This is a genomic window from Saccharothrix sp. HUAS TT1 (assembly GCF_040744945.1).
Lineage (GTDB): Bacteria > Actinomycetota > Actinomycetes > Mycobacteriales > Pseudonocardiaceae > Actinosynnema.
Genome location: NZ_CP160453.1, coordinates 5,751,245 through 6,659,498, shown reverse-complemented (window position 1 = coordinate 6,659,498; position 908,254 = coordinate 5,751,245). Strand labels below are relative to the sequence as shown.

The window sequence follows — 908,254 nt, the reverse complement described above, 5'->3', positions numbered from 1 at the left end:
CGTCGGGTGGCGATGATCGGCCGCCACCCGACGTGCCGGGGTCAGTCCTTCAGCTCCCCCTCGGCCTGCGCGATGGCGGCGAACTCCTCCTCCGGCGCGGTCGCCACCAGGTGGTGCCTGCTGTAGAACCAGAAGTACGCCAGCGCCACCACGACGATGGCCGCGGTGATCCCGGCGGCCAGCTCGTCCACGAAGAACGTCGCCACGACCGCCGCCACCGCGAGCACCAGGGCCACACCGGTGGTGACGACGCCGCCGGGCGTCCGGTATGGACGTTCCAGACCGGGTTCGCGCACGCGCAGCACGATGTGCGACACCATCATCAGCACGTACGACAGCGCCGCGCCGAACACCGCGACGTTGATCAGCGTCGCGCCGCTCTTCATGATCGCCGCCAGGGCGAAGCCGATCGTCCCCGGCACGATCAGCGCCAGGTACGGCGTCTTGCGCCTGCCGGTCTTGGACAGCCAGCGCGGCAGGTAACCCGCGCGCGACAGCGCGAACAGCTGCCGCGAGTACGCGAAGATGATCGAGAAGAACGACGCCACGAGCCCGGCCAGGCCCACGTAGTTCACGACCTGCGCGAGCGCGTTGTCACCGCCGTACGCCGCGCGGACCGCCTCGGGCAGCGGGTTGCCCGACGACATCAACGCCTGCGAGCCCGCACCGCCCGGCGCGAGCACCAGGATCGCCGCCGCGAACACCAGCAGCGCCACCACCGCGCCGATGATGCCGCGCGGCATGTCCCGCTTGGGGTCGCGCGCCTCCTCGGCCGCCAGCGGCACGCCCTCGACGGCCAGGAAGAACCAGATCCCGTAGACCAGCGCGCCGAGCGCCCCGGTGACCCCGAACGGCAGGAAGCTGCCGTCGCCGATGTCGAACAGCTTGGCCGAGTCGAACTTCGGCGCCATGCCGACCACGAACGCGATCAGCGCGACGACCGCGATCCCGGTGATCACGAACATCAGCCGCAGCGCCTCGCCGACGCCGTACAGGTGCACGCCGACGAAGATCGCGTAGCAGACCAGGTAGACCGGCCACGAGCTGGTGAGCCCGAACAGCCCGAGCGCCTGCACGTAGTCGCCGATGAACACGACGATCGCGGCCGGCGCGATGGCGTACTCGACCAGGATGGCGATGCCCGTCGCGAACCCGCCCAGCGGCCCGAGCGCCCGCCGCGCGAAGCCGTAGCCGGCGCCCGCCACCGGCAGCGCGGCGGCCAGCTCCGCCAGGCCGAACACCATGCACGTGTACATGGCGCCCATCAGCACCGTCGCGACCAGCAGGCCGCCCCAACCGCCCTGGGCGAGCCCGAAGTTCCACCCGGCGAAGTCGCCGGAGATGACGTAGGAGACCCCCAGCCCCGCCAGCAGCACCCAGCCCGCGGCGCCGCGCTTGAGCTGCCGGTGCTCCAGGTACTCGCTGCCCACCTTCTCGTACTCGACGTGCTTGGCCATCTGCGCTCCCTAATGGGTCAGACGCGCTCCTTTGGCAGAGGTTCGAGGGTGGCGCGGCCCACTCGTTGGTGTCAAGATTGGCCAGTCCAATGGCTCGCTGTCATACCTTTGGAGGTACTGCGAATGCTCTCCGTGGAGGAGTTGCGCGTGCTCGTGGACACCGGGGAGGTCGACACGGTGCTGGTCGCCGTCGTCGACATGCAGGGCCGCCTCCAGGGCAAGCGGTGCGGCGCGCGCTACTTCCTGGACGAGGTGCTGCGGCACTCCTCGGAGGGCTGCGACTACCTGCTGGCCGTCGACGTGGAGATGAACACCGTCGACGGGTACGACATGTCGTCGTGGAACACCGGCTACGGCGACTTCGTGATGCGGCCGGACCTGTCCACGCTGCGCCGCGTGCCGTGGCACGAGGGCACCGCGATGGTCATGTGCGACCTCGTGTGGGAGGACGACGAGCCCGTGGTCGCCTCGCCCCGGCAGATCCTCAAGCGCCAGCTGGACCGGCTCGCCGAACGCGGGCTGCGCGCGTTCGTCGGCACCGAGCTGGAGTTCATCGTCTTCGACAACACCTACGAGGACGCCTGGGACCGCGGCTACCGCGGCCTCACCCCGGCCAACCAGTACAACGTGGACTACTCGCTGCTGGGCACCGGGCGCGTCGAGCCGCTGCTGCGGGCCATCCGCAACCACATGACCGGCGCGGGCATGTACGTCGAGTCGGCCAAGGGCGAGTGCAACCCCGGCCAGCACGAGATCGCGTTCCGCTACACCGAGGCGCTGGCCACGTGCGACAACCACAGCATCTACAAGACCGGCGCCAAGGAGATCGCGGCGCAGCACGGCAAGTCGCTGACGTTCATGGCCAAGTACGACGAGCGCGAGGGCAGCTCCTGCCACATCCACCTCAGCCTGCGCTCGGCCGACGACGAGCCGGTGTTCGCCGAGGGCGACGGCCGGTCGCGGCTGATGGACCACTTCATGGCCGGACAGCTCGCCGGGCTGCGCGAGCTGACCTACTTCCTCGCCCCCAACATCAACTCCTACAAGCGGTTCGCGCGGGGCAGCTTCGCGCCGACGGCGGTGGCGTGGGGCAGGGACAACCGGACGTGCGCGCTGCGCGTCGTCGGTCACGGCCAGTCGCTGCGGTTCGAGAACCGGGTGCCCGGTGCGGACGTGAACCCGTACCTCGCGGTCGCCGCGCTGATCGCGGCCGGTCTGCACGGCGTGGACAACGAGCTGCCGCTGGAGGCGGAGTTCGTCGGCAACGCCTACGCCTCCGACCGGCCGACCGTGCCGAGCACCCTGCGCGACGCCGCGTCGCTGCTGTCCAGGAGCGAGCTCGCGCGCGAGGCGTTCGGCCAGGACGTGGTCGAGCACTACCTCAACGCGGCCCGGGTGGAGCTGGCCGCGTTCGACTCGTCGGTGACCGACTGGGAGCGGACCCGTGGTTTCGAACGGCTCTAGGGCGCGGCCGCTGATCGGCGTCAGCACCTACCTGGAACGGGTCCGGTTCGGCGTCTGGGACGTGGAGGCGGCCGTGCTGCACCGCGACTACCTCGACTCGGTGGTGCGCGCGGGCGGCAACCCCGTGCTGCTGCCGCCGCTCGGCACGTGGGACGCCGACGGCGTCGCGTTCCTCGACGGCCTGGTGCTGGCGGGTGGCGCGGACGTCGACCCGGCGCTGTACGGGCGACCGCGCGACCCGCGCACCGGTCCGGCGCGGCCGGAGCGGGACCTGGCCGAGCTGGCCCTGGCCCGCGCGGCGCTGGAGCTGGACCTGCCGCTGCTCGCGGTGTGCCGCGGCATGCAGGTGCTCAACGTGGCGCTGGGCGGCACGCTGGTCCAGCACGTGGACGGGCACAACCCGGCGCCCGGCGTGTACGGGCACACCGGCATCGCGGTCGCGCCCGGTTCGGCGCTGGCCGGGATCGTCGGCCTGGCCACCACCGTGTACTGCCACCACCACCAGGCGCTGGACGTGCTCGGCGACGGCCTGCGGGTGGTCGCGGGCGCGCCGGACGGCACCCCGGAGGCGGTGGAGCTGCCCGGCGCGCGGTTCGCGCTCGGCGTGCAGTCGCACCCGGAGGCCGACAACGAGGACGACCGGTTGTTCGCCGCGCTCGTCGGCGCGAGCCGGGACCGGGCCGCACACGACAGGGGAGTGAAGTGACCGCGTTCGACGTGATCAACCCGGCCACCGAGGAGGTGGTCCGCTCGGTCCCGCTGACGACGCTGGAGGAGACCGACGCGGCGATCGCCCGCGCGTCGGCGGCCCTGCCGGGGTGGCGGGCGGTCGCGCCCGGTGACCGGGCCCGGCTGCTGAGGCGGTTCGCCGAGGCGGTGGACGGCGCGCTGGAGGAGCTGGCGGCGCTGGAAGTGCTCAACGCCGGGCACACCATCGGCAACGCCCGGTGGGAGGCGGGGAACGTCCGCGACGTGCTGCACTACTACTCGGCCGCGCCGGAACGCCTGTTCGGCAGGCAGATCCCGGTGCCCGGCGGGCTGAACGTGACGTTCCACGAGCCGGTGGGCGTGGTGGGCGTGATCGTGCCGTGGAACTTCCCGATGCCGATCGCCGCCTGGGGCTTCGCGCCCGCGCTGGCCGCCGGGAACGCGGTGGTGCTCAAACCGGCCGAGCTGACGCCGCTGACCGCGGTGCGGCTGGCGGAGCTCGCGCTGGAGGCGGGCGTCCCGCCGGACGTGTTCCAGGTGCTGCCGGGCGCCGGGCCGGTGGTCGGGCAGCGGTTCGTCACGCACCCCGACGTGCACAAGGTCGTGTTCACCGGTTCGACGCGGGTCGGCAAGCAGGTCATGGCCGGGTGCGCGGACCAGGTCAAGCGGGTGACGCTGGAGCTGGGCGGCAAGTCGGCCAACGTCGTGTTCGCCGACGCCGACCTGGAGCGGGCCGCGGCGACCGCGCCGTACGGCGTGTTCGACAACGCGGGCCAGGACTGCTGCGCGCGGTCCCGGATCCTGGTGCAGGCGTCGGTCTACGACCGGTTCATGGAGCTGCTGGAACCCGCGGTCAAGGGCGTGGTGGTCGGCGCGCCGGGTGACGAGGCCACCGAGATGGGGCCGCTGATCTCGGCCGCGCACCGGGAGAAGGTGGCGTCCTACGTGCCCGCCGACGCGCCCGTGGCGTTCCGCGGCACCGCCCCCTCGGGCGCGGGGTTCTGGTTCCCGCCGACGGTGCTGGCGCCCGTCGCGCCCGGCGACCGCGCCGCGGTGGAGGAGATCTTCGGGCCGGTGGTGGCCGTGCTGCCGTTCACCGACGAGGAGGACGCGGTGCGGTTGGCCAACGACAGCGCCTACGGCCTGTCGGGGTCGATCTGGACCCGGGACGTCGGGCGGGCGCTGCGGGTGTCGCGCGCCGTCGAGGCCGGGAACCTGTCGGTCAACTCGCACTCGTCGGTGCGGTACTGGACGCCGTTCGGCGGCTTCAAGCAGTCCGGGTTGGGGCGGGAGCTGGGGCCGGACGCCCCGGACTCGTTCACCGAGACCAAGAACGTCTTCATCGCTCATTGATTGGGAGAGACATGGTTCAGCGACTCGACGGCCGGGTGGCCGTGGTGACGGGCGGCGGCAGCGGCATCGGGCTGGCCTCGGTGCGGCGGTTGGCGTCCGAGGGCGCGCGGGTCGTCGTCGCCGACGTCGACCCGGACTCGGGCAAGGCGGCGGCCGACGAGGTCGGCGGGCTGTTCGCGGCGGTCGACGTGACCGACGAGGAGCAGGTCTCGGCGTTGTTCCAGACCACTGTGGACACCTATGGCGCGGTGGACATCGCGTTCAACAACGCGGGGATCTCGCCGCCGGACGACGACTCGATCCTGACCACGGGCATCGAGGCGTGGGACCGGGTGCAGAAGGTCAACCTGACGTCGGTGTACCTGTGCTGCAAGTACGCGATCCCGCACATGCTGGAGCGCGGGCGCGGCTCGGTGATCAACACGGCGTCGTTCGTGGCGACGATGGGCGCGGCGACGTCCCAGATCTCGTACACGGCGTCCAAGGGCGGCGTGCTGGCGATGAGCCGGGAGCTGGGCGTGCAGTTCGCCCGGCAGGGCGTCCGGGTGAACGCGCTGTCACCCGGACCGGTGAACACGCCGCTGCTGCGCGAGCTGTTCGCCAAGGACCCGGAGAGGGCCGCGCGGCGGTTGGTGCACGTGCCGCTGGGCCGGTTCGCCGAGCCGGCGGAGATCGCGGCGGCGGTCGCGTTCCTGGCCAGCGACGACTCGTCGTTCATCACCGCGTCGAACTTCCTGGTGGACGGCGGTATCGCCGGTGCCTACGTGACACCGCTGTGATGCCGTTGCAGGACGCGTTGTTCCGCCCGGTGCGGGCGGGCAACGCGTTCGAGGAGACCGTGGAGCGGCTGGTGCAGGCGATCCGGCTCGGCGTGGTGGGGCCGGGGGAGCGGCTGCCGGCGGAGCGCGACCTGGCCACCCGGCTGGGGGTCAGCCGGGTGACGCTGCGCGAGGCGATCAGGTCGTTGCAGGACGCCGGCTACGTCGAGTCGCGGCGTGGCCGGTACGGCGGGACGTTTGTGAACGAGCCGGTGCCGGCGCCCGCGCCGGACCGGCGGGTCGACCCGGGCGAGCTGGCGGACGCGCTGACGCTGCGCGCGGCCGTGGAGACGGGTGCGGCGGAGTGCGCGGCGGGGCGGGCGCTGGGACCCGTCGAGCGGCGCAACCTGCTGACCAGGCTGGTCGGGTGCCGGGACGCGTCGGTGGCGGAGTACCGGCGCAAGGACTCGCGGCTGCACCTGGCGATCGCCGAGGCGACGGGTTCGGCCTCCCTCACCGCCGCCGTCGCCGACGCGCGGACCAGGGTGAACGCGCTGCTCGACCGGATACCCCTGCTGCCGCCGAACCTGGCGCACTCGAACGAGCAGCACGAGCTGATCGTCACCCACGTCCTGGCGGGCGACCCGGACGCCGCGCGGCGGGCGATGGCCGAGCACCTGGACGGCACGGCCCTGCTGCTGCGCGGCTTCCTGTCCTGACCCGGACCAGCCCGACCTCAGCGCTCGAAGTCGCGCCCCGGCCCCCGGTCCGGCCGGTCGCCGCGCTCACCCCGGTCCCCGCGCTCGTCGAACCGCGAGTGACCGGGCCGGTCGGCCCCGAAGCCGTGCCGGGGGCGGTCGCGGTCGAGCAGCGCCACGATCCCGCCGCCGAGGACGAGCCCGAGCAGGCCGACGGCGACCAGCTGGGTGGCCCGGTGCCGGACCACCCGCCCGAAGGCCCCGCGGCGGCCGACCGGAGGCGGCGGGTAGTGACCGGGGTGGGACGCGCCCGGTGCCGCCGGCTCCGCGGCGGCTGCGGTGGGGTGGTCCGCAGCCGGCTGACCTGCGGCGGGCTGACCTGCGGCGGGGTGACCGGCCGGCGGAACTGCCGGACCAGTGCCTGCCGGACCAGTGCCCGCCGGACCAGTGCCCGCCGGACCAGTGCCCGCCGGACCAGTGCCCGCCGGACCAGTGCCCGCCGGACCAGTGCCCGCCGGACCAGTGCCCGCCGGACCAGTGCCCGCCGGACCAGTGCCTGCTTGTTCGGCGCTTGCCGGACCGACGGCGGGGCGGGTGCCCGCCGGGTCTGCACCGCCCGGGTTGGTCGCCGCCGGTCCGGTGCCCGCCGGGCCGGCGGCGGGCGTTGTGGGAGTCGGGTCTGCCGGTGGGCCGGGATCGGCCCGCGGTGGCTGCTGGGGGTCTGACATGGCGCAACTCCTGCTCTCCCGTGCTGTCGACCGCCATCGTGCGCGACCTACCTGAGGGGAACCTGATCGCCGGCTGTAGGCCGGCTGTGAGCGCCACCGGGCGCGCCGCGACCTCGACCGACTCCCCGTCGTCCCCGGTCGTCGGCCGAGCGACGCTCGACCGGGTGATCAGGGCCGCCCACCCGGTGCGCCGGAAAACGAGTCGGTGACCACCGATAACATCTCCGGCACAGGAGCCACCGCACACCGAGGAGTCACCGTGTCCCTACCGCGCCCCGCAGCCGCCCCGACCCCACCACGCGTGGTGGTGCCGGCGGGGACCACCGCGGGGACGGCGGTGCGCGAGGCCGGCCTACCGGGCAAGGGGCCGGACGCCGTGGTGGTCGTGCGCGACGCCGAGGGCCACCTGCGCGACCTGTCCTGGACGCCCCGGGTCGACGTCGAGGTGGAGGCGGTCGCCGCCGACACCCCGGACGGCCGCAGCGTGATCAGGCACTCCGCGGCGCACGTCCTGGCGCAGGCCGTGCAGCAGCAGTTCCCCGAGGCCAAGCTGGGCATCGGCCCGCCGGTCAAGGACGGCTTCTACTACGACTTCAAGGTCGACAAGCCGTTCACGCCGGAAGACCTCCAGGCGCTGGAGAAGCGCATGAAGTCGATCATCAAGGGCGCGCAGCGGTTCAACCGCCGGGTGGTCGAGTCGGTCGACGCGGCCAAGGCCGAGCTGGCCGCCGAGCCGTTCAAGCTCGAACTGGTCGACATCAAGAGCGACGTCGACACCGCCGAGGTGATGGAGGTCGGCGGCGGCGAGCTGACGATCTACGACAACCTCGACCCGCGCTCCGGCGACCGCGTCTGGGGCGACCTGTGCCGCGGCCCGCACGTGCCGACGACCAAGCACATCCCGGCGTTCAAGCTGACCCGCGTCGCCGCCGCCTACTGGCGCGGCAACGAGAAGAACCCCCAGCTGCAGCGCATCTACGGCACCGCGTGGGAGTCGCAGGAGGCGCTGGACGCGCACCTGGAGCTGCTGGCCGAGGCCGAGCGCCGCGACCACCGCAAGCTCGGCGTCGAGCTGGACCTGTTCAGCTTCCCGGACGAGATCGGCTCCGGCCTGGCGGTGTTCCACCCGCGCGGCGGGGTCATCCGCAAGGCCATGGAGGACTACTCGCGGGCCCGGCACTCCGAAGAGGGCTACGAGTTCGTCTACTCGCCGCACATCACCAAGGGCAACCTGTTCGAGACGTCCGGCCACCTCGACTGGTACAAGGACGGCATGTACCCGGCGATGCACCTCGACGCCGAGTACGACGACGACGGCAAGTTGCGCAAGCCGGGCCAGGACTACTACCTCAAGCCCATGAACTGCCCGTTCCACGACCTGATCTTCCGATCGCGCGGGCGGTCCTACCGCGAGCTGCCGCTGCGGATGTTCGAGTTCGGCGGCGTGTACCGGTACGAGAAGTCCGGCGTGATCCACGGCCTCACCAGGGTGCGCGGCATGACGCAGGACGACGCGCACATCTTCTGCACGCCCGACCAGGTGCAGGACGAGCTGAAGTCGCTGCTGGCGTTCGTCCTCGGGCTGCTGCGCGACTACGGCCTGGACGACTTCTACCTGGAGCTGTCCACCCGCAACCCGGAGAAGTCCGTCGGCTCCGACGAGGTCTGGGAGAAGGCCACGGAGGCGTTGCGCGTCGCGGCCGAGGACTCCGGCCTGGAGCTGGTGCCCGACCCGGGCGGCGCGGCGTTCTACGGGCCGAAGATCTCCGTGCAGGCCAGGGACGCGCTGGGCCGCACCTGGCAGATGTCGACCATCCAGGTGGACTTCAACCTGCCCGAGCGGTTCGAGCTGGAGTACACCGGCCCGGACGGCTCCCGGCAGCGCCCGGTCATGATCCACCGCGCGCTGTTCGGCTCGGTCGAGCGGTTCTTCGGCGTGCTGACCGAGCACTACGCGGGCGCGTTCCCGGCGTGGCTCGCGCCGGTGCAGGTGGTGGGCATCCCGATCGCGGACGAGCACGTCGACCACCTGCTGGCGGTCGCGAAGCAGCTCAGGGCGAAGGGCATCCGGGTCGAGGTGGACGCCTCCGACGACCGGATGCAGAAGAAGATCCGCAACCACACCACGCAGAAGGTGCCGTTCATGCTGCTCGCGGGCGGCAAGGACGTGGAGCAGGGCGCGGTGTCGTTCCGGTTCCGCGACGGCACGCAGGTCAACGGCGTGCCGGTGGACCGCGCGGTCGAGACGGTCGTGGACTGGGTCGCGCGGCGCGAGAACGCCTCGCCAACGGCGGAACTCGTCCAGTGACCCAGGAGTACGAGGAGCAGGACGGTGTCGGGGTCGGCGACGCGTTGCAGCGCCTGTGGACCCCGCACCGCCTCTCGTACGTGCGCGGTGAGGGCAAGGCCGTCGGCGACGAGCCCGAGGGGTGCCCGTTCTGCCGGGTGACCGGGCTGGACGACGCCGAGGGCCTGATCCTGGCCCGCGGCGAGCTGGTGTTCGCGGTGCTGAACCTGTACCCGTACAACCCCGGTCACCTGATGGTGCTGCCGTACCGGCACGTGCCCGACTACACGGACCTGACCGTCGAGGAGGCGGCCGAGTTCGCCGCGTTCACGCAGCGGGCGATGCGGGTGATCCGGCAGGTGGCGAGCCCGCACGGGTTCAACATCGGGATGAACCAGGGCGTGGTGGCGGGCGCGGGCATCGCGGCCCACCTGCACCAGCACGTGGTGCCGCGCTGGGGCGGTGACGCGAACTTCATGCCGGTGATCGGCCAGACCAAGGTCCTGCCGCAGCTGCTCGGCGAGACCAGGCAGCTCCTCGCCGACGCCTGGACCCCCACCGCCTGACCCCCACCCCCGCGAGAGTCCAACGCTCAGGTCGCGAGAGTCCAACGCTCGCGACCCCTGAGTTCAACGCTCAGGCGACCTCGGCCCGCACGTGAGCGTTGAACTCACGTGCTCCGAGCGTTGGACTCTCGCGGGTCGGGGGTTGGACTCTCGGGGTGGCGAAGTGGCGGGGAGGGAATTTCGGGTTGGCTTGAACGGACGGCGGGGCTGTCTCGTTCAGACCGGGTGACCACGCCCGGCTGACGAGAGGCGCACACCCCGTGACGGCCATGACCGAGCCCTCCGCTGTGCAAGGCTTACCCCCGGACGACCGCCCGCTGTTCCGACGATTCGGCCGGGGACCGAGCGCCACCCCGCCGTTCCACCGGATCCACCACGCCTTCGAGGCCCACGCGGCGCGGTCGCCCCACGCGCGGGCGGTCGAGCACGAGGGCGCCTGCGTCACCTACGGCGAACTCGACCACCGCGCGAACGTCGCCGCCGCCGCGCTGCTCGACGCGGGTGTGCGCCCCGGTGATCACGTCGGCGTGTTCCTGACCCGCTCGATCCACCTGGTCGTCGGCATCCTGGCGGTGCTGAAGGTCGGCGCGGCCTACGTGCCGCAGGACGTCCGGATCACCCCGCGGCCGCACCTGGACCACGTCATGCGCACCGCCGACATCAAGGTCGTCCTGACCACGCGGGAGCACGCCGCCCGCCTCGACGCGCCGACCCTCCTCGTCCTCGACACCCTGCCGGACCGCCGCGTCACCGCACCGCGCGCGGACCAGGGCGACACCGCCGTGGTCATCTTCACGTCGGGCACGACCGGCGTCCCCAACGGCGTGCGCGTCACGCACGCGAACCTGTGCAACGTCCTGCTCACCGAACCCGGCTCGCTGGGCGTGCGGCCGGGCGACCGGGTCGCGCAACTGCTCAACATCGCCTTCGACATGGCGGTGTGGGAGGTCTTCGGCGCGCTCGCCCACGGCGCCACGTCCGTGATCCGCGGCAAGGACCTGGCGCGGACCGCCGAATCCGCCACCGTGCTCATCGCCACCCCCGGCGTGCTGTCCACTGTGGACCCCGAACGGTGCCCTGACGTGCGGGTCGTCGCGGTGGCCGGCGAGCGCTGCCCCAAGCCGCTCGCCGACGCCTGGTCGGCCCGCGCGGCGTTCCACAACGCCTGCGGCCCCACCGAGGTCACGATCGTCAACACCGTGCAGCGCTACGACCCGCGGGCGGGCCGGCTGACCATCGGCCGCCCGGTGCCGAACACGACGGTCTACGTGCTCGACCCCGACCTGCGGCCGTGCCGGATCGGCGAGGTCGGCGAGATGTGGGCGGGCGGCGCCTGCGTCACGGCCGGCTACCTGGGCAACGACGTGCTGACCGCCCAGCGCTACCGGCCGGACCCGTTCCTCGGCGGCGACCACCTGATGTTCCGCACCCGCGACCTGGGCCGCTGGACCCCGGACGGCGAGCTGGAGCACCACGGCCGCACCGACGACCAGGTCAAGGTGCGCGGCTTCCGGGTGGAGCTGGACGCGGTCACCTCGGCGCTGGAGACGACGCCCGGCTGCGTCCGCGCCACGACCGTCCTGCACGACGGCGCGCTCGTCGGGTTCGTCAGCCCCGCCACCGTCGCGCCCGGCGCGGCCACCGACGCGGTCGCGCGCGCCCTGCCGTACTACTGCGTGCCGTCCCGGGTCGTCGCGGTGGACGACCTGCCGCTGACCGAGCGCGGCAAGGTGGACCGGGCCGCGCTGACCTCCTTGGTGGCGGTCGCATGACCACCACGAGCGCCGACCTGCCCGCGGCACGGCTGCGGCTCAAGCTCAGGCGACGTCCCTTCACCCACCACAACCGGCTCGCCGCGGCGGTGGTCCTGGCCAACGTTGTGGCGGCGTTCGGCGTGGACTCCGCGCGGGCGCTCGCCGACCTGGTGGTGGTCAACGTCGCGCTGGCCGTGCTGATCCGCCAGCAGCACGTGGTCAACCTGCTGTTCCGGCTCGCGACCAGCGCCCCGACCACCTGGCCGTTGAGGGTCCGCTGGGCGTTGGGCAAGGTCTACCACTTCGGCGGCCTGCACGTCGGCGCCGCGCTGTGCGCCACGGCCTGGTTCGCCGTGCTGGCCTGGGTCCTGGCCGACCCGCTCACGTGGACGATCCTCGCCCTGATGGCGGCGATGGTGGTCTCCGCCCTGCCCGGCCTGCGCGCCCGGCGGCACGACCTGTTCGAGCGCGTGCACCGGTTCGCCGGCTGGACCGTGCTCGTCCTGTTCGCCGCGCACTCGGCGCGGCAGCCGGGTTTCGCCGGTTCGACGCAGTTCTGGCTGCTCCTGCTGGTGGTGGCGAGCGTCGCGCTGCCGTGGGCGCGGCTGCGCCGGGTGCCGGTGCGGATCACCCGACCGTCGCGGCACGTCGCGCTGGTGTCGTTCGACCACGTGACGCCGTTCGCGGGCTCCTCGACGGCGGTGAGCCGCCACCCGCTGCTGGAGTGGCACTCGTTCGCCAACGTGCCGACGCCCGGCCGCACCGGGTTCCGGCTGACCATCTCCCGCGCGGGGGACTGGACCGGTTCGCTCATCGACGACCTGCCGACGCACCTGTGGGTCAAGGGCGTGCCCACCGCGGGCGTCGGGAACATCGACAAGCTGTTCACGAGGGTGGTGTGGGTGGCCACCGGCAGCGGCATCGGGCCGTGCCTGCCCCACCTGCTGTCGGGTGGGACGCCGGCGCGCCTGGTGTGGTCCACCCGCACGCCCCGCGCCACCTACGGCGACGACCTGGTGGACGAGATCGAGGCCGTGCAGCCGGACGCGCTGGTCTGGGACACCGTCCGCGACGGCAAGCCGGACCTGGTCGAGCTGGCGCTGCGCGCGCACCGCGAGTTCGCCGCGGAGGCCGTGATCTGCATCTCGAACAAGAAGACGACCTGGCACGTCGTGGAGGAGCTGGAGGCACGGGGAGTGCCCGCGTTCGGCGCCATCTGGGATTCGTGAGGAGAGCTCGTGGACCACTTGCTGATCGAAGAACAGGACGGCGTCACGACGGTCACCGTGTCCCGGCCGCCGGCGCGCAACGCGCTGTCCGGCCGCGTCCTCGCCGAACTCGACCACTTCCTGTCCGGTGTCCTCACCGGACGCGCGCCCGCCGGGATCATCCTCACCGGCGCGCCCGGCCCGGCGTTCGTCGCGGGCGCGGACATCCGCGAGATGGCCGCGATGACACCGGCCGAGGGCGAGCGGTTCGGGCTGCTCGGCCAGCGCGTCACCCGGCTGCTGGAGCGGGTGCCGTGCCCGGTCGTCGCCTGCGTGGACGGCTACGCGCTCGGCGGCGGCTGCGAGGTGGTGCTGGCCTGCGACTTCGCCTACGCCACCCACCGCTCGGTGTTCGGCCAGCCGGAGGTCGTGCTCGGCCTGGTCCCCGGCTTCGGCGGCTGCGTCCGGCTGCAGCGCCTGGTCGGCCCCGCGGTCGCCCGCGAGCTGATCTACACCGGCAGGCACGTCGACGCGGCCGAGGCGCTGCGCCTGGGCCTGGTCAACGCCGTGTTCGACACCCGGGATGGGATGCTGACCGCCGCGCGGGCGGTGCTCGGCCGGATCGCGGGCAACTCGGCGACGGCGGTCGCGCTGGCCAAGACCGCCGTCAACGCCGCCACCGGCGTCGACGTCACCACCGGGTTGGCCGCCGAGCTGGACGCGTTCCGCGAGGCGTTCACCACCGACGACATGCGCGAGGGCACGGCGGCCTTCCTCGCCAAGCGCCGCCCCGCCTTCACCGGCACGACCCGGGAACCGCTGCTCCACGACTAGCCGAGGAGGTGCGCGATCAACGACAGTCACATTGCCCTGCTGCGCTCCCTCCACGACGAGCACGCGCCCGCCCTGTGGCGGTACGTGCGCCGGCTCACCGGCGACGACGAGCTGTCCCGCGACGTCGTGCAGGAGGCGCTGCTGCGGGCCTGGCGCAACCCCAAGGTGCTGGAGCAGGGCGAGACGGCCGCCCGCGCGTGGCTCTACACGGTGGCGCGCAACGTGGTGATAGACGAGCGCCGCAGCGCCCGTGCCCGCTGGGAGATCGGCTCCGAGCGGCTGCCCGAGCGGGCCAGGTCCGACCACAGCGACTCGGCCCTGGACGCCTGGCTGGTGGCCGACGTGCTCACCCAGTTGACGCCGGAGCACCGCACGGTGATCGTGCGTGCTTACTACATGGGCCAGTCCGTCGCCGAGCTGGCCGCCGAGCTGGACCTGCCGGAGGGGACCGTGAAGTCCAGGCTGCACTACGGTCTGCGGGCGCTGCGGCTGGCGCTGGAGGAGAAGGGGGTCACCGGACGTTGAGCTCGCCAGTCGATCCGTACCGGGACTGGGGCGCCGCGTACGTCCTGGGTTCGCTGTCGCCTGGCGAACGGCGGGAGTTCGAGGGCCACCTGGCCGGGTGCCCGGAGTGCTCGGCCGACGTGGCCGCGTTCGCGGGCGTGCCGGGCATCCTCTCGGCGGTGCCCCGCGACCGCGCGCTCGACCTGCTCGAACCCGACGCCGACCCCCCGCCCGCCGAGGTGTTCGCCGACCTGGTGGCGGCCGAGCGGTCCCGCCGCCGGCGCGCCCGGCTGGTGGTGGCGGCGGCGCTGCTGGTGGCGGCGTTGACGGGGGCGGTGGTCGCGCTCGCCGTGCGGCCGGCCGCCCCCGACGCGGTGGCCACCGCGCCGCCACCCCTCCCGGACGTGGCGATGCACCAGACGATCCCCAGCCCGGTGACGGCCAGCGTCCACCTGGTCGAAGAGCCGTGGGGCACCCGCATCGAGGTGCTGTGCTCCTACGCCGCTCCGGACGGCCCGCCGCCGCCGGTCTTCGCCTACGCCCTGCACGTCGTCGCGGCCGACGGCGCCACCACACCGGTCGCGACGTGGACCGCCGGACCGGGTTCCACCACTCGGCCCATCGCGACCACCCGGTTGGCCAGGTCGGACATCACCGGCGTCGAGATCAGGCTGCTGCCGGACGACGTCGTCCTGCTCCGAGTCGGTTTCTGACCCCGTCCCGATTGGTGTGGACCAGCAAAAGGCCCCTGACCTGCGACCTCTCACGTGCTGCAAGCGCAGGTGCACGGCCATCTGCACGTGCAGCCCACCACGCCCACTCAGGGTGCTGCAGATCACCACGCGGCGGGGTGGCGCGAGGTGGTGAACACCTTCCTGGCCGATCGTCAAGAGCACGAAGCGTCGATACGGTGCGTTGCATGACCGCACCTGAGCGTTCGCGGCTGGCCCGAGAACGGCTCTCGCGCGAGTTACGAAGGCTGCGCACCGAGGCCAAGATGACCGGCACGGCCACGGCGCGCGCTACCGGGATGAGCCAGTCCAAGCTGTCGAAGATCGAGAACGGCATGCTCCTCCCGTCCGTGACCGACGTGGAGCGCCTGGTCGCCGAGTTGTCCGCGACCAGGGAGACCAGGGTCGAACTGGTCGAGTTGGCCCGCCAGCTGCACGCCGAGGCGGAGACCCGCCGAGTGGTGCTGCACCGCGGGGCCCACCGGCACCAGCAGACCGTGGCCCGAATCGAGGCCCGCGCCACCACCAGCCGCTTCTTCCAGAACGCGGGTGTGCCCGCGCTGTTGCAGAGCGAGAACTACCTGAGGGTCGTGCACAACACGATGCCCTCGCACGAGCAGGACACCGCCATCGCCACCCTGCGCAGCCGCCGGGCGCGCATGGACGACCTGGGCAAGCGGTTCGTCTTCCTGCTCGCCGAGAGCGCGTTGCGCTGGCGGATGGGGTCGGCCGACCTCATGTGCGAGCAGATCGACCACCTCGTGCAGATCATGCGAAGACCCAATGTCCAGCTCGGCGTGGTGCCGTGGACGGCGGACGCGAACCTGGTGGCGCTGCACGGCTTCCAGGTCTACGACGAGCGGGTGGTGACGTTGAGCGTGCTGACCGGCAACGCCACCATCACCGACCCCCACGACGTGCGCGAGTACCTGGCCCTGTTCGGCAGGCTGGAGCGGCTGGCGGTGCGCGGCGACGCGCTGGAAGACCTGCTGGAGCAGATCTCCAGGGACCACCGCAAGCTCGGCTGAGCTGGGTGGTTAGGCTGCCGGGGACCACTTCGTCTCGTCGGTAGGTGCCCCGCCACCCCATGCTGAACATCTTCGCCCGCGCGTCGGTTTCGCGCGTCACCGATCCGATCGGGGCCTGGCTGCTGCGCCGCGGCCTCACCCCGAACACCGTCACGGTGCTGGGCACCGCAGGCTCCGTCGCCGTCTCGCTGTGGTTCATCCCGCGCGGCGAGCTGTTCGTCGGCGCGGCGCTGGTGACCGCGTTCGTGCTGTTCGACCTGATCGACGGCGCGATGGCGCGCGCCCAGGGCGGCGGCACGAAGTTCGGCGCCGTGCTGGACGCCAGCTGCGACCGGATCGCCGACGGCGCCCTGTTCGCCGCCATCGCCTGGTGGGCGTTCGGCGCGGACGAGCACGGCCTGGCCGCGGCGACCCTGGTGTCGCTGGTCGGCGCCCAGGTCACCTCGTACGTGAAGGCGCGCGCCGAGGCGTCCGGGCTCTCCGCCGACGGCGGCCTGGCCGAACGCGCCGAGCGGTTCATCGTGGTGCTGGTCGGCGTCGGCCTGCACGGCCTCGGCGTGCCCCACATCCTGCCGATCGCCCTGTACCTGCTGGCGGCGATGGTGACGATCACCGTGGTGCAGCGGATCGTCGCCGTGAGCCGCGCGGCGAAGGAGCTGGGCGGGTGAAGGCGCGTGACCTGAAGGGACGGCTGGCCGACCTCGGCTACGCGGCCGGGTGGCGGCTGGTGCGGCTGCTGCCGGAGAGGGCGGCGCGGGCGTTGTTCGACGCGGGCGCCGACCGGGCCGCCAAGCGCGGCGGCGGTGGTGTGCGGCAGCTGCGGGCGAACCTGCGCCGGGTCGTGCCGCGCGCGGGCGAGGCCGAGCTGGACGAGCTGGTCCGGCTGGCGGCGCGGTCGTACGCGCGGTACTGGCGCGAGGCGTTCCGGATGCCGTCGCTGGACCTCGAAGCGGTCTACGCCGAGCTGGACCGGACGATGAGCGGCGTCGAGAACCTGGACGCGGCGCTGGCCGAGGGCCGCGGCGCGGTCATCGCGCTGCCGCACTGCGGCAACTGGGACATGGCGGGCGTCTGGCTGGTCGGGCACTGCGGCTCGTTCACCACCGTCGCCGAACGGCTCAAGCCCGAGTCGCTGTACCGCCGGTTCATCGCTTTCCGAGAAGGGCTCGGCTTCGAGGTGGTGCCGCTGACCGGCGGCGACCGCAACCCGGCGCTGGTGCTGGCCGAGCGGCTGCGCGCGAACGGCGTCGTCTGCCTGCTCGCCGACCGCGACCTCACCGCGGGCGGCGTGCCGGTGACGTTCTTCGGCGAGCGCACCCTGATGCCCGCCGGTCCCGCGCACCTGGCCGCGACCACCGGCGCGGCGCTGATCCCGGCCGGCCTGTGGTTCACCGAGGACGGCTGGGTCATCCGGCTGCACCCGCCGATCAAGGTCCCCGGCACCGCGGGCGTGCTGGCGGCTACCCAGCAGATGGCCGACGTGTTCGCCGCCGACATCGCCGCGCACCCCACCGACTGGCACATGATGCAGCAGCTGTGGCTCGCCGACCTGCCGGAGAGCAGGCAGAAGGCGCTGCGCCGGGTGCTCGCCCGCCGAGGGGAACCGGCGTGAAGGTCGGCATCGTCTGCCCGTACTCGTTCGAGGTCCCCGGTGGCGTGCAGGCGCACGTGGTCGACCTGGCGCGCGCCCTGAGGGGTCTCGGGCACGAGGTCGAGGTGCTGGCGCCGGCCGACGACGACACGCCGGTGCCCGAGTTCGTCACCTCGGCCGGTCGCGCGGTCGGCATCCCGTACAACGGGTCGGTGGCGCGGCTGTCGTTCGGACCGGTGTCGTTCGCCCGCGTCCGGCGGTGGATCGCGGAGCACGACTTCGACGTGCTGCACCTGCACGAGCCGACCGCGCCGTCGCTGTCCATGCTGGCGCTGATGGTCGCCGACGGGCCGATCGTGGCCACCTTCCACACGTCGACGCCGCGCTCGAAGATGCTGTCGGCGTTCCAGGCGGTGCTCCAGCCGTTCCTGGAGAAGATCACCGCCCGGATCGCGGTGTCCGCGCTGGCCAGGCGGGTGCAGGTGGAGCACCTGGGCGGGGACGCGGTGGAGATCCCCAACGGCGTCGACGTCGGGTTCTTCGCCGACGCGGCCCCGCTGGACGACTACCCGCGCCCCGGCGGCACGGTCGGCTTCGTCGGCCGGTTCACCGAGCCGCGCAAGGGCATGCCGGTGCTGCTGGAGGCGTTCCGCCGACTGGACCTGCCGGACGCGCGGCTGCTGGTGGTCGGGCGCGGCGACTCCGACGAGCTGCGCAAGCAGGCCGGACCCGAGCTGGCCTCGCGAATGGTGTTCCTCGGCATGGTGGACGACGAGACGAAAGCGCGCGCGCTGCGCAGCGTGGACGTCTACTGCGCGCCCAACACCGGTGGCGAGAGCTTCGGCATCATCCTCACCGAGGCGATGTCGGCGGGCACGGCGGTGCTGGCCAGCGACCTGGACGCGTTCCGGCGCGTGCTGGACGACGGCAAGGCGGGCGTGCTGACCCCGGTCGGCGACCCGGCCGCGCTCGCCGCGGCGTTGCGGGACCTGCTGACCGACCCCGCGCGGCGGGCCGGCTACGTCGACGCGGCGCGGGAACGCGTGATGGTGTTCGACTGGTCGGTGGTCGCGAACCAGGTGCTGCGGGTCTATGAAAGCGCCATGGCGGCGGATCCTCGTCGGGTGGGTGAGGCGTGACCAGTTCCGGTGTCGCGACGACGTTCCTGGTGCTGCTGGCGCTGGCCGTGCTCATCGGGCCGTGGACGCTGGGGACGGCCAACCGGCTGGACCGGCTGCACGTGCGCACGGACGCGGCCTGGGCGGCGCTCGACGCGGCCCTGGCGCGGCGGTCGGTGGTGAGCAGGGCGGTCGCGGCGGTGTGCGGCAGGCCCGAGCTGAAGGCGGCGGCGGACCGGGCCGAGCGGGCCGGGCGGGCCGACCGGGAGGCGGCGGAGAACCGGCTCTCGGCGTTGCTGGACGGGCTCGACCGGTCGGTGCTGGAGCCCGAGCTGGCGGCCGAGCTGTCCGACGCCGAGCAGCGGGTGGTGCTGGCCCGGCGGGTGCACAACGACGCCGTGCGCGACACGCTGGCGCTGCGCCGGCGGCGGTCCGTGCGCTGGCTGCGGCTCGCGGGCACCGCCCCGACGCCGTCCTACTTCGAGATCGCCGAGCCCGGCGGCGACGTCGAGGCGCCCGCGCTGACCCAGCGCGTGTCGGCGCGGGTCGTGCTGCTGGACCCCGACGGGCGGGTGCTGATGTTCGAGGGCTTCGACCCGAACCGGCCGGACGAGCTGTTCTGGTTCACCGTCGGCGGCGGGGTCGAGCCGGGGGAGGACCTGCGGGCGGCGGCGGTGCGCGAGGTCTTCGAGGAGACTGGTCTGGAGATCGACGCCGAGGACCTGGTGGGTCCGGTGTGGAAGCGGCACGCCGTGTTCGCGTTCGACGGTTTGAGCTACGCGGCGGTCGAGTGGTTCTTCGTGGGAAGGGTGGAGGGGGTCAGCGTGGACACCTCGCGGTTCAACGAGATCGAGCAGCAGACGATCCGGCGCCATCACTGGTGGTCGGTGCCCGAGTTGGCGTCGACCGACGCGACGGTCTACCCGGCGCAGCTGGCCGAGGTGCTGCCCGGCGCGCTGACCGGGTGGGACGGCACGACCCGTTCAGTGCGATGATCGGGATCTCCAGCCGGATGGACGACGTCGTCGCCTGGTACCGGCTGCTGGAGGAGTCCGACCGGCCGCGCTCGTACTTCGAGTTCGAGGACCTGGACGGCTGGGTGGACGAGGGCGCCCGCGCGCTGTACGAGGCGGTGGAGCACGACGGTGAGCTGATCGTGATCCGGCAGATCGAGCTGCCGTCGGCGGGCGGGGTGCACCGCTACTCGTGGCGGTTGATCGAGGACGCGCACGGGGGTCTGACGGACGAGCCGATCGACCCGTTCGAGGACCCGGTCAAGCCGATCGCCCGGGAGACCTTCGAGGCGGTCTGGAACACGGGCCGCGCCTAGCCGGGGCGGGAGTGGGCGGCGCGGGGGTGCGCCCGGTCGGTCCGCGCGTCAGCGGTGACCGGGAGGGAGCACCCCCAGCTTCGCCGCGATCCGGGCCAGGGCACGCCGGTCGGCCTTCCCCAGCGGGTCGAGCACGACCTCCCGCACCGACCTCACGTGCACGGGCGCCGCGGCGACGACCACGTCGTAACCCGCGTCGGTGAGCGCGGCGAGCGTGTAGCGGCCGTCGTCCGGATCGGGCGAGCGCCTGACCCAGCCCCGCTCCTCGAAGCGCCGCACGACGTTCGACAGGCGCGAGAGCGAGCCGTTGGCCAGGTAGGCCAGTTCGCTCATCCGGATCCTGCGGTCCGGGGCCTCGGAGATGTGGCTGAGCGTGAGGTAGTCGAACAGGGTCAGCCCGGCCGCGTGCTGCAGCGGTGATTCGAGCCGCCCGGGGAGCAGCAGCACCAGGGAGATCAGCGCGCTCCAGGCGTCCTTCTCGGCCGGGTCGAGCCACGCCACCCCGGCCTGCGGGTCCTCGCCGTCGGCGGGGGTTCCGGTTGCAGCCACGGGCCTACGGTACCGGACCGATTTGACTTCAAGCGTGAAGTCGACGCATGATGGGATCACTTCAAGCATGAAGTAATTCCACAGGTGGTGCCGGGCATCTCGCCCGGCACGCGGAGTCAGGAGGTCGCAGTGGCGGTTTCGCTGGTCAACCCCGAGGGTCACGTCGTCGTGCCCGCCTACCACCACGTCGCCGTGGCCACGGGCAGCAAGCACGTCCACATCGCCGGACAGGTGGCGTGGGACGAGGAGGGGCAACTCGTCGCGCCCGGCGACCTCGCCGGGCAGGTCGCGCAGGTGTACCGCAACGTGGCCAAGTGCCTGTCCGCCGCGGGCGCGGGCTTCCACGACGTGGTCCGGTTCACCTGGTACGCCGCCGGGTGGAAGCCGGAGATGTACGACGCGTTCAACGCCGGGGTCGCGCGGGCCGCGGCGGAGTTCGACATCACCGGGCCGCCCGCGGCGCTGATCGGAGTCGACGTCCTCTTCCAGCCGGGCATCCTGGTCGAGGCCGAGGTGACGGCCATCCTCGACTAGGGCCACGGGGCGGGGGAGGCGCTGCGGCGGCCCCGGTCCCGAGGACCGGCGGTCAGAGGACGAAGGTCGCGATCATCTGGCCGAGCAGCCGCACGTCGGCGTGCCCCTTGAACTCCAGCCGCACCTGGCCCAGCCCGCTGAACCACAGGTCCAGCTCCGCGTCCATGTCGAACGTGCCCGCCGTCTCGATGGAGAACGCCTGCACCCGGCTGTAGGGCAGCGACGTGAAGTCCTTCTTGCGGCCGGTCATGCCCTGGACGTTCACCGCGATCACCCGCTTGTTGGTGAACACCACGAAGTCCCGCACCGTCTTGAAGCTCGACACGATCTGCTCGCCCTGGATCAGGATCGGCGCCACCTGCGGCGCGATGTCCTCCGGGCGGCACGGCGCGAGCTTGAAGACGGACTGCTTCTCGAAGTCGATCACACGTCCGACGGTACCCCCTGCCTCGGCCAACCCGCCGGGTTCGAGGCCGATTCCCGGGAGATCCCCGACCCCGTCTCCGGGTAACCCCCGAACCGCGCGTCGTGCAGCCGGGCGAAGAAGTAGCAGAAGTCCTCGCACTCCGCGTCCTCCACGGCGATCCGCGGGTCGCGCGCCACGGCCTCGTAGAACTCCCGCCCCAGCGCGAGGACGAAGCCCCGCGCGTACAGGAAGCCGTCGTCCGAACCGTCGGTGACCGCCTGCACGTCGGCCCGGTCGATCTCGTGCAGCTTGCGCTCGGCCACCCGGTCCAGCGCCACCAGCTCCTCGCCGGACAGCCCGTCGCACGCCTCGGCCAACGCCCCCAGCACGGTGTCGAGGTGTTCCTCCAGCTCGGCGGCCTCGGCGAAGCCGTCGGCGGACGGGTCGCGCTCGGCCAGCGCGCGCCGCAGGCCGTTCGGCCCGGGACCGAGCCCGGCCCACGCGTTCTCCAGCATCGCCCAGAAGCGGGCCTCTTCGGCAGCGGTCGGAAGGATCATGCGGCGACGGTAGCAACGGGGTCCGACAATTCCGGTCGGCCGAGGTCGGGGGTGCGCCGGAAGCTGTGGCAACACCCCCCCGGCCGGGTGTCACACCCGGCCGATCACCTCGTTGCCGTAGGACGCGAGCGTCTTGTCCTTGTCGTCGTGCATCAGGTACAGCGCGAAGTTGTCCACGCCGAGCTCGCGCAGCTCCTGCAACCGGTCCACGTGCGCGGACGCCGGTCCCAGCAGGCAGAACCGGTCCACGATCGAGTCCGGCACGAAGTCCGTCGACCGGTTGCCCGCCTTGCCGTGGTGGGCGTAGTCGTAGCCCTCCCGGTCCTTGATGTAGTCGGTCAGCGCCGACGGCACCGCGCCCGAGTCGCCGTACCGCGCGACCAGGTCGGCCACGTGGTTGCCGACCATCCCGCCGAACCACCGCAGCTGGTCGCGCTGGTGCGCCAGGTCCGCCCCCACGTACGCGGGCGCGGCCACGCACACCGTGATCGCCGAGGGGTCGCGGCCCGCCGCCTCCGCCGCCTCGCGCACCGTCCCGATCGTCCACCGGGCGATGTCCACGTCGGCGGTCTGCAGGATGAACCCGTCCGCCTGCTCACCGACCATCTTCAGCGCCTTGGGGCCGTAGGCGGCCATCCACATCTCCAGCTTGCCGTCGCGCACCCAGGGGATGCGCACCGGCGTGCCGTGGTGCTCGACCTCCCGGCCCTCCGCCAGCTCCTTGATCACCGTCATGGCCCGGCCGAGCGTCGCCAGCGACGCGGGTGCCTGCCCGATCACCCGGCGCGCCGAGTCGCCGCGCCCGATGCCGCACACCGTCCGGTTGCCGAACATGTCGTTCAGCGTGGCGAACAGCGACGCGGTCACCGACCAGTCCCGGGTGCTCGGGTTGGTCACCATGGGGCCGACGACCAGCTCCGACGTCGCCGCCAGCACCTGCGAGTAGATGACGAACGGCTCCTGCCACAGCACGACCGAGTCGAACGTCCAGCCGTAGCGGAAGCCGTTGTCCTCGGCGGCCTTCATTCCGGCCACCACGTCCCGGGCGGGCGGGTCGGTCTGGAGCACTACCCCGAAGTCCACGTCCGCCTCCTAGACCAGGTACTGGTTCAGCTCGCGGGACAGGAACCGCCCGTGCCCGGTCGAGCCGCGGAAACCGCCGGCGTCGACGACCACCCGGCCGCGGGACAGCACCACGTCGACCTTGCCGGTGATCTCCATGCCCTCGTACGCCGAGTAGTCGACGTTCATGTGGTGCGTGGCCGCCGAGATGACCTGCCGCGCGTTCGGGTCGTACACCACGACGTCGGCGTCCGCGCCGGGCGCGATGACGCCCTTGCGCGGGTGCAGGCCGAACATCCGCGCGGGCGTGGTGGAGCAGATCTCCACCCACCGCTCCAGCGTGATCTCGCCCGCCACCACGCCCTGGTGCAGCAGGTCCATCCGGTGCTCGACGCCCGGCATCCCGTTGGGGATCTTGGAGAAGTCGCCGCGCCCCAGCTCCTTCTGGTCCTTGAAGCAGAACGGGCAGTGGTCGGTCGACACCACCGAAAGGTCGTTGGTGCGCAGGCCGCGCCACAGCTCGGACTGGTGCTCCTTGGGCCGCAGCGGGGGGGAGGCGACGTACTTCGAGCCCTCGAAGTCCGGCTTCGCCAGGTCCTCCAGCGACAGGTACAGGTACTGCGGGCACGTCTCGGCGAAGACGTTCTGCCCGGTGTCGCGCGCCTTCGTCACCGCGTCCAGCGCCTGCGCGGCGGACAGGTGCACGATGTACAGCGGCGACCCGGTGACCTTGGCCAGCGTGATGGCGCGGGACGTGGCCTCGCCCTCCAGCTCGGCGGGCCGGGTCAGGCCGTGCTCGACCGGGTCGGTGCGGCCCTGCGCGAGCGCCTGCGCGACCAGCTGGTCGATCGCGATGCCGTTCTCCGCGTGCATCATGATCGTCGCGCCGGTCTCGCGGGCCTTCTGCATGGCGCGCAGGATCTCGCCGTCGGTGGCGTAGAAGACGCCGGGGTAGGCCATGAACATCTTGAACGTGTTCACGCCCGCGTCGATGCAGGACTCCATCTCCTTCAACGACGTGTCGTTGACGTCGGAGACGATCATGTGGAACCCGTAGTCGACGGCGCACCTGCCGTCCGCCTTGGCGTGCCACTTGTCCAGCGTGGACAGCAGCGACGTGCCCTTGGTCTGCACGGCGAAGTCGATGATCGTGGTGGTGCCGCCCCACGCCGCGGCGATCGTGCCGGTCTCGAAGGTGTCGGCGGAGAACGTGCCGCCGAACGGCATCTCCATGTGCGTGTGCGCGTCGATGCCGCCGGGGATCACGTACTTCCCGGTGGCGTCGATCGTCTCGTCGGCCTGGAGCGGGAAGCCGGGCGCGAGCAGGGCGACGACCTCCTCGCCGTCCACCAGCACGTCGGCCGTGACGGCGCCGGTCGCGTTGACCACCGTGCCGCCCTTGATCAGGATGCTCACGGGCGCACCAGCCCCTCGTAGGTGTCGGGGCGGCGGTCGCGGTAGAACGCCCACAGGTCGCGGACCTCGGCCAGCAGGTCCATGTCCAGGTCGCGGACGACGATCTCCTCCTCAGTGTCGGAGGCCGCCTCGCCGACGAGCTGGCCGCGCGGGTCGGCGAAGTACGACTGGCCGTAGAACTCGTTGTCGCCCAGCGGTTCCACGCCGACCCGGTTGATCGTGCCCACGTAGTACTCGTTGGCCACGGCCGCCGCGGTCTGCTCCAACCGCCACAGGTACTCCGACAGGCCGCGGCTGGTCGCCGACGGGTTGAACACGATCTGCGCGCCGTTCAGCCCGAGCGCCCGCCAGCCCTCCGGGAAGTGCCGCTCGTAGCAGATGTAGACGCCCACCCTGCCCACGGCGGTGTCGAACACCGGGTAGCCGAGGTTGCCCGGCTTGAAGTAGAACTTCTCCCAGAACCCCTTCACCTGCGGGATGTGGTTCTTGCGGTGCTTGCCGAGGTACGTGCCGTCCGCGTCGATCACCGCGGCGGTGTTGTAGTAGACGCCCGGCTGCTCCTCCTCGTACATCGGCACGACGAGCACGACGCCCAGCTGCCCGGCCAGCTCGCACATCAGCTCGGTCGTCGGGCCGTCCGGGATGCCCTCGGTGTAGGAGTAGTAGTCAGCGTCCTGCACCTGGCAGAAGTAGGGCCCGTAGAACAGCTCTTGCAGGCACACGACCTGCGCGCCCTGCGACGCGGCGGAGCGGACCGCCTCGACCGCGTTCGCGATCATCGACTCCTTGTCGCCGGTCCACTTCTGCTGCACGAGACCCGCTCGGATGATGGTGCTCACGCGTTCTCCCTCCGTGGCGCCAGCGCCAGGTAGACGAGCATGCCGCCGACCAGGCCGACGACCCAGTTGTAGTCGTAGAGCGGTTTCAGGAACGGGATCAGGCCGTCGGCCGGGAACGGGCCGTTGTACGCGCCGCCGACCGCGAGCACCGAGCCGACCAGCGTGGCCACCACCGCGCGCCAGTTCCAGCCCGCCTTGAACCAGTACGCGCCCCGCCCGGACAGGTACAGGTCGGGCAGCTCCAGCCTGGTCTTCGCCAGCACCCAGTAGCCGGCGACGAACACGCCCGCCACCGACGCCAGCAGGCCGCCGTAGAAGCCCAGCCAGGCGAAGATGTAGATGCCGGGGTCGGAGATCAGCCGCCACGGCTGGATCACGATGCCGATCACGCCGGTGATCAGCCCGCCGACCGCGAACGTGATCTTCTTCGGGAACGCGTTCGAGAAGTCGTAGGACGGGCTCACCACGTTCGCCGCGAGGTTCGCCGAGACCGTGGCCAGCACCAGCGCCACCAGCGCGACCAGCACCACCGCCGTGCTGTCGAACCGGCTCGCCAGCTCCGCCGGGTCCCAGATCGCCTCGCCGTACAGCGCCATCGCGCCGGACGTGGTCAGGATCGCCACGATGGCGATGAACGACATCGTGGTCGGCAGGCCCAGGACCTGGCCGACGACCTGCTTGCGCTGGCTGCCGCCGAAGCGGGTGAAGTCCGGCATGTTCAGCGACAGCGTCGACCAGAACGCGATCATGCCCATCAGCGACGGGAAGAACACCTTCCAGAAGTCCGCGCCCCAACCGAGCTTGGACGGCTCCGACAGGATCGGGCCGAACCCGCCCGCCTTCACCGCCACGTACGCCAGCAGGACCAGGAAGCCTACGCTGACCAGCGGCGCGGTCCAGTTCTCGAACCGGCGGATCGCCTCCATGCCGCGCCAGATGATCAGCATCTGGACCACCCAGAAGCCCAGGAAGCACAGCCACAGCGTCCACACCTGGCCCAGCACGACGGGCGCGTCCACCCACCCGTCGCCGGCCAGCCTGCCCACGATGACGTGCAGCGCCTTGCCGCCGACCCACGTCTGGATGCCGAACCACGCGCACGCGATGAACGCGCGCAGCAACGCCACCAGGTTCGCGCCGCGCACGCCGTAGAACGCGCGGGCGAACACCGGGAAGGGGATGCCGTACTTCGTGCCCGCGTGGCTGTTGAGCAGCATCGGGACCAGCACGATCAGGTTGCCCAGGGTGATGGTCAGGAACGCCTGCACCCAGTCCATCCCCAGCGCCACCAGCGACGCGGCGAGCGTGTAGCTGGGGATGTTGTGCGCCATGCCCATCCACAGCGCGAAGAAGTTGTACGTGGACCAGGTGCGCCGCTCCAGCGGCACCGGCGCCAGGTCGGGGTTGTAGTGCGGGCTGCCCGCGATCGCGGAATGATCACGCAGCTCCACGCGGCCGTCGGGATCGGTCGTGACCTGGGTCGCGGGGTCGAGGGCCATCGGTCACTCCCCTGTTACGCTCGTGAAACACCCTTCACGCGGGTGGTTCGGCGCGATTTCCATCCCGGCATCCTCCGGTCGGCCCGGTCGCGTGGGCAGTGGCAGAGTGTCCACGCTTGCCATGATCAGCGCACACTCTGCCCATTGCCACCCGAGCCGCTGGTCCGGGCCGGTCCGGCCCGCGCCTTTCGGCCCTCGACCAGCCGTTCGCCGTTGGCCTACCGTCGCTCGGATGAAGCTCGAACTGCGGCACCTGCGGGTCGTCTGCGCCATCGCGGACGCGGGCAGCCTGTCCAAGGCGTCCTCGCTGCTCGGCCTGGCGCAACCCGCCCTCACCGCCCAGCTGCACCGGATCGAGGGGCTGCTCGGGGGCAGGCTGTTCGAGCGCGACCACAAGGGCGCCCGCCCCACCGCGCTCGGCGAGCTGGTGCTCGAACGGGCGCGCGTGCTGCTGCCCGCGTTCTCCCGGCTGCAGGAGGACGCGCTGCGCCTGGTGGACGACGACTCGCCCGGCGACCGGTACCGGGTCGGCGCGGTGAACGGGCCGATGCTCGGCGGGCTGGTGCACCGGCTGACCGAGGCGCACCCCGGCGCCCACGTCTCCACCCAGGTGTCGTGGTCCGGCGAGGAGCTGTCCGCCGCGGTCGCGGCGGGCCGGCTGGACTACGTGCTGGTCGGCGTGTGCGGTGACGCGCCGCCGCCGTCGGAGCACGGGCTGACCTGGAACGTGATCGCGGTCGACCCGGTGTTCGTGCTGATGCCGGAGGACCACCCGTTCACGCTGCTGGAGGAGGTGGAGCTGGGCGCGTTGCGGGACGCGCAGTGGGCCGTCACGCCCGGCGACGGGTGCTTCGGCGACTGCTTCGTGGCCGCGTGCAGCCGGGCCGGGTTCACCCCGCGCACCATGTACGAGGTCGACATCAACAGCTGCATCGACCTGGCCGCCTCCGGTGACGCGGTCGCGCTGTGCCAGCCGACGTTCCGCCGCGTGCCCGGCCTGGCCGCGATGCCGCTGGCGGGCGCGCCGCTGCGGTGGCGGCACCTGATCGGCTGGGACCCGGAGGGGCCGGCCGCCGCCTTCGGACCGCAGGTGCTGCGGTACGCGGCCGAGGCGTACCGGGAGACCGCCGAGCGCAACCCGCGCTACGCGGGCTGGCTCCCGGAGCACCCGGAGTACGGCGCGATCCCGCACCTCGTCGGCGGCCATCACTCCGTCTTATGACCCAAGTGGTATTACCGCGATCAGGTCAGCGGACCTAGTTTCACGGGGAATCCCTGCCCTCCTTCGAGGAGAACCCCCATGTCAGCACTGTTGAGACCAGTGGTGCTCGCGGCCGCGCTGATCACCGCCACCGCCCTGTCGCCGACTGCCCAGGCCGTCCCGGCCGCCCCTGCCGGCCAGGACGCCGAAATCCTCTCCGCCATCCAGCGCGACCTCGGGCTCGACGCCGACCAGGCGCGGTCCCGGCTGGCCGCCGACGAGCGCTCCGCCGAGACCGCGCACGGCCTGCGCAAGCGGCTGGACGCGCGGTTCGGCGGCGCGTGGATCGACTCCTCCGGCGCGCTCACCGTCGGCGTGACCAGGCAGTCCGACGCCGACCAGGGCGGCGTGCGCACCAAGGTCGTGCAGCGCAGCGAGGGCGACCTGGACGCGGCGAAGGCCGCGCTGGACGCCAACGCGGCCAAGGCGCCGAGGTCCGTGCCCGGCTGGTACGTCGACCTGCCCACCAACACCGTCGTGGTGAAGTCGCAGCCCGCCAAGCTCGCCGCCGCCCGCGCGTTCGTCGCCGCGGCCGGCGTCCCGGCCTCCGCCGTCCGGTACCTGACCACGGTCGAGCAGCCCCGCCCGCTGGTCGACGTGATCGGCGGCAACGCCTACAACATCGGCAGCGGCAGCCGCTGCTCGGTCGGCTTCTCGGTCAACGGCGGGTTCGTCACCGCCGGGCACTGCGGCTCGACCGGCGCGTCCACGTCGAACCCGAGCGGCACGTTCCGCAGCTCCAGCTTCCCCGGCAACGACTACGCGTGGGTGCAGGTCGCGGCGGGCAACACCCCGCGCGGCCTGGTCAACAACTACTCCGGCGGGACGGTGTCGGTCGCGGGCTCGCAAGACGCGCCGGTCGGCTCGGCGGTGTGCCGGTCCGGGTCCACCACCGGCTGGCACTGCGGCACGATCCAGGCCCGCAACTCGTCGGTCAGCTACCCGCAGGGCACGGTGACCGGCCTGATCCAGACCACGGTGTGCGCGGAGCCCGGCGACTCGGGCGGCTCGCTGCTGGCGGGCACGCAGGCGCAGGGCGTGACCTCCGGCGGCTCCGGCAACTGCCGCACCGGCGGCACCACGTACTTCCAGCCGGTGAACGAGATCCTGCAGGCGTACGGCCTGAGCCTGATCACGGGCGGCGGCGGCAACCCGGACCCGCCGACCGGCTGCCAGAACTCGGAGACCACCTACAACGGCTCCCTGGCCGCGGGCGGGCAGGCGTTCCAGCCGAACAACAGCTACTACCAGTCCACGGTGTCCGGCGCGCACGTCGGCTGCCTGGTGGGTGCGACCGGCGCGGACTTCGACCTGTACCTGCAGAAGTGGAACGGCAGCTCGTGGGCCGTCGTGGCCAAGGGCGACAGCCCCGGCGCGAACGAGTCGGTCGACTACAACGGCACGCCCGGCTACTACCGCTACCGGGTGCACGCCTACAGCGGCTCGGGCAGCTACGCGCTCGGGGTCACCAACCCCTGACCGCACAGGGGGAAGAAGCCGCCGCGGGTCCGTGTCGCACGTCTCCCCGACACGGACCCGCGCGGCACCTGATCCGCCACGGGGGCGGGCGGCCCCGCGGTTCCTCGGCCCCGAACCAGGAACCGCGGGGCTCTCTCACGTCGCCATGTCACTCGTCCACGCAGCAAATCTTTCTCGATCGAGTGGCAGGCGACACGGAGCGTCAGTCACTCGATCGAGCGGTCAAGGGACGGGCGGGTTTCGGTCGATGCCATGGAGGTCAACTGCAGGTCCCCAACCAGGTTAGGAAAATCGTGTCTGGAAACCGCACGCGCGGACTCCTGCGTGCCGCCGCCCTGCTCGCCGTTGGTTCCTCGCCGCTGCTCGCGTCCGCCGCGTCGGCCGCCGAGGCGCCCACCGACATCGTGGACGGCAAGTTCGGCAACGCGCCGGAGGTCGGCGCCGACGCCACCAAGCCCGTGACCGACCTGCTCAGCGGCCAGGCCGTGAAGCTGCCCGCGCCGCTGCCGGGCGTCGCGCAGGAGCTGCGGGCGCCGCAGGTGGCGGCCCCGGCCGCGCTGCAGGCGCCCACCGTGCCGGGCGCGCCGCAGCTGGACGGCCTCCTCGCGCCGCTGGGCGCCGCGCAGCTGGGCGCGCCGCTCGGCGTCGCGCCGCAGGCCCGCGCCCTGCCCGAGACCCCGGCGCTGCCGCTGGCCCCGGTCGTCTCCGGCCCGGCGCAGGCGCCCGGCCTCTCGGACCTGGGTCAGCTGCCGCTGCCGGCGCCGCTCGGCTAGGTCGCCGACGTGGGCGGGCGGGGCAGCTGAGGGTCCCGCTCGCCCATCTCGTGCACCAACAGCGCCACGTACAGCGAGAGCACCGACTCCGGGTCCTCCAAGGACACCCCGAGCACCTGCTCGATCCGGCTCAGCTGCTGGTAGTACGCGGTCCGCGAGAGGTGCGCGGCGGCCGCGGCGGCGGACTTGTTGCCGCCGTGCTCGCAGAAGCACCGCAGCAGCTCCACCAGCCGGCTGCCCTGGCCGGCGTCGCGCGACAGCAGCTGGCCCAGCTCGCGGTCCGCGAACGCCACCACCCGCTCGTCCTCGCGCAGCAGGTGCAGCAGCCCGCGCAGCCGCACGTCGTCCAGCCGGTGGTACAGCCGGGTGCCCGGCGACCGCAGTGCCGCGCCCGCCACGTGCGCCGCCTCGCCCAACGACCGCCGCACGTCCGGCAGCGCGGTCACCGTCGTGCCGACCGCCACCACCACGGGCAGCGCGTGCTGCGTCGCCGCCGCCCGCCGGTGCACCTCCCGCGCCAGCCGCCGCAGCACGCCGTCCAACCCCGCCTGCGGCGGCAGCGACAGCAGCGCCCGCACGCTCGTGTCGTCCACCACGCCGACGAGCGCGGGCACCGTCACCCGCCGAGCCGCCAGCGCCGTCGCCTCGGCGAGGTCCCGCAGCACCTCCTGCGAGGCCAGCGCCTGCGCGGGCGCGGTCGCCGTGCCCGGCCGGATCGCCACGCCGATCAACTGCCGCCGGTCCAGCGGCACGCCCAGCGCCGCCGCCCGCGTCGCCAGGTCGTGCGGCGACTGCCCGAGCGGCTGTCCGGGTGACTGCCCGAGCAGCTGGGTGAGCAGCGTGCGGTGCGTCTGCCGCTCCAGCGACTCGCGGTCGCGGGCCACCAGCCGGTGCACGGCCAGCGCGGACGCGGCGCGCTCGGCCACCACGACGTGCCGGTGCGGCGGCGGTTCCGGGGTGACGAGCACCAACCGCCCCCAGTCCGCGCCACGCGCGCCGACCACGGTCACCAGCCACCCGGCCTGCTCGTGGAACGCCGTGCGCTCCGACACGGCCACCGCCCGCGACCGCTGACCCCAGTCGGCCAGCAGCGCGGTCGGGTCCTCACCGGCCGCGTCGTAGGCCAGCACCTCGTGCCCCAGCGTCTCCAGCACCACCGGCAGCCCGGCGGTCCGGGCCACCTCGCGCAGCACCTCGGCCGGTTCGGCGCCGGCCACGGTCAACGCGGTGAACGCCTCGTGCACCTGCTCGGCCGCCCGCAGCTCGGCCAGCTGGGCGTCCACGATCAGCGACACCACGGCCTCGGTCACCGACACGAACCGGGTCTCCCGCGCCAACGTCACCAGCGGCAGCTCGTGCTGCTCGGCGGCGGCGACCAGCGCGCCGGGCAGCACGTCGCTCCACCGCCGCACCAGCTCCACGACCAGCCCGGACGCGCCGACCGACGCCAGCCCGGCGACGTACTCCCGCAGCCCGGCCGGGTCGTCCGGCAGCGCGATGCCGGTGGTGAGCACCAGCTCGCCGCCGCGCAGCAGGTGCGCGATGTCGGCGACCTCGGCCGCGTGCACCCACCGCACCCGGCGGCCCATCCCGGCCGCGCCCGCGACCACGGCCGGCTCACCGCGCCGGACCACGGGCAGGGCGAGCGCTTCGGCGACCGTGGGGTACATGGACACAACGTAATGCGCGCCGCCCGAAAGCGGTACACGTTGTCCATGGCGGCCCCCAGCGGCGCCGACCACACTCCTGGTCAGGGACCTACGACCGGAGGATGCGATGGGACACGAGGAGTTGCTGGCCCGGCACCGCGCGGTGATGCCCGACTGGATGGCCCTCTACTACGAGCACCCGATCGAGCTGGCCGGCGCGAGCGGCCGCCGCGTCACCGACCGGGAGGGCCGCACCTACCTGGACTTCTTCGCCGGCATCCTGACCAACGCGGTCGGCTACGACGTGGCCGAGATCTCCGACGCGGTCCGGTCCCAGCTCGCGACCGGCGTGCTGCACAGCTCCACGCTGTACCTGATCCGCTCGCAGGTCGAGCTGGCCGAGAAGATCGCCGAGCTGTCCGGCATCCCGGACGCCAAGGTGTTCTTCACCAACTCCGGCACCGAGGCCAACGAGACGGCGCTCATGCTGGCCACCCGGTTCCGCCGCAGCGACCAGGTCCTCGCGCTGCGCAACTCCTACCACGGCCGCGCGTTCGCCACCATCGCGATCACCGGCAACCGCGGCTGGTCGGCGTCCTCGCTGAGCCCGGTGAAGGTCGGCTGGGTGCACGGCGGCTACAAGTTCCGCAGCCCGTTCAAGGACCTGTCGGACGCCGATTACATCAAGGCGTGCGTGGCGGACCTGCGCGAGGTGATCGAGACGACCACCGCGGGCGACGTGGCGTGCATGATCGTGGAGCCCATCCAGGGCGTCGGTGGGTTCTCCCTGCCGCCGGACGGCCTGTTCGGCGCGTTCAAGGAGGTGCTGGACGAGTACGGCATCCTGCTCGTCTCCGACGAGGTGCAGACCGGCTGGGGCCGCACCGGCGAGCACTTCTGGGGCATCCAGGCGCACGGCGTGACGCCCGACGCGATGACGTTCGCCAAGGGCCTCGGCAACGGGCTGGCGATCGGCGGCGTGGTCGCGCGCGGCGACCTGATGGACTGCATCACGGCGAACTCGATCTCCACGTTCGGCGGCAACCCGGTCTCCACCGCCGGCGCGCTGGCCACGCTGGACTACCTGCTCGACAACGACCTGCAGGCCAACGCGGCCAAGCTCGGCGAACGGCTGCTCGACGGGTTGCGCGACATCGCGGCGGACCGGCCGGCGGTCGGCGACGTGCGCGGCAAGGGCCTGATGATCGGGGTGGAGCTGGTCGGCCCGGACGGCGCGCCGGACCCGGCGAAGGCGGTCGCGGTGCTGGAGGGGACGCGGGAGCGCGGGCTGCTGGTCGGCAAGGGCGGCCTGTACGGCAACGTGATCCGCCTCGCGCCGCCGATGACGTTGACCGAGGACGAGGTCGAAGAAGCGCTCGGCATCCTGGAGGACGTGCTGTGAAGACGATCGGGCACTGGATCGGCGGCAAGCCGTGGAGCGGTGAGAGCGCGCGCTCCGGCGACGTGTACGACCCGGCGACCGGGCAGGTGGCGGGTCGGGTCGACTTCGCCGACGAGTCCACCGTGGACCAGGCGGTGGCGGCGGCGCGCGAGGCGTTCGCGTCGTGGCGCACCGCGTCGCTGGCGCAGCGGTCCACCGTGATGTTCGCGTTCCGCGAGCTGCTGAACGCGCGCAAGGGCGACCTGACCGCGATCGTCACCGCCGAGCACGGCAAGGTGCTGGCGGACGCGGCGGGGGAGGTGCAGCGCGCGCTGGAGGCCGTGGAGTTCGCGTGCGGCATCCCGCACCTGCTCAAGGGCGGGTTCAGCGAGAACGCCTCCACGAAGGTGGACGTGTACTCGATCCAGCAGCCGCTCGGCGTGGTCGGCGTGATCTCGCCGTTCAACTTCCCCGCCATGGTGCCGCTGTGGTTCGTGCCCAACGCGATCGCGTGCGGCAACGCGGTGGTGCTCAAGCCGTCGGAGAAGGACCCGTCGGCGGCCAACTTCATCGCGGAGCTGTTCGCCGAGGCGGGGTTGCCGGACGGCGTGCTGAACGTCGTGCACGGCGACAAGGTGGCGGTCGACCGCATCCTGGAGCACCCGGACGTGAAGGCGGTGTCGTTCGTCGGGTCGACGCCGATCGCGCGGTACGTCTACGAGACCGGCACCCGGCACGGCAAGCGGGTGCAGGCGCTGGGCGGCGCGAAGAACCACATGGTGGTGCTGCCGGACGCGGACCTGGACCTGGCGGCGGACGCGGCGGTGTCGGCCGGGTTCGGCTCGGCGGGGGAGCGGTGCATGGCGATCTCGGTGGTGGTCGCGGTGGACCCGGTCGGCGACGAGCTGGTGGCGAAGGTCGTGGACCGCATCCGGGACCTGCGCGTGGGCGACGGCCGCCAGGCGGGCAGCGAGATGGGTCCGCTGGTGACGGGCGCGCACCGCGACCGCGTGCTGTCCTACGTGGACGCCGGGCGGGCCGAGGGCGCGTCGCTGGTCGTGGACGGCCGGTCGCACGCGGTCGAGGGCGACGCCGAGGGGTTCTGGCTCGGGCCCACGCTGTTCGACCACGTCGGCACGGACATGTCGGTATACCGCGACGAGATCTTCGGACCGGTGCTGTCGGTGCTGCGGGTGCCGGCGTACGACGACGCGCTGGACGTGGTCAACGCCAACCCGTACGGCAACGGCACCGCGATCTTCACCAACGACGGCGGCGCGGCGCGGCGGTTCCAGAGCGAGGTCGAGGTCGGCATGGTGGGCGTGAACGTGCCCATCCCGGTGCCGGTGGCGTACTACTCGTTCGGCGGGTGGAAGGACTCGCTGTTCGGCGACTCGCACGCGTACGGCCCGGAGGGCGTGCACTTCTTCACCCGGACCAAGGTGATCACCGGCCGGTGGCTGGACCCGTCGCACGGCGGCGTCAACCTCGGCTTCCCGCAGAACACCTGAGCACCGGGCGGCGGGCGCCGACCGGGCGCCCGCCGGGCCGGCGCCGCTACCCGACCTGGGCGGCCAGCGCCCGGGGCAGCGGGTCGTAGCGGCTGAACCGGCGGGTGTAGGCGCCGGTGCCCGAGGTCAGCGAGCGCAGCTCGACCGCGTACCGGAGCAGTTCGGTGGCGGGCACCTCGGCCCGGACCACCGTGTAGCCGGGGCTGTCCGCCTCGGTGCCCAGCACCCGGCCGCGCCGGCCGGACAGGTCGCCGAGCACCGCGCCCAGGTGCTCGTCCGGCAGTCGCACGCTCACCTCATCCACCGGTTCGAGCAGCGCGGTCCCGCCGGCCGCGGCGGCCTCCTTCAGCGCCAGCGCGCCCGCGGTCTGGAAGGCGGCGTCCGACGAGTCCACCGAGTGCGCCTTGCCGTCGACCAGGGTCACCCGGATGTCCACCACCGGGTGCCCGGCCCGCAACCCGCGTTCGAGCTGCGCCCGCACGCCCTTCTCGACGCTGGGGATGAACTGGTGCGGCACCGCGCCGCCGACGACCTTGTCCACGAACTCGAAGCCGGAACCGCGCGGCAGCGGCTCGACCACGATGTCGCACACCGCGTACTGGCCGTGCCCGCCGGACTGCTTCACGTGCCGGCCGCGGCCCCTGGCCTCGCCCGCGAACGTCTCCCGCAGCGCCACGCGCACCGGCTCGGTGTCGACCTCCGCGCCACCCGCGCGCAGCCGGGCCAGCACGACGTCGGCGTGCGCCTCGCCCATGCACCACAGCACCAGCTGGTGGGTCTCGGCGTTGCGCTCCAGGCGCAGCGTCGGGTCTCCCGCCACCAGCTTGCCCAGGTTGCGGGCCAGGTTGTCCTCGTCGCTGCGGCTGCGCGGGACGACGGCGACCGGCAGCAGCGGCTCCGGCATCTCCCAGGGCGCCACCAGCAGCGGCTGGTCCGGCGCGGACACCGTGTCGCCGGTCTCGGCCGAGCCGAGCTTGGTCAACGCGCACAGGTCGCCCGCCACGCAGTACGGCACCTCGCGCAGGTTCGCGCCCAGCGGCGAGTAGACGTGCGCCACCCGCTCGTCCACGTCGTGGTCCTCGTGCCCGCGGTCGGCCATGCCGTGGCCCGAGACGTGCACCGGTCGTTCGGGGCGCAGCGTCCCGGAGAACACGCGCACCAGCGACACCCGGCCCACGTACGAGTCGACCGCCGTGCGGACGACCTCGGCCACCAGCGGTCCGTTCGGGTCGGCCGCCAGCCGGGGCCGGGGGATGCCGTCCACGCCGGTCACGTCGGGCAGCGGGTGCTCCAGCGGGGAGGGGAACGCGCGGGCGATGCCGTCGAGCAGTTCGGGCAGGCCGAGGCCGGTCAGCGCGCACACCGGCAGCACCGGGTGGAACGAGCCGCGCGCGACCGCCGTCTCCAGGTCCGCGATGAGCGTGGCCTGGTCGACGTCCTCGCCACCGAGGTAGCGGTCCATCAGGGTCTCGTCCTCGCTCTCCGCGATGATCCCCTCGATGAGCGCGTTGCGCTGCTCCTCGTAGCGGGGGTCGTCGGTGCTGAGCAGGCCGACCAGGCCGCCGCCGGGCTGGTCCGAGGAGGGCAGGTACAGCGGCACGACGCCCGCGCCGAACGCCTCCTGGCACGAGGCGATCCCGTTGAGCACGTCGGCGCGCTGGTGGTCGGTGCGGGCGAGCACGACCGCCCGCGGCATGCCCACCACCGCGCACTCCTCCCAGAGCGCCACCGTGGCGGGGTCGACACCTTCGGCCGCGCTGACCACGAACAGCGCCGCGTCGGCCGCGCGCAGCCCGGCCCGCAGCTCGCCGACGAAGTCCGCGTAGCCGGGCGTGTCGATGATGTTGATCTTGATGTCACCGTGCCGGACGGGCGCGACGGCGAGCCCGACCGAGCGCTGCTGGCGCACCGCCGCGGGGTCGTGGTCGCACACCGTGGTGCCCTCGGTGACCGATCCGGGTCGGGTCAGCACGCCGGTGCTGGCGAGCAGGGCCTCGGCGAGCGTCGTCTTGCCGGAGCCGGACGGGCCGACCAGCACGACGTTGCGGACCTTGGCCGGGTCGTCCACAGCGACCGCGCCTGCCGAGTGGCCGTTGTCGGAGTGTTTGCTGCCCATGGGGGACCACCCTCCACAAGTGTTTAGTGTCCGATCTCACACCCGTGCGGCGTGGGGGACAACCCCAACCGGGCAGACCCAACCCGGCAGGAGGAATCCGGGCGAGGTCCGCCACCAGCCTCGTCACGGCTTGGTGGCGGCTCGGCGGACGGGTGCGGATTCCACGAGGTGGCGTAGGCCACTACCTGCGAAGGAAGTGGAAGTGGCCTGTCGAGAACGGGCCTGATTGGCATGCTTCGGAGGTCCACGTCGGACGTAGCATGGGAGGTGTTCGCACCCCTCTTCGAGAAAGGCTGGTCGTGGCCACTTCACCCGACGCCGGCACCCAGGTCACCGGCACTTCCCGCGTCAAGCGGGGCATGGCGGAGATGCTCAAGGGCGGCGTGATCATGGACGTGGTCAACGCCGAGCAGGCCAAGATCGCCGAGGACGCGGGCGCCGTGGCCGTCATGGCGCTGGAGCGGGTGCCCGCCGACATCCGCGCGCAGGGCGGCGTGTCCCGGATGAGCGACCCGGACATGATCGACGGCATCATCGAGGCCGTGTCCATCCCGGTGATGGCCAAGGCCCGCATCGGCCACTTCGTCGAGGCGCAGGTGCTGCAGTCGCTCGGCGTGGACTACATCGACGAGTCCGAGGTGCTGACGCCCGCCGACTACGCCAACCACATCGACAAGTGGCAGTTCACCGTGCCGTTCGTGTGCGGCGCGACCAACCTGGGCGAGGCGCTGCGCCGGATCACCGAGGGCGCGGCGATGATCCGCTCCAAGGGCGAGGCCGGCACCGGCGACGTCTCCAACGCCACCACCCACATGCGCAAGATCCGCGCCGAGATCCTGCGCCTGCAGAACCTGCCCGCCGACGAGCTGTACGTCGCGGCGAAGGAGCTGCAGGCGCCGTACGAGCTGGTGCGCGAGGTCGCGGAGGCCGGCAAGCTGCCGGTCGTGCTGTTCACCGCGGGCGGCATCGCCACCCCGGCCGACGCGGCGATGATGATGCAGCTCGGCGCGGAGGGCGTGTTCGTCGGGTCGGGCATCTTCAAGTCCGGCAACCCGGCGCAGCGCGCGGAGGCGATCGTGAAGGCGACCACCTTCCACGACGACCCCGACGTGATCGCGAAGGTGTCCCGCGGCCTCGGTGAGGCCATGGTCGGCATCAACGTGGACGAGATCCCCGAGCCCCACCGCCTGGCCGAGCGCGGCTGGTAAGGCTTCCACCACGCCCGCGGCCCGCCGGAACCCCGGCGGGCCGCGGGCGTCAGACGTGCTCCGAGACCAGCGTGGCGGTCGTGCCCGGCTCCAGGGCCTGGGCGGTGTGCGGCACGTCGCCGGGGTAGAGCAGGTAGTCGCCCGGCCCCAGCTCGACCGGCTCGTCGCGCGGGCCGGCGAGCATCCGGCCGGTGCTGACGATCACGTGTTCCACGGTCCCCGCCATGTGCGGCTCGGACTCGCGGGCCGGGCCCGGTTCGAGGTGGAGCAGGTAGATGTCGCGGCGGGCGCCCGGCGGGCACGACGCGAGCAGCGTCGCGGTGTAGTGGGCGCGTTCCGAGTAGATCGCCGGACCCTCGCCCGCGCGGATGACCCGGACCCTGGGCGCCGGCGGGTCGACCAGGCGGGAGAACGGCACGCCCAGGGCGACGCCGAGCGCCCACAGGGTCTCCACGCTGGGGTTGCCGCTCGCCGACTCCAGCTGGGACAGCGTCGACTTCGCGATGCCCGCCCGCTTGGCCAGCTCGCTCAACGACAGCCCGGCGCGGTCGCGCTCACGTCGGAGCGACGCGGCGATGACCTCCAGCGGCGCGCCTGTGTTCGACATAACGGTCCAATCGTTCGGCTTGACGAACGCCTCTCTCCCTGTTCACTCTAGAAGACGATGCGTTCGACATGGCGAACCCTGGACCCCTCACTGCTGCGTGACGTCGCCGCGGTGGCCGCCGGCGCGGCCGTCAGCGGCGCGTCGTTCGGCGCGATCTCCACCGGCGCGGGCCTGGCGTGGTGGGTGCCCGTGCTGATGTCGCTGCTGGTCTTCGCGGGCGGCTCGCAGTTCATGGCGGTCGGCGTGGTCACGGCGGGCGGCAGCCCGGCGGCGGCGGTGCTGGCCGGCCTCCTGCTCAACGTCCGCCACCTGCCGTTCGGCCTGGCGGTCGGCGACGTCATCGGCAGGGGTCTGCTGCAACGGCTCGTCGGCAGCCACCTGCTGATCGACGAGTCGACCGCGTTCGCGCTGGCCCAGAGCGACCCGCGACGGGCCAAGGCCGCCTACTGGGCGTGCGGCGCCACGCTGTTCTTCGCCTGGAACGCGGCGGTGGTCGCGGGCGCCCTGGTCGGCCGGAACATCGGCGACCCGAACGCCTTCGGGCTGGACGCGGCGTTCCCCGCCGCGCTGCTCGCGCTCCTGCTGCCCGCCCTCAAGGACCGGGCCACCCGGCACGCTGCCCTGCTCGGCGCGGCGCTCGCGCTGGCCACCACGCCGTTCCTGCCCGCGGGCGTCCCGGTGCTGTTCGCCCTGGGCGGCCTGCTGGTCACCGCGCGACAGCGGGTGCGGGCGTGACGCTGACCGCCATCCTGGTTCTCGCCGCGGGCACCTACGCGTTCCGCCTGGCCGGTCCGCTGCTGCGCGACCGCCTCAGGTTGTCCGACCGGGTCAGGCTGCTGATGTCCACCTCGGCGACGGTGCTGCTGTTCGCCCTGGTAGCCACCGCCACGCTGACCAAGGGGCAGGGGTTCGCGGGCTTGGCGCTGCCCCTCGGCGTGCTCGTCGCCGGGGTGGCGGCGTGGCGCAGGGCTCCGTTCGTGGTGGTGGTCGTGCTGGCCGCGGTGACGACCGCGGGCCTCCGGTTCGTCGGCGTTGCCTGAGCCCCGGGCCGGGGCGGGCTACAGGTAGTCGCTCAGCCGCCCGGCGAGCCCGTGGCGGTCCGGCGCGGCGCCCGCGTCCGGCTCGGAACCGCCCCGCTTGCCCGCCAGCACGTCGTCCACGAACCGCGCCACCTCGTCCGGCGGCGGCACGACGGGCAGGCCGAGGTGCGCCACGACGACCGGCTGCTCGGTCGGGTCCGTCTCCACCGCGATCGACCAGCCGCGCCGCTCGTTCCACAGCAGCATCAGGTCGCGCCCCGGCCCCTCCAGGCCGAGGTAGGCGGTGGCGGTGTCGCTGACCTCGAACTCGGTGCCCTCGGGCGGCACGCCGACCTCCTCGGCCACCGCCCGCACGTACCGGGCCAACCCGAGGCTGATCACCGCGCTGTCGTCCATGTCGACCATTCTGATCCCCTCACCCGACCATGGGCGCCGCGAGCCACGCCTCCGGGATGCCGAACGCGTCCACGAGGGTGCGCGCGTGCGGCCGCAGCCTGCCACACAGCTCGTTCACCGCCTGGGACACCGCCTTCGCCCGCTGCGGCGTGAGCCTGCCGTGCTCCAGGAACCACGCCCGGTCCGCCTCGATCGTGCTCAACGCGTACAGGTCGCACACCTGGTCCAGCAGCGCCCTCGCCTCCGGGTCCCCGCACCGGTCCACCGCCGCCACGAACGCCTCCAGCACCACCCGGTCCACGTGCGCCCGCGCCGCGTGCAGCACGTGGTCCTGCGCGGCGTTGAACACGTCGAACGCGTCGTTCTCGGACGCCTGCCGCAGTCGCCGCGCCAACCCCTCCAGCACGTGCTTCTCGCGGTCCTCGAACTGCCGCACCTGCCAACCCCGGTCCAGCAGCGCGTCCGAGCTGCCGGACACCAGCCGGTCGATGATCGCCCGCGCGGCGGTCCGCTCGATCACCACGCCCACCGCCTGGTCGGCCACGAACCGCGCCATGCCCCACGGGTCGAGGTCGCCGACGTGGTCGCGGTAGCTGGTCAGCAGCCCCTTCGCGACCAGCTGCAGCAGCACCGTGTTGTCGCCCTCGAAGGTGGTGAACACGTCGGTGTCCGCCTTCAGCCCGGCGATCAGGTTCTCCGACAGGTACCCCGCGCCGCCGCACGCCTCCCGGCACGTCTGGATGGTCCGGGTGGCGTGCCAGGTGGCCACCGCCTTCAACCCGGCCGCCCGCGACTCCAGCTCGCGCCGCGCCCGGTCGTCGTCGCCGGTGCTGTCGTGCAGCGCGGACACCAGCTCCTCCTGCGCGAAGTGCAGCGCGTAGGACGTGGCCAGCGCGGGCAGCAGCCGCCGCTGGTGGGCCAGGTAGTCGAGCACCACGACCTCGTCGCCGGTGTCCGGCCGGGTGAACTGCCGCCGCCCGTCGCCGTACCGGACGGCCAGCGCCAACGCCCTCTTGGTCGCGCTGCCCGCGCCGCCCGCCACGCTGATCCGACCGCGCACCAGCGTGCCGAGCATGGTGAAGAACCGGCGGCCACCGCCCTCGATCGGGCTGGTGTACGTGCCGTCCGGCGCGACGTCGCCGTACCGGTTGAGCAGGTTCTCCCGCGGCACGCGCACGCGGTCGAACCACAGCCGGCCGTTGTCCACGCCGTTCAGGCCCGCCTTCGGCCCGCAGTCCTCGATCCGGACGCCCGGCATCGGAGCGCCGTCGGCGTCCCGGATCGGCACCAGCAGCGCGTGCACGCCGTGCGCCTGGTCACCGGTCACCAGCTGCGCGAACACCACGGCCACCCGCCCGTCGCGGGCCGCGTTGCCGATGTAGTCCTTGCGCGCCGCCGGGTCCGGCGTGTGCACGACGAACTCCTCGGCGTCCGGGTCGTAGGTCGCCGTGGTGCGCAGGTGCTGCACGTCGGACCCGTGCCCGGTCTCGGTCATCGCGAAGCAGCCGGGCAGCTCCAGGTCCATGATCGCGCGCAGGTACCGCTCGTGGTGCGCGTCGGTGCCCAGCGCCTGCACCGCGCCGCCGAACAGGCCCCACTGCACGCCCGCCTTGACCATCAGCGACAGGTCGCCGAACCCGAGCACTTCGAACGCCACCACCGAGCCGCCCACGTCACCGCGCCCGCCGTGCTCGGCGGGGAACCCGATCAACGGGTGGCCCGCGGCGGCCAGCGCGTGCAGCTGGTCCAGCACCCAGGCCCGGTACTCCTCGCGCTCCAGGTCGCGCACCGGCTTCAGCCCGCCGAGCAGGTCGAGCGAGCCGCGGCGCACCGCCGCCCACCGGCCGTCGAGCAGTTCACGCAACGCTTCGGTCCCCATGGTCATTGTTAACACATGTTCACGAGGAGGGCTCGACAGCGACCCGTCGACGGCGCCCGGCCGAGGGCGCGCCGGGGGTCACGACCACGAGTCCCGGTCCCCGGTGGCCGGCGGCACGATGTGCCTGCGGACGTGCTGGAACAGCAGGTTCGTCTGCACCTCGCTGACCTCGCGGCGGGTGGTGAAGCGGTCGAGCACCAGGCGTTGCAGGTGGGCCGTGTCGGCCACCGCGACGTGCACCAGGAAGTCCTCCGGACCCGCCACGTGCGACATCGCCAGCACCTCCGGCAGCGTCAGCACGTAGTCCATGAACGGCTCCACGATCGCCCTGGTGTGCGGCCGGACCCGCACCGCGATGATCGCCTGCACCGGTCGGCCGACCGCGGCCAGGTCGACCTCGGCGTGGTAGCCGGTGATCACGCCGCGCTCGCGCAGCGACCGGTGCCGGACCACGCACGTCGACGCGGCCACGTTGACCCGGTCGGCCAGGTCCTTGTTGGGCAGCCGCGCGTCCTTCTGCAACTCCCGCACGATCGCCGCGTCCACCGAATCCAGCACGTCGATTACCTCCCGGAGCCGAACAGCCTGCGGAAGTGTGCCCCCAACACCGATGAGAAGTCCAAGATTCGGCCATGACGCGGTTGCGAACGACGGCGGTGCACGGTGGGCGCGACGACCTCGCCGACCTGGGCGTGCACGCCCTGCCGATCGACCTGTCCACCACCTACCCGATCCCCGACCAGGTGGAGGGGGGCCACGCGCTGCAGCACCTCGCCGAAGGCGCGGCGCACGCCACCTCGCCGGTCTACTCCCGGTTGCACAACCCCACCGTGGCCCGGTTCGAGCAGGCCCTGGCCGCGCTGGAGGGCACGTCGGCCGCCGTGGCGTTCGGCAGCGGCATGGCCGCCGTCACCGCCGTGGTGCAGGCCGCCTGCGTGCTCACCGGCAAGCCGCACGTGGTCGCGGTCCGGCCCATCTACGGCGGCACCGACCACCTGCTGTCGTCCGGCCTGCTCGGCGTCCGCACGACGTACACGACCGCCGACCGGGTCGCCGACGCGATCACGCCCCAGACCGGGCTGGTCGTGGTCGAGACCCCGGCCAACCCCAACCTCGACCTGCTCGACATCGCCGCCGTGGCCGCCCAGGCCGGTGACGTGCCGGTGGTCGTGGACAACACGTTCGCCACCCCCGTGCTGCAGAACCCCGCCGCGCTGGGCGCGACCTACGTGCTGCACTCGGGCACCAAGTACCTCGGCGGGCACGGCGACGTGCTCGGCGGCGTGGTGGCCTGCGCCGAGGAGCACGCCGGGCCGTTGCGCCAGATCCGGATCGTCACCGGCGCGGTGCTGCACCCGCTGGGCGGCTACCTCATGCACCGCGGCCTGGCCACGCTGCCGCTGCGGGTCGAGGCCATGCAGAAGGGCGCGGTCGAGCTGGCCACCCGGCTCGCCGGGCACGCCGGCGTCGGCCTGGTGCGGTACCCCGGCCTGCCCGGCGCGGACCCGGCCGGCCTGCTCGGCCGGCAGCAGCGCGGTCCGGGCGCGATGCTCGCGTTCACCCCCCGCGAGGACCCGGCCGAGGTGGTGCGCAGGCTGCGGCTCGTCACGCCCGCGGTGAGCCTCGGCGCGGTCGACACGCTGATCGAGCACCCGTCCGCGCTGACCCACCGGCTGGTGCCCGACACCGCGCGCGAGGCGTCCGGCGTGCCCGCGAACCTGCTGCGCCTGAGCGTCGGCCTGGAAGACGTCGAGGACATCTGGGACGACCTCGACCAAGCCCTTTCCGGGCGTGGTGAAAAGGCGTACATCAAGTCTTCCTCAAGCGATTTCCGGGAGCCGGTCGCGAGCCGCTAACGTTCGGTCGCCAGTGCAGAGCAGAGCAGCGCGGAGCCGGCCGCCACCGGGTGTCCCAATCGGACCGATCGGCGGCCCCACCTGTCACAACAGCCGCCGCGCCTCGGTTCGCACCAGGTCGGGGAACCGGTGGGCGCGGTGAATTCCGCAACGCCCGCCGAAGTGGCACGACGCGATTCGGCATTCCGCCGCGACCCGCGGACCGGTTCCCACGGCGCTCGCCGCGCCGCCCTCCGGGTCGGCGAGCCCCCAGAGCCCGTCGTTCGGCGGCCCACCAGGCCGACGAGCGGGTCGCGGCGCGCGACTGGCGCGACGCGGGAAGACCGAACGGCCGGACGGGTGCCACGAGCACCCGTCCGGCCCGGTCACCTAGGCTGGTGGCAGTTCACCTAGGAGGAACCCAGCCGTGTCCGTCGTCGGTGTCCTCGCCCTGCAGGGCGACGTCCGTGAGCACCTGGTCGCGCTGGCCGAGGCCGACGTGCTGGCCCGGCCGATCCGCAGGCCCGAGGAGTTGGCCGAGGTCGACGGCGTCGTGCTGCCCGGCGGCGAGTCGACGGCCATCAGCCGGCTGCTCGCCACGTTCGACCTGCTGGAGCCGCTGCGCGCGCGGATCAAGGAGGGCATGCCCGCCTACGGGTCGTGCGCCGGGATGATCCTGCTCGCCGACCGCGTGCTGGACGGCAGGCCGGACCAGCACCAGCTCGGCGGCCTCGACATCGTGGTGCGGCGCAACGCGTTCGGCAGGCAGGTCGATTCCTTCGAGGCCGATCTCGACTTCACCGACGTGGGTGACGTGCACGCGGTGTTCATCCGCGCCCCGTGGGTCGAGTCGACCGGTTCGGACGTGGAAGTACTCGCCCGGGTGCCCGAATCCGAGGACGCCGGAGCGGCCGCCGGTAGGATCGTCGCGGTTCGGCAGGGGCACGTGCTCGCCACCTCGTTCCACCCGGAACTGACCGGTGACGGGCGGGTGCACCGCCTTTTCGTGGACATGGTCCGTGCCGCGGGCTGAGTGATTCGACGGAGGAGAAATGAGCGGCCACTCAAAGTGGGCGACCACCAAGCACAAGAAGGCCGCAATCGACGCCAAGCGCGGCAAGCTCTTCGCGCGGCTGATCAAGAACATCGAGGTGGCGGCCCGGACCGGCGGGGGCGACCCCGACGGCAACCCGACCCTGTACGACGCCATCCAGAAGGCCCGGAAGAACTCCGTGCCGCTGGACAACATCGAGCGCGCCCGCAAGCGCGGCGGTGGTGAGGAGGCGGGTGGCGCGGACTGGCAGACCATCATGTACGAGGGCTACGGCCCCAACGGCGTGGCGGTGCTGGTCGAGTGCCTGACCGACAACCGCAACCGGGCCGCGTCCGAGGTCCGCACCGCGATGTCGCGCAACGGCGGCTCGATGGCCGACCCCGGCTCGGTGTCCTACATGTTCACCCGCAAGGGCGTCGTGATCGTGCCGAAGGGCGACCTGAGCGAGGACGACGTGCTGATGGCCGTCCTCGACGCGGGCGCCGAGGAGGTCAACGACCTCGGCGAGAGCTACGAGGTCGTGTCGGAGGCCGGTGACCTCGTCGCGGTGCGCAAGGCGCTCCAGGAGGCGGGGTACGACTACGAGTCGGCGGAGGCGAACTTCCTGCCGTCGGTGTCGGTGCAGCTGGAGGCCGAGGGCGCGCGGAAGATCTTCAAGCTGATCGACGCGCTGGAGGACTGCGACGACGTGCAGAACGTCTTCGCCAACTTCGACGTGTCCGACGAGGTGATGGCCGAGGTCGGCTGACCTCGCCCGCAGCGGTTCCACCAAGCCCCGCGTCGGCCCCGGCCGGCGCGGGGCTCGTCGTCGGGCCGGCGCCGCGCTCATGCCGGGTTGACGGCGGGACGGGCACAATGGCGGGGTGTCGAACCCCACCGGCCCCTCCGTCGCGGACATCAACCTGCGCAACTGGCTGCTGACGCAGGCCGAGCAGCACGGCCACGCCGTCGTCAGCGTGCCCGAGGACGCCGAGGGGGCCGGGTACTCGTTCTCCGTCGGCGCGTGGCGCCGGTTCGGCGTCGCCGAGGCGGTGGTGCTGGGCCTGCCGCCCGAGCACGCCCAGGTGCTCATCCGCGCCTACGTCGACCGGGCCCGCAGGGGCGAGCGGTTCGTGCCGGGCCGGCTCTACCACGACTTCTTCGAGGGCGTGCCGGTCACCTTCGAACGGGTGTTCAAGGGCTTCTACCCGGAGTTCTTCGGCAGCGCGTTCCTGCTCTACGGCAAGGGCGACTTCGCCGCCGTGCAGATCATCCTGCCGACCGCGGAAGGCCGCTTCCCGTGGCACCACGACGCGCCGATGGGCTTCGGCGACTGGCAGCTGCTGCTGACCGAGACCGGTCGGCCGGAGAGCTGGGAGCCGGGCGTCACCGGCCCCTGACCCGCACGTCCGACCACCTCGCCGGGCCTCGCCGCACCTCGCGGCGGGCCCGCGCCGTTGTCCGGGAAGTGTTGTCAGGTGCCGCGGGCCGACCTCTGACAACGCCGCGCGGGCTATCACTGTGGTGTGCGTCGAGGTGTCGGGGACCGCGCACCGGCGAGGGGGAGGTGCGTCCCGTTTCGCCCGGTCGGGGGAAGTGGGCGGAATGGGGCGCACGCGAACGGGACTTGGCCACGGGGGCCCCGCCCGTGCCAAGGAATGAGCCGAGGGGGAGCCCCCGATGGGCTCCCCCTCGGTGGACAGCGGTCGTTACGGCGTGCGGCCCAGCAACGCGACCAGCTTCGTCTGCGGGTCCGCGTCGTCGGGCACCGGCACCGGCGGGTTGAACATCCCGCTCGCCGCCCACGCCTCGGCGTGCGGCGTGACGTGGTCGAGCACCGCCTGCGCCAGGTCCTGGTCGATCCGCTCGTCCACGCCGAGGGCGCGGGCCAGGTCCCAGGCGTGCACGGCCAGGTCGGAGGTCATCTGCCAGCCGTACTCGACCGCCGTCGCCCGGCCGTAGCTCAGGCGCACCGGTTTCAGCAGCGCCTTGGGCGCGATCCACGCCTCGCGCGCCGCTGCCGCCGCCAGCACCCACGAGTGCAGCGGGTCGGCCCCGAGCTGGTCGCCGTCGAACCGGTCGCCCACCTGCTCGACCGTGCAGCCCGCCAGCAGCTCCGGCGCCCACAGCTGTTCGTTGACCAGGTGGTTCACCAGGTCGTGCACCGACCACTCCTTGCAGGGCGTGTCCCAGTCCCACTGCTCGGGCCGCACTTGGCGCACCCGCGAGTCGAACTCCGTCATCGCGCGTCCGTGTGCCTCGATCAGATCCACCCCACGAGTGCACCAAACGTTGAACCGGACCGCACCCCGGGACTGTGCGCTGGGCCACTCGGCACAACGCGGATTTCTGGCAGTACGACCATACGGCGTAACGTGACTCGGCACGTCGAGGGTGACATCGTTGACACCAGGAGGAACCAGTGAGCGCCACGAGCGCCGTCTCCGCACCGCAGCGGGGCTTCTTCGGCCACCCCCGAGGACTGTCCACGCTGTTCTTCACCGAGCTGTGGGAGCGCTTCTCCTACTACGGGATGAAGGCGATCCTCGCCTACTACCTGTACCGCTCCACCGCCGAAGGAGCGCTCGGGCTCGACAAGAGCTTCGCGCTGTCGCTCGTCGCCATCTACGGCTCGTCGGTCTACATGTCCGGTGTCGCGGGGGGCTGGCTGGCCGACCGGGTGCTGGGCGGTCAACGCGCCGTCTTTTACGGCGGCGTGCTCATCATGCTCGGGCACGTCGCGCTGGCGTTGCCGATCGGGGTGGCGGGCGTCTACACCGGCCTGGTCCTGATCGTGCTCGGCACCGGCCTGCTCAAGCCGAATATCTCGACCGTGGTCGGCGGGCTGTACGACCGGCAGGACCCGCGCCGCGACTCTGGCTTCACGATCTTCTACATGGGGATCAACCTCGGCGGCTTCCTCGCGCCGCTGGTGTGCGGCGTCCTGGGCGAGAAGTACGACTGGCACCTGGGCTTCGGCGCGGCGGCGGTCGGCATGGCGCTCGGCCTGGTCGTGTACCGGCTCGGTCGGCGCGGCCTCGGCGACTCGGCCGCCGAGCCGCCGTTCCCGCTGCCCCCGGCCGAGCGCGGCCGGGTGATCGGCCGGATCACCGCTGTCGCGCTGGGCGTGGTGGCCCTGGTGGCGCTGCTGGTCGTGCTCGGCGTGCTGGGCGCGGAGGGCGTGATCAACCTGATCAGCCTGCTGTCGGTGCTGCTGCCGATCGGCTACTTCACGGTGATGATCCGCAGCCGGCGCACCACGTCGGTGGAGCGGTCCCGGGTGATCGCCTACATCCCGCTGTTCATCGCGGCGGCGATGTTCTGGCTGCTGTTCGAGCAGAGCGCCACGGTGATCGCCGCGTTCGCCGACACCAGGGTGGACAACAGGTTCCTCGGCCTGGAGTTCCCGCCGTCGTTCATCCAGTCGATCAACCCGGTGATGATCATCGCGGTGGCCCCGCTGTTCGCCCTGCTGTGGGTGAAGCTGGCCCACCGCCAGCCCGCGACGCCGCGCAAGTTCGGCTACGCGCTGCTGCTGGTCGGCTTGTCGTTCCTGCTGATGATGGTCGCCAGTCAGGGTGACCCGTCGGTGCGGGTGAGCTTCCTGTGGTTGGTGCTGATGTACCTGGTGATGACGTGCGGCGAGCTGCTGCTGTCGCCGGTGGGCCTGTCCGTGACGACGAAGCTCGCGCCGCGCGCGTTCGCGTCGCAGACCATGGGCCTGTGGTTCCTGGCCACGGCGGCCGGCTCGGGCGTCGGCGCGATCGTGGTCCGGTTCTACAGCGACGAGAACGCCGTGGCGTACTTCGGCGTGCTGGGCGCGGTGGCGATCGGCCTGGGCGTGGCGCTGGTCGTGGCGACGAAGGCCATCCACCGGTTGATGCAGGGCGTGGACTGACGTGCGGGCCGGTGAGGAGCGCGGGTGAGTTCGGCGAACCGGACCGGCTCGCCGAGCGCGGCGCCGATCGCCGCCGCCTGCTGCCGCGGCGAAACGGCTTCCGGACCGGTCAGCACGTAGGTCCGCCCGGCGTGACCCGGCTCCCGCAACGCGGCGGTCGCGACCTCGGCGATGTCGTCCGGGTCGACGACGGGCAGGGTGACGTCCGCGAACGGTGCCGCGACCAACCGCTGCTCGCGGACCGCCGAAGCCCACGCGAAGGCGTTCGAGGCGAAGCCGCCGGGCCGGAGCACCGTCCACTCCGGACCCGACCGCTCGACCACGTCCTCCAGGCGCGGCGAGTGGCGCCCGGTCCCGACGCCCTGCGAGGACAGCAGCACCACCCGCTCGACGCCGCCCGCCCCCGCGAGTTCCAGGACGTCGCGCAACGCGGCCGCGCTGTCGTCGGCGGCCGTGGACTCGCCCGAGGTCGGCAGGAACAGCGCGGCGGCCCCGTCGAGCGCGGGTCGTAGGCCGTCCGGTTCCGCCAGGTCCGCCCGCAGGGTGCGGATGCCCGCCGGCACGTCGTCCGCCGAGATCGAGCGCGACACCGCGGTGACCCGCTCGCCCGCCCCGACCAGCGCCCGCACCAAGGCCCGACCGACGTTCCCCGTCGCACCGGTCACCACGATCACGCCCAAGGTGCTCACCCAGCGGCTGCGCCAACTCGAGCGCGACGGCTTGGTCGTGCGCACCTACCACCCGGAAGTGCCGCCCGGGGTGGAGTACGAGATCAAGGCGGACCAGGCCCGGTTCGCGCACGACGCCGCGCAACGCACGGGCGCTCGGCGGAGTTGAGACCGGCCGGATCGCACCGGAAGACCGCAGCAGTGCGGAAAGGCGCAACGACCCGCCGCGGCGGCGGTGCGGCGGGTCGTTGCGCGTTTACTAGCATGCACCACATCGCGGTGGTTCAGCCGGTGGTTTGCCCGATCGGGTGTTGTTTTTTCGCGCCGGTGGTCACCGGGAACCGCGCCGCGCCGCGGATCACCCGCGACGCGCGCCGGCTCACCCGGCCCGCGGCCCTCAGGTCCGGGAAGCGGCGGAACAACCCGCGCAGCGCCGCCGCACCCTCCATCCTGGCCAGTCCCGCGCCCAGGCAGTAGTGGATGCCGGACGAGAACGCCAGGTGCTCGCGGACGTCCGCGCGGCCGGGGTCGAACCGGTGCGGGTCGGCGAACACCGCCGGGTCGCGGTTGGCCGCCGCCAGCATCAGCATGATCGGCGCGCCGCGCGGCACCCGGACGCCCGCGACCTCGGTCGTCTCGAACGGCACCCGCACGGTGTACTGCACCGGCGGGTCGTGCCGCAGCGTCTCCTCCACGACGGCGTCGGCGTGACCGGGGTCGGCGAGCAGGCGTTCGCGCACCTCCTGGTCGCCCAGCACCGCGAGCACCGAGTTGCCGATCAGGTTCACCGTGGTCTCGAACCCGGCCACCAGCAGCAGCTCCGTGGTGGCGATCAGGTCCTCCCGGGTCAGGTCGTCGTGGGCCACCAGCGCGGACACGACGTCGTCCCCGCCGGGGCGCCTCCGCCGGCGCGCGATCAGGTCGTCCAGGAACTCCTCGAACTCGCGCAGCGCCGTGTGCAGCGCGTGCACCTCGCGCAGGTCCCGCACGCCGTCGAGCGCGTTGACCAACGCCTTGCCCCACCGGGCGAACGCCGCGTGGTCCGCGCCGGGCACGCCGAGCAGGTCGGCGATCACCTGGATCGGCACCCTGGCCGCGAAGTCGCCGACCAGGTCGAACGTCCGCCGGTCCGCCACCTCGTCCAGGTACTCCTCGACCACCCGTTCCACGGTCGCGGCCTGCGCGCGCAGCCCGCGCGGCGTGAACCAGGGCGCGACGAGCCGGCGCAGCCGGGTGTGGTCGGGCGGGTTGAGCACCAGGAAGGACTCCTCGACCGGGTTCACCAGCCGCCGCCCGGCCACCTCGACCGTCGAGTCGACGGGCGACAGCGCGCCCGCCGGCAGCGGGCCGAAGCCGGGGTCGCGCAGCAGCGACGAGCACAGCTCGTGCGAGGGGGTGAGGTACAGCCCCATCCTGCTCTTCACCAGCGCGCCCTGCCGCCGCACCGACTCGTAGACGGGGTAGGGGTCGCGGTTCGGGCTCAGCCCGAACAGCCGGGCGGCGGGGTCGCCGAGGAGCGCCTGCGCCCGGACGATGGTGCGCCCCAGGAGCAGCAGCGTCGCGTTCTTCACCGTGGACGGCATACCACCACCGTGGCGCGAACGCGAGAAAGGTTCAAGGCAGGGCTGCGGGGTCGGAAACCCGGTCGTCCCGCCGGACCGGGCCGAACCGCGCTCCGCCGGATGACCGCCGTCCTCTGGCTGCTGGGCCCCTCGGGCGTCGGCAAGTCGACGGTCGGCCGGCGGGTCTACCGGATGCTGGCTGGGGAACCACCGGGTCAAGTTCGCCGACTTCACCGTGGACACGACCGGCCGCGCGCGGTGGGCAAGTCGGCGGTGGGCTGGGCGGTGCTCAGCCGGCTCGTGACCACCGCCAAGAGCGCGTACGTCGACCTGGCTCAGAGCACCTTCGTCACGCCACCGCCGCCCGGGGCGGATCTGGTGGTCGACACGGACGGCCGGGGTGTCGAGGTGGTCGCCGACGAGGTCTTCGACCGGTTCTTCAGCCCCTGACGCTCACCACCAGCGACGCCAACCGCCACGTGCCGCCGTCCGGCGTCGGGCGTGGCGTCTCGGCCAGTGCCAGGTCGGGGAAGCGGCTCAGCACGGCCGACAGGGCGACCTGGGTCTGCACCCTGGCGAACGCCGCCCCGAGGCAGAAGTGCGCGCCGTGCGAGTAGCCGAGGTGCCCGACCCGGGGCGTGCGGGTGACGTCCAGCTCGTCCGGCGCGGTGTACGCCCGCGGGTCGCGGTTGGCCGCCGCGATCGAGGTCATCACCGGCTCGCCCTTGCCGATCACCACGTCGCCGAACGCCACCTCCTCCAGCGCGAACCGGGGCGCGGTGAGCAGCTGCGGCCCGACCCACCGGGTCAGCTCCTCGACCGCGCGCGGCACCGAGCCGGGGTCCGCGCGCACCGCGGCGAGCTGGTCGGGGTGGGTGAGCAGCGCTTCGAGGCCGTTGACGACGAGGTTGGCCGGCGTCTGCCCGGCCAGCACCAGCTGCCAGACCAGCGTGACCAGCTCCGCGTCGCTGAGGCGGTCGCCGTCCTCGCCCTGCGCCCGCAGCAGCTGGGAGATCAGGTCGTCCGCCGGCGCCGCCCGTCGGCGCTCCACGGCCGCGATCGCGCCTTCGACGATCCCCGGGATGGCCGCGACGAACGCCGGTCCGAAGCCGCCGACCACGGCCGCGCCGTACTCGCGCCAGCGCGGCCGGTCCTCGGCGGGGATGCCGACCAGCTCGCAGATCACGTCCATCGGCAGCGGGCGGGCGAAGTGCTCCGCCAGGTCCACCGCGTCGCCTTCGGGCAGGGCGTCGAGCAGCGCGGACACGATCGCCTCGATGCGCGGGCGGAAGTCCTCGGCCCGGCGGGCGGTGAACGCGGGCGCGGCCAGCCGGCGCAGCCGGACGTGCTCGGGGCCGTTCAGCTCGGACATCGTGCGCAGGTAGGGCCGGACGTGCTCGGGGATGCCCGGCAGGCTCATGAAGCTGTTGGCGTTCAGCTCGAAGCGCGGGTCGCCGAGCACCGCCTTGGCGTCCTCGTGCTGGGTGACGATCCACATGTCGCCCATTCCGGGCACGTGCGTCCGCGCCACCGGGCACTTCTCGCGCGCCTCCCCGTGGGCGGTGAACGGGTCGAGCAGCACTTCGGGGTCGGTCAGGTCGATCTCGGGAACGGTCACCGCGAGCCTCCAGATGTTCACATCAGATGTTCTTATCATCTGAATGGTGACGGTATCCTGTTCGTGCGGTGATCGGCAAACAGGGAGCGTGACCGTGCGGCTGAGCAGGGCGGAGACGCAGGAGCGCAACCGGCTGAGGGTGCTGGACGCCGCCCGCGCCGAATTCGTCGAACGCGGGTTCCGGGAGGCCAAGGTCGACTCGATCGCCCAGCGCGCCGAGCTGACCCGGGGCGCGGTCTACTCGAACTTCCCCGGCAAGCGCGCGCTCTACTTCGCGGTGCTGGCCGACCTGGCGGAGCGCGCGACCGCGCCGGCCGACCCGCACCGCGGCGCGGACCGCCGCCAGGCCCTCGGCGCGCTGGCCAGGGCGTGGGTCACCTCGCTCAGCCTCGACCCGCTCTCACGGGACCTCGCGGCCGAGGTGGCGGCGGAGGAGGGGACGCGCCGCCCGTTCACCCAGCTGCTGAAGCTCGACGCCCTGCTGCTCAGCCTCGCGCTGGAAGCCGTCGCCCCGGTGGCGCCGACCGGCCCGCCGTCGCCCGGCGGACCGCCGGCGCGGCTGGTCCGCACCGCCGAGGTCGTGCTCGCCACCCTGCACGGCGCGAGCGGGCTGGCCGCCGCCGCGCCGGGCTTCCTGGAGCCGTTCGACGTGGTCACGGCGTGCGAACGGCTCGCGGGCCTGGAGCTGAACGACTGGTGGGCCGCGCCACCCGGCGCGGTGGTCTCGGGCGAGGACCGGCCGTGGACCCCGCCGGCCGCGCTGGACCTCGTGCGCGGCGAGGAGGTGACGCCGGTCGAGGACGGCGTGGTGGTCGTGCTGGGGCTGAACCGGCTGGCCGCCGCCGAGGAGGCGGTGCGGACCGGCGCTCGGGTGACCGTCGCGATGGTCACCGGCACGCCGGAGGAGCTGGCGCCGCTGGCGCGGCTGGTGCTGGCGCAGGTGTGCACGTGCCTGCGGCAGGCTTTCCCGGTCGGCGCGTGGCCCGGGGTGCGGGTCGTGTGCGACGAGACCGGGGCGTTGGCGCGGGCGGCCGGGGTGCCCTCGGTGAGCGACGAGACGGAGACCGCGATCCGGGTGGAGGGCGGCCGGGTGGTGGCGCGAGCCGAGGGGGTGGGCGCGGGGCACGCCGTCGGCGTCGGGACGAGGGTGCGGACCTAGAGGGCGCAGGCTCTCGGTGGCGAGGGGCTGGGTCCCGGTTCAGGTGCGGGTCACGCGTTCGGCCCCGTTCCTGGGCGCGGGCCTGGTGGTCGTCGGTCGGCGTTCCAGGACCCTGCGGAAGTCCGCCGGGATCGGGGTGCTGCGCAGCTCCGGCGTGCCGAAGGAGACGTAGCGGTTCCAGCCGGTGGCGACCGCCGTGCCGTCGACGTCCGCGTCGAAGCCCATGGTCAACGTGGTGGTGCCGAGCGTGCGCACCCGCACCGCGATCCGCAGCAGGTCGTCGAACCGGGCCGGGTTGAGGTACCGGATGGACGTCTCCGCCATCACGAAGTCGATGCCGTGCTTCTCCAGCTCCCGGTACGAACCCAGCAGCGACCGCAGCGTCTCCACCATCGCGGCCTCGAAGAAGACCGGGTAGCGCGAGGCGTGCACGATCCCCTGGCGGTCGCAGTCGACCGGGCGCACCCGCACCCGGTGCACGTGGGCAGGTCGCGGGTCAGCCATGCCGGCGATCCTATGGGGTCGCGTCGACCGCGCGCTTCGCCCTTGAGGTGGCTGCTCCGAGTGACGACCCCGCCAGTTGGCCGACCGCCACCGACAGGATCACCGCCGCGGGCGACCACGCGGTCAGCAGCGCGCCACCGCCGGCCGCGCCGAGCGCGAACGCGCCGAGCTTCAGGCTCGCGCCCGTGGTGGAGACCTGCCCGAGCAGCGGACCCGGCGTGTACCGCTGCCGCGCGGTCATCGTCGCGGTCAGGGTCGGCCCCTGCGCGATCCCGCTCACCAGGGCCAACCCGAGCAGCACCGGGAAGTGCGAGGTGAGCGGCCACAGGGCGAGCGTCACCCCGTAGAGCGCCACCGCGACGAACACCACGCGCTCGGGGCGCCACCGCGGCAGGTGTCTGCGCACCGCGAGGACGCTCACCACGCAGCCGACCTCGATCGCCGCCCACACCAGCCCGGTCCGGTCCCGGTCCACGCCGAGCGCGGTCAGGTGCAGCGGCAGCGCCGTGGTGAGCATGCCGATCGACCCGTACCCGACCGCGGACGCGATGGTCGCGCCGCGCAACGGCGCCGTGGTGGCCAGGTGGCGCAGACCCCGCTTCATCGCCGCGCCCAAGGACGGGTGCTCGGCGGGAGGGTGCGGCGGCACGCGCAGCGCCGTGGTGCACAACCCGCCCGCCAACGACAGCACGGCCACCGCCGCCACCGCGACGGCGGGCGACGCCACCGCGCCCAGCACGCCCGCCAGCGCCGGCCCGCCGATGGCCGCCGCGTTGAACACCAGCGCGTCCTGCGACGTGGCCCGCGGCAGGTCGGTCGCCAGCCGCGGCACCAGGCTGGTGAACCCGCCGCTGGTCAGCGGCAGCGTGATCCCCGCGACGAAGGCGACCGGCACCAGCCAGGGCGCGGGCACGAACACCATCGCCACCGCCATCGCCGACAGCGCGAACTGGTTGGCCGCCAACGCCGCCACCGGCCGCCGGGCGCGGTCGAGCCACGCGCCGAGCAGCGGACCGGACACGATCGACGGCACCGTGTACGCCGCGATCACCACGCCGGACAGCACGGACGAATCGCTGCGCGCCAGGGCCAGCACCACGACGGCCACGACGACCATCTCGTCGGCCAGCCGGGCGAGGCCGGCGGCCCACAGGTACCGGACCATCAGCCCGTTCGGCGGTGCCGCCGCACGCTCTCCTCGACCAGGTCGAGCACGGGTTCGAGGTCGTCCGCGGGCAGGCCCATGGCCAGGTGCGACACCAGGCCCTCCAGGACCAGTTCCAGGAACGACGTCAGCACGTCCACGTCGACGTCGTCCCGCAGCTTCCCGGCCTCGCGCTGGCGCTCCAACCGCTGCCGGGTCGCGTCGGTGAGCTGCCGCGACCGCTCCGCCCACCGGGCCCGGAACTCCGGGTCGGTGCGCAGCCGGCGCGACACCTCCAGCCTGGTGCCGAGCCAGTCCGCCGGGTGCTCCACGTCGTTCGGGTCGGGCGGGTGCAGCAGGTCGCGCATCACCTGCACCAGGCCCTGTTGGGCGACGACCTCGGCCATCCGCAGCGCGTCGTCCTCGGCGAGCGCGAGGAACAGCGACTCCTTGTCCCGGAAGTGGTGGAAGATCGCGCCCCTGGACAGGCCGGTAGCCTCTTCCAGGCGGCGCACGGTCGCGCCTTCGTAGCCGAAGCGCGCGAAGCACGAGCGCGCGCCGTCGAGGATCTGACGGCGACGGGCATCGAGGTGGTCCTGGCTCACCCTGGGCACCTGTCGATGTTGTCAGGGCCGCCTGGGGAAATCCAATCAGTACGTACGGCTTGCCCTGTCCACTTTAGGGTGTCTTTCCTGATCCGGACTCGAAACCGCTGGTCATCGTCACTACGGTGGCGCTCCGTGACCGCAGGTGAGGACACCCGGCCGCCGCTGAGGCTGGTGCCGGGGTGGGGCTGGTCGAGTGGACCGTCCACGGTGGACCGCGATCGGGGCGGGCCGGACCTGATCGACCTGATCAGGCTCGTCGGCCGCCGTCCCGGTGAGACCGCCGACGACCCGGCCGGGTGCGACGTGGTGGTCTTCGAGACGCTGTGCGTCCCGGAGCCGCTGCGCACGCCCGCGTACGCCCTCGCGCTCGGCGTCGACGGCGCGCACGACGGCATCGAGGCCGCGCGGTTCTTCCTGCACGAGGCCGCGCTGCACGCGCGGGTCGGCGACGGGGCGGTGATGGCCGACCAGCTGGACGCGCTCGCCGACCCCGAGGGGGCGCCGGTCCGGCTGGTGCCGTTCTCGGCCGGCCACGTCGGCGCGCTGCGCTCGTCGTTCGCGCTGCCCGCCGGCCGCCGCCGGGTGGAGCTGCTGGACCGGATCGCGCTGGACGTGCCGTCCTCGCGCGCCGAGTTCCGCCGCTGGGCCGCGTCCCACCGGAGCCGGTGATGGCGCGCGACGCACGCCGACGGCTCGCGGTCGCCACCGCGACGGTGCTGTCGCTGCTCGTCGTGCCCGCCTCGGCGCTCGGGCACGGCGCGGACACCGCGCCGCCGACCTCGCCGACCGACCTGCGGGTCACCGGAAAGTCGGCGACCAGCGCGTCCCTGGCGTGGTCGGCGGCCGAGGACGACGTCGGGGTGGTCGGGTACGACATCTACCAGCACGGGCAGCTCATGGCGTCCGTGCCCGGCGCGGACCTGGCCGCCACCGTCACCGGCCTCGCGCCCGGCACCAGGTACGACTGGACGGTGCTCGCGCGCGACGCCGCGTCCAACGTCTCGCAGGCCGGCGAGAACGTCGTCATGCGCACCGACGCCGCGCCCCCGATCGCGCCCCCGACCGCGTCCGCCGACCCGTCGCCGGCGGCCTCCGCCGCGGCGCCGGGGGTGCCGGTCCTCGGCCGGGTGACGACGTTGCGCGACGGCACGGACGTGCCGTGGGGCGTGGCGTTCCTGCCCGACGGCACGGCGGTGGTGTCCGAGCGGGAGACGTTCGCGCTGTACCGGTTGACCCCGGGCGGTGCGCGGACCGACCTCGGGCGGGTGCCGGGGGCGGAGTCGACCGGCGGCGAGGGCGGTGTCCTCGGCCTCGCGGTGTCACCGCGGTTCGCCGTCGACCGGCACCTGTTCGTCTACCACACGGCGGCGGGCGGCAACCAGGTCGTGCGGGTCACGCTGGTCGACGACTCCCTGTCCGACTGGACCCCGATCTTCGTGGGCGTGCCCAGGAACCGCTACCACAACGGCGGCGGGCTGCGGTTCAGCCCGGACGGCCGGTACCTGTTCGTCTCCACCGGCGACGCGCAGAACGGCAGCTACGGGCAGAACCTGGACACCAACGCGGGCAAGATCCTGCGCATCCACCCGGACGGCTCGGTCCCGCCGGACAACCCGTTCCCCGGCAAGGCGATCTGGAGCTACGGGCACCGCAACGTCCAGGGGATGGCGTTCGACTCCCGGGGCAGGCTCTGGGCGACGGAGTTCGGCAACAACTCGCTGGACGAGATCAACCTCATCGAGCGCGGCGGCAACTACGGCTGGCCCGGCTGCGAGGGCACTCAGGGCTACTGCGAGGACAGCGTGCCGCCGAAGAGGACGTGGGCGACGACGTCCGGCGGGCCCAGCGGCCTGGTCATCATCAACGACCACGTGTTCGTGGCGACCACGGTCGGGCAGCGGGTCCACCGGATGCGCATCGACCACGCCGGCGACCTGGTCGACCCGTGGGTCTACTTCCAGGGCGCCTACGGCCGGCTGCGCACGGTCGCGCTCGACCACGCGGGCGACATCTGGCTGACGACGACCGCCGACCTGGACGAGGTGGTCGGCAACGACCGCGTCCTGCACGTCGACGTCCGGTACCCGCGGCGCTGAGCGGCCGGTCGCGACGAGGTCGTCACCCGGCGGCCACGGGCTGTTCACCGGGGGCGGTGGGGTGCTCCACCCGGACACGGCAGGTCGTCCGTTCGGAGCAGCCGACCGACGGCCGGACCGTCGACCGGCGCCACCCGACCGGCCGCGCGGACCGCCACCGGTCACCGGCATGTCGTTGATCCGTAAGGGTTTCGAGTGGCTGCGAGTGTCGGTACCCCCGTGTAGCGTCGAACGGACGCCGAATGATCACGGGGAGTGCGCCAAGTGACAGCTGTTCGTAGTGCCCCGGCTCCGGGGCCCGCCCCGGCGGTTTTCCGGGACAGAGCCGAGGCCGAGGCCTACGTGGCGTCGGTCTGCTTCAAGCACGGACCTCCGAGGCTGCTCGGAGTCGAACTGGAATGGACCGTCCACCACGTCGAAGACCCCACCCGACCGCTCGACGCGAGAACCCTCGCGACCGCGCTCGGCAAGCACGCGCCACCGACCCTCGTGCCCGACAGCCCTCAGCGGCCGCTGCCCTCCGGCACCCCGCTGACCGTGGAACCGGGCGGACAGGTCGAGATCTCCACCCCGCCACGTGAATCCTTGACAGAACTGCTCAAGACCGTCGCGGCGGACATCGACCACCTCCAGCACCTGCTCGAACCGGCCGGCCTCCGGCTCGGTCAGCACGGCGCGGACCCGTTCCGCCCGCCGCGCCGGATGCTCCAGGTCCCTCGCTACGCGGCCATGGAACACGCCTTCGCCCCCCTCGGGCCCGAGGGCATCACGATGATGTGCAGCACCGCGGGCCTGCAGGTCTGCCTGGACTTCGGCCTGGCCGACGACCTGCCCAGGCGCTGGGCCGCGGTGCACGCCCTCGGTCCGGTCCTCACCGCCCTGTTCGCCAACTCGCCGGGCGTCAACGGCCGCCGCACCGACTGGGCCAGCGCCAGGATGCGCGCCCTCTACGGCACCGACCCGGTGCGCACCCGACCGGCGGCGGTGTGCGAGCGCCCGGCCGACGCCTGGGCCAAGAGGGTGCTCGACGCGCCGGTCATCGCGGTGCGCCGACCGGGGCCGGACTGGGTGCCGCCGCGCCCGCTGACGTTCTCCGACTGGATCGGGGGCGCCCTCGACCAGCCGGCGACGGCGGACGACCTGGACTACCACCTCACCCTCCAGTTCCCGCCGGTCCGGCCGCGCGGGTACCTGGAGGTGCGCTACCTCGACACGCCGCCGCACGGCCGGTGGCTGCCGCCGGTGGTGCTGATGGCCGCGCTGTTCGGCACGTCGGAGGCGGTGGACGGGGTGCTCGCGGCCACCGAGGGCGCGGCGAACCGCTGGCTCGCCGCGGCGCGCTACGGCCTGGACGACCCCGTGCTGGCCCGCGCGGCCCGCGACGTGGTCGACCTCGGCTGCGCCTCGCTGTCGAACACCGACCTGTCGGTCGACCAGACCGACGCCATCGCCGAAGAACTGCACCGCACGCTCGCTGAGAAGACCGGAGGGGGCCGTTCATGACCAGCACCGACCAGTCCCACATCGACCGCGTTCGCGACCGGATCGCCGCCCAGCTCACCAGGGCCCGCGACCGCAGCAGGCTGCTCACCGACGCGGTGGACGACCACGACCTCGTCCGCCAGCACTCCAAGCTGATGTCGCCGCTGGTGTGGGACTTCGCGCACATCGGCAACCAGGAAGAGCTGTGGCTGGTCCGCGACGTGGGCGGCCGCGAGCCGGTCCGCGCGGACATCGACGAGCTGTACGACGCGTTCAAGCACGCCCGGTCGGTCCGGCCGGAACTGCCGCTGCTCGGGCCCGCCGAGGCCAGGCGGTACGTCGGCGAGGTGCGGAACAAGGTGTTCGACGTGCTGGAGCGCACCCCGCTGGAGGGCCACCGGCTGATCGACGGCGGGTTCGCGTTCGGCATGATCGTGCAGCACGAGCAGCAGCACGACGAGACCATGCTGGCCACCCACCAGCTGCGCGTCGGCGAACCGGTGCTGGACGCGCCGCCGCCACCGCGCGGCGGTCCGGTGGGGCCGGCCGAGGTGCTGGTGCCCGGCGGGCCGTTCACCATGGGCACGTCGACCGAGGCGTGGGCGCTGGACAACGAGCGGCCCGCGCACCAGGTCGTCACCGACCCGTTCTTCATCGACACCACCCCGGTCACCAACGGCGCGTACGAGGCGTTCATCGCCGACGGCGGCTACCGCGACCCGCGGTGGTGGAGCGAGGCCGGGTGGGCGCACGTGCGGAAGGCGTCGCTGGTCGCGCCCCGGTTCTGGGAGCGCGTCGGCGACCAGTGGCACCGCACCGCGTTCGGCCGCACGCGGCCGATCGACCCGGACCAGCCGGTGGTGCACGTCTGCCACCACGAGGCCGAGGCGTACGCGAGGTGGGCGGGCAAGCGGCTGCCCACCGAGGTGGAGTGGGAGAAGGCGGCCCGGTTCGACCCGGCGACCGGCCGGTCCCGCCGCTACCCGTGGGGCGACGAGGATCCGACCGAGGCGCACGCGAACCTCGACCAGCGGCACCTGGAGCCCGCGCCGGTCGGCGCGTACCCGGCGGGCGCGTCCGCGCTGGGCGTGCACCAGCTCATCGGCGACGTGTGGGAGTGGACCAGCTCGGACTTCCGCGGCTACACCGGGTTCGAGGTGTTCCCGTACGCGGAGTACTCGCAGGTCTTCTTCGGCCCGGACTACAAGGTGCTGCGCGGCGGGTCGTTCGGCAGCGACCAGGCGGCGGTGCGCTCGACCTTCCGGAACTGGGACTACCCGATCCGGCGGCAGATCTTCGCCGGCTTCCGCTGCGCGCGGGACGCCTCGCGGGACGAGTTGGTCTGACATGTGCCGCCACCTGGGTTACCTGGGCCCCGCCGTGCCCGTTTCCGCGCTCGTGCACGACCCGCCGAACTCGCTGGTCCGGCAGTCCTACGCGCCGCGGGACATGCGCGGCGGGGGCACGGTCAACGTCGACGGCTACGGCGTGGGGTGGTACCCCGAGCCGGGCGGTCCGGCGTTGCGCTACCGCCGCACGGGCACCATCTGGTCCGACGAGAACCTGCTCGCGCTGAGCCGGGTCACCCGGTCCGGCGCGGTGCTGGCCGCGGTCCGGTCGGCCACGGTCGGCATGCCGGTCGTGGACACCGCCTGCGCGCCGTTCACCGACGGGCAGTGGCTGTTCAGCCACAACGGCCGGGTCTCCGACTGGCCGTGGTCCGTCGCGGACCTGGCCGGGACGCTGCCGGTGACCGCGCTGCTGACGCTGGACGCGCCGACCGACGCGGCGCTGCTGTGGGCGCTGGTGCGGTCCCGGCTCGCCGCCGGGGTCGCGCCGGCCGCCGCGCTGGCGTCCGTCGTGTCCGAAGTGGGCGCCGCCGCGCCCGGCTCGCGGCTGAACCTGTTGCTCACCGACGGAACCGTGCTGGCCGGCACGACGTGGTCCCACTCGCTGTGGGTCCGCGCCGGCGACGGCGCGGTGACGTTGGCCTCCGAGCCGCTGGACGACGACCCGCGCTGGCGGGAGGTGCCCGACGGGCACGTCGTCGCGGCTGACGTGTCCGCTGTGGACGTTCAACCGATTGGACGAGGATGACCGAGCCTGTGCTGGACGTGCACCTGACCCCCGAGGACGCGGCGGTCGCGCTGCGCGCCGAGGCGAGGGCGGGGCTCACCGCGCGGTCGAAGTGGGTGTCGCCGAAGTGGTTCTACGACGCGGTCGGCAGCGAGCTGTTCGAGGAGATCACCCGGCTGCCCGAGTACTACCCGACCAGGGCCGAGCGGGAGATCCTGGTGGCGCGGGCCGCGGAGGTCGCCGCGTTGACGGGCGCGCGCTCGCTGGTCGAGCTGGGCTCCGGTTCGTCGGAGAAGACCCGGCTGCTGCTCAGCGCGTTGCGCGAGCACGGCACGCTGCGGGAGTTCGTGCCGCTGGACGTGTCGCCGTCGGCGTTGGCCGAGGCGGCGAAGGCGATCACGGCCGCGTACCCCGGCCTGGGGGTGCGCGGGGTGGTCGGCGACTTCACCGAGCACCTGGGCCTGCTGCCGGGCGCGCCACCGCGGGTGGTGGCGTTCCTGGGCGGGACGATCGGCAACCTGATCCCGGAGGAGCGGGACAAGTTCTTCGCCTCGGTGCGCGAGGTGCTGGACGAGGGGGAGTGGTTGCTGCTCGGCACGGACCTGGTCAAGGACCCGGACGTGCTGGTCCGCGCGTACGACGACGCGCAGGGCGTGACGGCCGAGTTCAACCGCAACGTGCTGCGGGTGGTGAACCGGGAGCTGGGCGCGGACTTCGACCCGGACGACTTCGAGCACGTGGCCCTGTGGAACGCCGAGGAGGAGTGGATCGAGATGCGGCTGCGTGCGCTGCGCCCGGTGAAGGCGCACGTGCCCGCCCTCGGCCTGGACGTCGAGTTCGCCGAGGGCGAGGAACTGCGCACGGAGGTGTCCGCGAAGTTCCGGCGCGAGGGGGTGGCCCGTGAGCTGACCGCCGCGGGCTTCTCCCTGGACCACTGGTGGACCGACCCCGAGGGCCGTTTCGCCCTGTCCCTGGCCCGCGCCGTCGGGTGACGCGTGGGTGGTCCCGCACCTCCGGGCGCGGGACCACCCCAGACCCGCGAGTCCTACGTTCCCGACCACCGTGTCCTACGTTCAGGACCCCCGAGTTCAACGCTCAGGACGCCCGCGCGGCAAGGCCCGGGGTCAGGTTGGGCAGGACCTCGCGGCCGAACAGGCGGATGGCGTCGAGCACCGACTGGTGCGGCAGGCCGCCGATGTCGACCATGACCAGGTGGGCGTCCAGGCGCAGCAGCTCGGTCAGCCGGTTCAGCCGCCCGGTCACCTCCGCCGGATCACCGCACACCGCCGCGCCCTCCATCAGCGCGTCCACGTCCACGTCGCCGTCACCGCGCCAGGTGTCGGCGAACTCCGCGTACGCGGCCAGGTGCGGGCGCCACCGCACCCGCGCCTCCGCCGCCGTCGGCGCGACGAACACGTGGCTCGGCAGCGCCACCCGCCCGCGCCCGCCCATCGCGGCCCGGTAGCGCTCCACCACCGGGCGGTGGGTGCTCGGGTCGCGCAACGTGCTGGGCAGCATCAGCGGCAGGCCCAGCTCCACCGCCAGGTCCGCCGACACCGCCGACCCGCTGCCCATCCACACCGCCGGCCGGGGCTGCTGGACCGGGCGCGGCGTGGTCGTCACGTCCACCAGCGGGCTGCGGTAACGGCCCTTCCACGTCACGTGCCGCTCCTCCAGCAGCCGCAGCAGCAGCCGCAGGTTCTCCTCGAACCGCGCCCGCAGGTCGTCCTGCACCCCGAACGCCACGTCGGTCCGCTGCGACACGCCCCGCGCCACGGTCAACTCCGCCCGCCCCCGCGACAGCACGTCCAGCGTGGCCAGCTCCTCCGCCACCCGCACCGGGTCGTGGTGCGCCAGCAGCGTCACCCCGGTGGACAGCCGCAGCGTCGACGTGCGCGCCGCGATCGTGGCCAGCAGCAACTCCGGCGCCGACACGATGTACCGGGTGAAGTGGTGCTCGCCGATCGCCACCCCGGTGAAACCGGCCTCCTCCGCCACGACGGCCTGCTCCACGATCACCCGCAACCGGTCGCACTCGGTGACGGCCTCCCCGGTGCACGGGTTGGGCAGGTGGTCGCCCAGGATCAGCAGGTACACGTCCATCACACAATCTTGCACGCCGCGACTACGGTGGCACTCGGCAAGCCCTCGCAGCCCACCCCGAGCACCAGGAGCGCCCGTGACCGACGTGTCCGTGTCCGACCACCCCGAGCGGTCCCGCTACGAGGTCAGCCTCGACGGCGAGCTGGGCGGCTTCGCCGAGTACGTGCTGGCGGACGGCGTCGTCACGTTCACCCACACCGAGGTCGCCGTCGAGGGCAAGGGCCTGGGCAGCGCCCTGGTCCGGCACGCGCTGGAGGACGTCCGCGCCAAGGGCCTCGCCGTGGTGCCGCAGTGCCCGTTCGTGCGCGGCTACCTCGACAAGCACCCGGAGCCGGCCGAGGTTACCGGCGAGTAGTATCCGGGCATGGAGTGGACCGAGCCCGGAGTCTTCGAAGTCGCGCCGGGTGTGCACAGAATCCCGCTGCCCCTGCCGAACGACGGTCTGCACACCGTCAACGTGTACGCGGTCGACGACGGCGACGGCGTCGTCCTGATCGACTCCGGCTGGGCCCTCGAAGCGGGGGAGGCGGCGCTGGAATCGGCGCTGGGCGCCCTCGGGCACGGCTTCGAGGACGTCCACCGCTTCCTGGTCACCCACGTCCACCGCGACCACTACACGATGGCCGTCGCCCTGCGCCGCCGGTTCGGCACCAGGATCGCGCTGGGCGCGGGCGAGCAGCCGTCGCTGGCCAAGGTCGTCGGCCGCAGCCGCGACGGCCACCGCGACCTCGTCACGTGGGGCGCGCCGCACCTGGCCGAGAAGTGGCGCGCCGTGGTCTCGTCGGTCGGCGAGGACGAGCTGCGCGACTACGAGGAGCCCGACGAGTGGCTGCGCGAGAGCGACCTGGGCCTGGCGAAGCGCGTGCTGCGCGTCCTGCCCACCCCCGGCCACACCCGCGGCCACGTCGTGTTCATCGACACCGAGTCGTCGCTGCTGTTCGCCGGTGACCACGTGCTGCCGCACATCACCCCGTCGATCGGCTTCGAACCGGCCCGCCCGGCGCTGCCGCTCGGCGACTACCTCGACTCGCTGCGCCTCGTCCGCGAGCACCCGGACCTGCGCCTGCTGCCCGCGCACGGCCCCGTCACCGAGTCCAGCCACGCCAGGGTGGACGAGCTGCTGGCCCACCACGAGGACCGCCTCGCGGCCACGCTGGAGGCCGTCCGGTCGGGCACCGGCACCGCCTTCGAGACGGCCCGCAAGCTCGGCTGGACCCGGCGCGGCCGGGCGTTCGACGGGCTGGACCTGTTCAACCAGGTGCTGGCCACCGGCGAGACGGCCGCGCACCTGGACGTGCTGGTCCACCGGGGGCTGCTCAGCGCCGGGGCGGACGACGGCGTGGTGCGGTACGCGGTCAGCTGAAGTGCTCGGCCAGCGCGGCGGCGAGGACGTCCGGCTCGACGCCGTGCCACCCGCCGGGCACGGTCCGCCGCCGGGCGTTCGGCAGCCGCTCGGCGACCCCGTCGGCCCAGCCGCGCAGGCGCTCGTCGCTGCCGCCGCTGTCCAGCACGAGCGTCGGCGCGTCGATCGAGGCCAGGTCCGGCGGCGTGCCGGTGATGGTCAGGTCGTAGGCGGTGGTGTGGGCCAGCGCCTCCAGAGCGGGCCAGCCGGGTGACCGCGGCAGCTCGGCGGTGAACTCCTCCGGGATGCCGCACGCGACCTGGAAGCGGATCACCGCGTCACCCCGCCGACCGGCCGCGACCAGCGCGTTGATCTCGTCCCGCACGTCCGGCCCGGTCGGCTCCTCGAACGACAGCGGCGGCTCCAGCAGTGCCGGCGCGGTGATCGGCACTCCGGCCGCCGCCGCGTGCAGGACGAGCACCGCCCCGGAGGAGAACCCGTAGGCGAACGCCGAGCCGCCCGCCGCGGCCACGACCGCGGCCAGGTCCTCCACCTCGCGGTCGATCGCGTACGGTCCGCGATCCGTGCTCTCACCCCGGCCACGCCGGTCGTAGGTGTACGCGGTGTAGCCGGTCAACGCCGCGGCGACCGCGGGCATCGGACCGGCGGCGCGGAAGCAGCACGCGGCGTCCACCAGGACCACCGCCGGGCCCTCGCCGGTCCGCGAGAACCCGATCGTCGTGCCGTCCGCCGACGTGACCACTCCCACGGTGCGGCTAGCGGGGCAGCTTCACCACGGTCACGAAGAAGTCGTCGATCTGCCGGACGACCTCGATGAACCGGTCGAAGTCGACCGGCTTGGTGACGTAGGCGTTGGCGTGCAGGTTGTAGCTGCGCAGGATGTCCTCCTCCGCCTCCGACGTGGTCAGCACGACCACCGGGATGGGCCGCAGCGTCTCGTCGGCCTTGATCTCGGCCAGCACCTCGCGGCCGTCCATCTTCGGCAGGTTCAGGTCCAGCAGGATCAGCCCGGGGCGCGGGGCGTCCTCGTACGGGCCCTGCCTGCGCAGGAACTCCAGCGCCTCGACGCCGTCGCGCACCACGTGCAGCAGGTTGCGGATCTTGTGGTGCTCGAACGCCTCCTGCGTCATCAGGGCGTCGCCGGGGTCGTCCTCCACCAGCAGGACGTCGATCACGTTCAGCGGGTTGCTCATTGCTCGTCGTCCTCTACAGCCGGCAGCGTGAACTTGAAGGTGGTGCCGGTGTCGACACTGGTGTCGAGCCAGATCGTGCCACCGTGGTACTCGATGATCTTCCGACACATCGCCAGCCCGATGCCGGTGCCGGGGTAGTCGTCCTTGTGGTGCAGGCGCTGGAAGATCACGAAGATGCGTTCAGCGTACTCGGCGTCGATGCCGATGCCGTTGTCGGCGACCGTGAACGTCCAGAATTCCCCCGTCCGCTCCACGTCCACCCGCACGTGCGGCGGGTCCTCGCCGTGGAACTTCAACGCGTTGCTGATGAGGTTGCCGAACACGCCGCCGAGCAGCGACTCCTCGCCGCGCACCGTCGGCAGGTCCGCGACGTCGACGGTGGCGCCGGTCCGCTCGACGACCTCGGAGTAGTTGTCCAGCACCTGCGCGACCAGCTCGTCGCAGTCCACCAGCGTCTGCTCGCGGCTGAGCCGGCCCACCCGGGAGAACGCCAGCAGGTCGTTGATCAGCACCTGCATCCGCTTCGCGCCGTCGACGGCGAACCGCAGGTACTGCTCGCCGCGGTCGTCCAGCTGCCCGGAGTAGCGCCGTTCCAGCAGCTGGCAGAAGCTCGCCACCTTCCGCAGCGGCTCCTGCAGGTCGTGCGAGGCGACGTAGGCGAACTGCTCCAGCTCCGCGTTCGACCGCCGCAGCTCCTCCAGGTCGGAGAGGATGCGCACCCGCATCGCCTCGACGTCCTGGCCCAGCATCACCGTCTCGCGGGGCCCGCCCGCCTCGACCGCGTGCGCGTAGTCGCCCGACGAGACCTGCCGCACGTCGCCGGCCAGCCCGCTCAGCGGCGCGATCAGGATGCGGTACAGCACCACCGCCACCCCGGCGATGATCAGCACCAGCAGCAGCCCGAGCCCGTAGAGCAGCCACAACTGCTGCCTGGCCACTTCGTCCAAGTTGCGCCGCGCGTCCTCGGCGGCCCGGTCGAGCTCGTCGCCGAGCTCGTCGGCGGCGTCGCGGACCCGGTCGAACAGCAGCTTGCCGCGCGCGGCCTCGGCCAGCGTCGTCTGCGACGCGCCGGCCTGCCGCACCCGCTGGATCAGCGGCTCGGCGTAGCTGGTCCGCCACTCCTGCGACAGCCGGCCCAGCTCTTCCAGGCCGCGGACCAGGTCCGGCCGCACCTCGCCGAGCAGGTCACGGGCGGCGTCCTCGGCCTGGCGCTCGGCCTGCTGGCCGTTCGGGTAGGGGCGGAGGAAGTCCTCGTTGACGGTGAGCAGGTACCCGCGCACACCGGTTTCCTGGTTGATCAGCGCGGTGTCCACGTCGCGGACCAGGTTGCGCGCGGGCAGGATCTGGTCGAGCAGCGTCCAGCGGGCGCTCGTCAGGTTGGCCATGGACACGCCCAGGCTGCCGACGGTGGCCCCGCACACGATGAACAGCAGGGTGACGGCGGCGACCAGCAACCTGCTCGCGGGCCAGCGGGTGCGGTAGTCCATCAGTCCGTTTCCGAGATCAGCAGCACGGCCATGTCGTCGTCCAGCTCCCCGCCGTTGAGTTCCTTCACCCTGCTGATCAGGTTGTCCAGCAGGGTCGCCGGCGTGCGCGCCCAGTCCGGTCGCGCCGCGGTGATCCCGCCGATCAGCTCGATCAACCGCTCCGAGCCCAACCGCTCGCTGTCACCGCGGACCCGGCCCTCGACCAGGCCGTCGGTGTAGAGCAACATCGCCCAACCGGGTGGCAGCGGCACGTCCATCCCGCTCCACGTGCTGTCCGGCAGCACTCCGAGCGGCAACCCGGCCCGGTCGCGGGGCAGCTCCACCACGCGGTCGCCGACCAGAAGCATCGGCTCGGGGTGCCCGGCCAGGTAGACCCGCGCCCAGCGCCGGTCCGGCGAGATCGTCACCATGCACGCCGTGGTGAACAGGCCCGGCTGGTGGCGCTCGTGCTCCAGGATCTCGTGCAACGTGCGCAGCACGCGCGACGGCTCCTGGTCGGCCAGCACCAGCGCCCGCCAGGCGATGCGCAGGAACACGCCGATCGCGGCCTCGTCCGGGCCGTGGCCGCACACGTCGCCGATCAGCACCTGGAGCGTGCCGTCCGAGGTGCGCACCACGTCGTAGAAGTCGCCGCCGAGCAGCATCCGGCTGCCGCCCGGGCGGTAGCGGACCTGCCAGCCGATGTCCTCGCCGTGCATGATCGGCGACGGCAGCAGGCCGCGTTCCAGGCGGGTCTTCTCGGACGCCAGCAGCTGCTCGTCGCGCAGTTGGCGCTGCGTCTCCTCGGCGAGCTTGCGGCCGACCGCGTACCGGATGCTGCGGGCCAGGCTCACACCGTCCACCTGGCCCTTGACCAGGTAGTCCTCCGCGCCCGCCGCCACCGCCTGGGTGCCCTGGTGCTCGTCGTTCAGGCCGGTCAGCACGATGATCGCGACCGGGGCCGGGTTGGCGAGCAGCCGCCGCAGGCCCTCCAGGCCGGTCGTGTCCGGCAGGCCCAGGTCGAGCAGCACGCAGTCGGCCTTCGACACCAGGCCCTCGGCTTCCCGCAACGTGCGCGCCCGGTGCAGGGCGACGTCCGCTTCCACTTCGTCCAACAGGGCTTCGACCAGCACGGCGTCGCCCTCGTCGTCTTCGACGAGGAGCACGTTGATCCGGTTCACCGCGGCCCGCGGTGGGGTGAGCCCTGCCACGGGGGAGGAGATTAGTCGAACTCGATCAGACCGGGGCGACGTGGTGCGGTGGGTCGCGAAACCACGACGGGTGGGTCGCCGCGAGCGGGCCGGTGGGCATGGCCGAAGATCCTGTCGTGACGTTTCCCCAGATGGTCGCGCTGACGGCCCGCCTGCCCCGCCGGGGCCGCGGTTTCTGGTACTCGGTGGCCATCGACCTGCTGTGGCCGCTGGTCGTGCTGTTCGTCCGGATGAGGATGGCGGGGCGGCCGAACATCCCGCGCGAGGGCGCGGTGCTGCTGGCGTCCAACCACCTGTCGTTCGCCGACCCGGTGACGCTGACGGCGTTCGCGCTCGCCTCCGGCCGGGTGCCCCGGTACCTGGCCAAGGCGAGCCTGTGGAAGGCGCCGGTGCTCGGGTGGGTGATGTCGTCGGGTCGGCACATCCCGGTGGACCGCAGCAGCGTGCGCGGCGGATCGGCGCTGGACAGCGCGCGCTCGTCACTGGACGCCGGGGAGTGCGTGATCGTCTACCCCGAAGGCACGTTCACCAACGACCCCGAAGGTTGGCCCATGCGCGGCAAGAACGGGGTCGCGCGGCTGGCGCTGACGTCCCGGACGCCCGTGGTGCCGGTGGCGCAGTGGGGGACCAGGGAGCTGCTGCCGCCGGGCAAGTTCGTGCCCCGGCCGTGGCGGAAGGTGACCGTGGTGGCGGGCTCCGAGGTCGACCTGTCCGACCTGTACGGGTTGGAGCCGACCAAGGCCGTGCTGGACGAGGCGACCGCGCGGATCATGGCGGCGGTCACGACCCTGCTGGTCGGCGTCCGCGACCTGCCGCACCCCGGGAGCAGGTGACCCTCGGTCCCGATCGGGCAGCCGCGCGTCACGAGATGAGCCGCACAACCCATTACGGTCCGGCGGAACCTCGCATTGTGTGAAAATCAGTCACCGTGGCGCTAGGGGGCATGCGCCGAATCCGTGTGTCCGGGGGGCTCGATGCTGCGCAACGCAGGTGCGGTGAGCACTGTCCTCGTGCTCGTCGCGCTCACGGTCGCGGCCTGGGCGCACGGTGGCGACGGGGGTGACCCGAACCGGCCGCGCGCGGCCACCGTCGCCGGTGACCCCCGGCTGCCCTGGGCCGCCGAGCCGTCCTACGAGCTGGTCGAGCCGGTCGGCACGCTGTCCGTGCGGCTGTCCGGCCCGCCGTCGGTGATCGAGGAGGCGGGCGTGCTCGGCCGGGTCGACCTGGACGTGGTCGAGCCGGTGACGAAGCAGATCGCCGCTCTGGTGTCCACCGAGGGCGAGCTGGTGCGCGGCGCCTGGCTGTTCACCGTGTTCCAGGCGGAGGACCCGACCGGCCTGCTGGACGACATCGTCTCGCTGTACGAGGAGGTCGGCTACCAGGCTGTTCCCGCGCAGGAGGGTGTCGTGGCGCTGGCGTTCGCGCCGGAGGAGGGGCCCGTCACCTACCGCGGCCACTACGTCAGCGGTCGGGGCGTGGTCCGGGTCGAGGCGTTCGGCCCGGACGGCGACGCCGCCGAGGCGGCCTTCCACGAGCTGCTGGCCGCGCAGCTCCGCGACCTGCCGGTCACGTCATGACGGGGGAGCGCCCGATGCCCACCGCCATCGCCCGCGCGACCGGGATCTGCCTGGTCGTCCACAGCTACCTCGGCGGCCTGTGGCTCGACCGGCACGGTGAGCGGTTCGTGGTGTTCGACGAGGCGCGGGAGTGGCTGAACCGGCCGCTCGGCATCGGCGAGGACTTCGGCGTGCTCGGGATGATGCTGCTGCTCCTGGCGAGCGGTCACGCGGCGGTGTCGGCTCGGCGGGGCGTGGGCTCGCGGACGCCGAGTCCGGCGATGGCCGGCGGGCCGGGCCCGGTCGGCTCGGGTCGAGCGGTCGAGCCCAGTTCGGGTCAGGGGGTCGAGTCCGGTTCGGGTCGGGCGGTCGAGCCGGGCTCGGGTCAGGCTGCTGGGCTGGGCTCGGAGCAAGAGGGCGAGCCCGGTTCGGGCCAGGCTGCTGAGTTCGGCTCGGGTCGAGCTGCCGAGTCCGGCTCGGAGGAAGCGGGCGAGTCCGGCTCGGAGCGGGAGGCCGGGGTGAGGTCGGTCGGGTGGCGTGATGACGTGCGCAGGCTCGTGCGCATCGCGGTGCCGGTCGCCGTCGCGGCCCTGCTCACCGCCGTCCTCCTCCTGCTCGACGTCGAGGTCCTGGTCCAGCCGATGGCCCTGGTGCTCGGCATCGAACTCGTGATCTGGCTGACCGGCGCGCTCGCCGTCCGGACGAACGCCTGGCTGGTGCCGCTCGGCCAGCTCCTCGTCGTGGCCGGGCTGCTCCTGGCCGGCGGGGTGTCGGCGGACTTCGCCATGCCGCTCGTGCTGTTCCCCCTCGCCGTGCTCGGCCAGGTGATCGGCAGGCTGCCCGGCTGGGCGGTCGCGCTCTTCGGCTTCGGCGTGTGGGGCCTGCTGGCGTGGACCGAGCACGTGCACCCCGGGGTGGCCGAGTGGTGGTATCCGCTCACCGCCCTCTACGCGGTCCTGTTCTACGTGATCACCACGCGAGCCCGCACGACCACCCGAGCGGTGCGGTGGTTGGCGGGTCGCGCCAGGTGGCTGCTCGTCCTCACGGGCACCCTCGGCTGGGCCGTGCTCGGCCTCGGCCTCCCGTTCCCCGTCGGCTTCCTGCTCGGCCTCGGCGCGCTCGCGCTGGTCGCCGAGCTGACCCGCCGATTCGACCGCGCCGGTGAGGTGTCGCCGTGACCACCGTCCAGGAACGCCCCGCGGCCACCCCGACGCGACCAGGCGGCGGCCGGCTGCACGGCCTCGACCTGCTGCGCGTCCTCGCGTCGGCGACGATCGTCTACCACCACGTGGCCGCGTGGATCCACGGCGGCAGGAACTGGTTCCCGATCGGCGACGCCGTCAACGCGGCCACCGACACGCTGCACCTGCGCTCGGAGCTGAGCTTCGTCGGGGTGGCGCTGCTGTTGCTGATCTCCGGCATCGTGGTGACCGGCGTGTCCTTCCGCGAGCGGCCGGTCGAGTTCCTGACCAGGCGGGTCGCCCGGGTGATCCCCCCGATGTGGGCGGCGCTGCCGATCAGCTTCGCGTTCGTGGTGGCGGGCCTGGCGCCGTCGATGGCCGCGAAGTCGCACGGGACGCTGGACAACCTGCTCGCGGACCTCTGGTTCGGCACGTACCTCATGCGGGGCCACCACTCGATCCTGCCGATCACCTGGTCGCTGCTCGTCCAGCTGTCGTTCTACCTGTTCATCGCGCTGACGATCCCGCTGCTGCGCCGCCGGCCGTGGCTGCCGCCCGCGGTCGCGGCGGCGGCGATCTCGATCACGATGTCGCTGGTGCCGGAGGGCGTGGCCGTGCCGACGCGCACGATCGTCGCGTTCCTGCCGATCGTCTTCATCGGCCACGTCATCTCGCTGGTGTGGCTCGGCAAGATCCGGCTGGGCGTCGGGCTGCTGCTCGGTGCGGCGCACTTCATGCTCTTCACCCGGGCCGAGCTGGTGTCGGCGTCGATGTTGCAGGGCGGCGGCTACGAGAACGCGCTGCTGATCGACATCCTGATCGTCATCCTGTGCATGGGCGCCAACGGCCGGATCGCCACCGCCCGCTGGGTCAAGGTCGTCGGCAAGCGCACCTACTCGGTCTACCTGCTGCACATGCCGGTGACGTTCGGCGTGATGGCCCTGCTCCAGCCCCTGGTCGGCACGCCGCTCGCGGCGATCGGCGCGCTGCTGGCGATGGCCCTCGCCGTCGAGGTCTTCCACCGGTTGGTCGAGATGCCGGTCACCAAGCTGGTCCGGCGCGGCCTCGACCGGCGGCGCGGGGAGCGCCGCTAGAGCTCGCGGGGGCGCTGCCCGGAGCGTTCGCGCTCCCACCGCAGGTACTGGCCGGCGACGGTGGACACGCTGGTGAGCAGCCACACCGCGACGCCCGCGTCGTCGGTCACGCCGATGACCGGCAGCAGCTCGGGCAGCAGGTCGACCGGCGAGACGAGGTAGAGCACGGCGAAGCCCCACGTGGCCAGCGTCGTGGTGGGCAGGCCGTACGCCTTGCGCTCGCGCAGCAACCGGGGCAGCGCCTTGGCCCGCTGGAGGACGTTGCCGACCGGGCGCGGCTCGCCGTTGCGCTCCCAGCGCCGACGCCTGCGCACGGCCCACAGCACACCGGCCGCGACACCGAGCACGAGCAGGCCGGAGCCGGCGACGACGGGCGGCAGGCCGACCAGGTCGTCGTCGCGCCACAGCAGCGTGCCCAGCCCGAGCAAGGTGAGGACCACGCTGAGGAAGATCACGCCTCCATGGTAGTGGCGCGGCGGCGTTCACGCGGGTGGAGCGGCGGGCGTGGTCACGTCGCGGACACTTCCGCCGCGACGTGCCGGCGGCTCGCGGGGCGGGACGGCGGGCCGAGGTCCGTCCGATGTGGACACCCCGCCGCTCGGCGCCTGCGGCTCACCAGTTGCTCTCGGGGGGTGAGCCATAGCGCCACCGCGCCGGGTCCTTCGCCAGGCCGCGCAGCACGACGGCGTCCAGCGCGGGGGTGACGAGCGGGCTGAACACCGAGGGCGCGGGCGGCGGTTGCGGCAGGTGGGCGCGACCTTGGCGGCCGGGTCGGCGGCCTGGTGCGGCAACCGGTCGGTCAGGCACGCGAACAGCGCGCAGACCGGCGAGTACTGGTCCGCCCGGCCGTCGACCCGCCTGCTGGACAGCCGTTCCGGCGCCACGTGGTCCCACGAGCCCGATCAGGTCGCCGGACCGGGTCAGCGTCGTTGACCGGGACGACGTTCGGGTGCCGCAGCGCGGCGGCGATCAAGTCGGACTGCGCCCCATCGCGCCCCCCCCGGCTGAGCGAACCCCACTGCGCACTGCGGGCCGCGTGACGGGTCGTGCACGCCCGTTCTGCGGCCCGCAGTGCTTTCACCGGACCCGCCGGGTGAAGGGGTGGACCGTCGGGGTCCGGGGTGTGGCGCGATGCGGGTCGAGGGACGAGCCCGCGGTCGCCGAGGCGTGTTCCTGCCTGGTCCTGCTCAGATGCCGCAGGAGGACGCCGACCAGAAGCGGCTGCCCCGGTGGTCGACGTGGGTGTGGTCGCCGTGACCCGGGTAGCCCGGGCCGAGGATGCCGTTGAACCCGTGGTTGCGGGCCTGCTGGGCCATCCGGCACAGCGAGTGCGGCCCCGCCCCGAGGTCGACCCCGTCGCCGTACAGGTGCCGGGAGTCGGACGCCCCGCCCACCGCGCTGTTGCACGAGATGCTGCGGAACCCGCTGGTGACCCGGATCGACTGGTCGCCGAGCGCGTGCCGCATCGCCTGCAGCTTCCACATCGACACCAGCGCGTTGAACTTCGCCGTCGCCGCCGAGACCTTGCCCCCGGCCCAGGTGGAGTTGCAGTTGTTCAGCTCCGCGTAGGAGAAGTTGACCGGCGTGCAGTCGTCGTCCTGCAGGGAGTAGATCCGCGAGTAGGTGGCGCTGCCCGCCACGCCGTCCGCCGCCAGGCCGTACGCCTGCTGGAAGCGCACGAGCGCCGACCTGGTCGCCGGGCCGAACTGGCCGTCGATGCCGAGCACCGCGCCGTAGCCGGGGTAGCCGGACAGCCGGACCTGCAACTGCCGCACGTCCTCGCCGGACGCGCCCTGGGAGAGGGTTCGGTTCCACGTGTAGCAGCCGTCGGCTTGCGCCGTGCCGCCACCTGCCACGAGCACCACGGCGACGAGCGCCACCGAGGCCAGGTAAGAAACGAGTCGGAGCACAGGGACCTCCAGACCGGGTTGGGGGACGGCTCTGGAGCCTGGCGGAGAGGTAAACTTGCGTCAATCTGTCGCAGATGTCTGAATATTTCACACATCAAGAACAGTTTGTGAACAACTGAGGTCACGCGGGGACGGTCCACTCGGGCGAGACGTCGTTGAAGCCCGCCCAGTGCCCCACGTCGAACCCGCCCGGACCGGATCGGCTGCCCCAGTCGACCCGCCTGCCGGCCAACGCCTGCACGGTCCTCGCCGCCTGCCGGTCGAGCAAGCCGTCCACCTCGTCGTCGCGCAGCCCGTCGATCTCGTCCCAGAAGGTCAGGACCCGGTTGACGTACAGCGCGACCAGGTGGTCGCGCGCCGCCTCGAACCGACCGCCCGCCACCGCCACCACCGCGTCCGCCAGCACCTCCGGCCAGTCGTCCGTGGTCACGCGCAGCCCCCACGGCGCGGCCGGCGCCGAACCGGCCGACGGGAACAGCGCCCGCACGTCCGCGCCGTGCGCGTCCAGGTACCGCGCGACCGACCCGGACACCCTCGCCACCACCGCCGGGTCCTGCGGCACGGCGAGGCCGTCCACCGCCGCACGCGCCTTCGGGGCCGCGAAGCCGGGCGCGCGCACGCCGCCGGTCCGCAGCACGACGTGGAACAGCGAGTCCAGCACCTGCTGCGGCAACCGCAGGATCTTCGGGAACGGCGAGTTGTGCAGCTTGCGACCCAGCGGCACCTCCACCACCCGGACGTGCTCGCGCAGGGCGTTCGCGGTCAACCACACGTCGATCCCGTACAGGTAGGCGCTGTCCGGGCGCGGCCAGGTGCGGGCGAGTTCGAGGAACGCGCGGTTGAACGCGAACTCGCCGCCGATCGGCTGCTGCACGTGCACCCCGAACACCGCCGCCAGCAGCGGGCCCGCCAGGTGGTTCGTGGTGTTCGCCTCGAACCGGTCGCGCCGGTACGCGGGCACGGCCAGCACCGGCTCCGCGCCCTCCACCGCGTCCGCCAGCGCCGGCACCCACCGGGGTTCGGCGGACCGCACGTCCGCGTCGAGCAGCAGCAGCCGGTCCGCGCCCAGGTCGAGCGCCCGGTCCATGGCGGCGAACACGTTCGTGCCCTTGCCGGTGCCCTCGCCGCCGGAGCTGACCACGACCTTGCGCGCCCGCAGCGGTGCGGCGGTGAACTGCCCGACCGTGTCGTCGGTGCTGCCGTTCTCGGCCAGGACCACGACGTTCGTCCCGCCGGGGAACGCGAGGCCCAGGCCGGCGTCGGCGGCCAGGGCCACCGCGCCGACCGTGCGCGCCTCGTCGCGGGCCGGGATGCCGACCACGGTGACTCGACTCCGATTCGCCATGGGACCGAATGCTCAGCGGCCGGGGTTACGGCGGCACGGCGTCGAGGTAACGGATCAACGGGGTCTGGCCTTCGGTCCGGTGCGGGCGAGCGCGCGGGCCTGCCCGCGGGACCGCACGACCGGGGCGTGCGAGGGCGGGACGGGCAGCGGCTGGGACTCCTGCTGCTGACGCGGCAGCCGTGCTCCGGCGGGCGGGCTCCCGGCGAACCGGGGGTCGTCGGCGAACCGGGGGTCGTCGGGCAACCGGGGGTCGTCGGCGAACCCGGGACCCACCGACTCGGCGCCCACCCGCCGGTCGCCGGTCGCCGGCGGCTCGGCCAGGTGCTGCGGCCCCCGGCGCTGCGGCCCGCTCGCGGTCACCCGGTTCTGCCGCCACAGCTCGGTCGACAGCTTGATCATCGCCGTCGGCGCGTCCAGCCCCACCATCCCGACCAGCCTGCCGTCGTTGATGAACCCGGTGATGGTCCGGTGGTCCTTCTGCGAGCCCGCCAACGTCGTCGTGTCCTTGCCCATCGCGGGCAGGCCCGAACCCTGGATGCGCATCCCGTACTGCTCGGTCCAGAACCGGGGCACCGGGGTGAACGGCCGCGAATCAGCCCTGCCCGCCAACAGGTTCTCCGCGGCCGCCCGCCCCATCTCCACCGCGTTGAGCCAGTGCTCGACCCGACGCGGTTGGCCTCCGAACCGGAGGTTCGGCCACCGCGCGACGTCGCCCGCGGCCACGATGTCGGTCCCGCCGACCACGTGGCACGTGGGGTCGCACAGCACGCCGTCCTCCAGCACCAGACCCGACCCGCGCAGCCAGGCGATCGACGGCGAGGCGCCCACCGCGATCACCACGACCGCGGCGAAGAACACCTGCCCGTCGGAGAGGTGGATCGCCACCCCGCCCGCCTGCCGCACCCAGTGCCGGATCTTCACGCCCATCGCCATCCGGACACCGCGCGCCCGGTGCGCCTCGGTGACCGTGTCGGCGATGTTCTTGCCGACCGCGTTGCCCAGCAACGTGGACGACCGGCTCACGATGGCCACGTCACGGCCCATCGTCTTCACCGAGGCCGCCATCTCGCAGCCGATCAGGCCGCCGCCGATGACCACGACCAGCCCCTGCGTGGAGTTGATCGCCTGCTTGATCGCGATCGCGTCGTCCACGGTCCGCAGCACGTGGATGCGCGGGTCCTGGCGCGGCGCGCCGACGAGGTGGCGCGGCTCCACGCCGGTCGCGATGACCAGCCCGTCGTACTTCAGCTCCTCGCCACCGGGCAGGCCGACGACGTGCCGGTCCGGCTCCAGGTGGGTGGCCGCCGTGCCCAGCCGCCACACCGCGTCCAGCTCGCGGCTGATCGTCAACCGCAGGTCGGACGCGACCAGCTCGCCGTTGACGGCCTCCTTGGACAGCGCCGGCCGGTGGTAGGGCAGGTGCCGCTCCGCGCTCACGATCACGACCTCGCCGCGGAAGCCCAGCTCCCGCAGCCGCTCGCCCGCGCGCAGGCCGGCCAGCCCGCCGCCCGCGATGACCACGCGCTCCTCGTTCTTCACCGGACACGCTCCCGCAGCTCGATCGCCCGCATCGGGCACGCCCGCGCGGCGGCCCGCGCCTGGGCGAACTGCTCGGGCGGCGGCCTGCGCTCGTAGCGCAACCGCTCGTCGTCGACCAGCTGGAACAGGCCGGGCGCCTCCGCCTGGCAGATGCCGTAGCGGTGGCAGCGCTCGTTGTCGACGCTGATGTCCAGCGCGCTGCCGCCCGCGCCGTCCGGCTCGGGCTCGAAACCGGGCTCCGGCTCCAGCATGCCGAGCTTGACCAGCCAGTCCGGCGGCAGGAAGCGGGCGACGGCCATGGTCGCCGTCGGCACCAGGACGGTGAGGCCCGCCAGCCACAGCACGGCCAGGTTGCCGTTCGCGACGGCGCCGAACCAGGAGTGCACGACGGTGAGGGCGACCGCGGGGTAGGCGAGCTGGTGCAGCCTCAACCACTTGCGGTAGTAGACCTTCTTGCGCAGCCCCGCGGTGATCGCGATGGTCAGCATGAGCTCCAGGCCGACGATGCCGAGCGCGTGCCGGAACAGGCCGCCGTCGGCGAACGGCACCAGGACCCGGAAGTACGAGAAGGCGTCGAGCTGCAACAGGGTGAACGCGATCGCGTGCAGCGACCCGAACGTCAGGGCCATGGTCGCCAGCACCATGTGGCTGTTGCGCAACCCCTGTCTGCCGGAGACCTTGTTGGCCCAGCCGGTCGCGATCAGGACGCCCCAGCACAGGGTGGCGCACATGGTCGCGTAGGCCAGGCGCGCCGATATCTGCGCGACGTGGCGCACTCCGGCGTCGTGGTCGCCGCCGGTCGCCTGGGCGATCAGCAGCGGAACCTGGGTGAGCACTGGTGTCTACCTCCGAGGTGGCGGGAGAGAACTCGCAGGCGGTGGCGGGGGTCGACCCGCCCGGCGGGCCGCGCAGGAGTGGTCACGACCTGCCGGGCGGGTTCGAGGGTGTGGAAGTCCTCCGGTGGAGGGGCTGTGGTGTCGTCCGGGGCACCACCTCCTTTCACTTGACGTTGCCGCGTGGCCGCAGCAGGCGCAGGATGCCGATCGTCACGACCGCGCCCACCAGGCACATGAGGAGGACGGCGAGAGGGCTCGGCTCTCCCGTGGGCAACTGGGCCGCGGCGCGCACCGGGTCGGCGCTCACCGCCGCCACGTTCGCCACGCCCGCGGGAACCGGCTTGGACAGACCCACGTCGGTGACCATGTTGGTGCTCTCCAACAGGGTCATGTGCTTGAGCACGATCTGGTTGCACACCTGGGCGAACTGCCGGATCGCCTCGTTGCGGGTGGTGGCCCGCACCGTGCCGATGACCGGGAAGATCGAGCCGTGCGCGGCGCGCAGCCGGTTGGCGAACGAGTCGTCGAAGGCCGCGCCGGTGCGCGAGCGCATCTCCGCCATCCACGACTGCTGGTCGGCGTTGGCCTGGTCCGGCAGCGGGACGCCCATCTGGGACGCCAGCCGCACCACCCGCTCGTCCAGGAACTCGTGGTCGCTCGCCAGCTGCTGGCCGACCTCCTTGACCCTGGTGCTGGCCGCGCGGGTCTGCGCCTCCTCGCCCATGGGCATCTCCCACAGCCCCGCGAGGCGGACCTTGACCAGGAGGTCCTTGTCCTGGGCGGTGATCGGTCCCAGCGGCGTCTGCTCCACCTGGCCCGCCGCGGGCGGGTCGTCGGCGTGCGCGACACCGGGCAGCGCGGGCAGCGCCAGCAGGTGCAGCGCCAGCACCGCTGCCGCGAAACGCTTGGCTGACATGGTCTTCGCGCCCTAGTAACCGTCGCCGGTGGACGGTTGGCCGGGCGCCGCGCCGTCCTCGGTCTGCGCCTTCTTGCCCTCGGGCGTCACCGCGAACCACGTGCCGCCCTTGCCCTGGCCCGCCAGGTCTCCCGCCTTCTTGTCGCCCGCGTACCGGTACAGCGGCCAGCCGGCCAGCGTCACCTGCTTGCTGCCGTCCGCGCGGGCCACCGAGCCGACCAGCGTCGGGTCCACACCGGAGGTCATGGTGTGGTCGCTGACCAGCACCGGGGGCCACAGTTCGAGGCACGCGGCATCGCAATTGGACTTCGGCGGTTTCGCGGTGTCCTTGTCGAAGCGGTACAGCGCGAAGCCGCCCGCGTCCGCCACGAACCAGCCGACTCGCTCCGACTCGGTCGCGGAGAGCATCTGGTGCGGCTCCTTGCCGAATTCCGGTTGCTGTTGGAGAGTCGTCGGACCGGAACCGGCGCCGACCGCGCCACCCTGGTTCGCAGCGCCGCCGGCGCCGGTCGCGCCACAAGCGCTGACCAGCACCAACGCCGCTGCCGCCGGGAGCAGCGGCAACACCTGCCTGGAACGTCGACTGCGCATCGTTGGTCCTTTCTCCTGCTGGCGGGTCCGCCGAAAGGACCAGCGGACCGGAGGGCCGGGTCCGTGCCTTTGAAGCGGATACCGGGGGATACGGACACGATGCGATGACGGTTCACGAACAAATCGACGACTTTTTTTGCGGCGAAACCCTCGACGCGGCCGCCCCCGGCGCGCTTGGATGCTCGGCGTGGCGCGGCACAGACGCAGCACTTCCCCCCGAAGAGATCACGGCCGGCCGGACCTGAGTCTGGAAGACGAGCTGATCCGCAGGCTCTACCAGGAGTTCGGCAGCGCGCTGCTCGGACATGCCATGAGGCTGACCGGCAGCGACCGGCAGTGGGCAGAGGACATCGTCCAGGAGACGCTCGTGCGGGCATGGCGCAACGCCGAGAAGTTGGAGCGGGACCCGGTCCTGCTGCGCTCCTGGCTGTTCACCGTGGCCCGGCGGCTGGTCATCGACGACCGTCGCAAGCGGAGCGTCCGACCCCAGGAGTCGGAGTTGACGCCGTCCGACGAGGCGCCGCAGCGGGACGAAGCGGACCGCACGCTGGCGGCGATAGTCGTGGCCGAGGCGATGAACGGACTGACGGAAGAACACCGGGAGGCTATTCTCGAGACGTACTTGAGGGATCGGACCGTCGGGGAAGCCGCAGCGGTGCTCGGGGTGCCGCCCGGCACGGTGAAGTCCAGGGTGTACTACGCCCTCCGCGCCCTGCGGCGCTCGTTGCAGGATCGGGGCTGAACAGGTGACTTCGCTGCCGAACCACGTCGACGTGGCGGCGTACGTCCTCGGTGTCCTCGACGAGGACGAGGTCGACGCCTTCGAGAACCACCTCGCCCAGTGCCGTCGATGTGCGCTCGACCTGCGCGATTTCGCCGAACTCCCCGACCTGCTCGACGAGGCCGACGCCAACGGCATGCTGCGCGCCAACGCGGGGGAGCGGCCCGACGGCCGCTCGGTGCGCGCGATGCTCGACTCGGTCTCGGACTCCAGGGCGCGCAAGCGCCGCAACGTCGCGCTGCTGGCCGCCGCCGCCGCGGTGCTGCTCATCGCGCTGACCGCGGTCGTGTCGGTGAACGTCGCCGCACCGTCCGACCCGGTCGCCTCGCCGTCGTCGCAGTCGGTGCCGGAGCAGACCAACCTGGCCAAGGGCGCGCCGGACGCGTCCGGCTCCATCGCCCGCACCGACGCCACCACCGGCGTGTTCGCCCGGCTCTCGGCCAGCCCCGAGCCGTGGGGCACGTCGGTGCAGGTGGAGGTGAAGGGCGCCAAGGGACCGACCCGGTGCGAGCTGGTGGCGAAGTCGCGCGGCGGCGAGGCGGTGGTGGTCGGCTCGTGGCTGGTCACCGGGACGGGGCCGAGCGAGGACCCGGTGGCGTTCCAGGCGGCGGTCGGCCTGCGCTGGCACGACATCGCGGAGTTCGTCGTGCGGGACGCGGAGGACGGCGCCTCCCTGGTCCGCCTGCCGACGTCCTGAGCACCGAGCCCCCGAGCGCGGCCGCCGCACGACCGTTCAAGACCGGACCCACCCGCACGGCGTTGACTCCCACCCCGGGAGGCGGCGTCGTGCCGCCGTGCGAGGAGGTCGTGGTGGAGGTCGGTTTCGTCGGTCTCGGCATCATGGGTCAGCCGATGGCCCTCAACCTGGCCCGGTCCGGCCGGCCGCTGGTGGTGTGGAACCGGTCGCCGGAGCGGGCGCAGCCGCTGCGGGACGCGGGCGCGAGCGTCGCGGCGACACCGGACGAGGTCTTCGACCGCGCCGACGTGGTGATCCTGATGCTGGCCGACGAGGGCGCGATCGACGCGGTCCTCGGCCGCGGCACGGACCGCTTCGAGCGGCTGGTCCGCGGTCGCACGGTCGTGCACATGGGCACGACGTCGCCGGGCTTCTCGAACGGCCTCGCCACCGACGTGGGCGCGGCGGGCGGGGAGTACGTCGAAGCGCCCGTCTCCGGCTCGCGCGGCCCGGCCGAGGCGGGCGAGCTGGTCGCCATGCTCGCCGGTCCGCCCGCCGCCGTGGCCAGGGTGCGCGAGGTGATCGCGCCGATGTGCGCCGAGGCGGTGGACTGCGGTCAGGCGCCCGACGCCCTGCTGATGAAGCTGGCGGTGAACCTGTTCCTGATCACCATGACCACCGGCCTCACCGAGGCGTTCCACTTCGCCGAGCGGCACGGCCTGGACCGGCGCACCCTGGTCGAGGTGCTGGACAAGGGGCCGATGGCCAGCAAGGTGTCCCGCGCGAAGACCGCCAAGCTCCTCGCCGACGACTTCGAGGCCCAGGCCGCGGCCCGCGACGTGCTGATGAACAACCAGCTCATCGCCGACGCCGCCCGCGCCGCCGGTGTCGCCTCACCGCTGCTCGACACCTGCCTGGCGCTGTTCACCCGCGCGGTGGAGCTGGGGCACGGCAAGGAGGACATGGTGGCCGTGCTGCACGCGCTGCGGGAGCGCTCAGATCCGGCGCAACCCCATCAGGACGCGTTCCATCAGCTCCAGTGACGGCCTGCCCTTGACGTCGATCGCCTGGTCGGCGTGCACGTTGATCAGGCTCATGTCGGACATGTCCGCCAGCAGCACGCGAACGACGCCGAGCGGCAACCGCAATGTCGCCGCGACTTCCGCGACGGAATGGGGGTTGCGGCACAGGTCGCTGATGATGCGGTGTTCCGCCGTGGACGTCAGGGCGTCTCGCTCCGCCCTTTCGTTCGTCGTCACGATGGTCTCGATGGCCAGCGTCGTCGCGGAATGCGTACGGCCGCCGGTCCTGGTGTAGGGGCGCACCCGGAGGGTCGACACACCAGCTCCTCACAGCGGTCGGCGTGGATCTTGGTCACACGGGATCAGGGTCGCTGACGCCGGTAGACCCTACGAGTGATCAGGGCTCCTGTCTCGGTTTTCCCGCCATGTGGGAGGTTTGTCGCGTCTCCGCGACGGTGCGTGCCCGACCGTTTCCAGCCGGTGTCCGGCGCCCGCGCAGGCATCGGATGATCCGCCCGCTCCACCACCCGTTCGTCCGCTGTTCGGCTCCCGGACCGCCTGGGACCGGCTTGTCCCAGGCGTCCGCCGGGTTTTACCCGATGGGTGTGGGATTGACGTTCACGCCTACCTCGCAGAACACGTAGGGGATAATTGTGTCCTGGCGGTGAGCCTCACCACCGGGCGGCTTGTGGCCGAAATCAACCTAGGCACCGCTGGAGCGCTCTCACAACGGTTGTTGACCAAGGTTTGAGGTTCGGCCCCGCCGAATTCCCCGATCAGTCCGCCGCACGCCGGCCGGGCGCGCGCACGGCCACCGGCAGGGTGAACTGGATCGTCTCCCGCGCCGTCTCGCGGATCTGGACGTCCCACGCGCCCAGCGCCTCGACCACCTCGTCCACCAGCCGCGGCGGCGCGGACGCGCCCGCGCTCACCCCGACCACCCGCACGCCGGCCAGCCACTCCGGCCGGATGCCGGACACGTCGTCGATCAGGTGGGCCGGCGTGCCGACCCGGCGGGCCAGCTCCACCAGCCGCACCGAGTTGGACGAGTTCTCCGACCCGACCACCAGCACCAGGTCCGCGTCCCGCGCGACCTCGCGCACCGCGTCCTGCCGGTTCGTGGTGGCGTAGCAGATGTCGGCCGACGACGGTCCCCGCAACGCCGGGAACCTCGCCCGCAGCGCGGCCAGCACCTCGGTCGTCTCGTCCACCGCGAGCGTGGTCTGGGTCAGGTAGGAGACCCGGTCCGGGTCCGGCACCCGCAGCGCCTCCACGTCGGCGACGCTCTCCACCAGCACGGTCCGCGCGGGCGCTTCGCCGAGCGTGCCCTCGACCTCCTCGTGCCCGGCGTGCCCGATGAGCACCACCGTGTCACCGCGCGCGGCGTACCGCCTCGCCTCCGCGTGCACCTTGGTGACCAGCGGGCACGTCGCGTCGACCACCTCCAGCTCGCGCCGGGCGGCCTCCTCCCGCACCGCGGGGGACACGCCGTGCGCGGAGAACACCACGGTCGCGCCGTCCGGCACCGCGTCCAGCTCGTCCACGAACACCGCGCCCCGCGCCTCCAGGTCGGCCACCACGTGGGTGTTGTGCACGATCTGCTTGCGCACGTGGACGGGGCCGCCGCGCTGGTCGAGCAACCGGTCGACGATCTCGATCGCGCGCTCCACGCCGGCGCAGAACGACCGGGGTGAGGCCAGCAGCAGGGTGTCGACCCGAGGGGGCACGGGGTCGTGGGGTGGGCGGGGTCCGGGCATCGGGCGGCTCCAGTGACGCGGTCGGCGGGTGTCAGTGATCGCGGCGGGTCGCCAGGCGGGCCACCGCTTCCAGCTCGCGCGCCGCCCGGTCGGCGGGCCGGGCCGCCTTCAGGTGCTGCCGCGCCCTGGCCAGCAGGTCGTCCGCCCGGCCCTGGGCCCACACCCGCGCACCGGAGGTCTCGATCAGCTCCGCCGCCCGCGCCGGGTCGAGCGGCCGGTCCGAGTGGTACATCGCGTCCAGCTCGCGGCCCGCCCGGGTGCCCGACGTCAGCGCCGCCACCACCGGCAGCGACTTCTTGCGGTTCACCAGGTCCGAGTACACCGGCTTGCCGGTCACCTCCGGGTCGCCCCAGATGCCGAGCAGGTCGTCCACGAACTGGAACGCCAGCCCGACCCGCTCGCCGAACGACCGCAGGTGCTCCACCTGCTCGGGCAGCCCGCCGCCGAACAACGCGCCCAGCGCGCACGACGCGCCCAGCAGCGAACCGGTCTTGCGCTCGGCCATCCGCACGCACTCCGCCAGCCCGACGTCCGCCCGCTCCTCGAACGCCAGGTCCGCGCTCTGCCCGTCCAGCAGCTGCTGGACCGCCGCCGACAGCACCCGGATCGCCTGCTGGGCCTGCGGGTGACCGCTGCCGGCCAGCACGTCCACCGCCGAGGTCAGCAGCGAGTCGCCGGCCAGGATCGCCGGGTTCACGCCGAACACGTGCCACGCCGTCCGCCGGTGCCGCCGGGTCGTGTCGCCGTCCATGACGTCGTCGTGCAGCAGCGAGAAGTTGTGCACCATCTCCACCGCCACCGCGGCGGGCAGCGCGGCGTCCACCGAACCGCCCACCGCCTGCGCGCCCAGCATCACCAGCGCCGGCCGGATCGCCTTGCCCGCGTCCGCGCCGATCGGCTCGCCGCGCTCGTCCCACCAGCCGAAGTGGTAGCCCACTATGGCTCGCATCGACTCGGGCAGCCGGTCCACCGCTGCGCGCAGCGCGGGGTCGACCCCGGCACGGCTCCAGTGCAGCACCTCGCGAGCGGACCGCTGATCGGGGCTCACGTCCAGGTCGGTCATCGCCACAACTCCTGTTCGGGGGATGCGCCCGCGCGCGAGCCGGTGATCCCTGGCGACGCGGTGCGGGCGGTGGAGGACCGGCGGCCGGGCGTGGCGGCCCGGCTGCCGTCGACTCCGCTGGTCAGGACCGACCGATCTCCACGTGCTCCAGCACCCCGAGGGCGTCGGGCACCAGCACGGCGACCGAGAAGTACGCGCTGACCAGGTAGGACACGATCGCCTTCTCGTTGACGCCCATGAACCGGGCGTTCAGGCCGGGCTGCACCTCGTCCGGGATGCCGGGCTGGTGCAGGCCGATCACGCCGTTGTCCTGCTCGCCGACCCGCATGGCCAGGATCGAGGTGGTGTGCTGCGGCGTGATCGGGATCTTGTCCGACGGCAGCAGCGGCACACCGCGCCAGGTGACGACCTTCGTGCCGTCCACGTCGGCCGTGCCCGGGTACACGCCGCGCTTGTTGGCCTCCCGGCCGAACGCGGCGATGGTGCGCGGGTGGGCCAGCATGAACGCCGTCTTGCGCCGCCGGGACAGCAGCTCGTCCAGGTCGTCCGGGGTCGGCGGGCCGCTGCGGGTGTGGATGCGCTGCCGCAGGTCGGCGTTGTGCAGCAGCCCGATCCGGCGGTTGTTGAGCATTTCGTGCTCCTGGCGCTCGCGCAGCGCCTCGATGGTCAGCCGCAGCTGCTGCTCGGTCTGGTTCATCGGGTGGTTGTAGAGGTCGGCGACGCGGCTGTGCACCCGCAGCACGGTCTGCGCCACCTCCAGCTCGTACTCGCGCGGCGACAGCTCGTAGTCCACGAACGTCGCGGGCAGGTCCGGCTCGCCCTCGTGGCCCGAGGCGATCTCGATCTCCGCCTCGCCGTGCTTGTTCTGCGGCTTGCCCGCGTTGCGCGCGACCGACTCGATGTGCGCGCGCAGCGACTCGACCTGGTCCTCCAGCTCCTGCACCGACCGCAGCGGCAGCACCAGGGCGATCACCGGGGTGACCGCCTTGGCGGTGAACTCCCACGCCGCCTCGACGCCGGCCAGCACCTCGGCGCCGAAGTGGTCGCCACCGGCCATCGTGTCCAGCACGGTCTGGTCGCCGTACTCGCCGCGGCCGACCTTGTTCACTTTGCCGTGCGCGATCAGGTACACCTCGTCGGCCCGGTCGCCCGAGGAGACCAGCGCGTCACCCGGCTGGAACTCGCGCAGCCGGAACCGGTTCGCCAGCGCGACCAGCACGTCGTCGTCCGGGAAGTCGCGCAGCACCGGCAGCTCCCGCAGCTCCTGCGGGATCACCCGGATGTCGGCGCCGGTGCTGACGAAGCTCACCCGCCCGTCGCCGAGCGCGTAGGTGAGGCGGCGGTTGACCCGGTAGGTGCCTGCCTGGGTGGTCACCCAGGGCAGCTTCCGCAGCAACCACCGCGGCGAGATGCCCTGCATCTGCGGTGTGGACTTGGTGGTGCTCGCCAGGTTCCGCGCGCTCGCGGTGCTCAGGCTCTGGCGGTGCTGCTCGGCCTCTTCCGGTGCGAGGCCGGGGTCTGTCACGGTCACTTGAGCCGCCCAATCTGGTCAGGGGGAGTGGTCAGTCCTCGCGGCCGAGTTCCACGTGCTCCAGCACGCCGATGGCGTCCGGCACGAGGATGGCGGTGGAGTAGTAGGCGCTGACGAGGTAGGAGATGATCGCCTTCTCGTTGATGCCCATGAACCGCACGTTCAGGCCGGGCTGGTACTCGTCGGGCAGGCCCGTCTGGTGCAGGCCGATCACGCCCTGGTTCTGCTCGCCGGCGCGCAGCAGCACCACCGAGCTGGTGCGGGTCTTGGTGACCGGGATCTTGTTGCACGGCAGCACGGGCACACCGCGCCACGCGGGCACGTGGTGCCCGTTGAGGTCGATCGTCGACGGGTAGATCCCGCGCTTGCTGCACTCGCGGCCGAACGCGGCGATCACCCGGGGGTGCGCCAGGAACGCGGTCGGCTCCTTCCACACGGTGGCGAGCAGGTCGTCCATGTCGTCCGGGGTCGGCGGGCCGCTGCGGGTGTGGATGCGCTGCTTGAGGTCGGCGCTGTTGAGCAGGCCGAAGTCGCGGTTGTTGACCATCTCGTGCTCCTGGCGCTCGCGCAGCGCCTCGATGGTCAGCCGCAGCTGCTGCTCCACCTGGTCCATCGGGTGGTTGTAGAGGTCGGCGACGCGGCTGTGCACCCGCAGCACGGTCTGCGCGACGCTCAGCTCCAGCTCGCGCGGCGCGACCTCGTAGTCGACGAACGTGCCGGGCAGGTCGGGCTCGCCGTCGTGGCCGGAGGCGATGTCGATCTCGGCCTCGCCGTAGGCGTTGGACCGGCCCGCGCCGGCGGCCAGCATCCGCTGGATGTGCGCGCGCAGGCCGCCCGCCTCGCCGTTGAGCTGTTCGAACACGTCCCACGGCAGCACCAGGGCGATCACCGGCGTGACGGCCTTGATCGTGACGTCCCACGCGTCCTGCGGACCGGCCAGCACCTCGCCGCCGAAGTGCTCGCCGTCGGCCATGGTGCCGAGCACGGTCTGGTCGCCGTACTCGCCGCGACCGATGCGGTTCACCTTGCCGTGCGCGATGAGGTAGACGGCGTCCTGCGGCCGGCCCTCCTCGACCAGCACCGCGCCGGGCTCGTACTCGCGCTGCTCGAACCGGCCGGCCAGCGCGGTCAGGGCGTCGACGTCGTCGTAGCCGCGCAGCAGCGCCAGCTCGGTCAGCTCCTGCGGGATGACCCGCACGTCCGCGCCGATGTTGGTGAACGTCAGGCGACCGTCCCCGACGGAGTAGCTGAGCCTGCGGTTGACCCGGAAGGCGCCGCCCTTCGCCTCCACCCAGGGCAGGAGCTTGAGCAGCCACCGCGAGGTGATGCCCTGCATCTGGGGGACGGACTTGGTCGTGGTCGCGAGGTTCCGGGCCGCCGCCGTGCCGAGGCTGAGCCGGGAGTGCTCGGTCTCCAAGTCCGAATCGGTCACAGTCACCGCGTACACCGCCAATCGGATTCGTTCAATGGTCCGGATTGACGGTAGTGAGCCCGAATGCGCCACGGAAAGCGGCCGATGTGACGACACCCCGGAGGGTCAACAACACCCGATGTGCGTACTCAGTGTGGACTTTTTCCACGTCGCAAGTATTCAACGGGTGATCTTCCGGTTCGGAAGTGGATCTATTCGTCCTGATGGGGAATGGTTGACCCGTTGGATGGAGTGATTTTCACTGCAACGTGTTCTTGACGTGGCCGTTCGACCTGACAGGCGAGGTAATTCCGCACATGTGCGGCTGAAATTTCACTCTCTTGTGCACACGGCAACGCGGTGCCGGAGCAATCCGGCACCGCGTTGTCACGACGTGCTCGTCAGACCGAGTGGGGGCAGGTGTCCCGGTAGTCCGAGATCAGCGAGCTGTTGGCGGGGGAGGGGCACAGGAACTGCTCGTAGCGGGTGTCGTTGTCGATGAACCGCTTGAGCCACGCGATGCTGTACTTCGCGATCGTCGTGTTGGAGCTGTTCGGCGCGAAGTGGCTCGCCCCGTTCAGCTCCAGGTACGCCTTGTCCAGCGTGGACGGCAGCGAGGTGTAGAACGGGATCGAGTGCGACGACACCGGCGCGACCGAGTCGTTCTCGGCGCCGACGACCAGGGTCGGCACCCGGTTGCTGCCCCAGCTCTTGTCGGTGTGCCACCCGGTCAGCGGGATCGCCGCCTGCAGCGACGGGCGCTGCTCGGCGGCGCGCATCGTGCCACCGCCGCCCATCGAGTGGCCCATGAGGCCGAGCCGGGAGGCGTCGATCCGGGTGCGGACCGTGCTGCGCTGGGTCAGGTAGTCCAGCGCGGACAGCAACTGGTCCGCCCGGCTGTCGGGCTGGTCGTAGCGGGTGTTGGTGTCGATGGTGAACACCACGAAGCCCTGCGACGCGATGCGCGGGCCCAGCCACGAGATGCTGGACTGCGTGCCGGTGTAACCGGGCGAGATGGCGATCGCGCCGAAGGTGCCCTCGGCGGTGCTGGTCGGGTAGTAGATCGTGCCACCGCCGAAGCCGGTGACCGACAAGGAGGACACCGAGGTGGAGGAGGTGGCGAACGGGCCGCGGGACGCTTCGATGCTGGAGTCGGACGGCGCGGGACCGCGCCGGAACTCCTCCTCGGCGGCGTTGGCCGGCGCCACGCCGACCAGCGACAGGGCCAGTGCGGGGATCAGCGCGGGGATCAGTTTGCGGAGTTGCACGTCGGTGTACACCTCGCTTGGCAGGGAAACTGCGGACGGTGATGACCCTGCGCCACCCGGTGAGCGCTCCGCATCGGTGCAACCACCGGTCCGGGGCGAAAACTAACGCTGGTAGATAATTTCCGCCGCACCCCTTCCGCCCGGCCTCGGCCTCCGGCCAGACTGGCTGCATGCTGCGCGGACGTGACCGGCAGCGCGTCGCCGTCGACGCGTTGCTCACCCGTGCCCGAGCCGGTCGCGGCGGGGCGCTGGTGCTGCGGGGCGGCGCCGGGTCGGGCAAGACCGCGGCGCTCGCCGCCGCTCGGCAGGGTTTCGCCGCGTCCGGCCGGGAGGTGCTGCTGTGCGTGGACGACGCCCACCTCCTGGAAGACACCACGTGGTTGGTGGAGCTGGCCGCGGCCGCCGCCGACGAGCCGGTGGCCGTGCTGATCGCCACCGAGGGCGAGCCGTACGGGCTGCCGTGGGTGCGGCTGGACCCGCTCGACCACGCCGACAGCCTGCGCGTGCTGCGCGAGCTGCGGCCCGGTCTCGCGCCCGGTCTCGCCGACGACCTCGCCGACCTGGCCAGGGGCAACCCGCTCGCGCTCACCGAGCTGGCCCGCGCGCTGACCTCCGAACAGCTCGGCGGCACCACGCCCGCGCCGGACGCGCTGCCGGAGGACAGCTCCCTGCGCGCCCGGTTCAGCGCCCGCTTCCGCGCGCTGTCCCCGCAGGCCCGCTTCGCGGCGGCGTTGACCGTGGTGGACGACGAGGTCGACGCCGACGCCCTGGCCCGGCTGCCCGACCTCGACCTGGCCGCCGTCGAGGAGGCGAACGCCCTGCTCGCCGACGGTCCGCTGGTCCGGTCCACGCTGCGCGCCGAGGTGCCGCTGGCCCTGCGCTACGCCGCGCACGCCGCGCTGGCCGAGCACCTGCCCGCCGGACCGCGCCGCACCTGGCACGAGGCCGCCCGCGCGCCCGGCGCCCGGGACGCGTTCGCCGAGCGGCTGGTCGAGGCCGCGAACCGGGCCCGCCGCTGCGGCGACTACCCGGCCGCGGCCCGCGACCACGACCGGGCCGCCGCGCTGGCCGCCGACCCGGACGCCCGGGCGCGGCACCTGATCGCCGCCGCCACCGACCACTGGGCGCACGGCGCGCCCCGCCGGGCCAGGGTCGCGCTGCGCACCGCCGCCCGGCTGACCGACAGCGACGAGCTGCGGGCCCGCACCGAGCTGCTGCGCGGCGGCATCGACCTGGGCAACGGCCTGCCGGACGTGGCGGTGCGCAGGCTGCTGCACGCGGCGGGCGAGCTGGTCCACACGCACCGGGCGCTGGCCATCACCGCGCTCGGCTTCGCCGGTGAGGCGGCCAGCATCGCGGGCGACCACGCCCGCTACGCCGAGACGGCCGCGTTCGCCGCGCGCGTCCGGCGGCCCGAGGAGCCGGACGGCACCCGGATCACCCTCGACCACCTGGCGGGCATGGCCGCCACCTACGCCGGTCGGCACGAGGAAGCGCTGCCCGTGCTGCGGTCGGTGGTGGAGCTGGCCGAACGGGTGCCGCACCCGCAGGCCAAGATCTGGGGCGGCCAGGCCGCCTACACCCTGGGCGACGCGGCCACCGCGCACGAGCTGGCGACCAGCGCGGTGACGGCGGCGCACGAGCACGGGCTGCACGCGCTGGTGCCGTGGGCGCTGGTCTACCGGGCGCTGTCGGCCTTGCTGCTGGACCACCACTCGGTGGCGATGTCGGCCGCGTTCGAGGGCGTGCACGCGGCCACCGCCATCGGCCAGCACAACGCCGTGGTCGACCACCTGACGATCCTCGCCCTGGTCGCCGCCCTGCGCGGGGACACCGACACCGCCGTGCACCGCATCGACGCCGCCGCCGAGCAGATCGCCGAACGCGGCCTCGGCCGGTCCGGCACGTTCGGCGCGTGGGCGTTCGCCTGCGTGGACCTCGTGCTGGACCGGCCCGCCGACGCGCTGGACCGGCTGCGGCTGATGGCCGCCGGTTCGGGCGGCGGCGTGCACACCGGCATCAAGGTGATGGCCGCGCCGCACGTCGTGGAGGCCGCTGTCGGCTGCGGCAGGCCCGCCACCGCCGATCGGGCGCTGCGCCGGTACGAGAAGTGGGCGGGCACCACCGGCAGCGCGGCCCGGCTCGCCCTGTCGCACCGCTGCCGCGGCCTGCTCGCCGACGGCCCGCGCGCCGAGGAGCACTTCCGCGAGGCGATCCGGCTGCACCGGGCCAGCGGCACGGCCATGGAACTGGCCAAGACCGAGCTGTTCTACGGCCACCGGCTGCGCCGCGACCGCAAGCCGCGCGCCGCGCGGGAACTGCTGCGCGACGCGGTGAAGATCTTCCAGCGCTACGAGGCCGACCGCTGGGTCGCCCGCGCTCGCGCCGAGCTGCGCGCGTCCGGCGAGGCGGTCGGCCCCACCCCGGCCGACCGGACCGCCGACCGCGCCGGCCGGCCCTGCGCCGACCCCGCCGCCGGGCTGACCCCGCAGCAGGCGCAGATCGCCCGCCTGGTCGCCGAGGGCGCGACCAACCGGGAGGTCGCCGCCCGGCTGTTCCTGAGCCACCGCACCGTCGAGCACCACCTGCGCAACATCTTCGCCAGGCTCGAGGTGCGGTCCCGCGTCGAGCTGACCAGGATGCTCGACTGACCCAGGAGGTGTGGTGCGAGAGGACTACCGGCACTGGCAGCGGATCCCGACCCGGTGGCACGACAACGACGTGTACGGGCACGTGAACAACGTCGTGCACTACGCCTTCATGGACACCGCGATCAACACGTGGTTGATCACCGAGGGCGGGTTGGACATCCACCGCGGGCAGGCCATCGGGCTGTGCGTGGAGTCCCACTGCAACTACCGCGCCTCCATCGCGTTCCCCGAGGCCGTCGACGCGGGCCTGCGCATCGGCCACCTCGGCCGGTCCAGCGTCCGGTACGAGGTCGGCTTCTACCCGGAGGGGCGGGACGAGGTGGTCGCCGAGGGGCACTTCGTGCACGTGTTCACCGACCGCGGCACCCGCAAGCCGGTGGCCATCCCGGCCGACCTGCGCGCGGCGATGGAAGGGCTGGTGGTGGCGTGAGGACGCGGGGTGCGGTGCTGACCGAGGTCGGCGGTCCGCTTCAGGTGCTCGACCTCGACCTGGACCCGCCGGGTCCGGGCGAGCTGCTGATCCGGGTGCGCGCCACCGGGCTGTGCCACTCCGACCTGTCGGTGGTCGACGGCTCCCGGATCAGGCCGCTGCCGATGCTGCTCGGCCACGAGGCCGCCGGCGAGGTGGTCGAGCTGGGACCCGGCGCCACCGACTTCGCCGTCGGCGACCGGGTGGTGCTGTCGTTCGTGCCCGCCTGCGGTTCGTGCCGCCGGTGCGTGTCCGGGCGGCAGGCGCTGTGCGAACCGGGCGCGGCGGCCAACCGCGCGGGCACGCTGCTCGGCGGCGGGCGCCGGCTCCGGCTGCCCGACGGCACGCGACCGCACCACCACCTGGGCGTGTCCGGGTTCGCCGAGTACGCCGTGGTGTCGGAGAAGTCGGCCACGCCGGTGCCCGCCGACCTGCCGTTCGAGGTCGCCGCCCTGTTCGGCTGCGCGGTGCTCACCGGCGCGGGCGCGGCCTTCTACAGCGCGGCCGTCACGCCCGGTGACCGGGTGGCGGTGTTCGGGCTCGGCGGTGTGGGGCTGGCCGCGCTGCTCGCCGCGCGGGCGGCGGGCGCGGCGCAGATCGTCGCGGTGGACGTGGTGGCGCACAAGCGCGAGCTGGCGCTCAAGCTCGGCGCGACGCACGAGGTCGCCGGTGGTCCGGACGCGGTGGAGCACGTGCGCGAGCTGACCGGCGGCGGCGCGGACAAGGTGATCGACACCACCGGCGTCGCGGCCGTGCTGGAGCAGGCGTACCTGGCGACCGGCGCGGGCGGCACGACGGTGACCGTCGGCCTGCCGCACCCCGACCGGACCATCTCGCTGCCCGCGCTGAGCCTGGTCGCCGAAGAGCGCACGCTGAAGGGCAGCTACCTGGGTTCGTGCGTGCCGCGGCGGGACGTCCCCCGGTTCGTCGAGCTGTACCGGGCCGGTCGGCTGCCGGTGCGGGAACTGCTCTCCGGGCGCCTCGCGCTGGACGACGTCAACGCCGGGTTCGCCCGTTTGGCGGCCGGAGAAGCCGTCCGGCAGGTCATCGTCCTGTGATCACCCAGCCGGTACCGTTGCCCGGATCGGGTGACGGCTAGGCAGAGGAGTGGTCGGCGGTGCGCAGACGGTCGATGCTCGCGGGCGTGGCGACAGCGGTGGGCGGCGCGATCGCGGGGAGCGGGTCGGCGGGTGCGGCGGGCGGTCCCGGGCGGCTGGGGCTGGCCGACTACCGGTTGGTCAACCTCGCGCACGTGAACGACCCGGACCGGACCAACGTCTACCCGGGCGACCCGGACTTCACCCTCACCACCGTCACGACGGTGCCGGAGCACGGGTTCTACCTGCAGTACGCACAGCAGGGCGAGCACACCGGCACGCACTGGGGCGCGCCCGCGCACTTCAACGCCGACCAGCCGCACGCCGACGAGCTGGACGCCGAGGACCTGTTCCTGCCCGCGGTCAAGGTGGACGTGCGGGAGCAGGCCGCGCGCGACGCCGACTACGAGGTGAGCGTCGCCGACCTGCAGCGGTGGGAGAAGCGGCACGGTCGAATCCCCGACGAGGCCGCGGTCGTGCTGTGGACGGGGTGGGAGCAGCGCTGGGGCACGCCCGCGTTCTTCAACTTCGACGCCGACGGCCGGATGCACCAGCCGGGCTTCTCGCTGGCGGCGGTGCGCTGGCTGGTCGACACCGGCCGCCTCGGCCGGCGCGGCGCGCTGGGCACCGACACGTTCAGCCCCGAGTCGGCGCTGGACGTCGAGTACCGGGTCTCCAAGCTGCTGTACCGCGAGCACCGGATCAGCCTGGAGATCCTGGCGAACCTGGCCGAGCTGCCGCCGACCGGCGCGCACGTCCTGGTCGGCGGCACGGTCAACCGGCGCGGCTCGGGCTCGCCGGCGAGCATCTACGCGTTCGTGCCGCGCAACGGCGGGCGCTGAGGGCGGGCGTCGACGGCGGGCTACTGCCCGGGCGGGCGGTCTTCGGGCAGGCGGTCGTCGGGCGTCAGCCGCAGCTGGCTGGCCAACAGGGCGGCTTGGACGCGGTTGTCCAGCTGGAGCTTCGTCAGCGCGCGCGAGACGTAGGTCTTCACCGTCGACACGCTCATGAACAGCCGGTCGGCGATCTCGGCGTTGTTCAGGCCGAGCCCGACCTGGCCCAGCACCTCGCGCTCCCGCTCGCTGAGCAGGTCGAGCCGTTCGGCGGCGTCCGGGAACGAGGTCGGCCCGGCCGCCGCCCGGACCGAGATCCGGCGCAGGACGCGCCTGCCGACCTCGGCGTTCAGCACCGACGCGCCGCCGTGCACCGCGCGGACCGCGGTGATCAGGTCCTGCGGCGCCAGCTGCTTGAGCAGGAAGCCGTCCGCGCCCGCGGCCAGCGCGTCGATCATCAGCTGGTCGTCGTCGAACGTGGTCAGCGCGAGCACGAGCGGCGGGTCGGTGTCCTTCTTCAGCTGCGCGGTGGCGGTCACGCCGTCCACCCTGGGCATCCGCAGGTCCATCAGGACCACGTCGGGCCGGTGCGCGCGGCACGCGGCGACCGCCTCGGCGCCGTCGCCCGCCTCGCCGACCACCTCGATGTCCGCCGCCGACTCCAGGATCGCCGTCGTACCGGCGCGGATCAGGGCCTGGTCGTCCACGACGAGCACCCTGATCACGACGCCGATGGTGCCACGGGACCGGGGTGGCCGCGCAGCGGGAGCTCGGCGCGCAGCACGAACCGGGCCGCGTCCGGCGACGGCCCGGCGGTGAGGTCGCCACCCGCCAGCGCCACCTCCTCGGCCAGCAGCCGCAGGCCACGGCCCGTCCCGGGCAGGGAGGTGCGGGCGGGGGGCGTGAGCGGACTGGTCGCGGTGAGTCGGACGTGGTCACCCGCACGAGTGAGCCGGAGGTCGACCCGCGGTGTCCCGGCGTGCCGCAGCGCGTTGGTCAGCGCCTCCCGCGCGATCCGGTAGCACAGGTCACCCGCGGTGGCGTCGCACTCGACCGGCGAAGCCTCGTAGGCCACGTCGACGCCGAGCGACCGGTAGTCCCGCACGAGGTCCGCGACGTCGGGCAGGCCGAACCTCTCCACGGCGCCGTCCGAGCCCGGTGCGGACAGCACGTCCAGCACCTCGCCGAGCTGCCCGATCGCCTCCTGGCCGACCTCGACGATCAGCTCGCAGCGCCGCCTGATCGACTCGGTCGCGGCGGCGTCCACGCTGATCGCGCCGGCCGTGGTCACCATCACGCTGACGTGGTGGCCGACGCCGTCGTGCATCATCGACGCCAGCCTGGCCCGCTCGGTCAGGCCGCGCTCCCGCACCGCGCTCTCCCGCAGCCGCCGCTGCCGTTCCGCGGACTGCGCGGCGTGCCGCTCCCGGTCGGCGGAGGCCTCTTCGAGGCTGTTCTTCGCCAGCCCCATCACGAACGGCGCGACCGCGGCCAGCGCCCAGTAGACCAGGCCGTTGACGCCGTTCGCGGGCAGGCTGGTCTCGAACTCGAACAGGTGGCCGACGTCGGTGACCGGCTCGAAGAACACCTGGTGCGCGGGCCAGAGCAGCAGCAGCGCCATCCCGGCGAAGGCCGGCGGCCAGCGGCGCCGCCTGGTCAGCGAGTAGGTCATCACGTAGATCGGGTAGGGCAGGTCGGTCAGCGCGAACGTGGCGCACGCCACCACGGTGGCCGCCCGGTCGAACTCGCGCCGCCACAGCGCCAGCACCACCGCGCACAACGCCGAGGTGATCGCGAACGCGGCCGGCGTCGGCGTGGGCGCGACGCGGTGCAGGCCGGTCAGCAGCCCCACCGCGGCGGGTCCGGCGATCACCAGCGCGACCATCCCGTCCCGGGACCGCCGCGAGCGGAACAGGTGCTGCCAGCGTTGCATCACTCACACCATGCAAGCAGCACGGCCGCGACCCGGCGACTCGCGCGGCCACGATCGGGTGCACCTGTCAACCGGGGTCCACGAGCCGGCCCGAAGCGTCACCGCGGGACGACACGGGCGGCCACCCGTCGCGGGTCTCCTGGAGAGGACCGACCAACCGACCCACGGAGGCGAACGATGACCGCGACCCTGCGACGACCGACCACCGGCGCCACGCCCCTGACCCCGCCGACACCCGTCCCGGCGCCACGACCCGGTTCGGTCGCGGTGGTGCTCGGGTCGCGGTCGGAGGTCTTCGCGCTCGCACCCGTGCTCAGCGCTCTGGGCGACTCGGCCGGGGTGCTCCGCCCGGGGCGGGAGCTGCCCGGCGCCGCGACGCGCGCCGAGGACCGCGACCGCCGGATCGCGGTCGCCCTGAACCGGTTGCGGCAGGTGTTCGCGGCCGACCGGCCGGACGCCGTCCTCGTGCCGGGCGCGACCGACACCGCGCTCGCCGCCGCTCTGGCCGCCGACGCGCAGGGCATCCCGCTGGTCCGCCTGGGAGCCGGGCTGCGCAGCCGGGAGCCGGACCGCCCCGAGGAGCACAACCGGGTGCTGCTCGACCGCGCCTGCGACGTGCTGTGCGCGTCGACCCCGGTCAACGTCGCCAACCTGGAGGCCGACGGGCTCGGCGACCGGGACGTCCGGCTGACCGGCGACACCACCGTCGAGGCCGTCCGCCACCGGCTGATGCCCGAGCGGGACCGGCGGGCCGTGCTGCGGCAGCGGGGGCTGGAGCCCGACCGGTACGTGCTGGCCACCATCGGCCACCCGGAGAACGTCGACGACGAGGAAGCGCTGTTCGCGCTCGCCAACCAGCTCGCCGGCGTGGTCGACGCCGGTCACCCGGTCGTGCTGCCCGTCGACCCGCGCACGAGGGCGGCGCTGGACCGCACCGGCATCCTGTCGTCCGGGGTGGACCTGCGCGTGGTCGACCGGCTCTGGCACTCGGAGTTCCTGGCGCTGGCCCGGCACGCCGCGTTGCTGGTCACCGATTCCGGAGCCGTGCAGCAGGAGGCGACCGTGCTGAAGCGGCCGGTCCTGGTCGTCCGGCGGTCGACCGAGCGACCGGAGGTGCTGCGCGACTTCGGCGCGCCCGTCCGGCCGCACGACGACATCACCGGGATCGCCCTGGGCTGGCTGGACCGCGACGGCGACGCGCGACGGGCCGGGCTCGCCGGGCTGCCGTCCCCGTTCGGCGACGGGCGCAGCGGCGAGCGCATCGCCGACGTCGTCCGCTCCCTGGTCCGCGCCGGGTGACCCGACCGGCCGCTCGCACCGCCCACTGGCACGGCAGGACGGACCGCGCGCCCGCTCGTCGGCCTGGGCGCGGGTCGCGACGTCCACCTGTCTCAGGCGGAGGCCGCCCGCAGGACCTCCGCCACCTCTTGGTGCGCCGGGCTGTCGGGGTAGTCCTCCGACGACCGGCACCACTCCAAGGCCGTCCGCAGGCGGACTGGATCACGGTGGTCGGGGTCGGCGCCGTGGTCGAGCAGCCGCCGCACCCCGGCCGGCCTGCCGTTGCCCGCGGCGACGTGCAGCGGCATCCGCCGCCACTCGGCGTCGGCCTCGTCCACCGGCGTCCCGGCGGCGACGAGCCGGTCGACCACCCCCAGCCGCTGGTGGTCGGCGGCGAACACCAGTGCCCGCAACCGGCTCTGCGGCGCGCAGCTCGCGAGCTCCCAGGCGTCGACGTCACCCGCGGCGGCGGCCATCTCCAGGCTGTCGACGCGGGCTCCGGCGGCCACCAGCAGGTCCAGCACCCCGGTCATCCCGAACACCGCCGCGTGCACCAGCGCGGTGCTGCCCGGCACGCCGCCGGAGTCGGGCGCGGACACCGCCTCGACGTCGGCGCCCGCCTCGATCAGCACCGCCGCCACGGTGGTGTCACCGCAACTCGCGGCGGTGATCAGCGGGGTCTCCTTGGCCCCGGGGTGGCCGTCGACCGGGGCGCCGGCCGCGATCAGCGCCCTGGCGACCGCGCCGACGCCCGGCAGGTCGCGCGGCAGCCCGAGCCGGCGGTGGTCGAGCCGCAGCATGGCCAGGTAGCCGAGCACGTCCGCGCCTTCGCGGTGGTCCGACCACCGGCCCATCCGCGTGGTGGCCGCCTCGGGGTGGCGCGCCAGCAACCCGGCCAGGCGGTCCGGGTCGCGGCTGTTCAGGACGGCGCGGCGGTCGACTTCCCGCTCCACCTCGGCCCAGTCGGCGAAGCCGTGCTCGTGGGCGACCGCGGCTCGCGCCAGGTCGAGGTCGGAACCGGTGGTCGCGTCGTCGTGCAGTCGTCCCCGGACCAGGCGGTGCAGTCCGTCGAGGTCGAGCCGTGCGGGCAGGTCCGGCATCACATCTCCTCGGCGGCCAGTGATCACGAAAGCCTACCGCCGTCCCTGGACCGCCTTCGTATCCTTTGCATACATTGCGTGCGGAGGAGGTGGGCCGTGCCGAGGTCGGTCTACGACGAGGTCCGCGACCTGATCGTGCTGGGCGCCTACCCGGCCGGGCAGCCGGTCGCCGAGCTGGAGCTGTGCGCACGGCTGGGCGTCAGCCGCACGCCGGTGCGCGAAGCGTTGCGCCGCTTGGAGAGCGACGGACTGGTGCGCGCCGCGCGCCGCGGCGTGACCGTGGTCGAACTGGGCGCCAAGGCGCTGCGGGACGCCTACCTCGTCCGGGCCTCGCTGGAGGCGTTGACCGCGGAGCTGGCCGCGCGCCGGCGCCGGGCGGGCGAACTCGCGCCGGCCGCCCTGCGCCGGCTCACCGAGCTGGCCGACCTCGCCGACGCGGCGACCCGGAGCGGCGACCTGGCCGAGGGCGTCCGGCACAACCGGGCGTTCCACCGGCACGTCGCGGCGCTCGCCGACAACCCGCCCGCGCTGGAGGTGCTGGACCGGATCTGGGACCAGATCGTGGTGTCCACCCGCGCTTCGCTGACCGCCCCCGCCCGACCGGCGCGGGTCGACCACGAACACCGGCGGCTGATCTCCGCCATCACCGCGGGCGACCCCGGCACGGCGGCCGCCCGTGCCCGCGAACACGTCACCGCGACGATGTCCGCGCTGTCCGAACCACCAGGAGGGACGACCGCGTGAACGGCGAGCACGACTACCGGGTCACGGTCGACTGGACCGGCAACACCGGGTCCGGCACGGCCGCCTACCGCGGTTACGGGCGCGACCACGACGTGGTCGCCGACGGCAAGCCGGTGCTCAGGGGCAGCGCCGACCCGGCGTTCCGCGGCACGCCGGACCGGTGGAACCCGGAGGAGCTGCTGGTGGCCTCGCTGTCGCAGTGCCACATGCTCACCTACCTGGCGCTGTGCGCCCGCGCCGGCGTCGTGGTGACCGGCTACACCGACGCCGCGAGCGGGGTGATGCGCGAGGAGCCGGGCAACACCGGCCGGTTCGTCGAGGTGGTGCTGCGGCCGGAGGTCGAGGTCGCCGAGCCGGGCATGGTCGAGCGGGCCGAAGCGCTGCACGAGCAGGCGCACGAGGCGTGCTTCATCGCGAGGTCGGTCGCCTTCCCGGTCCGGCGCCTGCCGGTGGTGCGCCCGTCGGGGCAGCGGGCGGCCCCGAGCGCCTGACCGTCACGCCCGGCGGATCCGCACGGTCAGCGCGTCGGTGGTCAGGCCCTGCAAGCCGGACAGCGACAGCACGCGCGCGGGCGCGGTGCCCTCGGCGGCGTGCACGGTCAGGGCGCGCCGGGCGCGGTTGGCGGTCGCCGCGGCCTCCAGCAGCAGCGCGATGCCGGAGCTGCTGAGGTAGCCGACCTGACCCAGGTCGATCTCGACCGGCCGCGGGTCGGTCGAGTCGATCCCGGCCGTCAGCACCGCGCGCAGCTCGTCCACCGTCTTGAGGTCGACGTCGCCGCTGAGCCGCAGCACCTGGACGGGGGAGTCGGAAGCCGGATCGGCGACCTGCGGTGCTTCCTCGGCCGGTGCGGGCGCCGGTGCGTGGACGGCCTCGTCCACCAGGTCGAACTCGACGGTCGTGCCCTCGTCGCCGCGCTCGAAGGCGGTCCGGACCGCGATCGAGCGGATGATCTGCAAGCCCCGGCCGCGGTGGCCCTTGTCCTCCGGCTCGGGACGCCACCGGCCGTGGTCGCGGACCACCACGCGGACCCCCTGGGCGGTGGTGGAGATGTCGTAGTCGAAGTCGCCGGACTCGTCGGGCGGGTAGGCGTGGTCCACGGCGTTGGCCGCCGCCTCGCCGAGGGCCAGCTGCAGGTCGTCCAGCAGGTCGGCGGACAGCCCGGCCAGGGCCGCCCAGGCGGTGACCCCGCGGCGCATCACGGCCAGTTCACCCGCCTGGGCGGGCACGGTGGCGCGCAGCGGCGCGGGCAGGTGGCGGGCCACAACCAGAGCCACGTCGTCGTCCTGGCCGTCGGCGAGCAGCGCCGTGGTGATCGCGTCGCTGAGGGCCTGCGGCGGCAGGGCGTGCGCGTCGCGGGCGACGTCGAGCAGGCGGTCCAGGCCGTGGTCGATCGACGTGCCGCGGCGCTCGACCAGGCCGTCGGTGTAGAGCACCACGGACGCGCCCGGCTCCAGCTCGGTGGTGTGGTCCCGGTACGGCGCGCGTCCCGGCACGCCGAGCACCGAACCGGCGTCACCGGGCAGGAACCGCGGGTTCCCGGAGGCGTCGAGCACCAGCGGCGGCAGGTGCCCGGCGACGGCCCAGCACAACGCCCCGGTGTTCCAGTCGAACGTCAGGCAGGCGCACGTGGTGCCCGCCGCGCCGTTCACCCGCGCGGTGAACGCGTCGAGCCGTTCCAGCGCGGCGGCGGGGGAGTGGCCGTCGAGCAGGTAGCCGGCCAGGGCGCTGCGCAGCTGGCCCATCACCGCGGCGGCCTCCGGGCCCTTGCCGACCACGTCGCCGACCGTCAGGGCGACCGTGCCGCCGACCAGCGGCAGGACCTCGTACCAGTCGCCGCCGATCCGCGAGTGCGTCGAGGCGGGCAGGTAGCGGGCGGACGTGGCCAGCCGGTCCAGCGCGGGCAGCTCGCGGGGCAGCAGGCTGCGCTGCAACGCCTCGGCGATCTCGTGCTCGCGCTGCAGCCGCCGCTCCCGCTCGGCGTCGGCGCGCTGCCGCTCGGTGACGTCCCGTCCGATCGCCTGCACGCCGGTGGGCGTGGCCTGGATGCTCAGCTCGACCTCGACCACGGTGCCGTCCGCCCGGCGCAGCCCCCACACCTCGGTGACCACGCCCGCCGACAGGTCGGCGGCCAGCCCGGCCAGCCGCTCGCGGGTGGCCGGCACGACCAGGTCCGCGACCGCGCGACCGGTCAGCTCCTCCCGGTCGTACCCGAGCAGCCCGCACGCGGCCGGGTTGACCTCGACGAACCGCAGCTCGCGGTCCAGCACCCAGATGGCGTCGGTGGCCCGTTCCACCAGCAGGCGGTGGCGCAGCTCGCTGTCCCGCAGCGCCCGGTCGGCGTGCGCCCGCTGCAACGACTCCCAGCACCGGTTGACCACCACCGACACCACCTCGACCTCGGCCGGCGTCCAGTGCCGGACGGTCGCCTGGTGCACGGCCATGGCGGCGACGAACCGCCCGCCGCGCAGCAGCGGCAGGCAGATCACCGCCCGGATGCCGGTGAGCCGGTACGCCTCCAGGTCGGCCGGGACGAGCCGGGGGTCGTTCTCGCTGTCCGCCACGACCCACGGCTCACCGGCCCGCATGGCCAGCAGCGCGCCCTCGCCGAACGCGGCCATGGCGAACCGGCCGGGCAGCGGCGGCAACCCGGTGGCGTAGTCGCCGCTCATCACGAAGTGGTCCTCGTCGGCCTCGGTCCGCGCGTAGGCGCACCGGTCGACCCGGAGGTGCTCGCCCAGCATCCGGGTCGCGAGCGCCATCAGCTCGCCGGCGTCGTCGAGGCGCTGCAACTCGCGGTCGAGCACGCCGACGAACCCCCGCCGCTCCTCGGCCGCGTGGCGCTCGGTGACGTCACCCATCACGCCGCGCACCAGCTTCGGCGTGCCGTCGTCACCCGGCACGACCTGCAGCCGTTCCTTGATGCGCCGGACGTCGCCGTCCGCGGTCACCACGCGGTAGTCCAGCTCGAACGCCTCCCGCCCGGCGGCGGCCCACCACCGCGCGTCGACGACCTGGTCCCGGTCGTCGGGGTGGATCAGCGAGGCGAGGAAGTCCCGCTCGTCCAGCCAGCGGCTCCGCGGGTGGCCCAGCAGCTGCTCGGCGTGCCCGGAGACGAACGTGCAGAGCCTGGTCCGCACGTCGCCCTCCCAGATCACCACGGCCAGCTCGTCCACCAGAGAGCGCAGTTCGGTGGCCGCCGACGGCCCCGACTCGGGCGCTGCGTCCATGTGCGTCAACCCTTCCCCCGTGGCTCGGACCGCCGGTCGCCGCGGTCCAGCACGGAGGCCACGAAGCAGACGACCGAGCCGCAGGGTACCCATGCGCGGCCGGATCAGTCGCTTCCCGGGCGGTTCGCCGTCTTCGAGGCGGGGACCCGGTAACGGAATGATCTCCGTGGGTGACGAGGAGCAGGGGGGACGCGTGGGGGATCGTCCACTGCGAGCCAAAGCTGATCGGCTGCGTGAGCCGAGCTCGGCACCCGCGACCCGGTCCGCCGCTGCCCGGCGGACCGGGCGATCACCGCTGTCCGCGCCGACGGGTGGCCGGGGGTCACCCGGAGGCGGCTGCGAGCCGGTGTTGCGTTCCGGGTTGCGTCACCCGCGCCCGGACGGCAGGTCGGACAGGCTCCCGCCCAGTTCCCGCAACCGGTCCGCCACGTCGGCGGTGGCCGCGATCAGGTCGGCCAGGGACGTGCCCGGCTCGGGTGGCGCCCAGCCGCGGACGAGGAACCGGATGACCTCGGCGTTGTCCCGCAACTCGACGGCCAGCGCCTCCACCTGGCCGGGCAGCGCCCGGGCCGACCGCTCGCCGAGCCGCCGCGCCCGGAACGCCCGCTGCCGGCACGCGGACGAGCAGTACAAGCGGGGCCGGCCGGTGGTGCGCGCCGCGAACTCCTGCCGGCACTCCTGGCAATTCAAATTCGCGAGACTTTCGTTACGGATGGCCGCGGATTCGCGTTACGAAAAGGCGTTCCGCGCCGCCCGGTGAACCAATCCAGGTGAATGTGGTGTCGACACATCAGGTGATGGTCGGATCCTTGACGGGACCGGCTCGGCGGCGTGTAATTGGTCTCGACGGAAAGACCGGCCGATAAAAAAGCTGAAGGTAAGGGCTTTTCTCGGTCCCCCACTCGGCCGGCCGTCAAAGAATGACCGGACCCGGTGTCGCGGATCGGTCCACCACCGAGCACCCCGGGATCGAGTCGGAATTCATCGCAATCCTTTCCTCGCGAAGGAGAAGTCTGCCATGCCCACGAAGTACACCCTTACCGTCCGCAATGAATCTACCCAGTTCCAGAACCTGTGCGTCTACCAGCAGGCGGTGGACCTCGGCGTGCGCAACGTCATGTCGCTCGCCTGGCTGACCGCGCCGGCCTGGCCGCACACCACGGTGACCTTCGAGTGGAACCTCGACTACTCGTTCACCTGGTCCTACACCGGCGCCCTGAAGCCGGGCGTCAAGTTCCGGGCGCAGGAGGTCCGCCGGGCCAACCCGCAGGACCTGACCGCGAACCAGGTGCTGTTCGACTACTCCGACGGCGCGCACCGGTTCCTGGACGGCCGGGCGTTCGGCACCGCCGAGCTGGGCAACCTCTACATCCGCGAGCTGCCGTCGGTGCCCGCCGACGGGGCCGCGGTCGGCATCGGCATGTCGAACTCCGGCGTGTTCGCGGTGCAGGCGCAGCCCAACGAGAACCTCGTCTTCACCCCGCACCCCAGCTACTGGCTGACCGCGGGCACGTACTCCCACGGCGAGGTGCTGGACATCGAGCAGATCACCAACTCGGCGCAGCTGAACTACGACGCGGGCTTCGAGCTGAACGCCCTGCTGCGGCCCGACAACACGTGGTCGGTCAACTCCGGCCCGGCGTCCCTGCTCGCGGCCTGACCGACCCACCGGTCCACCGGTCGCCTCCCCGCCGGTAGACCACCAGCCCGACCCGTGCGCCGCGAGCCCCCGGCCGGCGCACAGCGGAGGACGACGGGGTCGAGGTCCGGTGGCGCCCACCCGCCCCGCTCGACACCCCGGTGACCGCCCCACGCGGGCCCGTCGTCCCGGGCGCAGAGCGCGCACCCCCGGCGCGCTCTGCGCCCCCTCTGCGGCCCTCTCCGCGCCTCCCGCCCACCGGCGTCCGAAGTCGCGCGCCACCGCCGAAGCCGCAAATGACCGAAAGGTTCGGCCGCGCCGGGGCACGCCATTCGACGACAGGTCGACCGGCGTCGGATTCGCGGCCGCGAACATTTTCCTCCTCATCCCCGCAGGAGTTCCACCATGGCCTACAGCAACATCAACCCGGCTTTCCTGGTCGAAGCAGTGCAGAAGTGGATCCAGTTCCAGCAGGCGCCGATCCAGGCCCTTTCGCTGTTCGCCGGCGGTTGGGAGGGCTGGGCCCGCAACCAGTTCGCGCTCTGGCTCCAGGACGCGCTGAAGTACCAGTTGCAGAACAACGACCCGCTCGACGTCCTGACCGAGGCCAACACCGTGCCCGGAGAGGGCGGCGGCACCTCGGTCTTCGAGAGCCCGACGGCGCGCGCCGACCTCGTCTTCAACGCCCTCAGCCCGATCGGGCAGACCGACGACCCGGTCATCGTCGTGGAGCTGAAGTGCCAGTCGCCGAAGCAGCGCTGGACGGCTTTCCGCTCCGGGCTGACCAGGGACGTCGCCAAGCTGTACGACATCAACTCCGAGCTGGACGAGATCTTCGACGAGCGCGGGATCTACGCGATGGCGCTGGGCATCTGCTTCAACGTCCCGGACCTGCGCCCCGCCGCGGGCTTCCAGGTCGTGCAGGCCACCCCGGAGTACGCCATCCAGTGGTGGTCGGACCCCGCTCTCGCCTGACCGCCGACCGCTGGTCCTAGGAGTGGATGACCAGACCCCGGCCACCGTCGCGCTTGGCCTCGTACATCGCCTTGTCGGCGCACTTGAGGACGGACGCGGCGGTGGTCTCGGGGTCCTGGTCGGCGCAGATCACCACGCCGACCGACGCGCTGATCTCGTCGCCGAGCACGTCGAGCACCCGGAACGCCACCTTCTCCGGCTCCTCGACGCCCTCGACCAGCACGCCGAACTCGTCACCGCCCAGCCGGGCGACCACGTCGGTGTCGCGGACGCACCGCCGCAGCCGCTGCGCCACCTGTTCGAGCAGCGCGTCACCGTGCGCGTGCCCGGAGACGTCGTTGACCGCCTTGAAGTCGTCCAGGTCCACGAACAGCAGCCCGAACGGCGTGCCGTCGCGGTGGTGGGCGGCCAGCGCCTCGTCCAGCCTGTTTTCGAACAGCGCCCGGTTGGCCAGCCCGGTCAGCGCGTCGTGGTGCGCCTGGTGGGTCAGCGTCCGCTCGGACTCGCGCAGCAGCAGGACGAGCCTGGTGTTGTCCACCAGGGTCACCAGCTGGCGCAGGATGACCGCGACGAACACGGTGAACCCGCAGCCGATCTCCACCGCGTCCAGCGGGCCCAGGTCGCCGATGATCGTGCGGCGCAGCACCAGCACGCTGCTCACCAGTAACGGCACGTAGGGCATCAGCAGGTAGGCCCACTGCCAGTTCCGGTGGGCGCGGCCCGGACCGGGCGCGGGCGACGGCAGGGGCGCCAGCGCGGCCAGCGCGATCAGCGCGGGGCCGATCACGAACCCGGCGTTGGCCAGCGGCGGCACCTCGGGCGCCTGGGTGCTCACCAGGTAGGCGAACGCGAGGTCGGACGCGGCGAGCCCGGCCAGGCCGAGCCCGAGCAGCCGCAGCTGAGGTCGCAGCACGACCTTGCGGTCGGCGCTGAGCGCCACCACGATCACCAGCAGCACGAGGTCGGTCACCGGGTAGGCGATGGCCACCAGGAACGACGCCCGGCTCGGGTTGCCGCTCTCGACCAGCCCGCCCAGCGCCGTGGTCCAGGTGAGCACGAACAGCGAGCCGACCACGATCAGGGCGTCCAGCGCCGGCACCAGCCTGGCGACCGGGGAGTGCCGGTCCAGCAGCGCGTCGGGCGTGCCGGAGCGGCGGAAGTTGCCGATGACGAGCAGCGCGACGAACGCGAACGGGACGACGCTGAGGTACCCGGCGTCGGCGAGCGACGGCGACGGCACCGCCCGCCGCTCGACCAGCTGGTACCACGTCCACAGCGCCTGGCCGGTGGACCAGCCCAGCATGCCGAGGCCGGTGGCCAGTCGCCAGCGGCGGTCCGGGCCGCTCGTCCGGCGGGCCGTCCACCAGCAGCAACCGGCCGCGAACAGGCCGGTGGCCAGCTGGGCCAGGTCGTCCAGGACCACCGCGGCCCCGCCCTCGACGACGTCGAAGCCGGCGGCGACGGACGCGGCCGCGGCGAGCGCCAGCACGACCGCGGCCGTGATGGCGAACCGCCTCGTCCCGATCACGCCGGTAAGTGTGCCCCATTGACGTCCCGTCGGCCGGGTTGCCCTGGGAGGATCAGCGGGTGGCAGAGCAGGACGTTCCCGTCGCTGACGACGTGGTGACTGAGCAGGAGTACGAGCGGTTCGCCCGGAACCGGATCGCCGAGTTCGGGGGCGACGCCGACGCGTTCGGGCTGTCGTACAACGTGCTCCACCTCGCGTACATGATGATCACCGACTACGAGGCGCTGGTGCACCGCGAGCACGGGTGGACCATGCCCGGCTTCCGGCTGATGTTCAAGCTGTGGATCCTGGGTCCCACCCAGCCCGCCCGGCTGGCCGACCTCTCCGGGACGACCAGGTCGGCGATGTCGAACCTGATCAACACGCTGGAGCGGACCGGCCTGGTCGAGCGGACCCGGGACGGCCAGGACCGCCGGGTGGTGTTCGTGGCGCTGACCGAGGAGGGGCGCGCGGCGGTCTCCCGGATCTTCCCGCGCCAGAACGGGCGCGAGGCGCGCTGGTTCGCCGTGCTGGACGAGGAGGAGCGCGCACAGATGGTGCAGTTGATCCGCCGGGTGGTCGCCGCCCGCCCGAAGTGACCGACCGGGACGCGATCCCCGCACGTCGCCGACGGCGTGCCGGAGCCACAGCCACAGCCGGTCCGCCCGGCGACGGCCCCGCCCACCGGGCTGAACGGAAGGGCGTCCCCGGCCGCACGCCGTTGTGCGGCCGGGGACGAGTCCTAGACGAGCGGGCGGTCCGTCGGCTCGATCGGGCGGGGCAGCACGGCGCGGCCGGTCAGGTAGGCGTCCACCCCGGCGGCCGCCGAGCGGCCCTCGGCGATCGCCCACACGATCAGCGACTGGCCCCGGCCCATGTCGCCGGCCACGAACACGCCGTCGACCGACGTGGCGAACGAGTCGTCCCGCGCCACGTTGCCGCGCGGGTCGAGGTCGACGCCCAGCTCGGTCACCAGACCGTCCTTCTCCGGGCCGACGAAGCCCATCGCCAGCGTCACCAGCTGCGCCGGGATCTCCCGCTCGCTGCCCGGCACCGGCTCGAACCGCCCGCCGACCGCCTGGACCTCGACCAGCTTCAACGCCCGCACCGCGCCCTGGTCGTCACCCAGGAACTCCACCGTGGACACCGAGTACAGCCGCTCGCCGCCCTCCTCGTGCGCCGACGTGACCCGGTACAGCATCGGGTAGGTCGGCCACGGGTGGACCTCGGCGCGCTTCTCCGGCGGCCGGGGCATGATCTCCAGCTGGGTCACCGACGCCGCGCCCTGCCGGTGGGCCGTGCCGACGCAGTCCGCGCCGGTGTCACCGCCACCGATGACGACGACGTGCTTGCCCTCGGCGGTGATCGGCGGCGCGTCCAGCTCGCCCCGCGCCACCCGGTTCGCCCACGGCAGGTACTCCATCGCCTGGTGCACCCCGGTCAGCGACCGACCGGCCACTGGCAGGTCGCGCCACGCCGTCGCGCCACCGGCCAGCACCACCGCGTCGTAGGACTCGCGCAGCTCCTCGACCGTGACGTCCACGCCGACGTTCACGTTCGTCCGGAACTCCGTGCCCTCGGCCCGCATCTGGTCCAGCCGGCGGTCCAGCCGCCACTTCTCCATCTTGAACTCGGGGATGCCGTAGCGCAGCAGCCCGCCGATCGCGTCGGCCCGCTCCAGCACCACGACCGAGTGCCCGGCCCGGGTCAGCTGCTGGGCCGCCGCCAGGCCCGCGGGCCCGGAACCGACCACGGCCACCGAGCGGCCGGTGCGCGTCACGGGCAGCTGGGGCGTGACCCAGCCCTCGTCCCACGCCCGGTCGATGATGGAGATCTCCACCCGCTTGATGGTGACGGGATCGCCGTTGATCCCCACCACGCACGCGGCCTCGCACGGCGCGGGGCACAACGTCCCGGTGAACTCCGGGAAGTTGTTGGTGGCGTGCAGCCGTTCCGACGCCAGCCGCCAGTCGTCCTTCCACACCAGGTTGTTCCAGTCGGGGATCAGGTTCCCCAGCGGACAGCCCTGGTGGCAGAACGGGACGCCGCAGTCCATGCACCGACCGGCCTGCTTCTCCAACCGCGGCCGCTCGAACTCCTCGTACACCTCGCGCCAGTCGCGCAGGCGGAGGAAGACGGGACGGCTCCGCGGGGTCTCGCGCTCGGTGGTGAGGAACCCGCGAGGGTCAGCCATGAGACGCCTCCATGATCGCTTCGTTGACGTCCCGGCCCTCCAGCACGGCCCGGGCCTGTGCCGCCAGCACCCGCTTGTAGTCCTTCGGCATGACCTTGGTGAACCGGTCCACCGCCAGGTCCCAGTCGGCCAGCAGCGCGCGCGCCACCGCCGAGTCGGTCTCCACGTAGTGCTTCTCCACCGCGCCGCGCAGGAACTCGCGGTCCTCGTCGTCCAGCGGGTCGAGGTCCACCATCTCCGGGTTGACCCGCTGCACGGCCGCGTCCAGCACGTAGGCGATGCCGCCGGACATGCCCGCGGCGAAGTTGCGCCCGGTCGCGCCGAGCACGACCACGCGGCCGCCGGTCATGTACTCGCACCCGTGGTCGCCCACGCCCTCGACGACGGCCAGCGCGCCCGAGTTGCGCACGCAGAACCGCTCGCCGACCTTGCCGCGCAGGAAGACCTCGCCGCCGGTCGCGCCGTACGCGATCACGTTGCCCGCGATGGTGTGCTGCTCCGCGGCGAACTGCGCGTCCGGCACCGGCCGGACCGTGATCCGGCCGCCGGACAGGCCCTTGGCGACGTAGTCGTTCGCGTCGCCGATGAGCCGCAACGTGATGCCGCGCGGCAGGAACGCGCCGAACGACTGCCCGGCCGTGCCGGTGAACGTGATGTCGATCGTGTCATCCGGCAGGCCCGCGCCGCCCCACCGCTTGGTCACCGCGGAGCCGAGCATGGTGCCGACGGTGCGGTTGACGTTGCGCACCGGCAGCTCCAGCCGGACCCGGTCGCCGGAGGCGATGGCGCCCTCGGCGAGCTGGATCAGCGTGTTGTCCAGCGCCTTGTCCAACCCGTGGTCCTGGGCGCTGGTGTGGCGCCGCGCCGCGCCCTCCGGCAGCGCCGGGACGTGGAAGATCGGCGACAGGTCGAGCCCGGCCGCCTTCCAGTGGTCCACGGCGTCCCGCGTGTCGAGCAGGTCGGCGTGCCCGACGGCCTCGGCCAGGGTCCGGAAACCGAGCCGCGCCAGCAGCTCCCGGACCTCCTGCGCGACGAACTCGAAGAAGTTCACCACGTACTCGGCCTTGCCCGCGAACCTGGCCCGCAGCACCGGGTTCTGCGTGGCCACGCCCACCGGGCAGGTGTCCAGGTGGCAGACCCGCATCATGATGCAGCCCGACACCACCATCGGCGCGGTGGCGAAGCCGAACTCCTCGGCGCCGAGCAGCGCCGCGATCACCACGTCCCGCCCGGTCTTGAGCTGGCCGTCGGCCTGCACCACGATCCGGTCGCGCAGCCGGTTGCGCAGCAGCGTCTGCTGCGTCTCGGCCAGGCCCAGCTCCCACGGGCCGCCCGCGTGCTTGATGGACGACAGCGGCGACGCGCCGGTGCCGCCGTCGTGGCCGGAGATCAGCACGACGTCCGCGTGCGCCTTGGACACGCCCGCCGCGACCGTGCCGACCCCGACCTCGGAGACGAGCTTCACGTGGACGCGCGCCGCCGGGTTGGCGTTCTTCAGGTCGTGGATGAGCTGCGCCAGGTCCTCGATCGAGTAGATGTCGTGGTGCGGCGGCGGCGAGATGAGGCCGACGCCGGGCGTGGAGTGCCGGGTCTTGGCCACCCACGGGTACACCTTCGCGCCGGGCAGCTGGCCGCCCTCGCCGGGCTTCGCGCCCTGCGCCATCTTGATCTGGATGTCGTCGGCGTTGACCAGGTACTCGCTGGTGACGCCGAACCGGCCGGACGCCACCTGCTTGATCGCCGAACGGCGGGAGTCGCCGTTGGCGTCGGGGGTGAACCGCTCGGCGTCCTCGCCGCCCTCGCCGGTGTTGGACCGCGCGCCCAACCGGTTCATCGCGATGGCCAGCACCTCGTGCATCTCCTGCGAGATGGAGCCGTAGGACATCGCGCCGGTGGCGAACCGCTTCACGATCGACGAGACCGGCTCGACCTCGTCGATCGGCACCGGCTCGCGCACGCCCTCCTTGAACGCGAACAGCCCGCGCAGCGTCATCAGCCGCTTGGCCTGCTCGTCCACCGCCCGCGTGTACTCCTTGAAGACGTCGTAGCGCCCGCTGCGGGTGGAGTGCTGGAGCTTGAACACCGTCTGCGGGTTGAACAGGTGCGCCTCGCCCTCGCGGCGCCACTGGTAGTCGCCGCCGACCTCCAGCTCGCGGTGGTGCGCCCGGAAGCCGTCGGCCGGGAACGCCACCCGGTGGCGCAGCGCCACCTCCTCGGCGATGACGTCGAACCCGACGCCGCCCAGCCGCGAGGTGGTGCCGGTGAAGCACGAGTCCACGACCTCGTCGCCGAGGCCGATCGCCTCGAAGATCTGCGCGCCGGTGTAGGACGCCACGGTCGAGACGCCCATCTTGGACATCGTCTTGCGCACGCCCTTGCCCAGCGCCTTGATCAGGTTGCGGGTGGCGACCTCCGGCTCGACGTCGGGCAGCTCCTCGACCGAGGCCATCGCCAGGTACGGGTTCACCGCCTTCGCGCCGTAGCCGACGAGCAGCGCGATGTGGTGCACCTCGCGGGCGTCGCCCGCCTCCACGATCAGGTCGACCTGGGTGCGGGTCTTCTCGCGCACCAGGTGGTGGTGCACCGCGCCGGTCAGCAGCAGCGACGGGATCGGCGCGTGCTCCTGGTCGACGCCGCGGTCGGACAGCACGACCAGCCGCGCGCCGTCCCGGATCGCCGCCGACACCTCGGCCCGGATCTCGTCCAGCCGCCGCACCAGCGCCTCGCCGCCGCCCGCGACCTCGTACAGGCCGCGCACGGTGAACGTGCGGAACTCCGGCAGCGTGCCGTCGTCGTCCACGTGCACGAGCTTGGCCAGCTCGTCGTTGTCCAGCACCGGGAACGGCAGCGAGATCCGCCGGCACGACGTGGCGTCCGCCGACAACAGGTTCGGCTCCGCGCCGAGGGTGGCGTGCAGCGAGGTCACCAGCTCCTCGCGGATCGCGTCCAGCGGCGGGTTGGTCACCTGGGCGAACAGCTGGGTGAAGTAGTCGAACAGCTGCCGCGACCGGTTCGACAGCGGCGCGAACGGCGCGTCGTTGCCCATCGAGCCGATCGGCTCCGCGCCGCTGCGGGCCATCGGGCCGAGCAGCAGCGCCAGCTCCTCCTCGGTGTAGCCGAACGCCTGCTGACGACGCACCAGGGACGAGTGCGTCGGCACCTCGCGCTCGCGCGCCGGGAGGTCGGCCAGGTGCAGGATGCCGTCGGCGACCCACTCCTGGTACGGGTGCTCCGCCGCGAGCTGCCCCTTGATCTCCTCGTCGTCGATGATCCGCCCCTGGGCGGTGTCGACCAGGAACATCCGGCCCGGCTCCAACCGGCCCTTGCGCACGATCGTGGCCGGGTCGAACTCCAGCACGCCCGCCTCGCTGCCGAGCACGACCAGGCCGTCCTCGGTGACCCAGTACCGGGCCGGGCGCAGGCCGTTGCGGTCGAGCACCGCGCCGATCAGCGTGCCGTCGGTGAACGACACCAGCGCCGGGCCGTCCCACGGCTCCATCAGCGTGGAGTGGAACTCGTAGAACGCGCGCCGCTGCGGGTCCATCTCGGCGTGGTTCTCCCACGCCTCGGGGATCATCATCAGCACCGCGTGCGGCAGGCTGCGCCCGCCCAGGTGCAGCAGCTCCAGCACCTCGTCGAACGTCGCCGAGTCGCTGGCGTCGCGGGTGATCACCGGGAAGACCCGGGACAGGTCGCCGGGGATGAGGTCGGTGGCGAGCACCGACTCGCGCGCGTCCATCCAGTTCCGGTTGCCGCGCAGCGTGTTGATCTCGCCGTTGTGCGCCACGTACCGGTACGGGTGGGCCAGCGGCCACGACGGGAACGTGTTGGTCGAGAACCGGGAGTGCACCAGGCCGATCGAGCTGGTGACCCGCTCGTCGGTCAGGTCGGGGAAGAACTTCTCCACCTGGGGCTCGGTGAGCATGCCCTTGTAGACGATCGTCCGGCCCGACAGGCTCGGGAAGTACGCGCCGGTGGCGTGCTCGACGCGCTTGCGCACCACGAACGCCAGCCGCTCCAGCTCCAGCCCCTCCGCTCCGCTGAGGAAGAGCTGGCTGAACACGGGCATGGTCGTCTTCGCGGTCGGACCGACGTGGTCGGTGTCCACCGGCAGCTCGCGCCACCCGAGGACGGTCGCGCCCTCCTCGGCGGCGATGCGCTCGACTTCGGCCTTGACCCCGTCCTGACCCTCCTGGGGGAGGAACGCGGTGCCGACCGCGTAGCCGCCGGGCTCGGGCAGCGGGAAGCCGACGACCTCGCGGTAGAACGCGTCGGGCACCTGGATCAGGATGCCCGCGCCGTCACCGGTTTCGGGCTCGGCGCCGCGGGCACCCCGGTGTTCGAGGTTGCGCAGCGCGACCAGGGCCTGGCTCACGATCGCGTGATTTCTGCGACCGGCCAGGTCGGCGACGAACGCGACACCGCAGGCGTCGTGCTCGTACTGCGGGTCGTAAAGGCCGGGAAGCCTGTTTTCGGCAGGCTTGTGGTGGTGGGTCACAACGGGCCCTCCCGTGGCGTCGTCCGGGCATACGGAGACGGCCGAACGCCCGCGCGCGGCTTTACGCGGACAACTCGGCCTGCAGGTACTGGCTGTGGATCCACGCCCGAGAGATCGTCGGCGTGGGACCGCACTCCGTTGTGCGGGAGAACTGCACTTCATGCGCGCGCTTGGCGGCTGGATGGAGCCGCGTCGGCGTGCTTGGCGGTGCACCGGGGTTGCCGGGGTCTTGTGACGATAGTGTGAATTCGCGGTTATGGCTCTAGTCCGACAGGGCGTCGTGGCGAATCCCACCCCTACTTGACGCCGTTCCTACCAGCGGGGTACGCCCGGTCGGACTAGAATCTCACCCGATCTTCTGCCTTCAGTAGCCGCTGAAGTCAGCTCCCGGCCCTCTTCGACTCCCGCGCGCAGCCGATCGCGACGGCCAGGCACAGCGCCGCGACCGCACCCTGCCACCACGCGGCCTCGCTCACGGCGAGGATCACGTTGACGCCGGCCACCAGCGCGAACAGGGCGGCCAGCAAGGTCCAGAGCCGACGTTCGGCCTTCGCGCCGCGGAAGACGACCAGCGATGTGGGCGGGTGGGTCACGGCGGGCACCTCCAGTCGGGGCTCGTCGCACTCGACGGCGACAAGTCGGCTGCGGGTACCCGCACTTTGCGTAGTTCACACCTCCGGTGCGCTACTTTCCGCGAGAGCTCCGGCAGGGGTGTGCGTTGAGTGACCGAGGATCACCCGATCGTTACGCCGAACAGGACTCCGACGTAGTAGGTGACGACCATCGTGAGCGAGCCGACGACCACGTTCCGGCGCACCGCGCGACCGACGCGGCTGCCCCCGAGCCGGGCGCTGACCACGCCGGTGAGCGCCAGGCCGACCAGCACGGCCACCGCGCACGCCCACACCCGCCACTGCGTCGGCGGCAGCACGATCGCCACCAGCGGGATGAGCGCGCCGACTGCGAACGACACCAGCGACGCCCACGCGGCCTGCCACGGGCTGGTCAGGTTGTCCGGGTCGATCTGCAGCTCGGCCTCGGCGTGGGCGCGCAGGGCGTCCTGCTCGGTCAGCTCGCGGGCCACCCGGGTCGCCAGCTCCTCGGACAGGCCCTTGTCCTGGTAGATCCCGGCGAGCTCGCGCTCCTCCTCCTCGGGCATCTCGCGCAGCTCCCGCTCCTCCAGCTTGAGCGCGGCCCGCTCGGTGTCGCGCTGGGTGCTGACCGAGGCGTACTCGCCGCCCGCCATCGACAACGAGCCCGCGACCAGCCCGGCGACCCCGGCGGCCAGGATCGCGGTGCGGTCGGAGGTGGCGCCCGCGACGCCGACCACCAGGCCGGCGGTCGACACGATGCCGTCGTTGGCGCCGAGGACGCCGGCGCGCAGCCGGTTCAGCCTGCCGGAGAGGTCGTCGCGGTGGGGTTCGCCGGGGTGCGTCATGACGGTGATCGAACCACCTGCGCGCCAACGGGGTGGAGTACCGGCGCGAACGGGTGACCGGGTGGACAACCGACGACTCCGGCCCGGTCGGCCCGGTGTGATCCACTGCGCGCTGACGAATCAGGGGGAGTGATGGTCACCAGGCGCGCGTTGGTGCTCGGCGTCGGCGCGGTGGTCGGACCGGGCGCGTCCACGTGGCCGCACCCCGTCGTCCGGCGGCGCGTCGAGCGGTGCGCCGAGTGGGGCGCACGACCGCCGGTCGAGCCGCCGGCGCCGGTCTCCCGCCCGCCCGAGCGGATCGTGGTGCACCACACCGCGACGCCGAACGTGGCGGACGGGTCGCGGCGGCACGGCAGCCTGGACGCGCTGCTGGCCGGTGACCGGATGGTGGAGGGCGCGCACGCCTACGGGCAGAACCGGAAGCCGATCGGCATCGAGACCGAGGGCACTTACGTCGACGAGATCCCGCCCGCCGTGCAGTGGGACGCGCTGGTGTGGCTGCGCGCGGAGGTCGCATTGGAGTTGACCCGTGGCTAGCGCGCGCACGCCCGCTCAGGTGTACCGGCGCTTCGGCGAGGTCGACGCCGCCGGGACGTCGCCGCTGTACGAGCGCGTCGCCGTCGCCCTGAGCGAGTCGGAGGAGGCGTTGCGCGCCATCGCGACGGCCCCGGCGCGCAAGCGGAGCCCCGCAGTGGTCCTCGCCGCCCTGCACGACCTCGCCCTCGCCGGGCGTGCTCCGGCACTCGCCGCCGCCTACGCCGCCGGGGACGCCGACGCCGCCGCGGACGCGGCCGTCGACGTGCTGCTGCGGATGACCGGCTCGGTGGTGGCCACCGCCGTGCGCCGACGGGTGCGGGCCGACGAGACCGGGCGCTGCGCCGTGCTCCACCCGGCCGTCGCCGAGGCGGCGCACCGGGTGGGCGCGGCCTCGGTGGGGCTGATCGACGTGGGCTGCTCGGCCGGGCTGAACCTCAACGTCGGCCGGGTCTTCATCGCGTACGGCGACGGCCGGTCGTTGGGCGACCCGACGTCGCCCGTGCGGCAGTCGTGCGCGGTCGTGGGGGACCGGCCCGTCCCGGCGCGGCCGATGCCCCGGGTCGTCACCCGGATCGGCGTCGACCCCGACCCGGTGGACGTGACCGACGCCGACGAGGTCCGGTGGTTGCGCGCCTGCGTGTGGCCGGACCGGCGGGAGCGGGCCGCGCGGCTCGACGCGGAGCTGGCGCTGGCGGCGGCGGACCCTCCGCTGCTGCTGCGAGGGGACGCCGTCGACGTGCTGCCCGAGGCGTTCGCCCGCGTGCCCCCGGACGTGCTGCCGGTCGTCACCACGACGTGGGCGCTGTCGGGCCTCTCGCCGGAGGACCGGCTGCGCTTCCTGGACCGCCTTGGCGAAGCGGCGGCCCGTCGGCCGGTGGCGTGGGTGTCGGCGGAGGGCGTCGGTGTCGCGCCGAAGGCGCCGACCCTGGGCGACCGCCGCGCCTCCGGGCACAGCATCGTCGGCGTGGCGGTGTTCGACGGGGCGACCGCGCATGTCGAGGCCGTCGGCCGCTGCTGGTCGCGGGGGCGGCTGCTGGCGTGGCTGGCCGGTTAACCGGCTTCCACGATCCGCCACTGCGGTCCGCCGACCCAGGTGGCTTCGAGCCGGGACCGGTGGCCGCCGCCGGTGAACTCGACCACGACGGCGTGGGCGGGCTGTTCGACGGTCGCGGCGAAGTCCTGGCGCGGGGTGGCGGAGATCGGGTCGACGTCCCTGGCGGAGAACCGGATCGCGGCCACGCCACCGTGGAGGCGGAAGCTGCGCAGGTACACCGGTTCGCCGTTCTGCTCGGTCCACGTGCCGTCCTCCGACGGCAGGGGCTGGGTCGTCGTCGTGGTCGGCGCGACCGTCGTGGTGGTCGTCCGGGGCTGCGCCTGGGTCGGGGGCTGGGTCTGGGCGACCGGCGCCGCGCTGGTCGTCGTGGTGGTCGTGGGCGTCGTCGTGGTGGTGGTGATCGCCGACGACTGCGTGGGTCCGGCGACGACGCGCGGCCGTTCGGGCGCGCCCGCGTCCAGCACGAACCGGATGCCGAGCCAGGACAGCGCCACCGCGACCGCCGTCGACGCCGACCACGCGGCGAGGTACTGCAGGCCCCTGGTCACGCGGCCATCCTGCCAGCGCGCGTGTCCTACGCTCCCGCCCACTGTGTCCTACGGTCCCGACCCCCGAATTCAACGCTCAGGACGGCCGGGTCGGGTTCCGAGTGTTGAACTCGGGGGTCCTGAACGTAGGACACGCGGGACGGGAACGTAGGACACGCGGGGAGGGAAGGGGTCGCGGGTCAGGAGGTGGCGGTGTTGAGGAGGGCGAGGTAGCCCTGGCTGTAGCCGGTGGCGTTGGGGTGGAACGACTCCACGAGGCGGAACAGCGAGAACTGGTTGATCCACGGCGAACGGCCGCACGCGCCGTGGCCGGCGAAGTGCGCACGGGCGTCCACGTAGCGGACGCCGGCCGCCGCGGCACGGGCGGAGATCACCTCGTGCAGCACGTCGGAGCCGCGGTTCAGCGCCGCGCGCTTGGTGGTGCTCATGCACGACCCCGTCGGCTCGACCAGGTGCGGGTAGCCCAGCACGACCACACTGGCGTTCGGCGCGCGGTTGCGGATCGTGGCGTAGGTGGCGTCGAGCCGGCCGGGCAACGTGGTGCGCGCGGTCTGGATGCCGTTGTCCACCGCGTTCACGCAGCTGCTGTCGCTGCCGGTGACGCACGTGATCATGGTGTTGGCGAACCCGACGTCGTTGCCGCCGATGGTGATCGAGACCAGGTCGGTGCCCGCGTCGAGCGAGGCGAACTGGTCGGTCATGCTCTGCGTGGTCGCCCCGCCGCAGGCGGCGTACTTGAACGACGACACCTCGTGCGTGTCCGCCCACAGCTGCGCGTACCCGCGCGGACTGCGGTAGCACGTCCCGCCCGTGTAAGGCGGCGCACCGGTGCCGGAGGAGTAGGAGTCGCCGAGGGCCACGTAGTCGACCGGTGCGGCGGCCTCCGCCGCTGTGGAGGTGAGCACAACGGCCAGTGCGGCGGGGAGCACCGCGCACACGACCCTGAGAAGACGTCCGCGCACGTCCAGTCCCTTCGTCGAACGATCAAGGCGGCAGGGCGCCGACGTTACGAAGGCGTTCCGAGGGATCACAGACGGTGTTATTCTCATTACCTGCGAGTAACCTGGTCCGCCGCTCCGCTGGGATGCCGCCATGACGATGCCGCCATGACCGTGCCGCGCCGCAGCGACGCCCTGCGGAACCGGGCGTCGATCATCCGCGCGGCCGAGGAGCTGGTGGTCCGCGGCGCGACGCCGTCACTGGCACGGGTCGCCCGCGCCACCGGCCTGGGCCAGGCCACGGTGTACCGGCACTTCCCCGACCGCCGCGCGCTGCTGCTCGCCGTCGCGCAGGAGCACCTGGGCCTGCTGGCCGAAGCCGCCGAGCGCGACGCCGACGACCCCGCCGCGTTCCGGGCGCTGCTGGCCGCGGTGATGGCCTACCAGGTGTCCATGCGCCCCCTGGTGGACGAGCTCCGCCGGTTCCCCGAGCCCGACCTGCGCGGTCACGTGCGCCGGCTGCTGGACGCCCTGCGGGGCCCGTTCGACCGCTCGCGGGCGGCCGGGCTGCTGCGCCACGACATCGTGCTGAACGACGTCGTGGTGGTGCTGGCGATGCTGCAGGCGGCGGTCGAGCAGAGCCCGGACCCGCGCCGCGCGATCCCGGTGCTGCTGGACGGCCTGTTCCGGCCGGAGGCCGAGCGGTTCGAGCGGGTGGACGGCCGGCGGTAGGCGCCGCCCCGATCACCCCTTCGGGGGACAGGCCGCGTTACCGTGCGCGCCATGGTCTCGGTGCTGCTCGTCGAGGACGACCCGGTGGTGCGCTCGGCGGTGAGCCGGGCGCTGACCGGTCTTGGTCATGCCGTGCTGCCGGTCGGCACGGCGCTGGAGGCGTTGCGGGAGATCACCGGGGGAGCGTTCGACCTCGTGGTGCTCGACCTCGGCCTGCCCGACATGGACGGCGCGGACGCGCTGCGGATGATGCGCGGCGTGTGCGACGTGCCGGTGATCGTCGCCACCGCGCGGGACGACGAGAACGAGATCGTCCGCCTGCTCAACGCGGGCGCGGACGACTACCTGGTCAAGCCGTTCTCCAGCGAGCACCTGGCCGCCCGGCTGTCCGCCGTGCTGCGCCGCGCGCGCAAGGACGCCGCTCCGGCCGCGTTCCGGGTCGGCCGGCTCACCGTCGACCCCGACCGCCGCGAGGCCAGGCTCGACGGCCGCGAGCTGAACCTGACCCGCAAGGAGTTCGACCTGCTCGCCTACCTGGCCGCCCGCGAGGGCAAGGTGGTGCCGCGCGCCGAGCTGCTGGCCAACCTGTGGAACCTGCCCGGCAGGCACGACGACCAGACGCTGGACGTGCACCTGTCCTGGCTGCGCCGCAAGCTCGGCGAACGCGCCGCCCAGCCCCGCTACCTGCACACCGTGCGCGGTGTCGGGTTCAAGCTGACGGCGGCCGAGTGAGGAGGTCGCTCGCCCTCGTCTCGCTGGCCGTCACCTCGATGGTGGCACTCGCGTTCCTCATCCCGCTGGCCCTGGTGGTCCGCCAGCTCGCCGAGGACCGCGCGCTCGCCGACGCCGAACGCCTGGCGGGCGCGCTCACCCCGGTCCTGGTGATCACCACCGACCCGGCGACCGTGAGCCAGGCCCTGACCAGCACCGCCGGCCGGGTCGCGGTGCACCTGGCGGGCGGCGAGGTGGTCGGCGTGCCGATGGCGACCGACGACCAGCTGCGCACCGCGCGCGAGCAGGGCCGGGCGTCCACCGAGCCCATCCCGGAGGGGTTCGTGCACCTCCAGCCGGTGCTGCTGGCGGAGGGCCGGGTCGCCGTGGTCGAGGCGTTCGTGCCGCGCGCCGAGCTGTCCCGCGGCGTCGACCAGGCGTGGCTGGCGCTCAGCGGTGTCGCCGTCGCCCTCGTGATGGGCTCGGTCCTGGTCGCCGACCGCCTCGGCGCGCGGGTCGTGAAGGCCGCCGCCGCCCTCGCCGACGGCGCGCGCAGGATGGGCCAGGGCGATCTCACCGCCCGGGTCACGCCGAGCGGCCCGCCGGAATTGCTGGACGCCGGTGGCGCGTTCAACCGGATGGCCGACCGGATCGGCCAACTGGTGGCCAACGAGCGCGAAGTCCTGGCCGACCTCTCGCACCGCCTGCGCACGCCGCTCACCGCGTTGCGGCTCGATTCGGAAACCCTCGGCCAGGACCCGAACGCCAATCGCGTCCGGCAGGCCGTGCACGCGCTGGAGCGCGAGGTGAACGAACTCATCCGGGCCGCCCGCCGCGAGCTGGACGACCCGGACGGCGGCCGGTGCGACGCCGCGCAGGTCGTGCACGACCGGCTGGTGTTCTGGTCCGCCCTGGCCGACGACCAGCAGCGGCTGTGGAACCTGCGCGGCACCGAGCGCCGCGCCTTCGTGCCGCTCACCCGCAGCGACCTGGCCGCGGCCATGGACGCGGTGCTGGGCAACGTCTTCCGGCACACGCCCGAGGGCGCCGGGTTCGTGGTCGCGCTGTTCCACCGGCCCGACCGGGTGGTGATCGTCATCGAGGACGCCGGACCGGGCATCGAGGACCTGGAGGCGGCGCTGCGGCGGGGCAGCAGCGGCGCGGGGTCGACCGGTCTCGGCCTGGACATCGCCCGCCGGGCGGCGGAGGCCACCGGCGGCTCGCTGGTGGTCGACCGGGGACCGCTGGGCGGCACCCGGGTCCAGCTCCGGCTCGGCCGGGCGGACGAGCCAGTCTGACCGCCGATCCCTTTTCCGCACCTGATGCGACCTTTAAATGTTCCTTAAATAAATAGTTGTTGACAGTTCTGCGTTCCCGGATAAAGTCATTCCTGGAATTGGGGTCGGCCGCAGTGCTCTCCCCCTTGCCCGGCCCGCCCGGTTCCCCCTTCGGTGCGGCGACCGCGTGCGCTTACCCTGCGAAGAAGCGCACCCGCGGTCGCCGCGCCCGAAATTCCGTCGAATGCAGATTGAGGTTTTTCGCGTGTCGCGCAAGAGCAGTGTGCTGCCCGTCGCCGTCGTCCTCGCCGGATTGGCCTTGACCGGGTGCGAGCACCCGGACGGGATGGCGCTGATCGCGGCGAGCGCGAGCGCCACGGTCCGCGCCACCCCGCAGCCGAGCACCCGGCCGGTCGCCGCGACCGGGTCGGACACCCCGACGTCCGTGCCCGGTTCCACGACGTCCGAACCGGCGTCGACCACCGCGACGACCGAGGCCACGACCACCACCGAGCCGCCGGAGCCGCCCGCTCCGACCCAGCCGCCCGCGCCGAAGCCGGAGCCGAAGCCCCGGCCGGAGCCGGAGCCCGCCGCGCCGACCAGGACTGAGGTCGAGGTGGCCGAGGACGAGGTGGTCGAGCTGACCAACGCCGAGCGCGTCGCGAACGGCTGCGCCGCGCTGGCCGCCGACGACCGGCTGGCCGCCGCCGCCCGCGCGCACAGCGCCGACATGGCCGCGCAGAACTACTTCGACCACGTCTCCAAGGACGGCCGCAGCTTCGTCGACCGGGTCAAGGCCGCGGGCTACCCCTCGCCCGGCGCGGAGAACATCGCCGCCGGCCAGCGCACCGCCGCGGCCGTCGTCAAGGGCTGGATGGAGTCGCCGGGCCACCGGGCCAACATCCTCAACTGCAAGCTCAAGACGTTGGGCGTCGGCATGGCGCGCGGCGGTTCCTACGGCATCTACTGGACCCAGAACTTCGGCTGGTGACCGTCGCGGTCGCCGCCGCCGGCCGGCAGCTCGTCCAGGACGAGCACGGTGTGGCTGGACGTCACGTCCGGCATCGTCTGCAACCGGGACAGCACCAGGTCGCGCAGGCTGTGCGCGTCCGGCGCGCGCACCAGCAGCACCAGGTCGTAGTCGCCGGACACCAGCGCGCCGTGCCACACCTCGGGGATCTCCAGCACCCGCTGCCGCACGGCCTTCCACGAGTGCTGGCTGATCTTGAGGTAGACGTAGGCGGAGATGCCGAAGCCGTAGCGCTCCGGGTCGACCACCGCCGTGTACCCGGTGACGACGCCGTCCCGGTGCAGCCGCTCCACCCGTGAGTACGCGCTGGCGCGGGAGATGTGCAGCTTCTCCGCCAGCGCGCGCATCGACAGCCGCCCGTCCGCCCGCAGCTCCTCCACGATGCGCCGGTCGAGCGCGTCGAGGGGTGCCGAATGTCCAGCTCGCACCGTCATGTGGCCGACCTTAACCCGGCTGCGCGGCCATTCGTCCGGATTCCGAGCCCGGAACTGGAACTTTGGCCGCTGTGAGCTGGACCATGCCCTCCATCTCGCCCCTTGAGACACTGGAGGAGCCCATGGCCCGCACCCGCGCGCCCGAGCGGACGTTGCTGCCCGGCGACGAACCGCTGTCCCTGCTGCGCAAGGACGGCTCCCCGGTGGACGACTCGCCGCTGGCCATGCCCGACGACGACGTGCTGGTCGAGCTGCACCGGCGGATGGTCGTCGGCCGCCGCTTCGACACCCAGGCCACCGCGCTGACCAAGCAGGGCAGGCTCGCGGTCTACCCGTCGTCGCGCGGCCAGGAGGCGTGCGAGGTCGGCTCGGTGCTCGCGCTGCGCCCGGACGACTGGCTGTTCCCGACCTACCGCGACTCGGTCGCCCTCGTCACCAGGGGCGTCGACCCGGCCGAGACGCTGACGCTGCTGCAGGGCGGCTGGCACCTCGGCTACGACCCGTACGAGCACCGCGTCGGCCCCCAGTGCACCCCGCTGGCGACCAACACGCTGCACGCCGTCGGCTTCGCGCACGCCGCCCGGCTCAAGGGCGAGGACACCGCGGCGCTGGTGATGCTCGGCGACGGCGCGACGTCCGAAGGGGACACCCACGAGGCGCTGAACTTCGCCGGCGTGTGGAAGGCGCCGGTGGTGTTCCTGGTGCAGAACAACGGCTACGCGATCAGCGTGCCCATGTCGAAGCAGAGCGCCGCGCCGTCGCTGGCGCACAAGGGCATCGGGTACGGCGTGCCGTCCGTGCTGGTGGACGGCAACGACGTGGCCGCCGTGTACGCGGTGGTGCGCGAGGCGCTGGTGTCCGGCGGTCCGACGCTGGTCGAGGCGCTGACCTACCGGATCGAGGCGCACACCAACGCCGACGACGCCACCCGCTACCGCACGTCCGACGAGGTCGCGGCGTGGCTGGACCGGGACCCGGTCGACCGGCTGGAGGCGTACCTGACGTCGCGGGGCCTGCTGGACAACGAGCGGCGCGCCGCGGTGGCGGCCGAGGCGGAGGACTTCGCGGCGTCCGTGCGGGCCAAGATGAACGCCGACGTCGTGCCGTCCCCGGACGAGCTGTTCGAGCACGTCTACGCGACCACGCCCGCCCACCTGCGCGAGCAGGCCGCGGTGCTGCGGGAGGAGCTGGCATGACCGCGGTGACCGAGTCCCAGGTGTCGATGGCAGGCGCGCTGAACCGGGCGCTGGCCGACGCGCTGGCCGCCGACCCCGGCGTGCTGGTGTTCGGCGAGGACGTCGGCGCGCTCGGCGGCGTGTTCCGGGTGACGGACGGGCTGGCCGCGCGGTTCGGCGACGAGCGGGTGTTCGACACGCCGCTGGCCGAGTCCGGCATCGTCGGCACCGCCATCGGCATGGCGATGAACGGCCTGCGGCCGGTGGTGGAGATGCAGTTCGACGCGTTCGCCTACCCGGCGTTCGAGCAGATCACCAGCCACCTGGCCAAGCTGCGCAACCGCACCCGCGGCCGGGTGTCGCTGCCCGTGGTGATCCGGGTGCCCTACGGCGGCGGCATCGGCGGGGTCGAGCACCACTGCGACTCGTCGGAGGCCTACTACACGCACACGCCGGGGCTGCGCGTCGTCACGCCCGGCACGCCGGACGACGCGTACCGGCTGCTGCGCGACTCGATCGACTCGCCCGACCCGGTGATCTTCCTGGAGCCGAAGCGGCGGTACTGGGCCAAGGGTTCGCTCGACCAGGCGACCTCGATCGGGTTCGACCGCGCGCTGGTGCGCCGGACCGGTCGCGACGTCACGCTGATCGCGTACGGGCCGATGGTCGCGACCGCCCTGGAGACGGCCGAGGCGGCGAAGGAGGAGGGCTGGGACGTCGAGGTGGTGGACCTGCGGTCGCTGGCGCCGTTCGACGACGAGACGGTGTGCGCCTCGGTGCGCAAGACCGGGCGCGCGGTCGTCGTGCACGAGGCGTCCGGGTTCGGCGGGTACGGCGCGGAGGTGGTGGCCCGGGTGACCGAGCGCTGCTTCCACCACCTGCACGCGCCGGTGCTGCGGGTGACCGGGTTCGACATCCCCTACCCGCCGCCGAAGCTGGAGGAGCACCACCTGCCGAGCGTCGACCGCATCCTGGACGCCGTCGCCCGGCTCCAGTGGGACGACGAGGTCGTGGGGGTCCGCGGTGCCTGACTTCCGGCTGCCCGACCTGGGCGAGGGGTTGACCGAGGGCGAGATCGTGACCTGGCTGGTGTCGGTCGGCGACGAGGTGTCCATCGACCAGCCCGTGGTCGAGGTGGAGACGGCGAAGGCCGTGGTCGAGGTGCCGTGCCCGTTCGAGGGCGTGGTGAGCGCGCGGTTCGGCGAGCCGGGGGAGAAGCTGGCCGTCGGCTCGGTCCTGCTGACCGTCGGCGGGCCGGAGCCCGCGCCGGAGCCCGCGGCCGAGTCGTCCGGCAACGTCCTGATCGGCTACGGCACCTCCGAGTCCCCGCGCCGCCGCCCCCGCCGCCCGCGAGAGTCCAACGCACAGGACGCGAGAGTCCAACGTCCAGCGCCCCCGAGTTCAACGCTCACGACGGCGCCCGCCGTCATCTCGCCGCTGGTGCGGCAGCTGGCCCGGGAGAACGGCCTCGCGCTGGACCGCATCCCCGGCACCGGGCCCGGCGGCGTGATCCGGCGGGCCGACGTGGAGCGGGAGCTGGCAGCCCGCGCCGCGCCCACCGCGTCCGGCGCGTCCGGTCGGCGCATCCCGCTGCGCGGCCTGCGCGGCGCGGTGGCGGAGAAGCTGACCACGTCGCGCCGCGAGATCCCCGAGGCGACCGTGTGGGTGGACGTCGACGCCACCGACTTCCTGGCCGCGCGGGCCGCGCTGCCGTCGGTGTCGCTGCTCGGGCTGCTGGCCCGGTTCACCGTGCTGGGGCTCAAGAAGTTCCCCGAGCTGAACTCCCGGGTCGAGGGCGACGAGGTCGTGGTGCTCGACCAGGTGAACCTCGGCTTCGCCGCGCAGACCGACCGGGGCCTGGTGGTGCCGGTGGTGCGCGACGCGCAGTCGCTGACCACCGCCGAACTGGCGTCCGCCATCGCCGCGCACACCGCGTCGGCCCGCGAGGGCAAGCTGGCCCCCGCGGCGATGACCGGCGGCACGTTCACCGTCAACAACTACGGCGTGTTCGGTGTGGACGGTTCGGCCGCCATCATCAACCACCCGGAGGCCGCGATCCTCGGCATCGGCCGCATCATCGACCGGCCGTGGGCGGTGGCCGGGCAGCTCGCGGTGCGCAAGGTGGCCCAGCTGACCCTGGCCTTCGACCACCGGGTGTGCGACGGCGGCACGGCGGGCGGTTTCCTGCGGTTCGTCGCCGATTGCGTCGAATCGCCGATCACCGCCCTGGCCGATCTGTAGGTTCGGCGGTGTGACCTTCGGCAACGCGACGCGGCAGGGGCGGGAGTGGCAGCAGACCCCGTGGGGACGGCTGCGCTACACCCAGGCGGACGCCAACCTGGCCCGCCACCTGCCGCCCGCGCCGTCGGACGTGCTCGACCTGGCGGGCGGCGACGGCGCGGACGCGCTGCGGCTGGCCCGGCGCGGCCACCGGGTGACCGTGGTCGACCGGTCCGCCGAGATGCTGGCCGAGGCCGAGCACGCGTTCGCGCTGGCCGACCTGCCGGTCCGGCTGGTGCGGGCGGACCTGGCCGACCTGCCCGACGACGTGCGCGGCGAGTACGACGTGGTGCTGGCGCACAACGTGATCCAGTACCTGGACGACCCGGCGTCGGCGTTGCGCGCGGTCCTGCCGCTGGTCGCGCCGGGCGGCCTGCTGTCGGTGATCGCGCTGAACCGCCACGCACAGCCGGTGCAGCAGGCGACCCAGCACCTCGACCCGGCCGGCGCGCTGGCGGCGCTGGACACCGACCAGGCGCGCTCGGTCACGTTCGACGCGGCGCTCACCCTGCACACGGCCGACCAGGTGGTCGAGTGGCTGGGGGACTGCGAACTCGTCGGCCACCACGGCATCCGCGCGGTCTCCGACTACATCGCCGACAACGCCCGCAAGCACGACCCGGCCTTCTTCGCCGACCTCGAACGCCTGGAGCTGGCGCTGGCCGACCGCATGCCGTACCCGCTGATCGCCCGGTTCTTCCACCTCGTCCTGCGCCGACCGGGCGGCGGGGACGAGTCGCCCCGGATGGCGGACACCCGGCGGCGGCGGGTCGGAGGATGATGGCTCGATGCAGAGGTTCACGGAGGACAGCGGCGCCTACGAGCACTGGCTGGCGGACAACCAGGACCAGTACGTCATCAACGCCGAGCGCAGCCTGAACCCGGCCAACCTGGTCCTGCACCGCGCCGACTGCCGCACGATCAACGGCGTCCCGGCCCGCGGCTCCACGTGGGTGGGCAGCTACGTGAAGCTGGTCGGCGGCCGGGCCGAGCTGGAGACCGAGCACCCGACGGCCCGCCCGTGCCGGCTGTGCCTGTGACCGGCCGCCCGTCCGGGGCGCGTCGTGACGCGGAACGTCGAGGACGATGAGCCCCGCCTCGACTGACCGACCGGGGGACCGGCTGGTCTGGTACGTCAGCTACGGGTCGAACATGCACGCCCAGCGGTTCGGCTGCTACCTCGCCGGCGGGACGCCGGTCGGGGCGACCCGCGGCTACCCCGGCTGCCGGGACACCGGCCCGCCGGTCGCCACCAGGGCGCTGGAGGTGCCCGGCGGGATCTACTTCGCCACCGAGTCGCCCGTCTGGCTGGGCGGCCGGGCGTTCTACGACCCCGACCTGCCCGGCGTCGCCGCCGCCCGCGCCTACCTGATCACGGCCGCGCAGTTCGCCGACGTCGCCGCGCAGGAGATGTACCGCGAGCCCGGCGCCGACCTCGACCTCGGCGCGGTGCCGGTCGGCGGCAGGCACGCCCTCGGACCCGGCCGCTACGAGACCCTGGTGCACCTCGGCGAGCACGACGGCCACCCGGCGCTGACGTTCACCGCGCCGTGGGGCGCGGCCGACGTCGAGCACACCAGGCCGTCGGCCCCCTACCTGAAGCTGCTCGGGTCCGGTCTCGCCGAGGCGCACGGCTGGGCTCCCGGGCGGATCGCCGACCACCTCGCCGGCCGCACGCCGTTCTGGACCGCGGCCGAGGTCGAGGCGCTGGTCAGTCCTTCGCCTCCACGGCGTTGAGGTTGCCGTCCTCGCCGGCGACGCACGACGCCTCGCGCGCCGACGTGGCCAGGAACTCCGACATGCACCGGCCGAACTGCTCGTAGCCGCGGTCGTTGGGGTGGAACGACTCCTGCAGCGCGTGCCGGGCGCGCGCCTCGTCGCGCAGGCCGTCGAAGTCCACCGTGAGCCGGGTGAACCACTCGCTGTCCTGCCGGTCGCCACCCATGCACGCCTCGCGGTCGTCACCGGCCTTGGACAGGTCCAGGAACCGCGCGTCCACCGCCTTCGCCGCCGTCCGCAAGCCCTCCGACAGCTGCTCGACCGCCTCGTCCCGCACCCACTCCAGGTCGCCCGTGCGCAGCGGGCACCCGGCCAGGTTCTGCAGGTCGAACGGGAGCCCCGGCGCGACCGGCGCGGCGTAGGACTGCAGCACCAGCGTGTACGAGCGCGGGGTGTAGCCCTCGTCCTGCAGCGCCCGGCGGACGTCCCGCAGCGCGCGCTCCACCTTGGGCGTCATCCGCTCGACCCGGGCCCTCCACTCGTCGGCCATGGCCTTCGAGCAGTCGGCGCGGCGCTCGATCCACGCCCGCAGGCACGCGCCGAGCACGTCGGCGAACCGCGGGTCGTCGTTCGCGCCGACCGCCACCACGACCACCGACACCCGGTACTCGCGCGCGATGGCGGCCAGCTGCCTGGCCTGCGAGCCCTCGGTGTTGCGGACCTGGTCGGTGATGCCGACCTGCTCCGAGTTGGCGCCGGAGCACGCCAGGTTGAACACCCTGTCCACGCCCGCGACCTGCGTCTTGTGCACCGACGCCTTGGTCGACCGGTGGCACCAGTTGTCGTTCTCGCCGTTCGTGCCCGGCTCGTAGGAGCCCGCGCCCTCACCGGCCATCGTGCTGTCGCCGAGCGCCACGATCGCGCGTGGCGCGTCGCGGGCCGGGCCGGGCAGCGGCGGGTACGGCGAATCGCTGACCAGCAGCAACAGGGCGAGCAGCGGGAAGACGAGGGCGGTGGAGGCGGATCGGCGCGACATCGGGCCCTATCCTACGGAGATCCGCCCGTCGCGGAGGGTCAGCGTGCGGTCCGCGGCGCGGTGCACCTCGTCGTGGTGGGTGGCGACCAGCACCGCCGAGCCCTCGTCGGCCGCCCGGCGCAGCACCCGCACGGCCGTCGGCGCGCTGTGCCCGTCCAGGTGCGCGGTGGGCTCGTCGGCCAGCAGCACCGAGGGCGAGCCGATCACGGCCCGCGCCAGCGCGGCCCGCTGCTGCTGCCCGAACGACACCTCGCCGGGGTAGCGGTCGGCCAGCGCGCCGATGCCCAGCTCCTCCAGCAGGTCGGTCACCCCGGTCAGCGAGCCACCGGTGCGGCCGAGCCGGATGGGCAGCGCCACGTTCTCCGCCAGCGTCAGCTCGCCGGCCAGGCCCAGCGCCTGCGGCAGCAGGGCGCACACCTTCCACGGCGGCGCGCTCGTCACCACCTCGCCCGCCATCTCCACCACGCCCGCGTCCGCCCGCTCGAACCCGGCCAGCACGGTGAGCAGCGCGCTCTTGCCCGACCCGGACGGGCCGGACAGCGTCACCAGCTCGCCGGCCGCCACCTCGAAGTCGACGCCGCGCAGCACGCGCACCGGCCCGCCCGCGTGCCGGAACGTCCGCTCGACCCCTGTCACCCGCAGCGCCGTCATGCCACCAACACCCCGTTCCGCAGGTCGAACCTCGTGTCCGCCAGCGCGATCAGCCGCGGGTCGTGCGAGGCCACCACGACCGGCACGTCCCGCCGCCCCAGGTCGGCCAGCGTCTCCAGCACCAGGTCCGCCGAGACCGCGTCCAGCTGCGACGTCGGCTCGTCGGCCAGCACGACCGCCGCCCGCCGCGCCAGCGCGCACCCGAACGCCAGCCGCTGCTGCTGCCCGCCGGACATCGCCGACACCCGCCACGCGGCCGTGCCCGGCAGCCCCAGCCGCTCCAGCAGCTCCTCGACCGGCGCGTCCCGGCCCGCCGCCTGCGCCGCCGCCCGCAGGTTGTCGCCCACGTCCAGGTGGCCGACCAGGTTGTCCGACGGGTTCTGGAACACCAGGGCGACGTCCCGCCGCCGCAGCGCGCGCCGTGCCCGTGACGACAGCCGTGCCGTGCCCATGCCGCGCAGCTCCACACCGCCGCGGGTGGGCCGTTCCACCAGGCTCAGCACCCGCAGCAGCGTCGACTTGCCCGAACCGGACGGCCCGGCCAGCACCGTCAGGCCGGTCGCGGGCACGTCCAGCGACACGTCCGACACCGCGGTCACCGACCCGGCGGGCGTGCGGTAGTCCACGCCGACCTCGCGCAGCCGCAACACGTGCTCAACCACGAATCAGCTCCCCGATCCTCGCCGAGCGCACCGCGCGCACCGCGACCCACGCCGCCACCAGCACCACCAGCACGCCGCCCGCCACCGTCGTCACCAGCAGCGGCAGCGCATCCGGCACCTCCGGCACCGGCGTCAGCCGCGGCGCGGGGTCCAGCTTCGGCACGGTCGCGCCGCTGCTCAACGCGCTCGCGGCCAAGCCGACGACGACCGCCGCCGCGGCCACCGCGCCCAGCTCGACCAGGTGGCTGCGCAGCATCGCGGCCGGCGCCAGCCCCATCCGGGCGCTGAACGCGCCGGACACCGCGTTCTGCCGCCGCCGCACCTCCACCGCCAGCAGCAGGGCGATCGCCGCCACCACCGCGAGCACCGCGCCGAGCGCCGTGACGAACGCGAACGTCCACCGGATGGTCAGGAACGGCAGGCCCTGCACCGTCTTCGACTTGTCGCCGACGTGCCGGGACAGCTTCACGCCGGCCGCCGTCAGCGCCTCGGTCACCTCGGCCAGGGGCCGCCGCGACCACACGTACCAGGAGCCGACGTCGTCGCGGTCCTCGATCCGGTCGACCGGCACCACCCAGCCGGACGTGCCCAGCTTCGGGAAGCTCGGCACCCACCCGGACGGGTCGATCGGCGGCAGGCCGGGCAGCTCGACCTCGCGCCGCGGCGCGTCGCCGACCCGCAGCGGCTCGGTCAGCAGCGCCGGGTCGACCTCGAACGGGAACGCGCCCTCCCGGAACGTCGCCGGGTCGATCACCAGGGCGGTGCGGTCGAACTGCTCGACGTAGCCGACGATGGTGGAGTCGCCGCGCAGCGCGGGCGGCAGCTCGGTCAGCTCCGGCGGGACCCGGGCGAAGCTGTCCGACCCCGTGTACATGCCGGACTTCTCCTCCAGCGCGGTCTCCTGCGATCCGGCGATGGCGGTGCCGACCGCGATCGTGCCGACGGCCAGCACACCCACCAGCAGCACCCCGGTGACCGGCCCGGCGCCCGCCGCCAGCCTGCGGATCGCCAGCTGGACGGCCGGCTTGGACCAGAGCCGGGCGCGGTGCGACGCGGCCAGCGCCCACCGCGCCAGCCGGGCCGTCGCCAGGGCCGCGGTCAGCACGACCAGCAGCGGGAACGCCAGCGCGGCGGCGTCGATGCGCGGCAGCCCGCCGATCTTCGCCGTGGTGGCGAGGCCGCTGTCCTGCACCCGGTTCCACGCCCACACCGCCAGGGCGGCGCAGGCCAGTTCCCATGGCAGCGCGGCCAGCACCCGGCGCAGCCGGTCGCCGCGGCCCGCGACCTGGAACAGCCGGTGCGCCCGCAGCGCGCCGGTGGCGAACGCGACCGCGAGGCTCAGCGCCACGACCGCCAGCACGGCCAGCGCGGCGGCCGGCGCGGTGCCCGGCGGCAGCTGGTCCGAGGGCGCGTAGACGGGCAGCAGCAGCCGGGCCACGCCGAACCCGGCCACGCCGCCGAGCACCAGCGGCAGGCCCAGTTCCAGCACGCCCCGGCCGCCCAGCGCGAGCGGACCGGCGCCGCGCACCCACAGCAGCCGCAGCTCGGACTGGCGGCGCTGCGCCCACTGGACGGTCACCGTGGCCACCCCGGCCAGGCCGATGAGCAGGCTGATCAGGGTCAGCGGCAGCACGGCCGACCGCACGTTGACGGCGGTCTGCGCGGCGTTCTCCACCGGCAGCACCAGCGGCGAGAGCTCGCGGGAGGACCCGTCTTGGAGGGGCGCGATCCGGGCGGCGCCCTCGGCCAGCAGCGCCCGCGCCTCGTCGACCGTGCGCGGCACGTCGGCGGGGAACCGCACGGTCACGTCCACGGGGCCGGTGACCTCGGGCGGCAGGTCGTAGAACGACTCGGCGCTGGGCACCCACACCACGGCGGTGGCCAGCTCGTCGCGGTCGAGCACGTTGGGCACGACGAAGTGCCGCTCCGAGCACCACCAGTCCGGCAGCGGGTCGATCACGTCGGCGTAGATCGCGGTGACCGGTGGCAGCCGTCCGCCCATCCCGCGCTCGCCCAGTTCGAGGTCGGTGGTGGCGGCGATGCTCCGCGGCACCCACAGGCCGTCCTTCGAACCGCCTTCGAGCACCTTCAGGTGGTCGGTCGCGCCGGCCCGGTAGCCGAACTTCGCCAGCGTCGGCGCGCCGCCGAAGTCGGTGCGCTTCTCCCGGGTGTAGGCGCCGATCAGCACCGGGTGGTCGGGCACCGCGGCGGTGAGCGCCCTGACGCCCTCCTCGACCCGCTCGTGCGGGAACGCGGTGAGCTCCAGCGACGGGTGCAGCGCGTCGGTGCACAGCTGGTCCTGCTGGTAGGCGAGCGCGGCGCTGCCGGAGGCGGCCGAGTGCAGCACCGCGGCCGCCACCACGAAGCTGAGCAGCAGCGCGGTCACCACGCTGACCAGCAACGTCAGCGGGCTGGAGAGGGCAGCGCGAGGGGCGGCTCGCCACGGGATCTGCACCAGCGCACGGTAACCCGGCGCACTGTCCACGCAGGAGGGTTTTGCCGAACGGCGTTCACGTCCCGGACAACATCCGGACAACGCGCCCGGTTGTCCGGGATCGTCCCACCGGGCCCGGACACCGGCCGCGTCGGTTGCCGCCGGCCCGTTCGGGGTACCGGAGACACCATGAAGAGCAACGTGCTGAAGAAGTCGGTCGCCGTCCTGGTCAGCGGCGCGGCGCTGTTCCTGACGCTCGGCGCCGGGTGCGAGAACGAGGGCGGCGACAACGAGGACCGGCCGGGCGTCGAGCAGCAGGACGAGCAGCGGGACGTCGACCAGGACGGCGACCAGGGTGATCAGGGCGGCGACCAGGACGACCAGGGTGGCGACCAGGACGGCGACAACTGATCCGGCGGCGGAACGCCGGTGCGGCGCGCCGCACCGGCGTCACCTCCCGCGACCCGTCTCCTCCTGCAGCCGGTCGATGAGCTGGGAAGCCTCGACCTTCGTCAGGTCCTCGGGCACCTCTTCGCCCGCCTCCTGGGCGAGCGTGCCCAGGTACGACTCCTGCGGGCCGGTCATCGGCTCGTCGCCCGTGGTCCAGTCCTGCGGGTCCTTCTCCGGGTTCTTGTTCACCTGCGTATCCCTTCCGTCGAACGCCCGTTCGAGGTACCCGCTGCGGCGGTCGGTCTAACCCGTTCCGCCGTCCTTGACATCGACTCCTGTGGTCTAGTCCAATTTCTCCACCTGGAGGCCGCCACCGCTAGGAGGAGACGATGTCGCGCAGGGTTGTGCTCGCCAGGGTGGCGGCGGTCGCCGCGTTGGCGGTGGCAGCGGCGGCGGTGAGCTTCGCGCCCGCGTACGCCGCGTCGGTCACCGCGACGTTCACCAAGGCTTCGAGCTGGGACACCGGCTACACCGCGCAGTTCTCGATCAAGAACGGGACGAGCGCCGCGATCACCGGGTGGAAGGTCGAGTTCGACCTGCCCGCCGGGACGGCGGTCGGCGCTTACTGGGACGCGTTGCAGACCACCGCGTCCGGGCGCCACACGTTCACCAACCGCGAGTACAACGGCAGCGTCGCGCCCGGCGCCACGGTGACGTTCGGCTTCAACGCCTCGGGCACCGCGAGCCCGACCAACTGCAGGATCAACGGCGCGTCGTGCGCGGGTTCGCCCACCGTGACCACGACGACCACCACCACGACCACGACGACAACCACGACGACCACGACCGGTCCGACGACGACGACGACCACCACCACCACCACGCCGCCGGTCACCGGACTGCCCAAGCGCGTCCTGGTCGGCTACCTGCACGCGAGCTTCGCCAACGGCTCCGGCTACATCCGGATGAAGGACGTCTCCGACGACTGGGACATCATCAACCTGTCCTTCGCCGAACCCACCTCCGCGACCTCCGGCGACCTCCGCTTCGCGCAGTGCCCGGCGGCCGAGTGCCCCAACGTCGAGTCCGAGGCCGAGTTCATCGCGGGCATCCGGGACAAGCAGGCCAAGGGCAAGAAGGTGCTGATCTCCATCGGCGGCGCGAACGGCCAGGTGCAGCTGTCCACCACGGCCGCGCGCGACGCGTTCGTCCGCTCGGCGTCGGCGATCATCGACAAGTACGGCCTGGACGGCCTCGACGTCGACTTCGAGGGCCACTCGCTGTCCCTCAACGCCAACGACACCGACTTCCGCGCGCCGACCACGCCGGTCATCGTCAACCTCATCCAGGCGCTGAAGACGCTGAAGGCCCGCTACGGCGCGAAGTTCGTGCTGACCATGGCCCCGGAGACGTTCTTCGTCCAGGTCGGCTACCAGCACTACGGCGGCAGCGGCGGCGCGGACCCGCGGGCGGGGGCGTACCTGCCGGTGATCCACGCCCTGCGCGACGACCTGACCCTGCTGCACGTCCAGCACTACAACTCCGGGCCGATCATGGGCCTGGACAACCAGTACCACTTCATGGGCGGCGCCGACTTCCACGTCTCCATGGCGGACATGGTGCTGGCCGGGTTCCCGGTGCGCGGTGACGCGACGAAGGTCTTCCCGGGGTTGCGGCAGGACCAGGTGGCGATCGGCCTGCCGGCGAGCGTCAACGCGGGCAACGGGTTCACGTCGGTCGCCGAGGTGCACAAGTCGCTGGACTGCCTGGTGAAGGGCTCCAACTGCGGTCCGTACAAGCCGAGGGCGGTCTACCCGGACCTGCGCGGGCTGATGACGTGGTCGATCAACTGGGACCGCCACAACGGGTTCGAGTTCAGCCGCTCGCACCGGGCGTACCTGCCGAGGTGACCGGAGGCGGACCCGCCGGGGTGCCACCCGGCGGGTCCGCGGGCTAACGGCAGCCGGCGCGCGACCGATCTGCGGGTGAGGAGGTGGGCCTTGACCACCAGCACCCGGCTCGGCGCGGGACCACTGCGCTGGCTGCCGCAGTCCGTGGCTGTCGTCCTGTCACTGCTCGTGGTGGTGGCCGCGCCGCCGCTGTCCACGAGCGCCGTCGGGCAGCGGTGGTACCTGGCCCTGCCGGTCATCGCCGCCCTGCTCGTGGGACTGGTCGCGTTCCTCCTCTACCGGGGTCCCCGGTTGGAGGACGGTGACCGGGTCTCGCGGACCGTGGTCACCGGGGTGTCCTCCTGGGTGCTGGCGATCCTGAGCAGCCTCGCGGTGACCGCCGGGCACGGCGGCGACTTCGGCGCCATCTCGCTGTTCGTCGCGGTCGCGGTGGTCGTGCCCGCCGGCGTGATGGCGGGGTGGCAGTACCTCGCGGCGGGAACGACGAGCGGCCGGTTGCGCGGCCGGTGGGCGCAGGCGGCCGTCGCGGTGTTCGCCACGCTGCTGCTGGCCTCCGTCCAGCTGCTGTGGTTCGGTCTGGCCTCCGGTCTGCTCGACTGACGTCACAGCCGGGGGAACAGGGCCTGCGGCAGCGGCAGTTCCCCGGACAGCGAGACGCACTGCCCGGAGATCCGCGCGGCCAGCGCGGGCAGGAACGGCGTGAGCTGGACGGCCAGCACGCGGCACGCCGCCAGCAGCACGGCGATGACCGCGTCGAGCCTCCTGCCCGCCGCCACGTCGCCGCCGCGCTCGGCCCGCGCCAGCTCCCACGGCCTGGTCCGCTCGACGTGCCGGTTGGCCTCCTCCACGATCCGCCACACCGCCGCCGTCGCCCGCCGCAGGTCGAAGTCGGCGACGGCCGCGCGCACGAGGTCCGGCGCCTCCCGGCACGCCGTCGTCAGCGGTTCGGCGTCGGCGTCCGGCTCGGCGACGGGCGGTCGGCCGCCCCGGTAGCGGTGGACGATGGTGGTCACCCGGTCGACCAGGGCGCCCAGGCCGGTGGCCAGGTCCTCGTTCGCGCGGGCGACCAGCCGGGCGGCGGTGAAGTCGGCGTCGCCCACCCGGGGCACCTCGCGCAGCAGCCACCACCGCACCGCGTCGGAGCCGTAGCGGGCGGCCAGGTCGGCCGGGTCCACCACGTCGCCGGCGGTGAGGCGGTCGTGCACCAGGACGTCGGTCGGCGGTCGCTCGCCCGCCGACAGCAGCACGGCCGGCCAGTGGACGGCGTGGAACCGGACCGCGTCCCTGCCGATCACGTGCACGCGGCGGCCGTCGTTCGCCCACCACCGCCGGTGGTTGGACGCTTCGCCGCCGTAGCCGAGGGCGGTGATGTAGTCGACCAGCGCGTCCCACCACACGTGGATCACCTGGTCGGGATCACCCGGCACGGGGGTGCCCCGGCCGAGGGCGCGCGACCGGGAGACGCTGAAGTCGCGCAGCCCGGCGTCGATGAACGCCAGCACCTCGTCGCGCCGCGCGGCGGTTCGACCCGGACCTCGCCGCTGCCGATCAGCTCCCGCAGCGCGTCGCTGTGGCGGGACAGGCGGAAGAACCAGCTCTCCTCGGCGACCCGCTGCGGCTCGACGCCGTGCCGGGGGCACTTGCCGTCGTCCAGTTCGGCGGGCGGGTAGGACTGCTCGCAGCCGACGCAGTACCAGCTCTCGTGGTGCTCGCGGTACAGGTCGCCCGCGTCGACGCAGGCGCGCCAGAGCTGGTCGACCCCGGCCCGGCGCCCGGCGTCGCGGCCGGCGCGGGTGAAGTCGGTGAACGACAGCGCCAGCGGCTCGCGCAGCGCCGCGAACGCCGCCGCGCCGCGGTCGACCAGCTCCTCGGCCTCGGCGGCCGGCGCGTCCTTCGGCGAGTCGTCGCCGACCCCGGCCAGGAACCGCACCCGGTCGCCGCGCAGGCGGTGGTGCCGGGCCAGGGCGTCGGCCTGCACGAGCTCCAGCGCGTGCTCCAGGTGCGGGCGCGCGTCGACATGGGGGATGGAGGTGGTGACGTAGCAGCGCGATATCGGCCTGACCTGCGACGACGGGGGCACGGCGGCGACGCTATCAGCGCCGCCGCCGTGCCGCGCCCGGTTTTTCGCGGCCTAGCAGCCGATGCGCTTCGAGCCCAGCGCGATGTCGTCCAGCCAGAGGTCGTAGCTGCCCTCGTTGGGCTGGTACAGCTGCCAGCCCAGCTTCACCGTGTCGAACTCGGGGAACAGGAAGTCGACCTGGTTGCCGCCGTGCTCGCGGGTCGACACGGTCAGGTCGGGGTTGGCCGCGCCGTCGAACCACAGCGTGATCCGGTTGTCCGAGGCGTCCATCCGCCACTCGACGCACTGCCACACGTCGGCCCTGGACGGCGCCGACTCGCGCCAGTTCGTCCAGTCGCCGGTCGGGCCGCCGTCCGCGCCGACGCCCCACAGCGCCCGGTCGAGGGTCGGCACGTACTGGCCGCCGAGCGGGCGCACCACCTCGGGGCCGTTGCCGGTGGCCTCGACCAGCGTGTAGTGCGCCCAGTCCGGCGCGGTCGGGAACGCGTCGACGCGCACCCGGACCCGGCCGTAGAAGCTGTTGCCCGGCGCGGCGAAGTCGTCCACCTTGAGGAACGCCCGGCCGTTGCCCTCGGTGCGCACGTGCAGCACCTTCTGGCCGCGCCGGTCGCGCTCGACCTCCAGCGAGCCGTTGCGGGTGTCCACGCCCCACTTCAGGCTGGTGCCCGCGCCGGTCGGCACGTCCTGGAAGTCCTCGCAGAACAGCAGGCCCGCGTGGGCGCAGGTCTTGAGCCGGTGATCGGCGTGGTCGGGGCCGGCGGCGTCCGCGACCGGGAGGGCGATGACCGACAGCAGGGCGGCGAGGACCGCCGTGGACAACCGTTTCCGCACGGGTAGCTCCTTCTGCGCTGAGGGGGCAGCAGGAAGCTACCGATTCTGGGAACGCTCCCATACCCCTGGTCGGCGCAACGCCCCCGGTCCGACCGGCGGGGTCACTCGAAGCGCGACGGGTCGCCCGCGCCCTGCCGGACGATCTCCGGCTCGCCCTGGGAGAAGTCGACGACCGTGGTCGGCTCGGTGCCGCAGTCGCCCGAGTCCAGCACCGCGTCGACCACGTGGTCCAGCCGCTCCTTGATGTCCCAGCCGTGCACCAGCGGCTCCTCCTGGTCGGGCAGCAGCAGCGTGCTGGACAGCAGCGGCTCGCCCAGCTGCGCCAGCAGCGCCTGCGCCACCGGGTGGTCCGGGATGCGCGCGCCGACCGTCTTCTTCTTCGGGTGCATCAACCGGCGCGGCACCTCCGTGGTCGCCGGGAGGATGAACGTGTAGCTGCCCGGCGTCGCCGCCTTGATCGCCCGGAAGACCGCGTTGTCCACGTGCACGAACTGGCCGAGCTGGGCGAAGTCGCGGCACATCAGCGTGAAGTGGTGCCGGTCGTCCAGGTGCCGGATCTGCCGGATGCGGTCCAGGCCCGCCTTGTTGCCCAGCCGGCAGCCGAGCGCGTAGCACGAGTCGGTCGGGTAGGCGATCAGGCCGTCCGACTTGATCAGCTCCACCGCCTGGTCGATGGACCTGCGCTGGGGGTTGACCGGGTGCACGTCGAAGTACCTCGCCATGCCAGGAGCCTAGTGCCCCGAACAGCCGCGCGCGGTCCCACCCACCACTGGCCGCGTCCGCCCACCGGACGCGCCGGCCGCGACCGACCACTCCGCCGCCCGCCGCCGGGCTGCTCGCGTCGGCGGCGACCTGACGCCCGCCGAGCTGTCGACGGGGTGCGACCGGGGCCTGTCGGCGAACGCGGTGAGCACCGAGCGCGGCGACGTCTGCAGCCCCGCCGAGGGCCGCGAGTGGCCGGCCGTCATCGGGGAGCGGTCCGGGGCGCGGCGAAGAACGCCGTTATGGCACAACATTATTGTGACTGTTCCTCCGGTTTCGCGGTGATTCCGAAGTCCACTTGCGACAGAGGGTCACACGATCGCGTGGAGGATGCGCACGGTGGGATTTTCTCGTTCATCCTAAGTGGACACGGTCGGCCGCGGGCGGTCAAGATGCGGTGGACCCCGGGAAGTCGGTCGCGGAGACCCTGCGCCACACCCAGGCGGTCCACGCTCGTCACGCATCGAAAGCAGAACAACCACTCATGTCCCGCATGACCGCAGAAGCGCCCACGCCCGCACCCGTCCACGAACGCCACCCGCTGCCCGTCCACCTCGTCGGCTCGCTGCCGCGCCCGCTGTGCGACGACCCGGACACCTCCATGGGCTGGTTCCTCCGGCACCGCGGCGCCGCGCCGCTGACCGCACTGCCGTCCGACCGCGACCCGAGGTGGATCATCGACTGGCTCACCTACCACATGTCGACCGTGCCCTCGCTCGAACAGGTGCGCGGTGGTGAGAGCCGCGGCTACGACGACATGCCGTACTACCGCGTCCGCCCCGGCAGCCGGCTGTGCCCGGAGGACATCGGCCTCGCCCGCGTCGAGCAGGCCGCGGAGGCGTTCGCGGCGCTGGACCGGCTGTGCGCCACCGCGGGCTGCGAGCCGCCGCGCGTCCAGGTCGGCATCCCCAACGCGCTCGACCTGGCGGTGTTCGCCTTCGGCGCGCTCGACGCCGCCCGCGAGTGGCTGCCCACCATGCAGGCGGCGGTGCTGCACGAGGTGACCGCGCTCGTCGCCCGGTGGGGTGACCGGTTGCAGCTCCAGCTGGAGACGCCGGCCGTCCTGGTGGCCTACCACCTCACACCGCCGGAGGCGTGGCCGGAGCTGACCGAGCAGCTCGTCGGGCAGGTCGGCGAGCTGCTGGCCGCCGCGCCGGGCACCCGGTGGGTGCTGCACCTGTGCTACGGCGACCTGGAGCACGTGCCGGTGTTCACCCCGAGCGACATGCGGTCGGCGGTGCGGTTCCTCAACGCGCTGGCCGACCTGCTGGCCGCGCGGGACGTCCCGATGCCGACCGTGCACCTGCCCGTCACCAGCGGCGACAACCCGCCGCCCACCGATCCCGCGTTCTACCAGGAGCTGCGGCACCTGCGGCGCGGCGTCGAGGTCATCGCGGGCGTGGTGGCCGAGAACCACCCGGAGGAGACCGAGGAGGGACTGCGGCTGACGGTGGAAGCCCTCGGCGGGCCGGTCGCCGGCGTCGCCGCCGCCTGCGGGTACGGCCGGCGCACCGAGGACGCCGCCGCGGCGAACCTCGAACTGGCGGTCCGGCTCGCGCAGGAGTGGGGCGTGCGCTGACCCGGCGGGCGGTGGGGCGTCGCCGCGCCCCACCGCCCGGTCGGCACGCCCGCCCGTCGCCGCGGGAACCGCACGACCGGCCCGGGTCGTGACGGAGTCGGTGCGCTCGGTGAAGACCACCTGCGTCCGAACGGCGCTTCGGGGTCCCACGTACGGTGGGGGCCGGTTGCGCCGTTGGAATCACCGAGGGGTAGGCGACATGGCTGAGCGGTCCCGTGGCAGGAGCGGGCGGGTGGTGCGCACCGAGCGGGTCGCGCCGCGGATGATCCGCGTGGTGCTCGGCGGCGACGGGCTGGCCGACTTCGCCACCGGCCCCTACACCGACAGCTACGTCAAGCTCGCCTTCCCGCTGGACGACGTGCTCTACCCCGAGCCGTTCGACCTGGCCGCGATCCGCGCCGCCATGCCGCGCGACAAGTGGCCGCGCACCCGCACGTACACCGTGCGCAAGTGGGACGCGGGGGCGAACGAGCTGTGGATCGACTTCGTCACGCACGGCGACTCCGGCGTGGCCGGTCCGTGGGCGGCCAAGGCGCAGCCCGGCGACGTGCTGCACTTCGCGGGCCCCGGCGGCGGTTACGCGCCCGACCCGGACGTGACGTGGCACCTGATGGCCGGTGACGAGAGCGCGTGGCCCGCCATCGCGGCGGCCCTGGAGGCGTTGCCCGCCGGTGCGAGGGCCGTCGTGTTCGCGGAGGTGGACGGGCCGGAGGACGAGCAGGCCGCGCCGAGCGCCGGGCAGGTGGACCTGCGCTGGCTGCACCGCGACGGCGGGCCGCGCGGGCGGATGGTGGTCGACGCGGTCAAGGGCGCGCTGTTCCCCGAGGGCGTCGTCCAGGTCTTCGTGCACGGCGAGGCGACCATGGTCAAGGAGCTGCGCGGGCACCTGAAGCTGGAGCGGGGGATCGCGCGCGAGCAGATGTCGATCTCGGGCTACTGGCGGCTCGGCGCGGACGAGGACGGCTGGCAGTCGGCCAAGGGCGAGTGGAACCGCCGGGTGGAGCAGGAGCAGGGTTAGCCGAGCGCGTCGCGCAGCCCGAGGCGGACCGGTGGCGGCAGCGGGCCGCGGGCCTGGAACGCCTGCACGAAGTAGGCGACCAGGCGGCGCGAGGCGCTCACCGCCGCGTCCACCGAGTCGGTGACCAGGCCGTTGTTGGCCATCAGCAGGAGCGTCAGGTCGTCGGCGGTGAAGTCGGGTCGCAGCGCGCCCGCCTCCTTCGCGCGCGCCACGAGGTGGGAGAACGCCGCCTCGGCGGCCGCGCGCTTCTCGTCCACCGCCACCGCGTCGGGGAACGCGGCCAGGAACGCGGCGCTGAACCCGCGGTCCCGCGCCTGCATCTCGCACAACTCCTCGACCACCCGGCAGAACCCGCGCCACGGGTCCGGGTCGTCCGCCGCGACGTGCACGGCGGACGTGCACGCCTCCAACTGCTCGGCGAACACCTCCGTCACCAGCGACGCCTTGGTGGGGAAGCGGCGGTAGAGCGTCGCCACGCCGACCCCGGCGCGGCGGGCGATCTCGGTCATCGACGCGTCCAGGCCGCTCGTCGCGAACACCTCCCGCGCCGACGTGATGATGCGATCGCGGTTCTGCCGCGCGTCGGCGCGCAACCGAGTCGTCCGAGCCGTCACGCCTCTCACTTTAGCTCAACCGGAGGGTGTCCTCCGGTTACCGTGTTAGCGTCGAAGTGGAGGGTGTCTTCCACTTGAGCGAGGGATGCGGGATGCGTGCAGCGTTGTTCGACCGGTACGGGCCGCCCGAGGTCCTGTACGAAGGCGTCGTGCCGGACCCGGAAGTCGAGCCGGGTCAGGTGCTGGTGCGGGTCCACGCGGCCAGCGTCAACGGCGGCGAGCTGATGGGCCGGTCCGGGCGGCTCAAGCTGCTGCTCGGCCGGAAGTTCCCCAAGCGGGTCGGCATCGACTTCGCGGGCGAGGTCGTGTCCGGTCCCGGGTTCGAGCCCGGCGCGCACGTGTGGGGCGGGCTGCCGCGCGGCGAGTTCGGCAGCGCCGCCGAGTACGTCGCCGTCCACCCGCGCCAACTCGCGGCGAGCCCGGCCGGGGTCGACCCGGTGCGGGCCGCCGCGCTGCCGGGGGTCGGCACCACCGCCATCACCGCCCTGCGCGACAAGGCCGGGCTGCGCCGGGGCGAACGCCTCCTCGTGCGCGGCGCGAGCGGGGGAGTGGGCAGCGTCGCCGTGCAGGTGGGCAAGGCGTACGGCGCGCACGTCACGGCGTTGGCGGGCAGGGGGAACCTCGACTTCGTCCGGGAGCTCGGCGCGGACGAGGCGGTCGACTACCGCACCGACCCGGCCGACCTCGGCCGCTTCGACGTCGTGCTGGACACCCACGGCAGCACGCCGCGCGCGTACCGCCGGCTGCTCGCCCCCGGCGGCCGGATGGTCGGCATCGCCTTCCGGTCCGCCGCCGACGTCGGCTACCTCCTGGCGTCGACCGCGTTCGGCCCGCGCCGCGTCCGGTTCTTCAGCGGCAACCCGCGGACCGATCTGTTCGCCGATCTCACCGCACTGGTCGAGAGCGGCGCGGTGCGTCCGGTGGTGGAGGCCGTGCACCCGCTCGGGGCAGTCGCCGAAGCGCACCGCGCGCTGGAAGCCGGTGGCGTGCGCGGCAAGCACGTGATCCGGGTGGCGGAGGACGGCGGACCTCGCCGATGATCGTCCACTGTGGACGTGACAGGGCGGGTGCGCGACCGCTGTCGTGATCACATATCGGTCCCTCCGGTCGAATGGGACATCGGCCGTTGACGCCGGCGTGAGTGGGACTGGTGCGGAGGCGGGGGAGTCGGGTTACTCTGGGAGCGCTCCCAAGGTGAGTTCCCCGCCGTCGTGGACCTTTCGAGAGGAGTTCCATGCGAAGCACCGTCCGTGCCTTCGTGCTGGCCGGGCTGATGGCCGCCAGCGCGGTCGTCGCCACCGCCGGGTCCGCCCAAGCCGACACGACGATCTGCGATCAGTACGGGTCGACCACCATCCAGGGCCGTTACGTGGTCCAGAACAACCGGTGGGGCAGCTCCGCGACCCAGTGCATCAACGTGACCTCGTCCGGCTTCCGGATCACCCAGCAGCAGGGCTCGGCCCCGACCAACGGCGCGCCGCTGTCGTACCCGTCGGTCTTCCTCGGTTGCCACTACACCAACTGCTCGCCCGGCTCCAACCTGCCGATGCAGGTCAGCCGCATCCGCAGTGCCACGTCGTCGATCAACTACAGCTACGTCGGCGGCACCTACAACGCCTCGTACGACATCTGGCTGGACCCGACGCCGAAGACCAACGGGGTCAACCAGATGGAGATCATGATCTGGTTCAACCGCCAGGGCTCGATCCAGCCGATCGGCAGCGCGGTCGGCAACACCACCATCGGCGGCCGCAGCTGGCAGGTCTGGCGCGGCAGCAACGGCGCGAACAACGTGATCTCCTACGTGGCGCCGTCGCCCATCTCGTCGTGGTCGTTCAACGTGATGGACTTCGTCAACGACGTGCGCAACCGCGGCGCGATCACCACTTCCTGGTACCTGACCAGCATCCAGGCCGGGTTCGAGCCGTGGAACGGCGGCACCGGGCTGGCCGTCAACAGCTTCTCCGCCTCGGTCAGCGGGTGACCGGCGGGTGGCCCGGTCCGGCGGCGACCGCGCCGGGCCACCCGGTGGGGTGATCAGGCCGCCTGGGCCTGGTTGTACAGGTTCTGCGCGTCCGCGCCGAAGTACGGGCCGAACATCCAGTTCGGGAACAGGTTGATCTTGTAGCTGTTCACCGAGTTGAGCGTGCCAGTACCGGTGGCCTCGGAGAACGTCCGGAACCACGGACCGCCGCTGGCGCCACCGGTCATGTCGCACGTCATGCCGATGCCGTTGCTCAGGAACGCGTTGAACGTCCGGCCGCTGCAGTAGATCAGCTTCGTGCCGTCGTACGGCGCGGCGGCCGGGTAGCCGAACGCGTACATGTTGTCGGCCCGCGCCTGGTTGAACGCGATGCCCTGGGCGCCCACCACGTCGGTGAGCGACTGGCCGTTCAGCTGCCCGACCACGATCGCGCCGATGTCGTAGTTGATGTCCTCGCTCGCGTTCCACTGCGGTGTGGCCATGGTGGTGCGCGCGTTCCACGTGCCGTAAGGGGCGTTCCCGTTGTTGTAGGCCGGGACGAAGGCGACGTTGGTGTGGTACGCGCCGTCGAGCTTCACGCAGTGGCCCGCTGTGATGACGGTGCTCTTGTTGCCGCTGGTGACGGCGTTGCCGCTGCACGAGGCGTTGCGGCCCTGGTAGGTGAAGAACACACGACCGGCGGTCGCGACGACGGCGCCGCCACCGGTCCACGCGCTGCCGCCGTTGGGGAAGGCCAGCGGTGCGACGGTCGCGGGCTCGCCCGTCGCGACGGCGGAGCGCACCGCGAAGGGCGTGGTGGTGGGGAGGTCGAGCGGAGCGGCGGCGCGCATCCGCTCCGGTGTCCAGTAGGTTCCGGGTTCGGCGGCCTGAGCGGCCTGGACGGTGACGAGCGACAGGGTCAGCGCGCTCGCCAGGGTGACCAGTCGCCTCACAGCACGGTTCATGATCTTCCACCTCTCGTGGGTCGATCAACGGCAGGGGACCGTGATGTGAAAATTACTCAGACCGCCGTTCCGCGGTTCCGGCGAACGGGTGGAATTCCCCGGGTCAGGCTTGGTCGGGCCGGTAGCAGTCGCGGAAGCCGGCGGGCTTGGGCTGGTCGCCCGCGAACGAGGTCACGAGGTCCTGCTGCCGGACGTTCTCCGGGTAACCGGGCCAGTCCTGCTCCTGGCCGTTGACGTGCAGCTCGTCCAGCCAGTAACCGGACTGGCCGGACACCTTCTCGAACTCCAGGTCGCAGCCCTTGACCCGGACCGTCACCTCAAGGACCTTCTGCGACGACTTGACCGTGCGCTTGCCGATCTTCTTCGTCTTCTTCCCCGACTCGCTGCGCGGCTCGCCGACGTTCGTGAAGCCCGCGGCCTTCAGCTCGTCGACGAACTTGTCCTCGTTGTTCGCGCACGCCACCAGGGAGGCGGCGCACCCCAGGGCCAGCAGCGCGGACACGACCTTCTTGTTCATGCGCACAGCCAACATGTGCGCCCGAGGCCCTGTAGCCCGGTTGGGCAACCGTTACACCGCTGTGACATTCCTGGTAACGGAGCGTAGAACCGCGCCGATGAGCGGCGTACATCCGTTCGGTGGATTGGAGTGCGTCGTGGTGGAGAACTCGCCTTTAGGCCTGACCATGCTGGAGACCGGGGCGCCGGTCGTCGTGACCGGGGAGGAGCACCACCAGGAGTGGCTGGCCAGGTACTCCGTCGCGCCCGGTCAGCAGCGCCGGGTGGCCGTCGCGCTGGCGTGGTGCGCCATCGCCTCGGGCAAGCACCGCGGGCAGCACGCCATCGAGGTCCGGTTGGACGGGCAGCGGGTCGGCGAGCTGACCTACCTGATGTCGCGGCGCTACGCCGATGTGGTGAGCCGGGTGATGGACGCCGGCGGCACGCCGGGCTGCGAGGCGGTGGTCCAGCTCGGCAACCGCGGCTTGGAGGTGGTGCTCCAGCTGCCGCGCGACGCCTCCGGCGCGGGCGTGGCACCGCAGACCGCGGTCTTCACGCCGCCGCCCGCGCAGGGCAAGTCCCGCCGCCCGGTGTGGATCGCGGTGGCCGCCGTGGTGCTGCTGTTCATCGTCATCGGGGCGCTGGCCGACGACCAACCGTCCACAACGGACGCGGCTTCGTCGTTGACCACCACGCGGACCGCCGCGCCCACCACGACGACCACCACGTCACCGACGACGACCACCACCACCACCACGACCACCACGACCACGACCACGACGACCACCACGCCGGCACCGGCCCCCCAGCCCCAGCCCAAGCCGCAGCCGAATCCCCAACCGAACCCGCAGCCGAATCCCCAGCCGAACCCGGCGACCCAAGCCCCGCCGCCGCCCGCGCCCGCTCCCGCTCCCGCTCCCAACCAGGGCTGCCACGCCAGCTACACGCCGTGCGTGCCCATCGCGAGCGACGTCGACTGCGCGGGCGGGTCGGGCAACGGGCCCGCTTACGTGCGCGGACCCGTCACCGTGATCGGCCCGGACGTCTACGACCTCGACGGCAAGGACAAGGACGGCATCGGCTGCGAGTAGCGCCCGCGGGTGTTCGCCGACGTCCTCAGGACGCGACGTTCTCCTCGACCGGAGCCGGGCGCGGCGCGAGGACGTTGGCGAACACCACGGCCAGCAGGCACAGCACGACCGGCACCAGGAAGGCCAGGTTCAGCGGGATCCAGTGCGCCAGGCCGCCGATCAGCGCCGGCCCGGCGAGCAGGCCCACGTAGCCGAGCCCGACGACCCGGGCCATGAGCGCGCCGGACGACCGCTTGTCCAGGTTCCCCGCCGCCGAGAACAGCTGCGGCACGCTGCCGGACAGGCCGAGGCCGAACAGCGCCCAGCCGGTGAACGCGAGCCACACCCACGGCGAGAGCACCACCAGCACGAGGCCGAACGCGGCCAGCGCCGCCCCGTACCGCACGATCGCGACCGGTCCGACGGCCGCGGCGACCCGGTCGGTGGCGAACCGGCCGACGGTCATCGCCACCGCGAACGAGCCGTAGGCGAACGCGGCCGTGCTGGTGGCGGTGCCCAGGACGTCCTCGGCGTGCAGGGCGGCCCAGTCGTTGGCGACGCCCTCGGCGAGCATCATGGCGAACGCGATGGCGCCCAGCAGCCACACCAGCTTCGTCGACGGCTTGGCCGCCGGCGCGGACGACGTCGCCTCGGCCGGCTCCTCGGCCTCGGCGTCGATCAGGAACCGGCCGGTCAGCAGCGACACCACGATGGTGAACACGCCGCAGGCGCTCAACGTCACCGCGGTGGGCACGTCGGCGCCGAGCGTGAGCGCGCCCACGACGGCGGCGATCGCACCGCCGATCGACCACATCGCGTGGAACGAGGCCATGATCGGCCGGGGGTAGGCGCGCTCCACCACCACGGCGTGCGAGTTCATCGCCACGTCGATGGTGCCGTTGCCGAAGCCGAAGAACAGCAGGCTGAGGCCGAGCGCCCACCAGGACGTGGCCAGGCCGGGGAAGAACAGGGCGATGCCGAGCAGCACCCCGGCGGCGGGCAGCAACTTGCGCTGGCCGAGCCGGTCGGCGAGCGGTCCGGCGACCTGCATGCCGAGGAATGCCGCGCCGCCGAGCACGAGCAGCAGCCCGCCCAGGGCGCTGTGCGTGATGCCGGTCGCGCGCTCGACGTTCGGGATGTGCACCACCCACAGGCCGACGGCGAACCCGTTGAGGGTGAAGTAGATCCACGTCGCGACGCGGGCGGCGCGCGGCAGGGCGGTCGTCACAGGGTCTCCAGTCTTTCGGCTACGTGCACGAGCACCCCGCGCGCGGTCAGCTCGCGGAGCACGTCCGCGGGGGTGTCGGAATCGGTGACCAGCACGTCGGGCCGGTCGGCGGGGCAGACGTGGGCGAGCGCGGTGCGGCCGAACTTCGTGCTGTCGGCCAGCACGACCGTGCGCCCGGAGACGGCCATCGCCTGCTGCTTGACCTCTGCGTCGGCCAGGTTGTGCGCGGTGAGGCCGGTGTCCAGGCCGAACGCGCACGGGCTGAGCACGGCCACGTCGAAGCGCAGGGCGCGCAGCGACGCCAGCGCCAGCGGGCCGACCATGGCCAGCTCGCCGGGGCGCGGCTCGCCGCCGGGCAGCAGCAACCGGACCTCGGGCGAGTCCAGCAGCTCGCGCACCGCGTGCAGGGACAGGGGCATCACGGTGACCGGTCGGCCGCGCAGCAGCCTGGCCACCTCGACCGCGGTCGTGCCGCTGTCCAGCACGATCGTCTCGCCGTCCCGGACGAGGTCGACGGCAGCCGCGGCGATGGCCCGCTTCGCGGCGCTCGCGGTCGCGGTGCGGGCGCTGAACGGCGGTTCGACGCCCGCCGGGCTGAGCGGCACCGCGCCGCCGTGCACCCGGCGCAGCACGCCACCCGCCGCCAGCAGGTCGAGGTCCCGGCGGATGGTCATCTCCGACGCGCCGGTGGCCGCCGCCAGCTCCGCCACGGCGACCTGCGGGCCGGAGCGGAGCCGTTCGATGATCACCCGGTGGCGGTCGGCGCTCTTCACGTGAGAGACCTTCGCAAATTATGTGCGTTCGAACAAGAGTTTTGTGCTTGTGCTCGCAGTCGGTCGCGCTCACCCGATGGCTCGATTCGACCGGTCACACCCTGCTGGGGTGCGGACGCGGTGCCACGATCCCGAGCGGGGGTCCGGTCCGCGTGATGACGTAGGAGTGCGCACAGTGATGCCTTGGCGGGTTCTGGTCGTGGTGGCGGTCGGCGCGGTGGCGGTGTCGAGCACGGCCGCGGCTCCCGCGCCGGTCGTCGGCCGCGGCGCCGTCGCGGTGGAGCTGGACGGCAACTCCCTGACGTGGAACGAGCTGGTCGACGTGCTGGAGGCCGACCAGGTGACCGTGCGGCTGGGCCTGAAGGCGCGCCAGGCGATGATCGAGAGCCGGCGGGGCGCGGAGGCCGCGGTGGCGGCGGGGCAGCGGGTGTACGGGTGGAACCAGGCGCTGGGCCCGTTGAAGGACGAGCCGCTGCCCGAGGCGGACCGGGTCGAGTTCCAGCGCCGGGTGCTGCGCTCGCACGCCGCCGGCGTCGGTCCCGCGCTGTCCGACCGGGTGGCCAGGCTGGCGCTGGTGCTGCGGGCGAACACGATGGCGCGCGGCGCGATGGGCGTGCGGCCGGAGTTCGTCGACCGGGTGCTGGACCTGGTGAACGCGGGCGTGGCGCCGCGGATGCCGGAGATCGGGTCGTTGGGCACCGGCGACCTCCAGCCGATGGCGGCGGCGGGGCTGGTGCTCACCGGCGAACCCGCGCCCGCCCGGTTCCGCGGCCAGGAGGGGTCCGCGCCGGACGTCCTCGCCGAGGCCGGGCTGGCTCCCGCGTTCCAGCTGGAGCAGGGCGAGGCGCTGCCGCTGATCAGCGGCAGCAGCGTGCTGGTCGCGCGGTACGTCGACGCGGTGGTGCGGGCCGAACGGCTGCTCGACACCTACGACGGCGCGTTCGCGCTGTTCCTGGAGGCGACCAGGGCCGAGCAGGGCGCGTTCGACGCCCGCACCCACGACGAGCGGCGCATCCCGGCCGAGGTCGAGGCGGCCCGGGTGACCCGGGCGTTGATCTGCGGGACCGGGTGGATGACCGACGAGGGTCGCAAGGCGGCGGGCGAGGACGGTCCGCGCATCCAGGACGCGGTGTCGGTGCGGGCCAACCCGCACATCGTCGGGGCGCTGCGGCAGCGCTTGGCGGACGCCCGCGGTCACGTCGAGCGCGAGGCGAACGCCTCCACGTCCAACCCGCTGGTCTTCCGCAAGGGGGACGGCGGGTACGAGTTCGTGATGGGCGGCAACTGGGACGCGGCGCTGCTCGGGCACGAGATCGACTCGCTCAACGCGCAGGTCGCCGACCTGGGTGTGCTGTCGCAAGAGCTGTCCGCGCGGTTGCTGGCCGACAAGTGGAGCTACCACCTGCCCGCGAACCTCGCGGGCGGGGAGGTCGGCCTGAACTCGGGGATGGTGCAGGTGCAGACGGTGGCGGTCGCCCTGGTGCCGGAGATGCAGCAGCTGGCCACGCCCGCGGGCGCCCTGTCCCGGCCGGCGAAGTTCGGGCAGGAGGACCACAACACGATGGCGATGGCCTCGGTGCGCGCGCTGCACGCGAACCTGGACCGGCTGGAGACGGTGCTGGCGGTGCAGGTGCTGATGTCGGCGCAGGGGATCGACCTGATCAAGGACAGGATGGCGGCGTTCCGGCTGGGCAGGGGCACGGACCGGGTGCACCAGGCGGTGCGCCGGCACGTCGAGCCGCTGGTGGACGACCGCTACCTGACCCCGGACCTGGAGAAGGCGACCGACCTCGTCCGCGGCGGTGAGCTGGCCCGCGAGGTGCGGGCCGCCCTCGCGCCGGAGCAGAACGAGTGCGCTGCCTAGCGGGAGCCGGACGACGTTTGGGCTGAACGGGGGCTGGGCGCGAGCCGGCGCGGCTGCCTATAGTCCGGGCGAGATGATCTGGGAGCGCTCCCAGAAATCGCCCGACGGAAGAGGGATTCTCGATGAGGAGAGTTCTCGCCGGTGTGCTCGCGACCTCGGTCGTGGCCGGCCTGGTCACGATGGTGGCCCACGCGAGCCCGCAGGCCGCGGCCGACGAGCCCGTGGTCGTGGTGTCCAGCACGTTCGACGACGGCACGGCGCAGGGGTGGACGTCCCGGTCCGACGAGGTCGTCACCCCCAGCACGGCCGTCGCCCGCAGCGGCACGCACAGCCTCGCCGTCACCGGGCGCACCCAGGGCTGGCAGGGTCCCGCCCTCAGCGTGCTGGACGACGTGCGGAAGGGCATCCGCTACGACCTGTCGGTGTGGGTGCGGCTGGCGGCGGGCGAGGCGGCGACGCAGGCCCGGCTGTCCGTCGAACGCCGCACCGCGGGCACCCCGAGCTACGACCAGGTCGTCGGCGACACCGCGGTCACCGCGGGCGGCTGGGTCAACCTGCGCGGCAGCTACACCCTCGCCGCCGACGTCGACTTCCTCGCCACCTACGTCGAGCTGAACAGCGCCACGGCGTCGCTGCACGTCGACGACTTCTCCCTCTCCTACACGCCCCTGCCGCCCATCCAGACCGACATCCCGTCGGTGAAGGACGTGCTCGCCGACCACTTCGCAGTCGGCGCGGCCGTCGAGGGCGCGCAGGTGCTCAACAACCACGGGCAGCTGCTCGCCAAGCACTTCAACTCCATCACGCCCGGCAACACGCTCAAGTGGGACGCCACCGAGCCCACCGAGGGCGCGTTCCGGTTCGCCGACGCCGAAGCCCTCGTCGCGTGGGCGAAGGCCAACGGCGCGGCCGTGCGCGGGCACACGCTGGTCTGGCACCAGCAGACCCCGGCGTGGGTGTTCAAGGACGCCGCGGGCAACGACATGACCGCGACCCCGGAGAACAAGGCGTTGCTGCTGGCCCGCCTGGAAGCGCACATCCGCGCCGTGGTCGGCCACTTCGGCGACGACATCCCGGTGTGGGACGTGGTCAACGAGGTCATCGACGAGACCCAGGCCGACGGCCTGCGCCGCAGCAGGTGGTTCGAGATCACCGGGCTGGACTACCTGCGCATGGCGTTCCGCGTCGCCCGCGAGGTCGCGCCGAACGCCACGCTCGTGATCAACGACTACAACACCAACGTCCCGGCCAAGCGCGACAAGCTGCACGACCTGGTGGTCGCGCTGCGCGCCGAGGGCGTGCCGATCGACGCGGTCGGCCACCAGATGCACGTCAACGTGGCGTGGCCGTCCCTGGCCGAGACCGAGGCGATGCTGGCCAAGTTCGTGCCGCTGGGCGTGGACCAGCAGATCACCGAGATGGACATCTCCGTCTACACCGACAACAGCCAGTCCTACCCGACGCCGCCGAGGGAGGTGCTGCTCACCCAGGCGCACCGGTACCGCGACTTCTTCGAGCTGTACAAGCGGTACTCCGACCACATCAGCTCGGTGACGTTGTGGGGCCTGGCGGACGACAGCACGTGGCTGGACAGCTTCCCGGTGACCCGCAAGGACCACCCGCTGCTGTTCGACACGCGCCTCCAGGCGAAGGACGCCTACTGGGGCGTCGTGGACCCGAGCCAGATCGGCGGGCCGACGACGACCACGACCACGACCACGACGACCACGACGACGACGGCACCACCGGCGACGTGCTCGGTCGGGTACACCATCGGCGGGCAGTGGCAGGGCGGTTTCCAGGGCGAGGTCCGGATCACCAACCGGGGCGCCACCGCGATCAACCCGTGGACGCTGGCGTGGTCCTTCCCGGACGGGCAGCGGATCACCCAGCTCTGGGGCGGCACGCACAGCCAGGCGGGCGCGGCGGTCAGCGTGCGCAACGCGTCCTGGAACTCGATGCTCCCGCCGGGCGGCTCGGTGTCGTTCGGGTTCCTCGGCAGCTGGACCGGCGCGAACGGCAAGCCGACCGGGTTCACCCTGAACGGGGTGGCGTGCGGGATCGGCTGACGGGTCAGCCCTCGGTGACCCGGTAGTACCGGACCGGCGTGTAGGTGTTCGCCACCTCGGCCGTCCACGTCCGCTCCACCGGCGGCTCGCCGTCGGGGCCGGTCTGCTCGCGCACGACCGGCTCCGACTTCGCCGCGTCCGCCCAGCGCACGAACAGCGCGACGTGGTACGCGCCGAGCAGGGCGTCACCGGGGAGCAGTTCGACCCGCGGCACCTCGGTGGCGACCTCGCGGAGCGACGACGTGTTGCGGGAGTGGTCGAGCCCCCACGCCATCGAGACGTAGCCGGAGCAGTCGGTGCGGTAGCTGCCGTGCTCGTTCTCGTGGCACGCCTGCTGGCTGTAGGGCACCCGGGCGTCCAGCCAGGTCTGCGAGCGGAGCTGCGCCTCGGTGCGCGACGTCCGGCGGTCGTCCTGGGTCGTGCCGCACGCGATCAACGTGCCCGGGTCGTCGGTCGCGTGCGCGACCGGCGCCTGGAACGCCGTCGTGCAGGCGAGCGCGGCGATCAGGGTGCGCGTGTTCATCGAACCCCCTCGGGTCGTGGTGTTGGCTCCCACGGGTTTGCCGGGTGTTCCCGGAGGTAGCGCGAAACCACTCAGCCGAGTGATCTTCGGTTACGCCCGGCGCGGCGAGGGGTAGTCCGACGACGACCGCCAGCGGACGTCGGAGGGAACCTGCATGCGTGCCGTCATCGTCGTGGCCGTGCTCTGCACAGCGGTGGGCTGCGGCTCGACGCCCGAGGGGACCGGGTCGTCCGGGTCGGCCGAGCCGGAGGTGAGCACCAGGCAGACCGGTGTGCTGGCGCCGGTGGACAAGGCCGACGTGGCGTTCACCTACGACCAGGCCGCCGCGCCGCCGGGCGCGCAGCTGGAGCTGGAGGTGGTCGAGGGCGGTGGCACGACGACTGTGCGGCTGATCGCCGACCAGCTCCAGCCGGACCGCGGTTACGCCGCCCACGCGCACACCGACCCGTGCGGCGAGGAGGGCTCCGACGCCGGTCCGCACTACCAGCACGAGGTCGACCCGGCCGCGACGCCGGAGCGGCCGTCGGTCGACCCGGCCTACGCCAACCCGCGCAACGAGGTCTGGCTGGACCTGACCACCGACGGCGAGGGCGACGGCACGGCCGAGACCACGGTCCCGTTCACCTTCGGCGACCGCGTGCCGTCCTCGATCGTGCTGCACGAGCACCCGACCACCGAGACCGAGCAGGGCCGGGCGGGCAGCGCGGGCGCCCGGATCGCCTGCTTCACCGCCCCGTTCCGCTGATCGGCCGCGTGCGCCCTTCAGGTGCCGTGCGGGAAATCGGTACGCCTCCGTCGCGGTGATCGGGCACGCTGTGCCGGTGGGGTACGGGGTGCGCGACTACGCCGTCGGCGACGAGCCGTCGTGGTTGCGGTGCCGGGCGCACCAGGGCTCCGCCGTCCCGGCGAAGCCCGCGGTGACCGGGGCGGAACTCGTGGCGGTGGACGCGGGCGTGGTGGTCGGCATCCTGGACGTCGCGGTGGCCGGGGAGTCGGCCACCATCGAGACCTTCGCCGTCCACCCGGACCACCGGCACCGGGGCATCGGCGGCGCCCTGCTGTCCCGCGCGCGGGCCCGTGCCGGGGCACTCGGGGCGACCACGCTCGACGCCTGGGCCCAAGACGACTCGCCGCTGGCGCGCTGGTGCCGGGCCATGGGCTTCACCGAGGGCGAGCACGTGGTCGCCGGGACGGAGGCGGCGCCGGGCGACCCGGTCCGCCCGGCGGTCACGCGACCCGGCGCCCGGCCCGCGAAGGCGCTCGCGCGGCGGGGGTCCGCCAGGGCGCACGCCTGCCGGCGGTTCGCGCTGCCGCTGGCCTCACGCGGCCAGCTCGGTCGGCGTGGCGACGACGTCGACCATCGCGCCGTTGCGCAGGACGGTCACCGGCAGCGGTAACCCGATGGCCTCGGCGAACAGCTGCCGCTGGATGCCCTGCGCGTCGCCGACCGGCGTCCGCGCCACGCTCAGCACCAGGTCGCCGTCGCGCAACCCGGCCCGCTCGGCCGGCCCGCCGGGCACCACCTGCACCAGCCGCACGCCCGCGCGCTGCCCGGTGCGCTCGGCGACGGCGTCGGGCAGGGGAGCGGGCGCGCCGACCACGCCCAGGTAGGCCCGCCGCACCCGGCCCTCGACCAGCAGCGTCGACAGGATCCGCCGGGTGGTGCTGTTCATCGGGATCGCGAGCCCGAGGCCGATGCCCGCCAACGCGGTGGTGATGCCGACCACCGCGCCGGCCGAGTCGGCCAGCGCGCCGCCGGAGTTGCCGGGGTTGAGGGCCGCGTCGGTCTGGATCACGTCCTCGATCACCCGCCCGGCCCGGCCGTTGCTCACCGGCACCGCGCGGCCCAGCGCGCTCACCACGCCCGCGGTCACCGAACCGGCCAGGCCGAGCGGGTTGCCGACGGCGATGACGAGCTGGCCGACCTGGAGGCGGTCCGCGTCGCCGAACGCCGCCGGTCCGGGCGCGCCGCCCTCGGCCCGCAGCACCGCCAGGTCGGCCAGCGGATCGGCGCCGACGACCGCGAACGCCGACTCGGAACCGTCCGCGAACACCGCCGTGCCTTCCCGCCCGCCCGTCACGACGTGCGCGTTGGTCAACAGGTGGCCGTCGTCGGTGAACACCACCGCCGACCCCGTGCCACGCCCCACGCGCACGCCGGCCACGTGCGGGGTGACCGACTTCGCCACCGCGATCACGGCCTGCGAGTAGGCGTCCAGCGGATCCATCGGCACCCCCCGATCACACGATCACACCCTCATCCTGCGCCGGTCCCGACCGCGCTGTCCGGGGCGTTCGCCGACAGCGGACCACACCCTGGGCGGCACGGCGCGGGGGTCAGCGACCCAGCAGCACCGACAGGTCGACCGCGTCGGCCATGGCCGCGGTGCCGGCGTCGTTCGGGTGCAGGTGGTCGCCGCTGTCGTAGGCCGGGTCCAGCGTGGCCGGGTCGCCGGGCACGGCGGTCGCGGCGGCGAAGTCGACGACGCCGTCGAACTCCCCGGACGTGCGGATCCAGTCGTTGAGCGCCCGCCAGGTCGCCTCGCGCTCCTCGGTCCAGATGAACGAGCCCTTGAACGGCAGGATCGTGCCGCCGTACACCTCCACGCCCTCGGCCCGCGCCTGCCGGATCACCTCGCGGTGCCCGGCGATCAGGTCCTCGGCCGACGCGCTGTAGCCGATGTCGTTCACCGCCTCCAGCACGATCACCGCCTCGACCCCGGTCTGCGACAGCACGTCCCGGTGCACCCGCGTCACGCCCGCCACGCCCCAGTACGGCTCGTCGCGGTCGGCGATGAGGCGGTTGCCGCCCAGCCCCGCGTTCACCACGGACAGCGTCCGGCCCGGCACCGCGGCCAGCCGCCTGGCCAGGAAGTCCGGCCAGCGGCGGTTGGCGTTGCCGGTGGTGCTGCCGGTGTCGGTGATCGAGTCGCCGAACGCCACCACCGCGCCCGCGACCCGCCGCGACGGCGCCACGTCCACACCGTTCACGACCATCCAGCACGGCGTGTCCCGGAACCCGCCGGACAGCGCGCCGGTCCGGTCGCCGGCAGCCAGGTAGTTGCCCTGCGCGGTGAACGGGTGGTTGGTCAGCGGGCCGGTGGCGTTCGGCAGGTAGGCGCTCACCAGCAGCGTCGACAACGCCTTCACGTCCAGCGCGACCGGGTCGCTGAAGACCTCCCGGCCGACCGGCACGGTGACGCCGCGCCTGCCCTTGAACGTCAGCGCGCGCAGCGTCCCGGGCACCGCCGCGTCACCGGACGCCTGCACCGCGACCGAGGCCCGGCCGACCTGCAGCGGCGTCGCGCCGAACGCGTTGGTCAGCCGAACCCGCACGGAGTCGCCGCCCGCGCTGAGGAACACCACGTTCCGCACCGTCTGGTCCCGCAGGCCCTCGCCCGCCGGGCAGTCGCTCCAGGGGATCTCGCTGCCCACCACGGGACTCGCCGCCCAGCTCGCGACCCAGGGCTTGCCGTGCGCGACGGCGGCCGGTTGCACCGCCGCCGTCGCCACGAGTGCGGCTATCACGGCCAGTCTGCCCACGTGCCCTGCCATGGAGGTCTCCCAACGCCGTCGTCTTCGGTGGCGTCGCCGACGGTGGCAGTGGCCGAATTAACCGGTCAAGCGAGGCACGACGAGCGGTGCGGGAGTTGCGACGAGTGGCCTTGCTTACGTGTTAAGCACACCGTGCGCGGCACCCGCCCGGCCGCGATCCGGTGGTCGCGGCCGGGCGGGTGCGGCGGTCGTCAGACGTAGTCGGGCAGGGTGCGGGCCACGTCGTGCGGTGAGGGCATGGCGGCCACCTCGGCGGCGATGGCGCGGGCCGCGTCGAGCACGGCCTCGTCGGACAGCAGCCGGCGGGCCTTGGTGGCGATCGCCTCAGCGGTGACGTCCGCGCCGAGCAGCTGGTCGCCCAGCCCGGCCTCGGTCACCATCGCGGCGTTGCTGAACTGGTCGGCGCCCTGCGGCACGATGAGCTGCGGCACGCCCGCGCCGAACGTGCCCATGGTCGTGCCGCTGCCGCCGTGGTGCACCACCAGGTCCACGTGCGGCAGGAGGTCGGCCTGCGGCAGCCACTGCCGCACGACGACGTCGTCCGGCAGCTCGCCGAGCGAGTCCGGCTCCACCGTGGGGCCGGCGGCCACCAGGACCTTCACGCCCAGCGCCGCCAACCCCTCGATGGCGGTGCGCAGCACCCCGGCCTGGCCGAACGCCGTGCCCAGCGTCAGGTACACCAGCGGTTCGCGGTGCTCGGCCACCCACGGCGGCAGCTCGCCCGGCTCGGCGAACGGCACCGGCCGCAGCGGGATCCGCGTCGCGGAGGAGGCCAGGAAGTCCTTGTCCTGCACGGACGGCGGGCAGATGTCGAGGTAGGGGTGGCCCAGCACCATGGGGTCGTCCGCGGGGACCTCGACACCGAGGTCCGCGGCGACGGCGAAGACGTGCTTCCGCGCGCCGTCGGAGAACTCGTCCGCGCTCCACATCCGGCCGAACGAGTGGCACAGGGCGGGCACGCCCGCGACCCTCGCGGCCAGGCCCGCGCCGGGGTTGCCCACCTCGTGCACGACGAGGTCGGGCTTGCGCTCGGCGATGACCGGCGCGAGGTCGGCGGCGAAGCTGCGCGGCAGCACCGAGGCGAAGGCGAACGCGATCCGCTCGGGGTCGAAGTCCTGCGGCGTCCCGCCACCCGCGCCCGCGATCTCGAACGCCTCGCGCAGCTCCATGCCGCCGACGATGTGCTCGATGCCGTGTGGCGCCAGGGCGTTCGCGAACGCCGGGCCGGTGAAGTAGTCGACGTCGTGGCCCAGCTCGCGCGCGGCGATCGCGAGCGGCAGCAGGGGGTAGGTGTGCCCGTGTAAACCTAGGCTGGAGAAGAGGATTCGCACTGGTTCGAGCGTAGCGAATTTTTTCTACGGCGGGTGAATTTCGTCCGTTAGGAGACCTTCGCGCAATGAGGTGAAGATCACTGCCGGCGGTTCACGCGTGGTCGGGCAGGGTGCGGGCCACGTCGTGCGGTGAGGGCATGGCGGCCACCTCGGCGGCGATGGCGCGGGCCGCGTCGAGCACGGCCTCGTCGGACAGCAGCCGGCGGGCCTTGACCGTGACCGCCTCCGCGGTCACGTCGTCACCCAGCAGGTGGTCGCCCAACCCGGTCTCGGTGACGAGGTCGGCGTTGCCGAACTGGTCCGCCGCCTGCGGGATGACGAGCTGCGGCACACCCGCGCTGAAAGCGCCCATGGTCGTGCCCGCACCGCCGTGGTGCACCAAGAGGTCCACGTGCGGCAGGAGTTCCGCCTGCGGCACCCACGGGAGCGCGACGACGTTGTCCGGCAGCTCGCCGAGCGCACCCGCCAGCCTCGGCCCGGCCGCCACGAGCACCCTCGCGTCCAGCTCCGCCAAGCCCTCGACGGCCGACCGCAGCACCCCTTTCCGGCCGAACAGCGTGCCCAGCGTCAGGTACACCAGGGGTTCGCGGTGCTCGGCCACCCACGGCGGCAGCTCGCCCGGCTCGCCGAACGGCACCGGCCGCAGCGGGATCCGGTGCGCCGACGAGGCCAGGAACTCCGGGTTCTGCACCGACGGCGGGCAGATGTCGAGGTACGGGTGGCCGAGCACCATGGGGTCGCCGTCGGGCACCTCGACGCCCAGCTCCGCGGCGAGGTCGGCGAGGTGGGCGCGCGCGGGCTCGGTGAACTCGGCTTCCTGCCACATTCGCCCGTACGAGTGGCACAGGGCGGGCACGCCCGCGACCTTCGCGGCCAGGCCCGCGCCGGGGTTGCCGAACTCGTGCACGACCAGGTCGGGCCTGCGCTCGGCGATGACCGGCGCGAGGCCGGTGGCGAAGCTGCGCGGCAGGACCGACGCGAACGTGTAGGCGACCCGCTCGGTCGCGACGTCCCGCTGCCGCTCCGGCGTGACGCCGCCGGTCGCGATCTCGAACGCCTCGCGCGGCTCCATGCCGCCGACGACGTGCTGGATGCCGTGCGACGCCAGGGTGTCCGCGAACGCGGGGCCGGTGAAGTAGTCGACGTCGTGACCCAGTTCCCGCGCCGCGATCGCGAGCGGCAGCAAGGGGTAGGTGTGCCCGAACAGGCCGAGGCTGGAGAAGAGGATCCGCACCGTTCGGAGCGTAGTGACGATCACTCCGGCTCGGCAGTGGCCAGGTCGGCCCGCACCGCCACGGTCGCGTCGATGCTCGCGGCCAGGAACCGGGCCACCACCTCCTTGTCCGCGTCGCTGAACTGCTCCCACGCCCGGGTGAACGCGACGTCGAGCGGGCCGAAGAAGCGGCGGCCGAGGTCCAGCGCCTTGTCCGGCACGCGCAGCACGACCTTGCGCCGGTCGTCGGCGTTGCGGGCGCGCTCGACGTGCCCGGACGCCTCCAGCCGGTCGAGCACGGACGTCGTCGCCGACGCGCTCAGGTGCAGCGCCTCGGCCAGCCTGGTCGGCGTCATCGGTTCGGGCCCCCACCGGGCGTCCATGATCAGCGCGAGCGCGTTGAGGTCGGTGCGGTGCATCCGCTGCTTCTCGCCGAACAGCTCCGCGAACCGGTCGGTTTCGACCGTGAGCTGCCGGAGCAACCTGACCAGGGCCGAGTTGTCGGCCATGCGCCCTCCCGTTACTGTTTCGACAGTCGAACTATTGGATCGTCGAACTACTTGGCCTCGGAGGACATTCTCCCGTGCACGCGACCAGGTCCCGCACCCGCTGGCTGCTCCCCGCCCTCGTGGCGGTCGCCTGGCTGGCGCTCGGCGGCTTCTCCGGACCGTTCGCGGGCAAGCTGAGCGAGGTCGCGGTCAACGACAGCACCGCGTTCCTGCCCGCCTCGGCCGAGGCGACCGAGGTCGCCGAGCGGGTCAAGGCGTTCGGCGACGCGCGCGGCCTGCCGGCGATCGTGGTCGCCGAGCGCGCCGACGGCCTCACCCCGGCCGACCTGGAGTACCTGGGCAGCCGCGACTTCGGCGACCAGGCGTCGCCGGTTATCCCGTCCACCCGGGACGACCAGGCCGCCGAGGTCGTCGTCGCGGTCGACCCGGAGGACCCGGCGGGCGCGGTGGAGGGCATCCGGGCGCAGCTGACCGACCCGCCGGACGGGCTCACCGTGCTGGTCACCGGTCCCGCCGCGCAGGTGGCCGACCTGAAGGAGGCGTTCGGCGGCATCGACGGCCTGCTGCTGCTGGTCGCGGGCGCCGTGGTGGCGCTGATCCTGGTGCTGGTCTACCGCAGCCCGCTGCTGCCGGTGGTCGTGCTGCTGTCCGGGGTGTTCGCGCTCGGCCTGGCCAGCCTCGCGGTGTACCTGCTGGCCGACGGCGGCGTGCTCGACCTCAACGGCCAGAGCCAGGGCATCCTGTTCATCCTGGTCTTCGGCGCGGCCACGGACTACGCGCTGCTGCTGGTGTCCCGGTTCCGCGAGGAGCTGCGCGACACCGAGGACCGCTACCAGGCCATGCGCACGGCGTGGCGGGCCACCGTCGAGCCGATCGCCGCGTCGGCGGGCACCGTCGTCCTCGGCGTGCTGTGCCTGCTGTTCAGCGACCTCAACTCGAACAAGGGCCTCGGCCCGGTGGCCGCCATCGGCATCGGCGCGGCGCTGCTGGCCTCGGTGACGTTCCTGCCCGCCGTGCTGGTGCTGCTCGGCCGGTCCGCGTTCTGGCCGCTGCGCCCGGAGCTCGGCTCGCCGCACCCCGAGGCGAGCGGCCTGTGGTCGCGGATCGCCGGGATGATCTCCGCCCGGCCGCGGGCGACCTGGGTCGTCACCGCCCTGGTGCTGCTGGTCGGCGTCGCGTTCGTGCCGCAGCTCAAGGCGTCCGGCACGGCCCAGTCGGACGTGTTCCTGACCGAGGTCGACTCGGTGGCCGGGCAGGAGGTGCTGTCCCGGCACTTCCCCGGTGGTAGCGGCGCGCCGACCGTCATGCTGGCCCGCGCGGCCCAGGCGGACGCGGTGGCCCGGGCCGCCGACGTGGACGGCGTGTCGGAGGTCCGGCCGAGCGGCGAGGCGCAGGGCCTGGTGAAGCTGGACGTGGTGCTGGACGACCCGGCCGACTCCGAGGCCGCGCTGGCCACCGTGCAGCGGCTGCGCGACGCCGTCCGGGAGGTGCCCGACGCCGACGCCAAGGTCGGCGGGCCCACCGCGACCCAGCTGGACACGCAGACCACGTCCGAGCGGGACCGGCTGGTGATCATCCCGATCGTGCTGCTGGTGATCTTCCTGGTGCTGGCGCTGCTGCTCAGGTCGCTGCTCGCGCCGCTGCTGCTGATCGCCACGGTGGTGCTGTCGTTCGCCGCGACCATGGGCGTGGCGGCGCTGGTGTTCAACGGGATCTTCGACTTTCCCGGCGCGGACCCGGTGGTGCCGCTGTTCGGGTTCGTGTTCCTGGTGGCGCTGGGCATCGACTACAACATCTTCCTGATGACGCGCGTGCGCGAGGAGTCGGCCGAGCTGGGCACGCGGGCGGGCGTGCTGCGCGGCCTGACCATCACCGGCGGCGTCATCACGTCGGCGGGCGTGGTGCTCGCGGCCACGTTCTCGGCGCTGGCCGTGCTGCCGATCCTGTTCCTCGCGCAGATCGCGTTCATCGTGGCGTTCGGCGTGCTGCTGGACACGTTCGTGGTGCGGTCGCTGCTGGTGCCCGCGCTGGCCGTGGACGTGGGCAAGCGCATCTGGTGGCCGTCGAAACTGGCGCGCGGGAAGGACTGACACCCGGCGGTGTCACAGCCCGCCTGGCCCGATCGTCCTCCTCGTGGCAGGTTCGCCAGAGGGAGGACGCACATGAGGATCGCGGTGGTCGGCGGCACGGGCGTGGTCGGGCGCAGGGTCGTCGAGGAGGTGACCGGGACCGGGCACGAGGCGGTCGTGGTCAGCCGGTCGGACGGGGTCGACCTGCTCACCGGCGAGGGGCTGGACGAGGCGCTGGCCGGCTGCGAGGCGGTGATCGACGTGTCGAACTCGCCGGGCTGGTCGCGCGAGGAGGTGGAGGAGTTCTTCACCAAGGGCACCGGGCACCTGCTGGACGCGTCGGCCCGCGCCGGCGTGCGGCACCTGGTGGTGCTGTCGATCGTCGGCTCGGACGTGGTCGACCTCGACTACTACTTCGGCAAGCGGCGGCAGGAGGAGCTGGTGACGGCCGGGGCGGTGCCGTGGACGGTGCTGCGGGCCACCCAGTTCTTCGAGTTCGCCGCGCAGACGCTGGCGGGCGCGACCGGACCGGTGGCGCAGGTGCCGCCGATGCTGTCGCAGCCGGTGGCGACCGCGGACGTGGCGGCCCGGTTGGTGGCGCTCGCGGTCGGCGAGCCGCGGGGGTACGCCCCGCCCATCGCCGGGCCCGAGCGGCTGCGGCTGGTCGAGATGGCGCGGCGCCTGGTGGCCCGCCGGGGCGACGACCTGCGGGTCGAGGAGGCCGGTGAGTCGCCCGAGGGGATGGCCACCGGCGCGCTGTGCCCGCGGGGCGATCACACCGAGGGCTCGGGGACGTTCGCCGACTACCTGGACTCGGTGCGTCCGTGACCGACCGGGCGGCCGAGCTGGCCGCCGAGTACACCCGCCTGCGGCCACGCCTGGTCGGCGTCGCGTACTCGCTGGTCGGCACGCTGGCCGAGGCGCAGGACGTGGTGTCGGACTGCTGGCTGCGGCTGACCGCCGCCGACGAGCGCGAGACCGTGCGCGACGTCGAGGCGTGGTCCGTGGTGGCGGTGGCGCGGCGCGCGGTGGACGTGCTGCGGTCGGCCAGGGTGCGGCGGGAGGAGTACGTCGGCCCCTGGCTGCCGGAACCCCTCGTGGACGCCGCCGCGGAGGACCCGGCGGAGCGGGTGACGCTGGACGACACGGTGAGCTACGCGCTCATGGTCGTGCTGGAGACCCTGAGCCCGGCCGAGCGGACCACGTGGGTGCTGCACGAGGTGTTCGGCATGCCGTTCCCGGAGATCGCCGCCGTGGTCGGCCGCAGCCCCGCCGCCGTGCGGCAGCTGGCGGTGCGGGCGCGGGCGCACGTCGCGGCGGGCGCGCCGCGGGTCGAGGTCGGCGGCGACGAGCACCGCCGGGCCGTGGACGCGTTCGTCCGCGCAGTCGGCCACGGTGACCTGCGCGGCCTGCTGGCCGTGCTGGACCCGGGCGTCGTGCTCACCAGCGACGGCGGCGGCCTGCTCGGGGTGGCCCGCCGGCCGGTGCTCGGCGCGGACCGGGTGGCGCGGTTCCTCGTCGGCGTGCGCCGCAAGATGGCCGCGGGGGAGCGCATCGCGCCGCTGACCGTGAACGGCGGCCCCGGCTTCGCCGTGCTGACCGGCGCGACCACCAGGTTCGTCTGCTCCTTCACCCTCCGGGACGGGCGGGTCACGCGGGTCGACATGGTGGTCGCGCCGGACAAGCTGCCGCGCGGGCTGGGGGTCTAGGGCTCCCGGCGCAACCCGGCGACGAGGACCGCGACCAGGCGCCGCGCGTCGTAGCCGGGGTCGCGGTCCGCGCCGATGCAGAGGTTCCCGACGCCCCGCATGAGCTCGACCGGCTTCAGGTCGGACCGGATCTCGCCGGCCGCGACGGCCGCGTCGAGCAGGTGGCCGCACACCGGGACCAGGCGGTCCAGGAAGTACGCGTGCAGCACGGCGTAGTCGGCGTTGTCCGCCCGCAGCGCGCCCGCGAGACCGTGCTTGGTGGCCAGGAAGTCCACGAACAAGTCGATCCACCGGGCCAGTGCGGCGTGCGGGCTCGGGCTGCTCGCCAGCAGGGCGGGCCCGGCCTCGGCGCAGGACTCGACCTGGTGCCGGTAGACGGCGACGACCAGGTCGGCCCGGGTGGGGAAGTGGCGGTAGATGGTGGCCGTGCCGACACCGGCCCTGGCCGCGACGTCGCGCACCGGCGCGTCCACGCCCGACTCGACGAAGACGGCGGCCGCCGCGTCGAGCAGGGCCTTCTCGTTGCGCCGGGCGTCCGCCCGCTTGGGCTTGGCCGCCGGCCGGTCGTCGTCCACCGCGTTCCTCCCCTGCCGTGGTTGCTAAACGGGACACTGTTCCGTATCGTCAAACGGGACAGCGTTCCGCTTGTCCATGATGACAGACCGGGAGACGACACGACCATGCGGTACCGCACTTTGGGGCGCACCGGTGTGCAGGTCAGCACCCTCGCGCTCGGCGCGATGAACTTCGGCGCCATCGGGCGCACCACCCAGGAGGAGGCCACCGCGATCGTCGACGCCGCCCTCGAAGCGGGGATCAACGTCATCGACACCGCCGACTGGTACAGCGCGGGCCGGTCGGAGGAGATGGTCGGCCGGGCCGTCGCGGGCCGCCGCGAGGACGTCGTGCTGGCCACCAAGGCGTGCATGCCGATGGGCGACGAGCCCAACCACCGGGGCAGCTCCCGCCGCTGGCTGGTCGCCGAGCTGGAGCACAGCCTGCGCCGCCTCGGCGTCGACCACGTCGACCTCTACCAGGTCCACCGCTGGGACCCGACCACCAGCGACGAGGAGACGCTGTCCGCGCTGACCGACCTCCAGCGCGCCGGGAAGATCCGCTACTTCGGCTCCTCCACGTTCCCGGCCTACCGGATCGTGCAGGCGCAGTGGGCGGCGCGCGAGCACCACCTGGGCCGGTACGTCACCGAGCAGCCCAGCTACTCGATCCTCCAGCGCGGCATCGAGGCGCACGTGCTGCCGGTGACCCAGGAGTACGGGCTCGGCGTGCTGGCCTGGAGCCCGCTGGCCTCCGGCTGGCTGTCGGGCGCGGTCCGCGCGGGTCGCGAGGTCACCACCCACCGGTCGGCGGTCCTGCCGGAGCGCTTCGACACCGCCGTCCCGGGCAACCGGGCCAGGATGGACGCGGTCGAGCGGCTGGTGGAGGTGGCCGCCGGGGCGGGCCTGACGCTGATCCAGCTCGCGCTCGGGTTCGTCACCGCGCACCCCGGCGTGACCAGCGCGATCATCGGCCCCCGCACGCTGGACCACCTGCGCTCGCAGCTGGCCGCCGCGGACACCGCGCTGCCGGCGGACGTGCTGGACGCGATCGACGCCGTCGTCGCGCCGGGCCTGGACCTGGCGCCGCAGGAGAAGTTCGACACCCCGCCCGCGCTCCTCGACCCCGCCCTGCGCCGCCGCTGAGGCGGCCCGGCCACCGCCGACGAGGTCCGGTCGAGCCGTGCCGCGTGGCCCTGCGCCGGGGACTCTAGGGCGTCGGCCGGAGTACCAGGGTCACGAAGCCGAGCACGCCGCGGTAGCCGTTGAGCCAGCTGTCGCGATGCGCGGTGGCCGTGGCCAGGACCTGCTCGCGGTCCGGGTGGTCGGGGTGGTCGAGCGCCCACGCGGCCAGCGAGCCGGTCCAGCTCCACTCGTACTCGTCCCACTCCGCCAGGGTGCTCACGTGCCCGTGCACGGGCGTCCACCCGTCGGCGACCACCCGCGCGACGGTGGTCGCCAGGTCGGCGTACCGCTGCGGGCCGTCCTCCAGCTCCGCCCGGACCGCCGGGTCCGGCTCGCGCTCCCAGAAGCAGTCGCCGAGCACCACCACGCCGTCCTCGGCGAGGTGGCCCCGCGCGGCGGCGAGGGCGGGCAGCAGCTCGCCGAAGGCGTAGGCCGCGCCGATGCTCAGCACCACGTCCGCCCGGCGGCCCGACCGGTACTCGGCGACGTCCTGCCGGACCAGCTCCACCCGGTCGGCCACGCCGAGCCGGGCGGCGTCGGCGAGGGTGTCGTCGAACCCGGCGTCGGAGATGTCGACGCCGACCGCCGTGATGCCGTCGTGCTCCTGCGCCGCCCGCAGCAGCCACGCGCCCTCGCCGCAGCCCAGGTCGAGCACGTGGGCGTCCGGCCGGCGGATCGCCCGGTCGAGCAGTTCGGTGACGGTCCGGTCGCCCACGGGCGCGGCGATGGGGTGGTCCGCGTGCGCCAAGGCGCTGAGTGCGTGTCGATCCACTGGCAGTGATTAACACACCCGGGGCCGGTGGTGCGCCTGCTTTTCGCCTCGCGCGGCGGCAAATTCGTGGGCGCGGGGCATGGCGCGGAGGCGGATCGTCGGCTAAAAATAGCCAACTCCACATCGCCAACGCTTGATCGAACCGGACGTGAGAGAGCGCTCTCTCGTCCGCGGGTCGGCGTTCCCAACCCCGAAGGCATGTCAATGACGATCATGCGCCACGCTAGACGTGAGAGCGCTCACACGAGGCTGCGCCGGGCTTTCGCGCTCGGTGTCGCCCTGGCCGCCGCCACCACGGCGGTCACCGCACCGGTCGCGAGCGCGGACCCGCCCCGGCGCGGCACGCAGGACCTCGGCGTCAACGTGAAGGTCTTCGACCCGTCGACGCCGCTCGCCGAGATCCAGGCGACCCTCGACGCCACGCACGCCGCCCAGGTCGACAACGAGATGGGGACGCAGCGGTACGCGTTCCTGTTCAAGCCCGGCCAGTACGGCACGCCCGAGCAGCCGCTGCAGATCAAGGTCGGCTACTACACCGAGATCGCGGGCCTCGGCGCCTCGCCGACCGACGTCGTGATCAACGGCAAGGTCGAGGTCTACAACCGCTGCCTCGCCGACGGCGGCACGGGCAACTGCCTGGCCCTGGTCAACTTCTGGCGCACGCTGGGCAACCTGACCATCAACATCGACGGCGCGGGCCAGGACGGCTGCCGGGCCGGCGCGAACTTCTGGGCCGTGTCCCAGGCCGTGTCGCTGCGCCGGCTCAACGTCACCAGCGGCACCTTCACGCTGATGGACTACTGCACCGCCGGCCCGCAGTACGCCAGCGGCGGCTTCATCGCCGACTCGCGGCTGCCGTCGGTCGTCAACGGCTCGCAGCAGCAGTGGCTGACCCGCAACAGCGAGCTGGGCAGCTGGTCCAACGGCGTGTGGAACCAGGTGTTCTCCGGCGTCAAGGGCGCGCCCGACGACGCGGCGTTCCCGACCCCGCCGTACACCACGCTGGACACCACGTCGGTGAGCCGGGAGAAGCCCTACCTGTTCGTGGACGCCAAGGGCAAGTACAACGTCCGCGTCCCGTCCGCGCGCAAGGACACCAGCGGCGTCTCGTGGGGCAGCGGCACGACGGCCGGCCGCACGATCCCGCTGAGCGACTTCTACGTCGCCAAGCCCGGCGACTCGGTCCGCGACATCAACCTGGCGCTGCTGCTGGGCAAGCACCTGCTGCTCACGCCCGGCGTCTACGACATCGCCCGCAGCATCGAGGTCCGGCGGCCGGACACGGTCGTCCTCGGCATCGGGCACGCCACGCTGACCGCCGTCAACGGCTCGATCCCGATCGACGTCGCCGGCGTGCCCGGCGTCGTCATCGCCGGTGTCACCATCGACGCGGGCACCGAGCTGTCCCCGGTGCTGCTGCGGGTCGGCAAGCGGCACGGCCTGAACTGGAGCTCGCCGGGCAACCCGACCACGCTGTCCGACGTCTACTTCCGCGTCGGCGGGCCGCACGTGGGCAAGGTGGACACCGCGCTGGAGGTCAACAGCGACCACGTGCTCATCGACCACACCTGGGTGTGGCGGGCCGACCACGGCGTCGAGGGCTTCACCGACACGCAGCGCTGGAACACCAACACCGGCCTCACCGGCGTGGTCGTCAACGGTGACGACGTCACCGCGACCGGCCTGTTCGTCGAGCACTTCCAGCGGCACAACACCGTGTGGAACGGCGAGCGCGGCACCGTCGTGCTCTACCAGAACGAGCTGCCCTACGACCCGCCGACGCAGGCCGACTGGATGAAGGGCGACGTCGAGGGCTGGGCCGGCTACAAGGTCGGCGACCGCGTGCGCAAGCACACCCTGCACGGCGGTGGCGTCTACGTGTTCAACCAGAACAACCCGGAGATCCACACCGAGAACGGGTTCGAGGTGCCGCGGACGCCCGGCGTGAAGCTGCACCACATCATGACCGTCAACCTCAGCGCCGGCGTGATCGACCACGTCGTCAACGGCGTGGGCGGCCCGGCGGACATGACGAACACCGGTGCGCCGGTCTACATCGCGGAGTACCCGGCCCCGTGATGCGGAGCGGCGCCCGACCCCGGCCGCGGGGTCGGGCGCCGCTCGTCTCAGCCGCAGACCGCGCCGCCGGAGGCGGAGCCGACCAGCTTGGCGTACTTCGCCAGCACGCCGCGCTCGTACCGCGCGGGCAGCGGCGCCCAGCCCTCCCGGCGGGCCGCCAGCTCGGCCTCGTCCACGCCGACGTCCAGCGTGCCGTTGGCGACGTCCAGCGTGATGGGGTCGCCGTCGCGGACGAACGCGATCGGCCCGCCGTCCACCGCCTCCGGCGCGACGTGGCCGACGCACAGGCCGGTCGTGCCGCCGGAGAACCGGCCGTCGGTGAGCAGCAGGACGTCCTTGCCCAGCCCGGCGCCCTTGATCGCCGCGGTGATCGCCAGCATCTCCCGCATGCCCGGACCTCCCTTCGGCCCCTCGTAGCGGATGACCACCACGTCGCCCGCGGTGATCGTGCCGTTCGCCAGCGCGTCCATCGCCGCCCGCTCGCGGTCGAACACCCTGGCGGTGCCGGTGAACACGTCGGAGTCGAACCCGGCCGACTTCACCACCGCGCCGTCGGGCGCGAGCGAGCCGCGCAGGATCGTGATGCCGCCGGTCCGGTGGATCGGCTCGCCCATCGCCCGCAGCACCGTGCCGTCCGGGTCCGGCGGCGCGATGTCGGCCAGGTTCTCGGCCACCGTGCGCCCGGTGACGGTCAGGCAGTCCCCGTGCAGCAGGCCCGCGTCCAGCAGCGCCTTCATCACCACGGGCACGCCGCCGATGCGGTCGACGTCGGTCATCACGTGCCTGCCGAACGGCTTGACGTCGGCCAGGTGCGGCACCTTCGCGCCGATCCGGGTGAAGTCGTCCAGGCTCAGCTCCACCTCGGCCTCGTGCGCGATGGCCAGCAGGTGCAGCACCGCGTTGGTGGACCCGCCGAACGCCATCACCACGGCGATCGCGTTCTCGAACGCCTCCCGCGTCATGATCTGCCGGGCGGTGATGCCCTTGCGCAGCATGCCGACCACGGCCTCGCCGGACTTGCGGGCGAACCCGTCGCGGCGCCGGTCCGTCGCGGGCGGCGCCGCGCTGCCCGGCAGCGACATGCCCAGCGCCTCGGCCGCGCTGGCCATGGTGTTCGCCGTGTACATGCCGCCGCACGCGCCCTCGCCGGGGCAGATGGCCCGTTCGATCAGGTCGACGTCCTCGCGGCTCATCAGGCCGCGGGCGCACGCGCCGACCGCCTCGAACGCGTCGATGATGGTCACCTCGCGCTCGCTGCCGTCCGACAGGGTGACCCGGCCGGGCAGGATCGAGCCCGCGTAGAGGAACACGCTCGCCAGGTCGAGCCGGGCGGCGGCCATCAGCATCCCCGGCAGCGACTTGTCGCAGCCCGCCAGCAGCACCGACCCGTCCAGCCGCTCGGCCTGCATGACGGTTTCCACGCTGTCCGCGATGACCTCGCGCGACACCAGCGAGAAGTGCATGCCCTCGTGGCCCATCGAGATGCCGTCGGACACCGAGATCGTGCCGAACTCCAGCGGGTAGCCGCCCGCCGCGTGCACGCCGTCCTTGCTCGCCTTGGCCAACCGGTCCAGCGGCAGGTTGCACGGCGTGATCTCGTTCCACGACGAGGCGACGCCGATCTGGGGCTTCACCCAGTCGTCGTCACCCATGCCGACCGCCCGGAGCATGCCGCGCGCGGCGGTCCTCTCCAGCCCGTCGGTGACGTCGCGACTGCGCGGCTTGATGTCGGGGGTCTCGTTCATGGACGAAACCTAACGGTCCCCGGCCGGCGACGCACCGGCGGCGCGGCGTCCCGCCACGATGCCGGGGGAGCGGTCGCGCCTTCGGGCTGCCCCATTCCGCTCGACCGCCTGTTCGGGGATCGTCGGTGCCGGGCGCGTCCGCCGTCCGCGTCCGCCGCTTCCCGTCCGGCCCGCACGGCTGAACGAAGGAAGGTCGACGTGGCAGACGATGACCGCACCGCCGGATCGCCCACCGACGACGCGCCGATGACGGCGGCGGAGGTGCTGGCCAGGGCGAGGGCCGCCGCGCCGGTGCTGCGCGCCAGGTCCGAGGAGATCGAGCGGTCCCGCCGGCTGCCCGCCGACGTGGTGGACCTGCTGCGGTCGACCGGCGTGTTCCGGATGGCCGTCGGCAAGGAGCGCGGCGGGCCCGAGCTGACCTCGGCCGAGCAGACCGAGGTGGTCGAGGCGCTGTCGCACGGCGACCCGTCGGCCGGCTGGTGCGCCATGATCGGCATGGACACCCCGCTGTACGCGGCGTTCCTGCCCGAGTCGGCGGTGGCCGAGATGTTCCCGCACCCGGACGTGATCACCGCCGGGTTGATCCTCCCGGCCGGGCGCGCCGAGCGGGTGCCCGGCGGCTACCGGCTCACCGGCCGCTGGCAGTTCGGCAGCGGCATCACGCACGCCGACTGGGTCTCCGCGGGCAGCTTCGTCACCACCGGTGGCGAACCGGAGACCGGCGCCGACGGCGCGCCGCTCTGGCGGGTGATGCTCGTGCGGCCGGACGAGGTCGAGACGATCGACACCTGGCACACCACGGGCCTGCGCGGCAGCGGCAGCCGGGACTACGCGATCACCGACGTGTTCGTGCCCGAGGACCACTCGTTCAGCTTCGGCACGCCGCTCAGCCGCACCGGCCCGCTCGCCCTGCCGGACGCGCTCGCGCGCAACATGCCCGGCGTGCCGCTCGGCCTGGCCCGCGCCGCGCTGGACCACGCGCGGGAGCACGCGATCGAGCGGGTCGACCGCAGGACGGGGGAGCGCTGGGCGGACAACTACCGCGTCCAGCTGACCATCGGCGAGGCCGAGCTGGACTTCCAGGCCGCGCGGCACGCCGTCTACGGCAGCCTGAACCAGCAGTGGGAGCTGCTGGCGTCGGGCAAGACCTTGGACGACTTCACCGCGGACGAGCGGATCGCCACCGCGCTGCCGCGGCTCAACGCGTTCCGCGCCGCCCGGCGGATCGTCACCGCGCTGTACGACCTGCTGGCCACGACCTCGATCTACGAGCGCTCGCCGATGGACCGGTGGCTGCGCGACATCACCACCATGTGCCAGCACGTCGTGGTGCAGGACCAGGTCATCCAGTCCGCCGGCGCGCACCTGCTCGGCGGCGAGCCGCTGTTCCCGTTCGCGCTGGGGATCGTGGACTGACCGCTTCAGAAGTCGCTGTACTTCCGCAGCCCCACCAGCGTGGTCAACCGCACCGAGTTCGCGCCGGCCGGGGACGGCAGGCCGAGGACGTCGTTCACCACCCGGTCGAGGCGCCCGCCGCCGCGGGCCGCCGGCACCGCGAACCCGGTGTCCGCCGCGGTGAACCGGAGCACGGCCGGGTCCTGGGAGACCACCTCGTGCGCGCCGACCCGGACCGGCCGCAGCCGGATCGGGTCGGCGTCGTCGCCGATCGTGCAGGTGTCGGGCAGCAGCGGGGAACCGACCCTGATCTTCAGGTGCTGCTCGCCCATCCGGTCGCCGACCGAGAGGAAGTCGGCGAACCCGGCGTGCTCGACCCGCAGGTCCAGCGGCAGCTCGCGCCCGTCCGGGCCGGGCAGCCCGCCCCGGACCCGGATCGGCTCCGCCGCCAGCGAACCGAAGACCTGGGCGAACTCCCCGGCCAACCGCCCTTCGGCGAAGACCAGGCGCAAGGCCAGGTCCGACTCGCCGAGCCGGCCGAACCCGATGGAGCCGCGCGACAGCAGCACCTCGCAGCGCCACTGCGCGGGATCGGCGCCCGCCGGGAGCGCGGGCCGGTCGGCGAAGTCGAACGCGGGCGTCGGCAGGTCCACCGTCGACACCCTGCCGGCTCAGCCGAGCAGGTACACCACCGAGGCCAGGCCGAAGCCGACCAGGCTGATGGTGGTCTCCATGACCGTCCAGGTCTTGAACGTGGTCCGGACGTCCATCCCCATCAGCCTGCCGACCAGCCAGAAGCCGGAGTCGTTGACGTGGCTCGCGATCACCGAGCCGGCCGCCAGCGCCAGCACGATCGCGGCCAGCTCGGTCGCGCTGAACGCGCCGGACTGCACGACCGGCTGCACGAGGCCCGCCGCGGTGGTCAGCGCGACCGTCGCCGAGCCCTGCGCGACGCGCAGCGCCGCGGCGATGACGAAGCCCGCCACGAACACCGGCAGGCCGAGGTCGGCCAGGCCGTCGGACAGGGCGTCCCCGATGCCGCCCGCCCGCAGCACGGCGCCGAACATACCGCCCGCGCCGGTGATCAGGATGACCGCGCACACCGGGCCGAGGGCGGAGTCGACCAGCTCCTCGACCGCGGCCTTGCCCCGGCCGCGCCGGACGCCGAGCACGTACGAGGCCACCAGCACGGTCACCAGCAGGGCGACCGGCGTCGCGCCGAGCGCGCGGGCGACGGCGAACCAGGACGCGTCGCCGTCCACCCAGCCGGCGGCCCGCGCGGCGTCCAGACCGGTGTTGGCGAAGATCATCACCAGCGGGAGCAGCAGCAGCGCGATCACGGTCGCCGGGCGCGGCGGGTCCGACTGGTCCTCGGCCTGCGGGCCGCCGCTGAGGATCGTCGGCACCGGCAGCACGAGCCGCTTGCCCACCCACAGCCCGTACAGGTAGCTGGTGACGAACCAGGTCGGGATCGCGATCAGCAGGCCGAACGCGATGACCAGGCCGACGTCCGCGCCGAGCAGTTCGGTCGCGGCGACCGGACCGGGGTGCGGCGGGACGAACACGTGCATCACCGAGAACGCGCCCGCGGCGGGCAGCCCGTAGCGCAGCACGCCGCCGCCGAGCCTGCGCGCCACCGAGAACACGATCGGCAGCATCACGACCAGGCCCGCGTCGAAGAAGATCGGGAAGCCGAAGACCAGCGAGCTGACGCCGAGCGCGAGCGGCGCCCGGTGCTCGCCGAAGCGCGCGATCAGCGCGCCGGTCAGCGACTGCGCGCCGCCGGTCACCTCGACCAGCCTGCCGAGGATCGCGCCGAGGCCGACCAGCAGCGCGACGCTGCCGAGCGTGCTGCCGAAACCGCCGGTCAGGACCGAGACGATGGAGCCGGCCGGGATGCCCGCGGCGAACGCGGTGAGCAGGCTGACCACCACCAGCGCCAGGAACGCGTGCACCCGCAGGTACATGATGAGGATCAGCAGCAGGGCGATCGCGCCCCCGGCGATGCCCAGCAGGGCGCCCGCGCCGAGGGTCTGGACCCAGTCGTCGTTGGTGGTCATCGGCAGCTCCGTTGCTCTCGAAGGTTGCTCGGGTCAGGGGTTCGCCGGGCTCGGTGCGGTGAGGCCCAGCCCGGCGAGGGCTCGCGCGACGATCGCGTCGGGGGTCTCCCGGACGTCGACCGCGACACCGTCCTCATCGGACCGCAGCGGTTCCAGCGCGTCGAACTGGGACCGCAGCAGCGACGGCGGCATGAAGTGGCCGGAGCGCTCGCGCAACCGGTCGCCGATGACCTCGTCCGCGCCGCGCAGGAAGAGGAACCGGACCCGCGCGCCCGCCTCGCGCAGCACGTCCCGGTAGACCCGCTTCAACGCCGAGCACGTGACGATCGTGCTCTCACCGGCGGCGGCGCGCTCGGTGATCCAGTCGCGGATCGCGTCCAGCCAGGGCGCGCGGTCGGCGTCGGTGAGCGGAACGCCCGCGGACATCTTCGCGATGTTGGCGGCCGGGTGGAACTCGTCGGCCTCGGCCATCGGCAGGCCGAGCCGGTCGGCCAGCAGCCGGGCCACCGTGCTCTTGCCCGCTCCGGACACGCCCATCACGACCACGCAGGTCGGCACGGCGGGGTCGGCGCTCGGGGTCATGGGGGACACCTCTCGGCTGCGGTGACGAGACGATCAAAAGTAGTACCTTTGGCGGCGAAAGGTAGCACCTTTGAAGCGGCTGAGGAAGGCGTCCCGGGGATACGCTGCTGCCGTGCCGGTACAACGTCAGGCGGGCGGGCCGCGCGGCGACGCCCTGCACACCTCCGTGCTCGACACCATCGGGCTGGAGATCACCAGCGGCGACCTCGCCGAGGGGCGGGTGCTGACCCTCGACGGCATCCAGGAGCGGTTCGGGGTGTCCCGGACCGTCGCCCGCGAAACCATGCGGGTGCTGGAGTCGATGGGGCTGGTGACGTCGCGCCGCCGGGTCGGCATCACCGTGCAGCCGACGTCGTCGTGGCAGGTCTACGACCCGCGGCTGATCTGGTGGCGGCTGGCGGGCCCGCACCGCGACGCCCAGCTGCGCGCGCTCACCGAACTGCGGATCGCGGTCGAGCCGGTGGCCGCGGCGCGGGCCGCGTGGAACGCGTCGGCGAAGGAGCGCGACCGGCTGGTCGACCTGGCCGCCCGGATGCGCCAACTGGGCGAGTCGGGCGAGCTGGAGAAATTCCTCGAAGTCGACATCGCCTTCCACTCGCTGCTCCTGGAGTCCGGCGGCAACGAGATGTTCGCCGCGCTCCAGGAGGTGGTGGCGGTGGTGCTGAGCGGGCGGACCACCCTCGGGCTGATGCCCGAACGCCCCGTGCCGAGCGCCCTGGACCTGCACGAGGAGGTGGCGAAGGCGGTCGCGTCCCGTCACCCCGAGGCCGCCGAGCTGGCCATGCGCGCCCTCGTGGCGGAGGTCCGCGACGCCGTGGTGCCCGTCAACGGACCGTGACCCGGCCACTCGTGGTCCGCCCGCTCGTCAGCAGGACTTGGTCCAGCTGCACTCCAGCTCGACGCCGTGATCACCGGCTGAACCGCCGGCGACCCGGACCTCCGGCGCCTGACCGTCCCGGTCGCTCGCCAGCCGCACCACCACCGCGTCCTCGAACCGCTTGGCCGACGTGAGCGTGTCGTTGCTGATCATGGCGAACACCAGCGGCGTGCCCGCCGCCGTCGTCACGTAGCCGGACAGCGCGCTGACACCGGTCAGCGTGCCGGTCTTGGCCCGCGCGTTGCCCTCGGCCGGGGTGCCGCGCATCCGGTTGCGCAGCGTGCCGCCGACCATCCGGTCGCCCGCCCCGGCGACGGGCAGCGAGTCGTACCAGGTCCGGAACCACGGCTCGCCCCGCGCCGCGAGCAGCAGCGAAGCCACCTGGTCCGGCGCGACCTGGTCCATCCGGGACAGGCCCGAGCCGTCCCGCAGCGACAGCGCGGCCGGGTCCACGCCCAGCTCGCCGAGCTTCGCCGAGACCGCCCGCAGGCCGGCGCCCCAACTGCCCTCGCCGTGCACCGCCCGACCGGCGGTCTTGACCAGGATCTCGGCGTGCATGTTGTTGCTGAGCTTCATGAACGGGACCAGCAACCGCGACAGCGGCATCGACAGGTGCTCGGCGAGCACCCGCGCGTCGGCCGGGGTCGCCCCGGCGCCGGTGCCGCCGACCACGCGGACGCCGTGCCGGGTCAGCGAGTCGTGGAACAGCGACGTGACGAGCCCGGTCGGCTCCCGGACCGTGCTCCACTCGCTCTCGACCGCGCCGCCCGCCGGGACGCTGCCGCGCACGCTGATCACGTTCGTGCCGTGCCGCCGCTCCACGGACACGCCCGGCGCCGAGCCGGGCGGACCGGTCACCGCCGTGCTGTCGATCGTGACGTAGTCCGTCGGCGGTTCGGTGGCGACGGTCGCCGGCGCGCCCGCCGCGCCGGGCGCGACCCGCACGATGACGGACCCGGCGTCGTAGTCGGTGTCGGGGGAGACGGTCAGCGCCGAGATCTGGGCGTTGTAGTAGTACGGCTCGTCGTCCCAGGCCCAGCCGGCGCCCAGCCGCACGGAGTCGAACCAGGTGTCGTCGGCGACCAGCCTGCCGAGCACCACCCTGACGCCGGCGGCGGCCACCCGCGCGGCCAGCGCGTCGTAGTCGGCGGCCAGGACGGTCGGGTCGCCGGTGCCGCGCAGGTGCAGGTCGCCGGTCAGGACACCGGCCCGCACCCGGCCGGCCGCGGCGACCGTCGTGCGGAACCGGTGGTCGGGCCCGAGCAGGTCGAGCACCGCGGCGGAGCTGAACAGCTTGCCGTTGGACGCCGGCTGGGCGCGCCGGTCGCCCTCGCGGGCGAACAGCACCTCGCCGGTGTCGGCGTGCCGGACCACGAGCCCCACGTCCGCGCCGGCGAGGGCCGGATCGGTGATGATCGCGTCGAGGTCGCGGGCGAGCGCGTCACCGGCCTGCGCGGACGCGGGCGCGGCCAGGTCGGCCGCCGGGACCGCGGCGAGCACGAGGGCCAGCGCGAGGACGAGGGACCGGGGCTTGGGCATCGAAGCTCCTCCGGGGGCCGGGATGACGTCAAGCCAGGGATTCTCCACCTATCCGTGTTACCTGTGAAGGATTGCCGACTCGCCCGGTCAGGTGGTGCGCGAACCCCGGACGGGATCAACCGGCGGGCTTGAACTCCAGCAGGCAGCGCTCGTCGGTCAGGTCGGTCACCCCTTCGAGCACCAGCCCCTGGCCGGCGGCGAGCGCGCGGAACTCGTCCACCCGGCGCTCCCGACCACCGAAGATCACCAGCATGGCCAGGTCCATCGCGGTGTTCGCCCGCCGGCCGCCGACCGCCTCGATGACCAGGACGCGGCTCGTCGGCCCGGCGGCCTCGGCGCACCGACCCAGGACCCGACGGGCGCCGTCGTCGTCCCAGTTGTGCAGGACGTCGCACAGCACGTACGCCTGCGCCCCGGCCGGGAGCGGGTCGAAGAAGCTGCCCGCGGTGACCCGCGCCCGCTCGGCGAGACCGCCGGCGCGGAAGGTGCTCTCGGCCGCGGCGGCCTCCAGCTCGACCAGGTGGCCCGTCATCGCCGGGTGCGCGGCCAGGACGGCGGCCAGCAGGGTGCCGTTGCCGCCGCCCACGTCGACCACGTCGGCGAAGCGGGACCAGTCGAACCCGGCGACGAGGTCGGGCACCTGGTCGCGGGACCGCTGGGTCATCTGCCGGTCGAAGGACTCGCGCAGGTGCGGGTGGGCGGACAGGTCGTCGTAGAAGTCGCGGCCGTAGCGGCGCGGGTAGCCGGCCCGGCCGGTGGCGACGCTGTGCGCCAGTTCCACGAACGCCAGCTCGGCCCGACCGCCCGCGCGGTCCAGGTGCAGCAGGGTGTGGGTGAGGCCGTTGCCCGCGTCGGCGCAGAGGTGCGCGCCCAGGGAGGTGGTCCGGTAGCCGGCGCCGGTGCGCTCGACCACGCCGAGGGTGACGAGGTGGTTCAGCAGCAGTTCCAGCGCGGTCGGCGAGACGTCGAGCCCGGCGGCGAGCCGGTCGGCCGCGTCGCCGTCGCCCCGCAGCCGGTCGGGCAGGCCGAGGGTCACCGCTACCCGCAGGGCCATCGGCGTGGCGAGGTCCGCCATCCGGCGGATCGCGGCGTGGTCGTCGTTTCCCATGCCTCCCGACCCTGCCGCACCCGTCAACCGTGGGTCCTGCGCCCGTCGAGGGGTTAGGATCGCCGGGATGTCGTCACGGGCGAGTGGCGCGTGCTGGTGGACAGGGGTTCGCGGTGGTGGTCAGGGGCAAGGTCGTCCGGTTCGACGAGGTCCGCGGTTACGGGTTCGTGTCGCCCGACGAGGGTGGTGAGGACGTCTTCATCCACGTCAACGACATCGACTTCGACAAGCGCCTGATGGCGCCCGGCGCGCTGGTCGAGTTCCTGGTGGAGCTGGGTGACCGGGGGCCGAAGGCGTCCCGGGTCAGCCTGGTGCGCGAGTCGCCGTCGCGGTCGGGGTCGGTCGCCTACCCGACGGGTGACGAGGCGGTCGTCGGCGACGTCTTCTGCGAGGTCGTGTCGACCACGCGGTTCCTCCAGGAGGTCACCGAGGCGTTGCTGGCCTCGGCCCCCGGCATGACCGCCGAGCAGATCCTGAGCGTGCGCAAGAGCCTGCTCGGCATGGCGCGGACGTACAACTGGCTGGAGGACTGACACCGGTCCGGTGTGGATTTTCACCCGTCGGGGTGATCTTCGGCCGGTGTCAGGCGTTCGCCGGCGAGGCGAGGGCGAGCCTGGCCAGCAGGTCGCGACCCCGCTCGGCGGTGCGCGGCTCGCAGAGCACGTCGTAGCGACCGGCGACGAGCTGCGTGGTGGACGCGAAGTCGCGCCTGCCCCGCACCGACGCGTAGCCCGCCGCCGCGAAGGCCATGCCGAAGACGACGCCGGTCACCAGGCCCGTCAGGATGGCCGCGGGCAGCGAGCCGGTGCCGAACATGCCCAGCAGCAGGCCCACGAACAGGCCGAACCAGGCGCCGGACACCGCGCCGCCCGCCAGCACCCGCCGCCAGGTCAGCCGGGCGGTCACCCGCTCGACGATCATCGGGTTCACCCCGACGATCGTCACGTCGGGCACCGGGAAGTCCTGCTCGGTCAGGTGGTCGACGGCGCGCTGGGCCTCGGCGTACGTGGCGTAGGAACCGATCGGCCACCCGGTCGGCGGCGTCGGCACGGCGGCCGGCTCGCGGGGCAGGAGCGGGGTCGTGGGCATGGTGTCACCTCTCCGTCGGTCGCGGTTCGGACGCACCTCTCACTTCATGTGGTGAACCCGCGCACCACAGTGTTCCCCGGAGTCACGCCTCTTAGACCCGATCGCGGAACGTGACCACGACGACCAGGCCACCGGCCGGTCTCGGCGTCACGTCCACCCGCGCGTCGTGCGCGGTCGCGATCGCCTCCACGATCGACAGCCCGAGCCCCAGCCCAGGACCCGTCCTGGCCGCCCCGACCCGGTGGAACGGCTGGAAGATCCGCCGCACCTCGTCGTCCGGCACGACCGGCCCGGTGTTGGCCACGGTCAGCGCGCCCCCGCCGCACGACACCTCGACCCACCCGCCGGGCGCGTTGTGCCGGATCGCGTTGTCGACCAGGTTCACCACCAGGCGCTCGGCCAGCGCCCGGTGCCCGGACACCGGGCACGCCCCGATCGACGCCCGCAGCTCCACCTCCGGCGTCCGGCGGACCTCGACCACCTCGGCGACCACCTCGCCGAGGTCGAACGGCCGCCGCACGTCGATGCCCGCGTGCCCGCGGGTCAGCGCCAGCATCGCCTCGATCAGCCGCTCCTGCTGCTCACCCGCCGCGAGCACCCGCTCGTGCGCCGCGCGCAGCGACGCCGCGGTGGCGTCCGGGTCGTCCAACGCCACCTGCCCGATCGCGCGCTGCCTGGCCAGCGGCGTGCGCAGCTCGTGCGAGGCGTTGGCGACGAACCGGCGCTGCGCCTGGAACGACGCCTCCAGCCGGCCGAGCAGCTGGTCGAACGTGTCGCCCAGCTCCTTCAGCTCGTCGTCCGGCCCGGCCAGGGCGAGCCTGCGGTGCAGGTTGGTCGCCGAGATCTCCCGCGCGGCCGCGGTGATCGTGCGCAACCGGGCCAGCACCCGGCCCGCCGCCCACCAGCCGAGCACGAGCGCCAGCACCACCGTCAGGGCGAGCGCGACACCGGACTGGACCACCAGTTGGCGCAGCACGTCCCGCCGCTGCTCGGCCAGCGCCAGCTCGGCCTGCGCCACGATCCTCGCCGCGTCGTCGTCGTCGTCGTCCGGCCGGGGCGGGGCGCCCGGTCGTGCGGCGTCGCCCGGGTCCGGCGGGTACCGGAACAGCGTCACGTCGTCCACCGGCGTCACGGCGTGCCGCACCAGCAGGAACGTGACGACCAGCAGCCCCGCTCCGCAGAGCAGGAACAGCCCGCCGTGCAGCAGGGTCAGCCGCAGCCGCACGGTCCGGCGCGGCGGGGTGAGCAGGCCCATCAGATCCGGTACCCGCTCCTGGCCACGGTCTCGACGACCGGCGGGTCGCCGAGCTTGGCCCGCAACCGGCTGACGGTGATCTTCACGGCGTTGGTGAACGGGTCGGTCGCCTCGTCCCACACCCGTTCCAGCAGCTCCTCCGCCGACACCACCCGCCCCGCCGCGGCCAGCAGCAGCTCCAGCACGCCGAACTCCTTCGGCGCGAGGTCGAGCGGCCGGCCACCGCGGTGGGCGCGGCGGCGCGCGGTGTCGACCACCAGGTCGCCGTGCCGCAGCACCGGTGGCGCGGCCGGGTGCGCCCGTCGCGCCAACGCCCCGATCCGCGCCACGAGGGCGCGGAAGTCGAACGGCTTGGACAGGTAGTCGTCCGCGCCCAGGCCGAGCCCGTCGACCAGGTCCTCGGTGGTGGCCGCCGCGGTCAGCATCAGGATCCGGCTGCGCCGCCCGGCCGCGATCAGCGCCGCGCACACGTCGTCGCCGTGCGTCCCGGGCAGGTCCCGGTCCAGCACGACCACGTCGTAGTCGGTGCACAGCGCGCGTTCCAGCCCGCCGTCGCCGTCGAGCGCCACGTCGACGGCCATGTGCGCCCGCCGGAGCCCCGCCGCCACCGTGAGCGCCATTTCCTCGTCGTCCTCGACCATCAGCACCCGCACGCGCACCAGTATCGCCGGCCACCGGTTTCGCCGAGGTCTCACCGCGGGCGAAACCACGCCGAAACCGCGCCCCGCGTAGAACTCGCCTCGCCGAATCCGGCGACACCAAGGGGAATCCTCGTGAAACACAGATGGCGTCCGCTCACCAACGCCGCCGCGCTGCTCGCTGTTGCCGCCGTGCTCGTCGGCGCGGGAGGCGGCACCTCGGCGGCCGGTCCCGACCGGCCGCCGGCGTGCGTCCAGCCCACGCCCCAGCAACCGCCGCCGCCGACGACGACCCCGGTCACGCCGACCACGGTCGGCCAGGCGTACTACTGCATCTTCGACCACTACTTCAGCGGGCCGGTGCTCGACAGCCGCACGCTGCTGGTGCCCGCGTTCGCCGCGATCACGCAGGAGCTGCAACGGCGCGGCCTCGACCAGCCGGGCGCCACGCTGCCCGCGCTCACCGGCCGCAAGGACGCCGACTGGAAGGCGTTCCGCAAGGTGTACCAGCGGATCGCGGACGGCCTGCCCGACGACGGCGCCCGCGCGGCCATCGGCGCGGCGGCCATCAGGGCCATGGTGGACGAGCTGGACGACAACCACGCGCGGTGGATCGACAAGTTCGCGCCGAACCTCTACGGCTTCGACCTGTCGGTCGTGGTCGGGCCCGGCGACGTCGACCCGGTGGCCGCCGAACCGGCCCACCTCACCCGGGTCCTCGCGACCGGTCCGGCCGACGCCGCCGGTCTGAGGCCGGGGGACGAGGTGCTGGCGATCAACGGTGTGCCGGTGTTCGTGAACGGCGTCCTCAACACGGCGGTGCTGTCGTGGCTCACCACCGGTGACGTCGGCTCGACCATGCAGGTCACCGCGCGCCGTCCCGCCACCGGCGAGGCGTTCACCGCCACCATGACCGCCGCCCGGTTCGCCCCGCCGAGGCCGGACGTGCAGTCCCGGCTGGTGGACGGGGACATCGCCTACGTGACCCTGCCCGGCTTCGCCCCGGAGCTGGCCGACCGGGTGCTCGCGGCCATCGCCGAACTGCGCGCGGGGACACCGCTGCGCGGCGTCGTGCTGGACCTGCGCGGCAACGGCGGCGGCAGCCCGGACGCGGTCCGCAAGCTGCTCAGCGCGCTCGTGCACGACAAGGTGACCAGCTACTGGTGCGACGCCAAGGACCGCTGCACGCCCAACCGCACCGACGACTCCGTCCCGCTGCTGAACCTGCCGTTCGTCGCGCTCACCGACCGGCGCTGCGCGTCGGCGTGCGACTCGTTCTCCAGCGCGGTCAAGGACCTGGGGCTCGGCACGCTGGTCGGCACGCGGACCGCGGGCGCCGTGTCCGGACCGGGTCGGCCGCACCTGCTGGACAACGGGACCGTCCTCGCACTGCCCAAGCTGCACGAGATCGCCGCGAACCGGGAGGTCGTGAACACCATCGGCGTGGCGCCGGACCACCACGTCCCGATGACCGCGTCCGACCTGTCGACGGGCCGCGACCCCGCGCTGGACAAGGCGGTGTCGCTGCTGTGACACCGGTCGGTGGCCGGGCCCCGGGGTCCGGCCACTGACCGCCGGCAGGCGTCCCTTCGGGTGACTCCGGCTGAATCGTTACGGCGGTGCGCTGCCGATCAAGCTCCGCCATGCTGTCCGGATGGCTGTCGACCCACGCGGAACCGACCTGAAGCGACTGCTCGCCGAGGACCCCGGCGGGCCGGTCGTCATGCTCAACCTGCTCCGGTTCGCCGAGGGCGGGACCGGGTCGTACGAGGAGTACGCGCGCCACCTGCGCGAAACGTTCCTGCCCCGCTACGGCGCCGAGATCGTCTACGCGGGCACGGGCTCCACGGTGCTGGCGGCCGAGGACGGGCAGAGCTGGGACGCGGTGGTGATCGTCCGCTACCCGGACCGCGCCGCGTTCTCCCGGATGGTCGCCGACCCCGAGTACCAGCAGGTCACGCGCCTGCGGACGGAGGCGTTGTCCGAAGCGGTGCTGCAGGCGACCATTCCCTGGGCCTGAGGCCGTCCGCCTCTCGTCCACCCCCGTCCGTCCCTCGTCCGACGACGGAGCGTGGCGAAGCGCCCCATTGGGTAACCGGGTGGCTCGACGCGCCGACCCGAGGGATGCCGAACTGATGGTGGACGACGCCGGATCGCGCTCCGGCACCACGACCGTGCCCGAACGCCGCCTGGTGGAGGGCGACGTCCCGCCCCTCGCCGACCGGTTCGCGCTGCGCGCCGCGCTGGCCCTGGTGCTCACCGCCGCGGCGGGAGTGGGGTTCGCGGTGCTCGCGCTCGCCGTCCGGCTGCGGTGGGCGCCGCTGCACGACCTGGACCACGCCGTCGCCGACGGGCTGACCCGGCTCGTGTCGGGCAACAAGGTGCTGTCCAACGGCCTGCACGGCGTCACGGCGCTCGGCGGCACGCCCGCGCTGGTGTGGCTGGCCGCCATCGGCGCGGGGTGGCTGCTGGTGCGGCGCCAGCTCTGGGTGGCGGTCTACGTCGTCGTCACCGCCGTGGGCGCGGGCGTGCTCGGCGTCGTGGTCAAGGACCTGGTGGCCCGGCTGCGCCCGGTGGTCGAGCAACCGGTGTCGTCCGCGCCCGGCCCGAGCTTCCCGAGCGGGCACGCGCTGGGGTCGATGGTCACCTACGGCGTGCTGGTCCTGGTGTTCCTGCCGGTCGTCCGGCAGTCGGCGCGCTGGGTGCTGGTCGGGGTCGCCGGGCTGCTCGTGGCGGTCATCGGGGTGACGCGGGTGGCGCTGGGCGTGCACTTCCTGACCGACGTCCTGGCCGGCTGGCTGCTCGGCGCGCTGTGGCTGGTGCTGACCGCCGCCGTCTTCCGGCGCTGGCGCGACGAGGTCGGCGCGCGGAAAGTGCCGCTGACGGAGGGCGTGGCGCCGGAGGCCGCGGCCGACCTGCGGCCCGCGCCGGGCGCCGGCAAACCGCTCGCCCACCCCTGGCGCGGTGCGGCGGAGCTGCTGGTCGGCTGGGGGCTGCTGGTCGGCGTGCTGTACGGCGTCGGCCGGCTCGTGGTGGGCGCACGGGGTGACCGGCCCGCGCCGGCGTGGGACGCGGCCGTCGTGCGCTGGCTGGCCGAGCACCGGTCGCCCACCTTCGACACCCTGCTCGTGCCGCTGGGGGAGCTGGGCAACACCGGCTGGGTCATCGCGTCCGCGGCCGTGGTCGGCCCGCTGGCCCTGGCGTTCCGCCGCAGCTGGGCGCCCGTGCTGTTCCTCGTGCTGACCCTGCTCGGCGAGATCACCCTGTTCCTGACGACGACCGCGGTGACCCCGAGGGCCCGGCCGGACGTGCCGCACGCGCACGAACTGCCCCCGACCTCCAGCTTCCCGTCCGGGCACGTCGCCGCGTCGCTGGCGTTGTGCCTCGCCACGGCGCTGCTCGTGTGCACGGCGACGTCCCACTGGTGGCGGTGGCTGGTCGTGGCGGCGGCGGTCGTCGTGCCCGCTCTGGTGGCGGTGCAACGGCTCTACACCGGCGCGCACTACCCGACCGACGTCCTCGGCTCGCTGCTCCTGTCCGGCACGTGGACGGCGCTGGTGTGGTGGGTGGTCCGCCCCGACCGTCAGGTGCCGCTGGCGCTCGGCAGGAGAGGGGGACAGCCCGCGGTCGAGTAGGTGGGGTCGTACTCGAAGTGCCACTCCTCGTTCAGGTAGCGGCGGCACCAACCCAGGGCGGGACCGTTGTGCTCCACCCAAGCCGCCGACTCAAGCGGCTGCACGTCCACCGCGATGCCTTTGACGTGCATCGACTTGTCCGGCGGCAGGACGTAGCGCGCCGCCAGTTCCGCGGTGCCGAACCGCCGCACGGCGTCGTCGAACTCGCGCTGCTGCTGACCCGTGCTCCGCTTGCCGTCGTTCAGGCACAGGCCGACGCCCTGCGCGCCCGCCGCGGCGCGCAACCGTTCCCACGCGGCCAGCACGTCCGGGCGCAGGCCCTCGGGCTGCTCGTCGACGTAACGCGCGTCCAGCGCGCACGCCGGCCCGGTCTCCGGCCCCGGCACTTCCTCCACGATCGCCAGCGGCGTTCCGACGACCGGGTGGTGGACCAGGACCAGCCGGCCCGTCGCGCCCAGCGCGCCCGCGGTGGCCGCGCCGAGCAGCAGCGCCAGCAGCACACCGATGGCCGCGCGCCTCATCGGACCAGGGTGGCCACGACGTGGGCAGCCGTCTCGGCGAGGAGCGCCTGGTCGTACCCCGCGTCGGCCGTCGCCCTGCTGGACATGATCGCCATCACCAGCGGCGGGGCGTCCGGCGGCCACACGACGGCGATGTCGTTGCACGTGCCGTAGTCGCCGCTGCCGGTCTTGTCGGCCACCGCCCAGCCCGGGGGCACACCGGCCCGGACGCGCTGCGCGCCGGTCGTGTTGCGTTCGAGCAGGTCGCGCAGGACGGCGCGCTTGTCGGCCGACAACGCGTCGCCGAGCACGAGCCGCTGGTAGTCGGTGCCGATCGCGCGGGGGGACGTGGTGTCGCGGGGGTCCCCGGGGATCGCCGACGTGAGGGTCGGCTCGACCCGGTCCGCCCTGGTGACCTCGTCGCCCAGAGTGCGGGCGAATGCCGTCAGCCCGGCCGGGCCGCCGAGGTCGCGCAGCAGCAGGTTGCCGGCCGTGCCGTCGCTGTAGCGGACCGCCGCGTCGCACAGTTGGCGGATCGTCATCCCGGTCGCCACGTGCTGCCGGGTGATCGTCGAACTCTTCATCAGGTCGTCCTCGGTGTACCTGACGACGGTGTCCAGGTGGGACAGCGGGTTGTGGTGCAGGACGGCGCCCGCCGCCAGCCCCTTGAACGTCGAGCAGAACGCGAACCGCTCGTCGGCGCGGTGGGTGATGGCGGCTCCGGTGCCCGTGGCGACGGCGTACACGCCCAGGCGGGCGTCGAACTTCCGCTCCAGTTCGGCCAGGCGCTCGTCCGGCCCGGTGGTCGTGGTCGGCGCCGGTGTCGGCTGGGAGGACTGCGCCGGGACCTGCTGGTCGGGATCTTTCTCCTCAGGGGTCTCGTCCTCGGCGCACCCGGCCAGGGTCAGGAACGCCGCCGCACCCAGGAGCGTGCGGCGACTGATGGTTCGTTGCGGCGGTGTCACGACATCGAGCTTCACAGCCGTCGTGGATGCTGTCCAAGACGCGAACGCGGGGATCAATGCCGATCCGGCATAGACTGGGCGACCGTGGACGTGGTCGAGGCGTGCAAGGCGTTCGTGGCCGTGAGCGGGCACGGCAGCTTCACGGCGGGCGCCGCGGCGGCCCGGATACCGCAGTCCGTCGCCAGCAGGCGCATCGCGGCGCTGGAGGAGCACTTCGGCGCCCGGCTGTTCACCCGGTCCTCGCGCAGCGTGGCGCTGACGCCGTTCGGCCGGGAGATGCTGCCGTCCGCCCGGCGGCTGGTCGACCTCGCCGAGGCGATGGAGCACGACGCCGAGCGCGCCAAGCTGCGCCCGTTCCGGATCGCGGTGCCCGCCGTCTGCGCGCCGCGCCCGCTGGCCCGGCTCGTCGCCGACGCCCGTCGGCACGACCTCGACCTGGACCCGCACCCCGCCGGACCGGGGGAGCGCGCCGAGCTGGCCCGGACCTTGGAGGTGCGCGCGGCGCTGGTCGCGGTCCCCGCCGACGACGGCCTCTGGCGGGTGCCGCTCGGCCTGGCCGGTCGGGACGACCCGGGCGCCGTCTCGGCGGTCTACCTGGAGACGCTGCGCGCCGGGCGCGCCGAACGACACCACCGCCGACGCCGCGTGCAGGTCCAACCGGAGGACGACGTGCCGCACGTCCGCGACCGCGTCACCAGGCTGCGGGACGCCGTCGGCCTGCAGCCGGCCCAGGTGGTCGTCGCCACCTCGCTCGTCGCCGCCACCGCCGACGTGCTCGGCTCGACCGACCTGCTGCTGTGCCCGCCGGACCAGGCCGCCGAGCTGGGCCTGCACTGGCGGCCCCTCGGCGAACTGGACCTGGCCCGCGGCTACGACGTCACGGCCGGTCAGCGCGAGGACGCCCGTCGGGTCCGAGCCCTCCCGCACGCCGCGATCGGGCGCTGCCTCGGCGTCCCGGAAGGCGGTGCCCGGTGATCGGGACGACCAGGGTCTTGCGCGACGCCCGGGAAGCGCTGCACGACGGCGGCCTGCGCGGCTCGTTCCTGGTGCGCGACCTGGACACGGGCGAGGAGCTGGGCCTCGACGCCGAAGTCGAGTACCCGGTGGCGTCACTGGTCAAGGTGCCGCTCGCCGTCGCCACGCTGGAACGCGTGCGCCGGGGCGAACTCGACGCCGCCACCCCGGTCGTGGTCCCACCCGGCCGGGTCACCGCGCCGGGACCGATCGGACTGCCCAAGTTCCGCCACCCCGCCACGATCGCCGTGGACGATCTGCTCTACCTGAGCGTCGCGATCAGCGACAGCACCGCCGCCGACGCCCTGTTCGCCCTCACCCCACCCGCCGCCGTCACCGGTGAGCTGCGCCGGTTCGGCTACGACGGCATCGCGGTCCGGCACCTGATGACGGACCTGGTCGACACACCGGCCGAGCGGTTCGCCCCGGAGGAGGGGCACCTGGCCCACTCGCTGGCCATCGCGGCGGCGACCGAGGGGCGCGGGCACCCGGTGACCCAGCTGGACATCAGCCGCGCGAACTCGGGATCGGCGCGGGCGTTCGTGGACCTGCTGCAAGGACTGTGGCGACCGACCACCATCCCCGCCGCCGTCGCCGTCCGGGTCCGGGAGCTGATGGGGGACAACGTGCTCCGGCACCGGCTGGCGCCGGACTTCAGCTCGGACGCGTCGCGCTGGTCGTCCAAGACCGGGACGCTGCTCAACCTCCGGCACGAGGTCGGAGTGGTCGAACACGCCGACGGCCAGGCGTTCACCATCGCCGCCCTCACCGAGTCCCGGGTGCCCGCCGTCGTCCAACCGGGCGCGGAAGCCCTGATGGCCCAAGTCGCCCGAACCCTTCGCGACCAACTGCGAAGGTGACCCCCTGCGGTCCTGAGCTGCGGGAGGCGTCGGTCAACGCCTGAAGCCGCGGGCTGACGGCAAGAGCGCGGCGGCGGGCGCGGCGAAGCAGACCACCGCGCACAGCGCCAGCCCCGGCCCCGCCCCGAACCAACCGATCGCCGGCGCGATCAGCACCAGGCCGATCGGCGCGAGACCGCAGGACAGCAGGAAATCCAAAGAGGACACCCGAGCCAGCGCCGAGGGCTCCACCTCCCGCTGCGTCGCGGTGGACCACGGCACGTTGAACAGCTCCATCCCGACACCCGCCAGCGCGTACGCGGCCAGCACGAACCCCAGGTGCACCGGCAGCAGCAGGGCCAACGGCACGAACCCGTAGCAGGCCAACCCGGCCAGGGCCGTCCAGTCCGTGGCGCGGACTCCACCGTGCGACGAAGACCGCACCCGCGAGCGCTCCCACTGTGAACGCCGTAACGGTCACGGCTCACCACGGGCAGCACGACAGCGGTGACGGAGTAGCCGGTGGCGATCACCGCAATCAACGCGTCCAGCCCCACGACGACCCACGGGTGCCAGGTACCAGAACCGCGACCAACCACAGCCCGCCGTGGCCACCACCAGGGTCGGGGTGGACACGACCAGCGCCAGCAGCGCGGTCAGGCTCGGCGCGACCAGCGTGGTGACCCGGACCGCCAACGCCACCGCCGCATTGGCCCGCCGCCACCGCCGGTCCTCGGCCACGACCTTTGCCGTCAACGCCTGGAAGCCGGCCGGCACGCGCCCTGCCCGGCCCCGACCAACGCCGCCGCCACTGCCATCAACGCCACCGACCGCCCCAACCCGACCGCGATGAACGGCGTGCCGAGCCCAGCCGCCAACCCCGCCCACCACACCACCCGCCGCCGCGAGTGCCGATCGGCCAGCACCCCGGCGGCCGGAACCGCGACGACGAAACCGGCGGTCTATGCCACCAGCACGCCCCCAGCTCGACCACGTGACCGTCCGCTCCAGCACCGCGAGCCCGAGGACGAACGGCAACGCCCAGGTCGCCAGGCCGGACGCCGTCGTCCCGAGCCACAGCCGCAGGAATGGCGCGTTCCGCAGCAGGGGAGGAGAGGCGGCGCGAGCGTCGGGCAGCACGGTCAGCCGACCTCGCTGGCACCCGCCCGACCGCCCGCACCAAGTCTTCCTGGCCCGCGCGACCCGGGACCGGATCGTGCCGACCAGGCAGCCCACGATGTCCGCCACCTCGGCGTAGGACAGGCCGAGCACCTGGATGAGCACCAGCGCCTCCCGGCGGTCCGGGCCCAACGCGTCCAGCAGCATGTTCAGCTCGACCGCGTCCTCGAAGCCGGACCCGACCGGCCGCTGATCCGCCTCCCGCTCCCAGTCCACGCCCCGTGAGAGGCGCGGCCTGGACCGCGCCAGGCGAACCTGATCGATCACCACCCGGTGGGCGATCGCGAGCAGCCAGGTGCGGGCCGAAGAGCGCCCGGCGAACCGGCGCAGGCTGACCAGAGCGCGTGCGCAGGTCTCCTGGACGAGGTCGTCGCCACCCCGACATCGATGAGGTGGGCGATGAACCGCTACACGTCCCGTTGCGTGGTCCGCACGAACCGCTCCAGCGCGTCCCGGTCACCGGATCGGGCCCGCAACGCCCAGCGCGTCACCTCGTCGCCGGGGTTGGTCCCGTCGGAGAAGGGCACGATTCCGAACGTGAACTGCCGAACCTGCGGCAAACCAGCGCCGCCACATCGAGCCACCCGACCTCCTCTGGCCGCCAGCCGCACTCTGCTATCTATTGTAGACTCATAAACCTCCCAACTATGTTGTCGTTATCGTTGAGGTCGGGTAGCGGGGCGGTGTCTGTGGCTCCTCCCGATGGTCGAGCGGATTTCGTTGTCCTGTAACGGCTCTGGTCGTATGGCTATCACCTCTGTCGACTTCTGGCCACGTCACACCTGGAACACGACCTAGGCCCGCCAAACAGTGCCCCGCCGCTCGTACTCCAACACCGTCTCGGCCCGCTGGGCGAGCTGCGCGCCGAGGAACCGCTCCACCAACCACAGCGACACGTCCAGCCCCGACGTGATGCCGCCGCCGGTGATCAGGTCGCCGTCGTCGACCACCCGTGCGTTGACGACCTTCGCCCCCTGTGCCGCCAGGTCGGCCTTCGCCCCGTTGTGCGTTATCGCATTGCGCCCCCTGGTCAACCCCGCTGCCGACAACACCATCGTGCCGGTGCAGATGCCGACGCGCAGCAGGTCCGCGGCGGCCAGTCGGCGCAGGAAGCCCTGGTCGGCCATCAGTCGGTTGACCCCGGGCCCGGACTTGTCGGCATACCCGCCGCCGGGCACGACCAACACGTCCGCCTTACCCGGCGACCAGCTCTCGGGCGCTTCGACCCTGGTGCCGTAAGAGCACGTGACCGTGCCCGGGCGGCCCACGCCCACCAGGGCCGTGGACAACGCACCACCACTCAACTTTCCGGCCAACCCCAGCACTTCCACGGGCGCGATGAAGTCCTGTTCCTCCACCCCGTCGAACACCAGCACCTGCACCCGCAAGGGCGCCTCTGCCGACACCGCGGTCGCCCCACTGGTCATTACTCCTCCCACAGCTCCCACCGACAGCGCTGACGCTCGCAAAAACGTACGGCGTTCCACAGTGCCCTCCCAGTCTCAGGTTCACTCGAGTGGTCGTCCGGAATCGCCATCCGGTTCCCGGTGGCCTGTGCTGGTTCGCTTTGACACTGTGCTCCGGCTGATGCGACGCCCTCATGTCCTCTCTCTTTTCTTTATAGCTTCAGTGTTAACTGATAGCAGTAGCAACGGTCTGCAGGTTGTTCCGGTCTGGCCGCCCGCCTTGAGCGCCCGAGGGCTTCCCAGTCGAGGGCGAGGGGTTCGGTCCAGGATGTGCTCCCAGGTGCCCTCGGCGGTCCATGGCGGTCAGGCAGGTCATGATCACCTGATAGCGATCCCACTACCTGCGACCAGGCCCGGATACCGGTAACAGCGCACGATCAGTCAGCTCGCCACGCCCCATCAGCGAATCGGTGACAACAGAGCGGCGATATCAGTGATTCACTCGATCGCGAATCATCGTCGGGGTGGGTGGTGATCGAGCCATGTTCGGAGCGTCTACCAACGGTGCGGGGTGTTCAGCGTGGTCAATTGGGTGTGCCGCCGTGCTGTGGTCCCACGGCGTGCTGATGATTTCGGTGAGCCGGTCACGTCGGTGCCGGACGGTGGGCGGCTAGCGCGTGTTTCACAGGTGAGGTAGGTGACGGCGTGTCGGTGGCCAGAACATGGCGAGGTCTTCGGTAAGTGGTCTAGCGACCAAGCAAAACCGCAGTACCTCGGTGCCGGTTGGCGACTACCCGCAGCGGGTGTGGGTCGGGCGTGTTCCCACCGGTTGGGCCGGTCTGACCGGCGGAGCCGACGACGTGGAGAACAGGGTGGGTCACCGGTCCGCCAGACCTGCCTCGTAGCCCGCGATGACCAGCTGGGCGCGGTCGCGTGCGGCCAGTTTTGCCATCAGGTGGCCGATGTGCGTCTTCACCGTGTGCCGGCTCAGGTACAGCTCCTCCTCGATCTCGGTGTTGGACAGCCCGCGGGTGATGAGCCCGAGCACTTCCTGCTCGCGAGGGGTCACGTGGTCGAGCCGGCGTGCCGGGCGGCGGGGTGGGGGTGCGCCGAGGAAGTCCTTGATCAACCTACGGGTGACGGTCGGCGCCAGCAGCGCCTCGCCGTTGGCGATCGTCCGGACCGCGTCGAGCAGCCGGGCCGGTGGCACGTCCTTGAGCAGGAACCCGCTCGCACCCGCCCGCAACGTCTCGTACACGGCTTCGTCCAGGTCGAACGTGGTCAGGATCAGCACCTTCGGCGCGTCGGGCAGGGCGGTGATCCTCCTGGTGGCGGCGATGCCGTCGAGGTCGGGCATCCGGACGTCCACCAACGCGACGTCCGGCCGGTGGCTCGCGGCCAGCTCGCACGCCTGCCTGCCGGTCCTCGCCTCGGCGACCACGTCCAGCCCCGGATCGCTGTCCATCAGCAGCCGGATGGTCTCGAGGTACAGCGGCTCGTCGTCGGCGAGCAGCACGCGGATCGGTTCACCCGTCATGGTGAACCGCCCCCTCGAACGGGAGCGTGGCCTGGACGGCGAACCCTCCACCCGGGGTGGGCCCGGCGTGCAGCGCGCCGCCGTGCAGCGCGACCCGTTCCCGCATGCCGAGCAGCCCGTGCCCGCCGGGCCGGGGCGCGGTCGCCCTGGTTCCCTCGTCCACGACGGAGATCACCAGCTGGTCGGGCTCGACAGTCGTGACCAGCCGGCAGCGCGGCGGCTCGGAGTGCCGCCGCACATTCGTCAGCGCCTCCTGGACGATGCGGTAGGCCGAGACCCGCACGCTCGCGGGCGTCCAGGCCAGGTCGACCCGGGTGGTGGTCACGTGGACCCCGGCCGACCGCGCGTCGTCCACCAGCCGGTCCAGCCCGGCGGCGCTGGACGGGGCGGTGGTCTCGCGCAGCCCGCGGAGCACGGTCCGGACGTCGGCCAGCGCCGAGCGGCTGACCTGCTCGATGCCGCGCAGGGCCGCCTCCCGCTCCTCGGGGCGGCCGACGCCGATGTGGTTGGCGACCGCGGCCTTCATCGCGATCAGGCTGAGGTTGTGGCCGACCACGTCGTGGATGTCGCGGGCGATCCGCAACCGCTCCTCGGCCACGGCTCTCGCGGTGCGCGACTCGGCTAGCTCGGCACCTTGCCGCCTACGTGTGCGGACGGCCGCGGTCACCGCCCACACCCCGGTGATCACCGCGACGCTGAAGACCAGGGTGGACACCGGGTTCGTGGCGAACGACTCCATGCCGGGGGGCGTCGGGACGAGCGGCAGGCCGGGCACCATCGCCACCACGACGCCGGCCGCCACCACGCTCCCCGACGCCGCCGCCGCGCCGATCGCGCCGGACCTGGCCGAGGACAACCCGACCGGGTAGAGCGCCCACGCGACGGCCGCCACCACCGATTCGTTCCCGGCGCCGACCACGATGGCCGCCGACCCGACCACCAGCACGACGAGCAGCACGGCGGCAGGCCGACGGCGGCGCAGCGCGAGCGGCGCGCCGAGCGCGGCGGCCAGGACCACGGCGAGCACGTCCACCTGCGGCGCCCGCAGGACCGCCCACCCGACAACCACGCCCGCGGCCACGACATCGACCACCAGCAGCCTTCTCGGACCCAATCTCGGCATCATGGTCGCACCGTATCCGGGCGGCGTTCGGTTGAACTCGGACCACGGTCCGATGTGGTCGGACATCTCCCCCGCCGACACTTCGAAGCATGTTCAGCTCATTCCTGTCCGCCGTGGCGATCCTCTCCTCGTCCCTCACCGCAGTCGCGCCCGCCGTCGACGCCGCTTCCGTCGACGCGGTGGTCGAGCAGTACCGCGAGCAGACGGCGGTGCCCGGGGTGGCGGTCGCCGTCACCCGCGGCACCGAGGTGGTGCGCACCGCCGGGTACGGCAGAACGCCCGGCGGCGAGGCCGTGTCCGAGGGCACCGTCATGGCGGCGGCGTCGCTGAGCAAGTCCTTCACGGCGCTGGCCGTGCTGCAGCTCGCGGAGGACGGGCGGCTGCGGCTGGACGAGCCGGTGCGCACCCGCCTGCCCGAGTTCACGATGGCCGGTCCACTGGCCGCCGACATCACCGTGCGCCAGTTGCTCGACCAGACATCGGGGTTGTCGGACACGACGTTCCACTCGTTCAGCGGGCCGCGGGTGGAGACCCTGGAGGAGGCCGTGGCGGCGATGCGCGAGGCGTCCCCGGCCGCCGCTCCCGGCACCCGGTGGGAGTACCACAACCCGAACTTCCAGGTGGCCGCCCGGCTGGTGGAGGTGGTGGCCGGCGTGCCGTTCGCCGACTACCTGCGGGACAACGTGTTCGAGCCGCTGGGCATGGGTGACAGCCGCACCGTCGACACCGAGCGCGACCTGCCGCTGAGCGCCCGGGGCCACCTCAAGGTGCTCGGCGCGGCCGTCGCGCTGCCCGAGCCGCCGGCGTTCGGCAACGGCTCCGGCGGCGTGCTCACCTCCGCGCGGGACCTGTCGGCATGGTTGATCGCGCAGAACAACGCGGGCCGGGGGCCCGACGGGACCTCGATCGTCACGCCGGAGAGCACCACCGCGATGCACACCCCGTCCGCCGTGTCGGGGGACTACGGCCTCGGTTGGTTCGTGGGCGCCACACCGTCCGGCGCACCGGTTGTGGAGCACGGCGGCGATCTGTTCACCTCGACCGCGTACCAGGCGTTGCTGCCGCGATCCGGCTACGGCATCGCCGTCCTGGCGAACACCGGGATGCAGTACGGCGACGCCCAGGCGATCGGGGAACGCCTGATCGACCTGGTCGAGGGCAGACAGGGGCCGCCCGCGGGCACCCCGCACACCGTCATCGACGTGGTGCTGCTGCTGCTCGCAGTGGCGTTCGTGGCGCTGACGGCACGGGGTGTGGCCCGCGGGCGGCGTTGGGCCGCCGGCCGACCGTCGAACCTCTGGACGACCGCCCGCCTGCTCTCGCTGCTCCTGCCGCTCCTGCTGGCCATCACCGTCCACCGGGTGGTGAGCTACCTCTACCGGGGTCGTGACGTGGCGTGGGTGCAGGTTCTGTACCTGTACCCGACGTTCATGATCACGCTGGCGGTGGCGGCGCTGAGCGGTGTCGCGGTGCTCGGGGCGAGGCTCGTCGCGATCCGGAGGCGGTGGTCGGTTGGCTGATGCGCTGTGGCAGGTCCGGGCGGGACGAGCGATGATCTTCGGGTGACGGACAGCCTGTGGGACGTGCCCCTGGCCGAACTGCGCGCTCGGACGGCGAGCGCGAGCCCGACGCCCGGCGGCGGGTCGGTGGCCGCGGTGACGGCGGCGCTCGGCTGCTCGCTGGTGCTCATGGCACTGGAGATCACCGCCCGGCGCGGTGAGGACCCCGCGATCGGTGACGCGCTCGCGGTGGGTCGGGCACTGCTCGACCGCCTCGGTGCCGCGGCGGACCGCGACGTCGAGCTGTTCGAGGGCTACCTGCGGGCCCGGCGGCTGCCGCGGTCCACCGACGACGAACGCGCCACCCGGCAGGTGGCGGTGGCAGCGGCCTCGACAGCGGCCACCGAGGGGCCGCTGACCGCCGCGGCGGACGTGGTGGAGGCGCTGGGCTGGGCGCTCGCCGTGCTGCCGGTGGTGGCCCGTGCAGTGGTGAGCGACGTCCACGCCGGAGCGGACCTGCTGCTCGGCTCCGCGCTGGCCGCCCTGCGCGGAGCCGAGGCCAACGTCGCCCTGATGGGCGATGATCCGGCGGCGTACGCCTTCGCCGCACGGCTGACCGCCGCACGGCGCGCCGCCGTGGCCGCGCACGATCGCGTCGACCGGTGGCGACCGGAGGCGACCGGAACGACCAGCACCCCGGAGGGATCCCGTTGACCGCTCGCACCATCGACCCGGCCGTGCTGGCCGAGTCCATCCGCGCCGAGATCCGCGCCGACCTGGAGGCGATCCCGGAACGCCTCACGGTCGTCGGCTTCCTGGTCGACGGCGACCGGCCCGCGCGCACCTACGCCGAGTACACGCGGCGGGCCTGCGCCGAGGTCGGGATCGAGTTCGACCTGCGTACGCCGCGCCCCGACGAGGTCGAGGCCGCGGTGCGGGAGGCCAACGCCGACGACCGGGTGCACGGCGTGTTCGTCTACTACCCGGTCCGCGACCCCGAGCAGGACCGCTGGCTGCGGGAGTTGGTCGACCCGCGCAAGGACGTCGAGGGCCTGCACTCGTTCTGGAGCCGCTGCCTCTACGAGAACCGGCGGTTCGTCGACGCGGCGGGCACCCGGCGGGCCGTGCTGCCGTGCACGCCGCTCGCGGTGATGAAGCTGCTGGGCGCGGCGGGCGCGTTCCGCGGCGACGGCGACACGCCGCTGGAGTCGGTGCGGGCGTGCGTGTTCAACCGCAGCGAGATCGTCGGCCGGCCGCTGGCCGCCATGCTCGCCAACGACGGCGCGCGGGTGACGTCGTTCGACGTCTCCGGCGCGTTGGAGTTCCGGCACTCGGCGGGCATCCAGGGGCACCACGTGGACGCCGTCGCGGTCGATCGGACCACCGCCCTGGCCGAGGCCGACGTGGTGGTGACCGGCGTGCCGTCCCGTGACTTCCCGCTGGTGCGGGCGGAGGAGATCAAACCGGGTGCGGTGTGCCTGAACTTCTCCACGATGAAGAACTTCGCCGATGACGTGGTCGACCGGGCCTCGGTGTTCGTGCCCAGGGTCGGCTCGATGACGGTGACCATGGCGATGCGCAACGCCGTTCGGCTCTACCGCAACGCGAGGGTGGTCTGACCAGCGGACCTGGGCGAGCCGTCGCCCAGGGCGGCGGGAGGGAAGTCAGCGCGTCAGGGTGGTGACGGCGGAGACCAGCGGACTGCCCTTCCGGCGCCGTCGGCGGTGGTGAACCCGGCCGACGACGACGCCGTGGTTGTTCAGCGCGACCGGCATGCTGCGGTCGCCGCCCAGCGAGTCGAGGTAGGTGACCCGGCCCGCGTTCCAGACGAACGCGCGGGTCACCGAGCGGTCCAGGGTCGAGGTCCAGCCGACCACGTCGCCGCGCTCGTTGATCGCGACCGCCTCGGACGGCGCGGGGACGCCGAGGTCGACCTGCTTGCCGCCGGCGGGCCACAGCACGGCGCGGGAGTCGCCGGCGGCGTCCACCGCCCAGCCGACCGCGTTACCGCGTTCGTTGCGGGATTGCGCGCCGTGCGCGACGCGGCCGGTCTCGGACAGCACGGTCACCGCGTCGCCCTCCCAGCGCAGCGCCGACGATGTCACCGGCCTCGTTGACGGTCTCCGGGTTCGAGCTTCGTGCACGCGGCCTCGGCGCAGCGGATGGCGGCGTGCCACACGGCGGCGCGTTGCTGCCGGCTGTCGGCGGAGGTGGTGTAGTACAGCGGCACGGCGCCGTTGTCGTTGATCACCTGGCTGAGCGCCCACGCCGCGCCGGGCGGAGTGGTGGCCTGCCGCTCGCCACCGAACCGGATCCACGGCCGCTGCGTGTTCGGTATGCCCGTGCTGTCCAGCCCGAGCACCTGGCCACGCTGGTTGATGGCTCCGACGAGCCCCGGGACCGAGGTCGGTCGCCCCGCCGCGCGGTGACCACAGGACGGCGTGCACCCGGCCGTCGCCCTGGGCGCTACCGATGACCTGCCCGAGATCGTTGACGCCGCTCGGGTAGTGGTCCGGGTAGCCGGGGAGGCCGGGTAGCTCGGCGGTCACGAACGCGGAGGGACGACCGCGCCGTGGCGCCGGGCGTCAGCTGAGCGACAGGTCCGAGGTGGGGAACGTGCCGTGCGCCGGGTTGACGTCGGGCTCGCCGCCCTGGCCGTCGCACCCGCGTGACGGGTTGAACGCCAGGTACGTGCCCGACCCGCAGGCGGTGCTGAACTCGGCGTCGCCGCCGACCACGACGCTGCCCGACAGGTTCGCCCCGTTCTGGATCAAAGCGTTGTCCTTCACCACCGCGTTGCCGCCGACCACACCGCCGTTGACCCAGCCCAGGCCCTCGATGCGGGCGTTGCCGGTGACGGTGGCGGTGTTGGCGACCCAGCCGCCGCCGTTGGCGTGCCAGCGCCCGCCACCGGTCGGCGCGGGCTTGACGTGACCAGGCTCGAAGCCCGACGGCGTCGCCCCGGACACCCGGAACTCGTAGGGGAACCGGCGCGCGGTGTTGTAGCCGTCCAGGAACGCGTAGCGCGGCACGGCCGTCGGGGTGGCGGTCACCACCAAGTGGACCTCGCGCTCACCGGCCTGGAGCTGGAAGGTCAGCTGCCCGTCGACGCCGACGACCAGCGGCGAGTAGCGCGGCGTCCCGTTGCGGACCGCTACCAGGCCGAACGTCCAGCCCGTCGCCCCGGCCTCGGCGTGGCCCTCCACCCGCACCTTCACCAGCGCGCCGTCGGCCGCCACCAGCTTGATCTTGTTGTAGCCGTAGTCCGACGGCACGGTCCGGGTGTTGATCCGGAAGTGCCCGGCGGCGGCGTCGACCGCCTCGACCGAACCGCCGTTGTAGGCGTTGAGGAACCCGGCGCCGTAGACGTTGTCGATGAACGGCATCAACGTGGACCGGTTGCCGTAGTCCCACGTCACGTTGCGCGTCGCGTACTCGCCGACGCGGCGGTTCAGCTCGGTCTGGCTGATGCCCGCGATCCGCCGGTAGACCTCCAGCGGGTGCTCGTTGTCGCGCGCCTCGTTCCACAGGCGGTTGAACATCGCGAGGCCGTCGCGGTCCTTGATGTACTGCACCAGCATCCAGTTGCCGTAGTGGTGCCTGCTGGAGCTCCAGTACAGGTTCTCCGACCGCAGCCAGCGCGTGAGTACCCCGGCCGTCCCAGGAACGTGTAGTTCTGGAACACGTGGGCCAGTTCGTGCGCGAGGCCCCACGAACCGGGCAGGGCCGCGCCGGGCGCGATGTTGATGATGCCCACCCGTCCGTCGATCGAGCCACCGGTGGCCCACGCCTCCAGGTTCGACCGGCCCCAGGTCTGGGTGATGATCACGATGATCTTGTGCTGGGCGAGCAACCCGGTTTCCGGCGTGAACCGCATGGTGTTCACGTAGAACGTGTAGAGCCGTTCCAGCTGCTCGATGACGCTGTTCGGGTCGAAGTTGTACGGCGAGGGCGCGGCCACCGGGTTGGCGCCCGACCGCTCACCCCACAGCAGGACGAAGTTCGTCGATTCCCTGGTGCGGTCGGCCGCCCAGGGCACCTCGCCGGTCTGCGTCCACCTGGCCGGGATGTGCACGGTCTTCGCGGCAGCCGCCGAGACCGGCGCGGCTGACGCGGACGACGAGGTCGACGCGCTGGTGGGCGAGGTCGACACGGTTATCGCGAGGACACCGGCGAGCAACGCGGTGAACGCCGTCCTCACCCCGCCCGCAGTGCTGAAGGAGCGCACCGTTGAACTACCTTCCAGTCGATTCCACGGGGACGATTCCCGAGCCGTCGGCGGTGCGGTCGGAAACCCTTTCGAGTAATGTCGAACGACGATCGAACAACGGTCGAACGGCATCGAACCGCGAGTAGCGGTGGCGTTAGCGCCGCTTTTTCACCATGTCCTGCGAAACAGTTTCGGCAAGGGTCGGCCCGGTGCCGCCCGACGGGCGGACGCGCCGGGGGAGGCGACGACGCCGAGCGGTTCCCGCCCGGTCGGCGGCGGTCGGAGCGCCCAAGCCACGGGACGTGGGGGAGCGCTCGCCCGCGTCGATCAAGGCGATCGTTTTCCCCGATCACATTCCGAACCGGCCCGGTAACCCGGCGTTGACGTTCCGGAAACCAGCCTCTACCTTCGGCCGCAAGGATTCACCACACTTTCGATCAGCGTGCCGCCAACCGCCGCCTCCGTTTGTCGGCAGCCGTCGTCCGAACGCGTTCGCACGTGCGTTCACCAGCGTGAACGCATTCATCACCGTGAACAGCGCCGGGCCGACCGAATCGAGCGCGAAACGCCCGGTTCAACACAGGAGACTCCTTTGAGCAAGCACGGCAGATTAGCGTCGCTCGCCGCCGTGGCGAGCGGGTTCATCGTCGCGGTGGCGGTTCTGGTGGTGCCCTCGGCATCGGCCGCCACCCTGTTCGTCGACGACTTCGAGGACGGCAACTCGTCCGGCTGGAGTTCCAGCGGCGGCACCTGGTCGGTGGTCGCCGACGGGTCGCGGGCGTTGCGCCAGTCCGGCTCCAGCTCCGACGCCAGGACCCTGGCGGGCACCGCGTGGTCCGGCCAGTCGGTGCAGGCCAGGGTCAAGCCGACCGCGTTCAACGGGTCGAACCGGCACGTCGCGGTGACCGCGCGGGCCCAGAACACGAGCAACTACTACTACCTCGGCCTGTCCAACGCGGGCTCGGTGGTGCTCGGCAAGCGGGTCGGCGGCGGGTTCACCGCCCTGGCCTCCGCGCCCGCCTCGGTGACCGTCGGCTCCTGGCACACCGTGCGGCTGGAGGCGTTCGGCAGCACGTTGCGCGGCTTCGTCGACGGTTCCCAGGTGGTGACGGCGACCGACGCCACCTTCGGCAGCGGTCGGATCGGCCTGGCGACGCACTACGCCGGGGCGGTGTTCGACGACGTGCTGGTCACCGACGTGGCCGGGCCGGGCGGTCCGACCACCACCACGACCACGACGACCACGACGCAGCAGCCCGGCACGTGCGCGACCTCGGGTCGGCCGATCGGGTTCGCCTCGGTCACCGCGTGGGGCCAGAGCGGCACCACCGGCGGCGCGGGCGGACCCACGATCGAGGTCGACACGGCGGCGGAGTTCCTGGCCGCGATCGCCCAGACCGGGCCGTTGAACATCTGCGTGCGCGGCATGCTCGCGCTGCCCGGCCCCATGCACAACGTCACGTCGGACAAGACGATCGTCGGCATCGGCTCGGCCTCGGGCCTGACCGGCGGCGGGCTGAACATCGGCCTGCCGGTCTCCGAGGTCACGTCGCCGCCCGCCGACGCCGTGCACAACGTGATCGTGCGCAACCTGGTGTTCCGCGGCTGGGCGGACGACGCGATCAACGTGCAGATGTTCTCCCACCACGTGTGGATCGACCACAACGACCTGTCCGACGGCTACGACGGCGCGATCGACATCAAGCGGGGCTCCAGCTACGTCACGGTGTCGTGGAACCACACCCACAAGCACACCAAGAACATGCTGCTGGGTCACGACGACGACAACGGCGCCCAGGACACCGGCCGGCTGAAGGTGACCTACCACCACAACTGGTTCGACCGCACGCCGCAGCGCAACCCGCGGGTCCGGTTCGGCGAGCCGGTGCACATGTTCAACAACTACTACCTCTACAACACCGACGTCGGCGTGGCGTGCCAGGCGGACTCGGGCTGCGTGGTGGAGGGGAACTACTTCGAGGACGTCGAGGAGCCGGTGAGCAACAGCTACGCGGGTCCCGGCGGGCGCTGCGTGGCGCGGAACAACGTGTTCGTCGGCGAGTCGGGCCAGCCCGACTGCAGCGGCGCCGTCCAGGAGCCGCGCGACTACTACCCCTACACGTTGGACGACCCGAACAGCGTGAAGGCCGCCGTCATGGCGGGCGCGGGGGTCGGGAAGATCGGCTGACCGCCGCGGCGTGGCCGACCTCGGTCGGCCACGCCGCTCTCCCGGTCCGGAGGTCGGTCAGGAGAGCGAGGCGATCGGGGGCCGGCTGACCGCGGTGACCTCGGCCGGGAGGTCGGCGGCGAACACGCTCTCGCCCTTGTCGACGCCGAACGCAGCCACGTGCACGAGGGCCTTGGCGTTGAGGGTTTGCTGTCTGCGTGCGTGATGACCGAGCCGTCGTGCGCGAGGCCGCGCAGCGGGTTGCTCACCGCGAGCGCTTCGACGCCCCGTGCCCGCAGCCGGTCGATGACGGGCCCCGGCTGGAGCCGTCCGCGAACGCGCCGTGCACCAGCACGAGGACCCGACCGGTCGAGACCGTCCCCTTGACCGGTCGGCGGCGTCCGGTCGAAGGTCGAGGTGTCCGCCGCCCCGATGCGAGGAGATGGGTCCTTGAGCGCACTCGCGGTCCGACACGACGTCGGGTCCTCGTTGACCGTCGGTGACGGGGTGGTGGACCTCGTCCACTACACGTACGTGCCCGACACCCCGCGGCTGGAGTCGCCCAAGCCGTTCCTGCACCCCGTCCGGACCAGGGCGGGGCGGTTGGTGAGCCTGTTCCGACCGCACGACCACGTGTGGCACAAGGGCATCGCCTGGTCGTTGCCGAACGTCGGGGACGAGAACTTCTGGGGCGGGCCGACCTACGTCCACGGCCGGTCGTACGTGCAGCTGGACAACAACGGCACGCAGCAGCACCGACGGGTGATCGACGTCGGCGCGGAGGGCGGGTCGGCGTGGTTCACCCATGAGCTGGAATGGATCACCCAATCCGGGCAGACGATCATTACCGAGCGTCGCACGGTTGCGGTGACTCTGGTGTCGGCCGCGGCGTGGGCGCTGACCTTCGACACCGCGATGACCAACACGTCCGGGCGGGACATCGCGTTCGGCTCGCCGACCACCCGCGGCCGGGAGAACGCCGGTTACGGCGGGTTGTTCTGGCGCGGGCCGCGCTCGTTCACCGGTGGGCAGGTCGTGTCGCCCGACGGGGTGGGCGGCGACGAGCTGCGCGGTCGGCGTGGCGAGTGGATGGCCTTCACCGGGCGGCACGACGGCGACGACGCGGAGTCCCTGGTCCTGGTGGTCGACCACTCGGCCAACCCGCACCACCCGCCGCGCTGGTTCACCCGGTCGGAGAACTTCGCGTGCCTCAACCCGGCCCCGTTCTTCAGCGAGGAGCTGGTCGTCGCCGATGGTGAGGTGGTGCGGTTCCGCTACGGCGCCGGGGTGGCCGACGGCGGCGCCGGGGATGCGGCGGCGTTGGCGGACGCCGTGCGCGACGTGCTCGGGCGTGCGGGGTGAGCACGTTCCCGGGCGGCGCGTCGCTGTCGTTCCTCGACGTCTACGACGACCCCGCGCCGGACGGCGTGGTCGGTGGCAGCCCGCACCTGCACCTGGCCTCCACCGAGTGTTACGTGGTCGTGGGTGGGACGGGGGAGTTGCACACCGTGACCCTCGACGGTTGCCGCGAGATCACCCTCCGTGCCGGGTCGGTGGTTTGGTTCACCCCCGGGACCATCCACCGCGCGGTCAACCACGGCGGGTTGCGGGTGGTGGTGCTGATGGACAACGCCGGGCTGCCGGAGGCGGGCGACGCGGTCATGACGTTCCCGCCCGACGTGCTGGCCGACCCGGACCGCTACCGCGCCGCGGCGACGTTGCCGGAGCGGGCGACGGAGGCGGAACGCGTGGTGGACGCGCGGCGTCGCCGTGACCTGGCCGTGGAGGGGTTCGTCCGAATCCGGGACGCGGTCCGCGACGGTGACCTGGGGCCGCTGCGGGAGTTCTACGCCGCGGCGACGGCGTTGGTCGGCGCGCGGGCCGCCGCTTGGCCCGCGATCGTGCGCGACGGGCCGCTCCGGCAGGCCGAGGCCGGCCTGGCGGTGGCGAACGCGCTGGCAGCGGGGACGGCGGGGCACCTCGACCGGGCCGCCGTGGTCGAAGCGGCCGCGCCGGGGCGGACGTTCGGCATGTGCGGACGCCTGCGCCCCTACGACGTCCGCGAAGGACCGCGCCCACCCGCGACTCCCACCGCTCCTCCACTTCACCAGGAGAACCTTCCGTGACCACTCGTACCCGCACCTGCGCCATCGTCGGCACGGGGGCCATCGCCGGGGCGCACGCCGAGGCCATCGCCCAGGCCGGTGACCGGGCGCGGCTCATCGGGGTCGTCGACGTCGAGGCCGAGCGGGCGGCCAGGTTCGCGGCGGAGTGGGACGTGCCCGCCTTCGCGAGCCTGGCCGAACTGCTCGACGCCGAGCGGCCCGACCTGGTGCACCTCTGCACACCTCCGGGCTCCCACCTGCCCCTCGCGCTGGAGTGCCTGGCGGCGGGCGCGTCGCCGCTGGTCGAGAAGCCGCCGGTGCTGTCGCTGGCCGAGCTGGACCGGCTGCGGGCCGCCGAGGCGGGGGCCGGGGCGCCGGTCGCCACCGTGTTCCAGCACCGGTTCGGCTCCGGGGCGGTCCGCCTGCGGCGGCTGGTGGCGGAAGGCGCGTTGGGGCGGCCGCTGCTGGCGTCGGCGGACACTCTGTGGTTCCGCGACGACGAGTACTTCACCGTGCCGTGGCGGGGCAGTTGGGAGCTGGAGGGCGGCGGCCCGACGATGGGGCACGGCATCCACCAGTTCGACCTGCTGCTGTCGATCCTCGGGCCGTGGAGCAGCGTCAGCGCGGTCGCCGCGCGCCAGGCCCGCGACACCGAGACCGAGGACGTGTCCGCCGCGCTCGTGCGGTTCGACTCCGGCGCGCTGGCCACCGTGGTCAACTCGCTGGTCTCACCGCGCCAGACCAGCAGGCTGCGCTTCGACTTCGAACTGGGCACCGTCGACCTCGAACACCTCTACGGCTACTCCGACACCAACTGGACGTTCACCCCCGCACCCGGCCTCGTCACCGGAGCGTGGACGGGCGAGGCGGACACGCCCAGCGGCCACACCGCGCAGTTCACCGCCGTGCTCGACGCGCTCGACGCGGGCACGCCGCCGCCGGTCTCCACCGCCGACACCAGGACGACCGTGGAGTTCATCGCGGCGGTCTACGCGTCCGCGTTCACCGGGCGGACGATCAGCCGGGGCGAGATCACCGAGGGCCACCCGTTCTACGGCAGCATGGCGGGCAGCGGGGCGCCCTGGTCGACCTGACCCCGCGACCGGGCCTTGGTCAGTGGAGCGGGCGTGGTCAGTGGAGCGGGCGTGGTCAGGGGAAGCGGACGCGGTCAGGCGGCGGGCAGCCGGTCCAGCACGAGTTCGGCCAGCGACTGCGCCGCCGGGCACGCGTCGGCGGTGCGGTCGGCCAGCCTCAGGTTGACCGACATGACGGCCCTCTCGGACCGCCCGCTCCCCGGCTGGTGCAGCGCGATCCGCAGCATGCAGATCCCGTCGCGGTCCTGCCGCCGCGTGGGGTGGCCCTTCACCGAGCCCTGCTCGACGCCCAGCCACCTGTCCGCGGGCTGCACGTGGACGAAGAAGACCTCCACCGGCTGACCGTTGTCGTCGGGCGTGTCGCCGAGCTGCCACGTGCACCGCTCGCCCGGCTCGGCCGAGATCCGCCGCGCGTAGGGCGTCCCTGCGGCATCGGTGATCTCCTGCTCGCCGAGCAGCGCGCACACGTCACCGTCCACGAACCGCTTCGGGGTGGACACGGCCGGTTCGTCCGGTCGGGTGCCCTCGACCGGTGACGTCACCTCGATCCAAGTCGACGGCGGTGACGTCGACGTCGGCGCGGAGACGTCCTCGGCGCCGCACGCGGCGGCGAGGAACGCGAACGGGAGCAGCAACGCGGTGGCGGTGGTCCTGCCTGGCAAGCGGGTCACGGGTGGAACGCTACGGCACTCGCGCACCGAGACACGTCCGAACGGCCGTACGGTGCACACCCGGTCGCTTGGGATCGACACGGCCGAACGGCGGCCATCGGCGCCACGGCGCACGGTCTTGTGCGGCCATACTCGGAAGATTCGAGATCGGGTTTCGTGGAGCCACACGTGGAGCCTTCCGTCACCGCTTTGATGTTTTCTTTTCGGTTATCGTGGCTCCATGGCAGATGCCGGTAAAGGGCGGCAGGCGCGCGGCGAGGTCGAGCAGTTGCCGAGCGGGTCGCTGCGGGTGCGGGTGTACGCGGGTGTCGACCGCGGCTCGGGCAAGCGGCGCTACCTGACGGAGACGGTCCCGGCCGGTCCCGCGGCGCACCGCGAGGCGGAGGCGGTCCGCGTCCGGCTGCTCGGCGCGGTGGAGGAGCTGCGCAACCCGCCGGCGAACGGCCACCCGGCGCCGGACGAGGCCGAGGGCGCGCGTCGGAGTGGCCGGCGGCGCGGCGAGCTGACCGTCGCGGCGGTCGCCCAGCTGGCCGGTGTGTCCGCGCCGACGGTGTCGAAGGTGCTCAACGGGCGTCCGGGCGTGGCGGCGACGACCCGCCGCCGGGTCGAGGCGGCGCTGCGCGACCACGGCTACCGTAGGCCGGAGGCGGTCGTGCGGGCGCCGAACGTCGAGGTCGTCTTCTTCGGCATGCACAGCTACCTGGCGGTCGAGATCATGCGCGGCGTCGAGCAGGTCGCGAGCGGGCACCGGCTGGCCGTCGGGTTCATCGACGCCGTGCGGAACACGCCGACCGGTCGGTCCTGGGCGCACGACCTGCTGGCGCGCCGGCCGTTCGGCGTCGTCGCGGTGCACCTCGGCTTCACCAGCGAGCAGCACGGCCTGCTGGCCACCAGCGGCATACCCCTGGTCGCGCTCGACCCGCTGGGCGAGCCGGAGCACTCGGTGCCGTCGGTCGGCGCGGGCAACTGGAGCGGCGCGATCGCCGCCGCCCGGCACCTGCTCGACCTCGGCCACCGGCGCATCGCGGTCATCACGGGCCCGGTCGACCGGATGTGCGCGCGGGCCAGGTTGGGCGGTGTCCGCGCGGCGATGGAGGGGCAGGGCGTGCCGTTGGACGACCGGTTGGTGCGCATCGGGCACTGGTTCGCGTTCGAGGACGGTCTCGCCCACGGGCGCGAGCTGCTGCGCCTGCCGGACCCGCCGACCGCGGTGCTGTGCGGCAACGACCTCCAGGCGCTCGGCGTCTACGAGGCGGCCCGGCAGGAGGGCGTGCGCGTGCCGCAGGACCTGAGCGTGGTCGGCTTCGACGACATCTCGGCCGGCCGGTGGAGCGGTCCGCCGCTGACCACCGTGCGGCAGCCCATGGTCGAGATGGGCGCCGCCGCCACCGAGCTGGTCCTGGCGCTGGCCGCCGGTCGGCCGCCCGCCCGGAACCGGGTCGAGCTGGCCACCACCCTCATCGTCCGGGACAGCACCGCACCTCCGCGCGCCCTCGCGAACTGAGACCGCGGGCTGCCGGTCGTCGATCGTCGTGGTGCGTCTCAATCGGGGGGAGGGGCGGTTCCCGTCGTACGGTGGTGGAGGCTGCGCCTCCGCCGATCCTCGTACGACGACCTCGTGGACAAGGGAACGGGCATGATGACGTCGCGGAAGTCCTGGAACCCCGGTGTGCCGGGCGGTCGGAACGGCATCCCGGCGCGGGGCGGGGCGGGCGGTCCGAGGCCCGTCGACCGCAGGCCGGGCGCCGGGAACGTCGCCGGGCGGCACGGGCGCCCGGGTGGCCGGTCGGCCCGGCCGGGCATGGTCGAGCTGGTCTTCGACCACATGCACTCCGAGTGGGCCATGGAGCTGATCCGCGGCGTCGAGCAGGTGGCGACCGCCGAGCGGGTGGCGCTGGTGCTGTCCGAACTGGACGGCGCGCGCAGGCCGGGGGCCGGGTGGTTCGACAACCTGCTCGCCCGCAGGCCGCTCGGCGTCATCTTCGTGCTGATCGAGCTGGACGACCTGCAGCGCCGCCGGTTGACCGCGTCCGGCATCCCGTTCGTCTTCGTGGACACCGCCGAGGACCTGCCGCCGGGCGTGCCGGTGGTCGGCTCGGCGAACTGGGCGGGCGGAGTGGCCGCGGCCCGCCACCTGACCGACCTCGGGCACCGGCGCATCGGTGTCATCTCCGGCCCGACCTCGCTGCTGTGCAGCCGCGCCCGGTTGGGCGGTTTCCACAGCGCGCTGGCCGCCGAGGGGCTGCCCGCGGAACCCGACCACGTGCGCCGGGGCGAGTTCCGCGCGCACAGCGGCTACCTGCACGGCATCGACCTGCTCGACCGCGCGGACCGGCCGACCGCGATCTTCGCCGGGTCGGACTACCAGGCGCTGGGCGTGCTGCGCGCGGCGCACGAGCTGGGCCTGTCCGTGCCCGACGACCTGTCCGTCATCGGCTACGACGACCTGACGATCACCGAGTGGATCGGGCCGCCGCTGACCACCGTGCACCAGCCCCTTCGGGACATGGCCGCCATCGCCGCGCAGATGGTGATCACCCTGGCCCGCGGTCGGCAGCCGCCGCACCAGCGGATCGACCTCGCGACCGAGCTGGTGGTGCGGCAGAGCACCGCACCACCGCGCGAGCGCTGAACCGGGTCAGCGGTCCACGCAGACGACCCGCCCGATCGCGTACCAGTCGTGCGCGAAACCGTCGTCGTCCTCCCAGACGTCCAGCTCGTACCAGGACGTGCCGGTGGCCCAAATGTTCGGCAGCACCTGCCCGGCGGGCGTCACGCCGGCCGTGCCGATGAACGACCAGCCCGCCGACAGCCGCCGCTGGTCCCAGTCGCACTTCACGTCGAACCACTTGTCGCCGTGGTCCACCGGCGAGGTCGCGGTGCGCAGCTCCTGGCCGGGCAACGGGTTCGCGCACACCGCGTAGGTGGTCAGCCGCCAGTCGCCCGCGTACCCGTCGGGGTCCTCCATGCCGGTCACCGCGACGCTCGTCAGGTCCGCCGACTGCGCGATCTGGTTGACGTGGACCTGACCCGCGCCCTGGGTGTCCCACCCGGACGCGAGGAGCTTCTTGCCGGTCGGGCAGGTGGCGCGCACCTGCTTGTTCACGGACGTGGGGGCCGACGAGACCCGGACGACCGCGTGCCCGGGAACGGGCAGCGCGCACACCACCTCCAGCACCAGGCCCCAGTCGTCGGTGGTGCCGTCCTGGTCCTCCTGGGCAACCGCCACGGCGAAGGTCGCCGTCAGCGTCAGCCCGGTGACCAGCACGTCCCGCCTGTTGCCCCGGACGTAGGCGAACGCGCCGACCAGCTGCTTGCCCGCCGGGCAGGACACCGTGCTGATCCGGCTGACGGACGACCCGAGCCGGGGAGGCGGGGACATGACCACCTCCTCGCCGGGGATGGCGGCGGAGGCCGGTGGCGTGACGAGGACGGCGGCCGTGACCGCCGTCAGTAACGCGGAAAGGGTGCGGAGCAGCGTCATGGTGGGACCTCACAGGGGGCAGCGGGACGGCTATACCAAGCGGGACGCCTCACTGCGCCCGTGGTTGCTCCGGGGGGCTGACGTTCCTTGAGGACGATGGGTCCGATGTGGACGAGGAGCCGCAGGGATGTCCGCCGAGCGCGGATGAGCGGCGGTCGGGGTGACCGGTCATTCAGGGCGGATCGAGTACGCGCGCGGGTACTTGCGGCCCTCGGGTGGCGCGGGGGAGCCGGTGAACGACACCGGTGTGCCGGTGGGCAGCATGGCGCGGCCCGCCGGCAGGTCGTCCTTCGAGGCGAACCACGAGCCGCCGCGGGAGTCGGTGATGAAGCCGTGCGCCTGCCCCGCCCGCCAGCCGGTCACGGTGCCGCGGCGGCGACCGCGCGGTGCGCCGGCGGGCGAGGGGACGGCCTGGCTGGAGCGCACGAACGGCGGGCGCAGCGGGTAGCCGGGCTGGCCGGACGGCGTGAACAGGTCGTCGAAGGACGGCGTCAGCGTCGCGGCGGCCCGCAGCGGCGCGGCGGTGCGCGGCATCCACTCCGGGGTCGTCGACTCGCGGAACACGCCGTCGACCACCGGCACCACCACGCCGACGCCCCGCCTTGCCAACCGGGTCGCCAACGGGGTGAAGTCGGCGTCGCCGGTGACCAGCACGACCCACTCCAGCGGCACGGTCGTGGCGCGTTCCCACGCTTCGAGTGCGAAGTGGACGTCCACTCCCTTCTCCTTGCCGCCGTGCAGCGGCAAGTCGTGCCGCGTGACCCCGGCGGCGGTCAGGGCGGCGTCGAACGACGCGGCCGGCGTCTCGATCCGCCCGCGCACGTAGTGCGCCTCGTGCAGCACGCAGTCGTCCAACGCGGTCTTGGTCACCTTGTGGGCGTGCCACCGCAACGCGTCGTGGAAACCGTCCAGCGAAACCCGGGCCGCGCGCGGGTGCTCGGTCGCGTAGAAGTCGCTCAGGTAAGCGAACCACGTACCGTCGTAGAACACCCCGATGCGCACGATCTCCCCCACCGGGGCGACTTTACCCGCACGACCGCGGGCCGCTAACCCGCCGCGTCGGCCCGGACCGCGACGGGCATCAGGTAGACCAGCGCGTCGTCCACGCCGTCCAGGCACAGCACGTCGTGGGCCAGGTCGTCGTAGAAGCCGCCGATCATGCCCAGCGCCAACCCGGACGCCCCGGCGACCAGGGCCAGGTTCTGCGCCAGGTGCCCGGCCTCGGTGAACGCCAACCGCAGCGCGCGCAGGCCGTACGCCTTCCGCAGCGCGCTCACCCGCGTGTACAGCGCCAGCACCGCGGGCGTGGTGGTCAGGTCCACCCGGCCGTCGCCGTGGCCGAACCACATCGAGGACGCGCTGACGTCCGCCACCGGCGGCGCGGGCGCGACCTCGACCAGGGTGCGCCGGACCTCGTCCACGTCGTACACGCCCGGCTCCAGGCCGGTCACCCGCCACGCGACCAGCCGCAGCCGGGCGCTGTGCCGGGCGCCCGCGCTCGGGTACGGCCGGCGGCCGTCCGGCAACGCGCCCTGCGCCGTCCACAGCAGGGTCGCCAACCGGTCGGCGTCGAGCGGGCCGGCCGGCTCCTCGCCGCGGGCGGTGCGCCGGGTCAGCAGGGCGTCGGCCAGCGAGCCCGGCACGGTCGCGCCCGCGGGCAGCGGCACGTCACGCCACCACGGCGGCCTCGGGGCCGGCGCCACCGGGACGGCGAGGGGACCCTGGTCCGGCACGCCGGGGTGGAACCGGCTGGCGGCGAGGTAGTGCCGGTCGGGCGCGGTCGCGCCGTCCTGGTGGAACGGGAGCGGCCCGTCCGGCTCCTCGGCCGTCATCGCCACCAGGCGGCAGACGGTGCGCTCCTCCTCCGGGTCGACGCCCAGGCGGTTGAACAGCATGTGCAGCTGTGAGCCCCAGACGTAGCGCGGCAGGTCCGCGCGCACCTGCTCGGCCCAGTGCGCCACGGCGCCGGTGGCGTGCGATTCGAGCCGGTCCCAGCGGGTGGCGAGGGCGGCCGCGCGGGCCTCGTGCAGCGTCCGGGCGGCGAGGTGCGAGCCGAGCGGGGGAGGGGAGCCGGGCTCGTCGACCTGGCGCCACCCCGTGGCCAGCGACCGCAGCCAGGACGCCGCCTCCACCCGGTCCAGCTTCAGCGCGGTGGTCGTGGCCATCGCCAGCTCCACGGCGGCGGTGAACTTCGCGCCCCGCGTGCGGACGGACCGGAGCACGGCGACCGCCACCTCGGTGCTGCGGCAGAACACCTCCTCGGCCACGGGCAGCGCGTCCGGGCCGCCGTACCGGTCCACCTCGGGCTCGTAGGGCGTCTCGCGGACGTCGCCGTGCGGCAGCCAGCCGTCGAACGCGGACGGGTCCACGTCCACGACTGGGTGATCCGCCAGTGCGACGAGGTCGCGCAGCCGGTCGGCCAGGTCCTCGGTGGCGTCCCGCAGCCGGACGCGCAGGTGCGGGCCGGTCCGCCAGTACCGGATGTAGAACCAGTCGGCGAGGCGCCCCTGCCGCCGCCGCCCGTCCAGCTCCGGTGCGAGGACGTCGGCGATGAACGCGTCGACGTCCTCGACCGACCAGGACAGCCGCACGTGCAGGCTGGTCCACGTCATCGCGCCTCCAGGGGTGTGAGGTCGTAGGCGAAGCCGGTGCCGCGCGGGCGGCCGGCCAGGAGCAGGTAGAGCAGCGAGTGCGACGGCGGCGCGCCGGCCAGGGCCTCCAGCGGGCCGTCGTCGGTGCTGCGGACCGGGCGGCAGAACGCGCCCTCGGCCGCGGCGGCCGTGCCCACGTGCTGCGCGGTGGCGCCGGCGGCGCGCAGCAGCGCCCGGTAGCCGTCCGGCCCGTCCGACGCCACCGCGGCGGCCGGGTCGCCGGTCGTCACCAGGGCGAGGTTCATCGAGGCGATGTCGAGGGTGCCGGGCGGGTGCCCGAACACCGGTCGCAGGCCGGGTACGGCCGGTCCCGGCTCGACCAGCCGCAGGCCGCCGGTCACCGCGTACCAGCCGTCGGCGACGCCCTCGACGTTGCGCACGGCCAACCGGTGCCGCAGGTCGGCGCGCACCGGTGAACCGGCCGGCGGGTGGTTGACGGCCTCGACCACGGCGTCCAGCACGCCCGCGGGCAGCGGCCTCGGGTCGGCCGCGATACCACGTGGACCAACGCCTGAACTGCGGTGTGGGACGGATACCGGGCCGGTGGTACCACCGTCGAACGCCACGGTGACGGTCAGCCCGTCGGCCCTGGCGCCGAGACCGAGCCGGGCCGCGTGCTCGACCAGCGCCGCCGCGACGTGACCGACCTCCAGCTCGGTCAGCACGTCGCCGAACTCGCGGTAGCCGGGGGACAGGCGGTCGCGGCGGCGGACCAGCTCGACCCGCGCGGGACCGTCCGGCACGGGCGTCCCGTCACCGACCAGGGCCCGCCGCACGGGGTCCAGCACCCACCGCCGCGCGCCGACCGCCAGCGCCAGGTCCACAGTGGACGCGGCACGCGCGGACGGGTACGACCGGTGGTCGTTGTACTGGTTCCACGGTTCCCACCGCAGCGGTGTCGCGACGTCGGTCAGCAACCGCGCCAGCGCCTCGCCGAAGGGGCCCTGCGCGGCCAACGCCGCCAGTGGCACGCGCGGTCCCGAGGCAGCGGCCGTGCGCGGCGACGTGCCGGGCTCGACCACCCGCCCGGGACCGTGGCTGTAGGCGGCGGCCAGCGCCGCGGACTCCGCGCTCACGGGAACGGGTGGGGCAGCGGGTCGCCGGCCAGGCGCAGCCGCGGCAGGCCGCGGGTGCGCCGGTTCAGCTCGCCGAACGTCATCGGCACCGCACCGGGCACGATCACCTTGGCCGAGTGCAGGCCGAGCCGGTCGCGCACCACCGGGTCGCTCTGGTCGACCGCGATCACCTCCAGGTCCAGCTCCGCCCACCGGCGCACGTAGTGCTCCAGCAGCGCGTCCAGGTCGTCGCGCGGCACGTCGGGCGTCACGAGGTCGTACTCCGGGCCGTCGGCCAGGAAGTCGTACCGCTCGGCGGCTTCCGGCAGCCCGTTGACGTTCACGTGGTCGTCCATGCTGCGGATCAGCCGCGGCTCGCGCAGCAGCCGGCGCAACCGGTCCGGGTCGTAGTCGCCGGGTTCGACGCGGTACCGCTTGGCGCCCGCCTCCACGTCCATCGCGACCTCGGCCGCCGCCGAGCGCATCGCCGCGTCCGGGTCCAGACCCGCGCCGGCGGCGAAGAACGCCCTGGGCAGCTGCGGTCGCGGTGACGTGCAGCGGGCGAGCGACAGCACGGACGGCACGCCCAGGTCGTTGGTGGCGTCGTACAGCTCCAGCCGGTAGCCGAGCTGGTCCAGCCGGTCCGCGATGTGCCCGGTCACGTCGTCGCGCACCCGCAGCCGGGGCAGCCGGGCGCGGCCGTACCAGGCGGTCAGGAACGCGTCCCGCTCGGCGACCTCGAACAGCCCGTACAGCACGGCCTCGGTGAGGCTGTTGCCGGCGCCGCAGCCGTTGGACGTCTCGTCCACGAACCGGGGTCCCACCGCCGGGCCCCAGTAGGCCACGTGCTCGGGCACCGCGACGGGGCGGGCGTGGGTGTAGGACCAGCCGTGCACCCATCGGGTCCGCACGTCCGGGTTGTAGGGCACGACGTGCGGTGACTCGTGGTCGGGCAGACCGAGGCGGGTCGGGTCCAGCGCGCGGTCGCCCAGTTCGGCGAACGACGCCTCCAGCACCGTGGTGACGCGCCGGGGGCGCAGCCCCGCGTGCCGTTCGACCGCCTCGTACAGCGCGACGCGTTCGGCCTCGGCGTAGTCGGCGGTGCGACCGAAGCCCGCCTGGCCGCCGCCCAGTTCGGCGCTGACCGCCGCCACGGTCAGGTCGCCGATGCGGTGCATCCCGCCCACCGGACCGTGCCTGAGGTCGAACAGCTCGCGGTGCAGGGCGTCGCCCCCGGTGAGCGGGTTCGGGCCGCGCAGCGTTCCGGGCGTCACCGGCACGGGCGCGCGGACGACCGCCGCGGCCTCCGGGGAGTCCTCGGGCAGCGGGCCGCACGTCGGGCAGCCGCCCGGCCGGGGGCGCACCCGGTGCTCGCCCACGGTCGCCAGGTCGGTCCGCAGCGCCAGGACCCGGTCGCGGTGCCCCTCCGGGTCGGCCAGCACGCGGTCCACCAGCAGGGCCAGCAGCGGCCGCAGGGTCGGCGGGGCAGTGCCGCCCAACCGCATCCGCGGGTTGCCGCGCGGTACCGACTCGCCGAGCGTGGCGAGGCGGGCGTCCTCGGCGCAGCTCACGCACACGCCGTCCGACACCGGCCCGATCAGCACCAGCGCGCCGTCGAACCGCACCGGCAGCACGGGACCGTCCGCGCCGACGTCGGCCAGGTCGCCGATCGTGTAGTCGGTCAGCTCCACCACCCGCACGGTCACCGGCCCTCCTCGGGCGCCGCGAACGCCACCAGCCCGGCGGCTTCCAGCACCGGGCCGAGGTGCACCGGCTTGACGTCGGCCGCGAGCGCGCGCAGGGCCTCCTGGAACGCGTCTTCGGCGTCACGCAACCCGTAGGGCCAGTACCAGTCGCGGTTGGTCCACGGCGCGGCGGCCGCGTCAGGGGTGGGCACGGGCGCGGCTCCGCAGAGGACGACGGGCCCGGCGCCCGATCCGGCCTGCGCCGATCCGGCCGCTGCCAGGGCGGCGAACGCGACGGCGTCCGCCGGTTCGGCCTCGACCGCCCAGGACAGCTCCTTGCCGTCCGCCCGGACCACGGCCCGCACCACGCCGTCCCCGAGCCGGGTCACCTCCACCGCGGCGGGCAGCGCGAACCGCAGCGCCACGGCCTTCCACCAGCGCCGGGCGGTCGGGTCGGCAGACCACTCCGACTCCGCGACCGGCGTGCCGGGCAGCCGCCGGACCGCCGTGCGCAGGGCCAGCCCGAGGGCGTGCACCCGGTCCGCGCCGAGCACCGCGCCCTCCGGCGCGAGCCGACGCGCGGCGCGCAGCAGGGCGTCGAGCCGGGCGGCGTGCTCGGTGGTCCCGTACCCGATCACGTCACCGGACGCCGCCAGCTTCACCGGCAGCTGCGGCAGGTCGCCGGGCAGCGGGGTGGGGACGGGGCCCAGTTCGCGGTCGCCCAGCACGTCCAGCAGCGTGCCGTTCGGCTCCCGCGGGCGGACGGCGGACAGCCACGGGTGGTACTCGGCGTGCAGCGGGTCGACCCGGGCCACCAGGACGGCCTGGTGCGGCGGGCCGCCGGGCGGCACGTCGCTCCACATGTCGACCACCTCGCCCGACGGGTCGGGCAACCCGCCCAACGCGCAGACCAGCCGGTGCGCGGCGGCCGAGCCGACCAGGGCGGCCAGCACCTCCGGCGGCTCCCCGGCAGTGCCCGCCAACCGGTCCGCCACCGCCGCCGCGTCCGCCGTCACGTCGGCGACCGGGCCGGGTGCGACCGCGAAACCGACCTCGGCGGCGCACCCGGCCGCGACGGCGTGCTCCCCGGCGACCAGGAGCAGCCCCGGCCCGGACCGGGCGGTCACCTCCAGCCCCGCCGCGCCGAGCGCGCGCCGCGCGGCAGCGGCCAGGGCGCCCTCGCCGATCACCTCGACCGTCGCCGACCGGAGCCGGCGCCACGCCTCCAGCGGTGCCGGCGCGACGGACTCCAGCCAGCTCGCGATGTCCTCGGGCGGCGCGTCGGGGCCCCACTCGGCGGGCACCTCCACCAGCAGGTCGTGCTCCCGCAGCTGTCCGATGAGCAGTTCCAGCGCCCGGGCCACCGCGGGCGACGCGTGCTCCGGCACCGCCAGCTGCTCCGGCGGCACGCCCTCGGCCAGCGGACCGGCCAGGCGTTCCCAGATCGTCCACAGCCCCCTGCCGCCGTCGAGGGTGAAGCTGGAACGCCATCCCCGCACGTGCAGGCCGGTCTCCGTGGGCGTCGCGTGCGCGATCGGCCGCAGCCGCAGCAGGACCCCGCTCACCTCGCCACCCGCGCCATCTGCGCGACGTGCTCCGACCAGCCGATCCCGGTGATCCGCTGCACCGCCCGCACGACCAGGCTCGCGGCCAGGTAGCGCTCGACCGGCGTCACGTCGCACACGGCCAGCAGCTGGTAGAGCACGTTGGTGCCGAAGCGGTAGACGGTGACCGGGCGCTGGTAGGCCGGGTGGTCGAAGTCGACGTCGCGCAACCTGGCGTGGTACTCGCTGACCGGGTCGTCGTCGGCGCGGTTCCAGCGCCGGATCGCCTCCTCCTCGCCCATCGCCACGGCGCGCTCGCCGAGGTGCGCCGAGTAGGCCGTGGGCAGGTCGCCGCGGTCGAAGACCTCCTCGATCAACGCGCGGGAGGCGTCCGTCCAGGTGACCCACGGCGTGGTGACGTCGCCCTCGGCGACACCACGCACGGTGTCCACCACCGGGTCGGCGTTGCGCTCCCACACCCGGTCGAACCGGTCGCGCAGCACGCCGTCGGGATCGCTGTGCAGCAGGAAGCCCTCCAGGTGGGACAGGAACGAGTGGTAGCCGTTGACGAGGCCCGCCGGGAACCGGCTCGCGTGCGCCGCCATCGCCACCACGGCCGACTGCACGCGTGACGGGCCGGTCCCGTCCACCGCCACGGCGTCGGCGATCGCGGGCACGCCCAGCCGCAGGCACCGGGCGCGCAGGTCGACCAGCACGTCGGAACCCAGCAGCCGGCGCAGGTCGGCGAGGTCGGTCGGCTCGACGAGCACGGTGTTGTCCGGGTGGATCGGCTCGTAGGGCGGCGGCACGAGTTCGGCGATCCCGTTCCGCCGGGACTGCGCCAACAATGCCGCCGGGTCCGCCGCCGCGGTGGACGGTCGCGCGGCCAGGTGCGCCCGCAGCCGCGAGGCGACGAGGTCGGCGGCCTCCGGACCGTCGAGCCGCACCCGCACGTGCGGCCCGTGCAACCAGTGCCGCTCCACGTGCCCGGTGGCGCCGGCGTCCTCGGCCTCGGCGAGCGCGGGCAGCACGGCGTCGCGGAGGAGGGGCGCCTTCACCGGGTTGTGGTAGTAGCAGACGACATCGGTCACGAAGCCCTCCAGTACGTTTCCGCGATCAGTTCGACCACCCGGCCGGTCGGCGACCCGGCGCCGGGCACCGGCAGCGCCTCGGTCAGCCGCACGCCGTCCGGGAACCGGGCCAGCAGCCGGGGCAGGCAGCGCAGGTGCAGCGGGTCGCCGAGGTCGGCGTACTGCGGTTTGGCCGCCGTGAGCGCGCGTCGGTAGGCGTCGGCCGACACCGGCCCCCGGTCCGGCCCGACGAACACGTGCTCCGGCAGCCCGTGCCGGGCGCGCAACCGGGCCACGTCCAGCGCGGCCCGCTCCTCCGCGCCGACCGGCGGCGGCGTGGCGAAGTCCCAGGAACGGCGCGCCAGCACGACGTCCCCGAAGGTCAGGCGGCCCCGTGCGGTGACACCGCCGTCCTCGGTGACGGCGCGCAGCCGGTCGAGGTCGACCCACCCGCAGGCGAGGTCGGAGTACAGCGCCACCTGCCGGTCCGGCAGCGCGGGCGGGATCAGGAAGCCCAGGTAGAGCACGTCGAGCGGGACGCCGCGGTGGGTCAACCGCACCTCGTCGGCGACCGGGTCGTGCCGCACCCGCAGCTCGTCGGCGACCAGGTCGGCCCAGCGGGCGTCCTCGCCGACCTCGCGCGCGCCGAGCAGGGGGTGCAGGTTCGCGTTGAAGCCCTGCACCGGCCGGAACTGCACGGGTTCGGTGGTGTGCCGGGACACCTGGCGGGTCACCGCGTCGCGCGCGCCGGGCAGCAGGTCGAGGAAGCGGCTGGTGAACTTGCCGAACCCGGCGTAGACGTGGTTGACCACCAGCCGGCCGTCGCGGGTCGGCTGGGCGAAGAAGCCGTACGAGCCGGTGCGCCGGGTCGCCCACGCGGGCAGCAGGTCGACCGCGGACCGCAGCACGTCGTCGGTGACGACGCCCTCGTGCACCTGCCCGGCCAGCTTCTCGCGGAGCTGGAAGACCGCGCGGACACCGGGGTCCCGCGCGTCGTCGGCCAGGCCCGGGTCCATCGAGTCCTGCCACGCCAGCGCCAGCGGCGCGGCGCACTCGGCGGGCGAGGCGTCACCGCCCTCGCCGAACCGCTCCACGAACCTGGTCCGGATCAGCCGGCGCAGCAGGACCTGCTGGTCGAACGCCACCAGCAGCGGCGTGAGGCGGGTCAGCGCGGGCGCCGCGCCCGGTGGCACCGGCACCGGCTCGGGCAGCACCACGTCCTCGACCACCGGCGTGACGCCGGTCAGGTCCGCGCCCACCCGTTCGCCGAGGTCGCGCCAGCCCGCGGCCAACCCGGCCAGCGCGGTGACGCGGGCGGGCGGGTCGGCGTGCGCGAACGCGGCCGTGGTGGTGGCGAGCGCGGTCAACCGGTCCGCGGTGTCGGCGTCGGTCGGCGCCAGCCACGCGGCCAGCGAGCCCACCGCGTCCGGGTCCTGGGGGTGGATCGGCGGTACCGGCACCAGCAGGCCCACGGCCAGGGTCCGGGTCACGAAGTCGTGCGCCTTGTGATCCGCGTCGGCGGTGGTCAACCGCGCCGCCAGCGCCTCGGCGATCCGGGCGGGCGGCAGCCCGTCGGGCCCGGCTCCCCGAACGAGGTCGACCACGAACCGCAGCGGGCCGGAAGCGGCGACGTCCACCTCCTCCTCGCGGACCACCGCGGCCCGGCCGGAGCCCTCCACCGGGGCGTCCCGGCGGAACAGCACCCGGCCGTCGCGCTCGCGGAGGGCCGGAGCGAGCCGGTGCGGCAGCCGGGGGCCCAAGGCGTCGAGCAGCCTGGTCACCAGCAGGCGGTGCACGGCCGGGCGCGACACCGGCTCCGCCGCGGGCCACGGCCCGTCGCCCCACGCGCCCCAACCGACGTGCGTGTACCAGGACAGGGGACTGGTCTTCGCGGTCGCGCGCAACGCGTACCGGAGCGTCGTCGGCTCGGCCTTGCGCGCCCGCCGGTCGGGCACGCCCTGGCCGCGCGCGGTGCGGTCCAAGCCGTGCAGCAGGTCGGGGCCGGTCAGCACGCTCGCGCGGCGCAGCGGGTCGGCCGCGCACACCTCCGCGAGCCACGCCCGGGACGCGGCCAGCTCGTCCGGCCACGCCGCCAGCACCGCGTCCACCGCGCGCGCCAGCTCGTCGTGCGCGGTCAGCCAGGCGCGGAGCAGGGGCACCCGTTCCGGCAGGTCGCCCAGCTCCGCCGTCGACTCCGGGCGCGGCGCGCGACCGTTGTGCACGTCGCGGCGCAACGGGAGCACGACCCGCCGGTGGAACCCGGCCGAGTGGCCGGCGGCGCTGTCGTGCAGCGCGTCGGCGAGGTCGGGCGCCCGCGCCGCGATCCGGGCGTGCGCCGCCACGACCGCGTCCAACCCGGTCCGGAAGTCCGACGCGACCGGTCGGGGGTGCGGCAGCGCGGCGACCCGGACCAGCGCGTACGGCGCGAGTTCGGTGGTGGTGCGGCCCGTCGGGTCAGTGGCCATCCGGTGCTCCCCGTGGTGAGGGCCGGGGGCGCCCGCGAGCGGACGCCCCCGGTTCGCGTCGACTCAGCCGTGCGTCGGGAGCTGCGGCTGCTGACAGCAGCAGCACGAGGTGCTGCTGCACGAGCACGCGGCCGCCGAGGCGCCCGTCTCCGGCAGCGCGACCGCGTCGCGCATCGCGGTGACGGCCAGGTCTCCGAGGTCCAGCTCCGAGTCGTCGAAGGTGAGGTCCATCGGTCACGTCCTTTCGTCGGTGGATCGGGTGGCGAGCTGCCCGGCCGGGACCGGGCGCGGTGACCCCGACCACCCGGCCGGCGGCCTTGCGGTTATCCGAATCGGGTTCGTCCGGGGTCATCGGGCGCCTCTCCGCGGCGTGGGCAACGAGCGGCACGCTCCCACCTGCCGGTATACGTCCGGTATGCGGTGCGCCGGGCGGTGGTGCGCGGTGTTCGGACTTCCGCCGCGCCGCTCGGACCACGACCTACCGTGTGCGGTGGTCGGTGGGGTTCGAGGTGGGGAGATCCGGGGTGTCGGTCTGTTCGACGTTGCGTGTGGAGCAGGAGGTCGACGTCCGGGTGCTGGGTGGTCCGGCGGTGAGCGGGCCGACCGTGCGCGACGTGGTGCCGGGAGGGGTGAAGGCGCGGACGTTGCTGGCGGCGCTGGCGCTGGACGCCGGCGCGGCGGTGTCCACCGATCGGCTGATGGACTTCCTGTGGGAGCAGGAACCCCCGCGCAGCGCGGTGAAGAACCTCCAGCTGTACGCGTCGCGGCTGCGCCGGTGCCTGGACGCGGCGAACCCCGGCTTCTCCCGACTCCTCGTGCACGTGGGCCACGGCTACCGGCTCGACGTGCCCGCCGACGCCGTGGACGCGCTGTGCGCCGACGGGTTGGCGCGGCGCGGCGCGGCCGCGCTGCGACTGGGCGACGCGTCGTGCGCGGTGGCCGCGTTGACCGCGGGGCTGGCGATCTGGCCGGTCGACGGCCTGGTCGGCCTGGTGCCGTCCGGCCCGGCGACGGCGGTGGCCGCGCTGTGGCGCGAGCGCAGGCTCACCGCCGTGGAACACCTGGCGACGGCGAAAGCGGCGCTCGGCGCGTGGGCCGAGGCGGCGGACCTCCTGGTGCCCCAGGCGTCCGCCCACCCCACCAGGGAGTCGTCGCAGGTGTTGTTGATGCGAGCCTTGGCGCACACGGGTGACCGCGTCGGCGCGATCGACGTCTACCGCAGGCTGTGCCGGGTGCTCGACGCGGACCTCGGCATCAGGCCCGGCGGTGAGGCGCGGGCCGTGTTCGAGGGGTTGCTCGCCAACGCGTGACCGGCCACCCGCGGTCGTGCGACGGCCGCGCGTGGAGGTGGTTGTGCGTGAACAATTTCCGGTGTGACTGACGAACGTCCCAAGAGGAACGAGTCGGCCGACGTGCTGGCCGCGCTGGCCGACCCCACCCGGCGGCAGGTGCTCGACCTGCTCGCCGCCCGCGGCGAGGCCACCGCCACCGCGCTCGCCGAACGGCTGCCGGTCTCCCGGCAGGCCGTGGTCAAGCACCTCGCGGTGCTCGACGCCGCCGGGCTGGTCGCGGGCAACCGCGTCGGGCGCGAGGTGCGGTACGCGGTGCGGCCGGCGGCGTTGAACGCCACCGCGCTGTGGCTGTCCAAGCTCGCGTCCGACTGGGACCGACGGCTGGCGACCGTCAAGCGCCTCGCCGAGGAACCCGGGCCGGACCCGCCCCCGGGGTGAGGTCGTCGGATCCCGCGCCGCCACCGAGCGGCTACCGGAGCCGGGCCAGCGCGGTGTCGATCACCTCCCGGCGGTCCGCCGGCAGGGCCTGCGCCGCGGTGCGGCCGGTCGCGGCCAGGTAGGCGTCCACCAGCCGGTTGCCCACGGCGTAACCGGCCCCGGTCGGCAACCCGACCGGTGTCGCGCCGTACCGGACGGCGGCGGCGTCGCCGTGGACCCACGCGGTGAAGTTCCGCATCCCGGTCACCTCCAGGCCGGAGACGACCTTGTCGAACACCGCGTCGTCGTGCAGGTGCGGCACGCCGACGCGGGTGTGGCCGAGCTCGTCGCCGTACAGCTGCCGGGCGAACGCGTCGGCCAGCCCCTCGGACACCACCTGCTCGCCCACGGTGACCGTCGCCGGGTCCCACACGACGCCGCCCGGCCCGTAGCGCAGGTTGTGGTTCAGCTCGTGGACCGCCGTCGCCTCCAGCCGCGCCAGGTTCTCCGGGTACGGCCACAGGTTCAGGAACAGGTACCCGGTCACGCTGCCGTTCGCCGTCACGCCCAGGCTCGGGCCCGTGAAGTGGTCGTCACCGGGGTCGCCGAGGACCAGCAGCACGGTGATGTCCGGCGCCACCACCTGCGGGGTGGCCGCGAGCTGCGCGGCGAGGGCCGAGTCGAGCGCCCGCCCGACCCGGCCCCACGCGTCGGCGTCGCGCAACGCCGCCAGCCCCTCCAGGCACCGGTCCTCGTCGCGGTCGAGCGGGAAGCCCGAGCCCATCCGGTGCATGGCGACCAGGTCGACCTCGCCGGGGAAGTGCCGGTACATCCCCGCCGCGGGCTCCAGCATGGCCTTCAGCAGCGCGGGCCGGTCCTCGCGCGCAGCCCGCAGGATTCCGGACATGGCCGAGTGGGTGTCCAACACCTCGATCGTCATGTCGGCGGAGGCTAGGTGTTCCAGCAACGGCAGGCACAAGCTCAACCGCCCGGGTTGTTGCCCGCGAGCCGGCGGTGGTGGAACCGCGCGATGGCGGCGATGCCGGTCAGCGACACGGCGGCGCTCGCCACCAGCGCGACCACCGTGCCGCGACCGGCGTCCGGGGTCTCGTCCAGCAGCGCCATCCCGATCCACGCCGCCACGATCGGGTTCACCACCGTCTGTCCGGCCACCACGAGGTCGGCGGGACCGCTGCCGTACCCCAGCTGGACGAGCGACGCGCCGACCAGGAACGCCAGCGCCAGCTCGACGAAGGACGCCCACGGGACCTCCGGCAGCGAGGTCGCCACGTCCCGCACGAGCACCGCCACCAACCCGTACGCGGCGCCCGCGCCCGCGGCGAGCGCCAAGGCCCGTGAGGTGCCGCTCCGGAACGCCGCCACGACGACGAACACGCCCACCACCCCGGCCACCACCTGGCCGGCCCGCAACGCCACCGCGGGCGGCACGTCGGTGGTCACCGCGGACCGGGCGGCGAGCGCCACGAACGTGGCCACCCCGGCCGTCGCCGCGCCCACGGCCACCGCGAACACCGGCGTGACGCGGGTGACGCCGATGGCCGCGATGATCGGCAGCGACAGGACCGCGAGCGGCGCCACCACCGTCACCGGGGCCATCGCCAGGGCGAGGACCTGGAGCGTCGCGGCGACGACCAGCACCGAGAACCCGAGCAGCCACCGCCGGTTGCCCACCAGTCGGGTGAACCGGCGCACGGTCAGGTCACCGACGTCCCGGACGCCGGAGTGTTGCAGCGCCGCGCCCACCGCGCTGAGCACCGCACCTGTGAGCGCGCACAGGACCGCGATCCACACCTGACCAGGGTAGGTGCGGATCGGCCCGGCCGACTCTGCCGACAGTGGCGACCACCGGCAACCGGCCACGAACGGTCGATACCCAGCGGGTGCTCCGGAGCCCTACGGTCGCGGTGCGGGAGGGAGGAGCCCATGACCTTCGCCGGTGTCGCACGTCGGGTCGGCGCGGCCGTGCTGGCCGCCGGTCTCGCGCTCACCCAGGCCGGGCCGGTGTCCGGGGCGCCCGCCTCCCCGTCCACCGCCGCCCTGGACCGGGCCACCGCCGCCCTGGACCGGGCCGCCGCCGCCCTGGAGCGGGACGCTGAGACGCGACCGCGGTCGGTCACCGGGTGGCACGTCGGCGCCGACTCGGTGGTGGTCTCGGTGCACGGCTCCGCCGCGGGCGTCGCCGAGTGGGCGGCCGGGCTCGGCGCGGGCCGGGTCACCGTCGAGCACGTCGCCGAAGCGCCGCGCCCGGTGTGGGACCTGATCTCCGGCCAGACCATCCACAGCAGCGGCGCGCGGTGCACGCTGGGGTTCAACGCCCGCGCGGGCGCCGTCCGCTACGTCCTGTCCGCCGGGCACTGCGTGACCGCGGGCAGCGAGTGGCACGGCGTCGGCGGTTACATCGGACCGGCGGCCGGCTCGTCGTTCCCGTCCAACGACTACGGCCTCATCCGGGTCGTGTCGACCGCCGCGGTGTCGACGGCACTGGTCGACCGCCACGCCGCCGGCGGCGACATCACCATCACCGGCTACACCAGCCCGCCCGTCGGCTCGTCGGTGTGCTACTCCAGCCCGGTCACCGGGTGGCGGTGCGGCGGCGTCACCGGCATCAACCAGACGGTGTGCTACCCGCAGGGCTGCGTCCACGGCCTGATCCGCGGCAACCTGTGCCCGGAGGCGGGCACGTCCGGCGCGCCGGTGGTCACCAACCCCGGGTCCGGCTCCACCGCCCGCGCGGTCGGCCTGGTCTCGGGCGGGACCGGGTCCTGCACGTCCGGCGGGACCACCTGGATCCAGCCGATCGCCGAGCCGCTGGCGGCGTACGGGTTGACCCTGGTCACCGGCTGAGGGCGTCGGCCCGGGACCGTCCACGAGCGTGGGAAGGGGCCCCGCACCGGCACGGCGGCACTCCGCGTCGCTTACGGTGGGTGACGTGCTCCGAAACCGCCTGTACCGCGACGGGAAGCTCGTGGACGAGGACTTCCCGGTCGCCGACGTGCCCCGGCTGATCGAGGACGAGGGCGCCGTCGTCTGGCTCGACCTGCGCGACCCCACCGAGTCCGACATGGCGGCCATCGCGGACCGGCTGGGCCTGCACGCGATGGCGGTGGAGGACGCGTTGCAGGCCCACGAGCGGCCCAAGCTGTACCAGTACGACACGCACCTGCTGGTGAACGCGTACGCGGTGTCCCTGGACGAGGCGTCGGGCCGGTTGACCACGGCCGAGCTGGCGGCGTTCGTGACGCCGCGGGCGCTGGTCACGGTCCGCAACGACGACCGGTTCGACATGGCCGCCGTGGTGCGGCGCTGGGACGAGTCGGCGAGCCTGGCGGGCAGCGGGGTCGGTTTCCTGCTGCACGGGTTGCTGGACTTCGTGGTGGACAGCCACTTCGACGCCGTGCAAGCGCTGGACGACCACGTCGAGGGCCTGGAGGACCTGGTGTTCGCCGAGCGCCCGGACGACCCGGACATGCAGCGGCGGGCGTTGGCCATGCGCAAGTCGCTGGTGACGCTGCGCCGGGTCGTGCTGCCGATGCGGGAGGTGCTCAACGGCCTGATCCGCCGCGACCACGGGGTCGTGGACAGCCGGATGACGCCGTACTACCAGGACGTCTACGACCACGTGCTGCGCGCGTCGGAGTGGACCGAGTCGTTGCGCGACATGGTCGCGACCATCCGGGACATCCAGCTCAACCTCCAGGGCAACCGGCTGAACCTGATCATGAAGAAGGTGACCGGCTGGGCCGCGATCATCGCCGTGCCGACGGCGGTGACCGGGTTCTACGGGCAGAACGTGCCGTACCCCGGTTTCGCCGCGTCGTCCGGGTTCTGGACGTCCACGATCGCCGTGCTGCTGCTGTCGCTGGGCCTGTACGGGCTGTTCAAGCGGCGTGACTGGATCTGACCGACCGGGGCGCGGGAGGATGGCGGTGAAGGGGGTGGTCGACGTGACCGAGCAGGAGGGCCGTCCGGCGCCGGGGGTCGAGGCGTTGACGGACAAGATCAGGCAGATCGTGCAGGAGGGGAACGCGCGCCGGGTGGTGGTGCGCAACTCTCAGGGCGACCGGGTGCTGGACATCCCGGTGACCGCGGGGGTGGTCGCCGCCGTCGCCGCGCCGGTGGTGACGGCCGCGGCCGCGTTCGCCGCGCTGGCCGGTCCGTGGTCGGTGAACGTGGAACGCCCGGAGGACGGCGCACCGGCGGCCGAGGACGAGCCCGCCGACACCTCGCCGACCGACGTGCCGCCGACCAAGGGCTGACCGGCCGGTTCGGCCGTGCGGTTTGGCCGTGCGGTGGCGGGATACACCACGGGGATGACGACACCGGAACCCGATCCCGTCACCGCGTCCTCCATGGAGGAGGAGCCCGACTTCGCCGACGAGCACTCGCGGCCCACGTTCTCCGACGAGCAGTCGGGTTCCGCCAACACGGCGCCGGACGAGTCGACACCCGAGGGCACGGCGGGCGCCGGCGGCATGGACCCCGACTAGGGGTCGGGGCACGGCCTGCTCGCCCTGGAACGGCCTGACCGGGTTCAGCGGCTCAGCGCGGTCTCCCGCTCGACCCTGGACAGCTTCTCCGGGTTGCGCACGGTGTAGAGCCCGGCGATCCGGCCGTTGTCGACCCGGACCGCGACCACGCTGTCCAGCTCGCCGTCGAGCCGCATGACGAGGCCGGGCCTGCCGTTGAGCTGCACCGGTTCGAACGCGATCCGGCCACTGACCTTGGCCAGCCCGCCGACCATCAGGCGCGCCACCTTGTCCGCGCCGACCACCGGTCGCGGCACGGCCTGCTTGACGCCGCCGCCGTCGGCCAGCAGGACGACGTCCGGCGCCAGGACGTCCAGCAGCCCCTGCAGCTCACCCGTCTCGACCGCGCGCCGGAACGCGTCGAGCGCGGCCCGCGCGTCCGCCGGGGAGACGGCGTCACGCGGTCGGCGCGCGGCGACGTGCGCCCGCGCCCGGTGGGCGATCTGGCGGACGGCGGCGGGGCTCTTGTCGACGGCCTCGGCGACCTCGTCGTACCCGAGCCCGAACACCTCGCGCAGCACGAACACCGCCCGCTCGGTCGGCGCGAGCGTTTCCAGGACCAGCAGCATCGCCATCGACAGGCTGTCGGCCAGCTCGACGTCCTCGGCCACGTCGGGCGCGGTCAGCAGCGGCTCCGGCAGCCAGGAGCCGAAGTAGGACTCGCGACGCCTGCCGAGCGAGCGCAGCCGGGTGAGCGCCTGCCGGGTGGTGATCCGGACCAGGTACGCCCGCCGGTCGCGGACCACGTCGAGGTCGACGCCGGACCAGCGCAGCCAGGTCTCCTGGAGCACGTCCTCCGCGTCGGCGGCCGAGCCGAGCAGTTCGTAGGCCACGGTGAACAGCAGGTTGCGGTGGGCGACGAACGTGGCGGTGGCGGCGTCCGGCAGGCCGTCCGGGCCCTGGTCCACCGCTGTTCCGCGATCCCGCGCCGTGCCGTCCATCCGTGCCTCCGGTTCTCCGCGTTCCCGACCCTGGCACCACCAGACGCCGCGACCCACTGCTTTGTGACGGATTCGGTGTGCGTCGGCCACATGGTGACGCAGAGCACAATTGCCTACCGTTCGTCTGCCCGCGCCGGTGCGGGCGGTGGAGGGTGACGATGACAAGAGCTATCACCGCGTTCGGACTGGCACTGGCGCTCGTCGCCGCACCGGTCACGTCGTCCGCGCACGCGCGGTCGGCGGCCCGGTGCTCGGAGCTGGTCGGCACGCCGATCCCGGCGTCGGCGATCGGCCTGCCGACCACGGGCGGCGCGGTCACCTCGGCGCTGCTGGTCGCGCCGGCGGCGCGGGACGGGATCGGCGAGCACTGCCGGGTCGACGTCGCCGTGCGCCCGGTGGACCGGGCCGCGCCCGACATCCGGCTGCGGGTCGCGCTGCCGACCCGGTGGAACCGCAAGGCGCTGATGTTCGGCGGCGGCGGGTACGACGGCACCATCCCGGACGTCGCGGGCAACGTGCCGTTCGGACCTGCCGACCAGCCCGTTCCGCTGGCCAGGGGGTACGCGACGTTCGCCGGTGACTCCGGCCACCAGGCCGACCCGGCGTTCACGCCCGCCCGGTCGCTGGACGGCTCGTTCGGCGTCAACGACGAGGCGCTGCGCAACTTCGCCGGTGACGCGCTGAAGAAGACCCGGGACGCGGCGGTGTTCGTCATCGCCCGGCACTACGGCGGCGCCCGGCCGGTTCACAGCTACATCGCGGGCGGTTCGAGCGGCGGGCGGGAGGCGTTGGCGGTCACCCAGCGGTGGCCGACCGACTTCGACGGCGTGATCTCGGCGTACCCGGCGTGGAATGCCGCCAGTGTGAACCTGTTCTTCGGCTACGAGGCACAGGTGCTGTCCCAGCCCGGCGCCTTCCCCGGTCCGGCCGAGCAGGCGTTGCTGCACCGGTCGGTGGTCGAGGCGTGCGACGGCCGCGACGGCTTGCGCGACGGCGTGGTGTCGGACGAGGCCGGCTGCGCCTACGACCCGCGGGCGCTGCGCTGCGCCGACGGCGTCGACCCCGGCGACACCTGCCTGTCGGACGCGCAGGTCCGGGCGGTCGAGGCGTTGTCGTCACCGCTGAGGTGGGACTACGAGTTGGCCGGCGGTGAGACCGGGTACCCGGGCTTCCCGTTCCTGTCCGGCGCGAGCATGACCACCGCCCTGCTCGGCATGGGCGTCGACGCGCCGGCCGACCCGATGCCCAAGACCAGCGGGTACGGCGTCCAGTTCTGGGACCAGTGGGTGAAGCACTTCGTGACCCGCGACCCCGCGCACGACCCGCTGGCCGTCGACCCGCTGCGGCCGGGCCGGTGGCAGCGGCGGATCAGCGAGCTGTCGGCGTTGCAGGACGTCAACGACACCGACCTGCGGCCGTTCCGGCGGGCCGGCGGCAAGCTGCTGCTCGTGCACGGCACGGCGGACGAGCTGGTGAGCCACCGCTCCACGGTGGACTACTTCGGCCGGCTGGAGCGGACGATGGGCAAGGGCGCCGTGCGGCAGTTCGCCCGGTTCTACCTCGTGCCGGGCGCCAACCACGCGAACGTGACGCCCGCGTTCATGGCGGGCTGGGACTCGCTGACCGCCCTGGAGCAGTGGGTGGAGCGCCACCGGCCTCCGGTGCGCCCGGTGGTGGCCGACAAGAACACCGCCACGTCCGGGCGGACCAGACCGCTGTGCGAGTCGCCGGGGTGGCCGAGGTACGTCGGGTCCGGCGACCCGGACTCCGCGCGCAGCTTCACCTGCGTCGAGCGGTGACACCGGGTCGCCCGCGATCACCGCGCCGGGCCGGGGTCGCCGCCGATCCCGGCCTGGAGGCGTGATTCGGCCAGCCAGTCCTCGAAGGCGTCGGCGAGCAGCGGCAACGCACGCAGCTCGCCGACGCGGTGCCCGCGCCGCATGTTCGCCCACACCACGCCGAAGTCCGCGGGTTCCAGGCCGCCAGGGTCGCCCGCGAGCCGCCGGGCGGCGTAGTCGCGGCCCGCCGCGCGATCACCGGACCACGTGGGGACCAGCAGACCCGGCTCGGTGGCGGCTCGCGCGTCGTCGACCGTCACGCGGGCGGCCGGTCGGTCACGGGGCGGCTTCATCGGCGGCACCTCGCTGTGGTCGCGGGGACGGGGTCGCGGCACGGCCTGGGCGCGTGGCGTCGGCACCACGCTAGGCACCTCCGGCGAGTCGACCTATGTCAGCGCGCCACGGTCCGGTCCGCGCGACGTGTGTGGTGGCACCACATCCGGGCGACCACCCGGAGTTCCGACAACGCAGGAGTCCGGGGCATCACGGCCCGACCGGCTACACCGGCTGCCGCTTGCCGACCTGGAGCAGGCGCAGCGCGATCTGGGTCTCCAGCAGCCGTTCCGGCTCGCGCCACGACTCGCCCAGCAGTTGGCCGATCCGCGCCAACCGCTGCGCGACGGTGTTCACGTGCAGGCGCAGCGACTGAGCCGTGTTCGTGATGCTCTGACCGGTGGCGCAGAACGCGTCGAGGGTGCGCACCAGGTCGGTGCCGCGGGTCTCGTCGTAGTCGATCAGCGCGCCGATCACCGAGTGGACGAACGACCCGATGTCGGCCCTGGCCGCGAACAGGATGCCGACCGAGCCCAGCGCCGCCGCGTCGGTGGCCTCGCCGACCCGGCCCAGCGCCAACAACGCGCGCACGCACTCGGTCGCCTCCGCGTAGGCGTCGGCGACGGAGGCGGTGTGCGCGGCCCGCGCGCCGCCCGCGGTCACCGGGCGCGAGCCCGCGCGGGTCAGCTCGCGCACCGCGTCACCGGCCGACCGGCCCGGGTCGCTGCCCGGGAGCAGCAGCACCACCTCGTCCTTGCGGCAGGTGGCCAGGCCGCCGGCCCGCCGGGCGAGGGCCGTCGCCGCGTGCTGCAGCCGGCTGCGCCGCTCGCCGTCGATCCGGGCGGCGACCACGACGTGCGGGCCGTCCAGGTCGACCCCGAGCAGCGACGCGCGGTGGCGCAGCAGGTCGTGCTCCCTCGGTGACGTGGTGAGCAGGTCCTCCAGCAGCTCACCGCGCGTGCGGGCCTCGGCCTCGGCCATCCGCCGGCGGGACACCAGCACCAGCGCCGCCACCAGCGCGGCGCCCTCCAGGGTCCGCCTGCCGGTGTCGCTCAGCCCCGCCGCGCCGGTCATCACCACCGTGCCCAGGAACTCCGACTCGGTGATCATCGGCACCGCGCACAGGCCGTCCCGGGCGATCGTGCCGCCGGACTCCTGCGCCTGCCTGCCGATCGCGGCCAGGTCGTCCGCTCCGGGCGCCGGACCGCCGCCCGCGCCGGTCACCACCGCGCCGTCCTCGTCCAGCACCACCACGCTGCCGTCGACCGAGTCGGCCACGGCCTCCACCACCTGGTCGACGCCCTTGCCGTGCAGCACCAGCCTGGTGAGCCGTTCGTGCACCTCGGCGGTGCGCTCCAGGTCGTGCACGTGCGAGCGGATCGTGCCGTTGGCGACCCGCAGCTCCGCCACCGCGGCCTGCGCCTCGGCCAGCAGCCGCGCGTTCTCGATCGCCACCGCCGCGTGCGCGGCGAGCATCGCCAGGGCGCTGATGTCCCGGTTGCCGAACGTGCGGGTGCTGCGGTGCGCTGCCATCAGCACGCCGATGACCCGCTGCCGCAGCTTCACCGGCACCCCGAGCAGCGACCGCATCCCCTCCGCGGCAACCGTCCCGTCGATCTCCGGCGTGTGCGTGATCGACCGGTCGTCGGCGTAGCACAGCACGCTGTACGGCTCGCCGGTGCGCGCCACCATCCCGCCGACGCCGGTGCCGCGCGGCAGGCGCAACCCGCGCAGCAGCCCCGAGACGTTCCCGGACGCGGCCTTGATGTAGCTGTCGCCGCGGTCCTCGTCGCTCAGGCTGACGTAGGCGAGGTCGCAGTCCAGCAGCCGGCGGGCGCGGTCGGAGATGGCCTGCAGGACCGCGTCCAGCTCGTGCAGCGCGGCCAGGTCGTTCGCGGTGTCGTTGAGCAGTTGCAGCTCGGCCTCGTTGCGCCGGTGCCCGATGAGGACTTCGCGCAGCAGCAACGCCCTGGTGCGCTCGGCCTCCAGCTCGGCCAGCCGCTCGGGCGCCGCACCCCCGGCCCGCGCCAGGGCGAGCGGTGCGTCGAAGTCGCCGACGTCGGCGGCGTCGAGCAGCAGTTGCAGGAACGAGGCGTCTCCCACGACGGTCAGCTTCCCTCCCGACCCGGCGCCGCTGCCGACCGCGTCCCGGCGGACCCGTCGTCCGGCGACGCGCCCGCCAGGTTACGCCGGATGCCGGAGTCGAGCCTGCGTGCGACGTCCCCGGCGTGCCCCGGCGGCCACGCCGGCAGCCGACCGCCCCCGGCCAGCCGCCCGTCCAGGGCCGGGAACGACGCCACGGCCGCGGACAGGTGCGGCGCGAGGTTGCCCAGGATCGAGCGGGTCAGCTCCAGCCCGATGTAGTCGGCGTTCTCCATCGGCCCGACCGCCGCCAGGCGCAGCCCGAAGCTCGACCGCACCACGACGTCGATCGTGCCCGGGTCGCACACGCCCTCGGCGACCAGGTGCAGCGCCTCGCGCACCATCGCGAACTGCAACCGGTTGCCGATGAAGCCGGGCACGTCCCGCGCCAGCCGCACGGTCGTCTTGCCCAGCGCCGTCACCAGGCGGTCGGCCTCCTCGACGCGCGCCGGGTCGGTCCGGGCGCCGGGGGCGACCTCGACCAGCGGCACGAGGTACGGCGGGTTCCACCAGTGCACGCCGACCAGGCGTTCCGGCCGGGCCATCGCCCCGGCGACCTCGGTGATGGGCAGCACCGAGGTGTTGGACCAGATCGCGACGCCCGGCGCGGCGGCGGCCTCCACCGCCGCCAGCACCGCGTGCTTGACGTCCACCCGCTCCGGCACCGCCTCCACCACGACGTCCGCCGCGCCCACGGCGTCCGCCAGGTCGGCCACGGCGGTGATCCGCGCTTTGACCTCCACTGCCTCCGCCACCGGCGACCCGCACGCGGCCAGCGCCCGGTCCACCCGCTCGGCCAACGACGCCAGGACCCGGCCGTCGGCGTCGTGGACGTCGACCCGGTGGCCGCCCCGCGCCAGCTCGACCGCGATCCCGTGCCCCATCAAGCCCGCGCCGACGATTCCGAATCTCAGCATCGAACCCGGTCTCCGATCACCAGTTGTCGCGAATCACCGCGGACATCTCCCGCTATCGCGCCGAACGATAAGGAGCACGTCCGAGAGAGGCCATGTGGCGGGCCCACATGCGGATCACGGGAAGAACGGGCGTCGCGGACAGGGACCGGGCAGGAATCCGTTCCTAGTATCGGCCGGACGAAGTGAGCCCCGTCCCACCACCTCAACGTGGAGGTCGTCCGATGTCCCACCGTCGTCCGTTCGCGGTCATCCGCGGTCCCGTCGCCGCCGTCCTGGCCGCGCTGACCGTCGCCGCCGCCCTGCTGATCTCGTCGGGCTCCGCCCCGGCCGCCGTCGACCGCGACCCCGTGCTCCTGATCCCCGGGATGACGGCGCAGGCGTCGGCCATGGACCCGATGAGGACGAACTTCCTCAACGCCGGGTGGCCGGGCGACCGGGTGTTCACCTGGACCGACAGCGACAACATGAAGGGCGACCTGACCAAGGCCGGTGTGGAGCTGGGTCGGCAGGTCGATCGTGTGCTCGGTCAGACCGGCGCGCGCAAGGTGGTCCTGGTGACCTGGTCGGCGTCCACGCTGGCCGCGCGGTCCTACCTGAAGAACGTCGGTGGCGCGCAGGACAAGGTGTCGCTGTACTTCTCGATGGCCGGCCCGCACCACGGCACCACGGCGGCCGCGCCCTGGTGCCAGAACCTGTACCCGTCGTGCAAGCAGTTCGCCATCGGGTCACCGTGGCTGGCGGAGCTGAACCGGGGCACGGAGGTGCCCGGCTCGCCCGCGGTGCGCTACACGACGATCCGGTCCACCTGCGACACCAACGTCAACCCCAGCGCCTCCGCCGAACTCGCGGGCGCGGACAACCGCCAGGCGCCCACGTGCATCGACCACTTCGCGTTCCCCCGCGACCCGGGCGTCTTCGCCCTGATCAAGAAGGTCATCACGGAGTCCGGCACGACGCCACCGACCAGCACCGGCACCAGCACCACGTCGACACCACGCCCTCCCTACACCGACACCGCGGACGGGACGGCCGTGGACCACTTCGTGGCGCAGCGGGTCGACGTGACCGAGTACAACGCGCTCGGCGCGCGTCACGGCTACTCCAGCCGGTTCCCGCTCTACCTGTGCGACACCGGCTGGACCGACAAGTCCGACTGCTCGCCGATCTGACCGGGGCCGGGGTGCGGGCGGGCTCACGCCGCCCGCACCCCCGCTTCACGTCAAGGGCTCGTGCACGTCACCGCGCCCGGCGCGGTGGAGTCGGGCCCGTTGGCGACGTAGCCGAAGGTCGTCGAGGCGCTGCTGCCCAGGGACCCGTTGTACGGGGCGTTCCTCACCGACACCGCCCCGCTCGTCCCGGTGTTCACGCCGCCCCACAGGTTGGCGACCGAGTGTCCTGAGGGGAGGGTCATCCGGACCGTCCAGCCGTTGAGCGACGAGGTGCTCGCGTTGGCCACCTTCACCTCGGCCTGGTAACCACCGCCCCACGTGTTGACCACCCGGTACGTCGCGGTGCACGCCGCGCCGCCCGGCTGAGTCGTGGTCGTGGTGGTGGTCGTTGTGGTTGTCGTCGTGGTGGTGGTGGAAGTCGTGGTCGTGGGACCGTCCACGCTGCCCGGCACGGACAGCAGGGCGTTGTACCAGGTGGTGGCCATCTTGGCGTAGCCGCCCGCGTTGGGGTGCACGCCGTCGGCGAGGTCGGCCGTGGTCAGCGCCCGGTACATGTCGACCAGGTGCACCCGCTTGCCCGCGGCGACCTTGCTCTGCACCATCGACGGGATCGTGGCGTTGAACGCCCGGACGCCCGAGTCGAACGACGACAGCGGCGTGATCGTCGCGACGAACAGCTCCGCGTTCGGCGCCAGCGAGGTGATGCGGTCGACCAGCGCGGACAGGCGTTGCGGCGCACCGCTCGGGTTGCTGCCGTAGATGTCGTTCGTGCCGATGTGCAACAGGATCGTGCGCGGCGAGTACGTGCGCAGCCAGTTGGTGATGTTGCTGTCGATCTGGGCGATGGTCCACCCCGAGTGGCCCTCGTGGTTGCGGTCGCCGAGGCTGCTCGGGCCGTTGGTCATCGAGCCGACGAAGTCGACCGTGCGACCGCTCGCGACGAGCTTCTGCCACAGGTCCACGCGGTAGCCGCCGGGCACGTTGAAACCGTCGGTGATCGAGTCGCCGAGCGGCATGACCTTCACGCCGCTGTCGGCCTGGGCGCTGCCGACCGCGAACACCGCGGCGGCGACCAGCGCCAGCGCGGCGGCGGCGCCGGCGAGCACTTGCGTTCGTTTCATGGGCCGGACCTCCGGGAGGCGAACGGGGTGGTGCTCGGGAACGGGTCACCGAAACGTTTTGGAGTCTCCGCCGAAACTTTTATCGTCGCAAGCGACCGCGATCACCCCGGATTCGACGCCACGCCACCGGATGCGGCCGTTCGCGGCGCGATGAGCGCGCTGCGGCGCGGTCAGGCGATGGCACGGGCTGGTCTGTTCGGTCTACTCCGGACTACCGGCCGACGTCGGAAATTCGACGTCTCGATTCGCCGGTTCAGCCCGCCGGGCGGCGTCGGGCACCCAGGCGAGCGCCAGCGCGCCACCGGCGACCGCGAGGAGGAAGCCGAGCAGGAAACCGCCGAGGTTCGCGCCCACGAGGCTGAGCAGGCCCGCCACGAGCGCCGCCACGCCGGCGAAGTGCCTGCGGGCCGGGTCGAACAGCAGGGTCGTGCCCGCGACGACCAGGACGCCGCCCAGCAGCCAGCTCGCCGGCGCGCCCGCCCCGGCGAAGCGCAGCACGCCCGGCGCGGTGCCGACCACGACCACCAGTTCCACGCCCGCCGCGGTGGTGAGCACGCCGGCGGCGAACGGGCACGAGCGCCGCCAGCGGGTGAAGCCGCCGGTCACCGGCCCGGTCCGTCCACAGCGGACGAACAGCCCCCGTCGCCCCGGTGGTGGCTCAGGTCCAAGCCGGTGATGGTGAAGGTGCCGGCGGTCACCGAGCCCGCCGAGATCCGGACGTCCTCCAGCGTGGTCCGGCCCGCCCGGTAGCCCGTCGGGCCGCCCTCGGTCAGCGGGCCGACCACGAGCCCGGCCAGGTCCAGTCCGCCGGTGATGGCGTCCACCTCCAGCGCCAGGTCGCTCGTGCGCACGTGCTCCGCCCGCAGCACCGTCGTCACCCGGCCCACCACGGGCAGGTCCACCGCCGCCGACTGGCACAGGCCGCTCAGCTCGGCGGCGGGCAACCGCGCCAGCAGGGTGGGCAGCCCGGCATCGGCCGAGGTGGGGCCGATCCCCAGGGCCAGCCCGTCGGACTCCACCCGGTCCACCGCGATGGTGATGGGGCTGCCGCTGGTGAACGACACCCCGATCACGCCCTCGGCGATGCCGCCGAGCACCACCGCGCTCGCCACCGCCGTCGGCGCCAGCACGGCGACCAGGCGCCGCCTGCTCGTGCGTCCGGGCGGGCGGTCGCGGTGGTCCATCGAAGCTCCTCCGAACGCGGTCCCGCCATGATCCACGACAGGCCGTGTGACCGGCCATTACCCGGACGCGTGACCTGCGCTCACTCCGCGTGCTCGAAGTCGAGCGCCCGCGTCCCGCGCCCGGCCTGCGGCGGCACGGTCGCCACCCCGCGCGCGGCCGGCGTGTCCCGACCCCGGCGGTGCCACCACCCGAGCACCGCCCGCAGCGGCCGGGCGACCAGCCACGCGCCCGTCCCGACCGGCAGGCACCACCAGGGGCCCAGGCTGTGCCGCCGGGTGCACACCGCGGCGCACACGGTCCGCGCGGCGTCCTGCACGTGCAACGCCGGTATCCGCCGCGCGGCCAGCAGCGGCGCGCTCATCCGGGTGTCCACCAGCCCGAGGTAGACCGTCACCACCCGCACGCCGTCGCCGACGACCTCCGGCGCCAGCGAGCGCAGCCAGACGTCGAACGCCGTCTTCGACGCCTGGTAGCCGCCCCAGCGGGGGAACGGCGGCATCCGCGCGGCGAACGTGGACACCGACACGACCCGGCCCCGACCGGCCGCCCGCATGGCGGGCAGCAGTTCGAGCGTGAGCCGCAGCGGGCCCAGGTAGTTGACGTCGGTGAGCCGGCGGAAGTCGTGGAACCGCCTGCCGGCCAGCTCGACCGACCGCCGGATCGACTTGCCCGCGTTGTTGACCAGCACGTCCACCGGTCCGTGCGCGGCCAGGATGCGTTCGGCGACCTCCCGCACGGCGTCGAAGTCGGCGAGGTCGACCGGGTAGGCGTGCGCCCGCCCGCCGTCGGCCCGGACCTGCTCGACCAGCTCGTCCAGCAGCTCGGCGGACCGGGCCAGCACCAGCACGGTCGCGCCCGCGGCGGCCAGCATCCGGGCGGTGTGCCTGCCGACGCCGTGCGAGGCCCCGGTGACCACCACGACCCGGTCCCGCACCTCGTGGTGGAGCCGGGCCGGGCGCACCCGCGGCCGGGAGTAGAGCAGCCGTGCGGCCCACCCGCTCATGACCGGGCGAACCGCAGCGCGTGGTGGTCGACCGTGCGCGGCAGCGGCCGGTCGGGCGTCAGCGGGACGCCGCCGACCTGCCGCAGCCCCTGCTCCAGCAGCACCGAGAGCAGGGTGGCGCTGGTGAACAGGACCAGGTGCTGGCCCGGGCACTCGGCCGGACCGCGGCTGAACGGCGCGAGCGCCCAGTCGTCCGCCGCCCGCCCGTCCAGCCACGTCTCCGGCTCGAACCGGTCGGCGTGCGGCAGCCTGCTGTCGTCGCGGTGGAAGTAGGAGCTGTAGAACACCACCGCGGCGCCCTCCGGCACCGTGCTGCCGTCGGACCAGGTCGTGCGCCGGGTGGTGTCGCGCAGGATGGCGAGCGTCGTCGGCCACAGCCGCAACGACTCCCGCACGCACGCGCGCAGGTAGGCGTCGTCGGCGCGGGCCCGGTCGGGGTGCCCGGTCAGCAGGCCGAGCGCGAGGTAGGTGGCGATCGGCGCGGCGTCGAACGCGAACAGCCAGTGCTGCGCCTGCGCCTGCGGCAGCGTCCGGACGGTCCGGGGCGCGTCGGCGACGCACGCGGCCAGCCCGCCGGACCCGCCGTCGTCGAGGTAGCCGAGCACCCGGTCCCACAGCCGCTCCCGCAGCCGGTGCCGCCGGGGGCGCAGGCGGAACCAGTTGGCGTCGGCGCGCAGGGTGTCGAGCAGGTCGGTGACCCGCTCGTCGTCCCGGGCGGCGTCGCCGAGCACCACCCGCCGCACGATCCGCCGGTAGGTGCGCGCGAAGTCGTCCCACGTCAGCTCGGCGCCGCGCCCGGCGGTGCCGTCGACCAGGGCGGCGGCCTCCTCGCGGATCACCGCGTCGAACGCCGGGCACAGCCGGTGCTCGGTCTTCGGGTAGTCCAGGACGGACTCGTTGAAGCGACGGCGTTCCTCCCGCACCAGGCCGCGCGAGACCAGCACCGCGCCGGGCTCGAAGTGGCCGAGGGCGGCGACCTTGTCCCGGCTCGCGGCGGTGAGCGAGACCGTGGTCTGCTCCAACGCCTGCCGGGCGTCCTCGGGGGACAGCAGCACCAGCACCCGGCGGTGCAGCACCTTGACCAGCAGCGGTCCCGTGCCGTGCTTGTCGCGCAGCCGGCGCAGCAGCCGGCACGCCCGGTCGTTGGTGTCCCACCGCGCCGCCCACGCCACCGCGCGCCGCCTGCGCAGGATCGGTCCCTGGGCGACGGTCGGGACGAGCACCAGCGCCCCGAGCCGCACCACGTCCGCCAGCGAGGCCCGTGCCGGTCGACGCGCGGTCATGACGACGTCCTCTCCGGGCGGCGCAGGCCCATGCGCAGCCCGATCAGCTCGGTGATGTCGGCGACCGTGCCACCGGCCCGGACGAGTTCCAGCGGGGGGATGTCGACGTCGAAGCGGCGGCGGGCGGCGACCACCAGCTCCGCCCCCATCAGCGAGTCCATGCCGTAGTCCTGGATGCGGCGGTGGCGGTCGATGTCGGCCGGGTCCATCCGCAGCACGTCCGCCAGCAGTAGGGTGATCTGCTCGGCGAGGGCGTCGACCGCCTCTTCCGGCGACAGCCGCCCCAGGCGCTGGGCCAGCTCCTCGCCGGAGTCGCCCTCCGCCGACTCCGACCGCCGGGCCAGCGCGTGCAACCGCGGCGTGCGCATGACGGGCAGCAGCGCGCCGATCCGCTGCCAGTCGATCCGGCCGACGCAGACCACCGGGTGCTCGCCCCCCACCAGCCCGTCGATCGCGCCGAGCGCTTCGGTCGCGGCGGTCGAGCCCAACCCCGCCGCGGTCAGGACCTGGCCGAGGTTGTTGCGGGCGACGTAACCGGTGTCGCCGATGGCGCCCCAGGCGATGGCGGTCCCCGGCAGGCCGGCGGCGCGCCGTTGTCGGGCCAGCGCCTCCAGGAACAGGTTCCCCGCCACGTAGGGCGCCTGCAGCGGGTTGCCGAGGACCGTCGTGCCCGAGGAGTGCAGCAGGAACAGGTCCAGGTCGAGGTCCCTGGTCAGGGCGTCGAGCACCACCGCGCCGCCGAGCTTGGGGCGGAGCACGGCGGCGAAGCGCTCGTCGTCCAGCTCGGCCAGCGGGGCGTCGTCCAGGTGCATCGCGGCGTGCACGACACCGCGCAGCGGCGGGTCGAACCCGGCGATGAGCCGCCCCACGGCGACCGGGTCGGCGGCGTCGGCGGCGTGCGCCGCGGCCCGGACCCCGCGGGCGGCCAGCCCGGCGAGCAGGGCGGGCGCCTCGGGCGAGTCCGCGCCGCGCCGGCCGACGAGGGCCAGGTGCCGCGCGCCGCGATCGGCCAGCCAGCGGGCGGTGGCCGCGCCGAACCCGCCGAGCCCGCCGGTGACCAGGTAGGTCCCGTCGGGGTCGAGCGCCGGTGTCGGCGCGACACCCGTCACCACCACCGGTTCGGCGCCGGGGTCGAAGGACACCACCACCTTGCCGACGTGCCAGGAGTGCTGGAGGTGGCGGAACGCCTCGTCCACCCGCCCGGCGGGGAACGCGGTGTGCGGCAGCGGCCGGTAGGAGCCGTCGGCGACGGCCTCGGCCACCCCGGCGAACAGCCGCTCCGCGTCGACCGGGTCGGTCAGCAGCGCGGTCAGGTCGACGCCGAAGAAGGCCAGGTTGTCCAGGAACGGGCGCAGCGGGATGTCGTTGTCCTCGTACATGTCGCGCTTGCCCAGCTCCACGAACCGGCCGCCGGGGCGCAGCAGTTCGAGGCCGCGCGCGATCGCCGGTCCGGCCAGCGAGTTGAGCACGACGTCCACCCCGCGCCCGCCGGTGATCCGGCGGACCTCGTCGGCGAAGCCCAGGCTGCGCGAGTCCAGCACGTGCTCGACGCCGAGGGCGCGCAGCAGCGCCCGCTTGACGGGCGTGCCCGCCGTGGCGATCACCGTCGCGCCGCGGGCGCGGGCGTGCTGGAGTGCCGCCAGGCCGACCCCGCCCGCTCCGCCGTGCACGAGCACCGTCTCACCGGCTGCCAGCCGGGCCAACCGGTCCAGGCCGTGCAGGACCGTGCCGAACACCACCGGCACGGTGGCGGCCTCGGTGTCGGTCATCGAGCCGGGTATCCCGGTCAACGCCGCCGCGGGGGTCACGACCTCGGAGGCCAGCGTGCCCCTGGCCATCCCGGCCACCCGGTCGCCGACCGCGAAGCGGGTCACCCCGGCGCCGACGGCGGTGACCACGCCCGCGCACTCCAGGCCGGGGGCGTGCGCCCCGGTGAACCCGTAGCTCGCCGCGGGCAGCAACCCGGTGGCCTGCATGACGTCCCGGTAGTTCAACGCGGCGGCCCGCACCGCCACCCGCACCTGCCCCGGTCCGGGCTCGGGGCGGTCCACCGCCCGCCAGCCGAGTTCGTAGGACAGACCGGGCGAGCGCACCTCCAGCTCGTGAGCGGCGGGTCCCACCGCGGTGGTGACGAGGTCCACCTCGCGCGGCGCGAACCGGCCGCCGGGGGTGAGCGCGACCTCGTCCTCCGCGCCCGGCGTCAGCAGTTCCCGCGCCAGCCGGTGCGCCGAGTCGTCGGTGCGGGCCAGCGAGACGCGGCGCACCACCCGGTCCGGGCACTCGTTGGCGAGCACCCTGGCCACACCCCACGCGGCCGCGTCGGCGGGCGCCTCGACGTCGGTCGGGACGGCGCCGCAGGGCCGCGTCACCAGCCAGGTGGCGCCGGCGCGGGGTCGGCCGGTGATCGCCCGCAGCAGCGCCGCGCGGCGGGTCGTGCGCTCGACCGGCGCGTCCGGCGGTTCGCCGAGGACCAGCACGACAGCGGCGTCGTCCGGCGTCCACTCCGCGGCAGGGACGACCCGGGGTTCGGGGCACCCGGCCGCGTGCAGCAGCCGCGCGGTCCGCTCGGCCAGCGGCGCCTCGGCGTCGGTCTCGGTCAGCAGGGTCCAGCGGACGTCCGGGTCGCCCGGTGGCAACGCGGGCCGCCCGCGTTCGGCGGTCGGCGCCGTGGCCACCAGCACCGAGTGGTCCCGGCGTGGCGACTCCACCTCGTCGCCGACCAGCACCACGTCGGTGAACCCGGTGCGGCGCAGCAGTTCCGGCCACCGGTCGCGGTCGAGCAGCACGGTGTCCGGCCGCAGCTCGGGGTCGTCGCGGTGCCAGAAGCTCTCCAGCAGCCCGAACACCTGGCCGAGCACGACGGGGTTGTGCGACTCGGTCGCGAACAACCTGCCGCCGGGGGCCAGCAGGGCGGCCACGGTGGTCAGCGACCGGGCGAGGTCGCCCGCCGTGTGCAGGGCGTTGGCCGCCAGCACGATGTCGTAACCGCCTTCGGCGAACCCCTGCTCGGCCGGTGGCCGGTCCAGGTCGAAGGTGCGGAACTCGACCCGGTCGCGGCTGCCGAAGCGCTGCTCGGCCCGACCGGTGAAGTAGGGCGAGACGTCGGTGACGGTGTAGCGGGTGCGGTCCGCGGGCAGCACCGGCAGCACCGCGGCGGTCAGCCCGCCGGTGCCCGCGCCCACCTCCAGGACCCGCAGCGGGCGGTCCCGGGGCCACCGCCGGACCACCTGCCGCACCAGTTCCTGGACCACGAGGTTGTGGAACCGGCAGCTCGGCGCGAGGTCGAAGAGCTGGGCCAGCAGCCGCCCGTTCTCGTCGGTGGCCAGCTGTTCGAGCGGGTCCAGCTCACCGCGCAGCAACCGCGCCGACTCCCGGTTGAGCGAGAGCGCCACCAGCACTTCGGGAGCGGACGAGGGCAGCTCCGACAACAACCGCCGCACCACGCCGTCGGCGTCCGGGGCCACGTCGGTGAACGACCACCGCCCGGGACCCGTCGACCGCACGAGGCCCTGCGCCTCGCAGACCGGCAGGACGAGCGCCACGAGCCGGACCCGCTCGCCCCGCACGCCGGCGGCCACCAGGTCGTCCAGGCCGAAGTCCCCGGCGGCCAGGGGCAGCTCGCGCAGCGCCGCCACCAGCCGGTGCGCCGCCAGCGCCTCGCTCGACTCGACGGCGCGGGAGGACATGGCGCCGAACGCCGTCTCCAGGTCGGCCAGCCTCGGGCGCGCCGCGGCCAGCAGGTCGGCCGTCCCGGGCAGCGGGCTGGGCGGCGCGGGCTCGTCGGCGTGCGGCGCGGCGCGCAGCACGGTGTGGCTGCGGTGGATCGCGATCCGCCGGACGCCCGCCATCCGCCGCAGCCGGACGCCGTCGACCTCGACGGTGACGACGCCGTCGGTGTCCATCAGGGTGATGTCCCAGCACGCCTCCGTCGCGGTCGACGTCCGCTCCCGCACGTGCGCGAAGCCCTCGGCCGCCGGGGTGCGCCACACCCGCAGCGCGTCGAAGGCGGCGGGCAGGAAGGAGTGCTCGCGCAGGTCCGCGGAGATCAGCGGCGCGCCGGCCTGGAGCGCGCCGTCGAGCACCACCGGGTGCAGCACGAAGTCGTCCGCCGGGCCGTCGTGCCGGTAGGAGGCCAGCACCCGGCCGTCGCCGATGAGCAGTTCGGTGAGCACCTGGAACGCCGGTCCGTAGCTGAGGCCGTGCCCGTCCAGCTCGGCGTACTGGTCGCCGCCCTCGACGCGGCGGGTCAGGCCGGCGCGCAGGGCCGCCGGGTCCACCGGGTCGGGCGCCCGGCCGACCAGCTCGCGCACCCGGCCGCGGGCGTGCGCGCGGGGTTCCGGGTCGACGCCGTCGGTGCTGGTGATCGTCACCGCGCCGGTGCGGGGTTCGACCGAGACCTGGGTGTGCACGCTCGCCGCGTCCGGCCACGGCACGACGAGCGGGCGGCTGATCTCCAGGTGCCGGACCTCCACCGGGTGCCCGAGCGCGCGCCCGCCGGCGGCCAGGGCCATCTCCGCGAACCCGGCGGCGGGCAGCACCACCGAGCCGGTCAGCCGGTGGTCCACCAGCCAGGGCGCCAGCACCGGCTCCACCGGGCCGTGCCACAGCGGCTGCGGCGCCGGCAGGCGCTCGCCGAGCAGGGGGTGGTGCACCCGGCCGTCGCCGCTGGTGCGCAGCCACAGCTCCGGTCCGCAGTCCCAGTGCCGCTCCCGCTGCCACGGGTAGGCGGGCAGGTCGGTGACGCGGCCCGGTGACGGGAAGTAGCGGTCGCGGTCGACCCGGCCGCCGGCGGCGAGCACGGTGGCCACGGCGGCACGGACGGCGGCCGGGCCGTCGGCGTCGCGGTGCAGGGTCGGCACGACGGCGGCCGGGCGCCGCGGGCGGGCGGCGGCGAGCTTGCGCAGGTAGCCGCGCAGCACCGGGTGCGGTCCGACCTCGACCAGCACGTCCACCCCCGCGTCCAGGGCGTGGGTGACGGCGTCGGCGAAGCGGACCGGCTCGCGGACGTTGCGCCACCAGTAGTCCGCGTCCAGCTCCGCGCCGTCGACCGCGCCGCCGGTGACGGTGGAGATGAACGGGATCGTGGTCGCACCGGGGGACAGTCCGGTCAGCGCGGCGCGCAGCGGTTCGCGGATCGGGTCCATGGCGGCGGTGTGGAAGGCGTGGTCCAGGCCGAGGTCCGTGCAGCCGACGTCGCGGGCCCGCAGGTCGGCCAGCAGGGCGGCGACGACGTCGGCCGGACCGGCGACGGTGACGTCCCCCGGCGTGTTGACCCCGGCGATCTCCACCCCGGGGTGCAGGCGGCGCAACTCGTCGGGGGAGAGGGCCACCGCGGCCATCCGGCCGCCGGCGGTCGGAGCCTGGGCGCGACTGCGCTCGGCGACCACCCAGGCGGCCTGGTCCAGGGACAGCGCGCCGGCGGCCCACGCGGCGGCCACCTCGCCGACGCTGTGCCCCAGCACGGCCGAGGCCACGACGCCGTTGGCGCGCAACAGCTCCGTCACGCCGACCTGCACGGCGAACAGCAGCGGTTGGGCGACCTCGGTGTCGGTCAGCTCGGTCGCGGTGACGGCGCCCAGCCGGTCCAGCACCGACCAGCCGAGGTACGGGGCCAGCGCGGTGTCCACCTGCTCGACGGCGACCCGGAAGTCCTTGTCCGCCGGCAGGTCCGCGCCCATCCCGGCCCACTGCGAGGCGTTGCCGTCGAAGACGAACCCGATCCGGCCCTCGGCGACGCCCTCGACCACGGCCGCGCCGGGCAGCAGCCGGGCCGCCTCGGCCCGGTCGGCGGCCAGCACCGCCCGGCGGTAGCGGTGGCGGGTGCGGCGCGCGCTCGCGGTGTAGGCCAGGTCGTAGAAGTCGTCGGCCCGGCCGAGGTGGTCGACCAGGTCGGCGGTGGCCCGGTCCAGCGCTTCCGGCGAGCCGGCCGACACCAGCACCGGGCGCGGCTCGTCGCCGTGCGCCTCGGCCGGTTCCGGCTCGGGCGGCGAGGCCAGCACGACGTGGGCGTTCGCGCCGCCGAAGCCGAACGAGTTGACGCCCGCGACCAGCCGCCGGCGACCGTCCAGCGGGATCGGTTCGGTGGCGACGGCGAGGTTGAGCCCGGCGAAGTCGATGTCCGGGTTGGGCGGGTCGGCGTGCAGCGAGGCGGGGACGTGCCGGTGCCGCAGCACCAGCAGCGCCTTGAGCACGCCGACGATGCCGGAAGCCGGTTCGAGGTGGCCGAGGTTGGTCTTGACCGAGCCGATCGGCAGCGGGCCCGCGGTGCGGTCGCGGCCGAGCGCCCGGCCGATGGCGGTGCACTCGATCGGGTCACCCACGGGGGTGCCGGTGCCGTGCGCCTCGAAGTAGGCGACCTCGTCGGCGTGCACGCCCGCCCGCCGGTACACCGCGCGGAGCAGTTCCTCCTGGGCGTCGGCGCTGGGCAGCGACAGGCCCGCGGTGCGGCCGTCGCTGTTGCTGCCGCTGGCGAGCACCACGGCGTGCACCCGGTCGCCGTCGGCGCGGGCGTCCGCCAGCCGCTTGAGCACGACCACGCCGCCGCCCTCGGCGCGCACGAACCCGTCCGCGTTGGCCGAGAACGCCGAGCAGCGGCCCTTCCGCGACAGCATGGAAGCCTGCGAGAACCCCACGTAGTGGTACGGGCTGACCAGGGCGTTGACCCCGCCGCACAGCACCGTGCGGCTGACGCCGTCCAGCACCGCGCGGCACGCCTGGTCGAACGCCACCAGCGACGAGGAGCAGGCGGTGTCCACGGCCATGCTCGGCCCGCGCAGGTCGAAGCCGTGCGAGATGCGGTTGGCGGCGATCGAGGACGCCGACCCCGACATCGTGTAGGCGTTGATCCGGCGCGGGTCCATCATCTGCAGCGCGCCGTAGGAGTTGTCCGAGATGCCGACGAACACCGCCGCGTCGCTGCCCGCCAGCGACTCCCGGGCGATCCCGGCGTCGTCCAGCGCCTCCGCGGCCAGTTCCAGCAGCAGCCGGTGCTGCGGGTCCACCTGCCCGGCCTCCTTGGGCGAGATGCCGAAGTGCGCCGCGTCGAAGGACGCCAGGTCGGTGAGGTACCCGCCCGCCGTGGTGTAGCCCTTGCCCGGTCGCGGCAGCTCGCGGTCGGTGAAGCGGGACAGGTCGAACCGGTCCGCCGGCGCTTCGCCCACCAGGTCGCGGCCCTCGGTCAGCGCCTGCCACAGCCGGTCGAGGCCGTCGATCCCGCCGGGCAGCCGGCAGGACGCCCCGACGACGGCGACCGCGTGGTCCTCATGATCGTTCCCAGTGCGCACGCCTCACCCTTCGCCGCTGCCGCCCGGTGTCGGGCACAGCCTTTCGGCCGGTGACGGCGACCCGCCAACGCTGGCCACCAGGTTCACCCGGACTGGTGATCAACTCCGAGGTGCGGTCCGCCGTGCCGCCGCTATCCTCGGCCGCTCGATTGTTCACATGCGTGACCCGAGTCGGTCCGATTTGTTCACGAGTATGACCGTCGCCCATTCACCATTGACCTGCCGTGAGGCACCTCATAGCATCGGGGGAAAGCGGTCCACAAATGCAGAACGCTTTTCTCCGCTGGCGTTTCCGCCGCTCGTCAGCGCAGTTCAAGTACGTGTTCGGCCCCTGTCAGCCGATCCAACGGAGACTTGTCATGCGCGTGAAGAATGTGATCGCGTGCGTCGGGCTGTTAGCCGGCGCACTGGTCGTGGCGACTTCCGCCGCGCAGGCCGCGCCGACGCGGTACGAGGCGGAGAGTTCACCGGCGGTGTGTTCCGGCACGATCGACAGCAACTGGTCCGGTTACTCCGGCAGCGGTTTCTGCAACGGCGCCAACTCCACGAGCGGCTACGCCCAGTTCACCGTCACCGCGTCCGCCGCGGGCACCGCGACGGTCGGCGTCCGGTTCGCCAACGGCACCACCACGGCCCGGTCTGCCGACGTGGTAGTCAACGGCGCCACGGCGCAGACGGCCTCGTTCGAGGGCACCGGCGCCTGGTCCACGTGGGTGACCAAGACCTTCAGCGTGCCGGTCACGGCGGGCAGCAACACCATCCGGCTGAACCCGACCACGTCCGGCGGCCTGCCCAACGTCGACCACCTCGACTTCGAGGCCGGCGGCACCCAGCCGCAGCCGCCCGGCGGGCTGGTCGGCTGGGCCTCCCAGGCGGGCGGCACCACCGGCGGCGCGGGCGGGACCACGGTCACCGTGAGCACGTTCGCCGACCTGCGGACCCAGGCGCAGGCGTCCGGCGCGCGGACCATCCTGGTCAGCGGGATGATCAGCGGCTCGGGCACCGTCGAGGTCAGCGCGAACAAGACGATCCGGGGCGTCGGCTCGGGGTCGGGCATCTCCGGCACCACCCTCAACATCGAGGACGCGCGGCCGGCGAACGTGATCATCCAGAACCTGAACATCCGCGGCGTGGTCGGCGCCGACGCGATCCAGATCGAGAACGCCAGCCACGTGTGGATCGACCACAACACCATGTCCAGCACCATCGCCGACGACCCCGACCACTACGACGGCATGATCGACATGACCCACGCCGCCGACTACATCACGGTCTCCTGGAACGTCATCCGGGACCACTGGAAGACCTCGCTGGTCGGCCACTCCGACGGCAACGCGAGCGAGGACCGCGGCCACCTGCGGATCACCTACCACCACAACTGGTTCGACCGGACCTTCGAGCGCAGCCCCCGGGTGCGCTTCGGCGAGACGGTCCACGTGTTCAACAACTACTACACCAACGTGCGCAACAACGCGGACTCGTACGCCATCGCGTCCACAATGGATGCCGGTGTCCTGGTGGAGGGCAACGTCTTCGAGAACGTCCAGCAGGCGTGCTGGTCGGCGAGCGGCTACGCCGACTCCGACCCGGGCCGGCTGGTGGCGAGGGACAACTCGTTCACCAACTCCGGGCCGTGCGAGGTGAACGGCAGCGTGGCGGCCGTGCCGTACAGCTACACGGCGGAGGCGTCCGGCGCGGTGAAGTCGTCGGTGACGGCGGGCGCGGGCGCGGGCCGGATCTGATCCCCTTGCGGTGACAGCGGAAGACGGCGACCGGCGCGCTGCCGGTCGCCGTCTTCACCCGCGTCAGGGCAGGTTGCCCTCGATGGCGGCGAGGTAGTTCTTCACGAGGTGGTCGCGCACGCCGTCGGCGGCGGGGGCGAAGGGGTCGGCGGTGAAACCCCTGGCCCGGTCGGCCAACCGCCCACGAACGGCACGGAGTCGCGCAGCTCGCCGTTCGAGTCGATGTAGTGCAGCTTCTCGACGTGCCTGAACGGCGGGTCGACCGGCAGCTGCGGCACGATGTCGTTGTTGTTGACGAACCGGTGCGTGCGACCGGCGAACGCCTCGTCGTGCGCCTTGGCCGGCGTCCCGTCGCACACGCGTGGCCGGCCGTAGGTGTAGACGCCGTCGGCGAGCAGTCCGGGCTCCTCGAAGCGCAGGCGCAGCGCGGCCAGGGACGCGAGGGCGCCGCCGAGGCTGTGACCCGTGAACCAGATCGTCTGGTCGTTGTCGTGGAACTCGGCGATGGCGTCGCGGACCTGGGGGTGGATCGACTGGAGCGCCGCGCCGAAGCGGTAGTGGACGAAGCCCTTGTTCGCCGGGCCCGGCCAGGGCGGGGTCGTGCTGTCGGACAGCCAGTCCTGCATCTTCTTCGGCTCGGTGCCGCGATGTCTCCTCGGCACTCGGTGAACCGACACCGCGACCTTTCCAACGCCGTGGTCCGCCTCCCGCCGGGCGGGTCGCCGCACCTCACCCGGACGAGGCGGCGCCACCCGACCGGCCACGCCCGGCGGTCACGTCGTGACGACGGCGGCCACGATGCACGTGTCGTCCAGCGGTGTGGCGGGCACCAGGCGGGAGGTCAGCGCTTCGGGCATCTCGGCCGGGTCCAGGTCGGCGATGAACCCGCGGATCTCGTCCATCAGGTGCTCCAGGTCGTCGCCGCGGGCGCCGGACGAGGGCCGCCGCTCGATCAGGCCGTCGGTGAACATCAGCACCGTGTCGCCGGGCGCGAGGAGCGTCCGGGCCGTCGCGTACACCGCGCCCGGCACGGCGCCCAGGACCGGCCCCGCCGGCCGGTCCAGCGGCACGACCTCGTGCGACCGCACGAGCAGCGGGGTGGGGTGGCCCGCCTGCGCCCACGACAGCCTGCGCGTGGTCGGCTCGAACCGGCCGACGATGGACGACGCCAGCGTGATCCCGTCGCCACCGGTCAGCATCCGGTTCAGCACGTCGAGCACGCCGGCCGGGTCCGGGTTGGTCAGCGCGGCGCCGGTGAGCGCGTACCGCAGCTTCGCCATCGCCGCCGCGGTCGCCAGGCCGTGCCCCGCCACGTCGCCGATGGCCAGCAGCGTGCTGCCGTCGTCGATCGGGAACGCGTGGTACCAGTCGCCGCCGACCTCCGCCCACTGCTCGGCGGCCAGGTAGCGCACCGCGACCCGCATCCCGGGCAGCTCCAGCGGCCGGCTCGGCAGCGGCAGCACGGCGGAGCGCAGGTGGTCGGCCACCTGGTGCTCCTGGGCGAACTGCTCGCTCAGGTCGAACAGCCGCTGCTCGGCCCGCCGCGTCGCGGTCACGTCCTGGAGCACGACGTCCAGCCGCACCGGCCTGCCCTGCACGTCCAGCACCGGTTCGCCGATGAACCGGCCGAACCGGATCTGCTCGCCGGCCCGCAGGCGCACCTCGGAGTCGGTGCGCTCGCCCTCCTCCAGCATCCGGTGCACGGCGTTGCGCAGGATCGGCAGGTCCTCGGCGACCACGGACGCCCGGATCTCGTCCAGCGACATGGGCCCGAGCGCCGGGTCCCGGTCGAAGATCACGTAGAGCTGGTCGGACCAGTTGATCTCGTTGGTGACCAGGTTCCACTCGCCCCAGCCGATGTCGCCCAGCCGTTGGACGCTGCGCAGCCGCTCCAGCTGCAACGGGTCCTCGTGCTCGCGCCAGGCCAGGATCAGGCCGTCGCCGAACTTGCCGATCGTCAACGTGTACCGGGCGTGCCGCGGCAGCCCCGGCGTGTTCTCCTCGTAGTCGAACGTGCTGACGACCTCCCGGACCCCGGTGCGCAGCACCCGGTGGAACGCCGCCCACACGTCCGAGCCCGCGATGGTCGGGTAGCTGGTGAGCACGCTGCGCCCGACCAGCTGCCGGTAGCGGCGGCCGGCGAGGTCGACCGCGTCCGGGCTGGCGGCCTCGAACCGGAAGTCGACCACCCTGCCGTCCTCGGCGTGCACCGCGCCGAGCAGCGACACCGAGCCGGGCAGCACGTCCAGCAGGTGCTGCGCCCACAGCGTCCAGTTGCGGCTGTGCGCGCCGCCCTCGGCGCTCATCAACGACAGCAGCGTGGAGCCCGCCGCTCCGACCAGGACCTCCAGCTCCCACTGCTCCTCGGATGAGAAGTCGTGGCGGTCGGCCCACAGCAGCCCGACGACGCCGGCGGTGCGCGTCCGGTCCCGGAACGGCAGCCAGGCGCGCGTCGTCCACACCGTCTCGGGGTCGCCGATCAGCACGTACTGCCGGCGGGCCTCCTCCAGGTCGGACAGCCACTGCGGCAGGCCGCTGCGCACGGCGGTGAGGACGCCGGTCTTGAGCCGCAGCGGCACCCGTTCCCACTCCAGCCGCACCTGGGCGGGCACGTTGGCGGCGACCTCCAGTCGCATCCCGCCGTCGGGTTCGAGCAGGTAGACCAGCACGCTGTCGCAGCCGACGTGCTCGCGGACGAGCTCGGCCAGCTCCTCGGGGTCGGCCGCGGTGCCGATGGCGGCGAGGGCGACCGGTTGCGGCGTGCGGGCGCGTAGCTCCCCGGGCGACGGTTCCGGGATGTCGGTCTGCCGCACGTACCGGGTGGGGTCGAAGGGCGCCTCCGCGGGCGTCGGGCGCGGTCCGGGCGGCGGCGGTGGCACGCCGAGCACACCGGCCGCGATGACGGCCAGGTCGCTGCCGGTGGCCTGGGCGAGCCGCATCATGTCCTCGAACGCCTCGTCCGGCCGGCACGACAACCGCTCGGCCAGGACGCCCTTCGCCTGCTCGACCACCGCCTGCCTGCGCGCAGCCGCCCGCAGCCGGTCGATCTCGTCCCGCTGCCGGGCGACGAGGTCGGCCAGCGCCGAGCCGGATGGATCGCGCTGATCTGCCATGGCGCCCCAGCATCACCCGCCGACCCGCGAAGCGCCACGCGATGCGGGCGCCGGCCGAGGCGGGCGCCCGCGGGATCGCGCGATCGTGGACCCGGCCGCCGGGACTTCGGTTGCGGGTGGTGGACGGTCGGCGGAGCACGCCGGGGGCCGGGCGCGGCGACGTGGGTGGTCGCGTGGACGCACATGCCGTCCCGCGCGGTGAGGTCGATCAACGTCTCCGCGGTGACCGCGCCGGACAGGTGGGTGTGCAGGTCGCCGCCCTTGGGCAGCTCGCGCAGGAATGCGTCCAGCCGCGCCGGGTCGTCGCGGATCGAGGCGGGAGAGGTGACCTGGCCGGTGGTCGTCATTGCGCTCCGTCGCCGACGACCTTCGCCCGACGGGGGAGCGGCACACCTCAGGCGGGTGACGGATCAGGTCCGGGTCACCCGGCCCCGGCGGGCGGCCCAGGCCAGCGCGCCCACCGCCAGCACCGCCGCGCCGGTGAGGACCGAGGCGACCGGCAGGGTGAACGCCAGGACCAGGCAGCCGAGCAGGCCCGCGGCGGGCACGGCGCGCGGTGGCCGGCCCTCGTCGCGGCGCAGCGTCCAGGCGGAGGCGTTGGCGATGGCGTAGTAGGCGAGCACCGCGAAGGAGGAGAACCCGATCGCACCGCGCAGGTCGACCACCGCCGCCAGCACCGCGACGGTGATCCCCACGGCGACCTCGGCGCGGTGGGGCACCCCGTGACGCGGGTGCACGGCGGCCAGGGCGCGCGGCAGGTGGCCGTCGCGGGCCATGGCCAGGGTGGTCCGGGAGACGCCGAGCACCAGGGCCAGCAGGGAACCGAGCGCGGCGAGCGCGGCTCCGACGCGCACCACGGGGACCAACCACGGCCAACCGGCGGCGGCCGCGGCGAGGGGGTCGCGGGCGGCGGCCAGCGCGGTCGGTCCCAGGGCGGCGAGGACGGCGACGGCGACCGCCGCGTAGACCACGAGCGCGATGCCGAGGGCGATCGGGATGGCGCGGGGGATCGTCCGGGCCGGGTCGCGGACCTCCTCGCCGAGCGTGGCGATGCGCGCGTACCCGGCGAAGGCGAAGAACAGCAGCCCGGCCGACTGCAGCACGCCGGAGGCGCTGGTCGTGCCCACTTCCCAGGCGAGGTTCGCGGCGTGCCCGCCGGTGCCCGCCGCGACGACGACCAGCGCCAGCACCAGCAGCACCACCGCCACGATGAGCCGGGTGGCCACCAGGGACTTCTGCACGCCGAAGTAGTTCAACGCGGTCAGCGCGAGCACGGCGGCCACCGCCACGGCGGCGCGCACCGGCCTCCCCGCGTCCGGCGCCGCGTACGCCGCGACGGTCAACGCCATCGCCGCGCAGGACGCCGTCTTGCCGACGACGAACCCCCAGCCGGCGAGGTGCCCCCAGAACGGCCCGAGCCGTTCCCGGCCGTAGACGTAGGAGCCGCCGGACGCCGGGTAGCGGGCGGCGAGCCGGGCGGACGAGGTCGCGTTGCAGTACGCGACGACGGCCGCGATCGCCAGCCCGACGAGCAATCCGGAGCCGGCCGCGGCGGCGGCCGGCGCGAGGGCGGCGAAGACCCCCGCGCCGATCATCGAGCCCAACCCGATGGTGACCGCGCCGCCGGCGCCCAGCCGACGCGCCAAGCCAGGGGGTGTCACGGTCGCGCCTCCGGGTCCACGTGCTGCTCGCCGGGCCAGACGTTATCGGTCCACCCGGGAGGCGCGGTCGTGCGCGGCGCGGGTCAGCGCGCGGCGAGGCTGTGCAGTGCTTCGTAGGCGCTTTGGATGCGCCCGCCGCCACCGACCACGGGACCCGCGTTGGTCAGCACGACCAGCGCGGCCCCCGACTGCGGGCTGAAGCCGGCGAACGCCGTGAACCCCCGCGTGCCGCCGCTGTGGAACAGCAGGTCGTGGCCCGGCTTGCGGCGCAGGTTCCACACCAGGCACAGGTCGGGGTCGAGCCGGGGCCGGACGACCTCGGTCAGCGCCTCCGACAGCGCGCCGTCGCGCGGCGCGAGGTGGGCTTCCAGGTAGCGCAGCAGGTCGTCGGCCGAGGACCGCAGCACACCGGCCGCCGGCATCCCCGGGATCTCCCACGGCGGGCGTGGCCGGCCGCGCAGGTGGCCGGTGGCCTGCGGCGTGGTGGCGCACCCGGTGTCGGCCAGGCCCAGGGGGCGCAGCACGCGCTCGGCGACCAGGTCCTCGTACGGCCGGCCCGCGGCCCGGGACAGCGCCAGGCCCAGCAGGGCGACGCCGAAGTTGGAGTAGCGCACCCGGCCGGGCGGCCTGGCCCGGGTGCGCCGCGCCGCCGCCACCAGGTCGTCCGGCCCGAACGCGCGGTAGGGGTTGGTCGACCAGTGCGGCACGGCCGCCCGGAGCAGGCCGGGCGGCAGCTGCGGCAGGCCGGACGTGTGCGTGGCCAACCGCGTCGGCGTGACCGGGTGCCGCACCCGGTGCAGCGAGCCCGGCGGCAGGTGCCGCTCCACCGGGTCGTCGTAGCCGACCTCGCCGCGCGCCACGGCGTCGGCGAGCAGCAGCGCGGTGAAGGTCTTGGTCAACGAGCCCAGCTCGAAGCGGGTGTCCGGCCGGACCGGGCTCGGGTCGTCGCGCGCGGTGACACCGGAGCAGAGCACGACCCGCTGCCCGTCGTGCCGGGCGGCCACCGCCACCCCGGTCGCGCCGGACGTCACCGCGAGCAGGGGCGTCAGCACCTCCGCCAGGCGTGGTCCGGCCGACGTGGTCACGTGCCGCCGCCGAGCAGCCGGGACAGGGCGATCGTCCCGGCGACCACGGCGACGACGGCGGTGTGCTGGTTCTCCCGGTACCGGCGTTCGCGCTCCTCGGGGACGGGGTCGCCGTCCCGGGGCACCAGGCCGTCCGCGTGCTGCGCCTGCGCCAGCAGCCGCCACTCCGCCTCGTCGCACCGGGGCTCGGGCAGGCAGGCCCCGACGATCAGCAGCTCGCCCACCAGGTCCCAGTGCCGCACCTCGGCCCAGATGTCGACCCACACCGGCAGCCACTCGGCCAGGTAGTCGGCGAGGTCCGGGGGCAGCCCGGTCGGCCGCGCGCCCCAGTCGGTGAGGTGGAAGACGGTGTGCGTCATGTGGTACGCGGTGTCCCAGTCGATCGCCCAGGGTTGCGGCGTGCCGCCCAACCAGGTCTGCCGCGCCATCGAGGCCCAGTCGTCGTCACGCGGCACGCCCAGGACGCGGTGGGCGTTGGCGATGGCCAGCCGCCGGTTCGGCACCAGCTCGGTCATCGAGTCCACCGCGGAGTTGTGCGCGATCACCTCGTCCAGCGCGTCGTGCCGGATGCCGCTGCGGTGGTAGTGCATGTAGGTCTCGACCGGGTCGGTCAGCAGCGGGTGCCTCAGCTGGCGCTCGTAGAGCAGGTCGCCGTCGCGCATCTGCCGCCAGCTGAACTCCAGCAGCTCGCGGGCCAGCCGCAGCTCGACCGTGCCGGCCACGCCGGCGCGCAGCACGAGGGCCGCCGAGAGGGCGGTCTCGGCCAGTGGTCGGTAGATGCTGTCGGGGTCGTCCAGGTCGGCCGTGGTGTCCGCTGGGAAGACGTCCAGTTCGTGGTGGGCGTGCAGCCAGCCCAGGGCCCCGGCGATGAGGTCGTGGGCGGTGCGGGGCAGGGTCGCGGTCATGCGGGCTCTCCTCCCAGCAGGTGCCGCGCGATGGCCAGGTCCAGCAGCATCCGGGGCCCGGCGCCCGCGTTGAGCCGGAGCTGCTCGGTCAGCAGCCACGGGTCCAGCGGCGCCTCCACGCCGCGTCGGCTCAGCAGGGCGACCCAGCGGGCGAGGCGGGCCGCCGTGACGTGGTCCCGGCGCAGCACGGCCCGGGTCGCGCCCCTGGCCAGCGCGAGCGCTTCGCGCGCCACGGCCGGCGCGACCGGGCCGTCGACGGTGGGCTGGGCCAGCGGCGACAGCTGGGCGACGACCACCGACCACCGCGGCCAGTCGGCCGCCGGGCCGAGGACGGTGTCGACGTCGGGCAGCGCGGCGGCTTCCGGCGAGGTCGGGGGATCGGCCGACGACGGCGTGCTCGGGACGGGCGCTCCCGCGAAGAGGTCGAGCAGGCGGGCCGTCGCCCAGTCGCGCCACGCCGCGACCCCGCGTTCCCGGGCGGGCGCGCCGGCGACGGCCGGGAAGACGTCGAGCGACCGGGCCACCACCACCTGGTCCTCCACCGCCAGTGGCCGGCCGAGCACCAGGTGCGGCGCGAACACGTCGGCGCCGACGACCCGGACGGCGCCCAGGCCGGTCGCGGCGTCGGCGCACGAGTCGAGGAAACCGGCGAGGTCCACCTCGCCACCTCCCCGCACCGCGTCGAGCACACGGCCGGCCAGGGCAGCGGCAGCGTCCGCGTAGGCGCGCTGCCCCACACCGCTCCCCGTCACTACTTCCGCGGCTCCTTCGGCATCGGCGGCGAGAGCAGCAGCAGCCCCGCCAGCAGCAGGAGGCCCGCCGCCTGGGGACAGGTGACCGGGGCGTCGCTGACGGCGGCTTCCGGTTCCGCCATCAACTCCGTCAGCGCGACGGTGTCCTCTTCGGTCGCGATCGGTCGGACTGGAGTCAGAACAGGCATCGCATCCTCCTCGATAGAGGGATTCACGAACGGGTTTTCGACACGTGCCAATTTCGAGTGGAGCACAGTCGGGAACCGTTGTGCGGCCGGGAGCGCTCGCAGTCCGGTTTTCCATCCCTGTGGGTGACAAGAGGGCAATCGGCTGACGTCCGGCGACCCGATTCCGGGCACGCGAATCGACCGCGATCACGACGAATCCCTTGTGGGACCTCGTTTTGATCGTCTTCGTGCCGCTGACGGCCTCGCCGGTCGACGTCCCGGTCGAGCGCCTGCCCGACCGGCTTCGGTTACGTGGTGCGAGCCGATCCGCGCTCGGGGCGGCGCACACCGTGGCGCCGCAGCTCCTCCGGGACGCGGTGCGCCACGAGGACGGGGCACCGCGCGTGGTGCAGCGCGGTGCGCGCGGTGGGTCCCCGGTCGCCCAGCACGAGCAGGTCGGTGTCGGCGTAGCGGGCGATGGCCTCGTTCGGGTGCATGCGGGCCAGCACGGAGGTGTGCCGGACGCCGCGCAGCGCCTGGTCGACGTGGGCGATGAGCACGCCCGGGTTGTCGGCGCGCACCGTCAGCGGCGGAGCGGCGTGCAGCACCCGCAGCGCGGCGCCGTGCCGGGCGGCCAGGTCGATGGCGCGGGTCAGCGCCGGCTCGTCGTGCTCGTCGCCGGTGATGAGCGCGGTGACCCGGCCGTGCGCGCCGTGCAGCGCCTCCGGCGTGCCGCGCACCACGACGACGTCGGACGCGGCGTGCTGGACCAGCGGCAGGACGATCCGGGCCAGGCCGAACGAGCGGCCGTCGTCGGCGCGGTGCCCGATCACGACCACGTCGGCGCGGGTGCTGGCCAGCAGCAGGTCGTGCACCTGGTCCGGGCTCGGCTCGTGCACCTCCAGCGGCGCCCCGACCAGCGAGGCGTGCGCCTCGGCCCAGCGGAGCGCGGCTTCGCCCCAGGCGGAACCGTCGCGGACGGTGACGACCGGTTGAGGTGCGGGGAGTGCTCGGTTGCTCATGAGTCCACCATGGGTCGGACGCCTCGCTCGTGGCCGCCGGGCGCGGCACGTGCGAGGGCGGGGATTCAAGGCTCCACCCGGAACCCGCGGCCCGCACGACGGAATACCGGTGGGGCGCGGTGACCCGAACGACGTCACGGCCTCGGCTCGGCCGACGTGGCCGTGCCGCTGCGACGGTCGCGCGCGTTCGCCACCCCGGAGCGGGCCGCTCCGGACCGCCTGCACCCGGTGTGCCGCCTCCTGCCCGTCTCCTTGCACTTGTCCGATTTCGGACAGGTTAGGTTGACTTTTTGCGCTTACTAGTCAAGTTCTTGCGTCAAGTTGTCAGCTTTCCTTATGGTCGTGTGACCTTCCTTACAACGACGCAAGGATGTGGGCGGACCACCATGCGCACCCTGCTCAGCATCGTGATCACGTTCTGCTCGGTTCTGACCCTCGCGCTCGTCGCACCGGCGAACGCGAGCACCACCGCGCCGCGAGCCCAGCCCGTGCCCTCCGACGTGCACCTCTTCTACTACCCCTGGTACGGCAGCCCCGAGGTCTACGGCTCCTACCGGCACTGGCAGCAGGGCGACCACACCCCGCCCGACGACATCGGCGCGGACTTCTACCCGACCCTCGGCGCCTACGACTCCGGCGACCTGGCCGGGGCCGTCGACCAGCACATGGAGTGGGTCCGCCGGTCCGGCGCCGGGGTGATCGTCACCAGCTGGTGGGGCCAGGGCTCGTACGAGGACCGGCTCGTGCCCGGCCTGCTGGACGCCGCCGCCCGGCACGGCGTGCGGGTCGCCTTCCACCTGGAGCCGTACGGCGGGCGCACCGCCGAGAGCACCGTCGCCGACGTCCGCTACCTCATCGACCGGCACGGGTCGAGCCCCGCGTTCTACCGGGACGCCCAACGCGGGAACCGGGGCGCTTTCTACGTGTTCAACAGCCTGAACGTGGCCGACTGGGCGCCGCTGGAAGCCGTCCGGGACACCGCGATCGTGCTCGCCCAGACCACCGACGTGAGCAAGGTCGGGCACTTCGGCGGCATCTACACCTACGACGTGATCGCGAGCAGCGCCGCCGTCGGCTGGAAGGGCGTCGCCGACCACGCGCGCGCCAACGGCCTGGTCTGGGCGCCCTCCATCGGACCCGGCTACCTGGACGACCGCGCCGTGCCCGGCAACACCAGCCCGACCCTGGACCGCGCCGACGGCGCGACCTACGACCTCCAGTGGCGCAACGCCCTGAGCCCGGAGACCGGCGGCCGGCCGGACTGGGTGTCGATCACCTCGTTCAACGAGTGGCACGAGGGCTCGTCCATCGAACCGGCCGACTCCACCCCGCCCGCGGGCCACGGCTACCTGACCTACGAGGGCGCCTACGGCCGGACCGGCCAGGCCGCCGAGACCGCCTACCTGGACCGCACCCGCCACTGGGTCGAGGTGTTCACCGGCTCCGCGCCGCCCGTGCCGAACCCGGACCTCACCGACGGCCGGGCGCCGACCGCGCGCAGCAACGTCACCGGTCACGCCAGTCCGAACGCCAACGACGGCGACCCGGGCACCTATTGGGAGAGCGCGCACAACCTGTTCCCGCAGCCGCTGACCGTGGACCTGGGCGCGACCGAGGAGGTCGCCCGGGTCGAGGTGGCCGTGCCGCCGGGCTGGGAGCCGCGCACCCAGCGGATCACCGTGCGCGGCAGCGCGGACGGCCGCACGTGGACCACCCTCGTCGCCAACCGCGGCCACCGGTTCGACCCCGCGACCGGCAACCGGGTGAGCATCGCGGTGCCGCGGACCTTCCAGCGCCACCTGCGCCTGGTCTTCACCGCCAACACCCGGTGGCCCGCCGGCCAGGCGGCCGAGGTCGGCGTGTTCCGGTTCTGACGCCGCGCGCCCGACCCCCACGGGAGCCCTGTCATGAGCAAGCGAAAGCCGCGCCTGGCGGCCACCCCCGGGCTGAGCGTGACGCACCTGTCCGGCGTCGGCTGCCCGGTCCAGGGCGACCTGCCGATCCTGCCGTCGGTCGGCGCGGTCACCACCAAGGTGGCCGCGACCACCCGCACCGGCGTCGGCCGGTTCGCCTTCCCCGCCGCCGACCGGGCGAACCCGCTGTTCAAGGCGGGGTCCTCGCAGGTCGCCAGCACCGCCGCGCAGGTCCGCGTCATCGGTCGGACCAGCTGTCCGGCACCATCGCCGGCGGCCGGTTCTGCGAGCGGCGCAACACCTCCACCGTGCACTTCGCCGCCGCACCCGGCAGCACTGCGAGGTCGGGGTGAAGGTCGCGATCAGCTGCGTCAGCCAGGCCGATGCCCTGACGAACCTGCGCGCCGAGGCACCTGGCTGGGACGTGGACGCTGTACCACTCCCTGCTGCACCCGAACGTGTTCAGCGACGTCAACGGCCAGTACGTCGACTTCGACCACCGGGTGCACACCTCCGACCGCGCTCGGCGACCACGTTCGACAGCACGCGGGCAGCGTCGCCAACACCGGCACGGACACCTGGAAGACCGCCACGATCACGGTGCCGGACGCGGCGCCGGCGCGCCGCCAGGACGAGCGCGCGGACTTCCGACCGGCCTCGGGCTCGCCGCCGGCCGTCCACCGGGTGACCGCGGTGGTCGACGGTCCCGGCGTGCTCCCGATGGACCTCTGCGGCTGACCCCGAGAACCCGTACCCGCACCCGGAGGAGAGGAACCCCTGCCATGTCCGAGCCCCCACCCCGGTGGGCGAGAGCGGTCGCCGCGCCCCTGCTGGTCGCGTCCCTGCTCCTCGTACCCCAGAGCACCGCCGTCGCGGCCATCCCGCCCGGCGACTACCAGCACGTCCAGCTCGCCGCCGGCGCCGCCAAGCTCGGCGAGCCCATGTCGCTGGCCGTCCTGCCGGACCGGTCCGTCGCGCACACCGCCCGCGACGGCACGGTCCGCATCACCAACGCCGCGGGCAACACCACCACCGTGGCGGGCAAGCTCGACGTCTACACGCACGACGAGGAGGGCTTGCAGGGCATCGCGGCCGATCCCGGCTTCGCCGCCAACCGCTGGCTGTACCTGTACTACTCGCCCCGCCTGAACACCCCGGACGGCGACGCGCCGACCGAGGGCACCGACGCGACGTTCGCGGCGTGGCGCGGTGAGCTGCACCTGTCCCGCTTCACCCTCAAGCCGGACAACACACTCGACATGGCCAGTGAGAAGGTCGTGCTCCGGGTGGCCAACGACCGCGGCCAGTGCTGCCACGTCGGCGGCGACATCGACTTCGACGCCGCCGGCAACCTGTACCTGACCACGGGCGACGACACGAACCCGTTCGTGTCCGACGGGTACACCCCGACCGACGAGCGCGCCAACCGCAACCCGCAGTTCGACGCGCAGCGCTCCTCGGGCAACACGAACGACCTGCGCGGCAAGGTGCTGCGGATCAAGCCGCAACCCGACGGGGGTTACACGATCCCGGCGGGCAACCTGTTCGCGCCCGGCACCGCGCGCACCCGGCCCGAGATCTACGCCATGGGCCTGCGCAACCCGTTCCGGATGAGCGTGGACAAGGCCACCGGGCACGTCTACCTGGGCGACTACGGACCGGACGCGGGCGTGACGAACCCGTCCAGGGGTCCGAGCGGGCAGGTGGAGTTCAACCGGATCACCGCGCCGGGCAACTTCGGCTGGCCCTACTGCACCGGCACGAACACCGCGGACGAGACCTACGTCCGCTACGCGTTCCCCAGCGGCCCGTCCGGCGCCCGCTACCAGTGCGGCTCCGGCGTGACCAACTCCTCGCCGCGCAACACCGGCCTGGCGACGCTGCCACCGGCCCAACCGGCGTGGATCAGGTACGCCGGCGACGCGGGCTCGCCGCCGGAGTTCGGCGGCGGCTCCGAGTCGCCGATGGGCGGCCCGGTCTACCGCTACGACCCGGGCCTGAACTCGCCGACGAAGTTCCCGCAGTCCCTGGACGGCCGCTTCTTCGCGGGCGAGTACGGCCGGCAGTGGATCAAGGCGATCGGTGTGGACGCGAACGGCTCGCCGGGCGTCATCGAGGACTTCCCGTGGGACGGCACGCAGGTGATGGACCTGCAGTTCGGCCCGGACGGCTCGCTGTACGTGCTGGACTACGGCACCGGCGGCGGCAACCAGGCCATCTACCGGATCGACTACAAGGGCAACGCGCCACGCAACCCGACCGCGAAGGCAGCGGCCGACCGCACGTCCGGACCCGTGCCGCTGACCGTGAAGTTCTCCTCGGCGGGCAGCTCCGATCCCGAGGGCGGCGCGCTGTCCTACCGCTGGGCGTTCGGCGACGGCGCCACGTCCACCGAGGCCAACCCCACCCACACCTACAGCAGGGCGGGCAACTACTCGCCGACGCTGACCGTCACCGACCCGCAGGGGCTCACCGGCACGGCGAGCGTCCTGGTCACGGCGGGCAACACGGCGCCGACGATCACGCTGCAGGCGCCCGGTGACGGCCGGCTGTTCGCGTTCGGCGACACCGTGCCGTTCCGGGTGAGCGTGACCGACCCCGAGGACGGGCCGGTCGACTGCGCCCGGGTCAAGGTGACCTACCTGCTCGGCCACGACAGCCACCGGCACCAGATCACCCAGGCCACCGGGTGCAGCGGGCAGATCACCGTGCCGGTGGACGGCGAGCACGACGCCGCGGCGAACATCTACGGCGTCTTCGACGCGGAGTACACCGACAACGCGGGCCTGACGTCGCACGCGGTGAGCACGCTGCAGCCGCGCCACCGCCAGGCCGAGCACCACGGCGCGCAGCAGGGCGTCGAGCCCGCCAACCACGGCGGCGCGGAGGGCGGTCGTACGGTCGGGTTCACCGACGACGGCGACTGGATCTCGTTCCAGCCCTACCTCCTGGACAACGCCCGGTCGGTGACGGCCCGCGTGTCCTCCGGCGGCCCCGGCGGCACGATCGAGGTGCGCGCGGGATCGGCGACCGGCACGCTGCTCGGCACGCTCACCGTGCCCAACACCGGCAGCTGGGACGCGTTCGTCGACGTGTCGGCGAACCTGACCTCCGCGCCGACCGGCACGACCTCGCTGGTGTTCGTGTTCAAGGGCGTCACGGGCCAGGGCAACCTGCTCGACCTGGACGCGTTCACCTTCACCACCGGCACGACCCCGCCGCCGGGCCCGGAGGTGCTGGTGTTCAGCAGGACGGCGGGCTTCCGGCACGACGCCATCCCTGCCGGCACCCAGGCGATCCGGGAGCTGGGCGCCGCCAACGGGTTCGCGGTCACGGCCACCGAGGACGCCTCGGCGTTCACGGCGGCGAACCTGGCGCGGTACGCGGCGGTGGTGTTCCTCAACACGACCGGCGACGTGCTGAACGACGCGCAGCAGGCCGCGTTCCAGTCCTACGTGGACGGCGGCGGTGGCTACGCCGGCGTGCACGCGGCGGCCGACACCGAGCACGACTGGCCCTACTACGGCCGGTTGGTCGGCGCTTACTTCCACTCGCACCCGGACATCCAGCAAGCCACCGTGCGGCCGGAGGACCGGTCGCACCCGGCGACCGCGCACCTGCCGGCCGCGTGGAACCGCACGGACGAGTGGTACAACTTCCGCACCAACCCCCGCGCCACGTCCCGGGTGCTGGCCAACCTGGACGAGGCCGGCTACAGCGGTGGCACGATGGCCGGCGACCACCCCATCTCGTGGTGCCGGACCCAGGCGTCGGGCCGCTCGTTCTACACCGGGCTCGGCCACACGGTCGAGTCGTACGCCGACCCGGCGTTCCGGACCCACCTGCTCGGGGGGATCCGGTACGCGGCGGGCCTGGTGCAGGCCGACTGCCGACCACAGCAGCAGCCGTCGCCGCGGGTCGAGGGCGAGGCGTACACGTCGTCGTCCGGCGTGCAGGTGGCGTCGCACGGGACGGCCAGTGGCGGGCAGACCGTCGGTTACATCGACGGCGGCGACTGGGCGGGTTACGGGCAGACCGACCTCACGGGCAAGCGCCAGTTCACCGCGCGGGTGTCGTCGGGCAACGCGGGCGGCCGGATCGAGGTGCGGGCCGGGTCGGCTGCAGGGGCGCTGCTCGGGTCGGTGGCGGTCGCCGGCACCGGCGGGTTCGACCGGTTCGTGGACGTGTCGACGGCGTTGACCGGCAGCGCGGGCGGTCCGGTGGTCCTGGTGTTCACCGGCTCCGGCTCGGGCGGGCTGTTCGACGTCGACCACTTCACCCTGTCGTGAGCGAGGGGCCCCGAGCCCGATCAGCGCGGGCTCGGGGACCCGGTCGACCCGGTGACGTCGAGTCGGCGTCGGTTCCTCGATCGGGTGGAATGCGGGTGGAGGCCGGGGTACCCCGGTGCCGATCGGCGGTCCGGTTCGGGACTCTCGGGGGCAGGCGGCGCGCGGCGCGGCCGGTGGTGTCCCAGGAGGGGTCGATGAAGATCATGTCCAGTGCCCGGCGGACCAGCGCGAGGTTCGGCGTGGCCTTCCCGGTGGCGGTCCTGCTGACGGCGGTCCCGGCGGTGGCCGGCGCGGCGCCGGTCGGGCCGTCCGGTCCGCTCGCGTCCGAGGTGGCGCAACTGCTCGCCGCGCACCCCGGTGGTGTCCAGGTCAGCGACAACGCGGTGGCCTGGCACGCCGGTCGGGTCGTCGTGGTCATGCCCTCGCCCGGTGAGACCGCGGCGCCCAGGGGCCTCGGTCCCAACCCCCGCCACCTCGAAGCCCGTTCGATGGGGCTGGGGGACCTGGTCGATCCGCGCGAGGTCCGGGACGTGCACGGCTGTCCCTCCGGGGCGACGAAGAAGGACAACTACTGCTTCTACCAGAACCGGGACTTCAAGGGCGACCGGTGGCAGTTCGCCGACACGTGCGCCGACGCGGCCTCCGACTGGGGCTTCTCCGGCAAGACGTCGAGTTGGGTCAACACCGACACCGACAAGACCATCATCGCGTACAACGGTCAGACCAGGCTGTGGGACGAGCCGGAGAACAGCACGTCCAGGTACGTCGGGGACGGCAACAACGACAAGATGACGCGGTGGGACTGCCGCAAGCAGTAGGTCGCCGAGGTTGTCACGACCGGGCGTCACCCGACGGGGTGGCGCCCGGTTTCGCCTGTGCCTGTTCGACTCCGTGCGCTTCTGTCCGGTTGTGTCAGTGACAGGTGTTTGGTCCAGACCATAACCTGGGAGCACGCCGCCGCTGTCCACCCTGTCACGCAGAGGAGTTCCGCTCGTGAGGACAGCACGCAACGTCATCGCCGTGACCGCCGCGGCCGTGGTGTCGGCCGCCCTGGCCACCACCCCCGCCGCCGCGGGCCCCGTCACCGACTGGGACCGCATGCTCGCCCAGCAGCCCCTCGTCCGCACCGCCGACACCATCCAGGCCGAGGTGCGCCGCGGCGGGCACGCCGGGTTCGCCGGCCTGGTCCTGGAGGACGACCACGTCGCGCTGTGGTGGAAGGGCCACGTGCCCGCCGCCGTCCGCGCCGCCGCCGACCGGGCCGAGGCCCCGGTGACCTTCGAGTCCGCCCGCCACTCCAACTCCGAGCTCCGCGAAGCCGCCAAGGTCGTGCAGGAGCAGCGGGGACCGGGCGTGCACGCGATCAAGGTGCCCGCCGACGGCAGCGGGCTGGTGCTCGGGGCCACCTCCGAGTTCGCCACCAGCGCCGTGCGCGTGGACGTGCCGGTGCGGACCGTGGTGGAGGAGCCGCTGGCACCGGTGTCCCGGCAGAACGACGCGCCGCCGTGGAAGGGCGGGGCCACCATCGTGCTGGGCAACGCCGCCTGCACGTCCGGCTTCTCCGTGCGCAACGGCGACAACGCCCGGTTCCTGCTCACCGCCGGCCACTGCGGCAACCCGGGCGTCCGGGTCACCGACCCGACCGGCGAGCACATCGGCACGGCGGGCGCCAAGCACGGCGACCACGACATCATGCTGATCCCCACCGGCAACGTGGTGAACCAGCAGTACGTCGGCGGTGGCGACAGCAACAGCACCGAGGTCGTCCGCGGCTGGGGCGACGTCTACACCGGCGAGTACCTGTGCCAGTCCGGCGTCACCAGCGCGCGCACGACCGGCGGGCCGGTGTGCAACATCAAGGTCCTCTTCTTCTACGCCGACCGCGAGGACCTGGTGGAGGGCGAGCAGATGAACGGCCAGCCCGCCGCGCGACCCGGTGACAGCGGCGGCCCCGTCTACGGCCCGTCGTCGGCCGGCGGCGTGATCGCCAAGGGCACCGTCACCAGGACCGCGGGCGCGCGCATCGGCTTCCAGGACTTCCGCACCGCGAACCGCGACTTCGGCGTCTACATCCCGCTCTGATCCAGCGCCGGCCAGGTCGGCACGCCACCCCGCTCGGTGACCGCCCGCCTCGACCCCGGTCCACCAGGGCCGGGGTCGAGGTCCACCCCGGCCACCTCCGCGCCCGCCCGCCGCAGCACCGCCAGGACCGCGTCCGGGTCGCCCGGACCCAGCCGATCGCCACCACGCGCGCTCACCGACCGAAGTCCCGAACCGGGGAGGACCGAAGACCCCCGGTTACCCTGTCCGCCTGATCTTGCCGGGGGAGAGGGGACCGCCGATGCGGGTGTCGGTGCTGACCGCGGGGTCGAGGGGCGACGTCGAGCCGTTCCTCGCGCTGGGCGGGCGCCTGCGGGCGGCCGGGCACGGGGTCCGGCTGGTGACGCACCAGGAGTTCGAACCCGTCGTGCGCGCGCACGACCTGGACTTCGCCGAACTGCCCGGCGACCCCAGGGCCACCCTGGCCGGTCCGGAGGGCCAGGCGCTGCTGGCCGCCCGGAACCCGGTCACCCTGGTCCGGCGGTTGCGCGAGGTGGTCGGGCCCGCGCTGCGCGCCTCGCTGGCGGCGGCGATCGACGGGTGCCGGGACGCGGACGTGGTCGTGCACTCGACGCTGGTGGCGTTCGGGCCGACGGTCGCCGAGCACCTGGGCGTGCCCGCGGTGGCCGCGCACCTGTCGCCGAACACGCCGACCAGGGCGTTCCCGATGACGGCGCTGCCCGGCCGGGTGCCCGCCGCGCTCAACCTGGCCACGTGGAAGTTCGCCGAAGCCCTGCTGTGGCGGGCGTTCCGCCCCCTGCTGGACGGGCAGCGGGCCGACCTGGGCCTGCCGCCGGTGCCGCGCCGCACCCCGCCACCGGCCCGCAGACCGCCGCGCCTGTACGGCTTCAGCCCGGCCGTCGTGCCGCCGCCGCCGGACTGGGCGCCGTCCGACCACGTCACCGGCTACTGGTTCACCGACGCCGACCGCGCCCTGCCCGCCGACCTCGCCGACTTCCTGGCCGCCGGCGAACCGCCGGTGTACCTGGGCTTCGGCAGCATGGCCGACCGCGACCCGACCGCCGCCGCCGACCTCCTGCTGACCGCCGCCCGCCGGGTCGGCAGGCGCGCCGTCCTGCTGTCCGGCTGGAGCGGCCTCGGCCCGGCCGACACGACCGACGACGTGCTGGTGGTGGACGACGTGCCGCACCGCGCGCTGTTCCCCCGCTGCGCCGCGGCCGTCCACCACGGCGGCGCGGGCACCACGTCGGCCGCGGTGCTGGCGGGCATCCCGTCGGTGGTGGTCCCGTTCTTCGCCGACCAGTTCTTCTGGGGCCGCCGCGTCACCGAGCTGGGCGTCGGCGCCGTCACCCCGGCCCGGGAGCGCGTGACGGCGGACGCGCTGACCGAAGCCCTCCGCACCGCGCTGCCCCTGACGCCGGTGGCCCGCGCCCTGGGCGCGCGGGTGGCCGCGGAGGACGGCCCCGGTGCGGCGGTCGCCGTGCTCGAACGCCTGGCGCGGCGGTGACGACACCAACGGGTCGACCGGGAATAACCGGGTCCGGGTCGGGGTAACACCCCGCCATGCACAGGGCGGACGGCAGGCGACCCGACGGGGTGGACGACGCGACCGTGGAGGCGGTCGGCGCGTTGACCGAGGCGCTGGAGACCACCGAACGGGCCCGCGGGCACCTGTTCTCGTTCCACCAGCTGACCGGCACGGCCGACATCCAGGCGCAGCGCGCCGCCCGGCTGCTGCGCGAGGCCGGGCACGGCGACCTGGCCGACGGGCTGGAGGCGGAGCTGGTCGGGCGCAACGTCACCGCGGGGCGGTGGACGTTCCAACTGGTCGAGGAGTACGAGGACGGCTACTACAGCCTGTTCCGCGACCACGAGCGCGCGCTGCGCGACCGGCTGCTCAACGGCGCCCGGCACGTGTACGAGGCGGAGATGAAGCAGCGCAACACCACCCCCGGCGAACCCGGGCATGAGCTGAACCCCTGACGCCTACCGGGCCCGCGCCGCGGCCCGCGCGTTGAGCGTGCGCGCGGCGGTGTGCGCCTGGTCGAGGCCGACGGCGAGCAGCGTGGCGCGGATGACCGAGACCGGCGCGCGGTAGCTGAGCGCCCGCGCGGTGCGCTCGGTCTCGATGTCGAGCCGGGTGGCGACGTCGGCGGGGAGCATGACGGGGACCAGGTCGGTCACGTCGTCGTAGGTGAGGGGCACTTCGTTCGTCACGGCGCAAGTGTCACCGGTCCGACCGGCGGCTGCCAGTGCCCGATGGGCTGACCGGTGACACGAACGTGGAAGGCGTGCCGGAGCGTCCACCTTGGACGTTGGCCTGTGTCCCCCTTGGACAGTGGCACAGCACCCCGGAGCGGTGTCATCTCTTCACTCGAAGCGGTGGTTGGCCGACTGCCGCCGACAACCGACCGTGGTGTGTCGGGGACGACTCTCAGGCCCGGCCGCTCCCGGAGGCGAGGGGTTGTGGCCAGGCGGCCGGGTCCGCCGGGTCGGCCGGGGCGGTCGCGCACACGACGTAGTGGCGTGGCGCGAGGGCGTTGAGGTGGTCGGGCAGCACGGCCATGCAGCGGGCGTGGGCCTGCTCGGGCGTGCGCACGTCGTCGGTGGCCGTCAGGTAGGCGACCAGCGGCTGCCCGTCGACCGAGGCGAAGACGCGGGCGACCGACGGCGCGAGGGCTTCGTCCAGCACCCGCCGCACCTCGGCGAGGTCGACCCAGCAGTGGTCGACCAGCACCCAGTCGGGGCCGCGGGCGATCGGCGGCAGGCCGACCAGCTCGCGGATCCGCGCCGCGTCGAGGTCGCCGTGCGCCGCGCCGACGAGCAGGTCCTCCACGGCCAGCAGCAGCGACTCCATCTCGGCCCGCGGCACCAGACCGGTGTCCGCGCTCCACAGGTCCAGCAGCAGCCGGTCGTCCACCCGGTTCAGGCCGAACCGCACCGGCGTGCCGTTGCGGTGCACCGGCCGCCAGCGCAGCTCGGTCTGCCGCCGGGCGGCGTCGATCTGCTCGGGCCGGTGCTTGACACCCGCGTTCACCCCGGACCACGACTCGGGCACGAGGCTGTTGAACAGCGGGTCGTAGAGGAACCGGAGCCCGCGCTCGTGCTCGATCCGCTCGCTCATCGCCCCCCGCTCGGCGCCGTCGTAGCGGCCGTGCCTGCTCGCCTCCAGCACCGCGGTCCAGGTGTGCCTGGCCAGCTCGTCGAAGCTGCGGCCGGCCACCTCGACGGTGACCAGGCTGCCCTGCGCCAGGGCGCCGACGTAGTCGACCAGGCGGCGGTCGAAGCGGTTGCTCGACAGCAGCGGGAACACCAGGTCCCGGTAGCCGGTGCGCTGGGCGAGCACCGCGCACACGGCGCTCAGCACGATGCCCGACCGGCTGGACCGGGTGCGCGCCGCGACCTGCCGCACCGCCATCGCGGCGGCCACCGACGACAGCTCCACCGCCAGCGACTCGCCGGAGGGCCGGGCGCCCGGCAGGGCGTACAGGCAGCGGGGGATCCGCCGCGACTGGTCGCGCAGGTGGCGCAGCGCCGACTCGGCCCGGCGCCGCTCGGCGGGCGTCGCCTCCAGCTCGGCCTGGTCCAGCGGCTGGTGCCGGGGCGCGCCCGCTTGCCGCCGGGCCGGGTGGGCGAGCAGGTCGGCGAACTCGCGCTTGACCACCTCGATCGCGCCGAGGTCCACGGCCAGGTGCGAGAACCCGGCGGCGCACGCGACGACCGCGCCGTCCTCGGCGGTGGCCACCGCGATCCGCAGCGCGGTCGCGACCGCGCCGCGCCGCTCCCGCAGCCACCCGACGAGCTGCCCGGCCACCGCGGGCCGGTCCCGCGGCCCCCACTCGCCCGCGCCGAGCGAGCACACGTGCAGCGGCAGCTCGCCGGTCGCGGCGACCACCTGACGCGGGTGCTCGCCGCCGACGTACGTGGTCCGCAGGCCCTCGTGCCTGGCCACCAGCACGGCGGTCGACTCGACCACGTCGGCCACCGACACCCCGTCGGGCACCGGCAGCTCGACGCACAGGACGGCGTTGAAGTGGTCGGGGGTGAGCTTCAGCCACTGCATGGTGTTGAGCTGGCCGAGGGTCACCGGCCCCTCGCCGCCGCGCTCCCCGGCGAACGCGATCGGGACCGGGTCCAGCGGGGTCAGCCGGACCCGGCGGCGGCGGTGCTGCCGCCCGGTGTCGGAGGAGGTCGTCATCGCCGGTCAGCCGATCAGCCCGCGCAGCACGCCGACCACGTCGCCGTCGTCCGGCGCGTGCTCCCGCAGCGCCGCCGCGGGCCACCGGTCACCGCGGACGCCGGGGAAGACGTCGAGCGCTCCGGAGTACGGCCGCGGGCTCCAGTCGCGGACGGCGTCCTGGTTGGCCTGCCACACGCGCGCCGAGCGCACGACGAACTCGGTGGTCGTGTCCGACGGCACCAGGTCGCGCGCCTTCCAGCGCTCCAGGACCGCGGCCGGGTCCCCGAACGGTCCGTCGAAGTCCGGGTCGACGTCCAGCGACCCGGCGTCGAGCAGGGCGACGAGCCGCACCTCCGCGCCGGCCTCGGTGAGCTGGACGGCCATCTCGTGCGCGACGGCCGCGCCGGTCGAGCAGCCGCCCAGCAGGTAGGGCCCTGAGGGCCGCACGGCCCGGATGGCCTCGACGTACCCGCGAGCCATCCTCGGCACGGTCCGGAGGGGTTCGGCGGCCGAGTGCAGCCCGACCGCCTGCAGCCCGAACAGGGTGAACTCCTCGCCCAGCTCCTGGGCCAGGTCGCAGTACGGGCCGACCTGCCCGTTGGCCGGGTGCACCAGGAACAGCGGGGGCCGGGCGCCGTCGCCGCGCTGGAGCGGGACGAGCGGGTCGGCCAGCCACGCGGTCCGGTCCCGCAGCCGGGTGGCCAGCCGCTCCACCGTCGGGTGCTCGGTCATCACGTTCAGGGGCAGCTGGACGCCGAACTCCTCGAAGACGGCGTTGATGACCCGGGCCGCGTCCAGCGAGTTGCCGCCGACTTCGAAGAAGTTCTCCCGGATGCCGACCGCGAACCCGATCACCTCCTGCCACTGCCGGGCCAACCACAGCTCGACCGGGTCCCGGGGCCGCCGGTAACCGGTGTCGGTCGCATCGTCCACAGTCGGGTTCATCGCGTGGTCGCACCGCCCTCGTGACCGGCGGCGAGCCGCCAGCGCTGGATCTTCCCGGCCGCGGACCGGGGGAGTCGTTCGACGAACGTGAAGTGCTTCGGGACCTTGTAACCGGCCAGCCGCCGGCCGCAGTGCGCGGCGAGCTCGGCCTTGCGGACGTTCGCGCCGGGGCGCAGCACCACCTGGACGCCGACCACCGACCCGAGCGTCCCGTGCGGCACGGCGAGGGCGACGGCGTCGACCACCGCGGGGTGCGCCAGCAGCGCCGCCTCGACCTCGTCCGGGTCGACCTTCTCGCCGCCCACGTTGATGGCGCCCTGGTCGCGCGGTTCGAGGTGCAGGTAGCCGTCCCGGTCGACCCGGCCGCGGTCGCCGACGGTGGCGAAGCCGTCCGGGGTGGAGCGGACCACCAGGTCGTTGACGTAGTCGGAGCGGCCGACCCGCCGCGGCGTGCGCATGAAGACGGTGCCGACCACGCCCGGCGGGACGGGCGCGCCGTCGTCGTCCAGCACGCGGAGCTGGGTGAGGAAGCCGCGGCCGACCGTGCCCGGCCGGGCCAGCCACTCGTCACCGCGGGCCAGCGTCACGCCGATGCCCTCGGTCGCGCCGTACAGCTCGAAGACCCGTTCCGGGCCGAGCAGGTCGATCCACCCGCGCTTGGTGCCCTCGTCGCAGCGGGCGGCGGTGTGCAGCAGCGCGCGCAGGCTGGCGAAGCTCGTCGGATCGGGGTTCGCCAGCATCAGGACCTCGCGCATGTGCGTCGGGGTGAGCTGCAGCCACTCGACGCGGTGCTCCCGGACCAGCTCGACCGTCCACTGCGGGGAGAAGAACGGTTGCAGCACAACGGTGTTCATGTCGAGCACCGCGTCCACGAACGCGGTGAACGGCGCGGCGTGGTAGAGCGGGCCGACGATGAGCTGCCGCTGGCCCGTGCGCCAGCCGGTCTGCCGGATCACCAGGGACGGCGTCCGGGCCGGGTCGTAGCGCAGCGGCCCCGGCTTCGCGGAGATCTTGGGGACGCCCGTGCTCGCGCCCGTGGCCAGCAGGTACGCCACGTCACCCGCCGGGGGCGGTGGCGCGGCGGCGCGCACCGGCTGGTCGTGGTCGCCCGTCAGGCGCACGTGCTCGAACCGCCGACCGAGCAGGCCGACCAGGACGTCCCGCTCGGCGGGCGGCGTGCCCGGGTTCAGCGGGAACACCGGGACCTCGGCCGCGAGCGCCGCCGCGATGCCGGTCGCCGCCGCCAGGGTGTTGCCCGCCTCCACGACGACGCACGACCGGACGTTCGGGTCGAGCGCCGCGCGCAGGGCGGCCACCCCGCGGTCGACCTCGTCGGCGAACTCCCGCCACGACAGGGTCCGCTCGACCAGGTCCGCGTCGAACCCGATCAGCGCCGCCCGCTCGGGTTCGGCGCGCGCGATCCCGGTGATGCGCTGGTGGACGGAGAGGGTCATCGCTACCGCAGCATCTCGGCCAGCCGCCGCACGCTGGAGGCGCTCATGAACTCGTACACGTCCAGCGGTCGGTCGAACTCGGCCTCGATGGCGGCGATGATGCCCAGCGCCGACAGCGAGTCGCCGCCCAGCTCCAGGAAGTCGTCGGTCGCGCCGACCGGCCGGACGTCCATCTGCGCCGACCAGATCTCGGCCACCCGGCGCTCGACGTCGTCGCCCGGGTCCTCGAACAGCGCGCACCGGCCGTCGGCGACCGCCGCCGCCAGGTATTCGACGTCCACCGCGCCGTCGACCCTCGGCACCCGCTCCACGACCAGCACGCCGTTGAGCCCGCAGTCCTCGCCCAACCGCTGCCGCACGTGGTTGCGCAGCACCGGCCCGCTCAGGAACTCGGTCAGCTCGACGGCCGCGACGACGACCTCGCGCCCGTCGTGGCGCACGACGGCGACCTCGGCCTCGGCCACACCGGGATGTGCCGACAGCACCTCGGAGATCTCGGCCAGGCTCACCATGTGCGCTCTCCCATCAGCAGTTCGGCGACCAGGCCGTGCACCTCGGCCGCGCGCAGCAGGTCGGTGTGGTCCACGTCCACCGCCAGGCCCTTGGCGTCCTCCACCGGAGGCTCCTGGTCCTTGGAGGACACGAACAGCGGCGTGCCCGAACGCGTGTCGAACCGGCCCGCGCCGGCCAGGAGCAGGTACTCCACGTACGCGGTGAACCCGCCGGTGAGCTGCTGCCGGAAGTACTCGTTGAGCCCCAGCCGGCCGGCGACCGCGCCCATCAACCCGTCGTACGCCGCGACCAGGGCGGCGGCGATGCGCGGCAGGTCGTCCGGGTGGGCCTCGACCAGCCCGTCCGCCAGCGCGCGGGCGCCGTCCAGCTCGTCGGCGGTCAGGTGCTCCGCGGACGTCTCCAGCGAGGAGGTGAACTGGTGGGCCAGCGAGCCCGCCGACGTGCCGACGGCGTCGAAGAGCAGGGTGACCGGCGGTGCGGCCGACCCGGCGACCGCGTCGGCGACGCAGGTGGCCAACGCGGCTCCGGCGCAGTACCCGAGCACCGCGCGCACCGGTCGGCCGGTCGACGCCGCGTCCGCCACCCAGCGGTCCACGCACGCGTCCAGCGGTCCGGCGCCCGGCTGGGCGAGGTGCAGGAAGGAGGCGCCCACGTCGACGCCGGCGGCCAGGTCCGCGAAACCGGCCGCGGCCCGCCCGCCGGGGAAGTCCAGGCACAGCACGAGGTCGGGGCCGCGGTCGGACAGCTGCCGCCAGTGGGTCAGTTCCACCGCCCGGCCTCCCCGGTGTCCACGGCCGCCGCCAACCGCCGGTAGTCGACCTTGCCGCCGGGTGTCCGGGGCAACCGGTCCACGTGCCGCAGCACCACGTGCCGGCTCGGCACGCCGAGAGCGGCGGCCAACTGCCGCCGCTGCCCCTCGTGCACGGCCGCGTCGCCCGCGCCGAACAGGTACACCACGTCGTCCTCGCCGCGGACCACCGCGGTCGGGTGGTCCGGCTGCTCGACCAGGCGCTCCAGGTCGTCCAGGCTCGTGCGGACGCCGAGCACCTTGACGATCCGCTTGGTGCGGCCGGTCAGGTACAGGTAGCCGTCGCGCAGGTACCCGAGGTCGCCGGTGTCCAGCACGTCCACCTCGGGACCGCGGCGCAGGTCGTCGCGCCCGGTCGCGTAGCCGAGCATCACGCCGGGACCCCGGTAGTGGACCGCGCCCTCGCCGGGGACGGCCCGGTCGTGCCCCTCGGTCGGCTCGATCGTGATCACGCCGCCGGGCACCGCGGCGCCGACCGACCCGAGGCGGTCCGGCAGGTCGGCCGGGTCGAGGCAGGCGATCCGCGAGGTGGCCTCCGTCTGGCCGTACATCGGGAAGAAGCGGCCCCCGCGCCGCTCCATCATCCGCGCGAGCCGCATCGTCAGGCCGTCGGCGAGGCGTGCGCCCGACTGGGTCATCGTGCGGATCTCCGTGCGCTCCAGGAGGTTCACGTGCGCCGGTCCGAACGCCGCGTAGGTCGTCGGCACGGCGGCGAAGGAGGTGGCGCCCGCCCTGGTCAGCCGGTCCCACATCGCCAGCGACAGCGGCGACCGGTCGCTGAGCACGATGCTCGCGCCGGCCCGCAGGTGGCTGTTCAGCACCGACAGTCCGTAGGCGTGCGTGATCGGCAGGGTGGTCGGCGCGCGTTCCGCGGCGGTGATGCCCAGCGCGCGGACGATGGCGGCGGAGTTGTCGGCCACCCCGCCGTAGGACAGCCGCACCGCTTTCGGGCTGCCCGTCGTGCCGGAAGTCGCCAGCAACAAAGCCGTGTCCGGGAAGATGTCGTCGGCCGGTCCGGCGGTGCGGCTTCGAAAGAGTTTCGCGCCGTCCGCGAGTTCGCCGATCGGTTCGTAACCGAAGTCGGTCGAATTCGACCCGCCACCGGGCGCGGGCACCACGAACTCGGGCCGGTACGCCGCGAGGATTTCCGCCGAAGCGGGCAGGAAGGCCACCGCGTGGCCCAGCCGGAGCGCGGCGAGGTAGGCGAGCAGGGTCGGCAGGTCGCGGTCGCCCGCGCACAGGACCAGCGCCTTCCCGTTGTGGCGCAAGGACCGTTCGGCCTCTCGGACCAGTCCGTCGAGGTCCGAGTAGGACAGCGTCCGGCCACCGGCGAGGTGGACGGCCGGTGAGCGCGGCGACGCCTCTTCGTGCGTCACCAGGTCGAGCGTCGCCGGCGGCATGCGCACATAATGCGGGCTGATCCGAACGCGGTCCATAGCCCGTACGCGGTGCCGAAGAGGTGCTTGACGGCATCCGCGCCGGTGGTGCAGATTCCCGTTGTCCTCCCGGCGAAGGGAAGCCGCCATGACCTCCGAGATCCGCCAGTTCCTGTTCGATTCGCTGGCGGTCATGAAGTACAGCACCGCCGAGATGGACGACGACACGGTGCTCGGCCCGGCCGGCGCCGACCTCGAATCGCTCGCGCTGGCCGAGCTCTCGCTGCGGGTGGAGGACCACTTCGGCGTCCGGTTCGACGAGGACGAGGCCGAGATGTTCGCCGCCATGACGGTCGGCGAGTTCTGCGCCGAGGTCGAGCGGCGCGTGCAGACCGCAACGGCGACGTGAGCACGGGCGTCGTCGTGACCGGGATCGGGCTGGTCAGCCCGGTCGGCACGGCGGTGGAAGAGGTGTTCGAGGCGGTCTGCGCCGGTCGTTCCGCACTGGTGCGCCCGCCCGAGGGCCACGCGCTGCACGGCGTCGTGGACGTGGCGGCGATCGGTCCGGCCATCGACCCCGAGAGCGTCCTCCCGCCGCGGGAGGCCAGGGTGGTCGACCGCTCGATCGTGATGGGCGTGCGGGCTGCCGAAGACGCGCTGGCCGACGCCGGGATCGAGGTCGGCCGGGACGTCGACCCGTTCCGCGTCGCGGTCGTGCTCTCCGGTGTCGGCGGCCTGGAAACCCTTGCGCGGCAGGCCGTCGAGCGGTCGGTGCGCGGTCGCCTCGGCGTCAGCCCGTTCATGCTGCCCGGCGTGCTGCCGAACATGGCGGCGGCCCGGGTCGCCATCAAGTTCGGCATCCGCGGGTACACCTCCTCGTCCGGCACGGCGTGCGCGGCGGGCGGGCAGTCGATCGGCGAGGCGGTGCGCGTCCTCCGGTCCGGCGAGGCCGACGTGGTGGTGTGCGGGTGCACCGAGGCCCCGCTGTTCCCGACGTTCGCCGACGCCTTCGGCAACGCCCTCGCGCTCGCCCGCGGCTGGCCCGATCCCACCACCGCCAGTCGGCCGTTCGACCGGCGGCGCAACGGTTTCGTGCTCGGCGAGGGCGCCGGGGTGCTCGTGCTCGAACGGTTCGAGTTCGCGCGGGCGCGCGGCGCGGCGGTCCACGCCGGCGTGCTCGGCTGGGGCGCTACCAGCGACGCCCACCACCCGACCGCGCCCCGGCCGGACGGCTCCAGCGCGGCGGAGAGCATGCGGATCGCACTCCGGGGCGCCGGGCTGTCCACAGGGGACATCGACTACCTCAACGCGCACGGCACCGGCACGAAGGCCGGGGACGCCGCCGAGGCGGTGGCGATCAGGACCGTGTTCGGCGACGGGATGCCGCCGGTCAGCTCGACCAAGGGCGTCACCGGGCACCTGCTCGGCGCGTCCGGCGTGGTGGAGGCCGCGATCGGCATCACGGCCCTGCGCAAGGGCCTGCTGCCGCCGACCGCCAACCTGGACGACCCGGACCCGGCCTGCGACCTCAACCACGTGCGCGGCGAGCCGGTGACCGCGGCGGTCGGCGCGGTCATGTCCAACTCGTTCGGGTTCGGCGGCCACAACGTCAGCGTGATCTTCGGGAGTGCCGATGGCTGAGCCGACCGCCTTCGACCGGATCACCGTGCCGTTCGCCGGACCCGGCGCGGGCGCCGCGCCGCTGACCTGGGGCCAGAAGGCGATCCTGCACGACATGCGGACGAGCGACTGGACCTACAACATCAGCGGGGCCCACCAGCTGCCGGGCGGTGTCGCGGTCGAGGAGGTCGCCGAGCGACTGGGCCGGCTCATGGGCAAGCACCCGGCCCTGCGGACGCGGGTGGTCGAGGGCGACGACGGCGTGCCGCTCCAGGTCGTGTTCGCGTCCGGCGAGGTGGACCTGGAGGTCCTGGTCTTCGCCGACGAGCTGGACCGCGCCGACGTGGTGGCGCACGGCAACAAGCTGTGGCTGGAGTGGATGGCCACCCCGTTGGAGCAGCACACCCCGTGGCCGCTGCGGATGGCCGTGCTGCGGCACCGGGGCGCCGCCGTGCAGGTGGTGCTCACGTTCGGGCACCTGGTGGCCGACGGCGTCGGCGCGCTGCTGCTCATGAGCGATCTCGGCCTCGGCGAGCTGGCCGACCGCCGGGTGGACCCGGACGCGGTGCTGATCGCCGACCTGGCCCGCCGGGAGCGGACGCCGCGGGTGCGGCGGATCAGCGACCGGGCCATGGAGTACTGGGCGGGCCGGCTCCGGTCGCTGCCGCCGTCGACCTTCGGCGCGCCGGGCTCACCGGACTACCAGCCGGGGCAGCGGTGCCGGAACGTGCGGTTCAACTCACCGGCCACCCACCTGGCCGCGCTCGCGATCGCCCGGCGGACCGGCGCCGACACCGGGCCGGTGCTGCTCGCGCTGATCGCCATCGCGATCGCCCGCACCACCGGCGTCAACCCGCTCACCACGCACGTCGCCGCGGGCAACCGGTACCGGCCCGGCCTCGCCGACGTCATCGGCACGGTGGTCCAGAACGCCGTGCTCACGCTCGACACCGACGGCTCGGTGGACGCCGTGGTGGCACGGGCGCGCCAGGCGACGACAGTCGCCCTGATGCAGTCCTACTACGACCCCGACCAACTGGCGGAGCTGACCGCCCGCCTCGACGCCGAGCGCGGTCACGAGGCCCGGATCACCTGCCGGATCAGCGACCGGCGGTTCAGCACCAGGACCCGGGCCGACGCGAGGGCGCGCGAGGCGGCCCCGACGGCGGAGGAGATCCGGGCGAAGCTGCCGGAGACGTTCCTCAAGTGGCACAAGTACGTCTACCGCTGGACCGACCAGCTGTTCGTCAACATCGAGGACCGGCCGGACACCGTCTACCTCCAGGTCGTCAGCGACATCGACGTCTTCGCCGCGGAGCGGGTGGAAGCCCTGCTGCGCGCGGTGGAGGAGGTGGCGGTGGAGGCCGCGACCGGAGTGGGAACAGCGCGACCGTCCACTCCGGATCTCCTGGTCACGCCGAGGTGACGCGGGCCAGGCACAGGTAGCGCAGCTCGCGGTCGTAGTCGGCGATCACCACCGGCTCGACCGAGCCGTCGAGCGCGTCGACCAGGTCCCACCACACCCCCGTGGTGGGTTGCCCGACCGACGTCCGCGCGTGCTCCGGGCGCTCGGGCCACACCGCCGCCAGCGACTCGCTCAGCACGACCCGCGCGGCGCGCCCGCCCGACAGCTCGGTCACCGCGCCGGACGCCAGCTCGGCCACGGATTCCGGTGGCACACCGGGGAACTGGCGGACGTCGGTCGCCCGTGCGCCCGTGCCCGAACCGAGCAGCACGGCGACCCCGCGGTGCTCCGCCGGCAACGCCGTGCCCGGGTCGTAGGGCAGCGACGACTGCTCGACCACGACCAGCAGCGCCCGTTCCGCGCCGTGGTCGCGGATGACGCGCAGCGCGGTGAACGGCGACGCGCTGCCCTGGTCGCAGACGGCGAAGGACAGCGGCGCGCCGGGGCAGAGGTGGCCGAGGTAGGTCGCGGTGGCCCGGCCCGGCCACACGTCGTGCACCGAGAACGCCAGCACCAGCAGGTCCACCGGTTCCGCCGCCGGCACGACGGCCGGGATCAGCGCGCCGGCCATCTCGCCGTAGGACTGGCCGGACAGCCCGGGACCGGGCTCGACCCCGAAGGGCCGGGCCATGTCCGCGATGTAGGCGGACACCCGGGAGCGGTGGTCGTCATCGGCCAGGACCGCGGCCCCGCCGGTGAAGCTCCGGCGCCCGGCGCGGATGAGGCGCACCCCGGCTCACCAGGGCCGGCTGTTGCCGGCGATGAACGTGGCCAGCTCGCCGACCGTGCGCAGCTCGTCCGGCCGCATCTTCTCCACGTCGACCTGGATCCCGACCTGCTCCTCCACCTCCAGCAGCAGCTCCAGGCCGAGTGACGAGCTGACACCCAGCTCGTCGGCCATGTGCATGTCCTCGGTGATCGGCTCTTCTCGCTCCACCAACCGCTTGAGCACGGTCGTCATGGCCGCGACCACCCGGTCCCGCAAGTCGGCGTCGAGCTGGGCGTCGGGTGCGGTCATGTCGGCCTCCTGGCGTGACGGGGGTCAGTGCTGGAACACCATCGCGGAGAACGTCGCGCCCGCTCCGGCGCCGACGGTCGCGATGAGGTAGTGGTCGCCTTCGCGCAGCAGGTCGCGCTCCACGGCGGTGCGGTAGTTGGCGAACGCGTCCGAGCAGAACAGGTGGCCGTTGTCGGGCACGTTCGACAGCAGCACGCGCTGGACCGGGAAGCCCACCAGCAGGCACAGGCGCTGCCAGGTCACCACGTTCACGTTGTGCGGCAGCACCAGCCGGATGTCGTCCAGCGCGAGGCCGGCGTCCGCCACGGCCCGGTGGATCACCTCGGCCAGCGCCGGGCGGTACTCGCGCTGGAACCGCTCGGCGCTCTCGCCGAACTCGGTGTCGAACTCGCCGCGCTGGGCGCACGCGAAGGAGAGCATCCGGTCGCGCGGGCCGTCGGCGCTCACCAGGCACGCGGACGCGCCCTCGCCGAACAGCGACGTGCCCGGCAGCAGCCGCGCGTCCCGGGTGAACGCCTTCTCGCCCGTCAGCACCAGCGCCAGCGCGTCGTCCGCCGGGTCACCGGCGAGCAACCGCCCGGCCAGCTCGACCGCCAGCAACCCGCTCGCACAACCCTGTTGCGTGACGGTGAAAGCGAGGGCGTGACCGAGCCCGAACTCGTGGCACACCTCGTGCAGCGCGTTGTGCGGGTGTGGCGCGACGACCGGCATCGCGCGGCCGTGGACGACGTAGCGGACCCGGTGCTCCTGGCCGCGCAACGCGGCGAGCCCGGCGACGGCGGCGCGCAGCAGGTCGGCCGCCGACCGCTCGGGGTCGAAGCGGACCTGGTCCAGGCCGTGGAACCGGCGGAAGAGCCGCACTTGGACGTCGGTCAGCCCGAGCGGGTCGGCCAGGTCCTCGATGGGAACGCGGAAAGCCGGTGTGTGCACCGACACCGCGTCGAGAGCGGTCACACTTCGGGATCCCACCACGTCGTTCCGGTGAACGTCAATGTGTGCCACCATGTTGTGGTGTCGCGGTTCCTGCTGGTCGTACTGCCGCTGCAAGGTCACCTCTACCCCATGCTCGCGATCGGGCAGGAACTCGTCCGCGCGGGCCACGAAGTCGTCTGGTGCGGTCCGCGGGACGTGCTGCGCCCGCTGGTCGGTCCGGATGCGACGGTGCACCCCACCGGCGCGCGGACCTACCGCCGCCACGACGAGGTCGGCATGGCCGGCGTGCGGGCGATGTGGGACGGCTACCTGATCCCGTTCACCCGCTTCACCCTCGGCCCGGTCGAGGCGGCGGTGGTCGAGCACCGGCCCGACGTCGTGGTGACCGAGCAGTACGCGCTGGCCGGCGGGTTGGTGGCGCACCGCCACGGCATCCCGTGGGCGACGCTGTGCACCGGCACGCTGGAGCTGACCCCGCCCGCCGACCTGGTCGGCTTCGACGACTACGTGGCCGCGAAGGTGGCGCAGTCGCTGGAGATGGCGGGGCTGGCCGGGGAGCCGTTGGACCCCAGGTTCTCGCCGCACCTGGTGATCGCCCTGATGACCAGGGGCCTCGTGGGCGACGTCGAGCTGCCGGAGCGCTGCGTGCTCACCGGATCGGCGCTCGGACCCCGGCCGAACGCGCCGGACTTCCCCTGGCACGCCTGGGATCCAGACCGGCGGCACGTGCTGGTGACGGTCGGCACCCTGGTCGGGCACATGGTCGGCGACTTCTACGAGCGGGCGGCGGCCGTGCTCGCGCCCATGGCGGACGAGGTGCAGGCGGTGTTCGTCACCTCGGGGGTGGCCGCGTCGTCGTTGCCGGAGAACGTGATCGCGGCCGAGCTGGTGCCGATGCTCGACCTGGTGCCGAAGCTGGACGCCCTGGTGTGCCACGCCGGAGGCGCGGTCAACGAAGCGCTCACCTTCGGGGTCCCGATGGTCGTCGCGCCGGTGCGGGCGGAGCAGGTGGCGCTGGCGCGGCAGGTCGCGAGGTCGGGCGCGGGCGTGGAAGTGTCGATCCTGGACGCCACGGTGGCCGAGTTGGACGCGGCCGTGCGGGCGGTCCTGGACGACCCGGGCTACCGCCGCCACGCGCGCCGGATCGCCGGGGAGTTCGCCGCCGCCGGGGGAGCGGCCTCGGCCGCCGCGCACCTGGTCGCCCTGGCGTCGGGCGTCACCGAGCCGGTGGCGGGCGCCGGGAGGGCGGTCGGGTGAACAAGGCCCCGTCGAGCGGGCCCGGGGCCACCGCGCTGCCCGCGGCCGAGGAGTTCGCGTGGGCCAGGCAGCGGCGGGCGGACATCCGGGCCGCCGGTGGCGTGCTCGACCCGGTGCTGCCGCTGCGGACCGGCGGCGACGGGCCGGCCCTGTTCTGCGCGCCGCCGCTGGTCGGCGCCGGCTGGTGCTACCTGGCCCTGCTGCCGCACCTCGCGCCCGAGCACCCGGTGTACGCGCTGCAGTCGCGCGGCCTGCGCCGGCCGGAGCCGCTGCCGGTCGACATGGCCGAGCTGGCGAGGGACTTCGCCGACCGGATCAGGGTCACCCAGCCGCACGGCCCCTACCACCTGTTCGGCTGGTCCATCGGCGGCAACACGGCGCACGCCATCGCCGAGGAGCTGGAACGCCGGGGCCACGAGGTCGGGCTGCTCGCCATCGCCGACGCCATGCCGGAACTCGCGCACAGCGTCAGCGTGGCCGACGACAACGTGTGGCTGCTGTGCGACTTCGTGCTGCGCGAGTTCGGCTACCAGCCGGTGGTCGAGCCGGACGACCCGGACCCGGTGACCAGGATGCTGGAGGTGGTCCGGGCCCGCCCGGGGCTGGGGCTGCACGAGTGGCCGGACCGGCAGCTGCGCGCGCTGCCGGGGGTGATCCGCAACAACATCGCGCTGGCCCAACGACATCGCCCCGGCCGGGTCCGCTGCCCGGTGCTGTTCTTCGCCGCCACCGACAGCGCGCGGACCACCGAGGAGAAGCTGGCGTCCTGGCAGGACCACGTCGGCGGACCGGTCGACGTGATCACGGTCGACGCCAAGCACGAGCACATGCTGCTGCCCGCGCCGGTCGCGCGGATCGGGGCCGGCCTCACCGCGCGCCTCGCCGGGAACCCGAAGGCGCCCGCACCGACTGCGGACATCCGTGACAGCCTGATTGCCACCGCGGAACGGCGAACCTAGTCTCGGTGCACGGGTCCGCGCCCGAGTCCTGGCGCCCGTTCCGCTCCACCTCCGGGAGGTCTGATGAGTCGGGCGAACCTGCGCACGGCACTGGCGCAGGACATGAGGGTCGGCGCGGGCAACGTGCTGCCCATGCTGGTCGAGCACGGCGCCGACCCGGATGCCCCGCGGATGACGTTCGACGTCGACGTGGACGGCATCCCCGCGTGGACCGCGCTCTCCCTGCGCGACCTGACCGAGCGGGTCGCGGCGCGGGCGGAGTGGTTCGCCCGCAAGGGGATCGGTCGCCGCGACCCGGTCGCGATCTTCGTGACGTCGGCGGCGGACGTGTTCCTCAACTTCTTCGCGCTCAACCACCTCGGCGCGATCCCGGCGCTGATGAACGGGAGCATGCCGGTCGAGGTCGCGGCCGAGTTCGTCCGCCGGCTGGGCGGGGTGGGCGTGCTGCTCGACGCCGACCACGCCGCGCTGCGGGACCACGAACTCGGCGTGCCGGTCCTCGGCGACGCGGCGGAGGCGGGCGCCGGCGACCCGGCGAAGGCGCCGCCGCCGTACCGGCACCACGACGACGACCCCGTGGCGATCACGCACTCGTCCGGCACCACCCGGACGCCCACCCCGGTCGTGCACTCCCACCACAGCCTGTTCGCCGCCGTGCGCGCGGTGCGGCTCACCGAGGCCAGGCCGCACGGCCGGGTGCGGGAGATGTCCGTGCTGCCCGCCGCGCACGCCGCCGGGATCATCGTGGTGAACCAGGCGCTGTGCAACGGCTACGAGCTGCTGTGCCTGTCCGCGCAGGGCGGTCCGTTCGAGCGCAGCGGCGAGGTCGTCCTGGACGCCATCGAGCGCTGGCGGCCGACCGGCGTGTTCGGTTTCGCGGTGACGTGGGCCGAGCTGGCGCGGTTCGACCTGACCGAGCGCGACCTGGGATCGGTGCGCAACTGGTCCAGCACGGGCGACTGCGCGCACGAGCCGCACATCCGGCGGCTGGTCGAGGTGGGCAGCCACCCCGTCTGGACGCCGGACGGCGTGGTCGACGAGCCCGGCTCGAAGTTCATCGACACGCTCGGGTCGACCGAGATGGGCCACAGCGCGTTCGCCATCAGCCACCGGCCCGGCACCGACCGGTACGACCGCTGCGTCGGCAAGCCGTACCCGTTCGCCGAGGTGGCGCTGCTGGACGTGACGACCGGCGAGGAGGTGCCGGTCGGCCAGGTCGGGCAGTGCGGGTTGAAGTCGCCGACGATCGCGCCGGGCTATTGGAACGATTCGACCGCCACCTACCGCAACCGGCTCAACGGCTACTACCTGACCGGCGACCTGATGTACCGGGACGAGGAGGGCTACTACTACCACCTCGACCGGGTCAACGACGCGATCGACCTCGGCGACGGCGACTGGCTCTACACCGCGCTGTCCGAGGAGCGCGTGCTGGTCAGCTGCCCGGACGTGCGCGACTGCACGGTGATCGCGACCAGGCAGGGGGACGGGCCGCCGATCACCGACGTGCTGCTGGTGCTGCACGAGGGCGCGGACCCCGACCTCGACCGGGGCGACGCGGTCCGCGCCGCGCTCGGCGAGGCGGTGGCGCGCACCGTGCGCCGGGTCGACGTCGTGCCGGACGGCCGGTTGACCGTGGGCCCGACCGGCAAGGTGCGCAAGTTCCTGATGCGGCAACGGGTGTTGGCGGACGCGCCACGCGGGAGGTAGCTCGTGCGGTATCCGCTGTCGTTCGCGCAGGAGCGGGCGTGGTCGCTCGGCCCCGCGGCGAACCTGTCCCGCGCCGCCTGGCTCGACGGCCCGGTGGACCCCGTCGCCCTGCGAGGGGCCATGGACGTCGTGGCCGCCCGGCACGCGGCGCTGCGGACGGGTTTCGCCGTGGTGGCGGGCGTGCCCGAGCAGGTCGTGTCCGACGTGGGCAGCGTGCCGGTCGACCACGTCGTGGTCCGGGACGTCGAGCAGGCCGAGTCCGTCATCGCCGAACTGGCCGCGCGACCGTTCGACCTCGAACGCGCGCCCCTGCTGCGGGCGGTGCTGGTCGAGGTGGGCGGGGACGGGTGGCTGGTGGCGCTGGTGGCGCACCGGCTCGTCGCCGACGACGCCGCGCTGGCGATCCTGCTCGCCGACCTGTCCACCGCGCACCGCACGGGCGTCACGGCCCTGCCGCCACCGTGGCTGGACTACGGGGACTACGCCGTGTGGCAGCGGGAGCGGCTGAGCGGTGAGGAGCTGGAACGCCTGCTGGACCACTGGCGTGACGTGGCGCGCGACGCCCCGAAGCCGTTGGCGCTGCCGACCGGGCACCCCGTCGAGCGGTTGGCGCTGACGATCGACGGGGCGTCGGCCCGGTGGTCGGCGGACGTCGGCCCGGCCACCGCCTGCCTGGCCGCGTGCGCGGTGGTGCTGGCGCGGTGGGCCCGGCAGGACGACGTGGTGATCGGCGTCCCGGTCGGCGGGCGCGTCCGGGTGGAGCTGGAACCGATCGCCGGTCCGTTCGCCGACGTGGCGCCGGTGCGGGTGTCGACGGCCGGTGAGCCGACCTTCGGTGAACTGCTCGTCCGGGTCCGGGACGCCACGGCGCACGCGTTGTCGCACGACGAGGTCCCGCTCCGGCTGCTCGCCGACGAACTGGGGATCGACCTGCCGGACGCGGTGCGGTTCGCCTTCCCGCCACCCGGGCCCCCGGCTGCGCGGAACGGCGTCGTGCTGCCGCCGACCGCCGAAGCCGACCTCGAACTGCACGCCGGCGAGGACGGTGTCCTGACGCTCGTGCACCGCACCGACGCGGCGTTCGCCGACTGGCTGCTCAAATCGGTGGTGTCCGTGCTGGAGCACGCGACCCCGGGCACACCGGTGGCCGAGCTGCCCGTGCTGCCGGAGTCGGGGGAGTGGACCGCCGTGGCGACCGCCTCCCGTCCGTCACCCCTGGGGAACCGCCCCACGCTTCCGGCCTCCGACCCGACGCCGACGCGTGACCAGGTCGAGCGGACCATGGCCGCGATCTGGGCCGAGCTGATCCACGCCACCGAGCCGATCGGCGCGGACGACAACCTGTTCGGCCACGGCGGCGGCTCGTTGACCGCGGTCCGGTTCGCCTCCCGGATCGCCGACACCTACGGCGTCAACCTCCCCCTGGACCGCGTCTTCACCTCGCCGACCGTCGCGGCGCTCGCCGGGATCGTCGTCGGGATCGTCGCCGCCGAGCAGGCGCCCGCCAGTGCCGCCGAAAATGTCTTCGACCTGGCCGCCGACACGTTGTTCGGCGCGCTCGAAGATCCCGCCTTGAACTCGATGAATTTCCTCAACGAGGTGGCGATCCGCTATCCGGACGCGATACAGCTGGCCGCCGGGCGGCCCAGCGAGGAGTTCTTCGACCTGGCCGACGTGCACCACTACCTCCAGGTGTTCTGCCGCTATCTCGCCGACGAACTCGGTCGTACCGAGGAAGAAGTGCGGCGGACCGTATTGCAGTACGGTCGGACCAAGGGCATCATCCACGAACTGATAGCCCGCAACCTCCGGCTGGACGAGGGCGTCGAGGTCGACCCCGAGTCGGTCGTGGTCACCGCGGGCTGCCAGGAGGCCATGTTCCTCGTCCTGCGCGCCCTGCGGGCCGACGAGCGGGACGTGCTGCTCGCCGTGTCGCCGACCTACGTGGGGCTGACCGGCGCGGCGCGGCTGGTCGACCTGCCGGTCCGCCCGGTGCGCACCGGCGAGCGCGGGATCGACCTGGACGACCTGGTCGCGGTGATCCGGCGGGAGCGCGCGGCGGGCCGCCGACCGCGCGCCTGCTACGTGATGCCGGACTTCGCCAACCCGTCCGGCCTGAGCCTGGACGTGGCGACCAGGCGGCGGTTGCTGGAGGTCGCCGAGGCCGAGGACGTGCTGCTGATCGAGGACAACCCGTACGGGCTGTTCCACGGCGACTCGGCCCGGCTGCCCACGCTCAAGGCCCTGGACCAGGGACGACGCGTGGTGTACCTGGGTTCGTTCGCGAAGTCCGTGCTGCCCGGCGCGCGGGTCGGCTACGTGGTCGCCGACCAGCGGGTAGCCGCGTCGGACGGCTCCGCGGGCCTGCTCGCCGACCAGCTGTCGAAGATCAAGAGCATGGTCACGGTGAACACCTCGCCGATCGCGCAGGCCGTGGTCGGCGGCAAGCTGCTGGCCAACGGCGGTCGCCTCGCCGGGGCGAACACCCGGGAGCGGGAGCTGTACGCCCGGAACCTGCGACGCCTGGTGGACGGGTTGGCCGAGCGCTTCCCGGACGACCCGGAGATCAGCTGGACGACGCCCGCCGGCGGGTTCTTCGTCGTGGTCACCGTGCCGTTCGAGGTGGACGACCGGCTCCTGGAGCGCTCGGCGCGGGACTACGGCGTGTCGTGGACGCCAATGGGTCATTTCTACGACGGCGCGCCGGGCGCGCGGGCCCTCCGCCTTTCCTGCAGCGCGGTTTCCGACGCGCAGATCGGTCCCGCGCTGGATCGGCTGGCGGCTTTGCTCAATGACCGTCGCGGCCGATTGGCCGATAGTCCGCCGGACGCGTTCTGACGTACGATTCGACCCACTCGGCACGCCGGTGGGCGGACACCCCAGCGAAAATGTTTCGAAACAGCGCGTGATCAGCCGGGAGACGTGATGGAAAAGAGTTCGGCGTTGGCCGGATTGGAAGTCGCGGCGGGTCCGGAATGGGTGGACGAGATCCTGCTCCGGGGTCCGGACGACGAAATCTGCCTCTATTCGGGTGGACCCGTCGACCGCCGCGCGCTGCGCCGGGTGGTCGCGGAGCGCCAGGAACGGTTGACGGCCGCCGGCCTGCGCGCGGGCGGTTCGCTCGCGCTGCGGCTGCCGCCCTCGCTCGCCTACGTGGCGAACCTGCTCGCCGGGTGGCGGATCGGCGCCCAGGTGAGCCTGCTCGACCACCGCCTCACCGCGTTCGAGGTCGACACCGCGCTGCGCCGGCTCGCTCCCCAGGTGGTGGTCACGCCGGAACGGGTGACGAGCAGCCCGCTGAGCGCGTTCGCCGAAGTCGAGGAGGCCGTCACCGCGCACGGTGGCCGCCCGGCCGCGACGCGGCACGCGGTGATCCAGCTCAGCTCCGGCTCCACCGGACCGTCCAAGGTGATCGGTCGGACCGCCGCCGACCTGGTCGCCGAGGTCGACCGGTACACCCGGATCGACGGCGTGCCGCTGCCCGGTGAGCGGATCGTCGTGCTGGCCTCGATGGTGCACGTGCTCGGCCTGGTCGGAGCCCTGCTCTACGGCCTGCACGCGCACGTGCAGGTCCGGCCGCCCGAACGGCTCACCGGGGACAGCGTGCTCGACGCGGTCGCGGCCGAGGCCGCGCCGGCGACGGTGCTCGGCGTGCCGTTCCACCTCGGCCTGCTCGCGTCCGTCGTGGACCCGCCGGAGCTGCCGCAGCTCAAGCGGATGACCACCGGCGGCGAACCGGTGCCCGCCGCGACCGCCGCCGCCTTCACCGACAAGTACGGCGTGCCGCTGGGGAACATGTGGGGCATGACCGAGGTCGGCGTGATCGCCACCGACCTGTTCGGCGAGCACCGACCCGCCCTCACCCCCGCGCCCGGCCTCGACGTCGTGGAGCGCGACGGCCAGCTGCTGGTGAGCCGACCCGAGTCGCCGTACGTCGGCCCGTCCGACCCGGACCGGTGGGCGGACGGCTGGCTGCGCACCAAGGACGCGGGCGTGGTCGACCCGGACACCGGGCTGGTCACCGTCAAGGGGCGGCTGGACTCCCAGGTGTCGGTCGGCGGGCTGAAGGTCGACCTGACCGAGGTCGAGGCGACGCTGGCCGAACTGCCGGGCGTGGTGGCGGCCGTCGTGCTGCACGACGACGTGATCACGGCCTACGCGCAGCTCGCCGCGCCCGCCACGGCGGCGACCGTCCAGGCCGGTCTGGCCGAACGGCTCGCCGCCTACAAGAGGCCGCGCCGGGTGCACGTCCTCGACGCGATGCCGCGCACCACGACGGGAAAGCTGGTCCGCGACCGCTCCGTGCTCCGCGAGGTCGCGCGTGCAGGGAGGTGAGCCGATGCAGGCACCTGATCGGGACGACGTCCTGGCGATGCTCGCCGGTCTCGACGGCCGTCCGACCGAGGACGTCCCCGAGCTGATCGAATCTATGGAGCTGGCCTGGCTCGTGCACCAGGTCGAACAGCGCTACGGCGTGCGCATGGAACTCGACAGCGGCCAGTACGGCCGCATGACCACCGTCTCGGGAGCCGCTGACGTGCTCCGGGAAGTGATCGGGATGCCTGATGAACATATCCGGGATTGACCACATCGAGTTGTACGTGGGCGACGCCAAGCAGTCGGCCTTCTACCTGTGCAACGCCTTCGGGTTCGAGGTCTGCGGGCAGGGCGGGCCCGAGACCGGGATGCCCGGCCAGCGCTCCCTGCTGCTGCGGCAGGGCGACATCCAGATCGTCCTGACGACCGGCCTGGTGGCCGACCACCCCGCGACCGAGTACGTCCGCAGGCACGGCGACGGCGTCGCGGTCGTCGGGATCGGCGTGGACGACGCCGCCGCGGCCTTCCGCGGCCTCACCGAACGCGGCGCCGAACCGGTGTCGGAGCCCCGGGAGTACCTGGCGCCCGGTGGCGACCAGCGGGTGGTCGTCGCCGAGGTCTCCGGCTTCTCCGACGTGACGCACCGGCTGGTCGAGCGGCACGGCTCGCGGCGCGAGTTCCTGCCCGGCGCGATCGAGGTCGCCGACCCCGAGCCGCACACCGACGGCAAGGTGCTGCGCTCGATCGACCACCTCGCCATCTGCGTGCCGGTCGGCGGGCTCGCCCCGACCGCGCAGCACTACGTGGACGTGTTCGGGTTCACCCAGATCTTCGAGGAGTACGTCGAGGTCGGCGGGCAGGGCATGGACTCCAAGGTGGTGCAGAGCCCGTCCGGGCTGGTCACCTTCACCCTGATCGAGCCGGACCCGGAGCGCCAACCGGGGCAGATCGACAACTTCCTGACCTGGCACGCCGGCGCGGGCGTGCAGCACGTCGCGTTCGGCACCGACGACATCGTGCGGGCGGTGGGCGCGCTCGGCGACAAGGGCGTGCGGTTCCTGGGCACGCCGTCGACCTACTACGACGCGCTCGAAGACCGGGTCGGGCACCTGGACGCGCCGCTGGACGAGCTGCGCCGGCTCGGCGTGCTGGTCGACCGGGACCACTGGGGCCAGCTGCTGCAGATCTTCACCGAGTCGATGCACGTGCGCCGCACGCTGTTCCTGGAGATCATCGAGCGGCGCGGCGCGCTCACGTTCGGCAGCGGGAACATCAAGGCGCTGTACGAGGCGAAGCAGGGCGAACTGTCCGGCACGACGGCCACGTGAAGGGGAAGTGACTGCGGTGAACGAGTTCACGCTGACCGAGCGGGAGCGCGCGTTGCTCCCGTCGGACGCCGACGTCCGGTTCTTCGCCGAGCACGGCTGGTACCTGTCGGAGAAGCTGCTCTCCGACGACGAGGTCGACGAGCTGACCGCCGCCGTCGACCGGTACTACGCGGGTGAGCGGAGCCGCCGGTTGCCGACCCGGCCGCCCCGGCTGGCCTACTGGACGCCCGAGGACGGCGACGTGCAGCGCCACAACGACTACGTGCACTACGAGAGCGACCCGATCGCCAAGGCGCTGCTCAAGCCGCTGATCGGCGCGGTGGCCGCCCGCCTGGCGCAGGCGGACGAGATCCGGGTGTTCCAGTCGACCCTGATCCACAAGCCGCCGATCGCGGCGGAGCCGTCGAACGTCGTGCCGTGGCACTTCGACAAGCACTACTGGTCGTCGTCGTCCTCGGACCGGATGCTGACCGCGTTCATCCCGTTCCACGACTGCGACGAGGAGCTGGGCACGATCACGATGGTCGACGGCAGCCACCTCTGGGAGGAGGTCGGCTCGGACGACACCGCGACCAAGCACTTCGCCGAGCGCGACAAGTCGCAGCTCGAAGACCTGCTCAGGGCCAACGCGGCGCACAACGGGACCGAGGTCGTCAAGATCCCGATGGTGATCCCCAAGGGGCACATGAGCTTCCACCACTGCCGGACCTACCACGGCAGCGGCCCCAACCGCGCCGCCCGGCCGCGCCAGGCCATCTCGCTGCACCTCCAGGACGGCGACAACGCCTACCGCGAGTTCCCGCTGTCGGACGGCGACCTCGCGTTCTACAACCACGACTCCCTGGTGCGCCGGACCCCGGACGGCAGGCCGGACTACGCCGACCCGGAGTTCTGCCCGCCGGTGTGGCGCGCCTGACCGCCGGGGGACGACGGTGACGCGAGCGCCGGACACCGACGCCGGCCTGTACCGCGCGGTGCGGCTGATCCGCCGGTTCGAGGAGCGGGCGGTCGAGCTCGTCCGCTCCGGTGACGTCGTCGGCGGCATCCACCCGTACACCGGGCAGGAGGCCATCGCCGCCGGTGTGTGCGCGGCGCTGCGCGAGGACGACGTGATCACCAGCACCCACCGCGGGCACGGGCACGTGCTGGCGAAGGGCGCCGACCCCGGCCGGGTGCTGGCCGAGCTGGCCGGTCGGGCCACCGGGCTGAACCGGGGGCGCGGCGGGTCGATGCACGCCGCGGACTTCGGGCTGGGCATCCTCGGCGCGAACGCGATCGTCGGCGCGAACGGCGCGATCACGGCGGGCGCGGCCTGGGCGGCGCGGCAGGAGGGCGGCGACCGGGTCGCGGTGAGCTTCTTCGGCGACGGCGCGGTCAACCAGGGCGTGCTGCTGGAAGCCTTCAACCTGGCCGCGCTGTGGCGGCTGCCGGTGCTGTTCGTCTGCGAGAACAACGGCTACGCGACGACGCTGACCGTCGCCGACGGCGTGGCGGGCACCATCACCGGCCGCGGCGCGGCGTTCGGGATGCCGTCGGTGACGGTGGACGGCATGGACCCGCGCGCGGTCCTCGGCGCGGCGCGCGAGGCGGTGGACCGGGCCCGCGCGGGCGACGGGCCGTCGCTGGTCGAGTGCGTGACCTACCGGTTCGACGCGCACCACACGTGGGAGCACAAGGCCCGGCCCCGCTACCGCACCGAGGAGGAGGTCCGGAGTGGACGGGAGCGGGACCCGGTGGTGATCCAGGGCGCGCGGCTGGCCGACCCGGAGCGGGAGCTGGTCGACGCGGAGGTCGAGGCCGCGCTGGCGGACGCGGTGGCGTTCGCGCTGGGCAGCCCGCACCCGGACCCGGTCGGCGCGCTCGACTTCCTGTACGCCACCGGCATGCGCGCGCGTCCGGGCGGTGGTGGGTGATGCCGTGGCTGTCCTACCAGAAGGCGCTCAACCGGGCCCTCGGCGACGAACTGGCCCGCGACCCGGCGGTGTTCGTGCTCGGCGAGGACGTCCGGGTCGCGGTCTCCACCGTGACCGCCGGCCTGTTCAAGCGGTTCGGGCCGGACCGGGTGCTGGACACGCCGCTGTCCGAGCAGGCGTTCACCGGCTTCGCCACCGGCGCCGCGCTGAGCGGGCGGCGGCCGGTGATCGAGTTCCAGATCCCGGCGCTGCTGTACCTCGCGTTCGAGCAGATCGTGAACCAGGCGCACAAGTTCTCGCTGATGACCGGCGGCCAGGCGCGGGTGCCGGTGACCTACCTGGTGCCCGGCTCGGGCTCGAAGACCGGGTGGGCGGGGCAGCACTCCGACCACCCGTACGCCCTGTTCGCCCACGCCGGGGTGAAGACGGTGGTGCCGGCCACCCCCGAGGACGCCTACGGCCTGCTGACCACCGCCATCCGGGACGACGACCCGGTGGTCGTCTTCGCGCCGGCGGCGGCCCTCACCGCCCGGGTCGACGTCGACTTCGCGCGGCTGGGCCCGGTGCCGCTCGGCGTCGGCCGGGTGCACCGGGAGGGCGGGGACGTCACGGTGGTCGCGGTCGGGCACCTGGTGCACGACGCGCTCGCGGTCGCCGAGGAGCTGGCCGGCGACGTCTCGGTCGAGGTGTTCGACCCGCGCACGGCGTACCCGTTCGACTGGGACGGGCTGGCCGCCTCGGTGGCGAAGACCGGCCGCCTGGTGGTGGTGGACGACTCGAACCGGATGTGCGGGCTCGCCGCCGAGGTCGTCGCCACCGCGGCCGAGCGGTTCGACCTGCTCGCCCCGCCGGTCCGGGTGACCAGGCCGGACGGCGCGGTGGTGCCGTTCGCCCCCGCCCTGGACCGGGCCGTGCAACCCGACCGCGCCCAGCTCGCGGCCGCGGTCCTGAAGGCGCTCAAGCACTGACGACGGAGGACCGATGCCACTGGACCCGCGGTTGCGGGCGATGCGCGAGGACGCGATCGCCGCCGGTGTCCCGCCGCTGTACGAGCTGTCGGTCGAACAGGCCCGCGCCGCCGACCTGGAGGCGATCCGCGCGGCGGCGGGCGCCGGCGAGCCGGTGCGCCACGTCACCGACCGGCACGTCCCCGGACCGGGCGGCGACCTGCCGATCCGGGTCTACCGCCCGGTGGAGGGGTCCGGGCCGGCGCCCACGGTCGTCTACTTCTTCGGCGGCGGGTGGGCGCTCGGCAGCGTCGACACGTCCGACGAGATCTGCCGCGCGCTGGCCAACGCGGTGCCGTGCCAGGTGATCACCGTCGGCTACCGCCTGGCGCCGGAGCACCCGTTCCCGGCGGCGGTGGACGACTGCCGCGCGGCCGTCGCCTGGATCGCCGCGAACGCCGCCGAACTCGGCGTCGACCCGGCCCGGTTGGCCGTGGCCGGCGACAGCGCGGGCGGCAACCTGGCGGCGGTGACCGCCCTGGCCACCCGGGGCGACCCGGCGCTGGCGGCGCAGGTGCTGGTCTACCCGAACACCGACCACCGCGGCGACACCGCGTCCATGCGGGAGAACGACGACCCCGCCGGGTTCAACCACCGGTCCGTCGCCTGGTACTGGAGCCACTACCTGGAGCGCCCCGAGGACGGCCGCGACCCGCTGGCCTCGCCGCTGCTCGCCGAGGACCTGGGCGGGCTGCCGCCGGCGCTGGTGATCACCGCCGAGCACGACCCGCTGCGGGACGAGGGGGAGCGGTACGCCGAACGCCTGCGCGAGGCGGGCGTGCCGGTCGTCGCGACGCGGTACGACGGGATGGCGCACGGGTTCTTCGCCATGTCCGGCGTCGTGGACGCGGCCCGCGAGGCGCGGGAGGAGGTCGCCGCCTTCCTGCGCGAGCACCTCACGGCCGGCTGGGACCCGCTGACGCGGTGAGGTGGCGGATCGAGGCCACGTCCGGGCACCCCGCCAGGCGCAGCGCCGTCTCGAACTCGTCCCGCAGCACGTCCAGCACCGCCGTCACGCCCCGCTCGCCACCGGCCGCCAGCCCCCACAGCACCGGCCTGCCGATCAGCACGGCCGTCGCACCGAGCGCCAGCGCCCGCAGGACGTCGACCCCGCTGCGCACGCCGCTGTCCAGCAGCACCGGGCACCGCCCGCCCACCGCGGCCACGACGTCCGGCAGCGCGACCACGCTGGGGATCGCGCCGTCCAGCTGCCGACCGCCGTGGTTGGACACCACCACGCCGTCCACGCCGAGGTCCGCGGCCCGCGCCGCGTCACCGGCGTCGAGGATTCCCTTGACCACCAACGGCAGCCGCGTGCGCGCCCGGATCCACTCCAGGTCCCGCCAGCTCAACGACGGGTCGAACGCCGTGCTGGTGTGCCGTGCGATCGCCGAGTCGCCCCGGACCCGGCCGACGTGGTCGTCGGTGTTCACCGGCCGCACCCACGGCGGCAGGGCGAAGCCGTTGCGCAGGTCCCGCAACCGCCGCCCCAGCACCGGCACGTCGACGGTCAGCACCACCGCGCGGCAGCCCGCGCCCTCCGCGCGGCGCAGCAGGTCCACCACCACCCCGCGGTCCCGCAGCCAGTAGAGCTGGAACCAGGTCGTGCCGCCCTCGCCGGCCACGACCTCGATCGACTCGGAGCTGAGGGTGCTCACCACGTACGGCACACCCGCCGCCGCCGCGGCCGCGGCGGCGGCCCGCTCACCGCCCTCGTGGACCAGCCGCTGGTAGGCCATCGGCGCGACGGCCAGCGGCAACGACGACCGGACGCCGAACAGCTCGCGGCCGGTGTCGCAGGTGGACACGTCGACCAGGGACCGCGGCACGACGCAGACCCGGTCGAACGCGGCGCGGTTCGCGGCCAGCGTGACCTCGTCGCCGCTGCCGCCCGCGACGTAGTCCCACACGTCCGGCGCCAGGCGTTCGGCGGCCAGCCGCTCGACGTCGGCCGTCGACCACACGTCCGGCAACGTCCCGACGCTCCGCCCCACGCGCCCTCCATCACCGCGGCCCGCCGTCATGCGTAAGCCGCGGCCTGCATCGTGTACAGCTCGGCGTACAGGCCGTTCGCGGCCATCAGCTCGTCGTGCGACCCGTGCTCCGCCACCCGCCCGCCGGCCACCACGACGATCAGGTCGGCCATCCGCACCGTCGAGAACCGGTGCGAGACGAGCACGGTGATCGCGCCGGTGCGCTCGCCGACGCTGCGCGCGCTCGCCGCGTACCGCTCGAACAACCGGTGCTCGGCCTGGGCGTCCAGCGCCGACGTCGGCTCGTCGAGGACGAGCAGCAGCGGTTCCGGGCGCATCATGGCCCGGCCGAGGGCGAGCTTCTGCCACTGCCCGCCGGACAGCTCCGCGCCGTCGGCGTAGGTCTTGCCGAGCTGGGTCTCGATGCCGTGCTCCAGGCGGTCCAGGACGTCCTCGGCCCGCGCGCGGCGCAGCGCGCCGTGCACCGCGTCGGCCGACTCGACGTCGGCCAGCTCGCCGACGCCGACGTTCTCCCGGGCGAGCAGTTCGAAGCGGGTGAAGTCCTGGAACCCGGCGGCGATGCGGCTGCGCCACCCCTCCACGGGCAGCCGCGCCAGGTCCGTGCCGTCGAGGGTGATCGTCCCGGTGGTGGCCGGGTAGAACCGGCACAGCAGCTTGACCAGGGTCGTCTTGCCCGCGCCGTTCTCGCCGACGAACGCGACCGTGCCGCCCGCCGGCAGGGTGAGGTCGACGTCGGTGATCACCGGCCGGTCGGCGCCGGGGTAGCTGAACGAGACGCCGCTCAGCTCGATGCCGCCCCGGACCCGGTCGGGCACGTCCCGGTCCGGCGGTGGCGGCGCCTGGCTCGCCAGCAGCGCGCGCACCCAGCGCAGGTTCGCCATCACCCGCCCGGTGCGCTGCATCTCCTGCAACGCCGCCACGGCGGAGGTCACCTGCTGGTTCACCTGGGACGCCAGGGTCAGCACGAGCAGGACGTCGCCGGCGCTGCGCCGGCCCGCCACGGCGTCGCGCATCACCAGCAGCGTGCCGAGCACGTAGGCCGCGGCGAAGACCAGCTGCCCGGTGGCGCGCAGCAGCACGGCCCGGCGCTCGCCCCGCCACAGCTCCTCCGACGCGCTGTCCCAGGACCGCCGCTGGCGGGCCCGCACCTCCGCTTCGAGCCCGCCGACCCGCAGCTCCTTGGCCGACGCCGGGTTCGCCACCAGCCCGAACAGGTGCTTGGCGTGCCGCGACGGCGGCGCGGACCGCTCCCGGGCGGCGTTCACGATCGACTCGGCCCGCCGCCCGAGCAGCAGCGGCGGCACGGCGGCCAGGGGCAGCAGCAACAGCAGCGGGTTGAGCCGGGCCAGCAGGACCGCGGTGATCGAGATCGCCACCAGCAGGCCGAGGCTGTTCAGCAGGCCCTCCATCGAACCCCACGCGGCCCGGTGCAGCTCCTGCCGCAGCACCTGGATCCGGTCGGCGTACTCGGGCCGCTCGTGGTGCTCCAGCCCGGCCGAGCCGTTGGTCATCTCGATCAGCTCGCGCTCCAGGCGCGGCACGGCGCGGTCACCGAGCTCGAAGTAGAAGATGTGGGCGAAGTGCCCGGCGGTCAGCGCCGCGATCACCGCGACCACGACGAGCACGGCGGCCGTCGTCGCGCCCCGGACGTCACCCGCCAGCGCCGAGTCGGTCAGCGTCGCCAGCGCGGGCGCGGCGAGCGGCATCGCCGACGCCTGGGCGATCATCAGCACGATCGCCAGCACCAGCCGGTGCCTGCTCTCGTTCCAGGCGAGGGCGAACAGCTCCCAGCCGCCGCGGACGACCTCGATCACCGGCCGACCTCCCGTGCCCCGGCCGACGCGTCGACCACGTCGCCGTCCTCGACGTCGAGGCCGTGCGCGAACCGCTCCGCCTGCAACGCGAACAGCCGCGCGTAGTGACCGCCCGCCGCGATCAGCTCGTCGTGCGAGCCGCGCTCGACCACCCGCCCGCCGTCCACGACGACGATGTGGTCGGCGCGCCGGACGCTGGAGAACCGGTGCGAGATCAGCAGCGAGGTGACGCCGCGGGTCAGCTCGACGAACCGGTCGAAGAACGCGACCTCGGCCCGCACGTCCAGCGCCGCGGTCGGCTCGTCCAGCACCAGGACCGTCGCGCCCGCCTCCAGGGCGTAGAGCGCGCGGGCGATGGCGATCCGCTGCCACTGGCCGCCGGACAGGTCGGTGCCGCCGGGGTAGGCCCGCGACAGCGGCGTGTCCAGGCCGTCCGGCAGGGCGAGCAGCGCCTCGGCGATCCCGGCCCGTTCGGCGGCGCGCAGCACCACCGCCCGGTCGACCGGCACGTGCGCCGCGCCCATGGCGATGTTCTCCGCCGCGGTCAGCTCGTAGCGCACGAAGTCCTGGAAGATCACCCCGACCCGGCGGCGCCACCGCGCCGGGTCGAACTCCGCGATGTCCACGCCGTCGGCGCGCACGGCGCCCGAGGTCGGCTCGTACAACCGCGCCAGCAGCTTCACCAGGGTGGTCTTGCCCGCGCCGTTGACGCCGACCACGGCGGTGCAGCGCCCGGCGGGCAGCTCCAGCTCGATGCCGTCCAGCACGGTCCGGTCCGAGCCGGGGTAGCGGAAGTCGACGCGGTCGAAGGTCAGCGCGGTGACCGGCGCGCTCGCGGGCACCTCGGCCCGCCCGGGCGGCCGCTGCTCGTCGGCCAGCTCGCCGAGCCGGTCCCGCAGCCGCTGCAAGGCGGTCAGCGACAGCATCGCGTACTGCGTGCTGGTGTCCGCCTCGGGGTAGTAGCCGCCCAGCGAGATCGCCAGCGCGACCGCCTGCACGCCGAGCGCCAGCGCGGTCAGCCCCACCTGGCCGGTCGCGGCGAGCCGGGCGGCGTGCACCATCGCGCCGCCGGCCAGCAGCAGGCCCACCGACGTGATCACCAGGTACGGGACCAGGTAGACGCGGCGGCGGGCGCGTTCGTAGGCGTCGCGCACGGTCTCCCACGCGGCCGCGTAGCGGTCCGCCAGCCACCCGGTCAGGCCGTAGACCCGGATCTCCTTGGCGGCCACGTCGCTCATCGTCAGCTCGTGCAGGTACCCGACTTCGCGCTGCTTGCCCACGACGTCCCGCCACACCCGCGAGTACTTCCGCAGGCCGCCGCGCTGCCCGTAGCGGAACGCCAGCACCGCCACGCCGACCGCCAGTCCCGCGGGCCACGCGACGGCCAGTCCGATGACCACCACCAGCGCCAGCAGCCGGGTGTAGCGGGCGAGCAGCCCCAGCAGGCCGAAGCACGCCTGACCGGGCGTGCCCCACTCGCGGTCGAAGGCGCGCACCGCCTCGCTCAGCTCGTCCAGGGTGCGCTGGTCCTCCAGCGGCCCGATGCCGACCGGGCGCAGCATCAGCGCCATCGCCTCGTCCCGCAGCGCGCTGTCCACCCGCCGCCGCAACTGCTGGCCCAGCGCGTTGCCGAGCGGCGTGAGGACCTGGGCGAGCAGGAACGCCGCGGCGGCGAGCAGGAAGATCACCGTCAGCCGGTCCCACGCCGGGCTGCCGACACCACCGCCGACCGCGGCCGGGACCTCGCCGACCAGCACGCTCGTCGCGACCACGAACGCCACCGGCAACAGTCCGAGCGCGACGTTGAGCACGGCCAGGGAGGCGACCAGGCCGACCCCGCCGGACGGCAACAACCGCACGATCCGCAACCGCGGCCGGACCGCCTCCTCGACCCAGCGCCACCAGGTGGCCCGCCACCCGGTGGCCGGGGGCTCGACAGCAGGAGGTGAGCCGGTCGTCATGGTGCTCCCGCGAGTCGCCCGGCGCCGAAGGACGGCGATAACCCGATTCCCCGGATTGACGGCACGTGCGTCGCCGTCATTCCGCCGACGGCCTCGTTCGCACCGAATACAAGCACACCGCCTTGAGCCGCACCAAGGAAGTGCTTTCGTGATCCCGCACGACGAGTTGCGCAACTCCTCCGGGACTTGTCGGGTGCGTCGGCCGCACTACCCCGAACGCGGAGCGGACCGCTCCGGGCCGGTCAGCCCCACACCGGGAGCCACGCCTGCCAGCGGTCCTCCTCGCAGGAGTTCACGCGGCTGAACGCGGAGGCGACGTCGACGCCGAACAGCACGCCGCTCACCTTCGCGCGCTCGGGACCGTAGACGCGGTCGAAGCAGTTCGCGGTCGGCGGCACGGGCCTGATCGCACCGGGTTCCTCCGCGATCGCCGCGCACGCCGCCTCCGGCCGCGGGTGGTCGCCGCCGTCCGGCCCGCAGGTGAGCCGGTACTGGCGCACCTGCGAGCCGAGCGGGTCGTGGACGGTGATGGTGAGGTCGGTGGTCGGCGCCGCCGACGCGGCGGGTGCGAGCACGGCGCCGAGCGCGGCCGCGAGGACGAGCGCCGGCAGCGCGCCGCGGGTCGACCTGGTGATGGGCACGGTCTTCCTCCAACTGATCCGCATCGACCAAGGGGAATCCCGACCGGCGGCGGGTGGCCGGGTGTGCCGTCCAGTGAACCACCCCTGGGCCGCGTTTCGCGGAATTCCCCGTCAGAGGGCCGAGAAGTGCCCGGCGTCCCCGGTGATCGCGGTGCTGGGGACGCCGTCCACGCTGACCGGGACGTCGCCCGCGATGGTGATCCGGTGCAGCCGGCGGCGCGCGTCGTCGTAGTCGGCGACGCCGTAGTGCTGCGTGGCCCGGTTGTCCCAGATCGCCACGTCGCCGTCGGCCCACTGCCAGCGCACGGTGTTCTCCAGCCGGGTCACCCGGTCCTGCAGCAGCGAGAAGACCGCGTGCGACTCGCCGCTCGTCAGGCCCACGATCCGCTTGACGAAGTGGCCGAGCAGCAACGCCCGCTCGCCGGTCTCCGGGTGCACCCGCACCAGCGGGTGCTCGGTCTCGTACCGCTGCGACCGGAACTCGTCGCGGTACGCCTCCTCCTTCACGTCCACGCCGCCGATGCGGGTCGAGTCGACGTGCCCGGCGTAGTCGTACACGTTGGTGTGCACCGCCCACAGCCGGTCGACCAACGCCTTCAACGCGGGCGGCAGGTCCTCGTAGGCGCGCGGTGTTCGCCCACACCGTGCTGCCGCCGTAGGGCGGGAGCTCCACCGCGCGCAGGACGCTGATCGCGGGCACGCGGTCGACGAACGTGACGTCGGTGTGCCAGCTGTTGGCCTTGCCGTGCTCGGAGTCGATCGGCAGCACGTTGGCGTGCTCCCGGCCCCGGACCGTGGGGTGCGCCAGCGTCGGCTCGCCGAGCAGTCGGGCGAACGCGAGCTGACCCGCGTCGTCCAGGTGCTCCTGGCCGCGGAAGAACACCACCTTGTTCGCCAGCAGCGACTCCCTGATCGCGGCGACGGCGTGGTCGGGCAGGTCGCCGCCCAGCCGGACGCCGTCGACCCGCGCGCCGATGCCCGCGCCGAGTCGGTGGGAGGTGATCGTGCCGGAAAGCTGTGCGGTCATCGCCGAAGTCCTCTCGTGGAAAAGCGGTCGACTCCACGGTGGACAGTCGGACGCGACCGCCACAACATCGCGCGGCCGGAAAATAAGTCGTCCCAGCACCCGGACGCGGTTGACACCGGGATCGCCGCCGGCGGGTTCCTTGCGCCGGTGAAATAACCCCCGGTTGTCCAGCCCCGCGGCCCGCCGACCCCATCATGTGGGACGCCCCGCGACGGCGTTGACCGCCCCCGACCCCGGTGTGAGGCTCTGCCGGGTGAGCCAAGCCCGCTACCTCACCTCGCGCCGGCACGTCGACCTCCGACGCCAGGCCGCCGCCACCTGTCGCGCCGGTCGCTGAAACCCGCACCGCACACCCCGCACCGCGCACCCCGGGCGAACGCCCGGAGTTCCGACCTGCCCGCACTCCCCAGCAAAGGACCCACGGTGATCAGCACGCGACGGAACTTCCTCGGCCTCACGCTCCTCGGCCTGTCCGCGGCCGCGGTCGGCTGCTCGCCCGCCGTCGGCAGCGGCGGTGGGACGAAGGCGCTGCGGTACCAGGGCTGGGCGGGCGACGTGACGCTGCCCGAGCTGGCCGCCGACCTCGGCCACCTCGGCGACGTGACGCTGGAGTGGGTCGGCAACACGACCAGCGGCCCGCAGGACATCCAGTCCGCCGCCACCGGCCAGGTCGACTTCGGCGGCGCGTTCAACGGCGCGGTGGTCAAGCTCAAGGCGGCGGGCGCGCCGATCAAGTCGGTGATCGGCTACTACGGCGCCGACGAGCACGCCTACAGCGGCTTCTACGTGCCGGAGGACAGCCCGATCAGGACCGCCCGCGACCTGATCGGCAAGAAGGTCGGCATGAACACCCTCGGCGCGCACCACGAGGCCATGCTCGGCATCCACCTCAAGCGCGGCGGCCTGTCGCCGGACGACGTCGGGAGGGTGGAGCCGATCGCCATCCCGCCGGTCAACACCGAGCAGTCGCTGCGGCAGGGGCAGATCGAGGTCGGCGTCCTCGGCGGCATCCTGCGCGACAAGGCCCTGGAGAAGGGCGGGCTGCGCAAGCTGTTCTCCGACTTCGACCTGCTCGGCGCGTTCACCGCCGGCACGTACGTGTTCACCGAGAGGTTCCTGGAGGAGAACCCGACCACCGCGCGCACGTTCGTCAGCGGCGTGGCGAAGGCGATCGAGTGGAGCCGCACGACGCCGCGCGAGGAGGTGGTGGCGCGCAAGGTCGACATCCTGGCCAGGCGCGGCCGCAACGAGGACCCGGCCGCGCTGCGGTACTGGAAGTCCAACGGCGTCGCGGAGCGGGGCGGCCGCATCCTGGACCGGGAGCTGACCCTGTGGGTCGACTGGCTCGCCGACCGCGGCGAGGTCACCCGGGACCAGGTGGACGTCACCGGCCTGTACACCAACGAGTTCAACGAACTGGCGGCGTGATGAGCACCCACATCAGCTTCCGCGCGGTCACCAAGCGGTTCACGGTCGAGGACCGCGCGTCCCGGCGGCGCACCGAGTTCACCGCCGTGCGGGGCGTCGACCTCGACGTGCGGCGCGGCGAGTTCCTGGTCCTGGTCGGGCCGAGCGGCTGCGGCAAGTCCACCCTGCTCGACCTGCTCGGCGGGCTGACCGGGCCCAGCGAGGGCGAGGTGCTGCTGGACGGCGTCCCGATCACCGGGCCGGGGCTGGACCGGGGCGTGGTGTTCCAGCAGTACGCGCTGCTGCCGTGGCGCACCGCGCAGGGCAACGTCGAGTTCGGCCTCGAAGCGGCCGGGGCGCCCCGGCGGGAGCGGGCCGACCGGGCCCGCGGCTTCCTCGACCTGGTCGGCCTCGGCGGGTTCGAGGACCGGCACCCGCACCAGCTGTCCGGCGGGATGCGGCAGCGGGTCGCGATCGCCCGCAGCCTCGCCTACGACCCGGCCGTGCTGCTGATGGACGAGCCGTTCGCCGCCCTGGACGCGCAGACCCGCGAATCGCTCCAGGACGAGCTGCTGCGCATCTGGCAGCGCACCGGCAAGACCGTCGTGTTCATCACGCACTCCATCGACGAGGCGGTCTACCTGGGCGAGCGGGTGGCCGTGCTGACCTCGCGGCCAGGCCGCGTCAAGGAGGTGGTGCCGATCGAGCTCGGCGACCGCGCCGGGCAGGACGACCCGCGCGGCAGCGCCGAGTTCGCCCGGCACCGGCACCGGATCTGGGACCTGCTGCACGACGAGGTGTCCCGGGCCCAGCAACAGGAGAAGGAGGTGGCGGTGGCATGACCGCGCTCTTGGAGGCACGACCGGCGGCGGCGCCCGACCCGGTCCGGCCGCGCACGTCCCTCGCCCGCCGCGCCGCGGGCGCGCTGCTGACCGCGTCCGGCAAGGTGGCGGCGATCGCGGTGCTCGTGGCGGTGTGGGAGACCGCGCCCCGGCTCGGCCTGGTCGACGCCACGTTCCTGCCGCCGTTCACGACCGTGCTCGACGCGTGGTGGGACCTGCTCGTCAGCGGCCGGTTGCTGGACGACACCCGGGCCAGCCTCACCCGCTCGCTGACCGGGTTCGGCCTGGCGGTGCTGGTCGCCGTGCCGCTCGGCCTGCTGATCGGCTGGTACCGGCGGGCCGCCGCGCTGCTCGGACCGCTGCTGGAGGTGTTCCGCAACACCGCCGCGCTCGCCCTGCTGCCGGTGTTCGTGCTGCTGCTCGGCATCGGCGAGACGTCGAAGATCGCGATCGTCTGTTACGCCTGCGCCTGGCCGGTCCTGCTGAACACGATCAGCGCGGTGCGCGACGTCGACCCGACCCTGCTCCGGCTGGCCAGGTCGGTCGACCTGTCCGGGCCGCGGCTGTTCCGGAAGGTGATCCTGCCCGCGTCGGCGCCGACCGTGTTCACCGGCATCCGGCTGGCGGGCGCGGTGTCGATCCTGGTGCTGGTCGCGGCCGAGATGGTCGGCGCCAAGGCCGGGCTCGGCCACCTGGTCAACGCCTCGCAGTACAACTTCGCCATCCCCCGGATGTACGCGGGGATCATCACGATCTCGGCCATCGGCGTGCTGTTCAACCAGCTGCTGGTCGCCCTGGAACGCCGGTTCACGTCCTGGCGCGTCCCGGTCGGCGCGTGAGCGCCGCGTGGGGGTCCGCCGGCGGGTACCGGCGCGGTTCGGCGGCCGCGGTGGTGCTGGGCGCGGTGTTGCGGCAGGGGGCCGTGGCGCAGCACCATCGCCCGGTCGACCGGGCTCAGCCCGGCCGCGGTGACCCGGAACTGCGCGGCGCTCACCGACCTCGGCCTGCTCGCCGAGGTCGCCGGACCCGCGCCGTACCAGGGCGTCGGCCGCCCCCACACCCTGGTCGACATCGACACCGGCAGCCACTTCGTGGCCGGTCTCCACATCGCGCACGAGCACTGCACGCTGGCGCTGCTCGACCCGCGCGGCCGGGTCCGCGCCCGCGCCCGCGTGCCGCACCGGGACCCGGGGGACCCGGACCAGGTCCTCGCGACCGCCGCCGACCACCTGGTCCGGCTGCACGCCGAGCAGCTGCCCGGCCACGTGCCGCTCGGCCTGGGCGTCGCCGCGGGCGGCTGGGTCGACGCGGACGCGGGCGTGCTGGTCGAGCACACCTCCCTCGGCTGGCGCGACGTGCCCGTGCGCGACCTGCTCGCCGCCCGGACCGGCCTGCCGGTGCTGGTCGACAGCCACGCGCGGGCGCTGGCGCGGGCCGAGCAGCTGTTCGGGGCGGCCGGCCACCGGGAGTCGCTGGTGCACCTGTTCGTCGGCAATGTGGTGGACGCCGCGATCATCACCGGCGGCAGCGCGCACCGGGGCGCCCGGTCCGCGGCCGGCGGGGTCGCGCACCTGGCGCTGGGCGACCCGGCGATCCGCTGCCCGTGCGGCCGGCGCGGCTGCCTGGAGGCCACGGTCTCGGACCGCGCCTGGGCCGGGCGGGCGTTCCGCGAGGGCGTGGTCGACCGCCCGTCCATCGCCGACCTGGGCGACGCGGCCGCGGCCGGTGACCCGGCGGCCACCGCGCTGCTGGTCGAACGGGCCCGGACCGTCGGCCGCGCCGCCGCGCTGCTGTTCGACATCGTCAGCCCGGACGTCGTCGTGGTCACCGAACTGGGCGTCATCCGGCTACCCGAGTGCGCCGCCGCGCTGCGCGCGGAGGTGGCCGCGACGTCCCGGGTGTGCCCGTCCACCTCCGCCGTGCTGACCAGCAGCTTCGGCCTGGACGTGCTCGGCGTGGCGGCCGGCGCGGTCCAGCTCGACGCCCTCTACACCGACCCCCTCGCCCTGCGCCACCCGATCCGAACGGGAGTCTGAAGTTGTCCGCGAGAGAGCTCCACCTGAACGCGTTCCTCATGGGCGTCGGCCACCACGAGGCGGCTTGGCGGCACCCGCGCACCGACCCGCGCGCGGCCGACGACGTCGCGCACTTCCGCGACCTGGCGCGGATCGCCGAGCGCGGCACGTTCGACTCGGTGTTCCTCGCCGACGGCGTGCAGATCTGGGGCGACGTCCGGCACAGCGCCGCCAACCGGTTCGAGCCGATCACGCTGCTGACCGCGCTGGCGCAGGCCACCGAGCACGTCGGGCTGATCGCGACCGCGTCCACGGGCTTCAGCGAGCCCTACAACCTGGCCCGGCTGTTCTCCTCGCTCGACCACATCAGCGGCGGCCGGGCCGGCTGGAACGTCGTCACCACGGCGGGCGACCGGTCGGCGCAGAACTTCAACCGCGAGGTCAACGCCGAGCACGCCGAGCGCTACCGGCGCGCCGACGAGTTCCTGGAGGTCGCCACCGCGCTGTGGGACTCGTGGGAGGACGACGCGCTGGTCGTGGACCGCGAGTCCGGCGTGTTCGCCGACGACGCCAAGGTGCACGAGGTCAACCACCGGGGCCCGTTCTTCTCGGTGCGCGGGCCGCTGAACGCGGTGCGCAGCCCACAGGGGCGCCCGCTGCTCGTGCAGGCCGGGTCGAGCGCGGACGGCAGGGCGTTCGCGGCGGCGTGGGCGGAGGCCGTGTTCACCGCCCACCAGACCCACGGCGACGCGACCGCGTTCTACGCCGACCTCAAGCGCCGGGTGACCGCCCGGGGCCGGTCGGCCGACGACGTCAAGGTGCTGCCGGGCATCGTCCCGGTGCTCGGCGGCACGGAGACGGAGGCGAAGCGGCTGGCCGACGAGCTGGACGGGTTGATCGTCCCGGCGCGGGCGGTGCGGCAGCTGACCGAGCTGGTCGGCGTCGACCTCACCGACCACCCGCTGGACGAGCGGCTGCCCGAGCTGCCGCCGGTCGACCTCGTCAACGGCGCCAAGAGCCGCTTCGAACTGGTCCGCGACCTGGCCGAACGGGAGCGGCTGACGCTGCGGCAGCTCCTCGGCCGGCTCGGCGGCGGGCGCGGGCACCAGGTGGTGGCCGGCACCCCCGAGCAGGTCGCCGACCACGTCGAGCGGTGGTTCACCACGGGCGCGGCGGACGGGTTCAACGTGATGCCGCCACTCCTGCCGTCCGGGCTGGCGGACTTCGTCGACCACGTGGTCCCGCTGCTGCGCCGCCGCGGCCTGTTCCGCACCGAGTACACCGGCCGGACCCTGCGGGAGCACTACGGGCTGCCCAGGCCGCTCAGCCGGTACGCGAGGGCGGGGGCGGCCGTTCGGTGAGCCACCCCGCCACGCCTGCACGCGGAGCGTGGCGAGCACCGCCGGGACGTCCTCGCCGACCGACCGGCGGCGACGCCGGCCGCGACCCGCCCACCACGCGGGTCGCGGCCGGTGCTCGGTGGACGACGGGCGGGTCGCGGCCGGTTGGTAGTCTCCGGGCCCACCCACCCGCTGTTGGAGACCGTGAACCCGATGCTTGACCGCGCCGTGATCGACGCCCTGTTCCCCGCCGACCTGCCGGAGCCGGCCCACTGGGAACAGCGCTACCCGGCCCGGCAGCTGCCCGAGGGCGCCGAGGTCACCCGCTTCGGCCCGTCGCCGACCGGGTTCGTGCACATCGGCGGCGTCTACGCGGCGATGATCGACCGCGACGTCGCCCACCGCAGCGGCGGCTCCTACGTGCTGCGGGTCGAGGACACCGACCAGGCGCGCGAGGTGGAGGGCGCGGCGGCCCAGTTCAACAACGCCTTCGCCTACTTCGGCCTGCCCGCCGACGAGCACGACGAGGTCGGCGACTACGGCCCGTACTACCAGTCCCGGCGCGAGCGGATCTACCTCACCTACGTCCGCGAGCTGCTGCGCGAGGGCAAGGCGTACCTGTGCTTCGCCACCCCGGACGAGCTGGCCGACATCCGCGCCCGCCAGGACGCCACCAAGATGCCGCCCGGCTACTACGCGGGCTGGGCGCTGTGGCGCGACCGCGACGCCGCCGACGTGCGGGCCAAGCTGGACGAGGGCGCGCCGTACGTGGTCCGGTTCCGCTCGCCCGGCGTCGAGGCCAGGGCGAAGTTCACCGACGTGATCCGGGGCGAGCTGGAGCACGAGGACAACCGCAACGACGTGGTGATCCTCAAGTCCTCGGCCAACGACGTGCGGCTGCCCACCTACCACTTCGCGCACGCCGTGGACGACCACCTCATGCGCACCACCCTGGTGATCCGCGCCGAGGAGTGGATCTCGTCGGTGCCGCTGCACCTGCAGCTGTTCGCCGCGCTCGGCTTCGAGGCGCCCCGCTACGCCCACATCGCGCCGCTGATGAAGCAGATCCCCGGCGGCAAGCGGAAGCTGTCCAAGCGCAAGGACCCCGAGGCGTCGGTCGACTTCTACATCGAGCAGGGCTTCCCGGCCGAGGCGGTGCTGTACTACCTGCGCGGCCTGGCCAACGGCCGGCTCGCGGAGACGCCACTGGCCGAGGCGCTGGACGCGCCGATCCGGCTGTCCGAGTGCGGTGTCGCCGGCCCGCTGGTGGACCTGGTCAAGCTGGAGGACATCTCCGCCGACCACATCGCCACCCTGTCCGGCGAGCAGGTCCTGGTCGCGGTGCGCGCCTGGGCCGTCGAGCACGACGCCGACCTGGTGCCGGTGCTGGACGCCCGCCGCGACCTCGCGCTGGCCGCGCTGGCCGTCGAGCGGGGCGCCGACGTGCCCAACCCGCGCAAGGACCTGCGCAAGTGGTCCGGTTTCCGCGAGGCGTACGGGTTCTTCTTCCCGGAGCTGTTCACGCCGCAGGACGTGGCGGGGGAGCAGTTCGCCCAGCTCGGCGTGGCGCCCGCCCTGGTGCGCGCGTTCGCCGCCGACTTCGCCGAGGGCTACCGGCCGCTGGAGGACTCCGGCGAGTGGTTCGACCAGATCCGCGAGCTGGCGGGCAAGCACGGGTTCGCGGCCAAGCCGAAGGACCTGAAGCAGAACCCGGACGCCTACCCGGCGGGCGCGTCGATCCGCGAGGCGTCGCAGATCATCCGGCTCGCGCTGACCGGTTCCACCCGCAGCCCCGACCTGCACGCGGTGGCCACCACCCTGGGCGTGGACGAGGTGCTGCGCCGGGTGCGCGCGGTGGCGGGCTGACCGGAGCTGGTCGACGGGCGCGGCGGGCGGCTCGGCTGCCCGCCGCGCCCGGTCACCAGCGGACCTCGGTCGAGACGAACTCGTTGCTCACCAGGTCCTCGGCCCCCAGGTCGGCCGGCACGGCGCCGCGCCGGGCGGCCAGCAGCGGTCGCAGCTCGTCCACCAGCCCGGCCACCCGGTCCAGGTCGAAGTCGCCGACGACCGGGGTGACGCCGTCGTGGCTCAACCCCAGCGACCGCATCTGCTCCTGCGCGTACCGCGCGCGTCCGACGCTGTACTCCGTGCCCGCGTTCAGCTCCCGCACCATGCGCACCAGCGCCTCGTTGGTCGGTTCCGGGTCGCGCACGTACGCGACCGTGCTGCGCTGCAACACCGGCACCAGCCGCCGCAGGCACGGCGCCAGCCGCTCCTGCTCGGCCGCCCCGACCGCCAGCGCCTCGGGGTAGACCGGGTAGCCGCTGTCGTGCACCAGCGCGAACGCCACCGGCCGCCGCCACGGCTCGATCTCGTGCTCGTACCGGTACGGCTCGTTGGTGGCGTAGCCCTGCTGGGCGATCCCGCCGTCTTCGGCCACGAACCGGGCGGGCGAGCCGTCGTACGAACCATCCACCTGGGACTGCTTCAACCGGCCGCTGTGCACCAGGTAGTCGACGTACGAGGCGCCGTTGGCGTGCACGACCGCGGTGTCGGTGCGGCCGATGTCCTCGATGGTCCGCCAGTCCGGGTGCCGCTCCGGCGACCACATGATCATCTGCGGGCTCTTGTCCAGCGGCGCGAACACCGCGCGGGTCGGGAACGCCGCCGCTTCCTGCACCGCCTCGTCGGTGGCGACGCTGCCCAGCGTGATCGACGGGTCGGCCGCCATCAGCGCCGACACGCGCTGGAACCCGGTCACCGGACCGCCCGCCCGCACCTGGAGCCGCACGCCGGTGTCGCGCCCGTCCTCCAGCAGCGGCCCCTCCACCGCCTTGCGCCCCGAGTCGACGGTGAAGGCCGCGCCCAGCAGCCGGTACAGGCCGCCGTGCTCGGCCTGCGGGAACCAGTTCATCTGCACCACGACCGTGTCCGGGCAGACGCCCGCCAGCGACTCGGCGGCGGGTGGTGGCGCGGCGACGTCCGGGCCGCCGGTGGCCGTGGTGCACGCCGCGGCGGCCGAGGCGACGACGATGATCGACAACAGCCGGCTGCCGGCTACCATGCGCAAGGTTCCCCCAAGAACCACGACGATCCACCGCGACGGGTGGTCTGCCCTGGCTGCCATGGTGGCACAGCGGTGGTCACGGCCCGCCGGAGCACCCGACGGAGGCGTGATGGCGGCACCCGGCCCGGCCGAGCCGTTGCTGGAGCTCACCGGCGTCACCAGGTCGTTCCCCGGTGGTGTCACCGCCGTCGACGGCGTCGACCTCGCGGTCCGGCCCGGCGAGGTCGTCGCGCTCATGGGCCCGTCCGGGTGCGGCAAGAGCACCGTGCTGCAGCTCGCGGCCGGGCTGGACCGGCCGACTTCGGGCGCGGTCGCGCGGCACACCGCGCGGGTCGGCTACGTCTGGCAGGACCCGACGCTGCTGCCGTGGCGCACCGCCCGGCGCAACGTCGAGCTGTTCGGCGAGCTGGCCGGCGTGCCCAGGGCCGAGCGCGGGCGGCGGGCCGGGCGGGCGCTGGCCGCCGTCGGGCTGGCCGGGTTCGCCGACCACCGGCCCGCGCAGCTCTCCGGCGGCATGCGGATGCGGGTCGCGCTGGCCCGGGCGCTGGCGGCGGAGCCGGAGCTGTTCCTGTTCGACGAGCCGTTCGCCGCGCTGGACGAGCTGACCAGGCACGAGCTGGGCGACGAGCTGCTGCGGCTGTTCGCCCGGCACGGCTTCGGCGCGTTGTTCGTCACCCACTCGGCGGGCGAGGCCGTGCACCTCGCCGACCGGGTCCTGGTGATGTCGCCTCGGCCGGGCCGGGTGGTGGCCGAGGTGGCGGTGCCGTTCGACCGGCCCCGACCGCCGGGCGCGCGGTCGTCGCCGGAGTTCGCGGCGCTGGTCGGCGTGGTGTCGCGGGCGCTGGTGGGCGCGTCGTGAAGCGGGTGCTGCCGCCGCTGCTGGTGCTGGTGGCGGTGCTCGCGGCGTGGACGTTCGTCAGCCACGTCGTGCTGCCGCCGCGCCGGCGGTTCCTGCTGCCGCCGGTGGAGGAGGTGGTGCGGGTCGGCTTCCTGGACCCGGACAACCGGGCCGAGCTGCTGGCCGGCCTGGCGCTGACCAGCCGCGTCGCCGGGACGGGCCTGCTGATCTCGGTGCTGCTCGGCGTCGGCCTGGCGGTGCTGATGGCCCAGTCGCGGTGGCTGGAGCGGGCGGTCTACCCGTACGTCGTCGTGGTGCAGACGATCCCGGTGCTGGCGCTGGTGCCGCTGTTCGGGTTCTGGTTCGGCTTCGGCTTCCCCAGCCGGGTGCTGGTGTGCGTGCTGCTGTCGCTGTTCCCGCTGGTGGCCAACACGCTGTTCGGCATCCGCTCGGTGCCGAGGGCGCAGCACCAGCTCTTCGACCTGCACCGCGCGGGCCGCTGGGTCCGGCTGTGGAAGCTGCAGCTGCCCGCGGCGCTGCCCGCCCTGTTCACCGGGCTGCGCATCGCGGCGGGCGGCAGCGTGATCGGGGCCGTGGTCGGCGACTTCTTCTTCCGCCAGGGCGAGCCGGGGTTGGGCGTGCTGATCGACAACTACCGGTCGCAGCTCGCGTCGTCGCGGATGTTCGCCGCCGTGGTGCTGGCCAGCGGGCTGGGCATCGCGGTGTTCCTGGTCTTCGGCGCCCTGTCCCGCTGGGTGGTCGGCCGCTGGCACGAGTCCGCCGGCAGCTGAGCGGGGTCGGCTCACCGGACGGGTGATCTTCGCGGTACCGACCGGGGCATCTGCTCACACGATGCGGTGAAGCCGTGAGGCGGTCGGGTTTCAGCACCGGCTCCGAGTTGTATTACGGGTGGCACACCTACCTAGGGAGTGCGATGTCGCCTGGCTACCTGTTCGGCGCCCCGACGCTGTCGAGCACCGTCGCGGTACCGGTGGGTGAGCGGTGGGTGTCGCTGGCGGACTTGCTGGCCGGCCGCCTGGCGGACGCGGAGTCGGCCGAGGCCCGGGAGGCGTTCCTGACCGCCGGGGTCGCCGCGCTGGCGCAGCCCGTCGCGGAGCGCCGGTGGGTCCAGGTCGGACTGTCGCCGGTGAACGGTCGCGACCCGGCGCTGTACGGCTCGTTGCACGACTTCGCCACCGGTCTGCTGGCGGCGGGCATCGCGACCGGGTTCTTCTTCATGCACAAGCCACCCGGCCTGCGGGTCCGGTTCCAGGCGCCGCCCGACGGCCGCGAGGCGTTGCGCGGCCGGGTGCTGAGCTGGGCCGACGGCCTGGCGGCCGGTGGCGTGACCACGGCGGTCGTGCCCGCGGCGTACGAGGCGGAGGCCGGGCTGTTCGGCGGCCGGACGTCGATGCGCCACGCCCACGAGCTGTTCACCGCGGACTCGTTGGCCTGGCTGCGGGTGCACCGCCGCGCCGACGCGCGGGAAGCGCCGGCGTGGGCGATCTCGCTGCCCATGGTGCGGGCCGCGCTCGACGGGCTGGGCATCCTCGGCTGGGAGGACCGCGACGTCTGGGACCGGGTCCGCTGCGAGGCGGGCCGTCGGCTGCCCGAGCCGGCGCGGGCGCAGCCGGGCCTCGACGTCGCCGTGCGCGGCATCCGCGACCTGTGGCGGGACCAGGACCGGCTGGTCGGGTCGCTGCCGGGGTGGGCGCGCGACGTCGTGGCGTGGCACCGGGAGCGGGCGCTGGAGGTCGGCCGGCGGTGGCGCTCGGAGTTCTTCGACGGCCACGGCGCGGGACCGGGTCCCCGGCACGCCGCGGCGTTCCACGTCGTCTTCCACTGGAACCGGGCCGCGCTGTCCGGTGAGCGCCAGGTGCTGGTGGCCGAGGCCCTGGGCACACCGGCGGCGGACCGTGGGTGATCAGGGGGTGCTGCTGCGGTTGGCCGGGTGGCCCGCGGGGCTGTGGCTGGCCGGCGCGTGCCCGGGCCTGTTCGCCGCCCTGGCGGACGTCGACGCCGAGGCCGCCGCGTGCCGGGAGCACGGTCGGGCGCTGGCCGCCCGGCTCGGCGACCGGGTCGTGCCGCGGCCGGAGGTGACCGCGGCCGAGCGGCAGGCCGTGCTGCGGGTGCGGCGGGCCGCGCACGGCGGCCGCCCGCTGCCGGACGACGCGGTCGTCGCGCTGGCCCGGTCGGCCGCGGCGCGGGTCGACCCGCCGTCGGCGATCGGGGTGGACCGGCTGGTCGCGCGCGCCCGTTCGGTGCGGGAGGCGGAGGCGCGGCTGCGCGACGACCTGGCCGCCGAGCAGCGCCGGCTGGCGGGGTTGCCGTGGCGGCTGCTGCGCTCGTCACCGGTCGGCTCGGCGGCGCTCGGCCACGACGCCGCCGACGTCGTGGCGGACGTGGAGCTGCGGTTGGCGGCCGGCGAGGGGTGGGACGGCAAGCGGCTGCGGCAGCGGGCGGACCACCTGTGGCGGCTGATCGCGCGCGGCGCGGTGAAGACCACGCCCCGGAGCTGGTTCGGGCACCTCGCGGTGACGTCCGGGTCGGGCCCGCTGACCGCCGGTCCGTTCGCCACCCTCGAAACGCCCAACGTGCACACCTCGCACGCGCCGCGGACCGGTTTGTCGACCACCGGGCTGCACTGGTCCGAGGACGGGTCCCTGGTCACCTGGGCGCCGCACGAGCGCGAGCCGGGGCGGCTGCGGGAGGTGCGGGTCCGGGACACCCCGGCGTTGCGGGCCGTGCGGCACGTGGTGGCGGACGGCCCCCGGACCGAGGAAGAAATCCTGACCGCGCTCCTGGGCCCGAACGCCGACGCGCCGGCCGGTCGCGCCGCGCTCACCGCCTTCCTGGACCACCTGGTCGGGCTCGGCGTGCTGCGGCGCGGTCGACGCGTCACCGAACGCGTCTCGGGGTGGGGACCGGCCCGTGCGACACCGCGGGTCGGCGAGGACTTCCTGGACGTGCACCGACGCGTGACCGGCGCGGCCCCGACGCCGGACGTGCGCCCCGCCGTCGGGCTGCTGCGCCGGGTGGACGCGCTGATCAGGCAGGACGGCCCGCCCGGGTCGTCCCCGGTCCGCGAGCTGGTCGACGAGCGGCCGACCCCGGTGCCGGAGCTGGTGCGCCGCTTCCTGGCCACCCGCTCCGCCCGCCCGGCCACCCCCGCCGATCGTGGCACGTGGCCGGTCGCGCGGGACCCCGGCTCGGGCTACGCGGCCCTGCTGCGCGTCCTGGCGGAGGCCGGCGACGCGGTCGGGCCCGGCGGCGCGGTGGAGCTGACCGACGACCTGCTGGACGCGGTCGGCGCGCCCCGGCCGTCCTGGGAGTGGCCGGTGGACTGCCTGGTGCGCCCCCTGCCCGGCGGTTCCGCCGTGCTGGACTGCGCGGTGCCCGCCGGCGCCCTCGACGCGCGGTTCGCCCGCGGCCTGCGGTTGCTGCACGGCGCCGAGCCCGGACCGCCGGCCTCGTACCGGGAGTTCCTGCGGCGGTTCGAGCGGACCACCGGCGGCCGGCTGGTGGAGGTGCTGGTGCCGCCGCACAACGCGCGCTCGGCCAACACCGTGCGCCGACCCGTGCACACCGACCTGTGGACCGGCGACCCGGACCCGCTCCCGTACTTCGGCGAGCCCCACCCCGGGCGGCACGTGCCGCTGCACGCGATCACCCTGCGCCGGGACGGCGGCGCGGTGGTCGCCGAGGCGGGCGGTGAGCGGCTGTGGCCCGTGCACCACGCCACCCGCGCGCCGTTCGCGCCGTGGGACGTGGCGCTGGCGCTGCTCGTCGCCGCCGGGCCGCGCGACGTCCGCCGCGGCGGGTGGCACCGGCCGCACGCGCTGACCGCGTTCCCCGACCGCCGCCACCTGCCGCGCGTCACCGCCGGACCGGTGGTCGTCAGCCGGGCGCAGTGGCGCGTGGGCCGGGACGAGCTGTGGCCGCCGGACGCGGGCGTCGAGGCGAAGTTCCGCGCCCTGGGCCGCCTCACCCGCGCGCGGTCGCTGCCCAGGTGGGTGTTCGCCGGTCCCGCCGGCGGTCGGCAGGCGCCGGTCGACCTGGCCGGGCTGCCCGCGCTGCGCCTGCTCGACCGCGCCCTCGCCGGTGGCGACGAGCTGATCTTCGTCGAGATGCTGCCCGACCCGACCGGCTTCCCGGTGGTCGACGCCGCGCACGACACCGACGACCGCCTGGCGTGCCAGCTGCTGCTGCGCCTGCCGGTCACCGGCGACACCGACTTCCCGCTCAACCGGGCGGAAGCGGCCCTCGTGGCCGACGCAGTGTGATGGGAGACGACATGGACCAGGCGATTCTGGAACCGGCCGAGCTGGACACGCTGATCTCCGATCTGGAGGCGCGCATCAGCGAGGTCCGGCTGGTCACCCCGGCGGAGCCGATGGCCTTCAGCGAGGTGCAGTGCAGCAACCTGCTGTGCTCGATCCTCAGCTACTGCGACGGCGACGGCGGCGACGGGGGGAAGTGATCTTCCCCGGGCTGATGAGGTGACGTGGTGGGCGGGTCCGCGCCGACCCGCCCGCCGAGCGGAAGCGGCCCTCGTGGCCGACGCACTGTGACAAGGAGAACGACGACATGAACCAGGCAATCCTCGAACCGGCCGAGCTGGACACGCTGATCTCCGACCTGGAGGCCCGCATCAGCGAGGTCCGGCTGGTCACCCCGGCGGAACCGATGGCCTTCAGCACGGCGCAGTGCAGCAACCTCGTGTGCTCGGTCGTCTCGTTCTGCGATGGCGGCGGCAACGGGAGCTGACCGGTCGGAGTCGACCGGGTAGGAGCACCGCGGTGGGCGGGTCCGCGCCGACCCGCCCACCCCTCACGAGGAGTTCGATGGTCCACGCACCGGGCGAAACCACCCTGCTCGACGGCCTGGCGCGCGACGTCCTGCACGAGTGGGCCGAGCACGGGCAGCCGACGCCCGACCCGGGGCCGGTGGTGCTGGCCTCGACGTTGCCGCCGGACGACCCGGCGGTGGCGCGCGCGGCGCGGGCGTGGCTTGCGGGGTTGCGCCGGACGGCGAACGGCCACCCCGGCCTGTTCGGCGGGCTCGCCGGTCACCTCGTCGGGCTGCGCCTGCTCGCGGTGGTGCACCCGCCGCTGGAGCGGGCCGCCGACGCGGTGGCGACCGCCCTGCACTCGGCTGTCCCGCGCTCGGCTGCCGCCGACCCGGGGGAGGGGTTCGGCTTCCGGGACTACGACCTGGTCGGGGGACCGGCCGGTGTGCTGCTGGCGCACTGCGTCCCGGCGGCGCGCCCCGGTGAGCTCGACGCGCACGCCACCCGGTTGGCCGCGTTGTGCGCGAACGGGGCCGGGGGTCTGCGGTGCACGGCGTACGAGGGTCATGAAGCGCTGGCCTGGATGCAAGGCCGGGTGAACGCCGGGCTGGCGCACGGCGTGCCCGGTGTCGTCGTGGCGCTCGCCGCCGCGCTGCGCGCCGGGGCCGCCGGGCCCGAGGTGGCCGACGCGCTGCGCCTGCTGGGCCGGTGGCTGGTCGCCGAAGCCCGCTGCGACCCGCGCGGCATCGTCACCTGGCCGGTCGCCGGCGGCGGGTCGGCGCCGACCCGCTCCGAACCGCGGCAGGCGTGGTGCTACGGCTGCCCGGGCGTGGCCTGGGCGTTGTGGGAGGCGGGTGTCGTGCTGCGCGAGCCGGGGTTCACCGCGCTGGGCGTGACCGCGATCCGCTCCCTGTGCGCCAACCACGACGAGAGCTTCCACCTCTACGGCGACACCGCGAGCGACCGGCTGGGGCTCTGCCACGGCGCGGCCGGCGTGCTGGCGGTGGCCGACGCGTTCGCCACCCACGCCGGCCTGCCGCGGGCCGGCGCGTTGCGGCGACGCCTGGCGGACCACCTGCGCGCCCACGGCGACGAGGTGGTCGACCTGGCCCGCGCCGACATGTCGGTCCTCACCGGCGCGGCGGGCCTGCTCGCCGCGCTGCGCACGGCCTCCGGCGCGTCCCGCGCCTGGCTGCCCGTCATCGGTCTGCGCTGAGCGGTCGGGCGTCGCCGTCGGACGCGGGCCGGGAGAGCGGGCCCGCGTCCGACGGCGACCGATCAGGCGGGGCGCATCGCCGAGGACGGCGTCCGGTTGATCGTGAACGACGACCCCGGCTCGACCACCACGTCACCGGTGGCCGAGTTGGTGATCGTGACGTTCGTCAGCGTGGCGCTGCCGCGGGCGCCGCCCATGGCCAGGACGCCGGCGCCGTTGTTCGACCTGTCGATCCGGACGTTGCTGATCGCCACGTTCGGGTACGCCCCGCCACCCGTCTTGAACTGGATGCCGTCGTACGTCGAGTCGTGGATCTCGGTGTCGCGGATCGTCACGCCCGGGATGTCCTGGCTCGCCGCGAACAACGTGATCGCGCCGAACTCCTGCTGCTCACCCCAGAAGGCGCCACCCGTGCGGTACAGGCCGTTGTTGGCGATCAGCGTCGTGCCGGAGAACGGCAGCGGGTCGTGGTCGGTCGCCAGCATGATGCCCGGGTAGTTCATCGTGTCGTAGACCAGGTTGTTCTCCACCTTGTTGCCGTAGCCGCCGTAGATGGCGACACCGTTGGCGCGCCACGGAAGCTGCACGGTGTTGTTGACGAACTGGTTGTCGTGCGCGACGTCCACGGCCGTGTTCTTCACGTACCGGCTGGCCCACACCGCGAGCGCGTCGTCACCGGTGGTGCGGAACGACGAGTTGAACACCTTGGAGTTGCGGGTGCCGTTGGTGAAGTTGATGCCGTCCGCGTAGGTGTTGCGGATCCGCATGCCGCTGAACTCCAGCCCGTCGCCGGGACCCCACAGGTCGGGGATGTTGTCGTAGTCCCGGCCGACCCACGCGCCGACGTTGGCGTGCTCGATCCAGACGTTGCTGATCTTGGTGTTGCGGCCGAACCGGCCGTTGAGGCCGACGCCGCCCTCGGCGTTGCCGTCACCGCCGCGGATCCGGCCGGAGCCGAAGATGGCGATGTCCGAGATCTGCGTGTTGTCGTCGACGTCGAAGCCGAAGTTGCCCTCGTGCGGGTGGTTGATGCCGCCGACGGCGTCCTGCGGCTGGGTCAGCGTGTAGAGCTGGGAGTGCCACATGCCCGCGCCGCGGATCGTGACGTTCGAGATGCCCACCTGGTTGAACTGACCGCGGTTCAGCGGGTCGTCGGTGAGGATCTTCTTCTCCTGCCGCCACTGGCCCGCCGGGATCCACACGCAGCCGATGACGCCGTTCTGGTCGTCGGTCACGGCCCGCTGGATGGCGGAGGTGTCGTCGTTGCCGTCGTTGGGCACCGCGCCGTACGCCGTGATGGACGTGCAGCCCGCGGGCTGCGACGCCGCCGGCGCGACCTGCTCCAGGTCGACCAGGTCGATGATGTAGAACGACGCCGTGTCGCCCGCGTCCCGCTGCAGCTTGAACTTCGTGCCGGGCGGGTAGGACGACGCCAGCAGCGCGTGCGACTCGTCGAACAGCCGCCGCGCGTCGGCCTGCGGCGTGTTGGTCAGCGACTCGGGCCCGTCGGAGTTGCCGTACAGCCACGAGTGCTTGGACGACAGGGTCAGCTTCTGCGCGAACGAGCCGTTGACGTAGAGGCTGATCGTCGCGTCGATGCCACCGCCGCCGGGCGCGTCGGGGATCGAGTTGCGCACCACGATCGAGTTGGCCTGGTTGGTCGAGGTGAACTCGACGAACTGGCCGGTGCTGGTCAGCCGCACGGACTGGCGGCCGGACGACTCGGTGGCGAAGTTCGTGTGCCCGAACGTCCGCAGCCGGTCGGTGGTCAGCAGGGTGCCCTGGTACTGCCCGGCTTCCGCCTCGTACGACGTGTACGGCACGGCCGCGCCGCGACCGACGACGATCGCCCGGGAGAACGAGTTGTTGGTCTCGTTGGTCTCCACGACGGTGTTGGTGGCGTCGGCGGTGGCGGTGATGGTCGCGCCGCCGCTGGTGGCGGTCCAGCTGCCGGTGATCGCCACGTTCGCCGTGGCTCCCGCCGCGATCGCGCCGGTGGTGGTGTTCAGCGTGGCGCCGCCCGCGACGACCCGCGTCACCGACGAGCCGGACGCGGTGGTGCCGCGGTTGTTCACCTGCACGGTGAACGTGACCTGCGCGCCCGCGGCCGGGTTCGGCGGGTTGGACGTGAAGCCCAGGACCCGGAGGTCCGGGCCGGGCGCCTGGCCGACGACGACCTGCGCGGACGCGGTGTTGTTGGCGTCGTTCTGCTCGACCACGGTGTTGGCCGGGTCGACGGTGGCGGTCGCCTGGTGGGCGCCCTGCGCGAGCCGACCCGCGGCGAACGCCACGGTGGCGGACGCGCCGGCGGCCAGGGCGGCGACGGGCGCGGTGCCGGACGCGCCGCCGAGGGAGAACGCCACGCTCGACGCGGGCGCGGCGGCGGTGCCGGTGTTGCGGACGGTCGCGGACAGCGTGACGGCGTCGGTCTCCACCGGGTTGGCGGGCGAGGACGTCAGCGAGGCGATCGTGAGGTCCGGGTTGGGCGCGGCGACGCCGAAGACCTGGAGCTCGGCGACCTGGGCGCCGGGCGCGCCGGTGTTGCCGAAGACCTGGAGCCGCACGTCCGCCACCCGCCCGCTGACCGGGATCGTGACGGTGTTCTGCGCCGCCGGGGTGAACACGTGGTCGGCCCGGCCGACCAGGGACGTGAACGCGGCGCCCGACTGCTCGCGGCCGAGGACCTGGATCGACTGGGTGCGCGTGCCCCACGCGGTGTCGGGGTTCAGCTTCACCACGACCGAGGTGAGGTCGGCGTTCGAGCCGAGCTTCGCGGTGAGCGTCGCCGGGAAGCCGTTGGACTCCCAGTAGCTGCCGATGTTGCCGTCGGTGGCGTTGGCCGCGACGAAGGTGAACACCGACGACGACGCCTCGACCGGCTTGCCCGCGGCGAGGTTCGTGCCACCGCCGCCCTGGCCCGTGCGCGTCACCCGGTTGCTGTCGGGCGACAGGTTGCCCGCCGCGTCACGCGCCCGGACGTGGTACTGCACGGTGGCGGACGCGGGTTGCGCGTCGGTGTAGGTCAGCACGGCGCCGGCGACGGTCGCGCGCTCCGCGCCGTTGGCGTACACGACGTAGTTGGTGACGCCGGTGTTGTCGCTCGCCGCCGTCCAGGTCAGCCGGACCTGGCCGGAGCCCGGTTCGGTGAACGCGAGGTTGCCCGGCGCGGTCGGCGGCTGGGTGTCGCCGCCGGCGCCCGGGCCGTGCACCTCGAACTCGGACAGCTGACCCGCGGCCCAACCGGTGTTCGCGGTGATGTCCAGCCGCACGTACCGGGTGTTAGCCGTGGCGAAGTCAATGGTCACCGCGTTGCCGGTGGCGGGGTTGAACAGCCTGCCGCTCGACGCCGAGAGGTCGCTGAACGACGTGCCGTTCGCGCTGCCCCGCACGGCCAGGGTCTGGGTGCGCGAGCCCCAGCCGGGCGGCAGCTTCAGCACGACCCGGTTGACCGCGACCGTCGAGCCGAGGTCGACCTGGAGCCACTGGGGGAAAGCGCTGTTGCCGCTCTCCCAGTAGGTGTTGGGGTTGCCGTCGGTGGCGTTCGAGGCGGGGTACTCGGGGTGCGAGCTGCCGGCCGTGGTCGGGCGGCCGGTGGCCAGGTTGGGTTCGGCGGACGCGACCGGGGTCGGTCCGACCAGGGGGAGGGCGAGCGCGAGCAGGCCGACGGTCACCCGTCGACCGAGCTGCTTCCACGTCATGGGGTTCCTCTGTTCGGCAGGGGGACAGAGTCGGTTTATTTCACGATTGGCACCGAATGTTGCAGGTGGATGACCAGCTGTCAACGGTGGATGTCAGTATTTTTCATGCTTCTGTACATCTCTTGCGTTGAGCTACTGCCTGCCGACCGGTCGCCGTCTGCTGCGACGAACGGGTGACCGCTGACCGGGGTGCTGCGGTCACGCCGTCCGACTGCCATGTTGGGAGTTCACGTGCTGGCGGGCCTCGACGTGGAGGAGCGGCGGATGCGGCGGACGACGATCGTCCTGGTCTCGGTGGCGGGCCTGCTCACGGGCTGCCTGGGCCAGACCAGGGAAGCGGACCCGGCGCGCAACGCCGACGCCAAGGACGTCACGCTGATCATCACGGCCAACGCGGTGTCCGGCGGGAAGAACGCGCGCGGCGCGGACTGGATCACCAACTGGGTGATCCCGCGGTTCACCGAGGCGCAGAAGGCCAAGGGCGTCGACGTGACGCTCCGCCTGGAGCAGAACGGCACTGCCGACGAGGACTACAAGACCAAGGTCGCGCTGGACCTCAAGACCGGCGGCGGTGGCGACGTGGTCGAGCTGGACGGCATCTGGCTCGGCGAGTTCGCCCAAGCGGGTCACGTCAAGCCGCTCGCCGACGTGGTCGGCGCGGCCGAGGTCGACGCCTGGGACGGCTGGCGGCAGATCCCGGACGCCGTGCAGGACCTCGGCGAGTTCGACGGCAAGCGCTACGGCGTGCCCGTCGGCACCGACGGCCGGGTGCTGTTCTACAACAAGGAGCTGTTCGCCCGGGCGGGCCTGCCCACCGACTGGCAGCCCCGCAGCTGGGACGACGTCCTCGACACCGCCGCCAGGCTCAAGGCGCTGCCCGGCGTCTCACCGCTCCAGCTGAACGCCGGCGCCGCGATGGGCGAGGCCACCACCATGCAGGGCGTGCTGCCCATGCTGGTCGGCGCCGGCACGGAGGTGCACGACAACGGCCGGTGGCAGGGCGCGACGGCGGGCGTGAAGGACGTCCTCGGGCTCTACCAGCGGATCTACCGGGACGGGCTGGGCGACCCGGTCCTCCAGCAGGAGGCCAAGGGCCGGGACCGGTCGTTCGCGCTGTTCGCCCAGGGCCGGATCGGCATCCTGCTGGAGAGCGACTACTTCTGGCGCTCGGTGGTGCACCCCGGCACCGGCGTGGCGAAGATGGCGGACCGCGACGCGGTCGTCGGGTGGGCGCTGATCCCGGCCCGCCGACCGGGCGCCGGGGTCGGCGGGCAGGACTTCGTGAGCATGTCCGGCGGCGGTGTGCGGGTGGTCAACCCGAACACCGACTACCCCCGGCAGGCGTGGGAGCTGGTGGAGTTCCTGAACTCGGCCGAGGCGGTCAAGTCGGCGCTGGCGGGCAACGCGCAGGTCACGCAGCGCACCGACGTCAACGACGAGGTGCTGGCGGGCGACCCCATGCTCGGCTTCATCGCCGAGCGCGTGCTGCCGATCACCCGCTACCGGCCGGGCCTGGCCGACTACCCGAAGGTGTCGGCCGCGTTGCAGCAGGCGACGGCCGACGTGATCGCGGGCAGGAGCCCGGACGAGGCCGCGCGGTCGTACGAGGACGCGCTGGTCAAGGCGGTCGGCGAGGACTCGGTTGCGCGCGGCTGACCGCGACTCCGCCGGGCTGGGCACGGCGCGGGCGATCGCGTTCGTCGCGCCGGCGCTGCTGCTGATCGGCCTGTTCCTGGTCTTCCCGGCGCTGTGGACGCTGTACATCGGGATCACCGACTACCAGCTGACCGGGCCGTCCGCCGCCGCGCCGAGCGTGGTCGGCCTGGAGAACTTCACCACCGCGCTGGCCGACCCGCTGTTCACCAACTCGCTGTGGCTGACCGCGTTGTTCGTGCTCGGCTCCGCGGTCATCGGGCAGAACGCGCTCGGCTTCGCGCTCGCCTGGCTGCTGCGGCGGGCCCGGCTGGGCCCGCGGCGCACGGTCGAGGGGGTCGTGCTGCTGGCGTGGATCCTGCCCGGCCCGGTGGTCGCCTACCTGTGGTTCGCCGTGCTGAGCCGCGACGGCGGCACGCTCGGCCTGCTGCTAGGCCAACCCGGCACGGCCTGGCTGGTCGAGTACCCGATGGTGAGCCTGATCGTGTTCAACACCTGGCGCGGCACGGCGTTCTCCATGCTGCTGTACACCTCCGCGCTGGCCGCCGTGCCGCCGTCGCACCTGGAGACCGCCCGGCTGGCCGGCGCGAGCGGTCGGCAGACCGTCCGGGACGTCGTGCTCCCGCACATCCGCGGGCACGTGCTGACCAACACGCTGCTCATCAGCCTGTGGACGGCCAACGACTTCACACCGTTCCTGCTCACCGCGGGCGGCCCGAACCACCGGTCGGAGGTGCTGCCCGTGCTGATCTACCGGCAGGCGTTGGAGAGCGGTCAGCTCGGGTACGCGTCGGCGATGTCGTTGCTGCTGCTGGTCGGGAACCTGGTGGTGGCGCTGGTGTACCTGCGGCTGCTGAGGCGGCGGTCGTGACGCCGGGCTGGGTGGTCCGCCGGATCGGCTTCTACGTGCTGATCGCCGTGGTGCTGGCGTTCTTCGCGGTGCCGATGCTGTGGCTGGCGGGCGCGCCGTTCGACGCGCGCCCGGGGTTCGGCCTGCGCCTGCCGGAGTGGACGCTGTCGAACGTGCACGCGACCTTCCGGCACCCGTTCGCGGTGCGGTCGCTGGTCAACTCGCTGGTGCTGTGCCTGGTCGCGACCGCGGTGACGACGGCGTTCGCGGCGCTGGCCGCGTACTCGCTGTCGCGGGTGCGCATCCCCGGCCGCGACGTGCTGCTGTACGCGCTGCTTCTGCTGTCCAGCGTGGTGACCGGCACCGCGGCGATGGTGCCGATCTTCGTGCTGATGCTCCAGCTCGGGCTGGTCGACTCGCGGTTCGGCACGGCGCTGGTGATCGCGGGCGGGATGCTGCCCGCCGCGATCTTCATCCTGAAGGACTTCGTGGACTCCGTGCCGCGCTCCTACGAGGAGTCCGCGCGGGTGTTCGGCGCGTCGCCCCGGCAGGTGCTGGGGCACGTGGTGCTGCCCATCGCCCGGCCGGGCGTCGCCACGATCCTGGTGTGGTCGTTCGTCAACGCGTGGGGCAACTTCCTGCTGCCGTTCCTGCTGCTGCGCGACGTCGGCAAGCAGCCCGCGGCGGTGCTGGTGCGGACGTTGCAGGACGAGGGCGGCAGCGCCAACCTGACCGTGATCCCGGTGTTCTCGCTGCTGTACTCGATCCCGGTGGTCGTGCTGTACCTGGTCGTCAACAAGCGCTACGGGTTCCGATTCCACGGAGGCATCAAGAGCTGATGGCGGCCATCGACATCACCGGTGTGTCCACCGTGTACCCGAACGGGGTCCGCGCGGTGGACGCGCTGGACGTGCACGTGGCGGACGGCGAGCTGTTCGCGCTGCTCGGCCCGTCCGGCTGCGGCAAGACCACGTTGCTGCGCACGATCGCCGGCCTGGAGTCGCCCGCCGAGGGCGTCGTCGCGATCGGGGCGCGGGACGTGACGCGGTTGCCGCCCGGCGAGCGCGGCGTGGCGATGGTGTTCCAGGACTACGCCCTGTTCCCGCACATGACCGTGGCGGAGAACATCGCCTACCCGCTGCGGGTCCGCCGCGCGCCCAAGGCGCGGCAACGGGCGGCGGCCGTCGAGGTGGCCGAGGGCCTGAGCCTGTCCGACCTGCTCGACCGCAGGCCGGGCCAGCTGTCCGGCGGCCAGCAGCAACGCACGGCGCTGGGCCGGGCGGTCGCCGCCGGGGCCGACGTGCTGCTGCTGGACGAGCCGCTGTCCAACCTGGACGCCCGGCTGCGGCTGGAGGCCAGGACGTTCCTCAAGCGGTTGCAGCACGAGCTCGCGCTCACCACCGTGTTCGTCACGCACGACCAGGCGGAGGCGCTGGCGCTGGCCGACCGGATGGCGGTGATGGACGCGGGCCGCATCCGCCAGCTCGGCACGCCGCGCGAGGTGTTCCAGCGGCCCGCCGACACGTTCGTCGCGAACTTCATCGGCTCCACCCCGATGAACCTGCTCGCCGCCGAGGTCCGCGACGGGCACGTCGAGTGCGCCGGCGCGCGGCTGCCCGGCCTGCCGGAGCTGGTCGACGGCACGCCCGTCGTGGTCGGCGTGCGGCCCGAGTACCTGAGCCCGGCCCGGGACGGCATCACCGGCCGGGTGTCCACCGTGGCGAACCTGGGCGTCTCGTCGCTGGTCACCCTCGACTGCGCGGACGGCGCGCTCGTCAGCTTCACGGTGTCCGAGCAGGACGAGCCCGCCCTCGGCCGCACCCTCGCGGTGAACGCCGCGCCCGGCCGGCTGCTGTTCTACGGCGCGGAGGGCGGTCGGCTGCTCGGCGCCCGCTGACCCGGTTGACCCGTTCGGCGTAACCGCTGGTATACCGTGGTCGGGGAGGTCCGGCCGACAGCGAGGGGTGCCACCAGTGCCGCGGTTGTTGCTCGTGGAGGACGACGCGGTGCTGGCCGAGGCGTTGTCCCGCGCCCTGCGCGGGCTCGGCCACGAGGTCGCGGTGGCGGCCACCGGCGAGCGGGCGCTGGAGGTGCTCGCCGAGCGGCGGACCCCGACCGACCTGGTGCTGCTGGACGTGATGCTGCCCGGCGTCGACGGGTTCGAGGTGTGCCGCCGGCTCCGCGCCGCCGACACCGTCCCGGTGATCCTGCTGACCGCCCGCGGTGACGCGGTGGACGTCGTGGTCGGCCTGGAGTGCGGCGCCGACGACTACGTGGTCAAGCCGGTCGAGCCGCGGGTGCTCGACGCCAGGGTGAAGGCGGTCCTGCGCCGCGCCGTGCCCGCCCCGCCGCCCGGGCGGCACGTGCACGTCATCGGCGACCTCGAACTCGACACCGCCGCCATGGCGGTGACCAGGGACGGCGTCGAGCTGCGCCTCACGTCCACCGAGCTGCGGCTGCTGGTCGAGTTCGCCGAGCACCCCGGCCAGGTGCTGAGCAGGCAGGCGCTGCTGAAGCGGGTGTGGGACTACGGGTTCAGCGGCGACTCGCGCCTGGTGGACGCCACCGTGGCCCGGCTGCGGGCCAAGATCGAGCCGGAGCCCGCCAACCCCGTGCTGCTGCTCACCGTCCGGGGCTTCGGGTACCGCCTGGTCAAGCCGTGACGTGGCGGCCGGGGCTGCGGGCGGCCGTCGTGCTGACCGTCGCGGCCGTCACCCTCGTCACGACGGTCGCGATGGCGTTGACGACCTACCGGTTGCAGGCCGGGACCACCCGGGACCGGTTCACCGCCTCCGCCCAGGCCGCGTTCGACTCCGACGCCCAGCAGGCGCACCAGTTCCTGGTCCGCACCACCGGCGCCAGGTCGGCCGTGGACGGTGTGGCCGAGTACATGAGCGCCCGGCTCGGCCTGACGTGGGCGCTGGTCAACTTCACGCCGACGTCCGGCGACGTCTCGACCTCGCGGGACGGGGGCTACGTCCCGGTCGCGGGCACCGGCGGGTCGTTCCCCGGCGGGCTGCCGGTGGCCGAGGTGGACCGGGCGCGCGGGCGCCTGGGCTCGGTGCGCTACACCGCCGAGACGCCGGACGGCCCGCGGCTCGTCATCGTCGGCGAGGTCGAGCCGGGCCTGCTGCTCGCCGAGTTCTACGACGCGGGTCGCGTCGAGGCCGAGCTGGCCACCCTGCGCGACCGGCTGGCGCTGGTCGCGGCGGTGATCGCCCTGCTCGGCGGCGCGCTGGGCGTCCTGGCCGCGCGCGGCGTCCAGCGCCGGGTGCGCACCGCCGCCGTTGCCGCCCGCCGGCTCGGAGCCGGCGAGCTGGGCACCAGGCTGCCGGTGCGGGGCCGTGACGAGCTGGCCGACCTGGCCGGGTCGTTCAACGCGATGGCGCAGCGGCTCGGGGAGTCCATCGAGCAGCTGCGGCTCAAGGACCAGCAGCAACGGCGGTTCGTCGCGGACGTGGCGCACGACCTGCGCACGCCGCTGGCGTCGATGGTCGCGGCGGCGGACGGCCTGCGCAGCCCGGACGCCGAGGACCGGGCCAGGTCGGCGGAACTGCTCGGCTCCCAGGCGCGGCGGCTGGGAGCGCTGGTCGAGGACCTGCTGGAGATGTCCCGGTTCGACGCGGGCGCCGCCGAGCTCCGGCCCGAGGTGGTCGACCTCGAAGCGCTGGTAGCGGACGCCGTCGAGGTCGGCGCGCCGGGCGTCCCGGTCCACCGGGACGGTGACGCCACCGTCTTCGGCGACCCCCGCCGGTTGCACACGATCGTCCGCAACCTGGTCACCAACGCCGTCCGGCACGGCGAGCCGCCGGTCACCGTGACCGTCGACGGCACGGACCCCGCTCTGGTGCGCGTCGTCGTCGCCGACTCCGGACCGGGCCTGCCCGCCGAACTGGCCCCGGTCGTCTTCGACCGCTTCGTCCGCGGCGACCGCGCCCGCGGCCGGACCGAGGGCAGCGGGCTGGGGTTGGCCATCGCGCAGGAGAACGCCCGGCTGCACGGCGGTCGCCTGGACGTCCACGACGACGGCGGCGCGGTGTTCACCCTCACCGTGCCGCGAGGTGCGCCGGGTTAGGTGCGCGGGCGGCTGTCACAGAACGCGCACACAACGCGCATGGGGCGCGGACATCGCGTGGGCAGTGTCGGAGGTGTCCGGCCCAGCCCCACAGCGAGGTGAAGATGTTCAGCCCATCGGTGCGCACGTCCCTGCTCGTCGGCGTCGTCGCGGCGGTCCTGTCGGCCTGCGGCGGCCCGGGACCGGCGGCGACCGGCGGCCCGTCACCGGCGGAGGAGGACGGCAGCATCCCGGACGCCGCCGGCATCTCCCTCGACCAGACCGGGCACGCCGCGCTGCGCAAGCTGGACGCCGGCCTGTACGCGGCGGTGCGAGAGGCGGCGGCGGACGCCCGCGAGGCCGGTGTGGAGTTCAAGGTGACCTCCGGCTGGCGCAGCAAGGACTACCAGCGGCGCCTGCTGGACGAAGCCGTGATCCGGTACGGCAGCGCGGAGGAGGCCCGGAGGTTGGTCAGCACACCGGAGAAGTCCGCGCACGTGACCGGCCGGGCGATCGACATCGGCCCCACCGACGCCGCCGACTGGCTGATCCGGCACGGCGCGGACTACGGCCTGTGCCGGCGCTACGCCAACGAGATGTGGCACTTCGAACTCCTGACGAGCCCCGGCGGCACCTGCCCCCGACCGCTCGACGACGCCTCGGGCTGACCGGGGTGGTCAAGCCCGGCGGGTGGCGCGCATCCGGAGGCGGCGGGGTTCCATGGCGAACGAGGCGGCTGGGTGGACGGTGGCGCCGGGCAGGTGGGTGAAGCACCACCGAACCGGTCACCGATGCAGCGGGTGAGCGGCCAGACCGGTGACCGGAAGCGCAGCGTCTCGGTGACGATCCGGTCGGTCAGCACCAGCGCGGCCAGGTCGCCCCGCGCCGCCGGCCCGGCGAGGAAGGCGGGCGCGTCACGCAGCATCGGTACGCCGTGCCCCACCAGCGGCAGCGCGCCGGGCGCCTCGGGGATCTCCTCGGTGGACGGGACCCGGTCCGGACGGCCCGTGATCGCTCCCTCGCCCGGCGGTTCACGCGCGCAAGGGGTTCAGGATCGCACCGGGACAACGCCGTGCGTGCCACCGAACGGGGGTCGGGACGAGCCCGGAAACGGCGGCGGAATTTGACAGGAGGTGGAGAATAAAAAATCGGCGTGTTTCCCGAACGTGCAAAGGAAACCCGCCGAACCTGGACTCAGTTTAAGCACTGCGAGGGGCCTGTGTCAACTCAGGGGTACGAAGACGAATTGCGGTCCGAGCGCGACTACGTGGCCGGGCTCTACCAGCGGCTCGACGCCGAGCGCGCCCGGGTGAAGGGGGAGTACGACGCGGCGCTGCTGGGGCGCGGCGTCACGCCCGTGGAGCGCGACGTGGAGGTGCGCACGCTGGCAAAGGAGGCGAAGCGGCTGGACGTCGCCGACAACGGGCTGTGCTTCGGCCGGTTGGACACCGCCTCCGGCGAGACCTCCTACATCGGCCGCATCGGCCTCTTCGACGAGGCGGAGTCGTACGAACCGGTGCTGCTCGACTGGCGCGCACCGGCCTCCCGCGCGTTCTACGTCGCCACCGCGGCGAGCCCGGAGAACATGCGCCGACGCCGCCAGTTCCACACCCGCGGCCGCGAGGTGGTCGACTTCACCGACGAGGCGCTCGGCCGCCCCGACGGTGACGCGCGCGGTGACGCGGCGCTGCTCGCGGCCGTCAACGCGCCGCGCGGCGAGGGCATGCGCGACATCGTGGCGACGATCCAGGCCGAGCAGGACGAGATCATCCGGCTCGACCACCCCGGCGTGCTGGTGATCGAGGGCGGACCGGGCACCGGGAAGACCGTCGTCGCGCTGCACCGCGTCGCGTACCTGCTCTACACGCAGCGCGAGCGGATGGAGCGCCACGGCGTGCTCGTCGTCGGGCCCAACCCGTCGTTCCTCAACCACATCGGCCGGGTGCTGCCGTCGCTCGGCGAGTCCGACGTGGTGTTCACGACCACCGGCGACCTCGTGCCCGGCCTGCGCGTCACCGCCGAGGACGGGCCGGAGGCCGCCCGGCTGAAGGGCTCGCTGCAGATCCTCGACGTGCTCGCGGCGGCGGTCGCCGACCGGCAGCGGCTGCCGGAGCACCCGGTGCCGATCGAACTGGCCGACGTCACGGTCCGGATCGACGCCGAGACCGCGCAGTGGGCCAGGGAGGAGGCGCGCACCAGCGGGCTGCCGCACAACGAGGCCCGCGGCGTGTTCACCGAGATCGTCACCTACGTGCTCACCGAACGGGCCATCGCCCGGATCGGCCGCGGCTGGCTGGACCGCTCGGACCGCGAGGCGTGGGAGCAGCTGCGCTCCGACCTGCTCAAAGAACTCGCGGTGGACGAGAAGTTCACCGCCGCGCTGGACGAGCTGTGGCCGGTCCTGACGCCGGAACAGGTGCTCGCCCCGCTGTACGCGTCACCCGAACGGCTGCGGGCGGCCGGCGCGGACCAGGCGCTGCTGCGCGCCGACGGCGAGGCGTGGACGGTGTCGGACGTGCCGCTGCTGGACGAGCTGGTCGACCTGCTCGGCCGCGACAAGTCGGTCGACCGGGCCGCCGAGCGGGAGCGGCGGGCCGAGGTCGAGTACGCGGCCGGCGTGCTGGACATCCAGGTCGACCGCCAGGACTCGATGGACGACGAGGACCACCTGTTCGCCTCGGACCTGCTCTACGCCGAGGACCTGGCGGACCGGGTCGTCGAACGCGACACCCGCGAGCTGGTCGAGCGCGCCGCCGCGGACCGGGACTGGACCTACCGGCACGTCGTCGTCGACGAGGCGCAGGAGCTGTCCGAGATGGACTGGCGGGTGCTGATGCGGCGCTGCCCCGGCCGGTCGTTCACGGTGGTCGGCGACCTGGCGCAACGCCGGTCGGCGGCCGGCGCGACGTCGTGGGGCGCGATGCTGGAGCCGTACGCGCCCGGCCGCTGGGTCTACCGCTCGCTGACGGTCAACTACCGCACCCCGGCGGAGATCATGTCCGTCGCCGCCGCGCTGCTCGCCGAGTTCGCGCCCGACGTCCGGCCGCCGGACTCGGTCCGCGCGTGCGGCGTCCGGCCGTGGTCGCGGCGCGTCACGCCGGACGGGCTGCTCGCCGCCGTCGAGGAGTTCACCCGCGACGAGGCGGGCCGCGACGGGACCAGCGTCGTGATCGGGCCGCCGGACGTGCCGGGCGCGGTGCCCGCGTCGGAGACCAAGGGCCTGGAGTTCGACGCCGTCCTGGTCGTGGACCCGGAGCGGATCCTGGCCGACGGGCCGCGCGGCGCGGCGGAGCTGTACGTCGCCCTCACCCGCGCCACCCAGCGCCTCGGCGTCCTGCACCGGGGCCCGCTGCCGCGCGCGCTGGCCGGGCTCGCCGAGGTTCGGCCGGTCGGGTAGCCGAACACCGTCGACCCCGCCGATCGGGTGACCGGCGGGGTCGCGGTCCCGGTGCCCGACCCGCCGCCGACTCGATACGATGACGGGTCGTCGGAGGTAGGAACAGAAAGGACGAACGTGGAAACGCTCGAGTTCCAGTCGGAGGCGCGTCAGCTCCTGCGGCTGATGATCCACTCGGTCTACTCGAACAAGGACACGTTCCTGCGCGAACTGGTGTCCAACGCCTCGGACGCGCTGGACAAGCTCAGGTTGGAGACGTTCCGCGACAAGGACCTGGTCGCGGACACCTCGGACCTGCACGTCGCCATCGACGTCGACCGCGAGGCGCGCACGCTCACGATCCGGGACAACGGCATCGGCATGACCCGCGAGGACGTGGTCGGGCTGATCGGCACGATCGCGAAGTCCGGCACCGCCGAGTTCCTGCAGAAGCTGAAGGAGTCGAAGGACTCCGCCGCCTCGCAGGACCTCATCGGGCAGTTCGGCATCGGCTTCTACTCCTCGTTCATGGTCGCCGACAAGGTCACCCTCGTGACCAGGCACCCGAGGTCGGCGGAGGGCGTCCGGTGGGAGTCCGCCGGCGAGGGCACCTACACGATCGAGGACGTCGCCGACGCGCCGCAGGGCACCTCGGTCACCCTCCACCTCAAGCCGGCCGACCCCGAGGACCACCTCGCCGACTACACGTCGACCGCGAAGATCACCGAGATCGTCAAGCGCTACGCCGACTTCATCACCTGGCCGATCCGGATGGCCAGGGAGGACGGCGCCGAGCCGGACACGATCAACTCGCGCAAGGCGCTGTGGGCGCGGCCCGCGTCGGAGGTCTCCGAGGACGAGTACGCCGAGTTCTACCGGCACGTCAGCCACGACTGGAACAAGCCGCTCGAAACGATCCGCATGCACGGCGAGGGCGTGTTCGAGTACCAGGCGCTGCTGTTCATCCCGTCCCAGGCGCCGCTGGACCTGTTCATGCGCGAGCGCAAGCGGGGCGTGCAGCTCTACGTGAAGCGCGTCTTCATCATGGACGAGTGCGAAGAGCTGATGCCGGAGTACCTCCGGTTCGTCAAGGGCGTGGTGGACGCCCAGGACCTCTCGCTCAACGTGTCGCGCGAGCTGCTGCAGCACGACCGGCAGATCCAGCTGGTGCGCCGCCGGCTGGTCAAGAAGGTGCTCTCGACGGTCAAGGGCCTGATGGCCGACAAGCCGGAGTCGTACGCGACGTTCTGGCGCGAGTTCGGCAGCGCGGTCAAGGAGGGCCTGCTCAGCGACCACGACAACCGGGACGCGATCCTCGGCATCGCCTCGTTCGCCTCCACCGCCGACCCGGAGAAGCCCACCACGCTCGCCGAGTACGTCGAGCGGATGAAGGACGACCAGCAGCACATCTACTACATGACCGGTGACTCGCGGGCCACCGTGGAGAACTCGCCGCACCTGGAAGCGCTGCGGGCCAAGGGCTTCGAGGTGCTGATCCTCACCGACCCGATCGACGAGATGTGGGTCGACGCCGTGCCCGGGTTCCAGGACCGGCAGTTCCAGTCGATCGCCAAGGGCCAGGTCGACCTGGAGACCGAGGAGGAGAAGGCGCGGGCGGAGGAGCGGCAGAAGGACTTCGCCGACTTCCTGTCGTGGATGAGCACGACCCTGGCCGACCAGGTCAAGGAAGTCCGGCTGTCCTCGCGGCTGACCACGTCGGCCGCGTGCGTCGTCGGTGACGCCCACGACCTGACCCCGACCCTGGAGAAGATGTACCGGGCGATGGGCCAGGAACTGCCGCCGGTGAAGCGCATCCTGGAGCTGAACCCGGACCACGCGCTGGTCGACGGGCTGCACCGGGCGTTCGCCGAGCGCGGTGGGCAGGACGCGGCGCTCGCCGGGTCGGCCGAGCTGCTGCACGGCATGGCGCTGCTCGCCGAGGGCGGCGACCTGCCCGACCCGTCCCGCTTCGTCCGGCTGATGTCCGAGCACCTGGAGCGGGCGCTGTGACCGGCGGGGGCTCCCCGGTCGACCGGGGAGCCCCCGTTCCCGTTCCCGTTCTCGTCAGAGGGCGAACCGGTAGGAGCTGCCCCGGGCCCGCCAGCCGAGGCCCTTCAGCGAGTCGAGCGCCGACTGCAGCGCCCGGTGCTCACCGGTGCCCTTGTCCAGCCACCGCGACCAGTGCACCGAGATCGTCGTCATCAGCACGCCGTCGAACCGCACGGTGAACGTGACGGGCGGCAGGAAAGGCGACCCGGCCGCCGGCGGGTCGATCCAGAGAACGCCGTCGAGGCGCGTCGTGGAACACCGCACTTCGCGCTCGTAGATGCGCACCGGAACCGTGCCGTCCGGTCCGATCCCGCTCTCGTCCACCACGCGCGTCATCATCGCGGTGGGCGTCAGCTGTTCGAACGTGACGAAGAAATCGCTCGGGCACGTCACCGTTCCCAGGGCCTCGCCGAAAACGTCCAGGAGCGCGTTCTCCGACAGTTCCGGCACCGTTCTGACGGTGTGCTCCGGCGCCGGCGGGACGTGGTTCACCTCGCTGCCCCGCTCCACCACCTGCCAGTGCGGCTCCGACGGTTCCGGGTCGCTGACGTTGATCCAGGTGTCGTCGATCACGCAGGTCAGCCACAGGTTGTCGCCGCACGGCCGGACCACGTCGGCCAGGCTGCGGCGGACCTGCAACGCGCGGGAGAACAGGCCGACGGAATCGTCGAGGCGGTCGTTGGCGAAGCTCAACGTCTCGCCGTGCGGTTGGTAGTCCGAATAGCCGGTCACTGGACCCACTTCCATTCTCCGCCATCCCTGATCAGCCGGCCGAGCAGGTTACCACCGTCATCCAGGATGTTGACCGCGTCGAGGTTCGGCAGGTTGTGGTGCGAGACCCGGTTGCGGTTGAAATCGCGGGCCAGGTCCTCGCCGAGGTTGCCGGTTTTGCGGACGTCCCCGTTCTGGTCGCGGATCTCGTATTCGAGACCGCCGGTGTAGACCTTCTCGTTCGGGCCGAGGGGGACCCGGTGGCCGCCGGGCGGGACCGTCGGCACGACCGCCGCCGACTCCGCCGTCGGCAGCCGGTTCGGCACCGGGGCGTCGGCCTTGTCGGCGCCGTGCAGCGAGCCGGAGTGCAGGTCGCCCGGCGTCTCCGGGAACTCGGCGACCCGCTCGACCTCGACCCGGCGCACGGTGTTGCCGCCGGCGTCCTCGACGTGGATGTCGAAGGACGCGCCGGTCGGGCCGCCGGGGTTGAAGCGGGCGGTCAGGTCCGGGTCGCCGGAGATGTCGTCGGACAGCCGGTCGAGCACGGTCAGCTCGGCGGCCTTGTCCAGCACCTGCGCGCGGGCGATGTCGGGGTCGGTGTTGCGCGAGCGCGGCGCGGTCTCGTCCATCCAGTCTTCGAGCCCGTCGACGTTGCCGCCGTCGACCTGCCGGTGCGCCAGGTCGTGGAACTTCCGGGCGAGGTCGGGCCGGCCCGCGTCGTCCAGCACCCGGACGATGTCGGCGACGTCCTGGCGGTAGGTGTTCGGGTCGTAGTCCGGCAGGGCGGGGAAGTCGTCCGGGTCGGGGGAGGTCCCGCTCGGGCTGCCCCGGTCGACGGCGCCGTCCGGGTCGTCGTGCCCGGTGCGGTGGTCGTCGGACGTGCCCGGCGCGTACCCGTCCTCGCCGGTCCTGGTGGTGGCGCCGTCCGGGTGGTGGGTGTGCCACTCGCCGGTGGGCGGGATCCTGGGGTGGCGGTTGCCGTCCGGTCCGGTGGTCGCGTCGCTGGTGTAGACGCGGCCGTTGGCGTCGGTCCAGGCCGGTTTGGTCGGCGCGAGGACGTCCGCGCCGGTGTGGCGGGAGAGGCGGTTGGCGAAGTCGTTGGAGCCTGCGTCGCAGCCGATGAGCCGGATGGGCGTCCGGCCGTCCCAGCCGTTGCGCCGGAGGAGGTCGCCGTACTGCTCGGGGGTGTAGGTGTGGTTGCCGATGCGCGCCCGGCCGTCGGGGGTGACGTGGACGTCGGCGGTGAAGTAGCGGGGGTCGGCGGGGACGCGGTGGGGCAGGTCGCCCATGTCGGGGTCGCCGCGGTGGTGCGAGATGCCCGCCGGCGTCGTTTCCCCGTGCCGGGCGTGCGCTTCGTCGATGTCCGGCTGGTCGGTGCGGGGTTGGTCGGCGTTCGGCTGGTCGTTGTGCGGCGGGTCCGTGTCTGGTCGGTCGTTGTGCGGCTGGTTGTTGTGCGGCTGGTCGGCGCCGGGGTCTTGGCGGTGTCGCGGACCGGTGTCGGTGTCGCGGTGGGGCTGCGTCCAACCGTCCGGGTTGCGCCGTGGCGCGGGCGCGCCTTCGGGGGCGCGGTGCTGGCCGGGCGTTCCGTCGGGGTCGCGGCGCGGGGCCGGGGGACCGTCAGGGCGGTGCGGCGGGTTGGCGTCGGGGTGGCGCGGCGCCGGCGGGCCGTCGTGGTGGGGTCTGGGCTGGTTGTGGGGTGCGGGGGCGTTGGGGTGCGGCCGGCCGGGCGCGTCGGGGTGCCCGCCCCTGGACCGGGCGTTGTCCGGGTGCGTGCTGGGCGAGGGACCGTTCTGCAGCGGCCCACCGCGCTGCTGCGGCGGCCCCGCGTGCGACGGCCCCTGACCTCCGGGCCCGGCGTGCGACGGTCCGTGGTTGCCGGGCGGGGTGTGGGACGGCCCGTGGCTACCGGGGCCGGTGTGAGCCGGTCCGGGATTGCCCGGTCGGGCGGGTGGCGGGTTGTTGCCGGGGCCGGAGTGCGACGGGCCGTTGCCGGAGGGGCCGAAGGGACTTGGGCCGTTCTGCGGCGGTCCGGCATGAGCAGGGCCGCTGTGGGCGGGTCCGTTGTGGGCAGGACCGCTGTGGGTGGGTCCCGCGTGGGAAGGTCCGGTGCTCGACGGACCGAACGACGACGGCCTCGGGGTCTCGGAGCCGCGAGGGCTCGGGACGCCTGAACCGAGGTCACCCCGGCTGCCAGGTGTGCCGGTCCACCCACCGCCACCCGGCCTACCGCCGGGAGCCGGTGAGCCACCGCCCGGCGCGCCACCACCGGCGGGCGCACCTGGGCCACCGGCAGGAGTGGTCGGGGGCTGGTTGCCCTGGGGAGAGTTGCCGGGGTCGCGGGGAGGTGCGGGGGTGTTGGGGTGGTCGGCGCGAGGTGGGGCGTCCGGGGCGGCGGCGGTCGAGGCAGAGGTGTGGTCTGTCCGTGACGGGTTCGGGGCATCCGGAGGGTTGCCGCCGCCGCTGCCGCCACCACTGCTGCCGGTACCGCCACCGGAGTAGCCGCCGTTGCCACCAGGACTGGTGCCGGAGTAGCCGCCCCCGTTGCCACCGGGGCTGTTGCCGGAGTAGCCGCCCCCGTTGCCACCGGGGCTGGTGCCGGAGTAGCTGCCACCACTATTACTAGGGCTGCCGCCGGAGTAGCCGGAGCCAGAGCCGCCAGAGCCCGAGCCGCTGGAGTAACCGCCGTTGCCGCCGGGAGCGGGGGAGGGGTTGCTGCCCGGTCCGCCGCTGCGCTCGCCCAACGGCCTGTTCCCGCCCGGCGAGGTGTCCGCGCCCGGGACGTTGCCGCGAGGCGGCCCATCGGCGTCCGGGTCGCGGCCCGGCCTGCCGGTGGAGGACGTCGGCACGTCGGTCGGGTCGCCACGGCCCGGCCGTGACGTCGGCGCGTCCGGGGCAGTGGTGCTGCCCGACGTGGAAGTCGTGTCACCCGGCCGACTCGACGGAGTGTCCGGGTCGCTCCCCGAGGGCGACGTCCCGTTGCCGCGCCCCGACCCGGACGGCACGTCGACGTCGGGCCCGCCGCCGGTCTGGAAGAAGCCGCCCCTCTTGATGTTCTTCGGGTCGAGCACGTCCAGGCCGGTGGCCTTGCCGGCGAGCTTGCCGACCACCTTCATGATCTTCTCGAAGACCTCGACCAGACGCTTGAGCATCGGCGAGACCTTCTTGATGGTGTCCAGCAGGTCCTGGATGATCTTGGCGATCTTCGCGGCCCACCTCGAGATCGCGGTCACGGCCTGCGCCACGATCACCGGCGTGCCGAAGCCGAGGGTGAACGCGGCCTCCAGCACCCACGCGATCAGCTTGCCGACCAGGTCCGCGATCAGGTCCCGCACCACTTCGCGCACGAACGCGACGACCATGCCCATCAGACCCACGACCGTGCCGACGGTCCCGGCCGCCGACGCGGCCCCCGCCAGCGCGTCGCCGTGCACCTTGGAGTTGGTCTGGTAGTTCTCCGCCGCCGCGCCGGTCCAACCCCGGGTGCCGGACGCGACCGAGGCGTTGTAGTCCTCCGCGATCTTGCCCAGCTCGGTGGCGACGTTGTTCCACGTCGCGGAGTACGACTCGATCACCGGCGGGTTGCCCGCCAGCCAGTCGAGCATGTCCTTCAACGGCTGCACGTGCTCCATCAGGAACGACGCCGCCGACGACATCAGGGTGCCGAACGGGTCGATGGCCATCGCGGCGGCGTCGGCGGCCAGGCCGACCATGCCCAGCCCGCCCTGGACCCAGTCGCCGTCCTTGATCCCGTTGTACGTGTCCATCGCCGACTCCGCGATGGAGATGCCCGTCGCCCAGCCGTTGTCGCCGGTGCCCGCGTTGAAGAACGCCCCCGACTCCGCGGGCGGCGCGTCCACCAGCGGGTTCTCGCCCGCCATCAGCCGCGCACCTCAACACCCTGGACACCGCGGTGCCCGGCCGAGCGTTCGAACATGAGTCCCCCTCGTCACCCACCTGCCCGTCCAAGATGACGCAGCGCTGAACACCCTGGTTCCGGAGTTCGATCAATTACCTCGAACGGCCCATCATAAGTAGGTCCGAAAGGTGGCAGGCAACCGCGACCGGCACGGTGGGGGACGAGCCGTGCGGTCAGCGCTCGGTCGGGCCGAGGTCCGGTTCCGCCACGAGGGCCACCACGGGACGGCGCGTGGCGTGCAGCTCCAGCACGGTGACGTCGTTCGCGCCGGGCCGCAGCACGGGCGCCGGCACGTAGAGCGTCTGCTGCGGGCCGCGTGACCAGTACCGCCCCAGGTGGAAGCCGTTGACCCAGGCGTTGCCCTTGGTCCAGCCGGCCAGCGACAGGAACGCGTCGGCCGGTGTGTCGACGTGCACGACACCGCGGTGGAACGCCGGGCCGACCGGCGTCTCGGTGGTCGGGGCGAAGCGCAGGCCCGCCAGGTCGTCCAGCGGCAGGGCGCGGCTCGTCCAGTCCCCGACCTCGACGCCGTCCAGCAGCACGGGGCCGGTGATCCCCTTGCGGTCGTGGATGGCCTGGCCGTAGTCGACCCGGCCCTGGTTCTCGACCAGCAGCGCGAGCGCCGCGCCGGCGTGGGGCGCGGTCAGCGCCAGCACGTGCTCGTGCCGCTCGCGCTCCAGCACGCCCGCGGGCAGGCCCGCCACGAAGACCTGCACCCGGTCGCCGAACGCCGTGACGTCCAGCAGGACCGCTCCCGCCCGCTCCAGCACCGTCTCGTACAGCACGAACCCGGACGCCTGGCCCAGCTGCTCCATGGTCGACGGCCGCGCGTCCTGCTTCGCCACGCCCAGCACGCCCACGCTGTCCAGCAGCAGCGCGCTCTCGGTCAGCTCCACCGACGGCACGGCCAGTTTGGGACCGGCGGCGGGCGGCGGCCCCGGCGGCACCGGGGCGTGCTTGGCGATCACCTCGCGGAACGCCAGGTACTTGGCCGTCGGGTCGCCGGCCTCCGACAGCGGGCTGTCGTAGTCGTAGGACGTGGTGATCGGCCGGTAGACGCCCTTGTCGTTGGCGCCGCTGGTGAAGCCGAAGTTCGTGCCGCCGTGGAACATGTACAGGTTCACCGACGCGCCGGTGGTCAGCACCTCGTCCAACGTCGCGGCGGCGTCGGCCGCGGCGCGGGTGACGTGGTGGCCGCCCCAGTCGTCGAACCAGCCGTTCCAGAACTCCGAGCACATCAGCGGCCCGGTGGGCTGCTGCTCGCGCAGCGCGGCCAGCGACTCGGCGACCCGGCTGCCGAACGTGACGGTCCGCAGCACGCCGGGCAGCGCGCCGCGGGCCAGGTCGGCGGGCTGGTCGCAGGTGAACAGCGGCACGTCCACCCCGTTGCCGCGCAACAGCTCGGCCAGCCGCCGCAGGTACTCCGCGTCGTCGCCGAACGCGCCGTACTCGTTCTCGACCTGCACCGCGATCACCGGCCCGCCGCGGGTCGCGAGCTTGTCCACCAGCAGCGGCCACAGCGCCGCGAAGTACGACCCGACCGCGTCCAGGAACCGCGGGTCGGTGCTGCGGTAGCGGATGTCCGGCTCGGTGAGCAGCCACGGCGGCAGCCCGCCGCCGTCCCACTCGGCGCAGATGTACGGGCCGGGGCGCAGGAGCACGTGCAAGCCGTGCTCCTGCGCCAGGTCGACGAACCTCGGCAGGTCCAGCCCGGCCTCCGCCCCGACCACGCCCCGCTGCGGCTCGTGCAGGTTCCACGGGACGTAGGTGTCGATCGTGTTCAGGCCCATCCACCTCGCCTTGCGCAACCGGTCCGACCACTGCTCCGGGTGCACGCGGAAGTAGTGCAGCGCGCCGGAGATCAGCCGGAACGGGGCGCCGTCGAGGGTGAAGCCGTCGTCGCTGATGCCCAGCACGCCCATGGGGGTCCTCTCGGGTAGGTCGGGGGTGGGGTCGCGGACGGGCTACCCGACCGTGAACCCCTGCTCGTTGCCGTACTCGACCGACGCCTCCTGCCACGCCCGCAGCCCGTCGGCCAGCGTCGTGCCCGACACGTACGCCTTGCCGACGGTGTCGTTGAAGATGCTGTTGGCGTAGACCTGGAACGGCAGGTAGGACCACCCGCCGACGACGTTCTGCGCGGCCTGGGAGAACACCTCGTTGGCCTTCTGGCCGCCGAAGTAGGGGAACTCGGCGTTCAGGAACTCCGGCGAGGTCAGCTCGGCCGTGGTCGCCGGGAACGCGCCACCGGCCACCCGCGTCCGCACGCCCTCCTCGGCGGTGGCGTACCTGACGAACGCGTAGGCGAGGGCCTTGTTCGCGCCCGCCTCCGGGATGGACAACGCGCTGCCGCCGTTCTCGGAGACGGCCTTGCCTCCCGCCTCCCACTGCGGCATGGGCGCCACGCGCCACTTGCCCTCGCCCGCCGCGACGCCGGACCGGAGGTTGGCGGGCATCCACGCGCCGATGACCAGCGTCGCGATCGACCCGTCGCCCAGGCCCTGGTACCACTGGTCGCTCCACGAGGTGACCGGCGCGACCAGCTCCTCGCTGACGAGCTGCTGCCACATGGCCGTGAACCGCTTCGAACCCTCGTCGGCCAGGTCGATCTTCACGGTGGTGCCGTCGACCCGGTAGGGCTTGCCGCCCGCCTGCCAGATCATGCTGGTGGTGAAGCCCGCGTCACCGGTGTCGTTGGTGATGTGGACCTCCGGATCGGCCGCGTGCAGGGCGCGGGCCGCGGCGACGTACTCCTCCCACGTGGTCGGCACCGGCACGCCGTGCCGGTCGAACAACTCCTTGTTGTAGAACAACGCCATCGGGCCGGAGTCCATCGGCAGCCCGTAGACGCCCTCGTCCGCGTGCACCGAGGTCCACGGGCCCGGGGTGAACCTGCCGTCGAGCTCGTCGGCGCCGAGCGACCTGAGGTCGGTCATCGACTTGGCCAGCGCGAACTGCGGCAGCGCGTAGTACTCGACCTGCGCCACGTCCGGCACGCCGGAACCGGCCGCGATGGCGTTCTGCAGCGCGGTGTACTGCTTGTCGCCGGTGCCCGCGTTGACCAGCTCGACCTTGACCTTCGGGTACTTCTCCTGGAAGCCGGCGACGACCTCCTTGAGCGTCGGCTCCCAAGCCCACACCTTGATCGTGCCGCCGGCGTCCAGCGCGGCCCGCACGTCTTGAGCGGAGGGCTGCTCCTGGTCGGAGCCGCCGGAACCGCAGGCGGCCAGCACGAGCGCGAGGGCGCCCGCTAGAGCGGTGGACACGGAGCGACGGCGTTGTCTGATCACGGTGCGACCTTTTCCGGTGGCGGGGCGGACAGAGCTGTGCTGGTGCGGGCTCATCCCTTCACCCCGCCCGCGGCCAGACCCGACTGCCAGTACCTCTGGAGCAGCAGGAAGGCCGCGACGAGCGGGACGATGGTCAGCAGCGAGCCGGTGATCACCAGGTCGAACACGGTCTCGCCGCCCGCCGTGGTGGCCTGCGCGTGCCACGCGTTGAGGCCGACGGTCAGCGGGTACCAGTCCGGGTCCTTCAGCATGATCAGCGGCAGGAAGTAGTTGTTCCACGTCGCGACCGACGTGAACAGCAGCACGGTGACCAGGCCGGGCATGAGCAGCGGCAGGCACACGCGGAAGAAGACGCGGAACTCGCCCGCGCCGTCCAGCCGGGCCGCTTCCAGCAGCTCGTCCGGGATCGCCTCGGCCGCGAACGTCCACATCAGGTACAGGCCGAACGGCGAGATCAGGCTCGGGACGACGACCGCCCACGGCGTGTTCGTCAGGTCCACCTTGCTGAACATGAGGAACGTCGGCACGGCCAGCGCGGTGCCGGGCACCGCCACCGCGCCGATGACCACCGCGAACACCGCCCGCTTGCCGGGGAAGTCGAACTTGGCCAGCCCGTACCCGCCGACCGCCGCCAGCAGCGTCGCTCCACCCGCGCCGGCCACCACGTAGAGCAGCGTGTTGCCCAGCCAGCGCAGGAAGATGCCGTCGTCGTAGGTGAGCGTGCGGCCGATGTTGTCCCACAGCGCGAAGTCGTCGTCGAACCACAGGCCGAACGACGAGAACAGGCCCGCCTGCGTCTTGGTGGCGTTGACCAGCAGCCACACCAGCGGCACGAGCGAGTACAGGGCGACGAGCGCGGTCAACGCGGTGAGCAGCGCGCTGCGGCGCGGACTGCGGGAGCCGCGTGGTCGGGTGGTGCGCAGCGGGGCGACCCGGGGCCGGGGCGTCGCGCGGGTCCGAGCGGGTGCGCTCATCGTGAGCCGTCCTTCCGCATGCCGCGCAGCTGCACGAGGTAGGCGACCACCATCGTGAGCACGCCCATGACGATCGCCACGGTCGCCGAGGTGTTGTACTGCTGCCCGGAGAAGGACAGCGAGTAGGCGTACAGGTTCGGCGTGAAGTAGGTGGTGATCGCGTTCGGCGCGAGCTTCTGCAGGATGCTCGGCTCGTTGAACAGCTGGAAGCTGCCGATGATCGAGAAGACGGTGGCGATGACGAGCGCGCCGCGCAGGGCGGGCAGCTTGATCGACAGCACCACCCGCGACTGGCTCGCGCCGTCGATCTCCGCCGACTCGTACAGCGACCGGGGCACGACCTGGAGCGCCGAGTAGAGGATCAGCATGTTGTAGCCGGTGAACTCCCACGTCACCACGTTGCCGATGGACGCGAGGACGAACTCGGGTGACAGCGGGTCCGGCAAGGAGATGCCGAACACCTCTTCGAGGTTGGCGATCAGGCCGAACTTCGTGCCGTACAGGAAGCTCCACATCAGGGTGGCGACGACGGCGGGCACGGCGTAGGGCAGGAACACCGCGAGGCGGAAGAAGTCGCGGCCGTAGAGCCGTCCACTATCGACGGCCAGCGCCACCAGCAGCGCCAGCAGCAGCATCACCGGCACCTGCACGACGAGGAACAGCGACACCCGGCCGACGGCGGACCAGAACTGCGGGTCCGCCAGCACCTGCCGGTAGTTGTCCAACCCTACGAACGAGTTACCGCCGACCAGGCGGTTGCGGAACAGGCTCAGGTAGATCGAGTAACCGATCGGCGCGAGGAAGACCAGCGCGAAGACCGCCAGGAACGGGCCGACGAAACGCCAGCCGACCCACGACCGCCGCCGGCGCGGTGGCCCGGCCCGGACCGCCCCGGCGCCGGGCACGACCGCGGCGGGTGGAGGTGGTGCCACTGTGCTCCTCGCTTCCCGCCGCGCCGTCGCCGATCGAAGATCGTCATGTTTGCGCAAACATCATCATCGTGCCGGGCAATGACTCGATCGGATGGCCAAGGCGGGATTTCAGCGGTGATGATGTTTACGCAAACATCGCGGCGCTATAGTTGCAGCGCGGTGCCGTGGCGTCAAGGCTCGGCGCGGGAGGGAGCAGTCGAGCGTGAGCCTGACCAGGTCGGCCGCCGGGGTGCCGGACCCACGTGCCCGGCGGGTGTCGATGGCGGACGTGGCGCGCCGCGCCGGCGTGTCGGCGCAGACCGTGTCGCGGGTGTCCAACGGCCACCCCGGCGTGGTCGACTCGACCCGCGAGCAGGTCCTGGCCGCCATGCAGGAGCTGGGGTACCGGCCCAACAGCGCGGCGCGCGCGTTGAAGTACGGGCAGTTCCGCACCATCGGCGTCATCCTGTTCACGCTGTCCACCGTCGGCAACAGCCGGACGCTGGAGGCGATCGTGGACCACGCCGCCGAGGAGGGCTACGCGATCACCCTGATCCCGGTCGCGGTGCCGACGCGGGACGGCGTGCTCGGCGCGTTCACCCGCCTCGGCGAGCTGGCGGTCGACGCGGTGATCGTGATCATGGAGAACCACCTGCTGGACGCGGCCACGGTCAGCCTCCCGGCGGGCGTGCCGGTCGTCGTCGTGGACTCCGACGCGGACGACCGGTACAGCGTGGTGGACACCGACCAGGTCGACGGCGCCCACCAGGCCGTCCGGCACCTGCTCGAACTGGGTCACCGCACGGTCTGGCACGTGGCCGGGCCGGAGGAGTCGTTCGCGGCGGAGCGCCGGGCGACGGCGTGGCGGGCCGAGCTGGAGCGGGCCGGTCGGCCGGTGCCGCCGCTGCTGCGCGGCGACTGGTCCGCCGAGTCCGGCCACCGGGTGGGGCTGGCCCTGGCCGACGAGCCGAGGTGCACGGCGGTGTTCGCGGCCAACGACCAGATGGCGCTGGGACTGCTGCGGGCGTTCCACGAGCGGGGGAGGGTCGTGCCGGCCGACGTCAGCGTGGTCGGGTTCGACGACATCCCCGACTCGGGCTCCTTCGTGCCGCCGCTGACGACCGTGCACCAGGACTTCACCGAGGTCGGCCGGCGCTGCGTCGAGCGGGTGCTGCGCCAGGTCCGCAACGAGCCGGTCGAACCGGGCACCACCCTCGTCCCGACCCGCCTGGTGCTCCGCGCCAGCACCTCCGCCCCGCCCGCCTGACCGGCCGACACACCCCTCCCGAACGCAGGACTCTCGCGAGAGTCCTGCGTTCAGGGCCCGAGAGTCCTGCGTTCGGGCGCCGTGAGTTCAACGTTCGAGTCGGCGTGCGACGGCGTCGGCGGCGGCTTTCAGGTCCGGGACCAACCGGTGCAGGTCGGTGCGCACGGAGTGGACCACGACGCCCAGCGCGCCGGCCGGCTCGTAACCCTCGGCCGGGATGGGGACGGCGACCGAGCACGAGCCCAGCGTCATCTCCTCGTGCGTCAACGCGTACCCGCGCTCCGCCGTGACGCGCAGTTCGCGCAGCAGCCGCGCGCGTTCGGTGATGGTGTACCGGGTGGCACGGGCCAGTGGCCGTGCGACGTAGCTGCGCACGAACGCGGCGTCGGCGTGGGCGAGCAGCGCCTTGCCGACGCCGGTCGAGTGCATCGGCAGCCGCGCGCCGGTCCGCGAGACGACGGGCACCGAGCGGTGGCCGGACAGCTTCTCCACGTACAGCGCGTCGAAGCCGTCGTGCACGGCGAGGTGGACGTTCTCGCGGGTCGTCTCGTACAGGTCCTGCATGAACGGCAGCGCGATCGCGCGCAGCCGACCGGCCACCGGGGCCAGCGTCGCCGCCTCCCACAGCCGCAGGCCGATGCTGTAGCTCCCGGCGGCGTCGCGTTCCAGCGCGCCCCACGACACGAGTTCGGCGGCCAGCCGGTGGACGGTCGGCAGCGGCAGGTCCGCGCGCCGGGCCAGGTCGCTGAGCCGGAGCCGGGGGTGGTCCTCGTCGAACGCGCCGAGCAGCGCCAGCGCTCGCCCGGCCATCGACCGCCGGGGCACGTCGCTGTTGACCGCCATGCCGGTTCTCCTCCAGGGCTGTGCCGGGTCGGACGCGGGACCGCAGAACGCTAACCGCGCGCCCGCCCCGAAGTCGCCACGACTTTCACCCAGTGGAAGTCCACTCTGGCGCGCCGCCGCCGTTCGCCCTTGGGTCGACCCATGAGAACGCGAGTCGGGATCGTCGGCGCCGGTCCGGCCGGACTGGTGCTGTCCCACCTGCTGGCCGAGCACGGCATCGAATCGGTAGTGGTCGAGACGCGCGGCCGCGCGGCCATCGAGCGGACCATCCGCGCCGGAGTCCTGGAACAGGGCACGGTGGAGATGCTGACCGCCATGGGCGTCGGCGCGCGGGTGCTGGCCGAGGGCGCGCGGCACGAGGGGATCGAGCTGCGGTTCGGCGGTGAGGGCCACCGGATCGACTTCACCGGCCTCACCGGTCGCGCCGTCTGGCTCTACCCGCAGCACGAAGTCCTCAAGGACCTCATCGCCGCACGGCTCGAAGCCGGGGCGGACATCCGGTTCGAGGCGGCCGACGTGGCGCTGCACGGCGTGACGTCCGACGACCCGGTCATCACCTTCACCGACGCCGACGGCACGCCGGTCCGACTGCGGTGCGACGTGATCGCCGGCTGCGACGGCTCGTCCGGCATCAGCAGACGTGCCATCCCGGACGACGCGCGCACCGACCACTTCCGCGCCTACCCGTTCGGCTGGTTCGGCATCCTGGCCGAGGCGCCGCCGTCGGCCAAGGAACTGGTCTACGCCCACTCCGAACGGGGGTTCGCGTTGATCAGCACCCGGTCGCCGCACGTGCAGCGGATGTACTTCCAGTGCGACCCCGGCGAACGCGCGGACGACTGGAGCGACGACCGGATCTGGGCCGAGCTGAACGCCCGGGTCGCGGGCGACGGCTTCACCCTGGCGGAGGGCCGCATCTTCGACAGGGGTGTCGTCCCGATGCGCAGCTACGTGTGCGAGCCGATGCGGCACGGCAGGCTCTTCCTGGCCGGGGACGCCGCGCACGTCGTGCCACCCACCGGCGCGAAGGGGCTCAACCTCGCGGTGGCGGACGTGGTCGTGCTGGCCGACGCGCTGGCGGCCCACTTCGCCACCGGCGCCACCGAGCCGCTGGACGCCTACGGGCCGACCGCCGCCCGGCGGGTGTGGCGGGCGCAGCACTTCTCCTGGTGGATGACCTCGATGCTGCACACCGACCCGGCCGGCTCGGCGTTCGACGTCAAGCGGCAACTCGGCGAACTGGAGCTGGTCACCGGCAGCACGGCCGCCGCGACCCACCTCGCCGAGTCGTACACGGGGTGGCCCTTCGACGTGCGTCCTTAGCCACCGGGCCGGAACCGGGAAAGTTGCGCACATTCTTTCGAAGAATTTCGGACGGTCTGCGGGGTGTCGCTCAGGGCTGCACCCTGCAATCATGGCCGAATCGCCGGTCTGAAAGGCAGTGCGGCAGCTCGTAGGTCCGGCTCGTACCGAGGATTGCCAGAGGTATCTGTTTCGGCTGATACTGCTAAAAGTTTCAGGTCGGGTGCCGCCCCCGACTGCTTCCCCCTGCGCTGCGCACGCCCTGGAGGATTCGACTCACAAGACTCGTCGTCGGCAACGAGGAGTCCCGTGGCACCGGGACCCCGTCGCCGAGTGCGGATCCGGACCATCCCGCCCCGTGGTCCGGGTCGCTCGACCAACCAACCCCCCACCTGCCGAACCGCCGGCGGGTGCTCTCAGAAGGTGCGAAAAATGAAGCTGACATCGAGGTCAGTGTTGCGAGCGGCGCTCGTGTCGACGTTGGTGACGGCCACCACGGGCGCGGCAGTGCTCCTGGCGACGTCGGCCAACGCCGGCACCACGCTCGCCGCGTCGGCGGCCGAGTCGGGCCGCTACTTCGGCACGGCGGTCGCCGCGAACAAGCTCGGCGATTCCACCTACGTCGGGATCCTGAACCGCGAGTTCAACATGGTCACCGCCGAGAACGAGATGAAGATGGACGCGACTGAGCCGACCCAGGGTCAGTTCAGCTACGCCAACGCGGACCGGATCGTCAACCACGCCCGCAACCAGGGCATGCGGGTCCGCGGGCACGCCCTGGCGTGGCACTCGCAGCAGCCGGGCTGGATGCAGAACATGTCCGGCACCGCCCTGCGCAACGCGATGCTGAACCACGTCACCCAGGTCGCCACCTACTACCGGGGCAAGATCCACTCGTGGGACGTGGTGAACGAGGCGTTCGCCGACGGTTCCGGCGGCGGTCGTCGTGATTCGAACCTGCAGCGCACCGGCAACGACTGGATCGAGGCCGCGTTCCGCGCCGCCCGCGCCGCCGACCCGGGCGCGAAGCTCTGCTACAACGACTACAACACCGACGACTGGACGCACGCCAAGACCCAGGCGGTCTACCGGATGGTGCAGGACTTCAAGTCCCGCGGCGTGCCCATCGACTGCGTCGGCCTGCAGTCGCACTTCAACAGCCAGAGCCCGGTGCCGGGCAACTACCAGACGACCCTGCAGAACTTCGCCAACCTCGGCGTGGACGTGCAGATCACCGAGCTGGACATCGAGGGCTCGGGCTCGACCCAGGCGCAGAACTACGAGCGCGTGGTCAAGGCCTGCCTCGCCGTCGCCCGCTGCACCGGCATCACCGTCTGGGGCATCCGCGACAGCGACTCCTGGCGCGCCTCCGGCACCCCCCTGCTCTTCGACGGCTCCGGCAACAAGAAGGCCGCGTACACCTCGACGCTGAACGCCCTCAACGCGGGCGGCACGACGATCCCGACGTCGACCACCACCGACCCGACCGGCCCCACCACAACGACCACGACGACGATCCCCGGCCCGGGTGGCTGCACCGCTTCGGTGTCGCTGAACTCCTGGAACGGCGGGTTCGTCGCCACGGTGAAGGTCACCGCCGGGTCCTCGGCGATCAACGGCTGGACGGTCACGACCGCCCTGCCGTCGGGCGCGTCGGTCACCAACGCGTGGAACGTCGAGCGCAGCGGCAACAGCGGCAACGTGCAGTGGCGCAACGTCAACTACAACGGTCGCGTCGCGGCCGGGATGTCGACCGAGTTCGGCTTCCAGGGCACGGGTTCCGGCGCGGGCATGACGCCGACCTGCTCGGCCAGCTGATCGAGCGCGAACCGAACGGGGCGGTCTGGTGCGGGTTCCCGCGCCAGGCCGCCCCTTTTCGCGATCGGACCACCGACCGGGGAGGACCGCTCAGCCGGTGGGAGCGGTCCTCACGCCCCGGTGGTCGAGCCGGGACGGACGATCATCAGCACGACGACGGCCGCCCACAGCAGGTTGAACACGCCGGTCCACAGGGCGAGCCGCTTGGCGTGCTCCGCCTGGCCGCCCAGCACCCGCTGCTGCACCGGCAGGATCACCAGCGCCAGCAACCCGGCCGCGATCGCGGTCAACGCCACCGAGACCAGCAGCCACGCGTCACCGAGGACGCCGAGGCTGAGCCCGGTGGCCACCCCGAAGACCGGGACGAAGACGCCGACCACCGCGTAGGTGCGGCACGTCCGGTGCAGGAACGCCGCCACACCGCCCGAGGACGTCGTCGCGAGGCGGGGGAACAGCGAGGCGGCCACGGCGATCGGACCGACGGCGAGGATCGCGGCGATGACGTGGATCGAGAGCAGCAGCTTGGTCACCAGGGCTCCTCGGTGGGTAGGCAGACAACATATGTCGGCTGCCAATAGGTACCACACCTACCTAATCGTTGTGTAGGCTGCCAACCCATGAAGGCGGACGCGGTGCGCGGGCACCTGGACGCGTTGCTGCTGGCGGCGCTCGAATCCGGGCCGCTGCACGGCTACGCCGTCATCACGGAGGTCCAGCGGCGCAGCGGCGGCGCGCTGGAGCTGCGCACCGGCACCGTCTACCCGGCGCTGAACCGGCTGGAGCGGCTGGGCCTGCTGCGCAGCCACTGGCAGCCCGTGGCCGACCGGCCCCGGCGCTGCTACGAGCTGACCGACGCGGGACGGCGCGGCCTGTCCGACGCGCGGTCGACCTGGCGGGAGTTCACCTCCGCGATCGGCGCGGTGCTGGACCTGGCGGCGCCGACGAGGTCCGCGACGTGAGCACCGCGCGGCACGTCGACCCGGTCGAGGACTACCTGGCGGCGCTGACCACGTCCCTGCACGGCCCGGCGCGGGCGAAGGCCGCCATGCTGCGCGAGGTCCGCGACGGCCTCGCCGACGCGGTGGAGGCGCAGACCCGGTTCGGCGTGCCCCACGACCGGGCCGCCCGCCGCGCGGTCCTGGACTTCGGCGCGACCGACGAGGTCGCGCCGTCGTTCCAGCGCGAGCTGACCATCGCCCAGACCAGGCGGACGGCCCGCGTCGCCGCCGTGGTCGTGCCGCTGCTGGCCGTGTGCCACGCCCTCGTGCACGTCGCGACCCGCGACGACTGGCGGCTGGGCGCGCTCGCGGCGCACCTGGCCGCACTGGCCACCGCCTCCGGGCTGCTCTCGGTCACCGCGCTGGCGGCCACCGGCACGCTCACCCGCCTGCTGCCGACGCCGCACCGGTTGCCGTCGGCCGTCGCCTGGACGGCGTCCGCCGCGGCGGTGGGCATGGCGCTCGCCGCCGTCGCGCTCGGCGTCACCTCGGCCCTGTCGACGGACTGGCCGCTGACCGCGCTCGCCGGCGTGCTCGCCATCGTGGCGCACGCGGTGGTCGCCGCATCAGCTCGTGCCTGTCGCCGGTGCGCGCGGGCGGGGTGCGGCTCTGCAGGTGACCGAGGATGATGTAGATCACCTGCTCGTAGCGGTTCCACCAGCCTGGCCCGACCGCTAGGTTAGGCAAGGCTTATCTAACGGTGGAGCGAGTGGGGTGTCGGGGTGGGTTCGTCGGAGCACCGGGACGCGGGGATCGCGGGCAGGGTCGCGCTGGTGACCGGCGCCGCCCGCGGCATCGGGGAAGCCGTGGTGCGCGAACTGGTCCGCGCGGGCGCGGTGGTCGCCGCGCTCGACGTCGACGCGGCCGGGCTGGAGCGGGTCGTGGCGGGGTCGGGCGGTCGCGTGCGGCCGTTCCCGGTCGACGTGCGGGACCCCGCTTCGGTCGCCGGCGTCGTGGCGGACGTCGAGCGCGAGGTCGGCCCGATCGGCATCGGGGTCTCGGTGGCCGGGATCCTGCGGCCGGGTTCGGTGTGCGACACCACCGACGACGACTGGGCGGACACGTTCGCGGTCAACACCACCGGCGTGTTCACCGTGCTGCGGGAGGTGGCGCGGCGGATGCGGCCGCGCGGCGAAGGCGCGCTGGTCACCGTCGGGTCGAACGCGGCCGGTGTGCCGCGCGTCGGCATGGGCGCCTACGCGGCCTCCAAAGCGGCGGCGACGATGCTGACCCGGTGCCTCGGCCTGGAGCTGGCGGGCAGCGGCATCCGCTGCAACGTCGTGTCGCCCGGCTCCACCGACACCCCGATGCAACGTCTGCTGTGGACGGACGAGAACGGTCCGGCGCAAGTGATCGCCGGTGACCCCGACCGGTTTCGGGTCGGCATCCCGTTGGGGCGCATGGCCGATCCGGCCGACATCGCCGACGCGGTGCTGTTCCTGGTCTCCGACCGCGCGCGGCACATCACCATGCAGGACCTGTACGTGGACGGCGGCGCGACCCTCCGCGCCTGACTCCGTTCCACTGTGGACTGCGCGGCGCCTCCGGATCGGCCGGTGTCGCGGCGGGGGACTTCCGCCATGGTCAAAGTTAGGTTAGCCTGCGCTAAATATCAGTTGTAGGTCCGAACGGGCTCAACTCCCGGCACGACCCGGTCCACCACCGGTCGCCGTGCCCGGTGCCTCGACACCCTCGCCGAAAGGTTCCCCCGACGTGTCCCCATCTGCTCTGGTGCGGCCTCGGCCGGTGCACCGGGCGGCCGATCTGCTGGCCGCCTACCTGCCGGGGTCGTTCTACTACTCCTCGGCGCACGGATCCCTGCTGGCCGACGGCGTCCACGCGACGGTCCGGGCCGGGCACGGCGCCCGCGCGCACGCGGCGGCCGAGGCGCTGGACGCGGCGGCCGTGGCCGGGGTCGCCGAGCCGGTGGTGGCCGGGGCGATCGGGTTCAGACCGGACGCCGAGACGAGCCTCGTCGTGCCCGCCGTGGTGCGCCGCGCGGGGGGCCCGAGCACCGCCGGGCACGTGCCCGGACCGGCGTTCGGCGGCATGAAGTGGTCGATCGACCCCAAGCCCGAGCCGGAGGGGTACGCCGAGGGCGTCCGCCGCGCCCTCGCCCTGATCGACGACGGCGAGCTGCGCAAGGTGGTCCTCGCCCGCTGCCTCGAACTGACCGCCGACGCCCCGGTGCCGGTGCCGTCGCTGCTGGCCGGGCTGGTGCGGGCGAACCCGACCGCGCACGCCTTCGCGGTGGACGTCAGCGCGCCCGGCGACCGCGCGCCGCGCACGCTGGTCGGCGCGAGCCCGGAGCTGCTGGTGTCCCGCGACGGCGCGGAGGTGGTGGCCAACCCGCTGGCCGGCTCGCTGCCGCGGGTGTCGGACGAGGCGGAGAACCAGCGGCGGATCGCGGCGCTGCTGGCCTCGGAGAAGGACCGCGTCGAGCACGGGCACGTCAGCGCCCAGGTCGCCGAGGTGCTCGGCCGGTTCTGCGTCGACCTGGACGTGCCCGCCGAGCCGGTGGTGATCGGCACGCCGACGATGTGGCACCTGTCGACCCGGATCAGCGGACGGCTGGCCGACGCCGCCGACCCCGGCTCCTCCGCCCTGGCGCTGGCCGAGGCGCTGCACCCGACGCCCGCCGTGTGCGGGGTGCCCGCCGCGCGGGCCCGCGCCACGATCGCGGACCTGGAGCCGGAGGACCGCGGCTACTACTCCGGGCTGGTCGGCTGGACCGACCTGGAAGGCGACGGCGAGTGGGTCGTCACGATCCGCAGCGCCGAGGTGAGCGACCGGACCGTGCGGCTGTTCGCGGGCGCCGGGATCGTCGCGGGGTCCGACCCGGCGGCGGAGCTGGCCGAGACGAGCGCGAAGTTCCGCACGATGCTGCGCGTCCTCGGGCTGGGGACCGCGGCGTGAACCCCGACCACACGCCCTGGCCGGCGGACGTCGCGGCGCGCTACCGGGCGTCCGGGCACTGGCGCGGGCAGACGCTGGGCAAGTGGCTCACCGGGCTGACGGCCGCCCACGCGGACCGCACCGCCGTGGTGGGCGAGCGCGACGGGACCACGACCCGCTGGACGTTCGCCGAGCTGGACGACCGGGCGCACCGGATCGCCGCCGGCCTGGCCGACCGCGGCATCGGCGCCGGCGACCGGGTCGTCGTGCAGCTGCCGAACGTGCCGGAGTTCGTGCCGGTGGTGTTCGGGCTGTGGCGGCTGGGCGCGTGGCCGGTGTTCGCGCTGCCCGCGCACCGGCACAGCGAGCTGCGGCACTTCGCCGAGCAGACCGGCGCCGTCGCCGTCGTCACCGTCGACCGGCACGAGCGGCACGACCACGCGGCCGCCGCCCGCGCCGTCGCCGCCGACGTCCCCTCGGTGCGCCACGTGCTCGTGGTCGGCGAGGCGGAGTTCGACGCCCTGGCCGCGACCGCGCCGCGCGAGCTGCCCGACCCCGACCCCGCGGGCGTGGCGTTCCTCCAGCTCTCCGGTGGCAGCACCGGCCTGCCGAAGCTGATCCCGCGCACCCACGACGACTACCTCTACAGCGTCCGGGAGAGCGCCCGGATCTGCGCGTTGCGCCCGGACAGCGTGTACCTGGCGGCGCTGCCGGTCGCGCACAACTACCCGCTCAGCTCGCCGGGCGTCCTCGGCGCGCTGCACGCGGGCGCGACGACCGTGCTGGCGCCGCGCCCCGACGCGGACACGGCGTTCCGGCTGATCGAGGCCGAGGGCGTGACGATCACCGGCGTGGTGCCGCCGCTGGCCGCCGCCTGGGTGCAGGCCGCCGCGCGCACCACGCGCGACCTGTCCACCCTGGAGGTGCTGCTGGTCGGCGGCGCGAAGTGCGGGCGCGAGCTGGCCGAGCGGATCGGCCCGGCGCTCGGCTGCCGGCTGCAGCAGGTGTTCGGGATGGCCGAGGGCCTGGTCTGCTACACCCGGCTGGACGACCCGGACGAGGTGGTGCTGGGCACCCAGGGCCGGCCGATCTCGCTGGACGACGAGATCCGCGTGGTGAACCCGGACGACCCGTCGGCGTCCTCGTCCGACGTGGTGCCGCCGGGCGAGGTCGGCGCGCTGCTGACCCGCGGCCCGTACACGATCCGCGGCTACTACCGGGCCGGGGAGCACAACGCGACCGCGTTCACCCCGGACGGCTTCTACCGGACCGGCGACCTGGTGCGGCGGCACGCGTCCGGGCACCTGGAGGTCGTCGGCCGGGCCAAGGAGCAGATCAACCGGGGTGGCGAGAAGGTGGCGGCCGAAGAGGTGGAGAACCACCTGATGGCGCACCCCGACGTGCTCGACGCCGCCGTCGTCGCGGTGCCCGACGAGTACCTGGGCGAGCGCACCTGCGCCTACGTCGTGCCCGTCACCGGCGCCACGCCGACCGGCGCCGAGCTGCGGCGCTTCGTCCGGGAGCGCGGCGTCGCCGCGTTCAAGGTGCCCGACCTGGTCGAGGTGGTCGAGGCGTTCCCGGTGACCGGTGTCGGCAAGACCAGCAAACGCGAGCTGCGGGCGGCGCTGACCGCGCTGGCCGGGAAGGGGTGAGGGACGTGTCCCTGCCGAAGATCCAGCCCTACGAGCTGCCGACCGCGGCCGAGCTGCCGGCCGGCCGGGTGGCCTGGCGGCCCGACCCGGCCAGGGCGGCGCTGCTCGTGCACGACGCGCAGCGGTACTTCCTGGCCCCGTACCAGGGCGCGCCCGTCCCCGAGATGACGGCCAACATCGCCGCGCTGATCTCGGTGGCGCGCGCCAACGGCGTGCCGGTGTTCTACACCGCGCAGCCCGGCCACCAGGCGACCGCGGACCGCGGCCTGCTCACCGAGTTCTGGGGACCCGGCATCGGCGGGGTCATCGACGCCGACCCGAGCGCCGCGGACATCGTCGCCGACCTGGCGCCCGAACCGGCCGACACCGTGCTGGTGAAGTGGCGCTACAGCGCGTTCCAGCGCAGCGCGTTCGCCGACCGGCTGGCCGAGCTGGGCCGCGACCAGCTGCTGGTCACCGGCGTGTACGCGCACATCGGCTGCCAGGCCACGGCGGTCGAGGCGTTCATGCGCGACATCCGGCCGTTCCTGGTCGCCGACGCCGTCGCCGACTTCTCCCGCGAGCGGCACGACCAGGCGTGCGAGTACGTGGCGCAGCGCTGCGGCGTCGTCACCACCACCGCCGACGCGCTGACCGCGCTGTCGGCCACCGTCCCCCCGACCCGGGCAACCGCTGGAGCACCCCGATGAGCGCCACCCCGCTGACCGCCGACCGGATCCGCGCCGACGTCGCCGACCTGCTGGGGTGCGACCCGGCCGAGGTGGCCGACGACGCCGACCTGCTCGACCTCGGCCTGGACTCGATGCGGATCATGAGCCTGGTCGAGCGCTGGCGCGCCGCGGGCGCGACCGGCCTGGAGTTCGCCGACCTGGCCGAACAACCGCGGCTGGACCGCTGGACCGAGCTGGTCGCCGGGGCGTCGGCGTGAGCCGGGTCGACCACCGGCACCGGCACCTGGAGCGCATCGCCGAGGTGCGCGCGGGCCTGGGCGCGGACAAGGGCGCGGAGAAGGTGGGTTACCCGATCCGGATCCGCGCGGTCGAGGTCGTGCGGACCGCCATGGTCGGCTCCGGCCTGCTGCGGGTGACGCTGGGCGGACCGGGCGCCGAGGGGTTCGAGGCCCACTCGCCGGACGAGCACGTGAAGCTGATCTTCCCGGAGCCGGACGGCTCGCTGCGGCTGCCCGAGCCGAACGGCGACATGCTGCGCTGGCCGCGCCCGTCGCCGACGTCGCGCGAGTACACCGTGCGCCGCTACGACCCGGTGACCGGCGAACTCGACCTCGACGTCGCGCTGCACGACGGCGGCCTCGGCTCGGACTGGGCGCGCTCGGTCGAGCCCGGCGCGGTCGTGCACGTCGCCGGCCCGCCCGGCGGCCTGATCGTGCCGCACGACTACGACCGCTACCTGCTCGCGGGCGACCTCACCGCCCTGCCCGCCATCGCCCGGTGGCTGGAGGAGCTGCCGCGCACCGCCGCCGGCTGGGCGTTCATCGAGGTCGCCGACGCGGGCGAGGAGATCGAGCTGGCCGCGCCGGAGGACGTCGAGGTGCGCTGGCTGCACCGCGGCGCCGCCCCGGCGGGCACCGTCGACCTGCTCGAACGCGCCGTGCGCGCGATCCGCGTGCCCGAGGGCGAACGCCTCTACGCCTGGATCGCGGGCGAGGCGGGCTCGATCAAGCCGCTGCGCCGCTGGGTCCGCGACGAGCTCGGCCTGGCCAAGGCCGACCACGACATCACCGGCTACTGGAAGCGCGGCGTCGCCGACTTCGACGACGACCACGACCACTGAGACCCCCTGTAACACCTTCAAATCCCCCGAGGAAAAACCGATGTCCATCGCCAGATCACCCCGCCTCGCCGCCGTCGTGGCGCTCACCCTCCTCGCGGCCGTCGGCTGCGGCTCCGCCGAGAGCACCGGTGAAGCGCCCGCCGCCGCCGAGCCCGCGACGAGGGTCTTCACCGCCGACAACGGCGACATCACCATCCCCGTCTCGCCGAAGCGCGTGGTGGCCACCGGGTACGCCGTGCCCGCCCTGCTGGAGGCGGACGCCCCCCTCGTCGGGATCTCCACGTGGAAGCGGGGTGAGCCGCTGATGACCGAGGACGACCTGAAGAAGTACCAGGAGCTGGCCAAGGTCGCGGGCGAGTCGGCGGCGGAGACGAACTACGAGGCCATCGCGCAGGCCGAGCCGGACCTGATCGTCATCGGCGTGCCGAAGCCGGTGCTGGCCGACATCGACCTCAAGCGGCTGGAGGCCATCGCGCCGGTCGTGGCCATCGGCCCGTCGGTGCCCTCGGCGTGGCGCGACCTGTCCCGCAAGCAGGCCGACGCGGCGGGCGCGCTGTCCGAGTTCGACTCGGTGCGCACCCAGTACGACGACAAGGCCAAGGGGCTCAAGGACAAGTACGCCTCCGTGCTGCCGCAGCTCAAGCTCGGGCACGTCGGCGCGTACGGCGAGGTCGCCAAGGGCAACTTCCAGCGCGAGTTCAACGGCTCCTGGGGCACCAACATCGTCCAGGACGTCGGCGGCGCGTACTACGGCCAGGTCAAGGTCAAGGGCGGCGGCTCCAAGGACGTCAGCGAGTACCCGTCCATCGAGGAGCTGACCGCCGCGTTCACCGAGGCCGACGCCATCACCTACTCGGTCGCCGCCGACGGCAAGGTGCCGCCGCCGGTCCAGTACGTCATGGACTCCCAGCTGTGGAAGGACCTGCCCGCGGTGAAGGCGGGCAAGGCGTTCCCGATCCGCTACACCGAGGCGGCCACCTACCGCTCCGCGATGAAGACGCTGGACGCGGTCGACGAGGCGTTCGCGCCGCTGCTGAAGAAGTGACGGCCACGCGCCGGCTGCCGGGCGCACGGGTCGTGCTGCTGGTCGCCGCACTGGTCCTGCTGGCCGGGGTGGCGGTGCTCAGCGTCGGGATCGGCGCCCACGCCATCGCACCGGCCGAGGTCGTGCGGGCGCTCCTGGACCCGACCGGGTCCAGCGACCACGTGGTGGTCCGGGACATCCGGATGCCCCGTGCCCTCCTGGCGGTCGGCGCGGGCGCCGCGCTCGCCGTGGCGGGCGTGCTCGTCCAGGTGCTGTCGAGGAACCCGCTGGCCGAGCCCGGCGTCCTCGGCGTCACCGCGGGCTCCGGGTTCGCGATCACCGCGGGCTCGGCGCTCGGGCTCACCGCCACCGCGACGGGGGAACTCGCCCTCGCCGTGCTGGGCGCGGTGATCGCCGCCGTGGTCGTGTACTCGGTGGGCCGCCGGTCGCCGCTGCGGCTGGTGCTCACCGGCGTCGCGCTCAGCTCCGTGCTGGCGGGCGTGTCCCTCGGCCTGCGGCTGGTGCTCCCGGACGTGTTCGACGAGTACCGCTTCTGGTCGGTCGGGTCGCTGGCGGGGCGCGAGCAGTCGCCGACGACGTTGCCGCTGCTGGCGATCGGCGTCGCGGTGCTCGGCGCCGTGCTGCTGAGCAGGCAGCTCAACGCGGTGGCGCTGGGGGACGCGGTGGCGCACGCGCTGGGCGCGAACGTCGCCCGCATCCGGGTCACGGCGCTGGTGCTGACCACCGTGCTGGCCGGCGCGGCGACCGCCGTGGCGGGGCCGATCCTGTTCGTCGGCCTGATCGTGCCGCACCTGGCGCGGCGGGCGGCGGGCAGCTCGGTGCCGTGGCTGGTGGTCTACGCGGCCGTGCTCGGACCGGTGCTGCTGCTGCTGTCCGACATCGGCTCGCGGGTCCTGCTGCCGACCGGCGAGGTGCCGGTGGCGATCGTGACGGCTTTCCTGGGTGGTCCGGTGCTGATCTGGGCGGTTCGGCGGTACGGGGCGGTGGCGTCGTGAGCGCGGTGGTGCTGCGGCGCGGGCCGGTGTCGGTCCGGGTCGAACGACGGACCCTGGTGCTGGTCGCGGCGATGTCCGCGGTCATCCTGGGGCTCGGCTTCGTCGGCCTGTCCTACGGCGCGACGTGGGCGAACCCGGCGAAGGTCTTCGCCGCGCTCGGCGGGTCCGGCGGCGGTTCCGGCGTGGTGATCCGCGAGTGGCGGCTGCCGCGGGTGCTCGCCGGGGTCGTCTTCGGGGCGGCGCTGGGCGTGGCGGGCGCGATCTTCCAGAACATCACCCGCAACCCCATGGGCAGCCCGGACATCATCGGCCTCGACGCGGGCGCCTACACCGGCGCGCTGGTCGCGATCACGGTCCTGTCCGGCACGTCCGCGCAGCTGACCGCCGGCTCGGTGGTCGGTGGCGCGCTCGCCGCCGCCGCCGTCTACCTGCTGTCGCTGGGCGGCGGCCTGTCCGGGCTGCGGCTGGTGGTCATCGGCATCGCGGTCAACGCGATCCTGACCGCCGTCAACTCCTGGATCGTGCTGCGGGCCGAGCTCGAAGTGGCCATCGCCGCCGTGGGGTGGAACGCGGGTTCCCTCAACGGCGTCGACTGGGACGACCTGCGCATCCCGTTCGGCGTGATCGCCGTGCTGCTGCTCCTGCTCGTCGTCCGCTCCAACGCCCTGCACCAGGACGCGCTCGGCACGGCCCTCGCCGTCACCACCGGTGTCGGCGTGGACCGGCTGCGGCTGCACCTCGTGCTCCTCGGCGTCGGCTGCACGGCCACCGTGACCGCCGTCGCCGGACCCATCGGGTTCATCGCCCTGGCCGCGCCGCAGATCGGCAGGCGGCTGGCCCGCGCGCCCGGCGTGCCGCTGCTGCCCGCCGCGCTGACCGGCGCGGTGCTGCTCCTGGGCGCCGACCTGATCGCCCAGATGCTGCTGGCGCCCGTCGCCCTGCCGGTCGGCGTGGTCAGCACGGCCGTCGGCGGCTGCTACCTGATCTGGCTGCTCACGAAGGAGGTGCGGCGAGCGTGACCACGCGCCTGACCGCCGGGGACCTGACGCTGCGCTACGGCGACCGGGTGGTGTCGACGCGGCTGAGCCTCGACATCCCCGACGGCGCCTTCACCGCCATCGTCGGCCCCAACGCCTGCGGCAAGTCGACCCTGCTGCGCGCGTTCGTCCGGCTGCTCCGCCCCGCCGGGGGCGACGTGCGCTTCGACGACCGCGAGGTCGGCTCGTACCCGACCAAGGCGCTGGCCCGGTCGCTCGGCTTCCTGCCGCAGGACCCGGTCGCGCCCGACGACATCCGGGTGCGCCGGCTCGTCGCCCGCGGCCGGTACCCGCACCAGTCGCTGCTGTCGACGTGGTCGGAGCAGGACGAGGCCGCCGTCACCGGGGCGATGGCCGCCGCCGGGGTCGCCGACCTGGCCGACCGGCCCGTGCAGGAGCTGTCCGGCGGGCAGCGGCAGCGGGTGTGGGTGGCCGTGGTGCTGGCGCAGCAGACGCCCTACCTGCTGCTGGACGAGCCGACGTCGTTCCTCGACATCACCCACCAGTACCAGCTGCTGAAGCTGCTGGCCGGGCTGCGCGACGAGGGCCGCACGGTCATCGCGGTGCTGCACGAGATCAACCAGGCGAGCCGGTACGCCGACCACCTCGTCGCCATGAAGGACGGCCGGATCGTCGCCCAGGGCGCCCCCGCCGACATCGTGGACTCCACGCTGCTCAAAGAGGTCTTCGACCTGCCCAGCGTCGTCGTGCCCGACCCGGTGACCGGCACACCCATGGTCGTGCCCGCGCTCTGACCGCGGCACACCCCAGATCCCAGGAGCACGAGTTGAGCACTGCCCACGCCCAGCGCCCGTCGACCACGCCACCGGTCGACGTGGTCCTCGACCTGACCGGCGCGCAGACGGGCATCTGGAACGCGCAGCGGCTGGAACCCGACTCGCCCTACTACGTCGTCGGCGACGTCGTGGAGATCACCGGGGAGCTGCCGGTCGACGCCGGGCTGGTCGCCCGCGCCGTGCGAGCCGCGTTCGAGGAGGCGGAGAGCCTGCGGCTGCGGGTGTTCGACACGCCGTCGGGGCCGCGCCAGGTCGTGTCCGACGAACCGGTGCCGCTGCCGGAGGTGGTCGACCTCAGCGGCTCGGCCGACCCGCGGGCCGCGGCCGAGGCGCTGGTCCGGGCCGAACGGGCGCGCGTCGCCGAGGCGTGCCGGGGCATGGTGGACCGGCCGCTGTTCTCCTGCACCGTCATCCGGCTGTCCGACCGGGAGGTCTGGTACACGCAGCTGGGCCACCACCTGGTGTTCGACGGCTACACCGCGGCGATGCTGGCCCGCCGCACGGCCGCGCACCACACCGCGCTGGCGACCGGCGCCCCCGCGCCGAAGTCGGCGTTCGGCCGGTTCGCCGACCTCGTCGCCGCCGACCTGGCCTACCGGGCGGGCGAGCAGTTCGAGCGCGACCGGGCTTACTGGCTGGACCGGCTGACGCCGATGCCCGAGTTCGACCCGGACGACGCCGCCGCGCCCGGCCCGCCGGACCGCACGGTCACCGCCCGCGCGGTCGTGCCCGCCGACGAGGTGGCCCGGCTGCGCGAGTTCGCCGAGGGCCTGGGCGTCACCTGGGGCGAGGTGCTGATCGCCTGCTACGCCGCGTTCCTGCACCGGGTGCTCGGCCGCACCGACGTCGTGTTCGCCCTGCCGCTGATGTGCCGCACGGGCGTCGGCCTGCGCACCCCCGCCATGGCGGTCAACGTGCTGCCGCTGCGGGTGGACGTGCGCGGTGACGACGACCTCGGCGGGCTGAGCAAGCGGGTGGCCGGGGTGATGCGCGAGATGCGCGCCCACCAGCGGTACCGGGGCGAGGACCTGCCGCGCGACCTGGCGACGCCCGGCGCGGGCGCGCTGCTGCACGGCCGGGGCGTGAACCTCAAGGCGTTCGACCTGGCGATCGACTTCGCGGGCGCGACCGGCGTGATGCGCAACGTCGCGGGCGGTCCGCCGGAGGACATGGGGCTCAGCGTCCTGCCGACCCGGGACGGCGGCCTGCTGCTGGGCTTCGAGGTGGACGCCCGCACGCACGACCAGGCGGCGGTGGAGCGCAAGCTGACCGCGTTCCGCTCGCTGCTCGCCGCCGCCACTGCCGCCGATGCGTCGGTGATCGGCCGGGTGGCCCTGATGGCGCCCGAGGAGCGGGCCGGGTTGCTGGGGGAGTGGTCGACGGCCGCCCTGCCCGGCGTGCCGCGCGACGTGGCCGCGGTGCTGGACGACCTCGACACCGACGCGACCGTCCTGGTGCACGGCGACGACCGGCTGACCGGGCGCGACCTCGTGCGTCGCGTGCACCGCCTGGCGCGTGCGCTGCGGGCGCGGGGCGTCGGGCCGGACGACGTGGTGGCGCTCGCGCTGCCGCGGTCGGCCGACCTCGTCGTCTCCCTGCTGGCGGTGCTGGACGCCGGGGCCGCGTTCCAGCCGCTGGACGTCGAGCACCCCGGGGAACGGCTGCGCGAGCTGGTCGCCGACACCGGCGCGGCGCTCGTGCTGTGCACCGCGGCGACGGCCGGGATCGCGCCGGGCGGCAAGGGTCTCGTGCTGTCCGATGTGGACCTGACCACCGTGCCGGACACCGCGCTCACCGCCGGCGAACTGGCCGCGCCGCGCGACCCCGGGCACTTGGCCTACGTCATCCACACCTCCGGTTCGACGGGCCGCCCCAAGGGCGTGCTCGGCCGGGTCGGCGGCCTGCTATCGCTGCTGCACCACCACCGCTCGACCACCGTCGCCGAGACCGAGCGCGCGGCGGGCAGGCGGCTGCGCGTCGCGCACACCTACTCGTTCGCCTTCGACTCCGCGCTGGACCAGCTGTCGTGGCTGCTGTGCGGGCACGAGCTGCACCTCTACGACGCCGACCTGACCCGCGACGCGGACGCGTTGCTGGCCGCCTACCGGCGTGACCTGGTGGACGTCGTGGACACCACGCCGTCGATGGCCGCGCCCCTGGTGGACGCGGGCCTGCTGGCCGAGGGGGACCGGCCGGTGCTGCTCGTGCTGGGCGGCGAGGCCACGCCGCCCGCGCTGTGGCGGCGGGTCGCCGAGTCCGGCGTCCCGGCGCGCAACATGTACGGCCCCACGGAAGCCGCCGTGGACAGCACCAGCGCCCGGGTCGACGGCGACGCGCCGACCATCGGCTTCCCGCTGTCGGGCACCCGGGCCTACGTGCTGGACAACGCGCTCCAGCCGACGCCGCCGGGCGCCGTCGGCGAGCTGTACCTGGCCGGGCCGCACCTGGCCCGCGGTTACGCGAACCAGCCGGGCCTGACCGCCGAGCGGTTCGTCGCCGACCCGTTCGGCGACAGCCTCGGGTTCGGGCCGGGCGAGCGCATGTACCGCACCGGCGACCTGGCCCGCTGGGTCCCGGGTCGCGGCGTGGAGTACCTGGGCCGGCGCGACGGCCAGGTGAAGATCCGCGGCCACCGGGTCGAGGTCGGCGAGGTCGAGGCCGCGCTGGGGACGGTGGCCGGGGTCAGCGCGGCGGCCGCCGTCGTCCGGACCGACGCCCCGACGCCCCGCCTGGTCGGCTACGTCGTGCCCGTGGCGGGCGTCGTGCTCGACCCCGAGTCGGTGCGGTCGGCGCTCGTGGAGCGGGTGCCCGACCACCTGGTGCCCGCGGTGGTCGTGGTGCTGGACGCCCTGCCGGTCACGGTCAACGGCAAGCTGGACCGCGCCGCCCTGCCCGCGCCGCGGCTGACCGGCGGCGGCCGCGGCCCGACGACCGAGCGGGAACGGCTGCTGTGCGCGACCGTCGCCGAGGTGATGGGCGCCGAGCGGGTCGGGGTGGACGACGACTTCTTCGCCCTCGGCGGCGACAGCATCACGGCGATCAGCGTGAGCAGCCGGTTGCGCGCACGGGGCCTGGAGCTGCGGCCGCGCGACCTGCTGGCCCGCCGCAGCCTCGCCGCGCTCGCCGCCGCCGGCCGCGAGGTCGCCGAACCGGTCGCCGCGCCCGACGACCCGGTCGGGCCCGCGCCCGCGCCGCCGATCGCGCGCGCCCTGCTCGACGTGAACACCGCCGACGCCGTGGCCGGGTACGCGCAGTGGACCGCCGTGCGGGTGGACGAACCCCTCACCCCCGACGCCCTGACCACGGGTGTGGCCGCGGTGCTGGACCGGCACGACGCCCTCCGGCTCCAGGTGACCGACGACGGCCTGGTCGTGCGCCCGCCCGGCGCGGTGCGCGCCGCCGTCGAGGAGGTCGACGGGGACGGGGTCACCGCGACCGCCGAACGGCTGGCCGCGTCGCTCGACCCGAGGTCGGGCGACCTGCTGCGGGTCGCGCTGGTGCGCACCCCGCCCGGCGAGCCCGACCGGCTGGTCGTGGTGCTGCACCACCTGGTGGTGGACGGCGTGTCGTGGCGCGTCCTGCTGCCCGACCTGCACGCGGCCTGCTCCGGGGCCGCCCTCGCCCCGGTCGGCACGTCGTGGCGGCGGCACGCGCTGCTGCTCGCCGAGCAGGCCGGGACCGGCGCCCGGCGCGGCGAGCTGGACCACTGGCGGCGCGCCCTGAGCGGCGCCCGCCTCGCCCGGCGGCCGCTGGACCAGTCCGTCGACGTGGCGGCCACCGCCGACCGCACCACGACGGTCGCCTCACCGGAGGTGACCGCCGCGCTGCTGACCACCCTGCCCGCCGCCTACCGCGCCGGCGTCGACGAGGTGCTGCTGGCCGCCCTCGCGCTGGCCCTGCGGCTGCACGGCGCCGCCGGCGACGTCTCGGTCACCCTGGAGGGCCACGGTCGCGAGCACCCGGACGCCGACCTGTCCCGCACGGTCGGCTGGTTCACCAGCGAGTACCCGGTCCTCGTGCCCGCGGCCGACCTCGACGTCGACCGCCTGCTGCGCGCCGCGAAGGAGGCCAAGCGCACCACGCCCGACCACGGCATCGGCTACGGCGTGCTGCGCCACCTCGACCCGGCCACCCGCGACGAGCTGTCCGCCACCCCGCCGCCGGACGTGCTGCTGAACTACCTCGGCCGCTTCGCCCCGCTGCCCGGCACGGGCTGGCGGCTGCCCGAGGGCGAGGCGTTCGCGGTCGCCGAACCACCGGCCAAGGCACTCGAACAGCTGCTGGCGCTCAACTGCTTCGTGCGCGAGGACGGCGAGCCGCGGCTGGCCGTCGAGTGGACCGCCGCCTCGGCCGCGCTGCCGCCCGGGACCGTGGCCGACCTCCAGCGCGCCTGGGGCGAGGCGCTGGCCGCGCTGGCCGCGCACGCCGACCGGGTCGGTCCGGACGGCGGCGGGCTCACCCCGTCCGACCTGCCGCTGGTCGACCTCGACCAGGCCGCGATCGACGCCGTCGAGCGCACCGGCCGCGTCACCGACGTGCTGCCCGCGACCGCGCTGCAGGTCGGGCTGTCCTTCCACAGCCTGGTCCGCGGCGACCAGGACACCGACGTCTACGTGGTCCAGGCGGTGACGTTGCTGCGCGGCGACCTGGACCCCGACCGGATGCGCGCCGCGACCGCCGAGCTGCTGCGCCGCCACGACGCCCTGCGCGTCCACCTGCACACCACGGCCGCGGGCGACGTCGTCCAGGTCGTCCCGGCGGACGTGAGCCTGGACTGGCGGCAGGTCGACCTGTCCGCCGAGGGGGAGCGGGACGCCCTGCTCGCCGAGCACTGCCGCACCGAGCTGGAACGCCCGTTCGCGCCGCACGAGCCGCCGCTGATCCGGTTCCTGCTGTGCGCGCTCGGCCCGGACGAGCACCGGCTGGTCATCACCAACCACCACGCGCTGCTCGACGGGTGGTCCATGCCGCTGGTCGGCCGCACCCTGCTGGCCATCTACGCCGAACTCGGCGGCGGCCCGGCGGCGCCCACCGCGCCGCCCCTGGCCGAGTACCACCGCTGGCTGGCCGACCGCGACCACGACGCCGCGCTGGACGCGTGGCGCGGCGCCCTGGCCGGGCTGGCCGAGGGCACCCGGCTGGCCCCGCCCGGCGCGGGCGCCAGGGTCGACCGCCCGGAACGGGTGACCATCGGCCTCGGCGCGGACTTCAGCGAGCGGCTGCGCGCGTTCGCCCGCGACCGCGGCATCACGACCACCACCCTCCTGCAGACCGCGTGGGGCGTGCTGCTGGGCAGGCTCACCGGGCGGCGGGACGTGGTCTTCGGCTGCCCGGTCTCCGGGCGGCCGGCCGAGGTCGACGGGGTCGAGTCGATGATCGGCCAGCTCGGCGGCACGATCCCCGTCCGGGTCCGGCACGCGCCGGGCGACACCGCGGCCCGCCTGCTGGACCGGGTGCACGAGGAGAGCGTCGCGCTCGCCGAGCACCACCACGTGGGCCTGCCGGACGTCCAGCGCGCCGTCGGCCTCGGCGAGCTGTTCGACACCATGCTGGTGATGGAGAACTTCCCCCTCTCCAGCAGGCGGCGCACCACCCTCGCGCCCGGCCTGGACCTGGCCGGGGTGGACATCACCGACGCCACGCACTACCCGCTGACCGTCATCGTCATCCCCGACGACGAGATCGTGATCGGCCTCGGCTACCAGCCGCACGCGTTCGACGAGGCCACCGTGCGCGGGTACGGCCGCTGGCTGCGCGCGTTGCTGCACGAGATCGTCGCCGACCCGGACCGCCCGGTCGCCCGGCTGCGGGCGCTGGACGCCGAGGAGCACGACCGGCTGCTGGCCCTGGGCGTCGGCGCGCAGCCCACCCGCGAGCGCGGCGGCTGCCTGGCGGAGTTCGCCACGTGGGTGCGCCGCACCCCGGACGCGGAGGCCGTGGTGTGCCGCGACCGGTCGCTGAGCTATGCCGAGCTGGACCGGCGGGCCAACCGGCTGGCGCACGCCCTGATCGACCGGGGCGTGCGGCCGCAGGACCCGGTCGCGGTGCTGCTCGGCCGGGACGTGGAGATGGTGGTCGCGCTGTTCGGCGTGCTCAAGGCGGGCGCGGTGTACGTGCCGATGGACCCGGCCTACCCGGCCGACCGGCTGGCCTACATGATCGAGGACGTCGCGCCGGCCGCCGTGGTGGCCGAGGCGGGCGTGCCGGTGGACCTCCCGGTGGTCGACCCGTCCACTTCGGACGGACCGGGCGCGTGGGACGCCGACCCGGAGCACGCGCGCCGCGACCTGACCCAGGACTCGCTGGCGTACGTCATCTACACCTCGGGCACGACCGGCAAGCCCAAGGGTGTCGCGCTGACCCACCGCGGCGTGCCGAGCCTGGTCTCGCTCCAGGAGGACGTGGTCGGCATCGGTGAGCGCGAGCGCTACCTGCACTTCGCCTCGACCAGCTTCGACGTGGCGTTCTGGCAGTTCATGCTGCCGCTGCTGTCCGGCGGCACGTCGGTCATCGCGCCGGAGGAGGTGCGGGTGCCCGGCGACGAGCTGCTGGACTACATCGCCGAGCACCGCGTCACCGGCGTCAACCTGCTGCCGTCGTTCCTGGCCGCGATGCCGGACGACCGGACCGTGCCGCCGGACGTGTTCTTCGTCGTCGGCGCGGAACGCCTGGACCCCGAGCTGGCCCGCCGCTGGGGCGACCGCCGGGCGCTGTTCAACGCCTACGGCCCGACCGAGGTCACGATCAACTCGGTCACCTGGCACTACGACCCGGCCGACCCCGGACCGCTGCCGATCGGCCGACCGGACCCCGAGGTGCGCGCCTACGTGCTGGACGCGGGCCTGCTGCCGGTCGGCGTCGGCGTGACCGGCGAGCTGTACCTGGCCGGCCCGAAGCTGGCCCGCGGCTACGTCGGCCGGCCCGGGCTGACCGCCGAGCGGTTCGTCGCCGACCCGTTCGGCGACAGCCTCGGGTTCGGGCCGGGCGAGCGCATGTACCGCACCGGCGACCTGGTGCGGTGGCGGGCGGACGGCCAGATCGTGTTCCTGGGCCGCTCCGACCACCAGGTCAAGGTGCGCGGGTTCCGGATCGAGCTGTCCGAGATCGAGACCGTGCTCACTCGGCACCCCGACGTGCGGGCGTGCGCCGTGGTCGTGCGGGAGGACCGGCCCGGTGAGCGCAGGCTCGTCGGCTACGTCGTCCCCACCGACGACGCCGACCCGGACCCGGCCGCCGTGCGCGAGCACCTGGCCGCCGAGCTGCCCGACCACATGGTGCCGAGCGCCCTGGTGGTGATCGACCACCTGCCGCTGGGACCCGGCGGCAAGCTCGACCGGGCCGCGCTGCCCGCGCCGGAGTCCCGGTCCACCGCACCCGCCCGGGAACCGGCCACGCGCGCCGAGGCCGTGCTGCTGCGGGTGGTCCGCGAGGTGCTGGGCGCCGAGGACGTCAACCTGGACGACGCGTTCCTGGAGGTCGGCGGCGACAGCATCGTGTCGTTGCGGGTGGTCTCCCGGGCCAGGCGCGAAGGGCTGGGCCTGACCGCGCGCGACGTCTTCGAGGGCCGCACGATCGCCGGGATCGCCGCCCGCTGCGGCGGTTCCGACCGGGTCGAGGCGGCGCCCGCGACCGGTGACGCGCCGCTGACGCCGATCATGCGCGACCTGCTGCGCCGCTCCGGGCCGGCCGCCGACGGGTTCTGCCAGTGGGTGGAGATCTGCGTGCCCGCCGGTGGTGACGCGGCGAAGTGGCACGCCGTGCTCGACGCCGTGCTGACCCGGCACGACGTGCTGCGCGCGCACCTGGTGGGCGACGAGGTGCTGCGCGTCCCCGAGGCGGGCGCGGTGACCGCCGCCGACGTGCTCACGTGCGTCCGGGCGGACGACGACCTGCGCGCGGTGGTCGACTCCCACGTCGCCGACGCCCGCGCCCGGATGGACCTGCGCACCGGACCGCTGCTGCGCGCGGTGTGGGTGGACGCCGGGCCGGAGCGCCCCGGCCGGCTCGCGCTCGTCGCGCACCACGTCGTGGTCGACGCGGTGTCGTGGCGGATCGTGCTGGACGACGTGGCGCACCTGTACCGCGAAGGCGTCACGCCGCTGCCCCGGCACGGGCAGTCGTTCGTGGGCTGGGCGCGGTCGCTGCGCGACGCGGCGTCGGACCGGCTCGCGGAACTGCCGCACTGGGAGGCGGTCGACGCCGCGCCCGCCGTGCCGCTGACGTCCCCGCTGGACCCGTCGCGGGACACCGCGGGCACCGCCGTCCACCACCACCTGCGGCTCGACCCGGAGACCACCCGGACCGCGCTCACCACCCTGCCCGCCGCCTACCGCACCACCCCGGACACCGTGCTGCTCACGGCACTGGCCCGCGCGGTGGCCGCGTGGCGCGGCGGCGAGCCGGACCTGCTGGTCGCGCTGGAGAGCCACGGCCGGCCGCCGGAGGTCGACCTGTCCCACACCGTCGGCTGGTTCACCGCCGTGCACCCGGCGCGGATCGCGCCCGTCGGCCCCGGCGCGGCGGACGAGCTGAAGTCGGTCAAGGAGCACCTGCGCGCGGCCGGCGACGGCCTCGGGCACGGCATCCTCGGCCGGTCCGGGGCGCGGGAACCGGAGGTCGCCTGGAACTACCTCGGCCGCTTCCCGGCGCCGCCGACCGCGGAGGCGCCGTGGCAGCTGCCGCCGGACGCCGACCCGCTCGGCTCCGGCGGCGGCGGCGACCTGCCGCTGCCGCACGCCCTGATGATCAACGCCATGGTCCGCGACGACGAGCTGGGCGTCCGGTTCACCTGGCCCGCGGCGTTGTTCACCGAGGACGGGATCGGCGCCCTGGCCGAGTGCTTCCGGCGGGAGCTGACGCGGATCGCCACCGATCCGGACGTGCTGGACCGGGCCGGTCTGACGCCCTCGGACCTGCCGCTGGTCACGCTCGACCAGGCCGCGATCGACGCGCTGGAGCGCGACCGCGCGGTGGCCGACGTGCTGCCGCTGACGCCGTTGCAGTCCTCGATGCTCCGGCACGCGGACGCGTACACGGTGCAGGCGGCGTTCTCGCTGTCCGGCGTGCTCGACGTGGAGGCGTTGCGCGCCGCCGGGGCGGAGCTGCTGCGCCGGCACCCGAACCTCGGTGCGGTGTTCCCGTCGGCGCACGCGGTGCAGGTGATCCCGGTCGACCCGCGGCCGGGGTTCCGCGTGCTGGACACGTCCGACGTGGAGGGTGCGCTGGAGGCCGACCTGGCGGAGCCGTTCGACCTGGAGGTCGGACCGCCGCTGCGGCTGACCGTGGTGCGACCCGGTCCCGAGCGGGCCGTGCTCGTGCTGACCAGCCACCACGTGCTGTCCGACGGCTGGTCCGCGCCGCGCGTCCTGACCGAGCTGTTCGCCCTCTACACGGCGGAGACGGGCGGCGCCGTGACGCTGCCCGAGCCCGTTCCGCTCGCCCGGTACCTGAGGTGGCGGGCCGACCGCGACCACGCCGCCGACCTGCGCGCCTGGCGGGCGGAGTTGGAAGACCTGCCCGAGGGCGACTACCTCGTCGGCGATCGGGCCGGGGGTCGGGTCGGCGCCCGCGCGGCGGTCGTCGGCGCGCCTGATCCCGTGCTGCTGCACGTGGGAGCACCCCTGGTCGCCGCGCTCGGCCAAGCCGCCGCCCGGCACGGGGTGACGCCGAACACCGTCCTGCAGGGCGCGTGGGCGGCGGTCCTCGCCGGACGGTCCGATCGCCGGGACGTCTGCTTCGGCGCGATGGTGTCCGGCCGCTCCGCCGACGTCGACGGTGTCGAGGAGGTCATCGGGTTGCTGGCCAACGCGGTCCCGGTGCGGGTCCGCGGCACGGGCACGGTCGCCGAGGTGCTGGCCGACCTCCAGGCCCGGCAGCAGGCGCTGGTGGAGCACCACCACGTCGGCCTGGCCGAGCTGGAGGCGTCGGCCGGCGGGCGGCGGCTGTTCGACAGCCTCGTCGTGTTCGAGAACTACCCGGTCGACCCGGCGCGGCTGCGCGAACCGGCGCCCGGCCTGACCGTCACCGGGACCCGGTTCCGGGAGCGGACGCACCACCCGCTGACGCTCACCGTCGTGCCCGAGCACGAGGGCGGCTGGTCCGGTGTCCTGCACTACCAGGCGGACCTGTTCGGCGCCGCCGAGGTCGAGGCGTTCGCCGCCGACCTGCTCGCCGTGCTGCGCGACCTGCCCGAGCGGTTCGACGCCGACTTCACGGGCGTGCGGCCGTGAGCGGGGGAGCGGTCGGAACCGGCCGCGCGGTGGACGCGGCGTTGTGGCGCACCGCGTTCGTGCTCGTGCTCGGCACGTTCATGGCGACGCTGGACAGCACGATCGTCTCCGTCGGCATCGACGCGCTGGCCGAGCGGTTCGACGCGCCGGTCACCGACATCCAGTGGGTCAGCACGGCCTACCTGCTGGCGGTCGTCACGGCGGTGCCCGCGGCGGGCTGGCTGGCCGACCGGTTCGGCGGCCGGCGGACGTGGCTCGTCGCGGTGGCGGTGTTCCTGGTCGGCTCGGTGCTGTGCGCGCTGGCCTGGTCGCTGCCGAGCCTGATCGCGTTCCGCGTGCTGCAGGGCCTGGCCGGCGGGCTGCTGCCGCCGATCGGTCAGGCGCTGCTCGCGCGGGCGGCCGGTCGGGACCGGATCGGCCGGGTGATCGCCGTGGTCGGCGTGGTGCCGCTGCTGTCGCCGGTGCTCGGCCCGCTGGCCGGCGGCTCGATCCTCGGCGTGGCGGACTGGCCGTGGCTGTTCTACGTCAACGTGCCGATCGGGCTGGTGGCGATCCTGCTGGCCCGCCGGCACGTGGCCGCGGCGGCCCCCGGTTCGCGGGACGTGCCGTTCGACCTGCGCGGCGCGCTGCTGCTGTCGCCCGGCTTGGCCGTGCTGGTGTTCGGCCTCACCGAGGTCAACGGCAACGCGCCCGCGGTGGCCGCGGGCGCCGTGGTGGTCGGCCTCGGGATGCTGGTCGCCTTCGTCGTGCACGGCCTGCGGACCACCCGGACGCCGCTGGTCGACCCGCGGCTGTTCACCCGACCCCCGTTCGGCGTCGCGGCGCTGGCCCTGGCGGTGCTCGGCGCGTCGGTCTTCGGCGCGATGTTCCTGCTGCCCCTGTACTTCCAGACCGGTCGCGGCCTGACGGCGTGGGAGGCCGGGCTGCTGCTCGCGCCCCAGGGCGTCGGCGCGGCGGTGGCCTCGGTGTTCGTCAGCCGCGCGATCAACGCCGTCGCACCGCGCACCCTGGTGCTGACCGGCATCGCCCTGGTCGCGGTCGGCACGGCGCCGTTCACCCAGCTCGGGCACGCGCTGCCCGACGCGGTGATCGTCGCCTCGCTGCTGGTGCGCGGCCTGGGCGCGGCGATGATCGGCGCGCCGGTGATGAACATCGTCTACAGCCGGATCGAACCCTCGCACCTCCCGCGCGCGTCCAGCGCGCTGAACCTGCTCAACACCGTCGGCGGCTCGATCGGCACGGCGATCCTCGCGGTCGTCCTGCAGGACCGGTTGGCCGCCAACGGGTCCGACGTCACCGCGGCGTTCGCCGACACGTTCTGGTGGGTCCTCGGCCTGGCGCTCGTCGCCGTCCTCGGCGCGACCAGGCTGCCCCGCCACCGGCGACCCGCCGCTCACGAGAAGGGGTCGGCAGATGCCTGACCAGGACACCTTGCCCGCACCCGCCGAGGTCGTCGCGGCCGACCCGCTGCCCGCCGCCGCGGCCGGCGCGGTGGCCCGGCACCGCGAGACCGTGGCCGCCGTGCTGGCCGGCCGGGACCCTAGGCTGCTGGTCGTGGTCGGGCCCTGCTCGGTCCACGACCCGGCGGCGGCCCTGGACTACGCGGGGCTGCTCGCCACCGCCGCCGAACGCCTGTCCGACGACCTGGTCGTGGTGCTGCGCGCGTACCTGGAGAAGCCGCGCACGGTCGCCGGGTGGACCGGCCTGCTGCCCGACCCGACCCTGGACGGCAAGGGCGACATCGCCGCCGGGCTGAGGCTGGGCCGGTCGTTCCTGGTCCAGGCGGCGGCGACCGGCCTGCCCCTGGCCTACGAGTTCGTCGACCCGCTGCTGGCGCACCACGTCGCGGACACCGTGAGCTGGGCCGCGATCGGCGCGCGCACGGTCGCCGCGCCGCCGCACCGCCACCTGGCGTCGTGGCTGCCGGTGCCCGTGGGCATGAAGAACTGCGTCACGGGCCGGGTCGACACCGCCGTCGACGCCATCCGGGCCGCCGGGCTGCCGCACACGTTCCCCGGCGTCGGGCACGACGGCCGGCTGACCACGCTGCGCAGCGCGGGCAACCCGGACGCGCACCTGGTGCTGCGCGGCGGTTCCCGGCCCAACTACGACGCCGGCAGCGTGGCCGGGGCGCTGGACGCCCTGACCGCCGCCGGCCTGCCCCGACGCGTGGTGGTGGACGCCTCGCACGGCAACAGCGGCAAGGACCACAACCGCCAGCCGGTCGTGGTGACCGACCTGGCCGAGCAGGTCGCGGCGGGCAACCGCGCCCTGGTCGGCGTGATGGTCGAGTCCTACCTGGCCGACGGCGGCCAGAGCCCGACCGCGACCCCGCTGCGCCCGGACCTGAGCATCACCGACAGGTGCCTGGGCTGGGACCGCACGACCCCGCTGCTGGAGGTCCTGGCACGGGCCGCGCGCCGCCGTTCGGCCGTTCGCTGACGTTCGGCCGTTCGCGAGCCGAGACATTTCGACACGGAGAGTCACGGCGTTGTGCCACTCCGCGAGACGACCCCTGTACGGGGGCTCACTTCCGGGTGTACGTTCCCGACGAGTCTGGGAGCGCTCCCAGACGTCTGTCGAGATGAGGAGGGGCTCAGTGAAGCGCTCCACCGCCGTTCTTGCGGCTGGTGCGGTCGTCCTCGGATCAGCGGCGATGGTGTTGCCGCAGGCCGTGGCCGCCGCCCAGGGCTGCAAGGTGGACTACGCCGTCACCAGCCAGTGGTCGGGCGGGTTCCAGGCCAGCGTCAAGGTCACCAACCTGGGTGACACCATCAGTGGGTGGTCACTCGGCGTGTCGTTCCCCAACACGTCGCAGCGGGTCGTCCAGGGCTGGAACGCCACGTGGACCCAGTCCGGCTCCACGGCCACCGCCACCAACGTCGACTGGAACCGGACGCTCGGCACGGGCGGGTCCACGGACCTCGGGTTCGTCGGCTCGTACTCGGGCGGCAACCCGACGCCCACGTCGTTCACGCTCAACGGCGTCGCCTGCACCGGCTCGACCACGTCGACCAGCACCACGACGTCGACCACCACCACGACCACGAACCCGCCGGTCGGCACCACGCCGGTCGCTATCAACGGCCAGCTGCGGGTCTGCGGCGTCAACCTGTGCAACCAGTTCAACCGGCCGATCCAGCTGCGCGGCATGAGCACGCACGGCATCCAGTGGTTCGACAAGTGCTACAACAACTCGTCGCTGGACGCGCTGGCGAAGGACTGGAAGTCCGACCTGTTCCGGATCGCGATGTACGTGCAGGAGCAGGGCTACGAGACGAACCCGAGCGGGTTCACCAACCGGGTGAACAGCCTGGTGGACATGGCCGAGGCGCGCGGCATGTACGCGATGATCGACTTCCACATCCTGACGCCGGGTGACCCGAACTTCAACCTGGAGCGGGCGAAGACGTTCTTCTCGCAGGTCGCCTCGCGCAACGCGAACAAGAAGAACGTGATCTACGAGATCGCCAACGAGCCCAACGGCGTCAGCTGGCAGTCGATCAAGAACTACGCCGAGCAGGTCATCCCGGTGATCCGCGCCGCCGACTCCGACGCCGTGATCATCGTCGGCACCCGCGCGTGGTCGTCGCTGGGCGTCTCGGAGGGCTCGAACGAGACCGAGGTCATCAACAACCCGGTCAACGCGACCAACATCATGTACGCGTTCCACTTCTACGCCGCGTCGCACAAGGACAACTACCGGGCCACCGTCAGCCGGGCCGCCCAGCGGCTCCCGCTGTTCGTGACGGAGTTCGGCTCCGTGCTGGCCACCGGCGGCGGCACGTTCGACCGGGCGAGCACCACGGCCTGGCTGGACCTGCTCGACCAGCTCAAGATCGGGTACGCGAACTGGACGTACTCGGACGCGAACGAGAGCAGCGCCGCGCTGCGGCCGGGCACCTGCAACGGCGGTGACTACTCCAGCAGCGGTGTGCTCACCGACTCGGGCGCGCTGCTGAAGAGCCGGATCAGCACCCAGGACAACTTCCCGACGAGCTGACGGCGTCGAGCGTGACGGGGCCTCGTCCGCGGGGCCCCGTCCGCTTTCCCGGGTTCCGCCCCGGGGCCGGGGTTTTCCGGGTTACGTTGCGGCGCATGGACGTCATCCGCCGGTACGGCTGGACCTGGGGCGCGCCCGCGCTCGCCGCCCTCGCCCTGCTCAACGCCAGTCGCGCCACGCCGCCGCTGCTGTCCACCGCCGGCACCGGCGTCGGCGCGAACCTCTACAACGTCGTGCTGCTGGCCGTGCCCGCGGCGGCGGTGGCCATCGGGCTGTGGACCAGCGGGCGCTGGCCGTGGCTGCTGGTGGCGGGCGCCGCGGCGAAGCTGCCCGAGGTGGCCTGGTCGCACCTGCACTTCTTCAGCGGTCGCCCCGGCGCGCGGAGCGTGCTGTGGGCGGTCGGCGGCGCCGGTACCGCGCTCATCGTCATCGGGGTGCTCAGCGCGGCGTCCCTCCTGCGGGCGGGACGCGGTGCGGCGCTGGCGGGCGGGCTCGTGGGCGCCGTGCTGCTGGGGTCGACGCTGCTCGGCTTGCCGTGGCTCGACACCCCTGAACGCTCGATCGGGCTGGACCTCGGCTTCGCCGTACTGGGCTTGGCCGGGGGAGCGCTGGCCGTGCACGGCGCGCGCACCGGCCGGGTGCCCGAGGCGGAGCAGGCCCCGGTCGGCCGCCGTGCCGCGGTCATCGGCACCTGGGCCGCCCTGCTGCCGGCGTTGCTCGCGGTCGCCGACCACCTGCTGCTGCCGGTGCTGCCGGCCCCCGTGTTCGCGACCACCGGTGCGGGGGTCCTCGTGCTGCTGTGCGCCGTCGGGCTGGCCGCGACGCTGGGTTCGGGGCTGCGCGCGTCGACCGCCGGGCTCGTGCTGTTCGCCGTGGCCGCGCCGTTGACGTTGGCGATCTACTTCACGGCCGGGCAGATGACCGACGTGTGGCCGTCGGCCGTGGCGGGACTGGTCGTGGGCGTGCTGGTCGGCCGCACCCGGTTCGCCGTGGCGCTCGCCGCGTCGGCCTGCGCCGTCATCGGGCTCACCATGGCGACGGCGGGCCCGGTGACCGGGTCGTACGTCGAGATGGCGTCCGGCGAGCCGCTGTTCCTGCCCGCCGAGGTGCTGGTGGCGCTGTGCCTCGCGGCCGTCACCGCCACCGCCGCCACCGTCGCGCCGGACCTGGCGCGGCGTCGTGCGCTGCCGGTCGTCCTGGGGCCGCTGCTGTTCGGCCTCGTCCTGTCGCTGCGGGCGTTGTTGCAGGTGTTCGCGCAGTACGAGGGCAGCGGCACCATGCTCCCGGAGGGCTCGCGCACCGGGCTGTGGGCGGCGTGGCTCGGCATCGCCACGATCCTGCTCGTCACGATCGCCGTCCTCGACCGGTCGGCACGGCGTCAGGCCGCCTCGCCGGGCGACCCGGCCGAGGAACCGGCTCAGGTCGCCGGGGAGAGTCGCTAGCCCGCCGAACCACCCGTCGTGCCCCGGCTTCCCGGCCGACCGCTGGACCGTGCGGAGCGAGGGCCTGCTCCCGGCCCTTAGGGCACGGGGCCGGTGTCAGCCCCCAGTCGTGTGACACCGGCCCCGCCCGGCGAACACCAGGCGGCGGCCCCGCCTTCGCCGTCACCACCGGCGGTCGCGCTCGCGGGACGCGCTGCCGCCGGGCGCTTCACCCCGGACGGACCGACTCGAACGCCGGCAGCGCGGTGGGCCGGTCCCACGGCACCGCGGCGGCCTCGACGATCCGCTCGAACGCCACCCCGGCCAGGTCGAACGCCGTCGCCAGGACCTCGGCCCCGTCGGCGGCGAAGACGCAGAAGTAGCTGTCGTCGCCCGGGATCGCGAGGCAGCACCGCAGGGCCAACGCCGACGCGGACCGCTCCCCGGCCGCGCGGACCGCCTCCACCGCGACGGCGACCTCACGCGGGTTCGCCGCGTGCAGGTAGCACTCGACCAGGAAGAGCCTGGTCGCCCCCGCCCCGGCGTCGATCATGGTGACCACTGTGGCAGCGGGGGTGGGCCGACGAATCAGGGGAGAACCCCACAATCGACCCGCCGACCCGCTACCGCTCCGGCTCCCGCAGGAAGTCCAGCCGCGCCAGTTCCCGGCGGGTGCGCACGCCGGTCTTGCGGTAGATGCGGGTCAGGTGCGCCTCGACCGTCTTGGCGGTCACGTACGCCGCCCCCGCGACCTCCCGGTTGCTCATCCCGGCGGCCACCAGGCGTGCGATCCGCAGTTCCGAGGCGGTCAGCTCGTGCTCGGCGCCGCGTTCGTCACCGCGCCGCAGGCCGAGCCTGGCCAGCTCCGCGTCGGCCTCGTCCGCCCAGGACGGCGCGCCCAGCCGGTCGAACGCCCGCCGTGCCGCCAGCAGCGGCTCCCGGGCGGCGAGCTTCACCCGCCGTCGCCGCAGGACCCGGCCGCGCACCAGGTCGGTGCGGGCCCGCTCGAACGGCATCGGCAGCAGGCGCAGCGCCTCGTCGGCCGCCGCCAACGCCGCCTCCGCGCCGTCCGGGTCACCGCCCGCCATCCGCACGAGAGCGCCCGACCTGGCCGTGACGACGGTGATCCACGGCCGTGGCGCGCGGTCGCGCCGGTGTTCCAGCTCCGCCAGCAACCTCGCCGCCTCGGCCTGCCGGCCCAGCTCCACCGCCGCCTCGACCAGGTCGCCGTACAGGGAGCTGATCGGGAAGTCGGCCATGCCCACCTCGTCGCACAACGCCGCGGCGGCCGTCAGGTGCTCCCGGGCCGCCGCGGGCGACCGGCGGGACAGCTCGACGAACCCGAGCACGGCCCGCTGGTGCACCGCGACCCACGGGTCGTCCAGCTCGGTGGCGACCCGCAGGCCGCGGGTCGCCGCGTCGTGCGCCTGCTCCCACCGGCCGCGGTGCGCGTCGACCAGCGCGCGCGTGTAGAGGGCGTAGGCGAACCACGGCCGCTGCCCGGTCTGCTCGGCGCCCTCCACCGCCTCGGCCGCCCGCTGCCCGGCCCGCGCCCAGTCGCCCAACCAGACGTCCAGCTCGGCCAGGTGCACCAGCTCGTGCACGACCACCGCCTCGTCCTCGCGCCCGGCCTCCTCCCGGTGGGCCGCCTCGATCCGCTCCCGGGCGCGCACCGGGTCCAGGTACTTCGTCAGCACGCGCAGGGTGCTGCGGGCCATCCGGGCCTCCCGGACCTGGCTGGTCGGCGACACCAGGGCCGCGCCGCGCTCGACGTCGGCGGTGAACAGGCCGACCCCGGCCAGCAGCCGGTAGTAGGCGCTGGAGATCAGGATGCAGGCGACCAGGTCGGTCGGCGCGTCGTCCTCGTGCCCGGCGATGGCCTCCAGCGCCTGCTCGGTGTTGCGGCACCGCAGCCGGGTGTCGTGCTGGCAGAACAGCGACCGGCGCAGGTAGGCGGTGGCGCGCAGCACCGGGTCGTCGCCCACGTGCGCCAGCGCCTGGTCGGTGAGCGTGGTCGCCGCGACCGGACCGTCCACCAGGAACACCGCCAGCGCGAGGTCGAGCAGCACCACCGCCCGCTCCGGTCCCGCCGGGACGTCGTCCGGCCTGAACGCCTTGATCAGCTCGCCCGCGCCCGGCGCGTCACCGGCGAAGCAGCGGGCCACGGCGGCCGAGGCCAGCGAGACGGCCCGGTGCCGCGGCTCGACCGCGTGCGCCCCGGCCAGCTCCCACAGCCGGGCCGCGGTGTTGGGCGCACCGCGCGCCTGGGCGTCGCGCGCGGCCTCGGCCAGGGCGGCGGCGACCCGGGCGTCGGGCCCGTCGGTGCCCAGCGCGAGGTGCAGCGCGCGGGTCTCCGGGTCGCCGACGACCTCGGCCAGCCTGCGGTGGACCATCCGGCGCCTGCTGCCCGACACCGAGGAGAACAGCGTCGAGCCGATCAGCGGGTGGGTGAACCGGATGGCGCCCGACTCGATCTCGATCACGCCGTGGTCCTCGGCGTCGACCAGCGCGCGCTCGGCCCGGTCCGGGTCGCCCAGCGCCCGGCGCACCAGGTCGACGGTCGGCTGCGACAGCGCCGCCGCGCACAGCAGCGCGTCCCGGCTGCCCTCCGGCAGCGCGGCGAGCCGGTCGGCCAGCAGCTCGCCGACCGCCCGCGGCGTGGGCAGCGGGTGGCCGAGCGCGACCACCCCGCCGAGGTCCGGCAGCGCGCGGGCGATCTCCAGGGCGTAGAGCGGGTTGCCGCCGCACGCCTGCCGCAGGCGGATCAGCGTCGGCCGGGACAGCGGCGTGCCCAGGCGGGAGCGGACCAGCCGGTGCAGCGCGCCGATGCTCAGCCCGGCCAGCCGCAGCCGGGTCAGGTCCTCGCGACCGGCCAGGCCGAGCGGCGCGTCCCCGTCGGCGGACCGGACCGAGAGCACGACCGCGACGTGCTCGCCGGCCAGGCGGCGCAGCGCGTACTCCAGGACGGCGGCGCTGGGCTCGTCCAGCCACTGCACGTCGTCCACCGCCAGCACCAGCGGTGACCGCGCGGCCAACGCGCGCACGACGTTCAGCACCGCGACGTGCACCGCTCGCGGGTCTCCGGCGCCGTCCTCGGCGTCGCGGCGCAGCAGCGCGACGTCCAGCGCCGCCCGCTGCGGGCCGGGTAATCGGGCGATCAGCGCGCCGTCGACGCGGTCGAGCAGGTCGATCAGGCCGCCGTAGGACAGCCGCGCCTCCGGTTCGGCCGGTCGGCACGACAGCACGACGTGCCCGCGCTGCCGCGCCTCCTCGAGCACGTGCTCCCACAGCGAGGTCTTGCCGATGCCCGCCTCGCCGGACACGACCAGGAACGCGGTCCCGGTCCGGGCCCGGTCGAGCACCCCGACCGCCACCGCGGCCTCGGCCTCCCGTCCGACCAGCTGCACGCCCCCGGCCACCCTTCCCCCGCGCGTCGACCGCGACGCACCACTGTCGACCACGGGGTCGGCGGCGTGAAGGTCACCGCTAATGTCGGGGACATGTACGTGAAGTTGTGCGGGCTGCGCACCGCGGCCGACGTCGCCACCGCCGTGGACGCCGGGGCCGACGCGGTCGGGTTCGTGCTGAGCGCGAGCGCGCGGCAGGTCGACGTGGGCACGGCCCGCCTGCTGGCGCGCGAGGTCCCGCCGCACGTGCTGTCCATCGGCGTGTTCAGCGGGGTGCCGGCGGGTGAGGTGCGCCGGCTCGCCGAGGAGTCCGGCCTCGGCGCCGTGCAGCTGCACGGCGACTACCCGAGGGCGGCGTTCGAGGAGGTGGCCGCGGCCGGCGTGCCGCTGGTCCGCGCGGTCGCCCTGACGGCGGGGACCGATGTGCGGGTGGGCGCGTACGGGGAGCGGATGCTGCTGCTCGACTCGCCGGTGGCGGGTTCGGGGCGCCGGTGGGACCTGACCGCGCTGGACGGCGCCCGCCCGGAGGGCCGCTGGCTGCTGGCGGGCGGCCTCGGGGTGGACAACGTCGCGGAGGCGGTGGCGCGGGCGCGGCCGTGGGGCGTGGACGTGTCCAGCGGCATCGAGTCGAGCCGCGGCGTCAAGGACCACGGCCTGATGCGCGCCTTCATCTCCGCCGCCCGCGCCGCCTGACCACCGCCCCACCGCGCGCCGCCTCACCCCTCGGTCGGACCCTTCTCGCCCCCCTGCCGGGACCGGCCGCGCAGGGAGCCCGGGTGGGCCTTGGCCGCGGGGTCGCGGCGGGTCTTCAGCAGGCTGGCCACGGTCACCACGGCGAGGATGCCGATGATCACCGCCAGGCTGACCGGGGTGGCGATCTCCGGCACCCGCGGGTCGATGTCGACGTGCGCCCAGTGCAGGATCAGCTTGACGCCGATGAACGCCAGGATCACCGCCAGCCCGGCCGACAGGTACACCAGCCGTTCGAGCAGGCCCTTGACCAGGAAGTACAACGCGCGCAGGCCGAGCAGCGCGAACGCGTTCGCGGCGAACACCAGGTAGGGCTCCTCGGTGATGCCGAACACGGCCGGGATCGAGTCGAGCGCGAACAGCAGGTCCACGCCGCCGATCGCGACCAGCACGATCAGGAGCGGCGTGCCGACCCTCCGCCCCTTGACCGAGGTGAACAGCTTGCCGCCGTCGAACTCGGTGGACAGCGGCAGCACCCGGCGCGCGGACCGCACCACCACGTTGTTCTCGACGTCGGGGTCCTCGTCCCGGTGCCGGAACAGCTGGATGCCGGTGTAGATCAGCAGCAGGCCGAACAGCAGGAACATGAACGAGAACAGGGACAGCAGCGCCGCGCCGAGCGCGATGAAGATCGCGCGCATGGCGAGCGCCATGATGATGCCGAACGTGAGCACCTTGTGCTGGTGCTCCTCGGGCACGGCGAACGTCGTCATGATGATCACGAAGACGAACAGGTTGTCGACCGACAGGCTCTTCTCGACGATGTAGCCCGCGAAGTACTCGGTCCCGAACTCGCCGCCGTGCGCCATGGTCAGCCACACCCCGAAGGCCACCGCGACCAGGATGTAGCCGACCGACCAGGCGGTGGCCTCCCGGAAGCCGACCCGGTGCGGCCGGAGGGCGGCCAGCACCAGGTCGACCACGAGGAGCGCCAACACCAGCCCCACCGTGACGATCCAGGTGAGCGCGCTGATTTGGAGCATGCGTGACTCCTCGCTTCCCAAGGGGCTTTACCAACACATTACCCAACGCCGTGTCCGATTTGTCCACTGTGGTCCCGGCGCGGGCACCGTCCTCAATGATCGGGTCTCGGGCCGGCCCCGGCCCGCTGGAGCGGGGCCGCGCACCCCGGTGATCGAATCGCGCGACTTCTGGGTACTCGGGCACCGAGGTCCGAGGGAGGGCGCATGTGGCGGGTGCTGCTGCTGGTCGCGGTGCTGGTGGCCGGGTGCGGGCTGCCGCACGACGTCGACGGCACGCTCGACGGCGTGCGCGGCGGTGTGCTGCGGGTGGGCGTGACCGAGAACCGGCCGTGGACGGTGCTGGGCGGTGAGGCGGACGACGCGGTCTCCGGCGCGGAGCCGGAGCTGGTGCGGCGGCTGGCCGAGCGGTTGGGCGCGCGGGTGCAGTGGCGGCGCGGCTCGGAGGCCGCGCTGATGGCCGCGATCGAGCAGCGGGAGCTGGACCTGGTCGTCGGCGGGCTGGAGTCGAACTCGCCGTGGATCGAGCACGCCTCGCTGACCCGCCCGTACGCGACGACCAGGGTGCTCGTCGCCGCGGCCGGTGACGTCCCGGACGACCTGGCCGGGGTCCGGGTGGCGGTGCGCGCCGGCACCGACGAGGCCGCCGCGCTGGCCGAGGAGGACGCGGTGGTGTCGCCGGTGGCCGACGCGGTCGACGCGGGCGGCCTGCCGGTGGTGGTGGAGCACTGGCGGGTGGCCGGGCTGGGGTTGCGGGCCAGTGGGCACGTCCTGCTGGAGCGCAGCCACGTGTGGGCGGTGCCACTGGGGGAGAACGGCTGGCAGGTGGAGGTGGAGCGGTTCCTGGCGGAGCTGCCCGGCGGCGAGGTCGACCGCCTGCTGGCCGAGGCCGCGGAGGTGGGCGCGTGAAGGTCTACGACCGGTTCGAGCTGCCCGAGGACAAGGCCGCGCTGCACCGGCGGGCCGTGCGGCTGGCGTGGTGGACGATCGCGTTCTTCCTCGCCGCGGTCGCCCTGCTGGCGGTGACGCTGGGCCAGTCGCAGGCGATGAAGGCGGCCTGGATCGAGGACATGCTCGGGCTGGTGCCGCCCGCGGCGTTCCTGATCGCCGCCCGGTTCCGCAACCGGGCCCCGAACCCGCGCTTCCCCTACGGCTACCACCGGTCGGTCAGCGTGGCGTTCCTGGCCGGCTCGGTGGCGCTGCTCGGCCTGGGCGGCTACGTCGTCTACGACTCGGCGGTGCGGTTGGCGGCCGGTGAACGCGCGCCGATCGGGCTGGTCGAGGTGTTCGGCGTCCGGTTCTGGCTCGGCTGGCTGATGATCGCGGTGCTGCTGGCGACGATGGTCCCCGCCATCCTGCTCGGCCGGGCGAAGATGCGGATCGCCCGGCAGCTGCACGACAAGGTCCTCTACGCGGACGCCGAGATGAACCGCGCCGACTGGCTGACCGCCGGCGCGGCGGTGCTGGGCGTGCTGGGCATCGGGTTCGGCCTGTGGTGGGCCGACGCGGTGGCGGCGCTGATCATCGGCGGCGACATCGTCCGCGACGGGGTGCGCACCACCCGCGCGGCCGTGTCCGACCTGATGGACGACAAGCCGCGCGTGGTCGACGGCAGCCGCCCGCACCCGTTGCCGGACCAGCTGCTGGCCGCCGTGCTCGACCACGACTGGGTCGCCGACGCTTGGCTGCGCCTGCGCGAGGAAGGGCACGTGTTCGTCGGCGAACTGCTGGTCGTGCCGGTCGACGGCGCCGACCGGCTCGTGCAACGGCTGGAGGAGCTGCAGCGGTGGGCGCGCGGGTTCGACTGGCGCGTGCACGACCTCGTCGTCGCCCCGGTCTCCCGGATCGAGGTCGCCGACGACGCCTGACGCCGCTCCGACGGTTGTCCTACGGTGGGGGAGTGGTGGCCCTGCGAGACGTCGTGGCCCGTCGGCCGGTGGTGCTCGACGGCGGCCTGTCGACCGCGCTCGAAGCCACCGGGCACGACCTCTCGGACTCCCTCTGGTCCGCCCGCCTGCTGCCGGCCGACCCGGACGCGATCCGGGCGGCCCACCTGGCCTACTACCGGTCCGGGGCGGAGGTCGCGATCACGGCCTCCTACCAGGCCACGTTCGAGGGCTTCGCCCGGCTCGGGCTGACCGCGGCGGAGACGACCGGCCTGCTGCGTGGCAGCGTGGCCCTGGCCCGCCGCGCCGCGTCCGAAGTGGAGGGACCCCGGTGGGTGGCGGCGTCGGTCGGCCCGTACGGGGCGATGCTCGCCGACGGCTCGGAGTACCGCGGCCGGTACGGGCTGTCCCCGGCCGCGCTGGCGGCGTTCCACCGGCCGCGGATCGAGGTGCTGGCCGACGCCGGGGCCGACGTGCTGGCGGTCGAGACGATCCCCGACGTCGCGGAGGCGGAGGCGGTGCTGGAGGTGGTCGCCGGGTCGGGCGTGCCGGTGTGGCTGTCGTACAGCGCGCGCGGCGGTCGCACGTGCGCCGGTCAGCCGTTGGCCGAGGCGTTCGAGGTGGTGCGGGGCGTGACCGAGGTGATCGCGGTCGGCGTGAACTGCTGCGACCCGGCCGACGTCGACGAAGCGGTCGCGGTCGCCCGGCGGGTGACCGGCAAGCCCGTCGTGGTGTACCCGAACAGCGGCGAGGGCTGGGACGCCGACGCCCGGGGCTGGACCGGCGCCCCGACCCTCGAACCGCGGCGGGTGGCCGGGTGGGTGGAGGGCGGCGCGCGCCTGGTCGGCGGCTGCTGCCAGGTCGGGCCACCGCTGATCGCCGAACTGGCCGCCGCGCTGTCCGACCGCGACGACAGCCCCTGACCCCCTGTCCCGGGCCGCACGCGAGCAGCTATCGGCCGAACCGGACGAACCCGCGCCGTTGCCCCGGGCCACGATCGGCGGCTTGACGCCCGCGGGCAGGGTGTCGGGCCGGTAGAGCGTGTGGTTGGTCAGTCGGAGCGTCGTCCCGTAGCCGGCGGAGTGCGGCCCCGACCCGCCCAGGGCGAGGACGCTGAGAATCGCACTGCGCAATCGCAGGGGTCTCTCCATCGGTCCGGAGGTCGGGTGGAGGGGTGGCGCCCATGCCCGGCCGACAGCGGTGGTGACTCCTCGTCATCACCCCACCGTGGTCGGTTGTCACGCTTCGACGCCGGTCCCCGCCGGGCGACCTCCAATACCTTCGACAACCGAGCCGGCCTCGCGTGCCGGGGAGGTTCGCGGAGGTCCGCCATGCGCCCACGACTTCGTGCCGACGTCCGGTCGTCGCCCGATCATCGGGTGCTCGCGGACGCGGCGGCCGACCGGCCGGGCGCGCTCAGCGAGGAGGAGCGGCGGGTCTACGAGCCGGAGATCGCGTTCATCCGGTGCGCGGCGGACTCGGCCGAGCAGCGGTTCCAGCGGCTGCGCGCGGCTCGCGTCACCCTGCTGGGGTCCGGGCCGGTGCCGGCCGCGCTGCTGGAGGCCGGGTTGCGCTCGGGCTGGCGGCGGGTGGTGGTGCGGGCCGGCGGTGACGACCTGGCGGGCTTGCGGGCCGTGGCACGCGCCGCGACGCGTGACAGCGCGCAGGAGGTCGCCTTCGACGCGGAGTTGGCGCTGGCCGGGACCGACCTGCTGCTGTGCGTGTCGGACCGCCGCGAGGACCTGATCGCGGCGGCTCGCGCCTGCGCGCGGTCCGGGGTGGCGACCGGTCAGGTGCTGGTGGGCCGCGACGAGGTGTGGGTGACGGAGGTCGGCCCGGCGGACCGGGTCGCGGCCGACTCGTGCTGGCGGCGGTTGGACGCGCGCCGGGGCGGCGAGGGGCTGCTGACCGGTTCGGCGTGCGGCGTGATCGCCTCGCGGCTGGCGCTGTCGTGCTTCACCCACCTGACGGGCGTGAGCGGCGACGCCGGGGAGCCGGTGGTGACGCGGATCGACCTGCGCGACCTGCGCGCTCACGGGCACCGGCCCCGTCCGTACCTGGTGAGCGGCGACATCCGGCCGCGCGCCGAGGTGGACGTGGCCGCGTTCGCCGAGCGGATCGGGCGGTACGTCGACGAACGGGTCGGCGTGCTGCGGCGGCTGACCGGTGACGGCCTGCCGCAGGCGCCGCTGGCCGTGTGCCGCGCGTCGGTGTCCGACCCGGAGTCGGCGCTGCCCGCCGGGACCCCCGCGCCGGTGGTGACGGGCTGGGGTGGTGACCGGGACGAGGCCCGGTGGCGGGCCGCGCTGGCCGGGCTGGCGACGTACGCCAGCCTGGTCGACCCCGGCGGTGAGCGCGTCGACCTGCTCACCGGCCACACGTGCGCCGTGACGGCGGTCGACGCGCGGTCGCCGTACCACGCGCCGGTCGGGGTGGCCGCCGGTCGGTCGTGGGGCGACGCGGTCGCGGCCGGGTTGCGGGCGCACTGCGAGGCGCTGGTCGCCGGGCGCGTGGAGACCGGGCGGCCGTGCGACCTCGCCACGGCGGTGCGGGAGGTGGGCGACGAGCGGGCGGGGGAGCTGCTGCGGTTGCTGTGGGCCGAGGGCGTGGACGTGGGCGTGGTGGACCTGGGCGGTGTGCTGGGCGTGCCCGCCTTCTCGCTGCGGGTGGCCGGCGCGACGATCACCGCCTGCGCCACCACCGCCGCCGAGGCCCTGCGCGACGCGGTGGAGCGGGCGGTCCTGCACTGGCAGTGCGGCCTGCCGGTGGACGTCACGCGGTGGGTCGCGGAACCGGGCCGGTCCGAGCCCGCCGACGACCCGCGCTGCCACGCCCTGGTCGCCGCCCTGCGCCGGGCCGGCCGGACACTCGTGGCGGTGCCGCTGGTGGTGGACGACGACGTGCGCGACCTGGCGCCGTGCCTGGTCCGGGTGGAGGTCGGCGGCGACTGACCCGGCTCCCGCTCGACCACGGGTCCACCACCGGGATCACCCGGTGATGGCGGACAGCGTCATCCGGGCCGGACCGGTGTCGGGGGTGTTGTGGCAGGCGAAGTCGCCGGACTTCTTCTGGTGCATCAGCCGCAGGCACGTGCCCAGCGCGCGCTGGCCGTAGTGGTTGGGGTGCATGCTCTCCTGGCGGTCGCCCTGCGCCGAGTACCCGGTGACGACCCAGCGCACCCACTCCGCCTCGGTGCCCGGCAGCGGACTGGCGTTGCTGTTGCCCGCGTGCGCCTGCCTGGAGCCCCTGGCGCAGACCTCGCGGCCGTCGAACGCGTCCTGCAGGTCCAGGAACCGGACGTCGCGGTTCCCGGCGACTTCCCTGAGCTGGGCGGAGATCGTCGGCACGAGCTGTCGGCGCGCCCAGTCGGCGTCGGCGTCCCACACCGGGCAGCCGCCCTCCGCCCACCGCGGTCCGCTCTCGCGGATGCGGAAGTCGCGGGCGGCGGGCATGGGCGCCGGGTAGGACTGGAGCACGAACTGGTAGCTGCCCGCGCCCTGGGCGGTGTCCAGCACGTCCTTGACGGCCTTCACCGTCGCGCCGACGTCCGCCCGGACCCGGTCGAGCTGCCCGGCGATGGTCGGCGCCCACTTCGGGCCGCACTCGTACGGCGAGGGTGACAGGTAGCCCTTCACGCAGTCGGCGATGATGTCGCCGAAGCCCAGGTCGTTGCCCCCGATGGACAGCACCACCAGCTCCACGCGGTGGTCGCGCACCGCGGCGCGCAGCAGTTCCAGCTGGTTGGGCTGGTTGCGCGCCGGATCGCCGCGGCGCACGTCCCCGGTGGTCGCGCCGGAGCAGGCCAGGTTCAGCGGCTTGGCGTCGGGGATGGCGGCGGTGATGATCTCGGCCGACGTCGAGCGGTGGCACATGTCGGTCGAGCTGTGCGTGGCGCCGTAGATCCGCCGGGGATCGGCGGTGCACTCGCCGGCCTCGCACTCCACCGCCAGGTCGGTGCCCCACTTGTCGCCCGCGTTGGTGAGCGCGTTGCCGCGCCAGCGCCCGGCTTCGCCGGAGATGTAGCTGTCGCCGAGCGAGACGACGGCGACGGGCTTGGCGGTCTCGGCGGCGGCCGGTGGCGCGGCCCTCGCCTCGGTGGTGACGGCCAGGGCGACGATCGCGGTGACGGTGACGACGACTCGGCTGCGACGGGCACCGGACATGGGCCTCAACTCCTAGGTGCGGTCAGGCAACCGTAGGAGCGGGGAGCGGCGGGCAGAACGGCGTCGAATCGAGTGAACCCGATGGTGGGCGAGGTCGCCCGAGGTGGGTGACGGCGACTCTCCCACCGTGACCGGCCGCGGGCGCACTCCCGGTGAATGCGGATGTTCGTTCGACTTCGACCGCAATGCGCGGTCGTCGCCGGGGTTGAGTGTGCGCACTGCGCTGTGTAGCGTCGAAATGGCGGAATTCGCCAGTCTGGTGGAGGAATCGGTGACCAATCCTTTCGAAGACCTCGAAAGCAGGTACCTGGTGCTGGTCAACGACGAGGGGCAGCACTCGCTGTGGCCCTCGTTCGCCGAGGTGCCATCGGGCTGGCAGGTCGTGCTGGGCGAGTCGGACCGGCAAACCTGCCTGGACTACGTCGAGCGCAACTGGACCGACCTGCGGCCCACCGGCCTCGTGGAGAACGCGGAGGATTAGGCCGTCCCGCCGCGGGACGGTTCCGCCGCCCGCGCCTTTCCCGGCGCGGCGGCCCGGTGTTTGTTCCCGATACCGGGCCGCCGGACAAATGCGGGTCGAATTCGTCTCCGGTCGGGCGTCAGGCGTTCGGGTCGAACGGGATGCCGCTCGGCTTGGCCAGGCCGAGGTTGTGGTTGAACGCGCCGTCCTTGATGGCCAGGCTCGCGCTGCCGAAGTCCGCGTTCACCAGGACGTCGCGGACGCCCGCCGGGAAGCGGTCCCAGCTGACCAGGTCCGGGTACTGCCAGGTGCCGTAGTGGTTCTCCGGCTGCTCGGTCGCGCCGGCGAGGCGGAAGCAGTGCGTGCTCACGCCGTCCTTGTGGTAGACGATCTTGGGGTGGGTGCCCTCCCAGGCGACCTGCGAGCGCGGGTAGGTCGAGTACCGGCCGTGCGCGGAGGTGGAGACGTACTGCGCCTGGCCGCCGCTGACCCACACGACCACGTGCTCGATGTCGTGGCGGTGGCCGCAGCAGTCGATCAGCGGCACGGCCTGGTCCTTCTCGAAGTACAGGTCGTACAGGTAGGCGCACCAGCCGTTGTTGCACTTGGAGCGCGAGTAGGAGTTGGTGTTGTCCAGGTCGGACCGGTCGCGGCACTGGCCGTTGAGGGCGCCGGAGTTCTTCAACCCGGTCGCGACCTCGCCGCTCGGCGAGATCGCCGGGGTCGGGTAGCAGCCGTCGGTGTCGTAGTCGAACGCCGGCTGCCACTTGCCGTCCTCGGCGGCGAAGTTCGCCGGCAGCGCGCGCGGTGGTTCGGCCCACGCGGCTCCGGGCACGAGCAGCGCGAGCAGGGCCGCGACCGGCAACGCAGTCAGCAGTCTCACGACGGGCCGCTGCGCGCGGCGGGTGCGGTGCGTCATCCGGGTGGTCACGACGACCATGCCTCCATCCGGTGGCGATTGGCAGGGGCACCGAGGTTCCCGTCCCGGCCCGATCCCGGTCAACCCGCCGATGGTCGCGCGCGGGCGAACAGCGGGCGAACACCGCACGACCGGTCGACCGGCAGCTGATCGTCCACAGTGGATGATCCAATGGCGGCGGGCGGCCGGACCCCGGCCAGTCGCTCGTCCCGGCTGATCAGGCCGTGCCGCAGGCCGATCAGCTGGGTCGCACCGGCGAACCCGAGCACCGCGCCGCCGACGACCTTCCAGCTCACCACCCGGTCGGTGCGCAGTTCGCAGCCGAGCAGGAACATGAAGACGATCAGCCCGAGCTGCGCCGCCTGGTCCAGGCTGACGAGCACTTCGGCCGGGAACGGCCAGTCTGCGCCGCCGGCCGGAACAGGTCCAGCGCCGACGGGCCCAGCAGCAGGATGAGGCACAGCGGACTCGACGTCCACCTGTGCCGTCCCGGGGAAGGGCTCGCGACACCCGTCCAGCCGCTGCGCGCACTCGTGTTCACGGACGACCATGGTGAGCGTGGGAGCCCTGGTGTGGATGGCGGGAGTGCTCGGGTACGGCCTGCTCCTCGCGGCCGTGCTCGCGCCGTTGCTGCGCGTCGCCCGGCGGGAGCGGCGGCGCAGGGCCGCGTGTCGCCCGCTCGTGCTGACCGACGACCTGCCGGTGGACTACGCCATCGCGATGCTGGCGGCCGGGTCCCACCACCTCCGCCACGTGGCGCTGGCCCGGCTGCACGCGCGCGGTGCGATCGCGCTGACCGGGGGCGGGGGCCGGGTCGAGGTCATGCCGGCTCCCGGGGCCGAGCCCGCGGACGACTTCGAGTCCGAGGTCGTCGGGCCGCGGCGGGACACCGGTGACGAGGACCGCATCGTGAACGCCCTGGTCGACGCCGACCTGCTCCGCCGGACCGACGGCTACCAGCGGTTCCGCTGGGCGCCGCGCGCGACGGCGGGGGCGATGCTCGTCACGGCGGCCGGTGCCGCCGCGCTCGTCGTGGTCACCCCGCACGAGGTGGCCGGCGTCGGGATCCTGGCCGTCGTGGCCCTCACGTCCTGGGTCCCGGCGGTGCTCAAGGACGCCGTCACCGCGCGGCACGGGTGGAACCGCTACGCCACCACCGCGCGCGGTCGGGAGCACGCCCGGACCCTGGCCGCGGGCCGGGAGGGCGCGGGTGCGCGGGTGGCGCTCGACGGAATGGTCCGCGGCCACCCCGACCGCGAGGTGGCCGCCCTGTTCCGGTCACCGCCCTCGCCGACGCGACCGCCGCGAGGTGAGCCGGACAACTTCGGGGGCGTCGGGGTGGGCGTTTAGTCCACAGTGGACCGCCGGGTGCGCCGATCCGTCGGCGGCGACACGAGGTGGAAGCAGGCTCCTCCGCCCCGAAGCCGTCACGCGGGGGGAGCGTCGACCACGGCGGAGGCGACGGTCCACGCACGGGCCTGGTCGCTGATCGTGATGCCGAGACCGGGGCGGTCGGACAGGTGCATGCGCCCGTTCCTGATCTCCAACCGCTCGTCGAACAACGGGTGCAGCCAGTCGAAGTGCTCGACCCACGGCTCCCGCGGGTACGCGGCGGCCAGGTGGACGTGGATCTCCATCGCGAAGTGCGGCGCGAGCTGGAGGTGGTGGTGGTCGGCGAGGGTGGCGAGCTTGAGGAACTGGGTGATGCCACCGACTCTGGGCGCGTCGGGCTGCAGGACGTCCACCGCGCCGGCCCGGATCAGCTCGTAGTGCTCGGCGACGCTGGTCAGCATCTCGCCGGACGCCACGGCGGTGGTCAGCGACCGGGCGAGTTCGGCGTGCCCCTCGACGTCGTGGGCGTCCAGCGGCTCCTCGATCCACACCAGGTCGAACTCCTCCAGCGCACGGCCGAGGCGCATCGCCGTCGGCCGGTCCCACTGCTGGTTGGCGTCCACCATCAGCGGCACGCCGTCGCCGAGGTGGTCGCGCACGGCCGCGACGCGGCGCAGGTCCTCGGCCCGGTCCGGGTGCCCGACCTTGATCTTGATGCCGCCGACGCCCGCTTCGAGCGTGCCGGTGGCGTTGTCCTTGATCTGCTCGACGGTCTCGTGCAGGAAGCCGCCGGAGGTGTTGTAGCAGCGCACCGAGTCGCGGTGCGCGCCGAGCAGCTTGGCCAGCGGCAGGCCGGCGCGCTTGGCCTTGAGGTCCCACAGGGCGATGTCGAACGCGGCCAGCGCCTGCGTGGCCGCGCCGCTGCGACCGACCGACGCGCCCGCCCAGACGAGCTTGGTCCACAGCCGGGCGATGTCGTTGGGGTCCTCGCCGATCAGGTCGGGCGCGACCTCGCGGGCGTGGGCGAACTGGGCGGGCCCGCCCGCGCGCTTCGAGTAGCCGAAACCGATCCCCTCCAACCCGGCCTCGGTGCGGATTTCCGCGAACAGCAGCGCCACCTGGGTCATCGGCCGCTGCCGACCGGTGAGCACCTTGGCGTCGCTGATCCCGGTCGGCAGCGGCAGCGCCACCGACGACAGGGCCACCGACGTGATCCGGTCCGGCGGTGCGGGGGTGGGCGGCACGGGACTCCTCCGATCGGCGACGGTGGTCAGGCGACGCGGCGGACCAGCTCGGCCAGCTCGGCCAGCTCGTCGGCGGTCAGGTCGCTCAACGGCGGGCGCACCCGACCGCCGTCGCGGCCGACCGCGGTCAACCCGGCCTTCACGATCGACACCGCGTAGCCGCGGACCCGGTCGCGGATGTCCAGGTAGGGGATGACGAAGTCGTTCAGCATCCGGTACACGGCCACCCGGTCCTGCGCGCGGACCGCGGCGTAGAACCGCAGCGCGAACCCGGGCACGAAGTTGAACAGCGCCGACGAGTACGTGGTCACGCCGAGCTGGAGCAGCGGCAGGGCGAAGGTCTCCGCCGTCGGCAGGCCGCCGATGTGCACCAGCCGATCGCCGACGCGGGCGTACGTGCGGGTCATCTGCTCGATGTCGCCGACGCCGTCCTTGAGCCCGACGAGGTTGGGGTTGCGGTCGGCGGCCTCGGCCACCGCCACGTCGGTCAGCACGGCGTTCGCGCGGCTGTAGACGATGACGCCCAGCCTGGTGGCCCGGCACACCGCTGACACGTGCTCGACCAAGCCGCGCCGGCCGGCCTCGGTGAGGTAGGGCGGGAACAGCAGGACGCCGGACGCGCCCGCGTCCTCGGCGGCCCGCGCCTGCGCCACGGCCATCACGGTGGCGCCGGTGGCGGGCGCGATGACCGGGACCCTGCCGCCCACCGCGTCGACGGCCACCCGCACCACCTGGTCGACCTCGGCCGGGGTGAGCGAGAAGCCCTCGCCGGTGCCGCCCGCGGCGAACAGGCCGGCCACGTCGAAGTCCGACTGCCAGGCCAGGTGCTCGCGGTAGCGGACCTCGTCGAACCGCAGGTCGGCGTCGAAGTGGGTGACCGGGAAGGAGAGCAGCCCGGAGGCGAGGCGGTCGGCGAGAGCGGCTGGGTGCGTCACGGTCATCACCGTATGGACCAGGCGTGATGCCTGTCCAAGAGTTGTTTCGCATTGCTCAATACCGTTCCGGCATCACGGGAACGGCGTGCGGCCCTCCAGCACGCTCAGCACCCGCCACAGCGCCGGGTTCGCCGACTCCCGCAGCCACACCAGGTGCAGCTCCACCGGCTCGGCCACCGCGGTCTCCAGCCGGACGAACTCCACGCCCTCGATGCGCAGCCGGGACGCGGAGCCGGGCACGAACGCGACGCCGCGGCCCGCCGCGACCAGCCACAGCATCGTGAGCACCTGGCCGACCGTGTGCACGACGTTCTCCGGCGCGATCGCCACCGTCCGCACGACCAGGTCGTAGAAGTAGCGCGCCTTGGTGACCGAGTGCATGACCACCGGCTCGCGGGCCACGTCGGCGGCCGTCGCGTCCCGGCCGAGGGCCGACAGCGGGTGGCCGGTCGGCACGGCGACCACCAGCCCCTCGCGGTGCAGCAGCCGGGAGCCGAACGTCGAGGCGTCGAACGGCGGCCGGCCGAGCCCCAGGTCGACCTCCTCGTTGACCAGCCCGGCGACCTGCTCGTGGGTCGCCATCTCGGCCAGCTCCACGTCCACGTCCGGCAGGTGCTCGGCGAGCTCTTCGAGCAGCCGGCCGAGGATGCCGTAGGTCGCGGCCGCGGTGAAGCCGACCCGGACCACGCCGCTGGAGCCCGACGACACCCGCCTGGCCAGCTCCGGCGCGGTCTCGGCGAGCGACAGCAGCCGCCGGGCCTCGACCAGGAACACCTCGCCCGCCGCGGTGAGCGTCACCCGCCGGTTGTCCCGGATCAGCAGCTGCGCGCCGACGGCCCGCTCCAGCTTCTGGATCTGCCTGCTCAGCGGCGGCTGGGTCATCGCCAGCCGGGCGGCGGCCCGGCTGAAGTGCAGCTCCTCGGCCACGGCGACGAACCCCCGCAGCTGTTCCAGGGTGAAGCTCATACCGCGAAGGTATCAATCCGACCCGCGTCCGAACGGGTGCAGCATGGCGAAGCCGCGGCGGTTCGGACCTCCGCTTGGCGGTACGACGGGCCGCCGGGCCGGTGTGAGCATGGTCGGCATGGGTCCACCGCGCCGGGTCGCCGGCCTCGTCTGCGCCGCGCTGCTGCTCTGCGGCCTCGTCGTGGCGCCGGCCGCCGCCGCCACCGCGTTCAAGGTGCTCCAGCTGAACCTGTGCAACAGCGGCGTCGCCGGCTGCTACGAGGGCGGGCAGGCGGTGCCCGAGGCGGTGGCGATGATCCAGCGCCGGGTGCCCGATGTGGTCTCGGTGAACGAGGTGTGCCTGTCCGACATGCCCGGCCTGACCGCCGCCGTCGGCCCGACCGCCCAGTACCGGTTCGCGTTCGTGCGCAAGAGGTCCACGGACTCGAACACCCAGTGCACGGACGGCCGCGGCGACTACGGCAGCGGGATCATCGTCAAGGAGGGCATCGCGGCCGGCGGTCAGGGCACCTACGCCGCGCAGGACGGCGGCAACGAGATCCGGGCGTGGGCGTGCGCGCTGAGCGCGGTTCGCGGCTTCACCGCCTGCACCACCCACCTCAGCACCACCGCCACGACGGCGTTGGCGCAGTGCGGGGAACTGGTGCCGTCGACCGTGCTGTCCCACGACCCGACCGGTTCCCCGACGACCCGGCACGTGGTGGTGGGCGACCTGAACCTGCGGTACAGCCCCGGTTCGGCGACGAACGCCCAGAACTGCGTCCCCTCCGGCTGGTTCCGCAAGGGCGACGGCGACGTGCAGCACGTCATCGCCCGCACGCTGACCTTCGTGTCGACGCAGGAGTACGCCATGTACCGGACGGACCACCCGGCGTTCGTCGTCAACTACGCGTTCTGACAGCGGGAGCGCGTGCGCGACGCGCTCCCGCCGCACCCGTCAGCAGATGTTCTGGCTGGTGTTGTTCAGCGTGTTGTTGCGGAAGACCGTGTTGTTGCCGCACGGGCTCTCGCGGATGGACGAGTTGGACACGGTGAGGTTCTGGAGGTAGATGTCGGAGTTGTTCGGGAAGTCCGAGCGCGCCGCCAGCCGGATCTCGCCGCCGCCGCTCACCGAACCGCCCTGCGTCGCGATCGTGACGTTGTAGCAGTTCTCGATCAGGATCGCGTTGTTGCCGGTGTTGGCCAGGTCGATCCGGTCGATGGCCAGGCCGCCGCTCTCGGACACGCAGAACACGCCCCGGCCGCCGCCGCGGGCCTTCACCAGGCCGACCCGCACGTTCGTCGGGTAGCTGTTGTTGATGCGGCCGTTGCGGTTCGCCACCCGGAACGCGGCGTAACCGGTGCCCGTGCCCGCGTTCTCCGCGTCGACCGTGCCGATCGTCGCGTTGATGGTGTCGTTGAGCAGCAGGCCGGAGTCCCGGGTGTTGCGCGCGACCACCGTGCCGATGTTCAGCCCGTCCACGCCGTAGGTCTCGACGCCGTGCGTGCCCGTGCCGGACACGTACACGTTGTCGATGCGGATGTTGCGGCTGCGCACGCTCGTGTCGCCGCGGTTGTCGATCCGGATGCCCAGGCCGCTGGACACCCGGATGTCGATCTGGCCGAGCACCACGTTGGTGACGTTGCGCATGAAGATGCCGTACAGCGGGCTGCCGGTGAGGTAGAGGTGCTGCACCTCGACGTCGGTGGTGCCGCGCGAGTAGATCGGCGCCTGGTCGCCCGAGCCGGACCCGGTCACGTTGATCGTGCCGCACACGTCGAGCGTGGTGTAGCTGGGCAGGGAGATGCGCGCGCCGGCGCTGATCGTGCCCCCCTGCCACACCACGACCCGCTCCTTGGACCGGCGGCCCGACGAGAGGCTGCCGATCGCGGCCTGCACCGCCGACCGCATGTCCGACCCCGAGTAGACGACCGACGTGCCGCGCCGCGCGGTCCACGTGCCGCCGCTGTTGTACGCCTCCGCGTGCCAGGTGCCGGAGCCGCAGTCCGCCGCGACCCGCGGATCCGTCACCGCGCGCGGGGCGGCCGTGCCCGGTGGCGCCACCGCCAGCGCGCCCAACACCGCGGTGACCACGGCCAGCGACCGCCAGCCGAACCTTCTGTGCCTCATCGCACCAGACCTCTCGTTGCGGGATCGGGGCGCATTCCACGTGCCACGACGAGAGCGGGGGCCCGCGGCGGTCCGGCCCCCGGTGCTGCCGCCTCGTCGCGGTGCGCCTCCGGCCGGGGCTGGAATTCGCCCCGGCGCTACAAGCCGTAGTTGTTAGCGCTAACACTGGCAACCTCTCCGTCTCGATTGGCGGGTGCGCAGAATTGATCACCAGAAGCTCCCGGTCATGGGCTCGTCGCCCGGCGGGCAAGATCACCGCCTGACCGCCGGCGGGCTGCCAGTTGAGACCCGAAACTTCCCCGAAACGTCTGGTAGGCGGGTTGATGACGACCTGATAGTGGTCAGCGCTCGTCCGACGGAAGGGGTTTCACGATGAGGTGGAGATCGGTCCTCCTGACCACCGGCCTGGTGCTCGGCCTGAGCGCCGCGCCCGCCGACGCGGCCGAACCGGTGATCGTCGACTCCACCAGGCACGGCGGGCGCACGGTGGCGCTCACCTTCGACGACGGCCCGAACCCGGCCGACACGCCGCGCCTGCTCGCCGTGCTGCGCCGGCACCACGTGAAGGCCGTGTTCTGCCTGTGGGGCGAGTACGTCGAGGCGAACCCGGAGCTGGTCCGCAGGATCGTCGCGGGCGGGCACATCCTGTGCAACCACACCATGAAGCACGACGACATGGGCACGTGGACGCCCGAGCGGATCGAGGCCGATCTGAGGAGGACCAGCGCCGCCATCCACCGCGCCGCGCCGGGCGTGCCGATCCGCTACTTCCGCGCCCCCTACGGCAGCTGGGGCCAGACCCCGCAGGTCGCGGCCAAGCTGGGCATGACGCCGCTGGGCTGGAAGCTCGCCATCGGCGACTGGGAGCCGCCGGGCGTCGACGAGCTGGTGCGCCGGGTGAAGGACGGCCTGACCGACGGCGCCGTGGTGCTGATGCACGACGGCCCGAACGACCGCGGCCAGACCGTGGACGCGGTGGCCCGGCTGATCCCCGAGCTGCGGTCCGAGGGCTGGCGCTTCGACCGCCCGGCCCGTCGGTGACCGGCGTGAAGCGCTCCGCGACGGCGGCGCTGACCGCCCTGCTGCTCCTGCTGCCGACCGGGGCGTCCGCGTCGCCGCGGTCGGCCTGGGTCGGCGCGTGGGCCACGTCGCCCACCACCGTGCCCGCCTCGGACACCACGTCGTTCGCGGACCAGACGCTCCGGCAGGTCGTGCACCTCAGCGTCGGCGGCAGCGCGGTCCGCGTGCGGTTGTCCAACGAGTTCGGCGCCCAGCCGCTGGTCGTGGGCGAGGCCAGGGTGGCGCGGCGGGCGGGCGCGGGTTCGGCGGTCCAGCCGGGCAGCGACCGGCGGCTGACGTTCGGCGGGCGGGGTTCGGCCACCCTGCCGCCCGGCGCGCCGCTGCTCAGCGACCCGGTGGCGCTGCCCGTCGAGGCAGGCTCGGACCTGGTCGTCAGCCTGTACCTGCCGCGCCGGACGCCCGCGACCACCGTGCACGCCTTCCCGTACCAGGACGGCTGGGTCGCGGCGGGCAACGCGACCCGGGACGCCGACATCACGCCGACCGCCGTGCTCGGCAAGTGGCACTTCCTGACCGGGGTCAGCGTCACCGGCAAGCGCGGGTCGACCGTGGTGGCGTTCGGCGACTCCATCACCGACGGCGCGGAGACCACCCGCGGCGCGAACCGGCGCTGGCCGGACGTCCTGGCCCGGCGATTCCAGGCCGAGCGCGGCCTGCGGCACCTGGGCGTGGTCAACGAGGGCATCAGCGGCAACCGGCTCCTGCACGACCCCAACCCGCCCGCGGGTCACCCGGCCGAGGGGTACGCGGCCTACTTCGGGCAGGCCGCGCTGCGCCGGTTCGACCGGGACGTGCTGGCCCAACCGGGTGTCGGGCACGTGGTCGTGCTGCTCGGCGTGAACGACCTCGGCCACCCCGGCACGAGCGCGCCGCTGTCGGAGAAGGTGACCGCCGAGGACATCATCGGCGCGCACCGGCAGCTGATCGCCAGGGCGCACGCCCAGGGTGTGCGCATCCACGGCGGCACCATCACGCCGTTCCGCGACGACGCGTTCGGCTTCTTCAGCCCGGAGAACGAGGCCGCGCGCCAAGCGGTCAACCACTGGATCCGGACCGGCGGCGAGTACGACGGCGTCATCGACTTCGACCGCGCCCTCCGCGACCCGGGGCAGCCCGACCGCCTGCTGCCGGCCTACGACAGCGGCGACCACCTGCACCCGAACGACGCCGGCATGGCCACCATGGCCGCCGCCGTGCCCCTGCGCCTGTTCCGGTGACCCGACCGCGGGGCCGCCTCCGACACCGGGCGGCCCCGCACTCGGACCTCCGGCACGCGGCTGTCCCTGCCTGGCCGGATCGGCACGCTGCTGTCACCGCCCGGCCGACTCGGCGCGGGGGAGTGGGCCCACGTCCGACTGCCTGCCCGGTCGCAGCGCGGCGTGCCGCTGACCCGGCCCGGGGCCCTGCCGCGAAGCCAGCGCGTCGGCCACCACGCCGGTCGCGAACGCGTACACCGCCTTGTGCGCCAGGTCGACCACCAGTTCGGACCGCGGCCACGTCTGGGGTGGCGCGCCGACCCCCGTGGCGTTCTCCAGGATCTGGTCGCTGCTCAGCCGCACGACCGCGAACATCGCCGACGCCACCGGTCCCCGCACACCCGCGTTGGCCATCACCGCGCGCACCACCCCCATCACCGCGCCCTGCCCGAAGTGCATCCCCAGGTTCAGCGCCCCCGACTCGGGCCGCCCGGTCAGCCGCGCCAGCACCTGGCCGGGCACGCGCGAGTCCGGGCGGCCGGTCAACCGCTGCTCGACCTTCTCCGCGACGGTCATGACCACCACCCCGGCCACCCCGGACACCAACCCCTGGCGAAGCGCGCGCATCAGCATGGGCCGGGAGTACCCGGCGAGAAACCCTTGATGCAGTCGGGAACCCGTGACATCCACCTGGACCTGATCGGGCAATCCCGGAGATGTCCCGTCCGGTGCCCGTCACTAGGCTTGATCCGGTACCCCAGCAGGGTGTGAACCCGGAGGAGTCGAGTCGCATGTGCCAGAGTTGCGAGACGCCCGCCGCCACGACCTCGGACGAGGAGCGGCCGGCCGGTCTTGAGTTCGTGGTCGAGGGCATGACCTGCGAGGGGTGCGCGGCCACCGTGACCAACGCGGTCCGCCGGGTCCCCGGTGTCACCAGGGTCAAGCTCGACCTCGACGCCGGCACGCTGCGCGTCGTCGGCTCGACCGACCAGGCGGCGATCACCGCGGCGGTCAAGGACGCGGGTTACGCCCTGTCCGACGCCATCGCCTCCTAGACCGACATCGAGGGCACCAGCGGCCGGTGCGCGGGGTCGGCGGCGAAGGCGCGCCAGGCGGCGGCGAGCCCGGACACCGCGGCGTCGATCACCTCCGGCCCGGCGGTGAACGGCAGCCGCAGCCGGTCGGCGCTGCCGCCGGTCGGGTCGAGCGAGCCGCCGGGCAGCACGGCCACCCCGTGCCGCAACGCCGCCTGCGCGTACGCCGCCGCGTCCACGCCGGGCAGCCGCACCCACAGCGTCTGACCGCCCTCGGCGGGCGTGAACTCCCACTCGGGCAGCTCCTCCCGCAACCGGGCGCACAGGTGGTCGTGCCGCCGCCGCAACGACGCGACCCGCACCGCCCGCACCGCCTCGAAGTCGGCCAGCAGCTCCACTGCCGCGAGCTGGTCCAGCACACTGCCGCCCAGGTCGTGCACGGCCTTGAACCGGGCCAGCCGCGCGACGAGCGCCGCGTCGGCCCGCACCCACCCGACCCGCAGCCCGCCCCACACCACCTTGCTCAACGACGCCACGGTGATCGCCCCGGGCGTCGGCGGCCGGGTCGGCGCGCCGGTCAGGTCCAGTTCGGACAGCACCTCGTCGAACACCAGCGGCACGCCACCCGCCGCCCGGACCAGCCGGGTGCGCTCCAGAGCGCTCATCGACGCGCCGGTGGGGTTGAGGAACGACGGCATCGCGTAGACCAGCGCGGGCCTGGACCGGCCCAGCTCGCCCGCGAGGTCACCGCCGGCGCGGACCACCGCGCCCGCCTCGCGGAACAGGTCCAGCGCGCCGGGGTAGGTCGGCGCCTGCGCCAGCACCTCGTCACCGGGCCGCACCAGCGCCCGGACCAGCAGCGCCAACGCCTGCTGCGCGCCGGTCGTCACCAGGACCTGGCCCTCGGCGGTGGGCACGCCCAGCTCGCGGTACCGCCCGGCCAGCGCCGCGCGCAACGCCGGGTGCCCGGCCGGGTGGTAACCGAGGTCCGCCCCACCCCGCCGCGCCGCCAGCCGGTCCACCGCCCGCCGCTGCGCCTGGACCAGCAGCTCGGGCGGACCCACCGGCCCGGCGCAGGCGAACTGCAGCACACCGTCGGGGGGCTCCAGCAGGTTCACGAACATCGGGTTCGCCGTCTCCGCCAACGCCGCCGCCGCCCCGCCGCCCGGCGCGACCCACGTCCCGCTGCCCCGCCGCCGCGTCAACCGCCCCTCCTGCCGCAGCAGGTCGTAGGCCGCGATGACGGTCGTCCGCCCGACCGCCAGCCCGGAGGCCAGCGCGCGATCCGGCGGCAACAACGTCCCGGCGGGCAGCAGCCCCTCCTCGATCAACTCGCGCAACCGCGCGGCCAGCAGCAGGTGCAGCGAACCGCGCCCGGCCGACCAGCGCCCGAGCCGGCCCGCCAGGTCGTCGACCGGGATTGGCTTCATCACCGAACCAATCTAGCGGGATTGGTCCTTCAACCACACCACTTCGTGCCCGATGCTCGGTCCATGCAGTTCGACACCCGCGTTGTGCACACCGAAGTCCCCGCCACCGCCGGCAGGCCCCTGTCCGTGCCGCTCTACCAGTCCTCCAGCTTCTCCTTCGACTCCCTGGACGACCTCGCCGACGGCATGAGCAGGCCCGACGGCGCGTTCGTCTACACCCGGCTCGGCAACCCGACGGTCCGCGCCCTGGAGGACGCCATCGCCGCGCTCGAAGGCGGCACGGCGGCGCTGGCGGCGTCGTCCGGGATGGGCGCGATCAACTCGGTGCTGCTGGCGAACCTCAGGTCGGGCGACCACCTGATCGCCCAGCGCGCCCTCTACGGCGGCACTCTCGCCCTGCTGCGCGACCTGGAGGAGCGCTGGGGCGTCACCGTCACCTACGTCGGCGGCCACGACCCGGACGAGGTCCGCGCGGCCCTGCGGCCCAGGACCAGGGTGCTGTACCTGGAGACGATCGCCAACCCGACCGGGCACGTCAGCGACCTGCCCGCGCTCGCGGCCGCGGTGGGCGACGACGTGCTCGTGGTCGTGGACAACACGTTCGCGACACCGCTGCTGTGCCGCCCGATCGAGCACGGCGCGGACGTGGTCGTGCACTCGACCACCAAGTACCTCGGCGGGCACAGCGACGTCATCGGCGGCGTGGCGGTGTTCGCCGACCGGGACCGGCACGGCAGGACGTGGCGCCACTCGGTGGAGCTGGGCGTCACGCCCGACCCGTTCGCGGCTTGGTTGACCATCCGCGGGCTGCGCACCCTGGCCTTGCGGATCCGCAAGCACGAGCAGAACGCCGAGGTCCTGGCCCACCGGCTGGCCGCGCACCCGGCGGTGCGCGCGGTGCACTGGCCGGGCCTCGGCACGCACCCCAGCCACGCCGTCGCGCGGCGCTTCCTGACCGGCTTCGGCAGCACGTTCTCGTTCGACGTGGCCGACGCGCAGGCGGGCCGGCGGTTCGTCACGGCCGTCGACCTGGTGAAGCTGGCGCCGTCGCTGGGCGGCGCCGAGACCCTGGTGCTGCACCCCGCCAGCACCTCGCACCGGCAGCTGACCGAGGAGCAGCTGGGCGAGAACGACATCTCCGGCGGCACGATCCGGCTGTCGGTGGGCATCGAGGACGCCGACGACCTGTGGCAGGACATCGCCCGGGCCCTGGAGCGCTGACCGGGGTGGCCGCCGAAGCGAGTCGGCGGCCACCCCCTCATCGGCGGCCGATCAGCAGGCGCCCCCGTCGCGCCACACGGCCCACGAGCCGGGAGCACCGGGCTCGGCGCCGGTCGAGTACCAGGTCGACGTCCACCGGTGCGCGTCGTGCGACACCACGTCGTCCGGCACGTACGCCTGGCTCGCGCTCCACGCGGGCACCCCGGCGCAACCGCCCGGCGAGCCCTCCTCGACGGTCAGCGCGTAGGTCGCCGAGTGCGACACCGCCGCGCCCGCGCCGGTCACCGCCACCGGGTAAGCGCCCGCCGGCGTGCTCGCGGACGTGGTGATCGTCAGCCTGGACGACTCGCCGGACGCGACGCTAGCCGGTTCGAACACCGCCGTCGCGCCGTCCGGCAGGCCGGTCGCGGTCAGGGTCACCTTCTGCGCCTCGCCGGCCGTGGTCGTGGTGCCGACGGTGGAGGTCACCGCGCCGCCGGGTCGAGCGGCGCCGCTGGTCGGGTCGAGCGCGATGGCGAAGTCGTCCGCGGGCGGTTCGCCGCCGCCGACCGTGAGGGTGTAGGTCACGCTGTGGCTGGTGGCGCCCTGCCCGCGCACGGTGATCGGGTAGGTGCCCGGCGCCACGTCCGCCGCGGTGGCGACGGTCAGCGCCGCGGTCTGGCCGGACGTCACCGACGACGGGGTGAAGTGCGCGGTCACGCCGGTCGGCTGGCCGGACGCGCTGAGCGCGATCGCCTGCGGGTCACCCGACGTGGTGGTCGTGCGGATGGTCGCCTGCGCCTTCTCGCCCGGCTCGACCGTGCCCGAGGCGGGGTCCAGCGAGAGCGTGAAGTCGTCGTCCGGGGTGGCGGCGCAGGTCGGCTCACCGGCCTGGGCGGGCAGGCTGATCGCGTTCCACGCCGCCTTGACCGCGGCGAACTGGCGGCAGGTCGGGTCGAGGTTCTTCGCCGCGGTCAGGGTCGCGACGCGGTACCGGAAGTGCGTCATGCCGGAGGTCTTGAGCAGCATGGCGTTGTAGAAGACCCGGCCGGCGGCCTGGATGCCGATGCCGGTCACGGTGGAGCCGTCGCAGGTCGGGCTGGCCGCGGAACCCTCGGCCAGCAGGTGGAACCAGTGGTTGAGCGGGCCGGCGGCGGCGTGCACCTCGGTGCCGGGGATGGCGCTGGACCAGCAGTTCGGGTGCCCGCCGACCGCCGACGGGTTCGCCATGTTCCGGATCGGGCCGCGGCCGACCAGGTTGACCGACTCGCCGACCAGGTAGTCCGGGGTGTCGAACGGCGCCGGCTCGGCCGCGTACGCCTCGGTCAGCGCGCCGAAGATGTCGCCGGTGGCCTCGCCGAGCCCGGCCTCGCGCCCCGCGCCGCCGGGCGTGTGCTGGTCGATGGCGTGCCCGTGCTCGTGCGCGACCACGTCCATGGACGCGATCCACTGGTTGGCGTTGTTGCGGCCGATCTCGATGTGCTGCCCGGTCCAGTAGGCGTTGACCGCGTTGAGCCCGACCTTCACCGTGACGCCGCGGCCGTTGCCGTCGATCCCGTTGCGGCCCAGCCAGGACTTCATCATCTCCCACTGCTTCTGGGTGGACCAGAGCACGTCGGCGCAACCCGTCTCCTTGCTGGTCGCGTTGCCGTTGCCGAAGGAATTGCTGCTCTTGGTGAACGGCGCGTTGGTCGCGTAGTCGACGCACCGCACACCCGGTCGGGTGTTGTCCACCGTGCTGTTGTCGCTGGTGTCGATGGACAGCGGGTTCGGGCCGTTCCACTGGCTGGTGCCCGAGCCCGCCTTCACGTCGTCCACGCTGTCCTCGACCGCGCCGGTCCTGGCGTTGACGTAGACGTGCAGCCGGCTCGGCAGGCCGCCCTTGCGGCCGACCACGACGGTCTCGTAGACCAGCGTGCCGTGCCCACCGGCCAGCACCGACAACGTCGTGCGCTCCACCTCGTCCACTGTGGACAGCTGGGACCGGCCGATCGCCGCCGCCCGACCGGCCGTGATCACCGGGGTCGTGTCGACCGCGAGGCCGCCCATGGGCGCGGCGACGGTGTCGAGGACGTTGCCGGACGCGTCGGTGGCGACCACGGCGTCGCCGCCGATCACCGGGAGACCGTCGTAGGTGCGGTCGTAGGAGACGTAGAACAGGTCCCTCTGGCCGGGGACCCCGCCCTGGTAGACCTCACGGCGGTGGAAAGCCTCGTCGGGTCCTTTGGCCAGGGCGTCCAACCCGGACGCCGCGGCCCGGTCCGCCGAAGCGGTCGCGAGCGCGACCGGGTCCGGGCGGGAAGGCTCGACGGGCGCCGCTTGCGCGGCGGGTGCTGGGAGGGACAGGGCCATCAGGCACGCGGCCAGGTATGCGCCGATTCTGCGATGCACGCCAACTCCGTCACGAGTGGCGGCCTCGGTGGACAAGTCATTTTTTAGTGCCGCGAGCGACTTCTCGGCGAGGCTTGACCGTTGCCAGAAAGATTTCCACCTCTATAACGCTTTTCCATCCCTTTTTTATTATGCCGCCATCGGGTGGGGAACAGGTGGCACTCCTCCGGCGGGAAGCGTCAGACCCGGGCCGGGGGCGCGGTGCTCTCGCGCACGACCAGCGTCGTGGCCAGTTCGACGCGGGGCTGGGCGGGCGTGCCGCCCTCGGCGAGGGTGATCAGCATCCGGGCCGCCGCCGCGCCCATCTGGGCCAGCGGCTGCCGCACCGTGGTCAGCGGCGGGCAGGACCAGCGGGTGTTCTCGATGTCGTCGAAGCCGACCACGCTGAGGTCGTGCGGGATGCGCAGGCCGAGCCGCCACGCCGCCGCGTAGACGCCGAGCGCCTGGAGGTCGTTGCCGCACAGCACCGCGGTCGGCCGGTCCGGCCGGTCCAGCAGCTCGCCCCCCAGGTCACGGCCCTGCTCGAAGGTGAAGTCGCCGACCCGGACCAGCCGCTCGTCCAGCGGCACGCCGGCGGCGTCCAGCGCGGCCCGGCAGCCCTCCAGCCTGGCCCGGGCGCCGAGCGAGTCGTTCGGCCCGGCGACCACCGCGATCCGCCGGTGGCCGAGGTCGAGCAGGTGGCGGGCGGCCGTGATGCCGCCGCTCCAGTTCGCCGCGCCGACCGACGGGGTGGGGTGCAGCGGCTCGCCGGACGGGTCCAGCGCCACCAGCGGGATCGCGCTGGCGTCCAGCAGCGCGTGCTGCTCCGGGGTGAACGCCGAGTACACCGCGATCACGCCGACCGGGTGCCTGGCCAGCAGCTGCTCGGCCCAGGTCCGACCGGGCGCCGCCGGCTCGACCGCCTCGGTGAACGCGACGGCCAGCTCGTGCTCGCGGGCCACCGGCTCCACGCCGCGCAGGATCTCGACCGCCATGTGGCGCTCCAGCCCGTAGAACACCACTTCGAGGATGGCGCTCGGCGCGATGGCGTCCGGTCGGCGGTAGCCGTGCTCCCGCAGCAGGGCCTCGACCCGCTGCCTGGTCTCCACCGCGACGCCCGCCCGGCCGTTGAGCACCTTCGACACGGTCGGCTTGGACACCCCGGCGAGCCGGGCGATCGTCCCGACCGTCAGCTCCCCGCGCCGACGCCCACGGCGTTGGCCGTCCGCGATGCTCCCCGTCACGGCCGCAGTGTACGGAAGCGGTGGTCCCGGCCCGATCATGACCGCCGGCCGCGCGCGCGAACCGCCGTTCGGGGTCCCGAAGTGCCGTCCGGTGGCGCAACGATCCCTCGTACCCCGACGAATCCTCGTCCGTTGGGGTGTTCGGGGTTGAGCCACAAGGGCGTTCCGGTGCGGCCGGTGGTGGACTTGTTCTATAGGGTCCCACCGATCGCTCACATGTCGTGTTGGGAGGTAGACGTCCGGTGATCGGGCATCCCGACGAGGGTGACCTGCGGCGGTGGGACACGGCCGACCTGGCCGCGCTGCGCGGCGACCTCGACCAGGTGCTCAACCAGGACACCCCCTCGTCCGGCGCGCCCCTCCCGTCCCGGCCGCTGTCCGACGCCGAGCTGATCGACGCCGTGCGCGCCGGGGAGATCCAGGCGTACGGGCAGCTGTTCGAGCGGCACGTCGCCGCCGCCCGCAACCTGGCCCGGCACCTGGCCTGGTCGAACGCGGAGGCGGACGACCTGGTCTCGGACGCCTTCGCCAAGGTCCTCGACACGCTGCGGGCCGGCGGCGGCCCGGACTCGGCGTTCCGCGCCTACCTGCTCACCGCGCTGCGGCACACCGCCTACGACAAGACGCGGCGGGACAAGAAGCTGAAGCTGGCCGACGACGTGGAGGCCGTCTCGGGCGTGGAGAAGGTGACCACGGTGCCGTTCCACGACCCGGCGCTGGCCACGCTGGAGCGGTCGCTGGCGTCCAAGGCGTTCGCCAGCCTGCCCGAGCGGTGGCAGACGGTGCTGTGGCAGACCGAGATCGAGGGCCAGACGGCCGCCGAGCTGGCGCCGCTGCTGGGGTTGACCGCGAACGGCGCGTCCGCGTTGGCCTACCGGGCCAGGGAGGGCCTGAAGACCGCCTACCTGCAGGCGCACCTGGCGCACCGGCCCGCGAGCCGCTGCCGCGCCACCGTGGTCAAGCTGGGCGCGTGGACCAGGGGCGGCCTCACCAGGAGGGAGACCGCCCAGGTCGAGGCGCACCTGGACGAGTGCGTGAACTGCAGCGGGATGGCCGCCGAGCTGGCCGACGTGAACGGCACGCTGCGCGCCGTCGTCGCGCCGCTCGTCCTCGGCGCCGGTGTCACCGGCTACCTGGCCACGACCGCGGCCGCGGCGAAGGCGGGCACGGCGGTCGCGGCGGCCGGCTCGGTCACGACGACCACGGCGCAGTGGCTCGGCGTCGCCGCCTCCACGACGGCGGTGGTGGTGGCCGCGGTGTGGGGGGTGAACTCCGGGCCGACCGCCCTCGCGCCGACCGCCACGGGCGAGCCGCCCAAGGTGCGGATCGACCAGCGGACGTCCGTGACGACCGTGAACGGGACCTCCGTGCCCGTCACCGAGTCCGGTTCCGAACCCGAGTCCGCGCCCGCGTCCGAGTCCGCGACGGCCGACACCGGTGGGGAGTCGCCCGAACCGCCTCCGGCGGCGGACGCGACCACCACGGCCGAGGAGCCGCCGCCGGCGGGGGAGCCCCTGGTCCCGGTCGTGCCGGACGGCTTCACCATGGCCACCGGCGGTCCGCCGGTCGACCTCCCCATCACGGTCCGCAACACCGGCTCGACCCCCGTCGCGCCCGCCACGCTGGTGCTGACCCTGCCCGACGGCGTGCAGGTGGTGGGACCCGGGCAGAACCTGCGCCGCGGGCCCGCGCTCGGGTTCGACGGCGCGGCGGCGCAGACCGTCGGCTGTCCGGCGGGCCGGGGCACGGTGACCTGCGCGGCCGAGCAGGACCTGCCCGCCGGCGGGCAGGTGACGTTCGTCCTGCGGCTGCTGGCCGGACCGAAAGCGGTCGGCGGCACGATCGGCGGCACCCTCTCGGCCGGATCCGCGCCGCCGGTGCGGATCGACGTGCCGGTCGTCGTCATGCCGAAGAAGTAGTGGTCCCGGTCGCGTTCGACCCCATCGCTGTTTTGCCGTTCGGATCGGGGGAATCCCGCCGTAGCGCCCTGAACCGCCGGGGTGTCGATCGCTGGAAGGCTCGTGCCGTGAACGTCGTGGAAAGGCCCTTCGACAACGTCGACTTCGTGATGGGGGAAACCGTCCCGCCGGTGCGCCGCGCCCGGCGGTGGATCACCGAGGCCGTGCCGGAACTGGACCAGGCGCGGCGACTGGACCTGCTGCTGATCGCCGACGCGTTGCTCACCAACGCGTTCGAGCACGCCCTCGCGCCGCGCCGGTTGCGGCTCAGCCGCCCGCGCGGCGGGCGCGTGGTGCGGGTCGAGGTGCACGACGCCAGCCCGGAGCTGCTGCCGGTGCTGGGCAAGCCCGGCGCGCGTGGCCTGCGCAACCGGGGTCTGCTGCTGGTCAACCGGTTGGCGTCCTGCTGGGGCGTCGACCCGAGGTCCGGGTACAAAGCCGTGTGGGGCGAGGTCGCGCCGGCCTGACCGGGTCTGCTGTCGCGACTACGCCTCGGCAGCCCGCCGGCAGGCTTCCTCGACCAAGCCCTCCGGGACGCCCGCGATCCGCAGCGTGCCGAGGCAGAGCACCTCGTCGCCCTGAGCCCCGGAGGCGCACCCGATGTCCACCAGCTTGCCGGAGTACCCCTGTGACGCCAGGTAGAACGCGCAGTTCCACTGGTCGGGGACGGCCGCTGCGGTTCCTGTGAGCAGGGCCGCGAGCCAGAGCGCCGGCACGAGGGCCGCGGCGCCGAGGACGAGCCGACGAACGCGCATGACCCCAGTCTCGCAGTGCCGGACGACCGTGGCCCGGCGAACGGCGGACCCACCGCACCCGCCGTTCGCCGGGACCGGCGGTCAGCCGGACGTCCGCGCCAGGTAGATGGTGGCCGTCGCGTCCCGCTGTTGCAGCGGGTTGTGGAACCGGACGACCTCGGCGCGGGCGTCGGCGAACCGGTCGGCGAGCGCGGCGGTGTAGTCGTCGTCCGGCGGTTCGTTGGACCACAGGGCGAACACACCGCCCGGGTGCAGCCGCGCGGCCAGCCGGCGCAGGCCCTCGGGCTCGTAGAAGTCGGCGTTGCCGGGGTGCAGCAGGTGCCGCGGCGAGTGGTCGATGTCCACGACGATCGCGTGGAACAGCCGGTCGGGCGCGTCCGGGTCGAACCCGCCGCCGGAGCGGGCGAGCGCGAAGAAGTCGCCGTGGACGAGTCGGCAGCGCGGGTCGGCCGCCAACTCCGGACCGCCGGGCAGCAGACCGCGCCGGTGCCACTCGATGACCTCGCCGAGCGCGTCGACCACCAGCAGCGACCGCACTCCGGCGTGCTCCAACGCGGTCCGCGCGGTGTAGCCGAGGCCGAGGCCGCCGACCACGACGTCCAACGGCCCCGGCAGGTCGGCGAGCGCCAGGCGCGCCAGCTCCACCTCGGAGACGGTGAACAGGCTCGACATCAGGAACTCGTCGTTGAGCTTGATCTCGTGCACCTCGCGGTCGAAGACCGGGTCCCAGCGGCGGCGCAGGACGAGTTCGCCCAGCGGGGTCTCGCGCCAGTCGAGCTCCTGGAAACGCGCGCTCATCGGGTCACCCTCCTGGCCACCGCAGTGGACGAAGGCGCCATGGTCGCAGCACGACCGGGACCGGCGCGCGGTGGGTCGGGTGCGGGGTCAGCCGTCGAGGAGTTCGGCGAGCAGGTTCCGCACCCGGCGGTCGATGTCGTCGCGGATGGGCCGCACGGCGTCGACGCCCCGCCCCGCCGGGTCCGCCAGCTCCCAGTCGAGGTAGCGCTTGCCGGGGAAGACGGGGCACGTGTCGCCGCAGCCCATGGTGATCACCACGTCGGACGCCTCGACGTCCTCGGTGGTCAGCTTGGTGGGTGTCTCGGCGGTGATGTCGAGGCCGAGCTCGGCCAGTGCCTCGGCGGCGGCGGGGTTGACCCGGTCGGCGGGCGCGGACCCGGCCGAGCGGACGGTGACGCGGCCCAGCGCGTAGTGCTGGAGCAGCGCGGCGGCCATCTGGGAGCGACCCGCGTTGTGGACGCAGACGAACAGGACTTCGGGCTGGTGGGTCAACGGACCTGTCCTTCGGTGACGAGTTCGGCGGGCGGGTTCGGGTACAGCGCGCGCAGCAGCGGCACGGCCGCAGTCACGGCGACGAGCTGCGCGAGCACGAAGAACGGCGCGGACGCCGGCGCGATCCCGGCGAACGTGTCGCTGAACACTCGGCCGACCGTAATGGCCGGGTTGGCGAAGCTGGTGGAGCTGGTGAAGAAGTGCGCGGCCCCGATCCAGGCGCCGACGGCGGCCGGCGCGCGATCGGCCCGGCCCGACCGGACCAGCGAGAACACGACCAGCAGCAGGCCCGCGGTGGCCACCACCTCGGACAGGCCGTGGGCGAGCGTCGCCCGCCCGGTCGTGCTGATGCTCACCGGCGACAGCTCGAACATGGTGTTGGCCAGCACCGCGCCGGTGACGCAGCCGAGCACCTGCGCCGCCGCGTACGACGGCACGTCGCGCCACGGCAGACCGCGCAGCGCGGCGTCCGCGATGGACACCACCGGGTTGAAGTGGCCGCCGCTGACCGGGCCGAAGACCAGGATGATGGCGTAGAGGCCGACGGCGGTCGCGGCGGCGTTCTCCAGCAGCTGGAGGCCGGTGTCGCCGGGGGAGAGGCGCTGGGCGGCGATGCCGGAGCCGATCACCAGGGCGGCGAGGAGCAGGCTGCCGAGGTATTCGGCCAGCAGCCGGTGGGGCAGCGGGCGGTCCATCAGATCCCCCGGACGGCGGGTGCGAGGCGTTCGACTCGGTCGGCGAGGTCGCGGTAGGCGCGGTCGAACGCGTCCTCGGTGCCGACCGCCGCCGGGTCGGGCACGGACCAGTGCAGGCGCGGCGTGGCGCCGTCGAGTTCTTCGTGGGCGTTGTCGCACACCGCGACCACCAGGTCGTCGGACCGCAGCACGTCGTCCAGGTAGTGCGTGCGGGCGCGGGTCAGCGACAGCCCGTGCGCGCGGGCGGTGGCGACGGCCAGCGGGTGCACGCGCTCGGCGGGCCGGGTGCCCGCGCTGGCGGCGGGCACCCGGCTGCGCCGCTTCCACAGCGCGGCGGCCAGTTGCGAGCGGGCCGAGTTCCCGGTGCACACGAACACCACCCGGGGCGCCTCCCGCAGCGCGGCGGGCGCCAGGTCGGTGAGCGCGGCCGTGCGCAGGCGCAGGTAGGTGCGCCGGTGGTCGCCCTCCGAGCGGGACCGCTCGACCACGCCCGCCCGCTCCAGCAGCTTCACGTGGTGGGCGAGCAGGTTGCTGGGCAGGCCGAGCGCGCGGCCGACCTCGCCGGGCGAAGCGTCGCCGAGCACCAGCAGTTCCACCACGGCGAGCCGGGCGGGCTCGCCGAGGGCCGCGTGCACCCTGGCGCGCGCCACCGTTCCCGAAGGCCAGTCAGTAGACATTGACTCAATATTGCTTGAGCCAATGTCCCGCCGTCAACTCCGGGCCGGGTCGGGCGCCTGGTGCACCAGCTCCTCGGGCGCGGTCAACCGCCACGCCTCGAAGACCAGTTCGGCCAGCTCGTCGGCCTCGATCCCGGCCAGCTGCACCACGACCCAGCCGAACCCGCCGGAGGTGAACTGCTCCTCGAAGACGTCCGGCCGCTCGGCGACCAGCGCCTGCTGCTCGGACAGCAGTTGCTTCAGCCCCACGGTCTGCGTGTGCGGCCAGTAGTAGCCGAACTTCTTGCCCCGCACGCCGAACGAGCTGTAGTGCCCGCCCTCCGCGCGCTTGACGTCCACCAACCCGTTCACCATTTGGATGAACTCGTCACTGCTCACAGCCACCGCGGCCCCCCGAAACGTCTTGTGCCGCAGTCTAGTTCCGGGGCGCCTCAGGCCCGCGCGCCCGGTGCGGTGAGGGTCAGGTCCGCGATCCGGAGGCCGCCACAGCAACCACCGCCTGAATCCCGCGCCCCGAGGTCCGCGCCCGGCACGACACCGCAGCTGCCCCCGGCCTCCGGCTCGGTGATGTCGAACGCGCCGGACCCGCCGCAGACCCCGGTCTCCGGCAGCGTCAGCTCGACCCGCGCCGCCGACTCGTGGTCGCCCGCGATCTCCGCCACCACGCTGCGCACCTGCTCGTACCCGGTCAGCGCCAGGAACGTCGGAGCGCGCCCGTAGCTCTTCATCCCCACGAGGTACACACCGTGCTCGGGGTGCCGCAACTCCTCCGCACCGTGCGGGGGAACGCTGCCGCACGAGTGCACGTTCGGGTCGATCGACGGCGCCAGCCCGGTCGGCGCCTGGAGCACCGGGTCCAGGTCCAACCGCACCTCCGACAGCCACGAGTGGTCCGGCCGGAACCCGGTCAGCGCCACCACCCGGTCCACCGGGTCGAGCCGCCGGCCGTCCTGCGCCACCAGCACCAGCCGCTCGCCGTCCCGCTCGACCGCCTCGGTGCGGAACCCGGTGACGACCTCCACCGACCCGGCCTCCACCGCCGCCCGCGCCCGCAGGCCCAACGCGCCGCGCGCGGGCAGCTGGTCGGCCGCGCCGCCGCCGAACGCGGCGCCGACCGCGCCACGGCGCAGCAACCACACGACGCGCGTCCCGGGACGCCGCTCGGCCAGGCCCACCAGCGCGATCAGGGCGGTGAGCGCCGAGTGCCCGCTGCCCGCCACCGCGATCCGGCCGCCCGCGTACCGGTCCGGCTCGGCGGTCACGTCCGGCACCCGGTACTCGATCCGGTCCGCCGCCTCCCGCTCGCCGGCGGCCGGCAGCCCGTCGCCGCCGAGCGGGTTCGGCGTGCCCCACGTGCCGGACGCGTCGACCACGGCCCGGGCGGTGATCCGCTCGCCGCCCTCGACGTGCACGGTCAGCGGCTCGCTGTCCCGACCCGCGTCCACCACCCGGTCCCGCCCCCGGCGGGCCACCCCGACCACCCGGGAGTTCAGCCGGACGTGGTCGCCGAGCGCGCGTCCCAGCGGCGTCAGGTACTCGGCCGCCCACTCCTCGCCAGTGGGGTGGCCCTCGGGCGCGCGCCACCCGGTGGGTTCCAGCAGTCGGCGCGCGGCCGGGTCGACCAGCTCGGACCACGACGAGAACAGCCGCACGTGCCGCCACCGGGCCACCGCCGCGCCCGCCACCGGTCCCGCCTCCAGGACCAGCGGCCGCAGCCCGCGTTCCAGCAGGTGCGCCGCCGTCGCCAAGCCGACCGGTCCCGCTCCGACCACGACCACGGGGAGCTCGTCCACCAGTCACCTCTTTCATCGGTGTTCCTCGATTGAACGAGGAGCAATCTATCGAGCGTTGTAGATGGATGCAACCATCGGTCGTTGTCGATACTCTGGGCGCATGACGACCCTGTCCGCAGTCGGCCTCGCCCCCGAGGACGCCACCACCTACGCCGAGTGGTTCGCCTGCCTGGCCGACCCGACCAGGGTGCGGCTGCTGCACACCGTCGCCACCCACCCCGGCGAGATCACGGTCGGCGCGCTCACCGAGGCGGTCGGCATCAGCCAGTCCACCTGCTCGCACCACCTGCGCAAGCTGGCCGACGTGGGCTTCGTCCGGCTGCGCAAGGAGGGCACCGCGACCCTGGTGTCGGTCAACCAGGCGTGCTGCACGGGCCTGCCGCACGCCGCCGACGCCGTCATGGGCACGATCGTCACCAGGCCGTGCTGCCCGACCGACCTGCCCGCCGACGTCGCCGTGCGCGCCGTGGCCGACGACGACTGGGCCGACGTGCGCCGCATCTACGGTGAGGGCATCGCCACCGGCAACGCCACCTTCGAGACCGAGACCCCCAGCCGCCGCACGCTGGAGGCCAAGTGGCTGCCCGGCCACCGCTGGGTCGCCGTCGTCGACGGCCGGGTCGCCGGCTGGGCCGCCGCGACCCCGGTGTCGGCCCGCGAGTGCTACGCGGGCGTCGCCGAGACGTCGGTGTACGTCGGTGACGGCTTCCGCGGCCGGGGCGTGGGCAAGGCGTTGCTGCACCGGCAGGTCACCGCCGCCGACGAGGGCGGACTGTGGACGTTGCAGACCGCGATCTTCCCGGAGAACCGGGCCAGCATCGGGCTGCACCACTCGGCCGGGTTCCGCACCGTCGGCGTCCGGGAGCGCATCGCCCGGCACCACGGCGTCTGGCGCGACACCGTGATGCTCGAACGCCGCCGCGCCGACGTCGGCTGCTGACCGCCGGCGGGCACCCCGGTCGAGGTGCCGGCGTGCGGCGCCGGACCGCCGGGCGGGGCGGCTCCCGGCGGGGCCCGAGCGGGCGTTCGAGTTCAAGTGGGACGGTGTCCGCGCCGTCGCCTGCGCGCGGGACGGGCACGTGCGGGCGATGACCCACGACGACCGGGGGTGTCCGCGACCTACCCCGAGGTGCGGACGCTGACCGCACTGCTGGGTGACCGCGAAGCGGTGCTGGACGGCGAGATCGTCGCTCTGGGCGCCCGCAAGCAGCCGGACCCCGGCCGGTTACGGTCCCGGGCGCACGTCACCCGACCGGGCGACGACCTGCTGCTCCGCGTGCCCGTCGTGTACTACGTGTTCGACCTGCTGCGCCTGGACGGCCGGTCGCTGCTCGACGTGCCCTACGTCGAGCGGCGCGCGGAGCCGGCCGGGCTCGGGCTGGGCGGTCGCGAGGAGGTCCGGGCGCCACCGGTGTTCCTGGAGGCGGACGGCCGCGACGTGCCCGCGGTCGCGGAGGACTACGGGCTAGGAGGCGTGGTCGCCAAGCGGTTTCCTCGCGCTACGAGCCCGGACGCCGTTCGGCGGACTGGGTGAAGGTGCCGTTGTCGCGCCCGGGGGAGGCCCTGGGGCGCGCCGGCACGAGCGGGTGCAGCAGGCGGAGCGCGGCCGTCGGCCGGGGCAGGTAGCCGCCGGGTTCGCGGACCCCCTGCACCGGTCCGTCCGCCGTGACGCTCGGCGGCAGCGGCGGCTGCAGGTCGGGGGCGCCCGCCTCGTCTTTCACCGTGAACGCCCGCCGTTCGGCCGACAGCGCCGGCGCGGGCAGCGCCGCGTCGACCCGCCGACCGATCCCGGCGGGCGGAAGTGCTCGGCAGGTGTTCGGCGGCGGCCCGCGATCGGTTCGATCGCACGATCAGGTGACCGGCGGGCGCGCCGAGGACCCGCCGCCTAGCGTGGCCGCCGTGTCGGTGCGGCTGAGCGAGTCGATCATCACGCTGGTGCTGTTCGCCCTGCTGGCGCCGGTGGCGGTGCTGCCCTGGGTGCACTGGCAGTACCGCCGGCGCGGTCGGCTGACCGGCTGGTCGGCGGTGGTGGCCGCGGCCGGCGCGCTGTACGGGTGCGGGCTGGTGGCGTTCACCCTCTTCCCGCTGCCGGTGGTGACCGACGGGTTCTGCTCGGGCCGCCCGACCCGCGACTACTGGCAGCTCCGGCCGTTCGCCTCGCTGGACGACATCGCCGCCGCCGGGTACTCGCCGACGAGCCCGGCGTTCGTCCAGGTGGCGCTGAACGTGGTGCTGTTCGTGCCGCTGGGCTTCCTGCTGCGCTACCGGTTCCGGCGCGGTGCGGTGGCGTCGACCGCGATCGGGCTGCTGGTGTCGCTGGCGGTGGAGACCACGCAGGGGACCGCCGCGTTCGGCCTCTACCCGTGCCCGTACCGGCTCGCGGACGTGGATGACCTGATGACGAACACGGCGGGTGCGCTCGTCGGCTGGCTGCTCGCCCGGTGGCTCGGTCGGCGGCTGCCGCCCGCCGAGCCGGAGCCGGTGGCCGACACCGGGCCGCCGGGCCTGCTCCGCCGCGGCCTGGCGTTCGCGGGCGACCTGCTCACGCTCGCGCTGGCGCAGTTCGCGTTCCGGGCGGTGCTCGTGCTGGTGGGGGAGGGGACCGGGGTGGCCCGGCTGACCGACGTCGCCGCGTCGGACTGGTTCGGCGCGCTCGCGGGGGCGCTGGTGCTGGTCGTCGCCACCGTCGTGGTGCCGTTGCTGCGCGCGGACCGGGCGACACCGGGCCAGGTGGCGTTCCACCTGGCGCTGGTCGACGCGCGCACCGGGGGCCCGGCCCCGCCGCGCGCCGTGCTGCTGCGGTTCGTCGTGTGGTGGCTCCCGGTGCTGTGGCTGCTCTCGACCGGTCACACCGGCCTGGTCCTGCTCGCCGCCGCCGCGGTCGGCCTGGCCACCCGCCCCCGCGCCGACCGCCGGAGCCTGCTGGGCCTGATCTCCACCACCAGCACCACCACCCGCGTGTCCTACCTCCGGAACGCGCGTGTCCTGCGCTCGGAACACCCGGGTTGAACGCTCAGGATCGAACCGGGCGGGTCCGGGGAGCTGCCACCGATCCCGGACCCGCCCGGACGATCAGAACGCCTGGTTCGCGAAACCCCTGCGCGCCGCCGCCGACAGGAACGACTGCCACGCCGCGCTGCTGCTGTGCGGGTCGCCGGTGACGCCGAGCCGGGACTTGGCCGTGGTGAACGCGCTCTGCGTCAGCGGACCCCAGATGCCGTCCACCGCCAGGCCCGAGCTCATGAAGTTGTTGCACAGCGCCTGCACGAACTTCGCGTCGCTCTCCGAACCCGTCACGCAGCGGACCGGCAGCCCGCCGAAGTCGGAGTGGATGTGGTCGGCGTGGTCGGCGTTGTACCACCCGTCCAGCGCGTACCGGAACCGCCGCCGGCACACCGCGTCCACCGCCAGGTAGCGGCGGCGGGTCGCGAGCGTGCCGGACGCGTGGTCGCGGTCCAGCGGCGACGACACCTGGCCGCCGCTCCACCGGACGTGGTCGAGGTCCATCGCGGTGCCCGCGCCGTGCTGGCCGGGCTTGTTCACGTAGAAGCCCGCCGACACCAGGTACGTGACGCTGCCGTACCCCGACGACAACGACCGCAGGTCCCGGATCCACAGCACCAGCGAGTCGTAGAACGCCTGCGTGGCCTGCCAGTTGCGCAGCGTCGTGTTGCCGCGGCTGGACCGCCAGTAGTACACGGGGGTGCCGTCGATGCGGCTGAACGTGATCATCGGGCCGCCTCCGCGGTGATCAGCCGACCGCCGGTGAGCCAGCCGGAACGGGCGCCCGCGACACCGAGGGCCTTGGCGTCGAGCGGCACGGCCGGGCTGCGCCGCTCCGCGTCGAGCACGCCGGTCAGCGGGGTGGCGTCGACCACGTCGTTGCCGACCCAGTGCACGCGGCCGGCTACCGAGGTCAGGCCGCGCACCGCGACACCGTCCAGCCGCGGTCGCGAGGTCCACGTGACGCCGTCGCGCGAGGTGTGCAGGACGGTGCCGGAGATGTCGACGGCCGCCGCGATCCACCCGTCGCCGGTCGCGGCGACGGCGGTGGCGGCCAGGCCGTCGGTCCACTCCAGGCCGCGGACCGGGACGGTGCTCCAGCCCGACCCGGTGCGGCGGGCCGCGATGCGCACCACCGAGGCGCGCTCGTGCTTGACGACGGAGCCGAGCGCCAGGCCGGCGCCGACCGCGGTGAACTCCGACCGCACGCCGTGCAGCCGGCGGACCTCGCGCCAGGTGACGGCGTCGGTGGACTCCCAGATGGCGGCGACCGGATCGCCGCGCACCGCGCCGACGGCGCTGAGCGCGGAGCCGTCGCCGGTGACGTCGACCAGGTCCGCGCCGGCGAGGCCGGTGGTGATGCGCACCGAACCGCCCTCGTCGACCAGGAGCCACTGGCCGTCCTGGCGGGTCAGCATGAGAGGGGAGCCGTCGGGCGCGAGGAACACGCCGGCGGTTTCGCGGGGGTTGTCCGCGGCCTTGCCCGACGCGGGCGCCGCGTGGGCCGGTAGTGCGCCGGCGAGCGCCGCGGTGGCGGCTGCTCCCAGCACGAACGTTCGCCGATCGAGCACGTCAGTCCTTTCGGGGCAGGGGGAAGTGCTGACGTGGCACAGGGCCGGTTGGAACTTTTCCAACCCACAACGTATGGGTGACCAGCGATAACGGCAATGGCCCGTTCCGCCCAAAACCGGCCGCCGCGCGAGTGCGCCGGGGTAGAGTCCGCGGTGTTCGCGACTGGCGTGTCGAGGGTGGGAACGACCACCGGGGAGCGTTGAGCCGGATCGCACCGCGCGCCTGGGTGCCACGGCAGCGCCCCCGCGCGCGTGGAGGTCGTCGTGCACGAACCCGCGATCCCGTCGTTGACCGGTTCCGACCCCGAGGTCGCCCGACTGGTCCAGACCGAGGCCCGCCGCCAGTTCGAGAAGGTCCGCCTGATCGCCTCGGAGAACTACGTCTCGACCGCCGTGCTCGAAGCCACCGGCTCCGTGCTGACCAACAAGTACTCCGAGGGCTACGCGGGCCGCCGCTACTACGAGGGCCAGCAGGTGGTCGACCCGGTCGAGGAGCTGGCGGTCCGCCGGGCCAGGGCGCTGTTCGGCGTCGACCACGCCAACGTCCAGCCCTACTCCGGCTCGCCCGCCAACCTCGCCGTCTACCTGGCGTTCCTCGACCCGGGCGACGCGGTCATGGGCATGGCCCTGCCCGCCGGCGGGCACCTCACCCACGGCTGGGCCGTCTCGGCCACCGGCAAGTGGTTCCGCGGCGTCCAGTACGGCGTCGCCAAGGAGACCGGGCTGGTCGACCTCGACGAGGTCCGCGACCTGGCCCGCGCCGAACGCCCCAAGGTGATCTTCTGCGGCGGCACGGCCATCCCGCGCACCATCGACTTCCCGGCGTTCGCCGAGATCGCGAACGAGGTCGGCGCGGTCCTGGTGGCCGACATCGCGCACATCGCGGGCCTCGTCGCGGGCGGCGCGCACCCGTCACCGGTCGGGCACGCCCAGGTGATCACCACGACCACCCACAAGACCCTGCGCGGCCCGCGCGGCGCGATGATCCTCACCGACGCCGAGCACGCGAAGGCCGTCGACAAGGCGGTGTTCCCCGTCCTGCAGGGCGGACCGCACAACCACACCACCGCCGCCATCGCGGTCGCGCTCGGCGAGGCGTCCGAGCCGTCGTTCGGCCTCTACGCGCACGCCGTCGTGCAGAACGCCCGCGCGCTGGCCGCCGCCCTGCTCGACCGGGGCTTCGACCTGGTCTCCGGCGGCACCGACAACCACCTGCTGCTGCTCGACCTGACCGGCAAGGGCATCGGGGGCAAGCCCGCGGCCAAGGCGCTGGACCGCGCGGGCGTCGAGGCGAACTACAACACCATCCCGTTCGACCCGCGCAAGCCGTTCGACCCGTCCGGCGTGCGCCTGGGCACGGCCGCCGTCACCACCCGCGGCCTCACCGAGGAGCACATGCCCCTGATCGCCGACTGGATCGACCGCGCGGTGCGGGACGCGGCCGACGAGCGGGCGCTGGACCGGATCGCCGCCGAGGTCGCCGACCTCATGGCGGGCTACCCGATGCCCGGCTGGGCGTAGCGCAGCACGTCGGCCAACCGCGCCACGTCCGCCCGGAACGTCTCGTGCCGGACCGTGACGTGGTCGGCCGCGTGCCCGGTCAGCTGGTCGGCGGGCAGCACCGCGCCGTCGACCAGCACCGGGACCACCGGCACCGCGCGCCGCTCGGCCCGCTCCACCTCCGTGCGCATCAGGTCGGTCGGCGCCCAGTCCGGCCCGACGACGGCGAGCAGCACGTCGCACTCGCCGACGTCGCCCACCACGGACCGGCCGATGTCGTCCAGCCGGTCCGCGATCCGACCGGCCAGGTGCAGGTCCTGCGGCCGGCGGTAGCTCAGGAACAGCCGGGCCGCCCGCGGCGCGGGTGGCAGCTCGATCCCGGCCAGCGCGGCGAACGCCCGGTCCCGCACCTCGGTCGGGTCCGCGCCGCACCGGGCCAGCACGTCCAGCACCACGCCCTCGGCCTCGGTGAGCACGCCGAGCAGCAGGTGCTCGGTGGTGACGTGCCGGTGGCCGAACGCGAACGACTCGCGCACCGCCGACGCCAGCGCCCGCTTGGCGCCGGGCGTGAACCGGAGGTGGCCGTCCGCCCGCGGCACTGCTGACCGCGGCACGTCCGCCCGCCGCACGTCCGCCCGGCAACCGGGCAACGTCAACCCGGACGCCGCCAGCAACGACGACGCCGCACCGCCCTCGCCGAGCAGCCCGAGCAGCAGGTGCTCGGTGCCGATGGCGGTGTGGTGGAGCTGCCGCGCCTCGTGGAGGGCCAGCACGGAGACCCGGCGCGCGCTCTCGGTGAACCGTTCCAAGATCAATCCCTCGTCACCGGGCGAACAGGCTGCTACCACTGCATCGCACCGAGTTTCCGGGTGTTACCGGAATTTGTCAGTAGCCGCGACCCGGGTATCGGTCATCACGTCGCTCCCGCCGTGCGCGGTCTCCGGGATGAGGACCAGTTCGGCGTCCGGCCAGGCGTGGGCCAGGTCGAACGGCGTGCCGGTCAGGTTGATGAGGTCCAGCACCCCCTGGACGATCACGCCGGGGATGCCGGCGAGCTTCCCGGCCTCCGCCAGCACGATCCCCTCCGGCAGCCACGAGCCGTGCGCCCAGTAGTGCGTGACCAGCCGGGCGAACGCCAGCGCGTGCTCCGGCTGGTCGGACCGGCCCGCGCCGGACGTCAACGGCTGGATGGCGTCCTCCCACGCGCACCACTCCCGCGCGGCGCGGTGGTGCACGGCGGGGTCGGGGGAGAGGAGCAGTTCGAGGTATCCCGCCGCGGGATCGCCGGCCGGCGCCAGCTCCCGGAACCTGGCGTGGGCCCGCGGGAACATCGGGGCCAGCCCCGTGGTCAGCAGGTCGGTCTCGGACCGCCGCCCGGTGGCCACGCCCGCGTGCACCATCTCCGAGACCCGGTGCGGGAACCGCTCCGCGTACACCAGGCCGAGCACCGAGCCCCAGGACGCCGCGAACAGCAGCCACCGGTCGATGCCCAGGAACTCGCGCAGCCGTTCCAGGTCGGCGACCAGGTGGTCGGTGGTGTTGGTGGACAGGTCGACCACGGGCTGCCCGGCGTGCGGCGTGCTCCGCCCGCACCCGCGCTGGTCGAACAGCACCACCCGGTACGCCCGCGGGTCGAAGTACCGGCGGGCTCGCGGCGTGCAGCCGGACCCCGGCCCGCCGTGCAGCACCACGGCCGGTTTCCCGTTCGGGTTGCCGCACACCTCCCAGTACAGCCGGTGCCCGTCGCCGACGTCGAGCATCCCGCGGTCGTACGGCTCGATCTCCGGGTACAGCACGAGGTCCCCCAGGTTGTATTAGCGCTTACACAATTGCCGGACGTGGATGTTACGTCTGCGTGCTAGGCGCCAACGTGCCACCCCTCGGTCGATGCGCCCCAGCTTGACGGATGATGCAAAACGGTGTTTTATAACATTGTTGTGTAACAGTGTTCTGGGAGGTGGGCCGTGCGGGGCGTCCAAGCCGGGTTCCAGACCCTCGACCAGGAGGTCGTCATCGACGACCTCGAAGTGCGCGGCGAGCTGCCGCCCTGGCTGTCCGGCGCCCTGGTGCGCAACGGGCCCGCCAAGTTCGAGGACGACCACCGCTCGTTCCGCCACTGGTTCGACGGCCAGGCGATGCTGCACCGCTTCGGCTTCGCCGACGGCGTGGTCTCCTACCGCAACCGCTACCTGGAGACGCCGAGCTTCAAGGCCGTCCGCGACGAGGGCCGCATCGCGTTCGGCGAGTTCGCCACCGACCCGTGCCGCTCCCTCTTCGCCCGCTTCTTCACCCACCCGCGGCTGCGCACCACGCCGAACACCAACGTCAACGTGGTGTCCGACGGCGAGCGGGACTGGGCGCTCACCGAGACGCCCATCGCGGTCGAGTTCGACCGGGACACGCTGGCCACCGTCGGCGTCTCCGACCACGACGACGGGATCACCGGCCACGTCACCACCGCGCACCCGCACCGGGCGCCGCTCACCGGCGACCTGGTCAACTACGTGCTGAAGTTCGGCAGGCGCAGCGTCTACCGGATCTACCGGCAGCGCGGCCGGGACCGGCGCCTGCTGGCGAGCCTGTCCACCGACCGCCCCGGCTACCTGCACAGCTTCGCCGTCACCGAGCGGCACGTGGTGCTGGCCATCTTCCCGTACGTGGTCAACCCGCTGGGGCTGCTGTTCCGCGGCAAGCCGTTCATCGAGAACTACCGGTGGCGGCCCGAGCTGGGCACGCGGTTCGTCGTGTTCGACCAGCGGGACGGGTCGGTGGTCGCCGACGCGCGCACCGACGCGTTCTTCGGCTTCCACCACATCAACGCCTTCGACGCCGACGGGCGGGTGGTGGTCGACATCTGCGCGTACCCGGACGCGGGCGTGGTCGACGCGCTGTACCTGGACGGGGTGCGCGGCGGCGGCGACCTGCCGCCGGCCTTCCCCACCCGGTACGAGGTGGACCTGGCCGGCGGCGGGGTCCGGTCGCGGCGGCTGGCCGAGGACGCCTTCGAGCTGCCGCGCATCGCGTACAACACGCACAACGGCCGCGAGTACCGGTACGCGTACGGCGTCGGCGCGCGGGACAACGGCACCCGCGACTTCCTCAACCAGCTGGTCAAACTGGACGTCCGAAGTGGACGGACGAGCTACTGGCGGGAACCGGGGAAGTACCCGGGCGAACCGGTGTTCGTCCCCTCGCCGGACGCGCGGGCGGAGGACGACGGCGTGCTGCTGTCCGTGGTGCTGGACGCCGACGCCGGCCGGTCCGGCCTGCTGGTGCTCGACGCGGCCACGTTCGAGGAGGTGGCACGAGCCGAGGTGCCGCACGCCATCCCGTTCGGCTTCCACGGCCAGTTCACGTCACCCCGGCTAGCCGCGCGCCCGGCGAGCGGTCAGCCCTCGAACCCGGCGAACACGCCCGGCTCGTAGGAACCCCCCTTCTGGCGCAGCACGACCGCGAGCCGGTTCGCCGCGTTGATCAGGGCGACCAGGCAGACCAGCGCGGCGACCTGGTCGTCGTCGTAGTGCTCGCGCACCAGCGCCCACGTCCCGTCGGACACGCCCTGGTGGGCGTCGGCCAGCCGCGTGCCCTCCTCGGCGAGCGCCAGCGCGGCCCGCTCGGCGTCGGTGAACACGGTCGACTCGCGCCAGGCGGCCACCAGGTTGAGCCGGACCGCGGTCTCACCGGCCGCCGCGGCGTCCTTAGTGTGCATGTCGATGCACCAGCCGCAACCGTTGATCTGGCTCGCGCGCAGGCTCACCAGCTCCTGGGTGGCCTTCGGCAGCGGCGACCGGGTGACGACCGCGCCCGCGTTGGCGAACCGCTTGGCGAAGTCGGCGCTGATCTCGTTCTCGAAGATGGCGAAACGGGGTTCCACGGCTTCGTCCTCACTCGTGACGTCGGTGGTGCTGGACGAGCACGGGACGCCGGCCGCGGGATGCTTGTAACAACCTGAACGGGGTGACCTGTGTCACGAACCGGGTCGGGAAAGGGGAATACCGCCTGTTCCCATTCTCAATTTATAGCGCACAGGGGGTCTTGCGGCAAGGCCCGGGTCATGCCGCAGAATCGCCGCTCGAAGCTGCAACCTGCGAAAACGGGAGTCACCAAGTGCGAGTGCTGTTGTCGACGTACGGGTCGCGCGGAGACGTCGAACCGCTGGTGGCGCTCGCGCTGCAATTGCGGGCGCACGGCGCGGAAGTGCGGATGTGCGCGCCGCCGGACGAGGACTTCGCGCAACGGCTGGCCGGTGTCGACGTGCCGCTGATCCCGGTGGGCCGGTCGGCGAAGGCGCTGACGACCGCGGTGTCGCCGTCGGCGTCCCTGCCCGAGCGCGCGGCCGAGCTGATCGCCGGCCAGTTCGAGGTGCTGCCCGCCGCCGCCGAGGGGTGCGACGTGGTGGTGGTGACCGGCGCGATGCCCGCCCAGGCCGGGGCGCGCTCGTTGGCCGACGCCCTGGGCATCCCCTCGGTGGTCGTGACCTTCCAGCAGCTCACCCTGCCGTCGCCGCACCACGCCCCGCTGGCGTACGCGGGTCGGCCGTTCCCGCCGGAGGTGACCGACAACCGGGTGCTGTGGGAGCTGGACGCCGAGAGCATCGACGCGCTGTTCGGCGCGGCGCTCAACGCGAACCGGACCGCGATCGGCCTGTCGCCCGTGGACGGCGTCCGCGACTACGTCATCGGCGACCGGCCCTGGCTGGCGACGGACCCGGTCCTGGACCCGTGGCGCGAGCCCGCGGACCTCGACGTCGTGCAGACCGGCGCGTGGTTCCTGCCCGACGAGCGCCCGCTGCCCGCCGACCTGGAGGCGTTCCTCGACGCCGGGGAACCGCCGGTGTACGTGGGTTTCGGCAGCATGCCGATGCGCGGTTCCCAGGACGTCGCCCGGGTCGCCGTCGACGCGGTCCGCGCGCACGGCCGCCGCGCGCTGATCTCCCGCGGCTGGGCCGACCTGGCCCTGATCGACGACCAGGACGACTGCTTCGCCGTCGGCGAGGCCAACCACCAGGCGCTGTTCGGCCGGGTGGCCGCCGTCGTGCACCACGGTGGCGCGGGCACGACGACGACCGCCGCCCGGACCGGCGCGCCCCAGGTCGTGGTGCCGCAGGGCGTGGACCAGCCCTACTGGGCGGGTCGGGTGGCCGACCTCGGCATCGGCGCGGCGCACGACGGTCCGACGCCGACCTCCGAGTCGCTGTCGGCCGCGCTCGCGACGGCCTTGGCCCCGGAGACCGGGGCGCGGGCGACCGCCGTGGCGGGCGAGGTCCGCGGTGACGGGACGGTCGTGGCCGCCGAGCTGCTGATGAAGTGAGAGAGAGGGGTCACAAGTGTGCAGGCAGTGCAAACTTGCAGTAAGTGCAGGTTTTTGCTTAACCTGATCCAGTGACCACGCAGGCGGCCGAGGGGCTCCGCGACCGCAAGAAGCGGCAGACCCGGGCCGCCCTGGGTCGCGCCGCCGTCCGCCTGGTCGCCGAGCACGGCCTCGACCACGTGACGGTCGAGGACATCAGCGCCGCCGCCGACGTCTCGCCGCGCACCTTCTTCAACTACTTCGCCACCAAGGAAGACGCCGTCCTCGGCCCGGACCCGGAGGCGGGCCCCCGGCTGCGCGCGCTGGTCCTGGCCCAGCCGGCGCACCTGTCCACCGCCGCGGCGGTGCGCGAGGCGTTGCTGGCGGAGGTCGCGGCGGAACTGGCCGACGACCGGGAGCTGTGGCTGCACCGGATGCGCGTGGTCCAGCAGCACCCCGTGCTGCTGGCGAAGGTGTTCTCCGGCAGCCAGGCCTTCGAGCGCGAGCTCGTCGCCGGCATCGCCGAACGCGTCGGCCTGGCCGAGGACGACACCTACCCGCAGCTGCTCGGCGCGGCCACGGGCGCGGCGTTCCGGGTGGCCGTCGCCCGCTGGTCCAGCACCGCCGCACCGCTGCACGAACTGCTCGCCGAAGCGCTCGACCTGCTCGCCGACGGCCTCGCCGACCCGCCGCGAGCCGTCCCGCGCACCTGACGCACCCGCGACAACTGGGGGGAACCCGATGTCCACCGAAACCGGCACGACCTCGCGCCGGGAAGTCGTCCAAGCCATGTCCGGCCTCATGCTGGGCATGTTCATGGCCATCCTGGCCTCGACCATCGTGTCGAACGCGCTGCCGCGCATCATCGCCGACCTGCACGGCTCGCAGTCGGTCTACACCTGGGTCGTCACGACCGAGCTGCTGGCCATGACGGCGACCGTGCCGCTGTGGGGCAAGCTCGCCGACCTCTACAGCCGCAAGCTGCTGATCCAGCTCTCCCTCGGCCTGTTCGTGGTCGGCTCGCTCATCGCCGGGTTCTCCCCGAACGTCGAGGTGCTGATCGCCAGCCGCGTCGTCCAGGGCCTCGGCGCGGGCGGCATGACCGCGCTGGCCACGATCGTGATGGCGGCGATGATCCCGCCGCGCGAGATGGGCCGCTACGCGGGCATCTTCGGCGCGGTGTTCGGCGTCGGCACGGTCGCCGGCCCGCTCATCGGCGGCCTGATGGTCGACACCTCGTGGCTGGGCTGGCGCTGGTGCTTCTTCATCGGCGTGCCGTTCACCCTCGCCTCCATCCTGCTGCTCCAGCGCACGCTGAACCTGCCGGTGGTGCGCAAGGAGGTGAAGATCGACTACCTGGGCGCGGCGCTGATCGTCGGCGGCGTGTCCACCCTGCTGGTGTGGTCGACGCTGGCGGGCCACCAGTTCGAGTGGGCCTCGGCGTGGACCGCGCTGCTGGTGGGGGTCGGCGTGGTGCTGCTCGGCCTGGCGGTGTGGGTGGAGTCGCGGGCGGCCGACCCGATCGTGCCGCTGACGATCTTCGCCAACCGCACGGTCGCGCTGACCACGCTGGCCAGCGCGCTGGTGGGCGTCGCGATGTTCGGCGGCACGGTGTTCCTGTCCCAGTACTTCCAGATCGGCCTGGGCAAGACGCCGACGCAGGCGGGCCTGATGAGCCTGCCGCTGATCTTCGGCCTGCTGGTGTCGTCCACCGTCGCCGGCCAGCTGATCACCAAGTGGGGCAAGTGGAAGGGCTTCCTGGTCTCCGGTGGCGTGATCATGGTCGGCGGGATGCTGCTGCTGGCCACGATCGACGCGAACACGAGCGTGTTCATGGTCAGCGTGCACATGGCCGTGCTCGGCGTCGGCGTGGGTCTGCTGATGCAGAACCTGGTGCTGGCGGCGCAGAACGACGTGCCCGCCCGGGACCTGGGCGCGACCACCTCGACCCTCACGTTCTTCCGCAGCCTCGGCGGCGCGATCGGCGTGAGCGCGCTGGGCGCGGTGCTCGCCAACCGGGTGACGTCGTTGAGCGAGGAGAAGTTCGGCCCGGCGCCCGCGGGCGCGGAGAGCGCGGTGCCGGACCTGTCGCTGCTGCCGGAGCCGGTGCGGCTGGTCGTCCGCGAGATCTACGCCACGGCGACCGCCGAGCTGTTCCTGATCGGCGCGCCGATCGCGGTGCTGGCGCTGCTCGCGGTGGTGTTCATCAAGGAGAAGCCGCTCAAGACGCAGAGCGGTGACGAGCGGTTGGCCGCGGAGATGGCCGCCAACCACTGAGCGGGACACGGTGTCGCACCTGCCCGACCTGTCCGGGTTCCCGGGTGGGCGGGTGCGACACTTTCGCGCGTGTCGGGACTGCGCGAACGCAAGAAGCTGGCCACGCGGACGGCGTTGGCCGATGCCGCCCTGCGACTGTGCGTGGAGCGCGGCCTGGACGGGGTGACCGTCGAACAGGTGGCCAACGAGGCCGGCGTCTCCCTGCGCACGTTCTTCAACTACTTCTCCTCCAAGGAGGAGGCCGTGGTGGCCGGTGACGTGGCCACCGCCGCCGCGTTCGTCCGGGTCTTCGCGGGCAGGCCGGGGGAGGAGCCGGTGCTGCGGGCCCTGCGCGCCGCCCTGGTCGAGGTCGTGCCGGACCGGATCGACCCGGACCGGGTGGCGCTGCTGCGCGTGCTGCGCCGGACGCCCGCCCTGCTGCCGCACCAGATCGCCGCCTTCGCCGCCCAGGAGCGGGAACTCGCCGCCGCCGTCGCCGCCCGGGTCGGCGTCGACCCGGCCACCGACCTGTACCCGGCGATGTTCGCGGCGACCGTGATGGCGACCCTGCGAGTGGTCGTCGGCTGGTGGCTGGACGCCGTGCAGCGGCCCGAGTTGTCCGATCTGATCGGTGTGATGATCGAGCGGTTGGAAACGGGTTTCGCCGTGGTCGGGCCCGACCGCGTTTAGGGCGCTACCGCTTTCCGGCGTGCGGCGGTAGGTCGAACTCGGGGCGTGCGGGTGAAAAACGCGTCCACCATCGCGCGGAATGACGAATCGGCCGCCGCGACAGCGGTTCCCGCCGCGGGGCCGATACCGCACCCGCCGCGGTGTCGACGTTGACGAAATCCGTCCAAGGTGTTTCCACGCCCGCCGATCACGGCGCCACCGCCCCATCGGCGCGGTCGGCAACTACACCTACAACGCCTACACCGCGTACAGCACGACCGGTGCGCAGGTCGGCGCCTGCTCCACCACCACGGGGTCGTCGCCGGGCGTGACGACCTGCTACGCCCTGGACAGCTCGCCCCTGGCGGCGCCGTCCCCGGTGGCCGGGCTGCCCGCCGGCGTGATCGCGTTCAACCCCGAGGTGATCACCGACGCTACCGGCCACGTGCACGGCTACCCGCCCGTTTGGGGCGGCCCGTACGGCGGCGCGGCGATCTGCTACGACTGGACCACCGCGTCGGCATGTGCGGGCCTGACCAACCCGATCGCCCACCCCGGCGTCAACGACGGCGCGACCCGTGACTACGGCTACGCCTACGACACCCCGACCGGCTGCATGGCTACGTGCCGCGCAACTCGCCCGCCCACACCCCGCCGTCGTACTCGGCGTGGTCGTCGGCGACCCCGTGCTCCCTGCTCTGCCTGCTGGGCTGAGCCCCGACCGGCCGGTGGGGACGGCGTCCGCCGCCCCCACCGGTCAGGCGTCGCGGCAGGTGTCCCGGACCTCGGGGAGCTGCCGGAAGCCCGCCGACCGGTAGGTGGCGACGGCGGCGGCGTTGGCGCTCGGGGTGCAGACGATCGCGCTGGACGAGCCGAGTTCGCGCAGCACGGCCGCCGCGGCGACGCTGATCGCCCGGCCGTGGCCGCGACCGCGGTGGTCCCGGTGCACGCCCATCGGTTCGAGCAACCCGGGCCTGCCCGGACCTGCCGACCACACCGTCACCGCCGCCACCGCGGCGCCCCGGTCGTCGTGCGCGACCAGGCACCGGGCGTCGGCGTACGGTGCTCCGGCCGCCATCGCCCGCCAGCGCTCCTCGCTGAAAGTCGACCGGTCGAACGCCGCCCGCTGCACCGCCGCCCGCACGCCGGCCCGCTCCGGTCCGACCACCTCGACCCGCACACCGGGGTCCTCCACCGGCTCCGCCAAGTCCCGGCGCAGCGGGGTCCACGGCTCGCCGTCCCGCCAACCGCCGCCGGACAGCAGCTCCCGGACCAGCGATCCGGCCGGCGACTCGACGCAGACCTCATCCGCCGGCAGCACACCGCGCTCCGGCTCGGTGATGTCCTCGACCAGCCGCCGCGCCAGCTCCGCGTCCCGCCGCGCGTCCGGCGCCATCGTCAGCCGCAGCAACCGGGGACCGTCCAGCAGCCCGACGGCGAGCACCCGCCCGTCCCGGCCCCAGGTCCGCACCGCCGCGGTCGCGGCCTCCTCGCCGAACCGCCGGAACCAGCCCAGGTCGCCGGGGTGCAGTTGCATCGGCGCGTCGTCGTGCTGCCACGCCCGCAGCACGCGCGCGGCCTCGTCCAGTGCGTTCGCCACGTCCTCGATCACACACCACCGCGCCGGCCGTCCGCACCCGGTTTCGGGCGGGCGGCGCGGACGTCGGTGGCCCGCTCAGCTGCCCTGCGGGTTCTTCGGCTCGAACTTGACGATGATGTCAGCGTCGTTGCTCGTGCCCTCGGGGCTGCTGAAATTGGTCTTGGGGAATCCGTTCCGCGAGAAACCGGTGATCGTCACCGTGTACCCGACTCCGTCGACGTGCACGAAATCGGGTTCGTGGATCTTCGGCAGCGTGACGAGGTCGTCCTGATAGCCGCCCACGTTGAGCGTTTCCTCGTGGCTGAAGGTGGCGAGGAAGGAGTGGAGCTTGTTGTCGTCCTCGAAGTACACGTCGATGGCGAGGGTCGCGGTGAAGGTCGACGCCTCCATCATCACCACCGCCCAGTTGTGGTGGATGAACGTGCCCAGCACGGATTCGGTGCCGTCGAGGTGGGCGTAGGTGCTGACCGGCACGAATTCGTACGCGCTCTGCCCGCCCAGCGGGTCGGCGGCCGGGGTTCCCCATTTGATGTAGGGCGTGTTCAACCCGCTGATCCCGCCAATGGAGGCTTCGGTCCACTTTCCCCTGGTGCTGATTCGACCCACTGCCGAGCACTCCTCACCTCAGGTGCTCTCGATATGAGGCACCCCACCCACGATGGTGCTCTCACAAGTGCAACCGCATCAGCCGAACGAGTGAAGCGGACAACCCGACTCTTCCTCGATATCCGCAGTACCGGTCTTGGGCATTCCAAGTGACGGGAAGCGAGTGCACACCGTGCTCGAACGCCAGGTGCGGGCCGCGCGGCCGGGTCGAAGGGCCCGGCGTCCCGACGGCTGAACCCGGCCTGGCAGGGGGACGGTGGACCGGCCGGTGGGGGCGGGGCGCTTGCCCTGGGGCGCGGTGGTCATCGACGTTCCGTCCGACCTGGTCCGTGACCCGGTCACTGCTGAGCGTAGTGGTAGCTCACGGTGCCAAAACGTGCACGCCGCGCAGGTTTTAGCGGATGTCAACAAAGTCGACGAGTTTCCGCAGGTCAGCCTGATAGGGCTTCCACCACCAGCTCCGCCAACGGGCGGTCGGGGTGGTCCAGCCAGTACTGGGTCGTCGCGCGCAGGGTGGCGAGGAAGGTGGCCGCCAGCACGCGGGCGCGGAGGGGGTTGGCGTCGTCCGTCCGGTCGGTGATCTCTGCGGCCAGGTCGCGCTCCACCGCCGCGTAGGCGGCCGCCTGGTGGGCCACCAGGGCCGGGTGGCGGGCGATCAGGCGTCGGCGGGTCAGCCAGTCCGGGTCGAAGTCCTCCGTCACCAGGCGCTCGGCGGCGGCGGCGAGGGCCGGTCGCGGTGGGCCCGGCGGTTGGGATCGGACCAGGTCCAGCAGGCGGCGCAGCCGGAGCAGGTCGCCGTAGGAGATCGCTTCCTCCTTGCCGGCGAAGTAGTTCGAGAACGTGCGGCGGGACACCGACGCGGCGTCCGCGATCGACTCGACCGTCACCCGGTCGGGGCCGTGCTCCAGCGCCAGCCGCAGCGCCGCCTCGTGCAGGGCCAGGCGCGTGGCCGACTTCTTCCGCTCCCGCAGTCCGTCCATCCCGACCCAGTCTAGGTCACTTGCCCATTGGGCAAACTTGCACAACGCGCAAGTTTGAGCGATAGTTGTATGTGGCAAGCAATGCGAGGAGACAGGGAGGCGGCATGGACGCCGTCGGGCGACAGCTGGAAGACCGGGTGCGTGACCTGCTCCGGGTCGTGCGGATGGTCAAGCAGCGCCCCCACACCCTGCCGCCCGGCCTGATCGGCACGCTCGCGCTGATCGACCGCGCCGGCTCCAACCCCACCGGTTGCCACGCCAAGGAGCTGGCCGCCCAGGCCGGGCTGGACCCGTCGACGGTCAGCCGGGCGGTGGCCGCACTGGTCGCCAACGGCCTGGTCGAGCGGCGCGCCGACCCCGGCGACGGCCGCGCCAGCATCCTCGTGGTCACCGGGCGCGGCCACGAGGAGCTGGCCGCCGCCCGCGACTGGTACGACAAGCTGCTCTCCCGCGCGCTCGCCCACTGGAGCCCTGAAGAGGTCGAGGTGCTGACCGAATCCCTCGGCCGCCTGACCACCGATATCGAAGGAGCCCTCGGCTCCACCTTGGAGGCCGCGCGATGAGCGCACCCGCCACCACCACCGGACCCATGAGCCACCGGCAAGTGCTGGAAGCCCTGAGCGGTCTGCTGCTGGTGCTGTTCGTCGCCATGCTCAGCAGCACCGTCGTGTCGACGGCCCTGCCGCAGATCATCGGCGCGCTCAACGGCTCGCAGACCCAGTACACCTGGGTGGTCACCGCGACCCTGCTGACCGCGACCGCGACCACCCCCGTCTGGGGCAAGCTCGCGGACCTGTTCGACAAGAAGACCCTGGTCCAGGTCGCCATCGTGATCTTCATCGTGGGCTCGGTGATCAGCGGCTTCGCGCAGAGCGCGGGTCAGCTCATCGCCGCGCGCGCCTTCCAGGGCATCGGCGTCGGCGGCCTGCAGGCCCTGGTGCAGGTCGTGATCGCGGCGATGATCCCGCCGCGCGAACGCGGCCGCTACAACGGCTACCTCGGCGGCGTGATGGCGCTGGCCACGGTCGGCGGGCCGCTGCTCGGCGGCCTGATCGTGGACACCTCGTGGCTCGGCTGGCGCTGGTGCTTCTTCATCGGCGTGCCGGTCGCGGTGGCCGCGCTGTTCGTGCTCCAGGCCACGTTGAAGATGCGCACGGTCCGGCGGGAGAACGTCAAGATCGACTACCTGGGCGCGAGCCTGATCGCGGTGGGCGTGAGCGTGCTGCTGATCTGGATCTCGTTCGTGGACAGCTCCTTCGCGTGGCTGTCGTGGCAGAGCCTGGCCATGGTCGGCGCGTCGGTGGTGCTGCTCGGCGCGGCCGTCGCGGTCGAGGCGCGGGCGGCGGAGCCCGTGGTGCCGCTGCCGATCGTGAAGCAGCGCACGACCGCGCTGGCGATCCTGGCCAGCGTCGCGGTGGGCATGGCGATGTTCGGCGGCGCGGTGTTCCTCGGCCAGTACTTCCAGATCGGCCGCGGCTACACGCCGACCGAGGCGGGCCTGCTGACGATCCCGATGATGGCGGGCGTGCTCGGCGCGTCCATCGTGTCCGGTCGGCTGATCACCAAGACCGGCAAGGTCAAGCCCTACATCGTGGCGGGCGCGGCGACGCTGGTCGTCGGGTTCTTCGCGCTGGGGCAGATCGACCACCAGACGTCGCTGGTGCTGGTCGGCGGCGCGATGCTGCTGGTCGGCGTCGGTGTCGGCATGAGCATGCAGAACCTGGTGCTCGCGGTGCAGAACACCGTGCCGCTGAAGGACATCGGCGCGGCCAGCTCGACCATCGCGTTCTTCCGGTCCCTGGGCGGCACGATCGGCGTGTCGGTGCTCGGCGCGGTGCTGGCCCGGCGGGTCGAGGGCGCCATCACCCGCGACCTGACCGCGGCGGGCATCCCGGCCACCGGCTCGGGCGGCGGCAGCCTCAACCTGGCCGTGCTGCCGGACGCCGTGCAGCACATCATCCGGGCCGCGTACGGCGACGCCACCGGGCACATCTTCGTGATCTCGGCGGGCATCGCGGTGGTCGGCGTGGTCGCGGCGCTGCTGCTCAAGCCGATCACCCTGCGCACCAGCCTGGACCTGGCCGAGGCGAAGCCGAAGGTCGGCGCGGACTCCTGACAGGCCCGGTGACGAGCCGGCGCGGCGGCGGGGTGGCGAGAACCCGTCGGGAAGTGGCACTGCGGCCACTGCCGCGCCGGCTCCGCCGTCTTTAACGTCCAGGGCGACCGAATCCCCGGGACGACGAGGAAGACCAACCATGACCGTGGTCACGGCGCTGCTCATCGGCGTGCTGTACGTGCTCGTGAACTCCTTCATCCCGGACCGGCACCGCCGACCGTTCAACGCGATCATGGTCGCCGGCGCGGGCGCGGCCTACCTCAGCGGCGGCGGGTTGGGCGCGTGGGAGTTCGCCATCACCGCCGTGATCACCTGCTGCGCCTACCGCGGTCTGGGGTCGTGGACGTTCATCGGCATCGGCTGGCTCGTGCACACGGCCGCCGACGTGGCGCACCACCTGCACGGCAACCCGATCGTGCCGTTCGCCGAGCACTCGTCGCTCGGCTGCGCGATCTGCGACCCGGTGATCGCCCTGTGGGCCTTCGCGGGCGGTCCGAGCCTGCGGTCAATGACCCCCGCAGCACTCGTGCGGGCTCTCCGCCTCCGCCGGGCGCAGCACGCCGCCGACGGCCGGCTCCACGAGTAGCACCAGCTCGCCGTCCCGGCACACCGGGCGCAGGAAGCCCAGCGTCTCCACCAGGTCCCCCGGCGCGACCGGGACGCCGATGCCGACCACCCGGTCGACCGCCGACCGGGCCACCACCTCCGCCACCGGGTGCGTCCCGGTGAGCGCCGACTGGCCGGGGAACCGGACGCACCGGCCAGCGGAGCGGTCACGGCCCGCCCTGGCCGCCCGCGCGGCGGGCGTGTCGGCTCCGGACAGCGCCTCCACCGAACCGCCCAACGCCTCCGACAACCCGGCCACGTCCACCCGCGCCTGAGGCACGTGCGCCGACAAGGTGGTGACGGCGACCGGACCGACGCGGTCGACGTGCGTGCACACGAAGTCCGCGCCCACCCCGTCGAGCGCGTCGAGCAGCAACGCGTCCACGTGCGCCGCGCCGTGCTCGCCGGGAAGGGCGGGCACGGCGCCGAACCACGGCATCAGATGACGTCCACGAACACCGGGTTCGCGTAGAACCACAGGTCCGACCACGGGTCGGCGTCGCCGACGACGTCCATCACCGGGCCGCCCTCCGCCGTCAGCCGGTTGCCGTCCGAACCACGCAGCCGCAGGTAGAAAGCACCTCCCACATCGCGGAACGTGTGCGTGAACCGCACCGTGCCACGCGCCGAGCGGGCCACCTCGAACTGCTCGACCACCCTCGTCCCGGGCGCCGAGAACGCGTCCCGGTCGGCCGCCGGGCCGGTGACCGGACCGGCGATCAGGTCCACCTTCGCCAGTCGCGGCACCACGCCGGCGAAGTTCGCGCCCCGCGCCAGGTCCACCTCGACCACCACCTCCACGTCGTCACCCCGCCGCACGAACGTGCGACCGCCGACGGTGACGCCCCGGTTGTCGCCCTCACCCAGCGACCGCACCCGAACGTTCAGCCCGTCGATCACCCGCCCGTGCACCGCGACGATCCGGCCACCCCGCATGCCGCGCATCACGTCCACGTAGGACTTGGAGTCGGCGCCGACCAGCGTGGAGCTGTAGTAGCCGGGCCAGTAGTCGCCGTAGACCTGCGGCGAGCCGGTGTCCACGGGCGCGCCCCGGCTGCCGGTCGCGTTGTGGTCGCCCGCACCGGGCTTGACCGTGTCCTGGTGCACCTGGTGCGCGTCCGAGGTGGCCGTGACCCACCACGGTCTGCCCTCCGCCAGCAGCGAGTCCCACAGGCCGCCGACCTTGGCGGTCATCCAGTCGAACCCGCCGTAGGTGCGGTACGGGTTCTCCGCGGCGGTCGGCGCGAAGCCGGGGAAGCTGTCCTGGTTGGGCGAGCCGTCGTAGTAACCGCGCGCGCCGCCGCGACCGCCGTCGGCGGTCCTGATGCCCGCCGCCTGGTGGCCCGGCGCGCCCTCCATGCCCACCGCGACCTCCGGCGCCGCGTCCCGCCAGCCGCGGAGCTCGTGCGGGCTGTCCACCCCGCGCCGGGCCGGGTGGTTGGCGAACATCAGCGCGATCTCGGTGCGGCCGGACAGCACCTGCGCCTCCAGGTACCGCAGCGCCGCCAACGCGTGCGGCTCGCCGTCGGCCGAGGTCGAGCGGGTGATCAGGCCCTTGCCGCCGCTCGCGACCGGCGTGGACAGGATTCCGCCGTCGTAGGCCGCCTCGAAGGCGCGCAGGATGTCCACCGCGGACCGGCCGGGCGGCAGGAACACGGTGGCGTGCTCGGCTCCCGGGATGTTCCACTCCAGGCCCTGGTAGACCAGCACGTCCCGGTGCGACCGGCGGGCCCGCTCGATGTCCGGCGCGACCTGGTCGACCGAGAACTTCTCGTGCGCCACGCCGCCGTGGTCGGTGATCACGACCCAGTCCAGCCCGTGCTCGCGCGCCTTGGCGACCTGCTGCGCCACCTCGTACTGGCCGTCGGAGGAGTACTTGGTGTGGATGTGGTGGTCGCCCGCGAACCAGCGACCGCGACCGCGCCACGGGTTCACCGGCGTGGCCGGCCGGTCGTCGTGCGCGTGGGCCGGGACGGCGCCCAGGGTCGTGGCCACCCCGGCCGCGCCCAGCCCGGCCAGGAACCGGCGGCGCGCCACCGACAGCGGCCGGTCGTCCTCGCCGTCGCGCCAACTGCCCTCCGCGTCCTCGTGGTGGTGCTCGTGCGTGTGGTCGTGCGACATGGACGACTCCGATCCTGGCCCGAACGGCGGCAGGCCGAAGTATCGGGTCGCGTCCCGGCGCCGGGTGGTGCGCCGAGCGGAACTCCGGGTGAACACATCGGGGCGTGCCGGGACGTCCCGGGACCGTCAAGACCGCGTCAAGGACCGGGGTCGCGTCCCGCGCCGCGACGGGCGCGCGCACACTGGGGCCGTGGGCAAGCGCAAGCGCGGCGAGCTGAGGATCTACCTCGGCGCGGCGCCCGGTGTCGGCAAGACGTTCGCGGTGCTCGGCGAGGCGCAGCGGAGGCGGGCCAGGGGCACCGACGTGGTGGTCGGCCTGGTCGAGACGCACGGCCGGGAGCGGACCGCGGCCCTGCTGGACGGCCTGGAGCGGCTGCCGCGCGCCGACACCGAGCTGGACGTCGACGCGCTGCTCGCCCGCTCGCCCGAGGTGGCGGTCGTGGACGACCTGGCGCGCGCCAACGCGCCCGGCGCGCGCAACGCCAAGCGCTGGCAGGACGTCGAGGAGCTGCTGGACGCGGGCATCGACGTGCTGTCCACGGTCAACGTCCAGCACCTCGAATCGCTCAACGACGTGGTCGAGCGCATCACCGGCGTGGCCCAGCGCGAGACCGTGCCGGACGAGGTGGTGCGGCGCGCCGAGCAGGTGGAGCTGGTCGACATCACCCCGGAGGCGCTGCGCCGCCGCCTCGCGCACGGCAACGTCTACGCCGCGCACAAGATCGACGCGGCCCTGGGCAACTACTTCCGGGTCGGCAACCTGACCGCGTTGCGCGAGCTGGCCCTGCTGTGGGTGGCCGACCAGGTCGACGTGGCGCTGCTGCGCTACCGCTCCGAGCAGCGCATCACCGACACCTGGGAGACCAGGGAACGGGTCGTGGTGGCGATCAGCGGCGGCCCGGAGAGCGAGACGCTGATCCGCCGGGCCCGCCGGGTGGCCGCCCGCGCGGGCGCCGAGCTGCTGGTGGTGCACATCCTGCGCGGCGACGGCCCGGTCGGCGCGTCGCCGCGGCTGGTGGCCGGGTTCCGCCGGGTCACCGAGGACGTGGGCGCGACGTTCCACACCGTGGTCGGCGGCGACGTGCCGACCGCGTTGCTGGACTTCGCCCGCGGCGTGAACGCCACCCAGCTGGTGCTGGGCACGTCCCGCCGGTCGCGCCTGGCGCGGGTGTTCGACGAGGGCATCGGCGCGGCGGTGATCCAGGCGTCCGGCCCGATCGACGTGCACATGGTCACCCACGAGGAGGCGCGTCGCGGTCCGCGGCGGCGGTGGAGCGGCGCGCCCGACCGCCGGTCGCGCGTGCGGCTGGGCTGGGCGCTGGCCGCGCTGCTGCCCGCCGCCGTGACCGGGGTCGGCCTGCTGTGGCCCGACGGCCTGGCGTTCTCCACCGACCTGGTCGGGTTCTTCCTGGCCACGGTGGTGGTCGCGCTGGTCGGCGGCCACGGTCCGGCGCTGGCCGCGGCGTTCCTCGGCGCCGGGCTGCTGAACTTCTTCTTCACCCCGCCGTTCCACAGCCTGGCGGTGGCCTCGCCGGGGAACCTGGTCACGCTGGTGGCGATGCTGCTGGTGGCGGTGCTGGTCGCGCTGGTGGTGGACCGGGCGGCCCGGCTGGCCGAGCGGGGCGCGAACGCCCGCACCGAGGCCGCGCTGCTCGCCTCCTACGCCCGCACCGTGCTGACCAGCCCGTTCCCGGTGGTCCGGCTGCTGGAGAAGGTGCGGGAGAACTTCGGGCTGGAGTCGGTGGCGCTGCTGGAGCGGCGCGACGGCGAGTGGGAGCGGGTGGCGTGCGTCGGGCCGCGGCCGTGCGCGGAACCGGACGACGCGGACGTGGACGTGCCGGTCACCGCGGACGTGCACCTGGCGCTGCGCGGCCGGACGCTGCCCGCGGCCGACCAGCGGGCGCTGGAGGCGGCGGCCGGCCAGGCGCTGATGGCGTTGCGGCAGCAGCGGATGGCGGCCGAGACGGCCGAGGCGCAGCGGCGCGCCGACACCACCGAGCTGCGCACCGCGCTGCTGTCCGCGGTGGGCCACGACCTGCGCACCCCGTTGACCTCCATCAAGGCCGCGGTAGGCAGCCTGCGCGATCCCGACCTGCGGCTGTCCGAGCAGGACGTCGCGGAGCTGCTGGAGACCGCGGAGGTGTCCGCCGACCGGCTGACCGGACTGGTGGACAACCTGCTCGACTCGTCCCGGCTGGCCACCGGCGCGGTCGCGCCGCGGCTGCGCGCGGTGACGTACGACGAGGTGGTGGCGCGGGCCATGGCGGGCATCGACGAACGCCGCACGGTGTCCGTGGACGTCGCCGAGCACCTGCCGCCGGTGTTCGCCGACCTCGGCCTGCTGGAACGCGTGGTGGCCAACGTGGTCGACAACGCGCTGCGGCACGGCAGGCTCAACCCGCGCCGGCTGGTCGACGTGGACGGCGACGGCCGGATCAAGGCCGACGAGCCGGAGGTCGCGGTCCGCGCCAGCGCCTACGGCGACCGGGTCGAGCTGCGCGTGGTGGACCACGGGCAGGGCCTGCCGAAGAACACGGCGGACGTGGTGTTCGCGCCGTTCCAACGCCTGGGCGACCGGGCGGCCACTCCCGGGGTGGGTCTCGGGTTGAGCGTGGCGAAGGGTTTCGTGGACGCCATGGGCGGCACGATCACGGCGGAGGACACGCCCGGCGGCGGCCTCACGATCGTCATCTCCCTGCCCACCGCCGACACGTCGACGGCCTGACCGGGTGGCCGGCCCGCGCGGCCGGCCACCCGCCCGCGCTCACCGCCTCGGCGACGTGGTGCCCAGGTCCCACCGCACGGCCTTGAGCGTGCCGTCGGCGGTGGTGCTCTCGCCGACGATGGTGCCCCGGTCGTTCAACGCCACCGGCAGGCTGTGCGCGCCGCCGAGCGAGCCGAGGTAGGTGACCTTCCCGTCGCGCCACAGGAACGCGCGCGGCGCGTCGGGGTTGCCCGCCGACGTCCAGCCGACCACGTCGCCGCGCTCGTTCACCGCGACCGCCTCGGACGGACCGGGCACGCCCAGGTCCACCGGCTTGCCGCCGGCCGGCCACAGCACGGCCCGGCGGTTCGCGATCTGCCCCGTCCAGCCGACGACGTCGCCGCGCTCGTTGAGCGCCTGCGGGCCGTTGGCCACCCGACCGGCCTCGGCCAGCACGGTGACGCCGGAGCCCTCCCAGCGCAGCGCCAGGGTGTCCCGGTTGCCGACGACCACACCGGCCTCGTTGATCGCCTCGACCGAGTACGCGCTGGTGCCGGGCGCGGCGGCCAGCGGCTCGCACCTCGTCGCGTCCGGGCAGCGGAACGCGTACGTGTCACCGCTGAACATGGGCGCCTTCGAGCCCGCGACGACCCCGGCGTCGTTGATCGCGCTCAACCACACGTGCGGCCCGGAGATCGGCAGCGTGACGTTCCCTCCGTCCTCCCACACCACGGCGCGCTCCTGGTGGTAGCCCGACGACGACGAGGAGGTCGTCATCGGCACCGACCCCTCGGCGTTGATCCCCGAGGCGATCACCCACCCGCCGCTGGGCGAGATGTCGGTGACCTCGCCCGCGTGCCAGATCCGCGGTTGCTGGACGTAGGGCCCGGAACCGCTGGTGGCCCGCTGGATCAGCACCTGGCCGATCTGGTTGAGCCCGACCGGCGTGCCGACGCCGAGGTCGGTGGCCGGTCCGCCGCCGCGGGCCCACTGCACGGTGTGCGGCGCGCCGTTGCCGGACGTCACGCCGATGACCTGCCCCAGGTCGTTGACCGCGACGGTGCGGTGGGTGGGGTAGCCGGGCAGGCCCGGCAACTCGGTGATCAGCGCGTGCGCCCGCGCACCGGGGGCGGTCACCAGCGGCAGGGCCACGGCCAGCGCGACGACGGCCGCGGGCGTGCGTAACTTGGGCATGATCGCTCCATTGCGAGATGTCCGCTGAATCGATTCGAACGGTAGCGTCGGCCGCCCGGCCCCGGCGTCGGCCGGACAGTGGAATCAGGGGAAGCCGTCGACCACCCGAGACGGGGCATCCGAACGGCCGTGCGCGGTTGCTCAGGCCAAGGGGGTTGCTCTCTGTGGTGTCCTAGTGACCTAGGGAAACGGCGGCGAGGCGCCGCCACGGTGACCCAGGGGGAGCGATGTCCCGCAGAGCAACGGCTTTACTCACCGCCGCGCCGACCGCCGGTCGTGGCCCGGCGGAACCCGAGGGCGTGGTCACCCTGGTGACCGGTGACCAGGTCCGGCTCCGCGCCGGCCGGGCGGACGTGCGGCCGGGTCGCGGGCGCGAGGACGTGCGGTTCCTCCAGCACCGCGACGAGCACGGCGACCTGCACGTGGTGCCCGCCGACGCGGCGGCAGCGGTCCGGTCCGGGCTGCTGGACGGTCGCCTGTTCGACGTCACCGGCCTGGTCCGGGCCGGGTACGACGACCTGTCGACGCCGGTCACGCCGCTGATCGTCACGTCGACCGGCCCGGCGGTCGCGGGCGGGCAGCCGTTGCCGAGCATCGGCGGGTTCGCCGTGGAGGCGGCCAAGGGCGCCGCGTTCTGGCCGGGCGCGCGGGCCGCCGGCGTGGACCGGGTGTGGCTGGACGGCCCGGTGCGGGCGACCCTGGACCGCAGCGTGCCGCAGATCGGCGCGCCGCGGGCGTGGCAGGCGGGCCACACCGGGGCGGGCGCCAGGGTCGCCGTGCTGGACACCGGCGTCGACGCCGGCCACCCGGACCTCGCCGGGGCCGTGGTGGAGGCCAGGAACTTCAGCGACAGCGACAGCGCCGACGACCTGGTCGGCCACGGCACGCACATCGCCGCCACCATCACCGGCGCGGGCGCGTACCAGGGCGTCGCGCCGGACAGCGTGGTGCTCAACGGCAAGGTGCTCGGCGACAACGGCGGCGGCCGCGAGTCTGACATCGTCGCCGGCATGGAGTGGGCCGTCTCGGCGGGGGCCGACGTGGTCAACCTGAGCCTGGGCAGCGCGTTCCCGACCGACGGCGCCGACCCCATGTCGCAGGCGGTCGACCGGCTCACCGAGCGGAGCGGCGCGCTGTTCGTCGTGGCGGCGGGCAACAGCGGGCCGGGCGACCGGACCATCGGCAGCCCGGCCGCGGCCGACCTGGCGCTGACCGTCGGCGCGGTGGACCGCTCCGACCGGCTGGCCGCGTTCTCCTCGCGCGGCCCGCGCTGGTCGGACGACGCGATCAAGCCGGACATCACCGCGCCGGGCGTCGACGTCGTGGCGGCCCGCGCCGGGAACGCCACGATCGGCACGCCGGTCGGCGACCGGCACCTCGCGCTCTCCGGCACCTCCATGGCCACCCCGCACGTGGCCGGCGCGGCGGCCATCCTCGCCGCGCAGCACCCCGACTGGACCGCCGACCGGCTCAAGAGCGCGCTGATGGGCAGCGCCGAGCCCAACGCGGCGCTGACCGTGTACGAGCAGGGCGCGGGTCGGGTCGACGTGGCCCGCGCCGTCACGCAGCCGGTGACGGCGTCGCCCGCGTCGCTGAGCCTGGGCGCGACGACGTGGCCGCACCACGACGACGCGCCGATCGTGCGGGAGGTGACCTACCGCAACGCGGGCGCGACGCCGATCACCCTGGAGTTCACCACCGACGTGCGCGACCCGGGCGGCAACGCCGCACCTGCGGGCATGGTCACGGTCTCACCGCCGTCGGTCACCGTCCCGGCGGGTGGTTCGGCGGCGGTCGTCGTCACCGCCGACACCACAGTGGACGCGCCCGACGGCACCTACGGCGGCGCGGTCGTCGCGACCGGTGGCGGCACGTCCACCCGCACGCCCGTCGGCTTCACCAAGGAGGCCGAGAGCCACGACGTGCGGCTGACGTTCCTCGACCACGGGGGCAGGCAGACGCCGGAGTACTTCTTCCGGTTCGTCGAGGTCGAGCGGCAGCGGGCGCACCTGCGGCACGACCCGTCCGGCACCCTCGTCATCCGGCTGCCCAGGGGCGTGTTCTACCTCGACGCGTGGGTCCAGACCGCCGACACCGGGCAGATCACCCAGTTCCTGGAGCCGAGCTTCACCGTGACCGGAGCGACGGAGGTGGTGCTCGACGCCCGCGACGGCGAGCCGCTGGCGATGCGGGTGCCGCGCCCGACCGCCCGGGTGGGCCGGGCCGAGATGTTCTTCGAGCGCCGGACGTCGTGGGGCGACACCGGCAACGGCATCATCGCGTCGGGCGTCGACGGCTTCCTGTTCGTGCCGTCGAAGACGTCCGCGCCCGGCGCGGCGAGCTTCACGGCGTCCGCGCGGCTCGCCGAACCGGACGGCAACGGCACGTTCGTCGGCAGCCCCTACCAGTACAACGTCTCGTGGACGCACGACGGCGGCGTGCCGGAGCACCTGGACCGCGCCTTCGCCGACCGCGACCTGGCGAAGGTCCACTCGGTGACGGCCGCCGCGGCGGCGGGCAAGGCCGGGTTCCACGACCAGGTGGTCGGCGGTCCGCTGCCGTTGCGGGTCACGCAGTTCTTCACCCCGGACGCCCTCTGGCACGGCGGGTTCGCGCAGCTGGCGGACCCCCAGGCGTACCCGGCGGAGACCTACCAGGACACGGCCCGGCCGCGTGGTTTCCGGCAGGGGCGGCCGGTCAGCGAGAAGTGGAACGCCGCCGTGTTCGGTCCGGCGTTCCCGCTCACCTCGCGCCCGCACGAGTGGGCCCAGCGCGCAGGCGACCGGATCGGCGCGTCCGTCCCGCTGTTCACCGACCAGGACCCGAACCACCACGGGTCCTCCGCGACGGTGGAGGCCCGGACCACGCTGCACCGCGACGGCGTGCTGCTCGGCGAGTCCCGAGTGGCGGGGCGCGTGGCGGCCGACGTGCCCGCGTCCGAGGGCAGGTACCGGCTGCACGCGCGGGCCGACCGGGCGGGTGTGTCCGACCTGTCCACCAGGGTGGTCGCGGACTGGGAGTTCACCTCGGAGCACGTCGACGGCGAGGACCCGGCGGCCCTGCCGCTGCTCGCGGTGCGGTTCGCGCCGTCGCTGGACGACCGGAACGCGGCGGCGGCCGGGCGTCCGTTCGCGTTCCCGGTCTACGTGCAGCGCAACGGCGTCGCCGGCGCCGAGGGCGTGGCCGAGCCCGCCGTGCAGGTCTCGTTCGACGACGGCGCGACGTGGCGGCCCGTGCCGCTGCTGAAGGTGGGCGCGCGCTGGCTGGCGGCGGTCGTCCACCCGGCCGGCGCCCGGTTCGCGTCGCTCCGGGCGCAGGCGCGCGACGCGGCGGGCAACTCGGTCGACCAGACGATCACCAGGGCGTACGCGCTGAGGTGACGTCCCGCCGGGCGCGCCCGATCACCGGCCGGGCGCGTCCAGCGGGTTGGCCGACACCCGCCGCGGCCAGCCGTCGCGCACCAGCCCGGCGACGGCGCAGTCGGGCTTGCGCTCGGCCTGGTCCGCCGCCCTGGCCAGGAAGGCGTCCGCGAACCCCAGCCGGGGGAACCTGGTCACGACGGCGTCCCTGACGTCGTCGGCGAACCGGTCCAACCCGCGCCCGGACACGTCGGCGCTGACCGCGACCTGCAGCAGGTGGCTCTCCGGGTCGTCGTCGGCGGGCACGTCGTCGCGCATGTGCAGCACGATGACCTCGGCCAACCGGTCCCGCCGCACCCGGCCCCACCCCGCGCCGGCCGCGAACACCCACGCCACGTGCCCGCCCGCCACCTCGAACGGCAGCTCGTGGTTGTCGAACGCCGAGGTCAGCGCGAGGTCGTGCAGCAGCGCGGCCACGTACAGCAGCTCGCCGTCGTGCGCGATGTCCGCCGCGGACGCGTGCGCGACGGCCCACGAGTAGGCGCGCAACGAGTGGTTCAGCAGCCACGGCTCGGCGTACTCGTGGCACACCTCCAGGGCCGCGGCGGCGGCCTTGGAGTCGGGCCGGGTGAAGAGGAAGTCCACGGCGGCGAGCCTAGCCCTCAGGTCACGACACCGCGCCGTCCTCGACCAGACCCGCCCAGATCGCCTCGCCGACGACCGTCAGCGCCGACTGCGGCCGGATCATCACGGTCAACGCGCCGATCCGGCCGGCCGCGTCCAGTTCGAGCAGGTCGACGCCCTCGACCTGCTTGCCGTTCACCACCGTCCGGAAGTGCAGGACGTGACCGCCCGGCCCGTCGTACCGGCCGACGTACCGGAAGTCCTCGAAGGTCCGCTGCAGCACGGCGAACAGCGCCCGCACCGCGTCGATCCCCTCGAACGGCTTGAACCGCACCGGGCTGTGCAACGTGATGTCGTCGGCGAAGAACCTCGTCGCGCCGACGATGTCGCCCGCTTCGACGGCCGCCTGGAAATCGAGTGCCGCGTTCAACCCTGCCTCCTGGTCAGATCGTGGCCGCGAGTCGCGTGCCCTGGTCGATGGCGCGCTTGGCGTCCAGTTCGGCGGCGACGTCCGCGCCGCCGATGACGTGCGTGACGACACCGCGGGCGGTGAGCGCGTCCACGAGGTCGCGCACGGACTCCTGGCCCGCGCACACCACCACCGTGTCCACGTCCAGCACCCTCGGTCGTTCGCGCCGCGGGCCGAACGAGATGTGCAGGCCCGCGTCGTCGATCCGCTCGTAGTTCACCCCGGTCAGCTGCTCGACGCCCTTGGCCGCCAGCGCCGCCCGGTGCACCCAGCCGGTCGTCTTGCCCAGCCCTTTGCCGATCCGGGACTCCTTGCGCTGCAACAGGTAAACCTGCCGCGCGGGCGCGGCGGGCTTCGGGTCGACCACGCCGCCGCGCACCTGCTCGGGGTCGGCGACACCCCACTCGGCCCGCCACTCGGCCACGTCCAGGGCGGGGGAGGAGGCGTGGGTCAGGAACTCGGTCACGTCCACCCCGATGCCGCCCGCGCCGATCACCGCGACCCGGTCGCCGACCGGCGCGCCGTGCCGGACGACGTCCACATAGGACAAGGCGCGCTCCACGCCGGGGATGGCGGGCACCCGCGGGGCGACGCCGGTGGCGATCACCACCTCGTCGAAGCCGGCCACGTCGGCCGCGGTGACCCGCCTGCCCAGGCGCAGCTCGACACCGGTCAGCTCGATCCGCCGCCGGTAGTACCGGATCGTCTCGGCGAACTCCTCCTTGCCGGGGATGCGCCGGGCGATGGCGAACTGGCCGCCGATGTCGTCGTCGGCCTCGAACAGCTCCACCGCGTGCCCGCGCTCGGCCAGCGCGGTCGCCGCCGCCAGGCCCGCCGGACCCGCGCCGACCACCGCCACCCGCTTCACCCGGCGGGTGGGCAGCAGCGTCAGCGTGGTCTCGTTGCCCGCGCGCGGGTTGACCATGCAGGACGCCTTCTTCAGCGAGAACGTGTGGTCCAGGCACGCCTGGTTGCACGCGATGCACGTGTTGATCTCGTCGGCGCGGCCGGTCTCGGCCTTGCGCACCCAGTCCGGGTCGGCCAGGAACGGCCGCGCCATGGACACCATGTCGGCGTCGCCGCGGGCCAGCACCTCCTCGGCCACCTGCGGCATGTTGATCCGGTTCGAGGTGATCACCGGGATGCCGACGTGCGGGCGGAACTTCGCGGTGACGTCAGTGAACGCCGCGCGCGGCACCGAGGTGACGATCGTCGGCACCCGCGCCTCGTGCCAGCCGATGCCGGTGTTGATGATCGTCGCCCCGGCCGCCTCGACCTCCTGGCCGAGCGCGACCACCTCGTCCCAGGTCTGGCCGTCCGCGACCAGGTCGATCATCGACAGCCGGTAGATCAGGACGAAGTCCGGGCCGGCCGCCTCCCGGCAGCGGCGCACGACCTCGACCGCGACGCGCCTGCGGTTCTCGGCGCTGCCGCCCCAGCGGTCGGTCCGCTCGTTGGTGCGCGGCGCGAGGAACTGGTTGATGAAGTAGCCCTCGGAGCCCATGATCTCGACGCCGTCGTAACCGGCCTCGCGGGCCAGCGCGGTGGCGCGGGCGAACGCGTCGACCTGCGCGCGCACGCCCCGGTCGGACAGCGCCCGTGGCCGGAACTTGCTGATCGGCGACTTCAGGGCGGACGCGGACACGGTGAACGGGTGGTAGCCGTACCGGCCGGCGTGCAGCAGCTGGAGGGCGATCTTGCCGTCGTGCTCGTGCACCGCCTGGGTGATCACCCGGTGGTTGCGGGCCTCGCGACGCGTGGTGAGCTTGGACGCGAACGGGTAGAGCGAGCCCGCCCGGTTGGGGGAGAAGCCGCCGGTGACCATGAGGCCGACGCCGCCGCGCGCCCGTTCGGCGAAGTAGGCGGCGAGCGCGTCGAAGTCCTTCGCGCGGTCCTCGTTGCCGGTGTGCATCGACCCCATCAGCACCCGGTTGCGCAGGGTCGTGAAACCCAGGTCCAGGGGCTGGAGCAGGTGGGGGTACCCCGTCATCGCCGGTCGTCCTCTCGCATGGCGGCCAGTACCTCGTCGCACCACTCGACCAGCGCCTGCTCGGCCCGGATGCCGCCGCGCAGGACCAGGTACTGGTGCAGTCGCCTGCCGGACAGGGCCGACGGGTCGGAGAAGTCCTTCTCCTCCAGGGCGAGGTAGACGTCGAGGCGTTCGGCGTGCCGGTCCCGGTGCCGGGCGATCTCGCCGACCAGCGCGCCCTGGTCGCCCAGCGACGCGCCGCGGACCTTCACCGACAGCTCGTGCCGGACGGTCTCCGGCTCGCTGGGGGAGGCCAGCCAGCGGGCCAGCTCGTCCCGGCCCGGGTCGGCGACCTCGTAGACCTTCTTGTCCGGCCGGCCGTCCTGGGCGACCTCGTGGCACGACACCCAGCCGAGGTCGACCATCCGCTTGAGGGTGCGGTAGATCTGCTGGTGGGTGGCGGCCCAGAAGAAGCCGATGGACTTCTCGAAGCGCCGGGCCAGCTCGTAGCCCGAGCCCGAGCGCTCGTCCAGCGACACCAGGATCGCGTGCTCCAACGCCATGACCGGAACCGTAGCTGTGCAACGCGGTGCAGTGCAACTAGTTGCATAGGCGGCTAGTCGGTCTCGGGGGGCGAACCGGACCTCGCCGGTCAGCCCTTCCGCGCGCTGATCAGCACCTCCAGCCCGTCCAGGATCCGGTTGAGGCCGAAGTCCCAGCCGTTGTCGCGCGACGCGCCGTTGGTCGACCGCGCCGCCTCGTGCAGCGCCGGGAACCGCTCGCGGTGCTCGTGCAGGATCGAGCGCAGGTGCTTCTCCGCCGTCCACGGCTGCGTGCCCGCTGTCGCCGCCGACTGCGTGTTGCGGATGTGGCCGCTGAGCAGGAACACCGCGTCCATCCGCTCGCCGCCGTCCAGCCCGGTGCCCTCCAGCGCCGCCACCGCGGACTCGGTCCACCCGACCTCGCGCGGCCCGGTCATCCGCTCGCCCGCGGTCGCGGCGGGCAGCCACGGGTGGCGCCGCCACGTCCCGCGCATCAGGTCCGACCACCTGATCAGCCTCGGTCGCCAACCGCCCGGCGCCGCGCGCAGGTCAGGCGGCTCGCCGACGGCCGACTCGACCATCACCGCGACCAGTTCCGCCTTGCTCGCCACGTGCCGGTAGAGCGCCATCTTCGTGACGTCCAGCCTGGCCGCGACCTGCTGCATCGACACCGACGCCAGGCCCTCCGCGTCGGCCACCTCGATCGCCGCGGCGGCGATCCGGTCGACCGTGAGCGCGAGCCGCGGCGGCCGGGCGGGTTTGTCCCGCGAACCCCACAGCAGGTCCGCGCCCTGGTCCTCGCTCGCCATCCGCTCACCACTTCCGGGATCGGGGGTTGCCCCCGTTGTCGATCTGTGTCTATCGTACACCTCGTGTCCATCGGACACTGAAGTATCCGGAGGACACAGGAGTGTCCGCTCTTCCCGTGGGGGCTACCGTGAAGATCTTCGTCAACCTGCCGGTGACCGACCTGACCAAGGCGATCGAGTTCTTCGCCGCCCTGGGCTTCGCGCACGACCCGCGGTTCACCGACGAGAACGCGTCGTGCGTCGTGTTCAGCGACAGCATCTACGCGATGCTGGTCACCGAGCCGTTCTTCAAGACGTTCACCACCAAGGAGATCGCCGACTCCCGCTCGACCACGGAGGCGATCGTGTCGCTGGCCCTGGACAACCGCGAGCAGGTGGACGAGCTGGCGGACAAGGCGCTGGCCGCGGGCGCCGGGTTCGTCAAGGAGCCGGAGGACCACGGCTTCATGTACGGCCGCAGCTTCGAAGACCTCGACGGCCACGTGTGGAACGTGTTCTGGATGGACGAGGCCGCGACGCAGGGCTGAGCCCGCTCGGGGGCCGGACGGGGAGGGGCCGGCTGATCACCGGCCCCTCCGCCTCACTCCTCGCCGCGGTGGGCGCGCAGCTCGCGGCGCGCCCGGTGGCGGTCGCGGCGGCGCTCCTCGCGCTGGAAGCGGCGCCACTCCCGGATGCCCGCCTTGGTGTCGCGCCAGACCAGGTGGTCGGCGGCGCAACCCCAGCGGCACCCGCTGCCGGGGGTCGCGCTCCCCGGCGAGACCTCGGCGGGCAGCGTGCACGGCCCGAACCGGTGGTCGTGCACCGGCACGCAGGTCGCCATCGGCGTGTCGGCCAGTCGCGCCCACCAGGGTCGGGTCTTGTCGGTCCTGCTCACGCGGTCACCTTTCGGCTCCGTGACGCCCCGGGCTGGGGCTGTCAATGGACCGGGTGCACCGTGATCACCTCCGACGTCGCGCGAGTGCTTCAGGGCCGAACCTATCGCTCGGAACCGCGACGACCACGCTCAGAACTGCAGCGACCAGCCGTTGATCCGGCCGACGTCGGCCGACGCGACGTCCCGCACGCGCAGCTTCCACGTGCCGTTCGCCACCTCGCCCGAGGCGTTCACCGTGTAGGTCGTCACGACGTTGTCCGCGCTGTCGTTGCCCGAGTTCTTCACCCGGAACGCCGTGCCGTCCGGCGCCACCACGTCGATCACCAGGTCGCCCCGGTAGGTGTGGGTGATGTCCACGCCCACCGCCAGCGCGGCCGGCGCGTTGCCGCTCACCCCGGACACCGTGATCGGGCTCTCGACCGTGGTCAGGTCGGGGATGTTCACGTCGGTCTGGTTCTCGAACCGCGGTCCGGGCGGGTTGGTCCCCGTGCCGGCCAGCGTCCACAGGGCGTAGGCGATGGCATCGCTGTTGCGGTCCAGCGCGGTGGCGTCGATGTTCGCCGTCGTGTCGCAGGACCGGTGGTAGCAGCGGTCGAACGCGACGCCGGCCGTGCCGCCCCACTTCTGCGCCTGCGCCGACGTCTTGGTCACCTCGGCGCCGGTGAACAGGCCGCCGACGGGGATGCCCGCTCGCGCGAACGCGGCGTGGTCGGACCGGCCGCCGACCGACGTCAGCTCGGTCGGCACGGTGAACCCGGCCTGGAGCGTCTGCTGCAGCTGCAGCGACCCGGTCGGCTGGCCGGAGGCGCTGTAGACGAAGTACCCCGGGTTCGGCGAGCCGATCATGTCGAAGTTCAGGTACGCCTTGATCCGCGACCGCTCGGTCGACGGCAGGTTGTTGACGTAGTAGGTGGAGCCGACCAGGCCGAGCTCTTCGGCGCCCCACCAGCCGAACCGGACGTGCTTCTGCGGCGCGAAGCCCTGCCGGGCCGCGGTCAGCGCGATCTCCAGCAGGCCGGCCGAGCCGGTGCCGTTGTCGTTGATGCCCGGACCGGAGCTCACGCTGTCCAGGTGGCCGCCGAGCATCAGCACGTCGTTCGGGTCGCCGCCGGGCCAGTCCGCGATCAGGTTGTACCCGGTCGCGCCGCTCTGGGTGAACTGCTGCACCGACGTCTGGTACCCGGCGGCGTCGAGCTTCGCCTTCACGTGGTTGATCGAGGCGAGGTAGCCGGGTCTGCCGTGCGCCCGGTTGCCCCCGTTGTTGTTGGCGATGGTCTGGAAGTCGTTCAGGTGCGCCTGGACGTTGGCCAGGGAGATGTCCGGCACGGCCAAGGCGCCCACCGGCGCCGCAGTGGCGACGGGTGGGCTCAGCAGGGCCGTGGCGAGCAACAGGGCGCTCGCCACAGGGGTCGTCCTTCGCAAGGACATGGCTGCCTCCGCAGGGTGTTGGGAAAGCCACGCACGAGCGTGCGTGCTGCGCCACCACCGCGGTAGCGACTTTCGTCGTGGCACGTTCGGACGCAGAGCGGACAATTCTGTCCGCTCGATGACTTCAGTGCAGGCCGAAAATCACTGTCCGGCGCGCTGGGCGCGAGCCCGCCGCTTGCCCTCGTGCATGGCCTGGACGCGGGCCACCGGGATCGTGTGGCCCTCGGCGACCAGGTCGTCCGGCAGCTTCTGCGGCGCGGGCATCCGCGAGTGCCACGGGTCCTCGCCGCCGAGCAGCGCGGCGGCGGTCCGCACGGTGAAGTCGGCGGGCGTCACGTCGTCCAGGTCGTCCCAGGCCACCGGGAACGACACCGTCGCGCCCGGCCTGATGCGGGGGCTGTACGCGGCGGCGACGGTCGCGCCGTACGCGCGCGTCGAGTCGAGGAACACCTTGCCGTGCCGGTCGTCCTTGATGAAAGCCGTGGTCGCGATCCCCGGGTCCAGCCGCTCGGCCCGCGCCGCCAGCGCCCGGGTCGCGGCGGCCACGTCGTCGTCGACGCCCTCCACCGGCACGAACACGTGCACGCCCTTCGAACCGCTGGTCTTCACCACGCCGGTCAGCCCGTCGTCGGCCAACGCCCGCCGGACGAGCTTCGCCGCCGCCACGACCACATCGAACCCCGCGCCCTCCGGCGGGTCGAGGTCGAGCACCAGGTGCGTGGGCCGGTCGAACGCGCCGGCGGGCGCGAGCGTGACGTGGTACTCCACCGCGCGCTGGTTGGCGAACCACAGCAGCGTGCGCCGGTCCTCGCACACCGCGTACCGGATCTCGCGCTTGGACGTCTCCGCCCACAACGTCACCGACGGCACCCAGGGCGGCGTGTACTTGGGCAGGTTCTTCTGCGTGAACGCCTCCTGCCCCGGCCGGATCCGCACGACCGACAGCGGTCGCCCGGCCAGTCCGGGGACGATCCGGTCCGCCACCGCGTCGAGGTAGTCGACCAGGTCGCCCTTGGTCGCGTCGGCGCCGTCGAACAGCGGCTGGTCGAGGTTGGTCAACGCCACCCCGTCACGCTCTTCACCCATCGCACCACCCTTGCGGTTGACCGGGCGTCGGGCAAGCACGACACGGCCCGCTCCGCGGGGGAGCGGGCCGCGGTCGTCGGAGCGGGCTCAGGCCGGGAGTCGCCACACCTGGTTGGTGGCGGCGAAGCAGTCCCAGATCTGGAGCCGGGTGCCGTCGGCCGAGCTGGGGCCGGTGGCGTCCAGGCAGCGGCCGGAGGCCGGGTTGCGCAGCGTGCCGTCAGCCGCGGCCTGCCACTTCTGCGCGCCGGTCCCGTTGCAGTCCCACAGCTGGACGACCGTGCCGTTGGCGGTGCCGGCGGCCGACACGTCCATGCACTTGCCGAGGGCGCGCAGCGAGCCGTCACCGGAGACGGTCCAGCTCTGCGCGTTGGTGCCGTTGCACGTCCACAGCTGCACGGCGGCGCCGTTGGCCGACGAGGCACTGGCGACGTCGACGCACTTGCCCGCGATGCCGGTGATGGCGCCGGTGCGGCCCGGCGGGGTGGTGCCGCCCGTGGCGGTGTCGTAGATGGCGCTGACCAGGGAGGTGCTGCCGCTGGTGTCCTGCGACAGCTCCCAGTTCATGATGCCGCCCGCGTTGGCCATCGCCCACTGGGTCTTGCGCTTGATCGTGGGGATGCCGTTGTAGCACTGCTGCGCGCCGTTGACGGTGGCGCAGTCGCGGTTGGCGTTGGCCGGGTCCATGGCGACCAGTTGCGAGTAGGTGAGGTAGTTGGGCCGGCTGTAGAACGGCACGCCCAGCACGGTCTTGGCGGCGGGCAGGCCGCGGGACTTCCAGTAGTTGGCGCTGGCGATGGACCAGTCGTAGTTGGCGTGCGGGCTGCCGCCGTCGTAGGCCATGATGTTGAGCCAGTCGACCTGGCCGAACACCGCGGTCTGGACGCCTTCCGCGGTGCCGCCGCCGGAGACGACGGCCGCGGTGAGGAGCTTGCCTCGGCTGTGCATGGCGGTGCTGAGCTGTCCCATGAGGGCGGTGAAGTTGTTCGCCGAGGCGCCCGGGTCTGGGTACTCCCAGTCCATGTCGACGCCGTCGAGGTTGTACTGGTTGACGACGCTGACGACGCTGTTGACGAAGGTGGTGCGGCTGCCGGAGTTGGCGGCCAGGGCCTCGAACGCCGAGTCGTTGCCGTCGTTCCAGCCGCCGATGGCGAGCGAGACGCGCACGCCGTTGTTGTGGGCGAGCGTGACCAGCGACGAGAGCTTGCCGGGGTCGGGGATGGCCTGGAGCGTCCCGTTGGCGTTGGGCAGGGCGAACGCGTAGTTGATGTGCGTGAGCTTGCTGTACTGGACGGCGTTCACGTTGCCCGCCCAGGACGGCAGGTAGCCGACGCTCTTGAAGCCGTTGGGCAGGACGGTGGCCTGTGCGGCCGGAGCGGTCGCGACGGCGACCGCGAGTCCGGCCGCCGCCGTGGCGAGGGCGAGGCCCGCGGCGCCCCACCGGGAGGTCGCGCGCCGGGGTCGGGCAGGGGACTGCATGGACGTGGTCCTTTCGCGGGGAGTGCGCCCTGGCGTCGTTCGCGCACGGGTGGCGGCGGACCCGCGCGGTCGCGGTCAGGGTGTGGTGGCAGCCGGGGCCGACCTTACTGGCGTACTTGATTCAAGTCACGATAAAAGTCGACCGGGATCGCGATGGCGAACCGGCACAACCGGTCCGGGTCGGCTACGACCTCGTACCCGGCGATGCGGTCACCCTGGACGGTGATGGTGAGGACGAGCCGCAGCCGGCCGTGCGGTGCGACCACGATGCCGACGCGTCCGTCCACGAGGGCCGGTACGGCGTGGCGCGCGTTGGCGGTGAGGGCGGCGGTCTCGGCGGCGACGGCGTGCGCGCCGCGGACCTCGGTTGCCACGCCGGGCGGCAGGGCGGTCGCGTCGGCGCGGCGGACGACGTCCGGGTCGAGCACGGCGAGCAGGTCGGCGAAGTCGCCCCGGCGGGCGGCGGTGAGGAACGCGTCCACGACGTGCCGGTGCCGGGCGAGCTCGGCGTCGGGCAGCGCCGGGACGCCGCGGACCTTGCGGCGGGCGCGGCTGGCGAGCTTCTTGGTGGTGGCGGTGCTGCGGCCGACGATCGGCGCGATCCGGTCGAACGGCACGGCGAAGGTGTCGTGCAGGACGAACGCCACCCGTTCGGCGGGGGCGAGGGCGTCCAGGACGACGAGCAGCGCCCGCCCGACCGAGTCGGCCAGCACGGCTTCGGTCTCCGGGTCGTCGTCGGCGGGCAGGTCGGCGACGTGGTCGAGGGCGTCCTCGCGGCGGGTTCGGCGGTGGCGCAGGACGTCGAGGCAGACCCGGGAAACGACGGTGTGCAGCCAGGCGGCGAGGTTGTCGACCTCGTCGGCGTCGACCCGGCACAGCCGCAGCCAGGTCTCCTGGACCGCGTCCTCGGCCTCCGGGAGCGATCCCAGCATCCGGTGGGCGACCGCGCGCAGGCGCGTGCGGTGCGCCTCGAACCGGTTCGCCAGTTGGTCGCCCATCGGCACCCCTTCCCTCCGCACCCTGGACGAACCGGGCGCCGAAAAGGTGACCGGTCACCTCGACTACCGGCCGGTGGCCTGGTAGTCAGGTACCAGTCACGGCCGCCGCCGGAGACCGGAGGAGATCACCTTCATGGGGAAACGCCTGTCGGCGGTGGGCGTCGTGGCGGCCTGCCTGCTCGCGGTGCTCGTGGGTCCGGCCGAGGCCGACGCGGCTCGGTTGACCGCCGTGTTCAGCCAGGGGTCGGTGTGGAGCACCGGTTACGGCGGGCAGTTCGCGCTGACCAACACCGGTGACGTGGAGAGCACCGGCTGGGTGGTCGAGTTCGACCTGCCGGCGGGCACGGCGGTGGCCAACTCGTGGAGTTCGGTGCTCACCCGCGACGGTCGGCGCCACCGGTTCGCCAACGCGGGCTTCAACGGCCGGATCCGCCCCGGCGGCACGGTGAGCTTCGGGTTCACCGCCTCCGGGCTCGGCCTGCCGACCGGCTGCGCGGTCGACGGCGCCCCGTGCGAGGGCGGCGGCCCTGAGCCCGACACGTCCGCGCCCACCGCCCCGGCGGGAGTGCGGGTGACGGGGGTGACGGCGGGCTCGGTGTCGCTGGCGTGGACCGCGTCCTCGGACGACGTCGGCGTCACCGACTACCAGGTCCTGCGCGGCACGACGGTGGTCGCCACGGCGACGTCGACCTCCGCGACCGTCGGCGGCCTGCTGCCGAGCACGGCGTACGCGTTCACCGTGCGGGCGCGTGACGCGGCGGGCAACGCCTCCGCCGCCAGTGCCGAGGTGACGGCGACGACCGGCGCGGGCTCGGGCGGCGGGTCTGCTGTGGACGTGTCCACGACGGCCCAGCTGCAGGCGGCGCTGGCCGCCGCCGTGCCCGGCCGGACCATCCGGATGGCACCGGGCGTGTACCGGGGGTCGTTCGTGATCACCCGGCCCGGCTCCGCCGCCGCGCCGATCACGCTCACCGGTCCGGCGGACGCGGTGCTGGTCAACGACGGCCCGTCGGGGTCCGGGCCGAGCTGCCCGGCGCCGACGCCGGGCTGGGACTCCGGTTACGGGCTGTGGCTGCACGGCGCGCCGCACTGGAACCTGGTCGGGTTCACCGTGCGCGAGTCGAAGAAGGGGATCGTCGCGGACGACTCGCACCACACCGTGGTCGACGGCGTGCGGGTGCACCACGTGGACGAGGAGGCCGTGCACTTCCGGCGCTCGTCGGCGGACAGCGTGCTGCGCGACTCGGAGATCAGCCACACCGGGCTGGTGCAGCCGGGGTACGGCGAGGCGGTGTACATCGGGTCGGCGAACTCGAACTGGGCGTGCCACGGCAATTCCGGCGGCGTCGACCGCAGCGACCGGGTGCAGGTGCTGGGCAACCGGATCGGGCCCGGCGTCGCGGCGGAGCACGTGGACGTCAAGGAAGGCACGTTCGACGGCGTGATCCGGGGCAACTCGTTCGACGGCGCCGGGATTTCCGGGCAGAACTCGGCGGACTCGTGGGTGGACGTGAAGGGCGTCGGTTACCTGATCGAGGGCAACACCGGTGTTCTCACCGCGCCGGGCACGTTCGCCAACGGTTACGAGACGCACAACCCGGCCACCACGCCGTCGTTCCTGAACGGGTGCGGCAACGTGTGGCGGGACAACCGGTCGGACCTGGGCGGGGTGGGCCAGTACGCGATCCGGATCACGTCCACGTCGAAGTGCGCGGACCGGCCGAACGTCGTGCACGCGTCCAACACCGTGACGCGGGCGGTGAACGGGCTGACCAACATCCCGGTCACGCCGTGACGTCGTGACGCGGTCGGCTCCAGTCGAGGTGTGCTCGGTGATCTTCGTGAATTGATTTCCGGATCTTTTTCCGGACTTTAGGTTAGGCTCGCCTCAATGATTTCGTGTTGCGGCGCCCGGTGGTCGGTGGCAACGTCTGAACTCCCAGAACTGCTGCCGAGAGGAGCGGTCATGACCACCACGGAAATGCCGGCCGTGCACGAGTGCACCGTCACCGGGTGTTCCTACAACCACGATGGTTGTCACGCTTTCGCGATCACCGTGAGCGGAGTCAACGGCGCTGCCGACTGCGGAACGTTCATCCCCCTCGCTCGCAAGGGGGGCCTGCCGAAGGTGGTGGCGCAGGTGGGCGCGTGCTCGCGCACCGACTGCGTCCACAACAAGGAGCTGGAGTGCACCGCGTCCGGCGTGCGCGTCGGTCCGGGCCAGGGCGACCACGCCGCCAACTGCCTGACCTACGAGCGGGGCACGGACTAACCCCGCCCGACCTCGCGCCACGTAGCCGGACACCGGACCCGGCAGGCTGCCGCCGGCCGGTCAACACCCCTCAGAGCTGACCGACCGGCGGCGCGCCGGGACGGGGGTTCCAGCGCCGACAGCAGCGGCCCGGCGTCGGCGAACGCGCGGTTCACGGCGCCATCCCCTCGACCTCGACCAGCAGGTCCGGGTGCCGCAGGTCGGCGGTGAACACCACGACCTCCGCGCGCCGGGAGAACTCCTCGCGGCACAGCCGCGTCACCACCGGCACGTCCTCGGGCCTGCTCACGCAGACCTTGACCGAGCGCAGGTCGTCAAGCGCCCAACCACCACCGACCCCGTGCCGCACGAGGTTGTCCGCGCCGATCAGGGCGGCGATGTCGGCCAGCGCCACCTGCAACTGGCGGCCCACGTCGCCACGACCGGCAGCGACGCGGTCGAGCCCGCTCACCCCGCCGGACACGTACAGCGCTCCGCGCCCCGTCTCGGGCACCAGCAGGGTGGCCTGCGCGGACGCCCCCAACGGGTTCTCCAACCGCACGGCCACGTGCGCCCGGTGCGCCAGGAAGTAGAACGCGACCCCACCGCTCAGCACACCGACGTCGGTGGACGTGGGCATGGCCCGACCGGCCTCCGCGAGCGCCCGCCCGCGCCCCTCGTGGAAGTCGGCGTGCACCTCGGCGATCCCGTCGACCGCGTTCCACACCCGGAATACGGTCCGGTAGCCCAGTCTCTCGACCAGCTCGAACGCCGCCGCGTACGCCCGCCGCGCGGCTTCGCCGCAGTGGACCGACGGACCGATCCACCCGGCGCCGAACAGCAGCTCGCCGTCGTGCGCGTAGAGCAACCCCTCGTGCTGCCCGGCGCGCACCGGGCGGCCTTCGGTGGACCAGACCTCCACCACCTCCCGACCACCCGGCCGGACCACGTGCAGCGGCAGCACCGGCCGCCCGCCCTCCCACCGGGGCGGACCCGGTGTGGTCGAGTACCGCACCGCGCCCAGCACGGAGTCACTGGCGAGTTCGGCGAAGTCGTCTGCCGATTGGAACGCGCACGGCGGTCTCACGATCACGTTGTTGCGCATGGTCTTCCCCCTGATGTCGAACCAGCACGCCACGCCGCGACCACGGCGAGCGCCTGCACTCAGCCCAGCCGGACGCCGCGCGAACCGGATTCGCCCAGACGCGGCAGCCAGAAAATCCGCCACCCCCGCGAACACCGCCGCCCGCCACCCCCGGCCGACACCGCTGTCGGTTACCACTGCCAGCACCGCTGTCGGCTCTGACAACCACAACCGCAACCCCGACCTCTGACCTCGACCCCGGCCAGCTCAGCCCAGCCCCCCAGCCCCGGCCCTGGCCCAATCCCGCCCAGCCCCAGCGCAACCCGGCTCGGCCCAGGCCCCAGCCTGGCTCGGCCCAATCTCGCCTGGCCCTGCCCTGCCCTGCCCGGCCCTGCTCGGCCCTGCCCGGCTCGACCCCGCCCGGCCCTGCCTGACCCGGCCCTGCCTGACCCGGCCCTGCCTGACCCGGCCCTGCCTGACCCGGCCCTGCCTGACCCGGCCCTGCCTGACCCGGCCCTGCCTGACCCGGCCCTGCCTGGCCTGGCCCTGCCTGGCCCTGCCCGGCCCGGCTTGGCCTGGCTTGCTTGGCTCGGCCCCAGCCCCCGCCCAGCTCCCCAGTCTCGCTTCGACCACGAGCCGGCCCAACCCGGCCCCGGCTCCAAGCCCAGCCCCAGCTCGGCCTGCCCGGTCTGACCCAGCCCAGCCCGGCCCCAGCTCCGGTTTCTGGTCCTGGCCGAAGCCGTGTCTCCAGCCTTGCCCTCCCCAACTCCAGCCCGGTCCCGACCCAACTCCAGCCCGGTCCCAGTCCAACTCCGGCCCGGCCCGGCTCTGCCCAGTCCAACTCCGGCTCGCCCTGGCCTGGCCCGGCCCGGCGGAAGCCTCGGCTTCGGCCTCGCCCCGACCGCGCGACCTGGCCAGATCCGATCGCGTCGTCGCGACCTCGGCACCACCGGCAGCGCGACCAGGCGGCTCGGCCGGTGCCGGAACGTGCCCGCCCACCACCCGGCGGCAGCCATCGACTGCAGCGGGCCGCCGACTGCGCCTGCCGTCGGGTGGTGGGCGGCGATTCCCAGGTGGCCGGGTCCCATTCGGGCAGCGCCCCCCGCGCAGCTGAGTAGAACGACTTCCGCGGACACCTGGGCCTCCGTTGATCCGGTGCTCGTTGATCGGTTTCAACGGCAATGGTTCCGAATCGGTGCCCACCTTTCATCGGACCCCGGTCTGATTTCCCGGGTCCGCTTTACCCCGCTGCGTCGCCCGATCGAGGTAAGACGGGAGTGGGACGGTCAAGATAGGACGCAGGGGGGACGATATCCCCGACAAGACGTGATCCCATTGTTCGCCAAGCGCGGGAAAGCGAACGCGCGGGTCGCGGGGGAGAACGGGGAGGGATCGTGTCGGGTTCGGGTGTGCGTCTCGTGGTGTCGGTCCAGGCGCACGGTTTCGAGGAGAAGCCGTGGGAGGGCCACCTGGCCACCGGGTTGCTGGTCGAGCCGGGCGGCGTGCTGGTGCCGTCCGCGCCGGACGACCTCGGTGAGGCGACCGAGGGCATCGACCTCCTCGTCCTGCCGCTGCCGCTCGGCGAGGCCGGCCGGGTCGAGCGGCTGGCCGCCGAGCGGGTGGTGTTCTGCCCGGTGCCCGGCGGCGGCGAGCAGTTCGCGTCGATCAGGATGGCGAACGACTCGCGCCACCAGCCGGACGTCGGCGAGTTCACCGGGCGACAGCTCCAGGAGGCGCTTGAGCGGTACCCCGGCGACCTGTGGGCCGCGCTGGAGTCGCTGGGCGTGATCCCGGCCGGCTCGCGCGACGCCGTCACGCCGGAACTGCTGCGCCAGGTGCCCGCCGTGGAGGCCGAGCAGCGCAAGCTGGTGTTCCGGCGCCCGGACGACGGCCCGGTGCCCGGCGACCCGTGCGACGTCCTGCCGACGTGCAAGAAGGGGGCGGGTTGATGGTCCACGAGGGACGGCCACGGCGGTTGTCCCGCGCCACGGCGGTCGATGTCGCCCTGGCGGCGTCGGCCGCCGTGGTCGACGTCTTCCTGTTCTCGGCGGTGAGCAGTCGCCACCCCTCCGCCGCGGGCCTGTGGGTGTTCGCCGCCGTGGTCCTGGTCGGCAGCTCGGCGTTGCTGGTCCGGCGGCACCACCCGGTGGTGACGTTCGGGTTCGTGTGGGTGTGGGCGGTGGTGGTCACGCCGACGAGCGAGCTGGAGTTCCAGCCGACCGCCACCCCGGGCGTCGCCCTGTTCACCGTCGCGTTGCACAGCCGGCCGAGGACGTCGGCGGGCGCGCTGTCCGCCTGCGTCGTGCTCGCCGTGCTGGCCGGGCTGCGGGAGGCGGCGTCCCGGCCGCCCGAGGCGCGGCTGGTCGCCACCTACGCCACGCTCTCGTTCTACCTCCTGCTGTACGGGTGCGTGTGGGCCGCTGGCCGGTGGGTCCGGCTGAGTCGGCAGCACGCCCAGGACCTGGAGTTCCGCCGCCGGATCGAGGCGCAGGAGGCGGTGATCGGCGAGCGCGCCCGCATCGCCCGCGAGCTGCACGACATCGTGGCGCACTCGGTGACGGTGATGGTGCTCCAGGCCGCCGGCGCGCGGCGGGTGCTCGACAGCGACCCGGCGCGGGTCGGGCGCGCCCTCGGCCACATCGAGGAGGCCGGCGAGCAGGCGATGGGCGAGCTGCGCCGGATGCTGACCGCGTTGCGGCTGAGCTACGACGAGGCGGGGCCGGAGGACGGCGTGACGGGTCGGCCGCAGCCCGGCCTCGCCGACGTGGACCACCTCGTCGGCACGATCACGGCGGCCGGGGTGCGGGTCCACACGCGGGTGGAGGGGGAGCCGCGGCGGTTGGCGGCGAGCGTCGACCTGGCCGCGTACCGGGTGGTGCAGGAGGCGCTGACCAACGTGACCAAGCACGTCGGGCCGGGCGCGGGGGTGGACGTGCGGCTGCGGTGGGCGGAGGGGGAGCTGACCGTCGAGGTGACCGACGACGGGCGCGGGCGGCGGCCGGAGCGGGCGTTGTCCACCGACCACGGCCTGCCCGGGTTGCGGGAGCGGTTGGCGATCGTCGGCGGGCGGTTGGAGGCCGAACCGGTGGCGGCGGGCGGGTTCCGGGTGACGGCCGTGCTGCCCGTCGCCGGTCCCGTGGCCGGTGACAGCGTGCGGGAGCACCGGTGATCCGGGTGATGCTGGTGGACGACCAGCCGCTGGTGCGGGCCGGGCTGGCGATGCTGCTCGACGCCGAACCGGACATCGAGGTGGTGGCCGAGGCGGACGAGGGCGCCGGCGCCGTGGCGCGGGCCGGTGAGCTGCACCCCGACGTCGTGCTGATGGACGTGCGGATGCCCGGCGTGGACGGGGTGGAGGCGACCAGGCGGATCATCGCCGCCGACCCGGAGGGCGAGGACCACGCCACCAAGATCATCATCTTGACGACGTACCACGTGGACGAGGCCGTGTACGCGGCGCTGCGGGCCGGCGCGTCCGGGTTCCTGCTGAAGGACGCCGTGCCGCGCGAGCTGGTCGACGCGGTGCGCGCGGTGGCGTCCGGCGAGGCGTGGCTGGACCCGACCGTCGCCAAAGGACTGATCCGCGAGTTCGCCGCCCGCCCCAGCCACCAGATGCCCACGTCGGCGGAACTGGGTGAGCTGACGGCGCGGGAGCGCGAGGTGCTGGTGCTGGTGGCGCACGGGCTGTCCAACCCGGAGATCGCCGTGCACCTCGTGGTGGGTGAGGCGACCGTGAAGACGCACCTGGGTCGGATCTTGATGAAACTGGGACTGCGCGACCGCGCCCAAGCCATCGCCGCCGCCTACCACAGCGGTCTGGTCGCGCCCGGCAGCCACCCGCCCCCTCCGACCGCCCGCGCCTAGCGGTGGTGTGCGCCGTGCCCGCGAAGCCGAACGCTCAGAGCGGCCGAAGCCGCTCTGAGCGTTGGACTCCCGGGTTACCAGGTGGTCCGGCCGGCGCCGAACGGGTAGAGCGGGGTGCCGTAGGTGGGCGGGACGGGTTGGCCCGCGTCGATCCGGGCCCGGATGTCGGCGCGTTCGGCCGGGGTGGCGCCCAGGTCGAACGGCAGGTCCCAGTGCTCGGTGGCGTCCGCCGGGGTGTCGGTGCCGCCGGGCCGCAGCACGTCGGACAGCGCCCGCGGCAGCTGCCAGGGCAGCTTGCCGGTCGGCGTGTAGTCGCCGAACAGCAACGACGCCAGCGCCGGACCCATCTCCTCGCCGCCGCGGTAGGTCACCACGATCGCGCTCGCCAGGTCGTGCCACTCCGTGATGACGTACGGCCGCGGCAGGACCAGCGCCACCACCACCGGGATGCCCTGCCGCTGGAAGTCCCGGATCAGCGCCAGCTGGTCCGGCGGCAGGTACGGCTGCTCCTTCGGCCAGCTCGTCGCGTGCGTGTACGAGGTCTCGCCGACCGCGACGATCGCGAGCTTCGGCGACGGCCCGGTGTCCTTGTGCACGTTCACCCCGGCCTGCGCGGCACGCGTGCGGATAGCCTCCAGCATGGTCTGCGACCCGTACTCCTGGTGGAAGTAGCTGGTCCAGATGCAGCACGCGGCTGTGTCGTCGGCCCGCGGCCCGGCCACCACGATGTTGTCGCCTCGGTTGAGCCGCACCGGCAGCACCCCGTTGGTGTTCTTCAGCAACGTCATCGCCTCGCGCGACGCCTGGTTGGCCAGCGCCGCGTACTCGGGCTTGTGGAACCGGTACGGCCCGTTCACCGGGTCGCCGTACGGGTTCTCGAAGATGCCGAGCTTGAACTTCAGCCGCAGCACCCGGCGCACCGCGTCGTCGATCCGGGCCGCGGGCACCGCCGAGGTGAACCCGCCGATGGTGAACCCGGGCGCGCCCGGGTCCGCGCCGCCCATCACGTCGGAACCGGCGTTCGCCGCGCCGACCCACGACCCGGACGGCAGCCAGTCGGTCGTGATCAGCCCGGTGTAGCCGAGGTTCTGCCGCAGGTACGCCAGGATCTTCGCGCTGTCGCCCGCGCCCGGCCCGCCCGGGTCGAGCAGCGAGCTGCCCGCGTAGCCCGGCATGATGTTGACCGCGCCCGCCTCCATCGCGGCCCGGAACGGCGCCACGTGGTACTTGATCGTCACCGAGTCGAACACGATCAGCGCTTCGCCGCCCGCGCCCTCGCCCGGCCAGTGCTTCACCGTCGCCAGCACCGACGCCGGGTTCAGCTCCGGCCCGCCCTGCAACCCGGCGACCAGCGCCCGCACCTGCGCCGACGCCACCTCGGAGCTCTCGCCGTTGCCCTCCTGGATGCGCGGGTACAGCACCTTCGTGCCCACCTCGGCCAGCGGTCCGAGCACACCGCGCGTGCCGACCTCCAGCTGCTCGCGCCGCTGCATGTCGCCGAGCTTGTAGTCCAGCGGGTAGTTCCGGGCCGCCGCCAACGCGCTCTGCAACGGGTACGTCGTCTTGTACCCGGCGATGGTGTCGCCCGCCGACACGAACGGGATGCCGAGGCGGGTCCCGCTCGACCCGAGCAGCGCGGTGTGCAGGTCCTGCGCCTCGGCCGGCCCGAAGTGCCAGCCCGAGCGCGGGAACACCTGGGCGTTGTAGAACATCTGGTACGCCTTCTCCTCGATCGTCATCCGACCGAGCAGGTCGTTCACCCGCGTCTCCACCGGCTGCCGCCAGTCCTCGTACGGCTCGACCGTGCCGTTCTTGTTGAGGTCGCGGCTGCCGTTCACGATCCGCACGCCGTCGGCCACGGTGGTCAACGTCGGCACGTACAGGCTGAACGTGCGGATGTTCGACGCGCTGGTCCCGCCGGACCCGTCCACCGCCACCACGAACCAGCGGTACGTCCACCGGTCGGAGATGTCCCACGTGGGCGTGTAGCCGGTCCCGGTCGGCTCGGCGACCTTGGTGTAGAGGTCGATCAGGTTGCCGGACGCGGCGAAGTCGTAGTCGGTGCGGCTGATGTTCAGCCACACCTGGTAGCGCACCGCGCCGGGCACGGCGGCCCACGAGAACGCCGGCCGCCGGGTGCTGGTGACCATCGCGTTGTCGGCGGGCGCGGACAGGGCGAACCGGCCGGTGACCGCCGGCGCCTTCGTCGGCGGCGACAGCAGCGGCGGGGTGCTCGCGGAGGTGTCGACGGCCCCGAAGACCTGGAACTCCCACAGCGAGACGCCGTAGCCGGTGGCCCGCGTGGTGGCGAACAGCCGCAGGTAGCGGCCCGTGCCGCCGACGTTCAGCCGTTCGACGCCGCCGGGGCCGGTGGTGGTCGAGTGGATCGCGGTCCAGTTCACCGCGTCGTTCGACAGCTCCAGCCGGTAGCCCCGGGCGAACGCGCCCTCCCAGTTCAGCACGACCTGGTTGACCGTCGCGACGCCGCCGAAGTCGACCCGCAGCCACTGGTTGTCGGCGAACTGGCTGGACCAGCGGGTGTTCGCGCGGCCGTCCAGCGCCGCCGCGGGCGCGTTGCCGCCCTCCCAGGTGGACGCCGCGACCTGCTTGTACTGGGAGATCGGCGTGCCCGTGGGGGGACCGCCGCCGGTGGTGCCGTAGACCTGGAACTCCCACAGCGAGTAGCCGTAGCCGGTGGCGCGGGCCGTGCCGAGCACCCGCACGTGCCGACCGGAGCCGGTGACGGCGATGTCCTGCGTGCCGCCCGTGCCGTTGGCGGTGGTGTGGACGGTGGTCCACGTGACGCCGTCGGCGGAGGTCTGGAGCTGGAACGCGGTCGCGAACGCGGCCTCCCAGCTCAGCACCACGCGGTCCAGCGCCGCGGTGGCGCCCAGGTCGACGCTCAACCACTGCGGGTCGGCGAACGCGCTGGACCAGCGGGTGCCGGTGTTGCCGTCGGTGGCGGCCGACGCGGCGGTGCCCGCGTTCTCGGTGGACGACGCGGTGGTCGGCCTGCCCTGGGACAGCAGCACCCCCGCCGCCTCCGCCGCGGGCGACAGCGTGGCGAGCTGCCCGGCGACCAGGGCGGCGAGGACGGCGAGCAGGGGCAGGACCCGGCGGCGTCGCCGGGCGGGCACTTCGGGCATGACGGCTCCATGCAGGGGTGGACCGCGCCCGGCGGGCCGCCGGGCGCGATCGTCGACAGGGCTGGGAGAGCGCTCTCCAGTGAGCGAACTTCACCTGCCCCGCCCACGTCAAGAGACCGGACGACCGGTTCTCGCCGCCGCGCAGGCCCGGTTCCGGTCGGGTCCGGGAGCCACGCCTAGGATCGACGCGTGACGATCACGATTCCCGGCTTCGGCGAGCTGACACCCGTGCACCACGCCCCCGAAGGCGTGGCGTGCTGGAACGCGACCGCCGCCGGGACGTCGGTCAGCGTCCTGGTGGAGGAACCGGCCACCACCGCCGACCTCGACCTGGCCTTCATCGGCTCGGTCCTGGCCGACCGCGACCGGCTGCTCGCCACCGCGCACGAGGCCGTGGCCGACCACCTGCGCGACCACCCCGGCTACGGCCCGGACGCCGTGGCCGAGCCGGAGTTCACCTTCCACCCCGGCCGGGACTGGCTGGTCCGGTTCGCCGAGTGCCGCGTGCCCGGCTTCACCGAACTCGGGTTGGTGGTCGTGTTCAACGACGTCGACGTGGTCGGGGTGGACGACCTGGCCGACGTGGACCTCGAAGACGACTGAGGCCGGTCGGGTCGCAGCCGTGCCCGCGCGTTGCCAGGCGGATCCCGGCTGTGCTGTCATCGGGTCACCGCCGCGTGGAAAGCGTTTTCCGCGACAAGGGGATCCGATGCGCGCACTGGTCCTGGCGACCCTGCTGCTCCTGGCCGCCGCACCCGCTCACGCCGCACCCTCTCAGGCCGCGCCCCGGGACTACTGGCAGTACGTCGCCACCTACGCGACCGAGCGGCAGTGCGAGGAGGCGGCCGAGGACGTGCCGTGGGGCGTCGACTACCACGCCTGCCAGCAGGAAGACGGCGCCTGGGACCTGTACTGGGTCTTCCTGACCTGAGTGCCGGGGTCGGCGAGCTCGCACGAATGGCGGCGAGACGACCGGGTCGCGTCCGGGACCGCGTCGGGCGCCCGGTGGTAGACCCGATCCCGGACCCGCTCGGGTCCACGGGGGAGGGGGCACGATGTCGGGTAAGAGCACGGGCGCAACACTCCTGGTGGCTGTGGTGACCGCGGCGTCGCTCACCGCGGGGCAGGCGTGGGCCGATCCGGTGGCGGCGCACGTCCCGGGGGAGGTGCACCTCGCGACGCTCACGGTTTCGGGCGTGGCGCACACGCTCCGCCACGCGAACGGCACGTGGGACGGGTTCGGCCTGGTGCCGAACTCCACCGGGTTGTCGAGCCACGTGGTGTCCGCGATCGTCGCGGGCGAGGAGCACGTGCTCGTCGAGGAGTACCGCAACAACCACCCGCCGCACTACTCGTCGTTCAAGCACCGCATCCGCCACGCCGACGGGACCTGGGGCTCGGCCACCCTCTCGGTCCCCGCGGTCTTCGACGTGGCGGTGGCCGCCGTGTCGGGCGAGCTGCACCTCGTGCACAGGGCGTACGGCAGTGACACGGCGCACATGGTCCGGCACGCCGACGGCACGTGGTCGCACCTGCCCGCCCTGCCGGGCCAGGCGTCGGGTTCCGTCATGGGGGCGGCGGGCCACAGCGGTGAACTCCGCCTCCTGGTGGCGAACCCCAACGGCGGGACGTTGTCGTACCACGTGGCCGGAGCCGACGGCGCGTGGTCGCCGGCGGTCGACGTGCCGTTCGCCCCGGCAGCCCTCGGGGTGCAGCCGTCCACCGTGGACGTGGCTCAGGTGGGGACGGTCCTGCACGCCGTGGTCCGGGGCAGCGACGGCCTGCTGTACCACTCGATGCGCCACTCGAACGGGGCCTGGGACCCCTTCCACGGCATCGGCACGCAGATCCCGCAGCCGGTGGACCCGGTGCGGGACGTCTCGATCGCCGCGTCGCTCGACGCGTTGCACGTGGCGGTGGCCACCGGCGCCGGCCTGTTCCACGCGATCCGGGTGGCGAACGGCGCCTGGCAACCGTTCGGCGACGTGGAGCAGGAGGCCGGCGCGGTCTCCTCGGTGAAGGTGACCATCGCCGGCACGTAGCCGCCGGGCCGGTCACCGGGCCGCGGCGGGGACCGGTTCGTGCACGAACCGGTCCGGCCGCAGCACGACGACGTCGGTCCGGTGGCGGGCGAACCAGGCGGTGAGCGTGCCGGTGACGTCCACCAGGTCGTCGTCGGCGCGCGGATCGCCCTCGCGCACGACCCGGAGGAACCGCGCGGGCGGGCCCTGCCAGTCCCGCGCGGTGGCCGCGTCCACCCCCGGGCCGAGGACCGCGAAGTCCGCCCCGAGCACGTCGTCCAGCAGCCGCCGCTCGCCGCCGACGACGACCTCCGGCTGCGGGAACATGGCCCGCCCGTCCGGCAGCGCGGGCAGCGGCTTGAACTCGAAGTGGCGCACCGCCGCGCGCACCCGCGGCACGGTCTGCACCGCGCGCAGCACCACGTCGCGCACGAACGCGGCGAACCTGCGGCGCACCAGGAACACCCGGCCAAGCCGCACGCTGGTCAGCGCCATCTCCTCGGTGTGCGGGCGGCGTTCCGCCTCGTAGCTGTCCAGCAGGGACTCGTCCCCGGCCAGCGCCAGGGCGAGCTTCCAGGTGAGGTTGGCCGCGTCGCGCAGCCCGCTGCACAGGCCCTGGCCCAGGAACGGCGGCATCTGGTGCGCCGCGTCGCCGAGCAGGAACACCCGACCCGCGCGCCACCGCTCGGCGACGAGGTGGTGGAACGTGTAGCCGACCGCGCGCGTGACGGTGAAGCGGTCCGGGTCGACGTACGGCGCGACGAGCCGGGCGATCGACTCCGGCCGCGCCACCTCCCCGGCGTCCTCGTCGGGGCGCAGCATGAACTCCAGCCGGTAGGTGCCGAACGCGCCGGGCGAGACGAACGCGGGACGCCGCCAGTCGCACACGAACCGGGTGTGCGGCACCCGCACGCCGCCGGGCTCGACGTCACCGGAGATCGCCAGCCACGGCTCGGCGTAGGACGCCCCGGTCAGCTTGATGCCGGCGGCCACCCGCGTGGTGCTGCGGGCGCCGTCGCAGCCGAGCACGTACCGGGCGCGCACCTCCGCCTCCCCGTCGGCGTCGCGCAGCACCGCCGTGACGCCGTCCCCGTCCTGGTCGAGCCGCACCAGCTCGACCCCGGTGCGCAGGGTGACGTGCGGGAACCGGTCGAGCCCGCCGCGCAGGGCCGCCTCCAGGCGTGGCTGGTCGAAGAAGTGCAGCGGGCGCGCGCCCAGGCCGAAGTCGACCTCGTCCAGGGCGATGGTGGCGAACACCCGGCCCTTCGCGTTGACGTACTCGGCCCGGTCGGGCTGGTGCATGTCGCGCGCGACCACGTCCCGCAGACCGGCCTGCTGGTAGATCCGCAACGCCTCGTCGTCGCACGAGAACGCGCGCGGCTGCCCGTGCGGCTCCGTGCTGCGCTCCACGACCAGGGTGCGCACGCCCCTGGCGCCGAGCAGGTTCGCGGTGAGCGCGCCGACCGGGCCGCAGCCCACCACGACGACGTCGAACTCCATAGGTCCTCCTCCGGGTGTCGCGCACAGGTCAGCGGAGGGCTGTTGGAGTCCTGTGGAACCAGCGTGGGAAGCGGGCCAGCAACAGCTCGGCGCCCTGCTCCCGGGCCAGGTCCGCGCCCGCGTCGAGGTCGGACCGGTCCGCGCGGGCCAGGCCGCGCACGCGCAGCAGCTCGGCGGTCAGCACGTGCTCGCCGACCTGCCCGGCCACGGCCAAACCCTGGTCGGCCAGCTCCGCCGCCGTGGCGCGGTCGCCGACGACCAGGTGCGCGTCGGCCGTGGCGGCGAGCGTGATGGTGCGGGTCGCGCGCAGGCCGGGCCGGTAGATGCCGTCGGCGGCCGTTCGCAGGGCGGTGAGGCGGCCGTCGTCCCCGCCGCGCACGGCGGCCCACTCGGTGAAGAAGTCGCCGGTCGTCAGGAAGTGCGGCATGTGTTGCCGCGCGCCGATCTCCCGGCAGCGGCGGCCCGCGTCGAGGGCGGCCGCCGCGTCGTGCTCCTGCAACGCCGCCCACCCGGCGAACAACGCGGCGTTGGCCCGGCCGTACGGGTCGTCGGAGCGTTCGGCCAGCGCGTGCGCGGTGGCGATGTCGACGCGCGCCGCCTCGGTGTCACCCCGCAGGGAACGCACCAGGGCGCGGAAGTTGTGCGCGGCCAGCGTGGGCGTGCGGCCGGTCTGGTCGGCGAGCCGGCGCGGGTCGAGCCTGCCCAGCCGGTCCACAGCGGCGGTGAGGTGGTCTTCGGCGTCGGCGAGGCGGCCGGTGAAGTAGGCGGCCGCGCCGAGCAGGTAGCGACCGGCCACGCCGATCACGCCGCCGTCCTGCGCCAGCCGGCCCGCGAGGTCGTCGGCGATGGCGAACTCGGCCCGGTTGCAGGCCAGCTCGCCGAGCGTCCACACGGCGGTCCGCACGTCGGCGCCCGGGTCGACCCGGGCCAGCAGCTCGCGGGCGCGGGAACCGGCCCGGTCCACCGCGTCGCTGCCGACGCCCACGGTGATCTGGAGCAGCGACGTGCGGTGCAGCTGCACGGCCAGCTCGCGGTCGGGGGTGGCGGTGAGCAGGGCGGCGGCCCGGTCGAGGTGGGCGAGGGCGTCCTCGTAGGCGAGGCGGCGGGTGGCGTCGTCGGCGGCTTCGAGGGTCCAGCGCAGGTGGTCGTCCTCCCGGCCGCGGGCCTGGCCGTAGTGGTGCGCCAGCTCAGCCGGGGTGAGGGCGTGCGCGCCCGCGTCGGCCAGCCGGGCGTGCAGGTCGGCCCGGCGCGTCGGGGTCAGGTCGGCGTAGGCGGCCTCGGCGAACAGCGGGTGCCGGAACCGCACCACGCCGGGACCCGCCTCGGTCACCAGGTGCGTGACCGGGTGGGTGAGCCGCACCCCGGCCGACGTGACGCCGCCCAGCAGGTCGACGTCCAGCTCGCGGCCGGCGACGCTCAGCACGTCGAGCCAGTCGCGGGTCGGGCGGTCCAGGGCGTGCAGCCGGAGCCGGACGGTGTCGCGCACGCTCGGCGGCGGCGCGCCGTCGGGGGAGGCGAGCAGTTCGGTCAGGAAGAACGGGTTGCCGCCGGTGCGGGTGACGAGGTCGCGCGCCACGTCGGCCGGTGGCCGCGTGCCGGTGCGCTCGCGGACCAGGTCGGCCACCGCGTCGGCGTCCAGGCCGGTGGGGCGCAGCTGGCGGTGGCCGGGCACCCTGGCCAGGTCGGCGAGGGCGGCGACCAGGTCCGGGTCGTGCTCGTAGGGGCGCAGGGTGGCGACGACCAGGGCGCGTGAGGTGTGGACGGTGGCGGCGAGGTAGCGCAGCAGGAGCAGCGAGTCGGCGTCGGCGGCGTGCAGGTCGTCCAGCACCAGGACCAGGCCGCTCGGGGCGGCTGCCTCGCGGACGAGGGTGGCGACGGCGTCGTAGGCGCGGAACCGGGCGGCGGGGTCGATGTCGGCGCCGGTCGGTTGACCGGGGCCGAAGATCGTGAGGGCCGGGTCGGCGCCCGCGTCGCGCGCGAGCGGCGCCAGGGCGCGGACGACCTGGACCCAGAGCCAGAACGGCGGCGTCTGGCCGATGTCGGGGCAGCGGCCCCAGGTGACGGGGACGCCCTCGGTGGCGGCTTGGCGGGCGACGGCGTCGGCCAGGCTGGTCTTGCCGATGCCCGGTTCGCCGACGATCGCCACCACCCGACCGCCGGCGCGGCTCGACGCGGTGAGCAGGTCGACGAGGGCGGCGAGCTCGGCGGCCCGGCCGACGAGGTGGTGCGCGGCGGCGATCGGCGCGGTGCCGGTGCCGGTGCTGGCGGCGGCTGGCGCGGTGGCGGTCGATGCGGTGCCGGTGGCGGCTGGCGCGGTGGCGGCGGTGGTCGGTGCGGTAGCGGCCGTGTCTGGAGTGGTGGCGGTTGCGGTCGGTGTGGTGCCGGTGGCTGACGCGGTGCCGGTGCCGGGTGTCCGACCTGTGGCCACCGGTGGGACCTCGTGCGCCAGGACCGCCCGGTGCAGGTCGCGCAGCAGCCGGCCCGGCCGCACGCCGAACTCCTCGGCCAGCACCCGCCGCCCCTCGTCGTACCCGGCCAGCGCCTCGGCCTGCCGCCCCGCCCGGTAGAGCGCCAGCATCAGCTGCGCGCGGGCGTTCTCCCGACCCGGGTTGGCCGCCACGAACTGCCGCAGGTCCGGTAACACCGCCAGGTGCCGCCCGGCGGCGACCGCGGCCGTGAAGAAGCCCTCGGCCGCCGCCGACCGGGCCTCCGCCAGCCGAGCCGCGTCGGGGCGGACGGCGGTCAGCTCGCCACCGGCGACCTCACCCCGCCAGAGGGCCAGCGCGTCGGCGTAGTGGCGCTCGGCCGCATCCGAATTCCCCGCGTCCAGCGCCCGCGCGCCCGACTCGGCGAGCGCGGTGAAGCGGACGGCGTCGACCGCCTCCGGCGGAACGCTCAGCTCGTAGCCGCCGGTATGCCCGCGCAGCACGTCGGCAGGGGCACGCCTGCCGCGCGACGGTTCCAGAGCACGCCGCAGACCCGCCACGTAGGACCGCAGGGTGGTGTGCGCGCCGGCGGGCGGCCGACCGTCCCACAGGGCCTCGACCAGCCAGTCCGCCGTGACGACCCGGTTGTTCCGCAGCACCAGCAGCGCCAGCAGGTCGCGCTGCCTCGGCCCGCCCAGCGCCACCACGCCGCCGTCGCGCACCAGCCGCATCGGCCCCAGGATCTCCAACCGCACCCGGGGAGCCTAAACACCGCGGCTGGTGCCCGAGACCATCCTCACCGCCTGCGCCGACACCCGCTCCCAGGCGCGCCTGCCCTCTCGCGCCGCCGTCAGCAGTGCCTGCGGAAGATGGCGCCGGAGGTGCCCGCCAGCGCGACCGAGGAGACCGCCGTGCCCGCGTGGTCGCGGTAGCTGCCGTCCAGCGGCACGGTGACCGACCGGCTCTCGGTGCGGTTGGCGTTGACCACGACGGTGCCGCAGGCGAAGTCGCGCCGGAAGACGTTCGCGGCCACCGACCGGTAGGGGCCGGACGGCGCGCCAAGGTCCCAGTCGTACTCGGCGCGCCACGGTGACGCGTCGCCGTAGCCGTCGGTGTGCTCCATGCTCGCGATCGCGGACCGGTCGCCCGCCGCCATCAGGTAGCTGGCCAGCGCGAACCGGTACGGCCGGTCCTGGCCCTGGCTGTGGTGCGGCTGCACGAGGGTGATCTTGCCGCGGGCCTCGTTGGCGGCGATCTCGGCGACCTGCTTGCTCCACCCGTCGGCGTACTCCGACAGCATGTTGTGGTCGTCGAACGTCAGCCACCACTCGTCGAAGCCGCCGTCGAGGTATTCGGTGTAAGTCGCCCAGGCGTCACCGTGCACCCTGGCGTTGGACAGGTTCGCGACCGTCTTCAACCCGGACGCGACGAATTCGTCCCGGGTGTTCGCCAACATCGACAGGTATGCGTCCTGCAACGCCGCGTCGGTCGGGTACTTCGCCGGGCAGACACCTTCGTGGTACGCGTCGCACGGGAACAGCGCGTTGTCCATCCACACGCCGTCGAATCCGGCGGTGGTGCTGCTCTCGATCACGTTGGCCGCCCACGCGTCCTGATAGGCGGTGTTGCCGACGTCCATCTGCCAGTGCCCGGAATAGCCGTCGTACTCGAACCGGCGGCCGTTCGGGTCGAGCAGGAACCACTCCGAGTGGTCCCGCTCCGCCTGGCAGTAACCGACGCCGGCGGGCAGCAGCGCGTCGTCCTCGCCGTCGCGGCAGGCGTACGAGCGGGTGGACGACAGGTCCTTGTAGACGAAGACCTGGACGGCCGGGTTCGCCGCCTTCAGCTTGGGGATCAGCTCGCCTTCCCAGGCGTTGAGCACGATGTAGGAACGTCGGCGCGCCTCGGTGGCCAGCACCTCGTCCGACACCGGGGTGCCGTTGAAGTGCAGCCAGAAGGATCGCACGCTGCCACCTCCGGCCGCCGGTTCCGCGTCGGTGCTCGCCGTGCCGGTGCTCGCCGCGCCGGACGGCGCGACCAGTGCCGCCGCCACGGCGACGCCGACCGCGGCGGCCACCAGTGTGCGGGCTCGGCCGCGTCGGGTGGCGTGGTGTCGGCCGTGTTCATTCCGATGGGGCAGGGGCATGCCGGACTCCCGGTTTTGCGGCAGGCGGCACCCACTGCCGATCACGACGCAATGTCGGAACCACAGGGGGAATTGGGGGCACGCCTGCCCTCGTCAACGGTGGCGCAAGCTCCGTACCGGTCGGTATGGGAATGCGCGATCGCAGTAAAACCGTTGCTCGCCGGGCAGGTCAAGTAACGTGCGCCACAGTACGCACGAAATCCGTCGTCTCCATTGGGGGGGGCTATTCCGGTCAACTGTTGAAATGATCAGCCAGGGCCCGGCGGCGGTTGGCGGTGCACGCTGCGGATCGCGGGGACGTCGGCGTGGGGGAGCGGGTGGACCGGGACGTCGGCGCTCGCCACGTCCAGCCCGCGCCGGATCGTGGTGGCGATGCCCTTGCCCAGCAGGAACCGGGTGGGGGCGGACGCCCGCTGCGCGCCGTCGAGCAGCCGGGGCGCCTCGCGGCTGCGGATGCCCGTGTCGGACAGCACCAGGTGCCGCACCCGGTGCGGACGCGCCGCCGGCGGTGATCCCGTTGCACCCCAGGTACAGCGTCTCCACCTCGCGGTCGACCCCCTGGCCCGCCACCGCCGCCGCGCCCCGGTCGGCCCGAGCGCCTGCTCGCACAGGTCGAGGCGTCCGTCCGGGAGCGCGGTGCCGGTCGGGAGTCCAGTCGCCGGTCGGTCGTCCCGCCCGAGCGCAGCCACGACAGCAGTGGTTCGAGATCGCCCGCCGGGCTCACCGCTCCACCTCCGGGTCGCAGACGCGCGCGGAGGGTGTTTCGGGCAGGGCTCGCGGCCGGGCGGCGGTCGCGTGGAACGCCGCCGCCTCGTCCTCGTCCACGTGCCCCCTGGCGCGGTTCCGACCCGCGCGAAAGCCGTGAGAGGTTCTGCGCGGCATCGTATCCGCGCGGTGCCGAGCGGGCGTCGGAAGTCGAGTTCAGCGAGCGAGGAGATCACGATGCGCTCGTGCGGGCGGTCGTGGCGAACGGCGGCGCGCCTCGGCGCAACCGATGATCGCCATCCCCGCCAGCAGCGGTAGCACCATGGCCCCCTCGACCGCCAGCGCGCACGTGAGCGCGATCCACAGCAGCAGTCTCATGTGCCAGAGGTTAAAGAGACGCGGGTCACAATCCCACTGATTTGGGCAAGGCTTGAGGTAGGAGCCACCCTGTCGGGGATCGGACCGCTGGTCACGGCAGGGCGGCGAACCGGTCGATCCGATCGTTTTGTCGGACCTCGCAGCTAACCTCCGCGCCAACACCACCCAGAACGACCGGCAGGAGGAACTGTGGGCTGGCTCGACGTCGAATCCTCGGGGCACGCTTCCGGCTACCAAGTGCGGCTCGGGGAGAACGGCCGGGTCCAGTGCCGCAACGGCAAGGGCAAGGTCCTCTCCTCGGTGCCCGCCTCGCTCAAGGACGACCGGCAGGTCGTCCAGCTGCGGCAGCTCGCCGAGTGGCTGACCCGGCACCGGGCCGAGTGCCTGGCCACCGCGGACGGCTGGATGGTGCGCTCGCTGCCGGTGCCCGCCGCGCTGCTCGCCGAGGTCTGGGCGGACGCGACCTGGGCCGACGTGCTGCGCGACCTGGTCATCACGGCGGACGACGGCGCCGGCGCCGAGACCGGGTTCCTGCGCGACGCCGACCCCGAGCGCGGGCTGGGCGTGGTCACCCTCGACGGCGACACCCGCAGGCTGCGGCCCGAGGTGGTCCACATCCCGCACCCGGTGCTCCTGGCCGACCTGGAGGAGCTGCGCGAGTTCGGCGCGGAGCTGGGCGTCGAGCAGCAGGTGCAGCAGCTGTTCCGGCAGACCTTCGCCAAGCCCGCGCCGGCGGCCGGCAAGACGTCGGTGGACGACTACTCCGGCGGCCGGTTCGAACAGCTCAACCACGCGCTGAGCCGGTGCCGCACGCTCGGCTACCCGGTCCGCGGCGGTGACGCGGTCTACGCCGCGTTCGAGGACGGCCGGGTGGTGGAGGCCCGGTACTGGCTCGGCTCGGACTACCCCGAGGGCGAGACCTGGACCGGCGAGCTGCGGTGGGCGCTGGAGGACGGCGCCGCGCTGCCGCTCGCCGACGTCGGACCGGTCGCGTGGTCCGAGGGGATGCGCATGGCGGCGGCGATCCACGCCGGCCGCGTCGTGGAGGAAGCGGTGGTGGCCCAGTGAACACCCGGATCTCGAACGCCCTGATCTCGGCGGGCGCCGTGCTGCCCGGCACCGACGACACCGGCGACGACCGCGACACCATCACCGCCCGCCACTACTCCCACCCGGCCCTGGACGACCGCGTGGTGGTGCGGCTGGCGCCCGCCGTCCTCGGCCGCGCCGAGGACTTGACCTGCGAGTACCTCGGCTTCGAGGCGCCCGCGCGGGTCACCGGCGTCGGCACCGGCAAGCGCAGCGCGCTCGGCTTCCCCGCGTGGGCGCTGGTGCACGACCCGGCCAACGCCCACCACGCGCTCAACCTGGTCAAGGACGTCGAACGGCTGGCCCGCACGGCCAAGTCGCGGGCGGGCGCGGCGAAGGACGGGTTCACCGCGCTGGGCGACATGCTCGGCCGGTCCGCGCCGCACTTCCTGCCCACCTTCTACGAGCAGGCCGGGCGGATCTTCCTCCAGCACGGCAACACCACCTACGCGGCGACCATGTTCGGCAAGGCGCGCGAGGCGGAGGAGGTGCACGACCTCGCGGTGGACCCGGAGCGCACCCGCGAGGTGTTCCTGGAGTTCGCGTTCGCCGGCGCGCTGACCGCGAAGGCGCTGTCCGCGCACGCCAAGGGCCTGGCCCGCAAGCACGAGCCGGACGCCGCCTACGAGCTGTTCTTCACGCTGTGCGTGGAGCGCACCAGGGGCGGCCTGCCGCCGTACACCGGGATGCCCGAGGACCTGCGGCGGCTGGCCAAGGCCGCCAAGCGCGACCTCAAGGCCGAGGACCAGCGGCTGCTGCGCGCGATCCTGGACAGCTCCGCGATCAGCCGCGCGGGCGCGGCGTTCTGGAAGACCTACCGGGGTTCCCTGGTGGCGTTGGCGTCGGAGGACGTCGAGGTGCGCGCCCGGCTGCTGTCGTTCGTGCCGGACTCGGTCGCGGTGCTGGACACCTGGCTGGAGATCCTGACGTCGTGCGGCGCGACCCGCGCCCTGGTGGGACCGGACGAGGTGGCGGCCAACCCGGCCGAGTGGCTGTCCTCGGTCCTCGCGGTCCGCTCGTCGGGGTGGCGCGCCGTCGGACGCTCGGCGGGGCTGCTGGAGCTGGTCGGGGCGATGGCCGGGCGGCTCGTCGCCGACGGCGTGCCGGTGCGGGCGCTGCGCCGCTGGCGGCAGGGCGACCTGGACGTGCTGGACCTGCTGGTGGCGCGGGATGTGCCGATCGCCCCCGGCGACGGGTCCGACCCGCAGCTGGACGTCGGTGGCTGGCTGGCCGACGACGAGCCCGGCGGCCGCGACCTGGCCGCGCTGGCCGCGTCCGAGCGGTTCGGCCCCGCGCTCGGCGAAGGGGTGATCGCGCACGCCCGCAACCGCGCCCGCTCGGCGACGATCGGCGTCGACCTGCTGTCGTCCGTGCTGGCCGTGCCGGGCCTGCGCGGCGCGTTGCGCTCGTGGATCGGGGCACGAGCCGACCGGATCGCCGCCACCGGCCTGCCCGCCCTCGCCGACCACCTGGGCGAGCTGACCGTGGTGCGGCTGCCCGAGGCGTTCGCGGACGTGCCGGAGGCGGCCGAGTCCATCGCCCGCACCGACGTCGCCGAGGCGCTGCACCGAACCCTCCGGGCGGGCCTGCCGGACGAGTTGGGCTGGCCCGCCCTGGAAGAGGCGGCGGAGCGGCTGCGGTCCGCGAGCGCGCCCAAGGACAGCGGCGTGGTCCTGGCCGGCGAGGGGTGGCCCGCGCTGGTGCTGCGGCGCGGCGAGACGTTCGTCGTGGTCGGCCCGGACGGCGTGCTCGCCGAGCACATCGCCCGCATCCCGGCCGACGCGCGCCCCCGCTGGGACATCACGCCGACCGCGTCGTGGTTCGACGGCGTGCTGCTGGTGCGGTGGCAGGGGCCGGAGGGCGAGCTGGCCTACTGGAGCGACGCCCCGGACCGGATCTTCGCCCTCGACGACCGCCACCGGTACTACTACCGGCACGACACGCCCAGGGCGTCGATCGCGCTGCCCGGCGGCGGCCGGTTCGCCGGCGGGCGGGCCGTGCACCCCGGCGACACGACCGCCCCGGCCCCGGCCGAGGCGCACGGCGACGGCGTCACGCTGTGGGCGAGCGCGTTCCACGACCGCCGCTGGCGCTGGTTCGAGGTCGACCCGGCCACCGGCGGGCAGGGGCGGGCGAGCCTGCCCCGGTTCCTGGAGGACTTCGCCGCCGAGGGCGCGGCGATCGAGCTGTCCGAGTGCGACCTGAGGCCGGCGGCGCCCGCGACCGGGGGCAGTCCGCTCGGCGCGGCCGACGGCCTGCACGGGTGGCGGGTGCGCCGCGAGGCGGACGGCTCGCTCGTCGGCGAGGGCGTCGACGGCCGCCGCGCCCGGCTGCCCCGGGGCGTCCAGCGGCTGACCGGCGTGCTGCGGCTGCCCGGCGGCGCGGACGTGCCGCTGGCCGGCGGGCAGGACTCGGTGGCGTTCCTCGACCAGGACGGCACGGTGCTGGTGAAGGTGTCCGCCGGCGACAAGTTCCCGGTGTACGCGGCCGGCACGCCGTTCGTGCCGCCGCTGGAGTGGTGGCACCTCCTGCGGCCCCGCGACGAGGCGGGTTCGGCCGCGCTGCGCGGCGTGACGAGGCAGGCCGTGGACCGGATGCTCGCCGCCGTCACCGCGGAAAAGCCGGAGAAGCGCACCCTGCGCGACCGGCTGGCGGCGCTGGTGCAGGGCGAGCGCGGCGAGGTCGCCGACCGCGTCGCCGCCGAGCTGCCCGGCCTCACCCACCCCGCGCTGATCACCGGCGTGGTCGCGGTGGTGCGCCGGGCCGCCGAGCTGCAGCGCTCCTACCAGGCGTACGCGGAGATCGCCGCGGCGGCGCGCGAGGTGGAACCGGTCGCCGCGCCCACCGGGCCGACCATCACGGAGGACGCGGTCAACGCCGCCCTGGGCTGGTTCGGGAACCGCCGCTCCCACCACTCGAACGGCGCCGTGCCGACCGGACTGCCCGCGCTGACCGCCGCGCTCGGAGAGACGGCCGCGCAGGCGCGTCCGGAGGGGCGCGCGCTGCCCGTGTCGGGCAGCCCCGACTGGTTCCACGTGCTGCCGCACCTGGCCGCGCTGGCCCACCGCGCCGCGTCGCCGCTGACCTCGGACGAGCAGCGGGCCGCGTTGGCGCTCGTGCTGCGGTCCGTCGTGGACGGCGGCCTGGCCGACGGCACGGGGCGCTGGCGCACGGTGGGCGTGGTCGTGCCCCAGGGCAAGGCGAGCCCTCAGGACCGGGTGGTGCCGGTGCGCGACGGGTTCATCGCCCTGGTCGAGACCCGGTGGCGGCACGAGCCGGGCAGCCGGTTCGACGGCCTCCAGTTCAGCCGCACGCCCGGCGCGTTCGACCTGCCCGACGACTGGCGGGTCGAGCGGGCCGAGGAGGTGCGCACGCCGTTCGGCCCGGAGCGGGTGGCCCGGTTCCTCGACGTGCTCGCCGAGCGCGGACCGGTGCCGTGGTTCCCCGAGGCGGTGCCCGAGCTGGCCGAGCGCACCGGGCTGAGCACCCCCGAGGCCACGCTGCTGCTGGCCGGGATGCCCGGCGTCGACCGGTGGGACGCGCACTACCTCACCACCGACGAGCGGCGCCTGCTCGGCCTGTCCGCGGGTGGCGCGAAGGCCGCCAAGGAGCGGTTCCGCGCACTGGACTCCGGGTACCGCCGGCTGCTGCTGGCCGCCGCCGTGCCCGCCGACCCGGCGGACCTGTGGACGCGCGGACCGGACGTCGCCGCGGTCGCCGAGGCGTGGGTCGCGGAGCACGGCCGGCGCTCGCCGGTGCCCGACGACGTCCTGGTCGACGCGGCGAAGCTGCTGGCCGTGCGCCACGCGGGCGAGCACGTGACGGCCGTGGTCAACCCCGACCTCACGCCGTGGCTGACCACCGACTCCGACTACCGGTTCGAGGGCACGTCGCTCACGGCGCGGCGCCGGGACGGCTTCGACCGCTCGAAGCTGACGGCGGTGCCGCAGGTGCTGGCGTGGCTGGCGCAGCGGCTGCCGGTCGGCTCGCCGCTGCGGGCGCGGCTGCCCGAGGCGCTGGCGCTGGCCCGGCAGCGGGTCGCGCACCCCGGCTTCGCCGTCAACCTCGGCGGCTGGGTGCCCGCCGAGCGGATCCGCGCCCTGCTGGGCGTCGACCTGCCCGCGGAGAACTCCGTGCTCCGGCACCGGGGGTGGATCGAGCTGGTCGGCGCGCGCGCGGAGTACTGCGGCCTGGTGATCCGGCCCGGGCTGGTCGGCCCGGAGGACCGGCCGCTGCTGGTGGCGCTCACCGAGGTCACCGAGACGTGGGACGTGCTGCGGGCGCTGGACCGGCTGGCCGACGACGGCCTCGCCGCCGCGTGCGCCGCGGTCGCGCCCGAGGGCACCGACCCGGCGGCCTACCACCAGGACCCGACGGTGTCCGCGCCCGAACTGGTGGCCGAGGTGGCCGGGCGGTTCGGCCTGGACGAGGACGCGGCGGTGCTCTACCTGCAGCTGCTCGCGCTGCCCGACCCCACCGACGCGAACGTGGCCCGGTGGACCGGGTGGAAGCCCGCCCGGCTGCGCAAGGCCAGGACCGCGCTCGCCGGGACCGACCTGGTGCTCACCGCGAAGCGGGCGCGGGCCGGGCGCTCGCTGTTCCTGCCCGGCGGCTGGCTGGCGCTGGCCGCGCCGCACCTGCCGCTGGAGTCGTGGAAGGCCCCGCTGTTCGGCGCCGAGCGCGTCGGCGGTGACCTGATCGCGGCGCGGGAGCCCGTCGGCGACCTGTTCCGCCGCGCGTGGCGGCGGGTGCTCGACGGCGACGCGCCCGCCTACGAAGAGCTGAAGACCGGAGGACGCAGGTGACCGCACCCAGGCAGGTCGAGCCGGCCGAGGACGCCCACCGCGAGGAGCTGGCGTTCCTGGCCGCCCACGACGACGGCCCCCGGCCGCCGGGGTGGCGGCTCACCCCGCGCGCCGTCGTGACGTTCGTGATGGGCAGCGGCGCCCCGCTGGCGCTGCCCAAGGGCGTCGCGGTGGCCGGTGTGCCGTCCCGGCTGGTGATCAGCCCCAAGTTCGTCGGCGAACGCGCGCTGGTCGAGCGGGCCGTGGTGACGCTCGCGGGCGAGCGCGGCCTGCTGCTGGTCGGCGAGCCGGGCACGGCGAAGTCGATGCTGTCCGAGCTGCTGGCCGCCGCCGTGTCCGGCAGCAGCCAGCTCGTCGTGCAGGGCACCGCGGGCACCACCGAGGACCAGCTGCGCTACGGCTGGAACTACGCGATGCTGCTGGCCGAGGGCCCGAGCCCGCGGGCGCTGGTGCCGTCGCCGGTGTTGACCGCGATGCGCGGCGGCGGCGTGGTGCGGGTCGAGGAGGTCACCCGCTGCCTGCCCGAGGTGCAGGACGCGCTGGTGTCGATCCTGTCGGACCGGCGGATCGCGGTGCCGGAGCTGTCCGCGCCCGAGTTGTCCGGCCCCGGCGGCGCGACCGTGCACGCCGCGCCCGGCTTCACCGTGATCGCCACCGCGAACCTGCGCGACCGGGGCGTGTCGGAGATGTCGGCGGCGTTGAAGCGGCGGTTCAACTTCGAGGCCGTCGGACCGATCGGCGACCTCGCCGCCGAGACGGCGCTGGTGCGGCGGCAGGCGAGCGCCGCGCTGGCCCGCGCCCAGGCGCCGTTCGCGGTGGACGACGTGGTGCTGGAGGTGCTGGTCACCGCGTTCCGGGACCTGCGCAACGGCGTGTCCGAGGAGGGCTGGGCGGTGGAGCGGCCGTCCACCGTGATGAGCACGGCGGAGGCGGTGTCGGTGGCCACCGCGCTCGGCCTGGCCGACGCGTACTTCCCCGGTGACCGCGACCCGCTGTCGCTGCTGCCCGGTCACCTGCTCGGCGTGGTCCGCAAGGACGACCCGGGCGACGCGGCGCGGCTGCTCGGGTACTGGGACGGCGCGGTGCGGCGGCGGGCCGAGTCCGGCGCGCGCACCTGGCGGCGGCTGTGGGAACTCCGTGACGTCCTCGACGCGTGACCCCGAGCTGGCGGTGGTCGAGCGGCTGGCCGACCACGGGGCGCCGCACCTGATCGGGGTGCGGCACCACTCGCCCGCGCTGGCCGGCGCGGTACCCGCCCTGCTGGCGGCGTTCGCGCCGGAGGTGCTGCTGGTCGAGCTGCCCGAGGAGCTGGGGGAGTGGCTGCCGCACCTGGCCGACCCCGAGCTGGTCGCGCCGGTCGCGCTGTCCGGCGCGTCACCCGGCGGCGAACTGGCCTTCTACCCGTTCGCGGACTTCTCGCCCGAGCTGGTCGCGATCCGCTGGGCGCACCGCAACGGCGTGGAGGTCCGGCCGTGCGACCTGCCGCTGGCGGCGCGCGGTGACGGGTACCGGCAGCCGGGGCGGGGCGCATCGCCGTTGACGCGGGCGTTGCGCGGCGCGACGACCGGCCGGGACGGCGACGACCTGTGGGACCGGCTGGTGGAGGCCGCCGCGCCGGGCCAGTCGCCGGAGGCGGTGCGCCGGGCGGCGTTGATGGTGGGCTGGGCGCTGCGGCGCGACACCGAGGACGTCGGGGTGGACCCGTTCGACCTGCGCCGGGAGGCGTGGATGCGGCGGGTGGTGCGCGACGCGGGCGGTCGGCGGTGCGCGGCGGTGATCGGGTCGTTCCACGCGGCGGCGCTGCTGGAGGGGCCGGTGGACGACTCGCCGCCGGACGTCGCCGAGGTCGTGACGTCGCTGGTGCCGTACGGGTTCGCGCTGCTGGACGAGCGGTCCGGCTACCCGGCGGGCATCCGCGACCCGGAGTGGCAGCAGGCGGTGCTGGCGGCGGCGGGCGACCCGGCCGAGGTGGAGGCCGCCGCCGCGTCGGTGATCGTGCGGATCTGCGCGCGGGTGCGGGAACTCGGCCACCCGGCCGGGCCCGGTGAGGCGCGGGAGGCGCTGCGGGTCGCGGTCGACCTGGCCCGGCTGCGCGGCCTGCCCGCGCCCGGTCGCGGGGAGCTGGTGGAGGCGGTGCAGACCGTGCTGACCCACGCCGAACCGCTCGGTCGCGGCCGGGTGGTGGCGCGGGCCGCCGGTGACGTGCTGGTCGGTCACCGCACCGGGGTGCTCGCGCCCGGCACACCGCGGTCGGGGCTGGCCCCGGCGGTGGAGGCGCTGGTCGCGGACCTGCGCCTGCCCGGTCCCGACTCGCGGGAGCCGGTGGCGCTCAGGCTGGACCCGACGCGGTCGGCGTTGGACCAGCGGCGCGAGGTGGCGCTGTGCCGGTTGACCGTCCTCGGCGTGACCTACGCCGAGCGGACCGCGACCACGGGTGTCGGCGGTGGCGACGCGCTCACCACCCGGTGGACGGTGGCGTGGACACCGGCGACGGCGGCCACGGTGCCGGTGGCCGGGTTGTGGGGCGCGACGCTGGAGCTGGCCGCCGCCGGACGGCTGCGGGCGCGGCGCGCCGAACGCGAGCAGCGCGGCGGGCACACCTCCGCCGCCGTGCTCGCCGACCTGCTCGACGCGGCCCGGTGCGGGTTGCCCGAGGTGGTCGGCGCGCTGCTGGGCGACGCGGCGGGCGTGCTGCCGTCGTCGGCGACGTTGCGGGAGCTGCTGGACGCGTTGGACCTGCTCGACCGGTTGCGCGCCGGGCACGTGCCCGGCACGTCCGGCGACGTGCTCGACGCCCACCCGCTGCTGGCGGGCGAGCTGGAAGCGGCAGCTGTGGCCCAGCTGGACGGGCTCGCCGGGTCCGAGGACGTGGCGGACGCGCGGGCCCTGGTGGAACTGGGGCAGCGGCCCGAGGCGCACGGGCTGCGGTTGGCGGCGTGCCTGCGGCGGTTGGCCGACTCGGGCTCGCCGCTGATCGCCGGTGCGGCGGGCGCGGCGCGGGTCCTGCTCGGCTCGGCGCCGCCCGAGGCGCTGGGTGAGCGGGTGGCGTCCTGGGTGGACGGCGCGAGCACGCCCGAGCGGAGGGGCGTGCTGCGGCAGGGGCTCACCGGCGTGCTCGCGGCTGCCGGGCCGCTGGTGGAGACGCCGGAGGCGTTGACGCCGTTGCTCGACCGGGTGGAGGGGATGGCGGACCAGGACTTCCTGGCCCGGCTGCCCGCGCTGCGCGGTGCGTTCACGTCGGTGGGTCCGGCGGCGCGGGCTCGGGTGCTGGCCGTGGTCCAGGAGCGCACGGGGGAGCGGGTGGACGCGGTCGGCGCGCCCGACCCGGAGCTGCTGGCGGCGTGGTTGGTCGACGAGCAGGCGGGCGTGGCGGCGTTGCGGGCGCGCGGTTTGCTGCCGCCGAGCCGGGACGAGGTCGTGGGCACGTCGGAGATCGCGGCGCCTGTGGGATCACCGCCGGCCTCAGCCGGCGCGTTGTCCGCGGGGATTCGCTGGCAGTTGGTGCTCGGCGCGAGCGGTGAGCGCCCGGCCGGCGCGGGGCGCTACGCGGCCGCGTTGGACGAGCTGTACGGGCGTGACCGCGGTGAGGGCGCGAGCGGAGGGGATCTCGGGGCCGATCGCGCCAGCCCGTTCCCCGACGTGCGCGAGTGGTCGGAGGAGCTGCGGGACCTGTTCGGCGACCACGTCCGCGAGGAGGTCCTGGCGGCGGCGGCCGAGGGCGGGCGGTTGGAGGCGGCGCTGGAGATCGACCCCGGCTCGGTGCGGCCGTCGGTGGAGCTGCTGCGCAACGTGCTCTCGCTGGCCGGCGGGTTGTCCGAGTCGGCGCTGGCCCGGTTGCGGCCGCTGGTGGCGCGGCTGGTGCGCGAGCTGACCGCGCAGCTGGCCAACCGGGTGAAGCCCGCGCTGACCGGGATCCAGCTGCCGATGCCGACCCGTCGGCCGGGCGGGCGGCTGGACCTGCCGCGCACCCTGCGGGCCAACCTCGCCACCGCGCGCCGCGACGCCGACGGGCGGGTCGTGGTCGTGCCCGAGCGCCCGGTGTTCCGCACCCGCGGCCGACGGGCCAGTGACTGGCGGCTGGTGCTGGTGGTGGACGTGTCCGGCTCGATGGAGGCGTCGACGGTGTGGTCGGCGCTGACCGCGTCGGTGTTCGCCGGGGTGCCCGCGCTGTCGACGCACTTCCTGGCGTTCTCCACCGAGGTGGTCGACCTGACCGAGCGGGTGGCCGACCCGCTGTCGCTGCTGCTGGAGGTGCGGGTGGGCGGCGGCACCCACATCGCGGGAGCGTTGCGCCACGCCCGTTCCCTGGTGACCGTGCCGGAGAGGACGATGGTGGTGCTGGTCAGCGACTTCGAGGAGGGCGGACCGGTCGGGCCGCTCGTCGCGCAGGTGCGGGAACTGGTCACGTCGGGGGTGACGGTGCTCGGCTGCGCGAGCCTCGACGACCGGGGCGTCGCCCGCTACTCCACGTCGGTAGCGGGCGCGCTGGTCGCGGCGGGGATGCCGGTCGCCGCCCTCAGCCCGCAGGAGCTGGCCCGCTGGGTGGGGGAGAAGGTGCGCGGATGAGCGTCCCCCCGGTGTCGCCCGCGGTGGTGGCCGACGTGCTCGACGCCTTGCCGCCCCGGTTGCGCAAGCGGGTCGACGCGTCGCTGGGGCGCGTCGGAGAGTGGGCGGTGACCGCGTCCGCCGACGCGGCGCACGCCGCGCTCGACTCCGAGACCGCGCTCACCTGGACCCTGCGCGCGGGCGTGCTCACCTCGGCCGACGACCTCGGGTGCAGCTGCCTGCTCGCGCCGAAGTGCCTGCACCGGGGGATCGCGGTCGCGGCAGCCGACGTCGTGGACGCCGTCGAGGACGCCCCCGGCGCGGAACCCGTCGTGGAGGTCGTGCCGGAGGCGGCGTCCGAGGTGGCGTCCGAGGTGGTGTCGGAGGACGAGCGCGCGGCGGTGGACGCGCTGTGGGGCTCGTGCGCGGCGGTGCTGCGCGCGGGCGCCGCGGGCAGTGGCGCGGTGGTCCGGGCGGAGCTGCTGCGGGCCGTGCACTCGGCTCGCGTCGCGGGCCTGCACCGGGCCGCCGCGACCGGGCTGCGCATCGCCGCCGCCCTGGCCGCCGCACGGGCGGGCGACTCGTCGTTCGACCGCGAAGAGCTGACCGCCGAACTGGTGGACCTGATGCTGCTGTGCCACGAGCTGCGGGCCGGGGGCGGGCTGACCGCCGAGCTGCGCGGCGCCGCGCGGCGCGAGTACCGGCCGATCGGTGCGCTGCGCCTGTACGGCCTGTGCACGGAGGCGGTGATCGCCGCCTCCGGCTACGCCGGGGTCGTCACGCACCTGGTGGACGACGGCGGCGTGCTGTGGAACGTTCCCGCGATCATGCCCGGCGGCCCGGAGCGGGTCGCCGCGGCGGCGAGCGGACCGGTGGCGATCGGCGAGTCCGGGTTCAGCCAGCGCGAGCTGGGCCGGGCCGGGCTCGTGCTGTCCGGCGGCACGGCTTCGGCGGACCACCGGCTGGGCGCGGGCAAGGCCGTCCGCGCGGTGGCCGCGTCCGCCGCGTCGTGGGACGACCCGCCGCTGGCGGGCCTGTGGGCGCGACCGGTGCCCGACCAGGTGGCGCGCGCGTTCGAGGCCCTGGCCGGACCGGATCGCCCGGCCGGGTCGGACCTGCTGTTCCTGTCGGGCGTGGTGCTCGGCGTGGTCGGCGGTGCGGTGCGGCTGGCGGCGGACGGGGTCGAGGTGGACCTCGTCGGTGACGGCGACCGCGCGTGGGAGAACCTGCGGGTGCTCGCGGGCGCGCCGGGCCTGCGGCTGCGGGTGGTGGCGCGGCTGCTGCCCGAGCGGCCGGGGGCCGCGGTCGCGCTGGCGGTCGCCGGTGCGCCCGACGTGCCGGACGAACTCCGGCACCACGTCGACCTGGGGCTGGACCGGCTCCAGCGGTCCTACGTGGCTGGTGGCGGCGGTGGCCCCGCGCCGCGGTTCGACCCCGCCGGCAGGCCGCCGAACCCGACCGGTCGCGTTCCCCGGCCGGTGCGCCCGCTGGCCACCGTGCTGCACCGGATCGCGCTGGGCGGCCGGGCCGTGGCGGCGGTCGCCTCGGCCGAGCGCGAGGTCGCCGCGCTCACCCGCAACGGCCTCACCGCCACCGCCGCCCTGCTGGCCGACCTCGCCGGGACCTCGCGCGACCGCGGTCGGGACGCGTTCGGGCGGGTGGTGCCCGACGTGGGCGACGAGTTCCCGCTGGCGTGGCTGCGCGCCGGTCTGCACGTCCGCGAGGTCACCCGCGCCGCGAGCAGGCGTGCCTGGGTCGAAGCGGTGCGCGGTAATCCGGTTGAGGGGGCGGTGGCGCCCTGACTAGGGTCCGCCGGGTGACGAGTCCCGAGTCGGACAGAGCGGAGCCGCCGGTCGCCCGGCGGCGGGATGCCCGACCGGTGTCGCACCGGTCCTGATCCGATCGCCCCGTCGGCGACCGGCACGCGGAAGTCCCCTTTCCCGCATGCCGACGCTGGAGTCGATCCCTTGCCCTTCTTCGTCCACGTCCTCGGCCTTGCCGTGTTCGCGCAAGGCACCTCCGAGTTCATGGTGTCCGGCCTCGTGCCGGGAATCGCCGACGACCTGTCGGTCTCGACGGCCGCGGCCGCGAGCCTGACGTCCGCCTACGCCCTCGGGATGGTCGTCGGCGCGCCGGCCATGGCCGCGTTGAGCGCGCGGTGGCCGCGCCGCCGTGCGCTGGCCGCGTTCCTGTCCGCCTTCGTCGTCGTCCACGCCGTCGGGGCGGTCGCGACGGACTTCGCGCTGCTGTTCGGCACCAGGGTGGTGGCCGCGATCGTCAACGCCGGCTTTCTCGCGGTCGCGATGTCCGCGGCGGTCGCCCTGGCGCCCCCGGAGAAGCAGGGCCGCGCGAACGCGGTGCTGCTGTCCGGGGTGACGCTGGCGTGCGTGGTCGGCGTGCCGGCGGGCGCGTCGCTGGGTGGCTGGGCCGGGTGGCGGTCGGTGTTCTGGGCGGTCGCCGCGCTGTGCCTGCCCGCGCTGGCGCTGGTGTTCCGGTCCGCGCCCGCGACCGCCGCCGGTCGGCCGGAGGTGTCGATCCGCCGGGAGGCGGGGGTGCTGCGGTCCCGCCCGGTGCGGCGGGTGGTGGTGCTCGCGGCCCTGGTCAACGGGGCCACGTTCGCGACCTACGGCTACCTGGGCGTGATCGCCGACGGCGTCCTGCCCGGTGGTGCGGCGCCCGCCCTGCTGGCCGCGTTCGGCGTCGGCGCGTTCGTCGGCGTGACGGTGGCCGGCCGGGTGACCGGTGAGCGGTTCCTGGTCCTCGGCCTGTGCGCGCTGCCGGTCGGGTGGGCGGCGCTGGCGCTGGCCGCCGATCACGCCGCGCTGCTGTTCGGCTTGGCCGTGGTCCAGGGCGCCCTGTCCTTCGGTGTCGGTTCGACGCTGATCGGCCGGGTGGTGCGCCTCGCGTCCGACGCGCCTTCGCTGGGCGGCGCGTTCGCCACCGTCGCGCTGAACGTCGGCGCGTTCGCGGGTCCGCTGGTGGTCGGCGCCACGACCGACCACCGGGGCGCGCCGTGGGTCAGCGCGGTCCTGGCGGCGGTGGCCGTCAGCGGTGTTCGTAGACCAGGTTCGTCCCGGTCGCGGCACGTTCCGCGGTGATGACCGTGGCGTCGCCGACGAGCAGCGCGCGGTCGTCCACCAGCGGTGCGCCGTCCTCGCCCCGGCTGAGGCGGCAGCTGAGCAGGGCGGGCGAGCCGGGCTCGCGACCGAGCGCGGCGGCCTGCTCGGCGGTCAGCGCCACCGCCCGGATGGTCTCGCTCGCCTGCCGCACGGGGCGGCCCAGCTCCTCCAGGAGCCGGTAGAGGGACCGGCGCCGGAGGGGGTCGGCGCCGATCCGCGCGCCGATCCCCTCCGGCAGGTACGACGTCTGCAGCAGCAGCGGCACCGGGGCGCCCGTCGGCCGGCGGGTGCCGCGCAGCCGTTCGACCGCGAACACCCGACCGCCCGCCGGCACGCCCAGCCGCGCGGCCACGTCACCCGGCGGCACGACGAGCCCGGCGTCCAGCACCTCGGTCACCAGCTCGATGCCCTGCTCGACCAGGTCCTGCGACAGGCTGCGCAACCCGGTGAGCCCGTAGGCGAACGCGGGCCGGCGCGCGAACGTGCCCACGCCGTGCCGGGTCTCCAGCAGCCCGTCCGCCTCCAGCGCCTGGATCGCCTGCCGCACCGTCATCAGCGAGACGTCGAACTCCTCGCCCAGCTCCCGCTGGGCGGGCAGCGGCGCGTCCGCCGGGTAGCGCCCGTCGGCGATCCGGTCGGCCAGCACCCGGTAGATCGCGAGGTACTTGGGCACGCGCGTCTGGTACTCGCGGCCCGTGCGCCGCCCGTCGTCCACCGGTGGGAACTCCCGACTCTCAACCCCCGACCGAGGATAGCGCCCGGCGGAACGCCGCCACCGCGCCCACGACCTCGGCGACCGGCGCGCCGTCGACCACCATCCGCATCAGCGCCGAGCCGATCACCACGCCGTCGGCGTCCGCGCACGCCCGCACGGCGTGCTCGGCGGTCGAGATGCCGAACCCGGTCACCACCGGCAGGTCGGTCATGCCCTTGAGCCGCTGGGCGGTCTCACGGGCGGTCACGGCGAGGTCGGCGCGCTCGCCGGTGATCCGCATCGAGCTCATGCAGTACACGAACCCGGACGACGCCCGCGCGATCGCACGGCACCGGTCGTCGTCGCACGCGGGCGCGGCCAGCAGCACCGCGGCCACCTCGGCCTCCGCCGCCCGCGCCAGGTACTCCGCCGACTCCTCCAGCGGCAGGTCCGGCACGATGACGCCGCGCACGCCGACCTCCGCCAGGTGGTCGACGAACCCGCCGACCCCGCGCTCCGGGGCCAACGTCACGGCCACGTTCGCGTAGGTCATCACGACCAGCGGCACGTCGAGGTCGAGCCCGGCCAGCTCGTCCAGCAGCGGCCTCGGCCGGCCACCGCGACCGGCCGCCAGGGCGGCGGCCCGCTGCACGGTCGGCCCGTCCAGCATCGGGTCGGAGAACGGCAGGCCGATCTCGACCGCGTCGGCGCCGGCCTCCGCCGCGCCGCGCACCAGGTCCAGCCAGTCCGGCACGACACCGGCCATGACGTACGGGATCAGCAGCCGCCGCCCCTCGGCGCGGGCGGCCCGCAGGTGGTCTGCCAGCGTGGTCACCGCGACGCTCATCCGACGTGCTCCCTGATCTGCTGGACGTCCTTGTCACCGCGGCCGGACAGGGTGACCAGCACCGTCGAGCCGGCTGCCAGCTCGCCGGTCGCGGCGGCGTCGACCACCCAGGCCAGGGCGTGCGCCGATTCGAGCGCGGGGAGGATCCCCTCGGTCCTGGTCACCAGCTTGAGCGCGTGCAGCGCCTGCTCGTCGGTGACGCTCGGGTAGCGCACCCGCCCGGTCTCGGCGAGGTGCACGTGCTCGGGGCCGACGCCCGGGTAGTCCAGGCCGGCCGAGATCGAGTGCGCCTCCAGGACCTGGCTGTCGTCGTCCTGGAGGAAGTGGGACATGAACCCGTGCAGGACACCGGGTCTGCCCTTGTCGACGGCGCTGCCGCCGGCCGCTTCCACGCCGACCAGCCGGGCCGGGGTGTCCACGAACCCGGCGAACGTGCCCGCCGCGTTCGACCCGCCGCCGACGCACGCCACCACCACGTCCGGCACGGCCCCCGGCAGCCGCTCGGCGCACTGGGCGCGGGCCTCGTCGCCGATGACGCGCTGGAACTCGCGCACCATCCACGGGTACGGGTGCGGGCCCATGACGGAGCCGATGCAGTAGTGCGCGTGCTCGGTCTCGTTCACCCACGCGCGCAACGCGCCGTTGGTCGCCTCTTTGAGCGTGCCCACGCCGTTCGCGGACGTCACGGGCACGACTTCTGCGCCCAGCAGCTCCATCCGGAACACGTTCACCTGCTGCCGCCGCACGTCGGTGTGTCCCATGTAGACGGTGCAGGCCAGGCCGAGCAGGGCGGCGGCGGTCGCGGTGGCCACGCCGTGCTGCCCCGCGCCGGTCTCGGCGATCAGCTTGCGCTTGCCCATCCGCTGGGCGAGCAACGCCTGGCCGAGCACGTTGTTGATCTTGTGCGACCCGGTGTGAGCGAGGTCTTCCCGCTTGAGCAGGACCCGCACGCCCAACGCCTCCGACAGCCGCGCGCACTCCGTCAACGGTGTCGGCCTGCCCACGTAGGTCGCGAGCAGCCGCCGGTACTCCGCCGTGAACGAGGCGTCGGCCCAAGCCTCGCGGAACGCCACCTCGACCGCCCGCGCGGCGGGCACGAGCGCTTCCGGCAGGTAGCGCCCGCCGAACTTCCCGAATCGACCGGCCGCGTCGGGATCGCGCATCACACCGGTGTCGACGACCTCTGGAACTGACACTTCTAGAACTCTAGAACTCTCCGGACCCGCTGGCAAGCGGGTGACCGGTCCGCGCAACGCCCCGCGACCCGGCGGCCGGGGGCTACCGTGGCGACTCGCCGATCACGGCCCCGCATCGCAGGAGGACCGCATGCCGGAGCACGACCGGAGCGCGGAACTGGTCGCCGCGCTGGAAGAGGAGCTGATCCACCACCGCGCCCGGGCCGTCGGGGACGCCGGGCACCGGATCGACCTGGCCATGGCGCTGAACAACCTCGGCGCCGTCTACCTGAACGCCGACCGGGCGCAGGACGCGGTGGGCGCCACCGAGGAAGCCGTCGCCGCGTACCGGGAACTCGCCGCCGCCGACCCGCGCCACCGCGCCGAGCTGGCCACCGTGCTGCAGAACCTCGGCCTCGCCTACGTCCAGGCCGGTCGCGTCGAGCTCTTCGACGCCTTCGGCGAGGTCGTCACGACGTGGCGGGACCTGGCGGCCGACGACCCGACCCACCTGCCCCGGCTCGCCAACGCGCTGGTCACCCTCGCCACCTGGCACTCCCGGGTCGGCCGGCACGAAGAGGCCGCCACCGCCTTGGCGGAGGCCGTGGCGGTGTTCCGGCGCGCGGTGCCCGAGCACCCCGCCCTCCTGCCCGACCTGGCGGTGACGCTGACCAACCTCGGCAACCGCTACCTGCAACTCGAACGGCCGGCGGACTCGGTGGGCCACGCCAGGGAGGCCGTCGCGCTCTACCGCGGCCTGGTCGTCGCCAGCCCGGCGTACCTGCCGGACCTGGCCGGCGCGCTGAACACCCTCGCCAACGGCCTGCGCGACTCCGGCGAGCCCGCGGCGGCCATCGCGCTCGCGGAGGAGGCCGTCGCGCTCCGCCGGGAACTGGGCGGCGACGACCCCGACTCGGTGCGCGGGCTCGCCATGGTGCTCAACAACCTGGGCGCGTACTACGCCGAGGTGGACCGGCACGCGGACGCGCTGGCGCCGACCGAGGAGGCGGCCGGACTGCTCCGCCGCCTGCTGGCCGAGGGACAGGACGTCCAGGCCCTGCTGGACGCCGTGCTCTCCAACCTGGAACGCCGCCGGGAGGACGTCGGCAAGCGGGAACCCCGGCGCAGGAAGCGCTTCTGGCCGTTCTGAGCCGCTTCGGCAGGACGGTTCGGACGTCCCTATAGCCACGCCCCCCGAGCGGGAGCAGGCTCGGAGCATCGCAACGTCCTGGGGGGACACGGCACGTGCCCGTTCGCGTCTTCCTCCGGTTGCGCTGCGCCGATGTCCACCGTCGAAAGGAACGGCTTTGCCGTCATCTTCGCTCGCCACCCGCAAGTTGCGCCGCGCGGCGGTCGCGCTGCTGGCCACCGGGGCGCTGCTCGTGCCCGTCGTGCCCGTGACGGCCGCCGCCGCGGCGGACGCGCCGGCGCCGGCCGCCCGTCCGACGCCCGATTCCCCGGTCAGCGGGAAGCTCGTCCCCGCGGTGCGCGGTGACGCGGCCAGGGCCGCGGCCGGCACGAAGATCAGCGAGCAGGTGCTCAAGCGGGGCGAGGCGTTCAAGGCGGACCACGCCCGGCAGCGCGCGGGCCAGGAGCAGCGGGCCGGCGCCCTGCCCCTGCCGCCGTGGAGCGGCGCGCTGCACACCGTCTGGGGCGCGTTCCCGACCGTCGTCTCCGACGGCGCGCAGGCGACCCACACCGTCAACCCCGGCATCAGCATCCCGTCCGGCAACCCCGACATCGTGTACGCGCCGACGCTCGTCCCGAGCGGCAAGACCTGCATCGAGGTCACCACGTTCTACTGGCAGGGCGGCAACGGCGTCGGCGCGTGGGACTGGTGCGCGGCCTCGCCCGGCTTCGCCGCGGTGGCCTGGATCGACTCGACGTTCATGAGCACCTACACCACGTCGTTCCAGGGCCTGCCCGCCTACGAGGTGCTGGACGTGCAGACCAACGCCGTGACCAACTCGTGGACCGCCTACCTGTACAACTACACGACCTCCACCTGGGACGCGCTGTTCACCAGCGCCGACACCAGCAAGCTGGTCGACCCGCACGGCGGCTGGAGCATGTTCGAGGTCTACACCGAGTACAACTCGGCCACCGGCGAGGGCTACTACTGCGACGAGACCTACGGCACCCAGTTCCACGCCGCGAACCTCCAGGTCAAGGTCAGCGGCACCTGGACGGCGCTGACCACCGGCAACTCGTCGGTGACCCCGCCGGGCAGCGTGTCCAGCACGGACTTCGGCTGCTACGGGCTGTCGTTCACCCTCCAAACGGCGAACAGCCACTGGCAGGTCTCGCACTGACCCGAGCCCCGGCGCGGCGGTGACCGCGCCGGGGTCCGACGACGCGGTGCGGGCGGCGCAGGTCGTCCGCACCGCGTTCGCGCTCCGGGATTGACTTGCTCGCGCTGCGGAACCGCAATTCATCGGAATAACCACTCGACCGGTGATTTCCTCTCACCCCATCAGGGCGTTGGCCGGCTGTTTCCAACCGAGTACGGTCGGGTACCGGGGATGGCCACCTCCACTGCCAAGCAAATCGCGGTGCGACCGCGATACCGGATCGGGTGTGAGGTGGTCTCGATGACGTTGGACGTGCTCGACCTGCTCAAACAGGGTCTGCCCGACAGCTCCGCGCCGCGGCGGCGGATCGTGGTGGTCGGCGCCGGGATGGCCGGGTTGACCGCGGCGCTGCTGCTGAAGGAAGCCGGCCACGAGGTGACGATCCTCGAAGGCCAGAACAGGTTGGGCGGGCGAATCCTGACCCACCGCGAGTTCGCGGGCGACATGTACGGCGAATTCGGCGCGATGCGGTTTCCCCAACAGCACCCGCTCGTGTCGTGGTTGATCGACGAGAAGTTCCAGCTCGCCACCAAGCCGTTCCCCATGTACGACGAGGACACGTTCGTGTACCTCCAGGGCAAGGGCGTGCGGCGGCGGGACTTCACCGCCGACCAGTTCAGCTTCGACCTGACCTCCGCCGAGGCGGACCTGGCGCCGCACGACCTGCTGCGGCACACCGTCCAGCCGCTGGTCGACATCATGGAGCACGAGGACGAGGACAAGGCCTGGCACCGGCTGCTGACCGACTACGACCGGTACACGCTGCTCGGCTACCTCAAGGAGCGCGGCCTGAGCGACGGCGCGCTGGGGATGCTCGGCCCGCTGTTCAACCTGGAGGGCCGGTACCACTTCTCGCTGGTCGAGTGGTTCTCGCACTACTACGAGGACGTGTTCGGCCACCTGAACTACATCGTGGCGGGCGCGGACTCGCTGCCGCGGGCGTTCGAGCCGATGCTGATGGACGACATCCGGCTCGGCGCCCTGGTGCACGGCATCGACCAGGACGACAGCGGGGTGCGGGTGCACTTCCGGGCCGGCCGCCGGACGCAGACGGTCGAGGCGGACGAGTGCATCGTGACGGTGCCGTTCGCGAGCTTGCGGCACATGGAGATCGAGGGCCTGGACCCGGACAAGTGGAACGCCATCCGCAACACCTACTACGGCCGCGCGCACAAGTTGTTCATGCAGTTCAGCGAGCGGTGGTGGGAGAGCGGGTACGGCATCACCCACGGGCTCACCGTGACCGACCTGGCGATCCGCAACATCGTCTACCCGCCCGCCGGCCAGGACACCCGGTTCCGCAAGGGCGTGATGATCGCGTCGTACTGCTGGGAGCAGGACAGCATGCCGTACACGCCGCTGGCCGGCGAGGAGAGCGTCATGCAGGCCTTGGAGGACCTGGTCAAGATCCACCCGGAGGCGCGGGACACGTTCGAGTTCGGCGTCTACAAGGACTGGGCGCTGGACTGGTTCGCCTGCGGCATCGGCCCGCTGTTCCGCGCGTTCGAGATGAGCGAGGCGTTCTACGAGGACGTGATCCGGCCGGTGAACCGGGTCTGGTTCGCCAACGACGCCTGCGACCGCAGGCACCGCCGGTGGGTGGAGGGCGCGCTCAAGGCCGCGGTGAAGAACGCCTTCGCGATCCACGAGGGACTGCGCGACGAGATGCCCTGGAAGGACTGAGCCTCAGCGCGGTGTGACGGACGCCAGCGGCGCCGGCGTCTCCTGGCCGGGCCACGTGCCGGTCAGGAGCGCGCCGGTCAGCTCGGTCCCGGTGTCGAGGCGGCGGCGGACGACCAGCTCGACGGCGCCCGTGACGAGGACCGCCGGGTCGCCGTCGACCACGCGCTCGACCGCGCCGACCTCCACGTCACCGGTCCCGTCGGTGGTTCCGCCGACGGCGATGCCCATGGTGGGCTCGCGCGGTTCGAGCCGGTCGTCGCACTGCACGAACTCCTCGGCCTGACCGCTGCCGGTGAGGATCGCGCTCGCCAGCGCCGCCGCGTACACCGGGTCGCCGGTCGCGTCGTAGACCCACCGCTTGCCCAGCACCGAGTGGTCGGTGGTGCCGATCAGACACTCGTCGGCCCCGGCCAGGGGTGCGCCGCGGTAGGTGAGCGGCACCTGGAGCACGGGCCCGTCGCCGACCCGGACCAGCATCGTCTCGATCCCGACCTCGCCCGCCGGGTCGTCGAAGCGGTAGCCCGCCACCCGCCGCACCTCGCCGGTCGACGCGGTGCGCCAGTCGCGGCCGGGCAACCAGCCGGCGAGCAGTTCGAGCTTGGTGGGGCTGAGCGTGGCGCGGTGGATCAGGGCCATGCGGCCATGGTAGCCAGGTGATCGTCCCGCTCGGCCGCGCGACCGCGGAGGACGTGGTCGACCGGGCGAACCGCGTTCCGCTGCGTGATGATCCACTCGCGCTGAGTAGCATGGACCGGTGGCCGAGCCGGAGAGCGTGCCCGCGCGGGTGGTGAACGAGGTGACCGGGCCGGTGCACACCGTGGTCCAGGCGGGCGTGGTCTTCGGCGGGGTGCACCTGGCGCAGGTGCGGAAGGTCTCGGCGGTGCTGCTGGTCGCCGTGTGGCTGCCCCTGCTGATCACGGTGGTGGCGCTGGTGCCCGGCGACTCGGCGCGAAAGGCCAATCCGGCGGTCACGCCGACGGTTCGCGACGTCCCGACTCCTCCCGTCCTGCCCTCCGCGACGCCGTCCACCACGTCCTCCGCGCCGCCGCCGGCGGTGACGGTCGAGACCCGCATGGTGGAGTTGCGCGTGCGCGACCACCCCGTGGAGGTGTTCGAAGGGGTGCGGATGGCGGTCGGCAGCGCGGCGTTCATCTCCGTCGACCAGGACGGGGCGACGTGCGCGGGCAGCAACATCGGCAGCGGCTGCGCCGTGGTCGCCGGCGGCAGCACCACCGCCCTGAGCGGCGTGGCCGACCTGACCGTCATCACGCCGACCCTGTCCTGCACGGTGGGCGGCCTGCACGTCAGCGAGTCCGCCGTGGTCGTGGACGCCGACGGCGGCTGGACGCGGATCGTGCTCCTGGACTTCGGGCCGGTCCAGCCGAACACGCCGATGCTGGTGCAGTTCGACCTCTCACGGGGTCACGGCGCCGCGCCCCTGACCCCCAAGCCGTGCGTCCCGCAATGACCGGTGCTCCGGGCGGGGGCCGCTAGCGGATCACCTGCTCCGCGTCGCGCAGGGCCGTGGCGACGCGGTCCGGTGGCCAGCCCAGATCGGCGGCGAGCCGGTCCGCGGTCCGCCGGTCCGCCCCGCGGACGAGCGCGGCCAGCACGGCCACCACGTCGCCCACCACCGCGGACGGCCCGCCGGACATGTCGTCGCCGAGCTGGTCGAAGAACCGGCGCATGTGGGTCAGCCGGGCGCCGGCGGGCGTGGCCGGGCCCAGCGCCTCGGCGCCGCGCCGGGCCGCGTCCGCCAGCGCCGCGTTGGTCCGGGCGCTGGTCAGCCACGTGCGCAGCCACATGTCGTCGTCGACGTGGTACCGCTCGCGCCGACGGGGGTCGCGCTCGCGGCGGAGGAAGTCGAGCCCTTCGAGGTAGCCGACGGCCTTGGACACCGAGGCCGGGCTGACCCGGAGCCTGCGCACCAGCTCGGCGGAGGTCAGCGCGCCGGAGTCGGTGGTGACCAGGCTCGCCAGCACGCGGGCCGCCATCCGCGGCACGCCCATCCGCTCCACCAGGCCGGCGAACTCGTCGGCGAACGCCAGCACCACCGCCGGGTCGCGGCCGTCCGCCCCGACGGCGTCCGGCGGCTCGTGCGCCGTGCCGGTCCGGTGTCGGCGGGCGCGTCGCCGGGTGGCCCGGTGGGCGCGGTCGGCCCGGTAGTCGCTCGGACCGCCGTTGCGGCCGACCTCGCGGGTGATCGTGGACGTCGGCCTGCCCAGCCGCCGGGCGATCTCGGCGTACCCGAGCCCGTCGGTCAGGCCGTCCGCGATGTCGCGGCGGTCCTCGTCGGTCAGCCTCCCACCCGGCACCCGGCCAGTGTGCGTTCACCGGCAGCACAGTGCAATGAAGACGGCGGGATCATTGCTTTCAGCGGCAGGACCATTGCAACGATGTGAAGCGTTTTGCCAGCTGGAATGCCATTCGTGGGAGTGGAATCGGTTGATGGTCCGCGAAACGCAACGTAGCTTTCGCCCCTCCTGAAGATCAGATCGAGGAAGGGGAGCGATGACGAGCGAGCAAGTCGTGCTCGACGTCGAGGGCCTGCGCATGCGCTACGGCGCGGTCGACGTCCTGCACGACGTCACGTTCCACGCCCGCCGGGGCGAGGTCCTGGCCCTGCTCGGCCCGAACGGCGCGGGCAAGACCACGACCATCGAGGTGCTGGAGGGGTTCCGGCTGCGGTCGGCGGGCCGGGTGTCGGTGCTCGGCGCCGACCCGGCGCACGCCGACGAGCGGTGGCGCGCCCGCGTCGGCGTCGTCCTGCAGTCCTGGCGGGACCACGGCAAGTGGCGGGTCCGGGAGCTGCTGGCGCACCTGGGCTCCTACTACACGTGCTACGCCACCGAGCAGGTCCCGCGGCCGTGGGACCCGGACGACCTGGTGGCCGCCGTGGGCCTGACCGGGCAGGCGGACCGCAAGCTCAGGGCGCTGTCCGGTGGGCAGCGGCGCAGGCTGGACGTCGCCGTCGGCATCGTCGGCCGGCCCGAGCTGCTGTTCCTGGACGAGCCGACCACCGGGTTCGACCCGGTCGCCCGGCGCGAGTTCCACGACCTCGTGCGCCGGCTCGCCGAGCGGGACGGGACCACGGTCCTGCTCACCACGCACGACCTGGACGAGGCCGGGAAGCTCGCCGACCGGATCGTCATCCTCGACGGCGGCCGGGTCGTCGCCGACGGCACGGCAGACGAGCTGGCGCAGCGGATCGCGGGGGAGGACGAGGTCGGCTGGACCCACGCCGGGCAGCGGCACGTGCGGTCGGTCCGGGACTCCACCGGCTTCGTCCGCGACCTGTTCCGCCGGCACGGCGACGCGATCACCGAGCTGGAGGTCCGCCGGGCCTCCCTGGAGGACACCTACCTGTCGCTCGTGCGCCGGGTCGAGGCGGAAGGAGCGGCCCGGTGAACCCCACCACCACCGCGTTGCGCGCGGGCTGGCGGCGTGGCCTGATCGAGCTGCGGCAGTCGCTGACCAACGGCGCGGACCTGTGGAACCACGCGTTCTGGCCGGTGCTGATGCTGGTCGTCACGTTCTTCCTGCGTGACGTGCCCCTCGGGCAGTCCGGGTTCTCCGCCGGAGCGCTGGCGCTGCCGAGCATCCTGGGCATGAACGCCGCGATGGCGATGGTCACCACGAGCCAGCTGCTCACCGCCGAGCGCGAGGACGGCACCCTGCTGCGCGCGAAGGCGACGCCGAACGGGATGGTCGGCTACCTGGTCGGCAAGGTCGTGCACGTGACCGGCGGGCTGGTCGTTGACCTGGCGATCTTCCTGGTGCCCGGCGCGTTCCTGGTGCCCGGCCTGGTGACCGGGACCTGGGACGCGTGGCTGACCCTGGCGTGGGTGCTGGCGCTCGGCCTGGTCGCGGCGCTGCCGATCGGCGCGGTGCTGGGCTCGGTGTTCGCCAGTGCGCGCGCCCAGGGGCTGCTCGTGCTGCCGATCCTCGGGTTGATCGCGATCTCCGGCATCTTCTACCCGATCACGTCGCTGCCGGTGTGGGTGCAGTGGGTGGCGCAGGTCTTCCCGGTCTACTGGCTGGGTCTCGGCACGCGCTCGGCCCTGCTGCCGGACGCCGCGGTCGCGGTGGAGGTCGGCGAGTCGTGGCGGCACCTGGAAACCGCCGGCGTGCTGACCGCGTGGGCGGTCCTCGGTCTCGTGCTGGCGCCGGTCGTGCTGCGTCGGATGGCGCGCCGCGAGTCCGGGTCGAGCGTGGCGCGACGTCGGGAGCAGCACCTCCGGCGGGCCGGGTAGGGGATCACCGCGCGGTTGTCAGCCGGACGACGGGTTCCAGGTAGTCCGCGCGGACGGGGCCGAGGTCCGCCGCCTCGGCCGCGGAGCCGACCAGGGCGATCCGGTCGAACTCGGGTTCGCGGCCCCGGGCGGCTTCGTCGGCCGGCAGGCTCGCGAAGCGGTCGCGCAGGTGGGCGGCGGGTCTGCTCGGGGCGACGAACACCACCCCGACGTTCCCGTTCCGCCCCCGCGTGACGAGGCACCCGGACAGGTCGTCCGGCGTCGCGGTGACACCGGTCTCCTCGGCGAGCTCCCGGACGGCGTGCCGCCGCAGTGCCGCGAGGTCCAGCGGTTCCCGCTCGGCGGGCGGTTCGACGGAGCCGCCGGGCAGCTGCCACCGGCCGGGGACGGCCCCGGTCCTCGATGCCCGGCCCACCAGCAGCCGGCCGTCGTCGGCGGGTTGGACGACGCACACGAACAGCGAGGGGAGGAGCGAGGTGGCGCCGGGGACCCGGCGCAGGGCGAAGAACCGGTAGGTCGTCCGCACCCAGCTGATGAGCAGGGCGCCGGGCCCGTCGGGCTCGACGCCCGCGCACACCACGACCGGGCCGTCGAACAGGGCCGGGTTGGCCCGGAGCTGCCGCTGCCAGGCCCGGTCCATCGCGATCCGCTCCGCGGCGGGGATCGGGGGCTGGTCGACCTCGACCAGGCGGAGCCCGGTCACGTCCAGCAGTTCGACGCCGGGTGAGCGGGAGGTTGGAACGGCCACGGGGCCATCGTGTCACGCGACCACCACGCGCACGGCTACGCGCACGGTCGCGGTCGAACCCGCCTCGGCCCGCTCAGAACAGCCTCCGGGCGAGCGCGACGAGCAGGTGCGCGTCGTCCTCCAGCAGCAGCTCCCGCAACGACTTGGCCGCGGCGGCGTCCCGCACCCGGTCGAGCCCTGCCTTCGCGGTCGCCCGCGCCCAGGCGACGTCGTCGTCACGGGCCGCGGCGCACAGCCGGGCGAGCCCCTGCTCGCCCTCCACGAAGCCGAACAGGTCCGGCAGCAGCGCGGGCCAGCGCACCACGATCTCGGCCAGCAGCACCACCGCCCCGGCCTGCCGCACCTCGTCCGCGCCGACGACCGGCGCGCCGGCGCGCGCCAGCACCCGGACGTAGAACTGCCACACGGTCAGCAGCCGCTTCGCCTCCCGCGCGGACAGCTCCGGCAACGCGTCCAGCCGCCGCCGGAGGCACTGCCGGACCCGCGGGTGCCGTTCGAGCTTCGCGACATCGGTCGGCTCGCGGTCGGGCGCCACACCTTCGCCCTGACCGGGAGCCGGCACGACGGCGTCCGGTGTCGGGTCGGTGGTCGGCGCGGCGACGGCCATCGAGGGCACTGCGGCTGGTTGTGCGGACGCCGGGCGGACCACGGGGACGTCGGCCGCGTCGACCGGCCCGAGGAACCGGCTGACCAGGCCGTCCATCGTGGACCGCTCGATCCGGGGCAGCAGCACGGGCAGCTGGACCAGCTTGCGCAGGAACGTCCACCCCGGCGACGGGTCGTCGGAGTGCCGCCGCGCCCGCTCCGCGGTGAAGTCCTCCATCGCCCGGTCGACCTGCGCCGCCACCACGCCCATGTCGAGCCCGATGACGAACTTCGTCGCCGGGAACGCCTCGGACAGGAACAGGTTGATCGCCTCCAGCACCTCGCCGGCCACCTTGGCACCGCAGCGGTCGAGGTCGTCGACGAACACCACCACCGCGAGGCCGCTGTCCGCGGCGTCCACCAGCAACCGGCGGATGTCGTGCTGCAACAGGTAGAGGTAACCGGACCGCGCGTGGTACAGCGGGTCGCGCAGCGTCACGTCCGCCCCGGGTCGCGCCAGGGTGCCGCTGAGCACCGGCCCGTCCAGCAGCCCGGCGGGCGCGTGGTTCGCCGCCCGGCCGAACAGGAAGCGCGACAGGGTGTCCAGCACCGCGTACGCGACCAGCGCGACGGCGAACCACCCGGCCACCCGCGCACCGCTCGTCACCTCGACCAGGCCGAAGACGCTGAACGGCCGGTCCAGCCGCAGCAGGACCGCCGCGATCGGCACGCAGAGCGCGGCGAACGCGATCCGCAGCACCGGCGACCGGGTGCTGCGCACCAGCGAGCGGCGCAGCGGGCTCCGGTCCAGCCGGCTCCCGTTGCGCCGCAGCCAGTACCGGGCCCGGGCGTTCGCGCCGGGGTGCAGCCGCGGGCCCACCGCGCCGAGGATCGCCCGCGCCAGACCCGCCCAGACCTGGTCGCTGGACTGGTGCGCCCACGGGTTGAACCACACGGTGACGGGAGTGGTCGGCGCCCGCCCGCTCGGCACGTCCGGCTCGGGATCGGCCTTGCGCCCCAGCAGGAAGACCGCGCCCGCCACGGTCAGCCGCCGGTTGCGGCACCAGTCGCGCACCCGCGCCCGGCCGGTGGGCCGCTCCGGGCCGGGCAACGCGTCCAGCCGGTCCCGGACCATGCCCATCAACGACGTCTTGCCCGCGCCCCACGGCCCGTCCACGGCGATCACCGACGGCCCGGTCGCGTCCCGGTCCAGCGCCGCCGCGGCGGGCGACGGCGCGAGCAGGTCGACCAGCACGTCGATCCACGGACCCCGGTCCAGCGCGTCGACCCGGGCCCGCTGGTCGCCCGTGCCGACGAAGTCCAGCGCGGACCCGGTGTCGGCGTCGCGGTCGACGGCCGCGCGCCACCGCTCGGCGACCGACGGCCCCACCTCGGCCGCGACCGCCTCGACGCACATCAGCAGCGCGTCGTCCATCCCGGTCCGATCGGCGTCGCGGCCCAGCGGCCACTGCTCGACCAGGTCCGCCAGCCGTGGGGCGACCAGCGGTCGGAGGCCGCGGTCCGCCAGGGTGGCCGCGGCGAGCCGGCGCAGGAAGCCCGCCAGGTGGTCGGGGTGGGTCCGCACCCAGTGGAACGCGTCGTCCAGCACCCGCGGGTCGCTCGCCACGCTCGCGGCGAGCACCGCTTCGTGCGCCAACAACGTTGTGCCGTCCGGCGCGGGCAGCACGTCCCACCGGTCCGGCAGCTCGTCCGGCACGAGCCGGGGGAAGCCGAGGTCGGCGGCGAGCGCGCCCAGCCCGCTCGGCGGCACGCCGACCAGCGTCGCGACCAGGAGCGCCCGCGCCGCGCCGTCCCGCTCGCCGGGGACGTGGTTGAGCCGCCTCATCCACGACCGGACGACGAAGTCGGCGTACGCCGACCGCCACGTCCGGACGTCGGCGACCAGGCGCACCTGCGGCTCGGCGCCGACCAGGCTCGCCGCGACCAGGTGGTCCAGCGGGTTCCGGGTGTGGTCGAGCACGACTGCCGGCAGCACCACCCCGTCGACCAGCGCCTTCAACTCGGCCGGCCGCATCAGCCGCTGGTCGAGCGACAGGGTGGCGCGCGGGCGCTCGCCGAACCGCCCCGGCGCGGCCCGGGTCACCTCCGTCCACAGCGCGTCCGGTTCGGCGTCGTCGGCCAGCAGCAGGAGTCGCGTCCGGCCGCCGGGTGACGCGCCCAGCGCCTCGACCACTCGGCCGACCGGCGCGATCCCGGCGTGGTCGACCACCACCAAGGTCCGGGCCGCCGACGACGGGAGCAGCCCCGGGTCGGTGCTGAAACCGGCGTTCCAGCCCTCCACCGCCATCCGCGCGCACAGCTCGCGCGCCAGCCTCGTCCTGCCGGAGCCCGGGGCGCCGAAGATCATCGCGCCCGAGTGCCGGTCGGTCGACTCGCACCACCGCTCCAGCTCCCGGAAGTCCTCCGCCCGGCCGACGAACGGCGCCGGGCGCGGTTCCAGCCCCGGCCGCGCCTCGTCGTCCAGCGCGCCGAGCACGTCGGGCACCGAGCCGGAGGTGAACGGCTCGGTGTACCTGACGTGCGGGTACCGGATGAAGGACGGGCGGCGGGAGGTTCCCTCCGGGACGAGGACGACGATCTTGAAGCTGTCCTCCCGCGCCGCGTGGTCCTCGGCGAACCCCAGTTCCCGCCGGCACCTGTCCTCGACGGTGTAATCCGGCGACATCATGACGATGAACGCGTCGGCGGTGGAGATGGCGTCCTCGGCTTCGTCGGACGACCACTCGTCCGGGTAGGACGTCCCCCGCCACCACCGGGTGATGACGCCGCGGTCGCGCAGCCACGCGTCCAGCACCAGCACCGCGTCCCGGCTGGGGGACGCGTAGCTGATGAAGATCGTTCTCGCCATCGCCCGCCTCGCGTGATCACGACGTCACCGCCCTGATCGCACCGGCGAGCCGGAACGCCACAGGGCACGACAGCGATCTTGGCGCGGGTGTCGGCCGAGGTCGAATCGCGCCGTCCTCGCGTGCGGCGGCGGGGCCGGCGCCGTGCGCGACCAGCGTGGGACGTGACGGCGAGGCGGCGGCGCCGAGGACGGCGCCCGCGGCGGTTCAGCCGCCGGTGCTCTCCCGGACCACCAGCCGGAACGGCGTCCGCACCTCCTCCGGCGTCAGGGCGGTGTCCTCCACCCGCTTGCGCAGCAGGTCGACGGCGGCCTCGGCGATGGCGACCTTGTCGGGCGCGACGGTGGTCAGCGACGGACGTCCGAAGGCGCCTTCCTCGTTGTTGTCGAACCCGACCACGGCCACGTCCTCCGGCACCCGCCGCCCGTGCTCGGCCGCCGTCCGCAGCGCGCCGACGGCCAGCAGGTCGTTGAAGCAGAACACCGCGTCCGGCGGTTCGGGCAGCGCCAGCAGCCGCGCCATGGCCGTCGCGCCGTCGCCGCGGTGGTAGTTCAGGGCGGTCGCCACCAGTTCGTCCCGCACCGGCAACCCGGCCGCGGCCAGCGCCGACCGGTAGCCGCGCAGGCGTTGCGCCGCCGTGTCCCGGTACGGGTGCGCGCCGATCGCCGCGATCCGGGTGCGCCCGAGCCCCACCAGGTGGCGCACCGCCTCCTCGGCCGCGCGGACGTTGTCGATGCCGACCCGGTCGATGGGCAGGTCCACGGTGTGCTCGCCGAGCATCACCACGGGTATGCCGGGCGCGAGCGCGGCGAAGTCGCCCTCCAGCAACGCCTCCGGGCTGACGATCGCGCCGTCGATCAGGTGCGCGCCCAGCGACGCCAGGGTCGCGCGCTCGCCCTGGCGGGTGCCGAGCGTCTGCTCGATCAGCACGTTCCACTCGTGCTCCTGGGCGGCCCGCAGCACCAGCCCGGCCAGCTCGGCGAAGTAGGGGATGCCCAGCTCGGGCAGGACCAGGGCGAGGAAACCGGTGCGCCCGCGACGCAGGTTCCGCGCGCCGAGGTTGGGCCGGTAGCCGGTGGCGATCAGGGCCTCCTCGACGCGGCGTCGGTTCTCGGCCTTGACGAAGGCATGGCCGTTGACCACGTTCGACACCGTCTTCACCGACACGCCCGCGAGGGCGGCGACGTCCTTCAGCGTGGCCAACCACTGCCTCCATTCGGTGCCGGGCCTGCCGACCCAGCGGGATGCTAGCCCCGTCGACCAAGCCTTTACAACGTTGTATCAACGATGTAAAAAGCTTTCCGTGACGTGAGTCACGAACACCCGGATGATGGAGCAACCCCATGTCGCAGCTCGTCCGCGCCGGCGCCGCCCTGGCGGCGGTGACCCTCCTGATGACCGCCTGCACCGCCCGCGAGGGCCAGAACGCCCCCAGCGGCAGCGCCGGCCCCGCCGCGTCGGCCGCCGCCACCCAGTCGTCCGGAACGGGGTGCTCCCGGGAGCGGACCGGCTACCCGCGGGTCGACGTCAAGGACGCCGTCATCGGGTTCTCCCAGTCGGAGAAGGAAGCCAACCCGTTCCGCATCGCCGAGACCCGGTCCATCCGGGACGAGGCCGCGAAGCTCGGCGTCCCCGAGGACAAGCTGCTGGTCACCAACGCGCAGAGCGACCTGAACAAGCAGATCAGCGACATCAAGTCGCTGCTGGACCGGGGCGCGCAGCTGCTGGTCGTCGCACCGCTGAACTCCGACGGCCTCCAGCCCGCGCTCGACGCCGCCAAGGCCAAGCAGGTCCCGGTCGTCACGGTCGACCGCAAGGTCAACTCCAAGCCCTGCGAGGACTACCTCACGTTCATCGGCTCCGACTTCGTCGACCAGGGCAAGCGCGCCGCCGAGGCGATGGCGAAGGCGACCGGCGGGACCGGCAAGGTGGCGATCCTGCTCGGCTCGTCGGGCAACAACGTCACCGTCGACCGCACCAAGGGCTTCAAGGACAACCTGCCCGCGGGCCTGACCGTGGTCGCCGAGCAGACCGGCGAGTTCGACCGCTCCAAGGGCCAGACCGTGATGGAGCAGCTGATCCAGTCCAACCCGGACATCACCGCCGTGTACGCGGAGAACGACGAGATGGGCATCGGCGCGGTCACCGCGCTGCGCGCCGCGGGCAAGACCCCCGGCGAGGACGTCAAGGTCGTGTCGGTCGACGGCACGCGCAACGCCGTGCAGCTCGTCGCCGACGGCGCCTACAACGCGGTGATCGAGTCCAACCCGCGGTTCGGCCCGCTGGCCTTCCAGACGTTGCAGGACTTCGCCGACGGCAAGGCCATCCCGGAGAACGTCATCATCTCCGACGACCAGTACGACGAGTCCAACGCCACCGCCAAGCTGGGGAACGCGTACTGATGGCGCTGGAGGTCTCCGACGTCACCAAGGAGTTCGTGGGCGTCCGCGCCCTGGACCGGGTGTCGTTCAAGGTGGAGCCGGGGGAGGTGCACGCCCTGGTCGGCGAGAACGGCGCCGGCAAGTCCACCCTCATCAAGGTGCTGACGGGCGTGCACCGCCCCACCTCCGGCGTTCTGCTGCACCGCGGCGAGCCCGTGGTGTTCACCAAGCCCGCGGACGCGCGGCGGGCGGGCATCTCCACGATCTACCAGGAGGTGAACCTGGTGCCGCTGATGAGCGTGGCGGGCAACCTGTTCCTGGGTCGCGAGCCGCGCCGGTGGGGGCTGGTCGACTGGCGGAAGGTCAACGCCGACGCTGCCGAGCTGCTGGCCGGGTACGGCATCGTCACCGACGTCCGCCGCCCGCTGGGGACGCTCGCGGTCGGCGCGCAGCAGATGGTCGCGCTGGCGCGGGCGGTCGCGGCGGCGGACGACGTCGACGTGGTGATCATGGACGAGCCGACGTCGTCGTTGGAGCCGCGCGAGGTCGAGACGCTGTTCTCGGTCGTCCGGCGGCTGCACGAGCGCGGTACCGCGATCGTCTACGTCAGCCACCGGATGGACGAGCTGTACCGGATCTGCGACCGGGTCACCGTGCTGCGCGACGGCCGTCGCGTGCACACCGGGCCGCTGGCCGACCTGTCGCGGCTGGAACTGGTGTCCATGATGCTCGGCCGCGCGGTCGGCGACATCCGCGAGCACGGCGTGACCGCGTTCGGCGAGGACCACCACGCGGGCCGCGAGCCGGTGCTCCAGGCCAGGGGCCTGACCAGCGGTCGACGGCTGCGCGACGTGTCGGTGTCGATCCGGCCCGGCGAGGTCGTCGGCCTGGCCGGGCTGCTCGGCTCCGGCCGCTCGGAGACCGCGCGGGCCGTCATCGGCGCGCTGCCGCTGGACTCCGGCGACGTCCTGGTCGGCGGCAGGGCGGTCGGCTCCGGCGTGCCGGGCGCGATGCGGGCCGGGATCGCCATGCTCGCCGAGGACCGCAAGGCCGACGGCATCGTCCCCACCCTGTCGGTGCGGGAGAACATCGTGCTCGCCGCCCTGCCGCGGCTGTCCCGCTTCGGCGTGGTCAGCCGCGCGAAGCAGGACCGGATCGTGGAGGCGTTCGTCCGGCGGCTGCGGATCAAGGTGTCCAGCCCGGAGCAGAAGGTCGCCGAGCTGTCCGGCGGCAACCAGCAGAAGGTGCTGCTGGCCCGGTGGCTGTGCACGCAGCCGGAGGTGCTGCTGCTGGACGAGCCGACCCGCGGCATCGACGTGGGCGCGAAGGCCGAGGTGCAGGCGCTGATCGACGAGCTGGCCGGTGAGGGGCTCGCGGTGCTGCTGATCTCGTCGGAACTGGAGGAGCTGCTGGACGGCGCGGACCGGATCGTGGTGCTCAAGGACGGCGCGGTCGCGGGTGAGCTGGTCGGCGACCAGGTGACCCAGGACAACGTGCTCGCGGCGATCGCCGCCGGCGACACCGGGACGGGGGAGTCGTGACCGCGCTCGCGCTCGACCGCCACCGCACCGCGCGGTGGCTGCAGGAGTACGGCGTCTACGCGGCCGTAGCGGCGCTGCTGCTGTTCAACATCGCGTTCACGGCGAACTTCCTGTCCATCGGCAACTTCCGCACCCAGCTCGTGCAGGCCGCGCCGGTGTGCGTCGTGGCGCTCGGCATGGCGCTCGTCATCGGCACCGAGGGGGTGGACCTGTCGGTCGGCGCGGTGATGGCGCTGTCCGCCGCCGTCATCCCGCTCTACCTCGGCTACGGCCCGCTGCCCGCCGTGGCCGTCGCCCTGGCGGCGGGGCTCGTCGCGGGCGCGTTCAACGGCGTGCTCGTCGCGAACCTCGGCGTCCAGCCGATCGTGGCGACCCTGGCGCTGCTGGTCGGCGGCCGGGGCCTGGCCCTGGTGATCGCCGACGGGCAGCTCACCCAGCTGCACGACCCGGCGTTCCTGTGGCTGGGCAGCGGCGACGTGCTCGGCGTCCCGGTCAGCGTGCTCGCCGCCGGGGTGTTCGCGGTGCTCGTGGCCCTGCTGGTGGGGCGGACCACGTTCGGCAGGCAGCTGGTCGCGATCGGCGGCAACCGGGCGGCGTCCGCGCTGGCCGGCCTGCCGGTGCGGCGGGTGCTGATCGGCGTGTACGTGATCTGCGGCGTCCTGGCCGCGGTGGCGGGCGTGCTGTCCACCGCACGCCTGTCGGCGTCGGACCCGGCCGACATCGGCATGCTGGTGGAGCTGTCCGCCATCACCGCCGTGGTGGTCGGCGGCACGCCGTTGACCGGCGGCCGGGTCCGGGTGCTCGGCACCGTCATGGGCGCGCTGCTCATGCAGCTGGTCGCGGCCACGCTGATCAAGCACGACCTGCCCTACTCGACCGCGCAGATGGCGCAGGCCGCCATCATCGTCGGCGCGGTCTACCTGGCCCGTGAGCGGAGCAGCCGATGACCGTCGTGGACGCGAAGGCGCGCCGGGCGTCCTGGGTGAGCGTGCTGCAGCGGCAGGGCGCCACCGTGGCGCTGGTGCTGATGGTGGTCGTGGCGTGGCTGTCGTTCCCCCGGTTCGGCAGCCTCGACAACGTGCGCGACATCGCGTTGCAGAGCTCGTTCCTGGCGGTCGTGGCCCTCGGGATGACGTTCGTCATCATCACCGGCGGCATCGACCTGTCGGTGGGCTCGGTCTACGCGCTGGGCGGCGTGCTGGCCGCGTACGGGTCGCAGTGGGGCTTCCTCGCCGCCCTGCTGCTGCCGCTGGTGGTGTGCGGGCTGATCGGCCTGCTCAACGGGGTGCTGGTGGCGCGGACCGGGATGGCGCCGTTCATCGTCACCCTGGCCACCCTGCTGTTCGCCCGGGGCCTGCTGCTGGCGATCACCTCCGAGGGCGCCACCACCTACCGGATCGCCGACGGCTCGGCGTTCCTCGAACTGGGCCGGGGCACGCTGTTCGGCTTCGGCTACCCGGTGTTCGTCGCGCTGGCCCTGGCCGTCGCGGGCGGCGTGCTGCTGCGCCGCACCGCGTTCGGCCAGTCGGTGTTCGCGGTCGGCGGCGCGGAGCACTCCGCGCTGCTGATGGGCCTGCCGGTGGCCCGGACCAAGGTCCTCGTGTATGTGATGTCGGGCTTGCTGTCCGGCCTCGCGGGCGCGATGACGGCGGCCTACCTCCAGTCGGGGGTGACCGTCATCGGCGTCGGCCTGGAGCTGGACGCCATCGCCGCGGTCGTCATCGGCGGCACCCTGCTGACCGGCGGCCTCGGCACCGTGCTGGGCACGGTCATCGGCGTGGCGCTGCGGACCGTGATCCAGAACGTGATCAACCAGATCGGCACGCTGGACAGCAACTACCAGTCCGTGGTCAGCGGCGCGTTCCTGCTGGTGGTGGTCGTGCTCCAGCGCTCGCTGGCCAAGGCGCCAGACAGATAGTCCCCTGCTACCAGAACCTGGAGCTGCCGATGTCGACCGCTTCCCTGCCCTGGTTCACCGGCGCAGTCCTCGCCGGGCTGCTCGTCGCCGCGCCGCCACCCCCCGCGGTGGCGGCCGCGGCGCCCGACCTGCCGACCGCTGTGGCCGGCAACCCGTTCACCGACGGGTGGTACGCAGACCCGGACGTCGCGGTGTACGGCGACCGGTACTGGGTGTTCCCGACCACCTCGAAGACCTACGCCGAGCAGACCTACCTCGACGCGTTCTCCTCCACCGACCTGGTGCGCTGGACCAAGCACCCCAACGTGCTCACCGTGGCGAACGTCTCGTGGGCGAAGTACGCGGTGTGGGCGCCCGCCCCCATCACCCGCAACGGCAAGTACTACCTGTACTTCGCCGCCAACGACATCCAGGACAACTCGCAGCTCGGCGGCATCGGCGTGGCCGTCGCCGACCGGCCCGAGGGCCCGTACCGCGACGCCATCGGCCGCCCGCTCGTCTCGCAGTTCCACAACGGCGCGCAGCCCATCGACCAGGACGTCTTCATCGACGACGACGGTCAGGCGTACATGTACTACGGCGGCCACAGCCACGCCAACGTGGTCAAGCTCAACGCCGACATGACGAGCATCGGCACGTTCCCGGACGGCAGCACCTACAAGGAGATCACGCCGTCGGGCTACGTCGAGGGCCCGCAGATGTTCAAGCGGAACGGCAGGTACTACCTGATGTGGTCCGAGGGCGGCTGGACCGGCCCGGACTACTCGGTGTCCTACGCGATCTCCGACTCGCCGACCGGGCCGTTCGCCAAGCTCGACAAGGTGCTCGCGCAGGACCCGGCGGTGGCGCGCGGCTCGGGGCACAACTCGGTGATCAACGTGCCGGGCACCGACACCTGGTACGTCGTCTACCACCGCCGGCCGCTGAGCGAGACCGACGGCAACCACCGCCAGCTCGCCTACGACCGCATGCACTTCAACGCCGACGGCACGATCCGCCGGGTCGCCATGCGGGTCCAGGACGACTTCTCCGACGACAACGCCCTGGGCTGGAAGACCTACGGCGGCACGTGGACGGCCACCGGCGGGCAGTACCGCACGGGCTCGTCGGCCGGCGGCAAGGCGCTGCTGGACACCAACTTCGCCGACTTCACCCAGGACACCGCCGTCACGGTCACGTCCGGCGGCGGTGACGCGGGCCTGGTCTTCCGCGCCACCAGGCCGGCGGTCGGCGCCGACAGCTACGCCGGCTACTACGCGGGCATCAGCCCCGCCGGGCGGGTGGTCCTCGGCCGGGCGGACAACTCCTGGACCCAGCTGGGCTCCGCGCCGCTGACCGTCACCCCTGGCGTCGCGCACCGGATGCGGGTCACCGCCGTGGGCACGTCGATCAAGGTGTTCGTGGACGACATGGCCACGCCCAGGATCAGCGTCACCGACGCCGCCCACAGCAGCGGCGCGAACGGCGTGCGGGTGTACAACGCCGCCGCGGCGTTCGACGACCTGTCCGTCCAACCGGCCACCGCGGGCGGGACCAACCTGGCGCAGGGGCGGCCTGCCACCGGCTCGACGCCCTGCTCGCCGACCGAGGGCCCCGAGAAGGCGGTCAACGGCACGGTGAACGGCGGCAACTCCGACAAGTTCTGCTCCAGCGCGGCCGGTCCGTGGCTGCGCGTCGACCTCGGCGCGACCAGGTCGATCAGCCGGTTCGAGGTCGCCCACGCCCAAGCGGGTGGCGAGCAGGCCGCGTTCAACACCAGGGCGTTCACCCTGTCGGTGTCGGACGACGGCGTGACCTGGCGGCGGGTCGTCCAGGTCGCCGACAACACCGCGGCCACCAGCGCGCACCCGGTCACCGGCGTGTCCGGCCGGTACGCGCGACTGGACGTGACCACCGCCACGAACGGGGCCGACGCCGCCGCGCGCGTCTACGAGCTCCGGGTGTTCGGCTGACCCTCCGCCGCCCGACCTCCCCTCCCTCCCGAAGGAGTCCGATGCACCGATTCGTCGCCCCCGTGGCGGCCGTGCTGGCCGTGCTCGGCGGTCTCGCCGCCGTCGCGCCCGCCTCGGCCGCCGTCGTGCCGAAGACGCCGCCGCTGTCCACGCCGTGGACCGGCCAGGTGTCCACCACCAACCCCCTGCCGGAGTACCCCCGCCCGCAGATGACCCGTCCGGACTGGCAGTCGCTCAACGGCGAGTGGCAGTTCCTCAACCCCGCCACCGACGGCGCGGGCAACGTCAACCGGTACGCGGCGCCGCCGCTCGGCCAGACCCTGCCCGAGCGCGTCCTGGTGCCTTACCCGATCGAGTCGGCGCTGTCCGGCATCATGCGCAACGACAACCGCGACCTGATGTTCTACCGCCGCACGTTCACCGTCCCGCAGTCCTGGGCCGGGCGGCGCGTGCAGCTGCACTTCGGCGCGGTCGACTACGAGGCCACGGTCTGGGTCAACGGCGCCCAGGTCACCACGCACAAGGGTGGCTACGACCGGTTCGAGGTCGACATCACGCCGCAGCTCAACGGCGGCACGAACGAGATCGTGGTGCGCGTGTACGACCCGACCGACGGCCGGGGCGAGAAGCAGCCGATCGGCAAGCAGACCAACAACGCGAGCGGCATCTTCTACACGCCGTCGTCGGGCATCTGGCAGACCGTCTGGCTGGAGCCGACGGCGGCGTCCTCGATCTACTCCGTGGACGTCCACCCGAACCTGGCGAACAACACCGCCCGGGTCCGGGTCTTCACCCGCGGCGACGTCACCGGCCACACCGTGCTGGCCGAGGCGATGGCCGGCTCCACCGTCGTGGGCAGCGCCAGCGGCGGGTTCACCGAGTTCTCGGTGCCGGTGCCCAACGCCCGGCGGTGGTCGCCCGACGACCCGTACCTGTACAACCTGCGCGTGTCGCTGCGCAACGCCTCCGGCGGCGCCGTCGACCAGGTGGTGAACTACTTCGGCATGCGCGAGGTGGGCAAGAAGGTGGTCGACGGCGTCCTGCGGCCGACCCTGAACGGCGAGTTCGTGTTCCAGGTCGGCACGCTGGACCAGGGCTTCTGGCCGGACGGCCTCTACACCGCGCCGACCGACGCGGCGCTGGCGTTCGACCTGCAGAAGCACAAGGACCTCGGCTTCAACATGGTCCGCAAGCACATCAAGGTGGAACCGGCCCGCTGGTACTACCACGCCGACCGGCTCGGCCTGCTGGTGTGGCAGGACGTCCCGTCCACGCAGGCGTTCGACGCCAACCGGACGCCGGCGCAGATCGCCCAGTTCGAGACCGAGGCCCGCGAGATCGTCGACGAGCACCGGTTCTCCCCGGCCGTGATCGCCTACGTGCCGTTCAACGAGGGCTGGGGCGAGTGGAACCTCGCCGAGACCCAGCGCGTCACCACGAGCCTGGAGAACCACGACCCGACCCGGTTGATGAACGCGCACAGCGGCTACAACTGCTGCGCCTCCAAGGGCGACCCCGGGACCGGCGACATGATCGACTGGCACGTCTACACCGGGCCCGACGCGCCGCGGCCCTCGGCGTCGCGGTTCTCCGTGCTGGGCGAGTTCGGCGGGATCGGGCTGCGCAACCCCGGTCACGAGTACAGCCCCAACGGCCAGTTCTTCGCCTACGAGCAGGTCTTCAGCACCGCGCAGCTCAACGACCGCTACACCGGCATGGTCCGCGACGTGCAGCAGTTGATGACCACCAAGGGCGTCTCCGCGTACATCTACACGGAGATCACCGACGTCGAGGGCGAGTACAACGGCCTGTTCACCTACGACCGGCGCGTGCAGAAGGTGGACACCAACCAGGTCCGCGCCGCGCACGCCGGGCTGATCAACGCCTCGCGCAACCTGAACTCGCCGGTGCGCCTCACCCCCGGGCACGTCCGGTCGTTCCGGGTGACCACGCCCGGCTACACCGACCGGTACCTGCGGCACGCCAACTCCGCCGGCCGCACCGACGTGATCGGCGCCGGGAGCGCGGACGGCGCCCGGCAGGACGCGTCGTTCCGGACCGTCACCGGGCTGGCCGACGCGCGCTGCCACTCGTTCGAGTCGGTCAACCAGCCGGGCCGCTACCTGCGGCACGCCGACAGCCGGGTGCGGCTGGACGCGAACACCGGCGGCTCGTTCGCCGCGGACGCCACCTGGTGCGCGCGGCCGGGCCTGGCGGCGGGCGGCACGTCGTTCGAGTCGCTGAACTTCCCGGGCGCCTACCTGCGCCACTACGCCGAGAACGCCTACCTGGCCCGCAGCGGCGGACCGAACCCCTGGGACTCGGCGACCGGCTTCGCCGCCGACGCCACCTGGAACGCGGCCGACCCGGCGCTGTGGCGCAGCTCCGTGCTGCTGGCCACGAACGTGCGCCAGTCGTTGCGGGTCACGACGTGGGGCCACACCGACAAGTACCTGCGGCACGCCGGCAGCCTGGCCTACACGGAAGTGGTGAGCAGCGGCAGCAGCGCGTTGCTCAAGGCCGACGCCACCTACACGGTCCGGCGCGGTCTGGCCGACTCGTCCTGCTACTCGTTCGAGTCGGTCAACTTCCCGGGCCAGTTCCTGCGGCACGCCGACAGCCGGGTGCGCAACTCGCCCGACGACGGCTCGGCGCTGTTCCGGGCCGATGCCACGTTCTGCGCGCGGCCGGGTGTCGGCGGCGCCGGCGTGACGTTCGAGTCGATCAACCAGCCGGGGTGGTTCCTGCGGCACTACGAGTCGCAGGTCTTCATCTCGTCGGGCGGTGATGCGGGCTTCAACCGGCCGCAGACCCTCACCGCCGACAGCAGTTGGGCGCTGGCCGCGCCCTGGGCGCCGTAATCGGGTGACCGGCCGTGGTGGGCAGCACGCCACCACGGCCGGTCTTCCCTCAGAGCAGCGCCACCACGCCGCAGGTGGCGGCGGCGACGGCGGCCGAGCCGGGCAGGGTCAGCACCCAGCCCTTGGCGATGTCGGCGGCCACCGACCAGCGCACCGCGGAGCGGCGGGTGGTCGCGCCGACGCCCATCACGGCCGACGTGATCACGTGCGTGGTGAAGATCGGCGCGTGGAACGCGAACACGGTCAGGTGCAGCACCGAGGACGCGGACAGCTCGGCGGCGAAGCCGTGCGGCGGGGTCGGGTGGAAGATCCGCCTGCCCAGCGTGCGCATGAACCGCAGCCCGCCCGAGCAGGTGCCCGCCGCCAGCGCCGGCGCGCAGGCCACGATCACCCGGAACGGCACGGAGCAGCAGGCCGACGACCGGCGAGATCACCATCGGCAGGACGACCTTCTCCAGCACGCCCGCCCAGTGCACCGTGGTGACCGAGGCCAGCACGGCCCCGGCCAGCGCGGCGCGCAGCGTGAGCGCACGCGTGGACACCGCGCCGGCGATGGGGTTGGCCGCGTCGTGGAAGCCGTTGGTGAAGTCGAAGGCGAGGGCGAGCACCAGCCCGGCGGTGAGCATGAGGATTCCTTCACCGCGATCGAGTGCACGACGTCCTTGAGCTTCATCACCTCAAGGGCGTCGCGCCGGCCGTTGAACAGCTCGGAGAGCAGCCGCCGGTAGACCTGGTCGGCCTCGTTCTCCAGCTCGTCGACCTCGACCCAGGCGGCCGGCGTGTCCCCGGCGGCATCACCCGAACGCGGCTCCCCGCGGTGTTCGGAGGAGGTTCCCGACCGCGGCCGGCGGGAACCCGGAGCCGGACGACCGGAACGCGGCGGACGCCGTGCGGTCCCGGTGACACGACGGCGCACGGGAGGTGTCCGAGCATGGGAGCGGCAGCGGGCCACGACGAGCAGCGACTCCTGGACGAGATCGAGCGCGAGCTGACCGCCACCGACCCGGCGCTGGCCGTGGCGCTGAGCACGCTGTCACCGGTGCGGCGACCGGTGTGGCAGTGGATGGCGCTGGCCGTCACCGGCCTCGCCCTGCTGCTGCTCGGCTGGCTGCTGGGCGTGTCGGCGCTGGTGGTGCTGGGCACCGGGTGCGCGTTCGGCGGCTCGGTGGTGGCGGTGTGGCAGACGTTGGGCGGGGGCGCGCACGACGGGTGAGGGCGGCCGGCCGAGCCGGAGGTCAGCCGAGGCGGAAGTCGGCCACCCGGATCGGTGACGGCGTGGCGCCGGTGGAGGTCCGCTGGTACTGCACCGACAGGACGCCGTCCACGGCGACGCGCGAGGTGTCGACGTTGACCTCCCCGAACGCGCGCAGCGGCGCGGGGTCGAAGGCGGTCGTCCAGTCGGTCCACCCGGCGGCCCGGCTCGCCGTGACGATCCGGCCCCTCGGCATGACGAGGTGGGCGTTGTCGGCGTGGTCGAGGACCAGCTTGGTGCGCTGAGTGCTGCCGGGCGGGACCGGGACCTGCTGCTTGATCCAGCCGCCCGGGCCGCGCCGGAGGTGGAACACCCGGCCGTGCCGCGCGCGGTCGCGCGGGTAGTCCGTGACGCGGTGGTCGGGGACGTAGCTGATCAGCACGTGCGGCGCGCCGGTGGAGTCGACGGCCAGGCTCTCCTGGTTCATCAACCCGTGGTCCGGCCCGAGCGGGTCGACGACGATCCCGGGGGAGGACACGCCCACCGGCTCGCCCCCGGTGGTCCCCGAGGTCGCGCCGGTGTCGTCGTGCCAGGTGCGGCCCCGGTCGTCGCTGTAGAGGTAGCCGGTGTCGTGGTTGGCGAGGCCGCCGCGGTCGCGCAGCACGGCGGCGTCGCCCTCGCGCCAGGTGAACGCGGTGTGCAGGCGTCCGCGCCGGTCGTAGACCAGGCCGTGCAGGTACATGTTGCGGGTGGTGGACACCGCCCCGTTGGGCGCGCGGTAGTCGCCGGTGGCGGAGGACCACGCGCCGAGCGCGTGCCACCGGCCGCCGGTGTGCTCGGCGAGTTCGTTGACGCCGTCACCCGAGCGGCCGGTGCGGTAGCTGAGCTGCAACGCCCCCTCGGGCGTGACGAGGAACTGCGGGTAGGTGATGTCGCCGAGGTCGAGCCCGCCCAGGGTGCGCCGCACCTCCCCGAAGACCGAGGGCGTCCACGGCCGCGTCGCCACGTCCGGCGCGGACCGGGTGTAGAAGATCCGGTTGTCGTGGGTGTCCATGGCGACGTGCAGGGCGCCGTCGGTCGGCGAGATTCCCAGCGAGATCACGTTGTGGGAGTCGTCGGCCCGCAGGCGGTGGGGCAGCGGGACGTGCTCCCACGGCCCGTCGAGCGGTCGGCGGGCCACGACGGCGTGCCGACTGGCGGTGTACCAGGTGGCGTACTGGAGCCCGGCGTGGGTGAGCAGCGCGTCCTGCTGGAAGAAGTTGTTGTTCACCACGCCGTCGTAGGACACGAAGAACAACGCGGACGCGTCCAACTCCGTGTCCGACACCAGGGTCACCCGAGGGGCGGTCACCAGGGGCTCCGCCAGTCGGGCCGACGTCGGCGGAGCAGCGCCTCCAGGTAGAAGTAGTCGCCCCACAGGTTGCCCTCGTCCACGCCGACGTTCTTGGGCTTGTCGTAGACGCCGTGCAGCAGCAGGGCGTTGGACGTGCCGTCGTGCGCGGTGGAGTAGCCGGTCGCCAGGCTGGCCAGGATGGCGTCGCCCTCGGCGCGGTAGCGCGGCGCGGCGGTGTCGCCGCCGAGCTGGTCGGCCAGCTCGTCGAGCGCGCAGACGGCGATGGCGGCGGCCGAGGAGTCGCGTTCCTGGTCGCTGCCGTCGGTGAAGACCAGGTCCCAGTAGGCGACCCGGTCCTCGGGCAGTCGGGTCAGGAAGCGGTCGGCGCACCGCCGGGCGGCGTCGAGGAACGCGCGTCGTCCGGTGTGGCGGTGGGCCAGGGCGAAGCCGTAGACGCCCCACGCCTGCCCGCGGGCCCAGCACGAGCCGTCCTCGTGGCCCTGCTCGGTGGTGCCCTTGAGCGGTTCGCCGCTGTCGGCGTCCCAGTAGTAGGTGTGGAACGTGGTGCCGTCCGGGCGGATGATGTGGCGTTCGAGCTGTTCGGTGTGCCGGACGGCGGCCTCGGCGTAGCGCGCGGAACCGGTGGTCTCGGCCGCCCAGTACAGCAGCGGCATGTTCATCAGGCTGTCGATGATCGTGCGACCGCGTTGCAGCGGGTCGGTGAGGTCGCCCCACGCCTGCACGATGCCCGCCGGTTCCAGGAACCGGGTCATCAGGTGGTCGGCGGCGTCCAGGGCGGCGCGGCGGGCGCGCGGGTGGTCGAACAGCCGCGCCGGCGTCACGCACGAGAGCGTGTAGAGGAAGCCCAGGTCGTGGGTGTCGAGGTCGACGCCGTCGGCGACGCGGTCGGCGAAGGCGTCGACCTGGTCGCGGGCGGCGCCCAGCACGTCGTCGTCGCGGGTGCCCTCCCAGGTCAGCCAGAGCATCCCCGGCCAGAAGCCGGTGGTCCACCCGACGTTGGAGCCCTCCGGCCGGCCGTCACGGGCGGTGCGCGGCCGGTAGACACCCGCGGTGGTGGTGTCGTCGGGGTACCAGGCGGCGAAGTCGGCGAGGTTGCCGCGCACCGTCGCCACGGCGGCGGTCCAGGCCGCGTCCAGGACGTCGGTGGTGACGGGCACGGCGCGGTCGGCTTCCGCGGACACAGGTTTCTCCCTCGGGACGGGTGACGGGGACGGCGCGTGGGCTAGGGCGTGGTGCGGACGGGCTGCAGGGTCGCGCGGCTGCCCACCCAGACCACGTACAGCGCCGGGCCGGTGAGCAGGGCGACCGCCAGGACGGGCGCGGCGGTCACGGCGGCTGCCAGCACCCACAACGCGACCAGCGACGTGGCGGTGAAGTGCGGCGCGCGCACGGCCAGGGCCAGGCAGGCGGGCAGGAGCCGGCGGACCGGCAGGTCGGGGCGCTCGACCACGGCGGTGAGCGCGACCAGGGCCGTCACGGTGGTGAGCGCGGCGAGGACGGCCAGGACGGGGATGGCGACGGCGCCGACCGACGTGCCCCAGGCGGCGCGGATGTCGACCGCCACGACGAGCAGCAGCGCGGTCGCGGCGCCGGACACCGCCAGGGCGCGGCGGGCGTGCTGCCGCCAGGCGCGCAGGTAGCCGCGCACGACGGGCGCGCCGCCGTCCCGCGCGGCGGCGGTGAACACCGCGTGGGCGGCGGCGACGGCCGGACCCAGCAGCGGGGCGGTCGGCAGCAGCAGCGGCCAGGTCGTCGTCACGGGGGTGAGCAGCAGGACGGCCAGCAGCGGCGCGGTCGCGCCCACGACGAGCGCGCTGGTGGCCAGCAGGGTGTAGGCGGTGCCGAACACCCGGTCGTAGGTCTCGTGCTTCACGGTGCTCAACCCTTCATGCCGCTGGTGGCGATGCCCTGGACGAAGTACTTCTGGCCGAGCAGGAACACGATCGCGACGGGCAGCACGGACAGCACCGACCCGGTCATGATCAACGCGTGCTCGGCGCTGTACTCGCTGACGAACGTCTTGAGGCCGAGCTGGATCGTCCACAGGTCGGGGTCGCGCAGGTAGATCAGCGGCCCGAGGTAGTCGTTCCACGTCGTCACGAGCGTCAGCAGCGCCAGGCTGGCCAGCGCCGGCACCGACAGCGGCAGCACGATCCGGAAGTAGATGCCGTACTCGCTCAGGCCGTCCACGCGGGCGGCCTCGCACAGCTCGTCGGGGATCGTGGCGTAGTACTGGCGCATCAGGAACACGCCGAAGGCGCCGAACGCCTGGAGCGCGATGATCGACCAGAGCGTGTCGGTCAGGCCGATCTCGGACATGAAGATGAACTGCGGGATCATGTACGCCTGCCACGGCACGGCGATCGTGCCGATGTAGAGCACGAACAGCAGGTTGCGGCCGGGGAAGCGGGCCTTGGCGAACCCGTAGGCGGCGAAGCTGCCGGTGAACAGCTGCAGGAACGTGACCACGACCGACAGCACGACGGTGTTCCTCAACCACACCAGCATGTCGGAGACGCGCCAGATCTCCAGGTAGTTGCGCCACCGCGGCACGTCCGGCAACCACGTGACCGGGTTGGTGAAGACGGTGTTGGAGGTCTTCAGCGACGAGGAGACCATCCAGAAGAACGGCAGCAGCAACGCGGCCGCCGCCACGACGAGCGCCGCGTAGCCCAGCACCTTGCCGACCGGGAACGAACCCCTGCCGACGCGGTGGTCGTCCAGCGCGGTCATGCGGCCCTCCTGCGGTTGACGGCGAACTGCACGACGGTGACCAGCATGCAGAGCGCGAACAGCACGACGGAGATCGCGGAGGCGTAGCCGAACCGGTTCTCCACCAGGCCCTTCTGGTAGATGTACTGCGACAGCACCAGCGTGGACTGGCCGGGCCCGCCGTTGGTCATCACCAGGATCAGGTCGAACACCTTGAAGCTGCCGATGGTGAGCATCACGGTGACGAAGAACGTGGTGGGGCGCAGGCACGGCAGGGTCACGTTGCGGAAGCGCTGCCAGGCGGTGGCGCCGTCGATGCGCGCGGCCTCGTGCAGCTCGGGCGGCACGGTCTGCAGCCCGGCCAGGAACAGCAGCATGTAGTAGCCCATCTCCCGCCACACGCCGACGATGATCACCGCGGGCATGGCCCAGTCCGACGACGCGGTCCAGCCGGGCGGGTCGTCCACCCCGAACAGGCCGAGGATCTGGTTCAGCGGACCGGCGTCCTTGCTGAACAGCAGGTTCCACGCGATCGCGATGGCCACGATCGAGGTGATGTAGGGGAAGAACGCGGCGGTGCGGAAGAAGGCCACGCCGCGCAGCTCGCGGTTGAGCAGCAGGGCCAGGCCCAGCGACAGCACCAGCGTGAGCGGGATGTGCAGCGCCGAGTAGTACAGGGTGTTGAGCAGCGCCCGGTGGAAGCTCTTGTCGGCCAGCAGGCGGGTGAAGTTGTCCAGGCCGATCCACTTGGCCGTGCCGAACACGTTCCAGTTGGTGAACGAGATGTAGAACAGCGCGACGACCGGGCCCAGGGTCAGCAGGCCGAACCCGAGGAAGTTCGGCAGGATGAAGGACACGCCCTCCAGCGACCGGCGCGCCTTGTGCCACCGCTTCGCGCGGACCGCGCTCGCGGGTGGGTCGCCGACCGTCGTGGTGCTCATCGGTGTTGTGCTCCTGCGTAGGTGGGGTTCGTGGGGACCGGCGCGGGTCCGGCCCTCCCGGCCGGACCCGCGGTGCGGATCACTGCGCCTCGATGACCTCCTCGCGCGCCCGGGTCCCGGCCTGCTGGAGGGCCTCGTCCACCGGCGTGCTGCCGGACATGATCGCGGAGTGGGTTTCGAGCAGGATGTTCTGCAGCGCGGCCGTCATCGGGGAGACGGGGTTCTCCGCCTTGGTCTCGTGGTTCTCGAACGCGAAGCGGGACAGCTCGTCGGTCGGCACGCCCGGCACCTCGAAGTACGCCTTCGTCACCGAGTCCGACAGCGTCGCGGGCGTGATGCCGATGGAGGCCAGTGCCGCGGCGCCGCCCTCGCCCGCGGCGAACGCCAGGAACTTCTTGGCCGCCGCGACCTTGCCCTCGTCGATCCCGGCGTTGATGCCCATGCCGGTGGGGTCGCCGAAGGTGACCGGCTTGTCCTTGGTGCTCTCGTCGCGCTGCGGCGCCGGCGCGAAGCCCCACTGGAACGCCTGCGCGTCGCCGGACTTCTGCTGGGCGACGAGCGTGGCCACGTACCAGCTGCCCATCACCATCGTCGCGGCCTGCTGGGTGCCGAACTGCGCCTGGTACTGGAGGGTGTTGGTGGTGGCCGTGCCGTAGTCCACCTGCTCGCCGGACGCCTGCTGCTCCAGGGCGCGCTCGTAGTAGGGCTTGAGGTAGCCGTAGTCGCCGCTGGTCAGCTCGGCCCCCGGCGACTGCGCCAGCGCCAGGCCCTGCACCGTCGACTGCCACACGTGCTGGTAGGCGGCCTTCGCCGGGGAGCCCGCCGCCTTCAGCCCGGTGTCGAGGTCGGTGGTGGCCGTCTCGTACTGCGCCCACGTCCACGTGGCGTCGGGCGGCGTCACGCCGGCCTTCGCGAACAGGTCCTTGTTGTAGTACAGGTACCAGGAGTCCTGCCGGTAGGGGATGGCGAACGTCGCTCCGTCCACCTCGTAGTTGCCCAGGCCGTTGACGTCGCCGCCGAGCCCGCCGGCGACGTCGGAGACGTCCAGCAGCTGCTCGCCGCTCTGGTAGGTGAAGAAGTGCTTGAGGGTCTTCAGGACGAAGACGTCCGGTCCGCTGCCCGCGGCGAGGTCGGCGGTGAGCTGGGTGTCGTAGTTGGTGGGGTCGTACTCCTTGAACTCCACCGTGATGTCGGGGTTCTGGGCGTGGAAGGTCTCGGCGAGCTTCTTGAACTCCGGGGTGGAGTTCAGGCTCCACGCGCTCATCGACAGGGTGACCGGACCACCGCTGTCGGAGCCTCCGCCCGAGCCGCACGCGGTGGCGACGAGGGCGAGGGCGGCGACGGCGGCGGCGATGACGGTCCGTCGGGGGTGCCTGCGTTGCATGGTTCCTTCACTTCCTGGTAGGGCCACGGGGGAGCGGGCGAGGCGGTGCGGGCGTCAGGGCAGCGCGACCCGGGTCAGCGCGCCGTCGGGCCACCGGGCGGTGACGTGGGTCGTCGGGCCGTCGTGCCGGAGTTCGACCCCCGGCTCGGCCGACCAGGGCGCGTGGTCGCGGGTCAGCTCCACCAGGACGGCGAACCACTCGCCGACGACGACCGGGTGGCGCAGCCACGGGACGGCGGCGACCGGGCCGAGGGGACTGGCGTCGGCGCGGGTCGTCACCCCCGAGTCCGTGACGTCGCCCAGCAGGGCGACCAGCGTCGATCGGCTCCTGTCGGCGCCGAGGGCGCTCGGCGCGCGCGGTCGGTCGGTGTCGGCGGGCGCGCCCGCCACCGGCCAGCCGGACACGCGCAGCGCCGTCGGCGGGCGGTCTTCGGCGACGCGGTCGACGCGGACCAGGCGCACCTCCCACGGGCCGCGGACGAGGGAGCGCGCGGTGATCGCCCCGGCGTCGTGGCTGCGCCCCAGCCACCCCGTCCCGTGCTGGTGCGGTTGCACCTCGTCGGGTTCGAACCAGCGCACCGCGCCGCCGGACGAGCCGACGCCGACGGGCACGCCGTCCGCGTCGACGACCCGGACCCCGCCGACGTCCATCCCGGCCCGGTGGGTGCCGCGGCCCTCGGCGTCGACCAGCACGACGGCCTGGTCCCGCGGGTCGACCCAGCTGTCGGGGTCGAGCAGGGGGCTGGTGGCGGTGGAGTAGCCGAAGCGCGCGTAGAGCGGGGAGTCGCCTTTGGTGTCACCGGGGACGGTGTGGTCCGTGCCGTGGTTGGCGACCCGGACCACGCCGTCGGCCGCCGTGCCGCTGAGCAGCCAGCCCGGCGCCCTGACCGCCCGGACGAAGTCGCCCCGCTCGACCGGCAGCGGCAGCTCGTCGGCCGCCCACACCGGGTGGTCGGCGGGCAGGGCGAGGCCGAGCATCCCCTTGACCGCCCAGTACGGCGAGCCCGTTCCGGAGTAGGACTGCGCGATCCGCGGCCACGGCCCGTGCCAGCCCAGGTTCAGCAGCCCGCTCTTGTCGGGCGCACCGCGGTCCACGAAGTGGCGCACCACCCCCGTCGCGGCCCGGCGCAGGACGCCGAGCGGGGTGGAGGGGACGTTGGCGAGGGCTCCGACCCAGAAGGGCGCGGCGGCGGCGAACCGGTAGGTCAGGCTGCGGCCCTGGATCAGCGGCGAGCCGTCCGCGCCGACCAGGTGGACGGCGTCGAGCAGGAAGCGGTCCAGCAGCGCGACGTCCCGTTCGCGGCGGGCACCGGCGAGGTCGGCCGCGCCCGCCATGCGGGCCCACAGGACCGGGTAGAGGTGCAGCGCCCAGCCGACGTAGTGGTCGAACGCCCGCTCGTGGCCGTCGGACATCCAGGCGTCCTCGCGCAGGAAGCCGTCGTGGGCGGCGAGGTCGTCGGCCACGTCGTCGGCCGACCACGGGCCGCCGACCGAGCGCAGGAACGTCTGCACGACCAGCCGGAACCAGACCCAGTTGATCCGCGGGTACGTCCGGTCGCCCACGGCGTGCGCCAGGTAGTCCACCACCTGCTCCTGCACCACCGGGTCCAGGCGGTCCCACAGCCAGGGGCGCGTCAGGTCGAGGGTGAGCGCGAGGGAGGCGGCCTCGACCTTGGCCTGGCCGTGCTCGTCCAGGCGGACCCAGCGCTCGGGGGAGTGCGGGTCGGCGCCCGCGGCGATGCCCTCGGCGTAGAACTCGGCGAGGTTGTCCGGGTCCGCGCCGCGCTCGCCCGCGATCCGGAAGCCGGCGAGCAGGAACGTCCGGGCGAAGCCCTCCAGCGCGTCGACGTCGGCGCCGTACCCGCCGGTGGGGCCGGGCAGGGCGATGCGCGCGTGCCGGGGCGAGCTGTGCGGGCGGACCGCGCGCAGCACGTCGTCGGCCAGGGCGGCCCACCGGTCGCGGGTCCAGGTGGCGGCAGCGTCGGTCGGCGCGGGCGAAGATGGCGGCATGGGTCCCGTCCTCCAGCGTCGGACGTCGTTCGATCACAGCGGTGCGCACTTGCTTTCGCTTTTGATCGCTTGAAGTGCTAAAGAGTAAATACGTGCACGAGTGATCGTGTCAAGAGTCACAGGGCGTCCTCTTGATCGGACTCGGGCGCTCCGCCGGGCGCGGCCTGTCGCGGCACGTCGTCCTCGGCGGCCGGCGACATAATGGACGCGATCAACGACAGGAGGACCAACGGTGACGAGAGCGCGCACGGGGACCGGTTCCGCTGGGGTGGGTGCGCCGTGAACCCCGAGTCGCGCACCCTCGCCGCCGACCGCCGCGCGTCCATCCTGGAGGCGCTGCACCGCGACGGCACCGTGCGGATCTCCGACCTGAGCGAGAGGTTGGGCGTCACCCCGGTCACCCTGCGCCGCGACATCGCCCACCTCGCGGGCGAAGGGCTGCTGCGCCGCGTGCACGGTGGCGCGACGCTCCGCCTCACCGAAGCCGGGCCGCACGGCGCGCGGCCGGTCGACGCGGCGGTCGAGCGCGCGAGCCAGGGCGCCGCCGGGATGCTGGTGCCGTCACTGGACTACTACTGGCCCGAGGTGGTCCGCGGCGCGGAGGAGGAGGCGTCCGGGCACGGGTTGCAGGTGCTGCTGCGCGGGTCGTCCTACGAGAGCGCCGACGACCGCCCGCAGCTGGAACGCCTGCTGGACAACGAGGACGTGTGCGGCCTGATCGTCGCGCCGAGCCTGACCGCCCCGAGCGCCGAGACGACGCTGGAGTGGCTGAGCACGCTCGACACGCCGGTGGTGCTGGTCGAGCGCGCGGTGACGGCGGGGCCGCGGCACGCGGTGGTGGAGTCCGTCGTCACCGACCACGCGCTGGGCGCGGCGATGGCCGTGCACCACCTGGCCGGTCTGGGCCACCGCCGGGTCGGTGTCGTCACCAGCGAGAACAGCCCGACCTCGCCGCACGTGCGGCACGGTTGGCGGGACGGGTGCGAGGCGGCGGGGCTGGAACCGGGGTCCGCTGTGGACGCCGCCGTGCCCAGGCCCGCCACGTCCGGTTGGGACGCCGCGCTGGACGAGGTGCTGGACCAGCTGGCCGCGACCGGGACCACAGCGGTGCTCGTGCACGCCGACGCCGAGGCGATGGCCCTCGTCCAACGGGCCGAGCAGCGCGGCGTGCGGGTGCCGTCGGACCTGTCGGTGGTGGCCTACGACGACGAGGTGGCGGCGTTGTTCACGCCCGCGCTGACGGCGGTGCGACCGCCCCGGCGCTCGATCGGGCGGGCGGCGGTGTCGCTGCTGGCGGCCCGGTTGGCCGAACCGGACCGCCCGACGCACCGGGTGGTGATCACGCCGTCGTTGCGCGTGCGCGGCTCGACGGCCCCGCCGCCCGGCTGACCCCGGTCACCTGGCCAGCCAACCGCCGTCCACGGGCAGCACGACCCCGTGCACGTAGTCGGCCGCGCGGGAGCACAGGAACAGCACCGCGCCCGCGATGTCCTCCGGCTCGGCCCAGCGCCCGGCCGGTATCCGGTCCAGGATGGACCGGTCGCGGTCCGGGTCGGCGCGCAGCGCGGCGGTGTTGTCGGTGGCGACGTAGCCGGGCGCGACGGCGTTGACGTTGACCCCGCGGTGCGCCCACTCGTTGGCCAGGGCCCTGGTCAGCCCCGCGACGGCGGACTTCGAGGCGGTGTAACCGGGAACGGTGATGCCGCCCTGGAAGCTGAGCATCGACGCGACGTTGACGATCCGGCCCGACCCGCGCGCCAGCATCGCCCGGCCGACGTCGCGCGACAGCGACCAGGTCGCCCGCAGGTTGACCGCCAGCACGTGGTCGAAGTCGGCGTCGCTGTGCTCGGCGGCCGGCGCGCGCCGGATCGTCCCGCCGTTGTTGACCAGCACGTCCACCGCCATCCCGGCCAGCCGCTCGCCCAGCGCGGCCACCTGACCGGGGTCGGCGAGGTCGGTGCGGACGGGGGTGAACACCCGCCCCTCGCCCTCGACCGCGGCCCGGACCGCGCTCCCGCCCTCCGGCATGGACGAGCTGACTCCGACCACGTCGGCGCCCGCCGCCGCCAGCAGTCGGGCCACCGCGAGCCCGATGCCCCGACCGGCGCCGGTGACGGCCGCCGTCCGACCGGTCAGGTCGAACAGGCCGGTGACCCCGGGCGTCACCGCAGACCTGCCACGGGGTGCGGGTCCATGTCGTCGAACGACTGGTTCTCGCCCGCCATCGCCCACACGAAGCTGTACGACGCGGTGCCGACACCGCTGTGCAGCGACCACGGGGGCGAGATGACGGCCTGCCGGTCGGCCACGACCAGGTGCCGGGTCTCGGTCGGCTCACCCATCAGGTGCACCACCCGGGCGTCCTCGGGCAGGTCGAAGTACAGGTAGACCTCCGTGCGGCGGACGTGCGTGTGCGCGGGCATCGTGTTCCACATGCTCCCGGCGTGCAGCGTCGTCACGCCCATCACGACCTGGCAGCTGCGCACGCCGTTCTCATGGATGTACTGCGTCAACGTCCGGCGGTTGGACGTCAGCGGGTCGCCCAGCTCGCGCACCGTGCCGCCGCCCGGCTCGACCAGCACCGTCGGGTGCGCGGTGTGCGCGGGGGCGGAGAAGAGGTAGAACGCGGCGGGCGTCGTGGCGTCGTCGGAGGAGAACGACACCTCCACCGCGCCACGCCCGATGTAGAGGCACGCCGTCGGTTCCAGCCGGTGCTCGACGCCGTCCACGACCACCGCGCCCGGACCGCCGACGTTGACGATCCCGGCCTCGCGGTGCTCGAAGAAGTGCTCCGACCGGATCTCGGGGAACGTCGGCAGGCTCAGCGGCCCGGTCCGCGGCAACGCCCCGACCAGCACGACCCGGTCGTGGTGGCTGTAGACCGCGCGCACCTCGTCGTCGGCGAACAAGTCCTCGACCAGGTAGTGCCGCCGCAGGTCCTCCGTGCCCAGGGACCGCACCTGCTCCGGCCCGATCGCGAAGCGCTGATCCACGCCGTCGCCCTCCTTGCTCGATCACTTCACCACGTCAATAGGAAAAACAGTCAATCTCAGACAGAACCGGAGAGCAATACTGTTCGCTTCGTTTGTTACGATCACTTTCGATCAGGGGGTGTGGTGATGACGGACAGCCCGCAGGCGGTCGACCGGAGCGCGATGCTGCCCGCGGACCGGAGGCAGTGGCTGCTGGAGCACCTGTCCGGCCGGGGCGTCCTGCGCATCACGGCCATCGCCCGGATCATGGGCGTCACCCCGGTCACCGTCCGCCGGGACGTCAACGGCCTGGCCGCCGAAGGACTGGTCGAACGGGTGCACGGCGGCGTCCGGCTCGCCGACGTGCCGGGTGCCGGGAGCGGTCCGGGCGCCACGTCCGCCATCGGCATGGTCGTGCCGTCACTGGACTACTACTGGCCCGAGGTCATCCGCGGCGCGCAGGACGCGGCGCACGACAGCGGCGCGCGGCTCGTGCTGCGCGGCGCGTCCTACCGGGTGGACGACGTCCGCCACCAGGTCGAGTGGATGATCGGCAACGGCGCCGTGGACGCGCTGCTCGTCGCGCCGCCCACCCGGGGCGAGGGCGCCGAGGAGCTGGTGGCGTGGCTGACGTCCCTGCCCGTGCCCGTCGTCCTGGTCGAGCGCTCGGCGGTGTCCGGCCCCTACCGGCGGCACGTCGAGTCGGTCCGCACGGACCACGCGTCGGGCGCGGAACTGGCCGTGCGGCACCTGCACGGTCAAGGGCACGTCCGCATCGGCCTGGTCTCCAGCGCCTCCAGCCCCACCACCGGCCACGTCCGCGAGGGCTGGCGGCGCGCGATGACCGCCCTGTCCCTGCCCGCCGTGCCGGAACTGCTCGTCGCCGCCTGCTACGAGCCCGGCTGGGCCGTGGACGTGGACCGCGTCCTGGACCAGTGCGCCGAGCACCACGTCACCGCGCTCGTCGTGCACTCCGATCGCGAAGCGGTGTCCTTGGTGCAGCGGGCCGAGGAACGAGGCGTGCGCGTGCCCGCGGACCTCGCGGTCGTCGCCTACGACGACGAGGTCGCCCGGTTCGCCCACCCGCCGCTCACCGCCGTGCGCCCGCCCAAGTACGCCATCGGCGGCACCGCCGTCGAACTGGTGCTGGACCGCCTCACCGGGGGAGCGGACCGCCCCGTGCGCCGGGTCGTGCTCAGCTCCGAGCTGTGCGAACGCGGCTCGACCACGCCGGTGGCCCGCGCCCGTCGCTGAACGTTCTTCTTCGAACATTTGCGAAACTGTCGCGCTTTGTGCTCGGGTGTGCTTTCGGCTTCGTCCTGCTCGGGGTGGTGCTCGCGCCGGTCGCCGCGGCGGCGCCGGTCACCATCAGCAACGGAGTGCAGTTCGTCGACACGGCGGGCCGGTCGTGCACGCGCACGGGGGCGGCATCCGGCGGGACGTGCTGACGCAGCAATCCGACGCCGGGCTGGCGGTGGCCAACATCGAACGGCCGAAGGTGATCTACAACAGCGCCACCGGCCGTTTCGTGATGTGGACGCACAAGGAGAACGGCAGCGACTACACCTGGCACGGCAGCTTCCGCCCGCTGGGGCACATGTCGCGGGACATCACCCTGTTCCGCGACGACGACGGCGCCGGCTACATGATCTCGGCCGCTCGCGAGAACGCGGACCTGCACGTCTACCGCCTCACCGCCGACTACCGGCAGGTCGAGTCCAGGGTGCGCGTGCTGTGGGCCGGCTCGTGGCGGGAGGCGCCCGCGATGTTCAAGCGCGACGGGGTGTACTTCCTGCTCACGTCCGGCGCCACCGGCTGGGACCCGAACCAGCAGAAGTACGCCACGGCGAGCAGCGTGGCGGGCACGTGGAGCGCGCTGCGCGACATCGGTGACGGCACAGCCTATGGCTCGCAGACCGCGTTCGTGCTGCCGGTCCAGGGCACGCAGACCACGTCCTACCTGTACCTGGGCGACCGGTGGGCGGGCGCGTGGGACGGCCGGGTCAACGACTCGCGCTACGTGTGGCTGCCGCTGACCTTCCCCAGCAGCACCACGATGTCGATGAGCTACGCGTCCCAGCTGACCATCGACGCCGCCGCGGGCACCGTGACCCCGGTGTCCTCGCCGTCCTACGCGCTGACCGCCCGGCGCAGCGGCAAGTGCGCGGACATCCCGAGCGCGAGCCAGGTGGCCGGGACGCAGCTCAAGCAGTACCCGTGCAACGGCGCGAACCAGCGGTGGGACGCGGAGAACGCGGGCAGCGGCCACCACCGGCTGGTCGCCAGGCACAGCGCCCTGTGCCTCGACGTGACCTCCGCGTCCACTGCGGACAGGGCGACCGTGGCGCAGCGGGCGTGCAACGGCGGCACGAACCAGCAGTGGAGCAGGTAGGACGTCGGGTGTGACCGGTGGGCGGTCGTCCGGCCGCCCGCCGCGAACGCGTCACCGGCGCCGACCGGTTCGACCACGTCCACCGCCGGCGCGGGCTCGAACACCGGGTCTTCCCCCGCTCGCAGCACGGACGCCCCCGCCGCGCCCTGCTTGACGACCAGGGTTCGCGGCTCGGGCAGCACCTCGCGGCCGGCGGCCGGGGTCGTCGCGCCCCACAGCGCCCCGGCCTCGTCGTCACCGACCAGCACGACGTCGGCCTTCGCGGCCAGGGAGCGGAGGGTGTCGGGTCCGTCCGCACCCCACAGGGCCGGCCGCCAGTTGACGTCGAAGGACGTCGTGACGCCGGGGTGGTCGAGCACGGCGTGCACCAGTGCAAGGCAGGAAGGGGAGAGGGCCGCGGTGATGGCGCTGCCCGCCTTGCCGACCTCCTCGATGTAGAGGCCGGTGGGACGTCCGGCGTCGACCCGCACCAGGGACACGTCCACGCCGGTCGCGGCCACGGCCACGGCCCCGACGACCGCCCGGCCGAACGGGTCGTCGCCCATCGCGCTCACCCAGCCGACCGGCACGCCGAGCGCGGCCAGGGCACAGGCCACGTTGGACTCCGCGCCCCCGGTGCCGCGCAGCCAGGTGGTGACCTCTTCCGGCAGGCCGGGCTCGCCTGGGGTGAGCACGGCCGTCGACTCCCCGACGCACAGCACAGTGGCCACCTCGACTCCCTCGGCCAGTCAAACGAGCAAACCGATCGCAAATGATCAGATAGTGCTGAACTCGGTCAAAGTGAAACGAGTGCGCTCGGGCCACAGCGAACCGGGCCAGGCCGCAGGAGCGGCCTGGCCCGGTCGTCGCGTCCGTCCGAGGGGGGTCGGTTCGGAGTGCGAGGGGCGAGCGCGGTGGTGGCGTGATCGGGGGGATGTCACCACCGTGCTCTTTGGACGTTGGTCACGCCGGTTCGGTTGCGGTTTGGGGGGTTGCGGTGGTGGTGTCGTCGGTGACGGTGGGGGGCTTGAGGTAGCTGGTGGCCCAGGCGACGGCGATGGTGATGACGGCGAAGATGACGGCGGCGATGATGGGGGCGGAGGCGTTGTAGTTGTCGATGGCGATGCTGCCGGCGAAGGCGCCGAGGGCGATGCCGACGTTGGCGGCGGAGACGGGCAGGGATTGGGCGAGTTGGCCGCCGGGGCCGGCGAGGCTGATGACGCGGACCTGCAGGGAGGGGACCATGCTGTAGAAGAACAGGCCCCAGGCGAGCAGGGCGAGGGCGACGAGCCAGGCGACGGTTCCGACGAAGTAGAGCAGCAGCAGGGATGCGGCCAGGCCGATGGAGCCGATGATGAGGGTGCGGGAGGCGTTCCAGTCGGCGAATTTGCCGCCGCGGAAGGAGCCGATGGCGGTGGCGACGCCGTAGGCGAGCAGGAAGGCGCTGAGCCAGGCGCCGGAGATGCCGGTGACGTTCTGCAGGAAGGGGACGATGTAGGTCAGGGCGGCGAAGGTGGCGGAGAAGACGATGAAGTTGAGGAAGAGCACGGCCAGGACGCGGGGGGCGAAGGCGTACTTGGCCTGGTGGGCGGCGCCGCCGCCGGCGGGTGGGACGCGGGGGACCAGGGCGATGGTGGCGAGCAGGGTGATGACGGCGCCGACGACGATGGCGACGAAGGAGCCGCGCCAGCCGAGGGTCTGTCCGACGAGGGTGCCCAGGGGGACGCCGAGGGCGCCGGCGAGGGAGACGCCGGAGACGACGATGCCGATGGCCTGGCCCATGCGTTCGGGGGCGACGACGGCCATGCCGGCGATGAAGGCGCCGGCGATGAAGAGTCCTTGTGAGGCGCCGATGAGGAAGCGCACGATCATGAAGACGGCGTAGTCGGGGGTCAGCACGGCGACGAGGTTGCAGGCGACGAACAGCGCGACCGAGCCGATGAGGACGAGTTTGCGGTCGAGTTTGATGGTCAGGGCGGTCAGGACGGGTCCGCCGATGGCCAGGCCGAGGGCGTAGACGGTGACCAGGTTGCCGGCGGCGGGGATGGTGACCTGCAGGTCGGCGGCGATCAGGTCCAGCACGCCGACCACGAGCAGTTCCCCGCTGCCCAGCACGAACATTCCGAGGAACAGCGTGGCCAGGACCAGGTTGGCCCTGCCGGGGCTCAGCGCCGTTTGCTGGGTACTCATGTGCACTTCTTCCTTGTCGCTGTCACGTGGTGTGGCTGGTGCGTGGTCCTGTCGCGTGGGGACGGTCGGACGGGCGGGTCGTTCCGCCTCCGTGCCCGTGTTCCCGCCTGCTCCCGCGTCGTGCGGTTCGGTGGTGCGCGTGCCGTCCCGGCCCTGTCACGTCCGTGGGTGTGGTCGTGGGGTTCCGGTGGCGGGTGGTCCGGGGATGGTCCCGGTCCGGTCGCCGAGCTAGACTATAGGGAGCCATCCCTAACATGGCAATCGCGGGGGGAAACGTGCGTCGAACCGCTGCTCAGACCCGCTCCCACGTGCTGGGAGTAGCCGAGGGTCTGTTCTCCCGCAACGGCATCCGGGCCACCGGGGTCGACCTGGTGGCGGCCGAGGCCGGTGTCGCGCCGACGACGCTCTACCGGCTGTTCTCGTCCAAGGACGGCCTGGTCGGGGCCTATGTGGAGCGGGCGGACCAGGAGTTCCGGGCGATGTACACGGAGGTGATCGCGGCGGCCGGGCCGGAGCCCCGCGACCAGGTCCTGGCGTTGTTCGACTTCGTGTACGCGCAGATATCCTCGGAGCGGTTCCGCGGCTGCGCGCTGCTGAGGACGTTGGCCGAGTTCCGGGACCCGGAGCTGCCCGGGCACCGCAACGCGATGGCGGCGAAGGCGTGGATCAGGCAGAGCATCGGCGACCTCACCGACCGGCTCGGCGTCGAGCACCCCGCCGAGCTGGCCGACCACCTCACCCTGGTCCTGGAGGGCCTGTACGCGTCGGGCCAGTCGCTCGGCCGGGTCGGTCCGGCCAAGCGGGCCCGGAGGCTGGCGGAGGTGATCCTGGCGAACGCCGAACCCCGGTCGGACGGGGCCGAAGTCGGATAAGGCGATCTCCCCGAGTTGTCGGACCGGACTTCTCCGACAATTCCGGGTCGGTCGCCGACCGCTACCGGTAGCTGCCGAAACCGGTGGACACATGGTCCCATTCCATCGGGATCGGCAGGACGTAGGTGGGGTTCTGCGGCCAACCGGCAGGTGAATCCTCCCAGTCCTCTTGTCGACCATAAGGCGTCAGGTCGAAGACGCCGGTGGTGAAGACCAGTTTTTCGATTCCCCGTGACGTGGTGCTGTACGCCCGGTAAACGTCGTCACCGTCCCGCAGGAACGTGGTCAGCATGAAACCGCGACCGGCGTCGCAGTCGTCGGAGAACGACGTGCCGCGGGACGACACGAAGGGCAGCGCCCACCCCATCTTCGCCTTGTACCGCTCGATCTGCTCCAGCGGCATGTTGGACGCCGTGACCCAGGTGATGCCCTGGTCGGCCAGCATGCGCGGCGCGTTCGCGGGAATGTTGTCGGTGAACCACGTGCAGCCGGGGCAGTAGCGGTCCGGGCCGTTGTCCATGAACTGGTAGACGATCAGCTGGTCGCGACCGTCGAACAGGTCCAAGAGCGACTTCGGGCCGTCCGGGGTGGCGAACTCGTAACCGTTGTCGAACTTCACCATGGGCAATCGGCGGCGGCGCGCGGCGAGCGCGTCGGCGGCCCGGGTCGCTTCCTTCTCGGCCGCGCGCAACTCGTCCCGCGCCTGCCGCCACTCTTCCAGCGTCACGATGTCCGGTTTCGGCTTGTCCATGCGGCGACTGTACCGGGAAGGGCAAGCCACCCACGGTCGGACGAATGTCAATAGCGCATCCCGATCGCCTTTGCAGCGTGTTTCCGGAAGTGCGCAACGTGGAAGAAGTACCCGATTGCGGCACCGTGCCAGAGTGCTCCCAACCGGTGGTGAGTCGGCACCCAGCCGGAACAGTCCCGTCTTCGTATCGAGGAGCGCAGATGACGATCAGTGAGGCGCCACCGCAGGTTGACCTCGTCGGCCGGGCGACGGACCTGGTCCCCCTGATCCGCAAGCACGTCGCCTGGCAGGACGAGCACCGGGTCATCCACGAGGACGTGATCCAGGGCATCATCGACGCCGGGATCATGAAGATGCGCGTCCCGGTCCGCTACGGCGGCTACGAGTCCGACGTGCGCACCGTGTCCGCCGTCATCTCCGAACTCGCCCGCGGCGACGGCTCCGTCGGCTGGACCATCTCCACCCTCACCATGGGCTCCTGGCTGGCCGGCCTGTTCCCCGACGAGGTCCAGGACGAGATCTTCGCCGACCCGAACGTCCGCATCGCCGGCGGCGTCAACGCCAGCGGCATCGCCACCCCCACCGACGGCGGCGTCATCCTCAACGGACGCTGGCACTTCAACTCCGGCGCCCCCCACAGCCAATGGGACACCCACTCCGTCCTGCTGGCCACCGACGACGGCGGCTACGTCCCCGCCACCGTCGCCATCCCCATGACCGACCTCACCATCGTCGACGACTGGCACACCGCCGGCCTGCGCGCCACCGGCAGCGTCACCACCATCGCCGAGAACCTCTTCGTCCCCCACGCCCGCGTCCTGCCCATGCTCCCCGTCTTCATGCACGGCCAACACCTCTCCAAGCTCAACGCCGACTCCCTGACCTGGAAACTGCCCTTCGTCCCCCACGCCGTCGCCGTCACCAGCTCCTCCGCCCTGGGCATGGCCAAAGCCGCCCGCGAAGCCTTCTTCGACCGCCTCCCCAACCGCAAGATCACCTACACCGACTACGAACACCAGGCCGACGCCCCCATCACCCACATCCAGGTCGCCCAGGCCGCCGTCAAACTCGACGAAGCCGAATTCCACGTCCACCGCGCCGCCGAACGCCTCGACACCAAGGCACAGACCGGCCAACCCTGGACCCTGGAGGAACGCGCCCTGGGCAAGATGGACGCCGCCGCCGCCTGCCTGCGCGCCAAGGAAGCCGTCGACATCCTCAACACCGCCAGCGGCGGCTCCTCCATCTACTCCGACCAACCCATGCAACGCATCGAACGCGACATCCAAGCCCTCAACCTCAACGGCGTCCTGCACCCCAACACCAACCTCGAAACCTACGGCCGCATCCTCTGCGGCCTCGAACCCAACACCCCCCTCCTCTAACCCCAAACACCACAGCACCAACCCCACGCGACCATGCGGCCGGAACACCCGGCCGCATGGTCGCGTCGACGCATGTCCACTTCGAACAGGGAGCTTGCGCGCACCGGGAACGACGGAACGCTCCCGGGATCCGCCGGCCGACTCGACGTGGTGTCCGAGTGCGACGGCGGGTCCCGGGAGCGTGGATCGGCCCGACCCCGCGGCTGGGTCTAGAGGCCGGCCAGGAACTTCACCAGTTCCGCGTTGACCTCTTCCGGCGCTTCCTGCTGGGTCCAGTGCCCGACGTTGGGCAGCTCGACCGTGCCGGTCAGGTTCGGCACGAGCATCTGCAGGTTGGCGATCAGCTGGTCCAGGCCCGGCAGCTTGACGCTGCCGTCGCGCTGGCCGTACACGTGCAGCGCCGGGGTCGTCATCGCCGCGCTCTGCCACGGCGCCGTGAGCTCCCAGCTGACGTTCATCGTCCGCCACCAGTTCAGGCCGCCGGTGAAGCCGGTGCGCTCGAAGTCGGCCGCGTAGGCGTCCAGGTCGGCCTCGGTCAGCCACTCCGGCAGCGCGCCCGCCTCGGGGAGGAGGTCGGAGAGCGTGCCGCCCTCGGGCACCAGCGGCAGGCTCGGCCCGTCGGCCTGCGGCGAGTCGCCGAAGCCCCACTGGAAGAAGCGCAGGACGCTGGTCCGCGCGTCCCGCGCCAGCTCGGCGTCCGCCACACCGGGCGTCTGCAGGTAGTTCATGTAGAAGCCGGGGCCGAGGCCCTGCGTCATCCCGGTCAGCGCGCTCACCGGGCCGCGCGGGAGGTAGGGCAGGCCCAGCGCGACGATGCCGCGGACGCGGTCGGGCCGCAGCAGCGCGGTGTTCCAGGCGACCGGCGAGCCCCAGTCGTGGCCGACCAGGACGGCCTGCTCCTCGCCGAGCGCGTCGATCAGGCCGACGACGTCGCCGACCAGGTGCAGCTGCGTGTACTGGTCGACGCCTTCCGGCCGGTCGGTCTGGCCGTAGCCGCGCTGGTCGGGGGCGACGACGTGGTACCCGGCCGCCGCGAGCGCGTCGAACTGGTGCCGCCAGGAGTACCACGTCTCGGGGAAGCCGTGCAGCAGCACGACAAGCGGCCCCTCGCCCTGCTCGGCGATGTGCATCCGGATGCCGTTGGTCTCGATGAACCGGTGACTGACCCCGGCTGCCACGCCCCGGCCCGGTGCCGACTGCTCACTCATGGCACACCTTCCCTGTCCTGTGTCGAAGTGGAATGCACCGAAACCCTCGCACCAGCGCCTCGACCACTACCACTCCGTCCTTGCCCACTTGACCGAACCGGTCGAGCACAAGGGAAATCGGTCGCCGACAGGCACAACTCCGCCGCCAACACACCTGTGGTGGCGGGGTCTGCCGGGACGCCGAGGGCTCATCCGTGAACGCCTCGATCGGCTTCCCGTAGTCGACGCGCAGTGATCACCCGGTCACGATGGGGGTGGATGCGGGAGGAGCCACCAGTGGACCGAGCGAACCGGATTCCCATGGCGCGGGGTCGGCTGCCCCTGGTCGGGCACGCCTGGCCGATGATGCGCGATCCGCTGCGGTTCCTCGGCTCGCTCGCCGGGCAGGGGCCGCTGGTCCGCATCGCGCTGGGGCCGGTCAAGGCGGTCGTCGTGTGCGACGCCGGGCTGGCGCAGCAGATGTTCCTGGACGACCGCACGTTCGACAAGGGCGGCCCGTTCGCCGACCGGGTGCGCGAAGTGGTGGGCAACAACCTGTCCACCTGCCCGCACCACGAGCACCGCAGGCAGCGGCGGTTGTTGCAGCCCGCGTTCCACGTCGGCCGGTTCGACGCCTACGGCCGCACAATGGCCGCGCAGGTCGCCGACCGGGTCGACGTGTGGCGGGACGGGCAGGTGCTCGACGTGCCCGCCGAGATGGCGATGCTCACCACGAACGTGCTGACCGCCACGATGTTCTCCGACACGCTGTCGCCCGCCGAGCTGAAGCAGTCGCAGGAGGACGCGGACGTGCTCGCCACCGACGTGCTGCCGCGGATGATGATGCCCAGGGCGTTGACCAGGCTGCCGATCCCGGTCAACGTCCGGTTCGACCGCGCGCACGCCAGGCTCCGGGGGATGGTGGAGGCGATCGTCGCGGCCCGGCGGGCGGAGGGCGGTGACCGGGGCGACCTGCTGTCCGCGCTGCTCGCCGGGTACGACGAGGAGTCGAGCGGCGCGGAGCGGACGCTGTCCGACACCGAGGTGGTGAACCAGATGCTCACCTTCCACCTGGCGGGCAGCGAGACGACGGCCGTCACGCTCGTGTGGGCGCTGCACCTCATCGCGCGGCACCCCGACGTCGAGCGACGCCTGCACGCCGAGGTCGACGCCGTCCTGGGCGGACGCACCGCGGGCCCGGACGACCTCGCCGCGCTGGAGCTGACCGGTCGGGTCGTCACCGAGACGCTGCGCCTGCGCTCACCGGTGTACATCCTCACCCGTGAGGTCACCTCCGACACCACGCTGGGCGGGCACGCCCTGCCGGCGGGCACGGTGCTGGCCTACAGCCCGTACCCGATCCACCACGACCCCGACCTGCACCCCGACCCGCACCGCTTCGACCCCGACCGCTGGGACCCGGTCCGCAAGCCCGCGCGGCACGCGTTCGTCCCGTTCGCCAACGGCGCGCGCAAGTGCATCGGCGACAAGTTCAGCCTGATGGAGGCGACGCTCGCGCTGGCGTCGATCGTGGCCCGGTGGCGGCTGGAGCACGTGCCGGGCGAGGAGGACGTCCGCCCTGCCGCCGCCGCCGTGATCCGGCCGCGCCGGCTGCGGATGCGCGCGTCCAGCCGCCTGCCCGCGGTGGGGTAGCCACCCCTGCGAACCGCGCGACGGGCCGAGAACCCTCTGGTGGGAGACTGGGCGGATGGAACGCGCCCGGCCCTTCGACGCCGACTCGCCCTCCGCGTTGGTGCGCCTGCTGGTCGACGGCAGGCCGCGCACGCGGGCGGACATCGTGGCGGAGACCGGCCTGGCCCGCTCCACCGTCCGCGCCCGGCTCGACTCGCTGCTCGCCGCCGGGCTGATCCTCGACATCGGCAGCAGCCTGTCCACCGGCGGTCGCCCGGCGAGCCTGTTCGCGTTCAACCCCCGCGCCTCCCTGGTGCTCGCCGCCGACGTCGGCGCGACCCACGCCACCGTCGCCGTGGCGGACCTGGAGTGCCGGCTGCTGGCGGTCGAGGAGGTCGGGCTCGACATCGCCGACGGGCCGGAGGTGATCCTGCCGCTGCTGGTCGGGGCTTGGCGCGACCTGCTGCCCGCGGGGGACGGGACGACCGTGTCGGGGGTGGGCATCGGCCTGCCCGGACCGGTCGAGCACTCGTCCGGCCGGCCGAACAACCCGCCGATAATGCCCGGCTGGAACGGGTTCGACGTGCCCGCCGCGGTGGGGGCCGAGCTGGGCGTGCCGGTGCTGGTCGACAACGAGGTCAACCTGATGGCGCTGGGCGAGCACGCGACGGCGTTCCCGGACGAGCGGCACATGATCGTGGTGAAGGTCGCCACCGGCATCGGGTCGGGCTTCATCAGCAACGGCGTGCTGCACCGGGGCGCGGTCGGCGCGGCGGGCGACCTGGGCCACGTCTACGCGCCCGGCGGCGGCGACGCGCTGTGCCGGTGCGGCAACACGGGCTGCCTCGAAGCGGTCGCGGGCGGTCCCGCGCTGGTGGCCAGGCTGAAGGCGCGCGGTGTGGGCGTCGCGAGCACCGCGGACGTCGTGCGCCTGGTGCGGGCGGGCGACCCCGAGGCGGGCCAGGTCGTGCGCCAGGCCGGTCGCGACATCGGTGACGTGCTGGCGGCGTGCGTGAGCATGTTCAACCCGTCGCTCGTCGTGGTCGGCGGGATGGTCGCGCAGGCGGGGGAGATGCTGCTCGCCGGTGTCCGGGAGTCCGTGTACCGCCGCTCCCTGCCGCTGGCCACCGAGAACCTGCGGATCGTCGCGTCCCGGGTCGGGGTGGAGGCGGGCGTGCTCGGTGCGGCCGCCATGGTGACCCAGCACGTGCTCTCGGCCCAGGTCCTGGACGCCCAGCTGGTCTGACCGCCCGTGGACGGACCCCGGCCCGCGCCGACGGGCGCCGACCGGTCCACTCAGGACGGACGTGGAAGGCCCGCGGCGGGCGGTGGTCCGAGCTTCGCGGCAGGATGTCCGGGGTGTCGACCTCCGCGCGCGGGTTCTGCCCGGTTGTCACCGCCCGTCGCAGCACGGGTCGGCTGGATGGTCTATACCGCGCTGTCCCGACCGCTCCTAACCTCGGTGTGAGAGCGTTCTCACACCCCTGTCGGCCACCCACTCCCGTTGGGGAGGTCCCGTGCTGAACACCGTCTTGTCGAACACCGCCGTCCTGGCGTCCCTGCTCCTGTCCTCTGTGGTCGTTCCCGCCGAGTCCGCGACCGCACCGCCACCGCCACCCGCGCCCGTCGCGTGCGACAGCTACTGCGACGACCGGGACCCCGCCCTGCCACCCAGCGCGCACCGGTCCCGGACCCGGCCGTCGGCGGTCCCGCCGACCACCCTCGCCGCGATCTGCAACCAGCACTGCGACGGGCGCGACCCGGCGCTCTCGGCGGGGGAGCGGGTCGCCCAGGCCCTGCCCGTCGGCGCCGGTCGGGTGGAGCTGCACTTCGACGGCTCCGAGACCATGGGCTGGGCGGTGCTCTCCGGCGGCGGCGCGGTCTGGCTGGACCGCTCGTTCGACGCCGGCGTGACGTGGCAGCCGAAGCTGGGCGAGGTCACGGCCCCCGCGGGCGGGCGCACGCTCATGCACAACGTGGACGACTGGGTCGGCCTGCGCGTCGGCCTGCTGCGCGCCTGCGCCCAGCCGACCGGGTCGTCGACCATCGCGTGCACGAGCTGGTACCGCACCACCTGGAACGCCTGGGACCGCCGCACCGCCGCGGCCACCGCGCTGATGCAGCGGTACAACCTCGGCACCGGCCTGTTCGACACCACGGGCTGGTGGAACGCCGCCAACGCCCTCAACGCGATCATCGACAACGCGCGGGTCAGCGGCATGGGCTCCTACCGCTACGCCATCGCCCGCACGTACGACCTCAACCGCACCGCGTGGGACGGCAACTTCATCAACGAGTACAACGACGACGTCGCCTGGTGGGGCCTGGCCTGGATCGCCGCCTACGACCTGACCGGCGACCGCCGCTACCTCGACACGGCCCGCGTCGGCGCCGACCACATCCACCGGTACTGGGACGCGGTGTGCGGCGGCGGCATCTGGTGGACGTCCAGCCGGACCTACAAGAACGCGATCGCGAACTCGCTCTACGTCCAGCTCAACGCCGCCCTGCACAACCGGCTGCCCGGCGACACGACCCACGTGCAGCGGGCCCGGGACGGCTGGCGGTGGTTCGAGGGCAGCGGGATGATCAACGGCTCGAACCTGGTCAACGACGGCCTGGTCACGTCGACGTGCCGCAACAACGGCCAGACGCCGTGGAGCTACAACCAGGGCGTGCCGCTGGCCGCGTTGACCGAGCTGCACCGCGCCACGGGCGACCGGTCGTACCTGGACCGGGCCCGCGCGCTGGCCAACGCCTCGACCACGAACGCCGCGCTCAACCCCGGCGGGATCGTGTTCGACAACGGCGGCGGCGGTGACGTCCCGTCCTTCAAGGGCGCGTTCGCGCGCGGCCTCGGCAAGCTCAACCAGGCGCTGGCCGACCGCCCGTACACCGCCTACCTCAAGCGGCAGGCGGACACGGCCCACGCCAGGGACCGCTCCAGCAGCGACTCCTATGACCAGCCGTGGGCCGGACCGTTCCAGCGCAGCGACGCGGCCCGCCAGCACAGCGCGGTGGACCTGATGAACGCCGCCGGCTGACCGACCGCCCTCCCGGGGCTCGCCGACCGAGGCGAGCCCGGGAGAGGCGAGCCCGGGAGAGCCGTCAGAGCCGGGCCCGGCCGCTCACCGCGGCGGCGTCACCCGCCCGCGCCAGGCGCTCCGCCGCGCGCTCCGCGGCAGTGCCCCGGACGCCCGCGGCGAGAGCGGACGCCCCGGGCGCGTCGTGAGCGCCGACGATCCCGCCGCGGACCCGGTTGTTGTCCGCCACCTCCGCCGTCGGGTCGTTCGCGGTGAGGTGGAGCGCGCCGTTGATGATGTTGTCGTCCACCGTCGTGCGCCCGCCGGTGGTGTTCGAGATGCTGACGTCCCGGGCGAAGTAGCCACCGGAGGCGCAGGTGTCCAGGCCGCCGTTCGGGCCGAGCTGCACACCGCCGACGCTGCCGGCGAACGTGGCCCTGCCCTGCACCGCGCTGTCGCACACGACGCTGCCGGTCGAGTTGTTCAGCACCGACAGCGCCCCGTCCACGAAGGCGCCGTGCAGGTCGGTGAAGTAGGTCCCGTTCGTGCTGACGTTGCCGAGGACTTCGCTGTCGGTGACGGTGATCTCGCCGACGCCCGCCGTGATGCCGCCGTCGACCTTCGAGCCCTGCTCGGCGAACAGGAAGCCCTCGATGGCGGCCGTGCCCCTCGGCTCGACGACCACACCGCCGGTGTCGGTGCCGCGCAGGTACAGGCCGAACCCGCCGGCGGCCAGGGTGAGGGCGCCGTCGATCCGGGTGTCGGTCGAGTCGAGGTAGCCGTCCGCCGCGACCCACACCCCGCCGTTGATCGTGCCGCCGTGCACCACGAGGTTCGCGCCCGCGGCCACCCGCACGTCACCGGTGATGGTCGTGCCGCGCAACGAGCACGACTGCCCCGCCGGCACGAGCAGGTCGCTGGGGACCGTGACGGGTCCGCCGCTGCCCACGCAGTGCATCACCAGGTCGGCGTGCGCGCTCGGCGCGGCGCAGACCGCGGAGGCGGTGACGATGGCGCTCAAGGTCGCGAGCGCGGAGGCGGTCCGTCCAGCCATCTGTGTTCTCCCTGCTGGTGTGAAGGAACTACTTGCCGATGTCGGATCGCGAAGCCGCGCGCACGATCGCCGCCTGCTCCCTGCGGGTGAGCACGTCCCGGGCCACCAGGTCGTCGGTGACCAGTTCGACGTGCCGGACGAACGCCGCGTGGTCGGGGTGCTCGCCGTGCTGGTCGACCAGGTCGCTGACGGTGCAGCCGTCGCCGGTGTCGACGTTCGGCACCCCGGTGTCGTCGCGGCCGATGACCACCGTCGGCCTGGTGTCGGAGTCCGGGCAGGCGTCCGCTCCCGGCGCGACCACGGTGAAGGACGAGGACTTCTCCGCCGCGGTGTTGCCCGCGTTGTCGGTGGCCCGGTACGCGACGGTGTGCGCGCCCGCGGTGTCGACCACGAGGGCGGCGGAGTGCGGCGCCCACGCGCCACCGTCCACCTTGTGCTCCACGAGCTTGACGCCGGACTGCGCGTCCGTCGCGGTGATCGTCACCGTCGCCCGGCCGATGTAGCGGCCGTCCGGGTCCGTGGAACCCGACACCGCGGCCGACGTCGTGGGCGGCGCGGTGTCGGCGGGCGGTGTGGCGACGGTGAAGGCGACCATGCCCTCGGGCGAGGTGTTCCCGGCCTCGTCGGTGGCCCGGTAGTGCACCATGTGCGCGCCGGGGGACGTCACGGCGACCGGCGCCGCGTACGCGGTCCACGGTTCGGCGTCGAGCTTGTACTCCACCAGGTCCACGCCCGAACCGGCGTCGGTCGCGGTGACGGTCACGGTCGCCGTGCCGACGATGTCGCCGTCCGGCTCCCGGTCACCGGCGACGGCGGCCGTCACGGTGGGCGGCGTGGTGTCCGAGGTCGGCTCGACCACGCGGAACACCACCGAGCCGACCTCCGAGGTGTTGCCCGCCCGGTCGGTCGCCCGGTACCGCACCGCGTGCTCGCCGACGGCGGTGATCCGGACGGGCTCGGTGTGGGGCCGGAACCCGGCGCCGTCCACCTCGTGCTCGACGGCGCCGACCCCCGAACCCGCGTCGGAGGCGGTCACGGTCACCGTGGCGCTGCCGACGTAGGCCCCGGCGGTGTCCCGGTCACCGGCGACGTCGGCCGTGACGGTCGGCGGCGTGGTGTCCTCGCCGCCCGCGGTCACGGTGAACTCGCCGGTCATCGAGCCGTGGCCGGGGATGGTGCAGAAGTAGCGGTACTTGCCCGGCGTGAGCGTGACGGTGGCCTCGTGCCTGCCGTTCCGCGCGTCGAACGGGTTGGCCAGGACGTCCAGGTCCACGTCGTGGTTGTAGCCCGGCGACGAGGTGTCGAACGTCAGCGTGTGCGGCATGCCGGTGGTGTTGCCGGTGGCCTCGCTGTTCTCCCAGACGATCCTGGTCTCGCCCGCCACGGCGGTGGCGGGCGCGGTCTTGTAGCGGGTGGTGTCGTTGTCGGCGGTCCAGGTCAGCACCTGCTCCTGGACCTGGACGGGTGCGGACGGCGTCGCGGTGGCCGGGACGGCGGCGGGCGAGGCCCACATCAGGGCAACCGCCACACCGGCGGTCAGACGTCGGAACATGGTGCACCTTCCCTGGGCGCGGCGGTGACCGGCCGGCGCACGCGGTCGCGCGCCGGCCGGGAGCCGTTACAGCGACCGCACCCGGATGTCGCGGAAGTCGATCACGTCGGAGTTGCCGTGGTTCTGCAGGCCGAGGAAGCCCTCGGCGAACTGGCGCAGGTCCGTCGGCGGGTCGCTCGGCCGGGACGACTGCCTGCCCGGAGCGTTGTCGAACTCGTTGATCACCACGCCGTCGCGGATCACGGTGTAGCGCTGACCGACGACCCGGATCTCGTAGTCGTTCCAGACCCCCTTCGCGGGCACTTCGGACGTGGGCGGCCCGACCGGGTCGAAGTTGTAGATCGACCCGGTCTTCTGCGGCTCGCCGTTCGCGCCGTCGTAGATCTGCACCTCGTGCCCGCAGTAGATCGCCACCCACGCGGGCGACGTCCGCGCCGAGCCGACCGTCCCGCAGCTGTCCGGCGGCCGGTCCGCGAGCGGGGTGCGCGGGTCCGGGAACCGGGTGAACACGCCGCTGTTGGCCCGGACGCCCTCCGGTGACGAGTCGCGGAACTGCAACCGCACCGAGAAGTCGCCGAACCGCTCGCGGGCGTACCAGAGCATGCCGAGCCCGCCGGACGAGCGCAGCGAGCCGTCCGGCTGGAGGGCGAACGACCCGCTCGGGGCCTGCACCCAGCCGCGCAGCGACTCGGCCGTCCCGTCGAAGATCGGCTCGTAGCCGGTGCTCCCGTCCCGGCCGACGGCCGAGGCCGAGGCGGCGCGGGCCAGCGCCGCGCTCTCCCGGCCGGTGAGCACGCCGTCCCGCGCCAGCCGGTCGGCGACCGCCGTGACGTGGCGGACGAACGCGCCGTGGTCGGTCCACGTGCTCTCGTCGTCGATCAGGTCGTCGACCGTGCAGCCGCCGCCGACCTCCGCGTTGGCCACGCCCGTGTCCTCGTCGCCCAGCCACACCGTGTCCCGGTCGTCGGCGACCGCGCAGCCGACGTCCACGGTCAGCGGCACCACCGCCGTCTCGCCGTCCGCGTAGGTCACGGTGAGCCTGGCCTGGTACCGGCCGACCGCCGCGTAGGTGTGGCGCGGGTCGGCTTCGGTGGACGACGTGCCGTCGCCGAACTCCCAGCGGTGCGCCGCGCCGCCGGATCGCGAGCCGGTGAACGCGACGGTCAGCGGCTTGTTCTGCACCGCGACCGACGTCGCGGCCGGCGCCGGTGTCCGCTCGCCGCCCCGGTAGTTGATCCGGATCAGCTTCTGGTTGGCGTGCAGGCTGAAGAACCCGCTGCCGTAGTCGAGCAGGTAGAGCGCGCCGTCCGGGCCGAACTTCGCGTCCATCCAGCTCTGCAGCCGGTCGTTGCCGAGCCCGCCGGGGATGATCGCCCGCAGGCTCTCGGCGAACGCCGGGGGAGCGGCCGTCGGCACGCCGGCCGGGTCGACGGTGACCGCGATCCGGTTGGCCGAGTTCGACTGGTCGCCGATGAACCACTTGTCGTCCCAGTACTCCGGCCACGCGACACCGCTGTCGGTGTCGACCAGCTCCCGGTGGTAGGTGGGCCCGGTCATCACGGCCTGCCCGCCGCCGCGCAGGTACGGCTGCGTGTACGTGGCGTCGTCCGGGTCGTAGGTGGGCACGCCGCTGCCGTCCGGTCGGGCCGGGAACACCGGGCCGCCGCCGCTCGGCGAGTACCAGATCATGTTGTTCTTGACCGGCGGCAGGTCGACCAGGCCGGTGTTGCGCGGCGAGGTGTTCTTCGGCGCGTCGCAGTCGTACCACCCGGTCAGCACGGTCGCATCGGTGTTGCTGCGGTCCCGGTACGGCTGCTTGTTGCCCATGCAGTACGGCCAGCCGTGGTTGCCCGCCTCGGTGATGATGGTCGCGGTCTCGTACTTGGCCGGGCCCAGCTCGGGCTTGGGCACGGTCGCGTCCGGGCCGACCCACGCGGCGGTCAACCACTGGGTGACCGGGTCGACCTGGAGCCGGGAGATGTTGCGCACGCCCATCACGTAGATCTCCGGGCGGGTCTTCGCGGTGCCCGGCGGGAACAGGTTCCCCTCCGGGATCGTGTACGTGCCGTCCGGCTCCGGGTGGATGCGGATGATCTTGCCGTTGAGGTCGTTGGTGTTGCCGGCCGTGCGACGCGCGTCCTGGAAGGACAGCCCCTCCCACTCGGCGGTCCAGTTGTTGCCGGAGTAGCCCTGCGAGCCGAGCGAGGAGTTGCTGTCGCCGGAGCCGACGTACAGGTTGCCCTTGGCGTCGAACGCCATGCCGCCGCCCGCGTGGCAGCAGCTGTGCTGCTGGACCTCCCACTGCAGCAGGTCCACGCGGGAGGCCAGGTCGATGGTCTTCGCGTCGTGGTCGTAGGTCAGCCGCGAGATGGTCCGCTTGCCGGTGCGCTTCGCCCGGTCGACGGTGTCGTGCGGCATCCAGTAGACGTAGAGCCGGCCGTTCTCGGCGAACGCCGGGTCGGGCACGATGCCCAGCAGGCCCTCCTCGTTCTTGACCAGCTCGGTGCCGCTGCCGCGGTTGCCCATGACCGGCAGCGTCGCCAGCAGCTTCACCTGCTCGGCAGCCGGGTCGAACCGGTGGATCGTGCCGCAGCCGAGGCCGACCTCGGGCTTGGCCCAGTCGGCGACCGGCCCGGTCGGGCAGGCGGCCTTGCCGACGTAGAACACCGCGCCGTCCGGTGTGGTGGTCAGGCCGTGCGGCTCGCCGATCTGGTCGAGCTGACCGGTCCGGTTGGCCGCGGTCAGCCGTTCGACCTCGTAGTTGGCCGCGATGGTGGCCTGGCAGTCGCCGCGCACGACACCGGTCGTCCACTTGAGGGCGCCGGTCAGGTGGCGGCGGAAGGCGTCCTCGCCGTAGCCGTCCTCGGTGTGGCCCATGCCCGTGTAGAAGGAGCGACCGCCGTCGTAATCGCGGCACCAGGAGACCGGGTGGAACGGGCCGTTGGGTCCCGGGCCCGGGTCGTAGTGCCGCTCCTCGACCTGGGCGAGGGTGTGCACGAGGCCGACCGGGTTCGGCTCCCAGTTGTACCAGCGGTCGGACCGCGTGACGTTCAGCGGCAGGCCCTCGTTCGCCGGGTGCTGCCGGTCCAGGACGTTCACCACGGACCGGTGCACGCCGGGCGTCGGCGGCGGTGTCGGGTCGCCGGAGAACAGGCGCAGGTCGGCGAGCTGGGTTAGCGGCTCACCGGAGTTGGCCGTGATGTTCAACCGGTAGTGCTGGAACGACCGGGGCTCGGCGATGGTGAACAGCCGCGTCTGCGCGCGCTCCTGGAACGCCTGGCCGGTCCGGCGGTCCAGGTCGGTCCAGGTCGTGCCGTCCGCGGAGCCCTGGAGCGTCCAGTCCTTGGGGTCGCGGCCCTCGACGTCGTTGGCCGAGGTGAGCGAGTAGCGGTTCACCTCGGCGGCCGCGGGCAGGCGGAAGGCGACCCACGCGGTCCGCGTCCGGACGAGCCACTTGGTCTCCGGCTTGCCGTCGGTCAGCATCTCCTTGGGCTCGTTCGGCGGGTTCTCCCCGCTCGCGGTCACCGCGCTCACCACCTCGGGGGTGGCGGTGCTGCCCAGCGGGCGGGTGCCGATCAGGCCGGTGAACCAGGACGAGTCCAGCTGCGCCTTGGCGGCGTCGGCCACGCCGAGGAACCCGCCACCGGCCTTCACGTAGGCCCGCAGGACGTCCTCCTGGTCACGGGAGAGCGTCGCGCCCGCCGCCGACAGGAACACCACACCGCGGTAGCGGGCGAGGTTGTCCGCGGTGAACGCGGCCGGGTCGGACGACACGTCGACGGTCATCCCGTTGGCCGCGCCGATCTCCCGGAACGCCGTCGCGGCGCGGGTGACCGGGTCCTGCTGCTCGGCGGCGGGGCCGTGGAAGACCAGGACGGGCACCGCGGTGGCGGCGGGGGTGACCGCCGGCGCCGGTGTGCCGACCGCCGTGGGCGCGCCGACCGCCGGGGACCCGCTGATCACCACCGCGGCGGCGATCAGCGCCGGGACGAGCCGTCGTGCCGTCCTCCTGCGATACCGGTGCGGAAAGAGCCTCGGCCCCATCCCTCACTCCTTTGCCGTGGTCGGCCACGAGGTCATCGTGCTGGCGGGTGCTGGTGCTGCCCGTGCGGGTCGTGAGCCGGTGCGGCCGCGCCGCCGTGGGCGTGCCCTCGGAAGCGGTCGATCGCCTCCTGCGCGCCGGGCGGCATGCCGCCGTCGGCCTCGCGCACCAGGAAGATCCCGGACATCCCGGTCTCCGAGTGGTTCTGCACGTGGCAGTGGTACATCCACGCGCCGGGGCCGACGCCCTCGCCGGCGAGCACCTGGAACCCGAACGAGCTGCCGGGGTTGAGGTCCTTGTTGTCGACCACCCGGCTGGGGTCGGCCGAGCTCTCCAGCATGCCGGTGCGGTTGTCGGCCCAGCGGTGCGCGTGCAGGTGGAACGTGTGGAACAGGGTGCCGTGCCCGATCGCGACCCACTCGACCCGCTGGCCGAGGTTCGCCTCGAACAGCGGGGTGTCCGGCGCGACCCGGTTGTTGATGGTCATCTCGTTGAACACGACGGTGAACTGCTCGTCGGGCAGGACGTCGCCCCGGCGGCGCACGACCAGCGCGCCGTACAGGCCGCGGGCGATGCCCAACGTGCCGTGGTCGGTGCCCATGGCGTGGTCGTGGTAGTGCCAGTACCCCGCGCTGCCGGGCATCCAGCGCCGGCCGGAGGCGGCGGACATCTCCCGCGTGCGCCAGGTGTACGTGCGGGTCTCGCCGGGGTTGTTGAAGGAGGCGTTGAGCGGGCTGCCGTCGGACTCGACGCCGTAGTCCACCCCGTGCGGGTGGATCGACATCCGCCGATCGGTGTTGTTGACGAGGGTGATCTCCAGCGTGTCGCCCTCGTAGACCTCCAGCAGCGGGCCGGGGACGGTCGCCTGCCCGGGCGCGAGGCCGTAGCCGTACAGGTTGCCGGGCAGGGCTTCCGCGTACAGGGTGATCCTCTTGACCACGCCCTCCTGCGCGATCGCGGTGTTCCGGGGCGTCGTGGCGCCCAGCGCCGCGGCCGGGACGGCCAGCGCCGCCGTGCCGGTCGCCAGCACGGCGCGCCGGGACACGAGCCTGCCGGGTTGGACGTGCTTGTCCATCGCTCTCCAAAGGGCAAGGCGCCGCGTGCGTCCCGCGAATGGCGGAACGCACTTTTCCAGCGTTGAATAAACCGGCCGCGGACACGCTCGTGCGGACGGCGAGGAAGGTCGTTGTCGCAGGGTCTTCGGGTTGGGCGAGTTCGGCAGTCTTTCGCATCAACCATCTGCAACTTATGCATGGTTTCGACAAAAGTGTAGGGCCAACCGGGCGAACGGGATGGACAGGATTTGTCCGATCCCGGTACGGCCGGGTAGTCCCATCCGGATCGTTTCAGTTGCGGTTTCACCCGTTGTGGCGGCTCTGGACCGGGAATGACCGGGACGCCAACCGGCGCATCTGCGGCTTTTCTACCTGCGGAAACTTGACGCTCTCGGATTCCGTGGTACTCCATAAATGCATTGCCGGTGTGGTCGGTCGGAATTTCCGCAGAGCGAAAGAATGGCCGGGTGGGTATTCGGTGCGCACGTCGGAGTTCGCCGGGGCCATTCAACGGGCCCGGCGACGGGGTTCGCGCTCAGCGGTCGCGGTGGACCAGCGCCCTGGCCAGGGCGGTCAGTTCGGCGGCCGCGCGGGGCGTCGGGCCGATCGAATCCAGGCGCCGCAGGGCCTGTTCCAGCAGCAGGTCCGCCTGCCGCTCGCTCCACGCCCGACCGCCGGCCGCTTCGACCAGCCGGGCGACGCGGGGGAGGTCGTCTTCGGTGGTCGGTGGTCGGCGGTAGAGCGCTGCCAGCTCGTCGCCCGCGGGTGTGCCGGAGGTCAGCGCGGCCACCACGGGCAAGGACTTCTTCCGCGCCCGCAGGTCGGCGTGGACCGGCTTGCCGGTCACCGCGGGCTCGCCCCAGATGCCGAGCAGGTCGTCCACGTGCTGGAAGGCCACCCCGAGCAGGCGGCCGAAGTCCCGCAGCCCCGTGATCGCGGCGGGCCCGCCACCGCCGAACAGGGCGCCCAGCGCGCACGCGCAGGCCAGCAGCCCGCCCGTCTTCCGCTCCGCCATCGCCGTGCACTCCGCCACCCCGACGTCGTCCCTGCGCTCGAACGCCAGGTCCGCGTGCTCGCCGTCGACCAGGTCGAGCACCGCGGCGTTCAGCGCCCGCACGCCGGCCAGCGCCGCCGGGTGCCCGCTGGCCGCCAGCACGTCGAACGCCAGCGCCAGCACCGCGTCACCGGCCAGGACCGCGGCGTCCACGCCGAACACGTGCCACGCCGTCGGCCGGTGCCGCCGCGTCCGGTCGCCGTCCAGCACGTCGTCGTGCAGCAGGGTGAAGTTGTGCACCAGCTCCACCGCGACCGCGGCGGGCACGGCCGCGGTCGCCGAGCCGCCGACCGCCTCGGCCGCCAGCCGGACCAGCGCGGGCCGGACCGCCTTGCCGCCCGACGCCTCCACCGGCTCGCCGCGCTCGTCCCACCACCCCAGGTGGTACCCGACGACCAGGCGCATCGACGCGGGCAGCCCGTCGACGGCCGCCCTCAGCGCGGACCGCACCACGCCGCGACCCCACGCGGTCGCGTCCTGCGCCGCACGGGTGCGGTCGACGGCCTCCTGGAACACCATGCCTGCGGCACCTCCGGCTCGGTGGCGAGGTCGGGCGGGTCAGGCCAGCTGCCGGTCCACGACGGCCGGCGACAGGACGTGCTGCACCACCATCGCCGCCGCGCCGAGCACGCCGGCGTCGTCACCGGCCTGGGACGGGACGATGCGCAGGTTGCCCGTGGCCAGCGGCAGGGAGCGGCGGTAGATGGCCTCGCGGACGCCGGCCAGCAGCATCTCGCCGGCCAGCGCGACGGTGCCGCCCACGACGATCAGCGACGGGTTGAACATGCTCACGCAGGTGGCGAGGACTTCGCCGATGTTGCGGCCCGCCTCCCGCACCGCCTTGCCCGCTTCGAGGTTGCCGGACCGGACGAGGGCGACGACGTCGGCGCTGGTCCTGGCCTCGATCCCGGTGGCGCGCAACGCCGCCGCGACGGCGGAGCCGCTGGCGACGGCTTCGAGGCAGCCGGTGTTGCCGCAGCGGCACGGCACCTCGCCCGCGTTCGGCGCCACGATGTGGCCCAGGTCGCCCGCCGCGCCGACGGCGCCGCGGTGCAGCAGGCCGTTGCTGATGAAGCCCGCGCCGATGCCGGTGGCGACCTTGATCACGATCAGGTGCTCGGCCTCCGGGAAGCTCGTCGTGTGCTCGCCGAGCGCCATCAGGTTGACCTCGTTGTCCACCAGGACCGGGACCCCGAACTCGGCGCCGACGCGGGCGGGCACGTCGTAGCCGTCCCACCCCGGCATGATCGGCGGGTTGTTCGGCCGGCCGGTCGAGTGCTCGACCGGTCCAGGCAGCCCGATGCCGACCCCGGCCAGCCGGGTGGGCCCGAGCCCGTCGTCGGCCAGCAGCGACCGCCAGGTCGCGGTCAACGAGGTCAGCACGGCGTCCGGTCCGGCGGCGATGTCCTGGTCGATGCGGTGCACGGCCAGCGGGGAGCCGGTCAGGTCCGTCACCGCGACGGTGGCGTGGGTCGCTCCGACCTCGGCGGCCAGCACGACCCTGGCCCGCGCGTTGAACACGAACCGGCCCGCCGGTCGGCCGCCGGTGGACGTCTCGTTGCCGCCGTCGCTGACCAGCCCGGCGTCGAGCAGCGTGTCCAGCCTGGCGCGCACGGTCGACCGGGCCAGGCCGGTCACCGCGGAGAGTTCGTTGCGGGTGCGGGGAACGCCGTCGCGCAGCAACCGCAGCAGTTCGCCTGCCGATGCGGTGCCGAGGGGAGTGACGTCATCGTTCACCCGGCAATTGAAGCAGAACTTGCCCGATATATGGCTTATCCTGCCGAAACATCGCAGACTTTTGATTGACATCCGCCATTAGTGTGCCTAACGTTCGCCGCATGAGTGTGACCCAGCTAACTCGAATCGTGACGGACCGTGACGGGTTACCCGTGGCGGCCCCGGTTGGGTGAGCCGGGGAACCGCGACTGGAACGGCGAAGGAGGGCGGCCAATGGCGGACGAACCCACCGGGCTGTGGCTGATCGGCGCGCGCGGGTCGGTCGCGACGACGGCGATCGGCGGCCTGCTCGCACTGCGCACGGGCCTGGCGCCGCCGACCGGGTGCGTCACCGCGGCGCCGGAACTGGCCGGCGTCCCACTGCCCGGCTGGGACGACCTGGTCGTCGGCGGGCACGACGTGGTCCAGACACCGCTGGTGAAGCGCGCCGAGCAGCTGGCGGAGCACGGCGTGCTGCCGCACCGGCTGCTCAACGCCGTCGAGGCGGGGCTGCGGGCGGTCGAGGACGACCTGCGCGACGGCTACCACCCGGTGACGCACCGGGGCAGCCAGGCCGAAGCCGCCCAGCGGCTCGGCGCGGACATCGCGGCGTTCCGCGAGCGGCACGGGTTGGCGCGGGTCGTCGTGGTCAACGTGTCCTCGACCGAACCACCGGTGCCGCACACGCCCCAGCACGACGACCTCGCCGCGCTGGAGGAGGCACTGGCCGACCCGGCGCGATCGGTGCTGCCGCCCAGCTCGGTGGCCGCGTACGCGGCGCTGCGCGCGGGTTGCCCGTTCGTCGACTTCACCCCGTCCACCGGCGTGGCGCTGCCCGCGCTCGACGAGTTGGCCCACCGCGAGCGCCTGCCCTACGCGGGCCGGGACGGCAAGACGGGGGAGACGCTGCTGCGGACGGTGCTCGCCCCGATGTTCACCGCGCGGGCGCTGCGGGTGCGGTCCTGGTCGGGCACGAACCTGCTCGGCGGCGGCGACGGCGCGACCCTGGAGGACCCCGCGCACGCCAGCAGCAAGGTCGTGTCGAAGGCGCGCGGCCTGGAGTCGTTGCTGGGCAAGGACGTCACCGCGCCGCTGCACATCGACAACGTGCCCGACCTCGGTGAGCAGAAGACCGCCTGGGACCACGTGTCGTTCGAGGGCTTCCTCGGCGCCCGGATGTCGCTCCAGCTGACGTGGACGGGCCTGGACTCCTCGCTCGCCGCGCCGCTGGTGCTCGACCTCACCCGGCTGGTCGCTACCGCGCACGCGGCCGGTCGGGTGGGCGCGCTGGGCGCGCTCGCGTTCTTCTTCAAGGACCCGCTCGGCCACGACGAGCACCGGTTCGCCGAGCAGACCCGGGAGCTGTACCGCTGGGCGCGGGAGCTGGCGTGAGGGCGTACGCGGAACTCGTCCGGGCTCCCGCGGCGCTGACCGTGCTCGGCGACACGCTCGCCGGCGCCGCCGCGGCCGGGGCGCCGCTGCGCGGCAGGCGCCTGCTGCTGCCGCTGGCGTCGGTCGCGGTGTACTGGTCGGGCATGGCGCTCAACGACTGGGCCGACCGCGAGCTGGACGCGGTGGAGCGCCCCGAGCGGCCCATCCCGTCCGGCCGGATCAGCCCCCGCGCCGCGCTCGCCACCGCCGCGGCGCTCAGCGCGACCGGGCTCGGCCTGGCGGCGCTGGCCGGCGGCCGGGACGCGCTGGCCGTCGCGGCCCCGCTCACCGCGGCGGTCTGGTGCTACGACACGGTCCTCAAGGACACCGCCGCCGGACCCCTCGCCATGGCGACGTGCCGCGCGCTCGACGTCCTCATGGGCGCGGGCCGGGAACGGGCCCGCACCGCGCTGACGTCCGCGGCCGTGATCGGCGGCCACACCCTCGGTGTCACGGCGCTGTCGCGCGGCGAGGTGCACGGCGCGACGCGGGCCACCGCCGAAGCGGTGCTCGGCGGCACCGCGCTGACGACGGTGACCGCCGCCACCCGACCGGCCAGGACCTGGCGGCACCGGTTGGGCGTGCTGGCCGGTGCGGCGACGTACGCCGCGACGGTGGGCCGCGCCCAACTGGCCGCCGTCCGCGAACCCGACGCGGGGACGGTCCGGTCGGCCACCAAGTCCGGCATCCACGGCATGGTGCCGCTGCAGTGCGCCCTCGTGGCGCGCAGCGGGGTGCTGCCCGCCGCCGCCCTCGCGCTCGTCCTGCCCGTCGCCCGCGCGCTGAGCCGGAAAGTGGGTCCGACATGACGTTCCACCTCGGGTACGGCACCAACGGCTTCGCCAACCACCGGCTGGACGACGCCCTCGCGGTGATCGCCGACCTCGGCTACACCGGGGTGGCGCTCACCCTCGACCACGTCCACCTCGACCCGTTCGCGCCCGACGTCGCCCGGCAGGTGCGCCGGGTCGCCACCCGGCTGGACGCCCTCGGCCTGCGGGTGGTGGTGGAGACCGGGGCGCGGTACCTGCTCGACGCCCGCCGCAAGCACCACCCGACGCTGGTCAGCGACGCGCAGGAGGTCCGGGTCGACTTCCTGCGGCGGGCGCTGGGCATCGCGGCCGACCTCGGCGCCGACTGCGTCTCGTTCTGGTCGGGCGTCGTGCCCGCCGGGGTCGAGCGCGACGAGGCGTGGCGGCGGATGCGGTCCGGCGTCACGGCGGCCCTGGACGGCGCGGTCGAGCACGGCGTGCCGCTGGCGCTGGAACCCGAGCCGGGGATGCTGGTGGAGCGCCTGGACGACGCCCTGCGGCTGCGCGACGAACTCGGGTCGCCCGCCCTGCTCGGGATCACCCTGGACGTGGGGCACTGCGTCGCGGTCGAACCGCGGGACGCCGCCGCCTGCGTCCGCCGCGCCGGCGACCTGCTGCTCAACGTGCAGCTGGACGACATGTTGCCCGGCGTGCACGAGCACCTGGAGTTCGGCGACGGCGAGCTGGACCTGCCCGCCACGCTCGCCGCCCTGGCCGAGATCAGCTACACCGGGCTGGCCGCGGTGGAGCTGCCCCGGCACAGCCACGCCGCGCCGCAGGTGGCGCGGCGGGCGCTGGACGCCCTGCGGTCGGCGATGCCCAGGCCGGTGCTGCCCGAGCCCCGGCCCGCGGAGGCCGCGGGCGGTTCGCGGCCGGTGCTGCCCGAACCCCGGCAGGCGGGCTCGGCAGCGTCGCCCGACCCGTGGCTGGTCGAGGCCGAGCGGAGCGTGCGAGCCGACCCCGAGTCGATCCGGACCCTCTTCCCGGCGGTCGGCCGGGCGGTCGGCCGGACACCCGTCCGAGGGGCGTCCGACCCGCTCGGCGTGGTGCACGGGACCGTGGACGACCTGGCCCGCGGCCGGTTGCTGGTCGCCCTCGCCGACACCGCGCCGGACGCGCTGGCCGCCGAGCTGGCCGACCTGTACCACCACGGCGACGACGCCGAACGGCGTGGCGTCCTGCGCGCGCTCGCCGACGTCGGCGCCGCCGCGCCGGAGTGCGGGGTCGAGCTGGTGAAGGACGCGTTGCGCAGCAACGACACCAGGCTCGTCGCCGCGGCCCTCGGACCGTTCGCCGCCGAGCACCTGGACGGTCACACGTGGCGGCAGGGCGTGCTCAAGTGCCTGTTCACCGGCATCCCGCTGGCCGCCGTGGCCGGGCTCGACCGGCGCGTGGACGCGGAGCTGCGGCGGATGGTCGGCGCGTACGCCGACGAGCGCCGCGCCGCGGGCCGGGCCGTTCCCGCCGACGCGCTCGAACTGCTGAGGAGCGAACCCTGATGCGCATCTTCGACCCGCACATCCACATGACCTCGCGCACGACGGACGATTACGAGGCGATGCACGAGGTCGGTGTGCGTGCGCTGGTCGAGCCCTCCTTCTGGCTGGGCCAGCCGCGCACCGGCGTCGGGTCGTTCACCGACTACTTCGACGCCCTGATCGGCTGGGAGAGGTTCCGGGCGGCGCAGTTCGGCATCCGGCACCACTGCGCCCTCGCGCTGAACCCCAAAGAGGCCAACGACCCGCGCTGCACCCCGGTCCTCGACGTGCTGCCGCGCTACCTCGCCAAGGACGGCGTGGTCGCGGTCGGCGAGATCGGGTTCGACTCGATGACCCCGGAGGAGGACGAGGCGTTCGCCCGGCAGCTCGAACTCGCCGTGCGGCACGGCCTGCCCGCTCTGGTGCACACACCGCACCGGGACAAGGCGGCGGGCACGACGCGGACGCTCGACCTCGTCCGCGAGTCGGAGCTGCCGCCCGAACGGGTGCTGGTGGATCACCTGAACGAGATGACCGTGCGGGCCGTGGCCGATTCCGGCTGCTGGATGGGCTTCTCCATCTACCCGGACACCAAGATGGACGAGCACAGGATGGTGGCCCTGCTGACCGAGTACGGCCCGGAGCGCGTCCTGGTGAACTCGGCGGCCGACTGGGGCCGGTCCGACCCGCTCAAGACGCACAAGACGGGGCTGGCGATGCTGGCGGCCGGGTTCGACGAGTCGGTGGTGGACCAGGTGCTGTGGCGCAACCCGGTCGAGTTCTACGGCCAGAGCGGCCGGCTGGTGCTGGACGACGACGCCGCGTCGGCCGACACGTTCGCCGGCAACTCCGTGCTGCGGGGTGAGCGCCCGTGAGCCCGATCGCGTACTGCACCAACGTCCACCCGGCCGAAGACCTGGCCGGTGTCGTGGCGCAGCTCGACCGCTACGCCGTGCCGGTGCGGGAGGAGCTGGGCGTGGACGCCCTCGCCCTCGGGCTGTGGCTGGCCGAACCGGTCGCGCGCGGCCTCGCCGAGGACGCGGCGGCGAGGCGCGGCCTGGCGGCCGAGCTGCGGGCCAGGGGGCTGGAGGTGAGCACGCTCAACGCGTTCCCGTACGGCGGGTTCCACCACGAGGTCGTCAAGCACTCCGTGTACCTGCCCAGGTGGACCGACCCGCGGCGCACCTCGTACACGCTGGCCTGCGCGACCGTGCTCGCCGACCTGCTGCCCGACTCCGCGTCCTGCGGCAGCATCTCGACGTTGCCGCTGGGCTGGCGCGAGCCGTGGACCGAGGACGACGACGCGCGCGCCCAAGCCTCGCTGGACGTGGTCGCACGGGCGCTGCGCGCGGACGCGGCCCGGCACGGCAGGCCGATCCGGCTGGCCGTGGAACCCGAGCCGGGCTGCGTGCTCGACACCGTGGCCGACGCCGTCGGGTGGCTGGCGAACCGGGTCGACCACGACCACGTCGGGATCTGCCTGGACACCTGCCACCTGGCGGTGTCCTTCGCCGACCCGGCGGAGGCGGTCGCGGAGATCCACGCCTCGGGGCTCGCGGTGGTCAAGGTGCAGGCGTCGGCGGCGTTGGAGGTCGCCGAGCCGGGCGCCGAGGAGGGCCGGCGGGCCATCGCCGCGTTCGCCGAGCCGCGCTACCTGCACCAGGTCCGGGAGAACACCGCCGAGGGCGTGCTCGCGGCCGACGACCTGCCCGACGCGCTGGCCGAGCTGCCCGCCGCGCACCCGTGGCGGGTGCACTTCCACGTGCCGCTGCACGCGCGCCCGGCCGCTCCGCTCACGTCCACGACCGACGTGCTGCTGGCGGCGACCGCGGCGGTCCGCGCCGCGGCGGGCGCGCTGCCGCACGTCGAGGTCGAGACCTACACCTGGACCGTGCTGCCCGGCGGCGTGGACGACCTCGCCGCGGGCATCGCCGCCGAACTGCGCTGGGCGGCGGACCACCTCGTCGAGGGAGCCGTGGCATGAACCCGCTGGTGGTCGTCGACGTCGTCGGCCTGACGCCGTCGCTGTTGCCGCACATGCCGAACCTGCGCGCGCTGGGGCAGCGGGGCTGGCAGGCCGAGCTGGGCACCGTGCTGCCCGCGGTGACGTGCTCGGCGCAGTCGACGTTCCTGACCGGGCTCACCCCGGCGCGGCACGGGATCGTCGGCAACGGCTGGTACTTCCGCGACCTCGGCGAGGTCCACCTGTGGCGGCAGCACAACCGGCTGGTGCAGGGGGAGAAGCTGTGGGAGACCGCCCGCCGGGCGCGGCCCGGGTACACCGCGGCCAACGTCTGCTGGTGGTACGCCATGGGGGCGTCCACGGACGTCACCGTCACCCCGCGCCCGATCTACCACGCCGACGGCCGCAAGTCGCCGGACGCCTACGTGCGGCCGCCCGCGCTGCACGACGAGCTGGTCGCCGAGCTGGGCGAGTTCCCGCTGTTCCAGTACTGGGGACCGACCGCGGCCCTGAAGTCCAGCGAGTGGATCGTCGGCGCCGCGCGGCGGGTGCTGGCCCGGCAGCGCCCGGACCTGCTCCTGGTCTACGTGCCGCACCTGGACTACGACCTCCAGCGCTTCGGACCGGACTCGCTCCAGGCGGCGCGGGCGGCGGCCGAGGTGGACTCCGCGCTGGCGCCGCTGCTGGCCGACGCGGACGCGGCCGGCGCGACGGTCGTGGCGCTGTCGGAGTACGGGATCACCGAGGCCCGCCGACCGGTGGACGTCAACCGGGCGTTGCGCGCGGCGGGGTTGCTGGAGGTGTACTCGCAGGCCGGGATGGAGCTGCTGGACCCGTGGACGTCCCGCGCGTTCGCGGTGGCGGACCATCAGATCGCGCACGTCTACGTCGCCGACCCGGCCGACGTGCCGCGGGCCAGGGCCGCGATCGCCGAGCTGCCCGGTGTGGACCTCGTGCTGGACCGGGAGGCGCAGGCGGGCGTCCACCTCGACCACGAGCGCTCGGGCGAGCTGGTCGCCGTGGCCGAGCCGGACGCGTGGTTCACCTACTACTACTGGACCGACGACAGCCGCGCGCCGGACTTCGCGCGCGGCGTGGAGATCCACCGCAAACCCGGCTACGACCCGGCCGAGCTGTTCTTCGACCCGGGCGACCGGCTCGCGAAGGCCAAGGCCGGGCTGAACCTGGCGCGCAAGAAGCTCGGCCTGCGCTACGCGATGAACGTGGTGCCGCTCGACCCGTCGTGCGTCCGCGGCACGCACGGCAGGCTGCCCGACCGGGCCGAGGACGGCCCGGTGCTGCTGTGCTCCAGCCCGACCGCGCCCGACTCGGTCGACCGGTCCGGCCGGATCGCCGCGACGGACGTCCGCGATCTCCTGCTGTCCCTGCAGGGCATCCCGGTGCGCGGAAAGGGGACCGCCCGGTGAGGTGACGGGGTCACCGGGTGCTCCAGGACCGGCGCCGCTCTGGTGCCGGTCCTGTCGGCCTGCGCGCACTCATGTGTCCTCTTAGGACTGCCAATGATCGTCCACTTGCGACTGGGCAGAGCTGAACGCCACACCGCGCCGCCGCCGTTCGACGTACTTTTGTCTACCTTGAACAGTCTTTCGTTGACTTCATACAAAAGTGGTCATACGGTCGGCCCCCATCGACCCCTTGCCGAGTCGAGTCCCCTGCTCACCGGCTTAGCTCAAGGGAGAACACGCCCATGTCGTCCCCTGCCCGGCGCTTACGGTGGCCGCGCGCCGCCGTGTCGTCCGCCTCGGTCGCGCTGATCGCCGCCTCGTTGCTGTCCACCACCCCGGCCGCCCAGGCGGCCGCGCCACCACCCCAGGAGCCGGGGGTCACGCTCCGGGTCTACGACCTGCAGACCAGCATCTCGAAGCTGTGCACGTTGAAGGCCGCCCAGACGCCCAACGTCGACAAGCTGATGCCGACGATCAACTGGAGCGCGACCGCGGACTTCGGGATCGCCGACCGGTTCCTGTCCGAGGTCACCGGCAACGTCAACATCACCACCGCGGGCGCCTACGCGTTCCGCCTCACCAGTGACGACGGCTCGCGGCTGCGGGTCGACAACACCGTGGTGATCAACCACGACGGCCTGCACGGCGCCTCGCCGGCGAAGGAGGGCTCGATCCAGCTGGGCACGGGCTACCACCCGTTCCGGATCGAGCACTTCGACAACGAGGGCGGCCAGCAGATCACCCTGGAGTGGAAGCCGCCCGGCGCGGCCGCGTTCAGCGTCGTGCCGAACTCCGCGCTCAGCACCGACGCCGGCGTGGTCCGGGTGACCGCGCCGGGCCGCAAGGAGTGCGAGGGCGGCGCGGACGCGCCCGGCGACGGCCTGCCGCTGACCGGCGCGCACCCGAACTACACGCTGACCAACCTGCGGCCGAGCGGGTTCCAGCCGCAGGTGACCGGGCTGGACTGGCTGCCCGACGGCCGGCTCGCGATCAGCACGTGGGGCGGCACCGACACCAAGCTGGGCGAGGTGCACCTGCTCAGCGGCGTCACCGGCAACACCGACCCGACCAAGGTGCGCACCCAGCGGATCGCGAGCGGCCTCCAGGAGCCGATGGGCATCAAGTACGTCGACGGCAAGCTCTACGTGTCGGAGAAGCCCGGGTTGACCGAGCTGAACGACACCAACGGTGACTGGGTGACCGACAGCTACCGCCGGGTCGCGACCTGGCCGTTCGGCGGCAACTTCCACGAGTTCGCGTTCGGGATGCTGTACCGCGACGGCGCGTTCTTCCTGAACCTGTCGGTGGCGATCAACCTCGGCGGCGCGACCACCGACCCGCAGCCCGCGCCCAACCGGGGCACCACGATCAAGGTGGACAAGGCCACCGGCCAGGTGACCTACATCGCCGGCGGGCTGCGCACGCCGCACGGCATCGGCTGGGGTCCCGACGGCGAGCTGTTCGCCACCGACAACCAGGGCGGCTGGCTGCCGTCGTCCAAGCTGGTGCACGTCAAGCAGGACCGCTTCTTCAACCACTACACCAACCCGACCGGCCCGTTCGACGGCCGCGCCACCAGCGCGCCCGCGCTGTGGCTGCCGCAGAACGAGATCGCCAACTCGCCGAGCAACCCCGTCCAGCTCACCACCGGCCCGTTCGCCGGGCAGCTCGTCTTCGGCGACGTGACCTACGGCGGCCTGCAACGCGCGTTCCTGGAGAAGGTCAACGGCGAGTACCAGGGCGCGGTGTTCCGGCACACGCAGGGCCTCGAATCGGGCGTCAGCCGGATCAGCATCGGACCGGACGGCGCGATCTACACCGGCGGCATCGGCGCGGGCGGCAACTGGGGGCAGGAGGGCAAGCTCTCCCACGGCCTGCAGAAGCTCACCCCCAACGGGGGCAACGCCTTCGACATCAAGTCGATGCGCGCCGTCGAGGGCGGCTTCGAGCTGGAGTACACCCAGCCGCTGTCCACGCAGACCGCCCAGAACCTCGCCGCCAAGTACCAGGCGACGCAGTGGCGTTACCAGCCGACACCGGCCTACGGCGGCCCGAAGATCGACGAGAAGGCCCTCGCGGTCACCTCGGCGACGGCCTCCTCGGACCGCAAGAAGGTCGTGGTCAAGCTCTCCGGCCTGCTCGGCGGGCGGGTGGTGCACCTGCGCTCGCCGCGGCCGTTCGCCTCGGAGTCCGGGCAGGCGCTCTGGAGCACCGAAGCCTGGTACACGCTGAACGCCGCGCCGGGCGTCCCCGCCGTGCGCGTCGGTGAGATCAAGGGCGTCGGAGTGAAGTGCGCCGACCTCGACAACGCGGGCACGGCCGACGGCACGAAGGTCCAGCTGTGGAACTGCAACGGCACCAACGCGCAGCGGTGGACGCTGCCCGGTGACGGCACGCTCCGCGCCCAGGGCAAGTGCTTGGACGTGAAGGACGGCGCCACCGCGAACGGCACGCCGACGTGGCTGTGGACGTGCAACGGCTCCGGCGCGCAGCAGTGGGTCGCGCAGGCCGACGGCACGGTGCGCAACCCGCAGTCGGGCCGCTGCCTGGACGCCCTGGGTGGCAGCAGCGCCAACGGCACGATCCTGCACATCTGGGACTGCGTCGGCGTCGCCAGCCAGAAGTGGACCCTGCCCTAGCGATCGACCAGGGGGTCCGCCGCCGCCACGGCGGACCCCCGTCCCGGCCGTTCCCGGTCCCCCGGTCGGGCAGTGAAGCCTGGAAGGACGTCGTCATGAAGACCAGATCCCTGCGCGCCCCCACCCGACTCGCGGCGGCAGCGCTGCTCCTGGCGGCGGGCGCAGCCGCCGCGACGCCGACCTGGGCGTCACCGGTCGCGGCCGGCCCGGTCGCCGCCGCGGCCTCGTTCCAGCAGGTGACGCTCGCCAAGGGCGCCGCCGAGATGGGCGAGCCGATGTCCATGACCGTCCTGCCCGACCGGTCGGTCCTGCACACCTCCCGGGACGGCACGATCCGGTTCACCGACGCCGCGGGCAACACCAAGGTCTCGGGCCGGATCGCCGTCTACGCCCACGACGAAGAGGGTCTGCAGGGCATCGCCGCCGACCCGAACTTCGCCGCGAACCGGCACGTCTACCTGTACTACGCGCCCCCGCTGTCCACCCCGGCGGGCGACGCCCCGTCCGACGGCGACGCCTCCGCCTGGAACGGCGTCAACCGGCTGTCCCGGTTCGCGCTGAACGCCGACGGCACGCTGAACACCGGCAGCGAGAAGGTCGTGCTCGACGTGCCCACCAGCCGCGGCATGTGCTGCCACGTCGGCGGCGACATCGACTTCGACGCCGCCGGCAACCTCTACCTGAGCACCGGCGACGACAGCAACCCGTTCGCCTCCGACGGCTACAGCCCGCTCGACGAGCGGGCTGCCCGCAACCCCGCCTTCGACGCCCAGCGCACCAGCGCCAACACCAACGACCTGCGCGGGAAGCTGCTCCGGATCAAGGTCAACGCCGACGGCGGCTACTCGGTCCCGGCGGGCAACATGTTCGCGCCCGGCACGGCGGGCACCCGCGCCGAGATCTACGCCATGGGCTTCCGCAACCCGTTCCGGTTCACCGTGGACAAGGCGACCGGCGTGGTCTACCTCGGCGACTACGGACCGGACGCGGGCGCCACCAACCCGTCCCGCGGCCCGGCGGGCCAGGTCGAGTTCAACCGGATCACCGGCCCCGGCTTCTACGGCTGGCCCTACTGCACCGGCTCGAACACCACCGCCGAGACCTACAACGACTACAACTTCGCCACCGGCGCCTCCGGCGGCAAGTACGCCTGCGCGACCGGCGCCACCAACGACTCGCCGCGCAACACCGGCCTGCGGTCGCTACCGGCGGCCAAGCCGGCGTGGATCAAGTACGACGACTGCTCGCTGCCCGCGTTCGGCTGCGGCAGCGAGTCGCCCGCCGGCGGCCCGGTCTACCGGTTCGACCCGAACCTGAACTCCCCGGTCAAGTTCCCGCAGTCCTACGACGGGCACTTCTTCGCCGGCGAGTTCGGCCGGCGCTGGATCAAGGACGTCGCGGTCGACGGCAGCGGCAACCCCGGCGCCATCACCGCGTTCCCGTGGACCGGCACCCAGGTGATGGACCTGGCGTTCGGCCCGGACGGCGCGCTCTACGTGCTGGACTACGGCACCGGCTGGTTCGCCGGCGACGCCAACTCGGCGTTGTACCGGATCGAGCACGTGTCCGGCGGCTACGCGCCGATCGCCAGGGCGACCGCCGACAAGGTGTCCGGGCAGGCCCCGCTGACGGTGAACTTCTCCTCGGCGGGCTCGTCGGACCCCGACGGCGACCCGATCACGTTCGCCTGGAAGTTCGGCGACGGCGGCACGTCCACGGCGGCCAACCCGCAGCACACCTACGCGGGCAACGGCTCCTACACCGCCACCCTCACGGTCACCGACAGCACCGGCCGGACCGCCGGGGCGAGCGTGCAGGTGACCGTCGGCAACACCGCGCCGACCGTCACCCTGAACCTGCCGCAGAACGGGCAGCTGTTCGACTTCGGCGGCGCGGTGCCGTTCCGGATCACCGTGACCGACCCCGAGGACGGCGCGATCGACTGCTCGAAGGTCAAGATCAGCTACATCCTCGGGCACGACTCGCACGGCCACAAGCTGACCGAGGCCACCGGGTGCTCCGGCACCGTCCAGACACCCCAGGACGGCGAGCACGACCCCAACGCCAACATCTACGGCGTCTGGGACGCCGAGTACACCGACCGCGGCGGCGTCACCACGCACACCCAGCACGTCACCCAGCCGAAGACCCGGCAGGCCGAGCACCACGGCACGTCCAGCGGCATCCGGGTGGTCGACCACGCCCCGGCGCACGGCGGTCGGACCGTGGGCGACATCCACAACGGCGACTGGATCGCGTTCCAGCCCTACGTGCTGTCCGACGCCACGTCGATCAGCGCCCGGGTCTCCTCGGCGGGCGCCGGCGGCGCCATCGAGGTGCGCGCCGGGTCCGCCACCGGGGCCCTGCTCGGCACCGCGACCGTGCCGGTGACGGGCGGCTGGGAGACGTTCACCGACGTCACCGCGCCGCTGGCCAACCGGCCCGCCGGCACCACCACCCTGTACCTGGTGTTCAAGGGCGGCGCGGGCGCGTTGTTCGACCTCGACGAGTTCACCTTCACCACGGGCGCGCGGACCGGTCGGATCGTCGGGCTCGGCGGCAAGTGCGTCGACGTGAGCGGCGCGAGCACCGCCGACGGCGCGAAGATCCAGCTGTGGACGTGCAACGGCACCGCCGCCCAGCAGTGGACCGCGTCCGCCGACGGCACGCTGCGCGCGCTCGGCAAGTGCCTGGACGTGCAGTCGGGCGGCACGGCGAACGGCACGAAGACGCAGCTGTGGACGTGCAACGGCTCCGGCGCGCAGCAGTGGGTCGCGCAGTCGGACGGTTCGCTGCGCAACCCGCAGTCGGGCCGCTGCCTGGACGCGTCGGGCAACAGCAGCGCCGACGGCACCGCGCTGCACATCTGGGACTGCAACGGCGCCGCCAACCAGAAGTGGACCGCTCCGTGACCACCTTCCACCCAGCGAGGAGCAACTGATGTCCCGACTGCGATCCGTGCTGACGGCGATCGCCGCCTCGGCGGTGATGATCTTCGCCGTGGCGCCCGCCCCGGCGCCCGCGGCCGACCCCTCCTACAAGGTGCTGGTCTTCTCCAAGACCGCGGGCTTCCGGCACTCGTCCATCCCGAACGGCATCCAGGCCATCCGCGACCTGGGCGCCGCCAACAACTTCACCGTCACCGCCACCGAGGACGGCGCGGCCTTCACCACCGCGAACCTGGCCCAGTACCGGGCGGTGGTGTTCCTGTCGACCACCGGTGACGTCCTCAACAGCACCCAGCAGACCGCCTTCGAGTCGTACGTGCGCGGCGGCGGCGGTTACGTCGGCGTGCACGCCGCGTCCGACACCGAGTACCAGTGGCCGTTCTACGGCGGCCTGGTGGGCGGGTACTTCCACTCCCACCCGGCGATCCAGCAGGCGGCGGTGCGGGTGGAGGACCGGGCGCACGCCTCGACGTCCCACCTCGGCGGCGACTGGGTCCGCACCGACGAGTGGTACAACTTCCAGGCCAACCCCCGGTCGAACGTGAAGGTCCTGGCCCGGCTGGACGAGGGCAGCTACTCGGGCGGCAACATGGGCGACCACCCGATCGCCTGGTGCCAGACCTACCAGGGCGGCCGGTCCTGGTACACCGGCGGCGGCCACACCGAGCAGTCCTTCGCCGAGCCCGCGTTCCGGGCGCACCTGCTCGGCGGGCTGCGCTACGCGGCCGGCGTGACCGACGCCGACTGCCGCGCCGAGACCGGCTACACGTCGCTGTTCAACGGCTCCAACACCAACGGCTGGAGCCAGGCCGGCCCCGGCGGCTTCACCCTCGCGAACGGCACGCTCACCTCGCACGGCGGGCTCGGCATGCTGTGGTACTCGGCCAAGGAGTTCCGGTCGTACTCGCTGAAGCTGGACTGGAAGCTGGCCGGTGACGACAACACCGGCGTGTTCATCGGGTTCCCGGCAAGCAGCGACCCGTGGTCGGCGGTCAACAACGGCTACGAGATCCAGATCGACGCCACCGACGCGGCCGACCGGACCACCGGCGCGGTGTACGGCTTCAAGTCGGCCGACGTCGCCGCCCGCGACGCCGCGCTCAACCCGGTGGGCGAGTGGAACACCTTCGAACTGCTCGTCGAGGGCGAGCGGGTGCAGGTGTTCCTCAACGGGGTGCGGGTCAACGACTTCACCAACACCGACCCGGTGCGCAGCCTGCAGCAGGGCCACATCGGCATCCAGAACCACGGTGACGGCGACGACGCGTCGTTCCGCAACATCCGGGTGAAGGAGCTGTCCGGGTCGACCCGCACCGGCCAGGTCGTCGGGTTCGGCGGCAAGTGCGTGGACATCAGCGGCGGGAACTCGGCCGACGGCACGAAGATCCAGCTGTGGACGTGCAACGGCACCAACGCGCAGCGGTGGACGTTGCCGGGCGACGGCACGATCCGGGCCCTGGGCAAGTGCCTGGACGTGCAGCGCAGCGGCACGGCGAACGGCACGCCGACGCAGCTGTGGACGTGCAACGGCTCCGGCGCGCAGCAGTGGACCGCCCAGTCCGACGGTTCGCTGCGCAACCCGCAGTCGGGCCGCTGCCTGGACGCGGCGGGCGTCAGCAGCGCCGACGGCACCGTCCTGCACATCTGGGACTGCCTCGGCGCGGCCAACCAGAAGTGGACGCTGCCCTAGCCGCCCGCCGGGTCCCGCCGCACCGCAGCGGTGCGGCGGGACCCGGCCGCGGGTCGGTGGCGCCGGCTACCCTGTGCCGGTGACCCCCGACCTCGTCCTGCTGTCACGGGTGTCCTTCCGCGACCGGGAGATCGCCGGTCCGCGGCTGCGGGGTCTGGTCGCGCTGCTCGCGGACGACCTGCGCACCGGCTGCGGCGCCGGGCTGCTGGTCGACGGGCTCTGGCCGGACGACCGGCCGGAGCACCCGGCCAAGGCGCTGCAGGTCCTGGTGTCCCGGGTCCGGTCCCGGTTCGGCGCCGACGTCATCGCCCGGACGCCGACGGGCTACCGGCTGGCGTTGGCGGAGGACCAGGTCGACAGCTCGGCGGTGCTGGTCCGGGCCGAGGCGGCGGCGCGGTGCGCGCGGGCGGGCGATCACGCGGCCGCGCTCGCGCACGCCGACGCCGGACTGGCCCTGTGGGGTGAGGCGGGACCGGGACCCGTCGAGGACGTCGACGACCCGGTCACCGCCCTGCGCGCGCGGCGGCGGGTCACTCATCGCGCGCTCGTGCGGGCGCGCGCCCTGGCCCTCGCCCGCCTCGACCGGCCCGAGGAGGCGGTCGACCCGCTGGCCGAGCTGACCGCCGAACGACCGCGTGACGAAGAGGTGCTGGTCGAGCTGCTGCGGTGCGAGGCGGCGACGGTCGGCCCGGCTACGGCCCTGGCCCGCTACGACGACTACCGGCGGGCGTTGCGCGACGACCTCGGCGCCGATCCGGGCGCGGCCCTGCGGGCCGAGCACCGGCGGCTGCTCCGGGGCGCGGCGCCGGCGGTCCGGCGCGGTGTCGCGCACGAGCCCAACGCGCTGCTCGGCCGGGATGACGACGTCGCCGCGGTGGAGGCGTTGCTGCGCACGTCGCGGGTGACCTCGATCGTCGGGCCGGGCGGCCTGGGCAAGACGCGGCTCGCCAACGCCGTGGCCCGTCGGGCGGACGTGCCGGCGGTCGTCGTCGTCCCGCTCGCCGGTATCACCGGTGACGAGGACGTCGCACGAGAGGTGGCGGCGGCGGTCGGCGTGGGCAGGCGCGTCGTGGACGACCTCGCCGCGGCCGTGGCGACCGCGCTCGCCGCCGGTCCGTCCCTGCTGGTGCTGGACAACTGCGAGCACGTCGTCACCGGCGTGGCCGACCTGGTCCGGACCCTGGTGTCGACCACCGCCGAGGCCCGCGTCCTCACCACCGGCCGGACGCCGCTCGGCCTGTCCTCGGAGTCGGTCCACCAGCTGCCGGAGCTGAGCCTGGCGACCAGCGTCGAGCTGTTCGGGCAGCGGGCGCGGGCGGCCCGGCCCGGGGTCGACCTGCCGCCGGCGGCGGTGGCGGAGGTGTGCCGGCACCTCGACGGGCTGCCGCTCGCGGTCGAGCTGGCCGCCGCCAGGGTGCGGACCCTGTCGGTGGCGGACCTGGCCCGACGGCTGGACGACCGGTTCGGCCTGCTGCGCGGCGGCGCCCGGGACTCGCCGGAGCGCCACCACACGCTGCACGCGGTGGTCGACTGGAGCTGGAACCTGCTGGAACCGGCCGGTCGCGCGGCGATGCGGGCGCTGTCGGTGTTCGCGGACGGGTTCACCGCCGACGCGGCGCGCGCGGTGCTGGCGGCGCTGCCCGCGGGCGAGGTCGACCGGGTGCTGGAACACCTGGTCGACCACTCGCTGCTCAAGGTGTCCGACACCCCTTCGGGTGCCCGGCTGCGGATGCTGGAGACGGTCCGCGAGTTCAGCGCCGCCCGTCCCGCCGGCGGGACCGACGACGCGACGGCCGCGTTCCTGGGCTGGGCGCGGGAGTTCGGCCTGGCCCACCACGCGGACCTGCTCGGCGCCGACCCCTACGCGTCCTGCGCCGCCGTCCGGGCGGAGCGGGAGAACCTGGCGCAGGCGCTCCGGCAGGCCCTCGACCGCGACGACCGGCCGACCGTCGCGGCGCTGGTCGCGGTGCTCGGCGTCCTGTGGAGCCTGGACGCCGACCACGCGCGGCTCACCGCCCTGATCCGGTGGACGTCCCGGCCGTTGGCGCGCTACCGGCCGGAGCCCGCGCTCACCGAGGCGACCCGGACCGCCCTGACCCTGGTCGTGGTGCACACGTACGTCGCTGCCGGGCCGCGAGCGCTGCGGGCGGCCGCCGCGCTCCGCCGGCTCGGCCCGGCGCGGCCGGACACGGTGATCCGGGCGATCGGGTGGGTGGTCGGCGCGGTGGACGACCCGGCGGCGCTGCGCCGGCTCTGCGACAGCGCCGAACCGCTGGTGGCCGCCGTCGCGAACACCGTGGCCGGCTACCACCTCGACGCGGCGGGCGACGTCGGGGCGGCGTTGCGGGCGGCCCGGCGGGCGCTCGACCTGTTCACCGACCGGGACCTGCCGTGGCCCCGCTCGTTCGGCCACTGCCGGGTGGCCGAGCTGTGCCTGCGGTCGGAGCTCGGCGCGCAGGCCCGCGACCACCTGGTCGCGGCGCTGCCGGTGCTCCGGCGGCTGGGCGCGCGGACCGACGAGGCCGGCGCCAGGGTGTGGCTCGTGCTGGCCAACCTCCAGCTCGGCGAGACCGCCGAGGCCGAGCGGTGGCTGGCCGGGCTGGCGGGCGTCGTGCTCGACGTGGAGGAGGCCAAGGCGGTCGGCTACGACCTGGGCATCCGGGCCGAGGTGCGGTTCGCCCGCGGCGAGGTGGAGGCCGGCCTGCGGCTGTGGCGGCGGGTGCTCGACCTGCTCCGCGCCGCCGACGGCTCGGACCCGTGGGTGGTGGAGGCGCGCTCGGTGGCCGTCGTCGCGCACGCCAGGCACGGCCGGCTCGCCGAGGTCGCCGACGTCGCCGACGCGCTGCCGGACCGCCTGGCGCACCTGCTGGCCCACCCGCTGGTCGACCCGCCGCCGTACGTGGTCGAGCAGGCGATGTGCGGCACGCTGCTGCTGGCCACCGCCGTGACCGACCGCGCGAGGGCCGGTGACCCGGTCCTCGCGCGGTCGGCGGCCCGGATGGTCGCCCTGGCCGAGCGGTTCGGCTACCTGCGCAACTTCCAGCCGACCATGTCCGGCGCGGCGGCCAGGGCGGACGCCGAGCAGGCCGACCGGGCGGCCTACGGCGAAGCCGTGTCGTCCTACGCCGACCTCGACCGGGCCGGGCTGCGCGCGGCCGCGTCGGACCTGCTGCGCGCCCGCGCGGCGACCACCGCGGCCTCGACCTGAGCGGGCTCCTCGGTCAGCGGGTGCGGTCCCGGTCGTAGAGGCGCCTCGCGCAGGCGTACCCGGCCAGCGCGACCACCGCGCACCAGCCGAGCGCGACCGCGGCGCCGGCGCCGATCGGCGTGCCCAGGAGCAGGCCGCGCAGCGTCTCCATGATCGGGGTGAACGGCTGGTGCTCGGCGAACCACCGCAACCCGCCCGGCAGCGAGTCGGTCGGCACGAACCCGCTGCCGAAGAACGGCAGCAGCATCAACGGCATGGGCAGGTTGCTCGCCGTCGCCACGGACTTCGCCGCCAGCCCCATCGCGACGGCCGCCCACACCAGGGCGAACGTCGCCACGACGAGAACACCCGTGGCGGCCAGCCACTCCACCGCGGTCGCGTCGGGGCGGAAGCCGATCAGCAGGGCCACCCCGAGCACGACGACGAGCTGGAGCAGGGTCTGCAGCACGCTGCCCAGCACGTGCCCGGTCAGCACCGACGCCCGCGCGATCGCCATCGTCCGGAACCGCGCGACGATGCCCCCGGTCAGGTCCACCGCCACCGAGATCGCCGCGCCCTGGACCGCGCCGGCGATGGTGATGAGCAGGATGCCGGGCGTCACGTAGTCGACGTAGGCGGCACGACCACCGGTCTCGCCGCCGAGCCCGTCGCCCAGCGTGCCGCCGAGCACGTAGACCGACAGCAGCAGGAACACGATCGGCACCGCGAGCAGCATCAGGACGGTGGAGAGGTTGCGCGACATGTGCCGCAACTGGCGGCGCAGCATGGTGACCGAGTCGCGGACGGCCGGGGACGGGGTGGTCATCACGCGGTCGCCTCCTCGGCGTCGGTCGCGAGTCGGTCAGTAGCGGGTCGGCCGGTCGCGGGTCGGCCGGTCAGGGCGAAGAACACGTCGTCCAGGTCGGGGGTGCGCACGGTCAGCCCGTCCACCTCCACCGAGGCGGCGTCGAGGCGGTCGAGCAGGGCCTTCAGCGAGCGGACGCCCCCGTCGCCCGGCACCCGCAGGACCAGCGGCTCGTCGGTCGGGTCCGGCACGGCCCCCAGCGCCGCGACCGCCGCGGCCAGCGCGTGCTCGTCGGCGAACCGCAGTTCGACGTGCCCGCCCGGCACCCGCCGCTTCAGCTCGGCCGGCGTGCCCTCGGCGACGAGCCGGCCGTGGTCGAGCAGGGCGACCCGGTCGGCGAGCTGGTCGGCCTCCTCCAGGTACTGCGTGGTGAGGAAGACCGTCACACCGCCCGCGGCCAGGTCGCGGACGGCCCGCCACACGTCCCGCCGGCTGCGCGGGTCCAGCCCGGTGGTCGGCTCGTCCAGGAAGACCACCCGCGGGTCGCCGACGAGCCCCATCGCCAGGTCCAGCCGACGCCGCATGCCGCCCGAGTACGTGACGGCCGCCTTCCCGGCCGCCTGCCCGAGGTCGAACCGCTCGACCAGGTCCGCGACCCGCCGTCGCCCCTCGGCCCGGTCCAGGTGGTGCAGGTCCGCCATCAGCCGCAGGTTCTCCTCGCCGGTGAGGAAGTCGTCGACCGCGGCGAACTGGCCGGTGACCGCGATCGCCGCCCGCACCCGGTCGGCGTCGCGCACCACGTCGTGACCGCGGACGCGAGCCTCGCCCGCGTCGGCGCGGATCAGCGTGGACAAGATCCGGACCACGGTCGTCTTGCCCGCGCCGTTCGGGCCGAGCAGCGAGAAGACGGAGCCCTCGGGCACCTCCAGGTCGATGCCGTCGAGCACCACCTGGCTGCCGTAGGACCTGCGCAGGCCGGTCACGGCGATGGCCGGTCCGGTCGGTGTTGTCGTCATGCGCGCAACGGTGCCGCCGAACCGGTTCACGGCGGTTTCACCGCGGTTTCAGCGCTCCTCGACCGGCCGCCGCCGGCGCGCGTGGTTGGCCGCGAGCCCGAACGGGTACGGCGGGAGGGACGATCTCGGGGGAGGTTTCGATGGCACAGCGGGTATCGCGCGTGAAGGTCGTGCTGCTCGGGTTGCTCGTGGGCGGGGTATTCGGTTTGGGCCAGGGCTTGCTGCGGGGCAACGCGTGGGTCGGGCTGGTGATGGGTGTGGTGTTCGGCGTCGTCATGGCCCTGACGATGAGACGCGTGTGGGGTTCCACGGCGTTGCGCGGGTTGGACCGGGGGCAGCGCCGCACCATCTCGCGCGCCATGCGCCGGGGCGAGCCGGTCGAGGACCCGCGGCTCGCCCGGCCGCTGGTGGACCAGGTCGACGCGGTGCTGGCCATGCCGTACCCGGTCTGGACGATGCGGGTGGTGTTCATCCTGATGGGCCTGCTCGGCCTGGCGGTCGTGGTGCTCGACCTGCGGTCCGGGCAAGTCGGCAGCGGGGTGCTGCTCGTGGTCCTGTCCCTGGTGATGCTGTTCGTCGTCATGCCCCTCAGCCAACGGCAGCGCGAGCGGTTCGCGGTGTCGCAGCAGGCCACCCGTGAGCGGCACCAACTGTCCGAAGTGGACTCGAAGGTCCAGGGGTGACCCCCGTCCGGGGTCACACGATCCGCTGAACGTCGACGTCGGCGACCGGCGTCGCTGCTTCACTTGGCCCGAGGCCACCGCTGCCGGGGGTCGCCGCACCCGGCCGCGGCGTTCCTGGTGGCAATAGCGTTCCTCGTCCGCGCCACAGCTCTGCCACTCGTGACCACCGCCGGGTGCCAGGAGGGACCAACGCCCAGCGGGAGCCGACCTCCGCTCACGACAGACCGCCCGTGGTGGCCAGGAGCAGGGCCAGTGCGGGCAGGAAGTTGTTGACCTGGTGGGCGACGACGCTCGCGACCAGGTTGCCGGTGAGCAGCCGGGCCAGGCCGATCGGGATGGACAGCACCAGCAGCAGCGGCGTGCGCAGGAGTTCCAGGTGTGCCAGGGAGAACACCAGGCTGGTCACCGCGAACACGACCCAGCGGTTCCACCGCAGGTGCTCCAACGCCCGCCACAGCACGCCCCGGAACAGCAGTTCCTCCGCCAGCGGCGCGATCAGCCACACGGCGAGGAACGTCACCACGGCCGCGACCCGGCTCAGCTCACGGCCGGCGAACGCGTCACCGACCGCCGAGGTGGCCTGGTCGTCGCCCACCCAGGCGGCCCACGCCGCGGCCGCGGGCAGGGTGAGCGCCAAGCCGCCCACCCCCAGCGCCAGCCCGATGCCGACGTCCCGCAGGTTCCAGCGGACGGCCAGCTCGCGCCACACCCTCCCGGCCCGGGGGCCGCCGCCCAGCCACGTCACCCCGAGCACGGCCACGACCGCCGCCGACGAGGACGGCAGGACCAGCAGCGCGAGCAGCCACCCGTCCGCCGGCGCCGAGTCCACCGAACCGGCGGACACCAGCACCAGCACGGACACGACCATCATCGTCACCTGCGCGGCGAGGAACACCGCCAGCAGCGACAGCCCCACCCGTCGGGTCACGCCGTCGGGGCGGACCGCCGGCTCGATCTGCTCATCGTCCACAGTCGTGGATAACCCGTCCGATCGGCGAGGTCAACTCGGCGGTCCGGCGTCATCGCGGAGCCGTCGGCGGCCGACGCGCCCGCCAGCGCTGCTCCCCGTCCTCGCGGAACTCTCCGGTGGCCCTCATGCCGATCCGCCGCGCGACCGCCTCACTGGCCGGGTGGTCGGACGCGATGTGCGCGCACACGTCCTGCGCACCCCGCGACACCAGCCACTCGACCACCGCCGCTGCGGCTTCTGTGGCGTAGCCGCGGCCCTGGAACGGCACGCCCAACACCCACGCTACCTCCGCGGTCAGCCCGTTCGCGCCGACTGCCGTGGTCGCCTGCACCGTGCCGACCGCGACGTCGTCCTCCTCCCGCAGCACGACCCAGTTCAACCAGCCCTCGCCACCGTCGTCGGACGACGGCCGCTCCCAGCGCCGGTACCGCGCCCGCAGCTCGTCGACGCTCGGCGGCGCACCGCCGGTGATCGCGTAGAGCGCCGGGTCGCCCAGCACCGACGTCATCTCCTCGGCGTGCGCGACCCGCACGGGCTCCGCCCGCAACCGCTCGGTCCGCACCACGGCGTCCCGCGGCCACCCCTGCGGCACCACCACCGACTGACCCACGGTTGACCCCCTGGCGGACGTGACGACGCGGACGTGCTGCGGCCGAACCCTAACCACGCGGCAGCCGGTCCACACCCGGTTCGGGCCGGCTCGTGGTCACGGCGACCGCATGCCCCGCAGGTACGTGACCGCCGCCCAGGGGCGACGGCCGAAGGCCAGCACCTTCCCGGTCGCGACGGACCGCGCGAGGCGGGTGCGGCGGAAGACCGTGAGCATCATCGCGGTCGGGTGGAACCTGACCTGCGCGTCGACCTTCGCCCGCCCGGCGGGCCGCACCTCGATCCGACCGTTGTCGCTGGTCAAGGTCACCGGGGTGGTGTGCTTCGAGCGGAACTCGATGGCGACCCGGCCCGGGGTGGGCGAGGCGCCCGCGAGCAGCCTGCCGGTGTCGCCGCCGAGCATCGGCATCAGGAACAGGTCGAACGTCAGGGCGGCCTCGTGCGCGGAGATCCGCCACGGGGCGCCCAGCGCCCGCGCGATGTCCAGCCCGTGGATCAGGACCTCGTTGAGCTGGTGCGCCACCAGCGAGGCCGCCGGCAGCCGCGCGCCGCCGAGCCAGGGCCGCAGCTCGCGCGGGTCGACGTCCCGGGCGCGGTTCAGCAGCAGGTCGACCTCCTCCAGCAGGGTGTTCGACACGACGTCCAGCGCGCGTTCGGGGAAGTGCTCCAGGGACAGCGTGTTGAGCCGCGCGAACCCGCCGAAGCTCGACTCCTGCCAGCCGCGGTCCAGCTCGGGGTCGTCCAGCGGGGACAGGTCCTCGGCGATCAGGCCGGCGTTGAGCCTGCCGACGATGGCGACGTGCGCGGCGGTGTCGGCGACCGTCCAGTCCCCGAGCGCGCGCCGCTGCGGCGTCCGGCAGTCCAGCAGCATCCGGGCGAACCGCTCGGCCGCCGCGGCGAGGGCGTCGCGCACGTCCCGCCACCGCCGGTCGGTGATGTCCAGCTCCACGAATCGCCTCCCACGCCGAGGGCCCACTGCATCGCAACGTAGTGAGTCGGGGGAGCGCGGAACTACCGCCAGCGTGCTTTAACCGCTCAACCGGTGTGGTCCAGCACCCGGCGCAGCACCTCGTCGGGCGTGGCGACGGACGCGGTCGGGTTCACCTCGGCCAGGTGCGGCGTGTTGTCCGGCCGCAGGGCGCCGAACGGGACCAGCGCGCCGAGAACATCGGCGCGGTGATCCGCGAGGCCAGGGTGCTCCTGCCGACACCCGTCACGCCCGCGAGCAGGAACGCCCGAGGTCGTCGCACGGCGTCCGGGCGGGCGATCGGCCGCAGGGCCTCGTACCGGGCGTGCGCGCGGTCCGCCATCAACGCCTGCAACGCCTCGCGCGCGACGTCGGGCGAGGGCGCGTCCGCCGACCGGTCGACGCGCTCCTCGACCGCGCCGGTCGGGCGGTTCAGGGCCTCCGGCTGCCGGGTGACGGCAGTTCACCGGTCCGGGTGAGCCGTTCGGCGAGCACGCGCAGCTTCAGGTTGGTCTGCTGGCTGGCCCGCACGAGCAGGTGGAACGCCTGATCGGCGGTGAGCTTGTGGCGCTCCATCAGGATGCCCTTGGCCTGCCCGATCAGGTCGCGCGTCTGCACCGACTCGGCCAGGTGCTCCCGCTCCTGGGCACGGGCCAGCGCCACCGCGGCGTGCCCGGCGAACAGCAGCCCCACGTGCTCGGACTCCTCGTCGAACGCGTGCGCCTCGGGGGAGTACAGGTTGAGCGCGCCGAGGTCGTCGCCCTCGACGTACAGGCGGAACGACAGCATGGACGTGACTTTCAGGTCGAGCGCCCGCTTGGCGAACAGCGGCCACCGGGACTCCGTCGCCAGGTCCGGCGCGCTGACGATCTTCTGCTGGTACAGCGCGGTCAGGCACGGGCCCTGGCCGGTGTCGTACTGCACCTGGTCCGCGTCGCGCGGCACGTCGTCCGTCGTCGCCACGGTCCGGATGTCGCGCTTGCTGACGATGGTCATGATGCCGGCGTGCGCGGCGCCGGGGATGGTGCCGACCGCCGCGTGCACGATCGCGTCCATGGTGCCCTGCTCACCGTCGGCCCGGTGCAGGTCGCGGGCCACCTGGTTCAGCCTGGCGGCCAGTTCGTCGCCCTGCTCACCGCTGTCGGTCATGTGCCGCCTCCGCCGGGCCCGCCCGTCAAGGCCACAGCATGTCCTGTGCGCTCCGTCACGTCCACGCAGGTACCTGCGCGTCACCACCCTACGGGGTGGAATACGAGTCGAAGACGTTCCGTTGAACCGGGTGTCGGCCCTGCCCGAGGTGCGCGGGGCGAAGTCGTTCGAGGCCGCGGTGTCGCGGCGGACGGCCTTTCCCCATCCGCAGAACCCGCACGGAGACGATCATGTCGTTGACCATGGAGATGCCCCGCCCGACGCGCCCGGCCGCCGCCGCGCGCGAGCGGTCGCAGGACGCCGACCTGGTCGGCCGCTACCTGCGCGAGCTCACCGCGACGCCGCTGCTGACCGCCCCGGAGGAGGTCGCCCTGGCCAAGCGCATCGAGGCGGGCGTCTACGCCGCCGAGCTGGTGCGCCGCTCGGACGAGGGCGACGGCCCGACCCTGGACGTCGAGCGCCACCGCGTGCTGCGCCGGGTGACCGAGGACGGTCGGCGGGCGAAGGACCACATGATCCGGGCCAACCTGCGGTTGGTGGTGTCGGTGGCCAAGAAGCACTCGTTCCGCGGCCTGCCGCTGCTGGACGTGGTGCAGGAGGGCAACCTCGGCCTGATCCGCGCGGTGGAGAAGTGGGACTACGCCAAGGGCTTCAAGTTCTCCACCTACGCGGTCTGGTGGGTCCGCCAGGCCATCGAGCGCGGCCTGGCCGAGCAGACCCGGACCATCCGGCTGCCGCTGCACGTGGTCGAGGAGCTGGCCAAGCTGCGCAAGGTCGAGCGCGGGCTGCGGGCCGGGACCGACCGCGAGCCGACCGTCGAGGAGCTGGCGCGAGCGGCCGGGGTGCCGGTGGCCAGGGTGGTCGACCTGCGCACCGCCGAACGGGCCACGATCAGCCTGGAGACGCCGGTCGGCGACGACGGCGGCGGGTCGGTGGCCGACCTCATCGAGGACGCCGACACCGTGCACGCGCACGAGGCGGTCGAGCACCAGGAGGTCGCGCAGGAGCTGCGGGCCCTGGTCGGCACGCTGCCCGAGCGGCAGGCGCGGATCGTGACGCAGCGCTACGGGCTGTCCGACGGGCGCGCCCGCAGCCTCCAGGAGCTGGCCGACGAGCTCGGCCTGACCCGCGAGCGCGTCCGGCAGCTGGAGAAGGAGTCCATCCGCGTGCTGCGCGACCCCGAGCGCAACCGCGCGCTGCTCGACTGGGCAGGGTGATCCGGACCCGGTCCCGGTTTGCGGGCTCCGCCCAGGGGTAGCAGTCTCGTCTCTGGCGACCGCGAGGAGAGCCCGCATGGACGAGCAGCCCACCCGTCACACCACCACCGAGCTGGACGACGGCGTCGTCCGGCTCAGCGTGTCCGGCACCCTCGACGCGGCCACGCACCGGCCGGTGCTGACCGAGCTCGACACCGTGTTCGAGACCGGACCGGCCGGGGTGGTGCTCGACCTGCGCGCCGTCGACTTCATGGGCTCGGTCGGCATCGCGATGCTGGTCAACGCCCGCCACCGGGCCAACCGGCTGCGCATCCCGCTCGCCATCGTCGCCGACAGCCGCCCGGTGCTGCGCCCGTTGCAGATGAGCCAGGTCGACGGCGCGCTCCCGCTTCACCCGACCGTGGACGCGGCGCTGGCGGCGATCCGCGTGGCGGCGCCCTGACGCCCGGCACGGGCCCACCCGAGCAGCCCGGTGGCCACGAGCGCGCCCAGGACGGCGAGCCCGAACGGCCGGAGGGTTCACGGCCAGGCCGGCCCGTCCAGCGCGAGGTGGTCCGCGGGGTGCTCCAGCACCCGCGCGGTCCAGGCCGCGGTGGCCAGGTCAGTGTTGCGCGCCAGGTCCCGCAGAGCGCCGTCGACGCCGGACAGGATGCCCGCCGTGCTGATCACGTCGCCGTCGTCCACGTACCTCGTGCCGCGAACCCGGTCGACGGCCGGGTACCGCTCCTCGAAGGAGTCGACGCGCAGCCGGTGCGCGGTGGCCCGCCGCCCGTCGAGCAGCCCGGCCGAGGCGAGACGCCCGCCCCGTTGCGGACGCTCAGGAGCAGCGACCCGCCCTCGGACTGCCGGCGCAGCCAGTCCGTCACGGGCCGGGTCGTGCTCTCGCCGACGTCGGGCACGGCGGGCACGACCACGACGTCCGCGGCCCGGCCGCCGAGCAGGTCGTCCAGCCCGGCGAAGCTCGGGTCGGGCGCCAGGTCGAGGCCACCGGTCAGCGGCGCCGGGCCGTGTGTCACCGGTACGGGTGAAGGGTTGCGCCGTCCGTGCGGACCGCGTTCAGCTCGTCGAACGCGGCGAGCAGGACCGCGACCCGGGAGGCGGTGCGCACGGCCGCTCAGCACCCGTACTCGTGCCGGCGGCGCAGCATCGCGACCAGCATCGCCGGGACCATCAGCACGTGACCGGCGGTCATCAGCGCCATCCCGGGCAGCACGCCGGTCCAGTGGAACGGCAGCAGCACCACGAACGGCGCGTACATCGCGGCGGACATCTCGGCGATGCCCGCCCAGCCGTGCCGGCGGACCCGCATCCACAGCGCCATGCCCAGCGACATGTTCGTCGCCATCACCAGCACGTGCGCGGTGACCACGTCGGCCAGGCCCGGCCACGCGAACGACCAGACCGGCTCCAGCACCACCATGCCCGCCACCATGGCGACGACCATCTCCAGCGCGTGCCGGGCGAACCGCCACCGCCGCCCCGCCCGGGTCGTCCGCTCCGGTGTCGTCTGCTCCAGGCTCATGTCGGCTCCTCTGTCGCGGAAGGTGTGCGACAGATCCTGGGCCGCCGGGGGAGCGCGGTCAGGTGCCGAAGGTCATGACCGGGGTCATGTGACCCGCGCGGTCAGCAGAGGCCGAGTTCCCGGGCCCGCAGCGCGGCCTGGGTGCGGTCGCGCACCTGGAGCTTGGCCAGCACGCCGGTGACGAGGTTCTTCACCGTGCCCTCGGCCAGGAACAGCCGCCCGGCGATCTCCCTGTTGCTGCGGCCCTCGGCGAGCAGCCGCACCACGTCCAGCTCGCGCTCCGACAGCGGCGTGACAGGGGGCGGGACCTCCTGCGGCAGCCGGGCCACCCGCGCCACGAGCTTCGCCGCCACGGACGGCTGGAGCACCGACTCGCCGCGCCGCGCCGCGACCAGCGCCTCCACCAACCGGGCCGACGACACGTCCTTGAGCAGGTAGCCCAGCGCACCGGCGCGCAACGCCGCGAATACGTCGGCGTCGTCGTCGAACGTGGTCAGCGCCAGCACCCGCACCCCGGGCTGCTCGACCCGCAGCCGGTCGGTGGCCGCGATGCCGTCCAGCACCGGCATCCGCAGGTCCATCAGGACCACGTCGGGCGACAGCTCGGCGCACCGCCGCACGGCCTCCTCCCCGTCACCGGCCTCGCCGACCACCTCGACCTCCGGCTGCACCTCCAGCAGCATCGCCAGCGCCTCCCGGAACAGGGCCTGGTCGTCCACGACCAGGACGCGGACGGGCGTGGTCACGCCGGCACCTCCACGGTCAACGTCACGCCACGCCCGGCGGGGGAGTCGACCGACACCCGACCGCCCAGCCCGGCCACCCTCTCCTCCAGGCCCACCAGGCCGAAGCCGTCGCCCGACCGCTCGCGCAACCCGCGGCCGTCGTCGCGCACCTCCAGCCGGACCCGGTCGACCAGACCGTAGTCCAGCACCACGGTCGCGGCGGTGGCGTCGGCGTGCTTGCGCACGTTCGTCAGCCCTTCCTGGGCCGCGCGGAACAACGACTCCTCGACCTCGGCACGGGCCGCGCGGGCCGCGCCGCGCACCTCGAACCCGGTCGGCACACCCGCCTCGGACACCTCGGACGTCAACGCCCGCAACGCGTCCACCAGCGGCTCGGACCGGGGTTCGCGCAACGCGGCGACCGAGCGGCGGACCTCGGCCAGCGCCTGCCGCGACTGGTCCTGCGCCTTGGCCAGCACCCCGTCGAGCCGGTCGGCGTCGGCGGTGCGGACCACCGCGCGCGCCGCCTGGAGGAGCATCTGGACGACGGTCAGGTGGTGGCCGAGGCTGTCGTGGATGTCGCGGGCGACCCGGTTGCGCTCCTGCGTGGTCGCCAGCTGCTCGGCCTGGGCGGCGTACCCGCGCAACCGCTCGTTGGCCGCCGCCAGCTCCGCCCTCGCGCGCTGCTCCCGGACCAGCAGCTCGGTGATCACCGCGGTGAAGCCGGTGACGGCCAGCGTGCCCAGCCCCTCGCGCAACCCGTCGGGCCAGTCCATCCCCACGTGGACCAGCGGGATGACCGCGGCCACCGCGGCGGCGGCCGGCAGCGGCAGCAGCAGCACGGCCTGCGCGACCAGGACCACCAGCAGCAGCACGGCCCCGACCGCCGCGCCGGACAGCGAGAACAGCAGGAATCCCAGCGGCAGCTGGACACCGACGAACGCGGCGGCGGCCGCCCGGCCGCGCCGCTGGGCGAACGGGAACCCGACGACGGCGATCGCGCCGTAGGCCAGGCCGACCAGCAGCGTTCCCGCCAGGTGCTGCTCGAAGCTCGCCGAGCCGAGCGGCAGCGTCAGGCACGCGACCACCGCGAGGATGCTCAACGCCCGCTGCACGCGCCCACTGTGCTGGACCTCGAACGCCGTGGTCAACCGGGTGCGGTGGCGCCGCCCCGCCCCCGGGCCGGGGCGGTGCCACCGCGGGTCCGTCAGAGGTCCACGCAGACGCTGCCCTGGTTCACGTAGCCGCCCGCCACCGCCTCCAGCGCCTCGCCGCACAGGGTGGTGCCCTTCGGGAGGGTCCGGTTGAAGTGGACGACGACCCACGGCACGGGGTTGCCGTCGCTGCCGACCACCTGCGGCTCGCGGTTCGACGTGAACTTGACGTGGCCGAACCAGCTCGGCCCGTTGCTGTTCTGGAAGACCTCCACCTTCTCCACGTGGAGATCGGAGTGGACGACGTTGACGCAGACGTACTGCCGGCAATTCGTCGTCGACGACCTTTCCGCGCCGGTCGCCGTCCCGGTCGAGGTGATGAGCGCGGCAGCCGCGACCAGGGTCGCCGACGCCGAACGGAACTTCGCCATGGTGATGTCCTTTGTTCGAAGAGGTGATTCACCCGATAGGGCAGAAAGGCGACGGACCGTGCCGCGTCGCTGTCCCAGGTCTACTCCATCGGGGAGTTGTTTCCCCGGCTCGAACCGCCGAGACAATCAACGGGAGACAACCCGGCAGCGCGGGTGACGACGCCGCCGCGCCGGGGGACGAGGAGAGGACGGGGCATGCCACGGCCGGAGAGCCCGGTGGACCCGCGGGCGGGGGCGGTGCAGCACTTCGCGCACGACCTCCGGCTGCTGCGGGAGAAGGCGGGGTCACCGCCGTACCGGTCGCTGGCGCGGCGCGCGCACTACGCCCCGGCGACGTTGGCACGGGCCGCGTCCGGGCGTGAGCTGCCCAGCCTCGCCGTGGCCCTCGCCTACGTGCGGGCCTGCGGCGGGGACGAGCGGGAGTGGGAGGAGCGGTGGCGCGCGGTGGCCGCCGAAACCCACCCGGCTTCGGCAGGGGAGCCCCGCCACGAACCGGTGGCGGGCCCGGTGGCGGAGCCCCGCCGCGAACCGCGACCACCCGGCGAATCGCGACCGTCCGGCGAACCGGTGATCCCGGCGCAACCCACCTCCGCGGGGCAACCCGCCCCGGTCCGCCGCCGGTGGCCGATCGCGGTGGCAGCGGTGGTGCTCGTCCTCGGCGCGGTGGCGGCGGTGGTCGTGTCCAGGGGCGACGACCCGCCGTCGTCGGCGCCGCCACCCGTCACCGGGAAAGCGGAAATGCTCGACGTGCACACCGGCGCCGACGGCACGATCCGGACCTGGCCCAACACCGGAGGCTTCCCGGAGTGGACGTGGAGCGACCCGGTCGGCATCGTGCTGAGCGGGGCCGACCCCGCGCTGACCAGGTTCGCCGACCTCGACGGCGACGGCTACGACGAGCTGGTCCGGCTCGACGCGGGCGGCACGGTGACCGCGTCGTGGAACGACCGGGGCTTCCCCGGCCGCCCGTGGCAGGCGTCGCTGGTCGTCGGCGCCGGGCTGACCGGCGCCCCGGACCACCTCCACTTCGCCGACCTGGACGGCGACGGTCGGGACGAGCTGGTCACCGCCGACGGCGCGCTGCGCGCCCGGCCCAACACCGGCGGCTTTCCCGGCCACCCCTGGGGCGAGGAGGTCGACCTGGGGCCCGCGCCGTCCCGGCCCGTCTGGTTCGCGGACCTCGACGGCGACGCCAAGGCCGAGCTGATCACCCTGCGCGACGACGACGTCCTGCGCGCCCGGCACAACACCGGCGCGTTCCCCGACCAGCCGTGGGGCGCCGAGGTGGACCTGGGCCCGACCGACCCCGACCCGGCCCGGGTCCGCTTCGCCGACCTCGACGGGGACGGCTTCGCCGAGCTGGTCACGATCAACGAGGACGGCACCACCACGGCGTGGTGGAACGACCGCACCTTCCCCGACCACCCGTGGCACGCCTCGGTGCTGGTCGGCAAGGGCTGGGTCGGCGACCCGGCGCGGGTGCGGTTCGCCGACCTCACGGGCCGCGACCGGCCGGGGTCGTGACCGACGTGCGCCCACTTACCAGTCGGTTTGACCTGCCACCCGGACGGGGTACCTGGTCGGGGCGTCAAACAGTCGGCGCGTCGACATCACCCGATCAGCGGGCAGAAGGCGGCGGTGCGCGGTGGAACTGGATTTCGACGACGCATTGATGTGGGGCCTGCGCGGCTACGTCCGGCGGGTGACCGAGGAGCTGGAGCTCTCCGGCGAGAGCTCGTACGTGCAGGCCGAGCGACCCGCGGGCGCGTACCTGGCGCTGGAAGGTCGGCTGCCGGGGTTCCCGGACCGGGACGTGGCCCTGCTGTGGGACGAGGAGCGCGGCTGGTCGGCGGCGGTGGAGACGCACAGCGGCGAGGACGTGCTGGTGCAGGCGCACTTCGGCGCGGACGTCGTGCCGACGCCGAAGGCGGTCGCCCGCTGGGTGCGCGCCCTGCTCCGCGGTGAGCGGTCCGCTTCGGACGTGCCGCCCCGAGCGCCCGACGACCTCACACGCCGCCTGGCCCCCTACACGGCCGCGGCACTGGTCCCGCTGCCGCGCGACGCCCGGGTCTGAACCTGGCATGGGTTCCCCGGCGTGCGTGGCGGCGTCGAGCCAGTGGGTGGACGAGGACGGCGTCCGGCAGCCGTCCGGTGACGTGCACGCCTGGTCCCCGGGCGCCAACCAGACGCTGTGCGGGCAGGCCCTGAGCCGCAGCCGGCTCGGCCGGTTCCGCCACGTGCCGTGGCCGGACGCGGTGTGGCTGTCGCAGACCTCGGAGCAGGTGATGTGGCTGTGCCCCCGCTGCGTCGCCGCCACCACCCCGCGCTCCCAACGGGACGGTCGAGGTTGGACGCGAACCCGACCCCGCCCGTAGACCGCTCCCGGCGGCTGCCCGAGCAGCGGCGTCCGCGGTGGAGCGAGCGGTCCACTCCGGACGCCCTCCGCGCGGGTCAGGGCGCGGCGGTGAAGTGGTGCCCCCTGGTGGCGTCGGCGGCGGCCTCGCCGAGGTGGACCACGACGCGGCAGCCGGGGTCGCCGAGGGCGATGCGCTCCTCCAGCGTGACGGCGGCGCGTTCGTTGTTGCGGGCGGCGATGCCGCCGAACACCGCGGTCGTCATGCGGCACAACGAGGGCGACTGCCGCACGTCCGGCCCGAACGGGCAGTGGCTGTTGACCAGCACGATCCGCTCGTCCGTCACCTCCACCACCCGGAAGCTCCCGCCGATGGCGGCCTTGAGCCGGACCACGCAGTCGGCGATCTGCCCGGCCGTCAGCGACGTCCCGGTCGTCCCCGTGGCCTGCCGGTACTCCAGCTCGACCTGACCGCCGATGTCGACCGCGACCTGGGCGATGGCGCGCTGCGCCGCCTCGGGCCCCTGCTGCACCTCGACGGCGTTGGCGAGCTGCACGACCAGCGCCCGCAGGAAGCTCTCCCGGCCGAACCCGCCGTCCGGACCGGCCTCGGACAGGTGCGGCAGGGGGTTGACGGTGTGCCGCGGCGGGTCGATCGGTTCCACCGGTCGGGTGACGGGCAGGACGGACTCGACGGCCTTGCCGACGCGCCGCGCGGCCACCGTCAGCTCGGGGGCCAGCTGGGAGATCAGCCACAGCCCCCGGCCTCGGGGTTGAGCCGTGTCCGGGGCGTGCTCGGGGAGGGCGAAGGTCGCGCCCATGTCGCGCACGGTGAGGATGGGATGCGCCTGTGACCACTCCAGTGACACCCAGACAGGGCCGTCGCTGTGGTCGATGGCGTTGGCCAGCATCTCCTCGGCGATCAGCTCCGCGTCGGCCAGCTGATCGGGCGCCGCGTGCGCATGGCGGGACAGGTAGTCCCTGATGTCGCGGCGCAGTGCGCTCGGCACCCGCCGGTCGTGTCCGTCCAAGAACCAGTCCACAGGCCGCACGTCTCCCGGTCGTCGGCCGCGGTGCGCGCGCCGTCCAGCAGAGGAGGTTATTACCCGCGGAGCCCGGTGTCAGCGGACAGGCCGGTTCGCCGGGTGGGCAGCCGCAGGAGCACCCGGACGGCGGTGCCCGCCGGGCCGCTGCGCACGCGCACCAGGTCGGCCAGGTCGTTGACGAGCAGCACCCCGAGCCCGGACGTCAGCCCAGCCGCGTCGACCACCAGGCGCCCGCCGCGCACGGGCGGGTGGGTCCGGTCCAGCACCTGCACGAGCGTCCGCCGGCGCCCGCTCGGTGGCCGCGGCGTAGACCCCCACCTGGTGCTCGGGGGCGACTACCGCGCCACCGGGGGACACACCTCCGGTCCGTCCGGCGAGCCGCGCCGGCGTGCGGACGGTCGGGCCGCGGCTGATCAAGAACGCCACCGCCGGCGCCCCCGGAACGGATTTGTCGTCATGCCCGTAATGGTCAACAAACCGCCCCGTTGTTCACGAGTGTGACCCGGCGGAACCGATTCCGTTCATCCACCTGACTCTTCGGGGGAACTGTCGAACCGCCGTTGACCGGCCGGTTCCACAGCATCTAATATCCGCCCGGAAAGCGGTTTCCCGGTTTTCATCCGTGAACCGCCGGAAAGTGTCCTACGCCGATCCCGGCGCCCGGGAAATGGGAAGTGGAGTTGTCATGAGCACAACGGATCAACGTCGATCCGCGCGGGCCGCGGGGCCGCGCGGAACGCGGTGGCGGACCAGCCTGGTGGCCGCTGGCGCCGCCACCGCGCTGGCCGTCACCCTCACCGCCTGGTCCACCACCACGGCCGCCCAGGCGGCGGTCGGCGCGGGGACCTACACGGTGAAGAACGTGGGCAGCGGGCAGTGCCTCGACGTGCCCAACGCCAGTTCGTCCAGCGGTGTGCAGCTCCAGCAGGCGTCGTGCGGCAGCGGCAGCAGCCAGCGGTGGACGCTGACGGCGGTCAGCGGCGGCTTCCGGATCGCGTCCGCGGCCACCGGCCTGTGCGTCGGCGTCCGGGACTCGTCCACGTCGGCCGGCAAGGTGATCGAGCAGCAGTCGTGCAGCGGCTCGGCGGGCCAGACGTGGTCGTTGACCGAGAGCGGCAGCGACTACCGCGTGGTCAACCCCAACGGCGGCAAGTGCATGAACACGAAGGACAACTCCACCGCTGCGGGCGCGCTCGTGCAGACGAACTCCTGCGACAGCGTGGCGACCAAGCAGTGGACGTTCACGCCGGCCGACGGCGGGCCGACGACCACGTCCACCTCGACGTCCACGACGACCAGGACCACCACGACCACGACTACGACGACGTCGCAGCCGGGTGGTGGGGACGGGAGCGGTCCGTGGCCGTCGGACACGGGCAGTGTGCACCAGACGACGACGCGGAACGTGGGGTCGTACTTCAACGGGGGGATGAAGCGGCACTACGGGATCGGTGACGGTGGTCAGGGCGAGAGCCAGGACCCGATGTTCGTGGTGGCCGACGGCGGGACGATCGAGAACGTGATCCTGGACGCGCCGGCGGGTGACGGGATCCACTGCGAGGGGTCGTGCACGATCCGCAACGTGTGGTGGAACGACGTGGGCGAGGACGCGGCGACGTTCAAGGCGACCGGTTCGTCGGCGACGTACCTGGTCGACGGTGGTGGGGCGCGGTCGGCGTCGGACAAGGTGTTCCAGCACAACGGGGCGGGGACGTTGACGATCCGCGACTTCCAGGTCAGCGGTGCGGGCAAGTTGTACCGGGCGTGCGGGAACTGCTCGTCGTCCTACCAGCGGCACGTGGTGATGGACGGGGTGACGGCGCGGTCGACGAAGGTGTTGGCGGGGATCAACACCAACTGGGGTGACACGGCGCGGTTCTCGCGGATCACGGTGTACGGCAGCACGACGATCTGCGAGAAGTACCAGGGCGTGCCGAAGGGGTCGGAGCCGAAGAAGATCGGTGAGGGCGCGGACGGGAGGAACTGCTTCTACTCCGCTTCCGACATCACCCAGCGCTAGGCTGTGCCCGCCCGTTCCGGGTCGCACCCGCGACCCGGAACGGGCCGTTCCGGTCACCGTGCGGACCGGGCGGACGTGGCGCGACCAGGGGTGAGGGGCTACCGCGGTGACCAGCTGGATCGACGTGATCAACTATGTCCGGACGCGCCACGAGGTGCTGGAGGAGAACGACAGCTGGCTGCGCTTCCGGCTGGACACCCGCGAGGGTCGGACCCAGCAGGTCTCGGTGCACCACGTGCCGGAGACGGACGGCGTGGCCTGGGTGGAGATCTCCTCGCCGGTCGGCCGGGCCGACGCGATCGACCTGGGACGACTGCTCGAACTCGCCGGCACGTCGGCGTTCGCCGGTGCGGCGGTGGTGGACGGCGTCGCGCTGCTCAAGCACACCGTGCCGCTGGAGCACCTGAGCGTCCGGGAGGAGTTCGAACGCCCCCTCCTGCTGCTGGTCGCCGACGCGGACGCCTTCGAGCAGGAGCTGACCCGGGACGACGCCTTCTGACCGGGGCCGCTCAGGACAGCGGCAGCTCGGCCCAGACCGTCTTGCAGTCGACGCCGCGGCGGGTGCCCCAGCGGCGCTGCGACAGGGTGTCCACCATGATCAGCCCGCGACCCCGGAACGACCCGAGGCGCGACGTGCCGGGCGTGGGCAGGCTCTCCGGGCTGCCGTCGTCCACCTCGATGAGCAGCACGTCCCGTTCGCGGGACCGCTGCACGCGAAGGCGGCGCGGCGTGCTGGCGTGGTCGTAGGCGTTGGACACCAGCTCCGTGCAGATCAGCAGCAGGTCTTGGAGCAGGTCTTCGGTCAGGTCGGCCAGCACAGTGGCGAGCCACTGCCTGATCTGCGCCAGTGGTGGCACCGGCGTGCTCAAGTCGACGCTGACCCTCTCGTCGAGCGTGTCCTCCGGCGTGGTCATGGTCGTCCCCAGGAACTCCGAGCCGCGCAGTCGGTTCGACACGGCCTTGGCGTCACCGAGTACCCCGTGCCGGGCGTGTGCACACATCGTGATGGCGGTCACGATACGTTCACCCGAAGATTGACACTTGGTCACTGCCGCGCTACCCGCAGCGACCTAGGCTTACCGTTCGTGAGCGCGGAGAGGATTTCGGTCGAGGACCCGATCGGCGTGCTGCGCGCCGCGGTGGACGCGACCATGCAGGCCGTGCTGCGCCTGGACCCCCACCACGAGGAAGCCCGGGCCGAGGTCGACCGGGCGCTGACCGCGTTCGCCGCCGCCGTCGCCCCGGTGGGCGACCGCCTGCGGGAAGCGGCGGAGCGGGCGCCGCACGGCGCGGTCGCGGTCGCGCTGGGCTTCCTGCGCGACGCCGGCGACCACGTCGCGGGCGGCGACGTCCAGGCGGCCCGGGTCGCCGTGCTCGCCGGGCGCGCCACCCTGTTCCGGCTGGCGTCGGAACGCCGCTGAGGCAGCCCGGTCACGCCGTCCGCACGAACGGCCCGCCCGTCCACGTCTCCGAGCCCGACAGCGTGTCGCTCGCCAGTCGGTCGAGCACGTCGGCCATCCGGCCCGCCTCGGCGAAGGCCCGCCGCTGCCGGGCCGCCCCACCGCCCTCGCGATCCAGGGTGGACAGCAGGCTCCCCACCAGGTCCAGGTCCGCGTCGGACAGCTGGTCGCGCACCCGGTGCAGGAGCCGGTCGAGCAGCAGGCGCGCGGGCACGAGCCGGCCGGACAGCACGTCCAGCGCCTGGCCGGTGATCCCGTCCCGCGCCGAGCGCCACGCCGCCGCGCGCAACACCTCCGTCGGCACCGGCGGCGCGTCCAGGCCGCGGCGGAGATCGGCCAACGCCGTGGCGACGAGCGCGCGCACCAGCGCCGCCAGCAGCACCGCTTCGTCCACAGTGGCCGCGACGTCGGCGACCCGGACCTCCACGGTCGGCAGGTGCGCGGACGGCCGGACGTCCCAGTACATCATCCGGCGGTCGTGCGCGACCCCGGCGGCCAGCAGAGCGTCACAGGTGGACTCGTAGTGCGCCAGCGACTCGAAGTACGGCGGCGGACCCGCGCCCGGCCAGCGCGCCCACACGACCGAGCGCCAGCTGGCGTACCCGGTGTCGAGGCCGCGGGCGAACGGCGAGTTCGCGGTCACCGCGCCCAGCAACGGCAACCACGGCCGCAGGTGGTTGCACACCCGCACCGCCGTCTCCGGGTCCGGCACGCCGACGTGCACGTGGCAGCCGCAGATGGACTGCTCGGCGGCCAGCAGCCGGTAGTCCTCGGCCATCCGGTGGTAGCGCTCCGCGCCGCTGGTCTCCACCTCCGGCCGGCCGACCGGTGGCACGCCGACCGCCAGCAACCGGTGCCCGAGGCGGTGCGCGGTCTCGGCGGCGACCAGGCGCAGCCCGTGCAGCTGCCGGCGCACGTCCGCGAGCTCGTGGCACACCGGCGTGCGGGTCTCCACCTGCGCCGCGGCCAGCTCGACGTCCAGGTCGACCCCGAACCGCGACCTGGCCGACTCGACCACCTCGGCCCCGTGCGGCGCGGGCTCCCCGGTCCGCGCGTCGACCAGCAGGAACTCCTCCTCGACGCCGAGCGTCAAGTTCGGCTCACCGCCCATCCCGGCCTCCGGGGGCTGTCCGTCCATGGGGCTGTCGGGTACCCGGCGACGGCCGGGCCAACCCGTCCTCTGTGGACGCCGCGGCTCAGTCGGCCGCGGTCCGGGCCTCGCGGGGGCGCACCGTGATGAGCCGGTCCATGCCGAGCAACCGCATCGCCCTGGCCAGGTGCGGCGGCGCCTCGGTCACGGTGAGCGTGCCGCCCTCGCCGTGCAGCCGGCGCCACACGCCGAGCATGGCGCTCACGCCGGAGGAGTCGCAGAACCCGACCCGGGTGAAGTCCAGCACCAGGTGCCGACCGTCGCCGGTCAGCGCCAGCACGTCGTCGTACATGCCGGGCGCGGTGGTGTAGTCGATCTCGCCGACCACGTCGAGCACGATCCGCTCGTCGCTGCTCGTGGTCCGCGTGACGGTCACTCGGGTCGGGATGTGCACGGGCGCTCGGCCGTCTTCCGGGGTGTCGAGGGGTGGTGGCATGCTACCCACCGGCTGGTTTTACGCCAAACGGGTGAACGGTCATCGCGTTCACAACCACCGGTTGTTCTTGAACAGCTGGTACAGCACCAGGCAGGCGGCCAGGGTCGCCAGCAGCACGACCGGGTAACCGTACTGCCAGCGCAGTTCGGGCATGTGGTCGAAGTTCATCCCGTACACGCCGACCACCATGGTGGGCACCGCGATGATCGCCACCCAGGCCGAGATCTTGCGCATGTCGTCGTTCTGCTGCAGCGACACCTTCGCCAGCGCCGCGTCGATGAGCGCGCCGAGCAGTTCGTCGAAGCCGGTCACCCGTTCGGTGACCCTGGCCAGGTGGTCGTCCACGTCCCGGAAGTAGGACCGCACGGCGTCGGGCACCAGCGGGCCGCAGTGGCCGTCGCCGAGCCTGCGCAGCGGCCCGGCCAGCGGCATCACCGCCCGCTTCAGCTCCATGACCTCGCGCTTGACCAGGTACATCTGCTCGACGCTGATCCCGCTGCGCGGTGCGAAGACAGCGGCCTCGACCAGGTCGACGTCACCCTGGAACGCCTCGATGACGTCGAGGTAGCCGTCCACCACGCGGTCCGCGATGGCGTGCAGGACGACCGCGGGCCCGACCGCCAGCCGTTCCGGCAGGGTCTCCAGGTCGGCGCGCAGGTTGCCGAGCGCGGAGTGGTTGCCGTGCCGGACGGTGACGACGTAGTCACGGCCGAGGAACACCATGATCTCACCGGACTCCACGATCTCGTTGGCGGTGGTCGGCGACTCGTGCTCGACGTAGCGCAGGGTCTTGAAGACGGTGAACAGGTTGTCGTCGTACCGCTCCAGCTTCGGCCGCTGGTGGGCGTGCACCGCGTCCTCGACGGCCAGCTCGTGCAACCCGAACGCCTCGGCCACGCCGCGGATGCGGTCCTCGTCCGGCTCGAACAACCCGATCCAGACGAACCCGCCGCCGCGGGCCCTCACCTCGGCGACCGCCTCGGCCGGCGACCAGTCACCGGCTTGCCGCACCCCACCCACGTAGATCCCGCAGGCCACCACCGCGTCCCGCTCGGGCACGGCCGCGACGTGCGGACCGCGGTCGGGGAGGGGCGCCATGACACTCGATCATGCCGCAGACGGGTGCCCGCTGTCTGCCCTTGCCGTGCGGAGCGGGTGGTCGGGCAGTGCGGGGTGCGGGTGGGTGGCGCGGCCGGCCGGTGGTGCGGTGCGTGTGGCTGGTGGTGCGCGCGGTGCGGGTGGGCGAGTGGAGCCGGCGCCCACCCGCACCGCGCTAACCAGGCCGGGGCGCGAGCGCTGGTTGTTCAACACACCGCGTCGAACCTGGCCGGACCGCCCGGGAGCGGCCCTGCCGTGCTCTGCGCAGGTTCCGGCGAGCCGGTGTTACCCGGGCGTGCCACTCCCTACACCGGGGCCCACTCTCAGTTGACCAGGATGCCGAGTTCGGCGCACGCCGCCGCCACGTCGCCCGCGCACAGCTCGGCCGGCTTGATCGCGTTCTCCGAGACGGCCACGGTGCGGACGTCCTCCCGCGTCACGAGGTCCGCGCCGAGCAGCACCGACTTCACGTCCCGGCCCGACACGACGTCCCGGGTGTTGCCGGTGGCCAGGTCGTCGGCCCCGCTCAGATCACCCTTGGCGACCGCCGCCGCCAGCCTGGCCGCCGCCTCGGCCTGGTCGCGGATCGGCTTGTACACGGTCATGCACTGGTCGCCGCGCAGGATCGCGCGCAGGCCGTCGAGCGTGGCGTCCTGGCCGGTCACCGGCACCCGCCCGGTGGCGAACCCCCGCTCCTTCAGCACGTCGATCGCCGCGCCCGCCAGGCCGTCGTTGGCCGCGACCACCCCGTCCACCCGGCCGCCGTTGGCGTCGAGGATGCGGGCGAACTCCGCCCGGCCCCCGACCACGTCCCACCCGTCGACCGCGTGGCTCTCGACCAGCTCCAGCGCGCCCCGGTCGTAGAGCGGGCCGAGCTTGCGCCGCTGGCCGTCGGCGAACAGGGTCGCGTTGTGGTCGGTCGGCGAACCCTGCAGCTCGACGATCCGCGCGCCCGGCACGTCGCCCAGGCACCGCAACAGCCCTTCGGCCTGCAGCTCGCCCACGTTGACGTTGTCGAACGAGACGTAGTAGTCGGCGTGACCGCCCAGGCTGATCCGGTCGTAGTTGACGACCGGGATGCCGGCCGCCTTCGCCCTGGCCTCGACGGCGGCCCCGCCCGCCGGGCTCAGCGGCGTGGTCATCAGGACGTCGACCCCGCGCGCGATCATGTCGTCGGCGATCCGCGCGAACCGCGCCTCGTCGTTGTCGGCGTTCTCGATCAACGGTTCCACCGCGGCGAACCGGAGCGCTTGGGCGAGCTTCGGGCTGTCCTGCTCCACCCACCGCGACGACGTCTCGTCGTCGGGCAGGATGACGCCGACGACCGGCTTGGCCACGGCCGCCTCGCCGTCGCCCCCCGCCGTCGAGCCACTTCCGCATCCAGCGGCGATCAGGGCGACCAAGGCGAGGGAGAGCGCTCTCCGAGCATGCATGCCGAACTCCGGGTCTTCGACGGCGGGAATCGAGGAATGAATTCCAGCCATTCGCCCGCACTGCGTCAAGGATCAATACGATCCGCGCCCGAGAGGTGACGCAGGTGAACCCGGAAAAACCGCAAACCCACTATTCCCGGTGAATTACCGGGAATCCCGGAACGCGGTCAGCCGGGCAGCAACCGCCACAGGTGGTCGGCGGTCCCGGTGTCGGCGAACTGCACCACCCGAGCGGAATCGGCCAGGGACATGCCGTCGACGGCCAGCACCTTGCCGGAGTTCCTGTTCTGCACCCGCCACAGCCCGTCGGTCGACGGCCGCAGGCGCCACAGGTGGTCCGCGGTGCCGGTGTCGCCGAACTGCACAACCTGGGCGGAGTCCGCGGTCGACATCCGGTCGACGCCGAGCACCTTGCCGGAGTGCTCGTTGCGCAGCCGGAACCACCCGTCGGCGTCCGGGACGAACCGCCAGCGGTGGTCGGCCGTGCCGGTGTCGGCGAACTGCACCACCCGCGCGGAGTCGGCCGTCGACATCCCGTCGACCGCGAGCACCTTGGTGGAGTTCAGGTTCTGCACCTTCACCGGGCCGTCGGGGACGACCCGCCACAGGTGGTCGGCCGTGCCGTTGTCGCTGAACTGCACGACCCGCGCGGAGTCGGCCGTCGACATCAGGTCCACGCCGAGCACCTTTCCGGAACGCGCGTTGCGCAGCCGGAACCACCCGTCGCCGTTGTCGACCAGCTCCCACAGGTGGTCGGCGGCGCCGTTGTCGTCGTACTGCACCACTTGGGCGGAGTCGGCGGTCGACCCGCCGTCGACGCCGAGGACGCGGCCGGAGTGCTCGTTGCGCAGCTTCACCCGCCCGTTGCCCACGTCCAGCAGCCGCCACTTGTGGTCCGCCGTGCCGACGTCGGCGAACTGCACGACGCGGGCGGAGTTCGCCGTCGACATGCCGTCCACCGCCAGCACCTTGCCGCTGTTCTTGTTCTGCACGCGCAGGACGACGCCGGGCGTGCCCCAGCCCCTCGTCCCGCCGGTGCGCGGGAACGACGTGATCCGCAGCCGCGCCGCGCCGGCCGGGATGAGCGTGACGTCGCGGACCGGCGCGGTGCTCGACACCGGGCTGTCGTTCAGGGTGCCCACGACGTTCTCGCCGTCCACCGCCCAGTCCGGGAGGTCCTGCGCCTTCGCGGTGATCCGGATCGGCGCGCCGGCCAGGGTGAACGGGTCCGCGAGGTCGCCGCCGGTCGTCACCGCCATCGGTCGGCCGGGCACCAGGCCGACGTTCCACGCCGAACCGGGCTTCACCTCGTACTCGGGCCACGCCGCGGTGCCGCCGTAGCGGTTCCACCGCTCCTCGACGCGCAGCGAGAACGTCAGCGCGCCGTACTCGACCGACACGGCGTTGTGGTTGGCGGTCCACTCCCGCGTCCGCGGCGCCATCGGCAACCGCAGCACGAGGACGTCGCCGTCCGACCAGGTCCGCCGCACGGTCGCGAACCGGGGGCCGCCCTGGACGGCGACCGCCGCGCCGTTGACGGTGAGCGCCGGGTCGGCGCACCAGCCCGGCACCCGCACCGCGAACGGGAAGGCCAGCGGGCGCGGTGTCGACACGCGGAACGTGATCGTGTCGCCGAACGGGTAGGCGGTGTCCTCGGTGATGGTGACGGCCGTGCCGTCGGCGACCCGCGCGGTGACCGAGGACGGCCCGTGCATCGCCGCCACCACGCCGCCGTCGTTCGTGGCCAGCCACATCTCCTCCACGAAGTACGGCCAGCCCTGGCCGTAGTTGTGCGGGCAGCACCGGTACTGGTCGACGCCCGGCTTGTACGCCTGCATCGCGAAGCCGTTCTGGAACTGGCGGCGGCGCTTGGGCACGTCGTCGAGCTGCACGCCGTTCGCGCTGGTGACGTAGTGCGTGACGCGGCCGGTCGGGTCCAGCGACGCGGGCAGCAGGTTGAACGCCAGGTCCTCGGTCCGGTCGGCCCACACCGGGTCGCCGGTGAGCCGGGTGAGCAGTTCGTGGCTGCCCATGAACTCCACGATCCCGCACGTCTCGAAGCCCTGGCGCGGGTCGCCGTAGCCCGGTCGGGCGTTCTCGTCACCCGCGAAGCCGCCGCCGGGGAACTGGCCGTACTGCCGCATGACCGAGTCGTACGCGCGGTAGGTGGCGGCCGTGTGATCGGCGTCGTTGGACAGCGCGGAGAACTGGGCGGGCTCGCGGAAGCCCTGGGCGATGTTGACGTTGTGCAGGGTCGGCACGCCGTTCGTCCAGTCGGCCGAGTGCTGGTGGACGCGGCGGGTCAGGTCGAGCAGCGCCGGATCGCCGGTGCGGTTGTACAGCCAGAGCACGACGTCCATCGCGTCGCCCCACCGGGTGGCGCCCCAGCCGTCGGCGAACACCGCGTTCGGCTGCCCGGCGACGAAGGCGAAGAACCTGGTCAGCGCCCGGGTCACCCGCTGGTCGTCGTGGTACTCGGCCCACGAGCGCAGCGCGTGCAGCATCGGCATGTGCGGCCACAGGTCGGCGTGGCCGTTGAGCGACCCGCGCAGGGCCGACGGCCCGAAGAACCCGTCCGCGGCCTGGGTGGCGAGCACCGCCCCGATCCACCGCTCGGTGTCGGCGAGCACCCTGGCGTCGCCGGTGACGTAACCGAGGTCGCCGTACCCGCGCAGCCAGTACGGCACCTCCTCCCAGCCGTTCCGGTCCGGGCGCACCCAGCCGGTCGTGTCGAAGTCCAGGAAGTGCGAGACCTCCTGGAGGCGTCCGTTGAGGCCGTTGAGCTGCTTGTCCAGCTGCGTCGCCAGCCAACCGCGGGGGCGCACCGCGCCGGGCGGGAGGCGCAGGAAGGCGGCCGGGCGCAGCGGTGCGCGGTGCGGCGGGTAGAGCGGGCCCTGCTGGGCGGAGGCGGCGGCCGGCAGCGTGCCGCCGACCGCCGCGGCCAGGCTGCCGGCGAGGAGCGTGCGACGGCGTATCGGCATGGTGACGCTCCTCGTGACTCGTGATCGGTGACTCGGTAACCGGCGATGTCGGCGTCGAGCGGGGGGGCAGCTCCAGTTTTCCAACGTTGTACCAACGATGTAAATACTCCGGACAGCTCTACGCCGGCAACCCCGGCCGGTCCGGCCTGTCGCCCGCAAAGCCCTGTGGCGCAGCACCACCGGAGCTCTACCCTTCAGCCAGGAGGCGGTGCCGTGCGACCTGAGGTGCGGGTGCTCGGCCCGGTCGAGGTCATCGGACCGGGCGGTCGGGCGAACCTGCAGGGCGCGCGGCAGCGGGCGGTGGCCGGGGTGCTCGCCCTGCACGCCGGCACGGTGGTGTCGAGGGACCGGCTGGTCGACGTGCTGTGGGACGACGACCCGCCGCGCACGGCGGTGAAGTCGCTGCACAGCCACGTCGCGCGGGTCCGGCAGTCGTTGAGCGGCTGCGGGTTGACCGACGTGCTGCGGACCAGCGAGCCCGGCTACGTGCTGATGATCGAGCCCGAGGCGGTGGACGCGCACCGGTTCGCCCGGGTCGTCGCCACCGCGCGCGCCGCGCCGCCGGACGACGCCGAGGCGGTCGAGCGGCTGCGGGCGGCGCTGGCGTCGTGGCGCGGACCGGCGCTGGCCGACGCCGGCCTGGTCGGGTGGGGCGTCGCGGAGGTCGAGCGGTGGCACGAGTTGCGCCTCACCGCGTGGGAGCACCTGTGGGCGGCCGAACTCCGCCGCGGCCGGCACCACGTCGCGCTGCCCGAGCTGGAACGGCTGCTCGTCGCGCACCCCACGCGCGAGCGGCTGGTCGGGCTCTACATGCTCGCCCTGTACCGGTGCGAGCGGCAGGTGGAGGCGCTGGAGGCGTACCGGCGGCTGGCCGAACGGCTCGCCGACGAACTCGGCGTCGACCCGGGCGCGGAGCTGTCCCGCCTGCACACCGACATCCTGCGCCGGTCCTCCGCGCTGGACCCGCCGCGCCCGGACGCGCCGGACGCCCCCGACGCCGCCCCGGCCCAGCTGCCCGCGCGGGCGGGGCACTTCACCGGCCGCGCCGCCGACCTGTCCACCCTGGACCGGGCGGTCGGGGAGGACGGCGAGTGGCCGGTGGTGTCGATCTCCGGGCCCGGCGGGATGGGCAAGACCTCGCTCGCGGTGCAGTGGGCGCACCGGGTCGCCGGCCGCTTCCCGGACGGCCAGCTGTTCCTCGACCTGCACGGCCACGACCCGGCCGCGGCGATGACCGCGGCGGAGGCGCTGGCCCACCTGCTGCTCGGCCTCGGCGTCCCGGACAGCCGCGTCCCGGCGACGACCGCGGCGCGGGCCGGGCTGTACCGGTCGGTGCTCTACGGCAGGCGGGTCCTGGTGCTGCTGGACAACTGCGGCGACGCCGCCGACCTCGCGGCGCTCGTGCCGGGCGGCACCGCCAGCCTCCTGCTGATCACCGGTCGCGCCAAGCCCGCGTCGCTGATGGTGCGCCACGCGGTGTGCGCGGTGAGCCTGGACGCGCTGTCCGACGCCGAGGCGCTGACCCTGCTCGGCCGCGTGCTCGGCGCCGCCCGGGTCGAGCGCGAGCACCGCGCGGCGACCCGGCTGGTCCGGCTGTGCGGCGGGATGCCGCTGGCCCTGCGGATCGCCGCCGCCAAGCTGGTGATCCGCTCCGACAGCACCATCGAGGACCTGGCCGACGAGCTGGCAGCCGACCGGCTCGACTCGTTGGCCGTCGAGGGCGACGACCGGTCGGTCCGCGCGGTCATCGCCAGCGCCTACCGGACGTTGAGCGCACCGGCCGCGCGCGCGTTCCGGCTGCTCGGGTCGCACCCCGGCCCGCACTTCCCCGCGCACCTGGTCGCCGCCGCCTGCGGTGTCGCGCCCGCGGCGGCCCGGCCGTGGATCGAGGAGCTGGTCGGCGCGCACATGATCGTCGGGGCGGGCGACGGCCGGTACCGCTTCCACGACCTGGTCCGGCTGTTCGCCCAGCAGCGGGGGACGGGGGAGGAGCCCGCCCTCGCCCGGGTGGTGGACTTCTACCTCGCCCTGGCCCGGGAGGCCGCCGACCTGCCGGACCGGCACGCCGCGCTGGCCACCCTCGACGCCGAGCGGGAGAACCTGCTGCCGGTCGTCCGCGCCGCCGGGGAGAACGGCCTGCCCGCCGCGGCCTGGCAGCTCACCGCCGCGCTGACCGGCTTCTTCGACGCCAGGGGCCACTGGACCGAGCGGATCGAGATGTGCCGGGTCGGGGTCGCGGCCGCCGCCGAGCTGGGCGACCCGGCCGCGGAGGGCGAGATGCTGCGCTCCCTGGGCACGGCCTACCGCATCACCCGGCACCTGACCGAGGCGCTGGACTGCTACCCGCGGGCGCTGGAGCTGATGCGCGCCGCCGACGACCGGCGCGGCGAGGCGGCCGTGCACAACAACATCGGCGGCGCCAACGTGGAACTGCGCCGGTTCGACGCGGCGGTCGCCGCCTACCGGCAGGCCATCGCGCTGCACGCGGCCACCGGCAACCGGCGGGGGATCGCGGTGTCGCAGCGCAACCTGGGCTACACCTACGTCCGGATGGGTCGGCCGGAGCTGAGCTTCGAGCCGCTGGGGGAGTCCCTGGCCAACGCGCGGGCCGACGGCGACCTCCGGCTGGAGGCGGGCGCGCTGGACACCCTGGGCGAGGCGTACCTGCTCCTGGACGACGTCGACCACGCCTTGGAGCACTTCCGCGCCGCGTTGGTGCTCAGCAGGCGGGTCGGCGACCGCCGGTTCGAGTCGGAGACGTTGACCAACACCGGGATCGCCCTGCTCGGGCGGGGCGATCCCGGTGCGGCGCTGGTCGACCTGCGCCAGGCGTTGGCGGTCAGCGCCGCGCTGGCCGACCGGCACGGCGAGTCGGTGGTCCGGGCCAACCTCGGTCGCGCGCACCTGGCCCTCGGCGACCTGACCGCGGCCCGCGAGGAGTTCCGCCGCGCCCTGGCCATCCGGGAACGGCTCCAGGACGGCTACGAGGAGGCCCGCCTGCACGACGACCTCGCCGAGGTCGAGGCCAGGTCCGGCCGGCCGGACGCCGCCGCCCGCCACCGGGAGCTCGCCCGGCGCCTGCACGGCGACCCGGCCGTCAGCGCACGATCACCACGGTGAACCGGCCCGTTTCCGGCACGCCGTCGCGCGTCAGCCGGTAGTCCAGCTCGAACCTCTCGTCCGGGTCGCCGGGCCGACCGGCCAGGACCTCCACGGGCGCCAGGCCCTCGCTCGCCCCGGCCGGGATCGTCAGCCTGCCACCCGTGACGCCGACGTAGTCCTGGCCGGGCGTCGCGGTGCCGGCCACCGTCGAGTAGTCGACCGTCACCGCGGTGCCGCCCGGTTGCGAGGGCTGGACCGGGATCCAGCAGGCCGCGCTCTGGTCGCCCTCCGGGCGCACGCAGATCGGGGTGCTCTTGATCTGCCCGGCCCCGCACCAGCTGACGATGGTCACGCCCACCGGCGAGTGCAGGCAGAGCTCGACGGTCTCGTCGGGCTCTGCCTGCTGGTCCTCGTAGATCGGCACCTCGACGATCTTCATGATCGGGGTGTTCAGCGGCCAGCTGACCGTGCCCGTCATCTCCTTGTAGTCGACGTTCGGGGTCGGGTTGCCCGCGGCGGGCTCGGTCTGGAAGCCCACCGACCCCTGGAAGTCGCACCCGGCCGGCGGCGGCGCCACGCTGATGGCGAACCGCAGCGGTCCCTGGTCCTCCGACACCTTCGGCGCGTTGCCGACGCTCACCGACGGCTGGCAGCTGCCCGCCGCCGCCGACCGCGCCGGACCCGCCACCACCGCACCCGCCGCCGCGACCGCCACGGCGACCGCGACCGCCATCATCCGAACCTCCACCTTCGTTCCCCCTGTTCGCTCATCGGCCGTCGTCCGGCCCCCGCACAGGTGTAGCGGCCCCCGGTTGCAGCCGGGTTGTGGAACCCGCCCGGCGACCACAGCCCCGGCACAACCCCGTCCCGGGACGGTCATGCCGTCAACACCACCGAGAGGGGAAAGCACGATGCGCACCAAGGGAAGACGTGCTCCGGCACGAACAGCGTCGGCGTGCGTGGCAGGTCTGGTGCTCGGCCTGCTGTCCACGCCCGGCGTCGCGACCGCGGCGCCGGACCGGGACACCTACCGGGTCCTCACCTACAACGTCGACATGCCGGGCGACCTCGGCGGCTACGAGAGCCGCTACGGCGCCCGGAACACCGAACGGGCCGAGGAGATCGCCGAACGCCTCATCGCGGGCGACGAGGACGGCGACTACGACGTCGTGGTGCTCACCGAGGCGATCGACGTGGAGACCAGGACGACCCTGCGCACCGAACTGGCCGCGGAGTTCGGCTACTCGCTGCCCGACGTCGGCGACGAGGACGTGCTGCTGTTCTCCCGGTTCCCGATCCACGGCGTGCCCGTCGCCGGCAGCGGGTGCGAGCGGATCAACGCGGCGAACCTGTGCGAACTGGCCTACCACGAGTACTCGGCGGGCGACGGCGGGATCGGCTACGTGCGGATCGGCAACCCCCGCTCCGACAAGGCGGGCGACGTCTACTTCACCAGCCTGCAGGAGGGCGACGACCGGATCGCCCACCAGACCAGGGCGACCCAGGCCGACGAGGCGGCCTCCTTCGTGCAGACCTGGTCGAAGGCCGCCGCCGGAGGGGCGGACGTGATCCTGGCCGGGACCCTGAACGTCGAGGCGGGAACGCCCGAGCACACCGACCTGGTGCTGGGCCAGAACGGGTTCGGCCGGGTGAAGCTCGGCGACACCTGGCGGGAGCACGGCTCGCAGTCCGACCCCGGCTTCACGGTGGACAGCGATCGGAACGCGGTGGCGGGCGCGGCGGGCGCGGACCGCCGGGAGCGCACCGACTACGTGCTGTTCCGGCACTCCGCCGAGGTCCGCTCGTGCGTCCAGCACGGGACGCTGGAACGCCACTTCACCGGCACGTTCCTGCACCTCGAACCGAAGCCGGGCGGCACCAAGTCGATCGTCGACCTGTCCGACCACTTCCCGCTGGCGGTCGACATCGGCAAGCCGTTGGCGCACTGCGGCTCGGCGTCGAAGGAGCAGGACGAGGGCGCCAAGTCCAAGTCGACCGACGGCTGGCACTACGGCGACATCACCCGGTTCGGCGGCTTCCAGTGGTTCCACTTCGCGAAGCCGGGCACCTACACGTTCAAGGCGCAGTTGCCGGTGCAGCAGAACATGCTGCTCGACGTGTACGAGTCCACGGACCTGTCGACGCCCCTGAAGCCCGTCGAAGGCGAAGGCGTCCTGGTCACCCCGCCGTGCGGGAGCACGCACTGCCCCGTGACGACGACCGTCACGGTGGACACCAAGGGGCCGTTCTTCGTGCGGCTGCGCATGGAGGACCCGGCGCACGCCGGCCCGTACGGCTTCCACAGCCAGTTCCACCTGGGCGGCAGCTTCGAGGAGGCGGTCTACCTGGACCCGTTCGAGTCGCTGTTCCAGGACCAGATGACCGCGCAGGCGGGCGGGCTGTCCACCGTGCACTACCGGATCACGCAGCACGCGCTGGACAGCGGCCTGCCGCAGACGTTGGTCTTCGACGTCGAGGAGCAGACCATCCCGCTGCGGATCAGGCTGTTCACCGAGGCCGACCTCGTCAACCCCGAGCACGAGACGAGCACCAACGCGCCCTCGATCTCGCTGACCGTGCCCGCCGCGGGGTCGAAGATCCCAGCGGGGGAGCAGGACCTGTTCTTCACCGTCGACGCCGGCTGCCTGAACCCGTGCGCGACACCCACCACCTACCGGGTGGAGTGGTCGACCAGCCTGCGGCGCCTGGACGTGCGCCGACTGGTCGTGATCGACCAGAACGACGACCCCGAGCCCACCGACAACGACGAGATCAGGTGCGAGGTCCGGGTCGACTTCTCCACCGCGCACCAGATGGACTTCGGCACCACGGCCGAGGGCGACAGCCGGTACTTCGACGACCCCTTCCGCGACATCACCTTCGACCAGGAGGTGCAACTGGAGTGCTTCGAGCTGGACGAATCGGCGGCGACCGACGACACCACGCACGTGCGGAAGGTGCTCGCCGGCGAGATCCCGACGGGCGACACCCTGGCGTTCGAGCGGGACTACGCCGTCCACAACGACGGCTCCCCGGACCCGACCGACACCAACGGGATCTACCGGATCGAGTTCGAGGGCACGGGCTGACCGGTCCGGCGCCGCGCCCGGACCTCCCGGGCGCGGCGTCTCAGCCGGTCACCAGGGGTTGCGCCCCGCGCGCCGGCCCCGAGAGACTGCACGCCTCCGCTGACCGTTGGGGGACACCATGCGGACCTTGCTCGTCACCGCGCTCGCCGCGAGCCTGCTGGTGGTCGCTCCCGCGGCGGAGGCGGCGGCCATCTCCTGGCAGCCCTGCCCCGACCAGCCCGCGGCCGACTGCGGCACCGTCCGGGTGCCGCTGGACTGGGCGGATCCGCGCGGCCCCCGGGTGGACCTGGCCGTGTCACGGGTCCGCGCCACCGATCCCGCGCGCCGGATCGGCGTGGTGTTCGTGGACGCGGGCGGCCCCGGCGGGTCCGGCGCGGAGTTCGCCCGCGCCCCCTACCTGAGCGCCGAGGTGCGGGCCAGGTTCGACGTCGTCGGCTTCGACCAGCTGGGCACCAACAACAGCTCGGCGATCCGCTGCTCGTTCGACCAGCCGGTCCCGAACCCCGGCGACGACCCGGTGGACGAGGCCGGGTTCGCCGCGCTGGCCCGGTACAACCGCGCGGTCCGCGACGACTGCCGGGCGGACCACCCGGTGTTCGACCACGTCGACACGGCCCGGTCGGCCCGCGACCTGGACGCCGTGCGGCAGGCGCTGGGCGAGCGGACGATCAGCTTCTACGGCATCTCCTACGGCACGCTGCTCGGCCAGCAGTACGCGGAGCTGTTCGGCTCGCGGGTGCGCTCGATCGTGCTCGACGGCGTGATCGACCACAGCGTCGACAAGCGCCGTTTCGTGCTCGACCGGGCGCGGGCCGTGGAGGAGGCGTTCGACGTGTTCGTCGCGTGGTGCGCGGAGAGCACGACGTGCGCCCTGCACGGGCAGGACGTCCGCGCGGTGTGGGAGAAGGCCCTCGTCGCAGCGGACGAGTCCGGGTGGGGCTCGGGCGAGCTGATCGTGGCGGCGTACTACGAGATCCGCGGCGGCGCGTGGGAGAGCCTGGCGTCGCTCATCGCGGACGTCGGCGCGGTGCGGGCGTCGTTCGAGCCGAACTACGACTCGCTGCGCTACGCCGTGGTGTGCCAGGACTTCGCGCTGCGGTTCGCGGACTTCGGCGAGTACCGGGCGCTGCGCCGGGCCGAGCTGCGCGCCGCGCCCACGTTGCGCGGCACGTTCCTCGGCCACCAGGAGGCGGCCACGTGCGTCGGGTTCACCGACCGCCCGTCCAACCCGCCGCACCGCCTCGACGTCGACAACGGCTCGGCGCTGCTCGTGCTGACCAGCCGCTACGACGTGGCCACGCCGTACCGGTGGGCGCGCAACGTGCACCGGCAGGCGGAGGGCTCGCGGCTGGTCACCTTCGACGGTCCCGGCCACGGCGTCTACCACGCCAACGAGTGCACGCGCGGCGCGGCGGACGCCCACCTGCTCGGCTCCGCGCGGCTCGCGCGCGAGACGACCTGCTAGGACTCCCGCGCCCGCGACCTGAGCACGTCGAACTCGCACCCCGGCGAGTCCGGGTCGAAGCCGTGCTCGATCAGCCAGCGCGACGCCGTCAGGCTGCGCAGCGACCACCAGGCGCGGATCACGTCCCGGTCCGCGTCGCCGTAGCCGGCGAGCAGGTCGTCCAGGCGCTCCTCGTGCCCGAGCGTCAGGATGGCGAGGTCGAACATGGCGTCGCCGGGGGCGGCCTCGGACCAGTCGATGATGCCGGTGACCTCGTCGCCGTCGACGAACACGTGGGTGATCTGCAGGTCGCCGTGGACGAACACCGGTTCCCACGGCCGGAGCGCGGCCTCGGCGATCTCGCGGTTGCGCCGGACCACCTCGGCGGGCAGGACGGCGTTGGCGAGCAGCCACTCGCACTCGCTGTCCAGCTCCGCCGCCACGGCGTCGAGCCGGACGCCCGACCACGGCGGCAGCGGTGCGTCGTGCAGCCCGCGGATCGCGGCGCCCGCCGCGGCCCACGCCGCCGGCGACGCGGTCGACGGTTCGCCGAGGACGCCGAGCGCCTTGCCTGGCACGGCGGCGATCGCGAGCACGGGCGGCTCGTGCCAGAGGACCGCCGGGGTCGGCACCGGCGCCATGGCCATCGCCCGCACCTCGACGTCGGCGTGCGCCGGGTCGCCGTCGACCTTCAGGAACGCGTTGCCGACGCGCAACGTCACGCGCTGGCTGTGGGCAACGACGACCTCGACCTCTTCCACACCGGCCATCCTGGCGGCGACGGTCGCCGCTGTCGCCGGATTTTGCCGGTCAGGAGGACCACCAGGAGAACTCGGCGCGATCGCCGGACCCGTTCACCTGCTCGCGCACGGCGGCCAGCGCCTCGTCCTGGGTCCGGTGCACCCGCAGCACCCCCTCGGTGTCGGTCACCCGCATCGGCCGGGCCACCGCGCGCCGGGCCGCCACGACGGCGAACCCCGCGCCCACCACGTCGGCGCGCTGCCGCGCCTCCACCAGCACCGCGATGCCCATGGAGCCGAAGAAGCCCACGTCGCCCAGGTCGACCACCAGCGCGGACGCCCGGCCGTTCAAGCAGGTGAACAGCCCTTCGCGCACCTCGCGGTAGTGGTCGACGTCGAAGTCGCCGTGCACGGCGGCGACCACCACGCCGTCGTCGCACACGGCCTCGACCGTCACCAGTGGCTGACCGACTTCCCCGTGCACGCCTCTCCTCCGCACCCCTCGACCGCCTTCCACCATTACCCGATCGACGCGGCGCTGACACCGCCATCGTCAGCAGTCGGGGTGGTCCGACCTCGAAAGGTTTCGCAACTTTTTCGATAAGTATTTTTGTGACGCATCTTCGCAGTTTGAACTGGCTGTGCTTAAGGGTGAATCGTTGCAGTTCACAGTGCCAATTGTCTTTCGTAGATGTTTCGATAGTATCGGCCGTGTGCATGGACTGAGGTGGGCAGGAAACGTCACCACCGCCGGGATGTCGGCGACGACGGCCGCGACCGTCGTCAACCGCGCGTGCCTGCGCTCGCCACGTCAGCCGCGACCCGCCACGCCGGTGGTCGAACTCGTCTTCCCGGCCCTCAACAGCGCGTGGGCCATGGAGGTCATGTGCGGCGTGGTCGACTCCGGCCTGGACGTCGTGCTGGCCGCGGTGGCCGGGCGGGGACCGTCGTGGGCCGCCGACCTGGTCCGGAACCGCCGGGCGGGCGTGCTGCTGGTGTCGTGCCGGATCGACGCCGCCGACCAGCGCGCCCTCGCCCGCGCCGGGGTGCCGCTCGTGCACGTCGACCCGGTCGACCCGGCCGGTCCGGACCTGCCGAGCGTCGCCGCGACCAACCGGGCCGGTGGGCTGGCGGCCACCCGGCACCTGCTCTCGCTCGGCCACCGCCGGATCGGGCTCGTCGCCGGACCGCCGGACGTGCTGTGCAGCCGCGCCCGCCTCGACGGCTACCGGGTCGCCCTCGCCGAGGCCGGCATCGCGCACGACCCGGAGCTGGTGCGCTACGCCGACTTCTCCCGCGCGGGCGGCCACGAGCAGGCCCGAGAGCTGCTGCGCCCGTCCCGACGCCCCACGGCGGTCTTCGCGGCCAACGACGAACAGGCGCTCGGCGTGCTGGACGCGGCCCGTGCGGCGGGGTTGTCGGTGCCCGGCGACCTCAGCGTCATCGGCTTCGACGACCTGCCGGCGGCCTCCTGGTCGTCACCGGCCCTGAGCACCGTCCGTCAGCCGCTCGCCGCGATGGGGGAGCGGGCCGGGCGGATGCTGGCCGACCTGATCGCGGGCCGGGCGCCGGCCGCCGACCGGGTCGAGCTGGCCACCGAGCTGGTCGTCCGGTCCTCCACCGCGCGCCCCTGCCGCTCCTGAGGCCCGTCGCGCGACCCGCTGTCCAGGAGCCCTGTGCTGCGGGATCACGAAGTGGCTGCATCGGCCGCGTTTGCGGTCGACCGGGACCGGGCACTCCCGGGTGTCCTGAGTCCCCGACCGGAGGGCGCGCCGGTGCCACCACCTGTCAACGGCAACCTGCTGGGTGGCCGGTACGAGCTGGCCGGGACGCTGGGGATCGGCGGCATGGCCGAGGTGCGCCGCGGCTGGGACACCGTCCTGCGGCGACCGGTCGCGGTCAAGCTGTTCCACCCCGGGAACGAGGACGTCGAGGCGGGCAAGCGGTTCGACAACGAGGCCCGCGCGCTCGCCCTGCTGTCGCACCCGAACCTAGTGCCGGTCTACGACGCGGGCAAGGACGGCCGCGCCGCGTTCGTCGTGCTCCGGCTGGTCGAGGGCCGCACGCTGCGCGAACGGCTCGCCGAAGGGCCGCTGACGGTGGCCGAGGCGCGGACGTTGGGCGCGCTGCTGGCCGACGCGCTGGCGCACGTGCACGAGCGGGGCGTGGTGCACCGGGACGTGAAGCCGTCGAACGTGCTGCTGGACGACGAGGGCACGCCCTACCTGGCCGACTTCGGCCTGGCCCAGCTCGCGGGCGCCACCCGGTTCACCCGCACCGACCAGATGGTCGGCACCGCCGCCTACCTGGCCCCGGAACAGGTCCGCGGCGGCGAGATCGGCCCGGCGACCGACATCTACTCGTTCGGCCTGATGCTGCTGGAGTGCCTGACCGGTCGGCGCGAGTACCCCGGCGGTGACATCGAGGCCGCGCTCGCCCGGCTGCACCGGCCACCGGCTGTGCCCGACGACCTGCCCGCCGACCTGGTGCGCCTGCTGTCGTTGGCGACCTCGCTGTCGGCACGGCGTCGGCCGAGCGCCCCCGACTTCGCCCGGGCGCTGCGCACGGGCGAAGCGCCGACCGTCGCCACGCCCCGGACACGTCGGCCCGCGCCGAAGGCGGCGCTCGCGGCCTCGGCCGCCGGACTGCTCGGCGCGGTCGGCATCGCGTGGGCCGTGCTGCCCGGCACGGGACCGGCCAACTCCGCGCCGGGGGAGACGTCGTCGCAGGTCGTCACCCAGAGCCCGGCCTCGACCTCGACCTCGACCGGGGCGCCGGACCCGACCGACGCCCGGACCTCGACCGGCGTGCTGCCCCCGGTCGAGCAGGTGACGGCGCCGGCCGTCGTGGCGCCCCAGCCGCACCCCGCCGGCGGCAACCCGGAGCCGCCCGGCCACGGTGAGGGCAAGGGCAAGGGGTCCGAGAACAAGGGGAAGGGCAAGGGCAAGCCCTGAGCCGCCCGCCGGCACACCGGTGGAACCCCGCGGCCCCGGTCCGCGTCGGTCCTGCGAAGGTGGCGTGGCGGACACGGGAGAGTCATGGCGGAGGCGTTCGGGCCTTATCGCGTCGGTGAGCTGTTGGGTCGCGGTGGCATGGGCGAGGTGCACCGGGCGTACGACACGGCGCACGACCGCGTGGTGGCGTTGAAGCGGCTCTCCGCCGTGCACAACGACGACGAGGACTTCCGCGCCCGGTTCCGGCGCGAGTCGCGGATCGTGGCACGGCTGCGCGAGCCGCACGTCATCCCGATCCACGCCTACGGCGAGATCGACGGCCGCCTCTACCTGGACATGCGGCTGGTCGAGGGCAGCGACCTGGCCGAGGTCGTCGCGGGCGGACCGCTGCCGCCGGACCGGGCCGTGCGGATCGTCGCGCAGGTGGCGGGCGCACTGGACGCGGCGCACGCGGACGGCCTGCTGCACCGGGACGTCAAGCCGTCGAACGTCCTGGTCACGCCGGACGACTTCGTGTACCTGGTCGACTTCGGCATCGCGCGCAGCGCCCTGCCGTCGGCCACCCACCTGACCGAGTCGGGCGCGGTGATCGGGACGCTGGACTACCTGGCGCCGGAGCGGATCGGCGGCGGACCGGTGGACGGCCGCTCGGACGTCTACGCCCTGGCCTGCGTGCTGCACGCGTGCGTCACCGGCAACCGCCCGTTCGAAGCGGACAGCGCCGCCGCCCTGCTCTGGGCCCACCTCCAGCAGCCCCCGCCGAGCGCATCGGCCACCAACCCCTCCGTGCCGCTCGCGCTGGACGACGTCATCCGCCGGGGCATGGCGAAGGACCCGGCACAGCGCTACCCGACCGCGGGCGCCCTCGCCACCGCCGCGGCCCGAGCCCTTGCGCCCACCTCGACCCCCGCCTCCGACCCGATCCCGCCCCTGGCCCCGATCCGCACCCCAGCCCCGAATCCGGCCCTTCTTCCGCCTCCAACCCCAACCCCGGCCCCGCGCCCGATTCCGACCCCGGTTCCCCATCCGGTGTTCAGGCCCGCGCCACCCCCGCCCGGCCGCAAGGTTCCGACCGCGCCCCTCGTCGCCGGTGTCATCGCCCTGGCTCTGGTGGCCGCGGTGCTGGTCTGGGCGGTGGACTGGACGCCCGGCGGCGCCCTCGCCAACTCCTCCACCATGACCTTCCCCACCACCACGACGACGACCGCCGAGCCCACCACCCGATCCACCACCTCGCCCACGACCACCCAGCGCAGCACCACCACCACCGACGAACGCGCGACCGCCCTGCTCCGACAGCTGCCCGAGGTCTACCGGGACAACCCGACCTGCGCGCCCGAACAGCCGACCGGCGCCGGGGCGGTCGCCACCGTCGCGTGCGCCGAAGCGAACTCCGCGCACTTCCGCTTCCCGCCACCGGACCTGGCCGTCTTCCACCTGTTCCCCGACCGCGCCGCGCAGGACGCGCACTTCCAGTCCCTCGTGCAGGCCAACGGCATCCCGCGCGACGACGACTTCGGCGGCTGCCGCCCCCTGACCCGCCCGGCGCACTACGCCCTGTACTACCGGTCCCAGAGCCAGCCCGCGCCCGGCGAGTTCACGACCTGCTTCGTCGCCGACGGCGTCGGCCAGGTGTGGTGGGTCGACACCCGCACGTCGATCACCGGCACGGTGCGGTCGGCGGCGGCGACCGACCCGGACCGCCTCGACCAGCTGGGTTACTGGTGGAACTCGATGATCCTCACGAAGATGTCCTGAGCGCCGCGAGCTTGCGCCCCAGCACCGTCCGCTCGCGCTCGTTCCCGCACAGCTCCACGGCCCGCTCCAACTCGACCCGGGCCTCGTCGAGCCGTCCCAGCCGGGTCAGCAGCTCGCCGCGGACGCTCGGCAGCAGGTGCGAACCCGCCAACGCCCCGGCCGCCGCCAACTCGTCCACCACCGGCAGCGCGGCGGCCGGCCCGCGGGCCATGGACACCGCCACCGCCCGGTTCAGGTCGACCACCGGTGACGGCGCGAGCCGGCCGAGCGCTTCGTACAGCAGCACGATGCGGTCCCAGTCCGTCGCGCCGACCGACTCGGCGACGGCGTGGCACTCCGCGATGGCCGCCTGCAGCCCGTAGGCGCCCAGCCCGCGCCCGACCTCCGCCGCCCGCGCCAGGGCCGCCCGCCCGCGGCGGATCGCGGCCCGGTCCCAGCGCCGGCGGTCCTGGTGCTCCAGCAGCACGGGCTCGCCGTCCGGCCCGGTGCGGGCCGGGAAGCGGGCCGCGGTCAGTTCGAGCAGCGCGAGCAGGCCGTGCGCCTCGGGCCGGTCCGGCACCAGCCGGGTCAGCACCCGGGCCAGGCGCTGCGCCTCGCCCGCGAGGTCGAACCGGATCAGGTCGCCGCCGGAGCTGGCCGTCGACCCCTCGGTGAAGATCACGTAGATCACGTTGAGCACCGAGCCGAGCCGCGCGTCCCGCTCCTCGGCGGGCGGCACGCCGAACGGCACGCCGGCCGCGCCGAGGGTCTTCTTGGCCCTGGTGATCCTGGCCTGCACGGTCGCCGTCGGCACCAGGAACGCCTTGGCGATCTCGTCGCTGGTCAGACCGCCGACCACGCGCAGCGTCAACGCCACCCGCGCCTCCCGGGACAGCACCGGGTGGCACGAGACGAACATCAGCGCCAGCACGTCGTCGTCCACCTGGTCGGGGTCCCAGAGCACGTCGTCACCGTCCCTGGTCGGATCGGTCGCCGCGCTGCCCGAGAGAGCGCCGCCCTCGCCCAGGTCACGGGCGAGGACGGCGTACTTCTCGTCGAGCGCCGACCGGCGGCGGAACGCGTCGATCGCGCGCCGCCGGCCGACGGTCAGCAGCCACCCGGCGGGGTTGCGCGGCACACCCTCGCGCGGCCAGGTCACCAGCGCCTCGGCCAGCGCCTCCTGGGCCAGGTCCTCGGCCAGCGCGAAGTCGCCGGTGTACCGGGCCAGGGCGCCGACGATCCGCGCCGACTCGATCCGCCAGACCGCCGCGACGGCGTTGCGCCCGGTGGGGTCGCTCAGAGCTGCCCGGTCGCTTCCCGCCACTCCCGCTCCTTCTTGATCCACTCGTTGTCCTGCGGGAACTCGTCGATGGAGGAGACCCGGCGGATCTCGGTCTTGAAGCCGGAGCCGGAGCCGGTCATCGGCATCCTCTTGGCCCACTCGACGGCTTCCTCCTTCGAGGCCACGTTGAGGATGTAGAAGCCGTTGAACAGCTCCTTGGTCTCCCCGTACGGGCCGTCGGTGACCACCGGCGGCTCGGACGAGTAGTCCACGACCACGCCCTCCTCGGCCTCGGTGAGCCCTTCCGCGGCGACCAGCACGCCCGCCCGGATCAGCTCGTCGTTGAACCGCCCCATGACCTCCAGCATCTGGTCGAAGTCGACCTCGCCCATCGCGGCGTAGGCCTCGTCGGTGGCCCGCATGATCAGCATGTACTTCACGGTGTCGTCTCCCTGGCCTTCGTCGGGGCCCGTCCCTCGGGACCCTCTCACCTCCTGGTCGAACGGGTGGGACCGGGGATCGACACGGCCGCCGAACTTTTTTCCGCACTCCTCTCCGCGGCGGCCGCCGCGCGCTCCTGGGCGTACTCGCGCACCAGGTCGCGCAGCCGGTCCAGCACCACCTCGACGTGGCCGGGGTCGGCGCCCGTCGGTGCGACCGCCGCGCCGAGACCGAACTCGCCGGTCGGGTGCAGGCCCAACCGGCACAGCACCCTCCACACGGCCTCGTCGACCCGGCGCAGCTCGGCCACCGTGAACGGCTCCGGGCAGAACGCGGTGGCCGAGCTGCGCCGGGTCCACCCGGGCCCGCTCGACGCCGTCGACCAGGATCACCCGGTGGTCGAACGCGAGGTTGGCGGCCAGCGCCCCGGCCACCGGCACCCAGCGCGCGGCGGCGGCGTCCGTGCCCGCCACCGGCGAGGGCAGGTCCGGCACAAGGGCGAGGTACACCACCGTCACCGCCGGGCAGGGCGTCGCCACCGGGGAACGGCGGTTTGCCGCGCTCGATCAGCAGCACGTGCAGCGCGCCGGAACGCGCGGTCACGATCACCAGGTCGACCTGACCAGAAGTGCTCACCTGTGTCTTCCCGCCACACCGGCCGGTCCAAGAGTGGGCCGGTCCACCAGCGACGAACCGCCACCGGTGCTCTTAGCGTCGGCATGCACCCGTGACCGCCGTCACCTCAACGTGGAGGAACGCGCCATGCCGGACAGTCGCCCCGACCCGACCGCCCACCGTCCCGTCGCGACGCTCGTGGCGGTGCTGGCCCTGCTCGTCGCCACCTGCGCCCACCTCGTCGCCGCACCGCCGCCGGCCGCCGCGGCGACCCTGCAGGAGGTCACCGGGTTCGGCTCCAACCCGGGCAACCTGCAGATGTTCCGGTACGCGCCCGCCGGGCTGACCGCCGGTCGCCCGGTCGTCGTCGCCCTGCACGGCTGCCAGCAGAACGCCGCCGGTTACGGCGGCAGCACCGGCTGGCCGCAACTGGCCGACCGCTGGAAGTTCACCGTCGTGGTGCCGCAGCAGAGGTCGCAGAACAACGCCAACTCCTGCTTCAACTGGTTCGAGCCGGGCGACACCCGCCGCGGCTCCGGGGAAGCGCTGTCCATCAAGCAGATGGTGGACCGGGCCAAGCAGGACAACGGCTCCACGTCCGCCTACGTCAGCGGCCTGTCCGCGGGCGGCGCGATGACCGCGGTCATGCTCGCCACCTACCCGGACGTGTTCGCGGGCGGCGGCATCGTCGCCGGGTTGCCCTACCAGTGCGCCACCACCGTCGGCGCCGCGTTCGGCTGCATGAACCCCGGCACGAACCTCACCCCGGCCCAGTGGGGCGACAAGGTCCGATCCGCCTTCTCCTACTCCGGCCCGCGCCCGAAGGTGTCCATCTGGCACGGCACCGCCGACACCACGGTCCGGCCGCTCAACGGCGCCGAGCTGGTCGAGCAGTGGACCAACGCCAACGGCACCGACCAGACCCCGGACGTCAGCGACACCGTCGCCGGCTACCCGCACCGGGTCTATGGCGGCACGGTCGAGCACTACTCGATCACCGGCATGGACCACGGCCAGCCCGTCGACCCCGGCACCGGCGCGACCCAGTGCGGCAGCACCGCCTCCTGGGTGCTCGACGTGAACATCTGCGCCGCCTACCACCTGGCCCGGTTCTGGGGCATCGACGGCGGCGGCACGACCCCGACCACCACTACGACCACCACCACGACCTCGCGTCCGCCCTACACCGAAACCGTCACCGCCACGGCGACCAACCACTACGTGGCCCAGCGGATCGACGTCACCGAGTACAACAAGCTGGGGGTCCGCTACGGCTACAACACGCCGTTCGCGCTCTACCACTGCGGCGCGGACTGGACGGACAAGGCCGACTGCTCCGCCATCTGAACGCGGGGACGACCTTCCCGGTGCTTGAGGGCTTACCGCCTCAGGGCTTGACGTCGTGCCGCCGGACGTGGTCGAGGACCGCCTCGGCCACGAGCCGGTGCACAGCGGCGGGCAGGCCGTGCCCGAGGTCCGGCACCACCAGGAGCCGGGCGTCGGGCAGCAGGCCCGCCAGGTGCCTGCCGAAGCCCGGCGGGTAGAACGGGTCCTCGGCGCCCTGCACGACCAGAGTCGGGGTGGTCGCGCCACGCAGGTCGTCCGCGCCGCGCGGCAGCGGTGTCGAGCCGAGCCGCACGTGCGCGGTGGCCGGGGCGAACGTGCCGGCGTGCGCGATGGCCCGCTCCTCCAGCCGCCGGTACTCCGCCGCGTCGAACGGCAGCGCGTCGCCGTGCAGCTCCCGCCACAGCGCGACCCGGCGGTCCAGCTCGGCCTCGACGTCCGCGCCCGGCTCGGCCAGGGCGATCACCCGCTCCAGGCGTTCACCGTCGGCGGGCCGGTCCTCGCCGTCGCTGCCCATGTCGAGCGCGCCGGTCAGGGCGAGGGTGAGCGAGCGCAGGCGGTCGGCGTGGTCGACCGCCAGCAGCTGGCCGATCAACCCGCCCATCGACAACCCGACCACGTGCGCCCGCTCGACACCGTGGGCGTCGAGCACCGCCACCGCGTCCCGGGCGAGGTCGCCCAGGTCGTAGGTGGGCTCGGCCGCCGACGACCTGCCGGTGTCGCGGTGGTCGTAGCGGACGACCCGGCACCCGCCGCGCAGCAGCAGGTCGACGAACCCGTCGGGCCAGCCCGTGGCCGAGGTGTTGGCGCCCATCACCAGCAGGACCGGCGTGCCCTCCGGGTCGCCCAGGTCCTCGCTCCAGAGCTGGACGTCGGCCACCCGCACCACGCGTTCCGCCACCGCGACCCCCCAAGTCCTTGATCGACTGGCTCAACCTACCCATGACGTCCGCAGCGGCCGGGCCCGGTCGCCGCCGTGCTCCCGCGACCCACGTCCGCGGCCTCTGGATCGGTTCCGCGCAAAACCGGTTAAGCTCCGGAGCCGCGCCCCGCCCGGCGGGCGCGGACCACCAGGGGGCACGGGGTGACGCGATGATCGACCAGGACCTGCGCGAGCAGGCGGAGACCGAGCTGCGGCACCGCATCCTGCCGTTCTGGCTGGGGCTGGTCGACCGCGAGCACGGCGGCATCCACGGCCACGTCGACGCGGACCTGGTGGTCCACCGCGAGGCGGACAAGGGCGCGGTCCTCACGTGCCGGTTCCTGTGGACCTTCTCCGCCGCCCACCGGCTGTTCGGCGACCCCTCCTACCTGGCCGCCGCGCGGCACGCGTACCGGTTCGTCACCGCGCACCTCCTCGACGCCGAGCACGGCGGGGTGTTCTGGTCGGTCGACCGCACCGGCGCGCCGGCGGACACCGACAAGCACGTCTACGCCCAGGCTTTCGCGCTCTACGCGTTCAGCGAGTACCACCGCGCGACCGGCGACCCGGACGCGCTGGCCCGCGCGACGGCGTTGCACGACCTGATCACCGGCGTCGGGCACGACCCGGCGAGCGGCGCCTACCGCGAGCAGTTCGACCGGGCCTGGACGCCGAAGCCGAACGCCCTGCTCGGCGAGCACACCCTCGCCGACATCACCATGAACACCCACCTGCACGTGCTGGAGGCGTTGACCGCCTACCACGTCGTGGCGCCGACCCCGGCCGTGGCCGATCGCGTCACGGCGTTGCTGCACACCTTCCGCGACCGGTTCTACGACCCGCGTCGCCGCTCGCTGCGGGTGTTCCTCGACTCCGGGTGGCGCGAGCTGGGCGACGTCATGTCGTTCGGGCACGACGTCGAGGCGAGCTGGCTGATCGACGAGGCGTGCCACGAGGTCGGCGGCGACCTGTCGGACGTCGTGGTCGGGCTGGCGTCCGGCACGGCCGAGCGGGCGGTGCTCGCGGACGGCTCGGTGGCCAACGAGTCGGTCGGCGGGCGGCTCGACGCGACCCGCGTCTGGTGGGTGCAGGCCGAGGCGGTCGTCGGCTTCCTCAACGCGCACGAGCGCACCGGCGACCCGGCGTTCCGCGCGCTGGCGCTCGACACCTGGGACTACATCGCCACCGGGGTGGTCGACCCGCGACCGACCGGCGAGTGGCTCTACGGCCGGGACGCGGCCGGCGTGCCGCTGCGGAAGGAGGCGGCCGGGATGTGGAAGTGCTGCTACCACAACGGTCGCCTCTGCCTGGAGCTGGTGCGGCGGCTCGCGGTGGCCGCGGACCTTGACCGGGGAGCCGGACTCGTCGGTCAACCGGGGACCCGGAACGCGGCGACGTAGCGGGCCGGGTCGCGGCCGAACTCGCCCTCCCGCCGGCGGACGGCCTGGTCGGCGAACGTGGTCCCGGTGTCCGGCACCTCCCGGACCGGGTCGAGCAGGTCCAGTGCGCCCGGGCGCTCCAGCCCGGCCCCGACCCGAGCGCCCAGGCCCTCACCGGCCAACCCACAGCGCGGGCACGGCCGGGATGTGCGAGTGGGGAGGGCTGTCGGCGGAGCGCAACTCGCGCATCAGCGCGCCGCGCGGCTTCGGCACCCACGGCACGTCGTCCACGAGCAGGGCGCGCACACCCCTCGGGCCCGCGTAGGGCACCGCCGGCCCGGTGGCCGGATCGACGATTCTCCGCCGCTCCCCACCGGAATTCCGATCACCGGGGCGGTGCGCGGCAATCGCTCACCCGATCGGGCGGTAGCGACTCAGTGCAGTGGATCTTGCACGGAACGTGCGCCATCATGTCGCCACCATGAACCCCGTCGTGAGCAACCTGCTGCCGCCGTCGCCCGCTCCCGCGCCGACGGCGATCGACGTCGTCCCGCTCGACCCGGCGGTCGAGGACCCGGCGCCGGTGCCCGACCTCGGCGCCGGGCGCGGACCTGAGTGGCTGGACGACTGGCTCGCGGCGAACCTGGCCCGGGTCGTGTCGTGGCGGCGCACCCTGCACGCGAACCCCGAGCCGATGCGCGAGGAGTTCCGCACCACGGCCACGATCGTCGAGGTGCTGCGCTCGCTCGGGCTGGACCCCCGCGTGCTGCCCGTCGGCACCGGCGTGATCTGCGAGGTCGGCGCCGGGCCGCGCTGCGTCGCCCTGCGCGCCGACATCGACGCCCTGGCGGTGGAGGAGACCACCGGCCTGCCCTTCGCCTCACGCGTGCCGGGCGTCTCGCACGCGTGCGGGCACGACGTGCACACCGCGATCCTGCTCGGCGCGGCGGCGGCGCTGGCGTCCGCGCCCGGGTTGCCCGGCCGGGTGCGGCTGCTGTTCCAACCGGCCGAGGAGGAGCCGGGCGGCGCGCACGACGTGATCGCGGCGGGCGGCGTCGAGGGCGTGGAGCGGATCTTCGGCCTGCACTGCGACCCCAAGGTGCTCGTCGGTCGGATCGGGACCAGGGTCGGACCCGTCACGTCGGCGTGCGACATGCTCGAACTGCGGGTCACCGCGTGCGGCGCGGGCCGGCGCAACGAGCTGAGCTCCGACGTGGTGCACGCGCTGGGCGTGGTGGCCACCGGCCTGCCCGCGATGCTCGCCCGCCGCGTCGACCCCCGCTCCGGCACGGTGCTGGCGTGGGGTCGGATGGACGCGCCCGAAACACCCGCCGGCACGCCGCGCGAAGGCGTCCTGCGCGGCACGCTGCGCACCGGCGACCCGGTGGTCAACGCCCAGCTGCCCGCCCTGGTGCAGGAGATCCTCGGCTCGCTGCTGCGCCCGACGGGCGTGCGGTTCGAGCTCGACCACGTCCGGGCCGTGCCGGTGGTGGACAACGACCCGGGCAGCACGCTCCTGCTCCAGGCCGCGATCGCCGCCGCCGTCGGCCCGCAGGCCGTCGCGCCGACCGCCCAGTCCTCCGGTGGCGAGGACTTCGGCTGGTACCTCGAACACGTGCCGGGCTCGTACGCGCGGCTGGGCGCCTGGTCGGGGGAGGGCCCGCAGGGCGACCTGCACCAGCCGACCTTCCACGCCGACGAACGCGCCCTGCCGGTCGGCGTGCGCGCGCTGGTCCACGCCGCCCTCGCCGCGCTGGCCTGACGTCACCACCGGTGGGTGAACACGTGCCACGGGCCGTCGACCGGCTCGTACACCAGCCCTTCACCGCCCACGACGCCCACCGGCGGTCGGTGCGGGCAGTGCGCGAACCCGGTCCGGTCCAGGAACCCGGCGTCCGCCACGGTGAGCAGCGTGCAGCCGCCGAGCGGGTCGGCGGACGCCGTCGCCACCTCGTACAGCCCGACCCGCCGGTCGGTCAGCCGCTGGTCCGGCGCCGCACGCACGTCCGCGACCAGCGCCTCCAACCCGGACCGGTGGACGTCGAACGCCCAGCGCTGCACCACGCCGGAGTCGATCACCACCTCCGTGGTCACCGCCAGCGCCGGCAGCACCAGGAACGGCCACAGCCGGCCGACGTGCCGCAGCCGCGGTCGCGGCAGCGCGACCACGGCCCGGACACCGACGACCAGCCACAGCAGGCCCACCACGACCCAGCACAGCAACGCGACCAGCGCCATCGTGAAGTAGCCGCCGGGCGGGCTGACCGACCACGCCGTGAGCAGCACCGGCGCCGCGGCGGCGATCACCGGCGGCCAGGGCGACCGCCACCGCGACCCGCGCTCGACCATGCGACCCCCTTCTCCGCTCAGGGGGACGTCGCGCGCGGCCGTCCGGTTCCACCCCGGACCGATCCACTCGGGGCTAGTCCAGGTAGTCCTTGAACTGCACGGTGACCGAGTGCTCGTCCGACGGCAGGTTCGGCACCGCGATCGTCCGCGACGCCCCACCGCTGCCGCGCGCGGTCTGGGTGACCAGGACCGGGTCACCGCCGCCCGGCTGGGCGGGCAGGTAGGCGTCGACACCGGTCAGGAACGGCAGCGCGGCGAACGGCGGCAGCACGACGCCCGGCGTCGAGGCCCGGTCGCAGCCGTCGTCGAACGCGAACGCGGCCAGGACCTGGCGGAGCTTGGGCGACACGGCCGGGGCGAGGACGTTCACGCCGTCGAGTTCCAGCCGGTCGCTGTCGGGCTGGTCCGACCACCACTCGCGGTTGCGGATGACGGTCAGCGCGGTGTGCGCCGGGCACCGGTCGACCTGGTCGGCGATGCCCCCCGGGCGCGACACCTGCAACCGGAGGAACCGGTCGCTGCGCTCGAACGGCTCGAAGTAGAAGTGGTGCGGCGGCTCGCCGTCGCGCAGCACCACCAGCTCGTAGTGCCGGCGGCCGTTGACCGGCAGCGGGCCGAACGCGCCGTCCGCGCCGGTCCGGACGCTGTGCCGGACCTCGCCGCGCCGCGCGCCGGTGCGGCTGTCCAGCTCCCACACCTGAACGACGCCCTCGACGCCCGCGTTCTGCGGGTAGTACGTGGCCCGGCCCGCGATCCGCACCGAGGACGGCAGTTCGGGCAGCACGCGGGTGGTCAACGCGGACCGGCCGCGCAGGAAGCGGTGCACGTGGGCGAAACCGTCGGCCGACGTGGTGGTCTCGGTGTGGCCCAGGGTGGTCAGGTGGACGTTGGTCGCGCCGCCGATGGAGCCGTTGGGCTGCAGGCTGCCCCACAGCGCCAGCGTCGGCACGCCACCGGGCGGCGTGGCGCTGGACCGGCCGTCCACGTTGACGTACCGCCGCACCGACGCGGCCCGCTCCGGCACGGCGAGGTAGGCGTGCATGACGGTGGTGCCGCGCGAGTGCGCGATGACGTCCACGGCGGACGAGCCGGTGCGGGCCCGGACGCCGGCGATGAAGACCTCCAGGTCGGCCACGGCGAGGTCGTTGGTGGGGACGCTGGTGTCGTACTCGTAGGCGTGCAGCAGCGCGTCCGGGTAGCCGTTGCCGGAGAACCGCTTGGCGTTGGACTGCCACTGCTGCGCCGAACCCTGCTGGCCGTGCACGAAGACGATCGGCGTCAGCTGTTGGGCTTGGGCGGGTGTCGCGGCGACGGTCGACACGAGCGCGACCGCCAGTGCCACGAGGAGGATCCTCATCGCTGTCCTCCGGTGCTCAGGGCGTCCGCCAGGTTCTGCCGCGCGTCGGCGGGCAGCAGGTAGCCCGCGTGCACGTTGGCCGCGTCGGTGGCGACCACACCGCGCAGGTAGTCGCCGCGGGTGGGGTAGAGGCGGGCCAGCGTCGCCGCGTCGAACGGCTCGTGCGCGCCGAACAGGCGGCAGAACGTCTCACCGGCGTTGTCGCCCGTGTTCAGCGCCCGGGGCGTGGACACCTGCGACAACCGGATGCCGCCCAGGGCCAGGCCCAGCCCGTCGCGCTTCTTGGTGACGCCGTCGGCCTCGAACTCCAGCGGCCGGGCGGTCGGCGGCGGCGTGCCGCGCTCGACCCACCGGCGCAGGTGGTCGTAGGCGGCGGCGGTGACGTGGTGCATCGGCACCCGGCTGAACGGTGGCCGGGCGCACTCGTACCGGGGCGCGCCGCCGAGGTCGCGCTCGGAGATCGGCTCGCGGTAGCGCTGGCCCTCGTAGCCGGAGTGGGCCGCGCCCGCGACCTCCCAGCGGCGGAACCGGTCGGTGTCGGCGGGACGGGTCGCCCCGCGCACGTCGGTCTCCGACTGGACCTGGAAGACGGGTTCGGCGCCGACCCTGGTCGGCGCGCTGCCGACGACGTAGCCGTAGCCGTCGAACACCGGCCGCTGCTGCGGCAGGACCCGGTCGTACAGCACGGTCATCCGGGCCGCGGACTGCGAGGCGCCGATGGCCAGCACGGTCCTGGTCCGCAGGCCGCCCAGGACCGCGCCCGACTCGACCGCCCGGCCCGCCTGGGTGAACACGTCGTAGGACAGCTCGTCGGCGGTGAACCGGCCGCCGCCGGTCACGTCCAGGTTCCCGTACCGGGCGGGGCTCCAGGCGCGGAGCTGGTCGACCCCGACCCGCTGCGCCGACACGCCGACCCAGGCGTAACCCGCCCGGACGACGGAGTCGGCGTTCCACAGCGCGTCCAGGTCGTACCCGGCGGTGACGTTCTGCCACTCGACCAGGGCGGTGCCGTTGTAGTCCCGGGCGCGCGCGGGCCGGCGCACGACCACCCTGGTCGTGTACGGGACGTCGGTGGCGACCTGCGTGCCGTCGACGGCCCAGCCGGTCGCGGCGCCGGAGAGGTGGAACTCCTGCTCGACGTAACCGGCCGCGGCGAGGTCGTCGGGCGTGGCGAAGAACGGGTAGGTGTCCTCGATCCGGTCGGCCAGCCGGTCGCCCGGCGCGGTCCCGGGCAGCGGGCCGACGACCCGAGGCGCGGGACCCTCGGCAGTGGTGGCGGAGGCGGGCGTCGGGAGCAGCAGGCCGAGCACGGCCGCGGCCAGGGCGAGGCGACGCCACGGTGAAGGGGACATACCGGCTCCCACAGCGATGGGGGATGGGATCGGCACCGACGGTAGCCAGGCGATGACAGCCCGCACCAGGACGCGCGGCGATCGTGAGACCGCCGTCGCAGCCGGGTCAGCGGTGCTGGAGCAGCACGGTCCGCGCGGCCGTCTCGGCGAGGTCCGGGTCCAGCGGCGCGCCGGTCAGCAGCTCGGCGTACAGGGTGGACTCGACGATGCGCACGTACAGGAACGCCACCTGGTCCAGCGCCGCCGTCGACCACGGCCCGCCGTCGACCTCCAGCAGGATCTCCTTCTGCGCCGACACCGCCCGCCGGTGCACGCCGCCGGAGGCGTTGAACAGCACCCTGGCCGCCGTCTCGGGCTCGCCGCGCAGGAACGCCCGGAACGGCCCGGCCGCGCGCAGGTCGCCGACGAACCGCCGGGTGACTTCCAGGACGCCCTCGACGCCGCCGTTCGTCCGCTCCTGCCTGGCCCTGGCCAGCAGGCGGTCGGCGAGCGCCCACAGCACGTCGGCGAGCAGCCCGTCCCGGCTGTGCACGACCCGGTAGAGCGTGGCCCGGCTGATGGCGAGGCTCGTCGCCAACGCCTCCATGTCGACCCGGCCGTGCCGCAGGAAGAACCGGCAGGCGCCGCGCACCACCTGGTCCCGGCTGACCACCCGCCGGGCGCCGGTCGACCCCACCGCCGCACCCCGCTTCCCGCCGGCCCGTCCGGCGCACCGGCATCATCGCGCGACCGCCGGTCGACCGCGAGACCCGTCCCGGTCGTCCTCGCGCGGGGGTCGGTTCGCGCAGGGGTCAGTTCGTGGACGAGGCCGGCTCCTGGAACAGCACCTGGGGCGCGTCGCTGGGCGGGCGCGGGGTGGTCGGCTCCTGGCGGGGCGCCCACTGCTCCAGCACCGGCTCGGGCTCGACGTCGACCGCGGTCTCCACGACCGGGACGGCGGCGGGGACCGGTGCGGCCAGCTGCTGCTGGACCTGGCCGATCCACATCAACCACATCGCCTCGTCGCGGTGCCCGCGGTACTCGGCCTTCAACCCCGCCAGCGCGCCGCGCACGCGCGCGGCGATGACGGGGTCCTCGCGCACGGCGGACCACACGCCGCGCGCGGCGGCGTCGCGGGCCTTCACCAGGAGCCGGACCTGGTCGGCCAACTCCGATGCGGGCAGGCTCGCCCACGCCGCTGCGATTCTCTGTGCCTTGGTCACGGTGCCATCCTCGCCGAGCGAACGGCACGTCGGCGCCGTGACACGATGTTATCAAGCTCTCGTTTTTCGAGGTCAGCCGCAGGGCACCCGGTCACGCTGGGCCGCCGTTCGACCACGCGGCGAGTGCGTGCCCGGTCGTGGCGCACGGGCCACCGCCGCCGACGTCCTCGGCCCGGCGCCGAACCCGCTGGTCACTCGACGTGCTGGGTGACCGTGCCGCGGACGAAGTGCCGCTGGGCGACCAGGAACAGCAGCACCATCGGCACGGTCGCGATGGCGCTCGCGGCCAGCACCAGCTCCCACTGCTGCTCGCCGCCCTCGCCGAACCGGTCCAGCACCGCCTTCAACCCGCGCGGCAACGTGTACAGCTCGGGCTCGCGCAGGTAGATCAGCGGCTTGATCAGGTCGGTCCACGCGGCCTTCAGCTCGAACACGAACACCACGATCAGACCGGGCCGCGCCAGCGGCAGCGCCATCGAGGTGAACAGCCGCCACGAGCTCGCGCCGTCGACCTTCGCCGCGTCGAACACCTCGCGCGGCAGGCCGAGGAAGAACTGGCGCAGCAGGAAGATGTAGAACGCCGAGCCGAACAGGTTCTGCGCCCACAGCGGGACCTGCGTGGTGGCCAGCCCCAGCGCGTGCCACTCCAGGTAGACCGGCACCATGGTCACCGCGGCGGGCAGCATCATCGTCGCCAGCACCACGCCGAACAGCACCCCGCGACCGGGGAAGCGGAACATCGCGAACCCGAACGCCACCAGCGCGCTCGCCGCCGTGGCCGCACCGGCCGCCGCCAGGCCGACCGCGACGCTGTTGCCGATCCACGTCAGCAGCGGCACCGCCTGCCACACCTCGACGTAGTTGCCCGGCGAGAACGGCCGGGGCAGCAGCGCGTTGTCGAACACGTGCGCCCGGTCCTTCAACGACGCGCTGACCAGCCACCAGAACGGGTAGGCGAACGCCACCGCCACGACCACCAGCGCGGCCCACGCCGCGACGCGCTTCACGACCGCTCGCCTTCGTAGTGCACGTACCGGCGCGACAGCCGCACCTGCACGACGGTGATCACGGCGATCACCGCGAACAGCAACCACGCCAACGCCGACGCGTAACCCATCCGCAGCGACCCGAACGCCTCCTGGAACAGGTGGATCACGTAGAACAGCGCCGCGTCGCCCTCGGCCGACGCCTTGGCCCGCGCGCCGAAGAACATCGCGTACGCCTCGGTGAACACCTGGAGCGACGCGATCGTGTTCACCACGACGGTGAAGTACACCGTCCCGCTGATGCCCGGCAGCGTCACGTGCCAGAACTGCCGCCACGGGCTCGCGCCGTCCAGCTGCGCCGCCTCGTACCGCTCCAGGGGCACGCGGGTCAGCGCCGCCAGGTACAGCACGGCGGTGCTGCCGACCGTCCACAGGCTCATCACCACCAGCCCCGGCTTGATCCACACCGGGTCGGTGGTCCAGTTCGGGCCCTGGAAGCCGAACCAGCCGAGGAATTCGTTCACCGCGCCGTTCTGCCCGTTGAGCAGCAGCAGGAACATCGCGGCCAGCGCGACCGGCGGCGTCATCACCGGCAGGTACAGCAGGGTGCGGAAGAACCCGCCCGCGCGCCCCGCCCGGCGCAGCAGGCTCGCCAGGCCCAGCGCCAGCACGATCTGCGACGGCACGTGCAGCGCGGTGTAGAAGACCGTGTTGTACAGCGCCGTGCCGACCCGTTCGTCGCTCAACGCCTCGCGGTAGTTCTCCAGGCCGACCACCGTCGGCGGTTTGAGCATGTCGTAGTGCGTCAGGGACAGCCACAGGCTGAACAGCATCGGCCCGGCGGTGAACGCCAGGAACCCGACCACCCAGGGCGAGAGGAACAACCACCCCGCCCGCGCCTCGCGCGCGCTCACCGTCACGGCACTACCTCCCACCCACCCGCTTGAGCGCCCGCTCGGCCTCCCGCTGCGCCTGCGCCATCGCGTCCTCCGGGCTCTGCTGCCCGACCAGCACCCGGTTCACCGCGCCCTCCCAGGCGCGCACCAGCTCGCTCGCGGCCGGGCTCGGCGGCAGCGCGAACGCCCGGTCCTGCAACGACAGCACCACCGGGACGCCCTGTTCGAGGATGCGGTTGCCGTCGGGCGCGAACACCTCGCGGAAGATCCGCTCGTCGGCGACGCGGTCGGCGGTGAACGTGCCGCCGTAGGGCCGCCCGGCCTTCGCCAGCGCGTCCCGCCGCGCGGTCGCCGCGGTGACCCACGTCTGCGTGTCGGTCATGGTGACCAGGAACCGGCAGGCCAGCTCCGGGTGCCGGGCGCCCTTCGGGATCGCCCACGCCTGCCCGCCGGACTCGGTCAGCACGTTGCCGTCGCGGTCGGTGAACGGCGCGATCGTCACGTCGGCGTCGGGGGAGTTGGTGGCCAGCGTGTTGATGTACCAGGACTCCATCGGCATCGCGGCCAGCTGGCCCGCCGCGTACTGGTTGTTCGCGCCGAACTGGTCGAACGTGTCGCGGAACGCCTTGAACGACGCCCAGCCGCCCTGCCGGGCGACCAGGTCGGCGGTCAGCCGGACGGCCTCGACCACCCGCGGGTCGTCCAGCCGGGCGTCCGGGCCGATCAGCTCGGCGCCGTTGGCCTTGGCCCACAGCGGCAGGAACTCGGGCACCTTCGGGTCGAAGCCGATGCGCTCCACCCGGCCGCCGTCGACCCGCGCCAGCCGGTCGGCCAGGCCGGGCAGCGCCGACCAGTCCGAAGTGGACAGCGCGGCCGGGTCCAGGCCGGCGGCCCGCACCACCGGGTTGTTCACGATCATCACCCGGACGCTGGAGAACTCCGGCAGCCCGTACACCTCGCCCTGGTGGGTCACCTGGCGCAGGGCGGCCTCCCGGAACCGGCCGAGGTCGACGCCGTGCTCGCGGACGCAGCCCTCCAGGCTCTGCACCGCGCCCCTGGCCGCGTAACCGCCGAGCTTGCGGCGCTCGGCGTAGACCAGGTCGGGCGGGTCGCCGGCGGCCACCGCGGACAGGAACTGCTGCTCGTCGAACGCGCCTTCGTTGATCCTCAGGTCCACGTCGGGGTTGGCGTCCCGGAAGACCGCCACGCGTGCCGTCGCGTGCTCGTCCGGCAGGCCGAAACCCATGGTGACCAGCGCGTCGGACGCGTCCGAGCCCAGGCCGCCGCACCCCGACACCACCAGTAACGCCGCCGTGCCGAGCACGAGCGCCCGCATGACCGCCACCCCCTGCCGGACGCCGTCGAGCCGGACGTCAACGGGACGGTTCCCCCTCTCCGGCGGCCCGACACCAAAGTCGCCCGGATGGCTCAACCCCGCGAGTCGAACCCCCACGTCCCGCGAGTCGAACCTCCACGACCCCCGAGTTCCACATTCGGAACGCGGAACTCAGGGTCCTGAACGTTCGACTCGGGGGTCCTGAGCGTTCGACTCGCGGGACGTGAGTGTTCGACTCGCGGGGGGTGGTGGGTAGCGTGCGTGGGCGGTCGCGTGCGCTGGTCACGCAAGAGTTGCGGAGGTTGGCCATGGGCGCCACGACATCAGCTGCCGGTCGTTGGGTGCACACCTGGGTGTCCGCGCCGCAGCAGGCCGCGCCGGCCGACCTGCCACCCGAACCGTTCACCCGGGACGGTGTCGTGCTCGCCGACGCCACGCTCCGACAGACGATCCGCGTCTCGATCGGCGGCGACCGGCTCCGGCTGCGGTTCTCCAACGCGTTCGGCGGCGCGGTGCTGCCCATCACCGCCGCCTCGGTGGCGTTCCCGGCCGGTGGTCGCGCCGGGAGCGCCGCCGTCGAGCCCGGCTCGATCCGCCCGGTCACCTTCCACGGCCGCGCGGCCGTCACCGCGCCGGTCGGCGCGCAGGTCGTCTCGGACCCGCTGGACCTCCCGGTCGAGCCCGAGGCGGACCTGGCCGTGACCGTGCACCTGGCTGACGGGCAGGCGTCCGACCTGGTCACCTCCCACCCCGGTTCGCGCACGACGTCGCACCTGCTGGCGGGCGACCACGTCGGCGCCGAGGACCTGCCGGGCTCCACGACCACCGACCACTGGTACTTCCTCAGCGGCGTCGAGGTGTGGTCACCGCCCGCCGCGGCGGCCGTCGTCGTGCTCGGCGACTCGCTGACCGACGGCCGGGGCTCCACCACCAACGGCAACGACCGCTGGCCCAACCGCCTGTCCGAACGGCTGCGGTCACGCCCGACGACCGCGGCCGTCGCCGTGCTCAACCAGGGCACCGGCGGGAACCGGGTGCTCAGCGACGGCATCGGCCCCAGCGCGCTGGCCCGGCTGGACCGGGACGTGCTGGCGCAGTCCGGCGTGGCGTGGCTGATGGTGTCCGAGGGCATCAACGACCTGTGCACCACCGACGCCACGCCCGTCGCCCAGGAGCAGGTCGTGCAGGACCTGTGCGCGGCCTACGAGCAGATCGTGGTGCGCGCCCAGGCGCACGGCATCACGGTCTACGGGGCGACGTTGACCCCACTCGGCGGCAACGAGGCTTACGACGACCCGGACGGCCACCGGGAAGCCGCGCGGCAGGCGGTCAACGACTGGATCCGGACCGCCGGACCCTTCGCCGCCGTGCTCGACTTCGACGCGGCGGTCCGCGACCCGCGTGCCCCTCGACGCCTGGTCGCGGCCTACGACGAGGGCGACCACCTGCACCTCGGCCCGGCCGGCTACCAGGCGCTGGCGGACGCCGTGCCGGTCGAGCTGTTCGAGCCGCGCCGGTAGGTTTGCGCAATTCCGTTGCGGCGCAAAACTTTCGTAGCTCTCCGTGTCGAAAGTGGACGCACGTTGCTCTGTCTTTCCCTTGCCCTGGAAGACGGACGCGACATAGGTTGGTGACGAAAGCACGTCCGGACCGGAAGGAACCGCGCATGATCGGCGTGCACCCCGCCTGGCTGCCCACGTCCGCGCTGCGAGCGGTCGGCTCACGGCGGGTCCGGGTCGTCGGTGACGGGCCGGTCGTCGCCACCGTGCGCGGCGAGGTCGAGGCGGCGGTGGCCGAGCACGGCGGCGAGTTGGCGTCGGACGGGCCGGTCGACCTGGAACTGGTCTGCGCACCGGCCGGCGCCGGGACCGGCACCGAGACCGACCCTGAAGCGTTCGTGGTGAGCCGGACCGGCGGGACCACCGCGGTCCGCGCGATCGACGGCCGCGGCCTGCTCTACGGCTTCCACCACGTGGTGCGGCGGGGCGAGGCGGGGTTCACCGGCGAGGCGGAGCCCGAGCGGCACGCGCCCCGGCAGTCGATCCGCATGCTCGACCACTGGGACAACGTGGACGCGCACCCGGTGATGGGGCACGTCGAGCGCGGCTACGCGGGCGGCTCGATCTTCTACGACCACGGCGTCGTGCGCGCCGACCTGTCCCGGGCCCGGGCGTACGCGCGGCTGCTCGGTTCGATCGGCGTCAACCGGGTCGGCCTGAACAACGTCAACGTGGACCGCCCCGGCGCCCGGCTGCTGACCGACCTGCTGCCGGACGTGGTGCGGCTGGCCGACGTCTTCCGCCCGCACGGGGTCAGGGTGCACCTGTCGGTGAGCTTCGCGTCGCCGATGACCCTCGGCGGCCTGCCGACGGCCGACCCGCTCGACCCGGCCGTGCGGGACTGGTGGGCGCGCGCCACGGCGAACGTCTACGCGGCGATCCCGGACTTCGGCGGCTACGTCGTGAAGGCCGACTCCGAGGGCCAGCCGGGGCCGTTCGCCTACGGCCGCGACCACGCCGACGGGGCGAACGCGCTGGCCCGCGCCCTCGCGCCGTTCGGCGGCACGGTGTTCTGGCGCGCGTTCGTCTACAACCACCACCAGGACTGGCGCGACCGCTCCACCGACCGGGCGCGCGCCGCCCACGACCACTTCGCCCCGCTGGACGGCGCGTTCGACCCGAACGTCGTGCTGCAGGTGAAGGCCGGTCCGGTGGACTTCCAGGTGCGCGAGCCGGTGTCGCCGGTGATCGCGGCGATGCGCCGCACCGGGCTGGCGGTCGAGTTCCAGGTGACCCAGGAGTACACCGGGCAGCAGAAGCACGTCTGCCACCTGCCACCGCAGTGGAGCGGGATGCTGGCCTTCCGGCCGTGGGGCGAGGACGGGCCGTCGGTCGCGGACGTCGCGGCCGGGCGGTCCGGCTCGCCGGCGGGCGGTGTGGTGGCGGTGTCCAACATCGGCGACGACCCGTGCTGGACCGGGCACCCGCTGGCGCAGGCCAACCTGTTCGGGTTCGGGCGGCTGGCCTGGGACGAGCGGTTGGCGCCCGAGGCGGTGCTGGACGAGTGGATCGACCTGACGTTCGCCGAACCGGCTGCCGTGCGCGAGGGCCTGCACGACGTCATGGACGGCTCGTGGCTGACCTACGAGCGCTACACCGCGCCGCTGGCCATCGGTTTCATGGTCAACCCGGGTGACCACTACGGGCCCAACGTCGACGGCTACGAGTACTCGCGGTGGGGCACCTACCACTTCGCCGACCGCGAGGGCGTCGGCGTCGACCGCACCCGCGCCACCGGCACCGGCTACACCGGCCAGTACCCGGCGCCGTGGCGGGACCGGTACGAGTCGACCGCGACGTGCCCGGACGAGCTGCTGCTGTTCTTCCACCACGTGCCCTACGACCACGTGCTGCACTCGGGGAGGACGGTCGTCCAGCACATCTACGACACGCACTTCGCCGGCTGCGAGGAGGTGGCCCGGATGGCCGACACCTGGGCGCAGCTCAAGGGCGGCGTGCCGCCGGAGGTGTTCGACCGGGTCAGCGAGCTGCTGGAGGAGCAGTCGCGGTGCGCCCGGGAGTGGCGCGACCAGGTGAACACCTACTTCTGGCGCAAGTCCGGCCTGCCCGACGCCCACGGCCGCCCGATCCACTGACCACCCGCCACCCGCCGCCCGCCGCCGTCCGCCGCCGCCCGCCGCCCGCCGCCGCCCGCCCAGGGAGACCGCCGGCCGGCGGGCGCTACCGGCAGCGGATCAGCAGCACCGCGGTCAGGGGCAGTTCCAGCTCGTCACCGACCCGCAGCTCCCGCCCGCTGAGCAGGTCCGTGCCGGTCACCGGCGCCGCCACGGTCCGGGCCGGGCCGTGGTTGAGCACGAACAGGTGCCGCGTGCCGTCGGGCGCGACGCGTTCGGCGACCTCGACGTCCGGCACGTCGCCGAGCGGCCCGACCAGGTCGTGCTCCGCCAGCACCCGCCCCACCACGGCCGCCACGCCGGCGTCGTCCAGCACCGTCGCCACGTACCAGGCACTGCCGCGTCCCCGGGCCGCTCGCGTCACCGCCGGCGTCCCGGCGTAGAAGTCCGCGCCGTAGGAGCCGACGACCTCGGCGTCGTCCGGCACGACCACCTCGAACACGTGCCGGGCCTCGTGCTCGACCCCGAACAGCGCCACCGGGTTGACCACGTCGGGCTGCTGGGCGTCGGTCTCCTCGACCCGCAACCCGAGCAGCGCCGCGAACGGACCGGGCACGTCGGCCAGGAACGCGTTGTCGTCCTCGTCCACCCGACCGGACAGCGCCGTGGTCAGGAACGCGCCGCCGCGCTCGACCAGCGCCGCCACCCGCTCGGCCAGGTCGCCCTTCACCACGTGCAGCAACGGCGCGACGACCACGTCGTACCCGGACAGGTCGGCCGTCACCGGCGCCACGTCCACCGACGCGTTCGCCTGCCACAGCGCCCGGTGGTAGGCCGTGAGCACGTCCAGGTAGCGGACGTTGCGGTTCGGCCCGTCGGACAGCTCGACCGCCCACCAGCTGTCCCAGTCGACCAGCAGCGCCACCCGCGCGGGCGTGCGGGCGCCGAGGACGGCGTCGCCGACCCGAGCGAACTCCGCGCCCAGCTCGGCGACCTCGCGGAACGTCCGGGTGTCCGTGCGGCCCGCGTGGTCGAGCACCGCGCCGTGGTACTTCTCGCACGCGCCGCGCGACTGCCGCAGCTGGAAGTACAGCACCGCGTCCGCGCCGTGCGCGACCGACTGCCACGACCACAGCCGCAGCACGCCGGGCCGCTTGACCGGGTTCACGTCCCGGCTGGCGGTGACCGACGGCGTCTGCTCCATGACCCAGAACGGCTCGCCGTCGCGCAGCCCGCGGATCAACCGGTGCGCCAACGCCATCCGGGCGGCCGTGCGCGCCGAGGACCGGTCCTCGGGCGGGTAGTTGTCCCACGACGCGAAGTCCAGGTGCGGCGCCCACCGGTGGTAGTCGATCGGCTGGTACAGGCCCATCATGTTCGTGGTCACCGGCGTGCGCGGCGAGTGCTCGCGGATCGCCGCCTTCTCGGCCACGAACCCGCCGAGCAGCGCGTCGGACGTGAACCGCTTGTAGTCCAGCGTGATGCCCTGGAACGCGGTGTGGTCGGGACCGCGCCAGTGCTCGGACAGCGCGTTCGGCGGCTGGACCTCCTCCCAGTCGGTGAACGTGTGCGACCAGAACGCGGTGTTCCACGCCGCGTTCAGCCGGTCGAGGCCGCCGTAGCGCTCACGCAGCCACTCGCGGAACGCCGCACCGCACCGCGGGCACCAGCACGCGCCGCCGTACTCGTTGCCGACGTGCCACGCCACGACCGCCGGGTCCTCCCCGTACCGCCGCGCGAGCCGACCGGCCAGCGCCACGGACAGCCGGCGGAAGTCGGGCGAGGACGGGCACGCGTTGTGCCGCTGCCCGTACACGTGCCGCCGCCCCTCGAAGTCGACCCGGCACGCCTCCGGGTACGCGCGCGCCAGCCACGGCGGCATCGCGCCGCTCGGCGTGGCCAGCACGACCCGCACGCCCTCGGCCGCCGCCCGCCGCACGATGGCGTCCAGCGTCGAGAAGTCGTAGCGGTCCTCGGCCGGCTGGAGGTGGGCCCACGCGAACACGCCGACCGTGACCGTGTCGATCCCGGCGAGCCGGAACGCGGCGTAGTCCTGGTCCCAGACCTCGCGCGGCCACTGCTCGGGGTTGTAGTCGCCGCCGTAGCCGATCTGCCCGGTCACGCGGTGAACCTCTCGGTCGCGTCGCGCAGCACCGGTTCGGCGTTGCGCAGGATGAGCAGGGTGAACGGGGAGGCGAGCAGCGCCGGCACCCAGTCGGAGGTGAGCACGACGAGCCCACCGGCCGCGATGAGCAGCGACAACGCGCCGAGCGCGCTCGCCGGTCGGGCGGCCAGGTAGTAGGACGCCAGCCGCGCGGTGTCCCGGGTGCGCAGCGAGAGCGTGGACGACAGCACGAGCGCCTGCACCGACCACACCAGCACCGCCACCGCCACCACCACGAGCACCAGGCCGTACCCGGCGGGCACACCGGCCAGCTCCAGGTTCGCCAGGCTGTAGCCGATCACGGCGAGCACCGCCAGCGCGGGCAGCCACCAGCGCAGCACGTCCAGCCAGTTGAGCCGGTAGCCGCGGCGGAAGTGCCGGGCGGGGGAGAGGTCCCGGTCGCGCAGGAACACCCGCCAGGCGAAGACGGCCGCCGACAGCGCCGGGCCGACCGGTGCGAAGCACAGCGCGAACAACGGCGCGTTGCCCGCGCTGCGGTCCAGGAACAGCAGCGCGAGCAGCCCCGGCGCGGTCGTCAGCGCCAGCATGGCCTCGATGACCAGGAACCAGTACACGACGGACGCGACGCGCGAGAGGACGCCGGGCCCGATCTCGGCCGCCGGGTCGCCGCGGCGCTCGGCCGACACGGTCACGCCCGCTCGTGACCGGCCACCAGCCGGTCGTCGGAGGCGCCGAGCAGCCGCCGGTCGTCCAGCCCGACGTGCTCCTCGGCGTGCACGGGCGTCAGCTCGACGAACGTGACCTCGTGCCGCGACAGCGGCAGGTCCAGCTCGACCCGGCCGCCGACGACCCGGGCCGACCGGTGCTCGACGGCCGGGCGGGCGCAGTCGCGCAGCACCTCGACCGTCCGCCGGTCCGGCGACCGCGGCCGGCCCAGCTCGCGCCACGCGCCGAACGCGTTGCCGTCGTGCTCGTTGACCCGCTCCCGGCGGACGAACGCGCGCGGACCGGTCATCGGCACCGACAGCCGCACCTCGTGCCGCTCGGCCGCCTCCGGCCCGTCCGTGCCGCCGACCGGCTGCCAGGCCAGCACCGTGACCCGGCCGTCGTCGTCCGCGCAGACCAGGTGGTCCTCGCCGCGGGCCAGCACGTGCGCGCCCATCCGGGCCATGAACGCGTACAGGTGGTAGGTCGGCTTCGGCAGCTGCCGGTGCGTGAGCAGGCCGAACCCGCCGTGGAACAGCGAGGTCGGCACGTTCTCCTCCTCGAAGACGTCGCAGAACGTCCAGTAGGAGTACGAGTCGACCAGGTCCGTGCCACCGGTCAGCACCGGCGCCAGGTAGGCGGCGTGGTAGGCGGTGTCGTGGATCGGGTTGTCCGGCCGGTACGAGCTGTTGTACTCGGTGATGTGCACCGGCAGCCCGGCCAGCGCGGTGCCCGCCAGGTGCCTGCGCGGCGCGTCGAACTGGTCCAGCAGCGCGCCCGGCGCGGTGAGCGCCTGGTAGGTGCCGAACGGCACGTGCTGCGCCGGGCCGGACGAGTAGGCGTGCCTGCTGACGAAGTCGACCGGCACGTCGCGGTCGGTGACGAAGTCCGCGAACGGCGCCCACCACTCGTCCGATCCGGGGGAGATGGCCGGACCGCCGACCTGGAGCCCGGCGTCGACGTCCTTGACCGTCCGCGCGGTGACCTCGTAGAGCCGGAAGTACGCCTCCTGGTCGGCGTCCTTCCAGAAGTTGACCAGGTTCGGCTCGTTCCACACCTCGATCGGCCAGGTGCGCACCTCGTCCGCGCCGTAGCGCTGGACCAGGTGCCGCAGGACGGCGCGGACCAGCGCGGCCCACTCGTCCCAGTCCTTCGGCGGGGTGATGTTGCCCCGCCACCAGAACACCGTGTCGTCGCCGGAGGCCAGCGCGGTCGGCATGAAGCCCAGTTCCAGGAACGGCCGGATGCCCAGCTCCAGGAACCGGTCGAAGACCTGGTCCACGTAGGTGAACGAGTAGCGGGTCACGCCGTCGCCGGACCGGCGGTGCACGCCCATGTCGTCCGACAGCAGCCCGTGGCCGCGGATGTGGCGGAAACCGATGTCGCGCTGCACCCGGGCCAGGGACTCCTGGTAGTCGGCGCGCAGCGCGAGGTTGAGCCTGCCGGTGCCAACGCAGTGGCGCCACGACTCGGACAGGCGGCCGATCGGCTCGCCGGGGACGGTGGTGCGGTTCACAACCCCTCCTGAACCGAACGGCCCGCCGCCCGCGGAGCGGCGGCGGTCGAGGACGTGCGGACGGGTCCGGTCGCGGCGTCGTGCCGCGACCGGACCCGGGCCGTCACCCGTTCTTCTCCTTGTAGCGCTTCTGCGCGCCGTTGACCAGCTCGATGAGGTCGTTCGAGCCCTTGGCCTCCAGCTCCTTCACGTAGGCGTCCCAGGTGGCCATGTCGCGCTGGCCGAGGATGAACTGGAGCGTCGACTGCGTGACGAGGTCCTTGAGCGGGCTCTCCATCAGGGCGGCGCGCTCGCGCTCGTCCTCGTTCAGCGGCGCGGGCGGCGGCAGCGGGATGACCTCCTTGTCGGCCATCGTCTTCTGGAAGGCGACCTCCTCCTCGGTGAACATCGACTGCAGCAGCTCGGTCGCGCCGCCGTAGGAGAAGACACCGCCCTGGAAGCCGAAGTCGCGCTGGAGGTTCTTCGGCGCGCCGACGTTCATGCCGCCGAAGGCGACCTCGGGCTTGAGCACGCGCTTGCCGGCCGGGTCCTTGTCGTAGGTCGTGCCCGGCACGCCCCACTTGGTGAACTCCTGGCCCTCGTCGGAGTACCAGAGCCAGTCGATGAACTGCATCGTCGCCACGAACTTGTCGCTCTCGACCGCCTTCGCCGAGATCATCATGCCGCTCTCCAGGCGCGAGCCGCGGATGACGTCGCCCTCGGGGCCGCCGGGCAGCGGGATCTTCGCCACCGTCGCGCCGGGGATCTTGGAGACGTTCGGCCGGTAGTCGTTGACGATGTTCTGCGCGTTGCTGCTGATCGCGAACGACTTGCCGCTGGCGAACTTCTGGATCGCCGCGTCATCCTTCTGGGTGAAGCTCTCCGGGTCCATCAGCCCTTCCGCGACGAGCTTGCGGAAGTACTCGATGAGCTCCTTGTACTCCGCGGTGGCGCCGGTGAACTCGTACTTCTGCGCGGAATCGCTCCAGATCGTGTTCCTGACGTAACCCCACCCGGCCTGCGTGCCGAACGTCTGGCCCGCGTAGTTGAGGATCGACTTGCCCTCGAACCGGTCCGACAGCGGGTAGCTGTCCGGGTTCGCGGCCTTGATCGCCTTCAGGACGGTGTAGACCTCGTCCCAGTCCTTCGGCGCGGACAGGCCGAGCCGCTGGAGCTCGTCGGTGCGGAAGGCCAGCGTGTAGTCCTGCCAGACCTTCTCGTGCGCGCCGGGCAGCACGTAGAACTTGCCGTCCTCCTGGCGCAGCGTGTTCAGCTCCGGTTGGAGCTTCCACTTCTCGACCTTGTCCTTGAAGTGCGGCATCAGGTCGAGGTAGTCGCTGATCGGCAGGATCGCGCCGGAGGAGACGAACTGCTCCTCCTGGCCCGGGTAGGTCTTGGAGATGATCGTCGGCGCGTCACCCGAGCTGATCAGCAGACCGCGCTTCTGGTCGTAGTCGCTGTACGGCACGACCGTCGGCTTGATCGTGACGTTGGTCCGCTGCGTGATCTCCTTCCACAGCAGCCAGTCGTCCTTGATCGGGTAGTGCGACTGGTCGAGGTAGAGCAGGCTGACGTCCAGCGGCTCGGTCGCCTTGAACTGCGTGCCGGCCCGGTAGTCGGCCATCGACGCGGCCTTCTTGCCCTCCAGGTCGACCCCGCTGGCGGCGGTGTCGCCCTCGTCGCCGCACGCCGCCACGCCGACCACGAGGCTGCCTGCCACGAGAGTCAGAAGCGTGCGCTTCAACCTTGTTCGCATCTTGCTCTCTCCTCAGGTGTTTGACACCGTCGTCAACTCTGCGGACGCGTTACTGCTTGACCGCGCCGAGCATCACGCCCGACACGAAATAGCGCTGGATGAACGGGTAAACGACGACGATGGGCAGCACGGTGAGCACCATCGTCACGGCCTTGATGTTCGCGGAAATGGCGACCGCGTTGGTCTCCACGGCGCCGACCGACGTCGCGGAGGTGGCCCCGGCGATCATGTTCCGCAGGTACACGGTGACCGGGAACAGGTCGGCCCGGTCGAAGTAGAGGAACGCCTGGAACCACGAGTTCCAGTTCGCCACCGCGTAGAACAGGACCATCGTGGCCAGCACCGCCTTCGACAGCGGCAGCACGATCTTGAGCAGGATGCCGTAGGTGTTCAGGCCGTCGATCGCGGCGGCCTCCTCCAGCTCCGTCGGCAGGCTCTCGAAGAACGCCTTCATCACCAGCAGGTTGAACACGCTGATCGCGTTCGGCAGCACGACCGCCCAGATCGTGTTCGTCATCCCCATGCCGTTGATCAGCACGTAGTTGGGGATCAGGCCGCCGTTGAAGAACATGGTGAACACGGCGATGCCGATGAGCAGGCCGCGGCCCTTGAGCTTGTGCTTCGACAGCACGTACGCGTAGATCGTGGTGAGCACGATCGAGATGGCGGTGGCCGTCACCGTGTAGATGACAGTGTTCAGGTAGCTGTTCCAGAACGCCGGGTCGGCCGCGACGAGCTCGTAGGTGTCGAGGTTGAAGCCGCGCGGCACCAGGTTCACCTGGCCGGTGCGGATGTAGACCTCGCTGCTGAACGACTGCGCCACGATGTTGACGAACGGGTACAGCGTCACCGCGACCACGCCGAGCAGCAGGACGGTGTTGACCACGCGGAAGACCCGGTAGCCGGGCGAGTCGTCCAGCGAGGTGCGGCGGGCGGCGGCGGGCTTGTCGAGCCGGTCGACGAGGTCCGTCGGTTCGGTGGTCACCACAGGCTCGTCCCCACTGCTCGGCGCGAGATCGCGTTGGCGGACAGGATCAGCGTGAGGCCGATGACCGACTCGAACAGGCCGATCGCGGCGGCGTAGCTGAAGTTGTTGGACACCAGGCCGACCCGGTACAGGTAGGTCGAGACGACGTCCGCGGTGGGGTAGGTCAGCGGGTTGTAGAGCAGCAGGACCTTCTCGAACCCGACCGCCATGAACGTCCCGATGTTGAGGATCAGCAGGGTGATCATCGTCGGCCGGATGCCGGGCAGCGTGACGTGCCAGGTCTGCTTCCACCGGTTCGCGCCGTCGATCCGGGCCGCCTCGTAGAGCTGCGAGTCGATGGTGGTCAGCGCGGCCAGGTAGAGGATCGTGCCCCAGCCGACGGTCTGCCAGACCTCGGACGAGACGTAGAGCGAGCGGAACCAGCCCGGCTCCTGGATGAACGAGACCGCGTCGCCGCCGAAGGCGCGCACGACCTGGTTGACCGTGCCCTCCAGCGACACCAGCTGCATCACCATGCCCGCCACGATCACGATGGACAGGAAGTGCGGCAGGTAGGACACCGTCTGCACGAACCGCTTGAAGTAGCGCGAGCGGACCTCGTTGAGCAGCAGCGCGAGCACGATCGGCAGCGGGAAGGCGAACAGCAGCGACAGCGCGCCGAGCACCATCGTGTTGCCGAAGACCTCCCAGAAGTTCGGGTCGTCGATGAACATCTTGACGTAGCGCAGGCCGACCCACGTCTCGCCGTAGATGCTGCCGCCCGGCACGAACTTGCGGAAGGCGATGACGTTGCCGAGCATCGGCGCGTAGCGGAAGACCAGGAAGAACAGCAGCGGCAGGATGGCCAGCGTGTAGAGCTGCCAGTCGCGCTGCCACGCCTTGCGCCAGGTGGTCCGGTACCGCGGCGTCCGGGGCCTGCGCGCAACCGCCGCGGACCGGTTCGGCGCGGTACCGGTCGCCGGTTCGCTGGTCCGGGTGGTCATGCCCGCTCCACCTCCTCGTGGGTGACCGACACGGCGGTGAGCCAACGCCGGGTGTGGTCGACTTCGCGCAGCGGGCCGTCGAGCCGCAGGTCCACCGCTTCGTGCGCGTTCGCGCTGGACCGGGACACGCGCAGCTGCACCGCACCCGGTTCCACCACGCGCCGCCCGTCCCGCCCGGTGAACGACGTGACGTCGGCGGGCACGCGGAACGCCACCCGGGCCGACGCGCCCCCGTCCAGCGGGACCCGCGCGTAGCCGATGAGCCGCACGACCGGGCGCGTCACCTGCGCCACGGGGTCGTGCAGGTAGAGCTGCACCACGTCCGCGCCGGGGCGGGCGCCGGTGTTGCGCACGTCGAGCTCCACCTCGACCTCGCCGTCGGTCGTCCACGGCCCGGTCGACACCACGCGCGGGGACGACCAGGCGAACTCGTCGTAGCCCAGCCCGTGGCCGAACGGGAACGCCTGCGTCGGGTCCACGTTGGACACCCCGCTGCGGTGGCCGAGCGGCGCGGACAGGTAGGTGCCCGGCTGGCCGGAGGGGTCGGCGGGGATGCCGACCGGCAACCGGCCGGACGGCGCGACGGCGCCGGTGAGGACGTCCGCGATGGCCCGACCGCCGAGCTGGCCGGGGAAGAAGGTCTGCACGACCGCCGCCGCGCCGCCGGCCAGGTCGCCGATCGCGTAGGGGCGGCCGGTGATGAGCAGCAGCACGACCGGCGTGCCGGTGGCGAGCACCGCGCGGACCAGGTCGGCCTGCGCGCCGGGGAGCCGGAGGTCGGTGGCGTCGCAGCCCTCGCCCGACGTGCCGCGGCCGAACAGCCCCGCCAGGTCGCCGACGGCGACGACGCACACGTCGGCCCGCTCGGCCGCGGCCACGGCGGCGGCGACCTCGTCGGGGTCGGCCTCGCCGATCACCGGGCAGCCCTTCGCGTGGGTGACGTCGCCGCCGAGCGCGTCGCGCAGCGCGCCGAGCACGGTCGGGATCTCCAGGCCCAGCCCGGTCTCGGGGTGGTGCACGCCGATGTGCGCGGGGAACGAGTAGCAGCCCAGCACGGCCATCGGGTCGTCGGCCAGCGGGCCGACCACCGCGACCCGGGCGTCCGGGCGCAGCGGGAGGACGCCGTCGTTGGCGAGCAGCACCACCGACTCCTGGGCCAGGCGCAGCGCGACCTCCCGGCCTCGCGGCGAGTCGAGGCGGAGCGCGTCGACGTCCGGTGGGGTCGGCGACCAGTCCGGGTCGAGCAACCCCAGTTCCACCTTCTGGCGCAGCACGCGGCGCAACGCGCGGTCCACCAACGCCTCGTCCACGTCGCCGCGGCGGAGCGCGGCCAGCAGCGGTTCGCCGTAGCAGCGCACGGTCGGGAGTTCGACGTCGACGCCCGCGGCGAGGGCCAGCGCGGCGGCGTGCGACTCGTCCTCGGCGACCCCGTGCAGCGTCTGGAGGAACTTGACCGCGAAGTAGTCCGCGACCACCGTGCCCTCGAAGCCCCAGGTGTCGCGCAGCAGCGTGGTGAGCAGCCCGGCGTCGGCCGCCGACGGCAGACCGTCGACCTCGGTGTAGGACTGCATCACCGACCGGACACCTCCGTCGCGGACCGCCATCTCGAACGGGGGCAGCACGACGTCGGCGAACTCACGCGGGCCGATGGCGACCGGGGCGAGGTTGCGCCCGGCGCGGGAGGCCGAGTAGCCGGCGAAGTGCTTGAGCGTGGCGACGATGCCGGACTCTTCCAGACCGCGCACGTACGCGGTGGCGACCGTGCCGACGAGGTACGGGTCTTCGCCGATCGTCTCTTCGGTGCGCCCCCAGCGGTAGTCGCGGGTGACGTCCAGGACCGGCGCCAACCCCTGGTGCACGCCGGCGGCCCGCATCGAGGCGCCGATCAGCCCGGACATCTCGGCGACCAGCCCCGGGTCGAACGACGCGCCCCAGGACAGCGGCGCCGGGTAAGCGGTTGCCTGCCAGGCGGCGAAACCCGTCAGGCACTCCTCGTGCACCAGCGCGGGGATGCCGAACCGGTTGGCCCCGACCACTTGCCGCTGCGACGCGGCCAGCGAACGGGCCCCCGCCACCGGGTCGACCGGCCGGGTGCCGAACGGGCGGGTGAGCTGGCCGAGGCCGTCCGCGATGACGTCCTCCCAGATCAGCGGGTCGCCGGTGAGGTCGGACTGGTGCGGTGCGACGCCCGCGCCGGAGGGGTCCGCGCCGACCCAGATGCCGACGAGCTGGGACAGCTTCTCCTCCGGCGACATCGCGGCGACGAGCGCTTCGACCCGTTCGGCGACCGGCCGCCCGACGTCCCGCCACACCGCGCCCGGTCGGTCGGCGGCGGTCGGGTCGGCGTCGCCCCCCGACGTCGCCGCGACGTCCGTCGTCCTGTTCACCATTGGCCAGGCACCCCCGCTCACGTCCTCGTGATGACCGAAACTATCGAAGTACTTTCCGACATTCCGTTCCGGTGGGGGAGACCGTAGGGCGATCTCCGCGAGACGTCAACAGTCCGTAGCCGGTCTGTGTCTCCGCAGTTCAATCGGTACGACTTGGGGTCGAACTTCGTTCTGCCCCTGGACCGATTACGTGGAAGATCCACGTCAAGGGCTGCCATGCTGGTGGTCGAAAGGTCGAACCTTTACGCTCGGCCGTCGAAACTTTAGAACCGGCGCCGGGGTGCGGGCCCGAGTGCCGAACAGGGGGCAGCATGAGTTCGTCGACCGAGCGTGACGCCGGTTCCGCGCCCGAGAAGGCGGTGAAGGGCGCGGCGTCGATCTCGTCCATCGCGGCCGAGGCGGGCGTGTCGATCCCGACCGTCTCGAAGGTGCTCAACGGGCGCCCCGACGTCGCCCCGGACACGCGTGCGCGGGTCGAGAGCATCATCGAGCAGCACCGGTACCGACGACGACGGGCGCGCCAGTCGTCCCGGCCCGCGCTCATCGACCTGGTCTTCCACGAGATGAACTCCGCGTGGTCGACCGAGATCATCCGCGGCGTCGAGCTGGCCGCGGCGAACGAGCGCGCCGCCGTCGTGCTGTCCGAACTGGGCGGCGAGCACCGGCCGCGGCGCGAGTGGTTCGACGACCTGCTGGCCCGCCGCCCGCTCGGGGTGATCCTCGTGCTGGCCGGGCTGGACGCCGAGCAGCGCCGCCAGCTCGACACCCGCAACATCCCGTTCGTGTTCGTGGACACCGCCGGCGAACCGCCGCCCGGCGTGCCGACGGTCGGTTCGGCCAACTGGGCGGGCGGCCTGGCCGCGACCCGCCACCTGCTCGCGCTGGGGCACCGGCGGATCGCGGTCATCTCAGGGCCGACGACCATGCTGTGCAGCCGGGCCCGGGTCGACGGGTACCGCAGCGCGTTGGAGGACGCGGACGTCGGCATCGACCCGGACTTCGTGCGGTACGGCGACTTCTACGTCCAGGGCGGCTACAGCCACGGCCTGGAACTCCTCCGCCGCCCGGACCGCCCGACCGCGATCTTCGCGGGCTCGGACTTCCAGGCGCTGGGCGTCATGCGGGCGGCGAGGGAACTCGGGCTGTCCATTCCGGACGACCTGTCCGTCGTCGGCTACGACGACCTGTCGGTCAGCGAGTGGATAGGGCCCCGGCTGACCACGGTGCGGCAGCCGCTGCGCGAGATGGCGACCACCGCGGCGCAGATGGTGTTCAGCCTGGCGCGCGGCGAACGCCCGCCGAACGAGCGGATAGACCTCGCCACCGAACTGGTCGTGCGCGAGAGCACCTGCCCTCCGCGCTCAGCCTGATCCACACCCTACCCGCCTCGCCCTGCCTCATCCGCCTCAGCGCAGCGGCGTGTGGGCCGGGTCCACTCGTTCACCCTCGCGGACCGGGCCGGGCGGGGCGCCGTCGCCGAAGGGCCGTCCGCCCAGCGCTTCCCGGCCGTGCGGCGTGACCCACCCGGCCAGGTCCGGACCGCCGGGCACGATCCCGCTCGGGTTGATGTCCTTGTGCACCACGTAGTAGTGCTGCTTGATCTGCGCGAAGTCGACCGTGTCGCCGAACCCGGGCGTCTGGAACAGGTCGCGGGCGTAGGCCCACAGCGCGGGCATCTCGCTCAGCTTCTGCCGGTTGCACTTGAAGTGGCCGTGGTAGACCGGGTCGAACCTGACCAGCGTGGTGAACAACCGCACGTCGGCCTCGGTGATCGTGTCGCCGACCAGGTACCGCCGGCCGGTCAACCGCTCCTCCAACCAGTCCAACGCCGTCCACAACCGGGCGTGGGCGTCGTCGTAGGCTTCCTGCGAACCCGCGAAACCACACCGGTAAACGCCGTTGTTGACCTCGGTGAAGACCCGCTCGTTGACCTCGTCGACCTCGTCGCGGTGCGCCTGCGGCAGCAGGTCCGGCGCGCCGTCGCGGTGGTGCTCGCGCCACTGCGTGGACAGGTCCAGCGTGATCTGCGCGAAGTCGTTGGTCACCACCGCGCCCGTCGTGGTGTCCACGATCGCGGGCACCGTGATGCCGCGCGGGTAGTCGGGGTCGCGCTTGAAGTACGCCTCCTGCAGCCGCTCGATGCCCAGCACCGGGTCCCGCCCGCCGGGATCGAGGTCGAACGTCCACGACCGGGCGTCGTGCGTCGGACCGGGCAGCCCCAGCGACAGGGCGTCCTCCAACCCGAGCAACCGCCGCACGATGATCGACCGGTTCGCCCACGGGCACGCCCGCGCCGCCACCAGCCGGTACCGCCCCGCGACCACCGGGAACCCGTCCTGCCCGTCGGTCGTGATCCGGGTCGTGATGTACCGCGTGTCGCGGGTGTACTCCTTGCCCTTGACCGAGTAGGTCCCGCCCTGCCGGTGCTCAGGATTCCCGTCCGCCGCGGACGCCGAGTTCTCGCTCACGGCCGTCAGCCTACGTCGGGAACCGGGCGCGGGCTCATCAGCCGATCACCGCGCGGCCCGGTCGGGCGCAGGCCGGTCGGGCGGGCCGGAACGCCGCCGCACGGGCGAGCCGACGCGAACGGCGGGCCCGGTTCTGGCAGGCTGCCCGACAGGCGCCGCAGGGCGCGACGCGGTGGAGGGGACGGGACGACGTGAGCGCAGGAGACCGCCGCTGGGCCGACCGAGGCGAGGCCATCGGCCACGGGGTGACCTGGATGGCGCGGTGGAGCACGCGGCTGGCGCTGGTCGCGATCGGCTTCGTGCTGCTGTGGATGCTCATCGCCAGGCTCTGGGTCGTGGTGATGCCGGTCCTGCTCGGCCTGCTGATCACGACCGTGCTGTGGCCGCCCGCCCGCTGGCTGCGCTCGCGCGGCCTGCCACCCGCCCTGGCCGCGACGATCGTGCTGCTGGCCGGGCTGGGCGTGCTGGGCGGCGTGGTCGCCCTCATCTCCACGTCGATCGCCTCCGGCGTCCCGGAGATCGCCGACAGCGCCACCCGCGCCCTCGAACAGGCCCTCAACTGGGTGTCCGGCCCGCCGTTCAACCTCCGGGGCAGCCAGCTCGACCAGGTGGTGCAGCAGGGGATCGACCAGCTCCAGTCCAGCGTCGGCTCCATCGCGAACGGCCTGCTGACCGGGGTCGGCACGGTGACCTCCGGCATCGTCACCGGCATCCTCGCCCTGCTGCTGGCGTTCCTGTTCGTCAAGGACGGGCCGCGGTTCACGCCGTGGCTGCGCGGTGTGATCGGCGAGCGGGCCGGCGGGCACGTGACCGTCGTGCTGGACCGGATCTGGACGACGTTGGGCGACTTCATCCGCACGCAGGCGATCGTGAGCCTGGTGGACGCCGTGCTGATCGGCCTCGGCCTGGTCGTGCTGGGCGTGCCGCTGGCCGTTCCGCTGGCGGCGCTGACGTTCCTGGGCGGCTTCGTGCCGATCGTCGGCGCGTTCGTCGCGGGCGCGCTGGCCGTCCTCGTCGCGCTGGTCAGCAACGGCGTGACGACGGCGGTGATCATGCTGGTGATCGTCGTGGTGGTGCAGCAGGTCGAGGGGAACGTGCTGCAGCCGGTGCTCCAGTCGCGCAGCCTGCGCCTGCACGCGGCCGTCGTCCTGCTGGCGGTGACGGCGGGCAGCACCCTCTACGGCATCGCGGGCGCGTTCCTCGCCGTGCCGGTGGTGGCGACCGTCGCGGTCGTGCTGCGCTACCTGGGCGAGGTGATCGACGGTCGGGTCGGGTCCTCGCTGGAGGTCAGGGGAGAGCCGGGCGCCAAGAAAGAGCCGGGCGCCGACTGAAGATGCGTCGGTTTGCCGCAGCACTTCATTAATGGCTGTGCTCCTTTTGGAGGTAGGCACTCCCGGCCGGGTGAGATCCATCGTCAATGGTTGTAGCTGATCGCACTCGCCGCGTGACGGCCTGCGATCGGATGACCCGACGAGTGGGTTTCTTCATGAAACCCATGGTTAATATGCGCGAATGCTCCGACGCACTTACGACGACCAGGTCTGCTCGATCGCTCGGGCGCTGGAGGTCGTCGGCGAGCGCTGGACCCTGCTGATCGTGCGGGACGCCCTTTCGGGGGTCACCCGGTTCGACGGTTTCCTCAACCGGATGCCGATCGCGCGCAACGTGCTCAGCGACCGCCTCAACGGTCTGGTCGAGTACGGCGTGCTGGAGCGCGTGCAGTACCAGGACCGCCCGCCGCGTCACGAGTACCTGCTGACCACCAAGGGGCGTGACCTGACGCCGGTCGTCCTCGCCCTCATGGCGTGGGGCGACCGGCACCTGCCGACGCCGACCGGCCCGCCGATCGTCGCCGAGCACGCGGGCTGCGGCGGGAGCGTCGGCACCCTGATGATCTGCGACTGCTGCGAGCAGCGGGTGGACCCGAGCAAGGTCGTCAGGCGACCGGGGGGCGCGGCCCGGCCACCGGGGTGACGAGCCCGCCGGCCGGGTTCGCGCGTTCGCCGCCGGCTAGGATCAGGTGCGCCGAGGTGTGGACCGGCTGTGCCCGGTCGTCGACCGGAAGTGCCCTCGGCGCGACGCTGGGGGACGGGTGTGACGAGCCGGTTCGGCGCTTTACTGCGGCAGCGGCGGCAGCGGGCCGGGTGGAGCCAGGACGACCTGGCCGAACGCGCCGGGCTCGGCGTGCGGACCGTCCGCGACCTGGAGGCGGGCAAGCGGGGCAACCCGCAGGTGCGCACCGTGCGGCTGCTGGCCGACACGTTGCCGCTGTCCGAGGTCGAGCGCGCCGAGCTGTTCGCCGCCGCCGGTCACACCGAGCCCTCCGCCACCGGACCTACCGGCACCGGGTCGACCGGCACCCGACCGTTCGACACCGGGCCGACCGATACCCCACCGGGTCACGCCCAGCCGTTCACGGTGCTGCCGCCGGACGCGAGGCCGACCAGCGAGGACGTCACCGGACCCGCGACCCGGCCACCCGGCGCGGACCCGCTCGCCGAGGCGGCCGACGCGCTGGCGCACGCGGTGCACGCCCGCTGGCTCCGCGAGGAGGAGCACCAGCAGGTCCACGACCCGGTGCCGCTACCCGTCCGCTGGCGACCCGCACCCGCCTCCCTGCGCGACAGCTGGGCCAACGTCCGGGTGGCGAAGCCCGGCGAGACCGCGCGCCCGCTCGACCTGGGCGGTCGGCTCGACCGGATCGTGGAGGTCTACCGGCGCGTCCCGTCGCGCCGGCTGGTGGTGCTCGGCCGGGCCGGCGCGGGCAAGACGATCCTGACCACGCGGTTCGTCCTCGACCTGCTGGGCGCCAGGGCGCCGGCCGACCCGGTCCCGGTGATCTTCGGCCTCGGCTCGTGGAACCCGGTCCGCACCGAGCTGCGGGACTGGCTGGCCGAGCAGCTGGTGCGCGACCACCCCGGCCTCGCCGCGCCGGGCCCCGGCGGCTCGTCGCTGGCCGCCGCGCTGGTGGACGCCCACCGCGTGCTGCCGGTGCTGGACGGCTTCGACGAGGTCGCGGGCGGCCTGCACCGGGCGGCGCTGGCCGCGTTGAACGCCACCACGCTGCCGCTGCTGGTGACCAGCCGGGTCGCCGAGTACCGGGCCGCGGTCGAGGCGACCGGCGTGCTCCGGGCGGCGGGCGCGGTGGAGCTGGTCGACCTCACCGGCGCCGACCTGGCCGACTACCTGCCGCGCACCACCGGGACGACGGGCCGGTCCGGCAACCCCTGGCAACCGGTGCTCGACCAGGTGCTGGCGCACCCCGACGGCGTGCTCGCGGCCGTGCTCACCACGCCGCTGATGGTCGCCCTGGCCCGCCGGATCTACAGCGACGCGCCGGGCCACGACCCGGCGGAACTGCTGGACGCCGCCCGGTTCGACGCGGTGGAGGCGGTCGAGCAGCACCTGCTCGCCGGTTTCGTGCCCGCCGTCTACCAGGAGCGCCGGGGCGCGGGCGGGTACGACGTCGAGCACGTCCGGCGCTGGCTCGGCCACCTCGCCGACCACCTGACCCGGTTGGGCACGCACAACCTGGCCTGGTGGCAGCTCGGCACGTCGCTCCCGCGCCGCGCCAGGGCGCTGGTCGTCGCCCTCGCGATCAGCGCCTGCCTGACCGTGGCCGACGTGGTGGTCGAGGGCGTCCTGATCCAGGCGGTGACGGTGGAGCTGGTGGCGCTCGGCGTCGTGATCGGGTTGCTCGCCGGAGTGTCGTTCGGGTTGGCGCACTGGCACCTCGCCCGCGTCCAACCGCTGCAACCGGTCCGGTTCCGGCTGCGGTTGGGGTTCGGCGGCGGACCGGGGTCGAGGTGGCCGCGGGTGCGGTCGAGGGCGCGGATGGGGCTGCTGTTCGGCGTCCTGGTCGGGTGCGCCTACGGGCTGGTCGTGCAGCTGGCGGCGCTGGTCATCACCGGCGTCGGCAAGCCGCCGCTGATGGTGCTCATCGACCTCGGCGTGTTCACCGCGGTGTTCGGCTCCGGCGCCATGCTCGCCTTCGGGCTGATCGCCGCGGTCGAGTCGCCGCTGGACCTCCGGTCGGCCGCCAGCCCGGCCGGGCTGCTCCGGGCGAACCGCCGGACCGTGCTGGTCCAGATGGCGTTGTTCATGCCGATGTTCGCCGCCTTCGTCGCGGCCACGACCTGGCTCATCGTCCTGGCGTGGACGTCGTTGCCGCTGGAGGCGTGGTCGGGGATCACGATGGTGTGGAGCGGGCTGTCCGGGTTCGTGCTCGGGCTCGTCGGCGCGCTCGGCGGGACGATCGGCTACGTGCTCGGCATGACCGCGTGGGGCCAGTGGGTGGTGTTCGCCCGGTTCTGGCTGCCGCTGACCGGCCGGCTGCCGTGGGTCGTGGAGGGGTTCCTCGACGACGCGTACCGGCGTGGCGTGCTGCGCCGGGTCGGTGCGGTCTACCAGTTCCGCCACGCCCGCCTCCAGGACCACCTGACCGAGAGCTACCGCACCGGCCGCTGAGGTCGTCCGCCCTGCTCAGGCACACCGGCCACAGATGGCCTGTCGATCTGCCTGTTCGCCGCCGCCCCGCGTCGCCAGCATTGGCCCAGCCGGAGACGGGGTCGGCGGTGGGAGGGGGTCGCGGGGTGTCAGCAGAGGGATCGGCGTCGGCGGTCGGCGGGACCAACTGGGACGCGTACAGCCACGAGGAGCTGTACCGGATGCTGTGGGAGGACGCGGACGTCGCCGACGTGAGCGTGGTCGCCACCGAGTGGGCGCGGCACCGCGTCGCGCTGGACGCGCACGCCGAGGTGCTGCGGGAGCAGCGGGCCGCCCTGCTGGACGGCTGGAGCGGTCCGGCGGCCGAGGAGGCGGCCGACCGGCTGGACGCGCTGGCCGCCAGGGTGGAGAAGATCAGCGAGCTGGCGCGGGCCGGGCAGGTGGCCGCGCAGGAGGCCGCCGACGCGCTGGCCACGGCGAGGGCCACGATGCCGCCGCCACCCGCCGACCCGGCCGTGCCCTTCGGTAACGGGCAGCCGACCTCGGTGCAGTCCGCTTTCGGAGCGGGCCTGCCGCCCCTACCACCCCTACCGCCCCTGCCCGCCTTCCCGAGCGCACCCACCTTCCCGATGGCGTCCTTCGCGCCCGCGTCGAACTTCAGCGGGATGTTCGCCCCGACCACGACCACCTCCGGCACGAGCGCGGCGTTCGGCGTGGTCGGCGGCGCCGGGTTCAGCTTCTACTTCGGCGCGGCCTCGGCGGACCAGCAGAAGGCGGAAGCCGTGCGCGCCATGCGCGCCTACGAATCGAGCCTCGCGGGCAGCGGCCGGCTCATCGACCAGGCCCGCGGCGCGATCCCACCGGCCGCGCCGGTGTCGCGCGCCAACGTCCCGGCAGCCGTCCCGGGAACCCCGAACCGGACGGCCGGTGGCTCGGTGACCGGCTCGCGCGGCGGTGTGCCGTGGGCGCGGCTGCTGGGTGGCGGCGGGTCGGCGGTCGGTCCGACGCCGGTCGGCGCCGGAGCGCAGGCGGGGCACGCCGCGCAGCTCGCGCCGGGCATGCGGGCCGGTGTGCTGCTCGGCGCGGCGGGCCCGTTCGGCACGTCGTTCGGCCCGGGCGCCGCCGACCCCGCCGCGACGCGAGGCGCCGGTCAGGCGGCGGTGGCCCCACCGGTCGGCGGGCGTCCCGGCGGCGGTGACGACGAACAGCACGAGAACCGGATGCCGACGGTCGACCACGGCCTGTTCACCGTGGACGACCCGGTCAGCCCGGCGGTCATCGGCGAGACGACGGGAGCGCGGCCGTGAACGAGGGGTACCACGTCGAGCTGGACCTGATCGAGGCCCGGATCGCCACGCTGACCAGGCTCGGCGACCTGACCGGCGACCTGGTGTCGGCGGTGGGCGCGCTGGCCGCACGAGAGCCGATGCTCGGCACCGCGCCGCCCGCGGTGGAGCTGGCGCAACGGCTGCGCGCGGCGGCGGGGGAGTCCGGGCTGGCGGGCGAGGTCGGCGCGGCGCAGCGCGAGGTCGAGGCGTTCCGGCGGATGCTGGCCGAGGCCAAGGACGCGTACGCCGCGGTGGACGCCGATGCGGGGTCGTCGGTGCGCGCGGCCGGTGAACGCGGTTCGGCGGCGACGCCGTGACCGCCACGATCGACAGCGGGGTCGACTTCACGCCAGTCGAGCTGGACCTGCTGGCCACCCACGCCGGCGCGCGCCTGCCGTTCCCGCTGCGGACGCAGGTGTTCGGCGCGGTCGCCCGGGAGCGGGACGCGCTGCTCGCCGAGGCCGCGCACGGGCTGCGCGCCCGCGGCCTGGCCACCGGCGACGGCCCGGTCGGGGTGGCGCAGGAGCTGGTCACCGCGCTGCGGGAGCACCGGGCCTCGGTCGACCTGGTGGTGATCGGCGGGGTGGTCACCGGCGCGGTGGCCGTGGTCCACCAGGACCGCGCGGTGGTGTGCCGGCAGACGTCGGGCGCCGGGTGGGGGAGCGCGGTCCGGGTCGTCGCCGTCCCGGCCGACGACCTGGCCGGCGAGCTGACCGCCCTGGTCCCGGACGTCCGGGCCGCGGTGACCATGCCGATCACGCTGCCACCGGGCGCGGTCGACGGCGCCCTGGACCTGACCGGCGACGAGCCGGACACCCGGCGGCAGGCGCGCGAACTGGTGCGCGCGTGCGGCGGCGACCCGGGGGCGGTGGACCGGCTCGTCGAGCTGTTCCCCGCGGTGACCGGCCGGGGCCAGCTCGGCGTCGTCCGCCGGTCCGGCGCCGCCGTCACCCGGTTGCGCGAGGTGTCCTGGCTGGACAGCGCGCGGGGCAGGGTGCGGGTGGATCGCGGGGACGGCGGCTGGGTGAGCGTGAACCCGTTGCGGCACGGCGATCTCGTCCGGCTCATCGGCGAGGTCGCGGAGGTCGCCCGCGCCTGATCGGCCGGGTCGGCCAGGAGGACCACGAGTGGACACACGGAAGGGGAGGACCATGGACCCGGCGCAGTGGCTGGCGGACTACCGGGAGCGCCTTGAACGGGCGGCGCACGGCGCGCGCGCCGCGAGTGCGAGCCTGCGCGAGGTCGGCGCGACCGCGACGTCGCCGCGGGGCGAGGTGAGCGTGACCGTGAACGCCGGGGGGCTGCTCGACCAGGTCACGCTCACCCCGGCCGCCCGCAGGCTGGAGGCGGACGCGCTGGCCGTGCTCATCGTCGCCACCGCGCGCGACGCGCAGCGGCTGGCCGGCGCGCGGATGGCTGAGGTGATGTCGGACTACCTGGGCGAGGGCGAGGCGTTGTCCCGGATCACCGAGCACCTGCCCGCGGAGGTCGGTCGATGACCGGGCAGGGCGCCTTCGCCGTCGACCCCGAGCAGCTGCGCGCGCACGCCGGCCGGGTGGCGGCCCACGCCGACCGCCTCGCCGGGACGGGGACGCGGCTGCCGGGCGCGCTCGGCGAGCAGTCGCTCGGCTCGTTCGCCGGTTTCCTCACCGCCGGGCTCGGCGGCGCGATGGCCACGACGCTGGACGCGTTCGGCCACGCCGCCGCGGTGGTCGACCAGGTCGGCGCCGGCCTGCGGCGGTCGGCCGAGCACTACGAGCGCACCGACGACGACCACGCCACCGGGCTGACCGGCATCGGGGCGACCGCGGAAGGGAGCACCCGGTGGCCACGACCCTGACCAGGACCGAGGACGCGGGCACGACGTCGGACGCGGGACGGGTCGCCGCCCCTGCTCGCCGAACTGCGCGCCACCGGCGCCGCCATCGACGGCGGGGAGTGGCAGTCGGGCGGGCTGGCCGGTGACCCGGACGCCCCGCTCGACGCGATGGGCTCGGACACCCGGCCGTTGTCGGCCCTGGACAGCGCGGGCGCGGGGTTCCTCACCCCGATGATCTCGTTCCTGGAGGAGCCGCTGGGCCGACTGCGCGGCGACCCCGGGTCGGTCGCGTCCGGCGCGGGCGAGTTCGCCGCCGCCGGCCGGGACGCGACGTCGGTGGCCGACGAGTACCGCTCGTCCGCGGCGGCCGAGACCGGCGGGTGGTCCGGGCAGTCCGCGACGGACTACCTCAAGGCGGGCACCGAGCTGGCCGACGGCATCCTCTCGATCGCCGAGACGTCGCTGACGTCGGCCAAGGCGCTCATCGCGGCCGGCGAGGTCGTCGCCAAGACCGTCGCCGCCGTCACCGCGCTGATCACCGAGGTGGTCGCCAGGATCGCGCCGATCATCACCGAGGCGATCGCCGCGGCGCCGGCCACGTTCGGCCAGAGCCTCGCGGTGGCGATCCCGCAGTGCGTGCAGATCGCCGCCGACTACGGCGGTCGGATCGCGGCCAAGCTGGCCGAGCTGCTGACCAGCGGCGAGAACCTGATCAAGCTGGTCGAGGGCGCGCTCGGCGTGCTGAAGGTCGTCAAGGAGGTGCTGTCGTTCATCGGCGAGCAGGCCCGGGGGAGCGGCACGGCGCCGGGACCGGGGAAGCCCGCCGACGAGCCGGCGGGCAGCGCATGACCGGAACGACACCTGGACACGTGCTGTGAGAGGGAGGGGCATGATGCGACGACTGACCGCCACCGGGGCCGCGCTGGCCGTGGTCGGTGCGCTCGGGCTGTCCGGCGGGGCCGCGTCGGCGACGAGCGCACCGGCGGCGAGCGCGCCGCCGGTGTTCGCCGACGGGCACGGGCTGACCGTGGTGAGCCAGCCCGCGTGGGTGGACGACAACGGGCGCACGTTCGTGTTCACCGTGCGCACCGCCCAGGTGCCCGCGTACTCCGTGATGGCGGGCCAGGTCTCCGGCGAGCACGTGGTGATGGTGACCCTGCCGGAGGGCTACGACCAGGACGCCGCCACCCGCTACCCGGTGCAGTACCACCTGCACGGCCACCCGGACCGGCCGAACACGGTCGCGAACCAGCGGCTGTTCGAGGAGACCACGGCGGGCGTGCCGCTGATCACGGTGGCGCCCAACGGCTCCGGCCGGGGCTGGTACTCGAACTGGGTGAACCCGCCCGCCGCGCTCGGCCCGCAGAACTGGGAGACCTTCCACCTGGACCAGGTGGTCCCGTTCGTGGACGCGAACCTGCGCACGATCCCGACCAGGGACGGCCGGGCGATCTCCGGCCACTCGATGGGCGGCTTCGGCGCGCTGCACTACGCCGAGCACCGGCCGGAGCTGTTCGGCTACGTCGGCTCCTTCTCCGGCGGGCTGGACCTGCTGAGCCAGGAGCTGCGGGCGACGGTCGTCGCCACCACGCAGCTGCCCGGCAGCGGCACGCCGACGGTCCCGATCGACGCGATCTTCGGTCCGCCGATCTGGCCGCTGGACGGCGTGTGGAACCGGGAGAGCCCGGCCCAGCACGTCGGCCCGCTGCGCGGCATGGGCGTCGCCCTCTACACCGGCAACGGCGGCGACCTCACCGTGGACCCGGTCCAGGCCGTGGTGGAGAACCGGGCCTGGGCGACGAACCTCGTCACCCGGGACCACCTGGTGGCGGCGGGCATCCCGCACACGTTCGTCGACTACGGCGACGGCAGCGGTTGGGCGGAGGGCTGCACCGGCAAGCACGCGCAACTGCCCTGCCTGCTGGCGGACATGGACCACTTCGTGGGTCTGCTGATGGCCGGCCTCACCCACCCGTAAGCGCACAGGGCCCAATCCGCCGGCGCCCGCGGCCCCGGCCGACCACGATGGCGGCCATGATGCTGCTGGTGCCGGCGGACCCGCTCCGCGCCACCCGACCGGACCCCCACTTCGCGCCCGAGGCCGCCGCCGCCCGGGAGGCCGGGCACCCGGTCGCGGTGGTCGACCACGACGCCCTGGCCCGGGGCGAGGCCGACCGCGCGGTCGCCAAGGCCCCTGCCGGCGAGGACGTCGTCTACCGGGGGTGGATGCTGCGCTCCGAGCACTACGCCGCGTTCGCCGAAGCCCTCGGGCGGCGCGGCGCCGTGCTGCGGACCAGCCCCGACCAGTACCGGACCGCGCACGAACTGCCGGGCTGGTACGACGACTTCAAGGACCTGACGCCGGAGTCCGCCTGGACCGACGGCTTCGACCGGGACGGCTTCGAGCGGGCCCGCGAACGCCTCGGCGCCGGACCAGCCGTGCTGCGCGACTTCACCAAGTCGGTGAAGCACCACTGGCACGAAGCCGCCTACATCCCCGACCTGGCCGACGCCGACGCGTCCTGGGCCGTCGCCCGCCGCTTCACCGAGCTGAGGGACGACGACGCGACCGGCGGCTTCGTGCTGCGCCGCTTCGAGCCGTTCACCTCCGCCGAGGTCCGCACGTGGTGGGTGGACGGCGCGTGCGCGCTCGTCGGACCGCACCCCGACACCCCCGACGACGTCGTCGACGCGCCGGACGTCACCGCGATCGGCCCGCTGGTGCGGCGCCTGCGGTTCGTCACCGTCGACCTGGCCCGGCGCGCGGACGGCGCGTGGCGGGTGGTGGAGCTGGGCGACGGGCAGGTGAGCGACCGGCCGCGGACCACCGCTCCCGAAACCATGATCCGGATCATCGAGCAGGCGCGTTTTCCGCTGGTCACCGACGGGTACTCGGACGTCATGGGCATTGACGACAAGTTCGACGCCAAGGCGGACGAGCTCAAGGGCAAGGTCAAGGAGACGACCGGTCGCGCCACCGACGACCGGGACCTGGAGGCCGAGGGCAGGGGCGATCAGGTGAAGGGCAACCTCAAGCAGGCTGCCGAGAAGGTCAAGGACGCGTTCCGCAAGTGACGCCCCGCGCGGCGGGCGCCCGGGTCGCGACCCGGGCGCCCGCCGCGCTGCCGTGCCCCCACGGCCTTTCGTCGGAGTGTCACGCCGTGCAGGCTGCTCCGCCCAATGTCACACCGGCAGGCGTGCTCGCCGTGCGCCGTTCGCGGTGAAGCCGAGCGCCACCGACGCGCCCGCGCCGAGCGACGGCGCATTGGGGTTCCACGACCCGCCTTGCCGCCCCGCCAGCCGCAGTCCTCGTCGTTGGACGGGTCGTTGTCCCAGGTGTCGGAGAGGCCGCCGCGATGACGCCGCTCATGGCCACCGCGGCCGCTGTGAGGGCGCCGGTCATGGATCTCCGCGCTGCCGCGAAGGGCGTCAGCGGACGCCGCGCGGCCGGAACTGGATGCTGATGCGCGGACCGACCGCCTTCGCCGCCTTGGGCACGGCGTGCTCCCACGTCCGCTGGCACGACCCGCCCATGACGATCAGGTCGCCGTGGCCGAGCGCGTACCGCAGGGTCGTGCCACCACCTCGGGGTCGCAGCGCCAGCGCGCGGGGCGTGCCCACCGACACGATCGCCACCATCGTGTCCTCGGTCGAACCTCGCCCGATCGTGTCACCGTGCCAGGCGACGGAGTCCCGGCCGTCGCGGTAGTAGCAGAGGCCGGCGGTGCGGAACGGCTCGCCGAGCTCGTCGGCGTACCAGGCGCTCAGCTCGGCCCGGGCGCGCGTCAGCACCGGGTCCGGCAGCGGCGTGGTCTCGTCGTAGAAGCGGAGCAGGCGCGGGACGTCGACCACGCGCTCGTACATCTGCCTGCGCTCGGCGCGCCAGGGGACCTCGGCGACCAGGCGGCGGAACACCGCGTCCGCGCCGGTCAGCCAGCCGGGGAGCACGTCGACCCACGCGCCGTCCCCCAGGGCGGTTCGCCGCAGGCCGCTCAGCGGGCGCAGCGCGGGCGCCTCGGCCCCGTCGTCGAACAGCGACACCTGCACGGGCCCGAGCATAGCGCGGGGGTCGAACAGGAGTTCGACCCCGATGTGTTCTATAGCTTCAGTGTTGACTGAAGAGCATCACGCGTCCGGCTCCGGCTTGCGCCGTCTGCCACCGGTCCTGACCTGCTTGGACGCCTCGTCCACCGGCTCGGTCTGCGGCTTCCCGGCGGTCGCCGATTCGGCGGCGCCAGGGTGGTCGGCGAGCAGGATGGCTGCCAGCTCGTCGTAGATAGGTGTGCTGCTCATGGAAGATCCTCTACCCCGTTTGGACGGAAGTTACACGCGTGTTCTTCGCGGCGCGCGGCCAGGGTGACCTGCCGCACAACTCCTCGTACTTCCGATAGATGGATGTCCTAGTAATCTGGTGGGAAGATCCACGCTGCCGAAGGAGCCGGTCGTGACCGCTGCACCGCTGCACACCCCGCTGCACCCGGTCCGCTTCGTGACCGCCGCCAGCCTGTTCGACGGGCACGACGCCGCGATCAACATCATGCGGCGCATCCTGCAGTCCCAGGGCGCCGAGGTCGTGCACCTCGGCCACAACCGGTCGGTCCGCGAGGTCGTCGCCGCGGCCGTGCAGGAGGACGTCCAGGGCATCGCGATCAGCGCCTACCAGGGCGGGCACGTCGAGTACTTCAGCTACCTGGTCGAACTGCTGGCCGAGCGCGGCGCGGGGCACATCAAGGTCTTCGGCGGCGGTGGCGGCGTGATCGTGCCGGAGGAGATCGAGCTGCTGCACTCGCGCGGGGTGGCGCGGATCTTCTCGCCGGCCGACGGCCAGCAGCTGGGCCTGGCCCGGATGATCAACACGATGGTCGAGGCGTGCGACCGCCCGCTGGCCGAGCGCCCGCCGTCGTCGTGGGACGGGCTGTTCGCGGGCAGCGAGGACGTGCTGGCCCGCGCGATCACGTTCATCGAGGCCGGTGTGCTGCCCGATGATGTACACGAACGGGTGGCGCGGGCCGCCGCCGAACGGCCGGTGCCGGTACTGGGAATCACCGGAACGGGTGGTTCCGGCAAGTCGTCGCTGACCGACGAGCTGGTCCGCCGGTTCCGGCTGGACCAGCAGGACAAGCTGCGGGTCGCGGTGCTGGCGGTCGACCCGACCCGCCGGCGCGGCGGCGGCGCGCTGCTCGGCGACCGGATCCGGATGAACTGCCTGGACGGCGACCGCGTCTTCTTCCGGTCGCTGGCGACCCGCCGGGCCGGCTCGGAGGTGCCGGAAGGGCTGTCCGACGCGATCCTGGCGTGCAAGGCGGCCGGGTTCGACCTGATCGTGGTGGAGACGCCCGGCATCGGCCAGGGCGACGCGGCGATCGTGCCGTTCGTCGACCTCTCGCTGTACGTGATGACGCCGGAGTTCGGCGCCGCGTCGCAGCTGGAGAAGATCGACATGCTGGACTTCGCCGACGCGGTGGCGATCAACAAGTTCGAGCGCCGGGGCGCGGAGGACGCGCGTCGCGACGTGGCCAGGCAGCTGGTGCGCAACCGGGAGGCGTTCGGGTCGTCGTGGGAGGACATGCCGGTCTTCGGCACGTCGGCGGCGACGTTCAACGACGACGGCGTGACCGCCCTGTACCAGCACCTGCGCGGTGAGCTGGCGCAGCGCGGGCTGGACGTGGCCGAGGGCGTGCTGCCGGTCGTGCCGGGCCGGGTGTCGACGTCGGCGGCGACGGTGGTGCCCGCGACCAGGGTGCGGTACCTGGCCGAGATCGCCGAGACCGTGCGCGGCTACCACCGGGCGACGGAGACGCACGTGGACGCGGTGCGGCGGGTGGCGCACCTGCGGGCGGCGCGGGCCGAGCTGGAGTCGGCCGGGCACGACACGGAGGCGATCTCGTCGCTGCTGGTGTCGGCGGAGGGGCGGGTCGACGCGGTGTCGGCGGAGCTGCTGGCGTCGTGGCCGGGCGTGGTCGAGGCGTACAGCGGCGACGAGATGGTCGTGAAGGTGCGGGACCGGGAGATCCGCACCAAGCTGGTGCGGGAGACGTTGTCCGGCAACGAGGTGCGCCGGGTGTCGTTGCCGCGCTACGAGGACGACGGCACGCTGCTGCGGTTCCTGCGCAAGGAGAACCTGCCCGGCCACTTCCCGTACACGGCGGGGGTGTTCCCGTTCAAGCGCGACGGCGAGGACCCGGCGCGGATGTTCGCGGGCGAGGGCGACGCGTTCCGGACGAACCGCCGGTTCAAGTACCTGTCGAAGGGCTCGGAGGCGACCCGGCTGTCCACCGCGTTCGACTCGGTGACGCTCTACGGCCGCGACCCCGACACCCCGCCGGACGTCTACGGCAAGATCGGCACGTCCGGGGTGTCCATCGCGACGCTGGACGACATGAAGGCGCTGTACGAGGGGTTCGACCTGGTCTCGCCCACCACGTCGGTGTCGATGACGATCAACGGCCCGGCGCCCACGATCCTGGCGTTCTTCCTGAACACGGTGATCGACCAGCAGGTGGAGGAGTTCCGGGCCGAGCACGGGCGGGAGCCGTCCGAGGCGGAGGCGCGGGAGCTGCGGGCACGGGCCCTGGCGACCGTGCGCGGCACTGTGCAGGCGGACATCCTGAAGGAGGACCAGGGGCAGAACACCTGCATCTTCTCCACCGAGTTCTCGCTGCGGATGATGGCCGACATCCAGGAGTGGTTCATCCGGCAGGGGGTGCGCAACTTCTACTCGGTGTCGATCTCGGGCTACCACATCGCCGAGGCGGGGGCGAACCCCATCAGCCAGCTCGCGTTCACGCTGGCCAACGGGTTCACCTACGTGGAGTCGTACCTGGCGCGGGGCATGGACGTGGACGACTTCGCGCCGAACCTGTCGTTCTTCTTCTCCAACGGGATGGACGCCGAGTACAGCGTGATCGGCCGGGTGGCGCGGCGGATCTGGGCGGTCGCGATGCGGGAGCGCTACGGGGCCAACGAGCGGTCGCAGAAGTTCAAGTACCACGTGCAGACGTCCGGTCGGTCGCTGCACGCGCAGGAGATGGACTTCAACGACATCCGGACCACGCTGCAGGCGCTGTGCGCGCTGTACGACAACACGAACTCCCTGCACACCAACGCCTACGACGAGGCGATCACCACGCCGACCGAGTCGTCGGTGCGGCGGGCGATGGCGATCCAGCTGATCATCAACAAGGAGTGGGGCCTGTCGGCGAACGAGAACCCGCTGCAGGGCTCGTTCGTGGTCGAGGAGCTGACCGACCTGGTCGAGGAGGCGGTGCTGGCGGAGTTCGACCGGATCTCCGAGCGCGGCGGCGTGCTGGGCGCGATGGAGACCGGTTACCAGCGCGGCCGGATCCAGGACGAGTCGATGCTGTACGAGCAGCGCAAGCACGACGGCTCGCTGCCGCTGATCGGGGTGAACACGTTCCTGCCGGAGGGCGGGGAGCGCGAGCACGTGTCGATCGAGCTGGCGCGGGCGACGGAGGAGGAGAAGCGCTCCCAGGTCGAGCGGACCCGCTCCTTCGCCGCCGCGCACGCCGCCGAGGCGGAGCCCGCCCTGCGCCGGTTGAAGGAGGCCGCGGCGTCGGGGGAGAACGTGTTCGAGGTCCTGGTGGACGCGGCGCGGGTGTGCACGCTGGGGCAGATCACCGAGGCGTTCTTCGAGGTGGGCGGCCAGTACCGGCGCAACGTCTGACGCTCGGTGGTTCACCCGGACGGGTGGACCACCGTGGCCGTCGTCCCGGGGCGCGCGAGCAGTTCGTGATCACGGGCTGCTTCGTACCAGATCCGGTCGTCCTGGAACGCGGGGTCGCCGGCTCGGAAGCGTTCGGCCCACTGGCGTGACAGTTCGTGCAGCGATGACTGACCGTCGCCCGGCATCAACCAGCGCAGGCCGGGGCTGCTGCGACGGAAGCCGTGCACCAAGAGGCCGAGCGGACTGGTGTTCTCCGGGTACCCGCGTGTGCGAGCGGCCATCGGAAGGATCGGCCCGGTGCCGCGGATACCCGCTGCCAGTCGCCCTCGGGTGTCGTCGGTGATCTCGAAGTCGTTCTTCTGGAAGTTCACGTCGAAGTCGTCGCAGTGGATCTCGCCGATGATCCGCCCCTGGTTCGGCAGGTCCACCGGGTACTCGCGCAGCTGCGGCTCGACGTGGTGGGGGTCGTTCCAGGTGAACAGCCGCTTGTCGCGGACGAGGATCTTGCGGCCCCGCCACAGGAAGTCGATCCCGTAGTCCACCTCGTGCAGGTACCGCTGGATCCCCAACCACCCGTGGACGCGCCGGGGTCGCTCCCGGGCGAGCGTGCCGGGGAAGTCCGGGGGCAACACGAAGTCGACGTGCTGCACCGCGGCGATCACCTGGTCTTGGCGCAGAACCGTGCGGTCCTCCCTCCAGGCGCACGGGAGCCGAGGTGCCACCGGATCGCCGTCGACGGTGACACGGAGGTCGCCTTGGCGCAGCGCATGGCTGTACACGTCCGCGATGTGCTCGGCGATCATCCGCGGTCTGCGCAGCACGTGCCAGGCGTCGGCGTGCACGTCGGTGATGACGACCTCCACGTCGGTGGGCGGCTCGGCGCCCGACGTCCGCCTCCGGGAGGTCGGGCGCCGGCCGGCGCCGAGTTCACCCAGGTCGAGTTCGAACTCGGTCCACCTGCCGTCCGTGACCGCACCCACCGTGATCTTCCTGCCCAACGGGTACGCTGCCGCCAACAGGGGCAGCCCGACCGAGGTGAGCCGGCGTCCTCGGGCGCGGACGACGACTGCCTCGATCGCTTCGCCGGTCCCGCGCCGCAGCACGATGTCGATCGTCGTGCGGTCGTGGCCGCCGTGCGACGGCATCTCGTGGACCAGCGCGTCGACCACGCGCAGCACGCACTGCTGCGGAGCCCGATCACCACCGCTCAACGCGGCGAGCAACCGGGCGTCGGGCAGCGGGTCCGCCAGGTGCGCGCCCCCCGGTACGCGTGGCGGACCGGCCAGGTCGTCCAGTTCGGCGGCAGCGCCGTCGAGGGCCTGGCGACTGGCGGTGAGCACCGCGTCGGCCACGACCTGGTCGAGGCTGCCCATGAGTTCGTGGTCGTTGTGCGCGGCGAGCTCGAAGGAGGCCGCGCGGTCGGTGGTGGTGGCACCACCGAGTTCGAGGAGTCGTTGACGGAGGTGCAGGTGGTCGCCGATCGCGTCCTGGTGGATCCGGTTCGCCCGCGCCAACTGGGCGTGTGCCCGGTCCAACTGCTGCTCGGCCTGGGGGAGTCGGTGTCGTGCCTCGGCGAGTCGGACGTTGAGCTCGAGCGCTGTGCCCAGTGCCTCCTGCGCCGCGCGCCGGTCGGCTTGTTCGACAGCGATCCTGGCGTTCAGCTCCGCGCGCTGTTCGGCGAGCGTGTCGATGCTGGTGATGAGGCCGCTCAAGAGCCACAGCAGGCGGTCGACGATCGTCCGGTGGACGTGGACCGCGGACCTGGCCCGGAGGCACCGGGTCTCCGCCGCGCGGACCTCTGCGCGCAGTGATTCGACCGCACTGCGGTTGACCGGCAGCGGCGCCGTGCCGATCCCGGCGGCGTTCCACAGCGGTTCCGCCATGGCGACCAGGCGGTCCGACGCCCGGGGATCGTGCGGCACGCAGGCCCTCAGCAGGGCGACCACGAATTCCCAGTCCGGCCTCCGGTCGCCGCTGAGCGCCCTGGCGATCGTGTCCTTGCCGCGGTTCATCGGCGTTGTCAGGTCACGCAGGGTCCTCCCGTGGTGGTCCAGCCGGTCGCGCAGCCACGTGATCAGGGCGTTGAGCTCGGGCTGCCCGTCCGGCAACGCCCGCCACGGGCGCCCGCCCCGTCGCCCGACGCCGCTGTCCGCCATGCCTCCCCGTTCCGGGTTGTCGCGGCGACAACCCCGTTGTCCTGACTTGTCCGCGGTCGACCTGCGGCCGCGTCGCGGTGGCATTGGCGACAACCGCCGGAATCCCGAAGCTGGTGTCGACACCAAGCGATCGAACGGGAGCGTAACCGTGAGGCTGGACCACCTGGACGACACCACACCGCCGGCCTCGGCCAAGGAACCCTCGGACGTCGTGAGCGAGGTCCTGTCGAGCTGGGGTCGGACGGCACGACTGTGCCTCATCCTGCTGATGGCGGCGCCGGCGGTGGCCGGAGCGGTCGGTGTGCTGCTCGTCCTCCGCGGCTGAACCCGGCGGTTGAGCGGATGACCCGCGGTTCAAGCCGTCTCGACGGGCTATCCCGTCGCCATGACCGGGCAGAACTCGCTGTTCTTCGTCGGCAACGCCACCACGGTGTTGCGGTTGGGGCCGTTCACGCTGCTCACCGACCCCAACTTCCTGCACCGCGGGCAGTGGACGCACATCGGGCAGGGCGTCCTGGCACGCCGCCGCAAGGACCCGGCCATCGGGATCGGCGAGCTGCCGCCGCTGGACGCGGTCGTGCTGTCGCACTTCCACGGCGACCACTTCGACCGGGTGGCCTCCCGCGAGCTGGACCGGGACCTGCCGATCCTCACCACCCCGCACGCGGCGCGCAGGCTGGGCCGGCGCGGGTTCCGGGAGCCGGTCGCGCTGTCGACGTGGGCCGACCTGACCCTGGCGAAGGGCGGCGCGACGCTGACCGTGACGTCGCTGCCCGGCCGGCACGCGCGGGGCAGGCTCGCCCGGTTGCTGCCGCCGGTGATGGGCAGCATGGTGGAGTACCGGGCCACGCCCGCCGCCGCCCCGCTGCGCATCTACATCAGCGGTGACACGCTCGTGCACGACGACCTGGGCGAGATCCGGGAGCGGTACCCGTCGATCGACGTCGCGGTGCTGCACCTGGGTGGCACCAAGGTGCTCGGGGTGCTGCTCACGATGGACGGCGAGCAGGGCGTGGACCTGCTGGAGCTGCTGCGCCCCCGCCAGGCCGTGCCGGTGCACTTCGACGACTACAGCGTGATGAAGTCGCCGCTGTCGGACTTCACCGCCGAGGTCGAGCGCCGCAGGCCGCCGGTCGCGGTCTCCTACGTGGACCGGGGCCGTTCGTTCACCCTGCCGGGGTAGGCGGGTCATCCCCAGATCGTGCGGACCAGCAGGAAGACGTTGAGCGCGGAGATGACGACCGCGCCCGCCGCGCCCACCAGCGTGGTGGTCCGGCGGTTCACCGCGCTGCCCATGACGTCCCGCCGCCGGCCGAGCAGCACCAGCGGGACCAGGGCGAAGGGGATGCCGAACGACAGCACCACCTGGCTGAGCACCAGCGCCTTGGTCGGGTCGACGCCGAGCGCGAGCACGACCAGCGCCGGGGCCATGGTCAGCAGCCTGCGCAGCGACAGCGGGATGCGGCGGCGCAGGAAGCCCTCCATGACGACCTGGCCGGAGTAGGTGCCGACGCTGGACGCGGCCAGGCCCGAGGCCAGCAGCGCCAGCGCGAACGCCAGCGCCGCGCCCTGGCCGAGCAGGTCGCCCAGTCCGGTGTGCATGTCCTCCAGCGACTCGCGGGGCGCGCCGCCGCCGTGGAACGCCCCCGCGGCCACGACCAGCATGCTCACGTTGACCAGCCCGGCGACGCCGAGGGCGACGACGATGTCCACGCGGCTCGCGCGCAGCGTCCGGCGTCGCGCGACGGGGTCGGTGGTGTGGTGGTGCTGGGTCAGCGCGGAGTGCAGGTAGATCACGTGCGGCATGACCGTCGCGCCCAGCATGCCGGTGGCCAGCAGGACGCTGTCCACGCCCGCGAACCCCGGCACCAGCCCGGCGGCCGCCCCGGTCAGCGGCCCGAGCTGGAGGGCCTGGTAGAGGAACCCGCCGAGCACGATCGCGAGCAGCCCGACGATCACCGACTCGAACCGCCGCCGGCGCAGCGGCGCCAGCGCCAGGAGGCCGGCCGACACCACGGCGGTGATCAGGGCGGCCGGCAGCAGCGGCACCCCGAACAGCAGGTTCAGCGCCACCGCGGCCCCGACGAACTCGGCCAGGTCGGTGGCCATCGCCACCAGCTCGGCCTGAGCCCACAGCAGGCCGGTCACCGGTCGCGGGTAGCGCTCCCGGCAGAGCTGCGGCAGGTTCCGACCGGTCACCACGCCCAGCTTGGCCGACTGGTACTGGATGAACATCGCCAACGCGCTCGCGCCGACGATCACCCACAGCAGCAGGTACCCGTGGGCGGCGCCACCCGCCATGTTGGTGGCGAAGTTGCCGGGGTCGACGTAGGCGACCGCGACCACGAACGCCGGGCCCATCACCACGGCGGCCGAGCGCAGGCGCGCCACCACCGGTGGGCTCAACGAGATGCCGACCATTCCACCGTGCCTTCCGCGCTCTCGTGGCGGTCACCCGATCAGGGTGACCGCCACGGTGGGTGATCAGGTGAGCTTGCGGATGGCCTGCTCGATCAGGCCCAGGTTGGCCGGGCTGGTCGCGTACAGCAGCGGGTCCGGCTTCGGGGCAGAAGCCTTGCCGCCGAGCGGCTGCGCGTCCATGAGGTAGGAGAACTCGTGCGCGCCGTCCGGGGTCGGTCCGGACGCCCAACGGCCCTCGGGGCCCGACGTGCCGTCGGAGTTGTGCCAGATGGTGCCGGCGTGCTCCTGGTGCTCCTCGTCGAACAGCGCGCTCGGGCTGATCGGGCCCTCCAGGCCGTCCTCTTGGAGCTCTTCGATGGCGGCCAGCCACATGTTCTGGTGCGCGGTGTCGCGGGCGAGGTTGAACTTGAGCATGTCGCGCACGCCGGGGTCGTCGGTCATGTTGTAGAGCCGCGCGGTTTGCAGCCTGCCCTGCGCCTCGGCCGCGACGTTGGCTCGGAAGTCGGCCATGAGGTTGCCGCTGGCCACGATGTACCGGCCGTTCCACGGCACCCCGTTGCTGTCCGACAGCGTCGGCCCGCCGCCGCTGACGATGGCCTGCTGCACGTCCATGCCGCCGACCACCGCGGCGATCACCGGGTCCTCCACGGCCTTCGCGGTCACCCCGGACGGCGCGCCTTCCAGGAGCCGGGCCACCATCGTCGCGAGCATCTCCACGTGGCCGATCTCCTCGGTGGCCACGTCCATGATCAAGTCCTTGTACTTGCCCTCCATGCGGCAGTTCCAGCCCTGGAACAGGTACTGCATCGTCACGGTCATCTCGCCGTACGCGCCGCCGATCAGCTCCTGGAGCTTGCGGGCGAACAGCGCGTCGGGCTGCGAGGGCTTCGCCTCGAACTGCAACTTGCTGGTGTGCAGGAACATCACGCCTCCTCGGTGGCTCAGGGCGCCGACGTTAGGAGCGGCGCATGACCGCGGCGGCGCGATCGCGGCACGGCGGCGTCACCGCCCCGTCACCGTTGCTGGTGAGAGCGCGAAAAATCATGGGTGGAGTGGTGTGCCGGGCCGATTCGAGGGCACCCGTGCGGTCTGGATGCCGCAAGTCGATGGGTAGTTGCCGATGACAGTCACCCACGCTCAACTTGCGCCCCGATCGACCATCCGCCTGCTGGACGGGTTCACCCTGGCGCGTGGTCAGGTCGAGGTGCACGTCATTCCGGTGGCCCGCAGGCTGCTGGCCCTGCTGGCGCTGCGGGAGGCCCCGGTCAGCCGGACCGTGGTGGCGGCGGCGCTGTGGCCGGATGCGACGGCCCGCCGCGCGGCGGGCTGCCTGCGGTCCACGCTGTGGCGACTGGCGGCCCCGGTCGGGCCGCTGGTCGAGTCGGCCGACGACATGCTGCGGCTGTTGCCGGACGTCGAAGTCGACTTCCGCCGCGCGTGCCTGCTCGCGGCCACGGTGGCCGCGCCGGACCACGTGCCCGACCCGGACGCCGTCGTCACGCTCAAGGCCGACCTGCTGCCGGGGTGGGACCAGGCCTGGCTGCTCGCCGAGCGGGACTGGTGGCACCAGGCGCGGCTGCGCGCGCTGGAGGCGCTCAGCGACCGGTTCCGGTCGACCGGTGACCGGCACCGCGCGCACCAGGCCGCGATGGCGGCCGTGCAGAGCGACCCGCTGCGCGAGAGCGCGCACCGCACGCTGGTGGAGCTGCACCTGGCCGACGGCAACCCCGCGCAGGCCGTGCGGCAGTACACGAGCTACCGGGTGCGGTTGCGGACCGAACTGGGGTTGGAGCCGTCGCCGGAGATCCGGCGGCTGGTCGGGCCGCTGATGGGCGCGCGGCGGTGACCGGCGGGGCGCTGGGCGCGGTCCTGGCGTGGACCGGGCTGGTGTGGCTGGGCGGGCTGGGCGTGTTCGCGCTGGCGTGCCGGTTGTCCGCGGCCGAGCCGCGCGCGTGCCGCGATGCCCGGCGGATCGCCGCGTGGCAGCGGGCGAGTCCCCGCGTCTTGGTGGCGTGCTCGTTGCTGACGGTGGTCGGCTTGGCCCTGGTCGTGGTGTACCCCGAGTGAGACCGACCGGCGTAGTCACGCCGCGTCGACCGGCGGCCTCGCCGGAATCCGAGAGGACCGCGGATCATCCGCCCCTTCGCGGGTATCCGCTTGCTTCACGACCACGAGAGGCAGAGCGATGAACGGAGCCATGAAGGCCATCGCCGTCACAGGCGTGGGTGCGGCGGTGGCGGTCGGCCGGCGGATGACGTCACGTCGGCGCGAGCTGCACCGCGACCGGTTGGACCACTGGCTGGCCGTGACGGTCGACCGCCCGCTGGACGTGTTGGCGGGTCCGGCGCAGTTGCCGGAGCCCCTGGAGCGGCTGCGGGCGGGGATCGACGTGCGGTTCCGCCCCGCGCCGGGAGACCGGGGCACCGAGCTGCTGGCGTGCCCGAAGGAGGGCGGCGACGTGTCGCGCGAGGACCTGCGCGCGGCGATGCGCAAGGCGAAGTCGCTGCTGGAGACCGGCACGGTCATCCGGCCGGACACACCGCCGTCCACGCACCCCGGACCGGCGGGGAAGGTGCTGCGGACGGTGATCGGCAAATCGATGGGAGAGGGTCGGCTGTGAGGGCTTTGTGCTGGGAGGGCGTCAACGACGTGCGGGTGCAGGACGTGCCCGACCCGAAGATCCTCAACGACGGCGACCTCGTCCTCAGGGTGCGGTTGAGCACCGCGTGCGGCTCGGACCTGCACCTGCTGACCGGGCACATCCCGTTCATGCAGGCCGGTGACGTGATCGGGCACGAGTTCATGGGCGAGGTGGTCGAGGTCGGCCCCGACGTGACCCGCCACAAGGTCGGCGACCGGGTCGTCGTGGCGTCGTTCATCGGCTGCGGGCGGTGCTGGTACTGCCGCAACGACCTGTGGTCGCTGTGCGACAACACCAACACCAACCCCGGCATCACGCAGGCGCTGTGGGGCGCGGACCCCGGCGGGATCTTCGGCTACTCGCACGCGATGGGCGGCTTCAAGGGCAGTCACGCCGAGTACGTGCGCGTGCCCTTCGCCGACTACAACGCCATCCCGATCCCGGAGGCGGTGGACGACCTGAGCGCGGTGTTCGCCTCCGACTCGGCGCCGACCGGGTGGATGGGCGCGGACCTGGGCGGGGTGGCGCCGGGCGATGTCGTCGCGGTGTGGGGCAGCGGCGCGGTCGGGCAGATGGCGGCCCGCTCGGCGCAGTTGCTCGGCGCCGAGCGCGTCGTCGTGATCGACCGCTTCGACTACCGGCTGGGGCAGGCCGAGCAGGTCTTCGGTCTGGAGACGCTCAACTACGAGCACGTCGACATCGGCGCCGCGCTGCGCGAGATGACCGGTGGCCGCGGTCCGGACGTGTGCATCGAGGCGGTCGGCTGCGAGGCGCACAGCTACGGTCCGCAGTACGCCTACGACCAGGTCAAGAGCAAGCTGAAGCTGGAGACCGACCGGCCGATCGCGGTGCGCGAGGCGATCCACAACTGCCGCAAGGGCGGTTCGGTGTTCGTGCTCGGCGTGTTCAGCGGGATCGTCGACAAGTTCCCGCTCGGCGCGGTGATGAACAAGGGCCTCACCCTGCGCGGCGCCCAGCAGCACGGGCAGCGCTACATCCCGATGCTGCTCGACCGGATGGCCTCGGGCGAGCTGAAGACCACCCACCTCGCGACCCACGTCCTGCCTCTGGAAGAGGGCGCACGCGGCTACCAGTTGTTCAAGGACAAGGAGGACGACTGCGTGCGCGCGGTCTTCCGACCCTGAGCCCGACCACGCGCGCGCGAGCCGTGCGCGGCGCCCGGTGACCCGACCGGGCGCGTGCGGGGAGACCCCGCGGAGCGAGCCGGCGCGCCCGGCTCCGCGGGGCCCACCACCCGGCGGGCGCCGGCGCGCTCACCGGCTGGAGGCCCGCACCACCAGCTTCGTCGGCAGGAACGCGGGCGCCGGCTTCTCGCCGCCGTGCACCATGGTCAGCACGGCCCGCGCCGCCGCCACCCCGATCCCCGCCTTGTCCTGCGCCAACGTCGTCAGCGGCGGGTCGACCAGCGCGGCCAGCTCGATGTCGTCGAACCCGACCACGGCCAGGTCCTCCGGCACCCGCAGCCCCGCGTGCCTGGCCGCCAGCAACGCGCCCACCGCCATCTCGTCACTGGCGCAGAACACGGCCGTCGGCGGTTCGGGCAGGGCGATCAGCGACCGCATCGCCGCCTGCCCGCTGGGCCGGTAGAAGTCGCCCTCCACCACGTACCCGTCGGGCACCGCCAACCCCGCTTCGGTCATGGCCGCGCGGAAGCCGACCAGCCGGTCCGCCGCGGGCCGGTTCGCCCGCGGCCCGGTGATCGTGGCGACCCGCCGGTGGCCCGCGTCGACCAGGTGCCGCACCGCCATCGCCGCGCCGCCGACGTTGTCCGAGGTCACGTACGTCGCCCGGGGCCCGTCGACGGCCACGTCCACCGCCACGCACGGCAGGCCCGACTGGGCGAACGCGGCGAACGCCGACGCGTCCGACCCGCTGTCGATGAGCACCAGCCCGCCCAGGTGGTGCCGCCGGGTCATGTTCACGTACGCCACCGGGTCGGCCAGCGACGCGCCGACCGCCCGCAGCGCCGCCGACCCGCTCGTGGCCAGCATCAGCAGGTGGTAACCGTGCGCGCTGAGCGCCGACTTCAGCCCGATCAGCAGCTCCTGGAGGTACGGGTGCCGCCAGCCCGGCCTGCGGTGGTCGGTGTCCCACACCAGGCCGATCAACCCGGACCGCTTGGTGGCCAGCGCGCGCGCCGACTCGTTGGGCCGGTAGTCCAGCTCGCGGGCCACCCGCTCGACCACTTCGCGCTTTTCCTTGCTCACCGTCAGCGGCTGGTTGAAAACGCGCGAAACGGTCGCCACCGACACCCCGCAGAGCTGGGCGATCTCACGGATCGTTGGCATCTCGCCCCTTTCTTTGTAACCGCTTACAGAGTCGTGGGCACCACGTCCTGACCAGGCTGGACACCGTACCACCTGCGCAAACGCCAAACGTCTGGAACGGCCAGGTTATCGCTTTGTTACTTGACGGTGTCGCGCCCCGGAGCTGTCATGTACACCACACCGGCCGGAGCGGGGCTCCGGTCGAATTCGCCGGAAACCCCCGGATCGACCCACCGCGTGTCCGGCGTGCCCGAAACAGGAAAGGGAGCCGTGGAAATGAGACGAACCGGGACCGTGATCGGCGTCGGTCTGCTGGCGGCGAGCCTGCTCGCCGGTTGCGGCGACGCGAGCGACGGCAAGACCAGGATCACCATCGGCCTGTTCGGCAACTTCGGCTACCAGCAGTTGTTCGAGGAGTACGAGAAGGCGCACCCCGACGTCGACATCACCGACCGGACCGCCTCCTACTCCGACCACCACAAGAACCTCGCCGCCCACCTGGCCACCAACAACGGCGCGGCCGACGTCGAGGCCGTCGACGTCGGCTACATCAACCAGTTCAAGGCCAACCCCGGCCAGTTCGTCGAGCTGAAGTCCGACATCAAGGACCGCTGGCTGGACTGGAAGTGGGAGGGCTCGCTGTCCAAGGACGGCAAGCAGATCGGCTACGGCACCGACATCGGCGGCCTGGCCATCTGCTACCGCCGCGACCTGTTCGAGAAGGCCGGCCTGCCCAGCGACCGCGACCAGGTCTCCGCGCTGTGGCCCACGTGGGAGGAGTTCATGGCCACCGGCAAGCGGTTCGCGGCCAACGCCCCCGAAGGCGCGAAGTTCTTCGACGGCGGCCCGACCGTGCTCAACGCGATCGTCGGCCAGGCGCCCACCGGCTACTACGACAAGAACGACAAGATCGTCGTCGGTGACAACGCCGAGATCCGCAAGGGCTGGAACCTCGTCTCGCAGGCCGTGGCCGACGGGCTGTCCGCCGGGCTGCTGCACAGCACCCCGCAGTGGAACACCGGCTTCAAGCAGGGCCAGTTCGCCACCCTCGCCTGCCCGGCCTGGATGATGGCCAAGATCAAGGACCAGGCGCCCGACACCGCGGGCAACTGGGACCTCGCGGCCGTGCCCGGCGGCGGCGGCAACTGGGGCGGCTCGTACCTGACCGTGCCCAAGCAGGGCAAGAACGTCGACAAGGCCGTCGAGCTGGCCACCTGGCTGACCGCGCCCGAGCAGCAGGCCAAGGTCTTCGCCAACGCGGGCCTGCTCCCGTCCGCGCCGAAGCTCTACAGCGAGGAGTCGGTGGCCAAGAAGACCGACCCGTTCTTCCACGACGCCCCGGTCGGCAAGGTGTTCACCGACGCCGCCCGCGCCCTCAAGCCGCAGTACCAGGGCCCGAAGGCCGGTGACGTGCAGACCGAGATGGGCAACGCCATGCAGCGCGTCGAGCAGGGCAAGCAGAGCCCGGACGAGTCGTGGAACCAGTTCGTCGGCGACGTCAAGAGGCTCGAGGACTGATGAAGACGGACTGGCGCGAACGCCGCCACCGGTGGGACATCCGGTACGCGCCGTACGCCTACATCGCGCCGTACTTCCTGCTGTTCGCGGTGTTCGGCCTGTTCCCCCTGCTCTACACCGCGTGGGTGTCGATGCAGGACCGCAACCTGCTCGACGGCGACGCGGCGACGTTCATCGGGCTGGACAACTACGTCCAGCTGCTCACCGCGGACCCGTACTTCTGGAACGCGATGGGCAACACGCTCAGCCTGTGGTTGCTCACCACGGTCCCGCAGATCCTGTTCGCGCTCGGCATCGCGCAGCTGCTCAACCGGCGGCTGCGCGGCCGGACGTTCTTCCGGATGGGCGTGCTGCTGCCGAACATCACCTCGGTGGCGGCGGTGACGATCATCTTCGCCCAGCTGTTCGGCCGGGACTTCGGCCTGATCAACTGGGGGCTGGAGCTGTTCGGCGCCGGCCGGGTCGACTGGCAGGCCGGCACCGGCAGCTCGCACACCGCCATCGCGGCGATGGTGGTGTGGCGCTGGACCGGCTACCACGCGCTGATCTTCCTGGCCTCCATGCAGGCCATCCCGACCAGCGTGTACGAGGCGGCCCGGCTGGACGGCGCGAGCGCCTGGCAGCAGTTCTGGCGGATCACCGTGCCGATGCTGCGCCCGCAGATCATCTTCTCCACCGTGATCGCCACCGCGGGCAACATGCGGTTGCTGGCCGAGCCGCTGCTGTTCAACCCCGGCGCGGGCGCCGCGACCGGCGGCTCGGACCGGCAGTTCCAGACCGCCGCGCTGTACCTCTACGAGCAGGGCTTCGCCAAGTTCGACTTCGGCTACGCGTCGGCCATCGCGTGGCTGCTGCTCATCGCGACGGTCGCCATCACCGGGTTGAGCTACCTGGCCGCGCGCCGCATCCGGACCGACTGAAGGGCTGGGGAAGATGACCAGCGTGCTCGAACGGCCGGCGCCCCCGGCCGCGCCGCCCGGCAGACGGCGCAAGGCGTTGCGGATGCCCGGCCCGTGGACCTACGCGGCCCTGATCGCGGTGCTCGCCGGTTCGGCGTTCCCCGTGTACTGGTCGCTCGTCGTGTCGTCGCAGACGCCCGACAAGGTGGACAGCGTGCCGCCGGTGCTGGTGCCCGGCGGCAACCTGTTCGCCAACATCGCGCGGGTGTTCGACCAGTCGGACTTCGCGCTGGCGATGATGAACTCGCTGATCGTGTCGGGGACCATCACCGTGTCGGTGGTGTTCTTCTCCACGCTGGCCGGGTTCGCCTTCGCCAAGCTCCGGTTCCGCGGCCGGTCGGCGCTCATGCTGCTGGTGGTCGCCACCCAGGCGGTGCCCACCGAGCTGGGCGTCATCCCGCTGTACATGATGATGAGCGACTTCGGCTGGGCCGGCGAGATCCACGCGGTCATCGTCCCCGGCCTGGTCACCGCGTTCGGCGTGTTCTTCATGCGGCAGTACTTCGAGCGGGCCGTGCCCGACGAGCTGCTGGAGGCGGGCCGGATGGACGGCTGCAGCTCGCTGCGTTTGTACTGGCACGTGGTGCTGCCCGCCGCCCGCCCGGCCGCCGCCGTGCTCGGCCTGTTCACGTTCATGCAGGCGTGGAACGACTTCTTCTGGCCACTGGTGGTGCTGACCCCGGAGAACCCGACCGTGCAGACCGCGCTGTCGACGTTGGCCAGCGGCTACACCACCGACTACACCCTCGTGCTCACCGCGGCGACGATCGGCACCGTGCCGGTGCTCGCGGTGTTCCTCCTGTTCGGCCGGCAGATCGTCGGCGGGATCATGCAAGGAGCGCTCAAAGGATGACCGACTTCCCCCAAGGGTTCCGCTGGGGCGTCGCCACTTCGGCCTACCAGATCGAAGGGGCCGTGGACGCCGACGGGAGAGGACCGTCGATCTGGGACGCGTTCGGCGCGGTGCCGGGCGCGATCGCGGGCGGCGACACCGGGGCCGTGGCCTGCGACCACTACCACCGGGCGCCCGAGGACCTGGCGCTGCTCGGCGAGCTGGGCGTGGACGCCTACCGGTTCTCGGTGTCGTGGCCGCGGGTCCTGCCGACCGGCGCGGGCCGGGTCGAGCAGCGCGGCCTGGACTTCTACCGCGGGCTGGTCGACGGGCTGCTGGAGCGCGGCATCGAGCCGTTCCTCACCCTGTACCACTGGGACCTGCCGCAGGCGTTGGAGGAGCTGGGCGGCTGGCGTTCCCGCGACACCGCCGAGCGGTTCGCCGAGTACGCCGCGATCGTGCACGACGCGCTGGGCGACCGGGTGTCGAAGTGGACGACGTTCAACGAGCCGTACGTGTCCTCGATCGTCGGCTACGGCGAGGGCAGGCACGCGCCCGGCGCGCGGGAGGGCCACGGCTCGCTCGCCGCCGCCCACCACCTGATGGTGGCGCACGGGCTCGCGGTGCGGGCCATGCGCGGCACGGCCGGGCACGAGTTCGGCATCGTGCTCAACCAGTCGCCGTCGACCCCGGTCACCTCGTCGGAGGCGGACGTCGCCGCGGCGCGCAGGCACGACCTGCTGCTGCGCCGCCAGTTCACCGAGCCGCTGTTCGCCGGGCAGTACCCGGAGGACTACGAGGAGACGTTCGCCGGTGTCACCGACCTGTCGTTCCGGCAGGACGGCGACCTGGAGCTGATCTCCACGCCGCTGGACTACGTGGGCATCAACTACTACTACCGGCAGCACGTGGCCGACGCGCCGCACCGCGACCCGGACCCGGCCACCCGCACGTCCATCGACGTCGGCATCGACACGACCCGCCTGCCGGACGTGCCGCGCACCGCGATGAACTGGCCGGTCGAGCCGCACGGGCTGACCGACACGCTGGTGGGGCTGAAGGAGCGCTACCCGGACCTGCCGCCGGTGTACGTCACCGAGAACGGCTGCGTGTACCCGGACAACCCCGGCTTCGACGACCAGGAGCGCATCGACTACCTGCGCAGCCACCTGGCGGCGGCGGGCGACGCGGTCGCCGCCGGGGTCGACCTGCGCGGCTACTTCGTGTGGTCGTTCCTGGACAACTTCGAGTGGGCGCACGGCTACAAGCACCGGTTCGGCCTCGTCCACGTGGACTACGAGACGCTGGTCCGCACGCCGCGGGCGAGCTTCCACTGGTACCGGGACCTGATCGCCGAGAAGCGCTGACCCCGGAGGAGCGTGATCGCCGGGCAACGGGGCGCGGACGGCCGGTGCGACCTCGCGAGCAGGTCGGGTCGGTCGGCCGCGCCCCGCGGTGATCTGCGAGGTCACCGTCGCGCGGAGGCGCGTCCGTGCGACGGTGACCGTGGGGGTGGTGGCGCGCCCGCGCGGCGGTGACCGTTCGGGTGGTGGCGGCCGGCCCCCGAGCCGGGCACGCTCGGAGGCGGGAGGACCGCCTTGGCCGTGTCACCTGAGCACGCGTCATCGGAGTGCGTGCCGCCGGAGTACGCGCCCGACACCGGACCACGGGCGCTGGCCGTGCGGCTGGGCGCGCTCGCCTCAGCCGGCGTGCCCGTGCCGTGCCGGGTCTACGTCGGCCTGCACGAGCCGGGGGACACCCCGCCGCAGCACGCCGTCGTCACGCACGCCGTGGCGCGGCACTTCGCGTCCGGCGACACCACCGCGCTGCCGCGGTTCACCACGAACCCGTCGCCGCTGCAGCGCGTGTACGACGCGGCGTCGCTCGGGCGGGTGGACGCGCTCGGCGGCGACCTGGCGGCGTTCCCCGCCGACCTGGCCTCGGACCTGTGGCGCCGGGTGCGCGAACGGCTCGCCGAGCCGGACGACCGCGTGGCTGCCGCCGAGGTGCTGCTGCGGCTCGGCTACCAGCGGCACGCGGCCGACGTGCTCGGCATGACGTCGGTCGACGCCCGCACGCACGTGTTCGACCCGGCGTCGGCGGTGAAGCAGCTGGCGGTGCTGTACTGGCACCCGAACGCGCCGCGCGACCTGGAGGCGCTGGCCCTGCGCGGCGCGCGGGACGAGCGGCTGCCCGCCGACGCGCGGCGCTCGCTGGCGCTGTTCGTCGTGGTCCGCAACGGCCGGCGCGGCGAGGACGGCCCCGCGCTGCACGAGGCCGCCGCCCTGGCCTCGGCGCTGCCGCCGGCGGACGGGCCGGCCCGGCAGTCGCTGCACCGGGCCCTGGCGTTCGTGCCGTTCCTGCGCGGTGACGTCGCGGGCACGTTCCGGCTGCTGGACCTGGCGGCGCAGGCCCAGGAGTCGAGCAGGCCGACGGGGGAGCTGGAGCGGCTGGCGTGGGTCGACCACGCGTTCCCGCTGCACGAGACGATCACCAAGACCCACCTGCGCACCGGCTCGCCGGACCCCGCCGTCACCGCGTCGGACGAGCTGGTGGCGCTCGCGCCGCACGACCACCGCACGTGGGCCGTGCGCGGTGACGCGCTGCTGGCCGCGCGGCGGTGGGAGGAGGCCGTCGAGGCGTTCGACCGCGGCGTCGCGCTGGGCGGCCTGCCCGCGGCCCGTGCCGCGTTCCTGCGCGGCTGGGCGTTCGAGCGGGTCGGGCGGCCCGCCGAGGCGGCCGAGTCCTACCGGCTCTCGCAGCGGATCGACCCGACCGCGCCGGTGGTCGCCGACCGCCTCGTCAGGACGGCCACGGGTTCGGCGTGCAGACCTTCCCGTCCGCGGTGACCACGACGCCCTGGTCGCTGCCGGTGGTGATCGACGCCAGCTCGTCGTTGGCCACGCTGAACGTCTGCTGCATCATCACCGGCGCGGGCGCGCCGTCCTGCTGGCACACCTCGTGGCCGTGGCCGAGGAAGTGTCCGACCTCGTGGTTGACCGCGTAGACCCGGTACCCGCGCAGGTCGTCGCCGAAGGTGTGCGCGCCGCGGAACCAGCGCGCGGTGCTCAGGTGCACGGCCGACCCGACCCGGCACGACGTGTCGTAGGGCAGCTCGAAGCCGCACAGCGCCCGCGCGGTCTCCTGGGACGTCAGCCTGATCCGCAGCTCCGGCTCCACGTCACCGCCCACCCGGCGCAGCTGGTGCCGGACCGACCACCCGCGCGGGTGCCGCAACGCGTGGTCGACCACGGCGGCGAACGAGTCGTCGCCCTGAGGCAGCACCACCCCGTCCTCCACCTCGACGGTGTAGGCGATGCCGTTCGCGGCGGTGGCCGGCGGCGGCACGACGTGCCACGTGCCCGCGCCCCGCTCGGGGAACGCCGGTCCGGCGGGCAGGTCCGCGCCGGACCGGAACGACTCGACCTGCGGCGCGGCCTGCGTCGGCGTCGCCGGGGCCGCGGTCGGCTCCGCGCCAACGGTCGGCGCCGCGCCGGTGGCCGGCCGCTCCGCGGTGGTGGGCCGGGCCGCCATCCCGGCGTCCAGCGCCACCACCGCCGCCGCGGCCAGGCACAACCCGGTCAGGTAGGGCGCGAGCGGGAACGTCCTCATGCGGGCTCCAGACCGGCCGCGTCGTAGGCGCAGGCCGCGTTCCACAGCAGGAACGACGGCGCGCCTGCGTCCGCCGACGCCTTGACCTGCGCCTGCACCTCGCCGGGGCCGTAGTGGTGGCCCAGCGAGAACGCCTGCAGCCACGGGACCACCGTCGCGCCGGTGCCCTGGGCCATCCCGACGAAGTCCGCCACCGACGCCCGCACGATCTCGTAGGGCTTGCTGTTCGGGTCGTCCACGCCGTACTCGCCGGGACCCCAGTGCGACGGGTAGACCATCGGCGCGACGTAGTCGACGTGCGCCGAGATGGCCGGGATGTCCTGCGCGACGTCCTGCGGGCTGTGCGCGGCGATGCCGAACACCGACGCGCCCAGGTACGCGCCCAGCGGCCGGACCGCGGCCCGGTTGTCCTTCAGGAAGTCCACTATCGACTGCTCCGGGCTGGTGGCCAGGCCGGGGAACACCATCTGCCCGAGCGGGCCGTCCGGCCGGCGCACGTAGTCGTAGAGGACGTCGTCGAAGCCGAGCGACGCGGCCTCCTTGGCGATGGCGATGTTGTAGTCGCGCACCTCGGCGTTGGCGAAGTTGGTGAACGCGTACTGGCCGTAGTGCGCCGACCAGGGCGCGCCCGCGGTGTTCTGCGCGACCCGGTCGCGCGCGCCCGAGTCCCACGACGCCTTGCCCAGCACCGGGTCGCGGAACGCCACCAGCCTGCCGACCACCCGCAGCCCGAGCCCGTGCAGCTCCTCGACCACCGCGCGGGCGTCGTAGTAGTTGCGGTTCGCGCCGATCTCCCTGGCCAGCGGCACCTGAGAGTCGTAGCCGATCTCGCCGCTCTCGTCCTTGACGTCGAGCTGCACGGTGTCGATGCGGCCCTCGCGGGCCATCGCCAGCACCGGGTCCCGCAGCGACGCCGTCGCCCACGCGGCGGCGCTCATGTGCACCGCGCGCATCCCCGGGTGGGTGACCTTGACCGCCGCCTCGTGGCGCTGCGCGTTGCCCGCGGCGTCGCGGGCCTCGACCACGACACCGGTGGGCACCGATGCCAGCGACGCCTCGAACCGGCCGTCCCGGACCGGCACCTCCTGGTCGCCGACCTTCACCGACTCCGCGCCGTCGGCGCTGCCCTTCACCGTCACCGGGCCGCGCGGCGACTCCGCCTCCGCCACGTCCACCTGCAGCGAGGGCGGCGTGGCGTCCACGGTGAAACCGCGCTCCAGCTCCACGTCCGGCATCCACGGCAGGGGGTTGGCCGCCCGCACCGACAGCGTGTGCGCGCCCTCGGCGAGCTCCACCCCGGTCAACGTCATGCGGCCGTCGGCGCGTCGCACCTTCACCGGCTGTCCGTCCACGTGCACGGTGACACGGTCGAGCCCGCCGGCCTCCGCGGTGGTGATGGACACGCGCTCGACCCCCGAAGGAGTGACGGTGCTCCCGTCCGACAGGTCCGCCACCGCCAGCCCGACACCGCGGCCGTGCACGATCGTCGTGACGACCCCCGCGATCAGCAGCAGCACCACGACCCCGACGGCGGGTATCAGCACGCGCTTGAGCTTCCGGGGCGAATCCGTCATCGACCGGCTCCGATCTGGTGAGGCGTCAACCACCAGCGACTAGCCCGGAAGTGGGTGGGCAAACCGAAGGTCATCCGATGGTGTGTACACCGGTGTCGACCGGGCCGGGGCGCGGAACCATCGCGGGGTGAACAGCTCCTCGCCGAGGTCCGCCCTGACCGCTGCGGCGCTCGTCGCGGCCCTGTGCTGCGCCTGCTCCGCCGAACCCGCCGTCCCGGCCGAGCAGGCCGCGGCGCAGCTGCCCGCGCCCTCGTCGGCCGGGTCCGCCGCGCCGTCGTCCTCGGCGCCGCCCGACCCGGCGGCGGTGGGGGCCAACGAGCTGGGCCAGGTCCCGATCCTGATGTACCACCGGCTGGTGGAGCAGCCGACGTCGGTCTACGACCGCACGCCGGCGGCGTTCCGCGCGGAGCTGGAGCGGCTGGCCGACGAGGGCTACGTGCCGGTGACGACCACCGAGTACGCGACCGGGCGGATCGACCTGCCCGCGGGCGCGCACCCCGTCGTGCTGACCTTCGACGACGGCGACGCCACCCAGTTCGCGCTCGGCCCGGACGGGCAGCCCGCGCCCGGCACGGCGATCGCCATCCTGCTCGACGTGGCCGCGAGCCGTCCCGGCTTCCGGCCGGTGGCGAGCCTGTACGTCAACGGCGGGCCGTTCGCCTCGCCCGACGGCGCGGCGCTGCGGTGGCTGCACGAGCGCGGTTTCGAGATCGGCAACCACACGCTGGAGCACACCAACCTCGCCCAGGCCGGTGACCGGCAGGTGCAGGAGGCCATCGTGGCCGGGCAGCGGGAGATCCAGCGGGTGGTGCCGGAACAGCGGGTGACGAGCCTCGCGCTGCCGTTCGGCGCCGTGCCGGGGAACCCGGCGCTGGCCGCGCGCGGCGCCGCCGGCGGCGTGGCCTACGACTACGCGTGCGTGCTGATGGTCGGCGCCGGGCCCGCGCCGTCACCGTTCGCGGCGGACTTCGACCCGGTGCGGACCCCGCGCATCCGGTCGCAGGACGCGACCGGCGAGGACGCCCGCTACGGCTCGACGGCGTGGCTGGACCAGCTGGCCGCCGACCCGCGGCAGCGCTACACGTCGGACGGGGTGGCGGACCGGATCTCCTACCCGACCGCCGCCGGCTCCACCCCCGCGCCGCAGTTCGCGGAGCGCGCGGTCGGCTACTGAGGCGAGGACGGCCCGGGAGGGGTCGGCCCCCTCACGCTTCAGGCGGTGGCGCGGGCGTGGTTGCGGAGTGCGACGGCGGCCCGTTCCAGGCTGCCCAGCACCCCCGGCGGCAGCTCGTGGTGGCGGCCGACGACCTCCTGCGCCATCACCTGCATCGGCGCGGACTCCTCCGCCTCCACCACCGCCAGCACCTTGAACGCCGTGCCCGGCGCGAACACCACCCGATCCTCGACCACGCTGCCGAACGAGTCGACCACCGACACCCGCCGCCCGGTCACCGACCACAGCAGGAACTCCACCCGCCCGTCGACCGGCACCGTCGGCCCGGCCACGGTGCTGAGCAGCCCGTGCTCCACCAGCACGTCACCCGTCCGGTACCCGCGCGCGTCACCCAGGCACACCGTCACGCCCTGGTGCGCGGGCAGCCGCCGCAACCCCGACACCACCGACGCCGCGTAGGGCCACAGCCGACCCAGCTTCCCGGTGCGCAGCGCCTCGACCAGGACCTCCTCGTCGCTGCGCAGGCACGCCGACACCGCCGCCAGGTCCGTCACGACCGCCTCGAACGCCTCCGGGTCGTCCGGCCGCTCCACGATGTGCCGGCACGCCACCGCCGCGTGCTCGCCGTACCGCTCGCCCAGCATCCGGCGCAGCGCGTCCCGCTCCGGCTCGGTGCTGCGGTGGTCGGGCGGCACGACCTCCTCGCCCACCTGCTCGCCCCACACCGGCGCGGGGGAGTCCGGCAGCGGGCCGTCCACGCTCAGCGGCACCGGCTCGTCGGCCACCGGCGCGGGCGGCGGCTCCTCGGCCACCGGCGGCCGGGGCATCGGCGCCGGGTCGCAGAACACCACCTTCAGCAGTCGGCGCACCTCCGGCTCCAACCGCTCCACCAGCGACGCGCCCGCCACCGCGACCGCGCCCGCCGTCGTGCGGCCGGGCGTGCCGACGGTCAGCCGAGCCCACTCCGGGTCCACCGGCAGCGACCGCACCTCGGGCCCGTTGTCCTCCGCGTCCCGCACCCACAGCCCGGACGGCACGACCTCCAGCACCACGCCGCCGCCGAGGTCGAAGATCCCCGGACCGCGCTCCACCAGACCTTGCACCGGCACCCGGTAGCCCGAGACGACCGGCGTGCCCGCCGGCGCGTAGCGGACCTCGGTCACGTACGGCCGCCACGTCTGCTGCCCGCGCGGGTTCACCGCCACCACGGCCGCGCCGCTGCGCAGCGACCCCACCGGCAGCCCCGTGTACAGCGAGATCGGCTCGCCGAGCTGGTCGGCCACCGCCTGCGCCTGGTGCTCGCCGCCGTACCAGACCAGCCGCACCCGCGACCGCGCCGCCGACGGCAGGCCGCCCAGCAGGCGGCACAGCTCCTCGGTCGGGATCGGCGGCTGACCGGGCCCGCCGACCACGACGGTCAGCACGTTGTCCCGGCACGGCAGCCCGATCACCGACCGCGCGTCCGGCGCCTGCGGGTCGAACTGCGAGCGCTGCGCGCGCAGCCACAGCCCCGCCGGGATCGGCTCGGAGATGCCGACCTCGCCGGTCGGCCACGGCGTGTTGGGGTCGACGGCCTCCCAGTTCGGCACCGGGAAGCGCCGGCCCATCGGCACCGGCGACGCGCCCGGCAGGAACCGCAGCCAGCACCCGTAGCCGCCGTTGCCCGCGACGAACGCCGCGCCCGGCACCGTGGTGACCGCGCCGTCCGGCGCCACCACCTCGGCCTGCAGCTGCTCGGCCAGCCACTGCGCGGGCGCGGTCGGCCGCATCGAGCCCGAGTGCGGCGTCATCAACCGGACCGGGCCGCGGCCCTGCAGCGCGGCGGCCACGACCGGCCAGAACGAGGTCTCGTCACCGCCGGGCGGGTCGACCACGACGACCGTGCGGCCGCGGTCGACCGGCAGGCTGCGACCCAGCGCCACCGCCGCCGGGCTCGCGCCGCCGGCCGGCCCGACCACCAGCGTCGCGCCGGCGAACGAGGCCGCGAACTGGGCGGGCGCGGGCGCGGGCGCAGGCGCGGGTGGCGGCTGCGCGGGCGGCGCGGGTGCGGGCAGGGGCTCTCGCTCGACCACCGGCTCCACCTGCGGGGCACGCTCCTTCGGTGCGGCACGTCGGAACATCAAGGCGCCCGATCACCTCCAGGCACGACAGCGCGTGAACGACCGCACTCTACGCGGGTGACACCCGGACGGGGGTCGGCGCACTACCCCAACCAGGTCCACAGTGGACGTGCAACAGGCCGCACACCGCCTCCGACCTGCCGGCTCCACACCGTGACCGGCCGGCGACCAGGTGTGTGCCAAGGGTGGACCGCGCACACAACGGGTATGCGAGGTGTGCGTACCCGTTCTCGAACGGGCCTGCTCCGTTGTGGTTCCATGTTCGAACCTGTGTTCGAGTATGACAAGATCACGGGAGAACCGAAGAGCCACGTGCCAGAGTGCGCCGGCACCCGGGGGACCTGACGTGCCCGCACGCCGTCCTCGGTTACCGTGAACCGCCCGAAGCACGCCACGACCTGGGGAGAACGACCCGGTGACCGCTGAGATCCTGTACGGGGCCGACGACCTGACCCACCTGGAGGGTCTCGAGGCGGTGCGCAAGCGCCCCGGCATGTACATCGGGTCCACCGACAGCCGGGGCATCAACCACCTGTTCACCGAGGTGGTCGACAACTCCACCGACGAGGGCGTGGCCGGGCACGCCACCAAGGTGGTCGTCACGCTGCACGCCGACGGCAGCGTCCAGGTGGACGACGACGGCCGCGGCATCCCCACCGGCACCCACGCCAAGTCCGGCCTGTCCGGCGTCGAGCTGGTGCTCACCCGGCTGCACGCCGGCGGCAAGTTCGGCGGCTCCGGCTACAAGACCTCCGGCGGCCTGCACGGCGTCGGCGCGTCCGCCGTCAACGCCCTGTCGCTGCGCTACGACGTCGTGGTCCGCCGCGAGGGCAAGACGCACGAGATGTCGTTCGCGCACGGCGTGCCCGGCGTGTTCGACGGCCCCGGGCCGAAGGCCGGCTTCACCCGCCAGTCCGGCCTGCGCGTCACCGGCCGCACCAAGCGCACCGGCACCTCCACCCGCTACTGGCACGACGCCCGCTACTTCGAGAACGGCGCCGCGCTCGACGTCGAGGCCGTCCGCACCAAGCTGCGCAACACCGCCTTCCTCGTCCCCGGCGTCACCTACGTGCTGCGCGTCGCCGGCGAGGGCGGCATCGCCGAGGAGACGTTCCACTACCCGGGCGGCCTGGTCGACATGGTCGACCACCTCGCCCCCGGCAGCGAGAAGCCCGTCTCCGGCACCCTGCTGATCACCGGCGCCGGCGTCTACCACGAGAACGCGGCCGACGAGAACGGCGTCATGCGGTCCAAGGTCGAGCGCCAGGCCGAGGTCGAGATCGCGCTGCGCTGGGGCACCGGCTACGAGCGCACCGTCGAGTGCTTCACCAACACGATCCGCAACGTCCACGGCGGCACCCACCGCCGCGGCTTCGAGCGCGCCGTGCTCAAGGCCGTCCAGGAGGCGATCGGCAGGACCAGGGGCCTGCTCAAGCCCAAGGAGGACCCGCCGACCCTGGACGACGTCCTCGAAGGCATGACCGCCGTCGTCCACGTCCGCATCCCCGAACCGCAGTTCACCTCGCAGACCAAGGACGAGCTGTCCACCGCGGGCATCACCAAGGTCGCCCTCGGCGTGGTCGAGAAGCACATCAGGGCGTGGACCGAGGACCGCCGCACCAAGGGCGAGGCCAAGATCGTCCTGCAGAAGGTCGTCGACGCCTCCCGCGTCCGCCTGACCCAGAAGCAGCAGAAGGACGCCGCCCGCCGCAAGACCGCCCTCGAAGGCGCGGCCATGCCCGCCAAGCTGGTCGACTGCCGCACCACCGGCGTCTCGCGCAGCGAGCTGTTCCTGGTGGAGGGCGACAGCGCCCTCGGCTCGGCGCGCATGGCGCGGGTGTCGGAGTACCAGGCGCTGCTGCCCCTGCGCGGCAAGATCCTCAACGTGCAGAAGGCCAGCCTGGCCGACACGCTGCGCAACGCCGAGATCGCCAGCATCGTGCAGGTCCTCGGCGCGGGCACCGGGCGGACGTTCGACCTCCCCTCGATGCGCTACGGCCGGGTCATCCTGATGGCCGACGCGGACGTCGACGGCTCGCACATCCGGACCCTGCTGATTACCCTGTTCGCCAAGTACATGCGCCCGGTGATCGAGGACGGGCGGCTGTACGCGGCCATGCCGCCGCTGCACAAGGTGATGACCAAGGGCCGCAACGCCGAAACGCACTTCACCTTCACCCAGCGGGAGATGGAGCAGCGGGTCGCCAGGCTGGAGAAGGCGGGCAAGACGGTCGTCAAGCCGGTGCCCCGGTTCAAGGGCCTCGGCGAGATGGACGCCGACGAGCTGTGGGAGACCACGATGAACCCCGCCACCCGCTCGGTGCGCCGCATCACCATGCACGACGCGGAAGCCGCCGAAGCCGCGCTGGAACTGCTCATGGGCGAGAAGGTCGAACCGCGCCGGGCCTGGCTGGTCGAGTCGGCCGCCCGGGTCGACCAGGCCGCGATCGACGTCTGACCCCGCCCGAGCGCGCCCCGACCCGCCCGAGCACCCCCGACCCGCCGGAACACGTACGAACACGAGGGAACGACCGACCATGGCACGCCGCAAGACCCCCACCACCAGGGTCGACCCGTCCGCCTTCGACCGCGCGGGCGCCCAGGTCTTCGACAACTCGCTGACCACCGAGATCGAGGACTCCTACCTGGAGTACGCGTACTCGGTGATCCACTCCCGGGCCCTGCCCGACGCGCGCGACGGCCTCAAGCCGGTGCACCGCCGGATCCTGTTCTCGATGAACGAGCAGGGCTACCGCCCGACCAGCGCGTACGTGAAGTCCTCGCGCGTGGTCGGCGACTGCTTCGTGCGCGGCGCGCTGGTGTCCACGCCCGAGGGCCTGCGGCCGATCGAGGGCATCGAGGTCGGCGACCACGTCCTGGACGGTCGCGGCGAACCGGTCGAGGTGCGCGAGGTCTACGAGAACCCGGTGTCCGAACTGGTCCGCGTCACCTGGTCGAACGGCCACTCGATGCTGGTCACGCCGGGTCAGCGGTTCCGCACCGGCGTCGACCCGGACAGCTGGTCGGACGACGACTGGACCGCCGCCCGCGACCTCGCCGGCGCCCGCACCGCCGGGTTCGGCCGCGACCGGCACGCCACCCTGCTCGCCGACGGCGACGCGTCCGGCTTCGTGCTCGGCCTGGTGTCCGCCGCCGGCGCCGTGCTCGCCGACGGTCGGGTGCGGCTGGAGCAGGCCGACGTCGACCCGGTCGACGTCGCGCACGGCTGGGCCATCGCGCACGACGTGACGGTGTCCCGCGACAAGGTCGAGACCGCCCACGGCGACCGCCACGTCCTCACCTTCGACCACCACGCCGACCTGGTGGCGGCCGCGTCGGGCCGGCTGGACGCCGTGCTGCGGGACCGCTCGGCGTGGACGCCGTTCCTGGCGGGCCTGTTCCTCGCCGGCGGCGACGTCCGCGACGGCCGCGAGATCGTCCTGCCCGGCGGCGACGCCGAGTACGCGGTCCTCGCCGACGCGGGCATCCACGCCCACCGCGACGCGACCACCGTGACCATCACCGGCCGCGAAGCCGCCGCGCTCGCCGTGGCGCTGTTGCGCTGGACCGGCGTCGGGCCGCGCCAGGACGGACTGGTCCAGGCGATCCGCAACGCCAGGCACGCCGACGACCAGCCGCTCCCGCACGTCGTGTCGGTCGAGCCGGTTGCGCCGGGCACCACCTACGACATCCAGGTGTCGAGCCCCGAGCACGCGTTCGTGGTGAGCGGCTTCGTCGTGCACAACTGCATGGGCAAGTACCACCCCCACGGCGACACCGCGATCTACGACGCGATGGTCCGGCTGGCCCAGGACTTCTCCCTGAACACCCCGCTGGTCGACGGGCACGGCAACTTCGGTTCCCCCGACGACGGCCCGGCAGCATCGAGGTACACCGAGGCCCGGATGTCGCCGGCCGCGATGTTGCTGGTCGGGGAGCTGGACGAGGAGACGGTCGACTTCCGGCCCAACTACGACGGGTCGCTGCAGGAGCCGTCGGTGCTGCCGGCCGCGTTCCCGAACCTGCTGGTCAACGGCACGTCGGGGATCGCGGTCGGGATGGCGACGAACATGATCCCGCACAACCTCGGCGAGGTGGTGGCGGCGGCGCGGCACCTGGTGACGCACCCCGACGCGACGCTGGACGAGCTGATGGAGTTCATCCCTGGCCCCGACCTGCCCACCGGTGGCGTGCTGCTCGGGTTGGACGAGGTGCGCAAGGCGTACGAGACCGGGCGCGGCGTGGTGCGGATGCGGGCCAAGGTCGAGACCGGGTTGCTGGAGGGCAGCCGGGGGCGGCAGGCGATCACGGTCACCGAGCTGCCGTACGGCGTCGGGCCGGAGAAGATCATCGAGAAGATCACCGACGAGGTGACCAAGTCCAAGCGGCTGACCGGCATCTCCGACGTGAAGGACCTGACCGACCGCGAGAACGGCACCCGCGTGGTGATCGAGTGCAAGGTCGGGGTGAACCCGCAGGCGCTGCTGGCCGACCTGTACCGGTTGACGCCGATGGAGCAGTCGTTCGGCATCAACAACCTGGTGCTGGTGGAGGGCCAGCCGCGCACGCTGGGGCTCAAGGCGCTGCTGGAGGTGTTCCTCAAGCACCGCTACGAGGTGGTCACCCGGCGGACCCGGTACCGGCGGCGCAAGCGCGAGGACCGGTTGCACCTGGTCGAGGGCCTGCTCAAGGCGTTGCTGAGCATCGACAAGGTGATCAAGCTCATCCGCGGCAGCGAGAACGCGGCGGCGGCGAAGGAGGGCTTGATGAAGTCGTTCAAGCTCTCCGAGATCCAGGCCGCCTACATCCTGGACACGCCGCTGCGCCGGTTGACCCGCTACGACTCGCTGGAGCTGGAGGCGGAGCAGGAGAAGCTGCGCGCCGAGATCGCCGAGCTGAGCAAGATCCTGGACGACCCGCGGGTGCTGAAGAAGGTCGTCTCCACCGAGCTGGCGAAGGTGGCCAAGGACCTGCAGCAGGAGCGCCGGACCGCGCTGCTCGACGGTGACCTCAAGGAGGTGCTGGCGGCGTCGAAGCCGGCCGGGCCGCTGGAGGTCGCCGACGACCCGTGCCAGGTGATCCTGTCGGCGACGGGGCTGGTGGCGCGGACGGCGGCCGAGTCGGAGGAGTCGTCGGAAGCGCGTCGGCGCAACGGGCGGATCAAGCACGACGCGGTGGCGGCGACCGTGCACACGACGGCGCGCGGTCAGGTGCTGCTGGTGACGAACCGGGGTCGCGCGTTCAAGACCGACGTCCTGCCGCTGCCGGTGCTGCCGGAGCAGAGCGGCACGGTGTCGCTGAGCGGTGGCATGTCGGCGAACGAGCTGGTCGACCTGCAGGCGGGGGAGAAGGTCGTGGGCATCGCGCCGCTGACCGACACCACGTCGCCGGGGCTGGCGCTGGGCACGAGGTCGGGCACGGTGAAGGTGTGCGCGCCGGAGTGGCCGGTGCGGTCGGACGAGTTCGAGGTGATCACCCTCAAGGAGGGTGACGAGGTGGTCGGCGCGACCTGGCTGGCCGGTCCGGACGAGACGCTGGTGTTCGTGACGTCGGAGGCTTCGCTGCTGCGCTACTCGGCGTCGCTGGTCCGGCCGCAGGGCCTGCGCGGCGGCGGCATGGCCGGTGTGAACGTGGGGTCGGACGCGCAGGTGGTGTTCTTCGGCGCGGTGCGCACCGACGACGACGAGCACGGCGAACCGATGGTCGTCACCTCGACCGGCCAGAGCGTCAAGGTGACCCCGTTCGCGGCCTACCCGGCGAAGGGCCGGGCCACGGGCGGCGTGCGGGCCCACCGGTTCCTCAAGGGCGAGACGGCCCTGACCCTGGCCTGGGTGGGCCCGCGCCCGGCGGGCGCGGCCACCAACGGCTCCCCGGTCGAACTGCCCGCACCGGACGACCGCCGGGACGGCTCGGGTCACGCCCACCCCGGCCCGGACGTGGTGGGCCACCTGGTGGAACGCGACTGAGCGGGGTGCGGGCGACCCGCGGTGAGCACTGAGGTGCGATCACCGCGGGTCGCGTGGTGGCGCCGGTGCGGTCGAGCGGTGCGCCGCCCCGCGTCACCGCCCGAGCCGCCGGCCCGGTGTCACCGACCGAGCACCCGGGCCGCCTTCGCCGCGCCGCGCTGCCCACCGCCCTCACCCCTCTCGACCGCCGCGTAAGCCCGGAGCACCTGCGCCCGGTCCGAGCTCTTGGTCCCCTTGACCGCGATCGCGAGCATCCACGCGCGCGCCGCCGCCCTGGCGGCGACCCCGAGCACGCGGACGAACGCCACCGCGACGAAGACCCATGCCGCTCCGGCGTCGGCGAACCCCGCTACCTGCTCGAACACCGTGCTCTCCCTCCGTCGGTCGATCTCGTCGAACCCGACGTTCCGTCACCGCCGGGCTTTCCGGGAGGGTGGGAAGATTGCCGAAATCCCGAAATTCCGGGACGCCGACACGCGGAGGAAACCGGTGGCAGACGAGCGCCCACGTGCCAGGTCCGAGTACGCGCGGAAGCTGCGGGAACTGGTCAAGGCGCTGCCGGGCACGCAAGCCGCGTTCGCGAACGCGGCCCACACCTCGCCGGGCAACCTGTCGCAGGTGCTGAACGGCGAGCGCTTCCCCTCGGCCGAACTGGCAGCCGACATCGCGGCCCGGTTCCCGAGCGACGTCGCCGCCGAGCTGCACCGGCTCCACGCCCTGGCGCGCGGGGCCGAGGCCGGCGAGGCGCCTCCCGTCGTGGCGGACCTGCTCCGCGCCACCCGCGTGGTGGGGGAGGAGCTGACCTACTTCTTCCTGCCCTCCCACCAGCAGTTGTCGCTGTCCGGCGTGTACGTGCAGCAGAACGTCAACTCGCCGAAGGAGACCCGGTGGGCGCGCGACGAGCTGGCCGAGGAGCTGGGGTGGGTGGAGGCCATCCGGCCGGTCTCCACGCTCGCGCAGCCGTTCGTCGACGTGTTCGAGCAGCACGAGCACCTGGTGGTCGAGGGTGGCGCCGGGTTGGGCAAGTCGTCGTTGCTCCGACAGCTGGCGGTGGACCGGATCGACGCGCTGTCCACGGCGCCGACGTCGGAGGAGGGGCGCCTGATCCCGCTGCTGTTACCGGCCAGGGTTCTGGCGACCCACATCCACCTGGACTGGCCCGAGGCGCTGAGCGCGTCCCTGCGCGACGAGTACCGGGGGTTCTCCGACCGGGACCTGCCGCCATCGCTGTTCGTCCAGGGGATCGAGGGCCACCGCTGGCTGGTGCTGATCGACGCCTTGGACGAGGTACCCGACCCGGCGGCCCGCGAGTCGTTGATCAAGGCCGTGTCCCGGCGCATGGGCGTCGACGGGTCGCCGCGGTTCGTGATCACCACCCGGCCGCTGGAGGCCCGGGAGACGGCCCGGCTCGCCGGTGCGGGGTTCTTCGAGCTCCAGGCGTTCGACCGGGTGGCACTGGAGCGCTTCGCCCACCGGTGGTTCGACCCGGAGGGGACGCGGGCCGGTGCGATGGCCGCCGAGACCTTCCTCGCGCGGGTCGGCGCCGCCGGGCTGACCGACGTCCTGGAGGTGCCGCTGTTCGCCGCCATCGCCGCGCACATGCACCAGTCCGACCCCGCCGGTCCGCTGCCGACCAGCCGCTTCGCCCTGTACGAGGGCTACTTCAGGACTTTCGCCGAGGTCAGGCAGGACCAGTACGCGGCCGCGCTGCGCGCCCTGAGCGAGGACGGCGACCTCGTGCGGCGCATCGGCGACCACCTCACCTCGTTGCTGGAGCACCTGGCGACGTCGTACACGGTCTCCGACGAGCCACTGGTCGACGTGGCCAAGCGGTACCTGACCGAGCACGGCTTGCTGCCGGAGCGGCGTTCCCCGGGGTGGGACGACCTGCTCACCACCTGGCTGTGCCAGAGCAGTGTCCTGGTCCGCAGCGGTCGGCGAGTGCGGTTCCTGCACCAGACGTTCGCCGAGCACCTGGCCGCCAACGCCAGGGCCGGGGAGCTGCCGGACGCGTTCGTCGCCGAGGCCGAGGTGTGGGACGTGCTGATCCGGGGGCTGATCCTCGACGTCGAGGCGGACAAGCGGGTCGTCCTCCACTACCTCCACCTGGGCGGTGACGGCGATGCGCTGTTGGAATTCCTCCAGAAGGGGTCTTCGACGCACCGCGATCGCGCAGGCGCCCTGATCACCGAAGGGGTGGTGTGCGGTGACGAGCGGTTGACCGCCTACCTGGACCACCTCGAGGTCCGGGTGCTCCACCGGCTGGACCTCGGCGCGTCCGATGAGCTTCGTCGCCTGATCGGCCTGGCGGTCCGACCACAGGTCAAGGCGTGGCTGTTGAAGTTGGTGCGCTCGGAGCGGGTGGACCGCGAAGCGAAGATCACTGCGATCGACGTGCTGCGGGAGAGCTCCTCGGGGATGTGGCGAGAGGGGGTCGAACACCTCATCACCTACCTCGGCACGGGCGAGCCGCTGGGCCAGAAGCTCAGTGCCGCCGTGGTGCTCGCACGCTTCGACGGGGAGGCGCGCGAGACCGCGATGACAGCGCTGCGCGGGTTGACCGATCCGGCGGTGAACGCCCACTTCCGCATCGAAGCGGCGCTGGCCTTGGCCAAGGCCGGTGAAGCGGGTCGCCAGGAAGCGGCTGACGTGCTGGCCTCCATGATCGGCGATGCGACGCTCACGGCGTCTGAGCGCTCCTGGGCAGCCGAGAGCTTGGTCGAACTCGGGGGAGAGCACCGGGAGAGGGCCGTGGCACTGCTGCGGGAGCTGCTCGACGACCTCGGTCAGGCGTTCGACTTCCGGGTGGAGGCGGCCCGGGTGCTGGCCGACGCGAGCAGGTACGACCGGGCCGCCTCAGTGTTCTTGCTGGCCGGGTTCGCCGAAGACCCGTTGCTCGGGCAGTGGAGGCGTATCACGGTGATCGGCCAGGTGGCCGCTCTGGACCCCAGCCGACGTGACTGGGCCGTGCACGCGCTGACCGCTGACATCCAGAACCCGCTGCACCCCCCGTTGACCCGCCGCCGGGCCGCGAGGAGCCTGGCGGCGATGGGGCGGAACCACCGGCAGGAGGCCGCGGACGCCTTGACGGCGTTCGCCGAAGACCCCCTCTGGAGCGCACACGACCGGATAGCAGCAGTTCGCGACCTCATGGCGCTCGGACGAGCACACCGATCCCGCGCCGTGGCATTGCTGGTGGTGCTCGTCAGGGACGTGACCGTGGGTAGTTCCACTCGTGTCTCGGCTATCGAGGAGTTGGCCGGGCTCGGGGCCGAGGCGTACCCGGCGGTGGTGGAGAACGCCCGGGCGTGCATGGTGGAGTGGTCGAATGGCGACTACGGGTGGACGGAGGTCACCCGATTGCTCGCCAACCTGGGAACGGATCTCCGCCAGGAAGTCCTGCGACTCTGCGACTCGCACGTTGGAGATGCCCGCTCCCCTGCTCGGCTGAGGGTGCGGGCGGCTGTGCTCGCCGGCGATCTCGACATCTCGCGCAGAGCCTTTGCCCGGGCGTTCCTGGCCACTGTCACGCAGTCGTCCCGGCCGTCGAGCGATCTCGCGACCGTCGCCGCCAACTCGATTCCCGCGCTGGGCGGTCGGTTGCAGCACGACGCGTCGGCGGTCCGCGCGTGCGTGGATCCTCGAGGTGGTCGAGGCGTCAGGTGGCGGTCCGCGCTGAACCTGCTCGGCCTCCCGGCGCACCGGGAACTGGGCGTGTCGGTGCTGCGCCACCTGCTCGCCGACCCCGGCTGGGGAGCGGTCGAGCGGTGGCTGGCGCTGGGTGAGGCGAGGAGCCGCTTACCGGAAGTGGACTTCGACGTCGAAGACGTCGCGGCGCGGTGTTTCCATTTGCTCGAACCCGGTCCCGGCGACGTGTACGCCGGTGACGGCTTCGACCTGTCCCCCCTGCCGCGATCCCGGATGCCCGCAGCGCGCGAGGCGGTGCACTGGTGGCTGACCGATCCAGCGTCCAGCCGGGATTGGAAGACCGCCCTCCTGAAGATCGCCGCATCGACAGGTCCGGCTGAGGAAGATCGTGCGTTGGCGGCGCTCCGCGTCCTCGCCGAGGACGGGACCGTGCCGGCCGGGCAACGTGCGGAGGTGATCGCCACCCTGATGGGTAGGGACGCCACGGCGCCGGAGTGGTGCATGAGCCTGGTGCGCGACACCGGCGCGGTGCTGTCACACCGGGTCCGCGCGGTGCGACTGCTGATGGCCGAGGCCGGCATCGCGAGAACCGACGCGGTCGACCTCCTCGTGGGATTGGCGGACGAGACGCCGCCGGACGTCGAAACGCGGATCACCGGTGTGTCGGCGCTGGTCCTGGCAGGTGGTGAGCATCGGCGCCGCGGGCTGTCGGAACTGCTGCGGATCGCCGCCGATCGAGCGACGCACCCCTGGCACCGGTATGCGGCGCTGCGAAACCTGACCGGGGTCGGGGCCGAGCACCACGAAAGCATCGTGAAGGCGTTGCAGACCCTGGTGGTGGACTCCGAGGGTGATCATCACGTCCTCCTCGGTGCGTGCGAACTGCTCGCGCCGTTCGGTGGCGATCACCTCCGCCGTGCCGTCGAGGTGGTCGCCGACCTGGCGCTCGACAGCTCTCACCAACCGGACCGGCGCCTGGCCGCCGCAGGAATCCTGGCCAAGTGGGGAGCGGCGGCGCTCGGCCCGCGGGTCGAGGCGTTGCGCTCCCTGGCCACCGACCCCCTGGCCGACCCGTTCTTCCGCAACCGTGCCGCGAGCCGACTGGAGGACTTGGGCGTCGAACCTCGTCGGCACGCGATCGCGGCGTGGCGGAGAGTGGCGGAGGACAAGCGGGTCGACGGCTGGAACCGGTTGTGGGCCGCGAAGGCGCTGGACCTCCAGGACGCCGAGGTCCGCCCGACCGCTGCCGCGGTGTTCGCGGAGTTGGCCGACGGCACGGGAGTGCCCGCGCTGCTCGCCCGGGTGGAGTCGGCCGGGCTCGACCCGACTGCGGCCTGGGCGGCCGCGGCCGACTTCGAGGAGGTCGCCTCCGACCCGGCCGAGGTCGGTCACCTCCGGCTGGAGGCGGTCGAGGCGCTGCTCGACGTCAACCCGTTCGACCTGCGGCCGGCGCGGCGGGCGTTGCGGGGGATCGCCGAGGACCGGGCGCTGACCGCGTGGGAACGACAGCTCGCCGTGACGCGGTTGGCCGGGTTCGACCTCGACGGCCGGGCCGCGGCGGTCGAGGCGCTGCTCGCGGTGGTGAACGACCTCGACGTCCCAGTGTGGGAGCGCGCTGAGGCCGGTGTGCACGTCGTGCGGTTCGAGCCGGGCTTCCACGACGAGGTGGTGGAGTTGGCACGGGGTTGGGCGGAGAACGTCGCGGTGGCGCCCGCCGAGCGGCTCGCCGTGGTGCGGTGCCTGTTCCGGACCTCGCGATCGGCCTACCCGGCGGCCAACGCGGTGCTGCGCGCGATGGCCGCCGACCCGGCCGTCGAACCCGGCGAACGCGTGCGCGCCGCCGAACTCATGGTCGTGCAGGGCCGTGCTCGCGCGGAGGGGATTCCGCTGCTCAAGGAGATGGGCGAACCGGGACGGCCCGGGCTCGCGCGGGTACGCGCCTGGCAGTCGCTCGCGCAGTTCGACGACCGCTACCTGCGCGAGGCCCGCGCCGTGGCCGTGGAGGTGGCGCAGCGGCAGGACGAGGGAGCCCCCGCGAGCCGGGCGGCCTGCCGCTTCCTGCTCGCGCAGGGCGGTGAACTCCGCGATGCGGCCGTGGACGTGCTGCGCGTCGAAGCCGAGGGGAGCGGACTCGACGCCGCGCTGGCGAGCGGGTTGCTCGCCGAGTACGGGTTCGCGGACCGCGCCAAGGCCGGAGACGCGCTGCGCGCAGCAGCGAAGACGGCGGACGACGGCACCCGGGTCGAGATCGCAGACGTGCTGCGAGGGCTCGACCCGCGCCACCTCAGGGGCGCGGTCGACCTCGTCCACGGCATCACGACCGGGAAGGGCGATCCCGTGCTCCGGCTGACGGCCGTCGAACTGCTGCGCGAGATCCTCGGCGAGGTGAAGGTGATGAACGATCTCCGCCCGACCGAGCCACCGGGGTGGTGAGTAGCGCCCGTCCGAGGGGTCGACACCGGCCTGGTCCAGGTCTTACCGCGGCTCCGACCGCCGACCGTCCCGCCGCCCCAGGAACACCGGGCCGTAGCGCTCCAGGTTGGCGTTGGGGTGCAGGATGGCGTGCAGGTTCAGCGCGTGCACGTCCCGCCGCACGCGGTGCAGGGTTGGGGTGTTGTCGGGCAGGACGTCGACCGCGTCCCTGGCTCGCAGGCACGCCTCGCCGAGGTCGCGGCGGACGCCCGCGCGGTCCTCGGGGGTCCACCTCTCGCCACCTGCGGCTTTGAGGTCGACCACGGTGGCGGCGCGGCGGGCGTGGAAGCCGGCTTCGGCGGCGAGCACGGAAGCCTCCCTGAGGACCGACGTGGACGCGTGCGCGGCCTCCAGGGCTGCCAGGGCCAGGCCGGCGGCGGGGGCGCTGACCGCGGCGCAGGCGGCGGGCATGAACGGGGCGCGGAACATCGGTTCGGTGGCGTCCGGGTGTTCCCGGAGCACGGGCGCGAGCCGCAGGACCCGTCCGGCGGGCACGAACAGGTCCCGCGCGACCGTGGTGACGCTGCCGGTCGCGCGCAGGCCGGTGGTGTGCCAGTCGTCCACCACCTCCAGGTCGACCAGCGGTATCGCCAGCGCCACCGGGACCCGGTCCGGGGCGAGGACGGCGGCGTTGGTGGTCCAGTGGCTCTGCGGGGCGCCCGCGGTGAACGCCCACCGGCCGTTGACCAGCACCCCGCCGCCGACCGGCTCGGCCGTGGCGGTGGGGCTGAGGATGCCGGTGACCCGCACGTCCGGTTTGGCGAACACCTCGTGCCGCACCTCGTCGGGGAACTGGCCGACCACCCACGTCGAGATGGCCCACACGGCCGCCGTCCACGCCGCCGACCCGTCGCCGCGGGCCAGTTCGGCGATCACCTCGACCACCGTGGCCAGGTCGGCCTCGTGGCCGCCGTGCTCGGCGGGCACGCGCAGGCGCAGCACGCCCGCGTCGGCCATCGCCTCCAGCGCGCCGTCGTGCAGCCGCCTGTTCTCGTCACCCCAGGCGGCGTGGGCGCGCAGCACCGGGACGATCCCCGCGGCGCGCCGGACCAGCTCGTGCTGCACCGTGCCGTGCCTCCCCCGTCGTGACCCGTGACACACACCTTGGCGTGTGCCGCGCCACCGGACAACACCGGAATAGAAGGTCATCGGGTACGGTTGTGCCAGTTAGTTGAAAGCGCAACTACCTGGATTGAGGAGTGGCCATGCAGTTCGGTGTCTTCACCGTCGGCGACGTGACGCCCGACCCCACGACGGGGCGGACGCCGACCGAGGCCGAGCGCATCAAGGCCATGGTCGCGATCGCCCTGAAGGCCGAAGAGGTCGGCCTGGACGTGTTCGCGACCGGCGAGCACCACAACCCGCCGTTCGTGCCGTCGTCGCCGACGACCATGCTCGGTTACGTCGCGGCCCGCACCGAGCGGTTGGTCCTGTCCACCGCCACCACGCTGATCACCACCAACGACCCGGTGAAGATCGCCGAGGACTACGCGATGCTCCAGCACCTGGCCGACGGCCGGGTCGACCTGATCATGGGTCGCGGGAACACCGGTCCCGTGTACCCCTGGTTCGGGAAGGACATCCGCGACGGCATCGACCTGGCCATCGAGAACTACGCCCTGCTGCGCAGGCTGTGGCGCGAGGACGTGGTGGACTGGGAGGGCAAGCACCGCACGCCGCTGCAGTCGTTCACCTCGACCCCGCGCCCGCTGGACGACGTGCCGCCGTTCGTCTGGCACGGCTCGATCCGTAGCCCGCAGATCGCCGAGCAGGCCGCGTACTACGGCGACGGCTTCTTCGCCAACCACATCTTCTGGCCCAAGGAGCACTTCCAGCGGCTGATCGGCTTCTACCGGGAGCGCTACGAGCACCACGGGCACGGCGCCGCGCACCAGGCGATCGTCGGCCTCGGCGGCCAGGTCTTCATGCGCCGCAACTCGCAGGACGCGGTGCGCGAGTTCCGGCCGTACTTCGACAACGCCCCGGTCTACGGGCACGGCCCGTCGCTGGAGGAGTTCACCTCGCAGACGCCGTTGACCGTCGGCAGCCCGCAGGAGGTCGTCGAGAAGACGCTGACCTTCCGCGAGCACTTCGGCGACTACCAGCGCCAGCTGTTCCTGATCGACCACGCGGGCCTGCCGCTGAAGACGGTGCTGGAGCAGCTGGACCTGCTCGGCGAGATCGTGCCGACGCTGCGCCGCGAGTTCGCGGTCGGCCGCCCGGCCGACGTGCCGGACGCGCCCACCCACGCGTCGATGCTGAGGGCGGGTGTGCGATGACGGCGCTGGCGGTGGTGCAGGCCGGGCTCGGGTCGCCGTCGTCCACGCAGCTGCTGGCCACCCGGCTGGCCGAGGCGGTCGAGCGGCGGGTCCCCGACCTGGAGGTGCGCCCGGTGCACCTGCGGGACGTGGCCCGCGACGTCGCCGACAACCTGGTCACCGGGTTCCCCGGCGCGCGGCTGCGCGAGGTGGTGGAGTCGGTGGCCGGCGCGGACGCGGTGATCGCCGTGACGCCGACGTTCAACGCGTCCTACAGCGGCCTGTTCAAGTCGTTCGTGGACGTGCTGGAGCCGGGGTCGCTGGCGGGCAAGCCGGTGCTGATCGGCGCGACCGGCGGCACCGAGCGCCACTCGCTGGTCCTCGACCACGCGCTGCGGCCGCTGTTCGCCTACCTGCGCGCGATCGTCGTGCCGACCGGCGTGTACGCCGCGTCGTCCGACTGGGGCGCGGAAGGGCTGCCCGGCCGCATCGACCGGGCGGCGGGCGAGCTGGCCGACCTGCTCGTCGGCCGCGCGCCCGCGAAGCCCGCGCCGGTGGACTTCGTGCCGTTCGACCAGCTGCTCGCCGGCCGCTGACGTCCGGGCTGGCCGGTGGTCGGGAAACGTGCCTGACCACCGACCGGCCCGCCGCATAGGGTTCGGCGCATGTCTGCCCCGTTGCACCTGGCCGTGCGCAACGCCGCCGTCCTCACCACCGCGCTGGCCCACGCCCGCGGGCACGACCTGATCACCCGCGCCGGGTTCCTCGCGATCAGCGGACCGACCCTGCTGCGGGTGCTCGCGGTGCGCCCCGACCTCGACCCGGACGACTTCGCCGAGCTGCAACTGCTGGTCAAGCGGGCCGAGGCGCGGGTGGTCGTGGAGGACTCGTTCGCCGCGGTCGACGGCGACGCGCTCGGCCTCACCGCACGGCGCCTGCCGGTGATGGTCCGGCCGCACGAGCCGGCGCCGCCGCCCGCCCTGGAGGTCCGGGAGGTGCGCACGGCCGACGAGTGGGCCGTCGCCGAGCGGGTCGTGGTCGACGGCTTCCCGATGCCCGGCTTCCCGACCGGCAACGCCCTGCCGCTCGCGCTGGCCGACCACGAGGGCTTCCGGCTGCACACGGCGTGGCTCGACGGCGCGGTGGCCGGCGCGGGCCTGACCGTCGAGTCCGACGGCGCGGCCGGCGCGTACTGGGTGACGACCCTGCCCGAGCACCGCTCGCGCGGCGTCGGCCGGGCGCTGATGAACGCCGTGGTAAACCGGTCCCCGTCGCCGATGACCCTCACCGCGGCCGAACCGGGCCGGCCGCTGTACGAGTCGATGGGGTTCTCGGTGGTCGCCCTCGCCACGTGGTGGTCGAACGCGGACTGAGCGGCGTGAACACCCCCACTTCTCCGGGTCGCGAGCCGTTACCTTGGGAGGATGACCGCAGAGGTGGGGCAGCGGTCCCGGCTGGCCGCGGTGGACAACCTGAAGGTCCTGCTCGTCGCCTGGGTGATCGGCGGGCACGCGCTCCTCGGGTACTCGGCGGTGGGCGGGTGGCCGTACGACGAGGTCAACGAGGTCACGTTCACGCCGCACGCGGAGGCCGTGCTCGCCGCGGTCCTCGGCCCGTCCGGCCTCTTCCTGATGGGAACCTTCTACCTGCTGTCCGGCCTCTTCACGCCGGACTCGCTGGCGCGCAAGGGCGCCCGGCGGTTCGCCGCGGACCGGCTGCTGCGGCTGGGCGTCCCGTTCGCGCTGTCCGCCCTGCTGGTCTGGCCGCTGGTGCTGTGGGTGGCCTACCGGGCCGCCGGGCACGACGTCACGCCGTGGTGGGTGTTCACCCACCGCGACCCGCTGCTGGACTCCGGCTCGCTCTGGTTCGTCGAGATCCTGCTGCTGCTCTCGCTCGGCTACGCCCTGTTCGGCAGGCCGGGGACGACGCCGCTCACGTTGACCGGCGGCCACCTGGTGGCGGTGACCGGCGGCGTCGCGGTGACCACGTTCGTGGTGCGGCTGTGGTTCCCGGCGCGCAGCGGCCAGGTCGGCGACCTGCACGTCTGGTGGTGGCCGCAGCTGATCGCCCTGTTCGGGCTCGGCATCGCGGGCGCGCGCTCCGACCTCGCCCGCCGGGTGCCGGACCGGATCTGGCGCGGCAGCCGGGTCGTGGCGGTGTCGGCCCTGCTGTCGGTGCCGGTGGTCGCGATCGCCCTGGGCGTGTCGGACCTGTCCGGCCAGGCCGGTCCGTTCCTCGGCGGTTGGCGGTGGCAGGCGCTGCTGTTCGCGGCGGTGGAGGCGGTGCTCGTGGTCGGCGGGTCGGTGTGGCTGCTCGGCCTGGCGCAACGGCGGCTGACCCGGGACGGCCCGCTGGCCACCGCGCTGGCGCGCGGCGCGTTCGCCGCCTTCGTCGTCCAGGGACCCGTGCTGGTGCTGCTCGCCGTCGCGGCCCGACCGCTGCCGCTCCCGGCCGAGGCGAAGGCGTTCCCGGTCGCGGCGACGGCGATCGCGGTGTCGTTCGCGGTGGGCTGGGCGTTGACCACGAGAACGCGCGCGGGTCGATTCCTCTGACGTTTACCCCGCTATTCCGGCAACGCCGCGTTAATCGGCTCGACGTGAGTCGGAAAGGTGATGTCCCGTCCAGTCCGCTCACCAGGTGGGAAGCCCGAACGGGTGACTCGGGTCCGCCGCCGCGCGGTTTCCACACCGTGGGACACCAGGGCATACCCAGGACGGGGACGGGTCGGCCCGTGTGGGAGACTGCCCGCCATGGCTCCTCTTCGCTTCGCCCTGCCCAACAAGGGCTCGTTGAGTGCTCCCGCGGCGCAAATGCTGTCCGAAGCGGGTTACCGGGTGAACAGGTCCGGCCGTGAGCTGATCGTGGCGGACCCGGCAAATGATGTGCAGTTCTTTTTCCTGCGGCCCCGCGACATCGCGGTGTACGTGGGCGAGGGGTCGTTGGACGTCGGCATCACCGGTCGTGATCTGCTGCTCGATTCCACCGTCTCGGCGAAGGAAATCCTGTCGCTCGGCTTCGGCCGGGCGTCGTTCTACTTCGCGTCCAAGCCCGGCGGCATCCACGACGCCGCGGGCCTGGAGGGCAAGCGGATCGCGACCAGCTACCCGAACCTGGTCGGGCACCACCTGGCCGACCTCGGAGTCAAGGCGCACCTCGTGCGGCTCGACGGCGCGGTGGAGACCGCCGTCGAACTGGGCGTGGCCGACGCCATCGCCGACGTGGTCGAGACCGGCATCACGCTGAAGACCTCCGGGCTGGAGACGTTCGGCACGCCGATCCTCAAGTCCGAGGCCGTGCTGATCCAGGGCGACACCGTCGCCGACGCCCCGGACGCGGTCCGCGCGGTCGAGATCCTGCACCGCAGGCTCCAGGGCGTGCTGATCGCCCGCCGCTACGTCATCCTCGACTTCGACTGCCCGGCCGAGGCGCAGGACGAGGCGTTCAAGCTGGTGCCCGGCATCGAGTCGCCCACCGTGTCGCCCCTGGCCCGCGAGGGCTGGGTGGCCGTGCGCTCCCTCGTGCCGCGCGACGACGCGCCGTTCATCATGGACGAGCTGTGGCGCGTGGGCGCCCGCGCGATCCTGGTCAGCTCCCTGGACACCTGCCGCATCTAGCCGGCCCCCGACGGACCCCGCGCCCGGCACGTGCCAGGGCGCGGGGTCCGTCGCCATTCGCGCTCGCCTCGCGCTTGCCTCGTGCTCGCTTCGTGCTCGCCGGCCCGCGGCGGATTGCCAGATCCGGTCTAGCGGGCCGTCTCGCGCCTCCTGGTCGAGAGGAGGTGGGGACATGCGGCCACTGCACATCGCGGTGATCATCGGCAGCACCCGCGAGGGACGCGTCGGGGACGGCATCGGGCGCTGGGCGGCCGGGGTCGTGGCCGAGCGCGCCGACGTCGAGCCGGTCGTGCTCGACCTGGCCGACTTCGACTTCCCGCCGTGCTACCCGGGGCAGCCGACGCCGGAGGTCCGGCGGTTCACCGACCAGGTGGCCGCCGCGGACGGCTTCGTCGTGGTCACCCCCGAGTACAACCGCAGCTTCCCGGCCTCCCTCAAGCAGGCCATCGACTACGCCTACGACGAGTGGCACGCCAAGCCCGCGGGGTTCGTCTCCTACGGCTACCGCTCCGAGGGCCTGCACGCGGTGGAGCAGCTGCGATCAGTTTTCACCGAGTTGCACGTCATGACGATGCGCACGACCGTCGGCGTGAACCTGCTCGCCGACGAACCGCTCGACGTCGAGCACCGCCGCCGCGCCGCGGACGCGATGCTCGACCAGCTCACCTGGTGGGCGTCGGCCCTCAAGGATGCCCGCACCCGACGCCCCTACGCCTCCTGAGGAAGGGAACCCATGAACGCCATCGAAACGTCGGGCCTGGTCAAGGTCTTCGGCGACACCCGCGCGGTGGACGGCGTCGACCTCACCGTGCCCGCCGGGACGGTGTACGGCCTGCTCGGCCCGAACGGCGCGGGCAAGACCACGACCGTCCGCATGCTCGCCACCCTGCTGCGACCCGACGACGGGGAGGCGCGGGTGTTCGGCCACGACGTGCGCGCCGACCCGAACTCGGTGCGGCAGCTGGTCAGCCTCACCGGGCAGTACGCCTCGGTGGACGAGGACCTGACCGGCACCGAGAACCTGGTCCTGCTGGGCAGGCTCCTCGGCCACTCCCGCGCGCACTCCCGGAGCCGGGCCGCGCAGCTGCTGGAGGCGTTCGGGCTCACCGAGGCGGCGGCCAAGCAGGTCAAGCACTACTCGGGCGGCATGCGCCGCAGGCTCGACATCGCGGCCAGCATCCTCAACACGCCGAAGCTGCTGTTCCTGGACGAGCCGACCACCGGCCTGGACCCGCGCAGCCGCAACCAGGTGTGGGACATCGTCCGCGCGGTCGTCGCGCACGGCACCACCGTGCTGCTGACCACGCAGTACCTGGACGAGGCCGACCAGCTCGCGTCCCGGATCGCGGTGATCGACCACGGCAAGGTCATCGCCGAGGGCACGAAGGGCGAGCTGAAGGCGTCGGTCGGGGTCGGCGCGGTGCACCTGCGGCTGCGTGACGCCGAGCAGCGCCCGCAGGCGCAGCAGGTGCTGGCCCGCGCGCTGGAGGCCGACGTGCAGCTCGACCACGACCCGGTCGCGCTGACCGCGCGGCTGACCGGCCGGGCCACCGAGCAGGCCGCCGAGGCGCTGGCCCAGCTCGCCCGCGAGGGCATCACCGTCGACACATTCTCCCTCGGCCAGCCCAGCCTGGACGAGGTCTTCCTGGCCCTGACCGACAAGAAGGAGGCGGCGGCGTGACCGTCACCAAGGAGCCCGAGATCCTGCCCGCGCCCAAGGCGGAGGACTTGGCGGCGGTGCTGTTGGAGACCGAGCAGCCCAACCGCCCCAGCGCGCTGTCGGCGTCGCTCACGTTCGGCTGGCGGGCCGTGCTGAAGATCAAGCACGTGCCGGAGCAGCTGTTCGACGTCACCGCGTTCCCGATCATGATGATCCTGATGTTCACCTACCTGTTCGGCGGCGCGCTGGCCGGTTCGCCGGGGGAGTACATCCAGTACCTGCTGCCCGGCATCACGGTGACCAGCGTCGTGATGATCACCATGTACACCGGCGTGGCGGTGAACACCGACATCGAGAAGGGCGTGTTCGACCGGTTCCGCACGCTGCCGATCTGGCGGCCCGCGCCGATGGTCGGCTACATCCTCGGCGACCTGCTGCGCTACGTGCTGGCGTCCACCGTGATCATGGTGGTCGGGCTGGTCCTGGGCTTCCGGCCCGGCGGCGGTGTCGTCGGCGTGCTGCTCGGCGTGGCGGTGCTGGTGGTGTTCTCGTTCGCGTTCTCCTGGGTCTGGACGATGTTCGGCCTGCTGATGCGCAGCGAGAAGTCCGTGATGGGCGTGAGCATGCTGGTGCTGTTCCCGCTGACGTTCCTGTCCAACGTCTACGTCAGCCCGGAGACGATGCCGGGCTGGCTCCAGGCGTTCGTCAACGTCAACCCGATCAGCAAGCTGGTCGCGGCGGTGCGGGCGCTGATGGCGGGCGGGTTCGACGGCGACGCGATGCTGTGGACGCTCGGCTACGTCGTCGTGTTCACCGCGGTGTTCGGCGCCTGGACCATGCGCCTGTACAACCGCAAGTAGGTCAGAGCCGGAACCGCTCGTGACCCGAGTAGGTGCACGTCGCCCCGGTCGACACGGTCTCCCTCAGGTGGGCCGCGAGACCGGGGTGGCGGTCGGCCAGCTTCCGGAGGGTGTCGCGGATCCGGGCGGTGACCGCCTTGCGGGCGCGTTCGGCCTCGTCGCCGAGCCTCCGGGTGCGACCGGCCAGGCCGGCGGCGGCGCGCAGCTCCTCCAGCAGCGCTTCGCGCTCGCGGTCGAGGGCGGCGGCGCGGTCGTCGTCGGGGGCGTGGTCGATCTCGTCGTCCAGCTGCGCCAACCGCCGCCGGTAGCGGGCCTTGGCCTCGTCGTCCAGCACCGGGTCACCGCCCAGTCGCGCCGAGGCCACCGCCTCCGGCGCGAGCAGCGACACCGCGGCCACCGGCTCGCCCGGGTTGCCCAGCAGCACGTGCAGGTCGCGCAGCCCCTTCGAGTCCGGCACCCGGACCGTGACACCGCCGTAGGACAGCGCCCACACCTCGCCGTCACGGCGGAACTCGGCGGTGGGCCGGTCGTCGGGCGTCGCGCCGCCGAGCTGCGCGGACACCGCCTCCGCCGGGACGCCCTGCGCGCGCAACGCCTCCGCCAGGTGCCCGCTCACCCGTGACAGCCACGGCGGGGTCCGCATCCGCTCGGCCGACCACCGCGCGGCGGTCAGCTCCTCGACCGCCTCGTCGCACCGGCCGAGCACCAGGTCCACCAGGCCCAGCCACAGGTCCACCGGGCCGCCGACGTCGCACCCGTACATCGACACCAGCCACCTGCCCCGGTGCGGCGCCAGCTCCTCGCGCACCCGCGCCGCCAGGTCCCGGTCACCGGTCGCGTGGGCGAGCTGCGCCTGGAACCGCAGCCACAGCGGCTCGAACGCGTGCTGGAAGCGGTCGTCGGGGACCGGCGGGTCGGCGTGGAGCCGCGCGGTCGCCACGTCGCCGCGTTCGAGCGCGGTCAGACCGGCCAGCAGGCGCGGGTAGGGGTAGGTGCTCGCGGCGATCTCCGGCGCCAGCTCGTCCAGCTCGGCGAACCGGCCCTGCGGCAGCAGCAGCGCCCACCTCAGGTGCAGGTACATCATCCGGAACCCGACGTGGTTGTCCGCGCCCAGCTCGGTCGCCCTGGCCAGCAGCGCCTCGGCCTCGGCGAACCGGCCCTGCGCGGTGGCGATGATGGACTGGTCGATGGCCGCCGAGAAGTTGAACCGGCTCACGCCGAGCCGTTCCGACAGCGCCACGAACGCGTGCAGCTGGTCGAGGTAGCGCGGGTCGCCCAGCTCCAGCAGCGCCACCCACCGGAACGAGGCGGCGAAGTGCTCGGTGGTGTGGTCGCCGTTGCGCCGCGACACGGTGATCAGCTCGTCGGTCAGCGCCAGCCGCTGCTCGGCGCCCGCGATGCCGACGGTCGTGTCGTGCGTGGCCCACAGGCCCGAGGTCAACGCGTCGTCGTCGCCACCGCCCCGCGCCGCCTCGGTGGCCCGCAGGCTCATCTCCCGCGCCAACACCTCGGTCGGCAGGTCCGGCGGCGGCCCGATCAGCCGGGCGTACGCCTCCCGCACCACCGCGGCGGCCGAACCCTCGTCCTCGGCGAACCGGTAGACCGCCAGAGCCACCCTGGCGAACGGCTCCGGGTCGGCCAGCCCGCGCGCCTGCGCCGCCGCCTCCGCGAAGATCCGCTGCGCCTCGGCGGGTTCGGCGCAGTGGTACAGCTCGTTGCCCAGCTCCAGCTCGATCGCGATCCGCCGCTTGGTCCCCTCGGCGCGCTCCAGCGCCCGCCGGTAGTGCCCGGCGGCCTCCTCGACCGCCATCCGCCGGCTCGCGTCGCGGGCCGCGGCCACGATCAGGTCCACCGCCCGGTCGGCGGGCAGCTCGTCACCGGCCAGGTGCGCGTGCCGGGCCAGGTCCACCGGCAGCAGCAGGTCGCCGTCCACCGCGCGCACCACCGCCGCGTGCCGGGCGTCCACATCGGACAGCGACGCGTACAGGGTCTCGCGCACCAGGTCGTGGGTGAAGGCGAACCGGCCGCCGCCCAGCCCCAGCACCAGCCGCGCCTGCGCGGCCTGGTCGAGCAACCGGTCCACCGCGGGCACCGGCAACGACGTCGTCGCGGCCAGCACCCGGCGGTGGAACTCGTGCCCGAGCACGGCCGCCGCCGTCAGCAGCTCGCCGACCTGGGCGGGCAGCAGCGACAACCGCCGCCGCAACGCGTCGCGCACACCGGGCGCGATCGCGGTGACCGGCCCGCCGCCGTGCCACAGCCGGGCGGTCTGCTCCACGAAGAACGGGTTGCCGCCGGTGCGCAGGTGCACCTCGGCGACCAGGTCGGCGTCCGGCTCGCGACCCGCCGTGCGGGCCATCAGCTCGCCCACCTCGACGGGACCCAGCCCGGTCAGCGCGACCGTGGCGGCCCGGCCCAGCAACGGCGTCATCAACGGCCGCAGCGGGTGGTCCTCGGCGTCGACCTCGGTGTCGCGGTAGGTGCCCACCAGCAGCACCCGCTCGAACCAGGTGTGCTGCGCGGCGAACTCCAGCAGCTTCACCGACGCCGGGTCGGCCCAGTGCAGGTCCTCCAGCACGACCACCACCGGCCGGTGGTGCGACACGGCCACCAGCGCCGTCGTCACCGCGTCGTACAGCGGGAAGCTCTCCGGCGGGTGCTGCGACGGCGCCTCGCCCAGCAGCACCGCCAGCGGCCCCTGGTCGAGGGCGGCCCACTCGCGCTCGCTGACGGCCCGGCGCAACGCCCGCAGCACCTGGACCCACGGCCAGTAGCCGGGCGCGCTGTCGGAGTCCCAGCACGAGCCGCCGAGCACCAGCGCGCCCTGCCGCCGCGCCTGCTCGGCCGCCCCGGTCACCAGGGTGGTCTTGCCGATCCCGGCCTCGCCCGCGACCAGGACCAGCCCGCCGTGGCTGCCCGTGGCGCGGTCGATCTCCGCGCGCAGCACGCCGACCGGGTGATCACGTCCGATGAGTCGCATGACGGGGAAAACCTAACGCACCGGTCCGACAGAATCGTGGCGTTCAGGCGATCCGGGGCGTGCCGAGTTCGCTCAGGTGTGCGAAGGCGGCGTCCACCGCGCCGGGCAGCGCCGCCGGATCGCCGCCCGCCAACCCGCTGCCCGCGGCGTAGCAGGCCAGCGCGACCTGCGGCGCGAGCGCGGCCACCTCGGCGGGCGTGCCGCGGTCGAGCAGGTTGTCGCGGATCGACCCGGTCAGCCTGGCGAACTTCCGCGCGGCCCGGTCGCGCAGCTCGGGGTTGTCGCGCAGCAGCCGTTCGTGCGCCCGGTAGTGCTCGCCGTCAGCGGTCAGCTCGTGGCACAGGTCGACCACGACCGCCCGCAACTGCGCCACCGCCCCGGCCAGGTCGTGCACCGGCGGCAGCGCGCGGTGCCGCGCGGTCAGGCCCTCGACCAGCGCCTGCTCGTCGGAGAAGGCGACCTCCTGCTTGTCGCCGAAGTAGCGGAAGAACGTGGTGCGCCCGACCTCGGCCCGCTCGGCGATGTCGGTCACCGTCACGTCGGCGAACCCGCGTTCGGCGAACAGCGAGAACGCCGCCCGCACGATCTGCTCCCGAGCGCGCTGTTGCTTGCGCTCGCGCAGCGGCATCCGTTCCGGCATGCGGTCCAGCATAGCGGCCCGGTACGAAGTTCTGTACGGTACTGAGTACCACTTTGAACCAAGTACCAGGAGCGACCATGGGCACGACGTTGATGACGGGCGCGAGTCGGGGTCTGGGCCGCCAGGCCGCCGAGCACCTGCTGCGCCACCACCCGGACCGCCACCTGCTGGTGTTCAACCGCAGGCCCGGCCTGGCCGCCGAGCTGACCCGCGCCACCGGCAACGGCAACGTCTCCGAGGTGGTGTGCGACCTGGCGTCGTTCGCCGACGTCCGCCGCGCCGCAGTCGAGGCGGAGGGGGCCGAGGTGGAGGGGCCGCTCGACGGGTTCCTGGGCAACGCGGGCCTGCAGATGGCGTCGACCCGCAAGGTGACCGCCGACGGCTTCGAGATGACCTTCGGCGTGAACGTGCTGGCCTACCACCTGCTGCTGAACCTGCTCCGGCCGCGGTTCGCCGACCCGGCGCGGATCGTCGTGGTCGCCAGCGACGTGCACGACAGCGCGCACAACAGCATGGGCCTGGTCCCGCCGCCCCGCTGGACCGACCCGCGCGACCTGGCCAGGCCGGGGGAGGAGGGCACCGGCGTCGCGGGCCGGCGCGCGTACGCGACCAGCAAGCTCGGCGTGATCTACCTCGTGCACGCCCTCCGGCGCCGGCTGCCCGAGGGCGTGGACGTCTACTCCTACAACCCCGGCCTGGTGCCCGGCACGGGGCTGGCGCGCGACGCGGGCCGGGTCGGCCAGGCCGTGTTCGGCGTCGTCGGCGCCGCGCTGCGCGTCCTGCCGACCGTCACCGGCAAGGCCAAGGCCGGTCGGCTGCTGGCCGAGGCGGTGGTGGGACCGCGCCCCGGCGACAGCGGGTCGTACATCAGCCGCGGCGAGGTGGTCCCGTCGTCGCCCGAGTCCTACGACGAGCGGCGCGAAGAGGAGTTGTGGGCCGTGGCCGACGAGCTGTGCGGCCTGACCGCGGAGCGGCGCCGCTGACCTGTCGCCACCGCCGTCGGTTCGGGGATCCGGTGGATTTGCCGACCAACAACTCCTTTGTCGTGGGAGCCGCGCCCCTTATGCTCCTGGGAGCGCTCCCAGAAAACGAGGGGGCGCGCGCTCCCCGTGCCAACGGCGGTGAAGGGACATGACGACGTGAGGTTGCTGCTGCTCGTCTCGCTGATAGCGCTGGGGCTCGCCCCGACGGCGGTCGCCGCGCCGGGCGAGTGGATCGAGGCCGAGGACGGCGTGCTGTCCGGCGTCGTGGTGGAGACCGCCGTCGAGGGCTTCTCCGGCTCCGGCTACGTCGGCGGCTTCGACGAGGCGACCGACCACGTCACCGTCACGATCCCGGACAGCCCGGGCGGCCTGCACGACCTCACCGTCCGCTATGCCGCCCCCAACGGCCCCAAGCACACCGCCGTGTCCCTCAACGGCACGTCCGTGGGCGAGGTGGCGCTGGCCGAGAGCGCCGGGTTCACCGAGGCCACCGGCGCGAAGCTGGTGCTGGCCGAGGGCGACAACACGGTCACCTTCACCACCGGCTGGGGCTGGTACCTGATCGACGCGATCAAGGTCGCGCCCAGCGCGCCGTCCGCGCCGGGCGTGCACGAGGCCGAGGACGGTCAGCTCGACGGCGTCGTGGTCGAGTCGAGCGTGGCCGGCTTCTCCGGCCGGGGTTACGTCGCGGGCTTCGACACCGGCACGGACCACGTCACCATCACCATCCCGGACAGCCCCGGCGGCCTGCACGACCTGACGATCCTCTACGCCACCCCGTACGGCCCGAAGACGGCGTCGCTGTCGCTCAACGGCGCGGGCCTCGGCGACGTCTCCTTCCCCGAGCACCCGACGTTCACCTCCATCCCGGCGGGCAAGGTGCTGCTGCGCGAGGGCGACAACACGGTCACCATCACCAACAACTGGGGCTGGTACCTGATCGACGCGATCAAGGTGACGCCCAGCGCGCCGCGCGGCCCGCACCAGGTCACCGGCGCGCTCACCGACCCGGCCGCCACCACCGAGGCCAAGGGCCTGATGCGCTACCTCGCCAGGAACCACGGCAGGACCACGCTGTCCGGCCAGCAGGACCAGACGAGCATCGACTGGGTCGAGCAGAACACCGGCAAGGCGCCCGCCGTCGGCGGCTACGACCTCATGGACTACTCGCCGAGCCGGGTCGAGCGCGGCACCGTCGGCCAGGACGTCGACCACGCCATCGCCTACGACCGGCGCGGCGGGGTGGTCACGATGGCCTGGCACTGGAACGCGCCGAGCGGCCTGATCGACCAGCCGGGCAAGGAGTGGTGGCGCGGCTTCTACACCGACGCGACCACGTTCGACCTGGCCGCCGCGCTGGCCGACCCCGCTTCGACCGACTACCGGCTGCTGATCCGGGACATGGACGCCATCGCGGTGCAGCTCAAGCGCCTGGCCGACGCGAAGGTGCCGGTGCTGTGGCGACCGCTGCACGAGGCCGAGGGCGGCTGGTTCTGGTGGGGCGCCAAGGGGCCCGGCCCGGCCAAGGAGCTGTACCGGCTGCTGCACCAGCGGCTGGTCGGCCACCACGGCCTGCACAACCTCATCTGGGTGTGGAACTCGATCTCGCCCGACTGGTACCCCGGTGACGACGTGGTCGACGTCGTCAGCATGGACTCCTACCCGCCGCAGGGCGACCACGGCCCGGTCATCGGACCGTACGAGCGGCTGGTCGAGCTGGGCGGCGACCGCAAGCTGGTGGCGCTGGGCGAGGTCGGCTCCATCCCGGACCCGGACCTGGTGCGCGCCTACGAGGCCCGCTGGAGCTGGTTCGTCACCTGGTCCGGCTCGTTCATCCAGGACGGCGTGACCAACCCGCGCGACTTCGTGCAACGCGTGTACGACCACGCCGACGTGATCACGCTGGACGAGCTGCCCGCGTTCAAGACGACCAAGGGCGACTGCACGGCGACGATGCGCGTGGTCGCGCAGTGGGGCACCGGGCACCACGTCGAGATCACCGTGCGGCACCAGGAGAACTCGCCGTCCGCCGGCTGGCAGGTGAGCTGGCCGCTCGCCGCCGGCCAGGGCGTCCGGCACGCCTGGGGCGCGACCATCACCGCCGACGGCACGACCGCGACGGCGACGAACGCGCCCTGGAACGCGGCGGTGAAGCCGGGGGAGAGCACCACCTTCGGCTACCTGTCGCACGGCTCCCCGACAGCGCCTGCGCTGACTTGCGCTATCGGGTGATCACAACGGACGGTTCCCCGGCGGCGCCCGCACGCGCCGTCGGGGAACCGCCCGAAAGCTCCCCGGCAGCGCGTGCGTCGGCTCGCGCTACCGGGTGATCACGTCCGGTGGACCGGCGGGGGCGAACAGGGGACCGGACGCGGTGTCCGCACCCACCTCCCGCCACCACCGGGCTTCCTCGGTGGTCGCGACCCCGGCGACGGTCAGCCCGATGCCGGCGTCGCGCACCACCGCCAGCACGGCGGCCAGCGCTCCCGCCACCGCGGAGCCGGGCCTGGCGGCGGGGGACTGCGCCACCCGCACCGCCCGCACCGGCACGCCGTCCAGCAACCGCACCAGGTCGTGCGGCGCGGCGGTGAAGTCGTCCAGCTCGACGCCGACCCCGTCCTCCGCCAGGTACCGCAGGTTGTCGGTCGCCTCGCCGCGGTCGCCGAACAGCACCTGACCGGGCACGCCGAGCCGCAGCGACGCGGGCGGCAGCCCGGTGCCGGACAGCACGTCCCGCACCACGCCGTGCAGGTCCGGGTCCGCCGCCTGGCTCGGCGTCAACGCCCACCGCACCGGCACGTCCCGGCGCAGCTCGCGCCGCCACGCCCGAGCCTGCTCGCACGCGACGCGCAGCGCCCACGTGCCCAGCGGCACGATCAGCCCGGTGTCCTCGGCCAGCGCCAGGCACTGCTCGTGCGGCAGCGAGCCGAGCACCGGGTGGTCCCACCGCAGCACCGCCTCGGCCGACTCGACCCACTCGTCGGCCAGCCGCACCACCGGCCGGTACCGCACCCGCACCTCGCCGCTCTCCCACGCGCCCGCCATGGTCGCGGCCAGGCTGAACGCGCGCCGGTCGCGACCGTCCTGCGCCCGGTCGGCCAGCTCCCACTGCCTGCGCCCGTTGCCCCGGGCGCGGCGCAGCGTCAGGTCGGCCGAGTCGAGCAGGGTGGCCGGCGCGGCGTCCCGCGAGGGCCGGTGCACCACGCCGATCGTCGCCGACACCGCCACCCGCTCGCCGCCGGAGCGGAACGGCGCGGACAGCAGGTCGTTGATCCGCCGGATCATCGTCACCACGTCCGGCGTGGTCGGCCCGTTCTCCACCAGGATCGCGAACTCGTCGTGGCCGAACCGGGCCACCATCGCCCTCTCGCCGGCGACCACCGCCTCCAGCCGCCCGGCGACGACCTTCAGCACGTGGTCGCCGACCTCGCGGCCGAGCCCGCCGGTGATCCGCGAGAAGCCGTCGAGGTCGAGGTGGAACACGCTGACGCCGGTGCCGGGGTCGGCCGTGCGCAGCGCCTGCTCCAGCCTGCTGGTGAAGTACTGCCGGTTCGGCAGCCTGGTCAGCACGTCGTGCAGCGCCTGGTGGTTGAGCTGGCCCTGCAGCAGGTTGACGTCCGTGGCGTCCTCGGCGAGCACGATCACCTGGCCCGGGCCCTCCAGCCGGCGCAGCGGCGCCAGCGTGAGCACCACCCAGGCCGGTTCGCCGTCGGCGCGCAGCAACTGGCGCGGCTGGGTGGTCGACGTGGTGCCGCCCGCCTCGGCGAGCCGGGTGAAGTCGGCCCGCAGCGCGACCCGCTCGTCCGGGTGCGCCAGCTCGAACAGCGACAGCCCGGCCAGCTCGGCGGCGGGCCGGTCCACGATCCGGGCCAGCGCGCCGTTCGACCGCACCAGCGCGCCGTCCGGGTCGACGGTCGCGATGCCCGCCGACAGGTGGTGCTCCAGCAGCTCGAACCTGGCCTCGCTGTGCTGCAGCTCGATCTGCGCCTCGCGCATCGCCTTGTACAGCGAGCGGCCCAGCTGCTCCTGCTGGTCCAGGGTGGACGCCCGGATCCGGTCGGCGAACCCGGCCGCGAGCGCGGCGATCACGTCGACCACGCGCTCCCGCAGCCGGTCCGCCGGCGCGAGCGAACCCATGCCGAGCAGGCCCTTGCCCACCACCTCCACCGACGTCTGCAACGCCTCGGACGTGGTGCAGTTCAGGGCGACCAGCGCGTCGCCGACCTCCCGACCGGCGCGCTGCGCCAGCGACTCGGTCAGCACGCCGGCGCAGAGCCGTTCCACCAGCCCGAGCAGCCGCCGCTCCAGCTCGGCGGTCGGCATCGGGACGAACGCCCGCGAGCTGAGCAGGTAGGCCCACTTCTTCGCGAGCTTGGTGCGGGCGCGCAACCCGTCCGCGTCCCGGGGCAGCGCGGCGGTCATCACCGGCCCCCGGTCACCGACGCCGGTCCCGGCTTGCGCCCCACACCCGCCCACACCTGTGTGTTGTCCTCGGCCTGGTCCGCGATGTCGCCCGCGCCGCCCGGCCGCCACAGCGCGTGCCCGACCACGCCCGGCTCGACCAGCTCGTAACCGTCGAACAGCTCCGTCACCTCGGCGTGCGTGCGGTACACCAGGTTGTCCTTCGACCTGCTCTCCCGCACGGTGTCCGCGGCGCGGCGCATGGTCTCGGCGCGGTCGTCCGCGGTGGCGTGCGAGATCACCATGAAGCTGCCCGGCGCGAGCCGGTCCCGGTAGCGGGCGAGCAGCCGGCCCGGCTCCTCCTCGGGCCGGACGAAGTGCACCACCAGCAGCAGCAGCAGGGCGATCGGCTGGTCGAAGTCCAGCAGGTCGGTGACCTCGGGCCGGCTCAGCACGTCCTCCGGGTCGCGCAGGTCCGCCTGCACGGCGGAGGTGTCGGGGTCGTCGGCGAGCAGGAGGGTGCTGTGCGCGATCGCCACCGGGTCCTTGTCGACGTAGACCACCCGGCAGCCCGGCGCGGCGACCCGGGCGATCTCGTGCACGTTGCCGACGGTGGGTATGCCCGAGCCGATGTCGAGGAACTGCCGGACACCGCGCTCGGCGAGGTGGGTGACCGCCCGGCGCAGGAAGGCCCGGTTCAGCCGGACCAGTGCGCGCGCCCCGGGCAGCACCGACATCATCTGGTCGCCCATCGCGCGGTCGACGGCGAGGTTGTGCGCGCCGCCGAGCAGGTAGTCGTATGTCCTGGCCACGCTCGGCACGGTGACGTCGATGCCTGCGGGTACCCAGTCCAGGTCGCTCATGGCGCACTCCGGGAATTCGGGATTTCGGCGGGGGTCGAGGAGAACTATGACATCCAACCCCTTGGCCACCGCGCGCACCAGCACTTCCGACAACTTAACCCCAATGCGCGATCCCGCCGGGTCCGGGCTGCGCATAGAGTGCACGCCGTCAATCACCTGCTGGAACTGGAGCGGACACCCATGACCGCCAGTCCGGGAACCGGCGCCGACGGCGAATCCGCGGCGCCCGCGGTTCCGGGTCGATTACCCCTGCTCGGGCACACCGTCGCACTGTTGCGAGAACGTCTCGCGTTTACCGCGAACCTGCGGTCCGGCGGCCCGGTCGTGCGGCTCTACCTGGGCAGACTGCCGCTGTACTTCGTGACCACCGCCGAACTGGCGCACCAGGTCCTCACCGACGAGACGGACAAGTTCGACAAGGGCGTCTTCGTCGACAAACTGCGCCGCGCCTTCGGGAACGGGCTGGTCAGCACCAATGGTGACTTTTATCGCAGACAACGCCGGATGATCCAGCCCGCGTTCCACCGGGGCCCGCTGACCCGCTATTCGGAGACGATGACCGAACTGGCCGCCGACCTGGCGAATTCCTGGCGGGATGGACAAATCCTGTCACTGGACGGGGTGATGCAGGACCTGGCGATCTCGGTGGTCGGCCGCACGATGTTCTCCGCCGACTTCGGCCCGGCGGTGAGCGCCGGCATCCGCGAGCACACGCCGACGCTGATCAGGCTCGGCGTGGTCCGCGCGCTGTCGCCCGCCGGGCTGGAGAAGCTGCCGATCCCGGCGAACCGCCGCTTCGACCGGGCCGTCGCGCACGTGCACCGGGTGGTGGACGACGTGGTCGACGGCGCCCGCGGCGACCGGGACGACCTGCTGTCGGTGCTGCTGAACGCGCGCGACGAGACCGGCGCGGCGATGGACCGGCGGCAGCTCCGCGACGAGGTGGTCACCCTGCTCACCGCGGGCACCGAGACCACCGGCATCGCGCTGGCCTGGTTGTTCCACGAGCTGGCCGCCAACCCGGCGGTCGAGCGGCGGGTGCACGCCGAGGTGGACGAGGTGCTGGGCGGTCGGGCCGCGACGATCGGCGACGTCCGCCGGCTGCCGTACCTGCAACGCGTGATCACCGAGGTGCTGCGCCGGTACCCGCTGTGGATCACGTTGCGGCGCGCCAACACCGAGGTGTCGCTGGGCGGCGTGCGGGTGCCCGCGGGCGCCGAGGTCGGCTTCAGCCCGCACGCGCTGCACCACGACCCGCGCTACTACGACGACCCGGACCGCTTCGACCCCGACCGGTGGCTGCCCGAACGCGCCGCCGCCCTGCCCAAGGGCGCCTACGTGCCGTTCGCCGGCGGCCTGCACCACTGCCCGGGACACGCGTTCGCGCACGTCGAGATCGCGATCGTCGCCGCCACCGTCGCCGCCCGCGCGCGGCTCGTGCCGGTGCCCGGGAAACCGGTGCGGCCCAAGGTGAACGGCCTGCTCTACCCGAACCGGATGCCGGTGGTGGTCCGCTCGCGCTGACCGCGCCCCGCGGCTCCGCCCGGCACACGAGATCAACACACGATGGAGGTCGTCCTTCTTGCGGTACTCACTCGCCGCCGGCCTGGTGGCGCTCGTGGTGGCGGCATCGCTCACGTCCGCGTCCGCCTCGGCCGACGCCACGTGTCGCGACGTCGACGCGCCGGTGACCGTCCTCGGTCACCGCGAGGTCGTGCACGGAACCCTGTGCACGCCCGCGTCCGGCGCCGCCACCGTCCAGGTGCTCATCCCGGGCGCCACCTACAACAGCTCCTACTGGGACTTCCCGGACGGCAGGCACTCCTTCCGCGCCGCGCAGAACGCGGCCGGGTTCGCGACCCTCGCCGTCGACCGGCTCGGCACCGGTCGCAGCTCGCGGCCGTTGGCGGTCGCGCTGACCGCGTTCGTCCAGGCCGACGCCATGCACCAGGTGGTGCGCGGCCTGCGGTCCGGCGAGTACGGGCCGAGGTTCAGCCGGGTCGTCATCGGCGGCCACTCGCTCGGCGCGGCGATCGGCGTCGTGGAGGCGGGCACCTACCAGGACGTGGACGGCGTGCTGCTGACCGGCATGACGCACCGGGTCAACCCGGTCGGCGTGGCGGCGGCGTTCGCGAACTTCCGCCCCGCCAACCTCGACCCGAAGTTCGGCCTGCTGCACCCGCTGGGCTACCTGACCACCGCGCCGGGCACCCGGTACGCGAGCTTCCACGCGCCCGGCCGGCTCCTGCCGGACGTCATGGCGATCGAGGAGTCCACCAAGGACGTGTTCTCGCCGACCGAGGCCGCCGACGGGCTCGGCGTCGCCGTGCTGCTGCCGTACAGCCTGCTGCTCAACGTGCCGGTGATGACGGTCGTGGGCGAGCGGGACGCGGCGGTCTGCGGCCTGCTCGCCACGGACTGCTCGACCTCCGAGACCCTGCACGCGGCCGAGGCCCCGTACTTCCGCGCGCCACTGCGGGCCTACGTGCTGCCCGAGTACGGCCACTCGATCAACCTCGCCCCGAACGCGCGGGACTACTACTCGGCGGTCGCCTCCTGGGTTTCCGAGGAGGTCGGGCGCTGACCGGCGGTGCGGGGCCCGCACGCGCCGCGGGCCCCGCACCACCCTCGCCCCGAGGTTGCCGTCAGTCCACCGGCACCTCGGCCCACACCGCCTTGCGGTCTTCCTTCCGGTCGAACCCCCAGTGCACGGACAACCGGTTGACCAGCAGCAACCCGCCGCCCGACGGGTCGTCGGCCCGGCCCAGCACGGGCAGCAGGCTCGGACTGCGGTCCTCCACCTCGACCCGCACGACACCGCGGTCGTCCACGCGGTACAGCCGCATCCGCCAAGGACCCGCGGCGTGCGCCCGTGCGTTGGCGACCAGTTCGGCGACGATCAGCACGAGGTCGTCGACGCGTCGACCGTCCACCCCGTGCGCCACCTGCCGCACCCAGCCGTCGACACCGTCCGGCGAGGAGACGCCGCCCAACTCCAGGTCGAGCCCGTCGTCAGGCAGGTCCACCATGTTCATGACACGCTCCTCCGACACCCTGTTTTCTCAAGGCGCACGCACGAGGTAACCACTCATCGGGCTCCTCAAACCACGATTTGACCACCGTGTCGCCGCTGTTAGCCTGCGGTGGTGCTGGAGATCGACATCGAGTTGGACGACGGCCGGGCGCTGCACGCCTACGACTCCGGCGCCGGCGCCCTCGCCGTGCTCTGGCACCACGGCACGCCCAACACCGGCGCGCCGCCCCGGCCGCTGTTCCCCGCCGCCGAACGGCTCGGCATCCGCTGGGTGTCCTACGACCGCCCCGGTTACGGCGGGTCCACCCCGGAACCGGGCCGGGACGTCGCCTCCGCCGCCCGCTGCGCCGCCGCCGTCGCCGACGCGCTGGGCATCGAGCGGTTCGCCGTGTTCGGCCACTCCGGCGGCGGGCCGCACGCCCTCGCGTGCGGCGCGCTGCTGCCGGAACGGGTGCTCGGCGTGGTGAGCGGCGCCGGGCTCGCGCCGTTCGACGCCGACGGGCTCGACTGGTTCGCGGGCATGGCGGCGTCCGGGGTGGCGTCGCTGCGCGCGGCGGCGGCCGGGCGGGCGGTGAAGGAGCGGTTCGAGGCGTCCGACGAGGTCTACGACCCGGAGTTCACCCCGGCGGACCTCGACGCGCTGGCCGGCGACTGGGCGTGGTTCGACGAGGTGGTGGGACCGGCCGTCGCCGCCGGACCGGCCGCGCTGGTCGACGACGACCTGGCGTACGTCACCCCCTGGGGCTTCGACCCGGCCGACGTGACCGCGCCCGTGCTGCTGCTGCACGGCGGCCGTGACCGGGTGGTGCCGAGTTCGCACGGGGAGTGGTTGGCGCGCCGGTGCCCGCGGTCCGAACTGCGACTGTCCTCAGAGGACGGGCACATCTCGGTGCTGACCGCGGGCGGGTCCGCGTTGGAGTGGTTGCGGGAGAGGGCCTAGCGCCCGCTCGCGCTCAGCGGCGGCTTCCCCGTGCCCGCAGGTGCGCCCGTTCGCCCTGCGGTCCGAACAGGACGAGCAGTTCGACGGGGCCGCCGTCGGCGCTGCCGAGCCAGTGCGGCAGCCCGGTGTCGAACTCGGCCTCCTCGCCGGGCGGCAGCACCACGTCGTGGTCGCCGAGCACCAGCCGCAGGCGTCCGTCGAGGACGTGGAGCCATTCGAAGCCCTCGTGCGACTGCGGGGTGACGTGCCCGGTGTCGCCGGGGATGAGCACCTTGTAGGCGTGCACGCCGCCCGCGCGCCGGGACAGCGGCAGGAACGTCATGCCGAACCGGTGGACCGGGGCGGGGTGGATCCGCGGGTCGCCGGTGCGCGGCGCGCCGACCAGGTCGTCCAGCGGGACGTCGTGGGCGCGGGCCAGCGGCAGCAGCAGTTCGAGGGTGGCCTTCCGCTGCCCGCTCTCCAACCGGGACAGCGTGCTCTCCGACACCCCCGTCCGCGCGGCGAGGTCGGCCAGCGTCAGGCCGCGGCCGCGACGCAGGGCGCGCAGCCGGGGGCCGACCGCGCGCAGCACGTCCTCGAAGTCCTCGCTCACCCCGTCATCTTGCCGAAACCGCAAGAAAGCGTGCCAGTGCGCGCGGTCGGGGCGACGCTGGCCCCCACACCGCCGCACAGGAGGAGCCGCCGTGCCAATGCCCGCCACCGACCACCCCGACGAGCCCGCCCGGTTCTGGGAGGACCACTACGCCCGCACCGCCCCGCCCGCCGAACCGCGGGTGAACGCCCGGCTCGCGGAGGTCGCCACGTTCCTGCCGCCGGGGCGGGCGCTCGACCTCGGCTGCGGCCCCGGCGGCGACGCCCGGTGGCTCGCCGGTCGTGGTTGGCGGGTGACGGCGGTCGACATCTCCGGCACCGCGGTCGCCCGGCTGGACGACCACGCGCGTTCGGCGGGCCTCCCGATCACCGCCGAGCGGCACGACCTGGCGGTGAGCTTCCCCGACGGCCGGTTCGACCTGGTGTCGGCGCAGTACCTGCACACGCCGTTCGACCTGCCCCGCGCGCGCGTCCTGCGGACCGCCGCGCAGGCCCTGACCGCCGGCGGGCGGCTGCTGGTCGTGGATCACGGCTCCACCGCGCCCTGGTCGTGGGACCAGGACCCCGACGCCCGCTTCCCGGCACCGGCGGAGGTCGCGGGGGAGTTGGACCTCGATCCCGCGCGGTGGACCGTCGAACGCGCGGACGCGCCCCGCCGGACGGCCGTCGGGCCCGGCGGGCGGACCGCCGAGGTGGTCGACCACGTCCTGCTGATCCGTCGGACCGGCTGACCCCTGCGTAAGCACGTCCCGGCTCAGGTGATCACGCCCGGTGAGCGGGCTCCCGCGCGAGTTCCTGGGCCAGTTCCACCGCGGCCCGCGCCGGGTCGTGGTCGAACCGGCTGGGGAACGCGTCGTGCATCCGCCACCCCGCACCGCGCAGCGCGCGCCACCGGTCCAGGTGCGCCGCCGGGCCGTCCGGGTGCGGCCGGGTGTCCAGGGCGACGGCCGCTTGGCGCTCGCCCACCACCAGGTCCACCCGCCACCGACCCACCGGGTAACCGGTCCGCACGGTCAGGCCCAGCGCCACCAGTTCCGCCGCCAGCACCCTGGTCCACTCGTCCGGCGGCGTGGCGCCCGCGGTCCCGGTCGGCGGTGTCCCGGCGTGCCGCAGGTACTCGCCGATCAGGCCGACGGGCTCGGTCGCCGACGTGACCACGTGCACCAGCCGGCGCGCCCGGGTGGTCAGCACGGCCAGCAGGTTCCGGTCGTTGGCGAACCGCCAGGCGGCCGGCCGGTCCTCGTCGGTCAGCGCCAGGCTGATCACCACCTCGTCGAACTCCGAGCCCTGCACCCCGTGCACGGTCCCGACGCGCACCCCGCCCGTGGTGATCTCGTCCAGGCTCAACCGGTCGAGCAGCGCCCGCTCCAGCGCGTCCGCCTGCGCCCGGAACGGCGTCACGACGCCGGTCGAGCGGACCCCGGCGGCGATCCGGCGGCGCAGGTGCGCGAGCACCGCCTCCACCTCGACCTCGTTGACGCCCTTGTCGTCACGCACGCCCGCGACCCGTTCGACGTCGATGCAGTCCACGTCGGCGACGGACGGGTGCGTGGTGAGCAGCGCGATCCGGCCCTCGTAGAACCGGGTCGCGGCGAAGCCGATCAGGTGCGGCGCGCAGCGGTGGTGCTCGGTCAGCCAGTGCACCCCGGCCACCGCCGCGCCCGCGTCGAACAGGCTGACCTTCGGCACGTCCAGCCGGTCCGCCAGCGAACCGGCGCCTTCCGCCGCCACCGCCTCGCGCACCGCCCGCTCGCCGACGAACGACACGTGCCGCAGCTGACGCGGGTCGCCGCCGATCACCGCCCGCCTGCCGCGCAGCAGCGCGGGCGCGGCCAGCGGCTGGTCGACGTGGCTCGCCTCGTCGATCACCACCAGGTCGAACGCGCCCGGCACGGCGGGCAGGATGTCCTCGACGTCGGCCAGCGTCCCCACCCACAGCGGCAGCGCCGCGACCAGGTGCTCGGTGGACACCCCGGCCAGGGCCCGCCGCCGGGCCGCCCGACCCGACCGCAGCGCGGTGGCCAGCGCCGCCACCGCCCGCCGGGGCCCAGCGCCGCGCCCGCTCACCGCCAGGGCGGCGACCCACCCGGCGATCGCGGCGTGGGCGCGCGCGTCCCCCTCGGCCAGCAGCCCGCGCAACGAGGTGAGCGACGTGCCGCCGTCCGTGGCGACCCGGACCTGCGCGGCCGACTGCTCGGCGGCCAGCACCGCCGCCTCCAGGTCGACCACGCCGACGTCGGCCGCCGCGCCGACCAGCCTGCGCGCCGACCGGACCGCCCACCGCGTCCGCCACCCGCCGAACAGCCCCGTCCTGGGGCGCAGCAGCCCGTGCAGCCGCTCGAAGTCCGCACCGTCCGCGAACGCGCGCGGCGCGACCGAGCGGTGCGCGGGCATCAGCGCCTGGAACCGCACCGCCGCCCCGACCAGCTCCTCGTCCCGCAACGCCGCGCCGACCGCCCGCTCGACCCGGGTCACCGCCGCGGTGGCGGCCCGCCGGTCCCGGTCGAGCCGGTCCAGCTCGCCCTTCGCGGTGGTGGCTGCCAGCCCGGCGCTCAGCTCCCGCGCCACCTCCTGCCGCAGCTCGGAGTCGCCGAACAGGACCGGCGCCGGTCCGCCCGCCCGGCGCAGCGCCTCGCCGAGCACGTCGGCGGCGTTGCGGGTCCGACTGGCCAGCAGCACCGAGCGGCCGGAGGCGACGGCGTCCAGCGCGATCGCGGCCAGCGTGTGCGTCTTGCCGCTGCCCGGCGGCCCGCCGACCACCGTCACCGGCGCGGTCCGGGCCGCCAGCACGGCCGCCCGCTGGCTCGGGCTCAACGGCAGCGCACCGGCCAAGTCGCCCACCGGTTCCACCGGGTCCGCCGCGGTCGAGTAGAGGCCCGCCAACGCGGTCGCCTCCACGCCCGGCGTGCGCGCCCACGCGTACAGCGCCGAACCGCGCTCGGTGCTGACCACCGGCTCACCGGCGTGCAGCCCGGCGCCCGCGACCACGACCAGCTCGTCGCCGCCGACCAGCCCGCGCGGGTCGTGCTCCGGCCCGAGCACCGGCACGCCGGTGAACCCGCTCGCCGCCAGCGTCGCCCCGATCCACTCCGGGCCCCTGGCCAGCCGCGTCTCCAACTCGGCCGCCCGGGACCAGTCGGCCAGCAGGGGGAAGACCCCCACGTCACCGGCGACCTGGAAGGCGTAGCCCCGCCTGCCCGCCGGGTGCAGCCGGACCGGCCGCGACACCAGGGGCAGGCACATCCGCCTGCGCCGGCCGTCCACCGTCGCCGGTCCGCACAGGAACGCCCAGCCCAGCCGCAGCAGCCGGTCCTCCCGGTGCAGCGCGTCGAACGAGGCCAGCCGGTCGACGGGCGCCTGCTGGTCGGGCCGCGCGGTCCACGGCGTCGGCGTCCGCTGCGGCAGCTCTTGGTCCTGATCCCCGCCGAGGGTCCGCCACGCGGTCTCGTCGTCGCCGAGCCACACCAGCCCGGCCGTCCTGGTCAGGTCGAGCTGCACCCGTTGCGGCTGCTCGGACGCGCTGAGCCGGGCCAGCGTGCGCAGCACTGCGGGTACGGTCACGCGCGAATCCTGCCACCCGGGTACGACATCCGGACCCGGACCGGGCGCGAAGACCGGGCCCGGGTTTCAGGCCGAGCCGCTGAACACGGCGAAGCTCGGGCTGCGCCGCAGCGGACCCCGGAACTCCTCGCCCCGCCCGTCGTCGGGCACGACGGTGGCGTGCCGGGTCACGTCGCGCAGCCCGGCGCGGTCCAGCGCTGCCTCGACCACGCCGCCCGGCCAGCAGAACGAGTCGAAGTCGAACGGCGGGCCGCCGTGCACCCGCACCACCACCGGCTGCCGCGCACCGGGCGGACCGGTGCTTACCGCCTCGCGTAGTCGGCCGGCACGTCCCAGTCGGCGCAGGGGTTGGGCGCCAGCACGACCAGCCTGCCGCCGGGCGCGAGGTTGGCCCGCGGGTTGCTGGGCATCCGGTCCAGCGCGGCCAGCAGCGTGGCGCGTTCGTACAGCTCGCCGAGCGCGTCGTGCTGACCGTCCGACCCCGCCACACCCCGAGCCTAGGGGCGACCGTAGAGGCCGCCATGACCCGAACCGGCGAAGTACTCGGTGAACGGGTGGACCGCGGCGGCCAGTCGGATCAGCGCGCCGTCGCCCTCCAGCGCGTTCTGGATCACCGACCGGTGGCCGGGGTGCGCGCCGAGCGCCACGATCACCTCGGAGACCTGCTCGGCCTTCACCGCGTCGCCGATCGGCGCGAGGCACTCCCGCACGGCCACCGCGTCGGCGCGGGCGATCCGGTGACCGAGAACGGCCCGCCGGCCGGGATCGGCGGCGAGCGCGACGCGGAACCCCGGCGCCGCGACCTCGTCCCGCGCCAGGTCGCCGAACTCCGCGAGCAGCGCCAACGACAACATCTCGTAAGCGGCCCGGATGCGCTCGGCCCGGAGCGACTGCGGTTCGACGCGGAACACCCGCACCAGCCGGTCGGCCGCCGCCACCACGTCCCGCCGGCGGACCACGCCATCGGCGTTGGAATCGAACAAGCGCAACCTGCGCGAGAATCTTTCGACCAGGTCACCGTCTTCCACGACGGACCTCGATGCGATTCATAGCGCCCCCTGATCCGATGTTATCGGCAGTGGACTTCCATTATCACCACTCGGAAGTGTGATCACGCCGCGATCCGGCGGGCTGCCGCCGACAACGCGGGAACGGCGGCAGGACGACGTCGGAACCGGCGCCGGGTAGGATTCCACCCGGTGGTGAGGCTCGGCCCACCCCGCGGCCGGCGCCGACGACGTCCCGGCGCCACACCCTCCCCGGAGACAGGAGTCGACGCGTGCGCACCCCGCCTCGTGCCCTGTCCTGCCCGCCGTAGCGGGACCTCCGCCCCCTCCAAATCCCCGACACCGCCGCGGCCCCGCCCGGCGGGACCGCGTTCGCGCGCCCGGTGGCGCGCCCCGAGCTCGACAGGTGGCTGTGAACCCCTCCGCACCGAAGACGGCGTCCCGCCGCCCGGTCCTGGCCGCGCTGCGCGACCCGAAGGTCCTGCGCACCGAAGTGCTCGCCGGGCTGGTGGTGGCCCTGGCCCTGATCCCCGAGGCGATCTCCTTCTCGATCATCGCCGGCGTCTCGCCCAGCGTCGGCCTGTTCGCCTCGTTCACCATGGCCGTGGTGATCTCGGTCGTCGGCGGGCGTCCCGCGATGATCTCCGCCGCCACCGGCGCGGTCGCCCTGGTCGTCGCGCCGCTCGTGCACGACCACGGCCTCGGGCACCTGCTGGCCGCGGTGATCCTGGGCGGCCTGGTCCAGGTCGCGCTCGGCGCGATCGGCGTGGCCGGGCTGATGCGGTTCGTGCCGCGCTCGGTGATGGTCGGGTTCGTCAACTCGCTGGCCATCCTGATCTTCCTGGCCCAGGTGCCGGAGCTGGTCGACGTGCCGTGGGTGGTGTACCCGCTGGTGGTCGGCGCGCTGGTGCTGATGGTGCTGTTCCCGCGGCTGACCAAGGTCGTGCCCGCGCCGCTGGTGTCGATCGTGGCCCTGACCGCGTTGACGGTGGGCGCGGGCATCGCCGTGCCGACGGTCGGCGACCGGGGCGAGCTGCCCTCGTCCCTGCCCGTGCCGGGCATCCCCGACGTGCCGCTCACGCTGGAGACGTTGCGGATCATCGCTCCGTACGCGCTGGCGCTGGCGCTGGTCGGGCTGATGGAGTCGTTGATGACGGCGAAGCTCGTCGACGACCTGACCGACACCCGGTCGAACAAGACCCGGGAGTCGATCGGGCAGGGCGTCGCCAACGTGGTGACCGGGTTCTTCGGCGGCATGGGCGGCTGCGCGATGATCGGCCAGACGATGATCAACGTGAAGAGCGGCGCGCGGACCAGGCTGTCGACGTTCCTGGCGGGCTCGTTCCTGATGGTGCTGTGCGTGGTGTTCGGGCCGGTGGTGTCGCAGATCCCGATGGCGGCGCTGGTCGCGGTGATGGTGCTGGTGTCGTTCGCGACCTTCGACTGGCACTCGGTCGCGCCGGCCACGCTGCGCCGGATGCCGGTCGGCGAGATCGGCGTGATGGTGATCACCGTGGCCGTGGTGGTGGCCACGCACAACCTGGCGATCGGCGTGGTGGTCGGCTCGATCGCCGCGATGGCGGTGTTCGCCCGCCGGGTCGCCCGGGTGGCCGCCGTCGAGGCGAGGCAGGACGGCGACCGGGTGGTGTACACGGTGACCGGTGAGCTGTTCTTCGCGTCGAGCAACGACCTGGCGCACCGGTTCGACTACGCGGGCGACCCGGACCGGGTGGTGATCGACCTGTCGGCCGCGCACATCTGGGACGCCTCGTCGGTGGCGGTGCTGGACGCCGTCACCGCGAAGTACGAGCAGCGGGGGAAGACGGTCGAGATCACCGGCCTGAACCGGCACAGCGCCGAGATCCACGGCGCCCTGACGGGCGAACTGCGCAGCCACTGAGGTCGGCTGGGGTGGTCGGTCAGGCGATAGCCGGTCGGTTGGTAGTCCTGCGGTGGCCGGTCGGTGGCCGGTCGGTGGTCGTCGTGCGGCGGTCGGGCGGTGGCCGGTCGGTCAGGTGGGCGGCGGTCAAGCGGTGGCCGGCGGTGGCGAGTCCCCGCCCCGCCGGTCCAGCTCGGCCAGCGCCTCGCGGTGGGCGCGGTCGAGGGCGTCGGTGGCCGGGACCTCGATGTCCGGCGTCACGCCGACCAGCTCCCAGTTCGTGCCGGACACCGGGTTGACCGCCCGCGCGACCGGGACGGTCGCCTCCAGGTGCGGGTGCACGGTGAAGCCGCGCCGCGGGTGCGCGCCGCCGCCGGTGCGCTCGCCGACCACCACGGCCCGGTCGAGCTGCTGCAGGTCGTAAGCCAGTTCCTCGGCGCCGGAGAACGTCTTACCGCTGGTCAGCACGTACACCGGCTTCGTGCCGCCGAACCGCGCGCCCGGCACGTGCGACTGGCTCCAGAACTGCCGGGCCGCCGCACCGGACCGGTCGTGCATGGTGTTCAGGTGGGTCGCCTCGTCCAGCAGGTAGCTGCACGCGAACGCGACCGTCTGCGGGTCGCCGCCGGTGTTGTCGCGCAGGTCGAGCAGCAACGCCTCGGCGTGCGACGCCAGCGTGAACGCGGCGGTGATGCCCTCGGCGGCCCACGCCAGCGGGAACAGGGACGGCGCCAGTTCCAGGTGGACCACGCCGCCCGCCAGCAGGCGCAGCTGCGGCACGCCGCCGAGGGACCGCTCGAACTCGCGGGCGACCTGCCGCATGACCGCCTCGTCGTCGCCCTCGGGCACCTCGTCCCGGTGGAACTTCAGCCGCAGGTGCCGGTCGCCGTTCACCGACTGGAGGTCGGCGGTGACGACGGCGGCCAGCTCCTCGGGGGTCGCCGCCGAGTACGCCGCCGTCCGGGCGGCGAGCAGGGCGTCCAACTCCGCCGCCACGTCCTGGAAGACGTAGTGCTCGACCAGCAGGCCGCGAGTCCGGTCGATGATCGCTGGGATGTCCACGCCGCGAAGTAGACCAGCGGTGTTGCGAAAGCGTCAAGAGAGTTAGACACTTCGTGGGTGGACGAGGTGCTGGAGGTCGGCTCGCCCGGGCAGTACAAGGCGTTGGCGCACCCGCTGCGCCAACGCCTGCTGTTCGCGCTCGGCCGCGCGCCCGCGACGACCAGCCAGCTGGCGGTCTCGCTCGGCGCGCAGAAGGGCAACGTCGCCCACCACCTGAAGGTGCTGCGGGAGGCCGGCCTGATCCGCGTCGCCGAGACCCGCCGGGTGCGCGGCGGCACCGAGCGGTACTACCAGCGCACGGCGAAGCGCCTGTCCGTGCCGGGTCCGGCGGCCGGGCACACCGAGGCGCTGCTCGGCGCGGTCGCCGAGGAGCTGCGGCAGGCGCCCGGGCAGCCGGTGCTGGCGCTGCGCCACCTCCGGCTCACCGAGGAGGGCGCGCGGGAGCTGGGCGAGGTGCTGCGGCGGGTGGTGGACCAGGCCGAGGACGTCGGAGGTGACGAAGCCGTGCACGGCGTCCTGGTGGCCCTGTACCGGCAGTCCTGATCCCGGCACACTGGAACCGGCGGCGCTTCCCCCGTTGCCCGACACCAGGGGGGACCGAGCATGTCCAAGTACCGGGCGGCACTGGCCGCCGTCGAACGGGGTTGGCCCGTGGTCCCGCTGCGCCCGCACGGCAAGGCGCCCGCGGTGCCCGGCTGGGACGCCGAGGCCACCCTGGACCGCGACCGGATCAGGAGCTGGTGGTCGCGCCGGGCCTACAACGTCGGCATCGCGTGCGGCCCGGCCGGGTTGCTGGTGGTCGACCTCGACGTGCCGCACGGCCGCGAGGCGTTCGCCCGCCGGGCCTGGCAGCACGGCGCGGAGGACCCCCGCGACACCTACACGGTGGCGACGCCCAGCGGGGGAGAGCACCGTTACTTCCGGGCTCCCGACGCGCCGCTGGGCAACAGCGTCGCCAAGCTCGCGCCGCACGTGGACACGCGTGGCGCGGGCGGGTACGTGGTGGCGGCGGGCTCGCAGCTCGGCGACGGCCGGTACCGGGTGCTTCGGGACGCGCCGGTGGCGCCCGCCCCGGGGTGGCTGGTCGCCGTGCTGACCCCGGAGCCGCCCGAAGACCTGCCGATCCCGGCGCAACGCCCCGCGCCGCGCCGGGTGGACGCCTACCGCGCCGCCGTCGTGGAGGGCGAGGTGGAACGCGTCCGCGAGGCCAGGCCGGGCGTCCGCGCGCACATCGTGTTCACGGCCGCCTGCCGGCTCGGCGAACTGGTCGGCGCCGGCTGGCTGGACGAGGCGAGCGCCGTGGCGGCGCTGCTGACCGCGGCCTCGGCGCACAACGGCGTCGAGGGGTGGACCGAGCGGGAGGCGCTGCACCACGTCGAGAACGGCATCGCGCTCGGCCGCCGCCGACCTCGCGTGCTGCGCTGAGCCCCCGGGTCACCCCTCGGGCAGCTCGGCGCCGTCCCGGTCGGCCCACTCCAGCAGCGGTTCCAGCGAGAACGGCGCGTCGTCGATCCCGGCGTGCAGGTCGCCCAGCTCGGCGAACCGCGCGGGCACCGTGGCGATGGTGAAGTCGCGCGGGTCCAGCGAGTCGACCTCGTCCCACCGCACGGGTGTCGACACGGTCGCCTCCGGCACGCCCCGCACCGAGTACGCGCTCGCGATCGTGTGGTCGCGAGCATTTTGGTTGTAGTCCACGAAGACGCTGCCCGGGTCCCGATCCCGCCGCCACCACGCGGTGGTCACGTCGTCCGGCGCACGCCGCTCCACCTCGCGCGCGAACGCCAGCGCCGCCCGCCGCACGTCGGTGAAACCCCACTCCGGCCTGATCCGCACGTAGACGTGCAGCCCCGCCCCGCCCGACGTCTTCGGCCAGCCCACCGCGCCCAGCTCGGCCAGCACCTCCCGCACGACCCGCGCGACCCGCCGCACCCGGGAGAACGGGCAGTCCGGCATCGGGTCCAGGTCGATGCGCCACTCGTCCGGCTTCTCGGTGTCGGCGGCGCGCGAGTTCCACGGGTGGAACTCCACGGTCGACATCTGCACCGCCCACAGCACGTCCGCCAGGTCGCCGACGCACAACTCGTCGGCGTGCCGGTCGTAGCGGGGGAAGTGCACCCGCACGGTCCGCACCCACGGCGGCGCGCCCCGCGGCAGCCGCTTCTGGTGCACCTTCTCGCCGGTCACCCCGGACGGGAAGCGGTGCATCATGCACGGGCGGTCGCGCAGGGCGCGGACGACGCCGTCGCCGACCGCGAGGTAGTACCGGGCGAGGTCCAGCTTGGTCTCCCCGCGCGCGGGGAAGTAGACGCGATCCGGGTTGGAGATCCGCACGGCGCGGTCCCCGACCTCCAGCTCCACCGAAGGCACCTGTCCGGCCATGCGGGCAAACCTAACCCGGATCGCGCCGATCAGCTCGCCACCAACCTCCTCCCCCTGGTCGTCGCGGCGATCGCGGTGGCGGCGACGGCGACGGCGGCGCCCACGAGGGGGACAGCCGGGGCGTCGATCGCGCCGCCGAGCACACCGGCGCAGGCGATGCCCGTGTAGATCGCGGACGCGTTCAGGGCGAGCAGGAGGTTCGCCCGGTCCGGGTCCACTGCCACCAGGGCCGCGAACAGCGGTGGGTTGAACGCCCAGAACAACCCGCCCCACGCGGCCATCACGACGAACGCCGTCGGCCCGACCGGCGCGGTGGCCAGCACCGCGAGCACCGCGGCGCACCCGCCCAGCGCCACCAGCAGCGGTGTGCGCGGCCCGTGCCGGTCCGCGGCCAGGCCGCCGATCGCGTTGCCGAGCACGCCGCCGACGCCGTAGGCGAGCAGGTGGCCGCCGTCCGGTGGCCGGCCGGTGATCGCGCCGAGGTAGCCGTACACCGCGAACGTCGCCAGGCACGCCAGCAGCGACACGGCCAGCAGCCGCCGCACCGGCGGGTCGGCCAGCGGCGCGAGCCGCTGCCGGAACCCGACCACCGGACCGGGCGGCACCCGCGGCACGGCGGCCCGCACCACCAGGGCCGCGACCACGCACAGCACCGCGACCAGCACGAACGCCGCCCGGTAGCCGTGCTGGTCGGCCACCAGCCGCCCGGCGGGCACGCCGAGCAGGGTCGCCGCGGTCAGACCCGCGGTGACCACCGCCATCGCCCTGGCCTTGTGGTCGGGGTCGAGCTGGGCGGCGACCGCGGTGGCCGCCGGGGTGGCCAGCGCCGCGCCGCACGCGGTGAGCACCCTGGCGACCAGCAGCAGGTCCAGCGTCGGCGCGACCGCCGAGCCGATGTTGCCCAGCGCGGTGACCAGCAGCGCGACCACCAGCAGGGTGCGCCGCTCGACCCGCGCCGTCAGCATCGCCAGCAGGGGCGAGCCGACCGCGTAGGCCAGGGCGAACGCCGTCAGCGTGTGCCCGGCCGCGGCGGTGGTGACGCCGTGGTCGGCGGCGACCTCGGTGAGCACCGCCGCGACCACGTACCCGCTGGACCCCGCGGCCACGGTCGTCGCCGCGAGCGCGGAGGTCCGGGCGCGCATCAGGACACCAGGCGGGGTGGCGCCGGGGTCAGGTACGCGGTGAGGTCGGGTGGTCGGCGGCCGGTGAACGCGACCCGGTAGACGGTCTCGCGGACCAGCGCCACGGGTCTGCCCGCGCTGAGCAGGGTCGCCTGGCACCACAGGGCGGGCACGTCGTCGGGGTCGTCGGGCAGCGGGTCGGCGAAGTCGGGGTCGTCGGGCGCCCGGCTGGTGGTGGCGTAGTGGGTGGCCCGGCGCGCCCCGGTGACCAGCATGCCGAGCGGGGTGTAGCCGCGGGCCAGCTCGTCGCGCCCGGGTTCGTCCAGTTCGAGGCCGCGCTGGTGCACCAGCGCGGTGATGGCGGCGAGGCGGGGGCCGTTGTCGCCGAGGTGGGGCACCAGGTAGCCCTCGCGGCGGGTCACGGCGGTGTTCGGGGGGAGGCCGAGCAGGTGGGCCTGGCGCGGGGTGAGGTGGTGCCGGGTGTCGGGTTGCCGGGGGTCGCGGCGCAGGCGGTAGCCCACCCACAGGGACAGCACGCGGGTGAAGGGGACGGGTACGTCGCGCAGGAACCTGGCCATGGTCTCGGCGCGGGCTCCTGCCTCGTCCGCGTGCGCGGCGGGGACTGAAGGGATCATCGGGGTGCACCTTTCGGTCAGGCCGCACAGGTCGTCGTGCGGACATCGGTGCGATGCACCCACGATGAGGCCGCATCAATGCGGAAACATCGGTCGGGTGACGTAGAAGATCGCGCATTTATTCCACTGTGGACAAAGTGAGCACCGCTCGGTTCACGCCTGTGATCGGCTATTGACTTCCGCGACGCCGCGCCGGGCCTACCTGGCCCGGGCCGGAGGCCATCGCGTGGCTGGAGACCTGCCGGCTCACCGAGGACCAGATCGGCGACAACCCGCTGCCGGCCGGCCGGACGCACCCCACGTTCGTCGAACTGGGCGCCACCGCGCCCAGTTCGTCCACTTCTCCCCGCGAACCCTCGCCCTACGACCCCCGAACCCCACCGGCGGAACCGCCGTACACCCCGACCGACCGCCCGCAGGTCATCAGCACCGCCGCCCACGTCGCCAACACGGCCGAGCCGACCTCCTGGCCGGCCCGCTGATCACCGGCCCACTCGCCGCCGATCACCCCACCGGCGCATCAGGTCCAGCACCCGCAACCCCACCGCGGGCGCCACCGCGCCGACCCGCGCCATCCCCGCCCGGTGGCCCGGCACCGCGCGGACCAACCGGCGGCCGTCCAGCATCGCCACCGCCCGATCGGCCACCTCCGCCGCCGACAGCAGCCGACCGCCGGAGAACAGGATCGCCGACGCCGGGTCGTCGCGGACCGAGCGCACCAGCCCGGTGTCCGCCGCGTCCGGGCAGCAGGTGAGCACCCGCACCGGCACACCGGCCCGCCGCAGGTCGCCCTCCAGGCTCAGCCCGAAGTTCACCACCCCCGCCTTGGTCGCCGCGTACACCGCGAGCCCCGGCACCGGGCCGAACGCCGACATCGACGCGATGTTCAGGATGCGCCCGCCTCCCACCCGCATCGCCTCGACCGCCACCCGGCAGCCGAACACCACCCCCAGCAGGTTCACCTCGACCGTCCGCCGCACCACGTCGTCACCGTGCTCCCACGGCTGACCGGTGAGCACCACCCCGGCGTTGTTGACCCACACCGACAGCCGCCCGAGCGCCGCCGCCCGCTCCGCCACCGCCCGGTGCGCCGCCGGGTCGCGCACGTCGGCCACCACCCCGTGCCCGCCGACCAGCCGGGCGGCCTCCGCCACCCCGGCGTCGACATCGGTCAGCACCACCTCGTACCCGCGCCCGCGCAGCCGGCGGGCGATCTCCAGCCCGAACCCGCGCGCCGCGCCGGTCACCACCGCGACGTCCACCATCAGCTCTCCACCGGTCGGGACGCGAGCCACATCCGGTGCTCGCGGCTGATCGACTCCTCGGCCTCCGCCACCGCGTCGGCCCACTCCACCTCGTCCGCGTCCACCAGTCCTACCCGCACCAGCACCAACTCGCGCGCCGCCAGCGAGTAACCGGTGGCCAGCGCGGAGTGCCGCCGCGTGCCGAGCCACGCCGCGCCGCTCGCCACGACCGCCGCGAGCACGCCCGACAGGTCCGCGTCCCACCCGCCGAACGCCCGCACCCCGGCCAGCCCGATCGCCAGCACCTCGCCGACGATCAACGCGCTGCGCCACCGCAGCGCCCACACCCGGCTGCGCCTGGCCCGGTCCGCGTACCAGTCCTGCTGCCGCCGGAGCCGGTCCTCCAGGTACCCGGCCTTCCGCCGCTCGAACGACGCCGCCCGCAACGCCGTCATCGCGGGCGTGGCGGACGGGTCGCCCTCCAGCGGCAGCCGCTGCTCACCCTGCGCCAGGACCTCGGCCACCCGCTGCCGGAACGACGCCTCCGCCCGCGCCACGTCGGCCGGGAACGGCGCGCCGGCCACCGCGTACCGCCAGGACAGCGACTTGACCGACTCGGCGACCGCGCGCCCGGCGTACCAGTCGCGCTCCGGCTGCTGCGTCCACAGCAGCACCTCCACCACCAGCGCCACCGAGAAGCCCACCATCGCCAGCGCGCCACCCACGGCGGCGTCACCGGCGACCTTCCACGTCACGGCGCCGCCGATGGCCGCCACCACGGCGCTGATCAACCGGATCCGGCTCCACGCCAGCGTCAACCGCTGACCGCGCGCCGACGCGTCCTCGGCGTCGTGGAAGGCGCCGGGCAGGTCGGCGTCGGTCATGCCCCGCCACCCGCGGCGGTCGCCGGGACCTCCGCCCGCGCCAGGGAACCGGCCGCGCCGTCGGCGACGGCGACCACCGCGCCGGACGGGTCCAGCACCGCCGACCGGCCCGCCGTCGACTCGTACCCCTCGCCCGTCCGCCCGGCGAAGCTCGCCAGCGCCACCCAGACGCCGTGGTCGACCGCGATCCGCCGGACGAGCTCGTGCTGGTGGTCCGCCTCCCACACGTGCTTCACGGTCCCGGCCACGTAGACGTCGACGCCCGCCGCCACCGCGTCCGCCGCGTGCCGCGGCACGGCGATGTCCCGGCACACGGCCAACCCCAGCCGCACCCCGTCCACCTCGACCACGGCGGGCCCCGGACCGGGCCGGAAGCGCACCGCCTCGGCGTCGCCCAGCCACACCTTCCGGTACGCCACCCGCACACCCGCGCCGGACACCTCCAGCACGCCGATGTGCCGGCCCTCGACCGGCGCGCCCGCGAACGCCACGGTCCCGGTCTCGCCGCACGCCGCCACCAGCGGTTCCAGCAGGTCCCGCGGCGGCGTCGGCGCGTCCAGGTGGTACCCGGTCAACGACAGCTCGGGGAACGCCACCACCCGCGCGCCCGCCGCGCGCACCGCCGCCGCGTGCGCCGCCGCGTTGGCGGCCACGTCGTAGGAGGTGCAGCGCGGCTGGGCCACAGCGATCGTGATCACCCGCGAACCCTAACGCGGCACCTCCGCCCAATCGACGTCCGAAGCGAGGTGGAAGCCGGTGTAGGCGGGCTGGTTGTAGGTCGTCTGCTGCCGCGCCACGTCCACCCGGTACTGCGGGTCGTGCATCAGCGTGTAGAGCTTGTGCCCGGTGACCTCGGTGCTCAGGTGCACGCGCAACGCCGAGCTGTCCGCCGTGCGCACCACCAGCTCCTCGCGCCAGTCGCCCAGCACGTCGGCCACCAGCGAAGGGTTGCCCTTCGTGCCGTTGTTGGTCCGGGTTCCCCCCGCGGTGAGCAGCGTCCCGCGCCGCCAGTCCTTGATCGTCGGTGTCACGTCCTGCGCGCCGTCCACGATCTGCGTGGTCAGGTCCGCCGCCCACCGGATGCTCGCGTTGGTGCCCGGGATCGACGCGGACAGCGGGCGCCCGTCGGCCGACCACAGGCCGACCGCGCCCGAACCGCCCGGCACCGACGCCCACGTCTCCAGGCCCGGCTCGTCCGGCAGCACGTCGCCGACCATCCCGCGCCCGGTGTCCACGCCGGTGTACGCGCCGTAGACGACCTCGCCCGTGGCGGCGTCGCGCAACGTGTAGCCGTAGGGCGCGGACCGCCCGCCCTCGTGCACCATGTGGATCTCCAGCCCCGGCCGGGCCGGGTCGATGTCGGTGACGTGCAGCGCGTCGCCGTGCCCGAGCCGTTCCACCGCGCCCGGGTTCGCGCTGCCCTCCGGCATGACGCCCTTCGAGCTGTACAGCAGGGAACCGTCGTGGTCGATGGTCGAGGCCCCGTACACGACCTCCTGCTTGCCGTCGCCGTCCACGTCCGCCGCGCTCAGCGAGTGCGCGCCCTGCGTGGCCAGCGAGCCCCACTCCGGCGACGTGCCGTCCTTGCCGTGCACGGGGAAGTTGAACGGGTTGGTCATCGGCACCCAGCCGCTGTCCACGAACCAGTCCTTGACCAGCTCGCGCCCGTTCCACCGGTACGCCGCCAGGGTGGCGCGCGTGTAGTAGCCGCGGGCGAACACCGCCGACGGCCGCTTCCCGTCCAGGTACGCGACCCCGGCCAGGAACCGGTCAACCCGGTTGCCCGGCTCGATGCGGCCCAGCGCGTAGTCGCCCCACATGAGCCCGTCGTCGTGCCTGCCCGGCTCGTACCGCACGGTCTCCAGCTCGCGGCCGGACCTGCCGTCGAACACGGTCAGGTACTCCGGGCCGTCGAGCACGAACCCGGCGAACGCCCGGAGGTTGTTGCGGGAGCTGCGGCTCGGCGCGTACACGTCGACGAAGTGGTCGGCCAGCGCGCGGGCGTCGGCGTCGGACAACGGGTAGGTGTGGCGCGGCTCGATGCCGAACGCCTGCTCCAGCGTCGCGGGCCAGCGCCCGGCGACCACCTCGGGGTGCGCGTGCCAGCCGCGGAACACCGCCACCAGGCGCTCGTAGTAGCCCGCGGCGCTGAGCCGGTAGTCGTCGCGGTTCGAGTAACCCGCCCGCACGTCCTCGCGCGGCATCGTGATGTACCGCTCCGACACGGCCTGCCCGCGCCGGTCGTAGGACGTCACCTTGGTGCCGGGCGCGGTCTTCAGCATCATCTCCGACCGGCCGTCGCCGTCGAAGTCGTAGACCAGGAACTGCGTGTAGTGCGCGCCGGAGCGGATGTTCACGCCCAGGTCCACGCGGTGCAGCAGGGTGCCGTCGAACCGGTAGGTGTCGATGTAGGTCGGCCCGGTGTAGCCGACCTGCGAGACGTCCTTGCTGTTGGACGGGTCCCACTTGACCACGTACTCGTAGCCGCCGTCGCCGTCCACGTCGCCGACGCTGACGTCGTTGGCCGAGTACGTGTACGCCTCGCCGGCCGGGGTCACGCCGTCCGCGGGCTTGCGCAGCGGCAGGTCGTAGGACCCTCCCGACCACGGCGACACGGGGTCGCTCAACGCGCCCTGCCTGCCGCGGACGACCGGCGCCACCCGGTATTGCGAGCCGCCCTGCGGGTCGAGGTAGTTGGTGCTGTCGGTGACCGTGGCGATCCGGCGGCCGTCGCGGTAGACCGCGAACGCCGGACCGGCCAGGCCGGTGGCGGTGTGCCCGGTGACCTCGTGGCGCAGCAGCCGCCAGCTCAGGAACACCCCGCCGTCGGTGCGCGCCGCGGCCAGGCCGCGGTCGAGGCGCTCCAGGCGCGGGCCGGCGGGCGAGGCGCCGCCGGCCGGTGATGTGGACAGGGCGAGCGCTAGTGCCGCCAGGACGGCGAACAGGGGCCGGACGCGGGTCATCGACTGCCTCCAAGGGGCGCGACGGTGCGCGAGGTGCGTGACGGTGCCACACGATGAACCGTTTCAAACCGATCCGCAAGGGTTGACTTCGCCGTGGTCGTGGTGGGCGGACACGAGCCTTGACGCCGTGCCGGGGCTCACCTAGGTTGATTGAACCGATTCAACTCGGCGCCGAGGGGATGAGATGCGGCAAGGGATGAGCGCTGGGACGCGCCCGTTGGCGCCCGGCCCGCCGGTGGGGCGCCGGTGACGCCCCGGGTGGTGCTGGCCGGCGCGTCCGGGTACGGGCGCCTGTACCTGCGGGAGATCGCCGCCCTGGAGGCTGCCGGCCGGGCGCGGCTCACCGGCGTCTGCGAGGTCGCCCCGCTCGACGCCGAGGCGCGGCGGCTCATCGGTGACCGGCCCGTGTCCGCCGACCTGCCGTCGCTGGTGCGGGACGCGGACATCGGCATCGTCTCCACGCCGATGCACACCCACGTGCCGTTGGCGCACCAGGTCCTGGACGCGGGCGCGCACCTGCTGCTGGAGAAACCGCCGACGCCGACGCTGGCCGACTGGCGGGACCTGGTCGACCGGGCCGGTCGTCCCGGGGGAGGGGTGGTCCAGGTCGGCTTCCAGGGCCTGGGCTCGCACGCGGTGCACCGGCTGGCCGCTCTGGTGCGGTCGGGCGCGCTGGGCGAGGTCCGGGGCATCGGCGTGCGCGGCACGTGGTCGCGCGACGACAGCTACTACTCCCGCGCGCCCTGGGCGGGCCGCCGCACGCTCGACGGCGTGCCGGTGGTCGACGGCGCGCTGACCAACCCGTTCGCGCACGGCCTCGCGATCGCGCTGGCGCTGGACGGCAGCACCGGCGTGGACGACGTCGACGACATCGAGCTGGAGCTGCTGCGCTCCCGCGACATCGAGGCCGACGACACGTCCTGCCTGCGGTTGCGCACCCGCAACGGCACGGTCGTCGTGGTCGCGGTGACGCTGTGCGCCGAGGTCGCCCGGGAGCCGGTGCTGGTCGTGCACGGCAGCCGCGGCCGCGCCGAGCTGCACTACACCGAGCACCGGCTGGTCATCGACGGCATCGAGGAGCGCTACCGGCACGACTCGCCGCTGCGCAACCTGCTGGACCACCTCGCCGACCCCTCCGTGCCGCTGAACTCGCCGCTCGACCGGGCCGGGGCGTTCACCAGGGTGCTGGAGGAGGTGCGCAACGCGCCCGACCCGACCCCGATCGACCCGGCGTGGCTGCGCCGCAACGGCAAGCGGGTCGACGTCGACGGCGTGGACCACGTGGTGGCCAGGGCCGCCGAGCAGCTGCGCACGTTCGCCGAGCTGGAGGTGCCGTGGTCGCCGCTGGCGGCGGTGGCCAGGCACGGCTGGGACGACGTGCGGCTGCCGCTGGTCGTGCCGCGACCGGCGCTGCACCCGGTGCGCACGCTCGGTGGGGTCGTGGTCACCGGCGAGCACCCGGACGACCACCCCTGGCACCGGGGCATCGGCCTGGCCCTGCCGGACGTCAACGGGGTCAACCTCTGGGGCGGGCGCAACTACGAGCCCGGCCGGGGCTACGTCCCGGGGGAACTGGGCCGGGTCGAGGAGACCGGTCCCGGCGAGCTGGCCTGGTGCGACTCGGCGGGCGGCGTGCTGCTGCGCGAGCGGCGGCACGTCCGGCGCCGGGCGCTGGCCGACGGCTGGGAGCTGACCTGGACCAGCGTGCTGACCGCCGAGGACGAGGTGGTGCTGCACAGCCCCGGCAGCAAGGGCCGGGCGGGCGCGGGCTACGGCGGCTGGTTCTGGCGGCTGCCCGACCTCGACCCGCTGCACGTGCGGGTGCACAGCCCGGACGGCGTCGGCGAGGAGGAGGTCAACGGGCGGGCGGCGCCGTGGCTGGCGGTGGTGGTCGGCGACCCGGTCCGGCCGTGGACGGCGGTGCTGTCCGGGCCGACCGACCCGTGGTTCGTGCGGGTCGGCCAGTACCAGGGCATCGGCTCCGCCCTCGCCTGGGACGAGCCCGTCGTGCTCAAGCCGGGGCAGGAGCGGGAGGTCACCGTGCGGGTGGCGTTCTACGACGGCGTGCGCGCGTCGGTGGTCCCGCAGTGGGAGGACAAGTAGTCCGGACCATTGACAGCCGTTGCGGCGCAACAATAGCGTCGCTGTGAAACGTTTCATTCCGGAGGTTGGCGTGCGACGTGTCTGCTTCCTGCTCCGGGTGCGCCCGGAGCGGCTGGAGGAGTACCGGGAGCGGCACCGCGAGGTGTGGCCGGAGATGCGGGAGGGGCTGCGGGAGACCGGTTGGGGCAACTACAGCCTCTTCCTGGCCGACGACGGGCTGCTCGTCGGCTACCTGGAGACCCCGGACTGGGACGCCGCCCAGCGGGGCATGCGCGACCGCGAGGTGAACGACCGGTGGCAGGCCGAGATGGCCGAGTTCTTCACCGCGCTGGACGGCAGGCAGCCCGACGAGGCCATGAGGCCGCTGACCGAGGTCTTCCACCTCGACTGAGCAGTGAGGAGTCCGAAGTGGACGCCAACGCAGGATCACCCGGCACGGTCGCCGTGCGGGACGCCCTGGCCGGGCAGCGGATCGAGCTGCCGTCCTGGGCGTTCGGCAACTCCGGCACCCGGTTCAAGGTCTTCGCGCAGCGCGGGGTGCCCCGCACGCCCCACGAGAAGGTCTCGGACGCCGCGACCGTGCACCGGTTCACCGGCGTCGCGCCCTCCGTCGCGCTGCACATCCCGTGGGACGCGGTGCCCGACTACGCCGAGCTGGCCAAGTTCGCCGCCGACCAGGGCGTGTCGATCGGCACCATCAACGCCAACGTCTTCCAGGACGACGCCTACGTCCTCGGCAGCGTGTGCTCGCCCGACCCGGCGGTGCGCCGCAAGGCGCTGGACCACCTGCTGCAGTGCGTCGACGTCATGGACGCCACCGGGTCGCGCGACCTGAAGCTGTGGTTCGCCGACGGCACCAACTACCCCGGCCAGGACGACATCCGGACCCGCCAGGACCGGCTCGCCGAGGCGCTGCGCGAGACCTACCACCGGCTCGGGCCCCACCAGCGGATCCTGCTGGAGTACAAGCTGTTCGAGCCCGCGTTCTACACCACCGACGTGCCGGACTGGGGCACCGCGTACGCGCACTGCCTGGAGCTGGGCGAGCGGGCGCGGGTCGTGGTCGACACCGGCCACCACGCGCCGGGCACCAACATCGAGTTCATCGTCGCGGTGCTGCTGCGCGCGGGCAAGCTCGGCGGGTTCGACTTCAACTCGCGCTTCTACGCCGACGACGACCTGATGGTCGGCGCGGCGGACCCGTTCCAGCTGTTCCGGATCATGGTCGAGGTGGTGCGGGGCGGTGCGCTGGCGGCCGGGTCCGGGGTGGCGTTCATGCTCGACCAGTGCCACAACATCGAGCCGAAGATCCCCGGCCAGATCAGGTCGGTGATGAACGTGCAGGAGGCCACCGCCAAGGCGCTGCTGGTCGACCGGGACGCGTTGACCGCCGCGCAGCTGGCCGGTGACGTGCTCGGCGCGAACGCCGTGCTGATGGACGCCTACAACACCGACGTCCGGCCGCTGGTGGCGTCGGTGCGCGAGGGGGTGGGGCTGGACCCGGACCCGATGGCGGCCTACGCCCGGTCGGGTCACGGCGAGCGGATCGCGGCCGAGCGGGTCGGCGGCGAGCAGGCCGGGTGGGGCGCGTGAACGAGCAGGTGCGGGCACTGCTGGCGCGCTCCCACGAGCTGGGCGCGGACCCGGCGACCACGAACTACGCGGGCGGCAACACCTCGGCCAAGGGCGTGGAGACCGACCCGGTCACCGGCGCGCCCGTCGAGCTGCTGTGGGTGAAGGGCTCGGGCGGCGACCTGGGCGCGCTGACCGAGCGCGGCCTGGCCGTGCTGCGGCTGGACCGGCTGCGCGCGCTGGCCGACGTCTACCCCGGCGTGGACCGCGAGGACGAGATGGTGGCCGCGTTCGACTACTGCCTGCACGGCAGGGGCGGTGCGGCGCCGTCGATCGACACCGCCATGCACGCGCTGGTCGAGGCCGCGCACGTCGACCACCTGCACCCGGACGCGGGCATCGCGCTGGCCGCGTCGGCCGACGGCGAGGCGTTGACCGAAGAGGTCTTCGGCGACCGGGTGCTGTGGGTGCCGTGGCGGCGCCCCGGCTTCCAGCTCGGCCTCGACATCGCCGCCATCGCCCGCGCGCACCCGCGGGCGATCGGCGTCGTCCTCGGCGGCCACGGCATCACGGCGTGGGGCGCGACCTCCGCGCAGTGCCAGGAGCGCTCGCAGGAGATCATCCGGCGGGCTGCCGAATTCCTGGCCGCGCGCGGCAGGCCCGACCCGTTCGGCGCGAAGCTGCACGACCCGCTGCCCGCCGCCGAACGCCGGGCGCGCGCCGCCGCGCTGGCGCCGCTGCTGCGCGGCCTCGCCTCGACCGACCGGCCGCAGGTCGGCCACTTCACCGACGCCGACGTGGTCCTGGACTTCCTGGCGCACGCGGAGCACCCGAGGCTGGCCGCGCTGGGCACCTCCTGCCCGGACCACTTCCTGCGCACCAAGGTGCGGCCGATGGTGCTCGACCTGCCGCCGACCGCGCCGCCGGCCGAGGTGGCGGCCCGGTTGCGCGAGCTGCACGAGGCGTACCGGGAGGACTACCGCCGCTACTACGAGCGGCACGCCGCACCGGACTCGCCGCCGATGCGCGGCGCGGACCCGGCGATCGTGCTGGTGCCCGGCGTCGGCATGTTCTCCTACGGCAAGGACAAGCAGACCGCGCGGGTGGCGGGCGAGTTCTACGTCAACGCGATCAACGTGATGCGCGGCGCGGAGTCGGTGTCGAGGTACGCGCCGATAGACGAGGCGGAGAAGTTCCGCATCGAGTACTGGGCGCTGGAGGAGGCCAAGCTCCAGCGGATGCCGGCGCCCAAGCCGCTGGCCACGCGGGTCGCGCTGGTGACGGGCGCGGGTTCGGGCATCGGCCGGGCCGTCGCGCTGCGGCTGGCCGCCGAGGGCGCGTGCGTGGTGGTGGCCGACGTCAACGCCGACGCGGCGCGGGCCGTGGCGGACGAGCTGGGGCCGGACGCCGCGGTGGCCGTGGTCGCGGACGTGACCGACGAGGACGCGGTGGCGGCGGCGGTCGACGAGGCGTGCCTGGCCTTCGGCGGGGTGGACCTGGTGGTCAACAACGCCGGCCTGTCGATCTCCAAGCCGCTGCTGGAGACCACCGCCCGGGACTGGGACCTCCAGCACGGCGTGATGGCGCGCGGGTCGTTCCTGGTCGCGAAGGCGGCGGCGCGGGCGATGGTCGAGCAGGGGATGGGCGGCGACATCGTCTACATCGCCTCGAAGAACGCCGTCTTCGCCGGGCCGAACAACGTCGCCTACGGCGCGGCCAAGGCCGACCAGGCGCACCAGGTCCGGCTGCTGGCCGCCGAGCTGGGCGAGCACGGCATCAGGGTCAACGGCGTCAACCCGGACGGCGTGGTGCGCGGGTCGGGCATCTTCGCCGGCGGCTGGGGCGCGCAGCGGGCCGCCGTGTACGGGGTGCCGGAGGAGGAGCTGGGCGCGTTCTACGCGCAGCGGACGCTGCTCAAGCGGGAGGTGCTGCCCGAGCACGTGGCCAACGCGGTGTTCGCCCTGACGGCGGGCGAGCTGTCGCACACGACCGGCGCGCACGTCCCGGTGGACGCCGGCGTGGCCGCCGCGTTCCTGCGCTGACCGGCGGGGGCGGGGTCGCCCGCCCAGGCGACCCCGCCACGCCTCACCACTGGTGGGCGACGTCCACGACGATGTGGTTCGGCAGGGTGAAGACCCGGAACGGCAACCGCGCGCGGACACCCAGCCCGAGGTCCGTGGTGCCCTCCCAGGACCCGGCCCAGGCGACCTGCCGGAACGTCCGGTACCCGGTCACGTCCACGACCTCGGTCAGGTCCGCCGGCAGGTAGGTCGGGTCGAAGTTCTCGTCGTAGGACGGCACGTAGGCCATCACGAACAACTTCGCCCCGCCGCGCAGCGGGACCGGCTCGCCGGAGCCGACGTACGTCACCTCGTCGGTGTAGCGCACGTAGTAACCGCTCTCGGGCAGGTTGGTGTCGATCACCAACCGGTCGAAGCACTCGTGCTGCCCGGAGCGGATGTCGCCCACCGCGCCCCCGGAGCCGTCGTACGCGGTCTTCAGCTGCGACCCCCAGTCCACCGGAGCGCAGGAATCGGCCGCGGCGCCCACCGGGACCGCCGACATCGCCACCAGCGCGGCGGCGACCACCAACGCGGTTCTCCTCATGATCTCCCCCTTCTCCAACGGGCATCCCCACCCGTTGAAGACAGGACGCGCGAACGGTCGCCGGGTTGCCCAGCGCTCGTCCGACCACCTCCGCCACTATTCCTCGCGAGCCGAAATCGACTCCCGGGAAATTCCCGGTGGACGTCCCGGCCGACCGGTGCGCACGTCAATCGGGAAATCGTTGATCTCCGGTGGCCGGACCCCGCTCGCCTCACTGCTCGTTGATGTGCCAGCGCTGGTCGCTCCGGCTGAAGTCGCACTCCTCCAGGCGCGGGCTGAGTTCGTGCCCGTCGTAGGTGACGCAGGTGCCGAACTCGTCGTTCACGATCACCCGTGAGCTCCCGCTGCCCTCGCGCCACCACAACTGCCCCGGGTCGTCGGGATCGCACTCGCGCCCCTTCAGCAGGCCGCCGATGGCAGCGGCGCACAGGCCGGTCCCGACGTTCACGATCAGGTTGTCACCGGCGCCGAGCTCCCACAACTGCCGGTTGCCGCCGGTGTAGTCGGCGGCGATGACCGGCTTGGTGTCCCAGAGGGTCTGGAGCCACACGTCCTCCGAGCCGTTCGCGCTCTCGATCACCGCCGTGGTCGCCCGGGCCCCGGCCGGCGGCGCCCACGCCACCGCCGAACACGCGACCACCAGGGCGACCAGAACCTCGCGCACTGCCATGGACTCCACCTCTCGCACGCGTCCGGTGGAATTCCACCGGCCCGGACGTCGAATTTCCGGTACGCCCAGTAGAACCCGAGCGCCCCTCGCGGCCAATGGTCGTGACACGTGCGCGCAACGGGAAAATCCCCTTGCACTAGCCGAACTCGCGGAAACACACACGGCGTCCACCACCTGCGGCCGAACAAGTGGTTTTCACGTCACCCCATCGTGTGGCCGTGGTGTCACCGACCCGATCAAGCCGGAACTGCCTCCAGGTGTGGTCGCGGCTCTTTCCATGATCATGGAAGTCACGCTCGGCAAGCGAAATTCCCTCTGTTGCCCGCTGTCGACCACCCCGCCAAGTCCGGTTGTCTGCAGGGGGCTTGCCGGTTCAGCGGGAGGAGAGCACGTGTCGGGACGTTGGAGGAGGATGTGGGCGGTGGCGGCCGCATCCGTCGTCGCGCTGGGTTCGGCCGCCGCGACCGCGCCACCGGCCGGAGCCGCGGTCGTGGACCTGACCTGCAACGTCAACGTGCAGCTCAGCTTCAGCCCGGCGCTGACCGCCGTGCGGACCAGCGCGGCGGTGGTGGGCGTGGCCAACCTGGCGAACTGCCTGTCGCCCAGTGGCGCGCACCCGGAGCCGGCGGGCGGCGCCGTCACCGACGCCACCGGCACCGCGACCAGCCTCGGCGGCGTCCCGTGCAACCTGCTGCTCACCATCACCGGGTCGGCGACCATCGAGTGGTCGCCGGGCGACGAGCGGACGACGTTCGACTTCACCGTCCGCACCAACGTGCTCGACGGCGCCGTGCAGCTCACCACCCGGCAGACCAGCGGCCCGCTGACCGGGACCACCTCCCAGACGGTCGGCGCGGCCAACCCCAACCTCGACTGCCTCCTCAACGGCCTGTCCGGCCTGGCCGTGCCGTTGGGGCAGACGACCTTCCTCTGACGGGACGGGCCGGTGGTGATCGGTTGCCCGTGGTGGGGGGCGGGGGTGAAACGATTTAACGCAGGCCTCGGCGGACTAGGATGAGCAGCGGGTCGTGCCGGTCCGGGAGCGGTACCGGCGACTAGGCTCGTCTTCTTGACACCTCGAGTCCGCCGAGGAGGCGCGGTGGGGACACCGGTGAGCATCCGCGACGTGGCGACGCGCGCGAAGGTGTCGGTCGGCACGGTCTCGAACGTGCTCAACCGCCCCGAGGTCGTCGCGCCGGCGACCCGGGACCGCGTGCTGGGCGCGATCGTGGAGCTGGGGTTCGTCCGCAACGACGCCGCCCGCCAGTTGCGCTCGGGCACGCCCCGCGCCATCGGGCTGGTCGTGCTGGACGTGGGCAACCCGTTCTTCACCGACGTCGCCCGCGGCGTCGAGGACACCGCGAGCGAGGCCGGGCACGCGGTGATCCTGTGCAACAGCGACGGCTCGCCGCAGCGCGAGAGCAGGCACGTGGAGCTGCTGGCCGAGCAGCGGGTGCACGGCGTGCTGATCACACCCGTGGACGCCGACCTGGCCGCGGTGCGCCGGCTGCGCGACCGGGGCATGTCCGTGGTGCTGCTCGACCACCCCACCACCGACCCCGGGCTGTGCGCGGTGGCCGTGGACGACCGGGCGGGCGGCGAGCTGGCGGTCACCCACCTGCTCGCCGAGGGCTACGAGCGGATCGTCATGGTCAACGGGCCCTCGCGCGTGCACCAGGCGCGCCAGCGGCACGAGGGCGCGGTGGACGCGGTGCGCAAGGCGGGCCGGGACGCGGGCGTGCTGGAGGAGTTGAAGGTCCCCACCATGAACGTGGTGTCGGGGCAGCGGGCCGCCGAGCAGCTGCTGGCCCGCTCCGCCCGGCCGGACGCGGTGTTCTGCGCCAACGACCTGCTGGCGCTGGGCGCGCTCCAGGTGCTGGTGCGAGCGGGGGTGCGGGTGCCGGAGGAGATCGCCATCGTCGGCTACGACGACATCGACTTCGCCGCCGCCGCGGCCGTGCCGCTCACCTCGGTGCGGCAGCCGCGCCAGCTGATCGGCCGCACGGCCGCCGAGCTGGTGATCGCGGAGACGATGACGCCCGCCGAGCACGAGCACAAGCACGTGCTGTTCGCGCCGGAGCTGGTCGTGCGGGAGTCGAGCCGGCGGGTGCAGCGGGCGCGCCGCCGCGCCAGGTGACCGCCGTTCTTTGAACCTTTTCAGCGTCGTTCTGACGATTTCCGCCCAGGTGGTCGGCCTGTGAGCACTAAAGGGTCCTGCTAGGAGTGAATCGTTTCATCCTTGACAGGCGCTGGGTTGCGGTGCTGTCATGTGCCGGGCGAGGGCGTTACCCGGATCACATCTGGGAGCGCTCCCAGAATCTGCGACGAAGGAGCAACGGTGCTCACCAACTCGTTCAGAGTGCGCGCGATGGCCGCCGGCGCGGCGATCAGCGCACTGACCGGGGGCCTGCTGGTCGCCGGCGTGGCGTCCGCGGCCCCGGGCTGCGGCGTCGACTACGCGGTGCAGAACAAGTGGCAGGGCGGGTTCTCCGCCAACGTGACGATCAGGAACCTGGGCGACCCGGTCGACGGGTGGACGCTGGCGTGGTCGTTCCCCGGCTCGGAACGCCTCGGGCAGGGGTGGAACGCCGAGTTCGGCGGCTCGGGCGCGAACGTGACGGCGTCCAACGTGGACTGGAACCGGTCGATCCCGACCGGCGGCACGGCGTCGTTCGGCTTCAACGGCACCATGTCCGGCGACTCGGTCGGAGTGCCGACGTCGTTCACGCTCAACGGCACCACGTGCACGGGCGGCGTCGACCCCACGACGACCACCACCACGTCGACCACCACCACCACCACGACTACGACCACGACGACCACCGACTCGAACCCGGGTGGGCCGGGCGACCCGACCGGCCGCAAGCAGGTCGAGCGGCTGGACCGCGGTGTGGTGAGCGTGCGGTCGGGCAGCGGCAACCTGGTCAGCTGGCGGTTGCTGGGCGGTGACCCGCAGAACGTGGCGTTCAACGTCTACCGGGGCGGCACGAAGCTCAACGGCAGCCCGATCACCTCCTCGACCAACTACCTGGACAACGGCGCGGCGGCGGACGCCTCCTACACCGTCCGCGCCGTGGTCGACGGGACCGAGCAGGCGGCGTCGCCCGCGTCACTGGCGTTCGGCTCGGGCTACCGGGACGTGCCGATCCAGTCGCCGGGCAGCGGTTACGTGGCCAACGACGCCAGCGCGGGCGACCTGGACGGCGACGGCGACTACGAGTTCGTGCTCAAGTGGGACCCGGACAACGCCAAGGACAACTCCCAGTCCGGTGTGACCGGCAACGTGTTCATCGACGCCTACCGCCTGGACGGCACCCGGTTGTGGCGCATCGACCTGGGCCGCAACATCCGCGCCGGCGCGCACTACACCCAGTTCCAGGTCTACGACTACGACGGTGACGGCAAGGCCGAGGTCGCGATGAAGACCGCGGACGGCACCAGGGACGGCCGCGGCACGGTGATCGGCAACGCGAGCGCCGACCACCGCAACTCCGGCGGCTACATCCTCACGGGTCCGGAGTTCCTGACCATGTTCAACGGTCAGACCGGCGCGGCGATGTCGACGGTGAACTACGACCCGCCGCGCGGCACGGTGTCGTCGTGGGGCGACAACTACGGCAACCGGGTGGACCGGTTCCTGGCCGGCACCGCCTACCTCGACGGCGCCCGCCCCAGCCTGATCATGGCGCGGGGCTACTACACCCGCGCCGTCATCGCCGCCTGGGACTTCCGCAACGGCGCGCTGACCAAGCGCTGGACCTTCGACTCCAACAGCAACTCCGGCTACGCCGGGCAGGGCAACCACTCGCTGACCGTCGGCGACGTCGACCAGGACGGCCGGGACGAGATCGTCTACGGCGCGGCCGTGATCGACGACAACGGCCGCGGCCTGTGGACCACCGGCCTCGGGCACGGCGACGCCGCCCACCTGGGCGACCTGGACCCCTCCCGCCCGGGCCTGGAGTACTTCAAGGTCTCCGAGGACTCCTCCAAGCCGGGCTCTTGGTTCGCCGACGCCCGCACCGGCTCCCGGCGCTGGACCACCGCGTCGGGCACCGACAACGGCCGAGGCGTCTCCGGCGACATCCACGCCGGCAGCCCCGGCGCGGAGTCCTGGTCCAGCGCGGACGGCAGCCTGCGCAGCCCCAGCGGCGCCAACGTGGGCCGCAAGCCGTCCTCGGCGAACTTCCTGCTCTGGTGGGACGGCGACACCTCCCGCGAACTGCTGGACCAGACCCGCGTCGACAAGTACGGCACGAGCGGCGACACCCGCCTGCTGACCGGTTCCGGGGTGGCGTCGAACAACGGCACCAAGGCCACCCCGGCGTTGAGCGCCGACCTGTTCGGCGACTGGCGCGAGGAGGTCGTCTGGCGCACCACCGACAACCGCGCCCTGCGCATCTACTCCACCCCGCACCAGACCGACCGGCGGATCCCCACGCTGATGCACGACACCATGTACCGGGTCGCCATCGCCTGGCAGAACACCGCCTACAACCAGCCGCCGCACCCGAGCTTCCACATCGGCAACGGCATGGTCACCCCGCCCTGGCCGGACGTCCACTACGCCAACTGATCACTCTCCGCAGCTGTGGCCTACCCCACTCGGGGTAGGCCACCGGCTTTTCGGGGGTGTGAAGTCGGCAAACGGTGGGTACCTGTCCGTGGATCGAGGGAGGTCACACCATGGGCAAGCACAGACTCGGCCAGTCCGAAGGCCGTCAGTGGGGCGGTCCGGACCTGGTCAACGGCGTGGAGGAGGCGCCGGGCCGGTCCGACGGCGAGCAGGCCGAGTCCGCGGCCGAGCGCGCGGAGGACGACTAGCCACCCTCGACACCCGGCTGCGCCGCACCCGGAACACGGCTAGGGCCGAAGCTCCACGTCCGGGTCCTCGGTCACCGACCGCAGCGGGGTGACGGTCGGCGTGCCCGCGGCCAGCAGTGCCGCGTCGGTGCCCGGCTCCAGCTCTTCGTCGACCTGGACGGCCGCGAGGCTGATCGTGCCGTCGTCGGCGTCCTTGATCCTGGTCCGCACGGCGCCGAACTCGGCGAGCGCGGCCCGTTCCGGGTCGCCCACCCGGGCCAGGTTGGGCACGTTGAGGTTCAGCACCGCCCCGGCGGGCAGGGCGGCCACCCGGTCGAACAGCGTCGAGGCCACCCCGACGGCGGTGTCCCAGTGGTGCTCGACGTCGACCTCCAACCCCACGTCCAGCGACACGGCCATGGCGCGCGCGCCGTTGACAGCGGCGGTCAGCGCCGCGCCGACGGTGCCGGAGTGCAGGACCGCGCGCCCGACGTTGGCGCCCCGGTTGACGCCGGACAGCACGATGTCCGGGGGATCGCCGAACGCGCCCTGGGACGCGACCAGGGCGATGAAGGCGGGGTGGGCGGAGACGGCGTAGCCGGGCACGTCCGGCAGACCGGGCAGGTCACGCCGCTCCACCTGCACGCGGCGGTCGTCCTTGGCGGCGGTCAGGCCCGCGCTGGTGCCGCTGGACTCGCGGGCGGGCGCGGCGACCACGGTCGTCCACCCGTGCGCCACCGCGCCGCGCGCCAGCGCGACGAGCCCCGGCGAGTCGATCCCGTCGTCGTTGGTGATGAGCACCCTCATGCGTCGTCCTCCCACGGGCGCAGCCGCACCCGGTCGACCAGTTCGCGCACCACGTCGCCGCTGCCGGTGCCCAGCCCGTGCCGGGTGACGTTGACCGTGCCCGCAGCCGCGCCCAGCTTGAGCGAGTCCTCCAGCGAGTGGCCCAGGGCGAGGCCGGCGGCCAGGCCCGCGGTCATCGAGTCGCCGCCGCCGCGGGTGTCGACCGGCGCCAGCTCGGGTGTCTCCACCAGGTACAGCTTGCCCTCGATCCAGGCCAGTGTCTCCTCGGCGGCCCGGGACACCACCACCGCCCGCGCCCCGGACTCGGCCACCTTCCGGCAGCCCGCGGCCAGGTCCGGCAGCGAGTCGGAGTCGGCGAGCCCGTCGGACACCAGCTCCTCGTGGCTGACCTTCACCACTTCGGGCCCGCCCGCGAGGGCCGCGGCGAGCCGGTCGCCGGAGAGGTCCACGACCGCGCGGCAGCCGTTGGCGCCGAGGTCCTTGGCCAGGCGCTCGTAGACGGAGTCGGGCACCGGCGTGTCCTGGGCGGCCGGTCCGCTGAGCACCGCGACACCCGCGCCCAGCGCCTCCACCAGGGTCATCTCGTAGAGGTCGTCCAGCTCGTGGCGGGACAGCGCGTCGGCGGGCATCCGCACCACCTGGTCGCGCCCGCCGTCGCGCCGGTCGTGCACGTACCCGCCGTTGCGGGCGGCGACCTCCCGCGCCTTCAGCTCGACCCCGATCAGGTGTCGCAGCACCTGGCCGGTCTCACCCCCCAGCGCGGAGCACAGCACCACCTCCGCGCCCAGGGACTCGATCATGCGCGACACCCACACCCCCTGCCCTCCGGCGTGGATGTGGATGTCGGGCGAGCCGTCCAGTTCTTCTACCGTCACGGTCAACTCGGGGGAAGGGGCGAATACCGCTACACGACCGGTCATAAACGGGCATTTACCCCATTCCCTCCGAGTTGAAGCGTGGTCAGGACTCCCGGTGCAGCTCCTCCAGCACGGCCCCGGACGCGTCCCGGACGATCACCCGCACCTGGCCGGGCCCCTCGGCGGGCAGTTCGTGGCCGGGCAGGACCACTGAGCCCATCACGGGTTCGACGGTGACGTCCGGCCTGCCGGGGCCGGCCAGCGTCACGCTCGCGACGCGCTCGTCGGTGATCTCGGCGACCAGGGCCTGCTCGTTCGAGCTGAAGTGCGCCTCGCCGCCCTCGGTGGTCGGGGTGAGGTCGTAGAACACCCACGCGCCGCGCAGGGTCGCGCCGCGCGTCAGGGCGCCCGGCGCGGAGAGCACCCCGGCTCCCCGCAGGTCGTGCACCTCGACCGACCGGTCCTGCCGGCACACCAGCAGCAGGTCGCGGTAGTGGCCCAGTTGCAGGGACTCGGTGGCGGTCAGGGCGACCGCCTGCCCGGTGCGCCAGGCGTCGGGGTCCGCGATCGGCCTCGGCTGGTCGGCGAGGCAGGCGGCCAACCTGCGCCCCTCCGGGCTGGTGCGGTCCTCGGGCGCGGCCGGCCGGTCGACCACCGCGCGGGAGGGCGGCGGTGCGGTCAGCTCGAACCGCTGCACGAGCTCGTCCGAGGAGGCGACCTCCGGCTGGGCGATGACCCGGTCGGCGACGAAGCCGTTGGGCAGCAGGAACAGCCGACCCGACCGCGCCACCACGTCGCGCTCGCCCTCCTCGTCACGGGCGGCGAGGGTGTAGGAGCGGGGGTCGGGGCCGTTGAAGCCCGCCATCGAGCCGTTGGCCGTCGTGAACGACACGGCGAGCGCGCCGGGGTCCGCCTGCGGCGACGACACGGTGACCGAGCCGGGTGTCGTCTCGCAGAACACGATGCCCGCGGGGGTCCCGAACGCCGTCAGGTCCACGCGCGACCAGGTCGCCGTGACGATCGCGGTCCACTGCTGGACCGGGGGCAGGCCGGTGGTCCGGGCGTGGCAGCGCTCCGCCGCGCCGTCCGGGGCCGAGCCCGTGCGCAGGTCGTAGTGGGCGGCGGCGTCGTAGTGACCCAGCTCGGGGATGGGGCTCGGGCTCGACGAGGTCGCGGCGGTCGGCTCGCCCGGGTCCGCGAACCGCACCGCCAGGGTCGCCGAAGCGGCCACGACGACCGCGACGGCGGCGACCTTCAGCGGGAGGCGGCGCGGGGGTGGCGCGTCCAGGCCCGCCCGCAGGCGGGTGAGCGCGGCGTCGCGCACACCGTCGGGCAGGGGGCTGCTCGGCGGCAGGTCCAGGTCAGTCATCGGAGTCCTCCTCGATCAGCACGCGGAGCCGGGCACGGGCGCGGGACAGGCGGGCGCGGACGCTGGCCTCGACGATGCCGAGCAGCCGGGCCGCGTCGGCGGTGGGCACCTCGCCCAGCAGGCACAACCGGACGACCTCGCGCTCGGCGCGGGGCAGCCGGTCGACGGCCGCGACCACCCGGCGCAGCCGGCGCTCGGCGAAGTCGCCCTCCACCACGGCGTCGGCGTGGTCGCGCTCGGCGGTCGTGCGGGACAGCCGCTGGAGCAACGCGGTCAGCCGGGCGCCGGCCCGCCGCTCGTCCCGGGCCAGGCGCGCGGTGACGGTGAACAGCCACGGCCGGGCGGAGTCCCTGGTCAGCACCGCCCGGCCACGGGTGCGCCAGGCGGTGAGGAACGCCGTCGACAGCAGGTCGTCGGCCTGCGCCCACGACGCGGTCAGCCGGTGGGCGTAGTTCCACACCGCCTCGGCGTGCCGCTGGAACAGCTCGGTGAAGGCGGCGTGCGCCGCCGGCCCGTCGCCCGCGATGGTCCGCCACAGCTCGGCGTCCGACTCGGGAGGCGGACCGACACCGAGCGCGCCCGGCGCCCCGGTCACGTCCGTCGAAGCTTTCGTCATGCCCTGTATGAGGCCGCGGCCCCCGGAGTGCTGCGTGCCGCGGGTCACATCGCCGGCAGCCGCGGCTCGGCGAGCCAGGCGCGGAAGTACGCGGTCAGCGGCTCGGGGGAGCGGCGCTGGGCCAGCGCCGCCAAGTCACCCGTGGTCGCGACGCCGTGCCGGTGGAGGTCGGTCCACTCGCGCAGGAGGCCGAAGAACGCCTCGTCGCCCAGGCGGGTGCGCAGGCCGTGCACGGTCAGCGCACCCCTCTGGTAGACCCGGTCGTCGAACAGGTCCGCCACGCCGGGGTCGCCGATCCGCAGGTCCTGCGGTAAGCGCGCCAGCCGGACGTGCGCCCGCCCGGCGAGCACGGCCGCGGTCGGCCCGCCCGAGCGCTCCGACCACAGCCACTCGGCGTAGCAGGCGAAGCCCTCGTTCAGCCAGATGTCGCGCCAGTCGGCCAGGCCGACGCTGTTGCCGAACCACTGGTGCGCCAACTCGTGCGCGACCAGCCGCTCGTGCCCGCGGCGCCCATCCACGTGGTTCGCGCCGAACACCGACATGCCCTGCGCCTCGACCGGCACCTCCAGCTCGTCATCGGTCACCACGACCTGGTAGTTCCGGAACGGGTAGGGCCCGAACAGCTCTTCGAACAGGCTCATCATCCGCGGCTGGCGGCCGAAGTCTTGCCGGGCGGCCCGCAGCAGCCGGGCGGGCGCGGCCACGTCCTGCCCGGCGGCGAGCGCCAGCCGCTCGTAGTGGCCGATCTGCACCGACGCCAGGTAGGCCGCCATGGGCTCGGCCTGCTCGTAGACCCACGTCGTGCTGCTGCCACCGGTCCGCCTCGCGATCGGCAGCCCGTTCGCCAGCACCGCGTACGGCGACGGCGCGGTGACCGAGATCCGGTAGGTCGCCTTGTCCCGGACCAGGTCGTTGCACGGGAACCACGACGGCGCGCCGATCGGCTGGCTCGCCACCAGGGCGCCGTCGGTGAGCTGGTCCCAGCCCAGCTCGCCCCAGTGCCGGGAGCGGACCGGGCGGGCGATGCCCGAGTAGCGGACCTCGACGGTGAACGGCCCGGCCACCGGGCGGGCCGGGCGGATCCGCAGCTTGCCGCCGCCGTGCACGTGCCGGGCGGGCGCGCCGTCCACCAGCACCCGGTTCACCGTCAGCGTGCCGAAGTCCAGCACCACCCGGCTGGTCGGGCCGGCCGCGACGGCGGACAGCACCGCCCGCCCGGCCAGCCGCCCGGTGTGCGGCTTGTAGTCCAGCTCCAGGTCGTAGTGCGCGACCCGGTAGCCGTCGTCACCGTGGTCGGGCAGGTAGGGGCCGGTCATCGCCAGGCGGAGATCGGGTTGCCCAGCCAGCGGGTGCCCTCCGGCACGTGCTCGCCGCGCATCACCAGCGACGCCGGGCCCACCGTCGCGTGCGGGCCGACCGTCGCGCCCGGCAGCACGATCCCGTGCGGACCGAGCGTGGCGCCCTCGGCCAGCGCCACCCGGTCCATCCGCAGGATGCGGTCGTGGAACAGGTGGGTCTGCACCACGCACCCCCGGTTGACCGTCGCGCCGTCACCCAGCCGGACCAGGTCGGACTCCGGGAACCAGTACGACTCGACCCACGTGCCGCGGCCGATCCGCGCGCCGAGCGCCCGCAGCCAGACCGCCATCACCGGCGACCCGCCCGCCGAGCCGACCAGCCACGGCACCGCCAGCACCTCGACGAACGTGTCCGCCAGCTCGTTGCGCCACACGAACCCGCTCCACAGCGGGTGCTCGCGCGCCCGGAACCGGCCCACCAGCAGCCACTTCGCCGCCACCGACACCGCGCACGCCAGCACGCCCGCCGCCAGCAGCACCGGCCCGGCCCACAGCGGGCCGGCCGCGCGCAGCGCGAACAGCACGCCGACGACCAGCGCCACGTGGCACATCACCGGCACGACCCGGCACAGCTCGACCAGCGCCCGCGCCACCACCAGCCGGCGCGGCGGGTCGAACGTGCGGCTCTGGTCGCCCTGCTCGGCCGCCCGCGGCAGCTTCATCGGCGGCATGCCCAGGTACGAGCTGCCCGCCTTGGCGCGCTTCGGCGTCGCGGACAGCACGCCGACCAGACCCCGGTTCGGCACCGAGCGGCCCGGCGCGGTCATGCCCGAGTTGCCCAGGAACGCGCGCTTGCCGACCCGCGCGGCGGCGATCCGCAACCAGCCGCCGCCCAGCTCGTAGGAGGCGACCATGGTGTCGTCGGCGAGGAACGCGCCGTCGCCGATCGTGGTCATCTTCGGCAGCGCGAGCACGGTCGACGCCTCCACCCGGCGGCCGACCCGCATCCCGAGCGCCCGCAGCCACACCGGCGTGAACAGGCTCGCGTACAGCGGGAACAACGCCACCCGGGCGGTGTTCATCAACCGCTCCGTGGTCCACGCCTGCCAGGCGACCCGGCTGTGCACCGGGTACGTGCCCGCCCGCAGCCCCATGCCGAGCAGCCGCACGGACACCAGGACCAGCAGCGCGTACGCGCCCAGCCACACCACCGTCGCCAACGGCACCGCGAGCAGCGCCGACCCGAGCGTCAGCGGCTCGCGGACGACCAGCAGCACCGCGGGCGCGGCCGCCGCCACCGGCAGCAGGCCGAGCGCCGACGTCGTCACCGCGTAGACCGACTTCCACCACAGCGACCGCGGCGGGCGCGGACCCGGCCGGGCCGCCTTGCCGTGCCGCTGCGCGGGCACACCGGCCCAGCGCTGCCCGGTCGGCACCGAGCCGACCACCCCCGAACCGGGCGCGACCTCCGCCCGCTTGCCGACCCGCGCGCCGGGGAACAGGGTGCTGCGCGCGCCGACCACCGCGCCCGCGCCGACCCGGACCCGGCCGACGTGCAGCCGGTCGCCGTCCACCCAGTGTCCCGACAGGTCCACCTCGGGCTCGACCGCGCAGCCGCGGCCGAGCTTGAGCAGGCCGGTCACGGGCGGCGCCGAGTGCAGGTCGACGTCCGGGCCGACCTTCGCGCCGAGCGCGCGGGCGTAGTGGGTGAGCCAGGAACCGGCCAGGTTCGTCGCGCCGCTGAACTCGGCCAGCCGCTCGGCGGTCCACAGCCGCAGGTGCACGCCGCCGCCGCGCGGGTACGTGCCGGGGCGCAGCCCGCGCAGCAGCAGCCGCGCGCCGCCCGCCGCGATGAGCACCTTGCCGGGCGGGCTGACGAGCGCCAGCCACCCGGCGGCGACCCACCACCAGGACACCGGTGTGGTGAAGCCCAGGACGTTGCCGACCGCGGCCAGCGCGACCGACCAGCGCAGGCCGACCAGGCTCGTCAGCGGGATCAGCAGCAGCGCCTGGACCAGGCCGGTCCGCCGCGGCGTCGGCGCGACGCCGCGGGTCTCGCCGTGGTGGCCGCCCAGCTCGTCCAGCCGCGCGGCCAGCGCCCCCAGCGTCGGGTGCTGGTAGACGTCGTTGACCGAACCGCTGGGGTAGCGGGTCCGGATCGAGGAGACCAGCTGGGCGGCGGCGAGGCTGCCGCCGCCGTGCGCGAAGAAGTCGGCGTCCGGGCTGCCGACCCGGGTTCCCAGCAGCTCCGACCACTGCCCGGCCAGCCACGCCTCGGTGTCGGTGAGCCGCCCGGTCGGCAGGTCGTCGTCCAGCGACGGCAGCGGCCACGGCAGCGCGGCCCGGTCCACCTTGCCGGAGGTCCGGGTGGGCAGCGTGTCGACCACGGCCAGCAGCGGCACGAGGGCGGCGGGCAGCGCGGTCCGCAGCCGGGCCGACGCCTCGGCCCGGTCGAAGTCCTCGCCCGCCACCACGTAGCCGACCAGCACCTGGTTGCCGCCCTTGGTGGCGCGCACCGCGGCGGCCGCGCCCGCGACCGTCGGCAACGCCTGCAGCGCCGCGTCCACCTCGCCCAGCTCGATCCGGCGCCCGCCCAGCTTGACCTGCTCGTCCGCCCGGCCGAGGAACAGCAGGCCCTCGGGCTCGGCGCGGACCAGGTCACCGCTGCGGTAGGCGCGGTCCCAGCCCAGGGCGGGCAGCGGCGCGAACTTCTCGGCGTCCTTGGCCGGGTCCAGGTAGCGGGCCAGGCCGACACCGCCGATCACCAGCTCGCCCGAGCCGCCCATCGGCACCGGCGCGCCGCCGGCGTCGACCACGGCCAGCTCCCAGCCGTCCAGCGGCAGGCCGATCCGCACCGGGCCCTCGCCGGTCAGCCGCGCGGCGCACGCCACGACGGTGGCCTCGGTCGGCCCGTAGGTGTTCCACACCTCGCGGCCGTCGACGGCGAGCCGCTCGGCCAGCTCCGGCGGGCACGCCTCGCCGCCGAAGATCAGCAGCCGGACGTCGTCCAGCGCGTCGACCGGCCACAGCGCGGCCAGCGTCGGGACCGTGGACACCACCGTGACCTCGCGCTCGACCAGCCACGGGCCGAGGTCGAAGCCCGTGCGGACCAGCGCGCGCGGCGCGGGCACCAGGCACGCGCCGTGGCGCCAGGCGAGCCACATCTCCTCGCAGGAGGCGTCGAAGGCGACCGACAGGCCGGCCAGCACGCGGTCGTCCGGGCCGATCGGGTCCTCGGGCAGGAACAGCCCGGCCTCGGCGTCCACGAACGCGGCGGCGGACCGGTGCGAGACCGCGACGCCCTTGGGCTTGCCGGTCGAGCCGGACGTGAAGATGATCCAGGCGTCGTCGTCCGGGCCGGGCGAGCCGACCAGCCCCATCGGCGTGCCGCGCACCTCCAGCCGGTCGGTGACGACCGCGCACACCCCGGCTTCGCCGAACACCAGTTCCGCGCGCTCGTCCGGGTCGTCGGCGTCGACGGGCACGTACGCCGCGCCGACGGTGAGGACCGCCAGCACCGCCACGTACAGCTCGACCGTGCCGGAGGGGACCCGGATGCCGACCCGGTCGCCGACGCCGACGCCGGCCGCCGCGAGCTCCCGGCTCCGCTCGGCGACCAGCTCCAGCAGTTCCCGGTAGGTCAGCGAGGTCGTGCCGTCGTCCAGCGCGGGGGAGTGGGGGTGCCGGCGCGCGGTGTCGGCCAGCACGTCGACCAGGGTGCGCTCGGGCGCGGCCGCGCCGGCGCGGAACAGCGCGGGAGCCTCGACCAGGGTGGGGAAGCCGTGGGGTGCCAGGGTCACCGGCGGGCACCGGTGCAGTGAAGACGCACTGTGAAGTCCTCCAAGAAAGCCGCCGACGTGCGACTTTACCGGGGATTCACGCGTCCGTCCCGTCGGCGTGACCACGAGTGGGTGGTGTCACAAGCGGTAACGCCGCTGGTCCCGGCGTCGCGACGGGGTTCGCGCGCCCGCGTGATCCACAGTGGACGGCGCCGGGCGCCGATCGGCGGCGTGGCGGGGAACCGGTGGCCCGCCGGGCGTCAGCCGGCCGCGAGCGGCGTGCCGAGTTCCTTGTGCACCAGCGGCATCACCTCGGCGCCGAGCAGTTCGATCGCCTCCATCACCAGCCGGTGCGGCACGCCGGACCAGTCCATCTGCAGGGCGTACCGGTCGGCGTTCACCAGCCGGCCCACCGAGATGAGCCGTTCGGCGACCTCGGCCGGGCTGCCCGCGAAGATCGACCGCGCGCCGCGGGCCCACTCGTCGTACTCCGCGCGGGACGGCACGGGCCAGCCGCGCGCCCGTGCGCCGTACTTCATCGTCTCCAGCCAGTACGGGTGGAACGCGTCCTTGGCGTCCTGCGACCGGCGGGCGATCAGCCCGATCGCGCTCATCGTCACGTTGAGCCGACCCGGGTCCTGCTCGCCCGCCTCGCCCGCCCGCCGGTACAGGTCGACCAGCGGCGCGAAGCGCTCCGGCTCGCCGCCGATGACCGCGTACACCACCGGCAGGCCGAGCAGCCCGGCGCGGATCGAGGACTCCGGGTTGCCGCCCGTGCCGACCGAGATCCGCAGCCGCTCGCCGTAGGGGCGCGGGTACACGTGCGCGTCCTCCAGCGGCGCGCGGAACCGGCCGGACCACGTGATCGGGTCCTCCCGGTCCAGCCGCAGCAGCAGCGCCAGCTTCTCCTCGAACAGCTCGTCGTAGTCCTCCAGGTCGGACCCGAACAGCGGGAACGACTCGGTGAACGAGCCGCGCCCGGCCAGCAGCTCGGCCCGACCGCGGCTGAGCTGGTCCAACGTGGTGAACTGCTGGTAGACGCGGACCGGGTCCTCGGTGCTGAGCACGGTGACCGCGCTGCTGAGCGTGATGCGCGAGGTGACGCTCGCGGCGGCGGCCAGGACCGTGCCGGGGTTGGAGATCGAGTAGTCGGGCAGGTGGTGCTCGCCCAGGCCGTAGAACCCCAGCCCCAGCTCGTCGGCCAGCTTGATCCGCTCCAGCGTCTGCGCGAGCTTGTCGGCGACGGAGACCTGCTCGCCCGTCAGCGGGTCGCGGTGGCGGTCGCCGAAGCTGTAGACGCCCAGCTGCATTCCGTTCGAGGACACGTCAACAACCTAGCGCGATGATTGATGACGCGTCAACATCTTGCTAGCTTGACCCCATGGGCGAACCCCGGTGGCTGGACGAGCGGGAGGCGCGGGTGTGGCAGGCGTACCTCGCCGTCGACCGCGAGCTGCACAGCGCGTTGGAGCGGCAGCTGGTGCGCGACTCGGGGCTGTCCAACGCCGACTACGCGCTGCTGGCGCCGCTGTCGGAGGCGGAGGGCGGGGTGGTGCGGTCGCGCGAGCTGGGCGCGCTGGTCGGCTGGGAGCGCAGCAGGCTGTCGCACCAGGTCGGGCGGATGGAGAAGCGCGGGCTGGTCGCGCGCGAGGAGTGCCCGGAGGACGCGCGCGGCTCGATGGTGCGGCTGACGCCCGCCGGCCGGGCCGCGATCGAGGCCGCCGCGCCCGCGCACGTGGCGACCGTGCGGCGGTACGTGTTCGACGACCTGTCGCCCGAGGAAGCCGCCGTGCTGGACCGCGTGTTCCACCGCGTGCTGGACCGCATCGCCGCCGACGGCTGAACCGACCGCTGCCCGGGACCGTCGCGCCCAGGGCCGCCGCGCGTGCCCACCGCCGCCTTGGTCGTGCCACCGGCTGTTGCGTGGAAGGGGCCGCTCGTGTGGGGGTGCGGCCCCTCCCCGCTCCCCCCGGATGCCGGGCGGCGGCCAACCCGCCTGACCCGCCCGGCGGGTGTTCGGCTGTCGGGGTGCCGAACACCGTCCAGGGTCGCGCACCCGCGCGGAACCCCGCATCAGCAAACCTCCGTATGCGCCTCCGTATGTGGTTCCCGCCCTCATGTCCACCGATCTCCGTACGCTTTCACCCGGAATACGGACGCCGGTGGATGCGCAGCGTGCCGCGTTCCCACGAAAGTGAACGCCGCAACCCGATTGATTCACTGAGGAGACGACGTGCAGCTGACCGCGGGATTCGCCCCGGACCGCCAGGCCCTCGTCGGCGGTCCGCTGCGCGGCTGGCAGCACCACGCCCACGAGGACGCGCTGGCCCGCCTCGGCCCCGTGCACCCCGCCGAGCTGCCCAACGGCCTGGAGGTGCTGGTCACCACCATGGGCCTGGAGGCGACCCGCAACCTGCTCAGCGACACCCGGCTGTCCAAGGACGCCGCCGGGCTGCGCGGCGCGATGCAGGACCAGCTGGCGGCCAAGGGCAGGCCCACCGACCTGTCCGGGATCATCGGCCCGTCGATGCTCAACACCGACCCGCCGCACCACCGCAAGCTGCGCGCGCTGGTGTCGCAGGCGTTCACCCCGCGCCGCATCAACGCCCTGCGCCCCGCGGTCGAGAAGACCGCCCACGAGCTGGTCGCGGCCCTGCCCGACGACGCCGACCTGATCGCCGGCCTGGCGTTCCCGCTGCCGCTGGCGGTGATCTGCGACCTGCTCGGCGTGCCCGTCGAGGACCGCGAGCAGCTGCACCACTGGACCGCGGCGATGATGACCGAGCGGCCCGAGCTGGTCGGCCCCGCCTCCGGCGCCATGGTCGAGTACGTGGTCGGGCTGATCGAGCGCAAGCGGGAGCGGCCGGACGACGCGCTGCTCAGCGGCCTGGTGCAGGCGCAGGTCGACGGCGAGCGGCTGACGCCCGAGGAGCTGGTGACGACGGCGATCCTGCTCGTCGTCGCCGGGCACGAGACGACCACCGGCCTGATCGGCAACGCCGCCGCCGCCCTGCTCTCCACGCCCGGCGCGTGGGAGCCGCTGAACCCCGACACGGTGTCCGCCGCCGTCGAGGAGGTGGCCCGCTGGGACCCGCCGGTGCGCGTCACCCCGCACTACCGCGCCGTCGAGGAGGTCGAGCTGCCCGGCGGCGTCATCCCGGCGGGCGCGCTGGTGATGATCGGCCTCGGCACGGCGGGCCGCGACCCGCTGGTGCACGGCCCGACGGCGGACCGGTTCGACCCGGCCCGCGTGTCGTCGGTCGGCAACGCGGCGCTGGGGCACGCGACGTTCGGGCACGGCGTGCACTACTGCCTCGGCCACCACCTGGCGCGGATCGAGGCGCGGGCCGCGCTGACCGCCCTGCGCGACCGCGCGCCGCACGCCCGGCTGGCGGTGGACGCCGAGGAGCTGGAGCGCGGCGACAAGGTCGTGCCCAACACGTTCGCCGCCGTGCACGCGGTGCTGACGCCGTGACCGCGTGCCGGTCGGGTTCCCGCGAGGGGACCCGACCGGCACGCGTTGCGGCTCAGTCGGTCATGCTCGCCAGCAGCATGATCAGCTGGTGGCGGTTGGCGATGTCGAGCTTGCGGTAGATCCGGGTCAGGTGGGTGTGCACGGTCGCGGGCGAGATCACCAGCCTGGTGGCGACCTCCGGGTTGGACAGGCCGTCGCCGACGAGCTTGGCCACGTTCCACTCCGCCGGGGTCAGGCCGCCCGGTCGGCGGTCGGCCTCCGGCGCGGGCACCTCGTCCAGCACCACGGCCAGCGCCTGCTCCACCGACTCCGCCGGGCTCGCGTAGGCCCGCGCGTACTCGTCGTCGCCGAGCACCGCCTTGGCCCGCGCCACGGCCTGCGCGGTGACCCACGCGAACGGCACCAGGCCGTCCACCCGCACACCGGTCACCCGGTGCAGCCCGTGCGCCAGCCCCAGCATCCGGGCGGCGGCCGAGCCGTCGCCGGCGCGCGAGTGCGCCCACCCCAGGGCCTCGATCGACCACAGTGGTCCCCACTTGTCGCGGATCTCCCGCTGCACCCGCAGGCCCTCGATCAGCTCGCCCAGCGCGCGTTCCGGGTCGCCCCACCGGGTCTGCACGACGCCGCGGCACCAGTGCGCCCAGCTGATGCCCCACTGCGCGCCGAGCTGCTCGCACGTCGCGAAGAACTCGTCCGCCGCCGGTTCGGCCTGCTCGCGCGAGCCGAGCAGGACCAGCGACACGGTGAGCATGATGTGCGCGAGGTGGTGGTCCACCGCGAACGCGGGGCCCAGCGCGCCGAACTCCTCGTGCGCCTGCCGCAGCAGCTCCACGCCGTCGACCGCGCCCAGCGCCAGCACGGCGTACGCGCCGCGCACGAACGTCACCGCGGGCACCGGCCCGCCGACCTCGCGGGCCATGGCGTCGGCCTCGTCCACCCGCCGCGCGACCAGTTCCCGCTCCACGCCCAGGCACAGCGCGATCCACGCGTCGAGGGCGATGGCGCTGGCGCGCAGCGGGTCGATCGCCTCCGGCGTGGCGGTCAGCGCGCGACCCAGCCACAGCCGTTCCTCGGGTAATCGACCGGCGTAGGTGTACCAGCGGGTGCGGGCCAGGTCGACGCTCATCAGCAGCCCGGCGTGCGCGGTGCCCGGGTCGCGGATCAGGTCGGCCAGCACCACCCGGTGGTTGGCCATGTCCGCGTCGACGGCGGCCAGCAGCGCGGCCTCGTTGTTCCCGGCGAACGCCGCGGCCAGCCGCGCCGCCTCGCGCCGGAAGTAGTCCTGGTGCCGCAGCCGCACGGCCTCCAGCTCGCCGCCGGCCCGCAGCCGGGCCGCGCCGTGCTGCCGCAGCGGCTCCAGCAGGTGGTAGCGGCTGCGGTCGGCGGACGGCAGCGCGATCGACTTGTCCAGCAGCCCGGCCAACGCGTCCGCGACCTGGTCGGGGCCGAGTTCGCCGCCCGCGCACACGGCTTCGGCGGCGGGCAGGCTGAACCCGCCCTCGAACACCGACAACCGCGCCCACAGCAGGCGTTCGGCGGGCGTGCAGTGGGCGTGGCTCCAGTCGATGAGCGCGGCCATGGTCTGGTGGTGCTCGACCGCGGTGGTGTCGTTGGCGGTGAGCACGCGCATCACGTCGTCGAGCCGGTCGGCCAGCAGCGACACCGGCATGGACCGCATCCGCACCACGGCCTGCTCGATGGCCAGCGGGATGCCCGAGACGCGGCGCAGCACCCGCACCACGTCCGGCCAGTTCTCCGGCGTCACCCGCCAGCCCGGCACGCTCGCCTCGGCCCGGTCCACCAGCAGCGCGACCGACTCGTGCTCCAGGCTCATCGGCGCGTCCTCGGCGGGCACGTCCAGCGGCGGCACCATCACCAGCACCTCGCCGGGGACCCGCAGCCGGGCCCGGCTGGTGGCCAGCACCCGGACGCCGGGCGCCGCGCCGAGCACCGCGCGCACGAGTTGCGCGACCGGCTCGACCAGGTGCTCGCAGTTGTCCAGGACCAGCAGCACCTGCCGCGGCCTGAGGTAGTCGACCAGGGTGTCCAACGGCGTCGTGGTCGCCTGGTCGGGCACGCCGACCGCGCTCAGCACCACCTGCGCCAACAACTCCGGGTCGCCGCCGCGCGCGGACGCCAGCTCGACCACCCGCACGCCGTCGTCGTAGGCGCGGCGCACCTGCGACGCCAGTTCCAGCGCCAGCCGGGTCTTGCCGCCGCCGCCCACGCCGGTCAGCGTGATCAGCGGCGCGACCCCGATCCGCCGGCGCAGCTCGGCCAGCAGATCCTTGCGGCCGACGAACGAACTCAGCGCCCGCGGCACCACACCGCCTCCCGCTGCCCGCTCGGTCATCCGGACACCGTACGACATCGGTCCACCCGCCTGCGGTGAGATCCACAAAGCCGCACCCGGTCGAACCAGTCTGCAAAAACTTGCAACGCGAAGCCCCGATCAGTGCTCGTCACGCGTTTACAGCCGCGCGGAGCCGGGTCTAGCCTGCAAACAATTGCACCACTTTGCGCAATGGAGCGTGACGGGAGCAGTGATGCGAGCGAGATCGCGACGACTGACCGCCCTGGTCGCGGCCCTCGGCCTGGCCGGGGCGACCTGGGCCGCGCCGACCGGCGCCGCGGACGACCGGACGACGACACCGGGGCCGACGGCCTCGGCCGCCGAGGCGAACACCACCACGGTCTTCTACCGGCTGCCCGCGGGCTGGTCGGCGGCCAACGTGCACTACCAACCGCGCAACGGTCCGTGGACCGCCGTGCCCGGCGAGCGGATGGAACCGGCGGCGTGCGCGGGCTGGGCCCGCAGGACCGTGGCGCTGGGCGGGGCCACCGGCCTGGTCGCGGTGTTCAACAACGGCTCGGGCACGTGGGACAACAACACCGGGCGCAACTACAGCCTGGGCACCGGGAACGTCACCGTCGCCGCCGGAGTGACCGGCGTCGGCGACCCGTGCGGCGCTCCCGGGCCGGACCCGGACCCCGACCCGACGAACCACGCCGAGGTCTACTACTCGACCAAGGCGCGGAACTGGACCGGCGCCCGCATCCACTACCAGCCGGCCGGCGGCACGTGGACCGCCGTGCCGGGCGTGGTGATGGAGCAGGTCTGCCCCGACTGGGCCCGCGCCTCGATCGACCTCGGCGCCGCCACCGGGCTCAAGGCCGCGTTCAACAACGGCTCCGGCCAGTGGGACAACAACAACGGCGCCGACTACGCCCTGGGCGTCGGGCGCAGCACCGTCAAGGACGGTGTGGTCACGCCGAACGCGGCCGACCCCTGCGGACCCCCTGCCCCGCAGGACACGACCGCGCCGAGCGTGCCGACGGCGGTGCGGGCGCAGGCGTCCGAGCTGACCGTCTCGCTGAGCTGGCAGGCGTCCACCGACGACGTCGCGGTCGCCGGCTACGAGATCACCCGCACCGGAGGCGCGCTGGGCACGGTCGTGCGCAACACCGGGTCGGCGGGCTTCGCCGACGGGCCGCTGACCGCGAACACCACCTACACCTACGCGCTCAAGGCGTACGACGCGGCGGGCAACAAGTCCGCCTCCTCCGCGCCGGTCGCGGTCACCACGGGCGACGCCCCGCCCGCGCCGCCCGGCGGCACACCGCTGGGCGGCGACCCGCGCGAGGACTCGATCTACTTCGTGATGACCGCCCGCTTCAACGACGGCGTCCCGGCCAACAACCGGGGCGGCAGCCAGCACGTCCGCTCCGGCAACGCGGCCAACAACGACCCGATGTTCCGCGGCGACTTCCAGGGCCTGGTCGACAAGCTCGACTACATCAAGGGCCTCGGCTTCTCCGCGGTCTGGATCACCCCGGTCGTGCTCAACCGCTCGGACTACGACTTCCACGGCTACCACGGCTGGGACTTCCACCGGGTCGACCCGCGACTGGAGACGCCCGGCGCGACCTACCAGGACCTGATCAACAAGGCGCACGCCAAGGGCCTGAAGATCTACCAGGACGTGGTCTACAACCACAGCTCGCGCTGGGGCGCCAAGGGCCTGTTCCAGGCGAAGGTGTTCGGCGTCCGGGACAACCAGTGGAGCTGGTACTACGACCAGCCGGTGCAGGGCTTCGAGTACGACGGCCTGACCATCGACCCCGGCACCGGCAAGTCGTACTACAACGGCGACCTGTGGTCGACCACCGAGCCCGCCGGCAACACCTGCGTCGACTGGGGCAAGCCGACCCGGCACAGCAGCCCCGAGGGCTACCGGATCTACAGCTGCCAGTGGCCGAGCCCCACCTCCGGCATGTTCCCGGCGCAGCTCTACCACCGCTGCTGGATCGGCAACTGGGAGGGCGAGGACTCCCGGTCGTGCTGGTTGCACGAGGACCTGGCCGACTTCGACACCGAGAACCCGGTCGTGCAGAAGTACCTGATCGACGCCTACAACCGGTTCATCGACATGGGCGTGGACGGGTTCCGCGTGGACACCGCCGTGCACATCCCCAGGGTGACCTGGAACCGCCGGTTCCTGCCCGCCATCCAGCAGCACGCCACCGCGAAGTTCGGCGAGAAGGGCCGCGACTTCTACGTCTTCGGCGAAGTGGCCGCGTTCGTCAACGACAAGTGGAACCGCGGCTCGGTGAACCACTCGGCGCAGTTCTTCACCTGGGAGGAGCGGCGCGAGTACAGCGCCGACGACGCCACCGCCGCGCTGGAGCAGTACGACCACGAGCAGGGGATGGGCACCGCCGGGCAGCCGACGAGCCGCAACGCGTTCCTCGACGGCAACGCCTACCACGCGCCGGACCACTCGAAGGCGTCCGGCATGAACATCATCGACATGCGCATGCACATGAACTACAACCGGTCAGGCGGCTACCAGCTGTGATAGCGGTTGGTAGCCGCCTAGCTGCGGAAACATGCGTGACACCCGTGACTCGCACAACCCGTATTGATAGCTCTGCCGTACTGGATCTGTACTGGTCTGATCCACATTGGACCAGTAGAGCGGCTGGCACACTGACACGCGGAGGCCCGCACCCCCTAGGACTGGGTGCGGGCCTCCTGCTGGATCGCGCGAGCATCAGCTCGCCCTGGCCGCCGCCACGAACCGACGCAGCGCGTCCCCCTCGAACCGCAGCGCTGGACCGCCACGATCCTTAGAGTCGCGGATTGCGGCCAGGTCGGCACGCACCTCGACGCAGTTCGTCTCCGTGCCGCTGTAGCTCGCCTTCCTCCAATGTGGTGCGTTCACTAGCATTCCTTCACTCGATGTGCCGGAGCGCATCGGTGATGAGAGCGGAGGTCTGGTCCGCACTCGCCGACACTTCCGTCACCTTTTCCACGGCCGAGGTGAACGCCTCGACCTGCTCCGGCTGTTCAACAAACAGGCCGGATGCCTGAAATTCCAGGTGAATAACGGATTTCGAGTTGGTCAGTTGAAGGACTGTGAAGGCACCGGCATGGCCCGCGTGCCAATGCTGATCGAGATCGAAGAAGCGGAGATCGACGTTCGGCAATGCGGCCATCTTGAGTAGATGTTCCAGCTGCTCGCGCATCACGTCGGGTCCGCCGAACTGCTGTCGCAACACCTGGTCGCCGACGAATGCCGTGAATCGCACCGGGTTCGCGCGGGTGAGAACGTCGCGTCTGCCCATCCTGATGGCCACGCGAGTCTCGATGCTGGACTCCGGCACGCCGCCCGACCGCATGATGCTGCGGGTGTAGGAGCCCACCTGCAGCAGGCCGGGTACGACCAGCGGGCTCACCTCGGTGATCTGGATCGACTGCTGTTCGATCTGCAGCAGCGCGTCGAGCTGATCGCGCTGGGCCGGGATGCCCACGGCAAGCCAGGCCGAGCCGCCACCGTCGGCGCCGGGGTCGTCTTGCGCGAGAGCCAGCGCCCGGTCCCGGTCCGGGCCGGTCACGCCGAGCGCGGTCAGGATGGTGTCGGTCAGCTCGGGGTCCGGTGGGCGTTCGCCGCTCTCGATCCGCGACACCTGACCGACGCCGAGGCCAAGCCTCTTCTCCAGGGCGCGCTGGCTCAGTCGCGGCGACACGCGCTCGCGTGCCGCCTTGATCATGGCACCGAGTGCCATCGCTTTCGGGGTGCTGCGGACCATGCAGCACAGCATAGGGCGGGTTCCGAGCCTGCTAGGAACGCCCGATTGGGCTATCGACAAGAGGTGCTGCGCAGCACCACTCTAGTGCTGCGCAGCACTTTGCAGCACAGGTCACCGTAGCTCATGGAGGTCCCCATGCCGGAGCCGTTCAGCCTCTCCGTCCCATGCCGCAGCTCTCTGGGCAAGCCCGGGGGCACCGTCGTGAGCCTGGACCAGACCGGCCGTCGTGTCGTCGTCATGCCGCCCGCGCCCGCGGGCTCGTACGACTGGGCCGAGCTGGACGCGTTGATCGCCGCGCTCCGCGACGTCCGCCAGCTGCTGCCCGGCACGAGCCGATGACGGACATGGTGTTCGGGGTTCTCGTCGGCCTCGCCATCGCGCTCCTGGCGGTCCTCGCCGCTCGGCCATGGCGCGGGCGGGCGTTCGCCGAACCCCGCGGCTACCTGCACCCCGAGCCACCGGCCACCCCTGGACCGGGTGGCCGGACATGCGCGGCGGGCGGTGGAGCAGCCGAGGTCTGGTCGGCGCCCGCTCCCGTCGCGTCCCCGACCACCACCACCGCACTTCGCCGTGGTGGTGGTCGGGGCCTGACCGCCGCGCCCGTCTGCAGTCCCCCGGCCGGGCGGGCGCGGCACGCGGTGGGCACGTCCGGCGCTCCCCTGGCGGACGTGCCCACCGCACCCAGGAGCACGTCGTGATGACCCGCGACGACGTGGTGGCTGCCGCGCTCGCGGCCTACCCTCAGCTGGCCCTGCTGCTGCGGCTGGACGCGGTCGGGTGGCAGTGGATGCGCCCGCCCGTGGACGAGCAGGGCCACCCGGTCGAGGTGCACGGCGTGCGGGCGTGGCCGGGGGAGGCGCAGGTCGACGCGCTGAGGATCCGCGCGGCGACGGACGCACGAGCGGTGCGCGTCGACCCCTACGGCGCGCTGCTGTGGGAGGCGGAGGGCGGCCTGGCCGACGTGGTCGAGCAGCTGCTGCACCTGCCGCCGCCCGGGTCGCCGTACGCGCCGCGCCTGGTGATCGGCGCCGCACCGGACGAGCTGTGGCGGCCATGAGCGTCGGCGAGGTCCGGGTGGCCGTCGACGCCGCGGTGCTGATGGCCAACGACCAGCTCAACCTGATCACGTCCGCGCTCGACGTCGTCTCGCCCCTGTCCGCCCAGGTCGCCGCAGCGCTGCGGGGCACCAGCCACCCGGAGGCCGACGTGCTGGTCGCCCGGCTGGACGAGATGACGCAGGGCCTCCAGGCGGCGCTCGGCGCGGGATCCTCCGCGGTCGCTGTCGGCGCGCTGCTGCTCACCGAACTATGACCACCTCAGGGGGAAACATGATCACCGCAGCGAGTTTTCCGACACCGCACCTCGCGCTCCGCGATCCCGACCAGGAGCAGCGGGTGCGGGAGTTCGCCGAGCGCCAGGCGGCCATGGCCGACCTCACCCGCCTCCGGCTGGCCGACGGCTGGTACCGGCTCAACCGGGCGCAGCGGGTCGATCTGCTGCACCGCACCTACGACAGCCTCATCGACGAGTGGCGGTACGGCCTGGCCGCGCAGGCTCCGGGCCGGCTCGGTGCCGGGATCCCGCTGGACGCCGAGCGGTTCCGGACGCGGATCGCGCCGGACCAGCCGCGGATCGACCGGGTCGGCTACGTCGGCCGGCTGCGCTTGGGCGCGCGCTGGGACGAGAGCAGCCGCACCTACATCCGCGGCACGTCCACGCTCGCGCACGAGATCATGCTGCGCTACGGCCACTCGGCGCAGGCCCGGATGTACGCCGAGGGCGTCGGCGACGTGCTGGTCGACCGCGTGGTCCTGCCCGACGGCCGCGAGGTCTTCGGCACCCGGCTCGTGCGCGGCGAGGAGGCGCAGCGGATCGCCGCGTCGCTGGTGGCCCGCGTCGCGGCCCGTGGCGGCGACACCAGCGAGATGGAGACCGGCGGGGACCCGGTCTACGTCGTCACCGCCGACGAGATCGCCAGGACCAGCATGCTGGTCGCCGCCCTGCACGAGCTGGCGGACGACGACGCGCTGGACCCCGACGTGGCGCTCCGGGCCGTCCGGAGCGCCCGCTACCTGCTGGTGCACAGCCCTCGCACCTACAAGGGCAGCGACGCCTGCATCCGGGTGCTGCTGGTCGCGGTCGGCTCGATGCTGCTGCGCCGCCAGCTGGTGCTTGACCACGACATGGACCTGCGCTGCCTCGTGCTGGGCCAGCAGGCCGCTACCGCGCTGCCCGCCGACACGATCGTCACCTGACCCCGGCTCCCAGGTCGACCGGCGGCCTGGGTGGCGCACACCGACTGGGCGTCGTGTGCGTCGGCCGTGCCCGCCCCCGCGTCGGGGGCGGGCACGGCTCCAGAGCCGCGTGACCGGCGTCAAAGTCACCGCGCAGCCAGGGCAAGCGGCTGCCGTGGAGCCAAGGTGTGGTCCTCCTCCGAGGCCCCGCCTGCGTCGCGTCGCGCAGATCAGGGAGCCGCTGGCCCGTGCTGGGCAGCTGGGGCCGGCGGCTCCCGCCTCACCAACGAAGGGACACCTGTGAACGCCTCCGTGTGGACCACCGTCGTCGCGGTCCTCGGCGCCCTCGGCGGCGCCCTGCTCACCACGGTGCTGAAGAACCGCAGCGACCGGCAGCAGCGCCGCGACGAACGGCGGTGGGCCAACCAGGACACCGCGGTCAGCGCTCTCGGTGACGTGCTGGAGGCCCTGTCCAACCACTACGCCGCGATGTGGGGCCTGGAGGCCGCGCGGCTGCGCGGCGACCGGGACGAGATTGCGACCACCCTGGCCGCCTCGCTCGTCACCCGGGCGGCCATGACCAGACCCCACCTGCTCGCCAAGCTTCGCGTCCCCTCGCTGGCCGACGCGATCGACCTGGCGGTGCGGGCCATCTACGAGATGGACAGCGCGACCGACGACACCCGCACCGAGCACATGCTGACCGAGCGCCGGCGGCGGGCGAAGTTGGCCATGGACGCGCTGACCGCGGACGCCACGAAGACCCTCCAGCAGGCCGGGGTGGGCATCCCCACCCCGGCCTGACCACCTCCACCAGGAGGACCGGCCCGTGCGCCGACCCGAGACCGGCGACGGCGACATCCGGGTGGACCCGGACGTCGACCGGCCGCCCGCACCACCCCAGCCCAATCGGGCGGACAACACCACAGAGGAGTCACCATGCCCGACTCGCGAATGAGCGAGGCGATCGCCTCGGCCCGCGCGATCGCGCCGAGCTCGGCACCGGTCAACTACGACACGGACCCGGCCGCCAGCGCCGCGAAGAGGCAGGCCGCCGTGGAGGCCGAAGTCGAGGAGAGCAAGGCCAGGGGCACCGGCAACCCCACCACCTGACCGGCACCACCGAACACCAACCGAGAGGAAGCACCATGCCCAAGCGCAACGTCATCATGTCCGGCCGTGACGGCATCGAGGACCAGCCGTACGACGACCGCCACGGCGACGGCGGCGGCCAGTCCAGCGGCGGCAACACCGGCCAGGACTCGTCCGACGACCGCGCCTGACCAACACCACCGCCGCGCCCGCCCTGCTTTCTCAGGGCGGGCGCGGTGTTCTACGTCGCAAGGAAGTGGGGGACATGAAGATCGGGCTGACCGGCACTCGTGAGGAGTGCGCCGCCGCTGTCGACCTGCTGCGCAGCTCGTTCGACGTGCGCGAGGCGAGCAGTTGGAGGGCGTGGACGCGCAACGACCCGCTGTCCACGAACGGCGCGGTCTACGTCGAGGCCGACTTGCCGGTCGGCGGCGTGCCGCTGACCTGAACCGAACCGACCTCCCCGCCGACACCGGCGCGCAGATGACCTCCGACCAGGCCCGCGCCCTGGCCGCCGCGCTCACCCTCGCCGCCGACACCGCCGACCGACTCGTCCGGGCACCCCGACGACTCCGCCTCTCGTAGACGACGAAAAGGCCCCCGAACCACCGCCGGAAGCAGGCGGTGGTTCGGGGGCCTCGTCATAGTGGGCGCATGAAGATGCCCGGTGGCTTCGATGTGAGCTGGCGTCCGTTGATCGCTGAGCACCGCCGAAGCGGCTCTTGCCAGGGCTTATCCAACGGAAGTTTCCCTGGTGCGGAAGCTGTCGCGTCTCACATGCCCAAGCCATCGGGCACGGCCCAGCGTAACGGGCGGAACACCGGGGCGCACCGCCCTTATGCGGTCAGCCGGTCAGGCCGGTCACGTTGTACGCGCCGCCCGGACCGGCCTCGACCGGCACGAGCTGGCGGTCCTCGTTGTCGCGCGGGTCGGCGACCGGGGTCACCAGCGTCTCGCCCCTGGTCTTGACGCCGAACGCGCCGAGCAGCGGGCCGAGGGTGGCCAGCAGCGCGACCAGCGCGGCGAGCGCGACGTCCAGCGCGGCCGGCAGGTCGGTGGCGACGAGCACGGCGACCGCGGGCACGGCCAGCACGGCGGAGATCACCGCGCGCACCGTGCCGACGGCGCGGGCGACCCGGGCCAGCGGGTGACGGTCCGGAGTGGGGGGAGTGCTCATGCGGTGGGTGCCTCCTGGTTCTGGTGGTTGTCGGACAGGGCGTCGGTGCCGCGGGTCAGCACCTCGGCCATCGCCGCCTTGACCGCGGCCGGGTCGACCGTGCCCATGCCGCGCGCCTTCATGGCGTCGGCCAGCTCGCCCTCGTCCACCTCGGCGACGCCGCGCCGCCAGATGTCGGCGACCAGCGTGCCGATGTGGATTCCCGCCGGCGCGTCCTTGGTGGCGGTGGCCATCTCGGCGGTGCCCACGGCGAACTGGATGCCGATGAGCCGCTTCAGGATCTCCTCCAGCACGATGCGGAGGACACCGCCGGGCTTGAAGACGTCCTCCAGGCCCAGCAGCGCGTTGCGCTCCCTGCTGTCCAACTCGTCCTCCTTCGGGTTCTGCCCAGCCGCGTACAGCGCGGCACGGCGGTTGATCTCGGGGATGGCGGCCAGCACGTACCGGCCGGGGCACGCGGTGGCGATCTGGTTCGGCGCCTGCTGGTGGCCGCCGTCGAACGCGGGCCAGCGGCACCAGCCGCGCAGGTACCAGTAGGCGAGCAACCGCGCGGCGGAGTCGATCTGCGCCTCGGTCAGCGGGTGCACGTCGTAGTTGCCGATGAACACGATGGCGCGGGCGATGTCGTTCCGGCCGCCGGTGTGGGCGCCCTGGCGGTCGACGCCGTGGCCCTCGTAGATCCGGCCCGACGGGGGGATGGCGGCGGTGTAGGAGATGCCGCCGGCGAATCGGTCCTGGCCGATCTGCTCCAACTGCCGCATGGCGGCGGCCTCGTCGTCCTCCACGCCGTCGCCGTCGACGTCGATCCACTCGATGTTCGGCGCGAGCGTCACCGAGTGGTGAGCCCAGTTCTCCTCCCACGGCACTGGCGCGGGGCCGAACCCGTTGCGGTGGCGGGCTCTCCACTGGCCGCGCCGGATGATGTCGATGTCCACGGGTCACCTCCTGAGAGGCAGTAGGGGCGGGGTCGTGGTGGTGGTCGTTCCGGGCGGTCCGGTCGGCGGCTCACCCGTGCACGTGTAGGTCGGGACGTTGTCCGGCGACCCGGGGTTGCGGGTGCAGGACTGGGTGCGGCCGTCGCCGTCCACCCACGTCCAGCTCGCTGGCGGCTGCCCGTCGCGGCCGTCGAGCCCGTCCTTGCCGTCGACGCCGTCCTTGCCGGGCGCGCCGTCGCGGCCCGGCTGACCGTCGGCACCGTTCGTGCCCGGCTGGCCGGGCACGCCGGTGCCGTCGGCGCCGCGGCACTGGCCCGGCTCGGCCAGGCACGGCGGCGTCGTGCCGTCCGTCCCGTCCTGACCGTCCACGCCGTCACGGCCTCGCTCACCCGGCTCCCCCTGGGCGCCCGGTTCGCCGCGCTCGCCCGGCGCGGGCGGCTGCACTGCCGGGGTGCCGCCGAGCGCGCGCACCTGGTCGTAGAGCGCCTGGGCGGCCTGGGCCGTCTCGCGCTGGCTCTGGTCCAGGCGCTCGATCTCCGACCCGCGCAGCCAGTTGCCCCACAGCAGACCGGCGACGAGGAGGGCGAGGACGACGACGCTGCCCCAGATCGCGCGGTGCGCGACCGGGTCGCGGGCGCTGCGCGCGGCCTCGTCGGCTGCGGCCTGCATCTTCCGGGTCAGCTGCTCGTCGTTCACCCGGTACCTCCCGGGGGCTCGTCTGGGGTGTCGGGGTTGAGGTGCCGGCTCACCTCGGTGATCTCGTCCGGTGTGATCTGCCCGTCCTGGGCGGCGTCGACCAGGGCCTGGAGCGCCCGGCTCACGCCCTGCTCCGCGGCGTTGTGCCGTTCGCGGCGGGCGCGGCGGATGCCCCACAGCGCGGTCGCGGTCGCGCCCGCGCTGACCAGAGCCGTGAGCAGGTTGGCCAGGGAGTCCAGCAGCGCAGCGATGTCACCCACTCACCCCTCCTGAATCCATTAGCTTTGGGTGATGGGCGTTGTACGGCCCGTAATTTCCTTGATCCACCAGGGTGAAAACGGGCAACGGCGGCTAGCGTCGGGCGTCCCACCAGCCGATAACCCAATCGAGCCCGCGCGCGCACGCGCGGGCGCTCTCTCCCAGGGGGTTTCCGTGCAGCGCAAGACGCTCATCGCGATCAACTCGGCGTTAGCCGTCGCAGTGATCGGCGTGGCCGGCCTCGCCATCTCGCAGGGCGGCCAGGCCGAGCCCGCCGAGCAGGGCGCCGTACTGACCACCGCCGCGGCCGCGACCAGCCTCACCAGCTCGGCACAGGAGATCAGCGCCAGCAGCACCGTGGTCCTCGCGCCCACCGACACGGCCGTCGCCGAGCAGCCCCAAGCCCCGGTCGTGCAGAGCGGCCAGCGGACGCAGCAGCCGCCGGTGCGGCAGCAGGCCGACCCGGTCGACCCGCCCGTCGAACCCACCGGCGTGCCCGGCAACACCTTGACCACCACGCCGCCCACCACCACGTCACGCGTGCCCGACATGCCGTGGTGCCGCCACCCCGAGCACGGCTGGTTCTCCGGTGTGGGCCAGGGCTGCCATGAGGGCAACCCGTACTTCGTGGAGTACCGCTAGCTCTGGCGCAGCCAGACGCCGTTCATGTCGGTGGCGATCCGGTCGGTGCTGGTGCCTGTGGCGGAGACCTTCAGCTGCACGGAGACGTTTGTGCCGCCGAGCATGCTCGTGATGTCGAACGGGCCGCGCAGGTTGCTGCCGTAGCCAGTCGTGGCGAAGGTGTCGAGGGTGGTCCCGTTGACCACGAACGTGTAGGTCGGGCTGCCGCTGACGCCGGTGACGCGGCCTGCCACCACGTCGTACTGGATCCGCGGATGGCTCACCTTGCCGATCCGGCCTTCCCACACCGTCGAGCCGTTGCACGCGGACACGGGCAGCGTGAGGTTCGTGCCGGACGAGTCCAGGAACGCGTCCGGCCAGGCCCGCGGGTACATCGGCACGCTGATCCACGGCTCGGCCATGCCGCCGTTGCGGTCGCTGGTCATCACGATGTTGTCGAGGTGGTCCTTGATCCACACCACGGGCACGTAGCCGTCGAGGTCGGGAAACGGGTCGAGGATCATGAACCGGTTCTGGCCGTTGCCGTCGTTGACGATGAACACCGGCTGCGGTGTGCCGTCCGGCATCGGCGTGGAAACCGATCCGCCGATGAACAGGCGCAGCACGTCGTTGGCGTCCACCATCTTGAGGAACGCGCCTTCGAGCAGCGACACGCCGCCACCGCGCAGGATCGCGCTGGACAGGCCGACGTTCTTGCGGAATTCCGCGAACTGCTGCCGCAGCTGCCGGATCTGGTCGAGCACGTTGGTCGGCAGGTTCACCTGGCCCACGACCACCACCTCCTCACGCGACGTCGTCCAGCAGCGGCGCCATGGTGAACACCACGGTCTCGTCCTGGCCGTCGTCGGCCGGGGTGACGTCCGCGCGCACGATCCGCATCGAGGTCTCGATGCCGGTGGTGTGGAAGTCGTCCTCGATCTGCACGCGGCCGTCGTCGCCGATGCCCCACTCGCCGATCCGCGGTGTCCGGTCGCCGCGGACGGTCAGCGTCGGCAGCACCACCGGGAGCCGGGACACGATCTGGTCGGAGTCGGCGTGCTCCTGGAGGGTGTCCGGTTCGGACACGCTGCTGTAGGACGTCTCGGTCTCCGTCAACGGCCACCCGATCGGCCGCGACTCGCTGACCGCGACGGGCGTGCCGTACTCCATGCCGTTGCCCACCGCGATCGTGCGCGCCGCGTAGCGGGTGCCGTCCGACGGCCAGGTGTAGGAGGTGACGTTGGCGCCGTACTCCCACACCCAGGCCGCGCCCTGCTGGCCCAGCATCGGGTCGCCGGTGCGCATCGTCCGGACCGGACGCCCGGTGACCGGGTCGACCGAGGGGGACACCCCGAACGCGATGTCCGGGCCGTCCAGCACCTGGCTCAGCCGGCGCAGCTCCTCGCCCACGTCGGCCAGCTCGAACCCGCGCCAGGTGCGGTCACGGTCGATGCCGGACGTGGTGGCGTCGAGCACCAGGCCGAGGTCGCCGCCGGCGTGCGACTGGGCCAGCTCGACCAGGTAGCGGGCGATGTCGTTCTGGTCCTGGCCGACCTGGCTGACCGCCAGCTCGGCGATCTCGAACTCCACCGCGACCGGGAACGACAGCAGCGGCAGGACCTTGCGGTGGTCGAAGTAGGACCACCAGTCGGCGGCCTGGATGTTCACCACGCCGGTGGTGGAGTCGTACTTGCGGGTCCAGATGATCCCGCCCCACTGCGGCACGTCGTCGCGCCAGGCGTACACGCAGGTCCGGCACGGCATCGTCGTGTTGTAGGGATCGCGCACCCGCACCCCGCGCGGGTTGCGGCGCCGGTCGACGCTGAACGACCCGCCGAGCGAGCCGCTGTCGTTGAGCACGAGGTTGTAGCCGACGCCGGTCAGCGGCAGCTCGGCCAGCAGCGCGTTGGTCAGCAGGTCGTGCACGGTGTAGGTCCACTCGGGTGCCACCGGTCAGCCGCCCTTGTACTCGACGGTCATGGTGGCCTGCACCGGCGACGTGACGTAGGTCGACAGCGCCCCGCCCGAGTCCTGCATCGCCTGCAGGGTCACGTAGTCGCTGGCCGTGAGATCCACGAAGATCGTGCGTGCGCCCGCACGGGTGACCGCACCGGCGCCCACGCTAGGCGTGGTGAGGTCCCCTCCGGGGATCTGGGTGCCGTTCTTGGCCCAGTGCAGGACCCGGATGCCGGTGGCGTTCGCTGCGAACGCACAGCCGCCCTTCAGCTCGTACGTGCCGGTGAGCGGGGCCACGTACCGCTCGGGGTTGCTGCTGGTGGAGTGCCCGCCGTGGCTGTCCTTGTCCTCCGCTGTGAACGTGAGGTTGTAGAACGTGCCGGACACCGCCAGGTTCTGGGCCACGATCTGGCGTCCCTGGAACAGCGGCATGTCGGGCAGCGCGACCCACGACCCGCTCCGGCGGATCCACAGCCGGTTGGTGTCGGTGGTGAACGCCAACTGTCCGTTGTAGGCGCTGGTGATCGCGCTGTCGCGGTCGGCGGTGGACGAGCACACCGCGGTGTTCTGGACCCGCCAGCCGGCGCCGTCGTGGATCTCGATCCAGTTCCGGTCCCGCCGGTAGATCGCGAGCCCGTCCCACACGGTCAGCGTGGCGCGGTCGTCGGCGTCCTCGACCGGCAGGATGCCTCCGAGTGCCACGACCCAGCCGGGCCGTAGGTCGTCGATCATCGCGTCGGTGATCGTGGTCGCGTTCGCGGTCACCCGCACCCGCGCGAGGGGCAGGTAGTCGGGGTAGGCGGCCAACGACGGGTCCCCGGCACCGGGGTCGCCGGACACGCGCAGGGTGTCCTCGTCGGTGACGCCGTCGCCGTAGTAGGTGTCGGTCTGCCGGAAGATCACCAGGTCGTTGCGCTGCAACGACGGGTCGGCGGGGATGTCCAGGATCGGCAGCGTGAGCTGGGCGGGCTCGGTGACCACGTACGGGGCGGTGCCGCTGGTCGCCCGGGTCGCGGTCACCAGCCCCTGGTAGGCGTTGACCAGCACGTTGATGCCGGGCGTGCCGGTCTGGGTGACCAGACCCGGGTTGCCGGGGCCGGGACGCAGTCCCTGGCGGGCGTCGACGGCGCTGTCGCCGGGCACGACCAGGGCGCCGAGGGCGGCGCGGCTGTCCTCGGCGTCGACGCGGCGATTCGAGCCGCCACCTGTCGCCCACGAGCTACGCGGAGCCACAGGCCACCTCCTCTGCTGTTAGTGCCATGCGTCGCGCCAGCGGACGACGAGCTGGGACGCCGCGTCGTAGGCGGCGGTGAACTGGATCGGGGTGGGCGTGTCCGGCACGAGCGGTGTCCACTGGCTGATGAGCAGGTGCTGACGTACCGACACGCCGGCGATCTCGACGGTGCGGTAGCCGGGCCGGGTGTCGATGGTCATCGTCTGGCCGGAGTGGACGACGAACGTGGGGTCGAACTTGAGCAGCCGGCCCGAGTAGACGATCGCGGGCCCGGTGGTCGGGCCGATGACGTCGAGCTGCGGCCACGTCTTGACGTGGCCGCCGGCGGTGACGGTGACCGAGCCGCCCTGCTGGCCGCCGCCGAAGTCCACGCCGCCGTCTTCGAAGTCCACGCCGCCCGACTCGAAGTCGATGCCGCTGTCGCCGGGCGCGCCCAGCGAGACCGGCTCGGCGTGCTCCTCGACCGAGTAGAGCCGCGGGTCGGTGGCCACCCAGCGCAGCGAGCCGTTCGCGCGGCCCAGGCCGTAGTGCCGGTGGGTGGGGATGATGCGCCGGTCGCAGCGCGCCCACGCCAGCAGCGAGCGGCCGTCGAGGCGGACCACCAGTTCCTCCTCGACGGGGTCCTCGTCGGGTGCGGTGACCCTGCGCAGGGTGTCCATCGCCGGGCCGAACTCGGCGAGGCTGTTCGCCTTGGACCGCCAGTCGTAGACGATCACGCGCTCGCCGGAGACCAGCCGGCCCCCGAACGACCCGTGGTAGCCGGGCAGCGGGGCGTTGCCGCCGCGCTGCTCCGGCAGGTCGTACCAGCCCTCCAGGTTGTCCCACCCGTAGGGGGAGAGGCCGCCCAGGACGGTGCCGCGCCACTCGATCTGGCCGTCGGTGGTGAGCAGCGAGCCCGGCGAGGAGAGCAGCGGCAGCGTCATCGTCACCCCCTGCCCTTGGACTTCCAGTCCAGTTCGTCGGCGATCTGGGCAGGGCTCTGCCCGGCCTGGGCGACGAACGTGCCGATGCTGACGAGCGCCCGGCCGTCGCCGCCCCGGCCCGTCCCGGGCGCGATGGAGCCCTGCGGGGCGCCGCCGTCGGCGGTCATGCCGAGCGCCACCGGCGCGATGTCGGGGGTGGCGGCGACGGCGAGCCGGTCGGAGGCCAGGCCGACCGCGCCGACCATGCCGTCGATGCCGCGCACGAGGCCCTGGCCGATCATGCGTCCGGCCCAGGTCATGAGCTTGCTGGGGCTGGCGATGCCGAAGAAGCTCTTGACGCCGTCCCAGGCGGACTGGACGAAGCTCATGATCTTGTCGCGGATCGCGCCGCCCATGTTGCCGATGCCCCGTACGAGGCCGTTGACCAGGTCTTTTCCGGCTTGAAGGAGGAGCGAGCCGAAGTCGCCGAGCGCGGACAGCACCCGCCCGGGCAGGCCGCCCAGCCACGACAGCAGCTCGCCGAGCTTGCCGACGGCGGCGTTGTAGACCGAGGCGAACCAGGCTCCGACCCGGCCTGGCAGCTCGCCGAGCCAGGCCACGGCGTCGAGCACCCACCGCACCCCGGCCCGTACACCGTCCACAATGGACTGCCAGGCTGACTTGACCCAGCCCCAGACCTTGTCCCACAGGTCTTTCGTGAACTGCGAGACGGTCTCCCAGTTCGCGATGACCAGCGCGACCAGCGCGACGACAGCGGCGATCACCCAGCCGACCGGACCCATCGCGATCAGCCACGCCGCCGCCATCCGGGCGGCCTGGACCAACGACTGCACGCCCATCAGCACCCAGCCGGCCACCACCCCGGCCGCGGTCACCGCCATGCTGGCGAGCGTCGCCGCGCCCTGCGCCACCGACCCCGCCGCGATCATCACCCACGCCGCGACCAGACGAGCGGCCTGCACGGTCGCGGCGGCGCCCATCGCGATCCACGAGGCGACCGTGCGGGCCGCCGCGCCCACCGCGGCGATGGACGCCGCGACCATGCGCGCCACGATCCCCGCCGAGGCCCGCGCGGTCGCGGCCGACGCCGCGTTGGACGCGGTCACGATCCGGAACACCGACGCGGTGAACGTGCCGATCGCGCCGACGCCCTTGAGCAGAGTGAGCGCCGCCCCGCCGACCGCCACCAGCTTGCCCGCGATCGGACCCAGCGCGATCGACCACGCCAACGCGGTGAGCGCCAGCTCCTTCACCGGACCCGGCAGCGAGTTGACCACGCTCATCAGCGTCTGGAGCGCGTCCAGCACGAGCGGCACGACCTGGCCCGCGTTCGCCGCAGCCTGGGCGAGCACATCGAACGCCCGACCGATGGCCTCCTGCCCCTGGGCGGAGGCCACCCACGCGGCCATCCGCGCGGTCAGATCCACGATCGTGGCCAGGAAGTTCGAGCCGTCGACGTTGGCCTTGCCGAAGATCCCGGCCACCACGCGACCCAGGTTCTGGCCGATCTGGATCATCTGCCGGATCGTGTCGACGCCGCGCTGGATCGTGGCGCGCATCTTCTCGGCGCCCGCCTCCGAGCCCAGGAACTCCGCGCGCGCCTTGATCGTCGCGCCCGCCATCGCGGCCAGCTGCCGCACGAACGGCAGCCCGGCGTTGACCACGCCCAGGATCGCGCCGGGCAGCGGGGCGACCGAGCCGTGCAGCTCGCGCAGCACGTCGGCCGTGCCCGCGCCGGTCTGCTCCAGCTGCCCGGCGAACATCGGCGTCGACGCGGCGGCCAGGCCCTCGCGGGCCAGGCCGTTGAGCTCGCCGGCGGTGGCCTTCAGGCCGTTGCCGAGGGCGGGCAGCGTGTTCTTCGTCAGCCCGGTCACGCTCTTGTCCAGGCCCTGGAACAGGTTCTGCTGGACGGCCTGCTGGATCGGCTTGAACCCGTCCTTGACGCCCTGCCACGCCTTGACGAACGCGCGGGCGCTGGGCGAGAGCCCTTTCAGCGCCTCGTTCAGCTTCTCGGCGTCGCCCTCGGCCGCAGCCTTCATGGCCTCGCCGACACCCTGCGTGCCGATCTTCACGGTCTGCATCGCGAAGGCGATCGCGCCCAGCACCGCGGGGATGGCCAGCAGCGCCCCCGTGGCCGGGCCGACCGCCTGGACGATCTGGGCCGCCTGCAGCGCCAGCATCGGCAGCGTGGACTTGCTGCCGATCGCGCCGACCAGGTTCCCGAGCGCGGTCATGCCCGCGTGGGCGCGGTCCAGACCTCGGTCCCACTGGGATCGGTCGATCTTGAGGTAGCCGACGAGGGTGCCGATCGTGAGCGCCACCGGTCACCCCCTCGTCTACATGCGGTTGACCAGCGCCGAGACCGCGACCACGCCGCGCACCTCGGGGGGCTGCTTGGACGCCCACTGCCGCCAGCGCGACTGGTCGGACAGGCCGTTGAGGAAGAACAGGAACTCGCGGCGACTCAGGCCGGGGATGTCCTTCGGCGCGATGCGGTACTCGCGCTGGAAGTCCGCGACGAGGAGCGGCCAGCCGCGCCGGACGCGCGAGTCGCCGAAGACGCCTTTGCGCGCCGGTCCGCCCGGTTCGGCACCGGCGCGGCTTTTCCCTCGGCGTCCGCCGCGGCTGCCTCGTCGGCCAGCTGCTTGGCCTCGGCGAACGTCGTGGGCTTGCCCTGGCCGTTGGCGTAGCCCCACATGAACAGCACCTGGAACTGGCGGCCGGTGCAGCCGCGGGCCTTCCAGGTGTCGAGCACGTCCTGGCCGAACAGGATGCCCACGAGCTTCTTGACGTCCTCCTCCTTGGAGGACTTGCCCATGGCCTCGACCAGGTTCTCGAAGTTCAACGGCAGGTCGGTCGGCACCTCGACCGTGACGCCGAAGATGGTCTTGGTCTCGCGGACCTCGCCGGCGGTGGCGTCGCGCCAGAACGCGGCGAAGTCCTCCTCGCCGAACTGCTCGTCCGGCTCGGGAGCGGTGCTGGGGGAGAGGTTCTTGGTCACGTCACACCACAGCCGCGGTGGTCGACGAACCGGAGCGCTTGATGGTCATGCCCCACGACGTCTTGTCGTTGTTGCCGCCACCCTGCTCACCCGCGCTGAACGTGGCCTTGGGCCACACCCTCCAGGTGGTCTGGAGCGGGTGCCGGAACCGGACGGAGCCGTGCGACTCCGGGCCCTTCTTCGTGGCCATGTCCTCGCACCGCGCCTGCCCGGGGTCCGGGGCGCCGGTGATGCTGTCCAGGGTCTGGAACCCGGACAGCTCGGCGGACGCGCCGCGCTGCATCTTCTCGTGCTCGGCGTCGCCGTCGGACTCGTAGACCGTGGTGTCGGTCTCTTCCTCGTCCTCGCTCGGGTTCATCGTGATCTCGTTGAGGTTCGAGATCCCGAGCCAGGTGGTGTCGTCGTCGTCCAGGACCTGGAAGATCAGGTCCCTGGCGTTGACCTTCTGGGGCGCCATTCGCTCCTCCGGGGCATGGCAGGGACCCGGCGCGCGGTGCGGGCCGGGTCGAGGTTGAACAGGGGTCAGGCGCGGCCCGGTGTGGGCCGGTGCACCTCGGAGCGGAAGTTGAGCGTCCACTCCGGGCGGTGCTTCTGGTCGGTGCCGATGTCGATCGGGCCGGACTGCAGGCCGATCAGGTCGACCATCCACGTGCCGCCCGGCAGCGCCCGGGAGTGCAGGCCGTGCAGCTCGTCGTAGACGCGCTGCGCCAGCGCCTCGCCGAGCGCGTAGTCGGTGTGCGGGCCGCGCACCCGAAACTGCAACCGGATGTCGTCGTAGCCCAGCTTGGCGTCGGACTCGCCACCGGCGTAGCGGGCGATGGCGACCGCCAGGTCGGGCTGGTCGGGCAACCGGCCGAGGAACAGGCTGCCGCCCGTCGACGTCGGCCGGTAGGAGCCCAGGCCCAGCTCCTCGGCCAGGCGGGCGTACTCCTCCAGCAAGGTCACGTCAGGCTCCGCCGGATCTGGGCCGCGATCAGCCCGTTGACCGTGTCGGCCTCTTCCTCCATCGGCCGTTCCAGGTACTTCGCGGTGCGGCCCTCGTCGTGCTGCCACGTCAGCTCCTCGTGCTGACGTGCCGCGTACTTGGTGTCGTAGGAGACCGCCCCGGTCAGGGCGGTCGCGTCGACGCTGGCCACGCCGGAGCGTTCCAGCGTGGCCTCCTCCAGCGGGACGACCGCGCGGGACGCGCCCAGCACGTGCTCGGTGCCGAGCTTGAGGCCCTGGACCGCGCCCTTCTCCATCTCGGCGGTGACCTTGGCGCCGTTCCAGTCCATCTTGGTCGTGAACGTCACGTCAGCCTCACCTCCACGTGGTCGATCTCCTCGGCCGTGCCGGAGTCGCGGTCCTTGACGGTGATCACGAACGCGGTCCGGCCGTTGGTGGTGACGCGCGACTTCGGCGGGGCGACGGTGCCGGGCCGGGCGTAGAGCGTGCACTCCGACACCACCAGCTCGCCGAGCTGGTCGCGGACCTGGCGGCGCGCGTCCTCCCGGAAGCACGGCACCGTGACCGGCGCGCCGAACGCCGGACCGGTCCCGGCCTCGCCCTCGTACGGCTCGACCACCGCGGTGTGCACCAGCAGCTCGTCGGGAATCGGCGCCATCAGCCCCACCATCCACCGGTGCTCGGCTGCCCGCTGAGCAGGCCCGCGAGCCGCAGGTGCCGGACCGCGTCCGGCGCGTACCGCCCCGCCCCGCCGTCCGGGCTGGAGCCGCCCGCGGTCTTGGTCAGCGCCAGCGAGCCCAGCTTCACGCTGGAGTAGCGCGGTGGTGCGCCGGTCGGGCTGGTGCCGGTCTCGGCCCACCACCCGACCTGGGCGCACACCGCGTCCCGCAACGCCGCGACCACCGTGGGGTCGGTGGGCAGCCCGTTCGTGTCGACCTCGTAGACCGCGGTCAGCAGCAGCTCGTCCACACGCTCGGACGCGCGCGCGAGGCTCCAGGCCGCGGCCGCGCCGGTGGGCAGCGTGACGCCCGGGGGAGCGCCGTACCCGGTCAGGTCGGCCTCGGTGGCGTAGACCCGGCCCACGGCTACGCGCTCGTGCCCAGCAGCACGATGTCGTAGTCGACCGCGCTGCCCGCGCCGGAGTTGACCAGGTCGAGCAGGTCACCGGTGCCCGCGGTGACGGTGACCCCGGCGCCGGGCGCGACCCACACGAACGTGCCGCCCGGCAGTACCGGGCACGCGTCGCCGGCCGCCGAGAACAGCGGCACCCCGTTGGACGCGGGTCGGGTGACGACGACGTTGTTGGTGTTGGTCGGCTCGGCGTACACGATGACGGCCTTGAGCTTGACGAACGTCAACGAGTTGTTCAGCGCGTCGGTCAGGCCGCCGCCGGCGAGGTCGAGCGAGGTGGTGCTGGACGCGGCGATGCTGTTCGAGTCCTGGAACACCTTGTCGGCCTGGTTGGCGCCGGTGCCGTTGAGCAGCGGGATGGACTTCGCGTAGGACAGGGGCACGGCCGCCGCGGACAGGTCGAGCTGGTTGGACAGCTCGGCGAGCACGCCGAGGTTGATGCGCGAGTTCAGCGTCACCTACGCCTCCTTCTTCGTGTCGGCACGGCGAGGGCCGACGCGGGGCATCGGCATGACGGGCGAGGGCTCCGTGGACGGGGCCCCACTGGGCGGGTCGGCGGGCGGCGGGTCCTCGCCGTGCGGGTCGGCCTGCTCGACCTCGCCGCCCTGGACGCGCCAGCCGCCGGCGCTCTCCAGCACCGCTACGCCGAGCCGGGTGTCCTCGTGGTCGCCGGGGACGGGGGTGACCCGCTCGACCACCCGGCCCTGGTCGTTGACGCGCTCGTAGGTCGTCACAGCACCTCCAGCAGGGGTGGGTCCGCCCCGGCCGCGCTCTCCCGTTCGCGGCCGGGGCGGGGACTGGTCAGCTGACGATCGCCAGCGGGCACTTGGCCACGGCGGTCCGCGTGCCGGTGGTCGCCGGGGCGACGTCACCGGTGGCGGAACCGAACGTGAAGCCGAGCGGCTTGCTGCCGGTGTGGACCGCGCCGGACGCGGTGACGATCGGCGCGCAGCCGATCAGCGTCTGCACGGTGGACGCCGTGGTCGAGGTGGCCACGATGTACCAACCGTCGGCAGTGATCGTGTACGGCGCCGTCAACGCGAGCTTCCGCGCCGTGTTCGCCGCCCACGCCGTCGCGCCCTGCCCGGCGGACTGCGCCAGCAGGTTCCCCGACGCGTCGTACAGGGCGTGCCACCCGGCGGTGCCGGTCGCCAGCGCCGTGGCGCCCGACACGAACGACAGGCTGGTGACGATGTCGCCCTTGCGCAGGAACACGAAGGTGCCGATCGCGACACCGGTGCCGGTCGCCGCCAGGTCCGACGTGCACGCCCACGCGGGGATGTTCGACCGGACGAACAGGTCCTGGTCGACGCCCGGCAGGGCGTTGTAGGGCTGGTCGAACGCCGGGCTGTCGGCGACGACACGCGGGTAGCGGCCGTGAGTGATGCCCACTTGCTACGCCTCCTTCGAGTACTGGTCGGCGAGCTGGTCGCGGGTGAGCTTGTCGGCCTCGTCCCGGTCGGCCTTGCGGTGGTTCACCGCGAACTCCAGCCAGTCGGCCTTGGACGCGGACTTCGCCGGCGGCTTGACCTCGCTGCCGTCCGACTTCTCGCCGTCGCCGTCGCCGGGGTTGGGGTTGGGCGGGGTCGGCGGCGCGGCGGGCGGCTGGGTGGCGCCCTGGTCGCCGGTCAGGCCGAGGACGGTGGCCTCCAGCGCGACGCGCCCGTTCGGGGTGCCCACCGGACCCTCGGGGCGGTCCACCTCGGACGGGCTGTCGATCTCCTCGACCTCGTAGGCCTTGCGCCGGAAGTACGCGAGGGCCGTGACGGCGGCCGGGTTGCGGGTCGCGCCGTCGGGCCGGGGCGCGTCGGGGTCGACGGACAGGGTGGCGACGCCCTGGTGGAACCGCACGTTGGCGACGACGCCGCTGAACAACCGCTCGGGAGCGGTGATCTTGTAGTGCTGGACGGTCATGACCAGCCCCTCTCAGGCGACCTTGACGTTGCGGAGCACGCCGCAGGACTTGGTGTTGCGCAGGACCATCGCGCCCGGACCGATCTCGATCTCGCCGGACTTCACCGCGCCGGGCGCGGTCCAGTCGGGCAGGTAGGTCTCGATCAGCGGCTTGCCGGCCATCGCCGCGCCGTGGAACGAGTCCAGGCCGAACGACACCGCGTAGAGGTCGGTGAGGTTGGCGATGTTGCTGCCCGCGCCGCCGCCGTCGGGGTCGCGGGTCTCGATCGGGATGATCGGCCCCGTGCCCAACGACTTGTCGCCGATGTCGACCAGGGTCCACGGACCGTAGGTCTCGATCTGGCGGCCCAGGTTGTCCTTGGTGTTGGTGTAGCTGCCGGCCCACCGCGCGAGCGCCCGCATGCGGGTGATGGACTTGGTGTTGCCCAGGATCGCCCGCACCCCGGCGGGCAGCGCTCCCGGAGCGCCGAGGTCGCCGCCGCCGACCTTGGACGGAACGATGGTGGACAGCCAGTCGTCCACGATGTCCAACTGGATGTTCGCCTTGGCCTGGGTGTCGATGGTGCCCGGCGACCAGTCCGCGTACGCCGTGCCGCTGGCGTTCGGGATGTACTCGGTGGTGCTGCCGGTGAGCAGCTTGTCGAGGCCGTCGAACCCGGAGTCGTCCACGGCGACGTCGCCGGTGATGATCTCCTCCTGGAGCCGGATCGTGGCACCGGTCAGGAGCTCCTGCATCTGGAACGTGAGCTCGTTGGTCTGCGCCGGGCCGAGGCTGCGCAGGACGCGGTCGATGGCGAACGCGCCGCCGAAGGGCTTGAGGCTCACGGTGCGCTGCTCGCGGCGCGCCGAGTCCGCGGAGTACTCGGTGTTGAGCCGCCGGAACTGGCCCGACCGGGCCTGGGTGAGCAGGGTGAAGCCGTAGACGAGCGAGGCACCGCCGGTGCCCGGCGTCGCGGTGTCGTCCCACACGATCTGGTCCCACAGCCACGAGTACTGGCGCAGGTTTCGGACGACCGCGTGGTCGATGTCGGCGCGGGCGTTGATCTCGGCCTGCGCGAGGGTGACGGGCATGTGCCTCTCCTCGGAGTTTGTTAGGTCTGTCGGGTGGCCGCCTGGACGGCGGCGAAGAGGGATCCGGAACGGGCGGGCGCGCCCTGACCGCCGGTCATCCCGTCGGGCCCGGACCGCTTCGGCGGCGTCGGGCCGGGGTCGGCCTTGAGCTTCGGGTTGGCCGCGATGGCGGCCTGGATCCGCTTGTCGAGCTGGGCGGTGAAGTCCGCGTCGTCCGGGTCGACGTCGGTGAGGTCGTCGAGCGAGTTGACGAACGTCATCGAGTCGAGCAGGGCCGTCGCGTCGGCGCCGTGCTTGGGCGCCAGCTGGTGCAGTTGCAGGTGCACGCCGCGCGTCCACGCCTTGCTGTTGGCCTGCTCCAGGCGCGCGGTGATCTCCTCGGGCTTGACGTCCTCGGTGCCGTCGGCCTTGAGGCCCAGGGCCGCCAGGACGCCGGCCAGCTTGGCCTGCTCGGCCTGGGTGGCCTTGTTGTTGTCCTTGGCCCGGTTCTCCCACTTGCGGGCCTCGGCCTTCCAGTCCGTGCCCTGTGCAGGGTCGGCCGGGGGCGTCGGGTCGGTCGGCGGGGCGGGGTCCGTGGGCGGGTTCGCCGGGGGCGTCGGGTCCGTCGGGTCCGCGGGCGGCTGGTCGACGGGCGGCGTACCGGTGGGGTCGGTCATCGTGTTACTCCCATGCGGGCGTGCTCGCGCGCCCGTGCGGGCTGCGAGCGGGTGAGGGTGTGGAGAGGTGAAGTGCGCGCCGTGCGGCGTCGTCACTTCTTCTTGGATGCCTTGGCCAGGCGTGCGGCAGCGCCTCGGTCGCCGAACATGATGCGTGCGGCTTCCTCGCGGCTGATCCGGCCTGCCGAGGTGAACCCGCCGCCCTTGGCGGACGGGTTGAGGACCGGCGCGGTGGCCGGTGTGGACAGCCGCTTGCGGGCTGTGCCGGTCGACGCCGTCTTGGCCTTGGGCTTGGGGGCCTTCTTGGCCTTGTCGGCGGCGGACATCTTGGCGAACGCCGCGCGCTGCGCGGCACGTGGCAGGCTGCTGAACGCCGCCACGCGACCACCTCCTTGTCGGGGGTCGGGTGGCGACGGACGGTCAGTCGACCGGGTCGCTGGGACTTTCGGGGGTGGGCCGGTCTTCGAGCACCGGGCCGGCCGGGGGCTGCTCCGGGACGGACGACAGGTCGACCTCGACCACGATGTCCGCCCACCGCTCGAAGATGGAGACGGGCTCCACGGGTGTGGTCACGGGTCGATCACCTCCACGTCCAGGCGGCGGATGCCCGCGGCGTCGACACCGTGGTCGGCGACCACGCGGTACCGGGTGTCGCGGGACACCAGCACCTCGGCCTCCAGGGCGATACCGACGGCCTTCTCTCCCGGCTCCGCCATGTCGGACAAGCGTAGACCTCGGGCTCCCTTGGGCAGCACCAGACGCATGATGACCTGGTCGAACGACTGGTCGGCGAAGTTCTTGGCTACCCGCTCGTCCACCGTGGTGCTGCTGTAGCCCTTCTCCACCCACTCCAGGCCGGTGACGTCCACCGTGTTCCACGACGCGCCGAACACCCGGCCGGGGCTGGTGATGCCGCGGTGCGCCGCCACTGCGCGCGGCAGCGTCGACTGGGCCATGGCGTCGTCGATCCGGGACACCGCCGTGGTGCTGGCCGGACCGGCGCCCGTGCGCAGCCACTGGTTGATGTCCTGGTACCCGGAGCCCCGGTACTTGATGACGGCCTGAGCGACGCGCTCGGCTCGGACCCGGTTCCACCCGGCCGGGGTGGGCACGAGCTGCCCGCCCTCGCCGTCGTCCTCGTAGGTGAGCTGGATCGGCGGGGTCTCCAAGCCCTCCTGACCCTTGGCCGCGGTCTTGTGCTGCTCCAACCACGCCGTGTGCCGGGCGGCGTGCTCGCGCAGCTCGGCCAGGCGGTCCACGAGGTCGCGGCGGCGGGCGATCAGGGTGTCGGCGACCTGCTCGGGGAGACCCGAGTCGGTGACGATCTCCCGCACGCGGGACTCCGGGACCTGCTCGACCCGGGCCACAGCGGAGACCAGCTCGGCCGGGGTCATCCCGCCGAACACTTTGGCGGCCTGCGGCGCCCGCTTCGGGTCGCGCAGGCTCAGCCACTCGTCCACCGTGGACCCGAACGCATCGTTCTTGGCCTCGCCCATCGCCCGGTACAGCAGCGACCCGCCGAGGTCGATCCGGACGGCCTGGCCCGACTTCGTCCGGACCACGTTGTCGAAGTTGGCTCCGACGATGTCCCAGTTCGCCAACCACGCGTCCACGCCCATGCCGTCGCGCAGGGACTCCCGGACGGTGTCCGGACCGGACACGCGCGCACCCTGCACGATCCGGGACGCGGTGTGCGGCCCGTCCGGCAGGTCCGGGGTGCCGCGACCGAGACGCACCTCGGGCACGTCGATCCCGGCCGCCCGGTACAGCGCGGACGCCGCGACCTCGTTGGCCGCGTGCTGCTCGGACCGCTGGGCCTTGACGTACCAGCGGTTGCCGTCGGCGTCCTCGTAGGTGCCGCCGGGGTTGGAGCCGCCCTGCTCGCCGACCCGACGAAGCTGGCTGAAGTCCCCGGCCTCGACACCCTCTGGCTTCTCCGGCTTGGGGTCCGGCTTGACCGGCTCCGGAGCGGGCTTCGGCTTGACCGGGGCGGCCGGGGCGGGCTTGGCCTGGGGCTCCGTCTCGACCTTCGGCTTCGACTCGGGCTTCGGTTCCGCGACCGGCTTCGGCGCGGGAGCGGGCTTGACCGGCTCCGGCTTCGTCGCGGGCTTGGGCTTGGGTGCAGCCTCGGGCTTGGCCTTCGGCTCCGGCTTGACCGGGTCGGGTGCCGGGACGGGCTTCGGGGCAGGAGCCGGCTTGGCCTTGGGCTTCGTCGTGGCCGGGATCTCGGGCGTCGGCTTCGGTTCCGCCTTGGCCTTGGGTGCGACCTTCGCCGCGGGCGCAGGCTTCGGCTCGGTCGCCGCAGCGTGCGCTGTGGCCGACGTCGTGCTGGGCTTCGACGCGCTGCCGGATCCGCTGTCCAGCGTGAGCTGGACAGCCGGGCCGATGGCGCCCGCTTGGTCCGTGCTGCCCTTCGGCGGGATGTTGCCCGCGCCGATGGCCTCGCGGTAGGGCAGGCGCTTGAGCTTCGGGTTGGCGGCCAGGTGCTCGCGCATCGCCGCCTGCGCGGCCAGCTTCTTCCGGGTGGCGGCCTTGCGCTCGACCTCGCCGAGCGCCGCGACCTCCTCGGTCTTGGCCTCCCGGATCGCGCGCTCGATCGCCCGCTGCTGCTGCCGCGCCTTGTCGCCCTCCGGGTCCGCGGTCGGCTGCGCCGCGAGCTTCGACACGCCGGGCAGGTACGCGGAGACGGAGTGGCGGCAGTTCGGGTGGAACAGGCCCTCCAGCTGGGCCTCGGCCAGCGTGGCGACGACGTCAACGAGAACCTGCTCGCCGTCGTTGATCGCGTGTTCCACGCTGATCTGCCCGGTCGGCCCGGACAGCGCCAGCACGCGGCCCTCGTACGGGCGGCACAGCACGCACTCCTGCGGGCTGTTGGACACCATGACGAGGTCCACGCCCATGCTGTCCAGCCGGTCGGTCTGGCCCTGCACGGCGGCACGCTGGGTGACCGTGCGCACGGTCATCTCCACGTAGGTGGACAACTTCCAGCGCTTGCCGCCCTTGTCCGTGAAGCCGGTGATCCCGCGCTTGAGCAGCGCGTTGTAGGCGGCCTGGGACGCCTGGCGCCGGGTTTGGACGCCGGTGACGGTGCGCGCGGTCGCCGCGGTGATGACCGCCCGGTAGACGTCGAGGACGTCGCGCAGGATGTTGCGGGACTTCTCGCCGATGTCGCTGTACACGGCGTTGGCCAGGGCCTCGACTGCGGCGAAACCGGTCAGCTCCTCGACCGCCTGCTGTGCCTCCTCGGCCACGCCGGAGGAGGGGAACCACTGCTTGGGCAGCTCGGCCAGCGCCGAGGTCCAGCCCTCCCGGAACGCCGCAGCCGCCGCGTCGCGCACCGCGCCGGGACCGGCGGCCTGGAGTCCGGCGATCACGGCCTGCGCCGAGCGGCGCAGCTTCCCGATCGCGGCCAGCTTCCGCTCGGCCCAGGCGGGGGCCTGCATGTCGCTGTCCAGGTCGCCCTGGAGGTGCTTGGCGACCAGGGCGGTCAGGGCGGTCTCGGCCTCGCGGTAGATCGCGGCCACGGTGGCGGCGATCTCGTCCAGCCGTTCGGGGTCGACCGCCACGGGGGATCACCCCCCGTCCGCCTCACGCCACGTCGAGGTCGTCCTCGTCGTCGGGGGCCTGGCCCTCGTCGTCGTCCGGCTTGGTGGTGCGGCCGGTGGCGGCGACCCGGGTGCCGAGCTCGATCGGGTCCTCACCGGTCATGGCGCCGCCCTGTTCGGCCTTGATGGCCGCGACCTCGGCGTCCACCCGCTCCTTCGGCCAGTCGGGGTTCGCCCGCTCGACCCTGGTCCGGATCGACACGGCCTCGGCGGCGTGCAGCAGCTGCAGCGTGCGGGCCACCTTCTCCGGATCGTCCGCGACCCCGTCCGGCCACTCGACGTCCGGCAGCTCCGGCGTGATGTCCGCGCCGAACCACGCCTTGTCGATCTCCTGGAGGGTCAGCGTGATGTCGGCGAGCTCCGGCTTCCAGTAGAGGATCTTGTGCCCTCTGGTGAGGTAGGAGTCACGCTCGCGGGCGGACACCTCGGTGGCGGTGGCCGCCACGTCACCGTCCAGGCCGAACGACTGGAGCGAGTAGCCCGCGCTGCGCAGCGTCTCGATCGTGATCTGGCGCGCCATCCCCAGGTGCTCCTCGACGCGGATGTCGAACTGGTTCAGCGTCAGCATGTTGCCGGAGTCCGGGCCCGGCAGCATGCTCAGCGTCGCGTAAATCTCCTGCTCGGCGTCCCACGACGCGCCCCGGCCAGGGCCGTTGCCCTGGAGGTAGACGTCGGGCACGAACGCCCGGCCCTTACCCAGACGCAGGTCCCGCATCAACGAGGTCCAGGTCTCGTCCAGCCGGTCGAGCGGGCCTTCCGCGCCGGAGATGTCCGCGCGTCCCAACGGCGCCGCGGCCGGGTTCTTGCGCCACAGCTTGTTGGGCCGCATGTTCGGCACGTAGACGACCGTCAGCCGCTTCGTGCGGGTCTCGATGCGCTCGGCCAGGTCCGCGGTGGCCTCGTACGCCTTGAGGTTGCGCGGCTTGCCGAGGGTGTCCGGCGTGCCCTCGTAGACGCCGTGCAGGATGACGCCCGGCTCGTGTCGCTCCAGGTGCCAGACGACCCGCTGGTCTTCCTGCTCCAGGATCCGCCAGAACGTCACCGCGCGGAGCACGTCCCAGCTCCACTCAGGCACGGCCTGGTCGGCGTGCGCGGCGTGCAGCCAGGGCGTGTCCCGCACGTCCTTGTCCCACACCACTCGCAGGTAGGTGCCGCCCAGACCGGCGCAGGTCTCGCCGGCCTCCAGCAGGCTCGCGTGCAGCCGCTCGAACTGTGTGGCAAGGCGCTTGGCGGTCGGCGCGTGGTCGACCTTGAGCTGCGGAGGCTCCGCGAACAGCAGCCGCGTCGACTTCTGCGCGATGTCGCCCGCGAGGGGCATGTGCAGCCGTGACGGCACCTCGCCCAGGCTGGTCGGCGCGCCCCAGAACCAGCGGGACACCTTGCCGACCACGCCGCCCCGGTACTGGCTGGGCCGGTTACGGACGCGCGCCCGCGAGGTCGAGTCGAACGCCCGCCCACTGCCGGGCCCGCCGTAGACGTCGGCCAGGTGGTCCGGGTCGCCGGTGTACCAGGCGTCCCAGGAGTCGAGCCGGGCGAACACGTCGTCCAGGGCCTTCGGGGGCCACGCCGTCTTTCCGCCTTCGGGCAGCGGCACGACTCACCCCCTCATGGTGTCCAGGCGCTCCCAGCGCGCACGGCACTGCCGGGCATCGGCCAGCGCGTCGTGCGCGTTCTCCGGCTCGTCCTCGGGGCCGAACTTCCACCCGAGCTGGGAGGCGTACTGCTGCACGTCATGGGTGAACATCGGCAGCCCGGCCGGGAGCGCGATCATCGGGCCGAACAGCTGCGCCAGCGCCACGTGGTCGTAGGCGGCGTAGTCGGCCCACAGCTCGATCCGCGGGTTGTGCACGCTGGGCGCGGTGAGGAACCCGGCCACCGCGCGGGCGAGCTGTGCGCGCGGGCGCACGGCCGGGTGGTCGACGTCCAGGTGCCCGACGCCGGTGCCGTTCCCTCCGCAGCGCAGGCAACGCCGCCCGGGCGGGCAGTGCTTGACCGGCAGGTGCGGCCACACGTTGGTCCGCAGCCAGTCGTTGCGCAGCAGCTTGCCCTGGTCGAAGTCGGCCGAGATGCCGTAGAACTCGCGGTCGTCCTCGGCGACGATGCCGATCGACACGAGGTCGATGGTGACGCCGTCCTCCACGAACTCGCAGTCGTACCAGAACTTCACGGTCGCTCCTTGCTGGTCGGGCCGGTGACGTCGACGCACATCGGCACCATGGCGCCGTACAGCGACACCCAGACGTGGCCACCGGCGGTCAGCTTCTCCAGGTCACCCGGCTCCAAGGCGCAGCGGACGTTGAACCGGTTGACCGCCTGGTCGCCGATCTGGACCTGGTCGACGATGACCTCCAGGGGCTGGATGTCGGGGTTGGTCAGGTCGCCGTCCGGCGCGGCCAGCACGACACGCTTGCCGCCGGACCAGACCGCCTCGGCGGGGATGGACGTCGGTCGCACGGTTCACCCCTTGATCGGTATGACCGCTTCGGCCTCGACGGTGCCGCGCGGCTCGCGCATGGTCGCGTCGCGGTCGAGGTAGCGGCAGGTGATCGAGGTGATGCCGAGGTGGACGGAGCGGAGCCCGTCCTTGGGGATACCGAGCGCGGCCAGCGCGGCCTCGACCTGCTTCCGCTCGATGTCGGCCGGGAGTTTGTCGGGGACGGTGGCCATCAGACCCGCTCCGGCCAGTGCCAGGTGCCGGGCACGTGCTGAGGGCTGTAGTCGACCTCGTTGAAGAACATGCCGGTCGGGTTGAAGATCGCGAGGTGGCACACGGCTTGCATGTCGTCGTCCGCGTGCTCGGGCGGCGCGTAACCGGTGACCTCGGTGATGATCGCGGCGCGGCACTCGCTCGCGTACGCCTGCGAGCCGTCCTCGCGGGGTGGCGTGCCGTGGCTGACGTAGTGGACGACCCGACCCACGGCCGGCTTCGGCTTCTGGTTCGGCGGGTCCACGCGCAGCACTGCGGGTTCGGCGGCGGGCTGGTCGTGCTCGGTCATGGGGTGCCTTCCTGCTGGTCGGTGTAGGTGTCCTGGCGTCGCCACACCACAGCGGTGGTGCCGTCGTGGACCTCGGCGGCGGCCGGGTCCTCCCAGTCGGTCCACGACTCGGTGGCGGCCGGGTTGAGCCGGCGGACGCTGATCGTCCCGTCGGGCCACTGCACGCCGTCCGCGACCTTCTCGCCGTCCAGGCCGTCCGCGTGGAGCACGAACAGCCGCGGGATCTCGTCGGGGGTCACGCTGCCTCCAGGAGTTGGTTCTGCCAGACGGCCTGGGTGGTCTTGATCGCGTACCGGCCGCCGTCCAGCGAGTGGTCGCCGAGCTTGATCGGCTTGTCCTCGCCCTTGAGCGCAGCCTTGGGGTCCCACGAGTAGCCGGGGACTTCCTCGATCCACCCCTCGCACGACTCGTGCACCAGCAGCAGCCCGGCGTTAAGCAGCGACGCGATGAGGCGGATGCCGTCGATCACGCTGTTGTCGCCGCCGCGCGGGGTGACGCCGTCGCGGTAGAGCTGCTGGATGAAGCTGGCCGCGCTCGGGTCGACGATCGTCCACTCGGGCTGGATGCCGAGGTCACCGAGCCAGGAGCGCAGGCGCGCGGAGTACTCGGCGTCGGTGAGCGCGCGCTGCCGCCGCTTGCTGTCCCAGCGCCACTCGTTGGTCAGGTACAGCCGGCCGTCGGCGCCCAGGCCCAGCACGAGCCCGGCGAACGGGTTGGTCGTGCCGTAGTCGATGCCCAGCGCGATCCAGCGGACGATGTGCGGCATGTCCTTCGTCTTGACGACGTGCCGCTCCGGGTCCCACGCCTCGTAGATCGCGCCTTCGGCCACCACCCACTGGCCGAGGATCATCCGCTTGTACCAGAGGCCGATGAACTGGCGGCGGTACCGCTCCTTGACCCGCTCGGACAGCGACGGGTTGTCGTCCAGCAGGAACTTCCAGGTCTTCCAGTCGCTCAGCCGCCCGCCGGAGCCGGTCTGGTCGATGTAGTCGGCCTTCAACCAGTGGCGCGGGTTGTCGGGGTTGGTGTTCCCGAAAATCTGGGCGCCGTCCGTGCTGCACCGGCTCAGGAGCTGGTCGTTGAAGCTTCGCGGCATCAGCGACCACTCGTCGACGTACGCGCCGGCGGCGGTCAGGCCGCGAAGTCTCCCCTCGGCGCGTTCGTCGTTGAACGTGATGACCTCGACCTCGCGGCCGAGGATCCGGGCGGTAGGCGCGCCGCGTGTGTAGGACACGCTCTTGGCGATCTTCGACCCGAACAGGGGGTGTTCCCTGAGCGGGTTGAAGATGTTGCGGGTCGCGGTGTCGAACGTCTTGGCGCACACGATCAAGTCGCCCTTGCGGGGTGCGCTGTTGACGAACTTCAACCACCGGAACAGCCCGGACGCGGTCTTGCCCGACCGCACGCTGCCCTCGGAGAGGTTGACGAACTGGTTCGAGTTGACCACGTAGTCGATCTGGCGGTAGCTCAGCGGCAGTTTCCGCAGGTCGATGTGGTCGCGGAGGATGATCACGACGGGCCTCCGGGGGTCTGCTCCGGGTGCTCGCGGTGGTACTGCTCCCAGGCGCCGGTCAGGGCCTCGTACAGCTCGTCCACCATGGCCTTGGCGTCGTCGACGTCGGAGCCGCGGTCGTGCTCGTCCAGGCGCAGGCTCGCGTTGACGGCCTGGACGATGCTGGCCATGAGGTCCCGCTTGTCCCGGGCGGGCGGCTCGGGGACTTTGCGTTCCTCGTAGCTGTTGTCCTTGCCGCCGAAGCTGAAGATCACGGCGGGGGCGAACAGCTGGCCGCGCAGCTTCTGGGCGTCGTCCAGCAGGCCCTGCATGATCGCGGCCCGCTTGGCCTTGGCGTCCTCGACCTTGGCGGCCGTCGCGGCGGCGGTGGTCTTGCGGTCGAAGCCGAGGCCGAGCCGGCCGCACCACTTGCTGATGGTGGCGGAGCTGCGGCCGAGGTCGCGGGCGATGTCGTTGCGGGTCGCGCCCTGGCTGTGCAGGTCGCGGATGCGCTGCTTCTCGGTGTCGGAGAGGGGGCCGGTCGCCACGGCGGCCACCTCCCCCGTACCGCGTGGGGCGTCCGGTCAGGACACGGCGGTCCAGAGCACCCAGGACGTCGACGCGGCGCTGGCCATGACGACCGAGGCGGGCAGGCTGGTCTGGCCGGTACCGCTGGTCATCTGCCGGTGGGCGCCGGTCGAGACGCCGGCGGTGAGGGTGCCGGCCACGGCGATGGCCGAGCGGGCGAGCTGCGGCAGCACGCTGCCGTTGACCAGGACAGCGACGTAGTAGACCCCGGCGGCCAGGTCGGCCGGCGCGGTCAACGCCATGGGCTTGAGCCCGCTGGTGACCCACACGGTGGCCTGGTCGGCGGTCTGGGCAAGCAGCGCGCCAACCGTGTTGTAAAGGCCAGCCCAGCACGCGCCCGCGGTGAGGCCGCTGCCCGCGGTGGTGACGCCGAGGTACACGGTGGACACCGTGGCGGCGGCCGGGACGGGCACGCGCACGAGGTGCAGCACCCCTGCCGTGAACGTCACGCCCGACCCCGTGTTGCTGGTGGCCTGGAGCGCGTCGACGGAGACGCCGGCCAGCCCGTGCGGTGGCGCGGCGCGCTGCTCCAGGACGTCGATGCGGGCCAGGGTCGAGGCGCGTTCGGCGTGGATGTGGTCGGCGCGCGCCGGGAACGGACTGGATCCCGTGGTGTTGGAGCTGCCGACCGGGCGGGGGAACTGGCCGGTGACCGGCAGGGCCAGCATCGGCGGGGCGGGCAGATCCAGGCGCGCGGCGGCGAGCGCGGCGACGGTGCGGGCTCGCGCCGTGGCGTCACCGCGCACGGTGGCCGAGACCTCCAGGTGCAACCACGGGACGCCGATGGCGTGCGCCTGGTCGCCCTGCACGTTGGTCAGGCCGGTGAGTCCGGTCCCGCTGCCGCTGCTGTCCCAGCCGCGCGCCACGCCGGCGGCGAACGCGACGTCGGCCAGCTCCTCGGCGGCGCGGCGAGCGGACTGGCCGGCGTTGCCGCTGCCGGTGGCGACGATGTGCGACAGGCCGGGCGCGGACGCGTCGGCGAACCCGTGCAGTTGCACCCCGGGGACGCCGCGCGTCGTGTAGGCCGCGACGATCTGGTGGAACGTGCTGGCGACCTGCTTGCCCGGGTCGGCGAGCGGGTAGCCGCCCTGCTGCTGGCCGGTGGCGTCGCGGTGCGCGCCCGCGATCACCAGCAGCGCGCCCTGCACGGCCTGCCACAGCGCCAGCCCGATGGTCTCGCTGTGCTGGTCGGCGACCGGGTGCGGGCACTGGATGGTCAGGCCGATCGGGCGGGACCGGTCGACCAGCACCGCGCCCCACGTCCGGTCACCGGTAGTCGGCCACACGGCGAGGGCGTAGGGGCGGCCGGTCGCGGAGTCCACGCCGGACGACACGGTCGCGCCGAGCGGGCCGAGCAGGGCGGCGGCGTCGGCGCCGAGGGCCAAGCGCTCAATGCCGAGGACCGCGTCGACGGCCTCGCCGGCGGTGGGCTCCCGGTAGGACTGGTCGCTGTCGATGCCCGCGGCCCACGTGGTGAGCCACGCCTCCAGGTCGGTGGTGCCGGTGGGCACCAGCTCGTAGCGGACGTCGGCCTCGGCTGCGGTGAGGTACTGCGGGTGCGGGTCGGCGGCGGCCTCGTGGGCGAAGAGCTGCGCCAGGGTCGCGTACGTCTCCAGGCCCGCGGAGGGCACCGCGCCGAGCAGGTCGACGAACTCGACCGTGCCGCTGCCGCTGGGCACCTGGACCAGGTAGGTGCCGCGCAGGACGTCGGTGTCGATGGTGACGGTGTAGGCCCAGTCGGCGGGGGACTCGGCGGGGTCGTCGGTGACCGGGAGGTCGACGATGACCGGCGCGCCGGCGAGGGTGATGGGCTTGTTCGCCGCGCCGTGCAGGGTCTTGGTGGCGCTGCCGCGCAGTGGGTGCGGCACGGCCCACAGCATCGTGCCGGTGGCCCAGGTGCCGGTGAGCTTGTTGTCGATGGCGATCCGGACGGAGCGCACGGCCACCGGGCACCTCCTTTGCGCGAGGGGGGTGGTCGTAGCCGCGCTCCGCCGCGGTGCAGCGGCTACGACCGGTTCCCCGCGCACCCCTGCGGGGGAGTTCGGCGACGGCCCGTTGCGGCCTGGATCTTGCCGCCCGGTTTCCGCCTTGCCGGTGCGCCCGTACCCGGCAGCCGTGAGGCTGGGGCGGTCCCGCTGGCCGACTCGTCGTGCCCCCGGCTCGTGGCTGGGGAAGCTGGCGGCAGGCGGTTGCCTAGGACCAACCTGCCGTCACGGTCCTCGCGGATACCGCGTCTCGGGCCGGAGCGTCCGACTGTCGGTCGGTGCGCGTCGCCCCAGCGGTCGAGACCTCTTGTCCGGCCTGGGCCGGTGGAAAGGGTGAGGCCCCACCGCCGGGGGTTGGCGGTGGGGCCTCGTGGTGCGCGCACCGGCGCAATTTGGTAGCTGGTGGCCGAGTCCTCATTGCTCCTGGGGGAACCAGCGCCAGCGGTTCCCACGGGCCTAGACCGGTGTGGCAGTAGCTGGCGTACCGCGTGGCCGGTGTGCGCTCCGACGACCAGGACCAATCAGGACTCGGACTTGGGCGGGCACAGCTCCGCCCGGTGGAAGCGTTACATGCAGGTCAGGCCATGGTCAAGTCGCCTTGTCTGAGGCGGTCCAGGTGGCTGGTCAGCTCGACCAGGTCGTAACCGGGTCCGCGGCTGAGGTGGCGGTGCTTGATGACGCGGAGCCGGGTCGGGGTGATGCTGACCCAGTACGGGTCGCCGGTGCGGTGGAACTCGGCCAGCAGGGCGTGCTGCACGTCGGCGAGCGACACCCTGCCGGGCGGCAGCGGGGTGGTCATGGCGTCCAGTGTGCCTGTCCGGGCGCGCCAGGTCAGTCGTCGTCCAAGCCTGCGAGAGTGCTGACGATCTCCACTGCGTTGCGGCGGGCCATTCCGGCGGCGGCGCCGAGCTGGTCTCCGGTCGCGCCGGCGGCCTTCGCCATGACCATGGCGCGGTTGCGGCGGTCACGCAGCTCCTGGACCTGGCGTTCGGCTTCGGCGAGTTCGGCGGCGAGCCGGCGGACCAGGCCGAGTTCGGCGGGCGGCGGTGTGGGCTTGCGTGGCATGGGTGTCTCCCTGCATCCTGGTGTCGGATCTCTTCCCGGCCCCGGCGGGCGTGCAAGGCCCGCCGGGGCTTCTTCGTGCGTGGGGTCTGTGGGAAGGGGACCGGGCCGCACCCGGAGGTGTGGCCCGGTCGAGGGATCAGCCGAACAGTCCGCCGGCCGCCAGGTTGCTGACCGAGGTGCGAACCTCGCTCACGCCGACCTTGGTGTGGTAGCGGACGTCCGTCGGGTTGGTCTTGCCGACCCAGTTGTAGCGGTCGCCGATGATCCGAACCCGTTCGCGGATCTTGTCCTTGTCCGTCTCGGCCTCGATGGTGCCGGGGGTGACGAACACCTGGACGGTGATCGTCCGCCCGATCAGGGCCACGGTGTAGACCGAGTTGCGGGGCAGCACGCCCTTGCGTCGGTCCACCAGGAGATCCCGCAGGATCCGGCCGCACACCACTTCGAGCTCGTCTTCCAAGCTCTCGGTGTAGAACGCGCCGTACCAGCGGTCGTCCCTCAATCCGAAGTCCATGGACTTGGATCCTTCCCACTATTGAGTTGACCCCGGGGGGCGGTGCAAGCGCCCGGTTTCCGGGGCTGTCCGTTTCGGACATCAATAGTATGACCCACACATCTCACTATCGCAAGCAGACAGTGGGATGCGCGGGTCACAGTTGGGTTGCGGTGCGGTCAGCCGTCCCCGGCCGCCAGGCGCTCGGCGCGCTCCCGCGCCAACTCCCGCGCCCGCTCGGCGGTAGAGGCGTAGGCCACCAGGTGCCGCACGCGGGGCCTGTCCAGCAGCGCGTCCAGCCGCTCGGCATCCTCGTCGCGCGCCACCCGCTCAGGCCACGGGGCCGGCGCGTCGACGTCGACCAGCCGCACTGCGCCCGCCAGTCGCTCCGGCTCGCCGACGTCGGGGGTGTAGCCGTCGACCAGCCGCGCCCGGCACGCCCAAGTCGCCACGACCCGCACCCGCCCCGGATCGACCGCTGGCACCGGTTGCACGTCGTGCCCCTCGCCCAACTCGGCGCACAGCCGGTCGGCGGCGGGCCGGTCGTCCAGCACGGCCAGCGGCTCGTCCGGCGTGCGCCCGTGGCCGCGCCGAATGATCACCCACCGGGTTGCCGTCTCGTCTGCGTCGTTCACAGCGTCCACTCCTGGCGATAGCCGCGTTGGTTGCGGTAGGGCAACGTCAGGGCCAGCACCGCGTGACCCAGCTCCTGGCGCACGAGGTCGATCCCGGGCGTGTCGGCGGGAGCGCTGGCCAGGCTCTCCCACTGGTCGAGGATCGCGCGCTTGGCCGCGACGTCCGCGAGCAGTCGGGCCGGGGACCAGCGCGACTCCAGGTGCTCGATCGCGTGCGACATCGCCTGGGCGGTCTGTTCGTCGCGCGCGAGCTGCCCTCGCAGCCACGTCACCAGGTCGTTCACGGCTTCCACTCCTCGCGGTAGCCGGGGCGGTGCTGGTACGCCAGGGCGACGAGCGCGCGGAGGTGCGAGGCTCCAACCTCGGCTGCGGCGGTCACCGAGGGCACCAGGGCCGCGAGGTCGGCGGGCAGTTCCTCGGCGAGCATTGCGACCTGAGGGCGGGCCATCGCGTCGGCGTAGTCGAGGATCGCGGTGTGCGCCTCGCACTGGGCGAGCGCGGCGCGCGGCTCGTTCAGGGCGGCATGGCGGGCGTCGGCCTTGATCTCGAAGCGGGCGACCTCGCCGCCGTTCTGGTCCAGGAGGTAGTTGTCCTCGGCCAGCCACGGCCGGTCCAGGGCTTCTCGCGCCCACATCTCGGTCACCGCGATCTGCTCGCGGAGCCACGGCAGCTGGTCGACGTTCACTCGACGCCGCCGAACCCGCGAGGCTTCCAATGGCGGACCGGGCGCGGCACGTACGCGACGAACTCGCCGAGTGCCCAGGTGAGCGGGCCGACGCGGTCGCTGGTCTCTTGGTGGACGGTGCACTCCGGACCGGCCTCGTCGTGGGCTTGGCGCTCGGTGGCCCAGTCGCGGCCGGTGGCGGTGCCGTCGGGGCCGCGCTCGTACCAGGGCAGCAGGTCGGCGAACGCGGTCACCATCGGACCTCGATCGCGACGTGCTCCAGGCCGCCGTCCTCGAAGTCCAGGTAGCCGTCCGCCGACGGCAGGTCGATGATGCGCCGGCTCGTGGCGATCTTCACCGTGGCGGGCCCGCGCGTGCGTACGAGCGCGGCGAGCCGTTCGAGGGTCCGGGCGAAGTGCTCCACCTCGTCCGGGGTGTCGAGTCGCATCGTCGCTGCGCCATCGGCCAGGTTGAAGGTGGAGGCCGGGTAGAGCGGGTCCGGCCCGGTGAGGCGGCAGGCCTGCCCGTCAGGGGTGTCGTCGGCGATGACGTTCATCGGCGCACCGTACGGGTTGCGTTTTGCTGGGCTTCACGCTCGGCGCGGGCCTTGGACCACGGCGTGCAGCGGCCGAGGTGCCAGGGCAGGGACACGCAGCGCTCGCCGTCGGGCAGGCCGCGCCCTGGGCACGGGGTCAGGCCGTCGCCTGTGGCCAGGTCGCCCATCGTGAAGTCGGCGTACATCGCCCAGCGCTCCAGCCACGGCGTGGACTCGCGCGGGTCGGTGACGAGCCGGACGGGGATCTGGTCGAGCGGCGGGCAGCTGGTGCTCACGGCGTCCCACTGGATGCGGGTGAGCGTGATCTCCTCGCCCGCGCGTGCCCGCGCGTCGAGCACGTCGGCGAGGTCGGCGAGGTTGAACGGCGCGTCGGTCACTTGCGCCTCACGAGGCGGTAGCGCTGCATCGAGCGGCCGAGGTGGCGGCGGGTCGGGTCGGCCACGACGAGGTGGGCGGCGGGCCAGCCGTTGCGGTCGAGCGCGAGCAGCTCGTTGATGACCGTGGCCTTGTGGACGTCCCAGACGTCGAGCGCGGCTCCCTTGCCGCCGGGCACGACCTCATCGGCGGTCCAACCGCAGGCGCACGCGACGTCCCAGCCGCCGGGCTTGGTGTACCAGCCGTGCTTCTTGGGGTCGTGAGCGGTGATGCGCTGCCCGTGCCCGCGCGGGGTGGGCACCTGGTCGGGGTTGAGCAGCACGGTGACCCAGTCGCGCGCGCCGACCTCCAGGCGGGACGGGTAGTCGCGGTTGAACGGCTCGGCGCGCACGGTGCGGGCGCGGCCGTCGACGAGCAGGTGCGCGATGGCGAAGCTGCTCTGGCCGTCGGCGTCGTCCACGACCACGCGGTCGCCGAGGACCAGTTCGTCTGCGCGCGTGGGTACCTGGATCGCGTAGGCGGGCACGCGGTCGCGCACGATGGTGACGTGGTCGGTTGGGGTGCTCAAGATGCCTCCTGGTGGGGTGCGGGGGGCGTGTAGGCGAGGCGGGCCAGCTCCAGGCCATCGTAGGACCGGCCGCACGTCGGGCAGGCTCCGCCGCGGCCGGGTCGGGGCATGACGGTGCCGCCGCAGGTCTCGGTGCGGCAGGGGCCGAGCGGGGTGGGTGGGGCGTCGTGGGCCTGGCGGCGGATCTGGCCGTGGATGGTGCGGATCATCCCGACGTAGTCGGCGGCCCAGAGCTGCCAGCAGCACCACTCGGTGTGGATCCACAGGTAGCTGGCCAGCACGTCCAGGGTGTACGGCCTGGGCACGATGGAGCCCATGACGGCGGCCCGGTAGCGCTCCTCGGCGACGTACTCGGCGACGCGGTGCAGCGAGCCGGTGATGGACAGGACGGTCTCGTCGGCGTCGTCGTCGGGCCCGGCGCCGCTGGCGTGGCTGCGGGGGTCCAGGGCGACCACGATGTCCAGGTTCATCGGCGGGCTGGAGCGGTAGCCGCGGGGGCCGGGCAGCGGGTCGAGGCCGCGGCTGCTGGGGGTGAGGGTGGCGCGCAGGACGTCGCGGTAGTCCTGCAGCTCGCGCAGCCGGCGCTGGGTGCGGACGGAGCACGCGGGGCAGGCGTAGCGGAGGCTGGTGCTGGGGTCGCCGCAGACGGGGCACGCGGTGGTGCTCAAGGGGTGCTCCTCAGGTGGTGATGGTGGTGCTGGTTGGGCGTGCCCCTGCCGGGATTCGAACCCGGACCGAAGCCGTTTTTAAGACGGCCGCCTCTGCCGTTGGGCTACAAGGGCTGCTGGCTGGTCAGGCAGTCGCCCGCCGGGGTCTCCAGGCCGGATCGACCGTTGCGAGCGGGAACTGCGGCAGCGGTGCCCACACGGCCCGGACGCGGGTGACGCCGGCGAGGTGCGCGGCGGCCAGGCGGCGCGCCGACGGCCAGTCGGCGACGGTGGGCACACCGCGCACCAAGCGCAGCACGGTCGGCGGAATCGGCCGCCTGGCGCGCAGTTGTTCGACGAGGAAGTCCAGGTCGCCGAGGTCCTGGTCGACGTAGTGCAGCGGCCAGCGGATGTCGGCGACCTCGACCGGCAGGGTCTTTCGTGGGGAGCTCGTGTAGGGGTTGTGGCCGCGCATTTGTTGCCGGCCACGTGAGGCGGCGGTCTTGACCGCGCCGACGGTTCTGCCGAGCGCGGCGGCGATCTCGTGGTTGGACCGGCCGAGGGCGCGTAGGGCCAGGATCTGTCTGTGGTTCGGGGAGACGGGGGCGAGCAGGGTTGTGAGGTCGCGGGAGAGTGCGGCGCCTTCGACCTCGTCACCGCCGGTCGGTAGGAGGTAGTCGAGGTAGTCGGGGTCTGCGATCGGGGTGGAGGGCTTGCGGGCAGCGGCCCGGTAGGCGTCGGCGACCCGGCACTTGGCGATATGGGTGATCCACTTGGGCAGGTCTTCGCGGGTGCCGGGGTAGCGCGGCAGGGATCGCCACACGGACACGAGGACGTCCTGCACGAGGTCGTCCTGGGACACGTGCGCGGGCAGTGGTGCGCGGCAGTAGCCGCGGACCTGGCGGCGGATCAGCGGCTCCCACTCGGCCGCGTCGAACTCGATCGTGGTCATGGGGTGTGCTCCGGGGTGAACAGGTCGAGCTGGACGGGGCGGGTGAGCCGCGGCGGAGGCGGTGGGTGGCAGGTGCAGGGGCAGCGCCAGCGGCACACGCGGTCGGCCAGCCACACCTCGGCGTGGCTGTTGCGGAAGGCGCCGCCGCGGCTGGTACGGCTGCGGTGGAAGTAGGGCTCGGGGAACTGGGCGGGGTGGGTGCCGCCCCGCTTGAGCAGGTAGGTCTCGTTCGAGGGGAGCGGTACGTGGGGGGTGCACTGGTCGTGGTTGCCGTTGCGGCAGTGGCCGGTGGCTCCGTGCTGGCAGGCGCACTGGAGGTGGAAGGCGGGGACCTCGTGGAAGGTCTTGCGCATGCCGGGGGTCCACACGGTGGTGCGGACCCACTCGGCCTCGTCGGGGGTCACGGGTCGGCCTTGGCGCAGCAGTCGGCGACGTAGGCGAAGCCGTCCTGGGTGGGGGTGCGGCGGATCGCGGTGCCGATGGGGAACGTCTCGCCGCAGCTGTGGCAGGCGCCGGGGAAGTGGGCCCGGAACCAGCGGATGAGGCCGCTGGCCGGGTCGGCGAGCAGCCGGGCGCGGACGGCCTGGCGCTCGGCGTCGACCTCCTCCTGCGGGGTGCGCCCGCCCCGGTGCTGGGGGCAGGCGCACTGGTCGACCAGGAGTTCGGTGGTGTCGCAGCGGGTGTCAGCCATCGGCTTGTCCCTGCAGGGCGCGCATCAGCCCGTCACGCAGGTCAGCCACGGTCGGCCTCCTCGGCTTCGGCGAGGCGGACGACGGCGACCGCGAGCGTGCAGGCCACCGCGGTGTGCATGCCGGCGATCGAGTACGCGCCGGTGACCTGCATCAGGGCTTCCTGGCGGCCTTCTTCGGCGATGAGGCGGCGCACCGCGCGCAGTTCCTGGTCGAGGCGTCGGTTGCACTCGGCGATGGCCTGGTCGATGTGGGCGAGCTGGGCGGGTGGGATCCGGTCAGCCACGGGACACCTCTTCGTGCTCGGCGGTGGCGGTGTGCGGCGCGGCGGGTACCTCGGTCAGCGCGTATAGCCGCCAGCCCTCGACGTAGCCGTGCGCGTGGCACGAGGCGAGCGCCCGTTGGCCGTCCTCGACGGTGGTGTGCACCACGCCGTCCCAGCCGCCGGGGTCGAAGTCGGCCGGGGTCGAGGCGCGGCCGGCGCGCGCGTCCTCGTCGGACGGGCCGACGATCAGGTAGCCGATCGCTGCGGGTGCCGGGTCCGTGGTGGGCTCGGCGCACGTGGGGCACTCCAGCAGCCCGTTGCCCGGGCGGCGGCCAGCGCGCTGCTCCTCGGCGTTCTCCGGTGACCAGTTGGCGTCCTCGATCCAGCCGTCCTGGCACTGGTGCGCCGCGTCGTCAGGGGTGAGGCGGGCCAGCTTGGCCTCGGCGTCGGCGTGCGCGGTGTCGCGCTGGAACGTCAGGCGGGTCAGCACGGGGTGCACCGGGGCGAGGAGGTCGGCGGCGAGTTCGCGGGCCTGCGCCATGACGTCGCCGCGGCTGATGGTGAGGACGTCGCCGAAGCGGTTCACGAGCCGCCCGGCGACGGCGTCGAGGAGGTCCGGGCCGGGGCCGACCTCGGACGCCTCGGCGGCCGGGGTGCCGGGGACGGTGCCGATGACCGGCCAGAGGGCCACGTCGCCGTTGGCCAGGTGGTAGTCGCGGCGGTCGAGCGCGGCCCAGCGCCAGCCGTGGGGGAACTGGGCGGTGTCGTTCGGGTCGTCGCGGTCGGTGTCGGCGACCGCGACGACGATGCGGCCCATGGGGCTGCGGCGGACGGTGCCGGTCGGGTCGTCCGCGGGGTTGGTGGTCATGGGCGGGCCTTTCGGGTGCTGAGTGCTCGGGCGAGGCGTCGCCACCACGGCGGCCTGGGGCGCGGGCGGGGCTTGGCCAGCAGGCCGGCGGTGTCGCCGCCGCGCGGGCGCAGTTCGGCGATCAGGGCGTCGTTGGCTTCGATCTCGTGCAGGGCGCGGTCGATGGCCAGCTCGTGGTCGGCGATTTGCTCCTCGATGGCGGCCAGCTCGGTGCTGGAGGGCTGGAGGGCGAACGCGGTCTGGTCGACGTCCGCGGGCTGCTCGGCGGCTTCCTGGGCGATCTCGGCCAGCGCCTCGGCTGCCCGCTCGCGGTCCTCGGGGGTCGAGCCGTGCAGCTCGACCGTCACGGGCGGCGTCGCGGGGGCGTCTTCCCAGCGGCCGGTGAGCATCGGGTCGTCGGCGGCGCGGCGGACGGCGTCGACGGCGTAGCGGAGGGCGTCGAGGCCTTGGCGTTCGGGGCGTGAGGGGAGCGGCAGGCCGAGGAGGTCGGCGGCCTCCTCGGCGGTCATCGGGGGTGCGTTGAACCGGGCGTGGGCGAGGGCGGCGAGCCGGTCGCGGTGGGCAGCCTTGAGGCGCGCAACCTTGGCGGGCACCTGGGCCAGGGCGGTGGCGACGTGCGCGATGGCTGCGCGGTCCTGTTCGTCCAGCGTCTCGGGCACCAGCTCGTCGGCCTCGCGGACGTCGGCAAGCTGGGTGCGGCAGAGGCGGGCGAGGTCGGCCAGGCGGGCGCGGAGGGCCTGCTCTTCGGCGGTCAGCTCGACGGGGTCGGGGGCGCCGGTGCGGGCGGTGTCGGCGGCGCGGCGGGCGCAGCCGGGGGTGCACCAGGGCGACAGCCAGGTGAACACCAGCTCGGTGCAGCCGCGGCGGGCGCACAGCACGGGGTGGGCGAGGGCGGCCTCGATGGCGGCGAGGGTGCCGGGCAGGCTGCGGTAGCTCATGCGGTCACCGCCAGGAGGTCGCGGGCGGCCTGCTGGACGTGGTCGGGCGGGGTGAACCAGCCCTGCCGGCCGGGGCCGGGGATGGGCTCGGCGAAGGCCCGCGGCTGGCGGACGTCCCAGTGCTTCTGGCTGCGGAAACACCACGGGCCGCACGTGCTGGTGCAGGTGTCGTCGTGGTGGATGTCGTCCAGGTTGGCGACGCCGAGGTAGCCGGTGGGGTGCTCGGCGGGCCACGGGGTGACATCCAGGTCGTGGGTCTCGGCCAGGAGCAGCGCGCCGGGTTCCCACGCCTGTCCGGCGTGGACGATGAACGGGCCGCGGTGGGCGGTCGACCAGGAGCGGTTCTCGACGGGCTTGATGCCGGCGATGACGAGAGCGGCCCAGGGGCGGCGGATGGTCAGCGCGGGGATGCGCAGCGGCGGCGCGGTGTCGGCGTGGTGGTCGTTGGCCAGCGCGAGCAGCAGGTCGGCGTGGCACGGCTGGCCGGGCGGGCACCAGCACGCGAGGTTCCGCCCGGCGAGTTCGCGTCGGATCTCGCTGTCGCTCGGGTAGCCGATGAAGTCGGCCCAGCCAGGCGAGGGTGTGCGGCGGGCGTCGAGGTATCGCCGGAACTTCAGCACGACGTCGGCGGCCGAGTGGTCTCGGTCGATCTTCCAGGGGTTGCCCCACTTCGACGGGCGGGTCACGACGACGGTGTCGGGCGGGAGTCGCCAGCCGGCGGCGCGGCTGAGCTGGACGCGGGTGGGCGCTGCGGCGGTCGTCATCGGCGGGACTTCCTGGTGCGGCGGTGGGTGCGGTTGCGGTAGGCGTGCCCGTCGACGGCCAGGCGCGGCGGGCGGACGGTCGAGCGGTGGACGATGCGGCCGTCGCGGCACAGCACGTGCCCGGTGAGGCCGAGGGCGCGGCCGAGGACGGCGCGCTCGTACGGCGGCAGGTGCGCGGGCAGCAGCATCGGCCGGTGGCGGTAGAGGGTGCGGGTGATGCCGTGCATGTGCAGCCCGCCGTCGGCGCTGGCGCGGAAGGTGTTGCGGGCGATCCACCCGGCGACCTCGTGCACGCGCCGGCGGGTCGCGCCCGGCGCGGTGGTCGCGGGGCGCCCCTCTACGCGCGCGACGGCGGCGGGCGACCGGTCGCGCGCCGCCGGGTTGGTGGTCATGCTCCGGTCACCTGGCCGTCGACGTGGATCTGGTCGCCGATGACGATCCAGCCGTCGTGGTCGAGCGTGGCGAGGTAGCGGCCGGGCGCGGGCGGGGGGTCGAGGGTCGCGTTGCGGTCCCAGGCGTGGTGGACGGGGCAGTCGAAGAGGCTGGGGCGGCAGGTGAGGGGGTGCTGGATGCCGTAGCGGTCGGCGTTCAGCTCGATGACGTGGTCGGTCTGGTCGGCGCCGAGGGCGAGGAGCTGGGCGCGTGCTTCGTCGCGTTCGCGGGTGAGGCGTTGGAGGGTGGGGCGGATGACGGTCATGGCCATGGTGGCGATGGCGTCGGGGCGGTCGGTGGCGCTGTCGTTGACGGCGGCGCGGATGGCGCTGTGGAGGTGCTGCTGGAGGTCGGAGGGCAGGTTGAGCCGGTCGAGTTCGGTGGCGTACCAGGTGAGCAGGCTGGCGGCGTGTTCGGCAACGTAGCCGGGGCGGAGGTCGAGGCCCTGCTTGACCTGGACTTCGTCGGTGGTGAGCGGGTGGGCTTGGAGGGTGGGGAGCAGGGCGTTAAGGACGCGCTGGTGGTCGGCGGTGTGCTGGTCGGCCTCGTCGCCCTGGCGCTCGAACTCGCGGGCGATGTCGTGGAGGCAGGCGACGTCCATCCAGGTCAGGGGGAGGTCGGCGCGGATGGGTGTGCCGGCGGTGAGGTCGGTTTGGGCCAGGTAGGTGGCGCGGGCGTGGTCGACGGCGCGTTGCATGGCGGCGGGTGCCCAGCGGACGGCGCTGACGCGTCCGCTGTGATCGTTTCTGGGGGTGAGGGGCGGCTGGTTGGTCATGATCGGCTCTCCGGGGGCTGTGCGGCGGTCTGAGGGGGCCGTGCGGGGTGCTGTGGCTCGTCGGGGGTGGGCGTGGTGCGGGCTTCGTGGAACCAGTCGAGTTCGATCCAGCCGCGGTGGCTGGGTTTGCGGCAGCGCTGCCGTGGGGCGGCGGTGCACCAGGTGCAGGGGCGGAGGAGCGGGTTGTCGCGGACTTCGTCGGGCTGGGTGCCGTTGGGGCCCCAGCGGAAGAGGCCGGCGGAGGTGCCGCCGGTCTTGCGGCGGCCGTGGCGGGTCATGGCGGGGTGTCCTCGGTGGACGGTGGTCGGCGGGCGAGGCCGCGGGGGAGGGTGCGGGCGGCGGCGCGTTGGCCGGTGCGGGGGACGCGGCTGGGTTTGACGGCGGCGCGGGCGAGGGCGATGCCTCGGGCGTAGCGGGCGCCGCTGGCGGGGTCGTGGTCGCAGGGGACGGGGCTGCCGGCGGTGTAGCCGTGGTCGTCGCACATGCCGCAGTCGGCGATGGCGGCGAGTCGGGCTTGGGTGCGGGCGGCGAGTTCGTGGACGCGCGGGCCGGTTTCGGTGCGGGCGGCTCGGACGATGAACGGTTCGGGTTGGGCGTCGGGCTTGCGCGCGGTCGGTGGTTGCGTTGGTAGTCCGGTAGGTGGTTGGTCGTAGTTGGTGGTTGGTATGTGGGTGGTAGGCAGTCGCCTAGGTGACCGGTCAATTGGGTCGTTTTGACGCCTCAATCGGCCGGGAGTGGTCGTTTCTGACTCCTGAAACCGGTTTTCAGGAGTCGCTTGGGTGACTGCCGGATTGGCCTCTGTGGACAACTCGGGACGTGATTGACCGGTCGCCTGGATGACCGGCGGATGCGGGTTGTCCACAGGGCGGGGGGCTGATTGAGGCGTCTCCCTGGTGACCGCCGGATCGTCGGCGGGGTCCTCGGAGGCGTCGTTCGGCGCGAGCAGGTCGACCCGGTCGAGCAGGTCCACGGGCAGCGTCAGCCGCCACGTGGTGGTGCGCCCGCCGCGTCCCCGGCCGCCGCCCCGCGCGGTGATCTCGATCAGGCCGTAGTCGTCGCGCAGCTCGGCCAGACGGCGCCGGACGGTGCTGGGGCTGTAGCCGGTGACCGCGCACAGCGCCTTCGAGCCGGGGCGCACGCGGGAGCCGTCCGGGTCGGCGTAGGTCGCGAGGACGAGCGCGAGCAGCTTGGTCTTGTCCTGCATGCGGATGCGGCGCACGAGGCGTTCCCACTCGAACCGGCCGCACGGGCGGCGGTCGGTGTCCGGGGTGGTCGGGACGGCGCTCGACATCAGGCGGTCGCCCTGCGGTCGCGGTCGGCCAGGCGCTCGGAGACGCGGGCGGCCAGGACGCGGGCCTGGGCGGCGGGCACGTCCAGCGCGCGCAGCCGCCGGTACTCGGTGGCGTTGGCGCGCCAGGACAGCAGCTCGACGGGGGTGGCGTCGTCGGGGCACATCGCGGCCAGCAGCACCACGAGGGCGCGCAGCGCGGTGGTCTCGTCGCCGTAGACGTCGACGGCGTCCGCGAGCGCGGTCTCCATGTACAGCCGCGAGTCGTGGTGGGCGGCGTGGACCAGGCGCCCGGCGAAGGGCAGCAGCCGGTCCAGCTTCGGGTCGCCGGTGGGCGAGGGGGTGGTGCGTGGTGCGTCCACGGCGGCCTCCAGGTGGTGATGTGGGGTTGTGATCGGCGGGCGCGGTGGGGTGCTGGAGGGGTTTGGCCGGTGGTCCGCGCCCAGGGGGAGTGGGCGCGGACCACCGCGGGGTGGGTCAGGCGTCGGAGCGGGCCGTCAGCGCGGCGGGCGCGTTGGCCTTGAGCAGCGGCACGATGCCGTCCAGGGCCTCGCGGACGCGCGCCAGCAGGGTGGCGAACGCGTCGTCCTTCGCCCGGTCGGCGCGCAGCAGGGAGAAGCCGATGCCGAGGTGGCCCTGGTCGACGTGGTAGCGCAGCCGGGCGGTGACGTCGACCGGGTCCACGCCCCGCCAGGGCGCGATCCGGACCGTGAACTCCTTGGGGATTTCCACGTCGCCGGACCGGGTGCGGCCGGCCTTCGCGTCGGTCTCCTCCTTGTAGGTGAGCTGCACGTCGCCGTTCTGGACGTTGATCTCGCTGGAGAAGTCCGCGCGTCGGGCGGCCCGGAAGGAGGTGGCGACCTCCCACATGGTCGCGGCGTCCGGGCTGACGACGGTGTGGGCGACGTCCTCCAGGAACGACGCGAACACGTCCTGGCGGACCAGCCTGCCGTCGGCCGCGGCCCACAGCTGCCAGTCGGCGTCCGGCTTCAGCGCGAGGATGGCGCGGTGCTGGCGCCACCCGGCCTGGCCGTCCTCGCCGTGGTCGTCGAACACCGCGACGACCTGGTTGCGGTCGACGTCGGCGTAGACGCGGGTGCGGTGGCCGTTGACGTTGGCGAGCTGGTTGACGAACTGCACGAAGTCGGCGGGGTCGTGGATGGCGACCTCGCCGCGCTGACGCAGGGGCCGGGGCAGGTGCTCCTCCAGGGAGTGCACCACCAGGCGCTCGTCCTCGCGGAACCGCTCGACCACGAACGCGCTGTCGGCGTTGATGGTGTCCTGCGAGACGCCCAACTCGCGGGTGTGCGTGTCGATCTGGTCGAGCAGGCCGGGGACCTCGATGGCCTCGGCGGCGGGGGTGGTGTCGGTCATCGCTGGGTGCGCTCCTGGTCCTGGAACAGGGACTGCTGGTGGGGGTCGTTGCGGTGCAGGCCGCCGTCCTCGTCCACGAAGAAGATCGACGTCTTGGCGTCGGGGGCGGGGACCTTGGCGGCGACGGAACCGGCGACCGTGACGCGCTCGCCGTCGCTGCCCTTGTCGGGCTTGATGTCGAACTTGACCGTGAGGCTGCCGCCCTTGCCGGTCGCGCGGACGGCCTTGAGCAGGGCGGTCAGCTGCTCGCTCGCGCGCTCGTGCACGCGGCCCTTGTCGGCCTGGACGAGCAGGGCCGCGTACTCCTGCTGCGGCTCGTCGTCGTGCTGCTGGTCGGTCACTCGATGTCCCTTCAGGACGGGTGGTGGTGGGTGATGTGGACGGTGGAGATGGACTTCTTGGCGAGCGCGGCCTGGTAGTGGGCGGCGGCCTGGGCGGCGCGGGCGGACGTCCACTCGGGGGCGTCCTCGCGGTCGGCTCGGGCGAGGAACCGGTCACCGAGACGGATGTGCTCGTTGGGGGTGCGGCGGTTGCGTCCGGCCAGGTTGTCCAGCGCGTCGGCGCGGTCCATCAGGTCGGCGGCCAGCTCGCGGAGCTGGTCGGCGGTGAGCACGGCGCCGCCCGCGGTGCGGTCGTCCTGCTGGACGGCCAGCAGCACGCCGTAGTCGCCCGGTGCGGTGGCACCGGCGACCAGGTGGCTGCGCATCGCGTGCAGGCCCTGCGAGGGCCAGGTGCGGGCCGGGATGAGGCCGGGCCGCTCGGCGCGGGCCGCGGTCATCGCCGTGCCCGGCGGGACGGGCCGACCACGCGGGGCTTGCCGACCCTGCGGCGCGGGACGCCGGCGACCTCGATCCAGCCGGCCAGCTCCTCCACGGGCTGGTCGCTGCCCATCGCGGTGGCGGCGGCCAGCGCCAGGGTGGCGTGCACCCTGGCGGCCTTGAGCGCGTTGCCGATCGAGTCCACGCCGTCCTCGCGCTCCGGGTACGTCTCGGCGTTGCGGTCGCCGGGTGCCTGGAGCTGGCACGAGGCCAGCAGCTTCTCGGCCGCCTGGTAGTGCTCGGGTCCGGTGGCCATCACCGGCCGCCGTCCGGCTGGGGCACCTCGCGGTCGGCCAGCACGACGTCGAGCGCGCGGGCCGGGTCCTCCTGGGTGCGCTCCAGCTCCGCGAGGTAGCGCAGCAGCTCGGTCGCCTCGTACCGGGTGAGGTCGCCGACGGCGCTCACGCGGGCCCGCACGAGGCGGCTGAGGGTGTCGAGCAGCGCCTGGCGGCCGGTGACCTTGAACGTCTTGTCCAGGATGGACGTGAGCGCGTCGACCTGGATCCGCGTGGCGGGCCGGGTGTCGACCGGCTCCTCCTGGGCGGGCGGCTCGTCGGCCGGGGGTGCGTCGTCGGCGACCGGCTCGGCGGGCGGCGGCTCGGGCACGGCGGCGTGCTCCGGCTCGGCGGCACGGGCAGCGGCCCGACGCTGGGCCACCTCCTCGGCCTTCGCAGCGCGCAGCTGGGCGGGCGTGGGCGCCGGTTCGTCTGCCGGGGCCTGGGCGGGCGGCTGCTCCGGAGCGGGCCCGGATGTCTCGGGGCTCGGTGCGGTGTTCTTGGCCGTGGGGGTCGGCGTGCTGCCGATCTCGGCGGCCGTCACCTGCGCCTGGGGGAACGCCTCGTCCGCGGTCAGCTCGCCGTTCTTGAGCGACGCGCCGGTGATGCGCAGCTGGGCGACGTCGTGCGCCGTCCAGCGTTCCGACGGCCGACCGACCTGGCGCGCCAGCCGCTCCTCGTCCACGCCGAAGTACTCGGCGTAGTCCCGGATGACGTCCGCGACGCGCTGCGGCAGCGGCACACCGCCGCCGTTCTCGATCGTCTCGCGGCAGATTTTCTCGGCCTCGGCGACGAACCACGGGGGCAGCACGCTGAAGATGGCCTGCCGCACCCGCTTCGCGCCCTGGTTGGCGTTGTTCTCGTAGATGTCGCGGCCCTGGGTGAGCGGCACGGTCGCGCTGTCCTTGTCGCGGGTGTGCGGCACGATGAAGATCGAGCTGACGCGGGTGTTGGTCTGGAGGTCCCAGGCGACGGCCTGCATCTCGGACTGGCCGTGCTCGTCGTCGCGCAGCAGCTCCTGCACCCGGTAGTCGATGTTGCCCCAGATCCGGGCCAGCTCGCGGGCGAGGTACACCGACGAGCCGGTGACGTTGGAGCCGCCGCGCCGGTAGGAGAAGAACGCCTTCTCGGCCAGGTAGGGGTACCGGCAGGACTCGCGCATCGCGGCGATGGCGGCCTGCTGGTTGCGGGGGAAGCGCTGGGCGATGAGCACTGCGGCCTCGACCTCGGCCATGGCGCGGGACTGCTCGATCGCCGTGCCTTGCCCGACGCGGGCGGGGGTGGGCGCGATTTTCTCGATGGTGGTCACCAGGTTTTCCTTTCGGTGATGGCCCAGCGCGGCAGGTCCACGAGGTTGGGCTCGTGGTCGCTGTAGCCGGGCCAGGTGCCGGTGGCGGTGCACTCGGCGTAGATCCCGAGGGCCTGCCGGTTGAGGTGGCGGCCCTCGCGGACCGCCTCGACGTCCAGCTCGACCACGTGCACGAGGTACGGGGCGGTGCGCTCCTGGAAGACGAACAGGAACGCGACCTGCTCGTAGCCGAGGACGGCGCGGGCGGCGTCGTCGTACCAGGCGCGCTGCTGGTGGTAGCCGTAGCGGGCGACCGCCTTACGGATGGACTCCGCGTCGGCGCGGTCGCAGGTCTTGTAGTCGGGGATGATCAGCCGCCCGGCGCTGCTGATCCCGTCGGGCAGCCAGTCCAGCCGGGCCCGGCGCCACACCCCGAACTCGTCGTCCTGCCAGAACAGGGACTGCTCGGCGCGGCCGTGCGCCGGGTCGAACAACCGGACGGCCAGCGGGTGCCTGGCCAGGGCTTCGGCCATGGCCTTGATCTCGGCGTGCTCGTGCGCGAGCAGCGGTACCTCACCGGCGGCGCGGGCCTCGGCGGCCTCCTGCTTGGCGGCCTTCGTGCGCCAGCTGTCGGCGTCGACCACCGCGAGCGTCGGGCCGGTGCCCAGCACGAGCTTGTGCGCGGCGTGGCCCAGGTCGTACTCGCGCTTGGGCGGGGCCGGGTGGTCGAGCCGCCACCGGTACAGCGCGGGCACGTTGGGCGGCAGCAGCAGCTTCGCGCCGCTGCTGGACAGCGACCCACCCGGCACCGGGTCGGCGTGGTAGACCTCGTCCGGAAGGTCGTACACGCCGGGCTCGGTGACCTCCAGGCGCTCGGCGACCGCGGTCACGGGGTCACCGCCGTGACGAGCGTCAGCACGGCCTGGGCCTCGGTCGGGGTGATGCTCCAGTCGACGTCGGCCCACGTGCTGGCCAGCCGCACCACGTCGCTCTCGTCGGCTCGCACACCGAGCTTGGTGTGCAGCCACGTCGCGTATGGGCGCAGCAGCAGCTCCTGCACCAGCGCGCGCTCGGTGGCGCACGGAGCCTCCTGGTAGTCGCCGTGGTCGTCCAGGCAGGACGGGCAGTAGGCGACTTCCGCGTCGTCGTCGCCGACACCACGCTTCGGCGCGTGCAGATCGACCACGACGCGCAGGGTGGCCAGCGCCTCCGGCCAGTCCAGGTGCCAGCCGACGCGCTCCTGCTCGTCCAGGTGCGCGCGCAGCAGCTCGGCGGTGCTCACGGTGGTCGTGGTCATGACGCCACCGCCAGCGGCTCGTCGTCGTCGGCGGCGCGCTCGGCGGCGTCGATGGCGACCTCCACGCACGTGGCGCCCAGCACCTGCTCGACGCGCTCCTCCAGCTCGGTGGGCGCGGCGAGCAGCAGCGCGCCGAGCAGGTCCAGCGGCACCTGGGCGGCGCCGGTGGCGAGCAGGTCGGTGACCTCCTGGCGGTAGGCGGCGTGGATGGCGGCGGCGGCCGTGCACTCGCCGCACGGCTCGTCACCGAGGGCGCGGTGCCGGTCAAAACCGGCGGGCGTGCCGTGCTGGATGGGCTTGCGCTTGGTCATCGGGTCATCTCCGGTGGCACGGTCCGGCTGCTCTCCAGGGCCAGTTCGGCGCGCTCCTCCGTGGTGAGGTCGTCGTCGGGCTGCACGCCGTGCGCGCGGCATCCGGCGGACCGCCAGGGGCGCCCGTCGGGCGAGGGCTTGCAGGGGCAGGTGCGCGGGTTGTCGCGGTACCAGCGGTGCGCGGCGGCCATGGCCTCGGCGTGCGCCTGGACCCGGCCGGCGGCGTAGTGCTGCCGGATGGCCCGGCGCAGCGGCGCGGGCAGCCGGAACCAGCACGAGCTGCACGCGAAGTGCCGGTGACCGACCTGCTGACCGCAGCCGCCGGGGCAGTCGTGGGTGTGGTGGATGCGCGGGCGCGTCATAGGGTGCCGCCCTTGCGGGTGGCGGCGAGCTGGTCGGCCAGCCACCGGCGCAGCGGGATCTCCGGCCACACGACCTTCGCGCCGCTCTTGAAGCTGAGCGGGCCGATGCCGCGGTGTCGCCACTGGCGCAGCGTTTCGGGCTCCTGGCCGACGATCGGGGCGGCCTCGGCGGTGGACAGCAGCTGCCCCAGCTCCTCCTCGCCGCCAGCGGCGGTCTTCTTACGCGTCGCCACGGGGTGCCTCCAGGTGGTGCAGGTAGTAGGGGCGGACCAGCGCGGGCGGCAGGTCCTCGGGGTCGATCCACAAGGGACCCGGGTCGATCCGGACCGTGGGTGTGTCGAGGGATCGGCGGATCTCGGCCAGCTCCTCGGCCCACCCGTCGAGGTGGTCCGGACCGGCCGCGCGCCGGTCCTCCTGGACCACCTCGGCGCCGAGGGCGGCGAGCAGCGCCAGCAGCCCGCCGACGAGCAGCACGGCGGTCACGACTGCCTCGCCTTCGCGCTGGCGCGGTCGATGCAGGCCCCGATCACGCGCGGCCCGATCTCGGCGTCGAGCTGGGCGCGCACGTCGTCGCGGAGCCACAGGGCGATCACGCCGAGCAGTTCGGCCGGGACGCGCACGCTGTTGGTGTGGCCGTCGCGCAGGTAGGCGGCGCGGCGGGCGTCGGTCGCCGCGGTGGTGCACGGCTCGCACGCGGGCTGGTCGGTGCGCAGGTGCTGCCGATAGCCGTCGGGGGTGCCGTGCTGGATGGCCTTGTTGCTCATCGGGCCACCGCCGGGTACTCGTCGTGCACCACGCCGTCCAGCTCGCGCCCGGCGGCCTTCTTGCCCCACCGGCGCATCGGCGCGTGGTGGCCGTCGAGGTCGTCGGCGCGTTCCAACGACCACGGCTTGTGGTGCGGCTCGTACAGCTCCCAGCCGTACTCGTGCGCCCAGGACGCGTAGGCGTGGGTCGCCCCGCGCGCCTCGGCGTCGACCTTCGCGGCGGCCAGCTCCTCGTCGGTGCCGGTCCAGCCGACGGCCGGGTCGCACACCCGGACCGCCCAGGGCGCGGGACCCCACTCACCCCACTGCTTGAACAGCATCGGCACGCTGGCTGCCGCGCACTGGTCGCGGATCGTGCGGGCCCAGTCGGGGTGCATCGGCCGCGCGCCCGGACCGGACTCGCCACCGACCACCACCCAGTCGAGCCGGGGGCCGACGTCCAGCACCTCGGCAAGCCCGTTGCCGTTCACCGTGCCGATCGGCTTCCAGTACGGACGCCCAGTCAGCCAGTAGGTCAGGCGCGGACGGTGGCCGTCGACGAGCGGCCCGTCGAGGTCGATCGGGCCCAGCAGCGGCTCGGCGCTGATCCACCGCACGGCCGCCGGGGTGTCCAGCAGGATCGGGATGCGCCGGCTGGCGGTCGCCTGGTCCTCGGTGCTGACGCCCAACCACACGTTCGGCAGCGGCAGGGCGGACCACGCCAGCGCCTTCTCCTCGCCGCCCATCTCGTGCCACGCAAACCCGACCTCGTCGGCGAACGCCTCGGCCTTCAGCAGCGCCCGCATCCGGGCCGGGCGCTTGGTCAGGACCTGGTAGGTATGCCATGGAGTCGCGGCCATGACGGCGAACACCCGCGCGACCATCGCGTCGGGCACGTCGTCGTGGAACAGGTCGGCGAGGCTGTTGACGAACACCCTCCGCGGCTTGCGCCAGCGGAGTGGCTGCGCCAGGCGCTCCGGGTGCAGCAGCACGCCGGTGGTGCCGCCGACCTCCGCCGAGTCGAACCGCCTGCCCGCCGTCCGGAACGGCGGCGTGCGCTCGATGTAGCAGCGCCGGCAACCCTCGGACACCCGCGTGCACCCGGTGACCGGGTTCCACGTCGCGTCCGTCCACTCGATCCGCGTCTTGTCACCCACGGTCGACCTCCACCCAGCGCTGCTCGACCTCGGTCAGCCGGAAGTGCTGCTCTCGGCTGTCGCCGTCGCGGTCGCGGACGTACACGGTGATCACTGCGGCGTCCGAGTCGAACGTGACGTTGCGCTGACCGCCGTGCAGTTCGTCGTTGCCGCTGAAGCCGTCGAGGATGTGATCAGCCACGGGGCACCTCCTCGTCGGCGGCGAGCCGGGCGGCGTCGGCCGAGCAGCACGGCCGGACCTCAACGAAGTGCGTGCGCCGGTACTGGGCGCAGCTCATCGGGACGCCGTGCGACGAGCAGCACGGGTTGTGGGCGTGCTCGGCCTCGGCGCGGCCTTGGCTGTTCGCGGCCGGGCGCAGCGCCTGAGCCGCGTTGATCACCTCGGCCAGCTGCTGGTCGGCGGGCGCGGTGGACTGCGGCAGGTCCAGCACCGCGCGGAGCTGCCGCAGCCGCACGTCCAGCCACGAGCCGCGCCCGGCCACACCGGGCATGGGCAGCACGCCGGCGGCGATGGCCGTGACGACGATCTGCACCCGGCCCGACGTGCCCCACGCGGCGCTGATCCGCTGCATGTGGGACTTGACCGTCTGCGCGGAGAGGTTGAGCACGCGGCCGATCTCGTCGTCGGTCGCGCCGGTGGCCGCCAGGCGCACGATCTCGGCCTGACGCGAGGTCAGCCCGGGGACCAGGGCGCTCATCGGGTCACCGCCTGGGCGATGGCGTCGGTGGCGACCGGCACGCCCACCGGCGGGCTCTCGACCTCGCGCCGCCAGGACAGCAGCAGCGCGTTCAGCTCGTCCTCGGCCAGCGCGTTGGCCAGCGTGCTGTCGCGGCCGCCGAGGGCGTCCAGCAGCGCGTCGTCCGCGCGGATCTCGGACAGCACGTCGTCCTCGCCGACGACCGTCGCGATCTCGGCGTCGCCGTGGCAGCGCACCACGAACAACACGGTGATCACGACCAGGCACCACTTCGCCACGTGCACCAGCAGTCGGCTCAGCACCACGACCACGACCACTCGGACACGTCGACCGCGACCCGGCGCAGCAGGTGCACCGAGGCGTCCGCGCTGTCCCACGGGTCCCACCCGCTGGCCGTGTCGACCGCGTCGCGCAGCAGCATCGCGGCCGTGCCGTCCACCGACAGCCACGCCTGGACCGGGTCACCGGCCAGGTCACCGGAGACGTACACGGCCACGCGGGTGTCGTAGTTCCGCAGGCTCGCCGTCGCGCGGTCGAGCAGGTAGAACCACGCCAGCGCGGTGTCCACCGCGTGAGCCCGGCGCGCCGGGCGGACCTGCACGCTCACCCGGCCCTGCTGGAACCCCGGGCCGGGGAAGTCCAGGCCGACCAGCTCGCCGAGGCCGCGCTGCCGCAGCGCCGGGTCGGTCGCGACCCGCACCGCCAAGTCCAGAACGCTCACGACGCCACCGCCGTCGAGACCAGCGCGCGCAGCTCGTCGGGCGTGGGGCTGACGGAGGGGTAGCCGCCCGTGATCTCAGGCCAGTCGAGTCGTTCGTCCAGCGCCCGGCCCTCGTCACCGGTGGCGGTCGTGGACACCTCGACCTGGCGGCCCTCGAACTGGCCCGACACCTCCAGGTGGATGCGCGCCGGGTCCCAGCGGGTGGCCTTGATCACCGGGCTGGTCAGCGCGTCGAGCGCGAACAGCACGTCACAGGGCGCTCCGCTGTCGACGCTGACGCGGAGCTGGTAGCGGTACAGGATGAGCGTCACCTGGTCCCGGCGCAGCCCGGTCAGCCCCACGAACCGGATCGTCAGCTCCAGGGACTCGATCAGCGCGGCACCCGAGTTCTCGACCTGGTCTCGCAGCAGCTCGACGCCCTGCGCGGTCAGCTCGTGGTTGCCCAGCTCCTCCTCGCGCTCGGCGACGATGGTCGCCTCGCCGTGCTGCTGGGTCAGCTCGTGCACCAGCTGGACGATGCGCTGAACACCGACGCCCAGGGCACGGGCTACGCCGGTGATGTCGCGGCGGCTCATCGGCCACCGGCCAGGTGCTCGCGGATCGCGGCGAGCACGGCCGGGTCGGCGTACGTGCTCGGCAGCGGGGCGGCCAGGGGGATGGACGCGGCGACCTCGTCCGGCGAGGGGATCGCGTAGCCGCGCGGGGCGGGGTCGGCCTGGATGACCAGGACCGGCTCGGTGGCCGGGGCCGGGCGGTCGGCGGGCGCGGCGGTCTGCTCGGCGAGCGCGTCGACGTCGACCAGCTCGCGGAACCGGGCGGCCTCGCGCACCACGTCGCGGTGGTGGTCGATGTGCCCGCACGGGTTGCGCCAGGTGTCGACCGCGCGCCGGCTGCCGAACAGCGGGATCTCCGTGGGGTTGACCTCGCCGCGCGGGCCGCCGCACTTCGGGCAGACCCACGGCACCGTCACCGTGACGATGCGGGGGAAGTGGTCCTGGCGGTCCTGGACGCGGACCGTGCGCACCTCGGGGTGCAGCGTCGGCTGGTACGCGGCCACGACCGCGTCCACCGCCGCGACCACCGGCGTCGGCAGCGTGCGGGCGTGCTGGTCGACCAGCACGAGCAGGTCGGCTAGCGCGTGCCGGGCCTGGCTCGGCACGATGCCGCGGGCGACGTGCTCCGCGACGCGCACCAGCACCCGCTGGCTCTGGGTGCCCGCCTCGGCGGGCACGGGCGGTATCGTTCGGATGGGCATGGAGTTCTCCGCTCCTGTTCGTTGGGCCGTCTGTCCGCTCCCGGCTGCATTCCGGGGGTGTGGCGGGCGGCCCGTTTTCGTGCGAGGAGTCAGGCGGCGTCGGACAGCACGAGCTGCCGTCGCTGGTCCTTCGGGATGCGCAGGGCGTCGCAGATCCGGCCGAACACCGCCGGGCTGACCCGTTGGCGGTCACCGCGCTCGATCTGGCTGAGGTACTGCAGGCTGATGTCGGCCTTCTCCGCGAAGGCGCGGAGGTTGTGGCCCAGCAGCTGGCGTTCGGTTCGGACTCGGCCGCCGTTGATCTCCACTCCGGCGGGAGTTGGCGTCGTCGTCATGCCGCAGGACACTACGAAGTTCCGCAGAGTTCCGCAACACCCTGCCGCCACATTCCGCAATCCGTAGTCCTGCGGACACGGGGAGTGGCGGTTTCCGCTAGATTCAGCAGGGTTCTAGCGGGGGAGTGACGAACATGGCCGAAGACCAGGACCGACGGCGCATCGCCGAGATGATCCGCCACTACCGGGAACGCGCGGGCCTGAGCGTGGCCGCAGCGGCACGCAAAGCCGGCATCGACCGCGGCACCTGGACATCGGCCGAAACCGGCACCCGCGATACGCAGGGAACCCACCTGGTCGCGATCGAACGCGCACTCGACCTGCCGGCCGGTGCGTTCCGGTCCGGCGCGACAGCGGTCGTGCGGCGGGAACGCGAGCTGGACGCCGCCGAGCGCCGGATCGTCACGGCGACCAACGTCGAGTTCGGCGAGATGCTGCTGGAGGTGATGGCCGTACCGACGATGACCAAGGCCGCGGTCGCGCGGTGGCTGGTCGACGCGCTGGACATGCGCGACGCCTACCGGGCCGAGCAGCAGGCTGACGGTGAAGCTCTCGGAGCGTGACCGAGTGGAGACAACCCTGGGTAGAGAACGGACGCGTTCCGTAACGGGAAGTCATTCCAGAGTGATATTTCTACTCTGAATCGGTATTCCTACTGGCGTGGATCCGCCTTTTTGCGCAAGATCCCAGCGTGCGATCGGGTGATCGCCACTGGCATCTAGGGGACTCCATGTTGAATCCAAAAGTCTGGCGCACAGCGACCCTTGGGCTCGTTGTTCCACTGGCTGTCATGGCCACCAGTGCCTATTTGTTCGCCCCGGAGCTACGGGCCTGGCTGATCGTGCTGCTGCTGATCTACACCACGCACGCGGCGGCCATCGGCTGGATGATCTCCGTCGCAGTCGAGCACGTGGTCAAGCAGCTCCCCTCCGGCACGTCCCTGATTGATGTCACCACCCATCGCGGTCGTTTCGGCGCGGACCGCTAAGTAAGGCGAACCTCACCTTCCCGTTCCAGTCGCCCTGTCCCGCCGCGCGGGACAAATCATTGACTCCGCCTCTTTGTTATGGCCAAACCTGAAAGGAGAAAGAACGATGATCAGAGACCGCTGGTACACCACCGCCGACAACGGCGTCCCTACCGCCACACCTCAGCACGGCCACGGTTGCCGCTGGGAGGCCGGCTACCGCGACCGACCGCGCGGCCCCTGGCGGCGCCGACGGTTCGAGCGCCTGCCGCACGCGAGGATCTTCGCGGCGGACATGGACGCAGTGCGCCGCGCCGACCTGGCCGCCCTCCCCGGCAGCGCGTGATGGCGCCCCAGGACCTCTGGCTCAAGAGCGACGGAGAGCGATCGGCCCGGTACGGCGTCGGCAAGCGGTGGCGGGTGAACTACAACCGCCCGGACGGCACACCCGGCACCAAGGCGTTCGCCCGCAAGACCGACGCGATCGTCTTCGAGAACAACATCAAGGCAGACCTGTCGCGCGGCCAGTTCATCGACCCGGCCGCCGGGAAGATGACCGTGCGCGAGTTCGGGGAGACGTGGGCCCGCAACAAGAAAGCCGCCGTGGACCCCGCCACCGCGCTGCTGATCGAACGCGGGCTGCGGCTGCACATCTACCCGATCCTCGGCGGCGAGCCGCTGTTCAAGCTGGTCAACTCGGACATCCAGAGCTGGGTGACCGACCGCGCCCAGGTCCTCCAGCCCGTCACGCTACGGGCGACCTACCACCTGGTGCTCCAGCCGCTGCTGTCGGCGGCCGTGATCGACAAGAAGATCGGGTCCTCGCCCTGCGTCGCCATCAAGCTGCCGAAACGGCTGAAGCGGCCCTACCACATCCCGCCCGCCAGCAAGGTGCACGCATTGTCGAAGGCGCTGCCGGAGCGCTACCGCGCGGCGCCCTGGCTCGCGGCCGGCTGTGGACTGCGCCCGGCCGAGGTGCTGGGCCTGGAGGACGGCGCCGTCGCGTTCCTCAACGAGGAGGTCGACGTCGTCCAACAGGTCAAGTACATCCCGCGTCGCGGGCAATACCTCGCGCTGCCCAAGACCAAGCTCGTGCGCACCGTGGACCTGCCCGCGGTGGTGGCCGAGGCGGTGACCGAGCAGCTACGGGTGGCGCCGCCGATCGAGTACGAGCTGGACGACGAGACCGACCAGAAGGCGATCAGGATCGACAGGTCGACCGGCGAACGACGTGTGCCTCGCCGCAAGACGCAACTGCTGTTCTCGACCTCGACCGGCAAGCCGCTGTACACCAGCGACTTCTCGAAGATGTGGATCGACGCGGTGGCGGCGGCCGAGCTGCCGAAGGGGTTCCGGTTCCACGACCTGCGCCACTTCTTCGCGACTTCGCTGATCCATAACGGTGCGAGCGTGGAGACCGTGCGACTGACCCTTGGGCACGCCACGTTGAAGACGACGTTCGAGACCTACGTCCACGAGTGGCCGGACCTGAAGGAACAGCCTCGGTCGATCATGGACCGGGTGCTGGCGCGCGCTCGGTGATGATCTTGTACTGGGTCCGTACCGGACCTGTCCGCCGCTGAGGCCGATGCAGGTCAAGCCCGTTCTGGGCGGCGTGTACCGAAGAAGCACATGAACTTCGGCGACGCGAACAACGCGTTCTGGAACGCGAAGGACTCCGACGACTCCACCAACGACGCCACCTACAACGTGACGTACGTGGACTCGCACGACTTCGGGCCGAACAAGTCCAGCGTGCGCTACGCGGGCGGGACGGACGCGTGGGCGGAGAACATGAGCCTGATGTGGACGTTCCGCGGCATCCCGACGCTGTACTACGGCTCGGAGGTCGAGTTCCAGGCGGGCAAGCCGATCGACTGCGGCCCCACCTGCCCGCTGGCCACCACCGGTCGGGCGTACTTCGGCGACGTCATCGCGGGCGCGGTCGTCGCCCCGGACTACGGCGTGGTGTCCTCGGCGTCCGGCGCGGTGGCGACCACGCTGCAGAAACCGCTGGTCAAGCACGTGCAGCGGCTCAACCAGATCCGCCGGGCGGTGCCGGCGCTGCAGAAGGGCCAGTACTCGACCGACGGCGTGTCCGGCGGGATGGCGTTCAAGCGCCGCTACACGTCCGGGTCGGTGGACAGCTTCGCGCTGGTCGCCGTGTCGGGCGGGGCGACGTTCAGCGGCATCCCGAACGGCACCTACCGCGACGCGGTCACCGGTGACACGAGGGTCGTCACCGGCGGCAGCCTGACGGCGTCGGCGGGCGGCAAGGGCAACGCCCGGGTCTACGTGCTGGACCTGCCCGGCAACCCCGCACCGGGCAAGGTCGGCGCCGACGGCCCGTACCTGCGGTGACTCCCGGCGGGCGGGCGGGCGTGCCCTCCCACCGCCCGCCCGCCGGGTCACGCCCAGGCCAGCACCGACTCCACTTCGAGGTCCAGCTCGGACACCGGGATGTGGCCGAACTGCTCCACCACGACCCGGTCGGCCCGCCGCCGCCACGTGCCGCGCACCTCGCCGTCCACCACGACGTGCGGCACCGGCACGCCGCCGCCGGTCTGCACGAGGGGCGCGTGCAGCGGGTCCAGGAGCAGGCCGCGGTCGGCGTAGCCGAGCAGGAACGTGTCGAACGGGCCGAGGAGGCGGACCGTGCCGTCGAGGTCGGCGGCGTCGGTGGCGGGCAGCTGCCAGCCGTGCTCGCCCTCCACCAGGTCGTCGAACGGGAACGCGGCCCGCGCCTCGGGCCCCGGCAGCCCGCTCCACGCGACGAAGTCCTCGACCGTCGCCGGACCGCAGGCGCGCAGGTAGCGCCGGACCAGCTCGACCACGCCGCGCGGCTCGTCGTCGGCGCGGGGGAGCGGTCGGTAGGTCGACCCGCCCAGGCAGAGCACGCCCTTGTTGGCGGCGTAGGCCAGCAGGTGCGCGGGCGCGGCGGGGTCGAGCACCACGCCGACCTCGGCGAGCCGGTCGACCACCTGCGACCTGGTCAGCGGCTCGGTCAGCACCTCGCGCAGCGCCGCCAGCGCCCGCTCGCACACCTCGTCGGTCAGGCCGAGGTCCAACCGCCGCCGGCGGGAGCGGGCGACGTTGACCGGTCCCAGCAGCGCCACCAGCCAGCCGGCGTCCTCGCGGCGCAGCAGGTGCACCGCGCCGCGCATGGCGCACGTGCGGACGACGTCGCCCGCGTCCAGCGCCGCGCTCAGGTCGGCGGGCACGACGCCGGTGGTGCGGGCGCGCACGGCCAGCCCGGCGGCGGCGAGGTCCTGCGCCTGCACGGCCAGCACGTCGCGCAGCAGCTCGGGCAGCGACCGGGCGGGTGTGGTCAGGCGCTGTGCCCTCATCCGCAGCGCCCTGGCCCGACCGGCGGTCACCTCGGCCCCGCGCCCGTCGAGCCGCGCACCACCAGCTCGGGCAGGAAGACGAACTCGGCGTGCGGTGCGGGCGTGCCGCCGATCTCCTCCAGCAGCGCGTTGACCGCGGCCTGCCCCATCGCCTCGACGGGCTGGCGCAACGTGGTCAGCGGCGGGTCGGCGAACACGATCAGCGGCGAGTCGTCGAACCCGACCACCGACACGTCCTGCGGCACGCCCAGCCCGCGCTGCCGGGCCGCCCGGATCGCCCCGAACGCCATCAGGTCGCTGCCGCAGATGATCGCCGTGCACCCCTTGTCCAGCAACGCCGCCGCCGCGGACTGCCCGCCCTCCACGGTGAACAGCGAGTGCTGCACCAGCGCCTCGGCCTGCTCGGCGGTGTAGGGGAGCGCGGTGCGCACGTGCTGCACGAAACCCTCGATCTTGCGCAGCACCGGCACGAACCGGCGCGGTCCGACGGCGAGGCCGATGCGCTCGTGCCCCAGCTCGACCAGGTGCGACACCGCGAGCCGCATGGCCGCGCGGTCGTCGGTGGACATGAACGGCGCGGAGACCTTCTCGGTGTAGCCGTTGATCATCACGAACGGGATGCCGCGCCCGGCGAGCTTGGTGTAGCGGCTCATGTCGGCGGTGGAGTCGGCGTGCAGGCCGGAGACGAACACGATGCCCGCCACGCCCCGGTCCACCAGCATCTCCGTCAGCTGGTCCTCGGTGGAGCCGCCCGGGGTCTGGGTGCACAGCAGCGGCGTGTAGCCCGCGCTGGTCAGCACCTGCTCCACGACCTGCGCGAGCGCCGGGAAGATCGGGTTGCCCAGCTCCGGGGTGATCAGCCCGATGAGCCCGGCGCTGCGCTGCCGCAGCCGGGCCGGTCGCTCGTAGCCGAGCAGGTCCATCGCGGCCACCACCGCCTGCCGGGTGGCCGCCGACACGCCCGCCTTGCCGTTGAAGACGCGGCTGACCGTCGCCTCGCTGACCCCGGCCTGCGCGGCGATGTCGCTCAACCGGGCCGTCACGCCCTCCATGTGGGTCCTCTCCGCAGCGCCGACAGCACTCGAAGGAAAGACCTTGCAAAGAGTTTCAGCAAGTCCTTGACGGTCACAGTCCGGGCGCGAGCCCCGCTGAACCGAGACAGCGGGCGGCCTGAGCGGCGCCGGCGGCCATCGCCGCGGCCGTGCCCGCGCCGGCGAGGTGGGCGACCAGGAAGCCGGAGAAGAAGGCGTCACCGGCGCCGTTGGTGTCCACGACCCGCTCGACCGGCGCGGCGGGCACGCGGTGGACGACCCCGTCGACCACGCCCACCGCGCCCTCGGCCCCGAGCGTCGCCACCGCGGGCTTGCCGAGCGACCCGAGGAACGCCAGCAGCGCGTCCTCGTCGGTGAAGGCGTCGTCGTTGAGGAACACGCGGTCGGCGGCCGTCACGAAGTCGCGGTGGAACTCCGCGACGCCGTCGTAGTCGTGCAGGTCGCACCACACCGGCACCCGGGCGTCGTGGGCGGCGGCCAGCAGGGGACGGGCGTGGTCGGCCAGGTCGACCACCGCCACGTCGGCCGCGGCCAGCGCCGCCAGGGCGCGCTCGTCGTGGACGGCCCGACGCAGCTCGGGCAGTTCGAGGTAGATCGACACCCGGCCGCCGTGCGGGTCCATCAGGTTGAGGTGCTGCTCGGTGGGGGTGTCGACCACCTCGGCGACCACGTCGACACCGGCCCGGTCGAGCACGGCCAGCACCGACCGCCCGGCCTCGTCGTCGCCGACCACGGTCCGCAGCGTGACCTCCGCGCCGAGCGAGGCGAGGTTCAACGCCTTGCCCGCCGACGTGCCGCCGACGTGCCGCCGACGGCCGTCCGGTGCCCGGTGGCGAACGCGGTGTGCGGCCGGTCCGGCGGGAGGCGGTCCAGCAGCACCAGCCGGTTCCACGACACCGGACCCGCGACGAACACCCTCGGCCTGCGCATGCGTCCATTGTGCGGGGTGATCAACAGCCCGGCGAGCGACGGGCCCGACCGCCTGCAAGTCTTGCCATCGTTACCTCTATAGCTTCAGTGTAGACTTAAAATAGCTCGCCGGGAGCGGCGGGTCACGACAAAGTTGCTTCATGCTCAAGTTACCGAGACGAGCCCTCGTCCCTCTCGCCGCCGCGACCACCCTGGGCGCACTGGTCCTGGTCGCCCCACCGGCCCTCGCCGCCGACATCGACGTGCCCTGCGACCCGAACGCCCTGGTCGGCGCGGTCGTCGCAGCCAACGCGTCCGGCCTGCCGGACACCCTGTCCCTCGCACCGGACTGCGTCTACACCCTCACCGCGCCGGCCTCGGCCAACGGCGAGGACGGGCTGCCCGCCATCGTCGGGAAGCTCACCGTCCACGGCAACGGCGCCACCCTCGCCCGCGCCGCGGGCGCGCCCCGGTTCCGGTTCATCTCCAACTGGGGTGACCTGGCCATCGACCACCTCACCTTCACCGGCGGCCACGCGCCGGACGGCGTCGGCGTCAACTCCTACGGGGAGGGCAACCCGGGCAAGTCCGGCGGCGCCATCCAGAACTGGGGTCCGCTGGCCATCGCCGACAGCGCGTTCACCGGCAACCGCGCCGGCGCGGGCGCGCCGGGCCCGAACGCCACCACGACCACCCGCGCGGGTCGCGGTGGGCTGGGCGGCTCCGGCGGCGCCATCTCCTCCTACAGCTCGGGGTCGATCCCGCTGACCATCACCGGCACCTCGATCGCCGACAACACCAGCGGGACCGGTGGTCGGGGTGGTGGCGGCGTCGCCGGGACGCCGGGCGCCCGGGGCGGCTCGGGTGGCTTCGGCGGCGGCGTCCACACGACCAGCGGCACCGCGCTGCGGATCACCGGCAGCAGCGTCACCGGCAACGTCGCCGCGGACGGCGCGCCGGGCGGCTCCGGCGGCGCCGAGGGTGGCGGGGGAGGGGACGGCGGCAGCGGCGGCACGGGCGGCGGAGTGGACGTGGGCGGTCGTGAGGGCCAGTCGCTGGCCCCCGTCATCACCGGCACGAAGATCGCGGGCAACCGGGCGGGCCGGGGTGGTGACGCCGGTGCTGCGGGTCCCGGCGGGTACGAGGGCTACGCGGGCTTCGGCGGTGGTGGCGGCGGGCTGGCCGTCTACGCCGAGGTGGTGACCGTCGACGGCGGGTGGATCACCGACAACTCGGCGGGCGGGCCCGGCGCGGGCGCCTACCCGTCGCCCGCCTCCGGCGGCGGCATCGACACCCTGCGGGCGCGCGTCGCGCTGGTCGGCGGGGCCGAGGTGACCGGCAACCGGCCGGACAACTGCTACTCCGTCGTCGACGTGCCCGGTTGCGTCAACGACGGGCTCACTGCCCGCGCCCCGCGCGCCGGTGACCGCGACCTCCGGGTCGAGGACCGCGCGCTCTCGATCATGGGGTAGCGGGACGCCGTCCCGGGCCCGGCCGGGGACTTCCGGTCGGGCCCGGGACGGCGGGTCGTCAGAACTCGACGTGCAGCGACTGCAACCGGCGGCCGAGCGGCGGCACGGGGGCGTGGTCGGGCACGTCGTAGGCGGGCCGGAGGTGGGGGAGCCGGGCGAGCAGGACGCGGAAGCACTCGTCGGCCTCGGTCCGGGCCAGGGCGGCGCCGAGGCAGTAGAACGCGCCGAGCCCGAACGCGGTGTGCCGGTTGGGTCGGCGGGTGATGTCGAACCGGTCGGGGTCGGCGAACACCTCGGGGTCGCGGTTGCCGGCCGAGATGGCCAGGTAGAACCGCTTGCCGGCGGGCAGGTCGAGGTCGCCGAGCCGGATCGGGGCGGTGCTCTCGCGGACGACCACGCTCGCCGGTCCGTCGCAGCGCAGCATCTCCTCGACGGCGGCGGGCGTGAGGTCGGGGTCGGCCCGGAGCCGGGCCAGCTCGTCGGGGTTGTCGAACAGCAGCGCGAGGCCGTTGACGATGAGCCCGGCGGTGGTCTCGTGGCCCGCGAACAGCAGCAGCACGCAGTTGGCCACGATCTCGTCCTCGGTGACCTGGCCTTCGCGCTCGGCGGCGACGAACATGCTGATCAGGTCGTCGCGCGGGTCGGCGCGGCGGGCCCGGACCAGGCCGCGCACGTAGTCCTGCATCTCCAGCACGCTGCGCTGGGACCGCCGCAGCCGGTCGATGTCGGCGAGCTGGAAGATGGCGACGATGTCGCGCGACCAGGCTTGGAGCTGTTCGCGGTCCTCGGTGGGCATGCCGAGCATCTCGGCGATCACGTTGGCGGGCAGCGGGTAGGCCAGGTCGGCGACGACGTCCATCCGGCCGCGGTCGGCCACGGCGTCGAGGAGTTCTTCGGTGAGCTGCCTGATCCTGGGGCGTAAGCCGTTGACCGTGGCGGGGGTGAAGTAGCGCTTGAGCAGCTGCTGGAACTTGACGTGGTCGGCCTCGACGGTGTGGCCCATCCAGAGGTGCATGGAGTCGCGCAGCGGGATCAGCTCGTCCTGCTCGGCCTGGCTGAACGCGGCGAGGCCCTGGGCCATGTTGGCGGGGGAGAGGCTGCGGTCCTTGAGCGCGGCGACGATGTCGGCGTTGCGGGTGAGCAGGTACGCGTCGAGCTGGGGGAGGAGGCTGATCGGGCTCTCGGCGCGGATGCGGTGCAGCAGCGGGATCGGGTCGGCCACCGCCTCGGGCGTGAACACGTCGTAGGACTTCAGGGCCAGGGCTTGGTCGGTCATGGCCGCCAGTCTGTCCCCGCGCGGTGGCGGGGCACCACGCTCGCCAGCGGAATGGCGTAGTCGAGCGGCCTTCGCACTTCATCTTTCTCTATAGCTTCAGTGTTGACCGAAATTAAACACGCAGCCCCGGTGCAGGGCGACAGCGAGGAAAAAGCAGCCGGGGAGCCCTGGCGCTGGGCTCCCCGGCCGGGTCAGCCCTGCTCGGACCACCAGCGGCGGCCCGCGTCGCCGAGGGTGGAGATCGGGTCGTAGTACGGGTGGCGGCGGTCGAGCGCTTCGGCGTCGTCCAGCTCGATGCCGGTGCGGTAGTTCTTGGTCCAGTAGGAGATGCCCAGCTCGCGGTCGTACTCGTGGAGCTGGTGGACCCAGCGCTTGCCGACGTAGGGGACGTCGCAGACGATGCGGGGGGTGGCGTAGCCGGGCAGGTAGCCCATGATCGCGTGCTGGAGTTCCTGCGCTTCCCAGACGGCGACGCGCCAGTGCTCGGCGTTGGGGATCATGTCGCACATGTAGAAGTAGTAGGGCAGGATGTTCGCCTCGCCCTGGAGGGCGAAGCAGAGGTCGAGCAGGTCGTCTGGGGTGGCGTTGACGCCCTTCATGAGCACGCCCTGGTTGCGGACGTCGCGGACGCCGATCTCCAGGGCGGTGCGGGCGGCTTCGGCGACGAGCGGCGTCACGGATTGCACGTGGTTGACGTGGGTGTGGATGGCGAGGTTGACGCCGCGGCGGCCGGCGGTGCGGGCGACGCGTTCGAGTCCTTCGACGACCTTGGGCTGGAGCCAGTGCTGGGGTAGTCCGGCGAGGGCCTTGGTGGCGAGGCGGACGTCGCGGACGGTGTCGATGTCGAGCAGTCGCATGAGGAACGACTCGAGTTGGGGCCAGGGGACGTTGGCGACGTCGCCGCCGGAGACGACGACGTCGCGGACGCCGGGTGTGCGCTTGAGGTAGTCGATCATCCGGTCTTGGCGGTCGACGGGTTTGAGGGCGAGCTTGTGCTTCTGGACCTGGGGGGTGGAGTTGCCGACGAGGTCCATGCGGGTGCAGTGGCCGCAGTACTGGGGGCAGGTGGAGACGAGTTCGGCGAGGACTTTGGTGGGGTAGCGGTGGGTGAGTCCTTCGACGACCCACATCTCGGCTTCGTGGAGGGAGTCGCGGGTGGAGTGGGGGTGGCTGGGCCAGTCGGGGTCGCGGTCGGAGTGGACGGGGAGCATGTAGCGGCGGATGGGGTCGGCGAAGAAGGCTTCGGTGAAGGTGTCGGGGTCGAGGGGGGCGTCGGGCGCCATGGTGTTGATCATCTGGGGTGGGATGAGCATGGACATGGTGGCCGAGTGCTGCTGGTCGGCTTCGAGTTGGTGGTAGAAGCGGTCGGTGAGCAGGTCGCCCATGAGGGTGCGGAGCTGCTTGGTGTTCTTGACGCAGTTGGCGCGTTGCCACTGGGCGTCGCGCCATTGGGCGTCGGTGACGTGGTGCCAGCCGGGGAGGCGGCGCCAGTCGGGTTCGACGAGTTCGCGGCGCACGTAGGTGTAGGGCTGGAGGTCAGCCCGGTGGGTGGTGGTGGCCTCGTGTAGCGCGGTCATCCGTGCTCCCTACCCTCGTGGTGGTGGAAGATATGTTGCCAGATGCCCTGTTGGACGTAAATATTTCGGCGGGGAGCGTTTGGGGTGGGTTGTGCGTTGGGTGGGGTATGCGCGTGTTGCTGGTTGTGCTGGTGGGTTTGGCCGTGGAGGTCACCGTCCTGGTGGCGGCGTTCGGGGCGTGGGGTCTGTTGCCGACCCTGGGTCTGCTGGTGCTGGGCGGGGTGGTGGGTTCGGTGTTGATGCGTCGTGAGGGTGCGCGGACGGTGGCGGCGTTCTCGGAGGCGGTGCGGTCGCGGCGGGCGCCGCACCAGGAGGTGGCGGACGGGGTGTTGATCGCGGTGGCGGGGTTGTTGATCGTGCTGCCGGGGTTCGTGAGCGATGTGGTGGGGTTGTCGTTGCTGGTCCCGCCGGTGCGGCGGGTGGTGAGCCGGCGGATGGCGCGGCGGGCGGAGGCGCGTGAGCGGGCGATGGCGTTGAACTTCCGGTACGGGCGGCCGCCGATGGCGGGTGGTGTGGTGGTGGACGGCGATGTGGTGGATGGCGGGGTGGTCGACGGCGGGGTTGTCGACGGTGGTGTGGCGGACGTGCGTCCGGAGTCGGGTCGGCGGCCCGAGTTGCCGTGAGCGGGCGCCGGTGGGGTGGCGTGTCGGTCGGGGGTGAGTTGGGTATGTGATGCGGCATGACCGTCATCGGTGTGCACGCTTCGCACGAGCAGGTTCATCCGTCCGCGCTGTTGGCCGCGGTGCAGCAGGCCGAGCGGGTCGGGTTCGACGCGGCGATGTGCTCGGACCACTTCTCGCCGTGGAGTGAGCGGCAGGGGGAGTCGGCGTTCGCGTGGTCGTGGTTGGGCGCGGCGCTGCAGTCGACGAGCTTGCCGTTCGGGGTGGTGAACGCGCCGGGGCAGCGGTACCACCCGGCGATCGTGGCGCAGGCGATCGGGACGTTGGGCGCGATGTACCCGGGTCGGTTCTGGGCGGCGTTGGGCAGTGGTGAGGCGAGCAACGAGCACATCACGGGTGGTGGGTGGCCGCGCAAGGACGTGCGGAACGCGCGGTTGCGCGAGTGCGTGGACGTGATCCGGGCGTTGTTGGCGGGTGAGGAGGTCAGTCACGACGGCTTGGTGACGGTGGACCGGGCGCGGTTGTGGACGAGGCCGGAGGTGGCGCCGTTGTTGGTGGGCGCGGCGGTGAGCGAGGAGACGGCGCGGTGGTGCGCGGAGTGGGCTGACGGGTTGATCACGGTGAACGCGCCGGTGGAGCGGTTGGAGCGGATCGCGGGGGCGTACCGGGATGCGGGGGGCCGGGGGAAGTTGCACTTGCAGGTGCACCTGAGCTGGGCGGAGTCGGAGGACGAGGCGCGGGAGTTGGCGCACCACCAGTGGCGGAGCAACGTGTTCCCGCCGCCGATCTGCTGGGACCTGGACACGGCGGAGCACTTCGACCTGGTGTCGCGGGACGTGGGTGTGGATCGGGTGGCGGAGGTGGTGAACGTGTCGTCGGACCTGGGGTGGCACGCGAAGGTGGTGCGGGAGTATGTGGACCTGGGGTTCGAGGAGGTGTACCTGCACCACGTGGGTCGGGAGCAGGAGCGGTTCCTGGACGCGTTCGGCGAGCGGGTGCTGCCGGAGGTGCGGTCGTGAGGTTGACCAGGACGGCGGACCTGTGGTGGAAGAACGCGGTGGTGTACTGCTTGGACGTGGAGACGTTCCACGATTCGGACGGTGATGGTCACGGTGATTTCCGGGGGTTGATCGACAAGATCGACCACTTGCACCGGTTGGGTGTGACGTGCTTGTGGTTGATGCCGTTCTTCCCGACGCCGGATCGTGATGACGGTTATGACATCACGGATTTCTACGGGGTGGACCCGCGGTTGGGGACGTTGGGCGATTTCGTGGAGTTCGTGCGGACGGCGCGGGACCGGGGGATGCGGGTGATCGCGGACCTGGTGGTGAACCACACGTCGGATCAGCACCCGTGGTTCCAGGCGGCGCGGGATCCGAAGAGCCCTTATCACGATTGGTACGTGTGGCGGGACGAGCCGCCGGCGGACGAGCACGAGGGTGTGGTGTTCCCGGACAAGGAGACGTCGCTGTGGACGTACGACCGGAAGGCGAAGCGGTACTACCTGCACCGGTTCTACCGGCACCAGCCTGATCTGAACGTGGCGAACCCGCGGGTGCGGGACGAGATCGCGCGGGTGATGGGTTTCTGGATGGAGTTGGGGCTGTCGGGGTTCCGGGTGGACGCGGTGCCGTTCCTGCTGGAGGCGCCGATCGAGGCGTTGCCGGATCCGCACGAGTACCTGGCGGATCTGCGGGCGTTCCTGTCGCGGCGCAACGGCGAGGCGGTGTTGTTGGGCGAGGTGAACCTGCCGTACACGGAGGCGATGGCGTTCTTCGGCGGTTCGGACAGCGTGGGCGACGAGTTGCACATGTGTTTCGACTTCGTCGGGATGCAGCAGATGTACTTGTCGTTGGCGCGGCAGCAGGCGAGTCCGTTGGCGCACGCGTTGAAGGAGCGCCCGGAGCCGCCGCGGGATTGTCATTGGGCGACGTTCGTGCGCAACCACGACGAGTTGACGTTGGACAAGTTGACGGTGCCGGAGCGGGAGGAGGTGTTCGCGGCTTTCGGTCCGGATGAGGACATGCAGTTGTACGGGCGGGGGTTGCGGCGGCGGTTGCCGTCGATGTTGGGGGGTGATCTGCGGCGGGTGAAGATGGTGTACAGCCTGTTGTTCTCGTTGCCGGGGACGCCGGTGTTGTTCTACGGCGAGGAGGTGGGGATGACGGAGGACCTGTCGTTGGAGGGCCGGTTGGCGGTGCGGACGCCGATGTGGTGGGACGCGGTGGCGGAGCAGCGGCGGGATCCGGGGTCGTTGTTGGGGTGGGCGCGGTTGTTGGTGGAGCGCTACCGGGAGTGCCCGGAGTTGGCGTGGGGCGAGTTCGAGGTGATCGACTCGGCGGATCCGGCGGTGTTGGCGCACCGGTGCTCGATCGACGGCGGGACGGTGGTGGCGGTGCACAACCTGGCCGATCGGGACGCGTCGGTGGAGGTGCCGAAGGTGGAGGGTGTGCTGACGGACCTGTTGGTGGACGGGACGGTGAAGCCGGGGAAGGACGGGACGGCGGTGGTGGAGCTGGGTCCTTACGGGGTCCGCTGGTTCCGGCAGGTCGCTGCGTCCTGACCTGGTGACCGCGCGTCGGGGCCCGCCGGGTGGTGTCACCCCGGCGGGCCCCGACGCGTGTGGTCAGGTGAGGCGGTAGCCGTGGGCGGGTCGGTTGGCCATGCCGTAGCGGGGTTGGACCTCGGCCTTGCCGGTGGTGACGAGGTGTTCGAGGTAGCGGCGGGCGCTGACGCGGGAGAGGCCGGCGCGGTCGCCGACCTCCTGGGCGGACAGGTCGTGGTCGGTGGTGCGCAGGGCGTCGACGACGAGTTTGAGGGTGACGGGGGACAGGCCCTTGGGCAGGGCGAGGCGGGGTCGGTGTTGCAGGAGCTGGTCGACTTCGTCCTGGTCGAGCCAGGGGCCGAGGCGTTGGACCTCGGTGCGGCGGGCGAGGTATTCGCGCATGCGGTCGAGGAACGCGGTGCGGGTGAAGGGTTTGACGAGGTAGTGGTCGACGCCGCGGGACATGGCCTGGCGGACGGTCTCGCGTTCGCGGGCGGCGGTGACGGCGATGACGTCGACGGGTGGTCCGGGGCGGGCGCGCAGGCGGGCGAGGACTTCGAGGCCGGGGATGTCGGGCAGGTGGATGTCGAGCAGGACGAGGTCGGGGCGCAGGGTGTCGACGGCGCGCAGGGCTTCGCCGCCGCCGTGGGCTTCGCCGACGACGGTGAAGTCGGGCAGGGTGTCGAGGAAGCCGCGGTGGACGGCGGCGACGGCGAAGTCGTCGTCGACGACGAGGGTGCGGACGGTCATCGGGCGGCCTCCGGGAGCCAGACGTCGAAGGAGGCGCCGCCGAGTTCGGAGTGGGTGACGCGGACCCGGCCGCTGCGGCGGGTGACGACGCGGGAGACGAGGGCGAGGCCGATGCCGCGGCCGTGGGCGCCTTCGGGTGCTTTGGTGCTGACGCCGAGGGTGAAGACGCGTCCGCGTTGGGCGGGTTCGACGCCGGGTCCGTCGTCGTCGACGACGAGGCGGACGCCGGTGGTGTCGGAGCGGACGAGGACGCGGACGGTGCCGCCGGGGTCGACGGCGTCGACGGCGTTGTCCACGAGGTTGCCCAGGACGGTGAGGGCGTCGTCGCCGGTGCGGGTGTCGATGGTGGTGGCGGGGTCCAGGCGCAGGGCGACGCCGCGTTCGTGGGCGGTGGAGGACTTGGCCAGCAGGAGCGCGGCGAGGGCGGGGTCGGTCATGGCGCCGCCGATGATGTCGGAGGTGGGGGAGCCCGCGCCGCCGACGCGTTCGATGTAGGCGACGGCGTCGTCGCGGCGGTCGAGTTCGACCAGGCCGCTGATGACGTGGAGGTGGTTGGTGAACTCGTGGGCCTGGGCGCGGAGGACTTCGGTGACGGTGCGCTGGCCGTCGAGGGCGCGCAGGGCGTCGTGGAGTTCGGTGCGGTCGCGGAGGGTGAGGACGACGCCGACGGGGCGGCCGTGGGTCTTGGCGGTCATGCGGTTGGCGACCAGGACGCGTTCGCCGGCCAGGACGAGGCGGTCGGCGACGTCGTCGTGGGTGCGGGCGAGGTCGAGCAGGCCGCCGTCCTCCAGGACGTGGGCGGCGGGTTTGCCGGTGGGGTCGTCGGTGAGGTCGAGCAGGCGCAGCGCCTCGTCGTTGACCAGGACGAGGCGTTCGTGCTGGTCGACGGCGACGACGCCTTCGCGGATGCCGTGGAGCATGGCGTCGCGGGTTTCGAGGAGGTGGGCGATCTCGTCGGGTTCGAGGCGGAAGGTGCGCTTGCGGACCAGGTGGGTGACGAGGGTGGCGCCGAGGACGCCGACGAGGGCGGCGGCGGCGAGCCAGCCGATGAGTTCGGGGAGGTCTTCGGCGAGGTCGGCGGCGAGGGCGCTTTCGAGGATGCCGACGGAGGCCATGCCGATGATGTCGCCGGTGGTGGCGCGGATGGGGACCTTGGCGCGCAGGGAGGTGCCGAGGGTGCCGGTCTCGGTGCCGACGAAGACGCGGCCGGACAGGGCGGTGGTGGGGTCGGTGGAGACCTTCTCGCCGATGCGGGCGGGGTCGGGGTGGGCGTAGCGGACGCCGTGGAGGTCGGTGACGACGACGTAGGTGACGCCGGAGGCTTTGCGGAGCAGTTCGGCGAGGGGCTGGATGGTGTCGGCGGGGGCGGGGGAGGTGAAGGCGTCGATGACGGTGGGCAGGCGGGCGACGCTCTCGGCGACGGAGAGCATGCGGTCCTTGTAGGCCTCGCGGATGCGGTCGCTCTGGAGCTTGGCGGCGAGGAGGCCGGCCGCGCAGGTGGTGGCGAGCACGATGAGCACCTGCAGGACGAGCAGGGTGACACCGAGGGGGACCGAGCGGCGGCGCATGTCGGGCATTCTGGCCCACGGTGTGTGAGCCGGGCCACGACCTAAACGACCAATACGGCCCTTACGACCTTTGCCCCCTGGTGGGGGGCGGGTGCTCCTAGCGTTCCCGGCCACCGGGGCGACGGCGTCGCGGTGGTGAAGGTGGAGGAACGGCGATGGCAGGACAGCGCACCCGACTTCTCGCGGTGGTGGCCGCCGCGGGCCTGGTGCTCGCGGGCTGTGGCGGCGCCGGCGGCGCGGCCGGTGACGTGGGCCGGTTGGAGATCATGGCGCCGGCGGACCCGGGCGGTGGCTGGGACCAGACGGCGCGGGCGATGCAGGCGGCGATCGGCGGCGCGGGGCTGGCGGACTCGGTGCAGGTCAGCAACGTGGGCGGGGCCGGGGGGACGGTCGGGCTGCAGAAGTTGGCCAACGAGCGCTCGGAGAGCTACCTGATGGTCACCGGGCTGGTGATGGTGGGCGCGGTGGAGACCAACGGGGTGGACAAGCGGTTGGAGGACACGACGCCGATCGCGCGGTTGACCGCGGAGGACGAGGTGGTCGTGGTGCCCGCCGACTCGCCCTACCAGACGATCGAGCAGCTGCTGGCGGCGGTGGAGGAGAAGGGCCAGGGGGTGACGATCACCGGCGGGTCCTCCGGCGGGACGGACCACGTCCTGGCGGGGATGCTGCTGCGGGCGAAGGGCATCGACCCGGCGAAGCTGAACTACGTGGCCTACTCCGGGGGCGGCGAGTCGTTGGCGGCGCTGCTGGGCGGGAAGGTCGACGCGGGGATCTCCGGGGTCGGCGAGTACCTGGAGCAGATCAAGGCGGGCAAGCTGCGGGCGCTGGGCACGTCGGGGCCGGAGGAGCACCCGGAGTTGAAGGCGCCGACGTTCACGAGCCTGGGCACCGGGGTGGAGCTGATCAACTGGCGCGGGGTGGTGGCGCCGGGGTCGATCCCGGTGGCGGCGAAGGACCGGCTGGTGAAGCTGGTCACCGACATGCACGCCAGCCCGCAGTGGCAGGAGGAGCTGAAGAAGAAGGGCTGGACCGACACGTTCCAGACCGGGCACGAGTTCTCCACGTTCCTGACCGTGGAGATCGGCCGGATCAAGCCGGTGCTGCAGGAGATCGGCCTGGTGCCGTGACCGTCCCGGCCGGAACGGACCCGGCCCCGACACCCACACCCGGGTCGGGGTCGGCGAAGGTCGAGGAGTGCGTCTTCGCGGGCCTGGTCGTGGCGCTGGGCGTGTTCACCCTGGTCGACGCCACCACCATCGGCGCCCGCGGGCCGCTGGGGGCGCTCGGGCCCCGCGCGTTCCCGTACGCGGTGGGCGCGTTGCTGATCGTGACGGGCGTGGCCGCGATCGTGGCCACCGCCCGCGGCCGGCTGGGCGCGGTGGAGGACTCCGAGGACGTCGACACCGGGGTGCGCACCGACTGGCCGACGGTGGCGAAGCTGGTCGCGGTGCTGGTGGCGCACCTGGTGCTGATCGACCCGGTGGGCTGGCCGCCCGCCGCGGTGGTGCTGTTCGCCGGCGCGGCGTGGACGTTGGGCGCGGTGTGGTGGAAGGCGCTGGGCGTCGCGGTGGTGCTGGCGCTGGTGGCGCAGGCGGTGTTCGCGTCCGGGTTGGGCCTGTCGCTGCCGGCGGGCGTGTTCGAGGGGGTGCCGTTGCTCGATGGGTAGCCTCACCGCCCTGCTGGAGGGCTTCGCGACCGCCGTGCAGCCCGAGTACCTGCTCTACGCCCTGCTGGGCGTCACCCTCGGCACCGCCGTGGGCGTGCTGCCGGGCATCGGCCCGGCGATGACGGTGGCGCTGCTGCTGCCGCTGACCTACTCGCTGCCGCCCACCGCCGCGTTGATCATCTTCGCGGGCATCTACTACGGCGGCATGTACGGCGGGTCGACCACGTCGATCCTGCTCAACACACCCGGCGAGTCGTCGTCGGTGGTCACGGCGCTGGAGGGCAACCGGATGGCCCGCGCCGGGCGTGGCGCGGCGGCGCTGGCGACGGCGGCGATCGGGTCGTTCGTGGCGGGCACCATCGCCACGATCCTGCTCACCGCGCTGGCGCCGACGATCGCCGGGCTGGCGGTGACGCTGGGCCCGGCGGACTACGTGGCGCTGATGGTGGTGGCGTTCACGACCGTGGCCGCGCTGCTGGGCGCGTCCCCGGTGCGGGGGTTGGCGTCGCTGGGCCTGGGCCTGTTCGTCGGGTTGGTCGGCGCCGACACGCTGACCGGGCAGCAGCGGTTCACCCTGGGCGTGCCGACGCTGTCGGACGGGGTGGACGTGGTGGTGGTCGCGGTCGGGGTGTTCGCCGTGGGCGAGGCGCTGCACGTGGCGTCGCGGATGCGGCACGGCCCGGTGCGGGTGGCGCCGGTGGACGGCAGGTGGATGACCGGCGAGTTCTGGCGGCGGTCGTGGAAGCCGTGGCTGCGCGGCACGGCGATCGGGTTCCCGATCGGCACCATCCCCGCCGGCGGGGCCGACGTGTCGACGTTCCTGTCCTACGCGGCGGAGAAGAAGCTGTCCCGGCGGCCCGAGGAGTTCGGGAAGGGCGCGATCGAGGGCGTGGCCGGTCCGGAGGCGGCCAACAACGCGGCCGCGGCCGGGGTGCTGGTGCCGCTGCTGACGCTGGGGTTGCCGACGACGGCGACCGCGGCGGTGATCGTGGCCGCGTTCCAGAGCTACGGCATCCAGCCGGGTCCGCTGCTGTTCACCGACGACGCGGCCATGGTGTGGGCGCTGATCGCGTCGCTGTACATCGGCAACGTGATGCTGCTGGTGCTGAACCTGCCGCTGGCGCGGCTGTGGGTGAAGGTGCTGCGCATCCCGCGGCCCTACCTGTACGCGGGGATCCTGCTGTTCGCGGCGCTGGGCACCTACGCGGTGAACTTCGTGGTGGACGACCTGGTGGTGCTGCTGGTCGTCGGGCTGGTCGGGTTCTTCATGCGCCGCCACGGCTACCCGGTGGCGCCGCTGGTCGTCGGGCTGGTCCTGGGTCCGATGGCGGAGGAGCAGGTGCGGCGCACCCTGCAGATCGGGGAGGGGGACCCGGCGTCGCTGGTCGCCAGCCCGTTCGCCGCGGTCGCCTACGCGGTGCTGGCGCTCGCGCTGGTCGCCGCCGTCACGCTGCGGGTGCGGCGCCGCCGCGCCACAGTGGCACCGGACCCGTGACGTCCGCCGCCGTGCGCACCGAGGGGCTGCGCACGGCGGCGACACACCCGGACCACCCGCCCAGACCACCCGCCCCCGGCTGATCCGTCGCTGTCGAAAGTCCTGCCTTCGGCCACCCGGACCGTGCGCCCTTGCGGAATCTCGCCACTTCACGTGAAGATATCCGCGTCCCGGCCCTGTCGACCGAAGGATTTCCATGACTTCGCCGTACGGTCTGCACCGCGTCCTGGAACCCGTCGGGGTGCTGCCGCAGCAGGCCCGGCGACTGGACGCCACCCCCGTGTGCGGGCCCGACGAGGTCCTGGTCGACGTCGACCGCCTCAACCTCGACGCCGCCTCCTACCGGCAGCTGCGCGAGCGGCACGGCGTCGACGGCGTCCGGCAGGCCGTGCTCGACATCGTCGCCGACCGCGGCAAGATGCAGAACCCCGTCACCGGCTCCGGCGGCATGCTGCTGGGCTCCGTGCGCGCCGTCGGCCCCGACTCGCCCCTCGGGCTGCGCGTCGGCGACCGGATCGCCACCCTGGTCTCGCTCACCCTCACCCCGCTGCGCCTCACCGACGGCCTGGCCCGCTGGGACGGCACGGGCGAACAGGTCCCCTGCGAGGGCACCGCCGTGCTGTTCGGCCGCTCCATCGCCGCCGTGCTGCCCGACGACCTGCCCGAGGAACTGGCCCTGTCCGTCCTGGACGTGTGCGGCGCGCCCGCCCTCACCGACCGCGTCGTGCGCCGCCGCACCGCCCCGTCGGTCCTGGTCCTGGGCGGCGGCGGCAAGTCCGGGTCGCTGTCGCTGGCCGCCGCCCGCCGCGCCGGCGCGTCCCACCTGACCGCCCTGGTCCCCACCGACGCCGAAGCCGCCGCCGTGCGCGGCACCGGCCTGGCCGACACCGTCGTCGTCGCCGACGCCCGCGACCCCGTCGCCGTCTCCCGCGCCGTCGGGGGACGGGCCGACGTGACCGTGGTGTGCGTGGACGTGCCCGGCTGCGAGCACGGCGCGATCCTGGCCACCGCCGACGGCGGCGTCGTCGTGTTCTTCTCCATGGCCACCTCCTTCCCCGCCGCCGCGCTGGGCGCCGAGGGCCTGGCCGCCGACGTCGAGATGATCGTCGGCAACGGCTACGTGCCCGGCCACGCCGCGTTCGCCCTGGACCTGCTGCGCGCCGAACCTGCCGTGCGGGCCCTGTTCGAGCACCGGCAGACTCACCGGGCGTGACCACAGTGAACGGCGGCCCGACGCTCCTGCTCGTGGGCGGGCGCATCCACTCCCCGACCTCCCCCGACGCCACCGCCATGGCCGTCGCCGACGGCACCGTGGTGTGGCTGGGCCAGGACCCCGTCGGCCGCGCCCTGCACCCCGACGCGCGGGTCGTGGACCTGGACGGCGCGTTCGTCGCGCCCGCCTTCGTCGACGCCCACGTGCACGCCACCTCCGCCGGGCTGCAGCTCACCGGCCTGGACCTCACCGGCTGCCGCAGCGCCGCCGACCTGCTCGACGCCGTGCGCGCCGCCGAGGGACCCCTGGTCTGGGGCCACGGCTGGGACGAGACCCGCTGGCCCGACGACCGGCCGCCCACCCGCGCCGAACTCGACGCCGCCGCCGGCGGCGCCGCCGTCTACCTCTCCCGCGTCGACGTGCACTCCGCCCTGGTCTCCACCGCCCTGCTCGACCTCGCGCCCGCCGCCCGCCACGCCGACGGCTGGTCGCCCGACGGGCCGCTCACCCGCGCCGCCCACCACCACGCCCGCGGCGCCGCCAAGGACGCCCTGCCCGCCGACCGGCGCCGCGCCGCGCAACGCGCGTTCCTCGCCCACGCCGCCTCCCGCGGCATCGCCTCCGTGCACGAGTGCGCCGGACCCGACATCTCCGGCCGCGACGACCTGGCCGACCTGCTGGCCACCGACCTGCTCGACGTCGTCGCCTACTGGGGCGCCACCGAACCGGTCGACCTGCCCGTGCACGGCCTGGCCGGCGACCTGTTCGTCGACGGCGCCCTGGGCTCCCATACCGCCGCCCTCACCGCCCCCTACGCCGACGCCGACACCTCCGGCGCCCTCTACCTCGACGCCGACGCCGTCGCCCACCACCTCGTCACCTGCACCGAAGCCGGTCTGCAAGGCGGGTTCCACGTCATCGGCGACGCCGCCGTCGCCGCCGTCGTCGACGGCTTCCACCGGGCCGCCGCCGTCGTCGGCGCGCCCGCCCTCGCCGCCCGCCGCCACCGCCTCGAACACCTGGAGATGGTCACCCCAGACCAGGCCGCCGCCCTGGCCTCCTACGGCGTCGTCGCCTCCGTCCAACCCCTGTTCGACCACGAGTGGGGCGGACCCGACGGCATGTACGCCCGCCGCCTCGGCGCCGCCCGCGGCGCCGCGCTCAACCCGTTCTCCCGCCTCGCCGCCGCCGGCGTCATCCTCGCCCTGGGCAGCGACGCCCCCGTCACCGCCGTCGACCCCTGGGCCGCGATCAGGGCCGCCGTGCACCACCGCACCGACGGCTCCGGCATCTCCCCGCGCGCCGCGTTCAACGCCCACACCCGCGGCGGCTGGCGCGCCGCCGGCGTCGACGACGGCCTCACCGGCACCCTGCAACCCGGCGCGCCCGCCACCTACGCCGTCTGGGACGCGGGCGACCTCGAGGTCGCCGCCCCCGACACCCGCGTGCAGCGCTGGTCCACCGACCCCCGCTCCCGCGTCCCCGCCCTGCCCTCCCTCACCGGACCCGCGCCCACCTGCCTGCGCACCGTCCTGCGCGGCCGCACCATCCACGACACCACCACCTGACCGGCCCCTCCCGCCCCCGGCCACGCCGGGGGCGGGAAGAACAAGGAGTGACCCATGGCGCTGCTCGACCTCGACCCGCGGGTCGTCGCCGCGGCACGCGACCTCGCCGCCCGCGCCGCCGCGCCGGTCGTGGCCCTGGCCAAGGCCCACACCACGGTGTCCGTCGAGCGCGCCACCCTCCGCCTGGCCGGCATCACCGGTGCCGACTCCACCCACCGCGCCGGCGACGTGCCGTGGGTCAACCGCGTCGTGGACACCGTCCGCGAGCACTGCGGCCTCGACCACGGCGTCGCCCTGCCCGTCTTCCACGCCCTGCGCGAACACGACCTGCCCACCCTCACCGACCTCGCCGAGGCCACCGCCGCCGGCCACGTCCGCTACACCCTGCCCGAGGGCCGCGCCCGCGACCGGGCCCGCAAGGCCGCCACCGCCGCCGTCACCCGCGGCCTGCGCACCGTCGACCGCAACCGCGCCCACCGCGACAAGCTCGTCGCCAGGCTCGGCGACCCGCCCCGACGACCCTGGATCTACCTCATCGTCGCCACCGGCGACATCGACGAGGACGTCGTGCAGGCCCGCAACGCCGCCCGCGCCGGCGCCGACGTCATCGCCGTCATCCGCTCCACCGGCCAGTCCCTGCTGGACTACGTGCCCGAAGGAGCCACCCACCACGGCTTCGCCGGCACCTACGCCACCCAGGAGAACTTCCGCATCATGCGCGCCGCCCTGGACGAGGTGTCCAAGGAGGTCGGCCGCTACGTGCGGCTGACCAACTACGCCTCCGGGCTGTGCATGCCCGAGATCGCCGTCCTGGCCGGCCTGCAACGCCTCGACATGATGCTCAACGACTCCATGTACGGCATCCTGTTCCGCGACATCAACCCCGTGCGCACCTTCGTCGACCAGCGGTTCTCCCGCCAGGTCCACGCCCGCGCCGGCATCGTCATCAACACCGGCGAGGACAACTATCTCACCACCGCCGACGCCGTCGACGCCGCCCACACCGTCACCGTCTCCCAACTGCTCAACGAGCACTTCGCCCACGAAGCCGGCCTGCCCGACCACCTGCTGGGCCTCGGCCACGCCTTCGAGATCGACCCCAAGGTCCCCGAGTCGTTCCGCCTCGAACTCGCCCACGCCCTGCTGGCCCGCGAACTGTTCCCCGACGCGCCGCTGAAGTGGATGCCCCCCACCAAGCACATGACCGGCGACGTGTTCCACGGCTACCTGCTCGACGGGTTCTTCAACCTCGCCGGCCTGCTCACCGGCCAGTCCATCCTGCTCGTCGGCATGATGACCGAAGCCGTCGTCACCCCGTTCCTGTCCGACCGCGACCTCGCCCTGGCCAACGTCCGCTACGTCCTGGACGCCGCCGGGGGACTGCGCGAGGACTTCCGGCCCGCCCCCGACGGCCTCATCGTCACCCGCGCCCACCGGGTCCTCGCCGACGCCGTCGACCTGCTGCGCCGCATCGCCGAGGACGGCCTGCTGCCCGCCATCGCCGACGGCACCTTCGGCCTGATGAAACGCCCCGCCGACGGCGGCCGCGGCGCCGACGGCGTCATCGCCAAGGCCGACGACTACCACAACCCCGCGACGGACCTGCTGGAGGCGCACCCGTGACCCGCCACGTCCGCCCCTACGGCGACACCACCGGCGACGGCATGGTGCAGACCTCCTTCACCCTGCCCGTCCCCGCCGGACCCCGCGCCGACGGCGCCGCCCGCCAACTCGCCAACCGCATGGGCATCGACCCCGCCATGGTCGTGCACTCCCACCCCATCGGCGACGACTTCACCTTCTTCGTCGTCTACGGCTCCGTGCGCCACGTCGTCGACCTCGACGACGTCCACGTCGTCGAGCGCGACTACCCCCTGCTCCCGCCCGCCGACGTCAACGCCGCCGTCAAACGGCTCCTGCGCCGCAAGCTCGTCGTCGTCGGCGCCTGCATCGGCACCGACGCCCACACCGTCGGCATCGACGCCATCCTCAACATCAAGGGCTTCGCCGGCGAGAAGGGCCTGGAGTACTACCGCGAGCTCACCGTCGTCAACCTCGGCGCCCAGGTCTCCGTCCCCGACCTCGTCCGCCGCGCCCGCGCCGAGAAAGCCGACGCCGTCCTGGTCTCCCAGGTCGTCACCCAGCGCGACGCCCACCTGCTCAACACCCGCGAGCTGTCCGCCGCGTTCCGCGAGGCCATGGGGGAGCGGCGGCCCCTGCTCATCGCCGGCGGACCCCGCTTCGACCCCCTCATGGCCGCCGACCTCGGCGTCGACCGCGTCTTCGGCCGCGGCACCACCCCCGGCGAAGTCGCCAGCTACCTCGTCCACGCCGTGCGGACCCAGAAGGAGCACACCCCGTGAACCCGCCCACCGTCGGCCTCACCGTCACCCACCGCCGCTACGTGCCCCACTCCCACGCCCACTACGGCGGCGCCCTCGTCGACGGCGCCTACGGCCTGGGCCTGTTCGGCGACGTCGCCACCGAACTGCTCATCCGCACCGACGCCGACGAAGGGCTCTTCGCCGGCTACCGCGACGTCGAGTTCCTCGCGCCCGTCCACGCCGGCGACGTCATCGAGGCCACCGCCACCCTCGTCCGCGTCGGCAACCGCTCCCGCGACCTCGACTTCGAAGCCCGCGTCGTCTGCCGCTCCGCACCCCACCGCGGCCCGTCGGCCGCCGACGTCCTCGACCCGCCCCTGGTCGTCACCCGCGCCCGCGGCACCGTCGTCGCACCCAAGCGCTGACCCCGGGTCACCGGTCCCACGCGCCCGGCTCCGCGCACGCGTCCACCAGGTTCACCCGGAACCGCTGGCGCAACTCGCCCGCCAACTCCGCCGGATCCACCCCGAACCCCTCCACCACCCGCACCGACGCCGGCGTCGACCCCACCCGCGTCGCGTCCGCCAGGTCGAACCGGCCCTCCTCCCGCAACCGCGCCGTCACCCGGTCGTGGTTCGCGGACTTCGTGCGCTCGTCCCGCACCTCCCGCACCCGGCCGTCCCGCCGCAACTCCGCCGCCACCCGCCGCATCTCCCCGTCGGTGTCGAACAACACCGACAACACCGTGCAGTACGGCGCCGGCGCCCCCGCCACCCGCCGCTGCGCCCCCGACAGCACCGCCAGCAACGACACGCCCACCACCAACGCCAAGGCCACGGTCAACGGCAGCGGTCTGCGGAGCACACCCACCACCCTGCCACGGTCCGTCGCAGGTCCGCGACCCGGAGTCACCCCACCCGGCGCTGCCGCCGGCGCCGCCCGCTCTGCCACTATCGGGCACGTGATCAGCCTCGACCCCGCCTCCACCGTGCCGCCCTACGAACAGGTCCGCTCCCAGCTCGCCCGCCGCATCACCGACCGCGACCTGCCCGTCGGCGCCCGGCTGCCCACCGTCCGCGCCCTCGCCGCCGACCTCGGCCTCGCCGTCAACACCGTCGCCCGCGCCTACCGCGAACTCGAGGAAGCCGGCCTCATCGAAACCCGCGGCCGCGCCGGCACCGTCGTCAGCGCCGCCGGCCAACGCGGCCGCGAACGCGTCCTGCGCGCCGCCCACACCTACGCCGCCACCGCCCGCGACCAGGGACTCACCGCCGACGAAGCCCTCGACATCGTCCGCGCCGCCCTCACCGACACACCCTGACCCGCCACGGTCGCGCCGCGTCGGCGGGCGCACGGGTCACGCCGTAGGGTGACCGCCGTGGCGACCGAACACGCCGGCACCGGCGACCCCGCCCGCACCCTCGCCGTGCTGTGGCGCACCACCGGCCGCGCCGCCCGCAAGGACCTCGACGTCGACCGCATCGTCACCGCCGCCGTCGACCTCGCCGACACCGAAGGGCTCGCCGCGGTGTCCATGCGCCGCGTCGCCGACAAGCTCGGCGTCGGCGCCATGTCCCTCTACACCCACGTCCCCGGCAAGGCCGAACTGCTCGACGCCATGGTCGACGCCGTCCACGCCGGCACACCGCGCCCCGACGACGTGCCCGGCGGGTGGCGCGGCCGGCTCGCCCGCATCGCCCGCGACAACTGGGACCTGCACCTGCGCCACCCCTGGCTGCTCCAGGTCGCCACCCACCGCGCCGTCCTCGGACCCCACGTCGTGGCCAAGTACGACTACGAGCTGCGCGCCGTCGACGGCATCGGCCTCACCGACCCGGAGATGGACTCGGTCCTGCAGCTCGTCCTGGCCCACGCCCGCGAAGCCGCCCGCGCCACCGTCGACGCCACCCACCTGCGCCGCCACACCGGCCTGACCGACCAGCAGTGGTGGCAGGCCGCCGCCCCGTTCCTGGCCCGCGTCCTGGACCCCGCCCGCTATCCCACCGCCGCCCGCGTCGGGGCCGCCGCGGGACAGACCCACGCGGCGGCCCACGACGGCGAGCACGCGTTCGCCTTCGGCCTGGAACGCGTCCTGGACGGCATCCAGGCCCTCGTCGCGACCCGTCAGTAGGGGCGCTTGGGCATCATCACCCACAACGCCAGGTAGAGCAGGAACTGCGGCCCCGGCAACAGGCAGGACACCACGAACGCCAGCCGCACCGTGCCCGGCCGCCACCCGTACCGGGCCGCCAACCCCGCGCACACACCGGCGATCACCTTCTGGTTCTGAGGCCTGGTCAACGTGGTCATGACTCCACCCTCCCCGCACCCGCGTCCCCCCACATCGGTGGGAACCCTGATTTCCTACCCCCACCACCACCCCGCCAACCCCAGGGCAACCCGACACCGCCCCACACGTCCACCCCCGACCGGCTCGTGGCCGGAGGCGACCCCACCGACGCCGTCGCGTCCGCAGCACCGGGTAAGAGCCGCGCCCCGACCACGCCGAACGCCTCGCCGTCGAGACCCACGCGGTGACCCGCGCCCGCCGCTACCTCGAAGCCCGGGGCTTCACCGTCGGCGACGTCGGCGCGGCCGAGTCCTACGAGCCCGGGGTCCCGACCCGGCGAACACCCGCGCACCACCGCCGGGTGCCGGCGGCGCGGGTCGGCGGTCGGGTCGGGACCCCGAGCTCGTAGGCTGGCCGAGTGGTCGCTGCCCCCGTGACGCCGGACCCGCCGGCCGCCGACACCCCGCCCTCCCGCCGCCGGGACGTGCGCGGCACGTTGCTGCGGGTGGCGCTGGCCGCCGCGGGCGGCGGGGCGGTGTTCCTCAGCTTCCCGCCGCGCACCACCTGGTGGTTGGCGCCGCTCGGGTTCGCGGTGCTCGGCGTCCTGCTGCACGGCCGGCGCGCCCGCGCCGGGTTCGGCCTCGGCCTGGTGTGGGGGCTGGCGTTCATGGCGCCGCTGCTGCGCTGGACCGGCGAGTTCGTCGGCCTCGTCGCCTGGCTGCCCCTGGCGCTGCTGTGCGCGACCCTCGTCGCCGTCGGCACGGCGGCCATGGCCGCGGTGTCCCGGCTGCCCGCCGCGCCCCTGTGGATGGCGCTGGTGTGGGTCGCCGACGAGGCCCTGCGCTCCGTGGTCCCCTTCGGCGGGTTCCCCTGGGGCAAGATCGCCTTCGGCCAGCCCGAGGGCTGGTACCTGCCGCTGGCCTCGGTCGGCGGGGCGCCGCTGGTCGGGTTCGCCGTCGCGCTGACCGGTTTCGGCCTGGCCCACCTCGGCCGCCGCCGGTGGCTCGGCGCGGCCGCCGTCGTCCTGCCCGTCGCCGCGGGCCTGGCCGCCGGCGCGCTCGTGCACACCGACCCCGACCAGGGCACCGCCACCGTCGCCGCGGTCCAGGGCAACGTGCCCCGCGCCGGCCTGGACTTCAACTCCCAGCGCCGCGCCGTGCTCGACAACCACGTCGCCCGCACCCTGCAACTGGCCCGCGACGTCGACGCCGGCCGCGCGCCCCGACCCGACCTGGTCATCTGGCCGGAGAACTCCTCCGACATCGACCCCTTCCGCAACGCCGACGCCGCCGCCCGCATCCGCGAGGCCACCGAGGCCATCGCCGCGCCCGTCGCGGTCGGCGCCGTCGTCATCGACCCCGCCGACAACCTGCCCCGCAACACCGTCGTGCTCTACGAGCCCGGCGCCGGCGCCACCGACACCTACACCAAGCGGCAGCTGCAGCCCTTCGGCGAGACCATGCCCTACCGCGACTTCTTCCGGCTGTTCACCGACACCGTCGACCGCGCGGGCGACTTCCAACCCGGCGCCGACCCCCGGGGCTTCACCATGGGCCCCGCCCTGGTCGCCCTGGACACCTGCTACGAGGTCGCGTTCGACGGCGTGGTCCGCGACTCCGTCACCGCCGGCGCGAACCTCATCGCCATCCCCACCAACAACGCCACCTTCGGCTACACCGAGATGACCTACCAGCAGCTGGCGATGTCGCGCGTCCGCGCCGTCGAGCACGGCAAGGCCGTGGTGGTCGCCGCCACCAGCGGGGTCAGCGCGATCGTGCTACCGGACGGGACCGTCACGCAGCGGACCGGCATGTTCACCCCCGACGCGCTGGTGGCCACGGTGCCGCTGCGCGGGGAGGCTACGCTGGCAACCCGCCTCGGCGCATGGCCCGAGTGGGTGATGACCGCCCTGGGCCTGATGGCCGTGGCGTTCGGCTTGACCACGACACGACGACGATCGCGTCCGACCCCTGGTGCGGGTGTCGGCGAGGAGGAAACGGATGGCGGACCAGCAGGCGCAGCCTGACCGCGAGCTCGGGCCGGTGCTGGTGGTGATCCCGACCTACAACGAGCGGGACAACATCGGGAAGATCGTGCGGCGGCTGCACACCGCGCTGCCCGGGGTGCACGCCCTCGTGGTGGACGATGGCAGCCCCGACGGCACAGGACAGCTGGCCGACGGGATGGCCGCCGAGGACGACCGCGTGCACGTGCTGCACCGCACCGAGAAGGCGGGCCTGGGCGCCGCCTACATCGCCGGGTTCGGCTGGGGCATGGAACGCGGCTACGAGGTGCTGGTGGAGATGGACGCCGACGGCTCCCACGCCCCCGAGGACCTGCCCCGCATGCTCGACGCCCTGCGCGACGCGGACCTGGTCATCGGCTCCCGCTACGTGCCCGGCGGCACCGTGGTCAACTGGCCCAAGAAGCGCGAGATCCTGTCCCGCGGCGCCAACCTGTACTCGCGGCTCGCGCTGGGCGCCTCGGTCAAGGACATCACCGCGGGCTTCCGCGCCTACCGCACCGACGTGCTGCGCAACCTCAGGCTCGACAACGTCGCCTCGGCTGGCTACTGCTTCCAGATCGACCTCGGCTGGCGCACCATCGAACTGGGCTACCGCGTCGTCGAGGTGCCCATCACGTTCACCGAGCGTGAGATCGGCGTGTCCAAGATGAGCGGCGACATCGTCCGCGAGGCGCTGATCCGGGTGACCAAGTGGGGCCTGCGCCGCCGCGGCACCCAACTGCGCGACCTGTTCGCGCCCAAGGCCAAGGCGCCCGCCAAGCGCTGACCCCGCGCACGCGACCCCCCCCCGGACGCGCAAGAGGGGCCCGCAGGAAACTCCTGCGGGCCCCTCGCACGTCGAAGCGGGGTCAGGCGGTGCGGGTGCGCCGCCCCTTCAGCTCTTCCAGCCGCTCGTCCAGCAGCTCTTCCAGCTCCGGGATCGTGCGCCGCTCCAGGAGCATGTCCCAGTGCGTGCGCGGCGGCTTGACCTTCTTCGCCTCCGGCTCGTTGCCGTCGATGATCTTCGACTCCTGGCCGTGCAGGCGGCACTCCCAGGTGTGGGGGATCTCGGCGTCGTCGGAGAACGGGACCTCGAAGTCGTGGCCCTTGGGGCAGGCGTACCGCACCGACCGGCGCGGGGCGAGGTCGTGATTGCGGTCGGTCTCGTAGCTGACTGCTCCGAGCCGGCTACCCCGTAGAACGCGGTCGGCCATGGCGGTGTCCTTTCGCTCGGCTCAGGGCCGGGGCCCAGGCTTGTTGCTCACCGAGTGCAACGATCGGACTGCTCCGTTCGTTCCCGGCTTCACGGTCATCGTCGCCCACAGTGACGTCTTTCACCCGTCAACGAAGGCTCCTCCTAAGGGATGCAATCGCGGCCGGTTCGTGACGCGTTATCAAGCTACCGGGGTACGCCATCACACTGATGGAGCAGTCCCGCTCGAAGTCGTGCGGCTGCGACAGCTTAGACCGACCACGCAGGGCGACGTTACGGCGGGTTTAACGCAGCAGTAGTGACGTCCGTCATGGTTGTGGTCACGCAAAGTCATATCGACGGGTTTCGGAGCCGTCACCACGCTCGGTGGCGGCACGGGTGTGGCCGGTGGCGAACATGAGGATGAATCACCCGGACGGCCCGCACCCAAACGTCCAAACGGATGCTTCATCCCCTCGATAACTTCAGTGTCACTCGAAAGAGTGATTTCGGGCGAGTCTGTGCAGAAAGTCCCGTTGCGCGGACACGAGCTTCAACCGCGCCTCGGAGAGCGGGAACCACGCGACGCGGTCGAGTTCCGGGTACTCCCGGTAGCGGCCGGAGCCGCGCGGCCACTCCAGCGTGAACGTGCCCGGAATCACCTGGTCGGGGTCCAGGTCGCCGGCCAGCGCCCACGCCCGCACCACCTTGCCGCCGGACTGGCGCACCTCGCCCAGCGGCACCAGCTCGCCCTCGGGCAACGGCAGGCCCAGCTCCTCGACGAACTCCCGGCGCGCGGTGGCCTCCGGGTCCTCCTCGCCGTCGGGCTCGCCCTTGGGGATCGACCACGCGCCCTCGTCCTTGCGCGCCCAGAACGGGCCGCCCATGTGGCCCAGGAGCACCTGGAGACCGCCGTCGACCACCCGGTGCAGGAGGATCCCGGCGCTGCGCCTGCCTGTCATGCGCACAGTCTGGCGGGTCGCGGCGACGGCGGGGAGGTCAGGGCTTGCGGCCGGTGCGCATGTGCATCTGCTCGCCCTGCTTGCCGAACAGGCTCAGCACCTCCACCGGCTCCGGGCCGACCGCGCCGAACCAGTGCGGCAGCCGGGTGTCGAACTCCGCGGCCTCGCCCGCCACCAGCACCACGTCGTGGTCGGCCAGGATCAGCCGCAGCCGCCCCGACAGCACGTACAGCCACTCGTAGCCGGTGTGCGTGCGCGGGTCGGGCTCGCCGCGGTGGGGGATGATCATCTTGAACGCCTGCAGCGCGCCCGGCTGCTGGGTCAGCGGCAGCACGGTCATGCCGTTGCGGCGGATCGGCACCGGCCGGATCCGCGGGTCGCCCACCGGCGGCGCGCCGACCAGCTCGTCCAGCGGCACCCGGTGGGCGCGCGCGATCGGCAGCAGCAGCTCCAGGCTGGGGCGGCGCTGCCCGGACTCCAGCCGCGACAGGGTGCTCTTGGAGATGCCGGTGGCCTCGGCCAGGTCGGCCAGCGTCGCGCCCCGGCTGGTGCGGATGTGGCGCAGCCGCTCGCCGACCTTGTCCAGCACGTCGTCGTGCGCCCCCTCGGGGCCGTGCTCGTGCTCGCGCGGTGCGCTCATGTCGTGTCCCGGTTCCGGCAACGTGGTTTGTCCATTGTGGGACGCGAAACCGGCGTCGTCCAGCGGGGGCGGGGTCAGGTGAGGCTGAGCTGGTGGCCCTTGACGGTGTGCGGGCCCAGGTCGCCGGTGCGGAAGTGGGTGCGGCACAGCACCTGGTAGCGCACGTCCACCGCGTCGGCCGAGGGCGGCGGCACGGTGTCGGCGACCAGGACGGTGTCGCCGGCGCGGACCACCTCGCCGTCGTGCACGCGGGCGTTGAACCGGCCGGGGCGACCGCACCAGCACAGCACCTCGACCTGGATGGCGTTGAGCTCGTCGGCCAGCTCGAACAGCCGCCGCGAGCCCGGGAACAGGCTGCTGCGGAAGTCGGTGGCCAGGCCGAAGCAGTAGACCTCCAGGCGGGCGTCGTCGGCCAGCTCGGCGAGCTGGTCCACCTGGTCGGCGGACAGGAACTGCGCCTCGTCCACGATCAGGTAGTCCACCCGGCTGCCGTGCGCCCAGAAGTCGCGCACCAGCGCGCACAGGTCCATGTCCTCGTGGACCTCCAGGGCGTTGCGGGCCAGGCCCATGCGGCTGGAGATGGTGGGCGCGCCGGAGCGGTCGTGGCGCACCAGCAGCAGGCCGCGGCGGCCCTGCCGGGCCTGGTTGTGGTCGATCTGCAGGGCCAGCGTGGACTTGCCGCAGTCCATCGGCCCGAAGAAGAACCTCAGCCGCCCGGTGGGCGCGAGGCCGCGGCCGGCGCCGGAGGCGGGCACGGAGGACAGCGCGTCGGTCGGGTCCGGGGCGGGGGTGATCGGTTCCACGGCGGGCCACCCTAGTGCGCAGGCCGCGCGGACGGCGCACGGACCTGCCCCGACCTGCCGCGACCCGACCCGGAAGCCCCGGGCCCCCGGGCCGCGCGCCGGCTCGGAAAGCTTGCCGAGATATATCGCGAAGCGGTATAACGTGCGGTGTGAGAGGTATATCGGAGCAGGTGTTCCTGGTGCTCACCGCGTTGGCGGAGGAGCCGTTGCACGGGTACGCGATCGTGCGCGCGGTCGAGGGGTTGTCGGAGGGCCGGATGCGGCTGCGGGTCGGCACGCTCTACGGGGTGCTGGACCGGCTGGTCGCCGAGGGCCTGGCCGAGCGCGACCGCGAGGAGGTCCACCAGGGGCGGCTGCGCCGCTACTACCGGCTGACCGACGCGGGGGTGCGGGTGCTGTCGGCGGAGGTGGCCCGGCTGTCGGCGAACGTGCGCGCCGCGTCGTCGGTGCTCAGGGCGAGGGGGGCGCTGTGAGGTCGAACCTGGAACGGCGCTACCGGGCGCTGCTGCGGCTGCTGCCCGCCTGGTACCGGGCGGAGCGGGAGGAGGAGATGGCGGGCATCTTCCTGGCCGACCGCACCGACGGGCTGGACCTGGAGCACGGGTGGCCCGGGTGGGGCGAGGCGGGCGCGACGCTGGCCCTGTCGGCGCGGGTGCGGCTGGGCGCGCGGCGGCCCGCGGGCACGGCGACGCGGCTGCTGGCCTTGACCGGGCTGCTCGGGCTGCTGGTCGCGGCGGCGCAGTCGTGGACGATGAGCGCGCGGGTCGGGTTCGCGGGCGACGTGCCGGGCTGGTGGTACGACGTGCCGGGTTGGTGGTACGACGTGCCGGCGGTGGTGGCGTTCACCGCGCTGGTCACGGGCCGGCGCGCGGTGGGGCGGGTGGCCGCCGGGCTGCTCGGCCTGGCGACGCTGGCGGCCGCGGTGTGGTCGGTGGCGGCGGGGCTGCCGTGGTGGGCGCCGGTGTGGCACGTGCCGGCGCTGGCGGCCACCGCGGCGGCGGTGCTGGGGTTCCACCGGGAGGCGCCGCCGACGCCGCGGGTGTGGTGGGCGATCGCGCCGGTGGCGCTGGTGGCGGGCGCGGCGTCGGTGGCGTTCGCGCCGGGGCTGTCGGTCACGACGCTGCTGGTGTCGTGGGCGGTCGCCGCGGTCGTGGTGGCGCTGTTCCGCCCCTGGTCGGCCCGGCTCCCGGCGCCCGCCGCGTGAGGGGCCGGCAGCGCGGTGGTCAGACCTTGGCGGGGACGGGGTTGCCGGAGGCGGTGATGGCCCGCCGCACCGGCACGAAGATCATCAGCACGAACCCGAGGACGAAGAACACCACCAGCGAGATGATCGCCAGCCGGAACGACCCGGTGGCCTGCCCGACCCCGGCGAACACCAGCGGCCCCAGCCACGACGTGGAGCGCTCGCCGACCTCGTAGAGCGAGAAGTACTGGGCCTCGCGGCCGGGCGGGATCATCTGGCTGAACAGCGACCGCGACAGCGCGTTCGTGCCGCCCAGCACCAGCCCGATGCCCGCGGCCAGCGCGTAGAACTGCCCCTGCTGCCCGGCCTGCACGAAGAACGCCGCGCCGATCACCACGATCCACACGCACAGGCTGACCATGATGGTCCGCTTCGCCCCCCACGAGCGGGCCACCCGGCCGTGCAGCACGCCGCCGAAGAACGCGACGAACTGCACGATCAGGATCGTGGTGATCAGCACGGTCTCGTCGAGCTTGAGCTCGTCGCGGCCGTACTGGGCGGAGACGTTGGCGACGGTGGCGATGCCGTCGGTGTAGATGAGGTAGGTGCCCAGGAACGCCAGCGTCAGCGGGAACATGCGGGCCTGCTTCGCGGTCTGGCGCAGCTCGGCGAACCCGGCGGTGATCACCGACGCCCCCGACTCCGTGCCGTGCGGCGCCTGGTGCCGCTTGAGCCTGGCCAGCGGGATGAGGGTGAACCCGGCCCACCACAGCCCCGAGAGCACGAACCCGACCCGCACCGCGGCGCCCTCGCTCAACCCGACCGCGTCGTGGCCGACGAACAGCGCCAGCTGCACCGCCAGCGCCAGGCCGCCGCCCAGGTAGCCGAACGCCCAGCCGCGCGAGGACACCGCGTCGCGCTCGTCGGGCGCGGCGATCTCGGGCAGGAACGCGTAGTACACGACGACCGACGCGCCGTAGCAGATGTTGCCCAGGATGAACAGGGCGACGCCCAGGTGCCAGTCGTCGCCGCCGACGGCGGCCAGCGCGATCGTGGCGGCCGAGCCGGTGAACGCCAGCGCGCCCAGCATGCGGCGCTTGTTCTGGGTGCGGTCGGCGATCGCGCCCATCACCGGCAGCACCACCACCTGCACGACCGTGGCGATCGACAGCAGGTAGCCCCACAGCGACCCGGCGGGGAAGTAGGCGCCGAACAGGGAGATGTCGCACTGCTTGAGCGACCCCTCCGCGCAGGCGTCCGCGCCGTTGCGGGCGGTGTCGGCGATGGCCGCCTCCTTGGCCACCGCGGTCAGGTAGCCGGAGAGGAACACGGTGACCACGGAGGTGGGGAACACCGAGTTCGCCCAGTCGTACCAGGTCCACCCGCGCTGTTCCCGCCTGCGGTCCACGGCGGGTGCGGTGCTGTCGGCCACGCTCATGGGGGCGGACTGTATATCGCCGTCCACCCGGTGGTGGTGATCACCACCAACCTGTTGCCAACCGGCCTCCCGCACGTCACGCCGCGCGACGCGGTCAGCCCGCCCAGGCCCGCCGGTCGACCAGCACGTCGCGCAGCAGGTCGGGCCGGTCGGTGACCAGCCCGTCCACCCCGAGGTCGAGCAGCCGCCGCATCTCGGCCTGCTCGTCCACCGTCCACACGTGCACCTCCAGGCCGCGCCGGTGCGCGACGCGCACGAACCGGCCGTCGACCACCAGCAGCCGGCCCTGGTTGACCGGCACCTGCGCCACCGCGCCCCGCACCGGCAGCCCCACCAGCGGCGCCCGGCCCGCCGCCCACAGCGCCCCGACCGAGCGCGGGCCCATCGACGTCAGCAGCCCCGGGCCGCCCAGCCGCCGCAGCCGGGCCAGCCGCTTGTCGGAGAACGACGCCAGGCACACCCGGTGCAGCGCGTCGACCCGGCGCAGCACCTCCAGCACCGGCACGACCGCCGAGTCGGCCTTGACGTCGACGTTGACCAGCGCGTCGGGCAGCTCCTCCAGCAGGTCCTCCAGCCGCGCGACCGGCTCCCGCCCGCCGACCTTCGCCCGGCGCACCGCCGACCACGGCTGCGCCGCCACCGGGCCGGTCGCGTCGGTGGTGCGGTCCAGCACCGCGTCGTGGTGCACCACCACCACCCCGTCGGAGGTGGCGTGCACGTCGGTCTCCAGGTAGCGGAACCCCTCCCGGGCGGCGCGGCGGAACGCGGCCAGCGAGTTCTCCATCCCCGCCAGCTCGTCGAGGTGCCAGCCCCGGTGGGCGAACGCGCGGGGGTGCGGCCCGGACAGGTAGGGGTGGTTCGCGGTCACACCCGGAGTCTGCCCTGGCGGCGTGGCGTTGCGGTGACCGGTGGGTAGCCGGATACCGTCGCCGGCCATGGAGCAGGTGACCGAGCACGTCGCGGCGCGCCGTGAGGAAGCCAGGCACTGCGCCTGGTGCGGGCGTCGCCTGCCCGACAGCGGCCGCATCGGCCGGCCCCGCCGGTACTGCGCGCAGCCCTGCCGGCAACGCGCCTACGAGCGGCGCGCCGCGGTGCAGCGCGGCGGGCTGCCCGAGGACGCCGTGGTGCTGTCCGCGGGGGAGCTGGCCGACCTGCAGGACCGGCTGTTCCAGCTGCGCTGCGCCGCCGAGGACGTCGCGACCGCCGCCGCCGACGGCGCGGACGGCGCGGAGCTGCGGCGGCTGGCCGGCGAACTGGTCGACACCGCCCGGGGGCTGGAGCGGCTGCGCTGAACCGCGTCGGCTTGCCCACCGCGCGTGGTCTCGACCATCATGACGCGCGGGTGGGCGAGGAGGGGCGCGTGGACGGCAACGGCGCGTTGCACCGCGAGGTGCTCGACCGGGCCGACGTCGGTTTCGGTGTGACGGACGCGAGCGGCACGCTGGCCTGGGTCAACCCGGCGCTGGCGGAGATCCTGGGCGTGCCGGCGCGGCAGGTGGTCGGCCGGTCGCTGCCCGCGCTGCTGCCCGGCGCCCCCGAACGGCCCCGACCCGGCCTGGCGCTGCTGACCACCGGCGCCCACCACGCCGGCCACCGCTGGCTGGAGGTCGCCTGCCACCCCCTGCCCGACGACGGCGCCGGCGGGCGGGGACGGCTGCTGTACCGGGTGGTGGACGTGACCTCCTGGCGCGACCGGGAGCTGGAGGCCACCCACGAGGCCGACGCGCTGCGCCGCGCCCAGGTCCTGGGCCGGATGGGCACTTGGGAGTGGCACCTGGCCGAGGACCGGGTGGTGTGGTCGGACACGCTGCTGGAGATGTTCGGGTTCGCGCCGGGCACCACCCTGGACCTCGACGGCTACGCCGCCCTGGTGCACCCCGAGGACCTGCCGATGATCCAGGCCACCCTGCAGGAGGCGCTGCGCTCGGGCGCCGGGTTCTCCTTCACCCACCGCACGGTCCCCGTCGCCGGGCACGACGAGCGGTGGTTCGAGTGCTTCGGCGAGGTCGTCGCCGACCCCGACGGCGCCCCGCGCCGGGTGCTGGGCAGCGCGCACGACATCACCCGGGCCCGCCGCGTGCACGACGAGCTGTTGGCGCTGGCCGAGCAGGACCCGCTGACCGGGCTGGCCAACCGCCGCGCGGTGACCCGCGAGCTGGAGCGCCGGCTCGCCGGCGGCGCACCGGGCGCGATGCTGCTGCTGGACCTGGACAACTTCAAGGACGTCAACGACCTGCGCGGCCACACCGTCGGCGACCGGCTGATGAAGGCCCTCGGCGCGGCCCTGCGGTCCCGGCTGGAGCCCTCGCAGCTCATCGGCCGCCTCGGCGGCGACGAGTTCGCCGTCGTCCTGCCCGGCGCGACCCCCGCCGACGCCGTCCGCGTCGCCGAACGGCTGCGCGACGCGGTCACCGCCCTGCCGCCGGGCGGCGCCGCGAGCGGCAACGTCACCGTGTCCACCGGCGTCGCCGCCTACGGGCCCGGCGACACGTGGGAGCTGGTGCTGGCCAACGCCGACCTGGCCCTGTACGCGTCCAAGGCCGCCGGCCGCGACCGCGTCACCGTCTACGAACCCGGCCACTACGCCGACACCGCCAAGCGGGTCTCGGTGCTGGACCGGCTGCGCACCGCCCTGGACCACGGCGGCCTGGCGCTGCACGCGATGCCGATGGTGCAGCTGGCCACCGGCCGGACCCTGGGCCACGAGCTGCTGCTGCGCCTGGAGGACGGCCGCGAGCCCCACCTCGGCCCGGCCGAGTTCCTGCCCGAGGCCGAGCGGTCCAACCTGGTGCTCGACATCGACCGGTGGGTGCTGTCCACCGCGGTCGACGCCCTGGTCGCCCACCCCGACCCCGAGCTGCGGTTCAACGTCAACGTCTCCGGCCGCACCCTGGAGGACCCCGACTTCGGCGGGTTCGTGCTCGACCTGCTCGCCACCGCGGGCGTCGCCCCGGGCCGGCTGGGCCTGGAGATCACCGAGACCGCCGCGGTCACCAACCTCGACGCCGCCCGCGCGCTGGCGCTGCAGCTGCGCGGCTTCGGCTGCCGCATCACCCTGGACGACTTCGGCTCCGGGTTCGGCTCGTTCGTGCACCTCAAGCACCTGCCCATCACCGGCATCAAGATCGACGGCGAGTTCGTGCGCGGCATCGACGAACGCTCCACCGACGCCGTGCTCGTGGCCGGCATCGTGCAGATCGCCCAGGGGCTCGGCCTGTCCGCGGTCGCCGAGTGGGTGGAGCGGCCCGCGCAGGTCGACGCGCTGCTGCGACTGGGCGTGCGCGTCGGCCAGGGCTTCCACCTCGGCCGGCCCCGACCGCTGGCACAGGTCCTCTCGGAGCAGCCACAGCCGCCGAACGGCGCATTGTCGTCCCGCATGGCCGGTGCGGAGGATGGGGCGCGTTCCTGATCTCCCCGCCCCCGATGGGAAGTCACCGCCGTGCCCGGTACCCCCGACAGCCCAGCGCGCGGTGTCCGCCGCGTCGAACTGGGCGCCGCCCACCCCGAACCCGTCGCCGGCTTCTACGCCGAACTGCTCGGCTGGGTGATCATCGCCGAACCCGACGGCTCGTTCACCGGCTGGGTCGGCGACCGCCTCGCCACCCACGTGCGACCCGGCGCGTCCGGCTGGCGCGTGGTGTTCGCCGGGTCCGGGCCGCGCGAGCTCGACGGCGCCGCGGTCGACCGGGGCCGCGTGCTGCACGGCCCGTGGGCGCCGCCGCCGCGCCCCGGCGAGCCGTGCTGGGTCGAACTGGCGGCCGGCCCCGACAGCGACGACCACTGGGCGGGCGAGCTGGGCTGGCAGGTCCGCGACCCCGGCGCCAAGAGCACCCTCTACGACGTCGCGGTCGCCGACGACCGCCGCCCCGTCGCGGGCCGCGTCACCGCCGACGGCGGCTGGAGCTGCCACTTCGCCGTCCCCGACGCCACCCGCGCCGCCGCCGACGCCGTCGCCCTGGGCGGCACGGTGGCGGCCGGACCCGAGCGGACGCCCGCGGGGGTGGTGGTCACCGTCGCCGACCCGGCCGGGAACACCGCCGTGCTGCTGGAGGACCCGCCCGGCTGGGGCGGCGCCCGGTGCGCCGACCGCCCGGGAACCTGAGCCCCCGCCCCGGCGGCGGGGGAGGGGTCAGCCCGCCAGGTCGGGCGGGAAACCGCCGGTGGCGACCGGACCCCACCGCTCGATCGTCACCCGGATCAGCACCTTGCCCTGCCGCCGCATCGCCTCCCGGTACTCGTCCCAGTCCGGGTGCTCACCGGCGATGCACCGGTAGTACTCCACCAGCGGCTCCAGCGCCCCGGGCAGGTCCAGCACCTCCGCCCGCCCGTCGACCTGCACGTACGGGCCGTCCCAGTCGTCGGACAGCACGCACACCGTGACCCGCTCGTCCCGGCGGGCGTTGCGCGACTTCGCCCGCCGCGGATAGGTCGACACCACGATCCGCCCCTGCCCGTCCACACCGCACGCCACCGGCGACACCTGCGGCCGCCCGTCGGAACGCGTGGTCACCAGCAGGGCCCGGTGACGGGGCCGCAGGAACGCGAGCAGGTCGTCGCGGGACACGGTGTCGGCGGTGGCGATCCTCGGCATGCCACCAGCCTAGGAGACCCACCCCGCCCCGGCCGCCCTCACCGTCCCCGTCCCGCTCCACACCGGGGGAGCGGACCCACTGTCCCCACCGGACCCGGTCCGCGACCCCGGCGCGTCACGGGTCGAGCAGGGCCGCCACCCCGTCCCACCCCAACGCCGCGCCCCGCGCCGACACCACGTCGAACCGGCCGCCCACCGCAGCCCGCGCGGCCCGCTCCACCGCCACCACCTCCGGGTCGACCACCACCACCTCGCCCCGCAACCCCCGCGCCGCACCGACCAGCACCGCCGCCCGCTCACCGTCACCGGCCGCCACCGCCGCCGCCGCGTGCCCCTCCACCACCCGCGCCAACACCACCTGGTTGCCCCACTCCAACGCCGACACCGCCGCCCGACCCCACGCCCGCGCCGCCGCCACGCCGTCACCGCACCCCAACTCCACCCACCCCGCCGTCACGTGCGCCAACGACCGCACCTGCTCCGGCCCGAACCACCCCCGCGGGCACACCCGCAACGCCTCCTCGCACCACCGCCGCGCCGCACCCGCCTCACCACGCCGCCGCGCCACCTCCGCCCGACCCAGCAACGCCTGCGCCACCGTCTCCACCGCCCCCTGCGACCGCGCCAGCACCGCCGCCTCCTCCACATCGGCCGCCGCGCCGTCCAGGTCACCGCCATGGCACGCCCACTCCGACCGCACGCACAACAGGTTCGCCGTGTGCTCGTTCGCCCCGAACGACCGCGACAACGCCAACGCCTCGTCCAGGAACCCCACCGCCACCCCCAGCTCCCCACCGGCCCGCGCCAACGCCGCCAACTGCGCCAACGCCAACGACGTGCCCCACCGCTCACCCACCTCCCGGAACCCGGCCAACGCCGCACCGAAGTCCTCCCGCGCCGCACCCACCCGCCCCGCGTACCGGTGCTGCATCCCCGACCCCAACCGGCCCAGCGCCCGACTCCACGTCCCCGACCCCAACAACCGCCCTCGCAACCGCGCCAACTCCGCCGCGCCCCCCGACGGCGCCCCGTGCGCCATACCCCACAACACCGTCAGGAACGGCCGCGTCGGCCGACCCGGCAACCCCCTGGGCAACGGCTCCCGCGGCGACGGGGCGCCCGGCAACCCCGCACCCGTCGACGACGCGTTCACCACGCACAACAAGTGCTCCTCCGCCAACCCCGGCGGCGCCTGCGGCCCCACCGCCCGCACCACCTCCGCCGCCAGCTCCGCACCCTGCGTCCGCGAACCCCGCAACCACCACGGCCACCCCAGGTCCGCCGCCAACCGCAACGCCACCGCGTGGTCGTGCGCCGCCGCCCACCGCGCCGCCGCCGTCAGGTTCTCGTCCTCCGCCGCCAACCGCGCCAACCACACCAGCTGCTCCGCCCCGAACAGGTGCGGCGCCGCCTCCGCCGCCAACCCCGCGAAGTGCTCCGCGTGCGCCCGCAGCACCACCTGCTCCTCACCGGACTCCGCCAACCGCGCCGCGCAGAACTCCCGGATCGTCTCCGACATCCGGTAGCGGTCACCGGACACCTCCACCAACGACTTGTCCGCCAACGACGGCACCAACTCCTCCACACCCGCCACCCCGCACACCGCCGCCGCACCCGCCAACGTCACCCCACCCCGGAACACCGTCAACCGCCGCGCCACCACCCGCTCGTCCTGCGCCAACAACCCCCAACTCCACTCCACCACCGCGTGCAACGTCCGGTGCCGCGCCACCACCGCCCGACTGCCCCGCGACAACAACCCGAACCGGTCACCCAACCGGGCCGCCACCTCCGCCACCGGCAACGACCGCACCCGCGCCGCCGCCAACTCGATCGCCAGCGGCAACCCGTCCAACGCCCGGCAGATCCCCGCCACCACCGGCGCCGTCACCGGGTCCAACCGGAACGACGGGTTCACCGCCACCGCCCGATCCGCGAACAACCGCACCGCCGCCGACGACACCCCCTCCACCCCCAACGGCGGCACCGGCCGCACCGCCTCGCCCGTCACCCCCAACGCCTCCCGCGACGTCGCCAACACCCGCAACCCCGGACACGCCGGCAACAACGCCCCCGCCAACGCCGCCACGTCGTCCACCACGTGCTCGCAGTTGTCCAGCACCACCAGCACCGGCCGGTCCTGCAACGCCGCCACCAACCGCGCCACCGGCGCCGTCACCGGCCGCAACCCGTCCTCCCGCAACCCCAACGCCGACACCACCGCCCGCGGCACGTCACCACCCACCCCCAACGGCGCCAGGTCCACGAAGAACACCTCACCCGACTCCCGACCCGCCGCCTCCACCGCCAACCGCGTCTTGCCCACCCCACCGGGCCCCGTCAACGTCACCAACCGGAACGCCGCCAACGCCTCACCCACCCACCCCAACTCCACCTCACGACCCACGAAACCCGTCAACTGCGCCGGCAGCACCCGCCGCGCCACCGGCCGCTCACCCCGCACCACCTCGCCGTGCGCCGCCGCCAGCACGGGGGAGGGGTCCGCGCCCAACTCCTCCACCAACACCCGCCGCGCCCGCCCGAACACCTCCAACGCCTCCGCCTGCCGCCCCTCCCGGTGCAGCGCCCGCACCAACCGCGCCACCAACCGCTCCCGCGTCGGGTGCGCCGCCACCAACTCCCGCAACAACCCCACCGGCGCCCCGTCGTGCTCCTCCACCGCCCGCAACCGCAGCTCCTCCCACCGGGCCGCGCACACCGCCGCGAACGGCGCCTCACCCACGTCCCGCAACGCCGGACCACGCCACAACGCCAGCGCCTCACCCGGCAGACCCCGCGCCACCAGCTCCTCGAACCGCACCGCGTCCACCTCACCCGGGTCCACCACCAACCGGTACCCGGCCGCCGAACGCTCCACCTCCACGTCCAGCACCGCCCGCAACCGCGACACCTGCGACTGGATCGCGTTGTCCACCCCCACCGGCGGCCGCGACCCGTACAGGGCCTCCCGCACCCGACCGACACCCACCACCCGCCCCGCGTCCACCGCCAACAACGCCAACAACGCCCGCAACCGCGGCCCGCCGACCCGCACCGGCGACCCGTCCGCGCGCCGCACCACCATCGGACCCAACAACCCGAACCGCACCCGCGAATCCTCCCCGAACCGCCGACACCGCGAAGCCCGAACCCCCGGAGCACCCGACAACCCGGACCCCGCGGCCACCCACCCCGGAAAACCTCAGGCGCGCGACATGATGTCGTCCACCACCGCGCTCTTCGCATCCGCGTAGTGCTGGATGTAAGTCCAGGTCCGCGCCGCCAGCTCCCGCTTCACCCGCTCGTACAACACCCGATCCGCCTCATCGGACCGCAACCGGTCCCGGAACGCCACCATCCGCGCGACCTCCGGACTCGACGGCGGGTGCACGTGCAGGTTGACGTCCGTGTCCGGCCCCTTCAACACCCGGTGCTCGTGCCACTCCGGCTCCCGGATCACCAACCGGTACCCGGCCGCCTCCAACGGCGCCACGTACCGCGACTCGTCCGCCGGATCGGCCACCACCAGCACCATGTCCACGATCGGCTTCGCCGCCAACCCCGGCACCGACGTCGACCCCACGTGCTCCAACCGCAGCACCTCGCCACCCAGCAGCGACCGCACCCGCCGGGCCTCCCGCTCGAACAACCCCGGCCACGCCGGGTCGTACTCCACCAGGCGCACCGCCGAGTTCAACACCGGCGGCTCCTCCACCCACGCCGCCCGGATCTCCTCGTCCCCGCTCGCCTCACGCCGCATGATCATCCCTCCGATAGGCAGTCGGCCAGGATACGACGCCTACCGCGGCAACGGCACCGACTTTCCCCCGCCGAACAGGTCACCCGACCCCGCCACCCGCTCCCGCACCTCGTCGGCCAGGAACACCAGGTCCTCCACCACCCGGCACCCCTCCACTTCGGCCCACGTCACCGGCGTCGACACCGACGGCAGCCCGCGCGCCCGCAACGAGTACGGCGCCACCGTCGTCTTCGCCGGGTTGTTCTGCGACCAGTCCACCAACACCCGCCCCACCCGCTCCGCCCGCCCCATCCGCCACACCACCTCACCCGGGAACTCACCCGCCAACCGCCGCGCCACCCCCTTCGCGTACTCCGACGTCCGCTCCGGCGACGACACCGACACCGCCGCGCACACCTGCAACCCCTTCGACCCGCTCGTCTTCACCACCGGCGACAACCCGTCACCCACCAACACCTCCCGCACCCGGCACGCCACCCGACAGCACTCCACCACCGTCGCCGGCTCACCCGGATCCAGGTCGAACACCACCCAGTCGGGGGAGCGCCGCCCACCCCGCGCACCCACCGACCACTGCGGCACGTGCAACTCCAACGCCGCCAGGTTCGCCAACCACACCAACGTCGCCAACCCGTCCACCACCACGAAGTCCGCATACCCCGCACCCCGCGACGACCCCGGCGTCGCCACCCGCACCGTCCGCACCCACTCCGGCGCGTGCGACGGCGCGTTCTTCTCGAAGAACGACTTCCCACCCACCCCGTCCGGGTACCGCCGCACCGTCATCGGCCGACCCGCCACGTGCGGCAACAACACCGGCGCGATCCGCGTGTAGTAGTCGATCACCTCCGCCTTGGTGAACCCCACCTCCGGGTACAGCACCTTGTCCAGGTTCGTCAGCTTCAACCGCCGACCCTCCACCCGCACCAGCGCGTCACCCGCCACGCCGCACCTCCCCGGGCGACTTGTCCGGCCGCAACCCCCGCCACGCCGGGAACCGCATCCGGCCATCCGCCGTCCACTGCCGCAACACCACCTCACCCACCAACACCGGCCGCACCCACCGCGCACCCCGCGCCCGCTCCCGCGGCACCCCCTCCGCGAACGGCGACCGCCCCACCCCCAACGACGACAACCGCGCCGTCAACACCTCCAGCTCCGCCTGGTCGAACCCCGTCCCCACCGACCCCGCGAACACCAACCCGCCCCCCTCGCCCGGGACACCCACCAACAACGACCCCACCAGACCCGCCCGCTTGCCCACCCCCGGCCGCCACCCCCCGACCACCACCTCCTGCGTCAACACCGACGTCACCTTCACCCACCACGGCGACCGCTGCCCCGGCGAGTACCGCGAATCCAGCCGCTTCGCCACCACCCCCTCCAACCCCTGCTCCCGACTCGCCGCCAACACCGCCGCACCCGCACCCGGGAACGACCTCGGCGTCAACCAATGAGCACCCCGCAGCCCCAACCCCTCCAACAACTCCCGCCGCCGCGAATACGGCAGGTCCACCGTGGGGGAGCCGTCCAGGTGCAACACGTCGAACACCAGGAACGTCACCGGCGTCCCCGCCACCAACCGCCGCGCCTGCGCCGCCGACGCGTGCATCCGCCGCTGCAACGCCCCGAAGCTCGGCCGCCCACCCGCCAACGCCACGATCTCCCCGTCCAACAACACCTCCGTCGCGCCCAACTGCGCACCCAACCCCTGCAACTCCGGATACGTCCCCGTCACGTCGTTGCCCGACCGACTCGTCAACCGCACCCGACCACCCTCCACCCGCGCCACCGCCCGCACCCCGTCCCACTTGAACTCGAACGCCCACCTCGACGCCGGACCCGGCAACTCCACCGCCGGCGTCGCCAACATCGGCGCCACCGACTCCGGCAACCCCACCCACCCCGGCCGCACCGCCCCCTGCCGCCGCCGCACCATCCACCCCGACCCACCACCCGGCGAACCACCACCCGACCCGCCGCGGAAGAACACGAACCCACCCTCCACCCGCGACCCGTGCAACACCACGTCCACCTCGCGGTCCGACCACTTCACCGTCTCGTACCGACCGCGATCCCAGATCACCACCTCACCCGCCCCGTACTCACCCCGCGGGATCACCCCCGAGAACGACGCGTACTCCAACGGGTGATCCTCGGTGCGCACCGCCAACCGCACCACCCCCGGCTCCGACGGCAACCCCTTCGGCACCGCCCACGACACCAACACCCCACCCCGCTCCAACCGCACATCCCAGTGCAACCGCGACGCGTGGTGCTCCTGGATCACGAACGTGTCACCACCACCCCCCGACACCACCCCGTCCCCACCCGGCACCGGCTCCGGCGTCCGCCCCGCCACCCGCTTGCGCCGGTACTCCGAAAGATCCCCACCCATCCCACGCCGCCCCGCCTCAGGCGGGCTTCGCCTTCTTCTTCGCCGGAGCCTTCCGCGACCCCGCCCCCGACGCCTTACCCGACGACCCCGACCCCGACTTCCGCGCCACCGGCTTGCGACCGGCCGACACCCCACCCCGCGCCGACTTCGCCTGCTCCACACTCCGCTCCAACGCCGTCATCAGATCGATCACCTCACCGGCCTCCACCTCAGGCCGATCCGGCAACTCCGCACCCTCCGCCTTCGCCTCGATCACCTTCCGCATCGCCACCGTGTAATCATCGGTGAAATCACCCGGATCAAAAGACCCCGCCATGCTGTCCACCAACGACGCCGCCATCTTCAACTCCTGCGGACGCACCTCCACCTCCGAGTCCAAGAACTCGAAATCAGGCTTCCGCACCTCATCCGGCCACAACATCGTGTGCATCACCAACAACTCATCCCGCGCCCGCAACATCGCCAACGTCTCCCGCTGCCGAATGGTGATCTTCACCACCGCCAGCTGACCACTCCGCTCCAACGCCGTCCGCAACAACACATAAGGACGCGTCGCCGCCTTGTCCGGCTCCAAGTAATAAGTCTTCTGAAAATAAATCGGATCGATCTCCTCGACCGGCACGAACTCCAACACGTCGATCGCGTGATCGGTGCTGATCGGCAACTTGTCGAAGTCCTCGGCCTCCATCACCACGACCCGACCGTCGTCCAGCTCATAACCCTTCGCGATGTCGGCGTAAGCGACCTCCTCACCGCACACCTGGCACACCCGCCGGTACCGGATCCGCCCGCCATCCTCGCGGTGCACCTGGTTGAACCGGAAGTCGTGCTCCTCCGTGGCCGTGTACAACCGCACACCGATCGTCACCAACCCGAAGGAGATCGCCCCACGCCACACGGACCTCATGCCACGTGACTACCCCCTACCAGCACGATCCGCACCAACACGTCACCCGAACGGGCTAACAATCGAGCACACCACGACAAACCCCACCCACCAACACCACTACTCCCGCTCCGGCAAACGCGCCAACGACACGTACGTCCGATTACCCGCCACCGCCGCCCGCCGCTCCCGCGCCGTCGCCTCGATGTAGTTCTGCGACGTCGCCAACGACGCATGACCCAACAACGCCATGATCTCCGACGCCGACGCCCCGTCCTCCGCCAACCGCGTCGCGAACGTGTGCCGCAACGCGTGCAAATTCGCCCCCGACGGCACCCGGTCGTGCAAACCCGCCCACCGGAAGCACGACCGCACCAAGTACTCCAACCCACCCCGCCCGATCGGCTCACCGTGCCGATCGCGCAACAACGCCGACCCCCGATCGAACCGCCCCTGCGGAAAACGCCGCCGACACGACACCAAGTACTGCTCGATGATCCGATCCATCGCGGGCTCGATCGGCACCGACCGATCCCGATTCCCCTTGCCCGCCACGTGCAACCGCCGCTCACCCGGCCTACCCACCACCGACGCCAACGTCAACGTCCGCATCTCCGCCGACCGCAAACCCGCCACCAAACCCAACGCCAACACCAGCACGTCCCGCTCCGGCCACGGATCACGCGCCTTCCGCGCGCCCTCCGCCGCCGCCGCCAACAACCGCTCCGGCGTGTCCTCACCCCGCAACGGCTTCGGCACCAGCGGCGGCGTCTTCGGTCGCGCCACCGCACCCATCGGATTGCCCGCCACCAACTCCTCCGCCACGCAGAACGTCAAGAACTGGTTCCACGTCGACCACGCCCGCAACACCGACGACTTCGCGTGCGAATCCGCGAACACCCCGAACGCCGCCCGCAGGTTCCGCGCCGACAGGTCCGCCATCACCAGGCCGTCCGGGGGAGTGCCCGTCACCTCCGCCAGCAACGACGTCACCCCCGCCAGGTCACGCCGGTACGCCGCCGTGGTGTGCGGCGAGTCCTTCCTCGGCCGACGGGCGAGGAAGAACGACTCCTGAGCGGCAAGCACACGCATGTCGATCTTCTTACCGCACACCACCGACAATCCGACGCGCCCACGACGGCAGGGGAGGGGAGTGAGGCGATATCCGGCAGGTTCACCCGATGCGCCGGTCCCGTGTCGGCGAACGCACGAGCGAACGAGCACGCGCAGGGCCGCGGGGAGGCGAGGGGGCGGGCGCCGTGCGCCGTGCGGCGGCAGCCGTGCCGGAGCGGCAGCGAACAGCTCCTGCACCCACAACCATGATCAACTCATGGATAATGGCAATTATCCATCAAAAGGTGGTCCGGAAGGGGTCGGGGCCCAACTGGGGGATGCCTCTCTTGGGCACCTCGTCGTCGGCCGGTTCGACCCCTGGAACGTGCGTTCGCGTGCACTGCGCGCTCGACGCGCGTCGCACCGGCTCCTGGACGGCCGGCGGGGCGCGGTGCCGAGCGGCTGGGACCTCCTCGGGGCGCCGCCGGGTTGATCAACGCCGACGTCGTCGCGCGGTGTGCGTCGCGTCGATGTCCGCTGACACCACCGTTGATCCGTCACCGTGACGTTTCTCTGGTGGTGTGCCGGGACGCCGACGCGACGCCGCGCCATCGACCCGTCGCCTTCCCGGTCGCCCGGCGCTGCCGCCGACCCACCAGGCGTCCGCCGCGTCGTTGTCTGTGTGTGCGGGCTGGACACGCAGGCGGATCGACGGCGCGCCGGAGGTGTCGGTGCGCGGTGTTTGCGGAACGTGCGTTCGGCCTGTGTGGACGGTCCGCGCTCCGGCACCGTGACCAGGCTGTTCGTAACGCCGATAATCTACATTATGTTAAGTAAGACGTTCGGAGGTCGTCCGGGGCACTTCCCTGCCGACCCGGCGGGCCTCGGCGGTGATGACGTCGCCCCACGTGCTCCACATGCCTTCGAGGCGCGACGTGATGACGACGCGGTCGACCGCGTCGTCCGGGAGCGGGATCTGGAGGCCGATGGCGTGGTGGCGCGTGTGTCCGCCGCCTGCCTTGGCGAGGAGTTCGGCGTCGAAGTCGATCAGGACGCTGCCCTCGGGCAGGGTGTCGGGGATGTCGCCGCCGCAGCCGAGGACGCAGACCGGTCCCCCGGCGTCGGCGGTGTGGCGGTCGATCTCGGGGCGGACGTCGAGGGTGCGGGCTCGTTCGGTCCATTGGGTGAGGGTGTGGTGCTCGGCTTCGGCGATGAGCGGGTCGTCGCGTTCGAGGGCGGCCCAGATGAGTTCGACGTCGGGTTCGTGGGTCTTGTCGAGGAACTGGCGCATGGTGCGCTTGGCGCTGGCCAGCATCTCCCCCGTGTCGCGTTCGTGCGGTGGTTCGACGGCCCAGGCGGTGAGGTCGAAGCGGGTGGCGAGGCCGTGCTTGTGGAGGCGGTAGCCGAGTTCGAGGTCTTCGGTGCCCCAGCTGGTGAAGCGCTCGTCGAAGCCGCCGACGGCGTGGAAGTCGGTGGCGCGCAGGGAGAGGTTCATGCCCCAGGCGTAGAGCCAGGGGTAGGCGAGGCGGTCGGGTTGGAAGTCGACGGCGGCGAGGGGTTCGTGGCGGATGTCGCGGAAGCCGGGGTCGTCCTTGAACTGCTGGTGGACCTGGCTGGGGGTGTGGGTGGTGATGGCGTCGGCGAGGCCGGGTGTGGGGTTCCAGGGTTGGTAGCCGTAGGCGTAGCCGAGGTTGAGGAGGGGGTGGTCGGTGGTGGTGTGGGCGTGGAGGTGTGCGTTGAGGAAGTCGGGTCCGGCGAGGGTGCCGCAGTCGAGGAAGGCGAGGACGGGTGCGGTGGCGAGGCGGGCGCCTTGGTTGCGGGCGAGTGGGAGGCGGCGGCCGAGGTCGGGTTGGTGGTGGTAGTGCAGGTCGAGGCGGTGGGTGAAGGTGTCGATGACGGTGGTGGTGTGGTCGGTGGAGCCGTCGTCGGAGACGATGACCTGGTAGTCGTCGGGTGGGAGGTGTTGGTCGGCGAGGCTGTCGAGGGTGCGGCGGAGCAGTTCGGCGCGGTTGTAGGTGGGGATCACGACCGAGATCCGCGGCGGCATCCGTGCTCCTTGGGGGCGCTGGCGTGGGGCGCTGGCAGGAGTGCGGACTTTATCGTGGTGTCGGAACCGGTACAGCCCCCGTGCTTCGGGGTTGCCCGGTGCTGTTCAGGGGGTTTCGGGGTGGGTGTGGCGGTCGAGGATGTCGTGGTAGTGGATGTTGATCATGATGCCGAGGATGTTGCCGAAGGGGTCGATGACGCTGGCGGTGGTGTAGCCGTCGCCGCGGCGGGTGGGCGGGTCGTGGGGTGTGGCGCCGAGTTCGGTGAGGCGGGCGAGGGTGGTGTCGAGGTCGTCGACGGCCCAGTAGGCGATGGCTCCGGCGGGGCCGGTGCGGGTGTCGTGGGGTGCGTGGTCGCTGTGGACGATGCCGAATTCGTGTTCGTAGTCGCCGATGCGGAACTCGATGTAGCCGTTGGGGACCTTGAAGTAGGGCTCGATGCCGAAGAGCCGGGTGTACCAGGCGGCTGCGGCGTCGAGGTCGTCGGCGAAGAAGCTGGTGGTGGTGAGTCCGCGGAGCATGGTGGGTCTTCTTTCTCGTCGTCGGTGTCTCCCAGGGTGGTGGGTGAAGTGCTGACCTTGTGAGCACTTTGGGGGTGAGACTGGGGTCATGCGTGCGGATCGGTTGGTGGCGGTGTTGTTGTTGATGCAGGCGCGGGGGCGGGTGACGGCGGCGGAGTTGGCGGCCGAGTTGGAGGTGTCGGTGGCGACGGCGCGTCGGGACCTGGAGGCGTTGTCGTCGGCGGGGGTGCCGGTGTACCCGCAGCCGGGGCGTGGTGGTGGTTGGCGGTTGGTGGGGCGGGCGCGGACGGATCTGAGCGGGTTGTCCTCGGCGGAGGCGCGGGCGTTGTTCTTGTTGGTGGGTCCGGCGGCGGCGGGGTCGCCGGAGGTGCGGGCGGCGTTGCGGAAGTTGGTGCGGGCGTTGCCGGAGACGTTCCGGGAGGGTGCGTTGGCGGCGGCGGACGCGGTGGTGGTGGATGTGGCGGGGTGGGGTCGGGAGGGCCGGGGTCGGCCGGGGTTGGTGGGGGTGTTGCAGGAGGCGGTGGTGGGGCGGCGGCGGGTGGTGTTGGGGTACGAGGGGCGTGGGCGGGTGCGGTCGGAGCGGGTGGTGGAGCCGTGGGGGTTGGTGGAGAAGGACGAGGTTTGGTACTTGGTGGCGGGGACGGGTGGGGGTGAGCGGACGTTCCGGGTGGATCGGGTGGTGTCGGCGCGGGTGACGGAGGAGGTGTTCGCGCGGCCGGCGGGGTTCGACTTGTCGGTGGCGTGGGGTCGGGTGGTGTCGGAGGTGGAGCGGCGGCGGTCGTCGGTGTCGGCGGTGGTGTCGGTGGAGTCGCGGTTCGCGGGTGTGTTGCGTGATCAGTTCGGGTTGCAGTGCGAGGTGGTGGCGGAGGTGGGTGGTCGGGTGCGGTTGCGGGTGTCGGCGTCGGGGCCGTTGATGATCGCGCAGGTGTTGGCGGGGTGGGGTGGGTTGGTGGAGGTGGTGGAGTCGGTGGAGGTGCGGGCGGAGTTGGCGCGGTTGGGTGCGGAGTTGGTGGCGGCGAACGGGTCAGAGGTGGTCGTGGATGCGGTCGCGCAGGGGCTTGTCCCCCAGTGCTCGCAGGGTGGTGGCGATGAGGTCGGTGAGGGGGTGGGGCAGTTCGGCGTCGAGGTCGCGGACGGCGGCGGCGGTGGCGTTCCACTCGGCGTCGAGGGTGGGCAGGATGGCGTGGGCGTGGTCGGTGAGGTGGACGATGCGGGTGCGGGCGTCGTCGCCGGGGTGGAGGTCGACGAGGTTGTCGCGGCGCATCTGGTTGACGGTTTGGCTGATGGCGGAGTGGGTGACGCCGATGGTGTCGGCCAGGTCGCGGATGGACTGGGGTCCTCTGGCGCGGACGAGTTGGATGACCGGGGTGTAGCGGGGGCGGAAGTCCGGTAGGCCGAGGTCGGTGTAGACGCGGGCGAGGTCGGCGTCGAGCAGGTCGAGCAGGTGGCGCAGGCGGGTGCCGAGGTAGTCGCGTGCGGGGTGGTGGTCCACTCCCCTAATGTAACAGCGCTGTTGTTTCTGGGCGGGCGGGTCGGGGGCGAGGGGCCGGGCGGGTCAGGGGCGGCGGTAGGTGAGGGTCCGCTGGCCGGTCGGCAGGAAGCCCACCGAGCGGTAGAGGTGGGCGGGGACGGGGTGGGCGTCGTCGCCTCGGGCGTGGGCGACGGCGGTGTGGGCGCCGAGGTCGCGCAGGGCGTGCAGGGCGTCGAGGGTGGCGGTGCGGGCCAGGCCGAGGCGGCGGTGGTCGGGGTGGGTGCCGACGGGTTCGCACTCCCCCACGCCGTCGTCCAGCCAGGCCAGGCAGGAGGCGGCGACGGCGCCGTCGGGCGCGAGGACGACGCGGTCGAGGTGTTCGCGGTAGGGCTCGGCGGCGCGCAGGGCGCGGTAGCCGTCCTCGGTGACGTGGGAGGGGTGCCAGGCGGCGCGGTGGGCGTGGACGCGGGCTGGCACGAGGTCGTCGGTGACGTGGGCGCGGTGGTAGCCGGCGGGTGGGGTGGTGGTGGGCAGGTGGTCGAGGCCGCGGGCGAGGCGGATGAGGAAGGGGCCGGGTGCGGGGCGGTAGCCGTGGCGGGTGAGGGCGTCGAGCTGGTGGGGTTCGCCGGACCAGGCGACGACTTCGGTGAGGTCGGTGGCGCCGGTGGCCCAGTCCAGGACGTCGTCGGCGAGTTCGGGGTGGTCGGGGTGGACCTGCCACTGCAGGACGCCGGGTGCGGGCAGTCGGCCCCAGGCGCGGTCGCCCCAGGTGCGGGTGGGCTGGTCGGTGTGGGGGTGCTCGTGCAGCGACCAGGTCAGTCCCCCGGCGTGCCAGCGGCCGTCGGGCCAGGTGCGGCGGGCGAGTTCCCGCATTTCGCGCATGATCGGCGACTCTAGTGGTGGGTGCGGGCCGGGGCGTGGGTCAGGGCGCGGGTCGCCACACGGTGGTCGTCTTGACCTCGACGCCTTCGAGGTGGTGGGGCACGGGCACGGCGTGGGTGGCGACGCGGGGCAGGTGGGAGCGGTGGGGGTCGCCGACGAGGACGAGGGCGCCGCGGCGGTGGGCGGCCAGCAGGAACGGTTCGACGCGGGCGGCCATGTCGCGGTCGTAGAAGACGTCGCCGGCGAGCAGGACGTCGGTGTCGGGGGTGGTGTCGAGCAGGTCGTCGGTGGTGGTGGTGACGGTGACGGCGTTGGCGCGGGTGTTGAGGGCGATGGCGGCGGCCGCGAGGGGGTCGATGTCGGCGGCGGTGACGTGGCCGCCGGCGCGGGCTGCGGCGATGGCGACGAGGCCGGAGCCGGCGGCGAGGTCGAGCACGCGGCGGCCGGCGACGAGGTCGGGGTGGTCCAGGACGTGGCGGGCCAGGGCTTGGCCGCCGGCCCAGGGGAAGGCCCAGAACGGTGGTTCGGGTGAGCCGGTGCGCTCCCACAGGGCGGTGACGTCGTCGGCGGTGCGCAGCACGATGTCGGGCGCCAGCGGGACGGGGCGTGGGGTGGTCAGCGAGCGGACCAGGGCGGTGTGGTCGGTGTCGGGCACCGGTCTAGGCGGACAGCCGCTGGGGTTCCAGGGCGCGGGACAGGGCGTCCAGGGAGAGGCCGACGGCGTCGCAGAGGGCGGCGACGGTGAAGAAGGCGGGGGTGGGGACCCGGCCGCGTTCGATCTTGCGGAGGGTTTCGACGGAGATGCCGGCGGCCGCGGCGACGTCCACCATGCTGCGGGGGCCGCGGGCCAGGCGCAGCAGCTCGCCGAGGCGTTCGCCGCGGTCGCGGTCGGACTGGGTGAGTGGCTGTCGCACCATGCTGTGATACTAATACCGGGATACTAATACCGGTAGCGGTGTCAGGCGGAGGTCCGACGGTGGGAGTCCAGTGGTGATCGAGTTGAAGAGCCCCGGCGAGCTGGACGCCATGCGCGCCGCCGGTCTGGTGGTGGCCGACGCGCTCGCGGCGGTCCGCGCGCGGGCCCGGGTCGGGGTTTCCCTGCTGGAGCTGGACGAGGTGGCCCACCAGGTCATCCGGGACGCCGGCGCGGGGTCGTCGTTCCTGGGCTACCACCCGGCGTTCGCGCCGACCCCGTTCCCCGGCGTCATCTGCGCCTCGGTCAACGACCTGGTCGTGCACGGCATCCCCGACGGCTACCGGCTGCGCGAGGGCGACCTGGTCAGCGTCGACTGCGGCGCGCACCTGGACGGCTGGCACGGCGACTCGGCGATCAGCTTCGTCGTGGGCGAGGCCGACCCCGCCGACGTGCTGCTCATCGACACCGCGCGGCGCGCCCTGGAGGCCGGGATCGCCGCGGCGGTGCCGGGGGCGCGGCTGGGCGACGTGTCGCACGCCGTCGGCGTGATCGGCCGGGCCGCCGGCTACGGGATGCCCGCGGACTTCGGCGGGCACGGCATCGGCCGGGCCATGCACGAGGCGCCGGGCGTGCCCAACGAGGGCAGTCCGGGGCGGGGGCTGACCCTGCGGGCCGGGATGGCGATCGCGATCGAGCCGATGTTCCACGCCGGCGGGGGCGACGCGTACTACGCGGCCGAGGACGGCTGGGCGCTGCACACCGCAGACGGCAGCCGCGCCGCCCACGTCGAGCACACCGTGGCGATCACCGAGGACGGCCCGCGGGTGCTCACAGCCCCCCGGCCACCCGCAGCACCGCGCCCGTCGTGAACGAGGCGGCCTCCCCCAGCAGCCACGCCACCGCCTCGGCGATCTCCTCCGGCTCGCCGGGCCTGCCCAGCGGGATGGCCGGGGCCACCCGGTCGGGCCGGTCGGGCACGCCGGACAGCTCGTGGATCCGGGTGCGGACGGTGCCCGCGGCGACGGCGTTGACCCGGATGCCGCGCGGTCCCAGCTCCTTGGCCAGGCCGACGGTCATCGCGTCGACCGCGGCCTTGCTGGCCGCGTAGTGCACGTACTCCCCCGGCGCGCCCAGCGTCGCCGCGACCGAGGACAGCGACACGATCGACCCGCCGGCGACCAGGTCGCGGGCCGCCCGCCGCGCGCACAGCAGCGCGCCGACCACGTTGACCTCCAGCACCCGGCGCAGGTCCTCGGTCCGCAGCCGGGCCAGCGGTCCCACCGGGCTGGTGATCCCGGCGTTGATCACCACCCCGGTGACCTGGCCGAGGTCGGCGGCGGCGTCGAACAGGGCGTCGACGTCGTCCTCGTCGGACACCTCGGCCCGCACCGCGACCCCGCCCACCTCTTCGGCCAGCGCCCGTGCCTCGTCGGCCGCGGCCCGGTAGCCGATCACCACCCGGGCGCCGTCGGCGGCCACCCGCCGCACCACCGCCGCGCCGATGCCCCGGCTGCCGCCGGTCACCACGATCAGGCCAGCCACGCCGTCACCTCCCGGTCCACCACGTCCTGCCGGGTCACCAGCATGTGGCCCAGGCCGGGCACCTCCACCAGCCGCGCGCCGGGCACGGCGGCGACCAGCGCGTCCTGCACCGGCCGGAACGCCGGGTACTCCTCGTCGCCGCGCACGACCAGCAGCGGCACGTCCAGCCCGGCCGCGCGGGCCGGGACGTCCAGGGGTTCGGCGGCGGCGCGCGCGGCGTCGGTCCAGGTGTAGGGGGCCAGGACGCCCAGGTCCACCGACGCCCGCACCACGGCCTGCGCGCTCACCGCCGGGTTCACCACCGCCAGCCGCCGCACCGGCGCCAGGCCGCGCACGGCGGTGAGCAGCGCGATGTGGCCGCCCGCCGAGCCGCCCACCAGGTCCACCGGCCCGTCGTCGCAGCCCAGCTGCGCCCGCGCCTTCTCCAGCAGCCCCGGCGTCGCGGCCAGCGCCGCCTCGACCAGGGGCGCGTACCCGTCCGCCACGCCGTCGGGGCCCTCGCCGAACGGCGGCAGCGCCGGGTACACCCGCCACGCGTCCAGGCCCGCCAGCGGCAGCGCCGCGGCCATCCCCTCCGGGGTGTCCGGCTCGCCGATCAGGTGCCAGACCACCACCAGCCGCCGGCTGCCCGCCGTGCGCGGCGGCATCGCCACGAACCGCACGCCCGACGCCTCTCCCGTGATCACCATGACCGTGAACCTACGGCCCGACACCGCCCCAGGCCCCCCGAACGGCGTCCACCCACCGCGAACACGGCTACACGCACAGCCACCGAATCCACTCGGAAGCGTGAACCCGAACCCCGGTGTCACTCGAACGGCCGCACCAGGGCACCCTGGGGTGGTGACCGAGCCGCGTTGCGCCGCGATCTCCGCGGACCTCGACGAACCCCAGGCGGGCACCGCCGCCACCGCCGCGGCGTGGATCTGCCTGGAACAACCCGGGCCGTGGGGGCGCGACGCCCTCGTGGAGAGCCGGTTGGACCCCGCGCTGGGCGCCGAACTCGCCCGCCGCGCCGCCGCCACCGGCGTCCGCGTCCTGCTCATCCGCCGCCCCGGCCGCCACGCCGACACCCACCACGACGCGCCCCGCCGCGCCTACCTCGCCGTCACCGCCCCCGGCCGGTCCCGTCTGGAGCGGGCCGACCTCGCCGATCCCGCCGACCTGCTCGACCTCGACTTCGCCGCCCTGGCCGCCGGCGCGCCCACCGGCCTGGGCTCCCCCGTCGCCGGGCCGCTGCTGCTGGTCTGCGCCAACAGCCGCCGCGACGTGTGCTGCGCGCTGCGCGGCCGTCCCCTGGCCGAACACCTCGCCGCCGCCCGCCCCGACGCCGTCTGGGAGTGCACCCACACCGGCGGCCACCGGTTCGCGCCCACCGGCGTGCTGCTGCCCACCGGCTACACCTACGGCCGCCTGGACCCCGACTTCGCCGCCCGGCTGCTCGACCACGCCGCCGCGGGCCGCGTCGTCACCGAGCGCTGCCGGGGCCGCTCCACCCACGACGCGCACGGTCAGGTCGCCGAACTCGCCGTGCGCGACCTCACCGGCGAGCGCCGCGACGTGCTCACCGTGCGCGGCGACACCGTCCACCACGCCGACGGCCGCGCCTGGCGCGTCACCGTCACCGCCCGCGAGCTGCCCCTCACCCGGCCGCCGAGCTGCGGCGCCGAGCCCACCCCGGCCACCGAGCTGCGCGCCACCGACGTGCGACGGCTCGTCCCCGTCGGCTGAGCGCCGGCCTCACCGGGTCACGGCGGCGTGGAACAGGCCCAACCCCACCGCCGGCAGGTCGTCCAGGCCCACCTCGCGCAACGCCTCCTCGGGCAGCGCCAGCAACGACACCGCCACGCCCAGGAAGTAGGCGTCCAGCAGCCCCGCGCCGCGCACCTCGCCCGCCAGCCCCGCCGCCGCGTGCAGCCCCGCGCCCGCCTCGGCGTTGGACACCGCCATCCGCCCCAGCGCCTCGCGCACCCCCGGCCGGCGCACCGCCTCCAGGTACAGCTCCACCATCGCCAGCAGCTGCGTCGGGTCCTCCAGCACCGCCCGCCGCAGCAGCGCCGGGTACAGCCGCGCCACGTCCTGCGGCGAGACCCCCTCCGGCGTCGTCTCCCGCAACCGCCGCACCGCCGCCGCGTGCGAGGACGTCATCCGGTCCGCGGCCGCGCCGAGCAGCGCGTCGCGCGACGGGAAGTAGTTCTTCGTCGTGCCCTCCGGCACCCCCGCGGCCCGGTCCACCGCCCGGTGCGTCAGCCCGCGCCCGCCCTGCGCCGCCAACACCGAGATCGCGCAGTCGCACAGCAGGTCCCGACGGCTCGTCACGGTGACGGGACACTAGTCGATCGCCCCGCGCCCGCCGTCGCCACCACCCGGCCCGCCTCCAGCACCAGCCACACCCCGCACACGCACCGCACGTAGTCCACCGAGCGGTGCGAGGAGACCGGGTACACGCGCTCGGCGCTGGGCCACCCGCAGCAGGGGCATCTGGTGTTCACCGCACCAGCGTGATGTCATGGTTCAGTGCATTTCAACCCTTACGGCGGGGCGGCGGCCGAACTCGCCGCCGCCCTGGTCAACGCCCGGCCCGACAGCACCGCCGACGACCTGCTCGCCCTGCTGCGCGAGCACGGCTACAAACCCCTCGGCGCCCTGGACGAGGCGCAGGCCCGCGAGCTCACCGCCTGGGCCGCCCGCCTCGCCCCCGTCTTCGACCGCACCCCCGACCAGGTCGCCCTGGTCAACGACCTGCTCACCGAGGCCGCCGCCAAGCCCTACATCTCCACCCACGACGGCCGCGCGCCCCACCTGCACTTCGCCCCCGAGCACGCGCCCACACCCCACCGCGTCCGCGCCTTCACCGCCGCCGGTCTCGCCCACGCCGTCTGCGAGGACCCCCACCGCCTCGGCCGCTGCGCCCGACCCGGCTGCCGCACCGTCTACGTCGACACCTCCCGCAACGGTCGCCGCCGCTTCTGCACCACCCGCTGCGCCAACCGCGTCCACGTCGCCGGGCACCGCACCCGCACGGCGGTCTGACCGCCGGTCACTGCAGGACGCGGCGGCCGAACCGGGCGCTGCCGAACTCCGCCGCCTCCCCGATCAACGCCGACCCCACGTCGGTGCGACCCCGGAACCAGGCGTGCCGGAACCACGCGTCCTGCTGGAACACCACCTCGGCGAACAACGCCCGCCCGCCGAAGCGCACGTGCCGGAAGTCGGCCCGGCCCGACACCTCGGCCCGCCGCAGGTCCGCCCGACCCGACACCTTCGCCCGCGCGAACAGCAGCTGGTCGGCCACCTGCGCCGAGCGCAACGACACGTTCCCGGCGAACACCGCCAACCCGAACGACACCGACCGCGCGAACAACGCCTCGGTGAACACCGCGTGCCGCAGGAACCGCGCGCCCTCGAACGTCGCGTCACCGGTCACCGTCATCGCCTCGAACCGCGCGTCGCCCAGGAACACCGCCCCCGTCAGGTCCACCCGGTTCACCCGGCACCCCGACAGGTCGAAGTCCACCAGGATCGCGCCCGGGGCCACCACGTCCATCCCCGGCCAGAAGTCCTCGCCCGGCCGCAGGTGCGACACCAGCTCCCGCTGCACCGCCGTGCGCCACGGCGCGTCCAACCCCAGGCTCACCCCGCCCCGCAACGCCGCCAACCACGTCGTCACCACCGCCTGCCGCCGCCGCGGCGCCTGCCTGCCGATCTCGGCCAGCAGCAGCAACCCCTCCTCCTCGCCCGCCCGGAACAGCCGGTTGGCCTCCCGCCACACCGACACCGGGGCGGGCGGCGCGGCCCCCTCGGAGCCCACCCGCCGCCGCGCGTGCTCGTCCAGCAACGTCTCCGAGCGGGACGCGCGCGCGTGCCGCACCCCGATCCAGACGACGACCAGAACCACCGCCAACGGCCACAACCACGACGACATACCCCTGATCATGCCCCCACCCGGTACGTCGACGGACGTACTTCCCGTCACCGCTTCGTGGCCGATGCCGCGACACCGCGGTTCGCGGAGCACCGCGGCCATGGACACCACGCCCACCCGGCCGTGCTCACCGCCGACCTGCCCGCGCCGCCCGCGCCCGCCCGCCTCCCGTCGGCGCCGGCGGTCGGGGCGCTGCCGATCGCCGGCGCCTGGACCGCCTCGCCGCTGCCGGTCCCGTGGCCGCTGCTGCTGATCGCCCTGCTCGCGCACCGCGCGCGCCGCCGCCACGCCAACAGGATCACCCGACCGGGACCGGTCCTGCCCTAGAGTCCGCCCCATGGACCTGACCGACGCGTGCTTCGCGGGCGCCGCCCGACAGGCCGACCTGCTGCGGTCCGGCGCGCTGACCTCACGCGACCTCGTCGCCGAGTGCCTGCGCCGCATCGACCGGCACGACCGCGTCCTCAACGCCTTCCGGCTCGTGTTCGCCGAACGCGCCCTCGCCGAGGCCGACCACGCCGACGCCCGCCGCGCCCGCGGCGAGGACGCGCCCCTGCTCGGCGTGCCCGTCGCGGTCAAGGAGGACATCGCCCTCGCCGGGCTGCCCACCACCAAGGGCACCGCCGCCGTCGACACCACCGCGCCCGCCGACGCCGAGATCGTCCGCAGGCTGCGCGACGCCGGAGCCGTCCTCGTCGGCCGCACCCGCATGCCCGAACTGGGCCTGTGGCCGCACACCGAGTCCACCTGGGCGGGCGCCACCCGCAACCCCTGGTCGCCCGACCACTCGCCCGGCGGGTCCAGCGGCGGGTCGGCCGCCGCTGTCGCCGCCGGCCTCGTCGGCGCCGCCATCGGCACCGACGGCGCGGGCTCCATCCGCATCCCCTCCGCCTGCACCGGCCTGTTCGGCCTCAAACCGCAACGCGACCGCGTCCCCCTCGCCCCCGACCGCGACGTCTGGGAGGGCCTGGTCGTCGCCGGGCCCATCACCCGCCACGTCGCCGACGCCGCCCTGCTGCTGGACGTCCTCGCGCCAGGCGACGACCACCTCCGCGCCGTCCACGACAACCGCACCCTGCGCGTCGCGGTGTCCCTGCGCACCTGGGGACCCGGCATCCCCGTCGACCCCGAGGTCCGCGACGCCGTCCTCGACACCGCCGGCCTGCTCGCCGACCTCGGCCACGACGTCACCCGCGTCGACCCCGACCTGCGCGACCTATCCGGACCCGCCGGGTTCGCCGCCCGCTACCTGCACAGCGCCGCCACCACCGAGCAGGACCTGGACCGGCCCGACCGGCTCGACGCCCGCACCCGCGCCGTCGCCGCCCTCGGCCGCGCCCTGCCCGCACCCGCCGTGCGCGCCGCCCACGCCCAGACCGCCAAGCTCACCGCCCGCACCGACCGGCTCTTCGGCGAGCACGACCTGCTGCTCACCCCCGTGCTCACCCGACCGCCCCTGCGCGTGGGCGAGTGGAACCGCCGACCCGCCATCACCGCGCTGCTCGCCGCCGCCCGCATGACCACGTTCCTGCCGCTGTGGAACATCACCGGCAACCCCGCCGCCGCCGTCCCCGCCGGCCACACCCGCACCGGCCTGCCCCTGGCCGTCCAACTCGTCGCCGCCACCGGCGGCGAACGCACCATCCTCACCGCCGCCGGCCAACTCGAACGCGCCCGCCCCTGGACCGACCGCCGCCCACCCACCCCCCGACCGTAGGACTCTCGCGAGAGTCCTACCCCCACACCCCGCGTGTCCTACGTCCGCGACCACCGTGTCCTACGTTCGGGACCGGTGAGTTCAACGCTCGGAGCCGTCCGCGAGGTCGGCGCGCAGGCGGCGCAGCCACTCCGGCACCGGACCGCCCGGCACCGCGGCCAGCTCCACCTCCACCACCTGCCACAGCACGCCGTCAGCGCGCCCGGCCAGGAACGCCAACACCTCCGCGCGCACCGCGGGCCACCCGCCCGCCCCGGCCGCCACGGAACGCAGCCGCGAGTACCCCTCCACCGTCGGGTGCGCCACGAACGCCCGCCGGCACAGCTCCACCGCCCGCCCCGCCGACCCCACCCGCAGGCACTCGTCCACCCCCAGGTCCACCAACCGACCCGCCGCCCCGCGCCCGCCGGTGGCCACCAGACCCCGCTCCACCCACCCCAACGCCTCCTCCGACCGGCCCGCGTCCCGCAGCACCGTCGCCACCTGCAGGTAGTGCCACCCCGACGACAGGTCCCGCGACAGCACCAGCACCTGCAGGTCCACCTCGCCGGTGTGCTCGGCCAGCTCCTCCATCACCCGCAGCAACGCCCACCGCTCCCGGTCGTAGCGCCCCGGCCGGCCGAACCCGATCACCGGCAGCCGCTCGAACCGCGCCACCGCCTCCGCCCGGTAGGCCGCCAACCCCGCCGCGCCCAACGCCGACGCGTACGGCGCCAACCGCACCTCCGGCGGCTCGGCGAACCCCGTCTGCAACCACAGCAGCCACGCCGCCAACTCCCGCCCGTCCGGCGGCTCGGCCGCGCACGCCACCGCGTGCAGGTCCAGCACCCGGTCCACCAACCCGGCCATCGCCGCCCGGTGCTCGCCACCGGAGGCCGCCACCAGCACCTCGGCCAGCTCGCGCGCCACCACCACCGCACCCGGACCGCGTCTCACCAGGTCCGACAGCTCCGCCACCACCGCGGCCAACTCGCCCCACCGCACCGGCCACGCGACATCGACACGGGCCAGCGCGGTCGCCGCACGACCGGGTAAACCGTCCACCGCGCCATCCAACCGCACCCCGGCCCGCCCGCCGACGACCCGCCGGCCGCCCACCACCGCGCCCACCCGTCCCCACCACGCGAAAGGGGGCGCCGGCCACCAGGCCGACGCCCCCGGACTGCGTCCAAGATCACTGACAGGTCACTCCCGCGGCGCCCCGGGCGGCTCCTCCTGCCCGGCCCCCACCTCACGCGCCGCCGGACCCCGCCCCAACGCCGACGCCTCCGCCGCACGCCCCAGCGACGCCGCGCCCGGACCCGACGACGGCGACTCCAGCGACGGCGACCCCGTGGGCTCCAACGGCCCCGGCACCTCCTGGCGCGCCACCGCCTCCGCCGCGCGCACCGCCTCGGCCACCGCCGGGTCCGGCGCCGTGTCGAACCAGTCCGCCACCGACGGGTCGTCCTGCTCCGGCTCGGACGTCGCCGGCTTCTCGTAGGCGGGCGGCTCGTAGCGGAACACGCCGTCCTCGCCCGGCGCGCCCAGCATCTTCGCGAACCCCTCCAGCGCCTTGCCGTAGTCCGACGGCACCAGCCACACCTTGTTCGCGTCGCCCTGCGCCATCTGCGGCAACGTCTGCAGGTACTGGTAGGCCAGCACCTCCGGCGTCGGCCGGCCCGCCTTGATCGCCGCGAACACCTTCTCGATCGCCTTCGCCTGACCCTGCGCCTGCAGGTACCGGGCCGCCCGCTCGCCCTGCGCCCGCAGGATCGCCGACTGCCGCTCCGCCTCCGCGGTCAGGATCGCCGCCTGCTTCGCGCCCTCCGCCGACAGGATCTGGGCCTGCTTCTGACCCTCCGCGGACTTGATCGCCGCCTCCCGCTGGCCCTCGGCGTTGAGGATCATCGCGCGCTTCTCCCGGTCCGCGCGCATCTGCTTCTCCATCGAGTCCTGGATCGACGGCGGCGGGTCGATGGCCTTCAGCTCCACCCGCGCCACCCGGATGCCCCACCGCCCGGTCGCCTCGTCCAGCACGCCGCGCAGCTGGTTGTTGATCTGGTCGCGGGAGGTCAGCGTCTCCTCCAGGCTCATCCCGCCCACCAGGTTGCGCAGCGTCGTGGTCGCCAGCTGCTCCACGCCGACGATGTAGTTGGAGATCTCGTACACCGCCGCCCGCGGGTCGGTCACCTGGAAGTACACGACGGTGTCGATCGACACCGTCAGGTTGTCCTGGGTGATCACCGGCTGCGGCGGGAACGACACCACCTGCTCGCGCAGGTCGATCCGGGCCCGCACCCGGTCGAAGAACGGCACCAGGATGTTCAACCCCGGCGCGGCGGTCGTGCGGTACCGGCCGAGCCGCTCGATCACCGCGGCCGTGGCCTGCGGGATCACCAGCACCGACTTCACCATGACGACCAGCACGAACAACACCAGGACCGCGATCACGATCAACGTGGTGGTCAACTCTCCCAGCCTCCACTCAGGCCCCGGACAGCACCACTGCGGTCGCGCCCGAGATCTCGACAACAGTGACTTCGGCACCGGGCTCGATGACCCCGTGGTCCAGCGACCGCGCCGACCACACCTCGCCGCCGATCCGCACCCTACCGCCGTGGGCGTCCACAGTGGACACGACGATCGCCGTGCTGCCCACCAGGGCCTCCACGCCCGACTTGTGCCCCTGGCCCAGCGCCATCCGCCGCCTGATCGCGGGCCGCGCGCCCACCACCAGCCCCAACGACACCACACCGAACACGATCGCGCTGATCAGCGCGTCCGCGCCCAACGCCGACGCGCCCGCCGCGCCGAACGCGGCCAGCCCCAGCATGACCAGCACGAAGTCGCCCGAAAGGATCTCGGCCGCCACCAGGACGACACCGAGGACCAACCAGATCAGCGCGGCCACACCCCCATCCTCGCACCTGCGCGGGCCGGACGCGGCGGTTTCAGGCCACGGGCTCGGTCACGAAGTCGATCAGCCGCTCCACCGCGCCGATCAACGGCGTCTCCAGGTCGCGGAAACCCGACACCCCCGCCAGCACCCGACGCCACCCCTCGTAGGGCTCGCCCCAGCCCAGGGCCGCGCACACGCCCTCCTTCCACGGCACGCCGCGCGGCACCACCGGCCACGCCGCGATCCCCACCGACGACGGCTTCACCGCCTGCCACACGTCCACGTACGGGTGCCCCGTGACCAGCACGTTCGCGTCGTCGACGGTGGCGACCAGCCGGGACTCCTTGCTGCCCTCGACCAGGTGGTCGACCAGCACGCCCAGCCGCCGACCCGGCCCGGTGCCGAACTCCGCGATCCGGTCGGCCAGCACGTCCACCCCGTCCAGCGGCTCGACCACCACGCCCTCCACCCGCAGGTCGTGCCCCCACACCCGCTCCACCAGCTCGGCGTCGTGCAGGCCCTCCACCCAGATCCGGCTGTCCCGCGCGGTGCGGGCCCGCAGGCCCTCGACCCGCACCGAACCCGACGCCGTCCGCGCCGGCCCGGCCGCGGCGGGCGCGGGCCGCACCAGCGTCACCGGCGCGCCGTCCACCAGGAACCCGGCCGGCCGCAGCGGGAACAGCCGCAGCCGCCCCCTCCGGTCCTCCAGCACCACCTGGCCGTGCTCGAACCGGACCACCGCGCCGCAGAACCCCGACGCCGGGTCCTCCACCACCAGCCCGACCTCGGCCACCACCTCGGGCACCGTCCTGCGCTTGCGGCCCGACAGCACGTCGCGGCCGTAGTCGTGTGATCGCACGGCCGGCGACGTTACCGGCCCGCCGACCCCGCCCGCCCGGCGACCGACGGGTGATCGGGGAAGAACCCGGCGAACACCTCGCACCACGCCGCCAACCGGTCGCCGTCCACCACCGACGACCACCGCCGGACACCCTCGCGCAGGTCGGCCGAGGCGTAGGCCAGGTCGACCGCGTCGACCGCCGGGTCGCCCACGCACGGCCGCGGGTCGATCGCCACCAGCCCGCGCGCGCCGCCGTCCAGCACGTTGCCGAAGTGCAGGTCGCCGTGCAGCATCATCGCCGGCACCCGGTCGCGCGCCGGCGCCGCCGCCCTCGCGTGCGCCGCGTCGTGGTCACCGGGGTGCCGGCGGCGCAGGAGCCCGAAGACGAAGTCCACCCGCTCGGCCAACGGCGGGAACCCCTCGCGGGGCGGGACGTGCGGCTCGCGCAGCACGTCGGCCAACCCCGGGCCGTCCGCGGCGGGCGTGCCCGGCACCAGGCCCTCCAGCAGCAGCGCGCCCCGCGCCGGATCGGCCGCCGGCACCCGCACCACCCGCGGCGAGGGCGCCCACACCCGCAGCGCCGCGTGCTCCCGCGCCGCGATCGCCGGCTCCGGCGTCACCTTCAGCACCACCGGCTCGCCCGCGCGGTCGCACAGCAGCGCGTGCGACGTGCCGCCCGACAGCGGCCGCACCACCTCCAGGCCCCAGTCCCGGCACAGGCCCGCCACCAGCGCGTCCACTCCGGCCGGCCAGCCGCGCACCCCCGCGCCGAAGCGGCGCGTCATGCGCTGCTCCAGCGTCGTCACCGGTCCAACCGCAGGACGAACTCCTCCACGTCCTCACCCCGGCCCTCGGCGAACCCCACGTCCTCGCCGACCGCGACGAACCCGCACTTGGCCAGCACCCGCAGCGACCCCACGTTGTCCACCGCCGCCCGCGCGTACAGCGGCCGCAGCGACTCCGCCGCCAGGAACGACCCCAGCGCCGCCGTCGCCAGCCCCCGGCCCCAGTGCGCCCGGTCGATCCAGTAGGTCACCTCGGGCTCGCCGGACTGGAAGTACCGGCTCACGTGCCCCACGACCTCGCCGCGGAACACCACCGTCCGCGCCACCACCGACCCGTCGGCCAGGATCCGCGCCCACCGCACCAGGAACGCCTCCCGGTCCGACGGGTCCGCCGAGGTGAACGCGGCCATCCGCACCGCCTCGGGATCGCGCTGGTGCTCGAAGAACACCAGCACATCGGCCGCGGTCACCTCGTGCAGTTCAACGTCCACGCGGCAAGTAGACAACACAGCCCCGACAGCGGGAGGGCCCGCCGATCAGAACGCGGGCCAGGGGATCGCCGGCCAGTCGTCGGACGGCTCCGGGAACACCCCCGACGCCAGCAGCTTCTCCACCCGCTCGGTCAACGCCCGCACCTCCGCGCGGGTCAGGTGCTCGTGCAACTCCTCGCCCAACCGCCCGTCCAGCGCCGGGCGCAGCCGCCGCAGCGCCTCCACCGCCTCCTCGGGCAGCTCCTCGCCCAACCAGCCCCACAGCACCGTGCGCAGCTTGTCGTCGGAGTGCAGGCAGATCCCGTGGTCCACCCCGTACACCGCGCCGTCCACCGCGTGCAGCACGTGCCCGCCCTTGCGGTCGGCGTTGTTCACCACCACGTCGAACGCCGCCATCAACCGCACCCGCGGGTGCTCGGCGTGCACCAGCACCGCCGGGTCCCCGTACCGGTCGTGCGCCCGCAGCACCGAACGCCACCCCGGCCGCACCTGGTCCACCGGCACGATGTCCACCAGGTCGTCGTCCTCGCGGGTGTCCACCCACAGCTGCACCATGCCCGGCCCGAACGGGCCCGCCCGCAGCACCGTCGGCGGCACCACGTGCGCCCCCGACGCCTCCGACACCAGGAACGTCGCCACCTCGCGACCCGCCAGCGTGCCGTCCGGGAAGTCCCACAGCGGCCGCTCGCCGCGCACCGGCTTGTACACGCACTGACCGGTCACGCCGTCCAGGGCGATCCTGCAGAACAACGTCGCGTTCGACGCGTCCACCAACCGGCCCTCGACCTCGATGCGGCCACGCCGCAGCAGGTCGAGCACCCCGTCGTCGGCAGGACCCACGACCGGCTCAGCCCTCGTCCGAACGACGGTAGCCGTTCTGCCGCGGGCACACGTGCCCCTCCGGGTCCAGCGGCTCCGCGCACAGCGGGCACGGCTTGCGGCCCGCCCGCACCACCCGGTCGGCGCGCTCGGCGAACGCCCGCGCCTCCGCCGGGCTCAGGAACACCCGCACCGCGTCGGGGCCCTCCTCGGTGTCGTCGAGCACGACCGCCTCGTCGACCTCCTCCTCGGTGATCGCGAGCAGTTCGATGACCACCGCGCGGGACTCGGCGTCCCAGCCCAGCCCCATCGTGCCGACCTTGAACTCCTCCTCGACCGGCACCGCCAGCGGTTCGGTGTCCCGGAGGTCGTCGGGTACCCCGTCGGGGACTTCCGCCCCGAACCGCCGGTGCACCTCCTCCAGCAGCGAGCCGATGCGCTCGGCGAGTACGGCGACCTGTTGCTTCTCCAGCGCCACGCTGACCAGCCGGGCCTCCTCGGAGGCCTGCAGGTAGAACGTGCGCTCGCCAGGCTGCCCGACTGTGCCGGCGACGAACCGGTCGGGCTGGCGGAATACGTGGATGACGCGTGCCATGACAACGACGACCCTAGGCCACGCGAGCAAGATCGGCAGCCTCGCCCCTCGCTTTTCGGCGACGGGCGAACACCGCCGCGCGCCGATCACCTCCGACCGGCGTCCGGACGGCGGCGCTAAGGTCGGCGCCGTGGTGAAGATCGCACCGTACGGAACGTGGACATCGCCCATCGCCGCGGCCGACGCCGCCGCGGCCGGTGGGGGCCTGAGCTGGGTCGACCTGCACGACGGCCGCCCCTGGTGGGCCGAGGGGCGACCCGCCGAGGGCGGCCGGGTCGCGCTGGTGCGCGACGGGCAGGACCTGCTGCCCCCGCCGTGGAACGTGCGCAACCGCGTCCACGAGTACGGCGGCCGGCCGTGGGTCGTGCTGGACACCCCGGAGGGGACGCGCGTGGCGTTCACCAACTGGGACGACCAGCGCGTGTACCTGTTCGACCCCGACGACCCCCGGCCCGTGCCGCTGAGCCCGGAGCCCGAACGGCGCCACGGCCACCGCTACGCCGACCTCACCGCCGGACCCGGCCACGCCGAGGTGTGGTGCGTGCGCGAGACCGTGACCGGCGACGCGCCCACCGACGTGCGCCGCGAACTGGTCGCGCTGCCCCTGGACGGCTCCGGGCCGCGGGTGCTGGCCTCCAGCCACCACTTCATGACCGGGCCCCGGCTCTCGCCCGACGGCCGCCACTACGCCTGGATCGGCTGGGACCACCCCGACATGCCGTGGGACGGCGCCGAGCTGTGCGTGGCCGAGGTCGGCTCCTCCGAGCACCGGGTGCTGGCCGGCGGCGCGACCGAGGCCGTCTGCCAGGTCGAGTGGGAGGGCGACTCCCTGCTGGTCCTGACCGACCCGGACGGCTGGTGGAACCTGTTCCGGATCGACCTGGACGGCTCCGCCAAGAACCTCGCGCCGTGCGCCGAGGAGCTGGGCGGGCCGATGTGGCGGCTGGGCAACCGCTGGTTCGCCGCCATCGGACCCGGCCGCTACGCCGTGCTGCGCTCCGGCGCGCTGGCCGTGCTCGACGAGCGCAGCGGCACCGTCACCGACGTCGACGTGGACCTGCCGTTCTGGCACGCGCACCTGGCCGTGCAGGACGGCGTCGTGGTCAGCGGCGCCGCCGGACCGCTGACCGAGTCGGCCGTGGTGTCGCTGGACCTGTCCACCGGGATGCTCACCGAGCACACCTCGGCCGCCTCGGCGCTGCCTGCGGACTACCTGCCGGTGCCGGAGGAACGCGTGTTCAGCGGGCCCGACGGCGACGTCCCGGCCTACGTCTACCCACCGCGCAACCCCGACTTCACCGGCCCCGACGGCGAGAAGCCGCCCTACGTCGTGCACGTCCACGGCGGGCCCACCGCCCGTTCCGCGCCCGTGCTCGACGCCGAGCTGGCCTACCTGACCAGCCGCGGCATCGGCGTGGTCGCGGTCGACTACGGCGGCTCCACCGGCTACGGCCGGGCGTTCCGGGAACGGCTGCGCGAGCAGTGGGGCGTGGTCGACGTCGACGACTGCGCCCTGGTCGCCCGGGCGCTGGCCGACGAGGGCGCCGCCGACGGCGACCGGCTCGGCATCCGCGGCGGCAGCGCCGGCGGCTGGACCTCGGCGGCGTCGCTGACCTCGGTCGACACCTACCGGTGCGCCGTGGTCGCGTACCCGATCCTGGACCTGGCCGGGTGGACCGCCGAGGGCGGCGAGACCCACGACTTCGAGTCCCGCTACGTCGAGGGGCTGGTCGGGCCGTGGCCCGCGACCGCCGACCGGTACACCGAGCGGTCGCCGTCGCACCGGGTGGACCGGCTGACCGGCCCGGTGCTGCTGCTGCAGGGCTTGGAGGACGAGATCTGCCCGCCCGGGCAGGCCGACCGGTTCGCCGCCGCGCTGGACGGCACCGGCATCCCGCACGCCTACCTCACGTTCGAGGGCGAGCAGCACGGGTTCCGCAAGGCGGAGACCATCGTCGCCGCCTTGGAGGCGGAGCTGTCGTTCTACGGCCAGGTCTTCGGGTTCACCCCCGAGGGGGTCCCGGTGCTGGAGCTGCGTCGGTGACACCGGCCGACGTCGCCCGGCCGCCGCTGCTGCGGCCGGGCGACCGGGTCGCCGTGGTCAGCCCCGCCGGACCGTGCCCGCCCGGCCTGCTCGACGCCGGCGTGGCGCGGCTGCGCGAGTGGGGCCTGGACGTGCTGCTCGCACCGCACGTCCTCGACGTCCACCCGACCCTGCCCCACCTCGCGGGCCACGACGCCGACCGGGCGCGGGCGTTCGAGCGGGCCTGGCTCGACCCGACCGTGGCCGGGGTGCTGTGCGCCCGCGGCGGCTACGGCAGCCAGCGCATGGTCGACCTGGTCGACTGGGCCGCCGTCACCGCCCGCCACAAGGTCTTCGTCGGCTCCAGCGACACCACCGCCCTGCACCAGCGGTTCTGGTCGCGGGACCGGCCCACCTGGTTCGGGCCGATGGTCGCCACCAGGGCGTTCGTCGAGGACGACACCGCCCGCGACCGGCTGCGCGACGCCCTGTTCACCGGCGTGGCGTCCTACGCGGGCGTCGGCATGGCGCCCGGCGTCGCGCGGGGCGTCGCGGTCGGCGGCAACCTCAGCCTGCTGCAGGTCCCGCCGCCGCCGGACGGGGCGGTCGTGCTGCTGGAGGACGTCAACGAGGAGCCCTACCGGCTCGACCGGATGCTCACCGGCCTGCTGCGCGCCGGCTGGTTCGACCGGGTCGCCGGCCTCGTGCTCGGCTCGTGGACCGGGTGCGGCGACCCGGCCGCCGTGCTCGCCGACCGGCTGGGCGGGCTCGGCGTGCCGATCGTCGCCGACGCGCCCTTCGGGCACTGCGCCGGCCAGCTCACCGTGCCGCTCGGCGTGTCGGTCGAGATCGACGGCGGCAGCGGTGTGGTAACCGTAGTGGGGTGAGGATCAAGGTCGCCGACGGCGAGTTCGACGCACCCGTGTGGGAACCGGCCTCCGGGCAGGGCCCCGGGCTGGTGCTGGTCCAGGAGATCTTCGGCCTGGACGACTACCTCGAGTCCGTCGCCGCCGACCTCGCCGGCCTCGGCTACGTCGTCGCCGTGCCCGAGCTGTTCTGGCGCGTCGAGCCCGGCTGGTCCTCCGGGCACGACGACGCCGCCGTCGCCGCCTCCATGGAGGTCGCCGGCCGCTTCGACTTCCCGCTGGGCGTGTCCGACGTCGTCGCCACCCTCCAGCAGCTCAAGGCCCGCACCGGCCGCGCCGGCATCCTCGGCTTCTGCCTCGGCGGCACGCTCGGCTACGAGGCCGCCGTCACCGCCGACCCCGACGCGGTCGTGTCGTTCTACGGCTCCGGCGTGCCCGACCGGACCGCCGTCATGGACGCGGTGACCTGCCCGATCCAGTTCCACTTCGGCGGGCAGGACCCCTACATCCCGCGCGAGGCCGTGCAGCGCGTGGTCGACGCGGTCGACACCCGGCCGAACGCGGAGATCCACGTCCAGGAGGACGCCGGCCACGCCTTCCACAACCACGTCGCCAAGTTCCACGACCCGGCCGCCGCCGCGACCGCGTGGGACCTCACCACCCGCTTCCTGTCCCGCACCCTGCCGGTCTGATCCCGCTCACAGGCCGAACGCGAGCAGCACGTCACCGCCGTCCGGGTTCGGGTAGTCCGGCCAGTAGCCCGCCTGCACGTACACCATCCCGTCGGCCACCACCGCGCCGCCGCCACCGCCGGAGATCGTGCCGCCCCGGCCCGGCAGCCCGTTGACGCCGCTGAAGTCGCGGACCGTGTCGTAGGTCCACAGCACCCGGCCGTCGCGCGCCGAGTACGCCCGCAGCTTGCCGTCGTTGCTGCCCTCCCAGACCAGGCCGGGGCTGCTCGTCACCGCCGGCCCGTGACCCAGCGTGCAGACCTCCGGGTGCGCGGCGGCGCCACCGGTCGTGCACCCGTCCGCCGGGTTCGGCGTCTCCCACAGCACCCGGCCCGTGCCCGGGTCCACCGCGAACACCTTCCCCGGATCGGCGAAGTACGAGGCGACGTACAGCCGCCGCCCGTCGAAGCTCGTGCCCCACTGGATGCCCGAGATCCCGCCGCTGGGCAGCGGCACGCCCAGCTGCCGACGCCACACCACCTCACCGGTCGCCGCGTCGAACACGTGGTAGACCCCCAACTTCTGCCCGACCCCGACCAGCCGCCGGCCGCCGACGGTGAACAGGTTCGGGGTCGCGCCGATGTCGTAGTCCAACGCCGAGCCGTCCGCCAGCCCCGGGCAGTAGCCCTCCGGGGCAGGGCTGTTGCACAACCCTCGCCACGTGTCGGCCTCGGTGACCTGGTTGCGCCACTTCACCGCGCCCGTGCGGTGGTCCAGCGCCAGCAGCGTGTCGAAGTCGCCCGCGCTGCCGGTGTAGTTCTGGCCGGTGCCGACGTACACGGTGCCGCTGCGCGGGTCGACCACCGGCGAACTCCACACCCCGGCCCCCGACGGCTCGTACCGCGTCGCGCCACTGGGCCACGTCCCGACCGCCTGTGGTTCGGGCACGGTGTAGTGCCGCCACACCAGCTCGCCGGTGCGCGCGTCGAGCGCGTCGACGTGCCCCCGGAACGTGCAGCACGGGTAGTTCGGATCATCCCCGCCGTCCGGCCCGTTCGCCGCGTTCTCCCCGCTCGACGTGCCGACGTAGACCTTCCCGTCGTGCACGATCGGGGAGCTGGTCACCGTCGCCGCCGGGTGCGCGTCGACCTGCTCGGCCCACACCACCCGCCCCGTGGCCTGGTCCAGCGAGTAGACGAAACCCCGGAGGTCGCCGAAGTACACCCGCCCGCCGGAGACCGACGGACTGTCCCACACGATGGCCGGCCGGGCTCCCGGGGCGATGCCCGAGAGGTCCGTCGTCCACCGCTCCGCGCCGGTTCGCGCGTCCCGGGCGTGGAACTTCCCGTCCGGCCCGCCGAAGAACGCCACCCCGCCCACCACGGCGGGCTGACTGCGCACCGGCGCCTGCGACCGGGGGAAGGCGAACGCCCACTTCACCTTCAGCTTCCCCACCGTGCGCGGCGTGATCCACCACTCCGCCGCCGCGTACCGCGACCCGGCCAGGTCCTTCGACCACGTCGCCCAGTCACCGGGCCGGTGCGGCCACCCCCGCTCCGGCGCCGCCGCCGGCGCCCCACCACCCAGCAGCACGGCCACCACCGCCACCGCGACCAGCGCCACCACCCGCTTCGGCACCCGCATCCGATCTCCCCCTGCCACTCGTGGACACCCTCACCACCGTGACAGCCGGAGCGGAAGCGGACGAGCCGCGAAAGGACCGGATCCCCTCGGGAGAAGGTCGACCCGAACCCGACCGATCAGTTGATCCCCTCCTCCCTGAACAGGACTACCCTCCCGCCGCCGGTACCCCGCCCCGGAACGCGGACATCGCCCGGAGCCGGGCACGAGCCCCCGCGCCCGCGACCAGCCGCGAGCACATGACGGTCCTGGCACACAGCAGTCCGGATACACACCGGTCAGGTCGGCGCGGCGACCCTGGGTGCGGTGGGCCTGGGGTCAGGCGGGTGCTGGGGGGTTTCGCAGGTTCTGGGTGTCGCGTCGCACCTCCTCCGCCTGGTCGGTGACCGCCTGGATCTCCTCGGCCAGCTCCGGGTGGGTGGGGCGGACCCTGCCCAGTGCCGACGTCAGCGGTCCGAGCAGCGCGACCGCGTCGTCGTCCGCCAACGCCTGCCGCACCACCACGTCCATCCGGCCGACCTGACCGGCCAGGCTGCGCAGTGAGGCGGCGTTGTCGCGCGCCCACTGCGACACCGCGCGGTCGGCCGCCCTCCGGTCCCGCTCGGCGCGCACCCTGCCTTCGGCCGTCGAGCCCAGCTCCGACGGGCGCAACCTCAGGTACCGGCGCTCGGCCGCCTGCCTGCTGGCCACCCCGAGCGCGGGCGCCAGCTCGGCCCAGCTCGTGCCCAGCTCACGGGCCGCGGCGATCAGCTGCGGTTCCCATCCGGCCAGCTCGTCGCGCAAGCGCCGCAGCAGGACCAGCGCGGACAGCACCTGCCCGGGGCTCAGGTCCTCCCCGGTGGCCGCCGCTCGGACGGTCTCGTAATCGTCGATCGCCATGTCGTCAACTTACCGACGACATCAGGTGTTGTCAACGAGTTGACGACGTGGTACAACTGGACCCGTCAGCGCAAGACCAGCGCATTGACCCACTACCAGGAGGTGTTTCCCGATGTTGATGCGCACGGACCCGTTCCGGGAGCTCGACCGGTTGGCGCAGCAGTTCTTCAGCGGACCCGGCACCTGGTCGCGGCCCTCGCCCATGCCGATGGACGCCTACCGCGCCGGTGACGAGTTCGTGGTCGAGTTCGACCTGCCGGGCGTCACGGCGGACGCGATCGACCTCGACGTGGAGCGCAACGTCCTCACCGTCAAGGCCGAGCGCCGCCCGCGCCGCACCGCCGACGAGGTCGAGATGCAGGTGTCCGAGCGACCGCTGGGCGTGTTCTCCCGCCAGCTGTTCCTCGGCGACTCGCTGGACGCCGACCACATCCGGGCCGACTACGACTCCGGCGTGCTGACGCTGCGCATCCCCGTCGCCGAGAAGGCGAAGCCGCGCAAGATCGCCGTCGGCCAGACCGAGGGCGCGCCCAAGGAGATCAACGCCTGACCGACCCCGTCGTCGGATTCCCGGACGTGTGCCGGGTCTACGGCAGGTAGGCCCGGCACACGTCGTCCGCAACCCACTGGAAGGCGCACGACGTCCACCCGCGTCCCCTACGCTCCGGACCGTGGTCGAACCCGCAGGTGCCCTGCCGAATCCCTCCCAGGTGCGGCTGACCGACCCGCGCTCGGCGCGGGCGCAGAGGATCACGGCGTGGGGCGTCGTCGTCGTGGGGCTCACGGGCGGCACGGTCGCCGTGGTGTTCTCGGACGCCTGGTGGCAGGTGGCGCTGTGGATCTCGGCGACCCTGCTGGTGGTGCTGATCGGCTGGGGCATCGGCGCGAGCGCGAGTAATGACGCGCGCGAGACCGCCGCGCTCCGCGCCACCGGGGTGGCGGCGCGGGCGGAGGTCCTCGCGGCCGAGCGGGTAGACGACCACGAGGACGTCTCCTACGACCTGACGCTGTGGATCACGCCGCCGGGCGGCGTCGGCTTCCAGGTCGAGCACCGCTGCGACAAGCTCACGTGCGTCACCGCCGCCCAGCGGCCCACCGCGCTGCTCGACGTGCTGGTCGACCCCGCCGTGCGCACCTGGGGCGTCGTCCACTGAGGTCGGCCCGGTGCGGAAACCGGTCGACCGGGCCGGCCGGGGTGGGCGAGGATCACGGGTCATGCGACCGGCTCCGGGGGAAGTGCTGCACTTCTCGGAAGACCCGACCATCACCCGGTTCGAGCCGCACGTCGCGGCCACCGCCCGGCAGCCCGGGGCCTACGTGTGGGCCGTCGACCACGACCGCGCCCCCGACTACTGGTTCCCCCGCCAGTGCCCGCGCGCGCCGGCCTGGGTGGAGCCGACCACCAGCTCCGAGGACCGGGCCTGGCTCGGCGCCGACCGGGTCCACGCGATCGAGTTCGGCTGGCTGCCCCGCCTGCGGACCGCGCGCCTGCACGCCTACCGGTTCGACGCCGACGCGTTCGAGCCCTTCGGCGACTCGCCCCACGCGCACGTCGCCACCCGACCGGTCGACCCGCTCGGCGCGCCGAGCCCCGTCGGCGACCTGCCGGCGCTGCACGAGGAAGCCGGCATCGAACTGCGGCTGACCACCAACCTCTGGCCCTTCTGGCATCGCGTCACCACGAGCACCCTCGGCTTCAGCGGCATCCGCCTGCGCAACGCCCGCCCGGAACCGGCCTGACCACCTCGCGGTCGCGCCAACCACCTCGCACCGCCACCTCAAATCCACGCGAGAACCGACCCGGAACCGCCGCGCTTGCCCACATACCGACCGGTCGGTACCCTCGCGGCGTGGACGTGGACGAACGGCGCATCGATGCCGTGGTGCTGGACTGGGGTGGCGTGCTCACGGTCTCCGTGCCCGCCTTCATCGAGGACTGGCTGACTTCGGAGAACATCGACCGGGACCGCTACAGCCGGACCATGCGCGGCTGGATGGGCCGCGACGCCCTCCCCGACAACCCCGTGGCCAGGCTGGAGACCGGCGAGCTGGGCGCCGCCGAGTTCGAAGCCCTCCTGGCCGCCGAACTGCTCACCCTCGACGGGCGCGAGGTGGCGGCCCGGGGGCTGCTGCGCCGCATGTTCGGCAGCGCCCACCCCGACCCCGGGATGGTCGACCTGGTCCGCGAACTGCGCGCCGACGGCCTGCGCACCGTGCTGCTGTCCAACAGCTGGGGCGAGGGCTACCCCGAGGAACTGCTGCTGGAGCTGTTCGACACGATCGTGATCAGCGGCCGGATCGGGCTGCGCAAGCCGGACCCGCGCATCTTCGAGCACACCCTGGACCTGATCGACCTGCCCGCCGACCGGTGCGTGTTCTTCGACGACGCGCCGGTCAACGTCGAAGCGGCGCGGTCGGTCGGCCTGCACGCCCACCGGCACACCGACGCCGACACCACGCGCGCCGTGATCGCGCAGCTCAGGGGAGCCGCCGCATGACCGGATTGCCCGGCCTGGACCTCGACCGGCTCGCCACCCACCTGGGCTCCGGCCCGCTGACCGGCGAGCTGATCCCCGGCGGCCGGTCCAACCTGACCTACCGGGTCACCGACGGCGAGCAGCGCTGGGTGCTGCGCCGCCCGCCGCTGGGCCACGTGCTGGCCACCGCGCACGACATGGCCCGCGAGCACCGGGTGATCAAGGCGCTGGCCGACACCGCCGTGCCGGTGCCCCGGGTCGAGCTGCTGTGCGAGGACACCGACGTCCTGGGCGCGCCGTTCTACCTGATGGAAGAGGTGCCCGGCGTCGCGCTGCGCCACCGCGACCAGTGCCCGTGGCTCACGCCGGACAAGGCGCGGGCCCTGGCCGAACGGCTGGTCGACGTGCTCGCCGACCTGCACGCCGTCGACCCGGCGCGGGTCGGCCTGGCCGACTTCGGCCGCCCGGACGGCTTCCTGGCCCGCCAGGTCGCCCGCTGGGGCAAGCAGCTCGACGCCTCCCGCAGCCGCGACCTGCCCGGCATCGACGACCTGCGCGACCGGCTCGCCGGCAGCGTCCCGGTCTCCGCCCGCGCCACGATCGTGCACGGCGACTACCGGCTGGACAACGTCCTGGTCACCGAGGACCCGCTGGAGATCAGCGCGGTGCTGGACTGGGAGATGGCCACGCTGGGCGACCCGCTGGCCGACGTCGGCCTGCTGTGCGTGTACTGGAACGGCATCGGCGCGCGCGAGGACGACCCGATCACCGGCACCGTGCCCACGCTGCCGGGGTTCCCCGGCGCCGACGAGCTGGTCGGCCGCTACGCCGAGCGCAGCGGCGCCGACACCGGCGACCTCGCCTGGTACACGGGGTTCGCCTACTTCAAGCTCGCCGTGATCCTGGAGGGCATCCACTTCCGCTTCACCCGCGGCAAGACCGTGGGCGCCGGGTTCGACCGGATCGGCCAACTCACCCTGCCGCTGGTGCGCCAGGGCCTCGCCGCGATCTCAGGGGAGCAGCACTGATGGACTTCGCCTTCGACGACAAGACCGAGGAACTGCGCGCGAAGCTGCTGCGGTTCATGGACGAGTTCGTCTACCCCGCCGAACCGGTCGCCGAGCGCCAGCTGCACGAGGCCGAGGACCCGTGGGCCCGGCCGCCGGTGCTGCAGGAGCTGAAGGCCGAGGCGCGCGCGCAGGGCTTGTGGAACCTGTTCCTGCCCGACCCCGAGCACGGCGGCGGCCTGACCAACCTGCAGTACGCGCCGCTGGCCGAGATCACCGGCCGCAGCCCGCACCTGGCGCCCGAGGCCCTGAACTGCGCCGCGCCCGACACCGGGAACATGGAGGTGCTGGCGATGTTCGGCACCGACGAGCAGAAGCAGCGGTGGCTGCGGCCCCTGCTGGACGGCGAGATCCGGTCCGCGTTCTGCATGACCGAGCCGGACGTGGCCTCCTCCGACGCCACCAACATCGCCACCGGCATCGTGCGCGACGGCGACGAGTACGTGATCAACGGCACCAAGTGGTGGTCCTCGGGCGCGATGAACCCCGACTGCGCGATCTTCATCGTGATGGGCAAGACCGACCCCGACGCCGAGCGGCACCGCCAGCAGGCCATGGTCCTGGTGCCCCGCGACACGCCGGGCGTGCACGTCAAGCGCGGGATGCGCGTGTTCGGCTACACCGACGCCTCGCACGGCGGCCACGCCGAGATCGTGTTCGACGACGTCCGGGTGCCCGCCGGCAACCTGATCGCCGGCGAGGGCGAGGGCTTCGCGATCGCCCAGGCCCGCCTCGGCCCCGGCCGCATCCACCACTGCATGCGGCTGATCGGCATCGCCGAACGGGCGCTGGAGCTGATGTGCCGCCGCGCGGTCTCCCGGGTCGCGTTCGGCCGGCCGATCGCCCGCCAGGGCGTGGTGCAGGAGTGGATCGCCGAGTCGAGGGTGCGCATCGAGCAGGCCAGGCTGCTGGTGCTCAAGACGGCGTGGCTGATGGACACCGTCGGCAACAAGGGCGCGCACACCGAGATCCAGGCCATCAAGATCGGCACGCCGCTGATGGCGGAGTGGGTGCTGGACAAGGCGATCCAGGCGCACGGCGCGGGCGGCGTGAGCCAGGACTTCCCGCTGGCCGAGCTGTGGGCCGCGGCCCGCACGCTGCGGTTGGCCGACGGCCCGGACGAGGTGCACCGGATGTCGCTGGCCAAGCGGGAGCTCAAGCGGTATTTGTGACGGTGTGAGCGACTACGACGTGTTCCTCGCCGACTGCCCCGCCCGCACCACGCTGGAGGTCGTCGGGCACACCTGGTCGGTCGTGGTCGTCGTCGCGCTGGGCGACGGGCCGCTGCGGTACGGGGAGCTGCTGGACCGCATCGGCGGCATCAGCAACAAGATGCTGACCCAGACGCTGACCCGGCTGCGCGGCAACGGCCTGCTGACCAGCGTGGACGGCTGGCACGAGCTGACCGGCCTGGGCCGGTCGCTGCTGACGCCGGTGCGCGCGCTGGCCGCGTGGGCGGAGGCGCACACCGGCGACCTGCTCGACGCGCGGCAGCACGCGACCGGCGAGCCGGACCTGCAGGAACCGATCGGTTCCTCCGCGCACGCCACCATGGGCGCATGAGTCACGTCTCCATCGTCACGGGCGCCAACCAGGGCCTCGGCTACGCCCTCGCCGAGGGCCTGGCGCGCCGCGCCGCCCCCTCCGACGTCGTCTACCTCACCGGCCGGGACGCCGGGCGGGTCGCCGAGGCGGCGGCCAGGATCGACCACGACGCCGTCCGCACCCACGTGCTCGACGTCCGCGACGGCGACGCCATCGACGCGTTCGCCGAGGAGCTGCGCGAGCGCCACGGCGGCGTCGACGCCGTCTTCTCCAACGCCGCCGCGCGGCTGACCCCCGGCGCGCCGGCGCGCGACCAGGTCGGGCAGTTCGTGGACACCAACAACCTGGGCACCACGCACGTGCTGCGCGCGTTCCTGCCGGTGCTGCGGCCCGGCGGCGCGCTGCTGGTCGTGGCCAGCTCCTTCGGCACCCTGCGGCAGTTGCCGCGACCGCTGCACGAGCGCTTCGCCACCCGCTCGCTCGACGACGTCGACGCCGCGATGCTCGCCTGGCGCGACGCCGTGCTGGACGGGACGGCCGCGGCGCAGGGCTGGCCGGACTGGATCAACATCCCGTCCAAGGTCGGCCAGGTCGCCGCGGTGCGCGTGGTCGCCGCCGAACGGCGCGAGTCGGACGCCGCCACCGGCACGCTGGTCGCCTCGGTGTGCCCCGGCCTGGTCGACACCGACGCCTCCCGGCCCTGGTTCGCCGACATGAGCGGCGCCGCCAGCCCCGCCGAGGCCGCCAAGCCGCTGCTCGACCTCGCGCTCGGGCAGCGCCGCCCGGAGTTCTACGGCGAGCTGGTCCAGTTCGGCCGGGTGCTGCGCTGGTCGTGAGGCACGGCCGCGAGCAGGGTGCGCGTGTAGTCGTGCCGCGGTGACAGCAGCACCTGCTCCACCGTGCCCTGCTCGACCAGCTCACCCCGGTACATCACCGCGACCCGGTCGGCGATCGTCCACGCCAGGCCGAGGTCGTGGGTGATCACCAGGGCGCCCAGGCCCAGCTCGCGGCGCAGCCGCAGCAGCAGGGCCAGGATCTCGCCGCGCACCGAGGCGTCCAACGACGCCACCGGCTCGTCGGCGACCAGCAGCCGCGGGCCCAGCGCCAACGCGCCGGCGATCACCACGCGTTGGCGCTGCCCGCCGGACAGCTCGTGCGGCAGCGACGGGAAGAACAGCTCCGGCGGCCGCAGCTCGGCCTGCGACAGCGCCTCGGCGACCCGCGCGGACTCGTCGCCGGGCACCTTGTGGATGCGCAGGCCCTCCGCGACCGCCTCGTACACCGAGTGCCGCGGGTTCAGCGCGCTCGTCGGGTCCTGCAGCACCAGCTGCACCTGCCGCCGGTAGGCGCGCAGCCCCGCCGCCGAGCGGGGGAGTTCCGCGCCCTCGAACAGCACCCGCCCGGCGGTGGGCCGTTGCAGGCCCAGCAGGGTGCGGGCCAGGGTGGTCTTGCCCGAGCCGGACTGGCCGACCAGCGCGACGACCTCGCCCGCCCGCACCTCCAGGTCCACCCCGGCCACCGCCGTGGTCGAGCCGTAGTCCACCCGCACGCCCTCCGCGCGCAGCAGCACCGGCCCGTCGGTGGCGTCCGCCGCGGTGACGTGCCGCGACCGCGGATCGCCCACGGTCGGGAACGCCGCCGCCAGCGCCTGCGTGTGCGGGTGGGTCGGCGAGGCGATCACCCGGCGCGCCGGGCCCTCCTCCACGACCTCGCCGTGCCGCATCACGGCCAGCCGGTCGCAGGTGGACGCCAGCACCGACAGGTCGTGGCTGATCATCACCAGGCCGATGCCGCGCTCGGTCACCAGCCGCTTGAGCAGGGCGAGCACCTGCGCCTGCACCACCACGTCCAGCGCCGTGGTCGGCTCGTCGGCGATGACCAGCCGCGGCTCGCACGCCAGCGCCATCGCGATCATCACCCGCTGCTTCTGCCCGCCCGACAGCTCGTGCGGGTAGGCGCGGGCCGTCCGCGCGGGCAGTTCCACCTGCTCCAGCAGCGCCGGCACCGACCCGGTCACGCCGTGCAGCCGCATCGGCTCGGCGATCTGCTCACCCACCCGGTGCACCGGGTTCAGCGCGTGCATCGCGCCCTGGAACACCACCGACGCCGACGCCCACCGCACCGCCCGCAGCCGGCCCCACGACATGCCCCGCACGTCCTCGCCGTCGAGCAGCACCTCGCCGTCGACGCGGGCGTCGCGCGGCAGCAGCCGCAGCACCGACATCGCCACGGTCGACTTGCCGCACCCCGACTCGCCCGCCAGCCCCAGCGTCTCCCCCGCGGCCAGCGACAGCGACACCGACCGCACGGCCGCCACCTCGCCGCGCGCGCCGCGGTAGCGCACGCTCAGGTCCCGCAGCTCCAGCAGGCTCACCGCTCCCCCTTCAGCCGCGGGTTGAGCACCGTCTCCAGCGCCCGCCCGCACAGCGTGAACGCCAGCACCACGCACACCACGCCCAGGCCGGGCGGGATGAGGAACCACCACGCCCGCTGCGACACCGCGCCGTGGATGTTGGCCGCGTGCAGCAGCGACCCCCACGACACCCGGGTCGGGTCGCCCAGCCCCAGGAACGACAGGGTGGACTCCGACACGATCGCGCTGGCCACCGTCAGCGTCGTGTTCACGAACACCAGCGGCAGCACCGCGGGCAGCACGTGCCGGCCGATCACGTGCCCGTGCCCGCCGCCCAGCGCGCGGGCGCGCTCGATGAACGGCCGCGCCTCCACCGCCAGCGTCTGCGCGCGCACCAGCCGCGCCGTCGCGGGCCACGCCGTCACCCCGATCGCCAGCACGATCGTGCCCAGACCGCGCGGCAGCACGGTCGACAGCGCGATCGCCAGCACCAGCGACGGCAGCACCAGGAAGAAGTCGGTGAACCTCATCAGCACCGCCGACACCCAGCCGCCGAAGTGCGCCGCCGAGATGCCCACCACCGTGCCGATCAGCACCGACAGCACCGTCGCCGCCAGGCCCACGACCAGCGAGATCCGGGTGCCCCACCAGGTCAGCAGCAGCACCGACCGCCCGTTGTGGTCGGTGCCCAGCCAGTGCCGCGCCGACGGCGGCTCCCACGGCCGGGCGGTCACCCGCGTCACGTCCAGCCCCGACGCGTCGGTCACCAGCGGCGCCAGCACCGCCAGCAGCGCGATCACCGCCAACCCGATCAGCCCGGCCAGGCCGCCGCGCTGCGCGGCGAACTCCCGCCACGTCGCCTGTGCCGCCGCCCGCCGCCGCTGCCACGCGATCGTCGTCATGCCGCACGCACCCGCGGGTCCAGGACCCGGTAGAGCAGGTCCGCGGCCACGTTCATCGTGATCACCGCTCCCGCCAGCACCACGAACGTGCCCTGCAGCAGCGGCAGGTCCGGCCCGGTCAGCGCCTCGTAGGTCAACAGCCCCAACCCCGGCCAGGAGAACACCGTCTCCACCGTGATCGCGCCCGACACCACCAGCCCCAGGTGCAGGAACACCAGCGTCACGGTCGGCAGCAGCGCGTTGGGCACCGCGTGCCGACGCCGCACCAGGTCGTCGCGCAACCCCTTCGCCCGCGCCGTGGTCAGGTAGTCCGCGTGCATCTCCTCCAGCAGCGAGGACCGCATCACCAGCAGGTACTGCGCGTAGACCACCGCGATCATGGTCAGGCACGGCAGCACCATGTGGTGCGCGACGTCCAGCGCCTGCGACAGGAAGTCCGGCGGCGTGTCCGGGTAGCGCATCCCGCCGCTGGGGAACAGGTCCCCGGTGGCCAGCGACAGCAGCATGCCCAGCCAGAACGTCGGCATCGCCCACTGCGCCAGCGCCAGCCCCGTGGACACCCGGTCCGACCGCGACCCGCGCCGCCACGCGCCCCGGATGCCCAGCCACAACCCGAGCACCACGGCCAGCACGGTGGCGGTGCCGGTCAGCAGCACGGTCGGCCACAGCCGCTCGCCGATCAGCTCCAGCACCGGCCGGCTGTAGACGTAGGAGGTGCCGAAGTCGCCGCGCAGCGCCGCGCCCAGGTAGTCCACGAACTGCTCGCGCAACGGCTTGTCCACGCCCAGCCGGGCGCGCAGCTCGGCCAGCTGGTCCCCGGTCACCGGCCGGCCGCGGGTCATCGCCACCACCGGGTCGCCGGGGATCACCCGGAACAGCAGGAACCCCAGCGCCACCACGAACAGCAGGCTGACCAGCGCGCCGCCGACCTTGGCCGCCAGGTGCCGGATCACTCGCGGTCCTCCGCGCGCGGACCGCGCCGCCGCGCCACCAGCCACGCGCCGCCGACCAGCACGACCAGCGCGCCGCCGACCACGCCCAGCACCAGGCCGGTGTCGGACCCGGACGGCTCGCCCGCCGCCGCGGCGGGCGTCGCGCCGTAGTAACCCCACATGCCGTTCTGCGCCATGATCACGCCGCCGGGGTCGGGCTGCACCGGGAAGGAGGCGAACTTGTCGCTGCGGTACGCCTCCAGCGCGTTGTCGTAGCCCAGGACCAGCGCCGGCACCTGGTCGTAGAACCGCTGCTGCATCCGCTCGACCAGCTCGCGCCGCTTGGCCGGGTCGAATTCCGCGCGCTGCTGTGCGTAGAGGGCGTCGTACTCGGCGTCGCAGAAGAACGTGTCGGTGGTGCCGCCCTTGCCGTCGGCGTTGGGCCGCTGGCCGCAGGTGTGCAGCGACAGGATGAAGTCCGGGTCGGGGTTGGTGCCCCAGCCGGAGAACTGCAGGTCGAACGTGCCCGCCGTGCCCGCCTCGTTGAGCTGGTTGTCCGAGACGATCTGCACGTCGACCACGATGCCCAGGTCGGCCAGCGACCGCTTGACGAACTCGCCCGCCTGCTCGTCGTAGGCGCGGCTGGCGTGCCCGAGCAGCCGCAGCTCCAGCCGCCTGCCGTCCGGGGAGACCCGGGTGCCGTCCGCGCCGCGCGCGTACCCGGCCCGGTCCAGGTCGGCGTTCGCGGCGGCCGGGTCGTACGGGTGCGGCGTCGCGGGTTCGAGGTGGTAGTCGGCGAACACCGGCGGGATCGGGCCGGTGCCGCGCTGCGCGTAACCGCCGTTGACCCGCTCGATGATCGCGTCCAGGTCGATCGCCTTGGCGATGGCCCGCCGCACCACCACGTCCCGCAGCGCCGGGTGCCCGTCGCCGATCGGCACGCCGTCCCGGGTCGCCGCGCCGGAGTTGATCACGATCTCGTTGAACCGGCGGCCCTGCGCCTTGTTGCGGGTGATGCCGTCCTCGTCCGCCAGCGAGTCGAACTGCGCCGGTCCCATCCGGTTGACCAGGTCGACCTCGCCCTTGGTCAACGCCTGCACCGCGCCGTCCACGGTCTTGTAGTAGGTGAACGTCAGCTCGTCGTACTTCGGGGCGCCGCGCCAGTAGTCCTTGTTCGCCTTGAGCCGGATGAACTCGTTGGCCCGGTACTCGCTCAGCACGAACGGCCCGCTGCCCACCACCGGGGTCTGGTCGTTGCGGTACTCGGCGATGTCGGAGACCTGCGACCACACGTGCTCGGGCACGATCGGCACGTCCAGCGCCAGCATGGTGGCCTGCGGCTGCTTGGTCCTGATCACCACCGTGCGGTCGTCGGTGGCGGTGACGGACTCGAAGTCGGCGGTGAAGCTGCCGTTGGCGGTGGCGGCGACCTCGTCGCGCATCATCAGGTCGTAGGTGAACGCCACGTCCCCGGCGGTGATCGGTCGCCCGTCGGACCACTTCTTGCCCTCGGGCACGTGGAAGGTCCACGTCAGCCGGTCCTCGGAGGACTCCCACCGGTCGGCCAGCCCTTCGACCGGGTGCTGGTCCTTCACGTCGTAGGCGGTCAGGTAGTCGTACATCAGCCTGCCGACCTCGGTGCCCGCCTGGAAGACCGACAGGAACGGGTTGAGCGAGTCGACCTGCTGGGTGATCGCCACCCGCAACGTCACCGGCTGCTGCGCCTGCGCCGCCCCGGTCGTCGGCGTGGGCAGCAGTGCCACCGCCAACGCCGCCGTGACCGCGCCGAACCGTCGAATACCCACGGTGACCGCCCTCCGCCCCTGAGTGAAAGTCAAGAAGTAACCACTAGGGTGAGGCGCGCGTCAAGAACCGACATCGGCTCGGTACGGTGAACCCATGCGGATCTTGATCTCGGCGGACATGGAGGGGGCGACGGGGGTCACCTGGACCGCCGACGTCGTCCCGCAGACCGAGCAGTGGCAGCGGTTCCGCCGGCTGTTCACCGGCGACGTCAACGCCTGCGTCGAGGGGGTCCGGGCGGGCGGCGCGACCGAGGTGCTGGTCAACGAGGCGCACTCCTCCCAGCGCAACCTCCTGCTGGAGGACCTGGACGTGCGGGCCAGGCTGCTCACCGGCCGGCACAAACCGCTGTCGATGATGCAGGGCGTGGACTCCGGCGTGGACGGCGTGGTGTTCCTCGGCTACCACGCGGGCGCGGGCCAGGAGGGCGTGCTCGCCCACACCTACCTGGAGAACTCCATCACCGGCGTGTGGCTGGACGGCGTCCCGGCGAGCGAGGGCAGGCTCAACGCCGCCCTGGCCGCCGAGCACGGCGTCCCCGTGCTGCTGGTCACCGGCGACGACCGGACCTGCGACGACGCCCGCGACTACGCGCCCGGCGCCGAGCTCGTCGCCGTCAAGGAGTGCGTCAGCCGCTACGCCGCCGTCTGCTCGCCGCCGCGGGTCACCGCCGACCTGATCACCGCCGCCGCACGGGCCGCCATGGGTCGCGCCGGACGCGGCCCGACGGCGGTGGCGGCGCACCGCGTCGAGGTCGAGTTCGACGCCACCCACCTGGCCGCCGCCGCGGCGGTCGTGCCGACCGTGGAGCAGGTAGGGCCACGTAGGGTCGGGTTCGACGCCTCGTCCATGACGCTGGCGATGCAGGCGTTCAAGGTCGTGACCGCGATCGCCGCCGGAGCGGTGGAGGGCATCTATGGCTGAGGACGTCGTCGACCTGTGCGCCGCGCTGCTGCGGTTCGACACCACCAACCACGGCCGCGGCGAGTCCGCGGGCGAGCGGGAGGCCGCCGAGTTCGTCGCGGCCCACCTCGACGCGGTCGGCGTGCCCGCCACCATCCTCGAACCCGCGCCGCGCCGCAGCAACGTGCTGGCCAGGGTGCCCGGCTCGGAGCCGGACCTGCCCGCGCTGCTGGTGCAGGCCCACCTGGACGTGGTGCCCGCCGACCCGGCCGAGTGGAGCGTGCCGCCGTTCGCCGGGATCGAGCGCGACGGCTACCTGTGGGGCCGCGGCGCGGTCGACATGAAGGACATGGTCGCCATGGTCCTCACCGTGCTGGGCGACTGGGCGCGCGAGGGGCGGCGGCCGCGCCGCGACGTCGTGCTCGCCTTCGTCGCCGACGAGGAGGACCTGGGCGTGTTCGGCGCGCACTGGCTGGTCGACCACCACGCCGACTTCTTCGCCGGCTGCGCGGCCGCGATCGGCGAGTCCGGCGGCTTCGCCCACCCCGTCGACGGGCACCGGGTCTACCCCATCGGCACCGCCGAGCGCGGCACCTCGCACCTGCGGCTCACCGCCACCGGCCGCGCCGGGCACGGCTCCCGCCGCAACGACGACAACGCCGTGGTCAAGCTGCTCGGCGCGCTGGCCCGCATCACCGCGATCGAGCACCCCGTCCGGCTCACCCAGACCGTGCGGGCGTTCATCGAGCAGGTCGGCGCGGTGCTCGACGTGCCGGTCGACCTGGCCGACGTCGACACCACCATCGCCCGGTTCGGCACGGCCGCGAAGCTGGTCGAGAACACCGTGCGCAACAGCGTCACGCCGACCGTGCTGCAGGCCGGGTACAAGGTGAACGTGATCCCCGGCAGCGCCACCGCCGAGCTGGACGTGCGCACCCTGCCCGGCGCCGTGGACGACCTGCTGGCCGCGATCGACGACGCGCTGGGGCCGGACGTGCGGCGCGAGTTCCTGAACGACAACGCGCCCGTGCAGGCGCCGATCGACTCGCCGTGGTTCGACGCGATGGCCGCCGCGCTGCGCGCCGAGGACCCCGACGCCGTGGTCGTGCCCTACTGCATGGGCGGCGGCACCGACGCCAAGGCGTTCACCCGGCTGGGCATCGACTGCTACGGCTTCGCGCCGCTGTCCCTGCCGCACGGCTACGACTACCGCGCCATGCCGCACGGCGTGGACGAGCGCGTGCCGGTGGAGGGACTGCGCTTCGGGGTCCGCGTGCTGGACCGGTTCCTGTCCTCCTGAGGGCGCCCGCTACAGCCGCGGGTCGGTGATCTCCCGCAACCTGGTCAGCGCGTCCAGCAGCGCCACCATCCGGCGCTGGCCCAGGTGCGCGGTCCACTCCCGCTCGACCTCGGCGATCGCGGCCAGGCCGACCGGGATCGCCTTCTCGCCGCGCGGGGCCACCCGGATCAGCCGGGCCCGCGCGTCGGTCGGGTCGGGGCCGCGCTCCACGTAACCGGCGCGTTCGAGCTGGTCGACCAGGAAACCGGCGGTCTGCTTGGTGATCCGCGCCGCCTCCGCGAGTTCGGTCAGCCGCGAACCGTCGCGGCCGATCCGGTGGAACACCCGCGCCTGCGCGGGCGTCACGTCGTCGAACCCCGCCTCCGCCAGGGCGGCGAACACCCTGTTCTCCAGCTCGCGGTGCGGCAGGTACAGCAGCAGGCCGAGGTCGTCGGGCACGTCACTCCTTGACGTCGGTCAGGAAGTCGATCACCCTATCGTGCGTTCCGGTCGTGGTTCGCCGGGCTCTGCGATCGACTACGGGCGCCGGGCCAGCCTGGCGAGCTTGAGCGCCAGGTGCAGCTCCAGCCGCACCCCGCCGTCGGCCAGGTCGCGGCCCGTCAGCTCGGCGATCCGACCCAGCCGGTAGTACAGGCTGGTGCGGTGCAGGTGCAGGCGTTCGGCCGCGACCCGCACCTCGCACCCCGCGTCCAGGTAGACCTCCAACGTCCGCACCAGCACGTCGGACAGCCCGGCCAGCACCTCGTCCGGCGACGCGCCCAGCAGCAGCCGGTAGGCGCCCAGCTCCGACCACCGCACCTGATCGGGCAACGCCGGGTCCAGCCGCGCCAGCTCCGCCGCCGCCAGCGCCTGCTGGTACGCCGCGCCCGTCCGGTCGGGCGGGTGCGGGTCGCTCACCCCGACGTGCCCCGGCAGGGTCGGCAGGGCGTCGCCGGCGGGCACCGTGCGCACCACCCGCGGCTGCAACGCCACCACCACCCGCACCGGCGCGCGCTCGCCGGCGGGCACCTGCGCCGCCAACGCCGCCAGCCGCTCGCCCAGGTCGACGTCGGGCGCCTCGCCCAGCACCCACAGGTAGCCGACCAGCACCCCGCCGTGCCGCAGCGGGAAGCCGACCCGCTGCTGGAAACCCAGCGCCGGGTTCTCCGGCACCCGCACCGGCCCGGTGGCGGTCGCGACGCCGTGCTGCTCCTGCCACGCCGCCACGTCCGCCGGCACCCGCCGGGTCAGGATCGCCCGCACCCTGGCCTCGTCCACGTCGTCGGTCTGGGCGCTGTGCGCGACCACCCGGCCCGCCACGTCGTCCACCGACACGCCACGTCCCAGCACGCGGGACAGCTCGTCCAGCAGCTCCTGCATTCCGACAACTGTAGGAACAACTCCATCCCGCGGACGGTCGCCCCGCCCGCGACCGACGTCCTACCGTTCCCGATCGTGACGAACAGCAGGATCGCGCCCTGGGCCTCACCTCAGGCGCAGCGCAGGCTCGCCGAGGTCGAAGCCGCCGTCTCCGCCGACCTGACCGCCGCCGGTGTCGCGGTCACCGTCCGCAAGGCCCTCGAAGCGCACGCCGCGCAGGTCGACGACGACGGGATCGTGCTCTACGCGGGCACCAACGTGCTCAGCCCCACCGCCGCGGCGGCCGTGTCCACCGGCGTGTCCAGCCGGCCGAGCATGGGCTGGCCGGGCGAGAAGTACCAGGTCGGGCTGGACCACCTGGACACCGTGGAAGTGCTCGCGCCGATGCTCGTCGCCGAGCTGATGGAAGGCCGCTACGCCGAGGTCCGGCTGCAGAGCGCCACGCTGGCCAACCTGGCCGTGTACACCGCGTTCGCCCGCGCCGGGGACAAGATCGCGGTGCTGCCCGAGTTCGCCGGCGGCCACGCCAGCCACCACGCCCAGGGCGTGCCCGCCATCCGCGGCCTGACCGTGGTCGACCTGCCCTACCTGCCCGACGAGCTGGACATCGACTACGGCAGGCTGCCCGCGTTCCTGCGCGTGCACCGGCCGCGGATCGTGGTGATCGGCGCGAGCCTGATGCTGTTCCCGCACGACGTCGCCGCGGTGCGCGCGGCCGCCGACGAGGTCGGCGCGGTCCTGGTCTACGACGCCTCGCACATGGCCGGGCTCGTCGCCGGCCGCGAGTTCCAGCGCCCGCTGCACGAGGGCGCGCACCTGATGACGTTCTCCACCTACAAGTCGTTCGGCGGCCCGTCCGGCGGCTGCGTCGTCACCCGCGACCCCGACCTGGCCGAACGCGTCTCGACCGTCGCCTACCCCGGCATGCTCGCCAACTACGACGCCGGCCGCCTCGGCGCCCTCGCCGTCACCGCCGCCGAACTGGCCGAACACGGGCCGGAGTACGCGCGGGCGTGCATCGCCAACGCGCGGGCGCTCGGCCGGGCGCTGGCCGACAACGGCTTCGACGTCGCCCGCCACGACGGCGAGTTCACCCGCTCCCACCACCTGGCGGTCGACGCGCTCACCCTCGGCGGCGGCGACGCGGCCGCCGTGCTGCTCGGCGAGGCCGGCGTCTACCTCAGCGGCATCAGCCTGCCGTGGCAGCGCATCGACGAGGGCCTGCGCGGCCTGCGGATCGGCACCCAGGAGATCACCCGCCGCGGCTTCACCCCCGAGCACCAGCCCGCCATCGCCGACCTCGTGCGCCGCGCCCTGATCGACCGCGAACCGCCCGAGCGGGTCCGGGCGGACGCGATCGCCCTGCGGCGGGCGGTCAACGACGCCTGATCGACCGGTCCGGTGGTCCCGGGTGTCGCGCCCGGGACCACCGGACCGGTGGCCGTCACTGCCAGAACCACCGGCGGGCCGGCTTGTTGCGGAAAACGCGGTGCAACACGGCGGTCATGGTCATTCACCTCCTCTACCTGGGCTGAGCTGGGCGTGAGGGGTCCGGTGGACCGTGAAGGGCCGGGGCACGACGCCCTCGGCCATGACCGGGCGCGGGTCGGCGCCGGTGACGCGCAGCCGGGCGTCGCGGGTGAGGGCCAGCAACGCCTCGGTGATCAGCTCGTGGGCCACCGCCGCGCCGGCGCACGTGAACGGCCCCGCGCCGAACGGGATGTAGGGCCCGCGGCCGTCCTGATCCGCCCAGCGCTCCGGCCGGAACGCACCGGGGTCGTCCCAGCGGCGCTCGTCGTGGTGCAGCAGGTAGGGGCTGACCGACAGGACGTCGCCGGTGCGCAGCGGCACGCCGCCGAAGTCGGTGTCGCGCGTGACGGTGCGGCCGACCATCCACACCATCGGCCGGTGCCGCAGCGCCTCGCGCAGCACGTGGTCGGCGGACCACGGCCAGGGCTCGTCCGACGTGTGGCGCAGGCAGGCCAGCAGCACCGACCACGCCAGCGAGGTGGCGACCGGCGCCACGATCGACCGGAACAGCATCAGGTGCAGCTCGGCCACCGCCCGGTCCGACAGGTCGCCCGGGCACGCGGTGAGCACGGCGTCCAGCACGTCGCGCGGCTCGCCGACGCCCTCCTCGCGGCGCTGCCGGGCCTGTTCGGTCACCGCGGCGACCAGCTTGGCGCGCAGCACCTCCGCCCGCGCCCGCTGCCACACGCGCGGCGCGCGGAACACGACGCCACCGCGCACCGCCCGGGCCACCAGCCCGCGCACCTCCGGGGCGCCGGGGTGCAGCAGCACGTCGGCCAGGCAGTCGTGCACGAGGTCGGCGCCGGTCTCCGGCCACCGCGTCGCCCCGGGCAGCGCGGCCACCGCCGAGGCCATCGCCTCCCGGTACCGCGGGAGGCGGGACCGCAGGACGTTCCGCACCGCGTGGCCCACGTCCACCTGCGCGGTCCGCGACGGCAGCAGTTCCCCGAAGAACGACGACGGGCCGGCGTTGTGCTCGGGACCGCGGAGCAGGGTGTGCGCCAGGTCCGCGTCGCTTACGCACCAGCCGCCCCAGGGCAACCGGATCACGCCCGTCGCGCTGCCACGCCGCAGGTCGTCCAGGTACCGCAGCGGGTCCTGCCGGAACCGGCGCCTATCCGCGATCTTCATCGAGAACGCCCCTCCTCCACTTGCCGCACTTCCCTGTACCCGTGGCGCCCGGAGAAATGGGCGATTGCGGTCGGTTCACACGAAGGAGGCGTGCACCGGGGAAATGAGGACCGGAGTTGTCCTCGATGGCCGATAGCGTGGCCTGGTGATCGAGACCGGCGTGCTGAGCACCAAGGCGTTGAACCGCGCGACCCTGCACCGGCAGTTCCTCCTCGACCGGGTGTCGCGCCCGGCGGTCGAGGTGGTGGAGCACCTGGTCGGCCTGCAGGCGCAGGAGCCCTTCTCGCCGTACTACGGCCTGTGGTCGCGCACCCGGTCGTTCGAGGCCGACGAGCTGGGCGCGCTGCTGCTGGACCGGCGGGTGGTCCGGGCCGCGCTGCACCGCGCCACCATCCACCTGGTCACCGCCGCCGACCACGGCCGCCTCGAACCGCTGCTGCGGCCGTTCCTGCACCGCCGGTTCGCCTCCTCGCCGTTCGGCTCCGTGCTGGACGGGCTCGACCTGGACGCGTTCCTCGACGTCGCCGCGGCGCTGCTGGAGGAGCGGCCGCGCACCCGGCCCGAGTTGAGCGCCCTGCTCGGACCGCAGTGGCCCGGCCACGACGCCGACGCGCTCGGCTACGCGGCGAGCTACCTCGTGCCGTCGGTGCAGGCGACGCCGCGGGCGGTGTGGGGGCGGTCGGGACCGGCGGCGTGGACGACGGCCGCGCGCTGGCTCGGTCCCGCCGGACCCGCGGCGCCGGTCGAGGACCTGGTGCGCCGCTACCTGGCCGCGTTCGGACCGGCGTCGGTGAAGGACCTGCAGACCTGGGTGGGCATGACCCGGCTCAAGCCCGTGGTCGAGGCGATGGACCTGCGGGTCTTCGCCGACGAGCGCGGGCGGCGGCTCTACGACGTGCCGGACGGGCCGCTGCCCGACCCCGACACCCCCGCGCCGGTCCGGTTCCTGCCCGAGTTCGACAACCTCCTGCTCGGCCACGACGACCGCACCAGGGTCATCTCCGACGAGGACTACCGGCGCGGGATCGTCATCGGCGGCAAGCCGACGTTGCTGGTGGACGGCTTCGTGCACGGCACCTGGAAGATCACCGCCACCGGCCTGGACGTCACGGTGTTCCGGCCGCTGACCAGCGCGCAGCGGGCCGACGTGGAAGCCGAGGGCGGCCGGCTGCTCGGGTTCGCGGGCATCGACGGGGAGGTCCGGCTGTAGATTTGGACGATCGTCCAGTACGATCGTCCAAATGACGGTCAGGCAACGGCTGCTGCACGCGGCGGCGGAACTCATCGCGGAGAAGGGCTGGGGCGCGGTCAGCACGCGGGTGCTCGCCGAGCGCGCCGGCGTCGGCTCCGGGGTCGTGCACTACCACTTCGACTCGACGCAGGCGGTGCTGGTGCAGGCCGCGGTCGGCGCGCTGCGCGACGCCGTGACCGGCCTGACCGGGCTGCTGGACCGGGCCGCGACGCCCGAGGACGCGCTGCGGCTGCTGCTCGCGGCTTTGGACGGCCACGGCGGGCAGGAGCTGTTCACCGAGACGTTCCTCGCCGCGACCCGCAACGACGAGCTGCGCCACGCGGTGGCCGAGGTGCTGGTGGAGTTCCGCCGCACGCTCGCCGAGTGGCTGGCCTCGCGGGGCGTGCCGACGCCGGAGGCGACCGCCGCGGTGCTGGCCGCGGCCGTGGACGGCGTGCTGCTGCACCGGGCGTTGTCGCCCGACCTGACCGCGGGAGCCGTCGTGCCGGTGCTGGGGAGGGTGCTGCGGTGAAGGTCGTGATCAGCGGGGCGGGGATCGCCGGACTGGCGTTGGCGCACCGGTTGGGTTCGCTCGGGCACGAGGTCGTCGTGGTCGAGCGGTCCGCCGGGCCGCGCGCCTCCGGCTACATGATCGACTTCTTCGGGCCGGGCTACGACGCCGCCGAGCGGATGGGCGTGCTGCCGCGACTGCGGGAGCTGGGGTACCGGGTGGACGAGGCCGCCTACGTCGACGCGCGCGGCCGCCGGGTGGCCGGGCTGCGGTTCGACCGGTTCGCGCGGGCCGTGGGCGGGCGGCTGCTGAGCATCATGCGGCCCGACCTCGAACGCGGGCTGCGCGAGCAGCTGCCCGCCGGGGTGGAGCTGCGCTACGGCGCGGGCGTCGTCGGCGTCGAGGACGGCGGTTCCGACGTGACCGCGCGGCTGGCGGACGGCTCCGCGGTGTCCGGCGACCTGCTGGTCGGCGCGGACGGCGTGCACTCGGCGGTGCGGCGGCTGGTGTTCGGCGAGGGGCACGTGCGGTACCTGGGGTTCCACACGGCGGCGTTCACGTTCGAGGACCCGGAGATCCACGCGCGGGTGTCCGGGCGGTTTCACGTCACCGACACCGTCGGCCGCCAGGTCGGGTTCTACGGGCTGCGCGGCGGGCGGGTGGCGGCGTTCACCGTGCACCGGGCGCCCTCGCCGGAGCTGCCCGCCGACCCGCGGGCCGAGGTGGCGCGGGTGTACGGGTCGCTGGGGTGGGTCGTGCCGCGGGCGCTGGCGCGGTGCCCGGAGGAGGTCTACTACGACCAGGTCGCGCAGGTCGAGCTGCCGCGGTGGTCGTCCGGGCGGGTGGCGCTGGTCGGTGACGCGTGCGGCGCGGTGTCGCTGCTGGCCGGGCAGGGCGCGTCGCTGGGGATCGGCGGCGCGTACGTGCTGGCCGAGCACCTGGACGACCTGGCCGGGTACGAGCGCGCGTGGCGGCCGGTCGTGCTGGAGAAGCAGCGGGTGGCCCGGTCGGGCGCGCGGTGGTTCCTGCCCGCGTCGCCGTGGCGGCTGCGGGCGCGGCGGGTGGCGATGCGGTTGTCGAACCTGCCCGGCGTGGACCGGGTGGTCGCGACGAGCCTGGTCGGCAAGCCGGTGACGATCAGCTGAGCCGGGCGCGGGCGGCCCGCGCCTCGGCGGCGACCTTGGGGTGGCCGTCCAGGTCGGCGAGCGCGCCGGCGACGGCCGGCGCCAGCTCCGGGTGCCGCCCCACCAGCCGTTCGAGGTGACCGATCGCCACCAGCTGGTCCAGCGGGTCGGCCGCGGGCAGGCCGGCCAGCAGCTCCCGCAGCTCCGCCCGGGCGGGCGCCTGCCGTGCCGCGCGGTCGGCCCGCGCCCGCAGCAACGACTGCTCCACCAGGTCGACCGCGGACCGGTCGGGGTGGCGGGCGGCCCGGTTGTAGACGCGGTTGGTGGTGTCGACCGAGGCGTGGCCGACGTCGGCCTGCACGTGGGTCATGTCCGCACCGGCCTCGGCCGCCGCGGTGACGTAGAAGTGCCGCAGCGCGTGCGGCCGGATCCGGTCGGCCACCTCGGCCAGCTCCGGCCCCGCGGCGACCGCCAGCCTGCGGATCAACGCCCACACGTCGCGCGGGTTCACCGGACCGCCGGAGCCGGTGGCGATCAGCGGGGCGCTCCCGGCGGCGACGTGCCCGCGCGCCGCCGGGAGCGCGGTCCCGGCCTGCCGGTCCCGTTCGGCCAGGTAGGCGTCCAGGGCGTCGGCGGCCAGCCCCGACAGGTACACGATCCGGGTCTTGTCGCCCTTGCCGGTGATCCGCAACGCGCGCCGGCCGCGCGTGACGTGCAGGTCCTCGCGCCGGGCGCCGGTCAGCTCCGACACCCGCACACCGAGGGTGAACAGCGCGACGACCGCCGTGGCCCGCAGCCGCATCACCGGGTTCGCGCCCCGCCGCACGGAGTGCGCCGCGACCAGCAGCGCGTCGACCTGCTCCGGCGTGATCACCACCGTGCTGCTGGTGTCACCGCCGGTGCCCAGCCCCAGGCCGCGCCGGTCGAACGCCGCCGGGTTGGCCGTGACCGCGCCGCGTTCCAGCAGGAAGCGGTAGAACTGCGCCAGCACCGCCAACCGGTGCCCGCGGGTGGACTTCGGCATCCCGGCCGCCACCAGCTCGGCCAGCCACCGCTTGACCTCCAGCCCCGTCACCCGCAGCGGGTGCAGCCCGTGCGCGGCGCACCAGCGCAACCACGCCAGGTCGCGGTACTTGCCCTCCCGCACCGGCGGCCGCGTCCCGGGAGTGACCGGCGTCGCCGCCGTCCCCGTCAGTCGCCGGACCCAGTCCCGGGGCAGCCCCAGCGCGTCGGCGTAGGACATGCGGGTCGCCTCCGAGCGGTACCCCAGCAGCCACTCGCCGACGAGCGGTTCGAACCGGGCTTCGTCGGGGTGCGGGGACTCCACGTCGAGGGTCATGATCCCACAGTGTCAGGGCCGGGACCGGCAGCGCAAAAAAGGCGCGCACTTCCCGCCACTCTCAACATATAGCGCACAGGGGGTCTTGCCGCAAGACCCCGGTGGTGCTGCAGAATCCCCGGCCGACGCGAAACCGGATCGTGGGAGCGCCGTTTCGCGTTTTCACTGCAGTCATTCGAACGGGGGAATTCTTCGTGATCGACGTGATCGTGGCCGGCGGCGGGCCGACCGGTGTGATGCTGGCCGCTGAGCTGCGGCTGCACGGCGTGCGGGTGCTCGTGGTGGAGAAGGACGAGGAGCCGACCGGCATCGTCCGCTCGCTCGGGTTGCACGCGCGCAGCATCGAGGTGATGGACCAGCGCGGCCTGCTGGACCGGTTCCTCGCCCAGGGCGCGCAATACCCGCTGCGCGGTTCTTTCGCCGGAATCCTCACCCCGTCGCCGGAACGGTTGGACACCGCGCACCGGTACCTGCTCGGGATTCCCCAGACCACCACCGACCGCCTGCTGACCGAGCACGCCGTCGAACTGGGCGCCGAGATCCGGCGCGGCTGCGAACTGGTCGGGGTGAGCCAGGACGACGACGGGGTGACCGTCGACCTGGCCGACGGCACGCGGTTGCGCTCGCGCTACCTCGTCGGCTGCGACGGCGGCCGCAGCGCGGTGCGCAAGCTGCTCGGCATCGACTTCCCCGGCGAACCGGCCGCCAACGAGTGGCTGCTCGGGGAGCTGGAGGTCGACGCGCCGCAGGAGGAGGTGGAAGCCGTGGTGGCGGAGGTCCGCAAGACGCACCGGGCGTTCGGCGTCGGCCCGATCGGGGGCGGCCTCTACCGCGCCGTCGCACCCGCCGAGCACGTGGTCGAGGACCGCACCGCGCCGCCGACCCTGGACGAGCTGAAGCAGCAGGTGCGCAAGCTCGCCGGCACCGACTTCGGCATGCGCTCGCCGCGCTGGCTGTCCCGCTTCACCGACGCCACCCGGCTGGCCGAGCGCTACCGGAGCGGCCGGGTGCTGCTGGCGGGCGACGCGGCGCACATCCACCCGCCGATGGGCGGCCAGGGCCTCAACCTCGGTGTCCAGGACGCGTTCAACCTGGGCTGGAAGCTCGCCGCCGAGGTCCGCGGCTGGGCTCCGGAGGGCCTGCTGGACAGCTACCAGACCGAACGGCGCCCGGTGGCCGCCGACGTCCTGGACCTCACCCGCGCGCAGGCCGAGCTGACCTCCGTCGAACCGGGACCTCAGGCGGTGCGCCGGCTGTTCTCGGAGCTGCTGGACTTCGAGGAGGTGAACCACTACCTGATCGAAAAGGTGACCGGGATCGGGATCCGTTACGACTTCGGCGGCGGGCACGAGCTGGTCGGTCGGCGGCTGCGGGACGTGGCGCTCGGGCGGGGCCGGCTCTACGGGCTGATGCACGGCGGTCGCGGCCTGCTGCTCGACCAGGGCGGTCGGCTGTCGGTTGCGGGTTGGGAGGACCGGGTCGACCACGTCGTGGACGTCATCGCCGCCGACGAGGACCTGGACGTCCCCGCCGTGCTGCTGCGCCCGGACGGTCACGTGGCGTGGGTCGGCGAGGACCAGCAGGCCCTGCTCACCTCACTGCCGCGATGGTTCGGCTCCGCCACCGGCTGAGCGGCGTGTGACGCCCGGCCGGGCGCCGAGGGGATCGCGCACCTCGACGCCCGGCCGCACCGCTGGTTCTCGCGCAGGAACTTCACGAACTCCTCCTTGCCGATCATGCCGTCGTCGTTCGCGTCCAAGGCGTCGAACCGGCGCGCCAGTTTGGAGTCAATAACGTCGGTCATCGCGCTGCTCCGAACTCCGTGACGATGTGGCGATCCGCCCCGGACCTACCCGCCGCCCGCACCGCTATGCGCTCGTGGCGAGGGTTCGCCCGCCGGAAGAGTGACGTTCCCGGCCATCCCGTCACAGCACCGAGTTTCGTCACGGTGACGACACTCTAGTTTTTCGCGAGCCTCATACGCCCGTTCGGCCCAGTGTCCGACCCTAGGATCAACTTTCCGACATAAGGCCAGTTATCTCGGTAAGTTCAGCCATCAAGTTTCTGGAGTCGATAACTCTCGTATGATACTGATTTCTGTAAACGGAAACCCTGCTACGCTGAACCGGTGACAACAGAGGTCGAAGTGCAGGTCGGGGACGCGGCGCGGAGCAGGAAGTGCGCCTACTGCGGTCGGCCGGTGGTCGCGCGGCGACCGACCGGCAGGCCGCCCCGCTACTGCCCCGCCGATGTCCGCGACTGCCAGGCCCGGGCGCGGGCGGAGCGGGTCGCGGCGCGGGCGGTGGAGGCCACGGGTGGTGCGGCGGCGTTGCGGCAGACCGTGTTGGACATCGCCGGGCAGTTGGACGACGTGTGGGAGCCGGTTCAGGACCTCGCCGAGACGTTGCAGACCGGGCGGGAGCTGATCGGCGCCCTGCGCGATGAGCTGCTGGATCGAGTGGAAGCTGCTGAGCGCGCTGCCGCGGAGGCGGTCGATGAACGTGACCGGGCGGTTGCCGCGCGAGAAGCGGCCGAGGCGGCGCGGGATGAAGCCTTGCGCCAGGCCCGGAAGGCCCGCGCCGAACGTGACCAGGCCGCGCGTGCCCAGGAGCGAGCCGAACGCGAACAGCAGGCCGCGCTCCTGGCCCAGCAACGGCTGACCGCCGAACGCGACGCCGCCGCGAGGGAAGCCGAGCAGGCCGCCACGCGTGCCGAGACCGCGATCGCCGCCGCTGTCACCGCCGCCGACGCCCGCGTGCAGCGCGCCGACACCGCCGCCGCCGAGGCACGCGAAACCGCCGCGACCCTCCGAGGCCGACTCGCCGCCGCCCAGGAGCACGCCGACCAGTACCGGGCCGAAGCCGAACGGGCCGCGCAGAAGGCGGCCCACGACGTCGAGCTAGCCCGCCGCGACGCGACCGAGCGCGTCGACCGGATCACCGCCGACACCGAACGCGCCCTCACCGCCGCCCGCGACGAGACCGCCGCCGTCCGGGCGCAGCTGGACGGGCGCATCGCCGAACTCGACCGGCAGCTGGGCGCGAAGACCGAGCGCGCCGACCGGCTCGACCGCGACGCGCGCGCACTGCGAGGACTCCTGACCCGCATCGCCGACGCGAGCCGCGCCGAGATCCCCGACGATCCGCAGGCCGCCGCAGCGGTCCTCCACACCGTGGCAGCGTTGGCGACGAGCCGCCCCGACACCGAGCACCCCAGCTGAGACATCCGTCGTGTTCCATGGTGATTCCCGCGGGGTAACCGGCGGTTCCATCGTGGAAAGGGTGGCCGCATGATCGTTCCCTTGGACCTCACCGACGACGTGACGGTGGAGGCGGTGCGCCGGATCGCGTTGCAGTCCTACGCGGTGGAGGCGGAGATGATCGGCAGCACGGCCATCCCGGCGCTGCACGAGTCCGTCGACGACATCAGGCTGCTGCCGCTGCGGTGGCTCGGCGGGTACGTCGACAACGAGCTGGTGGCGTTCGTCGGCTTCGCGAAGGTCGACGGCGTGCTGGACATCGACCGGCTCGGCGTCGCGCCGAGCCACTTCCGGCTCGGGTTCGCGCGGCGGTTGGTGGAGCAGGTGATGGCGGAGGGCGGTCCGGCGATCGTGTCGACGGGTGCGGCGAACGCGCCCGCCATCGAGTTGTACGAGGGCCTGGGGTTCCGGCTGGTCGACACGGTGGTGGTGGAGGGCGGGCTGCGGATCGCGCAGTTCGGCCACCCCGGTCTGATCTAGGGAGTTCCTGGAGGGACGGCCGGAGCTGACCATCGACGAGGTCACCATCGGCGGTCACGCCTGAGACCCCCGGCTCCGGTGTCAGCGGCGTCACCGATCAGAAGTCCTCCGCCGCGTCGTCGGTCCTGGTGACGCCTCGCACCGGTGGAAGGATTGATGACCATGACCGACGACAGGCTGCCGGGTGGGGACGGTTCCCCGTTCGTCTCGGCGGTCCGCTCAGGCGACACGGCGCGGTTCGCGCTCCTCACGGAGCGCTACCGGCGTGAGCTGCAGGTGCACTGCTACCGGATGCTCGCGAACTACGAGGACGCCCAGGACCTGACGCAGGAGACGTTCCTGCGGGCGTGGGACAAGCGGGAGTCGTTCAGGGGACACGCCGCGCTGCGGACCTGGCTGTACCGGATCGCGACGAACGCCTGCCTCGACTTCCTGGAGAAGCGCAACCGCCGCGCACCCGAGCTGCCGGACGTGGCCTCGGAGGTGCCGCACCTGCAGCCGTACCCCGACCGGATGCTGCCCGAGGACCCGCAGGAGTCGGTGGTGGCGCGGGAGACGATCGAGCTGGCGTTCATCGTCGCCGTGCAGCACCTGCCGCCGCGGCAGCGGGCGGTGTTCATCCTGCGCGACGTCCTCGGCTGGCCCGCGTCGAAGGCCGCCGACACCCTCGACCTGACCACCGCGTCGGTGACCAGCGCACTGCAGCGGGCGCGCGTGACCGTGCGCGAGCGGCTGCCCGGCCGCCGCCTCGACTGGAGGAGCCCTGCCACCCACGAGCTGTCGGATGCCGAGCGCGGCGCGGTGAGGTCGTACATCGACGCCCACGAGCGCAACGACCTCGACGGGCTGACCTCCCTGCTGCGTGACGACCTGCGCTTCGCGATGCTGCCCGATCCGGGGACCGTGACCACGACGGCCCAGGACGCGGTGGACGGCTGGGTCTCCGGCGGCCTCTTCCAGCGCGGTCACGACGACTGGCGCGGCATCACCACGACGGTCAACCTGATGCCCGCCGCCGCGCTGTACCTCCGCACCCCCGACGACCCGCAGCACCGGCTGTTCGCCATCGCGGTGCTGCACGTCGTCAACGGGAGGATCGCCGAGCTCACCGGGTTCGACGCCACCGACAAGCCGTGGCTGGACCTGCCCCCGACGCTGTGATCGCCCGTGTCCCGAGCGTCCACGAGTCCAGCGCACGGCCGCGGTCAGCGCCTCGTCTCGTACCGGGTCAGCACCACGCCGCCGGGGAGCGTCCGCGCCTCCACGAGGTCCAGGTCCACCCGGTTGTCCAGCGCGGTGAAGAACGGCGTGCCGCCGCCGACCAGGACGGGGTGGGTCGCCAGCTGGTACTCGTCGACCAGCCCGGCCCGCGCGGCCGCCCCGGCGAGCGTCGCGCCGCCGATGCCCATCGGGGCGCCGTCCCCGGCCTTGAGCCGGGTGATCTCGGCGATCGGGTCGCCGGTGACCAGGCGGGTGTTCCAGTCGACCCGGTCGACGGTCGAGGAGAACACGACCTTCGGCGTGTCCCGCCAGTTCCGCGCGAACTCGACCTCCGCCGGGGTGGCGCCGGGCCGCTGGTCGCCGGTCGGCCAGTGGGAGCTCATCGTCTCCCACAGCTTGCGCCCGTACAGCGACAGGCCGATCTCCCGCTCCCGGTCGAGCCACCACTGGAACAGCTCGTCGCTCGGCGTGCTCCAGCCGATGTCATCGCCGGGCGCGGCGGTGTAGCCGTCCAGGGACACGTTCATGCCGAAGATCAATTTTCGCATCGTGCCGGCCTTCCGTGAGTTGGTTCCACACGTACAGACGGGCGCGGCGCGGAAACTGATCGGTCTTCCGGCACAGCGGTCACTCCAATCGTTGGGGGAACCAACAAGTGGGTAGACTGCGGTCGCATGGAGACCTCGGGCGCGCCCCAGCGGCTGCGCGGCACGGTGAGCTGGTTGCTCGGTCAGACCACGACCCACGCGCACCGGCTCGTGTCGGAGGCGTTGGGCACGGCCGACGCGCGGCGGTACCACTACTCGTTGCTGGCCGCCCTGGACGAGTTCGGCCCGGCCAGCCAGGCGGACCTCGGGCGGCGGGGCGGAGTGGACCGCAGCGACGTGGTGGCGACCGTCAACGAGCTGGCCGACAAGGGGTTCGTGGAGCGCAGGCCCGACCCCGGCGACAAGCGGCGCAACACCGTGACCGCCACCCCGGCGGGGCTGGCCCACCTGCGGCACCTGGACCGGGTGCTGGGGCAGGCCCAGGAAGCGCTGCTGGAGCCGCTGTCGACGGCCGAGCGGGAGGAGTTGGCGCGGCTGTTGACCGCCGTCCTGGAGCACCACGGGTGAGCGGTTCGAAATTTCTTCCGGCGTCGTGTCGATGTGGTGGCCGGCCGTTCGTGTAGGTGGTGCGGAAACCCCCGACCCGAGGAGCACGAGATGACCCAGTACCTGATCAGCGTGATCGAGCCCGCCGGCTACGGCATCCCCGACCAGGAGGTGCTGGAGCGGATCATGAAGGACGTGCAGGCGGTGGACGCCGACATGCGCGAGGCGGGCGTGTGGGTGTTCGCCGGCGGGCTGCACGCCCCGGAGACGGCGACCACGCTGCGGCCGCGGGAGGACGGCGAGCTGGTCGTGACCGACGGCCCGTTCACCGAGAGCAAGGAGTACATCGGCGGGTTCAACATCATCGACGTGCCGGACCTGGACGCCGCGCTGGAGTGGGGCCGCCGGCTGAGCGTGGCGTGCACGCTGCCGGTGGAGGTGCGGCCGTTCCAGGAGTTCGCGGGCTGACGGCGTGACCGCGGTCGAACAGGTCTTCCGGGCCGAGTACGGCCGGTCGGTGGCCGTCCTGGTCCGCGTCTTCGGCGACATCGACATCGCCGAGGAGGCGGTCCAGGACGCGTTCGCCGAGGCCGCGCGGCGCTGGCCGGGCAGCGGCGTGCCGCCGAGCCCGGCGGGCTGGATCATCACCACGGCCCGCAACCGGGCGGTCGACCGGCTGCGCCGGGAGGCCAAGCGCGACGACCGGCAGGCGCAGTCCGCGCTGCTGCACGCCCACGGGGAGCGGGTGGAGGTGGACGCGGTGGGCGACGACCGGCTGCGGTTGATCTTCACCTGCTGCCACCCGGCGCTGAACCCGGCGGCCCGGGTGGCGTTGACGCTGCGGCTGCTGGGCGGGCTGTCCACGGCGGAGATCGCGCGGGCGTTCCTGGTGCCCGAAGCGACGATGGCGCAGCGGCTGGTGCGGGCCAAGGCGAAGATCCGGGACGCGCGCATCCCCTACCGGGTGCCCGCCGAGGCCGAGCTGCCCGACCGGCTGCGCGCCGTGCTCGCCGTGGTCTACCTGGTGTTCAACGAGGGTTACTCGGCCAGCTCGGGCGCGTTGGTGCGCGCGGACCTGTGCGCGGAGGCGGTGCGCCTCGGCCGGGTGCTGGTCGAGCTGGTGCCCGACGAGCCGGAGGTCGTCGGGCTGCTGGCGCTGATGCTGCTGCTGCACGCCCGCGGCCCGGCTCGCACCGGCCCGGACGGCGGGCTGGTGCGGCTGGCCGAGCAGGACCGCTCGCGCTGGGACCGGGCGCTGGTGGCCGAGGGCCGGGAGCTGGTGCGGTGGTGCCTGCGCCGCGGCCGGCCCGGCCCGTACCAGGTGCAGGCGGCGATCAACGCGGTGCACAGCGACCCGCCGCCCACCGACTGGCGGCAGGTCGTGCTGCTGTACGACCACCTGCTGGCGTTGACGCCGAGCCCGGTGGTCGCGTTGAACCGGGCCGTCGCGGTGGCCGAGGTCGAAGGTCCGGAGGCGGCGTTGGCGCTGGTCGACGCGCTGGCGTCGGGCGGTTCGATGGCGCGCTACCACCTGCTGCACGCCGTGCGCGCCGACCTGCTGCACCGGCTGGGCCGGGACGCGGAGGCGGCCGCGGACTACCGGCGGGCACTGGACCTGGCCGGCAACGACGCCGAGCGCGACCTGCTGCGCGACCGGCTCACCGCAGTCGGCGGATGAGGTCGGCCACCTCCTGCGGGGTGAACTCCAGCGACACCACGCCGATGGTCAGCTCGATGCTGCACCGCGCCGGGTCCGGCGACGACCTGGGCCGCTGCGGCAGCTCGACGCCGGTCTCCTCCAGGATCCGCTTCGCCGCGGCGGCGACGGCGTCCTTCGACGCGGGCAGGTGGACGTGGAACAGCGGCGTCTGCGGCACCTCGGGGCGGGTGCGGGCGTAGCCGTCGGCGTTGATCGCGGCGGCGATGGCGCGGGCGTGGTCGCGGAACTCGGCCATCCTCGGCAGCACCTCGTCCAGTCCCATCAGGGCGGTGACGGCGGCCGGCCACGAGTCCGGGGTGGCGCCGCCGAGCCTGCGCCGCCACACCGACGCGGCGTCGATCGTCTCCCGGTCGCCCGCCAGGACCGCGCCGCGCACGCCTTCGAGGCCCTTGTAGAGGGACACGTAGACGGTGTCGAACAGGCCCGCGATCTCGGCGAACGGCCGTTCGTAGCAGGTCTGCGCCTCCCACAGCCGGGCGCCGTCCATGTGCGCCGCCGCGCCGCGCTCCCGGGCCCACCCCGTCTGCGCGACCAGGTCGTCCCAGGTGGGCAGGAGGCCGCCGATCTCGCGCTGCGGCAGTTCCAGCAGCAGGGCGGCGATCGGCTCGCGGACCTCGGCCAGGTCGTCCAGCGAGATCAGGTCGTGGCGGTCGCCGACGGCTTTCAGGCGCAGGCCGTGCACCGCGTGGTGGCCCTCGTCCTCCCACACCGCGAGGTGGCACTGCGGGTGGGCGGCGAACGTGCGGCGGCCGGTGCGCTCGGCGTGCACCCGCAGCGCGGTCTGCTGGGCCATCGTGCCGGTCGGGAAGAACAACGCCGCCGGCTTGCCGAGCAGGTCGGCGATCCGCCGCTCCAGCTCCCGGACCGGCTCGTCCGGCGGGGTGCCGGGCGGGACGCGGTCGAGCACGCGGCGCAGCACCGCGTTCGGGTCCTGGCGCAACCGCGAGTGCTGGACCAGGGAGCGGCGGATCTCGGGGGTCATGGCCGGAGTCTGGTGCCACTGCGCCGCGAGGGGCAACGGGGTTCCGCCGGCCACGAACACCGACCGCCCGATCGGCGAGGACCGCCGGTCTCACCCACCGGACAGCCGCTCCCCCGCCGCCGCCCGTGTCACCCACCAGGGGCGAGAAGTCGAGTGCGCGGCACAGCGCCGAGGGGTCGTCCATCGACCGGCGCCGCCCGGACGAGCCGGCCTGCCCCGGTGCCACGTCCCATGAGCTGGGAGACTGGCCACGCCCGGGAGCCGGTCGGAAGCCGTGGACGGCTCACGTGCGGCGATACTGGCGGCATGGGGAAGACCTACGAGCGGATCGACGGCCGCCTGCGCGAGTTCATCGAGGACCAGCCGGTGTTCTTCACGGCGACCGCGCCGCTGTCGGCGGACGGGCACGTGAACCTCTCGCCCAAGGGCCGCAAGGGCACGTGGCGGGTGCTGGACGAGCAGCGGGTGGCGTACCTGGACTTCGGCGGCAGCCACGCCGAGACCATCGCCCACCTGCGGGAGAACGGCCGGATCACGCTCATGTGGTGCGCGTTCGACGGTCCGCCGAACATCGTGCGGGTGCACGGCACGGGCGAGCCGGTGTTCCGCGACGACCCGAGGTTCGCCGAGCTGGTGGCCGGGTTCGGCGACGCGGACGGTCCCGCGCTGCGCGCGGTCGTGGTGGTGACCGCGAAGCTGATCAGCGACACCTGCGGGTTCGCCGTGCCGTTCATGGACTACCGCGAGGAGCGGGGGCTGCACGCGGAGTACTTCGGCCGCAAGACGGACGAGGAGTTCGCCGCGTACTGCGAGAAGAAGGAGTTCAACGCGGTCAGCATGGACGGGTTGCCCTCCATCCCGCTGCCCCTGCCGCCGCGCTAGCGCCGCGGAAACGGTGTCGTGCGGCGGCGGGGTCGTGTGACACCGTTCGCGCCCATGACCGAGTACCTGTTCTTCTGGAGGCCCGACGCCCGGCCCGGCGCGCCGATCGGCGAGGAGTGCCTGAGCCAGTGGTGGGAGGGGTCGTTCGCGGTGGACGGCCGCACCTTCCGGACGGCCGAGCACTTCATGATGCACGGCAAGGCGGTGCTGTTCGGCGACGACGAGACCGCCGCGGCGGTGCTCGCCGCGACCACGCCGCGCGAGGCGCGGACGTTGGGCCGCCAGGTGCGCGGGTTCGACGAGGACACGTGGGTGGCCAACCGGCTGGACCTCGTGGTGCGCGGGAACGTGGCGAAGTTCGGCGCGCGTGACGACCTGCGCGGGTTCCTGCTGGGCACCGGCGACCGGGTGCTGGTCGAGGCCAGCCCGATGGACCGGATCTGGGGCATCGGGCTGGCCGCCGACGACCCGCGCGCCGCGGACCCGGCCACCTGGCGGGGCCTGAACCTGCTCGGCCAGGCGCTGATGCAGGCGCGGGACCGGCTCGGGCGGGGCTGAGCGGCCGGCCGCGCAGAGGAGCGGGTGAGCGGTCACCCGAACGGCTGCCACCGGCGCGCCGGGCGGCGACGATCACGACCCGGTCGGCCGGACTTCGATCTACGCTGTCCCGAGTGGCGTGTGGCGCCGATCACCTCGGGAAGGGGGCGGTCGTGCTGGTCGAGGCCCGGCGGAACGGCGGCGCCCTGCGCCGGGTGACCGGCCTTGCCCACAGCACGCCCGGCCGGTTGAGCCTGCTCGCGCTGGTGCTGATCGTGGTCGGCCTGCTGGTCGGCGCGCTGACCGCGACCGCCGTGCAGCGCCGGACGGCCGCGCTGGAGGCGTTGGCCGACCGCAGCGAGCCGCTGGCGTTCGCCGCCCAGGAGGTCTACCGGGCGATGGCCGACGCGGACGCCACCGCCGCCAGCGCGTTCCTGTCCGGCGGGGTGGAGTCGTCGAGGCTGCGCAGCCGGTACGAGGCGGACGTGGCCAAGGCCGCAGCGGCGTTGTCGGCGGCGACGAGCGAGCTGACCCGCTCACCCGAGCTGGCCGAGGCGCTGTCGACGCTGTCGGGCCAGCTGCCGGTGTACACGGGCCTGGTCGAGACGGCACGCGCGCACAACCGGCAGGGCAACCCGGTGGGCGCGGCGTACCTGCGCGAGGCGTCGGCGTTGATGCGGGAGCGGATGCTGCCCGCCGCGCGCGAGCTGTACGGGGTGGAGACCGGCAAGGTGGTGCGCGACCTGGAGGACGCCGGGTCGCTGCCGTGGCTGGAGGTCCTGCTCGGCGTGCTCGCGCTGGTGGTGCTGGTGCTCGCCCAGCGGTACCTGACCCGCCGGACGAACCGGCTGCTCAACCCCGGTCTGGTGGTGGCGACCGCGTTGACCGCGGTCTCGCTGCTGTGGGTGCTGGTGGCGAGCGTGGTGGTCGTCGTCAACGCCTCCGCCAGCAAGGACCGCGCGACGGTGGTCGACCTGCTGGCCCGGGCCAGGATCGCGACGTTGACCGCGCGCGGCGGCGAGACGCTGACGCTGGTGGCGCGGGGCAGCGGCGAGGACTACGACCGGGAGTACGTCGAGGCCGACGGGGTGCTGGAGGACCTGCTGGGCCGGGTGCGGGCGCTGAACGGCACGCCGGCGGTGGTCGAGGCGGTCGAGCACCACGCGCAGTGGCAGCAGGCGCACCGCGAGGTCCGCGCCGCCGACGAGGACGGCGACCACACGTCGGCGGTGGCGCTGGCCCTGGGGCAGGACGCGGCCGGTGCGGCCACGGCGTTCGACGCGCTGGACTCGGACCTGGTGGAGGCCATCGACGCGGCGCGGGCCGAGCTGACCGACGCGATCGGGCGGGCGCGGGCCGGGCTGGGCGGGGCCGAGTCCGCGGTGGTGGTGCTGGCGCTGCTGGCGGCGGTGGCCTCCACGCTCGGGCTGTGGCAGCGGCTGAAGGAGTACCTGTGAGGCGGCTACCGGTGGTGACGGTCCTGGCGGTGCTGCTGGCGGCGTGCGCGCCCGTGCCCAGCGGGGCGCCGCCGATCGGCGGCGGTTCGCCGGTGCCGCCGCGCCCGGCGGAGGCGGTGGAGCTGACCGAGCCGCCCAGCCCGGCCGCCGTGCCGCCGGCGTCGTGCGACCCGACGGCGAGCCTGCGCCCGACCGGTCCGCTGCCCGACCCGGCGCAGCTGCCCGCCGGGTCGACCATGGCGCGGATCCGGGCGCAGGGCCGGCTGATCGCGGGCGTGGACCAGAACACGTACCTGATGGGGTTCCGCAACCCGTTCTCCGGCGAGCTGGAGGGCTTCGACGTCGACCTGGCGCGGGAGGTCGCGCGGGCCGTCTTCGGCGACCCGACCGCGATCCAGTTCAAGGTGCTGACCTCCGAGCAGCGCATCCCGGCGCTGGAGGACCGCGCGGTCGACATCGTGGTGCGCACGATGACGGTGACCTGCGACCGGTGGCAGCGGGTGAACTTCTCGTCGGTGTACCTGCAGGCCGGGCAGCGGGTGATGGTGCCGTCGAGCTCCGAGGCGACCGGCATCGACTCGCTCGGCGGCAAGCGGGTGTGCGCGACGAAGGGCTCCAGCTCGCTGGCCAACGTCGCCGCCGCGCCCGTGCGGCCGGTGCCGGTGTCGGTGCCGAACTGGACGGACTGCCTGGTGATGCTCCAGCAGGGGCAGGTCGACGCGATCTCGACCGACGACACGATCCTGGCCGGGTTCGCCGCGCAGGACCCCTACACGAAGGTGGTGGGGCCGCAGTTCACCGCCGAGCCGTACGGGATGGCGTTCCCGAAGGCGGATGAGGACTTCGTGCGGTTCGTCAACGCCCTGCTGGAGCGGCTGCGGGCGGACGGCACGTGGGCGCGGCTGCACCAGCGGTGGCTCGGCGGTCCGCCGGCTCCTCCGGTCGCCGTGTACCGGGACTGACCGTGGTCGGCGGTGAAGGGGGCGGGGCACTCAGGGGGCGGCCGGGACGTTTTCCCGATGTGGCGGAATCGGGTGTGGGTGAGTCGGGTGCGGAGGGGGCGGGCGCGGCGGTGGGGCGTGGGGTCGGGCGGGACGGGGGCGCGATGAGCACGGACGCGCACGGGGACCCTGACGCCGACAGCGGCCTCGCGACCGGTGAGTACTCCGGACCTGAAGCCGACAGCGGCCTCGTGACCAGCGCGTATTACGGGCCTGACGCGGGCAGCGGCTCCGCGACCAGCTCTGACGGCGAGCCTGACGCCGACAGCGGCCCTGCGACCGGTGAGTACCGAGGGCCCGGTGTCGACAGCGGGCGGGCCACCGGCGCGTACAGCGGACCGCTGACCGGTCCCGCGACCGGGCGGGGCAGCGGGCCCGGCACGGCGCCCTGGTCGGTCGCCGCGTCCTCGGCCGGGCGGTCGCGGCGGGCGTCGGCGCCGACCCGGTCGTCGGGGCGCGGTCGGTTGGGCGCGGGCCTGGTGGAGGTGCCGCGGGTGCCGTACCGGGACCCCAAGGCGGCCGTGCTGACCGATCCGGAGGTGCCGGAGGCGAAGCGGTTCTGCTCCAGCTGCGGCAAGGAGGTCGGCCGCAGCCGGGACGGCGTGCCCGGCCGGGTGGAGGGCTTCTGCGCGCACTGCGGCCACCACTACTCGTTCACGCCGAAGCTCGCGCCCGGCGAGGTGCTGCACGACCAGTACGAGGTGCTGGGCTGCCTGGCCCACGGCGGGCTCGGCTGGATCTACCTGGCCGCCGACCACGCGGTCAGCGACCGGTGGGTGGTGCTGAAGGGCCTGCTGGACTCCGGTGACGCGGACGCGATGGCCGCGGCGATGGCGGAGCGGCGGTTCCTGGCCGAGGTGGAGCACCCGACCATCGTCAAGATCCACAACTTCGTCCGGCACGCGGACCGGGTCAGCGGCGAGCTGGTCGACTACATCGTGATGGAGTACGTCGGCGGCACATCGGTCAAGGACATGATCCGGCAGTTGCGGGCCGACGGCACGGGCACCGGGTCGCTGCCCGTGCCGCAGGCGATCGCCTACGCGCTGGAGGTGCTGCCCGCCCTCGGCTACCTGCACGGCGTCGGTCTGCTGTACTGCGACTTCAAACCCGACAACGTGATCCAGACCGAGGAGCAGTTGAAGCTGATCGACCTGGGCGCGGTGCGGCGCATCGGCGACCGGCACTCCCCCATCTACGGCACGATCGGCTACCAGGCGCCGGAGATCGGCACCGACGGCCCGTCGGTGGCCTCCGACCTGTACACCGTCGGCCGGGCGCTGGCGGTGATGAGCTTCGGGTTCGACTTCCGCGGCGAGCACCG

The 908,254-nt window shown here is 73.5% G+C and carries 837 protein-coding genes, 1 tRNA gene, 10 pseudogenes and 1 riboswitch (1 of these 849 only partly in view); of the genes and pseudogenes, 404 read left to right on the top strand and 444 right to left on the bottom strand.

Features of this window, described 5'->3' with window-relative positions:
• Positions 1 to 41 precede the first annotated feature (41 nt).
• Positions 42 to 1,457 (bottom strand): ethanolamine permease, encoded by a 1,416-nt coding sequence (gene eat, locus AB0F89_RS29925; RefSeq protein ID WP_367128983.1) that lies wholly within the window; start codon positions 1,455 to 1,457, stop codon positions 42 to 44.
• Positions 1,458 to 1,580: 123 nt separating this feature from the next.
• Here eat and AB0F89_RS29920 point away from each other — a divergent pair, with 123 nt between their 5' ends.
• The 5 genes from AB0F89_RS29920 to AB0F89_RS29900 are packed head-to-tail and all read left to right on the top strand — an operon-like array spanning position 1,581 to position 6,459.
• The gene (locus AB0F89_RS29920; protein ID WP_367128982.1) at positions 1,581 to 2,921 is read left to right on the top strand and encodes a glutamine synthetase family protein; all 1,341 of its coding nucleotides are present in this window, start codon (positions 1,581 to 1,583) and stop codon (positions 2,919 to 2,921) included.
• Positions 2,902 to 3,627, top strand: coding sequence for a gamma-glutamyl-gamma-aminobutyrate hydrolase family protein (locus AB0F89_RS29915; RefSeq protein WP_367128981.1), 726 nt, complete (start codon positions 2,902 to 2,904; stop codon positions 3,625 to 3,627). Before AB0F89_RS29920 ends, AB0F89_RS29915 begins: the two co-directional genes overlap by 20 nt.
• Positions 3,624 to 4,982 carry an aldehyde dehydrogenase gene (locus AB0F89_RS29910; RefSeq protein ID WP_367128980.1) on the top strand — a complete coding sequence of 453 codons (1,359 nt, stop codon included), beginning with the start codon at positions 3,624 to 3,626 and terminating at the stop codon, positions 4,980 to 4,982. Before AB0F89_RS29915 ends, AB0F89_RS29910 begins: the two co-directional genes overlap by 4 nt.
• Positions 4,983 to 4,993: 11 nt before the next feature.
• Positions 4,994 to 5,761: a 3-oxoacyl-ACP reductase gene (locus AB0F89_RS29905; RefSeq protein ID WP_367128979.1), complete on the top strand. Its 768-nt coding sequence runs from the start codon at positions 4,994 to 4,996 to the stop codon at positions 5,759 to 5,761.
• Entirely contained in the window at positions 5,761 to 6,459 is a 699-nt protein-coding gene (locus AB0F89_RS29900) for a FadR/GntR family transcriptional regulator (RefSeq protein ID WP_367128977.1), read from the top strand. Before AB0F89_RS29905 ends, AB0F89_RS29900 begins: the two co-directional genes overlap by 1 nt.
• Before the next feature lie 17 nt (positions 6,460 to 6,476).
• Here AB0F89_RS29900 and AB0F89_RS29895 read toward each other — a convergent pair whose 3' ends face one another.
• Positions 6,477 to 6,686: a hypothetical protein gene (locus AB0F89_RS29895; RefSeq protein WP_367128976.1), complete on the bottom strand. Its 210-nt coding sequence runs from the start codon at positions 6,684 to 6,686 to the stop codon at positions 6,477 to 6,479.
• A 781-nt stretch (positions 6,687 to 7,467) separates the two neighbouring features.
• Between AB0F89_RS29895 and thrS the strand changes: the two genes are divergently transcribed.
• The 13 genes from thrS to AB0F89_RS29830 all read left to right on the top strand — a co-directional run bounded on the left by thrS (position 7,468) and on the right by AB0F89_RS29830 (position 20,117).
• Entirely contained in the window at positions 7,468 to 9,474 is a 2,007-nt protein-coding gene (thrS, locus tag AB0F89_RS29890) for a threonine--tRNA ligase (RefSeq protein WP_367139046.1), read from the top strand.
• Entirely contained in the window at positions 9,471 to 10,019 is a 549-nt protein-coding gene (locus AB0F89_RS29885) for an HIT domain-containing protein (RefSeq protein WP_367128975.1), read from the top strand. The genes thrS and AB0F89_RS29885 overlap by 4 nt, the downstream gene beginning before the upstream one ends.
• Positions 10,020 to 10,306: 287 nt before the next feature.
• Positions 10,307 to 11,791: an amino acid adenylation domain-containing protein gene (locus AB0F89_RS29880; RefSeq protein ID WP_367128974.1), complete on the top strand. Its 1,485-nt coding sequence runs from the start codon at positions 10,307 to 10,309 to the stop codon at positions 11,789 to 11,791.
• Positions 11,788 to 13,002, top strand: coding sequence for a hypothetical protein (locus AB0F89_RS29875; RefSeq protein WP_367128973.1), 1,215 nt, complete (start codon positions 11,788 to 11,790; stop codon positions 13,000 to 13,002). The genes AB0F89_RS29880 and AB0F89_RS29875 overlap by 4 nt, the downstream gene beginning before the upstream one ends.
• 9 nt (positions 13,003 to 13,011) lie before the next feature.
• On the top strand, positions 13,012 to 13,815 hold the full coding sequence (locus tag AB0F89_RS29870) for an enoyl-CoA hydratase-related protein (protein WP_367128972.1): 804 nt from the start codon (positions 13,012 to 13,014) through the stop codon (positions 13,813 to 13,815).
• Positions 13,816 to 13,830: 15 nt separating this feature from the next.
• Positions 13,831 to 14,340 (top strand): sigma-70 family RNA polymerase sigma factor, encoded by a 510-nt coding sequence (locus AB0F89_RS29865; protein ID WP_367139044.1) that lies wholly within the window; start codon positions 13,831 to 13,833, stop codon positions 14,338 to 14,340.
• Entirely contained in the window at positions 14,337 to 15,032 is a 696-nt protein-coding gene (locus tag AB0F89_RS29860; protein ID WP_367128971.1) for an anti-sigma factor, read from the top strand. The genes AB0F89_RS29865 and AB0F89_RS29860 overlap by 4 nt, the downstream gene beginning before the upstream one ends.
• A 206-nt stretch (positions 15,033 to 15,238) precedes the next feature.
• Positions 15,239 to 16,078 (top strand): helix-turn-helix domain-containing protein, encoded by an 840-nt coding sequence (locus tag AB0F89_RS29855; RefSeq protein ID WP_367128970.1) that lies wholly within the window; start codon positions 15,239 to 15,241, stop codon positions 16,076 to 16,078.
• 59 nt (positions 16,079 to 16,137) lie between these two features.
• Positions 16,138 to 16,746: a phosphatidylinositol phosphate synthase gene (gene pgsA, locus AB0F89_RS29850; RefSeq protein WP_367128969.1), complete on the top strand. Its 609-nt coding sequence runs from the start codon at positions 16,138 to 16,140 to the stop codon at positions 16,744 to 16,746.
• 11 nt (positions 16,747 to 16,757) lie between these two features.
• On the top strand, positions 16,758 to 17,690 hold the full coding sequence (locus AB0F89_RS29845) for a phosphatidylinositol mannoside acyltransferase (protein ID WP_367139042.1): 933 nt from the start codon (positions 16,758 to 16,760) through the stop codon (positions 17,688 to 17,690).
• The gene (locus AB0F89_RS29840) at positions 17,687 to 18,808 is read left to right on the top strand and encodes a glycosyltransferase family 4 protein (protein ID WP_367128968.1); all 1,122 of its coding nucleotides are present in this window, start codon (positions 17,687 to 17,689) and stop codon (positions 18,806 to 18,808) included. Before AB0F89_RS29845 ends, AB0F89_RS29840 begins: the two co-directional genes overlap by 4 nt.
• A complete protein-coding gene (locus tag AB0F89_RS29835; RefSeq protein ID WP_367128967.1) occupies positions 18,805 to 19,782 on the top strand; it encodes an NUDIX domain-containing protein in 978 nt (325 codons plus the stop codon). Before AB0F89_RS29840 ends, AB0F89_RS29835 begins: the two co-directional genes overlap by 4 nt.
• Positions 19,779 to 20,117, top strand: a complete 339-nt coding sequence (locus AB0F89_RS29830; RefSeq protein WP_367128966.1) for a hypothetical protein — start codon at positions 19,779 to 19,781, stop codon at positions 20,115 to 20,117. The genes AB0F89_RS29835 and AB0F89_RS29830 overlap by 4 nt, the downstream gene beginning before the upstream one ends.
• A 48-nt stretch (positions 20,118 to 20,165) precedes the next feature.
• Here the strand turns inward: AB0F89_RS29830 and AB0F89_RS29825 are convergent, their stop codons facing one another.
• The gene (locus AB0F89_RS29825) at positions 20,166 to 20,618 is read right to left on the bottom strand and encodes a MarR family winged helix-turn-helix transcriptional regulator (RefSeq protein ID WP_367139040.1); all 453 of its coding nucleotides are present in this window, start codon (positions 20,616 to 20,618) and stop codon (positions 20,166 to 20,168) included.
• Between the two features lie 177 nt (positions 20,619 to 20,795).
• On the opposite strand from AB0F89_RS29825, the gene AB0F89_RS29820 reads away from it, so the two are divergent.
• Complete coding sequence (locus AB0F89_RS29820; RefSeq protein ID WP_367128965.1) at positions 20,796 to 21,200, top strand: RidA family protein; 405 nt, start codon at positions 20,796 to 20,798, stop codon at positions 21,198 to 21,200.
• Between the two features lie 52 nt (positions 21,201 to 21,252).
• On the opposite strand, the gene AB0F89_RS29815 is transcribed toward AB0F89_RS29820, so the two are convergent.
• The 6 genes from AB0F89_RS29815 to AB0F89_RS29790 all read right to left on the bottom strand — a co-directional run bounded on the left by AB0F89_RS29815 (position 21,253) and on the right by AB0F89_RS29790 (position 26,979).
• Positions 21,253 to 21,627 (bottom strand): PH domain-containing protein, encoded by a 375-nt coding sequence (locus AB0F89_RS29815; RefSeq protein ID WP_367128964.1) that lies wholly within the window; start codon positions 21,625 to 21,627, stop codon positions 21,253 to 21,255.
• A complete protein-coding gene (locus tag AB0F89_RS29810) occupies positions 21,624 to 22,163 on the bottom strand; it encodes a DUF4240 domain-containing protein (RefSeq protein WP_367128963.1) in 540 nt (179 codons plus the stop codon). The genes AB0F89_RS29815 and AB0F89_RS29810 overlap by 4 nt, the downstream gene beginning before the upstream one ends.
• A 90-nt stretch (positions 22,164 to 22,253) precedes the next feature.
• Entirely contained in the window at positions 22,254 to 23,246 is a 993-nt protein-coding gene (locus AB0F89_RS29805; protein ID WP_367128962.1) for a TIGR03842 family LLM class F420-dependent oxidoreductase, read from the bottom strand.
• A 9-nt stretch (positions 23,247 to 23,255) separates the two neighbouring features.
• On the bottom strand, positions 23,256 to 24,641 hold the full coding sequence (gene hydA / locus AB0F89_RS29800) for a dihydropyrimidinase (RefSeq protein WP_367128961.1): 1,386 nt from the start codon (positions 24,639 to 24,641) through the stop codon (positions 23,256 to 23,258).
• Positions 24,638 to 25,480: a nitrilase-related carbon-nitrogen hydrolase gene (locus AB0F89_RS29795; protein WP_367128960.1), complete on the bottom strand. Its 843-nt coding sequence runs from the start codon at positions 25,478 to 25,480 to the stop codon at positions 24,638 to 24,640. The genes hydA and AB0F89_RS29795 overlap by 4 nt, the downstream gene beginning before the upstream one ends.
• Positions 25,477 to 26,979, bottom strand: coding sequence for an NCS1 family nucleobase:cation symporter-1 (locus AB0F89_RS29790; protein ID WP_367128959.1), 1,503 nt, complete (start codon positions 26,977 to 26,979; stop codon positions 25,477 to 25,479). The genes AB0F89_RS29795 and AB0F89_RS29790 overlap by 4 nt, the downstream gene beginning before the upstream one ends.
• A 232-nt stretch (positions 26,980 to 27,211) precedes the next feature.
• Between AB0F89_RS29790 and AB0F89_RS29785 the strand changes: the two genes are divergently transcribed.
• The 3 genes from AB0F89_RS29785 to AB0F89_RS29775 all read left to right on the top strand — a co-directional run bounded on the left by AB0F89_RS29785 (position 27,212) and on the right by AB0F89_RS29775 (position 30,492).
• Positions 27,212 to 28,201, top strand: coding sequence for a LysR substrate-binding domain-containing protein (locus tag AB0F89_RS29785; protein ID WP_367128958.1), 990 nt, complete (start codon positions 27,212 to 27,214; stop codon positions 28,199 to 28,201).
• 78 nt (positions 28,202 to 28,279) lie between these two features.
• On the top strand, positions 28,280 to 29,719 hold the full coding sequence (locus tag AB0F89_RS29780; protein ID WP_367128957.1) for a S1 family peptidase: 1,440 nt from the start codon (positions 28,280 to 28,282) through the stop codon (positions 29,717 to 29,719).
• Between the two features lie 293 nt (positions 29,720 to 30,012).
• Positions 30,013 to 30,492 (top strand): hypothetical protein, encoded by a 480-nt coding sequence (locus tag AB0F89_RS29775; RefSeq protein ID WP_367128956.1) that lies wholly within the window; start codon positions 30,013 to 30,015, stop codon positions 30,490 to 30,492.
• Here the strand turns inward: AB0F89_RS29775 and AB0F89_RS29770 are convergent.
• Positions 30,489 to 32,162 carry a PucR family transcriptional regulator gene (locus AB0F89_RS29770; protein WP_367128955.1) on the bottom strand — a complete coding sequence of 558 codons (1,674 nt, stop codon included), beginning with the start codon at positions 32,160 to 32,162 and terminating at the stop codon, positions 30,489 to 30,491. The genes AB0F89_RS29775 and AB0F89_RS29770 overlap by 4 nt on opposite strands.
• Positions 32,163 to 32,268: 106 nt before the next feature.
• On the opposite strand from AB0F89_RS29770, the gene AB0F89_RS29765 reads away from it, so the two are divergent.
• Both AB0F89_RS29765 and AB0F89_RS29760 read left to right on the top strand, forming a co-directional pair.
• Positions 32,269 to 33,543: an aspartate aminotransferase family protein gene (locus AB0F89_RS29765; RefSeq protein WP_367128954.1), complete on the top strand. Its 1,275-nt coding sequence runs from the start codon at positions 32,269 to 32,271 to the stop codon at positions 33,541 to 33,543.
• On the top strand, positions 33,540 to 35,033 hold the full coding sequence (locus tag AB0F89_RS29760; RefSeq protein WP_367128953.1) for a CoA-acylating methylmalonate-semialdehyde dehydrogenase: 1,494 nt from the start codon (positions 33,540 to 33,542) through the stop codon (positions 35,031 to 35,033). Before AB0F89_RS29765 ends, AB0F89_RS29760 begins: the two co-directional genes overlap by 4 nt.
• 46 nt (positions 35,034 to 35,079) lie before the next feature.
• Here the strand turns inward: AB0F89_RS29760 and AB0F89_RS29755 are convergent, their stop codons facing one another.
• Positions 35,080 to 37,149, bottom strand: a complete 2,070-nt coding sequence (locus AB0F89_RS29755; protein WP_367128952.1) for an elongation factor G-like protein EF-G2 — start codon at positions 37,147 to 37,149, stop codon at positions 35,080 to 35,082.
• A gap of 299 nt (positions 37,150 to 37,448) precedes the next feature.
• On the opposite strand from AB0F89_RS29755, the gene pdxS reads away from it, so the two are divergent.
• Entirely contained in the window at positions 37,449 to 38,357 is a 909-nt protein-coding gene (gene pdxS, locus AB0F89_RS29750; protein ID WP_367128951.1) for a pyridoxal 5'-phosphate synthase lyase subunit PdxS, read from the top strand.
• A 49-nt stretch (positions 38,358 to 38,406) separates the two neighbouring features.
• On the opposite strand, the gene AB0F89_RS29745 is transcribed toward pdxS, so the two are convergent.
• The gene (locus AB0F89_RS29745; RefSeq protein ID WP_367128950.1) at positions 38,407 to 38,964 is read right to left on the bottom strand and encodes a helix-turn-helix domain-containing protein; all 558 of its coding nucleotides are present in this window, start codon (positions 38,962 to 38,964) and stop codon (positions 38,407 to 38,409) included.
• Positions 38,965 to 39,021: 57 nt separating this feature from the next.
• Between AB0F89_RS29745 and AB0F89_RS29740 the strand changes: the two genes are divergently transcribed.
• Both AB0F89_RS29740 and AB0F89_RS29735 read left to right on the top strand, forming a co-directional pair.
• Positions 39,022 to 39,699 carry an AzlC family ABC transporter permease gene (locus AB0F89_RS29740; protein WP_367128949.1) on the top strand — a complete coding sequence of 226 codons (678 nt, stop codon included), beginning with the start codon at positions 39,022 to 39,024 and terminating at the stop codon, positions 39,697 to 39,699.
• On the top strand, positions 39,696 to 40,004 hold the full coding sequence (locus tag AB0F89_RS29735) for an AzlD domain-containing protein (protein WP_367128948.1): 309 nt from the start codon (positions 39,696 to 39,698) through the stop codon (positions 40,002 to 40,004). The genes AB0F89_RS29740 and AB0F89_RS29735 overlap by 4 nt, the downstream gene beginning before the upstream one ends.
• Positions 40,005 to 40,022: 18 nt before the next feature.
• On the opposite strand, the gene AB0F89_RS29730 is transcribed toward AB0F89_RS29735, so the two are convergent.
• From AB0F89_RS29730 to AB0F89_RS29720, 3 genes are all read right to left on the bottom strand, one after another.
• Positions 40,023 to 40,400 carry a DUF6292 family protein gene (locus AB0F89_RS29730; RefSeq protein ID WP_367128947.1) on the bottom strand — a complete coding sequence of 126 codons (378 nt, stop codon included), beginning with the start codon at positions 40,398 to 40,400 and terminating at the stop codon, positions 40,023 to 40,025.
• 19 nt (positions 40,401 to 40,419) lie between these two features.
• Complete coding sequence (locus AB0F89_RS29725; protein WP_367128946.1) at positions 40,420 to 42,285, bottom strand: acyl-CoA dehydrogenase; 1,866 nt, start codon at positions 42,283 to 42,285, stop codon at positions 40,420 to 40,422.
• A gap of 72 nt (positions 42,286 to 42,357) precedes the next feature.
• Positions 42,358 to 42,843, bottom strand: coding sequence for an Lrp/AsnC family transcriptional regulator (locus tag AB0F89_RS29720; protein WP_367139038.1), 486 nt, complete (start codon positions 42,841 to 42,843; stop codon positions 42,358 to 42,360).
• Between the two features lie 68 nt (positions 42,844 to 42,911).
• Between AB0F89_RS29720 and AB0F89_RS29715 the strand changes: the two genes are divergently transcribed.
• The 4 genes from AB0F89_RS29715 to AB0F89_RS29700 all read left to right on the top strand — a co-directional run bounded on the left by AB0F89_RS29715 (position 42,912) and on the right by AB0F89_RS29700 (position 46,547).
• A complete protein-coding gene (locus AB0F89_RS29715; RefSeq protein WP_367128945.1) occupies positions 42,912 to 44,135 on the top strand; it encodes a PLP-dependent aspartate aminotransferase family protein in 1,224 nt (407 codons plus the stop codon).
• Between the two features lie 406 nt (positions 44,136 to 44,541).
• Positions 44,542 to 45,147: a pyridoxal 5'-phosphate synthase glutaminase subunit PdxT gene (pdxT, locus tag AB0F89_RS29710; protein WP_367128944.1), complete on the top strand. Its 606-nt coding sequence runs from the start codon at positions 44,542 to 44,544 to the stop codon at positions 45,145 to 45,147.
• A gap of 19 nt (positions 45,148 to 45,166) precedes the next feature.
• Positions 45,167 to 45,916 (top strand): YebC/PmpR family DNA-binding transcriptional regulator, encoded by a 750-nt coding sequence (locus AB0F89_RS29705; protein WP_367128943.1) that lies wholly within the window; start codon positions 45,167 to 45,169, stop codon positions 45,914 to 45,916.
• Positions 45,917 to 46,031: 115 nt separating this feature from the next.
• Complete coding sequence (locus tag AB0F89_RS29700; RefSeq protein WP_367128942.1) at positions 46,032 to 46,547, top strand: DUF4262 domain-containing protein; 516 nt, start codon at positions 46,032 to 46,034, stop codon at positions 46,545 to 46,547.
• 309 nt (positions 46,548 to 46,856) lie between these two features.
• Here the strand turns inward: AB0F89_RS29700 and AB0F89_RS29695 are convergent, their stop codons facing one another.
• Positions 46,857 to 47,390, bottom strand: coding sequence for a TIGR03086 family metal-binding protein (locus AB0F89_RS29695; protein WP_367128941.1), 534 nt, complete (start codon positions 47,388 to 47,390; stop codon positions 46,857 to 46,859).
• Positions 47,391 to 47,569: 179 nt separating this feature from the next.
• On the opposite strand from AB0F89_RS29695, the pseudogene AB0F89_RS29690 reads away from it, so the two are divergent.
• Positions 47,570 to 48,970 (top strand): annotated as a pseudogene (locus AB0F89_RS29690) (peptide MFS transporter); the annotation flags it as partial.
• Here the strand turns inward: AB0F89_RS29690 and AB0F89_RS29685 are convergent.
• A complete protein-coding gene (locus AB0F89_RS29685) occupies positions 48,925 to 49,719 on the bottom strand; it encodes an SDR family oxidoreductase (RefSeq protein WP_367128940.1) in 795 nt (264 codons plus the stop codon). The pseudogene AB0F89_RS29690 and the gene AB0F89_RS29685 overlap by 46 nt on opposite strands.
• Between AB0F89_RS29685 and AB0F89_RS29680 the strand changes: the two genes are divergently transcribed.
• Positions 49,640 to 49,882, top strand: coding sequence for a winged helix-turn-helix transcriptional regulator (locus AB0F89_RS29680; protein WP_367128939.1), 243 nt, complete (start codon positions 49,640 to 49,642; stop codon positions 49,880 to 49,882). The two genes, AB0F89_RS29685 and AB0F89_RS29680, sit on opposite strands and share 80 nt — an antisense overlap.
• A 115-nt stretch (positions 49,883 to 49,997) precedes the next feature.
• On the opposite strand, the gene AB0F89_RS29675 is transcribed toward AB0F89_RS29680, so the two are convergent.
• Positions 49,998 to 51,296: a cytochrome P450 gene (locus AB0F89_RS29675; RefSeq protein WP_367128938.1), complete on the bottom strand. Its 1,299-nt coding sequence runs from the start codon at positions 51,294 to 51,296 to the stop codon at positions 49,998 to 50,000.
• Positions 51,297 to 51,395: 99 nt separating this feature from the next.
• On the opposite strand from AB0F89_RS29675, the gene AB0F89_RS29670 reads away from it, so the two are divergent.
• Complete coding sequence (locus AB0F89_RS29670; RefSeq protein WP_367128937.1) at positions 51,396 to 51,725, top strand: hypothetical protein; 330 nt, start codon at positions 51,396 to 51,398, stop codon at positions 51,723 to 51,725.
• Here the strand turns inward: AB0F89_RS29670 and AB0F89_RS29665 are convergent.
• A complete protein-coding gene (locus AB0F89_RS29665; RefSeq protein ID WP_367128936.1) occupies positions 51,715 to 52,893 on the bottom strand; it encodes a cytochrome P450 in 1,179 nt (392 codons plus the stop codon). The two genes, AB0F89_RS29670 and AB0F89_RS29665, sit on opposite strands and share 11 nt — an antisense overlap.
• A gap of 94 nt (positions 52,894 to 52,987) precedes the next feature.
• Between AB0F89_RS29665 and AB0F89_RS29660 the strand changes: the two genes are divergently transcribed.
• Positions 52,988 to 54,052, top strand: coding sequence for a TetR family transcriptional regulator (locus AB0F89_RS29660; protein ID WP_367128935.1), 1,065 nt, complete (start codon positions 52,988 to 52,990; stop codon positions 54,050 to 54,052).
• Positions 54,053 to 54,091: 39 nt separating this feature from the next.
• Here AB0F89_RS29660 and AB0F89_RS29655 read toward each other — a convergent pair whose 3' ends face one another.
• From AB0F89_RS29655 to AB0F89_RS29645, 3 genes are read right to left on the bottom strand one after another with little or no spacing between them, the layout of a single operon-like run.
• Positions 54,092 to 54,556, bottom strand: coding sequence for an acyl-CoA thioesterase (locus AB0F89_RS29655; RefSeq protein ID WP_367128934.1), 465 nt, complete (start codon positions 54,554 to 54,556; stop codon positions 54,092 to 54,094).
• Between the two features lie 10 nt (positions 54,557 to 54,566).
• Entirely contained in the window at positions 54,567 to 55,721 is a 1,155-nt protein-coding gene (locus AB0F89_RS29650; RefSeq protein ID WP_367128933.1) for an MFS transporter, read from the bottom strand.
• Positions 55,721 to 56,314 (bottom strand): TetR/AcrR family transcriptional regulator, encoded by a 594-nt coding sequence (locus tag AB0F89_RS29645; RefSeq protein ID WP_367128932.1) that lies wholly within the window; start codon positions 56,312 to 56,314, stop codon positions 55,721 to 55,723. The genes AB0F89_RS29650 and AB0F89_RS29645 overlap by 1 nt, the downstream gene beginning before the upstream one ends.
• Before the next feature lie 126 nt (positions 56,315 to 56,440).
• Between AB0F89_RS29645 and AB0F89_RS29640 the strand changes: the two genes are divergently transcribed.
• From AB0F89_RS29640 to egtD, 6 genes are all read left to right on the top strand, one after another.
• Positions 56,441 to 56,977, top strand: coding sequence for a Scr1 family TA system antitoxin-like transcriptional regulator (locus AB0F89_RS29640; protein ID WP_367128931.1), 537 nt, complete (start codon positions 56,441 to 56,443; stop codon positions 56,975 to 56,977).
• A complete protein-coding gene (locus tag AB0F89_RS29635) occupies positions 56,977 to 58,404 on the top strand; it encodes a PQQ-dependent sugar dehydrogenase (protein ID WP_367128930.1) in 1,428 nt (475 codons plus the stop codon). Before AB0F89_RS29640 ends, AB0F89_RS29635 begins: the two co-directional genes overlap by 1 nt.
• A gap of 342 nt (positions 58,405 to 58,746) precedes the next feature.
• A complete protein-coding gene (locus AB0F89_RS29630) occupies positions 58,747 to 59,907 on the top strand; it encodes a glutamate-cysteine ligase family protein (RefSeq protein WP_367128929.1) in 1,161 nt (386 codons plus the stop codon).
• Positions 59,904 to 61,232: an ergothioneine biosynthesis protein EgtB gene (gene egtB / locus AB0F89_RS29625; protein ID WP_367128928.1), complete on the top strand. Its 1,329-nt coding sequence runs from the start codon at positions 59,904 to 59,906 to the stop codon at positions 61,230 to 61,232. Before AB0F89_RS29630 ends, egtB begins: the two co-directional genes overlap by 4 nt.
• Before the next feature lies 1 nt (position 61,233).
• Entirely contained in the window at positions 61,234 to 61,983 is a 750-nt protein-coding gene (egtC, locus tag AB0F89_RS29620; protein WP_367128927.1) for an ergothioneine biosynthesis protein EgtC, read from the top strand.
• Complete coding sequence (gene egtD / locus AB0F89_RS29615; protein ID WP_367128926.1) at positions 61,980 to 62,954, top strand: L-histidine N(alpha)-methyltransferase; 975 nt, start codon at positions 61,980 to 61,982, stop codon at positions 62,952 to 62,954. Before egtC ends, egtD begins: the two co-directional genes overlap by 4 nt.
• 103 nt (positions 62,955 to 63,057) lie before the next feature.
• Here egtD and AB0F89_RS29610 read toward each other — a convergent pair whose 3' ends face one another.
• Positions 63,058 to 64,065 (bottom strand): LLM class flavin-dependent oxidoreductase, encoded by a 1,008-nt coding sequence (locus tag AB0F89_RS29610; protein WP_367128925.1) that lies wholly within the window; start codon positions 64,063 to 64,065, stop codon positions 63,058 to 63,060.
• Positions 64,066 to 64,141: 76 nt separating this feature from the next.
• On the opposite strand from AB0F89_RS29610, the gene AB0F89_RS29605 reads away from it, so the two are divergent.
• Together AB0F89_RS29605 and AB0F89_RS29600 are read left to right on the top strand one after the other, a co-directional pair.
• Positions 64,142 to 64,420, top strand: coding sequence for a GNAT family N-acetyltransferase (locus AB0F89_RS29605; RefSeq protein ID WP_367128924.1), 279 nt, complete (start codon positions 64,142 to 64,144; stop codon positions 64,418 to 64,420).
• Between the two features lie 9 nt (positions 64,421 to 64,429).
• On the top strand, positions 64,430 to 65,428 hold the full coding sequence (locus AB0F89_RS29600; protein ID WP_367128923.1) for an MBL fold metallo-hydrolase: 999 nt from the start codon (positions 64,430 to 64,432) through the stop codon (positions 65,426 to 65,428).
• Here the strand turns inward: AB0F89_RS29600 and AB0F89_RS29595 are convergent.
• Genes AB0F89_RS29595 through AB0F89_RS29580 form a run of 4 tightly spaced genes read right to left on the bottom strand, consistent with a single transcriptional unit; the run spans position 65,421 to position 69,298 of the window.
• Entirely contained in the window at positions 65,421 to 66,170 is a 750-nt protein-coding gene (locus tag AB0F89_RS29595) for an alpha/beta fold hydrolase (RefSeq protein ID WP_367128922.1), read from the bottom strand. The two genes, AB0F89_RS29600 and AB0F89_RS29595, sit on opposite strands and share 8 nt — an antisense overlap.
• Positions 66,171 to 66,183: 13 nt before the next feature.
• Entirely contained in the window at positions 66,184 to 66,621 is a 438-nt protein-coding gene (locus tag AB0F89_RS29590) for a response regulator (protein ID WP_367128921.1), read from the bottom strand.
• Positions 66,618 to 68,108, bottom strand: a complete 1,491-nt coding sequence (locus AB0F89_RS29585) for an ATP-binding protein (protein ID WP_367128920.1) — start codon at positions 68,106 to 68,108, stop codon at positions 66,618 to 66,620. The genes AB0F89_RS29590 and AB0F89_RS29585 overlap by 4 nt, the downstream gene beginning before the upstream one ends.
• Positions 68,108 to 69,298: a PP2C family protein-serine/threonine phosphatase gene (locus tag AB0F89_RS29580; RefSeq protein ID WP_367128919.1), complete on the bottom strand. Its 1,191-nt coding sequence runs from the start codon at positions 69,296 to 69,298 to the stop codon at positions 68,108 to 68,110. The genes AB0F89_RS29585 and AB0F89_RS29580 overlap by 1 nt, the downstream gene beginning before the upstream one ends.
• A gap of 131 nt (positions 69,299 to 69,429) precedes the next feature.
• On the opposite strand from AB0F89_RS29580, the gene AB0F89_RS29575 reads away from it, so the two are divergent.
• The 4 genes from AB0F89_RS29575 to AB0F89_RS29560 all read left to right on the top strand — a co-directional run bounded on the left by AB0F89_RS29575 (position 69,430) and on the right by AB0F89_RS29560 (position 73,129).
• The gene (locus tag AB0F89_RS29575) at positions 69,430 to 70,131 is read left to right on the top strand and encodes a lysophospholipid acyltransferase family protein (RefSeq protein WP_367139036.1); all 702 of its coding nucleotides are present in this window, start codon (positions 69,430 to 69,432) and stop codon (positions 70,129 to 70,131) included.
• 162 nt (positions 70,132 to 70,293) lie between these two features.
• Entirely contained in the window at positions 70,294 to 70,875 is a 582-nt protein-coding gene (locus tag AB0F89_RS29570) for a hypothetical protein (protein WP_367128917.1), read from the top strand.
• Positions 70,876 to 70,889: 14 nt separating this feature from the next.
• Positions 70,890 to 72,032, top strand: coding sequence for a hypothetical protein (locus AB0F89_RS29565; protein WP_367128916.1), 1,143 nt, complete (start codon positions 70,890 to 70,892; stop codon positions 72,030 to 72,032).
• A complete protein-coding gene (locus tag AB0F89_RS29560; protein WP_367128915.1) occupies positions 72,029 to 73,129 on the top strand; it encodes an acyltransferase family protein in 1,101 nt (366 codons plus the stop codon). The genes AB0F89_RS29565 and AB0F89_RS29560 overlap by 4 nt, the downstream gene beginning before the upstream one ends.
• On the opposite strand, the gene AB0F89_RS29555 is transcribed toward AB0F89_RS29560, so the two are convergent.
• Positions 73,126 to 73,584: a YkvA family protein gene (locus tag AB0F89_RS29555; protein WP_367128914.1), complete on the bottom strand. Its 459-nt coding sequence runs from the start codon at positions 73,582 to 73,584 to the stop codon at positions 73,126 to 73,128. The two genes, AB0F89_RS29560 and AB0F89_RS29555, sit on opposite strands and share 4 nt — an antisense overlap.
• Positions 73,585 to 73,876: 292 nt before the next feature.
• On the opposite strand from AB0F89_RS29555, the gene AB0F89_RS29550 reads away from it, so the two are divergent.
• On the top strand, positions 73,877 to 74,062 hold the full coding sequence (locus tag AB0F89_RS29550; RefSeq protein ID WP_367128913.1) for a hypothetical protein: 186 nt from the start codon (positions 73,877 to 73,879) through the stop codon (positions 74,060 to 74,062).
• Between the two features lie 254 nt (positions 74,063 to 74,316).
• On the opposite strand, the gene AB0F89_RS29545 is transcribed toward AB0F89_RS29550, so the two are convergent.
• The 6 genes from AB0F89_RS29545 to AB0F89_RS29520 form a co-directional block, all read right to left on the bottom strand.
• Positions 74,317 to 75,039: a D-Ala-D-Ala carboxypeptidase family metallohydrolase gene (locus AB0F89_RS29545; protein ID WP_367128912.1), complete on the bottom strand. Its 723-nt coding sequence runs from the start codon at positions 75,037 to 75,039 to the stop codon at positions 74,317 to 74,319.
• Between the two features lie 121 nt (positions 75,040 to 75,160).
• Complete coding sequence (locus AB0F89_RS29540; RefSeq protein WP_367128911.1) at positions 75,161 to 76,384, bottom strand: glycosyltransferase family 2 protein; 1,224 nt, start codon at positions 76,382 to 76,384, stop codon at positions 75,161 to 75,163.
• A gap of 54 nt (positions 76,385 to 76,438) precedes the next feature.
• Positions 76,439 to 77,923, bottom strand: coding sequence for an NAD(P)/FAD-dependent oxidoreductase (locus tag AB0F89_RS29535; RefSeq protein ID WP_367128910.1), 1,485 nt, complete (start codon positions 77,921 to 77,923; stop codon positions 76,439 to 76,441).
• Positions 77,920 to 78,759 carry a ferredoxin gene (locus AB0F89_RS29530; RefSeq protein ID WP_367128909.1) on the bottom strand — a complete coding sequence of 280 codons (840 nt, stop codon included), beginning with the start codon at positions 78,757 to 78,759 and terminating at the stop codon, positions 77,920 to 77,922. The genes AB0F89_RS29535 and AB0F89_RS29530 overlap by 4 nt, the downstream gene beginning before the upstream one ends.
• Before the next feature lie 163 nt (positions 78,760 to 78,922).
• The gene (locus tag AB0F89_RS29525) at positions 78,923 to 79,675 is read right to left on the bottom strand and encodes a DUF4142 domain-containing protein (RefSeq protein WP_367128908.1); all 753 of its coding nucleotides are present in this window, start codon (positions 79,673 to 79,675) and stop codon (positions 78,923 to 78,925) included.
• A gap of 12 nt (positions 79,676 to 79,687) precedes the next feature.
• Positions 79,688 to 80,266 (bottom strand): hypothetical protein, encoded by a 579-nt coding sequence (locus tag AB0F89_RS29520; RefSeq protein ID WP_367128907.1) that lies wholly within the window; start codon positions 80,264 to 80,266, stop codon positions 79,688 to 79,690.
• Positions 80,267 to 80,444: 178 nt separating this feature from the next.
• Here AB0F89_RS29520 and AB0F89_RS29515 point away from each other — a divergent pair, with 178 nt between their 5' ends.
• The 3 genes from AB0F89_RS29515 (at position 80,445) to AB0F89_RS29505 (ending at position 82,766) form a co-directional block, all read left to right on the top strand.
• Positions 80,445 to 81,008: a sigma-70 family RNA polymerase sigma factor gene (locus tag AB0F89_RS29515; RefSeq protein WP_367128906.1), complete on the top strand. Its 564-nt coding sequence runs from the start codon at positions 80,445 to 80,447 to the stop codon at positions 81,006 to 81,008.
• Positions 81,009 to 81,012: 4 nt separating this feature from the next.
• Positions 81,013 to 81,744 carry an anti-sigma factor gene (locus AB0F89_RS29510; protein WP_367128905.1) on the top strand — a complete coding sequence of 244 codons (732 nt, stop codon included), beginning with the start codon at positions 81,013 to 81,015 and terminating at the stop codon, positions 81,742 to 81,744.
• A 113-nt stretch (positions 81,745 to 81,857) separates the two neighbouring features.
• Positions 81,858 to 82,766 carry an NAD(P)-dependent oxidoreductase gene (locus AB0F89_RS29505; RefSeq protein WP_367128904.1) on the top strand — a complete coding sequence of 303 codons (909 nt, stop codon included), beginning with the start codon at positions 81,858 to 81,860 and terminating at the stop codon, positions 82,764 to 82,766.
• On the opposite strand, the gene AB0F89_RS29500 is transcribed toward AB0F89_RS29505, so the two are convergent.
• The 6 genes from AB0F89_RS29500 to AB0F89_RS29475 all read right to left on the bottom strand — a co-directional run bounded on the left by AB0F89_RS29500 (position 82,719) and on the right by AB0F89_RS29475 (position 89,745).
• Complete coding sequence (locus AB0F89_RS29500; RefSeq protein WP_367128903.1) at positions 82,719 to 83,063, bottom strand: DUF742 domain-containing protein; 345 nt, start codon at positions 83,061 to 83,063, stop codon at positions 82,719 to 82,721. The two genes, AB0F89_RS29505 and AB0F89_RS29500, sit on opposite strands and share 48 nt — an antisense overlap.
• A 458-nt stretch (positions 83,064 to 83,521) precedes the next feature.
• Complete coding sequence (gene ispH, locus AB0F89_RS29495; RefSeq protein WP_367128902.1) at positions 83,522 to 84,502, bottom strand: 4-hydroxy-3-methylbut-2-enyl diphosphate reductase; 981 nt, start codon at positions 84,500 to 84,502, stop codon at positions 83,522 to 83,524.
• A gap of 31 nt (positions 84,503 to 84,533) precedes the next feature.
• The gene (locus tag AB0F89_RS29490; protein ID WP_367128901.1) at positions 84,534 to 85,565 is read right to left on the bottom strand and encodes a family 2 encapsulin nanocompartment cargo protein polyprenyl transferase; all 1,032 of its coding nucleotides are present in this window, start codon (positions 85,563 to 85,565) and stop codon (positions 84,534 to 84,536) included.
• A 121-nt stretch (positions 85,566 to 85,686) separates the two neighbouring features.
• Positions 85,687 to 87,096 carry a family 2B encapsulin nanocompartment shell protein gene (locus AB0F89_RS29485; RefSeq protein WP_367128900.1) on the bottom strand — a complete coding sequence of 470 codons (1,410 nt, stop codon included), beginning with the start codon at positions 87,094 to 87,096 and terminating at the stop codon, positions 85,687 to 85,689.
• Positions 87,097 to 87,127: 31 nt separating this feature from the next.
• Positions 87,128 to 88,534 (bottom strand): family 2B encapsulin nanocompartment shell protein, encoded by a 1,407-nt coding sequence (locus AB0F89_RS29480; RefSeq protein ID WP_367128899.1) that lies wholly within the window; start codon positions 88,532 to 88,534, stop codon positions 87,128 to 87,130.
• A gap of 374 nt (positions 88,535 to 88,908) precedes the next feature.
• Entirely contained in the window at positions 88,909 to 89,745 is an 837-nt protein-coding gene (locus tag AB0F89_RS29475) for an alpha/beta hydrolase family protein (RefSeq protein ID WP_367139034.1), read from the bottom strand.
• 200 nt (positions 89,746 to 89,945) lie between these two features.
• On the opposite strand from AB0F89_RS29475, the gene AB0F89_RS29470 reads away from it, so the two are divergent.
• From AB0F89_RS29470 to AB0F89_RS29455, 4 genes are read left to right on the top strand one after another with little or no spacing between them, the layout of a single operon-like run.
• Positions 89,946 to 92,426 carry a LuxR C-terminal-related transcriptional regulator gene (locus AB0F89_RS29470; RefSeq protein WP_367128898.1) on the top strand — a complete coding sequence of 827 codons (2,481 nt, stop codon included), beginning with the start codon at positions 89,946 to 89,948 and terminating at the stop codon, positions 92,424 to 92,426.
• 13 nt (positions 92,427 to 92,439) lie between these two features.
• Positions 92,440 to 92,856: an acyl-CoA thioesterase gene (locus tag AB0F89_RS29465; RefSeq protein WP_367128897.1), complete on the top strand. Its 417-nt coding sequence runs from the start codon at positions 92,440 to 92,442 to the stop codon at positions 92,854 to 92,856.
• Positions 92,853 to 93,953 carry a zinc-binding dehydrogenase gene (locus AB0F89_RS29460; protein ID WP_367128895.1) on the top strand — a complete coding sequence of 367 codons (1,101 nt, stop codon included), beginning with the start codon at positions 92,853 to 92,855 and terminating at the stop codon, positions 93,951 to 93,953. The genes AB0F89_RS29465 and AB0F89_RS29460 overlap by 4 nt, the downstream gene beginning before the upstream one ends.
• 59 nt (positions 93,954 to 94,012) lie before the next feature.
• Complete coding sequence (locus AB0F89_RS29455) at positions 94,013 to 94,834, top strand: cyclase family protein (RefSeq protein ID WP_367128894.1); 822 nt, start codon at positions 94,013 to 94,015, stop codon at positions 94,832 to 94,834.
• 20 nt (positions 94,835 to 94,854) lie between these two features.
• On the opposite strand, the gene AB0F89_RS29450 is transcribed toward AB0F89_RS29455, so the two are convergent.
• Both AB0F89_RS29450 and AB0F89_RS29445 read right to left on the bottom strand, forming a co-directional pair.
• Positions 94,855 to 95,550, bottom strand: a complete 696-nt coding sequence (locus tag AB0F89_RS29450; protein ID WP_367128893.1) for a response regulator — start codon at positions 95,548 to 95,550, stop codon at positions 94,855 to 94,857.
• On the bottom strand, positions 95,547 to 96,758 hold the full coding sequence (locus AB0F89_RS29445) for a sensor histidine kinase (protein WP_367128892.1): 1,212 nt from the start codon (positions 96,756 to 96,758) through the stop codon (positions 95,547 to 95,549). Before AB0F89_RS29445 ends, AB0F89_RS29450 begins: the two co-directional genes overlap by 4 nt.
• A 177-nt stretch (positions 96,759 to 96,935) precedes the next feature.
• Between AB0F89_RS29445 and AB0F89_RS29440 the strand changes: the two genes are divergently transcribed.
• Entirely contained in the window at positions 96,936 to 98,057 is a 1,122-nt protein-coding gene (locus tag AB0F89_RS29440) for a UDP-N-acetylglucosamine 2-epimerase (protein WP_367128891.1), read from the top strand.
• Between the two features lie 92 nt (positions 98,058 to 98,149).
• Here the strand turns inward: AB0F89_RS29440 and AB0F89_RS29435 are convergent, their stop codons facing one another.
• Positions 98,150 to 99,136 (bottom strand): ankyrin repeat domain-containing protein, encoded by a 987-nt coding sequence (locus AB0F89_RS29435; protein ID WP_367128890.1) that lies wholly within the window; start codon positions 99,134 to 99,136, stop codon positions 98,150 to 98,152.
• A 96-nt stretch (positions 99,137 to 99,232) separates the two neighbouring features.
• Between AB0F89_RS29435 and AB0F89_RS29430 the strand changes: the two genes are divergently transcribed.
• Together AB0F89_RS29430 and AB0F89_RS29425 are read left to right on the top strand one after the other, a co-directional pair.
• Positions 99,233 to 99,880, top strand: a complete 648-nt coding sequence (locus AB0F89_RS29430; protein ID WP_367128889.1) for a GntR family transcriptional regulator — start codon at positions 99,233 to 99,235, stop codon at positions 99,878 to 99,880.
• A complete protein-coding gene (locus AB0F89_RS29425; protein WP_367128888.1) occupies positions 99,877 to 100,371 on the top strand; it encodes an OsmC family protein in 495 nt (164 codons plus the stop codon). The genes AB0F89_RS29430 and AB0F89_RS29425 overlap by 4 nt, the downstream gene beginning before the upstream one ends.
• A gap of 3 nt (positions 100,372 to 100,374) precedes the next feature.
• Here AB0F89_RS29425 and AB0F89_RS29420 read toward each other — a convergent pair whose 3' ends face one another.
• Together AB0F89_RS29420 and AB0F89_RS29415 are read right to left on the bottom strand one after the other, a co-directional pair.
• Positions 100,375 to 103,107 (bottom strand): SpoIIE family protein phosphatase, encoded by a 2,733-nt coding sequence (locus AB0F89_RS29420; protein ID WP_367128887.1) that lies wholly within the window; start codon positions 103,105 to 103,107, stop codon positions 100,375 to 100,377.
• Positions 103,108 to 103,473: 366 nt separating this feature from the next.
• The gene (locus AB0F89_RS29415; protein WP_367128885.1) at positions 103,474 to 103,797 is read right to left on the bottom strand and encodes a hypothetical protein; all 324 of its coding nucleotides are present in this window, start codon (positions 103,795 to 103,797) and stop codon (positions 103,474 to 103,476) included.
• A 328-nt stretch (positions 103,798 to 104,125) separates the two neighbouring features.
• On the opposite strand from AB0F89_RS29415, the gene AB0F89_RS29410 reads away from it, so the two are divergent.
• Together AB0F89_RS29410 and AB0F89_RS29405 are read left to right on the top strand one after the other, a co-directional pair.
• Positions 104,126 to 104,767 carry a hypothetical protein gene (locus AB0F89_RS29410; protein WP_367128884.1) on the top strand — a complete coding sequence of 214 codons (642 nt, stop codon included), beginning with the start codon at positions 104,126 to 104,128 and terminating at the stop codon, positions 104,765 to 104,767.
• Positions 104,768 to 105,151: 384 nt separating this feature from the next.
• Positions 105,152 to 105,721, top strand: coding sequence for a hypothetical protein (locus AB0F89_RS29405; protein WP_367128883.1), 570 nt, complete (start codon positions 105,152 to 105,154; stop codon positions 105,719 to 105,721).
• 16 nt (positions 105,722 to 105,737) lie between these two features.
• Here AB0F89_RS29405 and AB0F89_RS29400 read toward each other — a convergent pair whose 3' ends face one another.
• Complete coding sequence (locus AB0F89_RS29400) at positions 105,738 to 107,249, bottom strand: diguanylate cyclase (RefSeq protein WP_367128882.1); 1,512 nt, start codon at positions 107,247 to 107,249, stop codon at positions 105,738 to 105,740.
• Between the two features lie 59 nt (positions 107,250 to 107,308).
• On the opposite strand from AB0F89_RS29400, the gene AB0F89_RS29395 reads away from it, so the two are divergent.
• Entirely contained in the window at positions 107,309 to 107,827 is a 519-nt protein-coding gene (locus AB0F89_RS29395; protein ID WP_367128881.1) for a MarR family winged helix-turn-helix transcriptional regulator, read from the top strand.
• Positions 107,828 to 107,970: 143 nt separating this feature from the next.
• Here the strand turns inward: AB0F89_RS29395 and AB0F89_RS29390 are convergent, their stop codons facing one another.
• From AB0F89_RS29390 to AB0F89_RS29375, 4 genes are all read right to left on the bottom strand, one after another.
• Positions 107,971 to 109,422: a glutamate synthase subunit beta gene (locus tag AB0F89_RS29390; protein ID WP_367128880.1), complete on the bottom strand. Its 1,452-nt coding sequence runs from the start codon at positions 109,420 to 109,422 to the stop codon at positions 107,971 to 107,973.
• The gene (gene gltB / locus AB0F89_RS29385; RefSeq protein ID WP_367128879.1) at positions 109,415 to 113,920 is read right to left on the bottom strand and encodes a glutamate synthase large subunit; all 4,506 of its coding nucleotides are present in this window, start codon (positions 113,918 to 113,920) and stop codon (positions 109,415 to 109,417) included. The genes AB0F89_RS29390 and gltB overlap by 8 nt, the downstream gene beginning before the upstream one ends.
• Before the next feature lie 380 nt (positions 113,921 to 114,300).
• Positions 114,301 to 114,513: a hypothetical protein gene (locus AB0F89_RS29380; RefSeq protein WP_367128878.1), complete on the bottom strand. Its 213-nt coding sequence runs from the start codon at positions 114,511 to 114,513 to the stop codon at positions 114,301 to 114,303.
• Between the two features lie 140 nt (positions 114,514 to 114,653).
• The gene (locus AB0F89_RS29375) at positions 114,654 to 115,358 is read right to left on the bottom strand and encodes a VIT family protein (protein WP_367128877.1); all 705 of its coding nucleotides are present in this window, start codon (positions 115,356 to 115,358) and stop codon (positions 114,654 to 114,656) included.
• A 132-nt stretch (positions 115,359 to 115,490) separates the two neighbouring features.
• Between AB0F89_RS29375 and AB0F89_RS29370 the strand changes: the two genes are divergently transcribed.
• Positions 115,491 to 115,895 carry a peptidoglycan recognition family protein gene (locus tag AB0F89_RS29370; protein WP_367128876.1) on the top strand — a complete coding sequence of 135 codons (405 nt, stop codon included), beginning with the start codon at positions 115,491 to 115,493 and terminating at the stop codon, positions 115,893 to 115,895.
• A complete protein-coding gene (locus tag AB0F89_RS29365) occupies positions 115,888 to 116,949 on the top strand; it encodes a DUF2332 domain-containing protein (protein ID WP_367128875.1) in 1,062 nt (353 codons plus the stop codon). The genes AB0F89_RS29370 and AB0F89_RS29365 overlap by 8 nt, the downstream gene beginning before the upstream one ends.
• On the opposite strand, the gene AB0F89_RS29360 is transcribed toward AB0F89_RS29365, so the two are convergent.
• Positions 116,946 to 117,497, bottom strand: coding sequence for a hypothetical protein (locus AB0F89_RS29360; RefSeq protein ID WP_367128874.1), 552 nt, complete (start codon positions 117,495 to 117,497; stop codon positions 116,946 to 116,948). The two genes, AB0F89_RS29365 and AB0F89_RS29360, sit on opposite strands and share 4 nt — an antisense overlap.
• A 179-nt stretch (positions 117,498 to 117,676) precedes the next feature.
• Positions 117,677 to 118,459, bottom strand: a complete 783-nt coding sequence (locus tag AB0F89_RS29355; protein ID WP_367128872.1) for an SGNH/GDSL hydrolase family protein — start codon at positions 118,457 to 118,459, stop codon at positions 117,677 to 117,679.
• A gap of 144 nt (positions 118,460 to 118,603) precedes the next feature.
• On the opposite strand from AB0F89_RS29355, the gene AB0F89_RS29350 reads away from it, so the two are divergent.
• From AB0F89_RS29350 to AB0F89_RS29335, 4 genes are all read left to right on the top strand, one after another.
• Positions 118,604 to 119,167, top strand: a complete 564-nt coding sequence (locus AB0F89_RS29350; protein ID WP_367128871.1) for a TetR/AcrR family transcriptional regulator — start codon at positions 118,604 to 118,606, stop codon at positions 119,165 to 119,167.
• A gap of 51 nt (positions 119,168 to 119,218) precedes the next feature.
• Positions 119,219 to 119,899: a response regulator transcription factor gene (locus tag AB0F89_RS29345; RefSeq protein WP_367128870.1), complete on the top strand. Its 681-nt coding sequence runs from the start codon at positions 119,219 to 119,221 to the stop codon at positions 119,897 to 119,899.
• Positions 119,896 to 121,176 carry an ATP-binding protein gene (locus AB0F89_RS29340; protein ID WP_367128869.1) on the top strand — a complete coding sequence of 427 codons (1,281 nt, stop codon included), beginning with the start codon at positions 119,896 to 119,898 and terminating at the stop codon, positions 121,174 to 121,176. The genes AB0F89_RS29345 and AB0F89_RS29340 overlap by 4 nt, the downstream gene beginning before the upstream one ends.
• A gap of 244 nt (positions 121,177 to 121,420) precedes the next feature.
• The gene (locus tag AB0F89_RS29335; RefSeq protein WP_367128868.1) at positions 121,421 to 122,146 is read left to right on the top strand and encodes a CAP domain-containing protein; all 726 of its coding nucleotides are present in this window, start codon (positions 121,421 to 121,423) and stop codon (positions 122,144 to 122,146) included.
• On the opposite strand, the gene AB0F89_RS29330 is transcribed toward AB0F89_RS29335, so the two are convergent.
• Positions 122,119 to 122,619 carry an Lrp/AsnC family transcriptional regulator gene (locus AB0F89_RS29330; protein WP_367128867.1) on the bottom strand — a complete coding sequence of 167 codons (501 nt, stop codon included), beginning with the start codon at positions 122,617 to 122,619 and terminating at the stop codon, positions 122,119 to 122,121. The genes AB0F89_RS29335 and AB0F89_RS29330 overlap by 28 nt on opposite strands.
• A 122-nt stretch (positions 122,620 to 122,741) precedes the next feature.
• Between AB0F89_RS29330 and pdhA the strand changes: the two genes are divergently transcribed.
• Genes pdhA through AB0F89_RS29300 form a run of 6 tightly spaced genes read left to right on the top strand, consistent with a single transcriptional unit; the run spans position 122,742 to position 127,811 of the window.
• The gene (pdhA, locus tag AB0F89_RS29325; protein ID WP_367128866.1) at positions 122,742 to 123,815 is read left to right on the top strand and encodes a pyruvate dehydrogenase (acetyl-transferring) E1 component subunit alpha; all 1,074 of its coding nucleotides are present in this window, start codon (positions 122,742 to 122,744) and stop codon (positions 123,813 to 123,815) included.
• The gene (locus AB0F89_RS29320; protein ID WP_367128865.1) at positions 123,812 to 124,825 is read left to right on the top strand and encodes an alpha-ketoacid dehydrogenase subunit beta; all 1,014 of its coding nucleotides are present in this window, start codon (positions 123,812 to 123,814) and stop codon (positions 124,823 to 124,825) included. The genes pdhA and AB0F89_RS29320 overlap by 4 nt, the downstream gene beginning before the upstream one ends.
• Complete coding sequence (locus AB0F89_RS29315; protein ID WP_367128864.1) at positions 124,818 to 126,035, top strand: dihydrolipoamide acetyltransferase family protein; 1,218 nt, start codon at positions 124,818 to 124,820, stop codon at positions 126,033 to 126,035. The genes AB0F89_RS29320 and AB0F89_RS29315 overlap by 8 nt, the downstream gene beginning before the upstream one ends.
• Before the next feature lie 10 nt (positions 126,036 to 126,045).
• Complete coding sequence (locus AB0F89_RS29310; RefSeq protein WP_367128863.1) at positions 126,046 to 126,855, top strand: methyltransferase domain-containing protein; 810 nt, start codon at positions 126,046 to 126,048, stop codon at positions 126,853 to 126,855.
• Between the two features lie 7 nt (positions 126,856 to 126,862).
• On the top strand, positions 126,863 to 127,114 hold the full coding sequence (locus tag AB0F89_RS29305) for a hypothetical protein (RefSeq protein ID WP_367128862.1): 252 nt from the start codon (positions 126,863 to 126,865) through the stop codon (positions 127,112 to 127,114).
• Between the two features lie 46 nt (positions 127,115 to 127,160).
• On the top strand, positions 127,161 to 127,811 hold the full coding sequence (locus tag AB0F89_RS29300; RefSeq protein ID WP_367128861.1) for a histone deacetylase: 651 nt from the start codon (positions 127,161 to 127,163) through the stop codon (positions 127,809 to 127,811).
• Here AB0F89_RS29300 and AB0F89_RS29295 read toward each other — a convergent pair.
• Genes AB0F89_RS29295 through AB0F89_RS29280 form a run of 4 tightly spaced genes read right to left on the bottom strand, consistent with a single transcriptional unit; the run spans position 127,786 to position 132,597 of the window.
• Positions 127,786 to 128,829 carry a GDSL-type esterase/lipase family protein gene (locus AB0F89_RS29295; RefSeq protein WP_367128860.1) on the bottom strand — a complete coding sequence of 348 codons (1,044 nt, stop codon included), beginning with the start codon at positions 128,827 to 128,829 and terminating at the stop codon, positions 127,786 to 127,788. The genes AB0F89_RS29300 and AB0F89_RS29295 overlap by 26 nt on opposite strands.
• A gap of 6 nt (positions 128,830 to 128,835) precedes the next feature.
• A complete protein-coding gene (locus AB0F89_RS29290) occupies positions 128,836 to 129,480 on the bottom strand; it encodes an ABC transporter ATP-binding protein (RefSeq protein ID WP_367128859.1) in 645 nt (214 codons plus the stop codon).
• Positions 129,477 to 130,142, bottom strand: coding sequence for an ABC transporter ATP-binding protein (locus AB0F89_RS29285; protein ID WP_367128858.1), 666 nt, complete (start codon positions 130,140 to 130,142; stop codon positions 129,477 to 129,479). The genes AB0F89_RS29290 and AB0F89_RS29285 overlap by 4 nt, the downstream gene beginning before the upstream one ends.
• Positions 130,135 to 132,597, bottom strand: coding sequence for an ABC transporter permease (locus AB0F89_RS29280; protein WP_367128857.1), 2,463 nt, complete (start codon positions 132,595 to 132,597; stop codon positions 130,135 to 130,137). Before AB0F89_RS29280 ends, AB0F89_RS29285 begins: the two co-directional genes overlap by 8 nt.
• A 168-nt stretch (positions 132,598 to 132,765) precedes the next feature.
• Between AB0F89_RS29280 and AB0F89_RS29275 the strand changes: the two genes are divergently transcribed.
• Positions 132,766 to 132,987, top strand: a complete 222-nt coding sequence (locus tag AB0F89_RS29275) for a hypothetical protein (RefSeq protein ID WP_367128856.1) — start codon at positions 132,766 to 132,768, stop codon at positions 132,985 to 132,987.
• A 39-nt stretch (positions 132,988 to 133,026) separates the two neighbouring features.
• On the opposite strand, the gene AB0F89_RS29270 is transcribed toward AB0F89_RS29275, so the two are convergent.
• Positions 133,027 to 133,215, bottom strand: a complete 189-nt coding sequence (locus AB0F89_RS29270; RefSeq protein WP_367128855.1) for a DUF3072 domain-containing protein — start codon at positions 133,213 to 133,215, stop codon at positions 133,027 to 133,029.
• Positions 133,216 to 133,355: 140 nt separating this feature from the next.
• On the opposite strand from AB0F89_RS29270, the gene AB0F89_RS29265 reads away from it, so the two are divergent.
• Both AB0F89_RS29265 and AB0F89_RS29260 read left to right on the top strand, forming a co-directional pair.
• Entirely contained in the window at positions 133,356 to 134,876 is a 1,521-nt protein-coding gene (locus tag AB0F89_RS29265; RefSeq protein WP_367128854.1) for a chitinase, read from the top strand.
• A 90-nt stretch (positions 134,877 to 134,966) separates the two neighbouring features.
• Positions 134,967 to 135,476, top strand: coding sequence for a hypothetical protein (locus AB0F89_RS29260; protein WP_367128853.1), 510 nt, complete (start codon positions 134,967 to 134,969; stop codon positions 135,474 to 135,476).
• A 2-nt stretch (positions 135,477 to 135,478) separates the two neighbouring features.
• Here AB0F89_RS29260 and AB0F89_RS29255 read toward each other — a convergent pair whose 3' ends face one another.
• The 4 genes from AB0F89_RS29255 to AB0F89_RS29240 form a co-directional block, all read right to left on the bottom strand.
• Positions 135,479 to 136,378: a class I tRNA ligase family protein gene (locus AB0F89_RS29255; protein WP_367128852.1), complete on the bottom strand. Its 900-nt coding sequence runs from the start codon at positions 136,376 to 136,378 to the stop codon at positions 135,479 to 135,481.
• Positions 136,279 to 136,956 carry a class I tRNA ligase family protein gene (locus AB0F89_RS29250; RefSeq protein WP_367128851.1) on the bottom strand — a complete coding sequence of 226 codons (678 nt, stop codon included), beginning with the start codon at positions 136,954 to 136,956 and terminating at the stop codon, positions 136,279 to 136,281. Before AB0F89_RS29250 ends, AB0F89_RS29255 begins: the two co-directional genes overlap by 100 nt.
• Before the next feature lie 51 nt (positions 136,957 to 137,007).
• Positions 137,008 to 137,787 carry a hypothetical protein gene (locus AB0F89_RS29245; RefSeq protein WP_367128850.1) on the bottom strand — a complete coding sequence of 260 codons (780 nt, stop codon included), beginning with the start codon at positions 137,785 to 137,787 and terminating at the stop codon, positions 137,008 to 137,010.
• Between the two features lie 101 nt (positions 137,788 to 137,888).
• Positions 137,889 to 138,509, bottom strand: a complete 621-nt coding sequence (locus tag AB0F89_RS29240; protein ID WP_367128849.1) for an L-threonylcarbamoyladenylate synthase — start codon at positions 138,507 to 138,509, stop codon at positions 137,889 to 137,891.
• Positions 138,510 to 139,042: 533 nt separating this feature from the next.
• On the opposite strand from AB0F89_RS29240, the gene AB0F89_RS29235 reads away from it, so the two are divergent.
• Together AB0F89_RS29235 and AB0F89_RS29230 are read left to right on the top strand one after the other, a co-directional pair.
• The gene (locus AB0F89_RS29235; RefSeq protein ID WP_367128848.1) at positions 139,043 to 140,128 is read left to right on the top strand and encodes a hypothetical protein; all 1,086 of its coding nucleotides are present in this window, start codon (positions 139,043 to 139,045) and stop codon (positions 140,126 to 140,128) included.
• 232 nt (positions 140,129 to 140,360) lie between these two features.
• The gene (locus AB0F89_RS29230; protein WP_367128847.1) at positions 140,361 to 141,146 is read left to right on the top strand and encodes a siderophore-interacting protein; all 786 of its coding nucleotides are present in this window, start codon (positions 140,361 to 140,363) and stop codon (positions 141,144 to 141,146) included.
• Here the strand turns inward: AB0F89_RS29230 and AB0F89_RS29225 are convergent.
• Positions 141,143 to 141,760 (bottom strand): TetR/AcrR family transcriptional regulator, encoded by a 618-nt coding sequence (locus AB0F89_RS29225; RefSeq protein WP_367128846.1) that lies wholly within the window; start codon positions 141,758 to 141,760, stop codon positions 141,143 to 141,145. The two genes, AB0F89_RS29230 and AB0F89_RS29225, sit on opposite strands and share 4 nt — an antisense overlap.
• Before the next feature lie 92 nt (positions 141,761 to 141,852).
• Here AB0F89_RS29225 and AB0F89_RS29220 point away from each other — a divergent pair, with 92 nt between their 5' ends.
• On the top strand, positions 141,853 to 142,800 hold the full coding sequence (locus tag AB0F89_RS29220; protein WP_367128845.1) for an NAD(P)-dependent alcohol dehydrogenase: 948 nt from the start codon (positions 141,853 to 141,855) through the stop codon (positions 142,798 to 142,800).
• Between the two features lie 194 nt (positions 142,801 to 142,994).
• Complete coding sequence (locus AB0F89_RS29215) at positions 142,995 to 143,744, top strand: glycoside hydrolase (RefSeq protein WP_367128844.1); 750 nt, start codon at positions 142,995 to 142,997, stop codon at positions 143,742 to 143,744.
• 53 nt (positions 143,745 to 143,797) lie between these two features.
• On the opposite strand, the gene AB0F89_RS29210 is transcribed toward AB0F89_RS29215, so the two are convergent.
• Both AB0F89_RS29210 and AB0F89_RS29205 read right to left on the bottom strand, forming a co-directional pair.
• Complete coding sequence (locus AB0F89_RS29210) at positions 143,798 to 144,688, bottom strand: serine protease (protein WP_367128843.1); 891 nt, start codon at positions 144,686 to 144,688, stop codon at positions 143,798 to 143,800.
• A 103-nt stretch (positions 144,689 to 144,791) separates the two neighbouring features.
• Positions 144,792 to 145,205, bottom strand: coding sequence for a hypothetical protein (locus tag AB0F89_RS29205; RefSeq protein WP_367128842.1), 414 nt, complete (start codon positions 145,203 to 145,205; stop codon positions 144,792 to 144,794).
• A gap of 97 nt (positions 145,206 to 145,302) precedes the next feature.
• Between AB0F89_RS29205 and AB0F89_RS29200 the strand changes: the two genes are divergently transcribed.
• Positions 145,303 to 146,274: a hypothetical protein gene (locus tag AB0F89_RS29200; protein WP_367128841.1), complete on the top strand. Its 972-nt coding sequence runs from the start codon at positions 145,303 to 145,305 to the stop codon at positions 146,272 to 146,274.
• A gap of 25 nt (positions 146,275 to 146,299) precedes the next feature.
• Here AB0F89_RS29200 and AB0F89_RS29195 read toward each other — a convergent pair whose 3' ends face one another.
• Both AB0F89_RS29195 and AB0F89_RS29190 read right to left on the bottom strand, forming a co-directional pair.
• Positions 146,300 to 147,481 (bottom strand): MFS transporter, encoded by a 1,182-nt coding sequence (locus tag AB0F89_RS29195; protein WP_367128840.1) that lies wholly within the window; start codon positions 147,479 to 147,481, stop codon positions 146,300 to 146,302.
• Positions 147,478 to 148,254 carry a DeoR/GlpR family DNA-binding transcription regulator gene (locus AB0F89_RS29190; RefSeq protein ID WP_367128839.1) on the bottom strand — a complete coding sequence of 259 codons (777 nt, stop codon included), beginning with the start codon at positions 148,252 to 148,254 and terminating at the stop codon, positions 147,478 to 147,480. Before AB0F89_RS29190 ends, AB0F89_RS29195 begins: the two co-directional genes overlap by 4 nt.
• Before the next feature lie 178 nt (positions 148,255 to 148,432).
• Here AB0F89_RS29190 and hutH point away from each other — a divergent pair, with 178 nt between their 5' ends.
• Together hutH and AB0F89_RS29180 are read left to right on the top strand one after the other, a co-directional pair.
• Positions 148,433 to 150,118, top strand: a complete 1,686-nt coding sequence (gene hutH / locus AB0F89_RS29185; protein WP_367128838.1) for a histidine ammonia-lyase — start codon at positions 148,433 to 148,435, stop codon at positions 150,116 to 150,118.
• A 122-nt stretch (positions 150,119 to 150,240) separates the two neighbouring features.
• On the top strand, positions 150,241 to 152,187 hold the full coding sequence (locus AB0F89_RS29180; RefSeq protein WP_367128837.1) for an endo-1,4-beta-xylanase: 1,947 nt from the start codon (positions 150,241 to 150,243) through the stop codon (positions 152,185 to 152,187).
• A gap of 4 nt (positions 152,188 to 152,191) precedes the next feature.
• On the opposite strand, the gene AB0F89_RS29175 is transcribed toward AB0F89_RS29180, so the two are convergent.
• A complete protein-coding gene (locus tag AB0F89_RS29175) occupies positions 152,192 to 152,710 on the bottom strand; it encodes a hypothetical protein (protein ID WP_367128836.1) in 519 nt (172 codons plus the stop codon).
• Between the two features lie 154 nt (positions 152,711 to 152,864).
• Between AB0F89_RS29175 and AB0F89_RS29170 the strand changes: the two genes are divergently transcribed.
• Together AB0F89_RS29170 and AB0F89_RS29165 are read left to right on the top strand one after the other, a co-directional pair.
• Positions 152,865 to 153,455: a superoxide dismutase gene (locus AB0F89_RS29170; RefSeq protein ID WP_367128835.1), complete on the top strand. Its 591-nt coding sequence runs from the start codon at positions 152,865 to 152,867 to the stop codon at positions 153,453 to 153,455.
• A gap of 76 nt (positions 153,456 to 153,531) precedes the next feature.
• Complete coding sequence (locus AB0F89_RS29165) at positions 153,532 to 154,107, top strand: GNAT family N-acetyltransferase (protein ID WP_367128834.1); 576 nt, start codon at positions 153,532 to 153,534, stop codon at positions 154,105 to 154,107.
• Here the strand turns inward: AB0F89_RS29165 and AB0F89_RS29160 are convergent.
• From AB0F89_RS29160 to AB0F89_RS29140, 5 genes are all read right to left on the bottom strand, one after another.
• Complete coding sequence (locus AB0F89_RS29160) at positions 154,030 to 154,938, bottom strand: S1C family serine protease (RefSeq protein ID WP_367128833.1); 909 nt, start codon at positions 154,936 to 154,938, stop codon at positions 154,030 to 154,032. The genes AB0F89_RS29165 and AB0F89_RS29160 overlap by 78 nt on opposite strands.
• A 109-nt stretch (positions 154,939 to 155,047) precedes the next feature.
• On the bottom strand, positions 155,048 to 156,265 hold the full coding sequence (locus AB0F89_RS29155; protein ID WP_367128832.1) for an SGNH/GDSL hydrolase family protein: 1,218 nt from the start codon (positions 156,263 to 156,265) through the stop codon (positions 155,048 to 155,050).
• Positions 156,266 to 156,456: 191 nt separating this feature from the next.
• The gene (locus tag AB0F89_RS29150) at positions 156,457 to 157,596 is read right to left on the bottom strand and encodes a glycosyltransferase (protein WP_367128831.1); all 1,140 of its coding nucleotides are present in this window, start codon (positions 157,594 to 157,596) and stop codon (positions 156,457 to 156,459) included.
• 91 nt (positions 157,597 to 157,687) lie between these two features.
• A complete protein-coding gene (locus AB0F89_RS29145) occupies positions 157,688 to 158,830 on the bottom strand; it encodes a glycosyltransferase (protein ID WP_367128830.1) in 1,143 nt (380 codons plus the stop codon).
• Positions 158,831 to 158,850: 20 nt separating this feature from the next.
• Positions 158,851 to 159,318: a MarR family winged helix-turn-helix transcriptional regulator gene (locus tag AB0F89_RS29140; RefSeq protein ID WP_367128829.1), complete on the bottom strand. Its 468-nt coding sequence runs from the start codon at positions 159,316 to 159,318 to the stop codon at positions 158,851 to 158,853.
• A gap of 74 nt (positions 159,319 to 159,392) precedes the next feature.
• On the opposite strand from AB0F89_RS29140, the gene AB0F89_RS29135 reads away from it, so the two are divergent.
• The 3 genes from AB0F89_RS29135 (at position 159,393) to sigJ (ending at position 163,096) form a co-directional block, all read left to right on the top strand.
• Complete coding sequence (locus AB0F89_RS29135; RefSeq protein ID WP_367128828.1) at positions 159,393 to 161,408, top strand: MMPL family transporter; 2,016 nt, start codon at positions 159,393 to 159,395, stop codon at positions 161,406 to 161,408.
• Positions 161,409 to 161,480: 72 nt separating this feature from the next.
• The gene (locus tag AB0F89_RS29130; RefSeq protein ID WP_367128827.1) at positions 161,481 to 162,215 is read left to right on the top strand and encodes an SDR family oxidoreductase; all 735 of its coding nucleotides are present in this window, start codon (positions 161,481 to 161,483) and stop codon (positions 162,213 to 162,215) included.
• On the top strand, positions 162,212 to 163,096 hold the full coding sequence (gene sigJ, locus AB0F89_RS29125; protein ID WP_367128826.1) for an RNA polymerase sigma factor SigJ: 885 nt from the start codon (positions 162,212 to 162,214) through the stop codon (positions 163,094 to 163,096). Before AB0F89_RS29130 ends, sigJ begins: the two co-directional genes overlap by 4 nt.
• Here the strand turns inward: sigJ and AB0F89_RS29120 are convergent.
• Entirely contained in the window at positions 163,093 to 163,671 is a 579-nt protein-coding gene (locus tag AB0F89_RS29120) for a TetR/AcrR family transcriptional regulator (protein WP_367128825.1), read from the bottom strand. The two genes, sigJ and AB0F89_RS29120, sit on opposite strands and share 4 nt — an antisense overlap.
• 105 nt (positions 163,672 to 163,776) lie before the next feature.
• Here AB0F89_RS29120 and AB0F89_RS29115 point away from each other — a divergent pair, with 105 nt between their 5' ends.
• Positions 163,777 to 164,796: an aldo/keto reductase gene (locus AB0F89_RS29115; protein ID WP_367128824.1), complete on the top strand. Its 1,020-nt coding sequence runs from the start codon at positions 163,777 to 163,779 to the stop codon at positions 164,794 to 164,796.
• Between the two features lie 64 nt (positions 164,797 to 164,860).
• On the opposite strand, the gene AB0F89_RS29110 is transcribed toward AB0F89_RS29115, so the two are convergent.
• Entirely contained in the window at positions 164,861 to 165,607 is a 747-nt protein-coding gene (locus AB0F89_RS29110; RefSeq protein WP_367128823.1) for a cyclopropane-fatty-acyl-phospholipid synthase family protein, read from the bottom strand.
• Positions 165,608 to 165,811: 204 nt separating this feature from the next.
• Here AB0F89_RS29110 and AB0F89_RS29105 point away from each other — a divergent pair, with 204 nt between their 5' ends.
• The gene (locus AB0F89_RS29105) at positions 165,812 to 167,686 is read left to right on the top strand and encodes a hypothetical protein (RefSeq protein ID WP_367128822.1); all 1,875 of its coding nucleotides are present in this window, start codon (positions 165,812 to 165,814) and stop codon (positions 167,684 to 167,686) included.
• Positions 167,687 to 167,733: 47 nt separating this feature from the next.
• On the opposite strand, the gene ilvD is transcribed toward AB0F89_RS29105, so the two are convergent.
• Positions 167,734 to 169,431 (bottom strand): dihydroxy-acid dehydratase, encoded by a 1,698-nt coding sequence (ilvD, locus tag AB0F89_RS29100; protein WP_367128821.1) that lies wholly within the window; start codon positions 169,429 to 169,431, stop codon positions 167,734 to 167,736.
• Between the two features lie 198 nt (positions 169,432 to 169,629).
• Here ilvD and AB0F89_RS29095 point away from each other — a divergent pair, with 198 nt between their 5' ends.
• Positions 169,630 to 170,847 (top strand): acyl-CoA dehydrogenase family protein, encoded by a 1,218-nt coding sequence (locus AB0F89_RS29095; protein ID WP_367128820.1) that lies wholly within the window; start codon positions 169,630 to 169,632, stop codon positions 170,845 to 170,847.
• Between the two features lie 5 nt (positions 170,848 to 170,852).
• On the opposite strand, the gene AB0F89_RS29090 is transcribed toward AB0F89_RS29095, so the two are convergent.
• The 3 genes from AB0F89_RS29090 to AB0F89_RS29080 are packed head-to-tail and all read right to left on the bottom strand — an operon-like array spanning position 170,853 to position 173,468.
• Complete coding sequence (locus AB0F89_RS29090; RefSeq protein ID WP_367128819.1) at positions 170,853 to 171,479, bottom strand: hypothetical protein; 627 nt, start codon at positions 171,477 to 171,479, stop codon at positions 170,853 to 170,855.
• 18 nt (positions 171,480 to 171,497) lie between these two features.
• Positions 171,498 to 172,886, bottom strand: coding sequence for a GntP family permease (locus AB0F89_RS29085; protein ID WP_367128818.1), 1,389 nt, complete (start codon positions 172,884 to 172,886; stop codon positions 171,498 to 171,500).
• Positions 172,887 to 172,919: 33 nt separating this feature from the next.
• Positions 172,920 to 173,468 carry a gluconokinase gene (locus tag AB0F89_RS29080; RefSeq protein ID WP_367128817.1) on the bottom strand — a complete coding sequence of 183 codons (549 nt, stop codon included), beginning with the start codon at positions 173,466 to 173,468 and terminating at the stop codon, positions 172,920 to 172,922.
• A 112-nt stretch (positions 173,469 to 173,580) separates the two neighbouring features.
• Between AB0F89_RS29080 and AB0F89_RS29075 the strand changes: the two genes are divergently transcribed.
• Complete coding sequence (locus tag AB0F89_RS29075) at positions 173,581 to 174,306, top strand: FadR/GntR family transcriptional regulator (RefSeq protein WP_367128816.1); 726 nt, start codon at positions 173,581 to 173,583, stop codon at positions 174,304 to 174,306.
• A 27-nt stretch (positions 174,307 to 174,333) separates the two neighbouring features.
• Here AB0F89_RS29075 and dacB read toward each other — a convergent pair whose 3' ends face one another.
• Complete coding sequence (dacB, locus tag AB0F89_RS29070) at positions 174,334 to 175,884, bottom strand: D-alanyl-D-alanine carboxypeptidase/D-alanyl-D-alanine-endopeptidase (RefSeq protein WP_367128815.1); 1,551 nt, start codon at positions 175,882 to 175,884, stop codon at positions 174,334 to 174,336.
• Positions 175,885 to 175,999: 115 nt separating this feature from the next.
• A complete protein-coding gene (locus AB0F89_RS29065) occupies positions 176,000 to 176,992 on the bottom strand; it encodes a methyltransferase (protein ID WP_367128814.1) in 993 nt (330 codons plus the stop codon).
• Between the two features lie 116 nt (positions 176,993 to 177,108).
• Here AB0F89_RS29065 and AB0F89_RS29060 point away from each other — a divergent pair, with 116 nt between their 5' ends.
• Positions 177,109 to 177,525 carry a cold-shock protein gene (locus tag AB0F89_RS29060; RefSeq protein ID WP_367128813.1) on the top strand — a complete coding sequence of 139 codons (417 nt, stop codon included), beginning with the start codon at positions 177,109 to 177,111 and terminating at the stop codon, positions 177,523 to 177,525.
• Between the two features lie 49 nt (positions 177,526 to 177,574).
• On the opposite strand, the gene AB0F89_RS29055 is transcribed toward AB0F89_RS29060, so the two are convergent.
• The 3 genes from AB0F89_RS29055 to AB0F89_RS29045 all read right to left on the bottom strand — a co-directional run bounded on the left by AB0F89_RS29055 (position 177,575) and on the right by AB0F89_RS29045 (position 179,989).
• Positions 177,575 to 178,081 carry a general stress protein gene (locus tag AB0F89_RS29055; RefSeq protein WP_367128812.1) on the bottom strand — a complete coding sequence of 169 codons (507 nt, stop codon included), beginning with the start codon at positions 178,079 to 178,081 and terminating at the stop codon, positions 177,575 to 177,577.
• Between the two features lie 91 nt (positions 178,082 to 178,172).
• Entirely contained in the window at positions 178,173 to 179,336 is a 1,164-nt protein-coding gene (locus tag AB0F89_RS29050) for a sensor histidine kinase (RefSeq protein WP_367128811.1), read from the bottom strand.
• On the bottom strand, positions 179,336 to 179,989 hold the full coding sequence (locus AB0F89_RS29045; protein ID WP_367128810.1) for a response regulator transcription factor: 654 nt from the start codon (positions 179,987 to 179,989) through the stop codon (positions 179,336 to 179,338). The genes AB0F89_RS29050 and AB0F89_RS29045 overlap by 1 nt, the downstream gene beginning before the upstream one ends.
• A gap of 120 nt (positions 179,990 to 180,109) precedes the next feature.
• On the opposite strand from AB0F89_RS29045, the gene AB0F89_RS29040 reads away from it, so the two are divergent.
• The 3 genes from AB0F89_RS29040 (at position 180,110) to AB0F89_RS29030 (ending at position 183,609) form a co-directional block, all read left to right on the top strand.
• Positions 180,110 to 181,507: a S41 family peptidase gene (locus AB0F89_RS29040; protein WP_367128809.1), complete on the top strand. Its 1,398-nt coding sequence runs from the start codon at positions 180,110 to 180,112 to the stop codon at positions 181,505 to 181,507.
• Between the two features lie 121 nt (positions 181,508 to 181,628).
• Positions 181,629 to 181,994 (top strand): DUF1330 domain-containing protein, encoded by a 366-nt coding sequence (locus AB0F89_RS29035; RefSeq protein ID WP_367128808.1) that lies wholly within the window; start codon positions 181,629 to 181,631, stop codon positions 181,992 to 181,994.
• Positions 181,995 to 182,073: 79 nt separating this feature from the next.
• Positions 182,074 to 183,609, top strand: coding sequence for a phosphatase PAP2 family protein (locus tag AB0F89_RS29030; RefSeq protein ID WP_367128807.1), 1,536 nt, complete (start codon positions 182,074 to 182,076; stop codon positions 183,607 to 183,609).
• Here AB0F89_RS29030 and AB0F89_RS29025 read toward each other — a convergent pair.
• Positions 183,558 to 184,130, bottom strand: coding sequence for a D-alanyl-D-alanine carboxypeptidase family protein (locus AB0F89_RS29025; protein WP_367128806.1), 573 nt, complete (start codon positions 184,128 to 184,130; stop codon positions 183,558 to 183,560). The genes AB0F89_RS29030 and AB0F89_RS29025 overlap by 52 nt on opposite strands.
• Positions 184,127 to 185,074: a class A beta-lactamase gene (gene bla, locus AB0F89_RS29020; RefSeq protein ID WP_367128805.1), complete on the bottom strand. Its 948-nt coding sequence runs from the start codon at positions 185,072 to 185,074 to the stop codon at positions 184,127 to 184,129. The genes AB0F89_RS29025 and bla overlap by 4 nt, the downstream gene beginning before the upstream one ends.
• A gap of 84 nt (positions 185,075 to 185,158) precedes the next feature.
• On the opposite strand from bla, the gene AB0F89_RS29015 reads away from it, so the two are divergent.
• Entirely contained in the window at positions 185,159 to 186,049 is an 891-nt protein-coding gene (locus AB0F89_RS29015) for a LysR family transcriptional regulator (protein WP_367128804.1), read from the top strand.
• Positions 186,049 to 186,948, top strand: a complete 900-nt coding sequence (locus tag AB0F89_RS29010) for a serine hydrolase (protein ID WP_367139032.1) — start codon at positions 186,049 to 186,051, stop codon at positions 186,946 to 186,948. Before AB0F89_RS29015 ends, AB0F89_RS29010 begins: the two co-directional genes overlap by 1 nt.
• A 33-nt stretch (positions 186,949 to 186,981) precedes the next feature.
• Here AB0F89_RS29010 and AB0F89_RS29005 read toward each other — a convergent pair.
• The 5 genes and pseudogenes from AB0F89_RS29005 to AB0F89_RS28985 all read right to left on the bottom strand — a co-directional run bounded on the left by AB0F89_RS29005 (position 186,982) and on the right by AB0F89_RS28985 (position 192,175).
• Positions 186,982 to 188,034: pseudogene (locus AB0F89_RS29005) on the bottom strand (MFS transporter).
• A 78-nt stretch (positions 188,035 to 188,112) separates the two neighbouring features.
• Positions 188,113 to 188,633: pseudogene (locus AB0F89_RS29000) on the bottom strand (sigma-70 family RNA polymerase sigma factor); the annotation flags it as partial.
• 267 nt (positions 188,634 to 188,900) lie between these two features.
• Positions 188,901 to 189,533, bottom strand: coding sequence for a DJ-1/PfpI family protein (locus tag AB0F89_RS28995; protein WP_367128803.1), 633 nt, complete (start codon positions 189,531 to 189,533; stop codon positions 188,901 to 188,903).
• An 856-nt stretch (positions 189,534 to 190,389) separates the two neighbouring features.
• Positions 190,390 to 191,049, bottom strand: coding sequence for a response regulator (locus tag AB0F89_RS28990; protein WP_367128801.1), 660 nt, complete (start codon positions 191,047 to 191,049; stop codon positions 190,390 to 190,392).
• Positions 191,039 to 192,175, bottom strand: coding sequence for a sensor histidine kinase (locus AB0F89_RS28985; RefSeq protein WP_367128800.1), 1,137 nt, complete (start codon positions 192,173 to 192,175; stop codon positions 191,039 to 191,041). Before AB0F89_RS28985 ends, AB0F89_RS28990 begins: the two co-directional genes overlap by 11 nt.
• An 86-nt stretch (positions 192,176 to 192,261) precedes the next feature.
• Between AB0F89_RS28985 and AB0F89_RS28980 the strand changes: the two genes are divergently transcribed.
• The 3 genes from AB0F89_RS28980 to AB0F89_RS28970 are packed head-to-tail and all read left to right on the top strand — an operon-like array spanning position 192,262 to position 195,290.
• Positions 192,262 to 193,692 (top strand): serine hydrolase domain-containing protein, encoded by a 1,431-nt coding sequence (locus AB0F89_RS28980; RefSeq protein WP_367128799.1) that lies wholly within the window; start codon positions 192,262 to 192,264, stop codon positions 193,690 to 193,692.
• A gap of 42 nt (positions 193,693 to 193,734) precedes the next feature.
• The gene (locus AB0F89_RS28975) at positions 193,735 to 194,385 is read left to right on the top strand and encodes a cyclodeaminase/cyclohydrolase family protein (protein WP_367128798.1); all 651 of its coding nucleotides are present in this window, start codon (positions 193,735 to 193,737) and stop codon (positions 194,383 to 194,385) included.
• Entirely contained in the window at positions 194,382 to 195,290 is a 909-nt protein-coding gene (locus AB0F89_RS28970) for a bifunctional methylenetetrahydrofolate dehydrogenase/methenyltetrahydrofolate cyclohydrolase (protein WP_367128797.1), read from the top strand. The genes AB0F89_RS28975 and AB0F89_RS28970 overlap by 4 nt, the downstream gene beginning before the upstream one ends.
• Positions 195,291 to 195,335: 45 nt before the next feature.
• Here the strand turns inward: AB0F89_RS28970 and AB0F89_RS28965 are convergent, their stop codons facing one another.
• The 4 genes and pseudogenes from AB0F89_RS28965 to AB0F89_RS28950 form a co-directional block, all read right to left on the bottom strand.
• Positions 195,336 to 195,776, bottom strand: a complete 441-nt coding sequence (locus tag AB0F89_RS28965) for a hypothetical protein (protein ID WP_367139030.1) — start codon at positions 195,774 to 195,776, stop codon at positions 195,336 to 195,338.
• Complete coding sequence (locus AB0F89_RS28960; RefSeq protein ID WP_367139179.1) at positions 195,773 to 196,033, bottom strand: hypothetical protein; 261 nt, start codon at positions 196,031 to 196,033, stop codon at positions 195,773 to 195,775. Before AB0F89_RS28960 ends, AB0F89_RS28965 begins: the two co-directional genes overlap by 4 nt.
• A 49-nt stretch (positions 196,034 to 196,082) precedes the next feature.
• Positions 196,083 to 196,220, bottom strand: a pseudogene (locus AB0F89_RS28955) (hypothetical protein); the annotation flags it as partial.
• 36 nt (positions 196,221 to 196,256) lie between these two features.
• Positions 196,257 to 197,710 (bottom strand): annotated as a pseudogene (locus tag AB0F89_RS28950) (DUF6055 domain-containing protein).
• A gap of 763 nt (positions 197,711 to 198,473) precedes the next feature.
• Here AB0F89_RS28950 and AB0F89_RS28945 point away from each other — a divergent pair.
• The 4 genes from AB0F89_RS28945 to AB0F89_RS28930 all read left to right on the top strand — a co-directional run bounded on the left by AB0F89_RS28945 (position 198,474) and on the right by AB0F89_RS28930 (position 203,247).
• Entirely contained in the window at positions 198,474 to 200,069 is a 1,596-nt protein-coding gene (locus tag AB0F89_RS28945) for a family 16 glycoside hydrolase (RefSeq protein WP_367128796.1), read from the top strand.
• 429 nt (positions 200,070 to 200,498) lie between these two features.
• On the top strand, positions 200,499 to 201,410 hold the full coding sequence (locus tag AB0F89_RS28940; protein WP_367128795.1) for a PmoA family protein: 912 nt from the start codon (positions 200,499 to 200,501) through the stop codon (positions 201,408 to 201,410).
• The gene (locus AB0F89_RS28935) at positions 201,407 to 202,174 is read left to right on the top strand and encodes a cupin domain-containing protein (RefSeq protein ID WP_367128794.1); all 768 of its coding nucleotides are present in this window, start codon (positions 201,407 to 201,409) and stop codon (positions 202,172 to 202,174) included. Before AB0F89_RS28940 ends, AB0F89_RS28935 begins: the two co-directional genes overlap by 4 nt.
• A complete protein-coding gene (locus AB0F89_RS28930) occupies positions 202,171 to 203,247 on the top strand; it encodes a Gfo/Idh/MocA family protein (RefSeq protein WP_367128793.1) in 1,077 nt (358 codons plus the stop codon). The genes AB0F89_RS28935 and AB0F89_RS28930 overlap by 4 nt, the downstream gene beginning before the upstream one ends.
• Positions 203,248 to 203,321: 74 nt before the next feature.
• Here AB0F89_RS28930 and AB0F89_RS28925 read toward each other — a convergent pair whose 3' ends face one another.
• On the bottom strand, positions 203,322 to 203,918 hold the full coding sequence (locus AB0F89_RS28925; protein ID WP_367128792.1) for a hypothetical protein: 597 nt from the start codon (positions 203,916 to 203,918) through the stop codon (positions 203,322 to 203,324).
• Positions 203,919 to 204,138: 220 nt separating this feature from the next.
• Between AB0F89_RS28925 and AB0F89_RS28920 the strand changes: the two genes are divergently transcribed.
• Together AB0F89_RS28920 and AB0F89_RS28915 are read left to right on the top strand one after the other, a co-directional pair.
• A complete protein-coding gene (locus AB0F89_RS28920) occupies positions 204,139 to 205,422 on the top strand; it encodes a LacI family DNA-binding transcriptional regulator (protein ID WP_367128791.1) in 1,284 nt (427 codons plus the stop codon).
• A 114-nt stretch (positions 205,423 to 205,536) separates the two neighbouring features.
• Positions 205,537 to 206,550, top strand: coding sequence for a substrate-binding domain-containing protein (locus AB0F89_RS28915; protein WP_367128790.1), 1,014 nt, complete (start codon positions 205,537 to 205,539; stop codon positions 206,548 to 206,550).
• Positions 206,551 to 206,556: 6 nt separating this feature from the next.
• Here AB0F89_RS28915 and AB0F89_RS28910 read toward each other — a convergent pair whose 3' ends face one another.
• The 9 genes from AB0F89_RS28910 to AB0F89_RS28870 all read right to left on the bottom strand — a co-directional run bounded on the left by AB0F89_RS28910 (position 206,557) and on the right by AB0F89_RS28870 (position 218,103).
• Complete coding sequence (locus tag AB0F89_RS28910) at positions 206,557 to 207,402, bottom strand: hypothetical protein (RefSeq protein WP_367128789.1); 846 nt, start codon at positions 207,400 to 207,402, stop codon at positions 206,557 to 206,559.
• A 168-nt stretch (positions 207,403 to 207,570) separates the two neighbouring features.
• Positions 207,571 to 208,416, bottom strand: coding sequence for an NYN domain-containing protein (locus AB0F89_RS28905; RefSeq protein WP_367128788.1), 846 nt, complete (start codon positions 208,414 to 208,416; stop codon positions 207,571 to 207,573).
• Positions 208,417 to 208,448: 32 nt separating this feature from the next.
• Positions 208,449 to 210,014: a thiopeptide-type bacteriocin biosynthesis protein gene (locus tag AB0F89_RS28900; RefSeq protein ID WP_367128787.1), complete on the bottom strand. Its 1,566-nt coding sequence runs from the start codon at positions 210,012 to 210,014 to the stop codon at positions 208,449 to 208,451.
• Positions 210,011 to 211,129: a hypothetical protein gene (locus AB0F89_RS28895; RefSeq protein WP_367128786.1), complete on the bottom strand. Its 1,119-nt coding sequence runs from the start codon at positions 211,127 to 211,129 to the stop codon at positions 210,011 to 210,013. Before AB0F89_RS28895 ends, AB0F89_RS28900 begins: the two co-directional genes overlap by 4 nt.
• Positions 211,126 to 212,814, bottom strand: coding sequence for a TOMM precursor leader peptide-binding protein (locus AB0F89_RS28890; RefSeq protein WP_367128785.1), 1,689 nt, complete (start codon positions 212,812 to 212,814; stop codon positions 211,126 to 211,128). The genes AB0F89_RS28895 and AB0F89_RS28890 overlap by 4 nt, the downstream gene beginning before the upstream one ends.
• Positions 212,811 to 214,358 (bottom strand): hypothetical protein, encoded by a 1,548-nt coding sequence (locus AB0F89_RS28885; RefSeq protein WP_367128783.1) that lies wholly within the window; start codon positions 214,356 to 214,358, stop codon positions 212,811 to 212,813. Before AB0F89_RS28885 ends, AB0F89_RS28890 begins: the two co-directional genes overlap by 4 nt.
• Positions 214,355 to 215,428 carry a hypothetical protein gene (locus AB0F89_RS28880; RefSeq protein ID WP_367128781.1) on the bottom strand — a complete coding sequence of 358 codons (1,074 nt, stop codon included), beginning with the start codon at positions 215,426 to 215,428 and terminating at the stop codon, positions 214,355 to 214,357. Before AB0F89_RS28880 ends, AB0F89_RS28885 begins: the two co-directional genes overlap by 4 nt.
• Complete coding sequence (locus AB0F89_RS28875) at positions 215,425 to 217,872, bottom strand: lantibiotic dehydratase (RefSeq protein ID WP_367128780.1); 2,448 nt, start codon at positions 217,870 to 217,872, stop codon at positions 215,425 to 215,427. The genes AB0F89_RS28880 and AB0F89_RS28875 overlap by 4 nt, the downstream gene beginning before the upstream one ends.
• 63 nt (positions 217,873 to 217,935) lie before the next feature.
• Positions 217,936 to 218,103 (bottom strand): thiazolylpeptide-type bacteriocin, encoded by a 168-nt coding sequence (locus tag AB0F89_RS28870; RefSeq protein WP_367128779.1) that lies wholly within the window; start codon positions 218,101 to 218,103, stop codon positions 217,936 to 217,938.
• Between the two features lie 293 nt (positions 218,104 to 218,396).
• Between AB0F89_RS28870 and AB0F89_RS28865 the strand changes: the two genes are divergently transcribed.
• Positions 218,397 to 219,182: a BTAD domain-containing putative transcriptional regulator gene (locus tag AB0F89_RS28865; RefSeq protein WP_367128778.1), complete on the top strand. Its 786-nt coding sequence runs from the start codon at positions 218,397 to 218,399 to the stop codon at positions 219,180 to 219,182.
• A 63-nt stretch (positions 219,183 to 219,245) separates the two neighbouring features.
• Positions 219,246 to 219,602, top strand: a complete 357-nt coding sequence (locus AB0F89_RS28860; RefSeq protein ID WP_367128777.1) for an ArsR/SmtB family transcription factor — start codon at positions 219,246 to 219,248, stop codon at positions 219,600 to 219,602.
• A 31-nt stretch (positions 219,603 to 219,633) separates the two neighbouring features.
• Here the strand turns inward: AB0F89_RS28860 and AB0F89_RS28855 are convergent, their stop codons facing one another.
• Together AB0F89_RS28855 and AB0F89_RS28850 are read right to left on the bottom strand one after the other, a co-directional pair.
• Positions 219,634 to 220,521, bottom strand: a complete 888-nt coding sequence (locus AB0F89_RS28855) for a DUF2268 domain-containing protein (protein ID WP_367128776.1) — start codon at positions 220,519 to 220,521, stop codon at positions 219,634 to 219,636.
• Positions 220,522 to 220,562: 41 nt separating this feature from the next.
• Positions 220,563 to 221,393 (bottom strand): DMT family transporter, encoded by an 831-nt coding sequence (locus AB0F89_RS28850; RefSeq protein WP_367128775.1) that lies wholly within the window; start codon positions 221,391 to 221,393, stop codon positions 220,563 to 220,565.
• Positions 221,394 to 221,525: 132 nt separating this feature from the next.
• On the opposite strand from AB0F89_RS28850, the gene AB0F89_RS28845 reads away from it, so the two are divergent.
• The 4 genes from AB0F89_RS28845 (at position 221,526) to AB0F89_RS28830 (ending at position 224,089) form a co-directional block, all read left to right on the top strand.
• Complete coding sequence (locus AB0F89_RS28845; RefSeq protein ID WP_367128774.1) at positions 221,526 to 222,446, top strand: S1 family peptidase; 921 nt, start codon at positions 221,526 to 221,528, stop codon at positions 222,444 to 222,446.
• Between the two features lie 85 nt (positions 222,447 to 222,531).
• Positions 222,532 to 223,503, top strand: coding sequence for a magnesium transporter CorA family protein (locus AB0F89_RS28840; protein WP_367128773.1), 972 nt, complete (start codon positions 222,532 to 222,534; stop codon positions 223,501 to 223,503).
• A gap of 25 nt (positions 223,504 to 223,528) precedes the next feature.
• Positions 223,529 to 223,858 carry a DUF4342 domain-containing protein gene (locus tag AB0F89_RS28835; RefSeq protein WP_367128772.1) on the top strand — a complete coding sequence of 110 codons (330 nt, stop codon included), beginning with the start codon at positions 223,529 to 223,531 and terminating at the stop codon, positions 223,856 to 223,858.
• A 54-nt stretch (positions 223,859 to 223,912) separates the two neighbouring features.
• Positions 223,913 to 224,089 (top strand): hypothetical protein, encoded by a 177-nt coding sequence (locus AB0F89_RS28830; protein WP_367128771.1) that lies wholly within the window; start codon positions 223,913 to 223,915, stop codon positions 224,087 to 224,089.
• Positions 224,090 to 224,133: 44 nt separating this feature from the next.
• Here AB0F89_RS28830 and AB0F89_RS28825 read toward each other — a convergent pair whose 3' ends face one another.
• Positions 224,134 to 225,069 carry an RNA polymerase sigma-70 factor gene (locus AB0F89_RS28825; RefSeq protein WP_367128770.1) on the bottom strand — a complete coding sequence of 312 codons (936 nt, stop codon included), beginning with the start codon at positions 225,067 to 225,069 and terminating at the stop codon, positions 224,134 to 224,136.
• Between the two features lie 158 nt (positions 225,070 to 225,227).
• On the opposite strand from AB0F89_RS28825, the gene AB0F89_RS28820 reads away from it, so the two are divergent.
• Entirely contained in the window at positions 225,228 to 226,868 is a 1,641-nt protein-coding gene (locus AB0F89_RS28820) for a tannase/feruloyl esterase family alpha/beta hydrolase (RefSeq protein WP_367128769.1), read from the top strand.
• 17 nt (positions 226,869 to 226,885) lie between these two features.
• On the opposite strand, the gene AB0F89_RS28815 is transcribed toward AB0F89_RS28820, so the two are convergent.
• The 3 genes from AB0F89_RS28815 to AB0F89_RS28805 all read right to left on the bottom strand — a co-directional run bounded on the left by AB0F89_RS28815 (position 226,886) and on the right by AB0F89_RS28805 (position 230,239).
• Positions 226,886 to 227,269, bottom strand: a complete 384-nt coding sequence (locus tag AB0F89_RS28815) for a hypothetical protein (protein ID WP_367128768.1) — start codon at positions 227,267 to 227,269, stop codon at positions 226,886 to 226,888.
• Between the two features lie 136 nt (positions 227,270 to 227,405).
• Positions 227,406 to 229,283, bottom strand: a complete 1,878-nt coding sequence (locus AB0F89_RS28810) for a helix-turn-helix domain-containing protein (RefSeq protein ID WP_367128767.1) — start codon at positions 229,281 to 229,283, stop codon at positions 227,406 to 227,408.
• A gap of 5 nt (positions 229,284 to 229,288) precedes the next feature.
• A complete protein-coding gene (locus AB0F89_RS28805; protein WP_367128766.1) occupies positions 229,289 to 230,239 on the bottom strand; it encodes a 3-hydroxyacyl-CoA dehydrogenase family protein in 951 nt (316 codons plus the stop codon).
• Positions 230,240 to 230,460: 221 nt separating this feature from the next.
• Between AB0F89_RS28805 and AB0F89_RS28800 the strand changes: the two genes are divergently transcribed.
• Complete coding sequence (locus AB0F89_RS28800; RefSeq protein WP_367128765.1) at positions 230,461 to 231,408, top strand: esterase/lipase family protein; 948 nt, start codon at positions 230,461 to 230,463, stop codon at positions 231,406 to 231,408.
• Positions 231,409 to 231,458: 50 nt separating this feature from the next.
• Here AB0F89_RS28800 and AB0F89_RS28795 read toward each other — a convergent pair whose 3' ends face one another.
• From AB0F89_RS28795 to AB0F89_RS28770, 6 genes are all read right to left on the bottom strand, one after another.
• A complete protein-coding gene (locus tag AB0F89_RS28795) occupies positions 231,459 to 232,529 on the bottom strand; it encodes a GDSL-type esterase/lipase family protein (RefSeq protein ID WP_367128764.1) in 1,071 nt (356 codons plus the stop codon).
• 201 nt (positions 232,530 to 232,730) lie between these two features.
• Positions 232,731 to 233,135 (bottom strand): DUF6114 domain-containing protein, encoded by a 405-nt coding sequence (locus AB0F89_RS28790; protein WP_367128763.1) that lies wholly within the window; start codon positions 233,133 to 233,135, stop codon positions 232,731 to 232,733.
• A complete protein-coding gene (locus AB0F89_RS28785) occupies positions 233,132 to 233,713 on the bottom strand; it encodes a DUF6230 family protein (RefSeq protein WP_367128762.1) in 582 nt (193 codons plus the stop codon). Before AB0F89_RS28785 ends, AB0F89_RS28790 begins: the two co-directional genes overlap by 4 nt.
• An 80-nt stretch (positions 233,714 to 233,793) precedes the next feature.
• The gene (locus tag AB0F89_RS28780; RefSeq protein WP_367128761.1) at positions 233,794 to 234,717 is read right to left on the bottom strand and encodes an SDR family NAD(P)-dependent oxidoreductase; all 924 of its coding nucleotides are present in this window, start codon (positions 234,715 to 234,717) and stop codon (positions 233,794 to 233,796) included.
• Positions 234,714 to 236,000: a cytochrome P450 gene (locus AB0F89_RS28775; protein WP_367128760.1), complete on the bottom strand. Its 1,287-nt coding sequence runs from the start codon at positions 235,998 to 236,000 to the stop codon at positions 234,714 to 234,716. Before AB0F89_RS28775 ends, AB0F89_RS28780 begins: the two co-directional genes overlap by 4 nt.
• Positions 235,997 to 243,283, bottom strand: a complete 7,287-nt coding sequence (locus tag AB0F89_RS28770; protein ID WP_367128759.1) for a beta-ketoacyl synthase N-terminal-like domain-containing protein — start codon at positions 243,281 to 243,283, stop codon at positions 235,997 to 235,999. The genes AB0F89_RS28775 and AB0F89_RS28770 overlap by 4 nt, the downstream gene beginning before the upstream one ends.
• A gap of 359 nt (positions 243,284 to 243,642) precedes the next feature.
• Between AB0F89_RS28770 and AB0F89_RS28765 the strand changes: the two genes are divergently transcribed.
• On the top strand, positions 243,643 to 245,025 hold the full coding sequence (locus AB0F89_RS28765) for a carbohydrate-binding protein (protein ID WP_367128758.1): 1,383 nt from the start codon (positions 243,643 to 243,645) through the stop codon (positions 245,023 to 245,025).
• Between the two features lie 101 nt (positions 245,026 to 245,126).
• Here the strand turns inward: AB0F89_RS28765 and AB0F89_RS28760 are convergent, their stop codons facing one another.
• The 8 genes from AB0F89_RS28760 to AB0F89_RS28725 all read right to left on the bottom strand — a co-directional run bounded on the left by AB0F89_RS28760 (position 245,127) and on the right by AB0F89_RS28725 (position 253,730).
• Positions 245,127 to 245,687 carry a hypothetical protein gene (locus AB0F89_RS28760; RefSeq protein WP_367128757.1) on the bottom strand — a complete coding sequence of 187 codons (561 nt, stop codon included), beginning with the start codon at positions 245,685 to 245,687 and terminating at the stop codon, positions 245,127 to 245,129.
• Positions 245,688 to 245,798: 111 nt separating this feature from the next.
• On the bottom strand, positions 245,799 to 248,138 hold the full coding sequence (locus AB0F89_RS28755; RefSeq protein WP_367128756.1) for a SpoIIE family protein phosphatase: 2,340 nt from the start codon (positions 248,136 to 248,138) through the stop codon (positions 245,799 to 245,801).
• 410 nt (positions 248,139 to 248,548) lie between these two features.
• Positions 248,549 to 249,799, bottom strand: coding sequence for an APC family permease (locus AB0F89_RS28750; RefSeq protein WP_367128755.1), 1,251 nt, complete (start codon positions 249,797 to 249,799; stop codon positions 248,549 to 248,551).
• An 83-nt stretch (positions 249,800 to 249,882) separates the two neighbouring features.
• Positions 249,883 to 250,884 (bottom strand): serine hydrolase domain-containing protein, encoded by a 1,002-nt coding sequence (locus tag AB0F89_RS28745; RefSeq protein ID WP_367128754.1) that lies wholly within the window; start codon positions 250,882 to 250,884, stop codon positions 249,883 to 249,885.
• Positions 250,881 to 251,789 (bottom strand): hypothetical protein, encoded by a 909-nt coding sequence (locus AB0F89_RS28740; protein WP_367128753.1) that lies wholly within the window; start codon positions 251,787 to 251,789, stop codon positions 250,881 to 250,883. Before AB0F89_RS28740 ends, AB0F89_RS28745 begins: the two co-directional genes overlap by 4 nt.
• On the bottom strand, positions 251,786 to 252,541 hold the full coding sequence (locus AB0F89_RS28735) for a hypothetical protein (RefSeq protein ID WP_367128752.1): 756 nt from the start codon (positions 252,539 to 252,541) through the stop codon (positions 251,786 to 251,788). The genes AB0F89_RS28740 and AB0F89_RS28735 overlap by 4 nt, the downstream gene beginning before the upstream one ends.
• Positions 252,541 to 252,729, bottom strand: a complete 189-nt coding sequence (locus tag AB0F89_RS28730; RefSeq protein ID WP_367128751.1) for a hypothetical protein — start codon at positions 252,727 to 252,729, stop codon at positions 252,541 to 252,543. Before AB0F89_RS28730 ends, AB0F89_RS28735 begins: the two co-directional genes overlap by 1 nt.
• A gap of 287 nt (positions 252,730 to 253,016) precedes the next feature.
• Positions 253,017 to 253,730, bottom strand: coding sequence for a universal stress protein (locus AB0F89_RS28725; RefSeq protein WP_367128750.1), 714 nt, complete (start codon positions 253,728 to 253,730; stop codon positions 253,017 to 253,019).
• A gap of 386 nt (positions 253,731 to 254,116) precedes the next feature.
• On the opposite strand from AB0F89_RS28725, the gene AB0F89_RS28720 reads away from it, so the two are divergent.
• The 5 genes from AB0F89_RS28720 (at position 254,117) to AB0F89_RS28700 (ending at position 262,014) form a co-directional block, all read left to right on the top strand.
• Positions 254,117 to 255,604 carry a discoidin domain-containing protein gene (locus tag AB0F89_RS28720; protein ID WP_367128749.1) on the top strand — a complete coding sequence of 496 codons (1,488 nt, stop codon included), beginning with the start codon at positions 254,117 to 254,119 and terminating at the stop codon, positions 255,602 to 255,604.
• 639 nt (positions 255,605 to 256,243) lie between these two features.
• Positions 256,244 to 256,381, top strand: a complete 138-nt coding sequence (locus AB0F89_RS28715; RefSeq protein ID WP_367128748.1) for a hypothetical protein — start codon at positions 256,244 to 256,246, stop codon at positions 256,379 to 256,381.
• 44 nt (positions 256,382 to 256,425) lie between these two features.
• On the top strand, positions 256,426 to 259,932 hold the full coding sequence (locus AB0F89_RS28710; RefSeq protein ID WP_367128747.1) for a ThuA domain-containing protein: 3,507 nt from the start codon (positions 256,426 to 256,428) through the stop codon (positions 259,930 to 259,932).
• 194 nt (positions 259,933 to 260,126) lie between these two features.
• Entirely contained in the window at positions 260,127 to 260,750 is a 624-nt protein-coding gene (locus AB0F89_RS28705) for a peptidase inhibitor family I36 protein (protein ID WP_367128746.1), read from the top strand.
• A 175-nt stretch (positions 260,751 to 260,925) separates the two neighbouring features.
• Complete coding sequence (locus AB0F89_RS28700; protein ID WP_367128745.1) at positions 260,926 to 262,014, top strand: hypothetical protein; 1,089 nt, start codon at positions 260,926 to 260,928, stop codon at positions 262,012 to 262,014.
• On the opposite strand, the gene AB0F89_RS28695 is transcribed toward AB0F89_RS28700, so the two are convergent.
• Positions 261,999 to 262,190 (bottom strand): hypothetical protein, encoded by a 192-nt coding sequence (locus AB0F89_RS28695; RefSeq protein ID WP_367128744.1) that lies wholly within the window; start codon positions 262,188 to 262,190, stop codon positions 261,999 to 262,001. The genes AB0F89_RS28700 and AB0F89_RS28695 overlap by 16 nt on opposite strands.
• Before the next feature lie 83 nt (positions 262,191 to 262,273).
• On the opposite strand from AB0F89_RS28695, the gene AB0F89_RS28690 reads away from it, so the two are divergent.
• Positions 262,274 to 263,500, top strand: coding sequence for a glycosyltransferase (locus tag AB0F89_RS28690; protein WP_367128743.1), 1,227 nt, complete (start codon positions 262,274 to 262,276; stop codon positions 263,498 to 263,500).
• A 56-nt stretch (positions 263,501 to 263,556) separates the two neighbouring features.
• Positions 263,557 to 263,976 carry a hypothetical protein gene (locus tag AB0F89_RS28685; protein ID WP_367128741.1) on the top strand — a complete coding sequence of 140 codons (420 nt, stop codon included), beginning with the start codon at positions 263,557 to 263,559 and terminating at the stop codon, positions 263,974 to 263,976.
• Between the two features lie 3 nt (positions 263,977 to 263,979).
• Here AB0F89_RS28685 and AB0F89_RS28680 read toward each other — a convergent pair whose 3' ends face one another.
• From AB0F89_RS28680 to AB0F89_RS28650, 7 genes are all read right to left on the bottom strand, one after another.
• A complete protein-coding gene (locus AB0F89_RS28680) occupies positions 263,980 to 264,210 on the bottom strand; it encodes a hypothetical protein (protein ID WP_367128740.1) in 231 nt (76 codons plus the stop codon).
• 217 nt (positions 264,211 to 264,427) lie between these two features.
• On the bottom strand, positions 264,428 to 266,191 hold the full coding sequence (locus AB0F89_RS28675) for a hypothetical protein (protein WP_367128739.1): 1,764 nt from the start codon (positions 266,189 to 266,191) through the stop codon (positions 264,428 to 264,430).
• Between the two features lie 6 nt (positions 266,192 to 266,197).
• The gene (locus AB0F89_RS28670) at positions 266,198 to 267,106 is read right to left on the bottom strand and encodes a thioesterase domain-containing protein (RefSeq protein WP_367128738.1); all 909 of its coding nucleotides are present in this window, start codon (positions 267,104 to 267,106) and stop codon (positions 266,198 to 266,200) included.
• Positions 267,107 to 267,114: 8 nt separating this feature from the next.
• On the bottom strand, positions 267,115 to 268,572 hold the full coding sequence (locus AB0F89_RS28665) for an AMP-binding protein (protein ID WP_367128737.1): 1,458 nt from the start codon (positions 268,570 to 268,572) through the stop codon (positions 267,115 to 267,117).
• 2 nt (positions 268,573 to 268,574) lie between these two features.
• Positions 268,575 to 269,084 (bottom strand): phosphopantetheine-binding protein, encoded by a 510-nt coding sequence (locus AB0F89_RS28660; RefSeq protein WP_367128736.1) that lies wholly within the window; start codon positions 269,082 to 269,084, stop codon positions 268,575 to 268,577.
• Positions 269,078 to 269,854: a hypothetical protein gene (locus AB0F89_RS28655; protein WP_367128735.1), complete on the bottom strand. Its 777-nt coding sequence runs from the start codon at positions 269,852 to 269,854 to the stop codon at positions 269,078 to 269,080. The genes AB0F89_RS28660 and AB0F89_RS28655 overlap by 7 nt, the downstream gene beginning before the upstream one ends.
• Entirely contained in the window at positions 269,845 to 271,293 is a 1,449-nt protein-coding gene (locus AB0F89_RS28650; RefSeq protein WP_367128734.1) for an AMP-binding protein, read from the bottom strand. The genes AB0F89_RS28655 and AB0F89_RS28650 overlap by 10 nt, the downstream gene beginning before the upstream one ends.
• A 124-nt stretch (positions 271,294 to 271,417) precedes the next feature.
• Between AB0F89_RS28650 and AB0F89_RS28645 the strand changes: the two genes are divergently transcribed.
• From AB0F89_RS28645 to AB0F89_RS28635, 3 genes are read left to right on the top strand one after another with little or no spacing between them, the layout of a single operon-like run.
• Positions 271,418 to 271,678: a phosphopantetheine-binding protein gene (locus AB0F89_RS28645; protein ID WP_367128733.1), complete on the top strand. Its 261-nt coding sequence runs from the start codon at positions 271,418 to 271,420 to the stop codon at positions 271,676 to 271,678.
• A complete protein-coding gene (locus AB0F89_RS28640) occupies positions 271,675 to 272,910 on the top strand; it encodes a beta-ketoacyl synthase (RefSeq protein WP_367128732.1) in 1,236 nt (411 codons plus the stop codon). Before AB0F89_RS28645 ends, AB0F89_RS28640 begins: the two co-directional genes overlap by 4 nt.
• Positions 272,903 to 274,315 (top strand): condensation domain-containing protein, encoded by a 1,413-nt coding sequence (locus AB0F89_RS28635; RefSeq protein ID WP_367128731.1) that lies wholly within the window; start codon positions 272,903 to 272,905, stop codon positions 274,313 to 274,315. Before AB0F89_RS28640 ends, AB0F89_RS28635 begins: the two co-directional genes overlap by 8 nt.
• On the opposite strand, the gene AB0F89_RS28630 is transcribed toward AB0F89_RS28635, so the two are convergent.
• The 3 genes from AB0F89_RS28630 to AB0F89_RS28620 are packed head-to-tail and all read right to left on the bottom strand — an operon-like array spanning position 274,302 to position 276,326.
• The gene (locus AB0F89_RS28630; protein ID WP_367128730.1) at positions 274,302 to 275,084 is read right to left on the bottom strand and encodes a hypothetical protein; all 783 of its coding nucleotides are present in this window, start codon (positions 275,082 to 275,084) and stop codon (positions 274,302 to 274,304) included. The two genes, AB0F89_RS28635 and AB0F89_RS28630, sit on opposite strands and share 14 nt — an antisense overlap.
• Positions 275,085 to 275,090: 6 nt before the next feature.
• A complete protein-coding gene (locus AB0F89_RS28625; RefSeq protein WP_367128729.1) occupies positions 275,091 to 275,372 on the bottom strand; it encodes a phosphopantetheine-binding protein in 282 nt (93 codons plus the stop codon).
• Between the two features lie 24 nt (positions 275,373 to 275,396).
• Positions 275,397 to 276,326: a 3-oxoacyl-[acyl-carrier-protein] synthase III C-terminal domain-containing protein gene (locus AB0F89_RS28620; protein WP_367128728.1), complete on the bottom strand. Its 930-nt coding sequence runs from the start codon at positions 276,324 to 276,326 to the stop codon at positions 275,397 to 275,399.
• A 57-nt stretch (positions 276,327 to 276,383) separates the two neighbouring features.
• Here AB0F89_RS28620 and AB0F89_RS28615 point away from each other — a divergent pair, with 57 nt between their 5' ends.
• The 11 genes from AB0F89_RS28615 to AB0F89_RS28565 all read left to right on the top strand — a co-directional run bounded on the left by AB0F89_RS28615 (position 276,384) and on the right by AB0F89_RS28565 (position 289,724).
• Positions 276,384 to 277,562: a glycosyltransferase gene (locus AB0F89_RS28615; protein ID WP_367128727.1), complete on the top strand. Its 1,179-nt coding sequence runs from the start codon at positions 276,384 to 276,386 to the stop codon at positions 277,560 to 277,562.
• Positions 277,559 to 278,521, top strand: coding sequence for a thioesterase domain-containing protein (locus AB0F89_RS28610; RefSeq protein WP_367128726.1), 963 nt, complete (start codon positions 277,559 to 277,561; stop codon positions 278,519 to 278,521). The genes AB0F89_RS28615 and AB0F89_RS28610 overlap by 4 nt, the downstream gene beginning before the upstream one ends.
• A 63-nt stretch (positions 278,522 to 278,584) precedes the next feature.
• Positions 278,585 to 280,231 (top strand): class I adenylate-forming enzyme family protein, encoded by a 1,647-nt coding sequence (locus tag AB0F89_RS28605; RefSeq protein ID WP_367128725.1) that lies wholly within the window; start codon positions 278,585 to 278,587, stop codon positions 280,229 to 280,231.
• Between the two features lie 3 nt (positions 280,232 to 280,234).
• On the top strand, positions 280,235 to 283,069 hold the full coding sequence (locus AB0F89_RS28600; RefSeq protein ID WP_367128724.1) for an aminotransferase class I/II-fold pyridoxal phosphate-dependent enzyme: 2,835 nt from the start codon (positions 280,235 to 280,237) through the stop codon (positions 283,067 to 283,069).
• Between the two features lie 87 nt (positions 283,070 to 283,156).
• Positions 283,157 to 284,566: a class I adenylate-forming enzyme family protein gene (locus tag AB0F89_RS28595; protein WP_367128723.1), complete on the top strand. Its 1,410-nt coding sequence runs from the start codon at positions 283,157 to 283,159 to the stop codon at positions 284,564 to 284,566.
• A 4-nt stretch (positions 284,567 to 284,570) separates the two neighbouring features.
• Positions 284,571 to 284,816: a hypothetical protein gene (locus AB0F89_RS28590; RefSeq protein ID WP_367128722.1), complete on the top strand. Its 246-nt coding sequence runs from the start codon at positions 284,571 to 284,573 to the stop codon at positions 284,814 to 284,816.
• Positions 284,797 to 285,876, top strand: coding sequence for a 4-hydroxyphenylpyruvate dioxygenase (gene hppD, locus AB0F89_RS28585; protein ID WP_367128721.1), 1,080 nt, complete (start codon positions 284,797 to 284,799; stop codon positions 285,874 to 285,876). Before AB0F89_RS28590 ends, hppD begins: the two co-directional genes overlap by 20 nt.
• Positions 285,877 to 285,892: 16 nt before the next feature.
• On the top strand, positions 285,893 to 286,792 hold the full coding sequence (locus tag AB0F89_RS28580) for a phytanoyl-CoA dioxygenase family protein (RefSeq protein ID WP_367128720.1): 900 nt from the start codon (positions 285,893 to 285,895) through the stop codon (positions 286,790 to 286,792).
• Between the two features lie 16 nt (positions 286,793 to 286,808).
• Complete coding sequence (locus tag AB0F89_RS28575) at positions 286,809 to 287,789, top strand: thiamine pyrophosphate-dependent dehydrogenase E1 component subunit alpha (RefSeq protein WP_367128719.1); 981 nt, start codon at positions 286,809 to 286,811, stop codon at positions 287,787 to 287,789.
• Positions 287,789 to 288,757 carry an alpha-ketoacid dehydrogenase subunit beta gene (locus AB0F89_RS28570; RefSeq protein ID WP_367128718.1) on the top strand — a complete coding sequence of 323 codons (969 nt, stop codon included), beginning with the start codon at positions 287,789 to 287,791 and terminating at the stop codon, positions 288,755 to 288,757. The genes AB0F89_RS28575 and AB0F89_RS28570 overlap by 1 nt, the downstream gene beginning before the upstream one ends.
• 13 nt (positions 288,758 to 288,770) lie before the next feature.
• Positions 288,771 to 289,724, top strand: a complete 954-nt coding sequence (locus AB0F89_RS28565) for an alpha/beta hydrolase (RefSeq protein ID WP_367128717.1) — start codon at positions 288,771 to 288,773, stop codon at positions 289,722 to 289,724.
• Here the strand turns inward: AB0F89_RS28565 and AB0F89_RS28560 are convergent.
• From AB0F89_RS28560 to AB0F89_RS28540, 5 genes and pseudogenes are all read right to left on the bottom strand, one after another.
• A complete protein-coding gene (locus AB0F89_RS28560; RefSeq protein ID WP_367128716.1) occupies positions 289,693 to 290,790 on the bottom strand; it encodes an alpha-hydroxy acid oxidase in 1,098 nt (365 codons plus the stop codon). The genes AB0F89_RS28565 and AB0F89_RS28560 overlap by 32 nt on opposite strands.
• A gap of 26 nt (positions 290,791 to 290,816) precedes the next feature.
• Positions 290,817 to 292,604 (bottom strand): ABC transporter ATP-binding protein, encoded by a 1,788-nt coding sequence (locus AB0F89_RS28555; RefSeq protein ID WP_367128715.1) that lies wholly within the window; start codon positions 292,602 to 292,604, stop codon positions 290,817 to 290,819.
• Entirely contained in the window at positions 292,601 to 294,565 is a 1,965-nt protein-coding gene (locus tag AB0F89_RS28550; RefSeq protein WP_367128714.1) for an ABC transporter ATP-binding protein, read from the bottom strand. The genes AB0F89_RS28555 and AB0F89_RS28550 overlap by 4 nt, the downstream gene beginning before the upstream one ends.
• Positions 294,566 to 294,807: 242 nt before the next feature.
• On the bottom strand, positions 294,808 to 295,230 hold the full coding sequence (locus AB0F89_RS28545) for an SSI family serine proteinase inhibitor (protein WP_367128713.1): 423 nt from the start codon (positions 295,228 to 295,230) through the stop codon (positions 294,808 to 294,810).
• A gap of 87 nt (positions 295,231 to 295,317) precedes the next feature.
• Positions 295,318 to 296,233, bottom strand: a pseudogene (locus tag AB0F89_RS28540) (TauD/TfdA dioxygenase family protein).
• 196 nt (positions 296,234 to 296,429) lie between these two features.
• Between AB0F89_RS28540 and AB0F89_RS28535 the strand changes: the two are divergent.
• The 7 genes from AB0F89_RS28535 (at position 296,430) to AB0F89_RS28505 (ending at position 303,703) form a co-directional block, all read left to right on the top strand.
• Positions 296,430 to 296,570, top strand: a complete 141-nt coding sequence (locus AB0F89_RS28535) for a putative leader peptide (RefSeq protein WP_367139028.1) — start codon at positions 296,430 to 296,432, stop codon at positions 296,568 to 296,570.
• 86 nt (positions 296,571 to 296,656) lie between these two features.
• Complete coding sequence (locus tag AB0F89_RS28530) at positions 296,657 to 297,661, top strand: ABC transporter substrate-binding protein (RefSeq protein ID WP_367128712.1); 1,005 nt, start codon at positions 296,657 to 296,659, stop codon at positions 297,659 to 297,661.
• Positions 297,661 to 298,482: an ABC transporter ATP-binding protein gene (locus AB0F89_RS28525; RefSeq protein WP_367128711.1), complete on the top strand. Its 822-nt coding sequence runs from the start codon at positions 297,661 to 297,663 to the stop codon at positions 298,480 to 298,482. Before AB0F89_RS28530 ends, AB0F89_RS28525 begins: the two co-directional genes overlap by 1 nt.
• Positions 298,479 to 299,321 carry an ABC transporter permease gene (locus AB0F89_RS28520; RefSeq protein ID WP_367128710.1) on the top strand — a complete coding sequence of 281 codons (843 nt, stop codon included), beginning with the start codon at positions 298,479 to 298,481 and terminating at the stop codon, positions 299,319 to 299,321. The genes AB0F89_RS28525 and AB0F89_RS28520 overlap by 4 nt, the downstream gene beginning before the upstream one ends.
• Positions 299,322 to 299,450: 129 nt before the next feature.
• Positions 299,451 to 300,518: an ROK family protein gene (locus tag AB0F89_RS28515; RefSeq protein ID WP_367128709.1), complete on the top strand. Its 1,068-nt coding sequence runs from the start codon at positions 299,451 to 299,453 to the stop codon at positions 300,516 to 300,518.
• A gap of 2 nt (positions 300,519 to 300,520) precedes the next feature.
• A complete protein-coding gene (locus tag AB0F89_RS28510; RefSeq protein ID WP_367128708.1) occupies positions 300,521 to 301,858 on the top strand; it encodes an LLM class flavin-dependent oxidoreductase in 1,338 nt (445 codons plus the stop codon).
• A gap of 192 nt (positions 301,859 to 302,050) precedes the next feature.
• Positions 302,051 to 303,703: a glutamate--tRNA ligase gene (locus AB0F89_RS28505; protein ID WP_367128707.1), complete on the top strand. Its 1,653-nt coding sequence runs from the start codon at positions 302,051 to 302,053 to the stop codon at positions 303,701 to 303,703.
• 52 nt (positions 303,704 to 303,755) lie between these two features.
• Here the strand turns inward: AB0F89_RS28505 and AB0F89_RS28500 are convergent, their stop codons facing one another.
• Positions 303,756 to 304,901, bottom strand: coding sequence for an ABC transporter substrate-binding protein (locus AB0F89_RS28500; RefSeq protein WP_367128706.1), 1,146 nt, complete (start codon positions 304,899 to 304,901; stop codon positions 303,756 to 303,758).
• Positions 304,902 to 305,013: 112 nt separating this feature from the next.
• Between AB0F89_RS28500 and AB0F89_RS28495 the strand changes: the two genes are divergently transcribed.
• From AB0F89_RS28495 to AB0F89_RS28465, 7 genes are all read left to right on the top strand, one after another.
• The gene (locus tag AB0F89_RS28495) at positions 305,014 to 305,763 is read left to right on the top strand and encodes an ABC transporter ATP-binding protein (RefSeq protein ID WP_367128705.1); all 750 of its coding nucleotides are present in this window, start codon (positions 305,014 to 305,016) and stop codon (positions 305,761 to 305,763) included.
• Positions 305,760 to 306,533, top strand: coding sequence for an ABC transporter permease (locus tag AB0F89_RS28490; RefSeq protein WP_367128704.1), 774 nt, complete (start codon positions 305,760 to 305,762; stop codon positions 306,531 to 306,533). Before AB0F89_RS28495 ends, AB0F89_RS28490 begins: the two co-directional genes overlap by 4 nt.
• Before the next feature lie 143 nt (positions 306,534 to 306,676).
• The gene (locus AB0F89_RS28485) at positions 306,677 to 307,666 is read left to right on the top strand and encodes a thiopeptide-type bacteriocin biosynthesis protein (protein ID WP_367128703.1); all 990 of its coding nucleotides are present in this window, start codon (positions 306,677 to 306,679) and stop codon (positions 307,664 to 307,666) included.
• Entirely contained in the window at positions 307,659 to 310,025 is a 2,367-nt protein-coding gene (locus tag AB0F89_RS28480) for a lantibiotic dehydratase (protein ID WP_367128702.1), read from the top strand. Before AB0F89_RS28485 ends, AB0F89_RS28480 begins: the two co-directional genes overlap by 8 nt.
• An 11-nt stretch (positions 310,026 to 310,036) precedes the next feature.
• Complete coding sequence (locus AB0F89_RS28475; protein ID WP_367128701.1) at positions 310,037 to 310,222, top strand: hypothetical protein; 186 nt, start codon at positions 310,037 to 310,039, stop codon at positions 310,220 to 310,222.
• Between the two features lie 107 nt (positions 310,223 to 310,329).
• A complete protein-coding gene (locus AB0F89_RS28470) occupies positions 310,330 to 310,509 on the top strand; it encodes a hypothetical protein (protein WP_367128700.1) in 180 nt (59 codons plus the stop codon).
• 77 nt (positions 310,510 to 310,586) lie between these two features.
• Positions 310,587 to 311,747 (top strand): lanthionine synthetase LanC family protein, encoded by a 1,161-nt coding sequence (locus AB0F89_RS28465; protein ID WP_367128699.1) that lies wholly within the window; start codon positions 310,587 to 310,589, stop codon positions 311,745 to 311,747.
• Between the two features lie 62 nt (positions 311,748 to 311,809).
• On the opposite strand, the gene AB0F89_RS28460 is transcribed toward AB0F89_RS28465, so the two are convergent.
• Entirely contained in the window at positions 311,810 to 315,445 is a 3,636-nt protein-coding gene (locus tag AB0F89_RS28460; protein ID WP_367128698.1) for a CARDB domain-containing protein, read from the bottom strand.
• Between the two features lie 231 nt (positions 315,446 to 315,676).
• On the opposite strand from AB0F89_RS28460, the gene AB0F89_RS28455 reads away from it, so the two are divergent.
• From AB0F89_RS28455 to htpG, 9 genes are all read left to right on the top strand, one after another.
• Entirely contained in the window at positions 315,677 to 317,101 is a 1,425-nt protein-coding gene (locus tag AB0F89_RS28455; protein ID WP_367128697.1) for an extracellular solute-binding protein, read from the top strand.
• Positions 317,088 to 317,969: a carbohydrate ABC transporter permease gene (locus AB0F89_RS28450; RefSeq protein WP_367128696.1), complete on the top strand. Its 882-nt coding sequence runs from the start codon at positions 317,088 to 317,090 to the stop codon at positions 317,967 to 317,969. The genes AB0F89_RS28455 and AB0F89_RS28450 overlap by 14 nt, the downstream gene beginning before the upstream one ends.
• Positions 317,966 to 318,787 (top strand): carbohydrate ABC transporter permease, encoded by an 822-nt coding sequence (locus tag AB0F89_RS28445; protein ID WP_367128695.1) that lies wholly within the window; start codon positions 317,966 to 317,968, stop codon positions 318,785 to 318,787. The genes AB0F89_RS28450 and AB0F89_RS28445 overlap by 4 nt, the downstream gene beginning before the upstream one ends.
• The gene (locus AB0F89_RS28440) at positions 318,787 to 319,845 is read left to right on the top strand and encodes an ABC transporter ATP-binding protein (RefSeq protein ID WP_367128694.1); all 1,059 of its coding nucleotides are present in this window, start codon (positions 318,787 to 318,789) and stop codon (positions 319,843 to 319,845) included. Before AB0F89_RS28445 ends, AB0F89_RS28440 begins: the two co-directional genes overlap by 1 nt.
• Positions 319,846 to 319,921: 76 nt before the next feature.
• On the top strand, positions 319,922 to 320,611 hold the full coding sequence (locus tag AB0F89_RS28435) for a response regulator (protein WP_367128693.1): 690 nt from the start codon (positions 319,922 to 319,924) through the stop codon (positions 320,609 to 320,611).
• Complete coding sequence (locus tag AB0F89_RS28430; RefSeq protein ID WP_367128692.1) at positions 320,608 to 322,023, top strand: ATP-binding protein; 1,416 nt, start codon at positions 320,608 to 320,610, stop codon at positions 322,021 to 322,023. Before AB0F89_RS28435 ends, AB0F89_RS28430 begins: the two co-directional genes overlap by 4 nt.
• A 104-nt stretch (positions 322,024 to 322,127) precedes the next feature.
• Complete coding sequence (locus tag AB0F89_RS28425; RefSeq protein ID WP_367128691.1) at positions 322,128 to 322,670, top strand: M15 family metallopeptidase; 543 nt, start codon at positions 322,128 to 322,130, stop codon at positions 322,668 to 322,670.
• A gap of 551 nt (positions 322,671 to 323,221) precedes the next feature.
• A complete protein-coding gene (gene helR / locus AB0F89_RS28420; RefSeq protein ID WP_367128689.1) occupies positions 323,222 to 325,399 on the top strand; it encodes an RNA polymerase recycling motor ATPase HelR in 2,178 nt (725 codons plus the stop codon).
• A gap of 117 nt (positions 325,400 to 325,516) precedes the next feature.
• Positions 325,517 to 327,388 (top strand): molecular chaperone HtpG, encoded by a 1,872-nt coding sequence (gene htpG, locus AB0F89_RS28415; RefSeq protein WP_367128688.1) that lies wholly within the window; start codon positions 325,517 to 325,519, stop codon positions 327,386 to 327,388.
• Positions 327,389 to 327,442: 54 nt separating this feature from the next.
• Here the strand turns inward: htpG and AB0F89_RS28410 are convergent, their stop codons facing one another.
• The 6 genes from AB0F89_RS28410 to AB0F89_RS28385 all read right to left on the bottom strand — a co-directional run bounded on the left by AB0F89_RS28410 (position 327,443) and on the right by AB0F89_RS28385 (position 337,250).
• Positions 327,443 to 328,159 (bottom strand): hypothetical protein, encoded by a 717-nt coding sequence (locus AB0F89_RS28410; protein ID WP_367128687.1) that lies wholly within the window; start codon positions 328,157 to 328,159, stop codon positions 327,443 to 327,445.
• Complete coding sequence (locus tag AB0F89_RS28405; protein ID WP_367128686.1) at positions 328,156 to 332,016, bottom strand: hypothetical protein; 3,861 nt, start codon at positions 332,014 to 332,016, stop codon at positions 328,156 to 328,158. Before AB0F89_RS28405 ends, AB0F89_RS28410 begins: the two co-directional genes overlap by 4 nt.
• A gap of 211 nt (positions 332,017 to 332,227) precedes the next feature.
• Complete coding sequence (locus AB0F89_RS28400) at positions 332,228 to 333,976, bottom strand: beta-galactosidase family protein (protein WP_367128685.1); 1,749 nt, start codon at positions 333,974 to 333,976, stop codon at positions 332,228 to 332,230.
• A 42-nt stretch (positions 333,977 to 334,018) separates the two neighbouring features.
• A complete protein-coding gene (locus AB0F89_RS28395; RefSeq protein ID WP_367128684.1) occupies positions 334,019 to 335,320 on the bottom strand; it encodes a sugar ABC transporter substrate-binding protein in 1,302 nt (433 codons plus the stop codon).
• Between the two features lie 74 nt (positions 335,321 to 335,394).
• Entirely contained in the window at positions 335,395 to 336,318 is a 924-nt protein-coding gene (locus AB0F89_RS28390; protein ID WP_367128683.1) for a carbohydrate ABC transporter permease, read from the bottom strand.
• Positions 336,315 to 337,250 (bottom strand): carbohydrate ABC transporter permease, encoded by a 936-nt coding sequence (locus tag AB0F89_RS28385; RefSeq protein ID WP_367128682.1) that lies wholly within the window; start codon positions 337,248 to 337,250, stop codon positions 336,315 to 336,317. The genes AB0F89_RS28390 and AB0F89_RS28385 overlap by 4 nt, the downstream gene beginning before the upstream one ends.
• 202 nt (positions 337,251 to 337,452) lie before the next feature.
• On the opposite strand from AB0F89_RS28385, the gene AB0F89_RS28380 reads away from it, so the two are divergent.
• Positions 337,453 to 338,496 (top strand): LacI family DNA-binding transcriptional regulator, encoded by a 1,044-nt coding sequence (locus AB0F89_RS28380; protein WP_367128681.1) that lies wholly within the window; start codon positions 337,453 to 337,455, stop codon positions 338,494 to 338,496.
• 87 nt (positions 338,497 to 338,583) lie between these two features.
• On the opposite strand, the gene AB0F89_RS28375 is transcribed toward AB0F89_RS28380, so the two are convergent.
• Positions 338,584 to 339,339 carry an IclR family transcriptional regulator gene (locus AB0F89_RS28375; protein WP_367128680.1) on the bottom strand — a complete coding sequence of 252 codons (756 nt, stop codon included), beginning with the start codon at positions 339,337 to 339,339 and terminating at the stop codon, positions 338,584 to 338,586.
• A 141-nt stretch (positions 339,340 to 339,480) separates the two neighbouring features.
• On the opposite strand from AB0F89_RS28375, the gene AB0F89_RS28370 reads away from it, so the two are divergent.
• Both AB0F89_RS28370 and AB0F89_RS28365 read left to right on the top strand, forming a co-directional pair.
• Positions 339,481 to 340,662 (top strand): 4-hydroxybenzoate 3-monooxygenase, encoded by a 1,182-nt coding sequence (locus tag AB0F89_RS28370; protein ID WP_367128679.1) that lies wholly within the window; start codon positions 339,481 to 339,483, stop codon positions 340,660 to 340,662.
• 411 nt (positions 340,663 to 341,073) lie between these two features.
• Positions 341,074 to 342,459 (top strand): endo-1,4-beta-xylanase, encoded by a 1,386-nt coding sequence (locus AB0F89_RS28365; protein ID WP_367128677.1) that lies wholly within the window; start codon positions 341,074 to 341,076, stop codon positions 342,457 to 342,459.
• Positions 342,460 to 342,569: 110 nt separating this feature from the next.
• On the opposite strand, the gene AB0F89_RS28360 is transcribed toward AB0F89_RS28365, so the two are convergent.
• On the bottom strand, positions 342,570 to 342,989 hold the full coding sequence (locus AB0F89_RS28360; RefSeq protein ID WP_367128676.1) for a hypothetical protein: 420 nt from the start codon (positions 342,987 to 342,989) through the stop codon (positions 342,570 to 342,572).
• A gap of 87 nt (positions 342,990 to 343,076) precedes the next feature.
• Here AB0F89_RS28360 and AB0F89_RS28355 point away from each other — a divergent pair, with 87 nt between their 5' ends.
• The 17 genes from AB0F89_RS28355 to AB0F89_RS28275 all read left to right on the top strand — a co-directional run bounded on the left by AB0F89_RS28355 (position 343,077) and on the right by AB0F89_RS28275 (position 369,343).
• On the top strand, positions 343,077 to 343,418 hold the full coding sequence (locus tag AB0F89_RS28355) for a PadR family transcriptional regulator (protein WP_367128675.1): 342 nt from the start codon (positions 343,077 to 343,079) through the stop codon (positions 343,416 to 343,418).
• The gene (locus AB0F89_RS28350) at positions 343,415 to 344,086 is read left to right on the top strand and encodes a permease prefix domain 1-containing protein (protein WP_367128674.1); all 672 of its coding nucleotides are present in this window, start codon (positions 343,415 to 343,417) and stop codon (positions 344,084 to 344,086) included. Before AB0F89_RS28355 ends, AB0F89_RS28350 begins: the two co-directional genes overlap by 4 nt.
• Before the next feature lie 93 nt (positions 344,087 to 344,179).
• Positions 344,180 to 344,971, top strand: a complete 792-nt coding sequence (locus AB0F89_RS28345) for a 2,3-dihydro-2,3-dihydroxybenzoate dehydrogenase (RefSeq protein WP_367128673.1) — start codon at positions 344,180 to 344,182, stop codon at positions 344,969 to 344,971.
• A 199-nt stretch (positions 344,972 to 345,170) separates the two neighbouring features.
• Positions 345,171 to 346,373, top strand: a complete 1,203-nt coding sequence (locus AB0F89_RS28340; RefSeq protein WP_367128672.1) for an isochorismate synthase — start codon at positions 345,171 to 345,173, stop codon at positions 346,371 to 346,373.
• Positions 346,370 to 348,004 carry a (2,3-dihydroxybenzoyl)adenylate synthase gene (locus tag AB0F89_RS28335; protein ID WP_367128671.1) on the top strand — a complete coding sequence of 545 codons (1,635 nt, stop codon included), beginning with the start codon at positions 346,370 to 346,372 and terminating at the stop codon, positions 348,002 to 348,004. The genes AB0F89_RS28340 and AB0F89_RS28335 overlap by 4 nt, the downstream gene beginning before the upstream one ends.
• Positions 348,005 to 348,009: 5 nt before the next feature.
• Positions 348,010 to 348,693: an isochorismatase family protein gene (locus tag AB0F89_RS28330; protein WP_367128670.1), complete on the top strand. Its 684-nt coding sequence runs from the start codon at positions 348,010 to 348,012 to the stop codon at positions 348,691 to 348,693.
• Entirely contained in the window at positions 348,690 to 348,932 is a 243-nt protein-coding gene (locus tag AB0F89_RS28325; RefSeq protein ID WP_367128669.1) for a phosphopantetheine-binding protein, read from the top strand. The genes AB0F89_RS28330 and AB0F89_RS28325 overlap by 4 nt, the downstream gene beginning before the upstream one ends.
• Entirely contained in the window at positions 348,929 to 349,795 is an 867-nt protein-coding gene (locus AB0F89_RS28320) for a siderophore-interacting protein (protein ID WP_367128667.1), read from the top strand. Before AB0F89_RS28325 ends, AB0F89_RS28320 begins: the two co-directional genes overlap by 4 nt.
• Positions 349,796 to 349,835: 40 nt before the next feature.
• Complete coding sequence (locus AB0F89_RS28315) at positions 349,836 to 350,840, top strand: ABC transporter substrate-binding protein (protein WP_367128666.1); 1,005 nt, start codon at positions 349,836 to 349,838, stop codon at positions 350,838 to 350,840.
• A complete protein-coding gene (locus AB0F89_RS28310) occupies positions 350,837 to 351,835 on the top strand; it encodes a FecCD family ABC transporter permease (RefSeq protein WP_367128665.1) in 999 nt (332 codons plus the stop codon). Before AB0F89_RS28315 ends, AB0F89_RS28310 begins: the two co-directional genes overlap by 4 nt.
• Positions 351,832 to 352,854 carry a FecCD family ABC transporter permease gene (locus AB0F89_RS28305; protein ID WP_367128664.1) on the top strand — a complete coding sequence of 341 codons (1,023 nt, stop codon included), beginning with the start codon at positions 351,832 to 351,834 and terminating at the stop codon, positions 352,852 to 352,854. Before AB0F89_RS28310 ends, AB0F89_RS28305 begins: the two co-directional genes overlap by 4 nt.
• Positions 352,851 to 353,627 carry an ABC transporter ATP-binding protein gene (locus tag AB0F89_RS28300; RefSeq protein WP_367128663.1) on the top strand — a complete coding sequence of 259 codons (777 nt, stop codon included), beginning with the start codon at positions 352,851 to 352,853 and terminating at the stop codon, positions 353,625 to 353,627. Before AB0F89_RS28305 ends, AB0F89_RS28300 begins: the two co-directional genes overlap by 4 nt.
• 32 nt (positions 353,628 to 353,659) lie before the next feature.
• Entirely contained in the window at positions 353,660 to 363,898 is a 10,239-nt protein-coding gene (locus AB0F89_RS28295) for an amino acid adenylation domain-containing protein (RefSeq protein WP_367128662.1), read from the top strand.
• Entirely contained in the window at positions 363,895 to 365,319 is a 1,425-nt protein-coding gene (locus AB0F89_RS28290) for an MDR family MFS transporter (protein WP_367128661.1), read from the top strand. Before AB0F89_RS28295 ends, AB0F89_RS28290 begins: the two co-directional genes overlap by 4 nt.
• Positions 365,312 to 366,340, top strand: coding sequence for a 3-deoxy-7-phosphoheptulonate synthase (locus AB0F89_RS28285; RefSeq protein ID WP_367128660.1), 1,029 nt, complete (start codon positions 365,312 to 365,314; stop codon positions 366,338 to 366,340). The genes AB0F89_RS28290 and AB0F89_RS28285 overlap by 8 nt, the downstream gene beginning before the upstream one ends.
• 157 nt (positions 366,341 to 366,497) lie before the next feature.
• Positions 366,498 to 367,901, top strand: coding sequence for a cellulase family glycosylhydrolase (locus tag AB0F89_RS28280; RefSeq protein WP_367128659.1), 1,404 nt, complete (start codon positions 366,498 to 366,500; stop codon positions 367,899 to 367,901).
• A gap of 95 nt (positions 367,902 to 367,996) precedes the next feature.
• Positions 367,997 to 369,343 carry a hypothetical protein gene (locus AB0F89_RS28275; RefSeq protein ID WP_367128658.1) on the top strand — a complete coding sequence of 449 codons (1,347 nt, stop codon included), beginning with the start codon at positions 367,997 to 367,999 and terminating at the stop codon, positions 369,341 to 369,343.
• Positions 369,344 to 369,551: 208 nt separating this feature from the next.
• On the opposite strand, the gene AB0F89_RS28270 is transcribed toward AB0F89_RS28275, so the two are convergent.
• Positions 369,552 to 369,875 (bottom strand): hypothetical protein, encoded by a 324-nt coding sequence (locus AB0F89_RS28270; protein ID WP_367128656.1) that lies wholly within the window; start codon positions 369,873 to 369,875, stop codon positions 369,552 to 369,554.
• Positions 369,876 to 369,945: 70 nt separating this feature from the next.
• The gene (locus AB0F89_RS28265) at positions 369,946 to 372,729 is read right to left on the bottom strand and encodes an AAA family ATPase (RefSeq protein WP_367128655.1); all 2,784 of its coding nucleotides are present in this window, start codon (positions 372,727 to 372,729) and stop codon (positions 369,946 to 369,948) included.
• 93 nt (positions 372,730 to 372,822) lie between these two features.
• On the opposite strand from AB0F89_RS28265, the gene AB0F89_RS28260 reads away from it, so the two are divergent.
• Complete coding sequence (locus tag AB0F89_RS28260; RefSeq protein ID WP_367128654.1) at positions 372,823 to 373,422, top strand: phosphoribosylanthranilate isomerase; 600 nt, start codon at positions 372,823 to 372,825, stop codon at positions 373,420 to 373,422.
• Between the two features lie 23 nt (positions 373,423 to 373,445).
• Here AB0F89_RS28260 and AB0F89_RS28255 read toward each other — a convergent pair whose 3' ends face one another.
• Positions 373,446 to 374,462, bottom strand: a complete 1,017-nt coding sequence (locus AB0F89_RS28255; RefSeq protein ID WP_367128653.1) for a TerC/Alx family metal homeostasis membrane protein — start codon at positions 374,460 to 374,462, stop codon at positions 373,446 to 373,448.
• Positions 374,463 to 374,666: 204 nt separating this feature from the next.
• On the opposite strand from AB0F89_RS28255, the gene AB0F89_RS28250 reads away from it, so the two are divergent.
• The 4 genes from AB0F89_RS28250 to AB0F89_RS28235 all read left to right on the top strand — a co-directional run bounded on the left by AB0F89_RS28250 (position 374,667) and on the right by AB0F89_RS28235 (position 379,296).
• Positions 374,667 to 375,368, top strand: coding sequence for a substrate-binding periplasmic protein (locus AB0F89_RS28250; protein ID WP_367128652.1), 702 nt, complete (start codon positions 374,667 to 374,669; stop codon positions 375,366 to 375,368).
• Positions 375,365 to 376,327 (top strand): cation diffusion facilitator family transporter, encoded by a 963-nt coding sequence (locus tag AB0F89_RS28245; protein ID WP_367128651.1) that lies wholly within the window; start codon positions 375,365 to 375,367, stop codon positions 376,325 to 376,327. Before AB0F89_RS28250 ends, AB0F89_RS28245 begins: the two co-directional genes overlap by 4 nt.
• 35 nt (positions 376,328 to 376,362) lie before the next feature.
• Positions 376,363 to 377,268: a homocysteine S-methyltransferase gene (mmuM, locus tag AB0F89_RS28240; RefSeq protein ID WP_367139026.1), complete on the top strand. Its 906-nt coding sequence runs from the start codon at positions 376,363 to 376,365 to the stop codon at positions 377,266 to 377,268.
• Positions 377,269 to 377,676: 408 nt separating this feature from the next.
• Positions 377,677 to 379,296 carry a hypothetical protein gene (locus AB0F89_RS28235; RefSeq protein ID WP_367128650.1) on the top strand — a complete coding sequence of 540 codons (1,620 nt, stop codon included), beginning with the start codon at positions 377,677 to 377,679 and terminating at the stop codon, positions 379,294 to 379,296.
• Between the two features lie 36 nt (positions 379,297 to 379,332).
• Here AB0F89_RS28235 and AB0F89_RS28230 read toward each other — a convergent pair whose 3' ends face one another.
• Complete coding sequence (locus AB0F89_RS28230; protein WP_367128649.1) at positions 379,333 to 380,508, bottom strand: GDSL-type esterase/lipase family protein; 1,176 nt, start codon at positions 380,506 to 380,508, stop codon at positions 379,333 to 379,335.
• Between the two features lie 271 nt (positions 380,509 to 380,779).
• Between AB0F89_RS28230 and AB0F89_RS28225 the strand changes: the two genes are divergently transcribed.
• Complete coding sequence (locus tag AB0F89_RS28225; protein ID WP_367128648.1) at positions 380,780 to 380,989, top strand: MbtH family protein; 210 nt, start codon at positions 380,780 to 380,782, stop codon at positions 380,987 to 380,989.
• Between the two features lie 118 nt (positions 380,990 to 381,107).
• Here the strand turns inward: AB0F89_RS28225 and AB0F89_RS28220 are convergent, their stop codons facing one another.
• Both AB0F89_RS28220 and AB0F89_RS28215 read right to left on the bottom strand, forming a co-directional pair.
• On the bottom strand, positions 381,108 to 381,887 hold the full coding sequence (locus AB0F89_RS28220; protein ID WP_367139024.1) for an NPP1 family protein: 780 nt from the start codon (positions 381,885 to 381,887) through the stop codon (positions 381,108 to 381,110).
• Between the two features lie 80 nt (positions 381,888 to 381,967).
• The gene (locus AB0F89_RS28215) at positions 381,968 to 382,270 is read right to left on the bottom strand and encodes a hypothetical protein (RefSeq protein WP_367128647.1); all 303 of its coding nucleotides are present in this window, start codon (positions 382,268 to 382,270) and stop codon (positions 381,968 to 381,970) included.
• 175 nt (positions 382,271 to 382,445) lie between these two features.
• Here AB0F89_RS28215 and AB0F89_RS28210 point away from each other — a divergent pair, with 175 nt between their 5' ends.
• Entirely contained in the window at positions 382,446 to 383,237 is a 792-nt protein-coding gene (locus AB0F89_RS28210; RefSeq protein ID WP_367128646.1) for a hypothetical protein, read from the top strand.
• A gap of 77 nt (positions 383,238 to 383,314) precedes the next feature.
• Here AB0F89_RS28210 and AB0F89_RS28205 read toward each other — a convergent pair whose 3' ends face one another.
• The 3 genes from AB0F89_RS28205 to AB0F89_RS28195 all read right to left on the bottom strand — a co-directional run bounded on the left by AB0F89_RS28205 (position 383,315) and on the right by AB0F89_RS28195 (position 386,364).
• Positions 383,315 to 384,463, bottom strand: a complete 1,149-nt coding sequence (locus AB0F89_RS28205; RefSeq protein ID WP_367128645.1) for a mandelate racemase/muconate lactonizing enzyme family protein — start codon at positions 384,461 to 384,463, stop codon at positions 383,315 to 383,317.
• Positions 384,464 to 384,489: 26 nt separating this feature from the next.
• Positions 384,490 to 385,404: a 5-dehydro-4-deoxyglucarate dehydratase gene (gene kdgD, locus AB0F89_RS28200; protein WP_367128644.1), complete on the bottom strand. Its 915-nt coding sequence runs from the start codon at positions 385,402 to 385,404 to the stop codon at positions 384,490 to 384,492.
• Positions 385,405 to 385,470: 66 nt separating this feature from the next.
• A complete protein-coding gene (locus AB0F89_RS28195) occupies positions 385,471 to 386,364 on the bottom strand; it encodes a LysR substrate-binding domain-containing protein (protein WP_367128643.1) in 894 nt (297 codons plus the stop codon).
• A 118-nt stretch (positions 386,365 to 386,482) separates the two neighbouring features.
• On the opposite strand from AB0F89_RS28195, the gene AB0F89_RS28190 reads away from it, so the two are divergent.
• Positions 386,483 to 387,262, top strand: a complete 780-nt coding sequence (locus AB0F89_RS28190) for an endonuclease/exonuclease/phosphatase family protein (RefSeq protein WP_367128642.1) — start codon at positions 386,483 to 386,485, stop codon at positions 387,260 to 387,262.
• Between the two features lie 39 nt (positions 387,263 to 387,301).
• Here the strand turns inward: AB0F89_RS28190 and AB0F89_RS28185 are convergent, their stop codons facing one another.
• Positions 387,302 to 388,474 carry a hypothetical protein gene (locus tag AB0F89_RS28185; RefSeq protein WP_367128641.1) on the bottom strand — a complete coding sequence of 391 codons (1,173 nt, stop codon included), beginning with the start codon at positions 388,472 to 388,474 and terminating at the stop codon, positions 387,302 to 387,304.
• Between the two features lie 372 nt (positions 388,475 to 388,846).
• Between AB0F89_RS28185 and AB0F89_RS28180 the strand changes: the two genes are divergently transcribed.
• The gene (locus tag AB0F89_RS28180) at positions 388,847 to 389,515 is read left to right on the top strand and encodes a polysaccharide deacetylase family protein (RefSeq protein ID WP_367128640.1); all 669 of its coding nucleotides are present in this window, start codon (positions 388,847 to 388,849) and stop codon (positions 389,513 to 389,515) included.
• Between the two features lie 5 nt (positions 389,516 to 389,520).
• Positions 389,521 to 390,771 carry an SGNH/GDSL hydrolase family protein gene (locus tag AB0F89_RS28175; RefSeq protein ID WP_367128639.1) on the top strand — a complete coding sequence of 417 codons (1,251 nt, stop codon included), beginning with the start codon at positions 389,521 to 389,523 and terminating at the stop codon, positions 390,769 to 390,771.
• 93 nt (positions 390,772 to 390,864) lie between these two features.
• Here the strand turns inward: AB0F89_RS28175 and AB0F89_RS28170 are convergent, their stop codons facing one another.
• A complete protein-coding gene (locus AB0F89_RS28170) occupies positions 390,865 to 391,383 on the bottom strand; it encodes a hypothetical protein (RefSeq protein ID WP_367128638.1) in 519 nt (172 codons plus the stop codon).
• 158 nt (positions 391,384 to 391,541) lie between these two features.
• Here AB0F89_RS28170 and AB0F89_RS28165 point away from each other — a divergent pair, with 158 nt between their 5' ends.
• Positions 391,542 to 391,805: a heavy-metal-associated domain-containing protein gene (locus AB0F89_RS28165; protein WP_367128637.1), complete on the top strand. Its 264-nt coding sequence runs from the start codon at positions 391,542 to 391,544 to the stop codon at positions 391,803 to 391,805.
• Here the strand turns inward: AB0F89_RS28165 and AB0F89_RS28160 are convergent.
• Positions 391,802 to 393,214 (bottom strand): PLP-dependent aminotransferase family protein, encoded by a 1,413-nt coding sequence (locus AB0F89_RS28160; RefSeq protein ID WP_367139022.1) that lies wholly within the window; start codon positions 393,212 to 393,214, stop codon positions 391,802 to 391,804. The genes AB0F89_RS28165 and AB0F89_RS28160 overlap by 4 nt on opposite strands.
• A gap of 63 nt (positions 393,215 to 393,277) precedes the next feature.
• Here AB0F89_RS28160 and AB0F89_RS28155 point away from each other — a divergent pair, with 63 nt between their 5' ends.
• Positions 393,278 to 394,435 carry a PLP-dependent aspartate aminotransferase family protein gene (locus AB0F89_RS28155; protein ID WP_367128636.1) on the top strand — a complete coding sequence of 386 codons (1,158 nt, stop codon included), beginning with the start codon at positions 393,278 to 393,280 and terminating at the stop codon, positions 394,433 to 394,435.
• A 51-nt stretch (positions 394,436 to 394,486) separates the two neighbouring features.
• Here AB0F89_RS28155 and AB0F89_RS28150 read toward each other — a convergent pair whose 3' ends face one another.
• Positions 394,487 to 396,805 (bottom strand): M4 family metallopeptidase, encoded by a 2,319-nt coding sequence (locus AB0F89_RS28150; RefSeq protein WP_367128635.1) that lies wholly within the window; start codon positions 396,803 to 396,805, stop codon positions 394,487 to 394,489.
• A 179-nt stretch (positions 396,806 to 396,984) separates the two neighbouring features.
• On the bottom strand, positions 396,985 to 398,028 hold the full coding sequence (locus AB0F89_RS28145; protein WP_367128634.1) for a LacI family DNA-binding transcriptional regulator: 1,044 nt from the start codon (positions 398,026 to 398,028) through the stop codon (positions 396,985 to 396,987).
• 242 nt (positions 398,029 to 398,270) lie between these two features.
• Between AB0F89_RS28145 and AB0F89_RS28140 the strand changes: the two genes are divergently transcribed.
• Both AB0F89_RS28140 and AB0F89_RS28135 read left to right on the top strand, forming a co-directional pair.
• Positions 398,271 to 399,947: a sigma-70 family RNA polymerase sigma factor gene (locus tag AB0F89_RS28140; protein WP_367128633.1), complete on the top strand. Its 1,677-nt coding sequence runs from the start codon at positions 398,271 to 398,273 to the stop codon at positions 399,945 to 399,947.
• A 107-nt stretch (positions 399,948 to 400,054) separates the two neighbouring features.
• The gene (locus tag AB0F89_RS28135) at positions 400,055 to 400,453 is read left to right on the top strand and encodes a hypothetical protein (protein WP_367128632.1); all 399 of its coding nucleotides are present in this window, start codon (positions 400,055 to 400,057) and stop codon (positions 400,451 to 400,453) included.
• 18 nt (positions 400,454 to 400,471) lie between these two features.
• Here AB0F89_RS28135 and AB0F89_RS28130 read toward each other — a convergent pair whose 3' ends face one another.
• From AB0F89_RS28130 to AB0F89_RS28100, 7 genes are all read right to left on the bottom strand, one after another.
• Entirely contained in the window at positions 400,472 to 400,741 is a 270-nt protein-coding gene (locus tag AB0F89_RS28130; protein ID WP_367128631.1) for a hypothetical protein, read from the bottom strand.
• Positions 400,742 to 400,822: 81 nt separating this feature from the next.
• Positions 400,823 to 401,539 (bottom strand): spermidine synthase, encoded by a 717-nt coding sequence (locus AB0F89_RS28125; RefSeq protein WP_367128630.1) that lies wholly within the window; start codon positions 401,537 to 401,539, stop codon positions 400,823 to 400,825.
• An 87-nt stretch (positions 401,540 to 401,626) separates the two neighbouring features.
• Complete coding sequence (locus AB0F89_RS28120) at positions 401,627 to 402,031, bottom strand: low molecular weight phosphatase family protein (RefSeq protein WP_367128629.1); 405 nt, start codon at positions 402,029 to 402,031, stop codon at positions 401,627 to 401,629.
• Positions 402,028 to 402,726 (bottom strand): aquaporin, encoded by a 699-nt coding sequence (locus AB0F89_RS28115; protein WP_367128628.1) that lies wholly within the window; start codon positions 402,724 to 402,726, stop codon positions 402,028 to 402,030. Before AB0F89_RS28115 ends, AB0F89_RS28120 begins: the two co-directional genes overlap by 4 nt.
• Entirely contained in the window at positions 402,726 to 403,403 is a 678-nt protein-coding gene (locus AB0F89_RS28110) for a helix-turn-helix domain-containing protein (RefSeq protein ID WP_367128627.1), read from the bottom strand. Before AB0F89_RS28110 ends, AB0F89_RS28115 begins: the two co-directional genes overlap by 1 nt.
• A 33-nt stretch (positions 403,404 to 403,436) precedes the next feature.
• A complete protein-coding gene (locus AB0F89_RS28105) occupies positions 403,437 to 403,787 on the bottom strand; it encodes an MmcQ/YjbR family DNA-binding protein (RefSeq protein WP_367128626.1) in 351 nt (116 codons plus the stop codon).
• 47 nt (positions 403,788 to 403,834) lie between these two features.
• Positions 403,835 to 405,196, bottom strand: a complete 1,362-nt coding sequence (locus tag AB0F89_RS28100; RefSeq protein ID WP_367128625.1) for an FAD-dependent oxidoreductase — start codon at positions 405,194 to 405,196, stop codon at positions 403,835 to 403,837.
• A gap of 100 nt (positions 405,197 to 405,296) precedes the next feature.
• On the opposite strand from AB0F89_RS28100, the gene AB0F89_RS28095 reads away from it, so the two are divergent.
• Both AB0F89_RS28095 and AB0F89_RS28090 read left to right on the top strand, forming a co-directional pair.
• Positions 405,297 to 406,136: a helix-turn-helix domain-containing GNAT family N-acetyltransferase gene (locus AB0F89_RS28095; protein ID WP_367128624.1), complete on the top strand. Its 840-nt coding sequence runs from the start codon at positions 405,297 to 405,299 to the stop codon at positions 406,134 to 406,136.
• 168 nt (positions 406,137 to 406,304) lie between these two features.
• Positions 406,305 to 406,730 (top strand): hypothetical protein, encoded by a 426-nt coding sequence (locus tag AB0F89_RS28090; protein ID WP_367128623.1) that lies wholly within the window; start codon positions 406,305 to 406,307, stop codon positions 406,728 to 406,730.
• Here AB0F89_RS28090 and AB0F89_RS28085 read toward each other — a convergent pair.
• Positions 406,696 to 406,917, bottom strand: coding sequence for a hypothetical protein (locus tag AB0F89_RS28085; protein ID WP_367128622.1), 222 nt, complete (start codon positions 406,915 to 406,917; stop codon positions 406,696 to 406,698). The two genes, AB0F89_RS28090 and AB0F89_RS28085, sit on opposite strands and share 35 nt — an antisense overlap.
• Before the next feature lie 178 nt (positions 406,918 to 407,095).
• On the opposite strand from AB0F89_RS28085, the gene AB0F89_RS28080 reads away from it, so the two are divergent.
• Entirely contained in the window at positions 407,096 to 408,205 is a 1,110-nt protein-coding gene (locus AB0F89_RS28080) for a VanZ family protein (RefSeq protein ID WP_367128621.1), read from the top strand.
• A 63-nt stretch (positions 408,206 to 408,268) separates the two neighbouring features.
• Here AB0F89_RS28080 and AB0F89_RS28075 read toward each other — a convergent pair whose 3' ends face one another.
• Both AB0F89_RS28075 and AB0F89_RS28070 read right to left on the bottom strand, forming a co-directional pair.
• On the bottom strand, positions 408,269 to 408,928 hold the full coding sequence (locus AB0F89_RS28075; protein ID WP_367128620.1) for a hypothetical protein: 660 nt from the start codon (positions 408,926 to 408,928) through the stop codon (positions 408,269 to 408,271).
• Positions 408,925 to 409,770: a hypothetical protein gene (locus tag AB0F89_RS28070; RefSeq protein ID WP_367128619.1), complete on the bottom strand. Its 846-nt coding sequence runs from the start codon at positions 409,768 to 409,770 to the stop codon at positions 408,925 to 408,927. The genes AB0F89_RS28075 and AB0F89_RS28070 overlap by 4 nt, the downstream gene beginning before the upstream one ends.
• Before the next feature lie 149 nt (positions 409,771 to 409,919).
• A riboswitch (ZMP/ZTP riboswitch) is annotated at positions 409,920 to 410,006 on the top strand.
• Between the two features lie 28 nt (positions 410,007 to 410,034).
• On the opposite strand from AB0F89_RS28070, the gene glyA (AB0F89_RS28065) reads away from it, so the two are divergent.
• Positions 410,035 to 411,291, top strand: a complete 1,257-nt coding sequence (gene glyA, locus AB0F89_RS28065; protein ID WP_367128618.1) for a serine hydroxymethyltransferase — start codon at positions 410,035 to 410,037, stop codon at positions 411,289 to 411,291.
• On the opposite strand, the gene AB0F89_RS28060 is transcribed toward glyA (AB0F89_RS28065), so the two are convergent.
• Together AB0F89_RS28060 and pip are read right to left on the bottom strand one after the other, a co-directional pair.
• Entirely contained in the window at positions 411,267 to 412,079 is an 813-nt protein-coding gene (locus AB0F89_RS28060; RefSeq protein WP_367128617.1) for a Clp protease N-terminal domain-containing protein, read from the bottom strand. The genes glyA (AB0F89_RS28065) and AB0F89_RS28060 overlap by 25 nt on opposite strands.
• A 63-nt stretch (positions 412,080 to 412,142) precedes the next feature.
• Positions 412,143 to 413,066, bottom strand: a complete 924-nt coding sequence (gene pip / locus AB0F89_RS28055) for a prolyl aminopeptidase (protein ID WP_367128616.1) — start codon at positions 413,064 to 413,066, stop codon at positions 412,143 to 412,145.
• A gap of 168 nt (positions 413,067 to 413,234) precedes the next feature.
• Here pip and AB0F89_RS28050 point away from each other — a divergent pair, with 168 nt between their 5' ends.
• The gene (locus AB0F89_RS28050) at positions 413,235 to 414,695 is read left to right on the top strand and encodes a carotenoid oxygenase family protein (RefSeq protein ID WP_367128615.1); all 1,461 of its coding nucleotides are present in this window, start codon (positions 413,235 to 413,237) and stop codon (positions 414,693 to 414,695) included.
• Here the strand turns inward: AB0F89_RS28050 and AB0F89_RS28045 are convergent.
• Positions 414,659 to 415,144, bottom strand: a complete 486-nt coding sequence (locus tag AB0F89_RS28045; protein WP_367128614.1) for a carboxymuconolactone decarboxylase family protein — start codon at positions 415,142 to 415,144, stop codon at positions 414,659 to 414,661. The two genes, AB0F89_RS28050 and AB0F89_RS28045, sit on opposite strands and share 37 nt — an antisense overlap.
• Positions 415,145 to 415,377: 233 nt before the next feature.
• On the opposite strand from AB0F89_RS28045, the gene AB0F89_RS28040 reads away from it, so the two are divergent.
• The 4 genes from AB0F89_RS28040 (at position 415,378) to AB0F89_RS28025 (ending at position 419,505) form a co-directional block, all read left to right on the top strand.
• A complete protein-coding gene (locus AB0F89_RS28040) occupies positions 415,378 to 416,580 on the top strand; it encodes a glycosyltransferase (protein WP_367128613.1) in 1,203 nt (400 codons plus the stop codon).
• 71 nt (positions 416,581 to 416,651) lie between these two features.
• Positions 416,652 to 417,272 (top strand): TetR/AcrR family transcriptional regulator, encoded by a 621-nt coding sequence (locus tag AB0F89_RS28035; RefSeq protein WP_367128612.1) that lies wholly within the window; start codon positions 416,652 to 416,654, stop codon positions 417,270 to 417,272.
• A gap of 28 nt (positions 417,273 to 417,300) precedes the next feature.
• Positions 417,301 to 418,836, top strand: coding sequence for an MDR family MFS transporter (locus AB0F89_RS28030; protein WP_367128611.1), 1,536 nt, complete (start codon positions 417,301 to 417,303; stop codon positions 418,834 to 418,836).
• A gap of 69 nt (positions 418,837 to 418,905) precedes the next feature.
• A complete protein-coding gene (locus AB0F89_RS28025; RefSeq protein WP_367128610.1) occupies positions 418,906 to 419,505 on the top strand; it encodes a TetR/AcrR family transcriptional regulator in 600 nt (199 codons plus the stop codon).
• Between the two features lie 736 nt (positions 419,506 to 420,241).
• Here the strand turns inward: AB0F89_RS28025 and AB0F89_RS28020 are convergent.
• The 3 genes from AB0F89_RS28020 to AB0F89_RS28010 all read right to left on the bottom strand — a co-directional run bounded on the left by AB0F89_RS28020 (position 420,242) and on the right by AB0F89_RS28010 (position 422,670).
• Complete coding sequence (locus AB0F89_RS28020; protein WP_367128609.1) at positions 420,242 to 421,084, bottom strand: N-acetyltransferase family protein; 843 nt, start codon at positions 421,082 to 421,084, stop codon at positions 420,242 to 420,244.
• 75 nt (positions 421,085 to 421,159) lie between these two features.
• Entirely contained in the window at positions 421,160 to 421,690 is a 531-nt protein-coding gene (locus tag AB0F89_RS28015; RefSeq protein ID WP_367128608.1) for a choice-of-anchor K domain-containing protein, read from the bottom strand.
• Positions 421,691 to 422,121: 431 nt separating this feature from the next.
• Complete coding sequence (locus AB0F89_RS28010; RefSeq protein ID WP_367128607.1) at positions 422,122 to 422,670, bottom strand: TetR family transcriptional regulator; 549 nt, start codon at positions 422,668 to 422,670, stop codon at positions 422,122 to 422,124.
• A 104-nt stretch (positions 422,671 to 422,774) separates the two neighbouring features.
• On the opposite strand from AB0F89_RS28010, the gene AB0F89_RS28005 reads away from it, so the two are divergent.
• The 3 genes from AB0F89_RS28005 (at position 422,775) to AB0F89_RS27995 (ending at position 425,372) form a co-directional block, all read left to right on the top strand.
• Positions 422,775 to 423,233 (top strand): MarR family winged helix-turn-helix transcriptional regulator, encoded by a 459-nt coding sequence (locus AB0F89_RS28005; RefSeq protein WP_367128606.1) that lies wholly within the window; start codon positions 422,775 to 422,777, stop codon positions 423,231 to 423,233.
• 26 nt (positions 423,234 to 423,259) lie between these two features.
• Complete coding sequence (locus AB0F89_RS28000) at positions 423,260 to 424,786, top strand: MDR family MFS transporter (RefSeq protein ID WP_367128605.1); 1,527 nt, start codon at positions 423,260 to 423,262, stop codon at positions 424,784 to 424,786.
• Positions 424,787 to 424,925: 139 nt separating this feature from the next.
• Positions 424,926 to 425,372 carry a DUF6010 family protein gene (locus AB0F89_RS27995; RefSeq protein WP_367128604.1) on the top strand — a complete coding sequence of 149 codons (447 nt, stop codon included), beginning with the start codon at positions 424,926 to 424,928 and terminating at the stop codon, positions 425,370 to 425,372.
• On the opposite strand, the gene AB0F89_RS27990 is transcribed toward AB0F89_RS27995, so the two are convergent.
• Both AB0F89_RS27990 and AB0F89_RS27985 read right to left on the bottom strand, forming a co-directional pair.
• A complete protein-coding gene (locus AB0F89_RS27990) occupies positions 425,292 to 425,831 on the bottom strand; it encodes a hypothetical protein (RefSeq protein WP_367128603.1) in 540 nt (179 codons plus the stop codon). The two genes, AB0F89_RS27995 and AB0F89_RS27990, sit on opposite strands and share 81 nt — an antisense overlap.
• Positions 425,831 to 427,513 (bottom strand): PHP domain-containing protein, encoded by a 1,683-nt coding sequence (locus tag AB0F89_RS27985; RefSeq protein ID WP_367128602.1) that lies wholly within the window; start codon positions 427,511 to 427,513, stop codon positions 425,831 to 425,833. The genes AB0F89_RS27990 and AB0F89_RS27985 overlap by 1 nt, the downstream gene beginning before the upstream one ends.
• 190 nt (positions 427,514 to 427,703) lie before the next feature.
• Between AB0F89_RS27985 and AB0F89_RS27980 the strand changes: the two genes are divergently transcribed.
• Positions 427,704 to 430,238: a DUF4118 domain-containing protein gene (locus tag AB0F89_RS27980; RefSeq protein WP_367128601.1), complete on the top strand. Its 2,535-nt coding sequence runs from the start codon at positions 427,704 to 427,706 to the stop codon at positions 430,236 to 430,238.
• 39 nt (positions 430,239 to 430,277) lie between these two features.
• Here the strand turns inward: AB0F89_RS27980 and AB0F89_RS27975 are convergent, their stop codons facing one another.
• Entirely contained in the window at positions 430,278 to 431,411 is a 1,134-nt protein-coding gene (locus AB0F89_RS27975) for a hypothetical protein (protein ID WP_367128600.1), read from the bottom strand.
• Positions 431,412 to 431,638: 227 nt separating this feature from the next.
• On the opposite strand from AB0F89_RS27975, the gene AB0F89_RS27970 reads away from it, so the two are divergent.
• Positions 431,639 to 434,791 (top strand): S8 family serine peptidase, encoded by a 3,153-nt coding sequence (locus AB0F89_RS27970; RefSeq protein WP_367128599.1) that lies wholly within the window; start codon positions 431,639 to 431,641, stop codon positions 434,789 to 434,791.
• A gap of 21 nt (positions 434,792 to 434,812) precedes the next feature.
• On the opposite strand, the gene AB0F89_RS27965 is transcribed toward AB0F89_RS27970, so the two are convergent.
• The 5 genes from AB0F89_RS27965 to AB0F89_RS27945 all read right to left on the bottom strand — a co-directional run bounded on the left by AB0F89_RS27965 (position 434,813) and on the right by AB0F89_RS27945 (position 439,183).
• Positions 434,813 to 435,415 carry an HD domain-containing protein gene (locus tag AB0F89_RS27965; protein ID WP_367128598.1) on the bottom strand — a complete coding sequence of 201 codons (603 nt, stop codon included), beginning with the start codon at positions 435,413 to 435,415 and terminating at the stop codon, positions 434,813 to 434,815.
• A 22-nt stretch (positions 435,416 to 435,437) separates the two neighbouring features.
• Positions 435,438 to 435,824 (bottom strand): nuclear transport factor 2 family protein, encoded by a 387-nt coding sequence (locus tag AB0F89_RS27960; protein WP_367128597.1) that lies wholly within the window; start codon positions 435,822 to 435,824, stop codon positions 435,438 to 435,440.
• A 13-nt stretch (positions 435,825 to 435,837) separates the two neighbouring features.
• Complete coding sequence (locus AB0F89_RS27955; RefSeq protein WP_367128596.1) at positions 435,838 to 437,853, bottom strand: FAD-dependent oxidoreductase; 2,016 nt, start codon at positions 437,851 to 437,853, stop codon at positions 435,838 to 435,840.
• Entirely contained in the window at positions 437,850 to 438,395 is a 546-nt protein-coding gene (locus tag AB0F89_RS27950) for a PadR family transcriptional regulator (RefSeq protein WP_367128595.1), read from the bottom strand. Before AB0F89_RS27950 ends, AB0F89_RS27955 begins: the two co-directional genes overlap by 4 nt.
• Before the next feature lie 89 nt (positions 438,396 to 438,484).
• Complete coding sequence (locus tag AB0F89_RS27945) at positions 438,485 to 439,183, bottom strand: TetR/AcrR family transcriptional regulator (protein WP_367128594.1); 699 nt, start codon at positions 439,181 to 439,183, stop codon at positions 438,485 to 438,487.
• Between the two features lie 116 nt (positions 439,184 to 439,299).
• Between AB0F89_RS27945 and AB0F89_RS27940 the strand changes: the two genes are divergently transcribed.
• A complete protein-coding gene (locus tag AB0F89_RS27940) occupies positions 439,300 to 439,710 on the top strand; it encodes a VOC family protein (RefSeq protein WP_367128593.1) in 411 nt (136 codons plus the stop codon).
• A gap of 53 nt (positions 439,711 to 439,763) precedes the next feature.
• Here the strand turns inward: AB0F89_RS27940 and AB0F89_RS27935 are convergent, their stop codons facing one another.
• The 5 genes from AB0F89_RS27935 to AB0F89_RS27915 all read right to left on the bottom strand — a co-directional run bounded on the left by AB0F89_RS27935 (position 439,764) and on the right by AB0F89_RS27915 (position 445,045).
• Complete coding sequence (locus AB0F89_RS27935) at positions 439,764 to 440,057, bottom strand: hypothetical protein (RefSeq protein ID WP_367128592.1); 294 nt, start codon at positions 440,055 to 440,057, stop codon at positions 439,764 to 439,766.
• 129 nt (positions 440,058 to 440,186) lie between these two features.
• Complete coding sequence (locus AB0F89_RS27930) at positions 440,187 to 441,461, bottom strand: M28 family metallopeptidase (protein ID WP_367128591.1); 1,275 nt, start codon at positions 441,459 to 441,461, stop codon at positions 440,187 to 440,189.
• A gap of 165 nt (positions 441,462 to 441,626) precedes the next feature.
• Positions 441,627 to 442,571, bottom strand: coding sequence for a DNA polymerase domain-containing protein (locus AB0F89_RS27925; protein ID WP_367128590.1), 945 nt, complete (start codon positions 442,569 to 442,571; stop codon positions 441,627 to 441,629).
• An 87-nt stretch (positions 442,572 to 442,658) separates the two neighbouring features.
• Positions 442,659 to 444,047, bottom strand: coding sequence for a glycosyl hydrolase family 18 protein (locus tag AB0F89_RS27920; protein WP_367128589.1), 1,389 nt, complete (start codon positions 444,045 to 444,047; stop codon positions 442,659 to 442,661).
• A gap of 104 nt (positions 444,048 to 444,151) precedes the next feature.
• Positions 444,152 to 445,045, bottom strand: coding sequence for a sigma-70 family RNA polymerase sigma factor (locus tag AB0F89_RS27915; protein WP_367128588.1), 894 nt, complete (start codon positions 445,043 to 445,045; stop codon positions 444,152 to 444,154).
• Between the two features lie 133 nt (positions 445,046 to 445,178).
• Here AB0F89_RS27915 and AB0F89_RS27910 point away from each other — a divergent pair, with 133 nt between their 5' ends.
• Complete coding sequence (locus AB0F89_RS27910) at positions 445,179 to 446,840, top strand: cellulose binding domain-containing protein (RefSeq protein WP_367128587.1); 1,662 nt, start codon at positions 445,179 to 445,181, stop codon at positions 446,838 to 446,840.
• A gap of 171 nt (positions 446,841 to 447,011) precedes the next feature.
• The gene (locus AB0F89_RS27905) at positions 447,012 to 447,317 is read left to right on the top strand and encodes a DUF1540 domain-containing protein (protein ID WP_367128586.1); all 306 of its coding nucleotides are present in this window, start codon (positions 447,012 to 447,014) and stop codon (positions 447,315 to 447,317) included.
• Between the two features lie 151 nt (positions 447,318 to 447,468).
• On the opposite strand, the gene AB0F89_RS27900 is transcribed toward AB0F89_RS27905, so the two are convergent.
• Positions 447,469 to 448,401, bottom strand: coding sequence for a hypothetical protein (locus tag AB0F89_RS27900; protein WP_367128585.1), 933 nt, complete (start codon positions 448,399 to 448,401; stop codon positions 447,469 to 447,471).
• Positions 448,402 to 449,774: 1,373 nt separating this feature from the next.
• On the opposite strand from AB0F89_RS27900, the gene AB0F89_RS27895 reads away from it, so the two are divergent.
• From AB0F89_RS27895 to AB0F89_RS27885, 3 genes are read left to right on the top strand one after another with little or no spacing between them, the layout of a single operon-like run.
• Complete coding sequence (locus tag AB0F89_RS27895; RefSeq protein WP_367128584.1) at positions 449,775 to 450,329, top strand: hypothetical protein; 555 nt, start codon at positions 449,775 to 449,777, stop codon at positions 450,327 to 450,329.
• Complete coding sequence (locus tag AB0F89_RS27890) at positions 450,329 to 451,549, top strand: sensor histidine kinase (RefSeq protein ID WP_367128583.1); 1,221 nt, start codon at positions 450,329 to 450,331, stop codon at positions 451,547 to 451,549. The genes AB0F89_RS27895 and AB0F89_RS27890 overlap by 1 nt, the downstream gene beginning before the upstream one ends.
• The gene (locus tag AB0F89_RS27885; protein WP_367128582.1) at positions 451,546 to 452,244 is read left to right on the top strand and encodes a response regulator; all 699 of its coding nucleotides are present in this window, start codon (positions 451,546 to 451,548) and stop codon (positions 452,242 to 452,244) included. The genes AB0F89_RS27890 and AB0F89_RS27885 overlap by 4 nt, the downstream gene beginning before the upstream one ends.
• A 74-nt stretch (positions 452,245 to 452,318) precedes the next feature.
• Here AB0F89_RS27885 and AB0F89_RS27880 read toward each other — a convergent pair whose 3' ends face one another.
• Complete coding sequence (locus tag AB0F89_RS27880) at positions 452,319 to 455,390, bottom strand: discoidin domain-containing protein (protein ID WP_367128581.1); 3,072 nt, start codon at positions 455,388 to 455,390, stop codon at positions 452,319 to 452,321.
• 189 nt (positions 455,391 to 455,579) lie between these two features.
• Here AB0F89_RS27880 and AB0F89_RS27875 point away from each other — a divergent pair, with 189 nt between their 5' ends.
• The 3 genes from AB0F89_RS27875 (at position 455,580) to AB0F89_RS27865 (ending at position 457,432) form a co-directional block, all read left to right on the top strand.
• Positions 455,580 to 455,993: a hypothetical protein gene (locus AB0F89_RS27875; protein ID WP_367128580.1), complete on the top strand. Its 414-nt coding sequence runs from the start codon at positions 455,580 to 455,582 to the stop codon at positions 455,991 to 455,993.
• Between the two features lie 106 nt (positions 455,994 to 456,099).
• The gene (locus AB0F89_RS27870; RefSeq protein ID WP_367128579.1) at positions 456,100 to 456,321 is read left to right on the top strand and encodes a hypothetical protein; all 222 of its coding nucleotides are present in this window, start codon (positions 456,100 to 456,102) and stop codon (positions 456,319 to 456,321) included.
• A gap of 157 nt (positions 456,322 to 456,478) precedes the next feature.
• On the top strand, positions 456,479 to 457,432 hold the full coding sequence (locus AB0F89_RS27865) for a hypothetical protein (RefSeq protein WP_367128578.1): 954 nt from the start codon (positions 456,479 to 456,481) through the stop codon (positions 457,430 to 457,432).
• Between the two features lie 12 nt (positions 457,433 to 457,444).
• Here AB0F89_RS27865 and AB0F89_RS27860 read toward each other — a convergent pair whose 3' ends face one another.
• From AB0F89_RS27860 to AB0F89_RS27840, 5 genes are all read right to left on the bottom strand, one after another.
• Positions 457,445 to 458,911: a bifunctional 3-(3-hydroxy-phenyl)propionate/3-hydroxycinnamic acid hydroxylase gene (locus tag AB0F89_RS27860; protein ID WP_367128577.1), complete on the bottom strand. Its 1,467-nt coding sequence runs from the start codon at positions 458,909 to 458,911 to the stop codon at positions 457,445 to 457,447.
• Between the two features lie 28 nt (positions 458,912 to 458,939).
• Positions 458,940 to 462,092, bottom strand: a complete 3,153-nt coding sequence (locus AB0F89_RS27855; RefSeq protein ID WP_367128576.1) for a BTAD domain-containing putative transcriptional regulator — start codon at positions 462,090 to 462,092, stop codon at positions 458,940 to 458,942.
• 95 nt (positions 462,093 to 462,187) lie between these two features.
• Positions 462,188 to 463,414, bottom strand: coding sequence for a putative glycoside hydrolase (locus AB0F89_RS27850; protein ID WP_367128575.1), 1,227 nt, complete (start codon positions 463,412 to 463,414; stop codon positions 462,188 to 462,190).
• Between the two features lie 317 nt (positions 463,415 to 463,731).
• On the bottom strand, positions 463,732 to 463,956 hold the full coding sequence (locus tag AB0F89_RS27845; RefSeq protein WP_367128574.1) for a hypothetical protein: 225 nt from the start codon (positions 463,954 to 463,956) through the stop codon (positions 463,732 to 463,734).
• 448 nt (positions 463,957 to 464,404) lie between these two features.
• Positions 464,405 to 464,566, bottom strand: coding sequence for a hypothetical protein (locus tag AB0F89_RS27840; protein ID WP_367128573.1), 162 nt, complete (start codon positions 464,564 to 464,566; stop codon positions 464,405 to 464,407).
• 189 nt (positions 464,567 to 464,755) lie between these two features.
• Between AB0F89_RS27840 and AB0F89_RS27835 the strand changes: the two genes are divergently transcribed.
• The 6 genes from AB0F89_RS27835 (at position 464,756) to AB0F89_RS27810 (ending at position 478,103) form a co-directional block, all read left to right on the top strand.
• On the top strand, positions 464,756 to 465,634 hold the full coding sequence (locus AB0F89_RS27835) for a DUF4132 domain-containing protein (protein ID WP_367128572.1): 879 nt from the start codon (positions 464,756 to 464,758) through the stop codon (positions 465,632 to 465,634).
• Entirely contained in the window at positions 465,631 to 470,460 is a 4,830-nt protein-coding gene (locus AB0F89_RS27830; RefSeq protein ID WP_367128571.1) for a hypothetical protein, read from the top strand. The genes AB0F89_RS27835 and AB0F89_RS27830 overlap by 4 nt, the downstream gene beginning before the upstream one ends.
• Positions 470,457 to 471,617: an AAA family ATPase gene (locus AB0F89_RS27825; RefSeq protein ID WP_367128570.1), complete on the top strand. Its 1,161-nt coding sequence runs from the start codon at positions 470,457 to 470,459 to the stop codon at positions 471,615 to 471,617. Before AB0F89_RS27830 ends, AB0F89_RS27825 begins: the two co-directional genes overlap by 4 nt.
• The gene (locus AB0F89_RS27820; RefSeq protein WP_367128569.1) at positions 471,598 to 475,026 is read left to right on the top strand and encodes a DUF5682 family protein; all 3,429 of its coding nucleotides are present in this window, start codon (positions 471,598 to 471,600) and stop codon (positions 475,024 to 475,026) included. The genes AB0F89_RS27825 and AB0F89_RS27820 overlap by 20 nt, the downstream gene beginning before the upstream one ends.
• Positions 475,023 to 476,807, top strand: coding sequence for a hypothetical protein (locus AB0F89_RS27815; RefSeq protein ID WP_367128568.1), 1,785 nt, complete (start codon positions 475,023 to 475,025; stop codon positions 476,805 to 476,807). Before AB0F89_RS27820 ends, AB0F89_RS27815 begins: the two co-directional genes overlap by 4 nt.
• A gap of 165 nt (positions 476,808 to 476,972) precedes the next feature.
• Positions 476,973 to 478,103 (top strand): Cmx/CmrA family chloramphenicol efflux MFS transporter, encoded by a 1,131-nt coding sequence (locus tag AB0F89_RS27810; RefSeq protein WP_367128567.1) that lies wholly within the window; start codon positions 476,973 to 476,975, stop codon positions 478,101 to 478,103.
• Here the strand turns inward: AB0F89_RS27810 and AB0F89_RS27805 are convergent.
• Genes AB0F89_RS27805 through trpB form a run of 3 tightly spaced genes read right to left on the bottom strand, consistent with a single transcriptional unit; the run spans position 478,051 to position 480,828 of the window.
• On the bottom strand, positions 478,051 to 478,839 hold the full coding sequence (locus AB0F89_RS27805; RefSeq protein WP_367128566.1) for a GntR family transcriptional regulator: 789 nt from the start codon (positions 478,837 to 478,839) through the stop codon (positions 478,051 to 478,053). The two genes, AB0F89_RS27810 and AB0F89_RS27805, sit on opposite strands and share 53 nt — an antisense overlap.
• Before the next feature lie 19 nt (positions 478,840 to 478,858).
• Positions 478,859 to 479,665: a tryptophan synthase subunit alpha gene (gene trpA, locus AB0F89_RS27800; protein WP_367128565.1), complete on the bottom strand. Its 807-nt coding sequence runs from the start codon at positions 479,663 to 479,665 to the stop codon at positions 478,859 to 478,861.
• Complete coding sequence (gene trpB, locus AB0F89_RS27795) at positions 479,662 to 480,828, bottom strand: tryptophan synthase subunit beta (protein ID WP_367139020.1); 1,167 nt, start codon at positions 480,826 to 480,828, stop codon at positions 479,662 to 479,664. Before trpB ends, trpA begins: the two co-directional genes overlap by 4 nt.
• A 163-nt stretch (positions 480,829 to 480,991) precedes the next feature.
• Here trpB and AB0F89_RS27790 point away from each other — a divergent pair, with 163 nt between their 5' ends.
• From AB0F89_RS27790 to AB0F89_RS27780, 3 genes are all read left to right on the top strand, one after another.
• Positions 480,992 to 481,990 (top strand): tetratricopeptide repeat protein, encoded by a 999-nt coding sequence (locus AB0F89_RS27790; RefSeq protein WP_367128564.1) that lies wholly within the window; start codon positions 480,992 to 480,994, stop codon positions 481,988 to 481,990.
• Between the two features lie 157 nt (positions 481,991 to 482,147).
• The gene (locus AB0F89_RS27785) at positions 482,148 to 483,152 is read left to right on the top strand and encodes a carbohydrate-binding protein (RefSeq protein ID WP_367128563.1); all 1,005 of its coding nucleotides are present in this window, start codon (positions 482,148 to 482,150) and stop codon (positions 483,150 to 483,152) included.
• 279 nt (positions 483,153 to 483,431) lie between these two features.
• Positions 483,432 to 484,874 (top strand): flavin monoamine oxidase family protein, encoded by a 1,443-nt coding sequence (locus AB0F89_RS27780; RefSeq protein ID WP_367128562.1) that lies wholly within the window; start codon positions 483,432 to 483,434, stop codon positions 484,872 to 484,874.
• Positions 484,875 to 484,877: 3 nt separating this feature from the next.
• On the opposite strand, the gene AB0F89_RS27775 is transcribed toward AB0F89_RS27780, so the two are convergent.
• Positions 484,878 to 485,510, bottom strand: a complete 633-nt coding sequence (locus AB0F89_RS27775; protein ID WP_367128561.1) for a hypothetical protein — start codon at positions 485,508 to 485,510, stop codon at positions 484,878 to 484,880.
• A 118-nt stretch (positions 485,511 to 485,628) separates the two neighbouring features.
• On the opposite strand from AB0F89_RS27775, the gene AB0F89_RS27770 reads away from it, so the two are divergent.
• Positions 485,629 to 486,342 carry a hypothetical protein gene (locus tag AB0F89_RS27770; protein ID WP_367128560.1) on the top strand — a complete coding sequence of 238 codons (714 nt, stop codon included), beginning with the start codon at positions 485,629 to 485,631 and terminating at the stop codon, positions 486,340 to 486,342.
• 22 nt (positions 486,343 to 486,364) lie between these two features.
• Here AB0F89_RS27770 and AB0F89_RS27765 read toward each other — a convergent pair whose 3' ends face one another.
• A complete protein-coding gene (locus AB0F89_RS27765; protein ID WP_367128559.1) occupies positions 486,365 to 487,189 on the bottom strand; it encodes a helix-turn-helix domain-containing protein in 825 nt (274 codons plus the stop codon).
• A gap of 196 nt (positions 487,190 to 487,385) precedes the next feature.
• Between AB0F89_RS27765 and AB0F89_RS27760 the strand changes: the two genes are divergently transcribed.
• Both AB0F89_RS27760 and AB0F89_RS27755 read left to right on the top strand, forming a co-directional pair.
• On the top strand, positions 487,386 to 488,282 hold the full coding sequence (locus AB0F89_RS27760) for an ABC transporter ATP-binding protein (RefSeq protein ID WP_367128558.1): 897 nt from the start codon (positions 487,386 to 487,388) through the stop codon (positions 488,280 to 488,282).
• A complete protein-coding gene (locus tag AB0F89_RS27755) occupies positions 488,279 to 489,127 on the top strand; it encodes an ABC transporter permease (protein ID WP_367128557.1) in 849 nt (282 codons plus the stop codon). The genes AB0F89_RS27760 and AB0F89_RS27755 overlap by 4 nt, the downstream gene beginning before the upstream one ends.
• A 4-nt stretch (positions 489,128 to 489,131) precedes the next feature.
• Here the strand turns inward: AB0F89_RS27755 and AB0F89_RS27750 are convergent, their stop codons facing one another.
• The 3 genes from AB0F89_RS27750 to AB0F89_RS27740 form a co-directional block, all read right to left on the bottom strand.
• Positions 489,132 to 489,875 carry an NUDIX hydrolase gene (locus AB0F89_RS27750; RefSeq protein ID WP_367128556.1) on the bottom strand — a complete coding sequence of 248 codons (744 nt, stop codon included), beginning with the start codon at positions 489,873 to 489,875 and terminating at the stop codon, positions 489,132 to 489,134.
• 73 nt (positions 489,876 to 489,948) lie between these two features.
• Entirely contained in the window at positions 489,949 to 493,329 is a 3,381-nt protein-coding gene (locus AB0F89_RS27745; protein WP_367128555.1) for a P-loop NTPase fold protein, read from the bottom strand.
• 205 nt (positions 493,330 to 493,534) lie between these two features.
• Positions 493,535 to 494,530 carry a LacI family DNA-binding transcriptional regulator gene (locus AB0F89_RS27740; protein ID WP_367128554.1) on the bottom strand — a complete coding sequence of 332 codons (996 nt, stop codon included), beginning with the start codon at positions 494,528 to 494,530 and terminating at the stop codon, positions 493,535 to 493,537.
• A gap of 140 nt (positions 494,531 to 494,670) precedes the next feature.
• Here AB0F89_RS27740 and AB0F89_RS27735 point away from each other — a divergent pair, with 140 nt between their 5' ends.
• From AB0F89_RS27735 to AB0F89_RS27710, 6 genes are read left to right on the top strand one after another with little or no spacing between them, the layout of a single operon-like run.
• Positions 494,671 to 495,729, top strand: a complete 1,059-nt coding sequence (locus AB0F89_RS27735; RefSeq protein ID WP_367128553.1) for an ABC transporter substrate-binding protein — start codon at positions 494,671 to 494,673, stop codon at positions 495,727 to 495,729.
• Positions 495,729 to 497,249, top strand: coding sequence for a sugar ABC transporter ATP-binding protein (locus AB0F89_RS27730; RefSeq protein WP_367128552.1), 1,521 nt, complete (start codon positions 495,729 to 495,731; stop codon positions 497,247 to 497,249). The genes AB0F89_RS27735 and AB0F89_RS27730 overlap by 1 nt, the downstream gene beginning before the upstream one ends.
• The gene (locus AB0F89_RS27725; protein ID WP_367128551.1) at positions 497,246 to 498,196 is read left to right on the top strand and encodes an ABC transporter permease; all 951 of its coding nucleotides are present in this window, start codon (positions 497,246 to 497,248) and stop codon (positions 498,194 to 498,196) included. The genes AB0F89_RS27730 and AB0F89_RS27725 overlap by 4 nt, the downstream gene beginning before the upstream one ends.
• Positions 498,193 to 499,167, top strand: coding sequence for an ABC transporter permease (locus tag AB0F89_RS27720; RefSeq protein ID WP_367128550.1), 975 nt, complete (start codon positions 498,193 to 498,195; stop codon positions 499,165 to 499,167). The genes AB0F89_RS27725 and AB0F89_RS27720 overlap by 4 nt, the downstream gene beginning before the upstream one ends.
• Positions 499,168 to 499,196: 29 nt before the next feature.
• Complete coding sequence (locus tag AB0F89_RS27715) at positions 499,197 to 501,119, top strand: family 43 glycosylhydrolase (RefSeq protein WP_367128549.1); 1,923 nt, start codon at positions 499,197 to 499,199, stop codon at positions 501,117 to 501,119.
• A 41-nt stretch (positions 501,120 to 501,160) separates the two neighbouring features.
• A complete protein-coding gene (locus tag AB0F89_RS27710) occupies positions 501,161 to 503,980 on the top strand; it encodes an AbfB domain-containing protein (protein WP_367128548.1) in 2,820 nt (939 codons plus the stop codon).
• 49 nt (positions 503,981 to 504,029) lie between these two features.
• Here AB0F89_RS27710 and AB0F89_RS27705 read toward each other — a convergent pair whose 3' ends face one another.
• Positions 504,030 to 504,383: an anion permease gene (locus tag AB0F89_RS27705; protein WP_367128547.1), complete on the bottom strand. Its 354-nt coding sequence runs from the start codon at positions 504,381 to 504,383 to the stop codon at positions 504,030 to 504,032.
• A 528-nt stretch (positions 504,384 to 504,911) separates the two neighbouring features.
• Between AB0F89_RS27705 and AB0F89_RS27700 the strand changes: the two genes are divergently transcribed.
• Complete coding sequence (locus AB0F89_RS27700) at positions 504,912 to 505,193, top strand: DUF3040 domain-containing protein (protein WP_367128546.1); 282 nt, start codon at positions 504,912 to 504,914, stop codon at positions 505,191 to 505,193.
• Between the two features lie 22 nt (positions 505,194 to 505,215).
• Here AB0F89_RS27700 and AB0F89_RS27695 read toward each other — a convergent pair whose 3' ends face one another.
• From AB0F89_RS27695 to AB0F89_RS27665, 7 genes are all read right to left on the bottom strand, one after another.
• A complete protein-coding gene (locus AB0F89_RS27695; protein WP_367128545.1) occupies positions 505,216 to 506,523 on the bottom strand; it encodes a BNR repeat-containing protein in 1,308 nt (435 codons plus the stop codon).
• Entirely contained in the window at positions 506,520 to 507,707 is a 1,188-nt protein-coding gene (locus AB0F89_RS27690) for a glycoside hydrolase family 88 protein (RefSeq protein ID WP_367128544.1), read from the bottom strand. Before AB0F89_RS27690 ends, AB0F89_RS27695 begins: the two co-directional genes overlap by 4 nt.
• A 41-nt stretch (positions 507,708 to 507,748) precedes the next feature.
• On the bottom strand, positions 507,749 to 508,399 hold the full coding sequence (locus AB0F89_RS27685) for a hypothetical protein (RefSeq protein ID WP_367128543.1): 651 nt from the start codon (positions 508,397 to 508,399) through the stop codon (positions 507,749 to 507,751).
• 5 nt (positions 508,400 to 508,404) lie between these two features.
• Positions 508,405 to 509,259 carry a carbohydrate ABC transporter permease gene (locus tag AB0F89_RS27680; RefSeq protein ID WP_367128542.1) on the bottom strand — a complete coding sequence of 285 codons (855 nt, stop codon included), beginning with the start codon at positions 509,257 to 509,259 and terminating at the stop codon, positions 508,405 to 508,407.
• Positions 509,256 to 510,179 carry a carbohydrate ABC transporter permease gene (locus AB0F89_RS27675; protein ID WP_367128541.1) on the bottom strand — a complete coding sequence of 308 codons (924 nt, stop codon included), beginning with the start codon at positions 510,177 to 510,179 and terminating at the stop codon, positions 509,256 to 509,258. Before AB0F89_RS27675 ends, AB0F89_RS27680 begins: the two co-directional genes overlap by 4 nt.
• 79 nt (positions 510,180 to 510,258) lie before the next feature.
• Positions 510,259 to 511,563, bottom strand: coding sequence for an ABC transporter substrate-binding protein (locus AB0F89_RS27670; protein WP_367128540.1), 1,305 nt, complete (start codon positions 511,561 to 511,563; stop codon positions 510,259 to 510,261).
• Positions 511,564 to 511,617: 54 nt separating this feature from the next.
• Positions 511,618 to 513,573: a DUF2264 domain-containing protein gene (locus tag AB0F89_RS27665; RefSeq protein ID WP_367128539.1), complete on the bottom strand. Its 1,956-nt coding sequence runs from the start codon at positions 513,571 to 513,573 to the stop codon at positions 511,618 to 511,620.
• A gap of 279 nt (positions 513,574 to 513,852) precedes the next feature.
• On the opposite strand from AB0F89_RS27665, the gene AB0F89_RS27660 reads away from it, so the two are divergent.
• Positions 513,853 to 514,962 carry a substrate-binding domain-containing protein gene (locus AB0F89_RS27660; RefSeq protein ID WP_367128538.1) on the top strand — a complete coding sequence of 370 codons (1,110 nt, stop codon included), beginning with the start codon at positions 513,853 to 513,855 and terminating at the stop codon, positions 514,960 to 514,962.
• 6 nt (positions 514,963 to 514,968) lie between these two features.
• On the opposite strand, the gene AB0F89_RS27655 is transcribed toward AB0F89_RS27660, so the two are convergent.
• Together AB0F89_RS27655 and kduI are read right to left on the bottom strand one after the other, a co-directional pair.
• Positions 514,969 to 515,739, bottom strand: a complete 771-nt coding sequence (locus AB0F89_RS27655; protein WP_367128537.1) for an SDR family oxidoreductase — start codon at positions 515,737 to 515,739, stop codon at positions 514,969 to 514,971.
• On the bottom strand, positions 515,736 to 516,566 hold the full coding sequence (kduI, locus tag AB0F89_RS27650; protein ID WP_367128536.1) for a 5-dehydro-4-deoxy-D-glucuronate isomerase: 831 nt from the start codon (positions 516,564 to 516,566) through the stop codon (positions 515,736 to 515,738). Before kduI ends, AB0F89_RS27655 begins: the two co-directional genes overlap by 4 nt.
• Positions 516,567 to 516,692: 126 nt before the next feature.
• On the opposite strand from kduI, the gene AB0F89_RS27645 reads away from it, so the two are divergent.
• Both AB0F89_RS27645 and AB0F89_RS27640 read left to right on the top strand, forming a co-directional pair.
• The gene (locus AB0F89_RS27645) at positions 516,693 to 517,799 is read left to right on the top strand and encodes a substrate-binding domain-containing protein (RefSeq protein ID WP_367128535.1); all 1,107 of its coding nucleotides are present in this window, start codon (positions 516,693 to 516,695) and stop codon (positions 517,797 to 517,799) included.
• A gap of 154 nt (positions 517,800 to 517,953) precedes the next feature.
• Complete coding sequence (locus tag AB0F89_RS27640) at positions 517,954 to 518,937, top strand: RICIN domain-containing protein (protein ID WP_367128534.1); 984 nt, start codon at positions 517,954 to 517,956, stop codon at positions 518,935 to 518,937.
• Positions 518,938 to 518,984: 47 nt separating this feature from the next.
• On the opposite strand, the pseudogene AB0F89_RS27635 reads toward AB0F89_RS27640, so the two are convergent.
• Positions 518,985 to 519,638: pseudogene (locus tag AB0F89_RS27635) on the bottom strand (PfkB family carbohydrate kinase); the annotation flags it as partial.
• Positions 519,639 to 519,879: 241 nt separating this feature from the next.
• Positions 519,880 to 521,106 (bottom strand): MFS transporter, encoded by a 1,227-nt coding sequence (locus AB0F89_RS27630; protein WP_367139018.1) that lies wholly within the window; start codon positions 521,104 to 521,106, stop codon positions 519,880 to 519,882.
• 308 nt (positions 521,107 to 521,414) lie between these two features.
• Here AB0F89_RS27630 and AB0F89_RS27625 point away from each other — a divergent pair, with 308 nt between their 5' ends.
• The gene (locus tag AB0F89_RS27625) at positions 521,415 to 521,978 is read left to right on the top strand and encodes a TetR/AcrR family transcriptional regulator (protein ID WP_367128533.1); all 564 of its coding nucleotides are present in this window, start codon (positions 521,415 to 521,417) and stop codon (positions 521,976 to 521,978) included.
• A gap of 61 nt (positions 521,979 to 522,039) precedes the next feature.
• Here AB0F89_RS27625 and AB0F89_RS27620 read toward each other — a convergent pair whose 3' ends face one another.
• The gene (locus AB0F89_RS27620) at positions 522,040 to 522,729 is read right to left on the bottom strand and encodes a DUF899 family protein (protein WP_367128532.1); all 690 of its coding nucleotides are present in this window, start codon (positions 522,727 to 522,729) and stop codon (positions 522,040 to 522,042) included.
• A gap of 200 nt (positions 522,730 to 522,929) precedes the next feature.
• Here AB0F89_RS27620 and AB0F89_RS27615 point away from each other — a divergent pair, with 200 nt between their 5' ends.
• A complete protein-coding gene (locus tag AB0F89_RS27615) occupies positions 522,930 to 524,114 on the top strand; it encodes an acyl-CoA dehydrogenase family protein (protein ID WP_367128531.1) in 1,185 nt (394 codons plus the stop codon).
• 209 nt (positions 524,115 to 524,323) lie between these two features.
• Here the strand turns inward: AB0F89_RS27615 and AB0F89_RS27610 are convergent, their stop codons facing one another.
• Positions 524,324 to 525,322: an alpha/beta fold hydrolase gene (locus tag AB0F89_RS27610; RefSeq protein WP_367128530.1), complete on the bottom strand. Its 999-nt coding sequence runs from the start codon at positions 525,320 to 525,322 to the stop codon at positions 524,324 to 524,326.
• A 276-nt stretch (positions 525,323 to 525,598) separates the two neighbouring features.
• Here AB0F89_RS27610 and AB0F89_RS27605 point away from each other — a divergent pair, with 276 nt between their 5' ends.
• From AB0F89_RS27605 to AB0F89_RS27595, 3 genes are all read left to right on the top strand, one after another.
• Positions 525,599 to 526,954 (top strand): cytochrome P450, encoded by a 1,356-nt coding sequence (locus AB0F89_RS27605; protein ID WP_367128529.1) that lies wholly within the window; start codon positions 525,599 to 525,601, stop codon positions 526,952 to 526,954.
• A gap of 55 nt (positions 526,955 to 527,009) precedes the next feature.
• Positions 527,010 to 528,179 carry an ROK family protein gene (locus AB0F89_RS27600; RefSeq protein WP_367128528.1) on the top strand — a complete coding sequence of 390 codons (1,170 nt, stop codon included), beginning with the start codon at positions 527,010 to 527,012 and terminating at the stop codon, positions 528,177 to 528,179.
• Between the two features lie 271 nt (positions 528,180 to 528,450).
• Positions 528,451 to 529,977, top strand: a complete 1,527-nt coding sequence (locus AB0F89_RS27595; protein ID WP_367128527.1) for a glycoside hydrolase family 76 protein — start codon at positions 528,451 to 528,453, stop codon at positions 529,975 to 529,977.
• A 64-nt stretch (positions 529,978 to 530,041) separates the two neighbouring features.
• Here AB0F89_RS27595 and AB0F89_RS27590 read toward each other — a convergent pair whose 3' ends face one another.
• From AB0F89_RS27590 to AB0F89_RS27565, 6 genes are all read right to left on the bottom strand, one after another.
• Positions 530,042 to 531,010: a hypothetical protein gene (locus tag AB0F89_RS27590; protein WP_367128526.1), complete on the bottom strand. Its 969-nt coding sequence runs from the start codon at positions 531,008 to 531,010 to the stop codon at positions 530,042 to 530,044.
• Positions 531,011 to 531,038: 28 nt separating this feature from the next.
• Positions 531,039 to 532,562 carry a plastocyanin/azurin family copper-binding protein gene (locus tag AB0F89_RS27585; RefSeq protein ID WP_367128525.1) on the bottom strand — a complete coding sequence of 508 codons (1,524 nt, stop codon included), beginning with the start codon at positions 532,560 to 532,562 and terminating at the stop codon, positions 531,039 to 531,041.
• 66 nt (positions 532,563 to 532,628) lie between these two features.
• A complete protein-coding gene (locus tag AB0F89_RS27580) occupies positions 532,629 to 536,606 on the bottom strand; it encodes a ThuA domain-containing protein (RefSeq protein WP_367128524.1) in 3,978 nt (1,325 codons plus the stop codon).
• A gap of 32 nt (positions 536,607 to 536,638) precedes the next feature.
• On the bottom strand, positions 536,639 to 537,679 hold the full coding sequence (locus AB0F89_RS27575) for a multicopper oxidase domain-containing protein (protein WP_367128523.1): 1,041 nt from the start codon (positions 537,677 to 537,679) through the stop codon (positions 536,639 to 536,641).
• A 515-nt stretch (positions 537,680 to 538,194) separates the two neighbouring features.
• A complete protein-coding gene (locus AB0F89_RS27570; RefSeq protein ID WP_367128522.1) occupies positions 538,195 to 539,232 on the bottom strand; it encodes a family 2 encapsulin nanocompartment cargo protein polyprenyl transferase in 1,038 nt (345 codons plus the stop codon).
• A 39-nt stretch (positions 539,233 to 539,271) separates the two neighbouring features.
• On the bottom strand, positions 539,272 to 540,450 hold the full coding sequence (locus AB0F89_RS27565) for an ROK family protein (protein ID WP_367128521.1): 1,179 nt from the start codon (positions 540,448 to 540,450) through the stop codon (positions 539,272 to 539,274).
• 213 nt (positions 540,451 to 540,663) lie between these two features.
• Between AB0F89_RS27565 and AB0F89_RS27560 the strand changes: the two genes are divergently transcribed.
• The 11 genes and pseudogenes from AB0F89_RS27560 to AB0F89_RS27510 all read left to right on the top strand — a co-directional run bounded on the left by AB0F89_RS27560 (position 540,664) and on the right by AB0F89_RS27510 (position 558,064).
• Positions 540,664 to 541,821 (top strand): inositol-3-phosphate synthase, encoded by a 1,158-nt coding sequence (locus AB0F89_RS27560; protein ID WP_367128520.1) that lies wholly within the window; start codon positions 540,664 to 540,666, stop codon positions 541,819 to 541,821.
• Positions 541,818 to 542,669, top strand: a complete 852-nt coding sequence (locus AB0F89_RS27555; protein WP_367128519.1) for an SCO3242 family prenyltransferase — start codon at positions 541,818 to 541,820, stop codon at positions 542,667 to 542,669. The genes AB0F89_RS27560 and AB0F89_RS27555 overlap by 4 nt, the downstream gene beginning before the upstream one ends.
• A complete protein-coding gene (locus AB0F89_RS27550; RefSeq protein WP_367128518.1) occupies positions 542,666 to 544,171 on the top strand; it encodes an EboA domain-containing protein in 1,506 nt (501 codons plus the stop codon). The genes AB0F89_RS27555 and AB0F89_RS27550 overlap by 4 nt, the downstream gene beginning before the upstream one ends.
• Positions 544,171 to 545,025, top strand: coding sequence for a TatD family hydrolase (locus AB0F89_RS27545; RefSeq protein WP_367128517.1), 855 nt, complete (start codon positions 544,171 to 544,173; stop codon positions 545,023 to 545,025). Before AB0F89_RS27550 ends, AB0F89_RS27545 begins: the two co-directional genes overlap by 1 nt.
• Complete coding sequence (gene eboE / locus AB0F89_RS27540) at positions 545,022 to 546,134, top strand: metabolite traffic protein EboE (RefSeq protein ID WP_367128516.1); 1,113 nt, start codon at positions 545,022 to 545,024, stop codon at positions 546,132 to 546,134. Before AB0F89_RS27545 ends, eboE begins: the two co-directional genes overlap by 4 nt.
• Positions 546,131 to 547,540, top strand: coding sequence for an alkaline phosphatase family protein (locus AB0F89_RS27535; RefSeq protein WP_367128515.1), 1,410 nt, complete (start codon positions 546,131 to 546,133; stop codon positions 547,538 to 547,540). The genes eboE and AB0F89_RS27535 overlap by 4 nt, the downstream gene beginning before the upstream one ends.
• A gap of 281 nt (positions 547,541 to 547,821) precedes the next feature.
• Positions 547,822 to 549,816: pseudogene (locus AB0F89_RS27530) on the top strand (PA14 domain-containing protein); the annotation flags it as partial.
• 18 nt (positions 549,817 to 549,834) lie between these two features.
• Positions 549,835 to 550,218 (top strand): ricin-type beta-trefoil lectin domain protein, encoded by a 384-nt coding sequence (locus AB0F89_RS27525; RefSeq protein WP_367139016.1) that lies wholly within the window; start codon positions 549,835 to 549,837, stop codon positions 550,216 to 550,218.
• A gap of 95 nt (positions 550,219 to 550,313) precedes the next feature.
• Positions 550,314 to 553,130 carry a PQQ-dependent sugar dehydrogenase gene (locus AB0F89_RS27520; protein WP_367128514.1) on the top strand — a complete coding sequence of 939 codons (2,817 nt, stop codon included), beginning with the start codon at positions 550,314 to 550,316 and terminating at the stop codon, positions 553,128 to 553,130.
• 76 nt (positions 553,131 to 553,206) lie between these two features.
• Positions 553,207 to 554,856 carry a ThuA domain-containing protein gene (locus AB0F89_RS27515; RefSeq protein ID WP_367139014.1) on the top strand — a complete coding sequence of 550 codons (1,650 nt, stop codon included), beginning with the start codon at positions 553,207 to 553,209 and terminating at the stop codon, positions 554,854 to 554,856.
• Between the two features lie 79 nt (positions 554,857 to 554,935).
• A complete protein-coding gene (locus AB0F89_RS27510; protein ID WP_367128513.1) occupies positions 554,936 to 558,064 on the top strand; it encodes a BTAD domain-containing putative transcriptional regulator in 3,129 nt (1,042 codons plus the stop codon).
• Positions 558,065 to 558,077: 13 nt separating this feature from the next.
• Here AB0F89_RS27510 and AB0F89_RS27505 read toward each other — a convergent pair whose 3' ends face one another.
• A complete protein-coding gene (locus AB0F89_RS27505; RefSeq protein WP_367128512.1) occupies positions 558,078 to 558,869 on the bottom strand; it encodes an ABC transporter permease in 792 nt (263 codons plus the stop codon).
• Positions 558,869 to 559,864: an ATP-binding cassette domain-containing protein gene (locus AB0F89_RS27500; RefSeq protein WP_367128511.1), complete on the bottom strand. Its 996-nt coding sequence runs from the start codon at positions 559,862 to 559,864 to the stop codon at positions 558,869 to 558,871. Before AB0F89_RS27500 ends, AB0F89_RS27505 begins: the two co-directional genes overlap by 1 nt.
• Before the next feature lie 140 nt (positions 559,865 to 560,004).
• Here AB0F89_RS27500 and AB0F89_RS27495 point away from each other — a divergent pair, with 140 nt between their 5' ends.
• On the top strand, positions 560,005 to 560,547 hold the full coding sequence (locus AB0F89_RS27495) for a hypothetical protein (protein ID WP_367128510.1): 543 nt from the start codon (positions 560,005 to 560,007) through the stop codon (positions 560,545 to 560,547).
• 214 nt (positions 560,548 to 560,761) lie between these two features.
• On the opposite strand, the gene AB0F89_RS27490 is transcribed toward AB0F89_RS27495, so the two are convergent.
• The 3 genes from AB0F89_RS27490 to AB0F89_RS27480 form a co-directional block, all read right to left on the bottom strand.
• Positions 560,762 to 561,517: a lysostaphin resistance A-like protein gene (locus AB0F89_RS27490; RefSeq protein WP_367128509.1), complete on the bottom strand. Its 756-nt coding sequence runs from the start codon at positions 561,515 to 561,517 to the stop codon at positions 560,762 to 560,764.
• 49 nt (positions 561,518 to 561,566) lie between these two features.
• On the bottom strand, positions 561,567 to 562,127 hold the full coding sequence (locus AB0F89_RS27485) for a GNAT family N-acetyltransferase (protein WP_367128508.1): 561 nt from the start codon (positions 562,125 to 562,127) through the stop codon (positions 561,567 to 561,569).
• A 96-nt stretch (positions 562,128 to 562,223) separates the two neighbouring features.
• Complete coding sequence (locus AB0F89_RS27480) at positions 562,224 to 563,075, bottom strand: maleylpyruvate isomerase N-terminal domain-containing protein (RefSeq protein WP_367128507.1); 852 nt, start codon at positions 563,073 to 563,075, stop codon at positions 562,224 to 562,226.
• Positions 563,076 to 563,239: 164 nt separating this feature from the next.
• Here AB0F89_RS27480 and AB0F89_RS27475 point away from each other — a divergent pair, with 164 nt between their 5' ends.
• The gene (locus AB0F89_RS27475) at positions 563,240 to 563,572 is read left to right on the top strand and encodes a hypothetical protein (RefSeq protein ID WP_367128506.1); all 333 of its coding nucleotides are present in this window, start codon (positions 563,240 to 563,242) and stop codon (positions 563,570 to 563,572) included.
• On the opposite strand, the gene AB0F89_RS27470 is transcribed toward AB0F89_RS27475, so the two are convergent.
• The gene (locus AB0F89_RS27470) at positions 563,526 to 564,242 is read right to left on the bottom strand and encodes a GAF and ANTAR domain-containing protein (protein ID WP_367128505.1); all 717 of its coding nucleotides are present in this window, start codon (positions 564,240 to 564,242) and stop codon (positions 563,526 to 563,528) included. The two genes, AB0F89_RS27475 and AB0F89_RS27470, sit on opposite strands and share 47 nt — an antisense overlap.
• A gap of 230 nt (positions 564,243 to 564,472) precedes the next feature.
• On the opposite strand from AB0F89_RS27470, the gene AB0F89_RS27465 reads away from it, so the two are divergent.
• Both AB0F89_RS27465 and AB0F89_RS27460 read left to right on the top strand, forming a co-directional pair.
• The gene (locus AB0F89_RS27465) at positions 564,473 to 565,459 is read left to right on the top strand and encodes an RNA polymerase sigma factor RpoD/SigA (protein ID WP_367128504.1); all 987 of its coding nucleotides are present in this window, start codon (positions 564,473 to 564,475) and stop codon (positions 565,457 to 565,459) included.
• Positions 565,460 to 565,535: 76 nt separating this feature from the next.
• Entirely contained in the window at positions 565,536 to 565,901 is a 366-nt protein-coding gene (locus tag AB0F89_RS27460; RefSeq protein ID WP_367128503.1) for an STAS domain-containing protein, read from the top strand.
• A gap of 77 nt (positions 565,902 to 565,978) precedes the next feature.
• Here AB0F89_RS27460 and AB0F89_RS27455 read toward each other — a convergent pair whose 3' ends face one another.
• The 6 genes from AB0F89_RS27455 to AB0F89_RS27430 all read right to left on the bottom strand — a co-directional run bounded on the left by AB0F89_RS27455 (position 565,979) and on the right by AB0F89_RS27430 (position 569,291).
• Positions 565,979 to 566,143, bottom strand: a complete 165-nt coding sequence (locus AB0F89_RS27455; protein WP_367128502.1) for a hypothetical protein — start codon at positions 566,141 to 566,143, stop codon at positions 565,979 to 565,981.
• Complete coding sequence (locus AB0F89_RS27450) at positions 566,125 to 566,475, bottom strand: hypothetical protein (RefSeq protein ID WP_367128501.1); 351 nt, start codon at positions 566,473 to 566,475, stop codon at positions 566,125 to 566,127. The genes AB0F89_RS27455 and AB0F89_RS27450 overlap by 19 nt, the downstream gene beginning before the upstream one ends.
• A gap of 98 nt (positions 566,476 to 566,573) precedes the next feature.
• Positions 566,574 to 566,981, bottom strand: a complete 408-nt coding sequence (locus tag AB0F89_RS27445; protein WP_367128500.1) for a hypothetical protein — start codon at positions 566,979 to 566,981, stop codon at positions 566,574 to 566,576.
• 101 nt (positions 566,982 to 567,082) lie between these two features.
• Complete coding sequence (locus tag AB0F89_RS27440) at positions 567,083 to 567,727, bottom strand: response regulator (protein ID WP_367128499.1); 645 nt, start codon at positions 567,725 to 567,727, stop codon at positions 567,083 to 567,085.
• Positions 567,724 to 568,821 carry a sensor histidine kinase gene (locus AB0F89_RS27435; RefSeq protein WP_367128498.1) on the bottom strand — a complete coding sequence of 366 codons (1,098 nt, stop codon included), beginning with the start codon at positions 568,819 to 568,821 and terminating at the stop codon, positions 567,724 to 567,726. Before AB0F89_RS27435 ends, AB0F89_RS27440 begins: the two co-directional genes overlap by 4 nt.
• 92 nt (positions 568,822 to 568,913) lie before the next feature.
• Positions 568,914 to 569,291 (bottom strand): hypothetical protein, encoded by a 378-nt coding sequence (locus AB0F89_RS27430; protein ID WP_367128497.1) that lies wholly within the window; start codon positions 569,289 to 569,291, stop codon positions 568,914 to 568,916.
• Between the two features lie 195 nt (positions 569,292 to 569,486).
• On the opposite strand from AB0F89_RS27430, the gene AB0F89_RS27425 reads away from it, so the two are divergent.
• From AB0F89_RS27425 to AB0F89_RS27415, 3 genes are all read left to right on the top strand, one after another.
• A complete protein-coding gene (locus AB0F89_RS27425; RefSeq protein ID WP_367128496.1) occupies positions 569,487 to 570,815 on the top strand; it encodes an FG-GAP-like repeat-containing protein in 1,329 nt (442 codons plus the stop codon).
• A 121-nt stretch (positions 570,816 to 570,936) separates the two neighbouring features.
• Positions 570,937 to 571,365, top strand: a complete 429-nt coding sequence (locus AB0F89_RS27420; protein ID WP_367128495.1) for a DUF6292 family protein — start codon at positions 570,937 to 570,939, stop codon at positions 571,363 to 571,365.
• Between the two features lie 7 nt (positions 571,366 to 571,372).
• Positions 571,373 to 571,666 (top strand): hypothetical protein, encoded by a 294-nt coding sequence (locus AB0F89_RS27415; RefSeq protein WP_367128494.1) that lies wholly within the window; start codon positions 571,373 to 571,375, stop codon positions 571,664 to 571,666.
• 76 nt (positions 571,667 to 571,742) lie between these two features.
• Here AB0F89_RS27415 and AB0F89_RS27410 read toward each other — a convergent pair whose 3' ends face one another.
• Positions 571,743 to 572,675: a methanogen output domain 1-containing protein gene (locus AB0F89_RS27410; RefSeq protein WP_367128493.1), complete on the bottom strand. Its 933-nt coding sequence runs from the start codon at positions 572,673 to 572,675 to the stop codon at positions 571,743 to 571,745.
• Between the two features lie 71 nt (positions 572,676 to 572,746).
• On the bottom strand, positions 572,747 to 572,956 hold the full coding sequence (locus AB0F89_RS27405; protein WP_367128492.1) for a hypothetical protein: 210 nt from the start codon (positions 572,954 to 572,956) through the stop codon (positions 572,747 to 572,749).
• Between the two features lie 419 nt (positions 572,957 to 573,375).
• Between AB0F89_RS27405 and AB0F89_RS27400 the strand changes: the two genes are divergently transcribed.
• Together AB0F89_RS27400 and AB0F89_RS27395 are read left to right on the top strand one after the other, a co-directional pair.
• Entirely contained in the window at positions 573,376 to 574,710 is a 1,335-nt protein-coding gene (locus AB0F89_RS27400; protein WP_367128491.1) for a pectate lyase, read from the top strand.
• 106 nt (positions 574,711 to 574,816) lie between these two features.
• Entirely contained in the window at positions 574,817 to 575,209 is a 393-nt protein-coding gene (locus AB0F89_RS27395) for a hypothetical protein (RefSeq protein WP_367128490.1), read from the top strand.
• A 10-nt stretch (positions 575,210 to 575,219) separates the two neighbouring features.
• Here AB0F89_RS27395 and AB0F89_RS27390 read toward each other — a convergent pair whose 3' ends face one another.
• On the bottom strand, positions 575,220 to 575,726 hold the full coding sequence (locus tag AB0F89_RS27390) for an ATP-binding protein (RefSeq protein ID WP_367128489.1): 507 nt from the start codon (positions 575,724 to 575,726) through the stop codon (positions 575,220 to 575,222).
• Positions 575,727 to 575,795: 69 nt separating this feature from the next.
• Between AB0F89_RS27390 and AB0F89_RS27385 the strand changes: the two genes are divergently transcribed.
• On the top strand, positions 575,796 to 576,131 hold the full coding sequence (locus AB0F89_RS27385) for a hypothetical protein (protein ID WP_367128488.1): 336 nt from the start codon (positions 575,796 to 575,798) through the stop codon (positions 576,129 to 576,131).
• Positions 576,132 to 576,141: 10 nt separating this feature from the next.
• Here the strand turns inward: AB0F89_RS27385 and AB0F89_RS27380 are convergent, their stop codons facing one another.
• The 5 genes from AB0F89_RS27380 to AB0F89_RS27360 all read right to left on the bottom strand — a co-directional run bounded on the left by AB0F89_RS27380 (position 576,142) and on the right by AB0F89_RS27360 (position 583,268).
• Positions 576,142 to 577,308: a glutamate--cysteine ligase gene (locus AB0F89_RS27380; protein WP_367128487.1), complete on the bottom strand. Its 1,167-nt coding sequence runs from the start codon at positions 577,306 to 577,308 to the stop codon at positions 576,142 to 576,144.
• A gap of 58 nt (positions 577,309 to 577,366) precedes the next feature.
• Positions 577,367 to 577,696: an STAS domain-containing protein gene (locus AB0F89_RS27375; protein WP_367128486.1), complete on the bottom strand. Its 330-nt coding sequence runs from the start codon at positions 577,694 to 577,696 to the stop codon at positions 577,367 to 577,369.
• Positions 577,697 to 577,804: 108 nt separating this feature from the next.
• A complete protein-coding gene (locus AB0F89_RS27370; RefSeq protein ID WP_367128485.1) occupies positions 577,805 to 578,854 on the bottom strand; it encodes a magnesium and cobalt transport protein CorA in 1,050 nt (349 codons plus the stop codon).
• Positions 578,855 to 579,177: 323 nt separating this feature from the next.
• The gene (locus AB0F89_RS27365; RefSeq protein ID WP_367128484.1) at positions 579,178 to 580,191 is read right to left on the bottom strand and encodes a sugar ABC transporter substrate-binding protein; all 1,014 of its coding nucleotides are present in this window, start codon (positions 580,189 to 580,191) and stop codon (positions 579,178 to 579,180) included.
• A 263-nt stretch (positions 580,192 to 580,454) separates the two neighbouring features.
• Positions 580,455 to 583,268: an RICIN domain-containing protein gene (locus tag AB0F89_RS27360; protein ID WP_367128483.1), complete on the bottom strand. Its 2,814-nt coding sequence runs from the start codon at positions 583,266 to 583,268 to the stop codon at positions 580,455 to 580,457.
• A 213-nt stretch (positions 583,269 to 583,481) separates the two neighbouring features.
• On the opposite strand from AB0F89_RS27360, the gene AB0F89_RS27355 reads away from it, so the two are divergent.
• On the top strand, positions 583,482 to 586,388 hold the full coding sequence (locus tag AB0F89_RS27355) for a BTAD domain-containing putative transcriptional regulator (RefSeq protein WP_367128482.1): 2,907 nt from the start codon (positions 583,482 to 583,484) through the stop codon (positions 586,386 to 586,388).
• On the opposite strand, the gene AB0F89_RS27350 is transcribed toward AB0F89_RS27355, so the two are convergent.
• Positions 586,366 to 587,118: a Calx-beta domain-containing protein gene (locus tag AB0F89_RS27350; protein ID WP_367128481.1), complete on the bottom strand. Its 753-nt coding sequence runs from the start codon at positions 587,116 to 587,118 to the stop codon at positions 586,366 to 586,368. The two genes, AB0F89_RS27355 and AB0F89_RS27350, sit on opposite strands and share 23 nt — an antisense overlap.
• 211 nt (positions 587,119 to 587,329) lie before the next feature.
• Between AB0F89_RS27350 and AB0F89_RS27345 the strand changes: the two genes are divergently transcribed.
• Both AB0F89_RS27345 and AB0F89_RS27340 read left to right on the top strand, forming a co-directional pair.
• Entirely contained in the window at positions 587,330 to 589,459 is a 2,130-nt protein-coding gene (locus tag AB0F89_RS27345) for a hypothetical protein (RefSeq protein ID WP_367128480.1), read from the top strand.
• Positions 589,460 to 589,577: 118 nt separating this feature from the next.
• Positions 589,578 to 590,924, top strand: coding sequence for an alpha/beta fold hydrolase (locus AB0F89_RS27340; protein ID WP_367128479.1), 1,347 nt, complete (start codon positions 589,578 to 589,580; stop codon positions 590,922 to 590,924).
• Here AB0F89_RS27340 and AB0F89_RS27335 read toward each other — a convergent pair.
• Together AB0F89_RS27335 and AB0F89_RS27330 are read right to left on the bottom strand one after the other, a co-directional pair.
• Positions 590,921 to 591,673 carry a phosphotransferase family protein gene (locus AB0F89_RS27335; RefSeq protein WP_367128478.1) on the bottom strand — a complete coding sequence of 251 codons (753 nt, stop codon included), beginning with the start codon at positions 591,671 to 591,673 and terminating at the stop codon, positions 590,921 to 590,923. The genes AB0F89_RS27340 and AB0F89_RS27335 overlap by 4 nt on opposite strands.
• Before the next feature lie 40 nt (positions 591,674 to 591,713).
• On the bottom strand, positions 591,714 to 592,127 hold the full coding sequence (locus AB0F89_RS27330) for an STAS domain-containing protein (RefSeq protein WP_367128477.1): 414 nt from the start codon (positions 592,125 to 592,127) through the stop codon (positions 591,714 to 591,716).
• A 271-nt stretch (positions 592,128 to 592,398) separates the two neighbouring features.
• Between AB0F89_RS27330 and AB0F89_RS27325 the strand changes: the two genes are divergently transcribed.
• From AB0F89_RS27325 to AB0F89_RS27315, 3 genes are all read left to right on the top strand, one after another.
• On the top strand, positions 592,399 to 593,286 hold the full coding sequence (locus tag AB0F89_RS27325; protein ID WP_367128476.1) for a substrate-binding domain-containing protein: 888 nt from the start codon (positions 592,399 to 592,401) through the stop codon (positions 593,284 to 593,286).
• A gap of 132 nt (positions 593,287 to 593,418) precedes the next feature.
• The gene (locus AB0F89_RS27320) at positions 593,419 to 594,597 is read left to right on the top strand and encodes a protein kinase (RefSeq protein ID WP_367128475.1); all 1,179 of its coding nucleotides are present in this window, start codon (positions 593,419 to 593,421) and stop codon (positions 594,595 to 594,597) included.
• A gap of 84 nt (positions 594,598 to 594,681) precedes the next feature.
• Entirely contained in the window at positions 594,682 to 596,355 is a 1,674-nt protein-coding gene (locus tag AB0F89_RS27315; protein ID WP_367128474.1) for a serine/threonine-protein kinase, read from the top strand.
• Here the strand turns inward: AB0F89_RS27315 and AB0F89_RS27310 are convergent.
• Genes AB0F89_RS27310 through AB0F89_RS27300 form a run of 3 tightly spaced genes read right to left on the bottom strand, consistent with a single transcriptional unit; the run spans position 596,339 to position 598,367 of the window.
• The gene (locus AB0F89_RS27310; protein WP_367139012.1) at positions 596,339 to 597,634 is read right to left on the bottom strand and encodes an RNA polymerase sigma factor; all 1,296 of its coding nucleotides are present in this window, start codon (positions 597,632 to 597,634) and stop codon (positions 596,339 to 596,341) included. The genes AB0F89_RS27315 and AB0F89_RS27310 overlap by 17 nt on opposite strands.
• Positions 597,631 to 598,056, bottom strand: a complete 426-nt coding sequence (locus AB0F89_RS27305) for a YciI family protein (protein WP_367128473.1) — start codon at positions 598,054 to 598,056, stop codon at positions 597,631 to 597,633. The genes AB0F89_RS27310 and AB0F89_RS27305 overlap by 4 nt, the downstream gene beginning before the upstream one ends.
• A gap of 47 nt (positions 598,057 to 598,103) precedes the next feature.
• Complete coding sequence (locus AB0F89_RS27300) at positions 598,104 to 598,367, bottom strand: hypothetical protein (RefSeq protein ID WP_367128471.1); 264 nt, start codon at positions 598,365 to 598,367, stop codon at positions 598,104 to 598,106.
• A gap of 452 nt (positions 598,368 to 598,819) precedes the next feature.
• On the opposite strand from AB0F89_RS27300, the gene AB0F89_RS27295 reads away from it, so the two are divergent.
• Positions 598,820 to 600,019, top strand: a complete 1,200-nt coding sequence (locus AB0F89_RS27295; protein WP_367128469.1) for a PHB depolymerase family esterase — start codon at positions 598,820 to 598,822, stop codon at positions 600,017 to 600,019.
• Between the two features lie 40 nt (positions 600,020 to 600,059).
• Here the strand turns inward: AB0F89_RS27295 and AB0F89_RS27290 are convergent, their stop codons facing one another.
• A complete protein-coding gene (locus tag AB0F89_RS27290) occupies positions 600,060 to 600,917 on the bottom strand; it encodes an alpha/beta fold hydrolase (RefSeq protein WP_367128468.1) in 858 nt (285 codons plus the stop codon).
• A 191-nt stretch (positions 600,918 to 601,108) separates the two neighbouring features.
• Here AB0F89_RS27290 and AB0F89_RS27285 point away from each other — a divergent pair, with 191 nt between their 5' ends.
• Complete coding sequence (locus AB0F89_RS27285; RefSeq protein WP_367128467.1) at positions 601,109 to 602,338, top strand: AGE family epimerase/isomerase; 1,230 nt, start codon at positions 601,109 to 601,111, stop codon at positions 602,336 to 602,338.
• On the opposite strand, the gene AB0F89_RS27280 is transcribed toward AB0F89_RS27285, so the two are convergent.
• Positions 602,308 to 602,499, bottom strand: a complete 192-nt coding sequence (locus AB0F89_RS27280) for a hypothetical protein (protein ID WP_367128466.1) — start codon at positions 602,497 to 602,499, stop codon at positions 602,308 to 602,310. The genes AB0F89_RS27285 and AB0F89_RS27280 overlap by 31 nt on opposite strands.
• Positions 602,489 to 602,647: a hypothetical protein gene (locus AB0F89_RS27275; protein WP_367128465.1), complete on the bottom strand. Its 159-nt coding sequence runs from the start codon at positions 602,645 to 602,647 to the stop codon at positions 602,489 to 602,491. The genes AB0F89_RS27280 and AB0F89_RS27275 overlap by 11 nt, the downstream gene beginning before the upstream one ends.
• A gap of 151 nt (positions 602,648 to 602,798) precedes the next feature.
• Here AB0F89_RS27275 and AB0F89_RS27270 point away from each other — a divergent pair, with 151 nt between their 5' ends.
• Positions 602,799 to 604,079: an amidohydrolase gene (locus AB0F89_RS27270; protein WP_367128464.1), complete on the top strand. Its 1,281-nt coding sequence runs from the start codon at positions 602,799 to 602,801 to the stop codon at positions 604,077 to 604,079.
• A 2-nt stretch (positions 604,080 to 604,081) separates the two neighbouring features.
• Here the strand turns inward: AB0F89_RS27270 and AB0F89_RS27265 are convergent, their stop codons facing one another.
• The 8 genes from AB0F89_RS27265 to AB0F89_RS27230 all read right to left on the bottom strand — a co-directional run bounded on the left by AB0F89_RS27265 (position 604,082) and on the right by AB0F89_RS27230 (position 611,795).
• Positions 604,082 to 604,666: a hypothetical protein gene (locus AB0F89_RS27265; RefSeq protein ID WP_367128463.1), complete on the bottom strand. Its 585-nt coding sequence runs from the start codon at positions 604,664 to 604,666 to the stop codon at positions 604,082 to 604,084.
• Positions 604,667 to 604,739: 73 nt separating this feature from the next.
• Positions 604,740 to 606,023, bottom strand: a complete 1,284-nt coding sequence (locus AB0F89_RS27260; RefSeq protein WP_367128462.1) for a hypothetical protein — start codon at positions 606,021 to 606,023, stop codon at positions 604,740 to 604,742.
• Positions 606,020 to 607,375 (bottom strand): alpha/beta hydrolase domain-containing protein, encoded by a 1,356-nt coding sequence (locus AB0F89_RS27255; protein ID WP_367128461.1) that lies wholly within the window; start codon positions 607,373 to 607,375, stop codon positions 606,020 to 606,022. Before AB0F89_RS27255 ends, AB0F89_RS27260 begins: the two co-directional genes overlap by 4 nt.
• 106 nt (positions 607,376 to 607,481) lie before the next feature.
• Complete coding sequence (locus tag AB0F89_RS27250; RefSeq protein WP_367128460.1) at positions 607,482 to 608,051, bottom strand: QsdR family transcriptional regulator; 570 nt, start codon at positions 608,049 to 608,051, stop codon at positions 607,482 to 607,484.
• Between the two features lie 115 nt (positions 608,052 to 608,166).
• Complete coding sequence (locus tag AB0F89_RS27245; RefSeq protein ID WP_367128459.1) at positions 608,167 to 608,577, bottom strand: hypothetical protein; 411 nt, start codon at positions 608,575 to 608,577, stop codon at positions 608,167 to 608,169.
• Between the two features lie 191 nt (positions 608,578 to 608,768).
• Positions 608,769 to 609,584, bottom strand: a complete 816-nt coding sequence (locus AB0F89_RS27240; protein WP_367128458.1) for a carbohydrate ABC transporter permease — start codon at positions 609,582 to 609,584, stop codon at positions 608,769 to 608,771.
• A complete protein-coding gene (locus tag AB0F89_RS27235) occupies positions 609,581 to 610,483 on the bottom strand; it encodes a carbohydrate ABC transporter permease (protein ID WP_367128457.1) in 903 nt (300 codons plus the stop codon). Before AB0F89_RS27235 ends, AB0F89_RS27240 begins: the two co-directional genes overlap by 4 nt.
• A 4-nt stretch (positions 610,484 to 610,487) precedes the next feature.
• Positions 610,488 to 611,795, bottom strand: a complete 1,308-nt coding sequence (locus tag AB0F89_RS27230; protein WP_367128456.1) for an ABC transporter substrate-binding protein — start codon at positions 611,793 to 611,795, stop codon at positions 610,488 to 610,490.
• Between the two features lie 308 nt (positions 611,796 to 612,103).
• On the opposite strand from AB0F89_RS27230, the gene AB0F89_RS27225 reads away from it, so the two are divergent.
• The gene (locus AB0F89_RS27225) at positions 612,104 to 613,315 is read left to right on the top strand and encodes an SGNH/GDSL hydrolase family protein (protein WP_367128455.1); all 1,212 of its coding nucleotides are present in this window, start codon (positions 612,104 to 612,106) and stop codon (positions 613,313 to 613,315) included.
• A 146-nt stretch (positions 613,316 to 613,461) separates the two neighbouring features.
• Positions 613,462 to 615,450 carry an alpha-glucuronidase gene (locus tag AB0F89_RS27220; RefSeq protein ID WP_367128454.1) on the top strand — a complete coding sequence of 663 codons (1,989 nt, stop codon included), beginning with the start codon at positions 613,462 to 613,464 and terminating at the stop codon, positions 615,448 to 615,450.
• 85 nt (positions 615,451 to 615,535) lie between these two features.
• On the opposite strand, the gene AB0F89_RS27215 is transcribed toward AB0F89_RS27220, so the two are convergent.
• The 7 genes from AB0F89_RS27215 to AB0F89_RS27185 form a co-directional block, all read right to left on the bottom strand.
• Positions 615,536 to 617,551 (bottom strand): beta-galactosidase, encoded by a 2,016-nt coding sequence (locus AB0F89_RS27215; protein WP_367128453.1) that lies wholly within the window; start codon positions 617,549 to 617,551, stop codon positions 615,536 to 615,538.
• A complete protein-coding gene (locus AB0F89_RS27210; RefSeq protein WP_367128452.1) occupies positions 617,548 to 618,246 on the bottom strand; it encodes a glycosyl transferase in 699 nt (232 codons plus the stop codon). The genes AB0F89_RS27215 and AB0F89_RS27210 overlap by 4 nt, the downstream gene beginning before the upstream one ends.
• On the bottom strand, positions 618,243 to 619,775 hold the full coding sequence (locus AB0F89_RS27205; RefSeq protein ID WP_367128451.1) for a xylan 1,4-beta-xylosidase: 1,533 nt from the start codon (positions 619,773 to 619,775) through the stop codon (positions 618,243 to 618,245). The genes AB0F89_RS27210 and AB0F89_RS27205 overlap by 4 nt, the downstream gene beginning before the upstream one ends.
• 103 nt (positions 619,776 to 619,878) lie before the next feature.
• Positions 619,879 to 621,474 carry an extracellular solute-binding protein gene (locus tag AB0F89_RS27200; RefSeq protein ID WP_367128450.1) on the bottom strand — a complete coding sequence of 532 codons (1,596 nt, stop codon included), beginning with the start codon at positions 621,472 to 621,474 and terminating at the stop codon, positions 619,879 to 619,881.
• Between the two features lie 85 nt (positions 621,475 to 621,559).
• Complete coding sequence (locus AB0F89_RS27195; protein WP_367128448.1) at positions 621,560 to 622,495, bottom strand: carbohydrate ABC transporter permease; 936 nt, start codon at positions 622,493 to 622,495, stop codon at positions 621,560 to 621,562.
• Positions 622,492 to 623,481, bottom strand: a complete 990-nt coding sequence (locus AB0F89_RS27190; protein ID WP_367128447.1) for an ABC transporter permease — start codon at positions 623,479 to 623,481, stop codon at positions 622,492 to 622,494. Before AB0F89_RS27190 ends, AB0F89_RS27195 begins: the two co-directional genes overlap by 4 nt.
• Positions 623,478 to 625,871, bottom strand: a complete 2,394-nt coding sequence (locus AB0F89_RS27185; RefSeq protein WP_367128446.1) for a glycoside hydrolase family 3 N-terminal domain-containing protein — start codon at positions 625,869 to 625,871, stop codon at positions 623,478 to 623,480. Before AB0F89_RS27185 ends, AB0F89_RS27190 begins: the two co-directional genes overlap by 4 nt.
• A gap of 311 nt (positions 625,872 to 626,182) precedes the next feature.
• Here AB0F89_RS27185 and AB0F89_RS27180 point away from each other — a divergent pair, with 311 nt between their 5' ends.
• Positions 626,183 to 627,241: a LacI family DNA-binding transcriptional regulator gene (locus tag AB0F89_RS27180; RefSeq protein ID WP_367128445.1), complete on the top strand. Its 1,059-nt coding sequence runs from the start codon at positions 626,183 to 626,185 to the stop codon at positions 627,239 to 627,241.
• Positions 627,242 to 627,277: 36 nt separating this feature from the next.
• Here AB0F89_RS27180 and AB0F89_RS27175 read toward each other — a convergent pair whose 3' ends face one another.
• Positions 627,278 to 628,237 carry a glutathione S-transferase family protein gene (locus tag AB0F89_RS27175; RefSeq protein ID WP_367139010.1) on the bottom strand — a complete coding sequence of 320 codons (960 nt, stop codon included), beginning with the start codon at positions 628,235 to 628,237 and terminating at the stop codon, positions 627,278 to 627,280.
• A 293-nt stretch (positions 628,238 to 628,530) separates the two neighbouring features.
• Between AB0F89_RS27175 and AB0F89_RS27170 the strand changes: the two genes are divergently transcribed.
• From AB0F89_RS27170 to AB0F89_RS27120, 11 genes are all read left to right on the top strand, one after another.
• Positions 628,531 to 629,670 (top strand): AI-2E family transporter, encoded by a 1,140-nt coding sequence (locus tag AB0F89_RS27170; protein WP_367128444.1) that lies wholly within the window; start codon positions 628,531 to 628,533, stop codon positions 629,668 to 629,670.
• Between the two features lie 181 nt (positions 629,671 to 629,851).
• Entirely contained in the window at positions 629,852 to 630,313 is a 462-nt protein-coding gene (locus AB0F89_RS27165; protein WP_367128443.1) for a winged helix-turn-helix transcriptional regulator, read from the top strand.
• A 120-nt stretch (positions 630,314 to 630,433) separates the two neighbouring features.
• Positions 630,434 to 632,806, top strand: coding sequence for a helix-turn-helix domain-containing protein (locus AB0F89_RS27160; RefSeq protein ID WP_367128442.1), 2,373 nt, complete (start codon positions 630,434 to 630,436; stop codon positions 632,804 to 632,806).
• 125 nt (positions 632,807 to 632,931) lie between these two features.
• On the top strand, positions 632,932 to 634,092 hold the full coding sequence (locus AB0F89_RS27155; protein ID WP_367128441.1) for a hypothetical protein: 1,161 nt from the start codon (positions 632,932 to 632,934) through the stop codon (positions 634,090 to 634,092).
• Entirely contained in the window at positions 634,089 to 634,430 is a 342-nt protein-coding gene (locus AB0F89_RS27150; protein ID WP_367128440.1) for a hypothetical protein, read from the top strand. Before AB0F89_RS27155 ends, AB0F89_RS27150 begins: the two co-directional genes overlap by 4 nt.
• The gene (locus AB0F89_RS27145) at positions 634,427 to 635,212 is read left to right on the top strand and encodes an ESX secretion-associated protein EspG (protein ID WP_367128439.1); all 786 of its coding nucleotides are present in this window, start codon (positions 634,427 to 634,429) and stop codon (positions 635,210 to 635,212) included. Before AB0F89_RS27150 ends, AB0F89_RS27145 begins: the two co-directional genes overlap by 4 nt.
• Positions 635,213 to 635,264: 52 nt before the next feature.
• Positions 635,265 to 635,612, top strand: coding sequence for a YbaB/EbfC family nucleoid-associated protein (locus AB0F89_RS27140; RefSeq protein ID WP_367139008.1), 348 nt, complete (start codon positions 635,265 to 635,267; stop codon positions 635,610 to 635,612).
• Positions 635,609 to 635,953, top strand: a complete 345-nt coding sequence (locus AB0F89_RS27135; protein ID WP_367128438.1) for a WXG100 family type VII secretion target — start codon at positions 635,609 to 635,611, stop codon at positions 635,951 to 635,953. The genes AB0F89_RS27140 and AB0F89_RS27135 overlap by 4 nt, the downstream gene beginning before the upstream one ends.
• Before the next feature lie 147 nt (positions 635,954 to 636,100).
• On the top strand, positions 636,101 to 636,781 hold the full coding sequence (locus AB0F89_RS27130) for a WXG100 family type VII secretion target (protein ID WP_367128437.1): 681 nt from the start codon (positions 636,101 to 636,103) through the stop codon (positions 636,779 to 636,781).
• Between the two features lie 40 nt (positions 636,782 to 636,821).
• Entirely contained in the window at positions 636,822 to 637,910 is a 1,089-nt protein-coding gene (locus AB0F89_RS27125; protein ID WP_367128436.1) for an alpha/beta hydrolase, read from the top strand.
• A gap of 56 nt (positions 637,911 to 637,966) precedes the next feature.
• Complete coding sequence (locus tag AB0F89_RS27120; protein WP_367128435.1) at positions 637,967 to 639,007, top strand: ATP-grasp domain-containing protein; 1,041 nt, start codon at positions 637,967 to 637,969, stop codon at positions 639,005 to 639,007.
• A 354-nt stretch (positions 639,008 to 639,361) separates the two neighbouring features.
• Here the strand turns inward: AB0F89_RS27120 and AB0F89_RS27115 are convergent, their stop codons facing one another.
• Together AB0F89_RS27115 and AB0F89_RS27110 are read right to left on the bottom strand one after the other, a co-directional pair.
• Positions 639,362 to 639,991, bottom strand: a complete 630-nt coding sequence (locus tag AB0F89_RS27115; RefSeq protein ID WP_367128434.1) for an alpha-ketoglutarate-dependent dioxygenase AlkB — start codon at positions 639,989 to 639,991, stop codon at positions 639,362 to 639,364.
• 66 nt (positions 639,992 to 640,057) lie between these two features.
• Entirely contained in the window at positions 640,058 to 640,225 is a 168-nt protein-coding gene (locus tag AB0F89_RS27110) for a hypothetical protein (protein ID WP_367128433.1), read from the bottom strand.
• Positions 640,226 to 640,376: 151 nt separating this feature from the next.
• Between AB0F89_RS27110 and icmF the strand changes: the two genes are divergently transcribed.
• Complete coding sequence (gene icmF / locus AB0F89_RS27105) at positions 640,377 to 643,616, top strand: fused isobutyryl-CoA mutase/GTPase IcmF (protein WP_367128432.1); 3,240 nt, start codon at positions 640,377 to 640,379, stop codon at positions 643,614 to 643,616.
• 11 nt (positions 643,617 to 643,627) lie between these two features.
• Here the strand turns inward: icmF and AB0F89_RS27100 are convergent, their stop codons facing one another.
• On the bottom strand, positions 643,628 to 645,772 hold the full coding sequence (locus AB0F89_RS27100; RefSeq protein WP_367128431.1) for a hypothetical protein: 2,145 nt from the start codon (positions 645,770 to 645,772) through the stop codon (positions 643,628 to 643,630).
• 148 nt (positions 645,773 to 645,920) lie between these two features.
• On the opposite strand from AB0F89_RS27100, the gene AB0F89_RS27095 reads away from it, so the two are divergent.
• Positions 645,921 to 646,097 carry a hypothetical protein gene (locus tag AB0F89_RS27095; RefSeq protein ID WP_367128430.1) on the top strand — a complete coding sequence of 59 codons (177 nt, stop codon included), beginning with the start codon at positions 645,921 to 645,923 and terminating at the stop codon, positions 646,095 to 646,097.
• Between the two features lie 60 nt (positions 646,098 to 646,157).
• The gene (locus AB0F89_RS27090) at positions 646,158 to 646,955 is read left to right on the top strand and encodes an MBL fold metallo-hydrolase (protein WP_367128429.1); all 798 of its coding nucleotides are present in this window, start codon (positions 646,158 to 646,160) and stop codon (positions 646,953 to 646,955) included.
• A 5-nt stretch (positions 646,956 to 646,960) separates the two neighbouring features.
• Here AB0F89_RS27090 and AB0F89_RS27085 read toward each other — a convergent pair whose 3' ends face one another.
• Both AB0F89_RS27085 and AB0F89_RS27080 read right to left on the bottom strand, forming a co-directional pair.
• The gene (locus AB0F89_RS27085) at positions 646,961 to 648,193 is read right to left on the bottom strand and encodes an Nramp family divalent metal transporter (protein WP_367128428.1); all 1,233 of its coding nucleotides are present in this window, start codon (positions 648,191 to 648,193) and stop codon (positions 646,961 to 646,963) included.
• Positions 648,194 to 648,256: 63 nt separating this feature from the next.
• On the bottom strand, positions 648,257 to 649,117 hold the full coding sequence (locus tag AB0F89_RS27080; protein WP_367128427.1) for a manganese catalase family protein: 861 nt from the start codon (positions 649,115 to 649,117) through the stop codon (positions 648,257 to 648,259).
• A gap of 196 nt (positions 649,118 to 649,313) precedes the next feature.
• Between AB0F89_RS27080 and AB0F89_RS27075 the strand changes: the two genes are divergently transcribed.
• The 4 genes from AB0F89_RS27075 (at position 649,314) to AB0F89_RS27060 (ending at position 651,979) form a co-directional block, all read left to right on the top strand.
• The gene (locus AB0F89_RS27075) at positions 649,314 to 650,039 is read left to right on the top strand and encodes a BTAD domain-containing putative transcriptional regulator (RefSeq protein WP_367128426.1); all 726 of its coding nucleotides are present in this window, start codon (positions 649,314 to 649,316) and stop codon (positions 650,037 to 650,039) included.
• The gene (locus AB0F89_RS27070; RefSeq protein ID WP_367128425.1) at positions 650,036 to 650,260 is read left to right on the top strand and encodes a hypothetical protein; all 225 of its coding nucleotides are present in this window, start codon (positions 650,036 to 650,038) and stop codon (positions 650,258 to 650,260) included. The genes AB0F89_RS27075 and AB0F89_RS27070 overlap by 4 nt, the downstream gene beginning before the upstream one ends.
• A gap of 118 nt (positions 650,261 to 650,378) precedes the next feature.
• Complete coding sequence (locus AB0F89_RS27065; protein ID WP_367128424.1) at positions 650,379 to 650,813, top strand: hypothetical protein; 435 nt, start codon at positions 650,379 to 650,381, stop codon at positions 650,811 to 650,813.
• The gene (locus AB0F89_RS27060; RefSeq protein ID WP_367128423.1) at positions 650,810 to 651,979 is read left to right on the top strand and encodes a zinc-dependent alcohol dehydrogenase; all 1,170 of its coding nucleotides are present in this window, start codon (positions 650,810 to 650,812) and stop codon (positions 651,977 to 651,979) included. Before AB0F89_RS27065 ends, AB0F89_RS27060 begins: the two co-directional genes overlap by 4 nt.
• Positions 651,980 to 652,108: 129 nt before the next feature.
• Here AB0F89_RS27060 and AB0F89_RS27055 read toward each other — a convergent pair whose 3' ends face one another.
• A complete protein-coding gene (locus AB0F89_RS27055) occupies positions 652,109 to 653,143 on the bottom strand; it encodes a LacI family DNA-binding transcriptional regulator (protein ID WP_367128422.1) in 1,035 nt (344 codons plus the stop codon).
• Between the two features lie 255 nt (positions 653,144 to 653,398).
• Between AB0F89_RS27055 and AB0F89_RS27050 the strand changes: the two genes are divergently transcribed.
• The 5 genes from AB0F89_RS27050 to AB0F89_RS27030 all read left to right on the top strand — a co-directional run bounded on the left by AB0F89_RS27050 (position 653,399) and on the right by AB0F89_RS27030 (position 659,280).
• Positions 653,399 to 654,640 carry an ABC transporter substrate-binding protein gene (locus AB0F89_RS27050; protein WP_367128421.1) on the top strand — a complete coding sequence of 414 codons (1,242 nt, stop codon included), beginning with the start codon at positions 653,399 to 653,401 and terminating at the stop codon, positions 654,638 to 654,640.
• A complete protein-coding gene (locus AB0F89_RS27045) occupies positions 654,640 to 655,560 on the top strand; it encodes a carbohydrate ABC transporter permease (RefSeq protein WP_367128420.1) in 921 nt (306 codons plus the stop codon). Before AB0F89_RS27050 ends, AB0F89_RS27045 begins: the two co-directional genes overlap by 1 nt.
• 13 nt (positions 655,561 to 655,573) lie before the next feature.
• Positions 655,574 to 656,452 (top strand): carbohydrate ABC transporter permease, encoded by an 879-nt coding sequence (locus AB0F89_RS27040; RefSeq protein ID WP_367128419.1) that lies wholly within the window; start codon positions 655,574 to 655,576, stop codon positions 656,450 to 656,452.
• On the top strand, positions 656,449 to 657,798 hold the full coding sequence (locus AB0F89_RS27035; RefSeq protein WP_367128418.1) for a GH1 family beta-glucosidase: 1,350 nt from the start codon (positions 656,449 to 656,451) through the stop codon (positions 657,796 to 657,798). Before AB0F89_RS27040 ends, AB0F89_RS27035 begins: the two co-directional genes overlap by 4 nt.
• A 237-nt stretch (positions 657,799 to 658,035) precedes the next feature.
• On the top strand, positions 658,036 to 659,280 hold the full coding sequence (locus tag AB0F89_RS27030; protein WP_367128417.1) for a tetratricopeptide repeat protein: 1,245 nt from the start codon (positions 658,036 to 658,038) through the stop codon (positions 659,278 to 659,280).
• On the opposite strand, the gene AB0F89_RS27025 is transcribed toward AB0F89_RS27030, so the two are convergent.
• Positions 659,234 to 660,043, bottom strand: coding sequence for a DUF3152 domain-containing protein (locus AB0F89_RS27025; protein WP_367128416.1), 810 nt, complete (start codon positions 660,041 to 660,043; stop codon positions 659,234 to 659,236). The genes AB0F89_RS27030 and AB0F89_RS27025 overlap by 47 nt on opposite strands.
• Entirely contained in the window at positions 660,040 to 661,617 is a 1,578-nt protein-coding gene (locus tag AB0F89_RS27020) for a putative glycoside hydrolase (RefSeq protein WP_367128415.1), read from the bottom strand. The genes AB0F89_RS27025 and AB0F89_RS27020 overlap by 4 nt, the downstream gene beginning before the upstream one ends.
• A gap of 127 nt (positions 661,618 to 661,744) precedes the next feature.
• On the opposite strand from AB0F89_RS27020, the gene AB0F89_RS27015 reads away from it, so the two are divergent.
• Positions 661,745 to 662,791, top strand: coding sequence for a polysaccharide deacetylase family protein (locus AB0F89_RS27015; protein ID WP_367128414.1), 1,047 nt, complete (start codon positions 661,745 to 661,747; stop codon positions 662,789 to 662,791).
• Between the two features lie 38 nt (positions 662,792 to 662,829).
• Here the strand turns inward: AB0F89_RS27015 and AB0F89_RS27010 are convergent, their stop codons facing one another.
• A complete protein-coding gene (locus tag AB0F89_RS27010; RefSeq protein ID WP_367128413.1) occupies positions 662,830 to 664,863 on the bottom strand; it encodes a hypothetical protein in 2,034 nt (677 codons plus the stop codon).
• Between the two features lie 463 nt (positions 664,864 to 665,326).
• Here AB0F89_RS27010 and AB0F89_RS27005 point away from each other — a divergent pair, with 463 nt between their 5' ends.
• Both AB0F89_RS27005 and AB0F89_RS27000 read left to right on the top strand, forming a co-directional pair.
• Positions 665,327 to 667,369 carry a type IIA DNA topoisomerase subunit B gene (locus AB0F89_RS27005; RefSeq protein WP_367128412.1) on the top strand — a complete coding sequence of 681 codons (2,043 nt, stop codon included), beginning with the start codon at positions 665,327 to 665,329 and terminating at the stop codon, positions 667,367 to 667,369.
• A gap of 79 nt (positions 667,370 to 667,448) precedes the next feature.
• Positions 667,449 to 670,877, top strand: a complete 3,429-nt coding sequence (locus tag AB0F89_RS27000; RefSeq protein WP_367128411.1) for a DNA topoisomerase (ATP-hydrolyzing) — start codon at positions 667,449 to 667,451, stop codon at positions 670,875 to 670,877.
• Positions 670,878 to 670,996: 119 nt separating this feature from the next.
• On the opposite strand, the gene AB0F89_RS26995 is transcribed toward AB0F89_RS27000, so the two are convergent.
• Positions 670,997 to 671,242, bottom strand: coding sequence for a hypothetical protein (locus tag AB0F89_RS26995; RefSeq protein WP_367128410.1), 246 nt, complete (start codon positions 671,240 to 671,242; stop codon positions 670,997 to 670,999).
• A 124-nt stretch (positions 671,243 to 671,366) separates the two neighbouring features.
• Here AB0F89_RS26995 and AB0F89_RS26990 point away from each other — a divergent pair, with 124 nt between their 5' ends.
• Positions 671,367 to 676,958 carry a hypothetical protein gene (locus tag AB0F89_RS26990; protein ID WP_367128409.1) on the top strand — a complete coding sequence of 1,864 codons (5,592 nt, stop codon included), beginning with the start codon at positions 671,367 to 671,369 and terminating at the stop codon, positions 676,956 to 676,958.
• Positions 676,959 to 677,000: 42 nt separating this feature from the next.
• Here the strand turns inward: AB0F89_RS26990 and AB0F89_RS26985 are convergent, their stop codons facing one another.
• Complete coding sequence (locus AB0F89_RS26985) at positions 677,001 to 678,062, bottom strand: acyl-CoA dehydrogenase family protein (RefSeq protein ID WP_367128408.1); 1,062 nt, start codon at positions 678,060 to 678,062, stop codon at positions 677,001 to 677,003.
• 140 nt (positions 678,063 to 678,202) lie between these two features.
• Here AB0F89_RS26985 and AB0F89_RS26980 point away from each other — a divergent pair, with 140 nt between their 5' ends.
• The 8 genes from AB0F89_RS26980 (at position 678,203) to AB0F89_RS26945 (ending at position 685,389) form a co-directional block, all read left to right on the top strand.
• Positions 678,203 to 679,276, top strand: a complete 1,074-nt coding sequence (locus AB0F89_RS26980) for an LLM class flavin-dependent oxidoreductase (RefSeq protein WP_367128407.1) — start codon at positions 678,203 to 678,205, stop codon at positions 679,274 to 679,276.
• Positions 679,273 to 679,851, top strand: a complete 579-nt coding sequence (locus tag AB0F89_RS26975) for an FMN reductase (RefSeq protein WP_367128406.1) — start codon at positions 679,273 to 679,275, stop codon at positions 679,849 to 679,851. The genes AB0F89_RS26980 and AB0F89_RS26975 overlap by 4 nt, the downstream gene beginning before the upstream one ends.
• 69 nt (positions 679,852 to 679,920) lie before the next feature.
• Positions 679,921 to 680,628 (top strand): GNAT family N-acetyltransferase, encoded by a 708-nt coding sequence (locus tag AB0F89_RS26970; protein ID WP_367128405.1) that lies wholly within the window; start codon positions 679,921 to 679,923, stop codon positions 680,626 to 680,628.
• 51 nt (positions 680,629 to 680,679) lie between these two features.
• Positions 680,680 to 681,807 (top strand): acyltransferase, encoded by a 1,128-nt coding sequence (locus tag AB0F89_RS26965; RefSeq protein WP_367128404.1) that lies wholly within the window; start codon positions 680,680 to 680,682, stop codon positions 681,805 to 681,807.
• Between the two features lie 198 nt (positions 681,808 to 682,005).
• Positions 682,006 to 682,869 carry an ATP phosphoribosyltransferase gene (gene hisG, locus AB0F89_RS26960; protein WP_367128403.1) on the top strand — a complete coding sequence of 288 codons (864 nt, stop codon included), beginning with the start codon at positions 682,006 to 682,008 and terminating at the stop codon, positions 682,867 to 682,869.
• A gap of 172 nt (positions 682,870 to 683,041) precedes the next feature.
• Entirely contained in the window at positions 683,042 to 683,590 is a 549-nt protein-coding gene (locus AB0F89_RS26955) for an NADPH-dependent FMN reductase (RefSeq protein ID WP_367128402.1), read from the top strand.
• A 12-nt stretch (positions 683,591 to 683,602) separates the two neighbouring features.
• Positions 683,603 to 684,550 carry an ATP-binding cassette domain-containing protein gene (locus AB0F89_RS26950; protein ID WP_367128401.1) on the top strand — a complete coding sequence of 316 codons (948 nt, stop codon included), beginning with the start codon at positions 683,603 to 683,605 and terminating at the stop codon, positions 684,548 to 684,550.
• Complete coding sequence (locus AB0F89_RS26945; RefSeq protein WP_367128400.1) at positions 684,547 to 685,389, top strand: ABC transporter permease; 843 nt, start codon at positions 684,547 to 684,549, stop codon at positions 685,387 to 685,389. The genes AB0F89_RS26950 and AB0F89_RS26945 overlap by 4 nt, the downstream gene beginning before the upstream one ends.
• Position 685,390: 1 nt before the next feature.
• On the opposite strand, the gene AB0F89_RS26940 is transcribed toward AB0F89_RS26945, so the two are convergent.
• Both AB0F89_RS26940 and AB0F89_RS26935 read right to left on the bottom strand, forming a co-directional pair.
• The gene (locus AB0F89_RS26940) at positions 685,391 to 688,369 is read right to left on the bottom strand and encodes an AAA family ATPase (protein WP_367128399.1); all 2,979 of its coding nucleotides are present in this window, start codon (positions 688,367 to 688,369) and stop codon (positions 685,391 to 685,393) included.
• A 43-nt stretch (positions 688,370 to 688,412) separates the two neighbouring features.
• A complete protein-coding gene (locus tag AB0F89_RS26935) occupies positions 688,413 to 689,009 on the bottom strand; it encodes a TetR/AcrR family transcriptional regulator (protein ID WP_367128398.1) in 597 nt (198 codons plus the stop codon).
• Positions 689,010 to 689,086: 77 nt separating this feature from the next.
• Here AB0F89_RS26935 and AB0F89_RS26930 point away from each other — a divergent pair, with 77 nt between their 5' ends.
• Positions 689,087 to 689,992 carry an SDR family NAD(P)-dependent oxidoreductase gene (locus tag AB0F89_RS26930; protein ID WP_367128397.1) on the top strand — a complete coding sequence of 302 codons (906 nt, stop codon included), beginning with the start codon at positions 689,087 to 689,089 and terminating at the stop codon, positions 689,990 to 689,992.
• A gap of 156 nt (positions 689,993 to 690,148) precedes the next feature.
• Positions 690,149 to 692,224: a glycosyl hydrolase gene (locus tag AB0F89_RS26925; protein ID WP_367128396.1), complete on the top strand. Its 2,076-nt coding sequence runs from the start codon at positions 690,149 to 690,151 to the stop codon at positions 692,222 to 692,224.
• Between the two features lie 87 nt (positions 692,225 to 692,311).
• On the opposite strand, the gene AB0F89_RS26920 is transcribed toward AB0F89_RS26925, so the two are convergent.
• Both AB0F89_RS26920 and AB0F89_RS26915 read right to left on the bottom strand, forming a co-directional pair.
• Positions 692,312 to 694,414 carry a putative bifunctional diguanylate cyclase/phosphodiesterase gene (locus tag AB0F89_RS26920; RefSeq protein ID WP_367128395.1) on the bottom strand — a complete coding sequence of 701 codons (2,103 nt, stop codon included), beginning with the start codon at positions 694,412 to 694,414 and terminating at the stop codon, positions 692,312 to 692,314.
• Positions 694,414 to 695,256 carry an SAM-dependent methyltransferase gene (locus tag AB0F89_RS26915; protein WP_367128394.1) on the bottom strand — a complete coding sequence of 281 codons (843 nt, stop codon included), beginning with the start codon at positions 695,254 to 695,256 and terminating at the stop codon, positions 694,414 to 694,416. The genes AB0F89_RS26920 and AB0F89_RS26915 overlap by 1 nt, the downstream gene beginning before the upstream one ends.
• 180 nt (positions 695,257 to 695,436) lie before the next feature.
• Between AB0F89_RS26915 and AB0F89_RS26910 the strand changes: the two genes are divergently transcribed.
• Positions 695,437 to 696,780 (top strand): cytochrome P450, encoded by a 1,344-nt coding sequence (locus tag AB0F89_RS26910; protein ID WP_367128393.1) that lies wholly within the window; start codon positions 695,437 to 695,439, stop codon positions 696,778 to 696,780.
• Between the two features lie 58 nt (positions 696,781 to 696,838).
• A complete protein-coding gene (locus AB0F89_RS26905; protein ID WP_367128392.1) occupies positions 696,839 to 697,840 on the top strand; it encodes an alpha/beta hydrolase in 1,002 nt (333 codons plus the stop codon).
• Positions 697,841 to 697,901: 61 nt separating this feature from the next.
• Here the strand turns inward: AB0F89_RS26905 and AB0F89_RS26900 are convergent, their stop codons facing one another.
• Positions 697,902 to 698,291: an ATP-binding protein gene (locus AB0F89_RS26900; protein ID WP_367128391.1), complete on the bottom strand. Its 390-nt coding sequence runs from the start codon at positions 698,289 to 698,291 to the stop codon at positions 697,902 to 697,904.
• A gap of 108 nt (positions 698,292 to 698,399) precedes the next feature.
• Here AB0F89_RS26900 and AB0F89_RS26895 point away from each other — a divergent pair, with 108 nt between their 5' ends.
• Positions 698,400 to 699,230 (top strand): alpha/beta fold hydrolase, encoded by an 831-nt coding sequence (locus AB0F89_RS26895; RefSeq protein ID WP_367128390.1) that lies wholly within the window; start codon positions 698,400 to 698,402, stop codon positions 699,228 to 699,230.
• Positions 699,231 to 699,243: 13 nt separating this feature from the next.
• Here the strand turns inward: AB0F89_RS26895 and AB0F89_RS26890 are convergent, their stop codons facing one another.
• Positions 699,244 to 699,822 (bottom strand): helix-turn-helix domain-containing protein, encoded by a 579-nt coding sequence (locus tag AB0F89_RS26890; RefSeq protein WP_367128389.1) that lies wholly within the window; start codon positions 699,820 to 699,822, stop codon positions 699,244 to 699,246.
• A gap of 97 nt (positions 699,823 to 699,919) precedes the next feature.
• Here AB0F89_RS26890 and AB0F89_RS26885 point away from each other — a divergent pair, with 97 nt between their 5' ends.
• Positions 699,920 to 700,552, top strand: a complete 633-nt coding sequence (locus AB0F89_RS26885) for a class I SAM-dependent methyltransferase (RefSeq protein ID WP_367128388.1) — start codon at positions 699,920 to 699,922, stop codon at positions 700,550 to 700,552.
• Between the two features lie 31 nt (positions 700,553 to 700,583).
• Here the strand turns inward: AB0F89_RS26885 and AB0F89_RS26880 are convergent, their stop codons facing one another.
• The 4 genes from AB0F89_RS26880 to AB0F89_RS26865 form a co-directional block, all read right to left on the bottom strand.
• Complete coding sequence (locus AB0F89_RS26880; RefSeq protein WP_367128387.1) at positions 700,584 to 703,382, bottom strand: AAA domain-containing protein; 2,799 nt, start codon at positions 703,380 to 703,382, stop codon at positions 700,584 to 700,586.
• A 66-nt stretch (positions 703,383 to 703,448) separates the two neighbouring features.
• Positions 703,449 to 703,652: a hypothetical protein gene (locus tag AB0F89_RS26875; RefSeq protein ID WP_367128386.1), complete on the bottom strand. Its 204-nt coding sequence runs from the start codon at positions 703,650 to 703,652 to the stop codon at positions 703,449 to 703,451.
• A gap of 32 nt (positions 703,653 to 703,684) precedes the next feature.
• Positions 703,685 to 703,870 (bottom strand): hypothetical protein, encoded by a 186-nt coding sequence (locus AB0F89_RS26870; protein ID WP_367128385.1) that lies wholly within the window; start codon positions 703,868 to 703,870, stop codon positions 703,685 to 703,687.
• A 9-nt stretch (positions 703,871 to 703,879) separates the two neighbouring features.
• Positions 703,880 to 704,371, bottom strand: a complete 492-nt coding sequence (locus AB0F89_RS26865) for a hypothetical protein (RefSeq protein ID WP_367128384.1) — start codon at positions 704,369 to 704,371, stop codon at positions 703,880 to 703,882.
• Positions 704,372 to 704,801: 430 nt separating this feature from the next.
• On the opposite strand from AB0F89_RS26865, the gene AB0F89_RS26860 reads away from it, so the two are divergent.
• The gene (locus AB0F89_RS26860) at positions 704,802 to 706,289 is read left to right on the top strand and encodes a SulP family inorganic anion transporter (RefSeq protein ID WP_367128383.1); all 1,488 of its coding nucleotides are present in this window, start codon (positions 704,802 to 704,804) and stop codon (positions 706,287 to 706,289) included.
• A 126-nt stretch (positions 706,290 to 706,415) separates the two neighbouring features.
• Here AB0F89_RS26860 and AB0F89_RS26855 read toward each other — a convergent pair whose 3' ends face one another.
• Complete coding sequence (locus tag AB0F89_RS26855) at positions 706,416 to 707,330, bottom strand: S41 family peptidase (RefSeq protein WP_367128382.1); 915 nt, start codon at positions 707,328 to 707,330, stop codon at positions 706,416 to 706,418.
• A 57-nt stretch (positions 707,331 to 707,387) separates the two neighbouring features.
• Between AB0F89_RS26855 and AB0F89_RS26850 the strand changes: the two genes are divergently transcribed.
• A complete protein-coding gene (locus AB0F89_RS26850) occupies positions 707,388 to 707,873 on the top strand; it encodes an ArsR/SmtB family transcription factor (RefSeq protein ID WP_367128381.1) in 486 nt (161 codons plus the stop codon).
• Between the two features lie 60 nt (positions 707,874 to 707,933).
• Positions 707,934 to 708,755, top strand: coding sequence for a bifunctional DNA primase/polymerase (locus AB0F89_RS26845; RefSeq protein WP_367128380.1), 822 nt, complete (start codon positions 707,934 to 707,936; stop codon positions 708,753 to 708,755).
• Between the two features lie 9 nt (positions 708,756 to 708,764).
• Here AB0F89_RS26845 and ligD (AB0F89_RS26840) read toward each other — a convergent pair whose 3' ends face one another.
• The 7 genes from ligD (AB0F89_RS26840) to AB0F89_RS26810 all read right to left on the bottom strand — a co-directional run bounded on the left by ligD (AB0F89_RS26840) (position 708,765) and on the right by AB0F89_RS26810 (position 716,556).
• Positions 708,765 to 709,709: a non-homologous end-joining DNA ligase gene (ligD, locus tag AB0F89_RS26840; RefSeq protein WP_367128379.1), complete on the bottom strand. Its 945-nt coding sequence runs from the start codon at positions 709,707 to 709,709 to the stop codon at positions 708,765 to 708,767.
• 29 nt (positions 709,710 to 709,738) lie between these two features.
• The gene (locus tag AB0F89_RS26835) at positions 709,739 to 710,851 is read right to left on the bottom strand and encodes an MFS transporter (RefSeq protein ID WP_367128378.1); all 1,113 of its coding nucleotides are present in this window, start codon (positions 710,849 to 710,851) and stop codon (positions 709,739 to 709,741) included.
• Positions 710,851 to 711,465 carry a hypothetical protein gene (locus AB0F89_RS26830; RefSeq protein ID WP_367128377.1) on the bottom strand — a complete coding sequence of 205 codons (615 nt, stop codon included), beginning with the start codon at positions 711,463 to 711,465 and terminating at the stop codon, positions 710,851 to 710,853. Before AB0F89_RS26830 ends, AB0F89_RS26835 begins: the two co-directional genes overlap by 1 nt.
• 482 nt (positions 711,466 to 711,947) lie before the next feature.
• Complete coding sequence (locus tag AB0F89_RS26825; protein WP_367128376.1) at positions 711,948 to 712,730, bottom strand: SDR family NAD(P)-dependent oxidoreductase; 783 nt, start codon at positions 712,728 to 712,730, stop codon at positions 711,948 to 711,950.
• Complete coding sequence (locus AB0F89_RS26820) at positions 712,730 to 713,593, bottom strand: DUF4231 domain-containing protein (protein ID WP_367128375.1); 864 nt, start codon at positions 713,591 to 713,593, stop codon at positions 712,730 to 712,732. Before AB0F89_RS26820 ends, AB0F89_RS26825 begins: the two co-directional genes overlap by 1 nt.
• Positions 713,590 to 714,291 (bottom strand): nitrilase-related carbon-nitrogen hydrolase, encoded by a 702-nt coding sequence (locus AB0F89_RS26815; RefSeq protein ID WP_367128374.1) that lies wholly within the window; start codon positions 714,289 to 714,291, stop codon positions 713,590 to 713,592. The genes AB0F89_RS26820 and AB0F89_RS26815 overlap by 4 nt, the downstream gene beginning before the upstream one ends.
• 9 nt (positions 714,292 to 714,300) lie before the next feature.
• Positions 714,301 to 716,556 carry a rhamnogalacturonan lyase gene (locus AB0F89_RS26810; RefSeq protein ID WP_367128373.1) on the bottom strand — a complete coding sequence of 752 codons (2,256 nt, stop codon included), beginning with the start codon at positions 716,554 to 716,556 and terminating at the stop codon, positions 714,301 to 714,303.
• Between the two features lie 246 nt (positions 716,557 to 716,802).
• Here AB0F89_RS26810 and AB0F89_RS26805 point away from each other — a divergent pair, with 246 nt between their 5' ends.
• From AB0F89_RS26805 to AB0F89_RS26790, 4 genes are all read left to right on the top strand, one after another.
• Positions 716,803 to 718,659, top strand: a complete 1,857-nt coding sequence (locus tag AB0F89_RS26805) for a DUF6807 family protein (RefSeq protein ID WP_367128372.1) — start codon at positions 716,803 to 716,805, stop codon at positions 718,657 to 718,659.
• Between the two features lie 70 nt (positions 718,660 to 718,729).
• Complete coding sequence (locus tag AB0F89_RS26800; protein ID WP_367128371.1) at positions 718,730 to 719,050, top strand: L-rhamnose mutarotase; 321 nt, start codon at positions 718,730 to 718,732, stop codon at positions 719,048 to 719,050.
• Positions 719,051 to 719,067: 17 nt separating this feature from the next.
• The gene (rhaI, locus tag AB0F89_RS26795; RefSeq protein WP_367128370.1) at positions 719,068 to 720,252 is read left to right on the top strand and encodes an L-rhamnose isomerase; all 1,185 of its coding nucleotides are present in this window, start codon (positions 719,068 to 719,070) and stop codon (positions 720,250 to 720,252) included.
• Positions 720,240 to 722,273, top strand: a complete 2,034-nt coding sequence (locus AB0F89_RS26790; protein ID WP_367128369.1) for a bifunctional aldolase/short-chain dehydrogenase — start codon at positions 720,240 to 720,242, stop codon at positions 722,271 to 722,273. The genes rhaI and AB0F89_RS26790 overlap by 13 nt, the downstream gene beginning before the upstream one ends.
• Before the next feature lie 43 nt (positions 722,274 to 722,316).
• Here AB0F89_RS26790 and AB0F89_RS26785 read toward each other — a convergent pair whose 3' ends face one another.
• Together AB0F89_RS26785 and AB0F89_RS26780 are read right to left on the bottom strand one after the other, a co-directional pair.
• Entirely contained in the window at positions 722,317 to 722,838 is a 522-nt protein-coding gene (locus AB0F89_RS26785; RefSeq protein WP_367128368.1) for a hypothetical protein, read from the bottom strand.
• A gap of 211 nt (positions 722,839 to 723,049) precedes the next feature.
• Positions 723,050 to 723,508, bottom strand: a complete 459-nt coding sequence (locus AB0F89_RS26780) for a ricin-type beta-trefoil lectin domain protein (protein ID WP_367128367.1) — start codon at positions 723,506 to 723,508, stop codon at positions 723,050 to 723,052.
• A gap of 421 nt (positions 723,509 to 723,929) precedes the next feature.
• Between AB0F89_RS26780 and AB0F89_RS26775 the strand changes: the two genes are divergently transcribed.
• From AB0F89_RS26775 to AB0F89_RS26760, 4 genes are all read left to right on the top strand, one after another.
• On the top strand, positions 723,930 to 724,442 hold the full coding sequence (locus AB0F89_RS26775) for a hypothetical protein (protein ID WP_367128366.1): 513 nt from the start codon (positions 723,930 to 723,932) through the stop codon (positions 724,440 to 724,442).
• A 165-nt stretch (positions 724,443 to 724,607) separates the two neighbouring features.
• Positions 724,608 to 725,645, top strand: a complete 1,038-nt coding sequence (locus AB0F89_RS26770) for a LacI family DNA-binding transcriptional regulator (RefSeq protein ID WP_367128365.1) — start codon at positions 724,608 to 724,610, stop codon at positions 725,643 to 725,645.
• Positions 725,646 to 725,846: 201 nt separating this feature from the next.
• Entirely contained in the window at positions 725,847 to 728,084 is a 2,238-nt protein-coding gene (locus AB0F89_RS26765; protein ID WP_367128364.1) for a cellulose binding domain-containing protein, read from the top strand.
• A gap of 110 nt (positions 728,085 to 728,194) precedes the next feature.
• On the top strand, positions 728,195 to 728,332 hold the full coding sequence (locus AB0F89_RS26760) for a hypothetical protein (RefSeq protein WP_367128363.1): 138 nt from the start codon (positions 728,195 to 728,197) through the stop codon (positions 728,330 to 728,332).
• 39 nt (positions 728,333 to 728,371) lie between these two features.
• On the opposite strand, the gene surE is transcribed toward AB0F89_RS26760, so the two are convergent.
• From surE to AB0F89_RS26725, 7 genes are all read right to left on the bottom strand, one after another.
• Positions 728,372 to 729,118: a 5'/3'-nucleotidase SurE gene (gene surE / locus AB0F89_RS26755; protein ID WP_367128362.1), complete on the bottom strand. Its 747-nt coding sequence runs from the start codon at positions 729,116 to 729,118 to the stop codon at positions 728,372 to 728,374.
• A complete protein-coding gene (locus AB0F89_RS26750) occupies positions 729,115 to 730,038 on the bottom strand; it encodes a PfkB family carbohydrate kinase (RefSeq protein WP_367128361.1) in 924 nt (307 codons plus the stop codon). The genes surE and AB0F89_RS26750 overlap by 4 nt, the downstream gene beginning before the upstream one ends.
• A gap of 40 nt (positions 730,039 to 730,078) precedes the next feature.
• Positions 730,079 to 731,344, bottom strand: a complete 1,266-nt coding sequence (locus AB0F89_RS26745; protein WP_367128360.1) for a hypothetical protein — start codon at positions 731,342 to 731,344, stop codon at positions 730,079 to 730,081.
• Complete coding sequence (locus tag AB0F89_RS26740) at positions 731,337 to 731,960, bottom strand: RNA polymerase sigma factor (RefSeq protein WP_367128359.1); 624 nt, start codon at positions 731,958 to 731,960, stop codon at positions 731,337 to 731,339. Before AB0F89_RS26740 ends, AB0F89_RS26745 begins: the two co-directional genes overlap by 8 nt.
• Positions 731,961 to 732,004: 44 nt before the next feature.
• The gene (locus AB0F89_RS26735; protein WP_367128358.1) at positions 732,005 to 733,276 is read right to left on the bottom strand and encodes a M1 family metallopeptidase; all 1,272 of its coding nucleotides are present in this window, start codon (positions 733,274 to 733,276) and stop codon (positions 732,005 to 732,007) included.
• Positions 733,273 to 737,058, bottom strand: a complete 3,786-nt coding sequence (locus AB0F89_RS26730; protein WP_367128357.1) for a Pls/PosA family non-ribosomal peptide synthetase — start codon at positions 737,056 to 737,058, stop codon at positions 733,273 to 733,275. Before AB0F89_RS26730 ends, AB0F89_RS26735 begins: the two co-directional genes overlap by 4 nt.
• Positions 737,059 to 737,297: 239 nt before the next feature.
• Positions 737,298 to 738,347, bottom strand: a complete 1,050-nt coding sequence (locus tag AB0F89_RS26725; protein ID WP_367139006.1) for an LLM class flavin-dependent oxidoreductase — start codon at positions 738,345 to 738,347, stop codon at positions 737,298 to 737,300.
• A 71-nt stretch (positions 738,348 to 738,418) separates the two neighbouring features.
• Here AB0F89_RS26725 and AB0F89_RS26720 point away from each other — a divergent pair, with 71 nt between their 5' ends.
• Both AB0F89_RS26720 and AB0F89_RS26715 read left to right on the top strand, forming a co-directional pair.
• Positions 738,419 to 738,880: a MarR family winged helix-turn-helix transcriptional regulator gene (locus AB0F89_RS26720; protein WP_367128356.1), complete on the top strand. Its 462-nt coding sequence runs from the start codon at positions 738,419 to 738,421 to the stop codon at positions 738,878 to 738,880.
• A 390-nt stretch (positions 738,881 to 739,270) separates the two neighbouring features.
• Positions 739,271 to 740,512: a cytochrome P450 gene (locus AB0F89_RS26715; protein ID WP_367128354.1), complete on the top strand. Its 1,242-nt coding sequence runs from the start codon at positions 739,271 to 739,273 to the stop codon at positions 740,510 to 740,512.
• Between the two features lie 52 nt (positions 740,513 to 740,564).
• On the opposite strand, the gene AB0F89_RS26710 is transcribed toward AB0F89_RS26715, so the two are convergent.
• A complete protein-coding gene (locus AB0F89_RS26710) occupies positions 740,565 to 742,865 on the bottom strand; it encodes a LuxR C-terminal-related transcriptional regulator (RefSeq protein WP_367128353.1) in 2,301 nt (766 codons plus the stop codon).
• Between the two features lie 193 nt (positions 742,866 to 743,058).
• Here AB0F89_RS26710 and AB0F89_RS26705 point away from each other — a divergent pair, with 193 nt between their 5' ends.
• Positions 743,059 to 745,371, top strand: a complete 2,313-nt coding sequence (locus tag AB0F89_RS26705) for a carbohydrate binding domain-containing protein (RefSeq protein WP_367128352.1) — start codon at positions 743,059 to 743,061, stop codon at positions 745,369 to 745,371.
• Positions 745,372 to 745,566: 195 nt separating this feature from the next.
• Here the strand turns inward: AB0F89_RS26705 and AB0F89_RS26700 are convergent, their stop codons facing one another.
• Both AB0F89_RS26700 and AB0F89_RS26695 read right to left on the bottom strand, forming a co-directional pair.
• Entirely contained in the window at positions 745,567 to 745,743 is a 177-nt protein-coding gene (locus AB0F89_RS26700; protein ID WP_367128351.1) for a DUF397 domain-containing protein, read from the bottom strand.
• A gap of 4 nt (positions 745,744 to 745,747) precedes the next feature.
• Positions 745,748 to 746,605, bottom strand: a complete 858-nt coding sequence (locus AB0F89_RS26695) for a helix-turn-helix domain-containing protein (RefSeq protein ID WP_367128350.1) — start codon at positions 746,603 to 746,605, stop codon at positions 745,748 to 745,750.
• Between the two features lie 201 nt (positions 746,606 to 746,806).
• Between AB0F89_RS26695 and AB0F89_RS26690 the strand changes: the two genes are divergently transcribed.
• From AB0F89_RS26690 to AB0F89_RS26650, 9 genes are all read left to right on the top strand, one after another.
• Entirely contained in the window at positions 746,807 to 746,944 is a 138-nt protein-coding gene (locus AB0F89_RS26690) for a hypothetical protein (RefSeq protein ID WP_367128349.1), read from the top strand.
• Positions 746,941 to 747,303 carry a hypothetical protein gene (locus tag AB0F89_RS26685; protein WP_367128348.1) on the top strand — a complete coding sequence of 121 codons (363 nt, stop codon included), beginning with the start codon at positions 746,941 to 746,943 and terminating at the stop codon, positions 747,301 to 747,303. The genes AB0F89_RS26690 and AB0F89_RS26685 overlap by 4 nt, the downstream gene beginning before the upstream one ends.
• Positions 747,303 to 747,662 carry a hypothetical protein gene (locus tag AB0F89_RS26680; RefSeq protein WP_367128347.1) on the top strand — a complete coding sequence of 120 codons (360 nt, stop codon included), beginning with the start codon at positions 747,303 to 747,305 and terminating at the stop codon, positions 747,660 to 747,662. The genes AB0F89_RS26685 and AB0F89_RS26680 overlap by 1 nt, the downstream gene beginning before the upstream one ends.
• Positions 747,659 to 747,916 (top strand): hypothetical protein, encoded by a 258-nt coding sequence (locus AB0F89_RS26675; RefSeq protein WP_367128346.1) that lies wholly within the window; start codon positions 747,659 to 747,661, stop codon positions 747,914 to 747,916. Before AB0F89_RS26680 ends, AB0F89_RS26675 begins: the two co-directional genes overlap by 4 nt.
• A gap of 17 nt (positions 747,917 to 747,933) precedes the next feature.
• Positions 747,934 to 748,860 (top strand): hypothetical protein, encoded by a 927-nt coding sequence (locus AB0F89_RS26670; protein ID WP_367128345.1) that lies wholly within the window; start codon positions 747,934 to 747,936, stop codon positions 748,858 to 748,860.
• A gap of 279 nt (positions 748,861 to 749,139) precedes the next feature.
• Entirely contained in the window at positions 749,140 to 749,643 is a 504-nt protein-coding gene (locus tag AB0F89_RS26665) for a hypothetical protein (RefSeq protein ID WP_367128344.1), read from the top strand.
• A gap of 135 nt (positions 749,644 to 749,778) precedes the next feature.
• Positions 749,779 to 749,952: a hypothetical protein gene (locus tag AB0F89_RS26660; RefSeq protein WP_367128343.1), complete on the top strand. Its 174-nt coding sequence runs from the start codon at positions 749,779 to 749,781 to the stop codon at positions 749,950 to 749,952.
• 35 nt (positions 749,953 to 749,987) lie between these two features.
• Positions 749,988 to 750,122: a hypothetical protein gene (locus AB0F89_RS26655; protein ID WP_367128342.1), complete on the top strand. Its 135-nt coding sequence runs from the start codon at positions 749,988 to 749,990 to the stop codon at positions 750,120 to 750,122.
• 74 nt (positions 750,123 to 750,196) lie between these two features.
• Positions 750,197 to 750,379 carry a hypothetical protein gene (locus AB0F89_RS26650; protein ID WP_367128341.1) on the top strand — a complete coding sequence of 61 codons (183 nt, stop codon included), beginning with the start codon at positions 750,197 to 750,199 and terminating at the stop codon, positions 750,377 to 750,379.
• Between the two features lie 396 nt (positions 750,380 to 750,775).
• Here AB0F89_RS26650 and AB0F89_RS26645 read toward each other — a convergent pair whose 3' ends face one another.
• From AB0F89_RS26645 to AB0F89_RS26630, 4 genes are read right to left on the bottom strand one after another with little or no spacing between them, the layout of a single operon-like run.
• Complete coding sequence (locus AB0F89_RS26645) at positions 750,776 to 751,108, bottom strand: hypothetical protein (RefSeq protein ID WP_367128340.1); 333 nt, start codon at positions 751,106 to 751,108, stop codon at positions 750,776 to 750,778.
• Positions 751,105 to 752,043, bottom strand: coding sequence for a peptidoglycan recognition family protein (locus AB0F89_RS26640; protein ID WP_367128339.1), 939 nt, complete (start codon positions 752,041 to 752,043; stop codon positions 751,105 to 751,107). The genes AB0F89_RS26645 and AB0F89_RS26640 overlap by 4 nt, the downstream gene beginning before the upstream one ends.
• 3 nt (positions 752,044 to 752,046) lie before the next feature.
• The gene (locus AB0F89_RS26635) at positions 752,047 to 752,739 is read right to left on the bottom strand and encodes a hypothetical protein (protein WP_367128338.1); all 693 of its coding nucleotides are present in this window, start codon (positions 752,737 to 752,739) and stop codon (positions 752,047 to 752,049) included.
• A complete protein-coding gene (locus AB0F89_RS26630; protein ID WP_367128337.1) occupies positions 752,736 to 752,999 on the bottom strand; it encodes a hypothetical protein in 264 nt (87 codons plus the stop codon). The genes AB0F89_RS26635 and AB0F89_RS26630 overlap by 4 nt, the downstream gene beginning before the upstream one ends.
• A gap of 172 nt (positions 753,000 to 753,171) precedes the next feature.
• Between AB0F89_RS26630 and AB0F89_RS26625 the strand changes: the two genes are divergently transcribed.
• The gene (locus tag AB0F89_RS26625; RefSeq protein ID WP_367128336.1) at positions 753,172 to 753,639 is read left to right on the top strand and encodes a hypothetical protein; all 468 of its coding nucleotides are present in this window, start codon (positions 753,172 to 753,174) and stop codon (positions 753,637 to 753,639) included.
• Here the strand turns inward: AB0F89_RS26625 and AB0F89_RS26620 are convergent.
• From AB0F89_RS26620 to AB0F89_RS26265, 72 genes and pseudogenes are all read right to left on the bottom strand, one after another.
• Positions 753,636 to 754,409: a hypothetical protein gene (locus AB0F89_RS26620; protein ID WP_367128335.1), complete on the bottom strand. Its 774-nt coding sequence runs from the start codon at positions 754,407 to 754,409 to the stop codon at positions 753,636 to 753,638. The two genes, AB0F89_RS26625 and AB0F89_RS26620, sit on opposite strands and share 4 nt — an antisense overlap.
• A gap of 13 nt (positions 754,410 to 754,422) precedes the next feature.
• The gene (locus AB0F89_RS26615) at positions 754,423 to 755,568 is read right to left on the bottom strand and encodes a hypothetical protein (RefSeq protein WP_367128334.1); all 1,146 of its coding nucleotides are present in this window, start codon (positions 755,566 to 755,568) and stop codon (positions 754,423 to 754,425) included.
• Positions 755,569 to 755,571: 3 nt separating this feature from the next.
• The gene (locus tag AB0F89_RS26610; RefSeq protein ID WP_367128333.1) at positions 755,572 to 756,807 is read right to left on the bottom strand and encodes a hypothetical protein; all 1,236 of its coding nucleotides are present in this window, start codon (positions 756,805 to 756,807) and stop codon (positions 755,572 to 755,574) included.
• A gap of 18 nt (positions 756,808 to 756,825) precedes the next feature.
• Positions 756,826 to 757,731: a hypothetical protein gene (locus tag AB0F89_RS26605; protein ID WP_367128332.1), complete on the bottom strand. Its 906-nt coding sequence runs from the start codon at positions 757,729 to 757,731 to the stop codon at positions 756,826 to 756,828.
• Between the two features lie 2 nt (positions 757,732 to 757,733).
• Positions 757,734 to 760,052 (bottom strand): hypothetical protein, encoded by a 2,319-nt coding sequence (locus AB0F89_RS26600; RefSeq protein WP_367128331.1) that lies wholly within the window; start codon positions 760,050 to 760,052, stop codon positions 757,734 to 757,736.
• A 143-nt stretch (positions 760,053 to 760,195) separates the two neighbouring features.
• Positions 760,196 to 760,732: a hypothetical protein gene (locus AB0F89_RS26595; protein ID WP_367128330.1), complete on the bottom strand. Its 537-nt coding sequence runs from the start codon at positions 760,730 to 760,732 to the stop codon at positions 760,196 to 760,198.
• Position 760,733: 1 nt separating this feature from the next.
• Positions 760,734 to 761,189 (bottom strand): hypothetical protein, encoded by a 456-nt coding sequence (locus AB0F89_RS26590; protein WP_367128329.1) that lies wholly within the window; start codon positions 761,187 to 761,189, stop codon positions 760,734 to 760,736.
• Positions 761,190 to 761,254: 65 nt separating this feature from the next.
• A complete protein-coding gene (locus tag AB0F89_RS26585) occupies positions 761,255 to 761,677 on the bottom strand; it encodes a minor capsid protein (protein WP_367128328.1) in 423 nt (140 codons plus the stop codon).
• Positions 761,674 to 762,024 (bottom strand): hypothetical protein, encoded by a 351-nt coding sequence (locus AB0F89_RS26580; RefSeq protein WP_367128327.1) that lies wholly within the window; start codon positions 762,022 to 762,024, stop codon positions 761,674 to 761,676. The genes AB0F89_RS26585 and AB0F89_RS26580 overlap by 4 nt, the downstream gene beginning before the upstream one ends.
• Positions 762,021 to 762,335: a hypothetical protein gene (locus AB0F89_RS26575; protein ID WP_367128326.1), complete on the bottom strand. Its 315-nt coding sequence runs from the start codon at positions 762,333 to 762,335 to the stop codon at positions 762,021 to 762,023. Before AB0F89_RS26575 ends, AB0F89_RS26580 begins: the two co-directional genes overlap by 4 nt.
• Positions 762,335 to 762,760 carry a hypothetical protein gene (locus AB0F89_RS26570; RefSeq protein ID WP_367128325.1) on the bottom strand — a complete coding sequence of 142 codons (426 nt, stop codon included), beginning with the start codon at positions 762,758 to 762,760 and terminating at the stop codon, positions 762,335 to 762,337. Before AB0F89_RS26570 ends, AB0F89_RS26575 begins: the two co-directional genes overlap by 1 nt.
• Positions 762,761 to 762,762: 2 nt before the next feature.
• Positions 762,763 to 763,266: a hypothetical protein gene (locus AB0F89_RS26565; RefSeq protein ID WP_367128324.1), complete on the bottom strand. Its 504-nt coding sequence runs from the start codon at positions 763,264 to 763,266 to the stop codon at positions 762,763 to 762,765.
• Entirely contained in the window at positions 763,267 to 763,542 is a 276-nt protein-coding gene (locus AB0F89_RS26560) for a hypothetical protein (RefSeq protein ID WP_367128323.1), read from the bottom strand.
• A 67-nt stretch (positions 763,543 to 763,609) separates the two neighbouring features.
• Positions 763,610 to 764,200 (bottom strand): hypothetical protein, encoded by a 591-nt coding sequence (locus tag AB0F89_RS26555; RefSeq protein ID WP_367128322.1) that lies wholly within the window; start codon positions 764,198 to 764,200, stop codon positions 763,610 to 763,612.
• A 3-nt stretch (positions 764,201 to 764,203) separates the two neighbouring features.
• Entirely contained in the window at positions 764,204 to 764,722 is a 519-nt protein-coding gene (locus tag AB0F89_RS26550; protein ID WP_367128321.1) for a hypothetical protein, read from the bottom strand.
• 12 nt (positions 764,723 to 764,734) lie between these two features.
• Positions 764,735 to 765,793 carry a major capsid protein gene (locus AB0F89_RS26545; protein WP_367128320.1) on the bottom strand — a complete coding sequence of 353 codons (1,059 nt, stop codon included), beginning with the start codon at positions 765,791 to 765,793 and terminating at the stop codon, positions 764,735 to 764,737.
• A gap of 20 nt (positions 765,794 to 765,813) precedes the next feature.
• A complete protein-coding gene (locus tag AB0F89_RS26540) occupies positions 765,814 to 766,449 on the bottom strand; it encodes a hypothetical protein (protein WP_367128319.1) in 636 nt (211 codons plus the stop codon).
• A 92-nt stretch (positions 766,450 to 766,541) separates the two neighbouring features.
• Entirely contained in the window at positions 766,542 to 766,829 is a 288-nt protein-coding gene (locus AB0F89_RS26535; RefSeq protein ID WP_367128318.1) for a hypothetical protein, read from the bottom strand.
• A gap of 40 nt (positions 766,830 to 766,869) precedes the next feature.
• Positions 766,870 to 767,022 (bottom strand): hypothetical protein, encoded by a 153-nt coding sequence (locus AB0F89_RS26530; protein ID WP_367128317.1) that lies wholly within the window; start codon positions 767,020 to 767,022, stop codon positions 766,870 to 766,872.
• Positions 767,019 to 770,015, bottom strand: coding sequence for a phage minor capsid protein (locus AB0F89_RS26525; protein ID WP_367128316.1), 2,997 nt, complete (start codon positions 770,013 to 770,015; stop codon positions 767,019 to 767,021). The genes AB0F89_RS26530 and AB0F89_RS26525 overlap by 4 nt, the downstream gene beginning before the upstream one ends.
• A gap of 22 nt (positions 770,016 to 770,037) precedes the next feature.
• Positions 770,038 to 771,648, bottom strand: coding sequence for a hypothetical protein (locus tag AB0F89_RS26520; RefSeq protein ID WP_367128315.1), 1,611 nt, complete (start codon positions 771,646 to 771,648; stop codon positions 770,038 to 770,040).
• 3 nt (positions 771,649 to 771,651) lie between these two features.
• Positions 771,652 to 772,221: a hypothetical protein gene (locus tag AB0F89_RS26515; protein ID WP_367128314.1), complete on the bottom strand. Its 570-nt coding sequence runs from the start codon at positions 772,219 to 772,221 to the stop codon at positions 771,652 to 771,654.
• Positions 772,218 to 772,508, bottom strand: coding sequence for a hypothetical protein (locus AB0F89_RS26510; RefSeq protein ID WP_367128313.1), 291 nt, complete (start codon positions 772,506 to 772,508; stop codon positions 772,218 to 772,220). Before AB0F89_RS26510 ends, AB0F89_RS26515 begins: the two co-directional genes overlap by 4 nt.
• Before the next feature lie 3 nt (positions 772,509 to 772,511).
• Complete coding sequence (locus AB0F89_RS26505; protein WP_367128312.1) at positions 772,512 to 772,721, bottom strand: hypothetical protein; 210 nt, start codon at positions 772,719 to 772,721, stop codon at positions 772,512 to 772,514.
• Positions 772,721 to 773,050 carry a hypothetical protein gene (locus tag AB0F89_RS26500; protein WP_367128311.1) on the bottom strand — a complete coding sequence of 110 codons (330 nt, stop codon included), beginning with the start codon at positions 773,048 to 773,050 and terminating at the stop codon, positions 772,721 to 772,723. Before AB0F89_RS26500 ends, AB0F89_RS26505 begins: the two co-directional genes overlap by 1 nt.
• Positions 773,047 to 773,289 (bottom strand): hypothetical protein, encoded by a 243-nt coding sequence (locus AB0F89_RS26495; RefSeq protein ID WP_367128310.1) that lies wholly within the window; start codon positions 773,287 to 773,289, stop codon positions 773,047 to 773,049. Before AB0F89_RS26495 ends, AB0F89_RS26500 begins: the two co-directional genes overlap by 4 nt.
• The gene (locus AB0F89_RS26490; RefSeq protein ID WP_367128309.1) at positions 773,286 to 774,563 is read right to left on the bottom strand and encodes a PBSX family phage terminase large subunit; all 1,278 of its coding nucleotides are present in this window, start codon (positions 774,561 to 774,563) and stop codon (positions 773,286 to 773,288) included. Before AB0F89_RS26490 ends, AB0F89_RS26495 begins: the two co-directional genes overlap by 4 nt.
• Positions 774,560 to 775,090: a helix-turn-helix domain-containing protein gene (locus AB0F89_RS26485; protein WP_367128308.1), complete on the bottom strand. Its 531-nt coding sequence runs from the start codon at positions 775,088 to 775,090 to the stop codon at positions 774,560 to 774,562. Before AB0F89_RS26485 ends, AB0F89_RS26490 begins: the two co-directional genes overlap by 4 nt.
• A gap of 36 nt (positions 775,091 to 775,126) precedes the next feature.
• Entirely contained in the window at positions 775,127 to 777,076 is a 1,950-nt protein-coding gene (locus tag AB0F89_RS26480; RefSeq protein ID WP_367128307.1) for a hypothetical protein, read from the bottom strand.
• Positions 777,077 to 777,692: 616 nt separating this feature from the next.
• Complete coding sequence (locus AB0F89_RS26475; RefSeq protein ID WP_367128306.1) at positions 777,693 to 777,914, bottom strand: hypothetical protein; 222 nt, start codon at positions 777,912 to 777,914, stop codon at positions 777,693 to 777,695.
• A gap of 32 nt (positions 777,915 to 777,946) precedes the next feature.
• Complete coding sequence (locus AB0F89_RS26470; protein WP_367128305.1) at positions 777,947 to 778,180, bottom strand: hypothetical protein; 234 nt, start codon at positions 778,178 to 778,180, stop codon at positions 777,947 to 777,949.
• 136 nt (positions 778,181 to 778,316) lie between these two features.
• The gene (locus AB0F89_RS26465; RefSeq protein WP_367128304.1) at positions 778,317 to 778,694 is read right to left on the bottom strand and encodes a hypothetical protein; all 378 of its coding nucleotides are present in this window, start codon (positions 778,692 to 778,694) and stop codon (positions 778,317 to 778,319) included.
• Between the two features lie 158 nt (positions 778,695 to 778,852).
• The gene (locus AB0F89_RS26460; protein WP_367128303.1) at positions 778,853 to 779,308 is read right to left on the bottom strand and encodes a hypothetical protein; all 456 of its coding nucleotides are present in this window, start codon (positions 779,306 to 779,308) and stop codon (positions 778,853 to 778,855) included.
• Positions 779,305 to 779,592 carry a DUF6221 family protein gene (locus AB0F89_RS26455; protein ID WP_367128302.1) on the bottom strand — a complete coding sequence of 96 codons (288 nt, stop codon included), beginning with the start codon at positions 779,590 to 779,592 and terminating at the stop codon, positions 779,305 to 779,307. The genes AB0F89_RS26460 and AB0F89_RS26455 overlap by 4 nt, the downstream gene beginning before the upstream one ends.
• Positions 779,589 to 779,993 (bottom strand): DUF6221 family protein, encoded by a 405-nt coding sequence (locus tag AB0F89_RS26450; protein ID WP_367128301.1) that lies wholly within the window; start codon positions 779,991 to 779,993, stop codon positions 779,589 to 779,591. The genes AB0F89_RS26455 and AB0F89_RS26450 overlap by 4 nt, the downstream gene beginning before the upstream one ends.
• Positions 779,990 to 780,229 carry a hypothetical protein gene (locus tag AB0F89_RS26445; RefSeq protein ID WP_367128300.1) on the bottom strand — a complete coding sequence of 80 codons (240 nt, stop codon included), beginning with the start codon at positions 780,227 to 780,229 and terminating at the stop codon, positions 779,990 to 779,992. The genes AB0F89_RS26450 and AB0F89_RS26445 overlap by 4 nt, the downstream gene beginning before the upstream one ends.
• Positions 780,223 to 780,528: a hypothetical protein gene (locus tag AB0F89_RS26440; protein WP_367128299.1), complete on the bottom strand. Its 306-nt coding sequence runs from the start codon at positions 780,526 to 780,528 to the stop codon at positions 780,223 to 780,225. Before AB0F89_RS26440 ends, AB0F89_RS26445 begins: the two co-directional genes overlap by 7 nt.
• Positions 780,525 to 780,905, bottom strand: coding sequence for a hypothetical protein (locus AB0F89_RS26435; RefSeq protein ID WP_367128298.1), 381 nt, complete (start codon positions 780,903 to 780,905; stop codon positions 780,525 to 780,527). Before AB0F89_RS26435 ends, AB0F89_RS26440 begins: the two co-directional genes overlap by 4 nt.
• Entirely contained in the window at positions 780,902 to 781,471 is a 570-nt protein-coding gene (locus AB0F89_RS26430) for a hypothetical protein (RefSeq protein ID WP_367128297.1), read from the bottom strand. The genes AB0F89_RS26435 and AB0F89_RS26430 overlap by 4 nt, the downstream gene beginning before the upstream one ends.
• Positions 781,468 to 782,139, bottom strand: coding sequence for a hypothetical protein (locus AB0F89_RS26425; protein WP_367128296.1), 672 nt, complete (start codon positions 782,137 to 782,139; stop codon positions 781,468 to 781,470). Before AB0F89_RS26425 ends, AB0F89_RS26430 begins: the two co-directional genes overlap by 4 nt.
• A gap of 40 nt (positions 782,140 to 782,179) precedes the next feature.
• Positions 782,180 to 782,253, bottom strand: a tRNA-Leu gene (locus tag AB0F89_RS26420).
• A gap of 10 nt (positions 782,254 to 782,263) precedes the next feature.
• On the bottom strand, positions 782,264 to 783,070 hold the full coding sequence (locus AB0F89_RS26415) for an RNA polymerase sigma factor (RefSeq protein ID WP_367128295.1): 807 nt from the start codon (positions 783,068 to 783,070) through the stop codon (positions 782,264 to 782,266).
• Positions 783,067 to 783,474 (bottom strand): DUF6248 family natural product biosynthesis protein, encoded by a 408-nt coding sequence (locus AB0F89_RS26410; RefSeq protein ID WP_367128294.1) that lies wholly within the window; start codon positions 783,472 to 783,474, stop codon positions 783,067 to 783,069. Before AB0F89_RS26410 ends, AB0F89_RS26415 begins: the two co-directional genes overlap by 4 nt.
• The gene (locus AB0F89_RS26405; RefSeq protein ID WP_367128293.1) at positions 783,471 to 783,761 is read right to left on the bottom strand and encodes a hypothetical protein; all 291 of its coding nucleotides are present in this window, start codon (positions 783,759 to 783,761) and stop codon (positions 783,471 to 783,473) included. Before AB0F89_RS26405 ends, AB0F89_RS26410 begins: the two co-directional genes overlap by 4 nt.
• 41 nt (positions 783,762 to 783,802) lie before the next feature.
• Positions 783,803 to 784,045 carry a hypothetical protein gene (locus AB0F89_RS26400; protein ID WP_367128292.1) on the bottom strand — a complete coding sequence of 81 codons (243 nt, stop codon included), beginning with the start codon at positions 784,043 to 784,045 and terminating at the stop codon, positions 783,803 to 783,805.
• The gene (locus tag AB0F89_RS26395) at positions 784,038 to 784,892 is read right to left on the bottom strand and encodes a hypothetical protein (protein WP_367128291.1); all 855 of its coding nucleotides are present in this window, start codon (positions 784,890 to 784,892) and stop codon (positions 784,038 to 784,040) included. Before AB0F89_RS26395 ends, AB0F89_RS26400 begins: the two co-directional genes overlap by 8 nt.
• Positions 784,889 to 785,830: a hypothetical protein gene (locus AB0F89_RS26390; RefSeq protein WP_367128290.1), complete on the bottom strand. Its 942-nt coding sequence runs from the start codon at positions 785,828 to 785,830 to the stop codon at positions 784,889 to 784,891. Before AB0F89_RS26390 ends, AB0F89_RS26395 begins: the two co-directional genes overlap by 4 nt.
• On the bottom strand, positions 785,827 to 786,594 hold the full coding sequence (locus tag AB0F89_RS26385) for a DUF4326 domain-containing protein (RefSeq protein ID WP_367128289.1): 768 nt from the start codon (positions 786,592 to 786,594) through the stop codon (positions 785,827 to 785,829). Before AB0F89_RS26385 ends, AB0F89_RS26390 begins: the two co-directional genes overlap by 4 nt.
• Positions 786,591 to 786,986 (bottom strand): hypothetical protein, encoded by a 396-nt coding sequence (locus tag AB0F89_RS26380; protein WP_367128288.1) that lies wholly within the window; start codon positions 786,984 to 786,986, stop codon positions 786,591 to 786,593. Before AB0F89_RS26380 ends, AB0F89_RS26385 begins: the two co-directional genes overlap by 4 nt.
• Positions 786,983 to 787,723, bottom strand: coding sequence for a DUF6085 family protein (locus tag AB0F89_RS26375; RefSeq protein ID WP_367128287.1), 741 nt, complete (start codon positions 787,721 to 787,723; stop codon positions 786,983 to 786,985). Before AB0F89_RS26375 ends, AB0F89_RS26380 begins: the two co-directional genes overlap by 4 nt.
• A gap of 352 nt (positions 787,724 to 788,075) precedes the next feature.
• Positions 788,076 to 789,020 (bottom strand): helix-turn-helix domain-containing protein, encoded by a 945-nt coding sequence (locus AB0F89_RS26370; protein WP_367128286.1) that lies wholly within the window; start codon positions 789,018 to 789,020, stop codon positions 788,076 to 788,078.
• 71 nt (positions 789,021 to 789,091) lie between these two features.
• Complete coding sequence (locus AB0F89_RS26365) at positions 789,092 to 789,451, bottom strand: hypothetical protein (protein ID WP_367128285.1); 360 nt, start codon at positions 789,449 to 789,451, stop codon at positions 789,092 to 789,094.
• Between the two features lie 115 nt (positions 789,452 to 789,566).
• Positions 789,567 to 790,463 (bottom strand): DUF2303 family protein, encoded by an 897-nt coding sequence (locus AB0F89_RS26360; RefSeq protein ID WP_367128284.1) that lies wholly within the window; start codon positions 790,461 to 790,463, stop codon positions 789,567 to 789,569.
• Positions 790,460 to 790,804: a hypothetical protein gene (locus tag AB0F89_RS26355; protein ID WP_367128283.1), complete on the bottom strand. Its 345-nt coding sequence runs from the start codon at positions 790,802 to 790,804 to the stop codon at positions 790,460 to 790,462. Before AB0F89_RS26355 ends, AB0F89_RS26360 begins: the two co-directional genes overlap by 4 nt.
• 11 nt (positions 790,805 to 790,815) lie before the next feature.
• Positions 790,816 to 791,241 carry a hypothetical protein gene (locus tag AB0F89_RS26350; RefSeq protein ID WP_367128282.1) on the bottom strand — a complete coding sequence of 142 codons (426 nt, stop codon included), beginning with the start codon at positions 791,239 to 791,241 and terminating at the stop codon, positions 790,816 to 790,818.
• Positions 791,238 to 791,537, bottom strand: coding sequence for a hypothetical protein (locus tag AB0F89_RS26345; protein WP_367128281.1), 300 nt, complete (start codon positions 791,535 to 791,537; stop codon positions 791,238 to 791,240). Before AB0F89_RS26345 ends, AB0F89_RS26350 begins: the two co-directional genes overlap by 4 nt.
• Positions 791,537 to 792,865 carry a hypothetical protein gene (locus tag AB0F89_RS26340; RefSeq protein ID WP_367128280.1) on the bottom strand — a complete coding sequence of 443 codons (1,329 nt, stop codon included), beginning with the start codon at positions 792,863 to 792,865 and terminating at the stop codon, positions 791,537 to 791,539. The genes AB0F89_RS26345 and AB0F89_RS26340 overlap by 1 nt, the downstream gene beginning before the upstream one ends.
• Complete coding sequence (locus AB0F89_RS26335) at positions 792,862 to 793,734, bottom strand: PD-(D/E)XK nuclease-like domain-containing protein (RefSeq protein ID WP_367128279.1); 873 nt, start codon at positions 793,732 to 793,734, stop codon at positions 792,862 to 792,864. The genes AB0F89_RS26340 and AB0F89_RS26335 overlap by 4 nt, the downstream gene beginning before the upstream one ends.
• Complete coding sequence (locus AB0F89_RS26330; RefSeq protein ID WP_367128278.1) at positions 793,731 to 794,141, bottom strand: hypothetical protein; 411 nt, start codon at positions 794,139 to 794,141, stop codon at positions 793,731 to 793,733. Before AB0F89_RS26330 ends, AB0F89_RS26335 begins: the two co-directional genes overlap by 4 nt.
• Positions 794,138 to 794,452: a hypothetical protein gene (locus AB0F89_RS26325; protein WP_367128277.1), complete on the bottom strand. Its 315-nt coding sequence runs from the start codon at positions 794,450 to 794,452 to the stop codon at positions 794,138 to 794,140. The genes AB0F89_RS26330 and AB0F89_RS26325 overlap by 4 nt, the downstream gene beginning before the upstream one ends.
• Positions 794,449 to 794,814, bottom strand: a complete 366-nt coding sequence (locus tag AB0F89_RS26320) for a hypothetical protein (RefSeq protein WP_367128276.1) — start codon at positions 794,812 to 794,814, stop codon at positions 794,449 to 794,451. Before AB0F89_RS26320 ends, AB0F89_RS26325 begins: the two co-directional genes overlap by 4 nt.
• Positions 794,811 to 795,047, bottom strand: a complete 237-nt coding sequence (locus tag AB0F89_RS26315; protein ID WP_367128275.1) for a helix-turn-helix transcriptional regulator — start codon at positions 795,045 to 795,047, stop codon at positions 794,811 to 794,813. Before AB0F89_RS26315 ends, AB0F89_RS26320 begins: the two co-directional genes overlap by 4 nt.
• Positions 795,034 to 795,297, bottom strand: coding sequence for a hypothetical protein (locus AB0F89_RS26310; RefSeq protein WP_367128274.1), 264 nt, complete (start codon positions 795,295 to 795,297; stop codon positions 795,034 to 795,036). Before AB0F89_RS26310 ends, AB0F89_RS26315 begins: the two co-directional genes overlap by 14 nt.
• Positions 795,294 to 795,578, bottom strand: a complete 285-nt coding sequence (locus AB0F89_RS26305) for a hypothetical protein (RefSeq protein ID WP_367128273.1) — start codon at positions 795,576 to 795,578, stop codon at positions 795,294 to 795,296. Before AB0F89_RS26305 ends, AB0F89_RS26310 begins: the two co-directional genes overlap by 4 nt.
• The gene (locus tag AB0F89_RS26300) at positions 795,575 to 796,714 is read right to left on the bottom strand and encodes a DUF5131 family protein (RefSeq protein WP_367128272.1); all 1,140 of its coding nucleotides are present in this window, start codon (positions 796,712 to 796,714) and stop codon (positions 795,575 to 795,577) included. The genes AB0F89_RS26305 and AB0F89_RS26300 overlap by 4 nt, the downstream gene beginning before the upstream one ends.
• Positions 796,707 to 796,895, bottom strand: coding sequence for a hypothetical protein (locus AB0F89_RS26295; RefSeq protein ID WP_367128271.1), 189 nt, complete (start codon positions 796,893 to 796,895; stop codon positions 796,707 to 796,709). The genes AB0F89_RS26300 and AB0F89_RS26295 overlap by 8 nt, the downstream gene beginning before the upstream one ends.
• Complete coding sequence (locus tag AB0F89_RS26290) at positions 796,888 to 797,412, bottom strand: response regulator transcription factor (protein WP_367128270.1); 525 nt, start codon at positions 797,410 to 797,412, stop codon at positions 796,888 to 796,890. Before AB0F89_RS26290 ends, AB0F89_RS26295 begins: the two co-directional genes overlap by 8 nt.
• Positions 797,413 to 797,456: 44 nt before the next feature.
• Positions 797,457 to 797,594, bottom strand: a pseudogene (locus AB0F89_RS26285) (anti-sigma-D factor RsdA); the annotation flags it as partial.
• A 113-nt stretch (positions 797,595 to 797,707) separates the two neighbouring features.
• The gene (locus AB0F89_RS26280) at positions 797,708 to 798,133 is read right to left on the bottom strand and encodes a hypothetical protein (RefSeq protein WP_367128269.1); all 426 of its coding nucleotides are present in this window, start codon (positions 798,131 to 798,133) and stop codon (positions 797,708 to 797,710) included.
• A complete protein-coding gene (locus AB0F89_RS26275) occupies positions 798,130 to 798,708 on the bottom strand; it encodes a hypothetical protein (RefSeq protein WP_367128268.1) in 579 nt (192 codons plus the stop codon). The genes AB0F89_RS26280 and AB0F89_RS26275 overlap by 4 nt, the downstream gene beginning before the upstream one ends.
• Entirely contained in the window at positions 798,705 to 799,388 is a 684-nt protein-coding gene (locus AB0F89_RS26270; RefSeq protein ID WP_367128267.1) for a hypothetical protein, read from the bottom strand. Before AB0F89_RS26270 ends, AB0F89_RS26275 begins: the two co-directional genes overlap by 4 nt.
• 89 nt (positions 799,389 to 799,477) lie before the next feature.
• Positions 799,478 to 799,723 carry a helix-turn-helix domain-containing protein gene (locus AB0F89_RS26265; RefSeq protein ID WP_367128266.1) on the bottom strand — a complete coding sequence of 82 codons (246 nt, stop codon included), beginning with the start codon at positions 799,721 to 799,723 and terminating at the stop codon, positions 799,478 to 799,480.
• Positions 799,724 to 799,857: 134 nt separating this feature from the next.
• Here AB0F89_RS26265 and AB0F89_RS26260 point away from each other — a divergent pair, with 134 nt between their 5' ends.
• From AB0F89_RS26260 to AB0F89_RS26240, 5 genes are all read left to right on the top strand, one after another.
• Positions 799,858 to 800,286 (top strand): helix-turn-helix domain-containing protein, encoded by a 429-nt coding sequence (locus AB0F89_RS26260; RefSeq protein ID WP_367128265.1) that lies wholly within the window; start codon positions 799,858 to 799,860, stop codon positions 800,284 to 800,286.
• Positions 800,287 to 800,513: 227 nt separating this feature from the next.
• The gene (locus AB0F89_RS26255) at positions 800,514 to 800,711 is read left to right on the top strand and encodes a hypothetical protein (RefSeq protein ID WP_367128264.1); all 198 of its coding nucleotides are present in this window, start codon (positions 800,514 to 800,516) and stop codon (positions 800,709 to 800,711) included.
• A gap of 106 nt (positions 800,712 to 800,817) precedes the next feature.
• Positions 800,818 to 801,036, top strand: coding sequence for a hypothetical protein (locus tag AB0F89_RS26250; RefSeq protein WP_367128263.1), 219 nt, complete (start codon positions 800,818 to 800,820; stop codon positions 801,034 to 801,036).
• Positions 801,036 to 802,232: a tyrosine-type recombinase/integrase gene (locus AB0F89_RS26245; RefSeq protein ID WP_367128262.1), complete on the top strand. Its 1,197-nt coding sequence runs from the start codon at positions 801,036 to 801,038 to the stop codon at positions 802,230 to 802,232. The genes AB0F89_RS26250 and AB0F89_RS26245 overlap by 1 nt, the downstream gene beginning before the upstream one ends.
• A gap of 90 nt (positions 802,233 to 802,322) precedes the next feature.
• Positions 802,323 to 803,051 (top strand): hypothetical protein, encoded by a 729-nt coding sequence (locus tag AB0F89_RS26240; protein ID WP_367128261.1) that lies wholly within the window; start codon positions 802,323 to 802,325, stop codon positions 803,049 to 803,051.
• A gap of 47 nt (positions 803,052 to 803,098) precedes the next feature.
• Here AB0F89_RS26240 and AB0F89_RS26235 read toward each other — a convergent pair whose 3' ends face one another.
• The 4 genes from AB0F89_RS26235 to AB0F89_RS26220 form a co-directional block, all read right to left on the bottom strand.
• Positions 803,099 to 804,037, bottom strand: coding sequence for a winged helix DNA-binding domain-containing protein (locus AB0F89_RS26235; protein ID WP_367128260.1), 939 nt, complete (start codon positions 804,035 to 804,037; stop codon positions 803,099 to 803,101).
• A 26-nt stretch (positions 804,038 to 804,063) separates the two neighbouring features.
• Complete coding sequence (locus AB0F89_RS26230) at positions 804,064 to 805,089, bottom strand: LacI family DNA-binding transcriptional regulator (RefSeq protein WP_367128259.1); 1,026 nt, start codon at positions 805,087 to 805,089, stop codon at positions 804,064 to 804,066.
• Positions 805,090 to 805,162: 73 nt separating this feature from the next.
• On the bottom strand, positions 805,163 to 805,864 hold the full coding sequence (locus AB0F89_RS26225) for a carbohydrate kinase family protein (RefSeq protein WP_367128258.1): 702 nt from the start codon (positions 805,862 to 805,864) through the stop codon (positions 805,163 to 805,165).
• Positions 805,861 to 806,019 carry a hypothetical protein gene (locus AB0F89_RS26220; RefSeq protein WP_367128257.1) on the bottom strand — a complete coding sequence of 53 codons (159 nt, stop codon included), beginning with the start codon at positions 806,017 to 806,019 and terminating at the stop codon, positions 805,861 to 805,863. The genes AB0F89_RS26225 and AB0F89_RS26220 overlap by 4 nt, the downstream gene beginning before the upstream one ends.
• Before the next feature lie 140 nt (positions 806,020 to 806,159).
• Here AB0F89_RS26220 and AB0F89_RS26215 point away from each other — a divergent pair, with 140 nt between their 5' ends.
• Entirely contained in the window at positions 806,160 to 807,470 is a 1,311-nt protein-coding gene (locus tag AB0F89_RS26215) for a hypothetical protein (protein WP_367128256.1), read from the top strand.
• A 58-nt stretch (positions 807,471 to 807,528) separates the two neighbouring features.
• Here AB0F89_RS26215 and AB0F89_RS26210 read toward each other — a convergent pair whose 3' ends face one another.
• Both AB0F89_RS26210 and AB0F89_RS26205 read right to left on the bottom strand, forming a co-directional pair.
• Positions 807,529 to 808,746 (bottom strand): cytochrome P450, encoded by a 1,218-nt coding sequence (locus AB0F89_RS26210; protein WP_367128255.1) that lies wholly within the window; start codon positions 808,744 to 808,746, stop codon positions 807,529 to 807,531.
• A 191-nt stretch (positions 808,747 to 808,937) separates the two neighbouring features.
• On the bottom strand, positions 808,938 to 810,323 hold the full coding sequence (locus AB0F89_RS26205) for a KamA family radical SAM protein (protein WP_367128254.1): 1,386 nt from the start codon (positions 810,321 to 810,323) through the stop codon (positions 808,938 to 808,940).
• 107 nt (positions 810,324 to 810,430) lie between these two features.
• Here AB0F89_RS26205 and AB0F89_RS26200 point away from each other — a divergent pair, with 107 nt between their 5' ends.
• From AB0F89_RS26200 to AB0F89_RS26190, 3 genes are read left to right on the top strand one after another with little or no spacing between them, the layout of a single operon-like run.
• The gene (locus AB0F89_RS26200) at positions 810,431 to 810,946 is read left to right on the top strand and encodes an FxsA family protein (RefSeq protein WP_367128253.1); all 516 of its coding nucleotides are present in this window, start codon (positions 810,431 to 810,433) and stop codon (positions 810,944 to 810,946) included.
• Positions 810,947 to 811,002: 56 nt separating this feature from the next.
• A complete protein-coding gene (locus tag AB0F89_RS26195; protein ID WP_367128252.1) occupies positions 811,003 to 811,962 on the top strand; it encodes a TIGR03885 family FMN-dependent LLM class oxidoreductase in 960 nt (319 codons plus the stop codon).
• Entirely contained in the window at positions 811,959 to 813,509 is a 1,551-nt protein-coding gene (locus AB0F89_RS26190) for an alpha-amylase family protein (protein ID WP_367128251.1), read from the top strand. The genes AB0F89_RS26195 and AB0F89_RS26190 overlap by 4 nt, the downstream gene beginning before the upstream one ends.
• Positions 813,510 to 813,572: 63 nt before the next feature.
• Here the strand turns inward: AB0F89_RS26190 and AB0F89_RS26185 are convergent, their stop codons facing one another.
• Both AB0F89_RS26185 and AB0F89_RS26180 read right to left on the bottom strand, forming a co-directional pair.
• The gene (locus AB0F89_RS26185; RefSeq protein WP_367128250.1) at positions 813,573 to 814,241 is read right to left on the bottom strand and encodes a response regulator; all 669 of its coding nucleotides are present in this window, start codon (positions 814,239 to 814,241) and stop codon (positions 813,573 to 813,575) included.
• A complete protein-coding gene (locus AB0F89_RS26180) occupies positions 814,238 to 815,818 on the bottom strand; it encodes an ATP-binding protein (RefSeq protein WP_367128249.1) in 1,581 nt (526 codons plus the stop codon). The genes AB0F89_RS26185 and AB0F89_RS26180 overlap by 4 nt, the downstream gene beginning before the upstream one ends.
• A 146-nt stretch (positions 815,819 to 815,964) precedes the next feature.
• On the opposite strand from AB0F89_RS26180, the gene AB0F89_RS26175 reads away from it, so the two are divergent.
• The 8 genes from AB0F89_RS26175 (at position 815,965) to AB0F89_RS26140 (ending at position 824,503) form a co-directional block, all read left to right on the top strand.
• On the top strand, positions 815,965 to 816,939 hold the full coding sequence (locus AB0F89_RS26175; RefSeq protein ID WP_367128248.1) for a Bug family tripartite tricarboxylate transporter substrate binding protein: 975 nt from the start codon (positions 815,965 to 815,967) through the stop codon (positions 816,937 to 816,939).
• Entirely contained in the window at positions 816,936 to 817,478 is a 543-nt protein-coding gene (locus tag AB0F89_RS26170; protein WP_367128247.1) for a tripartite tricarboxylate transporter TctB family protein, read from the top strand. Before AB0F89_RS26175 ends, AB0F89_RS26170 begins: the two co-directional genes overlap by 4 nt.
• A complete protein-coding gene (locus tag AB0F89_RS26165) occupies positions 817,471 to 818,973 on the top strand; it encodes a tripartite tricarboxylate transporter permease (protein ID WP_367128246.1) in 1,503 nt (500 codons plus the stop codon). Before AB0F89_RS26170 ends, AB0F89_RS26165 begins: the two co-directional genes overlap by 8 nt.
• A 196-nt stretch (positions 818,974 to 819,169) precedes the next feature.
• The gene (locus tag AB0F89_RS26160; RefSeq protein WP_367128245.1) at positions 819,170 to 820,186 is read left to right on the top strand and encodes an L-erythro-3,5-diaminohexanoate dehydrogenase; all 1,017 of its coding nucleotides are present in this window, start codon (positions 819,170 to 819,172) and stop codon (positions 820,184 to 820,186) included.
• Entirely contained in the window at positions 820,183 to 821,754 is a 1,572-nt protein-coding gene (locus AB0F89_RS26155) for an amidohydrolase (protein WP_367128244.1), read from the top strand. The genes AB0F89_RS26160 and AB0F89_RS26155 overlap by 4 nt, the downstream gene beginning before the upstream one ends.
• 54 nt (positions 821,755 to 821,808) lie before the next feature.
• Positions 821,809 to 823,377, top strand: coding sequence for a lysine 5,6-aminomutase subunit alpha (locus AB0F89_RS26150; protein ID WP_367128243.1), 1,569 nt, complete (start codon positions 821,809 to 821,811; stop codon positions 823,375 to 823,377).
• Positions 823,374 to 824,117, top strand: coding sequence for an OAM dimerization domain-containing protein (locus AB0F89_RS26145; protein WP_367128242.1), 744 nt, complete (start codon positions 823,374 to 823,376; stop codon positions 824,115 to 824,117). Before AB0F89_RS26150 ends, AB0F89_RS26145 begins: the two co-directional genes overlap by 4 nt.
• Positions 824,114 to 824,503, top strand: coding sequence for a hotdog domain-containing protein (locus tag AB0F89_RS26140; protein WP_367128241.1), 390 nt, complete (start codon positions 824,114 to 824,116; stop codon positions 824,501 to 824,503). The genes AB0F89_RS26145 and AB0F89_RS26140 overlap by 4 nt, the downstream gene beginning before the upstream one ends.
• 7 nt (positions 824,504 to 824,510) lie before the next feature.
• Here AB0F89_RS26140 and AB0F89_RS26135 read toward each other — a convergent pair whose 3' ends face one another.
• The gene (locus AB0F89_RS26135; protein ID WP_367128240.1) at positions 824,511 to 824,942 is read right to left on the bottom strand and encodes a hypothetical protein; all 432 of its coding nucleotides are present in this window, start codon (positions 824,940 to 824,942) and stop codon (positions 824,511 to 824,513) included.
• A 97-nt stretch (positions 824,943 to 825,039) separates the two neighbouring features.
• Here AB0F89_RS26135 and AB0F89_RS26130 point away from each other — a divergent pair, with 97 nt between their 5' ends.
• Complete coding sequence (locus AB0F89_RS26130; RefSeq protein WP_367128239.1) at positions 825,040 to 825,399, top strand: GntR family transcriptional regulator; 360 nt, start codon at positions 825,040 to 825,042, stop codon at positions 825,397 to 825,399.
• Between the two features lie 57 nt (positions 825,400 to 825,456).
• Positions 825,457 to 826,209, top strand: coding sequence for a TetR/AcrR family transcriptional regulator (locus AB0F89_RS26125; protein WP_367128238.1), 753 nt, complete (start codon positions 825,457 to 825,459; stop codon positions 826,207 to 826,209).
• Here AB0F89_RS26125 and AB0F89_RS26120 read toward each other — a convergent pair.
• Entirely contained in the window at positions 826,203 to 826,388 is a 186-nt protein-coding gene (locus tag AB0F89_RS26120; RefSeq protein ID WP_367128237.1) for a PspC domain-containing protein, read from the bottom strand. The genes AB0F89_RS26125 and AB0F89_RS26120 overlap by 7 nt on opposite strands.
• Positions 826,389 to 826,612: 224 nt before the next feature.
• On the opposite strand from AB0F89_RS26120, the gene AB0F89_RS26115 reads away from it, so the two are divergent.
• From AB0F89_RS26115 to AB0F89_RS26105, 3 genes are read left to right on the top strand one after another with little or no spacing between them, the layout of a single operon-like run.
• Entirely contained in the window at positions 826,613 to 826,777 is a 165-nt protein-coding gene (locus tag AB0F89_RS26115; RefSeq protein WP_367128236.1) for a hypothetical protein, read from the top strand.
• A gap of 9 nt (positions 826,778 to 826,786) precedes the next feature.
• A complete protein-coding gene (gene lnt / locus AB0F89_RS26110; RefSeq protein ID WP_367128235.1) occupies positions 826,787 to 828,394 on the top strand; it encodes an apolipoprotein N-acyltransferase in 1,608 nt (535 codons plus the stop codon).
• Positions 828,369 to 829,160 carry a polyprenol monophosphomannose synthase gene (locus tag AB0F89_RS26105; protein WP_367128234.1) on the top strand — a complete coding sequence of 264 codons (792 nt, stop codon included), beginning with the start codon at positions 828,369 to 828,371 and terminating at the stop codon, positions 829,158 to 829,160. The genes lnt and AB0F89_RS26105 overlap by 26 nt, the downstream gene beginning before the upstream one ends.
• Positions 829,161 to 829,242: 82 nt before the next feature.
• Here AB0F89_RS26105 and AB0F89_RS26100 read toward each other — a convergent pair whose 3' ends face one another.
• The 4 genes from AB0F89_RS26100 to AB0F89_RS26085 form a co-directional block, all read right to left on the bottom strand.
• Complete coding sequence (locus tag AB0F89_RS26100) at positions 829,243 to 829,587, bottom strand: RNA polymerase-binding protein RbpA (RefSeq protein ID WP_367128233.1); 345 nt, start codon at positions 829,585 to 829,587, stop codon at positions 829,243 to 829,245.
• A gap of 469 nt (positions 829,588 to 830,056) precedes the next feature.
• The gene (locus AB0F89_RS26095; protein WP_367128232.1) at positions 830,057 to 830,527 is read right to left on the bottom strand and encodes an NUDIX domain-containing protein; all 471 of its coding nucleotides are present in this window, start codon (positions 830,525 to 830,527) and stop codon (positions 830,057 to 830,059) included.
• Positions 830,528 to 830,564: 37 nt separating this feature from the next.
• The gene (locus AB0F89_RS26090) at positions 830,565 to 831,167 is read right to left on the bottom strand and encodes a helix-turn-helix domain-containing protein (RefSeq protein ID WP_367128231.1); all 603 of its coding nucleotides are present in this window, start codon (positions 831,165 to 831,167) and stop codon (positions 830,565 to 830,567) included.
• A 74-nt stretch (positions 831,168 to 831,241) separates the two neighbouring features.
• Positions 831,242 to 831,970, bottom strand: a complete 729-nt coding sequence (locus tag AB0F89_RS26085; RefSeq protein ID WP_367128230.1) for a thymidine kinase — start codon at positions 831,968 to 831,970, stop codon at positions 831,242 to 831,244.
• 149 nt (positions 831,971 to 832,119) lie between these two features.
• Between AB0F89_RS26085 and AB0F89_RS26080 the strand changes: the two genes are divergently transcribed.
• Positions 832,120 to 832,443 (top strand): PadR family transcriptional regulator, encoded by a 324-nt coding sequence (locus AB0F89_RS26080; RefSeq protein ID WP_367128229.1) that lies wholly within the window; start codon positions 832,120 to 832,122, stop codon positions 832,441 to 832,443.
• Positions 832,440 to 833,174, top strand: coding sequence for a hypothetical protein (locus AB0F89_RS26075; RefSeq protein WP_367128228.1), 735 nt, complete (start codon positions 832,440 to 832,442; stop codon positions 833,172 to 833,174). The genes AB0F89_RS26080 and AB0F89_RS26075 overlap by 4 nt, the downstream gene beginning before the upstream one ends.
• Positions 833,175 to 833,193: 19 nt before the next feature.
• On the opposite strand, the gene AB0F89_RS26070 is transcribed toward AB0F89_RS26075, so the two are convergent.
• Together AB0F89_RS26070 and AB0F89_RS26065 are read right to left on the bottom strand one after the other, a co-directional pair.
• Positions 833,194 to 834,591, bottom strand: coding sequence for an MFS transporter (locus AB0F89_RS26070; protein WP_367128227.1), 1,398 nt, complete (start codon positions 834,589 to 834,591; stop codon positions 833,194 to 833,196).
• 94 nt (positions 834,592 to 834,685) lie between these two features.
• Positions 834,686 to 835,459, bottom strand: coding sequence for a glycerophosphodiester phosphodiesterase (locus AB0F89_RS26065; protein WP_367128226.1), 774 nt, complete (start codon positions 835,457 to 835,459; stop codon positions 834,686 to 834,688).
• A 67-nt stretch (positions 835,460 to 835,526) separates the two neighbouring features.
• On the opposite strand from AB0F89_RS26065, the gene AB0F89_RS26060 reads away from it, so the two are divergent.
• The 3 genes from AB0F89_RS26060 (at position 835,527) to AB0F89_RS26050 (ending at position 838,693) form a co-directional block, all read left to right on the top strand.
• The gene (locus AB0F89_RS26060) at positions 835,527 to 835,883 is read left to right on the top strand and encodes a hypothetical protein (RefSeq protein ID WP_367128225.1); all 357 of its coding nucleotides are present in this window, start codon (positions 835,527 to 835,529) and stop codon (positions 835,881 to 835,883) included.
• Between the two features lie 68 nt (positions 835,884 to 835,951).
• Complete coding sequence (locus AB0F89_RS26055) at positions 835,952 to 838,000, top strand: putative bifunctional diguanylate cyclase/phosphodiesterase (protein WP_367128224.1); 2,049 nt, start codon at positions 835,952 to 835,954, stop codon at positions 837,998 to 838,000.
• A 30-nt stretch (positions 838,001 to 838,030) separates the two neighbouring features.
• Positions 838,031 to 838,693 carry a VOC family protein gene (locus AB0F89_RS26050; protein ID WP_367128223.1) on the top strand — a complete coding sequence of 221 codons (663 nt, stop codon included), beginning with the start codon at positions 838,031 to 838,033 and terminating at the stop codon, positions 838,691 to 838,693.
• Positions 838,694 to 838,720: 27 nt separating this feature from the next.
• Here AB0F89_RS26050 and AB0F89_RS26045 read toward each other — a convergent pair whose 3' ends face one another.
• The 9 genes from AB0F89_RS26045 to AB0F89_RS26005 form a co-directional block, all read right to left on the bottom strand.
• On the bottom strand, positions 838,721 to 839,182 hold the full coding sequence (locus tag AB0F89_RS26045; RefSeq protein ID WP_367128222.1) for a PPOX class F420-dependent oxidoreductase: 462 nt from the start codon (positions 839,180 to 839,182) through the stop codon (positions 838,721 to 838,723).
• Between the two features lie 115 nt (positions 839,183 to 839,297).
• Positions 839,298 to 842,291, bottom strand: coding sequence for a BTAD domain-containing putative transcriptional regulator (locus AB0F89_RS26040; protein ID WP_367128221.1), 2,994 nt, complete (start codon positions 842,289 to 842,291; stop codon positions 839,298 to 839,300).
• A gap of 93 nt (positions 842,292 to 842,384) precedes the next feature.
• Positions 842,385 to 842,942 (bottom strand): GrpB family protein, encoded by a 558-nt coding sequence (locus tag AB0F89_RS26035; RefSeq protein ID WP_367128220.1) that lies wholly within the window; start codon positions 842,940 to 842,942, stop codon positions 842,385 to 842,387.
• Between the two features lie 39 nt (positions 842,943 to 842,981).
• Positions 842,982 to 843,887 carry a non-homologous end-joining DNA ligase gene (gene ligD, locus AB0F89_RS26030; RefSeq protein ID WP_367128219.1) on the bottom strand — a complete coding sequence of 302 codons (906 nt, stop codon included), beginning with the start codon at positions 843,885 to 843,887 and terminating at the stop codon, positions 842,982 to 842,984.
• Positions 843,877 to 845,340 (bottom strand): non-homologous end-joining DNA ligase, encoded by a 1,464-nt coding sequence (gene ligD / locus AB0F89_RS26025; protein WP_367128218.1) that lies wholly within the window; start codon positions 845,338 to 845,340, stop codon positions 843,877 to 843,879. The genes ligD (AB0F89_RS26030) and ligD (AB0F89_RS26025) overlap by 11 nt, the downstream gene beginning before the upstream one ends.
• A 16-nt stretch (positions 845,341 to 845,356) precedes the next feature.
• Complete coding sequence (locus AB0F89_RS26020) at positions 845,357 to 846,247, bottom strand: Ku protein (RefSeq protein ID WP_367128217.1); 891 nt, start codon at positions 846,245 to 846,247, stop codon at positions 845,357 to 845,359.
• Between the two features lie 99 nt (positions 846,248 to 846,346).
• On the bottom strand, positions 846,347 to 847,318 hold the full coding sequence (locus AB0F89_RS26015; RefSeq protein ID WP_367128216.1) for a tyrosine-type recombinase/integrase: 972 nt from the start codon (positions 847,316 to 847,318) through the stop codon (positions 846,347 to 846,349).
• A 790-nt stretch (positions 847,319 to 848,108) separates the two neighbouring features.
• Entirely contained in the window at positions 848,109 to 849,326 is a 1,218-nt protein-coding gene (locus AB0F89_RS26010; RefSeq protein WP_367128215.1) for a glycosyltransferase, read from the bottom strand.
• Positions 849,327 to 849,431: 105 nt separating this feature from the next.
• Entirely contained in the window at positions 849,432 to 849,845 is a 414-nt protein-coding gene (locus AB0F89_RS26005; RefSeq protein ID WP_367128214.1) for a VOC family protein, read from the bottom strand.
• 88 nt (positions 849,846 to 849,933) lie between these two features.
• Between AB0F89_RS26005 and AB0F89_RS26000 the strand changes: the two are divergent.
• A pseudogene (locus tag AB0F89_RS26000) lies at positions 849,934 to 850,860 on the top strand (helix-turn-helix transcriptional regulator); the annotation flags it as partial.
• Between the two features lie 9 nt (positions 850,861 to 850,869).
• Here the strand turns inward: AB0F89_RS26000 and AB0F89_RS25995 are convergent.
• From AB0F89_RS25995 to AB0F89_RS25980, 4 genes are all read right to left on the bottom strand, one after another.
• Positions 850,870 to 851,337 (bottom strand): MarR family winged helix-turn-helix transcriptional regulator, encoded by a 468-nt coding sequence (locus AB0F89_RS25995; protein ID WP_367128213.1) that lies wholly within the window; start codon positions 851,335 to 851,337, stop codon positions 850,870 to 850,872.
• 63 nt (positions 851,338 to 851,400) lie between these two features.
• Positions 851,401 to 852,198, bottom strand: a complete 798-nt coding sequence (locus tag AB0F89_RS25990) for a GNAT family N-acetyltransferase (protein WP_367128212.1) — start codon at positions 852,196 to 852,198, stop codon at positions 851,401 to 851,403.
• Positions 852,199 to 852,238: 40 nt separating this feature from the next.
• A complete protein-coding gene (locus AB0F89_RS25985) occupies positions 852,239 to 852,853 on the bottom strand; it encodes a methyltransferase (RefSeq protein WP_367128211.1) in 615 nt (204 codons plus the stop codon).
• Positions 852,854 to 852,857: 4 nt separating this feature from the next.
• A complete protein-coding gene (locus tag AB0F89_RS25980; protein WP_367128210.1) occupies positions 852,858 to 853,115 on the bottom strand; it encodes a helix-turn-helix domain-containing protein in 258 nt (85 codons plus the stop codon).
• Between the two features lie 73 nt (positions 853,116 to 853,188).
• On the opposite strand from AB0F89_RS25980, the gene map reads away from it, so the two are divergent.
• Positions 853,189 to 853,983, top strand: coding sequence for a type I methionyl aminopeptidase (gene map, locus AB0F89_RS25975; protein ID WP_367128209.1), 795 nt, complete (start codon positions 853,189 to 853,191; stop codon positions 853,981 to 853,983).
• Here map and AB0F89_RS25970 read toward each other — a convergent pair.
• Complete coding sequence (locus tag AB0F89_RS25970) at positions 853,943 to 854,656, bottom strand: SDR family oxidoreductase (RefSeq protein WP_367128208.1); 714 nt, start codon at positions 854,654 to 854,656, stop codon at positions 853,943 to 853,945. The two genes, map and AB0F89_RS25970, sit on opposite strands and share 41 nt — an antisense overlap.
• Positions 854,644 to 855,345: a hypothetical protein gene (locus AB0F89_RS25965; protein WP_367128207.1), complete on the bottom strand. Its 702-nt coding sequence runs from the start codon at positions 855,343 to 855,345 to the stop codon at positions 854,644 to 854,646. Before AB0F89_RS25965 ends, AB0F89_RS25970 begins: the two co-directional genes overlap by 13 nt.
• Positions 855,346 to 855,499: 154 nt before the next feature.
• Here AB0F89_RS25965 and AB0F89_RS25960 point away from each other — a divergent pair, with 154 nt between their 5' ends.
• On the top strand, positions 855,500 to 856,387 hold the full coding sequence (locus AB0F89_RS25960; RefSeq protein WP_367128206.1) for a sucrase ferredoxin: 888 nt from the start codon (positions 855,500 to 855,502) through the stop codon (positions 856,385 to 856,387).
• A gap of 9 nt (positions 856,388 to 856,396) precedes the next feature.
• Here the strand turns inward: AB0F89_RS25960 and AB0F89_RS25955 are convergent, their stop codons facing one another.
• Entirely contained in the window at positions 856,397 to 856,975 is a 579-nt protein-coding gene (locus AB0F89_RS25955; RefSeq protein WP_367128205.1) for a TetR/AcrR family transcriptional regulator, read from the bottom strand.
• Between the two features lie 198 nt (positions 856,976 to 857,173).
• Here AB0F89_RS25955 and AB0F89_RS25950 point away from each other — a divergent pair, with 198 nt between their 5' ends.
• Positions 857,174 to 857,689 carry a CGNR zinc finger domain-containing protein gene (locus AB0F89_RS25950; protein ID WP_367128204.1) on the top strand — a complete coding sequence of 172 codons (516 nt, stop codon included), beginning with the start codon at positions 857,174 to 857,176 and terminating at the stop codon, positions 857,687 to 857,689.
• A 7-nt stretch (positions 857,690 to 857,696) separates the two neighbouring features.
• Here AB0F89_RS25950 and AB0F89_RS25945 read toward each other — a convergent pair whose 3' ends face one another.
• Positions 857,697 to 858,593 carry a pentapeptide repeat-containing protein gene (locus tag AB0F89_RS25945; RefSeq protein WP_367128203.1) on the bottom strand — a complete coding sequence of 299 codons (897 nt, stop codon included), beginning with the start codon at positions 858,591 to 858,593 and terminating at the stop codon, positions 857,697 to 857,699.
• Between the two features lie 45 nt (positions 858,594 to 858,638).
• Here AB0F89_RS25945 and AB0F89_RS25940 point away from each other — a divergent pair, with 45 nt between their 5' ends.
• Together AB0F89_RS25940 and AB0F89_RS25935 are read left to right on the top strand one after the other, a co-directional pair.
• On the top strand, positions 858,639 to 858,908 hold the full coding sequence (locus tag AB0F89_RS25940) for a hypothetical protein (protein ID WP_367128202.1): 270 nt from the start codon (positions 858,639 to 858,641) through the stop codon (positions 858,906 to 858,908).
• A 10-nt stretch (positions 858,909 to 858,918) separates the two neighbouring features.
• A complete protein-coding gene (locus tag AB0F89_RS25935; RefSeq protein WP_367128201.1) occupies positions 858,919 to 860,298 on the top strand; it encodes an amidase family protein in 1,380 nt (459 codons plus the stop codon).
• 81 nt (positions 860,299 to 860,379) lie between these two features.
• On the opposite strand, the gene AB0F89_RS25930 is transcribed toward AB0F89_RS25935, so the two are convergent.
• The 8 genes from AB0F89_RS25930 to AB0F89_RS25895 form a co-directional block, all read right to left on the bottom strand.
• Positions 860,380 to 861,408: a hypothetical protein gene (locus tag AB0F89_RS25930; RefSeq protein WP_367128200.1), complete on the bottom strand. Its 1,029-nt coding sequence runs from the start codon at positions 861,406 to 861,408 to the stop codon at positions 860,380 to 860,382.
• Positions 861,409 to 861,483: 75 nt separating this feature from the next.
• Entirely contained in the window at positions 861,484 to 862,695 is a 1,212-nt protein-coding gene (locus tag AB0F89_RS25925) for an SPFH domain-containing protein (RefSeq protein ID WP_367139004.1), read from the bottom strand.
• A 70-nt stretch (positions 862,696 to 862,765) separates the two neighbouring features.
• Entirely contained in the window at positions 862,766 to 863,191 is a 426-nt protein-coding gene (locus tag AB0F89_RS25920) for an NfeD family protein (RefSeq protein ID WP_367128199.1), read from the bottom strand.
• A gap of 40 nt (positions 863,192 to 863,231) precedes the next feature.
• A complete protein-coding gene (locus AB0F89_RS25915) occupies positions 863,232 to 864,038 on the bottom strand; it encodes a DUF3097 domain-containing protein (RefSeq protein ID WP_367128198.1) in 807 nt (268 codons plus the stop codon).
• An 11-nt stretch (positions 864,039 to 864,049) separates the two neighbouring features.
• Positions 864,050 to 864,826 carry an aminoglycoside phosphotransferase family protein gene (locus AB0F89_RS25910; protein ID WP_367128197.1) on the bottom strand — a complete coding sequence of 259 codons (777 nt, stop codon included), beginning with the start codon at positions 864,824 to 864,826 and terminating at the stop codon, positions 864,050 to 864,052.
• On the bottom strand, positions 864,823 to 865,296 hold the full coding sequence (locus tag AB0F89_RS25905) for a GNAT family N-acetyltransferase (RefSeq protein WP_367128196.1): 474 nt from the start codon (positions 865,294 to 865,296) through the stop codon (positions 864,823 to 864,825). The genes AB0F89_RS25910 and AB0F89_RS25905 overlap by 4 nt, the downstream gene beginning before the upstream one ends.
• Before the next feature lie 45 nt (positions 865,297 to 865,341).
• Positions 865,342 to 866,136: an SCO1664 family protein gene (locus tag AB0F89_RS25900; RefSeq protein ID WP_367128195.1), complete on the bottom strand. Its 795-nt coding sequence runs from the start codon at positions 866,134 to 866,136 to the stop codon at positions 865,342 to 865,344.
• A gap of 7 nt (positions 866,137 to 866,143) precedes the next feature.
• Positions 866,144 to 866,710: a DUF3090 domain-containing protein gene (locus AB0F89_RS25895; protein WP_367128194.1), complete on the bottom strand. Its 567-nt coding sequence runs from the start codon at positions 866,708 to 866,710 to the stop codon at positions 866,144 to 866,146.
• A gap of 130 nt (positions 866,711 to 866,840) precedes the next feature.
• Here AB0F89_RS25895 and AB0F89_RS25890 point away from each other — a divergent pair, with 130 nt between their 5' ends.
• From AB0F89_RS25890 to AB0F89_RS25880, 3 genes are read left to right on the top strand one after another with little or no spacing between them, the layout of a single operon-like run.
• Positions 866,841 to 868,754, top strand: a complete 1,914-nt coding sequence (locus AB0F89_RS25890; RefSeq protein WP_367128193.1) for a prolyl oligopeptidase family serine peptidase — start codon at positions 866,841 to 866,843, stop codon at positions 868,752 to 868,754.
• Complete coding sequence (locus AB0F89_RS25885; RefSeq protein WP_367128192.1) at positions 868,751 to 869,620, top strand: LD-carboxypeptidase; 870 nt, start codon at positions 868,751 to 868,753, stop codon at positions 869,618 to 869,620. The genes AB0F89_RS25890 and AB0F89_RS25885 overlap by 4 nt, the downstream gene beginning before the upstream one ends.
• Entirely contained in the window at positions 869,617 to 870,291 is a 675-nt protein-coding gene (locus AB0F89_RS25880; protein ID WP_367128191.1) for a dienelactone hydrolase family protein, read from the top strand. Before AB0F89_RS25885 ends, AB0F89_RS25880 begins: the two co-directional genes overlap by 4 nt.
• Positions 870,292 to 870,297: 6 nt before the next feature.
• Here AB0F89_RS25880 and AB0F89_RS25875 read toward each other — a convergent pair whose 3' ends face one another.
• Together AB0F89_RS25875 and AB0F89_RS25870 are read right to left on the bottom strand one after the other, a co-directional pair.
• Positions 870,298 to 871,914, bottom strand: coding sequence for a PQQ-binding-like beta-propeller repeat protein (locus AB0F89_RS25875; protein WP_367128190.1), 1,617 nt, complete (start codon positions 871,912 to 871,914; stop codon positions 870,298 to 870,300).
• A 315-nt stretch (positions 871,915 to 872,229) separates the two neighbouring features.
• Positions 872,230 to 872,790 carry a hypothetical protein gene (locus AB0F89_RS25870; protein WP_367128189.1) on the bottom strand — a complete coding sequence of 187 codons (561 nt, stop codon included), beginning with the start codon at positions 872,788 to 872,790 and terminating at the stop codon, positions 872,230 to 872,232.
• A 112-nt stretch (positions 872,791 to 872,902) separates the two neighbouring features.
• On the opposite strand from AB0F89_RS25870, the gene AB0F89_RS25865 reads away from it, so the two are divergent.
• From AB0F89_RS25865 to AB0F89_RS25830, 8 genes are all read left to right on the top strand, one after another.
• The gene (locus AB0F89_RS25865) at positions 872,903 to 873,340 is read left to right on the top strand and encodes an Hsp20/alpha crystallin family protein (RefSeq protein ID WP_367128188.1); all 438 of its coding nucleotides are present in this window, start codon (positions 872,903 to 872,905) and stop codon (positions 873,338 to 873,340) included.
• Between the two features lie 121 nt (positions 873,341 to 873,461).
• Positions 873,462 to 873,944 carry a hypothetical protein gene (locus AB0F89_RS25860; RefSeq protein ID WP_367128187.1) on the top strand — a complete coding sequence of 161 codons (483 nt, stop codon included), beginning with the start codon at positions 873,462 to 873,464 and terminating at the stop codon, positions 873,942 to 873,944.
• Between the two features lie 61 nt (positions 873,945 to 874,005).
• Positions 874,006 to 874,530 carry a DUF6886 family protein gene (locus AB0F89_RS25855; RefSeq protein WP_367128186.1) on the top strand — a complete coding sequence of 175 codons (525 nt, stop codon included), beginning with the start codon at positions 874,006 to 874,008 and terminating at the stop codon, positions 874,528 to 874,530.
• Between the two features lie 110 nt (positions 874,531 to 874,640).
• A complete protein-coding gene (locus AB0F89_RS25850; protein WP_367128185.1) occupies positions 874,641 to 875,288 on the top strand; it encodes an HAD family hydrolase in 648 nt (215 codons plus the stop codon).
• A complete protein-coding gene (locus AB0F89_RS25845; RefSeq protein WP_367128184.1) occupies positions 875,285 to 876,295 on the top strand; it encodes a phosphotransferase family protein in 1,011 nt (336 codons plus the stop codon). The genes AB0F89_RS25850 and AB0F89_RS25845 overlap by 4 nt, the downstream gene beginning before the upstream one ends.
• Positions 876,295 to 877,506 carry an acyl-CoA dehydrogenase family protein gene (locus AB0F89_RS25840; protein WP_367128182.1) on the top strand — a complete coding sequence of 404 codons (1,212 nt, stop codon included), beginning with the start codon at positions 876,295 to 876,297 and terminating at the stop codon, positions 877,504 to 877,506. Before AB0F89_RS25845 ends, AB0F89_RS25840 begins: the two co-directional genes overlap by 1 nt.
• A 4-nt stretch (positions 877,507 to 877,510) precedes the next feature.
• Positions 877,511 to 877,897, top strand: coding sequence for a winged helix-turn-helix transcriptional regulator (locus AB0F89_RS25835; protein WP_367128181.1), 387 nt, complete (start codon positions 877,511 to 877,513; stop codon positions 877,895 to 877,897).
• A complete protein-coding gene (locus AB0F89_RS25830; protein WP_367128180.1) occupies positions 877,894 to 878,715 on the top strand; it encodes an SDR family NAD(P)-dependent oxidoreductase in 822 nt (273 codons plus the stop codon). Before AB0F89_RS25835 ends, AB0F89_RS25830 begins: the two co-directional genes overlap by 4 nt.
• Here the strand turns inward: AB0F89_RS25830 and nikE are convergent.
• Genes nikE through AB0F89_RS25810 form a run of 4 tightly spaced genes read right to left on the bottom strand, consistent with a single transcriptional unit; the run spans position 878,670 to position 883,871 of the window.
• Entirely contained in the window at positions 878,670 to 880,253 is a 1,584-nt protein-coding gene (gene nikE, locus AB0F89_RS25825; protein ID WP_367128179.1) for a nickel ABC transporter ATP-binding protein NikE, read from the bottom strand. The genes AB0F89_RS25830 and nikE overlap by 46 nt on opposite strands.
• Positions 880,250 to 881,134, bottom strand: coding sequence for an ABC transporter permease (locus tag AB0F89_RS25820; protein ID WP_367128178.1), 885 nt, complete (start codon positions 881,132 to 881,134; stop codon positions 880,250 to 880,252). The genes nikE and AB0F89_RS25820 overlap by 4 nt, the downstream gene beginning before the upstream one ends.
• Positions 881,131 to 882,087 carry an ABC transporter permease gene (locus AB0F89_RS25815; RefSeq protein ID WP_367128176.1) on the bottom strand — a complete coding sequence of 319 codons (957 nt, stop codon included), beginning with the start codon at positions 882,085 to 882,087 and terminating at the stop codon, positions 881,131 to 881,133. Before AB0F89_RS25815 ends, AB0F89_RS25820 begins: the two co-directional genes overlap by 4 nt.
• Positions 882,084 to 883,871, bottom strand: a complete 1,788-nt coding sequence (locus AB0F89_RS25810) for an ABC transporter substrate-binding protein (protein ID WP_367128175.1) — start codon at positions 883,869 to 883,871, stop codon at positions 882,084 to 882,086. Before AB0F89_RS25810 ends, AB0F89_RS25815 begins: the two co-directional genes overlap by 4 nt.
• 94 nt (positions 883,872 to 883,965) lie before the next feature.
• Between AB0F89_RS25810 and AB0F89_RS25805 the strand changes: the two genes are divergently transcribed.
• Complete coding sequence (locus AB0F89_RS25805; protein WP_367128174.1) at positions 883,966 to 884,793, top strand: M55 family metallopeptidase; 828 nt, start codon at positions 883,966 to 883,968, stop codon at positions 884,791 to 884,793.
• On the top strand, positions 884,786 to 886,072 hold the full coding sequence (locus tag AB0F89_RS25800; RefSeq protein ID WP_367128173.1) for a M20/M25/M40 family metallo-hydrolase: 1,287 nt from the start codon (positions 884,786 to 884,788) through the stop codon (positions 886,070 to 886,072). The genes AB0F89_RS25805 and AB0F89_RS25800 overlap by 8 nt, the downstream gene beginning before the upstream one ends.
• Positions 886,073 to 886,081: 9 nt before the next feature.
• Here the strand turns inward: AB0F89_RS25800 and AB0F89_RS25795 are convergent, their stop codons facing one another.
• Together AB0F89_RS25795 and AB0F89_RS25790 are read right to left on the bottom strand one after the other, a co-directional pair.
• Entirely contained in the window at positions 886,082 to 886,510 is a 429-nt protein-coding gene (locus tag AB0F89_RS25795; protein ID WP_367128172.1) for a MarR family winged helix-turn-helix transcriptional regulator, read from the bottom strand.
• A 78-nt stretch (positions 886,511 to 886,588) separates the two neighbouring features.
• The gene (locus tag AB0F89_RS25790; protein WP_367128171.1) at positions 886,589 to 887,431 is read right to left on the bottom strand and encodes a PucR family transcriptional regulator; all 843 of its coding nucleotides are present in this window, start codon (positions 887,429 to 887,431) and stop codon (positions 886,589 to 886,591) included.
• A gap of 75 nt (positions 887,432 to 887,506) precedes the next feature.
• Between AB0F89_RS25790 and glyA (AB0F89_RS25785) the strand changes: the two genes are divergently transcribed.
• Positions 887,507 to 888,820: a serine hydroxymethyltransferase gene (gene glyA / locus AB0F89_RS25785; RefSeq protein WP_367128170.1), complete on the top strand. Its 1,314-nt coding sequence runs from the start codon at positions 887,507 to 887,509 to the stop codon at positions 888,818 to 888,820.
• A gap of 120 nt (positions 888,821 to 888,940) precedes the next feature.
• On the opposite strand, the gene AB0F89_RS25780 is transcribed toward glyA (AB0F89_RS25785), so the two are convergent.
• On the bottom strand, positions 888,941 to 890,092 hold the full coding sequence (locus tag AB0F89_RS25780; protein WP_367128169.1) for a cytochrome P450: 1,152 nt from the start codon (positions 890,090 to 890,092) through the stop codon (positions 888,941 to 888,943).
• Between the two features lie 145 nt (positions 890,093 to 890,237).
• Between AB0F89_RS25780 and AB0F89_RS25775 the strand changes: the two genes are divergently transcribed.
• From AB0F89_RS25775 to AB0F89_RS25765, 3 genes are read left to right on the top strand one after another with little or no spacing between them, the layout of a single operon-like run.
• On the top strand, positions 890,238 to 891,302 hold the full coding sequence (locus AB0F89_RS25775; protein WP_367128168.1) for a winged helix DNA-binding domain-containing protein: 1,065 nt from the start codon (positions 890,238 to 890,240) through the stop codon (positions 891,300 to 891,302).
• A gap of 31 nt (positions 891,303 to 891,333) precedes the next feature.
• Complete coding sequence (locus AB0F89_RS25770) at positions 891,334 to 891,855, top strand: TetR/AcrR family transcriptional regulator (protein ID WP_367128167.1); 522 nt, start codon at positions 891,334 to 891,336, stop codon at positions 891,853 to 891,855.
• Positions 891,852 to 892,979, top strand: coding sequence for an FAD-dependent monooxygenase (locus tag AB0F89_RS25765; protein WP_367128166.1), 1,128 nt, complete (start codon positions 891,852 to 891,854; stop codon positions 892,977 to 892,979). Before AB0F89_RS25770 ends, AB0F89_RS25765 begins: the two co-directional genes overlap by 4 nt.
• Here AB0F89_RS25765 and AB0F89_RS25760 read toward each other — a convergent pair.
• Complete coding sequence (locus AB0F89_RS25760) at positions 892,972 to 894,297, bottom strand: tyrosine-type recombinase/integrase (RefSeq protein ID WP_367128165.1); 1,326 nt, start codon at positions 894,295 to 894,297, stop codon at positions 892,972 to 892,974. The genes AB0F89_RS25765 and AB0F89_RS25760 overlap by 8 nt on opposite strands.
• Positions 894,298 to 894,491: 194 nt before the next feature.
• On the opposite strand from AB0F89_RS25760, the gene rox reads away from it, so the two are divergent.
• The 4 genes from rox (at position 894,492) to AB0F89_RS25740 (ending at position 899,197) form a co-directional block, all read left to right on the top strand.
• Positions 894,492 to 895,928: a rifampin monooxygenase gene (gene rox / locus AB0F89_RS25755; protein ID WP_367128164.1), complete on the top strand. Its 1,437-nt coding sequence runs from the start codon at positions 894,492 to 894,494 to the stop codon at positions 895,926 to 895,928.
• 497 nt (positions 895,929 to 896,425) lie between these two features.
• A complete protein-coding gene (locus tag AB0F89_RS25750) occupies positions 896,426 to 897,517 on the top strand; it encodes a hypothetical protein (RefSeq protein ID WP_367128163.1) in 1,092 nt (363 codons plus the stop codon).
• A 69-nt stretch (positions 897,518 to 897,586) separates the two neighbouring features.
• Positions 897,587 to 898,036, top strand: a complete 450-nt coding sequence (locus AB0F89_RS25745) for a GNAT family N-acetyltransferase (protein ID WP_367128162.1) — start codon at positions 897,587 to 897,589, stop codon at positions 898,034 to 898,036.
• A 162-nt stretch (positions 898,037 to 898,198) separates the two neighbouring features.
• Complete coding sequence (locus tag AB0F89_RS25740; RefSeq protein ID WP_367128161.1) at positions 898,199 to 899,197, top strand: RNA polymerase subunit sigma-70; 999 nt, start codon at positions 898,199 to 898,201, stop codon at positions 899,195 to 899,197.
• A 44-nt stretch (positions 899,198 to 899,241) separates the two neighbouring features.
• Here the strand turns inward: AB0F89_RS25740 and AB0F89_RS25735 are convergent, their stop codons facing one another.
• Positions 899,242 to 899,805 (bottom strand): dihydrofolate reductase family protein, encoded by a 564-nt coding sequence (locus AB0F89_RS25735; RefSeq protein WP_367128160.1) that lies wholly within the window; start codon positions 899,803 to 899,805, stop codon positions 899,242 to 899,244.
• Positions 899,806 to 899,931: 126 nt separating this feature from the next.
• Between AB0F89_RS25735 and AB0F89_RS25730 the strand changes: the two genes are divergently transcribed.
• The 3 genes from AB0F89_RS25730 (at position 899,932) to AB0F89_RS25720 (ending at position 902,029) form a co-directional block, all read left to right on the top strand.
• A complete protein-coding gene (locus AB0F89_RS25730) occupies positions 899,932 to 900,372 on the top strand; it encodes a MarR family winged helix-turn-helix transcriptional regulator (RefSeq protein ID WP_367128159.1) in 441 nt (146 codons plus the stop codon).
• A 90-nt stretch (positions 900,373 to 900,462) separates the two neighbouring features.
• Entirely contained in the window at positions 900,463 to 900,819 is a 357-nt protein-coding gene (locus tag AB0F89_RS25725) for a YciI family protein (RefSeq protein WP_367128158.1), read from the top strand.
• 4 nt (positions 900,820 to 900,823) lie between these two features.
• Complete coding sequence (locus AB0F89_RS25720) at positions 900,824 to 902,029, top strand: RNA polymerase sigma factor (protein WP_367128157.1); 1,206 nt, start codon at positions 900,824 to 900,826, stop codon at positions 902,027 to 902,029.
• On the opposite strand, the gene AB0F89_RS25715 is transcribed toward AB0F89_RS25720, so the two are convergent.
• Entirely contained in the window at positions 902,010 to 903,053 is a 1,044-nt protein-coding gene (locus AB0F89_RS25715) for a low specificity L-threonine aldolase (protein ID WP_367128156.1), read from the bottom strand. The two genes, AB0F89_RS25720 and AB0F89_RS25715, sit on opposite strands and share 20 nt — an antisense overlap.
• A 306-nt stretch (positions 903,054 to 903,359) precedes the next feature.
• Between AB0F89_RS25715 and AB0F89_RS25710 the strand changes: the two genes are divergently transcribed.
• The 5 genes from AB0F89_RS25710 to AB0F89_RS25690 all read left to right on the top strand — a co-directional run.
• A complete protein-coding gene (locus AB0F89_RS25710; RefSeq protein WP_367128155.1) occupies positions 903,360 to 903,935 on the top strand; it encodes a pyridoxamine 5'-phosphate oxidase family protein in 576 nt (191 codons plus the stop codon).
• Positions 903,936 to 903,989: 54 nt separating this feature from the next.
• Positions 903,990 to 904,493: an NADAR family protein gene (locus AB0F89_RS25705; protein ID WP_367128154.1), complete on the top strand. Its 504-nt coding sequence runs from the start codon at positions 903,990 to 903,992 to the stop codon at positions 904,491 to 904,493.
• Positions 904,494 to 904,645: 152 nt separating this feature from the next.
• Positions 904,646 to 905,929 carry a hypothetical protein gene (locus AB0F89_RS25700; RefSeq protein WP_367128153.1) on the top strand — a complete coding sequence of 428 codons (1,284 nt, stop codon included), beginning with the start codon at positions 904,646 to 904,648 and terminating at the stop codon, positions 905,927 to 905,929.
• Positions 905,926 to 906,891: a glutamate ABC transporter substrate-binding protein gene (locus tag AB0F89_RS25695; protein WP_367128152.1), complete on the top strand. Its 966-nt coding sequence runs from the start codon at positions 905,926 to 905,928 to the stop codon at positions 906,889 to 906,891. The genes AB0F89_RS25700 and AB0F89_RS25695 overlap by 4 nt, the downstream gene beginning before the upstream one ends.
• Positions 906,892 to 907,121: 230 nt before the next feature.
• A protein-coding gene (locus tag AB0F89_RS25690) for a tetratricopeptide repeat protein (protein ID WP_367128151.1) crosses the window boundary here: on the top strand, positions 907,122 to 908,254 show its start. It continues 1,192 nt past the right edge of the window; 1,133 of the gene's 2,325 nt are visible here — the first part of the coding sequence; its start codon is at positions 907,122 to 907,124; its stop codon lies off the right edge, out of view.

What these genes read in the sequence shown, in the direction of transcription:
- eat (WP_367128983.1), bottom strand. Translation starts at nt 1,457, where the DNA reads ATGGCCAAGCACGTCGAGTACGAGAAGGTGGGCAGCGAGTACCTGGAG.
- AB0F89_RS29920 (WP_367128982.1), top strand. Translation starts at nt 1,581, where the DNA reads ATGCTCTCCGTGGAGGAGTTGCGCGTGCTCGTGGACACCGGGGAGGTC.
- AB0F89_RS29905 (WP_367128979.1), top strand. Translation starts at nt 4,994, where the DNA reads ATGGTTCAGCGACTCGACGGCCGGGTGGCCGTGGTGACGGGCGGCGGC.
- AB0F89_RS29900 (WP_367128977.1), top strand. Translation starts at nt 5,761, where the DNA reads ATGCCGTTGCAGGACGCGTTGTTCCGCCCGGTGCGGGCGGGCAACGCG.
- AB0F89_RS29875 (WP_367128973.1), top strand. Translation starts at nt 11,788, where the DNA reads ATGACCACCACGAGCGCCGACCTGCCCGCGGCACGGCTGCGGCTCAAG.
- AB0F89_RS29855 (WP_367128970.1), top strand. Translation starts at nt 15,239, where the DNA reads ATGACCGCACCTGAGCGTTCGCGGCTGGCCCGAGAACGGCTCTCGCGC.
- pgsA (WP_367128969.1), top strand. Translation starts at nt 16,138, where the DNA reads ATGCTGAACATCTTCGCCCGCGCGTCGGTTTCGCGCGTCACCGATCCG.
- AB0F89_RS29830 (WP_367128966.1), top strand. Translation starts at nt 19,779, where the DNA reads ATGATCGGGATCTCCAGCCGGATGGACGACGTCGTCGCCTGGTACCGG.
- AB0F89_RS29810 (WP_367128963.1), bottom strand. Translation starts at nt 22,163, where the DNA reads ATGATCCTTCCGACCGCTGCCGAAGAGGCCCGCTTCTGGGCGATGCTG.
- AB0F89_RS29790 (WP_367128959.1), bottom strand. Translation starts at nt 26,979, where the DNA reads ATGGCCCTCGACCCCGCGACCCAGGTCACGACCGATCCCGACGGCCGC.
- AB0F89_RS29785 (WP_367128958.1), top strand. Translation starts at nt 27,212, where the DNA reads ATGAAGCTCGAACTGCGGCACCTGCGGGTCGTCTGCGCCATCGCGGAC.
- AB0F89_RS29780 (WP_367128957.1), top strand. Translation starts at nt 28,280, where the DNA reads ATGTCAGCACTGTTGAGACCAGTGGTGCTCGCGGCCGCGCTGATCACC.
- AB0F89_RS29770 (WP_367128955.1), bottom strand. Translation starts at nt 32,162, where the DNA reads ATGTACCCCACGGTCGCCGAAGCGCTCGCCCTGCCCGTGGTCCGGCGC.
- AB0F89_RS29765 (WP_367128954.1), top strand. Translation starts at nt 32,269, where the DNA reads ATGGGACACGAGGAGTTGCTGGCCCGGCACCGCGCGGTGATGCCCGAC.
- AB0F89_RS29755 (WP_367128952.1), bottom strand. Translation starts at nt 37,149, where the DNA reads ATGGGCAGCAAACACTCCGACAACGGCCACTCGGCAGGCGCGGTCGCT.
- AB0F89_RS29745 (WP_367128950.1), bottom strand. Translation starts at nt 38,964, where the DNA reads ATGTCGAACACAGGCGCGCCGCTGGAGGTCATCGCCGCGTCGCTCCGA.
- AB0F89_RS29740 (WP_367128949.1), top strand. Translation starts at nt 39,022, where the DNA reads ATGCGTTCGACATGGCGAACCCTGGACCCCTCACTGCTGCGTGACGTC.
- AB0F89_RS29730 (WP_367128947.1), bottom strand. Translation starts at nt 40,400, where the DNA reads ATGGACGACAGCGCGGTGATCAGCCTCGGGTTGGCCCGGTACGTGCGG.
- AB0F89_RS29725 (WP_367128946.1), bottom strand. Translation starts at nt 42,285, where the DNA reads ATGACCATGGGGACCGAAGCGTTGCGTGAACTGCTCGACGGCCGGTGG.
- AB0F89_RS29715 (WP_367128945.1), top strand. Translation starts at nt 42,912, where the DNA reads ATGACGCGGTTGCGAACGACGGCGGTGCACGGTGGGCGCGACGACCTC.
- AB0F89_RS29705 (WP_367128943.1), top strand. Translation starts at nt 45,167, where the DNA reads ATGAGCGGCCACTCAAAGTGGGCGACCACCAAGCACAAGAAGGCCGCA.
- AB0F89_RS29695 (WP_367128941.1), bottom strand. Translation starts at nt 47,390, where the DNA reads ATGACGGAGTTCGACTCGCGGGTGCGCCAAGTGCGGCCCGAGCAGTGG.
- AB0F89_RS29675 (WP_367128938.1), bottom strand. Translation starts at nt 51,296, where the DNA reads ATGCCGTCCACGGTGAAGAACGCGACGCTGCTGCTCCTGGGGCGCACC.
- AB0F89_RS29670 (WP_367128937.1), top strand. Translation starts at nt 51,396, where the DNA reads ATGACCGCCGTCCTCTGGCTGCTGGGCCCCTCGGGCGTCGGCAAGTCG.
- AB0F89_RS29655 (WP_367128934.1), bottom strand. Translation starts at nt 54,556, where the DNA reads ATGGCTGACCCGCGACCTGCCCACGTGCACCGGGTGCGGGTGCGCCCG.
- AB0F89_RS29650 (WP_367128933.1), bottom strand. Translation starts at nt 55,721, where the DNA reads ATGGTCCGGTACCTGTGGGCCGCCGGCCTCGCCCGGCTGGCCGACGAG.
- AB0F89_RS29635 (WP_367128930.1), top strand. Translation starts at nt 56,977, where the DNA reads ATGGCGCGCGACGCACGCCGACGGCTCGCGGTCGCCACCGCGACGGTG.
- egtB (WP_367128928.1), top strand. Translation starts at nt 59,904, where the DNA reads ATGACCAGCACCGACCAGTCCCACATCGACCGCGTTCGCGACCGGATC.
- egtC (WP_367128927.1), top strand. Translation starts at nt 61,234, where the DNA reads ATGTGCCGCCACCTGGGTTACCTGGGCCCCGCCGTGCCCGTTTCCGCG.
- egtD (WP_367128926.1), top strand. Translation starts at nt 61,980, where the DNA reads ATGACCGAGCCTGTGCTGGACGTGCACCTGACCCCCGAGGACGCGGCG.
- AB0F89_RS29610 (WP_367128925.1), bottom strand. Translation starts at nt 64,065, where the DNA reads ATGGACGTGTACCTGCTGATCCTGGGCGACCACCTGCCCAACCCGTGC.
- AB0F89_RS29600 (WP_367128923.1), top strand. Translation starts at nt 64,430, where the DNA reads ATGGAGTGGACCGAGCCCGGAGTCTTCGAAGTCGCGCCGGGTGTGCAC.
- AB0F89_RS29590 (WP_367128921.1), bottom strand. Translation starts at nt 66,621, where the DNA reads ATGAGCAACCCGCTGAACGTGATCGACGTCCTGCTGGTGGAGGACGAC.
- AB0F89_RS29585 (WP_367128920.1), bottom strand. Translation starts at nt 68,108, where the DNA reads ATGGACTACCGCACCCGCTGGCCCGCGAGCAGGTTGCTGGTCGCCGCC.
- AB0F89_RS29575 (WP_367139036.1), top strand. Translation starts at nt 69,430, where the DNA reads ATGGTCGCGCTGACGGCCCGCCTGCCCCGCCGGGGCCGCGGTTTCTGG.
- AB0F89_RS29565 (WP_367128916.1), top strand. Translation starts at nt 70,890, where the DNA reads ATGCCCACCGCCATCGCCCGCGCGACCGGGATCTGCCTGGTCGTCCAC.
- AB0F89_RS29540 (WP_367128911.1), bottom strand. Translation starts at nt 76,384, where the DNA reads ATGGCGAATCGGAGTCGAGTCACCGTGGTCGGCATCCCGGCCCGCGAC.
- AB0F89_RS29525 (WP_367128908.1), bottom strand. Translation starts at nt 79,675, where the DNA reads ATGTCAGCCAAGCGTTTCGCGGCAGCGGTGCTGGCGCTGCACCTGCTG.
- AB0F89_RS29520 (WP_367128907.1), bottom strand. Translation starts at nt 80,266, where the DNA reads ATGCGCAGTCGACGTTCCAGGCAGGTGTTGCCGCTGCTCCCGGCGGCA.
- AB0F89_RS29515 (WP_367128906.1), top strand. Translation starts at nt 80,445, where the DNA reads ATGCTCGGCGTGGCGCGGCACAGACGCAGCACTTCCCCCCGAAGAGAT.
- ispH (WP_367128902.1), bottom strand. Translation starts at nt 84,502, where the DNA reads ATGCCCGGACCCCGCCCACCCCACGACCCCGTGCCCCCTCGGGTCGAC.
- AB0F89_RS29490 (WP_367128901.1), bottom strand. Translation starts at nt 85,565, where the DNA reads ATGACCGACCTGGACGTGAGCCCCGATCAGCGGTCCGCTCGCGAGGTG.
- AB0F89_RS29470 (WP_367128898.1), top strand. Translation starts at nt 89,946, where the DNA reads ATGCTGCGCGGACGTGACCGGCAGCGCGTCGCCGTCGACGCGTTGCTC.
- AB0F89_RS29445 (WP_367128892.1), bottom strand. Translation starts at nt 96,758, where the DNA reads ATGCAACGCTGGCAGCACCTGTTCCGCTCGCGGCGGTCCCGGGACGGG.
- AB0F89_RS29440 (WP_367128891.1), top strand. Translation starts at nt 96,936, where the DNA reads ATGACCGCGACCCTGCGACGACCGACCACCGGCGCCACGCCCCTGACC.
- AB0F89_RS29435 (WP_367128890.1), bottom strand. Translation starts at nt 99,136, where the DNA reads ATGCCGGACCTGCCCGCACGGCTCGACCTCGACGGACTGCACCGCCTG.
- AB0F89_RS29420 (WP_367128887.1), bottom strand. Translation starts at nt 103,107, where the DNA reads ATGGACGCAGCGCCCGAGTCGGGGCCGTCGGCGGCCACCGAACTGCGC.
- AB0F89_RS29410 (WP_367128884.1), top strand. Translation starts at nt 104,126, where the DNA reads ATGCCCACGAAGTACACCCTTACCGTCCGCAATGAATCTACCCAGTTC.
- AB0F89_RS29405 (WP_367128883.1), top strand. Translation starts at nt 105,152, where the DNA reads ATGGCCTACAGCAACATCAACCCGGCTTTCCTGGTCGAAGCAGTGCAG.
- AB0F89_RS29390 (WP_367128880.1), bottom strand. Translation starts at nt 109,422, where the DNA reads ATGGCTGACCCTCGCGGGTTCCTCACCACCGAGCGCGAGACCCCGCGG.
- AB0F89_RS29375 (WP_367128877.1), bottom strand. Translation starts at nt 115,358, where the DNA reads ATGACGCACCCCGGCGAACCCCACCGCGACGACCTCTCCGGCAGGCTG.
- AB0F89_RS29370 (WP_367128876.1), top strand. Translation starts at nt 115,491, where the DNA reads ATGGTCACCAGGCGCGCGTTGGTGCTCGGCGTCGGCGCGGTGGTCGGA.
- AB0F89_RS29350 (WP_367128871.1), top strand. Translation starts at nt 118,604, where the DNA reads ATGACCGTGCCGCGCCGCAGCGACGCCCTGCGGAACCGGGCGTCGATC.
- AB0F89_RS29345 (WP_367128870.1), top strand. Translation starts at nt 119,219, where the DNA reads ATGGTCTCGGTGCTGCTCGTCGAGGACGACCCGGTGGTGCGCTCGGCG.
- AB0F89_RS29330 (WP_367128867.1), bottom strand. Translation starts at nt 122,619, where the DNA reads ATGACGGTGCGAGCTGGACATTCGGCACCCCTCGACGCGCTCGACCGG.
- pdhA (WP_367128866.1), top strand. Translation starts at nt 122,742, where the DNA reads ATGGCCCGCACCCGCGCGCCCGAGCGGACGTTGCTGCCCGGCGACGAA.
- AB0F89_RS29320 (WP_367128865.1), top strand. Translation starts at nt 123,812, where the DNA reads ATGACCGCGGTGACCGAGTCCCAGGTGTCGATGGCAGGCGCGCTGAAC.
- AB0F89_RS29305 (WP_367128862.1), top strand. Translation starts at nt 126,863, where the DNA reads ATGCAGAGGTTCACGGAGGACAGCGGCGCCTACGAGCACTGGCTGGCG.
- AB0F89_RS29300 (WP_367128861.1), top strand. Translation starts at nt 127,161, where the DNA reads ATGAGCCCCGCCTCGACTGACCGACCGGGGGACCGGCTGGTCTGGTAC.
- AB0F89_RS29295 (WP_367128860.1), bottom strand. Translation starts at nt 128,829, where the DNA reads ATGTCGCGCCGATCCGCCTCCACCGCCCTCGTCTTCCCGCTGCTCGCC.
- AB0F89_RS29290 (WP_367128859.1), bottom strand. Translation starts at nt 129,480, where the DNA reads ATGACGGCGCTGCGGGTGACAGGGGTCGAGCGGACGTTCCGGCACGCG.
- AB0F89_RS29275 (WP_367128856.1), top strand. Translation starts at nt 132,766, where the DNA reads ATGAAGAGCAACGTGCTGAAGAAGTCGGTCGCCGTCCTGGTCAGCGGC.
- AB0F89_RS29265 (WP_367128854.1), top strand. Translation starts at nt 133,356, where the DNA reads ATGTCGCGCAGGGTTGTGCTCGCCAGGGTGGCGGCGGTCGCCGCGTTG.
- AB0F89_RS29240 (WP_367128849.1), bottom strand. Translation starts at nt 138,509, where the DNA reads ATGGCGAGGTACTTCGACGTGCACCCGGTCAACCCCCAGCGCAGGTCC.
- AB0F89_RS29235 (WP_367128848.1), top strand. Translation starts at nt 139,043, where the DNA reads ATGACCGCAGAAGCGCCCACGCCCGCACCCGTCCACGAACGCCACCCG.
- AB0F89_RS29220 (WP_367128845.1), top strand. Translation starts at nt 141,853, where the DNA reads ATGCGTGCAGCGTTGTTCGACCGGTACGGGCCGCCCGAGGTCCTGTAC.
- AB0F89_RS29215 (WP_367128844.1), top strand. Translation starts at nt 142,995, where the DNA reads ATGCGAAGCACCGTCCGTGCCTTCGTGCTGGCCGGGCTGATGGCCGCC.
- AB0F89_RS29210 (WP_367128843.1), bottom strand. Translation starts at nt 144,688, where the DNA reads ATGAACCGTGCTGTGAGGCGACTGGTCACCCTGGCGAGCGCGCTGACC.
- AB0F89_RS29205 (WP_367128842.1), bottom strand. Translation starts at nt 145,205, where the DNA reads ATGAACAAGAAGGTCGTGTCCGCGCTGCTGGCCCTGGGGTGCGCCGCC.
- AB0F89_RS29200 (WP_367128841.1), top strand. Translation starts at nt 145,303, where the DNA reads ATGAGCGGCGTACATCCGTTCGGTGGATTGGAGTGCGTCGTGGTGGAG.
- hutH (WP_367128838.1), top strand. Translation starts at nt 148,433, where the DNA reads ATGCCTTGGCGGGTTCTGGTCGTGGTGGCGGTCGGCGCGGTGGCGGTG.
- AB0F89_RS29180 (WP_367128837.1), top strand. Translation starts at nt 150,241, where the DNA reads ATGAGGAGAGTTCTCGCCGGTGTGCTCGCGACCTCGGTCGTGGCCGGC.
- AB0F89_RS29175 (WP_367128836.1), bottom strand. Translation starts at nt 152,710, where the DNA reads ATGAACACGCGCACCCTGATCGCCGCGCTCGCCTGCACGACGGCGTTC.
- AB0F89_RS29170 (WP_367128835.1), top strand. Translation starts at nt 152,865, where the DNA reads ATGCGTGCCGTCATCGTCGTGGCCGTGCTCTGCACAGCGGTGGGCTGC.
- AB0F89_RS29160 (WP_367128833.1), bottom strand. Translation starts at nt 154,938, where the DNA reads ATGGATCCGCTGGACGCCTACTCGCAGGCCGTGATCGCGGTGGCGAAG.
- AB0F89_RS29155 (WP_367128832.1), bottom strand. Translation starts at nt 156,265, where the DNA reads ATGGCAGGGCACGTGGGCAGACTGGCCGTGATAGCCGCACTCGTGGCG.
- AB0F89_RS29140 (WP_367128829.1), bottom strand. Translation starts at nt 159,318, where the DNA reads ATGGCCGACAACTCGGCCCTGGTCAGGTTGCTCCGGCAGCTCACGGTC.
- AB0F89_RS29130 (WP_367128827.1), top strand. Translation starts at nt 161,481, where the DNA reads ATGAGGATCGCGGTGGTCGGCGGCACGGGCGTGGTCGGGCGCAGGGTC.
- AB0F89_RS29115 (WP_367128824.1), top strand. Translation starts at nt 163,777, where the DNA reads ATGCGGTACCGCACTTTGGGGCGCACCGGTGTGCAGGTCAGCACCCTC.
- AB0F89_RS29105 (WP_367128822.1), top strand. Translation starts at nt 165,812, where the DNA reads ATGACGATCATGCGCCACGCTAGACGTGAGAGCGCTCACACGAGGCTG.
- ilvD (WP_367128821.1), bottom strand. Translation starts at nt 169,431, where the DNA reads ATGAACGAGACCCCCGACATCAAGCCGCGCAGTCGCGACGTCACCGAC.
- AB0F89_RS29085 (WP_367128818.1), bottom strand. Translation starts at nt 172,886, where the DNA reads ATGACCACCAACGACGACTGGGTCCAGACCCTCGGCGCGGGCGCCCTG.
- AB0F89_RS29080 (WP_367128817.1), bottom strand. Translation starts at nt 173,468, where the DNA reads ATGACCCCGAGCGCCGACCCCGCCGTGCCGACCTGCGTGGTCGTGATG.
- dacB (WP_367128815.1), bottom strand. Translation starts at nt 175,884, where the DNA reads ATGCCCAAGCCCCGGTCCCTCGTCCTCGCGCTGGCCCTCGTGCTCGCC.
- AB0F89_RS29065 (WP_367128814.1), bottom strand. Translation starts at nt 176,992, where the DNA reads ATGGGAAACGACGACCACGCCGCGATCCGCCGGATGGCGGACCTCGCC.
- AB0F89_RS29055 (WP_367128812.1), bottom strand. Translation starts at nt 178,081, where the DNA reads ATGCCCACGACCCCGCTCCTGCCCCGCGAGCCGGCCGCCGTGCCGACG.
- AB0F89_RS29050 (WP_367128811.1), bottom strand. Translation starts at nt 179,336, where the DNA reads ATGGGCCTGCTCACCCCGCCGCGCCGGACCGTGCGGCTGCGGCTGACC.
- AB0F89_RS29035 (WP_367128808.1), top strand. Translation starts at nt 181,629, where the DNA reads ATGGCTGTCGACCCACGCGGAACCGACCTGAAGCGACTGCTCGCCGAG.
- AB0F89_RS29025 (WP_367128806.1), bottom strand. Translation starts at nt 184,130, where the DNA reads ATGAGGCGCGCGGCCATCGGTGTGCTGCTGGCGCTGCTGCTCGGCGCG.
- AB0F89_RS28995 (WP_367128803.1), bottom strand. Translation starts at nt 189,533, where the DNA reads ATGACCAGTGGGGCGACCGCGGTGTCGGCAGAGGCGCCCTTGCGGGTG.
- AB0F89_RS28990 (WP_367128801.1), bottom strand. Translation starts at nt 191,049, where the DNA reads ATGACGGGTGAACCGATCCGCGTGCTGCTCGCCGACGACGAGCCGCTG.
- AB0F89_RS28985 (WP_367128800.1), bottom strand. Translation starts at nt 192,175, where the DNA reads ATGATGCCGAGATTGGGTCCGAGAAGGCTGCTGGTGGTCGATGTCGTG.
- AB0F89_RS28980 (WP_367128799.1), top strand. Translation starts at nt 192,262, where the DNA reads ATGTTCAGCTCATTCCTGTCCGCCGTGGCGATCCTCTCCTCGTCCCTC.
- AB0F89_RS28920 (WP_367128791.1), top strand. Translation starts at nt 204,139, where the DNA reads ATGGCAGATGCCGGTAAAGGGCGGCAGGCGCGCGGCGAGGTCGAGCAG.
- AB0F89_RS28910 (WP_367128789.1), bottom strand. Translation starts at nt 207,402, where the DNA reads ATGACGCTGCTCCGCACCCTTTCCGCGTTACTGACGGCGGTCACGGCC.
- AB0F89_RS28900 (WP_367128787.1), bottom strand. Translation starts at nt 210,014, where the DNA reads ATGACGTGGACCAGCCTGCACGTGCGGCTGTCCTGGTCGGTCGAGGAC.
- AB0F89_RS28875 (WP_367128780.1), bottom strand. Translation starts at nt 217,872, where the DNA reads ATGGCCACTGACCCGACGGGCCGCACCACCACCGAACTCGCGCCGTAC.
- AB0F89_RS28870 (WP_367128779.1), bottom strand. Translation starts at nt 218,103, where the DNA reads ATGGACCTCACCTTCGACGACTCGGAGCTGGACCTCGGAGACCTGGCC.
- AB0F89_RS28855 (WP_367128776.1), bottom strand. Translation starts at nt 220,521, where the DNA reads ATGACGATCGAGGTGTTGGACACCCACTCGGCCATGTCCGGAATCCTG.
- AB0F89_RS28845 (WP_367128774.1), top strand. Translation starts at nt 221,526, where the DNA reads ATGACCTTCGCCGGTGTCGCACGTCGGGTCGGCGCGGCCGTGCTGGCC.
- AB0F89_RS28830 (WP_367128771.1), top strand. Translation starts at nt 223,913, where the DNA reads ATGACGACACCGGAACCCGATCCCGTCACCGCGTCCTCCATGGAGGAG.
- AB0F89_RS28825 (WP_367128770.1), bottom strand. Translation starts at nt 225,069, where the DNA reads ATGGACGGCACGGCGCGGGATCGCGGAACAGCGGTGGACCAGGGCCCG.
- AB0F89_RS28820 (WP_367128769.1), top strand. Translation starts at nt 225,228, where the DNA reads ATGACAAGAGCTATCACCGCGTTCGGACTGGCACTGGCGCTCGTCGCC.
- AB0F89_RS28805 (WP_367128766.1), bottom strand. Translation starts at nt 230,239, where the DNA reads ATGCTGAGATTCGGAATCGTCGGCGCGGGCTTGATGGGGCACGGGATC.
- AB0F89_RS28800 (WP_367128765.1), top strand. Translation starts at nt 230,461, where the DNA reads ATGTCCCACCGTCGTCCGTTCGCGGTCATCCGCGGTCCCGTCGCCGCC.
- AB0F89_RS28795 (WP_367128764.1), bottom strand. Translation starts at nt 232,529, where the DNA reads ATGAAACGAACGCAAGTGCTCGCCGGCGCCGCCGCCGCGCTGGCGCTG.
- AB0F89_RS28785 (WP_367128762.1), bottom strand. Translation starts at nt 233,713, where the DNA reads ATGGACCACCGCGACCGCCCGCCCGGACGCACGAGCAGGCGGCGCCTG.
- AB0F89_RS28780 (WP_367128761.1), bottom strand. Translation starts at nt 234,717, where the DNA reads ATGAGCGGGTGGGCCGCACGGCTGCTCTACTCCCGGCCGCGGGTGCGC.
- AB0F89_RS28775 (WP_367128760.1), bottom strand. Translation starts at nt 236,000, where the DNA reads ATGACCGCGCGTCGACCGGCACGGGCCTCGCTGGCGGACGTGGTGCGG.
- AB0F89_RS28765 (WP_367128758.1), top strand. Translation starts at nt 243,643, where the DNA reads ATGCGCGTGAAGAATGTGATCGCGTGCGTCGGGCTGTTAGCCGGCGCA.
- AB0F89_RS28755 (WP_367128756.1), bottom strand. Translation starts at nt 248,138, where the DNA reads ATGGCAGATCAGCGCGATCCATCCGGCTCGGCGCTGGCCGACCTCGTC.
- AB0F89_RS28740 (WP_367128753.1), bottom strand. Translation starts at nt 251,789, where the DNA reads ATGACCGCGACCCTGCCCCGCACCGCCCACGACCTCATCGCCGGGGCC.
- AB0F89_RS28730 (WP_367128751.1), bottom strand. Translation starts at nt 252,729, where the DNA reads ATGCCTGTTCTGACTCCAGTCCGACCGATCGCGACCGAAGAGGACACC.
- AB0F89_RS28725 (WP_367128750.1), bottom strand. Translation starts at nt 253,730, where the DNA reads ATGAGCAACCGAGCACTCCCCGCACCTCAACCGGTCGTCACCGTCCGC.
- AB0F89_RS28720 (WP_367128749.1), top strand. Translation starts at nt 254,117, where the DNA reads ATGCGCACCCTGCTCAGCATCGTGATCACGTTCTGCTCGGTTCTGACC.
- AB0F89_RS28710 (WP_367128747.1), top strand. Translation starts at nt 256,426, where the DNA reads ATGTCCGAGCCCCCACCCCGGTGGGCGAGAGCGGTCGCCGCGCCCCTG.
- AB0F89_RS28705 (WP_367128746.1), top strand. Translation starts at nt 260,127, where the DNA reads ATGAAGATCATGTCCAGTGCCCGGCGGACCAGCGCGAGGTTCGGCGTG.
- AB0F89_RS28690 (WP_367128743.1), top strand. Translation starts at nt 262,274, where the DNA reads ATGCGGGTGTCGGTGCTGACCGCGGGGTCGAGGGGCGACGTCGAGCCG.
- AB0F89_RS28685 (WP_367128741.1), top strand. Translation starts at nt 263,557, where the DNA reads ATGCACAGGGCGGACGGCAGGCGACCCGACGGGGTGGACGACGCGACC.
- AB0F89_RS28675 (WP_367128739.1), bottom strand. Translation starts at nt 266,191, where the DNA reads ATGACGACCTCCTCCGACACCGGGCGGCAGCACCGCCGCCGCCGGGTC.
- AB0F89_RS28665 (WP_367128737.1), bottom strand. Translation starts at nt 268,572, where the DNA reads ATGACCCTCTCCGTCCACCAGCGCATCACCGGGATCGCGCGCGCCGAA.
- AB0F89_RS28660 (WP_367128736.1), bottom strand. Translation starts at nt 269,084, where the DNA reads ATGGTGAGCCTGGCCGAGATCTCCGAGGTGCTGTCGGCACATCCCGGT.
- AB0F89_RS28650 (WP_367128734.1), bottom strand. Translation starts at nt 271,293, where the DNA reads ATGCCGCCGGCGACGCTCGACCTGGTGACGCACGAAGAGGCGTCGCCG.
- AB0F89_RS28645 (WP_367128733.1), top strand. Translation starts at nt 271,418, where the DNA reads ATGACCTCCGAGATCCGCCAGTTCCTGTTCGATTCGCTGGCGGTCATG.
- AB0F89_RS28635 (WP_367128731.1), top strand. Translation starts at nt 272,903, where the DNA reads ATGGCTGAGCCGACCGCCTTCGACCGGATCACCGTGCCGTTCGCCGGA.
- AB0F89_RS28625 (WP_367128729.1), bottom strand. Translation starts at nt 275,372, where the DNA reads ATGACCGCACCCGACGCCCAGCTCGACGCCGACTTGCGGGACCGGGTG.
- AB0F89_RS28605 (WP_367128725.1), top strand. Translation starts at nt 278,585, where the DNA reads ATGAGTCGGGCGAACCTGCGCACGGCACTGGCGCAGGACATGAGGGTC.
- AB0F89_RS28595 (WP_367128723.1), top strand. Translation starts at nt 283,157, where the DNA reads ATGGAAAAGAGTTCGGCGTTGGCCGGATTGGAAGTCGCGGCGGGTCCG.
- AB0F89_RS28590 (WP_367128722.1), top strand. Translation starts at nt 284,571, where the DNA reads ATGCAGGCACCTGATCGGGACGACGTCCTGGCGATGCTCGCCGGTCTC.
- hppD (WP_367128721.1), top strand. Translation starts at nt 284,797, where the DNA reads ATGAACATATCCGGGATTGACCACATCGAGTTGTACGTGGGCGACGCC.
- AB0F89_RS28570 (WP_367128718.1), top strand. Translation starts at nt 287,789, where the DNA reads ATGCCGTGGCTGTCCTACCAGAAGGCGCTCAACCGGGCCCTCGGCGAC.
- AB0F89_RS28565 (WP_367128717.1), top strand. Translation starts at nt 288,771, where the DNA reads ATGCCACTGGACCCGCGGTTGCGGGCGATGCGCGAGGACGCGATCGCC.
- AB0F89_RS28550 (WP_367128714.1), bottom strand. Translation starts at nt 294,565, where the DNA reads ATGACGACCGGCTCACCTCCTGCTGTCGAGCCCCCGGCCACCGGGTGG.
- AB0F89_RS28545 (WP_367128713.1), bottom strand. Translation starts at nt 295,230, where the DNA reads ATGCGGATCAGTTGGAGGAAGACCGTGCCCATCACCAGGTCGACCCGC.
- AB0F89_RS28525 (WP_367128711.1), top strand. Translation starts at nt 297,661, where the DNA reads ATGAGCACCCACATCAGCTTCCGCGCGGTCACCAAGCGGTTCACGGTC.
- AB0F89_RS28520 (WP_367128710.1), top strand. Translation starts at nt 298,479, where the DNA reads ATGACCGCGCTCTTGGAGGCACGACCGGCGGCGGCGCCCGACCCGGTC.
- AB0F89_RS28505 (WP_367128707.1), top strand. Translation starts at nt 302,051, where the DNA reads ATGCTTGACCGCGCCGTGATCGACGCCCTGTTCCCCGCCGACCTGCCG.
- AB0F89_RS28500 (WP_367128706.1), bottom strand. Translation starts at nt 304,901, where the DNA reads ATGGTAGCCGGCAGCCGGCTGTTGTCGATCATCGTCGTCGCCTCGGCC.
- AB0F89_RS28495 (WP_367128705.1), top strand. Translation starts at nt 305,014, where the DNA reads ATGGCGGCACCCGGCCCGGCCGAGCCGTTGCTGGAGCTCACCGGCGTC.
- AB0F89_RS28485 (WP_367128703.1), top strand. Translation starts at nt 306,677, where the DNA reads ATGTCGCCTGGCTACCTGTTCGGCGCCCCGACGCTGTCGAGCACCGTC.
- AB0F89_RS28475 (WP_367128701.1), top strand. Translation starts at nt 310,037, where the DNA reads ATGGACCAGGCGATTCTGGAACCGGCCGAGCTGGACACGCTGATCTCC.
- AB0F89_RS28470 (WP_367128700.1), top strand. Translation starts at nt 310,330, where the DNA reads ATGAACCAGGCAATCCTCGAACCGGCCGAGCTGGACACGCTGATCTCC.
- AB0F89_RS28465 (WP_367128699.1), top strand. Translation starts at nt 310,587, where the DNA reads ATGGTCCACGCACCGGGCGAAACCACCCTGCTCGACGGCCTGGCGCGC.
- AB0F89_RS28460 (WP_367128698.1), bottom strand. Translation starts at nt 315,445, where the DNA reads ATGACGTGGAAGCAGCTCGGTCGACGGGTGACCGTCGGCCTGCTCGCG.
- AB0F89_RS28440 (WP_367128694.1), top strand. Translation starts at nt 318,787, where the DNA reads ATGGCGGCCATCGACATCACCGGTGTGTCCACCGTGTACCCGAACGGG.
- AB0F89_RS28425 (WP_367128691.1), top strand. Translation starts at nt 322,128, where the DNA reads ATGTTCAGCCCATCGGTGCGCACGTCCCTGCTCGTCGGCGTCGTCGCG.
- AB0F89_RS28405 (WP_367128686.1), bottom strand. Translation starts at nt 332,016, where the DNA reads ATGGCGGGCGAGAACCCGCTGGTGGACGCGCCGCCCGCGGAGTCGGGG.
- AB0F89_RS28400 (WP_367128685.1), bottom strand. Translation starts at nt 333,976, where the DNA reads ATGGGCGTGCTGGGCATCAGCGACGACGGCTTCACCCTCGACGGCGCC.
- AB0F89_RS28390 (WP_367128683.1), bottom strand. Translation starts at nt 336,318, where the DNA reads ATGAGCGCACCCGCTCGGACCCGCGCGACGCCCCGGCCCCGGGTCGCC.
- AB0F89_RS28375 (WP_367128680.1), bottom strand. Translation starts at nt 339,339, where the DNA reads ATGGCGGTCAACAGCGACGTGCCCCGGCGGTCGATGGCCGGGCGAGCG.
- AB0F89_RS28370 (WP_367128679.1), top strand. Translation starts at nt 339,481, where the DNA reads ATGAGAACGCGAGTCGGGATCGTCGGCGCCGGTCCGGCCGGACTGGTG.
- AB0F89_RS28365 (WP_367128677.1), top strand. Translation starts at nt 341,074, where the DNA reads ATGAAGCTGACATCGAGGTCAGTGTTGCGAGCGGCGCTCGTGTCGACG.
- AB0F89_RS28355 (WP_367128675.1), top strand. Translation starts at nt 343,077, where the DNA reads ATGAAGGCGGACGCGGTGCGCGGGCACCTGGACGCGTTGCTGCTGGCG.
- AB0F89_RS28325 (WP_367128669.1), top strand. Translation starts at nt 348,690, where the DNA reads ATGAGCGCCACCCCGCTGACCGCCGACCGGATCCGCGCCGACGTCGCC.
- AB0F89_RS28315 (WP_367128666.1), top strand. Translation starts at nt 349,836, where the DNA reads ATGTCCATCGCCAGATCACCCCGCCTCGCCGCCGTCGTGGCGCTCACC.
- AB0F89_RS28285 (WP_367128660.1), top strand. Translation starts at nt 365,312, where the DNA reads ATGCCTGACCAGGACACCTTGCCCGCACCCGCCGAGGTCGTCGCGGCC.
- AB0F89_RS28275 (WP_367128658.1), top strand. Translation starts at nt 367,997, where the DNA reads ATGGACGTCATCCGCCGGTACGGCTGGACCTGGGGCGCGCCCGCGCTC.
- AB0F89_RS28270 (WP_367128656.1), bottom strand. Translation starts at nt 369,875, where the DNA reads ATGATCGACGCCGGGGCGGGGGCGACCAGGCTCTTCCTGGTCGAGTGC.
- AB0F89_RS28260 (WP_367128654.1), top strand. Translation starts at nt 372,823, where the DNA reads ATGTACGTGAAGTTGTGCGGGCTGCGCACCGCGGCCGACGTCGCCACC.
- AB0F89_RS28255 (WP_367128653.1), bottom strand. Translation starts at nt 374,462, where the DNA reads ATGCTCCAAATCAGCGCGCTCACCTGGATCGTCACGGTGGGGCTGGTG.
- AB0F89_RS28250 (WP_367128652.1), top strand. Translation starts at nt 374,667, where the DNA reads ATGTGGCGGGTGCTGCTGCTGGTCGCGGTGCTGGTGGCCGGGTGCGGG.
- AB0F89_RS28235 (WP_367128650.1), top strand. Translation starts at nt 377,677, where the DNA reads ATGCGCCCACGACTTCGTGCCGACGTCCGGTCGTCGCCCGATCATCGG.
- AB0F89_RS28230 (WP_367128649.1), bottom strand. Translation starts at nt 380,508, where the DNA reads ATGTCCGGTGCCCGTCGCAGCCGAGTCGTCGTCACCGTCACCGCGATC.
- AB0F89_RS28220 (WP_367139024.1), bottom strand. Translation starts at nt 381,887, where the DNA reads ATGACGCACCGCACCCGCCGCGCGCAGCGGCCCGTCGTGAGACTGCTG.
- kdgD (WP_367128644.1), bottom strand. Translation starts at nt 385,404, where the DNA reads ATGACCGTGACGCACCCAGCCGCTCTCGCCGACCGCCTCGCCTCCGGG.
- AB0F89_RS28195 (WP_367128643.1), bottom strand. Translation starts at nt 386,364, where the DNA reads ATGAGCTTCACCCTGGAACAGCTGCGGGGGTTCGTCGCCGTGGCCGAG.
- AB0F89_RS28190 (WP_367128642.1), top strand. Translation starts at nt 386,483, where the DNA reads ATGGGTCCACCGCGCCGGGTCGCCGGCCTCGTCTGCGCCGCGCTGCTG.
- AB0F89_RS28185 (WP_367128641.1), bottom strand. Translation starts at nt 388,474, where the DNA reads ATGAGGCACAGAAGGTTCGGCTGGCGGTCGCTGGCCGTGGTCACCGCG.
- AB0F89_RS28180 (WP_367128640.1), top strand. Translation starts at nt 388,847, where the DNA reads ATGAGGTGGAGATCGGTCCTCCTGACCACCGGCCTGGTGCTCGGCCTG.
- AB0F89_RS28170 (WP_367128638.1), bottom strand. Translation starts at nt 391,383, where the DNA reads ATGCTGATGCGCGCGCTTCGCCAGGGGTTGGTGTCCGGGGTGGCCGGG.
- AB0F89_RS28165 (WP_367128637.1), top strand. Translation starts at nt 391,542, where the DNA reads ATGTGCCAGAGTTGCGAGACGCCCGCCGCCACGACCTCGGACGAGGAG.
- AB0F89_RS28160 (WP_367139022.1), bottom strand. Translation starts at nt 393,214, where the DNA reads ATGAAGCCAATCCCGGTCGACGACCTGGCGGGCCGGCTCGGGCGCTGG.
- AB0F89_RS28155 (WP_367128636.1), top strand. Translation starts at nt 393,278, where the DNA reads ATGCAGTTCGACACCCGCGTTGTGCACACCGAAGTCCCCGCCACCGCC.
- AB0F89_RS28130 (WP_367128631.1), bottom strand. Translation starts at nt 400,741, where the DNA reads ATGCGCGTTCGTCGGCTCGTCCTCGGCGCCGCGGCCCTCGTGCCGGCG.
- AB0F89_RS28125 (WP_367128630.1), bottom strand. Translation starts at nt 401,539, where the DNA reads ATGAGCGCGCGTTTCCAGGAGCTCGACTGGCGCGAGACCCCGCTGGGC.
- AB0F89_RS28115 (WP_367128628.1), bottom strand. Translation starts at nt 402,726, where the DNA reads ATGGACCGCCCGCTGCCCCACCGGCTGCTGGCCGAATACCTCGGCAGC.
- AB0F89_RS28110 (WP_367128627.1), bottom strand. Translation starts at nt 403,403, where the DNA reads ATGTCTACTGACTGGCCTTCGGGAACGGTGGCGCGCGCCAGGGTGCAC.
- AB0F89_RS28095 (WP_367128624.1), top strand. Translation starts at nt 405,297, where the DNA reads ATGACGACCCTGTCCGCAGTCGGCCTCGCCCCCGAGGACGCCACCACC.
- AB0F89_RS28075 (WP_367128620.1), bottom strand. Translation starts at nt 408,928, where the DNA reads ATGATCACGTTCAGCCGCATCGACGGCACCCCCGTGTACTACTGGCGG.
- AB0F89_RS28030 (WP_367128611.1), top strand. Translation starts at nt 417,301, where the DNA reads ATGTCCACCGAAACCGGCACGACCTCGCGCCGGGAAGTCGTCCAAGCC.
- AB0F89_RS28010 (WP_367128607.1), bottom strand. Translation starts at nt 422,670, where the DNA reads ATGGACGGACTGCGGGAGCGGAAGAAGTCGGCCACGCGCCTGGCCCTG.
- AB0F89_RS28005 (WP_367128606.1), top strand. Translation starts at nt 422,775, where the DNA reads ATGGACGCCGTCGGGCGACAGCTGGAAGACCGGGTGCGTGACCTGCTC.
- AB0F89_RS28000 (WP_367128605.1), top strand. Translation starts at nt 423,260, where the DNA reads ATGAGCCACCGGCAAGTGCTGGAAGCCCTGAGCGGTCTGCTGCTGGTG.
- AB0F89_RS27995 (WP_367128604.1), top strand. Translation starts at nt 424,926, where the DNA reads ATGACCGTGGTCACGGCGCTGCTCATCGGCGTGCTGTACGTGCTCGTG.
- AB0F89_RS27990 (WP_367128603.1), bottom strand. Translation starts at nt 425,831, where the DNA reads ATGCCGTGGTTCGGCGCCGTGCCCGCCCTTCCCGGCGAGCACGGCGCG.
- AB0F89_RS27985 (WP_367128602.1), bottom strand. Translation starts at nt 427,513, where the DNA reads ATGTCGCACGACCACACGCACGAGCACCACCACGAGGACGCGGAGGGC.
- AB0F89_RS27975 (WP_367128600.1), bottom strand. Translation starts at nt 431,411, where the DNA reads ATGCCCAAGTTACGCACGCCCGCGGCCGTCGTCGCGCTGGCCGTGGCC.
- AB0F89_RS27970 (WP_367128599.1), top strand. Translation starts at nt 431,639, where the DNA reads ATGTCCCGCAGAGCAACGGCTTTACTCACCGCCGCGCCGACCGCCGGT.
- AB0F89_RS27955 (WP_367128596.1), bottom strand. Translation starts at nt 437,853, where the DNA reads ATGACGGGGTACCCCCACCTGCTCCAGCCCCTGGACCTGGGTTTCACG.
- AB0F89_RS27950 (WP_367128595.1), bottom strand. Translation starts at nt 438,395, where the DNA reads ATGGCGTTGGAGCACGCGATCCTGGTGTCGCTGGACGAGCGCTCGGGC.
- AB0F89_RS27945 (WP_367128594.1), bottom strand. Translation starts at nt 439,183, where the DNA reads ATGGCGAGCGAGGACCAGGGCGCGGACCTGCTGTGGGGTTCGCGGGAC.
- AB0F89_RS27925 (WP_367128590.1), bottom strand. Translation starts at nt 442,571, where the DNA reads ATGGGTGAAGAGCGTGACGGGGTGGCGTTGACCAACCTCGACCAGCCG.
- AB0F89_RS27920 (WP_367128589.1), bottom strand. Translation starts at nt 444,047, where the DNA reads ATGCAGTCCCCTGCCCGACCCCGGCGCGCGACCTCCCGGTGGGGCGCC.
- AB0F89_RS27915 (WP_367128588.1), bottom strand. Translation starts at nt 445,045, where the DNA reads ATGGGCGACCAACTGGCGAACCGGTTCGAGGCGCACCGCACGCGCCTG.
- AB0F89_RS27910 (WP_367128587.1), top strand. Translation starts at nt 445,179, where the DNA reads ATGGGGAAACGCCTGTCGGCGGTGGGCGTCGTGGCGGCCTGCCTGCTC.
- AB0F89_RS27905 (WP_367128586.1), top strand. Translation starts at nt 447,012, where the DNA reads ATGACCACCACGGAAATGCCGGCCGTGCACGAGTGCACCGTCACCGGG.
- AB0F89_RS27900 (WP_367128585.1), bottom strand. Translation starts at nt 448,401, where the DNA reads ATGCGCAACAACGTGATCGTGAGACCGCCGTGCGCGTTCCAATCGGCA.
- AB0F89_RS27890 (WP_367128583.1), top strand. Translation starts at nt 450,329, where the DNA reads ATGGTCCACGAGGGACGGCCACGGCGGTTGTCCCGCGCCACGGCGGTC.
- AB0F89_RS27880 (WP_367128581.1), bottom strand. Translation starts at nt 455,390, where the DNA reads ATGCCCGAAGTGCCCGCCCGGCGACGCCGCCGGGTCCTGCCCCTGCTC.
- AB0F89_RS27870 (WP_367128579.1), top strand. Translation starts at nt 456,100, where the DNA reads ATGCGCGCACTGGTCCTGGCGACCCTGCTGCTCCTGGCCGCCGCACCC.
- AB0F89_RS27860 (WP_367128577.1), bottom strand. Translation starts at nt 458,911, where the DNA reads ATGGAGTTCGACGTCGTCGTGGTGGGCTGCGGCCCGGTCGGCGCGCTC.
- AB0F89_RS27840 (WP_367128573.1), bottom strand. Translation starts at nt 464,566, where the DNA reads ATGAGACTGCTGCTGTGGATCGCGCTCACGTGCGCGCTGGCGGTCGAG.
- AB0F89_RS27815 (WP_367128568.1), top strand. Translation starts at nt 475,023, where the DNA reads ATGAGCGTCCCCCCGGTGTCGCCCGCGGTGGTGGCCGACGTGCTCGAC.
- trpA (WP_367128565.1), bottom strand. Translation starts at nt 479,665, where the DNA reads ATGAGCGTCGCGGTGACCACGCTGGCAGACCACCTGCGGGCCGCCCGC.
- trpB (WP_367139020.1), bottom strand. Translation starts at nt 480,828, where the DNA reads ATGCGCGATCCCGACGCGGCCGGTCGATTCGGGAAGTTCGGCGGGCGC.
- AB0F89_RS27790 (WP_367128564.1), top strand. Translation starts at nt 480,992, where the DNA reads ATGCCGGAGCACGACCGGAGCGCGGAACTGGTCGCCGCGCTGGAAGAG.
- AB0F89_RS27780 (WP_367128562.1), top strand. Translation starts at nt 483,432, where the DNA reads ATGACGTTGGACGTGCTCGACCTGCTCAAACAGGGTCTGCCCGACAGC.
- AB0F89_RS27775 (WP_367128561.1), bottom strand. Translation starts at nt 485,510, where the DNA reads ATGGCCCTGATCCACCGCGCCACGCTCAGCCCCACCAAGCTCGAACTG.
- AB0F89_RS27760 (WP_367128558.1), top strand. Translation starts at nt 487,386, where the DNA reads ATGACGAGCGAGCAAGTCGTGCTCGACGTCGAGGGCCTGCGCATGCGC.
- AB0F89_RS27745 (WP_367128555.1), bottom strand. Translation starts at nt 493,329, where the DNA reads ATGGCGAGAACGATCTTCATCAGCTACGCGTCCCCCAGCCGGGACGCG.
- AB0F89_RS27735 (WP_367128553.1), top strand. Translation starts at nt 494,671, where the DNA reads ATGTCGCAGCTCGTCCGCGCCGGCGCCGCCCTGGCGGCGGTGACCCTC.
- AB0F89_RS27730 (WP_367128552.1), top strand. Translation starts at nt 495,729, where the DNA reads ATGGCGCTGGAGGTCTCCGACGTCACCAAGGAGTTCGTGGGCGTCCGC.
- AB0F89_RS27720 (WP_367128550.1), top strand. Translation starts at nt 498,193, where the DNA reads ATGACCGTCGTGGACGCGAAGGCGCGCCGGGCGTCCTGGGTGAGCGTG.
- AB0F89_RS27715 (WP_367128549.1), top strand. Translation starts at nt 499,197, where the DNA reads ATGTCGACCGCTTCCCTGCCCTGGTTCACCGGCGCAGTCCTCGCCGGG.
- AB0F89_RS27710 (WP_367128548.1), top strand. Translation starts at nt 501,161, where the DNA reads ATGCACCGATTCGTCGCCCCCGTGGCGGCCGTGCTGGCCGTGCTCGGC.
- AB0F89_RS27700 (WP_367128546.1), top strand. Translation starts at nt 504,912, where the DNA reads ATGGGAGCGGCAGCGGGCCACGACGAGCAGCGACTCCTGGACGAGATC.
- AB0F89_RS27680 (WP_367128542.1), bottom strand. Translation starts at nt 509,259, where the DNA reads ATGACCGCGCTGGACGACCACCGCGTCGGCAGGGGTTCGTTCCCGGTC.
- AB0F89_RS27675 (WP_367128541.1), bottom strand. Translation starts at nt 510,179, where the DNA reads ATGAGCACCACGACGGTCGGCGACCCACCCGCGAGCGCGGTCCGCGCG.
- AB0F89_RS27670 (WP_367128540.1), bottom strand. Translation starts at nt 511,563, where the DNA reads ATGCAACGCAGGCACCCCCGACGGACCGTCATCGCCGCCGCCGTCGCC.
- AB0F89_RS27665 (WP_367128539.1), bottom strand. Translation starts at nt 513,573, where the DNA reads ATGCCGCCATCTTCGCCCGCGCCGACCGACGCTGCCGCCACCTGGACC.
- AB0F89_RS27645 (WP_367128535.1), top strand. Translation starts at nt 516,693, where the DNA reads ATGACGGACAGCCCGCAGGCGGTCGACCGGAGCGCGATGCTGCCCGCG.
- AB0F89_RS27630 (WP_367139018.1), bottom strand. Translation starts at nt 521,106, where the DNA reads ATGAGTACCCAGCAAACGGCGCTGAGCCCCGGCAGGGCCAACCTGGTC.
- AB0F89_RS27620 (WP_367128532.1), bottom strand. Translation starts at nt 522,729, where the DNA reads ATGGACAAGCCGAAACCGGACATCGTGACGCTGGAAGAGTGGCGGCAG.
- AB0F89_RS27615 (WP_367128531.1), top strand. Translation starts at nt 522,930, where the DNA reads ATGACGATCAGTGAGGCGCCACCGCAGGTTGACCTCGTCGGCCGGGCG.
- AB0F89_RS27610 (WP_367128530.1), bottom strand. Translation starts at nt 525,322, where the DNA reads ATGAGTGAGCAGTCGGCACCGGGCCGGGGCGTGGCAGCCGGGGTCAGT.
- AB0F89_RS27600 (WP_367128528.1), top strand. Translation starts at nt 527,010, where the DNA reads ATGGAACGCGCCCGGCCCTTCGACGCCGACTCGCCCTCCGCGTTGGTG.
- AB0F89_RS27590 (WP_367128526.1), bottom strand. Translation starts at nt 531,010, where the DNA reads ATGGCTGGACGGACCGCCTCCGCGCTCGCGACCTTGAGCGCCATCGTC.
- AB0F89_RS27585 (WP_367128525.1), bottom strand. Translation starts at nt 532,562, where the DNA reads ATGTTCCGACGTCTGACCGCCGGTGTGGCGGTTGCCCTGATGTGGGCC.
- AB0F89_RS27580 (WP_367128524.1), bottom strand. Translation starts at nt 536,606, where the DNA reads ATGGGGCCGAGGCTCTTTCCGCACCGGTATCGCAGGAGGACGGCACGA.
- AB0F89_RS27575 (WP_367128523.1), bottom strand. Translation starts at nt 537,679, where the DNA reads ATGGACAAGCACGTCCAACCCGGCAGGCTCGTGTCCCGGCGCGCCGTG.
- AB0F89_RS27570 (WP_367128522.1), bottom strand. Translation starts at nt 539,232, where the DNA reads ATGGTGTTCCAGGAGGCCGTCGACCGCACCCGTGCGGCGCAGGACGCG.
- AB0F89_RS27560 (WP_367128520.1), top strand. Translation starts at nt 540,664, where the DNA reads ATGGCGGACGAACCCACCGGGCTGTGGCTGATCGGCGCGCGCGGGTCG.
- AB0F89_RS27550 (WP_367128518.1), top strand. Translation starts at nt 542,666, where the DNA reads ATGACGTTCCACCTCGGGTACGGCACCAACGGCTTCGCCAACCACCGG.
- AB0F89_RS27545 (WP_367128517.1), top strand. Translation starts at nt 544,171, where the DNA reads ATGCGCATCTTCGACCCGCACATCCACATGACCTCGCGCACGACGGAC.
- AB0F89_RS27535 (WP_367128515.1), top strand. Translation starts at nt 546,131, where the DNA reads ATGAACCCGCTGGTGGTCGTCGACGTCGTCGGCCTGACGCCGTCGCTG.
- AB0F89_RS27520 (WP_367128514.1), top strand. Translation starts at nt 550,314, where the DNA reads ATGAAGACCAGATCCCTGCGCGCCCCCACCCGACTCGCGGCGGCAGCG.
- AB0F89_RS27515 (WP_367139014.1), top strand. Translation starts at nt 553,207, where the DNA reads ATGATCTTCGCCGTGGCGCCCGCCCCGGCGCCCGCGGCCGACCCCTCC.
- AB0F89_RS27505 (WP_367128512.1), bottom strand. Translation starts at nt 558,869, where the DNA reads ATGACCACCCCGTCCCCGGCCGTCCGCGACTCGGTCACCATGCTGCGC.
- AB0F89_RS27500 (WP_367128511.1), bottom strand. Translation starts at nt 559,864, where the DNA reads ATGACGACAACACCGACCGGACCGGCCATCGCCGTGACCGGCCTGCGC.
- AB0F89_RS27495 (WP_367128510.1), top strand. Translation starts at nt 560,005, where the DNA reads ATGGCACAGCGGGTATCGCGCGTGAAGGTCGTGCTGCTCGGGTTGCTC.
- AB0F89_RS27470 (WP_367128505.1), bottom strand. Translation starts at nt 564,242, where the DNA reads ATGACCGACAGCGGTGAGCAGGGCGACGAACTGGCCGCCAGGCTGAAC.
- AB0F89_RS27465 (WP_367128504.1), top strand. Translation starts at nt 564,473, where the DNA reads ATGTCGTTGACCATGGAGATGCCCCGCCCGACGCGCCCGGCCGCCGCC.
- AB0F89_RS27460 (WP_367128503.1), top strand. Translation starts at nt 565,536, where the DNA reads ATGGACGAGCAGCCCACCCGTCACACCACCACCGAGCTGGACGACGGC.
- AB0F89_RS27445 (WP_367128500.1), bottom strand. Translation starts at nt 566,981, where the DNA reads ATGAGCCTGGAGCAGACGACACCGGAGCGGACGACCCGGGCGGGGCGG.
- AB0F89_RS27430 (WP_367128497.1), bottom strand. Translation starts at nt 569,291, where the DNA reads ATGGCGAAGTTCCGTTCGGCGTCGGCGACCCTGGTCGCGGCTGCCGCG.
- AB0F89_RS27425 (WP_367128496.1), top strand. Translation starts at nt 569,487, where the DNA reads ATGCCACGGCCGGAGAGCCCGGTGGACCCGCGGGCGGGGGCGGTGCAG.
- AB0F89_RS27415 (WP_367128494.1), top strand. Translation starts at nt 571,373, where the DNA reads ATGGGTTCCCCGGCGTGCGTGGCGGCGTCGAGCCAGTGGGTGGACGAG.
- AB0F89_RS27400 (WP_367128491.1), top strand. Translation starts at nt 573,376, where the DNA reads ATGAGCACAACGGATCAACGTCGATCCGCGCGGGCCGCGGGGCCGCGC.
- AB0F89_RS27380 (WP_367128487.1), bottom strand. Translation starts at nt 577,308, where the DNA reads ATGGACGGACAGCCCCCGGAGGCCGGGATGGGCGGTGAGCCGAACTTG.
- AB0F89_RS27370 (WP_367128485.1), bottom strand. Translation starts at nt 578,854, where the DNA reads ATGGCGCCCCTCCCCGACCGCGGTCCGCACGTCGCGGCCGTGCCCGAG.
- AB0F89_RS27360 (WP_367128483.1), bottom strand. Translation starts at nt 583,268, where the DNA reads ATGCCGATACGCCGTCGCACGCTCCTCGCCGGCAGCCTGGCCGCGGCG.
- AB0F89_RS27340 (WP_367128479.1), top strand. Translation starts at nt 589,578, where the DNA reads ATGCGGACCTTGCTCGTCACCGCGCTCGCCGCGAGCCTGCTGGTGGTC.
- AB0F89_RS27335 (WP_367128478.1), bottom strand. Translation starts at nt 591,673, where the DNA reads ATGGCCGGTGTGGAAGAGGTCGAGGTCGTCGTTGCCCACAGCCAGCGC.
- AB0F89_RS27325 (WP_367128476.1), top strand. Translation starts at nt 592,399, where the DNA reads ATGTCGGCGACGACGGCCGCGACCGTCGTCAACCGCGCGTGCCTGCGC.
- AB0F89_RS27315 (WP_367128474.1), top strand. Translation starts at nt 594,682, where the DNA reads ATGGCGGAGGCGTTCGGGCCTTATCGCGTCGGTGAGCTGTTGGGTCGC.
- AB0F89_RS27295 (WP_367128469.1), top strand. Translation starts at nt 598,820, where the DNA reads ATGCCGGACAGTCGCCCCGACCCGACCGCCCACCGTCCCGTCGCGACG.
- AB0F89_RS27285 (WP_367128467.1), top strand. Translation starts at nt 601,109, where the DNA reads ATGATCGACCAGGACCTGCGCGAGCAGGCGGAGACCGAGCTGCGGCAC.
- AB0F89_RS27270 (WP_367128464.1), top strand. Translation starts at nt 602,799, where the DNA reads ATGAACCCCGTCGTGAGCAACCTGCTGCCGCCGTCGCCCGCTCCCGCG.
- AB0F89_RS27265 (WP_367128463.1), bottom strand. Translation starts at nt 604,666, where the DNA reads ATGGTCGAGCGCGGGTCGCGGTGGCGGTCGCCCTGGCCGCCGGTGATC.
- AB0F89_RS27260 (WP_367128462.1), bottom strand. Translation starts at nt 606,023, where the DNA reads ATGAGGATCCTCCTCGTGGCACTGGCGGTCGCGCTCGTGTCGACCGTC.
- AB0F89_RS27255 (WP_367128461.1), bottom strand. Translation starts at nt 607,375, where the DNA reads ATGTCCCCTTCACCGTGGCGTCGCCTCGCCCTGGCCGCGGCCGTGCTC.
- AB0F89_RS27230 (WP_367128456.1), bottom strand. Translation starts at nt 611,795, where the DNA reads ATGCGGGCGCTCGTGCTCGGCACGGCGGCGTTACTGGTGGTGTCGGGG.
- AB0F89_RS27225 (WP_367128455.1), top strand. Translation starts at nt 612,104, where the DNA reads ATGGGCGCCACGACATCAGCTGCCGGTCGTTGGGTGCACACCTGGGTG.
- AB0F89_RS27220 (WP_367128454.1), top strand. Translation starts at nt 613,462, where the DNA reads ATGATCGGCGTGCACCCCGCCTGGCTGCCCACGTCCGCGCTGCGAGCG.
- AB0F89_RS27190 (WP_367128447.1), bottom strand. Translation starts at nt 623,481, where the DNA reads ATGACCACCCGGACCAGCGAACCGGCGACCGGTACCGCGCCGAACCGG.
- AB0F89_RS27185 (WP_367128446.1), bottom strand. Translation starts at nt 625,871, where the DNA reads ATGGTGAACAGGACGACGGACGTCGCGGCGACGTCGGGGGGCGACGCC.
- AB0F89_RS27180 (WP_367128445.1), top strand. Translation starts at nt 626,183, where the DNA reads ATGAGTTCGTCGACCGAGCGTGACGCCGGTTCCGCGCCCGAGAAGGCG.
- AB0F89_RS27165 (WP_367128443.1), top strand. Translation starts at nt 629,852, where the DNA reads ATGCTCCGACGCACTTACGACGACCAGGTCTGCTCGATCGCTCGGGCG.
- AB0F89_RS27140 (WP_367139008.1), top strand. Translation starts at nt 635,265, where the DNA reads ATGGACCCGGCGCAGTGGCTGGCGGACTACCGGGAGCGCCTTGAACGG.
- AB0F89_RS27135 (WP_367128438.1), top strand. Translation starts at nt 635,609, where the DNA reads ATGACCGGGCAGGGCGCCTTCGCCGTCGACCCCGAGCAGCTGCGCGCG.
- AB0F89_RS27130 (WP_367128437.1), top strand. Translation starts at nt 636,101, where the DNA reads ATGGGCTCGGACACCCGGCCGTTGTCGGCCCTGGACAGCGCGGGCGCG.
- AB0F89_RS27125 (WP_367128436.1), top strand. Translation starts at nt 636,822, where the DNA reads ATGATGCGACGACTGACCGCCACCGGGGCCGCGCTGGCCGTGGTCGGT.
- AB0F89_RS27120 (WP_367128435.1), top strand. Translation starts at nt 637,967, where the DNA reads ATGATGCTGCTGGTGCCGGCGGACCCGCTCCGCGCCACCCGACCGGAC.
- AB0F89_RS27115 (WP_367128434.1), bottom strand. Translation starts at nt 639,991, where the DNA reads ATGCTCGGGCCCGTGCAGGTGTCGCTGTTCGACGACGGGGCCGAGGCG.
- AB0F89_RS27110 (WP_367128433.1), bottom strand. Translation starts at nt 640,225, where the DNA reads ATGAGCAGCACACCTATCTACGACGAGCTGGCAGCCATCCTGCTCGCC.
- AB0F89_RS27100 (WP_367128431.1), bottom strand. Translation starts at nt 645,772, where the DNA reads ATGGCGGACAGCGGCGTCGGGCGACGGGGCGGGCGCCCGTGGCGGGCG.
- AB0F89_RS27090 (WP_367128429.1), top strand. Translation starts at nt 646,158, where the DNA reads ATGACCGGGCAGAACTCGCTGTTCTTCGTCGGCAACGCCACCACGGTG.
- AB0F89_RS27085 (WP_367128428.1), bottom strand. Translation starts at nt 648,193, where the DNA reads ATGGTCGGCATCTCGTTGAGCCCACCGGTGGTGGCGCGCCTGCGCTCG.
- AB0F89_RS27080 (WP_367128427.1), bottom strand. Translation starts at nt 649,117, where the DNA reads ATGTTCCTGCACACCAGCAAGTTGCAGTTCGAGGCGAAGCCCTCGCAG.
- AB0F89_RS27075 (WP_367128426.1), top strand. Translation starts at nt 649,314, where the DNA reads ATGACAGTCACCCACGCTCAACTTGCGCCCCGATCGACCATCCGCCTG.
- AB0F89_RS27065 (WP_367128424.1), top strand. Translation starts at nt 650,379, where the DNA reads ATGAACGGAGCCATGAAGGCCATCGCCGTCACAGGCGTGGGTGCGGCG.
- AB0F89_RS27055 (WP_367128422.1), bottom strand. Translation starts at nt 653,143, where the DNA reads ATGCCAACGATCCGTGAGATCGCCCAGCTCTGCGGGGTGTCGGTGGCG.
- AB0F89_RS27050 (WP_367128421.1), top strand. Translation starts at nt 653,399, where the DNA reads ATGAGACGAACCGGGACCGTGATCGGCGTCGGTCTGCTGGCGGCGAGC.
- AB0F89_RS27045 (WP_367128420.1), top strand. Translation starts at nt 654,640, where the DNA reads ATGAAGACGGACTGGCGCGAACGCCGCCACCGGTGGGACATCCGGTAC.
- AB0F89_RS27040 (WP_367128419.1), top strand. Translation starts at nt 655,574, where the DNA reads ATGACCAGCGTGCTCGAACGGCCGGCGCCCCCGGCCGCGCCGCCCGGC.
- AB0F89_RS27035 (WP_367128418.1), top strand. Translation starts at nt 656,449, where the DNA reads ATGACCGACTTCCCCCAAGGGTTCCGCTGGGGCGTCGCCACTTCGGCC.
- AB0F89_RS27025 (WP_367128416.1), bottom strand. Translation starts at nt 660,043, where the DNA reads ATGAGGACGTTCCCGCTCGCGCCCTACCTGACCGGGTTGTGCCTGGCC.
- AB0F89_RS27020 (WP_367128415.1), bottom strand. Translation starts at nt 661,617, where the DNA reads ATGACGGATTCGCCCCGGAAGCTCAAGCGCGTGCTGATACCCGCCGTC.
- AB0F89_RS27000 (WP_367128411.1), top strand. Translation starts at nt 667,449, where the DNA reads ATGGCACGCCGCAAGACCCCCACCACCAGGGTCGACCCGTCCGCCTTC.
- AB0F89_RS26980 (WP_367128407.1), top strand. Translation starts at nt 678,203, where the DNA reads ATGCAGTTCGGTGTCTTCACCGTCGGCGACGTGACGCCCGACCCCACG.
- AB0F89_RS26975 (WP_367128406.1), top strand. Translation starts at nt 679,273, where the DNA reads ATGACGGCGCTGGCGGTGGTGCAGGCCGGGCTCGGGTCGCCGTCGTCC.
- AB0F89_RS26970 (WP_367128405.1), top strand. Translation starts at nt 679,921, where the DNA reads ATGTCTGCCCCGTTGCACCTGGCCGTGCGCAACGCCGCCGTCCTCACC.
- AB0F89_RS26965 (WP_367128404.1), top strand. Translation starts at nt 680,680, where the DNA reads ATGACCGCAGAGGTGGGGCAGCGGTCCCGGCTGGCCGCGGTGGACAAC.
- hisG (WP_367128403.1), top strand. Translation starts at nt 682,006, where the DNA reads ATGGCTCCTCTTCGCTTCGCCCTGCCCAACAAGGGCTCGTTGAGTGCT.
- AB0F89_RS26955 (WP_367128402.1), top strand. Translation starts at nt 683,042, where the DNA reads ATGCGGCCACTGCACATCGCGGTGATCATCGGCAGCACCCGCGAGGGA.
- AB0F89_RS26950 (WP_367128401.1), top strand. Translation starts at nt 683,603, where the DNA reads ATGAACGCCATCGAAACGTCGGGCCTGGTCAAGGTCTTCGGCGACACC.
- AB0F89_RS26940 (WP_367128399.1), bottom strand. Translation starts at nt 688,369, where the DNA reads ATGCGACTCATCGGACGTGATCACCCGGTCGGCGTGCTGCGCGCGGAG.
- AB0F89_RS26935 (WP_367128398.1), bottom strand. Translation starts at nt 689,009, where the DNA reads ATGCCGGAACGGATGCCGCTGCGCGAGCGCAAGCAACAGCGCGCTCGG.
- AB0F89_RS26930 (WP_367128397.1), top strand. Translation starts at nt 689,087, where the DNA reads ATGGGCACGACGTTGATGACGGGCGCGAGTCGGGGTCTGGGCCGCCAG.
- AB0F89_RS26920 (WP_367128395.1), bottom strand. Translation starts at nt 694,414, where the DNA reads ATGACCGCCGCGCTGCCCCGGGACGCGGACGGGTTGCGCGCCCGCACC.
- AB0F89_RS26915 (WP_367128394.1), bottom strand. Translation starts at nt 695,256, where the DNA reads ATGAGCGACCTGGACTGGGTACCCGCAGGCATCGACGTCACCGTGCCG.
- AB0F89_RS26910 (WP_367128393.1), top strand. Translation starts at nt 695,437, where the DNA reads ATGACCGCCAGTCCGGGAACCGGCGCCGACGGCGAATCCGCGGCGCCC.
- AB0F89_RS26900 (WP_367128391.1), bottom strand. Translation starts at nt 698,291, where the DNA reads ATGAACATGGTGGACCTGCCTGACGACGGGCTCGACCTGGAGTTGGGC.
- AB0F89_RS26885 (WP_367128388.1), top strand. Translation starts at nt 699,920, where the DNA reads ATGCCCGCCACCGACCACCCCGACGAGCCCGCCCGGTTCTGGGAGGAC.
- AB0F89_RS26845 (WP_367128380.1), top strand. Translation starts at nt 707,934, where the DNA reads ATGTCCAAGTACCGGGCGGCACTGGCCGCCGTCGAACGGGGTTGGCCC.
- ligD (WP_367128379.1), bottom strand. Translation starts at nt 709,709, where the DNA reads ATGGCCGGACAGGTGCCTTCGGTGGAGCTGGAGGTCGGGGACCGCGCC.
- AB0F89_RS26835 (WP_367128378.1), bottom strand. Translation starts at nt 710,851, where the DNA reads ATGCGCGCCCGGACCTCCGCGCTCGCGGCGACGACCGTGGCCGCGGGG.
- AB0F89_RS26830 (WP_367128377.1), bottom strand. Translation starts at nt 711,465, where the DNA reads ATGATCCCTTCAGTCCCCGCCGCGCACGCGGACGAGGCAGGAGCCCGC.
- AB0F89_RS26825 (WP_367128376.1), bottom strand. Translation starts at nt 712,730, where the DNA reads ATGGTGGACGTCGCGGTGGTGACCGGCGCGGCGCGCGGGTTCGGGCTG.
- AB0F89_RS26820 (WP_367128375.1), bottom strand. Translation starts at nt 713,593, where the DNA reads ATGACCGACGCCGACCTGCCCGGCGCCTTCCACGACGCCGAGGACGCG.
- AB0F89_RS26810 (WP_367128373.1), bottom strand. Translation starts at nt 716,556, where the DNA reads ATGACCCGCGTCCGGCCCCTGTTCGCCGTCCTGGCGGCACTAGCGCTC.
- AB0F89_RS26785 (WP_367128368.1), bottom strand. Translation starts at nt 722,838, where the DNA reads ATGAGGAGAACCGCGTTGGTGGTCGCCGCCGCGCTGGTGGCGATGTCG.
- AB0F89_RS26780 (WP_367128367.1), bottom strand. Translation starts at nt 723,508, where the DNA reads ATGGCAGTGCGCGAGGTTCTGGTCGCCCTGGTGGTCGCGTGTTCGGCG.
- AB0F89_RS26760 (WP_367128363.1), top strand. Translation starts at nt 728,195, where the DNA reads ATGGGCAAGCACAGACTCGGCCAGTCCGAAGGCCGTCAGTGGGGCGGT.
- surE (WP_367128362.1), bottom strand. Translation starts at nt 729,118, where the DNA reads ATGAGGGTGCTCATCACCAACGACGACGGGATCGACTCGCCGGGGCTC.
- AB0F89_RS26750 (WP_367128361.1), bottom strand. Translation starts at nt 730,038, where the DNA reads ATGACCGGTCGTGTAGCGGTATTCGCCCCTTCCCCCGAGTTGACCGTG.
- AB0F89_RS26745 (WP_367128360.1), bottom strand. Translation starts at nt 731,344, where the DNA reads ATGACTGACCTGGACCTGCCGCCGAGCAGCCCCCTGCCCGACGGTGTG.
- AB0F89_RS26740 (WP_367128359.1), bottom strand. Translation starts at nt 731,960, where the DNA reads ATGACGAAAGCTTCGACGGACGTGACCGGGGCGCCGGGCGCGCTCGGT.
- AB0F89_RS26735 (WP_367128358.1), bottom strand. Translation starts at nt 733,276, where the DNA reads ATGACCGGCCCCTACCTGCCCGACCACGGTGACGACGGCTACCGGGTC.
- AB0F89_RS26725 (WP_367139006.1), bottom strand. Translation starts at nt 738,347, where the DNA reads ATGCAGCTGGGCGTCTACAGCTTCGGCGACCGCCACCGCGACCCGCTG.
- AB0F89_RS26720 (WP_367128356.1), top strand. Translation starts at nt 738,419, where the DNA reads ATGGGCGAACCCCGGTGGCTGGACGAGCGGGAGGCGCGGGTGTGGCAG.
- AB0F89_RS26710 (WP_367128353.1), bottom strand. Translation starts at nt 742,865, where the DNA reads ATGACCGAGCGGGCAGCGGGAGGCGGTGTGGTGCCGCGGGCGCTGAGT.
- AB0F89_RS26705 (WP_367128352.1), top strand. Translation starts at nt 743,059, where the DNA reads ATGCGAGCGAGATCGCGACGACTGACCGCCCTGGTCGCGGCCCTCGGC.
- AB0F89_RS26700 (WP_367128351.1), bottom strand. Translation starts at nt 745,743, where the DNA reads ATGCTAGTGAACGCACCACATTGGAGGAAGGCGAGCTACAGCGGCACG.
- AB0F89_RS26695 (WP_367128350.1), bottom strand. Translation starts at nt 746,605, where the DNA reads ATGGTCCGCAGCACCCCGAAAGCGATGGCACTCGGTGCCATGATCAAG.
- AB0F89_RS26685 (WP_367128348.1), top strand. Translation starts at nt 746,941, where the DNA reads ATGACGGACATGGTGTTCGGGGTTCTCGTCGGCCTCGCCATCGCGCTC.
- AB0F89_RS26680 (WP_367128347.1), top strand. Translation starts at nt 747,303, where the DNA reads ATGACCCGCGACGACGTGGTGGCTGCCGCGCTCGCGGCCTACCCTCAG.
- AB0F89_RS26675 (WP_367128346.1), top strand. Translation starts at nt 747,659, where the DNA reads ATGAGCGTCGGCGAGGTCCGGGTGGCCGTCGACGCCGCGGTGCTGATG.
- AB0F89_RS26670 (WP_367128345.1), top strand. Translation starts at nt 747,934, where the DNA reads ATGATCACCGCAGCGAGTTTTCCGACACCGCACCTCGCGCTCCGCGAT.
- AB0F89_RS26660 (WP_367128343.1), top strand. Translation starts at nt 749,779, where the DNA reads ATGCCCGACTCGCGAATGAGCGAGGCGATCGCCTCGGCCCGCGCGATC.
- AB0F89_RS26655 (WP_367128342.1), top strand. Translation starts at nt 749,988, where the DNA reads ATGCCCAAGCGCAACGTCATCATGTCCGGCCGTGACGGCATCGAGGAC.
- AB0F89_RS26650 (WP_367128341.1), top strand. Translation starts at nt 750,197, where the DNA reads ATGAAGATCGGGCTGACCGGCACTCGTGAGGAGTGCGCCGCCGCTGTC.
- AB0F89_RS26645 (WP_367128340.1), bottom strand. Translation starts at nt 751,108, where the DNA reads ATGAGCACTCCCCCCACTCCGGACCGTCACCCGCTGGCCCGGGTCGCC.
- AB0F89_RS26605 (WP_367128332.1), bottom strand. Translation starts at nt 757,731, where the DNA reads ATGACGCTGCCGCTGCTCTCCTCGCCGGGCTCGCTGCTCACCACCGAC.
- AB0F89_RS26590 (WP_367128329.1), bottom strand. Translation starts at nt 761,189, where the DNA reads ATGGCGCCCCAGAAGGTCAACGCCAGGGACCTGATCTTCCAGGTCCTG.
- AB0F89_RS26575 (WP_367128326.1), bottom strand. Translation starts at nt 762,335, where the DNA reads ATGGCGCCGATTCCCGACGAGCTGCTGGTGCACACCGCGGTGGTCGAG.
- AB0F89_RS26550 (WP_367128321.1), bottom strand. Translation starts at nt 764,722, where the DNA reads ATGACCGTCCAGCACTACAAGATCACCGCTCCCGAGCGGTTGTTCAGC.
- AB0F89_RS26545 (WP_367128320.1), bottom strand. Translation starts at nt 765,793, where the DNA reads ATGCCCGTCACCCTCGCGCAGGCCGAGATCAACGCCCGCGCCGACATC.
- AB0F89_RS26540 (WP_367128319.1), bottom strand. Translation starts at nt 766,449, where the DNA reads ATGACCGACCCCACCGGTACGCCGCCCGTCGACCAGCCGCCCGCGGAC.
- AB0F89_RS26505 (WP_367128312.1), bottom strand. Translation starts at nt 772,721, where the DNA reads ATGGCCACCGTCCCCGACAAACTCCCGGCCGACATCGAGCGGAAGCAG.
- AB0F89_RS26500 (WP_367128311.1), bottom strand. Translation starts at nt 773,050, where the DNA reads ATGACCGAGCACGACCAGCCCGCCGCCGAACCCGCAGTGCTGCGCGTG.
- AB0F89_RS26475 (WP_367128306.1), bottom strand. Translation starts at nt 777,914, where the DNA reads ATGACCACCCCGCTGCCGCCCGGCAGGGTGTCGCTCGCCGACGTGCAG.
- AB0F89_RS26470 (WP_367128305.1), bottom strand. Translation starts at nt 778,180, where the DNA reads ATGCCACGCAAGCCCACACCGCCGCCCGCCGAACTCGGCCTGGTCCGC.
- AB0F89_RS26465 (WP_367128304.1), bottom strand. Translation starts at nt 778,694, where the DNA reads ATGGACTTCGGATTGAGGGACGACCGCTGGTACGGCGCGTTCTACACC.
- AB0F89_RS26445 (WP_367128300.1), bottom strand. Translation starts at nt 780,229, where the DNA reads ATGGTGACCGCGTTCGCCGACCTGCTGCCCTGGTACGAGCGCGGCCCC.
- AB0F89_RS26440 (WP_367128299.1), bottom strand. Translation starts at nt 780,528, where the DNA reads ATGAACGTCATCGCCGACGACACCCCTGACGGGCAGGCCTGCCGCCTC.
- AB0F89_RS26415 (WP_367128295.1), bottom strand. Translation starts at nt 783,070, where the DNA reads ATGACCACGATCGAGTTCGACGCGGCCGAGTGGGAGCCGCTGATCCGC.
- AB0F89_RS26405 (WP_367128293.1), bottom strand. Translation starts at nt 783,761, where the DNA reads ATGGCTGACACCCGCTGCGACACCACCGAACTCCTGGTCGACCAGTGC.
- AB0F89_RS26395 (WP_367128291.1), bottom strand. Translation starts at nt 784,892, where the DNA reads ATGACCACCAACCCCGCGGACGACCCGACCGGCACCGTCCGCCGCAGC.
- AB0F89_RS26390 (WP_367128290.1), bottom strand. Translation starts at nt 785,830, where the DNA reads ATGAGCTACCGCAGCCTGCCCGGCACCCTCGCCGCCATCGAGGCCGCC.
- AB0F89_RS26385 (WP_367128289.1), bottom strand. Translation starts at nt 786,594, where the DNA reads ATGACGACCGCCGCAGCGCCCACCCGCGTCCAGCTCAGCCGCGCCGCC.
- AB0F89_RS26380 (WP_367128288.1), bottom strand. Translation starts at nt 786,986, where the DNA reads ATGACCACCAACCCGGCGGCGCGCGACCGGTCGCCCGCCGCCGTCGCG.
- AB0F89_RS26375 (WP_367128287.1), bottom strand. Translation starts at nt 787,723, where the DNA reads ATGCAACGCGCCGTCGACCACGCCCGCGCCACCTACCTGGCCCAAACC.
- AB0F89_RS26360 (WP_367128284.1), bottom strand. Translation starts at nt 790,463, where the DNA reads ATGACCGACACCACCCCCGCCGCCGAGGCCATCGAGGTCCCCGGCCTG.
- AB0F89_RS26350 (WP_367128282.1), bottom strand. Translation starts at nt 791,241, where the DNA reads ATGACCGCGGCCCGCGCCGAGCGGCCCGGCCTCATCCCGGCCCGCACC.
- AB0F89_RS26345 (WP_367128281.1), bottom strand. Translation starts at nt 791,537, where the DNA reads ATGGCCACCGGACCCGAGCACTACCAGGCGGCCGAGAAGCTGCTGGCC.
- AB0F89_RS26330 (WP_367128278.1), bottom strand. Translation starts at nt 794,141, where the DNA reads ATGACCACGACCACCGTGAGCACCGCCGAGCTGCTGCGCGCGCACCTG.
- AB0F89_RS26325 (WP_367128277.1), bottom strand. Translation starts at nt 794,452, where the DNA reads ATGACCAAGCGCAAGCCCATCCAGCACGGCACGCCCGCCGGTTTTGAC.
- AB0F89_RS26320 (WP_367128276.1), bottom strand. Translation starts at nt 794,814, where the DNA reads ATGACGCGCCCGCGCATCCACCACACCCACGACTGCCCCGGCGGCTGC.
- AB0F89_RS26305 (WP_367128273.1), bottom strand. Translation starts at nt 795,578, where the DNA reads ATGAGCAACAAGGCCATCCAGCACGGCACCCCCGACGGCTATCGGCAG.
- AB0F89_RS26290 (WP_367128270.1), bottom strand. Translation starts at nt 797,412, where the DNA reads ATGAGCGCCCTGGTCCCCGGGCTGACCTCGCGTCAGGCCGAGATCGTG.
- AB0F89_RS26275 (WP_367128268.1), bottom strand. Translation starts at nt 798,708, where the DNA reads ATGAGCCGCCGCGACATCACCGGCGTAGCCCGTGCCCTGGGCGTCGGT.
- AB0F89_RS26270 (WP_367128267.1), bottom strand. Translation starts at nt 799,388, where the DNA reads ATGCCCATCCGAACGATACCGCCCGTGCCCGCCGAGGCGGGCACCCAG.
- AB0F89_RS26265 (WP_367128266.1), bottom strand. Translation starts at nt 799,723, where the DNA reads ATGACGACGACGCCAACTCCCGCCGGAGTGGAGATCAACGGCGGCCGA.
- AB0F89_RS26260 (WP_367128265.1), top strand. Translation starts at nt 799,858, where the DNA reads ATGGCCGAAGACCAGGACCGACGGCGCATCGCCGAGATGATCCGCCAC.
- AB0F89_RS26255 (WP_367128264.1), top strand. Translation starts at nt 800,514, where the DNA reads ATGGCCACCAGTGCCTATTTGTTCGCCCCGGAGCTACGGGCCTGGCTG.
- AB0F89_RS26250 (WP_367128263.1), top strand. Translation starts at nt 800,818, where the DNA reads ATGATCAGAGACCGCTGGTACACCACCGCCGACAACGGCGTCCCTACC.
- AB0F89_RS26245 (WP_367128262.1), top strand. Translation starts at nt 801,036, where the DNA reads ATGGCGCCCCAGGACCTCTGGCTCAAGAGCGACGGAGAGCGATCGGCC.
- AB0F89_RS26240 (WP_367128261.1), top strand. Translation starts at nt 802,323, where the DNA reads ATGAACTTCGGCGACGCGAACAACGCGTTCTGGAACGCGAAGGACTCC.
- AB0F89_RS26235 (WP_367128260.1), bottom strand. Translation starts at nt 804,037, where the DNA reads ATGAGGGCACAGCGCCTGACCACACCCGCCCGGTCGCTGCCCGAGCTG.
- AB0F89_RS26230 (WP_367128259.1), bottom strand. Translation starts at nt 805,089, where the DNA reads ATGGAGGGCGTGACGGCCCGGTTGAGCGACATCGCCGCGCAGGCCGGG.
- AB0F89_RS26220 (WP_367128257.1), bottom strand. Translation starts at nt 806,019, where the DNA reads ATGCGCAGGCCGAGGGTGTTCGTCGCGGGTCCGGTGTCGTGGAACCGG.
- AB0F89_RS26215 (WP_367128256.1), top strand. Translation starts at nt 806,160, where the DNA reads ATGCTCAAGTTACCGAGACGAGCCCTCGTCCCTCTCGCCGCCGCGACC.
- AB0F89_RS26210 (WP_367128255.1), bottom strand. Translation starts at nt 808,746, where the DNA reads ATGACCGACCAAGCCCTGGCCCTGAAGTCCTACGACGTGTTCACGCCC.
- AB0F89_RS26205 (WP_367128254.1), bottom strand. Translation starts at nt 810,323, where the DNA reads ATGACCGCGCTACACGAGGCCACCACCACCCACCGGGCTGACCTCCAG.
- AB0F89_RS26200 (WP_367128253.1), top strand. Translation starts at nt 810,431, where the DNA reads ATGCGCGTGTTGCTGGTTGTGCTGGTGGGTTTGGCCGTGGAGGTCACC.
- AB0F89_RS26195 (WP_367128252.1), top strand. Translation starts at nt 811,003, where the DNA reads ATGACCGTCATCGGTGTGCACGCTTCGCACGAGCAGGTTCATCCGTCC.
- AB0F89_RS26185 (WP_367128250.1), bottom strand. Translation starts at nt 814,241, where the DNA reads ATGACCGTCCGCACCCTCGTCGTCGACGACGACTTCGCCGTCGCCGCC.
- AB0F89_RS26180 (WP_367128249.1), bottom strand. Translation starts at nt 815,818, where the DNA reads ATGCCCGACATGCGCCGCCGCTCGGTCCCCCTCGGTGTCACCCTGCTC.
- AB0F89_RS26175 (WP_367128248.1), top strand. Translation starts at nt 815,965, where the DNA reads ATGGCAGGACAGCGCACCCGACTTCTCGCGGTGGTGGCCGCCGCGGGC.
- AB0F89_RS26165 (WP_367128246.1), top strand. Translation starts at nt 817,471, where the DNA reads ATGGGTAGCCTCACCGCCCTGCTGGAGGGCTTCGCGACCGCCGTGCAG.
- AB0F89_RS26160 (WP_367128245.1), top strand. Translation starts at nt 819,170, where the DNA reads ATGACTTCGCCGTACGGTCTGCACCGCGTCCTGGAACCCGTCGGGGTG.
- AB0F89_RS26150 (WP_367128243.1), top strand. Translation starts at nt 821,809, where the DNA reads ATGGCGCTGCTCGACCTCGACCCGCGGGTCGTCGCCGCGGCACGCGAC.
- AB0F89_RS26120 (WP_367128237.1), bottom strand. Translation starts at nt 826,388, where the DNA reads ATGACCACGTTGACCAGGCCTCAGAACCAGAAGGTGATCGCCGGTGTG.
- AB0F89_RS26105 (WP_367128234.1), top strand. Translation starts at nt 828,369, where the DNA reads ATGGCGGACCAGCAGGCGCAGCCTGACCGCGAGCTCGGGCCGGTGCTG.
- AB0F89_RS26100 (WP_367128233.1), bottom strand. Translation starts at nt 829,587, where the DNA reads ATGGCCGACCGCGTTCTACGGGGTAGCCGGCTCGGAGCAGTCAGCTAC.
- AB0F89_RS26095 (WP_367128232.1), bottom strand. Translation starts at nt 830,527, where the DNA reads ATGACAGGCAGGCGCAGCGCCGGGATCCTCCTGCACCGGGTGGTCGAC.
- AB0F89_RS26090 (WP_367128231.1), bottom strand. Translation starts at nt 831,167, where the DNA reads ATGAGCGCACCGCGCGAGCACGAGCACGGCCCCGAGGGGGCGCACGAC.
- AB0F89_RS26070 (WP_367128227.1), bottom strand. Translation starts at nt 834,591, where the DNA reads ATGAGCGTGGCCGACAGCACCGCACCCGCCGTGGACCGCAGGCGGGAA.
- AB0F89_RS26060 (WP_367128225.1), top strand. Translation starts at nt 835,527, where the DNA reads ATGGAGCAGGTGACCGAGCACGTCGCGGCGCGCCGTGAGGAAGCCAGG.
- AB0F89_RS26045 (WP_367128222.1), bottom strand. Translation starts at nt 839,182, where the DNA reads ATGCCGAGGATCGCCACCGCCGACACCGTGTCCCGCGACGACCTGCTC.
- AB0F89_RS26035 (WP_367128220.1), bottom strand. Translation starts at nt 842,942, where the DNA reads ATGCGGCGTGAGGCGAGCGGGGACGAGGAGATCCGGGCGGCGTGGGTG.
- ligD (WP_367128218.1), bottom strand. Translation starts at nt 845,340, where the DNA reads ATGGGTGGGGATCTTTCGGAGTACCGGCGCAAGCGGGTGGCGGGGCGG.
- AB0F89_RS26020 (WP_367128217.1), bottom strand. Translation starts at nt 846,247, where the DNA reads ATGAGGTCCGTGTGGCGTGGGGCGATCTCCTTCGGGTTGGTGACGATC.
- AB0F89_RS26015 (WP_367128216.1), bottom strand. Translation starts at nt 847,318, where the DNA reads ATGCGTGTGCTTGCCGCTCAGGAGTCGTTCTTCCTCGCCCGTCGGCCG.
- AB0F89_RS26010 (WP_367128215.1), bottom strand. Translation starts at nt 849,326, where the DNA reads ATGCCGCCGCGGATCTCGGTCGTGATCCCCACCTACAACCGCGCCGAA.
- AB0F89_RS26005 (WP_367128214.1), bottom strand. Translation starts at nt 849,845, where the DNA reads ATGCTCCGCGGACTCACCACCACCAGCTTCTTCGCCGACGACCTCGAC.
- AB0F89_RS25990 (WP_367128212.1), bottom strand. Translation starts at nt 852,198, where the DNA reads ATGCGCGAAATGCGGGAACTCGCCCGCCGCACCTGGCCCGACGGCCGC.
- AB0F89_RS25980 (WP_367128210.1), bottom strand. Translation starts at nt 853,115, where the DNA reads ATGGTGCGACAGCCACTCACCCAGTCCGACCGCGACCGCGGCGAACGC.
- AB0F89_RS25965 (WP_367128207.1), bottom strand. Translation starts at nt 855,345, where the DNA reads ATGGTGATCACGGGAGAGGCGTCGGGCGTGCGGTTCGTGGCGATGCCG.
- AB0F89_RS25945 (WP_367128203.1), bottom strand. Translation starts at nt 858,593, where the DNA reads ATGATCAGGGGTATGTCGTCGTGGTTGTGGCCGTTGGCGGTGGTTCTG.
- AB0F89_RS25935 (WP_367128201.1), top strand. Translation starts at nt 858,919, where the DNA reads ATGGACCTGACCGACGCGTGCTTCGCGGGCGCCGCCCGACAGGCCGAC.
- AB0F89_RS25925 (WP_367139004.1), bottom strand. Translation starts at nt 862,695, where the DNA reads ATGGTGAAGTCGGTGCTGGTGATCCCGCAGGCCACGGCCGCGGTGATC.
- AB0F89_RS25895 (WP_367128194.1), bottom strand. Translation starts at nt 866,710, where the DNA reads ATGGCACGCGTCATCCACGTATTCCGCCAGCCCGACCGGTTCGTCGCC.
- AB0F89_RS25875 (WP_367128190.1), bottom strand. Translation starts at nt 871,914, where the DNA reads ATGCGGGTGCCGAAGCGGGTGGTGGCGCTGGTCGCGGTGGCGGTGGTG.
- AB0F89_RS25870 (WP_367128189.1), bottom strand. Translation starts at nt 872,790, where the DNA reads ATGGCGATCGACGATTACGAGACCGTCCGAGCGGCGGCCACCGGGGAG.
- AB0F89_RS25865 (WP_367128188.1), top strand. Translation starts at nt 872,903, where the DNA reads ATGTTGATGCGCACGGACCCGTTCCGGGAGCTCGACCGGTTGGCGCAG.
- AB0F89_RS25855 (WP_367128186.1), top strand. Translation starts at nt 874,006, where the DNA reads ATGCGACCGGCTCCGGGGGAAGTGCTGCACTTCTCGGAAGACCCGACC.
- AB0F89_RS25845 (WP_367128184.1), top strand. Translation starts at nt 875,285, where the DNA reads ATGACCGGATTGCCCGGCCTGGACCTCGACCGGCTCGCCACCCACCTG.
- AB0F89_RS25840 (WP_367128182.1), top strand. Translation starts at nt 876,295, where the DNA reads ATGGACTTCGCCTTCGACGACAAGACCGAGGAACTGCGCGCGAAGCTG.
- AB0F89_RS25830 (WP_367128180.1), top strand. Translation starts at nt 877,894, where the DNA reads ATGAGTCACGTCTCCATCGTCACGGGCGCCAACCAGGGCCTCGGCTAC.
- AB0F89_RS25820 (WP_367128178.1), bottom strand. Translation starts at nt 881,134, where the DNA reads ATGACGACGATCGCGTGGCAGCGGCGGCGGGCGGCGGCACAGGCGACG.
- AB0F89_RS25805 (WP_367128174.1), top strand. Translation starts at nt 883,966, where the DNA reads ATGCGGATCTTGATCTCGGCGGACATGGAGGGGGCGACGGGGGTCACC.
- AB0F89_RS25800 (WP_367128173.1), top strand. Translation starts at nt 884,786, where the DNA reads ATGGCTGAGGACGTCGTCGACCTGTGCGCCGCGCTGCTGCGGTTCGAC.
- AB0F89_RS25790 (WP_367128171.1), bottom strand. Translation starts at nt 887,431, where the DNA reads ATGCAGGAGCTGCTGGACGAGCTGTCCCGCGTGCTGGGACGTGGCGTG.
- AB0F89_RS25780 (WP_367128169.1), bottom strand. Translation starts at nt 890,092, where the DNA reads ATGAAGATCGCGGATAGGCGCCGGTTCCGGCAGGACCCGCTGCGGTAC.
- AB0F89_RS25770 (WP_367128167.1), top strand. Translation starts at nt 891,334, where the DNA reads ATGACGGTCAGGCAACGGCTGCTGCACGCGGCGGCGGAACTCATCGCG.
- AB0F89_RS25760 (WP_367128165.1), bottom strand. Translation starts at nt 894,297, where the DNA reads ATGACCCTCGACGTGGAGTCCCCGCACCCCGACGAAGCCCGGTTCGAA.
- AB0F89_RS25745 (WP_367128162.1), top strand. Translation starts at nt 897,587, where the DNA reads ATGATCGTTCCCTTGGACCTCACCGACGACGTGACGGTGGAGGCGGTG.
- AB0F89_RS25740 (WP_367128161.1), top strand. Translation starts at nt 898,199, where the DNA reads ATGACCGACGACAGGCTGCCGGGTGGGGACGGTTCCCCGTTCGTCTCG.
- AB0F89_RS25735 (WP_367128160.1), bottom strand. Translation starts at nt 899,805, where the DNA reads ATGCGAAAATTGATCTTCGGCATGAACGTGTCCCTGGACGGCTACACC.
- AB0F89_RS25730 (WP_367128159.1), top strand. Translation starts at nt 899,932, where the DNA reads ATGGAGACCTCGGGCGCGCCCCAGCGGCTGCGCGGCACGGTGAGCTGG.
- AB0F89_RS25725 (WP_367128158.1), top strand. Translation starts at nt 900,463, where the DNA reads ATGACCCAGTACCTGATCAGCGTGATCGAGCCCGCCGGCTACGGCATC.
- AB0F89_RS25715 (WP_367128156.1), bottom strand. Translation starts at nt 903,053, where the DNA reads ATGACCCCCGAGATCCGCCGCTCCCTGGTCCAGCACTCGCGGTTGCGC.
- AB0F89_RS25710 (WP_367128155.1), top strand. Translation starts at nt 903,360, where the DNA reads ATGGGGAAGACCTACGAGCGGATCGACGGCCGCCTGCGCGAGTTCATC.
- AB0F89_RS25705 (WP_367128154.1), top strand. Translation starts at nt 903,990, where the DNA reads ATGACCGAGTACCTGTTCTTCTGGAGGCCCGACGCCCGGCCCGGCGCG.